The 922,746-nt window shown below is 54.4% G+C and carries 673 protein-coding genes, 19 tRNA genes, 6 rRNA genes, 1 other RNA gene, 16 pseudogenes and 3 riboswitches (1 of these 718 only partly in view); of the genes and pseudogenes, 457 read left to right on the forward strand and 258 right to left on the reverse strand.

The genetic code is table 11. The features are described 5' to 3' along the window. From dnaA to R8377_RS00040, 8 genes are all read left to right on the forward strand, one after another. Positions 1–1,827: a chromosomal replication initiator protein DnaA gene (gene dnaA, locus R8377_RS00005; protein WP_317642928.1), complete on the forward strand. Its 1,827-nt coding sequence runs from the start codon at positions 1–3 to the stop codon at positions 1,825–1,827. Positions 1,828–2,246: 419 nt separating this feature from the next. Further along, positions 2,247–3,371, forward strand: a complete 1,125-nt coding sequence (gene dnaN, locus R8377_RS00010) for a DNA polymerase III subunit beta (protein ID WP_317642930.1) — start codon at positions 2,247–2,249, stop codon at positions 3,369–3,371. 69 nt (positions 3,372–3,440) lie between these two features. Next, positions 3,441–4,613 (forward strand): DNA replication/repair protein RecF, encoded by a 1,173-nt coding sequence (recF, locus tag R8377_RS00015; RefSeq protein ID WP_317642931.1) that lies wholly within the window; start codon positions 3,441–3,443, stop codon positions 4,611–4,613. Continuing rightward, positions 4,610–5,101: a DciA family protein gene (locus R8377_RS00020; RefSeq protein WP_317642932.1), complete on the forward strand. Its 492-nt coding sequence runs from the start codon at positions 4,610–4,612 to the stop codon at positions 5,099–5,101. Before recF ends, R8377_RS00020 begins: the two co-directional genes overlap by 4 nt. Positions 5,102–5,324: 223 nt before the next feature. Continuing rightward, positions 5,325–7,379 (forward strand): DNA topoisomerase (ATP-hydrolyzing) subunit B, encoded by a 2,055-nt coding sequence (gene gyrB / locus R8377_RS00025; protein WP_317643748.1) that lies wholly within the window; start codon positions 5,325–5,327, stop codon positions 7,377–7,379. 93 nt (positions 7,380–7,472) lie between these two features. Beyond that, positions 7,473–10,187 (forward strand): DNA gyrase subunit A, encoded by a 2,715-nt coding sequence (gene gyrA, locus R8377_RS00030; protein ID WP_317642933.1) that lies wholly within the window; start codon positions 7,473–7,475, stop codon positions 10,185–10,187. Between the two features lie 689 nt (positions 10,188–10,876). Beyond that, positions 10,877–11,443, forward strand: a complete 567-nt coding sequence (locus R8377_RS00035; RefSeq protein WP_425605051.1) for a DUF3566 domain-containing protein — start codon at positions 10,877–10,879, stop codon at positions 11,441–11,443. Positions 11,444–11,530: 87 nt separating this feature from the next. Then, entirely contained in the window at positions 11,531–12,772 is a 1,242-nt protein-coding gene (locus R8377_RS00040; RefSeq protein ID WP_317642934.1) for a VanZ family protein, read from the forward strand. A 22-nt stretch (positions 12,773–12,794) separates the two neighbouring features. Here the strand turns inward: R8377_RS00040 and R8377_RS00045 are convergent, their stop codons facing one another. Continuing rightward, entirely contained in the window at positions 12,795–13,745 is a 951-nt protein-coding gene (locus R8377_RS00045) for a DMT family transporter (RefSeq protein WP_317642935.1), read from the reverse strand. A 177-nt stretch (positions 13,746–13,922) separates the two neighbouring features. Between R8377_RS00045 and rihC the strand changes: the two genes are divergently transcribed. The 4 genes from rihC to R8377_RS00065 all read left to right on the forward strand — a co-directional run bounded on the left by rihC (position 13,923) and on the right by R8377_RS00065 (position 18,655). Then, on the forward strand, positions 13,923–14,843 hold the full coding sequence (gene rihC, locus R8377_RS00050) for a ribonucleoside hydrolase RihC (RefSeq protein WP_317642936.1): 921 nt from the start codon (positions 13,923–13,925) through the stop codon (positions 14,841–14,843). A 40-nt stretch (positions 14,844–14,883) separates the two neighbouring features. Beyond that, the gene (gene dcuC, locus R8377_RS00055; protein ID WP_317642937.1) at positions 14,884–16,317 is read left to right on the forward strand and encodes a C4-dicarboxylate transporter DcuC; all 1,434 of its coding nucleotides are present in this window, start codon (positions 14,884–14,886) and stop codon (positions 16,315–16,317) included. A gap of 275 nt (positions 16,318–16,592) precedes the next feature. Next, positions 16,593–17,309 (forward strand): LytR/AlgR family response regulator transcription factor, encoded by a 717-nt coding sequence (locus R8377_RS00060; RefSeq protein ID WP_317642938.1) that lies wholly within the window; start codon positions 16,593–16,595, stop codon positions 17,307–17,309. Next, complete coding sequence (locus tag R8377_RS00065; protein WP_317642939.1) at positions 17,306–18,655, forward strand: GHKL domain-containing protein; 1,350 nt, start codon at positions 17,306–17,308, stop codon at positions 18,653–18,655. Before R8377_RS00060 ends, R8377_RS00065 begins: the two co-directional genes overlap by 4 nt. Before the next feature lie 61 nt (positions 18,656–18,716). On the opposite strand, the gene R8377_RS00070 is transcribed toward R8377_RS00065, so the two are convergent. From R8377_RS00070 to R8377_RS00085, 4 genes are all read right to left on the reverse strand, one after another. Continuing rightward, positions 18,717–19,763 (reverse strand): glycosyltransferase family 2 protein, encoded by a 1,047-nt coding sequence (locus R8377_RS00070; RefSeq protein WP_317643750.1) that lies wholly within the window; start codon positions 19,761–19,763, stop codon positions 18,717–18,719. Between the two features lie 147 nt (positions 19,764–19,910). Further along, positions 19,911–20,606, reverse strand: a complete 696-nt coding sequence (locus R8377_RS00075) for a hypothetical protein (protein WP_317642940.1) — start codon at positions 20,604–20,606, stop codon at positions 19,911–19,913. Beyond that, a complete protein-coding gene (locus R8377_RS00080; RefSeq protein ID WP_317642941.1) occupies positions 20,599–23,028 on the reverse strand; it encodes a glycoside hydrolase family 3 C-terminal domain-containing protein in 2,430 nt (809 codons plus the stop codon). Before R8377_RS00080 ends, R8377_RS00075 begins: the two co-directional genes overlap by 8 nt. A 323-nt stretch (positions 23,029–23,351) precedes the next feature. Next, the gene (locus tag R8377_RS00085) at positions 23,352–26,321 is read right to left on the reverse strand and encodes a glycoside hydrolase family 3 protein (RefSeq protein WP_317642942.1); all 2,970 of its coding nucleotides are present in this window, start codon (positions 26,319–26,321) and stop codon (positions 23,352–23,354) included. 343 nt (positions 26,322–26,664) lie between these two features. Between R8377_RS00085 and R8377_RS00090 the strand changes: the two genes are divergently transcribed. The 5 genes from R8377_RS00090 to R8377_RS00110 all read left to right on the forward strand — a co-directional run bounded on the left by R8377_RS00090 (position 26,665) and on the right by R8377_RS00110 (position 34,353). Next, positions 26,665–27,621, forward strand: a complete 957-nt coding sequence (locus tag R8377_RS00090) for an alpha/beta fold hydrolase (protein ID WP_317642943.1) — start codon at positions 26,665–26,667, stop codon at positions 27,619–27,621. A 414-nt stretch (positions 27,622–28,035) separates the two neighbouring features. Continuing rightward, positions 28,036–29,562 (forward strand): 16S ribosomal RNA (locus R8377_RS00095). 391 nt (positions 29,563–29,953) lie between these two features. Then, a 23S ribosomal RNA gene (locus R8377_RS00100) occupies positions 29,954–33,026 on the forward strand. 189 nt (positions 33,027–33,215) lie between these two features. Beyond that, a 5S ribosomal RNA gene (rrf, locus tag R8377_RS00105) occupies positions 33,216–33,332 on the forward strand. Together the 16S, 23S and 5S rRNA genes form the textbook arrangement of a ribosomal RNA operon. 580 nt (positions 33,333–33,912) lie before the next feature. Then, positions 33,913–34,353, forward strand: coding sequence for a GNAT family N-acetyltransferase (locus R8377_RS00110; protein ID WP_317642944.1), 441 nt, complete (start codon positions 33,913–33,915; stop codon positions 34,351–34,353). 55 nt (positions 34,354–34,408) lie between these two features. Here the strand turns inward: R8377_RS00110 and R8377_RS00115 are convergent, their stop codons facing one another. Beyond that, positions 34,409–34,780: an NIPSNAP family protein gene (locus tag R8377_RS00115; RefSeq protein ID WP_317642945.1), complete on the reverse strand. Its 372-nt coding sequence runs from the start codon at positions 34,778–34,780 to the stop codon at positions 34,409–34,411. 164 nt (positions 34,781–34,944) lie between these two features. On the opposite strand from R8377_RS00115, the gene R8377_RS00120 reads away from it, so the two are divergent. The 8 genes from R8377_RS00120 (at position 34,945) to R8377_RS00155 (ending at position 40,774) form a co-directional block, all read left to right on the forward strand. Next, positions 34,945–36,441, forward strand: coding sequence for a BglG family transcription antiterminator (locus tag R8377_RS00120; protein ID WP_317642946.1), 1,497 nt, complete (start codon positions 34,945–34,947; stop codon positions 36,439–36,441). Beyond that, positions 36,438–36,878 carry a PTS sugar transporter subunit IIA gene (locus R8377_RS00125; RefSeq protein ID WP_317642947.1) on the forward strand — a complete coding sequence of 147 codons (441 nt, stop codon included), beginning with the start codon at positions 36,438–36,440 and terminating at the stop codon, positions 36,876–36,878. Before R8377_RS00120 ends, R8377_RS00125 begins: the two co-directional genes overlap by 4 nt. Beyond that, positions 36,875–37,342: a PTS sugar transporter subunit IIA gene (locus tag R8377_RS00130; RefSeq protein ID WP_317642948.1), complete on the forward strand. Its 468-nt coding sequence runs from the start codon at positions 36,875–36,877 to the stop codon at positions 37,340–37,342. The genes R8377_RS00125 and R8377_RS00130 overlap by 4 nt, the downstream gene beginning before the upstream one ends. A 31-nt stretch (positions 37,343–37,373) precedes the next feature. Then, the gene (locus tag R8377_RS00135; RefSeq protein ID WP_317642949.1) at positions 37,374–37,685 is read left to right on the forward strand and encodes a PTS fructose transporter subunit IIB; all 312 of its coding nucleotides are present in this window, start codon (positions 37,374–37,376) and stop codon (positions 37,683–37,685) included. Between the two features lie 29 nt (positions 37,686–37,714). After that, the gene (locus R8377_RS00140) at positions 37,715–38,833 is read left to right on the forward strand and encodes a PTS fructose transporter subunit IIC (RefSeq protein WP_317642950.1); all 1,119 of its coding nucleotides are present in this window, start codon (positions 37,715–37,717) and stop codon (positions 38,831–38,833) included. Positions 38,834–38,908: 75 nt separating this feature from the next. Next, the gene (alsE, locus tag R8377_RS00145; RefSeq protein ID WP_317642951.1) at positions 38,909–39,619 is read left to right on the forward strand and encodes a D-allulose 6-phosphate 3-epimerase; all 711 of its coding nucleotides are present in this window, start codon (positions 38,909–38,911) and stop codon (positions 39,617–39,619) included. Positions 39,620–39,669: 50 nt separating this feature from the next. Continuing rightward, the gene (locus R8377_RS00150; RefSeq protein ID WP_317642952.1) at positions 39,670–39,954 is read left to right on the forward strand and encodes an HPr family phosphocarrier protein; all 285 of its coding nucleotides are present in this window, start codon (positions 39,670–39,672) and stop codon (positions 39,952–39,954) included. Positions 39,955–40,129: 175 nt separating this feature from the next. After that, positions 40,130–40,774: an NAD(P)H-binding protein gene (locus R8377_RS00155; protein WP_317642953.1), complete on the forward strand. Its 645-nt coding sequence runs from the start codon at positions 40,130–40,132 to the stop codon at positions 40,772–40,774. Between the two features lie 121 nt (positions 40,775–40,895). On the opposite strand, the gene R8377_RS00160 is transcribed toward R8377_RS00155, so the two are convergent. From R8377_RS00160 to R8377_RS00170, 3 genes are all read right to left on the reverse strand, one after another. Further along, positions 40,896–44,456: a thiol reductant ABC exporter subunit CydD/CydC gene (locus R8377_RS00160; protein WP_317642954.1), complete on the reverse strand. Its 3,561-nt coding sequence runs from the start codon at positions 44,454–44,456 to the stop codon at positions 40,896–40,898. A gap of 140 nt (positions 44,457–44,596) precedes the next feature. Then, positions 44,597–46,564 carry an ATP-binding cassette domain-containing protein gene (locus R8377_RS00165; RefSeq protein WP_317642955.1) on the reverse strand — a complete coding sequence of 656 codons (1,968 nt, stop codon included), beginning with the start codon at positions 46,562–46,564 and terminating at the stop codon, positions 44,597–44,599. Further along, positions 46,561–47,868, reverse strand: coding sequence for an ABC transporter permease (locus tag R8377_RS00170; protein WP_317642956.1), 1,308 nt, complete (start codon positions 47,866–47,868; stop codon positions 46,561–46,563). Before R8377_RS00170 ends, R8377_RS00165 begins: the two co-directional genes overlap by 4 nt. 191 nt (positions 47,869–48,059) lie before the next feature. Between R8377_RS00170 and R8377_RS00175 the strand changes: the two genes are divergently transcribed. Beyond that, the gene (locus R8377_RS00175; protein WP_317642957.1) at positions 48,060–48,749 is read left to right on the forward strand and encodes a TetR/AcrR family transcriptional regulator; all 690 of its coding nucleotides are present in this window, start codon (positions 48,060–48,062) and stop codon (positions 48,747–48,749) included. A 26-nt stretch (positions 48,750–48,775) separates the two neighbouring features. Here the strand turns inward: R8377_RS00175 and R8377_RS00180 are convergent, their stop codons facing one another. From R8377_RS00180 to R8377_RS00195, 4 genes are all read right to left on the reverse strand, one after another. Then, entirely contained in the window at positions 48,776–49,666 is an 891-nt protein-coding gene (locus R8377_RS00180; RefSeq protein ID WP_317642958.1) for a formate/nitrite transporter family protein, read from the reverse strand. Positions 49,667–49,812: 146 nt separating this feature from the next. Then, positions 49,813–51,861 carry a BspA family leucine-rich repeat surface protein gene (locus tag R8377_RS00185; RefSeq protein ID WP_317642959.1) on the reverse strand — a complete coding sequence of 683 codons (2,049 nt, stop codon included), beginning with the start codon at positions 51,859–51,861 and terminating at the stop codon, positions 49,813–49,815. 569 nt (positions 51,862–52,430) lie between these two features. Next, positions 52,431–52,503: transfer RNA gene (locus R8377_RS00190), tRNA-Ala, on the reverse strand. A gap of 12 nt (positions 52,504–52,515) precedes the next feature. Beyond that, positions 52,516–52,589 (reverse strand) — tRNA-Ile (locus tag R8377_RS00195). A gap of 163 nt (positions 52,590–52,752) precedes the next feature. On the opposite strand from R8377_RS00195, the gene R8377_RS00200 reads away from it, so the two are divergent. Beyond that, entirely contained in the window at positions 52,753–53,406 is a 654-nt protein-coding gene (locus R8377_RS00200) for a M48 family metallopeptidase (protein ID WP_317642960.1), read from the forward strand. A gap of 195 nt (positions 53,407–53,601) precedes the next feature. On the opposite strand, the gene R8377_RS00205 is transcribed toward R8377_RS00200, so the two are convergent. Together R8377_RS00205 and R8377_RS00210 are read right to left on the reverse strand one after the other, a co-directional pair. Further along, a complete protein-coding gene (locus R8377_RS00205) occupies positions 53,602–54,081 on the reverse strand; it encodes a Dps family protein (RefSeq protein WP_317642961.1) in 480 nt (159 codons plus the stop codon). A gap of 202 nt (positions 54,082–54,283) precedes the next feature. After that, on the reverse strand, positions 54,284–55,624 hold the full coding sequence (locus R8377_RS00210; protein ID WP_317642962.1) for a hemolysin family protein: 1,341 nt from the start codon (positions 55,622–55,624) through the stop codon (positions 54,284–54,286). Between the two features lie 850 nt (positions 55,625–56,474). Between R8377_RS00210 and R8377_RS00215 the strand changes: the two genes are divergently transcribed. Further along, positions 56,475–56,879 (forward strand): hypothetical protein, encoded by a 405-nt coding sequence (locus R8377_RS00215; RefSeq protein ID WP_317642963.1) that lies wholly within the window; start codon positions 56,475–56,477, stop codon positions 56,877–56,879. Between the two features lie 272 nt (positions 56,880–57,151). Further along, on the forward strand, positions 57,152–58,906 hold the full coding sequence (locus R8377_RS00220; protein WP_317643635.1) for a threonine/serine exporter family protein: 1,755 nt from the start codon (positions 57,152–57,154) through the stop codon (positions 58,904–58,906). Positions 58,907–59,074: 168 nt separating this feature from the next. Here the strand turns inward: R8377_RS00220 and trpS are convergent, their stop codons facing one another. Next, a complete protein-coding gene (gene trpS / locus R8377_RS00225) occupies positions 59,075–60,166 on the reverse strand; it encodes a tryptophan--tRNA ligase (RefSeq protein ID WP_317642965.1) in 1,092 nt (363 codons plus the stop codon). Between the two features lie 170 nt (positions 60,167–60,336). Here trpS and R8377_RS00230 point away from each other — a divergent pair. Then, positions 60,337–60,705: pseudogene (locus R8377_RS00230) on the forward strand (DUF3073 domain-containing protein); the annotation flags it as partial. Between the two features lie 716 nt (positions 60,706–61,421). Here the strand turns inward: R8377_RS00230 and R8377_RS00235 are convergent. From R8377_RS00235 to R8377_RS00250, 4 genes are all read right to left on the reverse strand, one after another. Further along, entirely contained in the window at positions 61,422–61,841 is a 420-nt protein-coding gene (locus R8377_RS00235; protein ID WP_317642967.1) for a sterol carrier family protein, read from the reverse strand. A 140-nt stretch (positions 61,842–61,981) separates the two neighbouring features. Then, positions 61,982–62,230: a hypothetical protein gene (locus R8377_RS00240; RefSeq protein WP_317642968.1), complete on the reverse strand. Its 249-nt coding sequence runs from the start codon at positions 62,228–62,230 to the stop codon at positions 61,982–61,984. 317 nt (positions 62,231–62,547) lie between these two features. After that, a complete protein-coding gene (locus tag R8377_RS00245; protein WP_317642969.1) occupies positions 62,548–64,959 on the reverse strand; it encodes an InlB B-repeat-containing protein in 2,412 nt (803 codons plus the stop codon). 527 nt (positions 64,960–65,486) lie between these two features. Next, the gene (locus tag R8377_RS00250; RefSeq protein WP_317642970.1) at positions 65,487–65,651 is read right to left on the reverse strand and encodes a hypothetical protein; all 165 of its coding nucleotides are present in this window, start codon (positions 65,649–65,651) and stop codon (positions 65,487–65,489) included. A 369-nt stretch (positions 65,652–66,020) separates the two neighbouring features. On the opposite strand from R8377_RS00250, the gene R8377_RS00255 reads away from it, so the two are divergent. After that, a complete protein-coding gene (locus R8377_RS00255) occupies positions 66,021–66,917 on the forward strand; it encodes a rhomboid family intramembrane serine protease (RefSeq protein ID WP_317642971.1) in 897 nt (298 codons plus the stop codon). A gap of 634 nt (positions 66,918–67,551) precedes the next feature. Here the strand turns inward: R8377_RS00255 and crgA are convergent. Then, entirely contained in the window at positions 67,552–68,067 is a 516-nt protein-coding gene (gene crgA, locus R8377_RS00260; RefSeq protein WP_317642972.1) for a cell division protein CrgA, read from the reverse strand. An 87-nt stretch (positions 68,068–68,154) separates the two neighbouring features. Here crgA and R8377_RS00265 point away from each other — a divergent pair, with 87 nt between their 5' ends. After that, positions 68,155–68,943, forward strand: a complete 789-nt coding sequence (locus R8377_RS00265; RefSeq protein ID WP_317642973.1) for a DUF881 domain-containing protein — start codon at positions 68,155–68,157, stop codon at positions 68,941–68,943. Next, the gene (locus R8377_RS00270; RefSeq protein WP_317642974.1) at positions 68,940–70,067 is read left to right on the forward strand and encodes a class E sortase; all 1,128 of its coding nucleotides are present in this window, start codon (positions 68,940–68,942) and stop codon (positions 70,065–70,067) included. Before R8377_RS00265 ends, R8377_RS00270 begins: the two co-directional genes overlap by 4 nt. A gap of 149 nt (positions 70,068–70,216) precedes the next feature. Here the strand turns inward: R8377_RS00270 and asnB are convergent, their stop codons facing one another. From asnB to R8377_RS00310, 8 genes and pseudogenes are all read right to left on the reverse strand, one after another. Continuing rightward, positions 70,217–72,175 (reverse strand): asparagine synthase (glutamine-hydrolyzing), encoded by a 1,959-nt coding sequence (gene asnB / locus R8377_RS00275; protein ID WP_317642975.1) that lies wholly within the window; start codon positions 72,173–72,175, stop codon positions 70,217–70,219. Between the two features lie 426 nt (positions 72,176–72,601). Next, a pseudogene (pknB, locus tag R8377_RS00280) lies at positions 72,602–74,569 on the reverse strand (Stk1 family PASTA domain-containing Ser/Thr kinase); the annotation flags it as partial. Next, a complete protein-coding gene (locus R8377_RS00285; protein WP_317642977.1) occupies positions 74,566–75,615 on the reverse strand; it encodes a serine/threonine-protein kinase in 1,050 nt (349 codons plus the stop codon). The pseudogene pknB and the gene R8377_RS00285, both read right to left, overlap by 4 nt. Then, positions 75,612–77,075 (reverse strand): peptidoglycan D,D-transpeptidase FtsI family protein, encoded by a 1,464-nt coding sequence (locus R8377_RS00290; protein WP_317642978.1) that lies wholly within the window; start codon positions 77,073–77,075, stop codon positions 75,612–75,614. Before R8377_RS00290 ends, R8377_RS00285 begins: the two co-directional genes overlap by 4 nt. Beyond that, positions 77,068–78,528, reverse strand: a complete 1,461-nt coding sequence (locus R8377_RS00295; RefSeq protein ID WP_317642979.1) for an FtsW/RodA/SpoVE family cell cycle protein — start codon at positions 78,526–78,528, stop codon at positions 77,068–77,070. Before R8377_RS00295 ends, R8377_RS00290 begins: the two co-directional genes overlap by 8 nt. Further along, positions 78,525–80,243, reverse strand: coding sequence for a PP2C family protein-serine/threonine phosphatase (locus R8377_RS00300; protein WP_317642980.1), 1,719 nt, complete (start codon positions 80,241–80,243; stop codon positions 78,525–78,527). The genes R8377_RS00295 and R8377_RS00300 overlap by 4 nt, the downstream gene beginning before the upstream one ends. Positions 80,244–80,248: 5 nt before the next feature. Next, positions 80,249–80,782, reverse strand: a complete 534-nt coding sequence (locus R8377_RS00305) for an FHA domain-containing protein FhaB/FipA (protein WP_317642981.1) — start codon at positions 80,780–80,782, stop codon at positions 80,249–80,251. A 31-nt stretch (positions 80,783–80,813) separates the two neighbouring features. Next, positions 80,814–81,521, reverse strand: a complete 708-nt coding sequence (locus R8377_RS00310; protein WP_317642982.1) for an FHA domain-containing protein — start codon at positions 81,519–81,521, stop codon at positions 80,814–80,816. Positions 81,522–81,754: 233 nt separating this feature from the next. Between R8377_RS00310 and R8377_RS00315 the strand changes: the two genes are divergently transcribed. The 3 genes from R8377_RS00315 (at position 81,755) to R8377_RS00325 (ending at position 87,479) form a co-directional block, all read left to right on the forward strand. Then, a complete protein-coding gene (locus tag R8377_RS00315; protein WP_317642983.1) occupies positions 81,755–84,145 on the forward strand; it encodes a S9 family peptidase in 2,391 nt (796 codons plus the stop codon). Between the two features lie 160 nt (positions 84,146–84,305). Next, positions 84,306–85,931, forward strand: coding sequence for an alpha-N-arabinofuranosidase (locus R8377_RS00320; RefSeq protein WP_317642984.1), 1,626 nt, complete (start codon positions 84,306–84,308; stop codon positions 85,929–85,931). Between the two features lie 231 nt (positions 85,932–86,162). Next, on the forward strand, positions 86,163–87,479 hold the full coding sequence (locus tag R8377_RS00325) for a chloride channel protein (protein ID WP_317642986.1): 1,317 nt from the start codon (positions 86,163–86,165) through the stop codon (positions 87,477–87,479). A 185-nt stretch (positions 87,480–87,664) separates the two neighbouring features. On the opposite strand, the gene R8377_RS00330 is transcribed toward R8377_RS00325, so the two are convergent. Continuing rightward, positions 87,665–92,401, reverse strand: coding sequence for an RCC1 domain-containing protein (locus R8377_RS00330; RefSeq protein WP_317642987.1), 4,737 nt, complete (start codon positions 92,399–92,401; stop codon positions 87,665–87,667). Positions 92,402–92,643: 242 nt separating this feature from the next. Between R8377_RS00330 and R8377_RS00335 the strand changes: the two genes are divergently transcribed. Together R8377_RS00335 and R8377_RS00340 are read left to right on the forward strand one after the other, a co-directional pair. Next, positions 92,644–93,852: an alpha/beta fold hydrolase gene (locus R8377_RS00335; RefSeq protein ID WP_317642988.1), complete on the forward strand. Its 1,209-nt coding sequence runs from the start codon at positions 92,644–92,646 to the stop codon at positions 93,850–93,852. A 243-nt stretch (positions 93,853–94,095) separates the two neighbouring features. Continuing rightward, positions 94,096–95,622, forward strand: coding sequence for an ATP-binding protein (locus R8377_RS00340; RefSeq protein WP_317642989.1), 1,527 nt, complete (start codon positions 94,096–94,098; stop codon positions 95,620–95,622). Positions 95,623–95,827: 205 nt separating this feature from the next. Here the strand turns inward: R8377_RS00340 and R8377_RS00345 are convergent, their stop codons facing one another. From R8377_RS00345 to R8377_RS00355, 3 genes are all read right to left on the reverse strand, one after another. Further along, the gene (locus tag R8377_RS00345) at positions 95,828–96,424 is read right to left on the reverse strand and encodes an NAD(P)H-dependent oxidoreductase (RefSeq protein ID WP_317642990.1); all 597 of its coding nucleotides are present in this window, start codon (positions 96,422–96,424) and stop codon (positions 95,828–95,830) included. Between the two features lie 86 nt (positions 96,425–96,510). After that, entirely contained in the window at positions 96,511–97,185 is a 675-nt protein-coding gene (locus R8377_RS00350; protein WP_317642991.1) for a MerR family transcriptional regulator, read from the reverse strand. Between the two features lie 164 nt (positions 97,186–97,349). Further along, the gene (locus tag R8377_RS00355; protein WP_317642992.1) at positions 97,350–100,232 is read right to left on the reverse strand and encodes a heavy metal translocating P-type ATPase; all 2,883 of its coding nucleotides are present in this window, start codon (positions 100,230–100,232) and stop codon (positions 97,350–97,352) included. Positions 100,233–100,339: 107 nt separating this feature from the next. Here R8377_RS00355 and R8377_RS00360 point away from each other — a divergent pair, with 107 nt between their 5' ends. The 5 genes from R8377_RS00360 to R8377_RS00380 all read left to right on the forward strand — a co-directional run bounded on the left by R8377_RS00360 (position 100,340) and on the right by R8377_RS00380 (position 105,936). Continuing rightward, positions 100,340–100,621: a metal-sensitive transcriptional regulator gene (locus tag R8377_RS00360; protein ID WP_317642993.1), complete on the forward strand. Its 282-nt coding sequence runs from the start codon at positions 100,340–100,342 to the stop codon at positions 100,619–100,621. A 207-nt stretch (positions 100,622–100,828) separates the two neighbouring features. After that, positions 100,829–102,292 (forward strand): class C sortase, encoded by a 1,464-nt coding sequence (locus tag R8377_RS00365; protein WP_317642994.1) that lies wholly within the window; start codon positions 100,829–100,831, stop codon positions 102,290–102,292. Further along, entirely contained in the window at positions 102,285–103,454 is a 1,170-nt protein-coding gene (locus tag R8377_RS00370) for a class C sortase (protein ID WP_317642995.1), read from the forward strand. The genes R8377_RS00365 and R8377_RS00370 overlap by 8 nt, the downstream gene beginning before the upstream one ends. A 127-nt stretch (positions 103,455–103,581) precedes the next feature. Further along, entirely contained in the window at positions 103,582–104,748 is a 1,167-nt protein-coding gene (locus R8377_RS00375; protein WP_317642996.1) for a hypothetical protein, read from the forward strand. Between the two features lie 156 nt (positions 104,749–104,904). Next, positions 104,905–105,936, forward strand: coding sequence for a sugar kinase (locus tag R8377_RS00380; protein WP_317642997.1), 1,032 nt, complete (start codon positions 104,905–104,907; stop codon positions 105,934–105,936). Between the two features lie 330 nt (positions 105,937–106,266). Here the strand turns inward: R8377_RS00380 and R8377_RS00385 are convergent. Next, positions 106,267–106,349 (reverse strand) — tRNA-Leu (locus tag R8377_RS00385). A 258-nt stretch (positions 106,350–106,607) separates the two neighbouring features. Continuing rightward, positions 106,608–107,888, reverse strand: coding sequence for a tRNA guanosine(34) transglycosylase Tgt (gene tgt, locus R8377_RS00390; protein ID WP_317642998.1), 1,281 nt, complete (start codon positions 107,886–107,888; stop codon positions 106,608–106,610). Between the two features lie 259 nt (positions 107,889–108,147). On the opposite strand from tgt, the gene R8377_RS00395 reads away from it, so the two are divergent. The 6 genes from R8377_RS00395 to htpX all read left to right on the forward strand — a co-directional run bounded on the left by R8377_RS00395 (position 108,148) and on the right by htpX (position 119,878). Next, positions 108,148–110,127 carry a S1C family serine protease gene (locus R8377_RS00395; RefSeq protein WP_317642999.1) on the forward strand — a complete coding sequence of 660 codons (1,980 nt, stop codon included), beginning with the start codon at positions 108,148–108,150 and terminating at the stop codon, positions 110,125–110,127. Positions 110,128–110,473: 346 nt separating this feature from the next. Continuing rightward, positions 110,474–112,519, forward strand: coding sequence for an isopeptide-forming domain-containing protein (locus R8377_RS00400; protein WP_317643000.1), 2,046 nt, complete (start codon positions 110,474–110,476; stop codon positions 112,517–112,519). 244 nt (positions 112,520–112,763) lie between these two features. Then, positions 112,764–115,001: an isopeptide-forming domain-containing protein gene (locus tag R8377_RS00405; RefSeq protein ID WP_317643001.1), complete on the forward strand. Its 2,238-nt coding sequence runs from the start codon at positions 112,764–112,766 to the stop codon at positions 114,999–115,001. Between the two features lie 154 nt (positions 115,002–115,155). After that, entirely contained in the window at positions 115,156–117,198 is a 2,043-nt protein-coding gene (locus tag R8377_RS00410) for a heavy metal translocating P-type ATPase (protein ID WP_317643002.1), read from the forward strand. A 51-nt stretch (positions 117,199–117,249) separates the two neighbouring features. Continuing rightward, positions 117,250–118,719, forward strand: coding sequence for an FAD-dependent oxidoreductase (locus tag R8377_RS00415; RefSeq protein ID WP_317643003.1), 1,470 nt, complete (start codon positions 117,250–117,252; stop codon positions 118,717–118,719). Positions 118,720–118,951: 232 nt separating this feature from the next. Continuing rightward, entirely contained in the window at positions 118,952–119,878 is a 927-nt protein-coding gene (gene htpX, locus R8377_RS00420) for a zinc metalloprotease HtpX (RefSeq protein WP_317643004.1), read from the forward strand. 59 nt (positions 119,879–119,937) lie between these two features. Here the strand turns inward: htpX and nagA are convergent, their stop codons facing one another. The 3 genes from nagA to R8377_RS00435 form a co-directional block, all read right to left on the reverse strand. Beyond that, the gene (gene nagA, locus R8377_RS00425) at positions 119,938–121,251 is read right to left on the reverse strand and encodes an N-acetylglucosamine-6-phosphate deacetylase (RefSeq protein ID WP_317643005.1); all 1,314 of its coding nucleotides are present in this window, start codon (positions 121,249–121,251) and stop codon (positions 119,938–119,940) included. A gap of 87 nt (positions 121,252–121,338) precedes the next feature. Next, positions 121,339–122,127, reverse strand: coding sequence for a glucosamine-6-phosphate deaminase (gene nagB, locus R8377_RS00430; protein WP_317643006.1), 789 nt, complete (start codon positions 122,125–122,127; stop codon positions 121,339–121,341). 71 nt (positions 122,128–122,198) lie between these two features. Further along, the gene (locus tag R8377_RS00435; RefSeq protein WP_317643007.1) at positions 122,199–123,203 is read right to left on the reverse strand and encodes an ROK family protein; all 1,005 of its coding nucleotides are present in this window, start codon (positions 123,201–123,203) and stop codon (positions 122,199–122,201) included. Between the two features lie 304 nt (positions 123,204–123,507). Between R8377_RS00435 and R8377_RS00440 the strand changes: the two genes are divergently transcribed. Beyond that, complete coding sequence (locus R8377_RS00440; protein ID WP_317643008.1) at positions 123,508–124,632, forward strand: ROK family transcriptional regulator; 1,125 nt, start codon at positions 123,508–123,510, stop codon at positions 124,630–124,632. A 9-nt stretch (positions 124,633–124,641) separates the two neighbouring features. On the opposite strand, the gene R8377_RS00445 is transcribed toward R8377_RS00440, so the two are convergent. Further along, on the reverse strand, positions 124,642–126,861 hold the full coding sequence (locus R8377_RS00445) for a copper-translocating P-type ATPase (protein ID WP_317643009.1): 2,220 nt from the start codon (positions 126,859–126,861) through the stop codon (positions 124,642–124,644). A gap of 185 nt (positions 126,862–127,046) precedes the next feature. Then, entirely contained in the window at positions 127,047–130,511 is a 3,465-nt protein-coding gene (locus R8377_RS00450; protein ID WP_317643636.1) for an RCC1 domain-containing protein, read from the reverse strand. Between the two features lie 296 nt (positions 130,512–130,807). Here R8377_RS00450 and R8377_RS00455 point away from each other — a divergent pair. The 3 genes from R8377_RS00455 to R8377_RS00465 all read left to right on the forward strand — a co-directional run bounded on the left by R8377_RS00455 (position 130,808) and on the right by R8377_RS00465 (position 133,898). Further along, positions 130,808–130,881: transfer RNA gene (locus tag R8377_RS00455), tRNA-Gly, on the forward strand. Positions 130,882–131,046: 165 nt separating this feature from the next. Next, the gene (locus R8377_RS00460; protein WP_317643010.1) at positions 131,047–133,032 is read left to right on the forward strand and encodes a hypothetical protein; all 1,986 of its coding nucleotides are present in this window, start codon (positions 131,047–131,049) and stop codon (positions 133,030–133,032) included. Between the two features lie 134 nt (positions 133,033–133,166). Beyond that, on the forward strand, positions 133,167–133,898 hold the full coding sequence (locus tag R8377_RS00465) for an alpha/beta hydrolase (RefSeq protein WP_317643011.1): 732 nt from the start codon (positions 133,167–133,169) through the stop codon (positions 133,896–133,898). Between the two features lie 35 nt (positions 133,899–133,933). Here the strand turns inward: R8377_RS00465 and R8377_RS00470 are convergent, their stop codons facing one another. Then, positions 133,934–136,051 carry a cation:proton antiporter gene (locus tag R8377_RS00470; protein WP_317643012.1) on the reverse strand — a complete coding sequence of 706 codons (2,118 nt, stop codon included), beginning with the start codon at positions 136,049–136,051 and terminating at the stop codon, positions 133,934–133,936. Positions 136,052–136,361: 310 nt separating this feature from the next. On the opposite strand from R8377_RS00470, the gene R8377_RS00475 reads away from it, so the two are divergent. The 4 genes from R8377_RS00475 (at position 136,362) to otsB (ending at position 143,534) form a co-directional block, all read left to right on the forward strand. Continuing rightward, positions 136,362–139,172: a cation-translocating P-type ATPase gene (locus R8377_RS00475; protein WP_317643013.1), complete on the forward strand. Its 2,811-nt coding sequence runs from the start codon at positions 136,362–136,364 to the stop codon at positions 139,170–139,172. Positions 139,173–139,332: 160 nt separating this feature from the next. Beyond that, complete coding sequence (locus R8377_RS00480) at positions 139,333–139,755, forward strand: nucleoside deaminase (protein ID WP_317643014.1); 423 nt, start codon at positions 139,333–139,335, stop codon at positions 139,753–139,755. Between the two features lie 189 nt (positions 139,756–139,944). Then, positions 139,945–140,934, forward strand: coding sequence for a ketopantoate reductase family protein (locus R8377_RS00485; RefSeq protein WP_317643015.1), 990 nt, complete (start codon positions 139,945–139,947; stop codon positions 140,932–140,934). Positions 140,935–141,107: 173 nt separating this feature from the next. Continuing rightward, a complete protein-coding gene (gene otsB, locus R8377_RS00490) occupies positions 141,108–143,534 on the forward strand; it encodes a trehalose-phosphatase (RefSeq protein ID WP_317643016.1) in 2,427 nt (808 codons plus the stop codon). Positions 143,535–143,650: 116 nt separating this feature from the next. Here otsB and R8377_RS00495 read toward each other — a convergent pair whose 3' ends face one another. Next, positions 143,651–144,412, reverse strand: coding sequence for an SIR2 family NAD-dependent protein deacylase (locus R8377_RS00495; protein ID WP_317643017.1), 762 nt, complete (start codon positions 144,410–144,412; stop codon positions 143,651–143,653). 465 nt (positions 144,413–144,877) lie between these two features. On the opposite strand from R8377_RS00495, the gene R8377_RS00500 reads away from it, so the two are divergent. The 5 genes from R8377_RS00500 to R8377_RS00520 all read left to right on the forward strand — a co-directional run bounded on the left by R8377_RS00500 (position 144,878) and on the right by R8377_RS00520 (position 151,095). Beyond that, positions 144,878–146,404 (forward strand): 16S ribosomal RNA (locus R8377_RS00500). Between the two features lie 391 nt (positions 146,405–146,795). Continuing rightward, positions 146,796–149,868 (forward strand): 23S ribosomal RNA (locus R8377_RS00505). 189 nt (positions 149,869–150,057) lie between these two features. Continuing rightward, a 5S ribosomal RNA gene (gene rrf, locus R8377_RS00510) occupies positions 150,058–150,174 on the forward strand. Between the two features lie 301 nt (positions 150,175–150,475). Then, a complete protein-coding gene (locus R8377_RS00515; RefSeq protein WP_317643018.1) occupies positions 150,476–150,769 on the forward strand; it encodes an aldo/keto reductase in 294 nt (97 codons plus the stop codon). A gap of 77 nt (positions 150,770–150,846) precedes the next feature. After that, entirely contained in the window at positions 150,847–151,095 is a 249-nt protein-coding gene (locus R8377_RS00520) for a hypothetical protein (RefSeq protein ID WP_317643019.1), read from the forward strand. Positions 151,096–151,215: 120 nt separating this feature from the next. Here the strand turns inward: R8377_RS00520 and R8377_RS00525 are convergent, their stop codons facing one another. After that, positions 151,216–152,055, reverse strand: a complete 840-nt coding sequence (locus R8377_RS00525) for a nitroreductase family protein (protein ID WP_317643020.1) — start codon at positions 152,053–152,055, stop codon at positions 151,216–151,218. Between the two features lie 121 nt (positions 152,056–152,176). Next, complete coding sequence (locus R8377_RS00530; protein WP_317643021.1) at positions 152,177–152,554, reverse strand: DUF4235 domain-containing protein; 378 nt, start codon at positions 152,552–152,554, stop codon at positions 152,177–152,179. A 72-nt stretch (positions 152,555–152,626) separates the two neighbouring features. On the opposite strand from R8377_RS00530, the gene R8377_RS00535 reads away from it, so the two are divergent. The 5 genes from R8377_RS00535 (at position 152,627) to R8377_RS00555 (ending at position 157,938) form a co-directional block, all read left to right on the forward strand. Further along, on the forward strand, positions 152,627–153,328 hold the full coding sequence (locus tag R8377_RS00535) for a histidine phosphatase family protein (RefSeq protein WP_317643022.1): 702 nt from the start codon (positions 152,627–152,629) through the stop codon (positions 153,326–153,328). Between the two features lie 323 nt (positions 153,329–153,651). After that, positions 153,652–155,517 carry a molecular chaperone DnaK gene (gene dnaK, locus R8377_RS00540; protein WP_317643023.1) on the forward strand — a complete coding sequence of 622 codons (1,866 nt, stop codon included), beginning with the start codon at positions 153,652–153,654 and terminating at the stop codon, positions 155,515–155,517. A 1-nt stretch (position 155,518) separates the two neighbouring features. Then, on the forward strand, positions 155,519–156,184 hold the full coding sequence (gene grpE / locus R8377_RS00545; RefSeq protein WP_317643024.1) for a nucleotide exchange factor GrpE: 666 nt from the start codon (positions 155,519–155,521) through the stop codon (positions 156,182–156,184). Between the two features lie 64 nt (positions 156,185–156,248). Continuing rightward, positions 156,249–157,268, forward strand: a complete 1,020-nt coding sequence (locus R8377_RS00550; RefSeq protein WP_317643025.1) for a DnaJ C-terminal domain-containing protein — start codon at positions 156,249–156,251, stop codon at positions 157,266–157,268. 109 nt (positions 157,269–157,377) lie between these two features. Beyond that, positions 157,378–157,938, forward strand: a complete 561-nt coding sequence (locus R8377_RS00555; protein ID WP_317643026.1) for a heat shock protein transcriptional repressor HspR — start codon at positions 157,378–157,380, stop codon at positions 157,936–157,938. Here the strand turns inward: R8377_RS00555 and R8377_RS00560 are convergent. After that, positions 157,935–159,809, reverse strand: coding sequence for a PfkB family carbohydrate kinase (locus R8377_RS00560; protein WP_317643027.1), 1,875 nt, complete (start codon positions 159,807–159,809; stop codon positions 157,935–157,937). The two genes, R8377_RS00555 and R8377_RS00560, sit on opposite strands and share 4 nt — an antisense overlap. Positions 159,810–160,074: 265 nt before the next feature. Between R8377_RS00560 and R8377_RS00565 the strand changes: the two genes are divergently transcribed. From R8377_RS00565 to fni, 5 genes are all read left to right on the forward strand, one after another. Then, positions 160,075–161,061, forward strand: a complete 987-nt coding sequence (locus R8377_RS00565; protein WP_317643028.1) for a nucleoside hydrolase — start codon at positions 160,075–160,077, stop codon at positions 161,059–161,061. 146 nt (positions 161,062–161,207) lie between these two features. After that, a complete protein-coding gene (gene mvk, locus R8377_RS00570) occupies positions 161,208–162,173 on the forward strand; it encodes a mevalonate kinase (RefSeq protein ID WP_317643029.1) in 966 nt (321 codons plus the stop codon). A gap of 176 nt (positions 162,174–162,349) precedes the next feature. Further along, positions 162,350–163,486, forward strand: coding sequence for a diphosphomevalonate decarboxylase (gene mvaD / locus R8377_RS00575; protein ID WP_317643030.1), 1,137 nt, complete (start codon positions 162,350–162,352; stop codon positions 163,484–163,486). Positions 163,487–163,585: 99 nt separating this feature from the next. After that, positions 163,586–164,797, forward strand: a complete 1,212-nt coding sequence (locus tag R8377_RS00580; protein WP_317643031.1) for a phosphomevalonate kinase — start codon at positions 163,586–163,588, stop codon at positions 164,795–164,797. Positions 164,798–164,799: 2 nt separating this feature from the next. Then, complete coding sequence (fni, locus tag R8377_RS00585; RefSeq protein WP_317643032.1) at positions 164,800–165,921, forward strand: type 2 isopentenyl-diphosphate Delta-isomerase; 1,122 nt, start codon at positions 164,800–164,802, stop codon at positions 165,919–165,921. Between the two features lie 600 nt (positions 165,922–166,521). Here fni and R8377_RS00590 read toward each other — a convergent pair. Next, entirely contained in the window at positions 166,522–169,719 is a 3,198-nt protein-coding gene (locus tag R8377_RS00590; protein ID WP_331669498.1) for an RCC1 domain-containing protein, read from the reverse strand. A 396-nt stretch (positions 169,720–170,115) separates the two neighbouring features. Next, entirely contained in the window at positions 170,116–171,483 is a 1,368-nt protein-coding gene (locus tag R8377_RS00595; RefSeq protein ID WP_317643637.1) for an ATP-binding protein, read from the reverse strand. A gap of 716 nt (positions 171,484–172,199) precedes the next feature. Between R8377_RS00595 and R8377_RS00600 the strand changes: the two genes are divergently transcribed. The 3 genes from R8377_RS00600 to R8377_RS00610 all read left to right on the forward strand — a co-directional run bounded on the left by R8377_RS00600 (position 172,200) and on the right by R8377_RS00610 (position 175,793). Next, positions 172,200–172,613: a hypothetical protein gene (locus tag R8377_RS00600; protein ID WP_317643034.1), complete on the forward strand. Its 414-nt coding sequence runs from the start codon at positions 172,200–172,202 to the stop codon at positions 172,611–172,613. A gap of 9 nt (positions 172,614–172,622) precedes the next feature. Next, entirely contained in the window at positions 172,623–173,300 is a 678-nt protein-coding gene (locus tag R8377_RS00605; protein WP_317643035.1) for a nucleotidyl transferase AbiEii/AbiGii toxin family protein, read from the forward strand. A 306-nt stretch (positions 173,301–173,606) separates the two neighbouring features. Then, a complete protein-coding gene (locus tag R8377_RS00610; protein ID WP_317643638.1) occupies positions 173,607–175,793 on the forward strand; it encodes a DEAD/DEAH box helicase in 2,187 nt (728 codons plus the stop codon). Positions 175,794–176,339: 546 nt separating this feature from the next. Here the strand turns inward: R8377_RS00610 and R8377_RS00615 are convergent. Next, positions 176,340–176,957 (reverse strand): InlB B-repeat-containing protein, encoded by a 618-nt coding sequence (locus tag R8377_RS00615; RefSeq protein ID WP_317643036.1) that lies wholly within the window; start codon positions 176,955–176,957, stop codon positions 176,340–176,342. A 257-nt stretch (positions 176,958–177,214) separates the two neighbouring features. Between R8377_RS00615 and R8377_RS00620 the strand changes: the two genes are divergently transcribed. The 9 genes from R8377_RS00620 to R8377_RS00660 all read left to right on the forward strand — a co-directional run bounded on the left by R8377_RS00620 (position 177,215) and on the right by R8377_RS00660 (position 188,375). Continuing rightward, on the forward strand, positions 177,215–178,165 hold the full coding sequence (locus R8377_RS00620; protein WP_317643037.1) for an Abi family protein: 951 nt from the start codon (positions 177,215–177,217) through the stop codon (positions 178,163–178,165). Positions 178,166–178,304: 139 nt separating this feature from the next. Then, positions 178,305–178,619: an addiction module antidote protein gene (locus R8377_RS00625; RefSeq protein WP_317643038.1), complete on the forward strand. Its 315-nt coding sequence runs from the start codon at positions 178,305–178,307 to the stop codon at positions 178,617–178,619. A 236-nt stretch (positions 178,620–178,855) separates the two neighbouring features. After that, the gene (locus R8377_RS00630; protein WP_317643039.1) at positions 178,856–180,583 is read left to right on the forward strand and encodes a pyruvate oxidase; all 1,728 of its coding nucleotides are present in this window, start codon (positions 178,856–178,858) and stop codon (positions 180,581–180,583) included. Between the two features lie 354 nt (positions 180,584–180,937). Further along, positions 180,938–182,800: an FTR1 family iron permease gene (locus R8377_RS00635; protein WP_425605028.1), complete on the forward strand. Its 1,863-nt coding sequence runs from the start codon at positions 180,938–180,940 to the stop codon at positions 182,798–182,800. Next, a complete protein-coding gene (locus R8377_RS00640; protein ID WP_317643041.1) occupies positions 182,797–183,453 on the forward strand; it encodes an iron transporter in 657 nt (218 codons plus the stop codon). The genes R8377_RS00635 and R8377_RS00640 overlap by 4 nt, the downstream gene beginning before the upstream one ends. A gap of 138 nt (positions 183,454–183,591) precedes the next feature. Further along, positions 183,592–184,884 carry a DUF2318 domain-containing protein gene (locus R8377_RS00645; RefSeq protein ID WP_317643042.1) on the forward strand — a complete coding sequence of 431 codons (1,293 nt, stop codon included), beginning with the start codon at positions 183,592–183,594 and terminating at the stop codon, positions 184,882–184,884. Between the two features lie 12 nt (positions 184,885–184,896). Continuing rightward, a complete protein-coding gene (locus R8377_RS00650; protein WP_317643044.1) occupies positions 184,897–186,237 on the forward strand; it encodes an ABC transporter permease in 1,341 nt (446 codons plus the stop codon). A 16-nt stretch (positions 186,238–186,253) separates the two neighbouring features. Then, positions 186,254–187,441, forward strand: coding sequence for an ABC transporter permease (locus R8377_RS00655; RefSeq protein ID WP_317643639.1), 1,188 nt, complete (start codon positions 186,254–186,256; stop codon positions 187,439–187,441). Positions 187,442–187,604: 163 nt separating this feature from the next. Next, positions 187,605–188,375 carry an ABC transporter ATP-binding protein gene (locus tag R8377_RS00660; protein WP_317643640.1) on the forward strand — a complete coding sequence of 257 codons (771 nt, stop codon included), beginning with the start codon at positions 187,605–187,607 and terminating at the stop codon, positions 188,373–188,375. A gap of 35 nt (positions 188,376–188,410) precedes the next feature. Here the strand turns inward: R8377_RS00660 and R8377_RS00665 are convergent, their stop codons facing one another. Next, complete coding sequence (locus R8377_RS00665; RefSeq protein ID WP_317643045.1) at positions 188,411–191,638, reverse strand: RCC1 domain-containing protein; 3,228 nt, start codon at positions 191,636–191,638, stop codon at positions 188,411–188,413. A gap of 607 nt (positions 191,639–192,245) precedes the next feature. Continuing rightward, positions 192,246–195,533 (reverse strand): RCC1 domain-containing protein, encoded by a 3,288-nt coding sequence (locus R8377_RS00670; protein WP_317643641.1) that lies wholly within the window; start codon positions 195,531–195,533, stop codon positions 192,246–192,248. 653 nt (positions 195,534–196,186) lie between these two features. On the opposite strand from R8377_RS00670, the pseudogene R8377_RS00675 reads away from it, so the two are divergent. From R8377_RS00675 to rho, 9 genes and pseudogenes are all read left to right on the forward strand, one after another. After that, positions 196,187–197,146 (forward strand): annotated as a pseudogene (locus tag R8377_RS00675) (ATP-binding cassette domain-containing protein); the annotation flags it as partial. Positions 197,147–197,658: 512 nt separating this feature from the next. Continuing rightward, on the forward strand, positions 197,659–198,621 hold the full coding sequence (locus R8377_RS00680; protein ID WP_317643046.1) for a hypothetical protein: 963 nt from the start codon (positions 197,659–197,661) through the stop codon (positions 198,619–198,621). A gap of 136 nt (positions 198,622–198,757) precedes the next feature. Continuing rightward, a complete protein-coding gene (gatC, locus tag R8377_RS00685) occupies positions 198,758–199,054 on the forward strand; it encodes an Asp-tRNA(Asn)/Glu-tRNA(Gln) amidotransferase subunit GatC (protein ID WP_317643047.1) in 297 nt (98 codons plus the stop codon). A gap of 3 nt (positions 199,055–199,057) precedes the next feature. Continuing rightward, positions 199,058–200,593, forward strand: a complete 1,536-nt coding sequence (gene gatA, locus R8377_RS00690) for an Asp-tRNA(Asn)/Glu-tRNA(Gln) amidotransferase subunit GatA (RefSeq protein ID WP_317643048.1) — start codon at positions 199,058–199,060, stop codon at positions 200,591–200,593. Between the two features lie 23 nt (positions 200,594–200,616). Further along, positions 200,617–202,113, forward strand: a complete 1,497-nt coding sequence (gene gatB, locus R8377_RS00695) for an Asp-tRNA(Asn)/Glu-tRNA(Gln) amidotransferase subunit GatB (protein ID WP_317643049.1) — start codon at positions 200,617–200,619, stop codon at positions 202,111–202,113. 90 nt (positions 202,114–202,203) lie between these two features. Continuing rightward, positions 202,204–203,379: a GNAT family N-acetyltransferase gene (locus tag R8377_RS00700; RefSeq protein ID WP_317643050.1), complete on the forward strand. Its 1,176-nt coding sequence runs from the start codon at positions 202,204–202,206 to the stop codon at positions 203,377–203,379. Next, on the forward strand, positions 203,376–203,687 hold the full coding sequence (locus tag R8377_RS00705; protein WP_317643051.1) for a DUF2469 domain-containing protein: 312 nt from the start codon (positions 203,376–203,378) through the stop codon (positions 203,685–203,687). The genes R8377_RS00700 and R8377_RS00705 overlap by 4 nt, the downstream gene beginning before the upstream one ends. A 132-nt stretch (positions 203,688–203,819) precedes the next feature. Then, on the forward strand, positions 203,820–205,415 hold the full coding sequence (locus R8377_RS00710; RefSeq protein ID WP_317643052.1) for an NAD(P)/FAD-dependent oxidoreductase: 1,596 nt from the start codon (positions 203,820–203,822) through the stop codon (positions 205,413–205,415). A 317-nt stretch (positions 205,416–205,732) separates the two neighbouring features. After that, the gene (gene rho / locus R8377_RS00715) at positions 205,733–207,655 is read left to right on the forward strand and encodes a transcription termination factor Rho (protein ID WP_425605029.1); all 1,923 of its coding nucleotides are present in this window, start codon (positions 205,733–205,735) and stop codon (positions 207,653–207,655) included. A 121-nt stretch (positions 207,656–207,776) separates the two neighbouring features. On the opposite strand, the gene R8377_RS00720 is transcribed toward rho, so the two are convergent. Continuing rightward, positions 207,777–208,970: an aldo/keto reductase gene (locus R8377_RS00720; protein ID WP_317643054.1), complete on the reverse strand. Its 1,194-nt coding sequence runs from the start codon at positions 208,968–208,970 to the stop codon at positions 207,777–207,779. A 186-nt stretch (positions 208,971–209,156) separates the two neighbouring features. Here R8377_RS00720 and R8377_RS00725 point away from each other — a divergent pair, with 186 nt between their 5' ends. Beyond that, positions 209,157–209,525, forward strand: a complete 369-nt coding sequence (locus R8377_RS00725) for a chorismate mutase (RefSeq protein WP_317643055.1) — start codon at positions 209,157–209,159, stop codon at positions 209,523–209,525. 90 nt (positions 209,526–209,615) lie between these two features. Here R8377_RS00725 and valS read toward each other — a convergent pair whose 3' ends face one another. The 4 genes and pseudogenes from valS to R8377_RS00745 all read right to left on the reverse strand — a co-directional run bounded on the left by valS (position 209,616) and on the right by R8377_RS00745 (position 215,719). Beyond that, a complete protein-coding gene (valS, locus tag R8377_RS00730; protein WP_317643056.1) occupies positions 209,616–212,378 on the reverse strand; it encodes a valine--tRNA ligase in 2,763 nt (920 codons plus the stop codon). Positions 212,379–212,472: 94 nt separating this feature from the next. Further along, on the reverse strand, positions 212,473–214,002 hold the full coding sequence (locus R8377_RS00735) for an ABC transporter substrate-binding protein (protein ID WP_317643057.1): 1,530 nt from the start codon (positions 214,000–214,002) through the stop codon (positions 212,473–212,475). Positions 214,003–214,182: 180 nt separating this feature from the next. Next, positions 214,183–214,845, reverse strand: a pseudogene (gene nth, locus R8377_RS00740) (endonuclease III); the annotation flags it as partial. Beyond that, positions 214,832–215,719, reverse strand: coding sequence for a winged helix-turn-helix transcriptional regulator (locus R8377_RS00745; RefSeq protein ID WP_425605002.1), 888 nt, complete (start codon positions 215,717–215,719; stop codon positions 214,832–214,834). The pseudogene nth and the gene R8377_RS00745, both read right to left, overlap by 14 nt. Positions 215,720–215,935: 216 nt before the next feature. Here R8377_RS00745 and R8377_RS00750 point away from each other — a divergent pair, with 216 nt between their 5' ends. Beyond that, positions 215,936–216,751 carry a hypothetical protein gene (locus R8377_RS00750; RefSeq protein ID WP_317643058.1) on the forward strand — a complete coding sequence of 272 codons (816 nt, stop codon included), beginning with the start codon at positions 215,936–215,938 and terminating at the stop codon, positions 216,749–216,751. A gap of 56 nt (positions 216,752–216,807) precedes the next feature. On the opposite strand, the gene R8377_RS00755 is transcribed toward R8377_RS00750, so the two are convergent. The 4 genes from R8377_RS00755 to R8377_RS00770 all read right to left on the reverse strand — a co-directional run bounded on the left by R8377_RS00755 (position 216,808) and on the right by R8377_RS00770 (position 219,930). Then, entirely contained in the window at positions 216,808–217,452 is a 645-nt protein-coding gene (locus tag R8377_RS00755; protein ID WP_317643060.1) for a DUF421 domain-containing protein, read from the reverse strand. A 4-nt stretch (positions 217,453–217,456) separates the two neighbouring features. Continuing rightward, positions 217,457–217,903 carry a DUF3290 domain-containing protein gene (locus tag R8377_RS00760; protein ID WP_317643061.1) on the reverse strand — a complete coding sequence of 149 codons (447 nt, stop codon included), beginning with the start codon at positions 217,901–217,903 and terminating at the stop codon, positions 217,457–217,459. Between the two features lie 97 nt (positions 217,904–218,000). Then, positions 218,001–219,224: an ArgE/DapE family deacylase gene (locus tag R8377_RS00765; protein WP_317643062.1), complete on the reverse strand. Its 1,224-nt coding sequence runs from the start codon at positions 219,222–219,224 to the stop codon at positions 218,001–218,003. A gap of 214 nt (positions 219,225–219,438) precedes the next feature. Further along, positions 219,439–219,930 carry an inorganic diphosphatase gene (locus R8377_RS00770; RefSeq protein ID WP_317643063.1) on the reverse strand — a complete coding sequence of 164 codons (492 nt, stop codon included), beginning with the start codon at positions 219,928–219,930 and terminating at the stop codon, positions 219,439–219,441. Between the two features lie 309 nt (positions 219,931–220,239). Between R8377_RS00770 and R8377_RS00775 the strand changes: the two genes are divergently transcribed. The 3 genes from R8377_RS00775 (at position 220,240) to R8377_RS00785 (ending at position 227,678) form a co-directional block, all read left to right on the forward strand. Further along, positions 220,240–221,202, forward strand: coding sequence for a hypothetical protein (locus R8377_RS00775; protein ID WP_317643064.1), 963 nt, complete (start codon positions 220,240–220,242; stop codon positions 221,200–221,202). Positions 221,203–221,319: 117 nt separating this feature from the next. Continuing rightward, entirely contained in the window at positions 221,320–227,037 is a 5,718-nt protein-coding gene (locus R8377_RS00780; RefSeq protein WP_317643065.1) for an LPXTG cell wall anchor domain-containing protein, read from the forward strand. A gap of 185 nt (positions 227,038–227,222) precedes the next feature. Then, positions 227,223–227,678 (forward strand): hypothetical protein, encoded by a 456-nt coding sequence (locus tag R8377_RS00785; protein ID WP_317643066.1) that lies wholly within the window; start codon positions 227,223–227,225, stop codon positions 227,676–227,678. 196 nt (positions 227,679–227,874) lie between these two features. On the opposite strand, the gene R8377_RS00790 is transcribed toward R8377_RS00785, so the two are convergent. Further along, a tRNA-Met gene (locus tag R8377_RS00790) sits at positions 227,875–227,951 on the reverse strand. A gap of 289 nt (positions 227,952–228,240) precedes the next feature. Between R8377_RS00790 and atpB the strand changes: the two genes are divergently transcribed. From atpB to R8377_RS00840, 10 genes are all read left to right on the forward strand, one after another. Beyond that, entirely contained in the window at positions 228,241–229,053 is an 813-nt protein-coding gene (gene atpB / locus R8377_RS00795) for a F0F1 ATP synthase subunit A (RefSeq protein WP_317643067.1), read from the forward strand. A gap of 109 nt (positions 229,054–229,162) precedes the next feature. Beyond that, positions 229,163–229,390 carry an ATP synthase F0 subunit C gene (gene atpE / locus R8377_RS00800; RefSeq protein WP_317643068.1) on the forward strand — a complete coding sequence of 76 codons (228 nt, stop codon included), beginning with the start codon at positions 229,163–229,165 and terminating at the stop codon, positions 229,388–229,390. 105 nt (positions 229,391–229,495) lie between these two features. Continuing rightward, positions 229,496–230,038, forward strand: coding sequence for a F0F1 ATP synthase subunit B (locus R8377_RS00805; protein ID WP_317643070.1), 543 nt, complete (start codon positions 229,496–229,498; stop codon positions 230,036–230,038). A 60-nt stretch (positions 230,039–230,098) separates the two neighbouring features. After that, positions 230,099–230,926, forward strand: a complete 828-nt coding sequence (locus R8377_RS00810; RefSeq protein ID WP_317643071.1) for a F0F1 ATP synthase subunit delta — start codon at positions 230,099–230,101, stop codon at positions 230,924–230,926. A 51-nt stretch (positions 230,927–230,977) separates the two neighbouring features. Beyond that, on the forward strand, positions 230,978–232,621 hold the full coding sequence (atpA, locus tag R8377_RS00815; RefSeq protein ID WP_317643072.1) for a F0F1 ATP synthase subunit alpha: 1,644 nt from the start codon (positions 230,978–230,980) through the stop codon (positions 232,619–232,621). Positions 232,622–232,624: 3 nt separating this feature from the next. Beyond that, entirely contained in the window at positions 232,625–233,569 is a 945-nt protein-coding gene (locus R8377_RS00820; RefSeq protein WP_317643073.1) for a F0F1 ATP synthase subunit gamma, read from the forward strand. A gap of 8 nt (positions 233,570–233,577) precedes the next feature. Next, on the forward strand, positions 233,578–235,065 hold the full coding sequence (gene atpD / locus R8377_RS00825; protein WP_317643074.1) for a F0F1 ATP synthase subunit beta: 1,488 nt from the start codon (positions 233,578–233,580) through the stop codon (positions 235,063–235,065). A gap of 2 nt (positions 235,066–235,067) precedes the next feature. Beyond that, entirely contained in the window at positions 235,068–235,358 is a 291-nt protein-coding gene (locus tag R8377_RS00830; protein WP_317643075.1) for a F0F1 ATP synthase subunit epsilon, read from the forward strand. Positions 235,359–235,364: 6 nt separating this feature from the next. After that, the gene (gene nucS / locus R8377_RS00835) at positions 235,365–236,090 is read left to right on the forward strand and encodes an endonuclease NucS (protein ID WP_317643076.1); all 726 of its coding nucleotides are present in this window, start codon (positions 235,365–235,367) and stop codon (positions 236,088–236,090) included. A 265-nt stretch (positions 236,091–236,355) separates the two neighbouring features. Next, complete coding sequence (locus R8377_RS00840; RefSeq protein WP_317643077.1) at positions 236,356–236,601, forward strand: glutaredoxin domain-containing protein; 246 nt, start codon at positions 236,356–236,358, stop codon at positions 236,599–236,601. A 112-nt stretch (positions 236,602–236,713) separates the two neighbouring features. On the opposite strand, the gene R8377_RS00845 is transcribed toward R8377_RS00840, so the two are convergent. Then, positions 236,714–237,679 carry an FKBP-type peptidyl-prolyl cis-trans isomerase gene (locus R8377_RS00845; RefSeq protein ID WP_317643078.1) on the reverse strand — a complete coding sequence of 322 codons (966 nt, stop codon included), beginning with the start codon at positions 237,677–237,679 and terminating at the stop codon, positions 236,714–236,716. Between the two features lie 79 nt (positions 237,680–237,758). Here R8377_RS00845 and R8377_RS00850 point away from each other — a divergent pair, with 79 nt between their 5' ends. The 3 genes from R8377_RS00850 to R8377_RS00860 all read left to right on the forward strand — a co-directional run bounded on the left by R8377_RS00850 (position 237,759) and on the right by R8377_RS00860 (position 241,284). Next, a complete protein-coding gene (locus R8377_RS00850; RefSeq protein ID WP_317643079.1) occupies positions 237,759–239,192 on the forward strand; it encodes a prolipoprotein diacylglyceryl transferase in 1,434 nt (477 codons plus the stop codon). 44 nt (positions 239,193–239,236) lie between these two features. Then, positions 239,237–240,220: a DUF8094 domain-containing protein gene (locus tag R8377_RS00855; RefSeq protein ID WP_317643642.1), complete on the forward strand. Its 984-nt coding sequence runs from the start codon at positions 239,237–239,239 to the stop codon at positions 240,218–240,220. A gap of 95 nt (positions 240,221–240,315) precedes the next feature. Further along, complete coding sequence (locus tag R8377_RS00860; RefSeq protein ID WP_317643080.1) at positions 240,316–241,284, forward strand: co-chaperone YbbN; 969 nt, start codon at positions 240,316–240,318, stop codon at positions 241,282–241,284. Positions 241,285–241,303: 19 nt separating this feature from the next. Here R8377_RS00860 and R8377_RS00865 read toward each other — a convergent pair whose 3' ends face one another. Then, the gene (locus R8377_RS00865; RefSeq protein ID WP_317643081.1) at positions 241,304–241,930 is read right to left on the reverse strand and encodes a CYTH domain-containing protein; all 627 of its coding nucleotides are present in this window, start codon (positions 241,928–241,930) and stop codon (positions 241,304–241,306) included. Positions 241,931–242,358: 428 nt separating this feature from the next. Here R8377_RS00865 and R8377_RS00870 point away from each other — a divergent pair, with 428 nt between their 5' ends. From R8377_RS00870 to R8377_RS00880, 3 genes are all read left to right on the forward strand, one after another. Continuing rightward, the gene (locus R8377_RS00870) at positions 242,359–246,231 is read left to right on the forward strand and encodes an InlB B-repeat-containing protein (RefSeq protein ID WP_317643082.1); all 3,873 of its coding nucleotides are present in this window, start codon (positions 242,359–242,361) and stop codon (positions 246,229–246,231) included. 586 nt (positions 246,232–246,817) lie between these two features. After that, positions 246,818–251,923: an RCC1 domain-containing protein gene (locus R8377_RS00875; protein ID WP_317643083.1), complete on the forward strand. Its 5,106-nt coding sequence runs from the start codon at positions 246,818–246,820 to the stop codon at positions 251,921–251,923. A 194-nt stretch (positions 251,924–252,117) separates the two neighbouring features. Beyond that, positions 252,118–252,193: transfer RNA gene (locus R8377_RS00880), tRNA-Arg, on the forward strand. 163 nt (positions 252,194–252,356) lie between these two features. On the opposite strand, the gene R8377_RS00885 is transcribed toward R8377_RS00880, so the two are convergent. Beyond that, the gene (locus tag R8377_RS00885; RefSeq protein WP_317643084.1) at positions 252,357–253,355 is read right to left on the reverse strand and encodes an Abi family protein; all 999 of its coding nucleotides are present in this window, start codon (positions 253,353–253,355) and stop codon (positions 252,357–252,359) included. A 610-nt stretch (positions 253,356–253,965) separates the two neighbouring features. Here R8377_RS00885 and argS point away from each other — a divergent pair. The 4 genes from argS to R8377_RS00905 all read left to right on the forward strand — a co-directional run bounded on the left by argS (position 253,966) and on the right by R8377_RS00905 (position 259,709). Next, positions 253,966–255,762, forward strand: a complete 1,797-nt coding sequence (gene argS, locus R8377_RS00890; RefSeq protein WP_317643085.1) for an arginine--tRNA ligase — start codon at positions 253,966–253,968, stop codon at positions 255,760–255,762. 141 nt (positions 255,763–255,903) lie between these two features. Next, a complete protein-coding gene (locus R8377_RS00895; RefSeq protein WP_317643087.1) occupies positions 255,904–257,229 on the forward strand; it encodes a Maf family nucleotide pyrophosphatase in 1,326 nt (441 codons plus the stop codon). A gap of 162 nt (positions 257,230–257,391) precedes the next feature. Then, positions 257,392–258,294 (forward strand): ABC transporter ATP-binding protein, encoded by a 903-nt coding sequence (locus R8377_RS00900; RefSeq protein ID WP_425605003.1) that lies wholly within the window; start codon positions 257,392–257,394, stop codon positions 258,292–258,294. Beyond that, a complete protein-coding gene (locus R8377_RS00905) occupies positions 258,291–259,709 on the forward strand; it encodes an FtsX-like permease family protein (protein WP_317643088.1) in 1,419 nt (472 codons plus the stop codon). Before R8377_RS00900 ends, R8377_RS00905 begins: the two co-directional genes overlap by 4 nt. 55 nt (positions 259,710–259,764) lie before the next feature. Here the strand turns inward: R8377_RS00905 and R8377_RS00910 are convergent, their stop codons facing one another. Continuing rightward, the gene (locus tag R8377_RS00910; RefSeq protein ID WP_317643089.1) at positions 259,765–260,709 is read right to left on the reverse strand and encodes an AEC family transporter; all 945 of its coding nucleotides are present in this window, start codon (positions 260,707–260,709) and stop codon (positions 259,765–259,767) included. 598 nt (positions 260,710–261,307) lie between these two features. On the opposite strand from R8377_RS00910, the gene R8377_RS00915 reads away from it, so the two are divergent. The 3 genes from R8377_RS00915 to R8377_RS00925 all read left to right on the forward strand — a co-directional run bounded on the left by R8377_RS00915 (position 261,308) and on the right by R8377_RS00925 (position 263,322). Continuing rightward, a complete protein-coding gene (locus R8377_RS00915) occupies positions 261,308–261,673 on the forward strand; it encodes an XRE family transcriptional regulator (protein ID WP_317643644.1) in 366 nt (121 codons plus the stop codon). Between the two features lie 123 nt (positions 261,674–261,796). Continuing rightward, complete coding sequence (locus R8377_RS00920) at positions 261,797–262,096, forward strand: helix-turn-helix domain-containing protein (RefSeq protein WP_317643090.1); 300 nt, start codon at positions 261,797–261,799, stop codon at positions 262,094–262,096. Then, the gene (locus tag R8377_RS00925) at positions 262,093–263,322 is read left to right on the forward strand and encodes a type II toxin-antitoxin system HipA family toxin (RefSeq protein WP_317643091.1); all 1,230 of its coding nucleotides are present in this window, start codon (positions 262,093–262,095) and stop codon (positions 263,320–263,322) included. The genes R8377_RS00920 and R8377_RS00925 overlap by 4 nt, the downstream gene beginning before the upstream one ends. An 18-nt stretch (positions 263,323–263,340) precedes the next feature. On the opposite strand, the gene R8377_RS00930 is transcribed toward R8377_RS00925, so the two are convergent. After that, positions 263,341–266,640: an RCC1 domain-containing protein gene (locus tag R8377_RS00930; RefSeq protein ID WP_317643645.1), complete on the reverse strand. Its 3,300-nt coding sequence runs from the start codon at positions 266,638–266,640 to the stop codon at positions 263,341–263,343. A 612-nt stretch (positions 266,641–267,252) separates the two neighbouring features. Between R8377_RS00930 and R8377_RS00935 the strand changes: the two genes are divergently transcribed. The 6 genes from R8377_RS00935 (at position 267,253) to R8377_RS00960 (ending at position 275,243) form a co-directional block, all read left to right on the forward strand. Further along, positions 267,253–270,384 (forward strand): Rne/Rng family ribonuclease, encoded by a 3,132-nt coding sequence (locus R8377_RS00935; protein WP_425605004.1) that lies wholly within the window; start codon positions 267,253–267,255, stop codon positions 270,382–270,384. A gap of 152 nt (positions 270,385–270,536) precedes the next feature. Continuing rightward, entirely contained in the window at positions 270,537–270,845 is a 309-nt protein-coding gene (rplU, locus tag R8377_RS00940) for a 50S ribosomal protein L21 (protein WP_317643092.1), read from the forward strand. A gap of 38 nt (positions 270,846–270,883) precedes the next feature. Continuing rightward, a complete protein-coding gene (gene rpmA / locus R8377_RS00945; protein WP_317643093.1) occupies positions 270,884–271,135 on the forward strand; it encodes a 50S ribosomal protein L27 in 252 nt (83 codons plus the stop codon). A gap of 113 nt (positions 271,136–271,248) precedes the next feature. Then, positions 271,249–272,916, forward strand: a complete 1,668-nt coding sequence (gene obgE, locus R8377_RS00950; RefSeq protein ID WP_317643094.1) for a GTPase ObgE — start codon at positions 271,249–271,251, stop codon at positions 272,914–272,916. A 39-nt stretch (positions 272,917–272,955) separates the two neighbouring features. Continuing rightward, complete coding sequence (gene proB / locus R8377_RS00955; protein WP_317643095.1) at positions 272,956–274,089, forward strand: glutamate 5-kinase; 1,134 nt, start codon at positions 272,956–272,958, stop codon at positions 274,087–274,089. Between the two features lie 80 nt (positions 274,090–274,169). Continuing rightward, a complete protein-coding gene (locus tag R8377_RS00960; protein WP_317643096.1) occupies positions 274,170–275,243 on the forward strand; it encodes a DUF3039 domain-containing protein in 1,074 nt (357 codons plus the stop codon). An 8-nt stretch (positions 275,244–275,251) separates the two neighbouring features. On the opposite strand, the gene R8377_RS00965 is transcribed toward R8377_RS00960, so the two are convergent. Next, positions 275,252–275,689 (reverse strand): helix-turn-helix domain-containing protein, encoded by a 438-nt coding sequence (locus R8377_RS00965; protein WP_317643097.1) that lies wholly within the window; start codon positions 275,687–275,689, stop codon positions 275,252–275,254. Between the two features lie 386 nt (positions 275,690–276,075). Here R8377_RS00965 and R8377_RS00970 point away from each other — a divergent pair. The 5 genes from R8377_RS00970 (at position 276,076) to rplA (ending at position 278,664) form a co-directional block, all read left to right on the forward strand. Then, a tRNA-Trp gene (locus tag R8377_RS00970) sits at positions 276,076–276,151 on the forward strand. A 33-nt stretch (positions 276,152–276,184) separates the two neighbouring features. Continuing rightward, positions 276,185–276,412 carry a preprotein translocase subunit SecE gene (secE, locus tag R8377_RS00975; protein ID WP_317643098.1) on the forward strand — a complete coding sequence of 76 codons (228 nt, stop codon included), beginning with the start codon at positions 276,185–276,187 and terminating at the stop codon, positions 276,410–276,412. A 211-nt stretch (positions 276,413–276,623) separates the two neighbouring features. Continuing rightward, a complete protein-coding gene (gene nusG, locus R8377_RS00980) occupies positions 276,624–277,334 on the forward strand; it encodes a transcription termination/antitermination protein NusG (RefSeq protein WP_425605030.1) in 711 nt (236 codons plus the stop codon). Between the two features lie 149 nt (positions 277,335–277,483). Then, complete coding sequence (gene rplK / locus R8377_RS00985) at positions 277,484–277,918, forward strand: 50S ribosomal protein L11 (protein ID WP_317643100.1); 435 nt, start codon at positions 277,484–277,486, stop codon at positions 277,916–277,918. Between the two features lie 56 nt (positions 277,919–277,974). Beyond that, the gene (gene rplA, locus R8377_RS00990; RefSeq protein WP_317643101.1) at positions 277,975–278,664 is read left to right on the forward strand and encodes a 50S ribosomal protein L1; all 690 of its coding nucleotides are present in this window, start codon (positions 277,975–277,977) and stop codon (positions 278,662–278,664) included. 147 nt (positions 278,665–278,811) lie between these two features. Here the strand turns inward: rplA and R8377_RS00995 are convergent, their stop codons facing one another. After that, positions 278,812–280,788: a DUF6020 family protein gene (locus R8377_RS00995; protein ID WP_317643102.1), complete on the reverse strand. Its 1,977-nt coding sequence runs from the start codon at positions 280,786–280,788 to the stop codon at positions 278,812–278,814. 170 nt (positions 280,789–280,958) lie between these two features. Here R8377_RS00995 and R8377_RS01000 point away from each other — a divergent pair, with 170 nt between their 5' ends. After that, on the forward strand, positions 280,959–281,579 hold the full coding sequence (locus R8377_RS01000; protein ID WP_317643103.1) for a hypothetical protein: 621 nt from the start codon (positions 280,959–280,961) through the stop codon (positions 281,577–281,579). Positions 281,580–281,610: 31 nt separating this feature from the next. Next, complete coding sequence (locus R8377_RS01005; RefSeq protein WP_317643104.1) at positions 281,611–282,408, forward strand: PHP domain-containing protein; 798 nt, start codon at positions 281,611–281,613, stop codon at positions 282,406–282,408. A 138-nt stretch (positions 282,409–282,546) separates the two neighbouring features. Here the strand turns inward: R8377_RS01005 and R8377_RS01010 are convergent, their stop codons facing one another. From R8377_RS01010 to R8377_RS01045, 8 genes are all read right to left on the reverse strand, one after another. Then, positions 282,547–282,972: a glycerophosphodiester phosphodiesterase gene (locus tag R8377_RS01010; RefSeq protein WP_317643105.1), complete on the reverse strand. Its 426-nt coding sequence runs from the start codon at positions 282,970–282,972 to the stop codon at positions 282,547–282,549. 341 nt (positions 282,973–283,313) lie between these two features. After that, complete coding sequence (locus tag R8377_RS01015; protein ID WP_317643106.1) at positions 283,314–284,759, reverse strand: DHA2 family efflux MFS transporter permease subunit; 1,446 nt, start codon at positions 284,757–284,759, stop codon at positions 283,314–283,316. 73 nt (positions 284,760–284,832) lie between these two features. Continuing rightward, positions 284,833–285,324, reverse strand: coding sequence for a MarR family winged helix-turn-helix transcriptional regulator (locus R8377_RS01020; protein ID WP_317643107.1), 492 nt, complete (start codon positions 285,322–285,324; stop codon positions 284,833–284,835). 174 nt (positions 285,325–285,498) lie between these two features. Further along, positions 285,499–286,458, reverse strand: coding sequence for a hypothetical protein (locus R8377_RS01025; RefSeq protein ID WP_317643108.1), 960 nt, complete (start codon positions 286,456–286,458; stop codon positions 285,499–285,501). Positions 286,459–287,518: 1,060 nt separating this feature from the next. Beyond that, positions 287,519–287,824, reverse strand: coding sequence for a hypothetical protein (locus R8377_RS01030; protein ID WP_317643109.1), 306 nt, complete (start codon positions 287,822–287,824; stop codon positions 287,519–287,521). A gap of 110 nt (positions 287,825–287,934) precedes the next feature. Then, positions 287,935–288,489, reverse strand: a complete 555-nt coding sequence (locus R8377_RS01035; RefSeq protein ID WP_317643110.1) for a TetR/AcrR family transcriptional regulator — start codon at positions 288,487–288,489, stop codon at positions 287,935–287,937. Between the two features lie 82 nt (positions 288,490–288,571). After that, positions 288,572–289,663 carry a HAMP domain-containing sensor histidine kinase gene (locus R8377_RS01040; protein ID WP_317643111.1) on the reverse strand — a complete coding sequence of 364 codons (1,092 nt, stop codon included), beginning with the start codon at positions 289,661–289,663 and terminating at the stop codon, positions 288,572–288,574. Positions 289,664–289,866: 203 nt separating this feature from the next. Continuing rightward, positions 289,867–290,523, reverse strand: a complete 657-nt coding sequence (locus R8377_RS01045; RefSeq protein ID WP_317643112.1) for a response regulator transcription factor — start codon at positions 290,521–290,523, stop codon at positions 289,867–289,869. A 481-nt stretch (positions 290,524–291,004) separates the two neighbouring features. Between R8377_RS01045 and R8377_RS01050 the strand changes: the two genes are divergently transcribed. From R8377_RS01050 to R8377_RS01070, 5 genes are read left to right on the forward strand one after another with little or no spacing between them, the layout of a single operon-like run. After that, positions 291,005–291,166 (forward strand): hypothetical protein, encoded by a 162-nt coding sequence (locus R8377_RS01050; RefSeq protein WP_317643113.1) that lies wholly within the window; start codon positions 291,005–291,007, stop codon positions 291,164–291,166. A gap of 27 nt (positions 291,167–291,193) precedes the next feature. Continuing rightward, positions 291,194–291,877, forward strand: a complete 684-nt coding sequence (locus R8377_RS01055) for a hypothetical protein (protein ID WP_317643115.1) — start codon at positions 291,194–291,196, stop codon at positions 291,875–291,877. 30 nt (positions 291,878–291,907) lie between these two features. Continuing rightward, positions 291,908–292,978, forward strand: a complete 1,071-nt coding sequence (locus R8377_RS01060) for a peptidoglycan-binding protein (protein ID WP_317643116.1) — start codon at positions 291,908–291,910, stop codon at positions 292,976–292,978. After that, complete coding sequence (locus tag R8377_RS01065; protein WP_317643117.1) at positions 292,971–293,696, forward strand: ATP-binding cassette domain-containing protein; 726 nt, start codon at positions 292,971–292,973, stop codon at positions 293,694–293,696. The genes R8377_RS01060 and R8377_RS01065 overlap by 8 nt, the downstream gene beginning before the upstream one ends. A 36-nt stretch (positions 293,697–293,732) precedes the next feature. After that, the gene (locus R8377_RS01070; protein WP_317643119.1) at positions 293,733–294,872 is read left to right on the forward strand and encodes a hypothetical protein; all 1,140 of its coding nucleotides are present in this window, start codon (positions 293,733–293,735) and stop codon (positions 294,870–294,872) included. Positions 294,873–294,996: 124 nt separating this feature from the next. Here R8377_RS01070 and R8377_RS01075 read toward each other — a convergent pair. From R8377_RS01075 to R8377_RS01090, 4 genes are all read right to left on the reverse strand, one after another. Next, positions 294,997–295,084: transfer RNA gene (locus R8377_RS01075), tRNA-Ser, on the reverse strand. Between the two features lie 131 nt (positions 295,085–295,215). Further along, a complete protein-coding gene (locus R8377_RS01080; protein ID WP_317643120.1) occupies positions 295,216–296,643 on the reverse strand; it encodes an Nramp family divalent metal transporter in 1,428 nt (475 codons plus the stop codon). Positions 296,644–297,078: 435 nt separating this feature from the next. After that, complete coding sequence (locus R8377_RS01085) at positions 297,079–297,348, reverse strand: hypothetical protein (protein WP_317643121.1); 270 nt, start codon at positions 297,346–297,348, stop codon at positions 297,079–297,081. 194 nt (positions 297,349–297,542) lie between these two features. Continuing rightward, entirely contained in the window at positions 297,543–297,689 is a 147-nt protein-coding gene (locus R8377_RS01090; protein WP_317643122.1) for a hypothetical protein, read from the reverse strand. A 170-nt stretch (positions 297,690–297,859) separates the two neighbouring features. Here R8377_RS01090 and R8377_RS01095 point away from each other — a divergent pair. The 3 genes and pseudogenes from R8377_RS01095 to R8377_RS01105 all read left to right on the forward strand — a co-directional run bounded on the left by R8377_RS01095 (position 297,860) and on the right by R8377_RS01105 (position 301,473). Beyond that, a pseudogene (locus R8377_RS01095) lies at positions 297,860–298,938 on the forward strand (IS30 family transposase). 52 nt (positions 298,939–298,990) lie between these two features. Further along, positions 298,991–299,734: a metal-dependent transcriptional regulator gene (locus tag R8377_RS01100; RefSeq protein ID WP_317643123.1), complete on the forward strand. Its 744-nt coding sequence runs from the start codon at positions 298,991–298,993 to the stop codon at positions 299,732–299,734. 128 nt (positions 299,735–299,862) lie between these two features. Continuing rightward, positions 299,863–301,473: a glycoside hydrolase family 25 protein gene (locus R8377_RS01105; protein WP_317643124.1), complete on the forward strand. Its 1,611-nt coding sequence runs from the start codon at positions 299,863–299,865 to the stop codon at positions 301,471–301,473. On the opposite strand, the gene R8377_RS01110 is transcribed toward R8377_RS01105, so the two are convergent. Then, positions 301,470–303,305 carry a hypothetical protein gene (locus R8377_RS01110; protein WP_317643125.1) on the reverse strand — a complete coding sequence of 612 codons (1,836 nt, stop codon included), beginning with the start codon at positions 303,303–303,305 and terminating at the stop codon, positions 301,470–301,472. The genes R8377_RS01105 and R8377_RS01110 overlap by 4 nt on opposite strands. Positions 303,306–303,309: 4 nt before the next feature. Further along, positions 303,310–304,713 (reverse strand): DUF2142 domain-containing protein, encoded by a 1,404-nt coding sequence (locus R8377_RS01115; RefSeq protein ID WP_317643126.1) that lies wholly within the window; start codon positions 304,711–304,713, stop codon positions 303,310–303,312. A 96-nt stretch (positions 304,714–304,809) separates the two neighbouring features. On the opposite strand from R8377_RS01115, the gene rfbB reads away from it, so the two are divergent. The 7 genes from rfbB to R8377_RS01150 all read left to right on the forward strand — a co-directional run bounded on the left by rfbB (position 304,810) and on the right by R8377_RS01150 (position 316,357). Beyond that, positions 304,810–305,829: a dTDP-glucose 4,6-dehydratase gene (gene rfbB, locus R8377_RS01120; RefSeq protein ID WP_317643128.1), complete on the forward strand. Its 1,020-nt coding sequence runs from the start codon at positions 304,810–304,812 to the stop codon at positions 305,827–305,829. A 138-nt stretch (positions 305,830–305,967) separates the two neighbouring features. Then, positions 305,968–307,422: a bifunctional dTDP-4-dehydrorhamnose 3,5-epimerase family protein/NAD(P)-dependent oxidoreductase gene (locus R8377_RS01125; protein ID WP_317643130.1), complete on the forward strand. Its 1,455-nt coding sequence runs from the start codon at positions 305,968–305,970 to the stop codon at positions 307,420–307,422. A 130-nt stretch (positions 307,423–307,552) separates the two neighbouring features. Then, a complete protein-coding gene (rfbA, locus tag R8377_RS01130) occupies positions 307,553–308,443 on the forward strand; it encodes a glucose-1-phosphate thymidylyltransferase RfbA (protein WP_317643131.1) in 891 nt (296 codons plus the stop codon). Positions 308,444–308,546: 103 nt separating this feature from the next. Next, the gene (locus tag R8377_RS01135; protein ID WP_317643132.1) at positions 308,547–309,374 is read left to right on the forward strand and encodes an ABC transporter permease; all 828 of its coding nucleotides are present in this window, start codon (positions 308,547–308,549) and stop codon (positions 309,372–309,374) included. 9 nt (positions 309,375–309,383) lie between these two features. Beyond that, the gene (locus tag R8377_RS01140) at positions 309,384–310,601 is read left to right on the forward strand and encodes an ABC transporter ATP-binding protein (RefSeq protein WP_425605006.1); all 1,218 of its coding nucleotides are present in this window, start codon (positions 309,384–309,386) and stop codon (positions 310,599–310,601) included. After that, entirely contained in the window at positions 310,601–312,256 is a 1,656-nt protein-coding gene (locus R8377_RS01145; protein WP_317643134.1) for a glycosyltransferase family protein, read from the forward strand. The genes R8377_RS01140 and R8377_RS01145 overlap by 1 nt, the downstream gene beginning before the upstream one ends. After that, positions 312,257–316,357 (forward strand): glycosyltransferase family 2 protein, encoded by a 4,101-nt coding sequence (locus R8377_RS01150; protein ID WP_317643136.1) that lies wholly within the window; start codon positions 312,257–312,259, stop codon positions 316,355–316,357. 80 nt (positions 316,358–316,437) lie between these two features. On the opposite strand, the gene R8377_RS01155 is transcribed toward R8377_RS01150, so the two are convergent. Then, complete coding sequence (locus R8377_RS01155; RefSeq protein ID WP_317643137.1) at positions 316,438–317,478, reverse strand: glycosyltransferase family 2 protein; 1,041 nt, start codon at positions 317,476–317,478, stop codon at positions 316,438–316,440. Between the two features lie 210 nt (positions 317,479–317,688). Here R8377_RS01155 and R8377_RS01160 point away from each other — a divergent pair, with 210 nt between their 5' ends. The 5 genes from R8377_RS01160 (at position 317,689) to rplI (ending at position 320,807) form a co-directional block, all read left to right on the forward strand. Next, on the forward strand, positions 317,689–318,900 hold the full coding sequence (locus tag R8377_RS01160) for a C39 family peptidase (protein WP_317643138.1): 1,212 nt from the start codon (positions 317,689–317,691) through the stop codon (positions 318,898–318,900). Between the two features lie 143 nt (positions 318,901–319,043). Further along, positions 319,044–319,340 (forward strand): 30S ribosomal protein S6, encoded by a 297-nt coding sequence (gene rpsF / locus R8377_RS01165; RefSeq protein ID WP_317643140.1) that lies wholly within the window; start codon positions 319,044–319,046, stop codon positions 319,338–319,340. Between the two features lie 55 nt (positions 319,341–319,395). Beyond that, positions 319,396–320,028, forward strand: coding sequence for a single-stranded DNA-binding protein (locus R8377_RS01170; RefSeq protein ID WP_317643141.1), 633 nt, complete (start codon positions 319,396–319,398; stop codon positions 320,026–320,028). A gap of 64 nt (positions 320,029–320,092) precedes the next feature. After that, on the forward strand, positions 320,093–320,341 hold the full coding sequence (gene rpsR / locus R8377_RS01175) for a 30S ribosomal protein S18 (RefSeq protein WP_317643648.1): 249 nt from the start codon (positions 320,093–320,095) through the stop codon (positions 320,339–320,341). 13 nt (positions 320,342–320,354) lie between these two features. Next, positions 320,355–320,807 carry a 50S ribosomal protein L9 gene (gene rplI, locus R8377_RS01180; RefSeq protein WP_317643142.1) on the forward strand — a complete coding sequence of 151 codons (453 nt, stop codon included), beginning with the start codon at positions 320,355–320,357 and terminating at the stop codon, positions 320,805–320,807. Positions 320,808–320,942: 135 nt separating this feature from the next. On the opposite strand, the gene R8377_RS01185 is transcribed toward rplI, so the two are convergent. The 3 genes from R8377_RS01185 to R8377_RS01195 form a co-directional block, all read right to left on the reverse strand. Beyond that, entirely contained in the window at positions 320,943–321,290 is a 348-nt protein-coding gene (locus tag R8377_RS01185; RefSeq protein WP_317643143.1) for a phenylpyruvate tautomerase MIF-related protein, read from the reverse strand. 76 nt (positions 321,291–321,366) lie between these two features. Then, positions 321,367–321,870: a GtrA family protein gene (locus tag R8377_RS01190; RefSeq protein WP_317643144.1), complete on the reverse strand. Its 504-nt coding sequence runs from the start codon at positions 321,868–321,870 to the stop codon at positions 321,367–321,369. Positions 321,871–321,991: 121 nt separating this feature from the next. After that, positions 321,992–323,317 carry an MFS transporter gene (locus R8377_RS01195; RefSeq protein ID WP_317643145.1) on the reverse strand — a complete coding sequence of 442 codons (1,326 nt, stop codon included), beginning with the start codon at positions 323,315–323,317 and terminating at the stop codon, positions 321,992–321,994. A 163-nt stretch (positions 323,318–323,480) separates the two neighbouring features. On the opposite strand from R8377_RS01195, the gene R8377_RS01200 reads away from it, so the two are divergent. Further along, positions 323,481–324,140, forward strand: a complete 660-nt coding sequence (locus R8377_RS01200; RefSeq protein WP_317643146.1) for a histidine phosphatase family protein — start codon at positions 323,481–323,483, stop codon at positions 324,138–324,140. Between the two features lie 71 nt (positions 324,141–324,211). Further along, entirely contained in the window at positions 324,212–325,090 is an 879-nt protein-coding gene (locus R8377_RS01205) for a hypothetical protein (protein ID WP_317643147.1), read from the forward strand. A 98-nt stretch (positions 325,091–325,188) separates the two neighbouring features. Here R8377_RS01205 and R8377_RS01210 read toward each other — a convergent pair whose 3' ends face one another. The 3 genes from R8377_RS01210 to R8377_RS01220 all read right to left on the reverse strand — a co-directional run bounded on the left by R8377_RS01210 (position 325,189) and on the right by R8377_RS01220 (position 328,188). Then, positions 325,189–326,088, reverse strand: coding sequence for a DUF805 domain-containing protein (locus tag R8377_RS01210; RefSeq protein WP_317643148.1), 900 nt, complete (start codon positions 326,086–326,088; stop codon positions 325,189–325,191). Positions 326,089–326,263: 175 nt separating this feature from the next. Continuing rightward, complete coding sequence (locus R8377_RS01215; RefSeq protein WP_317643150.1) at positions 326,264–327,079, reverse strand: ABC transporter permease; 816 nt, start codon at positions 327,077–327,079, stop codon at positions 326,264–326,266. Continuing rightward, positions 327,076–328,188, reverse strand: coding sequence for an ABC transporter substrate-binding protein (locus tag R8377_RS01220; protein WP_425605007.1), 1,113 nt, complete (start codon positions 328,186–328,188; stop codon positions 327,076–327,078). Before R8377_RS01220 ends, R8377_RS01215 begins: the two co-directional genes overlap by 4 nt. 509 nt (positions 328,189–328,697) lie before the next feature. Here R8377_RS01220 and R8377_RS01225 point away from each other — a divergent pair. The 8 genes from R8377_RS01225 to R8377_RS01260 all read left to right on the forward strand — a co-directional run bounded on the left by R8377_RS01225 (position 328,698) and on the right by R8377_RS01260 (position 337,274). Continuing rightward, complete coding sequence (locus R8377_RS01225) at positions 328,698–330,005, forward strand: MFS transporter (protein ID WP_317643151.1); 1,308 nt, start codon at positions 328,698–328,700, stop codon at positions 330,003–330,005. A 64-nt stretch (positions 330,006–330,069) separates the two neighbouring features. Next, complete coding sequence (locus R8377_RS01230) at positions 330,070–330,918, forward strand: MBL fold metallo-hydrolase (protein WP_317643152.1); 849 nt, start codon at positions 330,070–330,072, stop codon at positions 330,916–330,918. Between the two features lie 391 nt (positions 330,919–331,309). After that, positions 331,310–333,721: an anaerobic ribonucleoside-triphosphate reductase gene (gene nrdD, locus R8377_RS01235; RefSeq protein WP_425605008.1), complete on the forward strand. Its 2,412-nt coding sequence runs from the start codon at positions 331,310–331,312 to the stop codon at positions 333,719–333,721. Positions 333,722–333,874: 153 nt separating this feature from the next. Beyond that, a complete protein-coding gene (nrdG, locus tag R8377_RS01240) occupies positions 333,875–334,591 on the forward strand; it encodes an anaerobic ribonucleoside-triphosphate reductase activating protein (protein ID WP_317643153.1) in 717 nt (238 codons plus the stop codon). A gap of 55 nt (positions 334,592–334,646) precedes the next feature. Continuing rightward, positions 334,647–336,176, forward strand: a complete 1,530-nt coding sequence (gene gltX / locus R8377_RS01245; protein ID WP_317643155.1) for a glutamate--tRNA ligase — start codon at positions 334,647–334,649, stop codon at positions 336,174–336,176. A gap of 62 nt (positions 336,177–336,238) precedes the next feature. Further along, a tRNA-Glu gene (locus R8377_RS01250) sits at positions 336,239–336,311 on the forward strand. Between the two features lie 44 nt (positions 336,312–336,355). Continuing rightward, positions 336,356–336,427, forward strand: a tRNA-Gln gene (locus tag R8377_RS01255). A gap of 100 nt (positions 336,428–336,527) precedes the next feature. Then, positions 336,528–337,274 (forward strand): hypothetical protein, encoded by a 747-nt coding sequence (locus tag R8377_RS01260; protein WP_317643156.1) that lies wholly within the window; start codon positions 336,528–336,530, stop codon positions 337,272–337,274. Between the two features lie 80 nt (positions 337,275–337,354). On the opposite strand, the gene R8377_RS01265 is transcribed toward R8377_RS01260, so the two are convergent. Then, positions 337,355–337,810: a hypothetical protein gene (locus R8377_RS01265; RefSeq protein ID WP_317643157.1), complete on the reverse strand. Its 456-nt coding sequence runs from the start codon at positions 337,808–337,810 to the stop codon at positions 337,355–337,357. Between the two features lie 355 nt (positions 337,811–338,165). On the opposite strand from R8377_RS01265, the gene R8377_RS01270 reads away from it, so the two are divergent. From R8377_RS01270 to cydC, 5 genes are read left to right on the forward strand one after another with little or no spacing between them, the layout of a single operon-like run. Further along, complete coding sequence (locus R8377_RS01270; RefSeq protein ID WP_317643158.1) at positions 338,166–339,341, forward strand: NAD(P)/FAD-dependent oxidoreductase; 1,176 nt, start codon at positions 338,166–338,168, stop codon at positions 339,339–339,341. 52 nt (positions 339,342–339,393) lie between these two features. Next, positions 339,394–340,899, forward strand: coding sequence for a cytochrome ubiquinol oxidase subunit I (locus R8377_RS01275; protein WP_317643159.1), 1,506 nt, complete (start codon positions 339,394–339,396; stop codon positions 340,897–340,899). Beyond that, complete coding sequence (cydB, locus tag R8377_RS01280) at positions 340,896–341,936, forward strand: cytochrome d ubiquinol oxidase subunit II (RefSeq protein WP_317643160.1); 1,041 nt, start codon at positions 340,896–340,898, stop codon at positions 341,934–341,936. Before R8377_RS01275 ends, cydB begins: the two co-directional genes overlap by 4 nt. 47 nt (positions 341,937–341,983) lie before the next feature. Continuing rightward, on the forward strand, positions 341,984–343,840 hold the full coding sequence (locus tag R8377_RS01285; protein WP_317643161.1) for an ABC transporter ATP-binding protein/permease: 1,857 nt from the start codon (positions 341,984–341,986) through the stop codon (positions 343,838–343,840). Beyond that, complete coding sequence (gene cydC, locus R8377_RS01290; protein WP_317643162.1) at positions 343,821–345,641, forward strand: thiol reductant ABC exporter subunit CydC; 1,821 nt, start codon at positions 343,821–343,823, stop codon at positions 345,639–345,641. The genes R8377_RS01285 and cydC overlap by 20 nt, the downstream gene beginning before the upstream one ends. 144 nt (positions 345,642–345,785) lie before the next feature. Here cydC and R8377_RS01295 read toward each other — a convergent pair whose 3' ends face one another. Further along, entirely contained in the window at positions 345,786–346,754 is a 969-nt protein-coding gene (locus tag R8377_RS01295) for a polyprenyl synthetase family protein (protein ID WP_317643164.1), read from the reverse strand. A gap of 571 nt (positions 346,755–347,325) precedes the next feature. Between R8377_RS01295 and R8377_RS01300 the strand changes: the two genes are divergently transcribed. Continuing rightward, positions 347,326–348,816 carry a metallophosphoesterase family protein gene (locus tag R8377_RS01300; protein WP_317643165.1) on the forward strand — a complete coding sequence of 497 codons (1,491 nt, stop codon included), beginning with the start codon at positions 347,326–347,328 and terminating at the stop codon, positions 348,814–348,816. Between the two features lie 132 nt (positions 348,817–348,948). On the opposite strand, the gene R8377_RS01305 is transcribed toward R8377_RS01300, so the two are convergent. Next, positions 348,949–349,725 carry an IclR family transcriptional regulator gene (locus R8377_RS01305; protein ID WP_317643651.1) on the reverse strand — a complete coding sequence of 259 codons (777 nt, stop codon included), beginning with the start codon at positions 349,723–349,725 and terminating at the stop codon, positions 348,949–348,951. 259 nt (positions 349,726–349,984) lie between these two features. Here R8377_RS01305 and R8377_RS01310 point away from each other — a divergent pair, with 259 nt between their 5' ends. The 14 genes from R8377_RS01310 (at position 349,985) to R8377_RS01375 (ending at position 369,173) form a co-directional block, all read left to right on the forward strand. Next, positions 349,985–351,115 (forward strand): CPBP family intramembrane glutamic endopeptidase, encoded by a 1,131-nt coding sequence (locus tag R8377_RS01310; protein WP_317643167.1) that lies wholly within the window; start codon positions 349,985–349,987, stop codon positions 351,113–351,115. 239 nt (positions 351,116–351,354) lie between these two features. Continuing rightward, on the forward strand, positions 351,355–352,452 hold the full coding sequence (locus tag R8377_RS01315; RefSeq protein WP_317643168.1) for a CPBP family intramembrane glutamic endopeptidase: 1,098 nt from the start codon (positions 351,355–351,357) through the stop codon (positions 352,450–352,452). 204 nt (positions 352,453–352,656) lie between these two features. Beyond that, the gene (murA, locus tag R8377_RS01320; RefSeq protein WP_317643169.1) at positions 352,657–353,988 is read left to right on the forward strand and encodes a UDP-N-acetylglucosamine 1-carboxyvinyltransferase; all 1,332 of its coding nucleotides are present in this window, start codon (positions 352,657–352,659) and stop codon (positions 353,986–353,988) included. Positions 353,989–354,161: 173 nt separating this feature from the next. Beyond that, positions 354,162–355,151, forward strand: coding sequence for a lysophospholipid acyltransferase family protein (locus tag R8377_RS01325; RefSeq protein WP_317643170.1), 990 nt, complete (start codon positions 354,162–354,164; stop codon positions 355,149–355,151). Positions 355,152–355,244: 93 nt separating this feature from the next. Beyond that, on the forward strand, positions 355,245–356,243 hold the full coding sequence (locus tag R8377_RS01330) for an NAD(P)H-dependent glycerol-3-phosphate dehydrogenase (RefSeq protein WP_317643171.1): 999 nt from the start codon (positions 355,245–355,247) through the stop codon (positions 356,241–356,243). 151 nt (positions 356,244–356,394) lie between these two features. Further along, entirely contained in the window at positions 356,395–357,582 is a 1,188-nt protein-coding gene (locus tag R8377_RS01335) for a D-alanine--D-alanine ligase family protein (RefSeq protein ID WP_317643172.1), read from the forward strand. Positions 357,583–357,840: 258 nt separating this feature from the next. Further along, positions 357,841–359,760, forward strand: coding sequence for a SpaH/EbpB family LPXTG-anchored major pilin (locus R8377_RS01340; RefSeq protein ID WP_317643173.1), 1,920 nt, complete (start codon positions 357,841–357,843; stop codon positions 359,758–359,760). Between the two features lie 499 nt (positions 359,761–360,259). Beyond that, a complete protein-coding gene (locus R8377_RS01345; protein ID WP_317643652.1) occupies positions 360,260–363,853 on the forward strand; it encodes an SdrD B-like domain-containing protein in 3,594 nt (1,197 codons plus the stop codon). A gap of 94 nt (positions 363,854–363,947) precedes the next feature. After that, positions 363,948–364,790 carry a hypothetical protein gene (locus tag R8377_RS01350; protein ID WP_317643174.1) on the forward strand — a complete coding sequence of 281 codons (843 nt, stop codon included), beginning with the start codon at positions 363,948–363,950 and terminating at the stop codon, positions 364,788–364,790. A 6-nt stretch (positions 364,791–364,796) separates the two neighbouring features. After that, entirely contained in the window at positions 364,797–365,498 is a 702-nt protein-coding gene (locus tag R8377_RS01355; RefSeq protein ID WP_317643175.1) for a hypothetical protein, read from the forward strand. Further along, on the forward strand, positions 365,499–366,854 hold the full coding sequence (locus tag R8377_RS01360) for a class C sortase (RefSeq protein ID WP_317643176.1): 1,356 nt from the start codon (positions 365,499–365,501) through the stop codon (positions 366,852–366,854). Between the two features lie 30 nt (positions 366,855–366,884). Further along, positions 366,885–368,048, forward strand: coding sequence for a class C sortase (locus R8377_RS01365; RefSeq protein WP_317643178.1), 1,164 nt, complete (start codon positions 366,885–366,887; stop codon positions 368,046–368,048). A gap of 219 nt (positions 368,049–368,267) precedes the next feature. Further along, positions 368,268–368,744: a Panacea domain-containing protein gene (locus tag R8377_RS01370; protein ID WP_317643179.1), complete on the forward strand. Its 477-nt coding sequence runs from the start codon at positions 368,268–368,270 to the stop codon at positions 368,742–368,744. A gap of 9 nt (positions 368,745–368,753) precedes the next feature. Beyond that, positions 368,754–369,173, forward strand: coding sequence for a hypothetical protein (locus R8377_RS01375; protein WP_317643180.1), 420 nt, complete (start codon positions 368,754–368,756; stop codon positions 369,171–369,173). A 263-nt stretch (positions 369,174–369,436) separates the two neighbouring features. On the opposite strand, the gene R8377_RS01380 is transcribed toward R8377_RS01375, so the two are convergent. The 3 genes from R8377_RS01380 to R8377_RS01390 are packed head-to-tail and all read right to left on the reverse strand — an operon-like array spanning position 369,437 to position 373,059. Beyond that, positions 369,437–370,837 carry an ABC transporter permease gene (locus R8377_RS01380; RefSeq protein ID WP_317643181.1) on the reverse strand — a complete coding sequence of 467 codons (1,401 nt, stop codon included), beginning with the start codon at positions 370,835–370,837 and terminating at the stop codon, positions 369,437–369,439. Beyond that, positions 370,824–372,053 carry an ABC transporter permease gene (locus tag R8377_RS01385; RefSeq protein WP_317643182.1) on the reverse strand — a complete coding sequence of 410 codons (1,230 nt, stop codon included), beginning with the start codon at positions 372,051–372,053 and terminating at the stop codon, positions 370,824–370,826. Before R8377_RS01385 ends, R8377_RS01380 begins: the two co-directional genes overlap by 14 nt. A 49-nt stretch (positions 372,054–372,102) precedes the next feature. Continuing rightward, positions 372,103–373,059, reverse strand: a complete 957-nt coding sequence (locus R8377_RS01390) for an ABC transporter ATP-binding protein (protein WP_317643183.1) — start codon at positions 373,057–373,059, stop codon at positions 372,103–372,105. A 191-nt stretch (positions 373,060–373,250) separates the two neighbouring features. Here R8377_RS01390 and R8377_RS01395 point away from each other — a divergent pair, with 191 nt between their 5' ends. From R8377_RS01395 to R8377_RS01410, 4 genes are all read left to right on the forward strand, one after another. Next, on the forward strand, positions 373,251–373,391 hold the full coding sequence (locus tag R8377_RS01395) for a hypothetical protein (protein ID WP_317643184.1): 141 nt from the start codon (positions 373,251–373,253) through the stop codon (positions 373,389–373,391). Between the two features lie 192 nt (positions 373,392–373,583). Further along, positions 373,584–374,960, forward strand: a complete 1,377-nt coding sequence (locus tag R8377_RS01400) for a sensor histidine kinase (protein WP_317643185.1) — start codon at positions 373,584–373,586, stop codon at positions 374,958–374,960. 4 nt (positions 374,961–374,964) lie between these two features. After that, the gene (locus R8377_RS01405; RefSeq protein ID WP_317643186.1) at positions 374,965–375,714 is read left to right on the forward strand and encodes a response regulator transcription factor; all 750 of its coding nucleotides are present in this window, start codon (positions 374,965–374,967) and stop codon (positions 375,712–375,714) included. Positions 375,715–375,837: 123 nt separating this feature from the next. After that, positions 375,838–377,070 carry a Fic family protein gene (locus R8377_RS01410; RefSeq protein WP_317643188.1) on the forward strand — a complete coding sequence of 411 codons (1,233 nt, stop codon included), beginning with the start codon at positions 375,838–375,840 and terminating at the stop codon, positions 377,068–377,070. Here the strand turns inward: R8377_RS01410 and R8377_RS01415 are convergent. Continuing rightward, entirely contained in the window at positions 377,057–377,848 is a 792-nt protein-coding gene (locus R8377_RS01415) for a mechanosensitive ion channel family protein (RefSeq protein ID WP_317643653.1), read from the reverse strand. The genes R8377_RS01410 and R8377_RS01415 overlap by 14 nt on opposite strands. 233 nt (positions 377,849–378,081) lie before the next feature. Between R8377_RS01415 and R8377_RS01420 the strand changes: the two genes are divergently transcribed. From R8377_RS01420 to R8377_RS01435, 4 genes are all read left to right on the forward strand, one after another. Beyond that, positions 378,082–378,744 carry a sugar O-acetyltransferase gene (locus tag R8377_RS01420; protein WP_317643189.1) on the forward strand — a complete coding sequence of 221 codons (663 nt, stop codon included), beginning with the start codon at positions 378,082–378,084 and terminating at the stop codon, positions 378,742–378,744. A 136-nt stretch (positions 378,745–378,880) separates the two neighbouring features. Next, entirely contained in the window at positions 378,881–379,345 is a 465-nt protein-coding gene (locus tag R8377_RS01425; protein ID WP_317643190.1) for a MarR family winged helix-turn-helix transcriptional regulator, read from the forward strand. A 223-nt stretch (positions 379,346–379,568) separates the two neighbouring features. Next, complete coding sequence (locus R8377_RS01430; RefSeq protein WP_317643191.1) at positions 379,569–381,338, forward strand: ABC transporter ATP-binding protein; 1,770 nt, start codon at positions 379,569–379,571, stop codon at positions 381,336–381,338. Between the two features lie 121 nt (positions 381,339–381,459). Continuing rightward, on the forward strand, positions 381,460–383,280 hold the full coding sequence (locus tag R8377_RS01435) for an ABC transporter ATP-binding protein (RefSeq protein WP_317643654.1): 1,821 nt from the start codon (positions 381,460–381,462) through the stop codon (positions 383,278–383,280). A 67-nt stretch (positions 383,281–383,347) separates the two neighbouring features. Here R8377_RS01435 and R8377_RS01440 read toward each other — a convergent pair whose 3' ends face one another. Next, positions 383,348–383,587, reverse strand: a complete 240-nt coding sequence (locus R8377_RS01440; protein WP_317643192.1) for a hypothetical protein — start codon at positions 383,585–383,587, stop codon at positions 383,348–383,350. A 743-nt stretch (positions 383,588–384,330) separates the two neighbouring features. Here R8377_RS01440 and R8377_RS01445 point away from each other — a divergent pair. The 6 genes and pseudogenes from R8377_RS01445 to rsmD all read left to right on the forward strand — a co-directional run. Continuing rightward, positions 384,331–388,467 carry an SdrD B-like domain-containing protein gene (locus tag R8377_RS01445; RefSeq protein WP_317643193.1) on the forward strand — a complete coding sequence of 1,379 codons (4,137 nt, stop codon included), beginning with the start codon at positions 384,331–384,333 and terminating at the stop codon, positions 388,465–388,467. A gap of 302 nt (positions 388,468–388,769) precedes the next feature. Next, entirely contained in the window at positions 388,770–390,317 is a 1,548-nt protein-coding gene (locus tag R8377_RS01450; protein ID WP_317643195.1) for a SpaH/EbpB family LPXTG-anchored major pilin, read from the forward strand. Between the two features lie 174 nt (positions 390,318–390,491). Beyond that, the gene (locus tag R8377_RS01455; protein ID WP_317643196.1) at positions 390,492–391,493 is read left to right on the forward strand and encodes a class C sortase; all 1,002 of its coding nucleotides are present in this window, start codon (positions 390,492–390,494) and stop codon (positions 391,491–391,493) included. A 254-nt stretch (positions 391,494–391,747) separates the two neighbouring features. After that, positions 391,748–391,942 (forward strand): 50S ribosomal protein L28, encoded by a 195-nt coding sequence (gene rpmB / locus R8377_RS01460; RefSeq protein ID WP_317643197.1) that lies wholly within the window; start codon positions 391,748–391,750, stop codon positions 391,940–391,942. Between the two features lie 123 nt (positions 391,943–392,065). Beyond that, positions 392,066–394,660, forward strand: coding sequence for an ATP-dependent DNA helicase RecG (locus R8377_RS01465; RefSeq protein WP_317643198.1), 2,595 nt, complete (start codon positions 392,066–392,068; stop codon positions 394,658–394,660). Between the two features lie 100 nt (positions 394,661–394,760). Then, positions 394,761–395,333, forward strand: a pseudogene (gene rsmD, locus R8377_RS01470) (16S rRNA (guanine(966)-N(2))-methyltransferase RsmD); the annotation flags it as partial. 59 nt (positions 395,334–395,392) lie between these two features. Here rsmD and trmD read toward each other — a convergent pair. Further along, positions 395,393–396,214, reverse strand: coding sequence for a tRNA (guanosine(37)-N1)-methyltransferase TrmD (gene trmD, locus R8377_RS01475; RefSeq protein ID WP_317643200.1), 822 nt, complete (start codon positions 396,212–396,214; stop codon positions 395,393–395,395). 50 nt (positions 396,215–396,264) lie between these two features. After that, positions 396,265–397,278 (reverse strand): YdcF family protein, encoded by a 1,014-nt coding sequence (locus tag R8377_RS01480; protein ID WP_317643201.1) that lies wholly within the window; start codon positions 397,276–397,278, stop codon positions 396,265–396,267. Between the two features lie 216 nt (positions 397,279–397,494). Between R8377_RS01480 and R8377_RS01485 the strand changes: the two genes are divergently transcribed. The 5 genes from R8377_RS01485 to R8377_RS01505 all read left to right on the forward strand — a co-directional run bounded on the left by R8377_RS01485 (position 397,495) and on the right by R8377_RS01505 (position 403,453). Then, positions 397,495–398,655: a hypothetical protein gene (locus R8377_RS01485; protein WP_317643202.1), complete on the forward strand. Its 1,161-nt coding sequence runs from the start codon at positions 397,495–397,497 to the stop codon at positions 398,653–398,655. Positions 398,656–398,858: 203 nt separating this feature from the next. After that, positions 398,859–400,094: a hypothetical protein gene (locus tag R8377_RS01490; RefSeq protein WP_317643203.1), complete on the forward strand. Its 1,236-nt coding sequence runs from the start codon at positions 398,859–398,861 to the stop codon at positions 400,092–400,094. 293 nt (positions 400,095–400,387) lie between these two features. Continuing rightward, positions 400,388–401,161 (forward strand): (Fe-S)-binding protein, encoded by a 774-nt coding sequence (locus tag R8377_RS01495; RefSeq protein ID WP_317643205.1) that lies wholly within the window; start codon positions 400,388–400,390, stop codon positions 401,159–401,161. Next, complete coding sequence (locus R8377_RS01500; protein WP_317643206.1) at positions 401,158–402,723, forward strand: LutB/LldF family L-lactate oxidation iron-sulfur protein; 1,566 nt, start codon at positions 401,158–401,160, stop codon at positions 402,721–402,723. The genes R8377_RS01495 and R8377_RS01500 overlap by 4 nt, the downstream gene beginning before the upstream one ends. Then, positions 402,716–403,453 (forward strand): LutC/YkgG family protein, encoded by a 738-nt coding sequence (locus tag R8377_RS01505; RefSeq protein WP_317643207.1) that lies wholly within the window; start codon positions 402,716–402,718, stop codon positions 403,451–403,453. The genes R8377_RS01500 and R8377_RS01505 overlap by 8 nt, the downstream gene beginning before the upstream one ends. 80 nt (positions 403,454–403,533) lie before the next feature. On the opposite strand, the gene rimM is transcribed toward R8377_RS01505, so the two are convergent. The 10 genes from rimM to R8377_RS01555 form a co-directional block, all read right to left on the reverse strand. Then, a complete protein-coding gene (gene rimM / locus R8377_RS01510; protein WP_317643208.1) occupies positions 403,534–404,133 on the reverse strand; it encodes a ribosome maturation factor RimM in 600 nt (199 codons plus the stop codon). Then, the gene (locus R8377_RS01515; protein ID WP_317643209.1) at positions 404,130–404,363 is read right to left on the reverse strand and encodes an RNA-binding protein; all 234 of its coding nucleotides are present in this window, start codon (positions 404,361–404,363) and stop codon (positions 404,130–404,132) included. Before R8377_RS01515 ends, rimM begins: the two co-directional genes overlap by 4 nt. Positions 404,364–404,394: 31 nt before the next feature. Continuing rightward, positions 404,395–404,886, reverse strand: a complete 492-nt coding sequence (gene rpsP / locus R8377_RS01520; protein WP_317643210.1) for a 30S ribosomal protein S16 — start codon at positions 404,884–404,886, stop codon at positions 404,395–404,397. 170 nt (positions 404,887–405,056) lie between these two features. After that, positions 405,057–405,497 carry a hypothetical protein gene (locus R8377_RS01525; RefSeq protein ID WP_317643211.1) on the reverse strand — a complete coding sequence of 147 codons (441 nt, stop codon included), beginning with the start codon at positions 405,495–405,497 and terminating at the stop codon, positions 405,057–405,059. Positions 405,498–405,836: 339 nt separating this feature from the next. Next, positions 405,837–406,898, reverse strand: a complete 1,062-nt coding sequence (locus tag R8377_RS01530) for an endonuclease/exonuclease/phosphatase family protein (RefSeq protein ID WP_317643212.1) — start codon at positions 406,896–406,898, stop codon at positions 405,837–405,839. Positions 406,899–406,905: 7 nt separating this feature from the next. Then, entirely contained in the window at positions 406,906–408,510 is a 1,605-nt protein-coding gene (ffh, locus tag R8377_RS01535) for a signal recognition particle protein (RefSeq protein WP_317643213.1), read from the reverse strand. 75 nt (positions 408,511–408,585) lie between these two features. Next, on the reverse strand, positions 408,586–408,879 hold the full coding sequence (locus R8377_RS01540; RefSeq protein ID WP_317643214.1) for a ribbon-helix-helix protein, CopG family: 294 nt from the start codon (positions 408,877–408,879) through the stop codon (positions 408,586–408,588). Positions 408,880–408,915: 36 nt separating this feature from the next. Beyond that, positions 408,916–409,125: a toxin gene (locus tag R8377_RS01545; RefSeq protein ID WP_317643215.1), complete on the reverse strand. Its 210-nt coding sequence runs from the start codon at positions 409,123–409,125 to the stop codon at positions 408,916–408,918. Between the two features lie 31 nt (positions 409,126–409,156). Next, on the reverse strand, positions 409,157–410,758 hold the full coding sequence (gene cysS / locus R8377_RS01550) for a cysteine--tRNA ligase (protein ID WP_317643216.1): 1,602 nt from the start codon (positions 410,756–410,758) through the stop codon (positions 409,157–409,159). Positions 410,759–410,861: 103 nt separating this feature from the next. After that, positions 410,862–413,282, reverse strand: a complete 2,421-nt coding sequence (locus R8377_RS01555; RefSeq protein WP_317643217.1) for a leucine-rich repeat domain-containing protein — start codon at positions 413,280–413,282, stop codon at positions 410,862–410,864. Between the two features lie 405 nt (positions 413,283–413,687). Between R8377_RS01555 and R8377_RS01560 the strand changes: the two genes are divergently transcribed. Next, entirely contained in the window at positions 413,688–414,416 is a 729-nt protein-coding gene (locus tag R8377_RS01560; RefSeq protein WP_317643218.1) for a type 1 glutamine amidotransferase, read from the forward strand. A gap of 119 nt (positions 414,417–414,535) precedes the next feature. Here R8377_RS01560 and R8377_RS01565 read toward each other — a convergent pair whose 3' ends face one another. The 9 genes and pseudogenes from R8377_RS01565 to R8377_RS01605 form a co-directional block, all read right to left on the reverse strand. Further along, a complete protein-coding gene (locus R8377_RS01565; protein ID WP_317643219.1) occupies positions 414,536–416,392 on the reverse strand; it encodes an ABC-F family ATP-binding cassette domain-containing protein in 1,857 nt (618 codons plus the stop codon). Positions 416,393–416,524: 132 nt separating this feature from the next. Beyond that, on the reverse strand, positions 416,525–417,088 hold the full coding sequence (gene ilvN / locus R8377_RS01570) for an acetolactate synthase small subunit (protein WP_317643220.1): 564 nt from the start codon (positions 417,086–417,088) through the stop codon (positions 416,525–416,527). Positions 417,089–417,102: 14 nt separating this feature from the next. Further along, a complete protein-coding gene (locus tag R8377_RS01575) occupies positions 417,103–419,007 on the reverse strand; it encodes an acetolactate synthase large subunit (RefSeq protein WP_317643221.1) in 1,905 nt (634 codons plus the stop codon). 175 nt (positions 419,008–419,182) lie between these two features. Further along, positions 419,183–420,055 (reverse strand): ribonuclease III, encoded by an 873-nt coding sequence (rnc, locus tag R8377_RS01580; RefSeq protein ID WP_317643222.1) that lies wholly within the window; start codon positions 420,053–420,055, stop codon positions 419,183–419,185. Between the two features lie 121 nt (positions 420,056–420,176). Continuing rightward, on the reverse strand, positions 420,177–420,374 hold the full coding sequence (rpmF, locus tag R8377_RS01585; RefSeq protein ID WP_317643223.1) for a 50S ribosomal protein L32: 198 nt from the start codon (positions 420,372–420,374) through the stop codon (positions 420,177–420,179). A gap of 148 nt (positions 420,375–420,522) precedes the next feature. Continuing rightward, the gene (locus R8377_RS01590; RefSeq protein WP_317643224.1) at positions 420,523–421,125 is read right to left on the reverse strand and encodes a YceD family protein; all 603 of its coding nucleotides are present in this window, start codon (positions 421,123–421,125) and stop codon (positions 420,523–420,525) included. A 2-nt stretch (positions 421,126–421,127) separates the two neighbouring features. Next, positions 421,128–421,904 (reverse strand): ATP synthase subunit B family protein, encoded by a 777-nt coding sequence (locus tag R8377_RS01595; RefSeq protein ID WP_425605031.1) that lies wholly within the window; start codon positions 421,902–421,904, stop codon positions 421,128–421,130. Positions 421,905–422,416: 512 nt separating this feature from the next. Then, positions 422,417–422,908, reverse strand: coding sequence for a pantetheine-phosphate adenylyltransferase (coaD, locus tag R8377_RS01600; protein WP_317643225.1), 492 nt, complete (start codon positions 422,906–422,908; stop codon positions 422,417–422,419). A gap of 122 nt (positions 422,909–423,030) precedes the next feature. Beyond that, positions 423,031–423,281: pseudogene (locus tag R8377_RS01605) on the reverse strand (addiction module antidote protein). A 597-nt stretch (positions 423,282–423,878) separates the two neighbouring features. Here R8377_RS01605 and R8377_RS01610 point away from each other — a divergent pair. The 5 genes from R8377_RS01610 to R8377_RS01630 all read left to right on the forward strand — a co-directional run bounded on the left by R8377_RS01610 (position 423,879) and on the right by R8377_RS01630 (position 427,619). Continuing rightward, positions 423,879–424,559, forward strand: coding sequence for a hypothetical protein (locus R8377_RS01610; RefSeq protein ID WP_317643226.1), 681 nt, complete (start codon positions 423,879–423,881; stop codon positions 424,557–424,559). 7 nt (positions 424,560–424,566) lie between these two features. Then, entirely contained in the window at positions 424,567–425,148 is a 582-nt protein-coding gene (locus R8377_RS01615) for a tetratricopeptide repeat protein (protein WP_317643227.1), read from the forward strand. Between the two features lie 99 nt (positions 425,149–425,247). After that, positions 425,248–425,661, forward strand: a complete 414-nt coding sequence (locus tag R8377_RS01620; RefSeq protein WP_317643228.1) for a hypothetical protein — start codon at positions 425,248–425,250, stop codon at positions 425,659–425,661. A gap of 74 nt (positions 425,662–425,735) precedes the next feature. Next, the gene (locus R8377_RS01625; protein ID WP_317643229.1) at positions 425,736–426,893 is read left to right on the forward strand and encodes an SPFH domain-containing protein; all 1,158 of its coding nucleotides are present in this window, start codon (positions 425,736–425,738) and stop codon (positions 426,891–426,893) included. Positions 426,894–426,905: 12 nt separating this feature from the next. After that, positions 426,906–427,619 (forward strand): hypothetical protein, encoded by a 714-nt coding sequence (locus R8377_RS01630; protein WP_317643230.1) that lies wholly within the window; start codon positions 426,906–426,908, stop codon positions 427,617–427,619. Between the two features lie 252 nt (positions 427,620–427,871). Here R8377_RS01630 and R8377_RS01635 read toward each other — a convergent pair whose 3' ends face one another. The 4 genes from R8377_RS01635 to R8377_RS01650 all read right to left on the reverse strand — a co-directional run bounded on the left by R8377_RS01635 (position 427,872) and on the right by R8377_RS01650 (position 430,689). Continuing rightward, entirely contained in the window at positions 427,872–428,708 is an 837-nt protein-coding gene (locus tag R8377_RS01635; RefSeq protein WP_317643231.1) for an SDR family oxidoreductase, read from the reverse strand. A gap of 20 nt (positions 428,709–428,728) precedes the next feature. Then, on the reverse strand, positions 428,729–429,508 hold the full coding sequence (locus tag R8377_RS01640) for a carboxymuconolactone decarboxylase family protein (RefSeq protein WP_425605032.1): 780 nt from the start codon (positions 429,506–429,508) through the stop codon (positions 428,729–428,731). Positions 429,509–429,805: 297 nt separating this feature from the next. Continuing rightward, a complete protein-coding gene (locus tag R8377_RS01645; RefSeq protein ID WP_317643656.1) occupies positions 429,806–430,342 on the reverse strand; it encodes a substrate-binding domain-containing protein in 537 nt (178 codons plus the stop codon). Further along, positions 430,339–430,689 (reverse strand): LysR family transcriptional regulator, encoded by a 351-nt coding sequence (locus R8377_RS01650; protein WP_317643233.1) that lies wholly within the window; start codon positions 430,687–430,689, stop codon positions 430,339–430,341. Before R8377_RS01650 ends, R8377_RS01645 begins: the two co-directional genes overlap by 4 nt. Positions 430,690–430,824: 135 nt before the next feature. On the opposite strand from R8377_RS01650, the gene R8377_RS01655 reads away from it, so the two are divergent. Continuing rightward, positions 430,825–431,121 carry a DUF3039 domain-containing protein gene (locus tag R8377_RS01655; protein WP_317643657.1) on the forward strand — a complete coding sequence of 99 codons (297 nt, stop codon included), beginning with the start codon at positions 430,825–430,827 and terminating at the stop codon, positions 431,119–431,121. A gap of 1 nt (position 431,122) precedes the next feature. On the opposite strand, the gene R8377_RS01660 is transcribed toward R8377_RS01655, so the two are convergent. Continuing rightward, a complete protein-coding gene (locus R8377_RS01660) occupies positions 431,123–432,454 on the reverse strand; it encodes a nicotinate phosphoribosyltransferase (protein ID WP_425605033.1) in 1,332 nt (443 codons plus the stop codon). Positions 432,455–432,737: 283 nt separating this feature from the next. Here R8377_RS01660 and R8377_RS01665 point away from each other — a divergent pair, with 283 nt between their 5' ends. The 7 genes from R8377_RS01665 to R8377_RS01695 all read left to right on the forward strand — a co-directional run bounded on the left by R8377_RS01665 (position 432,738) and on the right by R8377_RS01695 (position 441,073). Next, entirely contained in the window at positions 432,738–433,373 is a 636-nt protein-coding gene (locus R8377_RS01665; protein ID WP_317643235.1) for a Pr6Pr family membrane protein, read from the forward strand. Between the two features lie 87 nt (positions 433,374–433,460). Then, positions 433,461–434,261, forward strand: coding sequence for a ribonuclease PH (gene rph / locus R8377_RS01670; RefSeq protein WP_317643236.1), 801 nt, complete (start codon positions 433,461–433,463; stop codon positions 434,259–434,261). Between the two features lie 2 nt (positions 434,262–434,263). Next, the gene (locus tag R8377_RS01675; RefSeq protein WP_317643237.1) at positions 434,264–434,974 is read left to right on the forward strand and encodes a non-canonical purine NTP pyrophosphatase; all 711 of its coding nucleotides are present in this window, start codon (positions 434,264–434,266) and stop codon (positions 434,972–434,974) included. Positions 434,975–435,224: 250 nt separating this feature from the next. After that, entirely contained in the window at positions 435,225–437,768 is a 2,544-nt protein-coding gene (locus R8377_RS01680; RefSeq protein ID WP_317643238.1) for an Ig-like domain-containing protein, read from the forward strand. Between the two features lie 24 nt (positions 437,769–437,792). After that, on the forward strand, positions 437,793–439,700 hold the full coding sequence (locus R8377_RS01685) for an isopeptide-forming domain-containing fimbrial protein (protein ID WP_317643239.1): 1,908 nt from the start codon (positions 437,793–437,795) through the stop codon (positions 439,698–439,700). 86 nt (positions 439,701–439,786) lie between these two features. Continuing rightward, positions 439,787–440,665 (forward strand): class C sortase, encoded by an 879-nt coding sequence (locus tag R8377_RS01690; protein WP_317643240.1) that lies wholly within the window; start codon positions 439,787–439,789, stop codon positions 440,663–440,665. Between the two features lie 326 nt (positions 440,666–440,991). Beyond that, positions 440,992–441,073 (forward strand) — tRNA-Leu (locus R8377_RS01695). A 140-nt stretch (positions 441,074–441,213) separates the two neighbouring features. Here the strand turns inward: R8377_RS01695 and R8377_RS01700 are convergent. Next, positions 441,214–441,286, reverse strand: a tRNA-Thr gene (locus R8377_RS01700). A gap of 144 nt (positions 441,287–441,430) precedes the next feature. Between R8377_RS01700 and R8377_RS01705 the strand changes: the two genes are divergently transcribed. From R8377_RS01705 to R8377_RS01760, 12 genes are all read left to right on the forward strand, one after another. Continuing rightward, on the forward strand, positions 441,431–442,555 hold the full coding sequence (locus R8377_RS01705; RefSeq protein WP_317643241.1) for a mannose-1-phosphate guanylyltransferase: 1,125 nt from the start codon (positions 441,431–441,433) through the stop codon (positions 442,553–442,555). 59 nt (positions 442,556–442,614) lie between these two features. Then, entirely contained in the window at positions 442,615–443,949 is a 1,335-nt protein-coding gene (locus R8377_RS01710; RefSeq protein ID WP_317643242.1) for a hypothetical protein, read from the forward strand. A 165-nt stretch (positions 443,950–444,114) separates the two neighbouring features. Next, the gene (gene pgi / locus R8377_RS01715; RefSeq protein ID WP_317643243.1) at positions 444,115–445,809 is read left to right on the forward strand and encodes a glucose-6-phosphate isomerase; all 1,695 of its coding nucleotides are present in this window, start codon (positions 444,115–444,117) and stop codon (positions 445,807–445,809) included. A gap of 286 nt (positions 445,810–446,095) precedes the next feature. Further along, on the forward strand, positions 446,096–446,467 hold the full coding sequence (rplS, locus tag R8377_RS01720; RefSeq protein ID WP_317643658.1) for a 50S ribosomal protein L19: 372 nt from the start codon (positions 446,096–446,098) through the stop codon (positions 446,465–446,467). A 148-nt stretch (positions 446,468–446,615) separates the two neighbouring features. Then, positions 446,616–447,431, forward strand: a complete 816-nt coding sequence (gene lepB, locus R8377_RS01725; RefSeq protein WP_317643244.1) for a signal peptidase I — start codon at positions 446,616–446,618, stop codon at positions 447,429–447,431. Continuing rightward, on the forward strand, positions 447,428–448,141 hold the full coding sequence (locus R8377_RS01730) for a ribonuclease HII (protein WP_317643245.1): 714 nt from the start codon (positions 447,428–447,430) through the stop codon (positions 448,139–448,141). The genes lepB and R8377_RS01730 overlap by 4 nt, the downstream gene beginning before the upstream one ends. A gap of 88 nt (positions 448,142–448,229) precedes the next feature. Continuing rightward, complete coding sequence (locus R8377_RS01735; RefSeq protein WP_317643246.1) at positions 448,230–449,342, forward strand: LacI family DNA-binding transcriptional regulator; 1,113 nt, start codon at positions 448,230–448,232, stop codon at positions 449,340–449,342. Positions 449,343–449,577: 235 nt separating this feature from the next. Next, entirely contained in the window at positions 449,578–451,203 is a 1,626-nt protein-coding gene (locus tag R8377_RS01740) for a xylulokinase (RefSeq protein WP_317643247.1), read from the forward strand. A 51-nt stretch (positions 451,204–451,254) separates the two neighbouring features. After that, a complete protein-coding gene (locus R8377_RS01745) occupies positions 451,255–451,947 on the forward strand; it encodes an L-ribulose-5-phosphate 4-epimerase (RefSeq protein ID WP_317643248.1) in 693 nt (230 codons plus the stop codon). Between the two features lie 66 nt (positions 451,948–452,013). After that, complete coding sequence (araA, locus tag R8377_RS01750; RefSeq protein WP_317643249.1) at positions 452,014–453,525, forward strand: L-arabinose isomerase; 1,512 nt, start codon at positions 452,014–452,016, stop codon at positions 453,523–453,525. A gap of 222 nt (positions 453,526–453,747) precedes the next feature. Further along, complete coding sequence (locus R8377_RS01755) at positions 453,748–454,596, forward strand: aldo/keto reductase (RefSeq protein ID WP_317643659.1); 849 nt, start codon at positions 453,748–453,750, stop codon at positions 454,594–454,596. 54 nt (positions 454,597–454,650) lie between these two features. Continuing rightward, a complete protein-coding gene (locus R8377_RS01760; protein WP_317643250.1) occupies positions 454,651–455,541 on the forward strand; it encodes a GmrSD restriction endonuclease domain-containing protein in 891 nt (296 codons plus the stop codon). Positions 455,542–455,640: 99 nt separating this feature from the next. Here R8377_RS01760 and R8377_RS01765 read toward each other — a convergent pair whose 3' ends face one another. The 3 genes from R8377_RS01765 to R8377_RS01775 all read right to left on the reverse strand — a co-directional run bounded on the left by R8377_RS01765 (position 455,641) and on the right by R8377_RS01775 (position 463,205). Continuing rightward, positions 455,641–457,290, reverse strand: a complete 1,650-nt coding sequence (locus R8377_RS01765; protein ID WP_317643251.1) for an MDR family MFS transporter — start codon at positions 457,288–457,290, stop codon at positions 455,641–455,643. A 671-nt stretch (positions 457,291–457,961) separates the two neighbouring features. After that, entirely contained in the window at positions 457,962–461,231 is a 3,270-nt protein-coding gene (locus tag R8377_RS01770) for an RCC1 domain-containing protein (protein WP_317643252.1), read from the reverse strand. A gap of 840 nt (positions 461,232–462,071) precedes the next feature. Further along, positions 462,072–463,205 carry an ATP-binding protein gene (locus tag R8377_RS01775; protein WP_317643253.1) on the reverse strand — a complete coding sequence of 378 codons (1,134 nt, stop codon included), beginning with the start codon at positions 463,203–463,205 and terminating at the stop codon, positions 462,072–462,074. Positions 463,206–463,382: 177 nt separating this feature from the next. Between R8377_RS01775 and R8377_RS01780 the strand changes: the two genes are divergently transcribed. The 4 genes from R8377_RS01780 to pstB all read left to right on the forward strand — a co-directional run bounded on the left by R8377_RS01780 (position 463,383) and on the right by pstB (position 467,566). Next, positions 463,383–464,570 (forward strand): phosphate ABC transporter substrate-binding protein PstS, encoded by a 1,188-nt coding sequence (locus tag R8377_RS01780; protein ID WP_317643254.1) that lies wholly within the window; start codon positions 463,383–463,385, stop codon positions 464,568–464,570. Beyond that, complete coding sequence (gene pstC / locus R8377_RS01785) at positions 464,567–465,628, forward strand: phosphate ABC transporter permease subunit PstC (RefSeq protein ID WP_317643256.1); 1,062 nt, start codon at positions 464,567–464,569, stop codon at positions 465,626–465,628. Before R8377_RS01780 ends, pstC begins: the two co-directional genes overlap by 4 nt. An 83-nt stretch (positions 465,629–465,711) precedes the next feature. Next, complete coding sequence (pstA, locus tag R8377_RS01790) at positions 465,712–466,707, forward strand: phosphate ABC transporter permease PstA (RefSeq protein WP_317643660.1); 996 nt, start codon at positions 465,712–465,714, stop codon at positions 466,705–466,707. A gap of 79 nt (positions 466,708–466,786) precedes the next feature. After that, a complete protein-coding gene (gene pstB, locus R8377_RS01795; protein WP_317643258.1) occupies positions 466,787–467,566 on the forward strand; it encodes a phosphate ABC transporter ATP-binding protein PstB in 780 nt (259 codons plus the stop codon). A 137-nt stretch (positions 467,567–467,703) separates the two neighbouring features. Here pstB and R8377_RS01800 read toward each other — a convergent pair whose 3' ends face one another. Together R8377_RS01800 and R8377_RS01805 are read right to left on the reverse strand one after the other, a co-directional pair. Continuing rightward, on the reverse strand, positions 467,704–467,886 hold the full coding sequence (locus R8377_RS01800; RefSeq protein WP_317643259.1) for a hypothetical protein: 183 nt from the start codon (positions 467,884–467,886) through the stop codon (positions 467,704–467,706). Between the two features lie 272 nt (positions 467,887–468,158). Continuing rightward, positions 468,159–470,174 carry an InlB B-repeat-containing protein gene (locus tag R8377_RS01805; RefSeq protein WP_317643260.1) on the reverse strand — a complete coding sequence of 672 codons (2,016 nt, stop codon included), beginning with the start codon at positions 470,172–470,174 and terminating at the stop codon, positions 468,159–468,161. A gap of 508 nt (positions 470,175–470,682) precedes the next feature. Between R8377_RS01805 and R8377_RS01810 the strand changes: the two genes are divergently transcribed. Further along, positions 470,683–471,687 carry an AEC family transporter gene (locus R8377_RS01810; protein ID WP_317643261.1) on the forward strand — a complete coding sequence of 335 codons (1,005 nt, stop codon included), beginning with the start codon at positions 470,683–470,685 and terminating at the stop codon, positions 471,685–471,687. Positions 471,688–472,053: 366 nt separating this feature from the next. Further along, positions 472,054–473,454 carry an NCS2 family permease gene (locus tag R8377_RS01815; protein ID WP_317643262.1) on the forward strand — a complete coding sequence of 467 codons (1,401 nt, stop codon included), beginning with the start codon at positions 472,054–472,056 and terminating at the stop codon, positions 473,452–473,454. Between the two features lie 358 nt (positions 473,455–473,812). Here R8377_RS01815 and R8377_RS01820 read toward each other — a convergent pair whose 3' ends face one another. Together R8377_RS01820 and trxA are read right to left on the reverse strand one after the other, a co-directional pair. After that, complete coding sequence (locus R8377_RS01820; RefSeq protein ID WP_317643263.1) at positions 473,813–474,847, reverse strand: resuscitation-promoting factor; 1,035 nt, start codon at positions 474,845–474,847, stop codon at positions 473,813–473,815. A gap of 303 nt (positions 474,848–475,150) precedes the next feature. Continuing rightward, the gene (gene trxA / locus R8377_RS01825) at positions 475,151–475,504 is read right to left on the reverse strand and encodes a thioredoxin (protein WP_317643264.1); all 354 of its coding nucleotides are present in this window, start codon (positions 475,502–475,504) and stop codon (positions 475,151–475,153) included. Positions 475,505–475,683: 179 nt separating this feature from the next. Here trxA and R8377_RS01830 point away from each other — a divergent pair, with 179 nt between their 5' ends. The 15 genes from R8377_RS01830 (at position 475,684) to galK (ending at position 495,687) form a co-directional block, all read left to right on the forward strand. Beyond that, positions 475,684–476,313: an NUDIX hydrolase family protein gene (locus R8377_RS01830; RefSeq protein ID WP_317643265.1), complete on the forward strand. Its 630-nt coding sequence runs from the start codon at positions 475,684–475,686 to the stop codon at positions 476,311–476,313. 84 nt (positions 476,314–476,397) lie between these two features. Further along, positions 476,398–477,264, forward strand: a complete 867-nt coding sequence (locus tag R8377_RS01835; RefSeq protein WP_317643266.1) for an alpha/beta fold hydrolase — start codon at positions 476,398–476,400, stop codon at positions 477,262–477,264. Positions 477,265–477,267: 3 nt separating this feature from the next. Continuing rightward, positions 477,268–478,305 (forward strand): NAD(+) diphosphatase, encoded by a 1,038-nt coding sequence (gene nudC, locus R8377_RS01840; protein WP_425605011.1) that lies wholly within the window; start codon positions 477,268–477,270, stop codon positions 478,303–478,305. A gap of 107 nt (positions 478,306–478,412) precedes the next feature. Further along, complete coding sequence (locus R8377_RS01845) at positions 478,413–480,299, forward strand: L,D-transpeptidase family protein (protein WP_317643267.1); 1,887 nt, start codon at positions 478,413–478,415, stop codon at positions 480,297–480,299. A gap of 65 nt (positions 480,300–480,364) precedes the next feature. Beyond that, positions 480,365–480,775, forward strand: a complete 411-nt coding sequence (gcvH, locus tag R8377_RS01850) for a glycine cleavage system protein GcvH (RefSeq protein WP_317643268.1) — start codon at positions 480,365–480,367, stop codon at positions 480,773–480,775. 48 nt (positions 480,776–480,823) lie between these two features. Next, entirely contained in the window at positions 480,824–482,029 is a 1,206-nt protein-coding gene (locus R8377_RS01855; protein ID WP_317643269.1) for an App1 family protein phosphatidate phosphatase, read from the forward strand. A gap of 7 nt (positions 482,030–482,036) precedes the next feature. After that, positions 482,037–484,520, forward strand: coding sequence for a S9 family peptidase (locus R8377_RS01860; RefSeq protein ID WP_317643270.1), 2,484 nt, complete (start codon positions 482,037–482,039; stop codon positions 484,518–484,520). Between the two features lie 134 nt (positions 484,521–484,654). After that, positions 484,655–486,334: an NINE protein gene (locus tag R8377_RS01865; protein WP_317643271.1), complete on the forward strand. Its 1,680-nt coding sequence runs from the start codon at positions 484,655–484,657 to the stop codon at positions 486,332–486,334. Positions 486,335–486,353: 19 nt separating this feature from the next. Then, entirely contained in the window at positions 486,354–487,601 is a 1,248-nt protein-coding gene (locus R8377_RS01870; RefSeq protein WP_317643272.1) for a lipoate--protein ligase family protein, read from the forward strand. Positions 487,602–487,730: 129 nt separating this feature from the next. Continuing rightward, on the forward strand, positions 487,731–488,453 hold the full coding sequence (locus R8377_RS01875; RefSeq protein WP_317643273.1) for a Crp/Fnr family transcriptional regulator: 723 nt from the start codon (positions 487,731–487,733) through the stop codon (positions 488,451–488,453). 76 nt (positions 488,454–488,529) lie between these two features. Next, entirely contained in the window at positions 488,530–490,836 is a 2,307-nt protein-coding gene (locus R8377_RS01880; protein WP_317643274.1) for a transglycosylase domain-containing protein, read from the forward strand. Between the two features lie 332 nt (positions 490,837–491,168). Beyond that, the gene (locus R8377_RS01885; protein ID WP_425605012.1) at positions 491,169–491,987 is read left to right on the forward strand and encodes a polyprenol monophosphomannose synthase; all 819 of its coding nucleotides are present in this window, start codon (positions 491,169–491,171) and stop codon (positions 491,985–491,987) included. Between the two features lie 171 nt (positions 491,988–492,158). Continuing rightward, the gene (locus tag R8377_RS01890; RefSeq protein WP_317643664.1) at positions 492,159–493,001 is read left to right on the forward strand and encodes a DeoR/GlpR family DNA-binding transcription regulator; all 843 of its coding nucleotides are present in this window, start codon (positions 492,159–492,161) and stop codon (positions 492,999–493,001) included. Positions 493,002–493,035: 34 nt separating this feature from the next. After that, on the forward strand, positions 493,036–494,322 hold the full coding sequence (gene galT / locus R8377_RS01895; RefSeq protein ID WP_317643275.1) for a galactose-1-phosphate uridylyltransferase: 1,287 nt from the start codon (positions 493,036–493,038) through the stop codon (positions 494,320–494,322). A 105-nt stretch (positions 494,323–494,427) separates the two neighbouring features. Continuing rightward, positions 494,428–495,687: a galactokinase gene (gene galK / locus R8377_RS01900; RefSeq protein WP_317643276.1), complete on the forward strand. Its 1,260-nt coding sequence runs from the start codon at positions 494,428–494,430 to the stop codon at positions 495,685–495,687. A 54-nt stretch (positions 495,688–495,741) separates the two neighbouring features. Here galK and R8377_RS01905 read toward each other — a convergent pair whose 3' ends face one another. Continuing rightward, on the reverse strand, positions 495,742–496,389 hold the full coding sequence (locus tag R8377_RS01905; RefSeq protein WP_317643277.1) for a tRNA (cytidine(34)-2'-O)-methyltransferase: 648 nt from the start codon (positions 496,387–496,389) through the stop codon (positions 495,742–495,744). Positions 496,390–496,458: 69 nt separating this feature from the next. Here R8377_RS01905 and R8377_RS01910 point away from each other — a divergent pair, with 69 nt between their 5' ends. The 5 genes and pseudogenes from R8377_RS01910 (at position 496,459) to R8377_RS01925 (ending at position 499,880) form a co-directional block, all read left to right on the forward strand. Beyond that, positions 496,459–497,367, forward strand: coding sequence for an HhH-GPD family protein (locus R8377_RS01910; protein WP_317643279.1), 909 nt, complete (start codon positions 496,459–496,461; stop codon positions 497,365–497,367). 19 nt (positions 497,368–497,386) lie between these two features. After that, positions 497,387–498,076, forward strand: a complete 690-nt coding sequence (locus R8377_RS01915; protein ID WP_317643280.1) for a hypothetical protein — start codon at positions 497,387–497,389, stop codon at positions 498,074–498,076. 357 nt (positions 498,077–498,433) lie between these two features. Further along, entirely contained in the window at positions 498,434–498,790 is a 357-nt protein-coding gene (locus R8377_RS07810) for a hypothetical protein (protein WP_425605034.1), read from the forward strand. A gap of 32 nt (positions 498,791–498,822) precedes the next feature. Further along, positions 498,823–499,290 (forward strand): annotated as a pseudogene (locus R8377_RS01920) (hypothetical protein); the annotation flags it as partial. A 152-nt stretch (positions 499,291–499,442) separates the two neighbouring features. Further along, entirely contained in the window at positions 499,443–499,880 is a 438-nt protein-coding gene (locus R8377_RS01925; protein WP_317643665.1) for a polysaccharide lyase family 8 super-sandwich domain-containing protein, read from the forward strand. A gap of 335 nt (positions 499,881–500,215) precedes the next feature. On the opposite strand, the gene R8377_RS01930 is transcribed toward R8377_RS01925, so the two are convergent. Continuing rightward, a complete protein-coding gene (locus R8377_RS01930) occupies positions 500,216–503,530 on the reverse strand; it encodes an RCC1 domain-containing protein (protein ID WP_317643281.1) in 3,315 nt (1,104 codons plus the stop codon). A 447-nt stretch (positions 503,531–503,977) separates the two neighbouring features. On the opposite strand from R8377_RS01930, the gene rpoB reads away from it, so the two are divergent. Together rpoB and R8377_RS01940 are read left to right on the forward strand one after the other, a co-directional pair. Beyond that, entirely contained in the window at positions 503,978–507,544 is a 3,567-nt protein-coding gene (gene rpoB, locus R8377_RS01935) for a DNA-directed RNA polymerase subunit beta (RefSeq protein ID WP_317643282.1), read from the forward strand. A 111-nt stretch (positions 507,545–507,655) separates the two neighbouring features. Then, positions 507,656–511,849 (forward strand): DNA-directed RNA polymerase subunit beta', encoded by a 4,194-nt coding sequence (locus R8377_RS01940; RefSeq protein ID WP_317643283.1) that lies wholly within the window; start codon positions 507,656–507,658, stop codon positions 511,847–511,849. A gap of 73 nt (positions 511,850–511,922) precedes the next feature. Here the strand turns inward: R8377_RS01940 and R8377_RS01945 are convergent, their stop codons facing one another. The 5 genes from R8377_RS01945 to R8377_RS01965 all read right to left on the reverse strand — a co-directional run bounded on the left by R8377_RS01945 (position 511,923) and on the right by R8377_RS01965 (position 524,327). Continuing rightward, the gene (locus R8377_RS01945) at positions 511,923–514,505 is read right to left on the reverse strand and encodes a transglutaminase-like domain-containing protein (protein WP_317643284.1); all 2,583 of its coding nucleotides are present in this window, start codon (positions 514,503–514,505) and stop codon (positions 511,923–511,925) included. Then, the gene (locus R8377_RS01950) at positions 514,502–515,296 is read right to left on the reverse strand and encodes a DUF58 domain-containing protein (protein ID WP_317643285.1); all 795 of its coding nucleotides are present in this window, start codon (positions 515,294–515,296) and stop codon (positions 514,502–514,504) included. The genes R8377_RS01945 and R8377_RS01950 overlap by 4 nt, the downstream gene beginning before the upstream one ends. A gap of 455 nt (positions 515,297–515,751) precedes the next feature. After that, positions 515,752–516,972 carry an AAA family ATPase gene (locus tag R8377_RS01955; protein WP_317643287.1) on the reverse strand — a complete coding sequence of 407 codons (1,221 nt, stop codon included), beginning with the start codon at positions 516,970–516,972 and terminating at the stop codon, positions 515,752–515,754. After that, entirely contained in the window at positions 516,956–522,394 is a 5,439-nt protein-coding gene (locus tag R8377_RS01960; RefSeq protein WP_317643288.1) for a fibronectin type III domain-containing protein, read from the reverse strand. The genes R8377_RS01955 and R8377_RS01960 overlap by 17 nt, the downstream gene beginning before the upstream one ends. 286 nt (positions 522,395–522,680) lie before the next feature. Continuing rightward, positions 522,681–524,327: a serine/threonine protein kinase gene (locus tag R8377_RS01965; protein ID WP_317643289.1), complete on the reverse strand. Its 1,647-nt coding sequence runs from the start codon at positions 524,325–524,327 to the stop codon at positions 522,681–522,683. A 204-nt stretch (positions 524,328–524,531) separates the two neighbouring features. Here R8377_RS01965 and R8377_RS01970 point away from each other — a divergent pair, with 204 nt between their 5' ends. The 14 genes from R8377_RS01970 to R8377_RS02035 all read left to right on the forward strand — a co-directional run bounded on the left by R8377_RS01970 (position 524,532) and on the right by R8377_RS02035 (position 546,742). Beyond that, positions 524,532–525,296 (forward strand): tyrosine-protein phosphatase, encoded by a 765-nt coding sequence (locus tag R8377_RS01970; protein ID WP_317643290.1) that lies wholly within the window; start codon positions 524,532–524,534, stop codon positions 525,294–525,296. A 116-nt stretch (positions 525,297–525,412) separates the two neighbouring features. Next, the gene (locus tag R8377_RS01975; protein WP_317643291.1) at positions 525,413–529,819 is read left to right on the forward strand and encodes a PD-(D/E)XK nuclease family protein; all 4,407 of its coding nucleotides are present in this window, start codon (positions 525,413–525,415) and stop codon (positions 529,817–529,819) included. Next, positions 529,816–534,147: a UvrD-helicase domain-containing protein gene (locus R8377_RS01980; RefSeq protein WP_317643292.1), complete on the forward strand. Its 4,332-nt coding sequence runs from the start codon at positions 529,816–529,818 to the stop codon at positions 534,145–534,147. Before R8377_RS01975 ends, R8377_RS01980 begins: the two co-directional genes overlap by 4 nt. A gap of 126 nt (positions 534,148–534,273) precedes the next feature. Beyond that, positions 534,274–535,038, forward strand: coding sequence for a GNAT family N-acetyltransferase (locus R8377_RS01985; protein ID WP_317643293.1), 765 nt, complete (start codon positions 534,274–534,276; stop codon positions 535,036–535,038). Then, positions 535,035–536,393 (forward strand): MFS transporter, encoded by a 1,359-nt coding sequence (locus tag R8377_RS01990; RefSeq protein ID WP_317643294.1) that lies wholly within the window; start codon positions 535,035–535,037, stop codon positions 536,391–536,393. Before R8377_RS01985 ends, R8377_RS01990 begins: the two co-directional genes overlap by 4 nt. Positions 536,394–536,592: 199 nt before the next feature. Further along, complete coding sequence (locus R8377_RS01995; RefSeq protein ID WP_317643295.1) at positions 536,593–538,476, forward strand: ribonuclease J; 1,884 nt, start codon at positions 536,593–536,595, stop codon at positions 538,474–538,476. Between the two features lie 81 nt (positions 538,477–538,557). Beyond that, a complete protein-coding gene (locus R8377_RS02000) occupies positions 538,558–539,481 on the forward strand; it encodes a glycosyltransferase family 2 protein (protein WP_317643297.1) in 924 nt (307 codons plus the stop codon). A 10-nt stretch (positions 539,482–539,491) separates the two neighbouring features. Further along, the gene (locus R8377_RS02005) at positions 539,492–540,502 is read left to right on the forward strand and encodes a glycosyltransferase family 2 protein (protein WP_317643298.1); all 1,011 of its coding nucleotides are present in this window, start codon (positions 539,492–539,494) and stop codon (positions 540,500–540,502) included. A gap of 3 nt (positions 540,503–540,505) precedes the next feature. Beyond that, the gene (gene pssD / locus R8377_RS02010; protein ID WP_317643299.1) at positions 540,506–540,955 is read left to right on the forward strand and encodes a PssD/Cps14F family polysaccharide biosynthesis glycosyltransferase; all 450 of its coding nucleotides are present in this window, start codon (positions 540,506–540,508) and stop codon (positions 540,953–540,955) included. Between the two features lie 11 nt (positions 540,956–540,966). After that, positions 540,967–541,473, forward strand: coding sequence for a glycosyltransferase (locus R8377_RS02015; protein ID WP_317643300.1), 507 nt, complete (start codon positions 540,967–540,969; stop codon positions 541,471–541,473). Between the two features lie 19 nt (positions 541,474–541,492). Continuing rightward, positions 541,493–542,578 carry a glycosyltransferase gene (locus tag R8377_RS02020; protein WP_317643302.1) on the forward strand — a complete coding sequence of 362 codons (1,086 nt, stop codon included), beginning with the start codon at positions 541,493–541,495 and terminating at the stop codon, positions 542,576–542,578. A 64-nt stretch (positions 542,579–542,642) separates the two neighbouring features. Beyond that, positions 542,643–543,899: a nucleotide sugar dehydrogenase gene (locus R8377_RS02025; protein WP_317643303.1), complete on the forward strand. Its 1,257-nt coding sequence runs from the start codon at positions 542,643–542,645 to the stop codon at positions 543,897–543,899. Between the two features lie 72 nt (positions 543,900–543,971). After that, positions 543,972–545,462 (forward strand): lipopolysaccharide biosynthesis protein, encoded by a 1,491-nt coding sequence (locus R8377_RS02030; protein ID WP_317643304.1) that lies wholly within the window; start codon positions 543,972–543,974, stop codon positions 545,460–545,462. Continuing rightward, positions 545,462–546,742 (forward strand): hypothetical protein, encoded by a 1,281-nt coding sequence (locus R8377_RS02035; RefSeq protein WP_317643305.1) that lies wholly within the window; start codon positions 545,462–545,464, stop codon positions 546,740–546,742. The genes R8377_RS02030 and R8377_RS02035 overlap by 1 nt, the downstream gene beginning before the upstream one ends. A gap of 282 nt (positions 546,743–547,024) precedes the next feature. Here R8377_RS02035 and R8377_RS02040 read toward each other — a convergent pair whose 3' ends face one another. Further along, positions 547,025–548,323, reverse strand: a complete 1,299-nt coding sequence (locus R8377_RS02040) for a tyrosine-protein kinase domain-containing protein (protein WP_317643306.1) — start codon at positions 548,321–548,323, stop codon at positions 547,025–547,027. A gap of 351 nt (positions 548,324–548,674) precedes the next feature. Here R8377_RS02040 and R8377_RS02045 point away from each other — a divergent pair, with 351 nt between their 5' ends. After that, the gene (locus R8377_RS02045; protein WP_317643307.1) at positions 548,675–550,324 is read left to right on the forward strand and encodes a sugar transferase; all 1,650 of its coding nucleotides are present in this window, start codon (positions 548,675–548,677) and stop codon (positions 550,322–550,324) included. On the opposite strand, the gene R8377_RS02050 is transcribed toward R8377_RS02045, so the two are convergent. Then, entirely contained in the window at positions 550,321–551,088 is a 768-nt protein-coding gene (locus R8377_RS02050; RefSeq protein WP_317643308.1) for a hypothetical protein, read from the reverse strand. The two genes, R8377_RS02045 and R8377_RS02050, sit on opposite strands and share 4 nt — an antisense overlap. A 440-nt stretch (positions 551,089–551,528) precedes the next feature. Between R8377_RS02050 and ptcA the strand changes: the two genes are divergently transcribed. The 5 genes from ptcA (at position 551,529) to R8377_RS02075 (ending at position 557,050) form a co-directional block, all read left to right on the forward strand. Next, a complete protein-coding gene (ptcA, locus tag R8377_RS02055; RefSeq protein WP_317643309.1) occupies positions 551,529–552,563 on the forward strand; it encodes a putrescine carbamoyltransferase in 1,035 nt (344 codons plus the stop codon). Positions 552,564–552,608: 45 nt separating this feature from the next. After that, positions 552,609–554,009 carry an APC family permease gene (locus R8377_RS02060; RefSeq protein ID WP_317643310.1) on the forward strand — a complete coding sequence of 467 codons (1,401 nt, stop codon included), beginning with the start codon at positions 552,609–552,611 and terminating at the stop codon, positions 554,007–554,009. A 4-nt stretch (positions 554,010–554,013) separates the two neighbouring features. Beyond that, positions 554,014–555,108 carry an agmatine deiminase gene (gene aguA, locus R8377_RS02065; RefSeq protein WP_317643311.1) on the forward strand — a complete coding sequence of 365 codons (1,095 nt, stop codon included), beginning with the start codon at positions 554,014–554,016 and terminating at the stop codon, positions 555,106–555,108. 82 nt (positions 555,109–555,190) lie between these two features. Then, positions 555,191–556,132, forward strand: coding sequence for a carbamate kinase (gene arcC, locus R8377_RS02070; protein WP_317643312.1), 942 nt, complete (start codon positions 555,191–555,193; stop codon positions 556,130–556,132). Between the two features lie 93 nt (positions 556,133–556,225). Next, a complete protein-coding gene (locus R8377_RS02075) occupies positions 556,226–557,050 on the forward strand; it encodes a MurR/RpiR family transcriptional regulator (protein WP_317643313.1) in 825 nt (274 codons plus the stop codon). A gap of 65 nt (positions 557,051–557,115) precedes the next feature. On the opposite strand, the gene R8377_RS02080 is transcribed toward R8377_RS02075, so the two are convergent. Beyond that, the gene (locus tag R8377_RS02080; protein ID WP_317643314.1) at positions 557,116–557,973 is read right to left on the reverse strand and encodes an aldo/keto reductase; all 858 of its coding nucleotides are present in this window, start codon (positions 557,971–557,973) and stop codon (positions 557,116–557,118) included. Positions 557,974–558,122: 149 nt separating this feature from the next. Between R8377_RS02080 and R8377_RS02085 the strand changes: the two genes are divergently transcribed. Beyond that, complete coding sequence (locus R8377_RS02085; RefSeq protein WP_317643315.1) at positions 558,123–558,845, forward strand: TetR/AcrR family transcriptional regulator; 723 nt, start codon at positions 558,123–558,125, stop codon at positions 558,843–558,845. 27 nt (positions 558,846–558,872) lie between these two features. Here R8377_RS02085 and R8377_RS02090 read toward each other — a convergent pair whose 3' ends face one another. The 4 genes from R8377_RS02090 to R8377_RS02105 form a co-directional block, all read right to left on the reverse strand. Next, positions 558,873–562,076: an RCC1 domain-containing protein gene (locus R8377_RS02090; RefSeq protein WP_317643666.1), complete on the reverse strand. Its 3,204-nt coding sequence runs from the start codon at positions 562,074–562,076 to the stop codon at positions 558,873–558,875. Between the two features lie 533 nt (positions 562,077–562,609). Then, positions 562,610–564,217, reverse strand: coding sequence for an RCC1 domain-containing protein (locus R8377_RS02095; protein WP_317643316.1), 1,608 nt, complete (start codon positions 564,215–564,217; stop codon positions 562,610–562,612). 9 nt (positions 564,218–564,226) lie between these two features. Continuing rightward, positions 564,227–565,711, reverse strand: coding sequence for an RCC1 domain-containing protein (locus R8377_RS02100; RefSeq protein ID WP_317643317.1), 1,485 nt, complete (start codon positions 565,709–565,711; stop codon positions 564,227–564,229). A 715-nt stretch (positions 565,712–566,426) separates the two neighbouring features. Then, on the reverse strand, positions 566,427–567,203 hold the full coding sequence (locus tag R8377_RS02105) for a hypothetical protein (protein ID WP_317643319.1): 777 nt from the start codon (positions 567,201–567,203) through the stop codon (positions 566,427–566,429). A 700-nt stretch (positions 567,204–567,903) separates the two neighbouring features. Between R8377_RS02105 and pepN the strand changes: the two genes are divergently transcribed. The 4 genes from pepN to R8377_RS02125 all read left to right on the forward strand — a co-directional run bounded on the left by pepN (position 567,904) and on the right by R8377_RS02125 (position 573,113). Then, positions 567,904–570,525, forward strand: a complete 2,622-nt coding sequence (gene pepN, locus R8377_RS02110; protein ID WP_317643321.1) for an aminopeptidase N — start codon at positions 567,904–567,906, stop codon at positions 570,523–570,525. 182 nt (positions 570,526–570,707) lie between these two features. After that, positions 570,708–572,084 (forward strand): phosphoglucosamine mutase, encoded by a 1,377-nt coding sequence (gene glmM, locus R8377_RS02115; protein WP_317643322.1) that lies wholly within the window; start codon positions 570,708–570,710, stop codon positions 572,082–572,084. Positions 572,085–572,157: 73 nt separating this feature from the next. Continuing rightward, complete coding sequence (locus R8377_RS02120) at positions 572,158–572,811, forward strand: peptide deformylase (RefSeq protein WP_317643323.1); 654 nt, start codon at positions 572,158–572,160, stop codon at positions 572,809–572,811. A gap of 98 nt (positions 572,812–572,909) precedes the next feature. Next, positions 572,910–573,113 carry a hypothetical protein gene (locus tag R8377_RS02125; RefSeq protein WP_317643325.1) on the forward strand — a complete coding sequence of 68 codons (204 nt, stop codon included), beginning with the start codon at positions 572,910–572,912 and terminating at the stop codon, positions 573,111–573,113. A gap of 157 nt (positions 573,114–573,270) precedes the next feature. Here R8377_RS02125 and R8377_RS02130 read toward each other — a convergent pair whose 3' ends face one another. After that, positions 573,271–574,215: a DUF3737 family protein gene (locus tag R8377_RS02130; protein WP_317643326.1), complete on the reverse strand. Its 945-nt coding sequence runs from the start codon at positions 574,213–574,215 to the stop codon at positions 573,271–573,273. Positions 574,216–574,589: 374 nt separating this feature from the next. Here R8377_RS02130 and R8377_RS02135 point away from each other — a divergent pair, with 374 nt between their 5' ends. Beyond that, a complete protein-coding gene (locus R8377_RS02135) occupies positions 574,590–575,249 on the forward strand; it encodes a M15 family metallopeptidase (RefSeq protein WP_317643327.1) in 660 nt (219 codons plus the stop codon). Positions 575,250–575,313: 64 nt separating this feature from the next. Here the strand turns inward: R8377_RS02135 and R8377_RS02140 are convergent, their stop codons facing one another. Further along, entirely contained in the window at positions 575,314–575,559 is a 246-nt protein-coding gene (locus R8377_RS02140; protein ID WP_317643328.1) for a hypothetical protein, read from the reverse strand. A 428-nt stretch (positions 575,560–575,987) separates the two neighbouring features. On the opposite strand from R8377_RS02140, the gene R8377_RS02145 reads away from it, so the two are divergent. Next, positions 575,988–576,230 (forward strand): M15 family metallopeptidase, encoded by a 243-nt coding sequence (locus R8377_RS02145; protein ID WP_317643329.1) that lies wholly within the window; start codon positions 575,988–575,990, stop codon positions 576,228–576,230. Positions 576,231–576,292: 62 nt separating this feature from the next. Here R8377_RS02145 and R8377_RS02150 read toward each other — a convergent pair. Continuing rightward, a tRNA-Arg gene (locus tag R8377_RS02150) sits at positions 576,293–576,365 on the reverse strand. 140 nt (positions 576,366–576,505) lie between these two features. Between R8377_RS02150 and R8377_RS02155 the strand changes: the two genes are divergently transcribed. Further along, a complete protein-coding gene (locus tag R8377_RS02155; protein WP_317643330.1) occupies positions 576,506–577,540 on the forward strand; it encodes an endonuclease/exonuclease/phosphatase family protein in 1,035 nt (344 codons plus the stop codon). 133 nt (positions 577,541–577,673) lie between these two features. Here R8377_RS02155 and R8377_RS02160 read toward each other — a convergent pair whose 3' ends face one another. Both R8377_RS02160 and xseA read right to left on the reverse strand, forming a co-directional pair. Beyond that, positions 577,674–577,985, reverse strand: coding sequence for an exodeoxyribonuclease VII small subunit (locus R8377_RS02160; protein WP_317643331.1), 312 nt, complete (start codon positions 577,983–577,985; stop codon positions 577,674–577,676). A gap of 76 nt (positions 577,986–578,061) precedes the next feature. Beyond that, positions 578,062–579,399 carry an exodeoxyribonuclease VII large subunit gene (xseA, locus tag R8377_RS02165; RefSeq protein ID WP_317643332.1) on the reverse strand — a complete coding sequence of 446 codons (1,338 nt, stop codon included), beginning with the start codon at positions 579,397–579,399 and terminating at the stop codon, positions 578,062–578,064. A 261-nt stretch (positions 579,400–579,660) separates the two neighbouring features. On the opposite strand from xseA, the gene R8377_RS02170 reads away from it, so the two are divergent. From R8377_RS02170 to R8377_RS02180, 3 genes are all read left to right on the forward strand, one after another. Then, the gene (locus R8377_RS02170) at positions 579,661–580,671 is read left to right on the forward strand and encodes a LacI family DNA-binding transcriptional regulator (RefSeq protein ID WP_317643334.1); all 1,011 of its coding nucleotides are present in this window, start codon (positions 579,661–579,663) and stop codon (positions 580,669–580,671) included. 139 nt (positions 580,672–580,810) lie between these two features. Further along, a complete protein-coding gene (locus R8377_RS02175) occupies positions 580,811–581,326 on the forward strand; it encodes a GNAT family N-acetyltransferase (protein ID WP_317643335.1) in 516 nt (171 codons plus the stop codon). 161 nt (positions 581,327–581,487) lie between these two features. Further along, positions 581,488–582,483 (forward strand): ribokinase, encoded by a 996-nt coding sequence (locus tag R8377_RS02180; RefSeq protein WP_317643667.1) that lies wholly within the window; start codon positions 581,488–581,490, stop codon positions 582,481–582,483. A 189-nt stretch (positions 582,484–582,672) separates the two neighbouring features. Here the strand turns inward: R8377_RS02180 and R8377_RS02185 are convergent, their stop codons facing one another. Beyond that, a complete protein-coding gene (locus R8377_RS02185) occupies positions 582,673–584,094 on the reverse strand; it encodes an MFS transporter (protein WP_317643336.1) in 1,422 nt (473 codons plus the stop codon). Between the two features lie 62 nt (positions 584,095–584,156). Beyond that, positions 584,157–585,110, reverse strand: coding sequence for a nucleoside hydrolase (locus tag R8377_RS02190; protein ID WP_317643337.1), 954 nt, complete (start codon positions 585,108–585,110; stop codon positions 584,157–584,159). Positions 585,111–585,586: 476 nt separating this feature from the next. Here R8377_RS02190 and ileS point away from each other — a divergent pair, with 476 nt between their 5' ends. Continuing rightward, the gene (ileS, locus tag R8377_RS02195; protein ID WP_317643338.1) at positions 585,587–588,940 is read left to right on the forward strand and encodes an isoleucine--tRNA ligase; all 3,354 of its coding nucleotides are present in this window, start codon (positions 585,587–585,589) and stop codon (positions 588,938–588,940) included. A 163-nt stretch (positions 588,941–589,103) separates the two neighbouring features. On the opposite strand, the gene R8377_RS02200 is transcribed toward ileS, so the two are convergent. From R8377_RS02200 to R8377_RS02225, 6 genes are all read right to left on the reverse strand, one after another. Further along, entirely contained in the window at positions 589,104–592,532 is a 3,429-nt protein-coding gene (locus R8377_RS02200; RefSeq protein WP_317643339.1) for an RCC1 domain-containing protein, read from the reverse strand. Between the two features lie 214 nt (positions 592,533–592,746). After that, on the reverse strand, positions 592,747–596,181 hold the full coding sequence (locus R8377_RS02205) for an RCC1 domain-containing protein (protein WP_317643340.1): 3,435 nt from the start codon (positions 596,179–596,181) through the stop codon (positions 592,747–592,749). 747 nt (positions 596,182–596,928) lie between these two features. Continuing rightward, complete coding sequence (locus tag R8377_RS02210; protein ID WP_317643341.1) at positions 596,929–597,576, reverse strand: helix-turn-helix transcriptional regulator; 648 nt, start codon at positions 597,574–597,576, stop codon at positions 596,929–596,931. A gap of 111 nt (positions 597,577–597,687) precedes the next feature. Further along, positions 597,688–598,176, reverse strand: a complete 489-nt coding sequence (locus tag R8377_RS02215; protein ID WP_317643342.1) for an MFS transporter — start codon at positions 598,174–598,176, stop codon at positions 597,688–597,690. A 6-nt stretch (positions 598,177–598,182) separates the two neighbouring features. Next, positions 598,183–598,944, reverse strand: coding sequence for an MFS transporter (locus R8377_RS02220; RefSeq protein WP_317643343.1), 762 nt, complete (start codon positions 598,942–598,944; stop codon positions 598,183–598,185). A 1-nt stretch (position 598,945) separates the two neighbouring features. Next, complete coding sequence (locus tag R8377_RS02225) at positions 598,946–599,548, reverse strand: RidA family protein (RefSeq protein WP_317643344.1); 603 nt, start codon at positions 599,546–599,548, stop codon at positions 598,946–598,948. Between the two features lie 149 nt (positions 599,549–599,697). Between R8377_RS02225 and R8377_RS02230 the strand changes: the two genes are divergently transcribed. Further along, complete coding sequence (locus tag R8377_RS02230) at positions 599,698–600,912, forward strand: MalY/PatB family protein (RefSeq protein WP_317643346.1); 1,215 nt, start codon at positions 599,698–599,700, stop codon at positions 600,910–600,912. Between the two features lie 166 nt (positions 600,913–601,078). Here the strand turns inward: R8377_RS02230 and R8377_RS02235 are convergent, their stop codons facing one another. Beyond that, the gene (locus R8377_RS02235; protein WP_317643347.1) at positions 601,079–602,020 is read right to left on the reverse strand and encodes an aldo/keto reductase; all 942 of its coding nucleotides are present in this window, start codon (positions 602,018–602,020) and stop codon (positions 601,079–601,081) included. Between the two features lie 239 nt (positions 602,021–602,259). Here R8377_RS02235 and R8377_RS02240 point away from each other — a divergent pair, with 239 nt between their 5' ends. From R8377_RS02240 to R8377_RS02255, 4 genes are all read left to right on the forward strand, one after another. After that, positions 602,260–603,213, forward strand: a complete 954-nt coding sequence (locus R8377_RS02240) for an SPFH domain-containing protein (protein ID WP_317643348.1) — start codon at positions 602,260–602,262, stop codon at positions 603,211–603,213. Between the two features lie 248 nt (positions 603,214–603,461). Beyond that, positions 603,462–606,323 carry an ABC transporter ATP-binding protein/permease gene (locus R8377_RS02245; protein WP_317643349.1) on the forward strand — a complete coding sequence of 954 codons (2,862 nt, stop codon included), beginning with the start codon at positions 603,462–603,464 and terminating at the stop codon, positions 606,321–606,323. Between the two features lie 340 nt (positions 606,324–606,663). After that, positions 606,664–607,629 carry a nucleoside hydrolase gene (locus R8377_RS02250; RefSeq protein WP_317643350.1) on the forward strand — a complete coding sequence of 322 codons (966 nt, stop codon included), beginning with the start codon at positions 606,664–606,666 and terminating at the stop codon, positions 607,627–607,629. A 70-nt stretch (positions 607,630–607,699) separates the two neighbouring features. Then, positions 607,700–609,094, forward strand: a complete 1,395-nt coding sequence (locus R8377_RS02255; RefSeq protein ID WP_317643351.1) for an MFS transporter — start codon at positions 607,700–607,702, stop codon at positions 609,092–609,094. 84 nt (positions 609,095–609,178) lie between these two features. On the opposite strand, the gene R8377_RS02260 is transcribed toward R8377_RS02255, so the two are convergent. The 3 genes from R8377_RS02260 to R8377_RS02270 all read right to left on the reverse strand — a co-directional run bounded on the left by R8377_RS02260 (position 609,179) and on the right by R8377_RS02270 (position 611,610). Then, on the reverse strand, positions 609,179–610,030 hold the full coding sequence (locus R8377_RS02260) for a patatin-like phospholipase family protein (RefSeq protein ID WP_317643352.1): 852 nt from the start codon (positions 610,028–610,030) through the stop codon (positions 609,179–609,181). 72 nt (positions 610,031–610,102) lie between these two features. Continuing rightward, a complete protein-coding gene (murI, locus tag R8377_RS02265) occupies positions 610,103–610,885 on the reverse strand; it encodes a glutamate racemase (RefSeq protein ID WP_317643354.1) in 783 nt (260 codons plus the stop codon). Positions 610,886–610,962: 77 nt separating this feature from the next. Next, positions 610,963–611,610, reverse strand: coding sequence for a vitamin K epoxide reductase family protein (locus tag R8377_RS02270; protein ID WP_317643355.1), 648 nt, complete (start codon positions 611,608–611,610; stop codon positions 610,963–610,965). 166 nt (positions 611,611–611,776) lie between these two features. Between R8377_RS02270 and R8377_RS02275 the strand changes: the two genes are divergently transcribed. Next, positions 611,777–612,664, forward strand: coding sequence for a PHP domain-containing protein (locus tag R8377_RS02275; protein ID WP_317643668.1), 888 nt, complete (start codon positions 611,777–611,779; stop codon positions 612,662–612,664). Between the two features lie 18 nt (positions 612,665–612,682). Here the strand turns inward: R8377_RS02275 and R8377_RS02280 are convergent, their stop codons facing one another. After that, positions 612,683–612,907: a DUF3107 domain-containing protein gene (locus R8377_RS02280; RefSeq protein ID WP_317643356.1), complete on the reverse strand. Its 225-nt coding sequence runs from the start codon at positions 612,905–612,907 to the stop codon at positions 612,683–612,685. Between the two features lie 75 nt (positions 612,908–612,982). Next, on the reverse strand, positions 612,983–614,956 hold the full coding sequence (locus R8377_RS02285; protein WP_317643357.1) for a phosphotransferase: 1,974 nt from the start codon (positions 614,954–614,956) through the stop codon (positions 612,983–612,985). 127 nt (positions 614,957–615,083) lie between these two features. Here R8377_RS02285 and R8377_RS02290 point away from each other — a divergent pair, with 127 nt between their 5' ends. Beyond that, positions 615,084–616,589, forward strand: a complete 1,506-nt coding sequence (locus R8377_RS02290) for an ATP-dependent helicase (RefSeq protein ID WP_317643358.1) — start codon at positions 615,084–615,086, stop codon at positions 616,587–616,589. Between the two features lie 42 nt (positions 616,590–616,631). Here the strand turns inward: R8377_RS02290 and R8377_RS02295 are convergent, their stop codons facing one another. Continuing rightward, a complete protein-coding gene (locus tag R8377_RS02295; protein ID WP_317643359.1) occupies positions 616,632–618,278 on the reverse strand; it encodes a zinc-dependent metalloprotease in 1,647 nt (548 codons plus the stop codon). 127 nt (positions 618,279–618,405) lie between these two features. Here R8377_RS02295 and R8377_RS02300 point away from each other — a divergent pair, with 127 nt between their 5' ends. Together R8377_RS02300 and R8377_RS02305 are read left to right on the forward strand one after the other, a co-directional pair. Continuing rightward, complete coding sequence (locus tag R8377_RS02300; protein ID WP_317643360.1) at positions 618,406–619,344, forward strand: YlbL family protein; 939 nt, start codon at positions 618,406–618,408, stop codon at positions 619,342–619,344. Positions 619,345–619,486: 142 nt separating this feature from the next. Next, on the forward strand, positions 619,487–619,909 hold the full coding sequence (locus R8377_RS02305) for a DUF3052 domain-containing protein (protein ID WP_317643361.1): 423 nt from the start codon (positions 619,487–619,489) through the stop codon (positions 619,907–619,909). Between the two features lie 243 nt (positions 619,910–620,152). Here R8377_RS02305 and R8377_RS02310 read toward each other — a convergent pair. Next, a tRNA-Val gene (locus tag R8377_RS02310) sits at positions 620,153–620,226 on the reverse strand. Positions 620,227–620,402: 176 nt separating this feature from the next. Here R8377_RS02310 and R8377_RS02315 point away from each other — a divergent pair. From R8377_RS02315 to R8377_RS02335, 5 genes are all read left to right on the forward strand, one after another. Continuing rightward, complete coding sequence (locus R8377_RS02315) at positions 620,403–621,860, forward strand: DivIVA domain-containing protein (protein ID WP_317643362.1); 1,458 nt, start codon at positions 620,403–620,405, stop codon at positions 621,858–621,860. 135 nt (positions 621,861–621,995) lie between these two features. Further along, positions 621,996–623,648: an alpha/beta hydrolase family protein gene (locus R8377_RS02320; RefSeq protein ID WP_317643363.1), complete on the forward strand. Its 1,653-nt coding sequence runs from the start codon at positions 621,996–621,998 to the stop codon at positions 623,646–623,648. A 125-nt stretch (positions 623,649–623,773) separates the two neighbouring features. Then, complete coding sequence (gene recO / locus R8377_RS02325; RefSeq protein WP_317643364.1) at positions 623,774–624,511, forward strand: DNA repair protein RecO; 738 nt, start codon at positions 623,774–623,776, stop codon at positions 624,509–624,511. Continuing rightward, positions 624,508–625,302: an isoprenyl transferase gene (locus tag R8377_RS02330; RefSeq protein WP_317643365.1), complete on the forward strand. Its 795-nt coding sequence runs from the start codon at positions 624,508–624,510 to the stop codon at positions 625,300–625,302. Before recO ends, R8377_RS02330 begins: the two co-directional genes overlap by 4 nt. A gap of 124 nt (positions 625,303–625,426) precedes the next feature. After that, complete coding sequence (locus R8377_RS02335; RefSeq protein WP_317643366.1) at positions 625,427–626,659, forward strand: MFS transporter; 1,233 nt, start codon at positions 625,427–625,429, stop codon at positions 626,657–626,659. Between the two features lie 70 nt (positions 626,660–626,729). On the opposite strand, the gene R8377_RS02340 is transcribed toward R8377_RS02335, so the two are convergent. The 3 genes from R8377_RS02340 to R8377_RS02350 all read right to left on the reverse strand — a co-directional run bounded on the left by R8377_RS02340 (position 626,730) and on the right by R8377_RS02350 (position 630,917). Continuing rightward, positions 626,730–628,253 carry a glycoside hydrolase family 32 protein gene (locus R8377_RS02340; protein ID WP_425605015.1) on the reverse strand — a complete coding sequence of 508 codons (1,524 nt, stop codon included), beginning with the start codon at positions 628,251–628,253 and terminating at the stop codon, positions 626,730–626,732. A 100-nt stretch (positions 628,254–628,353) separates the two neighbouring features. After that, on the reverse strand, positions 628,354–629,655 hold the full coding sequence (locus R8377_RS02345) for an MFS transporter (RefSeq protein ID WP_317643367.1): 1,302 nt from the start codon (positions 629,653–629,655) through the stop codon (positions 628,354–628,356). 221 nt (positions 629,656–629,876) lie between these two features. Continuing rightward, positions 629,877–630,917, reverse strand: coding sequence for a LacI family DNA-binding transcriptional regulator (locus R8377_RS02350; protein WP_317643368.1), 1,041 nt, complete (start codon positions 630,915–630,917; stop codon positions 629,877–629,879). Positions 630,918–631,185: 268 nt separating this feature from the next. Here R8377_RS02350 and R8377_RS02355 point away from each other — a divergent pair, with 268 nt between their 5' ends. From R8377_RS02355 to R8377_RS02365, 3 genes are all read left to right on the forward strand, one after another. Further along, a complete protein-coding gene (locus R8377_RS02355; protein WP_317643369.1) occupies positions 631,186–632,097 on the forward strand; it encodes a hypothetical protein in 912 nt (303 codons plus the stop codon). Positions 632,098–632,155: 58 nt separating this feature from the next. Further along, positions 632,156–632,968 (forward strand): DUF1266 domain-containing protein, encoded by an 813-nt coding sequence (locus tag R8377_RS02360; RefSeq protein WP_317643370.1) that lies wholly within the window; start codon positions 632,156–632,158, stop codon positions 632,966–632,968. A 193-nt stretch (positions 632,969–633,161) separates the two neighbouring features. Beyond that, on the forward strand, positions 633,162–633,707 hold the full coding sequence (locus tag R8377_RS02365; protein WP_317643371.1) for a DUF3800 domain-containing protein: 546 nt from the start codon (positions 633,162–633,164) through the stop codon (positions 633,705–633,707). A gap of 167 nt (positions 633,708–633,874) precedes the next feature. On the opposite strand, the gene R8377_RS02370 is transcribed toward R8377_RS02365, so the two are convergent. Next, positions 633,875–634,228 (reverse strand): MTH1187 family thiamine-binding protein, encoded by a 354-nt coding sequence (locus R8377_RS02370; RefSeq protein ID WP_317643372.1) that lies wholly within the window; start codon positions 634,226–634,228, stop codon positions 633,875–633,877. 41 nt (positions 634,229–634,269) lie between these two features. Then, a riboswitch (TPP riboswitch) is annotated at positions 634,270–634,371 on the reverse strand. Between the two features lie 118 nt (positions 634,372–634,489). Here R8377_RS02370 and R8377_RS02375 point away from each other — a divergent pair. The 8 genes from R8377_RS02375 (at position 634,490) to R8377_RS02410 (ending at position 642,520) form a co-directional block, all read left to right on the forward strand. Then, entirely contained in the window at positions 634,490–636,007 is a 1,518-nt protein-coding gene (locus R8377_RS02375; RefSeq protein WP_317643373.1) for a glycine--tRNA ligase, read from the forward strand. Between the two features lie 4 nt (positions 636,008–636,011). Then, positions 636,012–637,175, forward strand: a complete 1,164-nt coding sequence (gene dusB / locus R8377_RS02380) for a tRNA dihydrouridine synthase DusB (RefSeq protein ID WP_317643374.1) — start codon at positions 636,012–636,014, stop codon at positions 637,173–637,175. 206 nt (positions 637,176–637,381) lie between these two features. After that, on the forward strand, positions 637,382–638,602 hold the full coding sequence (gene ftsZ / locus R8377_RS02385; RefSeq protein ID WP_317643670.1) for a cell division protein FtsZ: 1,221 nt from the start codon (positions 637,382–637,384) through the stop codon (positions 638,600–638,602). Positions 638,603–638,651: 49 nt separating this feature from the next. After that, complete coding sequence (locus R8377_RS02390) at positions 638,652–639,140, forward strand: cell division protein SepF (protein ID WP_317643375.1); 489 nt, start codon at positions 638,652–638,654, stop codon at positions 639,138–639,140. Positions 639,141–639,193: 53 nt separating this feature from the next. Then, entirely contained in the window at positions 639,194–639,487 is a 294-nt protein-coding gene (locus R8377_RS02395) for a YggT family protein (RefSeq protein ID WP_317643376.1), read from the forward strand. A 159-nt stretch (positions 639,488–639,646) separates the two neighbouring features. Beyond that, entirely contained in the window at positions 639,647–641,011 is a 1,365-nt protein-coding gene (locus R8377_RS02400) for a DivIVA domain-containing protein (protein ID WP_317643377.1), read from the forward strand. Between the two features lie 13 nt (positions 641,012–641,024). Further along, positions 641,025–641,588 carry a signal peptidase II gene (locus tag R8377_RS02405; RefSeq protein WP_317643378.1) on the forward strand — a complete coding sequence of 188 codons (564 nt, stop codon included), beginning with the start codon at positions 641,025–641,027 and terminating at the stop codon, positions 641,586–641,588. Positions 641,589–641,599: 11 nt separating this feature from the next. Continuing rightward, complete coding sequence (locus R8377_RS02410) at positions 641,600–642,520, forward strand: RluA family pseudouridine synthase (RefSeq protein WP_317643671.1); 921 nt, start codon at positions 641,600–641,602, stop codon at positions 642,518–642,520. Positions 642,521–642,569: 49 nt separating this feature from the next. Here R8377_RS02410 and R8377_RS02415 read toward each other — a convergent pair whose 3' ends face one another. Beyond that, on the reverse strand, positions 642,570–644,744 hold the full coding sequence (locus tag R8377_RS02415; RefSeq protein WP_317643379.1) for an InlB B-repeat-containing protein: 2,175 nt from the start codon (positions 644,742–644,744) through the stop codon (positions 642,570–642,572). A 199-nt stretch (positions 644,745–644,943) separates the two neighbouring features. Between R8377_RS02415 and R8377_RS02420 the strand changes: the two genes are divergently transcribed. After that, positions 644,944–645,153 carry a hypothetical protein gene (locus R8377_RS02420; RefSeq protein WP_317643380.1) on the forward strand — a complete coding sequence of 70 codons (210 nt, stop codon included), beginning with the start codon at positions 644,944–644,946 and terminating at the stop codon, positions 645,151–645,153. Between the two features lie 369 nt (positions 645,154–645,522). On the opposite strand, the gene R8377_RS02425 is transcribed toward R8377_RS02420, so the two are convergent. Beyond that, the gene (locus R8377_RS02425; RefSeq protein ID WP_317643382.1) at positions 645,523–646,077 is read right to left on the reverse strand and encodes a PIN domain-containing protein; all 555 of its coding nucleotides are present in this window, start codon (positions 646,075–646,077) and stop codon (positions 645,523–645,525) included. Between the two features lie 2 nt (positions 646,078–646,079). Further along, entirely contained in the window at positions 646,080–646,529 is a 450-nt protein-coding gene (locus R8377_RS02430; RefSeq protein WP_317643383.1) for a helix-turn-helix domain-containing protein, read from the reverse strand. A 316-nt stretch (positions 646,530–646,845) separates the two neighbouring features. Here R8377_RS02430 and dnaE point away from each other — a divergent pair, with 316 nt between their 5' ends. The 3 genes from dnaE (at position 646,846) to glnA (ending at position 652,757) form a co-directional block, all read left to right on the forward strand. Continuing rightward, positions 646,846–650,409 carry a DNA polymerase III subunit alpha gene (dnaE, locus tag R8377_RS02435; protein WP_317643384.1) on the forward strand — a complete coding sequence of 1,188 codons (3,564 nt, stop codon included), beginning with the start codon at positions 646,846–646,848 and terminating at the stop codon, positions 650,407–650,409. Between the two features lie 80 nt (positions 650,410–650,489). After that, positions 650,490–651,236, forward strand: a complete 747-nt coding sequence (locus R8377_RS02440; RefSeq protein WP_317643385.1) for a hypothetical protein — start codon at positions 650,490–650,492, stop codon at positions 651,234–651,236. Positions 651,237–651,419: 183 nt separating this feature from the next. Next, on the forward strand, positions 651,420–652,757 hold the full coding sequence (glnA, locus tag R8377_RS02445) for a type I glutamate--ammonia ligase (RefSeq protein WP_317643386.1): 1,338 nt from the start codon (positions 651,420–651,422) through the stop codon (positions 652,755–652,757). Positions 652,758–652,852: 95 nt separating this feature from the next. On the opposite strand, the gene R8377_RS02450 is transcribed toward glnA, so the two are convergent. Genes R8377_RS02450 through R8377_RS02460 form a run of 3 tightly spaced genes read right to left on the reverse strand, consistent with a single transcriptional unit; the run spans position 652,853 to position 658,597 of the window. Next, complete coding sequence (locus tag R8377_RS02450) at positions 652,853–653,851, reverse strand: hemagglutinin (RefSeq protein WP_317643387.1); 999 nt, start codon at positions 653,849–653,851, stop codon at positions 652,853–652,855. A gap of 1 nt (position 653,852) precedes the next feature. Next, entirely contained in the window at positions 653,853–657,965 is a 4,113-nt protein-coding gene (gene hrpA / locus R8377_RS02455; protein ID WP_317643388.1) for an ATP-dependent RNA helicase HrpA, read from the reverse strand. Continuing rightward, complete coding sequence (locus tag R8377_RS02460; protein WP_317643389.1) at positions 657,962–658,597, reverse strand: class I SAM-dependent methyltransferase; 636 nt, start codon at positions 658,595–658,597, stop codon at positions 657,962–657,964. Before R8377_RS02460 ends, hrpA begins: the two co-directional genes overlap by 4 nt. 214 nt (positions 658,598–658,811) lie before the next feature. Here R8377_RS02460 and hflX point away from each other — a divergent pair, with 214 nt between their 5' ends. The 3 genes from hflX (at position 658,812) to R8377_RS02475 (ending at position 662,568) form a co-directional block, all read left to right on the forward strand. Continuing rightward, positions 658,812–660,320 (forward strand): GTPase HflX, encoded by a 1,509-nt coding sequence (hflX, locus tag R8377_RS02465; protein WP_317643672.1) that lies wholly within the window; start codon positions 658,812–658,814, stop codon positions 660,318–660,320. A 223-nt stretch (positions 660,321–660,543) separates the two neighbouring features. After that, on the forward strand, positions 660,544–661,506 hold the full coding sequence (locus tag R8377_RS02470; RefSeq protein WP_317643390.1) for an L-lactate dehydrogenase: 963 nt from the start codon (positions 660,544–660,546) through the stop codon (positions 661,504–661,506). Positions 661,507–661,587: 81 nt separating this feature from the next. Further along, positions 661,588–662,568 (forward strand): cation diffusion facilitator family transporter, encoded by a 981-nt coding sequence (locus R8377_RS02475; RefSeq protein WP_425605017.1) that lies wholly within the window; start codon positions 661,588–661,590, stop codon positions 662,566–662,568. A gap of 148 nt (positions 662,569–662,716) precedes the next feature. Here the strand turns inward: R8377_RS02475 and lexA are convergent, their stop codons facing one another. Further along, entirely contained in the window at positions 662,717–663,454 is a 738-nt protein-coding gene (gene lexA, locus R8377_RS02480) for a transcriptional repressor LexA (protein WP_425605019.1), read from the reverse strand. Between the two features lie 284 nt (positions 663,455–663,738). Between lexA and R8377_RS02485 the strand changes: the two genes are divergently transcribed. Further along, the gene (locus tag R8377_RS02485; protein WP_317643391.1) at positions 663,739–664,005 is read left to right on the forward strand and encodes a LysM peptidoglycan-binding domain-containing protein; all 267 of its coding nucleotides are present in this window, start codon (positions 663,739–663,741) and stop codon (positions 664,003–664,005) included. Positions 664,006–664,066: 61 nt separating this feature from the next. Next, positions 664,067–664,531 (forward strand): transcriptional regulator NrdR, encoded by a 465-nt coding sequence (nrdR, locus tag R8377_RS02490; protein ID WP_317643392.1) that lies wholly within the window; start codon positions 664,067–664,069, stop codon positions 664,529–664,531. Positions 664,532–664,559: 28 nt separating this feature from the next. On the opposite strand, the gene R8377_RS02495 is transcribed toward nrdR, so the two are convergent. After that, entirely contained in the window at positions 664,560–666,815 is a 2,256-nt protein-coding gene (locus R8377_RS02495) for a HelD family protein (protein ID WP_317643393.1), read from the reverse strand. Between the two features lie 351 nt (positions 666,816–667,166). Between R8377_RS02495 and mraZ the strand changes: the two genes are divergently transcribed. The 12 genes from mraZ to R8377_RS02555 all read left to right on the forward strand — a co-directional run bounded on the left by mraZ (position 667,167) and on the right by R8377_RS02555 (position 682,149). Then, complete coding sequence (gene mraZ, locus R8377_RS02500) at positions 667,167–667,628, forward strand: division/cell wall cluster transcriptional repressor MraZ (protein WP_317643677.1); 462 nt, start codon at positions 667,167–667,169, stop codon at positions 667,626–667,628. Next, positions 667,628–668,695, forward strand: a complete 1,068-nt coding sequence (rsmH, locus tag R8377_RS02505) for a 16S rRNA (cytosine(1402)-N(4))-methyltransferase RsmH (protein WP_317643394.1) — start codon at positions 667,628–667,630, stop codon at positions 668,693–668,695. Before mraZ ends, rsmH begins: the two co-directional genes overlap by 1 nt. A 2-nt stretch (positions 668,696–668,697) precedes the next feature. Beyond that, positions 668,698–669,246 carry a cell division protein FtsL gene (gene ftsL / locus R8377_RS02510; RefSeq protein WP_317643395.1) on the forward strand — a complete coding sequence of 183 codons (549 nt, stop codon included), beginning with the start codon at positions 668,698–668,700 and terminating at the stop codon, positions 669,244–669,246. 74 nt (positions 669,247–669,320) lie between these two features. After that, the gene (locus R8377_RS02515) at positions 669,321–671,063 is read left to right on the forward strand and encodes a peptidoglycan D,D-transpeptidase FtsI family protein (protein WP_317643678.1); all 1,743 of its coding nucleotides are present in this window, start codon (positions 669,321–669,323) and stop codon (positions 671,061–671,063) included. 79 nt (positions 671,064–671,142) lie between these two features. Further along, on the forward strand, positions 671,143–672,198 hold the full coding sequence (locus tag R8377_RS02520; RefSeq protein WP_317643396.1) for a hypothetical protein: 1,056 nt from the start codon (positions 671,143–671,145) through the stop codon (positions 672,196–672,198). Between the two features lie 125 nt (positions 672,199–672,323). Next, positions 672,324–673,865: a UDP-N-acetylmuramoyl-tripeptide--D-alanyl-D-alanine ligase gene (locus R8377_RS02525; RefSeq protein ID WP_317643679.1), complete on the forward strand. Its 1,542-nt coding sequence runs from the start codon at positions 672,324–672,326 to the stop codon at positions 673,863–673,865. Further along, entirely contained in the window at positions 673,862–674,965 is a 1,104-nt protein-coding gene (gene mraY, locus R8377_RS02530) for a phospho-N-acetylmuramoyl-pentapeptide-transferase (protein ID WP_317643397.1), read from the forward strand. The genes R8377_RS02525 and mraY overlap by 4 nt, the downstream gene beginning before the upstream one ends. A 102-nt stretch (positions 674,966–675,067) precedes the next feature. Then, a complete protein-coding gene (gene murD, locus R8377_RS02535; RefSeq protein ID WP_317643398.1) occupies positions 675,068–676,498 on the forward strand; it encodes a UDP-N-acetylmuramoyl-L-alanine--D-glutamate ligase in 1,431 nt (476 codons plus the stop codon). Beyond that, the gene (locus tag R8377_RS02540) at positions 676,491–677,819 is read left to right on the forward strand and encodes a peptidoglycan glycosyltransferase FtsW (RefSeq protein WP_317643399.1); all 1,329 of its coding nucleotides are present in this window, start codon (positions 676,491–676,493) and stop codon (positions 677,817–677,819) included. The genes murD and R8377_RS02540 overlap by 8 nt, the downstream gene beginning before the upstream one ends. Before the next feature lie 73 nt (positions 677,820–677,892). Next, positions 677,893–679,083 (forward strand): undecaprenyldiphospho-muramoylpentapeptide beta-N-acetylglucosaminyltransferase, encoded by a 1,191-nt coding sequence (gene murG, locus R8377_RS02545; protein ID WP_317643400.1) that lies wholly within the window; start codon positions 677,893–677,895, stop codon positions 679,081–679,083. A 112-nt stretch (positions 679,084–679,195) separates the two neighbouring features. After that, positions 679,196–680,821, forward strand: coding sequence for a UDP-N-acetylmuramate--L-alanine ligase (gene murC, locus R8377_RS02550; protein WP_317643401.1), 1,626 nt, complete (start codon positions 679,196–679,198; stop codon positions 680,819–680,821). Next, a complete protein-coding gene (locus R8377_RS02555) occupies positions 680,818–682,149 on the forward strand; it encodes a cell division protein FtsQ/DivIB (RefSeq protein WP_317643402.1) in 1,332 nt (443 codons plus the stop codon). Before murC ends, R8377_RS02555 begins: the two co-directional genes overlap by 4 nt. Positions 682,150–682,350: 201 nt before the next feature. On the opposite strand, the gene dtd is transcribed toward R8377_RS02555, so the two are convergent. The 3 genes and pseudogenes from dtd to R8377_RS02570 form a co-directional block, all read right to left on the reverse strand. After that, positions 682,351–682,836: a D-aminoacyl-tRNA deacylase gene (gene dtd / locus R8377_RS02560; RefSeq protein WP_317643403.1), complete on the reverse strand. Its 486-nt coding sequence runs from the start codon at positions 682,834–682,836 to the stop codon at positions 682,351–682,353. Between the two features lie 282 nt (positions 682,837–683,118). After that, positions 683,119–683,661: pseudogene (locus tag R8377_RS02565) on the reverse strand (GrpB family protein). Positions 683,662–683,686: 25 nt separating this feature from the next. Continuing rightward, a complete protein-coding gene (locus R8377_RS02570) occupies positions 683,687–685,369 on the reverse strand; it encodes an MrcB family domain-containing protein (protein WP_317643405.1) in 1,683 nt (560 codons plus the stop codon). 187 nt (positions 685,370–685,556) lie between these two features. On the opposite strand from R8377_RS02570, the gene ssrA reads away from it, so the two are divergent. Continuing rightward, positions 685,557–685,955, forward strand: a transfer-messenger RNA (tmRNA) gene (ssrA, locus tag R8377_RS02575). 174 nt (positions 685,956–686,129) lie between these two features. On the opposite strand, the gene R8377_RS02580 is transcribed toward ssrA, so the two are convergent. After that, positions 686,130–686,579, reverse strand: a complete 450-nt coding sequence (locus tag R8377_RS02580; RefSeq protein WP_317643406.1) for a hypothetical protein — start codon at positions 686,577–686,579, stop codon at positions 686,130–686,132. A gap of 514 nt (positions 686,580–687,093) precedes the next feature. On the opposite strand from R8377_RS02580, the gene R8377_RS02585 reads away from it, so the two are divergent. Together R8377_RS02585 and R8377_RS02590 are read left to right on the forward strand one after the other, a co-directional pair. Next, the gene (locus R8377_RS02585) at positions 687,094–687,696 is read left to right on the forward strand and encodes a hypothetical protein (protein ID WP_317643407.1); all 603 of its coding nucleotides are present in this window, start codon (positions 687,094–687,096) and stop codon (positions 687,694–687,696) included. After that, a complete protein-coding gene (locus tag R8377_RS02590) occupies positions 687,693–688,109 on the forward strand; it encodes a hypothetical protein (protein ID WP_317643408.1) in 417 nt (138 codons plus the stop codon). The genes R8377_RS02585 and R8377_RS02590 overlap by 4 nt, the downstream gene beginning before the upstream one ends. Positions 688,110–688,368: 259 nt before the next feature. On the opposite strand, the gene R8377_RS02595 is transcribed toward R8377_RS02590, so the two are convergent. Next, a complete protein-coding gene (locus R8377_RS02595) occupies positions 688,369–691,680 on the reverse strand; it encodes an RCC1 domain-containing protein (RefSeq protein ID WP_317643409.1) in 3,312 nt (1,103 codons plus the stop codon). A gap of 485 nt (positions 691,681–692,165) precedes the next feature. Between R8377_RS02595 and R8377_RS02600 the strand changes: the two genes are divergently transcribed. After that, positions 692,166–693,164, forward strand: a complete 999-nt coding sequence (locus R8377_RS02600; protein WP_317643410.1) for an Abi family protein — start codon at positions 692,166–692,168, stop codon at positions 693,162–693,164. Positions 693,165–693,221: 57 nt separating this feature from the next. Here R8377_RS02600 and R8377_RS02605 read toward each other — a convergent pair whose 3' ends face one another. The 3 genes from R8377_RS02605 to R8377_RS02610 form a co-directional block, all read right to left on the reverse strand. Then, positions 693,222–695,909, reverse strand: coding sequence for an RCC1 domain-containing protein (locus tag R8377_RS02605; RefSeq protein WP_425605035.1), 2,688 nt, complete (start codon positions 695,907–695,909; stop codon positions 693,222–693,224). Then, a complete protein-coding gene (locus R8377_RS07815; RefSeq protein ID WP_425605020.1) occupies positions 695,813–696,487 on the reverse strand; it encodes an RCC1 domain-containing protein in 675 nt (224 codons plus the stop codon). Before R8377_RS07815 ends, R8377_RS02605 begins: the two co-directional genes overlap by 97 nt. Before the next feature lie 409 nt (positions 696,488–696,896). Continuing rightward, a complete protein-coding gene (locus R8377_RS02610) occupies positions 696,897–699,935 on the reverse strand; it encodes an RCC1 domain-containing protein (RefSeq protein ID WP_317643412.1) in 3,039 nt (1,012 codons plus the stop codon). 567 nt (positions 699,936–700,502) lie between these two features. Between R8377_RS02610 and R8377_RS02615 the strand changes: the two genes are divergently transcribed. Continuing rightward, entirely contained in the window at positions 700,503–701,294 is a 792-nt protein-coding gene (locus tag R8377_RS02615) for a copper homeostasis protein CutC (protein ID WP_317643413.1), read from the forward strand. A 129-nt stretch (positions 701,295–701,423) separates the two neighbouring features. Here R8377_RS02615 and R8377_RS02620 read toward each other — a convergent pair whose 3' ends face one another. Both R8377_RS02620 and R8377_RS02625 read right to left on the reverse strand, forming a co-directional pair. Beyond that, positions 701,424–702,320: a carbohydrate kinase family protein gene (locus tag R8377_RS02620; protein ID WP_317643414.1), complete on the reverse strand. Its 897-nt coding sequence runs from the start codon at positions 702,318–702,320 to the stop codon at positions 701,424–701,426. Positions 702,321–702,399: 79 nt separating this feature from the next. Next, the gene (locus R8377_RS02625) at positions 702,400–703,671 is read right to left on the reverse strand and encodes an ROK family transcriptional regulator (RefSeq protein ID WP_317643415.1); all 1,272 of its coding nucleotides are present in this window, start codon (positions 703,669–703,671) and stop codon (positions 702,400–702,402) included. Between the two features lie 324 nt (positions 703,672–703,995). Here R8377_RS02625 and R8377_RS02630 point away from each other — a divergent pair, with 324 nt between their 5' ends. After that, complete coding sequence (locus R8377_RS02630) at positions 703,996–705,000, forward strand: zinc-binding dehydrogenase (RefSeq protein ID WP_317643416.1); 1,005 nt, start codon at positions 703,996–703,998, stop codon at positions 704,998–705,000. 222 nt (positions 705,001–705,222) lie between these two features. On the opposite strand, the gene R8377_RS02635 is transcribed toward R8377_RS02630, so the two are convergent. The 3 genes from R8377_RS02635 to R8377_RS02645 all read right to left on the reverse strand — a co-directional run bounded on the left by R8377_RS02635 (position 705,223) and on the right by R8377_RS02645 (position 706,937). After that, positions 705,223–705,501 carry a CBU_0592 family membrane protein gene (locus R8377_RS02635; protein ID WP_317643417.1) on the reverse strand — a complete coding sequence of 93 codons (279 nt, stop codon included), beginning with the start codon at positions 705,499–705,501 and terminating at the stop codon, positions 705,223–705,225. Positions 705,502–705,698: 197 nt separating this feature from the next. After that, positions 705,699–706,277: an Ltp family lipoprotein gene (locus R8377_RS02640; protein ID WP_317643418.1), complete on the reverse strand. Its 579-nt coding sequence runs from the start codon at positions 706,275–706,277 to the stop codon at positions 705,699–705,701. 204 nt (positions 706,278–706,481) lie between these two features. Further along, a complete protein-coding gene (locus R8377_RS02645; RefSeq protein WP_317643419.1) occupies positions 706,482–706,937 on the reverse strand; it encodes an Ltp family lipoprotein in 456 nt (151 codons plus the stop codon). Positions 706,938–707,270: 333 nt separating this feature from the next. On the opposite strand from R8377_RS02645, the gene R8377_RS02650 reads away from it, so the two are divergent. Further along, positions 707,271–707,576 (forward strand): YhbY family RNA-binding protein, encoded by a 306-nt coding sequence (locus R8377_RS02650; protein WP_317643420.1) that lies wholly within the window; start codon positions 707,271–707,273, stop codon positions 707,574–707,576. On the opposite strand, the gene R8377_RS02655 is transcribed toward R8377_RS02650, so the two are convergent. Genes R8377_RS02655 through R8377_RS02665 form a run of 3 tightly spaced genes read right to left on the reverse strand, consistent with a single transcriptional unit; the run spans position 707,573 to position 711,188 of the window. Then, positions 707,573–708,244: an O-methyltransferase gene (locus R8377_RS02655; RefSeq protein ID WP_317643422.1), complete on the reverse strand. Its 672-nt coding sequence runs from the start codon at positions 708,242–708,244 to the stop codon at positions 707,573–707,575. The two genes, R8377_RS02650 and R8377_RS02655, sit on opposite strands and share 4 nt — an antisense overlap. A 33-nt stretch (positions 708,245–708,277) precedes the next feature. Further along, positions 708,278–709,294: a succinate dehydrogenase/fumarate reductase iron-sulfur subunit gene (locus R8377_RS02660; RefSeq protein WP_317643423.1), complete on the reverse strand. Its 1,017-nt coding sequence runs from the start codon at positions 709,292–709,294 to the stop codon at positions 708,278–708,280. A 55-nt stretch (positions 709,295–709,349) separates the two neighbouring features. Next, positions 709,350–711,188 (reverse strand): FAD-binding protein, encoded by a 1,839-nt coding sequence (locus R8377_RS02665; protein ID WP_317643424.1) that lies wholly within the window; start codon positions 711,186–711,188, stop codon positions 709,350–709,352. Positions 711,189–711,292: 104 nt separating this feature from the next. Between R8377_RS02665 and R8377_RS02670 the strand changes: the two genes are divergently transcribed. Further along, positions 711,293–711,652: an MGMT family protein gene (locus R8377_RS02670; RefSeq protein WP_317643425.1), complete on the forward strand. Its 360-nt coding sequence runs from the start codon at positions 711,293–711,295 to the stop codon at positions 711,650–711,652. A 17-nt stretch (positions 711,653–711,669) separates the two neighbouring features. Here R8377_RS02670 and R8377_RS02675 read toward each other — a convergent pair whose 3' ends face one another. From R8377_RS02675 to R8377_RS02695, 5 genes are all read right to left on the reverse strand, one after another. After that, entirely contained in the window at positions 711,670–713,160 is a 1,491-nt protein-coding gene (locus R8377_RS02675; RefSeq protein ID WP_317643426.1) for a DNA-processing protein DprA, read from the reverse strand. Further along, on the reverse strand, positions 713,157–714,692 hold the full coding sequence (locus R8377_RS02680; RefSeq protein WP_317643428.1) for a YifB family Mg chelatase-like AAA ATPase: 1,536 nt from the start codon (positions 714,690–714,692) through the stop codon (positions 713,157–713,159). Before R8377_RS02680 ends, R8377_RS02675 begins: the two co-directional genes overlap by 4 nt. Continuing rightward, entirely contained in the window at positions 714,692–715,162 is a 471-nt protein-coding gene (locus R8377_RS02685; RefSeq protein WP_317643429.1) for a YraN family protein, read from the reverse strand. Before R8377_RS02685 ends, R8377_RS02680 begins: the two co-directional genes overlap by 1 nt. 131 nt (positions 715,163–715,293) lie before the next feature. Next, positions 715,294–716,172 (reverse strand): pyridoxamine kinase, encoded by an 879-nt coding sequence (locus R8377_RS02690; RefSeq protein ID WP_317643430.1) that lies wholly within the window; start codon positions 716,170–716,172, stop codon positions 715,294–715,296. A gap of 84 nt (positions 716,173–716,256) precedes the next feature. Continuing rightward, complete coding sequence (locus R8377_RS02695) at positions 716,257–716,973, reverse strand: TetR/AcrR family transcriptional regulator (RefSeq protein ID WP_317643431.1); 717 nt, start codon at positions 716,971–716,973, stop codon at positions 716,257–716,259. Between the two features lie 187 nt (positions 716,974–717,160). Here R8377_RS02695 and R8377_RS02700 point away from each other — a divergent pair, with 187 nt between their 5' ends. Both R8377_RS02700 and R8377_RS02705 read left to right on the forward strand, forming a co-directional pair. After that, positions 717,161–718,066, forward strand: a complete 906-nt coding sequence (locus R8377_RS02700; protein WP_425605036.1) for an ABC transporter ATP-binding protein — start codon at positions 717,161–717,163, stop codon at positions 718,064–718,066. 20 nt (positions 718,067–718,086) lie between these two features. Further along, entirely contained in the window at positions 718,087–720,732 is a 2,646-nt protein-coding gene (locus R8377_RS02705) for an ABC transporter permease (RefSeq protein ID WP_317643433.1), read from the forward strand. A gap of 105 nt (positions 720,733–720,837) precedes the next feature. Here the strand turns inward: R8377_RS02705 and R8377_RS02710 are convergent, their stop codons facing one another. Both R8377_RS02710 and R8377_RS02715 read right to left on the reverse strand, forming a co-directional pair. Then, complete coding sequence (locus tag R8377_RS02710) at positions 720,838–721,632, reverse strand: response regulator transcription factor (RefSeq protein ID WP_317643435.1); 795 nt, start codon at positions 721,630–721,632, stop codon at positions 720,838–720,840. An 82-nt stretch (positions 721,633–721,714) separates the two neighbouring features. Then, the gene (locus tag R8377_RS02715) at positions 721,715–724,270 is read right to left on the reverse strand and encodes a sensor histidine kinase (RefSeq protein WP_317643436.1); all 2,556 of its coding nucleotides are present in this window, start codon (positions 724,268–724,270) and stop codon (positions 721,715–721,717) included. A gap of 163 nt (positions 724,271–724,433) precedes the next feature. Here R8377_RS02715 and R8377_RS02720 point away from each other — a divergent pair, with 163 nt between their 5' ends. The 7 genes from R8377_RS02720 (at position 724,434) to R8377_RS02750 (ending at position 736,635) form a co-directional block, all read left to right on the forward strand. Continuing rightward, positions 724,434–725,780, forward strand: coding sequence for an alpha/beta fold hydrolase (locus R8377_RS02720; protein WP_317643437.1), 1,347 nt, complete (start codon positions 724,434–724,436; stop codon positions 725,778–725,780). Positions 725,781–725,912: 132 nt separating this feature from the next. Next, complete coding sequence (proC, locus tag R8377_RS02725; protein ID WP_317643438.1) at positions 725,913–726,713, forward strand: pyrroline-5-carboxylate reductase; 801 nt, start codon at positions 725,913–725,915, stop codon at positions 726,711–726,713. 102 nt (positions 726,714–726,815) lie between these two features. Next, entirely contained in the window at positions 726,816–727,904 is a 1,089-nt protein-coding gene (ychF, locus tag R8377_RS02730; RefSeq protein WP_317643439.1) for a redox-regulated ATPase YchF, read from the forward strand. Continuing rightward, positions 727,905–728,771 (forward strand): alpha/beta fold hydrolase, encoded by an 867-nt coding sequence (locus tag R8377_RS02735; RefSeq protein ID WP_317643440.1) that lies wholly within the window; start codon positions 727,905–727,907, stop codon positions 728,769–728,771. Between the two features lie 502 nt (positions 728,772–729,273). After that, positions 729,274–733,458, forward strand: a complete 4,185-nt coding sequence (locus tag R8377_RS02740; protein WP_317643441.1) for an SdrD B-like domain-containing protein — start codon at positions 729,274–729,276, stop codon at positions 733,456–733,458. A 297-nt stretch (positions 733,459–733,755) separates the two neighbouring features. Continuing rightward, the gene (locus R8377_RS02745) at positions 733,756–735,303 is read left to right on the forward strand and encodes a SpaH/EbpB family LPXTG-anchored major pilin (RefSeq protein WP_317643442.1); all 1,548 of its coding nucleotides are present in this window, start codon (positions 733,756–733,758) and stop codon (positions 735,301–735,303) included. Between the two features lie 321 nt (positions 735,304–735,624). Further along, a complete protein-coding gene (locus R8377_RS02750) occupies positions 735,625–736,635 on the forward strand; it encodes a class C sortase (RefSeq protein WP_317643444.1) in 1,011 nt (336 codons plus the stop codon). Positions 736,636–736,663: 28 nt separating this feature from the next. On the opposite strand, the gene R8377_RS02755 is transcribed toward R8377_RS02750, so the two are convergent. The 5 genes from R8377_RS02755 to R8377_RS02775 all read right to left on the reverse strand — a co-directional run bounded on the left by R8377_RS02755 (position 736,664) and on the right by R8377_RS02775 (position 741,622). Further along, positions 736,664–737,302, reverse strand: a complete 639-nt coding sequence (locus R8377_RS02755; RefSeq protein ID WP_317643445.1) for an NAD(P)-dependent oxidoreductase — start codon at positions 737,300–737,302, stop codon at positions 736,664–736,666. Between the two features lie 125 nt (positions 737,303–737,427). After that, the gene (locus R8377_RS02760; RefSeq protein WP_317643446.1) at positions 737,428–737,796 is read right to left on the reverse strand and encodes a fluoride efflux transporter FluC; all 369 of its coding nucleotides are present in this window, start codon (positions 737,794–737,796) and stop codon (positions 737,428–737,430) included. Then, positions 737,793–738,242, reverse strand: a complete 450-nt coding sequence (locus tag R8377_RS02765; protein ID WP_317643447.1) for a fluoride efflux transporter FluC — start codon at positions 738,240–738,242, stop codon at positions 737,793–737,795. The genes R8377_RS02760 and R8377_RS02765 overlap by 4 nt, the downstream gene beginning before the upstream one ends. A 92-nt stretch (positions 738,243–738,334) precedes the next feature. Beyond that, positions 738,335–738,418, reverse strand: a riboswitch (Fluoride riboswitch). Between the two features lie 21 nt (positions 738,419–738,439). Continuing rightward, on the reverse strand, positions 738,440–739,804 hold the full coding sequence (locus R8377_RS02770; protein ID WP_317643449.1) for an ABC transporter ATP-binding protein: 1,365 nt from the start codon (positions 739,802–739,804) through the stop codon (positions 738,440–738,442). 54 nt (positions 739,805–739,858) lie between these two features. After that, positions 739,859–741,622 carry an ABC transporter permease gene (locus R8377_RS02775; RefSeq protein WP_317643450.1) on the reverse strand — a complete coding sequence of 588 codons (1,764 nt, stop codon included), beginning with the start codon at positions 741,620–741,622 and terminating at the stop codon, positions 739,859–739,861. Between the two features lie 291 nt (positions 741,623–741,913). Beyond that, positions 741,914–742,073, reverse strand: a riboswitch (M-box (ykoK) riboswitch). Between the two features lie 171 nt (positions 742,074–742,244). On the opposite strand from R8377_RS02775, the gene R8377_RS02780 reads away from it, so the two are divergent. From R8377_RS02780 to R8377_RS02835, 12 genes are all read left to right on the forward strand, one after another. Further along, the gene (locus tag R8377_RS02780) at positions 742,245–742,877 is read left to right on the forward strand and encodes an NAD(P)H-dependent oxidoreductase (RefSeq protein ID WP_317643451.1); all 633 of its coding nucleotides are present in this window, start codon (positions 742,245–742,247) and stop codon (positions 742,875–742,877) included. Continuing rightward, on the forward strand, positions 742,874–744,046 hold the full coding sequence (locus R8377_RS02785) for a glycosyltransferase family 4 protein (RefSeq protein WP_317643452.1): 1,173 nt from the start codon (positions 742,874–742,876) through the stop codon (positions 744,044–744,046). Before R8377_RS02780 ends, R8377_RS02785 begins: the two co-directional genes overlap by 4 nt. A gap of 61 nt (positions 744,047–744,107) precedes the next feature. Further along, positions 744,108–747,344 (forward strand): UPF0182 family membrane protein, encoded by a 3,237-nt coding sequence (locus R8377_RS02790; protein WP_317643453.1) that lies wholly within the window; start codon positions 744,108–744,110, stop codon positions 747,342–747,344. A 72-nt stretch (positions 747,345–747,416) separates the two neighbouring features. After that, entirely contained in the window at positions 747,417–748,016 is a 600-nt protein-coding gene (pth, locus tag R8377_RS02795) for an aminoacyl-tRNA hydrolase (protein WP_317643454.1), read from the forward strand. Next, on the forward strand, positions 748,006–751,545 hold the full coding sequence (mfd, locus tag R8377_RS02800; RefSeq protein ID WP_317643455.1) for a transcription-repair coupling factor: 3,540 nt from the start codon (positions 748,006–748,008) through the stop codon (positions 751,543–751,545). Before pth ends, mfd begins: the two co-directional genes overlap by 11 nt. A 109-nt stretch (positions 751,546–751,654) precedes the next feature. Next, the gene (gene eno / locus R8377_RS02805; protein WP_317643456.1) at positions 751,655–752,950 is read left to right on the forward strand and encodes a phosphopyruvate hydratase; all 1,296 of its coding nucleotides are present in this window, start codon (positions 751,655–751,657) and stop codon (positions 752,948–752,950) included. Between the two features lie 91 nt (positions 752,951–753,041). After that, the gene (locus R8377_RS02810; RefSeq protein WP_317643457.1) at positions 753,042–753,629 is read left to right on the forward strand and encodes an FtsB family cell division protein; all 588 of its coding nucleotides are present in this window, start codon (positions 753,042–753,044) and stop codon (positions 753,627–753,629) included. A gap of 30 nt (positions 753,630–753,659) precedes the next feature. After that, entirely contained in the window at positions 753,660–754,238 is a 579-nt protein-coding gene (locus tag R8377_RS02815; protein ID WP_317643680.1) for a DUF501 domain-containing protein, read from the forward strand. 114 nt (positions 754,239–754,352) lie between these two features. After that, on the forward strand, positions 754,353–755,357 hold the full coding sequence (locus R8377_RS02820; protein ID WP_317643458.1) for a Ppx/GppA phosphatase family protein: 1,005 nt from the start codon (positions 754,353–754,355) through the stop codon (positions 755,355–755,357). A gap of 50 nt (positions 755,358–755,407) precedes the next feature. Further along, a tRNA-Leu gene (locus tag R8377_RS02825) sits at positions 755,408–755,490 on the forward strand. Positions 755,491–755,601: 111 nt separating this feature from the next. Continuing rightward, the gene (locus R8377_RS02830) at positions 755,602–756,009 is read left to right on the forward strand and encodes an FKBP-type peptidyl-prolyl cis-trans isomerase (protein ID WP_317643459.1); all 408 of its coding nucleotides are present in this window, start codon (positions 755,602–755,604) and stop codon (positions 756,007–756,009) included. Positions 756,010–756,209: 200 nt separating this feature from the next. Beyond that, positions 756,210–756,689, forward strand: coding sequence for a GreA/GreB family elongation factor (locus R8377_RS02835; protein ID WP_317643460.1), 480 nt, complete (start codon positions 756,210–756,212; stop codon positions 756,687–756,689). 79 nt (positions 756,690–756,768) lie between these two features. On the opposite strand, the gene trhA is transcribed toward R8377_RS02835, so the two are convergent. Beyond that, the gene (gene trhA, locus R8377_RS02840; protein ID WP_317643461.1) at positions 756,769–757,665 is read right to left on the reverse strand and encodes a PAQR family membrane homeostasis protein TrhA; all 897 of its coding nucleotides are present in this window, start codon (positions 757,663–757,665) and stop codon (positions 756,769–756,771) included. Between the two features lie 175 nt (positions 757,666–757,840). Between trhA and R8377_RS02845 the strand changes: the two genes are divergently transcribed. Beyond that, positions 757,841–759,343 (forward strand): sensor histidine kinase, encoded by a 1,503-nt coding sequence (locus tag R8377_RS02845; protein ID WP_317643462.1) that lies wholly within the window; start codon positions 757,841–757,843, stop codon positions 759,341–759,343. Between the two features lie 92 nt (positions 759,344–759,435). On the opposite strand, the gene R8377_RS02850 is transcribed toward R8377_RS02845, so the two are convergent. From R8377_RS02850 to R8377_RS02865, 4 genes are all read right to left on the reverse strand, one after another. Next, entirely contained in the window at positions 759,436–759,711 is a 276-nt protein-coding gene (locus tag R8377_RS02850) for a WhiB family transcriptional regulator (RefSeq protein WP_317643463.1), read from the reverse strand. Between the two features lie 85 nt (positions 759,712–759,796). Beyond that, on the reverse strand, positions 759,797–761,779 hold the full coding sequence (locus tag R8377_RS02855) for an FtsK/SpoIIIE domain-containing protein (protein ID WP_317643464.1): 1,983 nt from the start codon (positions 761,777–761,779) through the stop codon (positions 759,797–759,799). 97 nt (positions 761,780–761,876) lie between these two features. Then, positions 761,877–763,235, reverse strand: a complete 1,359-nt coding sequence (locus R8377_RS02860) for an LCP family protein (RefSeq protein ID WP_317643465.1) — start codon at positions 763,233–763,235, stop codon at positions 761,877–761,879. 84 nt (positions 763,236–763,319) lie between these two features. After that, positions 763,320–764,675 carry an LCP family protein gene (locus R8377_RS02865; protein ID WP_317643466.1) on the reverse strand — a complete coding sequence of 452 codons (1,356 nt, stop codon included), beginning with the start codon at positions 764,673–764,675 and terminating at the stop codon, positions 763,320–763,322. Positions 764,676–765,037: 362 nt separating this feature from the next. Between R8377_RS02865 and R8377_RS02870 the strand changes: the two genes are divergently transcribed. Both R8377_RS02870 and R8377_RS02875 read left to right on the forward strand, forming a co-directional pair. Then, positions 765,038–768,259 carry a glycosyltransferase family 2 protein gene (locus tag R8377_RS02870; RefSeq protein ID WP_317643467.1) on the forward strand — a complete coding sequence of 1,074 codons (3,222 nt, stop codon included), beginning with the start codon at positions 765,038–765,040 and terminating at the stop codon, positions 768,257–768,259. Beyond that, positions 768,256–769,788: a DUF5719 family protein gene (locus tag R8377_RS02875; protein WP_317643468.1), complete on the forward strand. Its 1,533-nt coding sequence runs from the start codon at positions 768,256–768,258 to the stop codon at positions 769,786–769,788. Before R8377_RS02870 ends, R8377_RS02875 begins: the two co-directional genes overlap by 4 nt. Before the next feature lie 9 nt (positions 769,789–769,797). Here R8377_RS02875 and R8377_RS02880 read toward each other — a convergent pair whose 3' ends face one another. Next, positions 769,798–770,232 carry a metallopeptidase family protein gene (locus R8377_RS02880; RefSeq protein WP_317643469.1) on the reverse strand — a complete coding sequence of 145 codons (435 nt, stop codon included), beginning with the start codon at positions 770,230–770,232 and terminating at the stop codon, positions 769,798–769,800. An 85-nt stretch (positions 770,233–770,317) separates the two neighbouring features. On the opposite strand from R8377_RS02880, the gene R8377_RS02885 reads away from it, so the two are divergent. Beyond that, on the forward strand, positions 770,318–771,139 hold the full coding sequence (locus R8377_RS02885) for an HAD-IIB family hydrolase (RefSeq protein WP_317643470.1): 822 nt from the start codon (positions 770,318–770,320) through the stop codon (positions 771,137–771,139). A gap of 305 nt (positions 771,140–771,444) precedes the next feature. Next, complete coding sequence (locus tag R8377_RS02890) at positions 771,445–771,957, forward strand: ComF family protein (protein ID WP_317643471.1); 513 nt, start codon at positions 771,445–771,447, stop codon at positions 771,955–771,957. A gap of 19 nt (positions 771,958–771,976) precedes the next feature. Here the strand turns inward: R8377_RS02890 and R8377_RS02895 are convergent, their stop codons facing one another. From R8377_RS02895 to R8377_RS02910, 4 genes are all read right to left on the reverse strand, one after another. Beyond that, the gene (locus R8377_RS02895) at positions 771,977–773,332 is read right to left on the reverse strand and encodes a Y-family DNA polymerase (RefSeq protein ID WP_317643472.1); all 1,356 of its coding nucleotides are present in this window, start codon (positions 773,330–773,332) and stop codon (positions 771,977–771,979) included. After that, positions 773,325–773,993, reverse strand: a complete 669-nt coding sequence (locus R8377_RS02900; RefSeq protein ID WP_317643473.1) for a LexA family protein — start codon at positions 773,991–773,993, stop codon at positions 773,325–773,327. Before R8377_RS02900 ends, R8377_RS02895 begins: the two co-directional genes overlap by 8 nt. Before the next feature lie 69 nt (positions 773,994–774,062). Further along, entirely contained in the window at positions 774,063–775,190 is a 1,128-nt protein-coding gene (locus R8377_RS02905; protein ID WP_317643474.1) for a sensor histidine kinase, read from the reverse strand. A gap of 31 nt (positions 775,191–775,221) precedes the next feature. After that, a complete protein-coding gene (locus tag R8377_RS02910) occupies positions 775,222–775,944 on the reverse strand; it encodes a response regulator transcription factor (protein ID WP_317643475.1) in 723 nt (240 codons plus the stop codon). A 227-nt stretch (positions 775,945–776,171) separates the two neighbouring features. Here R8377_RS02910 and R8377_RS02915 point away from each other — a divergent pair, with 227 nt between their 5' ends. After that, a complete protein-coding gene (locus R8377_RS02915) occupies positions 776,172–776,798 on the forward strand; it encodes a CarD family transcriptional regulator (RefSeq protein ID WP_317643476.1) in 627 nt (208 codons plus the stop codon). A gap of 111 nt (positions 776,799–776,909) precedes the next feature. Here R8377_RS02915 and R8377_RS02920 read toward each other — a convergent pair whose 3' ends face one another. Together R8377_RS02920 and R8377_RS02925 are read right to left on the reverse strand one after the other, a co-directional pair. After that, positions 776,910–777,755, reverse strand: coding sequence for a metal ABC transporter permease (locus R8377_RS02920; RefSeq protein ID WP_317643477.1), 846 nt, complete (start codon positions 777,753–777,755; stop codon positions 776,910–776,912). Then, positions 777,752–778,624, reverse strand: coding sequence for a metal ABC transporter ATP-binding protein (locus tag R8377_RS02925; RefSeq protein WP_317643479.1), 873 nt, complete (start codon positions 778,622–778,624; stop codon positions 777,752–777,754). Before R8377_RS02925 ends, R8377_RS02920 begins: the two co-directional genes overlap by 4 nt. 143 nt (positions 778,625–778,767) lie before the next feature. Between R8377_RS02925 and R8377_RS02930 the strand changes: the two genes are divergently transcribed. From R8377_RS02930 to pyk, 6 genes are all read left to right on the forward strand, one after another. Beyond that, positions 778,768–779,649 carry a bifunctional methylenetetrahydrofolate dehydrogenase/methenyltetrahydrofolate cyclohydrolase gene (locus R8377_RS02930; protein WP_317643480.1) on the forward strand — a complete coding sequence of 294 codons (882 nt, stop codon included), beginning with the start codon at positions 778,768–778,770 and terminating at the stop codon, positions 779,647–779,649. A gap of 178 nt (positions 779,650–779,827) precedes the next feature. Beyond that, complete coding sequence (rpsA, locus tag R8377_RS02935) at positions 779,828–781,348, forward strand: 30S ribosomal protein S1 (protein WP_317643482.1); 1,521 nt, start codon at positions 779,828–779,830, stop codon at positions 781,346–781,348. 114 nt (positions 781,349–781,462) lie between these two features. Then, positions 781,463–782,077, forward strand: a complete 615-nt coding sequence (gene coaE, locus R8377_RS02940) for a dephospho-CoA kinase (protein WP_317643485.1) — start codon at positions 781,463–781,465, stop codon at positions 782,075–782,077. A gap of 47 nt (positions 782,078–782,124) precedes the next feature. After that, a complete protein-coding gene (gene uvrB, locus R8377_RS02945) occupies positions 782,125–784,236 on the forward strand; it encodes an excinuclease ABC subunit UvrB (RefSeq protein ID WP_317643487.1) in 2,112 nt (703 codons plus the stop codon). An 85-nt stretch (positions 784,237–784,321) separates the two neighbouring features. Next, positions 784,322–785,320, forward strand: a complete 999-nt coding sequence (locus tag R8377_RS02950) for a TerC family protein (RefSeq protein ID WP_317643488.1) — start codon at positions 784,322–784,324, stop codon at positions 785,318–785,320. 155 nt (positions 785,321–785,475) lie between these two features. Continuing rightward, on the forward strand, positions 785,476–786,918 hold the full coding sequence (gene pyk, locus R8377_RS02955) for a pyruvate kinase (RefSeq protein WP_317643489.1): 1,443 nt from the start codon (positions 785,476–785,478) through the stop codon (positions 786,916–786,918). 108 nt (positions 786,919–787,026) lie between these two features. Here pyk and R8377_RS02960 read toward each other — a convergent pair whose 3' ends face one another. After that, positions 787,027–787,626, reverse strand: coding sequence for an NUDIX domain-containing protein (locus R8377_RS02960; protein ID WP_317643490.1), 600 nt, complete (start codon positions 787,624–787,626; stop codon positions 787,027–787,029). 133 nt (positions 787,627–787,759) lie between these two features. Here R8377_RS02960 and R8377_RS02965 point away from each other — a divergent pair. The 5 genes from R8377_RS02965 to R8377_RS02985 all read left to right on the forward strand — a co-directional run bounded on the left by R8377_RS02965 (position 787,760) and on the right by R8377_RS02985 (position 793,817). Continuing rightward, positions 787,760–787,833: transfer RNA gene (locus R8377_RS02965), tRNA-Leu, on the forward strand. A gap of 57 nt (positions 787,834–787,890) precedes the next feature. Then, positions 787,891–788,523: an ANTAR domain-containing response regulator gene (locus R8377_RS02970; protein WP_317643492.1), complete on the forward strand. Its 633-nt coding sequence runs from the start codon at positions 787,891–787,893 to the stop codon at positions 788,521–788,523. A 35-nt stretch (positions 788,524–788,558) separates the two neighbouring features. Beyond that, complete coding sequence (gene polA / locus R8377_RS02975; protein ID WP_317643493.1) at positions 788,559–791,456, forward strand: DNA polymerase I; 2,898 nt, start codon at positions 788,559–788,561, stop codon at positions 791,454–791,456. Positions 791,457–791,555: 99 nt separating this feature from the next. Continuing rightward, positions 791,556–792,482, forward strand: coding sequence for a Nif3-like dinuclear metal center hexameric protein (locus tag R8377_RS02980; protein ID WP_317643494.1), 927 nt, complete (start codon positions 791,556–791,558; stop codon positions 792,480–792,482). A 9-nt stretch (positions 792,483–792,491) separates the two neighbouring features. Further along, positions 792,492–793,817 (forward strand): MFS transporter, encoded by a 1,326-nt coding sequence (locus R8377_RS02985; protein ID WP_317643495.1) that lies wholly within the window; start codon positions 792,492–792,494, stop codon positions 793,815–793,817. Positions 793,818–793,825: 8 nt separating this feature from the next. Here the strand turns inward: R8377_RS02985 and R8377_RS02990 are convergent, their stop codons facing one another. The 4 genes from R8377_RS02990 to R8377_RS03005 all read right to left on the reverse strand — a co-directional run bounded on the left by R8377_RS02990 (position 793,826) and on the right by R8377_RS03005 (position 807,797). Continuing rightward, entirely contained in the window at positions 793,826–797,170 is a 3,345-nt protein-coding gene (locus R8377_RS02990) for an RCC1 domain-containing protein (protein WP_317643496.1), read from the reverse strand. A 205-nt stretch (positions 797,171–797,375) separates the two neighbouring features. Beyond that, complete coding sequence (locus R8377_RS02995) at positions 797,376–800,609, reverse strand: RCC1 domain-containing protein (RefSeq protein WP_317643497.1); 3,234 nt, start codon at positions 800,607–800,609, stop codon at positions 797,376–797,378. 266 nt (positions 800,610–800,875) lie between these two features. Continuing rightward, the gene (locus R8377_RS03000) at positions 800,876–804,022 is read right to left on the reverse strand and encodes an RCC1 domain-containing protein (RefSeq protein ID WP_331669495.1); all 3,147 of its coding nucleotides are present in this window, start codon (positions 804,020–804,022) and stop codon (positions 800,876–800,878) included. A gap of 490 nt (positions 804,023–804,512) precedes the next feature. Next, entirely contained in the window at positions 804,513–807,797 is a 3,285-nt protein-coding gene (locus tag R8377_RS03005; RefSeq protein WP_317643498.1) for an RCC1 domain-containing protein, read from the reverse strand. Positions 807,798–808,168: 371 nt separating this feature from the next. Here R8377_RS03005 and R8377_RS03010 point away from each other — a divergent pair, with 371 nt between their 5' ends. After that, complete coding sequence (locus tag R8377_RS03010) at positions 808,169–808,528, forward strand: DUF1304 domain-containing protein (RefSeq protein WP_317643499.1); 360 nt, start codon at positions 808,169–808,171, stop codon at positions 808,526–808,528. A 35-nt stretch (positions 808,529–808,563) separates the two neighbouring features. Here the strand turns inward: R8377_RS03010 and R8377_RS03015 are convergent, their stop codons facing one another. Continuing rightward, positions 808,564–811,872, reverse strand: a complete 3,309-nt coding sequence (locus tag R8377_RS03015; RefSeq protein ID WP_486598974.1) for an RCC1 domain-containing protein — start codon at positions 811,870–811,872, stop codon at positions 808,564–808,566. Positions 811,873–812,270: 398 nt separating this feature from the next. Between R8377_RS03015 and R8377_RS03020 the strand changes: the two genes are divergently transcribed. Further along, positions 812,271–813,485 (forward strand): 3'-5' exonuclease, encoded by a 1,215-nt coding sequence (locus tag R8377_RS03020; protein WP_317643501.1) that lies wholly within the window; start codon positions 812,271–812,273, stop codon positions 813,483–813,485. A 122-nt stretch (positions 813,486–813,607) separates the two neighbouring features. On the opposite strand, the gene R8377_RS03025 is transcribed toward R8377_RS03020, so the two are convergent. Next, entirely contained in the window at positions 813,608–814,528 is a 921-nt protein-coding gene (locus R8377_RS03025) for an alpha/beta fold hydrolase (RefSeq protein ID WP_317643502.1), read from the reverse strand. A gap of 95 nt (positions 814,529–814,623) precedes the next feature. Next, positions 814,624–815,541: an alpha/beta fold hydrolase gene (locus R8377_RS03030; protein ID WP_317643504.1), complete on the reverse strand. Its 918-nt coding sequence runs from the start codon at positions 815,539–815,541 to the stop codon at positions 814,624–814,626. 297 nt (positions 815,542–815,838) lie between these two features. Between R8377_RS03030 and R8377_RS03035 the strand changes: the two genes are divergently transcribed. Together R8377_RS03035 and R8377_RS03040 are read left to right on the forward strand one after the other, a co-directional pair. Beyond that, on the forward strand, positions 815,839–818,160 hold the full coding sequence (locus R8377_RS03035; RefSeq protein ID WP_317643505.1) for an AAA family ATPase: 2,322 nt from the start codon (positions 815,839–815,841) through the stop codon (positions 818,158–818,160). Positions 818,161–818,175: 15 nt separating this feature from the next. Then, positions 818,176–819,687: a DUF2130 domain-containing protein gene (locus tag R8377_RS03040; RefSeq protein ID WP_317643506.1), complete on the forward strand. Its 1,512-nt coding sequence runs from the start codon at positions 818,176–818,178 to the stop codon at positions 819,685–819,687. A 127-nt stretch (positions 819,688–819,814) separates the two neighbouring features. Here R8377_RS03040 and R8377_RS03045 read toward each other — a convergent pair whose 3' ends face one another. Beyond that, entirely contained in the window at positions 819,815–820,381 is a 567-nt protein-coding gene (locus tag R8377_RS03045) for a TetR/AcrR family transcriptional regulator (RefSeq protein WP_317643507.1), read from the reverse strand. A gap of 217 nt (positions 820,382–820,598) precedes the next feature. Between R8377_RS03045 and R8377_RS03050 the strand changes: the two genes are divergently transcribed. Together R8377_RS03050 and R8377_RS03055 are read left to right on the forward strand one after the other, a co-directional pair. After that, entirely contained in the window at positions 820,599–821,300 is a 702-nt protein-coding gene (locus R8377_RS03050) for an ABC transporter ATP-binding protein (RefSeq protein WP_317643508.1), read from the forward strand. Positions 821,301–821,369: 69 nt separating this feature from the next. Beyond that, a complete protein-coding gene (locus R8377_RS03055; protein WP_317643509.1) occupies positions 821,370–823,952 on the forward strand; it encodes an ABC transporter permease in 2,583 nt (860 codons plus the stop codon). A 124-nt stretch (positions 823,953–824,076) separates the two neighbouring features. Here R8377_RS03055 and R8377_RS03060 read toward each other — a convergent pair whose 3' ends face one another. The 3 genes from R8377_RS03060 to R8377_RS03070 form a co-directional block, all read right to left on the reverse strand. Continuing rightward, a complete protein-coding gene (locus R8377_RS03060; RefSeq protein ID WP_317643510.1) occupies positions 824,077–824,769 on the reverse strand; it encodes a dihydrofolate reductase family protein in 693 nt (230 codons plus the stop codon). Positions 824,770–824,932: 163 nt separating this feature from the next. Beyond that, positions 824,933–825,751 (reverse strand): aldo/keto reductase, encoded by an 819-nt coding sequence (locus R8377_RS03065; RefSeq protein WP_317643512.1) that lies wholly within the window; start codon positions 825,749–825,751, stop codon positions 824,933–824,935. Between the two features lie 84 nt (positions 825,752–825,835). Further along, complete coding sequence (locus R8377_RS03070; RefSeq protein WP_317643514.1) at positions 825,836–826,300, reverse strand: MerR family transcriptional regulator; 465 nt, start codon at positions 826,298–826,300, stop codon at positions 825,836–825,838. Between the two features lie 75 nt (positions 826,301–826,375). Between R8377_RS03070 and R8377_RS07820 the strand changes: the two are divergent. The 20 genes and pseudogenes from R8377_RS07820 to R8377_RS03145 all read left to right on the forward strand — a co-directional run. Continuing rightward, a pseudogene (locus tag R8377_RS07820) lies at positions 826,376–826,480 on the forward strand (TOPRIM nucleotidyl transferase/hydrolase domain-containing protein); the annotation flags it as partial. Between the two features lie 72 nt (positions 826,481–826,552). Beyond that, positions 826,553–826,843 carry a hypothetical protein gene (locus R8377_RS03075; protein WP_317643515.1) on the forward strand — a complete coding sequence of 97 codons (291 nt, stop codon included), beginning with the start codon at positions 826,553–826,555 and terminating at the stop codon, positions 826,841–826,843. Between the two features lie 153 nt (positions 826,844–826,996). Further along, positions 826,997–827,485, forward strand: a complete 489-nt coding sequence (locus R8377_RS03080) for a hypothetical protein (RefSeq protein WP_317643516.1) — start codon at positions 826,997–826,999, stop codon at positions 827,483–827,485. Positions 827,486–827,487: 2 nt separating this feature from the next. Further along, positions 827,488–827,610, forward strand: a complete 123-nt coding sequence (locus tag R8377_RS07825; RefSeq protein WP_425605037.1) for a hypothetical protein — start codon at positions 827,488–827,490, stop codon at positions 827,608–827,610. Between the two features lies 1 nt (position 827,611). Then, on the forward strand, positions 827,612–828,004 hold the full coding sequence (locus R8377_RS03085; protein WP_317643517.1) for a hypothetical protein: 393 nt from the start codon (positions 827,612–827,614) through the stop codon (positions 828,002–828,004). 114 nt (positions 828,005–828,118) lie between these two features. Then, positions 828,119–828,415: a hypothetical protein gene (locus R8377_RS03090; protein WP_317643518.1), complete on the forward strand. Its 297-nt coding sequence runs from the start codon at positions 828,119–828,121 to the stop codon at positions 828,413–828,415. A 116-nt stretch (positions 828,416–828,531) separates the two neighbouring features. Continuing rightward, complete coding sequence (locus tag R8377_RS03095; protein ID WP_317643519.1) at positions 828,532–828,864, forward strand: death domain-containing protein; 333 nt, start codon at positions 828,532–828,534, stop codon at positions 828,862–828,864. Between the two features lie 70 nt (positions 828,865–828,934). Then, on the forward strand, positions 828,935–829,270 hold the full coding sequence (locus R8377_RS07785) for an RHS repeat-associated core domain-containing protein (RefSeq protein WP_345785173.1): 336 nt from the start codon (positions 828,935–828,937) through the stop codon (positions 829,268–829,270). Positions 829,271–829,329: 59 nt separating this feature from the next. Then, positions 829,330–829,611: a hypothetical protein gene (locus tag R8377_RS03100; protein WP_317643520.1), complete on the forward strand. Its 282-nt coding sequence runs from the start codon at positions 829,330–829,332 to the stop codon at positions 829,609–829,611. Further along, positions 829,611–830,051, forward strand: coding sequence for a hypothetical protein (locus R8377_RS03105; RefSeq protein ID WP_317643521.1), 441 nt, complete (start codon positions 829,611–829,613; stop codon positions 830,049–830,051). Before R8377_RS03100 ends, R8377_RS03105 begins: the two co-directional genes overlap by 1 nt. 184 nt (positions 830,052–830,235) lie before the next feature. Further along, entirely contained in the window at positions 830,236–830,613 is a 378-nt protein-coding gene (locus tag R8377_RS03110; protein ID WP_317643522.1) for a hypothetical protein, read from the forward strand. A gap of 70 nt (positions 830,614–830,683) precedes the next feature. After that, positions 830,684–830,818: pseudogene (locus R8377_RS07790) on the forward strand (RHS repeat-associated core domain-containing protein); the annotation flags it as partial. Positions 830,819–830,821: 3 nt separating this feature from the next. Further along, entirely contained in the window at positions 830,822–831,166 is a 345-nt protein-coding gene (locus R8377_RS03115) for a polymorphic toxin type 50 domain-containing protein (RefSeq protein ID WP_317643523.1), read from the forward strand. A gap of 12 nt (positions 831,167–831,178) precedes the next feature. Then, positions 831,179–831,487, forward strand: coding sequence for a MafI2 family immunity protein (locus R8377_RS03120; RefSeq protein WP_317643524.1), 309 nt, complete (start codon positions 831,179–831,181; stop codon positions 831,485–831,487). A gap of 157 nt (positions 831,488–831,644) precedes the next feature. Continuing rightward, positions 831,645–831,794 (forward strand): annotated as a pseudogene (locus R8377_RS07795) (RHS repeat-associated core domain-containing protein); the annotation flags it as partial. 3 nt (positions 831,795–831,797) lie between these two features. Then, entirely contained in the window at positions 831,798–831,974 is a 177-nt protein-coding gene (locus tag R8377_RS03125) for a hypothetical protein (protein WP_317643525.1), read from the forward strand. A gap of 152 nt (positions 831,975–832,126) precedes the next feature. Beyond that, the gene (locus tag R8377_RS03130; RefSeq protein ID WP_317643526.1) at positions 832,127–832,378 is read left to right on the forward strand and encodes a hypothetical protein; all 252 of its coding nucleotides are present in this window, start codon (positions 832,127–832,129) and stop codon (positions 832,376–832,378) included. A gap of 382 nt (positions 832,379–832,760) precedes the next feature. Beyond that, positions 832,761–833,183, forward strand: coding sequence for an RHS repeat domain-containing protein (locus R8377_RS03135; RefSeq protein ID WP_317643527.1), 423 nt, complete (start codon positions 832,761–832,763; stop codon positions 833,181–833,183). 9 nt (positions 833,184–833,192) lie between these two features. Continuing rightward, a complete protein-coding gene (locus tag R8377_RS03140; RefSeq protein WP_317643528.1) occupies positions 833,193–833,363 on the forward strand; it encodes a hypothetical protein in 171 nt (56 codons plus the stop codon). A 151-nt stretch (positions 833,364–833,514) separates the two neighbouring features. After that, a complete protein-coding gene (locus R8377_RS03145; RefSeq protein ID WP_317643529.1) occupies positions 833,515–834,024 on the forward strand; it encodes a hypothetical protein in 510 nt (169 codons plus the stop codon). Between the two features lie 392 nt (positions 834,025–834,416). Here R8377_RS03145 and R8377_RS03150 read toward each other — a convergent pair whose 3' ends face one another. From R8377_RS03150 to R8377_RS03160, 3 genes are all read right to left on the reverse strand, one after another. Next, positions 834,417–837,056: a BspA family leucine-rich repeat surface protein gene (locus tag R8377_RS03150; RefSeq protein WP_317643531.1), complete on the reverse strand. Its 2,640-nt coding sequence runs from the start codon at positions 837,054–837,056 to the stop codon at positions 834,417–834,419. 238 nt (positions 837,057–837,294) lie between these two features. Further along, on the reverse strand, positions 837,295–838,275 hold the full coding sequence (locus R8377_RS03155; RefSeq protein WP_317643533.1) for a DUF5692 family protein: 981 nt from the start codon (positions 838,273–838,275) through the stop codon (positions 837,295–837,297). A gap of 89 nt (positions 838,276–838,364) precedes the next feature. Continuing rightward, positions 838,365–838,994 carry a TetR/AcrR family transcriptional regulator gene (locus tag R8377_RS03160; protein WP_317643534.1) on the reverse strand — a complete coding sequence of 210 codons (630 nt, stop codon included), beginning with the start codon at positions 838,992–838,994 and terminating at the stop codon, positions 838,365–838,367. A 368-nt stretch (positions 838,995–839,362) separates the two neighbouring features. Here R8377_RS03160 and R8377_RS03165 point away from each other — a divergent pair, with 368 nt between their 5' ends. From R8377_RS03165 to R8377_RS03175, 3 genes are all read left to right on the forward strand, one after another. Then, a complete protein-coding gene (locus R8377_RS03165; protein WP_317643535.1) occupies positions 839,363–839,677 on the forward strand; it encodes a hypothetical protein in 315 nt (104 codons plus the stop codon). A 338-nt stretch (positions 839,678–840,015) separates the two neighbouring features. Then, positions 840,016–840,303 carry a DUF5713 family protein gene (locus tag R8377_RS03170; RefSeq protein ID WP_317643536.1) on the forward strand — a complete coding sequence of 96 codons (288 nt, stop codon included), beginning with the start codon at positions 840,016–840,018 and terminating at the stop codon, positions 840,301–840,303. After that, positions 840,297–840,635, forward strand: coding sequence for a hypothetical protein (locus R8377_RS03175; RefSeq protein WP_317643537.1), 339 nt, complete (start codon positions 840,297–840,299; stop codon positions 840,633–840,635). The genes R8377_RS03170 and R8377_RS03175 overlap by 7 nt, the downstream gene beginning before the upstream one ends. 113 nt (positions 840,636–840,748) lie before the next feature. On the opposite strand, the gene R8377_RS03180 is transcribed toward R8377_RS03175, so the two are convergent. From R8377_RS03180 to R8377_RS03195, 4 genes are all read right to left on the reverse strand, one after another. Further along, entirely contained in the window at positions 840,749–844,090 is a 3,342-nt protein-coding gene (locus R8377_RS03180) for an RCC1 domain-containing protein (RefSeq protein WP_317643538.1), read from the reverse strand. Positions 844,091–844,390: 300 nt separating this feature from the next. After that, entirely contained in the window at positions 844,391–844,951 is a 561-nt protein-coding gene (locus tag R8377_RS03185; RefSeq protein ID WP_317643539.1) for a DNA-3-methyladenine glycosylase I, read from the reverse strand. Between the two features lie 5 nt (positions 844,952–844,956). Further along, positions 844,957–845,742 carry a peroxide stress protein YaaA gene (gene yaaA, locus R8377_RS03190; protein WP_317643540.1) on the reverse strand — a complete coding sequence of 262 codons (786 nt, stop codon included), beginning with the start codon at positions 845,740–845,742 and terminating at the stop codon, positions 844,957–844,959. A gap of 54 nt (positions 845,743–845,796) precedes the next feature. Further along, positions 845,797–845,870: transfer RNA gene (locus R8377_RS03195), tRNA-Pro, on the reverse strand. Positions 845,871–846,091: 221 nt separating this feature from the next. On the opposite strand from R8377_RS03195, the gene R8377_RS03200 reads away from it, so the two are divergent. Together R8377_RS03200 and aroA (R8377_RS03205) are read left to right on the forward strand one after the other, a co-directional pair. Continuing rightward, complete coding sequence (locus R8377_RS03200; protein WP_317643541.1) at positions 846,092–847,174, forward strand: hypothetical protein; 1,083 nt, start codon at positions 846,092–846,094, stop codon at positions 847,172–847,174. Positions 847,175–847,275: 101 nt separating this feature from the next. Beyond that, positions 847,276–848,625, forward strand: a complete 1,350-nt coding sequence (gene aroA / locus R8377_RS03205; RefSeq protein WP_317643543.1) for a 3-phosphoshikimate 1-carboxyvinyltransferase — start codon at positions 847,276–847,278, stop codon at positions 848,623–848,625. A 73-nt stretch (positions 848,626–848,698) separates the two neighbouring features. Here the strand turns inward: aroA (R8377_RS03205) and R8377_RS03210 are convergent, their stop codons facing one another. Both R8377_RS03210 and pta (R8377_RS03215) read right to left on the reverse strand, forming a co-directional pair. Then, complete coding sequence (locus tag R8377_RS03210) at positions 848,699–849,925, reverse strand: acetate/propionate family kinase (RefSeq protein WP_317643545.1); 1,227 nt, start codon at positions 849,923–849,925, stop codon at positions 848,699–848,701. 165 nt (positions 849,926–850,090) lie between these two features. Beyond that, positions 850,091–851,779 carry a phosphate acetyltransferase gene (pta, locus tag R8377_RS03215; protein WP_317643546.1) on the reverse strand — a complete coding sequence of 563 codons (1,689 nt, stop codon included), beginning with the start codon at positions 851,777–851,779 and terminating at the stop codon, positions 850,091–850,093. A gap of 217 nt (positions 851,780–851,996) precedes the next feature. Here pta (R8377_RS03215) and R8377_RS03220 point away from each other — a divergent pair, with 217 nt between their 5' ends. Then, positions 851,997–852,272, forward strand: coding sequence for a LacI family DNA-binding transcriptional regulator (locus R8377_RS03220; protein ID WP_317643547.1), 276 nt, complete (start codon positions 851,997–851,999; stop codon positions 852,270–852,272). A 769-nt stretch (positions 852,273–853,041) separates the two neighbouring features. Here the strand turns inward: R8377_RS03220 and R8377_RS03225 are convergent. Continuing rightward, a complete protein-coding gene (locus tag R8377_RS03225) occupies positions 853,042–853,269 on the reverse strand; it encodes a hypothetical protein (protein ID WP_317643548.1) in 228 nt (75 codons plus the stop codon). A 375-nt stretch (positions 853,270–853,644) separates the two neighbouring features. Then, a pseudogene (locus R8377_RS03230) lies at positions 853,645–856,124 on the reverse strand (phosphoketolase). 153 nt (positions 856,125–856,277) lie between these two features. Here R8377_RS03230 and R8377_RS03235 point away from each other — a divergent pair. The 14 genes and pseudogenes from R8377_RS03235 to R8377_RS03270 all read left to right on the forward strand — a co-directional run bounded on the left by R8377_RS03235 (position 856,278) and on the right by R8377_RS03270 (position 863,922). Next, on the forward strand, positions 856,278–856,493 hold the full coding sequence (locus R8377_RS03235; RefSeq protein WP_317643549.1) for a hypothetical protein: 216 nt from the start codon (positions 856,278–856,280) through the stop codon (positions 856,491–856,493). A gap of 146 nt (positions 856,494–856,639) precedes the next feature. Then, positions 856,640–856,744: pseudogene (locus R8377_RS07830) on the forward strand (HNH/endonuclease VII fold putative polymorphic toxin); the annotation flags it as partial. A gap of 1,377 nt (positions 856,745–858,121) precedes the next feature. Next, positions 858,122–858,325: an RHS repeat-associated core domain-containing protein gene (locus tag R8377_RS07835; protein WP_425605024.1), complete on the forward strand. Its 204-nt coding sequence runs from the start codon at positions 858,122–858,124 to the stop codon at positions 858,323–858,325. Positions 858,326–858,607: 282 nt separating this feature from the next. After that, positions 858,608–858,796: a hypothetical protein gene (locus tag R8377_RS03240; protein WP_317643550.1), complete on the forward strand. Its 189-nt coding sequence runs from the start codon at positions 858,608–858,610 to the stop codon at positions 858,794–858,796. Positions 858,797–859,570: 774 nt separating this feature from the next. Beyond that, positions 859,571–859,825 carry a hypothetical protein gene (locus tag R8377_RS03245; protein WP_317643551.1) on the forward strand — a complete coding sequence of 85 codons (255 nt, stop codon included), beginning with the start codon at positions 859,571–859,573 and terminating at the stop codon, positions 859,823–859,825. 198 nt (positions 859,826–860,023) lie between these two features. Beyond that, complete coding sequence (locus R8377_RS03250; protein WP_317643552.1) at positions 860,024–860,278, forward strand: polymorphic toxin type 50 domain-containing protein; 255 nt, start codon at positions 860,024–860,026, stop codon at positions 860,276–860,278. A gap of 107 nt (positions 860,279–860,385) precedes the next feature. Then, entirely contained in the window at positions 860,386–860,523 is a 138-nt protein-coding gene (locus R8377_RS07880; protein ID WP_486598975.1) for a MafI2 family immunity protein, read from the forward strand. After that, positions 860,504–860,695 carry a MafI2 family immunity protein gene (locus tag R8377_RS07885; protein WP_486598976.1) on the forward strand — a complete coding sequence of 64 codons (192 nt, stop codon included), beginning with the start codon at positions 860,504–860,506 and terminating at the stop codon, positions 860,693–860,695. Before R8377_RS07880 ends, R8377_RS07885 begins: the two co-directional genes overlap by 20 nt. A gap of 156 nt (positions 860,696–860,851) precedes the next feature. Continuing rightward, a pseudogene (locus R8377_RS07800) lies at positions 860,852–861,001 on the forward strand (RHS repeat-associated core domain-containing protein); the annotation flags it as partial. A gap of 3 nt (positions 861,002–861,004) precedes the next feature. After that, positions 861,005–861,229 (forward strand): hypothetical protein, encoded by a 225-nt coding sequence (locus R8377_RS03255; RefSeq protein ID WP_317643553.1) that lies wholly within the window; start codon positions 861,005–861,007, stop codon positions 861,227–861,229. Between the two features lie 542 nt (positions 861,230–861,771). After that, the gene (locus tag R8377_RS03260) at positions 861,772–861,969 is read left to right on the forward strand and encodes a hypothetical protein (protein WP_317643554.1); all 198 of its coding nucleotides are present in this window, start codon (positions 861,772–861,774) and stop codon (positions 861,967–861,969) included. A gap of 285 nt (positions 861,970–862,254) precedes the next feature. Continuing rightward, positions 862,255–862,389 (forward strand): annotated as a pseudogene (locus tag R8377_RS07805) (RHS repeat-associated core domain-containing protein); the annotation flags it as partial. Positions 862,390–863,416: 1,027 nt separating this feature from the next. Next, complete coding sequence (locus R8377_RS03265) at positions 863,417–863,704, forward strand: DUF5713 family protein (protein ID WP_317643536.1); 288 nt, start codon at positions 863,417–863,419, stop codon at positions 863,702–863,704. Next, positions 863,698–863,922: a hypothetical protein gene (locus R8377_RS03270; RefSeq protein ID WP_317643555.1), complete on the forward strand. Its 225-nt coding sequence runs from the start codon at positions 863,698–863,700 to the stop codon at positions 863,920–863,922. The genes R8377_RS03265 and R8377_RS03270 overlap by 7 nt, the downstream gene beginning before the upstream one ends. 226 nt (positions 863,923–864,148) lie before the next feature. Here the strand turns inward: R8377_RS03270 and R8377_RS03275 are convergent, their stop codons facing one another. The 4 genes from R8377_RS03275 to R8377_RS03290 form a co-directional block, all read right to left on the reverse strand. Continuing rightward, positions 864,149–867,490: an RCC1 domain-containing protein gene (locus tag R8377_RS03275; protein WP_317643538.1), complete on the reverse strand. Its 3,342-nt coding sequence runs from the start codon at positions 867,488–867,490 to the stop codon at positions 864,149–864,151. Positions 867,491–867,790: 300 nt separating this feature from the next. Next, the gene (locus R8377_RS03280) at positions 867,791–868,351 is read right to left on the reverse strand and encodes a DNA-3-methyladenine glycosylase I (RefSeq protein WP_317643539.1); all 561 of its coding nucleotides are present in this window, start codon (positions 868,349–868,351) and stop codon (positions 867,791–867,793) included. A gap of 5 nt (positions 868,352–868,356) precedes the next feature. Then, positions 868,357–869,142: a peroxide stress protein YaaA gene (gene yaaA, locus R8377_RS03285; protein ID WP_317643540.1), complete on the reverse strand. Its 786-nt coding sequence runs from the start codon at positions 869,140–869,142 to the stop codon at positions 868,357–868,359. Positions 869,143–869,196: 54 nt separating this feature from the next. Further along, positions 869,197–869,270 (reverse strand) — tRNA-Pro (locus R8377_RS03290). A gap of 221 nt (positions 869,271–869,491) precedes the next feature. On the opposite strand from R8377_RS03290, the gene R8377_RS03295 reads away from it, so the two are divergent. Both R8377_RS03295 and aroA (R8377_RS03300) read left to right on the forward strand, forming a co-directional pair. Further along, positions 869,492–870,574 carry a hypothetical protein gene (locus R8377_RS03295; RefSeq protein WP_317643541.1) on the forward strand — a complete coding sequence of 361 codons (1,083 nt, stop codon included), beginning with the start codon at positions 869,492–869,494 and terminating at the stop codon, positions 870,572–870,574. Between the two features lie 101 nt (positions 870,575–870,675). Continuing rightward, the gene (gene aroA / locus R8377_RS03300) at positions 870,676–872,025 is read left to right on the forward strand and encodes a 3-phosphoshikimate 1-carboxyvinyltransferase (protein WP_317643543.1); all 1,350 of its coding nucleotides are present in this window, start codon (positions 870,676–870,678) and stop codon (positions 872,023–872,025) included. A gap of 73 nt (positions 872,026–872,098) precedes the next feature. Here the strand turns inward: aroA (R8377_RS03300) and R8377_RS03305 are convergent, their stop codons facing one another. Together R8377_RS03305 and pta (R8377_RS03310) are read right to left on the reverse strand one after the other, a co-directional pair. Further along, complete coding sequence (locus R8377_RS03305; RefSeq protein WP_317643545.1) at positions 872,099–873,325, reverse strand: acetate/propionate family kinase; 1,227 nt, start codon at positions 873,323–873,325, stop codon at positions 872,099–872,101. 165 nt (positions 873,326–873,490) lie between these two features. Beyond that, entirely contained in the window at positions 873,491–875,179 is a 1,689-nt protein-coding gene (pta, locus tag R8377_RS03310; RefSeq protein WP_317643546.1) for a phosphate acetyltransferase, read from the reverse strand. A 217-nt stretch (positions 875,180–875,396) separates the two neighbouring features. Between pta (R8377_RS03310) and R8377_RS03315 the strand changes: the two genes are divergently transcribed. After that, positions 875,397–875,672 (forward strand): LacI family DNA-binding transcriptional regulator, encoded by a 276-nt coding sequence (locus R8377_RS03315; protein ID WP_317643547.1) that lies wholly within the window; start codon positions 875,397–875,399, stop codon positions 875,670–875,672. Positions 875,673–876,441: 769 nt separating this feature from the next. Here the strand turns inward: R8377_RS03315 and R8377_RS03320 are convergent. Continuing rightward, positions 876,442–876,669, reverse strand: coding sequence for a hypothetical protein (locus R8377_RS03320; protein ID WP_317643548.1), 228 nt, complete (start codon positions 876,667–876,669; stop codon positions 876,442–876,444). A 375-nt stretch (positions 876,670–877,044) separates the two neighbouring features. Continuing rightward, positions 877,045–879,519, reverse strand: a complete 2,475-nt coding sequence (locus tag R8377_RS03325) for a phosphoketolase (protein ID WP_317643556.1) — start codon at positions 879,517–879,519, stop codon at positions 877,045–877,047. 352 nt (positions 879,520–879,871) lie between these two features. Here R8377_RS03325 and guaA point away from each other — a divergent pair, with 352 nt between their 5' ends. Continuing rightward, complete coding sequence (gene guaA / locus R8377_RS03330; RefSeq protein WP_317643557.1) at positions 879,872–881,434, forward strand: glutamine-hydrolyzing GMP synthase; 1,563 nt, start codon at positions 879,872–879,874, stop codon at positions 881,432–881,434. A 294-nt stretch (positions 881,435–881,728) separates the two neighbouring features. Further along, positions 881,729–882,769, forward strand: coding sequence for a zinc-dependent alcohol dehydrogenase family protein (locus R8377_RS03335; RefSeq protein ID WP_317643558.1), 1,041 nt, complete (start codon positions 881,729–881,731; stop codon positions 882,767–882,769). Between the two features lie 65 nt (positions 882,770–882,834). Here R8377_RS03335 and R8377_RS03340 read toward each other — a convergent pair whose 3' ends face one another. Further along, entirely contained in the window at positions 882,835–883,659 is an 825-nt protein-coding gene (locus tag R8377_RS03340; protein WP_317643560.1) for an oxidoreductase, read from the reverse strand. Positions 883,660–883,805: 146 nt separating this feature from the next. Here R8377_RS03340 and R8377_RS03345 point away from each other — a divergent pair, with 146 nt between their 5' ends. Next, positions 883,806–884,969, forward strand: a complete 1,164-nt coding sequence (locus R8377_RS03345; RefSeq protein ID WP_317643561.1) for an aminotransferase class I/II-fold pyridoxal phosphate-dependent enzyme — start codon at positions 883,806–883,808, stop codon at positions 884,967–884,969. A gap of 450 nt (positions 884,970–885,419) precedes the next feature. Continuing rightward, positions 885,420–886,532, forward strand: a complete 1,113-nt coding sequence (locus R8377_RS03350) for a PTS sugar transporter subunit IIC (RefSeq protein ID WP_317643562.1) — start codon at positions 885,420–885,422, stop codon at positions 886,530–886,532. Positions 886,533–886,645: 113 nt separating this feature from the next. On the opposite strand, the gene R8377_RS03355 is transcribed toward R8377_RS03350, so the two are convergent. Continuing rightward, positions 886,646–887,233, reverse strand: a complete 588-nt coding sequence (locus R8377_RS03355) for a xanthine phosphoribosyltransferase (protein WP_317643563.1) — start codon at positions 887,231–887,233, stop codon at positions 886,646–886,648. Between the two features lie 262 nt (positions 887,234–887,495). Here R8377_RS03355 and R8377_RS03360 point away from each other — a divergent pair, with 262 nt between their 5' ends. Both R8377_RS03360 and R8377_RS03365 read left to right on the forward strand, forming a co-directional pair. Next, complete coding sequence (locus R8377_RS03360; RefSeq protein WP_317643564.1) at positions 887,496–887,723, forward strand: hypothetical protein; 228 nt, start codon at positions 887,496–887,498, stop codon at positions 887,721–887,723. 164 nt (positions 887,724–887,887) lie between these two features. Next, positions 887,888–890,533 (forward strand): UvrD-helicase domain-containing protein, encoded by a 2,646-nt coding sequence (locus R8377_RS03365; RefSeq protein WP_317643565.1) that lies wholly within the window; start codon positions 887,888–887,890, stop codon positions 890,531–890,533. Between the two features lie 101 nt (positions 890,534–890,634). Here R8377_RS03365 and R8377_RS03370 read toward each other — a convergent pair whose 3' ends face one another. The 4 genes from R8377_RS03370 to R8377_RS03385 all read right to left on the reverse strand — a co-directional run bounded on the left by R8377_RS03370 (position 890,635) and on the right by R8377_RS03385 (position 896,265). After that, positions 890,635–892,023, reverse strand: coding sequence for a CAP domain-containing protein (locus tag R8377_RS03370; RefSeq protein WP_317643566.1), 1,389 nt, complete (start codon positions 892,021–892,023; stop codon positions 890,635–890,637). Positions 892,024–892,160: 137 nt separating this feature from the next. Continuing rightward, on the reverse strand, positions 892,161–893,468 hold the full coding sequence (locus tag R8377_RS03375) for a nucleobase:cation symporter-2 family protein (RefSeq protein ID WP_317643682.1): 1,308 nt from the start codon (positions 893,466–893,468) through the stop codon (positions 892,161–892,163). A 569-nt stretch (positions 893,469–894,037) separates the two neighbouring features. Further along, the gene (locus R8377_RS03380) at positions 894,038–895,333 is read right to left on the reverse strand and encodes an MFS transporter (protein ID WP_317643567.1); all 1,296 of its coding nucleotides are present in this window, start codon (positions 895,331–895,333) and stop codon (positions 894,038–894,040) included. Positions 895,334–895,467: 134 nt separating this feature from the next. After that, the gene (locus R8377_RS03385; RefSeq protein ID WP_317643568.1) at positions 895,468–896,265 is read right to left on the reverse strand and encodes a TetR/AcrR family transcriptional regulator; all 798 of its coding nucleotides are present in this window, start codon (positions 896,263–896,265) and stop codon (positions 895,468–895,470) included. Between the two features lie 360 nt (positions 896,266–896,625). On the opposite strand from R8377_RS03385, the gene rpsD reads away from it, so the two are divergent. After that, on the forward strand, positions 896,626–897,252 hold the full coding sequence (gene rpsD, locus R8377_RS03390; RefSeq protein WP_317643569.1) for a 30S ribosomal protein S4: 627 nt from the start codon (positions 896,626–896,628) through the stop codon (positions 897,250–897,252). Between the two features lie 181 nt (positions 897,253–897,433). Here the strand turns inward: rpsD and R8377_RS03395 are convergent, their stop codons facing one another. Then, a complete protein-coding gene (locus R8377_RS03395; protein ID WP_317643570.1) occupies positions 897,434–897,799 on the reverse strand; it encodes a phage holin family protein in 366 nt (121 codons plus the stop codon). 247 nt (positions 897,800–898,046) lie between these two features. Between R8377_RS03395 and R8377_RS03400 the strand changes: the two genes are divergently transcribed. From R8377_RS03400 to mltG, 6 genes are all read left to right on the forward strand, one after another. Continuing rightward, a complete protein-coding gene (locus tag R8377_RS03400) occupies positions 898,047–898,718 on the forward strand; it encodes a histidine phosphatase family protein (protein ID WP_317643572.1) in 672 nt (223 codons plus the stop codon). 80 nt (positions 898,719–898,798) lie between these two features. Continuing rightward, positions 898,799–899,230 (forward strand): DUF948 domain-containing protein, encoded by a 432-nt coding sequence (locus R8377_RS03405; protein ID WP_317643573.1) that lies wholly within the window; start codon positions 898,799–898,801, stop codon positions 899,228–899,230. Further along, complete coding sequence (locus R8377_RS03410; protein WP_317643574.1) at positions 899,230–899,469, forward strand: hypothetical protein; 240 nt, start codon at positions 899,230–899,232, stop codon at positions 899,467–899,469. The genes R8377_RS03405 and R8377_RS03410 overlap by 1 nt, the downstream gene beginning before the upstream one ends. Positions 899,470–899,582: 113 nt before the next feature. Beyond that, positions 899,583–902,261, forward strand: coding sequence for an alanine--tRNA ligase (gene alaS, locus R8377_RS03415; RefSeq protein WP_317643575.1), 2,679 nt, complete (start codon positions 899,583–899,585; stop codon positions 902,259–902,261). 19 nt (positions 902,262–902,280) lie between these two features. Then, positions 902,281–902,757, forward strand: coding sequence for a Holliday junction resolvase RuvX (gene ruvX / locus R8377_RS03420; protein ID WP_317643683.1), 477 nt, complete (start codon positions 902,281–902,283; stop codon positions 902,755–902,757). Continuing rightward, positions 902,750–903,952: an endolytic transglycosylase MltG gene (mltG, locus tag R8377_RS03425; RefSeq protein ID WP_317643576.1), complete on the forward strand. Its 1,203-nt coding sequence runs from the start codon at positions 902,750–902,752 to the stop codon at positions 903,950–903,952. The genes ruvX and mltG overlap by 8 nt, the downstream gene beginning before the upstream one ends. Positions 903,953–903,967: 15 nt before the next feature. On the opposite strand, the gene R8377_RS03430 is transcribed toward mltG, so the two are convergent. Then, on the reverse strand, positions 903,968–904,459 hold the full coding sequence (locus R8377_RS03430; protein ID WP_317643577.1) for a prepilin peptidase: 492 nt from the start codon (positions 904,457–904,459) through the stop codon (positions 903,968–903,970). Between the two features lie 47 nt (positions 904,460–904,506). Between R8377_RS03430 and aroC the strand changes: the two genes are divergently transcribed. The 12 genes from aroC (at position 904,507) to R8377_RS03490 (ending at position 919,939) form a co-directional block, all read left to right on the forward strand. After that, positions 904,507–905,709, forward strand: a complete 1,203-nt coding sequence (gene aroC / locus R8377_RS03435; RefSeq protein ID WP_317643578.1) for a chorismate synthase — start codon at positions 904,507–904,509, stop codon at positions 905,707–905,709. Continuing rightward, positions 905,706–907,331: a bifunctional shikimate kinase/3-dehydroquinate synthase gene (locus tag R8377_RS03440; RefSeq protein ID WP_317643579.1), complete on the forward strand. Its 1,626-nt coding sequence runs from the start codon at positions 905,706–905,708 to the stop codon at positions 907,329–907,331. Before aroC ends, R8377_RS03440 begins: the two co-directional genes overlap by 4 nt. A gap of 44 nt (positions 907,332–907,375) precedes the next feature. Continuing rightward, entirely contained in the window at positions 907,376–907,867 is a 492-nt protein-coding gene (gene aroQ / locus R8377_RS03445) for a type II 3-dehydroquinate dehydratase (RefSeq protein ID WP_317643684.1), read from the forward strand. 2 nt (positions 907,868–907,869) lie between these two features. Further along, entirely contained in the window at positions 907,870–910,446 is a 2,577-nt protein-coding gene (locus R8377_RS03450; RefSeq protein WP_317643580.1) for an excinuclease ABC subunit UvrA, read from the forward strand. Between the two features lie 96 nt (positions 910,447–910,542). Further along, on the forward strand, positions 910,543–912,204 hold the full coding sequence (gene pyrG / locus R8377_RS03455; RefSeq protein WP_317643583.1) for a CTP synthase: 1,662 nt from the start codon (positions 910,543–910,545) through the stop codon (positions 912,202–912,204). A 278-nt stretch (positions 912,205–912,482) separates the two neighbouring features. Then, positions 912,483–913,937 (forward strand): Fe-S cluster assembly protein SufB, encoded by a 1,455-nt coding sequence (gene sufB, locus R8377_RS03460; protein WP_317643685.1) that lies wholly within the window; start codon positions 912,483–912,485, stop codon positions 913,935–913,937. A 1-nt stretch (position 913,938) separates the two neighbouring features. Next, entirely contained in the window at positions 913,939–915,165 is a 1,227-nt protein-coding gene (gene sufD / locus R8377_RS03465) for a Fe-S cluster assembly protein SufD (RefSeq protein ID WP_317643585.1), read from the forward strand. 1 nt (position 915,166) lies between these two features. Further along, the gene (sufC, locus tag R8377_RS03470; RefSeq protein ID WP_317643586.1) at positions 915,167–915,946 is read left to right on the forward strand and encodes a Fe-S cluster assembly ATPase SufC; all 780 of its coding nucleotides are present in this window, start codon (positions 915,167–915,169) and stop codon (positions 915,944–915,946) included. Between the two features lie 52 nt (positions 915,947–915,998). Next, positions 915,999–917,270, forward strand: coding sequence for a SufS family cysteine desulfurase (locus R8377_RS03475; RefSeq protein WP_317643587.1), 1,272 nt, complete (start codon positions 915,999–916,001; stop codon positions 917,268–917,270). 58 nt (positions 917,271–917,328) lie between these two features. After that, positions 917,329–917,943 (forward strand): Fe-S cluster assembly sulfur transfer protein SufU, encoded by a 615-nt coding sequence (sufU, locus tag R8377_RS03480; RefSeq protein WP_317643588.1) that lies wholly within the window; start codon positions 917,329–917,331, stop codon positions 917,941–917,943. Positions 917,944–917,965: 22 nt separating this feature from the next. After that, complete coding sequence (locus R8377_RS03485; RefSeq protein WP_317643589.1) at positions 917,966–918,481, forward strand: metal-sulfur cluster assembly factor; 516 nt, start codon at positions 917,966–917,968, stop codon at positions 918,479–918,481. Between the two features lie 162 nt (positions 918,482–918,643). Next, positions 918,644–919,939 carry a uracil-xanthine permease family protein gene (locus R8377_RS03490; protein WP_317643591.1) on the forward strand — a complete coding sequence of 432 codons (1,296 nt, stop codon included), beginning with the start codon at positions 918,644–918,646 and terminating at the stop codon, positions 919,937–919,939. Between the two features lie 391 nt (positions 919,940–920,330). Here the strand turns inward: R8377_RS03490 and R8377_RS03495 are convergent, their stop codons facing one another. Both R8377_RS03495 and R8377_RS03500 read right to left on the reverse strand, forming a co-directional pair. Continuing rightward, positions 920,331–921,179 carry a TrmH family RNA methyltransferase gene (locus R8377_RS03495; RefSeq protein WP_317643592.1) on the reverse strand — a complete coding sequence of 283 codons (849 nt, stop codon included), beginning with the start codon at positions 921,177–921,179 and terminating at the stop codon, positions 920,331–920,333. 139 nt (positions 921,180–921,318) lie between these two features. Further along, positions 921,319–921,405: transfer RNA gene (locus tag R8377_RS03500), tRNA-Leu, on the reverse strand. A 234-nt stretch (positions 921,406–921,639) separates the two neighbouring features. Here R8377_RS03500 and R8377_RS03505 point away from each other — a divergent pair. Then, entirely contained in the window at positions 921,640–922,428 is a 789-nt protein-coding gene (locus R8377_RS03505) for a 16S rRNA (uracil(1498)-N(3))-methyltransferase (RefSeq protein WP_317643686.1), read from the forward strand. A gap of 107 nt (positions 922,429–922,535) precedes the next feature. Further along, positions 922,536–922,746, forward strand: the 5' portion of a protein-coding gene (locus tag R8377_RS03510; protein ID WP_317643593.1) for a histidine triad nucleotide-binding protein. It continues 152 nt past the right edge of the window; the window shows 211 of its 363 coding nt (coding positions 1–211); it begins with the start codon at positions 922,536–922,538; the stop codon falls past the right edge of the window.

Genomic DNA, 922,746 nt, shown 5'->3' on the forward strand with positions numbered 1-922,746 from the left:
ATGGCTCAAGATCAGCTGGATCCTACGCAAGAAGCCCGGCAAATCTGGACAGCCGCCTCTCAGGTTCTCAAATTCAGCGACGCTTTGACTGCCCGTGACAAGGGTTGGTTGGCAGACATTACTCCCGAAGCTGTTTTCGGAACTACAATTGTGCTCGCTGTTTCTTCGCGCGCGGCCCAAGAAGCAGTTCAAACTGATTTGAGTCAACCCCTACTCGCAGCTCTCAAAATGGTTTCCGGACAAGACATGATTCCGGCCATCAAAATCGTCCAAAACCGCCCTGAAGCAACCGAAACCACTCTAGCCCAAGCGCAAACAGAGCAGGTGACTCTCGCTACGGCCCCACCAAGCGAGTCGATTCAATCGAACCAGGCCACTCCAAACCAAGACTTTGCCCAGCCAGGTGTCACATCTCAACCTGTTGCCCCAGCGCAGCAAGGCAGTTTCGATCCCTTTGCTTTCCAAGTGTCTTCGTCGGCCAACACGACTTCCGCGCCAACCAGCGCCCCTGTTCAGCAGCCAGCTCAGCCAGCTCAGCCGGCTCAGCCCGTCATCCAGCAGCAACATGTAGTCTCGACAGCCTCCAGTCAGCAGATTCCCCAGGTGCAGCCCACCGCTCAGCCTTACTCTTCGCAGTCCTTCTCAACTCCTTCTTATACCGAACAGACTCATACCGAAGAGCCCTACGCTTCTAGTCAGGTCCCAACAGAATCAGCTTCTTCGGGGCAGTCCTTCCCACTTCCAGAATTTTCAATGGGTCAAAATCGGGTGGAGCAAGATCCGGAAACACACCTCAATAAGAGCGCAACTTTCGAGACATTTGTGCCCGGAGATTCCAACCGTTTCGCCCGTACCGTCGCACTTGCAGTGGCTGAGGGCTCCGGCCGCGATTTCAACCCCTTGTGTATTTACGGCAGCTCGGGACTGGGCAAAACCCACTTGCTCAACGCCATAGGCAACTATGCCCTGATTAAAGACCCTCATCTAAAGGTGCGCTACGTCACCAGTGAGGAATTTACCAACGAATTCATCGAGGCTCTGCAGGATCCAAATCGCAGCCAAGGCCAGATAGCTGAATTCAACCGCCGCTATAGGCAGGTAGACGTACTCCTTATTGACGATATTCAATTCTTAGGCGGCAAGGAAGCTACCTTAGACCAATTCTTCCATACCTTTAATTCCTTACACGATGCCAATAAGCGTATTGTGATTGCATCTGATGTGGTGCCCAAAAACCTCAAAGGCTTCGAGCAGCGCCTTATCTCACGCTTTGATTCAGGCCTGACCGTAGATATTAAGCCTCCGGATCGAGAGACACGCGTTGCTATTTTACGGATGATTTCCAACATCAACGGGATTACAGTACCAAACGAGGTCCTCGATCTTATTGCTGAGCGCTTCACCGAAAATATTCGAGAACTTGAGGGTGCTTTGAATCGCGTCACAGCGATTGCATCCTTGAATAATCAGCCAGTTACTAGGATTTTAGCCGAGCAAACGCTGGAAGATTATTTTGCAACCGATGTAGAAGTCAAGCCCACTGACATCATTTCTCAGGTGGCCAAATACTTCCATCTCACTTTCGACGATTTGGTGGGCCGCACGCGTACCAAGAACATCGCTCTTGCTCGCCAGATTGCCATGTATCTGGCCCGTGAGATGACTTCTATGTCTCTGGTAGACATTGGCGAGGTTTTCGGCGGCAGGGACCACACCACAGTAATGCACGCCTATACGCGAATTTCTAACGAGATGCAGGAAAAGCGCGAGATTTATAACTATGTTATGGAGTTGACTGTTCGTCTCAAGCAGCCCCAATCTAATTAAGCGACACGCCTATATGTGGATAAAAAGAAAGAAAGTTATCCACAGACTTATTCACGGATGTGGGCAAACCCTGCGCATAACCGCTAAAATTCCGTGGATAACCCGTGCGTAAGATGGGAATAGGATCACATTTTTTGTGGACAATTAAAATTCTACTTATCCACAGTGGATAACTTATGAGAATATCCACACTTATCCACACTTTTCTCTTCATCTTCTCGGATCCTTCGTTGGCGTTCTGCCGGGCTTTCAAACACTTATCCACACTATCCACCGTGCTTATGTATATGACTACTTACGTCTTACAACTTTTCTTCATTCTCATTATCAATTCCAAACCAAGCTATTCTCACTAAGCTCTCGCCAAGACCGCTAGAATGAAAACATCGAATACTTTGCACATCGACAAGAAGGCTCACATGAAAGTAGAAATTAACTCCGCGGCTCTTTCCGACGCTGTCGCCTGGACCACTCGCGTTATCCCAGCCCGTCCAGCAACTCCCATCCTCGCAGGCATTCGCCTAGAGGCAACTGACGGAACACTTAAGCTCTCCGCTTTCGACTACGAAACTTCAGCTCGCCACCACATAGAGGCTGGCATCGACGAACCCGGTTCGGTCCTAGTACAGGGCAAGTTACTTGCTGACATCACCAAATCGTTGCCTTCAGAGAAAACCTATATGGCCACCGAAGGTTCCAAAATCACTATTACCTCAGGGAAATCAACCTTTACCATGCAGTTGATGCCCGATAATGAATACCCAGCTTTGCCAGAACTACCTGGACAACTGGGGCAGGTCGATGCTCAAACTTTCAGCCAAGCCATTTCTCAAGCTATCGTCGCCGTTTCACGCGAAGAAAATCGCCCAGTCCTCACCGGCATCAAAACTCAAATCACCGGTGACAAGGTTGTCATGACCTCCACGGATCGTTTCCGTCTATCCCAAGCCAGTTTCACTTGGACCCCGCAATCCGCAGATATCGAAACCACATTACTTATGCGCGGATCTCTTCTGCGTGACATTTCTAGATCATTGGATGAGCACCAGAACGTGGTAGTCGATTTCAACCAAGACAACCCTAAGATTGTGGGCATTGAAAATGCCGGACGCGTCTCCACCTGCCAGCTCATCGACGGCGAATTCCCAGCAGTAGACCGCCTCTTCTCAGACGAATACCCCATCCAAGCAGTTGTCGGCAAGCAAGCCTTGCTCGACGCTATTAAGCGCGTAGCCCTTGTGGCCGAGCGCTCCGCCCCCATCCGTATGGTCTTTAGCAGCAATGAAATTACTTTAAGCGCTGGTGCTGCTGATGAAGCTCAGGCCCACGAAGTGCTCGAAATTGATATGGATGGCGAAGACATCACCGTAGCTTTCAATCCCACTTACCTAATTGAAGGCCTCTCAGCCATTAGTGAGCCATTCGTGCGCATCAAGATGACCTCCGCGGTCAAGGCCGTGGAATTTAACGGTCAGCAGGAAGCAGATTCCGACGAATCGATGACCTACCGCTACCTGCTCGTACCCATGAGGTTCAACGTCTGAGACTCGCTCACGAAGAGCAGAGTCGTGAGCCGCTCCTACAAGGGCTGAGTAAGACAAGGGAAGTAAGAAGTGTACATTTCGCGCCTGGCTGTAGATCACTACCGCTCATGGGAGTCATTAGTGCTCGATTTGGAGCCAGGCGTTAACATCTTGCTCGGGCCCAACGGTCTGGGCAAAACCAACCTCGTTGAAGCAGTGGAATTACTCTCAACCGGGTCTAGTCACCGAGTTTCGTCGTCAGCTCCACTTGTTCAGCGCGGTCAGAACAAGGCCACTGTGCGGGCCAACGCCCAATCTGAGGGCCAAACCACTACTTACGAGGTCACTGTTCCTCTCCGCGGGGCCAACAGAGGCAGGATTAACGGTGGTTCTTCCCTCTATATGCGCGATTTAGTGGGGCAAATTCCATCCGTTACCTTTTCGCCGGAAGATCAGCGGTTAGTCACTGGCGATCCGGGTGGTAGGCGCTCATTTATCAACCAAAGCGCATCACAACTAGATCCAAGCTATTATCAGCTGAAGCAAAATGTGTCCCATATAGCCCAACAGCGCGGTGCCCTCCTTAAACAACTTTCTAGGGCGCAAGAACGAGCTGATTCGGGGTCGCAAGCTAATAATGAAGCCGCTTTAAGTACTCTTGAGGTATGGACTGGCGAATTCATCCGGTTAGGTATGGAATTAACTGCCCGGCGCATGCGTCTTATTGAGCAGCTGCAAGACCCCCTACAAACCATCTATCGCCAGCTCGCGGGCTCCGACCAAGAAGTGGCCTTGACTTACCAACCCTCATTCGAGGAGGTGGTGCAATCTGGGGTGAGTCAGGAGAGTGCAGCCCTCATCAGCCAGCATTTTCAACGCATTTATCCAGGCGAACTGGCTCGCGGGCAAAATCTCATAGGCCCACAGCGGGACGATATAGCTTTCATCTTAAATAGTATGGATGCCAAAGATTACGCTTCAAATGGTGAAGAGTGGACCTTAGCCTTAGCTTTACGGCTGGCAGAATATCAGCTATTAACCCAGGCAAACGGTGTGCAGCCTATCTTAGTTTTAGACGATGTATTTGCTCAGCTCGATCCAGACAGGCGCTCGCAAATTCTCAACTTTGCCCAGTCTCAAGACCAAGTATTGATTACCGTTGCCGCTGCTAGCGATGTACCTGAGCTCGACAGCGCCCATCTCGTTGATTTGGCTCGATTGGCTCAAGTCCATCGGGAACGGCTTGAGGAGATACACCTATGAAACGGCCGATTGCCGCAGAGCTCCGCTTGGATCAGCGCAAGTTGCCAGCACAGATTTTTGGTCGGTTCGTCAAGCGTTCCAACTCGCGCAAGGAACGAGAAGAGCGCTCGCAGCTGGCTTGGCAAGCGTTTGGTAAGCCTGGCCGCGATCCCAACGGATTATCTTCGGTTTTGGAAGGTATCGCGCAGCAGGGTGGCTGGACTCCTCACCTCAAAATTGCCCAATTAAGTAGTCATTGGGATCAGGTTGTCGGACCAGTTATTGCCCAGCATTCAACGGTGACCTCCTATGAGCAGGGGCGCTTAACGATTCAAGCTCGCACTACTGTTTGGGCGACTCAGCTGACTTATATGGTGCCACAGTTGCGTTCAAAGATATCAGAGCGTTTACAGATGCCAGTGGAAGAAATAATAGTGACAGGACCGCGCAGTCAGCAGTTCTCTCACCATCCTTTCGTTCGGCGCAGCTGGGCCAATCCCAAAGGCTAATTTGTGCGTAGACTGCTTTCTGAGCGGTTTTCGTCGCGTGCGGCTGGTAAAATAAGGGTAAACGGTTAAACGTGTGCATGGGCCTTTTTTAGGCGTTTTAGAGCGTACGAACCAAATTTTGACCCTTGTAAAGAGGTTTAGGGTCTAGGAAGGAATCTCTGTGGCAGAGCGTAATACGGACTTGTCTCAAGATTCGCAGGATGCTAAGCGTCCTGACGAGCAGATGCAGGATGGGGCTTCGAATATCCAAGAAAGTCAGCTGGGAAACGCCCAATTAGATGATTCGCTAGCTCCAGAACATTATGATGCGAGCGATTTGCGCGTGCTTGAGGGCCTTGAAGCTGTGCGTATCCGTCCGGGTATGTATATCGGCTCAACCGGTCCTAGGGGTTTACACCACTTAGTCTATGAGATTGTCGACAATTCAGTCGATGAGGCGCTGGCAGGCTATGCAGACCACATCGAAGTTACTATTCTGCCAGACAACGGCATTCGCGTAGACGACAACGGCCGAGGTATTCCTGTCGACGAAGTGCCCGGCGAAGGCATTTCCGGCGTTGAGACGGTGATGACTAAGCTCCACGCAGGCGGCAAGTTTGGTGGCGGCGGCTATGCAGTTTCCGGCGGTCTGCACGGTGTGGGTATTTCCGTGGTCAACGCTCTCTCCACTCGCATTGAGGTTGAAGTGCGCCGGCAGGGCTTCCACTGGCATCAGACTTACCTCAACCAGCATCCACAGGCTCCCCTATCCAAGGACGAGCCGCTGGGGCCAGACGAGGCAACGGGCACTTCCGTTACGTTCTGGCCAGATTCCGAAATCTTCGAGACGACCGTCTACGATTTTGAGACCTTGCGCGCTCGCTTCCAGCAGATGGCCTTCCTCAACAAGGGCCTGCGCCTCACACTAACCGATGAGCGTCAGCCTGACTTAGCTGGGGACGAAGTAGCTGGTGAAGATGAGCCAGCCAGCCGTGAGCAGACGGTGACTTACCGCTATGAGAATGGTATTAGTGACTATGTGAACTTCTTGGTCACCACTAAGAAAGCCACTCCTGTTGAAGATGACATCATCGACTTTGAGGCCGAGGACTTGCATCTTGGTATTTCTGCTGAAATTGCCATGCAGTGGACGGGCGCCTATTCCGAGTCGGTGCACACCTTCGCCAACACCATTTCCACGACCGAGGGCGGTACCCACGAAGAGGGCTTCCGAGCGGCGCTTACGATGATGGTCAACCGTTACGCTCGTGAGAAGAACATCCTAAAAGATAAGGATGAAAACCTTTCCGGCGACGACGTGCGCGAGGGCCTAACCGCTGTGGTTTCAGTCAAGATGACCAACCCCCAGTTTGAGGGCCAGACCAAAACGAAGCTGGGCAATCCTGAGGCCAAGACCTTCGTGCAGCGCGTGATGACCGAGCGTTTAACGGATTGGTTCGATGCTCACCCTAGCGAAGCAAAAGCCATTATTCAAAAGGGTATTGATGCTTCTCGGGCCCGTATTGCTGCTAAAAAGGCGCGCGAATCTACCCGTCGCAAGTCTATTTTTGAGACGGCCGGCATGCCCGACAAGCTCAAGGACTGCCAGTCCAACGACCCTGATGAGTGCGAACTCTTCATCGTCGAGGGCGATTCCGCAGGCGGCTCAGCTATTCAGGGTCGCAATCCCCTGACTCAGGCTATTTTGCCCCTGCGAGGCAAGATTTTGAACACGGAGCGCGCTTCTCTCGATCGCATGATGAAGTCTGACACCATCGAATCACTTATTACCGCGGTTGGTGCCGGCTATGGTGAGGACTTTGACCTCTCCAAGGTGCGCTACCACAAGGTCATCATCATGGCCGACGCCGACGTGGACGGTGCTCACATCGCTACACTCAATCTGACGCTCTTCTTCCGCTATATGCGCCCGATGATTACCGCCGGTTATGTATACGTGGCAATGCCCCCTCTTTATCGTCTCAAGTGGACCAAGGGTCCCCACGACTTCGTATACACCGATGCAGAGCGCGACCGTGTTCTGGCAGAGGGTAAAGATAAGGGTCGTCAGCTGCCCAAGGGCGAAGGCATCCAGCGTTACAAGGGTCTGGGTGAGATGAGCTATCAGGAGCTGTGGGAAACTACGATGGATCCCGACCACCGCATCTTGAAGAAGATTCACATTGAAGACGCGGCTCAAGCCGACGAAACCTTCACCATGCTTATGGGCGACGAAGTAGAACCCCGCAGGCTCTTCATTCAGCGCAACGCCAAGGATGTGCGCTTCGTAGACGCCTGATTTGTCTGGGGCGGGCGATTTAAAAACCGTCTGCCCCATCTTAGAGAGCATCGACCTAACTTTTCATCTGATTTGTAATCTTAAGGACTTACCGTGGCAGACGAGAACAACACGAATAACAACGAGGAAGGGCTCGGCGGGATTAACCTTCCCGACGGTTCGCGCGAACCCTTGAGCCCGCAGGAGATGGACAACACCGACTACGGCCTCTTAAAGGGTGAGCGTATTCAGCCTATCGACCTGCAAAAGGAGATGAAGGACTCTTACTTGTCCTACGCCATCTCCGTGATTGTGGAGCGTGCGCTGCCAGATGTGCGAGATGGCATGAAGCCGGTGCACCGTCGCGTTATCTACGCTATGTACGACGGCGGTTATAGACCAGATCGCGGCTATAATAAGTGTTCTCGTGTGGTTGGCGACGTTATGGGTAAGTATCATCCCCACGGCGATTCCGCCATTTACGACACTATTGTGCGTCTCGCTCAGTCTTGGTCCATGCGCTACCCGCTTATCGACGGCCAAGGTAACTTCGGCTCCCCCGGCGACGATCCCGCAGCCGCCATGCGTTACACCGAGTGCCGTATGGATCCGTTGGCTATGGAGATGGTGCGTGACATCGACAAAGACACTGTCGATTTCATCCCCAACTACGATGGTAAGACCCAAGAGCCAACCGTCCTGCCTTCCCGCTTCCCTAACCTTTTGGTCAACGGTTCCGCGGGTATTGCTGTGGGTATGGCTACTAATATTCCTCCCCACAACATGCGCGAGGTGGCTCAGGGTGTGCATTGGGCTTTGGAACACCCAGATGCCAGCAAGGAAGAACTCCTTGACGCACTGATTTCTGTGATTAAGGGCCCTGACTTCCCTACTGGTGCAACGGTTTTGGGTCATAAGGGTATTGAGCAGGCTTACCGCACTGGTCGTGGTTTGATTACCATGCGCGCAGTGGTCAACACCGAGGAAATCAATGGCCGTATGTGCTTGGTAGTCACCGAGCTGCCCTATCAGGTCAATCCTGATCGCCTGGTGGTGTCCATTCGCGAGGGTGTGCGCGACGGTAAGATTCAAGGCATCGCCGACATGCGCGATGAAACCTCAGGTCGTACTGGTCAGCGCTTGGTACTCGTCTTGAAGCGAGATGCAGTGCCCAAGGTTGTATTAAACAACCTCTACAAGCATTCTCAACTCCAGCAGACCTTCGGTGCGAACATGTTGGCCTTGGTCGATGGTGTGCCGCGCACCTTGAGTTTGGATGCTTTCATCCGCCATTGGGTTAACCACCAGCTCGACGTAATTGAGCGCCGCACCAAGTATTTGAAGCGCGAAGCCGAGGATCGTGACCACATCCTTCAGGGCTATTTGAAGGCTCTGGACATGATCGACGAGGTCATCGCCCTCATTCGTAAGTCCAAAGATGTGGAGAGCGCTCGCTCGGGCTTAATGAACCTGCTTGATGTGGACGAAGTACAGGCAGACGCAATTCTGGCTATGCAGTTGCGCCGCTTGGCTGCTTTGGAACGTCAGAAGATTCTTGACGAGCACGAAGAGCTCATGCGTAAGATCAAGGATTACAACGACATCTTGGCCGACCCCCTGCGTCAGCGCCGCATTGTGGGCGACGAGATGGATGAAATTGTTGAGAAGTATGGCGATGAGCGCCGCACCCGCATTCTGCCCTACTCGGGTGAGATGAATGTGGAAGATTTGATTGCCGATGAGAACGTGGTCGTTACCGTCACGCACTCAGGCTTCGTGAAGCGCACTAAGGCCGATGAATACCGTGCCCAGCATCGCGGAGGCAAGGGCATCAAGGGTACCAAGTTGCGCGAAGCAGACGTGGTCGACCACTTCTTCCTGACTTCGACCCACAACTGGTTACTCTTCTTTACTAACAAGGGTCGCGTCTACCGTATTAAAGCTTATGAATTGCCGGAGGGTTCGCGTGATTCCAAGGGTCAGCATGTAGCCAACCTCTTGCAATTGAGCCCGGGTGAGCAAATCGAGCAAGTACTTTCCTTGCACGCATACGATGATGCTGATTATTTGGTATTGGCAACTCGCAGTGGCAAGGTCAAGAAGACTCGCTTGTCTGAGTACGATTCTCCTCGCCAGGGTGGCTTGATTGCAGTGCGCCTGGTCCAGATGGAAGACGAAGCAGGCAATCCGCTTACTCAGCCCAGTGCAGACGGCGAAGGCGAAGAGCCAGTTTACGATGAGCTCGTGGGCGCTGCCTTGTGCAATAAGGAAGACGACATTATTTTGGTCTCCCGCAAAGGTATGAGCGTGAAGTTCCCCTCCGACGACGAAACCTTGCGTCCGATGGGCCGCCAAACTGCTGGCGTGCAAGGCATGAAGTTCCGCGAAAACGACGAATTGCTGAGCATGGACGTGGTGCCGGAGGATTCGAACGAAGACCTTCTTGTGGTTACCGACGAAGGTTTTGCCAAGCGCACTGCTCTGTCTGAGTATCGCCTCCAAGGTCGAAACGGCTACGGTGTCAAGGCCATAGCTATGGTTGAGGGCCGCGGTTCTTTGGTCGGAGCGTTGGTAGTGAGCGAAACTGATCAGGTCATGGCCATTATGAAATCCGGCAAGGTAATTCGCTCCGACGTTGCTGAGGTTAAGCGCACTGGGCGCAACACGCAGGGCGTCACATTAGCCAAACCAGATAAGGGAGATGAAATTCTCTCTGTCGCTCGTAATGCTGAGCGAGAAGACGATGAGACCGAAGTTGATGCAGAAAACGCCGCTGAGACTACCAGCGAAGAGCAGGCAGTTTCAACTCAAGCTGAGCAGGCTGAGTAAGTAGTAAGAAGGGCAGAGTCCGGCGGTAGTGTGGAGAAGCGAGTGTCGCTGCTGCACTACCGCCCTAAAGCTGGTAGCCTCGCTACAGTAAGGAGCATCAGCGCTCCAAGCGTGTGGGGTTTGTCTTGGGTAGAAATCAAGGAGCACCGATGAGCCAACAAGGTGGCGAAAAAGCCGAGGTCAAGAAGGCCGAGCAGGGCGAGGAACGTACTGGGCGCACTCTCAGTAGTGCAAAGTCGGAGTCCCAGCAGAGCAAGGCTGCGCAAACTCAGACGAAAAATGGTCAGGGATCTGTACCAAAGGCGAAGCTGCAAGCTCAGAAGCCGACTCAGACATCGACCGCTGCTCGGGCTGTGGCTCAGCAGAAGAAGTCTGCCGTTCAAACGTCTGGTCGCAGCACAGAATCGCGAACTAAGAAAGAGGGAGCTTCGACTCAGGCCAGGATAACGCAAGCTGCAAAGGCTACTCATGGAAGCCCAGCAAAGCCGCAAAAAGCTCAGGCAAGTCAGGCTTCAGGCAAGCCTGCTGCAAAGCAGAGCAAAAATGACCCAAAAGCTAAGCTGGCAGTGGCTCAAAAGATAGATATTGACCAATCTGATGCCACTTCAGTCAATATGAAACCAATCAAAGTTAAGGAAGCTAGGCGTGTTGGCGAACCGAGATTAGCTGCGTCAGCTTCTTCCGAGGCCATCCCTCGTGTCTCGGCCAGGCAGCGGTCGCAGGGTGCGGCAGGGCAAACTCAGACCACGGTTAGTGGAAGAATTAAGGGCAAATCCTCCGATGCTGCTCCTACTCGGGTGGTTAGGGCCAACGAGCCAGCCTCCCAGTTCGAGGAATCTGCTGATTTTAAAGCTGCGGTCAATCCCAATAATTTGGGCAAAGCTAAGGTTCCTCGCGCCCGGCGCATGCAGCTCTCGCTCACTCGTGTTGAGCCTTGGTCCGTGGCCAAGGTGTCCTTCCTCCTCGCGATTGCAGGCGGTATTATTCAGGTCATTGCTGCCTGCTTGCTCTGGGTTTTGCTCAACACTATCGGTTTGTTTGATAACATCACCCAGATGGTCTCCAAGACTGGGCTCGATGCCGGTGGATTGGACTTAAGCTCGGTCCTGAGCTTGGGTACCGTCATCAGCTCGGTAACTATCTTCTCTATTTTTGAGATAGTGTTAGTGGTTGTCTTAGCCACGATTGGTGCTTTCCTTTACAACGTGGTCGGATCCCTCGTGGGCGGTATCCACGTCACGCTAGGAGACGATTAATCGCAACTTTTAGTAGTAACGCTCTCATTCCCTCGTCATACCAGGGTATGAGAGCGTTCGTTTATCTCAAACCGTACACTAGAAACTATGTTCCAATACATCGGTACTTTTAGCTCCTCTTTTGCCATGTCCATCGCGATGTGGCCTTTCGTATCTTTGTTGCTAACCTTGCCGGTCTTGGCACTGATTTACCACCGCTACCATCGTTTGCGGTTCAGCTCAGCTCTAGCCGCGTACTTGGTGATTCTATACTTGCTGGCTTTGGTCTTCTTCACTTTGTGGCCCATGCCTGACAACAGAGCTCTCTTCTGTGCCACCCACCACTATCCGGCCCAGCTTCACCCCTTACAATTTCTCACTGATTTGGCCACTGGCGGCCGTGAAGCCTTCTTCCAAATCGTGTTCAACATCATCTTCTTCGTGCCCCTAGGCTTTATTATGGGCAGGGTATTCCGATGGCGCTTTTACCTTGCAATACCCGCCAGTTTCCTCACTTCGCTCATGATTGAGACAGCTCAGCTGACTGGTGCTTTCGGCTTAGTTGGCTGCGCTTACCGCCATTTTGATGTTGACGATCTTATTTGGAATACTTCAGGTGCCATCATTGGTTTAATCTTCGCAGGGCTAGTCAATTGGATATTCCCACCCCGCAAGGCCGATGCTGCCGAAGTGGTCTTCAACCCTTCCTTTATGCATCGCAGCGTGGCAATGGCAGTCGATCTCGTGCTGTCATATGCAATATCTTCCTCGCTAGGCTTCGGACTAGTAGTGTTCGTCAACAAAATGGCCACCCACCGCTCCAATGGTGATTATGGTATTGGCAAGTTCTCAACTCACCCTGAAAGCCTCCACGTGTTCGTTATGGGAATGCAGGTGGGCTGCTTGTTACTCTTTGAGCTTCTCATTCCTCTGGCCCGGAGAGGTCAAACTTTGGGCGGCGCCTTTACCCATATGAGTTTTGAAACCAAGCCTCGCCACGGCTGGATGCGTGCTCTCTTCTACCTGCTTCGCACAGCACTAGTGCTGGCTATCTTCGGCCCTTGGAGTGGCAGCTTCCGCAGCATCGTCGACTTGGTGGCCTTCTTCCTGCTAATCTTCTATCTTTTCAAACGCGAGATGCCATACGACTTAATTCCTGCAGACCCCGAGCTTGGCCCGCCTGCCGATTATTATGGGATGCCAGGCAATTACGAGGGTCCCAGCGAAGGTGATGGCTACGGACTCGAAGAGACCAGCTATTTGCCCTATGAACAATCCCTGAATGCAGCGAGCTTGCCATCAGCGATGCCGCCGGCTTTCTCCCCTCGCTCTAAACGCTCATGGCGGTAGCGGGTGCGAGATGAGAGCATGCCTACTCAGACTCCCCAGAGCCTTCGCTTGCCTGTTTCCCCACACGTCGCCGCGGATTGAAGTTAACTTCGGAGACGACGATAGCGATAAAGATGGCTGCAAATCCGGCTATATGTGCGGCGGTCAATTCTTCTCCTAGAACAATGACGGAAATAGCCATGCCGAAGAGACTTTCCGTGCACAAAATTAGCGAACCTTGCGAAGCGGGCACCTGTGAAAAGGCGATATTCTGCATATTCTGCGCCAGCACTGTTGAAATAATAATGAGGTAGGCCAGTGCCCCGATTACTTGCGGCTGGAAGGCCTGCATTCCGGGCACGGGCTCACTGATGAAGGCCCCGAAGAGGAAGAGCACGCCCGCAATGAGCAGCTCATAATAGGTGAGCACGGTGGCATCGAACTTCTTTGCGAGCCCGCCTGCAAGCACGATGTTAGACCCATAAAATACAGCCCCAACGAGTGTAAGCAGGTCGCCAGAACTCAAGGCGAGCTTGGCTGAATCGTCTGGACTCAAAGAGATGAGACCAACTCCGATGATGGTCAAGAGTGCGGCTATAAAGTTGCGCCAAGCGGGTCGCTTTTTGGTGAGCGCCCATACGAGGAAGGGCACGAGCACGCAGTAAGTAGCGGTTAAGAAGGAGTTACGGCCGGGCCCAATGGTACGCAATCCCTGCATTTGGAACATAAAAGCGCCCCAATAGGTTACGCCCAGCAAAAGTCCGGGCACGAGCATGCTGAGTAAGTGGCTGCGCTTGAGTTTGCCCCACATAAGCGGCGTGAGAATGCCCACTGCGATGACTAAGCGAACGCCCATAATCCACTGCACACTCATCTGCCGCAGCGCTACTTTTTCGAAGGTGTAGCCGGCTCCCCAAGCGGCGGCAGCGAAGACTAGCATGAGTCGAGCCAGCCAAGGAGCTGGTTGTGTGAGTGAAGATTTGAGCGAAGCCATTCGTCTTATTCTAGTCGTAGCTAGGAATCTAAATGCTCGGAGCGTTTTTTGATTAAACGTTTTATTGTGTATACTGTTCACTTAGACATGAGAGCTTCCTCGTATCGCGAGAGCCTGGTAGGAAGTTCTTTGTTACACAGGCTTTCACCCGCAGCGGTCAACGAAGAAAGGTGCTTCATGGGTAAGAAACCAGTAATCATCGACACGGATCCTGGTATTGACGACGCAGTTGCTATTGCAATCGCGCTGTTTTCCGATCAACTAGACGTTCAGCTCATCACCACGGTAGCCGGTAATGTCGGCGTTGAGACCACCACGGCCAACGCCCTACGTCTGATGGCTTACTACGAGTGTGACGTTCCCGTAGCTAAGGGCGCTGCCGAGCCCCTGCTGCGCCCCTTCGAGGATGCCAGCGACATCCACGGCAAGACAGGCATGGAAGGTTTCGACTTCCCCGAGCCCAAGACTTCTCTCCTGCTCAAGGAGAACGCCGTCGATGCTATGCGTCGCACCATTTTGGCTTCGGACCAGAAGATGACTCTGATGCCCATCGGTCCTTTAACCAACATCGCCCTCCTGCTCAAGACCTACCCCGAAGTCAAGGATAATATTGAGCGCATCGTCCTCATGGGCGGCTCTACTACCCGCGGCAACAAGGGCGTTATGTCCGAGTTCAATATTTACGTTGACCCCGAAGCAGCCGAAATTGTCTTCCAATCGGGCGTTCCTATCACTATGGCCGGCCTCAACGTGGGCTGGGATGCGCTAGTGCTGCCCGAGGATTCTGCCAAGCTCCCTGCTATGGGCAAGGTGGGTACTATGGCTTATGGCTTGTTTAAAAAGTATCGCGGCGGCAGTTTCAACACTGGTTTGAAGATGTACGATCCCTGCGCGGTGGCCTGCTTGCTGGCTCCCGAGCTCTTTACTTTTGAAGACGCATACGTGGGCGTTGAGCTTTCCGGCTCCCTCACGGCTGGCTGCACTGCGGTAGATTTGAAGAACTACCTCAAGCGCGAGCCCAATACTTCAGTGGCAGTAGACATCGATGGTCAGGCATTCAGGACTTGGTTCCTGGATTCCATGTCCAAGTGCCGCTAATACTAGTGCCAACAGAAATAAGAAAGAGAGAAAGAGTTACATGACCGCTGTTGCTTATATTGCAGCACTCCTAGCCGTTGCCGTGGTGGTATGGATGCTGATTAAGAAGATGGATATTAAGATATCCCTCTTCCTCATGGGCATTGTCCTTATGTATGTGGCCCTCTTTATGGGCAAGGAAATCTCCGTAGAAGGCTTCAAAACCACTGGCATCAAGTGGCTGGATCCTTTCCAGGCAGTTGCTGACCAGTTCTTGGGCACTCTCACTTCCGCTGGCTTTATCATCTTGATTTTGGGCGGCTACACCTCGTACATGTCCCATATTGGAGCCAACAAGGTAACTGTTTCGGTGCTGTCCAAGCCGATTATGAGGATTAAGTCCACTTATATCCTTGTTCCCATCACCTTCTTGCTAGGCAATCTCCTGTCTCTGATGATTCCTAGCGCTTCCAACCTCTCCATCATCCTTTTGGCAACGCTCTTCCCCATCCTGCGTCAGGCTGGCATGAGCACGCTCTCTGCCGGAGCCGTTATCGCCACCAGCGCCACCATCGTCCCCACTCCTCTAGGTTCGGACAACGTGGCAGTCGCCGGCATGCTGGCCAAGACCAGCCAGTTCTCAGGCTTGACCACCAGCGATTACGTCTTCCGCTATCATGCTCTGATTTCGATTCCTACCCTTATTGTCATTGCTGTGGTGCACTACTTCTGGCAGAAGTACCTCGACAAGAAGGCTGGCGGCGTCTCGCTGGAGCAGATTGATATTGAGACCGCTCAAGAGGCAGCACCCGAAGGCGGCAAGCTCTTCCGCACCGTCTACGCCCTGCTTCCCCTCCTGCCTATCTTCATTCTGCTGGCAGTCTTCGCAGGCAATGCCATCACTGGTTCCAAGGTCAACCTCTCGGTAGCGCTCGCCTCCATCCTCTCCTTCGTGGTAGCCGTGATTTGCGAACTTATCCGCAGTCGTCAGGGCCAGGAAACCCTCAAGGGCACTGATACCTTCTTCACCGGTATGGGTGGCGCTATGCCTATCGTCGCGCTCTTGGTAGCTGCTTCGATTTTCGTGGCCGGTCTGCAGTCTATCGGCATTATCGCCTCCCTCCAGGAAGTCATGAAGTCCACCAACGGTTCGGGTATGGGCTTCGTGCTCCCTCTCATCCTGGTGGCACTCACTGCCCTCATCGTGATTCTCTCCGGCTCTGGTACCGCTCTCTTCTTCGCTATGGTGCCGCTTATGGTTCCTCTGGCTGCGGCCGCTGGTATCAACGTGCTGGCTGTCTCCGTGCCTATGGGCTTGGCAGGCAACCTCTTGCGTGCGGTCTCCCCGGTCTCGGCAGTTATCATGATCGTCTCCGGCTCTATTAAGAAGAGCCCGATGGAGCTTGTCAAGCGCACATCTGTTCCTATGGTGGCGGGCTTGGTCTTCATGTTCGTGCTCTCTATGGTGGTATTCCTGCCTATGGGTACTGCCTGATTCCTAGCAATTCCCAAGGCGGCCGCAGCTTCATTGCTTGCGGTCGCCTTTTGCGTTTGGTGGGATGGAAACGAGGCGATCAGCAAGATGGTAAATCGACTGTAACGATGCTGTTATTCGTTTTGAATTTATCTTGTGCTCTTAAATAATTCCTCGTGTTTCTTCGGTTTGTATGGGATAATAAAGATGAGGTGCGGATCGTATGGAATGTTCCTAACGACTGTTGACCATGTGAATATGAAATGCCAATCAGTGCAGAGGGAGTATTTTAGTCAATGCGCGCAATTCGGGTGGCAGTCGTAGACGACGATCCAGCGAGCTGCCAACGCATAGCCAGCTACTTAGAGCGCTATTCGCTAGAGCAAGGTGAACACTTCGAGACAGCAACTTTCACCAATGGCCTAGAGTTCGTTGACGGTTATGCTCCCCTGTACGACATTCTTTTGCTAGACATACAGATGAAGCCAATAGATGGCGTGGAAGTAGCCCGTCAGGTGCGCCGCAAGGATCAGTCAGTAGTTATCGTATTCATTACTTCAGCACCCCAATACGCAATTAACGGTTACGAAGTGGGAGCACTCTCCTACTTACTCAAACCGCTCCCCTGGTTTGCGTTCAGTCAAGAAATTAAGCGTAGTATCGCTCAAGTGCGTGGGCGAGTAGAAGAATCTATTATTGTGGGTGAGGCTGGTAAATCTACTCGAGTGACCTTACATGACATTGTGTATGTAGAGTCGGTACGCCACACCAGCGTTATGCATACCCTCTCCCGAGATTTAACACTCAACACTGCACTGAAAGACTTGCAAAGCCAGCTCGAGAGTAAAGGCTTTTTCCGCTCGAACTCCTGCTATCTCGTCAATATGGCCCATGTTGTGGGCGTAGAAGACCAGGAGTCCATCATGTCTACCGGTGAGCATTTGCGCGTGAGTCGACCGCGTAAGAAGACTTTTCTAGAAGCGCTCGCCAGTTACATAGGCGGTCAAGAGTGAATACTCAAATTCTCAACGCACTACCAGATATCCCTCGGCTCTATACAGCCATAAGCGAGTGGGGCGCTTGCTTGGTATACCTTCTAGCAGCACGGCGAAGGGTACCGCTTGCGCGGACAGCGATTTGCCTGGTGGTTGGCCTCGCGGCTTTAATCGGTGTGCAATATTGGGCAGGCACACTCCCCCTTGCTTTTTGGCTTTTTAGCATGTGTATAGCTGTAGCCATGATGTATGCGCTCATAGTGCTTGGCTCTGGTGTATCGTCATTGAGTGGCCTATATTTAGTTGTCCGTGCGTTTGTGCTGGCAGAGCTGGCCGCTTCCCTTCACTGGCAGTTAGATTCCTTCTTCCGCTCTAAAATTAGCTCTCATTTCACTCTTGTCTCTCTTATTCTGTTGGTGTTCATATATGGAGCTTGCGGTTTAGCGGCGTGGGTTGCGGAAAAACGCAACTTCTCCAACGTTAATTTCCCTCTCCCCCGGCGCTCGGTCTTCATTTCATTAGTAATTGCAGTAGTTACGTTCGCTATGTCGAACTTAAGCTTCGTTTCCACAAACACACCTTTTTCCGGGCGTGTGGGTGTCGAAGTGTTCTATATTCGTACTTTGGTTGATTTGTGCGGTTTTGCTGTTTTGTATGCACAACAGGAGCAGCTGCGTCAGAATCAAGCAAATGCAGAATTGGCTTCCATCGATGCCCGTCTTGATAGTGAGCATCGGGAGTACCTGCGGTCCAAGGAAAATCTCGACGCTATGGCCCGTATCTCTCATGATTTAAAACACCAGATTGCTGCCTTACGGATGCAGTTGGATCCTGAGCTTAAATCCCATGATTTTGAGCAATTACAAGCCTTGGTTCAGCAGTATAGTTCCCAGCAACACACAGGCAATCCTGTTCTAGATGTAGTGCTTTCTACGAAGGAGCGCATTTGTGCTCAAGAGGGGATTAGCCTAAGTGTCGTTGCCGATGGCAGTCTGCTGGAGGGTATGAGTGCGATGGATGTTTCGACTCTTTTTGGTAACGCTTTAGACAATGCGATTGAGGCTCTGGAGCAGGTTGCAAACAAAGAAGAGCGGTTAGCTCGCATTGCGCTCTATGCCAGTGATCAGTTCGCGCTCATCCGTGTAGAAAACTATTTCACAACGGACTTATCGTGGCGCTCTGATGGCGAACTCAAGACCACAAAGCAGGGGGAGGGCTTGCACGGATATGGGGTGAAATCTATTCAACATATCGCGCACAAGTATGGGGGAGAGGTTTCGATTACGACGCAAGATCACTGGTTTAATCTGTGCGTCCTGCTCCCTCGGGTGCAAGGCAAACTCAGTCAAGTACACGGTGAATAGGCTTCCAAGGGCGCTGGGAAGGGTTAAGACCATAAAGAGGGAGTGGGGAAGTGGAAAGGTTCTAATTGAACCCCACAGCAGCTTCTGCGAGCTTATATCCTAAGCGTACAGCCAAGCGCCCAGGTTGGCCGGGCATATTGATAAGTTTACACAGCAGTGTGCGTTCTACGTCGCGAGCAATGTGTGGGCGGTTTGCTTCCATATTCCGCCAAAGCTGTTCTTTTGCCCTGTAATTTTCTGCTTGTTTAGACAAGATAAGAAAAACTGAAGTAACCGTGCAGTTGATGGATAGGTAGTGAATCATATACCGGTAGAGACCTTCCGGAACGCTGCCTTTCTCGGGTGTTGCTTGCACCATAAGAGCATTGACGAGCTGGAGCTGGTCAACTCTCGAAATCATCACTGCGGTCTCTACGGACTGCCCTGAGCGGCCGGTGTAATATCGATATAAATCTAAGTCCAAGTAGGTGAGTGTGCGCACGTAAGGAAGCGGTTGATACGAGTATATGAAATCGACGTAGAAAGTATGCTCGGGCAGGTGAGTCGCGGCCTCACGCAATACGTCGGTGCGGAAAATAAGCGCGTGCATAATCATATATTGCGCGATGCCAAATGGCTTGAGCTGATTCCACGTTAATAGTCGGCCTGGAGTCATTACGCTACGAAAATTCACCACGTGCTTGTGGGAGCGACCCTCTTTTTCGTACACATAGTTGCTTACAAACATGTCGACAGGGGAGGGCGTTTGGGCTTGTTGGCGCAAAATAGGCAGTAAACGTGCTAGGGAGTCCGCATCTACCCAGTCATCTGCATCGACGACTTTAATATATAAGCCACGGGCCTCTTTTAGTCCGGCATTGACTGCACCGCCGTGTCCTTTGTTGCTTTGGCTGATGACGTGTACAATCCCTGGCTGCTTGTGTGCCCAGCCATTTGCGAGTGCGGCCGTGGCATCCTGTGAACCGTCATCTACCACAATAACTTCAATGTCTGTAGCTTGACTGGAGAGCAGGGAACGCAGGCAGCGGTCAAGGTAATTGGCCATGTTATAGGCGGGAACAACGAAAGTAATCACGGGGGCCGCAGAGGGGCGTTCTGATGCAGTCATAGCTGCGCTGCTGACTGTGTGCGCTGTCTGAGTCATAGTGCCCTTTCTGCGCGGTTGCGCCGTGAAAGGGCTGCTACCGAACGTATGAAGTCTACTCTCTTTTTGCGCGGTAACAGCCCAGGCGGGTTGAAAATGGTGGGGTGAGGATTACTGCTTTACTGCTGACTTGCTTTGGACGGAATCATCGTCAGGTTCCTGCTTGAAGATGACCTTGAAGATGGGGTAGAAGACCCAGAAGGAGATGAGTGCGTTAATCATCATGGTTACGAAGTCTGCGATGGTCGTACCTGTGGTTCCCCAGCCCAAGCTGTTCTGGAAGAAGTTGTAGACCGGATCCTTATACCAGCCCTGTAATCCTGCCGCGACGATTGTGATAACAATATAGGCGATGAGATACCAAAAAGCTGCAACCCAAGGAGAGGAATTAGATTTGAAGGTCACATTGCGTTGAAGGAAGAAGTTGATAACTTGCGCAATGAGCAAAGTAATTTCTACCGCTAGGAAGTAGGCCAAGCCACCGCCACCGCCTTGGTTCATAGCTCCTGCAGCGTAGTCGAAGAGGTAGTAAGGTGTGCCACCGGTTGTGCCCATTCTCCAGAATTGGAAGGAGACGTTTACTAGAGAAGTGCCGTTAAATATGGCCTTCAAGACGGGCATCAAAACCAACTGCAAGATGGTGATACCGTTGGAAAGTACGGTGAAAACCACGAACTGGGCCAACTCGGGGTGGCGGGTACTAAACTGTTGCCACCAACGTACGGATGCGTGCTTAGAAACAGAGGCTTGGGCCTCACTGGCAGACTGCTTGGCTGCCGGGCTGGTGTTCTTGCTCTGTTCACTCATGGTTGAGTTCCTTTCTGGTGCGGCGGTTGGCCGAAGAATTGCGGAAGAATCCGGCAATAAATCCACCGATGCCCTTCCACGCGTGGCCATTCGGTATGCGAACGATTGCATCCACCATCTGCGTGCTGATCATGCCGTTGGTCATTTTGGCCATAGCCCTAGGAGGCATGTTGAGCACAAAGAGAGTATTGAGGTCAGGACTGCCGGTTTTTGCTTCCTGTTTGGTTTCGCGCTTGGTTAAGAACGATGCCACAAAGCGGGCTAGACCAGACTTCGAGTCTTTCCAAGAAGAGATTGGATCGTTTGGACCGAAGCTATCGAGCTTTCCTTGACGCACTACTGGGTATCCGAAGAGGGCGTTGAGCTCTTCTTCATTCACCTCTTTTACTTGGGCTTGCAGGTAGTGACCCAAAGCAGGTTCGGCCGGTTTGGGCTCTACACTACCTTCTATTTCCACTGGTGCGGAGAGCTCTATTCTGCGGGCATCAGAGCCCACCATCACGGTCCACTCGCCGCTTTCGCACTGCCAAGCATTACTGTCTGTGTCCCAGTGGCGGAAGGTGTACTGGTCAAAGCTTACCTGTACTTGCCGGGTTTCATGCGCATCAAGGGCTACCTTGGTGAAGCCTTTGAGCTCGCGTACTGGGCGCAATACTCCACCTTCGGGGGCGCTCACATATATTTGTACTACAGTAGCGCCGGGCTTATCTGAGTCATTAGTCACGTTCAAAGTGACACCTTGGCGGTCTGCACTCATGTTGGAGTAAGTAAAATGCGTGTAGGAGAGACCAAAGCCGAAGGGGAATCGCTCAGGCACATCCGCTGAGAGGTAATAACGGTAGCCCACGAAGGGGCCTTCTTTGTAGACCACATCGCGTTCAGTTTCCGGGTATGCATCCGAGGAAGGGCAGTCGTCGTATGCAATAGGCCATGTTTCAGCCAAGTGCCCTGAAGGGTTAACTTTGCCGGTCAGTAAGTTGAGGGTGGCTGAAGCGGAAGCTTGACCTGCGAGACCAATGTAGAGTAAGGATTCGCAGTTATCAATCCAGTCCGTACTTACTGGGGAACCCGCAACTAAGACCACTACGATTGGCTTACCCGTCTTATGCAAGGCGGTCAGAAGGTCGGTTTGCGCTTGAGGAATGTCCATTGTGGAGCGGTCTAATCCCTCAGACTCACTACGTTCATCGAGGCCTAGGCAGGCAACGATTATGTCTGCTCCACTGCTGGCCTGCACAGCCTCATCGATAAGTGCCTGATTGCGTTCGCCGTGGCGGTCATAACCTTGTGCGTAGGCTGCTAGCTCTAACCCGGTATTGTGCTCAGATTGCATGAGCTCAAGCAGGCTCTCTTCTTGGGTAGCGTTCACTTTGGAGGAGCCCGATCCTTGGAAACGCGGTGTTTTGGCCATGTCTCCCACAAGTGCAACCTTGCTGCCAGCAGCTAAGGGCAAGCAGTTGTTTTCATTGCGTAAGAGCACGGCTGAGCCTTCGGCAATGTGGCGAGCCACATCGTGATGCTTGCGCTGCTGCTCCTTGCTTAGCAGCCCTTCTCGGTTCATGTGAGGGTCATAGGTGAGTTTAGCTAATTTAGCCACTTCTTCAGCGCGAGCATTGAGGTCGCTCTCGGCTAATTCGCCAGATTGCACGGCTGCGACCAGCTGACGCATGGAGTCGAAACCAGCTTCCGGCATCTCTAGGGAAGAACCGTTGGCTGCTGCCGCGATGGCGCTGTTGGAACCTCCCCAGTCAGAGACCACCATGCCATCGAATCCCCATTCGTCGCGCAAAATGTCTTGAAGGAGATGCTTATTCTCGTTGGCATAGGTTCCATTAACCATGTTGTAAGAGGTCATCAAAGCCCAGGGGCGAGCCTGCCGTACTGCTATTTCAAAGCCAGTTAGGTAGAGTTCGCGCAGAGTCCGCTCGTCTACTACCGAGTTCGATGCCTGGCGTCGTAGTTCTTGGCTGTTCATGGCGAAATGCTTAGGAGTTGCGGCCACGCCTTGGGATTGAATGCCGCGAATCAGGCCCGCTGCCATGTGTCCTGCCACTTGGGGGTCTTCTGAATAATATTCAAAGTTTCGGCCGCACAAGGGGTTGCGTTTGATGTTCATACCCGGCCCGAGCACTACATTCACACCCAAGCTGCGAGCTTCCTCGCCTAAGGCCCGTCCCATGCTTTCAGCCAGTTCTGGATCCCACGAACAGGCCACAGTTCCGGCGGTTGGGAAGCAGGTAGCGGGCTTCGATTCGCCGATGCCTAAGTTATCGCCAGAACCCATCTGGCGGCGGAGTCCGTGGGGCCCGTCGCTCAAGACAAAGCTGTGAATACCGGCCCGCTCAATGCCGCGCGAGTCCCACATGGATCGCCCAGAGAGCAAGGAAGCTCGCTCTAGCAATGTCAGATCCTTGATTTTCATATTATCTCTTCCCCTTGCGGCCACTAACTGGTTGTCGTATAAGGCGGGATCTCTCTGGAACCCTCATCGCTTCCATAGTGTGGCCGTAGCCCATCATATATATGACGAGCTGGTCTGCACTATTATCTCCTCTCCATTATCCGTGGTCGTTGAAGCTTGATTGGGTCACTGTGCATAAATTGTCATTTCGTCTGCATAATCCGTATGATGATCGCATATAACACAGCGGGTGACACTCACTAAGTGGTGTCACCCGCTGTGCTGATAGGGCTGGGACGAAGCGTTAGCTTTTCTGATGTTTTCTAAATCGCCCTATGATGCGGTTATTTTTCGTTGTCGCTCTCTTGATTAGGCTGGCTTGTTAGTTCAACCTCGATAGGGTTGTCGGCTACCTGTTCCAAAACAGATAAATCAGCAGCTTTACGCCGGGCTTTGAACCGCTTGAGCGCTACCAATTCAGTCCAAATGACTAGCACGACAGTGAGTGCCCATACGGCATACATGGCCATACGCCATGCAGGGATTTTTACCTTGGGACTGCCGTCAGCATACATCCAGCTGTTGCCAGTTGTATACAAGATATTGTGGCAGGCTTCACGCATTGCCTTAACCGAGGTTGCTGACTGATCGGAAACATGGTTGGTCACGTTCAAGGTTGCCAACATCAGGTCGTTGCCGTTACGAATTTCTTGGTCAGCATTCTGGAAGAGATCATAGTTGCCGAAGTAATCAGTGACTACTGTTCCACGGAATCCCCACTCGTTGCGTAGAAGCTTCTTGAGAAGATCGCTGTTAGCGCCGCAGTAGAGAGATCCCAAATAGTTGAAACCGCTCATAGCGCCGGTAGCTCCACCGTCTTTGACACTCATCTCGAAAGGCCTTAGGAATATCTCACGCATAGCCTGCTCGTCGGCCCAAGTGCAGAGCATATTGGTACGGTTGGTCTCTTGATCGTTGAGTGCTAAATGCTTCATGTAAGCGTAGACACCGTGCTTTTGCGCACCACCAACTTCGTTAGAAGCCATAGTGCCAGCAAGAAGGCCATCTTCCGAGAAGTACTCAAAATTGCGGCCGCCGAAGGCTGAACGGTGCATGTTCATGGCTGGAGCGTACCAGCCAGTGATGCCCATGTCGTGCGCCATTTGCCCAATCATGTCACCGAAACGGCGAGCTAGCTCTGTGTTCCAAGTGCAAGCCAATGCGGTGGAGGAGGGGAAGCCGATAGAACCAATTTTGGTGAAATTGTTGTTCAATGCAGCTGGTCCGTCAGCGTCAATAAGCTTGGGCTTACCAATAGATTTGACGGGCGAAGTTCCAAAACCACCGTTGGCGATGAGGTTGTCCATATCTTTCACGGACAGCTGGTCAAGGAGTTCGTCCCACAAAGGATCGTCGTAAGACTTGCCGTAGAGATCAGAGAGCGTTACACCGTTTTTGGCTCCGGTGGTGGGCATCTTATCCGAGGCCTTGTCAAACTTCTTGGGATCGTAGTTGCCGTTGTTTACAAAGCGAGCCTTTACCGAGTCGCTCATTGACATACTTGCCGGAGCCGCAGTGGCCTTGGCATAGTTGGCGAAGTGACCGGCGCGGGACAGGTATGTCACGTTGTCTCCGCGAACGCTATCGAAGAGATTCGTTGCGGCCTTTTTGTCACCTGTGCGCAGCTTGTCAGAACCTTTTCCATCGTATGTAATGCTCTTGTCTATGGTTACATTTTTGCTGTCGAGAGCATGATGAGAGTCAGACTGGATGGAGATGGTATAGTCGCCTTCTTCCAAGACGTAAGACTTAGCATTGTGCTCGTCGTACGATGCCATGTCGGATTCGTTGAAGGAAACCGTGATGGTTTGTGATTCACCGGGCTGCAGCAACTTGGTCTTTTCGAAAGCCACGAGGTTGGTAGAGGCTTTTTCGATGCCGCCGTCAGTATAGGGAGCGCTGTAGTAGCTTTCAACAACATCCTTGCCGGCCTTGGAGCCTGTGTTGGTCACGCTTACATCAAAGGAAATCTTGGAATCCTTGTGGATAAGAGGTCCCATTTTTTGCTCGAATTTTGTGTACGACAGACCGTAACCGAAGGGGTAAAGAACCATGTCATCGTAGTTGATGATGCCCTCTTTGGCTGCTGTCTCATAAAAACGGTACCCAACATAGATGCCTTCAGAATAATTCACGAAGTGAGGTTCCACATCAAGCCCTGAGTATTCGCTCTTAATCTTGAACTCTGTGACGTTGTCGTAAGCAAAGTCGCCAAAATTGTTCCAAGTGGGGGATTGCTTGAGGTCTTTAATGAAGGTATCAGAGGTCTTGCCAGATGGATTGAGTTTACCTGTCAGCACCCGACCTAGAGAGGTGAAACCGTTCTGACCGGCCGGCGGGCACCATACCACAGACTTAATCTGAGGATAGGTTTGGAGGAAATCAAATTGGAAAGTGTTGGCTCCGTTGTATACCAGCGTGACTTTAGAGAAGTCTTTGGTAACCATATCGAGCATATTGCGCTCGCTTTGGCTTAGCTGTAAGTAATGCTCACCTTCTTTGAAGTCCGGGTATTGCTTGGAGTTGTCTGTGTAGGTCACATTCTTTGCCTTCATGTTTGTTGGCAAATCAGAACCTTCGCCACCTACACGGGCGATGACGACGATAGCTTGGTCTGAGAAGTTCTTAGCATCTGTAACGGCCTTGGAGGGGTACTGTTCCACTGGCAATTCGGGCAGGGACCAGTCAACCTCGAACATCCCGTTCTTAGGGCGCTTGTCGTTATATTTGGTATAAAGGGAGCTGAGCTCACTGTTGGTCTGTAGCCCAGCCTTTTTCATACCTTCCAGCAAAGAAACGGTCGGGTACTGATCGGAAATTGAGCCCGAACCCGATCCACCGTAAACTGGATTAGTGGAGCTCCAACCAAAGACGTTGATCTTCTTTGCGCTCAACGGCAGCGCCGAATCCTCGTTTTTCAGAAGGGTAATTGCCTCATTCTGGGTCTCTTCTGCGAGCGTGTTTGCGGCAGCCACGGTAGTGTCGCTTAGCTTACGCTTTTCGACACTGGTGTTGTCCATAATGGTTGCCATGGGGCCAGTAAGCATAAGAGATACTGCCACGACTGTTCCCGTTAAGGCCACGATCCATGATTCGGAATGGATAAGTTTGCGGTTAGCTACTTGCTTTACGGTACGTTTGTTTACCGCGATGGTGGCGATGATTGCCAAGATGAGTAGAACGCCGATGGCCACAAATTCTGGTATCAGCGACTTCAAAACAGCAAATACATCGCTCATATTGATGTCGAGCATGTTCGGTGTTGTGCTTTCTTTTCTGCGCTAAAGCTACAAGTGTATGCTTCGTTCCTCGAAGCGCACCACCCAGGTTGAAAGTCGCAACCGACCTGTCTCCCGAGCGAGGCGTAACGGCCTTTAGCGACGCCGACACACCTTTATGTCAAGATTCATTACAACGCATCCGTCTCTACTTTTTCTAGTTGAATTCATAACCTGTTGTTTTTATTTCCTAATTTGTTGTTTTTGCATGTCGTCATATTTTGTATGTCGCGGAGGAGCTTCGCTGACTGGCACAAATGCCGATTCCCTTGTGCTAAGTGTGCTAGTTTGTTTTCTGAGAGGCATCAAGGAGGTTGCTATGCGCGTTACCTATAAACCGTTTGCGGCGCACGACGAGTTTGGTCGTCCTCTGCCTCCGTCTCGTTCTGTTCTGTACAGTACTTCTATCAATGGCACCCGCTTAGTGTTCTCCATGAATCCGGCTCCGCAGCGGGCTCCTATTCTCTTATACCTGCATGGGGGACCGGGTAGCGCGAGTATTCCTTTAACGCAGCGCTACAATGCGGCTCTTGAGCAGCGGTTCCGTTTTATTAATGTTGATCAGCGTGGCTGCGGCTTGTCTTATTACCCTTTCCGGGCTGGCGAAGATATCACCATAGCTCTTATGCTGAGCGATGTGGTGACTTTCATTCAACGCTTGCGAAAAGCCTACCCACGAGTTCCTATTACTGTATTGGGTCATTCTTGGGGCAGTGTTTTGGGGCTAGAGATAGCTCGCCAGTATCCTGAACTTATTCGGCGTTTCATCGGTGTCGGGCAAGTTATCGACATGAATGCTAGTCATAGGGCACGTTCCCATTCGGCATCCGGTTTAATGCCGTCGCGGTTAGGCAAGCTTTTGGGTTCAGAAAGTGCGTTGGCCGATGTGCTCTTGTATGTTGGCGAACTGGGAGAGGTAGGCATAGCGAAGGGGCTGTGTCGAGATGTTGCCAGAAGTTCGACTTTCTTACAGTCATCGGATTACGGGTGGCGGGGGATAAAAGGCCTGCTTTTAGGGTCGAGTCAGTCGCACGCTCGTTTAGATGAAGAGTTGGATGCAGTTGATTTTTCGTCGGTTCGTTCTTTTGACGTGCCCGTCGCTTTTGTGGAAGGCCGTTTCGACCGTCACTTACCGAGTTACTTAGTGGAGCAGTATGCCCAGGGTTTGAGCAGTCAACATGATTTAGTGTGGTTTGAACACTCGGCTCATTGCCCGCAGTGGGAGGAGCCTAGTCGTTTTGCTCAAGTAGTGGAGAAGCTGTGTCGCGAAAAATAGGCTAAACACGCCGGTTGTTAAGTTTTTTGGGTGTGATTCACAGTGCTGTGCGGGCTAAACAGAGCAGAGTAGGGAAAGTATGACACGCCGCTAATCCTATATTTTACAAGGGTTTCTGGAGGGCTACTTGCATCTGACTTCGATTTCGTGTAAGTTTATCTCTTGCTGCCGCTCAGCAGTGAGAAATCTTCGAGATAGCTTCCTAGCTGGGTGTGTGACTGTGGTTTGAGAACTCAATAGTGTGTTTGTACTACTTTTTATAGTTTTTTATTGTCAGTCTGACGCTGGCCTACGTTTGTAGGTACATGAGAGTGTTTAATTGGTGTCGGGTTTATTTGTGGGGCCAATCTCCTTTTTGGGGGTTGGTTCTTGTCAGTTTTATAGAAGAGTCATTAGATTGGCCTTTTACATTTTTTTGTGGAGGGTTTGATTCTGGCTCAGGATGAACGCTGGCGGCGTGCTTAACACATGCAAGTCGAACGGGATCCAAGCAGCTTGCTGTTTGGTGAGAGTGGCGAACGGGTGAGTAATGCGTGACTAACCTGCCTCATACTTTGGAATAGCTCCTGGAAACGGGTGGTAATGCCGAATGTTCCAACTTTTCGCATGGAGAGTTGGGAAAGGGTTTACTGGTATGAGATGGGGTCGCGTCCTATCAGCTTGTTGGTGGGGTGATGGCCTACCAAGGCTTCGACGGGTAGCCGGCCTGAGAGGGTGACCGGCCACATTGGGACTGAGATACGGCCCAGACTCCTACGGGAGGCAGCAGTGGGGAATATTGCACAATGGGCGAAAGCCTGATGCAGCGACGCCGCGTGCGGGATGACGGCCTTCGGGTTGTAAACCGCTTTTAGCAAGGAGCAAGCGAGAGTGAGTGTACTTGTTGAATAAGCGCCGGCTAACTACGTGCCAGCAGCCGCGGTAATACGTAGGGCGCAAGCGTTATCCGGATTTATTGGGCGTAAAGAGCTCGTAGGCGGTTTGTCGCGTCTGGTGTGAAAGTCCACTGCTTAACGGTGGATTGGCGCCGGGTACGGGCAGGCTAGAGTGCAGTAGGGGAGACTGGAATTCCCGGTGTAACGGTGGAATGTGTAGATATCGGGAAGAACACCAATGGCGAAGGCAGGTCTCTGGGCTGTTACTGACGCTGAGGAGCGAAAGCGTGGGGAGCGAACAGGATTAGATACCCTGGTAGTCCACGCCGTAAACGGTGGATGCTGGATGTGGGGCCCGTTCCGCGGGTTCTGTGTCGGAGCTAACGCGTTAAGCATCCCGCCTGGGGAGTACGGCCGCAAGGTTAAAACTCAAAGAAATTGACGGGGGCCCGCACAAGCGGCGGAGCATGCGGATTAATTCGATGCAACGCGAAGAACCTTACCTGGGCTTGACATGTTCCTGATTGCTGCAGAGATGTGGTTTCCCTTCGGGGCAGGTTCACAGGTGGTGCATGGTCGTCGTCAGCTCGTGTCGTGAGATGTTGGGTTAAGTCCCGCAACGAGCGCAACCCTTGTCTCGTGTTGCCAGCGGGTTATGCCGGGAACTCACGAGAGACCGCCGGGGTTAACCCGGAGGAAGGTGGGGATGACGTCAGATCATCATGCCCCTTACGTCCAGGGCTTCACGCATGCTACAATGGCCGGTACAGCGAGATGCGACATAGTGATATGAAGCGGATCTCTTAAAACCGGTCTCAGTTCGGATTGGAGCCTGCAACTCGGCTCCATGAAGGCGGAGTCGCTAGTAATCGCGGATCAGCAACGCCGCGGTGAATGCGTTCCCGGGCCTTGTACACACCGCCCGTCAAGTCATGAAAGTGGGTAGCACCCGAAGCCGGTGGCCTAACCAGTTTTCTGGGGGGAGCCGTCTAAGGTGAGACTCGTGATTGGGACTAAGTCGTAACAAGGTAGCCGTACCGGAAGGTGCGGCTGGATCACCTCCTTTCTACGGAGATTTTAAATTCCTCTTCCTGTTTGGTTGGGGTCGTGCTCACAACGGTCACTGTTTGGTGGTTGGGTGTGGGTGTACTGATGCGGAAAGATAAGAAGCTGTGTGGTATGGGCATGCTGTTGGGTTCCCGGACTGCTGTTTTGGTGGTCGGGTTTCTGCTCATGATTGACTGTTTCACTGTTTGGTGTTGTGGTTGGTTGTGGTGTGGTGGTGGTTTGAGAACTGGATAGTGGACGCGAGCAAGCGAACATTTATTGTTTGTTTGTTGTATGATTTTTTTCGCCGGGCTCTGTTTAATGGAGTCTGGTTGATTGCTTGTAGTGATCTTGATTGTTGTGTTGATTGTAGTCTGATAGGTTGTGTGTTGTTATTGGTGATTGGTGTTGTGGTTACTGGTAAGGGCGCATGGTGGATGCCTTGGCAGACAGGACCGATGAAGGACGTGTGGGGCTGCGTTAAGCCTCGGGGAGCTGCCGACAGAGCTTTGATCCGAGGATGTCCGAATGGGGAAACCCACCAGCTGTTATGGGCTGGTACCGCCGTTGTGCGGGGGGTACGCAGGGAAGTGAAACATCTCAGTACCTGCAGGAAAAGATATTCCGTGAGTAGTGGCGAGCGAAAGCGGAGGATGGCTAAACCAGTGTTGTGTGATACCCGTCGGGGGTTGCGATGTTGGTGTTGTGGGATGACTTGTCTAGGGGCCGACGCTTCTAGCAGTAGTGATAAAACCGTGTGTGAGATGAACAGGATTGAATACCTGGCCGGAGAGGGTGATGGCCCCGTAGTTGGTTGCATATGGTCTACTGATAGTTATTCCCGAGTAGCGCGGGACTCGTGGAATCTCGTGTGAATCTGCCCAGACCGTTGGGTAAGCCTGAATATGCCTGTTTGACCGATAGTGAACGAGTACCGTGAGGGAAAGGTGAAAAGTACCCCGGGAGGGGAGTGAAATAGTTTCTGAAACCGTGTGCTTACAATCCGTCAGAGCCTCTTTTGGGGGTGATGGCGTGCCTATCGAAAAATGAGTCTGCGAGTCAGTGATGCGTGGCGAGACTAACCCGTGTGGGGGAGTCGTAGCGAAAGCGAGTCTGAAATATGGCGTTTGAGTTGCGTGTTCTGGACCCGAAGCGGGATGATCTAGCCCTGAGCAGGTTGAAGCGCGGGTAAGGCCGCGTGGAGGACCGAACCCACTTAGGTTGAAAACTGAGGGGATGACTTGGGGTTAGGGGTGAAAGGCCAATCAAATTCCGTGATAGCTGGTTCTCTCCGAAATGCATTTTGGTGCAGCGTCATGTTAATTGTTTCCAGGGGGTAGAGCTACCAGATGCCTGAGGGCCCTTGTGGGGTACCGAGGGCAGCTGAACTCCGAATACCTGTGAAGTGTATCGTGGCAGTGAGTCGGCGGGGGATAAGCTCCGTCGTCGAAAGGGAGACAGCCCAGATCGTCGTTTAAGGTCCCTAAGTGTGTGCTAAGTGGGAAAGGATGTGGAGTCGCATAGACAGCCAGGAGGTTGGCTCAGAAGCAGCCATCCTTGAAAGAGTGCGTAACAGCTCACTGGTCTAGTGGCTCCGCGCCGACAATGTAGCGGGGCTTAAGCACACCACCGAAGACGCGGCAACAGCCGTTTGGTTGTTGGGTAGGAGAGCGTTCTGCACGGGGTGAAGCAGCGGTGTAAACCTGTTGTGGACTGTGTGGAAGTGAGAATGCAGACATGAGTAGCGAAAGGCGGGTTAGAATCCCGTCCGCTGAATGACTAAGGGTTCCAGGGCAACGTTCGTCGTCCCTGGGTGAGTCGGGTCCTAAGGCGAGGCCGACAGGCGTAGTCGAATGGATGAACGAGTTGATATTCTCGTACCGGCATGCATGCGTCAAGCTTGAACTATGGAAGCTGAGTCTTCATGATGGTGGCAATGGTTTTCGGATTGTTGTTTATTGTTGTGGTTCTTGGTGGATGTGGGGATGGCAGCGTGGGAGTGACACAATGAGAGAGCCGGACTGCGGTGGTGGTTATCCGTGGTTAAGCGTGTGGCGTGTCAGATAGGTAAATCCGTCTGGCTTGTACGTGAGGCGTGATGATGGGCAGCGTAATGTTGCGATATCCGGTGTGTCTTGTTGTCGAGAAAACCTTCAACGTGAGTGTGTATACCGCCCGTACCCTAAACCGACACAGGTGGTCAAGTAGAGTATACTAAAGCGATCGAGTTAATCCTGGTCAAGGAACTCGGCAAATTGCTCCCGTGCCTTCGGCATAAGGGAGACCCTTGGGGGTGAAGCATCTTGCATGTGGAGCTTTTGGGGGTGGCACAAGCCAGGGGGTAGCGACTGTTTACCAAAAACACAGGTGCATGCGAAGGCGTAAGCCGCTGTATATGCACTGACGCCTGCCCGGTGCCGGAAGGTTAAGAGGATCCGTTAACATCTTCGGGTGTGAAGCGGTGAATTTAAGCCCCGGTAAACGGCGGTGGTAACTATAACCATCCTAAGGTAGCGAAATTCCTTGTCGGGTAAGTTCCGACCTGCACGAATGGCGTAACGACTTCCCCACTGTCTCGACCAGGAACTCGGCGAAATTGCAGTACGAGTAAAGATGCTCGTTAAGCGCAGAAGGACGAAAAGACCCCGGGACCTTTACTATACCTTGGTATTGGTGTTAGGCAACGACTGTGTAGGATAGACGGGAGACTGTGAAGCATGGGCGCTAGCTTGTGTGGAGTTGCAATGTGAAATACCGTTCTGTTGTTGTCTGGCTTCTAACCTCGACTAGTTATCCTAGTCAGGGACAGTGCCTGGCGGGTAGTTTAACTGGGGCGGTTGCCTCCTAAAGAGTAACGGAGGCGCTCAATGGTTCCCTCAGCCCGGTTGGCAATCGGGTTACGAGTGTAATCGTATAAGGGAGCTTGACTGTGAGAGTGACGGCTCGAGCAGGGACGAAAGTCGGAGATAGTGATCCGGTGCCGGCGTACGGACGCGGCATCGCTCAACGGATAAAAGGTACCCCGGGGATAACAGGCTGATCATTCCCAAGAGTCCATATCGACGGGATGGTTTGGCACCTCGATGTCGGCTCGTCGCATCCTGGGGCTGGAGCAGGTCCCAAGGGTTCGGCTGTTCGCCGATTAAAGCGGCACGCGAGCTGGGTTCAGAACGTCGTGAGACAGTTTGGTCTCTATCCTCTGCGCTCGTTGGAATCTTGAGGAGACCTGCCCATAGTACGAGAGGACCTGGGTGGACGAACCTCTGGTATGCCGGTTGTCACGCCAGTGGCACGGCCGGTTAGCTACGTTCGGATGGGATAACCGCTGAAAGCATCTAAGCGGGAAGCCCCCTCCAAGATAAGGATTCCGTACACGCTTTGACGTGTGTGAGGCCCCATGTAGAACACGTGGTTGATAGACCGGATGTGGAAGCTCTGTAAGGGGTGAAGCTGACCGGCACTAATGGCTGAGGGTAATCACAATCCCACGCTCTTGTTTGGGTGTGGTTCAGTAAGAGCATTATTTCTATCAGATGATACTGGTTGATATGAGTATCAAGGTCGTTCTGCGGGCAGTCATGAAATAGTGAAAAGTTGTCATACTTTGCGTCTACTAGCCGGTTCTCTTACCAGCACCCAGTGGCCAGTGGTTATTGGTTATAATTAAAGATTTGCGGTGGTCATAGCCTGGGGGAAACGCCCGGTTCCATTCCGAACCCGGAAGCTAAGGCCCAGCACGGCAATGGTACTGCACTCGGAAGGGTGTGGGAGAGTAGCACACCGCCGCATCACACGTTAAGGAGAGGTCCTATCAGACAACACGTTTGGTAGGACCTCTCCACATATATGAGTGTGTTTGGGTATGTGAGTTGTAGATGAACTGTTTGTAGTGGTGTGAGTGTAAGTAGTGTAGGTCCGATATGTAGGTTCATGAGTGTGGGCGTGTGTGCGGGCTTGTGGGCTGCTTTGAATGGTCTTAGGTGTGGTGTGTTATCCGTATTGAGGTGAGGGTGAGTGGGACTTTGGTGTTGATTCTTTTGAGTCATTGTGAGCGTTTTACTTAGTCGGCTTTCTTTGGTGTGTGTATGCCTCGTTACTGCGTCATGTTTGGTAAGGCCTTCTGGTGTGTGTATGTTTTACCACTGTCTACTTGTGAGCACAGACACGAGCTAATACCCACTCACACAACCCAACACACAAGCCTTCCGTATGCGTACACACCACAACACCTAATGCTGACGCAGGTAGGCGGAAGCTGAGTATGTAATTACCTGAGCTGTTTATTGTTCTTACTTTGCTGTGATGGAAGCGTTCTGATAGTGTTTGGATGAATACTGGTTGGGTCGGTGAAACGGCGAAAGGGACTGCAATGGTGCGTTTGGAAGCGATTACTAAGGATAACTTCTTCCCTGTGCTGGAGCTGAAGCGGCCGGAGGGGGAAGGGTACGTACCGGATAATGCCTTGTCTATCGCAGAAGCTTGGCTGTACCGGAATGAGGGCACCAGCAATCCTCGGGCTATGTATGATGACGACAAACTCGTTGGTTTTGTGATGACGCATGATTCAGCAGACAAGCCAGTGCGCGATATATGGAGAATCCTCATACCCGAGGAATTTGCCAATAAAGGGTATGGGAGCCAAGCCTTACGCATTCTGATAGACGAGGCTACTGCTGACGAGGCCATCGAGCAGCTGAAGATTTCCTATATGCCTGGGAATGACCGCGCTGAGCATGTGTACCGCAAAGCTGGTTTTGTGCCCAATGGTGAGAAGGATGGCGAGGAAATCGTTATGGAGTATCGTTTTTGAATCTTGATATTGAAAAGCCCCGCCGGGCAGAACTCGGCGGGGCTTTTTTTTATTGCTATTTAAGGAAATCAGCGGACTCTACGATACAGGGTTCGACGCTCACAATGGAATCCATCGGGAAACCCTCCATGTCTGAGTGGAATTCCGGGCTATGCATATATGCTTCGTCTGCTGCTTGAATGTCAGAGCCATCGGGATATGTGCAGATAGCGATGACTTGGTGGTTCGCCTTGTTGAGGAAGACATGGTCGACGCCAATGCCGTACTTGGACAGGCTTCCTATATGACGCTCCCAATGGACACGGAAATAGGTCTCAGCGCTGGCTTCATCGGATAAAGTATAAGTCCTTAATTCGTATTGCATACTCTCACCATAGATGACTGCGATGAAAGCAGATCGCTTTGGTTGAGCTTGTGTGCAGACCATACACCTTGCGCGTGTACTAAGTGGGCCACAGGAGCTTTTCAAGGGGTATGGAGATTCGCTCACAGTGGGAAGAATGTCCGTTAGCTAAGGAACTGATTATGTACGAGGAAGCCCGTATTTCCGCCGTTCTCTCGGTAATCTGGAATAAGTAAGGAGGCTGGACGATGATGACCGACATGAAGCGATCTTTGGTTGAGTATTTGCTCAACCGGCGCGATTATGTGCGCGGATCCGAGTTGTCTGATGCCCTTAAGGTCTCAACCAAAACAATCTCTCGTCTTGTAAAACAGGTCAATACCCAGTATCGGGAACCAGTGGTCGAATCCATGCGCGGCCGCGGCTACCAGCTCAACGTAGACCGCTATCTGCGCTATAACCGTGGACACAAGCAGGGCGACATTGACGTAAGTCGGCTCACTTCGGTGGAGCGACGCGACGAAATCATCAAACATCTGCTCATGACAGCCCCTCACCGTTACCGGCTCGAAGACCTGTGGGGCAAATACTGCATTAGCGACTCCGCAATGGCCACAGACTTGCGCTCCCTGCGCATGCTGCTTGACAAGTTCCAGCTCTCCCTAGAGCGCACCTCCGGCTACGTGTGGGTCGAAGGCAGCGAAGCCAACATTCGCAAGGCGATTACCGGTCTCTTTTCTTACGATGCGGGCGAAGACTCCGGGCGATTCATTCAGCCTAACCACCGAGTGCAGCAGCGTGACGCGGCGTTAGTGAACCACCAGCTGGACTTGATTGAGCAGCTGATCCACGCCGAAATTCCTTACCCCTATCGGGTTAACATTTTTACCCACCTCTACATTATGATTGAACGCTACCGGGTGGTGGGCAGCTTGATGGACGGCGAGAGCACGCCCGAGATGCGCAAAGCCTTGGACGAGCACAGCAAGATTGCGAACGTGTGCAAAAGTGTAATTGACAATCTTAACGCCTACCTCAACGCTAAACTGCCCGAAGTAGAGATCTACTACCTTTACCAGTACTTAACGTCCTCACGTATCGACGACCGTCAGCCCGAGCCAGACACTGCGCAAATGCCGCAAATGGTGGGAGACCTCACCCATTACCTCATCGACAGGGTCACAGCAGACCCGCATTATGAGGGTATCGACCAGCAAGCGCTGTTCGCCAGTCTTTCCCAACACATGAAGCCCCTGCTCAACCGCCTACAAAACAACATCAAGGTTAACAACAACCTCTTAGAGCAAATCCGCTTAGAATACCCAGACCTCTTTGAAGCGGTGAAAAGTGCCAGCGAGCAGTCCGTGGAGCGCTTCGATCTCAACCCTATTGACGATGCCGAAGTAGGTTTCATCACCGTTTACTTCGCGCAAGCGGTAGAAAATATGCGCATTCCGGTAGACATTCTGCTGGTCTGTACGACGGGCTTAGGCACTGCCCAGCTCCTCCAAGCCAAGATTGAAAAGCGTTTCTCTGGGCTCCACATCGTGGAAACCGTGGCCACTCGCGACTTGCAGGGCACGCTCTCCCTACACCCGGAAGTGGAATTGGTGGTCTCTACCGTAGGCCTACCAGAAAGCATTACTGTACCTACCCTCGTGGTCTCCGCCATGCTCACGATTGAAGACCAAGAGCGGCTAGAACGTAAGGTAGACCAGCTGCGCAGGCAGGGGGCCAACCGATGAAATGGCTCATAGTTTGGGAGCCTGAGTCGGCTGCCCACATACGAAGCAAAGCAGATCTTTTCGCTTGGATTGCCGCTTACTCCCAAAAGCAAGGGCTGGTGGCCGATGCGCATGAAGTGCCGGAATTGCTGCAAGAGCGCGAAAACATTGGCAGCACGCTCGTCAGCGATCAACTAGCCAACCCCCACTTGCAAAGCGACACCGTGTTGCACAGCGCCGTCATCATGATCAAACTAACCCAGTCCATAGGCGGTTGGGAGGGCGCTGAGGCTATCGAGCGCTTTATTGTGACACTTTTGCCTACCCAGCCCGCGCTCGCAGATGTGGCAGCGCTGCGCCAATGGTATCGAAAACTTGCTGACAGCAGGGTGTCGAGCGCACTCGGCAGCGGTCAGCGCGAAGATGTACGCCAAATCATAGATATGGAAAGGGAATGACAGTGGAAACTGAATCACTCAGTGAAGCCATCGACCGCAAGGCCATCGTAACGGGCCTGCAAGTGGAGACCAAAGAAGAGGTCTTCGCTAAGCTGGCTGAGCTTTTGCACCAGCAGGGGAACGTCGACTCAGTCAGCGAGTTTATCGATGCCATTCACGAGCGCGAAGCACAGGGAGCCACCGGCATTGGGGGGCACGTAGCCATTCCCCACGGACGTTCCGACACTGTGAAGCGCAATGCCATCGCCATCGCCATTCTCGACCACGAAATCCCCTGGGAGTCGCTCGACGACACCGGAGCCAAAGTGGTGGCCCTCTTCGCTGTGGGCGCTGACGATGAAGGCTCCCAGCAGCACCTCAAGCTACTTTCGCAGTTTGCCCGCAAGCTCGCAAAAGATGATGTGACACAAGCCCTGTTGAAAGCCCAGACCGTGGACGACGTGGTCGAGGCCCTGAACAAGTAAAGCGCGAAAGCGGCATAAGAAGGAGAACAGTATGAAGATTGTAGGCGTGAGTGCGTGCACTATTGGAATTGCACACACATATTTGGCCCAGCAGAAGTTGGAAGACGCTGCCAAAGCTGCGGGAGACGACATCAAGGTCGAAACCCAGGGCACGATTGGCATCGAAAACGAGTTGAGCCAAGAAGACATTGCCGCCGCTGACATTGTGATTTTAGCTGTTGACATCAAAATTGCCAACGAAGAGCGCTTCGAAGGCAAGAAAGTAGTAAAGGTCTCTACCGACACCGCAATTAAGTCTCCCAACAAGCTCATTGCCAAGCTGCATGAGATTGCTGGGAAGTAGTCCATTAACTAGACAAGGAAGTCCCCCCAATGAACAACTTTTGGAAAAAGGCCAACTTTAAGGGCCACTTGCTCACAGCCATCTCCTACATGATTCCTATCGTGTGCGGCGCTGGCTTCATCATCGCTATCGGTATGGCTTTTGGCGGCAAAGCGCAGGATGCTCTGGTCATGGGAGAATTCGACTTCTTCCAGGCAATGGCAACCTTGGGTGGCAAAGCTCTGGGCCTGCTCCCTGTGATTATCTCGACCGGTATCGCCTTCTCGATTGCTGGTAAGCCCGGCATTGCTCCCGGCTTCGTAACCGGCTTGGCATCCGTCGCTATTTCCGCTGGCTTCATCGGCGGCATCTTGGGCGGCTACATTGCAGGCTGGCTCGCTTTCGCCGTTTTGAAGTATGTGAAGGTGCCTTCTTGGGCTAAGGGACTGATGCCCACGCTCATCGTGCCCTTCCTAGCTTCGCTGGCCAGCGGCCTGATTATGGTCTACATCATCGGTACGCCCGTGGCCTGGTTCACCACCTGGCTGACCAACGTGCTGACCTCGATGAACGGCGCTTCCAACCTCATCTTCGGCCTCGTGCTGGGTGTCTTGAGTATCGTCGATTTCGGCGGTCCTATCAACAAGACGGCCTTCGCGTTTGCGCTCACCTTGCAGGCTCAGGGCATTAACGGCCCGGTCACTGCCCTCCAGCTGACCAACACCGCTACCCCCATCGGTTTCGGCTTCGCTTACTTGGTGGCCAAGCTCCTGCGCAAGAACATCTACACCCGCGATGAGGTAGAGACTCTGAAGTCTGCCGTGCCTATGGGCGTGGTCAACATCGTTGAGGGCTCCATCCCGATCGTGATGAACGACATCGTCCGCGGTGTAGTAGCTGCCGGTATGGGTGGCGCTGTTGAAGGCGCTATCTTGATGACGCTTTCCGACGGCAAGGGTGCAACCGTGCCCTTCGGCGGCTTCCTCATGCTCCCCACGATGGGTGCCAAGTGGTGGGTCGGCTTGCTGGCCATCGCAGGCAACGTCTTCGTAACTGGTGTGGTCTACGCCATCATCAAGAAGAATGTGCCTCTTGACGCAACTCTGGCAGACGAAGCCAACGTCAAGGAAGAGGATGACCTCAACTTGGACGACATTCAGGTGATGTAAGCCCTACTGGCCCCGGTTCATGTTCCGGGGCCAGACTTTATGCACTAGATAGTAGAGAAAGATTAAGAAAGACTTATGCAAGAAACAACGCGTACTATTCAGTTGGCTCCCTCTCTGATGACGATGGACTTGGACCAGTTCAAGGAGCAGATTAGCTTTTTGAACAACAAGGTAAACCTGTACCACATCGACATTATGGACGGGCATTTTGTGCCCAATATCAGCCTCTCGCCATGGTTTATCGAGCAGACGCGTAAGATATCGGACCTGCCCATGTCAGCCCATCTGATGGTCACTGACGCGCCTTTCTGGGTGCAGCAGCTCATCGACGTGAAGTGCGAGATGATTTGCATGCCCGCTGAGGTCTCGAACGGTGTAGCCTTCAGGCTCATTGACCAGATTCACGACGCTGGCCTGAAAGCTGGCATGGTGATTAACCCCGAGACTCCGGTTGACACCCTCCTGCCCTACATCGACCTGCTCGACAAGATTACGGTCATGACCGTTGACCCCGGTTTTGCGGGCCAGCGCTTCCTCGCCGGCTGCTTGGATAAGATTACCCAACTGCGCCAGCTGCGCGAAGAAAAGGGCTACGGCTACGAAATCGAGATGGATGGTTCGACCAACAAGGCTCACTGGAAGATGATTGCCGACTCCAACCCCGACGTGTACGTCATCGGGCGTTCTGGTCTCTTCGGCTTGACTGACAACATCGAAAGCTCTTGGCAGCAGATGGTCAGCGAATACGAAGAGTGCACCGGTTTCAAGTTCGACAACGGCCGATGAGCTCGCTTGGGCAGCTTGCATAAAAGCGCGCGGAGGAAAGGACAGCAACAGTGACTTGTACTTTTACCGTGACGCTTAAGAACCCGGGAGGTCTGCACGCTCGGCCGGCCGCGCTGCTGGCTGAGCAGGCCCTTCACTATCGCTCAGCAGTGTTTGTGAGCGTAAGCAAGGGCGGTAAGGGAGGTAAGGGCAGTAAGAGGGCGAACGCCAAGCGCATTATTGACTTGATGAACCTTGGCGCCTGCTGCTCAGACGACCTGCATTTCGAGCTTGAGGGAGCCGATGAGGCGCTCGCCAGCCGGGCTTTGCGCCAGTTCGTGAGCCGGCTTCCGTAAGGGTTCACATCTCAATCTCGCACCACTAGTGGGGGCATCCATACAGCATGGGTGACCCCACTAGCGTATGAGAGCAGCCGCGGCATGCGGGCTTATACGTAGGGCGCAAAGCGGCGCTCGCAGGGGCTTAGGGAGGATAATTGAAGCAATAGTGGCCCTAACTTAAGGAGCGGATATGCGGGTTATTGTAGTGGGTGCCAGTGGGCGTGTGGGAAAAGCTACGATTGAGCAGCTGACCAAGCGGGGCCACACAGTAGTGGCTTGTGCACGCCACTTCGACCAGGTGAAAACTAGCGGGCAGGTTGAAGCGGAAGGCTTTGATATGACTGGCGATTTGAACGCCATGACTGCCACTTTCTTGCAGGCTCAGGCACAGGCGGTTGTTTTTACTGCCGGCTCGCGCGGTGCCGATGTGATACACGTTGACGCTCTGGGCGCGATTAAGACGATGGAAGCGGCTCAAGGGGCAGGAATTAAGCGGTATGTGCTGCTGGGGGCGCTCTACGCTGCGGATTTGGAGCGTTGGGATGAGCCTGGGGTGAAGAAGGTAATCGACCAGCTGCCGGACTATTATCCTGCCAAGTATTTTGCCGACGATCATCTTATGCATTCAGGATTGGATTACACGATTGTGGAGCCGGGCGCTTTGGTTGAGACTGCCGGGCGGGGCAGCGTGGCAACCGACCCTGAGCAGGCCGGGCCTATTGCGATTGAGGATGTGGCCGAGATGCTTGCCGCCAGTTTGGACGAGCCGGCTAGCGTGGGGCGTGTGTATCGCATTATTCATGGAGATACGCCGATAGAGCAGGCCTTGCAGTAGTTGCCTGAGTGGGCGGCATTCCTAGCGAGCTGCGGGTTGTGCGCCAAGAGTTATAACAAAAGCCACCCTGCGTTGATCAGCGGGGCGGCTCTTATTTTTGTTTTGGCTACTACTACTGCTGCTACTGTTGGGCCGGTGCCAGCTTGCCCTCGCTGAGGGTGAGGAGCTGCTGGGCGTGGGCCAGAACTGCCGGGCGATGGGAGACAATCAGATAGGTCTTGCTTGCCTGGTTGGAGACGAGCGCGTCGATGATTTGACCCTCTAATAGGGCATCCATGTTGCTGGTGGGCTCGTCTAGGGCCAGGAAGGGAGCTTCACTGAGGAAAGCGCGGGCCACAGCTACACGCTGCTTTTGGCCTTCCGAAAGTTCGGCGCCGTTGGCAGTGAGCACATGGTCTAAGCCACCATCGAGCTGGGCAATAACGTCGCCCAAGCGCGCCTGTTCAACTACCTGTGCAATCTCTTCAAGGCTGGCATCGGGCTTCGCGACGGCGATATTGCTGGCCAGAGACTCGCTGAAGATGAAGGTGTCTTGGCTTACTAGCGTTTCTAGGTTGCGCAAATCGGCTGTGCGAATGCTGTCGATGGGCTCGCCGGAGAAGGTGAGTTGACCGCCTGAGCGCTCGCGGAAACGCATGAGTAAGTCAATAAGAGTAGACTTACCGGCACCGTTGTCGCCTTGAACGCCCACGACTGTGCCGGGGGTGATGTCGAAGCTCACTTGGTCGAGAATGGGCTTGCTGGAGCCTTCGGCTGTGGTGTAAGCGAAGGAGAGATCGCGGGCGCTGATGCCAGTGAACTCGCTGACCTGAGTGCCTTCTTCAAGCTCCTGCACTGCTGGCTTTTCGTCCATCAGAGAGAAGACTCTGCGGGCCGCAGCCAAAGTGGGCTGGAGGCCGGAGCCGAGGCGGGCCACCGATACCAGCGGAGCGAAGGAAGAGGCAAAGCCCACGAAGGCCACAATCAGGGCCGGGAATGCAATCTGACCTTCGAGAGCCACAATCCAGCTTGCCGCCGCAAAAGCGGTGAGGGCCAGCAGGGTTGCGGTCTGGGTGAAGACGTTGTTCCAGCCGTTGTTGAACTCGGTGTCTGAGCGAGCGTCGAGCATGTTGTCAGTGGCATCAATCAAGCGGCTACGGGTCTGAGCAGAAGCACCCAGGCCGATGAGCTCGCGGCGGCCTTCCAAGGTTTCTAAGAGCAGGGAATGCAGGGAGCCTTGAGCATTGCGTTCGGCCAGAGCCACTCGGAAGGTGGGCTTGGCAGACAGGAGTGGAATGACTAAGCCAATAATCAAATAGCAAATCAGCGCTACGAGAGCCAAACGGGGGCTGAGGAAAGCCAAGACGATAGTGTTTATGACTGCTGTGAGCGCCGCGATGGTGATGGGGGAGAGCGTGTGAGCGTAGAAAATTTCTAGCAACTCAATGTCGTTGGTGATGACGGTAACGAGGTTGCCGCGGCCGCGCTCTTGTAACTTGGCCGGAGCCAGGGTGCGCATCTTGTCGAAGACGGTATTGCGGATGTTTCGCAAGGTAGAGAAGGCCATCTGATGGTTGAAGAGCTGCTCTTCGTAGGCCATTGGACCGCGTAGGAGGGCCATAACGACCGCTGCAAGGGCCAGAGCCTGCCAATAGCGGCTGAGGGAGGTGCCAGTTGTGAAGAAGCCGATAACGGCCGCTGCGCCGCACATAATCGACCAGGTGGAGAACAGGTGGCCGAGGGTGCCAAACACGATGGCCTTAAGCTCGATTGACATGAGGGGGCGCATAGACTGGGCCATTCGCTTCATCGTGGCGAAAGCGCCTGCTGGTGCGGCTTCTGCTTCGGGCTCTGACTCAGCCTGGCTTGCTGCCGATTGGCTTGAATATGTTGCTGCTGACGTTTGCGGGTTGGCGCTGGCTAGGAGTTCAAGCTGATTTTGCTCCTGCCATTGCTGGGCGAAGGGGCCATCTTGGGCGGTAAGCTCAGCAAAAGTGCCAGACTGAACTATGTGGCCTTGGTCAAGCATGACAATACGATCGGCATTGCGCACGCCAGCCAAGCGGTGGGTGATCGTAACGACGAGTGCCTCTTTGCCCAGTTCGTCCATAAGAGCCGACAAGGCTTGGTCGTGGTCGCGATCTACGGCGCTGGTAGCTTCGTCGAAGATGTAGACCGGAGAGTGGCGCAAGATAGCGCGGGCGATCGAGAGCCGCTGCCGCTGGCCGCCGGAAAGGTTGCTGCCGGCCTGCTCGATGGGGCTATCCAAGCCGCCGCGGTCTGCCACGAGGTCTTGCAAATCAGCCTTATAGAGCGCCTGCATGAGGTCGTCGTCGGAATAGCCGATGCCTGCCGGATCCAAATTGGAGCGCACGCTGCCGGTGAAGATGTGGTCGCTGCCCTTAACTAGAGTTTCGATGCCAATCAGCTGCTCTTGGCCTAGGGTTGAGATTTCTTGACCGTCGATAGTGAGCGAGCCTTGGTAGCCGGTTAAACGGCCCGCCAGTAAGGAAGCTAGCGTGCTCTTGCCGGAGCCGGAAGCGCCAACGAGGCCGAAGCGGCCCTGAGCAGGTAGGTCAAGATTGATGGATTCTAGAGCCTGGAAGCCGCTGGGGTAAGTGTAGGAGAGGTCTTGCAGGTGAATTCCATCGGTCAACCGGGAGAAGGTCTGCGGGGCGTCTGTGCCTGCTTGAGCGCTCGCTGCTGTGCGCTCAGAAGAGCGGTTGGCGCGGGCCTTCATAATGGCCTTGCCGTGCTTGAGTGCTACGGTGCCGGCGTGGGTCAAGTAGACCATCTGGCGTTCGGGAGTAAAGAGGCGCACGCTTGCTGCGGCAATGGCCACGGCGGTCATGAGCGCCAAGGGGTTGGCTCGCCCCATAAGAATGGTGACGACGGTGGCGAGGATGACGGCTAGGTAAATCACCGTATCTGAGCCGATAAGACTGCGCAACTGGCCTGCGAGTAGCTCCATCGTGGTCTTGCGGAAGCCTTCCGAATCTTCGCTCAGCTTTTCGGCCTCGCGCTGGTCAGCATGGAAGATTTTGAGGGTGCTCAAGCCGCGCAGGGCCTCTTCGAAGCGCACACCCACGTGGTCGTACTTCTTCATGTGGGCCACTTGCTGGGCAATTTCCTTGGAGCGCAGCATGTTTGCAGAGAAAGGCAGAGCTATCATGCCGAGGATGACGATGATGCCAGCAGCCCAATTGAGAGGAATGAGCACGAGGGCTGCAACGACAATCATGAGTAGGGTTTGCACTAGGGCGGGCACGTATGTGGTGAAATAGGTGCAGACCGATTTGATGCCCTCAGTGGAGAGCATGGCCATACTTTGATTGGAGCTAGATTCACTCGCTTCGTCTGCCTGCTCTATCTCTTGCTCGGGGTTGAAGAGGGAGAGATAGAGGTCTTGGGAGAGTGCTTCGCCCATAGTGCCGCTGATTTTGAGGGCGGTTTGGTTGGCGACCATCACACACAAGCATTTAATCGCTGCTAAGGCCAGGAGCCAGATGATGGCGGTGAGTGGATCCGTTACGAAAATGGCAATCCAGATAGGGGCTCCGAGGCCGAAGAGTTGGCCCAAACCGAAGATGGCGAGGAGTAGCATAAAAATCTCAGCTAGGGCACCCACTGCTTGGAGAACGCCGATAGTGATGGAGCGCCGCAAATCGGCACCCGGTAGCTTCAAAAGGTCTTTGCTAATCATGTCCCATACTCTGCTCTAGTCCAACAAAAGTTATCTGCTGTGAACCCTAGCAAAATAGCGGGCTTTGGACAACAATTTGGTGACAAACATCACGACCAATTCGCGCTACCGAGTGTCGCATTGCTCGATTTCGGGCACATTTACTTCCCGGAATCGTCTCCGCTGACCAAAGTCAGTATCTCTTCCAGCGTAGCCTTGCTGGAGCTCATCTGAGCTTCAATTCCTGCATTTTGTAGTACTGGCTGAACCTGGCTTGGGTCGGCGTCGGGCAGGCGCAAGGTCGTGCCGTCGAGCGAAACAGTCAGGCCGGCGCTCTTGAGCTGGTTGAATGCCTCCTCCCAATTGGCGGTTTCCAAACTGAGTGAAGTGTGCCCGGAGATGATTTGGTCCACAGTGCCCTCCGCTTTGACTTGGCCCCGAGCCATGATGACGCAGCGGTCGCACTGGCTGGCTTCGGCCATGTAATGTGTGGTCACGAGTATGCCCAAGCCTTGGTCTGCCTTGCGATGGAGCTCCCGCCAGAGTCTCATGCGCGAGACCGGGTCCATGCCAGAAGTGGGCTCGTCGAGGATAAGCAGTTCGGGCTCGTGCTCGTCTGCAATCGCATACGCCAGTAAGCGTTGAGCTCCGAGCGGCTGCTGGCCCACTGGGAGTTTGCCTAACTGCTTGGCATAGTCAGCCACCCAGCCTCTCGGTTGTGCTTGGTAAATGCTGGCAGCGAAACTCATGTTCTCCTGAGCCGACATAGCGGGGTAGAGGCCCATGCCTTGCGGTACGTAGCCGATGTGCCTGCGCGAATCCAGACTGGGAGCCTTGCCGAAGAGCCCGCCCGAACCCTCCGTTGGCTGCTCAAGGCCGAGGAGAATGCGAATCAGCGTGGTCTTACCCGCGCCGTTGCCGCCAATGAGGCCCACGATTTCGCCCGGTTTCACGTCTAGAGACACCCCATGCAAAGCAGTAAAGTCGCCGAAGCGCTTAACTACCCTGCTTGCCTCCAGGAGAGGAGTGCCGGCGGGCGCGGCTAGGCTCTGATTAGCGGCTGTTGAACCCGGCAGTGGCCGAATGTTCGCGATTCGAGCGTTCTGCCGCGAACTTTGTGCCATTTTCTCTGTCTCAGTGGCCGAATGTTCGCGATTCGGAAGTTTTGCCGCGAACTTTGTGCCGTTTGGTTCTGGCTGACTGCGCTGCTGCCCGCTCTGCTGACTTGGCGATGTACGCTCGTCGTCTTCGAGCAGGAAGGCGATGCTAGCGTTTTCCAAGTCGAAGCTGGCCTTGGTGAAGTCGGCTGGCTGCCGGTGGTCTTGCGGATTGGTCCAAATGTAAGCGGTATTGGCCCGCCGCCAGTTGTGGAAAGCGGCCTGAGCCGGTCGCTCTTCCAAGCTGGTGCCAAAGAGGGAGTACTTGCTGAGCTCTTTGCCCTGAGCGCTGCCCGCCTGCCAGAGTTGACCGGGAGCCTGTTCTTGCACTTGCACTGCCGTGCCAGAGGCCAGCGCCTTTCCGCGGTTCATCAGGTACAGCTTGGAAGAGCGCTCGGCCTCGTCTAAGTAAGTAGTGGCGAATACTACGGCGCTGCCTGCGGCCGCCTCAGCAGAGATGAGCGTCCAGATTTCCTCGCGGCTGGTGGGGTCTACGCCGGTGGTGGGCTCGTCGAGAAGGAGCAGGTCTGGTCTGTGCAGAGCCGCCATAATGACGCCCAACTTCTGACGCATGCCTCCGGAGAGATTGCGGCCAGTGCGCTCTCGGGCATAGTCAAGATTCGCAGCGTTCAGAAGCTGCTGAATGCGCGGGCGAGCCAATACCTCAGACATGTGGTAAATGCTCGCCGAGAAGCGCATGTTTTCTATGACAGACATGTCGCGCCACACGCCAGAATCAGCAGGCTGGTATCCGAGGCGTTCTTTGCCGGGAAGGCCCTCCACGCTGCCATCGCTGGGCTGAACTTGGCCCGCCAGCAGTTTGAGCAGGGTGGTTTTGCCTGCGCCATCGCCGCCGGTCAAGGCCGTAACTTCACCAGGCACAAGGCTTCCGGTAAAGCGGTTGAGGGCCGGGCTGGTTGAACCGTGGTATGTGACGCTGACTTGTTTGAGTGTTACCGATTGTGCGTTCACCGTCCGCCTCCGTGAGTGAGTAGGTTGCGCAGTTTGAGCGTGGAAGCGCTGAAAATAATCACGGCTTCGGCAGCTAAAATAAGGAGCGGCATCCAAGTGGAACCCCAAGAAGCACCGCGGAGCATAGTCCCCTGAGTCAGTTCGTTAAACCATGTGAGCGGTAGTAAGTAGCCAATCCAACGGATGACCGAGGCCATCGATTCCAGTGGGAAAATCATGCCACTTAAGAGCATTTGAGGCATGACCAGCATCATAGCGAGCTGCACGGCTTGGCCCGAGTTTTGTGATACTGTCGAGATAAAAATGCCCAGGCCTAGAACTACGAACAGGAAGATGACCGTGCCCAGGAGGAAGGGCCAGAAATCGCCGTTGAAGGGCAGGCCGAAGACCCACATGCCTAAGCCAGTGATGACGGCCATGTCGAACAGAGCCAGCAAGAAGTAGGGTGCAATTTTGCCCATAATGACCGCGCCGGGGCGGATGGGCATAACGGCTAGCTGCTCTAGGGTGCCCTGCTCGCGCTCGCGGACGAGGCCGATGCTGGTAATCATCGTGCCGATGAGGGTCATGATGAGTCCGATGAGGCCGGGAATCATGATAAATGAGGTCTTGAGCTCTGGATTGAAGAGGACCTTGGTGTTGTCGGTTTTGGCGCTGACAGAGGCAGTCGTTGGGTCGGAATTGCCGGAGCGTTGGGGCTGTGAAACCTGCGGCATTTGAGGCGCTGGCGGTGCTGGCTGGCCTTGCTGGGCGGCGGCTTGAGCCTGAACTTGGTATTCCTGCATCTGCTTCAGGTAGTTTTGCATGCTTTGCTGCTGAGTTTGCATGGCGGTTTTTTGAGCAGTTTCAGCTTTGGTGCGGGTTTCTTTCATGCCGGCCTGCACGTCTTCTGCGTTCATTTGCAGGAAAACTCGCTTGGCGGATTGAGCGGCGAAGAGGCCTGAACCGTCGATATAAATGTCGGCTTGATCGGCCAGCTGGTCGCTGGATTTTGCGTCACTTTTGACACTGATAACGGCATCGGCCTTGCGGTCGCGGAAGATCTGTTCGGCATCGTTTTGCCCAGATCGCGCAGGGTTCGTGCTGACGATGGTAACTCCCTCTTTGACGGCCTGGAGCTTGTCGATGCGCTCTTGGTAGCTCTGCGCTTGCTCGCCGATGACGGCGACTTTGACTCGGTCCACAGAGAAGTTGGCTGCGTATCCAAAAATGAATAGCAGCAAAACGGGCATGGCTATGAGCATGGCAAGCGTGCGTTTGTCTCGCAAGAGCTCGCGGAATTCCTTGACTATCAGCGCCTTCACTAGGCACCTCCTTGGGTGATTCGGCGAAGCTCACTGCAAGCATTCGTCTATTATTCATCGAGTGACGAATAATAGAATAGCACGATATTCTTCACGTGGTGAATATTGTGATTATCTGCTAAGCTGACGGCAATACGACGGATTTAGCAAGGCTGTAACATGGCGGTATTTCGCACGAAAGGTGATTCTCAATGACGGCGAAAGTTCAGAAGGACGATGGTGAACTGCGTCTGACTGCTCAAAGTCAAGAGACGGCGACGAAGGGCCATCGCAGGGGCCGGCCAAAGACTGGCGAAGCGTCCACGACGTATACGGATATCTTGGCAGCTGCGCGCAAAGAGTTCTCTGACAAAGGTTTTGACCATGTCACCATGCGAGGAATTGCGCGCGAAGCTGGCTGCGATCCAAAACTGGTGCACTACTATTTTGGCTCGAAAGATCAGTTATTTGCAACTACTGTGGCAGAGATTATCGGCGAAAGCCATTTGCTTGATAGGCTACAGCGTGAAGATGCAACTGCGGCTGTGCACACCGGAGAGAGTTTCGTTCGTGCATTCCTAGAGTTCATAGGGGGGTCCGAGCTTGGGCAACTCTATTTGGCAATGATTCGCGATGTCGGCAGTGACGAGCACATGAGGTCAATGATGGTGGAATTTGTGAGTAAGCAATTGGTCTCGCCACAAATTCGTAATCTGCGAGTGGATCATGTCCAAGAGCGAATGATGCTTGTCGGCACGCAAATGTTGGGACTACTTGTTGTGCGGTACGTGCTCGATGCCCAACCTCTCGCTCTTATGTCGGTTGAGCAAGTTGGGCGCATTGTGGGTCCCGTGGTTGACCACTACCTTTACGATCCACTCCCGCTTCCTCCTGACGAGTGAGCTTGAGTATAAGTAAGATGGGTAGCCTACTCGGCGAGGGCTTCGGGGGAGTAGCGGCGTTCGTCGTTCATGGTGGCGAAGTTGAGGCCTATGAGGATGCCGCCGCCTACGAAATTGCCGAGCATAGCTACTGCGACAGTGGCGATGGCCTGCCAAGCGTTGACCTTGCCGTACATGCCGAGAATGAGGAAGAGGGCCGAGTCGGCGACCGAGTGCTCGAATCCGCAGAAAGCGAAGACGAAGACGGCCACGACCATGATAGTGCACTTGGTGAAATCGTTGGAAAGCTTACCGTTGTAGACCATGAGCATAGCGATATTGATGCAGAAATTGCAGAGGATGCCGCGCACGAAGAGGTCGGCGATGCCGTGCCAGCCGCCCATCACATAGCCGGTTTTGGTTGATGCTGCCGCCAGCATTTGGTCCATAGTTGGGCCCGAGATGATGGAGGAGAAGCGCAAGATAATCGCCACTATGAGTGCGCCCAGCAGGTTGCCCAAAAGGCATAGGCCGAGGATGCGTAGGGAGTGGAGCCAGCCTAGGCGCTTGTGGTAAACGCCAACGGTGACCACCATCATGTTAGAGGTGAGCAACTCGGAATTGGTGTAATAAATGAGCACGAGCGCCCAACCGAAAGTGAGTGCGGCGATCACGCGGCCGGCCAGTTTGAGGCCCGGATTGGCAGGGTCTGAGGCGAATTGGCCAACGATGTAGAAGAATGCGGTGAAGAAAATGCCCACGAAGAGGCCCGCCATGACTGCGCGCTGCAGGTATTTGCCAGTCATCTTGCCGGTCATCGTGTCTTTGCTATCGACAGCATCGAGCACGGTAGAAATAAAAGTTCGCCCGGGGAACAGAGGCTTCAGATCTTCGTCGCTAGGCAGTTCATTAACAGATTCATACAATTTTTCACTCACTGATCTATTATCGCATTCTTTACAAAAGACCGGTGGGGATATTGGTTTTTTGGTCGAACATCACAAAAGTAACCGATTGAGGTAGCGAAAAGCCCCCATGAATGGTTAGCAGTTTTCATTCACAGGGGCTTTTGTGTCACGCCTATTTAGTTATTGAGTTTGTCTTGCCCCTTGCGGCAGATGGCAAACATAAGGGCAGCTGAGCCCGTTAAAGCAACTGCGAGAAGAGTAAAGACTTGCACAAGTCCGTTTACGCCTGTGCGCGCTAATTCTTTCTGCTGACTGGTTGCTGCCCGAGGCCTTGATGATTGTTTAGTCTCGTGCTTGCTTGGATCTGCAGTGAGTTTCTTATCGCTATTCGCTTCACTATCAGATGGAGCAGCCGAGTTTGCTGGGTTAGGTGCAGCCGGTGCAGCTGGGTCGGTTGGATCGGCTGGAGTAACTGTGGCAGCTGGGGTCTCAGCTTTCCAGATGGCGTACCAAACCACCGAATCTGCGCGGGTTAAGGAAATGGGTATAGGTTCGCCGGGCTGATAAATTTTACCGGAGCCGTCAGCAGTAGCCGACCATCCGACGAACACATAGCCGATGCGTGTGAACGAGTTTGCTGGGAAAACTTGTAGCCCGCCCACGGTGGGAACTTCGATTGGCTCAACCGTACCAGTCGCATCGGCGCTGTTGGGGTAAAACACCTGTTCAACGGTTTCAACCACAGGAGAAGGCCCTGGGTTTGGAGCAGGGTTCGGTGTGGGGTTTGGAGCAGGGTTTGGAGTGGGGTTTGGAGTGGGTGTAGGTGTAGGTGTAGGTGTAGGCGTAGGCGTAGGGTTCGGACTAGGAACTGAAGCCGCTTGCCATTTCGCATACAGCGTCTGAGGCGTTTCTTGAGTCAGGAAGCGATCTCCGGGCTGATAGCTTATGCCGGTGCCGTTTGAAGTGGTATCCCAGCCAGCAAACACCTTCGCGTTGCTGGACTCAGTTGGGATTGACGATGGAATAAGAGCGCCATTCTGGTCAGGCCACAGCGCCTGTATTGAGTTAGGAACGCCGGTAATGGTTAAGCCGTTGCCGTTGCCGTCGAAATTCACAGAAGTTGAGCGCTGAATCGAATATGTGCCTGCCGCACCTGCCCGCGAGCGAGCAGCAAGTTCGTTATTGGCAGCCATGCCGGTCGACGAGGAGACCCACCATTGCGAGGCAATACCCGTATTATTGCCTTGGCGAGACCAGTGCCCATTGCCACCAGGAACGGAAGGTGCAACAGAGGAGAATGCATCGTCGGTAAACTTAGCATTAGCTCCTAAAACGATAGTGCTCAGGCCTTGGGGGAACATGTTCGCCATTCTTGCAGGATTGACAGCGCTTGTGTTCCATCCGGATACATCTAAAGATTCGATATCTGTGCCGGAGAACATGCCTAGCATATTCGTTACCGCAGAGGTATTCCAGTTTGCTACATTAAGCTGGCTGACATGGCTGCCATTAAACAAGCCCGACATGGTAGTTACGCTGCGAGTGTTCCAACCAGTTACATTAATGCTCGTTGCACCACTGTTATAAAACATATTTGACATTTGAGCGACGTTGGAAACATCCCAGCTAGAAAGATCCAATTGGGTTACGTTGGTGGTCGTGGCGAACGCACTATTCATATCAGTAACTCGGTTTGTGTCCCAGCCGGTTACATTGATAGAAGAGGCTGCAGCGGTTTGGAAAATGCCCTGCATAATAGTCACATTGCCGGTATTCCATTGGTGCAAATCGAGGGCGTTAAATCCACTAAAAGCAAACATGTTGTACATGTTGGTGACGGCAGATGTATCAACCTGGTCAATGCCTTGGATAGTGGTAGCGTTGCTGAGATTCTCAAAAAGAGCGCTGGAGTTAGCTGCCAAATGGGTATTAGCTGGATCATCAAATACTACGGAAGTGATGTCAGCTGAATAATCGGCGTTACCTGCTGGGCCCCAAGGTGCACTAGCTCCAACAGAATCTGCCGTGGTGCCAGCACCGATGTGCAATGTGCAGGAGGTGTCTAGCGACCAAGAAGATGTTCCCCAAGCCTGCGTCGGAACTGCTGTGCATCCTGACTTAACTAAGCTGCCTGCATTTGCGGCCGGAGTTGAATTGGGTGAAGCGGTAAGAACCGCCGCAGTGAATAATGAAGCTGAAGCAAGGAGCACGCCAGATAACTGCAAGGCTCTTTTGCTCAAGCTGCGATGTTTTTTCGCAGTGAGTATTGTGTACAACTGTTTCTCCCCCAGTGTAGCGCGATACGGAAAACTCGCGTGTGTGGTTAAGCATAGTAAAGAAAATACTTACTCATCTTTACCGTTTGCTTTGTTGTCAACCATACCTTATCCCTAGTGTTTTCGCGGGGTAGAGCCGTGTCGTGCGCGCTTGAACAGATTCCTTGGTTCGATACTAAGAATTCGCGGGGAAGGTAGTTGTTGGAACACATCTCCTTCTTGATTTCGCGTGTTGTTGCTGTGTCGCGGCTGATTACCAGTCAATTCCCTAACTGCTCCCTAGGAGCATGCGTTGAGTGGCTGCTCGTGGCGCGGAGTACCGCGATGCGGTGGAAACAAGCTGTTGGTCGGGGGAAAATGAGACACCTTGGCAGAAATGGGCCTAATCGGCTGTAATTCTCGAGTATTGTGTGAATCCGTAATTGTGCCTCTGAACATCTGTGAGGTTATCCAAACAGCGAAGTTGTGCATGTGAAAAACAAAAAGGGCTCCCGGAAAACATCCGAAAACCCTGCTTGTGGAGCTAGCCGGGTTCGAACCGGCGACCCTCTGCTTGCAAAGCAGATGCGCTACCAGCTGCGCCATAGCCCCAAATGTACTGCGTGGGCCCGGGAGGACTTGAACCTCCGACCTCATCCTTATCAGGGATGCGCTCTAACCAGCTGAGCTACGGGCCCGTACCGCGTGATAAGTAATCACACAACCAGTCAGATTACCAGATAGGCAGCAGAAGTCAACTCGCACGAGCTTTCCGAGTGTCTCGCCGTGTGGTATCGAATAGCGGTACTGGCGCAGCGGGCAGTATCCCTAGAAATCATAGGGTTGAGAGACAATAGAACAATGCTGGTTTCTTGCGCTATTGCCCGCAAACGGGTCTCTTCTCAGGGCGAAGTTTCCCGCGAATGGCTGCAAGTGGGCTCTCAGCGGGTTTTACTCGTGCGCAAGCGTGTCAAAAACGTGTATTTGCGGGTGAAACCGCCGGACGGGCGCGTGGAAATTACTGCGCCGGTGAGGTTGTCTCAGGCGGAAATTCGCCGATTTATAAGTTCGCGGCAGGCTTGGATAGAACGCGCTCAAGACCGTATTGCCCGCTCTGCTCAGTCGCTTGGGCCAGGTTCTGCCGGGCCGCAGCCGGCGAATTTGGCCGAAGGGACTACTAGCGAGGAGCGCCTGCGCGAGGCGAAGCTGATAATCGAGCAGCAACTGCCGGCCTTGCTTGATAAGTGGGTGCCAATTGTGGGACGGGGACCGAGCGCGATTAGTTTGCGGCGTATGACGACTCGGTGGGGGTCTTGCACGCCTGCAACCCGGCGTATTCGGCTCAATCTTGAGCTGGCCTGGCTCGATCCAAAGTTTTTGGAATACGTGCTGGTTCACGAGCTGACTCACTTGCGAGCTTCGGGGCATGGAGCGCTGTTCCAAAGTTTGATGAGTTCCTACTTGCCGCAGTGGCGAATGTTGCGCAAAGAGCTCAATCAGCACATTATCGTCTGACCAGTAAGCCACAATCGGTGGATAAAGGTGTGGATAACTTCTATGCTAGTTCACATTATTGTGGCTATTGCTATGAGCGCAACCCTGCGCATGGTGCTCAGTAGCGCTCGCAACAGAAAAGAGCTAGCGCTCGGGGATGACCGCTAGCTCTTTAAGAGGAAGAAGAGGAACGCTTATGCGCTCAAAATCTGGGAATCAGATGAGGTGGCTGCGCATAAACCACTGGAAATGCTCTAGCTCCTGCACGTGATCCTGAATGATGTTGGAGGAGATGCCGTCGACTTCGTCAAGCTCCTTGATGGCCTCACGGTCGGCCTTGATGAACTCAGTGTAGTAGTCGTTCAGGGCCTTCAGATAGTCCAGAGCCTCTTGGCGACCAGCGATTTCGATGCCCTTCCAAGTGCGGTTCTTGATGATGTCGTCGGGGCGGCCGTCGGCTTGGCCACCCAAAGTAGCGATGCGCTCGGCAGTTTCGTCGGCCATAGCGAGCACGGAATCGACCTCAGGATCCATCATCTCGTGGATGCCGATAAAGTTCTTGCCCTTCATGTTCCAGTGAGCGTGCTTCAAGACGAGTGCGCACTCTTGCTCATTGCTCAAGCGGCTCTGCAAAATCTCAACTGCCTTTTCGCAGGCGGCCGCGTCTAGTCCGGGAACGGTGAATTCTAATGCCATGACTACTCCTTCGTCTGCTGTCTGCCGGATCGATTCCGGACTGGCTTTTTGGCCTGACAGCTGGTCGGTCGCTGAGCGACTTGGCCTACTTACAAGATTAGATGACTCGCGCTGGAAGTCAACTTAGCAAGTGTGAATCCGCATACTTTTTACTGAACGCGAGAATTCATGTTATGCGGGTAAAAGTGCTAAAATCCTTAAGTTACTCTGACGGGGAATCCGCGGATTCTGCGTTGTCTTCGCTTTCCTCGCTGCCGCGTTTGCGCACTTCCAGTGTCTCGATGCGCCGGCCATCAACCTTCGTGACGACCATATCGTAGCCGTCGTCGGAATGGAGCACCTCGCCTACCTCGCCCAGCTTGCCGGTGTGAGCCAAGAAGTAGCCCGCCACCGTCTCGTAAGGCCCATCTTCCAGCTCGATGCCGGTCATATCGGCGAAATCTTCAATGGTCATGCCGCCCTCGACAGTAGCGATGCCGTCTATAAACGCTTGTCTATCGGGCCTAGGGCCGCCCTTCTCGCTGGGCAAATCGTATTCGTCGCGAATGTCTCCTACCAGCTCTTCGGTCATGTCCTCAAGGGTGACGATGCCGTCCGTGCCGCCGTATTCATCGATTACCACGGCCAAGTGAATGCCCCGCATGCGCAGCTTTTCAAGGCTGGGCAAAAGCTTCGAAGTGCCCGGAAGCGCAATGCCGGGGCGGGTCACGTCGGCTACAGTCTTGGCATTTGGGTCGCGCACGTCGAGCAGGTCGCGCACATGCACAAAGCCCAACACATCGTCGAAATCGCGGCCAGTCACCGGGTAGCGTGAATACGGCTCATTACGCACAAAGTCGGCGGCCTCCCGCAGTGTCATGTCGCCGCTAATGAAGACCACGTCGGCGCGGGGGCGCATCACCTCGGCTACGCTCGTTTCCGAAGCGTCGAATACGTCGCCCAAAATCATGCGCTCGTCTTTGCTGAGGTTGGTATTCGAGGAAACCAGCACGCGCAGCTCATCGTCGCTCACTTCGGTGTCGGTTTGCTGGGGGTCGAAGCCCAAAAGGCGCACCAAACCGTTCGTGTTCTTAGCAATCAGCCAAATGAGCGGCTTGCAGGCTTTGGAAAACGCGTCGATAGCGGGCACCACGGCGCGGGCAATCTGCTCGGTGCGCTGCATGGCGATGCGCTTGGGCACTAGCTCCGAGATGATGATGGAGAAGTAGGAGATAATAATGGTGAGCGCAATGGTGGTCAGGGTTGAGGCCAAGCTCGCGGGCACGCCCCAGGAGCGCACGATGGGGTCGACCGACGGTGCGATGGAGGAGGCGCCGAATGAGGCCGAAAGGAAGCCGGAAACCGTTACGCCGATTTGCACGGTCGAGAGGAAGGTGTTGGGGTCGCGGGCCGTTTTCGCCACCCGAGCCCCGCGTGCGTCCTCCTGCTCCATCTGGTCAAGCTGGGAGCCGCGCAAAGAAACCAGCGCCAGCTCGGTGCCCGAAAAGACCGAGCCGATCAGAAGAAAAACAAAAACCAGCAAAATATTGAGCCATAACGCCATACCCCCAATTTACGCCACTTCCCCGATAACCTTCCGTCATCCGCGCAACCTCCCCTCTCGCTCCTCGATTCAGCGCGAATCCGTTAGTGGCCGAAAGTTCGCGATAAAAACCTGAGACCGCGAACTTTCGGCCGTTTTTGCTCCCAAAATGGCACTTTTTTGCGCTGGGAATGCTTCTATCGCGAACTTTCGGCCACTAAGTTTGTGGACAACGGGTCACATTCGACCACATTGTTGTTTTGATGACCGATGGAACGAGTCTAGGGTTTACGCTCCTTATATGAAAAGTCATACACGCATAAACGCTCTTATTGCGCAATCTGAGCGTGAGCAGCGATGCTGTTTTGGCCGGAATAACGCTGACTACAAGGCTTTGAGGCGGCTCCGAGAGTTGGGGCAGCTCGTCTCTCCTTACAAAAACGTGTATGCAAGAGCTACTTATTGGCATCAGCTCGATCCTCGACAGCAGTCAGTGCACCTAGCTCGGGCTCTTGGTAGAATGCACCCAAATTGGGTCTTTGCGAATATAACGGCGGCCTCGGTTTGGGGACTTGACTATTCGTGGACTCTTCACCGAAAGAATGACGTGTATGTAGCAGGGGTGGCGAAACGGGGCGCGAAGGGCGAACGAACCTGTGCGCAACTGCATTATGTAAGAATGGTGCGCGTGCAGGCCTGGCGAGTTCAGAACCTGAGAATAACGGGTTTATCGCGGACTTTGGTAGATTGCGCACTTACTTATCCGTTTGACCAAGTTTTGGCCATTTTTGATTCCGCGTTGCGGCAAGGTGCGGTGACTGTGCAGGATATACAGCGACAGTGCGCCGAAGTCCGTGCAAGTTGCGAACCAGTGCGAAAGCTACTGCGGTATGCGAATGCGGGGAGTGAGAACGGGGGAGAGTCGGCTTGTAGGGCAGCCATTATTGAGGCGGGGTTTCAGCTGCCTCAGTTGCAGCGGGAGTTCCGCGATCCACTGGATGCAAATAAGCTGGCGCGGGTGGATTTTACTTGGTTTTTGGCGGATGGGCGCACGGTGGTGTTGGAGTTTGACGGCACGGCGAAGTATGTGAGCCCGGAGATGGCTGAGGGGCGCAACGTTCGGCAGGTGGTGGCGGAAGAGCGCGAGCGTGAAGGGCTGCTTCGCCGGGCAGGTGTTAGCGCTATCATCCGTATCAACTACGAACAGCTGCGCCTGCGCACTCCGCTCATAGGCGCGCTCAACCAAGTCCGCATCCCCCGGCGCTTGGCCGAGTAGGGCGGCTTCGTCGGGCGTGAGGCGGTGGGTCGGCGGCAGTTGTAAAGTGGAGGTGGGTGCTACGGGTTTGTAAGCAGCGCCACGGCAGAACGGGTCGTGCAGACTCGCTTGCCCTCAACAATGATGCCCCACCGGCGCGAGGTCGCGGGCGGGCAAGTATAGGGAATTCGGCAGTGATTGTGGGCTTAGGTAGTAGGCGGGCGGAAGAGGTGGAGTCGGCTCAGCAAGCTGGGCGGCCGTCGGACCGGCTGGACCGGGATATACCGCTGAATATGAAAGACATTATTTGCGACTACGACAAGCCGCTCGAAGAGGCCTGCGTGGCGGCTAAGGCGAGCGTGATTATGCGTGTGGGCATGCTCGATTTGGGCTCTGGCACGGGCTCTTTCCGTGTGCGCGAGATGATGCACCGCGTGGCGTATCCGTTGGGAGTGCACGTGCGGGCCGAGGTGAACCTGACTGACATCGAGGCCACTTGCACCGACGGCACCGAGCGCGTGACCGAAGTAGTGGATTTGCCTACGACTGGCGTAAACACAGAGCGTATCTGGCTGCTGGAGCACTTTGCTGACTGGCTGGCGGTCAACTGCGGGCAGGGCTCCACTTACCACAAGGCGGCGGATATTTCGCAGGAGCTTGTGGACCATTTGGACCAGGTCAAGGCTCATTGGGCGGTGCGTCGGGCGCAAGAAATGGAGGCGGCGAAGGCTGCACAGTCCGCTGCGAAAGTGCAGGAGCGGCGGGTTGCCAAAGCTGCGAAAATGGTCCGAGAGCTCAAGGAGCAGGGGTGCGCGGGCGAGCAGGCTGCGCAGGATTCGGCGCAGGTGCAGCAGCAATCTGGCGCTTTACTCCAAGCTCAGGCTCAACCGCAAACTAGCGGTTTAGGTCAGGCGCAGACTCAATATCAGGTGCAGGCGCAGTCGCAAAGCCAAACGAATACTTCGGCGCAGTATCAGCTTAATTCTCAGCCCGGCTCTCAGCCCAGCTCCCAAGACCAGCCGCAGAGCGTCGAAGCGGCCGTGAGTAAGCGCCTGAGCGGCGTAACCGTGCGCCAAGCCCACGAGCGGCTCGACATTATCGAACACCGCAAACCGCTCTACTCGCCCCTCTTCTCGGCTTTCTCGGCCGCCGTGGCCTGCGCGTCCTTCGTCTTCCTTCTTGGCGGCGGTCTTTACGACATGGCTGGCGCTTTCGTGGGTGCGGGCATCGGCCAGTTCGTGCGCCGCAGCCTCTTGGGCCGCCGTATCAACCAGTTCTTTGTCACCGCCGTAGCGGTCATCATCGCCGCGCTCGCCTGCATCGGCACCCTTCGCTTGGCCGGACTGTTCGACCCAGTTGCTCTGCGCCATGACACCGCCTACATCGGCGCCATCCTCTTCGTTATCCCCGGCTTCCCGCTGGTGACGGGCGGCCTAGATATTGCCAAAATGGACTTCCCCTCGGGCGTGCAGCGCCTCACTTACGCCCTCTCTATCATCTTGGTTGCCACTTTCGGCGGCTGGGTAGTGGCGCGCATGGTGCAGCTCAACCCGCAGGGATTCGACGCGCTCAACCTGAGCTTGGGCACCACCGCCGGCCTGCGCGCGCTCGCCGCTTTCTGCGGGGTCTGGGGCTTCTCGGTGCTGTTCAATTCGCCTCAACGTATGGCCCTAGTTGCGGCCATCATCGGCGCTATTACCGACACAATGCGCTTGGAAATGCAAGACTTAATGGGCGTGCCCCCCGAGATGGCGGCCTTCCTCGGCGCTTTCCTAGCCGGTATGCTGGCCACCGCTTGGCGCTCCTCAGTCCGCCGCGGTTGGCTGCCTCCGGAAGTGGGCTACCCCCGCATCTGCCTGACTGTGCCAGCTATCGTGATCATGGTGCCGGGCCTCTACATGTACCGCGCCATGTTCTACCTTGGACAGTTCAACACTTTGAGCGCTATGGACTGGATTTTCCGCGCGTTCATGGTCATTATCTGCCTGCCCATCGGCCTCGCCACCGCCCGAGTCATAACCGACCGAGCTTGGCGCTACGACGTCTAGCCTGGGGAGGTTGGCTGCTGCTGTGTTGAGTGCACTGAACGCAAATGGCCGAAAGTTCGCGGCCAAATCTGGGAATCGCGAGCTTTCGGCCGTTTTTCCGTCAAAAATGGCACAAATTTCGCGACAAGTCGGCCCAATCGCGAGCTTTTGGCCACTGAGGGGTTTGGGCTAGTACTTCATGCCCATCGCGGAGCGGACTTGGTCCAGCGTCTCCTCGGCGACAGCATTGGCGCGCTTGTTGCCCTCGGCCAGCACATCGCGCACCGTATCCATATCTTGTGCCAGTTCGGCCCGGCGCTCGCGGTGGGGTGCCAAGAAGTCGTTGACTGCGCTAATCACGTATTGCTTCAGTGTGCCCGCGCCCGCATCGCCAATCTCCTCGGCAATCTCGGCCGGATCGCGACCGGTTACTAGCCCGGCAGTGGTTAGCAGAGCGGAAACCTGCGGTCGGCCCACCGGGTCGAAGGTGATGCGGCGCTCAGAGTCGGTTGGGCTCTTCTTAATCAGCTTGGCCGTCTCCTCTGCAGTGGCGCTCAGCATAATTGAATTGCCATATGACTTACTCATTTTGCGCCCGTCCAAGCCCGGAATCTCGGGAGCGTCAGACAAAATCGCCGCCGGCTCGGGGAAGACTGGGTTTTTGTGAGCGTAGCGCTCGTTGAATCGCCGAGCAATTGTGCGCGTAAGCTCCACGTGCGGCAGGTTATCTTTGCCGATGGGCACCACGTTGGCCTTGCAGAACAAGATATCGCAGGCCTGATGCACGGGGTAGGTGAGCAGGAGCCCGGTGAGTGCGTGGCCCGAAGCTTCCATCTCTGACTTCACGGTCGGATTGCGGTGGAGCTCGGCCTCAGTTACCAGCGAGAGGAAGGGCAGCATGAGCTCGTTCTCTGCGGGCACGGCCGAGTGAGTGAAAATCATGGTCTTGGCGGGGTCGATGCCGGCGGCCATGTAGTCCAGAATCATGTTGAGCACGTTGTCTTCCATGTGCTCAGTCGTGTCGCGGTCGGTGATGACTTGGTAATCGGCGATGATGATGTTGGTGTGTACGCCCCGGTTTTGCATCTCCACCCGGCTTTTGATGGAGCCGAAATAGTGGCCCAAGTGCAAGCGCCCAGTAGGCCTGTCGCCGGTGAGCATGGTGAAATCGCTGGGCTTGGCATCGAGTTTGGCCTCTACCGCGTCGGAGCGCTTTTTCGCCGCTACGAAGCTGGCGCTGACCTCATTACCTGCTGCCGTCACTTGCTGCTCGCTACCCATGGCCCTGCCCTCTAGTGCGCGCCCCGCAAAAAAAGTGAGGCGAAAGTGTTACTAAATGTTGCTTTTATCGTAAAAGTCTCAGCCGACAACCACGGTGGGTGGTACCCTCGAAAGTAATGCATATATAAAAGACACGTTGCTCAAGAGCACAAACTGGCGAAGGGGGTCGGATGGGCCGCGGACGTCAGAAGGCTAAGCAGACAAAAATAGCTCGTAAGCTCAAATATCTGACAACTGACACTGACTACAATCAGCTGCAAAAAGAGTTGAGTAGCCAGGGGCCTAGCGAGGGCGAAACTGATGTGTTCGAGGTAGTCGAGCAGCAGTTTAGCGCGAGCGAGGGCAAGGTTGCGGATAGCAAGAAGCCTGAGCCAGCTACGGACACAACTGATGCGCCTTCAACAAACGACGATTTAGACGACTATGCCCGCTGGGCTGCCGAGGCTGCTGCTAAGGCTACTTCCGGCGAGATGCCAGTCGTTCCTAAACGTCGCAAACCTATTCCTATTCCGGTGCCGACGGCGTTGGGAAAGCGTAAGCCGGCTGCTGCGCCAAGCGTAAGCAAGACCGGGTCTGCTTCCTCGGCTGAGCAGTCATCTTCGGCTGCCTCTGCTCAAGTTGCTAAAGCTGCTGAGTCTGCTGAATCGGGGGAAGACGCAAGCGTGGCAAAGGTTGGAAAAGCTGGGAAGTCGGCTGCTGGGGCTGTGAAAACGGCAAAAGCTGCTTCGACTGCGACTAAGGCTAAGTCCAAGACCAGCAAGGCCTCGACGGCAACTAAGAGCGTGACTGCTAAGTCTGCAACTGCCAAGAAGTCGTCTGCTGCTTCGTCTGCTGCTAAGAAAACTGCCGCAGCGGCTAAGAAAGTGACTACTGCGGTCAAGAAGACGGCAGCTGCTTCCAAGGCAAAGGCCACCAAAGCCACCAAGACTACAAAAACAGCTAAGGCTGAGAAGAGCGAGACGGGCGCAAGCGCTGCGAAATCTACTCGCACGGCCAAGAGTACCTCTGCGAAGGCCAAGGCTGGAGCGGATACAACCGCGGCCAAGTCCTCCAAAACTGCCAAAGCTGCTTGAGCTGCCTGAGTCTAGCGCTGAGTTAGGTATACTATTCGGCCGCTCGCTTCCGTAGGGAGGCGGGCGGCCGTTTGTATATCAACGATTGTTGTATGATGCTGACGCGCTGCTCAGCCCGGTACTGAGGCCAGTGCTGAGTCCGCTACCGAGACGAACGCTCAGGCCAACGCTCAGCCTATCGCTCAGACCAGCGGGAGGAGTTCGTGGAGGTCGTCGCGCTCCCCAACTGCGCTAATGCGGCCAGCGGCCTTCTCCTCGGCCCAAGAGCTCACGCCAGCAGCCATGCGCAGCCACACGTCTGGGTCGAGCTCAATCACGTCTGGCGGCGTCAAATTGTGGGGGTCCGAAGCCGGGCCGTCGAGTATTTTTACCGCACTCCAAGGGGCCACACGCACTTCCACTCCCGGCCCAGGCGCCTTAATCTCTAGCATGTGCAGGGAATAGCGCACGGCCATCGCCATGTCTCGCCGGGGCAGCTGCGGGCTCACGCTCAATCTCTCATCGCTGCTCTCAGCCTGTGCTGCCTGCGCTTTCGCCTCATCTCGCCAAGTGAGGAAGGCCCGCCGCCCCTCGTCTATATCTTGCTCACGTATAGCGCTCATGACTACTCCCTGCTCTCAGCCCGAGCGCGCGCCAGCCTTGGCTTCGCCTATTCGGGCATGAAAAACCCCACGCGAGAGCTAGCGGGCTCGACCGCGTGGGGATACGATTACACAACCAGCGCACGGCCGGTTAGGCTCGATTAGTCCTTGATGGCTTCGGCAGCGAAGGAAGCGCCCTCGCCCCCAGCTTCGGAGCCGTTGGACTCCTCGGACTCACCCTCGCCCGGCAGGCCTAGGTCGACTGGCGAAGAGGAATTCTCCCAAGGCTCTTCCCAGGGATCGTACTCGGGGTTCTGCTGCTTGTAAACGAACAGAGCCACCACAGCTGCCAGCAGAGTGCCGAAAAGCAGAGCGAAGAACTTCCAGCCGTTTGAAGATTTGTTCTCCATCTTGGTTCCTTTCAACGAACGCGCCGACCTCCCGCACAGTCGGTTTCTATATTTCCCAGTCTAATCGAAACAATGTGGCGGTTGCGTGTACCTTTTGCCATTTTTCTCCCTAATTCGCCCGCCTCGCGATGTTGCGAATGTCCATTAGGCTCAGTTTTAATAAGTTCCAAAGCGCTTAATTGAGATCGCTTGCTTCCTCATGAGGTAGGCAGGGGGGGTAGGTGCGCATACCTGCCCCCCCCCTCCCCTCCGCCGAGTGCATTCATACCACTCTCATGAGGCGATAGTTTCTGAATCGGCTGGGTGAATTGCCCGAATTATTGCAGTAGTTGCCGATGTTGGGCTGTCTTGTGTTGGCGACGCTTGCGCTGGTGTAAGGCTGCATAAAAAGTTGTCGCTGCAAGACCCAAAGCCAGCAAACTTGTTCCCCCTAGGCGTTCTATGGGTGTGCTCCCCGCTTCTGGCAAGATGAGCGATGTATAGGTGTAAGTGAGTTCGCGGTTGTTCTGCGGCACACCGGATAGGGTCCAAGAGATGGTGACAGTTACCGGTCCTGCCATGTGGGGTGGGGTGGTGATGTCCCAGCCGTCGTGCAGCGGGTTGTAGGTTGGCCCGGTTTGCGGGGCTTGCCCGTCTATCGTGACTCCTGTAATGACAACATTTGCAGGTGTGCGCGGCTCAAATTTCGGAGTTTGGCGTTTTGCTGTAGTGTCTGATTCGCGCTTAGAGTCGTTGTCTTGTTTGTCATCTGCTTGTTTTTCTGTCTCATTTTCTGTCTCATTTTCTGTTTTGCTCTCACCTTCTTCGACTGAGGCAGCTTCTACGGTTTGGTCAGGCTGGGAGTCTGCGTCGTTGTGCTCTGCCTCTGCGTCGTCATGTTCTGCCTCTGCGTCGTTGTGCTCTGCCTCAGGTTGTGGCTCAAGTTTTCGGTTGAATTGGCTGAAGGTGTGTATCGTGTTTGCCGTGATGGTAACAAGGGTGCCGCCTTCTACTGGGCCAGTATTGGGAGTGAGGGCGAAATTGTAGTATTCCCACCCGGCAGTAAGTGTCATGTGTCTATTGACTGGTTCGTTGAAATTGTAAGGATGACCATCGAGATACCATCCTGTGAAGTGATGGTCATACCAAGTGGGTGCGCCGGGTGGTGAGGCTTTTGATCCGACGACGATGTATTGATTGCCGGGCGGATTGCCGGGAGCTCCACTGAGGTTGAATGCGACGGTGTAGATAGCGAGGAAGGTGTACCTGAGGGGCTCGGCAGGATACAAAATATCGTCGAGGGTCCACTCGACGCTTACAATCACATCTCCGGGCTGGTGGCGTTGAGTACTGCCTCTCCATATGCCAGACACTATTTCCGATGTGCCCGGGGTAAGTTGACCGTCTATGATAACTCGTTCGATGTGGAGACGGCCGCCAACTCGCACGGGTGTCAGCCGATCTTGCATGTGTCCGTCACCAATTTGCCCATTACGTCCACGGCCCCAAGCGTAAGCGCCGCCGTCGTTGCCAATAGCGAAAGAAGAGAGAGTGCTAGTGGCAACGCTGATGAAAGCTACTCCGTTGGGCACACGTACCTCAACTGGAACGGTAGACTCCACGGTGTTACCAGTACCCAGGCCGCCTACTAGGTTCGAGCCCCATGCGTAGGTTTTCTGATTGCTGCCGATAGCAAGCGTGTGGGCTCCTTTTGAATTCATTTGTGTAATTCCAACGCCGGGAGGCATAAGGATGTTGTGAACGACTGGCCGAGAACTCCCATTTTTAGAACCATTACCCCACAAGCCCCCATTAGCGCCCCAAGCGTATCTTACCCCATTATTGGTGGTAGCGAATGTGTTGTTTCCTCCTGTAGTGAGACTCGTCCATCGCAGGCCTGCTGGCGGGCGCACCGGTGCTGCTGTAAGAGATACTGTGGAATTGCCAATGCCAAGTTGTCCATAATCGTTGAACCCCCAAGCGTAGATGTTGCCATCGTTGCCTAAAGCATATGCGCTGTATGAGCCTGCGCTAATGCTGGTGATACGCACGTGATTTGGTATGCCAACAACTGGTGTGGGAACATAACGGTGTTTATTGTCGCCGACGCCAAGATTTCCGTAGGGTGTCTTTTGCCCAGGATCGTAAATCAACCTTGAGTTGCATCCCCAAGAGTAGACTCTGCCATTGTCCGCGAGAGCGATGTTGAAGTCGTTTCCGGCTTGGATTTGGATGAAACGGCCCACTCCCCACGGCAGCGGCACCCTCGCGGGCACTGAGCGGCCACCTTTAGACCCTAAACCAGATTGCCCTTCTTTGCTGTATCCCCAAGTATAAACGTTGCCGTCGTTTCCGAGCGCAATCGAATTCTGGGAATCGCCTGTGCCAATTTGGATAAATCTTACATTAGGAGGGGTATGCACTCTATCTGGTTTAAGATGGGTGGCTGTAGTATTGTTGCCGAGCTGACCATGTCCGTTCGTGCCCCAAGCGTATGCGTTACCATCATCGCCAATAGCCAGCGTATGGTAGAGAGACGCACTTATTGAGGTAAATCTTACGCCGCTTACGGTATACGGTGTGATGGTGAGGGGGGTGCCACCAGTTTCTAATCCGGCCGATGGGCTGAGTCGAAAATGTGCGGAGGAGGAGTCAGCTTTGGCGGGCTGAACGCTTTGAAGAGCCCCCCCCCCAAGGATTATTAGAGCTAGCGCGAGTCTGAGCGCGCGAGCTGGGCGATAGCGGTGCATAATAGCCTCCGAGTGGTCTCTAATAACGCACGCGACGCGGTAGACCACTTTATCTCATGTAGGTTTTGCAAGGTTTGTGCGTTACCGATTCCCCAACCTTCCGCACTGCCTTTTGACACATATATTGTCAGCTTAGCAGTGTTAGTGGCCTGGCTCCAAGCTGTGAACTACAAACTTGTGTAATCCACCCTTCCGCGTTGCTAGTTTAAGGTTTCTTTCGGAGGGAGAGGGCCTGCGACTCTTTGTTCGTGCGTCTGCTGCTCACTTGAGGCATAACCGGGCGAAGCGATGCCCCCCAAGCAAGTTTGTTTGATGATTTGGCTGCCCGCAGGTGGTGCCCCTTACTGCGATTGTGGTGGGTGCTGGCTTGTGTGGTTGCGTAGGCTATTGCTGCTATGAGGCTGAGAGCCAGGCGGATACACGGCTGTGATTTGCCAAGTGTGAGATAGAAAAAGAGGGCAAAACCGCACGTTTCAAGCGGGGCGGTGCCCAGGCAGCCGTAAACTGCGCCAGACTCCGCAGCCGCTCTAAGAACGGGTATTGAACCAGCTCATAGCGAAGCCGCTAAAAGCGACCGCGCCTAAGAGCACCACAGCAGAAGCCGAATCGACCTTGCTAGCGAGAATGGCCATCGGAATGACCTTCACAGTCCCCCACCCGGAAGAGCCCGGCTCATTGTTGCTAGGAGTCATAATGACACCTTTCTGTTAATACAATGCAGCCGGGCCGGTTGACCCGGCCGACCACTCGTGTGATTCGGTTCTTCGTCCAAGAAGTACCTAACATTTGAGCGGTAATATCTATGCTACAAGCTGCATCCGTCTTTGCGAAATAGCCGCCGAGAATATATAATGAAAATGTTAGTGGGGAGTCAGTCCACTGAGAAGCGCTTTAAGCGGGTATTGTACTTTGACGCTTCTTTGGACTTCCTACTGATAGGGCGTTCATTGTTCGTCCTCTGTTAAATGTGCAGTCAGGCCATCGGTTCAGTAAAGACCGGTGGCCTTTTGCTTGGCGGGGTAGGGGGAGCGCGGTTGGGGGCTGACCGGTAGGATGGGGGCATGACTTATGATGGCTCTTCTTCAACGCCCAATCCGCAGCAGCCCCAGCCCCAGTACCAGCAGCCTCAGTACGGGCAGCAGGCGCAGGGCTATCAGGCCCAGTATTATCCCTTTGGTGGTCCGGAGCCGCAGAACTCCCCGGATCCGCGCGGTCCCCAGCGCCCCAGTCGCTTCAAATCCCACCTGCGCTTCTACTGGCAAGACGGCGGCCCGGTCATCACGGCTGCCATCACCGTTATCTGCGTAGCCGTGTGGCTGCTCGAACTCTACGGCTACTACCTCAACCCGGCCTTCTACGCGCGCATGCTCAGCAACGGCGCCTTCATTCCCGCGCTGGCCAGCCACCGCCCGTGGATGTTCGTCAGCTCCATGTTCCTCCACGCCACCAATGTGACCCACGTGCTCTTCAACATGCTCACGCTCTGGGCCGTGGGGCCAGTTTTGGAGCGGATGCTGGGCCACTGGCGCTACCTGGCGCTCTACATGCTCAGCGGCATTGGCGGCAGCGTTGGTATGCTCGTCGCTGCCGTGATTCAACCTCAGGGCTGGATGGTCTCCGCCGTTGGCGCATCGGGCGCTATTTTCGGCCTCTTCGGCGCGGTGCTGGTGGTCTACAAGCGCTCGGGCACCGATATTCGCTCCATGCTCGTGTTCGTAGGCATCAACTTAGCCATGCCCTTCTTCGTCTCCGGCATTGCCTGGCAGGACCACGTCGGCGGTTTTGTGACCGGCGGACTCCTCACCCTTATGCTCATTTCCGGCCTCGGTTTCCTACGGGGGAAAACTCTGACGGCCAGAATGTGGATAAGTGGACTAGTTATAGGGGTTATCTTGCTAGTGCTCGCCATCTTCTGCTTCGGACAGAACCCGTTGAGTGGTGTAAATCTGCCATTCTGAGCCGCTTTGAGCCCCTGTGCACATCTTGCGAATTACACGCTTGTAAGCTATCCACAACTGTGGGTAAAAGTGTGGATAAGTAGAGGATAAGCAGTGCACAACTGTGGATAAGTCTCTTCAGCCCCGCCAACAAGCCACTCCGCTGAGTCAGGTAACGGCCCAAGTTGTGCACAAGCAGAAGGCAGGTTCACAATCAGGCGAAACTACCGGTGCAGGACCATGTTTGTGCCGAACCGTGCCCATGATGCACTGTGCACACGCTCCAACGGGCCGTCGCAAACCGTATCTGTGCACAACTATGTCTGTGCAAAACCGTGTCTCGTCCACTATGCGGCCGTGCTGAAAAGTGTCAGTGGCCGAAAGTTCGCGTTCTGGCGAAGAAATGCGCAAAAATGTGCCATAATTGCCGATTTAATGGCCGAAAGTTCGCGTTTGGGAGCGAAAGTGCGCACATTTCGGCCACTGAGCACCGAACGGCTGCACGAAGCACCGGCCTCGCGTATCCCGCTTCCCGCATATCCCGCGTATCCCGCATACTCCGCATAGCCGAGGGCATACAAAAACAGACCCCGCTACTGCACGGGGTCTGTTGATACGACAAAGAAAGTAACCGGCGAGGCCTAGAAGCCCGCTGTTACCGCCACCACATCGTCATAAAGAAGCCAACCAGCAAGATGCCGAAGCCAACTAGCAGGTTCCACTGGCCGATGTTAGGAATGGGGAAGCTCGTGTGGCCCATGGTGGCAGCCAAGTAGTAGACCACAATCCAAATCAGGCCCAGAATCATCAGCGTAAGGAGGAGCGGCACGAACCAACGCGGGTTAGCCTTGGTGCCCTTAATGGTTTCCTCAACGCGCTTGGTGTTCTCCGCCTGGCGCTGCACAATACGCCGCATCTGAGGGGTCATGTGCTTCGTATCCACATCTTGATTCAAAATGGCCTCGACCTTGTCCATCGAAATGCCATACTCTTCGTCCGAATCGGCAGAATCCTCAGATTCCTTGGCTTCTTCCGAAACCTTTTCCGACTCAATCGACTCAGCCTTCGCATTCGCCGTCTTCAGCTCCCCAGCCTCAGAAGCAGCCCCCTGCACCTCGCTGAGCTCACCGTCCTCGGACACGCCGCCTTCGTGGACTTCGCGCTCTGCCATGAGAATATTCTCCTTCAATAGTCTATAAAGACATAGTACCGGTTACACTCGAAAGTAACTATATCGCAAGCGGAAGAAGGGAACCGCATGGTGGGGGCAAAGCCGAAGGGTAAGGGCAAGCCAAGTGCCAAACCGCGAGCCAAGCATGGCGCCCGCAGTTCGGTCCTTGGCACGGTCAGCGTGGCTCTCATACTTGCTTTGATGGGCTATATGCTGGCCATCAACGTGCGCGTGAACCGCACCGTGACCACCACCTCAGATACCACCGGACTGTTGGAAGAGCGCGAAAGCAAGGTGCGCGAGCTGCGTCGGGAAATCAACCAGATGAGTACGCAAATAGATTCACTCAAAAACTTCACTAACAATCAAGACGTTTCAAAAGTGAGTGAAGACGCAGGCTCAGGCACTGTGCTCAAAGCGGTACGAGGCCCCGGCGTGAGCGTGACGCTCAACGATTCGCCTCTCTGGCAGCAGAAAGTGGACGCAACCGGTACCACTGCCAACATCAACGATTACGTGATTCACCAGCAAGATGTGGAGAGCGTGGTCAATGCTTTATGGGCTGGCGGGGCCGAGTCTATGCAGATCCAAGACCAGCGCGTCTTGCCTACTACCGCGGTGCGTTGCGTGGGTAACGTGCTCCTGCTTCACGGGCGAAAGTACTCTCCGCCTTTTACTATTGCAGCTATTGGACCAGTTAATAAGATGACTGCTGCCTTGGATGACTCGCCTTCGGTGAGGATATACAAGGAGTATGTAGCCACTTTGGGATTAGGGTGGAAGCTGGAGCGCTCGGATAAACTCGAGTTCCCGCAGGCGACCTCCATGCTCCAGCCGCTCCAATATGCGACCGTCGATGAGAAAGCGCAGCAATGAACGAGAACCTGTCGGAAACGAGTAAACACGTCTCGCCGGAGACCAACCATGGCCGCCGGCAGGGTGGCGTATCGCGAGTGGCTGGCATTGTGGGCGAAATTCTCGCCACGCTAGCCTTGCTTTGTGCGCTCTACGTGGTCTGGCAACTGTGGTGGACCGGAGTGCAAGCCCAGCATGCGCAGATGGAAACGAAGCAGACCTCTTCTTGGTCAGCACCCGCTGGATCCAAGGGCGGGGAAGAGAAAGTAGCTCCCAAACAGGAGGGCGACGTACCCATCCAGCCTCAGTCAGCCAGCCGGGGTGATCTCGTGGCCCAGCTGTATGTGCCACGCTTCGGCGCCACTTGGGAGCGCAACGTAGTAGAGGGTACGTCTGCTGATTTGCTGGCATACGGCGGTATTGGCCACTATTCGCAGAGTCAGATGCCGGCGCAGATAGGCAACTTTGCGCTCGCCGGCCACCGAGCGGGCTACGGTGAACCGCTCTCAAATGTGGACAAGCTCCAAGATGGCGACCCCATCATTGTGCGCACGCAAGACTACTGGTATGTGTACCACTACACTTCCCACAAAATCGTGGACCCCTCAGATGTGTCGGTGATTGCGCCTAACCCGCAGGAGCCCGAGAGTGCTGCAACCAAGCCGATGATTACGCTCACTACTTGCGAGCCCAAGTATGCTTCCGCAGCCCACCGCTGGATTAGCTGGGGCGAATTCAGCTACTGGGCCAAGGTCTCCGACGGTGTGCCCCAAGAGCTGGCCGCTAAAAACAACGATGGCGTGACCTTCGTAAACGAGCGTAAGCCTTCGCCTTTGGTCAAGGTGGGCTCCCTGCTGCCGACGATGACTCTCTTGCTCTTTGCTTACATCATCATCTATCTGGCAGCGTTCGTAGCCTGGCGCTACCCCAAGTTGCAGGCCATTTCCGATGGCCGCGAGCCCAAGCCCTACTTGAGCTTCTACGGCTGGCTCACCCGCCACCAGTCCGGCATTAAGCCGGTGCGGGTGGTGCTGATACTGCTGCTGGCACTCATAGCTTGCAGTGTGATGTTCGAGTGGGTCTTCCCCTGGATGGCGGCGCATGTGCCCTTCATGCGGGCGATTTCCAACTATCCAACCGTCTAGCAAACGTGCCGCTGGCTGGCAATAGGTCAAAAAGCGGTCTATAAGCGCCCAAAAGGGGCCGGGAGACAATCTCCTGGCCCCTTTACGTATTTGAAAGCAAGCCTCGCAGAGAGCCTGCTGGGTGCCTTAACGGCGGTTTGATCTTTAGCCTAAGCCAGCTTGCCTTCGTCTACGAACGCCTGCACATCTGGCTGCAAATGCTCATACTGGCTCACTGCTTGGTCAAAGTTCACAAAGTAGATCTTGTACCAAGTGAGGAAAGTGAAGATGTTCCACACCTGCCGACGCCCGTCAATGCGGCCCTCGTAATTGTTGTCGAGCAAGCGCAAGATGAGGGTCTGGTCGAAGATATTGGAAACCCACTCCTCCTCGAAGAGAGCGCGCACCTGCTTGTAATACTGCTCCTGCTGGAGCCAAGACTTAATCGGCACCGGGAAGCCCAGCTTGGGGCGCTTAGCCCACTCGTCGGGCAGGTGGCGGCGGGCTGCCTTGCGGAAGATAGCCTTGGAATTGTGACGGTTAAAGAGCATGCGCGAGGGGATGGAATTGGCCAGCTCAGCCACTTCGCGGTCCAAGTAGGGCACGCGCACTTCCAGCGAATGAGCCATCGAAATCTTGTCGGCCTTTTGCAAGATGTCGTTGAGCATGAAGTGGTGGAGGTCGATGTATTGCATCTGCTTTACATCTTCGGCGCCCTTGACCTTCGCGAAGTCTTCCTGATAGATGCTGTTGACCGTCAAATCGTTGCGGTACTGGGGCTGCAAGAGGTTGTTGGCCTGGCCGGAGGTAAACATCGTGGGCTGAACCGTGTCGTAGGCGTAGGCCTGACCGGTGTAGTACTCAGCTGGGTCCGCGGTGTGCGTGTAGAGCTGGGTTTTGCCCGGGAAGTTAGGCATTTTAGCCAGCGCGTGGCCGATGCCGTGGCGCATACCTGCGGGCAGTTTGCCCAAGCCGTCTGCCAACGCCCGAATGAAGCCGTTGCCGGAGTGGTCGCCGTAGTTAATATAGCCAGCAAAGAGCTCGTCTGCGCCCTCGCCGGAGAGCACCACCGTTACCTTCTGGCGGGCCAATCGGCACAGGTACCACAGGGGAATTACTGAAGGATTGGCATCAGGCTCGTCCAAGTGGTATTGCATCTCGGCGAAGTCGCGGAAGGCTTCGTCTGCCGAGACGGTGGCCTTGTTGAAGTGAAGTCCCTCATGGTCTGCCAAGGCTTGGGCTGGGCCAACTTCATCGTAGGGGCCTTCGTCGAAGTTTACGGTGAAGACCTCTTGCGGCCGCAGGAGCGAGGTGACGTACGAGGAATCCACGCCCTCAGACAGGAAGGAGCCCACCGGCACGTCGGAGACGGTGTGGAGCTCGACTGACTCCTGCACAGCGCGGTCAATCAACTCCTCAGTTTCGGCCTCAGAGCGTTGGTAATTCACCTCATACTGGGCATCCCAATACTGGTGAATCTGGAAATCATCGCCTTGAAGCTCGAACCAGTGCCCAGCCGGGAAGCGGTAGACGCCCTTGAAGAAGGTCTCATTGAGATCGTTGTATTGGTTCATTAAGAAGGGCTTGACGGCGGCTTCGTTGAGCTCGCGCTTGAAATGCGGTTCCTTAAAGAAGGCCTTAATTTCGGAGCCCACAATGAAGGTGGAACCCTCGCGGTAGTAGTAGAGCGGCTTGATGCCGAAGAAATCGCGGGCACCCAGCAGGGTTTTGGTATTGTCATCCCAAATGAGGAAGGCAAACATGCCTCGCACGCGCTTCAAAAGCCCATCCATGCCCCACTCTTCGTAGCCGTGGAGGAGCACTTCGGTGTCTACCTTAGTTTTGAACTTGTAGCCAGCGTCGACCAGCTGCTTGCGCAGGGTCTGGAAGTTGTAAATCTCGCCGTTAAAGGTGATAACGACGGAGCCGTCTTCGTTAAAAATCGGCTGCTTGCCCGACTTCAAATCGATTACAGAGAGGCGGCGGAATCCTAGGGCCACCTGCTCGTTTGTGTAGAAGCCGGAGCCTTCTTCGTTGGGGCCGCGATGCTGAATCATCTTCATCATGGCCTGGATGGTAACGTCCTTATCCAGGATTTCGCGGTCGCTAAATGCGATAATGCCGCACATGCCATCCTCCTCTTACGTCAAAAGTACGTAGGTATACAGCGGTTAACTCATAGATACTAAGCCAAGGCGGTGAAAAGACGCTCTGGGCTGAGTCTGGGAAAGTTCCCGGCCGGGTGGAGCCGAGCTTGAGGCCGAAGCTGTCTGCCCTGCGCCACCCAGCCGGAGCCTTTAATTCGAGCTGCCCGAACTTGGGTTTGGATTTGGACTTTGGTTCTGACTTGGGTTGGAGCCTGAGCCAGACGACGGATTGACCGTAATCACCTTGATGATGCTGCCTTTAGTCACATTGCCCTGGGGGCTGGCCGACTGCACGAGTGCGCTCGAATCAGTTGGGCCGGTAACATTCATGCTCAAACCAGCCGCAGATAGCTTCTGTTGGTACTCGCCCAAGGTGGTTTTGCCCACTTCTACGGTCGGCACCGCTACAGCTCCCTCTTTCGTGGTGAGGGTAACGGTGTCTTTGTCCTTGTCGATAGTGCTGCCGGGCTTGGGATCTTGGCCGGTCACTACCGAGTTGTCATCGGAGGGGCCGTTGACCGTAATCTTAACTCCGCCCAGCAGGCTCTTAGCGTCGCTCAGCGTCTTTCCGGTTACATCTTTCAAGCTCATGCCGTCAGAGACGGTCAGCGTAATCATCGAGCCTTGAGCAATTGACGTGCCCGCAGCTGGGTCCGAAGAGATGACCATATCTTTGGCCACCGTGTCGGAATGCTGCTTTTGGATGGTAACGGTGAAGCGCTGAAGCATGTTGCGTGCATCGTCTTGCTTCTTGTTAGCCACATCCGGCACCTTGGTCATGCCCGAAGAAATGTAAAGCAAGATGCTGGAACCCTTGGGAGCGGACTGACCGCTGGCCGGATCCGTGCGGGTTACGCGGTTCTTATCCACGTCTCCCGCGTCCTCGATTGAAGCAGACGGGCTTACTTTAAAGCCTGCCTTCTCGAGTTTGTTGCGAGCGTCCTCTTGGGTGAGGTTCTTCACATCTGGAATCTTGGTAGACTGCGGGCCCGAAGAGAACCAAACCGTGACTGTGGAGCCCTTCTTGACCTTGGAACCGGCCTTGGGGCTCTGCTTGGTGAAAGTGCCCTCAGGCTCAGCCGAATCAGGGTCGGACTCTTCCGCATACTGGAAGCCAGCGGCAGTAATCTTCTCTTTGGCCAGCAGCTTCGACATCTGCGCGTTAATCTCCGGCACCGCAGCCATGTCGCGTTTGTCTCGGTTGAGATAGGACCAAGCGCCCAAGGCCACTAAAATCAGCACTAGGGCCGAGGCAATGGAGGAGATAACAATCTTCTTCTTGCGTTTTTTAGCATCTTGCTCAGCTTTGCGGGTGCGGGCTTGGGTAGCGGTTTGTGCAGCTACTCCGGCCAGCTGTTGGCCGCTTTCACTCAGTGGGGCGAAGGCTTGAGTCGCTGCTGTTGCCTCGTCAATGGGCGAGAGCGTGGAAGTAGCGGCCTCCTGTTCGGCAGCCTTGCGTGCGCGCATATTTGCCAAGTCCGTAAGCGGGTTGAAGGCAGCAGCCACGGGGGTTCCGCCATTCATGAAGGCCATGATGTCGTTCTTGAACTCGGTCGCCGTCGCATAGCGGTTCTGGCGGTCCTTGGCCATAGCCTTAGCGCAAATCGAGTCCCACATCTTGGGCAGTCCGGGCACAATAGCCGAGGGCGGAGTCGCAACTTCGGAGACGTGCTGGTAGGCGATAGCAACGGCCGAATCCCCGTTGAAGGGGGCACGCCCGGTCAGCATTTCGTAGAGCACACAGCCTGCCGAATACAGGTCGGAACGCATATCGACGTTCTCGCCGCGGGCCTGCTCAGGGCTCAAATACTGGGCGGTACCCACAACTCCCTGCGACTGAGTCATAGTAGCGGCCGAGTCGTCGAGCGCGCGGGCAATTCCAAAGTCCATGACCTTGACGATGCCCTGCTCGGAAATCATAATATTGCCGGGCTTGATGTCGCGGTGGATGATGCCCATGTGGTGGGAGTATTCTAGGGCGTTCAAGACCCCAATCATCACCTGCTCGGCATCGCGCTGGCTCAGGGCGCCGTTGGCCTTAATGATGGCACGCAAGGTCTGGCCCTTCACGTATTCCATCACCAAATAGGGTACGCGTTCCTGGTTGCCGGCTTCATCGGTGAGCACTTCCTCGCCCGAGTCGTAAATAGATACGATGTTGGGGTTGTTTAGCTGCGCCACCGAGTGTGCTTCGCGGCGGAAGCGGCTGAGGAAGATCTCATCGTTGGTTAAATCCGAACGCATAATTTTCACGGCAACAGTGCGCCCTAGGCGGGTGTCGAGGGCAGTGTGCACCTCGGCCATGCCGCCGCGGCCAATGAGCTGGCCAATCTCATAGCGTCCGTTCGCTAGGGAAGCTGGTAGTGCGATGCTCATAGGGAATCCCCTCCGTTTGCTGTCCGAGGATTGTCGGTTACGATTCGTGCTCTTGCATTAATTCCGGTAATCAGGTTCGTTATTGCCGAATTGGTTACGCTTGCTGGGTGGTAAACCAAAGCTGGCCTAGCGGGTGGAAGCGTGGGCTTATGGGGCTCACTAGTCACTCGCCGAGGTAAGGGCTTGCGTTGATCAAGCAACTGGGTCTCGGCCAATTGTCGGTTGAGTATCCGCTGCTCAATCTTAGCTAAAGTCCTAGAAACCACGAGTGCGTCTGCCGGGCGGTCAGCTGGCTCTTTAGCTAGCATCGACATCACAAACTGCGAAAGCTGCGTGTCTACCGAGTCCGGAAGCGGCGGTACAGGGTCGTTGACATGGGCGGCGGCAATATCGACGGCCGTAGCGCCGGTAAAGGGCCGGTGCCCGCACAGGCCTTCGTAAGCCACGACTCCTAGCGAGTAAATATCAGACTGCGGAGTAGCTTTCAAACCTTGCGCTTGCTCGGGTGAAATGTATTGAGCCGTGCCGACTACCATGCCATCTTGGGTGATTTGGCCCTGGTTCGTAGAGTAGGAGACGCCGAAATCGGTAATTTTCACCTCGCTGGTCTGAGAAACCATAATGTTTGCAGGCTTTACGTCGCGATGAATTACTCCGTGTGAGTGGGCCACAAACAAGCCGCGGGCGGTCTGAATCAAAATGGGCAGAAGCTCGGTGGGGTCGAGAGTTCCTTGGCGCTTGTATACGTCGGCTAGTGACTCTGAAGGCACGTATTCCATGATGATGAAGCCGATGCCGTCGTGTTCATAGTAGCCAAAGAGCGCCGCGATGTTAGGGTGGGCCAAATTAGCGGAATTGTGGGCCTCGGACCGCAAGCGTTGGATGCGTGACTCTTCGTTGGTTAGGTCTGGACGCAGGGCCTTAATGGCTACCACGCGGCTGAGCTGAATGTCGAAGCCCTTCCAAACTTCGCCCATGCCGCCCTGAGCTAGGCGCTGGTCCAAACGGTAACGTCCGTGAACGAGCTGTCCTTCAATCAGTTTCATTTGAGCGCCTCCTGCATGACTCGCTTCATAATAGGCCCGGCTGAGGCAGCGCCGAACGTATTGGTGGAATGGACTACTACGGCTACTGCAATCTTGGGCTGCTGGGCCGGTGCGAAACCGATGGTCCAGCCGTCGTTGGCAGTGTTGCCTACGCCGATTTGCGCGGTGCCGGTCTTAGCGGCCACCTGAGCCCCCGGAATCTGTAAGTTGGGCGAATCCTTGGTGACTACTGCTTCCATCATCGCAGTCAACGCCTTGGCCGTATCTTCGGAGAAAGGCTCGGAATAGACGGAAGGCGAGGCTTCGCTTAAGACGCTTAAGTCAGAGGAGCGCACGCGGTCTACCAGCGTGGGTTGCATGAGCTTACCGCCGTTGGCTACCGCGGCCGCCACCATTGCGTTTTGCAGGGGTGTGTTCAAGGTGTCGCCTTGGCCGATGGAGGCTTGGGCGAGCTTGTCGGGCGTGGCGTCGGCAGGGAACTTGGAAGCCGTGGCCTTCATGGGCTGGCCGGTTGAATCTGTACCATCGATGGTAATCGTTGAACCGTAGCCAAACTTCTTGGCTTGGTCAGCTAAGCTTTGGCCGCCTAAGCTCACGCCGAGTTGGGCAAAAGCCGTGTTGGAGGAGTAGGCCAGCGCGTCTTGCATGGCGATTTTGCCGCTGTAGCCATTGCCTGCTGCCGTGGCGTTGGTCAGGTTAACTGATGTGCCCGGCAGTGTGTATGCAGCGCCCGCGGGAATCTGCGAATCTGCGTGGTATTTACCCGATTCTAGAGCTGCCGCTGCCACAATGACCTTGAAGGTGGACCCGGGTGGGTAGAGCTGGGAGGTGGCACGGTTCAGCATGGGATTGTCTTCTTGGTGGGCAATGTCGTTATAGGCTTGGACGGCTGCGTTCGTGTCGTGCGTGGCCAGCGTATTAGGGTCGTAAGAGGGCGTGGAAACCATAGCCAAGATTCGGCCGGTCGAAGGTTCAATCGCCACTACAGAGCCCGACTGCCCGCCCAAGGCTTGGTAAGCGGCCTCCTGAAGCTTGGGGCTGATCGAAGTCTCGATGGAAGCACCCTTGTTTTGTGCGCCGGTAAAGAGAGCCCGGATCTTGTCGAACCAGAGACTATCGGCTTGGCCCGAAAGTAGGCGGTTGCGCGAGTTTTCTATGCCGCGGTCGCTGCCGTTGGTAATTGAATAGTAGCCGGTTACGGGAGCGTAAAGGGGGCCGGACGTGTAGGCGCGCTGATATTGGAAAGTGTCGTTGATGGGGTCTGATTGGGCCAAAATAGTGCCATCGGAAGCTAGGATTGAGCCGCGAGGCGCGCCGTATTCAGCATAAAGAGCGCGAGTGTTGCGGGGGTCGTTGTTGAGCGCGTTGGCTCGGATCCCCATGATCGTAGTAGACGAAAGACCTAGGACAACGAAGAGGGCAATAACGGCAGTAAATAGCTGACGGAGCGCTTTATTCATAGCTAACCTCCTGAGCTGAAGAGTTTTCACTAGTGCGGGGAGTAGCCTCGCTCAGCTCTTGTTCTTCGCGCTGCTGCCCAATCTCATGCTCGCGCAACACAGCTAGCGCTTCATAGCGGAAGGTGTCCGAGGAAACTTCTGGCGCGGGTCGGTTGGCAGCGTTGGAGATGACGATTAGCAAGACAGCTAAGAGGCAGTTAGCGATAAGTGATGATCCGCCCGCTGCCATGTATGGCATAGTTAAACCGGTCAGAGGGATAACGAGCGTGATGCCGCCCACTACGGTGAAGACCTGGAACGCCATAGTGAAAACTAAACCGGAAGCGAGGAGCTTGCCGAAGCCGTCTTGGATTTTCATAGCAACGACCATGCCCGCGGAGACGATGACCAAGTAAAGAGCTAAGACTACGAGCAAACCAGTGAGTCCGAGCTCCTCGCCCACAGACGAGTAGATGAAATCGGAGTTGGCCAGAGGGGTAATCCACGGGTGGCCCTGCCCCAATCCGGTGCCTAGCAGACCACCAGTTGCGAGGCCGAAAATACCGCGTACCAGCTGGCCGGAGCCGCCGAAAGCCTTGTTGTATTCCTCAGGGCTGAAGGGGTGAAGCCAAGCATCGACGCGGGCGCCTACGTGGGCGAAAAGGAAGGTGGCAGCTACTGCGCCAGCGATGAAGAAAACTGCGCCGATAGCAATCCATGACTTGCGGCCAGTGGCCACGTAGAGCATGGAGACGAACATAGCGAAGAACATGAGCGAGGTGCCCAAGTCGTGCTGCATGACTAGCACGCCCAGCGAGAGTGCCCAAACTACAATAATCGGCCCCAAATCCTTCATACGAGGCATGCGCATACCGAGGAATTTCTTGCCGGCTACGGCCAGCTGATCGCGGTGGTCGAAGAGGTATGCAGCGAAGAAGAAAGCGAGAAAGAGCTTGGCAAATTCGCCCGGCTGCAGGGTGTGGGAACCGATGCCCACCCAGATGCGCGCGCCGCCAATTTCGCGGCCAAAGCCCGGAATCATGGGGGAGAGGAGAAGAATGATGCCCACCACCATGCTTACGTAGGAGAACTTGCGCAAGACCCGGTAGTCCTTCAATGCAATGGCTAGCGCGCCGCATAAAACCAAGGCCAGGCAGAGCCAAATAAGCTGGTTGACGCCTACTGCCGTGGGCGAACCGACCTTGGCGTTGCGCATATCAATACGGGCAATCATCGTGACACCGAGCGAGCTCAAAATCACCAAGCAAGGCAAAATTACTTGGCTGGCATAGGGCTGGTAAATTTCCAGAACCACCCAAAGCGCAATGAAGAGTAGGGCTGTGATGGTTAGCAATAGCACGTATTCGGCGGGAATGCTACCGCGGGTGCGGGCAAACATCTGGAAGAAACCGATGAAGCCGATAAACAGCGCCAAGAGCAGTAATCCCATACGACGTAAGCGGGTAAGAATCATGGTTGCTGATCCACCCCCTCGGCCAGAGGAGCGGGGCTGGCGCTAGCTTGGGCACCGTTGGGATTCTGGGCCGAATCGCTCATTGTAGGCGAAGTGGTGGGGCTGCTGCTGGTCTCGGGCATCTTGCTGGGCTGGGCGCTCTTGCTTGACTCGCTACTGCTCTTGGAATCGCCGTTTTTGGGCAGGCTCCGAGACTCTTGCCCAATCAAATCGGCGTGGTCCTTGGCCTGGTCGTAGTTGGAGACCGTGATGCCTTGGCGTAGCTGGTCTCGCCAAGACTGCGGTAGGTTGCCCACCTTGATGTCGGTGTGCTCGATGGGATGCGACAAGCTCAGGCCAAAGACGTTGGTAGGCACGCCCTGATAAATAGTGACTACAGACTGATCTTCGCCCAAATAATATTGCTGCTGGCTCCAGTAGTAAGCACCATAGCTGCTGCCACACAAGACTGCCAGCACGGCCACCATAGCGCTCACTACGGCTAGGCGTAAGTGATGCTTGTGGGCTCGCTCCTGCTTGCGTCGCTGCACGTGCTCTTGGCGGATGGCCTTGGCCACGTCTGGATCGTAAGGGTCTGCAGTGGCAGAGCCGTCTTTCTTACGGACGATTGGAATTTCGCCGGTGTCGGGTACATCGCGCTCGCCAGCTTCTTCGCGAGAACTTGAAGGCTGGGCTAATCGCTGTTCATCTTCGCCAGCTGCTACTGCCTCAGATTCGCCTGCCTTATCTGCTGCTTCGGCCTGCGCTGTCTGCTGACCGCTGCCGGAATCCTGCATACTCTGGGCCAAGTCTGCGGCCCGCTTGGCCGGAGAAGTGGTTGAAGATTCGCGCAGTTTGGGGGCTGCTGCTACTGGTTGGTGCACGATGTCTGCAAGGGCTTCCAAGTTGGAGGAAGCGGCGCCACCGATGAGAGGAGTCTGCTGGGGAAGTTCTAGAGCCGAGGCATCTTGAGCGTCAGTGGCATCCCCTACCACGACGGTCACATTGTCGGTGGAACCACCCTTGAGTGCCATTGTAACCAACTGCTGGGCGCACTCGCCCTGATCGGCTACAGAGGCCAGCGTTTGGCCGATTGTGGAGTCTTCGAGCACTCCGCACAAGCCGTCGGAGCAAAGCATCCAGCGGTCGCCGGGCTCAGCCTTGCGAATGGCAATATCGGGGCGGGGGTCGATGTCGAAATCGCCCAACACCCGCATGACGACGTTGCGCTGGGGGTGGCTCTTGGCTTCGGCAGGCGAGATGCGGCCCGTATTAATTAAGTGTTGTACGTATGAATGGTCTTGGGTCATACGCAGGAGTTGGCCCTTGCGCAAAAGGTAGGCGCGCGAATCTCCGATGTGCGCCAGCACCCAGTAGCCGCCCGAAAGAGCCACTGCTGTAACGGTTGTGCCCATGCCAGCCAAGCTGTGCTCGCGGTTGGCTTTGCCAACAATCGCGTCGTGGGCCGCAATCACGGAGGTTTCCATCATCTGAGCGAGGCGCTGCACATCGCCGCCCTGGTCGTCGTGCTCAATGTGAGCCAAGGAGCGAATAGCAATCGTTGAAGCCGTGTCGCCGCCTGCGTGGCCACCCATGCCATCGCACATGGCGATGAGATGCTGCCCAGCGAAGGAGGAATCCTGATTGTCTGAGCGCACGTAGCCAATGTCGGAGATGGTGGTGGAGGAAATGAACAAGCCAGTATTTGTAGAAGTTGATGCGGTTGTTGTAGTCATAATGCCTACCTCAACTCAAAGGTGGTGGCACCGATGCGCACGGGCACGCCGGCCGGCAAAATAGTGGGAGCCTGAATGCGCTGGTCGGCTACAACAGTGCCATTGGTAGATCCCAAATCTTCGATGGCCCACTCGCCAGAGACCGGGTCTTGGTAGACGCGCGCATGATGGGAGGAGACGAATTCGTCGTCTAAAATCAGCGAATTGGAGCTGGCCCTGCCCAAGGTAATGGGCTGCTGGCTCAGGGGCAGCGAGGAGCCGGCAAGTGGTCCGTCGATGACCACAAGCAGGGCTGGGTTTGTGCGACTTGAGCTGCCTCGACCCCGACGAGAATCGGCGGGCTGTTCACTAACAGGCGCTGGAGCGGCTGGCGGAACTGCCTTTTTTGCGGCACGCTGACGCTTGCGCTGGGTGCGCGATACTTTAGGGCTAAACGTTTCGATGTCTTTTCTCAAAGAACGAATCGCAAGCCATAGGAACACCCAGAGCAGTGCCAAAAAGCCATACTTTAAAATGGCGAAAGTCAGTTCGGTCAGCATAAGTAATTCGACCTTACTTCAAGGTCTGGGCTTACTCCCCCTCTTGCTCCTGAGAAGAGGGGGAGTAAAGGATACGAGTACGGCCTACGGTAATGGTGTTGCCATCGAGCAGCGTGGCTGCGGGGACCTGATGGCCCTCCACATACGTGCCGTTGGTGGAACCAAGGTCGCGAGCAATGACACCCTTGTCGGTGACATCGATTTGGAGGTGCTTACGGGAGATGCCCGGATCGTCAATAACGATGTCGCAGGCAGAACCCCGCCCAATCACCGTAGTGGGAGCCGTAAGCAAGTATTGGCGGCCGTTAATCTCCAGAACCGGGCAGTCCTTAGAGTCCTCGTTGGAGGTAACGGGCGCAGCATTGCCCTGTACCGACTCGGAACTCAGGTGGAAATCGCCCTTGTTTAAGTCCAAATCCTCTTCAAAAATCACCACAACCGGGCCAACGAAGGCATAGTGCTGGCTTTCCGCATACTTGGTGAGGTTGTCGGCTAGCTCGTTGGCTAGCGCTTCGGAACCCCACTGCTCAATGCGGTCAAAGTCTGGTGTAGACAGCTTGAAGCGGTATTCGTTGGGCGCCACTGTGCGGTCGCGACCGACGGGCATGGCCTGCGCGTCAATCTCACGCTCAAGGGCGCTCGATAGATCAACGGGCTGTAGATCTTTGGAGCCGAACTTTGAAAATACGCCATTCACGGCGCCTTCAACGCTCTTCTCAAAACGATCGAGAACGCTCATAGTCATCCCTTTCTATTAACCCTTCTATCCTACGCATGAGCCTCTAAAAAGCCGAAAAACTCCACTAATGCTTGCAATTTCTTCAATCCGTGGACCAGTATTTGGGCACAATCCCCACTTTGGGGTGGTCGGGCCATACAGTATATCGAGAACGAAACTTGCAGGTTGCCCGATGAGAAGGGGCAGGCAAGTATTGCCGAGCGCGCAAAATGCAGCGGAAAGTGCAGGAGAGCATGGCGGAACAGGTTGAAGAGCAGGCGGCGCTGACCCAGGCCGAAGAGCAGACGCAGCAGCAGGCCCAGCTACACATCGCTGACTACCCCCAGGCCAAGGCGCGCACCTTGCGCTTTACCCTCGGCAGCCCGCGCTCGATTCGGGCGGTGGGAGACGGTAAGCGTGCCTTCTTCTTGCGCTCCGGCGGCCCTGAAGACTTTGAAACCAGTCTGTGGATGAGCACTTTTGATCCCAGCGGCGAGCATAAGGAAGTGTTGCTGGCAGACCCGCGCCAACTCTTGGGTGAGGGTGCAGACGAGGCAGTTCCGGCCGAGGAGAAAGCCCGTCGTGAACGCTCGCGTGAGGGTGGTCAGGGAATTGTGGCCTACAGCACCGATAGGGCGGGCCACCGGGTGGTCTTTGCCTTGGGCGGTCAGCTGTGGCTGGTGCAGGTGGATTCCGACGGCTTGGGCGGCAGCGTGCGTGCTCTGGGTGGCCAAGATGCGCAAATGCTTGATAAAGTCCACAATATTGTGAACCCCACGCTTTCGCCCGACGGCACTCGCGTGGCTTACACTACCGGCCGCGAACTAGTAGTTGTGACCATTGGCGTTGATGGCGAGCCCGATACGATGCGTTTGGCTCTCGCGCTGCCCCAAGGCGAAAGCGACGATGTGAAGCTGGGCCTAGCTGAGTTCGTGGCCGGCGAAGAGATGGACCGCTATGAGGGCTTCTGGTGGTCGCCCCAATCCGATGCCCTGCTGGTCGAGGCCTTCGACGCTAGCGCCGAGCCTGTCTGGTACCTGAGTGACCCAGCCAATCCCAGCCAGCCCGCCGCCGCCCGCCGTTATCCGCAGGCCTTAACCGCCAACGCAAAAGTCGGCCTCTTCCTCGTCAAGCTCAAAACGGACGGGAGCGCTGCCGGACTCTCGCAGGTGGAGTGGGCCCATGAAAGCTTTGAATACTTGGCAGTGGCCCGTTGGCAGGCAGGGCACGGACCGCTGATTTTGGTGCAGAACCGCCGGCAGACCGACGACCAAATTTTGGCCGTAGATGTGGAGCACCCTACCCGCTCCGATGAATCCCCCGAAGCCAGTGACCCGGGCGTGCTCGACTTTGCCAACCGTAGCCAGCTGCCCGTTCTTGCCACAGAAGTGCTCAGCGCCCACTCCAACCCCCAATGGCTGGACCTCGTGCCCGGCCTGCCTGCCTACACGCCCGACGGCCGCTTGGCAGAAGCGCTCGTAGACCTCAATACGGATACCACCCGCTTAGGGCTCGACGGGCAGATGATTTCGCCGGCCGGCTGCCAGCTGCGCGAAGTCTTAGATTTGGGGGAAGGCGACGCGCTCGCAGTGGTCTCTTCCGACCCGCGTTCCTTCGATTTGATGCGCTTTGGCTACGACGGCAGCCTCAAAGTTTTGAACTCGCGGCCTGGCATGTGGACCGCTTCGCGCGCTGGGCGGGGGATTGTGGTTTCCGGGCAGACTATGCAGGAGCCGGGTGTGTGCGCTTGGCATACCCTGCTGGCCTCCGGTGCCCAGCTCGATGCCCTGGCTTGTAGTGGTAAATCGCAGCCCAAGGCCGGCGTCGAGGTCTGCTCCCACCTGCACAGTCAGGCCGCGCAGCCCGGTTTCACACCGAATGTGGACTTTGTGCGCTTGGGTGAGGACCAGCTCTTTGCCGCAGTTGTGCGCCCCTCGGTCGGCAGCCCCTGGGAGGGCGAGGACCACTTGCCTGTCTTGCTTAAGCCCTACGGTGGACCCGGTTTCCAGCAGGTAGTGTTCAGTCAGTCTTACTACTGGGATGCGCAGTGGTGGGCGGACCAAGGCTTCATTGTGCTCACCGCAGATGGCCACGGCACTACTGGTCGCGGCCCCACTTGGGATAGGGCAATTTTTGAGAAGATGGCTCAGGTGACTTTGGACGACCAAGTGGCGGCGGTGCAAGCCCTGCCAGATTTGGTGCCCCAGGCCGATTTGAGCCGGGTAGCGATGATTGGCTGGTCTTACGGCGGCTTCCTCTCTGCGCTCTCGGTCTTGCGCGCGCCTGAGGTGGTGCATGCAGCCTGCGCTGGTGCCCCTCCGACCGATTGGACCCTTTACGATACTCATTACACCGAGCGCTATTTGGGATTGGATTCGGCAGTCTACCGCCGCAATTCCATAATCGACGATGCGCCCAAACTCCGCCGCCCACTCATGCTGATTCACGGCTTTGCGGACGACAACGTTTCGGTGGCCAACACGCTGCGCCTCTCCCAAGCGCTGATGGCTGCGGGCCGCCCTCATACGGTGCTGCCTCTCACGGGCATTACGCACATGACCAACGACCCAGTTGTGGCCGAGCATTTGCTGGTTTTGCAGCGCGACTTCCTCTATGAGGCGCTAGGAGTGCAATCGCGAGACTAGGAGCTTTCGGGCTTTCGAAGATGAGAGCGCGAACGGCTGAATCGGGCTCCCGGCTAAGCTGAGTCGGGAGCCACGCGGTAATCGTTGTAAAGCCAATATGGAACTAAGATATACACGGTAGTATGCGACTAGTTCAATCATGCAAAGGAGCAATGAATATATGGTAAGCAAGCAAGCGGGAGTGGGCGAAAGCCGGGCAGATTCGGCAGCACAGGCGGTAGCCCCGGATCAGGCAGAGCAGGCAGCGCTCTCCTTCGCAGGTGTGGAACCCAAAGCGCAAGTACCCGCGCGCATTTTTGGCTCATTCGTAGAGCACCTAGGCCGCTGTGTGTATGGCGGCATTTATGAGCCTGGCCATCCCAGCGCTGATGAAGACGGATTCCGACAAGATGTACTGGACTTAGTCAAGGAATTGGGCGTAACCTGCGTGCGCTACCCGGGCGGCAATTTCGTTTCCGGCTACCGCTGGGAAGACGGCACGGGGCCACGCGAACTGCGCCCGGTGCGCCGCGACTTGGCCTGGCATGCCACCGAAAGCAACCAAATGGGCATCGACGACTTTTACCGCTGGTCGCGCAAGGCTGGCACCGAAATCATGCTCGCAGTCAACATGGGTACCCGCGGTTTGGCTGAAGCGCTCGATGAACTTGAATATGTGAATGGTGCTCCGGGCACGGCTCTAGCGGACCGACGCGTGCGTAATGGCATTCCCGAGCCCATGGGCATCTCCATGTGGTGCATCGGCAACGAAATGGACGGCCCCTGGCAAGTTGGCCACATGAACCAGGAGGAATATGCGGCGGCAGTAGAGCGCGCGGCCCACGCCATGAAGCTAGTAGAGCCGGGCTTGGAACTCGTGGCTTGCGGTTCCTCTTCCGCCCACATGCCCACCTTCGGCTCCTGGGAGCGTACAGTGCTCACTCAGGCCTACGAACACGTGGACTTCGTCTCCTGCCATGCCTACTACTATGAGCGCGGAGCTGCCAGTTTGCAAGACTTTTTGGCCTCGTCCGAAGATATGGAAGCCTTCATCGCTACCGTGGTGGCTGCGGCCGACGATGCGCGCGCGGTCAACAAGGGTAGCAAAGACATCGCCCTCTCCTTCGACGAGTGGGGCGTGTGGAATCAAGAGGTATGGAATGGTGAGGAAAATGAGCGGCAGCAGGCGAAGGGCCTCCATACCGAGCCTTGGCCGCAGGCGCCCCACCAGTTGGAAGACATTTACACGGTGGCCGACGCGGTGGTAGAGGGCTCGCTGATGATTACGCTCTTGAGTCATGCTGACCGGGTGCGCTCCGCCTCGCGTGCCCAGCTGGTCAATGTGATTGCGCCGATTATGGCCGAGGAGGGCGGCCCAGCTTGGAAGCAGACCATCTTCTATCCCTTCGCCGAGGCAGCTCAGCGGGTTAAGGGTTCGATTGTAGTGCCGCGCGTGAGCAGTCCCAAGCTGGAGACGAGCAGCTACGGGCGGGTGGATGCCTTGAAAGCAGTGGCTTCTTGGGATCAGGAGTCCGGCAGCGGGGTCTTGCTTATGGTGAATCGCGATGTGGAATCTGCTCACCAGGTGCGTGTGGATGTAGGCGCGCTTGCGGGCGGAGCTGGTGACGCGGCGGTGCGGGTCAGTGGGGCCAAGGTGCTCTACGATGCTGATATTCACGCCACGAATTCGGCTCAGGAGCCCTACCGTGTGAAGCCCGTGGAGCTGCCGGTGCAGGTGGAAGCCGATGGCCAGCTAGCTTTCGAGCTGCCTGCCGTGTCTTGGGCTGCTATCGAGTTGAGTCGGTAGTTTCGCTGCTGCTAGAACGCTTGCGCGGGTGGGTCTGATATTGCTCGGGCCCGCCCGTTTTTCTAGGTGTAACTCTGCGCTCGGTGGTAATCGTTATAAAGCTTCTAGGCGTTGTTTGCACGCCCTCCCGCCTGCGTTTTGGCTGCTCTCTTAGCTAGATTGGTAGCTGTGAGTAGCACTATAGAACATGCAGAGTCAGTCGTTTCGCCAGAACCCGCCCCAGGGCGCACTATGCGGCGCGGGTGGGGTCTCGCCTGCTCCACCCTTGTGTTGGGCGGGCTTACGGGCGTTTCCTCAGGGCTGCTCTCGCGCTTTTTGGACGTAATCGAGCAGGTCTTTCTTGGCTTTGTAGAGAGCCCATCCCTGGCCGGCCCCTTCTTGGCACCCGCTTGGCGGCGCTTGGCCTCGGTTGTAGTCGGCGGCGTTATCGCAGCTGTGATTTGGTACCTGCTGCGCAACAAAACTGCCAAAGTGCCTTCGGTGGGCAAGGCCGTTAAGGGCGCTTGGATGCCGGTTTGGCAGACTGTAGTCCACGTTGTGACGCAGATTTTCTTAGTGGCGACTGGTGCTTCCATCGGTCGAGAGGTGGCTCCCCGTGAGGTCGGCGCTCTGCTCGGGGGCGTATGGTTCCGGGTTGGGCGCAAGCTGGGGCTCACCGAGGCCGACCGCCCGCTTTTGGTGGCCGCAGCGGCCGGAGCTGGCTTCGCAGGCATCTATATTTCGCCCCTGACCGGCGCCCTCTTTGGCGTCGAAGTGCTCTTGGGATCAGTTGACTTAGCAACGATTGCCGTGTGCTTGGGTATGTCGTCAATCTCAGCCCTAGTGGGCGGCTCCATTCGCGGTTTTGATGCTTACTATATGGTTGGTTCGCAAGATTTTTCGCACTGGACTATGCTGTTTGCGCTCGTGGCCGGCCCGCTAGCTGGGCTGCTGGGCGCCGGTTTCAAGCGTTTAACCTCTTGGGCTGAATCCCATCAAACAACTGGTCGCGCCATCCTTTGGCAGCTGCCGGCCGTTGCTGCTCTCACCGGCGTGGTGGCCATGGTTTTGCCCGAGATTATGGGCAACGGCCGTGCTCTCGCTCAGACCGCCATGAACGTTACATCCTCAAGCGTGCTGAGTTTTTCCGGGTCTTCCGGCCGCTCCATGTGGACTCTAGTTCTGCTGTTTGCAACGATGGCAGTGTGGAAGATTATTGCCACCGTTTTCACTATCCGCGCGGGTGCTTCCGGCGGCACCCTAACTCCGTCAATAGCAATCGGTGCTGCTCTGGGAGTAATTATTGCCCTGCTGAGCACCCTCGTTGTGCCCGGCATCCACTTCTGGCAGGCCGCCGTCATCGGTGCAGCCGCCACGCTCGCCGCCTCCCAGCAAGCCCCGCTCATGGCCCTCATGATGGTCTTCGAGGTCTGCCACCTGCAAGCCCCGGCCCTCATGCCGCTGACTCTGGCCGTAGCGCTTGCCACCGCCGTTTCCCGAGCAGTGTTGAGCGCTGCGAACCGCCAGAGCGCGGCAAAGCGCCAGAGTGCCGATGAAGTAAAGCAATAAAACAGCTGAGCAGATAGATATCTGGGCAGCTAGCCGAAGCAGAAGATGCTGTGAAAGAGCGAACAGCAATACAGTTTGAGGTGCTGTCTGTGCGAAAACTACCAGCGCAGACAGCACCTCAAACCTAAACAAACCGCTAACTTGTGGCTACTCACACCTTGCTCAAGCCGCGGACTCGGCCGTTCTTATCGCATCACGTGCCGTCCAGCGCCCTGCCGTTTGCGCATGATGATGTAGCAGCCTGCCAGGCAGCTGCTTGAAGCAATCAGCGTGAGCCCAGCCCTGCGCTTAGCCGGTAGCGCCCCGGCTTTAGCAAGTTTGGCGAAGGTGTAGTACTCGTAACCTTTGGTTATGGTGTAGGTTTGTTCTTCGCCTGCCTTGCTCCAGTGTATTTCTACATCGACTTTGCCGTCGGCGTGCGCTGCGCTGTCTGCTTTCCAGCTGCTGCTGCCGGTGGAGCTAAACCCAGTCACAGCCGTGCCCCCTAGGTCGAAGCCTGTCACGTTGTTAGTGAGTTTGGTTACGGGTGAGGGCTCATTTTTGTTATAGAAAGTGCCGTCGCCGAGTCGACCATCAGCGCTACTGCCCCAGGCATACATGTCACCAGCAGTATTCACAGCTAGGGAGTGGTCGTAGCCGGCAGAAATAGTGGTGAACGTGTTATTGCCTACGCCACTGAGCGGTGTAGGTGAAAGCTGGTCAACGGAATTACCGGTACCCAGCTGCCCGTACCAGTCGTTACCCCAAGCGTACGCACTGCCGGTAGTAGTTAGTGCGAGTGTATGACTCTCTCCCGTGGCTACGCTCGCCGCTTTCGCACTGCCGGGCAGTGTAATTTTAGTGGGTTTTCTACGTGGCGTGGTGTCACCAGTTCCGAGTTGCCCCTTCACGTTAGAACCCCAAGTGTAGACGTTGTTATCATCGCCGATAGCAGCAGCATAGTCGTGCTGCGCTGCAATCTGTGTGAAGGAAACACCCGGCGGCAGGCTAACGGGCCTGGGATCAGCATGTTCTGTTATGTCCCCGTCCCCCAGCCGTCCATTGTTGTTATAACCCCAGGAATACAACTGGCCGTCACTACTTAAAGCAAGACTAAAATACTCACCAGCTGCGATATGCACAAACGTCTTCCCAGCAGGCAGGCTCACTGGGATAGCTGTGTAATAAGTATTAACATTAGTATTGTTCGCAACCTCGCCGTAATAATTTACTCCCGTCGCGTACACTTTCCCATCCTGGCTCAAGACAAGACTGTGTCTGATACCAGCAGCAACCTCAACAGCTTTCACCCCCGCCGGCAGTATATACTCTTCAGGCTTGGTATTATCACGATTACCGCCGTTAGAAAGCAGTCCGTACCTGTTGGAACCCCACGCATACGCCTTCCCATCACTACCAACAGCCATGGTATAATCCGATTTGGGGCTCGCGGCAATACTAGTAAACGTAACCCCAACTGGAGTGTGCACGCGCACTGGAGCGCGACGAGTAACGGTAGACTCATCACCCAACTGGTTCGAACTATTATTACCCCACGCATAAATAAGCCCATTAGAACCTAAAGCCACACTATAGTCAGAACCAGCACACACCTGCGTGAACTTGAAACCAGGCTGGCCCGGGCCGGTTAGTGTTAAATGCGTGCCGCCAGTAACACGACCCGCTTGCGGAGTGAGTTTGAACTCAGACACATCCCAACGAGCAGTCAAATTCGCACTTGCGCGCACGGGCGTGGTGAAGTCGAAGGGTTGACCGCCGGTAAACCAGCCAGCGAATTCGTATCCAGCTCTTGTGGGTGGAGTGGGCCATGTGGCGTGTTTGCCCTCCCCTTCTTCGAAAGTCTGGTCCGCGGGGGCGTTACCGGGAGCGCCGCCTAAATTGAAGCGGATAACGTAGATGGTTCCTCTTTCGTATGTGTAGCTGAGTGTTTGAGCTGGCTGAGTTTCACCTGCCAGATTCCACTCTATGTTGACTGGCACTGTGCCGGGAGAGTGGGCTGGGGTTGTGCCCGACCAAGTGCCAACGCCGCTCATGTTTCCGGTCGCGTTTGCTTGATCAAACTTTGCGGCAGTGATGGTAATGAGCAATCCACTGCCCGGAGTGGGGTTCTGGTGTTGGGTAGTGCTGCCGTCGCCGAGCTGTCCGTTGCTGTTGAGGCCCCAAGCATAGGCTTCACCTGTCGTGCTGGTTGCTAAGCCGTGCGAGTTTCCGGCCTCAATAGTGGAGAAGGTGACGCTATTCGGCGCGGCGCTGGCGATTGGTGAATTGCTGCCGTTGGTGCTGCCAATGCCGAGTTGGCCGTTAGTGTTCGCTCCCCAAGCGTAGATGGTGTGCGCGTTGGTGAGCGCGAGCATGTGGCTTGAGCCGGCGCTAATGCTTTTGGCCTTCATGTTGCCGGGTAAGCTGATTGCTATAGGTGTGCTCGTGTTGGTATTGGTGCCGTTGCCGAGTTGCCCGGCGCTGTTGTTGCCCCAAGTGTAGATTTGCCCAGATTCGTCGAGGGCAGCGGAGTAATTGTCTCCTCCCACTACTTGGGTGATGTCGCGGGTGGAAAGCCCGGTCACGTTTTGCGGGGTGAGCTGGTTTGTGCCAGCAATTCCTAGCTGTCCGTTGTCGTTGGCTCCCCAAGCGTAGACTTCGTTATCGTCGGTTATAGCGAGGCTGTGTTCTTTGCCTGCTGCGATTTGCGTAAAGCCTAAACTATCGCTGTAGTAGGTCTTGACCGGGTTTGCTCGGGTAATCAGGGATTGATCGCCAAGCTGGCCCTTACTGTTCATGCCTGCTGCGTAGATGGTTCCGTCTTTCATGAGCGCGAGGCTGTGCTGGCTGCCTGCTGCGACTTTTGCGGGGTTTGCTCCCTGCGGTGTGGCGAATACTACTGGCGTTGAGCAGTCGTTGTATGCTCCGTTGCCGAGTTGGCCTTTGTCGTTGGCTCCCCAAGCGTAGACTTTGTTGTCACGTCCGATAGCGAGGGCGTGTTTGTCTCCTACTGCAATAGAGCTGAATGTGGTGCCCGCGGGTAGGTGGACTACGGTTGGGGTGGAGTGGTCCGAGTTGCTGCCGTCTCCCAGCTGGCCTCTATCGTTGGCTCCCCATGCGTATACGAGTCCGTTCGAACCTAGGCCGATAGTGAAGTTACTGCCGGCCGCTATTTGAACGAAGCGTATTTTGCTTTGGTTTGGGTTGGCGGTGATAGTGACCGCAGTATTTCCTTTGCGCGATCCTGTTGTGGGGTTGAGCGAGAAGGCTACGCTATCCCACCGGGCTGTGAGGTTGAGATTTTGCGTGATAGGGGAGTCGAAGTTCCAGGGAGTTCCATTATCGGTAAACCAGCCGGCAAAATTGTGTCCGGGCCAAGCTGGCGTAGGTGATGGCCATACGACTTGACTGCCTTCGTTTAGAGACTGGTTTGCAGGCTTACTAATCGGTGCCCCACCTGTATCGAACTGCACGGTGAACCGGTCGAGGAAGCGATAATTGAGCTTAGCTGCCTGCTGAGTTACGCCATTGAGCGTCCACTGAACGATTACCTCAACTTTGCCGGGCCGGTGGAGAGGCGTTTTACCATTCCATAGCCCGATAACATCATTGCTAGATACCTTAGTGCCAGCCATTCCATCAAAAGTAACGCTAGTGACCGCGATATTGCCGCCGACGCGGGCAAGCTTGATTTCTCTGAAAGAAGATGTTCCTGTGCCTAATTGCCCGTATTGGTTGTTGCCCCAAGCGTAAGTATTGCCATACTTATCTACTCCCAATGAGTAGCCGAAATTACTCGTACCAGTCATGCTTGTACTGCCGTTTCCGGTGCTTGCACTAACTTGAACGATGTCTACACCGTTTGTATCTACCATTGTTGGCTTGTAACTAGAGCTTGTGTTGCCGGTGCCTAATTGCCCGTAAGTGTTAGTGCCCCAAGCATAGACTTTCTTATCCCAGCCTATGGCTAGAGAATGGTTGTTACCGGCGCTGATGCTGGTAAACACGTAACCGCCTGGAGCGGGTGTTACTTTTCTTGGTGTTCGATAGGTGCCACTTGAAGTGCCTATACCTAGTTGGCCCCAAGAGTTGTCTCCCCAAGCGTAAGTGTTGCTATCACTTCCTATGGCTAGAGAGTGGCTGTTGCCTGCGCTAACGCTCGTAAATCTGACTCCACTTGGAATGCCGGTAACTCGAGTGGGAACATTTTTATTGCCGGCACTGGTTCCGAGCTGGCCGGTCGCGTTGTAACCCCATGCGTAGGTGTTGCCGTCACTGCCGACCGCAATTGTGTGATCCCAGCCTGTGCTGAAATTGACGAAAGAAACATTGGCTGGGGCCAACACCCGAACTAGGTTATAGTTTGCATCGATATTAGTGCCAGCTCCAAGCTCACCTTCAAGATTGTGGCCCCAACCATAGGTGCTGCCATTGCTGCAAGTGGCGAAGGAGTGCCAGCCCCCGGCCATAACGTCGGTAAATCTTGTATATGCTGGCGGGCTGACTTTTACTGGGCGATTGCTGGAGCGTAAAGATGAGGTGCCGAGTTGGCCACGGCTGTTAATGCCCCAAGCGTACGCATTGCCATCGTCTCCTAACGCTACTGAATGCTCCCAGCCTGCGCTGATTTTTGTAAACCGCACGCCAGCAGGAGTCTGTACCATTACTGGCTTGGTGCTGCTGATGTTGGTGCCGTTGCCGAGTTGCCCGACTGCGTTTGAACCCCACGCATACGCGTTGCCATCGGAGCCGAGTGCTAGTGCATGGTTGCTAAGTGCGCTAACCACGGTAAATCTCACGCCTGCGATGGCGTGTGGGGGATTGATGGTTACTGGGTTATTTGAGTTTGCGGGCCCCGACTTTGGGGTGATGCTAAAACCTTGAGATTGGTTGGGCGGGTCGGCGCTGGTGGGCTTAACTAAATGGAGTGCCCCCCCCCCCAAGGATTAATAGAATCATCGCTATAACGATGGTGTTAAACGAACGCGCCTTGTGCATAATGCCCTCCGGGCGGGCTTGTAGTGCGCGAACAGCGCTAAGCCTGCCTCAAATTAAGTAAAGTTTCTAGAGCTTCGGCACACCGCTGGTTCCCCAACCGCAGATATGCCGACCCCTCATATTGTTAATGCTGCTAGTCTATCATCGCTATATTCCCCCCAAATAACACCGTTGTTTGCTAGTAGGTATGTTCGAAAGAATGACCATAAGCACGGTCAATAAGGATTATGGCCGATTCTTGGATTGCGATATCTGCTCGGGGGAATTGGGTAAGCTGGGGAGTATGGAGTTTGAGCTGATTGACGAGGGGCGCTACGAGCAGACCATGCGCCAGACGGTTATGCCTGCCTTGGAGCACTGCAAGCGTGAGGGGTGGATGCGCTCGCATAGTCCGGAAGCAGCCGAGACGAAGTCTTCGCAGTCGAACTCAGCCTCAGCTGCCGTACAAGCCGATTTTGCCGATGCTACCGGGCCCGACCGCCTTCACTATGTCTGCTACGAGGCTGAGCGCTTCGATGAGCTGAAACTGCCCGGTTCTCAGGGTCGCCACCGGGGCGTTATCGTTATTTCGCACGGCTTTACCGAGTTTGCTGGCAAATACAACGAAATGGCTTGGTATTTTCTGCTTTCCGGCTACACGGTTTGCATCTTGGAGCATTGGGGCCACGGGCTTTCAGGGCGCGGATTGCATGACCCCAACTTGGTGTGGGTAGATTCATACGAGCGCTATGTTGAAGATTTGGCGGCTTTCTGCGAGGAAATGGCGGCGGTCTATGGCGGCGATCAGCCCATCTGCCTGTTTGCGCACTCGATGGGCGGTGGGATCGCGGCTTCGCTGCTGGAGCGCCACCCCATGCTGATTGACCGCGCAGTGCTCTCTTCTCCAATGATTGCGCCCAAAACTGGCCTGCCCCTTGGGGTGGCGCAACTGGTGATGGAAGCGGCCTGTGCGGCCGGGAAGGGGCAAAGCAAGGTGCCTGGTCACCATCCCTTCAGCCCCGAATTTGACGAGAGCGCCGTTGGCAACGCTAGCCCGGCCCGCCTGCGTTGGATTCACCAGCAGCGCGCCTCTAGCTCCGATTTCCAGACTTCTGCCGCGACTTACGGCTGGGTGCGCGAGGCCATTGCGCTCTCTCGGCAAGTACTCAAGCCGGCCTTGTGTGAGCACGTGGAGGCGTCAACGCTGGTATTCCAAGCCAGCCCCGATTCATTCGTGCTTCCCAAGCCTCAAAACCGCTTCGTTAACCAAGTGCGCAACGGCGGCAGCAGCATCTCGCTCGTCCGCATTCCCCGAGCCGGCCATGAGCTCTACACCATGCCCAACCCCATCCTCAAGCCCTATCTAGAATCCACCCTAAAGTTCCTAGCCGACCCTTACGCTCCCATTGCTAATTAACGCAGCAAGATTCACGCTGTCACACTGTCACGCTGTCACGCTGTCACACCAAAAGTGATAATTAGTGACAATCAGCCTACTAATTTGCACTGCGAAGTGATAATTAGAGGCTTTTTTGCAATAAAGAGTGATAATTCGGGTGTTACAATTGCTAATTAGTAGTCTGAGATTGATACATTGATAGAGGCCTGTACACCTGTTAATAGGTTTGGAATAACCTGAGAGTGGAAAGCGAGTACTGAAATGAGCGTTGAAGAAACGGTAGGTACCAACTCTCTTGAAGACTTAGTACGCCAGATTCAGCGGAAGCAGTGCGAAGATCAAACTGTTGAAGTCAAAGCTGCCGGTCAAGGCACCCCGAAAGTGTACGATTCTCTTTCGTCGTTTTCGAATCAAAACGAGGGCGGTTTTATAGTTTTTGGATTAGACGAGCGATTGGCTTTTGCTGTTACTGGAGTATTTGATGCACAGAAATTGCAAAAAGCGATAACGGATCAGGGTAAAGAGATGTGCCCTGAGGTGAGGCCGAAGTTTAGTAGCAGTAAGGTTGAAGGAAAGACGGTAGTCTGCGCGTATGTCGAAGGCCGGCCTATGAGCGAAAGGCCTGTTTATCGTGAAACAATGGGGGTGATGCGCGGGTCGTATACGCGCGTTGGTGATGCGGATACGCACATGACTCCCACAGAGCTTTATGAAATCGAATCGTTCAAAGATGGGCGCCGAGACGACGTAGCAGTAGATCCCCAAGCAGAAGTTGGGATGTTGGCTGCTAATAGGATAGCCGATTTTCTTCAACGGGCCCAGGATGACAGACCTCTGCTGGCTCGCCGGGCCGAAAATGAGATTTTGAATCTGACTGGGGTCACCCGTCAGGGGCGACCAACTTTGGCGGGGCTTATGGCTTTGGGCGACTATCCTCAGCAGGTCTACCCGAATCTTTGCATCACTGCTGTGGCTGTGGCTGGCACCTCGCTCTCGTCTGGAGAAGAAGGGGAGCGTTTTCTCGATAGCAAGCGTTTTGAGGGCAGTGTTGAACGTATGGTTGAGGACGCTATGGCTTTTGTGCGCCGAAATTCTCGGACAAAAACGCTCATACAAGACGGCGTGCGGACCGATGTGCCGGAATATCCTGAAACCGCGGTCAGAGAGATACTTACGAACGCGCTCATGCACCGAGACTACGGGCCGTATTGTAATGGAACACCGGTGCGATTGGTTCTCTTTGCAGACCGGCTGGAATGTTGGAATCCCGGAGGAGTGTACGGCGGTCAGAGCGTGAACGATTTGGGTTTTGCGAACAGCCAGACCCGCAATCCAACTTTGGTTAGCTTGCTGGAGATTCAACGCGTGGCAGAAAATCGTCACTCGGGTATTCCTGTGATTCGTGAGGAAGCTGAAGCAAGGGGCTATCGGCCCGTTGAATTTGTAGACCGTCAAGCTTCGTTCACTGTGCGCTTCTACCATACGCCTGCACAATCGCCGGTATCGATAGATGCCGCGCGCGAGCCTTTGCCTATTGAAAACAGCGGTCAACCAGCGGGCGTGCCGGTTCTTGACTTGCCTGAGAGACAGTCGAAATATGCGATCATTCTAGATGCATGTCGTACGCCGCAGACGCTTGAAGATATTGCTGCGCTGCTCGGGATAGGAAAATATTACGCCAGCCGGCGCTATGTTAAGCCAATGGTGAGAGATGGTCTGCTGACTGCTGCCAAAGGTTCTTACTCGGATAAAAAGCGACGTTTTGTGGCTACTGTGGCGCAAGACTAGGGTCTATTACATTCGGTGTCTTGTTGCAGAAAGTCGTATTTGCTGCAACTGGGTGATGCTGGTCTGATGGTGAGGGAAGTTTGAAACTTCCCGTTTGCTTTTCTTCTTAAGATGCGGGGGAATTCGCTGGTATTCGCTGGATTTTTATAGTAATAAGCGGAAAGCAAGAGTCGCTAAGCAGGGAGCTTGCTTTCCGCTTGCGGGGTTAGATGGTGTAGTGGGCTTCGGCGCGCTGGGTTAGGTAGGCTTTGCGGCGGTCTGGGGTGGCGCTGGTGACGCGGCCGAAGTGGATCCACTTGGAACGCTTGATTCCGAGCTGCTTGAGGGTTGAGTTCATGAAGAGGCCTTGAATGCCGTTGCCTGCCATGAAGCGTAGGTAGAAGCGGGGTGCGGAAGCCGTGGTGATTACGTAGGCCTTGCGAATGTTGTCTAGGTGGCCATGCATGCCGAATTTGCTTTCGGTGTAGGCCTTATCTTCGCCAGATTTCATGGTTTTGTCGATGAATCCCTTGAGCATGGCTGGAATCTCGTTCCACCAGACCGGCGTAATGAAAATGACCATATCGCAGCCCTTGAGCAGGCCCAAATACTTGCTGACGAGCGGATCGTTGGTCTCGCCCTTGCTGAAGAGGGAGAGCTCTTTTTGGTCGTAGGCTGGTTGGAATCCGTCAGCATGCAGGTCGATGAGGTCGTAAGGCACACCGTCGCGTGCGAGCGAGCTTTTGACTGCTTCCAAAATGGCGTGGTTAAAGCTGCCGGACCAAGGGTGGCAGTAAACGATGAGTGCTCGCGTTGCTTGCATGGTAGTCTCCTCATACATAATGGATAGTAAAACTATCCTTGTTAGTAATTAGTATAGCAGCCTAGGCTTGAGCGTTCGTGCTCCGCTTATTCGCTTTTGTAGTTGGGGAGTCCGTGCGCAATCAACTCCCGGTGGGCTAAGCGGCGCAGGCCTAGGATAATCGGCTCCAGCATTACCGTTCCCAAGATAGAAATGTCGATGGCGTTGTCGCGGTCGTCGGTGGGGATGTGCTCGAAATCAATGCTGGCCAGGGTGCGCGCAGCTGCCGAGTATTTAGCTAGCATTTGCTGATCTACCGCCAAGCCCGCCTCCCGGGCCGCCAGAATCGCCCGCTCCAAATGGCGCACGTATTCCAAGTCTGGTACATCGTCAAAACCGCAGTCTTTCAGCTCCTCAGTGATTGCCGCCAACTGCTTGCGGTCGCTGGCTTCGGCCCGCTTACATCTCAGCCTGCACCTACTGTCCTCAGCTTGTTCACTCGCCGTTGCTGAAGGCAGTGCCACTGTGGCCTGCTCGATAGCGCCCTCTAGGCTTAGGTCAGCCTGATCAATGCTGCTCAGCACTTGCTCGGTTTGCGCAATACTCAGCCCCACCACGTGCACCAAGTTAGTGATGAGCCTCAAACGTTTAAGATGCGCCGGGCTATATTCGCTCACCCGTGCGCTCACCTTCTCGCCCGCAGGCAAGAGCCCCAACCGCAGATAATACTTAATGGAGGCAGCAGAAACCCCGCTCTCGCGCGAAAGTTCGGCCAGTTTCATGCGCCCTCCTCAAAGTTCCGTACTTTTGACATTCTACGGCGTGGATAACCAATAATCCTCGCTTGGCCGATTTTAACTGCTGATAATTGGCATCGGAGATTGTCTCGGCTTGAGATATGGCGAAGCCGCGCGGGCTGGTGCGGGCGCGGCTTCTCAGGCGGTGTTTACTTGTTGAGGACTGCTTCGGGGTTGGAGTCGAAGGTTTCGGCGCAGCCTGGGTTGCAGAAGTAGTAGGTTTTGCCTTGGTATTCGCGGGTGGCGGCGGCCGTGTTGGGGTCGATGCTCATGTTGCAGACTGGGTCAATGACCTTTGCAATCTCGGTATTTGCTTCCATGGTTGAGTTTCCTTTCGGTTGATTGCTGTTGCTTACAGGTTGAGTGGCGCTCGCGGCTGTGGCCGGTGCCTGAGCTGAGGCCTGCGCTGCTGCCGGTGTTGGGCTTGGAATTAGGGCCTTTACCTCTTCCGAGTTTAGCGGCTTTGGGTGCTTAACCGGTTGGGCTTGCAGCTGGCTCACTCGCAGGCGGTTGGCGTTGAGCACCACTGAGAGTGAGGAGAAAGCCATCGCAGCCCCGGCAATCATCGGGTTCAAGAGGAGTCCGATGAAGGGGTAGAGAATTCCGGCGGCGATAGGGATGCCCAAACCGTTGTATCCAAAGGCAAACCAGAGGTTCTGACGAATATTGCGCATGGCGGCGGCAGAGAGGTCGATGGCGGTCACTGCGCCCAGCAAATCACCGGAAACAAGCGTCAGGTCTGCCGATTCGATGGCCACGTCGGTGCCAGTGCCGATAGCGAAACCTACATCTGCTTGGGCCAGCGCAGGAGCATCGTTAATGCCGTCTCCAACCATCGCAACCGTGCGCCCTTGCATTTGCAGGGCTTTCACTATCTGTGCCTTATTTTCCGGGCGTACTTGAGCGACCACTTGCTCCACTCCCACTTGCGTACCGACGGCTTCTGCCGTACCTTCATTGTCGCCTGTGAGCATGAGAGTAGCGATACCGCGTTTCTTTAGGGATTGGATGGCCTTCGCTGAGCTGGGTTTGACTTGGTCTGCGATAGCCAGTACTCCGGCTAAGCGCCCGTCTGCCGCCACATACACGGTAGTTCTGCCCTGCGCGGCCCAGTTTTCGGCACTGCTTACAGCGGGTTCGTGGGAATCGAGTTCAATGCCCCGCCCTGCTAACAAGGCTCGGTTGCCTACTAATACTGCGGTTTGCGTGCCATCGTGCTCGTGTGTTTGGTTCGCATTTTCGCCAGTACTCGTAAATAGATGCGCTTCCACACCAGCCCCGGTGATCGATGAAAAACCGCTGACCTGAGTCAAAGCTAGCCCTTGAGTATGCGCAGCGCTTACGATAGCCCGGGCCAGGGGATGCTCCGAATCGCCCTCGGCAGCGGCGGCCCAAGCCAAGACCTGCTTGGAAGTAAAGCCGGGAGCGGCGAGTACATCTGCCAATTCAGGCTTGCCTACAGTAATAGTGCCGGTCTTGTCGAGCACAATGGTGTCAATTGATGACGCCTTTTGCAGAGCGTCGGCTGAACTGTAGAGCACCCCTAAGCGCGCGCCCCGCCCGGTGCCGATGGTGACCGAAAGTGGTGTGGCCAAACCAAGTGCGCAAGGGCAGGCAATCACCAATACGGAAACCGCTGCCACAATACCATTTACGCCCTTGGGTGCCGGCCCTAGGAGCCACCAAACTACGAAGGTCCAAATAGCAATCAGCATAACTGCGGGCACAAAAACGGACGCGATCTTATCGGCCAGCTTTTGGATGGGTGCCTTGGAGGACTGGGCGCTCTTGACCAGGCGAATAATCTGCGCCAAAACGGTGTCTTGCCCCACTTGCGTGGCCGTATATCGCAAGGATCCGGTGCCGTTTATGGTGGCCCCAACCACCGTGCTGCCAGCCTCTTTGAGCACGGGCATGGCCTCGCCGGTCACCATAGATTCGTCGACCGAAGAAGAGCCAGAAATGACAGTTCCATCTACCGGAAGCTGCTCGCCAGGGTGAACCAAGACGGTGTCGCCGACCGCCACAGCTTCTACTGGCACTTCTTCCACGCGCTCAGGCTCGCTGCCTCCACCCCGTACTACGGAAGCGGTCTTGGGTTGGAGCCCAATGAGTGAGCGAATCGCATCGCCAGTACCGCGCCGGGCCCGAGCCTCGAAAATCTGCCCCAGCAGCATCAAAGTAATAATCGTGCCCACAGCTTCATAGTAAGGATTGCGGGCCGAAATAGGCAGCAGACCGGGCGCTACCGTTACGACGAGCGAATAGAGGAAAGCGGTTGCGGTACCCAGGGTTACGAGCGAGTTCATCTCCGGCGCGCGGTGTATGAGCGCCAGCCAGCCCACGCGGTGAATGGGCCAGCCCGAGTAGAACATCACCGGCAGTGTCAAAACTAGCTGCGTCCAAGGGCTCATGAGCCAAGCGGGCATGTGGATAAACATGCCAAACATTGCAGCGGTAAAGACCGGCAGCGTAAAGACTAAGGCCACGATAAAGCGACGGGTCAAGGATCGAATCTCCTTGTCTCGCTCATTCTCTTCGCTCTCGGCATCATCGGCAGAAAGCGTTAGTGGGGCTGGATTCTCAATACGGGCTTGGCTATTGTAGGGGCTCGTGACCTCGTGTGACTCGACAGCTGGATTTTCGCTTGCGCCCTGGCCTTGTGCTGGCAGTGCTCGCAGCATCCCGTGGAGCATATTCATGCCGCAGGCGAAGGGGTAATCGCCAGGCTTTGGCAGGGTTAGGTCGAGCGTGGTTGCGGCGAAAGCTGGCAGCATGCGGTCGATGCCTAGGTCGGAAAATACTACGTGCGAGGAGCATTCTCCGTCTTCCTGGCGGTCAAATATTAAGCGAACTGGCCGCCCGGCTTCCACCTCCACTAGCTGTGGAGAGTAGCCACCTTTCACGCTGATATGGGCGGTCTGCACGCCGTTTTCGTTGCTGGCTTGAGCTGCCTGTTGGGGCGTAAAAAAGTACCAAGCAATGGCTGCTGTGACTGCAATCGCGAGGATGACGACTACTGCGTTGGCCATGATATGCCCCCTTCTGAAGGAATCTGCATACTCAATATACCCCCGGGGGGTATACTTGGCAAGAGCGATTCTCAGTAAGATGTATGCAAGAGCAGTCGGGAGGCTTTATGACAGGGTATGTGGAAGACAAAAAGCGCGTCATTACACGTCTGCGCCGGATTGAAGGGCAGGTGCGTGCAATTGAGAAAATGGTGGAGAATGATACCTATTGTATAGACGTGCTCACGCAGATTGCAGCTTCGTCAAGCGCTCTCAAATCGGTGGCTCTCAACATCTTGGATGACCACATGAACCATTGCGTGCGCCAAGCTGCTGCCAAGGGCGGAGATGAAGCCGACGAAAAAATGCAGGAAGCCTCTGAAGCCATTGCCCGCCTAGTACGCTCATAAAGCTGTCCGTTCTGGCAGACGAAGTGAGGGGCACTCACCATATTGGCAGCATTTCGAGCGCCCAAGGTGAGAATTGAGCGTAAGTTACGCTACGCGCGTGGTGTACTAACAGGAAACTATGCTTAACTGTGCTGTAGAGCGCTCGGGGCGCGGTTATTCCAAGGAAATGTGAGTGCTACAAGGCAGATATCAACGTAAGGTGGTGCAATGGCTAGACATGCTTCTGACGGCGTAAGTGAGCCCAAGCATGCCCTCAACGAGCCCAAGGCATCCAGCCCCAGCCATCAAGCGCAGCCTCAGAACCCGCAAACCCCGGGTCAGTCTAAGCCCAGCAAACCCAAGCATTCCGCGCCTGCAGCGCAAGACGAGAACAATAAAGTTGGTAAGAAACACGCTGCTAGTGGCCGGAAAAAGAAGGGCATAACTCGCGATTCAGCCGAGCGCAAGCATAAAAAGACTTCTGCAAGGTCGCGCAAAAACGCTGGTAAAACCTACGATGTAACTGGCGCAGCCAGTGCAGTTGCCCCAGCCAGTCAGCCCATCCAAAGCAGCCCTATTTCGGAACCGACCGCTTTCCCGTCAGCTTACTCCTCGCCCGCAGGCAGTGAGCCAACAGCAACTGGTGCATCAACACCCGCCGTCACGCCTGCGGTATCGAGCGCGCCCACAGTGGCAGCACATCAGGAAGCGCATGCGGCAGTAAGGCAAACTGCTCAAGCTAAGAACAAAACGAAGCGCAAGGCAGGCAGCCATCGCGGCGGGCCGGCTACGAAAATGGATTGGTCCGTGCTCATTGCGGTCATCCTAGTGTGTATGTTTACCTTAGGCTATGTGCTCTTTAGCGGTAGCCTGGTGGCCCAAAATCACAATAGTCACGAATCTGTGCGTTCTGCCAACGATTACGATGAAGCTGTGAGCAAACTGAGCGAAAGCACGGTCAAAAAAACCCTAGCCGATATTACCGAATATGACGAGCACATGCGTTCAGGCGGGGCTCTCGACCCCTTCGCCAGTGAGCCCGCGGACGCTAAGGCCAGCGAATCGGTCAAAACAACTGATTACACCGAAATTTTGAAGCGCGTGAGCCCAGACATGGTGGGTTACTTGAGCGTGCCCAAGGCCGACTTCTCGGGGCCAATCTACTACGGAGACGTCAACGCTTCGCTCACACGAGGCGTGGGCTACCTGCCCAACACGGCACTGCCTTCGCAGGTCAAAGGCACCCGCTCGGTACTGTTCGGCCACACGGGCCTTGATAATTTGCACGTTTTTGACGACTTGGATAAGGTACATAAAGGCGACGAATTTTCAGTACGTATGCTTAATACCACGTATAATTACAAGGTATTCGGCATAGAGGTGGTTAGGCCCGATCAGGTCGATGTTCTGCGCCCGCAGAAAGACAAAACCATCGTGACCTTGCTGACTTGCACGCCCAAGGGGGTCAATGACCATCGTCTCTTGGTGTCGGGCGAGCTGGTTTCGGTTACTACTGATAAACCTGAACTTCAGCAGACTCGTTCGCCGTCTATGTTGGCGGTAACTATTATTCCGCTAGCTGCGTGTGTGGTGGGGGCCGCTTACGTGTGGTTGCGAAAGCAGCAAGTTAGCAGCACTGCTCGGACGCGCGCGCGCCGGGGCAAGACCAGGGCCAAGGAGCGCCATGAGTAAGAGTCCTAGCAAGGTCGGCTCCCGCTTCAAAATTGGCGGTAAGTCGGCTAAGCTTGAGCAAGCAACCCCCAAGTCCTCGGGGAAGCCATCGCGGGCAAAGGGCAACAAGCCCGGGCATGCCGGCCGCTCTGTGAAGTGGCGCACGCTTGTAGACGTACTCATCTTCCTCATTGGCTTAGGCATCTTCCTCTACCCGCTCACGGCGGCTTATCTCAACTATCAGGCAGCTTCCAAGGCGATTGACACATACGATTCCATTGTGTCGAATCTGACCGAGGCGCAAAAAGCGGCCATGTGGCAAGACGCAAAAAAGTACGACGTTGAGCTCGGTAAGCCAACCCTTCGAGACCCCTTCAAATACCACAAAATTAAGTCCCCTGTGGAGCGATACAACAAGACCTTAGACGTAGACGGCAAAGGCATGATGGCCTACGTTGAAATCCCCAAGATTTCTGTGAAGCAGCCGGTCTACCACGGCACCAACGACGACACGCTTTTGAAGGGCACTGGCCACATTGCCACAACGCATATTCCGACAGACAATCCCACCCTGCACGGTGTGATTACGGGTCATACGGGCGCTGTGGGCCACATCTTCTTCGACAATCTGACCCAGATGAAAAAGGGTGATATTTTTCAGATTCGTGTGCTTGATCACCGCATGAGTTACGAGATTGATCAGATTAAGACCATCATGCCCAACGACGTGCGCAACCTGCAGCCGGTCGAGGGCCGTAATTATGTGACTTTGCTTACATGTACTCCTTACGGTATCAATTCTCACCGTTTGATTGTGCGCGGGCATTTTATCGGCGAAGATATTCCGGCAACGCAGCCGCCCGGTGCGCCTAAGTGGGTGCTCTGGATTTTTCTTCTGGCTCTGCTTATCGATGCCATGCTCATGCATGTGGTGACGCTGAAGCGGCGTAAGTGCCGAATCGCCATAGCGCAAATCCGCCGTTCTTACGGTCTAGATCCTGGCCGTGGCGACTGGCCGCTGCCCACCCAGGGCCCAGGTTCTGGCCGTGCAACTGCTTACGTAGACCCGGCGACCGGAGCTCCGCCAGGAGATGCCGGAGGCGGTGACGCTAAGGGCTCGGCACCCCTAGCGGCTCTAGCTAGGTCTGGCTTGGATTCAGACGATGCACATCCGAATTCGTAAGCCTTAGGCGACTGGCAGCAGGGAACTTACTGGGTTCTCTGCTGCCAGTCAGCTATAGTAGGGTGGTAACAGCCTGAGCGGGCAAATGCGCCCGCGACGAATACGAGGGGTTTCAAGGGGTGTAGGCATGGTTTCGGATAGTTCGTTTGGAGAACCAACTAGCGCAGGCGTCCAGCAGGACGCTCAAGATTTTGGGAAGGCTGCTGCCGCTGCTGCTGCCGCTTTTGCGAAGAGCGATTCAAGTGTTTATAGTGCGGCTCGCTTAGGGGTCGGTCCTGCGGTCGGAGCTTTGAGCAATGCTGCCTTGCAGGTGCCCCAACTCGTCTTGCACGACGACGGTGTGCGCACTCCCGCAGCGGTAACTACGCCGGCATTTTCTTCTCCCATTGCCCCGAGTTCTCCGATGGCTCCGAGCCTTACTCCGAGTTTTACTTCGAGCTCCACTCCGAGCACTCTGCCCAGTGAAGGAGTATCCGGAGCTTACAACGATAGAATGTCTGCTTCTTGGGAAACGACCGGCTCAGCCCAGTCTTCGATGGCCCAGCCCAGTCCGGTTTCGCCCTACGCCGCACCGCAGCAAGATTCAGCCGCTTTTACATCGACACCGCAGTTCCCAACCCAGTTTCCTGCCCAAGTTCAACAGCCTGCCCCTGTTGCGCAGCCGGCTTCCTACCAACAATTCCAGGCTCAGCCTCAATTCCAGGCTCAGCCCGATGCAATGGGGCAGCAATCTCAGCAGCCTCAGCAATCTCAGCAGCCTCAGCAGCCTCAGGCCCAGCCGCAATCTCAATTCGCACCCGGCTACCAAGCCTATATGCCCACCAATGAAGCGCAGCCAATCGCTTCCAATCAACCGGTGCCAGTAGAGCAGCCGGTGTCAAATGCCCAGTCTTATCCAGTTTCTTCCCCGGAGGCCCAAACTTCTATGTCGTCAACTCCTCTGCACTCTGCTTCGCGCCATTCTTCACCAGCGGCAGGTGCAGATCCGGCAGCCGGTCAGCAAGACCCTTCTCAACCAATGGCTGGAGGTCATCGTCGCGGTGATGCTCGCGTCCCTAAGGCCCGCCACACGCCGGCCTGGAGCAGGAAGAACCCCAACGACATGAAAGCCCTGCGAGCTCGCGAGCGTCGCTTAACCATACTCTGGTGGTTCCTCGCCGTTTTGGCTGTCTTCTTTGCCTGGGCCTCTTTTGGTCTCATGATGCGCATCGGCTTCCTGCCCACCTTCGATTTGGGCTATTCTTGGTTCGATTCCCACATCGCTTTCTTCTTCGGTATCAACGCCGCTGGCTAGCCGCATCGATATAGCTCCCTAGCCCAGCTCTAAACCACGCAGACCCCTTCTCTCGCTTGCGCTGCAACAAAGTGCAAGTTTTGTGCCTCAACGAGCAATAGTTCGTAGTCTGAACTTATATAGTCTCGCTCAATGCTCGAGAGGAGGGGTCTACGCATGCCTGCGCACTATAACGGCGATGAAGCCACAGACGAAGATGTCGCTAAAGGAATTTCCGAGGTCCAAGGCCAAGATTTTGCGCCGCAAGAGTTTCAGGGGTGCCCCCGGCAAGGCTCTGTGCTACTCGTGGGGGAGCCGATGGCACTCTTCACGGCCGAGTGCACCGGCAGCTTGCAAGATGTCAACGAATTCTCCGCATCCATAGCCGGCGCTGAGCTCAACGTGGTTGTAGGACTGACTCGGTTAGGCCACCAAGCACAATATGTGGCGCATGTGGGCCAAGACCCATTCGGTATCAAGATTCACCACTTCTTGCAGCAGCACGGTATAGACGATTCCGCTCTCACCGTGGACCCTCATCACTCAACCGGCTTCATGCTCAAGTCGAAAGTGACCAAGGGAGACCCAGCCACTGCCTACTGGCGCTCAGGTTCCGCAGCCTCGGCAATCAACCCGCAAGATGTGGAAGGCCTAGACTTATCGGGCACCGCGATTGTGCATATTACGGGCATTCTGCCAGCGCTTTCAGCTTCGGCCGCAGCAGCCACGCAAGCGCTTATGGCACATGCCCGCCGCGAGCACGTTTTCCTCTCCTTCGACCCCAATTTGCGCCCAGCCCTGTGGGAGAACGCAGAAACCATGCGTTCCACGCTCAGAGATTTGAGCTCCCAGGCAGATTTGGTGCTGCCAGGCATTGGCGAAGGGGAGGAGCTCTTCTCCGTGTCGAGCGTCGAAGAGATTGGCAAGGCCTTTATCGACAACGGTGCCCGATACGTGGTGGTAAAAGACGGTCCGCGCGGCGCTTATGCTACCGACGGCAAGCGCTCAGTATATGTGCCCGCTTTCGTAGTTTCCACCATCGTCGACACCGTGGGCGCGGGCGATGGCTTTGCTGCCGGACTGCTGTCTGCCTTGCTGGAGAGCGCTTCGTTCGCAGGGGCCATGGATCGTGCATGCGCAGTAGGGGCTATGCAAACGCAAGTAGTTTCCGACAACGAAGGCCTGCCAACGCCAAACCTAGCGAAGTAACCGACATCATCAACGCTCTACTCTAAAATAGGGCACAAATCTTAGGGCTTCGGCCCTTCATATCAACACAAGGCCTGCTGGTTCTCCACCCTAGAGGGCCTTCGTGCTACCGAACTCGTTCTTTGCGACGGGCAACTGTTGGTTTGCGAGTGAGGGCTGTGCTGGGAATCAGCTCATTGTTATGGAATATAACTTAAAATATATGGGTATATGACGAAATTGCGCTGCTGTATAGTCGTTTTGAAAGGAGTGTTAGCAACGCTTGTACGTTATAGAACTCACCCGAGAGTGCACATGTGGTTTAAACGCAAAGAGCTCTAAAGAAAAGAGTGCGAACGGAGGGAGTTGAACCCTCACGAGCATAAGCTCACTGCCACCTGAAGACAGCGCGTCTACCATTCCGCCACGTTCGCAAGCAATCAGCCATTTTACTCTGTTTTCGCGCCCGCTGCAACTTTTGTCGCGCCCGGCCGTGTCGTTCGCTGAGCTCAGTGGCCGAATGTTCGCGTTTGCCCAGCCCGCCGCGCAAAAATGTGCCATTTTTTCATCAAAAATGGCCGAATGTTCGCGATTTCAGATTTTTGCCGCGAACTTTCGGCCACTTTTCCGCTGAGACGGCCAAAAACTCGCACCGTTCTAATTGGGTTGCGAGTTTTCAGCCATTTGTCTTATTAGCCCCTGGATCCATTGGCATAGAAGCGAGCTAGGGTTTCGCGCTTGTACTCGTCGAAGTAACCGCCGTCGATTGAGGCGCGGATTTCGTCGAGGAGGCGCACGAAGAAGTGCTCGTTGTGAATCGTGGCCAGCGTGAAACCGTTGAATTCGTGGGCGTGAAGCAGATGGCAGATGTAAGCGCGCGAGTAGTGCTGGCAGGCGTAGCAGCTGCAGTCCGCCTCGATGGGAGTGTAATCGTGCCTAAACTGGGTGCGCTTAATGTTCCATCGTCCGTCTCGTGTAAACACGGCCCCGTTGCGCCCGCAGCGAGCAGGGGAGACGCAGTCGAAGGTATCACCTCCGTTTTCTACGCCAGCAAAAATGTCGTCGACGGCCGCAATGCCGAGTACATGCCGGGGCCGGGATTCAGGCATTTCGTCGCATATCCAAGCGCAGGTCTGCCCTAGCAGTCGCTTCTCAATAGCGCCGCCGATGCCCACGCCATCAAAGTCAAGCGAGGCGATTTGCCCAGCAGCCCGCCGCCGTAGGTCCTCATAATTGGCCCCCTGTACCACTCCGTAGAGCGCCTGGTAGGGCTTGCCTGCCCGCTCGGCAGTAAGCCGCTGGTGTTCTGCCACGCACCGCTTGGCCCAGCGGAAGGTGCGTTCCACCGAGCGCTCTTGGTAGCCGCGTGTGTTCATCAGCGTAGTCAGCTCGTCGAAGGCAAACATAATATCTGCGCCGATCTTGTGCTGAATGCCCATCGAAATCTCAGCCGAAAAGCGGTGCTCATTGCCGTTGAGCGGCGACTTAAAGGTCACTCCGTCTTCGTCTACAAAAGCTAAGCGTTCCTTACCTTCAGCAATCACATCGTCTGACTTCATGCCGGTCACGTCCATAGCGAGCGTCTTTTTGAAACCGGCACCGAGCGAGAGCACTTGGAATCCGCCCGAATCGGTGAAAGTAGGCCCATCCCAGCCCATAAACTTTCCTAAGCCGCCTGCTTCGTCGAGCACTTCCTCGCCCGGCCGCTCAAAGAGGTGGAAGGCGTTGGAAAGCAGCGCTTGAGCTCCTAAGTCGCGCATCTGCTCAGGCAAGACTGCCTTCATGGCGGCTTGGGTAGCCACGGGAATGAAGGCGGGCGTGCGAATATCGCCGTGTGGCGTGTGAATAATGCCGGTTCGCCCGTACCGCGCCCCGTCTCTGCCCAGCCCTTCGGCAGTTGAGGAGAGACGATTTGTGTTCTCAAAGCTGAATGTGCCGGGGTTGCCAGCTAAAGTTTCGCTACTTGTACTCATAATTCACAACTCTAGCGAAAGCCCGGTAGCAGTGGCGTTTTGGCCTGCGCTGGCAGTGAATTTATGCAAATATGCGGCAAAGTTCATGGTGAGTTCCAGATAACGTTCAGAAAACTTTCAGAATACTTGTTTTTACTGTATACACATAGCAAAGGTGGCGTGAAGCGCGGCCGTTGGCACGTATAATCATCGCAGTGACTCGGTGATGTGCGAGTTGAGGCGCGGCGGCGAGACGCGTGCAAAGCGTGAAGGAGCAGTAATGGCGGACGATAAGAACATTAACCCCTGGAACGGGCAGGGAGGCCAGCAGCCTTGGCAGCCCAATCAGGCGAGCGGCGATTCCAACAATGCATCGCAGCAGGAGTCGGGCCACGAAGACAGCCACGATTCGGAGCATTCGCTGCACTCGCAGCCCTCCGGCACTGTCGGCGAGCAAACTGGCGCAAGCAATGTGAACGGCGATATCAATTCCAGCGAGCAAGGTGGTGAGAGTGCACACATGGCACCCACTACTTCCGCAGATTCGCCTGAATCGGCAGCAACTTTGCCCGCGAGCTCAACTCCCACGCCCGCTGATTCGCATGCCCCCTACCAGCCGGCCCCCCTCTTCGGAGCTTATGCGCCAACTACGCAGATGAATAATGGAAACCCTGCCCAGGGCGAGCAGCCTACGCAGCCCATTCAGCCAGTAGACGGGCAAGGCAGCGCAAACGGCAATGGCAATGGCGGCGGCTTCATCTTCGGCGCTCCCGCAAGCGACAATTCCAGCGAGCAGGGCAATAACGCGAGCCGTCAATCCCCGCTTTTTGGCGTATTTTCGCGCCCGCAGGGTCAGCAAAATCAGCCCGGCCAGCCTCAGCAGCCAGCTCCGGCAGGTGGCCCCGGCATTCCCGGTTCTTTCCCTCCGGCCGGCGGTCAGCCTGGTCAGCAGCCTCAGCCTGGTCAGCCCTACCCTGCTCAGGGCGTCAGCAACCAGCAGTCTCGCACTGTTTGGACCGCAGTCATTGCCGCTGTGCTTTCCGCAGCGCTTATGCTCGGTCTCGGTTGGGCAGCTATTTCGAACGGTTGGATTACGGTTCCCTCTTCCTCGTCGCTGAGTTCGGTTAATTCCAATAATTCCGGCTCTGGCTCGGCCAAGGTTGAGGCGGGCCAAGCTCCCGATTGGCAGGCCGTGGCTAAGAAGGTATCGGAATCCGTGGTCTCAATCCAGGTGCAGGTCAAAGATGGTGTGGGCGCAGGTTCCGGTGCTATCGTCGACAACCAAGGCCATGTCATCACCAACAACCACGTGGTTTCCGGCGCTGAAAAGATTCAGGTCACCCTCTCCAACGGTCAGCTATATACGGCCACCGTTGTAGGCGCTGATTCGACCGCCGATTTGGCAGTGATTAAGCTCGAAGATTCCGCCAAAGACCTCAAGCCAGTTGAATTTGCTGATTCCGACAAGTTGGCAGTCGGCGAAGGCGTTATGGCTATTGGCAACCCGCTGGGCTACGAAAACACAGCTACTACTGGCATCATCTCCGCTCTGAACCGCCCCGTTTCGGTTATGGACGAGTCCGGCAGCAACCCAGTGGTAACCAACGCCATCCAGCTTGACGCCGCCATTAACCAAGGCAATTCGGGCGGCCCCACCTTTAACGCTGCTGGTCAGGTCGTAGGCATCAATTCCTCGATTGCTTCCACCACCAACAGCAAGGCTCAGGCAGGCTCTATCGGTATCGGTTTCGCCATTCCCTCCAATTTGGTTAAGCGTATCGGCGACGAAATCATCAAGGATGGCAAGGTCAAGCACGTGGCCCTAGGCATCACGATTCAGTCCGGCAATGCTGAGGCAGACGGTGTCACTCGCGGTGGTGCCAAGGTAGTCAAGGTAAATTCCGGCGGCCCGGCAGACAAGGCCGGTATTAAGGCCAACGACACTATCGTAGCTTTCAACGATCAGGCAGTCAGCAACAACTACTCGCTGCTAGGCTTCGTACGCGCTGCCCAGTTTGGCTCGAATGCTAAGATTACGGTGGTTCGCGATGGCAAGGCTCTGGATTTGAACGTCACGATGGACCAAGAAGAGCAGGCAGTGACCGCTACTCCGAAGTCCGATCCGAATGGCCGCAGTAAGAAGAAGTCCGACGGTAATTCCGACGGCGATTCGAATGGTGACTCCAACGGCAATGGTAATAATAATGGTAACGACGGCGATGGCTTCTTCGACCCGTTCGATTACTTCTTCGGCCAGTGATAATCACAGCTTCCGGCGCTAGCACTTGCTAGTTCGGCTGGTCAGCTGGTGAATCAAAAGGGGCGGTGCATGGGCGTAATAGCTCGCGCACCGCCCCTTTTACGTCCACGACAGACGAAATTACTAGCGTTTGCGTTGGGCGTCGCCTCGCTTTCTTCCTATATATCGCTTGTATTGGTGAATGCTCAACACTATCTAGCCCATACATAGCGGCGAACGAGTGGTGAAGGCTTGGCGCTCTTACCCGCTGTGCTATCGGCGAATGCTAGTGTTGCCATAGGCGTGAGTATGGGGTCCTTGCGCTAGTGATGCTGCTGTCATGGGCATGGAAAGGGATGGTTTGGGGATGAGCATCTGGTCTACTGTTGGGAAGTCGAGTCGCCGTGGTCGCAGTGCCGGGCTGCCCCGCGAGGTCTGCCGCGCAGCTGCACTGCTATTCGCAATCTTGTTGGCTCTGTCCACTTTGATTGCTCCTTGCGTGGCTTTTGCCACCAATCCCTACGATAATTCCGACGACTTCGTGGCAGACGGCTCAACAGGCCCCAAACCCGCAGTCACACTCACCATCACTAAACTGCTTACAACTCACCCCGGCAAGGCCGCGACCGGCTCTCGCAAAGACATACAAACTTCCGAGCCTCTAGGCGTGGGTGTGAGCTTCACTCTGCAAGAGGTAAAGCCCGCGGGTTCGGCCCAGCCTGACACTATGAAACCGGGCACGCCCAGCACTTACGAGCTGGTCAAAGATGCCGCCGGCGTTCCCATAGTTTATAAGGGCGTTACTAACAATGTGGGGCAGATTACCTGCGGCTCTGATGCGGCGTACGGCATCTGGAAACGCACCGATTCGGTTGGTAATCCCACTACGGCGGTCGGCGCTTTTCCCGATGGCGAGCACTACTATTTGCTTACTGAGACTGATTCTCCCTACGCGGCCCCGGGTTCTACCGGTCAAGCCAGTTATGAGCGATCTGAGCCCAGCATTTTCGACTTGCCTCACCGAGCGTCTTACAAAGATAGTAATGACAAAACGGTCAACGGTCTTGTCTATAAGGTCAGTATTTTCCTAAAAAACGTTGCCGCTGATAGCAAGGGCGATTTGACTAAGCGCGCAGTGTCCATTAATGGCAATGCGGATGCCCCGCAGGTGGTCAAAGTTGGCGATATCATCACCTACGCCATCGAACAAAAGCTTTACGTCGATCCCACTCCAATCCCCGCCGACAGCAAGCTTGACCTCGCCGAGATTGCAAACCTCCGTGCATCTGGAGACAGCACCAACCCCTACTTCACCTTCGCTGACCAGCTTCCCTCAGTGTTGAGCCTGAGCTCCGGCCCCTCGCTCGAATTGCTCTGGGATCAAGACGGTATACCTCAGTCCATGCTTTTGACTGGCCCGCCAGCCCGATCCGGTGTCTCCTGCGGCAGCACAACTTCGTCTGGCATCACTTCTGTATCATGCTCCTTAAGCGCGACAGACGATGTAATCGATACGCTCAACCATCATCCCGCATCCAGTCAGGTATCGAATGTGCGGCTCCGGCTTCAATTGAGCGCTCAACTTACCACAGCGAGCAGTAATGCAGCCAGTGCGCAAGGCAGACTGGTCAATGAGGCTCACACCAATTTTCGCGACCTTCCGAGCGGTTCCTTCTTGGGGCAAGATTTCACTGCCCAGTCTCGCTTGTTATCAGCAGGATTCCAGTTTGTAGTCACGGATTTGAGCGGTTCCACTGGTCTGCCCGGTGCCAAATTCCGACTGACGGAGCCCGGTAATCCTGATAATTATTTGTGCGCTGACGGCAAATTTTATAAGGAGAGCGAGGCGGCTGGCGCAGGCATCCAAATTATTGAGGCCGTTTCAAATACCGATGGTGTCGTAACTTTCGTGGGCCTGCCGCTCTTCGATTCCGGTGCTCCAGCAGTGGCCTCTGCTGCCAATAATCGCTTAAGGTTTGAGCTAGTTGAATCGCACCCGCCTCTGGTCGGCTCTACCCAGTATGAGGGCCCTACTGTTCCTTTTGGCATGGTAGATTTTAGTGCTTTTGCTGGCGAAAAGTTGAGCAAACTGCAGGTGAGTAAGACCATTAATAAGTCGGGTTTGACCCAGCAGGGCAGCTTCTCCTTTGGTCGATTCGCCGCTAATATTGCCAATCCCTCGCCGCATAAAGATACAGACGGAAATTCCATTACGCTGGGAGTAATCAACTGGGCCCCGGAAAAGGGCGAGATACAGCCAGTTGGCACGGTGAATGCCATACCGCTCACTGGTGGCCGGGGCGTAGCCATCTTCTTGATAGCGGGATTGCTTCTTATGGTTGCGTCCTATGGGATGAAGCACATACATACTCCGCGGATGCAACAGGTGCGGCATCGGCGTTCGAGCAAATAACGCACCTATCGAAACGGTGCAAGCATTTGTTTAGTTGGTGTGTGTAAGCGTCGCGAACTTACATCTTTGGTATTTGGAACTATGGTCGAGGCCTGCTAAAGTAATCAATAGAGTGTCGGCACTAGTGTGCCCTGCCAGCTGCGCAGGGTTGCAGGGGATTCTAGTGGTGGCCCTGAGAAAGCGTTGGGGAAACTTCCGACCGGGGAGTTGGAAGTGTACGAGGTATTGGTAAGAAGGGTGTGTTATGCACGAGCATTCACAACAGCTTTGGCAGAAGAGTAGAGCCAAAGTAGTAGGGCTCCTGAGCTTGGTTCTTGCGACCATTATGGTTCTGGCCGTCTTGCCGGCTGCCCACGCAGACACCATTACTTACACCTACGACACGGTCGACCAGTTCATTGCTGGTACCAGTGCTACCCAAAACGGCAAGCTGACTGTAACCAAGCTGCTTACCAAGCAGGGCGGCGTTAAAGCTACCGGTGCTGATAAAGACAAGAACTCTGCACCTTCGGGAGAGCCCGGCGTTGGCGTTCCTTTCCAGCTCACTAGGGTCGAGCCCAAACCTGGTGTAACTGCTGGTGGCATGAAGCCCAATGAGGAAGCTACTACCTTCAACAGGGTGTCTCCGGTTTACCGCGGTACCACTGATGCCACGGGTACTATTAAAAACGGTACTGGTACGGGCATTGGTTTCTGGCAGAATGTCACCGCTGGCGGTGCTGCTGTGCCTAACTTCCCCAAAGATAACGGCGCTGGTGTTGCTTACTATTACCTTCTAGAAGAGCTCACAACAGGCAATCCTTACTTGGGTCATGATAATTCTGAAACTGATATCAACTACTCGATAGCCGAGAAGTCTATCTTCGACATTCCTTACCGAGCAACCAACACAAAGACCACTAAGGATGGCGCGGGCAATGTGGTGGGCACTCCGACCACTGAAGATGGCTTCGTCTACAACCTGCACGTATACCCCAAGAATGTGCTTGAGTCTAAGCTCAGTAAAAAAGTTGTTAAGGTCACTAACTTTGATGGGAGCGTAACTCGACCAGGTAAAGTTGCTCAAATTGGAGACAAGATAACTTGGGAGATTACTCAGAAACTGTATGACGGCAATCTAGGCAGCAGTTTGAACGGCGATGGCAAATTAGATTTGGGCGAAATTCGTGGAGCTGCCGCCAACGTTGATGTTTTAAAGATTGCTGATAGGCAGCCCATGGCTCAAGACGGCCAGACGGGCGTCAAGGTAAAACTCAACTGGACAGATAATGGTCAGCCTGCTAGTCAAGATTTGGATGACAGAGCGAGTAATCCCGCTGGCAGCTATACCGTTGATACCCTTGAGGGCAACCTTGGCCGTAACACATACGGTAGCGCAACAGGCGATTTGCTGCCCGCTTCCGGAGATACTGCAGATACCAACCACGACTTTACTAGCTGGGGCAAGGTATACACCTTTAGAAACTATTCAATAGCTGAAAGCATAGGAACTCTGGCTGGTCGCTACCAACCTGGACATACCTACACGGATATTTTCTTGACTATAACCTATAACACTCAGCTTTTGGACCAGTCAACTACTGGCGTTAAAAGTGCTCACGTTAATTCCGGAGAAGCAGATCCCGCAGGATACTTAACCAATACCGTAGCTTCCGATAATATCGATAACTACTCCAAGGCTCCTGTGCGCTTCAATGTAGCTCTGCCCACACCGGGTTTCCAATTCGCCAAGAGCAACAAGGTCGATGGCAACACAACTCTGGCGGGTGTATCCGGAGCAGTGTTCCGCATTACCAAGACAGGCACTAAAAACCAGTTCTTATGCGATGACGGCCAGTATCACGTGGACTCAGATATCAAGCCCTCAGGTACTGGCGGCGTTCATGCTTTGGAAGCTCGTTCCAACAAGGACGGCGTAGTCACTTTTATTGGCTTACCAATAATTGATTCCTCTACCAATGCCGTGTATGCGAATACTGCCCAGAATATTGATAAGCTTCAATTTGGTATTCTCGAGTACACTCGGCCAGTGTATGACAATCCGAATTATGACCCAGGTCAGCCGGTAGATCCTGTCAACAATCCCGAGAAACTGACCTACGAGGGACCGTCGGATTCCTTCGAGACGATTAGTTTCATTTCCTACGCTGGAAAGACCCGGAGTGAATTGGAAGCAGCCGGTCAAGGAATTGCCGGTGATGTCAGCGGCCTTAATTTCAAGGATTATAAGACTCCCAACATTCCTACGAACGGCACGAACCCCTTCAAAAACGCTAAAGGCGAGGAAATTAGGCTCGCGCTGGTGAACTGGCGTAAGGACCAGAAGGATCCTGCAATTGTGGGTGCTCTGCCCTTAACCGGTGGCCGAGGTATTATGTGGATGCTGGTAGCTGGCGTAAGCATTATGTTTGCTGGACTCGTCTACACCTACCGGAGTAATTCTCGGAATGAATACTCCCGACCGGCACACGCGGCTAAATAACTCCATGTATGAGCTGAAGAGAGCCGAACAGTTAAAACTGTTCGGCTCTCTTCATTTTTGCGTTCGTAGAGACCTTCTATGCTTAGACCTAAGAGCATTTCGCAAATGCGCAAATAGGAGTAAGATGGAACTTTTAGCATGTTGAGGAGGAAGCGTGAAAGAAGTACTAGCCTTCGCCAAGCGAGTGCCCCTACTGCTCATTACCATCCTGTGTGGTCTAGCTATGGGATTGCTCTGGAGTTCACACCAGCCCATTGCCCGCTGGATTGCCACTATCCTAGTGGCTGTCACCCTAGTAGACACCTTGCGCGGCATGATAGACGACGTGCGCCAAGGCCATGTGGGAGTCGACATCTTGGCTGTCGTGGCCATTCTCTCCACCCTTGCTGTGAAAGAATACTGGGCCGCCTGGGCCGTGGTGCTCATGGTTTACTCTGGTGCCGCTATTGAGGAATACGCCCAGTCCAGAGCCTCTTCCAACCTTACGGCCCTCGTCTCAGCTGCTCCGCAAACAGCTCACATAGTGGCAGGTGCTCGAGGCAGTGCCTCCCGGCTGGCTAACAATGGTGGTAATCTCCAAGGTGCCAGCTGGTCCACAGACACCGTCGACCAAGTCCAGTTGGGTGACGTATTAGTTGTAAAACCGGGCGAAACCGTGCCAGTAGACGGCGAGCTTATCTCGCCCTCAGCCACCCTAGACCTCTCTAACATCAACGGAGAACCAGTGCCCCGGCAGGTATTCACCTCCGCCCGGCTGATGTCGGGTTCGGTCAACGGTTCCGACACTTTCCTTATGGAAGCCACACAGATTTCGCGCGACTCGCAATATCAGCGCATCTTGGAGTTGGTACGCTCAGCCCAAAGCTCTAGGGCTGCAGTAGTACGCACTGCCGACTTGCTCGCAGTACCCTTCACTGTACTAGCCTTCATCATTGCTGGCGTTGCATGGATTATCTCAGGTGTACCGACCCGCTTTGCCCAAGTGCTTGTACTTGCTACTCCCTGCCCCCTGCTCATCGCAGCCCCTGTCGCTTACATGGCAGGCTCAGGACGCTTGGCTAAGGCCGGAATTCTGATTAAAACTCAAGACGTTATTGAAAACTTGGGACGTGTATCACATATCTTCTTCGATAAAACAGGCACTCTCACGGTCAAACGCCCTCGCGTGACTCACGTAGACAAGCCAGAAGATTCCGAGCAGGGTGGGCTAGATTTGAGCGAGCAGCAGATTTTAGCAATGGCCGGAGCGGTGGAATCTTACTCAGTCCACATTCTCTCCAACGGTATCTCAGCAGCTGGTAACCAAGCTCAACAGCAGTTGCAAGAGGCATCCGCCGACAAGTCAGAAAACTCAAGTCTGTCCACACTAAGTGGGCCTATTGGTTTCCGCGCTGAGGGAGTTTCCGAGGATTCCGGTCAGGGTGTGCGAGGCAGCGTCAATGGACAACGAGTGCGCGTCGGACGCCTGGACTATGTTCTCGAAGGCAGCAGCAAAGACAAGCAGCTCTCCAACCCATTCGTTCAGTTGGCGCCCGACGAAATGGCCGCGTACGTGTCTATCGACGGCCGCCTAGCCGCGCGAATCGTCATGAAAGATGTCCCCCGAGATGATGCCACTCAAACAGTGCAGAAGTTGCGGGAGATGGGCATAGACCGCCTTTCCATGCTCACTGGAGACAAGATGGACTCAGCGAGCATTATCGCCGAGCAAGTAGGCATCCAAGATGTGCATGCCGAACTTTTTCCCGAAGACAAGGCAAACATTATCAAGCAGTCCTCCAAACTCAACCCTAATAAGCAACCTAAGTGGGATCAGTGGATTTCTAAGTTCGTTGGAGAATCCATCACAAAGTCAGTGACCATGATGGTAGGCGACGGCGTAAACGATGCTCCCGTGCTCGCCGCTGCAGACGTAGGCATGGCCATTACCGACGGTACTACTACTGCCGCTTCGGAATCGGCCCAAGCGGTGATTATGAACGACGACATTGCCAGCGTTCCTCACGCCATTGCCATCGCCCGCCGCACTAAGCGCGTCATGCTCCAATCTGTAGTGCTCGGCCTGAGCCTAGCTACTGTCGGTATGATTGCCGCTGCCTTCAACCTCATCCCAGTAGTTGTAGGTGCCTTCGCGCAAGAAGCCATCGACGTAATCTCCATCCTCTGGGCCCTAACCGCCCTCCTTAACCGCGACTAAACGGTCAACTGAGGGTTTTGGCGAGGCAGGTATTGCGATAGGCTGGTAGGTATGAGTGAATCTATGAATGTGAACGAAAGCCAAGCGCAAAGCCGTCTCAAGGTGGCCGTTATCGGGGCGGGGCCTGCAGGAGTATATGCCTCTGATATTTTGCTCCGGCAGCTGGCCGAGCAGGGCGAAGAGCTGGGGCTGGGCACGGACGCACGCATAGATATTTTCGAGAAGTTGCCCGTGCCTTTTGGCCTGGTTCGCTACGGGGTTGCGCCCGACCATCCCAGTATTAAATATATTGCCGGGGCCCTTGAAAAAACGCTCTCTAACCCAGATTTGCACCTGTACGCGGATGTGGAATTCGGGAAAGATATTAGCTTAGAGGAACTGGAAGAGCGCTATGATGTGGTGCTCTTTGCTACCGGTGCGACCGACGATCGCCCGCTGGAGATAGAAGGCCACGGGCTCGATGGAGTGTATGGCGCTGCTCATTTTGTGGAGTGGTACGACGGCTACCCAACTGCCCCTTTGCAATGGCCGCTTGAGGCTCGCCAGGTTGCAGTTATCGGCGGCGGCAACGTAGCTATGGACGTGGCACGCTTGCTGATGCGTCAAGCTAATGACCTTCTGCCTACCGATGTACCTGACAACGTGTACGAGGGCATCGCTGCCAACCCCGCCCGGGAGCTGCACATGTTCATTCGCCGAGGTCCGGCCCAAGCTAAGTTTGCTGTTCAAGAGCTGCGTGAGCTGGAGAAGCTGCCAGGTGTGCAAATTATCATTGACCAAGCCGACTTTGAACTCGACGAAGCTACGATTGCCCAGGCCAACGAAGACAAGCTCACTCGGCAAATGTTAGCCGAGCTTTACACGATTCGAGACATGGCTGAGCAGATGGAAGCTCAGGGCGGCACCGACTTTGAGGGCAATCCCGCCGATCGCAAGTACTATATTCACTTCTACCAGATGCCCTCAGCCATCCTTGGCACCGATGGTAAGGTGAGCGGAATTCGGGTGGAGCACACGCGAGTCGATGCCAGCGGCCGCATGAGTGAGACCGGCGAATACAGCGAATACCCGGTGCAGGCCGTCTACCACGCTATCGGTTATAAGCCTGCCGAAGTGAGCAACATCCCCTACGATTTTGGCGCATACACGCTGGCCAACGACCACGGCCGCATCTGCTCGGCCCCGGCCAGCCAAGGCGGAGAGCCCCTGCCGCGCTTGTATGCCACCGGTTGGGCTAAGCGCGGACCAGTAGGGCTGATCGGCTCCACTAAGTCCGACGCGTTGGAAACCGTCTCGAATATGCTTTCCGACTTGGCAGCCAGCAATGCTCACGGCCGTTTGGCACCAGACCGCGCTGAGGACTCCACAGACCGCCTGCTAGAGGCCAAAGGCGTGCGGCCCATCGACTTCGCTGGATGGCTGCGCGTAGACGCTTATGAGCGTGCCGAGGGAGCCAAGGCAGGCCGCGAACACATCAAGGTAGTAGACCCAGACCAACTCCGCCGCCTATCACACAGCTAGCCCGGCGCTCGGCTAAAGCCTGCCAAAACCCTGTGCTCTCAGCGTTTCGGCAGGCTTGTTGTCAAAATGTAAACCTTAAACACTATTTATGTGCAAAATGCAAACTCCTTCACTCCCGTTTTGGTGCAAAATGCAAGATTTTGTGGTTTCGTATCGTTCGGATGACCGCTAGCTTGAGGAGCAAAGGCTCGTCTGCGGGCAGAAATCAGGATTGGCGGCTAGAGTTTTGCCTATGAACGAGAAATTTAAGGTACATGGGCACTTCAACGGTCTCAAGACTACGCTGCTCTTTGCGTTGATGTGGGCCGTCATTATGCTGATTTGGTGGCTCACGGGCGCTCGCTCAGGCACTTTCGGCATCTACATAGCCATCGGACTGATTACTACTTTCTTGTCGTATTGGTTCTCCGACCGTATTGCGATTGCTTCTATGCGTGCGCAGCCGGTCAGTGAGCAGCAGGCTCCGGAGCTCTACCAGATTGTGCGTGAGCTCTCAAGCCGCGCAGGTAAGCCCATGCCCAAGATTTATATAGCACCCACCAATTCGCCTAATGCTTTCGCAACTGGCCGCAACGAACGTCACGCAGCCGTGTGCTGCACCCAGGGCATCTTAAATATGCTCGATGCGCGCGAAATTCGCGGAGTGCTCGGCCACGAGCTCATGCACGTTTACAACCATGACATTCTCACTTCGGCGGTTGCTTCCGCTATGGCGACGGTGATTACTTACTTGGGTTACGGTCTCATGTATTTTGGTGGCGGCAACGATAGTCGCAACAGAGACAGCGGCATTCTAAGTCTCATCGGTGTCTTAGCGAGCTCGATTTTGGTGCCAATAGGTGCTTCGCTCATCCAGATGGCAATTTCTCGCACACGCGAATACGATGCTGACGAAGATGGTTCAAGGCTCACAGGCGATCCGGAAGCGCTAGCCAGTGCTCTAGCCAAGATTACTTCGGGCGCCGAGGCCAATCCCATGCCTCAGACCGCTGGTACCCAGTCTGCCGCCGCGCTCATGATTGCTAATCCCTTCTCGGTTCAAGGCTTCAGCAAGCTCTTCTCCACGCACCCCCCAACCTCTGACCGCATAGCCCGCCTCATGCAAATGTCCCAAGAAATGCGCCTATCCCAATCCCAACAACCCACCCAGATTCACTAGTTCAGATCTGCTGTCGAGCCAATCCCGTCAGATAGCTGGCACATACTTCGGGCGCAGTGCTAGCGGATCTGGCGGCCGGCGCAGATGATCGTTTCGGGGGTCCAAGTGCTGGGGTCTAGTAGCAGTAAGTCGGCGGCGTAGGTGGGGGATATGAGGCCTAGGGGAGCCCCGGTGATAGGGTTCGGGCGGTCTAGGCCTAGGGACCGGGCGGGGGTGACGGTAGCTGCTTCGATGGCTGCGGGCTCGCTCAGGCCGATCGCTTGCACAGCCCGGCGCACGGCTACGTCAAGGGTGAGTGTAGAGCCTGCGATAGCGCCGTTGGAAACCAATCGGGCATGCCCGTCTTCAACGTTTACATCGAGCGAACCTAGCTTGTAAGCCCCATCCGGGCAGCCCGTGGCTTCCATAGCGTCAGTAATGAGGGCAATCCGGTGGGGGAAGAGCTCGAAAGCCAAGCGTACAGCGGGGTTTTGCACGTGGAACCCGTCGTTGATGAGCTCGGCTGTGACGCGCGCATCCTCCATTGCAGCCGGAATGGGTCCCGGATGCCGGTGGTGTATCCCATTCATAGCGTTGAAAATATGTGTCAATATGTGAGCGCCAGCATCAAAAGCTTGGCAGGTCTGCTCATAATCAGCGTCGCAATGCCCTACTGCGGGTACTACTGAGGCGGCACTCAATCGCTCAATTGCTTCCATTCCATGCTCTCGCTCGGGAGCAACCGTCACCTGGCGTATGCAACCATCCGCAGCCTCAAGCAGCTGGTCAAGAGCCGCAGAATCGGGGTTGCGCAAGCATTGCGGGTCGTGGGCTCCCTTGCGAGATAAAGCAATAAAAGGCCCCTCTAAGTGAGCGCCCAGCACGTCTGGCCGGGCCTGCGTGGCCTTACGAACCTCTCGTAGGTTGGCGCTCATTACGTCGAGAGGATTGGTGATAAGGCTCAACACTTGGCGGGTCGTGCCGTGGAGCATGTGCCCAGCGCGGGCCACGCGAATACCTTCTTGGCCGTCGTCGAAGGAGTGCTGCCAAGAGCCGTGAGCATGAATGTCAATGAAGCCAGGCGTTAAGAGCTGGCCTTGGGCGTCGATGTAGCGAGTTCTGTCGGAATCGTGCGCAATAGGTGCGCCGGGAGTGGAGGTACCTTCGCGGGCCTGAGTTGGTAGGGCCGGCAAGCCTAAGCCCCTGAGTGTTGCGGCAAGGGCTTCTTTGCCCTGACCAGTAGCGGTAATCGTTGTACCGGTGGTTATGACCCAAGCTTGGTCTACACTTCCGCGCGCGTCAATGCGGCGGGCATTGTATATAACGAATGAACGGGCTGGCTCGTGCAGTGCCGTTTCAACCTCGTAAGCCTGCTTTTCAAACGCTGCTGCCATATCGGCCTCCCTGTCCTTATTTGTTCGCCCATCGATGTGCGCGCCCACATTGAGGGCGCGCACAGGTTGTGTGAGTGAAGCTCGCGCTTAGATGCCCTGCCAAGCTGGCTTGTTGTCGTATGCCCACTTGTAGTAGTCGCGGTTCTGCAAGCGAGCGGCGGCTGCTTCGTCAACGATGACCGTCGCATGTGGATGGAGCTGAAGGGCCGATGCCGGGCAGAAGGAGGAGATGCCGCCCTCAACCGTCGCGGCAACCGCTTCGGCCTTGCCTGCGCCGAAAGCAAGCAGAACTAGTTGGCGAGCTTTCAGAATCGTTCCAATACCTTGCGTAATGCAATGAGTGGGCACCTGGTTGATGTCGTTGTCGAAGAAGCGAGCGTTGTCGACGCGGGTCTGCTCAGTCAGCGTCTTAATGCGGGTGCCCGAGGCCAGCGAGGAGCCGGGCTCGTTGAATCCGATATGTCCGTCGGTGCCAATGCCCAGAATCTGCATGTCAACTCCGCCAGCTGCCTCAATCGCGGCATCGTATTCGCGGCCCGCCGTAGCGATGGTGTCGAGGTTGCCGTTGGGCACGTGCACCAGCTCTGGGTTCAGCCCTAGCGGTTCTACGACGGTGCGGTCGATGGTGGAGCGGTAAGACTGTGGGTGCTTGGGGTCCAATCCGGCGTACTCGTCGAGGGCAAAGCCGCGCACTTGCGAGACATCGATATGGTCAGCTTCTACTTTCGCAGCCAGCGCTTTATATGCGGCTAGCGGGCTGGAGCCGGTTGCCAACCCCAGTATGCAGTTGGGTTTAGCCGCGATGAGCTGGGCGGCGCAGTCTGCGTAAATGCGCCCGGCCTCGTCTTCATTGGAAACGATAATCACTTCTGCCATGTTTACTCCTTATTGTGTGAGTACTGTTGTGCTACTACTTTTTGTGGTTGAAATTGGTTGGTAGGTGCTTTTTATTTACCCGGCAGTGCGCCTGATTTGGCTTGCTGGGCTCCGGCCAAGGCAGCTCCGATAGCTCCGATAGCGCGCTCAGCTGGCACTAAACTTAAGCGCTCGGGTAACTTAAGCGAGTCGATAAAATGACTATTCGCCGCCTGCCGCTCTAGCTCTGTGTTGACCACATTCAGCAGGTCCGGCCCAGTTTTTGTGAGTCCACCACCGATGACGATGGTGTTAGGATCAATGCTGAGCGCCACGATTTGTATGACCGTAGCCACACCTTGTGCAAACATACTCAAGACTTGCTCGGCTTGGAGGTTTCCCTCGCGCGAGCGCCGGATGATGTCTGGCAGTGGCGGATTGGCCTGGGGCCAGAGCCTAGCCAGCGCTGAGCCAGAAGCCACGGTCTCTAAGCAGCCTTGCTGACCGCATTTACAAGCGAATCTGTGGAGTTCGACGGGTATGTGCCCTATTTCTCCTATGGCTCCGCTGGCCCCGTGGTCAATGTGTCCTTGGCGGATAATGCCCGCCGCTAAGCCGGTTCCTAGGTTGATAAAGACCATTGTGGGAACCTTTGAATCAGCGTACGCGCCAAGAGCTGCGGCGTTTACGTCGTTTTCGATGCCTACGGGCATGCCTAGTTCGCGACTGAGCTCGGTGCCTAGTTCCACCTTGCGAATATGCAAATTCACCGCATCCCAGACCGTTCCGCTAACACTGTCCACTCGTCCTGGAATGCCAATGCCTAGGCTGCTGGCCTCCTGCGAATACTCGCTTCCAGCCTGCGCTTGAAGTTCGCGTACGCTCTGGGCCAAGTCTTCGATTACCTGTTCATTGCCAGGGCGCGAGGGTTTGCGCGTACTTGCCACTGTGTGGCCAGCAGCGTCTATAGCAACGCCCTCAATTTTGGTGCCGCCTATATCGAGGCCAATACGCAACCCCCCGACCCTCTGCTCAACCGGGCTCTTGCCTGCTGATTGTTTGCGCTCTTGTTTTCGTGCGCTATCTTGTGTGGTCATGGTGGATTCAGCCAGCTTTAGCGGTATACAGGATTGGAGTCGGGTTTGATGCTTCCATCATCGGATTCCTTCCTCTACGGTGAGTTCTTATAGCGGTGTGTACGTCCTGCCGCTCTTGTTACTAAGTCTACTAATAGAATACCACCTATTTGTAAAGATAGTATACATATATGATTTGGTTTGAGAAAAATCGATATTGAAAATCTATCGGTATAGTTGCTAAGTGTTCTCGTAGCTGGGGATTGCTGTAGAATAACTTGTAAGCGCGCAGCCGATGTGGCAGAGCGGTATGGAGTGGATACGGATGCCTACTATGACCAGTAATGTTAAGAGTCTTTCTAAAGCTCTACCGGAGTCGGTACGTCGTCACAACAGGGCCGTGTTATTACACTTGCTTTATCCTGATCTTGCGCTTACAAGAGCCGATTTGGCGCGGGCTTCTGGCCTTACGCGCGTGGCCGTTTCCGATATTGTCGCCGATTTAGTGGCACAGGGACTTTTGCAAGAGCGAGGCCCGAGTGCGTCTGCCGGTCCAGGCAAGCGCGGCCAGTTGCTCGCTATCAATCCCAGCAGTCGCAGCATAGTCACCTTAGACCTTTCCGCACCTTACATTTTTCGCGGTGCAGTAATGAATTTGTTGGGGCAAGTGACAGCTCGGCGCGAGATTCCGCTGGGCACAGCCCATACGCAAGAGGCTCAGCTTGAACTTGTAGGCCAATTGTGCGAAGAACTTATGGCGGCCGCGCAAGCACCGATTTTGGGAGTGGGCGTGGCCAGTCCAGGCATTGTCAACGCCGAGGGCGTGGTAGACGACACTGCGAATTTTGGCTGGACCCATGTTGATTTCCGTCGTTTCCTTTCTAATCGGGCCGGTTTGGAACCTGCTCTCATCTCGGTCGAAAACGATGCCAATAGTGAAGTTTTGGCCGAGCAACAGTATGGATCGGGTGGCTCGAACCTGCTGCTCGTCCACATGGCTCAAGGCTTGGGTGCGGGGCTATTAGTAGGAGGCGAGCTGGTTCGAGGTCGCAACCGGGCTGCCGGTGAGATTGGCCAAGTCAAGGTTGAGTCCGGAGGCCAGCGGCGTTTGGAATCGTGTATTTCGGTGCCTTTGTTGGCAGCACAAATGGAAAAGGAACCTGGACGCGCGCAGGCAATACTGACGCAAGCTGGGCGCCTATTGGGCTCTGCGCTCTCGATGCCGGTGGGTTTGCTTGACCTGTCGCAAGTTGCTATTTTGGGGCAGGCTCAAGTGGTCAATCAGACCTTCATCTCGGCCGTCGAGGAAGCACTCAACGAAGCTGTTTCCGCTGATTTTCGTCGCCGCGTAATGGTTTTGCGATCGAGCTTAGGCGAAGACGCAGCCCTGCTCGGTGCCTGCGCCACCGTAGTGCGCACCCAGCTCTACTCCGGTGAAATTCGCGAATAGATGGACCGTTTACCGCAGACTTTCAGCGTTGATGGCGACCACGATGGTGCTCAATCCCATCAGGAGCGCTCCCACTGCGGGGTTTAAGATTATGCCGATTGGGGCCAGTAGGCCCGCCGCCAGCGGAATCGCAACTATGTTGTAACCGGCGCCAAACCACAAGTTTTCTACCATTTTCCGGGTGGTTCGCTTCGCTAGGTGGAGGTAGTCAATGATGTTGGTGGGATCGGAGCGCACGAGCACCACGTCGGCGGAGTCAATGGCTACGTCCGTGCCCGCACCAATGGCAATGCCGATATTAGCCTGCACTAAGCTGGGAGCGTCGTTGATGCCATCGCCCACCATCGCCAGCACATGCCCGTCAGCCTGGTAGCTGCGCACGATTTCCTGCTTTTCTTCGGGCCTGAGCTCAGCATGCACGTCTTCCTGCTCAATGCCTATCTGCCGGGCCACGGCCAAAGCTACGCTCTTGCTATCGCCGGTCACCATCGCCGGCCGGATGCCTTGGGCTTTGAGCTCTGCAACTAGCTGAGCCGACGACGCTTTCACCTGGTCGCCCTGAGCCACAAATCCAAGCAAGCGCTCGCCCTCCAAAAGGTAGCTCACGGTTTGACCAGAAGTGCTGAGCTCTTTCATCGTTTCTTGGCCTTCCTCGCTCGGCGCACTCATGTGGTGGTCGCGCAAGTAGGCGGGGTTCACAATCAGCAGTTCGCGCCCGTCTACAAGTCCGCTCAGCCCAGTTCCTGCAATGCTTTTTACTTGGGTGGCCGAGGGAATCGAAACATGTAAGCTCTTGGCTTTTTCAACTATGCCAGCGGCTAGCGGGTGGGAAGAATCCTGCTCCAACGCCGCAAAGAGCCCTATAAGGTCAGTGTCGCTCAGCTGTGAATCAAGCGAACAGTAGCTGCTGACTGCAAAATTGCCCTGCGTGAGCGTGCCGGTCTTATCAAGCAAAACCACATCGAGTTTTCGCGCCGTTTCTAAGGCTTGCCGCTTGCGAATAAGCAGGCCGTGCTGGGCACCGATTGAGGTGGATCGGGCCGTCACGAGCGGAATGGCTAATCCAAGCGCGTGCGGGCAGGCGATAACGAGCACAGTCACCGCTATCGAGAGTGCAAAATTAAAGCTGGAGCCGGTGATCAGCCAGCCCGCGCAGGCCACGATAGAGATGGCCAGCGCCACGTAAAAGAGCCAGCCCGCCACCCGGTCCGCCAAGCTCTCCGCTTGCGATTTCTCGCTTTGTGCTGAGCTCACCATGTTCATTACTTGCGCCAGGTAGCCGCTGCGGCCGGTGGCACTTACGGTGAGTGTAAGGGTGCCACTGCCGTTGGTTGAGCCCCCGATTACCTTGCTGCCCGCGCCCTTGCGCACCGATTTCGATTCGCCAGTCACCAAGCTTTCGTTCACGTCACTATCTCCTTGGGAGACGCTGCCGTCTGCGGGAATTTTCTCGCCCACAAATACGCGCACTTGTTGGCCCGCGCGCAACTGAGCGAGCGGCAAATCATGCGTATGGCCTTGCTCGTCGACTACATGCGCGGAGCTGGGCAGGAGGGAAGCTATCTTTTGCAAGGCATTACCGGCCCCCATAAGAGCGTTCATCTCAATCCAGTGGCCCAGAAGCATAATGTCGATGAGCGTGGCCAATTCCCAGAAGAAACCCATTAAACCGCTGGTCGGGTTTACGAAAGTTCCGTAGATAAACACGTAAAGGCTGTAAAAGTAGGAGGCCGTAATGCCAAGAGCGATGAGGGTCATCATCTCCGGCTTGCGTGCTCGCAGCTCAGCCCCGGCACCTCTTAAAAAGGGCTCGCCTCCGTAGCAATAGAGGAAAGTGGCCGCTGCGAGCGCAATCCAGTCTGAGCCTGGAAAGTGGATTGAGGGCCACCAGCTCATGCCAGCCATCGAAGAGAACAGCAACACGGGAATGGAAACTACCAAGCAAACCCAGAATTTGCGCTTGAGATTGCCCATATGCATCATCTGACCGCCGTGCATCATGCTGTCCGAAGCAGTGCCGCCATTCTTGCCCGGCATCTTCATATTATGGTTGCTTCCCATGCCGCCCATAGCGCCCATACCTTGCATGTGGCTCATATCACCCATGCCGCCCATGCCACCCATATCACCCATATCGCGCATCCCGCTCATGCTGCCCATATCGCCCGTATGGTCTTCACGCCCAGGCTGCCCCATGTTCATGCCCTGCATATCGTCCATTGAATCCATTGCTGCACCCTCCAGTGACAACTGGCGTCGGTTGACGGTTGCCCTCTGTTTCCATGCTAGTTCGCGCGCATCGCTTAAGTAGGCACGCTCACTACCAGCGCAGCGCTCGCATAATCTCGTGTTCAATGTATAGTGCAACACTTCGCGAGATCGCAACCCAGCAACAATCTCAACTGGGGGCACAATCAGTGCTTGTGTCGACCATTTTGCAAATTAGGGAACTTGTGACGTAAGCCTAGCTGGCGGCAGACCAAGACGAGTACGGCGCTGGTAGCGAGCCCCCAAGTGGCGACAGCGACAGTCCTCTGCCTGGAAAGCTCTCCTGCGGCTGGCAGAAGAAGGGCTATTGCACTGCCAATGAAGGAGTAGGGCAAGATGTAGTCAGATTGTCCATCTCCGTCAAGGGCCCAGCGGATGTGCACGTCGACTGTTCCGGGCCAATGCTGGGGTGCTGTGACCTTCCACACCTTTGCGGTCTCATCCCAGCTAGGGTCATCAGTAGACTTCGTAGTATCAAAGTCCACCTGTTGCACCACAACCTTTGGCAATGCGATAGGGGAGGCTATGTAGGGGTTAGTTGTTGGAGCGAATGGCTCTTTACCCAGGTAACTAGAGCCTCCCCAAGTAAGTATGTGGTGGTTACTGTCAAGTACTGCTGACATACTATGCCCTACGCTGATTTGAATGATGTTAGTCGAAAGATGGTTGAGTGCGGTGATATCGGTAGGAGTAGGTGAGTCATACCTGCTGGAGTAGCCTAATCGATTGTCAGTCCAGCCCCAAGTCCACAGGTGGCCCGCGCTGTCCAGGACCAGATAACTATTGAAATCTGAGCTGATTTGAGTCACGGAGGGAGGGAGTTTACCGAGTGCTGTTATGTCAGCGGGTCGGGCCCAAGGGGCCACACTGGGAGAAACTGTGCCATTGCCGAGCTGGCCGTTGGAGTTATCTCCCCATGTCCAGACGTGACCATTTCTATCGAGGGCTATGTCGCCTGTGCTTACTTGGGCTATGGAAGCGGGCAGTAGGCCTAGAGCGCAAAGATCTACGGGCACAGGCTTTAAGGAGACTGGAATTCCCGCATCTTGCATATTCCTGAGCGTGCCCACTCCCCAAGTCCAAACGTGCCCAGCGCTGTCCAGAGCAAGAGGTGAACCGGCTGCACCGCTGATTTGAACGATTCCAGCAGGTAACCCACCCTGGCCCGTGATGTCTGTGGGATCGTTGCGCCCTCCTGCAATAGGCTGACTGGGTTGGCTACCATTTCCTAGTTCCCCGTTTTGATTGCTGCCCCATGTCCAGACGTGACCAGCGGAATCCAAGGCCATTGCATATAAGGTGCTTGCCTGGATTTGCACTATATTAGTAGGCAGTTTGCCAAGTGCACTGATATCTACTGGCTGACGATGGTTATCGTCATCGATAGTACCGAGTCCCAACTGCCCGACAGTATTAGAACCCATTGTCCAGACGTGACCTCTGCTATCTAGGGCTAGCGATAACCACTGTCCTGCTGCAACCTGCCTAAATTGCACCCCCGCCGGGGTTTTTATTCGGATAGGGTAGTAGGCTATTCCCATAAACTCGCCGAGTTCTCCGGAATACGTTGATCCCCAACCATACAAGTTCCCATCGGTTCCCAGCGCTAGGGTGTGGGTGCCGCCTGAGCTGACCTGCGCGTACGTGAGGCTAGGAGGATTCGGCGCTGTGATGGAGACCGTATTGCCGCCGGAGGTGGGTCCTTGAGTGGGGTCGATAGAAAAGCTGCGGGCTTCCCACTTGGCTGTGAGGGTCATATTCGCAGTAACGCTCTGGGTAAAGTCCCAGGCTTGGTTACTGCTGTCGTACCAACCAATAAACCAGTGATTTTCCCAAGTAGGCACAGTCGAGGGCCATTGGGCTTTTTGTACGGTCCCGTCTAAGTATTGGTCTGCGGGTGCTGCTCCCGGGGCGCCCCCCAAATCAAAGCGTACGAGGTGCGAACCAGGTGGAGGGTTGCCAACATCTATGTACTCATAGTGAAGGGTGGCGGAAGTGGGGAAATCGGTAGCGAGCATACCGTTCTCATTGGCCCAAACGATACTCCATTCCACTACAACGTTGACTTTGCCGGCTGCGTGGAGGGGTACATTTAAGGTCCACATGTTGGTTGTTGGGTCGACGGTATTCGCGGTGGCCGTGGTGCCACCAAAGTTGACCCCATTGATGGTAGCGCCCTTGGGTTCCATTACGCGCGAAGGAGATGTGCTGTAAGTAAGGGGAACTTGAATATCGCCGAGCTGGCCTTTTTTGTTGTTGCCCCAAGCCCAAATGTGGTGGTCACGGTCGACGAGTAAAGAGTGGCTGTTGATGCTATGACTTGCGCTGATTTGGCTGACGTTGCTGGTCAGATGGCTGGAGCTCGTCATGTCGGTTGGAACTATATTGTCTGGGCTGGTTGTTCCCAGCTGCCCAGTGCTGTTGCTGCCCCAAGTCCAGATGTGTCCGTTACTGTCTAAAGCCATAGAATAGGAGTGGCCAGCGCTGATGCTGGTCATATTCGCTGGTATCGCATTTTTTGCGGTGATGTCTGTGGGCGAGGGAGCTACCATCCTCTCATACTCCTCCTGGTGGCTGCCAGGCGGGGGCGGAGGCAATTTGATAGGGGTGGGAACGAAGGCTAATTGCTTGTTAGTATTGTCTCCCCAGGTCCAGATGTGTCCGTTGCCATCTAGGGCCATGGAGAACGAGCCCCCTGCGCTGATTTGCGTCATGTTCGTTGGCAGATTGTTGGACGTGGTGATATCGATTGGGGTGGGGTAGGAGCTAGCCAAGTTGGAATCCATGTGCCCGTCGCCCACCTGGCCTCGCTCCTTGCTGCCCCAGGTCCAGATGTGTCCGTTGCTGTCTAGGGCCATGGAGTGCGCGCGCCCCGCGCTGATCTGAATAATTGAGGACGGCAAACCACCTTGGTTGGTGATGTTGAAAGGTGTGGGATCTTGCCCTGTCCCCGCCCGCCCGAGCTGCCCTCTACTATTGTTTCCCCAGGTCCAAACTTGCCCGAGGCTGTCTAAGGCCATCGAATGAGTCGCGCCTGCGACGATGGTGCGCATAGAACTGGGAGTTCGGCCCTGTAAAGTGATGTCTGTGGGGTTGGGATTGGGATTCATATTGCCAGAGTTAGCGGTAATGCCTAGTTGGCCGTTTCCGTTGACACCCCAGCTCCAGATGTGGCCGCCAGAGTCGAGGGCTAGGGAATAGTTGGCTCCAGCGCTCACTAGCGTAAAACGTGTGTTAATAGGAGCTTTAATCATACGAGGATGAGCTACAAATAATCCAGAATCGCCGGTACCGAGCTGGCCGTAAGTGTTGTTGCCCCAAGAGTAGACATGGCCATCGCTGCCGAGAGCTAGTGTGTGATCCTCTCCAGCGCTTACCTGCGTATAAATTGCTCCGCTAGCGCGTTCGGGTGGCGTAATAGTTGTGGTGGACGCAGCATTGGCGGGGCCGTGAATGGGGCTTAGGGTTACTTCATCTACTGTTTCGGAAGACCCGTTGCCACCGCGCGTTAGATGCTGAGACGGAGACTGTTTGACCGGGTCAGCGTGGGCAGGTTGGGCAAGTTCGATGCCCCCCCCCCCAGGATTATGACGTTGATAGACAGCGCTAATGTCGCGGCACCGACTGTGCGAAAAGCGCGCATATAAATAACCTTGCTACTGTTAGAACTCGCTGGAACGCCACTTGCTATCGCCTTTTGTGCAGTGTGTGTGATTCCCCTTCGACACAACAAAGCAGAGAGCGACCAAGTGCTCGTAATCCCCTGTTTATATAGTCTTATCATAACTGATATCTTGGTGTATGCACAAATGCAAGTTAGCACTCGTATAATTCGTGTCGTAGCTCATATTCTGTTAGTATAATTTTGAATATGTGACCGATTTAGTGACCGGTGCATACTAGTACTGCGGGCGTAGTTCATCGGTAGAATGGAAGCTTCCCAAGCTTCAGAGGCGGGTTCGATTCCCGTCGCCCGCTCCATGGCTTTGGCAATAATGCCAAGCGTTGTGTGTTCTCTTTTCCTTTTGAATACCTAGTTATGGTATTGCTATGTGATTGCGCATTGACATAAGGTTATAATCTGTCGGACTCAACCGGTAAAAATGAGAGATAAGTAGGGGACTTCGACAGACTTGAGGAAGAGCTATGAACGACGATAATATGCCGGGCAATGCAGGGGCTAACCAGACACCGGAGCAGTATCCAGAAGAGCTGACGCAGGTGCTGAATGTGCAAGATACTCAATCAGCTGCGCCTAATTCGACCGCTCCTGAAGAGCAAACTTCGAGCTCTTCAGCGTCGGCACAAGAACAGCCCACGCAAACTATTGAGCCCATCAGCCAGCCGTCGCCAGAGCTGAATGACAATCAGCAAACTCAGCAGTTTGAAGCGCCTCAAGCGGACCTATCTCAGCCGTACCAGCAGCCCTCGGCTAGTCAGCAACCCTTCAATCCCCGGCCCTATGTGGCTCCCGTTGGCTTCGAAGATGTGGAACCCCAAGAACCAGCAAACAATCCGCTATCGCCGGTTTCAACTCCAGCACCGCTGACGCAAGAAACTCCGGCCAGCTCCACCGCCCCTGCTGCTCAACCGTATGCGCCAGCCAATGCGCAATCCCAGTATCAGTCGCAGCCTCAGTACCAGGCCCAAGCTCAGCCGCAATTCCAGCCTCAAGGCCAGCAGCCAATGCCCGGGCAGGCCCCCAATATGGCAGCGGCCCCAACTCCACTGATGGTTGCCCAAGTGCAGCCGACGGTAGCCGAACAGTTCAAGGCCAGCTGGCGCACTAAGAAGGGCCGTGCTGCCTGGATTCTCTCGATTATTGCGGCCGTCGTGGTAATCGCTGTGGCCATTATTGCGCCCAACATGCAGGCCATTGCAGTTTCGCTGGGCATGGCTCCCAAGAATCCTTTCGCGGTCACCGCAGAATCTATGCGCAACATTCCCAAGGCCAAATCCGCAAAGGTGGGCATTAGCGCGCATGGTATGCAGGGAGATGAAACTCTCAATATTAAAGGCTACTATTCGCTCGGCAGTTCCGTAGATAAGTCTGTTGCAGACTTCACGGTTAAGACCAGCGATAGCAATCTCCGTCTCGTCTGGAACAATGGCGGATTCTATGGCAACGGTAATGGTGATTACACTTACTTAGACGCGGCCGATGTGCACAGCAGTATTAAAGATATCGAATTTAACTGTCTGCCAGCTCAAGCAGACTCTAGCACTTGCTACGATGGCGCTTCCCTCTACGAGTTCGAGCAGGCCATCATCAAGGGCGGCCACTGGAACTTCGCAGAGGCGGGCAAGCTCCTCCAAAACAGTTCCAAAAAGCTGAAGAAGCAGTATGCCGACGAACTCACGCATAGCGACAGCAGCAAAGATTCTGATACAAAGAATAAATATTCCAAGAGCGAGACCGAAGCTGTTTCCAAGCAATCGCAGGCTTCGATGAATAAGTTCTTTACCAAGACTTTGGACCAAAAAGACGTTAAAGAAGCTGTCTTCCCTGACATAACTACCGAGAAGGTGGATGGGGGCACGCGCCTGGAGTATTCCGTTGATTTTGAGCAGCTGATTCGCGCTTTCAGCCAGTACATGCTCGACAACCGCAAGGCCTACCCCGATTTGAGCGACTATCTCAACGACATGTTTAGCTCATTCGGGCAGTCATATCGCGAAGTCTTCAAGGAGGGTGCCAGCTTTAGGATGCCCAGCGAGATGATTGCGCGCCGTCTCCAGATGACGCTCGATATGGACAGCAATAACAATATGAAGTCTTTGACCTTCAAAATCAAAGGCCTTGTCTCCTTGAATGTCTCTATCGACGAGCTCAACAGCGTTAAGGTCGATACCGCAGATTTGGACGAGTTTGTGAGTAAGGCCAAGGAGGGCGAATCGCTCAAAGACAGCTCCAAGCCTTCCCTCAAAAATAAGCTGCCTGATTCGCTTGGCGGCGATTCCAGCGATGATTGGGGTGGCCTAGGCAAGTATGGCGATTCTGACTACGATTGGGATGACTGGGACGACGACGAAGATTCGGATGATGGTTTCAGCTTCTCCAATGATGGCGTAGAAGTGCAGCCCTCGGGAGCCTTCCTTCGCGCAGTGAAAGAGCTTGCCTTCCTGAGCTAATGCATAAGGTAGATGAGCGCTAGCTGTTTTGCTTGACCAAGCGAGATGGCTAGCGTTTTTCTATATGTGATATTGCTTGCTTTGCTGCCGTTCGATTGTGCAAAAATGCTACTCAAGCGCTATCGTGAGATAGTATGAGCCAAGATAATGAAGGCGAAGTAATCGTGCCGGGCATCGCGGGCGAGCCCCTTGAAGTAAGAACGGCCAAGTATTCACGCAAAGGGGGGCAGGCCAACCTGCGTCGCCCCATCTTCCTGCTCCTCCACGGTTGGGGTTCCAACGAAGACGACATTGCCGACCTGATGCGCTACATAGCCCCTTACAACGATTACGTTTCCCTGCGCGCCCCGCTTACAGTGCCGGGCTCTGATCGCGGCATGTTTGGCCCCGGATACAGTTGGTTTCACCGGGCTTTGCCCCAAGGCGACGATTTGGACCGCGACGGTTTTGCTGCTGCTAGTGCCATCGACCAATGGGTCGCCAAGAATCTGCCTGCCGAGCGCGAAGTAGTGGTCATGGGCTTTTCGCAGGGAGGCATGCTGGCTGCCCATCTCATGCGCGTCAATCCCGAGCGGTACCGGGCTGCAATTGCGCTCTCTGGTTTCTTGGCTCCGGGCTCGGTGGAGGGCACTGCGCCAGCCGACGAGCGCCTATCTTCCCTAGAAAAGCCAGTATTCTACGGTTTTGGTACCGCAGACCAAGTAGTGCCCCGCTATGAGTCGCATGCGTTCGCAGCTTGGCTCGACGAGCATGTGTGGCTGCGCTCGCAGTCCTACAACAACTTAGACCATTCCGTGTCTATGTCTGAGCTGGCTGACATCCGCCAGTGGTTGGCAGACATAGACGTCTCTTCCGGACTTATGTGAATGCGGCACTCGCTTGGGGTTTGCGCAGTCTCAGGTTAGAGTACCGAGTCGTTGTCTACCTGCATTACGTATACGTTGCGTCGCAAATCGCGCGCCCAACTACGCGAAATCTCGCCGGCCTCGACCATGTCTTGAATTACGGAGAGCTCAGTAGCATACCCTTCGCGCTTCACTTCTTCGACTGAGTCGCGCATTTCTGAGGCCTCGCCGAATTCAGTCTTGCCTTCTGCTGAAGATTCTATGAGCTGGTGGTTAATGATGGTGGTAAGCAAGTCTTCGGTCTTAAAGCGCCCTTTGCCCAGCTCAGCGTACAGCTGCTCGACCACGTGGTGGTTGAGTTCGGCCTGCAAATCGCGCGAAGCTAGGAAGACTTCGTTTTCCGAAACTTTAGGTGTCACATGCCGGAGACGGTGAATTAGGTGGCGAATCAGCCCTTGAGCCCGTCGCATGGCAATGTGAATGTGCCACTTAACTTCACTGCCCTCGTCCAAGTGGGCCAGAGAATTCGTGATATGCTCTAGGATCTGTTCGGCTGCTTTTTCGCGCGAATCCTGCGAATAGGCCAGTTCTTCGTCTGTAGCTGCCCCCGCTTCAGAGCTCTCGCTTGAGCTGTCGGTGGGTTCTTCCTGCTGCTTGCCTTCCTCTTGAATCTCCTCCAGCTTGTTTTCCATATAGGTTTGTTCCCATTGCAGGGTTTGCAGCTGTAGGGCTTGGGGCTCGCGCGGATTGTACAGCCCAATTTGCGTTTTCAAACGGGCAATGCGCTGGTTGTAGAGGGTGATGACATGCTGCACAGCTAGGCGATTGCATTCGTCGGTGTGAGCAGAAAGTTCACGTACGGTACGTCGCAACACTTCGATCGACTTCTCCACCTTGGAAGTTTCTGGCCCTTCGTTTTTGGCTGGTGCCAGCAGCGGTAGGCCGAAGTTTGCCAAGAGCAGGGTCACAATAATCACACCTGCGGCCACGAAAATGAGCTCATTGCGCATGGGGAAGGGGTCGCCCGATGCCAGTAGGTAAGGGGTGGTAAGCGCCAGCGAGAGCGTAATAGTGCCCTTCGGCCCGCCCAAGGTCATCACTGCTGCTGAGCGCAGGCGGCGAGCGTTCATAGGAACATGTTTACCGGTCTCGGGGTTGGTGGCGAAGAAGAGCACTCCAGTCACCCATACAAAACGCACTATAATTACGGTGCACGCCACGAGGGCAATAGTGGCCAGGAGGGTAAGATTACTGACTTTTTTATCGCTCCAAGTGGCTACAAGCGCGCCCGGCAGCAGCATACCCAGAATCACAAATACTGCTCCATTTAAGCTGAATGAGAGCACCTTCCATACGGAGGTTGAGACAATATTGGTCTTGGAGGTGTTGGGGCCCAGCCCTGTGTGGTCAAAGCGGGCGAGGAGGCCGGTGGTAACCACGGCCAACACTCCAGAGACATCTAGCCAGTTTTCTGCGACTAAGTAAATGAGGAAGGGCAGGAAGAGTTCCATCAAAATGCGGGTGGTCATGGATTCCCAGCCCAAGCGGCGGGCGGTTTCAAAGATCCAATTCGATGTGAAACCCATGACAGCGCCAAAGGCGATACCACCCACAAAAGCGATAACAAAGCTACTAATGGCGCTAGTTGGCGAGAATGCTCCGGTGACCGCAGCCAAAATGGCGAACTGGAAGCCGATTACGCCCGTAGCGTCATTGAAGAGTGATTCGCCCGAGAGTATTGAGCGTTGCCCACTGCTCAGATCCGCATCTTGCCCGATTGATGAGACTGCTACAGCGTCGGTAGGGCCCAAAGCTGCGCCTAGGGCGAGGGCTGCAGCGAGTGGATACATGGGCCAGACCGCGTGGAGTAGCACTCCCACCATGAGCATGGTAAAGGCTGCTAAGCCGATGGCTAGCGAGAGCGAAAGTTTGAGTGTTTTCGCCAGTTCTGCCTTGTTAATCGTGTGTGCTTCGTAGTAGAGCAAGGGCGCGATGAAGAGCACCATAAAGAGTTCCGGGTCCAGCCGCAAGGGCGGAAACATGGGTAAGAGTGCTATTACTAGGCCTAAGGCAATCTGCACTAGGGGAGTGGAGATGCGCGGTATGAAACGGCTCAAGAAGGAGGAGACGAGCACAGCCGCCATAATGCTGAGAATGAGAATCAGAAGTTCCACTGGCAGCCTTTCTGTGTGTGCGCCCCTGCTGGCAGACGCGCGATGTACCCCCTCTGCCTAACCCTACATGTGCTCCAGAGTGTCGCCGCTTCTATCGCTGGCTCATTGTGCTTTCTACTCGCCACGTGAAGATACGGCTAACAAAGCGCACAAAGTCTGGTTGCAGCTTGTATAAGCTGGCAGAATACTGTTGTAACCATTATATGGAGCTGGGAATAAGCATCCAGCGATTTGCATTGATTAGTGCATAAGCCACAAAATTAGGTACAACCGACCCACAGAAAGGCCGGCTCATTTTATGTCGGAAAACTTGACTAAGTCAACTAATCAGCCAAGTAACCACCAAGAATCACGAGTAAGTAAGAGCGCAGTAAGCGCGCAATCCCAATCCAGCGAGAGATTGGGAGCAGGGGAAGTGCAAGCCAATCAAGACACCTCTTGGCATGCGCTGAGCGTTCAAGGCACGTTGGCCATCCTCAAAACTGGTCGAAAAGGCCTCACCGGAGCCGAAGCGCAGTCCCGTTTGGAACTCTTCGGTCCTAACGCGCTGGCTCAGGGCGAGCGCAAACCCAAGTGGAAGCTCATTCTTGAGCAGTTCACCAGCCCCTTGATTGCCGTGCTCATTGTGTGCGGCGTTATCACCATTTTCCTCGGGCACTATGTCGATGCGGGTGCCATTTTTGCGGTGCTCATTTTGAACGCCATCATCGGTTACGTGCAGGAGTCTAAGGCCGATAAAGCGGTGGAGGCCTTGACTTCACTAGCTTCTCCCACTACCCGCGTCTTGCGCGAGGGCGATGCTATTACTATCGATGCGGCTGATTTGGTACCCGGAGATGTTGTCTTGCTTGAGTCTGGCGACCGTGTGCCTGCCGACTTGCGTTTGGTCGATGCCATCCACTTGAAAATTAACGAATCTATGCTCACTGGAGAGAGTGAGGATGCTCGCAAGGGCACGGACGCAGTTGAGAGCGATGCGGCCCTAGGTGACCGCACCAACGTCGCTTTCTCTGGCACTATGGTCACCTCTGGCCGCGGTCAAGGCGTGGTTGTGGCGACTGGTGCCGATACTGAGCTGGGCGAAATCAATGATTTAGTCCACGTTTCCAAGGGATTGACTCCGCTGCAAAAGATTCTCAAGCGGGCTGAGACCGGGATTGCAATCGCCGTCATTTTGGTGGCGGTCTTCGTCTTCATCGGCGGCACTATTCTCGAAGGCAACCCAGCGCAGGCCTTCCTGTCCGCTGTCTCCCTCGTTGTCGCGTCGATGCCCGAGGCCCTGCCCATCGTGCTCACGGTGGCAATGGCTCTGGGTGTCTCCCGCATGGCCCAATACAATGCGATTGTTCGATCCCTGCCTGCTGTAGAGACGTTGGGCTCCATCACGGTTATCGGTTCTGATAAAACGGGTACGCTCACCCAAAACCGCATGAGTGTGGAGCAAGTAGCTCTCGGCGGCGGCTCGGTCCAACAACTTACTGAAGTTAGTGAGTCCCCAGCGGCTCAGGCTTTGCTCAAGGCTGGTGCCCTCACCAATGAGGCCCAGCGCTCGATTGCAGAGGACGGCAGTACTGTCTATTCAGGAGATGCAGTCGACATGGCTATGGCCCGGGCAGCAGATGAAGCCGGAGCGGTCAACGCTGAGCAATTGCAGTCCACTATCGAGTTGCAAACGCCTTACGAGCCCGAGCTCTTGCACTCTATGACTATCCGCCGCAACGAAGATGGTTCCTTGACTCAGTATGTCAAGGGCGCCCCCGACGCAGTAATGGCCATGTGTACAGCGATGCAAGATGCTAACGGGGCACCCCAAACGCTCGACATCGCAGCAATTCATGCGGCCTACGAGCAGATGGGTAGCCAAGGCTTGCGTGTTATCGGCGTTGCCAGCAGGCTTATTCCCGCAGGCGAAGACATCGACCAACACAAGCGGGCTCACGATATGACCTTCCTCGGCTTGGAAGGCATGCTCGATCCGCCGCGCGAGGGTGTACGCGAGGCTATTGCCGACTGCGCAAAGGCCGGCATCCGTGTCATCATGATTACCGGCGACCACCCCGTTACCGCTGCTGCAATCGGTCAGCGCCTCGGCTTGGAATCAACCGGCCAGGCCCTTACCGGCTCCGAGATGCTGGGTATGAGCGACGAAGTGCTGGCAGCCCGCCTGCGCGAAACTTCCATTGCCGCACGCGTCTCTCCGCAAGACAAGTTGCGTATCGTAGAAACCTTGCAAAATCAAGGCGAAGTCGTGGCAGTCACCGGCGACGGTGTCAACGATGCTCCTGCTCTCAAGGCCGCTTCGGTGGGCATTGCTATGGGCGAGTCCGGCACCGATGTGGCGCGCGAAGCCTCCGATGTGGTCTTGACCGACGACAACTTCGTCACCATCACCCAGGCCGTCCGTCAGGGTCGTGTCACCTTCAAAGCGATTCGCGGCTCGGCGTACTTCCTCTTGGCCACGGCTGCAGCGGCCATGATTGCAGTAGGCGTCAACGTTATCGCAGACATGCCCCTGCTCTTCCTGCCCCTGCAAATGCTGTGGATTAACTTCGTCACCAACGGCGTGCAAGATATCGCCCTAGGTTTCGAGCCGGGAGATGGCGAAGAACTCAAGGCCCCGCCGCGCTCGCGTACAGAAGGCCTGCTCTCTACTACTCTGTGGTCTCGAGTGGCGGTGTGCGGTCTATGGATGGCCACTTGCGTTCTGGTCCTTTTCCACGTCTGCGTCACTCGCGGCATGGATTTGGCTCAGGCCCGTACTTTGGCCTTAACCCTGCTGGTGCTCTTCAACTTCTTCGTTGCCATGTCTGCTCGCTCGGAAACTAAGTTGATTGCCCAGCTCAATCCGCTCGACAACAAGTTCCTCCTGCTGGCCTCATTGGTAGCGCTCGCTATCCACGCTGGCGCCATGTATTGGCCGGCTCTGGCAGGCGTCTTGGGTATGGCACCTCTGAGCTTGCAGCAGTGGGCTTTGTGCTTGGGAGTAGGTCTCACGGTTTTGGTCTTCGCCGAGGGAGACAAGCTGATTCGTCAGTTCCTCGCCCGCCACGGCCACAGCCCGCGCTCGGCCATCCACCACACCCGCCGCTCTATCGCATCTATGCTCCGTTCGGGCATCTGAGTTGCGACACAGGGCCTAAGCCCGCAGCTCTGCGCTGAGATAGCTATATAACGAGCAGCAAAGGCGTCGTCGTAATGGCGGCGCCTTTTGCATACCCGCTTGCCTGTGTCACACTAGTAGTGTGAACTCTTCCATTTCGCCGAGCCCTTGGCATCCAGCTATGAACCAAGCCCTCGCTCAAGCCGCGCTGGCTGCTGCTGAAGGCGACGTTCCAGTCGGTGCAGTCATTGTGGGCCCCGATGGTTTCCAGCTCGTATCGCAGGGCTACAACCGCCGTCAAGTCCAGCACGACCCCTTGGCCCACGCCGAAGTGGAGGCGCTGCGGGCAGCTGGCTCTTGGAATTTGGCCGATTGCACGCTTGTCGTCACATTAGAACCTTGCCCTATGTGTGCGGGCGCTGCCTTGGCCAGCCACGTGGGCCGCATCGTCTTTGGCGCTTGGGATCCCAAGTTGGGTGCCTGCGGCTCGGTTTGGGATCTGCCTCGTGACCCCCATATCGGCGCTCAACCCGAAGTCGTGGGTGGTGTCGAAGAAGTGCGCTGTGCCGCCATTTTGCAAGACTTTTTTGACTCCCGACGCTAAGCATTGCCTGCGTAGTTTCCCCTACCAACTCCTAATTGTCCACCATCTGGACAATTCACCCCTATCCACCCGCTCTTTCGTGCATACTGCCATATAACCGTTGGGCGTTCTCAAGTGGCATTCCTAAGCCGCAGCGCCCAGCTTCAGGCCAAAGGGTGTGGCCTGTCCTGTCTAGAAAGGGGCGGAACGATGAAGTATACGATGATCGGCGCTGGCGCTATGGGGTATCGGTACGGAGTTCTGCTGCAAGAGCTGGCAGGCGTAGAGGTTGACTACATCGATACTTGGCAGCCCAACATTGATGCTGTGCGCAGCCAGGGTGGCGTCTATGTGTCTCGCGACCATGCCAACCGTCATTTAGTTCCCATCAATATTTACACTCCTGAAGAGTATGAGGGCGATCCAGACGTGTGGATGGTTTTCATGAAGCAAATGCAGCTGGAAGATATGCTCAAGCGTTGTGCCCCGCTCTTTAAGGACCACCAAGTCGTCTTCTCTGCTATGAACGGCTGGGGCCATTTTGAAAAGCTGAGCCAGTACTTCTCCCAAGACCGCATTTACGGCGGTACCGCTTTGGTTGCTACAGTGCTCAATGGTCCGGGAGACGTTGATTTCATGGGCAAGGCCGGCGCAGGCTCTATGGAGATGTGTGCCATGACCGAGGAGATTACCGAGGTGGAGAAGGCTCTCGCAGCCGACTTCCAAACCGCCGGTTTCAACCCCACTATTACCCAGAATTTCCACGGCACTTGCTTGGCCAAGATTATTTTCAATTCGGTAGCGAATACCTTATGCACCATGTATCAGATTCGCATGGGCCAGTTCATCTCCTTCCCCGGTGCCATGAAGATGGTCACTCAGCTGGTCAACGAAGCCTACGATGCCTGCGAGCGCGCTGGTTATCAGATGACCCGCTCCCGCCAAGAAGAGATTGACGCTATCGAGTATTCCAGCCGCGTTTCCAACCCCCTGCACTATCCCTCTATGTATCAGGATCTGACTGCAGGCCGCCCTACAGAAGTGGACTATATCAACGGTTACATCGCTCAGCTGGGTCGCGACAACGATTACGTTTGCCGCACCCACGAGTTCGTGGTTCAGGGCGTTCATCTGGCTGAGCTGGCTTTCCAGATTCACCGAGAAGAGGCCAAGGAGCAAAAGATTCCTACCGTGGCTTAGGGATAAATGCAAGTTATACCTTCTGAGGGCGAACACGTCAGTCTGCTTGTAGCATGGAAAGCAGATGCGGGTGTTCGCCCTCGTTGTTGTGAGGGGCTTGGGCTGCGCTCGCAAGAAGGGCCGACCAGCCTGTGCCGTATCAGACGCAAGATAGCCGGCAAAGGAGAGGTCTTGTGTCACGTTTGATTATCGTTTCCAACCGTCTGCCTGTTTCCCTCGACACTGCTGCCGACGGTTCCTATTCCCTGCGTCAAAATGTCGGCGGTCTAGCCACTGCTATTGGCCCATACCATAAGTCTCACCGCGACTGTTTGTGGATTGGCTGGTCAGGCATCGATCCCGATCAGTATTCGAGCGAGGATTTGGAAGGCATTAAGCAGGCCTACCAAGAGCGTCGCTGCGTTCCCATTTTCCTTAGCCAAGACGAGCTTGACGGCTATTATGCTGGCTTTTCTAACGATGCGCTCTGGCCGCTCTTCCACGATTTTTCCCACGAGGCCAGCTTCAACCCCAGTGATTGGGAGATGTACCGCAAGGTCAACAAGAAGTTTGCTCAAGTCATTGAGCCGCTGCTCTCCAAGGGCGACACTATCTGGATTCAGGACTACCATCTTATGCTCCTGCCCAAGATGCTACGCGAGCGGTTCCCCAGCGCCTCCATCGGCTGGTTCCTCCATGTGCCATTCCCGAGCGTGGAGATTTTCCGTTCGTTGCCTTGGAGTCATGAAGTATTGGAAGGTGTCCTCGGTGCCGACTTAGTGGGTTTCCATACTACGGACTTTGTTACGAGCTTCTTGGCCTGTATCCGCCGACTTGCCCCTGAATTTTCGGTGGGCGATGACTCGGTTGTTGATCTTCCAGATGGTCATCGCGCAGCTGTAGACGCCTTTCCTATTGGCATCGACTACAACCTCTACGCCCGTACTTCTCGCTCGAGTTTGGCCAAGGCCATGCGTCGGGGGATTGAAACTGCTGCTGGCAAGAATCGCAGTCATTACCGTTCTTCCGTCACAGCTGAGGGCAATGCTGCTGCCGAAGCTGCTTCCCGTGATGGTTCTTGGTGGAGTCACCATAATCAAGAAGAGGTGCCGGAGCTCATGCTGGCCAGTTCGGCGGCATCTTCTGTTGGCCAGCGAGACAACAAGATTATCGTCTCCGTAGACCGCCTAGATTACACCAAGGGCCTGCCCGAGCGCCTGGAAGCCTTCGGACGCATGCTCGAAAAATATCCGGAATGGACGGGTCACGTTACCTATTACCTGCTGGCAACTCCCTCGCGTGAAGACGTTGAGTCATACCGTAAGCTCAAGTCGCAAGTCGACGAATTAGTGGGCAAAATCAACGGTCGCTACTCGCTTTTGGCCTGGACCCCAATCCACTACATCACACGTTCCCTCTCCATCAAGCCAGTCTGCGGCATCTATGCGGCCGGCGATGTGGCCCTAGTCACCCCGCTTAGAGATGGCATGAATCTGGTAGCCAAGGAGTATTTGGCCTGTCACGACGGTCGAGAAGGCGCTCTCGTGCTCTCTAACATGGCCGGTGCTGCCGGCGAGCTCACCGACGCTTTCATTGTTAACCCCTACGACATCGACATGGTCTGCGAGGCCTTGCACGATGCTCTGGAAATCAGCCCCAGCAAGACCCGCGCTGGCAATATGCGTATGCAGGCCCGCCTCAAAGTGCGCACTGCCCAAAACTGGTGCCTCGATTTTTTGGACACCTTGCGCCAGGTCACCACTGCCGGTATGACTTCAAAGCGTATCCGCATGGAGACCAGGAATCAGATGGTTTCCCAATGGGAGCAAGCCAAGCGCCGCTTGATTTTGTGCGATTACGATGGCACACTCACCCCGCTGGTGCGCAATCCTGAACGCGCGCAACCCACCAAAGCTTTGCGTCAGATGCTGCGAGATATTGGCTCCCAGCCCGGCGTCGACCTCTTCCTAGTATCCGGTCGTAGCCACGAAACGATGGACGAGTGGTTCTCCGATCTGCCCATCGGTCTTATCGCAGAACACGGCGCTTGGTATAAACCGCTACCGACCAGCCCCGCCACTTCGACAAGTAGCGCCATCGCTGCTGAAGACGAGCGCAGTTGGCAGCGCAACGATGCTTTGCCTGATCCAGCAGTGTGGCAACCGCAGATTCGCCCCATCATGGATGAAGCAGTTAAGCGCGTTCCCCAGTCTTTCGTAGAGGTCAAGTCCGACGCTTTGGCCTGGCATTATCGTATGAGCGACCCCAAGTTGGCAGCCTGCGAAGATGAGCGCTTGGCCTCCCACCTTCACCAAGTTGTATCTGGCAAGGGTCTGATGGTCATGCGCAATTCCAAGGTTTTAGAGGTCTGCCCGGTTGCCACGAGTAAGGGTCAGGCCGTCCAGCCGCTCATTGAAAGTGGCAAGTACGATTTCACACTGGCTGTGGGCGACGATGCCACCGACGAAACCATGTTCTCAGTTATTCCGCAAAATTCGTGGTCAATCAAGATTGGCCCCGGAGATACCAAGGCTCGCGTGCGCATGACAGGCCCCTCGGCAGTTCAATTGCTGCTGCGCGATTTGGCCGCTGGCACTTCTACCCTTCCCACTGAGGAGTAACTGAATCGTTCGCAGCTATCCCCCAAAGCCCCCCGGTTCGGTTGAGTGTTTTCACCGAGCCGGGGGTGTTTTGCTGCCAGCCTCTTTTGGCGCCAGCTATGAGTTATCGCCTCTGCTTAGGCTGCCTGCTCGCTTGCGATTGTTTCCTCAACGAGCTTGGGTAGCGCATCTTGAATCGGTTCGCGGATAAGCCGCTTGGCCAGCCGGTCGTATCGCGTGCGTCCCATATTCATAATGGTGATGGGCACTCCCGCTTGGGCAGCCGCCGGCACAATCGATGCGGCGGGGAACACTTCCAAAGTCGAACCAATCACCCACAACTGGTCTGCTTGCGTGGACAATCGCAGACTTTTCTCCATAGCTCCCTCGGGCAGTGCCTCGCCAAAGTAGACCACGTCAGTTTTGATTAGCCCGTTGCAAGGCAAATCTCCCTGGTAGTGAAGTTTGCGCCGGCAATGTGGATCGCTCACTTGGTCGAGCTGGTCCATTATGTCGCTCGTCCGGTAGGGGGCTGCACAAGTCATGCAGTGCGAACTCCCTATTGTTCCGTGCAAATTCACGATAACATCCGGAGAATTTCCTGCCTTCTCGTGCAAGGCATCAAAGTTCTGCGTTGCTAGCAGGCTCAGCATTCCCGCTTCCTCCAGCTTTGCTAGGGCCTTGTGAGCGATTCCGGGCTGCGCCTTCCACACCGGAGATTCCTTCTGCCAACGCCAGGAGTATTCGCGCGCTGCCTTACTATGCAAAAAAGCTTCAATGTCATAAACCTGCATCTGGTCTGGGTGTTTGGTCCACACTCCATCTGGTCCTCGAAAGTCAGGTATGCCTGCCGAAGTTGAGATGCCCGCTCCAGTTAGTACTGCTATATGTGTGCTCATATTCCTGTCTTACCACCTCACCGCAGCCACGAAACGCCCGGAGGAAAAGCTTCTCACTTATTCTTTTGACTCATCTTGGCCGTATTGCTGCTATTCCGAGGCAAATGACACCGTTGTAACGACACGCCGCTAAGGCTTTGTTATTACTGGACTTTATCTACTTTCCCGGGGGCCGATTTGCGTTTCCGCTCCCTTTTGGGTAAGTTTATCTCTTGCCGCTTGGCACTGCAACTTCCGCTTCAAATTGGTAAGTTCAAGTGCTTATGTGACTGTGGTTTGAGAACTCAATAGTGTGTTTGTACTACTTTTTATAGTTTTTTATTGTCAGTCTGACGCTGGCCTACGTTTGTAGGTACATGAGAGTGTTTAATTGGTGTCGGGTTTATTTGTGGGGCCAATCTCCTTTTTGGGGGTTGGTTCTTGTCAGTTTTATAGAAGAGTCATTAGATTGGCCTTTTACATTTTTTTGTGGAGGGTTTGATTCTGGCTCAGGATGAACGCTGGCGGCGTGCTTAACACATGCAAGTCGAACGGGATCCAAGCAGCTTGCTGTTTGGTGAGAGTGGCGAACGGGTGAGTAATGCGTGACTAACCTGCCTCATACTTTGGAATAGCTCCTGGAAACGGGTGGTAATGCCGAATGTTCCAACTTTTCGCATGGAGAGTTGGGAAAGGGTTTACTGGTATGAGATGGGGTCGCGTCCTATCAGCTTGTTGGTGGGGTGATGGCCTACCAAGGCTTCGACGGGTAGCCGGCCTGAGAGGGTGACCGGCCACATTGGGACTGAGATACGGCCCAGACTCCTACGGGAGGCAGCAGTGGGGAATATTGCACAATGGGCGAAAGCCTGATGCAGCGACGCCGCGTGCGGGATGACGGCCTTCGGGTTGTAAACCGCTTTTAGCAAGGAGCAAGCGAGAGTGAGTGTACTTGTTGAATAAGCGCCGGCTAACTACGTGCCAGCAGCCGCGGTAATACGTAGGGCGCAAGCGTTATCCGGATTTATTGGGCGTAAAGAGCTCGTAGGCGGTTTGTCGCGTCTGGTGTGAAAGTCCACTGCTTAACGGTGGATTGGCGCCGGGTACGGGCAGGCTAGAGTGCAGTAGGGGAGACTGGAATTCCCGGTGTAACGGTGGAATGTGTAGATATCGGGAAGAACACCAATGGCGAAGGCAGGTCTCTGGGCTGTTACTGACGCTGAGGAGCGAAAGCGTGGGGAGCGAACAGGATTAGATACCCTGGTAGTCCACGCCGTAAACGGTGGATGCTGGATGTGGGGCCCGTTCCGCGGGTTCTGTGTCGGAGCTAACGCGTTAAGCATCCCGCCTGGGGAGTACGGCCGCAAGGTTAAAACTCAAAGAAATTGACGGGGGCCCGCACAAGCGGCGGAGCATGCGGATTAATTCGATGCAACGCGAAGAACCTTACCTGGGCTTGACATGTTCCTGATTGCTGCAGAGATGTGGTTTCCCTTCGGGGCAGGTTCACAGGTGGTGCATGGTCGTCGTCAGCTCGTGTCGTGAGATGTTGGGTTAAGTCCCGCAACGAGCGCAACCCTTGTCTCGTGTTGCCAGCGGGTTATGCCGGGAACTCACGAGAGACCGCCGGGGTTAACCCGGAGGAAGGTGGGGATGACGTCAGATCATCATGCCCCTTACGTCCAGGGCTTCACGCATGCTACAATGGCCGGTACAGCGAGATGCGACATAGTGATATGAAGCGGATCTCTTAAAACCGGTCTCAGTTCGGATTGGAGCCTGCAACTCGGCTCCATGAAGGCGGAGTCGCTAGTAATCGCGGATCAGCAACGCCGCGGTGAATGCGTTCCCGGGCCTTGTACACACCGCCCGTCAAGTCATGAAAGTGGGTAGCACCCGAAGCCGGTGGCCTAACCAGTTTTCTGGGGGGAGCCGTCTAAGGTGAGACTCGTGATTGGGACTAAGTCGTAACAAGGTAGCCGTACCGGAAGGTGCGGCTGGATCACCTCCTTTCTACGGAGATTTTAAATTCCTCTTCCTGTTTGGTTGGGGTCGTGCTCACAACGGTCACTGTTTGGTGGTTGGGTGTGGGTGTACTGATGCGGAAAGATAAGAAGCTGTGTGGTATGGGCATGCTGTTGGGTTCCCGGACTGCTGTTTTGGTGGTCGGGTTTCTGCTCATGATTGACTGTTTCACTGTTTGGTGTTGTGGTTGGTTGTGGTGTGGTGGTGGTTTGAGAACTGGATAGTGGACGCGAGCAAGCGAACATTTATTGTTTGTTTGTTGTATGATTTTTTTCGCCGGGCTCTGTTTAATGGAGTCTGGTTGATTGCTTGTAGTGATCTTGATTGTTGTGTTGATTGTAGTCTGATAGGTTGTGTGTTGTTATTGGTGATTGGTGTTGTGGTTACTGGTAAGGGCGCATGGTGGATGCCTTGGCAGACAGGACCGATGAAGGACGTGTGGGGCTGCGTTAAGCCTCGGGGAGCTGCCGACAGAGCTTTGATCCGAGGATGTCCGAATGGGGAAACCCACCAGCTGTTATGGGCTGGTACCGCCGTTGTGCGGGGGGTACGCAGGGAAGTGAAACATCTCAGTACCTGCAGGAAAAGATATTCCGTGAGTAGTGGCGAGCGAAAGCGGAGGATGGCTAAACCAGTGTTGTGTGATACCCGTCGGGGGTTGCGATGTTGGTGTTGTGGGATGACTTGTCTAGGGGCCGACGCTTCTAGCAGTAGTGATAAAACCGTGTGTGAGATGAACAGGATTGAATACCTGGCCGGAGAGGGTGATGGCCCCGTAGTTGGTTGCATATGGTCTACTGATAGTTATTCCCGAGTAGCGCGGGACTCGTGGAATCTCGTGTGAATCTGCCCAGACCGTTGGGTAAGCCTGAATATGCCTGTTTGACCGATAGTGAACGAGTACCGTGAGGGAAAGGTGAAAAGTACCCCGGGAGGGGAGTGAAATAGTTTCTGAAACCGTGTGCTTACAATCCGTCAGAGCCTCTTTTGGGGGTGATGGCGTGCCTATCGAAAAATGAGTCTGCGAGTCAGTGATGCGTGGCGAGACTAACCCGTGTGGGGGAGTCGTAGCGAAAGCGAGTCTGAAATATGGCGTTTGAGTTGCGTGTTCTGGACCCGAAGCGGGATGATCTAGCCCTGAGCAGGTTGAAGCGCGGGTAAGGCCGCGTGGAGGACCGAACCCACTTAGGTTGAAAACTGAGGGGATGACTTGGGGTTAGGGGTGAAAGGCCAATCAAATTCCGTGATAGCTGGTTCTCTCCGAAATGCATTTTGGTGCAGCGTCATGTTAATTGTTTCCAGGGGGTAGAGCTACCAGATGCCTGAGGGCCCTTGTGGGGTACCGAGGGCAGCTGAACTCCGAATACCTGTGAAGTGTATCGTGGCAGTGAGTCGGCGGGGGATAAGCTCCGTCGTCGAAAGGGAGACAGCCCAGATCGTCGTTTAAGGTCCCTAAGTGTGTGCTAAGTGGGAAAGGATGTGGAGTCGCATAGACAGCCAGGAGGTTGGCTCAGAAGCAGCCATCCTTGAAAGAGTGCGTAACAGCTCACTGGTCTAGTGGCTCCGCGCCGACAATGTAGCGGGGCTTAAGCACACCACCGAAGACGCGGCAACAGCCGTTTGGTTGTTGGGTAGGAGAGCGTTCTGCACGGGGTGAAGCAGCGGTGTAAACCTGTTGTGGACTGTGTGGAAGTGAGAATGCAGACATGAGTAGCGAAAGGCGGGTTAGAATCCCGTCCGCTGAATGACTAAGGGTTCCAGGGCAACGTTCGTCGTCCCTGGGTGAGTCGGGTCCTAAGGCGAGGCCGACAGGCGTAGTCGAATGGATGAACGAGTTGATATTCTCGTACCGGCATGCATGCGTCAAGCTTGAACTATGGAAGCTGAGTCTTCATGATGGTGGCAATGGTTTTCGGATTGTTGTTTATTGTTGTGGTTCTTGGTGGATGTGGGGATGGCAGCGTGGGAGTGACACAATGAGAGAGCCGGACTGCGGTGGTGGTTATCCGTGGTTAAGCGTGTGGCGTGTCAGATAGGTAAATCCGTCTGGCTTGTACGTGAGGCGTGATGATGGGCAGCGTAATGTTGCGATATCCGGTGTGTCTTGTTGTCGAGAAAACCTTCAACGTGAGTGTGTATACCGCCCGTACCCTAAACCGACACAGGTGGTCAAGTAGAGTATACTAAAGCGATCGAGTTAATCCTGGTCAAGGAACTCGGCAAATTGCTCCCGTGCCTTCGGCATAAGGGAGACCCTTGGGGGTGAAGCATCTTGCATGTGGAGCTTTTGGGGGTGGCACAAGCCAGGGGGTAGCGACTGTTTACCAAAAACACAGGTGCATGCGAAGGCGTAAGCCGCTGTATATGCACTGACGCCTGCCCGGTGCCGGAAGGTTAAGAGGATCCGTTAACATCTTCGGGTGTGAAGCGGTGAATTTAAGCCCCGGTAAACGGCGGTGGTAACTATAACCATCCTAAGGTAGCGAAATTCCTTGTCGGGTAAGTTCCGACCTGCACGAATGGCGTAACGACTTCCCCACTGTCTCGACCAGGAACTCGGCGAAATTGCAGTACGAGTAAAGATGCTCGTTAAGCGCAGAAGGACGAAAAGACCCCGGGACCTTTACTATACCTTGGTATTGGTGTTAGGCAACGACTGTGTAGGATAGACGGGAGACTGTGAAGCATGGGCGCTAGCTTGTGTGGAGTTGCAATGTGAAATACCGTTCTGTTGTTGTCTGGCTTCTAACCTCGACTAGTTATCCTAGTCAGGGACAGTGCCTGGCGGGTAGTTTAACTGGGGCGGTTGCCTCCTAAAGAGTAACGGAGGCGCTCAATGGTTCCCTCAGCCCGGTTGGCAATCGGGTTACGAGTGTAATCGTATAAGGGAGCTTGACTGTGAGAGTGACGGCTCGAGCAGGGACGAAAGTCGGAGATAGTGATCCGGTGCCGGCGTACGGACGCGGCATCGCTCAACGGATAAAAGGTACCCCGGGGATAACAGGCTGATCATTCCCAAGAGTCCATATCGACGGGATGGTTTGGCACCTCGATGTCGGCTCGTCGCATCCTGGGGCTGGAGCAGGTCCCAAGGGTTCGGCTGTTCGCCGATTAAAGCGGCACGCGAGCTGGGTTCAGAACGTCGTGAGACAGTTTGGTCTCTATCCTCTGCGCTCGTTGGAATCTTGAGGAGACCTGCCCATAGTACGAGAGGACCTGGGTGGACGAACCTCTGGTATGCCGGTTGTCACGCCAGTGGCACGGCCGGTTAGCTACGTTCGGATGGGATAACCGCTGAAAGCATCTAAGCGGGAAGCCCCCTCCAAGATAAGGATTCCGTACACGCTTTGACGTGTGTGAGGCCCCATGTAGAACACGTGGTTGATAGACCGGATGTGGAAGCTCTGTAAGGGGTGAAGCTGACCGGCACTAATGGCTGAGGGTAATCACAATCCCACGCTCTTGTTTGGGTGTGGTTCAGTAAGAGCATTATTTCTATCAGATGATACTGGTTGATATGAGTATCAAGGTCGTTCTGCGGGCAGTCATGAAATAGTGAAAAGTTGTCATACTTTGCGTCTACTAGCCGGTTCTCTTACCAGCACCCAGTGGCCAGTGGTTATTGGTTATAATTAAAGATTTGCGGTGGTCATAGCCTGGGGGAAACGCCCGGTTCCATTCCGAACCCGGAAGCTAAGGCCCAGCACGGCAATGGTACTGCACTCGGAAGGGTGTGGGAGAGTAGCACACCGCCGCATCACACGTTAAGGAGAGGTCCTATCAGACAACACGTTTGGTAGGACCTCTCCACATATATGTAGCCTTTCAGTAATCTCACTCACACGGCTTGACATACCAGCTAATAAGCAGCCAAGCACAGACAGTGTAGTGCCCACGCTTGGTGCACTATTGTTTCCAAGCAAATCCGGTATCAAAGTAAGAAGTGATTGCTCGATAGGCTGAAAATAGCGGCCACTCACTGCTAAGCAAGCATGTGAGTGGCCGCTATTCGTTGTCTTCAGGGGTGGTTTATGTCAGAAATTGCGACCCGATCGGAAGATGAGCATCCAAGCTTGGAGCCCCTTCCAATATGGCTTCTTTGAAGGAGTATTCCTCGACAATCCCAAGTTCCCCGCGCTCAATGCCAAGTTGGGGCAGCTTGCAAGTAAGTATGGGGTGGAGCCGAGCGCTATTGCTGTGGCATGGATTCTGCGACATCCTGCCGGCTTCCAGGTGCTGCTGGGATCAATGACTCCTGAGCGCATTGGTCAGATGGCTGCGAGCGGCGACGTGAATCTCAGTGCTCAAGAGTGGTATGACCTCTATACCGCTGCCGGCAACGACCTTCCCTAAGCGTCAGTTGGCCTCCTGCTGTCTCGGTTTGACATACACTAGAAGGGCAAGCCAAGCCGGGAGGGAGCGTTAGTAGTATGCACTATTTTGAGCCCAAACGCTGCGCTTCCACGTCTAAGATTATGTACCACGACAAGCTGGCAGCCCAGCGCGCGGCCGATCTTAGTTTGATTGAGCGTGGGGCCCAGCTGTGGGTTTATCGTTGTCAATACTGCGGCTCTTGGCACTTAACCAGCCATGATCCTGAAGGATATTTGCCAACGGTGAGCCGGGGCCCAGCTAAGCCGCGCTCGCGCAAACGTGGGTTTAAACCTCGACGCAAGTAAACTTGTGGTTCTCCAGCTTGGAACCATGCTGTGGGTGGTAAGAAAACTCAGCCGTATCTCATAAGAACTTTGGGGCGCTCGCATGCAATATGAGAGCGCCCCAAAGCTGTAAAAATCTTGTTATTTGCTCAAATCGAAGCCTTGGCGCTCAATTGAGGGTGCCATCGGTGAGTGGTTGTCTTTGATACTCAGCGCCTTGTCTGCCATGATTTGGCTGAAGGTCTTGCGGGGTGCATCCACGTGGCGTATGTCGTGGTAATACTTGAGTACTCTCTGGTCGAACTCGTCGAGAGCTTGGCGAATTTCGTCTTGGCTGGCCCGCTGGTAGCTGTTGGTGAAAATCTGTGCGCGCTGAGGCATACGAGGCTTGGGATCGGGCGCTTGCGCAGGCTTGCCGATGGCTAGCCCCAAGACGGGGTAGACCAGCTTAGGTAGCTGAAGCAAGTCAATGAGCGTATCGGGGTCGTTGATGACTGAGCCTAAAATGACGCAACCGAGTCCGAGAGAATTGGCTGCCGTCTCCATGGCGTGCAAAGCCAAAACGGCGTCGTTTTGCGCCTGCAAGAAGGCATAGCTGGTGTTTAAGATGAAGCCCTCGTCTTCCGTGCTCACCTCGGGTGCCTCGGCGGCGATAAGGTCAGCATTACGTCTCTGGTCAGCTAGGAAAATGTAGAGCAGGGGAGCCTGAGCGATGTAGGGCTGGTGGGATTCCTTGGCGATAGTAGCCAAGAGCTCTGGGTCGCTCACGCGGATGGCGGACCACTCGTTGAAATAGCGGCTGGTGGCTGCGTGTTGGGCCGTCAACTCTAGCAATTCCACCGTCTTTGGAGGAATAGGCGTGCTGTCGAAGGCACGGATAGTGCGGCGCTCAAGCAGTGTTTGAATAGTGCTGTTAGGTACCTCTTGTTCGGCCGAGATGTTGTCCGGAAGATCCGGCGATGCAATAGTGGAATCTGTCATGCATCTATTGTGACTACGCAAGAGAGAAAAATACAAGTCAAATGTGGTCAATTAAGCATTTTAGTATGCGATATTGCTTACATTTAATTGCGCTCGCAACTGTGTAAGGGCGAAAATGACCTTATTTGCGGCTGTGGAGGCGGTCTACTAGGGCCTGTGAGCCCTTGTTAGAGACCTGAGAGACTACGGCTGCGAATGCCGCAGACAGGCCCGCAAACACGATGCTGGCGATGAATCCTTCTTGCTGCTCGCCGCTATCGTTGCCCTCAATACCGCCCCGGCTCCTGCTCACATTTTTATCCCAAACAGACTTAAAAATTCTGCCGAAGACTAAACCTGCCAAGCTAGGAATGGCAAACTTGAGCAGCTTGTCTCCCAGTGAGTCGGGATCCATCCTCACTTGTGTCCGCATGGCATTGACCTTCTCATCTATAGCTTGGAACTGGGCTACCGCCTTGTCGGCAGTAGCGTTTAACTGGCTTCCATCCGCTTGGCTCATACCCCTATTATGGCACAGTCCCCATGCAAGAGTTCGGCTGCCGACGACTTGGGCCAATGTTATGGTAAACCCATGGAACATACAGGAGATTTGTCGGGCGAAGAGGCTGAACAACGAGGCTGTTTAGTTCTCTTACGGCACGGCGAGACGCAGTGGAGTAGGTCGGGTCAATATACTGGGCGCACGGACTTGCCGCTGGTGAGCGACGGGCGGGAGCAAGCTCGGGCAGCGGGCGAGCGTTTGGCAGCCGAGTTTCCTCAAGGTTTTGACGAAGGCTATATGTTTGCTAGTCCACTGAGCAGGGCTCAAGAGACGGCTGCTTTAGCGGGTTTTCCCGGCGTGCGGACGTTCAACGATTTGGTTGAGTGGGATTATGGCCGGGCCGAGGGGCGCAGGCCTACCCAGGTGGCGCAAATGCTGGGCTGGGGCTGGGATTTATGGAGTGATGGCCCGCAGTCAATCGACGAGAGCTTGGGTGGCGTCTGGCAAGCCCCGTTGCCGGAGGGTGGGAGCGTTGTAGTGCCAGGCAATAGTGGCGAATCTTTACAAGAAGTGGCCGAGCGAGCTATGGGGTTAGTGCGTTACGCGCAGCCTATGGTTGAGGCTGGGCACCGGGTGTTGTTTGTGGCTCATGCCCATATTTTACGCATAGTGACTACGCAGTGGATGGGGCTGGATGCGGCTCAAGCCCAGCGTTTTCGCTTAGATACGGCCCACTATGCAGTGCTTTCCCGCTATCATGGTGATAACGTCTTGAAGGCGTGGAATCGCTGAAGTCAGTAGAGATATGCGTGCGTGGTACACGAGGAAGTGCAGACAGGCTCGCGCACATGCCGTATGCGGTTATAGAGGTACGCTGATGCTGGCATTAGCGTACCTAATTGGGGTATTTCCTTGCCTTTCTCAAAAAATCAAAAAACTTGTTGACTGTGGGAATAAAAAGTTGCCTTACGAAGTTGAGTGATGTAGGCTCAAGTTTTAGAGCGGTCGATACGAGGACTTGAATACAGGAATCGTGGCCGCGGCAAATGCGAGCAGTAAGCGTATAAATAAGCGTTGCTCTTAAGGTGTGACGCGCATAAGCCAGGAGGCAAGATATGTCACGTGCAGTAGGCATTGATTTAGGAACTACGAATTCCTGCATTGCAACACTTGAAGGTGGCGAGCCCACCGTTATCGTCAACGCAGAAGGCGCTCGCACTACGCCCTCAGTGGTGGCGTTCAGCAAGTCCGGCGAGATTCTCGTGGGCGAAGTTGCCAAGCGTCAGGCCGTTACTAACGTGGACCGCACTATTAGCTCGGTCAAGCGCCATATTGGCACTGATTGGACGGTTGATATTGATGGCAAGAAGTGGACTCCTCAGGAGATTTCCGCTCAGATTTTGATGAAGCTCAAGAGGGATGCAGAGGCATACCTGGGCGAGCCAGTTACCGATGCTGTCATTACCTGCCCTGCCTATTTCAACGATGCTCAGCGCCAGGCCACTAAGGACGCCGGCAAAATTGCTGGTTTGAACGTGCTTCGTATTATCAACGAGCCCACCGCAGCTGCTTTGGCTTACGGTTTGGAAAAGGGCAAGGAAGACGAGCGCATCTTGGTCTTCGATTTGGGCGGCGGTACGTTCGACGTTTCCCTGCTCGAAATTGGCAAGGACGACGACGGCTTCTCGACCATTCAGGTGCAGGCTACCAACGGAGACAACAAGCTGGGCGGCGACGACTGGGATCAGAAGATTATCGACTGGCTGGTCGGCGAAGTTAAAAACAAGTATGGCGTTGATTTGTCGAAGGACAAGATTGCTCTGCAGCGCCTGAAGGAAGCCGCTGAGCAGGCCAAGAAGGAGCTTTCCTCCTCCACTTCGACCAGCATCTCCATGCAGTATTTGGCTATGACCCCTGACGGTACTCCTGTGCACTTGGACGAGACTTTGACCCGCGCTCGTTTTGAAGACATGAGCTCTGACCTGCTGGGTCGCTGCCGTACTCCCTTCAACAACGTGCTCTCTGACGCTGGTATTTCAGTGCAAGATATCGACCACGTCGTACTGGTTGGTGGATCCACACGTATGCCGGCCGTCAAGGAACTGGTGAAGGAGCTGACTGGCGGTAAGGAAGCCAACCAGACCGTGAACCCCGATGAGGTTGTGGCTGTTGGTGCTGCTGTGCAGTCTGGCGTGATTAAGGGCGACCGTAAGGATGTGCTCCTGATTGATGTGACCCCGCTTTCGCTGGGCATTGAGACCAAGGGCGGCATCATGACTAAGCTCATTGACCGCAACACAGCCATTCCCACTAAGCGCTCTGAAGTCTTCTCCACAGCTGAAGACAACCAGCCTTCCGTATTGATTCAGGTCTACCAAGGTGAGCGTGAGTTCGCCCGCGACAACAAGCCTTTGGGCACTTTCGAGCTGACCGGTATTGCTCCGGCTCCTCGCGGTGTGCCCCAGATTGAGGTCACCTTCGACATCGATGCTAACGGCATTGTGCACGTATCCGCTAAGGACAAGGGCACTGGCAAGGAGCAGTCGATGACCATCACGGGCGGTTCCGCACTGCCTCAAGATGAGATCGACAAGATGGTTAAGGAAGCTCAGGCACACGAGGCTGAAGACAAGCAGAAGCGCGAAGAGGCAGATGTGCGCAACAGCGCTGAAGCCGCAGCTTACCAAACCGAGAAGCTGGTCTCTGACAACAAAGACAAGATTTCTGAGGATGTTGCTAAGGAAGTAACCGACAAGGTTAACGACCTGAAGGAAGCTCTCAAGGGCGACGACATGGAGAAGATTAAGTCTGCTCAGAGCGAGCTGATGACTTCCGCTCAGAAGATTGGCGAGGCCCTCTACGCTCAGCAGGGTGCAGATGCTGCGGGTGCTGCTGGCGCTGACTCTGCTCCGAGCTCGTCTGACGACGACGTGGTAGATGCCGAAGTCGTGGACGACGATGAGAAGAAGGATGGCGAGTGATATGCCTGCCTTCAATAAGGACGATTATTTGAATGGCATGTCGGACGCCGAGTCGCTCAAGGGCGACCCGGCGTCCGCCGGAAGTAGTGATTCCGGCGAGCATGCCAAGGCTGACAACCAGACGAGTCAAGCCCGGCAATCAGCTCAGGGCCAGGAGCAAGGTGACCAGAGTCAGACTGCCAAGGCTGCTGAAGGTGAACAGCAGGCAGACGGACAAGAGGAAAGCTTGACACCATTGGGACAGGCCAAGAAGGAAGCGGCAGACTACTTGGACGCTCTCCAGCGAGAGCGCGCACAGTTTGTCAACTACCGCAACCGCACAGCCAAGGAGCAAGAAACCTTCCGTCAGCACGGCATTATCGACGTATTGACGGCCCTCCTGCCCGCACTTGACGACATTGATCGCATTCGCGAGCACGATGGGCTCAACGACTCCTTCCAAGCCGTGGCTTCCAAGATTGACAAGACCTTCGAGAAGTTTGGCGTGGAGAAGTTTGGCGAAAAAGGCGAAGAGTTCGACCCCACTAAGCATGAGGCCATCTTGCATAAGCCCGATTCAGAAGCCAGCAAAGAGACGGTCGATACCGTTGTAGAAGCCGGCTACAAGATTGGGGATCGCGTTATTCGTGCCGCCCGAGTCGTAGTGGCTTCTCCTCAGGAGCAGTAGCAGCATCGACAGGCATCTGAATCAAGTAACTAATACAACAAGACGATGAAGAAAGGAGACATAGATGGCTGAGAATGAATGGCTCAATAAGGACTTCTACAAAGTCCTCGGTGTCTCCAAAGATGCCAGCGATGCGGACATAACCAAGGCTTACCGCAAGCTCGCCCGCCAGTATCATCCAGATTTGAACAAGACAAAGGAAGCTGAAGAGAAGTTCAAGGACATTTCCGAAGCCTACGATGTGTTGAACAATAAGGATGAACGCAAGAAGTACGACGCTATCCGCCAGTTTGGCATGGGGGGTGCGCGCTTTGCGGGCGGTTCTGCTGGCTCAGCAGGAGGGTTCTCAGCTGAGGACATCTTCGGCTCGATGTTTGGCGGCGGTGCTGGCAACTCTGGTGGAAGCAGGATTCGCTTCTCCAATAGCGGGGGAGGACCAGATCTTTCTGATCTCTTTTCGGCTTTCGGTGGTGGTGCTGCCGGTGCTGGAAACTTTGGCGGTGCCGGCTACAGCGACTATGCCGAGCCGCCCAGACCAGCTAAGGGCGCTGACCGGACGTCTAGCGTCAAGCTGACCTTCCGGCAGGCAGTCAAGGGAGCTACGGTTTCCTTGAGCGCAGGCGGCAGCAAGTTCAAGACCCACATTCCGGCAGGAGTCAAAGACGGCCAAAAGATTCGATTGGCTGGCAAAGGGCATGCCGGAGTCAACGGTGGCGCCAACGGTGATTTGTATTTGAAGATTGCTGTGGAACCCAGTAGTCGCTTCACTATGCGAGACAAAGACATAGTGATGACGCTGCCGGTCACCGCTTCGGAGGCTGCCTTGGGCGCTAAGGTGCAGGCGCGCGATATGGATGGCGAGCTGGTGACCGTTAAGGTACCGGCAGGCTCATCTACTGGCGACGAGGTGCGCTTGAGTGGGCTGGGAGTGCAGGACAGGCGGGGCGCAGGCGATCTAGTAGCTTCGCTCTCCATCCGCATGCCCCACAAACTCAGCCTCTCTGCTAAGCATGCTATGAAGGAGTTTGCGAAGGCTAGTGCAGACTTCGGGAGCCAAGTAGCAGATGAACGAATGAAAATCTGAATAAGGGTCCGGGAGTAGGAAGCCGCTTAAGGCCCTACTCCCGACTTGTATATACGGCAACCGCTCGCCCCTTGGGGGGGGGCTGGCACAAGTGCTGGGAGGTGAGAGTATGGCAGCAGTAGATATGCAGATTCGTAAGACGTATTTAGCATGCGCTCGGGCTTTGGTTGAGGGCGGAGCGAGCTTAGATCAGATTGACGAGCGGGGTATTGATATCAACCTGCCAGTTTTTAGCGTGGGGCAGGTGGCCCAGCTGGCAGATATTCACCCGCAGACCCTTCGTCAATACGACCGTTTGGGACTGATTGTACCCAAGCGTACCGGTGGTGGGGCTCGCCGCTATGCTTTGCGAGATCTCGACCGCCTGTGCCAAGCTCAGCATTTGAGCCAAGATGAGTCCATTAACCTAGCTGGTGTGACTAGAATTCTGGCGCTCGCCGAAGAAAACCGACAACTGCGCCGGCAACTTCGTCGTATGCGTGAGCCCGCGGGAGCCAACATTTTCGCAGCCGGAGCTAATGGTGAAGTTATTGAAGTTGAGCGCTCCCGCCGGGCACGGCTCTGGAGGCATCAGACTCAGATGCGCGCCGAAGCCTTGGCGGAGCTGCCGGGCGGTAATGCTGAATCGCTGCCGCAGTCAAAATCGTTAGTGCTGTGGGGCTTGGATTAGAGTTCGGTACTTTTCTCTATTTGATGACGCTCAGCCAAAGATGGCAATACACCTTCTCGGGATAGGGAGTAAGTCGCTGCGCGATTGGCCATTTTGATGGATTCACCGAGCGATCGTCCGTATAATAAGTAAGAAGCTAGCGCGCTGATGAAAGCATCGCTGGCACCGGTGTCATCTACGACTTTTGCCCGAGTAGTGGGGAAGGGCTGTCGCTTGCTGTTTTGGTAGAGCACGCAGCCCTCTTCGCCAGTGGTGACTATAACTGTGCCAACGCCCCTGGCCAGCAGCTCCTTAGCTTTGTCGTCTTGGCTGGCGGGCTTGGGGCAAAGAGCCGCGAGTTCCTTGCGGTTGGGTACAAGGATGTCACACTGGCTCAAGATATTGTCTGGTAATTCGGCACAGAAGAAGGGCTTTACGATGGTTTGTGCGCCGTGGGCATGTGCAACCCGGCAGGCCTCCTCGATGGCGGGTAGGGGCACTACCGTTTGGATAAGACAGTAAGCTGCATGGTCGAAGAGCTTGTCCATGCTACTTACGTCGTTGGGATTGAGTAGGGCGTTGGCTCCGGCTACGCGCGTGGTCATGGACTCGCCGGTGTCGTCCACGAAAATATAGGCTTTGCCAGTCTCGCTGTAGGCCTTACGCTGCACGCCGTCGGTGTTGACGCCGTTGTCGGTGAGTGAGTGATAAATTTGGTCCGCTGCACTGTCTGCGCCCACATTGGCGATGAGTGAGACTGGCTGGCCAAGCTTGGCTACGCCCACAGCCTGATTAACGCCTTTGCCGCCAGGGATGGAGAGCAAGCTCTGAGAATCTACTATTGTGCCAGGTCTGGGCAGGGTGGGGGCCACGAAATAAGTGTCGAGATTGGCACTGCCTACGACAACAATATTGCGCCGTTCTTGATTGAAGGGGCCAGCAATGGTGCGCTCGTTGCCCAAGTGGAAACTCTGGCTAAAACCGGGCGCTTCCTTGCGGCCATGTTCAATGGCGTTAATCATACGGGTGCACAAGTAAGCACCGAAGTCGGCGTTACGCATGGTGTAAGACGACACTTCGCTGGAGCCGGGGAAGCGCAGGATTTCACTGGTATCGTTGCGAACGCTCAGTATGGAAAAATCTTGCGGCACCCGGTAGTGTAGACGGGAAGCAAATTGTAGGAGCTCAAGGGCGTGCTGGTAGTGAGAAGAAACAACTCCGGTGATACGGTGTTCGCTCACAGCTGCCATGAGCCGGTCGTTAATCTCGTAAAAAATCATGTCGTCGTTGAGTTCAAGATTGTGCTCGAAGAGGCAGCGCCTGAAGCCGTTGAGGAAGCTCTGGGTGCGCCTTCCGGGGCTGAGCAGACAGGCGATCTTGCTGTGTTGCCGTTTGATGAGTTCTTCTGCGAGGCTGTATGCGGCTTGTTCGTAGGGGAGCATGGTGAATTCGTCGTCGCCTAAGGGGCCGATGGTGAGCTCGGGAATATCGATGCTGGGGCTGCTGGAGTTTGATTTGAGACTTTTGCCGCTGACCGGTTCCCAAATAAGGCCGTCGACATGCTGGGCGAGGGCTGCCTGGATGTTGAGATTCTCCTGCTTAGCGCTTTTGAAGCTGTTGTAGGTCAGCGCCGTGTATCCGCGCTTTTGAGCGGTTTGGATGATGCCGTCGATGGTGGTGTCCATGGAAACGGAATCACGCAAAAGCACGCCGATTCGCCAGCTGCGCTGCTCTGTTTTGGCGGAAGCGTAGGGGCGGTAGTGGTATTGCTTAACCACTTTTAAGACGCGCTCGCGGGTGGCATCGGCAATAGAATCGTCCTTGTGATTGACGATTTTCGATACGGTTGAGGTAGAGACGCCGGCAAGCTCGGCAATTTCTCTAATGTTCATAGGACGGTTGTTCTTTCTGATATGCGCGCCAGTCCCCCCCTCTCTATACTAGCGTGGACGACGGCTTTGCCGACGGCTGGCGGCTCTGGACTATGTGCGAGTACCAGTATGTTCGCATTGCGCTAATAGCTGTTCGAAAAAGGGCTGTTGACAGCTTTGGCAACAACTGCTAGCCTATCATGAGAAAATAGTTTCCGAAATACTTTTCCCCCTTTCTTGTAAGCAGAGACACACGTTTCTGCTATTGGACTTTAGGAAGTGACACATGAATGCACGTCCTATCATTATCGACACAGCCCCCGGTATTGATGACGCAGTAGCAATAGCTCTTCTCCATGCAGACCCCAGCGTTGACGTAAAGCTTGTAGCTAGCGTCGCGGGCGAAGTGCCTGTGGAGCAGGCCACGCAAAGCATAGAAAAGCTCCTTACCTTTTTACGTCAGCAAACTCCCGTAGCTCAGGGAGCTTCGTCTCCGCTCATGAGGCCGAATATGTTCTCGAAACAAGGTCGCGACCTTGATGTGTTCGACACTGCGAACTGGCCCACCCCTCACCGTTCTTTGCTTACTGTTGAAAGCGCTGTTTTGGAAGAGCGCCGGGTTTTGATGGAGAGCGAACGGCCTGTAACTATCATCACGCTTGGTCCCCTCACTAACATAGCTCTGTTGCTCACGGCCTTTCCTGAGGTAAAGAGCAGGATTGAGCAAATTGTGATGATGGTTGGTACCACTGGTCGCGGTGATGCCACGGTCTATGGCGAATTCAATGCCGTGTGTGATCCTGAAGCGGCGGGCATTGTCTTCCGTTCTGAGCTGCCGTTGGTTATGGCCGGGCTCGAAGTTGGTTGTAAGGTACGGTTGCAAGAAGAGGACTTAGTTACTATTGCGGCTTCGGGTCGAGTGGGTGCTTTGCTAGTGAAAATACTGCGCCGGCAGGCCAATGATAAACCGGGTTCGGGCATGCGCTTGTATAGCTCGTCTGCTGCCATGTACTTACTGGAACCAGGGCTATTTACCACTCGCCGAGCTCAGGTCGAAGTGGAAATTGGGAGCAATCTGACCCTGGGGGCCACAGTAGCTAACTTCGATGTGCGCCGAGAAGTGGCGGAAGGCGCAGCTGACACTATGAGTCCTATTCGTTCACTCAGTCGCAGTGAAAGCGCAGCAGTGGCTTCCAATGCGACTATCTGTGTGGATGTGGACGTGTGCGGGCTCAAAGCCAGCTTCCTTAAGCGCCTCTCGCAAGCCAATTAGGCCGAGCCGCTTGCGAATCTGTGCAATATCTCTATCTTTTTGAGCGGTATGAGTAGGTAAAAACTTCTAGAATCGCTTGTGGAGCATAATGCGCTCGCGGCCGAGAGGTGCTTGCGAGCGTTCCAAGAAGCGAGAGAGGGAGCAGCATGGTTGCTATCGCGGGGGAAGATTTGCACGGGGTGCACGAAGGTTACGGTCAAACTTGGGCCAAGGCGATTTTGATGGGCGAACACTCGGTGGTCTACGGGCACCCGGCTTTGGCTCTGCCGCTTCACGATTTGCAAATGCGGGCTTGGGCTCAGCCAATTGCCTCCGATCAGGAACCACAGCTCAGTGCTCTCGACTACGAGGGGCCGCTCAGCGAGTCGGGAGAACTGTTTGGGGGCTTACGTCGGGCAGTGGAAGTGACGCTCGACTTCTTGGGACACAGCGACCAGCGTTTCAGTATTCGCACTGAATCTGACTTCCCGGCCGGGCGAGGGCTTGGTTCATCTGCTGCCGCCTCCGGTGCCGTAGTGCGCGCCCTGCTCGATGCTTACGACGTGCGCGCCTCCCATGAACAGCTCTTAGAGCTGACTAATCAAGCCGAAAAAATCACTCACGGCCACCCCTCAGGCTTGGATGCGGCTACAACTTCTGGTGAGCTGCCGGTCGAGCTGGAGCGCGGGGCCATGCGCACGGTGCAATTGCGAGGAAATGGATATTTGGTTATCGCAGATACGGGCGTGGCTGGCTCGACGCGCGAGGCCGTAGAAGGTGTGCGCTCTCGTTTGGAGGCTAAGCCTGAAGTGGTGGAGCAGCTGCTCGAATCGCTGGGAGACCAGGCCCGTAGCGCTATTGGCAATTTGGAAACTGGGCAGATGGAGCCTTTGGGGGCCAGTATGAATCAGGCTCAAGAGTTGCTCAATGCCCTACAAGTAGGCCATGCTCAGCTTGACGCATTGGTGAGTGCTGCTCGCTCGGCCGGAGCTTTGGGGGCCAAGCTTACGGGCGGCGGATTGGGAGGCTGCATGCTGGCTCTGGCAGCCAATGAGAGCGACGCGCAGCGAATTAGCGAGGCTCTGCTTGCTGCTGGTGCGCAAGAGGTTTGGACTCACCACATGGTTGCTTAAGGTTTTTGCATTCATATCCTGGGCTGCTCGCTGCTGCAGTGTGGTTTACAATTGAACGGTAAATAATGTTCGGACTTTCTCTTTAAGCTGAGAATGCAAACTCAGTTAGTGGGGATACTGTCAGCTTTCGACCTATTGGGGCACGGGTGGGCAGTCTGCTGGCTAATCTGTGAAGTATGAACGTGAGAAGAGTGCGGCAAAATTCAGGCAGGAGTACGGATGTGCAAGCTGGAAGTCAACCAGCGGCTACGGCTACCCTTGCCGAGCGGAGTACGTTGAGCTCCGAAGCTGAGCCAGTGCTAGGCCGAGGCCAAGCGCGGGCCAATGCGAATATTGCACTCATTAAATACTGGGGCAAGGCAGACGAAGACCTCATAATCCCCACTACTTCCAGCCTTTCGCTTACTCTTGATGGGCTTTCCACTCGTACACAAGTCGAGTTTTTGGCCCAGAGTTACGGGCCGGACCAGCTCACTATTGACGATCAGCCTCAGGGGGGCAAAGCGCTGGCCAGGGTCTCGCGTTTTCTTGACATTGTGCGCCGCCGCGCTGGCATCGATGCCCCGGCTCGCGTGAACTCTTACAACACTGTTCCTTATGGGGCGGGTTTGGCTTCTTCTTCGTCGGCTTTTGCGGCCTTAGCGGGGGCGGCTAGTGCTGCTGCGGGCTTGGACTTGGGTCGGCAGGAGCTCTCGCGTTTGGCTCGGCGGGGCTCGGGCTCGGCTTGTCGTTCGCTCTACGGCGGGCTGGTGCAGTGGCAGGCTGGCAGCGATGACGCTTCCTCTTACGCGCTGCCCGTGGAATCAGATATGGATTTGGCGCTGGTAGTAGTGCTCATTTCGGGTCAGGAAAAGCAGATTTCTAGCCGCGAAGGCATGCGTCGCACTGTGCAAACTTCACCCCTCTACCGGGCTTGGGTTGAGCAGAGCCGGTTGGACTTGCAAGATGCGCTTAAGGCCATACAATATGAGGATTTGGAAGCTCTGGGAGCTATTGCTGAGGCCAATGCTATGGGTATGCATGCGGCCATGCTGGCTTCGCGCCCGGCGGTATGCTACTGGCTGCCAGACACCCTTTCGGCTATGGAAGCGGTGGGCCAGATTCGCGCTGAGGGGCTGCCGGCTTGGGGCACTATGGATGCCGGGCCCAATATGAAGGTGCTGACTTCGGGGGCTCAGGCGGTGCGCGTGGCTGAGGAGCTGCGGGGGCGGCTTCCGGGGGTCAATATTCAGGTGCATAGGCCTGGTCCGGGTTTGGAAATGCTGGGAAATGAAGGCGCTCACTCGGGCACTGCTGGGGTTGAGCGCGCGTGAAAGCGTGGCGGAACAGGCGAAGCTGAGCATCACGATATTGGTGGACTAAGTCCATGAATGGTTTGGTGTGAAGTGGTTTGGTAAACGATGGGTTGGAAGATGAACGAAGCGGTCGAGACAGTACAAGCGCAGGCAGCAGGTAAGCTCTACTTGGCTGGCGAATACGCGGTCGTAGAGCCGGGGCATCCAGCCATTCTCGTGGCCGTGAACCGCACGTTGACAACGCAAGTTACCGGCAGAGCGGCAGGCGAAGGCTCGCAGGAGCAGCCAGTCGACGCTCAGCGCGGGCGCATCGAATCGGAGGGCCATCCTGAAGCGAGCATGAGCTGGCATCGCGAGGATGGGAAGCTCACTCCCGACACTCAGCTTGGCGAACCCTCCTACTTGCTGGCCGCCGCCCAAAGTGTTGAAGAACTCGCAGTCGAGCGCGGGCTGGCTCTTCGCTCCTACGATATTGCCGTCAGTAGCCAGCTAGATTCGGGCTCGGGCAAAAAGTATGGCCTCGGCTCCTCGGCAGCAGTGGCGGTAGCGACAGTGCGCGCTCTACTCGACTGGTATGGGCTCCAATTAAGCCCGCTCGAAACATACAAACTCGCATATTTGGCTACCGGCCGCGCCCAGAGCTTGGGTTCCGGCGGCGATTTGGCGGCCAGTCTCTTCGGCGGATGCATCCGGTTCTGCTCACCCGACCGCAGCTGGGTGCGCGCCCAGGTGGGCTCCAGCTCGCTATCGCAGTTGATTACGCAGCCTTGGCCAGGCTTGCAGATACACCGTTTAGATGCTTTCGGCCCCGATTCGCTCCTGCACTTGTTCGTAGGCTGGACCGGAAGCCCCGCTTCCACTCCCTCGCTGGTGGCATCTGTTAAGCAGGGCTCGGCCGACGGCAAAAGCCAATCATACGAACGGTTCCTAGCGGCTTCTGACGCTTGCGTCGACGCTCTGGCCCAGAGTTTAGAAGCAGGGCAGCCTGGCGCTATCGGTGAGCACGTGGCTCAGGCCCGCTCCCTCCTGCGCGGCCTTTCTGCCCTGACCGACACCGACATCGAAACCCCAGCTTTGCGCACGCTAGTGGAGAGCGCTCTTATTCGCGGCGCTGCGGCCAAATCTTCGGGCGCGGGCGGCGGGGATTGCGGCATCGCCATCGTTTGCGACAAGCAGCCCCAGTCTAGGGCCATAGGCCAGATGAGCGCTATTGCTGCCGCTTGGAGCCGGGCTGGCATCGAGCCCCTGCCGCTCACAGTCGGGCCGCCTCTGGCTGCCTTGGAGCCTTGGGGCGTCGGCTGCGCGGCAACAGCTCAGGAAGAGGAGTAAACATGGGCAGCGAGCAAGGCACTTCCAAGCCGCTCTTCGATTCGAGCTTGGACCACAACCCCGATTCGGTGCGTAAGAATGACCATATTCGCTTGGCCTTGCAGCAGCAGAAAGCCCCTAAGCGCAACGCTTTTGACGATATGCGCTTCGTGCACCATGCCTTGAGAGCGGTAGACCAAGCTAGTGTGAGCACGGCCACGCAGGTGTGTGGCGAGGAGTGGCCGCTGCCCTTCTATATCAACGCTATGACCGGCGGTTCGGCTCAAGCGGGCGAGATTAATTCGCTCTTGGCTCAGGCTGCGGCGGCTTCCGGACTCGCTATGGCCACCGGCTCCCAGCATGCTGCCTTGCGCAGGCCCGAGCTAGAGCCGACTTTTACTACCGTGCGCGACCGCAATCCGAGCGGCTTCGTCTTTGCTAATGTGGGGCCCACGGTCAGCCCAGAGCAGGCAGTGCGGGCCGTGAATATGCTCTCTGCCTCGGCCTTGCAAATACACATTAACCCGGTGCAAGAGGCGGTCATGTCTGAGGGAGACCGCGACTATGGCACTTGGCCCGAGCGCATTCGTGCGATTGCTGAAGCGGTGCCGGTGCCGGTCGTCGTGAAAGAAGTGGGCTTCGGTCTCAGTCGCCCCACTATCGAACTCCTGGCCTCTTTGGGCATTTCAACGGTTGACGTCTCCGGGCGGGGAGGCACCGATTTTGCGGTCATCGAAAACGAGCGCCGAACCGACCGCGACTACTGGTACATGGATAATTGGGGCCTCTCAACAGTGCTAGCCCTGCTCACTGCAAGCCAGCCGGAGACAGTGCCGGGCGTGGCTTTGCTGGCCTCTGGTGGGGTGCGCAGTCCGCTTGACGTGGTCAAAGCCCTAGCCTTGGGAGCCCAAGCAGTGGGAGTTTCGGGGCACTTCCTCGCTACTTTGACAGCCCATGGAGTTAGCGGATTAGTTGACGAAATCAACGATTGGGCTAGCCAAGTGCGCGCCCTCATGTCGCTCCTAGGCGCTCGCAAGGTTGCCGACCTGCGCCACAGCGACCTCCTCATCACCGGCCCAACCGCCGAAGAGGCCCGCCTACTGGGAGTAGACCTCCCCGCCCTAGCCCGGCGCTCCGCGCAGTAATTTTCGGCGAATAGGGCTGTGCGTCGCTGCTGAGCCAACAGCGCTCGCAGCATATAGGTAAAGGGCCGGTAGCTGAATAATCAGCCGCCGACCCTTACGCCCTATACAGACACGGACCATAATGGAGCCCGATCACAAAAGGCACCAACGGATAATGCGGAGCCCAGCCGCCTTACCAGCAGCAGCTCCTACCCGAAGTGCGATGTGCCCTTCTGATGCTTATCAGTATAACATCAGTGTGCTCTGCTTCGTGCGTGGTGCAAACCTCATTCCTGTAGGCTCAACAGTGGCGGCAACTATCGTGCGATGATAGCTGCGCCTGCCCGCTCAAACGGGCGGGTAAAGCCTATACAGATAAGAGGGAGGACCTATTATGGGTCATCCAAATAAACCGAACCGCGCTATGGAGGCTTGCGCGGTTATCGTACTCACAACGTGTGCGAACACGATTATAGCGAGTATGGGAGCCGCGCAGGCTATACCTCTCATGGTAACCATGCTGCTTTGCGCAGTGGTGCTTAACATGCGAGATGAACTCTAGCGCATAAGGGGCGCCCCGCTGTTGTAATGGCGGGGCGTTACTTCTCTTGGGGCTTGCTGTCAGCTAATGGTTTGAGACTGACTAAGCCGGTGCGTGTGGCTGCCCCGGATTCGTTTGCGGCGTTTGCTCAGTTCGTGGGCAGCGTAGGTGGTGGCGGCTAGGGCGGTGAGCAGCAGAATCGCGCTGCCGGCGAGGCGGTGGAGGGGGATGGCTCCGGCCTTGGGCAGGGTGAATAGGCTGTAGTAGGTGAAGCCGTTGGGTACGCTGTAGTCGGGTTGGGTGGTGCCGTCTATGGTCCAGTGGATTTTGACTTCGACCTTTTCGTCGGGTGTGTGGCGCGGGGTGTTGGCTTTCCAGCTGTGGTTGGTTGCGTCGTAGGTGAGGTTTTCGCCGGCTTCGCTGCCGAAGTGGAGGCCGGTTACTGTGATGGGGAGGGGTGTGGGGTGTAGGGGTGTGTAGGAGTGGGCGTTGGTGTTGCCAACTCCGGTGGGGATGGTGTCGTTGCCGAGTTCGCCCCATTGGTTGTCGCCCCAGAGCCACAGGTTTTTCGTGTTGTCGAGCGTTATGGTGTGCCATGCGCTGGTGTAGATGCGTGTGGTGTTGGCGGGTAGGTTGTTGGTGATGTTGGTTGGTGTGGGGATGCCGCCGTTGTTGCTGCTGGCGGGTGTGGGGCTGCCGGTGCCCAGCTGTCCGTATTGGTTGTGTCCCCAGGCCCAGGTGTTGCCGGTGGAGTCGGTGGCGAACGCGGAGTAGGAGCTTGTGCTGGTGTAGAGCTTGGTGATGCTCCGGCTGGCGAGTGAGGGGATGCGGGTTGGTGTGGTGCGGTTGCTGGTGTCGCCTAGTCCGAGTTCGCCGGATGGGTTTCCTCCCCAGCTGTAGAGGTGCTGGCTGCTGTCGAGAGCGTATGAGGATTGGTATCCTGCGCCGATGCTGGTGAAGGGGCCGCTTGCAGGGGGTGTGACTACTCGTGGTGTGACTTGGTTGGTGGTGGTGCCGTTGCCGAGCTGGCCGGTAGCGTTGTAGCCCCAGGTGTAGAGCTTGTTGCTGTTGGTGAGAATCATGGCGTGGTGGGTGCCGGCGGCGGCTTGTTTTACGGTTTCACCGTTGAGGTTGACTGGTACGGGTTCGAATTGCGGGGCGAGGGTGTTGTCTGCGTTGCCGAGCTGGCCGCTGTCGTTTTGGCCCCAGGTGTAGACGGTGTTGGTGTTGGTGACGGCCAGGGTGAAGTCGTAGCTTGGGTAGATGTGGGTGAAGGTGACTCCTGCGGGTACGTGCACTTGTACGGGCGTGGTTTTCGCGAACGGGGCGGTTGTGATGCTGCTGCCGTTGCCGAGCTGGCCGTATTGGTTGTTGCCCCAAGCCCAGAGTCGGCCGGTGGTGTCGAAGGCGAAGGAAGCGTTCATGCCGGCGAAGACTCGGTTGAAGCGTACGCCTGCGGGCGGGGTGATGAGGGTGGGAATGTTGCGGTCTGTGGTGGTACCGTTGCCGAATTGGCCGTAGCCGTTGTAGCCCCAAGCGTAGGTGTTGCCGTCGCTACCGATAGCCAGCGTATGCGTTATGCCGGTGCTGACTTGGGTGAAGCGAGTCTTGAGCTGCTGGGGGTTAGCGGTGATGGTGACGGGATTGTTCTTGTTGACTGGTCCGGCTTGAGGTTTGAGGGTGAAGCTGATGTCGTCCCACAGGGCCGTGAGGGTCATAGTAGCGTTAACCGGGTCGGTGCCGAAGTCCCAAGGCACAGTGCCCTGGAACCAGCCAGCAAAACGGTGACCAGGCCAAGCAGGGTTGGGGTCGGGCCAGGCCGCGGTTTCGCCGCTTACTATGGATTGATCGCGAATAGGAGTAGCGTGGCTTGTGGCAGCTCCCAAGTCGAAGTGGACTGTGTAGGAGATTTTGTATTCATAGTCCAGAATCGCGACTGTTTGAGAAGCTCCGCTCAGTGTCCACCTAATGCGAATCTTAACTTTGCCTACTGGGTGGGCCGGTGCTTTTACATGCCATATGCCAATGACTGTGTCGTGGGTGAAGCCTTTTGCGTTAGTAGTATCGAAACTGATTGCTGTGATTGCGATTTTGGGGTTCGCGATCCGGACTGGACTGAGACGGTTAATGGTGGTGCCGTCGCCTAACTGTCCGTAGGCGTTGGGACCCGAAGCATAGATACGTCCGTCGCTACCGATGTATGCGGAGATGATAATTCCTGCGGAGATGCTAGCGACTTGGTAGTCTGCTGGGACGTTGGCCGGATGGTCAACTGCTACTGGAGTATGTTGGTCAACATTGGTGCCATTACCTACCAAACCAATAGTGGGGTTATTGATACTCGTGCTGCTGTTTTCGCCCCATGCATAGGCTTGATTATCGGTGCCGAGTGCGAGCATATGAGTAGAACCTACTTGGATATCGGTAAAGGGTACTGGTGTGGTGATTTTTTCTGGTCTGATACTGCTGTTCGTTGTTCCGTTGCCGAGCGCGCCAGCATAGTTGTGACCCCAAGTGTAAGTGTTGCCGTTGTCTTTACTGATGCCTGCCGTCAAGAAACTGAACCATCCTCCTGCGGTTATGGTTTTGAAATGGATGCCACCGAGTACTAGTTGGGGGGTGAGTACCTTGTCGCTGCTCGTGTTGGCAGTACCTAAATAGCCGACATCATAATCTTCGCCATTCCAACCCCATCCGTAGGCGTTTCCGCTATCATCAAGCGCCATCGAATACTGGAATCCAGCACTGACGGTTGTAAATTTGACGCCTGTCGGTATTTTTATCGGGGTGGTTGCGCTTGGATATTCGTCGTTGCTACCGCCATTTGCTGTTCCGTTGCCGAATTGTCCATATCGGTTGTTGCCCCAAGCCCACAGGGTTCCATTAATATCTACTGCTAAAGCATGCTCTTGGCCGCCGCTGATGCTTTTGAACCTTACTCCTGCTGGCGCTTGTACTCGCACGGGTATGTTCTTGTTAACGGTTGTGCCGTCGCCTAAAACACCGGACTTGTTATATCCCCAAGACCAGAGATTTCCGTTTGAGTCGATGGCTAGGTTGAACCAAGAACCCACACTTACAGAGGTGAATGTGATTCCGTCGGGAATTCGTACTCGTGTGGGGAGATTGGCTGAATTAGTAAAAGTGCCGTTGCCCAGATTGCCAAATGTGTTTTCGCCCCATGCCCAGAGTGTGCCATCTGTGTCGAATGCCAAGTTGTGTGCGTTGCCAGAATGGATAGATTTGAATTTGAGGGTAGTACGAAACGGCGGTGTAATAGCGACATCGTTGCCGCCTCCTGAAGGGCCGTAGGTGGGGTTGAGGGAGAAGCCTTGGGCGTCGGTTACCGGGTCAGCGTGGGCTGGACGGGCTAGGCTGAGTTGCCCCCCCCCCCAGGACCAAGATAGCTAGCGCTAGTACAACCGTACTGGCTGAACGAAAACGACGCATGGTGTAACCCCTGATTTAACGTAAGAAAGCGATGTTGCTGCGGCAGCTTCCCCAAGCCAACCCAAGCGCGCAGTATTCTCAATAAGTATTACTATTCCCATTATAAGCACGCCCCGACCCCATGTCCAAACTCGCAAACTACTTCCGCCGCATTCCCCCAACCTAAGCTCTGCGTAAGAGCGGTTCGGCGCGAGGGGCCGGCGTGGGTTTGGGAGCAGCGGCAGCTAGAGGCAGTGGGCCATGTAGAGGGGAAGGTACACGCGGTCTCCCGCTTGGCTCAGCTCCTTGGGGTGAATGACATATTGCGTGCCCACGCGCTTAGCAAACCGAGCCTTGAACTTGTCCAATGACTTACTGCCATAGCGACTAGTCGACTTCACTTCAACCGGACTCACGCGCAGCTTCGCCTTGGCCTGAGCGTAGGGCGCTGGCAGGAGGAAGTCAATCTCCATGGTCTGTTCTGCCTTGCTGCGATTGTTGCTCGAATAAAAGAACAGGTCGTACCCTGCCGCCCGCAGCTGTTGCGCGACCAAATTCTCCGCGAGCATGCCTTCGTTGACGTTGAGCTGGCCGAAGAGAATTTCGCGGTAGATTTCATTGGCTGCATTCTCGCCCCTTCCCGCGGGAAATGCTTGGCTGACGAGCAGGCCGGTGTCTGCCATGTAGCATTTCAGCGTGGCCCTGTCTTCCTCCATGCGCAGTCCCACGTGGGGGTCGGCGGCGCGGTAGCAGTTGTTGGTGATGCAAGCATCGGAGAGCCAGAAAAAGGCTTCGTCGTAGTCTCGCATGCGGGCGTCTTTGCTGAGGGAAGCGAGGTTGAACCGCTTCTCGTGCTTAGAAAGCTGCTCGGGTATGCGGTCGAAGACTGACGTGACTTTTGCCTCATATCCGCGGGCGAAACGGGCGACGTCGTTGCGGTAGAGATCTAAAATCCGGCGCTTCGAGCGGTCGACTTGCGCAAAATCGTGTGTTGCCGCATAGTCCGCGACCGGCTTGGGCATGCCGCCCACCAGCATGTATTCGCGCAGCAGTTGCGAGGCCTTGCGGTGGATGGCTGCTGGCAGGGGCTGAAGCTCGTGGAAGGAGTCTTGGATGGCGCTCGCTAGGGGCTCTTCGCCCAGGGCCCAGAGGAACTCCTCAAAATCGAGCGGGTTCAAACGGAAGGCGTCTTCCTCGGAGGGGATAAGGATGCCGTCTATGTTTTGGCGAATGGAGATGAGGGAGCCGGTTTCGATGTAGTCGTAGCGGCCGTCGGCGACCAGCTGCTTGATGAACGCTCGGGCGGTGGGGAAGTACTGCACTTCGTCGAAGATGATGAGCGAATCGCGTTGGTGAAGGGGGGTGTTGAAATAGACGGAGAGGTAGGTGAAGAAGCGCTCCAAATCGGTGCGCTGGTTGCGGAAGATGTCTTTGACTTCGTCGCTGATGGTTGAGAAGTCGATGAGAATGTATGAGCGGTATTCGCGCTGGGCAAACTGCTCTACCAGAGTTGATTTGCCGACGCGGCGGGCACCTTCTATGCGCAGCGCGCTCTGCCCTTGCTCTTGCTCTTTCCACGTGAGCAGGCGCTGATACCCCTTGCGGTGCAGTATAGGCTGATTATCTGACGTGCTCATGGTCCCCACCCTTTTCCTTGTAATACCGGCCTTTTTGGCCTATCTTACCACGGAATCAAGGGTGTGGAGGGGAGCTCATTTACACGGAATCAATGGTATAGGTGTGCTCGGTTTTACACGGAATCAATGGTTTGGGGGTGGTGGTTTGTAGACGTAATCAATGGTGGGGGGGGGCGAGACGGAGCGGTCGCGGAATCGGGCCCGCTGCTAGTTTCGCGCGGGTGCGCGTATTTGGCTGGAGTTAACTTCAGGACCATATGTGTAGGATGCTTCATGACTGCTGAAGTTTCAAGGTAGTTGCGGGCAATTCTCTGGTTATCGGTGAATATAGTTTCGATGTCATTAGCTGGACCGACCGAATGAATGACAGATACACGCGGCCCTCCTTCGGATAAGAAACTTGGGCAAATGACATGTAGTGCCCCATGCACAGACCCGCCTCGAAACTAGCGTTCATTTTAATCCATCGTTTATGCAGAATATGAGCAGTCGAACAGTATTCGTAAAAGAAGAGAAAAAAGAAGAGAAAAAAGAAAGAAATGATTGTTGTCGATTCGATAGCAATAAGCCAAACTACTAAACTATCCTCGCCGCATTCGTAGATAATCGAGAAGATGACATCGCAGTGGTTTCGCTGGCGTAGATAAGTAGCGAGCTGGGCAGTAGAATGGGGAGACTACGGCGAGGAGGTGATGATGAAGTATGTGACTGGTTTGAACGCTTTGAACCTGGGCGAGCGCGACGATACGCCCGGCGACTGGCATTATTCGGCGCTTGACTGGGAGCGGCCGATGATTCTCGATACCGAGCGCTCGCCTTTTGGTGCCCAGGGCGTGGGGTTAGAAGACGTGCCCGGGCGCGGCATTGTGCCGACAGCTAACCATGTGCGCGCGTGCCTGGATCTTATTGAGCAAGGCTATTTCTCGGACGCGCAAGGAATGCGGGAGAACTTCATCAGCAACGAAAGCCACACGCCCGAGATTTTGCAGGCAGTCTGGGCCTTACGAGAGCGGGGGAACTGGCCCGCCATAGACCGTTTTATGGGGCGCGAGTACCTCACCAGCTGGCTCGTTTTCAAGCGTTCCCAACTATTGCGGCAAGAATAAGGCGGCCTTATGTGTGCACATAATATCGATGCCCATAAAGCTGTAATAGAGCACATGCTTCGCAGTCTCAATGCTCCGGCACCGGAGGGCAACCCCTTCATTCTTAAGGGCGGAACTGCGCTCATGGAGTGTTATGGGCTCGACCGTTTTTCGGAAGATATAGACCTTGATTGCGAGCGGGCAAAAGTATCTGGCAAGCGCTTTGTTCAGGCGATTGAGCAAGCCTGTCACATTGCAGGATTCGCTTATAGGGTTGGGAAAGATACGCCGACCGTGCAGCGGGTATTCGTCGATTACGGCAATCCCCAGCGCCCGCTTAAAGTGGAACTTTCGCATAGAAGAAAAGTCGTTGATGTGGATGTGATTGCTGTTGTTTCGGGGATTAAAACGTATACAATCAGCGAATTATGCGAACAAAAATGTGCAGCCTACATGTCTCGCGACAAAATTCGTGACTTGTTTGACCTGACATTTATTGCCGAACAGCACTGGGCCCAGCTCAACCAATCTGCGCGGACAATGCTCCAGCGAGCTTTTGAATACAAGGATATTCGGCAGCTTGATTATTTGTTGGAAACGCAAAGCGACCCGCTTATTGATGCTCAACAGCTCGAAGACCGCTTTCTCCAAACAATGGACAAGGTTGGATTGCTAACAGTGCCCGAAGACGCAGAACCTGAGCTATAGCTTCAAGCGAATCACTCGACAAGGCCACGTGCTAAAGTGGTTGGGTTGGCTCTGCTGCCTCTTTGCGAGGCTTTTTTTGGAATGGGCCAATCGTCGCCTGAATGCTCTGATTGCCGGGAATCTTCCGCGAATTTCTTTGCTTTGCTCGCGGCCCGCGGGTTGCCAGCCGGTAGCCTCGCGCAGATTTCACTCGGTGAGAGGTTGATATTGTCAACTATTGTTATGCCCGAATTGGGCGAAGTGCGCTCAAAATCGCGCCATTCAGCTGCGAACACAACCAGTGCAGCAATTGCAGATATGGATCAGATGAATACCCTAGAAGTGAATGAATTGAACGAAAATACAGCAGAATATACAGAAGATTTCGCCGCCAACGACGTCGATTCGAGCGAGGCAAACGCTGCTTCCGCCCAAGAATCACACAAGACTTTCGCCGAGTTGGGCGTGCCAGAGCCGCTCGTGCGGGTGCTCAAGGCCGACGGCAAGACCACGGCTTTCCCCATTCAGGAAGATACGCTGCCCGATTCGCTCTCTGGCCGAGACATTTTGGGCCGTGGGCGCACGGGTTCGGGCAAGACCCTGGCCTTCGTATTGCCGACGGTGGCTCGCTTGGCTGCTAGTGCGGATGACCACCGCGATACCCGCTCGGCCCGCGACCGCCGCGCTCTGCCCGCTCCCCGCGGCCTGATTTTGGCCCCGACCCGCGAGCTGGCCAACCAGATTGACGAAGTGTTAACGCCTCTGGCCCGCGCCTATCGCATCGAAACTTGCACCATTTACGGTGGCGTGCGCCAAAGTCGCCAGGTGAACGACCTGCGTTCCGGCGCCCAAATCGTGGTTGCCTGCCCCGGCCGCTTGGAGGACTTACTCCGCCAGGGCCTGCTGACCTTAGACGACGTTGAAATTACCGTGCTCGACGAGGCCGACGAGATGAGCGACATGGGCTTCCTGCCCGCAGTTGAGCGTATCTTGAGCCAGGTGCGCGAGGACGGGCAGCACATGCTCTTCTCCGCGACTTTGGACCACGGTGTCGACGCAGTGGTGAAGCGCTACCTGCACAACGCCAAGGTGCACGAGGTGGATTCCGCCACCCAGCAGGTGGACCTGATGACCCACCACATTTTTGAGACTACTCAGGGTGATAAGCACGAATTGGTGCGCAAGCTGGCCTCCGGCATGGGCAAGCGCATCTTCTTTACGCGCACCAAGTTCCAGGCCAAGAAGCTGGCCGACAACCTTACTAAGGTGGGCATTCCCGCGGCTGAGCTCCACGGCAACCTGTCGCAGAACCAGCGTGACCGCAACTTGAACGCCTTCTCGGGCGGCGAAGTGCGCGTGCTGGTTGCTACCGATGTGGCTGCGCGCGGCGTCGACGTTTCTGGCGTCGATTTGGTGGTCCAGGTGGATCCGCCGGCAGACCCCAAGTCCTTCCTGCATCGCTCGGGCCGTACTGCTCGCGCGGGCAAGGCTGGCGATGTGGTGACGCTCGTGCTGCCCAACCAGCGCCGGGATACCAAGCGTTTGCTGCGTATTGCGCACATCGACGCTAAGCCGGTGGGGCATGTGACTGCTGATTCTGGCGAGGTTGAGGCCCTGGTGGGCGAGACTGCGCCAATCGTGGAAGGCTGGACTTTGGCTCCTCTGCGGCCTGCGCGTACCGGCGGTTCCGGTTCGGGCCGTGGCCGCGGCGGGCGCGGTGGCAATCGTGGCGGTGAGCGTCGCGATGGCGGGCGTCGTGGAGATCGTCGTGATGGCGGACGTGACGGCGGGCGCAGGAATGACTTCCACAAGGGCGGTTTCCGTCGTGATGACCGCGATGATTTCGCTGGTGAGCGCCGCAGTAACCGCTATGACCGTGGCGAACGCGGTGAGCGCAACGACCGTAGTGACCGCAATGACCGCAACGATTTCGGCGGTGAGCGCGGCGACTTCCGCAGGGGCGGCAACCGTTCGTATCGCTCCCACGATTCGCGCGACTTCCGCGAGGATAGGGGCCAGCGCTCCGGCGGCTACGGACGCAACAAGGGCCGCGATTTTAACCGCAGCGACGATTTTGGTCACGACGGTCCTTTTGAAGGCCGCGGCGGTCGTGGAGACCGTGGTGACCGTTACGATCGTGGTGAGCGCAGTGAGCGCGGTGGACGTGGCGACCGCGACCGCAGCTACGGCAAGGGTAAGGGCGGTTACAAGGGTCGCTCCGACGGCGGCCAGCGCTCGCGTGGTTCCTACGAATCCCGCGACTCTTACCGTTCGCACGACTCCCACGGCTCTCGTGATTCCCGTGATTCCCGCGATGGGTTCGAGTCTCGCGGTTCGCGCAACTTCGAAGGTGGTCGCGGCAAGTCGCGCAACCCCCGTTACGATGACCGCGGCGAAGGCGGCCAGGGTGGGCACGGCGGTCACGGTGAGCGCCGCCAGTCGGCCGGTTTCCAACACCGCACCAACCGCAGCAAGCGCTCCTCCAACCCCTTCCGCGGCTCACGCAACAAGTAATCCGCGAGCCTAAATCAGCTAGCCAACGGCCAAACGCCCTAAGCTAACTGCCTAACCTACGCAAGCCGGCCCCGCATCCCACTGATGCGCCCGCCCGCTTCGCACCCAAGAGCCGCCCTGGCCCCAACCAGCGCGGCTCTTCCCATACCCATTCCCGCCCAAAAAAGTAAAAGTTTGTACATCCAATGTACAATTTTTTATACATGCGATGTACAAAATTATCATTGCGACCGACAGTGCTGCGTTTGTTTGGCCCATGCTCGCATGCATGCTAGCTCAATGCGCGCGCCCGTGACCGCTACTTTCGAACCCAGAGCACTCCCGATGGTTCTGCCGGTATACCCGGTAAAACGCCGAAAACCGCCGGAGTCTTAAAATCTAGCGGTTTTCGGTTAGATGCTGCGTTTGTCTACTCTGCGGCTACTTCCTAGCTACTTTGTGGGAGTGGCGGCCGGAGTGTGATTGCTGCTTTTTACGGCTGGATACTTCGTGGCCTGCGTAGGTGGCTGCGGCTAGGGCGCTTGCTGCTAGGAGCCCGCCGCCGCTTCACTGTTGGAGGGGGATGGCTCCGGCTTTGGGCAGGGTGAAGGCCGGGGACCAGCGGGCGTAGAGGGTCATGCTGCCGGTGACGTTTTGGCTGAAATCCCAGCGGTTGCCGCCGGTGGGTTGGGTGTACCAGCCAACGAGCCGGTTGCCTTCGTAAGTCGGTGCCGGCGACGGTTCGGCTACTGGTCCTGCTGCGTTCAAGCTAACGGTGTCGTTGGAGTGCATGGTGCCTCCCTGAGGCTCAAACATAACCACCGCATACCCTTTAACGAGCTGCTTAATGTACCCGTTGAATGGTACAGGACTGGCGTTGGGAAGTGTGACGGTGCCGTTGAAAGCGTATGTGTGCCCCCCCCCCGGGAGTGTGTGTGCCCACTGATAAGTGCCGTCGCCAGAGTTGTAACTGCCGCCTGCTGGGGAGGAGTAATCGTATTCAGTGCCGCCGTTGTTCCATTTCCAGGGCGTTGCATAAGTGTCCGGCGAGTGCTTGATGGTTGCTGGCCCCAGTGTCATCGGTGAGGGCGAGTACCCGGGCAGGTCAGGGAGACGCAATTCCTGACAGGTTCCCCAACCCGCGCAAGCCCGCAGCGCATATTCCAATACCCAACACTCTACCATCGTTTGCCAAAGCAATCCCAACTTTGTATTCCAATCATGTATTTTTTTGAGCTGCGCCAGATTCAAAAACAGCTTCTTTATTTTGTCAAAAACAGTTTCTGTATTTTTGTCCAAGACGGCGCCAGATTTTTTTGACGGGCGCCGTGGTTTCAGATACAATCAATAGTGTGATTAGGACTCGTAGCGATACGGACGGCGAGCCCCATTAACCGCCAAGGCTCTACCTGCTTGGCGGTTTTTTCGTCAAGGAGCCTAACTTGGACAAGCCGTTTACCACTCTCAGCGACCAAGTGCGCATACTCCGAGAGCGAGGTCTTGAATGCGATGAAGATACTGCCCGTGTCTTGGCGAGGGAAGGCTATTACCAAGTAGTTAATGGGTACAAGCCGTTGTTTTTGAAAACCAACATCAATCAGCAAGATAAATATAGAGATGGCGCCCAGTTCCAGCATATCTATACTTTATTCTGTTTTGACCGCGACCTGCGCATGTTGATATTCAAATATTGTGAGCAGGCGGAGGCCAAGCTGAGAACTATTTGCAGTTATGTATTTACGCAAGCGTATCCCGATGATGTGTATCCGTATCTTGAAGCCAAGAACTATCGAGTTACGGCAGACCGTTCCCATTTGGCGAACTGGTACAAGTATAAAGTGGAAGATCTTATCGACACGTTCAAGCATGTGATAGGACTGCCGCCGCACCGAAGACCCCGATTTGAAAAAGACTATATTCAGTTTTACGTGGCTAAGCACCAGCATGTGCCGATGTGGGTGCTCGCAAATAGCTTGAGCTTGGGTACTATGTTCAAATTTTTCTGCTACCAGTCTGACAGCATCAGGAACGCTATAGCTCGCGAGTTTTCTCGACAGTACAGCTTTGACCACGATGACGGTACCCGCTTTTACTTTCACGATTTGCAGCAAAAATACAACCATATTAAAGACTTCCGCAATATTTGTGCTCACGATGAGCGTTTGTATTGTGCCCGTGTGGACCCGTCGAAGGGAACTTCATTGGCGGCTCTTTTGCTTGATTTTGAATCGGTACTAACTTCTGAAAGTGCTCACAAGTTGAAGCTTGATGTGTTTAATTTGGTGCAGTCCTTGTACGGTGCTGTACCTGACTATGTGTTTGACCACATTACTGACAGTATGGGATTCCCTACAGCCACTTTCGCTCCCGCCGCTTCGAGTTTGGGGAAGTAGAGTATGTAAAACAGCTGGTAACAGTGGCCAACTGAGCGGTCGGACACCTTGTTTTACTTATTCTGCTTTCGGGTGGAGATAAGAAATCCCAACAACGCGACATCGAAAAAGCAATAGCGTTGAAGAAGGAGGCAAGGTTATGACAACCATTAGTGAATTTAGGCCTGAAGATTATTTGAATAATGAAGAGGACATCGCGGATTACTTGAATGCGGCGCTTGAAGAAGCCAATGAATTTGACGATCCGCGCCAGGGAGCTGCTTTCTTCGCGCGCGAGGTGGGCGTGGCAGCGCGGGCCCGAAAGAAGGTGACGGATATTGCGAACGATACTCAGTGCACCCGTCAGGGCATTTACAAGTCACTTAGCGCACAAGGCGACCCTGCATTTAGCACTATTTTGAGCGCTATTCATGCCTTGGGTGGGCAGCTCACCGTAACTATTCCTGCTAGATAATTGGTTGTATCGCCGCTCGCTTTAAGAATCGCAGTTTTTGACGAACTAGGCTTTTTGAGACTTGCTTACACGGGTGTTGCGCCGCAAGATGCTCAAAATGTGAGCTAATAGACTGTGATAAAAGTCATAGGTTTGGGGGGTGGAAAATGGCGGAATAGCGTGGGTTTGAGCGGGTTTTCGGTGCTATGGTGAAGCCATCACAGTTATTGTTCTAAACAATTGAGGTTGATATAACTATGGCAAAAATTAATGCTGCCGACAAGATGGTTCAGGTCATGGAAGCCTGGGGCATCGATAACGTATACGGTCTGCCCGGAGATTCCGTCGACACAACAGTCGATGCCCTCTACCGCCAGCGCGACAAGATTAAGTTCACGCAGGTGCGCCACGAGGAAGTTGCCGCACTGGCCGCCGCCGCTCAGGCCAAGCTCACCGGCAAGGTGGGTGTCTGTCTCTCCATCGGCGGCCCCGGAGCCATCCACATGCTCAACGGCCTCTACGATGCCAAGATGGACCACGTGCCCGTCGTTGCTATCGTGGGCCAAATCCAGTCTCACCTGCTCAACACCGGCTACTTCCAAGAGGTAGACCTGCCCAAGCTGTGTGACGACGTAGCCGTATATAACAAGCTGGTTACCAGCCCCGAGACCGTGCCCGCAGTAATGGACGAGGCTATTCGCATGGCTTACCTCCACCAGGGCGTGGCCGTGCTGACCATCCCCGATGACGTGCCCAACCACAAAATCGAGGACACTTTCCAGCCCACCGCAGACCTCTTCCACCAGTCGCACCCCGCCATCAATCCGGCAGACATTGACAAGGCCTTGCATATGATTCACGCTGCCAAGAAGCCCGTCGCCTTCTTCGGTATGGGTGCTAAGGGCGCGCAGGTTGAGGCTAAGGAATTCGTGGAGCGCTACTCCCTGCCCTTCATTCAGACCATGCCTGCTAAGGGTACGATTGACGACGACCACCCCAACGCTCTGGGTCAGGTGGGCAAGCTGGGCACCAAGCCCGCTTACGAGGCCATGTTCGATGCCGACTTGCTGATTTTGGTGGGCACCGATTATCCTTACGCTCCCTACCTGAACGGCAAGATTCCGGCCATCCAGATTGAGATTGAACCCACCCGCATCGGCAAGCGGCACGCAGTCGAGGTTGGCATGGTCGCCGACGCTAGGGATGCTCTCACCCAGCTCAACGCTCGCGGCGAGCAGATTGCGGAAACCGGCTGGCTCAAGGCTTGCCGTAAGAATATGGATACTTGGCGCAAGTGGATGAACGACGTCACTTCCAAGTCTCACAAGGGCGTGCTGCCCTCCCGCACCTTCGCCAAGATGAGCGAAGTTGCGCCCTCCAACGCAGTTTGGTCGGTAGATGTGGGCACTTCCACCTCCTTCGGCGCTCGCTTTATTACGGCTAAGTCCACGCAAAAGTACACCATTTCCGCTTGGTTGGGTACCATGGGTTGCGCTCTGCCCGGGGCTATCGCCTCCAAGGCCTCCATGCCCGATCGCCCAGTATATGCGGTCTGCGGCGATGGCGCTTTCGCTATGGTGATGCAAGATTTCGTGACCGCGGTTAAGTACGATTTGCCTATGGTTGTGGTCATTTTGAACAACCACATGCTCGCTTTCATCGAGTACGAGCAGCAGGCAGTGGGCCAGCAGAACTACGGCATTGATTTGGCAGACATCGACTTTGCCAAGTTTGCCGAGGCTTGCGGCGGTATCGGCGTGAATGTTGCTACCGACGAGGAGTTTGACGCTGCTATCGAAAAGTACAAGAACCCCACGAAGCCGGTAATTATCAACTGCGCTTCCACCGACGAAGCCCCACTGCCCGGCAAGATTATCTGGGACGAGGCCGAGGGTTACATGAAGTTTGGCTTGGGCTATATGAAGGAACAGTTCCGCATTCCCGAGCTGCCGCCTCTGCGTGAGCTCATGCGCCAGTTCCTCTAAGCTGAGGCGAGCGTTGAGTCTTGCGTAAGGCTGCGCAAGGCCGAATGAGAAGGGCCGTGGGGTGCAAGTCATCCCGTGGCCCTTCTGCTATTCGCGCCCAATCGCCGCAATCCCGCGCCCAATCGGCGTGTCGAAAGCGGCGTGTGGTGATTTTAGGCCCGAGCTCCCTCTCTGTGAAACCCCTGTGTCTGGGCTGTGTTTCAAGCGTTCTCAGCAAACAAACAGACAGTGCTAAGCATCCTGACGGTTTTCTGTAAAAAGTCAAGTCTATCTTTCTGCGATTTCCTGTTTTAGATTAACGTGTAAGGCTCTCTGCATGCGGCAGCTGGGCATACCAACGAACTAGGGAATATGATGAACTGGCCACAAGGCAAGCATGGAGTTCAAACTCCTGGAAAGACCGCGGGAGGTGATGTCTCCGCACAGGTTAGACGCTGCCGTTTGCTGGGCCGTCGCTCCTGCTTGCGTCTGCTGCTGACCTTCTTGCTAGCGGTCATCGCGGGCCTTACTGCTTTGACTTTCGCTGCCTCCCCAACTCCAGCTTTCGCCATGCCCTCGCCCGCCCCAATCCGGACCGCGCACTATTCGAGCTGGTCCGAAGTGGCTCAAGCTGCCGTTCGACACATAGAAGCTGGCCAAGCTGCCTATTCTTCTGGCGATTACGCCGGTGCCTCTTCCGACTTTGGTGCGGCTTATAACAGCGTGTTCGTAGCCGACAATATGGCCCGGGCTCTTGCTGAAAAACTTTCCGCTCCCGAACGCAGGTATGCGATTGACCGCCAATTTCAGAATTTGCAAGGCGAGGCCTACTTTAGCGATAGTGGGCAGAGCGTAGCGAGCGATGCGGAATCGCTCAAAGCAACGCTCACTCAGCTGGGGCAAGAGCTAGATTCGGCAGCAGGAATGCCCAAGCCGGAGCCTTATGCGCAGCAGATTGAGGCGCAGACTTTGGCCGAGCGTAAACGCATAGATGCGGCGCGGAAGAACAAGGACTCGGGCAAGGGAAACAAAACGTGGACCCAAGTGGCCCATGACATGACGAACATTTTGGACTATGCATACGAACAAGCTGCGGCCGGTAAGGGGCGGGCGGGCGCTGATTTAGTCAACAAAGCCTACTATCAGTATTACGAAAAGCTGGGCTTTGAAAAAACTGCCATGAATGCCATTTCGGGCAGTCGCGTTTCCCAAGTGGAATACCAGTTTAAGCAAACCCGCATGGCGATGTCTGGCGGCAAAGATGCCAAGGAAATTAAGCCGCTGGTGAGCGATTTGCAGGCCATGCTCGTAACCGATGCCAAGATTTTAGACGGGGGAGCGGCGAGCGAGGTCAATCCCGTCACCAGTTTCCTCACTTCCGCATTCGGGCAGGCGTTCGTGGTGCTCCTGCGCGAGGGCTTAGAGGCCATTTTAGTAGTGGCCGCCATCATCGCCTACCTGGTAAAGGCTGGGCACAAAAGCAAGATTGGGCCTATTTACTGGGGTATCGCCGCCGGTTTAGCTGCCTCGGGCGTGGTGGCCCTCCTCTTCAGTCTGCTCTTCAACGGCAATGGCCCCGAGCAGGAGATTCTCGAAGGCGTGGTGGCGCTTGTGGCTATGGTCATGCTGCTCTACACCAGTAATTGGATGCTCTCCAAGGCCTCAACCCAGTCTTGGAATGAGTACATCAAATCTCAAACCGCCTCCGCAATTTCCAAGGGTAGCGTGCTGTCTCTGGCTGCGCTCTCCTTCCTCGCCGTCTTCCGCGAGGGCGCTGAAACCGTGATGTTTTACCAAGCTATCTTTGCTATGGCCCCCTCCGGTTCCTCTCAAATATGGGCGGGATTCGGCGCCGCGGCCGTCTTGCTAGTCATTATTTTCGTACTTATTCGCTTCACATCAGTCAAAATTCCCATCCGCCCCTTCTTCGCCATCACCTCGGCCCTTATGGCGCTCATGGTGGTCATTTTTGCGGGCGGCGGTGTGCATGCGCTCATCGAGGGCGATCTCATTTCGGCCTCCTATCTGCCGGGCGTGCCTACGAGCGACTGGCTGGGGCTCTACCCCTATAAGCAGAGCATAGGGGCTCAAATACTGGCCCTCATTCTGGTGATTGCGCTCTTCTTTATTTCTTGGCTCAAGAGCCGGCGCCCGGCTGCGCCAGCTCAAACGGCCACGGCAACAGCAGTATCTAATCCACCTTCTGAAACACAGAATGAACAAAGGAAACCACTATGAGCACCAAAAAACTGACCGCGCTCGCCGCGATAGTTCTCTCCGGCGCCCTAGCGCTCTCTGGCTGCGGAGGATCCAAAAGCGAAGGCGTGCGCGAGGCTTCGGGGCCCGACTCCAGCTCGCAGGGAGCCGATAAGAAGGACGGCAAAGACGGGAAGGATGACAAGAAGGAAGATGGTAAGCCGGCCTTCGAAGAGATTCCCATTCCGCCTGAAGACCAGCAGAAAGGGCCGCTCACCATCGGCACCGTCTTCTTCCAGCCTATCGACATGGTTCCGGCGATGGGACTCAGCGCTGCGGATGCTAGCCTGCATTTGGAAGCCGACATTCACGCTGCCAAAGACAACGATTTGGGCTATGCTACCGGCGAGTTTGTGCCTGATTTGACCGTCAAATACAGCATCGTAGATAAGAACGATCCCAATAACCATCAGGAGGGAACGTTTATGAAGATGAACGCCTCTGACGGCCCCCACTATGGTTCCAATATCAAGATGGAGAAGGCTGGTTCTTACAAGCTCACCTACACGATCGAATCCCCGGAACGCCAGGGCTGGATGCTCCACGTGGACCCAGCCACCGGCGTCAAGGGCCGCTTCTGGACTGAGCCTATCGTGGTGGACTGGGATTGGGATTACACGCCTCACGAGTGGTGATGCATGCGGGGCGGGCGCAAACTGCGGGTGTCTGCTCCGGAAATAACCACTAGTACAGCACTAGTTACGGCCGATAATACGTAGTACAGCAGTGATTTACGCTCAAATAATAGAGCAACGATACGAAGGAGGGTGGGCATGCTGAATCAAGTAATTTCTGTGCTGCCGGGGGTACTGGCGCCCGCCCTGCTCGTGATGATATACGGGGTGCTTCTGTCGGCAGGCGAGGGCAAAAAGAAGCCTGCCAGCGCTCGCTTGCGACTGTTGGGGCTGGGGTTAGGACTGGCAGGAGCCCTTGTCTTTGCTGGCCTAAGAGCTGCAAGCGTCATCAATCGCAGGACTATGGTCAACTATCCCACGCTTGTGATTTGCGTCATTGTCGACGTGCTCGCCCTAGCGATGATCGTGTCCAGCGGTAAAGCCACCCGCGACTGGTCGCGCTCGGGCCGAGCTTTAGCTCTTGCCAACCTCGTAGCCGGTCTCTCCATCGGTATGACGGTCTTCCGTGCCCTGCCCGAAGTCATACTTCACCTGACTAATTTTGTGGAAACTGGCGAGCCTGCTTTCACTTCCGAGATGCTGATGCGGGCTCTGGGCTTCCTACTTGGTATCGCCGCTGCCATCGTCGTAGCTCTGATTTTCCGCAGTTTGCGCACCGGCTGCCCTCGCGGCTTGTTAACCCTTACAGCAGTGCTCCTCATGGCGCTCATCTTCACTCAGCACGCGACCAGCCTGCTTGCCATCATGCAAACGGTGGGAGACCTGCGCTTGCACGGCACCCCCTTCCGCCTCTTTACGATTCTGTATAACGCCAATAATTGGCTCGCTATGGCCCAAGTGGCCGTGTTCCTCATACCGGCAGTAGCCAGTTTTATTGCCGGTTTGCGCTCGCCTGCCGCTAGATTTGCTGGCGATGGGCAAGCGCCTACTCCCGCTCAAATGCGCAAGAGCAAGGCTTTTCGCCGCAAGGCCCTACTGGCTGCTATTGCCAGCGTTCTCGCCGTTGTGAGTGTAGTGCTCACGCTCACCGTTGGCCCTGCGCAAGCAAGCAAAACGCCGGTGCTTTCCCCGCCCGAGGCCTACTCGCTCAGCGACGGCAAAGCGGTCATTCCCTTCTCCAAAGTCGACGATGGCCACCTCCACCGTTTTGAATACAAGGCCAAAGACGGTACGGTAATGCGATTTATTATCATTAAGAAAAACGGTGGATCCTATGGGCTCGGCCTCGACGCTTGCGAAAACTGCGGCTCAGCTGGCTACTACGAAAAAGACGGTGTCATCATCTGCAAAAGGTGCGATGTGGCCATCAATATAGCCACTATCGGCTTCAAAGGCGGCTGCAATCCCATTCCCTTCGACTACACCACTAGCGCTGGCAGCATTGTCATCCAAACCGCGACTTTGGATGCTTTGTCTTCGCACTTTAAGTGATAGGAGGTCTGCATGTTTTTTCTCACGATGATTCGGCGCTCCTTCAGCCGGCAGTTGGGTCGACGACTGCTCATTGCTCTCAGCGTGGGCCTCGCCGCTTGCGTGGCTGTGGCTATGCTGGGCGTGGTCTTCGATTCGGGAGACAAACTCAACGCCGAGCTCTCGGCATACGGCTCAAATATTACCGTCCAGCCCAAGTCCGAAGCAGTGGTTTCTGACTTATATACCACTGCCGACGCGGGCGCAAACCCGAGTGCTGACAGCGCTCCCGATTCTTCCGATTCTTCCTCTGAATCGAATCAAGCAGTACCCACGGCCGTATTAAAAGAGTCCGACGTAGCAAAAATCAAAACTATTTTTTGGGCCTATAACATCACCGATTTTGCGCCCCGCCTCGATATCTCGGCCCAAGTCAACGGCCAAACCGCGCCGATAGTGGGCACCTGGTTCCACCACACCGTCAAGCTTGACAGCGGCCAATCCAGCCAAGAAGGCATCGAAGGACTCCGCCCCTGGTGGAAACTGCAAGGCAGATGGCCCAAAGACCAGGCCAAAGAAGCCGTCATTGGCAAGGATTTGGCAGCCAAACTGGGCGATAAAACCATAGGAGACAGCCTCGAATTGAGCCTAGGCCAGCGGAAGGAGAGTGTGCGCATCGTTGGTATTTTCGACTCTGGCGACGCTGATTCCTCCTCCGTCTACCTGCCCAGCGCCTTAGCGCAAGACTTAGCAAACCTGCCTAACCAGGTGAGCCGGGTGGAAGTCAAGGCCCTCACCACTCCCGAAAACGACCTAGCCCGCAAGGCCGCGCGCAACCCAGCTTCCCTCACGCAAGACGAGTGGGAAACCTGGTATTGCACCGCTTATCCCTCCTCGATTGCCTATCAAATCGAGGAAGTTATACCCGGCGCTGTGGCCAAGCAAGTGCGGCAAGTGGCCGCCTTACAAGGCGATGTCTTGCAAAAAACGCAGGCCGTGATGATGCTAGTAACCGTGCTCAGCCTTATCTCCTCAGCCGTTGCCGTTGCTAACTTAATGGCCTCCTCCATCTCCGAGCGCTCTGCCGAATTCGCCCTCCTCAAAGCCTTGGGTGCCCGCGACGGCGCAGTCTACCGGCTCACTTTAGCGGAGACTGCCTTCATGAGCTTGGTTGGAGCCATCGTGGGGGCGCTGGCAGGCGTGGGAATGGCGCAAATAGTGGGGCACGTAGTCTTCGGCTCGGGTATCGCCATGCGGCCTATGGTCTTCGTGCTGGTCTTCGCCCTCTTGGCTCTGACGGTACTGCTGGCTTCAGTTTCGGCCATTCGTAACATCTTACGACTACGACCTGCGGAGGTGCTTCATGGGCGCTGATAATCGGCACAAGGGCATGGGCAATGCGGGCATGTTTCTCACTATGCTGTCCGGTACCATATTCCGCCGTCGAGGCAGGGCCCTCATGGCGGTCATTGCCGCGGCTATCGGCGCTGCCACCCTCTTCTGCTTGGCTGCAGTATGCCTAGAAGTGCCCAGGCAGATGAACGAAGAAATGCGTTCCTACGGAGCCAACTTAGTAGTAGCCCCCATTGAGCGGCCCGACCAAGCCCGCACCGACATCGCTGCGCCTATGGTGGCCCACACTACAGAGATGGTGGAGGCCAAGGGGCCTACGAAATTTGCCACGTACCGCTACGAAAGCGTGCGAATTAACTCTGCTTCCTACTTGATGGCTGGCATCTCGGCGGGCCAAGTTCGCGAGCTCAACCACCACTGGAATGTGGAGGGCAGCTGGCCCAAGCAAGGGCAGGTCATGGTTGGCCGGGATGTGGCCGAAGCTATGGGGCTCAAGGTGGGCGGCCCGGTCGAAGTGCGCTATTTGGAAGCTGACGACGGCTCCAACCGCCAAGCCGGGCAGTGGACGAAAGACAAGGTGCTGGGCAAGGCTTCGTATCGCGTTGCGGGGATTGTGGAGACCGGCGGTAGCGAGGATCAAATCGTCTATGCCAGCCTGCCGGACTTGGAGGCGCTCACCCATCTCAAGCGCGGCACCGACGTTATCGAATATTCTTCTAGTGCTATGGGCAGCAATCTCGCGGCCATTGCCACCGCTATCAACGAGATGACCAGTATGGGCGTCAAAGCGCAGACAGTGACGAAAATATCGTCGGCAGACAATCGCATTATTACCATGTTGCAAACCCTGTTTTGGCAGGTTTCCCTAGTGGTTTTGGTTCTCACTTTGGTGGGAGTGGGCACCACGATGGCTTCTATTGTTTCCCAACGGCGCAGTGAAATCGCCCTGCGCAAGGCCCTGGGAGCGTCCTCGTCGGGCTTGGCTTTCGAGTTCTACGTGGAGTCGGCCTGTTACGGGCTACTGGGCGGGGTGCTCGGCGTTGGGATTGGATACGCATTCGCCCGGCTCCTGTGCTCGTCAGTCTTCGGGCGGGCCTTGGGCTTGAGCTGGCCACTGGCGCTGGCAGCAGTCGCTTTAAGCATTATCATGGCTCTCCTTGGCTCTATAGAGCCAGTGTGGAGGGCTTCCCATATCGATCCGGCTCTGGTATTGAGTCAAGAATAGGTAATCGTTATAAAGAGCGTAACTAAGCGGAAGAATAAGAGCAGAGGAGCAGCAGATGAACGAGAATCAGAAGAGCTCGGCGGAGCAAGAATCGGCTTTGGTGCCGGGAACGGAGGTAGACGCAAAACAGAGTTCAGCGCAGAGCTCAGGGCAGGGCTCCGGTATGCTGCTCGACCTGCAAGGTGTTTCCAAAATATACGGAGATTTGCGCGCTTTGGATAGTGTGAGCCTTTCCGTGCCGGCGGGGCAGTGGTTGGCAGTAGTGGGCTCTTCAGGCTCGGGCAAGACCACGCTGATGAACATTATTGGATGCATGGATTCGCCTTCCGAAGGCTCGGTGCTCTTGGAGGGTCAGCGCTTGGAAGACATGGGTTCGGCCCAGCTGGCAGACGTGCGCAAAGACGTCGTAGGACTAGTCTTCCAAAAGTTTTACCTAGTGCCACACCTTACCGCGGTGGAAAACGTTATGGTGGCCCAGTACTATCATTCTGTGGTCGACGAGCAGCAGGCTTTGGCGGCGCTGGAGCGGGTTGGCCTAGCCGAGCGCGCCCACCACTTGCCCGGCCAACTTTCCGGCGGCGAGCAGCAGCGAGTGTGCGTGGCCCGAGCGCTAATCAACAATCCCAAGCTGATTCTGGCCGACGAACCCACCGGCAACTTAGACGAAGTTAACGAAAAGATAGTGCTCGAGATCTTCCGCCAGCTCCACGAGCAGGGCACTACCCTCATCGTAGTAACCCACGACGCCCTAGTAGCCTCCTGCGCCCAACGCGAGATTATGCTCAGCCACGGCCAACTAGCCGGCGAAACCTGGAACGACCAATCCGCCCGCCAAGCCTACAACTCCGCCGGCGGCCGCCCCGCCACCAGCGGCTCAACCATACCTTCCCACAACCCTGCTAACGCCCCAACCAAAAGTCCTAAAACCCGCTAATAGCATTCAAGCGCTCCTGCCCCCCCCCCGCTGCTCTAGGCGGGGTGGTGTCGGGGGTGGGGGTGGCGCTTGGGGTGGGTTAGGTGGTGGGTGGTTAGGGTTAGGGCGGTTAGGGTGGTGGCTAGGAGGATTCCGCGGCCGGCTAGGCGGCGGGTGGGGAAGGCTCCGGCCTTGGGCATGATCATGCCGTAGGTGTAGGGCAGGGGGTAATCGTCTTGCGGGTCGCTGCCCAGAGTCCAGCGGATTTTTGCATCAACGAGCCCGGCTGGGTGGGCTGGCACGGTTAGCTGCCACACTTTCTTGGCGCTATCCCAAACGGGTGCCGGGTTTGCCTCGGTTTGGTCAAATGCTACAGAAGTTACGGCGAGCTTTTGCTTACCGGTTTTTGCTGGCGTGGTCTTATCGACTGCGGGATTGGGCGGGTAGGTATTGCCGGTGCCGTTGGAGCCATTGCCTAATTGGCCGTTACTGTTGCATCCCCAGCTGTAGATGTTGCCGTCCTCGTCGATTGCAATTGTGTGATAATACCCCGCTATTACGGTCTTATACTTGTTGCTTTGGGTGTGTTCGCCCTGTTCAATTTTGCTGGGCACAAGCCTGTGGTTTTCGTTTGCCCTGCCCGATTCGCCGTTGCCTAGCTGCCCGTAATCGTTGCCTCCCCAAGTGTAGAGGGTGTTGTCGTTAGTGACGCCTGCCGAAAACTCCCATCCGGAGCTGATGTCAACAAAGTATGTGCCGGGATTGAGCTCCCCTCGGCTGGCTTTGACTGGTGTGAACTTATTACTCCTACTGGGGTCACCATCGCCGAGGCGACCATTATTGTCATCTCCCCAAGCGTAGAGGGTGTTGTCATTGGCAAGCGCCAGACAGTGTATGCCGCCGCAGCTGATTCGCGTGTAGTAGGTGCTGGGGTCAAGCTCGCCCTGACTAATCTTTTTGGGCTCGGATACTGCTCCTTGTTGTCCGTTGCCGAGTTGCCCCCAACCGTTGTGTCCCCAAGTGTAGACAACGTGGTCGTTGGTAAGGGCAGCGCAAGTGTAGGCGCTTGCGCTGATTTGAACGTAGTATGTGCCGGGGTTGAGTTCGCCTTGATGTATCTTACCTGGAGTAGTCCTTGTTCCCCGCAAGCTCCCTTGGCCCAGAATGCCAGCCCCATCATTATTGCCCCAAGTGTAGATGGTGTGATCGTTGGCTAAAGCCATGACATGAACAAGACCGATGCTGAGTTCAGTGAAGTGGGTGCCGGGGGTGAGCTCACCTGGGCTAACTTTGACTGGTTCGTTTCTGTCAATAGTGGTGCCGTCGCCGAGTATACCGCTATTATTCCAGCCCCAAGAGTATGCGTTGTTGTCGTCGCCTAGAGCGTAGGACTTCCAGTTGTCCGCCCATATTTTAGTGAAATGCACTCCGGCAGGCGTGTGGACGCGCACAGGCAGGTTGCTGTCGGTATTGTTGCCGTTGCCTAGCTCGCCGCGGCCGTTACTTCCCCAAGCGTAAGTGTTTCCGTCGGAGGCGATGGCCAGAGTGTGGGCGGAACCTCCGCTTATCTGGGTGTAGCGCAGGCCTTGTGGCGGTTCGGGCGATGTAATGCTCACGCTCTCACCCCCGTAGGGAGGGCCGCCGGTGGAGCTCATGCCGAATTTCCAAGCCTCCCATTTGGCTGTCAGCGTCATATTGCTGTTGACCGTCTTGCTAAAATCCCAGAGTTTGCCGCTGCTGTCGGCCCAGCCGATGAACCAGTGGTGCTCCCAGCTGGGTGTGGGGTCGGGGAAATTGACCGGCCGCAAGTCGTCGGTAAACACGGCTTGGGCTGCTGGCGGCGTTCCGGGGGCTCCACCTAAGTTAAAGGTCACTTTGTATATGGCGGTGTATGTGTAATGGAAGGTGAGGCTGCCGGTTCCAGCGTTGGTTGAGCTGATGTGGCCGCCGCTGTCGATTCCTTCGAGGTGGTAGTTTACGGTCACGTTGACTGCGCCCGGCCCGCTTTTGGGCACGTCCATATTCCAGGCTCCGCTGGTGCTGTCTATGGTTTTGCTGGTTACTGCGTTGCTGCCAAAGCTGGCAGTGTTGACTACGTATTTGGTTCCTGAGACTTCTTGAGGGGTGTATCTCCCGCTGCCTAATGAGCCAGTGTTGCCGTCTCCAAGCTGACTGTAAACATTCGACCCCCAAGCATAGGCGACTCCTTGACTGTCGAGCGCTACGGAATGGATTGCTCCTGCACCGATGTCGGTTATGCTAATGCCGCTGTCAGCTAAGCTGCCGGTGGTGATGAGCGTGGGCGAGGAAAGAATGTTGCCATTGCTGTTGTTTATGCCGATTTGGTTGTTGTTGTTTGATCCCCAGGCATAGACGCGTCCTTGGTTGTCGAGAGCCACCACATGGTATGTGCTCGTGCTGATTTTGGTGATAAAACTGCCGTTCAGACTACTGGCGGTGATAGTGCTCGGCGTGGGGTTGGCGCTGGTGCTGTCGGTGCTGCCGTTGCCGAGCACTCCCATAGCGTTGTATCCCCATGCGTGAATGTGGCCTTGGTTGTCGAGGGCTGTGGAGAAATATCCTCCTGCGCTGATGCTGGTGATAGTAGCGCTGGCCAAGCTGCCGGTAGTAACGGGTGTGGGCGTGGGGTTTGGAACATGGAGACCATTGTTGGTGGTGTTGCCTAGCTCACCACGGGTGTTGCTCCCCCAAGCGTGGACGCGTCCTTGGTTGTCGAGTGCCAAGGCATGCTCATCGCCTGCGCTGATGCTGGTGATAGTGGCGCTGGCGAGGCTTCCTGAGGTGATTTGCGTTGGCGTGGGATTGGGATTATTGGTGCCGCTGTTAGTGGCGTTTCCCAGCGGGCCGTATTTGTTGTCTCCCCATGTGTGGACGTGGCCTTGGTTGTCGAGCGCCATGGAGTAGTTATTGTCTGCGCTGATGCTAGTAATGGCATCTGCTGGCAGACTACCGCCGGTTACTTTAACTGGTATGGGATTGGGTGTCTGTGTGCCGGCATTAGCTGCTGTTCCGAGTTGACCCGAATAGTTACTGCCCCAAGCGTAGATATTGTGGTCGTCTCCGAGAGCCAGGGAGTGCAGACTTCCAGCACTGATTTGGGTAAAGTGCACGCCCTCCGGAGTTTGCACTCGCACAGGCAGAGAACGATTGGTCGAGCTGCCGTCGCCGAGTTGCCCGTGGCCGTTCCAGCCCCAAGCGTAGATGTAGCCGTCTTTTCCAAGAGCGAGGTTATGTAGGTTCGCGCTGATTTGGGTGTAGCGCACGCCGGTGGGAGGGGGCGGAGTAAGTGTTGCCTGCGCGTCTTCGTTGGCGGGGCCTTTAACAGTTGAGAGGGTGAATCCGTCTACTGTTTCGGAATTACCGCCACCGCCGCGTATAAGCTGGCTTGGGGCGCTGTTTTGGAGCGGATTTGCTCGGACTGGGCGGGCGTTACTGAGTGCCCCCCCCCCCTAGGATAATGAAGGTAATCGCTAGCAAAACTGCACTGCTGGTGCGAAAACGACGCATGTATCTACCTTTATGTGAATGCAAGTAATAAAGTATCTGGCAAACTTCCGCTTTTCCGCCTGCTCGGCCCCCGCCTGAGCGTGAAAAGTGGTCCCCGCATTGCCAATATGCGTCTCAGTATAACCAGACGCATCCACCCCCGCGCCCCCCAGCAAACTACCCCCATGGCATTTTCACGTTTCCCGCCCTTATGGCCAAAAGCTCGCGATTGCCGGAACTTTTCGCGAAATTTGTGCCGTTTTACCTAAAAAAGTGGCCGAATGCTCGCGAATTAAAGAAATTGCCGCGAGCTTTTGGCCATAATGCGCTATGGAGACTACTGAAATTCAAAAGTCTCCGCTGACTTCAGCTACCGAGCTGCGTTTACTTATTGCGAGCTCTGTGGCAGTTCGCTGCACGTTTGCATTTGCGCCGCTTATTGAACTCGCAGACACCATACGCTGCCGCTGCTAGAGCTGTGAGTAGAAGCAGACTGCTTCCAGTGAGGCGTTGCAGAGGAATAGCTCCAGCTGTGGGTAGGGTGAGGTAAACGTAGTAGTAGAAACCTGGGGTGATGGTGTAGACAGGCTGGGTACTTCCGTTGAGGGACCACTTCAGTTTTACGGGTACGAGACCATCCCCGTGCGGCGGTGTATTGCCATGCCATTGCACATTGCTTGCGTCATAAGTGGGCGCAATTGCATGAGAGGAGTCGCCGAACTCTACGCTGTTTACGCTTATTTTGTTGGTTGTAATAGCTTTTGGCTGGGAACGATAGTTGTTGGGCGGGCTGGTAGTATCGTCGCCCAGCTGCCCGTTGAAGTTCAAACCCCAGGTCTGCGCGTTGCCGTTTTGGTCGAGTGCTATCGAATGCGAACCTCCTGCGTTGATTTGTGCATTGCTGCTGGTGGGTGCGCCTCCTCCAACCAGTGCAGGGCGGGGATTGGGATTGCTGTTTCCGCTATTTGCGGCCTTGCCGAGCTGTCCTGTTCTGTTGAGACCCCATGCATGGATGCGGCCTTGGTCGTCGAGTGCCAAAGAGTGCCAGCTGCCGGCGCTGATTTGAGTGACAGAGTCGACTGGCAGACTACCTCCGGTCACGACTGCCGGAGCAGGGTTTGCGTTATTGCTCCCATTATTGGCAGTCTTGCCCAGTTCGCCGTACATGTTGCGGCCCCACGTGTGGACGCGGCCCTCACTGTCGAGCGCAACCGTATGTGTGCTTCCTGCGCTGATTTGGTTGATAGTGCTGGAAGATAAGCTACCGTTGTCCACTTGTGCAGGGGTGGGATTGGGGTTGGTGGTGCCGTTGTTAATCGTGTGCCCCAGCTGGCCAAACATGTTGTGACCCCATGCATGTACGTGACCCTGCGAATCCAGAGACAGGGAGAATTCTTGGCCTGCGCTGATTTGGCTGTTGCTGGCAGGTAAGCTACCGCCGGTTACTGTCGCAGGGGTGGGGTTGGCGGCGGTTATTCCATTGTTGGTGGCGTTGCCGAGCTGCCCGTATTGGTTATTTCCCCATGTGTGTATCTGGCCGTTACCGTCGAGCGCCATAGCATGTGTGCTCCCTGCGCTTATTTTCGTGATGGATCCTGCCGCCAAACTGCCGCCGCTTATTTTGGAAGGTGCCGGATTGGGTGTGGTGCTGCCGTTGTTGGTGGTGTTGCCGAGCTGCCCGTATTGATTACTGCCCCAAGAGTAAACATTGTGGTCATCTCCCAGTGCAAGAGAGTAGTCATGTCCTGCGCTGATTCGGATGAAGTGTACGCCAGTCGGGGTTTGCACGCGGGTGGGTAGCGTTTTCTGGTCGGTGGTGGTGTTGCCGAGTTGGCCGTAGTCATTGCCTCCCCAAGCGTAGGTGTTGCCGTCGGAACCTATCGCCAGCGTGTGCCAAGTGCCTGCGCTGATTTGTGTGAAGCGCAAACTAGTGGTTTTGGGATTCACGCTGATAGTGATTGGAGTGTTGCCAGTTACTGGTCCGGAGGCTGGGCTGATGGTGAACTTGTAGTAGTCCCAGTGGGCGTAGAGTGTGAGTGGCCCAGTAACGGGATCCGCAAGATTCCACGGGCTGCCGTCGCTCTTAAACCAGCCTGTGAATTGATGCCCCGCCCAAGTAGGATCCTGTGGCCAGTCCATGAGCTCGTCGTTCACGACAGCTTGGTCTGCGGGTCCAGAGGCTTCTCCTTTTCCTTCTCCTAAGTCGTAGTGGACGATATAAGTGCCGCAGTATTCGTAGTGGAATATGACCTCTGACCCGCCATTACCTAAATGTATGGTGCCATCCGCTGCGATACCGTTGATCTTGTAATAGACACGAACTTTTACTTTTTCGGGGTCGTTTTGAGGCACGTCTATCTTCCATGCCTTGGTTATGGGATCTTCAGAGATTTTCGCAGTACTACAGCTAGAGTTGGAGGGGATAGAAACGCAAAAGATAATATACCGAGGAGTAACTACCTGTGCAGGAACGGTAGACCTAGTGGTGGCTGCAAGTCCGAGTGCTCCATACACGCTGCCTCCCCACGAGTAAGCGTGCCCGTCGCTGCCGATTGCGAAGACGGCTTCACCAGAAAGGCTTACATAAACCGAAGTGAAGTGTTCTCCAGTAGGGAGTGCTCCTCGTTCCACCCGAACGGGTGTGACGTGGTTGCTGACACTACCTCCGTTGTTAACAAATAAGACCCTTCCCCAGGTGTAAGTGTTGCCGTCGGAGCCTGTTGCCATAGTTAGCGAGGTACCGGCACCAACCGAAGTGAAGTGTTCTCCCGCAGGAAGTTCTCCAGGTTTTACCTTGACGGGTGAATATTTATTCGCGCTGCGCTTCTCCTGCGGTGTGCCGTTGGGGTTTCCCTCTGTGCCGTCACCGAGCTCGCCAGCGACATTGAACCCCCAAGCATATGCGTTTCCATCGGTGGCGAGAGCGATGTTATGCATGGGGGAAGCGCTAATAGCGGTGAAACGCTCTCCAACGGGGAGTTCGCCTTGAGGGACTCGCCCCGGCGTAACGCGATATTGAGATTGCGAATTGACTGGCATGCCGGTACCGAGTTGATCATACGCGTTGTCGCCCCACGAGTATATGCGTCCGTCACTGCCAAGTGCGATCATATGGTTTCGACCTGCGCTGATTGCGGTGTAACGCTCTCCTGCCGGGAGTGGTGCCCGACTTACCTTGACTGGTGATTCTCGGTTGGTGGTTGTGCCGTCGCCGAGGTCGCCTCGGCCGTTAAAACCCCAAGTGTAGACATTTCCATCTGTTCCGATGGCAGCTGAGTTGGACCAGTTAGCGCTTACGTCTGTGAATTGTACTCCAGCCGGTGTTGGAACGCGCTTGGGTGTTGGAACGCAGCCAAAACCAGCATCGAGTTCGACACCGAGCCCCCATTCAGGCTTTCCCCATGCGTAAATGTTTCCATCTGTTCCGATGGCTATGCTGTGCTCATTACCTACTGCGACGGTTGTGAATTGTACTCCTGTCGGTGTTTTAATACGCACAGGAATACCCTCTGATGTAGCATTCTGGCCATAGATGTTACCGTCACCAAGTATGCAATTTCCTGCTGCGCCCCAGGCGTAGGTGTTGCCGTCTGAAGCGATTGCGACGGTGTGATACTCTCCTGAACTAATGCTGGTGTAGGTAATGTCTTCGCTCGGAGAAGGCGGTGTGATAGTAGCCGTAGCGCTGGCGTTTGCTGGGCCTTTAGTGGGGGAGAGAGTGAAACCGTCTACGGTTTCGGAAGTTTGGACACCGCCGCGGGTGAGCTGGCTGGGTGCGCTATTTTGGGCAGGTTCAGCTGCGGCCGAGCGAACTAAATTTAATTGCCCCCCCCCCCAAGAATAGCCATAGCTAACGCAAGCAAAACGGAGCTAGTAACCCGAAAACTACGCATGGTAATAATCCCTTTATTAACAAAAGTTGTAACGTTTTACTGCGATGAGTAGGGCAAACGCCATGCTCTCCACTCCGCTCCAGTTCCCCAACCACCAGCTGAGCACACAGTTATCTAATTTCAACTGTAACATTATCCGCTGTCGACGCCACCCGGCTTTGTCGCTGTTGCAAGGGTTCAATGCCAGACAGCTGTTCCTCTGTGTATCGCCGTAAACCCCTAACGGCCAAAAGCTCGCGATTGCCGGAACTTTTCGCGAAATTTGTGCCGTTTTTGACGAAAAAGTGGCCGAATGCTCGCGAATTGGAGAAAGAGCCGCGAGCTTTTGGCTGTTCGGTCTGGGTTGGGGTGAGACCAACTGTGGGTGTCCAGTATGTGGTCATGGTTGGGGATAGGGGAGCGGATATGGGGCTTGGCTGGTAGGCTCGAAGTATGATTACTATTGAACATTTGACTAAGACCTTTGGGGCGAAGAAGGCTATCGACGACGTGTCTTTCACTGCCGCCGACGGTAAGGTCACCGGCTTTCTGGGGCCTAACGGCGCTGGCAAGTCCACTACTATGCGCGCGGCTTTGGGGCTAATTCGCGCCGAATCTGGGCAGGCGCTTATAGATGGCCACCCCTTTACGAGTCTGCGCTCGCCGATGGCGGAAGTTGGGTCCGTCTTGAACCCGCGCTCGGCCCACAAGAATCGTTCTGCGCGCTCGCATTTGGAGGCGCTCGCTTATAGCAACGGCATTCCTAAGTCTCGCGTCGACGAAGTGATGGCCATTGCCGGCATCTCCGCGGTGGGGAAGAAGAAGGCTGGTTCTTTCTCGCTCGGTATGAGCCAGAGGCTTTCGATTGCGGCCGCCCTGCTGGGAGATCCGCAAAACTTGGTCTTCGACGAGCCGGTTAACGGGCTTGACCCTGAGGGTGTGATGTGGGTGCGCCAGTTGTGCCGCTACTATGCTTCTCAGGGCCGGTGCGTATTGCTGAGCTCGCACTTAATGAGCGAGGTGGCGCAGACTGCCGACGACCTCGTCATCATTGGTCAGGGGCGTGTTTTGGAACACACTTCGGTGGCCGACTTCTTGTCTGAGCATTCCTCTCACACTATTCGCATTGCAACGCCTCAGGCTTCGCTCTTGCAGCAGGCTTTGCAGGGTGGGCCCGAAGTGAGCGTGGAGCTGTTGCCTCCGTCTGCTGGCGATCCTGCCGGTGCGCAAGTGCTGCGCGTGGGTGGTATGGAACTGGCTCAGGTGGCGCAAATCGCAGCTGATAAGCAGATTGTGATTTATGAGTTCCGCGAAGAGAAGGCCTCGCTAGAGGAAGCCTACATGGCCTTGACTCACGGCAAAGAGGAATACAAGACTGCGAATGTGCCGGTGCCGGGATTGGTTTCCGCTCAGGGGACTTCGCAAGAGCCCATACAAGCGCCGATGCAGGCATCTATGCCAATGCAAAGCCAGATGCCGATGCAGCAGACACCGGGCCAAGCTCAGGGGCAGGGCGCTACTCAGCCTGCGGTCCCTGGTCAGTTCGCGCAGCCGGTTCAGCCTACGCAGCCGGTTCAGCCGGTGGTGCCGATGCAGCCAAACCAGCAGGGTTACGGCCAGCCGGCTCCTCAGCAGCAGACCGTTCAGCCTCAGCAATTCCAGCAGCCGGTTCAGCCGGTGCAAACAGAGCCTGTTCAACCTGTTCAGCCTGAGCCGATGCAGCCGGTCCAACCAGTGCAGCCGGTTCAGCTGATTCAACCAGAGCAACCGGTGCAAACGCAGCAGCCCATTCAGCAGCAGCCCGTGCATCCGGTCCAGTCGCAGCAGCATTATGTGCAGCCTGCCGACAACCAGCAGCCTTCGAGTGCTCCCGCGAATCCGGAGAGCAACCAAGCCAGTAGTACCAACGAGGAAGGGGGCGCGCAATGAGCCAGCCTACGATGCCAGCAGCTCCAGTTATGGGAGGTAATGCTTCGGCCGCCGCTCCCACTCCCGTAAACAACTATCAGAGTTCCCGCCGCGAGCTAAGCCAACATGTGCACGTGGGCCTGTGGCGCAGTATTCGCAGTGAGTTCGTTAAGCTCACCAGCCTCAAATCCACTTGGATTCTGCTCATTATCAATCTTCTGTTGCTCCCTGCAGGTGCCGCAATGGCAGCGTGGACCATGAAAACAGTGGCCAGGTTAGATCTAACGACCGGCGACTTCAGCAATCACACGCGGGCTATTCCGGCGCAAGCTGTGTGGCAGTCAGTCACCACCTTCGTTGGAATATCAACCATCGTCGTGGGCATTTTTGGCGTGTTGAGTATCACGACTGAGTTCACCTCATCGTCAGTTGATGCCAGCCTGACCGCTAATCCTCATCGCAACATGATGCTTGCCGCCAAAGCCATAGTGGTCGCAGCATTCTCTTGGTGCTTCAGTCAGTTGGGCATTCTGCTCTCTTGGGCCATTGTGCGCCTGCAACTGAGCGGTGTAGAAATTCTGAGCTTGGATCACGCATACAAGGCCCTGCCCTGGGTGAGTATCATCGGAGCTCCGCTGATTTCGGTTGGTTTCGCTGTGATGGCGGTGGGCGTGGGTGCTCTGTGCCGCTCGACGGTTGGCGCCGTCTTTACCCTCATTGGTATCGACTTCTTCCTTCCGGCAATCATCAGTATTTTCTCGATTGCCATGCGCTATGTAACGTGGATTGGTACCCTCAGTAAATTGATGCCCACCCAGCTCATGTCTACGTTCCTGGCGGCCGGTTCGAGCAGTGGCGAAGATATTTCTGCCAAAAGTTTCGACCCCTTATGGTGGCAGGCTGGTTTGCTCTTCCTAGTTTGGGTAGTAGCCTTCTATGCTATCGGCGCTGTCTTGTTAGAAAAGCGAGATATTAAGTAAGCTTGGGCTCATTTGACCAACCTGCCCGGCTCTTGCAAGCCCTTGAAAACCCGCTTAGTCCGCTAGTTTTCAAGGGCTTCTTGTTTGTAATCAATTCTTCACGCGGGTGTCACGCGAAACGCATAGTATGGGTACTATGGCTACATTTACACGCGAAGAGATAGAGCACTTGGGCGACTTAGCCCGCATTGCCCTTACAGACGGCGAAATCGAGCGTCTTAGGGGTGAGCTCAACGTTATAGCAGAGTCCATTACTAAGGTGCAGGAAGTGGCTGGAGACGACGTGCCTCCGACCGCAAATCCTATCCCGCTTGAAGCTTATTTGCGGCCCGACGAGGTGCAGACGCCCCTGACGCAAGCCGAGGCGTTGGCCGGAGCACCTGAGACGGAAGCGGGCATGTTTGTGGCCCCGCAGATTCTAGGGGAGGAGTAAGCAATGAGCAGCACTGAAGAACTGGTAAAGCTGTCAGCCTCCCAAATGGCGGCGCAGATTCACGCTAAGGAAATCTCCTCTCGCGAGCTAGTCGAGGCCGAGCTTGAGGTAATTGATGCCGCTGAGCCCAGCATTGACGCTTTCTTACAAGTTTCGCGCGAACAAGCGTTAGAGCAGGCAGACGCACTCGATAAGCGCATTGCCTCCGGAGATACGGAAGATTTGCCTGAGTTGGCAGGCGTTCCCGTGGCCGTAAAAGACATGATCGTGACCAAGGGCATCGCTACGACGGCCGCTTCCAAGATTTTAGAGGGGTGGATTCCCCCCTACGACGCTACCGTTGTAGAGAAGCTGAAGGCTGCTGGCATGCCGATTTTGGGCAAGACCAACCTCGACGAGTTTGCCCAGGGCTCTTCGACTGAGCATTCCGCTTTTAAGTCCACCAAGAATCCTTGGGATACGGGGCGCGTGCCCGGCGGTTCCGGTGGTGGTTCGGCTTCTGCTGTGGGTGCTTTCGAGGTTCCTCTGGCGCTTGGTACCGACACCGGCGGTTCCATCCGTCAGCCTTCGGCCCTGACTGGAACTGTAGGCGTTAAGCCCACTTACGGTGGCGTATCTCGCTATGGCGCTATCGCTATGGCTTCTTCGCTTGATCAGGTTGGTCCGGTTTCTCGCTCCGTGCTCGATGCTGCCCTCCTGCAAGAGGTCATCGGCGGCTACGACCAGCGAGATTCTACTTCTATCCCCAAGCCGGTGCCGCCACTGGCTCAGGCTGCCCGTGAAGGCGCCAAGATGGACCTTACTGGCATGAAGGTGGGCTTGGTTAAGGAGCTCTCTGGGGATGGCTACCAGCCCGGCGTGGAGGCCCGCTTCAATGAGGGCGTGCAGCTCCTGCAAGACATGGGTGCTGAGGTAGTAGAGGTTTCCTGCCCCCACTTCTCGTACGCTCTGGCCGCTTACTACATCATCATGCCCTCTGAGGTCTCCTCGAATCTGGCCCGCTACGATGGTATGCGTTATGGCCTGCGAGTGATGCCGCCAGAAGGCACGGCACAGACTGCTGCCAACATGATGTCTGCCACCCGCGAGGCTGGTTTTGGAGACGAAGTCAAGCGCCGCATTATTTTGGGCATTTACGCACTCTCCGCTGGCTACTACGACGCTTGGTACGGCTCGGCACAGAAGGTGCGCACGCTCATTATTCGCGACTTTGAAGAGGCCTTCAAGAAGGCTGATGTTTTGATTTCCCCAGCTTCGCCTACGACCGCCTTCAAGTTCGGCGAGCGCATGAATGATCCTCTAGCCATGTATTTGAGCGATGTGGCCACGATTCCGGCCAACATGGCTGGCTCTCCGGCTATGTCTATCCCCGCAGGGCTTTCGGACGACGGCCTGCCGGTCGGCTTCCAGTTCTTTGCCCCGCAGATGCGCGACGAAGTCATGTACAAGCCCGCAGCAGCGCTCGAAGCTGCCCTCGAAGCTAAGTGGGGCGGTCCGATTCATCGCGATCTCAAGACCCCTTGGCTGGGCAACAAGTAAGCTGCGGAAGGTAAGGAATGCAAATGGCTGAAAAACTGATGAAATATGCCGATGCCGTGGCAAAATACGAGCCCGTTTTTGGTTTGGAAGTTCACGTTGAGCTTTCAACCAATACCAAGCTTTTTTGCCCGGCCCACATCGAGTTTGGCGGCGAGCCCAACTCGCAGCTGACTCCGGTTTCGCTGGGTTTGCCCGGCTCCCTGCCGGTGGTCAACAAGACCGCTATCGATTACGCCATCAAGCTAGGCTTGGCCCTGCACTGCGACATCGCTGAGTGGAGCCAGTTCGCTCGCAAGAACTACTTTTACCCGGATATGCCGCGCGATTACCAGATTTCGCAGTTCGATAAGCCCTTAAATGGCGAGGGCTACTTGGATGTTGAGCTCGACGACGGCACTATTTTCCGTGTTGACATTGAGCGCGCGCATGTGGAAGATGACGCTGGTAAGAACACTCACGTGGGTGGCTCCGACGGCCGCATCGAGGGCGCGAATCACTCGCTGGTAGATTACAACCGTGCTGGCGTGCCCCTAGTCGAGATTGTGACCAAGCCAATTGCTGGTGCAGGCGAGCGCACTCCCGAGGTGGCTGGCGCTTATGTACGTGCTATTCGCGACATTGTGAGCGCTCTGGGTATTTCCCACGCTCGCATGGAGCAGGGCAATATGCGCGCCGACGTGAACATTTCGCTTCATAAGAAGGGCGAACCTCTGGGCACCCGCTCGGAAACCAAGAATGTCAATACCTTTAAGGGTATCGAAAAGACGCTCACTTACGAAATTCGTAGGCAGGCAGCGCTCTTGGAAGACGGGGGCGAAGTTTTGCAGGAGACGCGTCATTGGGATGAATCTAAGCAGGCCACTACTGGTGGGCGCGTTAAGTCCGATGCTAACGATTACCGCTACTTCCCGGATCCTGACTTGGTTATGGTCCATGTCTCCCAGGAGCACATTGACGAGCTGGCCAAGCAGATGCCTGAGATGCCGCGCGAACGCAGGGCTCGCTTGAAGCAGGAGTGGGAGTTTACCGACCTGCAAATGCGCGATGCTGTGAACGCGGATGCTTTGGATCTAATTGAGGAGACTATTGCCGCTGGTTCCAGCCCGGCTGGGGCTCGCAAGTGGTGGTTGGGTGAGATTTCTCGCGAAGCCAATGAGCGCGGTGTTTCCCTGCAAGAGCTGCCGATTACGTCGCAAGACGTGGCCGAGGTGGAGCAGCTTATCGAATCTGGCAAGCTCAACGACAAGCTCGCTAAGCAGACCGTCTCCGGCGTGCTTGCTGGCGAGGGCAAGCCTGCCGAAGTGGTGAGCAAGCACGGCTTCCAGGTAGTCTCAGACGATGGCGCGCTTGAGGCAGCAGTCGACGAAGCGCTCAAGGCCAATCCAGATATCGTGGAGAAGCTCAAGTCGGGCAATATGAAGCCTATGGGTGCCATTATCGGTGCGGTTATGCGCACCACCAAGGGCCAGGCCGACGCCAAGGCGGTCAACAAAATGGTGATGCAGCGCATCGCTCAATAAGCAGGTTCCGCGCGCTCCCAGCTTTCTTCGAGGAGCGCGCGGTAGACTGCCAACGTTGCTAACAGTGGCAACGGCTTTGGAGGTGATGAGATGTCGGGTGCAGCGAACAACGCGGCCGGGGGAGCTAGACGCGGCGAAGCTGAAAAGCGGGAACTGCCTGAGCAGATAGACATCCCTTATATCAACGGCGAGATGGTTCATTTGCGTCCGGCTACTATCGCCGATTTGCCTCGTATGGACGAATTACAAGCTTTTTATAACTCCACCGGCATCACCGGTAAGGGGCCTGTGGCCGAGCGCGCCGTAGTTAACGCTTGGGTGCGCCGTTCGGTTTCCTGGTCGAAGGGGCAGGCTCAGCGTGAGTCAGGAGTAGGTGACCCTGAGTCTCGCCGCACAATTGCTTGGGCGATGATTTCCGAGGCTGACCACGACAAAGACGGCTCGAGCGATGCCAGTCAAACCGGCGGCTTAATTGGCATGATTTTCCTCATTGACATTGACGGGTGGTCGCGCTCAGCCCGTATTCAAGTGGTCTTAGGCAAGGATTATCGCGGCCGCGGCTATTCGCGAGATGCCATGCCCCGCGTAATGACATACGGCTATGCGGCTCAGCCAGTAGGACTAGGTCTACACCGCATTTGGGTGGCCGTGCCCGAGAAAAACACGCGCTCGATTTCGGTCTATCAATCCTTGGGATTCATGGTTTCCGGTACAGCGCGTGATGCTCTCTGGGATGAAGAAGGCGGCAAATACCAAGACCAAGTGGTCATGGATGCCTTGGTTGATGAATACGACCCCATTCGCTCGCTCGATGCTTTCGGCATGCACGTAGTAGAAGGCAATCCGGGCGTGGCTGAGGCCTTGGAAAATCACGAGCGTACGGCTTTTTCAGACGAACAGCCGGCCAGTGAGCGAGCCATTGCAGATGCCGAGGAATCTGAGCGTAAGGTTGTTCAGTCAGCTCAGCCCGTGCAATCGGCCCAATCAGACTCGTCCGCAGCGCAGGTTGCACCTGAAAGCGTAGAGACTTCCGCACTTGAACAGGCAGTTTCTGAACATGTACAAGAGGTTTCTACCGACGAAATTCCGATCGAAACTGCTCAAGAAGAGACCAATGACCATCCAGCAGAACCCGTTGAGACTGCCGCGCCAGACAGCGCCACTACTTGGGCTTATTCAGATTCCAGCCAAAAGCAAGGTTCTAAGCGCGCTTGGTGGCGTAATTGGGGCAATGGAGGCAAGCGCAACTCGGGAGGTAACAGTTGAGCGCTGAGGATTTAGACAACTACGAGACTGACGCTGAGCTAGGGCTCTACCGTGAATATCGGGATGTTATCAAGCTTTTTACATATGTTATCGAGACTGAACGGCGCTTTTATTTGGCCAACAAAGTCGACTTTAATGTGCGCTCAGCTGGGCAGGATGTGTATTTCGACGTGCAGCTGACGGATGCGTGGGTCTGGGATGTCTATCGCTCCTCCCGTTTCGTTAAAAAGGTGAGAATCGTCACTTTCAAAGACGTGAACGTGGAAGAAGTGCAGAAAAGCGATATTGACATACCTGATTCCTTGTAAAACAGGTATGTTAGTCTGTAGAACGTTCTCTATCTGTACAGACTTCATTCACCGCGAGTTAAGCAGTATTATCACCGCGGGTGTGTATTGCCGGTAGAGTGTACGCACACCATGTACTTTCAGGAGGTTAATATGGTGCAAAAGCAGTCGGTTGTAGTCATCGGAGGCGGTCCCGCCGGGCTCACAGCAGCGTGGGAGCTCGTCAAAGATGGCGGCGACCAGCGCTATGACGTAACCGTGCTTGAGGCCACCAAGATATTTGGCGGTATTTCTCGCACCGTGCGCCACAACGGCAATCGCATGGACATTGGCGGTCACCGCTTCTTCTCCAAAGACGATCGCATTATGGACTGGTGGAAGGAAGTGCTGCCCCTGCAAGGTGCCCCTTCATACGACGACAAGAAGCTTGGTCGCCACCACGACTTAGAGCCAGGCGGTCCAGACCCTGAGCAGACGGATCGCGTTATGCTTAAGCGTCACCGCGTCTCGCGCATTTATTGGAACCGTCATTTCTTGGATTATCCAATTTCGTTGTCTCCTGGGCTGTTCAAGGCTTTGGGATTCAAGATGACTATGGAGGCCGGCTTTAGTTACCTCGCTTCCATCTTCCATAAACTGCCTGAAGACAACTTGGAGAACTTCTACATCAACCGTTTTGGTCGCAAGCTCTACTCCATGTTCTTCGAGGGCTACACCGAGAAGCTTTGGGGTCGTCACCCGCGCGAGATTTCCGCAGACTGGGGCGCTCAGCGTGTTAAAGGCCTGAGCATTATTGCCGTTTTGAAGAACGCCTTCCAAAAGATGATGCCCAAGAAGCGCGACGCTCACGACATCGAAACCTCCCTGATTGAAGAGTTCTGGTACCCCAAGCTGGGTCCAGGGCAGCTCTGGGAGACGGTTGAGCAGCGCAACGTTGAGCACGGTGTCAAGGTGATTACCGATGCCAACGTGGTTGAGCTCATGCAAGAAGACGGCAAGATTTCCGGTGTGGTCTACGTCAACGAGCAGGGCGAGCGGGTCACGCTCAAGGCTGACCACTTCATCTCTTCGATGCCGGTTAAGGATTTGGTCAACGCTATTGCTGCTTCCGAAACCAGCGCTCCCAAGGAGATGGTGCGGGTTGCTAACGGCCTGCCCTACCGCGATTTCGTGACCGTGGGCCTGTTGATTAAGCATCTCAAGATTCGCAACACGACCGACATTCCTACCTTGGGCAACCCGCCCATCGTGCCGGATTGCTGGATTTATGTGCAGGATCCCGGATACAAGATGGGCCGCTTCCAGATTTTCAACAACTGGAGCCCGTACATGGTTGAGAAGCCTGACGACACCGTTTGGATTGGTTTGGAGTACTTCTGCGAAGAGGGCGACGACTTCTGGAACATGTCGGATGAGGAGGCCACTAGCTTCGCCATTAAGGAGCTGACTCGCATGGGTGTAATTGGTGGCCCCGGCGACGTGATGGACTCTCATCGTGAACATGTGAAGAAGGCCTACCCGGCTTACTTCGATACTTACGCGCAGATGCCAGAGCTGATTAACTGGCTGGATTCCTTCGGTAACTTGTATTGCGTGGGCCGCAACGGTCAGCACCACTACAACAACCAAGACCACTCAATGGCTACTTCGATGGAAGCAGTCAAGAACATTGAGACGGGCCGCACCAACAAAGACAACGTGTGGAACGTCAATACCGAGAAGGCTTACCACGAAGAGAAGCAAGCGTAAAGCTCACATGTAGCGGCCCTCAAGTTCAACTTGGGGGCCGCTCTTTGTATATGTGCACACTTTTACTTTCAATACTGTATGATTGTACATAACGACTGAGGTGAAGCACCGCCTGTGCGTTGTTACTCCCCGCGTGGCGCAGTTGCGTCAATCTAGGGGGCGTTGTAGTCTTAAAGCAGTTCGAATTGCTGGGATAGCATCGAACATTCATGAGCGGTTCATCCGCGAACTTCTTGAAGCTAGGCATTTCGTTTTGTACGGTGCTATAGCGGTAGGAAAGGCATTTTACAGTGGCAACAAGCCAAGATATATATACTATGAAGCTGCCTGAGCTCAAAGAGCTAGCTAAGCAGTTAGGTTTGCGCGGTACTTCTAGTATGCGCAAACCGGCTCTGATTGAGACCATTGAGGCAGCTCGCTCTGGTGGTCAAGCGCCCGCAGGCGTGAGCGTGAAGCCGGTCAAGACGGATAATGCCAGCAGCAGCGCCAGTGAGAGCGGGGGGACTTACGAAGAGCCTGTTACTGAGCGGGCAGCGCAGACGACATCGGTGTCGAATGCCAAGATTGATACTGAAGCCGCTGGCGAGAAAGCTAGTAAGGGCCAGGTTGGGGACTTGTTTGATGTGTTGGGCATTAATGACGGCGCAGAAGCAAAGTCTCGTGAGCGCAAAGAATCACACACCGTTGCTGACGAAGAGCAGGTGACTATTAATCGCCGTCGGCACCGCAGCAATGACTCTCATTCCCGCCTGCGTAACCGCGATGAGCGCGAGGATCGGTCAGACCGCGGACACAACAATGCCAGCAGCAGTAATGGTGGCGGCAAAGTGCGTGACTTGGACGATATTCTGGCTGCACTACCGGCCCGGGATACTCCTCCGACTCGTAAGCGTAACCGCGAGGAGAGCCACGAGCGCGACTACCGTCACGGCAGCTATGACCGTCGTGACCGTTCGGACCGTTCTGAACGTTCAGAACGCAACGATAGGTCTGAGCGCAACGATAGGTCTGAGCGTTTCGATCGCAACGATCGCAATCATGCTCGCAACAACCGTCGTACGGCCCGCGACTATGAGAATCGTGAAGACTTCTCAAGCGACGAATTAGTGCCAGTAGCAGGTATCGTCGATGTCTTAGACTCCTACGCTTTCATTCGTACTTCGGGCTATTTGCCCGGCCCGAACGATGTTTACGTCTCAATGGGTCAGGTCAAGAAGTATAACCTGCGTAAGGGAGATGCCGTGCAGGGCTTCACGCGGCCTCCTCACGATAGCGATCGCCGCAATCAGCGCCAAAAGTTTATGCCTTTGCAATCTATCGAGACGGTGAACGGCATGAGCGTGGAAGATGCGAACGACCGCGCCCACTTCAACAAGCTCACCCCGCTTTACCCGCAAGAGCGCATGCGCATGGAGACTGTGCCTAACCAGATTACTGGCCGTATTATCGACATTGTAGCGCCCATCGGCAAGGGGCAGCGCGGACTGATTGTCTCGCCGCCTAAGGCGGGTAAGACAATTACCCTGCAGAACATCGCCAATGCTATTGCCAAGAACAATCCTGAGGTTCATCTGATGGTGGTGCTGGTAGACGAGCGCCCCGAGGAAGTTACTGATATGGAACGCACGGTTCAGGGTGAGGTTATTTCCTCCACCTTCGACCGCCCTGCTACTGACCACACGACGGTCGCCGAGCTGGCTATTGAGCGTGCTAAGCGCCTGGTCGAGCTGGGCCAAGATGTGGTGGTCTTGCTTGATTCGATGACCCGCTTGGCTCGTGCTTACAACATCGCCGCTCCTGCTTCGGGTCGCATCCTTTCCGGCGGTGTCGACGCTCAGGCGCTCTACCCGCCCAAGAAGTTCTTTGGCGCTGCTCGCAACATTGAAAATGGTGGCTCCTTGACCATTATCTCTTCCGCTCTGGTGGAGACTGGTTCCAAGATGGACGAGGTTATCTTCGAGGAGTTCAAGGGCACTGGCAACATGGAGCTGCGTCTGTCTCGCGAATTGGCAGACAAGCGTATGTTCCCCGCCATCGATGTCAATGCTTCGGGCACCCGCCGCGAGGAGCTCATCACTTCTCCAGACGAGTTGGCTGTGGTGTATCGCCTGCGTCGCCTGCTGGGCGGACTAGAATCCGAGCAGGCTTACCAGACTCTGGTGCCGCGTTTGAAGAAGACCGCAACCAATCGCGATTTTTTGAATGCCATCAATCAAAACATGTTGGGGCAAAAGAACTAACTAATCTTGGTTCTGTATTACTGAGGGCGGCACCGCTGATTATGACGGCGCCGCCCTCAGGCGTATGTGCAGGCGAGCTGGGAGCGTACGCAGGTACTGCCTGCGCTCTTGGCTGCCGCGATTATTTTTGCTTGTCGCTCGGCTGCTGTGTTTGCTCCGTTTGTAACTCTTGCGGCTCTTGTTTCGCCTGAGCTGCCTGAGCTGCTTGAGCTACTGCTGCCGGAACTGTTTGAGCCGGAGCTTTGGGCTTGCAGCCCTGCCCGAGTATCTGACTGGCCAGCATTTGCGCACTCGGCCCTTTATGCAGCTGCACTGGCTCAGCTTTAGGCATGGTGCGTTTATAAGGCTTGGGCTTGTGCTTTTCTACCAGCTTGTTAACCTCCGGATCATGCCTAGCGCAATAGGCCAGCATGTCGTCAAGCTCAGCCACCTCTGGTTCAGAGAGGATAATGTCAGCGGCCTCTAGGTTTTCGTACACGCGCTCAGGATGCTTGGAGCCAGGAATAGGGACCAAATTCGGATATTTATTGAGCATCCAGGCTAGCGAAATCTGCGCATTGGTGGCCTGATTCTCCCGGGCCAGCCGCTCGATAATGCGCATGAGCCGGTGGTTAATGGTCCAGCGGTGAATGGCGCGCTTGGCCGCAGCTCGCTCTGCCGGATTCGGAGAGTTGCTGCCCTTGGGCTTGGTGTCGTCTAGATAATAGGAAGTGATGGGAGAGAAGGCCACAAACCCAATGTTTTCCTGAGCGCAGTAGGGGATGAGCTCATCTTCGCACAGGCGTTGAGCCATTGAGTAGGCATCTTGTACTGCGGTTAGTGGCGTAATACTGTGGGCATCGCGAATGGCATTGACACTTACTTGAGACATACCCCATCCGCGTATGAGTCCTTCTTCTATAAACTGTCCCATCACGCCAGCGATGTCTTCGACTGCCACGTCCACGTTGAGACGGTGCATATAATATAAGTCGAGGTAGTCGGTGCCCAGTCGTTTGAGTGTGCGGTCTAAGCGGACGCGAATGGCATCGTATAGCGTTTTGCTGTGCTTAACATCGGCCCAATTCATGTGAAACTTACTGCCGATGACGATCTCTTCGCGGTGGGTGCCTAAGGCCCGGCCAAGCAGCTCCTCGTTGTGGCCTATGTGGAAGATTTCCTTGCCGTAGCTTTCTGCGGTGTCAAAATAGGTACACCCGGCCTCATAGCCGGCTCGAATGGCTGCAATCGAGTCAGCCTCATCTGGCACATGCTCTCGTCCTCTAGAGAAGACCATGCAGCTCATGCCGACTTTGGAGACGTTTAGGTTCCCCAATTTCCTCTGCTTCACTGAAGTTCCCCTTCAAGTTATTATGAATCCCCTCTTAAATCTATGCGTACAAGCTATAAGTTTCCTGAATTTTCCCTGACTAAATTCCTAGGAAATTCTCAGCTTTGCTTCTAGGCGTTCGCATGGGGGCTAGCCCAGCTAGAGTAGGAACAGAAAGCGAATGGAGGCTGTATGCATGACGATATGAAGCTGAGTGAGACCATAGTAGGAGAGCAGATGGGCCTTGGCGATGGGGAAGTTGCCAGTGCAGCGAATGCTATCAGACAATTGAGAATTACTATCGATAAGGTGGATGCGGCCATAATTCGGCTGCTTGCCCAGCGTTTTGCTGCCACCGACCAAGTTGGGGGGCTCAAAGCGCAGGCTGGATTCGCTCCGGCAGACCCTGCCCGTGAGCAGGAACAGCGCGAGCAGCTGCGAACGTTGTCACTTGAGGCTGGCCTAGATCCAGCAATTGCTGAGCAATATCACGCTTTCGTGGCTTCACTGGCCAAGGAGCGCCACGCCCAGGCAGCTCAGCGTGCAAACTCTGAGGGCTGAGCGCTCATAGGCCACACAAAGCCCCGCCCGGTATCGCTACCAAGCGGGGCTTTTGCGTTTTATTTCTTGCGCTTGCTTGCGCGCTGAGCGTTACTGCTTGCGCGGCTTCTTTGCAGGAGGCTCGCCTAATTCGCTGGCTTGCACGCGCACACCACTAGCAGCTTCACTCTCGCCTTCGCCACTATTCTCGGCGCTAGCGGCCTTGCCTAGTTGGGCATCTTCTACCAGTTTGATAGAGCCAGTGACCATACCAGCCTGGGCAATGTCTCCCAGGGTTGCCTGCACTGCGGCTAAGCCCTCGGATGCCACGGCAAGCTGAGCCGAGAGGATGGGGGTCTTCATAGAGACCTTGGCCTCAGACTTAATCTTGCGCAATACCGCCAATGCATCTCCGGCCCAAGTGAGCACGTCTGCTGGAACATCCCCAGCGGCCTGCTCATATGCTGCTGCCTGGGGCCAGGCGGCCTTGTGGACCGAGCCCTCGCCCTCGTGCATCCACTGCCATACCTCTTCGGTAGCGAAGGGCAGGAAGGGTGCCAAGAGACGGGCGAACGCGTCGAGTGCTAGTCCCAAGGTAGTGCGCGCGGAGAACACGTCTTTTTCATCTGGTGCCGAACCCTGCTCGTCGGCCTTGCCGTAAGCACGGTTCTTAGCCAACTCGATGTAGTCGTCGCAGAAGTTCCAGAAGAAGGACTCAATGGTCTCCAGAGCCTTGGAATGCTCATAGTTTTGGAGGGCCTGCGTGGCTTCAGTAATGACTTGAGCGAGTCGAGCCAATACAGCCTTGTCAAGAGCCACGCTCACATCTGCCGGATCCCAAGCAGCCTGCGCTGCCTGCCCCACATGGTGGTTCTCGTCTTCGCGGCCAATGGAGAGCGCAAACTTAGTGGCGTTCAGCAGCTTAATGGCTAGCCTACGGCCAATCTTCATCTGCCCCTCGTCGTAAGTCGCATCTAGGCCCAAACGAGCGCAGGCGGCCCAATACCGAACCGCGTCGGCCCCATACTGAGCGATGGGCTGGTCGGGAACTACCACATTGCCTTTGGACTTCGACATCTTCTTGTGGTCAGGATCGAGAATCCAGCCGGAAAGTGCCGCATGCTTCCAGGGCAGGCAGTTGTTTTCCAAGTGAGCGCGGTCTACGGAAGAGAAAAGCCAGGTACGAATAATATCTTGGCCTTGCGGGCGCAAATCCATAGGGAAGGTAGCTTTGAAGAGGGCCTCGTTCTCTTCTCCCGGCTCAGCCCAGTGGGTCACAATCTGCGGGGTCAGCGAAGAAGTGGCCCAAGTATCCATGATGTCTTTTTCGCCCATGAATCCGCTAGGCTGGTCGCGCTGAGTCTCGTCAAAGCCTCGGGGTACATCGGTTGAAGGGTCGATGGGCAGTTGATCTTCGCTGGGCGTGATGGGGTGGGCATAATCAGCCTCGCCATCAGCGTTGAGCGGATACCACAGGGGGAAGGGTACGCCGAAGAAGCGCTGGCGGGAGACCAACCAGTCGCCGTTCAATCCCTCGACCCAGTTCTTGTAGCGCACGCGCATAAAGTCTGGGTGGAACTGCAACTCGTTACCACGCTCAAGTAGCTCGGCATTGAGCGCGGAGTCAGTGCCGCCGTTCTTCAAATACCACTGGCGAGAAGTCACAATCTCCAAGGGCTTATCACCCTTTTCGTAGAAGTTGGTCATGCGCTTGGTGGGCTTGGGCTCACCATCTAAGTCGCCAGACTCACGCAGGGCATCTACAACCATCTTGCGGGCGCTGAAGGTAGTCTTGCCTTCAATGGAGGCGAAGAGCTCGCGGCCCTGCTCGTCTTCAATCCAGTCAGGCGTAGCCATGATAATACGGCCGTTGCGTTGGATGATTGAGCGGGTGGGCAGTTTCAAGTCGCGCCACCACTGCACATCAGTCATGTCGCCAAAAGTGCAGCACATGGCAATGCCTGCACCCTTGTCTTTTTCGGCAGCAGGGTGGGCCAAGATGGGCACTTCCACCTTGAAGAGGGGCGAGTAGACCTTCTGGCCAAAGTACTTCTGGTAGCGCTCGTCGTCTGGATGAGCGATTAAAGCGCCACAAGCAGGCAGGAGTTCGGGGCGAGTGGTTTCAATGTGGAGAGGGGTGCCGTCAGCAAAGTGGAAGGCGATGCGGTGATAAAAACCGTCGTATTCGCGGCTTTCCAATTCGGCCTGAGCAACTGCTGTCTGGAAAGTCACATCCCACAGCCCTGGCGCTTCCTTCTGGTAAGCTTCACCGCGGGCAAGATTGCGCAAGAACGCCTTTTGCGCCACCCGGCGAGGGTGCTCGCCAATAGTGTTGTAGGTCTGCGACCAGTCCACGGAAAGGCCCAGCGAGCGCCAGAGCTTTTCGAAGAGCTTCTCGTCTTGACCAGAGAGCTTCTCGCACAGTTCGATAAAGTTCTGCCGGGAGATGGGCACCTGATCTTTGGCCTGAATCTTCTTGCCCTCAGTGCCCTCAAACGGCGGCTTGAAATCGGGGTCGTACTTGAGGGAAGTGTCGACGCGCACGCCATAGTAGTTTTGCACGCGGCGCTCGGTTGGCAGTCCGTTGTCGTCCCATCCCATAGGGTAGAACACATCGAAGCCGCACATACGCTTAAAGCGGGCGATAACATCGGTATGCGTGTATGAGAACACGTGACCCACGTGGAGGTGGCCGGAAACGGTGGGCGGCGGTGTATCAATCGAATAGACTGATCTTCGCTCGCGGGTGCCTCCGAATTGGTAGGTGCCGGACTCATCCCAGAGTTGGCTCCACTTATCTTCCAAGCCGTCCACACTCACCTTGTCGGGGAGCGGGGTCAGGTTGGCCTTAATAATTCCTTGATTGCTAGACATAGACCCAGTTTATGGGCGAATAGTGACAAGGCGCAAGCTCAGCTGGTAATGTGGTCGAATGTGGCTCAGCTCAAGTGACACAAGGCTTGTCTTCCTAGTTTGCCGTAAGATTCCAAGCAGGTAGGTAGGAGTCGCTCATATTGTCGACGAATCCTTTGACCTTAGATGAGGAGGCGTTGATTGGCGTCTTCTGTGTCAGCCAAGCGGAGGCGCACTTCTCGGAAATCGTCTGTGCATACTGCTTGAGCTGGGCGGCGAAATCATCGTCAGACTTGGCTCCGGTCACCATGCGGAAGAGCTGCTGGCATTCCGGGTCGTCAAAGAGCATGGTAGAGCTGGGATTGGCGAACTGGTCCACATCCGCATTGCTCATAGTAAGTAGAGTCAACTCATAATCATGCTTGTTGACTACCCGATCTTGGAAATCGTCATGATTGAGCATGGTTACTTCGACCGGAATGTTAGCCTTGCCCAGCTGGTCTCGAATTTCGTCTCCAATGGCCTGCCCCAGCGAATCCTCGTATACTAAGCGCAAGTGGCCGCCGTAGAAGGAAGGATTGAAGTAGGAGGCTAAAGAAGAGGCCTTGTTCACATCGTATTGGAAGGGCGCATAGTTGGCATCGTATCCCACGCTCAGCTCGTTCAAAGGGCCGGTGAGCGCCTTAGCAGTGCCCTCGGCTGAGTTGGCGATGGCCTGGCGGTCGATTCCGTAGCGGATGGCCTGCCTAAAGCGGTCATCTGAGGTGATGGCAGACTGAGAATTGTTGATGGCCAAGACTAGATTTTCATCGCTCAAGCCAGTCGAAAGAGTGAACCCCGAGCCAATACCTTTGGCGGCGACAGCTTCTTGGGCGCTTAAATCAACGGCAAGGTCTAGCTTACCGGAGGCAACCTGCTGGACCTGGTCTTTTGACTGGTCTGCATAGGAGAAGATAATCTTGGCGCTTTTGGCCTTGTGGGGGCCTTGATAGCTCTTACTTTTGCTTAAGACGAGCTCTTCGCCGGGCTTAAAGGAGTCCACCACATAGGGGCCGGAGCCCGCTGACTGCCTAGAATAATCGACTTTTGCCCCGCGATTATAGACAATGCCTAATCGGGTGGCCAACTGATAAGGCAATCGCGAATCTGGGCTTTTCAAATCAATGACCAATTCGCTGCCTGAAGGATTGGTCACTTTTGCCAAGTTGTCGAAGGTCTCATAGCCAGGATATTTGTTTTCAATCACCTGTTGCATGGACCAGAGCACGGCGCTGGAATCAACCGGGCTACCGTCTTCAAAGGTTTCTCCAGAGCGCAATTGGAAGGTGTAAGTCAGGCCATCGCTAGAGTGCTCCCAGCTGGTGGCCAGGCCAGGAGTTACCTTGCCGTGCTCGTCTAAACTCACTACTGTCTGGTACACGTTGCCCAGCAGAGCTTGGCTGACTGCCTTGCTGGTTTCCGTACGAATGTCAAGCGAGGCCGGAGCCTGGCGGGCACCGATGCGAACGGTACCGCCTGCCTCTTCTGCTTTGGTGTGCTGCCAGCGGTTGACTACGGGCCAAATCAGTGCCGCAATCAAACTGAGCACTACCAAGGCAATAACGAAGACCAAACTTGGTTTGAGACGTTTGCGAGTTTCCTTCATAGCCTTGATTCTAGCCCTCAGGGTGCACGGAGGTGTGTGAACCATGGAGTACCCTGCATTCGAGAACGTTGGCTGGCAGGCTTAGCTTGCTTTGGATGGCGCTGTTTCCTGTCTCACTAGCTGGCCATTTTCGTAGACTGGCACCGAGTCTGGGTCCACGGGTGCGCCAAGGAAGAGCTCGGCGCTGGGGCAGGTTGCTGCCAGCGGGCAGTGTCCACAGTCGGGTTTGCGCGAATGGCAGGTGGTTCGCCCGTGGTAGATGAGCCGGTGTGAGAGGTCAGTCCAATCCTTGGGTGGGAAATAGGAGCAGATTTCATGCTCAATTTTGACCGGATCTGGATGGGTGGAGCGCCAGTCGCCCCGCCAGCGCAGTCGTCCAGTCACTCGCGTCACATGTGTATCTACTGGGAATCCGGGTATGTCGAAAGCGTTACCCAAGACCACATTTGCAGTTTTTCTCCCCACTCCAGGCAGCTTCACGAGTTCGTCGATATTGGTCGGCACCTGCCCCGCGTAGTCATCGATTAGCATATTCGATAGGCCTATGATGTGGTCAGCTTTAGCGTGATAAAAACCGACGGAATGGATAATATCTTCCACATCCTGCGGGTTGGCCATCGCCATTTGCTCAGGGCTGGAAAAGTGCAAAAACAGCTCTGGGGTGACCGAGTTGACCCGCTTATCAGTAGTTTGAGCGCTGAGCACGGTAGCCACTAGCAGCTCGAAGGGGTTCGTAAAATTGAGAGCGCACACGGCTTGCGGAAATTCTTGGCACAATATGGCATATTCGCTATGCATACGCTCCAGCCTTGTGCGTTTGCCCTCGGGCCTATTGCTCGCCATGAGGCTTCGCTATCTTTCCTTGCCCGGTCTGCCGTTTGGAATGAGACTTAGTCTGTGTATGTGCCTGAGCTTGGCTTGAAGAGTGGCGAGCGTGGGAATCCTCAGCTTTACGCTCGTGCTCATTATGCTCGCTCTGGTTCGGCGTATCTTGGACTTGGGCATATTCAGCATTGGCAGCCTCTTCTGGGTCGAAGCGATAGCCCACATTGCGAACAGTGCCAATTACATGCTCATATTCGCCACCGAGCTTGGCCCTGAGCCGACGAATATGCACGTCGACGGTGCGAGTGCCGCCGTAATAGTCGTAGCCCCACACTTCCTGCAAGAGCTGAGCGCGCGTAAACACTCGGCTAGGGTGCTGCACCAAGTATTTGAGCAGTTCAAACTCTTTATACGCCAAGTCGATAGGCTGACCACGCAGTCGGGCCGTGTAACCGGTTGGGTCCACAATCAAGTCTCCAGAGCGTATCTGACCATTCGCATTCTGCTCAGGGGCGTGTTCCATTGGCATGGGCAGCTCGGGTTGGTATCCGCGTTCACAAACCAGTCGCAGTCGCGCTTCCACTTCTGCCGGTGAGGCCGTGGACACCACTAAATCTGCTAATCCCCAATCTTGGTTGACTACGGTGAACCCGCCTTCGCGCAAGATAAGAATTACAGGGATGTTGAGCCCAGAAGCCTTGAGCAGATTACAAATAGTTTTAGCGCCAGCCAAATCATCGCAAGCGTCCACAAAGAGAATTGTATCTTCCGGCATTTTTACTAAGGAAGCAGCGTCAAGGGGTAAGACCCGTACCCGGTGCGAGAGCAGGGCCAGGGCAGGCAGCACTGTAGCCGGATCCTTGGCCAAAGTCATCAAGGTTAAATCCGTCAATGCTGCTCCCTCCTTCTGCCGTTACCGCGAACAGCTGTTTTAAGGGTGTGGTTGTATTGTACAGTCGGGGGTGCGAAAAGTGAGATTCCTGACCATTACTTGGGATAAGGCATGGTAACAGGGTAGATTTGTCTTGTGGACTAGTTGGGCCAATTCCGGCTACGACCGAGATTGTCTGGGGAAACCGTTGTGGAGGCGCGTAAAACAATGACCAACATGGGTGAAGCACACGAGCGTGAGGGCAGTTATTCACACGAAACTGCCCTCGATGAAGAGGCTGTGGAAGGCTCAACTTCCAGCCGTTCGACGCTTGCCATTGCCTTCATGCAGCTGATTGTGCTGGCTCTACTTATCGTGCCTACTGCTTTTGCATTCACACCCTCTCTACCGGAGGAGTACACCTCTTGGATGAATCTGCTCTGTTTGGGTATCGTAGTGATTTCCCTTTCGGTGTATTCACTGGCCCGGGGTGGCGCGGAGAGCTTATTCGACAGCCTCTTCCCTTTCGTATTAGGAGCCGCCTCGCTCATCGGTGCCTGCTACTGGAATATGGTTTCCGTAGTCAGCGGGCGCATGGGTTTGGGCGACCAGTGGGTCATCGTCCGTCGTTGGATTAATTTAGTGGCAGTTTTGCTTGCTATTTTGGTAGTGTTCACCTTCGGCCACCAGATGCTTCGCCTGCATCGCACACAGGTAATTCGGGGGTTGGCTCGTAGTATTTTCAGCGGTTTGGTCTGCATTAGTGTCTCGGGTTGGATTTTCATGCCTGCGCTCGTTGCCCACTACACTTCGGGTTTTGACCAAGGCGTTTGGAGCTCACAAGGCCGCTGGTTCCTGGCTATGGCAGCCCTTGGACTTGTGCTTATTGCGGGCTTGTGCGTCTCATCTTGGGGCTGGTGGGCTGAGCGCGGGCGCAAAAGCGGTCGTGTGGCTCAGTCTTGTCTGGTCATTTCACTTATTCCGATTATGCTTTCTGGAGTGGTGATAGTCCTCGCGTTGATGGGCTCGCGCGTTTTGCTTAATCTCTTCTGATTATCAAAGAAGCCTGCCGTCCAAGTTGGAACCGGCAGGCTTCTTGCGGTATTTGTTTATTGGCCCGAATACGTGACGACGTTGAGCTTTTGATTCTGGTACTTGGCGATAAATACATCGCTCACATCTTTAATACCCTGCTCCTTGAGCTTGGCATTCAGCCAATCCTCGTCGCGCCCCATCAGTTCGAGCACATCTGGATTGGTGCGCCCGTCTACAATAATCGGGTAGCGTACATCTTTATCACCTTTTTGAATGATGGTAAAGCTGCCGTTTTGCTCCACAATCGCCCGCTGCACGTCGTTCACGTCACTCACACCACCGCTGCGCAGCTTAAAGTCCACATCTTTAGCTGTAAGATGCACTTTTAGGCAGTTACGCACCAGCAGTTTGCCGTCTTTGATGATGGTGGTCGGCTCGCCGTCAATGTATTTGCCCACTAAGTGAATGTGGGTCTTGGCATAGCGAGTGACGAGAATGAGTGAGGACCAAATGAGTAGAATCACAATATATTGGGCCATCGTAATCGAGGAATTGTAGAGCACGCCGCCCACAATGCCACCAAGTACGTAGTTTTGTAATTGGTCCATTGTTGAGGTGGGAGCCAAGTTGCCCTTGCCTGTAACATTAATGAGCAGAGTAATAAAGAGCAGGCCTATAACCAGTTTGGCGGCCACATCTACGTAGAAATTGATGTCCATCGCTTTACTCTCCTACTACGGTTACGTCAGGCTCGTATAAATCAACTTTTGACAGCAAAAACTCTGAACCTGAGCCATTAAAAACGAGGGAATAGTAGCCCTTTGGCGTTTTAATCAGCATGTCATTATTGCGCGAAGTGTCGTTAATAGCGATGCTTTCGGGCTTAATGTCGAGCTTTTTCGCTGATTTTTCAATAACTACTGTCAGCTGGCCGCTCTGCACACTTGCCGTGCGCAGGTTGGTGAAGTCGCTGTATTGGATGGCCACTGCAAGTAGGAGTAGGGTTCCCAAAATAATTGAGAGGTCCTTATATTTGAGATCCCACTTGTTGCGTGAGTATTTAATAATGAAGACCAAGAAGGCCAGAGCCAAGAGAGAAATCACCGCAATTTTGATGATGCCCCAGTTGGTCTGGCCCCCCTTCAAATAGCTGTACGAGTAAAAAGTCATGGCGCTCCTTGCTTCCGTGAGCCCTGCTACCTGTACAATAATTCTATCGTTGGCAGTGCCTACGCTTATAGCGCACTCGCACGTACTATTGAGAAAGTTATGCCAAATACTGGCTAATCAGCTCCTTGTATATGTTGATAAAGTCCAGATACATGGCCTTGGAAACCCACTCGTTGTCTTGGTGAGGGGTGTTGGAACCGGGCCCGAAAGTGAGGTAGGAGAACCCGTTGGGCTGGTCGATGAGGAACTTGGAAGCATCCGTGCCGCCCGAGACGCCGATGACCGGCAGCTGATTGGGCACGTATTCAAAGCCCATCATTTTGGCGGTAGCGCGGGCCTGCTCTAGTTCCTTGTCGGAGAGTGGGAACTGGCTCATGTGGTCCGGAGCAATCTCTTGTGCGAGCTTGACCAAACGGCAATTCTTATCGCCAATAATGGGGATGATGTCCATGTCGACATCCATGCTTACTTGGGCCTTGGAGGAGGCGTTAAAGCGGTCAATTACGCCGTTCACGATGGAGAGAATGGTCTCGTTGTCGAGCTCAGGAATAATGCGAATATTAATTTCGGCCTCAGCATCGGCAGGAATAGCGTTGACCTGATTGCCGCCGTGGATGGTGTCGATGTTGAAGACTGTGCCGCCCAAGACCGGGTTCGTTACCCCATCCATTCTCTGGTGCATCTCGTCTTTAATCTGGTCCAAGACCTCAAGCAGGGCTTCGACTGCGTTAATGCCCATTGCAGGCATAGAGCTGTGAGCAGCGCGGCCCTTGACCTTAATCTTGAGATCGAGCTCGCCCTTGTTGGCGTACACGCCCGCATATCCGGAAGGCTCGCCAATAATGAGCGCATCCACGCCCTTCATGTAGCCCTCGCTGGTCAAGCGCTCGGCGCCCGGCTGGCCTACCTCTTCTCCTGCGGTCACGAGGAATTTGAGCGTGCCTTTAAGAGGAGTGTTCTCACGCTTGAGCTCAATCATGGAGATAATCATGGCCGCCAAGCCGCTCTTCATATCGGTAGAACCGCGCCCGTAGTAGGTGTCGCCATCTTCTGCCTCCGTGAGTACGAAGGGGTCGGTGTGCCAATTGTTCATATTGACATCAACTACATCCATGTGCCCAGAAATAGCAAGAACTGGCTCGCCGGAGCCGATAGTGGCCACCATATTCGCGCGGTCATCGTCGAAGGGAAGAATCTCAGATTCAATGCCCTCGGCGTCAAAGAGTGACTTAATATATTGCGCTACTGGCAGTTCGTGGCCGTTTATGGACTTAAAAGCAACCAGCTTGCGTAGGATGTCCATCTTTTCTTGTTCTGTCATCGTGTAGCTCCTTTTGACTCAAGCGAGGTACCTTCTCCAAGCATTGTTGGTTCCTCTACTCTATAGCGTTTTGCAGGAAACGGGTGATGCGTCTCGCAATGTGGTACGCTTTCGTCCCCGCGAATGGTGGTTCAAATAGGAGAAACGCCGGCAGAACACCAGTAAGTCTGTGCTTACCGGGTCTGTCGGCGTATAGAAGTGAGCGCTGGGCTCTTTAGTGCTGGTCGGCTAGACGCTTGCGGGCTGCGACGATTTCCTTCTCGGCGGCCTCGGCATTGGTCCAGTAATCGCCGGGCATAACTTCCTTGCCGGGTTCCAAGGCCTTGTACTGCTCGAAGAAGTGCTTGATCTCAGCCTTGTGGAATTCGGAGACATCGTCAATGTCCTTGATGTCGTCGAAACGCACGTCGGCAGGTACGCACAAGACTTTGTCGTCGCCGCCGGCCTCGTCCACCATGTGATACAGGCCTACTGCGCGGCACTCAACTACGCAGCCGGGGAAGACGGAGTTGGGCAGCATAACCAGAGCGTCGAGCGGATCGCCGTCTTCGCCCAAGGTGTTCTCGATGTAGCCGTAATCATCGGGGTAGCCCATCGAAGTGAAGAGCGTGCGGTCGAGCATAATGCGGCCGGTTTCGTGGTCCACCTCGTACTTGTTGCGGGAGCCGCGAGGAATCTCCACCAGTACGTCGAATGTTTCTGCCATCGTCTTCTCCTTCATCGTTGGATGCTCAGTGCTTACGCTAGGCAACTTTTAAGCAATACTGTACCCCAAGCACTTGCCCAATGCTGCTCGCGCTCGCAGTTGGGAACGAATACTACGCGGAAGTTATCCACATTGGCTCGTAATAGGGCACATTCGACCACATTGCTCAGGGAATGCGGTGAAAGTGCCTTCGAGCTGCAAGACTTATCGACATACCACACAAAGTGATTCATAAAAAAGCCGGGTGGTGTGTTTTGATAGAGGAGGACAGCATGTCGCACAAAGCGAAGGCGCAAACCGAGGACACCAATGATGGAAGACAACATGCCCGAGGCAAACCAGAATCAGCAGAGCTTGCCGCGCTCGTACAAACGACGACGAATCGCATTAGTGGTCAGCGTGCTCGTCTTGCTGATTCTCATCGCGGTTGGGGGTGGAGCGTGGTGGGCACATGAGCGGAAAAATACGGCTTTTGCTGACTGCATTCAATCCCAAAAGGATGCTCGTGCCGCTTCGCAGAGCTTGAGCAAGGCTCAAAAAGAGGCTGCCAAGCTGGGTGAAGTGGGCGAGGAGCAGGTTACAGATCCGGCAACTGTGGAGCAACTGCGCAAGGCTGGTCGAGAGTTGGCAGCTTTGCCGAAGCAGGAGTGCGCCGCTAGTGATTCGGCAGATAGCTTGCGTTCGGGGGCGAAGAAGTATCGGCAATCGCAGGAGGCAATGGATAAGCAGGCCGGGCTCTTGAGTCGGGCGGCTGATGCGCTGGCACGCTCGCGGGATGCTAAAGCGCTGGCTGATGCCAAGCAGGGTTTGCGCGGTAAGCAGGATGAGGGGTCGAAGTTGCTTGCGGATTCTGAGGGCAAGGTAGCAGATAATGCTAGTCGTGAGAGTTTGCAGCAGGCTATAGCTGATGCGGGCAAGGTTGATAGTGCTCAGCCTGGTGATTATGTCAAGGTTCAGGCTAACTTGCAGGGTGCTATTGATGCGGTGAATGCGAATGTGCAGGCTAAGGCTGATGCTGATGCTCAGGCGGCTGCTGCGGCTGCTGCTCAGGCAGCGCAGGTGGCTCAGGTGCCGGTGCAGCGTGGTCAGTCGTATCAGCCGGCTTACCAGCCCGCTCAGCCTGCCCCACAAGCCAGCCAACCAGCCCCACAAGCCCCAGCTCCAGCAGCCGGCGGGTCTGGTGATAAGCACTACCGGATTGGTACTGAGCATCAGCAAGGCACCGGCGGCTGCGCGATTGGAATGTTTGGCAATCCTACTGGGAATTGCTGATTAGATTGTATGCGGTGTCTCTCCGCCTTTAAGTCTTGGCGGACCGGCGGAGAGATGCCGTTACTTAACTTGGAGAGGGGATAATCCTCTCTCCTATAACCATAACAGGAGTTACCTATGGTGAAGGGAAAATTAGGGCGCTTAGCGCATGCTAAAGCATGGGCTGGTGGTGTCGCAGCAGTAGTGTCTCTGGCGGTTATGCTGCCGGCCGGAGCTGCTTTCGCGGGTATCGGTACCGGCGGCGGCGGTGTCATTGGCGGCGGTGGTGGACCTGGACCCACAGGCGATTTGCTATATCTTAATGACAACACAACAATCATGAATGATCCCGCCACGTGGACGCCTGAACAAGGGTGGGGCGACGGCTCAATTAACTATTCGATTTCCCAGATTGAAGCTGGTTTTGGTAAGCCTTTCTCACCTGCCTCCAGGGATGCAATCGTACGTTCTTGCCGCGCTGCGGTCAGTAACGCTATTGCTGACAAATCTAATGGTCCGGCTACTAAAGCTCGTGTTGTTGGCATTGCAGCCACTTTATCTGATAGCACCATTCCAGGCCAGATAGTGACCTGGGGCGATAACAAAACTGACTTTACGAACCGTTTTGAAGCCAACTGGGCTGGCATGAACCCAGCATCCAGTCTCAAAGGCTGGAGTGCCGGTGAGCTTAACGCTGGTCATGATTCGATGCGTAATCAGATTCAGGCGGTTGCTGGTCAGCCGAGTAATATTTGTATGGCTTATAACGAGTATCAGCCGCCGAAGCCTGAGTATCATTTGACGGTGGAGACTGAGCAGCAGGGGGGTTTCCCGACTGCTGGTGGTACGCAGGCGGTGTCGGATAAGATTATTGCGCATGCTAGTACTGCTATTCGCGAGGATGTGAATGGTACGAGTACGTTGGTGTGGGCTGGATATAATGGTGCTCCTGCCCGTTCAGTGAGTAAACCAGCCCGTATTCATAATGATGGTGTCAGTGCTGGCCCCTCGTTTACGCCGGCTGATTTTGGTTGGCAGGTGTGGCCGGCTGGCAAGTTTGGTTATAGGTTGGATGTGCCGAAGCAGGGTCAGATGGATGCTGCGGTTTCTTTGGATGAGAATGCGCCGGGTGAGTCTTGGTTGCCGCATCCGCCAGCACCGCGTAAGACCTTGTGGAATGCGGATAACGCTAGCCCGATCACGAACCCGAACGCGATTGTGGTCAATGGTGTGCCGTACGTGGCTCGCATTAGCGCTCAGACGGCTGGGTCTAATAATTTCTGGATGTATGAGGTCATTACCGACCCCGATGTGTTCATCGGTGCTGCCGACCGCGATGATGTTTCCAAGGTGAAGGTTACTGATGCTGCTGGCGGCCCGCAGGTGGCGCAGATTAGTATCGACCGTTCACAAGCAGGGCAGGTGATTGTTAAGGCCCACCCGGCTGATGGTCAGCCTCGTGAGTTGACGTTGCATGTGCCTACGTATCCGAAGGCTACGGGCCGCAGGGATGTGGTTAAAGATGATTCTAAGTCTTGCTGGTCTGGCGACAACGTCAACTGTTTAGCTGGAGATCATAGGGAGATTACGAAGGTGCCGCCGGCACCGGATAAGGTGTGGACGGTCGACGAGGCCGGTGCCCTAGTAGTAGCTGACCCCGGGCACACGAATAATGCTGGCAAAGACAACAAGACCTTCATTCCCGGTAGTCCTATTACTGCTGTGGTCAACGGTCGTATTCCAGCCGGTTTAACCGGTGATATGGCCGCGTACACCCTCACCGACGATTGGACCAATGCGGCCCAGTACGTGGACTTCTCTGACCGCTCCAAGGTCAAGGTATACGTTGACGGTGTCAACCGTACCAGTGACTTCACGATTACGATTGCTGGCACGAAAACTATCGCTAAGGCTAAGCCCAGCATGCTTGCCGGTACTGCTCATTTGAGCGCAGACAAGATTGTCAAGCTGGTTATCTCGGGCAAGGTCAAGGATGTGAGTGCTCCGGCAGGGCAGCGTTTGACGAATTCGGGTTCGGAAACTTGGGGCGATGAAACGGTTCCTACCAACGATCCGCCTGTGTTTGTGCGTACACCTGATCCTAATAAGGTGTGGGTCTTGGATAATGCCGGTGGTCTAGCAGCTCAAGACGAGGGTAAAACTAGCGCTAAGGGCAAAGATAATCGCGTATTCGTGCCCGGAGACGCTATCTCCTCAGTAGTGAACGGCCGCTTGCCGCAAGGATTGGCCGCGAACCTATCAAACTACGCCATTAGTGACGACTGGTCAGCAGCCGCGCAATACGTCGATTTCTCCGATGCTTCCAAGGCAAAGGTGTATGTGGACGGTGTTGACCGTACCGGTGATTTCAGTATCGCGGTGTCTGGTACCAAAACTATCGCTACTGCTAAGCCTGCCATCTTGGGTGCCACTGAGAATCTGCAAGCCGATAAGGTAGTCAAGCTCATTATCTCGGGCACAGTGAAAGACGCTGATGTGCCAGACGGGGTGACTTTCACTAATTCAGGCTCGGAAACTTGGGGTGACAAGAGTGTGCCTACCAATGATCCGCCTGTGTTTGTGCGCTCTCCCAAGCCTGACAAGGTGTGGGTATTAGAGCGGGCCGGTGCTTTAAGCGCTGCTGATCCTAATCACACCAATACTGTTGGCGAGGATACGAAAGTGTTCTTGACCGGTGATGAAGTCGGTGGTGTGGTCAATGGCAAGCTGCCTAAGGGCTTGGCTAAGGATTTGGACTCGTATGTGATTGCTGATGATTGGACGCCAGCAGCCCCTTATGTGGACTTTAGCAACGTTTCTAAGACACGCGTGTTCATTGATGGTGTTGACCGTACCGGTGATTTCACTATTAAGGTGCAGGGTACAACCACTATTGCTACCGCTAAGCCAGCAGTTTTATCTGGTACCGAGAACTTGCCCACTGATAAGATGGTAAAGCTCTATATCGGTGGCACTTTCAAGGACGCTACTCGCACAAACGGTAAGCTCGTGCAGCTGACCAATAAGGGTTATGAGCAGTGGAATAAGAAGAAGGTGCCTACTAACGAGCCGCCGGTGTTTGTGTGGACCCCCAACCCTGACAAGAGCTGGGTAGGGTTAGAAAACGGCGATCCAATGAGCGATTCTGAGGATTACAAGCTAGTCATCGACCCGTCTAAGAGCAACCAGACTGGCGCTGATAATCAGGCCTTCCGTCAAGGCGACCGCGTGGCAGCAGTAGTCAACGCTACTATGCCAGCTAACTTAGCGAGGGTGCCGAACATAGTGCTCTCTGATGATTGGAAGCAGACAGCCAAGATTGTGCAGGCTGAGGTTGTGAGCCATATTCGCATCTACGACAAGGATGCAACCACGGCTGAACACTCCACTATCGATGCTATCGACGCTGCCGGCCGGGATGTGACCAACGATTTCACGATTACGGTGAACGGTACGGTCGCGACTGCTACTCCCAAGCCTGCTTATGTGGCTAGCTTGCAAGGTATGAGCTCAGCACGCCAGATTAGTATGCTAATTCCCTTCCAAGTAAAGTTTGACCCAGCAGGTATCCGTAAGGACTACGGCAAGCAGCCCGGCGACCAGCTCGACACTTGCAAGAACCCCAACGGGTCGGGCCTAACCAACAAGGGCAAGCAGCAGGCAGGCCACGCGCCTGTGGACACGAACCAGCCTGGCATTTGCGTCACCGTGCCGTCCATTCATAAGGATGTTATTGGTGAGTCGAGTCAGGGTGGCAGCCAAGAGAGTATCGATGGCAAAACCGTTATGCCCGGCCAAAAGGTCGAGTACACGGTACGCGTTGACCCGCTCATTCCTACTAACGATGCTTACGAGGTAACGAAGGTTGCGGTTTCGGATACGTACGATGTGCAGACTGTGCCTGATAAGCAGACCCTAGAAATCACTGACCTCAACACCGGCCAAGTAATCCCGCGGGCTCAGTGGACAGGTGCATGGGATGATGCTCAGCACAGCTTCACTGCCACCTTCGCCGACACTTGGGTGCAGGCAAACTGGCCTAAGGGTTCGCATCCGCGCATTCTGCTTCGTTTTGAAGCAAAGGTCAAAGATGATGCCCCAGCCGATCACACTATCGACAACCAGGCATGGCTGACTATTAACAATTCGGTCACGCCTTCAAACAAGGTGAAGAATCGGCCGCCGAAGATTGATCCGATTAAGGAGGATACCCAAAAGGATCCCTCTATCAACATTGATGGCAAGACCGCTCTGCTGGGAGACCGCCTGTACTACCGGATTAGTATCGACGCCAGCGACCTTACTGACAGTGCTTATAAGGTGCAACGCTTGGGTGCTATCGACGACTACGACGAGGCCTACCTCAAGCTCGACGAGCAAGCCATACAAGTGCTTGACCCCGCCGGCGCTGATGTGACCTCCAAGCTCAATATTCAAGTCAAAGACGGTATCGTATATGCCTTCTTCAAGACCGTAGACACCGAGATACCCGCCACCGGCGAGACCATCAAAGGTGACCCACAGCCCGCAGACTTGCAGGCTTACAGCACCCAGCAGCTCGACCCCTTGAAAGACCCGGCCATTGACCAAAGCCTGCTGGGTAAGAAATACCAGCTGGTGCTGCCGGTCACAGTGATACGAGTGAAGGATGGATATACGGTCAAGAACACGGCCAAGCAGATCACCAACAGCCGGGAGAGTGTAACGAACACAGTAGCTAACCCCCTTAAACCCATCAATCCCAGCAAAGATGTGATAGTAAACGTTGGAGGAGAGAGCGTAAACCATCAGACCATTTACCTGCATAGTCAGTTCCTCTACCGCCTGAATTCGTCGGTGCTGCCAGCCAACAGAGCTTATCCAAAAATCACAGATTGGAGCATTGCTGACAAATATGATGCCGAACACGACAAGCCGACCGAGCAGTGGGCGGTCTATGCGAATCGCGATATGCACACATCCGACGGCAAACTCCTAGCTAAGCGAGGCGAGCGCATAGGAGGCAAAGGCTTCGACTCAAGCGCTTTTGGTGGCCAATTGTTTACTTATGCAAACAAAAACGGTGAGCTGATGATAGCGGCAACTGCGCTCTACTTGGATCTGGTTTCACGAGATACGGGAGAGCAAGCCTGGTCTGCTTACGTGCAATGCACTCGCTACAAGAGCGCTCAAATGGTAAAGAACTGGTTCTTGGAGACCGTAAACGGTGTGCAGCGGCCTTCGAATGAGGTGGAAACCAAGACTCCGGAGCTCGCAGCTGCTATCACTATCGAGAAGTTCGACCAAGCCAGCGGGCCTATACAGGGAGACCGTAATGACCCTGCTGAAGCGCTTGAGAACGCTATCGATGGAACCCCTATTGTATTTCGCATTACGAATACTGGAGATGTGCCCGTGACCGGCTTGCAGTTGCAAGACACGACGGTAGCTGGCTCCGGGCAGGTTGAGTATCTGCAATACCCTCAGGATTTCAGCCAGCTGGTGCTCAAACCCGGCGAGCATGTTGACGTTACCGGCGAGCTCAACGGAGTAGCCGAGGGCGATAGCCATACCAATAGGGCTGGTGCTTCGGGCAAGCCAGTAGTGGACTGCCCAGTGGTAGATGACGACCCTTGGGATGACTTACCCGGAGTGCAGCAGGCGGGCGAATGCAAAGGCGAGGAAGTGGTATCGCGGCCAGACGATTGGAACGGTAAGCGCCCACCAGCGCAGCCAGACCCCCTGCCCTTCACCGGTGCAAACGTGATGATCGTGTGCCTGCTCGGCCTCTCAGCCCTAGGAGCCAGCATTCCGCTCCTACCCAGTATCAGAAGTCGTTTTCATTCCAGGCCTAGCGCTCAACATGCCTCTCAGTAGGCCCCAATCTGAGGTGTTGGCACTCACTTACGTGCCAACACCGTTCTATCAGTAATTGCAAACTCAGTTAGTGGTCGGTTAAACTGAATACTAATAGTTAAGCGGCATTGTGGCTGGAATATATTCAAGACAATCGCAAAAGTAGGGTAAGCGAGACGCATTAGAGTTGTTAGATGGAGGGGCTTATGCGGGGGTTTCAATACAATCAGTGCTTGCGATTGCTGAGCGTTATTGCTTTGCTGGCTGTTCTCTTGTTGACATTGTCAGCATGTGCTGGCTCTTCAGCTCCGCTGCCGTCGCCAACTGCTTCTGCAATTGCGAGTCCTGAAACTGGCGCTAATCAGCGAGGCCCCGATACTGAGCAGACTGCCAACATGAAGGATGAGCACAGCCTGTCTTGGCAGACCTACGAAGTAGTGTCTCCCACAACGCTGCGTATTCCATTCGTCGGGAACGGAGACAGTCGTTGCTATGGCTTCCGCGCCACAGTTGAGGAGACTCCGAAGGAGGTGCGTATCCGTCTCTTGAGTGGTACCCTGCCCAAAGCCCCACGTGCGTGCACGCTTCCGGCTCTTCATAGTACTTTACTCGTGCAGCTCAAGGCACCTCTATCTGACCGGGTAGTTTATGCCGTGGAATAAGGCTAAATCTTACAAGGGGCAGACAGATATAGAGACTGTATGATTTTTTCATATCAACAGCAACAGTCGTTAATGGGAGGGGGTAATGGGCAGCGCTTGCAAATCGATGTAATGGTGTTATTGATTCTTAGCCAAGAGTAAGCCTCTGCTAGCAGAGAAAAGAAAAAGCCCGGAACCTTAGTGATTCCGGGCTTATTGGTAGCGGGGTCAGGATTTGAACCTGAGACCTCTGGGTTATGAGCCCAGCGAGCTACCGAGCTGCTCCACCCCGCGACGGCTGCCGTAAGCAGCTCTATCAACTATAGGGATTTGCGCTCGATTGTCAAATTACGGCCGTGGCGAAACGCCGAAGGAAGGGTTTTTGATGTTGACTCTTGCATGTCGATTTACAAAAAGTTGCGAATCGGTGTAATTTAATCCGATGGCTGCGGTTTGCTATCCGGTCTGCTTGAGCCTAGACTGGCAGGGCTTGGATGCGAGTTCAGCGTAACGATGTGACGAAAAGCACAATGGCGACGTCTGGCGGTATAGTAAACGTTATTGCCATTTCAGGAGGCGGTAGATGTTTCAAGCAGTAGGGCGCGGCGCGCTGACCCTAGCAGCGTCTCAACCGGAGCTTCCCGGTATTGACGACTTCATGCCTCCGGAAATCTTGTTCCAAGGCACTCCGTTCGCTATGAACAGAATTATTTTCGTGCGTTTCATTGCCATGGTTGTCATTCTGCTTGGCTTGGGGATTACGGCAGCGCGCGCCAAGCTCATTCCCTCGCGATGGCAGAGCCTCATCGAGGTGCTTCTTGACTTCGTGCGCAATTCTGTGGTCTACGAAGTCATGGGCGAGCTACGCGGCAAGCGCTATGTGCCGATGATTACCACCATTTTCCTTACGGTTATGGTCTTCAACTTGTGCGGTATCGTGCCCGGCCTCAACATCGCTGCAACGGCTACGATTACTATGCCTCTGGTCTTCGCGCTCTGGGCTTTCTTCCAATACATGATTACCGGCATCCGCGAGCAAGGCGTGGGCAAGTACCTCAAGCAGGAGCTTTTCCCCGCAGGTGTGCCGTGGCCGCTTTACATCATTTTGACCCCCATTCAGCTGCTTGAGCTGGTAGTGATTAAGCCCGCTTCGTTAACCATCCGACTCTTTGCCAATATGATTGCAGGCCACCTTCTGGTCGCTATCAGCTTGGCTTTCGCGCAGTTCTACATCATCGAGGCCAGCAACCACTTGCTAGCCCTCGCAGGTGTGGGCTGGTTTGCACTTGGCTTTGCGCTTACCGCTTTCGAGATGTTCGTGGCGGCTTTGCAGGCCTACATCTTCGCTATTTTGACGACGGTGTATATCAATCAGAGTTACCCGGAAGAGGACTAATCGGAAGGGCTATAGATTTGCGGAATCGGCAGCTAGCGTAGGGCCTACCAATACTTCGGTTTCGCTAAGAGAACCAACAACCGGCAACGGTCATAGGAAAGGAACACACATGGACATCATCACTCTCGCTGAGGTTTCCGGCAGTATCAGCATCCTCGGCTACGGCCTAGCAGCACTGGGCCCCGGCATCGGCCTAGGCATCGTGGTTGGTAAGACCTTGGAGAGCATGGCTCGTCAGCCCGAAATCGCCAGCAAGCTGCAGACGGTTATGTTCATCGGCTTGGCCCTTATCGAGGTGCTCGGCCTGCTCGGCTTCGTGGCCCTCTTCATCGCCTAGTGATGAATCGGCTCAAGCTGCAGCTGCTGAAAGCAAGCGGGCAGTAAGGGCTAGATGTTAGTAACAAGCGAGTTTTAAGGCAGATAATACAGAAAGGAGACGCCGATGAAGTCCAGCATGGCTAGCGGGGGTATTGAACTCTTTATTCCCAAGACCTATGACATTTTCTGGTCACTGGTCATTCTCATCATTCTTGCGCTCTTCTTCTACAAGTTCTTCATGCCCAAGTTCCAAGCCATTTTCGACGAACGTGCAGCCAAGATCGAAGGCGGCATTGAGAAGGCGAAGAAGGCTCAGGAAGCTGCCGATCAGGCGAAGAAGTCGTATGAGGACCAGCTCAACCAAGCTAGGGTCGAGGCATCGAAGATTCGAGACGATGCAAGGGCTGAGGCCTCTCACATCGTGGCCGATTCCCGCACTCGCGCCGAGAGCGAAGCCCAGCAGATTACGGCCAACGCTCAGCGCTCGATTGAGTCTCAGCAGCAGCAAGCCCTAGTGTCGCTCAAGAGTGAGGTTGGCACACTTGCCACTGCTCTGGCGGGCAAGATTCTGGGCTCTCAACTGCAAGACAGCTCGGTGCAGTCTTCAATGATTGATTCGTTGATAGACGATGCCAGCAAGCAGGATGCAAGCAAGTCGAAGGCATGATGACAGGTAGAGTGACCCCGCGGATGGCAGCGGACAAGCAATACACGAGGAGGAGGTGACATGCGAGGAGAAGCATCGCTGGTCTCAGACCAAAAGGCGCGCTTAATTTTTGCTCCTCTTCTGAGTAAGGAGGGTGTAGGCGCGCTCGATATAGCTCAGGAGCTTTTCAGCTTCGTGACTCTGCTCGATACGTATCCGCGCTTAGAGCGGGCACTGACCGACCCCTCTCGACCTCAGACTGACAAGAGCCGGGTGGTCGACGATTTGCTTGACGGCAAGGCTCACGACCTGACTATCGCTATTTTGCGTGATTTGTCGAGTCGCCACTGGAGTAAGGTCATGCACATCGCAAACGCAGTCGAAGATATGGCTGTTGACGCGCTGACCTATTACACAGATGCCGTAGACCAGACTTCTGCGGTGGCGGGCGAATTAGCGCAGGTGTATTCCGCACTTATCGACCATCCCATCGTGCTCTTCCGGCTTTCGGACGAGTACAGCGAGCCCCAGGCGCGCGTGGCATTGATAGACGAGCTCTTAGAGGGGAAGGGCTTGCTGCCAGTGACTATGCAGCTGGTGGAACATGCGACTCGCGATTTGCGCGGTCGTCGTTTCCTCCACACCGTTGATTGGCTCGTAGACCGGTTCTCGACTCACATGCACGAGACGATGGTGACGGTGGTGACTGCAGTGCCACTGACCCACGAGCAGATGGTCAAGGTCGTAGACGTGTATTCCAAGAAGTTGGGCCACGCGGTCCACGTCAACGCGATTGTAAACCCAGAGGTTATCGGAGGCATGCGCGTGGAATACGGCTCTGAGGTGACCGATAATACCGTACTGACTCAGCTCAAGCAGTTGAAACGGCAGATGGCCGTCTCAAGCTGAAATCAGCGAAGGTATGACAGACTTGAACAAGAACAACAATAAGGAGTGATCATGGCAGAATTGACCATTGATCCCGCCGCGGTACGTAAGGCGCTCGACGATTTCGTTGAGTCTTACCAGCCGTCGGACACGCCCACTCAGGAAGTTGGGCATGTGCGCACAGCTGGCGATGGCATTGCGCACGTGGAGGGACTGCCTGGTTGCATGGCCAACGAGCTGCTGACCTTTGAGGACGGCACGCTTGGTTTGGCTTTCAACCTTGACGCTCGCGAGATCGGCGTGGTTATCCTCGGCGACTTCGCAGGCATTGAGGAAGGCCAGGAAGTCCGCAGGACGGGCGAGGTGCTCTCAGTGCCGGTTGGAGACGGCTATTTGGGCCGCACAGTCAACCCGCTGGGCCAGCCAATCGACGGCTTGGGCGAGATTAAGACTGAGGGCAGGCGCATTTTGGAAGCTCAGGCTCCCGACGTGATGCACCGCCACCCAGTAGACGAGCCTATGGCGACTGGTATTAAGGCAATCGACGCCATGACGCCAATCGGCCGCGGCCAGCGCCAGCTCATTATTGGCGACCGCCAGACCGGTAAGACTGCTATTGCACTCGACACGATCATCAACCAGAAGGCCAACTGGGAGTCCGGTGACCCCGACAAGCAGGTGCGTTGCATTTACGTAGCAATCGGCCAGAAGGGCTCCACTATCGCCTCCGTGCGTTCTTCCCTAGAAGATGCTGGCGCTATGGAGTACACCACAATCGTGGCTTCTCCCGCCTCTGATTCGGCAGGTTTTAAGTACATCGCTCCTTACACCGGCTCGGCTATCGGCCAGCACTGGATGTACAACGGCAAGCATGTACTGATTGTCTTTGACGATTTGAGCAAGCAAGCTGAGGCTTACCGCTCCATCTCCTTGCTGCTGCGTCGTCCGCCGGGGCGTGAGGCTTACCCTGGCGATGTGTTCTACTTGCATTCTCGCTTGCTGGAACGCTGTGCTAAGGTCTCCGATGACTTGGGCGGCGGCTCGATGACCGGTTTGCCGATTATCGAAACTAAGGCTAACGACGTCTCGGCTTACATTCCGACCAATGTGATTTCCATCACCGACGGTCAGATCTTCCTGCAGTCCGACCTCTTCAATGCCAACCAGCGCCCCGCTGTGGACGTCGGCATCTCGGTCTCTCGCGTCGGTGGCGCGGCCCAGACCAAGGCTTTGAAGAAGGTTTCGAGCACTCTTAAGATCTCGTTGGCCCAGTACCGCTCGCTGCAGTCCTTCGCTATGTTCGCCTCCGATTTGGATGCGGCTTCCAAGGCTCAGCTCACTCGTGGTGCCCGCCTGACCGAGCTCTTAAAGCAGCCCCAGTTCACTCCTTACCCGATGGAAAATCAGGTAGTTTCGGTTTGGATTGGTACACACGGCAAGCTCGACGAACTCGACTTGGAAGACGTGCTGCCCTTCGAGCAGGGTCTCTTAGACTACTTGGATCACAACACCGATATCTTGAAGACTATCCGCGAAACCGGCGATTTCACTGCCGACACGGAGCAGGCTTTGGACCAGGCGACTGATGCCTTTGCGAAGACCTTTGTAACCAAGCAAGGCAAGACCTTGGATGGTTCCGATGTCAGCGAAGAGCCTCAAGAGATTCCCGTTGAGCAAGAGAAGCTCGTCGCGCAGTCGAAGGCGGGGGAGCGGTAAACTATGGCCTCACAGCTCGCATTTAAGTCTAGGATCGCCTCTACTTCGGCGTTGGAAAAGATTTTCAACGCCCAGGAGATGATTGCGTCTTCGCATATTGCCAAGGCCCGCAAGGTGGCTTTGGATGCGAAGCCGTACTCCGATGCGATTTTCGACGCCGTGCAGGCTCTGGTCTCTCATACCGACGACATCTCGCACCCACTTATCAAGAAAAACGAGAAGAATCCGCGCGTGGCTGTCCTCGCGCTGACGGCTGACCGCGGTATGGCTGGGGCTTACACCTCGTCTATCATCCGCGAAACTGAGACCCTGCTCGACAAGCTGGATCAGGCAGGCCGTAAGCCTGAGCTGTTTGTGTACGGCAGGCGCGGAGTCTCGTATTACAAGTACCGCAACCGCGATATTGCCAAGACTTGGGAAGGCGATACCGACAAGCCTGGGGTAGCGATAGCCCAGGAGATTTCCGACACCTTGTTGGATGCTTATATGAAGCCGGCGGACCAGGGCGGAGTTTCTGAGCTCTACATCGTCTTCACTGAGTTCATCAACATGGTGGTGCAGAAGGTGCGTGTGCTGAGGATGCTGCCCTTGGAACTGGTTCAGTCTAGCGACGCTTCGGGCGCTGTAGATGCACCAGCTCCTCAGGAAGGCAAGAAGGATGCAGATGGCGATATTACCGCCCTCTACAGTTTCGAGCCCAGCCCAGATAAGGTTTTGGATGCGGTCCTACCCAAGTATATTCAAGGACGCATTCACGAGTGCTTGTTGACGGCTGCAGCTTCGGAGACCGCGAGCCGGCAGAACGCCATGCACACGGCGACAGACAACGCCCGTAGCTTGATTGATGATTTGACGCGTAAGCTCAACGCTTCCCGCCAGGCTTCGATTACGCAGGAACTTACGGAAATCATCGGTTCCGCCGATGCATTGAACAAAGAGGAAGAGTAGGAACGCCAATGGTTGCACAGCAAGAGCAGACCACAGCGGCCCAGGACCCAGCGCTCGACAAGGCTACCGAAGGCCGCGTCACCCGCGTGCAGGGTTCGGTGATTGATGTGGAGTTTCCGGCGGGCCATCTGCCAGACATCTACAATGCCCTGACCGTGAATTTGAGCAAGTCCGCCGACACTGAGGGTGAGTCGCTGACCACCATCATGCTAGAGGTGGAGCAGCACTTGGGCGACTCGACCGTGCGCACGGTGGCTTTGAAACCCACCGACGGCTTGGTTCGTGGCGCTAAGGTCACGGATACTGGCGGCCCCATCGAGGTGCCTGTCGGCGAAGTGACTAAGGGGCACGTTTTCGACGTAGCTGGCCACATCATGAATCAGAAGGAGGGCGAGCACATTGAAATCAAAGAGCGCTGGCCCATCCATCGCAATCCTCCGGCATTCGACCAGCTGGAGTCCAAGACTCAGATGTTCGAGACCGGCATCAAGGTTATCGACCTGCTGACTCCTTACGTTGAGGGCGGTAAAATCGGCCTCTTCGGCGGCGCAGGTGTGGGCAAGACCGTGTTGATTCAGGAGATGATTCAGCGCGTGGCCCAGAACCACGGCGGCGTTTCCGTGTTTGCAGGTGTGGGCGAACGTACCCGTGAGGGCAACGACCTCATCGGCGAGATGGAAGAGGCTGGCGTTTTGGAGAAGACTGCACTAGTCTTCGGTCAGATGGATGAGCCCCCGGGGACCCGTCTGCGCGTGCCGCTGACTGCTCTGACTATGTCTGAGTACTTCCGCGACGTGGAGAACCAGGACGTGTTGCTCTTCATCGACAACATCTTCCGTTTCACCCAGGCCGGCTCTGAGGTCTCGACCCTGCTGGGCCGTATGCCTTCTGCCGTGGGCTACCAGCCCAACCTGGCCGACGAGATGGGCGCCCTCCAGGAGCGCATTACCTCTACCCGTGGTCACTCGATTACGTCTCTCCAGGCCATTTACGTGCCTGCCGACGACTACACCGACCCGGCCCCGGCTACCACCTTCGCTCACTTGGATGCTACGACCGAGCTCTCTCGCGATATCGCTTCCAAGGGTATCTACCCTGCTGTGGATCCGCTGGCTTCGACTTCTCGAATCCTCGATCCTCGCTATGTGGGCCAGGCTCACTACGACTGCGCTAACCGCGTCAAGGCTATCTTGCAGCGCAACAAGGAACTGCAAGACATCATCGCCCTGATTGGCATCGACGAGCTGGGTGAGGAAGACAAGACCACCGTGAATCGCGCTCGTAAGATTGAGCAGTTCTTGGGCCAGAACTTCTACGTGGCCGAAAAGTTCACCGGCCGCAAGGGTTCGTACGTCAAGGCTGATGAAACTATTGAAGCCTTCACACGCATCTGCGATGGCGCTTACGACGAAGTGCCTGAGCAGGCCTTCTCCGGCGTAGGTGGTATCGATGATCTTGAGCGCAACTGGCACGACATGCAGAAGGATTTGAAGTAATCATGCCTGCCTCCAAGAACACCATGCAGGTGAACGTGGTAGCGACTGACCGGCCTATCTGGTCTGGTCAGGCGCGGTCTGCCACGATTCCCGCTACCCAAGGTGCTATGGGCATTTTGCCCGACCATCAGCCGATTCTGACTCTTGTAAAAAAGGGCACGGTCACGGTGGTAGGCACTGACGGCAAGCGATCTAACTTCGAGGTGGACGACGGCTTTGTGTCGTTTGACTCCAACAAGTTGACGATTGCTGTAGAACATTGCACCGACGACCAGGCTTCTGCCAATCAGTGAGGTTTTGTGCGCATACTGGTAGCCGATTGTTCAGCCCAATACTCGGGGCGGCTCAACGCGAGCCTGCCCCGAGCCAAGCGGGTGCTGTTGATTAAAGCAGACTCCTCCTGCCTTATTTTCTCCGAAATTGGCTCCTATAAGCCTCTCAATTGGATGTGTGCTCCCTGCACTATCAAAGAGTTTGAGCCCGATGCTGACGGTGAGGATAGTGCCCTGCCTACAGTTGAAGGCGACGATGCTGGAGTGCAAAAAATCCTGCGAGTGAGCGCCAGCAAATCAAGCGATGTGCTCACTATTACCTTGTACGAGGTCTATTCTGACCAGTCTTTTGAGTTGGGGCAAGATCCTGGCTTGGTGAAAGACGGTGTCGAAGACCACCTTCAGTATTATTTGGCCCAGCAGATTGAGCGCATTGGTGAGGGCGCTAAGCTGGTGCGCCGTGAGTTCCCAACGGCCGTTGGTCCTGTCGACATTATGGCTATCGACGGCGAGGGTCAGCACGTGGCCATTGAAATCAAGCGCAACGGTGGTATTGACGGCGTTGAGCAGCTCACCCGCTACGTTGAGCTCCTGAACCGCGATCCGTTGCTGGCTCCGGTCCGTGGCATGTTCGCTGCTCAAACCATTACCCCCCAGGCGCGTGTCTTGGCTGAAGACCGTGGTTTTGAATGCCTGATTCTCGATTATGAAGAGATGAAGGGTGCCGAGAGCGGCGAAATTACTCTCTTCTAAGGTTCTGCGCAGATCGGAGCACAACCGGTCTGCGCAGTTTCCAAACATAAAATGTGAGCTATTACGCATTCTTTTTTGAGCGTATGGCTATAGCCCACGGTCTCCATAAGCCACTAAATATAGGGGTTCGCCCCGAGACACGCCACTATCAATTGTGGTTTTACCTTATCCCTGACTTTGTGTAGAGTACAGGAAGACCCGCTAGCTGAGGGTCGTCTACTTTGCTGAATGAGCTCAGTATTATCAAGGGAATTAGGAGAACATCATGTCCGTCACGGTCTACACCAAGACTCATTGCCCCCAGTGCGATGCCACCAAGCGTCAGTTGACCAAGCTGGGTGTGGACTTCGATGTAGTAGACCTGACTTCCAACCCCAGCAAGATTGAGGACTTCCTAGCTCAGGGCTTCAAGCAGACCCCTATCGTGGTCACTGACGAAGCTTCTTGGAGTGGTTACCGTCCGGACATGATTAAGCAGACCGCCCAGCAGAGCGCAACGGTCAACGCCTGAGTGCCAGCGACTGAACTAGCCGGCAAGGTTGAGCTCAGCACTTCGTAACAAGTGAGGCCCGGAAGCAGAACGCTTCCGGGCCTCACTCATATCTGGGCCGCAGCCCTTCAATTTAATAAGCGGAGAGAATGTCAACCACGAAAATCAGCGTGGAGTTGGCGGGAATGCCACTCTTCGCTTCCTTGCCGTAGCCGAGTTCTGGCGGAATGACCAGCAGCACCTGGGAGCCGACGGTTTGGCCGCTCAGGCCTTCCTTCCAGCCCTTCACCACACCATCGAGGCTGAAATCAGCAGGCTGCCCCTTATCCCAAGAAGAGTCGAACTGCTTGCCATCAGAAGCTAGCCAGCCCGTGTAGTGAGCTGAAACCGACTGAGTCGACTTCACCTCCGGACCATCGCCCTTAATGAGCGGCTGCACCACAAGCCTGCCCGCAGGAGGTTGGTAACCATTCAGATCAATGCTGGGCTTGCCGGTGCTGTCGAGCGTAATCTTGGGCAGATTGCTAGGAATATCGGTAACAGCCTTGCCCTCAGCGCGAGTGAGCGCCTTCGACTTGGACACGACGGTGAGCGCCATAATATAGGAGTTGGTGTCTTTATTAGCAGCAGTATTGTCGTCAATACCCACGCCAATAGTGCCGTTGACCTTCATCTTGATGAACTGGTCATAGTAAGCCGGGTACGACTTTTCGTTTACCACAATCTGGCAGTCAGGCTCGCCCTTCTCCCAAGTGGAATCGAGCTCCTTGCCGTCCTTGGCGCTCACAGCCACGCTGCGTACGCACAGACGATCGCCATCTTTCAAAGCCTCGCCATCGCCTTCCTGCAAGACAGCAGAAGACTTATCGGTGACTTTGAAGGGAGTCTTGAAGTTAATCTTTGGCTTCTGACCGAGCTTACCCTCAGCGGTAACACCAATGAGAGCCGGCCCCTTCTTAGTGCTTTGGTTCGAATCCGATTTCATCTGACTGGGGGTCGGATTCGGCGGATTACCGCAGGAGGCCAAGCTCATCCCCAGAGCGAGGGTACTCAGTAAAGCAACGCCCTTGAGTATGGGGCGAAAATTATGTGAATTCATAACTACCAGCCTACCGTCTGCGGCCGATTTTTTACCTCTCAGCAGCTTGCCAGCACTGACCTGTAGAATAAAAGATGTTATGAGCACACAAGAAAAACAAGACGCAAGTAGCGCTAAACGCACACCGACCCCCAGAGCCAAGATCATGCGTGGCATCGTCACACCAATCTTTGGCCTGCTGGCAGTGGCCTGTGTCGTTTTCGGCGTTCTGAACTCAACGCTATGGAAGCCCAGCCCGCAGGTAGATGCCGAAGCGGTGGTGCGCTCCCAGTACATCGTAACCGACCCCGGTGTGCTCCAACTAGTAGACGATTCAGCCACCATCACAGCTTCGATAGTGACCGGCTCGGGCACAAGCCGTGAGCAGTCTCAGATTTGCGTGGCCATAGGCAGCGCCCAAGATGCTGCAGGCTGGGTATCGGGCCACACTTACCAGCGTATTAAAGGCTTAGACGATTGGGATAAGCTATCGACCGGATCAGAAAAAATTGCCGGCAAAGACTCTGCTAAAGCCGAGAATCAAGTAGATTTCCGTCATTCCGACATGTGGCAGCAAGTCAAGTGCAGCGCTTCCTCAGTCTCTTTAGAAACGACTACAAACCAAACCGGGCAGGTGGCAATTATTAGCGTGGAACCAGCGAGCAAGAGTGGGCAAGACCAGCAGACTAAGAGCACTCCAGCTCAGCCGCAAGTCAAGATACGTATGCACTGGCTGCGCCACAAGCTGCCGAATTTCGCTATGCCGCTTTACTTTGCAGGCGCTCTGCTTGCTCTTCTAGCTGCGCTCTCAGCCTCCGTCTTCGCTATGGAACCTTCTCAGCGGCGTAAATCGAAGGAAGACAGGCCCGAAGAGCGCAAGCAAATCGGCATTTTTGAGGCCTTGGGTACGGTGATATCTCCCTTCTCGCACAAGGGCAAGGGCGGTGCTGAGCGTCATTCTCGCCACAGCGCCGAGTCCAGTGAGCCTGCCGAAAGCAAGCCCAAAGTGGTCGATGTGCACGCTAAGAATATGGTGGCCGACCAGCAGGGCGAGGCAGATTCAGACAATAAGTTGGCTGAGACTCAGGCGGCCGAGCCAGAAACTCCTGAAAACGGTAAAGGGTCGGGCTCAGACAATTCCTTCCAGGCCTATCTCAAACGGTTCTTGACCGAGACGGGCGGCCAGGCAAAGTTATCGGAACCCGAAGAATCTTCTCAAGCAGATGAGAAGAGCGAGGCTCGGCCAAGCAGACCGGAAGTTTCAGATGACACCAGCCAAGCTGATGTAGACGACAGTACAGTCGGCGTAGCTGCGTCCGAGTTGGTTGGCGAGCATGAGAACTACGATGCCGAAGCAAGCCGTGAGAGCGACGATGTCGACGACCGCACTCAGATAGAACTCGACGAGGGCATCAGCGATGAAACGACGCAAGTCTCGAACGCTAGCCAGCCTTCGCGGACCCGTGCTCAGCGCCTGCAAACGGGGCGGAAGAACAAACCCCGCGCAGCTAAGAAGAAGGGGGAGCGGCGATGACGCGAACTCAGCACAAGAATCAGATAACTAAAACTGTGGTGGTGATGCTAACCGCCGTCAGCTTCTTGGGATTGGCAGGATGCGAGGGGCAGGTGCCGCAGCCCAGCTCTCCCACGGCTTCATCGTCTTCTTCCGCTACTGCTTCGCCAGATTTGACGACCCAGCAGGAAAAGAAAATTCGCCAGAGCATCATTGAAACCCTCGATAAAGCGAATGATGCTAAGGATGCCAGCGGTTTGACCGCGCGTGTGACTGGTCCGCAGCTTCAGGTGCGCTCAAGTGAGCTTTCGATTGCTAAGGCAACGGGCAAGCTCGACCCCAAAACCGCCATCCCTAAAGATATCGCGCAGACGGTGATTCCCGGCGATAGCGGCTGGCCACGTTCAATCTTCGCTATCACCACTACTACCGAGGATCAACAATCCAAGCGTTTACTGGTGATGAACCAGGACTCTGCCCACGAGAATTACAAGCTCTGGGGGGTAGCACGGCTTTTCCAAGGGGCCCAGCTGCCTAAGTTCCCGGTGTCTACCATTGGCGCTCAGATGGGCCAGTCCGACGACAAAGGTCTCAAAGCTACACCCAAGCAAGCCGTAGAACGCTACGCAGACGTACTTGCACACGGTAAAAGCAGCAAGTTTGAGAAGGATTTTTCCTCTGATTACTTGCGCGATTCCATCGACAAGCTCACGCAGACCGTGCAGCAGGGTATCGACGCTAACAAGGGCGAGCAGAGCCAGACTTTTGCTGCTGAGCCGGAGCAGATTCGCGTGATGCGCTCCTCTGATGGTGGCGATTTGGTTGTAGCGCAAATCAATTCCGTTTGGACCCGTAAGGCCGGCGAAGGGCGCGAGTCGCTGCCAGCTTCCGACGCGGAGAAAGCCCTCTTTGGTGCTGGTAAGGCCACGAGCACGATGAAGGTAACGTATGTGAACGTGGTGGCTCTGTATGTGCCGCCCACTTCGTCTTCGGAGCCCATTAAAGCCGTGGGTGCCGAGAGGCAGCCGATTAAGGTCGAAGCGGTCTAAGCTCAGTTCCTGGGAAGCGAGCAGTCAGGCGTTTCGCGCTTGGTTCTGTGAGGATACGTAATAAACGTAAGTAGTTACAGCAAGGAGATGGTCAGATGGCACAGCAGGGGCAGCCGCAACCGGGCTTTTCGCTAGCGGGAGCGGTCGATTTGGGTGCGCTCAAGCACAAGGTTGATGCCGAGCCGGGCCAAGCTGGGGGAGCGCCAGCAGCGGGCGGCTACGTGATTGATACCACCGAGGCCTCTTTCCCAGCTATGGTGCAGACTTCGGCCACTTTCCCGGTGCTGCTGTTACTGTGGATTCCTACCGACGATAGGCTTTTCCCCCTCGCGCGTACTTTGGCCGATGTGGTCAACGCTCAGGAGGGCAAGCTCCAGCTGGCACGCGTTGATGTGACCGCGAACCCGCAAATTGGTCAGGCCCTGCAAGCTCAGGCCGCACCTGCGCTCTTTGCGCTCTTGGGCGGGCGACCCATGCCGATTTTGGAGGGCCTGCCCTCAGACGAAGAACTGGCGCAGATTACCGACCAGCTCATTCCTCAGGTGATTCAGCTGGCCCAGCAGCAGGGCATTACCGGCTCCGCCCCTTATCAAGAGAGCGGCGAGCAGGCAGTTGGCGATGAAGAAGCTGAAGGGGCTGGCGCGGAGGGCGCAGTGCCGCCGGAGCATCAGATAGCGAACCGTTTGGCTCAAGAGGGCGACTATGCGGGCGCTGCCCAAGCTTACGCTGCCGTGATGGAGTCCAATCCGCAAGATACGCTCGCTGCCCAGGAGCACGCTAAAGCTCTGCTGATGGCTCGCTCTGCTGAGGCAGATGTGCGCCAAGTACGCCAAGCAGCGGCAGACCAGCCGGCCGACGTAGACGCGCAGCTGGCGGCAGCCGACGTGGATATGATAGGTGGCAAAGTGGAAGATGCCTTCGGCCGCCTTATTGACTTCATAGTGGCTCACAAAGACCAGATGGCCCCGGCTCACGACCGCTTGCTTGAGTATTTTGCGATTCTGGAGCCCGCGGATCCGCGCTTGGCCCGGGCCCGCCGCCGCTTAGCAACGGCTATGTATTAAGCCGTATTCCAAGCTTTTATTACAAGCTCCGGTTCGAGCCAAAGCCCTTCAAAAAGTGGCTGCCCTCGCGCTGGAGCTCCTGCTCGTAGGAGTCGGACCAAGTTGAGTAGGGGTGCTCGGCCAAGCCGTCGTTGGAGAAGCGGGCATCGTCGGTGATTTCGGTCACGCAGAAGGGCGGAATCACTAGGTCGGTCACCGGTCCAGATCGCTCAACTTCGGCTACAATAAGAGGCGCATTGCTTCCGCCAAACACGTCGATGTTCCACCAGTCTTCGCCCAGCCAAATGCCGTAGCGGTTCTTCACAATCAGCGAGCTACCGCGCACCACGAGTTCGGCTGCAATGCTGGGGTCGAGAGGGCGTTCAGCTTCGTAGCGAGTGCCACCCACCGCTGGCCCCTTGGCTGTCATCGAAGCCGCAGTAAAGCGGTCGCGCTCTTCCAAGAGCACATTAAGTGCATCGGTCCGCTCGCCCATGGGTCGGTCCACGCCCTCGCCTTGCAAGCGCACCCGCAGGGCATAGTTGTCTTCATGCACAAAGTACCCTTGCACAATCAGCGTAGGCGCATCGCCGTCATTGAGCTCATCCGGAAACTCCCGGCAAAAAAACCGCCGCTCAAACTCAAAGTCATCTCTATCCTCATCCATGCGTCTATTCTAGCGGCAGGGCACGCATAAGCTGACACACTTGAAGTTTAGACGTTGACTACATGCTGGTTTGTGTCAGCGCCTTACCTGTATACTTATCCATAGTTTGTCGATTGGGGAATGCGACTGTTCGTGTATGAGCTAGAGCGCGGCTAAGTTCTGCCTTGCTGAGTCTAGTATCAATAAGGGGTTGTTTGCATTGCATAGAAGTTGGTTGAAAGGTAAGTTGGGCCGGGTGCTTGCTGGCTTAGTAGCACTTGCTACTGTGGCCGGTATTTTGTTGTGCCCCCCCCCCCAGGCCAAATGCTGAGTCAGAAACAAACGATTTTTCTGCTCAATTATGTAATCCAAACATCGAATCTATAGCCATTTGTTTCCCTGATGAAAACTTGGCGGATGCTGTAGCAGCGACTTTATATGAGAATGGCGTGCCAATTCCCCTCACTGGCGAGGATGACAAGAAGCCGGCTACGGAATTTGTTGCAACTCAAGAAGAATACGACCAGATAAAACAGCTAGATGTAAGCGGCAAGGCAGTATCAAACCTCAAAGGTGTGGGTTTGCTGAAAAACTTGGAAAAGGCCGATTTCAGTAATACTCAAAATATTGTCGATGTGAATCCTCTGACCTCTCTTAAGCGATTGTCAACCCTGTATTTGGCTCACAACAAGATTGCAAATGTGGCACCCCTAGTGGAACTGCCGGGTTTAACTGACGTAAGTCTCGAAGGCAATCGCATAAGCGACATCACACCAATTCTCCCCATGCTCGACAAGCTGGAGAAGATTACTGGCGATGGTTTGACGAGCAATATCATTGAGCAGGAAGAGCTTTCGCCCAATAATATGGCAGGTCTCAAACTTAAGACGGGTGTCATTGATTCGGGGGAGCAGACGCAGTTTGCCGCTGTCGATACGAGTTCGATACAGCCGGCCGGGGGAGAATATAATCCTAAAACGGGCGAAGTTGTGTGGGACCAAGTGAGTGCTGGCACCACTTATTCTTTCCATTTTAGTGGCAGCGCTAAGAGGGAGAGCTTAACTATTCCATTCTCGGGCACGAAGAAGGTCCACATTCGCGCGGCTCGGCACCACGTGCAACTGCTGGCTGAAGACGGAGTGACCCCCTCTGCTGTACCAAGCCCTGATGTTGACGATGAGCATACACTTGCAGAGTTTCTGCCAGCCAAGGACCAGATGCCACGCCGCGATCAGTGGCGTTTAGACTGGGTCAAAGCAGACGATGGCCAGTATTGGAGCGCTCAAACCCAAAAGATTACTTCAGATTTGACGTTGAAAGAGCACTGGGTTCCAGCTGGTATGAAGGCTAGGGGAGTGGAACCTCGCGAATGCATTACTACTCCTTGGGGCGATTATGCGCACGGTGAAGCCTATGCGCAGGGAGGAGTCGGTGCCCCAAAGCGATGGACTTCAGTCGATGCGGTTGTGTATTACGACTCCTGCAATCCCACACGTCGCACTAAGATACGCCCCCTCCCTCCTGAAGACGGGTCCTATTTTTCTAAGCCAAGCGTGTCTGGAACCAATTACTACTTCATTGGCTGGTATACCGCAAGCGGTAGTAAGTGGAACTTTAACCGAGACACCGTCGAGGTGACTAATACCAATTATCACAGCGATCCTAACGAGTGGTACACCTTCCTCATAGACTTCAATCTGTATGCCCGGTGGGGTGTCTATCGCACCTTAACCTACAAAATGAACGGTTGCGGTAGAGATTATGTAGATAGTTATATGAAGGAGGGGGATCGCATTTATGATTCGTCATATCGCGGACGACCGTGCCCCTCGGATCCTCATTTGAAGTTTTCCCACTGGTCCACGTATGCCGGCGGCTGGGCTACAACTATCCCCACTACTATGCCTGCGCGTGACCTGACCTTCTGGGCAAACTGGACTAAAGCTTGGACGGTATCGTTTAACACAAATGGCGGGACAGCTATGCCTTCTATCAGTGTGGACGACGGCTCGTATATCGGTTCCCAGGCATCTCTTCCCAGTAAAACTGGCTACGATCTTGCTTATTGGACCGATAATTACGGATACACTTGGAACAACCTCAACTCTAGAACGGTCACACGCGACATAACGTTAACAGCGCAATGGACCCCGCGAACCTATACGGCGACTTTCTACGCCAATGACGGTACAGGCAGGTCTGCTTCAACTTCTGCCACTTACAACAGCTATCTTTCTACCTCTTCAGCGCCTACCTATACGCGCAATAGCTACCGCCTCGTGGGATGGGCCACGAGTTCAACAGCAAGCGTGCCTGACTGGAACTTTAATACCTCAAGAATAACGGGGAATACTAGTTTGTATGCCGTGTGGAAGCAGCAGGCGACAGTAACGTTTGATGCCGGCGGCGGTAGTGTTGTCCCTTCTCGGACAGTCGACATTGGCATGCCAGTGGGCTCTGGAGTCTCAAACCCCTCGCGGCAGGGTTATAGCTTCGACTACTGGGCTACATCTTCGGGAACTCGGTGGAATCTAGCTGCTGACCCGGTCAACTCAGATATGACCTTGTATGCTAAGTGGAAGGGTGATTTGTATACCGTACATTTTGACTCTAACGGGGGCACTTCTACCCAGCCCGACGTGCAGGTGCATTTCGGTGAGACCATACCAAATACGAATGGGCCTGCTGCTCCCGCTCATCCTGCAGACCGCCCGGCGAAGCGTTTCTTGGGCTGGTATAAGTCTCCTTCAGGTGCTGGTTCGGCTTGGAATTTTGCGTTCGATAGACTTTCGGATTTGTCTGCGAGCAAGGAGTTTACCCTGTATGCTCGCTGGTCAGAGCAACGCACTGTTACTTTCGATCCAGACCAAGGTAACTTAGCGCCGGCTATGCCCTCTGCCTCTGTGGTGGTCAACGATGGTGAGCCTGTTGCGAAACCGGACGATCCAACTCGTAATGGACACACTTTCCAGGGTTGGTATACAACTGATTCTTCCCCCGCGCAATGGTCGTTTACCACTCCTGTAACGGCTAACATGACCCTAAAAGCTCGTTGGCAGCGCAACAATTACAACGCTAAGTTCCATGCCAACGACAACAGCGGGCGCACTGATTCATTTACGATTGCCTATGGCAGTACGATTCCCTCAAGTTCTATCCCCCGCTATTCGCGCACTGGCTATCGTTTTGTAGGCTGGTCCACGAACCCGAATGCAACCAACCCCAATTGGTTTGAATACTGGGGAATCTGGGGGCATACAGACATTTATGCCATCTGGGTGCAGCAGGTGACGGTGACGTTTGACACTGATGGTGCTGCGTCAATTCCAGCTAAGACTATTGATAAGGGGCTGTCTGTGGGCGCAGGCATTGCTGATCCTTCAAAAGATGGTTATCGATTCGACTATTGGATGACTTCCGCGGGTGGTCGTTGGGATTTGGTTAACGATCGAGTTCAAGCGGATATGACAGTTAAGGCTCATTTTACTAAGTATGTGCATGTGACCTTCGTAACTAATGGCGGTGGTACCGTGCCACAGCAGGCTTTTTGGGGAGATCAGCCGGCCTCTAATCCAGGTGCAGCTGTGAGTAAACCCGGTTACCATCTGCTTGGCTGGTATCGAAACGCGAATTTCACTGGCTCCGCATGGATCTTTTCCGATATAGTGGCCGATGATCTTACTCTGTATGCCAAGTGGGAGGCAGATTTATACACCGTACATTTTGACTCCAAGGGAGGTCGCTCCACTCCTTCCGACGTGCAGGTGCGGTTTGACTCTCTCATTCCTAAACCTACCAATCCTTTACCGCCAGCCCACGGTCCTAACGATGCTGATAAAATTTTCCTTGGTTGGTCTACAAATCCCAACGTTTCTGGTTCATTTATGCCGTGGCAGTTTAACTACGACCATTTGAACCAGACCTCACCTACTCATGAATTCACCTTATATGCCGTATGGTCCTTCCAGTGGCGGCTGACCTTTGATCCGAACGGCGGCGCGTTGGCCTCTTCAACGATTCCAACGCGTCTCATCAATAGCGGTACTAGTGTGTTTCCTCCGGCTAATCCGGTGAGAGCTGGCTGGTTCTTCGACGGATGGTATGACGATACTACTAATGTTAAGTGGTTCCGAAACGGCTGGTCGCAGTCGATTATGCGAGACACTACGCTGACTGCACACTGGGCTTCACCGATGACGCTACCTGAAACCGGCTCTATATCAGGCCAGCGCCTTACCGGTTTAACGTTGATTGCATCGTCTTCTCTTGCCTTACCGACTCTGCTCTTCTTCAAGAAACGTTCCCGTTCGAAGACTGAGTAAAGCGTGGTTGTTGAGTTGAGATAAAAGTTGCGTGTTCGTGTTCGCGTTTTCCGGAGAGCTCTCTGCGGAGCTTTCTTGGTATACTCCAGCTGCCGTTTACTTGCACAGTTTGTGTTTGAAATGCGGATGCGAATTGCTGCTGTCTGCGGTGAGCCTATATACTGAAATGAGTTTGTCGATTGGGGAATTCGACTCTTTGTTCGTAAAAGCTCAGGTGTTTGGCGGGGTTTGTCTTGTCTTGCTTGGGTTCTAGAAGGGTTTATTGCGTTGCATAAGAGTAAGTTGAGGGGTACTGTCTGGCGTTTGTTTGCTGGGCTGATGACGCTTGCGACTTTGGCGGGCATTCTTTCGTGCCCCCCCCCCCAGGCCTAATGCCGAGTCTGCATCAAACGAAACTTCTGTTCCCTGCCAATTAGGCAAAGAACCCCTATCTCAGTGCTTTCCTGACGCCAATCTGGCAGATGCTGTAGCAGCTCAGCTAGCGAAAACTGGCTCGCCCGTTGCGACTCGGGGCGACCAAGACAAAACGTATGACACCTCTTATCACGCAAGTCATGCAGACTACGACCGTATACAAGACTTAAATGTGCAGGGTATTACTATATCGTCGTTGGAAGGCTTGAACTTACTGCGCAATCTAGTTCATGCTAATTTCTCCGGGGATAAGAATATAGCAGATTTGTCTCCGCTTGAGCATTTGCAACACTTGAAAACGCTTGATGTTAGCGACAATAAAGTCGTTGACATTTCGCCACTCAAGGGGCTCGGTGAGCTGAGCGAGGTCCGTCTAGCAGGCAATCACATAGCTGACCTGACACCCATCTCGCCCTTACTGCCGCAGCTAACTACTGACAAGAAGCGAGGTTTTACGGGCAACGATATATTACTGCCCGACGGTGCGCCTGCCCAGCTTCAAGAAGTGAGACTCAAGACAGGTCTAGTAGACTCATCTGTGCAACCAGTCCGTGGAGCCAAAGTTGATTTAGATTCTATTAGCCCGGCCGGCGGCAAATATGATGCAGCCACGGGAGACGTGGTTTGGTCACAGGCAAGGCCAGACACAACATATTCTTTCGCATACAGTGCTAAAGTCCAAACAAAAGATGCTGAAGTCACCTATTCCGGTACGGTAAAGCAGTATGTGCGCGCTGCCAAGCACCATGTGCATTTCGTGGCCGAAGACGGCACCACCCCATCTTCCGTGCCCGACATTGATGTTGACGATGACCAGTCTTTGGACCAGTTCATGCCTCCAGATGACGAGCTTCCTACCCAAGAGGGTAAGAGTCTCTCCTGGACGCAGGCAGAGAGCGGTGCGGCCTGGGATATAAACACAGGGAAAATTGAGAAAGACCTCGTGCTGCGTGAGACTTGGTCCGCATTGCAAATGGACAGCAAGCGGTTACAGCCTCGAGGAGGAAACCCTAATTGGGACATTATGTATCGGTATTGTTCAGGCTCTCTTGATATTAATGGAGGACAGTGGGCTGGTAGTGCGATTCAAAATGAATATTACAGAAGGTGGCAGAGTAGGGATCTCTGCAATGACGATTTAAGGCCTTCACTTATAACCGCGCCTTCTGGTGTTGGCGTTAACGTTGTCGCTGGCAGTGGCATATTTATAGAGTATCGGCCTGGTTATTCTTTTGAAGGTTGGCTAACGGATGACGGTCGGAAATGGGACTTTCTTCGTGACAAGGTATCTAAAAATGGTCCTACACAGCACGCAAAAGGTTATCCGGGTATGGTTTTGCATGCAAACTGGGTAAGAGTCTGGAAAGTTACTGTAGAGTGCAACGGCGGAGTGTGCCCGATACGTACGCAATATGTGCATGATGGTGAGTATGCTCAGAGTAGCGGACCGCCTATTTATAAGTTGGGTTACAATTTTGAAGGTTGGACTGATGATAGAGGGCGAACGTGGACTGGCGCATCCTCTTATCCAATAACGGGAGATATTACTCTAACCGCACACTGGTCAATACGGTCATACAATATAACATTTCATGCTAATGATAATTCAGGAAGAAATTACTCATTTACGGCGGTCTACCAAAGTACAATTAATCAGTCTGACGCCCCCACTTATAGCAGGAACGGGTATAAGTTCTTGGGATGGTCGCGTAGTCCTACTTCAACAGTAGCTGATGTCACACTCCCGTGTACAGTTACTTACACGGACATGAATTTCTATGCGGTTTGGTCGCAGCGTGTTATGGTCAACGTTACGTTCAATACAGATGGTGGGACTGCAATTCCGGTGCGCCAGGTAGAGAAAGGTACTCCTATCGGAACGGGGGTACCGAATCCAACGAAAAATGGTTACGACTTCCGATATTGGACCACTTCTTCAGGGGTTCAATGGGATTTGGCTAATGAACCTGTCAATGCCGATATGACTCTTTACGCCAAGTGGGAGATTAGGACGTTCGTTATTCATTTTGATACGAACGGAGGTTCGCCAACCATACCCGACAGCAACGTACGGTACAAGGAATCAGTGGCTCGTCCAGAGAATCCGAGTCGCAACGGCTACGATTTTGCTGGTTGGTTTACTTCGAGCGATGAGCCTTGGGATTTTGGTACGGCTGTTACGTCGAGTTTGACGTTGAAGGCGAAGTGGGATTCGTATGAGTTTGTGATGTCGCAGAATCGTGGTCCTAAGGCTGGTGGTACTGCGGTGTCTATTGAGCAGACTCGGCCTTCTAATGTGAAGTTTACGCAGGTTGCTGGTGGCGATGATTTCAGTCTTGCATTGGGTTCGGATGGTTATCTTTACTCGTGGGGTAAGAACGTGTATGGGCAGCTTGGTGATAATACGAATACTAATAGGACGATGCCGGTGCGGGTGCGCACTCCTGCTGGCGTGACGTTTAGTAGTATCGCTGTGAGCTCGAAAACGGGGTTGGCTGTTGGCTCTGACGGTAAAGCGTATGCTTGGGGTTTGAACTGGGGCCAGTTGGGCAACAGCAGTTCTGCGGATAAGACATATCCGGTAGTATTCCAGTTGCCTGCTGGCGTGCGTGCTCAGCAGGTAGCGGGAGGTTCTCGTCACTCGCTTGTTTTAGGCGATGACGGCAAAGTGTATGCAGCTGGTTTTAATGCGTATCACCAAGTCAGTGATGATCCTAGAACGGGTATGATCACTACCCCTGTCGCGGTTAGTGCTCCTGGTGGTCACCGTTTCACGGCGGTAGCGGCTGGCGATAATCATTCGTTAGCGTTGAGTGAGGATGGCACGCTTTGGGCTTGGGGCGACAATGGTAGTAACCAGCTCGGTTTTGCTGGCGCTAGCACTGGCGCACCGCGCTCTGTTACCATGCCTGCCGGGGTTGTGTTTACCAGTATGAGTGCTGGAAGCAATTTTTCGGCAGCTATCAGCAGTACTGGCGACGTTTACACGTGGGGCGCTAACGGTGCAGGCCAGCTAGGTAACGGGAATACCACAAGTGTTGGTGTTCCTACAAAGATTGCCTTGCCTGCTGGTAGCACTCCTGTCGCACGGTTAGCAGCTCATGGCACTCACATACTAGCGTTGACAGATAGTCAACAAGCCTACGCTTGGGGCAATAACGCGAACGGGCAGTTGGGCAACGGGTCAACCAGTAACGCTACCAGCCCCATCAGCATAACCCTGCCCGGTGGCGCTACACCCGCCTCTGTGGGGGCCGGTAGTTCGCACAGTCTCGCAGTCAGCACGAAAGGCGACCTCTACACGTGGGGCAGCAACGCTGAAAGCCAACTCGGCAACGGTAGCAACACCGAACAACACTCTCCTACAGCCAGCAAACTCGTCACTATTGCAGTGACCGACGCGAAGTTCGGCAATACTGCTGCTACGGGTAGTACTAATAGTGCGGGCGTGTGGAAGGGGTCAAGTCCCGCTCACGCTGCTGGCAACGTTTCAGTAGCAGTATCTTGGACGATTGCAGGCATGAAACAAACCAACACAAGCCTGTCTTGGTATTACACCGATAGTTTCACTATCCACTTCGATTTAGGCGGCGCTCCGGGTAATGCGCCCGCGGATCAGACCTTCGAGGAAGGACAGGGCAAGCATGCTACTTGGCCGGTTGTTCCTATCCGCCCCGGCTACGAGTTTGCTGGCTGGTTTACCGCTAGCGGTCAGCCTTTCGATTTCACCACGCCCGTGCGTGCGAGTGTGAATTTGACTGCTCGTTGGGATGTGTCTGAGTTCAAGCTCACTCCGCAAGCGGGCCGTGTTACTGGTGGTACGCATTTGACGCTTTCTGGTCCGGGTCAGCCTGGTTTTAGGTTTACTCAGGTGTGTGCTGGTTCTGACTATAGTGTGGCTTTGGGTTCTAATGGGCTTATTTATGCGTGGGGTAATAATAGTTCGAACCAGTTGGGTGATGAGTCTACCGTTACTCGTCGCGCTCCAGTGCGCGTGCACACTCCGGCTGGGGTTACGTTTACTAGTATTGCCGCGAGCCCCAAATCGGATTATACCATGGCTGTTGGTAGTGATGGGAAGGCGTATGCGTGGGGTTCCAACAGGTACGGACTGCTTTCTAACGGCGGTAATCGTGATAATACCAAGCCTGAAGAGTATATACTGCCGGCGGGGGTGAAAGCTGTTGAGGTTGCTGCTGGTATCAGACACAGTCTTGTTTTGAGTCAGGATGGGAAAGTGTACGCGACGGGAGTAAATTATTACGGTGAGGTTGCGAACAATACTAATGTTAATACTTATTACACAGCTATCCCAGTGAGCCTGCCTGCCGGGAAGAGGTTTGTGCATATCGCAGCTGGTGAGTATTTCAGTCTTGCTTTAAGTAGTGACGGCCAGTTGTATTCCTGGGGTTATAACAACAATGGACGGTTGGGGGACGGGGACATAACAGAACATGCTGATCCCAGGCCCGTTAGCCTGCCGCCGGGTGTTTCCTTCACACAGATTGCAGCGCAGCACGACTATGCTGCTGCTATCGGCGATGATAACAACGTCTACACTTGGGGCTCTAACGTGAAGGGGCAACTCGGAACTGGTGACACCACGCCACGTAGACAACCCACTAAAATTACACTGCCCGGCAGTGCGAAAGCGGCGAGCATAGCCACGGGAGAGAGTCATACACTCGCACTAACTACTACCGGCAGTGCGTACGCTTGGGGTAACGACGGGTACGGGCAGCTGGGTACCGGTAATTCCGTTGACCAGCTTTCACCTACACCGCTCAGTGGCGTAGGCAATAACACGTTCACCACTATTTCTGCCGGCTACGACCACTCCCTAGCTGTGAATACTGCTGGTGACATGTATGCCTGGGGCAGTAGCGCTGATGGTCGACTCGGCGACGGCACTTTCTATAACAAAAATGAGCCCTCACCCGTAACCAAACTCACCAACAACGTGACAGGCTTCAACCTAGGGGGCACGGCTGTGACTGGGTTTAGCTCCACCGGCGGCGGCAGCTGGAAAGCAGACAGCGCAGCGCACGCCGACGGCAAAGTCGACGTTGAAATACACTGGAGCAAGGCAGGCGAAGAGCAAACGTACACCATTACTAAGGGTTACGAGTACTACACCTTCGCCAAACTTACCAAAGCTGGGGCACTGCCGGCTAAGCGCACGGCCGGACTCACGCTGATTGCCTCAAGCAGCTGCCTAGCTGGCTGCTATATCATCATGCGCAAACGGCAGGGTGCTGGACGGCACGCAATGCGATAAAGCGTGTGAGGTCGTGCTTATGAATTGCTTCAGGTCTTGGAGCTACGCACGGGTGGTATGAGTGTGGAGTGGCTCAGCCAATCGTTGGGGTAAGTGGTGTTGAGAGAGGAACACCATGGTGGTATCGGTTGACCTGAGCATGGACTAAGATAAGAGAGTTGCCTGCCGGTGCGAAATGCGTCGGCAGCTCGCAAGGGCTCGTAGCTCAGTGGATAGAGCGTCTGCCTCCGGAGCAGAAGGTCGAGGGTTCGAATCCCTTCGAGCCCACCAGTATAAAACCCCTACAGCCACAACGGTTGCAGGGGTTTTCTTATGTCGAAGATTAAAAGCGAAAACCGGCAAGGTGTACGGTAAGTGTACGGTACAGTGCAACCTATAGGAGCTAAAACGAGTTGTTTTGGCATATAACCCGGAGAGCGGGGGGCATTTGCATTTACCGGATTGATGGGATCTGGCTATATTTTGCTGCTTGCTGCTTGTATCCTTGGCAAAGTTCAATAATCGCGTTTAACGTGTTATTGATATGTTTGTTGCGAGTTATATGGTGATTGCCTGAATGACCATAATACCCTTGTTGGTGCTTTTGCACTCGTGTAATAAAGGTATCCACTTTAGTAGAGCCGTATTCGATAACGGCTTGACTTTGTACAAATTGAAGATGACTAACAAGGACAGCAGCAAAATTATGAACTATAAGAGTGTCTAATTGTATTTGCAAATTTTTTGCGCGGTTTTTCTGATATATTTTCTTCTCGCACATTTGCATTGCTTCACGCATAATAAGATGATCACTCCCCTTATTGTTGGCTAAAGAAGGAGCTTTTTGTCTTACATTAGCAAGCAAGCAACTGCCATGTGCCGCAGCATTGCGTATCATTCGTGTAACAAATAAGAGACTATTCCTCTCATTCCGCGTTGCAATGTCACCAATATCAGCTTTTGCCTGGAATGCCGAATATAGATTTATTTGGTCGTTAAAGCCTAGGAGTTCCCACAATTCCCAGACATGGAAATTAGGATTACACGAATTATAAAGAGATTCTGTATAAGGGTTCTGGAGAGGACGAATTGTCTTACTGCTCAGGAGAGTATTAGCAAGTTCATCAACATCGATATCGCTAATTGGATTCATAATATGTTGATTAAATTGTACTTTCATCGCGTGTTCCACATTTGAAGCGAGTTCTAGGACAAGGCGACTGAGTGCATAATCAAGTTTTGATAATTCTTGGAGATGGGCAAATTCGGACTCAATATATTCACTTTTTTTGCTGTTATTCTGTGCGTCCGTTTGGTAATTTTTCAAATAAGATTTAAGTTTGAAGAAATATGTGTTATTTGTGAGGTACTTGCTCGCCTCTTCTTCGTCAATTACTTCAAAGCCAACGTTTCTTTCTTTTAAGAAGTCAATCTGATTTGAAACGGTTAGCATATCTCAATACAACCTTAACCTTAGCGGAAGTAACACACAGGCTGGCAGCATAGAATGCTGCCAGCCTGTGTCGAGTAGCCACAATAATGATTTTGTTAAATCATTCAGCGGGCTGCTCTGCTTTGTATAAGCCACACTACTAGTGAACGCTTCAAGAGGCAAAAAAACGACACGCCGCGGATATAGTTAATCTAGTTTTGGCGTATTGCGAAATATGGTCTATCTAAACAAATTGCAGGCGTGCGTACGAAAAATGTCATGGTTTATATCGTGGCGTAAATTAAATTGTGAATAAAGGAAGGTGGTGGCTATGTTAAAGGAACTTTTGCAGCAGTTGTTGGATGAGAGCAGCCGAGCGATTGACTTAAAGATTGAAGAGACACAGCGAACCGCTTGGAAGGATAACGTGTTTTCACGTAATTCTTGTCACTAGCAGGCTGTTGTCGCTTCCTGAGCGCTGTTTTATTTCTTATTGAGGGCGGAGTTTGATTTTCTACCCAAAGTTCTCGGGAACCATCGTCGTATGGGCGCGAATATACATAGTGCGTTAAAAGTCCTTGGTACCGCAAAACTCGCTAAGTGAGGCTAGTGGGTTGGGTAGACTGGGGGTATGAGTCCTGAAGCACTTGCACTAGAAATTTTTTCCGTTTGTCAGTCCTTGGCCGAGCAGACCGCGCTTGGCTCCTTGAGTGCTGACGATATACCGGCGGCTGAGAAGCTGGCGGTGATGCGCCCCAAAGATCGTGCCCATGGCGATTGGTCCAGCAATATCGCCATGCAGCTTGCCAAGAAGGCGGGCATGAATCCACGCGATTTGGCCCAGTCTGTAGCCAACGAGCTGAGCAATGGACACGGCATCGCCTCTGTGGAAGTGGCAGGGCCTGGCTTTATCAATATCACGCTCGACGCAGCAGCTTCGGCAGCCGTGGTGGACTCCGTACTGGAGAATGGTGCCGCCTTCGGTAGCAACGACCGCATGGCAGGCAAGACCCTCAATCTTGAGTTCGTCTCTGCCAACCCAACCGGGCCCATTCACATTGGCGGCACCCGTTGGGCTGCGGTCGGCGACTCGCTGGCCCGCGTGCTCAAGGCCAACGGTGCCAAAGTGGTGAGCGAATACTACTTCAACGACCACGGCGAGCAGATTAACCGCTTTGCTAAGTCGCTCGTGGCTGCGGCCCACGGCGAGGAAGCGCCATCAGATGGATACAAGGGCGCTTACATCGATGAAATAGCACAACGTGTGATTGAGCAAGCTCAGGCCGAGGGCATCGATATTCTCAGCTTGCCGCGCGTTGCTGCCGGTGCCGATAAAGAGGGCAACGACTTGGGCGAGGGCGATTCGGCCCAGCGCGAGGAATTCCGCAAGCGGGCCGTGCCTATGATGTTTGCTGAGATTCGCGAATCGATGAAGAATTTCCGCGTCAACTTCGACGTGTGGTTCCACGAAAATAGCCTCTACGAAGACGGCGAAGTGGACCAGGCCTTCGAAGTGCTGCGCTCCAAGGGTGACCTCTTCGAGCAAGACGGCGCTACCTGGTTCGCCTCCACCAAGCACGGCGACGACAAGGACCGCGTAGTCATCAAGTCCGACGGCAACTACGCTTACTTCGCAGCCGATATCGCTTACTACTACAACAAGCGCCACCGCAAGGCTGACCCGGCAGACGTGGCCATTTACATGCTGGGTGCCGACCACCACGGCTATATTGGCCGCATGATGGCCATGTGCGCAGCCTTCGGCGACGAGCCGGGCGTCAACATGCAGATTCTAATTGGCCAGATGGTCAACGTGATGAAGGATGGCAAGGCAGTGCGTATGTCCAAGCGCGCCGGCAACGTCGTCACCATCGATGATTTGGTGGAGGCCGTGGGCGTAGATGCAGCTCGCTACTCGCTGGCCCGCACCGACTACAACCAGTCCGTCGATATTGACCTGAACCTGCTGGCCTCGCATACCAACGAAAACCCGGTCTACTACGTGCAATATGCCCACGCACGCTCGAAGAATGTGGACCGCAATGCAGCCGCAGCCGGTATCGATGCAGCGCTCGCTGACTTGAGTCTGCTTGATTCCGAGCCCGCCGAGGCGATTTTGGCCCAGCTCTCGCTTTACCCATCCGTGGTGCAGACCGCCGCCGACCAGCGCGGCCCCCACCGTATCGCTCACTACTTGGAAGACCTGGCCGGTGCCTACCACCGCTGGTACAACCTTGAGCGCGTGGTGCCCATGCCGCTGACCGACCCGGAGAGCCGCGAGGGCGGTGAGCGCACTGCCGAGCTGGAGAAGGCCAAGAACCCAGAGCCAGCCCTAGCTGCTGCCCGTTTGCGCCTGAACGACGCGGTGCAGCAAGTCATCGCCAATGGTCTGAACCTGCTGGGAGTGAGCGCGCCAGACAAGATGTAGCGTTTGCCCGATACATGCATGGGAATGTGTGAGAGGTAAAGACGCGCTAGGTGTGCAGCGGCTGTACAAAGCTCAACGGGCCCGATTCGCTCGGGTCCAAGTTGCGCACTGCTAGTCGCCGGGGCAGGAGAAAATGGGGCTATGACTATTCCCGTGATTCTTGCTTCGCAGTCGCCTTCTCGCCATCGCCTGCTGGTTCAGGCTGGCATTCGCCCAACCGTGCGAACTTCGGGCGTGGATGAACCGCGTGCTTTGGCCGATGCTGCTCGCAAGGCAGGAGTAAGTCAGGAAGCGTTGCCAGTGCAAGACCAAGTGGCGATTTTAGCGCGGGCCAAGGCGGGGGCTGTACGCGAAGTTTTGGCGCAGGTGTTGGCCACAGAGGAGCGAGCCAGCGGGCAGGAAATCGTCTCGCGCCCCCTGGAAGAGGGCTACGGCAGCGTTCATTCCAAGCGTAGTTTGGCTGAGGCCATAGGTGCTGGGTCTGGCATGGCTACGGCCAGTCGCGGGCCTCTCATTGTGGGCTGCGATTCTTTATTTGAGTTTGAAGGTCAGGCGCTCGGCAAGCCCCACAGCCCGCAGCTTGCGCAGGAGCGGCTGATGGCGGTGCGGGGCAAGAGCGGCACCTTGTGGACCGGGCACTGCCTGATCGATATGGCTACCGGTCAGCAGGTCGAGGCGGTCAGCCGGGCGCAAGTAGTGTTCGGCGACTATACGGCCGAAGATATGGCAGCGTATGTGGCCACCGGCGAACCGCTGGAAGTGGCGGGATCCTTTACTCTAGAAGGCATGGGCTCGGCTTTTATCGATCGCGTGGATGGCGGCGATCCTAGTGGCGTGATTGGTTTGAGCGTGCCTACCTTGCGCGGTTTGGTAGAGCAACTGGGGCTCAAGTGGGCCGACTTGTGGAACGCGCAGACCGAGCGCGAGCGGTCTCAGGCGGTCAACCCCAAGCAGTCGCAAGCTCCCACCGAGAACGTTCACCAGCCCGGCGATGGTTGGATTGACTGTGCTTGCGGGCACTTGCACTGGGGGCTCAACGGTGCTGCCGGAGTCTTGCTGGCTCGCTCAGATGCGCAAACCGGCTTGGTGAGCGAAGTCTTGCTCCAACACAGGGCCGAATGGTCGGCAGAAGGCGGCACTTGGGGTGTGCCCGGCGGCGCGATTGCCAACGGGGAGAGCCCGGTGGAAGGTGCCCTGCGTGAGTCTTACGAAGAGGCCAACATTCGCCCGCAAGATATCGACGTAGTGGGCTCGTATGTGGAAGACCACGGGCCTTGGGCCTACACCACGGTTTTCGCCCGCGAAAAGTCCGACCACCGCGTTGAGCCGCACATGAACGACGACGAAAGCCTAGAGCTGGCTTGGGTGCCGCTGGATGAAGTGGCTGGCAAAAAACTTCTGGGCGCTTTCGGCCGCGACTGGCCCGACTTCTACGACCGTCTCGCAGCCTTGCCGCCAGTTCGCTAAAGTTGGTAAACTTCCGCTTTTTGAGACTAAGCGGAAGTGGGAACCATCTTAGGGAGTAATACCAAATCATCCCCTAGGATGAGCTCAGCCTTGCCCTGAGCTCGCAGAATCATTCCGCCGCCCGATGCCCTAGCCCCCCTTGCGCTGACTACCTTGGGAGCTATGAACACAAGAGAAACAGTCGCCGCCCAAACCGGCGCGCCATACGCTTATCAGACCAACCCTACGCCAAGCTCTCAAGCGGTGCTGAGCTGCCAGAACCTCGTAGTGGATTACCAAGCTGGGCCTTCCGTTTCCTCGCACTCAGCCGCGCTCAATGCCGGTGCTGCTGCGGGGAGCGTGCATACGTTGGCATTGAGCCACGTGTCTTTCCAACTGGCTCAGGGCGAATCGGTAGCAGTGATGGGCCCTTCCGGGTCTGGTAAATCTACTCTCTTGCATGCCATGGCCGGCATTATTCGCCCCAATAGTGGCCAGGTGGTCTATCGCGGCCAAGAGCTGGGCGCTCTGAGCGACGCTGAGCGCACCAAGCTGCGGCGCACCGACTTTGGTTTCGTCTTCCAATCTGGGCAGTTGCTCCCCGAGCTGCCTGCGGTCGAGAATGTGGCCCTGCCGCTCATGTTGGGAGGTATGGATTACCGGCAGGCGATTCAAGAAGCGATGCAATGGTTGGACCGCTTTGGTTTGGCGCAGCTTGCTCAGAGCCGGCCGGGGGAGATGTCTGGCGGGCAGATGCAGCGGGTGTCTATTGCTCGCGCGCTCAGCATTGGCCCCAGCGTAGTTTTTGCAGACGAGCCGACCGGCGCGCTCGACCAAAGAACCGGCCACGAAGTGATGGGCATCCTTACTGGTGCTGCCCGCTCTACCGGTGCTGCGGTCATCGTTGTAACGCACGACCCGCAAGTGGCTTCCTATTGCTCGCGCACCCTCACCATGCGTGACGGCATGTTTGTAAGCGCAGATTCGGGTATGCCCTCTCAGTCAGTAGTTCAGTCAGCGGTCCAGTCGCCGGCTCAGGAACAGCCTCACAATCAGGGCGCACAAACCCAAGGAGGTGCCCGATGAGCACGGTCCAACTCTGGCGGATGCTCAACCGTCGCGGATCCTCGACCTCTTCCCACACCACTGCGCTAGCTGTGATTGCGTTCGGAGCGGCCACGGCCATTTTTCTCACCATCTTGGGCGGAGTCCACGGCTTCGTTTGGCGGGCTTCTCCCGATCATTCCTTCGCCTGCCTCTTCAATGCTTGCGCTCCCGAGGGTTCGCAAATCAGCTTGGAGACCACTTTTAACAACGCTTACGTGGCCCTCGCCTTCTTCGCCTGCCTCCTGCTTCTGGTGCCCTTCGCCAGTCTCGCAGGTTCAGCTGCCCGCCTGTGCGCCGCCCGCCGGGATGAGCGTTTGGCGGCCCTACGGCTCGCAGGTGCCACCACTGCCCAAGTGGTCCGCCTGACTGCTTTCGACACCGCCATCCAAGCCCTGGCCGGTGCCCTCGCAGGAATCTTGGGCTACTTGGCCTTGGTGCCCGCCATTATGCTCCTCAACTTTCAAGGCCGCCACTTTAGCTTCTCGGAACTCTGGGTAGGTCTGTCAACCTTGGCGCTCACAGCCCTCGGTGTCGCTCTCTTGGCCCTGCTAGCCTCGCTTTCGGCCCTGCGCAAGGTTGCGATTACGCCTCTGGGAGTCTCATCGCGCATCTCAACAAAGCAGCCCGGTGTCTGGCGGCTCTTCCTAGTGGTTGGTACGTTTGCGCTCGCCTTGATGTCTTTCCGTTCATCGTTGTTAGAAAATCTTGGACAGGTCATCGCGACTGTCTTCATCGTTGGAATCTTCATGCTGTGTTACGCCTTGTTGAATCTGTTGGGGCCTTGGGTCATTTCTGCCAGCGCTCGCCGCAAGGTTCGCCGTCCGCGCAGTGTCGCCAGCTTAATTGCCATGCGCCGCGTGCTCGACAATCCCAAACGGGCTTGGCGCAACGTCTCCGGCATTGCCCTGGCCGTGTTCATTGCAGGTATCACTTCGGTCACTGCTTACGCTTCGGCTCCGGTCACCGCGGGCAGCACTCCCGAGGAGATTGCCTCTATCCAATACGGGCACGATATTGGCACTGGTGGCCTCTTAACCTTGGCGTTCGCCGCCGTGCTCGCTGCCGTTTCCTGCGGCATTATGCAGGCTGGTAACGTCTACGATCAGGAGGGTGAATACCGCGCTTTGGCTCTAGAAGGTATGGATACGAAGACTTTGAACCGGGCGCGTTTTATCGAAGTGCTCTCGCCCTTGATCGTGGTTGTGGTGGTTTCTGCCCTCTGCTCGGCCCTGCTGATGATGCCGTTCGTCTCGCAAGCCATGACCCAGCCCGAGACCATGCTCTCTTTCGCAGGGGGAATTGCCCTGTGCTTTGGCCTAGTGTCCATAGGCGCTTTCGCCTCTAATCGGGTGGCTGCCAGCCTCAACTTGCTCAACTATCGAGCCGACGATTAAAACTCTGCTGTGGGTTGCTTGCCCCTCCGATTGCCCTACGAGAGCCCTGTATTCCTTACGAGAGTAAGGCTGCGATAAGGGCAATCGTGATGGGGGAGGTGAGGGTGGAGAGAAGGATTCCATCTCTGGCGAAGGTCATACCGACTTCGTAGCGGGCCGCGTAGTTGTAAACGTTCTGACCGGTGGGAAGCGCTGCCAGAACCACGCAGCCGTAGAGCTCCGGTCCGCGGAATCCCATGAGGAAGTAGGAGAGCAAGAAGGCGGCGATGGGCATGATGACATTTTTGAGCGTGACTACGGTGATGATTGCCGGCCGGTCGGTCTTCTCGCGCATGGGTTTGCTGCCGTGTAAGGACATTCCGAAAGCCATTAAAATCATCGGAACTGCGGAGGCGCCGATCATGTCGAGGGGCTTAAACATAAAGTCGGGCATGATGAAGTGACCGGCGCGGGCGGAGAGCGCAGAGACGGCGATGCCTGCCAGAGAGCCAATCAGAAGCGGCTGTTTCAGAGGCTGCTTGGCTATATTTTTGAGCGAAACTTGGCCCGAAGTCGTCGCGTCTAACGTGATTAAGCCCAGCGGGGTGAAGAGCACCTGCTGCATGAGGAGAATGGGGGCTACTAAGCTCGGATTGCCTAAAATGTATGTGGCAACGGGCAGGCCGATGTTGTTGGAGTTTAAGTAGAGTGAATTTAAAACGCCGATGGTGGCATCTGCTGCGCGCATGTGGAAAAAGCAGGCGTTGAGAGCGATGAAAATGAGGCCCACTACTGCCGCCGAAAGGAAGGCCACAACAATGCTGGGGTGAACGATAACGCCTAGGTTTTCTTTGGCCAAAATTGCGAACATGAGGCAGGGCGAGGAAACGAAGAAAGAGTACTTATTGAGCACCATCTGAGTCGTCGGGCCGCCCACGCGGAAGCGCGCCGCCACATAGCCCACCGCGATGACCACGCCAATAATAAAGAACCCCTCCATGGCGCTCAAAAGCCCGGCCATTCCAACCCCTTCCCTTAGCTCAACCCCTCCATCATGCCACGCCCAGCCCCCACCGCCCCCGCTCATCCCACCATGTGGAAGCCCAAGGCGTGTTATCCACATTTTTCACGTTCGACCACATTGCCCCCACAGCTTTCCCTCGACTCCCCAGCATTGCTAGCTTCGAAAGTACGCGACGTATAGGCATCAATATAAGGGGTTGTTATGGGCGCAAAACAAATAAAAGAATTGAAACGAGAGCGGCTATGCGAGAACCGATTTACGCAGCTATTGGCGTTTGTGTTGCTTGGAGGTAAGAGATTGCGAAGGGAGTTGCAATACCACCTAGCATTTCGTTCAATAGGGATAGAATTAAATAATCTACAGCTATTGACTATCACAGTCAATGCAGATAGGCTTTACTGATGAGGCGCAAGAGGCTTGAGAAAAGAATCGCTCAAATCGCTCGCGCGAACGGGCTTACCACACAGTGGGAAGAAGGAGCTAATCACAGCAAGGTTACTGTTGGCAAAGCGCTAGCAATGGTGCCTAGGCACCGAGAGATTAACGAGCACACTGCTCAAGGAATAATCCGCTATATAGAGAGGAATTGCAAGTGATGGATGTAACGGCACGGTGCGAGCGTCATGACGGTTGGTGGGCCATTGAAGTAGACGAGATTCCTGGACTGTTTACTCAGACTCGACGGCTTGATCAGGTTGAGGATATGGTGCGCGATGCTGCTTCGCTAATGGGTAAGGAAATCGAGGAAGTTCGCGTGCTGCCGGTTATGGATAAAGAAACTATGCAAGCTGTGGAAGAGATGTTACAGGTGCGTACTGAAGCTCGCATTATTCAGGAGCGAGCCTCAAAAGTGTCTCGAAAAGTTGTCTCTCTACTGCGTAGGGAAGGACTTACTGTACGCGATGTGGCGCAAGTCACGGGCATCAGTTCTCAACGAGTGAGTGCTTTACAAAGGTCCTAGGCGGTGGTGATTTGCCAATACTGTTCTCTTCCTTAACCAATAGTATACTGGTGATTAAGTAATTTTGTTTGTAGTATTCTAGTGATTACGGATTGATGGTTGGCTCGTAGGAGGTGGGAAGAGATGAAATATGTGCCTACTGCGGTGAAGCGGGATTTGCGCGTCTTGGGGGAGCAGCTCACTACGCAGCGCAAACTCTTGGGCCTGACCGTCGACGACGTGGCTAAGCGGGCACGCGTGAGCCCCACAACCGTCCACAACTTAGAACACGGCAAGGCAGTACGCACCGACTCCCTACTCTCCGTAGCCCGCATCTTGCACATGGCCGACGCTATGGTCGCCGCCGCGGACCCCCTCCAAACCGACCTAGGCCGCCTCCGAGCCAACCAGCAGCTTCCCCAGCGCGTGAGGAAGCAAGTATGAGTCTGCCTGACCAAATAGAGGTGCGTACCACCCTAGGCAACGGTAGCGAAGTCCTTGCTGGCGAGCTCTACATCAACAGAACCGGTCTCTCCTTCCAGTACGCTGCCTCCTATATCAACAATCCGCTGTCATACGAGCTGGCACCTGCCATTCCCCTCACGCTTGGCGTATATCCCCTGCAAGAGCTGGGTCCGTTTTCTGATGCTGCGCCGGACCGCTGGGGGCGAAAGCTCTTGCAACGCTCCCTAGGTCGCTCCCGTCTAAGCGAGATTGAATACTTGCTTGGTGTTAATGATCTCACCCGTCAGGGCGCTTACCGATTCTTCTTGGATGGTGAACCCCTATCTGGCAGCGATGGTGTACCCGTGCTCACCGATTTACCAGGCCTGCTCAACACTGCCGACGCAGTTGAAGAAGGGGTAGAGGTGAGTGAAACAGCTTTGCGACGCCTTTATCGTGCTACCGGCTCTTTGGGAGGCGCTCGCCCCAAAGCAAGTGTTCGCGACGGCGGCAACCTCTGGCTAGCTAAGTTCCCTAAACCGTTAGGCGACCGCTGGGATGTTATTGGTTGGGAGGCTGTGACCCTTGAGCTGGCCCAGAAAGCGGGCATAAGCGTTCCCCAGCATCGTGTACTGAGCATTGCAGACGAGGCGGGTCGCAAGCGAACTATTTTGCTTACGCAGCGTTTTGACCGCTCGTCAAGTGAGCAAAGCAACCAGCTTCAGCGCATTCCCTACATTTCTGCAATGACTGCGCTCGATGCTTCGGACGGGCAGGGTGGCGACTGGCTAGACTTCGCAGATTTTGCTGCCAGCATTGGTGCTGACACTCGCCAGCTCTGGCTTCGAGCAGCGTTCGGCTCGGTCATCGGCAACTTAGACGATCACTTGCGCAACCATGGTTTCTTACGCATTGGCAAGAGTTGGCAGCTAGCTCCGGCCTTCGACCTCAATCCAGAACCTTACGAAGGCAGCAAGGCAGAGGTACATCAGCTTTCCCTCTTTGGAAATCCCAGCCCTAGCCTAGCTTCGTTCATGCAAGCCGAGGCCCTATCTCTCTTCCAAGTGACCGCAGACCAAGCAGCCCAATACCTTGCGCAAATACGCGCTGCGCTCGCCCAAGTTACGCCCTTAGCTCATGTGCATCGCTTAGATGCCGCTTCCCAAGAGATTATGGCTTCTCGCTGGCAATTGGCACAGGAGCAGATTGATTCTTTGATGAATTAAAATATCGTAAAACATTTATTATACTCGTTCCGGCTCTTGCGGTACTTTCGAATCTAAAGACGACTTACTTTTGCGCTGCCGGGCAAGCTGATAGCCTGCGTATACAAGCGCTGCAAGTAGAGTAAGGCAGAGCATGCTGCCACCGGTGAGGCGTTGCAGCGGTATTGCTCCTGCAATGGGCAGTAAGAATTCGTAGGTGTAGGGCAAAGGGTAGTCATCTTGGGCTTGACTTCCCAGTATCCAGTGAATATTGGCAGTTACGAGCTGTGCTTCGTGGGCGGGGGCCTTTACTATCCATACGCCTTTTGCGGCATTCCAAACTGGCGCGGGCGTGGCCTCTGTCTGGTCAAACTTAACGCCGGTAACTACGAGTTTTTGCAATCCAACTTGGACTGGTTCGTGCTGGTCCGCTGTCGTATCGGGCGGATTACCGGCACCATTGCTGCCTGAGCCGAGCTGGCCGTATCCGTTCCCGCCCCATGTGTATGCGTGGCCGTCGCTACCGATGGCTGTAGACTGTGTGCTTCCTGCGCTGATTTGGTTCAAACGAACTCCTGTTGGAAGCGTTCCTTGCTGTACCTTCACCGGCGTGGAGCGGTTGCTGCCGCTCGTATTATCTCCGAGCTGGCCGTTGTCATTGCTGCCCCATGTGTAAGCGTCTCCGTTGGAGTCAATTACTAAGGAATGCTTGTCGCCCGCGCTTATGTGGGTAAAACTGACGCCGGATGGTATAACTCCAGGATTCACCTGAGTCGGCGCATTCTTGCCCACGGTCGTTCCGTCGCCCAGCTGGCTCGATTGGTTGTCGCCCCAAGCGTACAGGTTATTGTTGTTATCTACGGCCAAAGAATAGCGGCCGCCCGCACTGATTTGCGTAAAGTGAGCTCCGGCGGGGAGTGCACCCGACTGGGTCTTAACCGGTGACTTTTCTAGACTTGAATTAGTGCCGATGCCGAGCTGCCCTTCGACATTACGGCCCCAGGCGTAAGTGTTGTTATCCTTCCCGATGGCCAAGGAGTGGTTGTCGCCAGCACTAATACTAGTAAAGGTCACGCCGTCGATTTGTGGCCCTAATTGAACTTGAACTGGCAGCCTTCGGTTAATCTGCGTGCCGTCGCCGAGTTGCCCCTCTGCATTTTGACCCCATGTGTATATCCTGTTGGTATTGGCAAGGGCTAAAACATGGCTATCTCCGACGCTGACTTGCGTGTATCGTTTGCCGACTGGTAAGACACCTTGTGCGATACGTCTTGGTGTGGGTTGGTTAGTCAGAGTGCCATTGCCCAGTTGCCCTGCGGAGTTTCTGCCCCAAGTGTAGATGTTGCCGTCGGAGCCGAGTGCAGCTGAGAATTCGCTGCCCGCACTCACCTGTAAGAAATGCACATTTGCTGGAGCAAGCACTCGTACTGGCAGATTTTGGTTACTCGAACTATCGTCGCCGAGTTGGCCATATTCGTTCGACCCCCATGCGTAGGTGTTGCCGTCGGAGCCGATGGCAAGGGTATGCTTACTGCCGCTACTAATCCGACTGAAACTGATGCCCTGCGGGGCAAGAGGCGGAGTAATAGCTACGGTATTACCTCCTGTAGTTGGTCCACGGTCGGGGTCAAGAGTGAACTTCCACTCCTCCCATTTTGCCGTTAGAGTCATAGATGAACTGACAGTATCGTTGAAATCCCAAGGTTTTCCGTCAGTTGTAAACCAGCCATCGAACCAATGATGAGACCACGTAGGCATCGGATTAGGCCAAGTAATAGTTTCGTCATTGCTCGATAGGGGGTGTTGATCGGCTGGGGCGGTGCCGGGAGCGCCTGCCATATCAAAATGAACTGTGTAAGAAGTTCTATATGTATATTTGAGAGTAGCCCTAGTTTGAGGTGCGCCGTTCAGTGTCCAATCTACATAGACGTTCACGGTACCGGCAGGATGCCCGGGTGCAATTACGTACCACAAGTCTTCAGCAGTATCGTGCCGGGGAGTGCCGGTAGCGAGTGCGTCAAAGCGTACAGCAGTGACGACAATATTCGGCTTTGCTACTGGTACAGGGGTGGTGCGCCATGTTGTTGTGCCGTCGCCGAGCTGCCCGTATTGGTTGGGGCCCCATGAGTAGACTTTGCCTTCCGCGGTAAGGCCTTTGGAGTGGATCCATCCTGCGCTTACATCTGCGAACTCTACACCGGCCGGAGATGCTACCAGAGTGGGCCTATACCTGTCTGTAGTGGTGCCGTCTCCTAGAATACCGGCGCTTGAATATTGGTTGTCATAGCTGCTATTTGAACCCCAAGCGTATGCTTTGCCGTTGTTGCCCAATGCAAGAGCGAAGTATGATCCGGCGCTGATGCGGGTGAATGGTACAGGTGTGGAGACTTGCTGGGGAGTGGAACGATTTGTAGTGGTGCCGTTGCCCAGCTGACCCACATTGTTGAATCCCCAAGTATACAGATTCCCGAGTTGATCGAGAGCGAGAGAGTAGCCTTCAATGAAATTACCACCTGCATATCCCCAATCAGCCTGGCCTCCAGCGCTGACACTGGTAAATTGAGTTGGAGTGTTAAAAGGAGTGGGTGAAGGATTATTCGTTGTACTGCCGTCTCCAAGCTGGCCGTAATTGTTCCACCCCCATGAGTAAGTCCTACTGTCGGTGCCAATAGCTAAGCAGTGTTCGCCGCTACAACTAAGACTAGTGAATTTAACCGGATTATTCAGCGGCGTGGGGCTTGGATACCAATTGTAATCTCCGACTCCTAGCTGTCCCCATCTGTTGTTTCCCCATGCATAAACGTTGCCTTCGCTGTCAAGAGCGTATGAGGAGGTGCAATAACCACTGGCTATGATGCTAACAAATCGGACACCAGCTGGTGCAGACAGGTTTACGAGTTGCGGAGTTGAGCTGTCTATAGTGCTGCCGTTGCCCAACTGACCTTGAGTATTCTTACCCCATGCGTAGATGCGGTTATCGCTGCCGATGGCGAGATTGTGGTACCAGCCCGCGCTTACTTCGGTGAATCTTACCCCTGCTGGTGTTTTAACCTTTACGGGGAGCACTGATCCTACGATTGGCGTATCTGAACCCAATAAGGTGGGATCGTTCGAACCCCACGCCCAAGTATTATCGTCATCTCCGATGGCAAGAATATGAGTACTGCCGGAGCTTATTTTCTTAAATTTGATACTGGTTTGGAAAGGTGGTTTGATGGCGACTTCGTTGCCGCCAGCGACTGGGCCGTGATCTGGATCAAGAGAAAAGCCTAAATCTGCGGAATCAGCGTGGGCGAGTATGGGGCGCGCTAAACTAGCGGACCCCCCCCCCCAAGACAGTCAAGGACATGAGTACTAAGAGTGTACTCACAGTGCGTACCTTACGCATAACCCCTCCAAAGCGGCGGTAGCAGCCGTAAATAGCTGCTGTACCAAAATAAAGCGAAACGTGCTAGTTGGACCGCAGTGCCCGAGTTCCCCAACCGCAAGGCAAGCAAAGTCACATGAATAGCAGACAGTCTAGCATTATCAGCTGAACAGCACCGCAATTCCAGCTTTTTCCTGCTGTACAAGCAAATCTTGAACCTGTTCTGTGTAATTTGCTTGATTGTATATACCAACCTAACTTGTTGTTTTTTGCTGGCGTACATACTGAATGCAGGGGTGATTGCGGGAGAAGAATTGTGCAACGCTCACAGATGTTACTGCAGGGGATAAAAAGTGTGCGATACTAGAAGGGTGGCGACTCTGCATGGTCGCCGTGAAGCGTAGGCGTTGATCCCCCTGCTCACTGCTTAGCAGCAGGCGACGGTGTCCGTCCACGCTCAGGAAGACTTTTTACAGAAGGCGTCCAGACGATGCGCATATAGTGCGCGGCTGCGGTGAGAGCGCAGTGTGAAGAATCGCTGGTGCCGCGAGCGCGAGGCGGTGCAGCGCGTCGCTAGGAGCATTGTGCCAGATACAACGCGCGAGGACTCAGCTATGAGCGAGACCTCTCACAACAGTGAACATCACAATACAGAGAGCAGCGAAGCGGTGGAAACCAACCCCGTTCGCAGGCGCAGGACCGGCCGGCGAGTGGTGCGTGGCACCGGAGCTGCTGATGCCCATGTGCCCATGCAGGTAGAGGCAGACAGTAGCGAGGACGAGAGCCCCCGCCGTCGCACTCGCCGCAGTCAAGCTCAGAACCAGACTCCAGCGCAGGACTCAACGCACCGTTCAGCGCAGACCGACAACGAGGAAGAGCCGCAAGAGCGTTCGCGTCGCCGTGCAAGCACGACCCGTCGCCGTTCTCGCGCAGAGAGTGCTGCCAGCAGTGAGCGGTCCGGTGAAGAGCGCTCGGGCCGCGAGGCTGATTCCGACGATGCTGCTCAATCTTCCGAATCTTCCGAATCTTCCGAATCTGAGGGCACTTCCACTCGTTCGCGCAGCCGTAGGACTACTGCGAGCAGCAGGACGCGCTCTGGTCAGGCAGGCGAATCACGCCGTCGCAGCCGGTCTGCAAGCGCCAAGGACGAGGAAAGCGACGAACGTAACGAACGCAACGAGCGTAGCAATCGCAACGACCGCAACGATTATGACGACGAAGATCGAGCCAGCGAAGAGCCTAAGCGTTCCAGCCGTGGCCGCCGGCGTGCAACTGCCGAAGATGACGAGCCGCGCTCAAGCCAGCGTGCTCGCTCCCGCACTCGCACTCGCGCCAGCAGTAGCGAGCGCAGTCAGGAAGCAGAAGTCAACGATTCCAAGGCCGAAGAGTCTGCGGTTGAAGAGCCTAAGAGCACGCGTTCTGGCCGGGCTACCCGCGCCCAGGCACCCGCTAAGCCCATGACTTCTCTGCTCTTCCAAGAGCCCATCATCCCCACCCGCTCAGCGAGCGCGGCCGAGAGTGAACCGGAAGACGACGACGAGTCCAGCCGCGAGGAGGAGCGCCCGAGCTCTCGCAAGACCCGCACCCGCAAGACGCGCACCGCTAGCGCCCGCCACACATCCCGCCGAGACGAGCGGGAGCATGAGCGTGAGGAGGAGCGCGAGGTTGAAGACGACGAGAGCAGTCAGCCCCGCCGCCGTCGCTCCCGCCGCTTAAATGCTGAGGAGCGCCAGGCTGCCGACGAAGTCGAGCTCATTGAGCAAGACTTGCGCGAAGAGAACGAGGAAGAGGCTGCCGAAGAAGAAGCTGAAGGCAGTACACGCCGCCGTCGTCGCCGGAACGAGGAAGACGAGGAAGATTCAGGTCTGACCCGTCGCCGCCGTCGTCGCCGCGGAGCCAAGGACGCGGAAGAGGAGCAGCCCGCCCGCCGCTCCCGCCGCCAGCAGTACGTAGACGAAATCACCGATATTGAGGGCTCTACCCGCTTGGAGGCGAAGAAGCAGCGCAGGCGCGACAACCGTCGCGAGCGCAGCCGCCAAACCCAGCTGGTTGAGCAGGACTTCCTCGCCCGCCGCGAAAACGTTGACCGCTTAATGGTGGTGCGGGAGAAGGAAAAGCACACCCAAATCTCGGTCATCGAAGATGGCATTTTGGTGGAACACTACGTCTCCGACATTGACGAAGTCTCTGCCGTGGGCAACATTTACCTAGGCCGTGTACAAAACGTCTTGCCCTCCATGGAGGCCGCTTTCGTTGACATTGGCCAGGCCCGCAATGGCGTGCTCTACGCCGGCGAGGTGAACTGGGATACCACCCGCTTAGACGGGCAGCCGCGCCGCATGGAGCTGGCTTTCAAGTCCGGCGACCCGGTGCTGGTGCAAGTTACTAAGGATCCGATTGGGCATAAGGGCGCTCGCCTCACTTCGCAGGTGACTCTTGCTGGCCGCTTCCTAGTATTGGTGCCTTCTGGCGGAATGACAGGCGTGTCGCGCAAACTCTCCGATAAGGAACGCGCTCGCTTGAAGTCGATTGTGGCCAAGATTGCGCCTAAAGATATGGGCGTGATTATTCGCACGGCTGCCGAGGGTGCCAGCGAAGAGGCCATCGAGAAGGACTTGGAGAGCTTGCAGCGTCAATGGACGCAAATCGAAGCCAAGCGCGAGGAGTTCTGGCACGGCAAGCGGCCTAAGCTGCTGCAAGGCGAGCCCGACGTGGCTATTCGCGTGGTGCGAGACATCTTTAACGACGATTTTAACCAGCTCATGGTTGAGGGCGAGCGGGTCTACGACCACATTCAGCAGTACTTGGAGACGATGGCTCCCGACCTGAAAGACAAGCTTGAGCGCTGGGATCCGGCGGAGCATCAGGGCAAGGATGTGTTCGACAAGTGGCAGATTGACAGCCAGCTGCGCAAGGGCATGGAGCGCCAGGTGTATCTGCCTTCGGGCGGCTCTCTGGTGATTGACCGCACCGAGGCCATGACCACTATCGATGTGAACACGGGCCGCTTTATCGGCAAGGGCAAGTCGCTTGAGGAAACCGTGACCCGGTGCAACTTGGAGGCTGCTGAGGAGATTGCCCGTCAGCTGCGTCTGCGAGATATCGGCGGTATGGTCATGATTGACTTCGTGGACATGGTTCTGCCCGCCAACCGCGATTTGGTGCTGCGCCGACTGGTCGAGTGCCTAGCTCGCGACCGGACTAAGCATCAGGTGGCTGAGGTCACTTCGCTGGGCTTGGTGCAAATGACCCGTAAGCGCGTGGGGCAGGGCTTGGTCGAGGCCTTCTCCGAGGAATGCCCAACCTGCAAGGGCCGTGGCTTTATTTTGCACGATGAACCGACCGTCTCTACTAAGTATGACGACCCATACGCAGTCAAGGGCGGCGACCCCTTCGTGAAGGGCAGTAAGCACAGTCACACTCCCGCGAAAGCGCCGAAAGAGCCGCCGGCACCGCAGGGCTCTTCGCCTGACGTAAAGGCCAAGCTGGCGCAGATTGCGGCGGCTGCGGAGAAGGCTGCCGAGGACCGCGCTGAAGACGACGACATTGAGGAGTTCGATCAGGAAGTACTCAGCGAGTCGGGCGCAATTGATACCGATGTTGAGCTTGAGGAGAGCTTCGATACCCCTAGCGATGACGGGGATAGCGAGGACTTCGAAGGCTCGGATGAAGGGCAAGAAGACGAAGCCAGCTCAGATGTCGCTGAGGAGGCATAAACTAGAACGTGTTTCGTCGGCGCGCTGCCATTTGACGAGGTGGTGCGCTTGCTTATATACTGATTAGCTGGTGTCTGAATTCGTCTGCTCCAAAGTGGCAGGATGAAGGTTCAGACGAGTGGCAGCTTAGAGAACACAGGCAAGGTAGGGCTATGTACGCGATTGTTAAGGCCGGAGGCCATCAGGAGAAGGTCGAGGTCGGTGACGTCATTCAGGTGAACCGTCTGGCAGCCAAGAAGGGTGAGTCGGTCGAGTTTCCGGTCGCGCTCGTCGTCGATGGTGCCAAGGTAACTCTGGCGTCCAAGGATCTGGCAAAGATCTCCGCCAAGGGTGAGGTCATTGACGATGAACTCAAGGGCCCGAAGATCAACATCCAGAAGTTCAAGAACAAGACTGGTGTAGCTCGTCGTAAGGGCCATCGCCAGCAGCTGAGCGCCGTCAAGATTACGGCCATCGCCTAAGCGCGAACCATTAGCTTTTAGTCGGGAAAGGACAAGACATGGCACATAAGAAGGGCGCGTCTAGTACGCGCAACGGTCGCGATTCTAACGCGCAGTACCTCGGTGTGAAGAAGTTCGGCGGCGAGTCTGTCGTTGCAGGCAACATCTTGGTTCGCCAGCGCGGCACCAAGTTCCACCCCGGGCAGAACGTGGGTCTGGGTAAGGACTTCACCCTGTATGCTCTGACTGACGGGAATGTGAAGTTCGGCGTGCGCCGCGACCGCAAGGTTGTTGACGTCGTCTCGGACTGATTTCGTCTAGTACGAACTCAAAGTCTTTATTAGCCGCGCCCTAGTCGGACGCGGCTTTTGTTGTATATTTGGCCAATCCTTGCGCAAGCTCGTTTGGCAAGAAAGTAGTTGTTATGAGTGCATTCGTCGATCGCGTGACCGTCCATGTGAAGGGTGGCGACGGCGGTAACGGCGCCTCGTCCATTCGGCGGGAAAAGTACAAGCCTCTAGCCGGGCCCGATGGTGGCGATGGTGGCGATGGCGGTTCGGTCATCCTAGAGGCCAACCCGAATGCCACCAGCCTGCTAGACTTCCGCTTCCTACCCCACCGCTCAGCCGACTCCGGCACGATGGGCTTGGGTGGCGATAAAGACGGCAGCAAGGGCTCAGACTTGACCCTGCCAGTGCCGGTCGGAACGGTCATCTTCACTGCTATTGGTCGCGAAGGCGAGAGCAAACGCCCCGGCGAGCGCCTAGCAGACTTGAGCCACCCCGGCGACCGCTTCGTGGTGGCCCAGGGCGGTGCGGGCGGCCTAGGTAATCGTTCCTTGGCCAACAAGACCCGCCGAGCACCCGGCTTCGCGCTCCTAGGCGAGCCTGGCGAAGAGCGCGACATCATGCTGGAGCTCAAGTCTATTGCCGACGTGGCACTGGTGGGCTTCCCCTCAGCCGGTAAGTCCTCCCTAATTGCGGCCATGAGTTCCGCCAAGCCCAAGATTGCTGACTACCCCTTCACCACGCTGGTGCCCAACCTTGGCGTAGTGCAGGCCGGCGATTACCGCTTCACCATGGCAGACGTGCCCGGCCTCATTCCCGGCGCCTCCCAAGGCAAGGGCCTAGGCCTAGAGTTCCTGCGCCACATTGAGCGCACCGAAGTTGTGGCCCACGTCATCGACTGCGGCACCTTGGAAGCCGACCGCGACCCCATCAACGACTACGAGGCTATTGAGCAGGAACTGTCTCTCTACGGCCAGCAGCTTGAACTGCCCCTCGGTGCCATTCCTATTGCTGAGCGCCCGCGTGTAATCGTGCTGAACAAGGCTGACTTGCCTGAGGCTAAGGAATTGGCTGAGTTCGTCAAGCCCGAGTTCGAGAAGATGGGCCATAAGGTCTTCATTATCTCCACCGCCTCGCATGAGGGTCTCAAAGAGTTGAGCTATTACCTGGCCGACCTTGTGACTCGCTTGAGGGCGCAGATTGCCGCCAAGCTGGCAGAGGAAGAGGGCGAGCGCGTGGTCATTCGCCCGCTAGAAGCCCGCCCACGCCGCCGCGACGATTTTGCCGGGGCTTTCAAGGTGGAGCGTCAGCAAAACAAGCTGGGCGATTACTGGTTCCTCGTGACCGGCACCAAGCCTGAGCGCTGGGTACGTCAGACTAACTTCGACAACGACGAGGCTGTGGGCTACTTGGCCGACCGCCTTGCCAAGATTGGAGTGGAAGATGCCTTGCGCAAGGCCGGAGCCCACGCTGGCGACGAAGTGCGTATTGGCACAGGCCGCGATCAGGTGGACTTCGATTGGGATCCCACCATCGCAGCCGGCGCAGAAATGCTCGACGGTGCGCCCATGACGGGCCGCGGTAAGGATTTGCGATTGGAAGAGGTCGAGACCCGCGCTCACCGCCGCACCAACACTGAGCGTCGCGCCCAGTATCGTCAGATGATGGACGCCAAGCAGGCAGTACGCGAGGCTATGGCTGCTGAGCGCAAGGCCGGTCACTGGGCGGATCCGACTATCGACGACGACCCCGAAGATACCCAGGGGCTTATCGGCAAGGCTCTCCATCCGGGGCAGGACCAGTAGGAGAATACAAGAGTAGGAAAGCGGGCTGAGGAGGCAGGAGTGGCAAGGCTAAGCGAGAGCGAGGTGCGCCAGGCGGTAGCGCAGGCAGGCACGGTCGTCGTGAAGGTCGGCTCGTCCTCGCTCACCTCGCCTTCCGGCCACTTGCGTGTGGAGCGGCTGGAAGCCTTGGTTGCTGCTCTCGCTCAGGCCCGCTTGCAGGGCGCAAGGCTGGTCTTGGTCTCCTCAGGCGCTATTGCTGCTGGCTTCGGCACGCTCGGCTTTAATTCGCGGCCCCAAGACGTGGTCACACAGCAGGCCACAGCTTCCGTAGGGCAGGGCATCTTAATGGCCCATTACGAGAGTGCTTTCGCCCGGTTTGGCCTGCGTGTGGGCCAGCTCTTGCTCACCGCTCAAGACACCATTCAGCCCGCCCAGTATCGCAATGCCGAGCGCACTTTGGAGCGCCTGCTGGACTTGGGTGTCGTGCCGATTGTCAACGAGAATGACGCTCTGGCTTCCAACGAGATTCGCTTCGGCGACAACGACCATCTTTCGGCGCTAGTGGCCAATATTGTGCGCGCAGACGCCATGGTTTTGCTCACTGATGTGGACGCACTTTACACAGCGCCTCCCACCAAGCCCGGCGCTCAACGCATTGCCTTCGTGCCGAATGTGGTCAAGGCTATGGAGACCATCGAAGCCGAAGATTCCACTTCTGGCTTGGGCACCGGTGGTATGCGTACCAAGCTCGAAGCCGCTCGGATCGGGGCTGTTTCGGGCATGCCCGTCATCCTCACGAATGCCGATTCTGCCGGCCCTGCCCTCTTCGGTGATCCGGTCGGTACGGCTTTCGCGCCGGTCAAACACCGGGGGAGTGCCCGCAGGTTGTGGATTAAGTTCGCTTCTGCACCCCGCGGCGAGTTTGTCGCAGATGAGGGCGCTGCCCGGGCTGTCTGCGGCGGCCGAGCCAGCCTCCTGCCCGCAGGCGTAAGCTCCGTCAAGGGCGAATTCTCGGCCGGCGACCCAGTCTGGGTCAGCAACCACTCTGGCGAACACATAGCCAAAGGCATCACCGCCTACGATTCAGAAGAGGCAGCCCGCCTCCTAGGCCAAACCACTTCCGCGCTAGCCAAGGCTCTAGGCCCCCAATACTCCCACCCCCTAATCCACCGCGACACCCTCGTCTTGGTATAGCTTCTAACCCACAATGCATGCCGCATTTCGTGTCTCTCTTTCGGTGTGGTTTTCTTTGCTCAAGGCTAAACTTGTGTAGCATGAGACCAGTTCGCCCCACTCTCAAAGCGCTTAAGCAGCTAGCAAACTATTCTGATGCTGCCAAACAAGCATGGGATGAAGCTCATAGAAAATACGCAGCGGGTGAAGAAAATCCACTGTTTGGGCTTACTCTTTCTCAACTCGATGATGAGCTGTTGCGATCGGCCAGCAAAGTATCAGCTGAATACGTGCATACCAATCCCCACAAAGCAGCAAGTCAAGCGGCTGGGCGCAATGTGTATGAGATTCGAGCAGCTGGCGGATTGAGAGCGGCTCTTATTTTTGATGAAGAAGGAGATCCGTGGGTTGTTTTCGCTGCTTCACACGATGAATTCCACAGTCAAGTAGCTGGGCAGCTACAGAAATCACATAGCAGTGATTGGCTGCCGAAAAATGTTGACTATGTTGCGCGAACTAAAGAAGAGGCCATTGAGCAAGCTGAAAAGGTTGAAGTTAGTCTTATACAGGACTTCTTTGAAGCTGTAAAATGCGCTGTTTCAGCAGAAGGTGGCACAGTCGAGTGTAGTGTTCCAACAATCGCGCATACAGTAATCAAATACATACAACTCAGTATCACAGTTGATGCTTCGGCTGACTTTTTGTTAGAAGAGAGCGGTCGAGAAGAAGGGCTGTTATTGCTTGACGTTAGTTTGACTGATCCTGGCGACACACTCGCAAAAGAAGGTTTGCTTAGGCTAGTCAATTATCTGCAGCCAGATGAGAGCAAGGTGGATTTCCGCCAAGGTTGTGATTACCAGACATATCATGTTGAAGCTTGGCTTACCGAGGCGAGAATCGCTCAAATAGTGGCCGCAACAGTTAGCGAAACTGGGGTAGCAGAGGCAGTGTGTCAAATGCGCAAGAGTCCGCCGGCACAGGCTGTCTTACACTACACAGATAAAACGCTGCTTGCCCAAGGCTTGGTGTTAGGACGTTCAGTGAGAGGATTGTGCGGTAAGTGGTTTGTGCCTACGCAAGATGAATCATGCGGCAAGTCTGTATGCCCTCACTGCGAGGGCATACAGCCAGTTATAAAAGGGATATTTCAATCCCCAGAGTCTGGTTCTGAGTAAACGATTGCCTAACTGAAGAGTTCTGCGAGTTCTTTGCGGTCTGCTTCAGTGTAGCTTGCGGCATCTTGGTCAATTTTGCGCAGGTCTTCAGTGCGATTGGACAGTGCGCTTGCGTATTCAGAACGGCCTTGCTCGCCGCGGTTGACGTAGTCCCACAAGTCATCTTGGCTGATGCGCCTGTTAGACCCAACATAGTGAAAGTTCAGTAGATTTTGATCCATAAGTTTATAAACGTAGGGGCGGCTAACTTTTAACAGTCGAGCAACTTGAGCAGGTGTCAAATCTTTTGAAGACACAGTAATTGAGCTGTCTTGTGACAATAAGAATTGCCTAATTGCCACGGCCAATGGCGAATCCTTGCTCATGTTCGCAAGCGCTTTGCGGAGCTCTTCTAAGTCGGAGTCTGTAATAGATTTAGCGGGGACCATGGTAAGTGTGTTCGACATCTTCGCCCCTTTTCTCGGTATATAAGCAACTCCACCAAAAGATGCCAACTATCTTGCTCTTAATGAGTCGTAGCTATTACCGGATTTATCTGTAAATAAATGTAATATCTGTAACAAGTGTAACATGCGTTGGGGTATGTTAAAGACGTGTTGGGGTGTGTTAAGGAGGCAACACGGGTAGTTGATAGGGAGATACTTGGCAGTGGATGGCGAATAAATGTTTGTCGTGTGATTCGCTCGCAGTTTGTCGCTAGGAGCTAAACTTGGGGCGACACTGCGGGGCGGGTGGACGGAATCGAGGGCTTGGGCTACAGTAGAAACTTGGGCGTTTGCTCTCGTAGCTCTCCGGTATCCACCGGGTTGAGTAGTATGGGCAAGTATCCCTTAGGGAAGTGGCGCAATTGGTAGCGCAACGGTCTCCAAAACCGTAGGTTGTGGGTTCGAGTCCCGCCTTCCCTGCCAATGGTTGGAATCAGGAACTAACGAAGGATGAATATGGCTCAGAAGGACAAGGTCGGCAAGCCCAAAAGGCCGAACATCTTCAAGCGTATCGGCATGTTCATCAAGCAAGTCTTTGATGAGATTCGCAAGGTCGTGGCACCATCTGGCAAAGAACTTCTTTCTTGGTCAGTGGCCGTGTTCTTCTTCGTGCTCTTCCTGATGATTTTCGTTACGGCTCTTGACTTCGGCCTGGGTAAGCTAGTTATGCTGATCTTCGGCTGATTTCCAGTAATTACTAGTTTTTGAGAAGGTGGCTCAGTTCATGAGTGATGATCAGATGGCGGATGCAATGAATGAGGAGGGCATGACTGCCCCTACCGCTGATGCAACGCCGGCAACTGCTGAAGAGCAGTCTGCCCCTGCGCCGGTTGAATCCGACAAGCCTTCTGAGGGCGAGGTCGAGCAGGCTGCAGCTGAAGCTACCGAAGAAGCCATGGCTTCCTATCAGCCAACCGATGCCCCGGCTGAAGAAGCAGCTTCGACTATGGATCAAGCCGAGGGCGAAGAGTCTGCCTCCGAAAGCGTTGACCCCGGTCAGCAGGCCGTCGACGAGTTTTCTAAGCAGCTGCGCACACTAGAAGGCAACTGGTATGTGCTCCACACTTACTCCGGTTACGAAAAGCGTGTGAAGACTAACGTCGAATCCCGTATCGTCTCCTTCGGTCTCGAAGATCAGGTCTTCCAGATTGAAGTGCCGATGGAAGAGGTCGAGAAGCACACCGACAAGGGCAAGAAAGTTGTTAGCCGCGTGCGCGTGCCCGGTTATGTGCTGATTCGTATGATGCCTGATGAAAACGCTCGTCGTATCGTTAAAGATACCGAAGGTGTTACCGGTTTCGTGGGCCCCAGCAAGGAGCCTGCCCCGCTGTCTCGCAAGGAAGTCGTCAAGATGATGGCCCCGATGATTGCTTCTGAAGCTCTCAAGGCCGCTGGCGACAAGCCTGCAGCAGCCAAGCAGCGCATGGTTGAGGTTTCCTACAAGGTGGGCGACCAAGTCACCGTCACCGAAGGTCCATTCGCTACCATGGCTGCCGCCGTCTCCGAGGTGGAGCCCACGACGCAGAAGCTCACCGTTTTGGTGTCCATCTTCGGTCGCGACACGCCTGTGGAGCTGGGCTTCGATCAGGTCGAGAAAATCGTCTGATAGCTTGGACGCTCTGGTCTGGTGAGCGTGGCATAATAATAAAACTTGCGCTGAGAGGCTCTGTGCCTCCAAGTGTTAGAAAGTAACAGTTGCGGGAGATGGGCTTCGGGCCTGTCGGATGAACCGCTTCGTAGAAAGAAGAACCAGTAATGGCTCAAAAGAAGAAGAAAGTCACTGCGCTGATCAAGTTGCAGATTGAGGCCGGTAAGGCCAATCCTGCACCGCCACTGGGTCCTGCTTTGGGCTCCCACGGCGTGAACATCATGGACTTCTGCAAGGCTTACAACGACGCCACCAAAGACAAGATGGGCCAGGTTATTCCTGTCGAGATCACTGTCTTTGAGGATCGTTCCTTCACCTTTATCACCAAGACTCCGCCCGCAGCAGACCTGCTCCGCAAGGCAGCCGGTGTGAAGAAGGGTGCTGGCAACCCGCTGACCACCAAGGTCGGTTCCGTTACCAAGGCCCAGGTTCGCGAGATTGCTGAGACCAAGATGCCCGACCTGTCGGCTCGCGACGTCGAGGCAGGCATGAAGATCGTCGAAGGCACTGCCCGCTCTATGGGCATCACCGTCACCGACTGAAAGTTCGTCGGTAGGGCGACGCTAGCCCACACCGCGACTGCTGATAGGAGAAGCAGATGACAAAGCGTTCAAAAAAGTATCGTCAAGCGCTGGAGAAGATTGATCGCTCCAACCTGTACACGCCGGAAGAGGCCATTGCCCTCCTGAAGACCATGCCCAAGTATGGCTTCGACGAGAGCATTGAGGCTGTCTACCGCCTGAGCGTGGACCCTCGCAAGGCTGACCAGCTCATTCGTGGCACGGTCAACCTGCCCAACGGTACTGGTAAGACCTCCCGCGTGCTGGTCTTCGCCCGTGGCCCCCAGGCTACCGCAGCTCTTGAAGCTGGCGCCGACGAGGTTGGCGATGACGAGCTCGTAACCAAGGTTGCCGGCGGCTACCTGGACTTCGATGCCGTGGTGGCAACGCCCGACATGATGGGCAAGGTCGGCCGTTTGGGCCGCGTGCTCGGTCCTCGTGGCTTGATGCCCAACCCCAAGACTGGCACGGTAACCATGGATGTTGCCAAGGCCGTTAAGGAAATTAAGGGCGGTAGGATTGAGTTCCGCGTCGACAAGAACGGCAACATGTCCTTCTTGATTGGCAAGGTCTCCTTCGATGAGAAGGCTCTGGCCGAGAACTTCCACGCTGTCAGCGAGGAAATTAAGCGCCTCAAGCCCAACACCGTTAAGGGCCGCTACATCACCAAGGCTACCGTGGCTTCCACCATGAGCCCGGGTGTGCCCCTGGATCTGGCAATGCTCTAAAGCTATAGCTTTACTCAGGCCTGCTGGTAACCGATTGGTTGCCTGCAGGCTTTTTGTTTATGCCCGGCTGTGCGGCTGACGTCGAACGATACTAACTATGAGTATCAAAGGTAACTTAGCCAAGCATGGGTGTGCGCGAGCTCGAGACTATTGCGCTGAAGACTCAGACTCTTCCAGCCGCGTTTGGCGGTGGAAGGCGAGTATGAGGAAGGGGAAGGCGAACACTAAGGGGAGTATATGGCGCTCGAAATTGTTGGCGGGAGACATCACCATAACGCCCATAATTAGGAGGAGCGGAGCCTGATACAGCAAGTCTCTCCAGCGCCCTCGCAGGGCCTCAGAAGCTAGCAAGAGTAGCGTCGCAACCACCCAGAAGTTACCCTTGGCGGGCCAGCCAATGACAGGCACAGCCGCCCAAGCGCGGGCAAACCAGCCTACGAATCCGCGCCAATCGTGGCACCAGTAGCGGATCCATGCCGATTTGTCTTGCACATTACCATTGTCAACATAATAGGAAACTGGCACATAAGCTGAATCGCCCAAGTCAAAATAGCCGTAGCTCTCAGCGAGGAAGGCGTCAACATATAGGGTCGGATTGCGTAGTCCTATCTGCAACCAAGCTCGGTTCAACTGCTTCATATCGTTAGCAGTCACAGTGCGCCAGCGGTAAACCGTAAGCTTATCTCCAGTGCCCGAAGACTTCACTCGGTCAGCATCGTTGGGATTGTATGCCTCAGCGGCGGCATCGAGATCCAGAATCGGAGCCAAATTCTCGCGCGCAGACTGGGGAATACCGGCTGGATTGCGCTGGGCTACGCGGGCAATCTGCTGAAGCTGCATGCTCTTACCCTCAATCGGGTCTCCCTTAATAACAGCTCCAGAGCCCACCAGCAGCCCCAGAGTGCCCTCATAAGCTACCAGAGGCAGGAGGAGGCAAAGCAAGTAGGTCTTCCAGTGTTTGCGGTCCGCAGCGAGAGCCAGCAGCAGTTGAACAGCCACGAGATACACAGCATATTTGGCCGAGGCCAGCATGATGACGCTCGAAAACAGCAGGGCCCATCGGTGGCGGAGTGCCATGGTGAGACCCCGCCTGCGAGCAAGATGGAACTCATAGCCGATGCCCAGCCACCACAAGCAAGCCCAAGCAAAGAGCGGCGACTTAGTCAGGGCGATAGTGCTCAAGAAGCTCAAGGGGCTCGCCAAGAGGACTGCGAGCGTGAGGGCGCGCGCCAGAGGGCCTGCGCTGGGCAGTGCGGGCTGGCTGGCGGGCTTCTGAGCGCAAGTGAATACCTGCGCCGGCTGGAAGAAGCGGTTGGCGGTAGCGGCAGCACAAAAAGCAGCAAACACCAGCTGCGCTCCCGCCAGCACGATAAGGCCAAGGTCTGCGGCTCCCGTAAGCTGGCGGGAAAGCGCCATAACGCTACCGTAGAGCAGGGTAAGCGGGAGGTTATGCTGGTCGGTCAAGTAAGTGGGTTGCGCGGGCCAAAGATAGTGGGCTGTGGGATACACGTCCATAATGGTTGAGCCGTCGCGGTAGGGCAGCTGCACGCCGTTGAGCGAATCGAGCCAAGAGGCCACCTCGCTGCCCTGAGATAGCACATCGGCCCCAAAACTAGCTAGGAGTGTGGCCCACACCCAGAACCAGCCCAGCAGCAAAACCACCATAATAGACTGCCAAGAGCGGGTGTAGCGCATGATAATACGCCCCGCGCGCCGCCAGCGAGGAGAAGCAGCAGCCCTGACTTGGCAACGATCGCCCAAGTTCTGAGACCGAGAGCGAATAGCTGAGGCAGTTCGGGCACCTATATTCACCCGGCCCCGCGCAGTGTTCCCCTTCCCCAACTTCTTCGTCCAAGCTGCGGCCAGATAGACAATCGCAAGAGTTATGCCGAAAGTGACCAGCCCAAGCAGCCAATTCAAGGCCCCAAAGTGGGCAATAGTGTCGTTGGCCCGGTAAATCGGCCCCACCGCAGTACACAAGCCAACCCAAGCGCAAGCCAGTACGGTCAAGACCCAAGCGATGCCATGCCCAAGCGCCCGCCCGCCCCAGCGAGTAGTGGGGGAGGGGCGGGAATTGGAGGCCTGCTCAGCGCTCGCAGGTAAAGTTTCTTGGCCGTTCTTCATTGCTACGATTCTAACTGCCAGTATCAACTAGTAGGCAAGATTCGCTCAGCGGTGGCCTTTGGCTAGCGAGCCTCGTACAATGAAAGCTACTGAGTAAGTTCGCAGCCTGCGTTTTGCGCCTGTTCCAAGCCCAGCGCTCCGCCCGGACCATCTGCAAGAAAGGGGAAGAGGTGCAGCCTAAAGAAGTTTCGGCCCATCCAGAGGCTACCATCGCCGAATCCCAGTATTCGCTGGCAGACATTGGTCGGCGCAAAGCTAAGCCGATTCGCTGGGTTATTTTTACCGGTGCTGCCCTGCTCGCTACCATTTTGCCCTATTGGTTTGGTCGCACGCTTGCCCTCAACCATACGGCCGGCGTTTTGCGGCTGGTGAGCGCTATAGACCCGCGCGGTATCGCCCTGATTTCTTGGACCGTTACCCTAGTTGGTTTAGTGGGCATTGGCATGTCGATTGTCGAATATTCGGCTTGGTTCTGGCGTATTGTTTTCGTCATTGGCCTGGCTGCTGAACAGCTTATCGCCGGCCTCTGCCTGCTCAAAATCAACTTCTGGTATTCAACGTATGTGGTCTATCAGCAGTCCGCCGTGCTGGCCAACGCTGCCAACTTAGGGATTCTAGCTGCCATCAGCGCCATGGGCATCTTCGCCGTACTGTTTGTGGCGATTCTGATAGCAGTCAAAAAAGACTCCCCCTGGAACGCTCTCACCCACTCGTGGTCCGCTTTCACCATGTTCTTCATTATCGAACTAGCAGCCATCCTCATAGTCCTCTTCGGAGGCCTAATCAACTAACCGCGCTCTCTGCGTGGGATTGGAGGTTTGCATGTTGGCCGACTTCCATGCTCATTCTCAATATTCGTTCGATAGCGACAGCTCGATCGAATCTTATCTCGATGCGGATAACAGGCTGCTAGTAACTACAGAACACTTAGAACTGCATAATAGCGCTCACAATAATATGGATGACATCCCCGATTTTGTGCAAATCAATCGGAATATGGCTGCCATCGAGGAAGAATCTCGCCAGTCGCTCACCACGGTTGTAGGAGCGGAGGTGGGCTACAGCCGTGAGCACTTCCAACAATTGGAAGACATCTTAGCCAGCCAACCGATTGCTTTGCGCCTCTTAAGCTTTCATGCCTATCGTGACCACGATTATATTGAGACAGAAGCTCATCGGGATCTGAGTGACAGTGATTACGCCTACGCATATTTCGATATGGTCTTGGAAGGCGTGGAGAAACTCGGAAGTCAAGTGCAAGTTCTGGCCCACTTGGATTATCCCCTCCGCTACCGAGAGAGTTTAGCGAGTGATGCGCTATTCGACCAATATCAGCCACAGATTGAGGCCATTCTCTTAGCTTGTGCTCGCCAGGGCATAGTCATAGAAATGAACACAAAGAGTATGGTGAAATATGGGCGGGAGTGCTTGTATAATCGGCTTGCTGAGCTGGTTGCCCACTTGAACAGCCCAGAGCACCCCCTCGAAGTATGTCTAGGCTCCGACTGTCATCGCGCTCAGGACTGGCATGCTCACTTCGAGCAGGCGCTGGCGATGGTTAATGCGCACGGCCTGAAGCCTATTTCTGTTGAAGGCATGCTTGAGCGGCGGATGGTATAAGTATTTGCCTCACTTCGCGCTGAGAGCGTCGTCGGTGGCGCTCGAAAAAGGCCTAGCCTCGCTCTAACGGCGATAGCTAGACCCTTTTAGATTAACGAGCTGGCCCGAAATTAAGACAGCTCAGTAGATGCGGCGAACTCAGTAGCTCTCGGAGACTGGAATCTCGAAGCGTACGTTGAGACCGCGCTCATAGTGGAGGAACATGTTGGCTCCGTAGCGGTCCAGATCGCGGTGGGTAAAGAGCATGCGGATGGCGAATGCAGTCTGTACATCTGGCGCCAACTCCTCGAATGCTTTGTGAGCATCCCAGCCGCCAGGTGCTACGGCCTGATCTGGCACGTACGCATACCCGTAGCCGTCTTCGTTCACATAGCCCATGAAGGGCAAATCCCAAGCCTTGTGATCGGTGAGTTGCTTCTTAAAGTCTTCAACGCCCTGCAAAGCTTCTTGGCCGATGCCGAAGCGTGCGGCTACCTTGTTAGCTTCTTTAGTCTTGGTTTCGGCGTCTTTTTCGAACAGAGAGCCGTCTACGACGATTGTCTCGTTGTCTTTCTCGTCTGCCATCTGTATTCCTTCCTGTAATCCTTGCTGTATCGGCGCAGTTGCTAGCTCGTTGTGAAGTCACCCACGGGCAAACTGCTCTGGACCAGTGTGGATGTGTTGCGTGATACTGCATTGCACCCGCAAGACCTAATTTAGCAAAGAAAAGCCTGTAATGTTCCTTCCGCTTGTGTGCTATTGAGTGTGCGTTTACTTGAAATTATTGCCTAAACCGCGCTCGCGACAAGCCCTGCGGCGTTGTGCAAAAGCTCACATAAATGCACAAAGCCCCTCTCCTGTAATTTTGCTCACAGGGAAGAGGGGCTTTGTGTGACCGCAAACATGCGGGCTGGTCTGCGTTTGTACTAGTTTTCTAAGGCATCGCCAGCGGCAGGGAAGGGCTTGAGCAAGACCTTGATAATGGTGAGATATTCGATAACAAGCACCACGACCAAGACGCCGAAAGCAAGAGTAGAGCCATTCGCAGTGCCGACTGCCTTACTGGAAGCGCCCGCCTGACCTGCCGCTACTAGAGCCGCGCACACAGACGTGCCCACAGCTCCGGCGAACTGCTGGACCGTGTTAAAGAGAGCGTTGCCGTGAGACTGCATTTGGCGGCTGAGCTGGCTCAAACCGGTGGTCATAATATTGCCGTAGCTCATGCCCATACCAGCCATATACAGCAAATACAAGGCGCAGATGCCACCGTTGCCCAGGTTCTTACCAAATACGAAGAAGAGCACCATGGAGACAATAGTGAGCGCTGGGCCGGTCATGAGCGGAGGCTTTGGGCCGAGAGTGTCGAGGATGCGGCCGCCCAAGGGTGCGAACGCGGCACCGAGCAAGGCTCCGGGCAAGACAATGAGCCCGGAAGTTAAAGCGGAGGAGCCGTTCACCAGCTGCATGTAGTTGGGCAGGATGAACGAGAGGCCCAAGGAAGCAATCTGCACGAGGAAGAAGGTGAGAATGAATCCCGCAAAGTTGAGATTGGACAGGGTGCGCAGGTCCAAGATGGGGTTGCTGGACTTGAGCTGGCGCATTACGAAGCATACGCAAGCCACGACGCCCACCAGCATAGCGCCGGCCACATGCAGGCTCAGGAAGGAGCGAGTGGTCATGGAACTAAAGCCATAGATGAGGCCGCCGAAAGTAAGAGCAATGAAGACCAGACTCAGCAGGTCGAAGTGGACCTTGCGCAGTTCGCTCTTTTGCTCAATGCTCAATACGCCCATAATGAGCGAAATAACTAGGATTGGCAGGATAAAGACGAAGACGTAGCGCCAGCCCATGCTAGTGACGACAAGGCCGCCGAAGGTGGGGCCAATGGCTGGGGCGATAGCGGTAATGAGCGTGCCCATACCCATCATCGTGCCGATTTTGCGGGCGGGAACCTGCTCCAAGATGATGTTAAACATGAGCGGTAGGGCGATGCCGGTACCTAGGCCCTGCACTACGCGGCCTGCCAGCAGCATGGGGAAGTTTTGGGCGGCAATATCGAGAATGAGGCCGACGATGAAGAAGAGGTTGGCAGCGATGAAGAGGGACTTGCTGCGGAAACGGGCCTTGAAGCTAGCTGAGAGCGGCACCATAATCGAGACAACCAGCAGGTAGATGGTGGTCATCCATTGCACTCGTTCGGTGGAGACGCCGAACTCGTTCATAAGCGTGGGGAAGGTGACGTTGGTAGCGGTCTCCACGATAACGCCTGAGAATGAGAGCAGGCCTGCAGAAATAAAGGCGCAGATAACCTTGGGGGAGATGCGATCCGAGCTAGGCGCAGACTGAGCGCCCTGGGTCGATGGGGTATTCATGGTTGACTAGTAACTCCTTAGATGTTTGATATAACAGAAAAAATTGGGCCGCGCGGGCTTAGCGTTTGTGCGCTTATAGGGGCGGCTGCTGGTCGACGAATTCGTCGGGATTGCCCACGAACGAAAGCATGCGCTCAAAAGCTGAGAGCTGCTCCGGTGTGAAGACTTGTTCAAATCGAAGCTGTTCTTGGTCGATGTAAGCCGTGATGATCGGTATTAGGCGCTCGCTTTTGGGGCTTAGGCGCACAATCTTTTTGCGGGCATCTTCGGGGGAGGAGACGCGTTCGAGTAATCCTTTAGCTTCCATGCGCTGCAACATGACGGTGAGCGTCGAGCCCTGAACGTCGAATTCGCTTTCGAGGATTCCTTGTCCGGACGCGTAGCCGGGACAGGTGCTCAAGTAGTCGATGATAGACATTTGGCTGCCGGTGAGTCCGTATTGAGCGGCGAAAGCGTCGAGGGCCCGGCTGCCTAGGTTGATGGCCCGCTTAATGAGACGGTAGTAGTTGGTGGGGCGCACGGCTGGGTCTATGGCTCTTGTATTGCTGTCAGATGGCCGCGTCATGCCCACCTCCTCGTCTCGTGGATTGTTGCGATATGCAAAACTATTAGTTAGCTAACTAACTAATATAGTCGAAGGCCGGACTTTTTCGCAAACCTAGAAGAAACGAGCGCATGGTAAACCGCCGCTGGGCTCAACGATTTAGTCGAAGCACAGCGGCGGCAGGGGGTGTGTTGCTTAATGCCGGTGATGGAGGTCTGCGGCGATGATGACTCCTGCGGCCAAAGTCTCAAGTGCGGTGGCAATCAGCCAAGCGACGACGATACCGGATTGGTGGGGGCCCACCGAGCCTAAGCGGGTAAACAGGAAGATGTCGGTCACCACGATTTGTGTGGCTAGCAAACTTCCTATAGTGCCTAGGCGCAGGAGCTTATGGTGGCGCCTGCTTTGGGAGTCATCGCTCAAGTTGATGATGCCCACATGGCCCATGAGCCAGACGGAAATGCCTAAGAGCACTCCTGCAATGGGCAGCGACAAGATAATGGGGAAAGTCGAGAAAGCCACGCCCAGCGAAGCAGTAGCGAAGGCAACAGCAAGCCCTAAATACAGCGGGTTGTGGCGACTGTTCTTCTTCACATTGCGCACGGCAGCACCAGCCAAGCTGCCGGCTTGTGCGGCTACCGAATCGCCCTGCTTGGAGGAGTCGGCATCTTGCTTATTGCTGCTAGATTGCTGCTGGAGCTGTTGGGGCTGGTGAGTATCTTGCTGAGTTTGCTGTGTGTGAGCAGTCTGGCTATGACTTGCGCCGGCAGTCTGGTCAGATTTCGTGGAGTCTTGCTCGCCGTGGTTTGAGTTTTCGTCTGCGTGGTCAGCTTCAGACCTGCGCTCGTTCTCGGTCGTGCTGCTAGCCTCTGAAGTCTGCTTGCTGACAGAGTGCTGACCGTTGTCTGCTTGGTGCTTACTCTCCGGCTTTTCTGTGTTCTGGGACTGGAGAGTGGATTCAGATTTGCTTTCACTGCCGAGCGTCACGGTGCGCTTTTCGGTGTGATTTTCGCCTCCCGACTTGGGCTCATGCTCTCCCTTGCCTGGCTCATCATGGTGCAAAGCTGCGCCTGCTTGCTGATGCGTAAGGTTCTTCTCGTCCTTGCGGTTGTGATTGGATCTGTGAGCATTCAACCTAGCTCTATTGCTGGCCATATTGCTACCTCCTTAACCTTCACCCCCAGTCTAGGCCGTACATCCCGCCGTATGCTGTTGGCAAAGTGGTGCAAGAACTACATAAAAGGAGTACAAGTTTGTAGTCGGGGGGGGGGCATATTCCTTGTATGTTCTGTCAAGAGTCATCTATCATTGTGACTTCGACATGCAGATGGATGATGTCTCATGTCCTGTAATCGTGCCGCTGAAGGTTTGTGAACATGATGTATGCGCTGCCCCCCCCCCTCCCATTCTGTCTCAAGTAGATACGAGTTAATTTCTGTGTGTCTCCCATTCATCTGACAGAGATAAAACGTAGGACGGAAAACGTAACAGGCACTTGGTTTCGTACTGAATATAAGCAAAGTTGGCATCGGTTCTGTTTGAATGAGAGAAAAACCAATGCCAACTTAATTTTTCGTTTGCTGACAGCAAGACTAAGCATCAGGTAGCATTAAGTCGTTGCCATCTTCAAAATTGAACCCACCCTTGGCGTTCAAAAAGCGCTTTGTGATACTCAAGGCAAGAAGTAGAGATCGTAAACTGTCGCATTCACTGGTTGCAAGTGACCAGTTTTCTTATTTGTCTTTGAGGAGACTAATTTGTAATTCCCGGGCACCACGGCCATCTTTGACAGGTTGCTCTGCAAATATTAATAGCCATCATTCTCGCGTGATAAATGCCTGGTTACAGTCGGATTTGTTATGGATTACCTTTCGGTCAGAGATATATACAGCTCGCTCTGATTCAATGAATGGCTGTCCCCTCTTCCAATCTTTGGCCGAATATGGCTGACCGGGTTGATGTGATGCGTGAACTGCAAGCACTTGCTGTCATTATCCAGCAAATCGTTACTGCTCTTCCTCTTATCCTACGGCACCTGTTACCGAAGACCTTGTATTTACGGTCGCACGTTGCCGGACTTTTAGTCGCTGTTACCTGTGGCTCGCTATTCTGCATTGAATTAGTAAAGTTTATGTTAGTGAAAGGTAAAAATGCTATAGATTTGCAAAAGTTGTTGCTGACATTGAATCAAATGTCAGCAACAACTCGGCGGGAATCAGCGGAACCAGACTTGTGCTGCGTATGAATTGGACCAACCACAATCTGCGTATGCGCTGCTGTGAGAGCGTGTCCAACCGCTCGAAGCTGAACGGTTACCGTGACGGGCGTAGGAAGCGCCCTGAGTTCCTCGATTGGTTGAAGTCTGAGCGCTGGCGTAATCTCTCCCTGCGTATATGCGATAATTGCCTGCTGCCGAAGCTGTCGGCACCATAAAGGCGATGCTTGCTACACCAGCTGCTGCGATTGCTCCAAATTTACGCATCATTCCAGTATGGTTTTGAGTTAACTTTGAAGAGCTCATGTTGATCCTTTTGCTTTTTACTTTTACTAGTCAGATGGCTAGTAGAGCAAGCATATCATATATACTGACTGTTCAGTCAATATATATTTAGGCAAGCTTCTCACATCGAGTTATTCTTGCCTGGAAATTATCCCAATTGAGGTGAATAGGTATGAGAGAGCTTGATCGGCTTGGTTGTCGTCAAGCCATACATTCGATTTCATTACCGCGATAAACATTACGGTTGATGCTTTTGGCGCAATCTCTGCACAGCCGTTGCGGTTTTGTTTGGATAGAGCAATCTCGAACTGTTGCTCTAAAAGTGTCTCCCATTTTGCAGGAGTGGTCTCACCTTTTCTTACTAACTCTTCTTGTAGTAATAAGCCAGCTCGGATGACTGCTTCGTGACGATACGTGTCAGCCAATCGGAAAAGAGTATTGCGGAATTCATTAAGATCCTCACACGGCTCCATAAATTGAGAGATTCTTTCATTGCTCCACTCGATGAGATTTTGTCTGAGCTTATCTTTTGATTTGAAATGGAACAGTACTGTGCTTCGTGTCAGTCCTAACCGATTGGCGACATCTTGTAGGGTGGTCTCCTCGTAGCCACGACATTCAAATTCGTGTGCTGCTGCGTTCAGAAGAGCCTCCCCGGTTTTTCTACGCTGTTCTGCCTTGTTCACTAATCGACCTTCCGTTGGGTAAAGAAATGCATGTGCATGTGCGCCACAAACCAATCCTAGGACAGGCCGATACGTGAAAGGCTTAAGCAGAGATTGAAGTTGTAAACGTTATCGTGGTTTCAAAAGCACCTTCTTCAGGATACCGTAGAGCCAGTTGGAGGCCCAAGTTGTCCGTGATTTCTTTAACGATAGAAAGACCCAATCCGTAACCGGGCTTGTTGGACAACCGGGTCGAGTTTCCACGATAGAAGCATCGCGTTAAAACTTCCGAATCCGCCAACCCAGCAGGCTGTATCTCATCTGTTGAGTTGATGATATGGAGAGATGTGAGCTTACCACTGTGGGATGTGCCAGCAGTGTCAGCAGAAATGGTGAGCTGTCCTGCGAAAATGTTGTGGATGATGGCATTGCGTAGAAGATTATCAAGTGCAATTTCGATATATTGTGAATCGGTAGCTACAGTAGTGGATACGAGGCCAGATACATCAAGAACCAACTGTTTTGCTTGTATTTCTTGTTGATGACTGCGTAGTAAGTCTTTCATTAGCTGCTCTAGCTCAACAGGTTGATTCTTAAACTCTGTGGCGGATTGAACGCGGGAAAGTTCTAGTAGGGCGGTAATTAATTCGCCACTTTTGCGGTTGGCTTCGATAGCTCGATTGATTGTAGGCTCAACATCCGGGCTGATTCGCCCTTGACTGATGAGCGATTCTAAGCTTGCTCCGATGGTAGTAATAGGAGTTCTGAGCTCGTGTGAGGCGTTGCGCACGAAATTTTGCTGGGCTCGGCTAGATTTTTCCATTCGTTCGAGCATAGTATTAAGAGTGCCTGCCATGGAGCCGATTTCGGTATACGGCTTGTCAACGACGATGCGCTCACCGAGTTGATTCAAATCTAGATTTGCAGCCTGTCTGCTGATGGACTCTAACTGTCTGACAACTGTTCCGGTTAGTTTCCAGATAAGCGCTAGTGATAGCATTCCAAATAAAGCGAAAACCGCAAGCGAACTGTACCACATCCATGTGGTAACTGAATCTCTCACCACTTGCACTTGGCCGCTGAGTGTGGCACCTATATCGTTATCATGGCCTTGGTTTGCAGGGGCTTCGTTGCCTGAAGATGCTGATGCTTGTGGGCAGCCAAGGCCTTGACAAGCTTCGTTCTTGTTCGTCACAGTGCCCTTATGTCCTGCCTCTTCAGGGCTGGCTGGTACTGAATCTGTTCCCACACTACGACCGATGGGTATTTGATGGTCAAAGGCACGATTGAGAGAAACGTTTTGCACAACTATGGCTAAGGCCAGCATGATAAGGAATAGCAGACCAACTCCTATGGCGAGCTTTGTGCGGAAGCTGTGAGGTTTTGCTCTCTGTATTCTCATGGGATTCGATACCCCTCACCTCTGCTGGAAACCAACAGATGAGCGTTTGGTAGTTTCTTGCGGAGCGAGTAGATGGCAGCTTTCACCACTTCGTTCTGCTCCCACATGGTGAAATCCCATAGGCGTTCCAGCAGCTCATCTGTCCGCACGAACCCGCCATCTGCCCGCAGAAGCTCCTCTAAGATTCCGTATTCTTTTGGGGCAAGGTTTAAGGGTGTTCCATCACAGTAGGCGAGACGTCGGGCAGTGTCTAAGCTGAGTCGGCCTCGGGTTAAAAGAGTGCGCGAATCTGCGCTATCTCGGCGTTGTAAAGCCCGTATTCGAGCAAGAAGTTCCGGATAAGCAAAGGGTTTAGGCAGATAGTCGTCAGCTCCTAGATTTAGGCCACTGACTCGGTCTTCCACTTGTCCTGCGGCGGTAAGCATTAATACTCTGATTGACAGTCCCAGTCGCTCAATGGAACGCATCACTTCATCACCGCTGAGCACTGGTAGATCCCGATCTAGGAGCACTAGATCATAGGATTCTTCGGACAAACGATTGAGAGCCTCAATTCCTGTGCTAGCAAGCGAAACTTGATATCCCTCATGATTCAGGGCATCCTTCAGTACGTTTGCCAAACCATCATCATCTTCGACAACAAGAATTCTCATTAGCCGGTTTCCTTCCTTGTTGTTAGATGCCACTTGTCTTGGCCATCGAATGAGTTTCTAATTCCTATTGTGCCCTACCAAGGTGAGCTCTAGGTAAGAGCGACATTTACCTAGGGCTCACCCAAGACCAGTTTTACTGATAGACAGTGTCACTCTGTTCAATCAGCTAATCGGTTAGTGCAGAAGATTCAGAGGAATCAATTCGGAAGGGAAGTAAGGAACCATGAAAATGCATACTTCAGTTGGGGCAGTAAGCAGGTTAATAAGTTCAATCGTGATTGCTTTCATAAGCATATCCTTATCGGGATGTGGTTCGGTTTCAGGCCAAGCTACATCTGATGCGAAAACCAAATCTGATTCAGATTATTCAGCTCCCGTTCCGGATACTGCAGTTAGAGGGCAAGGAAGCGTGCCTAAAGATAAGAATCCTCCTAGCCGCAATGACGCGGAGCGCTATAGAGATTGTCTGAAGGCAAAGGGCATGCCGGCAAGCATTGGCTCGGACGGTCAGATTGTCTATGAGTTTATCGGAGAGCAAGGGAGCGTGAAAACTTCATCAGACGACACTGAACGAGACAAGATTAAGGCTTCTTGCAAAGTTGAAGTTCCCGGCTACCACGACCCTGACTACAACACTAAATGACCGACCGGCGTAAACAAGGAGACTATTATGGGTTCAAAACTACAGCAATCATCTATGCCGAAAGTAATAGCTGCGTCAATCATCAGCATATTACTCATACTCTCTACCGCGGGATGTTCAGCGCCTTGGAAGCATAAGGAAGAAGCAACAACCGACGGTCAGGCCAAGATGGCCTCTAGCCTAGACGCTCTTTTTGATGAAGAGCTTGCGTCAGACAAGCTCAGTGCCTTTGAACGTGAAGTGCTTGAACGGGCTAAGAACAACGGCAAGATTAGTGCCGAAGATTACGAGACTGCCCATAGTCGTCAGAGTGAATGCATGAGTCGGTCCGGATGGAAGCAGACTTGGACCAAACTTCCCAACGGGCTTTACCGGTCGAAGGATATTACGCCCCTGCCTGATCCGGGCAAGGAGACCGACAGATTTATGCAAGACATGAGCGATTGTTCCCAAGGAGTGAGCAAGGTTATCGAGAGTCTCTATAGCATCCAGCAAAGTAACCCTGACCTTCTATCTGACACACATGAGGCCGCTGTTTCCTGTATACGCAAAGCGGGTATGGGTGATGCCACGCTCACTGGTAAAAAGCTGAAAGATACTTTGGATACTAGCGATTCCAAAGACATTGAGGCCAAACTTCACTTTGACCCTAAGGAACCGACCATTCAGGCTTGCCTTTTCGGATCCGGCATAGCCTATCAAGCTGAATAACGCAACACATACGAAAAGGAGTGCAAAACGATGACAGCTAGAATCCTCACGCCCTTGGTAGTGACAGCTTGTACGGCTCTGGCCTTGGGCGTATGTGCTACCGCATTCCTGATGCCAGCCCCCACGCCGCAGGGTTTGGAAGCTGACCAAGTACCTGTTCGCACGCCAGCGAGTGTTCAACATTTTTATGATGAACGCACTATAGAAGTTACCCCTGTGACGAGTCCAGCAGAGAGCCTGACAACTCGGACCAACGGAACCGTCACCGAAGCATTGTGCTCTCCAGGGGTAATAATCAACTCGGGTAAGAAAGTTCTATCGGTAGACAGTCGGCCAGTGATTGCTTTGCATACCGCTATGCCCATCTACCGGGAGTTGAAGGGGGGAGAGAAGGGTGCTGACGTATTAGCGTTTCAACAGGAATTGGGACGTTTGGGATATGCGGCCGAAGGCAATGGTAGTTACGGCCCTGCCACCATTCGTGGAACCAAGGCACTTATGCGTGCGGCTGGAGCAGTGGAACCGGACGGCAGTATCGGGCCTGCCGACACGATATGGATACCGACTAATACGGTTATTCCAGTTCAATGTTCGGCTGGATTGAACACGACATTGGCAGAAAACAGTGAGGTGATGAAAACGGGTGGCCGTTTGACCGGGCTCACCTACCAAGTGCCCGCGGATTTGCGTGAGGGGAAAAGGACCTTCGGAGCTTTTGAACAGAAAACTGATTTGGCTGTGCTGAATGGACAAGTTAGTGACCAAGTTTTCCTTACATCTATAGAAGATAGCGAGGCGTATCGGACGTGGAAGGCGGATCCTGCGAAGAAACCTAAAGCTACTTTGACACTGGGCGAGCCAATCAAAACTATCAAAGTTCCACCTTCGGCCATAATGAATCAGGAAGGCAGCAACGCTTGTGTGTCTACTGACGGTGTCAAAGCTACTCCTGTCACTATCGTCGGATCTTCATTGGGCGCGACTCTAATTCAAACTCAAGATGACACTGTCAAGATAGAACAAGTCTACTTGGGTCAAAGTATTAGAAAAATACCTTGCGCGGCCTCACCGGCCGTTGAAAGAGTTAACATTCATGAATAGAAGTGGCATTGATAACGAAGTAATACAAGAATACTGCGACGAAGCTCCATCGCTTGGGATACTTGCCTTGGATAGGTGTTTGGAAACGAATGCTGATGAAAGGGGCCAGCAGATACGGGCTACCGGTCTGGGGCATCGCTTTCACGCAGCGCCTTGGCTTTTTCGAGATTTGAACTTCCGTCTGGTGCCCGGCGAAATCGTTGGCATCTGCGGGCCGTCAGGTTCAGGTAAATCAACCCTGCTGTCGTTGATAGCTGGTTTTGAGCATCCTGTCTCGGGCTCGGTAGAACGACGCGATATTGGTCGGGTCAGATGGGTTTTTCAGAATCCACATGGTGTACCGCGGCGTACAGCCATCGACCACGTAACTCAACCCCTGCTGGGCCAAGGCATGGGGCGGGTTGAAGCTGAGAGCCAAGCTCTGGCAATCATGGAGGACTTTCATCTGACCGGTGTATGCGCCCGCGACTTCAGAGAACTGTCTGGAGGCGAGGCGCAGAGACTCATGCTTGCCAGAGCTGTTGCGAGTAAGCCAGACCTATTGCTGGTCGATGAGCCTACCGCACAATTAGACCAATCTACTGCCGCCGATGTAGACCACACCTTATCTGGTATAGCTCAATCTGACTGCATCGTGGCCATCGCAACCCATGATCCCAATACTAGAGCTGCTTGCACCCGCATTATTGACCTATCTCTTCATCATGTCAGTTTATAAATGATTCATCTAACCAGAGAAAAGAGAGCTAGCATCATGAAAGTTCATACTATTCTTTCCGAAGCATGGCGGGATATTGCTAGCGGTACGAACCGCACTATACTCTGGCTGCTTACGCTCAGCTTTGTCTCAATGGGCATACTTGGATTGGATTTGGGCACAATTGTAGCGTTGCAAAACCAATCGAAAATGTGGACGACATCAGGGGCTGCCATCAATCTTGTTCAATCTGAGGGGCAGATTAGCTCAACAAGCTGCATAGCTCTACATCAGACAACGACAGCTTTCGCATCCAAGCAATCTGCCCAACCGCAGCACCCCGCAATTGCTAGCGACCGTCCAATCGGTAGTTCGGGAGCTCTCAAAGCTGGACCGCTGATTACCTTGTCTGCAATGCCAGCTGCTCCTCTAGAGAGTTTCAACGTTACTCCTAGCCTAGCTGTGGTTTTGCGTCTTACTCCTTCAGTCGATAACAAGACTGGTGTATGGATATCTAGTCAACTTGCTGAGACGCTACAGGTGAGAGCAGGCGACATCCTTGCTACTGATTCTGGTCCTATGCATGTGGCAGCTGTTTTTTCTTGGCCTCAAGATAGTCGCGACCAGCGTATTGCGTACGCTATTTTGAACCCTTCTACTAGCCAAGAGCCTTTTGACGAATGCTGGGCCACTGTCGCTCCGAGCAATACCGCAGCTAGCGATCTGTTGACGGCCACTGCCATCAGCACACCTGGCACTATGAACCCCCTGCAGATTAAACAAGTTAACAACTCTTTAGGCAGTAGCTTCGACGGATGGGAACAATATAGGAAGCGAGCCAGTAAATACTTAACGGTCGCTCTGCCCTTTACTGCCTTGCTCTTAGGTTTCATTTCCGTTCGCACCCGTCGAGTTGAGATAGCAGATGACCTTCACTGTGGTATCAAGAAAGGCAGTATATGGGCGATCTTTGCTTTGGAAACATGGGCTTGGAGTCTAGCTGCGCTTGTGTCGTGCGCAGCAGTATTGCTTCTAGTAGTGAGGTCGGCAACCAGTCATAATGAAGCTCTGCAACTATTAGCCGTCGAGACCCCCATGCTTGTTGCGGCTCTGATTCTTGCACAAGTTGGATTGGCTTTGGCGTTACTTCCTATTAAGGCGAATCAGCTCTTCACGTATTTCAAAGAGCGCAGATAAGGCATGCTCATATCGAAGAGCAGCTGGAAATAGAGTCAAGCAGTAAACTGGCAGGTCAGCTAGCTCCTGATTTGAATGAGTATGAAAAAGCCCGAAAGCTTGCTGTGCGAAGCTTTCGGGCTGCTGGCGGAGAATACGAGATTCGAACTCGTGAGGGCGTAAACCCAACACGCTTTCCAAGCGTGCGCCATAGACCACTAGGCGAATTCTCCGAGCGGAAGTCAGGAGCTAGAAACTAGCAGACTGCTCAACCACAACAACTGATAATAACACAAAGGTCGGATTGAGACTAGGCCTGCGCGTGTACACTTCGCCAGCAGAGGTAGCACGCTAGGCGAATCAGCTAGAAGAGGGCGATAATTTCGCCTATGTCTTGCACTAACAGTTGGGCGTTGAGGGCGGTAAGTAAGACCACCACTGCCCAAGCGATGACGGCTAGCCACTTGGGATTCGCGTATTTACCCATAATCTTCTTAGAGGACGTGAACCACACGAGCGGCACCATCGAAATAGGCAGGGCCACACACAAGAAGACCTGCGAGTAAACCAAAAGGCTGTCGAGGGCCGATTCTTTGCCGCCAAATATGATGGCACAGGCCAAGACGGGGATAATAGAGATAAGGCGGGTTACGAGGCGGCGCAACCACAGGGGAATGCGCATGCGAATAAAGCCTTCCATAACGATTTGCCCAGTCAGAGTGCCGGTAATCGTGGAGTTTTGGCCGGAAGCCAGTAGAGCAACCGCGAAGAGGGTGCTCAATAGTCCGGAAGCTACTGGCCCGGCTATGGACTGGTTTCCTAAAGCGTTGTAGAGGGCAGTGAAGGTGTCTAGACCCTCGCCGCGGCCGAAGAACATGGCTGCTCCCAAGACGAGTAAGAGACAGTTGACAACGAAAGCTGCGGTCAGTTGAATGTTGGAATCCCAAGTGGCGAAGCGGACTGCATTAGAGACTTGCTGGTCGTCTGAGCGGTCAACATTGCGCGTTTGCACAATGGACGAGTGCAAATACAAGTTATGGGGCATAACGGTCGCGCCTACGATGCCGAGGGCCATAGTAAGCTCGCCGTTGCCTAGGATTTGCTTGCTGGGGATGAATCCTTCCATCATGGCGGGCACGTTGGGCTGAGCTAAAATGACCTCGTAGACAAAGACCAGCATAATAACCAATATGAGTGCGGCGACGATGGCTTCGATGCGGCGGAAGCCCACGTGCGTAAGTAAGAGCAAGATGAGCACGTCGAGTATGGTGAGCGCCACGCCTACGATAAGGGGAATGCCAAAGAGGAGTTTCAATGCTATGGCACCGCCAATTACTTCGGCAATGTCAGTGGCCATCACGGCCAGCTCGGTGCAAATCCACAAGGTGAAACTGAGTTTACGGCCCGTGTGTAAGCGAGTTGCCTGGGCCAAGTCGAGACCGGTTACGATGCCCAGTTTGGCAGACATGTATTGCAACATCATGGCGATGAGACTGGAGATAAGCACTACTGACATGAGCAGATAGCCGTATTGTGCGCCACCGCCGATGGAAGTAATCCAGTTGCCGGGGTCCATGTATCCGACTGCTACTAGGGCTCCGGGGCCAGAAAAGGCAAAGAGATTCTTCCAGAAGTTGCCGCTTTCCTTAGGCACTGCCACTGTCGAATTAATCTCCTGCAGGGAGAGGCCATTGGCGGTTTGAACCAGCGGGTGGGTTTGGTTGGAAGATTGGCTTGTTTGCGTGTTGCCTGTGCGTTCAGGCGTTTGCCCACTTCGCGGTGTGCTCGACATGGTGTCCTCGACTTGTTGGAGTCAGTTTTTGCTGCTGAAATTCTTTCCGATAGTGCAGGAATACGAACTATCAAACAAGAATCTTCGACACCTCGAAGTCTAGCGCCTTCCGTGTTTCATTTCCACATCGAACTTGTGAAGAACATCACCTCTGCTCGTATTGACAGGGCGGTACTTAAGTGTGACTTGCCTGGTGCCCGTCGTCTAAGTACAAGTGCAACACCCTTTCCTGCAATGGTGATTTGTCTAGAAAAACCAGAAGAAAAAAGGTGTTGCACCATGACCATACGGCCACACTGGCCGGGTAGCCCCCGTGTCTGTGCGTTTTCCTGCCCCTCACTGCGGAGGGCACCCGACGCCGCTTGTCCTCGTTGGCTCTATTCGGGTGAGATAAAGCCAAGAGTGGGTTTAACTCTTCGGTTTCTGCTAGCAACACTAAATATCGGGCAGCATCAAATCGTTATTCCCGTCAAAAGTAAATCCACCCTTGGCTACCAGCCAGCTTTTTGCGACACTCAATGCAAGCAGCAGGGACTGTAAACTGTCACAGCCACCGATTGTCAGTGACAAGATTTCTTTATCGCCTTGGAGGAGCCCAACCCGTGTTTCCCAAGCGCCATGACCATCCTCGACAGGTTGCTCCGCGAACAGCAAATAGTCATCACCTTCGCAAGACAAAAGTCGAGTTACAATTGGGTTCGGCATGGACGCACCACCTTTCATGCAGTGATATACTTAACCTACTCCGATTCGAGGAACGGCTGCTCCTCTTCCATGTTTTGGTCAGGTTCGATCGACCTGGCCGTGGCAAGGCACCTGCCGTAAGTTGATGCTGCGGTTGTCCAACAAATCGTCGCTGCTCTTCCCCTCAGCCTGCGGCACCGGTTACTTAGAACCTTTTACTCGCGATCGCAAGTTGCCTCACTCTTGGCCATTGTTACCTGAGGTTGAGTGTCCAACATGGCATTAGAAGCATCGCCATCATACATTCCTGCAGGCGAGGCAAGAGAAATAGACAAAAGTCCTGCGAGCAATACATTGAACACGATAGTTCTCCTTACTTATGTTTCTTGATACCTACGGCTTTCTGCAAGCGTGACAAATATATCGTATCTGTCACTTTATTTGTGAAGACCCGTCGTCTAAGTACAAGTGCAACACCCTTTCCTACAATGGTGATTTGTCTAGAAAAACCAGGAGAAAAAGGTGTTGCACCATGACCATATCGTATTCGCACCTCTCGGCAGAGGAACGCCACCTGATCGGGGCGGGCGGCGGCCGGTGACCCCATCCGCCTGATCGCACGCCGGCTGGGTCGTCCGGCCAGCACGGTCAGCCGTGAGATCAAGTACAACACGTGGCTGCCCTCCAACCAGGCCGGGGCCTACCGGCCTACCGTCCCCGACGGCTCAAGACCGGGCCGTGGACGGGCCGCTACTACGTGTCCGGCGAGGCCCAACGCAAGGCCGAGCGGTGCCGGGCCAAGGCACGCAGGCCCCGTCGCCTGGCCTGCGACCGCCTGTGGGACCAGGTCGCCCGGGGATTGAGGGCTGGCTGGTCGCCGGCGGCCATATCGGGCTGGCTGGCCCTGGCCTTCCTCGACGACCCGGGCATGCGCGTGTGCGCCGAGAGCGTGTACTGGTGGATCTACTCCACCAAGGCGCGCGCCCGTGAATGGGCCCAGTACCTGGCCCGCGCCCACCGGCGACGCAGGAAGGCCAAGGGACGGCGGGGCAAGGGGCCTGTGATCGCACGGCGCGCGCCCATCGGCCAACGCCCCGAAAACGTGGACACCCGCGAACAGTTCGGCCATTGGGAGGCCGACAGCGTCATCGGGGCCGGCGCCTGCAACCTGCACACCGAGGTGGAACGCAAGACCAGGTTCCTCATCGTGCGCAAGATCGCCGACGAGAGCGCTGCCGCCACCATAGCCGCCCAACTCTCCATCTTTAAAGCCCTACCCGCCAAGGCCCGCCTGAGCGTGACCTGCGACAACGGCACCGAGTTCGCCCGCCACTTCGAGCTCATCGACGCCCTAGGCATGGACACCTGGTTCGCCGACCCCTATTCCTCCTGGCAACGCGGGTCCAACGAGAACAGGAACGGCCAACTGCGCCGCCACCTGCCCAAAGGCACCAACCTGGACGGCCTAGACGGGGGCGAGCTCCATGACATCGTCGATGCCATCAACACACACCCCTGAAGGTCCTGGACTGGAGGACACCCGCCCAGGCCTGGCAGGAAGAGACCCACAACCTACTACAATCAAACCAACAACCACCGTTGCACTTGTAAATAGACAACGGGGGTGTGCGCCCGTATTACAGTCTTTTGCTAGACTTGCCCTATGACTTTGGAGGACTTATCTGCAAATTCGCAGGACTATCTCAAAATGATTTGGGACCTGCAGGAGTGGGACCCGCGCCCAGTGCAGCCCTCTGCCCTCGCCAAGAAGGCGAATGTTAAACTTTCCACCGTTTCTGGCGCTATTACGCGATTGACTGCGGCAGGCTTAGTGGAGCATGAGCCCTACGGCGGCGTGGTGCTCAGTGACTTGGGCCGGCAATATGCAGTAAAGATGGTGCGCCGGCACCGACTCATTGAAACCTTCCTTGTGCAGACCTTGGGCTACGGCTGGGATGAGGTTCACGACGAAGCCGAGCGCTTGGAGCATGCAGTCTCCGACGACTTGGTAGAGCGCGTTGATGTGCTCTTAGACCACCCCGATCGCGATCCTCACGGTGATTCGATTCCGCTGGCAGACGGCTGTCTGCCTTTGAGAGACGATTCGATACCTCTCTCTGAGGCTCCCGATGGTGCTCTGGTAAAGGTTGAACGAGTGAGCGATGAAGACTCCGAGATGCTGAGATACTTGCAAAGCGAGCGAGTGAGTGTGGGCACTCGCCTCTTGGTGTGTTCCCAATCGCCTTATTCGGAGGCAGTGAGCGTGCGGTTGGTTAAAGAATTTTCCTGGCCAGTGGATGAAAGTTCTCTCATCAACAAGTCTTCCACTACCTCTTCTGATATGCAAACTTCTCTAATCTTCGGTCCGGTTGTTGCTTCGCGAATTCGCGTCTGTATCGTGCAGTAGAGCGCGTTTATGGAAGTCCTGTAGCACCTATGGCTGGTTTGTGTTCGGATACCTGGTTTTCCAGTAAGCTGATGCTATTCAAACTCAAATGTTAATTGCTTGCTATCGTAGGGATATGTTGAAATAGAATGACAGTTTTTACTAAGTTTTGTGCGCTCATTACTTCGGCAGGGCTTATGGCTGCCCCCTCAGCAGTGTCTGGGCTGGCCGGGACACACACTGCTCAAAACTCGCAGTATGGTGTCAGTGCTGCCTTAAATGCCAATGAGAGCAGTGTACAAGGAGTGCTTTCGGCTGACCAACTGCCCGATTCCGTGGCCTCCGCCATTCCAGACGATGCCATGCTCGTTTCTCGGGATTTGGTTGTGGAATCTTCCGGCGCGCTCAAAAATGTTACCACTGGTGAGCAGGTGAGCGATCCCATGATTGTGGGAACCGAGAGCAAGCCTGCCGATCCGCTGGCCAAAACGCAAGGCAAGTCATTCGTGCCTGTGCCGGTGAGCGAGGTGAAAGGCCAACTCAAGTCGGGCCACGAAAATCAGCCTTCAGCCCGCAGTGCCAGTGCTATGTTCAAAGGTCAGCATTTGGGCGACTCAAAACCGGCTCAAGCTCAGACATACGCAGCTGCCTTGGCAAATGGTGAATACGGGGCTCATTGGGGTTCCTACAATGGCAGTCAGGCTTTCTTCCAGTCCAACAATGCGCTTTTTGCTCAGCAGGCTAAAGGCGTGGTAGACGTCTCCCAGTGGCAGGGCAGTATTGATTGGAATACGGCTCGCAATTCTGGCGTTGAAGGTGCCATCATACGCATTGGCTACGGCTGGGGCAATGGTTTCGACACTCAGGCCTTGCGCAACATTAGCGAGTGCAAGCGCCTAGGCATCCCCTTTGGTATTTACCTCTACTCATACGCTTATGATAGCGATACGGCTGCGCGCGAGGGCAACAGCGTAGTCGATTTGTTGCGCCGGGCCGGGGTTAATCCCGCAGACTTGAGCTACCCGGTCTACTACGATTTGGAGCCTTGGGCTTGGGCAGGTCATTCGCATCCAACCAGTCCCGCGGTCTACAATTCGATGGTAAATGCTTGGTATGGTCGTTTGCAGGCCGGCGGCTACGGCAATTTGTCGGTATACTCTTACCCTTATTACCTCAACACTGCTCTCAATGCCGCAAGTATTCATTCTAAGACTAATTGGGTTGCTTCCTATGGTCCGACTCCGCTCTTTAGCTTCCCCAACAACGCTCGCTGCTGGCAATACACCAGCACCGGCCGTGTGAACGGCATTTCTGGCGCAGTAGATTTGAATGCTTGCGGTGTAGCTACCGTGCAGGCACCCGGCGAACTGCCCATCTACCGTCTTTATAATTCCCATTCCGGTGAGCACTTCCTCACGTCCAACAACGTCGAGTATCGTCAGCTTTCGGCACGAGGTTGGAACGCTGAGGGCGTGGCTTGGGTATCTCCAGCCGATGGTGCGCCAGTCTACCGTTTGTATTCGCTCAACCAAGGCCAGCATCTGTATACGCTCAATGGTAACGAGTACAACATGCTTACTCAATATAAGTGGCGGCAAGAAGGTGTCAATTGGCGTTCAGGCGGCGCTGTGCCTATCTACCGCGTGTATAACCCCAACTCCGGCCAGCATTTGTTTACGGTCAATGGCAATGAGCGCAACAAGCTCGTGTCACTAGGCTGGCGTAACGAGGGTATTGCTTGGTATGGAGCTCACTATTAAAGCTGGCGGATAACCCTAGGCAAGGTTAAATTCGTTCTGGCCTTGTGCGAAGGCTGCCCGCGGTGGGGAGCTCTACGATGTTGGGCCCGGGAGTTGAGTGTTTCGGCTTGTTGCAGAGAGACGAGGCTGCCGAGGCTCAGCAGCAGGGCCACGCCTATTAAGGGCGTAATAGAGCCAACAGTGAAGAAAAACTGGTAGTAGGCTGTGCGCGTATATTCAATAAACCAAGCCACAGAGAACGCATATACGAATGCGTACAGCACTAAGCATAAGCTCAAACCGGTGGCTGCTAGCCCAACATTCCAATGTTTATACCACAGCTGTTTAGCGCCCAACACTAAGGTTAGCGCAAATGCTAAGCAGGCTGCAAGGTTTGCAATTCGATAGATAACAACAATTACCTGCACTATGGCTCTCGCCTGTTCCATATTCAGCCAAGGCAAGACTTGGGGGTTGGGATTGTGAATGTCGATGTTGAGCTGCCGCAAACCTATTCGATTAGGAATGGCGTGTTTACCTATATTGGTGGTATTGCGATTGTGGGGTAATTCGTAATAACGGGCAAGAGTCAGGGTGTCGCCCATCATATCGAAACTTGGCCCAAAAAGATCGCCGATTTGAGCAGGCGTTCGGGCAGGCAGTGAGCTAGAGAGTGCTATCTTATTTGTGTGCTTCAAATCACCATTGTGAAAAGCAGCATCAATTTCTTGGTTGACTGACCGGAAGAAGTCTTGGATTTGAGGCTCATGATCCATACCTATCGAATTGTCGATGGCCGCAATCATCTGCCAAGTGAGGAAATCGCCCTCTAAAGGGTGAATGTGGATGTCGGGCGCTGCGAAGTCTTTATGCTGCACATAATCCATAATTTCAGGCTTGGACTGCAAAGTTGGCGAGACTCGTTCCACTGCGTCTAAGGAGTCTGCTGGAGCCCAAATGTAAGGTGTTTGGTGGTCGCTCTTGACCTGGTAAACCCTCGAGACGAATCCGGCGACTTGGCCTTGAGTTCGAGTATTGAGTAATGCTATACCAAAGTTACGCTTATTGTAGGTTGTGACGGCTTTTACCGTGACGGCTGCACTAAGGAGTGGGAGTAAACAGATAGATAGTGCTATGCCTCTGTACATCCAACTACCATGCATTCGCAAGATTTGGATAAGTTTGACTATTACTACAAACACAAACATGGGCAGCAGCCATACAGAGTCTTCTTTAAGGTCGTAGATAAAGGCGAAAACCGCGCCTAACAGGCAGTAAAACAATACCTGACCAGCCACCCAAGTGCCTACGATGAAAGGGCGGAACTTACCACTTTGGGGCAGTGGTGTACTGGTGAGGTAGAGGACGAGCAGAGCTAACAAGATAAAAAGGGATGGCACAATGAGCGAATTGCGGTAGATGCGTGTGCCCAGCCAGTTCTCAAAAGCCAAGGGGTTGTACAAGATATAGCAGTAGGAAACCACAGCCAGCCAAGTGATATGGAAAAAGCGATAGAGTGCGAAGGCAGTGCATAAGGCTGCTAAAAGCCAAACCCCAAAATATACGAGATCAATATTGATATGACTCCAAGATACGAATCGTAAAAAGAAGCCGTAAGCTTGATTCTTTGCGAGTTTGTAGTAATCGTGGCTGTGTGGGTATTCCGGTAGTGAGTAGCTCATCAGGAGGGCATCGTCTGCGCGCTGCGTGTAGGCGTACCACATGTGCAAGGTGAGCGATAGAGCCAATCGCCCGAAGGTGAGTAGCGTGAGCAAGACAGCTAATATGCACTGGCTGGGCATAGGTAAACGGCTTTGCCCAGGGCGTGTCTGCTTTCCACTCTCAGTGCTCATATATTTATAGTAGCTTAGTTACGTTTTCACTCTCGACTGCGGTTTCAAATGCTGGGCGTTCAGCGTGGCCCGCAACTCTAAGCGAATCTATACTTTGCGCAGGGAAGGCCACACTCGCCAAGAGGGGGATAAGTGGCAGAAGATAGCGCCCTTGGAAGCCTAGTATCTCCGAAGTATTATCAAGTTTGGGCATGGGATTCCAAGTGATCGACAATGCCAAATAGGTCAGATACAAGCAAGCCAAAAACGCCACTGTTGAGACAATTCGATAGCGGTTGCGACTGCACCACAGGCCTAAGCGTTCACTCTGCTGCTGGCTTTCGTGCGGCAGATGGCGCAGGAGAGCAACCCAAGACAGACCCACAACGAGCAGAACCTCTCCCACCATAGGCTCAAGCGCAAGCAATTTTTGAGGCAAGAAAGCCACATTCCAAGTGATGGTTTGTAACTCAGCAAGCGGATTGTTGAGCAGCCAATGGCGGTTTTGACTGATATTTGCGTTGGCCAGTGTGCCTCCAAACCAGTGATTCCACGGGGCATATGTGATCAGAGCAATCCCTGCTGAAGAGCCGGTGAAGATTGCTTTGCGTTTGGGCGTAAAAATGTGGGAGGGAAGGGCCAATACCAGCATGGCGAGCGCCACATAGACCAGTTTGGAATAGAAGAGGAGCACGGTGAGTGTTACAAGACCTATCATTTGCGCTTGGCTTGCCGGCCCGCGGCTCTCGCTCACGCGGAAGAAGAGAGCAAGGAAGCAGGCAGCAATACTGATAAAGAAGGCATCCGACATGAGACTGGAAGCTATGAAAATGGTAGGCGAAACGGATCCAGCTAAGGCGAGGAAATACTTAGCCTTGGGAATAAGCGCGATGGCGGCGAGCATGAGTAGTAGAAAGACTACGAAATTCGATATGCGTCCGGCTTGCCAGACTTCGTAAGGTGAACTACCGGTAGTAAGCGCTACCCAAATACCTGCTGCCTGGGGCAGGTAGACCAGTGGGAAGTATTGGTTGGAGCGGTTGTGGAGCCTTGTATCCGGCACCGTAATGGTGGTAGCTGCGTCTCGGTTTACTGACTGTTGAGCTTTAAGTTGTGGGTCTCGAACAAAGGGATTGGCAGTAATGGTATACACAAGTTCGTTGCTTATACCCTTGTGCGACAACATACGTGAATCGCCAGTAATATACTGCACTTTAACTGGATTTTGGAAGGCATCCTTTTTGTGCTCGGGGTGGTTAAAAATCTGCCCGGTAGCAATAGCGTAAGAGGTGTTGGCGTTCAAATCAGCGTCGGGAATGGTGAGCGGGCCAATGGCGTTCATAAAATAGGAGCCCTGCACGAGCGCAAGCAGGAGGAAAATAAGCATGGGTAAGCGACTGCTAACTATTACTTCTCGTACACGCTTCACCCGTTCTCCTTGAAAATTGCTATTTGTGCGGCTGCCCGCAGCCCTCTGTGACCCTAGCCTACAAGAATTTCTGCGAGGGGAAGTAGTATTGCCTATATGACTGAAAACTTTTCACCTCGCAACATTATCGTCACTGGTGGATGTGGCTTTATTGGCTCGAACTTTGTCCACTATGTGGTCAATAACCACCCCGATGTGCACGTAACCGTTTTGGACGCGCTCACTTACGCCGGCAACATCGACAATATTAAGGGCCTGCCCGAAGACCGGGTTGAGTTCGTACATGGCAATATCTGCGATGCTGAACTGCTTGACAAGATTGTGCCCGGCCACGACGCAATCGTGCACTATGCGGCTGAGTCTCACAACGACAATTCGATTGCTAATCCCGAGCCCTTTGTCAAGACCAACGTAGACGGCACCTTCCGCTTGCTAGAGGCCGCCCGCAAGTACGACGTGCGCTACCATCACGTGAGCACCGACGAGGTCTACGGCGACTTGGCGCTGGACGATCCGGCTCGCTTCACCGAAGAGACGCCCTATCATCCTTCTTCGCCCTATTCCTCAACCAAGGCTTCCTCTGATTTGCTGGTCCGCGCTTGGTTCAGGACTTTCGGCGTGCGTATGACCATCTCGAATTGCTCCAATAATTATGGTCCTTACCAACACGTAGAGAAGTTCATTCCCCGCCAGATTACCAACATTATGGAAGGCAACCGCCCCAAGCTCTACGGCGACGGACTCAACGTGCGTGACTGGATTCATACCGAGGATCACTCCTCGGCTGTGTGGACCATTCTGACCAAGGGCCGTTTGGGTGAAACCTACTTAATTGGTGCCGACGGTGAGCGCAACAACATCACCGTTTTGCGCGACATTCTGCGCGTCATGGGCCAACCAGAAGATGCTTTCGACCACGTTCAAGACCGCCCTGGCCACGACCGTCGTTATGCCATCGACTCCACCAAGTTGCGCACTGAGCTTGGCTGGCAGCCCCAGCATACTGATTTCGAGTCTGGCTTGCGCCAAACTATCGAATGGTATGAGAGCAACCGCGATTGGTGGGAGCCTGCCAAGGCAAAGACTGAAGCGAAGTACCAACAGCAGGGCCAATAACCTGCATCCGCCCTGTCGGCTCCTTCACGCGACTTGGCTTGCTAGCATGGCAGGTCAGTTCAGAGTCGGCAGGGCTACTGGCTTGTATGAGCAATTGTGGAGTACGTCGGAGCGCCGACGGGAGAGGCTGTAAGAGGCATGTCGTTAACATTTGAGCAAGAGTTGAAGGTTCAGGAAACCAATATTCCCGGCCTCTTAGTATTTGACCTGCCAGTGCATGGAGACAACCGAGGCTGGTTCAAGGAAAACTGGCAGCGCGCCAAGATGACTGCTCTGGGCCTGCCTGACTTTGGTCCGGTCCAAAACAACATCAGCTTCAACGCCACCAAGGGCGTTACCCGCGGCATCCACGCTGAGCCTTGGGATAAGTACATCTCTATCGCAGCCGGTGAGATTTTCGGCGCTTGGGTAGATTTGCGTCCTGGCGAGTCATTCGGCCAGGTTTTCACCACCCGCCTCGACCCCTCCAAGGCAATTTACGTGCCTCGTGGCGTGGGCAACTCCTTCCAGGCTCTCCAAGACGGCACCGCTTACACATACTTGGTTAACGCCCACTGGTCTATGGAGCAGAAGAAAACGTACACCTTCGTGAACTTGGCCGACCCCGAGCTTCACATTGAGTGGCCTATTCCTCTGGAATCTAGCGAGCGTTCTGAGGCCGACTTGGCCCATCCTATGCTCAAGGACGTGAAGCCGATGGCTCCCCGGCGCACGCTCGTTACCGGTGCCCACGGTCAGCTGGGTCAGGCCATCCGTCAGTATGTAGAAGAGCGTGGCCTAGAGGGCTTTGAGTTCACAGACATCGATACCTTCGACTTCTCCGACCCCTCAGCTTACGGCAAGTTTGACTGGTCGCTCTACGGCACCATCGTCAATGCAGGCGCTTATACAGCTGTCGACAAGGCTGAGACCGCTCAAGGTCGCCCGGTAGCTTGGCAGGCCAACGCTCAGGGCCCGGCTCTGCTGGCTCAAGTAGCTCGCGAGCATCAGATTACTTTGGTGCATGTCTCTAGCGATTACGTCTTCGACGGCGTTCAAGAGGAGCACACGGAAGAAGAAGCTTTCGCTCCGTTGGGCGTTTATGGCCAGACTAAGGCTGCTGGAGACATTGCAGTAGCTACTGCCCCCCGTCATTACATAGTGCGTTCCAGCTGGGTTATTGGCCAAGGGCACAACTTCGTGAAGACCATGATGGGCCTCTCCGACCGCGTAGCCGATCCGGACAATGCTCTGAATGAGATTACCGTGGTCGACGATCAGTATGGCCGCCTGACCTTCACTACTGACATGGCTAAGGCAATCTTCTACTTGCTTGATTCGGCTGCTCCTTATGGCACCTACAATCTCACCGGTTCGGGAGCTATCCGCTCTTGGGCGCAGATTGCGAGCGCTGTCTTCGAGCAGACTAACGGCAACGGAAGCAAAGTGCGCCCGGTTTCAACCGCAGACTACTACGCACAGGCCAGTGAGCCAGTCTCGCCCCGCCCTGTCAATTCTGCGCTTAACCTCAGCAAGATTGAGGCTCTGGGCTTCCAACCTGCCGATTGGGAGCAGTCCATGAGCGACTATATTGCCGGTCAGCTTGAGGCTTAGTTCGTAGCCGATTGCGCAAGTCCAGCACAGATATGCGCGCTGGACTCAGCGAGAACAGTTTGATACAGTATGCTGTTTTCTGATTTCGACTTTATCGACGAGCGTACAGTTTGAGGAAGGTGCAAAACTGATGAAAGGCATTATTCTGGCGGGCGGTTCTGGTACACGCCTCTATCCGCTAACCACGGTGACGTCTAAGCAGTTGCTGCCGGTTTACGACAAGCCGATGATTTACTACCCCCTAAGCGTCTTGATGATGGCCGGCATTCGTGACATTCTCATCATCTCGACCCCGCAGGATTTGCCCAATTTTGAGCGCCTTTTGGGCAGCGGTGAGCAGTATGGTGTCCACTTCTCTTACAAAGTGCAGCCGAGCCCAGACGGTTTGGCGCAGGCTTTCATCCTAGGCGAAGAGTTTGTAGACGGCGAGCCCTGTGCTCTCGTCTTGGGAGACAACATCTTCTACGGCAACGGTTTAGGTCACACCTTGCGTGCGGCTGCCAGCGCAGACAAGGGTGCGACAGTCTTCGGCTACTATGTCGACGACCCCGAGCGCTACGGCGTGGTGGAGTTTGACCAGAGCAACAAGGTCATCAGCATTGAAGAGAAGCCCGAGAATCCGGCCAGCAATTACGCAGTCACCGGCCTCTACTTCTACGACAACCGCGTGACTGAGTTTGCCAAGCAGGTCAAGCCTTCGGCCCGTGGTGAGCTTGAGATTACCGATTTGAACCGCATGTATTTGGAAGACGGTTCCCTCAACGTGCAGACCTTGGGCCGCGGTTACGCTTGGCTCGACACCGGTACTATGGACTCCTTGTACGAGGCGGGCGAATTTGTGCGTACCGTGCAACGGGCACAGGGTCTTCCCATAGCTGTAGCCGAAGAGATTGCCTACGAAAATGGTTGGATTGAGCGTGAACAGTTGGTAGAAGCTGCCAAGAAGTACGGCAAGTCGCCTTACGGCCAGCATTTAATGGACGTAGCAAATAACAAGATTTTGGTCAAAAAGCTCGGTTGAGTTTAGAGTTGAGCGTAGACTTGCGCGCTAGGCTGATGACTGCCGCAAGCTGCTAGTGTGAGCAGCTTGCTGATAGATGTATCCGTGAATCAAGGAGAACCTATTGAAAATCACTGAGATTTTCACTAAGAAGAACCGCCTTCTGCTGAAGGCTATGGTTTCTACAGATTTTAAACTGCGATACCAGCAGTCGATTCTGGGATACCTGTGGTCTGTGTTAAAGCCACTCATGCTCTTCGCCATCATGTATGTGGTCTTCGTGCGCTTCATGCGTTTTGGCGCAGACGTACCCCACTTCGCTGTGGCCCTCTTGCTGGGTATTATCTTGTGGAACTTCTTCAACGAAACCACAACCGGCGGCATGCTCTCGATTGTGGGGCACGGCGACCTCTTGCGCAAGATTCACTTCTCCAAGTACGTCATCGTGATTTCCTCATCTATGAGCGCTTTCATCAACTTTGGCTTTAACTTTGTAGTGGTGATTATTTTCGCTCTGGTCAACGGAGTTAAGCCCTCTTGGTCCAATCTTTTGATTTTCCCGATTGTGCTTGAGCTCTACGTCTTGTCCTTGGGCGTTGCCTTCTTCTTGAGCGCTCTCTACGTGAACCTGCGCGATTTGAACCCGATTTGGGAGGTAGTGACTCAGGCTGGTTTCTACGCCACGCCTATCATCTACCCGATTAGCATGATTTCTTCCAAGGCAGGAGCCATGGGCCCGGTCTACGCCAAGTTCGACTTGCTGCTCAACCCGGTTGCTCAGATAGTGCAGGATGCCCGCCACGTGCTTATTTCGCCAGCCAACCCCACCTTGTGGCAGTGGGAGAGCAACTTCTTTATCGCCTGCTGGCCGGTTGTCTTCACCTTGCTGATTTTCTTCGGCGGCGTGCACTACTTTACGGTGAAGTCTAAGTTCTTTGCGGAGTTGGTATAAATGGGTCTGATGAAAACAACGAATCAGGATTTGCCTGACGATATAGCGCTGAAGGTCTCGCACGTATCCAAGGACTTTAAGCTGCCTTATGAGAAGACCAACAGTCTCAAGGGTGTCTTATTCAATACCGTGCGGGGCAAGATGGGCTACACCCTACAGCACGTCTTGAAAGATATCTCTTTTGAGATTGAAAAGGGCGATTTCTTTGGCATCGTGGGCAAGAACGGTTCTGGTAAGTCCACCTTGTTGAAGATTATCTCGCAGATTTATACGCCTAATCGAGGCTCTGTGCAGGTCAACGGCAAGTTGGTTCCCTTCATTGAGCTTGGCGTGGGCTTCAATCCTGAGCTTACCGGCCGCGAGAATGTATACCTCAATGGCGCTATGCTGGGCTTCACCCGCGAAGAAGTCGACGATATGTACGACGACATCGTGGAGTTTGCCGAGCTGGGCGACTTTATGGAGCAGAAGCTCAAGAACTATTCTTCGGGTATGCAGGTCCGCCTCGCGTTCTCTGTCGCTATCAAGTCTCAGGGAGACATTCTGGTCCTTGACGAGGTGCTGGCCGTGGGAGACGAAGCCTTCCAAAAGAAGTGCCAGGATTACTTCTTTGAGGCCAAACGCCAGAAGAAAACCATCATTTTGGTCACGCACTCTATGGGCGATGTGCGCAAGTTCTGTAACAAGGCCATGCTCATTCAAGACGGTGTGATTGCCAAGTATGGTCTGCCAGACGACGTTGCCAATGCTTACTCGGACTACTTCCTTGAGCAGCAGCAAAAGGTCGTGCAAAAAGATAACGAAGCGGTGCGCTTGGAGCAAGGCAACGGCATTAAGCTCGTAGATGTGAAGACTCTAGTCAACGGGGAAGAGGCCCAGCAGCTGGAGATTAACGAAGACTTTGACCTTGACGTCACCTTCGAGTGCGCCAAAGACATCGAGCGTGGCGTATTTGCTGTCAACCTGATTGATCAGCAAGGCCGCGTGGCACTGGCAACCTCAAACAAGGTCAATTCCGACAAGGAAACCTTCACCAAGGGCCAGCATCGCATCCACTTCGCTATCGAGAACGTGCTTGCTTCGGGCGACTACCATATCAATATCGCTGCGGCTTCGGGCGATGACCTCTTGCTCAAGCAGTCTGCGGTTTACCAATTCCAGATTAAGAAGGCCAAACTCTATGACCAGAGCCTTACCCATCCAAAGGTCAAGGTTAGGCTGTCGTAATGAGTTCGGCAGCACAGTGGCAGGGGCAGCGGGTTCTCATTACCCAGAGCTCGCTCGTGCGCATCGGTGGCAGTGAAGTACAAGCCTACGAATTAGCACACTACCTCAAGGCACAAGGCTGCCGGGTGACCATGTATGCTTGGCTGGCTGCGGCCCCCATGCTTGACCTCTTGGAAGAGTCCGGCATCAGCGTTATTACTAGCAGCAGCGAGGAGTCCGCCCTCCTGCACGCGCGCGATTTTGACCTCGTCTGGGTTCAGCACGAAGTCCTGCCGGCGAGTTTGATTGAAGATTTGGCCCAAGAGCCCGTCCAGCGCCCTCGCTTTATTTTTGCCCACATGTCTCCCTACCGGGAAGTGCACTTAGAGCAGCCTTACATCTACGGTTTGGAAGATGGGCTTGCTGACTTGATTGTCTGCAATGCGCCCAGCACTTTGGAAGCGCAAAAGCCGTATTTCGCAGCGCAAGATAAGTTGGTTCTCTATCCTAATCCGGCTCCGCAAGCCTTCGCCCAGCAGCCCCATACCATGCACGAGCAGCTGGCCAAGGTATTAATTGTTTCCAATCATGCTCCTTCCGAGCTCTTGCAGGCTGCTGATGTGCTCCGCCAGCAGGGTATCGAGGTTGACATTTTGAACGATGTGGTGGGCGGCCAGCCTCAGCTCACCTCTCCTGAGCTCTTGGACCAGTATGATTGCGTAATTTCAATCGGCAAAACTGTCCAATACTGCTTAGTTCAAGGAGTGCCGGTCTTCCTCTACGACCGTTTCGGCGGTCCGGGCTATTTGAATGCCAGCAACTGTGAGCAAGCTGCCCAGTTCAACTTCTCTGGCCGTTCACAAGGCGGCTCGCCCTCTTTGGTACAGGCCCAGCAGGAGTGCGCCAAGTCGCGCTTAGAGCCCCAGCTTTTGGCCCAGCTTATCGTCGATGGATATGCTCAGGCCTGTGCTTTCCAGGGTGAGCACCGAGAGCAGTTCGTCAAGCAATACGCTATCGACGGCGTATTTACGGGTCTGATGGAGCGTCTGAACCAGCGTCCGCAGCAGCCCTTCGAGATGAGTGAGGTCTATCGCTCCTATCTTGTGCGCCACAGCCAGATGGTGACTGACTACAATCAGTCCATCCAGTTCGCTGCCAACCCGGTTGTGCGCTTCTACCAGCAGGCTGTTCGCGTGTATCTGGGGCAGTCTACCAACATGAACGCTAGTAATTTGGCGCCCGCGGCCTACCCCTTGCGTGAGGAAACCAAGCTCGACATCGACTGCCGAAACCAGCAAGTGGTCCGCGTTGACTTTGGTGAAGAGCCCTGCTTGGTGACTGGTTTGAAAGCCGAATCCGGTGCTTTGGATTCGTTAAATATGTCCACGAACGCTGACATTGAGCTCGAAGGTGTCTACCTCTTCATGGCAGCAGATCCCCAAGTCTACTTCCACTCGCCCGGTTCGCTCAAGCAGCTGTCGGTGCGGGCGCAGGTCTACCCGCTGTCTCACATTCCAGCGCCGGCTTTGGCCAAGCTTTCGCAAGAGATTCGGACCCGCCAGCAGCATCAGATGGTGCAGCTGGACTATTGGTATAGCTTACGAAATAATCCATGTGTTCGCTTGCTCGTGCGACTGCGCAGACGGGCACAAAAACTCATTAAAGGTAGGGCGTAAATGCTGCTCCACAATTCGATGAATTACCAGATTGAGCTCGACACGGTAACTCGCGATAGCGATACGGGCAAGGTCGTTATTGCCGGTTGGGCTGTTGACAAGCTGCGCAAGCGCGGTCTCAGGATGCGTGTTGAAGGCAAGGATTCGAGCCTGACTCGCCAGCCCCGCCCTGAGATTGCTGCCATGTATAGCTTGGAAGATGGCTCCAAGCCCGGTTTTAGTGTTACACTGCCCAACGAGCAAACCCCATGCAGGCTGGTCGTTTCCCTCAATGGTAAAGACAAGACACTGGTTTTGGAACCAGGCAAACTTGAGCGCCAGTTGCAAAGCGATAAACTCAAAGGCAAGGCTCGCAGCGCAGCTCGCTATCTTTCCCGCGCTTGGACTCCCTCTGGTTTCCGCGATTTAACAGATGCGCTCAGGAGGCGGGTGACCGACCACCAGGAGTTTTACGATCGCTGGATTGCCCAGCATGAAAACATGACGCAGAGCCAAGCTCACGAGCAGATTGCAGCCTTTAAGAAGCAGCCGCTCATTTCGATAGTGGTGCCGGTTTATAACGTTGAAGAGACTTGGCTGCGCAAGTGCGTGGCTTCGGTGCAAAACCAGTGGTATGAGCACTGGCAGCTTTGCTTGGCCGACGATTGCTCGCCTTCACCCCACGTGCGCCCGCTCTTGAAGGAACTTGCCGAAAGCGATGCGCGTATCAGCGTGGTGGAGCGCAGCAGCAACGGCGGTATTGCTCAGGCCACAAACTCCGCTATTGAGATGGCAACCGGCGACTATATCGGCTTTATGGACAACGACGACGAACTGGCTCCTCAGGCCCTCTTCGAGGTGGTGCGAGCCATCAACGAAGACCCGTCTCGTGATTTCATCTATTCTGATGAAGATAAGATGACTGAAGAAGGCGTGCGTTTTGATCCCTTCTTTAAGCCCGGTTTTTCGCCCAATTTGCTTCTTAGCCACAATTACATTACCCACTTTGTAGTAGTGTCGCGCAGTTTGCAGGAGCGCGTGGGCGGTTTGCGCGCTGAGTTCGATGGCAGCCAAGACTACGACTTCGTCTTGCGGGCCACAGAGCAGGCGGAGAGTGTCCATCACATTGCTCACATGCTCTACCACTGGCGCACCTTAGCCAGTTCAGTGGCCGGAGATCCGACCAGTAAGATGTATGCCTATGAGGCTGGGCAGAAGGCTGTGGAAGCAGCACTTGAGCGTCGGCAGATGCCCGGCAAGGTGCGCATGCTCGAAAACTTGGGCACGTACAAGATTGATTACCAGTTGGCCCAGCAGCCCAGCGTGGCCGTCATCGCCAGTGGCTACAGCGACGAGCTCTTTGCCCAGCTCAAGGCCGGCACCGATTATCCGTCCGTGACTTTCGTGCGCGCCGAAGCCGAGCAGGTCAACGAGATTGCCCTCAAGCAGAGCCAAAAGCTCCTGGTCTTCCTCAACGGACTCAAACCAGACAACCCCAAGTGGTTAGCCGAGATGGTCAACTACACCCGCCCCGAAGGCGTGGGCATTGTGGGGGGCAAAATCTTTAGCAAGTCTCAGATGGTAGAGAATGCCGGCGTTACCTTGCGGGCTCTGCGCTCGGGCCATCCCTTCGAAATGCGAGGGGAGTGGGACCATGGCATCGGCTATTACTTCCGAGATATTTTGCCCCACGACATGTTCGCAGTAACGGAAGATTGCCTACTCGTTAGTGCCCAATCTTTCCGCAAACTCAAGGGCTTTGAGACCAGCCTCGCTGCCGGCCTGCGCGGTATCGACTTCTGTGCTCGTGCCCGGCAGGAGCAGGGTCTCACCACCCTCTGGCAGCCCTACAGCTCCTTCATTCGCTTGGCTAAGTCGGCGCTGGTGATTAGCTCCGACGATGCTGCTGCCTATCTGCGCTCGCATCCAGGGCTCAGTGATCCCTTCGCTACAGTTTACTTCCCGTCTGCAAAGGGCGATTCCAACTCGGTGTGCGGCTCCATTGACCGGGTGAAGGTATCGAACGATGGCCGCCACCTTGTGGTCGAAGGCTGGGCTGCAGACCGGGAGGCAGGTCAAGCTGCCCAGCTGTCTCTGAGTGAAAGCTCTGCTGCCCAAATCGAGCAACTGCACCGGAGTCTGCGTCCCGATGTCAATATGACTCTTCATACCAAGCCCGATGTGGAAGTGGGCTTTGCGGCTCGCATCAGCGTGGAAGAAGGTGCTTATCAGACTTGGCGGGCCCAAAGCCCCAAGCTGGTCTTGACCTCCCCAACTGGTGAGCTGGCCCTGCCCTTGAAGCTCCCGGCGATTGCGGCTCTGTCTCAGGCCAGCGAAGCTATGCGCAAGCTCGGCCTCCTGCGTCACCCGCGGCGTTTGGCCCACCAGCTGAGTGACAAATATCTGGTGCCTCGCCAGCAGGAGCAGGCTTACCGTAAGCTCATTGCTCGCACTGAGCACTACGACCCGGCCCAGGTGCGTGCTCAAGTCGCAGCTTTCAAGCAGCAGCCAGTTATTTCGCTACTGGTGCCTGTCTACAATGTGGATCCTCACTGGCTGGAGCTGTGCGTCAATTCGGTGCGGGAGCAGTACTATCCCAACTGGGAGCTGTGCTTGGCAGATGATTGCTCGACCGATGAGCGCATTAAGCCCATTTTGGAGGCTTATGCCCAGCAGGATCCGCGTATCAAGGTGGTCTTCCGTAAGGAAAACGGCCATATTTCACGCTCCAGCAACTCGGCTCTCGAACTGGCTACCGGCGAGTTCGTGGCCCTGCTCGACAACGATGATGAATTGGCTCCCCAGGCCCTGTTTGAGGTAGTCAAGCGCCTCAATGAGAAGCCTGATACAGACCTGATTTATTCCGATGAAGACAAGGAAGATGAGGAAGGGCACCGCTCAGACCCGCATTTCAAGCCTGATTACGCGCCCGACCTTCTGCTCTCGACCAACTACATCAGCCATTTGGGCGTCTATCGCAGGTCGATTGTTGAGAAAATCGGCGGCTTTAGGCCCGGCTACGAGGGCTCTCAAGACTACGACATGGTCTTGCGCTTCGTGGAGCAGACCAGCCCTGAGCGCATCCAGCACATCGCCAAGGTGCTCTACCACTGGCGCACGCTGGCCTCGTCCACAGCATCGGGCAGCGGAGCTAAGAATTATGCTTCCGATGCTGGCTTGCGGGCTTTACAGTCGGCTATGGAACGGCGGGGGACCGGTGCCCAGGTAGTGAGTGCTGGGCCGAGTGGTATCTACAATGTGCACTATCCGGTTTCGGGAGATGACATGGTTTCGGTCATTATCCCCACGAAAGATGGCTACGACAACATTGAGCGCTGCTTGGATTCCATCATCGCTAAGACGACCTACAGCAATTACGAGGTCATCATTGCTGACAATGGCTCAACCAACCCGGCCATGCACAAGCTCTACAGCCACTATCAGGAGCTTATGGGGAGCAAGTTGCGCATTGAAGAGATTGACATTCCCTTCAACTACTCGCGCATCAACAATATCGCCGCTTCCAAGGCGCGCGGTAAGTTCCTACTCTTCCTCAACGATGACACCCAGGTTATTAGCCCCCATTGGATGACCCGCATGGTTTCCTTCGCTCAGATGAAGCGCGTGGGCGTGGTGGGCGCCAAGCTCTACTATCCGATTGAGACGATTCAGCACGCGGGCATCGTCTTAGGCTTGGGCGGCGTTGCGGGCCACATTCAGGCCGGGTGCCCCCGCACTCACTTGGGCTACTTCGGTCGATTAGTGGAAAATGTCAACTATTATGCCATGACGGCCGCTTGCTGCATGGTCAAAGCTGAGGATTTCCAAGCCGTTGGCGGCTTTGATGAAGACATGGCGGTAGCTTACAACGACGTGGATTTGTGCATTAGAATCCACGACGAACTCGGTCGAGATAACGTATGGGCCCACGAAGTTGAGCTCTACCACTACGAGTCGCTCACACGCGGTTACGACGTGAAGAGTGCGGAAAAGAAAGCGCGTTTGGATAGGGAAGCAGCCAAGTTCCGGGAGCGTTACGCAACGATTGTTGACAACGATCCTTACTACAACCCCAACCTCTCCCGCACCTCGGGCAATTTCTGGGTGCGCGATAATACCTGATCGCTTTCAATAGTAGAGGGCTCTGAAACCGAGTTATGCTCAGTTTCAGAGCCCTTTCGTCTTACATGCGAAGGCCGCTATTAAGCCATGTTCTTAATCTTGAGGTCGTACACCCGTTTCTCGGCTGAGCGCAGGATACTCAGACCCAAGCAGGAGAGCAGGGTAGCTGGGTCTAACTGCCGTAGGAGCTGACGAACTGCCCGCCTGTCGCTCTGGTACAAGTCTTGGTCGCGGCCTGTTTGCCTGCTGACTGTGCGCAGGGAACGCAAACCATCGAGCATGGTGTAGGTGCTGCGGGCAGGGCGCACATCGTGCTCAAGAGCCAGCTTAAAGTTCGCTATCCCAGCCGCAATGTTGTCGTGGTAGAAGCTAGGTTCCTTATTGGAGTGGGTGACCGAGCCCGGCGTTTGCAGCCAGTAGTAGAGCGGTAGGTCGATGTCAGCCACCCATAGCATGCGTTCGTAAAGCTGGCCGGCAATCATCACATCTTGCGCATAGACGCCTTCGGGAAAACGAATATCCTTCCACACCTTACGCTTGTAAAGTCGGCACCAATTGGCTTCATTGAAATACTGAGCCTCGCCCTTCTTGCTTCTCAAGTCTGCTAGCTTGCGCAGGCTCTTACAAAACACATTTTGATAGGCCTGGAAGGGTTGCACCAATAGCGTGATACTGCGGGGAGCGGGAGCGCCCACCTCGGCCAGCTCAGCTATGGAAGCGTGTTGAGAAGCACCAAACTGGGTCCAACGCGCCTTGCTCATATCGGCTCCGGAGTTTTGTATGGCCTTGAGGAGAAACTCAATGTTGTGGCGGTCGAGGATGTCGTCGTTGTCTACAAAAGCGATATATTCTCCTCGGGCTTCATCGAGACCGCGGTTTTGCGCCTTGCCGATACCGCCATTGGACTGATGAATGACCCGCAGGCGGTCGTCTTCTTGAGCCATGCGATCACAAATGCTGCCGGAGTGGTCTGTAGACCCGTCATCTACTGCAATGATTTCGAGTTGCGAGTGGCTCTGATTTAGGATTGAGCGAAGGCAGGCCTCTAGATACAGTTCAGCGTTGTATACGGGTACGATGATGGAAACCAGGGCTTGGTTTGAGCTAGCTTGAAATGTCATAACCCCCAAGTGTAGGGAAGAATACGACCTAGACCAACTCGGCCAGCACAAATGTGGATAACTCGATGAGAGATGCACAGACGACTCGAAAACGGGCACAGCTATCGCTAGACTGGTAAGTTCGTCGTCTTTTTGGGAATGAGTGGGCAACGGTAATGGATAGCAGCCAAAGAAGCAGCTACCGAGAGTGAAGCAGAAGGGGCTGTGAGGATGAGGATGCGTGGGGCGTACACGAGTGCGGTATTGGTGTTGAGTTTGTTGGGGGCCAATGGGGCTGCTGCGCAAGGTTTGGACGCGCAGGCGGCTCAGAGCACTGTGATCAATGGGCAAGTTGTGCAGTTGGAAGCGCCGCTCAAGGCCGGTAAAGCCGAGGCAGACAGCACGCAAGCACCCAAGGAAGACATTCAATTCGAGCGTTCGCAGCTGCTGCGCGGTGAAAATGTGCCCAACGCTGAGCTCTTCCGCATGTATAACCACAACACCGGTGAGCACTTTTACACCCGAGACGGCAATGAGCGTGACTTCCTGCGCCGCAAGGGTTGGAATTACGAGGGCGTGGGCTGGCGCTCTCCTCTTGAAGGCACACCGGTCTATCGCATGTATAACCCCAATTCCGGCGAGCATTTCTACTCACTCAACGGCAACGAGCGAGATATGGTCCTCTCTAAGGGCTGGCGTTATGAGGGCATCGGCTGGCAAGCTGCGGCTCCCAATGGTTACCCGGTTTACCGGCTCTACAATCCCAACGATCGGGGCCCGGGAGCCCATCACTTCACGCTCAACGGCAATGAGCGCAATATGCTCCAGTCTCGCGGATGGCGCTACGAAGGTATCTCTTGGTATGGGGTGGGCGAGGCGGCCCAGTCCTTCGCAGACATGCGGATTTTGAACGTGCGCACATACAACCAATACGCCGAAGGAGCACCTAGCGGTTGCGAGGGTGCTTCACTGCTCCAAGCCTTGCAATATAAGGGCAAGCTGAGCGACTGGAGCCTGCGCTCCTTTTTGAATACCATCCCGCGCTCGCCCAATGGGGACCCCAACAACGGCTTCGTGGGTAGCCCCTTCAGGGAGAGTTCGTCGGTGTATTCCGCTATCTATCCGGCTCCTTTGACCGGCTGGGGGCAGCAGTATGGCAATGTGCAGAACATCTCCGGTCAGCCCATGGACGCGCTCATCAGCGAGGTGCGGGTAGGCAATCCAGTAGTGGCATGGGTTACGATTAACTTTAAGCCGGTGCGCTGGGGCCGGTGGAGTTTCGGAGCAGCAGTTAACAATAACCATGCTGTGACCTTAGACGGCTACAACATTCCCGCCGGCCAGGTTCACGTATCCGACCCCATTTCTGGTTCTTACTGGCTGAGCCGAGCCCAATTCGAAGAAATCTACAACGCCCGCAAGTTCGCCGTAGTAGTGAGATAAGCCTTGCCTGCAGTCGGGCCTTGGATGTAATATTGCGAGTACTGTCAGTGGCTAGAATCATCTGGATTTTGGCCGCCCGGTAGTGTGTTACACCCTCCTGTCGTGGAAAGTCCACGACCGAGTATGTCCAAAGGAGGTGGGTGATGTCTCAACACAAGTATGAAATGATGTTCATCGCTGATCCGTCTCTCGACGATCGCGCCCTGAAGAAACTGTCTGAGCAGTATCTGGAAATCGTCACTAAAGAAGGCGGTTCCATCGATAAGGCTGATTACTGGGGCCGTCGCAAGCTCGCTTACGAGATTGATGGCAACACTGAAGGCAACTATGCAGTGATTAATTACTCCTGCGAGCCTGCTGTGTCCGACGAGCTAGACCGCGTGATGAACTTGAGCGAATCCATTATTCGCACCAAGATTCTTCGCAAGGACGCCAAGTAGGCTCTTCTAGGAGCAAGGGAATCCGTTTAAGGATTACAAGGAAAGGCCAAGAATTATGGCAGGAGATACAATCATCACGGTAGTGGGCAACCTCACCGCTGATCCTGAGGTGCGTACTACTTCTAATGGTGGTACTGTAGCCGATTTTACGATTGCCTCCACGCCGCGGCAGTATAACCGCAATTCGGGGCAGTGGGAGGATGGCGACGCGCTCTTCCTGCGCTGCTCAGCCTGGGATTCCACATTTGCTCCGCTGGCAACAAACGTACAAGCCAGCTTAGCTAAGGGCATGCGTGTTATCGCGCAAGGTCGTCTCGCTCAGCGCTCCTACCAAGACCGTGAGGGCAACAACCGCACGGTAGTGGAGCTGCGTGTAGACGAGGTCGGTCCTGCTCTTACCCGCGGTACCGCACAGGTCACCCGTACCCAGGGCTCCGGCTCAGGTGCTGGCGGCAATGGCGGTCGCGGCGGCTTCGCTGGTTCTCAGCAAGGCGGCGGTTACCAAGGCGGCTATCAGGGTGGAGCTTCTGCTCCTGCTGGTGGTCCTGCCCAAGGCGGTCAAGCACCAGCCCAGCAGGCCCCGGCCCAAGACCCATGGTCTACCCCTAGCAACGGCTCTGGTGGCTCGTTTGGCTCCTTCGGTTCCTCCGATGATTTTGGCGGTTCTGGGGATGAACCCGAGTTCTAAGCTGCCCGCTAGATACGTTTCGTTATCGCAGATGTAAAGTTGTTCAAATTTTAAGGAGTACATGATGTCACGCAAAAGGCCGCAAGCGCCGGTCAAGCCGATTAAGAAGAAGCCGAACCCACTGAGCGTAGCCAAGGTTCACGAGATTGATTACAAAGACGTAGCTTTGCTGCGTAAGTTCATCTCTGACCGCGGCAAGATTCGTTCTCGTCGTATCACCGGCGTAACTGTTCAGCAGCAGCGAGAGATCTCCAAGGCAATCAAGAATGCCCGCGAGATGGCCCTCCTGCCTTACCAGACCTCCGGTCGCTGAGGGGAGCATCACCATGGCAAAGACAAGTAAAGTCATTCTGACCGCTACCGTAGGCGATCTTGGTCATTCCGGCGACGTAGTCGAGGTAAAGCCCGGCTATGCCCGCAACTTCCTGATTCCTAAGGGCTTGGCCTTCACTTGGACCAAGGGTGCTGCATCTCAGATTGAGTCCATGCGCCGCGCCCGCCGCGCCAAGCTGCTGGCTACCCGAGAGGATGCCGTTGCGGCAAAGAACGCCATCGAGGGCACCGTTGTAGAGCTCAGCGCCAAGGTTTCCGAATCTGGCAAGCTCTTCGGCTCCATCTCCAGCGAAGCCATTGCTAAGGCTTTGGCTGCTAAGGCTTCTGTAGAGCCTCGTTCCATCTCGGTGGAGACTATCAAGACTCCGGGCGAGTTCCCCGCAACGGTGGCTCTTCACCCTGAAATTTCCGCCTCCTTCACCGTTAAGGTGACCGGCGAGAAGTGAGCTTGATGCCAGCTAAGCCAAGCGCTTAGCTTTTGGCTCAAACGAACGGCTCCTAAACTTTCCACTGAGGAAGTTTAGGAGCCGTTCGCATATCATGGCCGGGCTTTGAGGCTAGGCCCGATATAGTGAGCTGCCTCAGAAGTTAGAACCGTTCCAGCCCCAGTCAGTGGTGGCCGTGTATCGGATGTAGGTGCGGTCGCCGGGGATACCCAACTCTTTGCTTAGAGTGGCAATAATAGACTGCGTAAGCTGCTCCCAAGCCGATCGCGGTACGTTGGAGCCAAATACGTTGACCTCCACGTAGGCGGCTGGTTTAGAGTCATCTCCCGCAAAGTAGATAGGCATGTCAGATTCAAAGGGGCACATAAGCCAGCCTTCAGACTTGCCGGGAACTGCCTGAATGGCCTTGCCGTAAGCGGCCTTGATGTGTTCGCGCTGCTCAGTGCTTAAAGGTGTGCTGACATGGGTGTGAATGACTGGCATGATAGTCCTCCTAAAAAATGCCGCGCTCAGGGTAAGCTGCGGTATTGCTTTCCTTAAGACTAGCTCCCAGCCGCGCTCACTTCCAGCCGAAAGGGCTGTGAGTTAAGGAATAAGCGCCCAAACGGTGGGATATAGAAGCTTCGGAGACTTGCTTGCCGGGGGCGGGAGCGTCGAGTAGCCACTTGCGAATCACGAAATTCCAGATGGAGACAATGACCGTGGCTGCAATCTTGGCAACGTTGGAGTAGAGCGTGTACTTGCCGTGCATACTAGTAATGGCATCGGCTGGCAGCGTGGAAGTGCCCAGCCAGATGACCACTTCGTTGATGCCTAAGCCAATAGCGGAGGCCACGAAGAAGATAGTGATTTCCATCCAGCGAGCCATATCGTCGCGGTGGGTGAACACGTATTTCATGCTGGCTAAGTAGTTGAAAGCCAGAGAAATCAGGAATGAAATAGTGCTAGCAACTAGATTGTTGACATGGAAGTGAAGGAGGAGGTTCATCAGACCGATGTCGATGATGAAGGCAATGATGCCCACTACGCCAAATTTCGCTACCTGTTCAATGAGTTTTCGCACAATAAAGCATTTTAGCGCAAGGGGTGTGCTTCAAGCTGATACGCGATCTGAGACAAGCAAAAGCCCGCGTACCTAATCCTGTGAACAAGGGAACGCGGGCGGAATCTAGGGAGTCTGAGCTCTAGGCGGGCATGAGTGTTAAGTCTGGCTGCTCGGTAGAGTTGCGAATCTGCTTAAAACCAACGAAGGCGATAACAAGACTGGTTAAGGCCAGAGTGGTGACTACGCCAAAGCCGCCGCGGGAGCCGTAGCGGTCGATGAATACGCCTGCTATGGCCGAGCCCGCCGAGGAGCCTATGGAGTTCATAGCGTTGAGCCAAGCCATACCCTCGGTAAAACGGATGGGCGGCACCAAGTGGAGCATGAGCTGGTTGCCGTTGATCCAAGTGGGCGACTGGCAAACACCGATAACCAAGTAAATAAGCATAATGGTCCACAAATTGTGGGCGAAGAGGAAGGTTGCAATGCCCAAGTTGACCACCAACAGGCAGAAGTAGAAGCGCTTCCAGAGCGGTGTAGCCCAGCTTTTAGCGCCGTAGAGGAGGGCGCCAATGAGTGAGCTGAAGGAGAAGCAGGCGAAGACGAAGCCGGTCCACTGCTTCATCCCTTCCTCGGTGGCAAAGGAAATAATCGAGATGGAGGCGGCTGATTGGAAGGCACCCAATCCAAACCAAGTGACGCACACTGCGATGAGGCCTGCGCTCCAGAAGCTCGACTTGCGCTCCTCGCCCTGAATCTTGGCTTGAATGGCGGCCTGACGGGCGCGGTATTCCTTGCGGGTGATGCCTTCCTTACGGGCCAGCTCAGTCTGTGAGGGAGGCTCGGTGCCCATGGCGCCTAGGAACATGAGAGCGCCAACTGCCACGCAGACACCGGTAAATGCGAAGGCGAGAACGCCGGAATAAACGGCTAAAATCGAAGCTAGGGGATTGCCGACTACCCACATGGCTTCGTCAAAGACTCCGCACAAGGAGAGCGCCCGCTCAGTGCGAATATGGTCGCCCTTGAGCAGCATGGTCCAGCGGTGGCGGCTCATAGCGCCCCACGGCGGGATGGCAGCCATGAAGGGAGCCAGGCAGTACAGCACCCAAGCCGGAGCACGCAGGGTAATCGAAGTAATAAGACTGATTGCGGCAATCATCCACACGATAATGGTGGGAATAGCGGTGCGGCGCTGGCCGAACTTGTCTACCAGCTTGCCCAGCACGGGCCCCACGATGGCCATAGAAATCGCCTGAGTGGCCGTTAAAGCGCCTGCCAGCGAGTATGAGCCGTAGTAGTGCTGCACCGAGATAGTGATGGTCATACCCACCATAGGTGCGGGCATAGAAGCAATCACGGCTCCCACGGCGTAGCGGGCGGTGCCGGGCATTTTCAAGAGTTCTGCATATCCGCCTACAATGCGGTTTCCTGCTTCTTTGACGGCAGCGATGACCTGATTGGACATCAGATTCCTTTCACCAACAGGGTGAGTGCTTGTGGAATTTCGGCAGATTGGGACGCGACTTGTGGCCACTGGCAATCCGTGTAAAACTTTAGTGGAACGAGTTGACGACACGCAGAAAAATTAGATTTCTGTGAGCGCTAACAAATATCGAGGAGATTAAATTTTGCCAGCAACTACTATTCATTTTGTCCGCCACGGCAAGGTCTACAACCCAGACCACCTGCTCTACGAGCGCCTGCCGGACTTCCACTTGAGTGAGCAAGGGGCAAGAATGGCAGCAGCAACGGCGCGGTTTATGGCCCTCAATCCCGCAACTCAAGCTGTTGTCGCCGTCTACGCTTCGCCCCTCGAACGCGCCCAGGAAACAGCGCAGATTATTGCCGATGGTATGAACCAGATGCGCAAGAGCCAGGGTCGCAAACCCCTGGAACTCATGAGTGACGAGCGACTCATCGAGGCGGGCAACGAATTTAGGGGGCAGCGCAAGGACCGTTGGCCGCTCATGGCCCTCCAGCCTGCTAACTGGTCGCTCATGAGCAATCTGATGGAACCTAGCTGGGGCGAGTCTTACCGGGCCATCGCTGAGCGCATGCGTGACTTTGCTTACGAGCAAGTTGAGCGCTACCCGGGCCAGCAAATCATCGCAGTCAGCCACGAATCGCCTATATGGGCCTTCCGCCGACTGCTGGAGACGGGCAAACCTGAGCACAATATGCTCCTGCGTCATACCGCTCTGGCATCCGTCACTTCCATTACCTTCGATGTTGAGAGTAAAAACGTGCTCGGCATCACATATGCAAACCCGGCAAGTGGGGTTCAGTAGCGTTCCCGATGGCTTATGATGGCAAGTAGGGTAAACGGCACTGCCGCGCACGCCAAGGCCAAGGAGGGCAGATGATGGGTGAATTTAATAAGCAGCTGGCTGAGCAGTTAGCAGGAGTGTCTGCGATTGAGCAGGCAGGTCAGGCAGGAACGGCGCTCATCAGTCTGTGGCCGCTCACTGATGCCACCCAGCTCGACAACGATGCTAAGTATGGCGAAAACTTGCAGGTACGCATTACACGGGTCATGGCTAGAGTCATGACCGGCCTAGATGTCACTATTCCCGATGCTGAGTTCGTCTATGAGGGGGCCGACGAGATTCCTGGCCGTCCCCAAGAGATAGTAGATGCCTTACTGGCTGCCAACGACGCTTGCGATACTATGGCTGGATATTCGCGCAGCTGCGACTTTGCTCAAGTACGGGCAGCAGTTCAATACTGCGATGCTGGCTGGAGCGAGCAAGAAACGGATGCAGCTGAGCAAGTGGTTGAGAGTGCAATCGCTGCCGTGTGCCCTCGCAACGGTGAGATTGAAGCCAGTGCAGAACCGACTGTTGTAGCCCAGCGCTTGGCTATATCGATGGAAACGGTGTATCAGATGGCTCAAGCACTTGACCTGCAAGAGGGGAGCGAACGAAAGGCCTTGCCTGTCTTGTTGTTAGCTAATGAACTCAACGAGCGCTTAGAGATTCCCCGCTACTATGTGGGAAATGACCAGCTGAGTGAGTTGTTACGTCTGGCTCAGGGAAGCGATGGCTTACAGGAGGCTGCGCTCGCAATGGCCCCTTCGATACAAAGTGAGTGGGAGCAGCACAAGGTCGACGTGCTCTGGGATCCAGACGAGGCTCAGCGCAAGGCCAAGGAAGAGGACGAGCGCAAGAGTCGTGAAGCGCTTATGGCTAAGTTTGCCCATATACCAGAAGACCCAAATAAGCCGCCCGTCGAACTCTAGAGCTGCGGGGCGAAGCCTATTCGGGTCTACATAGCGCAACTAGTGCGCATCAAGTGGTCAGCGAGTTGGTGGGAAAACCAGCTGCTGGCCGCTATTGCTTACTGCATGGGGTTTGGATTTTGGCCCTGATCTTGGGACTGCTTGTCAAAGCGGGTGCCCAGCGGATTGGACTGACGTACGCCAAAGACCAGCCAGATAATCAGGCCTGCGCATGCAGCAATAACACCCCAGCCAATGGTCATCAGAGTAGATTCATCGATGGCACTCGTGTCTTGGTACATCAAAATGTCTGGATCCAAGCTGTTGATGGTGCTGTACATAATTCCCAAGCCACCGTAGGTGAGGACGGCGGGCAGGATAGTCCACCAGCCTGCGGTGTTGCTGTCGTGAATGCGGCGCGTGGTCACTGCTAGCATGGGCAGCACGATGGCTAGGCGCCAAACATAACCAATGTAATCGCCCACGGTTCCCATCGGGCTGGTGATGATGTTTAAGATTATGTCTACCAGAGCGATCATGAGCACGGGCCACCAGAACTCGCCCTTGGAAGCGCGGCCAGTGAAGTCGACATACTTGGTGAAGAACCGCTTTACTGCAGCGCCGAAGGAGATGCCGTACCAAGGCTGGTTGAAAGCGGGCTGACCATTGGCACCCAGTTCGCCGCTATATGTGGGAGGGACTTGGGGAACTGATGGCTGGCCTCCCATGAATTGGCCCTGTTGGGTGAACTGTGGCTGCTGTGGCTGAGCTTGCTGGCCGTATTGTGGCTGACCGTAGCTCTGCACCGGAGCATTCTGCCCATACTGTGGCTGAGCTTGCTGTGGTTGCTGGGCCTGTGGAGACTGACCATACTGCTGCTGGCCGTACTGGGGCTGTGCAGCTTGCACTGGCTGAACTGGCTGCTCAGATTGGGGCTGTCCGAAAGCGGGCGTCTGACCCGCGCCGTCCTGATTTCCCTGTTCCCCAGTGGACTGTGAATCTTTGTCGAATGATGTCATATTATCCTTCCCTCCGCGCCCCTTTGAGGCCGCTCTCTTGCCCTCGCTTTGACGTTTTCATGCGAAGTGCATGCTTACAATTATGACAGAAATGTGTGGGGAAGGGTAACGAAAGTTGCTATGTTAGCTAGGACACAGACTGTGTGCCCGCTGGCTTGCTGGTCAGTTGCCCGTTTCATCTAAGAAATGAGGACTCCTCATTACTGTCAATAGTACAGTGTTCGACGGCCGCAATGAGTCCTAGGAGAACCGCTGTGAGTACTACTATCACGAGTGTTGCCGAGAAGATGAGCGGAGTTTGGAATGAGTTAAAAGCTGACTGAAGCCAAATGCCTAAGCCGTTCTGGGCTCCCAAATATTCGGCCGTCGAGGCAGTAGCAAAGACGTAAGCGGCCGAGATGCGCAAACCGGAGAAAATCTGCCCGGCGGCGACGCGCAGTTTCACATGCCACAGGGTCCAAGCTTGGCTGGCTCCACAGGTGAGTGCTACATCTTGGTAGAAGCTGGGCACCGCTGCCAATCCCCGGTAGGTTTGGATGGCGATGGGGAAGAGGCCAAATACTGCAACAATAGCCACCTTGCCGACTGGTTCGAAGCCAAACCAAATAATGAAGAGCGGAGCTATGGTGATGAGCGGTACCATTTGGGCGGCGGCGATGAGCGGATAGAGGGCATCGTGAAGGGTCTGCCAGCAATAGAGACCTACTCCTATGAGCAAGCCAACCGCGCTGGCGACTATGAAGCCGGCGAAGCCTTCTGCTGCCGTTATCGCGCTGGCTGTCATGAGCTCGGGCCAGGTGGCGGCGGTGGCTTGCGCAATCTGACTGGGTGAGGGCAGTATGCGTTCTGAAATGCCACCTGCCGCAACCCAAATCTGCCACAGTCCAAGCAGGACCGCGATAGTAATTGCTGGGGCTATGATGCGCCGCCACTGTTGCCGTCGTCTTGGTGAATCAGCTATCAGGCGGTTTGGGTTTGGAGTTTTGCTCATTTGACGTACTCATCGGTCCATAGGTCTTTGGCTTGAGGGGCCTGCTTGAGGGGCTGTCCTTTGCCATCTTGGTAGGAATGAGCTTGGTATTGGAAGTCCAAATAGGTCTGCGCGTCGTCTATGTTGATAGCGCCGCTGAGGCTTGTTTGACCTGGTCTGCTAGTCCAGTAGCCTTCCCTGACGATGTCTTTCATCGAAGTGCGGGCCTGTTGAGGGTCAATGTGAGCGGTTGGGGTTTGCTTGACCAAGATGTCTGCGGCTTTGTCAGGGTGGGCTAGGGCCCAGTCATAGCCGCGCTTGCTGGCCTGCACAAACTTGGAAAGCGCCTTGCGATGGGCTTCATCCTTGATCCAAGAGGATTTGACTGCGAAGCCGGTCTGGTCGGGGTTGCCGGGCACTCCCCAGTCGGATTGGGTAAAGCAGTTGAGTTTTGGCCCTTTTAATTCGGACTGGACGCCCTCCCAAGTCACGTAGAAACCTGCGAAATCGCCCTTGCCTGAGGTGAGGGTGGCGAAGGTGTTGGTACCGGAAGTGGCGCGTTTGAAGTCGCCCTGGCCGCCGGCGTTGCGAATCATGGTCTTCACTACTGCCGTCTGCTCAGCCGAGCCGAAACTTACAAAGGTCTTGCCATCGAAGTCTTTGGGGGTCTTGATGTCGGTGCGCGAAGCTAGGGAGCACCAGCGGGCGATGGAGTGCTGACCTAGGTTAAAGACGAGCTTCAAGTCAGAACCCTTGGCGTTGAAAGCTGCTAAATTACTCAGCTTAGAAAAACCCACATTGGCAACCCCGTTTTCAACCGAGGTTTCGGTTCCTGCTTGGGCGGTAGGTAATATCTTGACTGAGACACCAGCATCCTTGAAATAGCCCAATTCTTGCGCTACATATATGCCAACGTGGTTGGTGTTAGGGGTCCAGTCGAGCATAAAGGAGATAGAATCGTCGTTGCTCCGGGCTTCGCTGGTCGCGCCATTGCTGCCGCAGGCAGAGAGTCCGAGCGTGAGGGCGGCGGCTGAGATTGCTGCGGTAATTGTAGGCAGCCAGCGGTTCTTACGCCTGCTGGGAATTGAAGGCTGGGCTGCGCTCGTTGGCGCCTTGCTGGGAATCCTCACTGTTGTCACCTTACTTTCCGTTCCTGCGATACGAGCCGCTAGACGGGAAGGTGAGGAGCCCGCGCGACATCTCGAATCGCCAGCGCACGCCCCAAATGGGCGCACCCTGCTTGAATATGATCCTTGAAACGCGGCTGCTGCCACCAACCGCGCGAACTATCGAACAGTATACACGGGGCCGTGCTCGTCAGAAGTCGTTGAGTGGGCCATGAGTTGCCGAAGATTACAAACTTAGAGCAAATAATCGCTTACGAAAAAAGCTCGTGTCCACAATATGGAAAGATAGTTTCGTATTACAGCAAAAAGAGAATATAGTTGAAATATTCCGTTTAATGGGAATCGGAATACGATTAAGAAAGGGCTGTTATTGCAGCGCTGGAGCTGTAGCCCTGCCGTTTTGTCATTTTGTATACAGAGTAGGAGCCTAGCAATGTGTTTAGAGAGTAAGCGCTTACGTTGGGTGCCGAATATGTTGGTAGAAGTGGCAATGTTGCATAAAGAGAGTACTCATGTTTAAAGTTTTACTCAACTATCTCGGGATGGACAAAGCCAAGTTCGGTACGTTCTTGATCATCACCTTCTCGACTTGTATCTACTGGTGGTCCGGTATCAAGAGTGTGATTTACGAGCCTTTTAGACAAGCTCTGGGTGTCTCGAATGCGCAGCTGGGTTTCCTCCTTGGACTCATCGGATTTGTGCAGATTTTCGGTTACGCTCTGCTGGGTTGGCTTCAGGACTTGCTGCCGATTCGTAAACTGATAGCAATCGATCTTTGGGGTTATGGAATTTTTGCTCTCATTTTGGGCTTGGTGCCTAACCTGCCTTACTGGTTCCTCATTATCGCCTTCGCGGCTTACGGCTTCTTTGGTGACGCTATTTACTGGCCCACCATTCAAAAGTCCACCAAGGGTTTGGCAACCGAAAAGACTCAGGCAGCGGCCTTCAGTGTCCAGGAATGTATTCGTTCGGGTGTGGGATTGTGCTTAACGTGGTTCACCCTATTTATGTTCACTGTTGGCGGTTCCAATATGTTTGGTGCCCGTCTTTCGATGACGGTTTACCCCATATTCATGATGCTCTACTCCTTCGTAGTTTTGAAGTTCATTCCTAAGGACTTCTTGCAGGATCAGCGCAAAGAAGGCGAGCCGAAGATTAAACGCAATGGTGCTGCTATGGTGCTGCGGGCCATGAAAATGCCGATTGTGTGGACCACCGGTTTTGGTGCAGCCGCAACCTATCTCATTTATGTAGCTGCTAACACCTACTTCCTACCCTTCGTACAGGCTTCCTTCAAGCTTTCCGACGCGGCGGCTGGCATCTTCGGCATCGTAAACTCGGGCTTAATGGGCTTGATTGCTGCCGGACTTTCGGGTGTGCTGGCAACGAAGCGCTTCAAGACAACTCCTCAGTGGATGATTCTCTTGTATGTGTTGGTAGCGCTCGTATGTGTGGCAATTATCGTCACACCGCACTCTTCCAACTTGATGATTCCTGTTGTGATCCTGTGCTGCTGCGTCACTTTCATCTGCGTGGCTCTGCGTGCAGTCTATTATGCGCCCATCGGAGAAAGTGGCGTTGATGCGGATATTTCGGCTACGGCTATGTCTATTGCCTCCTTCATTGGTTATTGCCCATCATTCTTTGCATACCCGCTCTTCGGCGCCATTATCGACAAATTCGACACCCAGACCGCCTACAGAATTATCTTTACCATGCTGGCCGTTTTCAGCCTAGTGGGAATCGTGGCCTGCTTCCTTGGTAACCGGGTGATTTTGCAGCGTCGTAAGCAAGAGGACGCGGCGCTTGCTATGGCCTAAGTGGCCCACTGGCGTAAGTCATATTGCAAGTGTGTGTTTCTATCAGAGTTAAGGAATGAATGTTATGAAAATGCAACATCTGGGAACTGCCGCTGCTGAGCGCATTCCGGGTATCTTCTGCAAGTGCGAGATGTGCCAGCGTGCGCTTGAGGTTGGTGGCAAAGAGATTCGGACTCAGTCTCAGGCGCTGGTCGACGATGCGGTTTTGCTGGATTTTCCTGGCGATACCTATCATCATTTTGTGAATCAGAAGTTCGATTTGCCGAGCATTACCAAGCTGTTTATTACTCATTGGCATTCCGACCATTTTTATGGCGAAGATCTGGCTTATCGGATGGATTTGTATGCCAACGACAATCCTACTCACATGGATGTGTACGGCTCGGAGACGGTCAAGGGCTTCTACGAGAGGGCGTTCTTCTTGGAAGAGCACTATGACTACTCGAAGCTGACCTACCACTGCATGCATCCGGGGGAGTCGGTTGAGATTGTGGCAGGCAATGGCAAAAAATACACGGTTTATGCTTTTGAAGCCCGTCATGGTCATCATTTTGGCGACTGCCTCTTCTATGGCATTACAGACGGGGAGAAATCACTACTCTACGCCCACGATACTGCGCCATTTTATGATTCCGCTTGGAAAGACATGGAGCGGGCGGGGCTTAAGTATGACTATGTTTCGCTTGATTGTACGCATGCCTTGGCACCGGTTGATTCAGATGTCCATATGAGTTTTGAAGACAACCTTGACATTCGCGATCGCATGGTTGCGTCTGGAATGGCCGATGGAGACACAGTTTTTGTGGCTAACCACTTCTCGCACAATGGTCTAACCACCTACGAACAGATGCAGGTAGCCGCGGTCAAGGAGGGTTTCGTCTCTTCCTATGATGGCATGATTACGCAATTCTGAGAGTGCACTCGGCTAGCTGTTGCTAGTTTCGTGGATTGAGAGCCGGCAGTTCCTTGTTGGGGGCTGTCGGCTTTTCTGTGTTCGCCTGAGTGAGGGGAGGTCTAGACATGCTGACGGCGTGTCGGAGGTGTTTGAGCGTGTCGAAATGTGCTGTTGGGAACTCGATGTGGAGCTTTCCTTGTAGTGGGGCCGATTATGGAAAAAGAAGATTGTTGTGTTCTTTCGTTGTATATTTTGGAAACTGCGCTGCAACTAAATATAGTGATGAAATTTGACTAGTGCCCTAGATATTGTGTTTTTTAGTGATAGGCTTATAGAGCAATCGGAAATCACATGAGTGTAGTTATGCGGGTGCAGAAGGGGTTCTGACCTGCCTGAAGGAGCAGCGGATATGGATACGCAGGTGATGATGGATCAGGTAAGCAGCAAAGCTACTGCTGCGCCTGACACTGTCGAAGGCATTCTCGTTGAGAAGCGCGATGGTCGAATCGTTGATTTTGATCCTATCAACATCATGCATGCCGTCGAAGCTGCATTCGCTGAGGTTAATGCCGAAGTCGACCCCAAGATGAAGCAGCAAATCCGCAATATGGCGCTGTCTGTGCAGTCTGAGATTCATGACCGCTACACCAACCCGGTCAAGATCGAAGACATTCAAACTTTGGTAGAGCATGCTTTGGTTAATGCTCACTACTACGATATTGCTCGCGCGTACACTTCTTATCGCCTCAACCGCGATATTGCCCGCGCTAAGGCTACCGATGTCAACGAGGCAGTGCATCGTCTGACTTCCAAAGATGAGTCTTTAGTGCGCGAGAACGCTAATAAAGACGCCAATGTGTACGCTACCCAGCGCGACCTTTTGGCCGGTGCAGTCTCCAAGGCTTCGGCCCTGAAGATGCTTCCCAAGGATGTGTCGAATGCCCACCTCAAGGGCGACATCCACTTCCATGATGCTGACTATTCACCCTTTACAGCCGAGACCAACTGCTCTCTGCCCGACTTCGGCGATATGCTTGAGCATGGTTTTGAGCTAGGCAATGCCATGATGGATAGCCCAAAGTCCATCGGTACTGCGGCCACGCAGATTACGCAGATTATTAAAGATATTGCGGGCTCCCAGTACGGCGGTCAGACCGTCAATCGCGCCGACGAGATGCTTGAGCGTTACGCCCGTCTTGACTATGACAAGAACTATAAGATGGCTGAAGCTGTCTTGCCAGACGAAGAACCCATCGAGATTGCTAAGGAAGTAGTGCGCGGATTGAAGGCTCGCGAAGCTGACTGGCTACACATGGATGACCGTCCAGCCTTGGGAGAGGACGCTCCCTTTGATTTGGACGCGCCTGCAATTGTGCGCCAGCGTCAGATTTACGCCAAGATTTTGACCCGCAAGGCCATCTACGATGCTATGCAAACTATGGAGTATCAGATTAACTCCAACCGTGTCTCCAACGGTCAAACCCCCTTCGTAACGGTCGGCTTTGGCCTAGGCACTTCTTGGTTTGCCAAGGAGATCCAGCGCGCCATCTTCCTAGTGCGGATTCGTGGATTGGGCAAGGACCGCCATACGGCCATCTTCCCCAAGCTGGTCTTCACCATTAAACATGGCCTGAATGCAGATGAAAGCGACCCCAACTACGACATGAAGCAGCTGGCGCTCGAATGCTCATCTAAGCGTATGTATCCAGATGTGGTCTTCTATGAGAACCTGATTAAGATTACCGGATCCTTTAAGGCTCCTATGGGCTGCCGCTCCTTCCTTCAAAGCTGGATTAATCCCGAAACCGGCGAAGACGAAGAAGAGGGTCGTATGAACTTGGGCGTGGTCACAGTCAACGTTCCGCGTATCGCTCTCGAATCGCGTGGTGACCAAGACCGCTTCTGGAAGCTCTTCGATCAGCGTATGGAAGTGGCACATCACGCCTTGCAATTCCGTATCATGCGTTGCAAGCAGGCCACACCTATCAATGCTCCCACGCTCTACCAGTTTGGTGCTTTTGGCCGTTTGAAGCCCGGAGATTCGGTTGATACGCTCTTCCGTAACTCACGCTCCACTATTTCCTTGGGATACATAGGCTTGTACGAAGCCACCTCGGTATTCTTTGGCAAGGATTGGATGCAGGACCACACTTGGAATCCGGAGGGCAAGGAGTTTGCTCTTTCCATCGTGCGGCGTATGAGTCAGCTGTGCAAGCAGTGGGAAAAGGCTGAGGGCTATCACTATTCGGTCTACTCCACTCCTGCTGAGTCTTTGACTGACCGCTTCTGCCGCATGGATCAAGAGAAGTTCGGCGAAGTCGACGGTGTGACCGACCATGACTTCTACACCAACTCCTTCCACTATCCAGTGTGGTTGCGCCCTACTCCTATGGAGAAGCTCTCCTACGAGCGCGACTTCCCCTACCTGGCTTCGGGCGGTTTCATCAACTACTGCGAGTTCCCCTCCCTCCAGCCCAATCCTAGGGCCCTAGAAGCGGTCTGGGACTATGCCTACGACATTGGCATTGGCTATTTGGGCACTAATACGCCCATCGACCACTGCTTCGTCTGTGGTTACGAGGGTGACTTCGCACCCACAGAAGAGGGCTTCAAATGCCCTGAGTGCGGCAACGACGATCCTGAGCAGTGCAATGTAACTAAGCGCACCTGCGGTTACTTGGGTAATCCTGTCCAGCGTCCGATGGTTCACGGCCGACACGAGGAAATCGCCCACCGTGTCAAGCATATGGAAGGGCAAACCGGCCATGTGGTCTTGAAAGATGGCTCCACCAAAGAGTGGTTTGACGACGTCGAAGAGTAAACACTCAGCCCGTTGAGGGCTTACATATAAGGCAATCGCGGGTTTTGCTGGAGTTTCGGCAGCCCGCGATTGTCATGCCTAAGGTAGTTGTAAGAGTAGTGCAGGTCTGGTTGTGTCGACTGCTAGCAGATTCTCAGAAAGAGGATAAGACTTATGTCTCAAGGGTTTATCGCTACGGCGAATGCCCACCGCGACTTTGCAGCGGGGGAGAGTGGACGCGGCCCAAGTATTCCCTGCCCTCTCACCAACAATCCCAAGGCAGGTCAGTGGGACGGGCGCAAGCTCAGTCGGGGTATCGTGGCTGACTACAAGCGCTTAGTAATGACCGACGGCGAAGGTATCCGCTCCTCCATCTACGTTTCCGGCTGCCCCTTCCGCTGCGAAAACTGCTATAACGCTTCAATCTGGGATTTTCAAGCCGGTCATCCATACACCGACGAACTTGAAGACCAAATCATCAAAGACTTGGCTCCTTCCTACGTGCAGGGCATTACCTTCCTCGGAGGTGAGCCCCTGCTCAACACCCCCATGCTCCTAGGTTTGGCCCGTCGCATCCGCAAGGAATACGGCCATGGCAAAGACATCTGGTGCTGGACCGGCTACACTTGGGAAGAGCTCATGCGCCCCGGCGAGACGCCCGACAAGGTCGAACTGCTCTCGTATATAGATATTTTGGTGGACGGGCGATATATTGAGACTGAGAAGAACTCTCTCCTGCAATTTCGCGGTTCTTCCAACCAGCGTATCCTAGACGTACCGCGCTCGCTGGAGGCTGGTAAGCCAGTGATATGGGCTAAGCTCCACGATCAAAAGCGTTTTATTCCTGAGCACTACAGCAAAGAACGCGAGCAAGAGCAAGCCCGCGGTTGAGCGCTCCTCTCGGGGCCCTGTGTAGAACGTCTGGCTAACGGGGCACAATAGAGGTATGAGTCAAGAGCAAGACAATACCGCGAAACCCGAACTCCCAGCTGACCTGCGCGTCAGGTTCTGCCCCTCGCCGACTGGCACCCCCCACGTGGGCATGGTGCGCACGGCCCTTTTCAACTGGGCCCAAGCTCGGCACTCCGGCGGCAAGATGGTCTTCCGTATCGAAGACACCGATGCCGCCCGTGATTCCGAAGAGAGCTACGAGCAGATTATCGATGCCTTGCGCTGGCTGGGCTTGGACTGGGATGAGGGCGTTGAGGTCGGTGGCCCTTACGCTCCCTACCGCCAGTCCGAGCGCGGCGACATCTACCGCGATGTGGCTGCCAAACTACTTGAGGCCGGCTATGCTTACGAATCCTATTCCACTTCGGAAGAGATCGAAGCCCGTAATCTCGCGGCCGGTAGGCCCAAGGCTTTCGGCTACGATGGCTATGACCGCAGCTTAAGTGAAGAGCAAAAGGCCACTTTCCAAGCGGAAGGTCGCAAGCCCGCCCTGCGTATCAAGATGCCCGACGAAGACATCGCTTTCGACGATTTGATTCGCGGACATATTGAGTTCAAGGCCGGGTCGGTTCCCGATTACGTGATTGTGCGCCCCAACGGCGACCCGCTCTACACGCTGACCAATCCCGTTGACGACGCCCTCATGCGCATCAACGTGGTCTTGCGCGGCGAAGACCTGCTGTCCTCAACTCCGCGCCAGGTCATCCTCTACCGCTATCTCATGGAGCTGGGTATCGCTAAAGAGATGCCCCTCTTCGGCCACATGCCTTACGTGATGGGCGAGGGCAAGAAGAAGCTCTCCAAGCGAGATCCTGAGTCCAACCTCTTCCTCCATCGCGAAAACGGCTTCATTCCTGAGGGTCTGCTCAATTACTTGGCCCTGCTTGGTTGGTCCATTGGCCCCGATCGCGACGTGTTCTCCATAAGCGAGCTCATTGAGCACTTCGACATTCGCGACGTGAAGGCCAACCCTGCTCACTTCGACATCGACAAGGCTACGGCCATCAATGCTGAGCATATTCGCATGCTTGAGCCGCAAGACTTCATCAACCGCTCGCTGCCGTATTTGAAGCGTGAGGGGTTGGTTTCTGCCGATGCTTGGAATGAGCTCAGCGCTCGCGAGAGGGAAGTCTTGAGTGCTGCCGCTCCTTTGGTGCAGCCACGCGTCCGCCTGCTGGGTGAGGTGGCTGGCATGGTTGGCTCCCTGCTGAGTCAAGACGATTACTTGGAGCCTGAGGCCGATGCTCGCAAGCAGCTCAAGGAATCTGCGGCTGCCGTTTTGGAGCTGGCTTCCCAGGCACTTTCGCCGGTAGCTGAGGCTGATTGGACCACCGACAACCTCCATGAAGTCTTAACTAAGGCTTTGGTTGACGATGGTGGCTACAAGCCGCGCTTGGCCTTTGGCCCTGTGCGAGTAGCTGTTTCTGGCCGCCGTGTCTCGCCGCCGCTCTTTGAATCCATGGAGATAATCGGCAAAGATACGACACTCCGAAGGCTAGATAACTTGCATCAGCACCTCGCTTAACATATACTCTTATTCGTTGTGTTCTTGACTCGTTACCGGGTCATGGCGCAACGGATAGGTAAGCCTCCATCGTCTAGCGGCCTAGGACTACGCCCTCTCACGGCGCCAACACCGGTTCAAATCCGGTTGGAGGTACAAGGTCTGGTAGTAGCTGTGTTCAGCAGCTGCCACGAGCCCATTGGGGTATGGTGTAATTGGCAACACGGGTGATTCTGGTTCATCTGTTCTAGGTTCGAGTCCTGGTACCCCAGCTTTTGTTGTAAATGGCGGTTTCTTGCGGTTGCGAGGAGCCGTTTTTGCGTATACAGGCCGTTAGGTATTGGGGTATGTCTGGCGTACGGGGAGATTCTTATGGGGTTGTGGTCTCAGCAGCGCGAGACTGACCAAGTTGACTGGTCAAGCGATAATGCTGACCAGCTCGATACCCCAGATATGCCTGCTAATCGGGCCAGCTTCGACAGCGCCTCTAACGCTCCTGGTAGTGAGCAGTCCAGCCGCATATTTTGCCCTAAATTACCTATGCGCGCGCCGTCTAAGCGCATGGTCGGGCAGACCTTTCTGATTAACATAACGAGCGCTATCTTCGTGGCAATGGTCTGTACCCTGCCCCTCGTGCGCCAACCCAATTATGCAGCCATGTTCCACTATCTGCGTGGTGGAGACCCGAATCTGTGGAAACAGTTCAAGCCCAAAATGGCGCAGAAGATGCTCTCAGGTGGGGGCGGTACTGGAAAAGTTTATGCTGGCCTTGCAGTGATAGCAATTGCTGCTGTATCAATCGTGTGGGTCTGCGTGGACTTCAGCAAGTATCCCGGGCTGATAGTTGCCCTAGCGCTAGCGAGTCTGGCACTGGCTTTCCTGCTCGAAACGTATGGCCCTTATTGCCTCTACTTTGGCAAGTATTTCAAGTATGTAAGGGCCACGCCGCCCGGTGCTTGGGGATGGTTTGGCCTGCTCTTACTTGTTGACGCTGCGCTGGCAGGCATCTTCGTGGCAGTGCCCTTCGTATTCCCCGTGTTTGCCCTCTTAGGCTATTCTTGGCTGGTCTATGGTAAGGCCATCGTGTATCTGAAAATCTTTTCGCAAGTCCGAGCTTAGGGCACCGCTTGTTTTATATCTCTTTCGCAGATGCGAGCAGTGAGCAAGTGGCGCACTAGGTACATCTCGTGCGACTCAGCTCAGGAGTTGCGGGAAGATGCGGGCATGATGATATTCAAGTCGCTGGGCGTATCGCCTTCGTAGAGCCGCATAGCGTGGTCTAAGCCGACGACCGCAGTCAAGAGGCGGGGGTCGCCCGTCTCGGTATTGGTAATGCGGATCTGGTATTCGCCGGGCCTGGCGAATTTGATGGCTTCGCTCACAAAATTCTGGTTGTTGCGCACGAATTCGACCTCTGAGGGATTGAAACCGTAGGCGCGGCGAATATTTCCGGGGTTAGTGGTGTTTTTGGGGTTGTGCATAACGATGAAATACTCGCAGACTCCGCCAATAACTGCGATTGCAATGCCTACGAACCTCCAAGTGGTCATAAAGCACCAGAGTAAAACGCCCCCAGCCAGCGCTGCCCCACATACCGTAAGTTGGAGGGCCACTTTCTGACTCATGCTTCCATAGAGCTGCACAGAATCGTCCATCGATTGCACCTTTCCCCCTAAAAATTGCTGCCTTCTTTGAGCAATTACCTACCGTTAATGGTATCAATCGCCAGCGCGAGTGGGCATGTTGCTTGCAATTTTGAGTGCTATGCAGATACTTACAAATGAATAAAACTCGGGTGTTTTTGCCGTGTTCTCGTCGCAAGTGTGGGATTGATTACACTAAAGCTCGATTATCGGTGTTTCGGGAGAGCCGTATTTTTCAATACCTTCACTTCCGCCTATACTAGAGATGTATCTACAGTGGCTGGGCTGCCGCTGTCGTGGCGCAGCCTAGTAACTCGTGCGTGCCTAATTGCTGCGACAGCGAAGCGTGAGCAAGAGGTGGGAGTTTATGAAGACGATTGTGGTTCTAGGTGGCGGGTATGCAGGTCTACGGGCAGCCCGGCAGATTGCCAGTGCCAAAACGCACCAACGAATTATTCTGATTAATAAGAATACTTATCATTATGAGGCCACGCAGCTCCACCAAGTTGCGGCTGGCACCCTTGAGCCCAGCGACATCACATTCGATATCAAGAGCGTGGCCCCTAAAGGTGTCGAAGTCATCATCGACGAAGTGCAGCGCATCGATCGCGACCAGCACCAAGTCTTGCTGTCCCAGCAAGAGCCGGTCTCATACGACTATTTGGTCAATGCTCTCGGCTTTGAATCCGAGACTTTCGGCATTGAGGGCGCGCAAGAGAACAGTCTGCCCCTGGTAGATATCAACACGGCTGTTGCTGCCCGCCAGCATCTTGAGCAGACCTTGGCCCGCTACCAAACCAGCAAGGATGAGCAAGATTTAAGCATTGTGGTTTGTGGAGCCGGCTTCACTAGCATCGAATACTTGGGCGAACTGGTCTATCGCATGCCCAAGTTGGCCAAGCAGTACAAGTTCCCGCTCGAAAAAGTCAAGATTTCCTGCATCGAAGCGGCAGACAGTATTCTGCCTATGTTTGAGCGCGGCCTGGCTGATTGGGCTACTAATTACCTGCGTAAGAAGGGCGTTGAGTTCCACACGTCAACGCCTATTACCTCCATCCGCCCGGGCCAAGTGGTCAGCAATGATCAAGTATTCTCGGGCCACACCGTTATTTGGACTACCGGCGTGCGTGGCAGCGAAGTTATCTCAGCCTCGGGCTACCCAGCCAAGCGCAACCGCGTAGTCGTGCAGGAAGACCTCACTGTAGAAGGCCACCCTGAAGAGTTTCTGATCGGCGATGTTAGCGCAGTCCCGGATCCGCAAAGCGGCCGCCTCTACCCAACTACCGCTCAGATTTCGATTGCCCAAGCCAACTGTGCAGCTGCGAACATTGCTGCTCGCTTAGCGGGGCAACCAAGCCAGAAGTTCACCTTCAAGAGCGTAGGGACCGTGTGTTCCCTAGGTCCCTTCTCAGGTGTGGCTCAAATTGAAATTATGGGTCAGATGAAACTGAAAGGCTTAGCAGTAGGAGTAGTTAAGCAATTTACTAACTATCGTACTGTGTTGGAATTAGCTGATTGTAAGGCCATGCTTGCCAGCAGGTAGCCGGCGGCTCGCTCAAGAATCAGTCCAAAAATAAAGAGAAGGAAGGAAGGAAATGGGTAACGTATTGACGTTGTCGCGAATACAGTTTGCGATGACGACGATTTATCACTTCTTCTTCGTGCCTATGACTATCGGCGTTGGTCTTGCTGTAGCCATTATGGAGACTATGTATGTGGTCACCAAGAAGGAAGTGTACAAAAAGATGACGAAGTTCTGGAGCAAGGTCTTCCTGCTCTCCTTCGCCGTTGGTGTTGTTACAGGTATTATTCAGGAGTTCCAGTTTGGCATGAACTGGTCCAATTACTCACGTTTCATGGGAGACATTTTCGGGGCTCCTCTGGCTATTGAGGCATTGGTTTCCTTCTTCTTGGAGTCCACCTTCATCGGCGTGTGGATGTTCACCTGGGACCGCTTCAAGCCGGTCTGGCACTGCGTCTTCATCTGGCTCACCAATTTGGGCTCCATCCTCTCTGCACTGTGGATTTTGACTGCAAACTCCTTCATGCAGCACCCAGTGGGGTTCGAGATCAACACCGAGACGGGCCACGCTCGCCTACGCTCCTTCAAAGACTTAATTACTAATCCGCAGCTGTGGATTGAGTTCCCCCACGTGCTTTCGGCTGCTATCTGCACCGGCGCTTTCGTGGTGATGGGCTGCGCTGCTTGGAGCTTCCTGCGTATGCGTGTGAAGAACAAGAGCGACGTGGCTGCTGTCGAAGCCGACGGTACTCGCGCTGCTAAGGTAGATCTGTTCACTCGTTCCATGCGCATCGCCGCTGTTATGGGCTTGGTTGGTGCCTCCTGCGCTATCTACTTCGGCGATCTTCAGGGCAAGTATATTACTTACGATCAGCCTATGAAACTTGCTGCTATCGAGGGTATCTACGAAGATACCGGCGATCCTGCTCCTTGGCAGGCTGTGGCTCTCATTAACGAAAAGGACCACAAGGTTGAGAAGTCGCTCGACGTTCCCGGTGCTGGTTCCAAGCTCTACTACGGCAAGGATGACGGCTATGTGAAGGGCATGAACTCCGTCAACAAAGAACTCCACGAAAAGTACGATGCCAAGTTCGGCGAAGATATGAACTACTACCTTCCTACTACCGTGCTTTTCTGGGTCTTTAGGCTTATGGTCATGGTTGGCTTCGGCTTCGCACTTGTTTCGATTCTGGTTTTGTGGTTCACCCGCAAGAAGAAAAACACTATGTGGAAGAGCCGTTGGAAGCTGTGGATTATGGGTCTCATGACCTTTGCTCCCTTCTTGGCCACGACTTCGGGCTGGATGGTCACCGAGATGGGGCGCTACCCCTGGATTGTCTACGGCTACCAGACCATCGCAGACGCTATCTCGCCTACGAGCACGGCTCCAAAGCTGCTCTTCTCCTGCATCGTATACTTCCTCCTCTTCCTGCTCATGGGCTCGGTGATGATTTTCTACACCCGCCGTGTCTTGCATCAGGGGCCAGATTACGAGCCAGACAATGGTGATAAGCCGGTTGCAGCCACTGGGGCTACTACTCCAGCTGCTCCCGTTTCAAGGAAGGTGGCATTGGCATGAGCTTCCTACAAGTGATGTGGTTCGGCGTTATTGGTTTACTGTTCGCCGGTTTCCTCCTTTTTGAGGGATTTGACTTCGGCGTGGGCATGGCAACTCGCTTTATCGCCCGCGACGGAGACGAGCGCGCGCTCTTCATGAGGGCTATCGGTCCTCACTGGGACGGCAATGAAGTGTGGCTCATTACGGCTGGTGGCGCTATGTTTGCTGCCTTCCCGCTCTGGTATGCTTCGCTCTTCTCGGGCTATTACATCCTGCTCTTCTTGGTGCTGGTTGCCCTGATTTTGCGCGGCACCTCCTTTGAGTTCGCAAGCCACGCTCTGACTTCCAAGGAGCGCAACATCTGGCAGTGGACCAACTTTATTGGTTCCTTCTTTGCTCCCTTCTTCCTTGGCATGCTGCTCACCTCCTTCATGCAGGGTGTTCCTATGGACGATGAAGGCAATGCTTGGGTCGGTTTCTTCGGTGTCTTCAACTGGCTTTCGGTAGTCGGCGGCATTGCAGTAGTATTCTTCTGCTTCCTGCACGGCCTGCACTTCTTGAGCCTCAAGTTGGGCCCCGGCGACTCTCGCAGGATGCTCAACACCACGGCTAAGCTCTACTGGATTGCCTACCCGGCTCTGGTGGTTTTCGTGGTTCTCTCCATGTTCATGACGGACTTCTACAGCGCGCGCCCGGTTTCAACTTGGCTGCTCACTGTCGTGGTGCTCGTGGCCACGGTTTGCGCTCACTTGAGCGCTATCAAGCATCGCGGTGGTTTCGCCTTCGCGTCCTCGGGCATTACGCTTATGGCGCTGATTGCTTGGATTTTCAACGGTATCTTCCCTCGCGTGATGATTGCGGACGATCCGGCGAAGAGCCTGCTCATTCAGGACGCATCCGCCTCGCCTTACACGCTCAAGGTTATGACCATCGTGTTGTGCATTTTCCTGCCCATCATGCTGGCCTACTTCATCTGGTCTTACTTCATTCAGCGCAAGCGTTTGGTGTCTGGCGATGTAAGCATGACCGATGTGCGCCCGGTAGTAGTGGCTCACTGAGAATTATGCTCAATTGAGCAGTTTGTTCAATCGGAGAGGACATTCACTTGATAGATAAGAGTCTCTTTCAGTTCGCTGGCATCAAACGTCAAATGCTGGCGCTGGCGGTGCTCTCAATCCTTCAAGGAGCCTGCATCTCAGGTCAGGCCATTGGCTTGACCTGGGCGCTGGTGCAGATTTGGCACCGCCGGGCGATGTCCTCTCTCTTGATTCCCACACTCGCCTTCCTGCTGGCCTTTATATGCCGCCACTTGTGCGAGGTGGGTAAGCAGAAACTGTCGAGCACGTTCGCCGATGGTGTGGTTCGTCAGTTGCGCCCGCAGGTGCAAGAGAAGGTCTTCCGTTTGGGCCCAGCAGCGCTCAGCCAGCGCGGCACCGGTTCTGCGGTGACCATGCTCATCGATGGTCTCGATGAAGTAAAAATGTATGTTCAGACGGTCTTGCCCAAGATGATGGACATGACCTTCATTCCGATTATCACCTTAGTTGTGATTTGGTCGCAGAGCCCGGTTAGTGGCATTATTCTACTGTTTATGCTGCCCCTGCTCTTCTTCTTTTTAGCGATTCTGGGCCTAGCTGCCCGCGACCGCTCCAACAAGCAATACGCCCAGTTCCGCAAGCTCAACACTCGCTTCGTAGACACTATTCTGGGCTTGCCTACCTTGAAAATGCTCGGCATCGCAGACGAGTATGAGCACGAAATTTACTCGGTTTCCGACCGCTTCCGCAAGCGCACTATGTCGGTGATTCGCGTGGCCCTCACCTCTACTTTTGCTCTTGACTTCTTCACCACGCTGGCTATCGCCATGATGGCCGTATTCCTAGGCAATCGCCTCATTAATGGCACTGTAGCCCTCTTTCCTTCGATGCTGGCGCTGATTTTGGCTCCTGACTACTTCCTGCCCATCCGCCAGTTTGGCGACGACTACCATGCCACTTTGGATGGTAAGAACGCCCTGCAAGATATGCAAGCGCTGCTGAACCGCACTGAGCCTGAGCAAGATAGCGAGTTGGAATGGTCTGGCTGGACTGCCCAAAGCCAGTTGAATCTGACTGATGTGAACTTTACCTATCCCGCCAAACTGCGCGAGGATGACCTCACCCAAGTGGGTAAGAGCGCGGGTTCGAGCAAGGATCCGGCAGCCCCCCAACAAGCGGCAGCTTCCGCGGGCGCAGGAGACTTGGCAGCTGAGCAGATAGCGCCCGCCCTGACCGGCTTAGACCTGAATCTGAGCGGTTTCAGCAAGGTAGCCGTGATTGGTCGCTCTGGCGCTGGCAAGTCTACGTTGGTCCAGCTTCTAGCTGGTTTTAATCAGCCCACCAGCGGCTCCATCAGCCTCGACGGCCAAGAACTCAGGCATTTCAACGCTCAAGCCTGGCAGCGTCATATTTCATACATCCCGCAGGTGCCCTACATTTTCTCGGGCACTATCGGCGACAATATCCGCTTCTACGCGCAGGAAGCCGGCCAAGAAGCCACCCTTGAAGCTGCCCACCAGGCCGGGCTCGACAGCTGGCTAGCCCAACTGCCCGAAGGTCTAGAAACCTTGATAGGGGAGGGGCACCGGGGCATTTCTGGCGGCCAAGCCCAACGCATAGCCCTGGCCCGAGTCCTGCTTGACAAGTCGCGCGAAATTCTCCTCTTCGACGAACCGACCGCGCACTTGGATATCGAAACCGAATACGACTTGAAGCAGACGCTCCTGCCGATTATGAAAGACCACTTGGTGATTTTCGCCACCCATCGCCTGCACTGGCTGGCCGACGTGGATCAGGTCATCATGCTAGACAAGGGGCGGATTGTGGCCCAGGGCGAGCCCGCAGAACTCATAGGCAAGGGTGGTCCTTTGGATCAGCTTATCGATCAGATGGGAGGCAACCAGATTGCTGGATACCTCAACTGAAACCAAGACTCAAGCGGCGAGCGGCGAGCAGGCCGGGCGCACGAATTACCTGCGCGTGTGGCACAAGGACCACTGGTTCTGGCCCTATCTCAAGCAGCACAAGGGCTTGCTAACGCTCATTTTCTTCCTCGGTACCATGACTTTCGTCTGCGCTGCCGGTCTTATGTTTACTTCAGGCTACCTGATTAGCCGCTCGGCCCGCCGTCCCTTCAATATTTTCGTGGTCTACGTGCCTGTGGTTTTAACCCGCGCATTCGGCATCGGCAGGCCCGTATTTAAGTACCTAGAGCGCACTCGCAGTCACGACTGGGTCTTGCGTGTGGTCTCCAAGCTGCGCGTTCAGCTCTACCGCACGCTTTCCAAAGATGCGTCCTTCCTTACTGAGCATGAGCGCACCGGCACCGTGCTCTCCATGCTGGCCGACGACTTAGACCACCTAGAGAACTTCTACCTGCGCACCATTTTCCCTACGGTTGTGGCCTACCTTATGTGGCTGGTAGTTTCGATTGCCGTGGGCACTTTCTCGCTGGTCTCGTCGCTCCTGCTATTCGTGCTTTTCGCCCTGATTTTGATTTTGATTCCGCTCATGTCGCTCGCCTTCTCCGACGGACACTATGCCGTGGAAAAAGCGCGCAAGCAAGACGAATACACGCAGGTCACCGAAAGCTACTTGGGCCTGTCTGACTGGGTCATTACCCACCGCCAGAGCGAGTTCGCCGCCACTGGTTCTAAAGACTTCGCCCGCATTATGGACAGCCAGCTGGAGCAGAAGCGCTTCGAGCGTTGGCGCGACTTTGCTATCCAAATGGTCTTTGCTCTTATGGCAGTAGTCCTGCTTGTGGGCTCCCAGCTATTCCTCACCAGCTCAGACACGCTTGCCGACTATGCGGCCGCTGTAGTGCTCTGCCTCTTCCCGTTGGTTGACTGCTTTATCGTGGTCTCCCAGGCCGTGGCCGAGGTGCCCCTCTACACTGATTCGCTCAACCACCTCAATGGCCTCACCGAGCGCGTGGAAGCCCGCCAGTTCGAGCCCGTTCAACAAGTCAAGCTGCAAGAGCCAGTTGCGAGCGTTGACTTTGACCACGTTTCCTTTGCGTACGGCCCCGGGCAGCCAACCCTGCTCAACGACTTCTCTATGCATATCCCAGCCGGTCAGAACGTGGCGCTTTTGGGCCCCTCCGGCGAGGGTAAAACGACTATTTTGCAGCTGCTCTTGGGCGACTTGCAGGCGCAATCGGGCACGATTGCAGTCAACGGGCAGCCGGTCGCAGCCCTGCAAGATTCGCGCCCTGAGATTTTTGGCTACCTGAATCAGCAGCCCTTCCTTTTCAACACCACCATCGCGTCTAACCTTCGCCTGGGCAATCCAGATGCAAGCGACGAGCAGGTCTGGCAGGCTCTAGAAGCCGTCCAAATGGCCGATGTGGTGCGCTCTTTGCCTTCCGGGCTCGATACTCCAGTTGAGGAGGGTGGCATCCGCTTCTCGGGCGGTCAGCGCCAGCGTTTAGCTCTCGCGCGTATCGTTTTGAAAGACACTCCGGTGATTCTGCTCGACGAGCCCACCATTGGTCTCGATCCAGTTACCGAGCGTGAGCTGATGGCCATGATTATGAAGGCCACGGCCGGTCGCACCCTCATCTGGGTCACCCACCACCTCCAGGGCCTAGAAGACGCCGACCAAGTCATCTTCCTAGAAGACGGCCACATAGCCATGCAAGGCAACCCCGCCCAGCTCTACCAATCCAACCCCCGCTTCCGCCAACTCTACCAACTAGACGTAGGCGACCTCCAAGCCGAGTAAAGCAGGCGGTGGGAGAACGAGCAGTTTTAACAGACAAATAAAACTACTGCTAAATTCGCAATAGTTTAGAACCTTGGCAGAAGAGCGTTTTCCCGCGTCGTGTGGATTACCGAAATTTGGGTGCAATGCTTTTCAGGAATCGTCTTAGACCTGTGCGGCGAGCTTGCGGGCTAGGGCGTTGAGGATGCTGGCGACCTTAGGGTTGATGGGGGCACTCTCAAGGGCCTGCTGGGCTTGGCTGATTTCTTGGCGGGCTGCTTCTTTGGTGCCTTCGATGAGCTGGGGGTGGGCTTGTAGGTAGTCCAAGACCTTGAGGGGGTCGCGCAGTTCTACTATTTTATGGAAAGCCGGGTCGGATTCTAGGCCGAGGATGACGGGGAGCGTGTAAATCTGTTCGCGGATGTCTTCCAGCTTGGGCTTGCCGGAGTTGTGGGCCACGTCGAAGTCACCGATGTCATCGATGATTTGGAAAGCCATGCCTAGGTGCTGGCCAAAGTCGTGTGCAGCAGCCAAAAGTTCGGGGGCAGGGGAGTCGACGCTCAAGTGCACGCCGGTGGTGCAAGCCAAGCGGAAGAGCGCCGCAGTTTTGCCTTGAATGGCGTGCTCATAGTAGTTTCGGCTCACGCTGGTGTTGCCGCGGCCGGATTCTTGCAGTAGTTCGCCGCCCACGATTTCGCAGACTGTGCTCGCTTGCTCCTGTATGAAGCTGGTGGTGGGGGCGATGGAGGCCATGATTTCCATATAACGCGACAGAATTAAATCGCCTAAGTAGATGGCGACCTTGTTGCCGTGAATGGTGTGGACTGTGGGCTGGCCCCTGCGAGTGTCTGCCTCGTCGAGCACGTCGTCGTGAACGAGCGTGGCCAAGTGGAGCATCTCGATAGCGGCGGCCCCTGTGACTACTGGGCTTTCGGGCGCAAAGGGTTCACTGCTGCTGCCTGCTTGGGCGCGGCCAAACATGAGCACGAGTGAGGCGCGAATCATCTTGCCGTGGTTGTCGAGCAAGCGGCGGTAGTCCTCGCGATAGGGCGCTACGGAGGTTTCCTCGCTGTGGAGTCGGCCGACAACCTGTTCTAAGTCGGCATCTAGCAACGCCCGTTGCCCGTGTATCATAAGCGACTCAACCTCTCAAAAGTAGGAACGCTCCCAATATACCAACCCGCCCGTTCAAAAACGCCCTCCCGTCGCCCTCCCCGCCCCTACACACCCCAAACTGTGCCCCAACTAACACTCTCTCCGCCCGACCCCACCCTCCGCAAGCCGCAGCCCCCCCCCCCGCCAGACAGACCAGTGGCCAAAAAACTCGCACTGATTCCCAACGGTTGCGAGTTATGTGCCACTGAAGCAAGAAAAGTGGCGGAAAACTCGCAACAAATGTCACCGGTTGCGAGTTTTCCGCCACTAACCGTCTCTGGCCCAGCTGTCTGCCCCACACCGAAGTGGCCAAAAGCTCGCGGGGGGGGGATTGCTGATTCGCGAGCTTTTGGCCTTATCGGGCGCCGACGTGGCCGAATGTTCGCGGCTAAAACTCTGATTCGCGAACTTTCGGCCATTTTTGGGCTAATAATGGCCGAAAAGTGCGCAGATTCGACTGCTATCGCGAACTTTCGGCCGCTAGCGTGGGCTTGGGGGAGGTTTGGTGCGTTTGTGGCGGGGGTGGGCCGGGGTGAAGTAGGGTGGACGTATGAGTGATGCACATCGTCTTTTGAAGACTCTTCAGTCGGCTGAGGCTGGGGAAGATGACCGGCCGCTTTCCGTATCTGCCCGCCTGGGGCGTCTGCAATTCCACCATTCTGGCAAGTTTCGCGTGCTCCAGCTGGCGGATGTGCAGGAGGGGCCGAAGGTTTCGCCCGACACAATTCGGCTAATTGCTGCCGCCTGCGACGCTGCCCGGCCCGACTTGGTAGTCTTTACCGGCAACCAGATTGCAGGCTACGACACTGCTTTTGAGAAAACTTTCCGTAAGCGTCGATGGTCTACGCCCCTCGATTCCGTGTATTCGGCTGGGTTGTCGATGGGCCGTTGGGTGGGCGACGCGATTCAAGGGCTCACTCCGGGTAGCAAAAAGCCGGGTGGGCAGCAGCTTCAGCGCGGCGACTCGGCTACCAATCCGGGCGCGCTTTCAGCTCAGCCGGTTCAAGGTCCGGAGCTTCGCAGGGAGCGCGAGCTGCAAGCCAGCGCAGATGCGGTGCGCCACACCATCTCCCAGATAGTAGCGCCGCTAGTAGAACGCGGGATTCCTTTTGCTGTCACCTATGGCAACCACGACTTCCAGTGCGGGCTTGACACCGACCAAATGGACGCCATATATCGCGAATTCCCGGGCTGCTTAAACCCAGAATCGAACGCGAGCAGTCGCCCAGACCTGCCCCGACCCCTGCCTGCCTCTCAAATGGCTGACCAGAAGGCCTACGTTTGTGAGCCAGGAACCTTTGCCCTGCCCGTGGCCGATGCTCAGGGGCAAAAGCAGCTGATGAGCCTAGTCTTGGTAGATTCGGGCGACTACGACCGCCAGGGTGGCTACGGTTCTCCCTCCCGCCGCGCTCTCGACTTCCTCTTGCAGGTGCCCAGCTTTAACGGCAAGCCCTCAATGGCCTTCCAGCACATGCCGATTCCGCAGTTTTACCAGCTCTTGCAGCCGGTTCCCTCCACTACGGCCAACGCCATCCAGGGCTACCGTTCCTTCGACTCGGCCTGCTATGTGCTCGACGAGTCCAAGACCCTGCCCGGTTCCTTCCTTGGCGAGGGCGTGTCTTGTCCGGATCACGATTCTGGCGAGTTCGCCATCTTGAAAAAGGCTGGTTACTTTGCCCTCTTCGCAGGCCACGACCACCGCAACGGCTTCGTGGGCACCGTCGACGGCATCACTCTGGGTGCTACTCCCACTTGCGGTTTCGGCTCGTACGGGCCTATCCCGGCTAAGCGTTCGGCCCGGCTCTTCGAGTTTGACGTTCGTCACCCCTATCAGCCGCGTACTCAGTTGCTCGAATTCGGCCAGATAGTAGGGCGCCCAAGCTCCAACAAGGCCTACACCTTCGCTATGAGCCATGTGCCCACCTCCAAGGGTGAGGCCTTTGACCTTTTGCGCAAACCTGGTTTGGTGGCTGGCAGTGTGGCTACGCTTGCTGCCAGTTACATTGCGTCGATTGGTTCGCGCTACAAGCGCCCCGAGTGAGCCATCTCCCAGCGCACCACCCTAAGCTCTAACAATTGAGCCTGCCCGGTCGCATGCACCCACTATCAAAGGGTGGGGTTGCGGCGTGGGCAGGCTCAATTATGAATGCGGTGGCCGCTAAGACTAACAGTCTCACTCCCTGCTGGTAATTGACCCTTGTATGGCCTCAGACAGATACTTGCCAGCGGCCATTACAAGCGGTGCATAATGGCGGCCGGGAGCTTGGCTCATGCGTTCCATAGGGCCGGAGATGGAAATTGCGGCCATTACTTGCCCGGTAGCCCCGCGGATGGGGGCAGAAATCGAGCAGACTCCCTGCTCCATCTCATTGAGAGATTCGGCCCAACCTCGGCGGCGTACGTCAGCCAGCTTGGCGGCAGTGAACCGGGCCTTGTGGAGGGCCTGATGGATGCGCTCGGGAGGATCCCAAGCCAGTAATATTTGCGCTGCCGAGCCTGCCTGCATGGGCAGAATAGCGCCGGTTGGTATAGAGTTACGCAATCCGGTAGGCCGGTCGGCAGCTGCTATGCAAATGCGGTGGTCGCCCTGGCGGCGGAAAATTTGTGCGGATTCGCCGGTGCGGTTGCGCAGGCTTCGCAGGATAGGGCTGGCGGCACTCAGCAGTCGATCTTCTCCGGCTACGGCTGCTAGTTCGCTAAAGCGAGAACCGAGTGTAAAGCGCCCGTGTTCGTCGCGGCACACAAACCGGTGTTGCTCAAGTGCTGTAGCCAGTCGGTGCACGGTGGGGCGGGCCAGGCCTGTGGCACTGACCAGATGACCCAAGCTAACTGGGCCGGTTTCGAGTGCTTCCAGGATTTTGACTGTCTTGTCCAGCACACCCACGCTAGTGTGGATGATGTCCTCGTCTGTGCCTAGAGTATCTCCTTGGTCAGATTCGGAAACTGGCATGGCATCTTGGAAGCAGGTATGGACTGCTGCTGTTATAAATGAAGATTGTGCCATACCCTCTAATAGTAGAGTCCACATTGTGAACGCTGGAAGTCCATTATGTTACTTCTAGCTTACATATTCACATTTCCTTTTCAAAACATCCTCTTAAATATGCTTTAAAACCCTAGTAATTAGGCCTTGTGCTGCGCTCGGTGTATCTTTTCCAATAGAGAAGTTCGCGTAAAGGTATGGCGCAAGCGTAAATAATGGGAGTGGTATGAGGGGCAAGCATGCGTTGAGCGCGAGCCAACACTCCAGCACACAATCAGCTGTTAATCCGGCGAAATCTTCGGTGAAACAATCCAACGAACATGCCCAATTGCCAGCTGCGCAGTCTGCAGCTAAGAGGCCGGCGCTTATCTCCCGCGCTCTTTCGCGTCCGGCGCTTGCCCAAGTCCGCCAGGAAGTTTCCTCGCAGGCGGTGTTCGTCTTTCTCTACGGTATTGCTATGCAGCTCATTGGCTATTCGCTCGGCGTTATTATCATCGCTCTCCAGCGCTTTCCTTCACAAGGTTTCTCCTCCTTCGAGCAGGTGGCTTCCAACTTAAGCGGTTGGGCAGCAGTCGAGCTGTACTTAGTTGCCACTGCTACCGCTTTCGTCTTCACCGTTATCTACCGCCGCTCGCAAATTGAAGATCCGGGCCCATACGGCATGTTCCACCGCTCCAGGCGGCCTATGAGTCTGTCTGTTGTCGTTACCTGTTTGGCCCTAGCGCTTGCAGCCCAGTCTATATCTCGTTTTTACGACTTCGTGGTGCGTCAAACCGTTGGGGGAATTGGAACTTCGGACTTCTCTAGTTTCGGCATCGTAGGCTCGCCCTCATTCTCGGCGCCCATGGTCATCTATAGCTGCTTGTGGGGTCCAATCGTGGAAGAAGTAGTCTTCCGCGGCGCTATCTTGCAGGGCTTGAAACGCTACGGCAAGGTCTTTGCCATCGTCACCTCGTCCCTGTTCTTTGCCCTGCTCCACGGCAATATTTCTCAGAGCTTTTTCGCTTTCATACTAGGGATAGTGTTGGGGTTCATCGGCTGTGAATATTCGCTGGTTTGGCCCATTGCCCTACACATAGTCAGCAATATTGCCGCTACATACTTGCCCAATCTGCTTCGCCTCTCACTTTCGGCTCAGGGGCTGCGGGGCCAAGCATTGAACCAAACTCAGCTGGTCTTCTGGTTTGTGATGGTGCTTTTAGGGGGACTGGCCCTGTATTGCAGCCGCCGCTCTTTGCAGGCATTTTGCTTGCGCGAACCACAGCCGCCGAATATATATGCTGCCTGGGGCACTCCCTGGTTCATAGTCGTGGTGGTTATCCAGCTGCTGCTAATCGGTTGGCGGCTCTTGCTGTAGGGCAGCGGGCACTCCTGCTGCGGCTGCGGTTTCGTGCTGTATCTTGCTTCGGGATTGTGAGATTGTGCGCAAGTGTGGTTCCTATTACTGGCTGCGCAGGTGGGGTGGCGTTACACTGAAATGAGTTAAGAAATATTCGCCGCTGGGCTAGTGTGAGCTTGCGGCATGGAAGTGGTTTGCTGAGCAGGTGCGGCAGGCGCAATACATAACGGATTAGCGGTTGGAAAGAGGGGGCAGCTATGAGGCAGCTATGGCGGGCTTCGGACAAACAAAACCAAGCTGGGCAGGAAGCTCAGGCAGTTCCTATGGGCGATTCGGCCGCTGTGGTCGCGTCGACTGCGGCTCCTACAAACTCGGTTGCCCAGCTGCCGCATGCTCCTCTCAAGCAGATTCGCACTACTCTCAACCTGCAATCTGGCTCGCTCATTCTCTATTTGGTGGTCATGCAGCTCATAGGCCCAGCCGTTGCAGTAGCTTTCGTAATGATTTTGCAGAGCATGCGCCACCAGCTCGTCTCTGCTGACACGGCCCTGCGTCAGATTGATGGTCCCTTCGCTGGCTTGATGAATCTCACTTGCGTGGCCACGGCCTTCGTCTTTTGGATCCTGACCCACAAGCGCCAGCTGGCTGACACTTCGACAACCGGCATCTTCCACCGCGCCGAGCACAAGATGACCCCTCTGGTCTTTTGGGGAGCGGTTGCCCTGCTCTTTACCGGGCAGTCGATTTCCACCATTTACGATACCGGTTTCACTTGGGTTACCCAGCAGCTCCACCTCACTGCTTCGACTACCACCGAGGCAATCGAGGCCGCTTCCGGCACCTTGGCTATGTTCGTCTACGCCTCCTTCTTTGGTCCAATCGTGGAGGAAATTATCTTCCGCGGCGTGATTATGAATGCCCTCAAGCGCTACGGCAAGGTCTTCGCTATCGTCACTTCGGCCGCCATGTTTGGCTTCTTCCACTCAGACCTCTCTCAGGGCCTCTTCGCCTTCTGTGTGGGTCTCGTCTTGGGGTATGTGGCTTGTGAATACTCGATTTTCTGGTCTATCGTCTTACACGTTTTCAACAATCTCATCATCTCCAACGGCTTGACTTTCCTGCTGGGTAGTCTGTCTCAGCAGGCGCAAAACTGGGTCAATCTTATCTTGCTGCTAGCGGGAATTGTGTTGGGCGTGCTAGTGCTGTATTTGGGCCGCACCAGCATCGCCAATTTCATTGAGAACAACCGTTCCTATAAGGGCATTTACGCTTCTTGGGGTGGTTTGTGGTTTGTTATTTACTTGCTGATGCAGGTGGGAATCACTGCTATGGAGTTTAGTCCCGCCGGCTTGTAAGGGAGTGGTTTCGCAGCTGCGCTACAGCTTGAGCCAGACTCGGGAAGCTATTCCCAGATTCTGTGTGCTCCTAGTGAATTTGGCTGCGCGCGCATTTTGGCGAGCACTTACAGCCCCTGTGGCAAACTTAAGCAATAGTTAACGGGCGCATATTTGGATGTGTGCCTGCTGAGCGGGCGCACAGTGCGCACAAGAGGAGTTTGAATGGCTACAGTAGACCCCCGCAATGATGTCTTGCACGTCGTTGGTGGCGAGCCTTTGCATGGCAGTATTCACGTGCGTGGCGCGAAGAACCTAGTCTCCAAGGCTATGGTCGCGGCCCTACTGGCTCCCGGCGTGTCGGTCTTGAAGAACGTGCCTCAGATTCGCGACGTGCAGGTGGTTTCAGACTTGCTGCGCCTGCATGGTGTGGCGGTTGATGTCGACGAAGTGGCAGGCGTAGTCACTATCGATGCTCAGCGTGTGCAGTTGGCAGATGTGGCAGACGTTGACACCCTGTCTGGCTCTTCCCGCATCCCCATCCTCTTCTCGGGCCCCCTCCTGCATCGTTTGGGCGAGGCTTTCATCCCGGCTCTAGGTGGCTGCAACATTGGCGGGCGCCCCATCGACTTCCACCTAGATACCCTGCGCAAGCTCGGTGCCAAGGTCGATAAAGAGCACGAGGACGGCATCCATATCACTGCGCCAGACGGCCTCCACGGGGCCAAGATTCACCTACCTTATCCCTCCGTGGGTGCCACTGAGCAGACCTTGCTGGCGGCCGTGCAGGCTGAGGGCAAGACTGAGCTTTCCGGCGCTGCTACTGAGCCTGAGATTATGGATTTGGTGGCTGTCTTGCAAAAGATGGGCGCTATCATCTCGGTAGACGTAGATCGCACTTTCCGCATCGAGGGTGTTAAGGAGCTCAAGGGCTACGTGCACACCTCGCTGACTGACCGCATTGAGGCTGCTTCTTGGGCTTCTGCCGCTTTGGCTACCCACGGCGACATCTTCGTGCAGGGCGCTACTCAGCCCGAGATGATGACCTTCCTCAACGTCTTCCGCAAGATTGGCGGACAGTTCGACATTACTGATGAGGGCATTCGCTTCTGGCATCCGGGCGGCGATTTGAAGCCCGTTGCTATTGAGACTGACGTGCACCCCGGCTTCATGACTGACTGGCAGCAGCCGCTGGTGGTGGCACTGACCCAGGCCAAGGGCCTCTCGATTGTGCACGAGACGGTCTACGAGAACCGTTTTGGCTTTACTAAGCCCTTGGTGCAGATGGGCGGCACTATCCAGCTCTACCGCGAGTGCTTGGGCTCCCTGCCCTGCCGCTTCCAGCAGCACAATTACAAGCATTCGGCAGTGATTCTGGGCCCCACTCCGCTCGAAGGGCGCGATATTGACGTGCCAGATTTGCGTGGTGGATTCAGTCATCTGATTGCAGCTCTGACTGCTTCGGGCCCCTCCACTGTCCACGGTATATCGTTGATTGATCGCGGTTATGAGGACTTCCGAGATAAGCTCACGGCTCTTAACGCTCGCGTGGACTGAGCCGCGTGGCTTAAACGCATAGCTTATCAAGCGGGGAGGTGGTGCAGATGCGCTACCTCCCCGCTGCTGTAAGAACTTATGAAGGCACGGATAAGGCCGCCAAGAACGCGGATAAAGTCGGCTATCTACTGCCGGGTTTGGTCTGTAGTTAGGCCTTGAGGCACAATAGCAGTATGGTATCCAAAGGCAAACCTTCTCCGCGCTCGGCCGTGGAGCCCCTACTCTGTGAGCAAGTAGCCAAGCTGGGCGAGCTCCACCACTTAGTAGACCCAACTCGCTACTACCCAGCAGGACCGCGCACGCCCAACCAGGCCGAGATAGACGAACAGAATCCCAAGGCCACCTCCCGTTTGCTCGAAGGCGCATCAAGGGTGATTCGGGCCTCTTGCAAGACCTATGCTTGGGGGCTGGAACAGGTGCCAGAAACCGGTACATTTATTACTGCCGCTACTCACGTAACACAGTTCGACGTATTCGTTCCCATGATGGCACTCTTTCACCAGGGCCGCCGACCGCGCTATATGGCAAAAGCGGAGATGGCCCGCTGGCCGCTCATTGGCCGATGGTTCCGTTGGGTGGGCATGCAGCCGGTGCCCCGAAGGTCTGGCCAAGCTCAACAGATTGAGCAGGAGTCCATCAAGATTATTACCTCCGGCAGGCCGCTCACAATCTGGCCCGAGGGCACCGTCACCCGTGACCCCCTCAAGTGGCCTATGTCGCTCAAGCCTGGGGTAGGTATCATCGCGCTCAAGGCCTCCCGTCAGTTGGGATACATGGTGCCGCTCTACCCGTGCGTGACTTGGGGAGCTGCTTCCATTAACCATTGGTGGCCTTGGCCTCGTAAAAACGTGGTCATGTGCTACGACCATGCGATGGACTATTCCGACTTGCTGGCCGACGTTGACACTTGGGGAGAAGAACCGCCGCAAGAAGCCGTCAACGAGCTCTGCCGCCGTCTGCGTGAGCGTATGGAAGTCATCATGACTGAGATTCGTGGCATTGACCCGCCAGCCGAAGGCTACTTCGATTTCCGCACGATGACCCGCAAGCCTAGGCCTGCTCAGACCTATCCAGCCCCAGCTCTCGGCGCTGATAGACCGGATTATACGGCTCAAACACTCACCCGAGAGTCGGCCCACGACGCGGCTGCACTTGAAGGCTGAGCTCAAGGGGCATAGGATAGTTAGGCTTGGATCGCCCAGAGCAACAGGGCCGTTGGCCGGGTGGCGCACATATTCGCAACGTCAAGGAGTAGCATGACCAAGATCGCAGTGCTAGGAGCAGGTGCCTGGGGTACCACCTTTGGGCAGGTGCTGGCTGATGCCGGTAATCAGGTGACCATGTGGGCCATTGAGCCCGAGGTGGTGCGTGCCATTAATGAAGAGCATCGCAACCCCAAGCGCACGCCCTCCATCGACCGCCTGCCCGATGGGGTTACTGCAACCCTCGACCGGGCTCAAGCAGTGCAAGATGCCAGCATTGTAGTAGTGGCGATTGCTGCCCAGCATGCCCGCGAGGCCTTGGGCGAGTTTAAAGGGCTACTGGGGGATAGCGCCATCGTAGTTTCCCTCATGAAGGGCATTGAGCGCGAGAGTGGTAAGCGCATGGACCAAGTGGTAACAGAGGCGCTGGGCCTGCCTGCAGAGCGGTTTGCAGCCGTTTCGGGCCCTAATTTAAGTAAGGAAGTCGCTGCCCGCGAGCCCTCGGCAACTGTCGTGGCTTCGACCAACGCTCAAGCTGCAATGCAGGTGGCTCAAGCCTGCGAAGCGCCCTACTTTAAGCCCTTCGTTTCCAGCGACGTTATTGGCTTAGAGATGTGTGGTTCTCTGAAAAACGTGACCGCGCTCGCCGTGGGTATGTCTCGCGGCGCTGGCTATGGCGAAAATACTGCTGCCATGATTCAAGCCCGCGGACTGGCTGAGATGACGGCCCTAGGCGAGGCGGCCGGCGCTCAAGCTAAGACCTTCGCAGGCCTTGCAGGAGTGGGAGACTTGGTGGCCACCTGTGCCTCCTCCTTGAGCCGTAACTACACCTTTGGCTTCAACTTGGGCAAGGGGCTCAGTATTGAGGAAGCCACTCAGGCCAGTCAAGGCGTGGCCGAGGGCGTACCTACCACCGACGCTGTGGTGGGACTGGGCCACAACTTGGGTATTGCAACTCCGCTGGCGTCTGCCATGAGCCATGTGCTCAACGACGGCTTGAACTGTGCCGGCATGATTGAGGAGCTTTTCGGCGGCTCAATTATCGCCGAATAAATGCTTATGCGTGTACCTGGTCTGAGAGGCGGCCTTGAACCGAGTCTGCCCCCGAGGACCATGCGTGCGCCTATTCTACTGAGAAGAGTCTGAAAGTTATCCGGGTGCTTTTTGAGACTGACTAATGACGAGCCAAGGAGTGTGGAAAATTATGGCAAAGCAGCGCATCGTAGTGCTTTACGGCGGCCGTGCCGACGAACATTCCATCTCTTGCATCTCGGCAGCTGGAGTCCTGCGAGCTATTGACCGCGACCGATTTGAGCCGATTCCGGTGGGCATTACCCGCTTGGGCACTTGGATAGTAGACGGCGAAGATCCGCGTAATTGGGAGCTCAGCGGCGATTCGTTGCCCCAGGTTTCGATTACGCCGAGCGCGCGGCCGGTTGTGATTGACTTAGCTCAGGGAGCCGATGGATTCTATGCGGGAGTCCACGAAGAGCTTAGTGATGGGGAAGCAGGAGCTGAGCAGCTGCCGACGCTGGGCCAAGAGACTCGCTCGCTCACTTCACTAGGTCATATTGACGCAGTTTTCCCTGTCTTGCATGGCCCCTACGGCGAAGATGGCACTGTGCAGGGCTTGTTGGAGATGATGGGCCTGCCTTACGTGGGCTGTGGCGTTTTTGCCTCTGCTGCTTGCATGGATAAGCACTTTACCAAGATTGTGCTTTCAGCGGCAGGCATTCCTGTGGCCCCGGGTATAACGGTCGATGCGCGCACGCTGGCAGGAGGCGAGTCTATCGAAGCGGCTGGCGATGAATTGGTTGGTCTTGTGCGCGAGGCTGGCCTGACTTACCCTGTCTTCGTAAAGCCTTCGCGGGCCGGCTCCTCCTTCGGGGTTACCAAGGTGGAATCTGAAAACGCTAAGGACTTGGCTCGGGCTTTGTTTGAAGCTTCTCGCCATGATTGGCGGGTGCTTATTGAGCAGGGGATTACTGCGCGCGAGATTGAATGTGCGGTCTTTGACCCAGTGGCAGGTCAAGAGCCGCAGACGTCTTGGCCTGGCGAGATTGTGTTGGATCGCCCAGCTGACGACGCTTTTTATGATTTCGATAGCAAATACATGGATGCCCAGGCCTCGCATGTTGAAGTTCCAGCCAATCTGCCTGATGAAACCTTACAGTTGGTGCGCCAGACGGCCGCCCGTGCCTTCACAGCCATGGATTGCCACGGATTGAGCCGTGTTGATTCTTTCGTGTTGCCAGACGGCAGTATCATGGTCAACGAAATTAATACGATGCCGGGTTTTACTCCGATTTCTATGTATCCTAAGGCTTGGGAAACCACTGGCATTGCTTACGTTGACATCATAACGCAGCTTATCGAAGGTGTTTTGCAGTAAACGTCAAGTTGAGATGTGAAGAAAACGTGAAATCAATGTGTGATATAAATCACAGAAAAGGCGAAGCTGTCGCGTGTCGTATACGCTCTTGGAGAATAAAAGAGCGCTATTTGCCTACTCGCGCTTGACTTTCAGCCCTTAAGTGACTCCTATTTTGCAATTGTGGACTTAGTCCATAATATGAAGCTTGCACAACCAGAACTCAATCTATTTGTTCTGGCCAGTGTGTTTCATAATAAAATAATCGGGGGTTATATCGTGGTTACTAACAAGAACCATGTGTGGAGCAAGACTGCCTTAACTGGCGTTTTAGCTCTTTCTTTGCTTGGCCTAGGGGCAGCTCTGCCTTCTGTGGCTCATGCAGACACATTCAATACTACTGACAATTTCATTGCCGGCAAGATGCAGACGAATCAGCCTGTATCGCTGACTATTACGAAGTACAAGCAGACCGACGCTGGCGTTACGCCAACCGGTTCGTCTCAAGATGCACAGCTGATTAGCGCAGGCAGCACTCCTCTACAGGGTGTCGAGTTCTCGCTCTTCCCCATTACCTTGGACGCAGGCTGCAAGGCTTCTGATCTCAAGATCACCAGCACCAACACTGCTGGTACCGCCACCGCTCCTACCGTGAACTGCGGTACGGTCGGTGCTGCTGAGAAGACAGGCATCACCGATGGTAACGGCGTTCTCAAGTGGGATTGGGCCAACTTCTCCAAGGTGAACTACTACGTGCTTCAGGAGACCAACAAGCCTACTGGCGTTACGGTTTCTCAGCCCAACCTCTTTGGTCTGCCCTTCTTCACCACCAACACGGGCAACGTTGCAGGCTATGTCTACAACCTCTCCGTGTTCCCGAAGAACCTCACCAGCAACCAGATCAACAAGTCTGTAGTTGGCTCCAACATCGCCCAGGTCGGCAATCAGCTCACCTACACGCTGTCGGAAAACATCTACGACGCTTCCAAGGGCATCAACCCCACTGGCAACACCACCGGTGCTGCTGTAGCAGGCGATGGCTACTTGGATGTTTCCGAGATCAACGGAACGACTACTCAGCCTCAGGTGCGTATCTCCGACCGTCTCTCCTCCAGCCTCAGCGTCACCGGCAAGCCTAAGGTGAGCTGGGAGTGCGCAGGCGGCGCTTCTACCGATTTGGTGGAAGGCACTGACTATACTGCAACCACCAGCACCGACGATCCCAAGCGTATTCCTGCTAATGAAGATGCTCCGCTCTTCGCAGACGGTAACTCTGGCGCAGGCGTTAACTTCATGACCGTCGACCTCTGGCCGACTCCTGCTGCAGCTAACTCCTTCAAGACCGCTATCGCTTCCTGCCCCGCGCAGGTTCGTGTGACCGTGGTCTACGTTGCTACAGTAACTGCTGCTGGTGATAGCGCTGCAGGCGCTGCCGGTACCCTTCAGAACACTGCCAACGCCGATGTCTTTGATGGCACTCCTGGTAAGGCCAACCCCGAAGGTGCAGCCGACGTACGTTCTTCGTCCGCAGGCTTCAACTTCGTCAAGACCGACACCACTTCCGCTGTAGGCCTCGAAGGCGCAGAGTTCCGCCTGAGCGATCCTTCCGATCCGACCAGCTTCCTGCTGCAAGACGGTACCTTCGCCAACACCGGTAACTTCGTAACCGCTACCTCCAACAACAAGGGCATCGTGACCTTCACGGCTCTGCCTCTGTTCAAGGACAGCAACTTCACAACCGATGCCAATGGTAACTCCATCCTTCCTGATGACACCGTTGCAGACAGCCCTTGGCTGACTGCGGCTTCCGCTGGCAAGCTCAACCTCGTCGAGGTTGCTGCTCCTAAGGGCTACCAGGCTCCCAGCACCGATTTTGGTTCTGTGGACTTCAGCAAGTATGTTGGCAAGACCGCTAAGGATATTGCTGCTTTTGGCTCCATCGTTCCTGAGATCGATACCAACATCTTCGGTGCTACTTACAGCGCAGACAGTGCTATTGTCAACGCTAACTTCAAAGATGCAAACAATAAGCCGATTTCTGTGGGTATGAAGAACTTCACTCCTGCCGAGGCTCCTATTGGTTTGCCTCTCACCGGTAGCCAGGGTATCTTAATCTTCCTGGTTCTCGGTTTGGCTGTCGTAGGCATCACGCTCTACGTACGCTTCCGCATTAGCAAGGCACAGGCCACTACTCGCTAATGTTTATGGTTCCTAGAGGTTCCTGGTTTCGACTTCACTGTTGAAACCATGGGCCTCTAGGTCCATACTTTCTTCCCAGCTGCAAAGCGGGAACTAACAGACTTGTATTCTCCGGGGGGAGGAGACATGACGGTGATTTCACGACGTCATTTGACATGTGTTTATGCCAAGGTTGGGATTGACGCGAATTGGACGGCAGGTCCAATACATGCGCTTATCATCAATCAGCCTGGGCAGGTTTCGACTGCCTATAGTAGGGGTGTTCGAGGGGTTCACAAGACTCAGACGACGCAGAAGTCGCTGAATTATTCGATAGAAAGTGCTGGCTTTTGGGGCCGCACACACCAGGTTTTGCCGTTTTTAGGAAAGACGACAACCAAGGGCGAGGAATGTAATATGACGGCGGGGCGGAACTGATATGACGTCAAAGCTGTTTGCAACACGAAAAAATGTACGTAGAATGCTGTCTGCTGGGCTCGTAGTAGGGTCCGTGGCAGTCATGCTCATTGGTATTGGGTCGCAAGATACTACAAGTGCGTCCGCGGCAAGCGCTGCTGAAACTGTGCCGAAATTGGCCCACCAGGCACCCGCTTCTCCACTTACGCAGTGGCAGCCGGTCGATGGGTACCAGGCAGTCTTCCAAGACGAGCAAGGCCAACCAAGCCATCTCGATAAAGAGCACACCTATTGGACCACAGATAATCTTGCCTCACCTTTGTCGGGCTCTGTGACTGCTCGAATGGTTGATCAGCTCTATCCGCTGTTTATGAAGAATACTTTTACGGAAGACGCTGAGGATAGTAAGCCGCTCAATCAGAGCGTTAATGCTTCTGTTTATGTGAAGCCGACCAAGACGCAGACGGCTTCCCAAAATGCTTTAGGTAGCTCCTATATTTTCACCTCTCAAGCTATAGGTGCCTTCGGTGGTGAAGCGCGAAATCCTAACGGTACGCTCTCACTGTACACATGGTCTTGGGCGGGCGGTACGTCAGTCGGCGGTTTGAGCTGTTCGGGTGTGAACAATGCTACGAACGGCCTATATACTCCAGTTCTGCGCTTTGACGACTATGAAGCTGGCCAAGATCCGCACGACACGACCGGTGCGAATACTAATATCTTTTGGACTTGTATGCCCACGCCCGGGGGTAGCGATAGCTCTGGCGGCGGTAGCTTCGGCTTCCCGGCTACGGGCAGCTCTCAGGCTACCGGTGGCGAGATGGATCAGGTGACTGGTCTGCTCTACGTCAACGGAACTACCAGTGGTAATGTCGTCAACCGCGGCGGTTCAAGCGTCATGCAAAACGATGGTGGTATTGCCTACAGCATTTGGGATCCTACCGATGGTAGCTTCTCGCTCTCAGGCCCAGTCCAGGCCAACGATTGGCAAAAGAGTATGACGACTCCTCCTCAAGATCAGTTGTCTGCCACCATCTACAATCAGGAATATCAGCCGGCTGCCTGTAGAGCCAATGGCGTATATGAAGCGGCGAAACGTACCTATAATGCGGCTTGCTCGTATTCGGGAGGCCTACAAGCCAGCCCCGATATGGGATTGGATGCATCTGGAAACTTCTACGTATATGCGGCAACATCGGGCTCATATACCAATACTGGAACCACTGAAATCCTGAAAATAGCTCCTAATACTGTCTTTAATGGTAACGAAAAGAGCATCACTGACGGTTCTCCAGATACGCCATGGCGCTACAGTGTGTTGACGAAGACTAAGCACGGTGAGACCTTTTCTCCCAGCGGTTACGGCGCACCTGCTAACTGGGTTGTCGGTATGGGTGTGCACAGCGGTAACTTCCTCTTCTCTGGTTACTATCCGCTTTACGGCAGGTTTACGCCTTCCGATGGTTCGACTATGACGACGCCTATGAACGCCACGAAGTATCCGGTGAGAGTCAACCCGCTTGACGGTGTAATGAATATCATTACCACTACTAACAATCCGTCAATCGCAACCCCGTACGGGTCAACAACTATCCAGAACCCCTTGTCGGATTCGGGAGGTAACCGAGATTCCGCATCGGCTCAGGAACTCATCGTTGTAAAGGGTAAGGTCTACGAGGATTCGAAATCTGATGCCGACTATAGCGGCTTCAAAGATGCGGGCGTGATGGGCTTAACAGTCGATTTGTATGATAAAAACGGCAAGCTCGTGGGTACAACTACGACGAGTGCCGACGGCTCCTACTCGTTCATTCTCTCGGCGTATGGCACCTATTATGTGCGTCTGGTGCAGCCGCGAATTGACAATGTGAATGCTTTCCAGACTTGGGCTTCGGTAGTGGGAGGAACGGGTGCTGATCCGGCCGGCTCTGCCAATATTCCTACTGTTTCCTGCGTGGGCGGAGACATCTCGGTGGAGACTGGCGAGAGTGGCAGGCCCTGCCAAGGAGCCAAGGAGTTCCCCTACGTGGATCCCAACCCGCCTCTAGATGCTGATGGCAACCAGAAGATGGGCGAGATAGACCCGGCTTGGAATAATGGCAGCCCCGAATGGGCCACCTATGCCAAGGTGGATATGCGCACCTACTTCCAGAACCCTGAGATTAACTTCGCTATCTCGACCGGCGCTGCCAGTTTTGGTGATGCCAGCGGTTCGACTGGTGTAAACGCGGGGCGCCCCGCCAACGTTGGTCCGTTTAATACCACCAAGAAGCAGAAGGGTCCCTCCCTGCGCAATCCACAGACTTTGACTAATATCTATAAGAAGTCAAGCGGCATGCAGTTGGGAGACAAGCTGGGCCTGTACTCGGATGGTTCGCCTGACCAAGACGCGAATTCAAGCAGTGCGGATCCAGTGACCGGGCAGTCGCATAGTGAGACCGACGACGGCATACAGCTCCTGATGCCCGTCGATCAAACTAAGGATGTGAGCACTTACTGTTCGCCTAATCCCACCTACACTGACACAGTGCTCCAGCCCCTGCAAGGCACCAACTTAATCTCTGGATACACATACTGTATTAAGGCAAAAGTTAGCGGAAGTTTGGCGGCTTCCGACGCTGCTCAGGGCGCGCCCAACTTAGTGCTGGGCTGGCAGAGTTCGGCCGCTCCGGGCCGTTTAGGCGGGTGGACTAGCGTTCAATCCACGCTTGCTTATGCTGCCTACGCCGGTGGTGAGGCCGACGGTTCGGGAGATCCGGCGCAAACTTACTCCACCTTTACAGTGCCAGCGCTTTCGTCGAGTGCAGTAAGCCCGGTTCAGGCTCGCTTCGCGGTCGTTACCAACGGTCTATGGAAAGAGCAAGGCGGCGATCCCGCTGATTTGATGAACAGCAAGATACCGGCCGACGACACTACTCAAGCCTTCGGTGGGCCGATGCCCTTCACTGCGGCAGCCGACAAGGAATACTTCGTTCAGCCTGGTGAAATTGAGGACTACCAATATTACGATGTGAGTGTTTCCATGCGCATCGTGGCAAGGGTTTCCGATGAGGAGTCAGTGGGCGACTTAGCTGAGCCTGCCAATATTAAGTACAATCTCGATACCTCTGAGGATGCGCCTTCCACGGCCAGCGATTCGGTCTTGCTTGACAGCAAGTCGCCAGCGTCGACCTCGCAAACCCATTTGCCCAAGATTGCTATTGGCATGCCGAATTCGTCGGTCACCGTCACCACTGGCCTACCTAAGGTCAAGGTGGGGCAGCAGAAGAAGGATTCTGTGATGACCATGAGCAAGAAGCAGACTCCGACATGCCAGGGCAGTTATGTAGGTAAATCGGGCGCCATCAATTCCTACGATTTGAAGGTCAATGCTCTGCCTAACGACTCCGCAGTTCCGCAGCCCAGCGATCAGCAGAGCGTTAGTAAGAATGATGTTTCCTATAAGGTTTCGACCTACTTTAACCCCACGGTAGATATTCCGGCTCGCTCAGGTCTCTCTATCGTGTGCTCCATCACCTACGGCATTGAAGGCCATGAGGGTATGCTGCCCGAAACCGGTGCACTGCCTTGGGGTGTGGCTGGTGCTCTCGCGCTCGTTACCGGTGGTGTTGCTTTCGGAAGCGTCTACAGCGTGCGCTGGGGCAAGGAACATGGCTACTTTGAGCGCAGTGGTGCCCACCGCAGCTCAGATAAGTAAAGCCCACTAGCTCACAGGCTGCGCCTACCGGTTTATGGCCGGGCGCAGCTTGTGGGCTTCATCGTTAGAATCCTCAAACAAAGGACTAGCTTCGTTGCATAAGTCAGTAGTGCCCGTCGAGAATGATCATCGCAGCACCTCCTCAGCCGCCTCCAGCTTAGGTCCTGAGCAGGTGCTCGCTCGCATTGTATCTTGGCTCTTGGCTCTCTGCACGCTTGCTGCCGGGGGAGTGCAGCTAGCTCGCTCGGTTCACGACGGCTTCAACATTTGGCTCAAACAGTGGCTGCCGGGCTCCGAGCTGGTGTGGCTCACCTTCGCCTGTGCCCTGCTGCTCTTGCTGGTTTTGATTGTAGTGCGAATTAGGCTTTCGGTTTCTTATGCCCGCTCTCGGTCCCACAGTCGGGCCCGCAGTGGCAAGCATTCGGCTCTGGTGCGCACACGTCCTCGCCCGCGTTCGGGACCAGTTGCTCCAGGTGCCACTACCGTGGGAGTGGTTGGCGTTGCTATGGCTGCGCTCTCCCTGCTGGTTGCTTCGCTCTACCCAGTGGGGGTTATGGGGCGCCCTGCAACCGCTGCTCCTTTCGGAAATTCTGAGCAAGCACAAGCTGTGATTGAACGTGAGCTTGCCGGTTGCAAGTCCCAGTGGTTGAGTTTGGGAGAGGCTGACATGCCAGGTATTTCCTTCGGTATTATGTGCCCTTCGCAACATACTATGTATGCTGAGTTCTTTCACGATGCCGACCAAGAGCACTTTGCTTCCATTGTCGACAAAGCCGGCCCGGCCCTCATGCGCAACTATATGAGTGCCGAAAAGAACGTGGCAGTCCAACATTTCTGCTCGGTTTCAGGTACCCGCTGGCTGGCCATTACTCCCATGCACGAGGGTGAGAATTTGCACCACCTGCTGGGCGGCGAAATAGCAGATTTGGGGCAGTGATAGACCATGAAAAATGCTAGAAGAGTAGATTACGGGCTCGCCCTGTGTGCCTGCGTTGCTGCCGGCCTCGACATGCTGCGTGCTGTCAATCCCACCTATGTGATGGTTCACTTGCATTGGATGGAGCGCATACCTCGCTATTGGGTGACTGGAGTTTTTGCTGGGGCAACCCTCCTGTTTGCTTGCGGTCTCTACATCGTTGCACGCAGGCGGGCTCGCGGCGGCTTTGTGAGCAGTCGCACCGCTTTGGCTGGCATCGCAGCCCTGCTGGCCCTAGCGGTGAGTGCATCTTCTTACGCGGTTGCACTCAACAATCCACGCGGTCTCTTTGGTGTGCAAATACAGAAGGCGCCCCTACAACATAGTGACACGGCTCAGCAGGTTATCTCTTCTGCGCTCGGTGAGTGCAAGCAGGGTTGGGTGGAGTTGGGTGAGTCAGATATTTCCGGACTCTCCTTTGGCGTGGTTTGCTCCTCGCTCAAGACCGCTTACGCTGAGTTTGAAACGCCAGAGGCGGCAACCAATTTTAAGTCCGCCATGAAAACTAACGGCCCGCTCTTAATGAGGAATTACGATTCCGCTACTTGGCAGCCCAAGGCCACACAATACGACGGCCTGAGCGGTCAGGTGTGGATTGCCATTACGCCCAAGCAGACCTCGGCCCAGCTGAATTCTGTTATCGGCGGCCGCGTTGAAAGGCTCTACTAAATGAGTAACATCTCCAAACGCCACACTCATGCGGCTCCCAAGCCAGGTTCTAAAGAGCACAAGCAGGCGATTATTGCTCAGGCCATAGAGCGAGATCCGTCTCTGGCCCGCAACCGCTATTCCAAAAACTGGATTATCAACCTCGTTACTGTAGTGTTTGTGTGCGTCGGTATTGGTATTTTTATCTACCCGCTCATTATTAACTACGTCAACTACCGTCAGCAGGCGCAGGCTATTGGCGTCTACGAGGAGAAAGTGGCCCAGCTCAGCCCCAAGCAAATCAAAAAAATGTGGTCTGATGCTATCCAATACAACATTGATTTGGGTACGCCTACCCTGAAAGATCCGTTTAAGTATAGGGGAGTGGCACCGCCTCTGGACCGCTATGAGCGCACTCTGAACGTGGATGAAAAAGGCATGATGGCGTATATTGATGCGCCAAAGATCCACATGAAGCAGCCCATTTATCACGGCACGAGCGACCAGGTCTTGCTGGAGGGTGGCGGTCACATCGTTACCACCCAGCTGCCGACTACTCAGGCCAGTGTGCACCCAGTTTTGACCGGGCATACGGGCGCTGTGGGCCACATTTTCTTTGACAACATTACCCAGCTGCAAGATGGTGATATTTTCCAGCTGACCGTGCTCAACCGCCACATGAGCTACCAGGTGGACCAGATTAAGATTATCGAGCCCACCGATACCTCTGACATTCAGCCGGAATTGGGTGAAAACTGGGTCACTCTGCTCACCTGTTACCCTTACGGTGTCAACAACAAGCGTTACTTGGTGAGAGCTAAATATATCGGCGACAACGTGGCTCCAACTGTTTCGCCGGGCGTGCCAATCTGGGTCCTGTGGGCCTTATTGATAACCCTTCTTATTGCGGGTATTATTGTCTGGTTCTTGCTGGCCCGGCGGCGTGAGTTTACCCAAGAGCTCAACGCTCGAAAAGTGGCTCAAGAGAACGACTCCGAGTCTGAAAGCAGCAGAAAAACAGATCACCAAGATCTGAGCGCGGAGTCCGATGCTTCCTCAGAGGTCGGCCCAGCACCACCTACTGAAAGACAAACACAAGCGCAAGATTCTGTATCCAAACTCTCGGCTTGGCGTCGCCGGGTCATCTTGCGTGCAATCCGCCACACGCGATACACCTACGAGCAGATTCAGCAGCGCCGGCGACAGTTACTTACCGCTGCCTGGCTACTCATCTTCCTGGGCATCTTCTGCGCTTGGGCCTCCTTTGGTCTCATGATGCGTACCGGCTTCCTGCCTATCTTCGACCTGGGCTACTCTTGGTTCGACCATCACATCACCTTCTTCTTCGACATTCTCCCGCGTGCAGGAAAGATATAACCGTGCCTGCCCTCCAGATAGTTAGCGTTTATGCGTCATAAAAAGCCATACTTGCGTAAGACTCGCAAAGTCCACAAGGCCAACCCGGCCCCGGTTCTGAAGCAGTCGCGCAAGGCACACAAACTCCGTGAATCCTGCCTGCTGCGGATGGCCCACGCCGCTTACCCCGGCAAACATACCCAAAAAGGGCATTTGGGTACCAAAATTCTCGGTGCGCTCGCCATTGTTAGCTTGATTATGGGCTACGCATTTTGGTCGTATTCCGTGGTTTCTAAGCAGGTGACTAGCCTTAACCACCAGAGTGTGAGTGTCACTTACGGTGAGAGTATCCGCGGTAAGAGCCAAGCCCAGCTCAACGATTACAAGCGCACTATCGACGACTACAACCATTCGCTCAATACACAGCAGGTCAAGGATCCCTTTGTCTACGACACCTACGCAGTTCCCAAGGGCTATAAGCACATCGAATCGCTGGTCCAAACTCCGGTGATGGGGCAGATAGAAGTGCCATCTATCAAGCTCAACGAGCCTATTTACTTCGGTCGTGGCAAGCCTTCGCCCGGTAAGGGGGTTGAGCATGTGGCCAGCACGTCTATCCCCGACGATGTGACTAATACCAACGCCGTGCTTGCAGGCCATTCCGGCTTGACTGATTCGGTAGTGTTCGACAAGCTGGACCAAGTCAAAGAGGGCGACACTATCCATGTGCAAATCCTCAACCGAGAGTTCACCTACCGGGTGGATCGCACGGATCTGGTTAATCCGAACCAGGTGGAAGTGCTTAAAGCGCACCAGGGCCAGGCGCAAGTGACTTTGCTTACCTGCTGGCCCCGCTTCGTCAACGACAAGAGGCTGATAGTGCAGGGCAGTCTCATTTCGGCCACCATTATCAATCCTACCTTTAACCAAGTGCGCAAGACCGTAGACCACCGTATGTATTTGCTGGTCATTACCACGCTAATCCTGCTGGGCAGCGCCTTGGGCTACATGACCAAGCAGCTCGACCAGGTGACTCGCTCCCGCCGCAAATCGGGCCTGCAACTCCTCGTTGCCTACCTAGTAGTGGCCGCAATTCTGTGTATTTTCGAAGCCTGGGTACTGCGCGGCCTCCTCCTAGGCGACCACTACCTCCCCGGCCCCGACCTAGGCTACTCCTGGTTCAACACCCACCTCTTCCGCCTCTTCGCCGTCTAAGTGCTGGTCAAATCGTGCTGTTGCGCTTGGGTGTTTTAGTATGATTCGTGCCCAGTTTGAGGCGATACCAGGGATTTTGAGCGGTGTGTGGAACAGCTAAAATCACAGGTGTATTGGTAGAGATGGTCGGATAGACTTCTAATAGGTGATGTTAGAGAGTTGAGTAAACGAAGTGGTGTGAGAACTCTCGAAGTAAATAGGTGGAAGGGGATGAGAACAGTGACACAGGCAAAATATTCAGCGCAACAAATTGCTCAGTGGTTTATAAATTGGGCATACAATGACGACGATCAAGATGGTGATGATTTAACGAATCTTAAGGTTCAAAAGCTGCTGTACTATGCTCAAGGGCATTATTTGGCTCGTTATGGTAAACCGCTGTTTTCGGAACCGATTCAGGCTTGGGCTCACGGTCCAGTCGTTCCAGAAGTCTACCGTGAAATGAAATATTCGAGCGATGACTTGGCGCCTGATTCCGACTACAATTGGTCACTAATTGACGAAGATACAGCTTCTTTCCTTGCGGGAATCTGGGATACATACGGCCAATACAGTGCTTGGAAGCTCAGGAATATGTCGCATGACACCGCTCCTTGGAAGGATCGCTTTAATCCAGACCAAAAAAGTACTGTTATTCCAAACGAGGCAATTCGACAGTATTTTTCGGGGATTGATACCGTAGCTTCCCATCAGTAAGGCTCATTGATGGCAAGAAGACAGCGGCCAAAGGTCAAGCCTCAAACCATCAGCCAGGCTTCGTCTGGGGTTCAAGAGAGCGACTCTTACTTTAAGTTTTCTTTTCGATATATGGATGAGAAAATCTTGAAGTCGAATGAGAGTAAGGAGTTTGAAGCTTTCGTTCGGCGTTTGATTATGCTATCGGACCGGTCTATACAAAAGTTGAAATTGGATCCTAAGCACGGCTTAGGGTTCGAGAGAATTTCTGATACTAGTGTTCGTTGTTCAGTTCCGAGCGGATTGGATGTCGAAAGTGTCGGACAATTTTTGAGTTTTCGATATGGTCAGGGCAAAAAGGCTATGCTCGGCAAACGCGTAGCTGATGTTCTCTATGTGTTGTGCTTCGAGCATGCTTTTGGTGATGCCTACGAGCATGGTGGTTCATAAGATGAATGCCGGTAGTTATTGTTTGGTTATCTAAGCATGAGAGCGCTTGAACGTTGCTACTTGTACATGCTATATTGTTGTCAAATGAACAAGGGACGACTCGACCGGCTTATGTGAGAAATAAGTGTGAAGCGGTCTCCCAATTAGCGGGTGTCTTCAAGAAGAGGACACCCGCTACATTTTTGCGTGGAGCCAAGTAACTCGCGGTTTGCTCCTGTTGGGTACGGGCGCCACACTGGGGGATTGAACCGGTGTAATTTGCCTCAGCCAACCAAGGTGGGTTCAGAGGCAGTGGGGGCTGCGAGCTTGGCTTGGGTGCGGGTGAGGCGGGAGACCATGAGGCCGATTCCTATGTATGCCACAGCAAAGAGGAGGACGATGGCCAGTGGGGGCAGCCAGGCGGTGGAGCTGCGGGCTGAGAGGCCTTGGCCGGGGGAGTCCACGCCCATTGCGGCGGTGACTGCGGCGCTGTACCACCAGCCGGGGGTGAGCTTGCCGATGGTCTGCATGACCGGGGGCAGGGTGGCGCTACTGGAGGCTCCAGAGGTGAACATGATAACCAGGCCGAAGGTGACCGAGACGGCGTTAATGAGCGTCGAAGAGGGGTTGAACTGGGAGAGCATGAAGCCGAATGCGGAGGCGGCTGCGATGAAAGCCAGCATCATCATAAAGCTCAGCGTGATAGGGCCCCAACCTAGGCTGGAGAGGGAGCTGCCCACCTGCACGGCGGTGGCCAGCGTGGCGGCGATCATGTAAACCCAAGCAACGACGCCCAAAATGAAGGCGGCTAGGAGCTCTTGGCCGTTCATGGAGCCGGTGGGCAGGGGCGAGGCGAGGAGGCGGCGGTGGCGGTCGGCCGAGCTGAAAGCGCAGAAGAGGGTAGCGATGCAGACGGTGAGTGCAGACATAAGCGGGTATGCGCCCAGGCTTACGGTTGAGGCAAAGCCGGCGGCCAAGGTGGTGCTGCTGGCTGTATTGGTGGCCTGCACTTTGATGGCGGGCTGGTTGCTGCTGTAGTGGGCGAGCGTGTAGTCCGAAGCGGTTTTGAGTGCGGCTGCATCGACCGGCTGCGGGGCTTGCGCTGTTTCCTGAGCCAAGCTAGACAGAGCCGCGGTGCGTAGGCCGTCAAAGTAGGAGTCGACTTGGAGCTGGGCCAAGCTGCCTTGGCTGGAATTGTAGGAAGCGGAGGCCTCAACCTTGGGGAAAGCGGGGCTCTGGGCGGTGGCGGTCTCTGGATTGCTGGTGGGGGGCGCGGCAGTAGTAGCGACGGCAGCGGCGAGCGAATCGTTGAGTTTGTCCACGAATTGCTGGCCGTAGCCTTCGGGGATAAAAACGGTCAGATTGCTCTTGCCCGAGACGTTGGCATCTTGCAGGGCTTGGGGGTCGTCGGCTACCTCCACCACGGTAGATGACTTTTTCAAGTAACTCTTTAAGCCTTGGCTCAGCTCACGCCCGGTTTGGCTGGCTTGGTCTCGGTTAATAATTGCGATTCTAGCCCGGGCCGGTTCAAACTGCCCAACGGAGCTGGAAGCCGTGGCTTTGACTGCCGACTGCATGAGGGAGCCGCCAATAATGAGCATAATAGCGCTCATGCCAACTAGGTAAAGCAAGAAATAGGACTTGTGTGCCCAGATGATGCGCAGGGCAGTTTTACAAGTACTCATAGCGTTGTCTCCTCAAAAGAATGGCGGCGCCAGCTAAGAAGAGGGCGCTCATAAGGGCCAGAATGCCGCAGGTGCGGGCGAAAGGTGCCAAGCTGTCGTAATAAACGATGTCGTAGAAGAGGTTGGCCACCTGCTTGACTGGATTGATTAAATGGAAGAAGGGTGCGCGCTCGGCAACTGCATAGTTGATATCCATCGACTGCGTGCCGTAGAGGCCGGCGAACACGGAGAGCGTGCAGTCTAACGCTACGGTCAGCCCCATTTTGGTGGGCAGCGGAACCTTCGGAATTGAGCCCACCAGCGTGCCGAAAGCGGTAGACATGAAGGTGCCAATCGTAATCGCCACTAGGGCTATGAGGTCGCGCCCGCCTGATTCCACCTTGCAGACCGTGCGGATAAACACGTAGGCCACCAGCAGGGAAACGAAAGAGAAGAGCCAAGAGGCAAGGAAGGCGCCGGACGCTTGAAGCCACTTGGGCTGAGGCGAGGTGGAGCGCCGGGCGCCTAGGGCCGAAAGATTGGGCTGCGTGTTGCCAATCATGGCCGCAGTGGTGGAAGCGCCCAGCAAACAAGCCATGCCCAAGACGGCGAAGAAGTAGGGCGCGGTCACGGTGGGCTTCAGGTGAGTCAGGCGAATCTGGCGAGTATAAGTGTCGTTGCCAGACAGAATTTGCGCTTGAAAACTGGGGTTTGCCAGCAGCCGAGGGTTGGTTTTTGCTACGGCTGCAAGGGCGGAACCGGTCTGGTTAAGGCGGCCAAAAGAGGACGCCATAATGCTGACCGTGATGCCCTTAGTGGCGGAAGAATCGGACTGGATTTCGGCCGCATCTTTGCTGGAGAGGACCATGTTGACCTGGCCTGCATCGTCGGCATAAATGTAGCCGATGTCTTGCTGGCGGTTCAAGCGCTGCCGGGCTTCACTTGCCGAGGATACGGCAGTGGAGTCAATAAGATGGCTGGTCGTATCCTCGCCGCTTTTGCTCGATTTTGCCTCTCCCGATATGGCTTTTACAAGCTCCTGAGCCCCGCGGTTGGCCTGCCAATTGCTGTCGTTGACTACGGAGAAGGGCTGGGCGGCGATAGTATAGTCATCTTGAATATTGCCAATCATGCCCATAAGCATGGCCGCTAAAATGACCGGGAAAGTTAAGACCCAGAAGAGGGCAGAGGGGTTGCGCGTCGCGGTTTTGACGTTGAGTTTGAATGAGTTCCACATAAGTGCTCCTTAAGGCGGCTGGACTGCTGACTGTTTGCGCGGTTGCGCTCTAGTCGCGCAGTTCCTTGCCGGTCAGTTCTAGGAACACGTCGTTGAGCGAGGGCGGGCGGCTGGTGAGATGGCCGTAAGAGGTGCCCGTGCTTTCTAAGACTGCCAGCACATCTTGGAAGTTGTGCTCGCCTTGGCGGCAGTGAATAACCAGCTCTTGGCCATTGTATTCGGTGGTCTGAGCTAGGGGGAGGGCGCGAATCTGGGCTAGGGTGGACTCGCTAATGTCGAGCGTTTCGACCGTAATTTGCTCGCCCGCTTCGACCATGCCCTTGAGCTCGTCTGCGGAACCGAGCGCGATGCGGCGGCCGTGGTCCATAATCATGATGCGCGTGCAAATTTGCTCGACTTCTTCCATGTAATGACTGGTGTAGACCACGCTCGCACCCTGGGCGTTGAGCCGCTCGATGCCCTCCAAAATGGCGTTGCGGCTCTGCGGATCCACGGCCACGGTGGGCTCGTCGAAGAAGATGAGGTCGGGCTGGTGGGCGATGCCACAGGCGATGTTGAGGCGGCGCAAGAGGCCACCTGAGAGCTTGCCGGGGCGGAACTTGCGGAAGTCGCCCAGGCCTACGAAGTCGATGGCCTGCTCGACTAAGTCCTTGCGCTCGGCTTTGTTGCTTACGTAGAGCGAGCAGAAGTAGTCGATATTCTCCTGCACATTCAGCTCGTTAAAAACGGCCATATTCTGCGGAACTACGCCGATTCTGCGCTTAAGGTCGTAAGCCGTGGGGCTCATTTCCTTGCCAAAAATGCGCACCGAGCCCGAGTCGAAAGTGAGCAGGGAGAGGATGCAATTGATGGCGGTGGTCTTGCCCGAGCCGTTGGGGCCCAGCAGGCCGAATACTTCGCCGCGCCGCACGTCCAAGTCAAAGTGGTCCAGGGCCACCATATCCCCATACCGCTTCACCAACTTGCTCGCGCTCAGCGCCGGCCCAAAATTCTGTAAACTATCCATATCCCCATCATTCCACCCCACCCCCGCCACCCCCAGTGACCCCAGTCACCACTTGCGCCCGCCTCCGCCCTCCGCCCCATGACATTTGTCACGATTTCTACGCGGCTTGATGTTTATGGTGGATGGCGAACAGAGTTGGATTACAAATCGCGGTACTCTAAGATGAGTATGAACAGGCGAAAGGGGTAGATATGACTATGGTCTATTACGGCATCCCGCTGTCGGAAGATGTGATTTATCAGGGCGAGCGCAAGGCTCGTGAACAAGGCAGCTCGTTTGTTTTCGCAGCTACAAGAGTACGCCAGCAAGCTTGCTCAAGTCGGAGCCGATGAAGACGAGACAGTGTTGCACAATCAGGAAGAAATAAGAGACCATTTCGGTGCAATAATGCGCAAAGTTAGGGAAGAATGTGTATGAGATTGTCCATAGCGAGCTGACTTCTGGCCGGTTCCTTAAGCGCTGGCCGACTCAACGATGATGTCGCGCGGGCTAAGCACAAGTTGCGCAATGAGGTTGGCCAACTAATGGGACGAATCATAACGCGGTTGGGGCTTGTTGGGCTTTGTGCTTTGTGTGGGGGTTGGTGGAGCGGCGGTTTTTCTGAACCGTTGGCGGCCGGGTTGGTGGCTGTGGTGGCTGCTGGTGGCTTTTATGAGTGGTTGTGGCCGCGAGATAGCGCTTTGTGGGCCGATGCTGTACTAGCTCTCGTCTCGATTGCTCTTCCGATTTGGCTTGTCTTTGTACCCGTCCTCGCCTTCGACGCTGGTCTCAATATGGGCGTTTGGGGCTCGGAATCTATGGTTGAAGTTTCGACTTTCCGCTGCGGTCGCAAGCCTTGGCGTTCTTGGGTTGTGGACGTTTGTGGAAGATCGCAGCGTGAGGCAACCTCTTCTTGGTTGTTCTTAGTGCTCATTCCGGCGCTGGCGTGGATGCTCCCTATTGCGATAGGTCTCGCGCGATTCCGCGGTTCTTTGCAAATGGCGGCGCTTGTGATTCTGCTGGCATCTGTATTAACGTTTCTGGCCGGAGCTAATAGCGCTCGCTTGCAAGTGGCCAACCAGCGCATGATGCAAACCGAAGACCTACGGCGGTATACGGTTCGGCAAATGCGGGCCCGCATTGGGGATTTGGGCGAGCAGCGGGCTCATGCTGAGCGGACTGCGCGGTTGACTGAGCGCACTCGCATTGCCCGCGAGATTCACGATAATGTGGGTCACCAGCTTACTCGCGCCATTATGCAGGCTCAGGCCGGGCAAGTGCTGGCTCAAACTCAGGGAGACGACATTGCTGCCCGCTCTTTTGCTGAGTTGGGGCAGACTTTAGACGGTGCTATGACTACGATTCGCCGGTCGGTGCACGATTTGGAAGATGAGGGCACAGACTTTGCGGCCCAGATTCAGTCGGCGGCTTCTTCGCTGGATTTGGGCGGTGCTGGGCAGCTGGACATCACTGTTGAAAACGATATCGCATCGGCTCCGGCACCAGTAGCTCGCTGCCTTGCCGCGGTGATTCGTGAGGCTCTCAATAATGCGGCCCGCCACTCGCCGGCTCGCTCAGCTTCGGTGGTTTTGCGCGATTTGCCCGCTTTTTGGCAGTTGGTAGTGCAAGATGATGGGCGTGTTCAAGCCTCTCGTGCAAGTGGCGAACAGCCTGGCCCCGGTGGGCTCGGCATGACCAAGCCGGTTGTGAGTGAGCCGGTGGCGGGCGCTAGCATGGGGACTGGCGGTCATGCCCAACGCTCGGCTGGCCTTGAACCCTTGCGGGGGATGGGATTGGCAGATATTGAGGCGAGGGCCAGGGCTTTGGGCGGTACCGCAGTGAGTGGGCCCAACGAGCGCGGCTGGCGGGTGTTTGTATCACTGCCCAAGGAGCCTTGGAATGGCGCGAGCGAGAAGGAGTAGAGCCATGAAGGTTGCCATTGCAGACGACGACGCTATTGTGTGCTCGTCGCTTTCCACTATTTTGACCGCAACGGGCGCTGCGCAAGTGCTTTGGACTGCCAACGACGGCCAGGCTGCGCTCGACTGCTATATGGCGGAGGGCGGCAGGCCAGATGTATTACTAATAGACGTGCAAATGCTTGGTATGGATGGCCTAGAGGCTGCCGAGCGCATCATTGCATTCGATGCCGCTGCCCGCATTTTGTTTCTCACTACTTTTGCTGACAAACACTATATTTCGCGCGCTCTAGCACTGGGGGCGAAGGGCTACTTGATTAAGCAAGACGTGTCTTCGGTGGTGCCCGCTTTGCAGGCGGTGATGGCTGGCCAAGTGGTCTTGGGTTCGGAGACTTTGGCTCAGCTCTCCCTAGGTGATTCGGGGCCGAAGTCTGAGCTTCAGGCTGAGTCTGTGCTCGAGTCTGCCGCTGATTCTGAATCCGAAGCTAATCCCAGAAAACCAGGTAGGCAAGCAACCGACGACAAGCAAATACTTGACTTAGTCAATCAATTACCGCCTCGCTTTCAATCCCTCACCAGCCGCGACTGCGAAATAGTTGCCCTAGTTTCCGATGGCCTAGATAACCACGCCATAGCCGCCAACCTCTACCTCAGCGAGGGCACAGTCCGCAATCGCATCTCTGCTATTCTGTCCAAAACCCACCTCGCCAATCGCACCCAACTAGCCGTCGAGTGGCTCTCTGCTCGGGAGGGGTAGGGGCGGGTTTGGGTGCTTGCTGATATGTTTTTGAAGTATGCGCTGCTGCTCTGTCTCTTTGTCTCTTGTTAATTATATATTATATAAATAAGGGTGATGAAATGCTGGCGAAGGGAGGTGGTGGTGTTGGAATATAAGACTTTGGCGCGGATTTTTCATGCGGATCAGTCGGGTAATGACGTGGGCAATCATGAGGCTTTGGCTTGGCAGCGGCTGGAGGCAGATTCGAGTTTTCGGACGGGGATTGTGACTTCTTTGGGTGAGCTGTTTGTGGCGATGCCTCGCTTCTTGAGTTTGCGTATGGAAGAGCTGCTGTGCGCTGAGCGGCAGGTGGCGCACTTGTGGGAGGCTATGCCTGTGCAAGTGCAAGAGCACTATGTTGTTCAGGCCATATCAGAGGAGCTGCTGACCAGTAATCAAATGGAAGGTGTGCGCAGTACTCGGGCGGAAACAGATGCTGCGGTGAGGGCAGCAGCAAAGGAGTCGGGAAGTGCTCGGGGAGTGCGCTTTGGCGAGTTTGCCAAGCTCTATATCAACCTGACTCATCGGAAAGCCGCGCCGCCTCAGTCTTTAGAAGATATTCGTAGGGTTTACGATGCTGTCGTCTTAGGTGAAGTGGCGGAGGAGGACTGGCCAGATGGCGAGCTGTTTCGTGCTCACGATGTTGACGTTCATGGGCCGCATGGGGTACTTCACCAGGGTGTGAGTGGCGAGCTTCGTATTGGTTCCATGCTGACTAAAATGATGGACTTACTCAACGACTCTCAGATACCGAAACTTCCAGCTGCCATTATGGGGCATTTTCTCTTCGAGTATGCACATCCCTTCTACGATGGTAATGGCCGCACGGGGCGCTACCTACTGGCCCTATCCCTTGCTGATTCCTTAACACTGCCTACCGTACTCTCGCTTTCAAGGATTATAGGGGAGCATAAAAACGCCTATTACAAGGCTTTTGTGGAGGCAGAAGATAAGCTCAACTGTGGCGAATTAACCTTCTTTGTTGCAGCCGTGCTGGACTTTATTGCCCAAGGGCAGGCTGAGCTGATTGAGCTCTTCGAGGTTCAGGCGGGGCAGCAGACCAAGGCTCAAGGCTTGTGCAGGGAGCTGGTCCAAGAAGCTGACCTCCCTAAGCCTGCCGCTTCTCTGTTAGAAACTCTCATGATTGAGCACTTATGTGGTATCCGTCAGGGAATGACCCTCGACGAGGCATCCGAGCAGCTCGACTTGGGGAAGCAGAGTGCCCGTGCATACTTGGGGCAGCTCGAAGGGGCTGGATTAGCTCAATACGTAGGCAGGCGGCCCTTGAGACTGGCGGTGTCAGAGGAGATTGCGGGGCAGCTCAGGCGGGAGTAGGCGGACTAGGGGAGCCTTGGACTAGGTAGGGCTGGCCGGAGAGGGCGCGGGTGGCTGCATCTTGCATGGAGGCGGCTGCGATGCCTTGCTTGGCAAACATGACTACTTGTCCGCTCACTCCGTAGGGTGAAAAGCCTTGGAATTGCACGACGGGCGGGTTACCGGGCATCATGAGAGAGCCGGTGGCGCGCTCAACGGTTTTGGCGATGGCTTGAGCGCAATCGTTGAGATTTTCGCCTCCGCGAACAGTGAAAGAGACTATCGCTACCGCTTCGCCGGCAGCAGGAATCTTCTCTAAAGCTGTAGTGTTGAGCACCGAGTTGGGAATCCACATCTCATTGCCTGCGCGGTCGACCACAATAGTGTTGCGCCAGTTGATGTCTTTAACGGTACCGGTAATGCCTTGTAAGGAGATGATGTCGCCAGGCTGAATCACCTTGCTGAGCATGAGCCCAAAACCGCCAACAATGTTGGCAATCGTATCTTTCAAGCCTAGTGATAAGGCCAAGCCGGAAACGCCAAGAGCCGTAGCCACAGTAGTAGGGTTGATGCCGAACACGGGCTGAAGCACGCTTGCCGCAGCGAAAACCCAAATAACTGCCTTAATGATGTTAACGAAAATTGAGGCAGAAGGAATGACTGTGCGCTCTAAGGTGCGGCGCATGATGACCGAAACAAACCGAGAGGCCAAAGCCGCGCAAATCACGACGACCACAAGCAACACAATACGGCCCGAGTTATGCTTCAACCAGGCCAGGGCAAGATCGCTCAACTGCATAGCCGAGCGCCCCGGATCCGTTTCAACAAGCGTCATATCACTCAGATTCCTCCCGTATGGAGCTCTGACTGCCACTGTATGCTCCTTGAAAACTTATTGTAATCGCAGAGGAGCCGACTTGCTGAGAGCGTGATAGAACACGCCGGGCGCTCGCTGGCGCTATGGTTTGCAGTGGCTCAACGGCGTCCGCTAAAGTGTTTATACAATAATGCCGATTCCAAAGGGGTAAAGCAATGGCTGAGATTAACGACCAGAATCTAGCAGACGGGCGCAGCGAACGGGAGCGCATGCTGGCAGGTGAGCTCTACAATGCGGGCGATCCGGAGTTGGCAGCTTTGCGAGATAAGGTCCACGAGCTCTGCCGCCAGTACAATGCCCTGCCTGAGACTGCTCGCCAGGAGCGCGAAGCGATTATGAAGGAGCTCGTGCCAGATATGGGTACGGAGAGTGAAATTTTGGGCCCGGTATTCTTCGATTACGGCATTCACACCACCATCGGCAGTCGCGTGTTTGCCAACTTTAACTTCTCCGTGCTCGATGTGTGCCCGGTCACCATTGGAGACAACGTGATGATGGGCCCCAATGTCTCGCTAATGACGCCCCTGCACCCCCTGTGCTTTGAGGATCGCAACCTGCGCAATTCCGCGTCCGGTGAGCCTTTTGACTACGAATATGGCGCTCCCATCACCATTGGTTCGAACTGCTGGTTGGCAGCAAACGTGACGGTGGTTGGCGGCGTCACCATTGGCGAGGGGTCCGTCATCGGTGCGGGCTCCGTAGTAACTCACGACATTCCAGCCCACACTCTGGCCTACGGCACCCCTTGCAAGCCCATCCGCCAAATCACGGAGGCCGACCGTATGACCATGCCCACGCGAGTTCCCGAAGCCAAGTAATCCAAAGAAATGACTGCTTGACCACACTGTGTGAAGAAAGTGTGAAATAATATCTTCTACCCGAAATAGTTTTGGGTAGAAGATATTCTATATAGAGATGTTGTGATTCCTATATCAAGCAGTGGGAGGTGTGACTATGACCTATGCGGAGGAAGCGTTCGAAGAGCTCTCTCGTTTGGTTATGGAACACCGCAAGTCAGTTCCCGACCAAGTGAACCGGGCGGCGCGCGGAGAATCAGTCGTTTTGCGAGCGCTCGAACAATTCGGCAGCCTCACTCCCTCGCAACTTTCGAAAATTGCTCACCTAAGCTCAGGCAGGGTCTCTTCACTCCTGAAATCGTTGGAGGAGAAGGGATTTGTGAGCCGAGAGGGTGATGAGCAAGATCGGCGCAATGTGCACGTCTCCATTACTGAGGCGGGCAGCGAGCGCAACCGAAAAGCTCACGAGATGATGAGGGAAGATATTTGCTGGGTATTTGAACAAATGGGCGAGACGCAAACCCGCGAATTCATCCGTTTAGGTTCGCTCTTTTGCCGCTACTCAGGCTTGCGTTTTCAAATGCGAGTAGGCGAGAACCAGACGGAGTTAACTGCCGGCTAAAGCAGTCTAGTGGGCGGCGTGATACATACGCTCGCTCACAGCCCACAACCAAAAAATTTGAGGCGCCTGTCTCGCAAGAAGTCGAACCGTTTCGATGCGTTTAAGGCCTAGCCTCCTATCAACTTCCCACCAAGGCCCGGCTCTCTTCGCTGGGTCGTGAGTTGGGCAAGCAAGAGATATAAGCACTTGAAATGCTTACCGAAATATCAAAAGGATGAGCGCAATGATACGAATCTGTCGTTATCTGTCCAAAAGCGAGGTGGGCCAACTCTTCTTGGTCATCGCCTTCATTGTGACGCAGGTGTGGCTGGACTTGAAGCTACCCGATTACATGGCAGACATCACCCGTCAGGTGGAAACTCCGGGCAGTCAGATGAGCGAGATTTGGCAGGCCGGCGGCAAGATGCTCCTAGTCTCCTTCCTCTCCCTGGCCTGCGCCGTGCTCACCTCCTACTTCGCCGTGCGCGTGGCTTCGTCTTTCTCGCAGCACTTGCGCTCGCTGGAGTTTGCCAAGGTGGAGTCCTTCTCGACTGCTGAGCTGGGCCAGTTCTCAACCGCCTCGCTCATTACTCGCTCTACCAACGATGTAACCCAGGTGCAGATGTTTATCACCATGGGTCTAGTCATGCTCGTTAAGGCCCCAATTATGGCCGTTTGGGCCGTCTGCAAGATTGCGGGCAAGGGGTTTGAGTGGACTATGGCTACCGGAATTGCAGTCGTGATTCTCTTGGTCATCGTGGGGCTCTTAATGGCCTTCGTAATGCCGAAGTTTAAGCGGATGCAGGCCCTGACTGACAATATCAACCAAGTGGCTCGCGAAAACCTGACCGGCCTGCGGGTGGTACGTGCTTACAACGCTGAAAACTATCAGGAAAGCAAGTTCACCAAGGCCAACGACGAGTTGACCGGAACTCAGCTCTCCACCACCCGCGCGATGGGCCTGATGATGCCAGTGATGAACACTATTATGAACGGTCTCATGCTGGCCGTCTATTGGATTGGCGCCTACTTAATTAATGCCGCCGGCTTCCAAGATCGCATCACCCTCTTCGGCAATATGGTGGTCTTCTCCTCCTACGCCGTGCAGGTCATCATGTCCTTCTTGCTTATGAGCATGGTCTTCGTGCTCTGGCCGCGCGCCGACGTCTCCGCCCACCGCATTATGGAAGTGCTCGATACTAAGCCCTCCATCACCGACGGCAGTGAGCGCTCCGGCAAACCTGGCAGCGAAGGTCAGGTAGCTTTCCATGACGTATCCTTCACATATCCCGGCGCTTCGGCCCCGATTCTGGAGCATGTCGACTTCTCGGTCGATAAGGGCCAAACGATTGCCTTTATTGGCTCCACCGGCTCGGGCAAGTCCACGCTGATTAATCTCGTGCCCCGCTTTGCCGACGTCTCGGGTGGTGAAGTCATGGTCGACGGCGTAGACGTGCGCAACTACGAGGTGAAGGCCTTGCGAGACAAGATTGGCTACGTGCCTCAGCAGTCCTTCATGTTCCGCGGAACTGTCGAGTCGAATGTGGCTTACGGCGACCAAGCTGAGGGTGTGAATGATGCCGAAAAGCTTGAGCGCGTTAAGGAAGCGGTGGGCGTGGCTCAGGCTGAGGAGTTCGTCTCCGGCATGCCCGATACCTATCACTCGGATATCTCCCAAGGCGGTTCTAACGTATCAGGTGGTCAAAAGCAGCGCCTCTCCATCGCCCGCGCCGTGTGGAGGAAGCCGGAGATTCTGATTTTCGACGACTCCTTCTCGGCTCTCGATTTTAAGACCGACCGCGAAGTGCGCGACGCTTTGAAAACTCAGATGAAGGGGACCACGATGATGATTGTGGCCCAGCGCATCGGCACCATCATGGATGCCGACCAGATTGTGGTCTTGGACCAGGGCCGCGTCGTAGGTAAGGGCACCCACCAAGAGTTGCTGAAAACTTGCGAGGTCTACCAGCAGATTGCCAAAAGCCAGCTGACCGAAAAGGAGCTGGCCGCGTGAGCCCGTCGCATTTGCACACCATATTGATGCTTGAGTTAGTTTTTACAAGGAGTTTGAATAGACAATGAGTACAGCACAGCGTTCGGCGGCCGCCCGGCCGTCTCGGGGTGGGCATGGCCCTATGGGTGGCCCCGGACCGGTGGAAAAGCCGGAGAGCTTCGGTACAGCCATGAAACAGCTGGGGCGCTTCTCGAAGCGATACATTCCAGCCGTTATTGTTGCTTTCATTTTTGGTGCGGTAGGAGCTGCCTGCCAGATTGTGGGCCCGGAATGGCTGAAGAAAGTCACCGATGCTATTGCCAAGGGCATGCCCGCAATCGTCCACGGCAAGCCGGTTTTGGGTTCTATCGATTTGGCTTATGTGGAGCGCATTTGCTTCGTATTGGTGGGCCTGTACGTGGGCTACGCCGTGTTGACCTATGTGCAGTCTTGGATTATGGCTACCATGACCCAGCGTACGGCTCAGAACTTGCGTGAGGCAATTTCGGAGAAAATCAACCGTCTGCCCTTAAAATATTTCGACAAGGTCTCCTACGGTGACGTGCTGTCGCGCATTACCAACGATGTAGACGCCATCGGCCAGACCTTAGGGCAGAGCTTGGGATCGCTCGTTATATCGATTACCACTTTTGTGGGCTCGCTCATTATGATGTTCCTTAATAACGTAACTATGACCTTCGTGGCCATCGGTTCAGCAGTTGTGGGCACTATCTTAATGATGGTCATTATGAAGTTCTCCCAAAAGTATTTCGTGCGCCAGCAGATTGCTCTGGGTGATGTAAACGGTCACGTGGAAGAGAAGTATGCGGGCCACGTAATTGTCAAGGCCTACTCGGGCGAAAAAGACTCGATTGAGGAGTTCGAGCGCTACAACGCAGACCTCTACGAGTCGGGCTGGAAGTCGCAGTTCCTCTCCTCGCTGATGATGCCTCTGATGAACTTCGTAGGCAACTTCGGCTACGTGGCAGTGTGTGTGGTCGGTGCTTCCCTAGCCATGAACGGCACTATTACTTTCGGCGTGATTGTGGCCTTCATGATGTATATTCGCCTCTTCACACAGCCCCTGAGCCAGTTCGCGCAGGCCTTCCAAAACCTCCAGCGCACGGCTGCTGCTTCCGAGCGCGTCTTCGGTTTCCTCAACGAGCCCGAGATGGATGGCGAAGAAGGCAAGCAAGGGCTGCTGGGTGAGGGCAAGCCGGTCGAGGGCCACGTCAAGTTTGAGCACGTGAACTTCTCCTACGATGGTGAGCACAAGGTTATTCGCGACTTCACTGCCGAGGCTCAGCCGGGCCAAAAGGTAGCGCTAGTTGGTCCCACTGGCGCTGGCAAAACGACCATGGTCAACCTGCTCATGCGCTTCTACGAGCTCGACTCGGGCAGTATCAGCATCGACGGCATTCCCACTTGCGATGTGCCGCGCTGGAATGTGCACGACCAGTTCTCCATGGTTTTGCAAGACACTTGGGTATTCCGCGGCACTGTCAAAGAGAATATCGTGTATGCCAAGAAGGGCGTAAGCGACGAGCAAGTAGTGGAAGCGTGCAAGGCTGTGGGCCTCGACCACTTCATTCGCACCCTGCCTCAGGGCTACGACACGGTTTTGACTGACGACACTTCACTCTCCCAGGGCCAACGCCAGCTGATGACCATCGCCCGCGCCATGGTGCAAGATGCGCCCATCCTGATTTTGGACGAGGCTACTTCTTCGGTCGATACCCGCACCGAGGAGCTGATTCAAAAGGCTATGGATGCTCTGAGCAAGGGCCGCACTTCCTTCGTAATTGCCCACCGCCTCTCCACGATTCGCGACGCTGACCTAATCCTGGTTATGAACCACGGCCAGATTATCGAGCGCGGTACCCACGACGAACTGCTCAAGCAGGGCGGTTTCTACGCCGACCTCTACAACAGCCAGTTCGCCTCCGCTGAGCTTTTGGCCTAGGAATTCCTGCGAGACGATGCATCCAGAGAGGGCCGGAGCCAACCAAGCTCCGGCCCTCTCTGCCTTTTCATTGAAGGGTCATTCTTTTTGCTTGCTCTGAGGAATAGATCAGCACTGAGAGTGAAAGTATAAAAAGGATAAAGAACAGCAAGACACAAATCCACAAAAGATTCGACTGTGATTGGTTGAACTGGGTATAGAGGTCGGCATGCTCGTCGCTATAGACTCCAGCTTTCATTTGCATATAGACAGTGAGAGCTAAGCCAAGGAAGCTCAGAGCGTTCATGATAATCGCAAGCACTTTCATAGGTATCTCCCTCCACAATCTTTAGCTAAAACCAACTAGTTAAAACGTAGCCATGGATGGGTAGTAGTTTACGGTTAAAAGCAATAAAGTAGCTCTCCACCGTAAATGCCAGCAAAATGCTACGGATTACACATTTGCGTTCCGCGTCTCATGATGTTCCCATATCGTTAAACACTAACCAATCGAATACAAAAGCGCAAAAGGATTATAAGAATAACTCAATATAGCTTCATTGCGTGAGTCCATATATATGTGATTGCTCTGTTTTGCAAAAGCGCCCCATTGCACTTGTACTATAGGCAACGGATATTTTGTTCTTTATGGTGCGCGTGTGTTGGTGAATGACAATGGTGTTGTTTGTTGTTGGGGTGGTGTGTATACTGTGGGAACGTTATGCCGTGTTGGGGGATACAGTTCGGCTGTTGGTTGTTTATTTTTTTTGCGTGTGTTTTGCCTGTGTTGGGCTAGGGGTGATGGATCGTGTCGAAGCTCTCGATGGTGGTGAGCAAGGTCGTATTGACCGCGATTTCTGCATGCCTTTTTGGCGCGGTTACGGTGCCTGCTGGTGCTGCTAGCTTGACCCCCCCCCCCAGGACTCTGTAGCTTCAGCTTGGGCTGACTCATCACACGCTTCTGGTGCAACAACTGCCACTACCAGCACTGATACAGCTTCTACTTCTGCTGCTGCTTTTTTAAATTCTGCTGGTTCTGTTGATCCTGGTGTAACAACAGAGGGTTCCGCGGTGAACACTGCTGCTAATACGGGGTCAGCTGCTCATATTGCTTCTCCCTCTTCTCCTTCTCCTTCTCTCTCTTCTCTCTCTTCTTCTGTTGGTAAGAGTACTGCTGTTTCTGGTTCTTCTTTTTCGGGTTTGTTGGGTGCGGTGAGTTCTGGTTGGGGTGGGGCTCTTGGTTGGGTGAGGGGTTCGTGGGGTAAGGCTACTGCCACGGTTGATCGTTGGGCTGCTGACGCGTATGAGGTGCTCTCTCCCAGGATTGAGGCTGGTACTCGTTCGGTTTCGATGGTGGTGTCTGCTGATGGTACGCCGCCGTTTGATGTGGTGGATAAAGCTGGTGATGATGCTAGTGATCATAACGGTATTGTGCGTGTCAATGATTTGATTACGTATCGTGTTGATTTTGGTGTGTCTGGTGTGCATTCGGCGAATACTACGGTGCGTATTGTGTTTCCTAAGGGTTTGATGCTTGATAGGTTGCCTGCGTTTTGTGGTCAGGGTTCGTCGCTTGTGCCGGCGAGTGCTGGTGAGGTGAGTTTACCGTATACAGCGAATTCTGTTGATGACCTGTCTGAGCAGACGTTGTCGTGCAATGTGGGTGATAGGGATGCCGCTGCTGAATCGTTTGCTGTGTCGGTGAAGGTGAGTAACGCTGTTCATAACAATGCTGTACTTACTCCCAAAGCGTTAACTCTTAAAGGTGACAACCTTACTGATGTAGTAACGAACAAACCGTTGCCTAGTGTTCGTGCTTCCTCTTCATTGAAGTGGGATTTGACTATGAACGGCATCCAAACAGATGAAAACACGGGTGGAACTTGGGGGCCACTTTTGGCATATTGTCCACAAGACAGCACTCGTATGTGTATGTTTACGGGATATTCTTTAGCAATTTATTCTAAGGCGAATGGTAAGGGTGCTATGCCTGCAACTGAGCCCGTTACTGTAACTGTCGATTTGTCTCCGAGGAAGCTATTTCCGGATTTGACGGAAGCTCAATACCAGCAGTTGGAAACCCCAAGTGGTAGGGCAAAGTATGGGGCATCTGTGCACGATGATATTAACTTAATAGGGTGGGCTCCTAATTTTGTAGCGCCAAGAGGCAGTACTGATAAGTCGGTACGTGAATCTGGCAATGTAACTTTTTCACAACCGGCTGGACCCAGCACGGCTGCAACAATTTCAATTGCGAGCACTGATTGGTCTCTTAAGACTGTACCTAAAACTGATACATCTGGACGTGCTGTTCCTGCGGAGTATGCTTACGCTGTGTCTGTGCCACTATCTGTATATGTGCCGATTGACACGATTAAAGAATTTGGCTACTACAGCAATGGAACTTGGAGTATTCAAACGCGGCCCACATATACGAATATACGGATGAAAGGATTTGAAGCTGGCGATGTACTGACTAGTTCAGAACAGCCAACATATAACGATTATCGTCAACTTCCTTTGTGGGTGAGAATTCCCGGTGGATTCGATGCAGTATTTGGCGGTATTCCCGGTGACCCCAATAATACTCCAGGGCAAATATTTGAACCGGGCATGTCCATACAAGTGGCAGGTCTGCCGGGTGGTGGAACCTATCGTAGCGGTGAAAACAAGGCTGCTCCTGGGCAGCGTGTAGTTACGCAGTTATGGCTAGGTGGTTCGAACTCTGGTATGCCTACCCCTGTTACACACCTGTCATGCAGCGCTTGGGATAGTACAAAAACACAGCTGACTAGACTTAATTTACCAAATCAGATTAAAGACACCTTGTATGGTTATCCAGTTCATAATGAAGCTGTATGGGTGTCGGGCATGTGGAATGATGACTCATGGACGGTAAATGACCCTTCTCGCGCGCCACACTTAGAAGTGCAATATGCCGGTACTGCCACACAGCCGTCTTCTGGTGCTGATTCAAGCTGCAGTGCTGGAGTCACTTGGTATGATGCGCCAGAGAAAGTGCCCGGTAATGATCCTACTAAAGCTGCTCAAGGTATATATACGGCAGTAAACAGGGTGCGCACATACGTAGTAGCTCCCGATCCTGTTGGACTTGTTGCTTCTCGGGTTGCTGTCACTATTCAGATTGGGCTAACGGTCGCTGCGGATAATATGCCTGATGGCACACTCTTACCTATATGGTCCACTGATATAGAAGTTGATAGAGAAGTCTCTTTCGCGGAAGCATTGGCATCACCTGAGACTTGGGTGTCGTCGTATAATTCGGCTGATCATTCTGGTGCTCCGGGTGATCGTTTGAAGTTGGCGCATGCGAGGGTGGGTGTGGCTTCTGGTGTGCGTAAGGGTAGTTCTGGTGTGTTTGTGCCTCAGGTGGCGGCTACTGGTGGGGATGTGGTGGAGTTTGAGTTGCGGGCGTCGTTGACGTCTGCTGGTGGTGCTGATCCGGTTGGTCATTCGGTGTGGTTGGAGGATTGTTTGCCGGCGGCGTTGGAGTATGTGCCGTCTGATGGTAGGGGTGGTGGTACGAGGCCGGTGCCGAGTGTGGTGCAGTCGTCGACTCCTTCTGATGCGAGGCGTCCGGCTTGTGCTGTGGGTGAGACGTATGTGCGGTGGGTGTTTGATGGTCAGGTGGTGAATGATCCTGTTCCTGTGGTGGTGTTGGCGGCTAGGGTGTCTGGTGCGGCTGATGATGGTTCGTATGTGAATAGTGTGGTGGTGTGGTCTGATGCGGATCAGTCTGATTTGGTGTCTCGTACGTCGACGGTTGCTGTGCGGGTTGACAATATTATTGGTGTGGCGGTTGATAAGCGTAATTTGACGGCTGCGGTTGAGGTGAATCGTATTGGGGCTAAGCAGGTTGAGTCGAATGTGTGGGAGTTGAGTTTACGTAATTCGCAGCCTACGACTGGTGGGCTTACTAATCCTGAGCTGGTTGATGTGTTGCCGGTTTCTGGTGTGGCGGGTAGTTCGTTCTCTGGTACGGCGAAGCTTAAGTCGGTGACGGTGACTCGTGGTGACTTACCGGGTAATGCGGTTTTGGTGGAGTATACGAGTTCTTCTAACGTGCCCAGGGATCCGAAAGTGGCGGTGCCTGCGTCGGTGAAGTGGTGTTCGCAATCGCAGTTAGGCTCTGCTGGCTGTCCTGTGACTGTTGCTGATACGAAGGCGGTGCGTCTTACTCGTCCGGGTGTGTTTGCGTCTGGTGAGTCGATTAGTGCGACGGTGGCTGTTGATGTGGTGGGCGATAAGACAGGTGATGTGGTTTCGAACACGGCGTACGCCAAGATAACTGGTTTGAAGGATTCGGTGGGTCCGGTTGATCGTGCGCAGAAGATTGTTGGCTCGTCCCTGTCTGGTCAGGTGTGGTGGGATTTGGATGGTGGGGGTGTTCGTGATGCGAGCGAGCCGGTGGTGAAGAGCTTGTTGGTGCGTCTTGCGGGTACGGATGGTTTGGGTAATGCGGTGTCTACGTATACGTGGACGAATGGGTCTGGTAAGTACTCGTTTATGAACTTGCGTTCTGGCTCGTATCGGGTGAGCGTGGATAAGAGCAAGTCGGTTGGCTTTACGAAACAGTCTCAGGGTTCGGATCGAGCTATTGATTCTGATGTTGATGCTAATGGTGTGGCAAACGTGACCCTGCCGGTGGCTGGTTCAGAAGGGTCGTCCTCTGATGCTGGCTTGCTGACGGGTTCGCTGTCGTGGAGTAAGGTGACGGGTCCGACCGCTGGTGGTGTGAAACCGTTGGCTGGTTCGCAGTGGAAGATTACCAGTGCTTCTGGCGGTGCGGTCTCTGATGTGACAGGCACTTCACTGGGGTTGGTTGTTGATTGTGATACGTCTGGCGCATGTCAGGCAGGTCAGGTTGATGTTGACCCGGTTCGGGCTGGGTTCAAAGTAGCGTACCTGCCTGCTGGCTCGTATGTGTTGACGGAGACGAAAGCACCACCAGGGTATGTGGCTGATACGAAAGAGTACGCGTTCACGGTTGATTCGGCTCATGTGAGTGTGGATTTGGGTCGGATTGTGAATGTGCAGCAGCGCATGCCTGGCCTACCGCTTACTGGTGGGGTTAGTGTGATGGCTTACTTGTTGCTTGGTTTGGCGTTCTTGTTGGGTGCGGGCTTGTTTGGGGTGTCACGTTCGCGTCGGTTGCTGTCAACGCTGACGAGGGGGCGGCATCAATGAACAAGCTGATAGGTGTGGTACCTCGTTCTTGTGCGTGTGCTGGTGTGCATTGTGCTGGTCGCTTCGTGACTTGGCTTGTATCCCAGTGTGTTACTCGGATGGTTGTGTGTGCTGGTGGGGGTAGTCGTGATGGTCCTTGACTGGTGTGACTAGCCGTGGGGGAGTGGCTGGTGGTGAACAGTGTGCCTGTTTGCGTGGTTTAGGCCTGTGTGGCTTGGGTTGTGTGATGGGTGCTTAACAGTGTGTGAACAATGGTGTGCCGTTAACGCTTTGGGGTTGGCGGTGTGAAGGAGAAGATGATTATGAAACATGTAGGTGTTCGGGTTTGGGAGGCTGCGCTTGTTGCGGTGTCGTTGGCTTCGTTGGGGTTGACTGGTGCTGCGGTAGCACTGCCGTCGGCTCCTGAGTATGGTGATATTGATCAGTCGAAGACTGGATCAGTGATTATTCATAAGCACGAGCGGCAGAATGGTACGAGTGAGACCGCCTCTCCTGATGGTTCAGCGAGTATTAGTACGCCGGGTATTGAGGATGTGGAGTTCACCTTGTATCGGGTGGCTGGCTTGGATATGAGCGATCCCGCGACCTGGGATGAGATGGCCACCTGGATTGCTCCTTCCGTACTGGATGATGCGTCGGCTGCTACGACCACGATTAACAATCACGCGCTTACTACTCCGGGTGTGAAGGTAACCACGGATGCGACTGGTTTAGCGACGGCGTCTAACTTGCCGGTTGGCGCGTATGTGGTGGCTGAGACCCGTCACCCTTCCCAGGTAGTGGATATCGCTCAACCCTTTATCGTGACGATCCCCTTCCCTGATAACGCCCGCCCCTCAGGAGCCACCAATGGTTGGCTCTATGATGTGAACGTGTACCCCAAGAACGGTGTGGGCTCCATCGACAAAACAGTAAGTGAGCAGACTGGTCTTGGTTTGGGCTCTATTGTCTCCTTCCCGGTCACGGTTGGTGTGGCGAAGATAGCAGACAACGCCAGCTTCTCGTATTATGTGGTGCATGATCCGATGGATAGCAGGCTCACTGATGTGAAGGTGGCATCGGTAACAGTAGACGGTACGGCTGTGCCGGCCACGCATTGGAAGGAAACAGTAACGGGTCAGGATGTGGACTTGTCGTTTACTCAGGCTGGTTTAGCGTGGTTGAAGACTATTGCTGGTAAGCAGATCGTGGTTACTTTCCAGGGTAAGGTCAACTCGCTTGGTGCTGACGGTATTATCCGTAATAAGGCGGAACTGTATTCGGATACGCAGGTTACGCCTGACCCACCCGTCACGCCTCCTACGACTCCTCCGTCTAATCCTCCGACCGCTCCTCCTACTTCTCCTGAGGTGCGAACTAATTGGGGTGACGTGGTTATCAGCAAGTTGGATGCGGCTGACCATAGTAGTGGCTTGTCTGGTGCTGAGTTTGAGGTGTATGAAGCACAAACCCCGTACGCGGCCGATTGCTCAACCGCTCAAGCCACCGGCAACGCGTTGACCGTAAGCTCAGGAGCAAGTTTCGTCACCGCTGTTGGCGGTAAAGTCACCATCCCTGGCTTGTTTGTCTCGGATTCGAAGAACGCTCCCGCCGACGCAGCTCAACGCTGCTACGTGATTAAGGAGATCAAAGCACCTGCTGGTTACGTGTTGCCTACCGGATCGGCAGCGTTTACCCCGGTAACCGTGAAGACTGGTGTCACGAACGGTGTTGATGTGACGGTTGAGGATAGTAAGAATAGTATGCCCCCTCTGCCGTTAACCGGTGCTGCAGGCCTAGTGGTCTTGACGGTGGCTGGCGTGTTGTTACTGGGTGCGGCTGTGTTCCTTGTTATTAAACGCCGCGCTTAATTGTCAAGTGTGGTGTGGGTTCGTGCCTGGCAGGTAGCTTCCCCCAGATAGTTTGCCGGGCTGCTTGAGTAATAGTGGTAGAGCAGGGTTAGTCAGATTCTCTTACTTGGCTAGCCCTGCTCTTTCCCGCTTATAAGGGGTCCAGTGTGGTTGAGTGAGGAGGGGGGTAAGTACATGGTTAAGAAACCACTCAACAAAAGCGTGAAACCGGCTAAGTCTGGTCGTGGTTCAGCCTTACTCGTGTTCGTCTTAGTGCTAGCCGGTACGGTTTCGCTGCTCTATCCTACGGCGAGTTCGTGGGTAGCGCAGTACGAGCAGTCCAGGCTGATAGCCCACGGCGTGCCTGACTCTAGGACAGAGGACCGTTCGAAAGCGCAACATGAGTTGGCTTTGGCTCGCGCTTACAACGATGACCTGCATGCGGGCGCATCCTACCGGGCAAACACGAACCAGCCTGTGAGTAAAGCTGGTAAAGACCAGCACGAGCAATACTTGAAAGCGTTAGACGCGGGCAACGGGTTGATGGCGCGCTTGCAAATACCCGGCATCCGCCTTGACCTGCCGGTTTACCATGGTACTAGCGATGACACCTTACTGCAAGGAATCGGCCATCTAGAGGGTACCAGCCTACCGGTCGGAGGCCAAGGCACGCACGCCGTACTGACCGGGCACAGAGGTTTAGCCACGGCTACAATGTTTACCAACCTAAACCAGGTTAAGGAAGGTGATCGGTTCACGCTTTCTAGTTTCGGTGAGGTATTAACCTACGAGGTAGTTAGAACCCAGGTCGTTGACCCTGACCAAACACGTAGCCTGAAACCAGTAGAAGGCCAGGACCTGGTTACTTTGGTGACGTGTACTCCCTTGGGTGTGAACACACAGCGCATTTTTGTTACTGGTCAGCGTATTTATCCCACACCGGAGAAGGATAAGAAAGCCGCAGCCGCGCGCCCTACGATCCCGGATTTCCCCTATTGGACTCTTATTATCGCAGCAGTGTTCTTGGGTGACACGTACTGGCTCTACCGCAATCTAAAAACCGAGAAACACAGTGTTCTAACCGGTGAAATACCCGCCGGGCCCAAACATAAGCACATACGCCGAGCAACTGCCGAGCATAAGCAACAAAACAAGTATGAAAAGAACAGCAAAGCAAAATTGTGCTCAACACAGTGAAAACATTTTATTCAATGCTACACAATAAAATAGGAAAGACGGCTTACAGTTACATATTAAAGGAACGATGAGAAGGATTCTCCGGTGGATGTGGTTATCGGAGAATGTTTCAGTGGCCACTTCTAAACACGGTCCGAGCTTGCTCTTGGTCCATACTTGAGGTAAGATAGAGAAGTTGTGTGTTTGAGTCTACGCTCATGTTGCGGAATCAAATGCACTGGAAGACTTAGAAAATAACGTCAAAGGGAGTCATCATGGCAGCTCGTTGCGCAGTGTGCGGCAAGGGTCCTCGCGCTGGTTTCAGTGTTTCGCATTCGCATATTCGCAATAAGCGCGTCTTCCGTCCCAACCTACAGTCGGTTCACACTACTGTCGACGGTGAGAACATGCGCATTCGCGTCTGCGTCAAGTGCCTCAAGGCTGGCAAGGTGCAGCGCGTAGCTGCCTGAGTCACCTCGGCCAATACTTATAGACCTCCAGAGTTCTCTCTGGGGGTCTTTGTATTTGCGCTTACAGCAGGGCTCGCGGCTCCTGGGCTTCGGATATAGTCGAAACAACGGGCAGGAGGAAGCATGACCACGGCACAGACGGTTTCGCTCACTAGCGCAGTATCGTCGCTTCTGAGCAACAAACGTCGGGTCAGTGCGCTCAAATCTCTTGGCATTGTCAGCGTCGCTGATGCTCTCACCTATTACCCCTTCCGCGTAACTGACCCGGTACCGGTGCGCTCTATTGCCGAACTGGTAGTAGGCACGCCCAGCGCTCTGGCGGCTCGCGTGGAGCAGGTGCGAGCGGTTCCGATGGGAGGCAGGCGCGGCTTTCGCCTAGACGTGCTCATAGACGATAGCGACTACGCTCCCGAGCGCGGTATGGCTGGTAAAACGGCCCGTTTAGTATTCTTCTCCCACCGCAAGTCTTACATTGACTGGATGCAGATGCGGCTCCAGCTGGGCATAAGCGTGGTGCTAGCGGGAGACCCCAGCGTCTTCAACGGGCAGTTGCAATTCACTCATCCCGAAGTGTTAGTCGTGGCTCAATCTCCCAGCGGTTCGGCTTCCGACTTACTGCCCGGCTCTATTCGCCCAGATGCTGACTCGGTTGAAGAGGCCCTCGCAAAGGTGTCTCGCCCCCGTCCGGTCTACCATGCCAATTCGCGCATATCTTCGGACCATATTCACGAGACTATCGTCGGCTTTATGCGTATGCTGGCAGCGCCCGCAGCTCAGTCACCAGAGCCGGCTGCCGATTCTGCCGATTCTGACGCTCCTGCTGCTGCCCCCGCTGTAGATGCTGCGCCTGAAGGCCCCGAGTCTGACTCCACTGCCGCTCCCATAGACTCTCAGGCCTTAGCTGCCGCCGTTCCTGACATTCTGCCCGAGTCGGTGCGGACCAGCAATGGCCTTCTGAGCCGGGCCCAAGCCTTCGTGAGTATGCACACGCCTAGTCAGGTATCTGGTTTCCGAGCAGCAGCCGAGACTTTGCGCTTTGAGGAGGCATTCGTCTCGCAAGTTGCCCTGCTGCGCTCACGCAACGAAGCCCGCAAAATTGAGACTTACACTTGCCCTCAGCCGCAGCCCGGCTCCCTGGAGCAGCGTTTTGTTGATTCCCTGCCCTTCCAGCTCACCAGCGGTCAGAGTGAAGTCATTGACCAAATCGGCCAAGACATGGCTCAGGATTACCCCATGCAGCGGCTTTTGCAGGGCGAGGTGGGCTCGGGTAAGACGGTAGTAGCTCTGGCGGGCATGTTGCAAGCGGTCGAAGCAGGCTATCAGGCCGTGCTGGTGGCGCCGACTCAGGTCTTGGCTGAGCAGCATTTTGAGTCAATCGGCCGCATGCTGGGCGCTCTCAGCAGTTCAAGCTCGGACCAGTCTGACGGCGAGGGAAGTGCAGCCGAGGCAGACGATTCTATCGATGACGCTCCTAAAAAAGATGGACAAAGTCATGTGAATAAGGAAGCTCCAGTTCCTCTGGTCCTCTTAACGGGCGGTATGAAGCTCTCCGAACGCCGCCGGGCCCTAGCTATTTCGGCTTCAGGCCAGCCCTGCATTGTTATCGCTACTCACGCCGCTTTTTCCAAGACCTTCCAAGCTCCCAATCTCGCCTTGGCGGTCATCGACGAGCAGCATCGCTTTGGTGTAGAGCAGCGCGAGGCCCTGCGCCGCAAGTCCGAGAAAGCTCCGCATTTGCTGGTTATGACGGCCACACCCATTCCGCGCTCGGCAGCGATGACTTGGTTTGGCGACTTGGATATTTCCATGCTGACCCAGCTGCCCGGCGGCCGAAAACCGGTGCAAACATATGTGATTCCCGAGCTCGATTCGAGCACCATGGCCAATATGTTCCTCCTGATGCGCCAGCGGGTCGAAGCGGGGGAGCGCGCCTACGTGGTCTGCCCCCGCATTGACGAGGACGATCCTGCCGAGCAGACGGGAGCTGCCGGTGAGGGCAAAGCGGCATCGAAGAAGGCAGTGGCCTGCGAAGCTACTGACGAGAACGCTTTCTTGGAGCTTGACCCCTATGCAACTCAGGAGAGCGAAGAATCTGAGCCTGCGCAGCCCCTCCATTCGGTTGAGGAAATCAGTCGGCGCTTGGCTTCGCTGCCCCAACTGGCAGGCATTCCTATTGCCACGCTCACTGGCCGAGATGACGACGAGACAAAGACGCAAGTAATGGCCGACTTCTCCTCGGGCAAGACACCGATTTTGGTGGCCACTACGGTAGTTGAGGTGGGCGTGGATGTGCCCCAAGCCTCGGTTATTGCCATATTTGATGCCGACCGTTTTGGTCTCTCCCAGCTTCACCAGTTGCGCGGTCGAGTCGGGCGCGGTGGCAGCAAGAGCTGGGCCTTCTTAGTTTCGAGAGCCCAGCCAGATTCCTTGGCAGCTCAACGCTTAGAGGTCATTCGCACTTCTACTGATGGCGCCCAAATTGCGCAGGCAGATATCGAATTGCGCGGGGCTGGAGATGTCTTGGGCGACGCTCAGTCCGGCGGCCGCTCCTCCTTGAAGCTCCTGCGGGTAGTGAGCGATGCCAAGATGATTATTAAGGCACGAGAGCAGGCCCAGTCCCTCCTAGAAGCCGACCCGGAACTGAAGGGCCAAGTGCAGCTGTCTGGTGCGGCCCTCGACTTTACGCGGGGCAACGAAACGTTCTTGACTTCCACCTGAGTTGAGCCCTAGAGCCAAGGAAAGGCTCAGGTAAATAGTTGACATTGTCCATTAATGCAAGCACTTATCTAGGTGTTGCAAGAGATATCGGAAGGTAGGAGCCATGCGTATTATCGCCGGCAGATTTAAGGGAATGCCCATCCCTGCAGCTCTCAAAGGCACCCGCCCCACTACCGACCGCACCAAGGAAGCTATATTCTCTCACTTGAGTGCCCAAGGCTACCTCGACGATGCTCGGGTGCTCGACCTCTACGCAGGCACCGGAGCCCTAGGTTTCGAAGCCCTATCCCGCGGCGGCCGCCAGCTGGTAGCGGTGGAATATTCGCGCAAGGCCGCCTCGCTTATTGGGCAGAGCGCAGCCAAGCTCAAGGCTTCTCCTGTCTGGCAGGAAGACGATTCCATTCAGGTGATTACGAATAAAGTAGAACGCTATCTGGCTGCGCCTGCCAAGGCCTTCGACCTTATTTTTATAGATCCGCCCTATGCTATGGAATCGGTCGACTGCGACCAGCTTTTGGCTCAACTGGGGGAGCAGGGTGCCGCAGTTTCAGGGGCTCTGGTGGTCTTAGAGCGGTCCACTCGCTCGCCTGAACCCCAGCTGCCCCAGGGGTGGAATCTCGAAGAGAGCAAGTCCTACGGTGAGACCGCTGTCTATTACTGCGTTAAAGAGTAAGCGCTAGGCAGGCAAAGGCAAGGAGGCTTGCGCAGGGGGGGCTTGCGGCCTGGCCTCAACTATTTGTGGGGGTGCTCGCCGCTCACATCCCAGCCCAGTGCTTCGAGCTTGGCCTTGTCTTTCTTGCTGAGTCCGGCGCAATCCAAGCGCTCTAACAGGTCTGGCCGAATCTGTGAGGTGCGTTCAAGGGCTTCATCTCGCCGGAAGCGGTCGACCTTGCCGTGGTCGCCCGAAGTCAGGACTTCTGGCACATCGAGCCCCCGCCAAGAAGTCGGGCGCGTGTACTGCCGGTATTCCAAAAGCGGCTCGGCGCCGGTGTATGACTCCTCTACAATCGAGTCGGGATTGCCCATAAATCCCGGTATTAAGCGGGTAATAGCCTCAAGCATGACCGCTACCGCCACCTCGCCGCCGTTCAGCACGTAATCGCCAATCGAATACTCGCGCACATCGTAGCCCTGCTGCTGGTAGTAGCTGGGCAGGCGACCATCGTAGCCCTCATAGCGCCCGCAGCCGAAGATCAGCTGACTGGCCCCGGCCAGTTCGGTGGCATCGGCCTGGCGAAAGAGCGGCGCCGAAGGGTTGGGGAAAATGAGTACTGGCTTAGCTTCGGCTGCCTGCCCTGGCTGCGAGTTCTGATTGGATTCGGCGCTGATTCCAAGTAGTTCATCTAAGCATTCGCCCCACACTTCGGGCTTCATTACCATTCCGGCTCCGCCGCCAACTGGCGTATCGTCGACAGAATGGTGCACATCGTGGGTCCAATCCCGCAGGTTATGCGTGCGCACTTCCAGCAGCCCCTTGGCTTGTGCCTTGCCCAGCAAGCTCAGCTGCATCACGTCAAAATATTCGGGAAACACGGAAACGATGTCAATCTTCATGCTCCCCATCCTAACCAAGGGCAGACCCAGCCTCCCGCACTCCGGCAAGCCTAGAGCTGATTATTGAGCAAGCCGATGGCGGTGGGGATCAGCCAGAAAACTCCTATAACGATGTAAGGCCACAGGTGGGCCCGGCTCACGGCGATGAATTCGCGGATAAAAGCGGTGGGCCAGTAGTAGCCTTTGGTGTGGCTGCCGATGCCGTCGGCCTTGAGTCCAACCTTGCTGGCATACTCGCTGGCGCGGTATACGTGGTAATCGCTAGTGACCAAGGCCGCCCGGTAGTCACGGCCCTGGCAGCGTTGCTCGATGATTTCCTTAGAATATTGCAGGTTCTCGAGGGTAGTGGTCGACTGCGCCTCTTGCACAATGGAGGCTGGATTGACTCCGCGCTCGCACACCAGGTAATGCTCCATGGCCTGCGCCTCAGAGATGACTTCGTCTGAACCTTGCCCACCCGAGACGATGATGGTGGCCTTGCTGCCTTGTTGCTCCCACAATTGCAATGCCTTATCGAGCCGACCCTTGAGAAGCGGAGTGGGCTGGTCTCCCAGTAAGCCAGCGCCGTGCACAACGATGTAATCATACAGGCGCTTGCGAGGCAGCAGGCGATAAAGGTATGAGTAGAGCAAAAGGGCAGCAAAAGTGAAGAAGAACCAAACTCCCTCAAGGGTGATTAATCCCGCTAGACTGGTGAGCCACAGGGGCGCGTGATAAGCGGAGAGTAAGGGGAAGAGCGTCATCATCGCCAAGATGCACAGGGCCAGCAGCGAGGGCAAGATAGTCGACAAACGCAGGCCCTCGTGGCCTACAACGATGACATTGTTAATGAGTAGGAAAGCAACCACCAATATTGGTGTTGCCACCACCAGTAGGGCTACAGGCAGCAGCAGATATTCTCTGCCGAATTGCAGGAGGAGGGTGCCAGCCAGGCTGACCACAAACAGGAGCAGCCAGATGGCGTTGCGGAACTGGCGGGGTTCGTGGTGCACGTCGTGCAGGAGCAGGAGCCCAAAAACGATGCTGGGCAGGTATAGCAGCAGGAGTTGCCAGCTTGTATTCATGCGTTTCTCTCCACTCTCATCGAGTTAGCTCTTCACCTCGACTCTATCAAGATTGTGCGCAGGCATGAGTTTTGTACTTTCTGAGAATATTTTGTGTATAAGTCGTAAAAGTATTGTAAGGTTGACACTGAAAACGTATTTGTCTGCGTCGGAGTGTGTCGAGGGAACGTTTCCGCGTGTTGCGAGTTAGTGAAGGAAAAAGAAGGGTTGGGGGCCATGGGTTCTTTTATCAATACATATAAGAAGGTGGCATCTGCCGTTGCGGTTGTAGTCACGGTATCAATGGGCTTTGCAGTCGCCACTGCTACGCACCCTGCGCACGCAGCCGAAGTTGACTCCGCACTCAAAACGGTGAGAGTTAATATTGACGGCAAGTTCTTAACTGATTTTGATTACACCAAGACTACTTACACGATTCCCGGAAAGCCTGCATACGTAGACCTGACCGGTGTGCCTAAGGGCTGGACTGTCGACAATGCTCTTAAGAAGAGCTCCTCTTCGGACCGGAATAAGAACGACATTCATCTCGGTTCGGACTTTACGCCAGAAGATACCGCGAAGTTCAAGGCTGCCGTTGGCGAAAACTTCAAGCCCTCCTATTACACCGATTCCACCGATGTTAAAAATCCAGTTGTTTTCAATGATTTTAGCTTGGATAAGCACGAATATGTTGGTATGAAGGTCAGCCAACAGCAACTGGTCAACCTCTCCTTCAATTTGAACGATAAGGATCAGGCTGCTTACCAGGCTGCTCGTGCTGCTGGCTTTGGCTTTGGCCGCGCTAGTTACGACGCTCAAGGTCGCCAAACTATTGAGCGCTCAGAGGTAAAGTACTTGAAGCTTGACATTATTGCGAACTACAGCAAAGACGTTCGCTCTATGAGCTATATCTTTACTGCCGAGCCAGATCTTGGTCCTATCGCCGGTGGCCAGTCTCAGGGAACTGCATGGCATGCTGACGATGAGTGGAGCATTTTGTCCAACACGTTCACTGACAGTTCCGTTTCTGTAACGATCAGGCCAGTTGCTGCGGCTCCTAAGGCTGCTGTAAAGTCTCTCGTCGGTACGACGGCGGGCGCCACTGCTGCTCCTGTTACCTACGTCTTCAACTATTCCGCAGCTGCTGCGGCAGCGGCTCAGGCAGCACCGGTTCCTGCCGTTCCTGGTAAGCCTGCTCCTGCTGCTCCGGCTCCGGCCGCTCCTGCGCAGCCTGAAGCTGCTAAGCCTGCTCCTAAGAGTGAGACTAAAGCTAAGGATCCTGCGCAAAAGTCCGTGCTGGCTCGTACCGGTTCTTCGATAAGTGTTGTGCTTGTGGCTGCTCTGGCTCTGGCCCTTGTCTCCGCTGGTGGTCTGCTGCTGAGCCGTAGGACTCGCTGAATGCTTAGACCCTAGTCTGACCTGTTCTCAGGTTCGATAGTTCGAAATGTGGCTGTTATCAACGATTGTTGCTAGCAGCCACATTTGTATTGTGAGGGTTGGGCCAAAGACCCGGGGCAGGATTATCATAGGAGAGCGCAATGCTAGCGTGTGAGACATGAATCATACGGTTGCGTAGCGATGAAACAGGTGATGGGGCGAATATGTCAGGTGTGAAGGTGGCTGTGAAGCGGTTGGTAGCTGGAATCGTAGGCCTTGCGGCACTTACTGTGGCTGTGATTGTAGGCACGCCCAGCAACGCTCAAGCAGCAATAGTCAATCCTAAACTAGCTGGTGTAAGCCTGAGTGCAGACGGCAAGCCCGTAGACAGCTTTGTATTTAATCGCACCAACTACCGGCTGGCAGCTAAGCCTGCTGCTGTGCGAGTCAGCGGCGTTCCCTCTGGTTGGACGGTTGCCCACGCTACTCAAACAAGCCAAGAGGATTCTTCTATCGATGTGTCCGCTTCGCTCGACTTCCAGATTGGTAGCAAATTCACCTCTGACGATTTAGCCCAGCTTCAGTCCATTGTGGGAGACAACTTCAAACCAGCCTATTATTCCGACGATGATGACACGCAAACAATGAGCATCATGAAGGAATTCAGTCTTGCCAAGCCTGCATACCCTGGCCTGCACCTGACCCACAAGCAGCTGGCTTCGCTCTCCTTCAACCGCCAGGAGCTCCAAGCTACGATTCAAAGCATGCGCGATGCAGGTTTCGAGCTAGGTGTGCGCTGGTACGATGCAGCCGGTAGGGAAGTCTCCGGCATCTTGCAGGCCGACCAAGTCGACTACGTAAACTTGTCGATTAGCAAGGGTCTAGGCTCCAATGCCCATTCGCTCAACTTTGTATTTACTACGCAAAAAGATATTTCCGTACTCGTCTCGGCGCAAATTCCCTCACTTTCTGGTCCTAAAAGCACCTGGACTTTAGACCCTGCTGCAATCGGCGCCACTTTTACTAACGTCACGCTCCAGCCCCAGCAGTCCGCTCAGAACTTGACTCGCGCCCTGCCAGACGTGAACAACCTGGTCAGTCCGGTGACTTACACGCTGGCCTATTCCAGCCTGCCGGCCTCCAGTGCTAGCACCTCTAACACCGGTCAACCTGCTGCGGCATCTGCACCGGCTGCTCCCAGCAAGCCAGACCAACAAGCTGCGGGCGCTGCTCCGTCTACTGACCCGGACTCTAGGGCTGCGGGCGCGAGCGATTCGGCCAAGGCGGCCGCCGATCAAGACAGTGCAATCTCGACTGATTTTTCCAACAGCAATCCGGTGGTGCGCGTGTTGGCAAAGACTGGTTCCTCCACTATTGCCTTGGTGCTCATTACGCTGGTACTTGCTATGGCGGCGGCATATATGGTGGCGTGGAGCCGTAATACAGCAGATAAGGATTGAAGTTCTTCTCTGTGAGCTCTCAGCAGAATACTGATGTGATTTCATCGAGGGAGAAAACGTTCTTGCCCTGCGTAAAGTGGCGCGAATCACTATTTAAATATGGAGATTCCCGCTTTTCGGGGTGTTGAGTCTGTAATTGGTGAGATGATTTTTATAGTAGCTCTTGACTAGGCCCTATCAATGCTGTATAAGGCCTGGCCAGTTCGGATGTCAATCACGGGCTGAGTAGTCTGCATCAGTCCAAACGCAACCGGGGGCGCAACGGTAGTATTAGCTCGTCGAAAAGAGTCGATATGAAGGTCGTAATATTCTCCACCTGCGTGGTCGATATGCTCTTCCCGAATGTGGCGAAGGCAATGGTCGAAGTGCTGGAGCGATTCGGCTGCGAGACCTACATGCCTATGAAGCAGATTTGCTGCGCTCAGCCCACGTTCAACAGCGGTTACGTTAAAGAATCTCGCCATACCATGCATAACGAGATTGATGCCCTCATGGGAGTCGATGCAGACTACATCGTGGGCCCGGCTGGCTCCTGTGTAAACATGCTCAAGGAGCTTCCCTTCCACCTGAAAGACGAGCCTGACTACCAGGCCAAGGCTAAGCAGATGGCCGATAAGACTTACGAATTCTCGCAGTTCGTCTACCGCGTGCTCGGAATTAAGAATGCGGGCGCTGAGCTCGACGCAGTGGGCACCTACCATCGCTCCTGCCACATGACCCGCCTGCTAGGGGAGCGCACCAGCCCCTTCGTTCTTCTTGACAACGTCAAGGATCTAAAAATGGAGCCCCTGCCTCACATCGAAAACTGCTGCGGTTTCGGCGGTATGTTCTCCATGAAGGAGCCAGAGATTTCTAAGCAGATGGTCAACGAGAAGGTCGACGATGTGCTCAGCACCGGCGCTTCGGTCTTAATCTCCTGCGATCCTGCCTGCTTAATGAACATTGGTGGCCGCCTGAACCGCCGGGGTGAAAAGATTACCATAATGCACTTGGCCGAAGTGCTCAACCACAATGTGGATATGAGCCGGGTTACGTTCGTGGATTCCAAGGAAGGAGCCCTGGTATGAAAACGGCTTCGATGATTCGCAACAGCGACCACGATTTTCTGACCCGCGTCAAGGAATCAGAGCAAGATAAGTTTGCACAAAAAGCTATTGCCAGCGCTCAGGACGCCCAGTGGGTGAAGCGCGAAGGTGCCCGCCAGGAGCTCGGCAACTGGGAGGATTGGCGCAACTTGGGCGAGCAGATTCGCCAGCACGTGGTGCGCTACCTGCCCGACTACTTGGAAGAGTTCTCTGACAACGTTGAAAAGAATGGTGGTCACGTCTTCTTTGCGCAAACCGACGTAGAAGCGCGCGACTTCATAGTAGAGCTGGCCAAGAAGAAGCAAGCCAAGCATGTGATGAAGTCAAAGTCGATGGTTACCACAGAAATTGGCATCGACAAGGCCCTGCTGGAGATTCCCGGCCTCGACCTGCTTGAGACCGATTTGGCCGAGTTTATCTTGCAGGAAGACGACTGGGATGAGCCTACGCATTTGGTCTTCCCTGCCATCCACAAGAACCGCGACCAAGTCCGCGAAGTCTTCATCAAGAAGCTGGGCTATGAGGGAGACAACGATCCCCAGCACTTGGCCCGCTTTGCCCGCAAGGTCTTACGCGAGCGCTTCCTCAAGAATGACTTCTGCATCACCGGCTGCAATTTTGCCATCGCAGACAACGGCTGGATTAACCTCGATACCAACGAGGGCAACGCTGACTTGTGCATGGCTATTCCCAAGACTCAGGTCGTGGTGATGGGCATGGAGCGTCTGGTGCCCACCCTCAAAGAAGCCGAGACCATGGATAACATGCTGGCCCGCTCCGCAGTAGGGCAGAAGATAACCACCTATTGCACCTTCACCAACCGCAAGACTGCCGACGAGACTGACGGCCCCGAAGACTTCTACGTGGTGATTCTCGACAACGGCCGCTCTAACGCTCTGGGCACTGATTTCGAGCCCATCTTGCAGTGCATCCGCTGCGCTTCCTGCCTCAACGTATGTCCCATTTATCGCCACATTGGCGGCCACGGCTACGGTTCCATTTACCCGGGCCCAGTCGGTTCGGTGCTCTCGCCCGTGCTCGAAGGCAACTACGACGACTTCGCCGACCTGCCTTATGCCTGCTCGGTGTGTGCCGCCTGCTCAGCCACCTGCCCGGTGAAGATTCCGCTCCACAAGCTCTTGGTCAAGCATCGCGAAATTATGATGGACGACCTCCACCAGAGCCAGCTGATTGAAGATGCGGTGATGCGCGTGGTGGGCTTAGGCACCGGTCATCCCTCCCTCTTCCGCCCGGCTCTAGGTGTGGCACACACCGGAACTTCGGTAATTGCTAAGAAGAATCCGCAGAATGTGAAGAACCTCTACGAGGACGGCAAGCATCTGTCTTGGATGCCCTTCGTCTTCGGCGGGTGGACCAAGGAGCGCGACTTCCCGGATCCACCAGCCCACAAAGACGGCTTCCGCAAGTGGTATAAGACCCACAAGCCAGTCGAGGCAGACCCCAAAGTTGCTGCTCACACGGCTCAGCGCCAGCAAGAAATCAAGGCGGAGAAGGCTAAGCGAGGGGAGGCCCAGCATGACTGACCGCGAAGTATTCCTAAACAATCTCGCTACTAAGAGCGGCCGTGCCCGCCACCAGCTGGCCGACAACCCGCTCGTGCCGGTCAACGACCTGCCGGAGACTACCCTGTCTGGCAAGAGCCAAGACGAGCTCCTAGAGATTGCCCGTAAGAACAGCGAAGGGGTGCACGTCACCTTCCAGACCACTACCAAAGCCGAGTTGCCGGCCACGCTCAACGCTTTCATTAAGGCCAAGCTGGTAGATATGAAAGACGACCCCTACCAGGCCGACGACCACAACCACCTCCTCCTACCCACCTCCGACCTCTACGCAGACTTTGGATTGGAGAGCTGGAAGCAGGGGCTCACCGACCCGGCGCCTACCTATTGGAAGCCGGATGCCAGTCGCGAGGAGAATATTCAGACGGCCGAGCATGCGGGCGCAGCTATTGCTTTCGCTGACTACCTGCTGGCGGAGTCGGGCACCATTACCGCGGCTACCACGCCGGGGCAGGGGCGCACCTTCCACTTCCTGCCGGTCCACTACTTGGCCATTGTTCGCAAGTCTCGGATTCTGCCGCGCTCGCGTCAGGCCATGGACCGCTACGATCCCATGCTCAAGTCGGGCGAGCTGGTCACTTCCAACATCAACTTCATTACCGGCCCCTCTAACACTGGCGATATTGAAATGGTGCTAGTCGTGGGCGTTCACGGGCCTTTGGATATGAATTACCTGGTCGTTGAAGATATGTAATCGGCGTATGCAAGCGGCTTGCACTGCTTATGCAAGAACCCCTGCCTAGCTATTGCCGGGCAGGGGTTCTTGCTGTTTGCTCAGTCCAGAGGCAGGAGGCCCTTGGGCGGGTCAATGCCGATATAGCCTTCTTCGGGCTCAACCTCGGGCACAATCTGCTCTACGAAGGGCACTAAGCTAGCGGGGGCTGGTTCGCTGCCGTTGCTGGCCTGTAAAGCCACCTCTATGAGCTGCTGGGCCGGAGCGTCAATAACTCCAGCCACAGTTCCTATAAGCTCGCCAGCGGGGCGTCCAAGGCCGTTATTGGCGGCCATGCGGACTTCGAGACCCACTAAGTCGTCTAAATACCAGGCGTCGTCGTCTTCTTCCTCGCCGGGAGGATCGGCTGGAGCGTAGAGCTCAATGCCGTTGAGAGCTTCAGAAGCATTGCGGTCTTCGATGCCTTCAAAGAGTACAATCCAGCGGCTCTTAAAGCGCCTAGAGGAAACTACCGTAAAGGCGCGAGCCTCGTCGGCAGTAGTGAGGACCGAACCGGGGGAGAAGCGGCGCTCTGGTTCGTCGGTGAATGCGTAAACGTTGACTTCGCCCTTGAGACCTTGGGCGCGCCCGATACGGCAGACCCTCAACAGCCGAGACTGCTGAGGGTCTGCATTCGAGCGGTCAGATGCGACCTGGCTCACTGGCGCACATCCATAATGTCTACGCGCACCTTGTGATCGCCAATGGCCTGAGCCACGGTGCGAATCGCGTTAGCAGTGCGGCCGTTGCGACCAATTACGCGCCCGATATCTTCCGGGTTCACGCGCACCCGCAGCAGTTCGCCACGAGCGTTTTCATTGGAGCGCACGGAAACATCGTCTGGAAAATCGACGATGTTCTTAATCAGATGTTCCACAGCCTGTGCGAGCATAGTTCACCATTCCAATCGCTATGAAAGGGCTTTACTCAGCGTCAGCAGCGGGGTTTTCTTCCTCGCCAGACTGGGCTGCGGCCTCAACGTTTGCGGTAGCTTCGGCAGTCTCAGCCTCGTCAGCCTTAGGAGCTTCGGCCTTAGCCTTAGCTGCGGCTTCGGACTTCTTAGCCTTGAGCTTCTGAGCTTCGTTCTCAGCCTGCTCAATGCGAGCCTGTGCGTCTGCTCCAGCGGTGGGCACCTTCAAAGTGCCTTCCTTGCCGGGCAGATCCTTGTACTTCTGCCAATCGCCAGTAATCTTGAGCAGGTTAAATACGGGCTCGCTGGGCTGTGCACCCACGCCGAGCCAGTACTGAGCGCGCTCAGAATCGATATTGATCGTAGAAGGCTGGGTGTTGGGATTGTAAGTACCAATCTCCTCGATGACCTTGCCATCACGCTTCTTGCGAGAATCGACTACGACGACGCGATAGAAGGCGTAGAACTTCTTACCCATTCTCTTCAGGCGAATCTTGGTTGCCAAAACGGCTCTCCTTGTAACTAGAAATGTGATATCCGAACTCTATGTGGGGCATACAATTCGAGCACCACGCGTTCCTCAAGCGAACGGTTTGAGAGGGCCCGCTCACATGAATAACAGCCCAATTATATCTCACAGGGCAGATAAGTTCATACCATCGAACAAAGGCGCGGTCAGCTGTCTTTGGCTTGAACTTTGGAGAGGTCATCGAGGAGGGTCAGTGCCTGCTGGATATTAAAATTCTCGGCTGTTTCAAGATTGATGGAACATTTTCTGTTGTGCAGTGCATCTGAGACTTGTTGCCAGATAAAAGGTGAGCTGCGGTATGCGGGAGAGCCCAATAGCCATTTCTCGGCCTTCGAATCGAATGCTGGATAGTTCTCAGCCGGTTTTACACCGCCCCGCATAGACTTTGGCATTTTTTCGACTTGATCGTTAATCCCGTTGAGTAGGCTTACTGAAGTATTCCAAGCGAGCAAATTCCCTTGATAATGTTGCTCTTCTTTGCGGAGGTACAAGGAGGCAGCTAACCATAAAATGCTATATGTCAGAGCACCAATTAAGCAGGCTCGAATAATGGAACGTGTGCGTTTGCTTAATTGATGCTTCTGCATTAACTTTTCCCTAATTTGACCGTTTATACATGGTTAACGACATCATGGGCGCCATTGAAGACCAGACCATTTGACTCCTCGATGGTTTCTTGTTATTTGGCTGAGAGGAACGTCATGGCTATTGTTGGTCTTTCCACAAACCACCGGACCGGTATCCTCTGCAGCTAATATACCCAACTACATCTTGGCAAGTCCTAGGCTTCCACTTGCCAAGCCAACCACGCTGAATGTGATCTAGCTAACATTACGGCATGCTTTGAGACTGATCAAACACATGCGGAATATGGTGATTCCACCGTTGTGAGTGGATTCAAGATTATGCAGAACTACATCTCAGTCCTAGCTATGGCTGCTCAGTAACGTGGCGGTGAGGGCCATGTGGTCGGAGCCGGGAATGAGCAGAGATTTCATGGCGCGCACTCGCAGGCCGGGGGAGTGGAGGAGGTGGTCGATTTCTATGAGTGGGGGCAGGGCCTTCCATGAGGCGGGGAAGGTGGGGTGAATGCCGGCGTGGAGGGAGACCGCGCCGTCAAGCAGGCGGCCGTCCGAGAGCAGGCGGCGGAAGGAGGGGTGATGAATCGAGGAGTTGAGGTCACCCAAAATTACGCTCTCGCGCTCGGCCGGGACTTGCGGGCTCAGGTGTGCTTGCTCCGGGTCGAGGGGGGCAACCGGGCTCAGGCTGGTGAGGGCTAGAATGCTGGCACCCCAGTTGGAACCGCCGCGCTGGGGAGACTTGGGGTGGGCAGACGCTACTTCAATAGTCTTGCCTAAGGCTTCCAAAGTCATGACGGGTACTGCGGAGGCCGGCAGCGTTACGGAAACCGGCTGCTGAACTCGGGGCTCAATGCGCGAAAAGAGAGCGTTAAAACCGCCGTTGTCGTCGGCAGTAGATGGCCCAACAATCTTATAAGGCAGGACTTGGCTCAACCCTTCGCTCTCTAGGCTGGCAACCAGCTCGGCGGAGAGTTCCTGCAAGGCCAATACGTCTAAGTTCTGCTGGCGGGCAGCTTCCACTATGGCGGCGGCGCTAGCCTTACCATAGCGGCAGTTGAGCGTCATAAAGCGCAGGCTTTTTTGAAGCTCAGATTCGCTATTTTGCGGGGCCGACTGGCTGAATACGGGCAGGCCTACTACAGAGCGAAGCAGCCGCGGAGGCAGGCGCAGCAAGAAGGGAAGCTGCCAAATCGCTTCCAAAGTCAGCAATAGCACCGCCAGTATGAGCTGGGGCCAAGCGGCTGCCAGCAGGGCCCAGAGGGTTAAGGCCATCAAGGGGCCAGCTAGCAGCGGAATAAGCGCAATCAGCTCGGGTAGAGGCCTATGCCAATCCCAACCCGTAGGCAGGAAGCGCAAGGCCATCCATAGGGCGCACAGAACCAGGAAGGTCCAGAGCAAAGTACTCACCGGGAGCTCAGGCTCCTAAGAGACCCGAGAGGCCACCGCCCAAGTTCGGCGGAATCTCCGGCATTTGCGGGGTCTGCTTGGCGAAAGCGGAGCCACCCTGCGAAGGCTTATTGCCGCCCCCTGCAAGGCGCTCGCGTAAGGCCTGCTCCTCCTGCTCGCGCTTCATGGGGTTGCCAGAGCGTGCCTTGCCCTTCTTCTTAGCTTTCTTGCCCTTCTTCGAATTCGAGGGCTTGCCGCCAAAGCCTGGCATGCCGGGAATCTGACGGGCGCCATTGCTCATGCGCTTCATCATTTTCGCAGCCTGCTCAAAGCGCTGGAGGAGACCGTTGACCGCGGAAACAGTAGTGCCTGCACCGTAAGCAATGCGGGCGCGGCGGGAACCGTCAATAATCTTGGGGTCGCGGCGCTCGGCGGGAGTCATTGAGCGGATGATGGCCTCAGTGCGGTCAATCTCCTTCTCGTCGAGCTGCTCCAACTCCTTGCGGTGCTGAGCCATGCCCGGAATCATGCCCAAAATCGACTTCATCGAACCCAGCTTGCGCACCTGCTGGAGCTGCTCTACAAAGTCATCTAAACCGTAAGAGCCTTCGGCCATTTTTTCGGCGGCCTTGCGCGACTCTTCCTCGTCAAACTCACGCTGGGCCTGCTCAATCAGGGTGAGAATATCGCCCATGTCGAGAATGCGGGAAGCCATGCGGTCGGGGTGGAAGACCTCGAAGTCCTTCAAACCCTCGCCGTTAGAGGCAAAGAGAATAGGCTTGCCGGTCACCGATGCCACTGAGAGTGCTGCACCGCCGCGGGCATCGCCGTCGAGCTTGGAGAGCACCACGCCTGTGAAGTCCACGCCCTCGTCGAAGGCCTGAGCCGTGGTGACTGCGTCTTGGCCAATCATGGCGTCGATAACGAAGAGGATTTCGTCTGGATTGACTGCGTCGCGAATGTTGCGCGCCTGGGTCATCAGCTCTTGATCCACGCCCAAGCGGCCGGCCGTATCGATAATGACCGTGTCGTAGAGCTTAGACTTGGCCTCTTCAATAGAGTCTCGCGCCACTTGCACTGGGTCGCCAGTCGCCTGACCGGGGGAGACCACATCGGAAGAGCGGGTCTGCACGCCGGGTTCGGGGGCGTATACGGGCACGCCTGCGCGCTCGCCGACCACCTGCAACTGGGTTACGGCGTTGGGGCGCTGCAAATCTGCTGCCACCAGCAGGGGGGTGTGGCCCGCATCTTTGAGCCAGTAGCCCAGCTTGCCAGCCAGCGTAGTTTTACCAGCACCCTGCAAACCTGCCAGCATGATGACCGTTGGTGGGTTCTTGGCGAAGTTGAGAGGGCGGTCAACGCCAGCTCCCAAAATCTGCGTCAGCTCGTCGTTGACGATAGAAACCACTTGCTGGGCGGGGTTCAAAGCCTCGGAGACTTCGGCACCCAGCGCGCGCTCGCGCACCTTAGCGGTGAAGGAGCGCACCACATCGAGCGAGACGTCGGCATCGAGCAGGGCGCGACGAATCTCGCGAATAGTGCCGTCGATGTCGGCCTCAGTCAGCTTGCCCTTAGAGCGCAAGTGCGTAAAAGCGTTCGACAATCTGTCAGTCAAAGAAGAAAAAGCAGCCATAATGCTCCAATTCTAGCGGTCACTCGGGAGAAAAGCTTTCTATCTACTATTAGCCGCTCAAAGCCCAATCAGGAGCTACGCTTTCGCCAAAGCCTGATCAAGAAGTGCCCGCACCGCCGCGCTCACGCTCAGACCGTGCTGTCGAGCGTATCGATTCAGTCGTTGGTCACGCTCGTCGTCAAGCCTTACCTTAATGATGGTGGAGGCTGGAGTTGCCCCCACTGCTAAGGGGCGGCCTGGAGTGCGCTCTACTGCGGTTTCGAGTTCGGCGGAGCTGTATCCACGCTCTGCCCGAGCCGTTTCCTTGCGGATAAGAGCCGCCTCTTCAGGAATGAAACTGCTCTCTGAAAGCATCGTGTACGTACTCATATTTTCGGCTCCTTCCCTTGTAATAGTTTGATATATTTACTGCGCATTCTCATGGCGAATAATCGTAGGACCTTTTGAAGTTTCCAACACCACGACTTCGAGCGGTATTCCCTCTGACGAGAAGCCTAAGTATAAGGTTTTGGCAGGTTCCTCTTGTAATTCAAAGGCTCGTATTAGTTGGTCTACTACCAAGACAGCATCTTCTGGCGTGACATCGTGTTTAAGCGCCGAGGAGATGATGAACATTTAAAAATTGTACCACAAAAACCTCTTGTGGTCAGCTCTCTAGGTGCCAGGCGGGGCCTTGGGGGGTGTCTTCTATGATGATGTTGGCTTGGGCTAGGCGGTCTCGGATGGCGTCGGCTTGAGCGAAGTCTTTGTTGGCGCGGGCGGACTGGCGGTTGGCAAGTTCTTGGGAGACTAGGCTTTCCAGAGCGTCGTGGGCTGCGCTGGACTGCTGACCTTGTCCGGGCTGGGCCCAGTGGGGGTCGAGCGGGTCGAGGCCGAAGACGTCGAGCATGGCACGGACTGCCAGTAGGTCCTTCAATAATTGATTCTGTCCGTCATTGCTGGAGCCTTCGCTCATGTTGGCATTGGCCTGACGAATGCGGGCGAAGACCACGGCTAGAGCCTCGGAAACCGAGATGTCGTTGTTCATAGCTGCCACAAAATCTGCGGGCAAGAGCTCAACGGGGAGAGCAGCCACTTCTTCGCGGGAAGGCTGCCAGCCCAAGGCTTTGCCGGCGCGCTCTACGAAGCCGGTGATACGCTCGTAGGCGGACTGCGCTTCGTGCAGGCTCTGGTCGGACCACTCCAGCATGGAGCGGTAGTGGGCGGAAACTAGCGCGTATCGCACTACCCAAGCCGGGTAGGTGTCGAGCACGGTCGATACGGCCAGACCGTTGCCTAGCGACTTGGACATTTTCTCGCCTTTTTGCGTCACCCAAGCGGTGTGCATCCAGCGGTGGGCAAAGCCCCAACCAGCTGCGTGAGACTGGGCCATTTCGTTCTCGTGGTGGGGGAAACGCAGGTCGAGACCGCCGCCGTGAATGTCGAAATCGGCTCCCAAGTAGCGCCTGCTCATGGCTGAGCATTCCAAATGCCAGCCCGGGCGACCAGTGCCGAAGGGAGTGACCCAGCGGGCAGTTATAGGATCTGTGGGCTTGGAAGCCTTCCAGAGGGCGAAGTCGCGCGGGCCTCGCTTGACCGAAGCTGCGTCCAAGTCGTCTTCGCCAGCGGGATTGTATTTGTCTTCTCCCTGGGCGTCTACCGAAGGGCCCATTTGATCGGCTACGGCAGCCTGCTCGTCGGCGGCCTGAGTGCCGCTTTCCTGATGAGTCAAAGCGCCATATTCGGGCCAAGATTCCACATCATAATACACGTTTCCCGAAGGATTGCCCTCTGCGTCGGGCACAATATAGGCATGGCCACGGTCGATTAAACGCATGACTAAGTCAATCATTTGTGGAATATGCCCCGTGGCCCGCGGCTCGTAAGTAGGGGGGAGGGCACCCAGCTGGTCGTAAGCCTTGGTGAATTCGCGCTCGTAGATAAAGGCGCGCTCCCACCATTGCTGCCCAGCATCCGCGGCCTTGCTCAGAATCTTGTCGTCAATGTCGGTCACATTGCGAATCAATGTCACGTCGTAGCCGAGCTTGGTCATCCAGCGGCGAATCACGTCGAAAGCTAGCGTCGTACGCACGTGCCCCACATGCGGAGAAGCCTGTACTGTAGCACCACACACGTAGATTCCCACCTTGCCCGGCTCGATAGGCACAAAGGCGCTCACGGCCTTAGAAGCCGTGTCGTACAGCTTCAACCCTGCCGCCGCCGGGCTCACAGAATCGTTGGAATTACGCGCATCAGAGCTCAAGTTCATAGACAAAAGCCTACTTGCTTATCCTGACATCAGCAAGGAAGAAAATCTGCTGCTCAATCGTAGAGGTCAACACTTGGTGCGTCGGTATTAAGAGCTTTAGTGTTTACCTTTGTTTGCGTTTGGTTGTGTGTTGGGGTTTTAAGCTGCGGTGTTGTTTTATTTTGTGGATTGCGTATCCTGCTGCTGTTAGTACGCTCATGGCGAGTAGCGCACTTCCGCTCCATTGTTGGAGGGGTATGGTTCCGGTGTGGGGGAGTATGGCGGCGGGTGTCCAGCGGGCGTAAAGGGTCATGTTGCCGTTTACCGGCATGGTATCGAAGTCCCATTTGATACCCTCGGTGGGGTGGGTATACCAGCCTAGGAGAACGAAATCGCCGCTTTTTGAGGGCCTGATGCTTGGTGCACTGATGGTGCTGCCGGCTGTGAGGACTGGCACTCCCTTTGGCGTGTGGAGGGTGCCGCCGTTGGGGTCGAAGAGTACCGCGTATCCGGGCACATGCTGGGAGATGGTTCCGTCAAAGCTGATGGTTGCTGAAGCATAGGGCAAGGTGACGGTACTAGTAAACGAGTATTGGTAATCTCCGGGGTAGGTGCGCTCCCAGGTGTAGGTGCCATCGTTAGGGTGGTAAGTGCCTCCGGCTGGTGATGCCTTATCACTGTTATCTGGGTTTTTGGCCGGCGTAGCATAAGTATTGGTGCTGGTGGTGGCAGGTCCTACGACGAGTGGATCGTCTGCGTAACCAGGCGCGTCTGGCAAACGCAGCTTCTGATCGGATATTTCAACGAATCGTGCCTCGGTGATGCTGGTGAGTTTGCTCCAGTCGATGCTACTGAGGTCAGTGATCTGATTATTGTCCAAGGTGAGCTCATGGAGTTTGGTGAAGTCGTTCCATGTGATGCTACTGATATCAGTGATATCGTTCTTGTCTAGGTTGAGCGTTCGGAGTTTGGTGAGGTTGCCCCAACTGATCTGCGCTATGGTTGATAGCTTGTTGGAACTTAGGCTGAGTTCGGTCAGGTTGGGGAAGTTGAGATCGCTTGTGGTTACAATCTGATTGTAGGATGCATTGAGATAGGTGAGGCTCGATAATCCGGTGACTGGGCTGAGATCGGTAATCTGATTAAAGGACATATGAAGTTTTTGGAGTTCGGTGAGTTTGCTCCAGTCGATGCTACTGATATCGGTGATCTGATTATTGAGCAAAGCAAGCTCTTGGAGTTTGGTGAGGTTGCCCCAACTGATCTGCGCTATAGTTGATAGCTTGTTGGAACCTAGGTTGAGATATGTCAGGTTGGGGAAGTTGAGATCGCTTGTGGTTACAATCCGATTATAGAATACAGTGAGATAGGTGAGGCTCGATAATCCGGTGACTGGGCTGAAATCGGTAATCTGATTATAGTCCAGATAAAGTTTTTGGAGTTTGGTGAGGTTGTTCCAATTAACGCTGGCTACGCTGGGGATCTTATTGCGGCTTAAATTGATGAGTTCGATGTTGGGGAAATCGAGGCTGCCGAGGTTAGTTACCTGATTATCCTCCACATACAACCTGGTGAGGTCGGTTAGGCCGGTGAGTGCGCTGATGCTGGGGATCTTATTCTTGCTTAAGTTGAGATCTCTAAGCTTACCGAAGTCGTTCCAGTTGGTGCTGCTGATGTCGTTAATCTTATTATTGAATGCGTGCAAATATGTAAGTTTTGGTAGACCGGTGATTGAGCTAAGGTTGGTGAACTGATTAGAGCCTATTTTGAGGGTCTCGAGTTTGGTGAGGCTGTTCCAATTGACGCTAGCTAGGCTGGTGAGCTTATTTCCGTCTAGTTCAATCACGGTGAGGTTAGGATTGTTAAGATCGCCAACGGTAGTGATCAGGTTGTTGGGTGCGCTCAACCTGATGAGATTTGGTAGTCCGGTGACCGGGCTGATATCGATAAGCTGATTGTGTTCCAATCTAAGGATTTCGAGCTTGGAGAGCCCATTCCAATTGATGCTAGCTATGTTTGTGAGCTGATTCTGGTATAAGTCGAGGCTTTCGAGGTTGGGATTGTTGAGGGGGCCTGTGGTTGTTATCTGATTATAAACTGCGTTCAGAGTGGTGAGCCTAGGTAGTCCGGTGACCGGGCTGAGATCGGTAATCTGATTGCTGCTTAAGTGTAGTTTTTCGAGGTTGGTGAAGTGTTGTATACCTTCAACATTTGTAATTCCTGCGTGGCTTGCTTCTAAAAAGACGAGGCTGTTGATGAGGGTAGTGGTGAGAGTAGCAGAGGTGGTGGTGTTGAGCGTTGTAGCAATTTTATCGGCAAGGTTGGAATCGGGGATGCAGGCTGCGATGCTGCTGCTGTCGATGGTGCAGTTGCCGCCGCGTGGTTTCAGACGAATAAGTGAACGAGCCGCTGTTGTTGCAGGCTGCGTATTACGCGCCGGTGCAGATGCGGATGCGTTTTTGCTGGTGAGTGGTTGGGCGCTATGAGTCGCGGGTTTCGCGTGAGCTGGTATGGTGGCCGCTAAACTAACAGCCCCCCCCCCCAAAGACAGCCAAGGATAGTAGTAGTACGGTAGCGCTCGTGGCTCGTACGTTACGCATATAAAACCCTCCGCGAGGCCTGTGCGCGCTGCCGAGCGCTTGGCCTATCAAAACTTATATATTTGTGCTGGTAGCTTCTTGAATGGCTTTGCTTGTTTGGTTCCCCAACCTGTGTCAAGCGTTCAGCACTTATTTACAATATCGTCAGTTTAGCATTTTTCTTGTAGAAGTGTGTTCAAACTGGTTGTTGGCCTTCGTGTTCTTGGAATAGGTGTTCGCCATTGGGAATAAAATGCAAGAGCGTACGCGGGTTGGTCGCTCGGTTTAGGTCTTGGAATTATTGGTGTTTAGACCCGTTATGGTGGATGGCGGTCGGGGAGTGGGCTGCCCCTAGTGGCACAATGGGAGGTATGGCAAAACGCAAAGTGCTTATCTTGCAACATGCTGACTGGGAACGGGCCGGTCGCGTGGGAGAGAACCTCGAAGATGTGGGGCTGGAAACCGAGACGTTAACGGTGGCCAGCATTAAGAAACCTCAATTGCCCGAGCCGGGTGAATTGGCCGGGCTGGTGCTCATGGGCGGGCCCATGAGAGCCGACGATTACGAACGCTTCCCCGGTCTCAAGGCAGAGACCAAGCTGGCTAAGGCTGCCGTGGAGGCTGAGCTGCCGGTGCTGGGCATCTGTTTGGGGCATCAAATACTGGCCCGGGCCTTGGGTGGCGAGCTAGTAGTTGGCAAGAAAGAACAGCGCGAGCTCTCTCAGGTCAAATGGGTGGAATCAGACGATGCCGTGTCGTCTTGGGTTCAGAAGGAGACATCGGTTTTGCAATGGCACGCCGACTGCGTGACCCTGCCTCCGGGTGCTAAGCTGCTGGCCAAATCTGCCCAATCAAAGGTCGAAGCCTTCCGTAAGGGTTCGGCTCTGGGGCTTCAGTTCCACGTCGAAGTGACGGCTCCGATTTTTGAGCAGTGGTTAGACGAGCCGCAGGTAGTTGATGGCCTCAAGAAGGGGCAAATAGCTCAACTTTTTGAAGATTTCCAGAGCGCTGATCCACTCATGCAGCCCTTGGCTGATTCAATCTTCTCGGCCTTCGCGGCTCGGTGCTCCACCTATTCGGCCCAGCCTATCGAAAGCTGAATGAGACGTTCTTGCAGCTGTGATAAGTGCCAACAGAGCTGTGATTCTGGAGCTGCTGCAATGACTGAGCGTCCCCAAATAGGGGAGAAGCCGGGCTGTAATTGCGCCCGGCTACTTGCTCAGTATTCCAGTTGCTCGCCGATGCTGAGCCATTCCTCTTCTAAGGGGTCTATCTCAGCCTGCACTGCCTTCATCTGCTCGTTGAGCTCGCCTAAACCGGCGTAATCGCTAGGATCGTGGCTAGCCATTTGCGCTTGCAGCTGCTCGATTTGCCCGTTGAGCTTGGCCAGCTTGCGTTCGATAGCACGCGACTTTTTGCTTAGCTCGTGCTGGTTTTGCCGCTCGGCCTTGCTCTGCGCCGCCGGCTGAGCACTCTCCTTGGCAGTGATACTCAGGGCAGAATCTTGGCCTCCTTGGTTCTGCTCCGGGGTTCCTGCTCCCGCCTTGCTGTCGCCTTCAACCATATCCAAGTAGTCGTCTACGCCGCCGGGCAGGTGTAAGACCTTGCCGTCTATGAGCGCATACTGCTGGTCGGTTACGCGCTCCAGCAGGAAGCGGTCGTGCGATACGACGATAAGGGTGCCGGGCCAGGAGTCTAGCAGATCTTCCATTACGGCCAGCATGTCGGTGTCGAGGTCGTTGCCTGGCTCGTCCATAATCAAGACGTTGGGCTCGTCGAGCAAAATCAGCAAAAGCTGCATGCGGCGCTTCTGCCCGCCCGAGAGGTCGCCAATTCGCGTCATCAGCTGGGCGGAGGAGAAGCCCAGGCGCTCCATGAGCTGGTTGGGCGTGACTTCCTTGCCTTCAACCTCGTAGGAGGCCTTATAACGACTCAAGACCTCGCGAATCTTGTATTCGCTGAGCTTTTCCAGCTCGTCTAAGCGCTGGGTGAGCACTGCAAACTTTACGGTTTTGCCGATTTTGACCCGGCCCTTGGTGGGCTCAATTGTGCCGTCAATGAGGCCTAGCAGGGTGGACTTTCCAGCGCCGTTAGTGCCGACGATGCCGAAGCGGTCGCCCGGGCCTATAAGCCAAGTTACATCGTCGATTACAGTGCGGCTGCGCTCAGGATCAGTGGCTAGGGGATAGGACTTTGTGGCCTCTTTTAGGTCCACCACTTGCTTGCCCAAGCGGGAGGTAGCCATGCGTTTTAACTCGAGCGTATCGCGTACGGGTGGCACGTCGGCAATAAGTTCGTTAGCGGCCTTTACGTGGAACTTCTGCTTGGTGGATCGGGCTCGGGCACCGCGGGCCAGCCAGGCTAGTTCCTTGCGTGCTAGGTTGCGCCGCTTGGTCTCGGTCACGTCGGCTTGGCGGTCGCGCTCTACGCGTTGGAGCATATAGGCGGAGTAGCCGCCCTCGAAGGGGTCAATCGCGCCGTCGTGCACCTCCCACATGCGCGAGCAGACCTCGTCGAGGAACCAACGGTCGTGGGTGACGACCAGTAGGGCACCAGCGTTCTTGTTCCAACGATTCTTGAGGTGTTCAGCCAGCCAGTGGATGGTTAAAATGTCGAGGTGGTTGGTGGGCTCGTCGAGGGTCAGAATATCCCAGTCTTTGAGCAGGAGTCGGGCCAAGTCTGCACGCCTGCGTTGTCCGCCCGAGAGCGAACCAATTGGCGCATCCAAGTCCATGCCCGCTAGCAGGGTTTCAACTATTTCGCGTGATTGTGCATCGGCAGCCCACTCGTAGTCTTCGCGGTTGCCTAGTGCTGCTTGGCGTAAGCTGTCTGCGTCGTTGAGGGGGTCGCGCTGGTCCAGCATGCCGAGGGTGAGTCCGCCGCGGCGGGTGACTCGGCCCGAATCTGGCTCCTGCTGGCCTGCCAGTAAGTGTAAAAGGGTTGATTTGCCATCGCCGTTGCGGCCGACGATGCCGATTCTGTCGCCCTCAAAGACGCCCTGGGTTACATCGTCAAAGATGTCTTTCGTGGCGTAGGAGAGCGAAACGTGTTCCAAACCGAGATCGTATGTAGGCATGATATTCAAATGTAGCGCGAGGCTTGGAGGGCGGATGAAACTGAGGGCTGAATGCTTGCTGCAATACAAGAAAAGCCCACTATCAGCGTAGGTTATGACACCTCTGTGATAGTGGACTTTGTCAAGCAATATTTAGCGGTTCATAAACTCGCCAATCTCAGTTCCCGGAACTTTCTCGCTCAAAGCCTTGGGACCACGAGTGACCGCAACTGCGCCGGAGCGCACTAGCTCCACCACTCCGAAGGGTGCCAGAAGACCCATGAGCGCATCGAGCTTACCTTGAGCGCCCGTTGCCTCGATAGTGAGCGTCTCTGGGTGCACATCGACCACGCGCACGCGGAAAAGCTTCACAATCTCCAATACGTCAGAGCGAGTGCGTTCGTTGGCCTTGACTTTGATGAGCACCAGCTCGCGCTCCACAGCCTGATCTGGGTCGAGTTCCACAATCTTCAAGACGTGCAGGAGTTTGTTGAGCTGCTTAATAATTTGCTCTAACGGATCCGGGTCAGCGTAAGCAGTGACCGTAATTCGCGAGATGTCAGGCCTCTCGGTGGAAGAGACCGAGAGGGAATCGATATTGAAGGAACGGCGGGCGAACAGGCCGGTGACGCGGGCCAAAACGCCGGGGCGATTCTCTACGAGCACCGAAAGCGTGTGCGGCTGGGAGCCAGGGCGAATTCCATAATACTGAGCCATGCTTGCCTTCTCTCTCAACGCTGTTCTGACTGGTCAGCCAAAGGGGTGATGCCGGGCTGGTAAATAATCTCGCTATTAGAAGCGCCGGGAGGCACCATAGGCCACACCTTGGCATCTTTCCACACGCGCAAATCAATCAGCACTGGGCGGTCGTTGATAGCCAATGCTTGCTCAATAGCTGCCGTGGTCTCTTCCTTGCTGGAAGCGCGCAAGCCCACGCAGTCGTAAGCCTGAGCAAGTTTGACGAAATCAGGTACTGCATGAGTGCGATTGTCTTTTGCGGCAGCCGCATGTGAGTTGGTAGCACTGGTCTCGCTTGCTGAGTCCTCATCGCCGTCTCCCAAATCGGTTTGGGAGTGGTGGCCATTGTAGAACAGGTCTTGCCACTGGCGAATCATGCCATAAGCCGAGTTGTTGAGAATGGCAATCTTGAGCGGTAAGCCCTCTTGGCGGGCCGTTGCCAACTCCTCGCTTGAAACCTGGAAACCACCGTCGCCATCAATAAGCCAGACGGGGTGAGTGTCAGCGGCGCCTACTGCTGAGCCGATAGCAGCCGGAAGCCCGTAGCCCATAGTCGCCAGTCCGCAGGAGGAGATGAAAGAGGAGGGCCGCTCAAAGTCAATAAACTGGCTGGCCCACATCTGATGCTGGCCTACACCCGTGACCCAAATCGAGTCCGGAGCTGCCAGTCGGGCAATCTCTTGTACAGCCCACTGCGGTTCAATCTGACCGTTCGGAGCGCTCTCATAGGAGGTAGGGTACGCGGACTGCCAGTCGTGAATCCGGCGCCACCAAGGAGCCAAATCTGCGCTTTCTACCCGCTCACGAACCTGAGGAATCTCCTCGTTCAAATCGTCGAGCACCTGTGCCACATCGCCTACAATCGGCACGTCTACACGGCGATTCTTGCCGATTTCGGCCGGATCAATGTCGATATGGACTACCTTGGCATGGGGTGCAAAGTGTTCCAAGTCGCCGGTTACGCGGTCATCGAAACGGGCGCCGATAGCCACCAGCACATCGCAGGCCTGAATCGCACCATTTGCTGCAACCGAGCCATGCATGCCGGGCATGCCCAAAGTATGTTCGTCGCCGTCTGCAATCACGCCGCGGGCAGCCAAAGTCGTAACGACCGGAGCGTTGATGAGTTGAGCCAGCTGCGTCAACTGCCGACTGGCCTGAGCCCGAGCCGCACCGCCGCCAGCGTAAAGCAGCGGGCGCTGGGCAGTAGTTAAGAGCTCAGCCGCGTCTTGCAGCATGTGCCCGTGGGCCTTGGTAGTGGGCTTGTATCCCGGCAGAATCATTTTCTGAGGCCACGAATACTGCATACTCTGCGTCTGCGCAGTCTTCGTTAAGTCAATGAGCACAGGGCCCGGCCGCCCGGACTGTGCAATGTAATAGGCCTCAGTAAGCACCCGCGGAATGTCTTGCGCGTTCGTAACTAGGTAGGAGTGCTTCACGATGGGGTAGGTGATGCCCATAATGTCGGACTCTTGGAAGGCATCCGTGCCGATAGCGTCGGCCGCCACCTGCCCGGTGATAATCACCAAGGGAACCGAGTCCATCGTGGCCTCGGCAATAGGGGTGACCATGTTTGTGGCCCCGGGGCCCGAAGTGACTAAGCACACGCCTACGCGACCGGTGGAGAGCGCATAGCCTTCAGCAGCTTGCCCAGCCGCCTGTTCCTGGCGAGTGAGCACAAAGCGGAACTTAGTCTCGGGCGTAATTGCGTCGAAAGCCGGCAGAATCTGACCGCCCGGCAGGCCAAACACAACGCTGACACCCAGATCTTCCAACGAGCGAATCAGGGCCTGTGCTCCGGTCATTGGTTCGCCCGGAGCTACTGAATTCTCGCCGTTGCGAGGCTCAGTCTCCTTGGGAATCGAGCTGAATGCTTGCAGAGGTGTTGGTGACGCCATGGGGCTCCTCTCATTAGGGTCTTCTTCCATACTAAACGCAATTGCCAGATTTTGGGATGAAACGTTCAGATAGTGGGAAAATTCTCTTAGAAAGTGCGAGAGAAGCAGGCAAAACGGCTCTCTGGTGCGGATGTGAACCGGGCTGCCTACAAGCAAGCAAGACTCAGTCAGACTCTTAGTCCTGTGCGGACTCTCCTGCGATTTCTCGCTCCTGCTTGCGTTTTGCGTTCCTGCCCTCTGCCTGCTCGTGCTTGAGCTGGTTGACGGTTTCGGGCTTATCTAGTGCCTTCCAACCCACCTCGGCGGCTGCCAGTTGAGCCTTGCGCTTGCTGGAAGCCTTGCCCTGACCTATCGTCGAGCCGGTGCCTTCCAGCACCAATTCAGCAGTGAAGATTTGTGCATATTCAGGGCCTGAAACAGACATGCGATATGTGGGGTTACCTAAGCCCAGTTGGTGGGCCTTTACCGTGACCGAAGTCTTCCAATCCAAAGCCGGGCCTTCAGTAGCAACCTCAGCTAGAGTGTCGTCTACCAGCAGATGGACTGTCTTGCGGGCGCCGTCGATGCCATGCTCCACAAAAACCGCGCCGATAAGCGCTTCGACAGTGTCGCACAGAATCGAATCCTTGTCGGCCCCGCCACTTTCGCGCTCACCGTTGCCCAAAAGAATGTACTGCCCCAAGTTGAGTTTGGTGCGGGCAATGGCAGAAAGAGCCTCTTCCGAGACGGCTTTAGCGCGCATCTTGGCCAGCTGCCCCTCGTTCATATCGGGGTGAACCTTATAGAGCGTCTCCGTTGAGACCAGCTCCAAGACGGCATCGCCCAAGAACTCTAAGCGTTCGTTGTTGGGCATGCCCTCGTGCTCGTGGGCGAAGGAGCGGTGGGTGAGTGCGTGAATGAGCAGGTCTGGCCCAAGCGTCTGGCCTAAGGCTTGAAAGAGCTTACGAGCGGGCAGTTCTGCCTGACCTGCGGGGGAACTCTGGGTGCTTTCTGCTGTGGGCTCCGCTGCCCGCGTCTCGTCTCCTTGCTCCGATGCTGACCCTGTCATATTGCTCCTTCCCGAGCCCTTAGCAAGAGCCCTACCTCCCGAGTATAAAAGAACCCCGCCACCCGTCGATGGCAGGGTTCTTGTTTTTACGTCTATGGCGCACAAGCGCCCGCGTGTTCGCTTACTTAGCGGCGTACTTCGACTGGATGGCGTCGCGGTAAACGCGGCCACGGTAGCTTCCGCAAGTGGGGCAAGCCATGTGAGACAGGGTAGCTGCACCGCAGTTGGGGCAGGTAACCGTGTTTGCGGCCTGGGTCTTCCAGTTGGCGCGACGCATGTGAGTGTTAGCGCGCGAAGTCTTATACTTTGGCAGTGCCATAATTCTTCCTCTATTTCGATCGAAATCAATTGAGCTTAAGCGTTCAGCAATTCTAGCGCACACCCTAGCCAAAACCAAGTGCAATGCGTCGCAAACTACCGCGAGTCAGGGCCTCTCGAAAGGAGTGAACCCGAGTATTTGCTAGTGCTTACTGCTCTGAACTCTCTTCTTCCAACTGAGCCTTCAAATCAGCAAGGGCAGCAAAGCGGTTGTCAATCACATCGTGATGGTGGTCCGGATGCTCGTTCAAGTCAATGCCGCACTGGGAGCACAATCCCTGGCAATCCGGCTTGCACAAGACCTTCATAGGCATGGCATCGACAAGATTGTCGCGCAAGAGAGCTTCAAAGGAAGCCGTTGTGCCACCGTCTGCTAGCGGGTAAGTGTTGCCATCGCTGGCCTCTTCCTCTCCAGCCACGATATCCACGTCGTCTTGTGTGTGCTGCTCCTCTTCCATCTCATAGGGGAAGAAAACTACCACATCGAGCTCTTTGGAGCCAGAGAGGGGCTTCAAGCAGCGGGTGCAGACCGCGTGCATGGGGGCGCTGATATGGGCGTTCAAAATGAGCCCGTCAACGATAGAGTCGAAGCTGCCCTCCACGTGGACCAGATCGCCCTCGTTTACGCCAACGATGTCGTCGCCAATGCCCTCTGGAGCGGGAAAATCGGCGTCAATAGTCTTAGTTTGCCCAGTGCGTTGTGCCACTTGGGCCACGGAAACCGCCCAAGGCGAGCTTGCCGCATGTGTCATAGTTACTGTTCCTCCGCGTAGGATTGATCTAATTTGGAAGCTGCCTCGCGCTCGCGCTCACGCAGTACTTCAATGCCTGCCTGCACGTCTTGCTGATAGTGACCTAGCTGTTCTCCCAGCGCTTCCATTACCTTGGCTGAATACTCGTTGGCCCCCTGGACGAGCTTATCGCTCTGAGCTTGAGCCTGGTCAATAATGGCCTGAGCCTTGCGCTGAGCGATAGCAACGACGTTCTCCTGACCTGCTAAGAACTCGGCCTGCTCGCCAGCTTCCTTGACTACGTCCGCAGCACGGCTCTGAGCCTCAGACACAATGGCATTGGACTGAGTTTGGGCCGCATCGAGGCGGCGTTCGGACTCGCGCATGAGTGCCGAAGCGCGCTCCAACTGCACGGGAAGCATCTTCTTTAAGTCGTCTAAGGCGCCGATAAACTCCTCGCGGTCCACCTTGGCGATGCTGGGAGCAAAGACCGAAGACTTAGCCTCCTCAAGCATATTCTCCATCTTGTCGAGAATGTCGTAGACGGTAGTGAACTCGGCCCGCGAAGTGGGGGATGGGGAGGGCTGCGCGTCTTCTTGCAAGTCTGGCAGGTCTGCCAGGCGGCGAAGCGAGGGAGAACCAACTTGCTGGGCCGGGCTGGCGTTTGCAGCGCTGGGCGGGTTGCCTGCTACTTCTGCCGGTGCGCTTGCGGGCTCATTCACGGCCGGCTTAGCAGGAGCCGGCTTGAGTGGTGCGGACTTGGCAGGAGAGGCTGGCGCTCCTGCTGGAGCTGCACCCACACTTGGCTTGGAGCCGGCTTCCGGAGCTGCTTGCCCGGCCTGCTCTTTGGAAGTTTTTGCCTTTGCGGCGGGCTGGATAGCAGATTGGGCGGTAAACTGCCCCGAAGCAGCAGGCATGGCTTTCGCGGGCGTTGTGGCCTGGTGGATTCCCGACGGCATATCCGACTGCGTATCCATAGGAGAGCCAGGCCGAACCGAGGGCAGCGAAGTACCTGTTTTGGTGCCTGCATTGCGGGCAGCGCTCCTCACAGCGCTCGTGTTGGTATGTGTGCTGACTGCCGTGTTCTCGCGAGTTCCGGCAGGCTTGGCCTTCACTATATAAGAGGAGCGAGTGCTGTCTTCTACCGCTGCGGTCTTGCGGCTCTGAGCTGGCAGGTCCGTAACGGATGCTGGCGGCTTAAAACGCGCGTTTGGGTCTGCAGGCTGGTTCTGTGCCGTCTGCTGCGCTTGCTCCTGAGTCTGGCTGCCCGCCTGCTTCTTGCTCTGGTTCTCACCTGTAGCTTGCGCCATCTTTAACTCTTTCCTGTATTCATCGCTGCCTGCAACTGCTCCACCACGTTATCTGGCACCATGCCGCGTATATCGCCGCCGTGCCGGGCCACGTCTTTCACAATCGAGCTCGAAATATGCTCGCGTACCGGGTCTGCTGGCAGGAAGAGGGTTTCCACGTTTGCTAGCTGACGGTTCACTAGAGCCATCCCAAGCTCTGCCTCATAGTCGCCGTTCTGCCTCAGCCCCTTCACGATTACGGAGGCGCCCACTTGCGTGCAATAGTCAGTAATGAGACCGCTAGTCGACGTTACTGTAATATTTGGGTAGCCGTCTGCACGCAGGGCCTCGCAAATCATCGAGACGCGCGCGCCTTCCGAAAAGAGCGGTGTTTTGGCCATGTTGACCGCCACTACCACATGGACTTCCTGGAAGAAAGAAGCGCAACGCTCGATAACATCCAAGTGGCCTGAGGTCACCGGATCAAAGGACCCAGGGCAAACAGCAATAGTCATACCACCAGCCTACCGCGGAGGGAGGAGAGCCGATCGCTGCGCCCAAGTGTTTGTGTCGCCCTGCCTTCAAACGTCACAATTGCATTGCGTAAGGCAGTTTATAGATTTGAACTTACCACTACTCACGCGCCCGCGGGCTCTACAACAACTCGGCCACCTAATGCGCGGATTACCTTAATTATTGTGTGGTACGAGGGGTTGCTCTCGCGTTCGAGACTCTTGTATAGACTTTCTCGGCCCACTCCCGCTTCTTTTGCAATCTGGCCCATGCCTCGCGCCTTGGCAATATCGCCGACCGCTGCCTGTAAAAGTGCAGGGCCATCCAGTTCTGCAACCGCATTAAGATAATCAATGGCATCTTGTTCATTTCGATATATTCGCTAGCGTCTCAGCGGCTTATGTTTACCATTGTTTACTCTCCTTCAGTTCCTTCAACATGGCTTAGGTAATCTCTCTGTCGCGCTGCTGACTACCCTTGGTGTCACCGCTGTATTTCACAAGATACGTATTGTTGATAGCTGATAGGTTACGCCGCTAAGTTAAGAGTGAGATTGACTGTGTGTTTGATTTCTGTTTGACCATTGCGCAGCTTGCGTATCTAATGCTGATATCTTTATACGTTTTGTACTTTTAGGGGGTTTGCATTTTCAGAATTCGTATACAATGCGATGTATATGAAACTTTGCGACGACGGAAATTGTGAGCACACGAACTGTATCAAGAATAGTGTTGTGTATAGCTCTCAACTCTTGTTAATCTCGGGTGCCCTAGGGGTTGTGATAAAGTTCTGCTTGTAACGAACAGAGGGTTCGCTACAAGTAATAAGGGGAAGGAGGGCCGTTCTTTCAATGAAAACTTTAACGCTGGCTGCAGCACAAGCATACCCCAATAACGGGGGGGGGGGTGCTCTAGGCTAGTTTATTTTGATGCGGCTCTCCTGGCATTTTCAAGTTCAAAAAGGAGAGCGTAGATGTCGTATAAAGACAATCTGGCTGCATTAGAAACCGACAATAGTATTGAAGTGTCGACGGCATACAATCTTGCAAAGCAGCAACTACAGCAGGTGCAGACAGCCAATCTAGAAGGCCCTGATCGTGTGTTGCCCGACGAGTTTAATACAAAGCTAGATCAGCTTAATACGGATTTTTCTCAACAGTTGCCCCAAAAAAAGAGTGAGATTGCTGCTAAAGTCTCTTCTCTAAAAAGTAAACATCTAATTTTCTTACTTGTAAAAATTGCGCTAATCATATTAGGCATTCTGATGTTGATGAATGAGAGCCTTCAGGTATTTGGCTTCGTGTTGTTTATCGCCGGTATAGTCTGCCATTTCATATTTAAAAACATGGACAATTCAGCTTCTGAGCAGTTGGTTGCTGAGTGGGCAGGTTTCTTTAAGCATTTCATCGCTTCCATTGGACAGGCAGAAACTTTGCATGCTCCAGCGACCGGGTTGTACAAGGAAGTTGACGATCTCTATCTGAAGAGCCTGGATGCAACTGCTAGAGGTTTCGAAATGTCGCACAGGCAAATGAAGAAAAACATGGAAGCGCAGAATGAGCAGTCACAGAGAGCGTTAGCTGCGCAAGCAGAGCAGACTCGTCAGATGCAAGAAGGCATGGAAAAGATGACCAGAAAGATGGGACGTCGTTGAGATAATCATGCCAACAGTTGATAAAGAGATGGTGTGCCCCGGATGTGGGGCATCCATCTTGAAAGAAAGCACAGATTGCGAGTATTGCGGTAGAAGAATTGTTTTAACATCTTTAAATGTTAAACAAGTGCGAAAAGCCGCATATCAGGATTCTGCGCGATTTTTGGATCTGTATAAGGATGCTCTGAAAAAGTCTCCGGATAATCCGCAAGTCTTGGCTTCGCTTGGATATACGCTCTTCGATCGGGGCGAATATGGTGAGGCGATTAATAAATTTGAGCAGGCTTCTGCGCAGGGATTCGAAGATGCAGATGTGACTTTCCATATTGCGCTGGCTCGGTTGAAAAGCAAAAAGCCGTTTCAAATTAAATTGAAAGAGGCTGAGCAAATTGTGCAGATGATTGATAACGCAATTGCAATCAACCCGCTCCCGCAGTATTACTGTGCTAAATCGCGAATTATCCGCAAACTCTTTGAGCAGCGCTTTGTGAAGTATGCATGGACTTCCGATGAAGTCATGGCAGAAGCTGAAGCTGCTGGTCTAAGTGAAAGTGATATTACGGATATTGATGCCCTTATCAATGAATAACTGGAGCTATACGTTTTGAGCAGGTGTTCGAGTAAAGAACTCTTTGTGTGTGAATAGATGAACGTTTACTGCTTCAAACTGAACTTATAAAGGAAAGCTATGACTGCTTTTGAAAATACCGATATTGCAAACATTCGTAAAAAGGCCGCAATGCAAGTGTGCGGCATCTTTGACGAGGAAGAAGTTGGCAGGATTGAGCCAATTTCTTACATTGAGCATAGCGGACTCCATACATTTATAACTGTGTGGATGTTCGGCAACAAGAAAATCTATTCTGCAATGTATGAGGGTACTTCTGATGGAACGTGCAGTCCGCTACCGGAAGGGAGAACGTTCTTTGACGTCTATCGCTTTAAAAATATTTCAGATATTCGGCTCGATGTTTATGGATGTGTCATATCCATGAAAACTGGTAAAAAGCTCGAACTTAAAACCAATAATTTGGAAGGGAAAGAATCGTTTATGATGTCTGCTCATGGATTGGTTAGCTTGTGGGATGAGTACGACGATTAGTTTCCATTTTTAATTTTGTAAAAGGTAAAACTAGGAACTTTTTAAGTCAATACGGAATGAAATGGAGGTGTGGAATGGCCTTGTTTGAGACGAATCCTAATGAAAAACAATATGTCGGTGGGCAAAAACACTTTGTGGAAGTGCTTAAAAACCGCTCGAATAACGATACATTAATATATAAAAATCCCGAAGAAGATTTCAACAATGGCAGCACACTCGTTGTAGGCCCCGGTGAACAAGCAATTTTCGTTAATGAAGGCAATATTGAACAGGTTTTTGATACCGGCTCTTTTGCTCTGACTACAGAAAACTACCCCTTCATTTCTCGTCTGCGTAACGCTCTTTCGGGGTCTGTATCTTCTTTCCATTGCTTAGTTTATTTTGTACGTACTGCTACTAGTCGTGAAATCAAATGGGGTACAGAATCGCCCATTAAAGTGTATGACAAAGCGTATGTGGATCAGTTCCAGGGAGTTGGCGTTGAAACTGAGGTACGGGCTAGAGGCGCATACCGTATAAGGGTTACTGACGCTGCTGTATTCTTAACACAGCTCATTGGCAACAACTATGATTTGGCAGATCAAGAATCTTTGCGTGAGTATTTTCGGAATCAATTCCTGGGGCATATAGTAGCGGTTTTAACACGAGAATTGACACGTTGGGAAAGACCTCTCATCGAAGTTCCCGCTAATGTTCTTGAATATGCAGATTATATTCAACAGGAGCTTAAACCAGTTGCTGGGGACTACGGGCTAGATATAGAGAACTTCAGCGTTGCAGCAATTGATATTGTTGATAATGAAGCGCGTCAGAGAGCTCAAGAGCTCATAAGTAAGAATCGCGAGCAGTTCATAGGGAGAATGGCGCAAGGGCAAGGTGAGGCAGCATTTGCGCAGGGGCAGCAGGCAGCTTATCAAACCTATGGAACTAATTACCAACAAGCTCAAGTGCTCAATGCTGTAAACCAAGCTGCAGCGAATCCTGGTTCGGATGGGGGATCTATGCTTGGTGCTGGCTTAGGTTTGACAGTTGGCGCCGGAATGGGGAAAGTGCTCCCCGAAATGGTTAATGATGCAATGAGTGCATCAGGAGGATCCTTACAAGGGAATCAGAATGAGTCAGCAGCAGACTCGGTACAACGTCTTAGTATGTTGAAGCAAATGCTTGAGCAAGAACTCATCACCAGCGAAGAATATGAAGCTAAGAAAAAGGACATTCTAAACCAGATGTAAAGAAGGACCAATATGAAATATATTACTTCAATTATTGCTACACTTTTCTCCTTAATCGGATGTATAGCTTTTGGCACGCAATTATATGGTTATGGTTTTGCTCCGCCTGCCCAGTTCATTGTTATGGTTTTTCTGCTCGGGTTCAACGCGATGATTTGGTTGGCTGATGCTCGGCGAGGAAGTGTTTCAGCTGCTCACAATATGAGTTTGTACCATAGAATAATTGCAGAACAGACCGTTTTCCCTACGGTCGGATATCTTATTCAGGCGTTTATTGCTTGTCTATACTTCTGCGCTTGGAATGTTTCGTGGACTGCTCCAACGGTAGGTTTGCGCGCGTGGCTACCGGCAGGGTTCTTTATCCCTCTGGTTGTTGAATGTGTAGTAACTGCAATCCTGAGCGTCCTTTGGCTATCGAATATTAGAATAAATGCGCATACGATTCAGCAAGAAGCAGTTTACCGGTCACGTTATTCACAACGAGAGCAGCTCAAAGCGTTAGTGATGCAACTGGAATCACGTGTCGACCTGAACGAATCAGAAGCTGCACTGCTAACAAAAAGAATTTGCCGAAAAGTTGATTCACTGCCCTTAGTGCCAAATCCCACAACGGAAGTATTTCGTCAACAAGCAGTGCAAGAAATTCATTCTGTTTTAGGACAACCCGATACGGTACATTCAGATTCACTGCGTCGAATATGGTCAGACTTAAGCAAAGTTAAGTAATCTGCTGAAAGCTTTTGTGACGTTGGATTCCGTGCTAATAGGGTGTATTCTCACGTCCTCGCTGAGACCGACAGCCTCTTGCTTCCTTTTTTCCTTTGTGCATTAGCTCTGTGTTTAACTGCCCGCATTGATGTTGGAGTGTGAACAGGTGCTGGGCGCTGCTTGGTTAAATATTGTGATTTCTGCCGCCATGTAAGCGCGTAGGCCCCTGCTCCCAGCCGAGCTGGGGCCTACGGGTTATTGGGTTGCTGGCTAGTCGGTGATGTCGGTGGAGCGGGCCAGGTCGGTTTCGGAGCGGTATTCGGCCAGGCGCTCCTCTAGGCGGGCGATGGTGTTGCGTAGGGCCTCGGATCCGAGGACCATGTGGAGCGGAATGCTGGGGTCGTCGACGCTTTCGATGATGCGTGCGGCCATCTTGGCAGGGTCGCCAGGAGCTAGTCCGTTGGCAGGATCCAGCATCTTGAGGAAAGCGTGAGTCGGGCCGTCGTATTCGGGCATGAGCTTGGCCATGTGGGCGCTACCGTAGCGGAATTCGGTGCGAGCTCCGCCCGGTTCCACAATCAGGCAGCGGATGCCGAAGGGCTTGACTTCTTGCGCCACTGACTCCACGAAGCCCTCAATGCCGAACTTTGAGGCGTGATACATGGAGTTGCCGGGGTAGGCCACCTGCCCGCCGTAAGATGAAATCTGAATGATAGCGCCCGAAGCTTGCTGGCGCAGGTGGGGTAGGGCAGTGCGGATGACTTGAATGGAACCCAGTAAATTAGTAGACAAAATCTGGTCAATCTGCTCATCGCTCAGCTCTTCTGCGGCGCCGAAAAGCCCGTAGCCCGCGTTGTTGACGACCACATCAATCTTACTGTGGCGCTCGAATGCCTGCCCCACGACTTGGTGAACGGCCTCCACATCGGTTACGTCCAAAATCTGGGCATCAAGCGTATCTGGATACTGGGCCTGGAGGTCAGCAATAGCGTCTATCTTGCGCACAGTCCCAACTACGGTATGTCCCGCGGCCAGCAGCTGCTGAGCCATCTCGCGCCCAAAGCCCGAGCTAATACCGGTGATGAGCCATGTTGTTTGAGTTGCCATGATATTTCTCCTGGTGATTATTACTTATTGGTTGGATTGCTTGTTGATTTGGCGCCGTCTTGTTCACCCTGTTCTCCTTGCGCATCTTGAGCCGCTTGACGCAAGCAACGCAAAGCATTCAAACTGCGCGGGTAGCCAATGAAGGGGATGCCCTGCGAGATGACAGGGATGAGGAAATCCTTGTCGTTGCCTATGCGCAAGTTAGCCCCCGCGTGCGAGACGAGTTGGGGCTCGGCCCCTCCCTGGGCGGCCAAGAAGCAGAAGGTAATGAGTTCGCGCTCTTTGGCGGACAGTCCCTTGCGGGTGTAGTAGTCGCCGAAGCAGTTGCTCGTTAGCCAACGGTTGATGTGCTGGCTGTCTTGCGGGCCCGACTGCCAAAAATTGACCATGTTCTCGCCGAAAATGCCTACCTGCGCCTCAATGCCAGAGCGCAAACGGCTTGCTTCATCCGAATTTGTGGTGGTTTGCGGCTCTAAGGGCAGGCTGATTCCGGCATCTTCCAAAGCTCGATTGGTGGCTTTGAGGAAGGGGAAGACTCGACCGATGCCCAAGTAGGCAACGGCTTGGTAAACTACTTCCTTGATTTTGACCGCTTCTAGGCCGAAATTCAGGGCCGCGGGAAGCATGGCCGTAAACTCGTCAATGCCTTGGCAGCCTAAAAGCATGGCCAAAATAACCATAAACCGGGTGGGGTCGTCGAGCTCAGCTTGGTGGATGACCTCGTCGAATGCGAAGTTGTCGAAGCGCTCGATGAACTCGGGGTCGGTGCGCAAAAAATCGGATTGGTATCCCGGAAACATTCGCTCATGAAAGTCATGGGCGAACTGGGTAATAGCCATAATTCCTCCCTTACCTAGTGCCTGCGTGGCGGGTTTGCCTGCATACATAGGAATGCTAGGGGCAGGAGGTTGGGCAAACAATCTCAATTTTGGCAGGAATTGATAAGTTTTACTTATGGATTGCAGAGCGTGCGCTTCCGTTGATTACAAAGCCTCTAAACCGAGTAACTGAGGTGGGTGCTGTGGGTGTCGAATGGGAGAAAATACACCTTTAACGGCTATCCACTCATTTTCGGTTTGCCTTCAGGCGTTCAGATTCTATTTGGAACTATCCGGGGCGAACTGCTCCTTGAGGATTTGGGCGAAGGCTTCGATGTAGTAGTCGGAGTTGCCTTGGAGCCAGAAGGCGTAGTAGTTGCGCGCTAGTTTGCGCTCGCCGCCCCTCAGCGCTAGTGTCCGGCCTGCCTGCTGCGAAACCTGCCCCTGGCCGCGTTCGTCGAGCAGGAGGTAGCCCTTGTTGGCGGCGACCATCAACTCCGCTTCTTCGATAGATTCGGAAAATAGGTAGCGGCTACCTAGGCCTAAAGCGTCGCGGTAGTAGTCAATTTCGTCTTGGCGCTGGTCCTGACTGGCCACCAGAATGCAGGGCAATTCAGCTATATCGGCGATGGAGACAGTCTCACGAGCTTGGGGGAGTGCCCGCTTGGGCAGGAGAGCAACCAACTGGCTGGAGGTCAGGTATTCGTTGATAAAATGACCGGAGAGCGCCCGCCGCTGGTCGTTAAAAGCGAGATCTATTCGGCCCGAAGTGAGCTGGGAGTAAAGCTGTTCGTGGGTGCCTTGGCTGATGCTCAGGTCAACCTGTGGGAAGCGTTGGGAGAAGGCAGTAACCGCTTGTAAAAGTCGCGCGAGCCGAAGGTCTGCAAGTAGCCGACGCGCAGGGGAGAGCGTGACTGTCTGGCAATCCTGGCCGTCTCTTGGCTGAGCTGATTCACCGACTGCAAAATGGCCTTACTCTGAGTGTAAAAATACTGCCCGGCTTCCGTGAGCTCAAAACTGCGCCCCACCCGCCGCAGCAAGGCTACTCCCAGCTTAGATTCCAAGGCTTTAATCTGCTGGGAAATAGCCGACTGAGAAATCTCGCAGCGCTCAGCCGCCCGCAAAAAATTATGCTCTTCCACCACAGCAACAAAGTAAGTCATGCGCTGAAACACCATCCACTCCCTCTCTGTTGGTGAAAGCAACCTCAGTTGTGAGTAATCACTACAGACAAGAATACTGCGCTGTGGGATGAGGGGGTTGACTTGGGTGGGTATGATAGGGGCATGATGCAGATTATGGATTCTTGGATTGATGAGGAAAGTGCGCCGTTGTCGAGCCCGGAGGAGGGTGGTGGCACGGCCGTTTTGGAGCGCCCCGAGACGCGAGAACAGACCGAGCAGTCCGACACGGGCGATTCTGACCGCTACTCGCACTATGTGTCAGCAGACAAAATCGCTGAGTCTAAGATGACTGGCCGGCCTGTAGTTGCCTTGTGTGGCAAGGTCTGGGTGCCCAAGCATGACCCTTCACAGTACCCCGTTTGCCCCGATTGCAAGCGCATTTACGAGGAGATGAAGCGGGGCGGTTTTTAAGCTAAAGCAGCTGCTCTTGAGTGGGGATAACTGGCTCCCCGCTCAAGAGGCTCATAGCAGCGATAGGCAGTTCGGCTAGGGACTTGGCCCGGTGGTCGCGTGCCCGCATCAAGCCATCAGCCCCAAGGAACTCAGGGTTTGCTTCGCCGTTTTCCATGTAAGAAACTAGCAAGTCGCGCCAATCCTCAGGAGCTTGGAAGGCAGCTAAAGCCTGCGCTGAGCCAGAAATAACATGCTCGGCTGAGGCCAAATTGTATTCGTAAGAGCGGAAGGCTTCCTTGCGTCCGGGCACCGTCGCCTTGTTTTTAGAGCGCTTGGCAACGGGAACCATTGAGCCGTCTGCTCCCTCGCGTTCCACCAGTTTGTAGACCATTGAGCAGGTGGGCGCCCCCGAACCGGTGACCAGCTGGGTGCCCACGCCGTAGGAATCCACCGGGGCCGTTTGCAGGGAAGCAATTGCATACTCGTCTAAATCGTTGGTAACCGTAATGCTGGCCTGGTGAGCGCCGAGTTCGTCGAGCTGGTTGCGCACGCGCTGGGCCAGGGAGGCCAAGTCGCCCGAGTCGATGCGCACGCCGCCCAAGTCGGGTCCGGCCACTTCTACCGCGGTTTTGACTGCATCTTCAATGGAATAGGTGTCGGTCAGGAGCGTGGTGTTTTTGCCAAAGGCCTGAATTTGCGAGACAAAAGCGTCGCGCTCGGAGTCGTGTAAAAGAGTAAAGCAGTGAGCTGCGGTGCCGATGGCGGGCAAATCATAGAGTTTGGCGGCCTGCAAGTTGGATGTGCCCTGGAATCCGCCCACGATTGCTGCGCGGGCTGCCGAGACTGCGGCCCATTCGTTGGCCCGGCGAGCGCCCATATCCATGCAGGGGCGGCCGTTTGCAGCCGAAACCATGCGGGAAGCGGCCGAGGCAACCGCAGAATCGTAGTTTAAAATCGACAGAATCAGCGTCTCAAGTAGGGTGCATTCAGCAAAGCTGCCTTCCACCTGCAAGATGGGGGAGTTGGGGAAGAAGGTCTCTCCCTCCCGGTAACCGCGGATACGCCCGGAAAAGCGGTAGTTTTCCAGCCAGTGCAAGGTGGGTTCGCTCACAATATGGCGGTCGGCCAAGAATTGGATATCGCTAGCTGAGGGCCGAAAATCGCGGACGGCCTCCATAAGCCGCCCGGTGCCCGCTACAACCCCGTAGCGCCGACCTTGCGGCAGGCGGCGGGTGAAAACTTCAAACACGCAGTGGCGCTCCGCAGTGCCGTCTTGCAGGGCAGCATCGAGCATGGTGTATTCGTACATATCGGTCAATAAAGCGGTCGATGCGCCTGCTGATGCACCCATACTCATGCTGACTCCCAGTCTTGTGCGCGCTCGCCCGCGCCTTACGAAAACTCGCTGATGCTTGCAAACAGTGCAGCTCGGTGGGCGTGAGCTTGGAGAGCCGCCTGCATGCTTGCCTCCCAGCTTAGCTGCGCCGGGCGATAGAAGTTGAGCCCTTCACTAGGAGCGGCATGTCTTAGAGCCCCAGCATTCCTCGCCTTTTGTAGCCCTATCTTTGGCTCAGTTCCTGGACTGCTGACCCTCGCTCCTGAGCTTGCCAAGGCTTAGGCATAAGCTGAACCCTATGAGATTTTTGGCCTCGATCTACCGCTTTGTGCTGGTGGCTTTCGCGCTCGCCGGCACTTATCAAGGCTGGCTGAGTGGTTCTGCGCGCGCGTGGATTCCGCTCGACTTTCAAGCCACTTTCTTGCTGGCGGTGGTCATGCTCTGGGCGGCAGCTGCGGCTCTCTTAAAAGGCACGGAGCCCCCGGCTTGGCTCAAGGGTTTTGCTACCCTCTATGCGTTGATTGGTGCTTTGGCGGCTTGGACTTTTGAAGGCTCGGCTGGCTTGCTGGCGGGCCTGCGGGTCTGGGGCATTCCGCTGGCGCTGATGACGCGCGTTTTGGTTCCTGCTATGGCAGTCCTCGACTTCCTCCTATTCGATGCCCACCGGCGCTATCCTTGGCATTTCACGCTCTCATGGATGGCTTACCTGCCTCTATACGCGGCCTTCGTGCTGATTCGTGCGGCCGTCTGGCCTGGCTTGGGTGCTGGCAGTCGGGCGAGCGATTACCCTTACTCTGGCATAGATTTGGCTGCCTTAGGTTGGGAGCGATTCGTGATAAACGCCGCCCAATATTTGGTGGCCTGCTTCGCTCTGGGCTTAGCGCTCTTCCTCATTGACCGCATAATGCCCAAACGCACGGCCCTCACCGTGTAAGCATTCGTACAACGGCATACCTATATATAAAGTAAGAACTATTGGTTGGTATTGAGCGCTAATCAAGCGCAAGCGGAAGGCAACACTATGGTGGCAATTGCAGATATGCTCTCTCAAGACACGGTTGTGCGCCCAGACGGGCGGGCAGTCGACGAGCTGCGCCCGGTGCGCATTACGCGCGGTTGGACCCAGGCCCCCGAAGGCTCCGTGCTGATTGAATGCGGTAATACGCGCGTCTTGTGCACGGCCTCCTTTACGCCCACCCTGCCCCGCTGGCGCAAGGATTCCGGCCTAGGTTGGGTTACGGCAGAATACGCCATGCTGCCTCGCGCTACTTCTGACCGCACCTCTCGCGAATCGGTGCGCGGCAAGGTAGGAGGGCGCACGCAGGAGATTTCTCGCTTGATTGGGCGCTGCCTGCGCGGTGTGGTGAACATGAAAGCCCTTGGCGAGAACCAAGTTCAGATTGACTGCGATGTGCTACAAGCAGACGGCGGCACTCGCACCGCTTCGGTCACTGGTGCATACATTGCTTTAGCCGATGCCTTGGCTTGGGCCGAGCACAAGGGCCATATTAAGAGCGCTGAGAAAGCTCTCGGCTCGCAAATTTCCGCCGTCTCAGTAGGTATTATCGACGGTAAGCCCATGCTTGACCTGCCCTACGTAGAAGACAGCAGGGCTATGACCGACATGAACGTGGCCATGACGGGAACCGGCGAATTCATTGAGGTTCAAGGCACAGCCGAGCACCAGCCTTTCAATCGTGAAGAGTTGAACGCCCTACTCGATTTAGCAACCAAAGGCAATAAAGCCCTCCAAGCTATGCAACGCAAGGCTTTGGCAGCCGAGATCGGGCAAGTAGTGTCATCCGAGCAGGCAGAAGGTTAGTCATGGCGCAAGATAAGGCTAGGCGAATCGTCGTCGCCACGCATAATGAGGGCAAGCTGGGCGAGATGCGCGCTATCTTGCAAAAAAGTTTGGACGCGGTCGCAGCTGATCGAGATGAACAGATGGCTGAGTTTACACTGGTTTCGGCCGGCCAGCTTGGTCTTCCCGACCCAGTTGAAACGGGCGTGACCTTTGAACAGAACGCCCTGCTCAAGGCCGAGGATGTGGCCAAACGCACGGGGCTTCCGGCGCTCGCCGATGATTCGGGGCTGATTGTTGACGTGATGGGTGCCGCTCCGGGCATTCTTTCGGCACGCTGGTCCGGGGTTCACGGCGACGACAAAGCCAATGTGCGCCTGCTGCTGGCCCAATTGCAAGACTTGCCTGTCAACAAGCTGGGCGCTCAGTTCGTATGCGCTGCTGCCCTTGTTTTGCCTACGGGAACGGGGCAAGAAGTGGTTGCCGAACAAAGTAAGCCCACTGAATTTATTCGCACAGGCCGTATGGCGGGCCATATTATCCATGAGCCGCGCGGTGAACAGGGCTTCGGCTACGATCCGATTTTTGTGCCCGACGACCAGCCTCAGCGTGCTCTTGAAGCAGGAATAGAGCTGACCTCAGCTCAGCTGAGTGCGCAAGAAAAGAATGCAATATCTCACCGAGGTAAGGCTCTCAAGGCGATTATGCCTACGCTCGTATCTGCCCTACTATAACCCCTCCGCGCCGGTTTATTCCCACACTTCGCGCAAGGCTCTATTTTTGTATTCCACCACTGGCTCTCTACACTAGTAGGTAGAGCTAGCGCCGGAGCTCAGCTTTCTTGCAGAAAGCGAACACGGCGCGTAAACCAAAACTGGCGCGGCTTGCCAGTGAAGGGTGGAGAGATCAGTGAAGAGCAGAAAATTCTCCTGGCACAGACTTATGTGCGCGCTGGTTGCATGCGTAGGTGTGTGCTCTATATTTATGATTCCAAGCCTGAATTCGAGCCCACTAACGCCGCAGGCTTACGCAGATTCCGTTGATTCGACACCAGCAGATCCAAAGCCTGTGCTGTATCGCATGTTGGCTTATAACAGCCGAATGGATACGCAAAATGATGAGCTACGCATGGATTTCGTGCTTCGTTTGGCTCACGGGCAGATGGATCCCAACTGTGTTCCAGAGGGGCAGCATGACGACACGGGTAAGTGCGGTCTTTCCTTTGTTTACGCTTTTTGGGCAGTTAATGACAACCCGTATTGGTATTTTTCGAGAGCCAAGTACTTAAATACGATGGGTGAAGACGGTGCTGCCCGCTGGGCCGCCAACCAAGCCCAGTACTACACGATTCATCAGGTTGAAAACTCTGGAAAATACGACTATTTGACCATTTCCCTAGTGGGCGATGTGAACTATCCGGATGCTTCCACTTCTGGTAACTACGATAGCTCGGATACCGATCGTGTGGACTACAAGCAGGTGGGTGGAGCGAAACTCAATCAATTCGTCTACGCTATAGCAGGTAAGGATTATGCCTTATGGAATAAAGGCATCGATACGCTCTATTTGAATCCATCTCAAGAATTTGACTCTCGCTTTGTGACCAATATTGCTCAAGACTATCCGGCGTATGTATATTCGCCCGAGTGTGGTATTGGCAGCGCTGGTGGTGCTTGCAATGGGCCCATGTCGTTTGTGGGTTGGGATGCTTACCCCACACTCTTTAGCGGAGGTCAAGCTAACTGGGGCATGGTGGCAGATTATGGCTTTAAAGGCCACAGTGCGCCCGGGATTGCACCGCCAAAGTCATTCTTCGTATACTGGTACAACCCGGCTCGTAGCTATACGGATAGCTCAGGGCCTTATCCGTGCTCGCGCAACACTTCCTTCTATTATCAGTGGATTGGACTTAAAGAGGGCAAATATTGGGAGCCTGTAACTTCTCTTACCCCAACTGCCCAGCGGGTTGACGGCCAGCATCCGATAGGGCCGGGAACGCCTCCTGAGATGACTAACACGTGGCCGGCCTTCAACGAGCCGGCCCAAAACGGCAAGACCAATAATTTGATGGCTCCCGGGCCCGGAAACGGTGGGCAAAATGCTCAGCTGCCTGATGGCTCCATCAACTTTGAAATTGCCAAGCAACAAGACCATCTCGACGGCTATTTCAAGCTGGTTACTTGGCCTATCACTACCAACGCTGATGGCTCCACTACCGGTTGTGCGACTGCCAGCAACAAGGAAGCCTACAATCCGGACGCGGGCATTACCGCAAGTATGTCTCAGGCCGAGATTGCTAGCAGGATCAACACGGGTTGGACTATCGATACGGTGATGAGCCGTTACCAGATTCCTCGCCCAGACCCACCTACCATCAGTCAGCCGACCCAAGACAGTTATGTGAACAACTCAACGGTGACGGTCACTGGCACTGCGACGGTTGGACATGAAGCTGCCAACAATGGTAACCCTGAGCGTCGTTACATGGTCACGCTCTTTGCTGAGGATCCTTCACATCCCATTCAAGACTCCACCAGCCAAGGAGCTAACGATTACAACAGCAGGGGAGTGGAGATTGGCAGCACAGAAGTTGATGACCAAGGCAACTGGTCTATTGTGGATGCCAACACGATAGTCGATGGTAAAGCCAACATAGACGGCAGTTCCCGGCGTTACCATGCATACTTAACTGAGTTGAATTCGGGGCAAACTCTTACATCGGACTTTTCCAATATTGTGCGGGTCTACTTTTACACAGCTCCAGACCCGGCTCCGACTGTGGTGCATCTGACTATGCCTCACACGGTCGATGGTCAACTGCCAGCGGGCTCCACCGGTCAAGTAGACGGTGCTCTCCACCCAACTCACAATGGCTCCAGTCTCCAAGTAGAGGCTCTGCCGGTGGCTAATCCCTCAGCCACACCAATAGCGGTGAGCAGCCAACCCAACTTTGGCACCTCGTCTACTCAATGGCAGGCCAGTATTAGCAATCCCAGCGGTTTTCAGCCGGTTTCGGGAGATAATCGCTACGTGTTCCGGGCTTGGCTACAGACTATTAATGGTTTGCGCTCGCCCTTGGGCTCGCAGATTTTCGAGATTGATATGGTCCCGCCCAAGCCTGGCATAGTTATGGCCAGCAACAGGGTAGTCTCGGGTCGAGCAACAGTGAGTTCAGCGCCGGGAGCTGGTCCGCAGCAGGGCGGTTTTGTAGTGGTGACTTGGCCAGACGGCAGTAATTCGGGGAAGGTGAACATTGCTAATGATGGCACTTGGAGCGTTCCTGTTCCTTCTGGCATGACTACTAACGGCACTGTGGGGGTGAGGGCTACCGATGTGGCGGGTAATGAGTCTGCACTCGAAACACGCGGTATAGAACCCATCCCTCGGATCATGGCCATACCACTTGCAGGAGCTGTGCCTTGGCACCAGATTGCTGCTAGTGCGCTCATAGCTGGGTCTGCTGTATTGCTTGGGCTCACAGCGCTTATATACAAGCGTCGTCGTGATAACAAAAGCTTGCATTTTTAGCGAGTAATATTGAGGAGAGAAGATATGAACATACGAAATGTGATGCGTAGGGGAGCCGGCATGCTTGCCACGGCTGCAACCCTAGTGGGAATCTCTTTGCTAGGAGTTTCCACTGCTGCAGCAGATGTCGAAGTGCCCAATCCCGACCTGAAAACGACCAACGCTTCGATTGCTATTAACGGTAGCAACGATGCCATTCAGGGCCATAGTTACAGGGCCTTACGGGTGGGTATATACGTGAGCGCCAACGTAGATAATACCGGCAGCGGCGGCAAGCTCACCTCGATTTCGGTGGGCACCGATGCCGATGCGAAGCCGATTGCTACTAGCGCTCTTAACCAGATTGACCCCTCTGCTCCCGCTCCTGCTTTCGTCGACAATCCGGTGGGTGAGGTGTCCTCAAGATGGCTGGGCTTTGCTTCCCAGGGCGGAGTAGGTGTCTCGCAAGAAGACAAGACTTCTAATAGTCGCGACCAAGCTTACGCAGGCAAGTTGCGTAATTTCGTTACTAATTTCGTCTCTGACTCCCGTTTCAACGCTCTGCTGACTAGTAAGGGTGTTTCTACGACGGCAAGCAGTGCTCCAGGTATGTTCAACAACCTGCCGCAGGGCTTGTATATCATCGTGGATACCACGGCTTCGGGTGGCAACTATTCCAATTCCATCCCCATGCTGGTAGGCACTGCTGTGGGTGTGACCGCAAGCTTCCAGGGCTACACGCAGTTTAAGAACGAGACTTCGCCCACGGCTCCCATCTTGGGCAAGATAGAGGTCAAGAACGATCAGCCCACGGTCGCGAAGAAGGCTGTGCAAGACCCAACTATGGGCTCTTCTGCTTCCATTGGCGGGTATGTACAATACGAGATTACCGGCAATGTACCGCTCACGACTGGCTATACATACTATCAATATCTTTTGCAAGATAAGCCGGGTTCCGGGCTCAAGTTTGCGCGCGACCAAAACCACCCTGTGACGGTTACTTCCGGGCCTGCGGGCGGCACTCAGACCAGCATTGTTGAGCAAAATGGCGGCACGGCGGGCTTTGTAGTAGATGCACACGGCGATGGTTCGGTTGACTTCAACCTTTCGCCTGTAATTACCAGCCTCAAGTTTGGTGACACCATCACCGTGAAGTACTACATGCAGCTCACCGATGATGCGGTCAACGGCGTGGCTAAGAATGACGTGCAGCTGGCTTATTCGAACGATCAGCGCAATCAGCCCACCGATAATCAGGGCAACGGCGGTTCTCATAACAGTTTCGCGCTGCCTAACCAAGTCGCTGCCAACGCCTACTTCTACCACTTTGAGTTGAGCAAGCAGGCCAAGTCCGACAACCGTGATTTGACTGGTGCCAGCTTCTCGGTCAAGGTCAAGGGCACGGCGGACGCCCTGAAGTTTAAGCAGGTTAAAGACGCGCAAAACGTGGCGATTCCGGGACGCTACAAGCTCGTAGCAGACCAGAACACGAACGCCGATGACCTCTTGCTGGTGTCTGACGGCTCCTATGCGGGCACCCACCCAGACCAGGCAGTGCCCACAGGCCACCTCTTCGTCGACGGCTTGGGTGCTGGCGAATACACGGTTTCCGAGATTAACCCGCCAGCGACCTTCTCGGGCATGTTCAAGCCCTCCTTCGATGTGAAGATTACCCCCGACAGCACTTCAAACCACCCGCAGCTCACCAATGCGGGCGACGCTTGGGATTTGGTGTCTGCCGGTTCTTGGACCTATACGGCCACTGACCCGGTTGCCGTTTCGCCGTCCACCGGTTCCCACGCCATCGTGGTGCTCAACGTCTCCTCGCTTTCCCAGCTGCCTATGACCGGCGGTGCGGGCATTATCCTAGCGGTTATGATTGCCCTGATTGCGCTGGTGTTGGCCGGCGTGCTCTTCGCCTTCAAGCGCAGGCGGGATGCGGGGCAAATCTGAACTTTCAATCGGCACTCTTCCCTCCAAATGGCCAGCAGGAAGGCCCCCATAAGCCCCGGCATAGCAAAGCAGATTGGCTCTTACGAGTGCTTATCACCTTGTGTTTGGCTGTGGCCTTGGGTGCCCTCCTGTGGATTCCTGCTACTCAATTGCGCCATGCGTGGCAAGAGCGGCAGGAGGTGAACCGGGCGAGCGAACGGGTTGCCGCTTGGCCTCAGGGGCGCATAGCCCAGGAGTTCGAGCGTGCTCAGGCCTATAACCGCACCATTGCGACCGGAGACCAAGGTGTGTTAGGGGAGGCGCCAGATCCCTTTCTCCCCGCTCAGGCTTCGGGCTCAAGTGGGGCTTCGCTGGCCTCGCGCGACCGTGACTACCAGCAGGCCTTGGATACGGGCGATGGGCTGATGGGCTCCATTCGCATTCCTAAGATTTCCGTCAATATGCCCATCTACCATGGCACTTCCGACCGTTCTCTCTCCTTGGGCGCGGGCCACTTGTACGGCACCAGCCTCCCGGTCGGAGGTGCCTCTACTAACGCCGTCATTACTGGCCACCGAGGCTTGCCAGGAGCTCTACTCTTTACTCGCCTAGACGAGCTCAAAACCGGAGATGTGTTCTACGTTAATACGCTAGGTCGCACCATGGGCTACCGGATTGAAGGCATTCATGTGGTCGACCCAGACGATGCCCATTTTTATACGGTGGTGAAGGGCCAAGATTTGGTCACGCTCATGACCTGCACTCCCTACGGAGTCAACACGCAGCGTTTGGTCATAACGGGCCGTAGGGCTCCCATTCCGCGCAGTATTCCCGAGCCCGAGCATGGACCTCAAGATGCCCTCCTACGATCTTGGGCCATTGGCTTGTTTGCTGGCATTATAGGGATTATTGCCCTAGCTTGCTGTCAGCGACGCGAGATGGTAGTTCGCCACCGCAGGATTTCTCGTGGGAGTCACAGTGCCTAGTCTCAGCCAATAGCAGTGCTTTCTCAGTCTGCCGGGCGCCTGCATGCTCAGTCGTTCTGTATACTGCTTATTCTACGAGCGTAGAGTTTTTGCCATCGTTGAGAAGATGTGGTTAAATGTTACTACCGATTTATTTAAGCTTTTTGGGCAATGTTAGGTCGCTCAAACGGTTAAGGGAAATCGGTGCCCGGAATGGGGCGGATTGGCAGCTATCGGGGGATGCTATTGGTCTGCCCCACCGGATTGGATTTTCTCCCACTTTTTGCGTTTCGCATTCTTCTATTCAGACCTGAGGTTGTGTTACATTAAATAAGCACCATTGCTCTGCGCACGTGGCGGAATTGGTAGACGCGCAAGATTTAGGTTCTTGTGACTACGGTCGTGGGGGTTCAAGTCCCCCCGTGCGCACTTGGTTCATCGACCAACGAGGGTTGAGTTTCTCCTTCTTTACGCACTTTGTACTGCTTTATTGCGAGCGTTTCAAGATATGCCCAAATCAGGCTAAAAATGTGGGATATGTAAGATAATACGAAAGTACCAGACTTGAGAGCCACTTGACAGAATCGAACTGTCGACCTTCTCATTACGAGTGAGACGCTCTGCCAACTGAGCTAAAGTGGCCTGTGTATCTGCTCGAATGCCCACCACATTCCACGTGGGTGCTATCAAGCGACAACAATAGAAAATTGTAGCTTACACTCTCGATTTGTCGAATTGGCGGGTTGCCCAGCGCGGCATGTACGGACACCTTGCGAGAATAGGGGCATGACTTTGGATGATTTTTACGCCATTATTCCAGCCGGGGGAGTGGGCACCCGCCTGTGGCCGCTGAGCCGAAAAGCGCGGCCCAAGTTCCTCTTCGACCTGCTGGGCCAAGGGCAGACCATGATTCAGGGCACCTTTGACCGTCTTGCTGGCATTTGCGGGGCTGACCACATCGTGGTGTCGACCGGCGCCCAGCATGTAGATGCGGTGCGCACACAGCTTGAAGATTTGGGTTCGGATGCGATTTTTGCCGAGCCGGTGCCTCGCGATTCCACTGCTGCCATCGCTTTAGCAACGGCCGTTCTGGCCCGCAGGCATGGAGACCAGATTGTAGTTGGCTCCTTCGCGGCCGACCATGTCATTCGCGACAACGACGCCTTCGCCATGTCGGTGCGCCAGGCTGTTGCCGCCGCCAGGGCCGGGTATGTGGCCACTATCGGTATCGCTGCCTCCCGCCCCTCTACTGCTTTTGGATACATTCATCAGGGGCGCTCGCTGGCTCAAGATGTGCCAGACGCTGCTGATGCCCGCTTAGTGACTGAGTTTGTAGAAAAGCCTGACGCTGCTACTGCTCAGGCCTATCTTGCCACCGGCGAATATCGTTGGAACGCTGGTATGTTTGTGATGCGCGCAGGCGTTGTGCTTGACTGCCTCAAGCAGTATCGGCCTAATTTGTATGCTTCGGTTATGGCTATTGCTCAGGCTTGGGATCGGGGCCCTCAAGAGCGGCAGGTAGCTATGGACGAGCACTGGGCCGGTATTGAGAAGATTGCCTTTGATTACGCAGTGGCCGAGCCCTTGTCTGTGGCTGGCGGCGTGGCAGTAGTTCCCGGTGGTTTTGGCTGGGATGACATCGGCGATTTCAATTCGGTAGCCGCTCTTCTGCCCTCCTCCAGCCAGAGCAATATCAAGATTTTGGGCGATAGTGACTTGGTGAGCTACTTAGATTCGGCTGGTGATGTGGTCGTGCCAGCAGCCGGGCGCACTGTGGCTCTGCTGGGTGTGAGCGACATGGTGGTGGTCGATACGCCCGATGCTCTGCTCATAGCCCCCCGCGCTCGCAGTCAGGAAGTTAAAGATATGGTTTCCAAGCTTTCGGAAGACGGCCAAGAGAGCATTCTGTAAGGCGCGCTCAGTCAAGACATTAGGTAGAGAAAGCCGAGAAGGTAGCGAAAGGTGGGCAGGTGAATCAGCAGCTAGGCAGCGCTCGGGGTTCGGCCGCGCCCGCTGTCTCTGAGCAGGGCGCTCAAGATACTCAAGCTGAGTCCGCTGAACTCACTGCATCCGCTGAGTCCAACGCGTTATCCAAACCCGCGCGGTCTGCCAAGCCCAGAAACATACGGGTAGAGGCCCTGCGTTTGGTGGCAATTCTCGGCATCTCAGTATTTCACGTGTTCACACCCTGGTTCTTTGGCATCACCCACCCGCTACCAGCTGGACTAGCTCCGGGTCTGCCAGTAGATTCGAGTGCGCTCACTGCGCTGGCCAACACTCCCTGGGCCCTCTGGCTCTTGAGTTTTTTGGCACTCTTAGGTGCCTTGGGCAACCATGTCTTCTATATGATTTCCGCCCTCTATCTTGTGCCCTCTATCGCCCGGCAGGTGGGCACGCAAGGCTACTGGCGTCGCCAATTTCGGGCCGCTGCCCGCCGCTGCCTCGCGGTGTTTGCTGCCCTCGCGCTCTATGCGCTTATCTTCATGGCTATCAACCACTTTGTGGTCGAAGTGCCGGGCGCGGGGAGCCTGTGGTGGCTGAGTTCCAACCTCGAATTCATTTGGCTCTATGCCCTCTTTATGCTTTTGGCTCCCATCTGGGCCTGGCTCTTGCGCTCTGTTGGCGGCAAAACTTGGGCCCGCGCCGCCTTCTGTCTCATAGTCATAGCCGTTTATACTCTCAACTTCTATATTGCTTTTGTGGCCCAAGGCGATGCTAGCCAGCGCGGACTTTTGGATTGGCGTAAGCAAATGAGCGCGCTCACCTACTTGGTCTCCTTCGCTTTGGCTGGGGCCCTGTCTTGGCGCATTGCACAGCATCAGGTCTTGGCTGCGGGCAAGTCCAGTGCTTTGAGTTCCTCGCGTTTATGGGGATGGGCTCTAGTCTTGCTCCTGCTGGCTACGCTGGCAATTACCGGCATGCTGGCCATGAGCGGCAACCGCGCGGGCTTGTATAACCTGTCATTTAAGTCAACCTCGCTCCTGTCTTTCCTGCTGGCTTTGAGCGCGACTTTCTGGTGTTCCATTCGACCGCAATTCCTGCAAACTGCCTCTCCCGGCTTTACTTCTCGGGCGGTGCAAGCGCTGGCCTCGGGCATCTTAGGCTTTTATATTGTGCAAGCGCTGGCCTATGGTCTCTGGGATCCCTTCTGCGCTCGCTTGTTGGCCCAAGTGCTTGCTTCTGGTTCACTGCTGGCTTTTATTGCTGCTGGTGTCGCTTTTGCTTGCAGTTTCGCCCTTATCGTGGCCGTGATCGACCGTTGGTTCCGGCAGCCGCTCTTGCGTTTGGTGGGCCTGAGCAAATAGAACAGAGGCAAAAGAATCGAGTAGGGGAGCATCCCAACGGGCGCGTTTTGCTATTTTGTGTTCTTCTGTCCTCTTTTGTGAGTACCGTGTAAGGGGTAGCACAAAGGGTTCGCTCGGCCTACGGAGGCTGGCGGACGACGCGTTTGTCTATGAAAGGACCAACAGATGGCCATCAATCCTCCAGTGGATGCAACCAAGACCCCAGCTTGGGCCCAGTTGCAGCAGCATTTCAACGATTTGCAGAGCGAGGGCATCAATCTGCGCCGTTGGTTCGCCGCAGACCCTGAGCGCACCTCCAAGCTCTCTTTCGACGCTGGCGACCTGCACTTCGATCTATCCAAGAATCTGATTCAGCCCGAAACCCTGCAACTCTTTGCCCAGCTGGCAAAAGATGTCAAGCTCGACGAGCGTATTGAGCAGATGTATACAGGCGCCCATATCAACAACACTGAAGATCGCGCTGTGCTCCACACGGCCCTGCGTCGCCCCGAAGCAGACAAGGGCGAGCTCATGGTCGACGGGCAGGATGTGATTAGTGATGTGCGCGAGACCTTAGATCGTATTTACGCTTTCGCCAACCAGGTGCGTTCTGGCGAGTGGAAGGGCGTGACTGACAAGAAGATTGAGACCGTCGTCAACATCGGCATCGGTGGCTCCGATTTGGGCCCCGTTATGGTTTACGAGGCTCTCAAACCATACGCAGATGCCGGCATTAGCGCCCGCTACGTCTCCAACATCGACCCTAACGATTTGGCTGAGAAAACCCGCGATCTCGATCCCGAGACCACGCTCTTTATCGTTGTTTCTAAGACTTTCACCACTCTCGAAACGCTCACCAATGCCCGCGATGCCCGTACTTGGCTGCTCAACAAGCTCCAAGACCAAGGCGCTATTGACGGTTCCGACGAGGCCCGCACCGAGGCTGTGAAGCGTCACTTTGTGGCCGTTTCCACTGCTCTCGACAAGGTTGAGGACTTCGGTATTGACCCCAAGAATGCTTTCGGCTTCTGGAACTGGGTGGGCGGCCGCTATTCGGTTGATTCTGCCGTCGGCACTTCGCTGGCCGTGGTCTTTGGGCCCGAGCGCTTTGAGGAGTTTCTAGAAGGCTTCCATGTGATTGATACCTACTATCGCACCACGCCTTTTGAGCGCAATGTAGTGGCTCTGATGGGCTTGATGAACGTGTGGTATGTCAACTTCTTTGGCGCACATTCCCACGCCGTCTTGCCTTACAACCAGTACCTGCACCGCTTCCCGGCCTACCTCCAGCAGCTCACGATGGAGTCCAACGGTAAGTCCGTGCGCTGGGACGGCACCCCTGTCACCTGCCAGACCGGCGAAATCTACTGGGGCGAGCCCGGCACCAACGGCCAGCATGCCTTCTACCAGCTCATTCACCAAGGCACCCGCCTCATTCCTGCCGACTTCATTGCCTTCGCAAATACCGCCAACCCCACCAAGGACGGCGACCAAGACGTGCACGAGCTCTTCTTGGCCAACTATTTTGCACAGACTAAGGCTCTGGCTTTCGGCAAGACGGCCGACGAAGTGCGCGCTGAAGGTACGCCCGAGGCCATCGTGCCCGCCCGTGTCTTCACCGGCAACCGCCCCACCACATCCATCTTCGGTGAGGCACTGACCCCTTACGCGCTCGGCGAGCTCATCGCTCTCTACGAGCACATCACCTTTACTGAAGGAACCGTTTGGGGCGTTGACTCCTTCGACCAGTGGGGCGTAGAACTGGGCAAGAAGCTGGCCCAGGAGATTACTCCGGCTATCTCTCAAGATGACGTGGCGCTCTCCCAGCAAGATCAGTCCACCAAGGCTCTGATTAACTTCTACCGGGTCCACCGCCACTAAGGCGATTGGGCTAACTGAGCTCAGGGCTTGCCGGCTTTTGCATGGCAAGCCCTGAGCTTTTTCTGTTTGCGTGCCTTGAGCGTCCCCAAGTCGGGGTAGAATGGATAAGTATTGTGCCGAGAGTTGGGCTGCCGCATAGGCTCGCTCTCTTAAGGTCTAGCCAGTTTGACTGGCGGATTGGCGCTCTTTGCTGGGTAACTGGCAAGGGATAGATGCGGGCTGGCTAGCTTCGGCTGGGCCTGCCCATGAACCAAGCTGCGCTGATATGCGGCGGTGACGGAGGTATATTATGAATGCTATTGAGCAATTCGATGCCAAGCATATGAAGTCTGCGGAAGCTATTCCTGCATTCCGCGCTGGCGACACCATCGAAGTAAACGTGAACATCAGCGAAGGTGATCACACCCGTATCCAGACCTTCTCCGGTATTGTCATTGCCATTTCTGGCCAGGGCGTACGCGAGACCGTTCTGGTGCGCAAGATCAGCTTTGGTGTGGGTGTGGAGCGTCGCTTCCCCCTGCACTCCCCGCAGATTGACTCTATTAAGGTCACTCGCCGCGGTCGTGTGCGTCGCGCTAAGCTCTACTACTTGCGCAACCTGCGCGGTAAGGCTGCTCGCATTCCGGAGCGTCGTGATGCCAAGGAAAACAAGGCTTAAGCAGTTGTTGTCGGCTAGTCCGGTAGCAATTCAGGCTGCTCTCAGCTAGCAGTAGTAGTGTGTGGGGTCCGAAAGTCACTAGGCTTTCGGACCCCACGTGCTTGTAAGATGCTGATATAGGTTGGTATGAGGGTTGAAAGGGGGCTGCATGAGCAGCAAGGGCAATGCGGGCCGTCGCTCGCGGTCCAAAACCCCACGCCTACAATGGGGCCGTCCGCGCTCGGGAGATGATGTGCGCCTGGCTTTCGCTGAGCATCCTCATCATGCTGCCCGTATGCTCATGCCTGAGACCATTCGCTATGAGTTCGTAGAGGTGGCCACTAGCCTCCTCATAGCATGCTTGGTGCCTGTAGTTCTGGTTTTGGGTGTGCGCATCTTTGCTCTGGGCCAGTATTTTATTCCTTCGCCCTCCATGGAAAACACTTTGGCCGTGGGCGACCGGGTCATCACCACGCAAAACTTGACGCTCAATACGGGCGATCTCAAACGTGGCGATATTATCGTTTTTCACGATCCTGACCGCTGGTTGGATTCCGATCGTGAAAAGGTTAAGACCAACGATGACTTTTTGATTAAACGTCTGATAGGTTTACCCGGCGATAAAGTCCGCTGCGATGGCAACGGTAAACCGGTCATGATTAACGGCCAAGCCGTCGATGAATCGGCCTATCTGAAGAAGGGCGTTGAGCCCAGCTCCTTCCCCTTTGAGGTGCATGTGCCAGCTGGTCACGTGTTTGTTTTGGGAGATAATCGTTCCAATTCCAGTGATTCTCGCTACCATCTCAACGACAGCCAGGGCGGTATGGTGCCGATTGACAACATTACCGGCGTGGCCCTGCGCACGTGCTGGCCGTTCAGCCACTGGAAGCGCCTCAACAACCACCACGACGTCTTTGATGCTGTGCCCGACATCGACAACAACCAATACAGCTCTAGCTCCGGCAGCCAAGGCTACCAACGATGAGCGCGGCAAAGATTCGCCCCACCCTTGACGCTGAGCGCAGCCTAGCCCAGCAGGGTGCCGACTATATTGTGGGCTTCGACGAAGTGGGCCGCGGTGCTTTGGCTGGCCCCGTCATGGTGGGCGCTGCCCTGCTCGATGCCTCTGCAGTCAACGATTTGTCGGTGCCAGAGGGCTTAGCTGATTCCAAGATGCTCTCGGCTGGAGTTCGCGAGGGCATGCTCGAAGGACTCAAAACTTGGCCTCTGGCCTGGGCGGTGGGCGCTGCTAGCAATCAGGAAATCGACGAGTGGGGCATCATGCATGCTCTCGGCTTGGCGGCTTTGCGGGCGTTGGCCACTATTGAAGATGAGCTCAAGATGGAAGAGCGGCTTGCGAAAGGCGGCAGTCGGCCTCGCTTGTGCGCTATCCTCGATGGTTCCTACGACTATATTTCTAAGGCTCTGCCTACTTTAGATGCGCCCGCGGTGAGCCTAGCTCCAGAAGTGGGCACCCAGGTTAAGGCCGATGCTTCCTGCGCTAGCGTGGCCTGCGCTTCGGTGATTGCAAAAGTCACCCGAGACCAGCTCATGGTTGAACTAGCGCAGAGCAAGAGCGAATATGAGCCCTACGATTGGGCCCACAACAAGGGATACGGCTCGGCCACCCACCAAGCAGCCATTGTGGCACACGGTCCCAGTGACTACCATCGCATCAGCTGGCATTTGATCTAAGTGGCCCAGCTTGATAGGGCTGGAAGGCTCTGCAATACTGGGGGAGTAGGCACAGCGTATGCTCGGGTCGAGAAGAGAGAGGTGGTTTATGGCCAGGGGAAGATCTCAAGGCTCCAAGCGCCCCTCTATGTTCGAGGTGGCCCGTCTGGCAGGTGTCTCCCACCAGACCGTGTCTCGCGTGATTAACCATTCGCCCGACGTCTCCGATGCCACTCGGGCCAAGGTGCAGGCCGCCATCGAGGAGTTGGACTACCGGCCCAGCAATTCCGCCCGGGCTCTGGCTTCTTCGCGCTCGCGCACTATCGGCCTCGTAGCTGGCGGCGTGAACTACTTCGGCCCGGTCTCGTCCATCACTTCGATTGAGTCCATCGCCCGCGACCACGGCCTGTTTATGTCGGTGATGATGGTCGATGAAAGCAATTGCGCCCAGGCCGATTTTGAGCAGCTGTGCGAAAACTTCCTCCAGCAAAACGTTGACGCTTTCATCTTCCTGACTCCCACCGATGCCATGTTTGAGGCGGCTTGCAAGGCTCAGGTGAGTCAGCCGCGAGTCATCGTCACTTCAACTCACGGAGCCTTGCGGGCCGATGAAGTCTTGGGGCGTTCGCCAGATTCATCTCGCTTGGCTTTTACTGGCATTGACCAGTGGGGGGCAGTGCAAGAAGTGGCCCGGCTCTTAGCTTTGCGTGGTCATCGCACGGCCCTCTATATGGCTGGGCCTAGTGGGTGGCGCGATGCTACAACCCGCTTGGATTCTTGGCGGCAGGCGGCTAAGAAATATCGCATTCGCACGGCAGTGGTGCGCTCGCAGACTTGGCAGGCCCGCGAGTCGTATGCCTTAATGAACCACTTAATCGACGAGCGGGGCATGACCGGCCGGGCGCTCCCTTCGGCTGTGGTCACGGCCAACGACAATCAGGCCGTAGGTGCTGCCAGAGCCTTGCACGAGCACGGTTTGCGCATTCCGCAAGACATCTCCATCGTGGGCTTCGACGACATTCCGACCGTAGACAACATGTATCCGCCGCTGACTACGGTGCGCCCGCGCTTCGCTGATTTGGGTGCTGCCACCATGCGTCAGGTCTTGGCCCTCATGAACCAGGGCGAGCAGGCCCACTTCCCAACAACGCATCACGGAGTAGGCCTCATTGGTACCGACGTGGTGTTGCGCTCTTCTCTGGGCCATGCTGTGCGCCATTAGAAAATAATTTCTGCAAACTTCTGTGTTGAGATGGTCATTGTTTGCCCGAATTTACAACGTTTACCGCGCGCCTCGCCGGGGCTGCCCGAGTTTGCCTGAATTCCTCCTTCTCGATACAATTGTGATCAGCAATGTGAGCGCTAACAATTGCGGACTGATGCGGTTTTGCTCCCATTCGCTCAGGAGTTTATGCGTACGAAGAAGTTCGTAGCGCCGGTCACAAAGGAGTTGCGCAATGGCGAACGCAGACAACAAGCAAACTGGCTCTGAAGCAGCCCACGCGATTGCCAGCGGGCGCACCTCGCTCGGCATTGAGTTCGGATCCACCCGCATTAAAGCGGTCCTCATCGATGAGCACTACCAGACCTTGGCCTCCGGCGACTTCGGATGGGAAAATCACCTAGTAGACGGCCTGTGGACCTACCCGCTCAGTGAAGTGTGGCAGGGCTTGCGCTCTGCCTACGCGGCGCTCGCTGCCGATGTGCAAGAGCGCTACGACCTGCCGCTCACCAGCGTAGGCTCGATGGGCTTTTCGGCCATGATGCACGGCTACCTGCCCTTCGATAGCAAGGGTGACCTGCTCGTGCCCTTCCGCACTTGGCGCAACACCAACACCCACGAGGCCCACGAGGAGCTTTCCGAGCTCTTCCAATTCAACATCCCCGAGCGCTGGTCCATTGCCCACCTCTACCAGGCCATCCTCAACAAAGAAGCCCACGTGCCGCAGGTGGCTTTCTTCACTACGTTGGCCGGCTACGTGCACTGGAAGCTCACCGGCCGCAAGGTGCTCGGCATTGGCGATGCTTCGGGTATGTTCCCCATCGACTCTCAAACCCACGAGTTCGACAAGGCCATGTTGCAAGTCTTTAGCCAGTTGCCACAGGTGGCCGCTCAGCCCTGGCGTATAGAGGATTTGCTGCCTCAGCCGCTACTGGCGGGCCAAGATGCGGGCATGCTGACTCCTGAAGGTGCTGAGCTGCTAGACCCCACTGGCACCCTTCAGCCGGGCATTCCGATGGCTCCTCCCGAAGGCGACGCAGGCACGGGTATGGTTGCTACCAACGCCGTTCGCCCCCGCACGGGCAACGTCTCGGCTGGCACCTCTATCTTCGCTATGGTGGTTTTGGAGCGCCGGCTCAATGCCCTCCACCCCGAAGTCGACCCCGTCACCACCCCGGCGGGCGACCCAGCAGGCATGAGCCATGCCAATAACTTCACCTCTGACCTCAACGCTTGGGTCAAAGTCTTCGCCGACTTCGCCAAGGCGTCTGGCATGGAGATGAAAACCAACGACCTCTACGCCACCCTCTTCCGCTCAGCCTTGGAGGGCGAACCGGATGCGGGCGGACTCATCAATTACTGCTTCTATTCGGGCGAGTTCTTAGCCGGGCTCGACGAAGGCCGCCCGGTCTTTGCTCGCGGCCCCGAAAGCCGCATGAGCCTAGCCAACTTCATGCGCGCCCAGCTTTTCTCGGCCTTCTCTCCGGTCAAAATTGGTATGGATGTGATGACCAAGCAAGAGGGCGTGCAGGTCGATTCGCTAGTGGGCCACGGCGGTATTTTTACCACCCCGCAGGTAGCGCAAAAGATTCTGGCAGCTGCATTCAACGCTCCTATCAAGGTCATGTCGACCGCGGCCGAGGGTGGCGCTTGGGGCATGGCAGTCTTGGCTGACTACTTGCGCCATGCTGATAGCAACTTGGCGGACTATTTGGATGCCAGCGTCTTCCAGGGCGCGCAGTCCACTACGGAAGAGCCGGATGCTAACGATGTACAAGGTTTCGAGCGCTTCTTCGCCCGCTTCCAGCAAGGCCTGCCTATTGAGCGAGCAGCCATCGCTAGCATTCCGCTAGAATCCTGAGCTTTCCAACGATGCAATACCTATGAGTGAGAACCAAACAAAGGAGTAGACATGGCAACATTAGCTGATTTTTCGCCCGAGGTGCGGGCCGAAGTGAAGCAGGTGCGCGAGCAGGTGGCCACCCTCCACGAGCAGTTGCTTAAGTGGAATCTGGTTGTATGGACCGCGGGCAACGTTTCCCAGCGCTTGCGTACTGCCGATTTGATGGTGATTAAGCCCTCTGGCGTGCGCTACGAATACCTGACCCCGCAGTCGATGGTGGTCACCGACCTTGAGGGCAATTTGGTTGACGGCTCTGAGGCCCCCAGCTCGGACACTGCCTCCCACGCCTACATCTACCGCAATATGCCGGGCGTATACGGAGTGGTGCATACTCACTCCACCTACGCCACCGCCTGGGCAGCCACCGGAAAGAACATCCCCTGCGGCCTCACCATGATGGGCGACGAATTCGGCGGACCAGTGCCCGTAGGCCCCTTCCGTCTTATCGGCTCCGAAGCCATCGGTAAGGGCGTAGTCGAGACGCTCAAGGACTATCCCAACTCTCCGGCCGTGCTCATGCAAAATCATGGCCCCTTCACTATAGGCAAAGACGCAGAATCGGCTGTCAAAGCCGCCGCCATGACCGAGGAAGTAGCGCACACCATGTGGGCTGCCGCGCAATTGGGCGACATTATCGAGATTGACCCCGAAGACATTGCCAAGCTCAACGACCGCTATCAGAACGTCTACGGCCAGCACTGAGCCAGCCGTATTGCAATAATCCCACCCGGCTCCCAGCAGCTGGCAATTGAGAAAGAAAGTACAACGATGAACAATCCCTTTGAAGGCAAGGAAATCTGGTTCGGCGTCGGTTCGCAAGACCTCTACGGCGAGGAAGCCCTGCGCCAGGTAGCTGAGCAGTCCACCGAAATCGTAGACGCGCTCAACAAGACCGGCAAGATTCCAGCCAAGCTCGTATTGAAGCCCACGCTCAAGTCCTCGGACGGCATTAAGCAGTTCATGACTGAAGCCTCTTCCAACCCCAACTGCATCGGCGTAGTGGCCTGGATGCACACTTTCTCCCCGGCCAAGATGTGGATTCGCGGACTCGAAGTCCTGACCAAGCCCCTGCTCCAGCTCAACACCCAGCACCATTTCGAGATTCCTTGGGATACCATCGATATGGACTTCATGAACCTCAACCAGTCGGCCCACGGCGACCGCGAGTTTGGCTATATTCTTACTCGTTTGGGCATCGCCCGCAAGATTGTCGTCGGTCACTACACCGACCCCGAAGTGGCTGAGAAGATTGGCACTTGGGCCCGCGCCTGCGCCGGTTGGGATGCTGCTCAGACCATGCGCGTTATGCGTTGGGGCGACAACATGCGCAACGTGGCCGTCACCGAAGGCGACAAGACTGAGGCCGAGCGCGTCTTTGGCACCCAGGTCAACACTTGGGCCGTCAACGAGCTGGTTTCCTACGTAGACAAGGTTAAAGACGATCAGGTTAAGGCCCTCATTGAGGACTACAAGGCCAAGTATGACGTGGCTCCTGAGCTGCTCGATGCCCGCTACGACTCCCTCTTCACTGCCGCCAAGGAAGAGGCTGGCATGGTGAATATGATGAACGACTACGGCGCAACTGCCGCGGTCGACAACTTCGAGGATTTGGGCACTTTGAGTCAGCTGCCCGGCGTTGGCCCTCAGCGCTTGCCCTCCGAGTACGGCTTTGGCTTCTCGGCTGAGGGCGACTGGAAGACTTCGATGCTGGTGCGTATCGGCGCAGTTATGGGCGCAGGCCTCGAAGGCGGCGCTTCCCTGATGGAGGACTACTCCTACAACTTCGTGCCCGGCCATGAGGAAATCATGGGCTCGCACATGCTTGAGGTCTCTCCCTCCGTTGGTTCTATTGCTAAGCCCAAGCTGGAGATTCACCCGCTCGGCATTGGCAACAAGGCAGATCCGGTCCGCCTGGTCTTCTCTGTGGCTCCGCATAAGGACGCTATCGTGGTTTCTATGGCAGACATGCGTGAGCGTTTCCGCTTGGTTATGAACGTGGTCGACGTGGTTGAGCCCGAAGGTTCTCTGAAGGTGCTGCCCACCGCCCGCGCCCTGTGGAAGCCCCAGCCCTCGCTCAAGGTGTCGGCTGAGTGCTGGCTGCGTTCCGGTGCCGCCCATCACACTTGCATGACCACTTCCGTAGGCCGCGAGGCTTGGGAGGACTTCGCTCGCATGGCAGGCGTTGAGCTAGCGACCATCGATGAGTCCACCACGCCTGAGCAATTCGAGAAGGACTTGATGATGGAGGAGATTTACCATCGTCTGGAGAACCAGCACTAAAGCACACGCCTTCGGGCGCTGATAAGTAATTCTAGGGGTCGGAGTCTGGCATTGTAGCCACCGGCCCCTTTTGTTTTGGCCTGGCAGTAGGGCTCGCCCACATTCGACCACAATGGACTCACCGCTGTCAATTCGGCAGAATTCTTACTACAGTAGGAGTCAGAAATGGCAAGTAGTGGACGCAGGCAAGCGCAGGCGGAGCGGATAGGAGCCCAGAATCTTATGAGAACGATTCCCAATATCGAGTTGAGCAACGGTTCGGCCATTCCCCAAGTGGGCCTTGGCGTCTTGCGAGTAGCCAACGACCAGACCGCCAGCGTAGTGCGCTCAGCCCTAGAAGTAGGATATCGCCACATCGACACGGCCGCAGGCTACGACAACGAAGCCGGAGTAGGGCAGGGCTTGGCTCAAGCTGGATATGCGAGCGGCCCCAAGCGCAGTGAGCTCTGGCTGACCACCAAACTTAAGGATTCCGAGCAGGGCTACGATTCAGCCCTCGCCGCCTTCGACCGCCAGCTAGGACTTCTCCAAACCGACTACGTCGACATGTATATGATTCACTGGCCTACCCCCTTCAACTGGCGCTCCGGGCAAACCTGGAAGGCCTTCGATCGCCTGCGCTCCGAGGGCAGGGTCGCATCCCTGGGCGTGTGCAACTTCCTACCCGAGCACTTGGAGCGGCTTTACGCGGAGACCGGCGAATACCCGGTCATCAACCAGATTGAGCTCCATCCCACCTGGCAGCAGCGCGAAACCGTATCCTACTGCAAGGAGCATGGTATTGCCGTCGAAGCCTACTCTCCCTTGGCTCGGGGAGCGGACTTGGAGGCTGGCGGGGGAGTGATTGAAGCTATTGCCCAGCAGCACCGGGTGAGCCCGGCTCAAGTGATTTTGCGCTGGCATATCGAAAACGGCACCATCATTATTCCCAAATCAGTGCACCACAACCGTCAGCAAGACAACCTCAACCTCTTCGACTTCTCCCTGAGCGAGAGCGAGCATGCCAGCATCGACGCGCTCGACAGCCCCAAGCGCGCAGGCCACGACCCGCTGACCTTCACCTACGCCTGATGCACTACGCGAGCACACAAGAGCCAAGCACACAAGAGCAGGGGGTGAATTGCAATGAGCATGCCAGGAGAGCCCAACTGGCCGGGCGCAGATGACGGCAGCCGGCCCGGCGGGCATAATACTCGACCGCGCTCGCCCAAGCGGGGGAGTAGCAGTCCGAACCGCGCATACCGGCCCAAAGGCAGCGGCAATAGTGGCCTTGGTGACTGGCCGCAGCCGCCGTCCTCAGCGCGCTTCCGCTCCTCTTCGCTCACCGAGCGCATACTCATCTTGCTAGTCATCGCCGTAGTAGTAGGCATTACTATTGGCTTTGTATTGCCCCGGGTGAGCCCTCGCATGGCCCAGATGACCGGCAGCTACACGGCCAGTGGAGACGCAGCCCAAGCCCTGGAACAATTGAGCGTGGTCGACAATCCCAAGCCTAAAAAGCACTACGACCGCAAGTCATTCGGCTTCAAAGAGACCGACGAAGACGGTAACGGCTGCAATGTGCGCGAAGACGTGCTCAGCCGAGACCTGCGCAACGTGACTTACACCAAGCCCGGCGGTTGCAAGGTAAAAAGCGGCGTGCTCCAAGACCCGTACACTGGCAAAACCATCAACTTTGTGCGAGGGGCGCAGACAAGTTCGCTAGTGCAAATTGACCACGTAGTCGCCCTCGAAAACGCTTGGAAATCTGGGGCAAGCGAGTGGGATACCGCCAGGCGCTACCAGATGGGCAATGACCCTTACAACTTGCTCGCAGTCGACGGTCAAGCCAACCAAGACAAGGGCTCAGCCTCCGCCGCCTACTGGCTACCGCCGCAAGTGGACTACCGTTGCTCATACGTGTCACGGCAGATAGGGGTCAAAGCCAAGTATGGGATGACGGTCACTAGCGCAGAGAAAACCGCCATGCTGGGCGTGCTCCACTCCTGCCCGGCCCAGCCGCTACCCAAGCAGTAAGCGGCGGCTTGCGCATCGGCGAATACAAGAAAAAAGGGCTGCGAATGCGTTTATGATTACGCATTCGCAGCCCTTAACTTGTACTAGCAGCCCTTCGGCTCAGTGCTTTTCGCTGGTATCAGCAGGAGCGTTAATAGGCGGCGTAGTCATCTGCGCAGCGGCCGTCTTCTCCTTTTGCACAGCCTCGCACTCGGTCTGTGAAGACTGGCGGGCGTTAGCAGTACCGGGAATATGCACAAAATGCATGTGGCGCAAAATCATACGAGACATAGCCCTGCCCGAGCCCGCATCCTCGCCGCGCACGCCGAAGTAGACCAGGGTGAGCATGCCGAAGCAGATAAGAGCCGAAATGCGCAGGGCCCACTGCACGCCGAAGATGTTCGAAGCAATCTGCGTAGACGCACCGCCGCCCAAGGACTGCTGGCGGGCATTCGTAATCGTCTCCATGGCAATCACCAAGATAGGCGCGCCCACAGCGCCAGCAATCTGCCGGGCCGTATTCGTCACTGCCGAACCAGCCGAAAGCTCCTTAGGAGGCAGGTTGTTTAGCGACCAAGTCGTCAGTGGCATCAGTGTAAAGCCCATACCAATCTGGCGCACAAACTGAAGAATCGACACCATGCCAATCCAAGTAGTAGAGCCAATCATGCTCATACCCACCGTGCCGATGAAGAGAATAGAGCAGCCCGTCAAAGCCACCGGGCGGGCACCCATGCGGTCCAGCAAACGACCGCCGAAGAACTGGGCGATAGCAGTGCCAATAGCGCCGGGCAGCATCACCAAGCCAGACAGCGTCGCCGAAAATCCGCGGTCCGTCTGAATGTAGAGCGGCAAAATCACGGTAACCGAGCTGAAAGCGAAGAAGGAGAGCGAAGCAATAACCGTGCCCACCGTAAAATTCTTCACCTTGAGCACGCGCAAGTTCAGCAGCGGCTTCTCCTTGTGGAGCTGGCGCAACACGAACCAGACAATGCCTGCAATACCAACAATCATCGGCAGCCACACCATAGGGCTAGCGATGGAGAAGTTCTCAATATTGGTGAAGCCAAACATGAGCCCGCCGAAGCCGAAAATTGAAAGCGCCACCGAGAAAAAGTCAGTCTTTATAGTCTTGTCTACCTCGCCAAAGTTGCGCAAGAGGAAGAGGGAGGCAACCAGGGCCACAGCGCCTAAAACGGCGAGAGAAAGGAAGATGGAGCGCCAGCCGCGCGAATCGGTCTGCCAGCCGCCAAAAGCGGGGCCAATAGCCGGGGCCACGCTCATAGCCACGCCCACCGTGCCCATCGCCATGCCGCGCCTGGCCAGCGGGTAAATCGAGAAGACGGTAATCTGTAAAACCGGCCACATAGCGCCAGTTCCAACCGCCTCAAGCATACGGCCGAAGAGTACGAGCGCAAAGGAAGTGGACTGCCAGCTCAAAAGCGAACCGATCGTGAAAATCGTCATCGAGGTAATAACGATCTGCCGGGTGGAGAAGCGCTTGGTGAGGAAGCCGGTGAGTGGCACCATGACGCCCATAACCAGCTGGAAAATCGAAGTCAGCCACTGGCCGGTAGTTAAAGTGATACCGAATTCGGCTACGATAGTGGGCAGAGCGCTCGCCAGCTGGAGCTGCGTAAAATTGCCCAAAAACGTGATAGCAGTGAGTACAGAGAGGGAAATAAGCGCCGGTTTGGTTAGCTTTCCGTTAGCGTATGATGCCTCTCTGCTGAGCGCCTGCTTGCTTGCAGTCAGCTCTGGTTTCCTCATTCACAACCACTTCCTCTTTCTGATCGCCCAACGGGTGGAGGGGTCATATCCGGCTCCCGAACCAGTTAGTTATCCCATGTGTTCGCACGGTTCCATTGATGATGGAGGACCAATCGCCTAAATTGCGCTGGCAGGGCATAGCAAAGCATGCTCCCGCTCGGCTAGAACAATCCGAAAAGATGCGCCTAATCCCACTTCACCATACTACGCCCCTTATGCTTACAGCGTTTGGCAATTGTCAACTATTTCCTCACGCGTTTCTACAGGTAAGTCACTAACACTTTCGCTCTTCTTGCCGCTCTTCTTGCCGCTATTTTTGCCGCTATTTTTGCCGATGGTTTGGGGCTTATTTGGATCTGAGCGGGGGAGGGGCTGAGCTCTTGGGGCTGTTTGGGTTGCTGGCTCTGGCTAAGTTAGTTTTGGGAAGTGAATCTTTAGTTTTCTAATTTGGTTTGTGATTGTGGGGTTGGGTGCCCGGGCGCTGGCGGCGGGGTTGGAATTCAGCAAGGGGAACTGCTTATTGCTTCACATCCAACCCCGCCGCCAGCTCGCTTGCGCATTGCTGGCTTTTTGGCTTTGCGACTTTGGGTTGTTGGCTTCTGCTTTGGCTTTTCACTGCTTACTTGAGGCACCACTTGAGTAGTGCGATGTCTCAAGATAAACTTCCCTGATTACTGGGCCGTTTGTAGGTGGCGCCCCTTGCCACGCTTGCGGTGACTACTGACTTGCAGTGCTGCGTACACTACTGCCGCCATAAGGCTGAGGGCCAGCAAGCTGCCTCCGCCTAGGCGTTGCAGGGGGATACTTCCCGCTGCTGGGAGGTTGAGGGGGATGAAGGGGTAGATGAAGTTGTGGATGGGGTAGTCGGGTTGGGCTGTTCCGTTTAGGGTCCATGTGACTATTACGGGTACTGGGCCGCCTTCGTTGTTTCTGGGGGAGGTTACGGTCCAGGTGCCTGCACTACCGTTTGGGGTGGGGCCGGTTTGGGCTGGGGTGTTGCCGAATTTGACGGCGGTGACGTTGATGTCGTAGAGCATGCCTGCGCTGACGGGGGTCAGGCTGAGTTTGCCCGGCCCGCCTTGTTTGTCACCCAGTTGGCCGTACTCGTTGTCACCCCAGGTCCAGATACCACCGGTGGTGTCTATGCCGATAGCATGTTTCCAACCGGAGAGGAGTTTGGTAAACGTGGTGCCGGGCTTGGGGTTGACGACGATAGGCCGGGTTGGGCTGGTTTGGTTACCGGTGCCGAGCTGGCCTGAAGCGTTGTAGCCCCAAGCGTAGATACTACCGTTACTGCCAATACTCATGGCACTGTCACTATTCGTGGTGACATTGGTGAAGGTAATACCAGAGGGGATGCTTGGTTCGGCTGGTAGTGGCTGGTTAACAGTGGTGCCGTTGCCGAGCTCGTAGTCGCCGTTGTAGCCCCAGGTGTAAATACGGCCGGTATCGCTGATAGCTAGTGACCAGTCGGCAGTAGCCGTGGCCTGTTTGAACGTGCTCACCCCGACGGGTAGTTGGACTTGTACGGGTACGCTACTGCTGCTACCTACGTTGATGACACTGGTGCCGAGTTGGCCGTATTGGTTGGATCCCCAGCTGTAGGCTTGCCCGTTATCGCCTATGCCGATGGAGTGACCGGAACCGGCACTCACTTGAGTGAACTGGTAGACGCCAGCCGGTGTCTGCACTGCGACTGGGCTGAGCTGGTTAACGGTAGTGTTGTCGCCGAGCTGGCCGCTGTTGTTGGCTCCCCAAGCGTAGGTAGTACTGTTGTCGCCGATAGCGAGGGTATGGTCTCTTCCCGGACTGACCTGCGTGTACGCGCCCACTCCAGTGGGCATGCTGATAGCTTGGGGTCGTAACTGGTTACTAGTAGTGCCAGTTCCCAGTTGGCCGCTCGTGTTGAATCCCCAAGCGTACCAACGGTTATCACTTCCTAGAGCGAAGGAGTTGTTGGGTCCTGCGCTGATTTTGAGGAATTTGACTCCGTTTGGTGTGACCGCTTTGGTGGGTTGTAGTCGGTTGGTGGTGCTGTTGTCTCCTATCTGTCCGGCATCGTTTCTCCCCCAGGCGTAGAGGTCGCCGTCTGAGCCGATGGCGAGTGTGTGATACCAGCCTGCTGACACCTGCGTAAACAGCACACTCGACCCCTTAGGATGCGGGGTAATCGTAACGCTCGTTCCGCCACTGTTAGGCCCTCGGTTCGGGTCCATCGTGAAGGTGAAAGTTCGTTCCTCCCAATGGGCGGTCAGGGTGATGTTAGCGGTGACGGGTTCGTTGTAGGTGTAGGGCTTACCGTTGAGGAACCAGCCCACAAACCCATGCCCAGCCCACGAGGGCTGCGTTGGCCATGTTGCTTTCGACCCCTCTAACACTCGTTGCGAGCCCGGTGGAATACCTGGTGCGGTGTCAAGATCGAAGGTGACGGTAAACGTATCCAAATACCGGAACCTTAACGTTTCGTTAGGCTGCGCAAACCCATTCAAGGTCCAGCTAACAATCACATCCACGTCCCCAGGAGCGTGAGGCGGAGTATTCCCCGTCCAAATACTCGAAACCGGTGTCACCGTACCCGGCGTGACAATACCACCGAACGTGACTCGGGTTATCGTAATCGGCCCACCCACACGCACCGGAGTATTACGGTTGACGGTAGCGCCGTCGCCGAGGGCTCCTCCTGTGCTGTTGAATTTCGACATGCCCCACATGTAGGTGTTGCCGTCACTACCTATGGCTGCTGAGTTAAAAGCACCGGCAGTAACGCTGATGAAAGTGACTCCAGAGGGTACATTCACTGGTATTGGGGTTGTTTTCCATGTTGCGGTAGTAATCCCTGCACCCAATTGCCCATAGGGGTACAGTCCGTTCCATCCCCATGCGTAGGTTTTATTGTCGGTGCCGATGGCCAGAGTGTGATGTCCTCCGGAGCTGAGACTTTTAATGCCAGCCCCTCCTGGCAGAGTGACTGTCACCCGTGTAGGAATTAGAACATTAGGTGTGCCACCGAGATCGGTGTCACCGGTACCATCTCCGAAGACACCCCTGTTGCGGATTCCCCATTTGTAGGTGTATCCGTCGTCAGCAATTGCGGTGGCATCCCATTCGCCAGCATTGATACTTGTAAACCGTTGGGTGCCAACTGGTGGATTTACTACAACGGCTGAATTACGGTTTACGGTGTCACCCGTAGCGAGCTGGCCGTAAGAGTTATTACCCCATGTGTAAATGAGTCCGTCACTACCTAAAGCCATAACAAAATCAGCTAGGATGCTGAACGTGGTGATTTTTACAGTATTAGGAATGCCAACAACTTCGGTTGGTGAGTAACGATCATTGTTGTCTCCAACTCCTAAAACGCCAGAGCCTGAGCCACCTTCCGTGTTAGTGGTGTTGCCCCAAGCATAGATTTTACCGTTGTTGCCAAGAGCGAAACTTGATGCGTACCCGGCTGCAATTCTTACAAATCGAACTCCTGCTGGTGGGTTGACGATTTGTGGTGTTGTCCGGTTAGTGGTATCGCCTAAGCCTAGTTGTCCGTGGTCGTTCATGCCCCATGAATAAGCATTTCCGTCGGTGCCGATGGCGAGAGAATGATTACCATGCCATCCTCCTGCGCTGATTTGAGTGAATTTCACGTTAGCTGGCATACGGACTCGTGTCGGCGTGGTGTGCCCGCCGGAGAGATCGCCGATGCCTAGTTCGCCGTAAGTGTTATCCCCCCAAGCATAAGCGTTACCATCATCGCCGATGGAAAGAGTATGTTCGAGCTTGGAGCTAATAGTGGTGAATTTCACTCCGCCTATAGTGTACGGCGTAATGGTGGCGGCGGTGCCACCGGCGGCGGGGCCGGACTTGGGGTTAAGGCGGAATTGGGTGGATTCGCTAGCGTGCGCTTGGGGTGGGGTGATCAGGCTGGTGGACCCCCCCCCCCAGGACACTCATGGAGATAAGCGCCAGTATGGCGCTTACTGTGCGAAACCGTCGCATACCTGTACCCCTTAAGTCATATACGGTGCCCTGTGGCACCGTTCAAAGTTTGTGTGCGTCTAACCGCAGCCCAGCCGTTCCCCAACCGCAGGCGCGCGTAACGCAGATTCCAACAAATCTGCACCCAGTCTAGCATCGGCCTGGACTCAGCGCCCAACCCGCCCGCTTCCACAACTTACGTCTCTGTTGCTAAACCCTTGAGCCAGACCAGTTTTTGGATACTGACCTGCCAAGAGCGATAACAAGGAAACCGTTGCAAGGGCACGGTTTTGCGTAACGATATTCAGCTGAGCCGGTGTCTTCGCCGAGTGATTGATGCCGATTGCGTTGCCTAAGGCAGCTTTGGGGCTGTATGCCAGGCCAAAAACAACGCGTTTAGTTCCTATAAGCCCACACTCATGAACCAACAAAGCCCCGGCCGATTGGGCCGAGGCTTCGTATCCGTATCGCGGTGTTACCGCCGTCATGTTTGCAGTATACCATTGCCGTTTTGAAACCTAGAGTCACCCGCGTCTGCAACTTACGCTCCTGTATTCCCTGCTCCGCCTCCCAGCAGCCGACAGCTAGCACCTTACGAGCCAAGTTGCGAGTTTTTGTCCACTGAGAACGCAAAAACGGCACATACCTCGCAACCCAAGAAAAAGTGTGCGAGTTTTCGGCCGCTGGCATGGGCGTACATGGCTTCTAGGTCTGCTTCTGCAATTAGAGCGTGGCGCTCTACCAGTCTGTAAAAGATGCGGTTGGTAAGCTGCTGTTTGTTGGTCGGAGCGAGTCAGTTGCCTTTTGTGTGCTTACTCTTGCTGCATGTAGTAGGCATCGTGCTCGCGTAAGTATTGGCGCAGGTAGGGGATGGCGAAGTCAACGCGGCCCCAGCCGGCATTCTTGATGAAATCGCCATCGAGTAGTCGTGTGCGGTAGATGTTGGCATAAGTTTGGCTCTGTTTGAGGCGTTTGGCGATTTCCGCTGTAAAGGACGGGCCGTCATCTTTAGCCATGGCAAGGAGATATGTGCGGTCGACTTGAGATAGGCCATCGAGCTCGGGGCCGTGGACAGTGTTGCCAAGGCGCCGACGGGCATCCTCAATGCCCTTACTAGCATCTTCTTCGGTAACAACGGGGTTTTCAGCTGCGTGCCGGTTGGCCACTCGCCAGATGTTGTATCCAACAAGCTGAATCATGAAAGGATAGCCCTGCGTGGCTTCAGTGGCTTCGGTGAGGGGATTGCCAGCTAAGGTAATACCTGATTGTGCGAAGGTATTGCTGAAAGCGGTTTCGACCTCGGGCAGCGGCACGTCTGCGAGGCGCTCGGGCTGGGCGCGACGCAAGAAGGTCAGCAGCTCGTCGTTCAGCCATTTCGATGTGATGGTCGGCAGGCCGGCGAAAACGAAGGCGATGTTTCTGTTCTCGCGTATGAGGTGCTGAACGGCGGTGGCTATGGCTACAAGATCGTTGCGGTCGGCGGCCTGTGTTTCGTCGACGGTCACCAAAAGCCCACGATCCTTGCTGCGCTTCTCTATCTTGTTAAGTCGGTGAGTCAAGGCTTCTCGTAGGGTGAGGGGCATTTGCTGAGAGGAGATGCTGATTTGACCAAGGCTGGCACCGATACCTTGAGGCCCTGTAATTTCTGGTTTAATCGTGGTTGCAAGCTGACGCTTGGTGGGTTGCAGGCGCTCGACAAGGCGCTCGGCCAGGCCACTCGATGCGGTTTCGTCGAGAACTTCCCAATGATGGCTTTTAGCTATATTGCCAAATTCGGTAAGAATAACAGTTTTTCCGACTCCTCGTGCGCCTGTGACGCACATAAGCCGACCTGGCGCCCCGGGGCCGTCGGCTAAGCCCTCTTCAAAGTCTGCAATAATCGGTTCTCTACCGACCAATAATGGCGGTAAATGGCCAGCAGTGGGCTTGAAAGGATTTGTACTCATCGCGGTGCCCCTTTTGAATGCAATATGATTTCGGAATGCCTATAAAAACAAGTGTATTAGTAATTTATAAAAAAATATAAAAGAGCCGCAGGGCTGGGGTTTGGGTGGGGGATTGCGACTGGGCGCGAACATGGGCTGAATCATCGGTGCGTACGGTTAAGCTAGGGAGAGCTGGTAATGCAGACGAGTCGAGGAAATGGCATGCACAAACCTACCTTCGCCCGAGGGGCGGCCGTGGTGACCGCTTTGTCTCTCGCGTTTGGCCTGGCGGCCTGCGGAGACAACGCTCCGGCATCTTCGGCTATTTCGGGCGCTTCGGGCGCTTCGAGTGTTTCGGGCGCGGATGGCGGCCCCAATTTGCAGGGCGAATTCGCAGGTTCGGGCGCTTCCTCCCAGCAGTCGGCCAACGAGGCTTGGATAGCTGATTTTCATGCCAGCCACAATCAGGCGCGCATCTCTTACGATCCCGCTGGTTCCGGCGCTGGAGTTACGGCCCTGCTCAACGGCTCAGTCATTTGGGCGGGCAGCGACGAACCTTTGAACGCGGCCCAATTGGAGCAGTCCAAGTCCACTTGCGCTCGCGGTACTGCTTTTGAAGTGCCGGTCTATGTGACCCCCATCGCTTTTGCTTACAACCTGCCCTCGGTCGGGCTCAACGATTCTGGTAAGCACCTGCGCATGGAGCCCGAGACGATTGCGGCGATTTTCCAGGGGCAGATTACCCGTTGGAACGACGCGCGCTTGGCCCGGCTCAATCCGGGCGTGGGCCTGCCGGACCTGCCTATTACTGTGGTGCACCGTTCCGATAAGTCGGGCACAACCAAGAGTTTGTTTAAGTATTTGAAGGCCGCAGCTGGCCCCGCTTGGCCCTACGAGCCGGGCGAGAATTGGCCGAACAACGTGGGGCAGGGCGCCAAGGGCACTGCTGGCTTGGTGATGACGCTCACGCAGGCGGAGGGCACTTTTGGCTACGCTGATGCGGCGCAGACTTCCGGGCTGGGCACGGTGGCGGTCAAGGTGGGGGAGTCCTACGTGCCTGCCAGTGAGCGCGGCGTTTCCAAAATGATGGACAAAGTCAAGTATGAGGCTCAGCCTCAGGGCTCCTTACGTAAGCTCGTGAAGGTGGATTACCAGACTGCGGAGCCCGGCGCTTACCCGGTTTTGCTGGTCTCCTACGACATCGCCTGCCAGGCCTACCAGCGCGATGCGAGCGGCTCGAAAGCTGCCTTTGCCAAGTCTTGGCTCAGCTACTTGGCGAGCGAGGCCGGGCAGCAGCAGGCCGCCGCCAACGCAGGCTCGGTGCCGCTCACCCCTGCCATTCGTGAGCAAGTCATGCAATCCGTACAAGCAATCGAGGCCTCATGAGCAAGACTTTGGCCCCTCAATCCGCCACTAATATGGCTGAGCAGAACCCGCAAGGGGTGGATCCAGACGCTGTCAGCGTGTCGGTCGATGTCTCTGCTGCTCCTGCTGAAGCCAGCGCTGCTCCCACCGCACCCAGCCCCGGCCGCACAGCAGACAAGGTCTTCAAAATCTGCGCTTGGTCAGCGGGAATTCTTATCTTTTTGGCGCTCGCAGCGGTCACAATATTCCTCATTCTGCGCGCCCTACCAGCCTTCACCGGCGACCCGGCAGTTCGCAGTTCCGCTCTCGAATCACTCAGCGGCGGCCGCGCTTCCAACTTCGCATCATACGTAGGCCCTCTCCTCTTCGGAACCATTCTTATAGCTGGGCTCTCGCTGCTGCTGGCTTTCCCAGTCTCGACCGGAATTGCGCTCTTCATCACGCATTATGCCCCCCGCAAGCTCTCGACTGCGCTCAGCTCGGTAGTCGACCTTTTAGCTGCCATTCCTTCGGTCATTTACGGTCTCTGGGGTGCGCTGGTCTTGGTTCCCGCCATTACCGGCTTCTGGAATTGGGTGGCTACATACCTAGGCTGGATTCCCATATTTGCAGGACCGGCAGCCGCTCCCGCCCGCTCGGTAGCCTCGGTGGCGCTGGTCTTGGCAGTGATGATTTTACCCATTATTACCTCGGTAGCTCGCGATATTTTCGCCCAAGCACCGCGCTTGCAGCAGGAGGCGGCTCTGGCCCTGGGTGCAACCAAGTGGGAGACTATCCGCTTGGCGGTGCTGCCCTTCGCTCGTTCTGGCCTCATTTCGGCTTCGATGCTGGGCTTGGGCCGCGCGCTTGGTGAGACTATGGCCGTGCTGATGATTCTCTCGCCCGGCTTCTCGTATTCCCTGCACATCTTGCAGGCCTCAACCAGCCAAACTATCGCCGCCAATATCGCCTCCCAGTTCCCAGAAGCGGATTCGATGGGCGTGGCTATGTTGGTCGCCACCGGCCTTGTGCTCTTCGTTATCACCTTCTTGGTGAACTTCTTAGCCCGCCGTATCACCGGAAAGGGGGTGTCCAAGTGAGTGCAGCAGCCACTAAGAGCGCGAATAGTTCCAGCAGTGCTAGCGGGTCTAACGGGTCAATCGGTTCCGTCGGTTCCGTCAGTCTGGCATCGGCCCAAGGTCATACTAGCGCCCAGCTGGCCGCCAAGCCGGTCATCGATTTCGACCGCTTTAGGCCTACTCGCTCCTCGATTCGCGCCCGCAAACGCCGCAATGCACTCATGACTGGTCTCATTGCGCTCTCCTTCGTGGTGGCGCTTATTCCGCTCATTTCGGTCCTCTGGGTCAGCTTGTCCAAGGGGCTGAAGCGCCTCAACTGGGACTTTTTGACCCACAACATGTCGGGCGTCGTGGGAGGCAATCCCACTGCAACCGGGGGCCACGGAGGCATCCTTCACGCCATCATCGGCACGCTGGAAGTCACAGCTGGAGCCATGATTATCTCGGTGCCTATCGGCGTCATGTGCGCTGTCTTTTTAGTAGAATACGCTTCCGGCGGCCGCATGGCTCGGGCAATTTCCCTGCTGGTCGACGTGATGAGCGGCATCCCCTCGATCGTGGCCGGCCTCTTCGCATTCTCTATGTTTGCCGCCCTGGTAGGACCGAGCACAGTCAACGGTTTTTCCGGCTCGGTAGCCCTCTCTTTGCTGATGATTCCCACAGTCGTAAAGACTTCGGAAGACATGCTGCGCATCGTGCCCGGCGACTTGCGTGAGGCGGCCTACGCACTGGGCGTGACCAAGCAGCGTACGATTACCAAAATCGTCTTGCGTACCGCCCTGCCCGGCATCGTCTCCGGCGTGATTCTTGCCATTGCCCGCGTGATTGGCGAAACTGCGCCCCTGCTCATTGCTTCGGGCTTCATCGCCTCCACCAATCCCAACCTCTTCTCCGGCCGTATGACCACACTGCCGGTCTACGTCTACAACGAGTATTCGCAGGGCTTGGCTGTGTGTGGTCCGGGCTCGCCTGCGGGCTGCGTGGCGGGTATTCGCATGGAGCGGGCTTGGGCTGCGGCGCTGGCGCTTATCGTGGTCGTGTTGGTCTTGAATCTCTTGGGCCGCTTGGTTTCCAAGGTTTTTTCGGTGCAGGAGAAGTAGTAATGACGTGTGTACAGTATCGAGCCCAGCCCGCCTGTGCGTGGGATTGTAGCCGAATTTGCCAGAGAGTGAGCCACTAATGGGTCAGCGTATCGACATTAACCACTTGAACGTGTTCTACGGCGATTTTCTAGCGGTCGAAGACGTGAACATGACCATTAAAGCCAACAAAGTCACCGCTTTCATCGGGCCTTCGGGCTGTGGCAAATCAACGGTTTTGCGCACTCTCGACCGCATGCACGAGATTACGCCCGGCGCCCATGTAAAGGGCCAAGTCTTGCTAGAAGGCCAGGACTTGTATGGGGCGGATGTGGACCCGGTGGCCGTGCGCCGAGACGTGGGCATGGTCTTCCAGAGGGCCAATCCCTTCCCGACTATGTCGATTCGCGAGAACGTACTGGCCGGCATCCGGCTCAATAACAAGCATATTTCCAAGTCTGATGCCGACGATTTGGTCGAGTGGGCCCTGCGCGGCGCCAACTTGTGGAACGAGGTCAAAGATCGCCTAGACAAGCCCGGAATCGGCCTCTCAGGCGGCCAGCAGCAGCGTTTGTGCATCGCCCGCGCAGTGGCAGTGCACCCGCAAGTGCTGCTGATGGACGAGCCCTGCTCCGCTCTCGACCCCATTTCCACGCTGGCCGTTGAAGATTTGATCAACGAGCTCAAGCAGGATTACACCATCGTGATTGTGACCCACAACATGCAGCAGGCCGCCCGCGTCTCCGACTACACGGCCTTCTTCAACCTCAAAGCCGTGGGCCAGCCCGGCCACTTGGTCGAGATGGACGACACCACCACCATCTTCTCCAACCCCCACGAAGAAGACACCGAACGCTACATCTCCGGCCGCTTCGGCTGAGTTGTGGTTTGGTTGGGTAGCGGCTGCTGTTTTACGCGGCTAAACCCCGTCAATTAAACGAGAAAATGGGCTACAGCATCAGTTGCTCTGTCCCATTTTGTTATATAAAGCGCTCGCTTTTCGCCCTACTTTCGCTTTTATTCCTGCTCTTTGGTACGCCCCTCGCGCCTGCGCTCTTTATTGACGGTAGCCGCCGCGATGCGCTCCGCAGTCTTCTCGCTCTGCCCGCGCTCAGCCTCGCTAGCCGCCACATGCTCATACTGCTTCTGGTCTTTCTGAGACCAATACTTATTCCCCCGAGAACCTCGCTCAGCCATCATTAGCCTCCTAAGCATCCAAGGTCAGCCCAAAGCCAGCCACCCCCCAATTCTAAGCCGCCTGAGTACAATAGAAAATTAATATTACGCTCTTGGGCTATATTGTTTGACTCTTGTGTTTTACGTACATCATCGTAGTGCCCTTGCACCGGATAGTTGCTATGGGTAGAGGTGTGCCCTCCTGCCGAGATGATGGCAGGAGGGCACATTATTCAGGCCGGGTTTTGTGCTCGGGGGATTGGGGATTATAAAGCACAACCCGAAGTATTTTGTTATCAGCTTGTTTGTCTGATGTGTTCGCCTTTCACTGAGTGTTTGCGGTGAAAGTGTAGTGTGATACCGCTGGCTGCTAGGGTGCTGGCTGCTAACAAGGCGAGCCCTGCCGTTCGTTTGATAGGAAAGCTGCCTGCTGCGGGGAGAAGTTGGTCGTAGGTATATTCAAAGTAGAAGTCCTCTTGCGGGTCGGCTCCCAGTTGCCATTGCACAGCTGCGGTGATTGGACCGGGATCATGTGCTGGCGGGGAAATGTGCCACAGTTTGGTTTCGGGGTCTTGAGTTGGTGCTGCGATGGGAATACCGTCAAAAGCTCCTGAAACCAAACTGACTTGAGGCTGTAATACGCGTCTTAGCTGTCGTGTTGAGATAGGATCTGTTGTGTCTTCTATTCCGTTATTGTTGCTCCCGCACGTGTAGAGTCGGTCATCCGTGCCAATTCCAACTACATGATGGGAACCACTGTTGACAAACGAGAGTGTGACGCCTTCTGGGAGGGGTGACAAGTCAGTTGCTATCGGAGTGAATTGATAGCTTTGATTTTCGGCAGTGTCATGTCCCACTTGTCCGTAGAAGTTAGCTCCCCATGCGTATAACCGACCAGAATAGTCTAATACGTAGGAGGTGTCGTACTGAGCAGATATTTGTTTTGGTATGAAATCTGCAGGGAATGCGCTTTCTTGTATCTGCATGGGTGTAGAAGTCTGGTACGGATCATTCTTTGGGAACCCGAGCGATCCGTTCATATTAGAGCCCCAAGTGTAAAGGTGGTTTTGCTTGGTCAAAGCTAAGAGGTGGGCACTGCCGGCTTGAATCTGAGTGAATATTTCTCCTGCAGCTTCCCCTTCCAGTATTGGACCCGGACGTCGACGAATGTCAACCTGTTCAACCCCAGTTCCTAGCACTCCGTGCAAAGTGTATCTCCATGACCATGTGTAAATTGCGCCAGTATTGGTCAACAAGGCGGCAGCGTTTTCGAAAGTGAAGACACTAACTTCGATGGGGTATTCGCCGGTTTTAAGCTCGCTTAAGTCAACGATCTCGAATAACTTAGTTATCGTGTTATATCGGTAGATTCTTCCCTTTTTGGTGAGCAGAGTGGGGGTGAACCAATCGGAGTCGATGCTGTAGATACTGTCATCTCCCAAATCTGGGAGTGCAATTTGAGTCGGTACACTACACTCTTTTTCAAAGGGCAGGATAACACTGCACCGTCCCCAAACGTATAAAAAGCCGTCATCTGCAACAGCATAGGAAGTTGAAAGGCCTAATGCGTATAAAATGAAGTGGACTCCACTGGGTTTGCTGACTCTGACTGGTGAGCCGGAAAATTTTCCTATTGCTGGGTTCCCGAGTTTTCCGGATGCGTTGTTTCCCCATGCGTAAGTGTTGCCGTCTGAGCCGGTGGCGAGGGTGTGCGTAAAACCTGCTGTTACCTGTGAGTAATAAATGTTTTGTGGCGGTTTGGGAGCATCTATGTCGATGGTATTTCCACCTATCGCTGGGCCGTGATCGGTGCTGACTGAGAATTGGTAGGGTTCAAATTTAGCGGTGAGAGTGAGGTCTTGTGTTACGGGGGTGGCGAAATTCCAAGGTTTGTTTTGCGGTGTGAACCAGCCGTCGAAGTAGTGGTTGTCCCATGTGGGGGTTGGATTGGGGAATTTAGCTCGGTTTTGGTCGGTGGCTGGAATGGTTTGTGAAGGCGGGTTGGTGCCTGGTGCGTCGCCGAGGTCAAAGCTGACTGTGTAAGCGGTTTTGTAGTGGTAGGTGAAAGTAGCTGGTGTTTGGGTTTGCTCATCTTGGGTCCAGTCGATGGTAATGGTTGACTCGCCAGCTTGGTGGGGTGGCAGGGTGAATTGCCAGCTGCTTGTGCTGCGTGTGGTGGCTTGGACTGGGGTGTTATCAACACTGATGGCGGTGATAACGCTGTGTTGGGGTTGCTTGGGTAAAACGGTGATTTCGCTGTTTTGCTCAGCCGGTCCTGAGTCAGGGGTGATGGTGAAATCACTGTCAGTCATGAGTTTGGGTTGTATACCGGACTGTATTGAGTCATCGCTGTTTTGACTGCTATGCGTGGTGTTGTCGGTATTGCTTGTGGTGTCCTGTACGTCGTTGTCAGGTGTGTTGGCTGGGGAAGGTTGCGTGTGTGGTGTGGCGGAGGGGTGTGTGGGCTCAGCGTGGGCTTTTAGATTGCCCCCCCCCCCAGGATGAGTAGGGCTGCGGTTAACGCTGCGGCTGTGCAGGTTCGTTGAAGTGCGCGCAATGGATTCCCCTTACAAAAATGTGTGTGAACAATTTAAGCGTGTTATGGTGTGCAAGCTCCGAGCATACAAGCCAAATTCCCCAATCGGCCAGTACCCTCATTTTCGGAGTGCACAACTATTTATATGACAATATCATGTTGAACCGACCAAGACGTGGTCACTGTGTTGTGCTTGAACCTTGAACACAGAGCACGAAGCCAGAAAGAGAAACTGGGATAGGATGGGGGAGGAGCGGCGGCGGATTGGAATGGAGGCGGGGGTTATGGGGGTTTTGGTTCAGCCGGGAACGCTGCTGTTGATTATTGTGGCTGGGTATTTGCTTAAGCGCGCGGGCGTTTTTGGGGCCAACGACTACCGGGTGGTGCAGGCGGCGGAGTTTAACCTAGTCTTGCCGGGCGCCATTATCTACTCTTTTGCTACTAACCCTCACCATGTGAGCTTTCTGCTTATCTCACTTTTTGGCTTAATTGCAGCGCTTATACCGCCTCTGTGTGTCTTCTTTACTTCTCGCCACACGCCGGTGGCCAACCGCGCTTTCCGCATGCTCAACGTCTCGGGCTTCAACATCGGTTGCTTCTCTTTCCCCATGCTCCAGGCGCTCATTGGGCCGCAAGTGCTGGTGGCTGCTGCCATGTTCGACATTGGCAACACGACGATGGTGGCGGCTGGCACTACCGTTATGACCCAGTCGCTCCTGCGCATTAAGCCCGGTATTCCACTGCCGGATCAGCATCCCGGCTCCGCGCCCACGCTGCCCGCGGACAACCTGAGTGATTCCGATGCCCGTCGCCTCCATCGCCGCTCCCTGCTGCGCGGCGTGGCCAAGGGCTTCTTCGGCTCGCCCTCCTTCGACGTTTACCTGCTAATGGTGGCGTTCATGCTGGCCGGAATCAACCTGCCGGGCTGGGTGGCTCTGGTGAGTAAGCCCTTCGCGGGTGCCAACGCCTTCTGCTCTATGCTGATGGTGGGCATGCTGATGGACCTTCCCGCTTGCAGAGATGACTTCGCTGCCGTGGGCAAAGTGCTTGCCTGGCGCCTGCCCTGCGGGGTTGCGTTCGCCGCGGCTGCCTGGTTCTTGCTGCCCTTCGACCCGCTCATTCGCCAAGCCGTGGCCCTGTGCTGCCTCTCGCCAACGGCCATCTTCGCCACCATGTATACCGACAAAGTCCTAGGCAACGCCAAGCTCGCCGGTTTCACCCTAGCCCTCACTGCCGTAATTAGCACCTTCATGATGGTCGCCGCCCACCTCCTCCTCGCCGGTCTCTAGCTCCGCCGACCTCACACAGCTCAGCTCAGCCCTAATGGCCGAAAGTTCGCGGTACTTTTCTGAAATCGCGAACTTTCGGCCACTTTTTCGGAAATAATGGCACAAATTTCGCGAAAATCCTTCACAATCGCGAACTTTCGGCCATTTGGTTTCTGCGGCTGCTTGCGCTGATACGGTTTTGCCCAGTGAGTGGGGTGCGGCGAGGGGGGGGGAGAGAGACTGCGGAACGATTAGCGCTCGAAGCCAGTGAAGCGGGCAATATGAGGGCCGAATATCATATTTTGGAAACGGAACGAAGAAAAGCCTGGGCTCGTGATATTCTTCTGTTTGTCGGATCGCCAAATCATGACAATACATAGGAGAACTATGCGCGAGCTATTCAGGCTTAAAGAGAATAATACCACAGTTTCAACGGAAGTGGTCGCGGGCATAACCACTTTCTTTGCGATGGCTTATATCATCGCAGTCAATCCCACGGTGCTCTCCTCGGCTGGTATGCCTTGGGGGGCCGTTTTTATTGCAACCATCATTGCAGCTATCATCGGCACGCTAGTCATGGCTCTCGTAGCCAACGTGCCCTACGGTGTGGCTCCGGGCGTGGGCCTCAACGCCTTCTTCACCTTCACCGTGGTCAAAGGCTTGGGCTTTTCTTGGCAGGAGACCTTGGCTATGGTCTTCCTCTGCGGCATCATCAACATCATCGTTACGGCCACCAAGCTGCGTAAGATGATTATCCGAGCTATTCCGCCCGTCTTGCAGCACGCTATTGGCGGCGGCATCGGCGTATTCATCGCTTACGTGGGCCTGCTCAACGTCGGCATCATCAAGTTCACCCCAGACGATACGGCGGCTGCGGGAGCCAATCCGGGCCTTACAGTGTTCAAAGCGCCCGAGACCATACTCTTCGTTATCGGCCTCTTCATTACCATCATCCTGCTGGTCTGCAACTTCAAGGGCCGCTGGTCCTTCCTCAACAAGAGCGCCTTCATCATCGCTATCATCGCCGTAACTATTATCGGCATTCCAATGGGCGTCACCACGATGGCTAAGTCCATCAACCTAGGGGAGGCCTTCTCCCAGCTGCCGCAGACCTTCCTCGCTATCTTCAAACCCGAAGGTTTCCCAGCTCTCTTCTCAGACCCAGCCAAGTTGCCGATTGTTCTGGTCACGATTTTTGCATTCTCATTGTCTGACACCTTCGACACCATCGGCACGTTCGTGGGCACTGGCCGCCGCTCCGGCATCTTCTCCGATTCCGACGAGCAGGCCCTTGAAAACGGCACTGGTTTCTCTTCAAAGATGGACAAGGCCCTCTTCGCAGACGCTACTGCCACCTCAATCGGCGCTCTCTTCGGCACTTCGAACACCACCACTTACGTAGAGTCCGCCTCGGGCATTGCAGCAGGTGGCCGTACGGGTCTCACCTCGGTAGTGATTGCAGGCTGCTTCGCCCTTTCCGCACTGTTTGCCCCGGTGATTTCCGCTGTGCCTCAGGCGGCCACGGCCCCGGTTTTGGTTATCGTGGGCTGCATGATGATGTCGACCTTCGGCGAGATTGACTGGTCCGACCTTTCCGAGGCCATTCCCGCCTTCTTCTCCGCTATCTTCATGGGCTTCTCCTACTCCATCTCTTACGGTGTGGCCGCAGGCTTCATCACCTACTGCCTGACCATGACCTGCAAGGGCAAAGCTAAAGAAGTTCACCCCATCATCTGGTGCGTGGGCGCGCTCTTCATCTTAGACTTTGCCCTGCAAGCCATGTTCTAAGGGTTAACCTCACCATCAGATACTCAACCACCGACCGCCCGGGAGCAATCCCCCGGGCGGTCGTTCGTATATTGAAGAGTGCGGTAAAGTGATGTTCCCCCGCTCCAGTGCATCTGTTCCGATGCCGTTTCCATAGCTTCCGCTCGCGTTTAGTGGTGTTTTCAACAATTGGTATGACCGGGTACATGCTCAGCAGAAATAGAATAGACCCGCTTCCTGCCCGTCTGTTGTGCTCAATCGTCCCGTAAATGGTAAGGATTGAGAAATGAGGAGCGGAGAAGTAAAGAGCGAGACATACAAGAAAGCCCCACCGCAATGTGTCAGCGGCGGGGCTTAGTAAGCGCGTTAGTAGTGGGCTTTAATACCAGCCGGAGGACTGGGAGTGTGCCCAAGCACCGCAAGGTGTGCCGTAGCGGCCTGCGATGTATCCCAAGCCCCAGTTAATTTGAGTGCTGGGGTTGGTCTGCCAGTCAGCGCCAGCGGAGGCCATCTTAGAGCCGGGCAAAGCCTGAGGAATGCCGTAAGCACCGGATGGGTTGGCTGCGTTGGTCCGCCAGCCAGATTCCTTATTCCACAGCTGTACTAGGCAGGTGAATTCGCCCTCGCCCAAGCCCTTAGACACGACGATTTGGTGGGCTATATTCTGTGATTCGCCCACGGGAGCGGTAGTAGCAGCAGCGCCTGCAGGAGCACCCGAGGCAGCGGCTGGTGCGCTTACAGCAACGGAACCAGTGCCTACCTGAATGACCTTGTTAACAGGAGCTTCCTTGACGAACGAAGCGAAAATGTTGCTAGAAATGTCTTTTGAACCAGCCTTGGTAACCAAGCTGGTAGTTTCCATCACGCCTTCCTTACCCTCGGTCTTCACCTTTTTGGTGCCGGAGGGGAGGGAGTCGGTTTTTTCTTCAATAGTGTTGAAGGGAATGGCGGAATTCTCGGTCTTGACCTCAGAATCGCAGCGTTCAATCTTGATGGTGGTAGCTTCGGAAACCTTCTCATCGAGAGAGGGGGAGACCTGATCTCCAGTTTCCAAAGTGATGTTGCCGGCGTCGAGTACGGACTTCACTGTAGTGAAATGTTCGCCCAAGACTACTTTGTTGACACCGTTGATTTGTACGGTTACATACGAAGTGCCTGCGCCTGATCCACCTGCGCGGTTGGAGAGGGCAGTACGCACCGAATCGCGGGAAACTTCCGTAGATTCAGGCTGAGTTGCAGAGTATGCGGTCGCTCCAGGATGTGGCGTTGAGTCTTGAGACTGGTAGAACCCGCGGGAAGCAAAGCCAGCACCAATCACCATAGTGACTACTGCACAACCTGCTGCAAGTCGTATCCACTGACGCTTGGTCAGCGCTCTCAAAGCCTCAGTTCGGCTCCTGCGATGGGACGGCATTACGCTCCTATTGCTCTGTTTACAGATCCTCGATAAGCTCAAATGCATAAATTCATTACGAATTACGCGCTAGCATGCGGCTCTCGATGCTGAATTAGCCATTCAAGAGCGTTATCGGAAAACACACCACTTTCACATTTTACTCTCTTTTGACCCATCTGTACAGTTGGGTCGGCCGGGTTACGGCAGAAAAAGAAGGAGTGCCAGCAGCTTATCCTTACTGCCAGCGCTCCTTTTCGGCTCGCTATGCCGAGCGCTAATACACAAGATGGTCAAACTTACATCTTATGTATTCTTCACAACTTACTTGGCGGTCTCTTCTGCAGCTTCCTCAAGATTGACTGCGCGAGCTTGGCTGATAACGTCGTCTAAGTCAGAGGCACGCAAAGCGCCGGCCTGCTTAAAAATAATCTGACCCTGCTTGGCAATCATCAGGGTTGGAACCGCCTGAATGTCTGCCGCGGCAGCCAAATCTTGACATTGGTCAATATCGACCTTACCGAAGACGATGTCACTGTTGGCCTCAGAAGCTTTCTGGTAAATGGGCCCAAAAGCCTTGCAAGGCCTGCACCAAGTGGCCCAAAAGTCCACGAATACTAAGTCGTTGTTTTCAATAGTTTCTTGGAAGTTTTGCGAGTTAAGATTTACCGTTGCCATACTGCTCCTTCAAAAATTCTGCGCCTCGTCTTGCTAGGGCCAACCGCTCCGTTACTCTCAGCATTCCATCACCGCTGGAATATATGCTCTTGGCGCATTTGTACTGCTGCGAGCTGTGCGAAAGCGCGGTCGGTGGCTGTGGGCTTGAATCCGTTGCCGTTACGCTAGATAATAGAATCATGCCAGTGCTACATGATGAAATACCCGACGACTCCGACTTCGACGCGGACCGGGCGCGCGGTGAGTTCTCTAACATCACGCCTGAAGACTTCATCCGCGGCTCCGGCCAAGATAATCCGCCCGGTTGGCTGAGTTCACAAGAGATAGAGTGGGCCCGGCGCAAGCTGCCGATGACTTACGTAGAAGTAGTGCCGGCCCGAATCGACACCGCAGGGCGCGTTGCCCAGGTTGGCACCCTTCTGTGCGTTGACGACGAAGGCAATATCGAGCGCACTCTGATTACCGGCCGCGTGCTCTACCACGAGAGCATTCGCGAGGCTCTGGCCCGCAATATTTCCAAAGACTTGGGCGAACTTGCACTCCCAGTGCTGCCTCCCAGCCCTCAGCCCTTCAGCGTGGCCGAGTTTTTCCCTACCCCCAGCGTCTCTGAATACTACGACCCCCGCCAGCATTCCATCGCCTTGTGTTACTTAGTGCCGGTAGCTGGCGATTGCAAGTCTCAAGACGAAACTCTCGACGTGGAATGGGTGGAGCCCCAAAGCGAGACGCTTGATCTTTTTATTGACCAAATGCCCGGCGGCCACGGAAAGATTTTGCAGCAGGCTTTGCTTTGGGCCGGAGTCTTGTAAAGGCTTAGCGTGAAGATTTAAACATGCAGACATGGCAGGGCAAGGTAGCGCATAGCGAGGAACAGAGGAAAAGTGAGTAGTGAGATGAAGATAGTAAACCACGTTGTAGCGCAGGGCTCGGGGATTCCGGTAGTGCTGGTCCACGCCTTCCCCGTAGACCATCGTATGTGGCTGGAGTGCGCCCGGCAGCTGACTGAGCAAGCGCAGGCGGATGGATTGGAACCTTTCCCCATATATGCGCCTGATACGCCTGGAGCCGGGGTCAGTCCGGTGCCCAGCGAAGGCGAGACCGGAGGAGCAGATCAAGACGGCGCTTATCCGCAAGCGTTGGACCGCATGGCCGATTCCTACGCTCAATTGCTTACTGACTTAGGACATACACGAGCCATTTGGGTAGGGCTTTCGATGGGCGGATACCTCGTAACTGCCATCCAGCGCCTCTACCCGCAAATGGTGGCAGGTTTTGCCTTGTGCGACACCACAACGGCCGCAGACAAGCCTGAAAGCCGGGCCAACCGCCTGTGCATCGCTCGCGAGTGCGAAAGTACCGGCAGCGTTGATAGCGTTATGCACTTTGCTCAGGCCGGCCCCCAAGATTCCACGGTTAAGCGTTCTGCTGAGTGCGTTGCAACCTTTACTAACTGGATTGAATCGCAGAGCCCTGAGGGAATCGCTTGGCGGCAGCGGATGGCAGCGGGCCGCCCAGATCAGAGTAAGGTGTTGGATAGCGTGCGAGTGCCGAGTGCGGTCATTTCCGGCGAACTTGATCCTTCAAGCCCTCCCGAGGCTATGCGCCCAATCGTCGATGCCTTGCAAGCCAGTCGGCCCGAGTTCACTAGGATTGCTGACTGCGGCCACTTCAGCGCTGTCGAGCATCCCAGCCAGGTGGCCAGCGCCCTGCTTGCCTTGGTCAATCGCGTGGGCCAAGCAGCGCTTACTGTTGAAAGGTAAACCTTGGATTCTCCACAGAGTTTGTTCACTCCGCTCTCACTCACTCAGGCCTTGCCTTTCTTGCCCTTAGCGCAGTCTCAGGTGGATTATGCCAGCGAGCAGCGCTCGAATCCCGACCTCTTCCAACAGTTTGAGCAGGAGGGCTCTGTTTCGGTGATGCTGGTGAGTGGCCAGCGGGTGGCTTTACCTTTCAAATCATTGGAACAGGCCAAATTGGGTGGCGGCCTGCTGCGTTTGGCCCTACTGCCAGGCGAATACCTGCCCTCGTGTTTGCGGCCGCTCGCTGGAGCGCCTTCTGCCCTGTATTTCTTAGGATCGGCAGGGAACCAACACTTCTTCGCGCTCGATCTTGATTTGGCTGGCCGACAGTTGAGTGACGAGCCAGGTCGGGAACAGGTGGAGCAGTTCGCCCAGAGTGCCCAAAGTCGTTTTAAATGGCTGGATGTGAAGGAGTTTGCTCCACGTGGACTCTCGCGTGATGTGGGCCTTGCCACGAGTGCACTCGCACTCAGTATTTGGCACAATGCGCAGCGGTACTGCTCCTACTGTGGTGCCCCGATTGCGCCCTGCGAGAACGGTTGGGCTCAGCAGTGCACCCAAGAAAACCCTGCTCGTATCCTCTTCCCCCGCATCGAACCGGCCGTTATTACTGCGATTGTCGACAGTCAAGACCGCCTGTTGTTGGAGCACAATAGCGCTTGGGAACCCAGCCTCTATTCGCTCTGCGCTGGCTTCGTGGAGCCAGGCGAAAACCTTGAGCATGCTGCCAAACGCGAGGCAATGGAGGAGCTGCAACTGCCCTTAGGCGAGATACGCTATTTAGGCTCTCAGCCTTGGCCTTTCCCTGCTTCGCTGATGGTGGCTTTCAAGGCGCGGGCCCTGAGCGAGGCTTTCGTGGTGGACTATGAAGAGACGGATTGCGCTTGCTGGATGACCCGTGATGAATACACGGCAGCGCTGGCAACCGGGCGTATGTCCGCTCCGGGCAAGGCTTCCGTAGCTCGCTATATGATTGAACAATGGTACGGGCGAGAGTTATAAAACCGCCTGAGTGTCAAGTGAACTGCCGTGGGAGCGTTCATTTGTGAAGGTCTCGCGCCTTGGGTTTATAGTGGAATGCAATTGCAAAGATTATGGAAGGGTGATCTATGGCTGACGACGTGCACTACAACGCACAGGTTCCCCGGGATGCCGCTGCGAGCGGGCAAAACGGTTTGGGAGACTTGGCGAGCGCGGGTGATGCAGGAGAGCGCACTACCATCATTCCTCCCTTAAACGGCACGATGCCGGATCAGGCGCCTCAGATTCCTGTGGGTGCTTATCCGCAAGACATTACTAATCCTGGCCAAGCTCCGCAGTTTGCCTACAACAATGCGCAGGTTATCGCCGACGATACTATAGCCAAGCAGCCGGTTGGAGTTGCTCAGCCTGCGATGGTGGCAGCTCAGCCAACAGAGACCTTCGCACAGCCTGGCAATTATGGGCAGCCCGCAGCTAGCTTCCAGCAGCCTTTAAACAGCCAAGACTTGTCGAGCGCGAACTGGCAGGTTGATACTTCTGAGCCTGTAAGCCATGCAGCGCGCTCCAGGAAGCCTCAATTGGCGCTGATTATTAGCTTGTGCGTGCTGGCTGCAGTGCTTGTGGCCATACTCCTTGGTTTCTTTGGCGCTCGTTCCTATTATCAGCATCGGGCGGCGCCAGGCGTGAGCTTTGCTGGTGAGAGTGTAGCTGGAAAAGATGCGCAGGAGCTCAAGGATTTGGTCTCGGCAAAGGTGGCTGCTTCCAACTTCGTTATTAACGATAGTCAGGGCGGGCGCACCAAGGCCACGCTCAAAGATTTGGGCGTTACCAGCGACGTTGATGCTACGGTGAACCAGATTCTGAGCGCAAAAAGCTCTAGCGACCTGGTGAAAATTAACCCCTTCCAGCATTCTTCGGTGCCGCTGAGCCTATCGAGCGACGACGTCAAGATGAATGAGTTCTTGACTGCAGCTTTCGTAGATAAAGACAAGCAGGCCGTGCCTTCTTCTATTAACTACGACCAAGCGTCTAAGAAATTCGTGGCGCAAGAAGGCAATCAGGGTAGAGCTCCCAAGCTGGAGAGTGTGAAGGCTGCTATTAGCCAGACTGCTAACGAACCGGGCCAGGGCCGCACGGTCAAGATTAGCTACCACGACATTGATATGCCTATCAAGAAAGACGTGGCCGTGCAGGCTGCCGACGATGCTAACAAGCGCTTGGCAACGCCTATGGTTATTACCAGTGATAAGAGCGACGACTATACGATTCCTATCGACCAGGTAGCTCAGTGGATTAAGCCGGTTTCTGACTTGGGCAAGGGCCAGATTAGTTTGACCTACGATAAGGCTGCGGTCAAAGCGTATGCTGCTAAGGAATTGCCGGCAAACCTCAACCAAGACCCAGTGACTGAAAAGAACGTGAAGAACTCCAAAGGCGAGGTCCTCATCGTTACCACTAAGGGTGTTGACGGGGTCAAGGTCAAAGACACAGATTCGGCTGCGAACCAGATTGTGGACCAGCTCAAGTCAGGTCAGATTGCGCCTATCCAAGCTGCTGCCGACGTGGAGCCTCACAAGGTGGAATCGCGCACTGCCCGCTACGATGTGCCAGATGGCGACATGTGGGTGGAGGTTAACCTGAGCACGCAGACGGCTACTGCTTATAAGGGCACGACTGAGGTGAAGTCTTTCCCCATTTGCTCCGGTCTGCCTCGCGACGGTGATGAATCCGACCTTGGTACTTTCTTTATCAACGTGCGCTATGCTATTCAGACCATGCGTGGCCCCGGTTATGTGTCTCCCAACGTTAAGTGGGTCTCCTACTACAACGGTTCGGAAGGCTTCCACACGGCTAGCTGGAACTACGACGCTATTGCCCACGGAGACGCTGCCAATCGCGGCTCACACGGCTGCATTAACATGTACGAACAAGATGCGCAATGGATTTACGACAACTGTCCCATTGGCACGATGGTGAAAGTCGTCGGTGAACAGCCCACTCACGCGGTGCGCTAAAGAGTAAACGAGTTGGGCCAGGCTAGCGCTTTGGCCTCTTAGACCCCTAGAGTTAGGCTGGAGCTATGACTGGAGAATCACAGAAGAACTCGGAGCGCTTAGACGTGCCCGAGCAATTAGCGTACTCGCAAGACCACGTGTGGATGGATACTTCGAGCTCGCCGGCAGTATTGGGAGTCACTGAGTATGCGGCAGAGCAGTTGGGAGACTTAGTCTTCCTAGACCTGCCAGAGATGGGCACCCACGTGGATGCCGGCGATGAAATCGTCGAGCTGGAGTCGTCCAAGGCAGTTGAGCCTCTGGTGTGCCCAGTCGCTGGCACGATTACTCATGTGAACCGTGCCGCTTCCGACGATCCAGCTGTGATTAACTCCGACCCTTACGGTGAAGGCTGGATTTTGAAGATGGAACTCGACGACGACCAGCCTGAGCTACTGAGTGCCCAAGAGTATGCCAAAATCATAGATGCCCAGTAACTTCGAAAAGGTATAAGCCTAGCCCCATCAAGCCAGAGAGGCGGTCGCATGAGCAGTACTCATGAAGACCCTCGAGACAAGCGCAGGCCTATTCGCGCCCGTCATGTGGCTACCAGCTTTGATGCTGCCGCACCCCACGAGCGCTTCGACCAGCAGTCTCTACCGGTTAAGCTTGCCCGCATGGGTGCCACTACGGGCTTTGATATGTGGGCCAGGGCTTCAGCTGCGCTCTGCCGTAGAATGGGCTGGTATCCGCGGGTAGAACCATACGTGGGTTACGGTACCGAGCACTACTCCCGCCTGATTTGCCGCACAGTTCTGGCACCTCCAGGTCCTGAGAGCGCTTCGGCCAGCCGAGGTATTTGGACCGCTTTGACGGTGCCGGCCCCTCACACCAGAGTTTCGATTGCCATTGATTCTGAACCGCTAGAAACGGTGCAATTGGGCGATTCTGAACTCTACGATGCGCCAGACCCTTCGCGTAATCAGAGCAGTAAGTTCGCTCGCTCAGACCGCTCAGGATACCTCGATTTAGTAGCTGAACACGACTTGAGCGTAGGGCCTCACCAAGTGACCTACCATGTCAACGAGCGCTCACTTGTGCCCGGCACCCTCTACACAGTGGCCTCTTCCGCCCGAATCGGCGTGATTTCAGATGTAGACGACACCATCATGGTGACGCAGGCCCCCAGCCGTCTCAAAGCCGGCTATAACCTTCTGCTCTCGAATCCCACCAAACGCGCCTCCGTGCCTGGTATGAGCGTGCTCTACACGCGCATCCGCGACCTTGACGTAGACATGCCCTTCTTTTACCTCTCGGCCTCGCCTTGGAATGTGGAGCGCACGATTCGCCTCTTCATCCGCGACCACGGCTTCCCTGCAGGGCCCTTACTCCTGCGCGATCTCGACCCTAGGCCCAAGACGTTCGTGCCCACTACAGTGCAGCACAAGCACGAGTTCATCCAGCAGCTCATGGCTGACTTCCCCAAGATGCGCTTTATCCTCTTCGGAGACGACGGTCAGCGCGACCCAACTACTTACGCCGAGGTAGTGCGCCGTTACCCAGGGCGGATATTAGCCATCGGTATTCGCCAGCTCAGCCCGCGCGAATCAAGCCTTCCCTCCTTTGACTGGACCGGCAACCAGCCCGCCCCCGAGATGGATGTGCCTGTCTTTTACGGCACCACCGGAGCCAACCTCATGAAAACCATGCTGCCCTACCTGCAAAGCACTTGCCGTCGCTCACGTCTATAATCAGGGCATGACTTCTCTACGCCAGTCCTACTCAGCTCATGAGACCCCGCGCTCAGCCGGCCTCAACCCGCCGCAAGCCCTCCAGCGCCCTGCCATCCGCAAGATTCACGGCGACGAATTCACTGACCCTTACGAGTGGATGCGAGACAAGGACTCTGCCGAAACCAAAGCATATATAGAAGCCCAGAACGCCTACTGCCAGCAGCGTTTAGAGCCGCTCAACCAACTCAAGTTCCGCCTCTTCGACGAATTCAAATCGCGCATTCAAGAGTCCGACATGTCGGTGCCCACCCGCATGCACGGCTACTGGTATTTCACTCGCACCCGCGAGGGATCCCAGTACGCTATGCAGTGCAGAATGCCGGTCACAGACCCCAACGATTGGAACCCTCCCGAGATAGACCGCACATCCGCTCCCGGCTCAATGCCCGGCGAGGAAGTCTTCTTCGACAACAATCGTGAGGCAGAAGGTCACGATTTCTTCCGGCTCGGTGGCCTCGACGTGAGCTCAGACGGGCGTTGGATGCTCTACTGCGTTGATACCAATGGCGATGAACGCTACGACATTCGTCTGCGAGACTTGGCAACGGGCGAAGACACGCCTGACCGCATCGACCAAGTGTCGTCCGGTCCTGTGCTAACGCCCGATGCTCAGTGGGTTTTCTACGCCAAAGTTAACCAAGCATGGCGACCTTACTCTGTCTGGCGTCACAAGGTGGGCACTCCCACGAGCAGCGACGTGTGCGTCTTTACCGAAAAAGACGAGCGCTACTGGGTGGGTGTGGGCCTGAGCTTCGACGAGCGTTCAGTAGTGATTGGCAGCTCTTCCAAGACCACGAGTGAAGTGCTCCTGCTTTCGGTAGACGAGCCAGAAGGCACTTTCAAGCCCTTCATCAAGCGCCAAGATGGTGTGGAATACGACGTATCCTTTGCCTCCCTGCCTGCTCCCGAAGGCGGCGATGGCCTGCCACTTCCCGTGGCCGTGGTCTACCAAAACTTGGATAATCCCAACTTTAGCGTGCGCCTTATAGACATGCGAAGCCACCAGCCGCCATTCAGCTTCGACGAAGGCGTAGTCATAGCCCAAGGTTCGCCCTACGGCTGCGAAGATGCTGGCTCCGACCAGTCCATTTCGCTCAATGAGCCCTACTACCGCGAAGGCAATCCTCAGATTTTGCAGGGCGCTCGCGGGCTCAGCATTGAGGGCATGGGCATTTACCAGCATTTTGCCCTGCTCAGCTACCGGGCCAACAGTCTCATGCATTTAGCGGTTATCCCTACTGCCCAGGCTGCGCAAGACCTGCAAGCGGGCCGGCCCTGGTCCTTCAGAGAGGTTGAGCCTGCGGGCGGCGATATCAGTAGAATCTACGCTATTGCTTCCGGCGATAATGCCTCCTACGAAGCGCCAACCATGCGCTATTCGTTCGCCTCCTACACCGCTCCTGCCGAGCTTCACGAGTTGAACGTGACTACTGGCGAGGATCGGCTGCTGAAGCGGGCTCAAGTCTTGGGTGACTTTGACCAGGCCAACTATGCTGAGCGCAGGCTCTGGGTGAAGGTGCGAGACGGAGCTGAGGTGCCGGTATCTCTGGTCTGGCGGCGGGGCCTGGTGCCTGCCCTAGAGGGAGCTGACGAGGGTCTAAGCAATCAGCGGTTGGAAGCTCCCAGCGATATTGCTGCGCTGACTTGGCCCGAAGCTGCTGGTCGAGAGGCACCTGCCTCAAGCTCCGGCTCTCCCTGCTTCATCACCGGCTACGGCTCCTATGAAATAGCCTCCGATCCGGGATTCTCGGTGGGCCGTTTGAGTATGCTGGACCGCGGCGTAGTCTACGCTTGCATCCACACGCGCGGCGGGGGAGAGATGGGTCGCGCCTGGTATGAGCAAGGGCGCAGACTCAAGAAACTCCACACTTTTGAAGACTTCATCGACTGCACGGCTGCCCTGCAAGAAGCCGGTTGGATTGATCCCACTCGTACGGTGGCCAACGGCGGTTCGGCAGGTGGTTTGCTCATGGGCGCTATCGCCAATATGGCCCCTCAGCTATACGCGGGTATTGAGGCAGACGTGCCCTTTGTAGATGCGCTCAACTCGATTTTGGACCCCTCACTACCGCTCACGGTCACTGAGTGGGATGAGTGGGGAGACCCCCTACATAACTTGGATGTCTACCGTTATATGAAGGCCTACACTCCATACGAAAATGTGCCCGAAGCCGAGGAGCGCCAAGCCCGCTTCGGCAGCGAACATTTCCCTAAAATTTTCGCCACTACCTCCCTCAATGACACGCGAGTGCTTTACGTAGAACCACTCAAATGGGTGGCGCGACTGCAAGAGTCGGCAGTTGCTGCTGATGCGATAGTGAAGATTGAAGTCGAAGCGGGGCACGGGGGCACTACGGGCCGCTACCGGCAGTGGGAGGAGCTAGCTTTGGAGAATGCCGTATGCTTGTCCATACTCAAGCCAGACGATCCTGACCTGCTTAAGGGCTGAATTGCTGGAGTTTACAGGGCTCAGGTTATAGTTAGACTAATGAGTTGTGCCAGAACCGGGGAACGCCGCAGGTAACTGGCGACCGCAGCTTGCACACCAGCGAGCTGGATCGTGGCGAAGTAGTAGGGAACAGTATGAGCGAGAACGAATCTCAGAACATAGGGAGCGACCAGGCAGCTGCCAACAACGCTCAGCAGGCCGCGCAGCCTTGGCAGGCAACTCCTTCGATACCGCAAGTAGCAGGTGGTGGGTGGGCAGCTCCTCAGATTGGCCAGCCTTCGAACTCCTCGGCTTGGGTAAACCCGACCCCAGCTTCGCCTTACGCAGCTCCTGGGCAAATGCCTTCTGACCCGTACCAGCAGACCGGGCAATCTAGCCAGCCTTGGCAGTCCGATTCGCAGGTTTCTAACTGGCAGATGCCCGCGCTAGACCAGTCACCGCTCGCTGCGACTAATGCTCCAACCAGCGCTCAGCCAGCAACACAGCCTTGGTCACCCAGCCCGGCAGTTCCTATGGATTCGGCTGCGCCCGCTGCTTCAAGTTTGCCCAATAGCTATGGCCAGCAGGATTCGACAACTGGTTCTTCGGCTGCTGATCAGGCATCTATTCAGTCAAATCAGTCAAATCAGTCAAGTCAGCTGAACCAGCCCTACCAGTCGGCCCAGTTCCAGCCTTCGAGCTATCAGTCAGATGCATATTTGGCCTCTGGTCTTGAGCCTTCGAGCCCAGCCCCAGCTGCTGTACCTAGCAATCCACTAGCCGAGAGCAAGCCCGAAGACCAGCAGTCTTATTCAATTCCTGCAACTGCTGCGCCGGCAACCCCTGCTGAATCATCCAATACTTACAGCGATAATGCTGCTTATTTTGGCGCTTACGCAAACCAGCTCGAAACGCATGCGAACTCTGCCGATGTGGCTTCGAAGCAGCCTCGCAGGGCCGAATCTGAGCCCAAGCAGGGAGCTTCTGTTGAGCAGGTTTCAAACTATGGCCAGCCTTCGGCAACGCCGGCATCATATCAGCCTGAGCAGACTCAAAGCAGCCAGCCTCAGCAGAGCCAGTTTGCTAATCCTGCAACGACTCAGCCTGCTTATGGTGTGACTTATGATTCCTACCAGCCAGTGCAGAACCAAGCTCCTGATATGCAGGCAGCTCAAACTCCCGGCCCTTCGGCAGACAATGCTGCGTCTATGACCGCGCCGGCTCTTGCTGCTCAATATGGGCAGGATGCTAACGCTCAGCAGGCCAATGTTCAGCAGTCTAACGCTCAGCAGTCTAACGCTCAGCAAACTAACATTCAGCAAACTAACGTTCAGCCAGTCAATGCTCAAGCGGCTCAACCGCAGCAGGGATTCCAGGCGGGTCAGCAGCCCAATCAACAGCAGCCGTACTCGGGTCAGCTTAATGGTCAGCAGCCAGCAGCTCAGCCTGCATACGGTCAGCCTGCTTACGGACAGATGCAGCCCGGTCACCCAGTCCAGGGCGCTTATGGCCAGCAGATTCCTCAGCAGAACGTGCAGCAAGCCATGTATATGGATCCTAACGCTGCGCCAGAGGCTGCCCGCAAGCCCCACAGTAAACTGGTTGCCGGTCTGCTGGGCATCATCTTGGGTGCTTTTGGTATACAGAACTTCTACTTGGGCAACACCGGCAGGGGCATGGCTCAGCTTATGATTTCTTGCATCGGTGCTTTCTTCTTCTTTATCGGCCCCGCAGTTTCATGGGCTTGGGGCATTGTAGAAGGCATTCTTATCTTGACCTCAAAGCCCGGCTCTGCCCGCCACCAAGATGCCTATGGGATTGAACTCACCGACTGAAAGCAGGCTGCATTAGGCAATGGAAGCAAGAACTCTGGGGAGATTTCGCGGCGAATGTAAGCTGACTGGCGGCAAGTTAGTGGCCGTTTCTGTCGAGCTTGAGCGGGTTCACGAGAGTCAAGTCAACATTGCCTCCTGCCGTATTGATGGTGATTTTTTCGTTGAGAGTGCGAGTGATCAGTTCGACCTGATTAAGGCCTTGGAAAGCTGTATTGAGCAGTTCAGTCTGCCAGTGCAGTGCCAGCAGGTGGAGAAAGCCCTCATTCAAGTGATTGCGCGCGATGCAGCCAGCGACCTTATCGGAGCCAGCGGGCGTACGATAGCCTTGGCCTTGTGCCGGGCCTTAGCTCAAGCGCCCGAAGCTGGCGAACTCGTAATGGGTGTGTGCGAACCAGCGCAGGGCTCGGAGCCCCGACTTCAAGGCAGTCAGCTGGTTATGCCGGCAGACATGAGCCCGCAACGCCGCGAAGACTTAGCTCGGCGCTGGCGGCAAATGCCCCTCCAGATTATCCTCGATACTCCGCGTCCACCAGCCGAGCAGTTGGCCCTCGATTTGGCGCTGGCTGAGGCTGTACAAGCAGGCATCCAACCGCCAACCTTGCGAGTGTGGCAGTGGAGCAGCCCAGCAGTGGTGATTGGACGCTTCCAGTCGCTCAGCAGTGAAGTTGACGTTGATCAAGCACACCAGCGTGGTTTTACTATTGTGCGCCGTGTGACCGGTGGGGGAGCCATGTTCGCCCAACCTAGCAATATCATCACCTACTCCCTCTACCTGCCAATCGCAGCGGTTCAGGGCCTCGATGCCAGCTGGACCTACCGCTTGTGCGACTTGTGGCTGGTTGAAGGACTTAATCGTTTAGGGATTCACGCCGGCTGGTCGGGAATGAACGATATCGCCTCCAGTCGGGGTAAAATCGGTGGAGCTGCCGAGCGACGCCTGCCTCCCAAGCAAGGCGAGAGTGGGGCTTTGCTCCATCACGACATGCTCTCCTACGACATTGATACCCAGGCCATGTTGCAAGTGCTTAAGGTCTCAGACGAGAAGATGCGAGACAAAGCCGTGCCCTCGGCACAAGCTCGTGTCGATCCCCTCAAACGCCAAACTAGCCTGAGTAAGCGCCAATTAGTAGAGGCGCTCGTGGCCTACATACCACAGCTGGCACCCCAAGCCCGGCTATCGAAGGTGAGTGCGAGCATAGAGCAAAAGGGGCAAGAATTGGCTGCCACACGTTTTGCTCGCGATGAATGGATAGCCGATATCGTATGATGGGAAAGGCAAAAATGTACAAGACCTAATGTCCGTAGAGAGTCTGAACGAACGCTCGGTAGGTGTGGGTGCATAATCACGTGTAAGCACGAGGGTCGAAGACGATGCTCGCTGAGAAAAGAAAGTTGGATGGTGGTGGTTCGTAAAGCTAACGACAGTCCCCAAGCGGACAGTGCTCTACTACAGACCGCGCTCTTCAAACAAATTCCAAGGCAAGAAGCCGACCAACTTTTGGGCGCACTCAAGGAGTACACACTGCCCAAGGGGTCGACTATTTTCCGTCAGGGAGACACCGACCACCGCATGTATTTGTTAGAGCGAGGTAGGGTCAAACTAGTTCGACAGTCCCCAGACCATCGCGTGCAGCTGCTCAGCATCCACGGCCGGGGCGAAATCATGGGCGAGATTCCGGTCTTTGATCCAAACGGTGGTCCTCGTACAGCTTCGGCAGTGGTCATGGTTAACGATTCCCAGGTGGCAGCCCTTGAACGCGAGGATCTCTTTGCTTGGCTCAATCATCATCCTCGCGTGGCTGTGGATATGCTCCAAGTCTTGGCAAACCGTATGCGTACCAACAATGAGCGCATCTCAGATTTAGTCTTTATGGATGTGCCGGCTCGCTTGGCTAAGACGCTCATAGATTTAGCCACCCGCTTCGGCGAGCCCTTCGAGAAGGGGCTGATGGTTCCTCACGACTTAACTCAGGAGGAGCTGGCTCAACTCGTGGGTGCTTCACGCGAGACGGTCAATAAGGCGCTCATGGACTTTTCCAACCGTAAGTGGATTTCTCGTAAAGGTCGCACCATCATTATTTACCATCCCGGTGCTCTGATTCGTCGTTCTCGCATGTAATACCGGGCGGCGAGGCTGTTGGTTGGCGTGGCGCGGTAGCGCTCGCAGGTAGAGCGGAAGTTCTAGAATGGATACTATGCCTGAAAACAAGAAGTCGATGACAGTCCACCGCTTTCTCACGCTCCTGCTGGCTTACCTGATTTTCTGTGTAGCTGGTGGCGTGGTAGTCTCTGGATTCCTCCTGCCCGGAGTATACGGGGTCAATGCTGTTGCCAACAACATGATGCCGAATCTCAGCGTTGACAATGTCGACTTCAACGTGAACGATTTGCCCCAACAGTCGCGCTTGTATGCCTCAGATGGCCACACGGTTATCGCGACTTTTTATGCGCAAAATCGTATCGTGGTGCCCCTTAACGAGGTCTCTGACACCATGCAGAAGGCTGTTGTGGCCCGCGAGGACCGCCGCTTCTTCGAGCATTCAGGCGTTGATACTCAAGGCGTTTTGCGTGCTTTCATCCAAACGTACGTGAAGCAGGGAGACACCCAGGGTGGTTCTTCCCTCACCCAGCAGTACGTGAAGAATGTGCTCATGAATCAGGCCGAGGAAGACAACGACCCGATTGCCGAATACCATGCGCGTGAAGAGACTATTGCCCGCAAGATGCGCGAGATGCTAATTGCTGTGCAGATGGAGAAGAAGTATTCCAAAGCCGAGATTTTGCAGGGCTACTTGAACATCGCCCAGTTCGGTACGAATACTTATGGTGTGGAGACCGCTGCCAAACGCTATTTTAATAAAGCTGCTAAAGATTTGGATGCGGGCGAGGCAGCGACGATTGCTGCTGTAACCAAGAACCCTGCCAAATTCGATCCTACTGTCGATATGCAGGCTTCTCAGGAGCAACGAAATATTGTGCTCGACCTGATGGAGCAAGAGGGCTATATTTCCGCGGCCGACCGAGATAAGGCCAAGGCCAAGCCTCTTGAGCAGATGCTCCACGTGCAGAACGTAGACGCGGGTTGCCAGGCGGCTGGAGACGCAGCCTTTTTCTGTGATTACGTGACCAAACAGATTATGAACTCTAAGGAGTTCGGCAAGACACAAGAGGCTCGCAACAAGCTCCTTAAAGAAGGCGGCTTGGATATTTACACAACTATGGATGTCAACGCCAATACGGCTGCCATGGACGCAGCTCGGGCCACTATTCCCGTCGACGATCCTTCGGGCTTCGAGGTGGCTATGGCTGCCATTAAGCCGGGTACCGGTGAAGTCCTTGGCTTCGGTCTTAACCGTATTTACGACGCTACCGAAAACTCTGGCGGCGGCACTCGTACTGCTATGAATTTTGCGGTAGACCAGGTAGATGGTGGCGGCTACGGCTTCCCCGAAGGCTCAACTTGGAAGCCCATCAACATGGTGGCTTGGATGAAGAATGGCAAGTCCATCAACCAGCCCCTGCGCACCACTACTTCGTACCCCAAGAGCTCCTTCAATTGCAAGACTGCTAGCGGTCAGGAATATGGCTTCGGCGGAGACAACTGGGCGGTTTCTAACTCCGGTGGCGGCACGGTCAATCCCGAGACGCCCTTGCAGGGGCTCGTGCGTTCCCATAACACCACTCAGGCTTCGATGGCCCAGCAAATAGGCTTGTGCTCGATTGCTGATACTGCAGCTGAGATGGGCTATCATAATTCGCCCCGCGACCAGATGGACGTGTATTCGGAGAGCTCTTTCCAGCCTTCCATGACGATTGGCTCCTCCAATTCTTCACCGCTGACTATGGCTAATGTCTATGCCACTATCGCAGCTAAGGGCGTGGAATGCTCGCCGATCGCCATTAAGAAGGTGACTGATAAGCGCAATAAGCAGATTCAGGTTCCCTCAGCCAACTGCCATCAGGCCATCGACCCTAAGATTGCTGAAACTACAGCTTACGCACTGAACCAGGGTGTGGTCCAGCCTGGCGGCGAGGCTTCGACAACCCAGCTTGACGGCGGACGCAAGACCTTCGCCAAGACTGGTACCCACGAAGACAAGTACATGCTTACCGGCGGTTTTGTGCCCCAGGTGGCTGCGTATGTGGCAGTGGGTAACGCTGAGGGGCAGGTTTCCTTCACTGGCAAGACCATCAACGGTGTATCTCGCGGCTCTTGGTACGGCATGTATATCGCTACACCCGCATGGAAGAAGTTCATGAACGACTACTTGGCGGCTGCAGGTATTCCTGCCGACAACAATTACGGTACCCCTGAGCCTAAGTATCTAGGGGCGGTACAGGCCACTCAGCAGCAGCCCGCTACGCCACAGCAGCAGGGCGCCCAGCCCCAGACTCCAGCTCAGCCGCAGGCTCAGACCCAACCACAGCAGTCGGCAACCCAGCCTCAGCCAGCCGCTCAGCCTCAGCCCGCAGCTCCGGCAGCTCCGGCCCAACACGAGTAAGGTTCAGCTGCGCAGTTACCAGCTGTAAAGAGAGCAACCATTACTTGATTGGAAATAGTTGGATTTTCGGTCTGAGACTTCGCCCGCAGCTCTTTGACATGCACGCGGCTTAGGGTTGCGTAGAATGAAAAGAGAGGCAATCTAGGGGGGCAGGCCTTGAGCTGGCGCAAGGAGTTTTGCTGTAGTCCGACCTGTTCGCAAGAGATGAAGGGGTGAATCTTGGCTGATTACAAGGCTTACGCCGCTATAGTGAGTGAGGTTGCTTCTGCTTGTGTATTGGGCAAGATGGTTCGGCCGCACACCAGTCTTCGCTCAGCTTCGGGGGCTCTCTTATGAGTGCTGAGGGGCTTGATCAGCAGCCCCCTTCTTCTGCTAGTAAACACGCTCAGCCCAAGCAGGAATCGCTGGCTCCTCAAGTTTTACTGGTGATGCCGACTTATAACGAGGCAGACAACATTGCCCTGACCATCCGGCAGATTCTACTGGCCTGCCCATCCGCAACCATCCTGGTAGTAGACGACGATTCTCCAGACGGCACCGGCCGCATTGCTGACAGGTTGGCCCAGTCAGACAAGCGAGTAGCGGTACTGCACCGGCAGGGGCCTCGCGGACTTGGCCCAGCCTATTTAGCCGGTTTTGCGTGGGGGCTCAACCGCGGCTTCGAGATTATCTGTGAGATGGACATGGACGGCTCCCACCGCCCTCAAGATCTGCCTCGGCTCTTGAGCGTCTTGGAGAACAGACCCCAGGTAGACGCCGTGATTGGCTCTCGGCGGGTGCACGGCGGTAAGACCGCTGGTTGGCCCTGGTATCGCGCCCTCATCTCCCGCGGCGGTTCTTGGTATGCCCGCCGGGCCTTGGGCCTGCATGTACGAGATGTTACGTCCGGTTTCCGGGCCTATCGTAGCTCGATACTGCGCCGGATTGATTTGAGCGCGGTTCATTCGTCTGGCTATGTTTTTCAAATCGACATGCTCCGCCAGATTCAAGCGGTGGGCGGCCGGTGCGTGGAAGTGCCCATCGTGTTTGTAGAGCGCCAGCGCGGGGCTTCCAAGATGGATACTGCCATCGTTGTAGAGGCTATGGTCCGGGTGAGTCGCTGGGGCTTGCAACGGGTGGGCAAGTTCTTCCGGGCTCGACCTGCACGCTAGGCCTTGTGCATTTACATCGTTGTTTTAAACATTGAATCGTTTGCATGTGCATTCTTAGTATAGTCGGGTCGCCCAGTTTGCACAGGAGAATAGGCGCATCATAGGGCGATTGTTTCCTCTGCTACTATGGATTCATCTCACTTTCCAGTCGCCTTGCATATTTGGGCGAATGTGTGCGATAATGTTCGTATGATTTCTTCGCAACGGCAGCATCTCATCCTCAACAGGCTACGTACCCGGGGTGCAGTGCGCATCACGGCCCTGTCTAAAGAGCTGGGCGTATCTGCTATGACCATCCGCCGAGACATCGCAGACTTGGCTGATAAAGGTCTGCTCAAGCGAGTCCATGGCGGCGCAGTCACCACCTCCTCCCTCTTAGCTGAGCCTCTCTTCTCGGTGAAGTCGCAGATGGAGATGGGCCTCAAAGACGTTATCGCTCGCCGGGCTGTTTCTTACGTCTCGCCTGGAGATGTTATCGCTATCGGTGGCGGTACCACTGCCTACGTATTTGCCCAGCATCTCCTAGAATCGCGCCAGTGTGAGGGCATCACAATCCTCACTAATTCGATTCCGGTGGCTGAGCTGGTCCAAGCTATGGAGAGCAAGGAAGTCGAAGTCATCGTGACCGGCGGCGTCATCACCCGGTCCAATTCGCTCGTAGGCCCCATCGCAGACAAGGTTGTGGCCTCCCTGCGTGTCAATACCGTCTTTTTGGGCACTCACTCGGTTTCCATTCCTCGCGGCTTCCTCATGCCCAACTCCCTTGAGGCGGCTACTGATATGGCGCTCATGTCGATTGCCGACCGCACTATCATTTTGACGGATCACACCAAGTGGTCCTGCACCTCGCTTTCCCTCTTCGCTTCTTTTGACCAAGTAGACACAGTGGTGACCGACGATGGTCTCGACCTGCCTGCCGTCGAAGAAACTAAGTCCCTAGTGCGCGAACTCGTGCTTGCGCCCTCGGGAGAAGTGGGAGACGCTGCAGTAGACGCAAGCGTTGAGCAGGAGTAGCTGCTCGCGCCAAGAAATAGGAAGGGAAGTTCTGATGAGCCAAAGCGGGCAAGAACAACCGACGCAATACCATACCGAGCATTACCGGCCAGGAGCATACGCGGCTGATCATATCCGCATCACGCCGACCACCTTGGCTGATGGCCGCCAGTTCTTTTACTTCGACGACGATCCGGCCTATGTGAGTGGTGCTAAGACGCGCGAATTGCACGATCCGCGCCCCCTAGCAGACCGCTTTGGGCCCGGAGTTGATACCCAAGGAAACCCTGTGGCCCCCCAAGCCCCGCAAATGCGCCGCGACCCGCTGACCGGCGACTGGATTCCTATGTCCACGGCTCGCATGAACAGGCCCATTACCGCAGGGCCGGGTGCTACGGCAAGCGGTAATCCGCTGGCTGTCCGCAAGCCCGGCAATCCCTACCAAGACGGCGAAGTGCCCGACACGGATTACAACGTTGTAGTGTTTGAGAACCGCTTCCCCTCCATGATGCAGGTGCCAGGACTCAAGCTCTCAACCTCTTACGTGGATGGCAACCAACTGTGGCCCGTACGCGAGGCCAACGGGCGCTGCGAAGTAGTGTGCTTCGACCCCGACGAGCACTCTCTGCCAGCCCAGCTGTCGGTTAAACGCCTGCGCACCGTAGTGGAAGCCTGGGCCTTCCGCACCGCCGAACTCTCTGCACTCGAAGGCATCGAACAAGTCTTCCCCTTTGAAAATCACGGGCAAGAAATCGGCGTGACCTTGGCCCACCCGCACGGGCAAATCTATTCTTACCCCTTCGTGGCCCCGCGCATGGAAGCCGAGCTCAAGCAGACGCAGACCTACCACGAGCGCACCGGCGGCAACCTTCTCGAAGATATTCTGGCCGCCGAACTAGAAGCGGGGGAGCGTATTGTTATGCGCAACTACTCGTGGGTGGCGTATGTGCCCGCTGCTGCCCGCTGGCCGCTCGAAGTTCACGTGGTGCCAGTGCGAGACGGCATTTTGACCATCGACCAGCTCAACGACCAAGAGCGCTGGGATCTAGCCGAAATCTACTCAGCCCTGCTCAAGCGCGGCAATGCCTTCTTCGACAAGGGCGACGGCAAGGGTATGGACCTGCCCTACATTTCCGCTTGGCATCAGGCGCCGGTTCACGACGAGCGCAGGGCCAACTACCGCCTCAACTTGCAGTTCTTCTCCTTGCGCCGAGATGCAAATAAAGTCAAGCACTTGGCCGGGTCAGAGTCGGGCATGGGAGTGTGGATATCCGATACCACGCCAGAACTGATAGCCGCTCGCTTCCACGAAATCGGCCCAGTTGACATAGCCCAAGCCTAGGGGAGTCGAAGTCAAGTCTGACGCAAAAGATAAGTAGCAAACTGCCGACTCGCAACCGGTCCGGCAGCATGCAAAATAGCCATGTACGCAGCAAAGGAGCCCAGCATGAGCACCGTCGAATTTGTGGAAGCGCTCTCCACCGGCGCTAAGGGCCAAGGTGCCCAAGAAGCCGCCGCCCTCTTTACCAAGACCTTCGGCCAAGCACCAAGCGGAGTCTGGTCGGCCCCGGGGCGAGTCAACTTAATCGGCGAGCACACCGACTACAACGCTGGCCTTTGCCTGCCCATAGCCTTGCCCCACCGCACTTTTATAGCCCTGAGCCCGCGCGAAGACACACAAGTGCGCATTATTTCGTCGTTCGACCCCTCCAAGAGCGAGCATGCCGAGCTGAGTGGGCTGCAGGCTGGCGGCGTGACGGGCTGGGCCGCATACCCGGTTGGTGTGGCTTGGGCCCTGCGCCAGGTCGGCTTTGACCAAGTGCGCGGCTTCGATGCTGCCTTCGTGTCCAGCGTGCCAGTAGGCTCCGGACTTTCCTCGTCTGCTGCCATGACTTGCTCCACGGCTCTCGCTCTCGACGATGTGTATGGCCTAGGCTTTGGCGGCAGCGACCAAGGCCGACTAAGGCTGATAGAAGCGGCCATCAAGTCCGAAAACGATATGGCGGGCGCTTCAACCGGCGGCATGGACCAGTCGGCTTCCATGCGCTGCCAAGAGGGCCACGCCATTTTGCTTGATTGCAGGCCCGGCTTGAGCGCTCTAGAATCGGTCAAACAGGTGGCTTTCGACCTGCAATCTAAGGGCTTAGAGCTGCTAGTGCTCGACACCCAAGCCTTCCACCAGCTCAACGACGGCCAGTATGCGGCCCGCCGAAAGTCTTGCGAAGATGCCGCCGCCGCGCTGGGCGTAGACAACCTGCGCGTGGTAGCTGACCAAGTAGCGGCTGCCAGCAATCCCCAGCAGGCCCTCCAAGAGGTCATAGCTAAGCTCAGTGACCCAACCCAGCGCAAGCGAGTTCGCCATGTTATCACCGAGATTGGGCGCGTGGGGGAGTTCATTGAAGCCTTCGACGCTGGCGATATTGAGCGTGCCGGAGAACTCTTCGACGCTTCGCACGATTCCCTGCGCGACGACTACGAGGTTACCGTGCCCGAACTCGATACGGCGGTCGAAGTGGCCCGGGCCAATGGTGCCTACGGCGCTCGCATGACCGGCGGCGGCTTCGGCGGCTCCATCATTGCTCTGGTCAGCGAGGGCCAAGCCAAGCCCCTAGCCGAGCAGATTGCCCAAGAGTTCGAGCGCAAAGGATTCCACCAGCCCCGTGCCTTAGCAGCCCTGCCATCTTCTTCGACAGCTCGCGAAGCGTAAACCCCAACCTGCCGGGCCTGCCAGCGCAGCACGGCCCGGTTTTGCTTACTTTACTTACTTGCCGCCTGCGAAGTTCAGCTGTCGCCAAGCCTCATAAATCGCAATCGAGGCGCAATTGGTCAAGTTGAGCGAGCGCAGGCTAGGCCTCATAGGCAGCCGCACCTGCTCAGCCACGTGCGGCCCGCCCATAATCTCCATAGGATCGGGAATATCGCCGGGCTCAGGGCCAAAGAGTAAGATGTCGTTAGGCTTGTATTCCACCTCGGTGTAGAGCTTGCTCGCATGCGCGGTAAAAGCAATAATGCGCGAATCGGGCATAGTCTCAACTAAGTTATCGAAGTTGGGGTGGAGCACCACGTGGGCCATGTCGTGATAATCCAAGCCCGCCCGGCGCAGCTTCGTATCTTTCAAATTAAAGCCCAGCGGCTCCACCAAATGTAGAATCGTGCCCGTCACAGCGCACAAGCGGATGGCCGAACCCGTGTTGCCAGGAATGCGTGGCGAGTAGTAGCACAAGTGGGGAGTAGACGTAACCTGCTTGGCCGCATCCTCCGCTTTCATCATCGCATCGGTCACCGCAATAGGATTGCCATGCGCATCCGTCACCAGCTCGTCGGGCCCATACCCAGCCTTACGATACCCATACTCATACATAGCCTGCACGCCCTCGGCCGCAGATCCTTCTTCAACATGTTCGCTCATAGCACTAACCTAACCTCGTCAAGCGACAGGCGAACTAAAGTCAGGCGTTTGGCCCACAATAGATGGACTATGACACAGGCAAAGATTGAGACAGCCAGCTTCGGCCGGGCGCACCGGGCTTTGGGGGCTTGGTGGGAGCAGTATGCTCGGGATTTGCCTTGGCGCTTTGGGCGGTCGACCCCTTGGGGGGTGCTGGTTTGCGAGGTTATGAGCCAGCAGACGCAGATGAGCCGGGTGGTGCCGTATTGGCAGGATTGGATGCGAATGTGGCCTGATGCGGCCGCGCTCGCCAATGCTTCCGCAGCCGAGGTGATTACTGCTTGGGGGAGGTTGGGATATCCCCGCCGGGCCCTGCGGCTCAAGGAGTGCGCAGTCCAAGTGCGCGACCGCTTCAACAATGAGCTGCCACAAACATACGATGAACTCATTTCCCTGCCCGGAATTGGTGACTATACGGCCAGCGCGGTGCTCTCTTTTGCCTATGGCCAGCGCGTGCCTGTGCTCGACACGAACATCCGTCGCGTACTTACCCGCGTATTCGCAGGCGTGGAATCGCACGGAGGCTCCACCAAGCCCCAAGACCGCGAACTGGCGCAAGAGGCCCTGCCCGAGGGTGCTGAGGCGGCTGCGGTGTGGAATCAGGCCACTATGGAGCTGGGTGCCTTGGTTTGCATGGCCAAGTCTCCCGCCTGCCAGGAGTGCCCGCTGTGCGATATGTGCGCTTTCCTCGCAGCTGGGCGGCCCGGGCTAGGGGAGGGGCGTACTCGTCCTCGACAGAGATTCCAAGGCACGGATAGGCAGGTGCGCGGTATTGTCCTAGCGGCCCTGCGCCCGCTGGATTCGGGCCAAACGCTGCCAAAAGAGCAGGTCGACGAGCTCTGGAGCGACGCAGCACAGTTGGGGTCTTGCTTGGCTTCGCTCGACGAAGATGGTCTCATAGAGATTGAGCCGGGCGGAGCTATCCGTTTGCCCCGGTAAGCGGCTAGAATAGGGCAGTATGGCGAAGAGGAATATTAGCGAACAGCAGCGCAAGGTCTACCGTAGGCGGCGCATTGTTGCCCTGCTTATCGCGGTCTTGCTCGTGGCGGGCTTGGTGTGGGGCATCGCTGCGGGCGTGCGTTCGCTCAACCGCTGGCGGGGAGACAACACTAGCTCGACTGCTTCGAATAGTGCGCGTACCGCTGCGCCTGCGCCTACTCCCTCTTCAAGCGCCAGCAGTAGCAAGCGCGTCTCGAAGAAGCTACCGGTCAAGCCCTCGCCGAAGCCTACGGAGACCAAAAAGGCGAGCGTGCCCAACTGCGGTTCTTCCAACACTGAGCTAAAACTCACGGCTCCGGAGCCCACAACTACCGTGGGTGGATACATTGAATTCACTGCCGTAATCGCCCACAAGGGTACGGACTCCTGCCTTATCGACGCTTCCAACGATTCGCGCGTGCTAGTCATCACTTCCGGCGACCAAACCATCTGGCGCTCCGACTCCTGCCCAGTTGACAACCGCCTCCTGCTCATGGCCCAAGGCGACCATGACGACCAGCCTCTGCGTTGGAATGCCAACTCTTCGGGTGCCCAATGCCTCTCCGACCAAAGCCTCCCGCGAGTTAACCCCGGCACCTACAAGGCCCAGCTCATCCTCAAGTCCAACCCCAAAGTCACCTCCGAAGTAATCCCTCTCATAGTCCAGTAGCTACTTTTTCTTTTTTTGCACTCGTAATCTATGCCTTGCATACTTGACTCTTTTTGGGATTATAATCAAAGGTATGCCGTGCAATGATGCCAGCAGGAGCCGCGCATCAGGGGCAGTTATCTTCGACCAAGGAGGATGGAAGACATGAGAAAGACAACTTATTTAGGACAGGTATCGCTGCTGGCGGTGGTTTGTGCAATGGCGGTGAGTGCGGGACTACTTTCTGGCACTTCGTGATTAGCAATGGCATCGGGCAATGATTAAACGCTCGACAACCTACAAAATGAATTGGTTGGCGAGCCCAATACGCGCAATGATATGACAGTGGCGGCCATTATAACTAGTACCGAGTAGGACATTGAAGCCCGAGTACTCAGCAAACTCACGCTCAACAACTCACAATACTTATTTAGTGACTTACCTAATTGGGCTACAGATTCCGCTCGGCTCAATGACACGGCTGACAACATCTTGCGAATGGCCACGATTTACCAGACTCCGGATTCGAGTTATTATCACAGCAGTGAGCTCAAAAGTCAGATTGTGGAAGCATGGACTTGGTTTACTGCACGCGCATATACGGTTCCCACGAGAATCTATGGCAATCGGTGGCATTTTGAGATAGGCATACCGATAGATTTCGTTAAGATACTCGACTTCACTCGTGATTGTTCGAACACCCAGCAGGGTGCAAGACTTTCAAACTATTTTTAAGCGTTTCCTGCCTAACCTGCAAAAGTGTCTCAATGGGAGTATCTGAGACGGGTGCTAACTCACTCGACAAGTGTTATGTCAGCTTGGTGATGGGGCTTGAATCCGACGATTCCGCCCAGCAATCGCAGGAATTGTCGTCAATGGGAGCGGCCTTTGCTCTTGTGACACAGGGCGACGGGTTTTATACAGATGACTCTTTTGCGCAGCACGGCACAGTTCCATACAACGGCGGCTATGGAGCCGTGTTACTGGGCAAGGTCGCAAGTTTGGCCAACATGTTCCAAGGTAGTGCGCAGCTGGAATCCATCTCATGGCTCAAATCTGTCTATCAATACTTGGACAACAGGTTTTTGCCTCTGATGTATCATGAGCAGCTTATGGATATGACTCGCGGCAGGGGAGTGTTTAGGGCAGCTGCCAAAAGTGCGCTTTCAGGTAAATACGTGCTAGTATATTTTGCCACTATTAGTCAAGGCAATTCTGACGCAGCCTACCGAAACAAGTATTTGAGCTATATCAACCCAGTTCTCAATGCTGCCGGCGATTTGGGACAGTACTATCAGGGGGGGGCGGAGCGCTCTGCGTGTAGGCTGCCGACCATCCTTACAACGACGGCTACTGGCCCACCGTTGATTCCTCTGCTCTCGAAGGCATCACCGCAGACCACAAAATGGGCAGGCTCATTAACTGGCATAATTATGCAAATACTGAGTCTTGGGCCGGTGGTGTTTCCGATGGCGTCAATGGCGTTGCTTCACTTTTCGAATCCATGAATGGCGTAACCGGCAGCCCGCTCAAGGCAAAGAAAAGTGGGTTCTTCTTGGGAGATACTATCGTAACTTTGAGCGCAGGTATCAATTCTAGCGATGCCAACAATCAAGCGGAAACTGCTGTCTTGAACCGCAAATTGAACGCAAACGGCCAGCAAACTTTCCTAGTAGATGAACAGGAGATATCCGCAGCGCAGACCTTGCAAAATCCCCGTTGGGCACTGCTTACCGGCTCGGATAGTAGCAGTAATCTGGGTGTGAGCTTCCTTTCAGATGCAAGTGTAAATGCCCAAAAACAGAGCGGAACTGGTTCTTGGTAACAAATTAACACTACTGAGAGTCCGCTTGCCTACGCCAGCCTCATGGTTGAGCATGGCAAGGCCCCCTCCGCAAGCACATAAGCGTATGTGCTTGCGGAGGGGAGCTAGCCAAGCAGACATGGTGGTTCAAAGTAGCGCTCCCAGTATCCAAGTGCTCAAAAATGACGAAAACCAGCAGGCTATCCCTTGTAAGGTGTAACTTCAAAACGACCATGCCTCAAGCAATTCGTGCTTGCTGCCGCTGATCCCCAATCAGTGAAACGGGCTGGTACTTCTCAAATGCGAGTGAGGTTACAATGTTCATAAGCAAATAGTGGACCTATGTACAAATCGAATTACCTTGGCGCAGCCTCACCTAAACAAGTCGTCTTAGTGTTTTGTTTTGTGGGTATGTGGTTGTTCCTCTTCCTGCGATGGATCATGTTTGCTGTAAAGGCGAGGCTGGCGCTGAGTGTGAGGGTGAGGGCAAGGCTGCCGCTGATGCGTTGGAGTGGTATTGTTCCGGCGCTGGGTAGTGTGTAGTGGTAGGTGAAGGGGAGTATGTAGTTGGGTTGGTCATAGGTTCCTAGCTTCCAGTGGATGGTGCTGGTGGTTTGGCCGGGGTTGCCGGCTGGGCTGGTGGCTTGCCAAGTGTTACTGGCGGTGTCCCAATGGGGTGTGTCTGGTGTGTTTGTGGTGCCTATGGTGAGCGCTGTGACAGTGAGAGCTTGTGTGGCTTGGGCTTGTGTGGGTTGACTGTGCTGATTGGTGTCGCTGCTGCCTTGTCCGAGTTGGCCTGCTGTGTTGGCTCCCCAACTGTAAACTTGCCTGCTGTTGGTGATCGCGCTCGTGTGATTGCGTCCGGCTGTGATACGGGTCATGGTTGGTAAAGCGTTGATGGTAGTGATGTCGAGTGGTCTGGTGGCTTGAGTCACGCCCGTATTGTTGTTGCCGAGTTGGCCGCTAGTATTGACTCCCCAAGTGTGTACGTGTCCGTTGGTGGTGAGCGCTATGGAAGTGTGCTCTCCTGCTGCGAGTTGGCTGATGCTAGAGGGGAGAAACCCGGCTGCGCTCAAGTCTGTGGGTGTGCTGCGACTGGTGGTGGTACTGTCTCCTAGCTGGCCGTGCTGGTTATCGCCCCATGAGTACGTGTGCTGGTCTTGGCTCAGGGCGAGTGAGTGAGTGCTACCAGCCGTTACTTGGGCAATGGTAGCGGGTAGGGCTCCTGTTGTGGTGAGGTCAACTGGACTGGGTTGCGCGGTATCAGTGCCCAGATTGGTGTTGGTGCCGAGCTGACCATACTCGTTAGCTCCCCACGAATAGGCGTGACGGTCGCTACTGACGGCTAGAGCGTGGCGGCTGCCAGCACTGATAGAACGAATCGTGGTAGGTAAACTACCAGCAGCGCTCACGTCAGTGGGCAGGCTATTAGGGGTAGTGGTGCCAGCGTTAGTGGTAGTGGCGAGGGTGCCGTATTGGTTGGAACCCCATGTGTAGAGATGGCCATCACGAGTAAGGGCTAGTGAATAATCATCACCGGCTGCCAATTGCATAATGGTAGAGGGTAGTCGACCGGTGTTGGTTAAGTCGATGGGAGTGTTCTGGTCTGTACTAGTACCGTTTCCTACTTGTCCTTGAGTGTTTGCTCCCCATGCGTAGACGTGGTGGTCGCTGCCTAAAGCGAGTGCGTGTGAACTACCGGCTGCTACTTGTAAGACGCGTACCGTATCGGGTAGGTGCACGCGTGAAGGCGAAGGATGGGCTTGCATGTCTGCGCTACCCGAGCCGAGCCTGCCGTGTTGGTTGGAGCCCCACGAGTATGCGTTGCCATCAGAGCCGATCGCTAGCGTGTAATCCTGGCCCGCGGACAGGGACGAATACGTGATAGTGTGCGGCGCGACTGGAGCAGACACCGATAAGCTCACCCCACCTTGGGAAGGACTATGAGCCGGGTAAAGCTTAAACGCATACTCCTCCCAACCCGCAGTCAAAGTCATACTCGAAGTAACTGGTTGAGAAAAATCCCACGGCTCGCCCGTATCGGTGTACCAGCCGGTGAACCAGTGATGCTCCCATACCGGGGTGGTAGGCCAATCCAGTGTTTTGCCACTGTCCTCCTCACGCTGCTGGTCTGGCGGGGCGGTACCGGGAGCGCCGCCCAAATCGAACTTGACGGTGTAGAGGTCGAGGTAATAGAGCTGGTAGGTTTCACTGGGCTGAACACCGAGTCCGACCAGACTCCAATCCACTTTAATATCAACCGTCGTACCCGGAGTACCAGCAGGTGTTTTACCTGACCACGCATAGGTTGTAGCATCCTTCACTCCACTAGCAACAACCCCATCAATAGTGACTTTATCAATGCCAATAGCACCACCCACACGAGTCGGAATTGTTCGCATCGTGGTGTCGCCAACGCCTAGTTGTCCGTAGTTATTCAAACCCCATGCATAAGTATTCCCGTCATCTCCGATGGCGAACGAGCTCCAATTCTTTGCTGCGATGCGTGTGAATTTGACTCCTTTCGGCATGGTTACTTGAACAGGCGTTGCTGCTGCTGCGCCTGATGGGACGCTGCTGCTGCCAAGACCGCCCCATAAGTTTCTACCCCAAGCATAGATTTTATTGTCGCTGCCAATAGCGAGAGTGTGCCAAGCACCTCGTACCAAACTCGTGATCGATACTCCCGCTGGCATTAGTGGAGAAGCAGCAACAGGTGTAACCCAATTGACGGTTTCTGATGTATTCATATAACCATTTCCAGGTTGCCCCCATTGCGGGGCCCCCCAGACATAAGTGACACCATTGCTGGCTGTAGCCATTGCGGTGTGCCCACTGGCCACTGCATTTGTCCAACGATACCCACTTGGAGGATTTACCGGCGAAGCGGTTGTTACATAAAGATAAATGCCTGCAGTGCCATTTCCGATTTCACCATTTCGGTTTGAACCCCATTCATAAATGATTCCATCATTTCCAAGGGCCATGGAAAAGAATCCCATAGCGCTGATGCTGGTGATTCTAACTGTGCTGGGAATACCCACGACTGGTGTAGGTCTAAGCCGTTTAATAGTATCTCCGACCCCGAGTTGTCCGTTACCTTGATGCTCGAGTTCATCACTGTTGTCATTGTTGCCCCATGCATATACTTTGCCATTGTCTGCTAAAGCGATGTTATAGTCGTCTCCGGCAGCAATACTGGTAAATTTAGCAACTCCGGCAGTAGGGGGGACCAACGTTGGCACCAACCTATCAGTTGTATCTCCTAATCCCAATTGCCCCTTGTCGTTACGACCCCATGCCCAAATATTTCCGTTGCTGTCAAGAGCAATTGAGTGTTCATAGTACGCACAGTTTATTTGGACAAATTTGACGCCGACTGGCATTTTTACGGGAACAGGTTTTATCTGGTTAACCGTAGTTCCTGTTCCCAGCTGACCTCGTTGATTACTGCCCCATGCGTAGGCATTGCCTGTTTCGTCAAGCGCTAAGGTGTGAGTATAGCCGCCTTGAACATCAGTAAAATTAACGCCCGCTAATGTAAATGGGCTAATGGTGAGGTCTGCGCGGCCTGAGGCTGTGGTTCTCTTGGGGTTGACGCGGAAGTGGGGTGACGCGGGGTCAGCGTGTGCGGTTTGGGCTAGTTGAATAGCCCCCCCCCCCAAGGACAATCAGAGTTAGTGCTAGCACAGCCGCGCTGGCAGAGTGTAAACGACGCATGGTAATAATCCCCTACAACATAAGTTATCGATTCAAAACTGCTACCTGCGCCTGGGCGCTGCGGCCTGCCCAACTCCGGTTCCCCAACGGTCAACTGGACTCACAGTTTTGGCTATTTGCTTTAACTCTAGCATTATTCCTTACGTATTTGTAACTGGAAATAGCTCTGGCGCAAGTTGGGGGAGGAGTGTGGGGTTTCGTGGGCATTTTTGCTGCTTGCGTAATGGGGCGGGAGGTGGTATGGTTGAGAGTTCGTATGAGGTGTGTCATATAGCGGGCATGCGTCATAGAGGAAGCGCCCGCGTATTGGCATATAGTGGCTATTGAAGGCGTTTGCTCTGGGGTTACGCACACAAGCAAGAATTATCGAATACGGCGAACGATAAGGAAAGTCCATTTTGGCTGCCACTAAAGCTGCAAAAAGTAGTACTAAAGTTCAAGCTCGCGCCGACGAAGCAGCAATCAAGCTGCACAAGGCCTCCGACCGCGTCAACTTCGGCTCTATTAAAGAGCCCATCGACGTGCCCTACCTGCTCGGCGTGCAAACCGATAGCTTCGATTGGCTTATCGGCAACGAACGCTGGAAGCGCAAGGTTGAGGAAGATGAGGCCAACGGCACTAACATCACCCCTCACACCTCTGGCCTAGCTGAGGTCTTCGAGGAGATCTCACCTATCGAGAACTTCGCTCAGACCATGAGCCTGACCTTCTCCGACCCTTACTTTGAAGAGCCCCGCCACACGGTGCAGGAGTGCAAAGAGAAGGATTACACCTACTCTGCGCCTCTCTACGTGAACGCTGAGTTCGAGAACGGCGAGACCGGCGAAATTAAGAGCCAGACCGTCTTCATGGGCGACTTTCCCTTGCAGACGCCTCACGGCACCTTCATCATCGGCGGCACCGAGCGCGTTATCGTAACGCAGCTGGTGCGCTCTCCCGGTGTCTACTTCGACCGTACGCCCGACCGCACTTCCGACAAGGAAGTATTCGGCGCCAAGATTATTCCTTCGCGCGGCGCATGGCTTGAGTTCGAGATTGACAAGCGCGATATGCTGGGTGTGCGCGTAGACCGCAAGCGCAAGCAGTCCGCTATCGTCTTCCTGATGGCCATCGGCATGTCTAAGGCCGAGATTCGCAAGGCTTTCAAGGGCTACCCGCTGGTGCTCGACGCTCTCGACAAGGAGCCTATCGAGACTCAAGACGAGGCTCTGACCGACCTGTACCGCAAGATTCGCCCCGCAGATGCAGCTTCGCCCGAGGCTGGCCGCAACCTGCTGGAGTCCTTCTACTTCAACACTAAGCGCTATGACTTGGCGCGCGTGGGTCGCTACAAGATCAACCGCAAGCTGGGCTTGGAAGCCGATTTCAACGATCGCAGCCTCCACGCCGAAGACATCGTGGGCACCATTAAGTACTTGATGACCTTGCATGATGGCGGCAAGACCTTTACCGGCAAGCGCGATGGTGAAGACGTTGAGCTGCGCGTAGACGTAGACGACATCGACCACTTCGGAAACCGCCGCGTGCGTCAGGTGGGCGAGCTGATTCAAAACCAGCTGCGTACCGGCCTGAGCCGCATGGAGCGTGTGGTTCGCGAGCGCATGACTACTCAAGACGCTGAGGCCATTACCCCCCAGTCCTTGATTAATATTCGCCCCCTGAACGCGACTATCAAGGAGTTCTTCGGAACTTCTCAGCTCTCGCAGTTCATGGATCAGAACAACCCGCTCTCCGGTGTGACCAACAAGCGCCGCCTCTCGGCCCTAGGCCCCGGCGGTCTTTCTCGCGACCGTGCTTCCATGGAAGTGCGAGACGTGCACCCCTCTCACTACGGACGTATGTGCCCCATCGAGTCTCCTGAAGGCCCTAACATCGGCTTGATTGGCTCGCTGGCAACCTTTGCTCGCGTGAACCCCTTCGGCTTCATCGAGACCCCCTACCGCAAGGTAGTCGACGGTCAGGTGACCGATGATGTGATCTACATGACCGCTGATCAAGAGGGCGAGCACACCATCGCTCAGGCTAACCAGGAGCTCACCGACGACGGCCACTTTGTGGACTCGCAGGCTCTGGTTCGTAAGGCTGAGGAAGAGGCAGTCGATGTGCCTATCGACGAAGTTGACCTCATGGATGTGTCCCCACGCCAGATGGTTTCCGTAGGTGCTTCCTTGATTCCGTTCTTGGAGCATGACGAGGGCCACCGTGCACTCATGGGTACCAACATGCAGCGTCAGGCTGTGCCGCTGATCAAGTCCGAACGCCCCTTGGTGGGTACCGGCTCCGAATGGCGTTCCGCTGTAGATTCTGGCGACGTGATTGTGGCCGAAAAGCCGGGCGTAGTCATCTACGTCTCCGCCGACATGATTCGCGTAATGAACGACGACGGCACGCAGTCCTCCTACCGCTTGGCTAAGTTCCAGCGCTCCAACCAGACCAACTGCTACAACCAGGTGCCTCTGATTAAGAACGGCGAGCGCGTGGAAGCTGGCACGGTCATGGCAGATGGCCCCGCCACTCAAAAGGGCGAAATGGCCTTGGGTAAGAACGCGCTGGTCGCCTTCATGCCTTGGAACGGCTACAACTACGAGGATGCTGTGATTATCTCCCAGCGTCTGGTTCGCGACGACACTCTCTCCTCCATTCACATCGAGGAATACGAGATTGATGCCCGCGAAACCAAGTTGGGTGCCGAAGAGATTACTCGGGATCTGCCCAACGTGGGCGAGGATGCAGTGGCCAACCTCGACGAGCGCGGCATTATCCGCATCGGCGCTGAGGTTGAGGCCGGCGACATCTTGGTCGGTAAGGTCACTCCTAAGGGTGAGACCGAGCTGACCCCTGAGGAACGCTTGCTGCGCGCCATCTTCGGTGAGAAGAGCCGCGAGGTGCGCGACACCTCTCTGCGTGTGCCTCACGGTGAGATTGGTACCGTAATCCAGGTCAAGGAAATCACTCGCGAAGAGGCCGAGGAAGACGGCGACGAGCTGCCCAACGGCGTGAATCGCATGATTCGCGTATACGTGGCCCAGCACCGCAAGATTACTCAGGGCGATAAGCTCTCGGGTCGTCACGGCAACAAGGGTGTTATCTCGCGCATTCTGCCCGAGGAAGACATGCCCTTCTTGGCAGACGGTACTCCGGTCGACATCATGCTCAACCCCTTGGGTGTACCTAGCCGAATGAACTTGGGCCAGGTGCTCGAGCTGCATTTGGGCTGGATTGCTCACGCTGGCTGGGATATTAGCTTGGATCCTGACATGGAAGCCGAGTGGAAGAAGTACGTGCCCCAGGGCGCGGAGAAGGGCGAGCCGGGCACTCCGGTGGCTACTCCCGTGTTCGACGGTGTGCGCCCCGAAACCATTCGCGGCCTGCTCAAGTCCACCCTGCCCGACCGCGATGGCAACAAGCTTGTGGGAGACAACGGCAAGGCCCAGCTCTTCGACGGCCGCACCGGCGATCCCTTCCCCAAGCCAATCTCCGTGGGCTACATGTACATGCTCAAGCTCCACCACTTGGTTGACGACAAGATTCACGCTCGCTCCACTGGTCCTTACTCCATGATTACTCAGCAGCCGCTGGGCGGAAAGGCTCAGTTCGGCGGTCAGCGCTTCGGCGAGATGGAGGTGTGGGCACTTGAGGCTTACGGTGCCGCTTACACCCTCCACGAGATGATGACCACCAAGTCCGACGATGTGGACGGCCGTGTGCGCGCTTACGGCGCGATTGTACGCGGCGAGAACCTGCCGCCAGCAGGCATCCCCGAGTCCTTCAAGGTCTTGCTCAAGGAGATGCAGTCTCTCTCCCTGAACGTGGAAGTCTTGAATGCAGAAGGCAATGTCATCGAGATGAAAGACGAGGAAGACGACCCCGTCGACGCATCCGGAGACTTGGGCTTCAATATTGGAGCTAGGCCAGACGCTTCTGCTAAGGCAGACCAGAGCGCGGCCGAGCCCGAATACCGCTAGGCGATAGCCAACATGGGTTGCTAGTGCTCGAAACTAGCGCTGGCAACCCCCCAAGAGTCGAAGAAGCAGCAGCCCGCGAGCTGCCAAGAATTTGAAAGACAGGACAACATAGTGTTGGACGTCAATGCATTTGACAAACTGAGAATTGGACTGGCCACCGCCGACAATATTCGTAGCTGGAGCTACGGCGAGGTCAAGAAACCTGAAACCATTAACTACAGGACCTTGAAGCCCGAAAAGGACGGCCTCTTTGGCGAGCAGATCTTCGGACCTACCCGCGATTGGGAGTGCGCCTGCGGTAAGTACAAGCGTGTGCGCTTTAAGGGCATCGTCTGCGAGCGTTGCGGTGTGGAAGTTACTCGCTCCCGCGTGCGCCGCGAGCGTATGGGCCACATTGAGCTGGCTGCGCCCGTGACCCACATTTGGTATTTCAAGGGCGTACCTTCGCGTTTGGGCTACCTGCTCGACATTGCTCCTAAGGATCTGGAGAAGGTTATCTACTTCGCGGCCTACATGGTCACCAAGGTAGATTACGATCAGCGTCACCAAGACCTGCCCGACCTGCAAGACGAGTTCGACAACGAAATTGGTCAGCTGGAAAAGAAGCGCGACGTTGAAATCGACAAGCGCTCCAAGAAGCTGGAAGAGGATTTGGCTGAGCTGGAGAACTCTGACGAAGCCAAGGGCAACATGAAGAGCCGGCTGCGTAACGGTGCTGAGCGCGACATGACCAACATTCGCAAGCGTTACGACGATCAGATTCAGCGTCTCAGCTCTGTATTTGACCGCTTCAAGGATTTGCGCCCCGGAGATATGGAAGGCGACGTGGATCTGTGGCGCGAAATGCAGGACCGTTATGGTGATTACTTCGATGGTTGCATGGGCGCTGAGGCCATAAAGGAGCGCTTGAAGGCTTTTGACTTGGAAGCTGCTTCTAAGGAGCTTCGCGAGGAAATCGCCACTGGCTCCGGTCAACGCAAGGCCCGCGCTTTGAAGCGTCTGAAGGTAGTGAACGCTTTCTTAACTACCGGCAACCATCCGGCAGCTATGGTTTTGGACGCTATCCCGGTGATTCCGCCCGACCTGCGTCCTATGGTTCAGCTCGATGGTGGACGTTTCGCTACCTCCGATTTGAACGACCTCTACCGACGCGTCATCAACCGCAACAACCGCTTGAAGCGACTGATTGAGCTGGGCGCGCCTGAGATTATGCTCAACAACGAAAAGCGTATGCTGCAGGAATCTGTGGACTCGCTCTTCGACAACGGCCGCCGCGGTCGCCCCGTCACCGGTGCTTCCAACCGCCCGCTCAAGTCCTTGGCAGATATGCTTAAGGGCAAGCAGGGTCGTTTCCGCCAGAACCTGCTGGGTAAGCGTGTGGACTACTCGGGTCGTTCCGTGATTGTGGTCGGACCTTCCCTGCGTATGCACCAGTGCGGTCTGCCTAAGCCTATGGCTCTGGAGCTCTTCAAGCCCTTCGTGATTAAGCGTTTGGTTGACTTGAACTACGCTCAGAACATGAAGTCTGCTAAGCGCTTGGTCGACCGTGGTGACGCAGCTGTGTGGGGCGTGCTTGAGGAAGTTATCGCCGAGCATCCTGTATTGCTCAACCGCGCACCTACGCTGCATCGCTTGGGTATTCAGGCCTTCGAACCGATTTTGGTCGAGGGTAAGGCTATCCACCTGCCCCCTCTGGCTTGCGCCGCCTTCAACGCCGACTTCGATGGCGATCAGATGGCAGTCCACCTGCCGCTGTCTGCCGAAGCTCAGGCCGAGGCTCGCGCGCTTATGCTGGCTTCTGACAACATTTTGAAGCCCGCAGACGGACACACTGTGACCATGCCGTCTCAGGATATGATTCTGGGTCTGTACTTCCTTACCACCGTCGTAGATGGTGCCAAGGGTCAGGGCCGCGTCTTCTCCTCACTGGCAGAGGCCCGTATGGCTCTGGACTTGGGCGAGATCGACATGGAAGCCAAGATTCTCCTGCGTGTACCCGAAGATTTCGTTATGCCCAAGGATTGGGAGCCCGGTGAACTCAAGGTGATCAACCCTGAGCCCGGTAGCCCAGACGTGGTCAAGGAAGAGGTCTTCAAAGACGGCACGAAGCTGTTTGCTACCAACTATGGTCGCATTCTCTTCAATCGCACCCTGCCTGTGGATTACCCGTTCGTCAACGAGCAGGTGGCCAAGGGCAAGCTGGCTGGCATCGTCGACGACATCGCAACCCGCTACTCGACCGCTCAGGTGGCTGCTAGCTTGGATGCTTTGAAGGACTTGGGCTTCACCCGCGCTCCTTGGTCTGGCGTTACCATGGCCTTCTCCGACATCGTGGTGCCGGGCGAGCGTTCTGAGATCATCAATGACTACGAGAACCAGGCCAACAAGGTCAACTCTCAGTACGACATGGGTCTCTTGACTGAGGAAGAGCGCCGACAAGAGCTCATTAACCTCTGGACCGAGTGCACCGATAAGGTTGCTGACGCTATGCGCGACAACTTCCACGATGCCAACAACGTGAACATCATGGTGCAGTCCGGAGCTCGCGGTAACTGGATGCAGATTCGTCAGATTGCTGGTATGCGAGGCTTGGTGGCTAACCCCAAGGGTGAGATTATTCCTCGTCCTGTCAAGTCGAACTACCACGATGGTTTGTCTGTCTTGGAGTACTTCATCTCCCAGCACGGTGCCCGTAAGGGTCTGGCAGATACGGCACTGCGTACCGCAGAGTCTGGCTATCTGACCCGCCGTTTGGTCGATGTCTCTCAAGACGTGATTGTGCGCGAGGAAGACTGCGGCACTAAGCGTGGCTTGGCTACTACGGTGGGCGAGCGCGACGAGAACGGCAACTTGGTCTTGGTCAAGGCTGCCGACGGTGGTCCATACTCACGCCTGCTATCTGAGGATGTTATCGATCCTAAGGACGGCAAGACCGTACTCTACAAGCGCAACGATCCGCTTTCTATGGATACCCTGCGCGACTTGGTGGCTCACGGCATTGAAGAGGTCAAAGCCCGCTCCGTGCTCACCTGCGAGTCCGCTCGCGGCGTGTGCGCCAAGTGCTACGGCTGGTCGTTGGCTACCATGCGTCCGGTCGACGTGGGTGAGGCAGTCGGTATTGTCGCTGCTCAGTCCATCGGCGAGCCTGGTACTCAGCTCACGCTGCGTTCCTTCCACTCCGGTGGTGTGGCTTCGGCATCCGATATCACCCAGGGTCTGCCCCGTGTTACCGAGCTCTTCGAAGCCCGTACGCCTAAGGGTGAGGCTCCGATTGCGGAGTTCCCCGGCACGATCAAGGTTGAGGACACTGACCGTGGTCGCCTAGTCACGCTGAGCCCAGACGACGGCACTATCGAGCCTTTGAGCTACCCGGTTACCCGCCGCGCTCCCATGCTGGTTAAGGATGGACAGCACGTTGAAGCTGGTACTCAGCTGATTGAGGGTTCTGTTGATCCTAAGAAGATTCTGAGGATTCTTGGCCCCCGCGCCGCTCAGGTCAACATCGTGGACGAGGTGCACACCGTGTACCGCTCTCAGGGTGTGGATATTCACGACAAGCACATCGAGGTTATCGTTCACCAGATGCTGCGTCGCGTGACGGTCATCGACTCTGGCGACACCGAGCTGCTGCCCGGCGAGCTGGTCGATCAGGCTAAGTTCCGCGCTGCCAACATCAAGGCCGTCAAGGCTGGTGGCAAGCCTGCTGCTGGTCGCCCCGAGCTCATGGGTATTACCAAGGCTTCGCTGGCCACGGATTCCTGGCTTTCCGCTGCTTCCTTCCAGGAGACTACGCGAGTGCTCACCGAGGCCGCCTTGAGTCAGAAGGTCGACGACCTGAAGGGCTTGAAGGAGAACGTCATCATCGGTAAGCTCATTCCGGCCGGTACCGGTTTGGCTCGTTACCGCAACGCTAAGGTGGAGCCCGATAAGGCTATTCGCGACACCATCTACCCGAACTTCGGGCTGGGTGGCGACGAGAACGGCGAGCTTTCAGATGCTGATTTGGCTGATGTGGACTTCTCCAACATCGACTTCGGCGACTTGAAGCTGGGCGATGACTTCAACCCTGATGATTTCCTCAATGATCAGGGCGGTCAAGACAACCTGGATATCGCCGGTCTCGAATTGCCTTCCAACGGTGAGACAGCAGCTCAAAGTGCCGCTGATCTAGCCGAAGGTGCTTTTGGTGACTCGGACGAAACTCAAGGCAGCAATGACCCCGGTTTTACCGACAGCCAGACCGAGGAAAACCACTCTGCCACTAGCGGCAACAGTGACGCTTCCTTCTCCTCGGCTGAGGAGTAAATAGGGCCTCATAAAGGCTCTCGTAGTTTACTGACGAGGTCCGCTCCAGTCCATACTGGGGCGGACCTCTTCTTTATAATCGTCTGACCTTTGCAGAGGGGGATCGCGCAAACGGAGCTAGTCTGCTCGCTTGCATACTTGATTGGCGCGGGTGCGGTCTTGCACTAGTGCTTGTGCTGAGACTTGCGCTAGGCCTTGCTCTTTGCCTGACTACAAGTGAGGGGATAGGACTTGTCGAGATGCGAAGTTTCCATCTGCGGCTTCGGCTGCTGGCAGATATGAGATACGCTCGTGCTTGCTCGATTTGCTGCCAGTACAGCAGGGCCTGGGCTTCGCTACAGGGTGAACTACTAAAACTAGCTTGGTCAGCTTCCTGGCTCAGTTGGTGGCAGAGTTCAGTGAATGCCTTGTCCTGGCGCTGCTCCTGCCGCCTGAGCTGCCGCCTGAGCTGCTGAGTGTAAGCCTGAGCAATGGACTGTGCCTGCTGACTGCGCGTGCCCAGTGCTCGATGGTTGTGTTGACCAGCCACCCCAGCAAGGTAGGCCCAGCCTCGCTCAATCCGTGCTCTTGGGTCACCTAGGTGTTTATAACGATATAAACGCCGTCGTTGCAGCAACATCAAAGCTGCTAGCAAGCTGCCTGTCAGCCACAGCGGCAGGCTTAAAACTCCTATACGTTTGATAAGTGGCCCCCGTCGCTCCCAAAAGGATGGTGGATTGGGATTGCTGCCGGCAGAGTCCGCTCCAGCTGAGCTCAGGTCACTCGCTTCTGGTTCCACTAAGGGTTGGACGAGTTCTGTTGATGGCGGCCGAAGCAATTTCGTTGTCTCCGGCTCTGGCTGAGCTTGCGGCTGTGGCTGCCGGCTGGCCGGAGGCGTGGGATAGAAGGCCACCCAACCAAGGTCGGTAAAATTGATTTCTACCCATGCCTGCGCATCTTTGCCGCGAAAGCTGCTGTGGGCTTGTTGAGAGGCTGGCGGGGTGCGTTCGCTGTCAATACTGCCCTGTGGTGCCTGAGGCAGGAAACCGAGCACAAGACGTGAGGGAAGACCACTCTGGCGAGCCAGAAGGGCCATGAGTGAGGCGTACTGCTCACTGTCTCCCACCATGGGCTGGGCCTTGAGCATGCTGGCTATGCGATATGAGCCGTGCCCAGGAAGCGAGGGGTAAGAACCTGCCAAGCCGTGAGAAAACCAGCCTTCCTGCCGTAAGCGGTCGGCAATATTGAGGGCCTTCTGCCCGTCAGTGAGCCCCAGTCCTTGCCCAGCGTAGTGAATGGCTGCTTCCTCTAACCCGGCTGGTGCTCCTGTAAGTGCTGCTTGTTGAATGCTTTGAGCCTGACTGCCAGCTATGGCTTGCCGGGAGGGAGCTGAAAGTAGCCGGGCGCGTTCGTGATATGACACAGGGCCAGCTAAGTCTTGATTAGTAAGAGCTGCTGCCTGCGCTTGGCTGTAATAAATATGCTCTGAAGTCATGCCGTGAAAGTTGCTATAAGTGAGTGCTTGCCCGATGGAGGGAAGCCAACGTCCTTCCATTTGTGGACTCAAAGAGAAACGCACGTTTGCAAGGCGGGAGCCGCTTGTGGGTAGAGTATGGTTGCTGTCCTGGCTCAGAGCGCCGTCATAGCTGAGGCGGCGGTAGCTCTCTTGCTTCCGAGGCTCTGGGGAGGGTGAGAATCCCCAGACTTGCCCATCGAAGCAGTCCATGACGGCGAGACGAACAGGAGTATCAGCTGGCAGGCCTTGTGCTTGGAAAAGCTCTTCCTTGAGCCAGTGCTTGTAATAGGCCCGATAGTCACTCAAGGGGCTAGAAACGGCTGTGAGAGATAAGGGAGGCTCATAGAAGTCGCGAAGACTCACACGTTGTAGTGGTAGCAATGCAGTGGTGCCGAAGGCGAGAGTGCCTGCAAGGCTAATGGACATCAAACGGGGGAGTGCTTGCTTGGGCGCCCGCAAGCCAGTCACCCACGAAGTCCACAGGAGCAGAACTGCGCTGGTGATAGCTCCCAGAACGGCCCAATACCAGTTTTGTGTGGGTGTGAACAGGCAGGATAGAATTAGCGTGCCCAAGGGAAGGGAGCCTGATAAGAGTAGGAGCTGGGTCTGCTGGGCTGCCTGCTGAGCGGCAGAATACAGCCAAGCCGATAGGAAGCTCGACCAGAGTATGACAGTCCATAGAGCAATCCAAGCGTCCGCGGGCTCGGTAATGGGTAGATCTGAGTGGATAAACAGCTTCCAAGAGCTTGCTGTTGCGCGCAAACCTTGAGCGAGTAAAGACCGCGAAGGCAGGAAACTCCAGCGGCGAGGGCCAGAGAGTGCCAGACTGGGGCCGAGCAGGAATTGGGCGGCTAGAGCCAAAGTGGGCGAAAGCAACCCGAACCAGCCTCGCAGACGGCCGCAACATGCAGCCGCAATCCCGGCGCAACTCGCTCCTAAGCCCAGTCCCAAGCACTTGACCCAAGAGCCGTACAAGCTCATGAATTGGGTGCTAGAGCACAGGTTTATGGCAGCTATCAAGGCTAGGGCGAGCACCTGCTGTCGCTTGCCAGCAGGTCCGCACAGACAAGCTGTTGATTGGTTATCCTTGTTAGGTTCTAGGGTAAGTTTCACTAGGGGAGCCTGAGGCTGGGGTAAGTGCGATGGTCGTTGAATGTTCATAAGGCCTCCAAGAGTTGCGGGAGTTCTTCGAGCCGACTAATGCGAATACTAGGTAGACTGGCTAGTATCTGACTAGAGGTCTCGCTGCCTAGGCTGGCAATGATAACGACCGCGCCGGCTGATTGGTTTCCTAACCCGGTCTCTTCCATGGCTTGGAGTAGTTGCTTCCTGGGCTCTCGCGAACCGAGAACAAAGTAGCATCGGGTGATAGTTGAGAACTGGCTGAAGGATGAAAGCAGTGGGTTATCGCGCTGCTGTTGGCTCTGTAATAACCCTGGATTGTTGTGTAAACGGAGGGTGCTGCAATATTTCAGGCAATCGTCTGTATCGGCTGAATGATGAGGGAGAGAGCCCGCATGTACTAGCAGCCTTCTTCCTAAGGCTGTCTCCCGCTTCCCAATCGATGCTAAGAGACTTACTGCGAGCTCAAACTCAGCTGGGTTGGTATAAGTGCTAGCTGCGGTAGATAGCCATAGGACTGAGCTGTGTTCTAGCTCGGGTTCCGGCAGCCGAATCAACAAGTGCTGGGAACGGGCGCTGGCTGCCCAGTGCACCTGCCGCAGGTCATCGCCCGGCTGATAGTCGCGTAAACTGTGGAACTCCAAACCAGCCTGAGCGGGGGTCAAACTGTTCGAGCTATTAGTGCCAGAACGGGGTACTGCTTGGTTAGTTGGCAGATCCACTGTTTGCGGGCAGACAATCAGGGGTTGAGGGGATATGAGGCTGACTTTGCGCTTATAGAGGCCCAAAGCATCGCTCAGACTTATGGCGAGTGGTCCGAGCGTACTCACACCCCGGCTTTCGGCCTGCAAGATACAAGAACATTGGCATTCAGCATTGCTCGTGAGACTGGGAAGCCACATGTGCTGCCGCGCTTGACCTGCCAGCAGCTCCACTTGCAAGGGCCGGGCGGGTCTGCGGCCGGTATTACTGACTTGATAATCAAGATGACAGCTTTGTCCCGTGCTCAGCAGCGGAAGTGGGCGGGCAAGAGCGGCTTGCAGTTTTACAGGTTTCCATAACGAGCATAGGGAGCTGGTCAGCAGAATTAAGCCGCCGATGGCAATCACGCTCAACTCCTGCCAGCCCAACCAGCAGCATGTAAGGGCTGAGAGCGGAGTGAGTAGGATGAGTGCCCAGCCCAGAGGGCTTGGGTGTATCTCTTGCCAGCGCAAACTGAGCTGCCGAACAGGCTTCAAAGCAGAATACGGCCGCAAAAAGCGGGGAAGCCGCAGCGTAGAGGCCATCATGTGCACTCACCAGCTTGAGGCACCGGCACGCAGGCGCTAACTTCTTCTAAGACTTCCCGCTTGCTGATTCTTTCTATGCGGGCCTGAGGGCTAAGCGTGATGCGGTGGGCAAGTACTGGAAGCAGCAAGGCTTGAACGTCGTCGGGAATGACGTAATCGCGGCCCTGAGCCCCGGCCCAGACACGGGCACAGGAGACTATGCCCAGCCCGCCACGAATTGAGGAGCCTCGCTCAATCAAGTCACTATGGCGACTGGCCTCAAGCAGGCGCACTACATATTCGAGAATGGCGGGGCTCGCGTAGACTGCGCGCGCTTGCTGCTGGAGCTCTTGGAAGGCCTGAGTGCCCAAACTAGCGGGCGCTTGAGCATTGTTTTCCTTCCCCGCTTGAGTGAGAATCTCTAGGCTGGCCTCATGGCCGGGGTCTCCCAGGCTGGTGCTGATAAGAAAGCGGTCTAACTGAGCCTCAGGCAGCGGGTATGTGCCCAATTGGCTGCTGTCATTTTGAGTTGCTACAACGATGAAAGGGCCTGCTAGGGCTCGGGTGTGGCCGTCAAGCGTGACCTGACCTTCTTCCATAACCTCTAATAGGGCTGACTGTACTTTGGGCGAGGCTCGGTTGATTTCGTCGGCCAAGAGAACTTGCGTAAAAACAGGGCCGGGCCGGAAGCTCCAGCGCTTGCTAGTTTGCTGGTATATGGTGACGCCCAGCAGGTCGGAGGGCAGGAGGTCGGGAGTGAACTGCATCCGCTTGTGGTCTAGGCCTAGGCTCTGGCTGAGGGCACGAGCCAGCTGCGTTTTTCCGGTACCTGGCTGGTCTTCCAATAAGATATGCCCTCCAGCGAAGGCAGCGGTTAAGCATAAGCGAATAGCTAGGCTTTTGCCCACGATGACCCGACTCACGGACTCTTCTAAGCGTTCGAAGGCTCCTTGAAGGCTGCTAGATGGCTGAGAAGACTGGGTATTGTTTGCGAGCTCAGGCCTTGCAGTCGCAGGTTGAGTGTGTAATCTAGGCACCTTGGCTACCGTCTGCTGCTTGGCTACCTTGGGTGGGCGAACTGGCAAGCGGGTGTCATCGGCAGCGCTAACATTTGGCATCCGGCTGGGCAGGCGGGTCTGGTCCGTGATGGCGGAAGTGGCATCAGCCAATGCTGAACTATCTGCTGGCAGTTTGGTTCTATCTGCTAGCGCGGTCTGGTCGTTAACGACTGCGTTCATGTTCGGAAATCCTCTCTAAGGTATATACGGCGCGGGCTGTAGCTGATGTGTTGGAATCTGCCGGCCCTTGCGCCCGAGTCACGGCCTCGAAGGTGAGCGAGCGCCCCGCGAATTGCTGCGGTATGGTCAGTTCTCCGCTCACGCTCGCGCCCGACTGATTGCAAGGAAAGGAAGTTGCGAACTGCTCGCCACTTACGTCAGCCAGTCTGAGGTCTACTGCCGAGCAGGGATGTCCGTGCAAACTTCCTGGCCGCAATCTCACCTCAATCCTCGCTGGCTGCTTGCTGCCGGGCTTTTGGGTGATGCTTTCAAAGACTGGGGCATCTGGAGAAGACCAAGTGGAGCCAATCGCGCTCGCTGGCGGGCCTTGACCTGCCTGATTAACGGCACTCACGCTTACGGTGCAAATCTGACCGGCAGAACTGTGGGGTACGGTGAGTGTGGCCTGCGTAGACTGCGGCGTGCGCCCCCTACTGGAACCGCAGCCCGGTCCGCTGGCTTCGAGCGTATATCCGGCAATTCGGCTGCCTGAGTTAGCGGGTGGATCCCAAGCAATATGCAGGGTTTCTTGCTTGCTGCCGTCAATACGCAGATTGCTGGGCGGGGCCGGTTTGGTATCGGGTCTGGCGGCCAGTGGGGCTGAAAACTCAGACCATCCCACCGCGTTACGGGCCCGGACCCTAAGGCTGTAATCGCTGCCATTGCTCAGACCGTGTAGGGTGCAGCTCGTGGCTTGATCGCAATCTTGGCTGACTTGGCCGTGGTTACTAATGCTCACCAGCTGGTAGAGGGTAATGGCTGAGCCGCGCGGGGCGCTCGGTTGCCAGCTCACGCTCACCTGTCCGTCTCCAGCTTGTAAGCTCGATGCTATCAGACTAGGCGGCAAGGGATAGTTGATAAAGTCCACTAATATGCTGGTTCTCACCTCCCGCTCCTTGGCTCCGCTGGCATCTGCAATGGCGAGCACCAGTTGTCCGCTCACGGCATCGCCCACAGCATCGGAGCGAATCTGTACCCATCCCTCGCTCTGAATGCTCGCACTCAAACCTGGCGAAGTGCTTACGACGCTACTGACACGTAGGGCCTGGTTGGGGAAGGGGTTGAAGGCACCTTCCAGAGCATTGATACGTCTGCTGCTCCCGGCAGCTAAGCTCAGCCTACGCTCGGGAATCTGGGCCAGGGGCCGCCTACTGGCTATAATTCGAAGTGTGAGCGTAGCCTGAATTTGCCCTCCTGGGTAAGTAATGCGTAAAGGCAGGCTAGCGCTACTGCCAATGCTAGAGCTGGCGGCCGCGTGGAGTTTTAGGATGCCTTGCTGGTTGAGGCTGGCTGATAGGGGCTTGCTAAGGTTGTGGCTGGAAAAGCTCAGTTTGCGCGCTTGCTCTGCTGAGTGGGTGCTGAGGAAGGGCCGCAATGAAATCTCCTGCTCGGGAGCTCCGGCTTCTACATCCAGAACTGGCGGGGTAAAAACAGGTGCAGGCGGCTTACCGTCGCTTACCTCGATGGGTATGGTGACTACTGCCGTATGGGCTGGTGAGTGGTCGGTATCACTGTCTGTTGCGGTAAAACTGATGGCTGCTGGGCCCGCATAGTTAGTGGCGGAAGTAAAAGCGAGCGTATGTGTATCGATGTAAGTCTCAGAGCCGTCTGCTTTGTTGGCATGAACCGCTTGGGCTGAAAGAATTGAAGCTGAACTGCCCGGCCGAACGGTCAGGTAATCTGAGATAGGAATAAGCGTCCTTACTCCTGTCTGCACTTTGAGTGGTGTAACTCCCTCCTTAAGACTAGGTGGAAAGTCTCCCTGGGCCGGTAGGTATACACAAGCAGTAGAGGTTAGTCCGTGGCGGGTGTTGCTTACGGTGTATGCGACAGTGCGCGGCTGTTCGCCTAATTCGAGGGTGAGCCGGGAGGAGCCGACTGGTCCTGTTGGCTGGCCTTGCGGTGCGCTGGCAGTAGGGTTGAGCCCCAATTGGAGGTCGCTCGCTGGCCCGGAAGGATTGCCAATGGCGGGGGCTAGGTCGATACTCACCTGCTGCCGGCCTTGCGCTTGGGCGGGAGTGAGCCAGTAGTCGGCAGCCATCGGCGGTTCAATCTCGGCTTGGGGATTGGTAACGATACGTAGGTTGGCTTGGCTGGTTGCTCCCGATTCGTTGCGAGCCCGGTATCTGATGAAGGAGCTTCCGGCGCTCGCAGGGCTGGTCAGTGAGATGGCGTGATCACTTACGTTGACCTTGTCTACACCGTTGAGTTCGAGTTTGTGATCTAGGGTCAGATTCTGCCCATTTTCACTTACATCGTTGGCAAGTACGGGGACGCTTACGGGCGTATTGGGCCTCAGTTGTATGTCGTCGTCTCGGGCCATCAGATTAGATCCTGCCTGCCCAGCTGTCACCGCCATGCGAATCTGGCCCTCAGCTTGCTGCCCATGTTTACCGCGTAAAAGGTAGGTAAAATCATCAATACCGTGGTCGTTTGAATACGCTTCGTATTGCAGGAAGTTCGGCCCAACTTGGCGAATCCGCCCTAGCTGCGGAAATTGTGAACCTATCCCTGCCAACCTCCACTCTTCGCCTTGCATTTCGGGCGTTTGTATATCGATAGCAACCTTGGTTTGAGCGCCGGCCACTGTTTGGCTCTCAACTGGCGAGAGTGCTAAAGGCTGTGAGCTCGCTGCTTGCGAGGCATTGACCTGTACTGTAATGACACCAGTTGCGCTCTGCCCTTGGGAGTCGCTGATTCGATAGAGCAAGCGTGCCTGACCAGGCTCATTACCCGCCCAATAGCGCACGCTTGAACCTGAGATAAAAGCAAAATTGCTGAGGCTGCCGGGCTGTGGTTCGAGCTTGGGGGAGAGCTTGAGGCGGTCGCCGCGCTCACTGCTGATGCGGCTGAGTATGGGTATGCTCACTTTGCTGCCCGCCTTGACTTCCGCTTGCAGGTTGGGGGCGCTTAAGCCGGGTTTCGAGGCAGATTGGATGGGTGGCAGGATTCGAATCTGGCCCTTACTGCTTCCGGCGCTATTGCTGGCCTCATAGCTGAGAGCGATTGGGCGGTTGAGGCTTTGCGGAGCTTGCACTTGCAGGAAGCGGTGGTCAACTATGATTGCCCTTACTGGCTGAGCTCCCTCGGCAGACCAAGAGCTGAGGGCGAGCGGCCCACCTTGGGGGTTGCTGTCGTTGGCGAGCGGGTCTATGCGAGCCTGACCAGCTGAGTTGAACACTGCAGTATCGTCGGCAGTGATGGGCTTGGCGGAATTGCGAGCTGGCTTGCTGACTTGGAGCCGCAAGAGGCCTTGAGATTCCTGCTCTGCCTGCGCGATTCGATAGGGCAGATAGTAAGTGCCGACGCTTCGAGCTTCGACCTTGAGACTGAGCCGGTCGCTGTCGGTAGTGATGCTTAGCTCTGGAGGAGAGGGCACTTCTAGAAGTTTTACGGCCGCATCTGAGCTGCCGTGAATGGCCGAGGAGAGGTCGATATTGAGCGGCTGTCCTACTTGCATGGAGCGTATGAGAGGGTCAGCTTGTGCGGGCAGGGTGTGCGCTGGCGCAATCGTACAGTTGACGATACTGCTGGCCTGAGCCTGTCCGTCGCTGGCGGTGGCCTCGATGGGTACTTGACCGCTGGCTGACTCGTTAGCATGAAGGCGCAGTTTGCCGTCTTCGCGGGCGCTGAGCGAAACCGCTTCGCCGCCAAGACTGCGTGCGCCGGTAAGGAAGAGCGGGTCTGAGTCTGGGTCCACGAATCCCTCTAAAGCGTTGAAGTCTGCACTGCCACCGGCTTCGAGCTCGCAAGGCCGTTGCTGCTGGAGGAGGGCCGGCGGCTGGTTGCTGGACTTATCTAGCAGGGTCAGGCTAATCGAAGCGGTGGAACTCTTCCCCCGCCCGTCGCTGATGCTGTAACTGATACGAACGCTGCCCTCCTCGACCTGCGATGCGTCGACTTGGAGCTTGCGATTGTCTGCTACCGGTGTGAGACCCAGCCGTTTGTTGCTGCTGCTTACTTGGGTCAGGCTCGATATGAGGCAACCAGACTGCGCATCATTGGCTAAAGGGGCAAGGATGGCCCTTGAGCCGGCGCGCATGCTGAACTCGTCATCTTGGGCCTCAATCTCGCCTGTTTGCTTGGCGCAGTCGCGCATAAGCTGCCCTCCGTTATCGGCTCTGCTGTTGCTTGTGCGCTCGCTGGCAGGGCGCACGGAGCTCTGCTGCCAGCTCATGCCTATCGCATGCGTAGATTTGAGTGGATTCCACATAGAGCCGACAGTTACATCATTTAAGACCACCTGCCGCTTATTGGTGCGAAAGACTAGCTGCGATTCCGGACTGATGGACCCCAACGTCTGCACTCGGGAATCCAAGCCCGCTTGCTCTGCCTGGGGGAGTGCCTTACCACCCTGCTTGGCTTGCGGTTTAGGCGATTCCTCCTGGTCTGCCGTGCATAAGCGGGTGAAATTACGGGCGGTACTGGCCCAAGCAGCCCACCAGCATCCGCCAGAAGAGACGGGCTGCGCTGGCTTACCGCTGCCTCCGCTAACTATCGACTGCGGCTCATCAGTAGGCCGGTCGAGGTTTATCAGATAGAGGCCGCCTTCGTGGGCCACTGCGGCCCAAGTTTCGCTTTGGAGACTATCGACGGGAGAGGCTTGCAAGCGCAGCGACCCCTTGCCGGGCAGGGTCAGTTTGCCAGCATCCCAGTAGAGTGTGCGGTCTGAGAGAACAAGCACCCTGCTACCGACTATGGCCAAAGCGTCGGCCCGCAAGGGGTGTCCGCCAGTGATGGAGTCCAAAGTTTGAAAAGCCTTGCCCTGTGGTCGGTCCATGCGAATTACAGAGCCATCATGGGAACGAAAACCATATAAAATACCGCCGGTATCTACGCCGATAGCTCCTCCCTGTCCCAAGCGCAAGGAGGGCTCTTCTGCTTGGAGGTTGGGCAGGGGCGCAGTGCTGGATCTGGTCCAAACCCTGCCGCTGTGCCTGTCGAATAAGGCCAGACTTTCGCCGCCTATCAGTGCTTGCAAGCCCTCGGGAGTTTCGATGGATTGGGCAGGGGAGAGGAGGGTTGGGTCGATACTAGTTAGCGTGCGGCCGGTCTTCATGAGGGTAGTGTTGCCTGATTGCGTTAGGTCAAGTTCGCTGGTTTGGGCAGGGGCGGGAATCACGGCATCGGTTTCGCTAATGCGCGGATTAAAGCGTGCCAGCTTGCGCTCGCTAGCAGAGGCCACCCAGACCGTGCCGTCGTCGACAATAGTGCGCTCCTGGCTTACTGTGCGCACAACGATAGCGGCAATACTGACGCCAATAACTGCGAGAACGGCGAGCCCCAGCTGCGCCCACGAACTCAGCTTGCTGGCGCTTATTGCAGAATTCTTCGTTTGATAATGCTGGTTTTGCTTCCGGCGGTTGCCTCTGATGGTGCTCACTCGTCCTCCTGATATCACTATGTCTTGGGAGTTAAGGCTAGGGCATGCGAGCGCAAGGGTCATGCTCAAACGGGCAATGTGGTCGAATGTGAAAGCAGTATCGAAAAAGGCCTGTGGTCGAATGTGTCTGAGTCTTACTGACGGGCTAAAAACGAAAAAGAATACGGCCGATTTGGAATGATTTGTCTCACAATGTAGATATAAAAAGGCATAAGTGCACCCAAAATGGGATTACGAAAAATGCGCAATAGACAAACTAATGCGGCAGCAAAATGGAAACAGCTAGCTAGGGGCGGGCCAAGCAAATCGTGGTCGCCTGCGCTGCAATGCGCTTATCGGCTCGCATAAGGGCCACTTGAATGCATGTTTGTTCGCCTGAATCTTGGACGACACTCACATTCGCTTGCTTCACCTGCTGGGCCTGCTGCCAGTTATCGACCTTGCCCTGAGCTCCGGGTTGGGAGCGCTGCCATAGATAGCTGTCGCCGGGCTTGGGCTTGGGATTGGTCCAGGTAAAGACTGCGTAGTCTCCCTCCCAATGGCCTTCCCCGTTTGTCAGTTCCGGAACTGGCTCAGAGCTAGCAGCAGAGTTCGAGAAAGAATGCGGCGAAGTAGTTTGCTGGCGCGCAGTACCGACGCTATCAACATGCCTCCAAGCAACCCAGCCCAAGCCCACCGCTAGAACGATTGCGAGCAGGGCGGATATGGTGGCCACAAGAATCTGCTGCTGCTTGCCCGTAGCCATCTCGCGACCCGTGAGTCGATTGCCACTAACCTGGAAAGTTGCGCGCGAATTGGGGTTCTCGGCCGCTTGTTGCATGGTCAGCTTCGGAGGCGGAGGCAGCTGGCGTTCACTGCTGCCAATGCTCCGTAGCCTGCTGGGAGCGGTCGGTGGCTGGGGCGCTGGCAGGCTACGGCCAGACGCTCCTTCCGGTGGGCGTGGAGCCTGACTGCTTGATTCGAGTGCTACATTTTCTTCGGGGATCTCCTCGTAGCCTTCTTCCGCCTCTACCATTCGCCCACTCATACCCAACTCTTCGCTGGTGGGATAGAAGTCAGTATCGTTGGCAATAAGCGGCGTCATCTTCCCATACAAGCGGGCCTGCAACACCTGCATATCTCGGGCAAAATCAAGGGCAGAAAAGTAGCGTTCCTCCCGGCTGTGGGCCATGGCTTTACGCAAGACACGTTCAAAATCTTCGCTGGCCTCACCCTTGCGCAGCCTAGGAGGCTCTTGGGTCATGATGGTGTGCGACAACTCATGTTCGCTGTGCACCTGAAAACCGTATTCGTAAGGAGACTTCCCCGTCAGCAGACCGAAAAGTGTGGCTCCCAAGGAGTAAATGTCGGAGGACTCGGAGCCGCCGGACTTGTGGGCAATAATCTCGGGCGCGGCCCAGGGAATCGAAAGACCCTTGGCCTGCGAAGCTTGATAAGTGGAAGCGGAAATGCCAAAGTCAGCTAAAACTGGCTGCTGGTCGGCAGTGACGAGCACGTTGCCCGGTTTTACGTCGCGATGAATAATGCCCTGCTGGTGAGCTGTGTATAGGGCCGACGCGATGCGCACTCCTAAGTCAAGCGCCTCCTGCTCACTCAGACGGGTCGTTTTCATAATGCGCTTATAATTGCCGCCCGGGGCGTACTCCATCACAATGTAATCGCGCCCGTCTCGGCTCACTCCGGCCGAGTAAATGCTCAAAATTGAGGGGTGCTCAGACAAGCGGGCCATGAAGGTGGCTTCTTTAAGGAAAAGCTCGTGCGAACTATGGCTAGCGCGCTGCTTGGAGACCTTGACGGCTACATTGCGCTGGGGCTCAGCTTGCTGGTAGAGGTAGACCCAGCAGGTGCCGCCTGAGCCAAGAGGTCGTATGTAGTGCATATTGCGGATATGGGGCGCCCGTGGGTGAGTGGGAGCCGGGGGTATCTCTGACAAGCTCTCACCTCCTGCTGCCGCTGTCATTCTTTAAGGAACATCTAGTAATCGCATTCTATGCGAGAGGGCGGAGTATCTGGCCTGAGCGAAGAGCTTTGGCGTGTGCTGTCTGCGTGACAGGGCGGTGTAGAGTAGCTCTATTACCGGTGATTGGCGCGACTCTCTAGCTCTCGCGGGCTGTGAGGATAAGTAAAAGAGGACATAATGGACAAAGTCAACCATATCGATGGTCTGTATAACTTCCGCGACTTGGGCGGAATGGCAACCGAAAGCGGGCATATTGCTCCCGGGATACTCTTCCGTTCCGAAGCTTTGGCTGGTTTGAGCGAGCAGGGCAAGCATGAGATGGAAGATTCGCCGGTAGGCCTCGTCTTGGACCTGCGCTCTGACGAAGAGACACAGATGCTGCCCGACCCTGAGCTTGCGGGCATTGAGAACGTGCACATTCCCATGCTGGGCGGCTCAATGCCCGAGAATGAGAGCGACATACAATCGCGCGAGCAGGCACACAAAAACGCGGCCGAACTCCTCCATCAGACTTATATGACGTTGATTGCGGAAAATGGTGAAGACTACGCCAACATAGTGCACCGCACCGCTCAGGCCGCAGAACAGGGCAAGGGCACGCTCATTCACTGCTCGGCAGGCAAGGATCGTACGGGCACTTCAGTGGCGTTCATTCTGACGATTGCCGGAGCTGACCGCGAACAGGTTATCGCCGATTATGCCTCCTCTCAGGCCAATTTGAGCGGTACCTGGGAGGCCAACATGCTAGCTGCGATTGAGAGCGCGGGCGTCACTGTGCCCGATTCGATTAAGCCCATGATGGTGATTACGCCTCCCGAACTCATTCGCGAAACCCTTGACAAGGTTGAGAGCACATACGGCAGCGTGGCTGATTTCATTCTGGCTCACGGCGGCAGCCAGGAAGACATCGACACTATTCGTAAAGTCCTGCGCGCTCAGTAAAGCACTCGGCTGAATTCAAAGTCTTTTTTGAGTGTGAGTCGGGCATTGTAGATGCTCAGGCCTTGCGTTCGCTGGCAGCTGGGCTGCGGACTAGACCAGATTCTAGGCTGATAGGTATGACACAAGCTAGGCACATAGACAGCGAACAGGCCCTTGAGGCCGTGGTCCAGCTGATGGATGGAAGCCTCCTGCGCGAAGACGGGAGCCCTTGTGGTGTCTTGTGTTTGGCTGGTCCGCCTCGCTCGGGCAAGACCACGTTCGCAACCCGCGCTCTGCTGCTTGGTCTCGAACGCTACGGCGATGGCGGCGCCAGGCTGCTAGTCTCGGGCAGACATGCTGCCGATAAGCTCAGCCGCCAAGTTATATCCCATCTGAAAGTCTCGGGCCAAACCCGCCCGGTGGGAACCTTGCAGGCCTTAGCTTTTCAACTCCTGAGCGCTTACTGTCAACTACTGCCCGACCATGCTTTGCCCAAGCTGCTTAACGGTGCTGAGCAAGATGCCCTCTTGCGCGCCGTTATGGCCCAACATATTGCCCACGTGCAAGCCGGAGATGATTGCTCATCCTGCCAGTTGTTGCAACGATACTTTGCCAGTGAGCTCGGTTGGGCTGGAGTAGTGACCAAGGCCCAGGGCAGCAGCGACCAGCAAGGCTTAGCTGACCAGATAGACGACGAATTTATTGCCCAGTTGCGAGACATGTTGGCCCGCATGATTGAGCTGGGATTGGATCCGCTTGACCAAGACCCGGTGCTGAACGCTCTGAGCCGCCAGGAGCTCGACCTCGATGCCCACGACCGACTCAATCTTCAGTGGCGACTGGCTTTCGCGCTCTGGAAGGAATACGCTGAGCAGATTCGCGTTGCATACCCTGGCGAGTATCGCTTAGACCCCTCTATGCTGCTGATTGTGGCCTGCCAAGCGATTGAAGCCCACAGCGAGATTGCTCTGCCCCAACTGCTGGTGATTGACGACTGGCAGGATTTAACGATGGCTGGAATGGGCTTTATTCAAGCCCTCAACGCCCAAGGTACCCGCTTGATTATGGTGGGCAATGCAGATGAATCAGTGCAGACTTTCCGCGGTTCCTATCCCGAGTTCTTGGCTGCGCGCATAGAGCAAGTGCCGCTGGCCTCGCAAGAAAATGGTGACCTCGCGTCTGCGCGACCGGCCTTACTGCCGCCTGCTCTTGGTTGCTTGGGTGCGGTCTGCTTCCAACTGCCATACCGCCCCATCGCCTGCTCTGCCCAGACCGGCAGCAATGAGTCACATTCGGCAGATGTAGATAATGTGCCCGCTTCCTATGCCGACCTCCTCGCAGCCCGGGTGAGCCTTAGTATTCGCAACGAAGATGACCAGGCTCAAGCCCTCTTTGATCGCCCTGGCAAGATGCCTCATTGGCCTGCAACGACCCCCATCACTGCCTTAGATGCTGACGACGCCCTCCTTGCAGACGGTACCGTTTCCACGCGGCTCTTCCATACGCCAGACCAAGAGGAAGACGACCTCATCTGGCAAATCAAGCACGAATACCTTACCCAGCACTGGCAGTGGAACGATATGGCGGTCATTGCCCACGACAACGCGACCGTGCATGCTATCGGGCAAAAGCTGCGTGCAGAAGGCGTGCCGGTGCGCTATTCCTCCATCGATCGCCCCCTTAAAGATGAGCCCAGCGTCCAAGGTCTGTTTGCCCTGCTCGAATTGGCCCAAGCCCGCAACGGTTGCAGTCCGGCTCTGGCTGACCTTCCGGCAGCAGCTCAAGCCCGGTGGATGCACCAACGCTTCAACACCCTGCTGGCGAGCCCACTTATCGAAGCGATACTGCCCAACGCTCAGGGGCGTAGACCGGCGCGAGTGGAGCGTATCGAAACAGTGCTCACTATGGCCAAGTCCTTAGCGCGCATCGGGCAAAGTGCGCAAGACCAGGCCCAGATGCCTGCGCAGAGTACGAGTACATCGATTACCGCTTTTAGTCATTTGCAGACGGCATGGCAGGATTATGTGAGCAAGCAGGAGCGCTCTCGCCGGCAGGCACAGGCCATTAGTGGTATCAGCGTTGATGATTCGCTGCTGGGCGGACAGGCCTCGCCCGCACCAGCAGACACAAGACTGACTACGGATGCCTTGTATTTCCTGCTCATTCACCGGGCTGAGGGTGAATCTGAGGGGGAAGCATCGTCTTCTCAGGATGACTTGCGTGCAAGCTTCCTAGAGAGTGTGGAATCCATAGCCCGCGCTCGCACCAAAGACCCAGATGTAAGTGCCTTGCAGCATGCGCTCAAAGTAATAGAGGCCTGCGCTCAGGGCCTGGCATTATTGGGAACGAGCGAGCCAGCCTATGCGCTTTGGGAGGCCTGGAAGGCGGCGGGTAAAGCAGATGACTGGCAAGCCAAGTCGCTCGAAGCATCGCAGGAGGGTGAGCAGGCCAACGACCGCCTGGATGCTATGATGCGCCTCTTCCAATTCGCGCAATCCTCGCAAACTTTCATCGATGTCAACGATTTTCTGGCCCAAGTGCAAGGCATGCAAATCGAGGCCGACTCCTTGGCGCATGTGGGCCCGGTCGAGCAAGCCGTGACGCTCACAACGCCGGCTGGAGCTGCTTCCCTAGCGGGCTCTTGGCCGCTGGTGTGGCTGCCCCGCCTGCAAGAGGGAGTCTGGCCTAATTTGGCTGCCCGAGATACCCTCTTCGGAGCTGAAGATCTGGCTGATCTCATGCTTTACGGCATTATTCGGCAGAGTGATCCCGAGGCTGCAGGCGGTCACAATCCGCGCCTGAACAGCACGCTCTACGCAGAAGAAAAAGGCCTGTTGATGGCCCTGACGCGTGCTAGGAATGAGCTGAGAATATCGGCTGTGTGGAACGACGACACGGTGCCCTCTGATTTTGTGTATGGCTTCCTGCCCGAGCATTTCCAACGGGTGAGTGACATGAGCCAGGCTGACTTTACGCAGGTTGGCAGTCAAGACGGAGCCGTGAGCCGCTTCTCTGGCTTGGAAGTGGGGCCGCGCGGTTTAGTTGCAGCTGCCCGTTCGATACTGGCTCAATACGCGGTGCAGGAGCAGAACTTACCGGCCGCCGCTGGTGCTGTTGGTGCCAAGCAGATAAGCGCCGAGGAGGCTGCAGACGCTGCGGCTACCTTGAGGCTCCTCCAAAAGCGGGGACTGAGCGAGGCCAATCCTGCCAACTGGCCCTTCTTCTATGAGCAGGGGAGCGAAGACCAGGCAGAAGTTACGCAAGCTGTCGTTCAGCCCGAGGAGCCACTTCCTGCCAGCGCACCGCCTAATGCCGTGACCTTATCGCCCTCGGCGGTAGATAATATCTGGGCCTGCCCGCTCGAATGGGCTATGGGCAGCCAATTTACCGGACCTCAGCCCAGCTCGGTAGCTATGAGCTTCGGCAGTCTCATTCACAAGGTAGCCGAAGATGCTGCAAACCAGGGCTTAGACCGGCCTGAGCGAGGCAAGTTGGGCGTCGATGCGGTGGGCAACGTGGAACTTATCGAAGCCGCTACCGACAAAATGATGGACATTTACCATGAATTAGTCCAAGGTTTCCCCGAGTTTTCAAGCCCTAAAGATGCCTACGATATACGCAGTAGGGATGCGCAAGTGCGCAAGATTGTGGGCAACATCGCATCCTATTTCGTGATGAGCTCGCTTGATGATTATGCCCATGAAAGCAACCCCGTTATTGAGGTGGGTACGTTGCTTCGCGCTGAGCAAGAGCAGCAGTTCAAGGCCATCTTTGCGCCAGCTGACTTTACGGATGTGTGGAATGCGACCTACCCTGACCATGCTTTGGAAACTGAAGAGTTCTTTGCTCTTGCTTCTGCCCTTGTGGGCGGTTTCCCGAAGGCTCTGCGGCCAGACACGGCAATCACGCTTTCGGGCCGTATTGACCGCTTGGAAGAGCGCAGTGTGCAGGGCGTCTCCCATATTCGATTAGTGGATTATAAGACTGGTAAGAAGGGGCATTCGGGTCCGGAAGTGTTCAACGACTTACAACTGGTGTGCTACCAGCTCGGATTGGCTTTTGCTAGTGATACGGACTCAACTCAGGCTCCCAAGGTTAGCGTTGAACGCCTCGCTTCAGCCCAGCCAGTAAGTCAAGCAGTCTTGTTTGATGTGTCTACCAAACCGGCGCCCGCCTTTGCTCGCGGCCCAGAAAACGCCTACCAGCCCGCTCTGTTTGCTGGCGGTAAGCTCAATCGTGAATATTTACCTCGCTACTATCAAAAAACCGTAGATAAGCTAGCCCGACTCGCCCCTCTGCCCGAGCAGGTACCGCCGGGAGTGAGTCAGGAATTGTGGGATTTCGTGAGGCAAAACCAGAGCGGTGACCAAGGCTTGTGGGCTCTAACGATGATTGCGCGCGTGCTCTTTGCGGCCGGCGTTAAGCTGTCGACAGGCTTGCAAGATGCGGTCTTCGATGCTGAGCGATGCCAGAAAAAAGATAGCAATGGTTCGTGTGCGGCTTGGCTGCAGTTGGCTGGCTCAGTGATGGAGGATCGGCGATGAAATTTACTCCCGAACAAACGGCCATTATCGAGGCCCCCGTTAACGACGACTTACTGGTTATTGCAGGCGCGGGGTCGGGTAAAACCATGACCATGACCAACCGTATCGTCTCGCTCATAAGGCGAAACATACCGCCCGAATCAATCTTGGGTCTGACCTTTACCAACAAGGCTGCCTCCGAGCTGCTTTCGCGTGTATCTGCTGCTGTTGCATCTCAAGGTCAGAGCGATTCCGATGACTCCTTGCGAGCGTTTTTGAAGCCGGAAGTGCGCACTTACGATGCCTTCTTCCAGTCAATTGTGCGCCAATACGGCCTGCTGGTGGGTATGGATCAGGCCACGCAGCCCTTGAGTGAGGCTGGGGCTTTTCAGCTAGCGGCCAACGTGGTTCAAGACCACCTCGACGAACTCTTTCCTCGCACTGCGCAGAGCCTTGAAGAGGCTTTGAATGGCGATTCTGCGATCGAAGATGAGGGCTCCGATGATGACTCTTTGGGTGCTTTCACGAGTACCGTCAACCAGCTGCTGGCACTTTCTCGCGCCTGCTCTGATGCGATGATTAGTCGCGAGTGCCCCACTTTTGACGACGCTGTAGAACGCGTTCGGAGCTGGGATGCGGCATTTTTAGCTCAATTAGACAGCCTGCTTGCTGGCGGGCAAGTGCCCAGCAAGTGTCCCACAGTTGCTGCTATATCTAAGCCTAAGCGGGCAGTAAAATCGCGCAAGGAGACACCAGCAGGCAAGTTTGCTGAATTTATGAACATCCGCCACGACTACCGGCTCTACCAAGTCGACAAGCTGCGGCAAGTGGTGCGCAAACGCGAGAGACTGCTTACGCTGGCCCAGTATTATCAGGAGGCCAAACGCCAGGCTGGAATGGCGGAATTCAGCGACTTTACCTTGGCTGCTTTCCAGCTGGTTACGCGCTTTCCTGCCATCGGTGCCAGCTTCCGTCGCCGGTTTACCCACGTCTTTTTGGACGAATACCAGGACACCTCCACCACGCAAGCACTACTCTTAGCTGCCATCTTCCACCCCGAATCAGCGGGAGACGAGGAGGGGCGCCGGGAGGATCCTTACGATGAGCCGCTCGCCACGCAAGCAGGGCCTAGGCGCTCAGCCGTTACAGCAGTTGGAGATCCTTACCAATCTATCTACGCTTGGCGTGGAGCATCGCCGGGCGCTTTTAAGACCTTCCAGCGCGAGTTTGGCATGGATACCAATGCTCAGGGCTTGGCGGCAGGCACGGCAAGTTTCGGTAGTTTACCGCAAGACCCTTTGACGCTCTCGCAAACTTTCCGCAATGCACATCTTGTCTTGGACGCTGCCAACTTCTTAACTGAACCTTTAAACGCTGCAAGCGAACTGGGTAAGCCCTCAACCAGCGCCCTTTTGGAGGAGGTGTCGGTAAAAGAACTGAGCACTCGCGAAGATGCTGACCAAGGTACTCTCGGACTCTTGGGATACCAGACCTTAGGCCAAGAAGTCGACGGCGTAGTCCGCTTTGCAACCGAAGCCAAAGCCCGTTATGGCCAGTGCGACGAAGCGGGTTTCGACAAGGGTGCCCCCCATGTGGCCGTGCTCTTCCGATCCAAGACCAGCCTGCCGCGCTATCAGGAAGCCCTAGAAGCAGCTGGTTTGAGCGTGCAAGTTGTGGGTTATTCCGCCCTCTTCGACCGCCCGGAAATCATGGACTTACTGGCCCTCCTGCGCCTGACTTGCGACCACACCGACCATGCCTCCCTCTTGCGGCTGCTCGCTTCGCCGCGCTTCAATATGAGCGCTGCTGACTTGAGTGCCCTCTCGAATTTGGCTGCCCAGCTCAACCAAGAGAGTCAATACCAGGCCTTGGTCGAGGCGGGAGTAGTCGACGAAAAGCTCACCGGAAAAGACTGGAGCAAGGCCGTACGCGACTATCGCGACCTAGTGCCCGGCAGTATTTTTTTGGTCGATGTACTCCTTCGAGACGATCTGTCCGACCTGCTCAAGAGCCGCAAGGCCGCTGGCATCAGCCCCCGTGGTCGTTTCCTCCTCATTAAGGCAGGTCAAGTGCTGGTTCAGGCGCAAGAGTACGTCGGTGCTCCCTTGCGTCAGGCCGTGTTGGGCGCTGCCCGGGCTCTGGGGCTCGACATCGATGTGGTGGTATCGCAGGCTATGCGTACTACTACGGGCCCTATCGACGCTTCTTCGGCAAAAGCTAGCCTAGCGGCGTTCTTCGGTCAGGTCGACGCTTACGTGCAGGAGTTGCCCGAAGGGGTGGGCGCGAGCTTGGCCGGGTTCGTGGCTTGGATTGATGCCATGCGGCTGAGCCCTAGCGAGCCTGCTTCGGGCTTGGATGCGCATGCCGATGTGGTGCTGATGACCATTCACCAGGCTAAGGGCTTGGAATGGGATGCTGTGGCCGTCGTCGGTATGAAAAAAGGCGTATTCCCCAGCAGTCAGGGCGACCATTTGAAGATTGACCCCGAGCAGGATTGGGATGAAGTTAGCGGCTCTATGCCTTACGAGTCTACGGCCCATACTTGGCTTGAAGACCTTACTGCTGTACCGGTTCCGGTGAGGGCAGACGCTCAAATTTTGCCGCGTTTTCCTCATGATGCCGACGGGCAATTGGCTCCAGAAGAGGCTTTTGCATCCCTGACCCTTGAGCAGATGGAAGATGAAGCCCTAGGTCAGATTCGGCAGGAGAGTGGTTTTAGCAAAGACGACGCCGTTTCACTTTCGGAAGATGATGGACAAAGTCTAGTATTTGCTTCTGATGCGCTGCCTGACTATTTGAGCCAGCGGCAGGAATACGGTCGCCGCTTGCATAAAGACGAACGCCGCTTGGCATACGTGGCCCTGACCCGCGCCCGCCATGACTTACTCTTGACTTTTAGCGAGCAGCCCGGCCAGCTGGGCCCAGCTCTGCTTCTGCGCGAAGACGAGAAGAAGGCCGCCGCTCACAGCAAAAAGGCGAAGGGTGGCAAAGGCGAGGAGCAGAAGCAGGGGGAGTCTGAGCGCGAACGAGTGCTTGACCAAGCCTCTAACTTCTGGCGCGAATTGCAGACTCGCTTGAGTGCTCAGTCGGAAGTGGTGAGGGCAGGAAGTGCTTGGCAGAGCCAATCTGGAGCCGATCAGTTAGAAGACGGCAGGCAATTATTTACGCCCCACGGGTGTTTTATAGGCGAGCATGCCCAAGACTACGAGCGGGCGGTAGTGAGCCAGGCTTTAGGGGAGGCTGATCAGCTGGATGTAGAGGGCAGTGCTGAGCGGACGACCTTGTGGCCAGTAGGGCTATCTGACCAAATAGGACAGGTGCTTGCCAAGTCGGCAGAGCAGGTGAATCGGGCAGAGCGGGCCAGCAATGGCAAGCTGCACTACGATGTACATAATCCCTCTCAGGAAGACCAGCAGCTTGACCAACCCAACTCTCTATATGCACACGCAGAGCGCTTACTGAATATGGGTTCGGGGCGCTTAGGTGTGCAAGGCGACTTACTGGTGCGCGATACTCAGGCTTTGAAACAGGTGGGCGCCCAGGTGATAGGGCAGTCAGCACAATCGGTGACTGCCATTCAGGCTCGTTCGGGAGCTATGCGTGAGTCCGAAGAGCGGCGTTACTGGCGAAGTGTGGTGCGCCCGGTGCCGCAAGTGTCGTCGCCTTTAGCGCAGGCGGGCACCCTCTTCCATGCTTGGGCTGCGGACTTTATACTGCCGCAGTTGCAGGCGGATTGTGGTGCCGTTGAAGAGCCTGCCTCTGAGGGTGTAGATGCTGCTATTGCCAACGATGTAAACGTTCAGGGGCAAGACCAAGCGGCCGCGCAGGCCCTAGGAGTTGATCAGTTGGCCGAGCGGGAGCGAATGCTGAAAGAACTTGACCAACCGCAGACTCAACTGCCAGACGAGAACCGTATCGACCGCCAGCTCGTGCTTACCTGGGAGCGTCGCCTAGCCCTCTCTCCTTGGGCCCAGCGTAAGCCCGAGTGGGTGGAGCGACCCATCGTGGCAGCAGTTGCCGGGCAAATAGTCAAGGGCAAACTCGATGCCGTCTTCGCTGGGGGTATAGAGGCAAGCGACGCAACCAAGCGCTTCACCATCGTGGATTGGAAGACCGGACACAGGCCGGTGAGCGTCCACGACCGTGAGCTCAAATTGGCCCAACTCGACCTCTATCGCCTCCTGCTTTCTCGCAAGGAGAACATACCACTGGAATCTATCGATGCCTGTCTTTACTATGTAAGTGAAGACGATGCTTCTCAACGTTTGATTCCCGCGACCCCTCGTAGCGAGCAAGACATTGAAGCCCAAGTGGTCCAGGGATTGCCTGAGCAGTCCGACAATGATTAGAGTCCACGGGTTCGCCAGCTAGCCGTGCCAGACGCGTGCGGCGTAGGGTGGGAGTAAGCGGTAGAGCATCGCAAGAGAATCGGCCGTCCAGCCGCCAAACCAGTTACAAGCGTAGGTAGATCGCAGATGAGCGAAATGCAAGACCAGCAGACACCGACCCAACAGGCCAGTCAAGTAACGATTCGGCCTATGACTTGGGCAGATGTAGACCAAGTAGTGGAGGAATTCAACAATACCTGGAGTTCCAAAGATTCAGGCGAAGCGCAGATTTCCCTGCTCAACGCCCGCCATTTCGTATTGCGTTACCTCACTGAAACGACTAATGCCCGCGTCGCCGAATTAGATGGAAAATTCATGGGTGTAGCCCTAATGCGTGTGCAAGGCCAGCCCCTGCTGTTCAGTCAGGCTCAGGCCGAGCTCGATATGGTAGATAGAAGGCTGAGCGATTCCGTTCTCGGTCGCAAAAACTTACGGCGAATTACGATTTGGCACGGCTTAGAAGACGGCGTGGAGGCACAGTCTAAGGAGGCTGATGCAAGCCAGGCTGAGCTCAAGCTCTTCGTGGTTTCGCAGGCTGCTCGCGGGCGCGGCGTGGGCGGTAAACTCTGGCGCGATATGCTGAGCCAGCTCGACAGTAAGGGCGTGCAGCGCTTCTTCCTCCACACCGATTCTGCCTGCGATGTGTCGTACTACGACCATATCGGCATGGAACGTGTGGCAGCCCGTATCGCTGCTGACCAAGCTGAAAGCATTCAGGACGGCAATTTCTACGACGACATCTTTATCTATGCGGCCCCACTTTCTCAGCAGTTGCAGCGCTGGGGTATGGGTGCCAACCAGCAGGAGAGCGCCAGCGGTGAGAGTACTGAGAGTGGCGGTGACAAGCAATGAACGCCTCCTCAAAGAGTTTTTCCAACTCGTCGCCATACGTAGAGCTTTTCCGCTTGCCGGGTGCCAAAGGCTTCTGTGCGGCCGCGGCTATTGCCCGCCTGCCTGTAGCTATGATGGGCTTGGGCATCGTGCTTGCTCTCAACCACATTTACAACAACTGGACTTCCGCAGGTTTAATGAGTGCGGTTTTCACCTTTTCGGCGGCTATAGTCACGCCTTTCTACGCCCGCCTCTTTGACCGCTTTGGTCAGCGTCGGGTAGGTTTGGTGGTCTTGACAGTGCAGGCCTTGGCTATGCTGGCCTTTGCCTTTGGTGCCATGAATCGCATTGCTCTGGGGCTCCTGTTCGTACTTGCCATCATTATGGGCTTAACTCAGTTCGCTTTCGGTGCCTTGGTGCGTACTCGCTGGGCTTGGGCTCTTGCTCCGATGGGTGCCAGAGGTGAGGAACTACTCAACACGGCTTACGCTCTGGAATCAGGCGTTGACGAATGCGTGTTCATACTCGGCCCTATTCTCGCTGCTTGGTTGGCCACTTCGGTGAGTCCGGTAGCCCAGCTATTCGTGCCGGTCGTAGCCCTAGTAGGCGGCGGTCTCATCTTCTTTTCCATGCGCTCAACCGAGCCGCCAGCGCTCACACAGGTTTCGCAATCTCAGCTGGGTGAAGCAGGCCGTTCCGCCCAGTCGCCAGTAGGGGAGGGCGGTATCGTCAAGCCCGGCGCCCATCAAGGGCGTTATAAGGCCAAGAGTGCCCTGTCGTATCCGGCAGTTTTGCTCCTTTTCGTTATCTTCGTTGTCTTCAACATGTCGTTCTCTTCAGTGGACGTTACTGTTACGGCTCTCACTAAGCAGATGGGTAAGGAAGGCATTGTCGGGCTCCAACTCGCGCTCATTGCTGTCGGTTCCCTATGCGGTGCCCTCATTTTCGGTTCCATCAAACTCAAGGGTTCGCGTTGGCGTCACCTCACCCGCTTCCTTGTTTTACTTACGATTGGCTACATAGGCTTCCGTTTGACCATGAACAACCTCGTTTTGCTGGGCATTGTTGAGGTCATCACCGGACTGTGCGTATCCCCAATTTACGCAACTTCGAACATGATTGTGCGCGGCACCGTTGATTCCTCTGCCCTGACCGAAGGCCTCTCCTGGCTCAATACGGGCGCTTCCATCGGCACTTCTCTTGGCTCCACACTGGCCGGAGTGGCTCTCGATGCGTATGGCCCCGCTGGTGGCATGATGATTCCCTGGATAGTGACCGCCTGCGCGGTACCGCTGGCCCTCGCTGGCTGGATATACAGCCGCCGCAAGGGGCAAGACGTGGACCTGGAATCGAGTCCCGGCAGTGAAGTAGCGTAGAAGCAGTGAACTTGCTTTGCTGCACGGCGAGCCCAAGTAGCCGCCAGTGCCAGCAGCACCTTTAGCTTTTACGCTGTGCCCGGTACAGCATCGGTAAGGACAGTCAAGGCCTTAACCAGCCGGCAGAACGCCGAAGAACACTGGGCAGCTAAAACGTCGCTTCCGCACAGGCGGAGGCACAAGTAGAAATATAAGTGAAATGACAAATAATACAACAGAAGAAAGTGCAAGCGAGAGCAAAGCACAAGATGGCAAGGGTCGCTCAAGAGGTGGCGCTCGCGGCGGTCGCAAGAGCGGTGGCAGGCCCCAGGGCGGTGCTCGCGGCGGTCAGCGCAGGGGCGGTTCTCGCCCCAGCCAGCGCGGTAACAATAAGCCGGCTGAACCAGTTTTGATTGCGCCTCCCAAGTATCGCAAGGGCTCCATGCGCATCACCCCGCTGGGTGGCTTGGGCGAAATCGGCCGCAACATGAACGTGATTGAATACAACGGTCACATCCTGCTCATTGACTGCGGAGTTCTTTTCCCTGAAGAGGAGCAGCCGGGCGTAGATTTGATTCTGCCCGACTTCAGCTACATCAAAGACAAGCTGGACCAAGTCGAGGCGCTCGTGCTCACTCACGGACACGAAGATCACATCGGTGGCGTGCCTTACCTGCTCAAGCTGCGCCCAGACATCCCACTGATTGGCTCCAAGCTGACCCTGGCTTTCGTGGCCGCCAAATGCGAAGAGCATCATTTGAATCCCGCACTTGTTGAGGTCAAGGGCCGCGACAAGCTCAAGGTGGGTCCCTTCAATCTCGAGTTCGTCTCGGTGACTCACTCGATTCCTGACGCACTTGCAGTCTCTATTCGTACGCCTGCCGGACACATCATCGACACCGGCGATATGAAGATCGATCCTTTGCCTCTGGACCACCACCTGACCGATTTGCGTGAGTTCGCCCGTTTAGGCGAATCCGGCGTGGATTTGTTGATGATGGATTCCACCAATGCTGAGGTTCCTGGCTACGTGAAGCCTGAGATTTCTATAGCTCCGGCTCTCGATAAGGCATTTGCCGATGCTCAGCGCAAGATTATCGTTGCTTCCTTCTCCAGCCACGTTCACCGCGTGCAGCAGGTGGTTGATGCTGCTCACAAGCACGGCCGCAAGGTAGTGTTCGTGGGCCGCTCTATGGTGCGCAACATGGGTATCGCCTCCGATTTGGGCTACCTGCACCTGCCGGAGAACACGATTGTGGACTTGAAAGAAGCTCACAAGATTCCCGACGACGAAATCGTATACATGTCTACTGGTTCTCAGGGCGAGCCTATGGCAGCGCTTGGTCGTATTGCAGACGGCACCCACCGCGACATCCACATTAACGAGTTCGACACGGTCATCATGGCTTCCTCGCTGATTCCGGGCAATGAGCACGGCGTATATAAGGTGATTAACAAGCTCATCCGCAAGGGTGCGCGCGTAGTCAACAAAGACAACGCTGCAATCCACGTGTCCGGTCACTGCGACGAGGGCGAGCTCCTGCACTTCTACAACATCGTGCAGCCCAAGTGTGCTATGCCTATCCACGGTGAAAACCGCCACTTGGTAGCCAACGGTCTCATTGCCGTCAAGACTGGCGTCGATCCGCAAAACGTGGTCTTGGCCGAAGATGGCGATGTTGTTGATTTGTATCACGGCAAGGCTGCGGTTGTGGGCTCTGTGCCCTGCGGCTATGTCTATGTCGACGGCACCTCGGTTGGCCAGCTCACCGATGATGAGCTTGAACAGCGCCGCATTTTGGGCACTGAGGGCTTCGTTTCTGCCTTCGCAGTAGTCGATACTGAGACCAACGAGGTAGTTTCCGGCCCTAAGGTCTACTTGAACGCTGTGGCCGAAGACGAGCGCGAATTCCGCCAAGTCGAGGATCAAATCGTAGCTCAGCTCGAAGATGCTATGGCTTCCGGCACCCACGATACGCACAAGCTCCAGCAGCTCATGCGTCGCACGTTGGGTGGTTGGATCTCTCGTAAGCTTCACCGTCGCCCGGTTATCGTGCCGGTCGTGGCAGACATCGCCACCGACGTGCAGGAGCAGCAGAAGTAGTTATAGGCGAGTTAGCGTACGCCAGTTGAGAGGAAACTCCCGGCTGGCGTACGCTATTATGAGCGGGTGATGGGAGGTAGCATGAGTGCAGAGCAGCCATTGGTAACGGCTATTATTACCAGTTATAAGCGCCCTGTCGAAACTGTGCATCGCGCCTTGGTTAGTGCGATAAATCAGACCTACCCTAAACTTGAGATTCTGTTGGTCAACGATTGTCCCGAAGATGCCAATTTGAGTGCTTCATTGGAGATTCTCTGCCAAGAGTTGAGTGCAACTCGCCCTGTGAGCTACATCTCTATGGAGAGCAATGGGGGAGCCTGCAAGGCCCGTAACCTAGGAGCCCGCCAGAGCTCAGGGCAATACCTTGCTTTCTTAGACGACGATGACGAGTGGCAACCCAGTAAAATTGAGCAGCAGGTAGCCGCGGCTCAATCCCATCCCGAGGCCGGGCTCGTTTATTGCAACGCCATCCTCCAATACGACGGCAGCGACAAGCCAGATGGTCTGCTCGCAACCGAGCCCATGCCTTCTGGAGACATTTTCTACCAGCTTCTGGGCAGCAATTTCATTGCCTCCTGCTCATATCCGCTCATTTCGCGTGAGCTTTTTACCCAGCTGGGCGGTTTTAACGAGCACATGCCGGCCCTGCAAGACTGGGAACTCTACTTACGCTTGGTTAAGCAGGCTCCAGCAGCCTATGTTTCCGAGCCGCTGGCACGCTATCACTTTCATCAGGGCGAGCGTATTTCGGCTCACCCGGAGCGTAGAACCGGCGCTTTCGAGATCATTCATGCCCGCTATCAGCGTGAATTAAGTACTAATGCGGTCAGTGCCTCATCCTTCTTGTTGGTGGGCACATACCTCTACAGCGTGGCAGGCAATATGGGACAGGCCTGGCGCTACTACCGTATGGCTGTTCGCCTAGACCCAGGCAAGCTCAAGCGCAACACTCGCGACTTTTTCCGTATGGCTCTGCGCCCCTTCGTGAACACCAAGATTGTATAGGGTGACCTCTATGACGACTTCGACCAGCCAGCCCGTGCTCACCGTCTCCGTAGCTGCTTACAACGTTGAAGGCACCATCAAGCAGGCGCTCGATTCGGTAGTCAAGGCGGATGAAGGTCAAGATATTGAGATTTTGGTCATAGACGACGGCGGTAGTGATCAAACGCTGGCCATTGCGCAAGACTACGAGCGGCGTTTCCCTGGGCAAGTGAGGGCCATACATAAGCCGAATGCTGGCTATGGTTCCGTTATCAATACGGCTATTCAAGAGGGGCGAGGCCGCTACTTTCGCCAGTTAGACGGCGATGACTGGTATTGCTCTGAGCATCTTGCGCAGTTCGTAGCCCAGCTCAAGCGCACCCAAGCCGATTGCGTCGTCACCGCCCGCCTAAACATCAACGAGCGAACCGGCTCTAGCGAGCTGGTGGACTGCCTGCCTGCCGAGATTTCTGGTTACCATCAGCTCGACGACGTCTCTTTCACGCGCGCCGTAGGTATGCATGAGATCACCTATCGTACTGAGCTTTTGCAACGGGCTGGTATCCGTCTCGACGAGCGCTGCTTGTACACAGATATCGAGCTGGCCTACTTGCCCCTAGCCTCGGTGCAGACAGTCGAACTGTTACACCTGCCTATCTATTGCCATCGAGTGGGAGTCAACGGTCAGAGCATCAGCCCGGCAGGTGTGCGCGCCCACTATCGCGAGCATGAATTCGTTTTTTGGCGCATGTTAGCAACATACCGCTCTATGCCGGGAGGGGAGGCCGATGGCAGGCGTAAGCTCTTCGCCCAGCGCTTGGCAGACGAGATTTGCGGACACTTCCACTGGTTCTGCTATTTGACTCCCAACCGGGCTCATCGCTCGGAACTGCAAGCTTTTAACCGGCGTCTTGAGGCCGAGTGCCCCGAGCTATTGGCTCAAGCACAGGCGCTCTCAGACCGCATCTATTGGCTCAGGCGTAGTCATTTCGCCCTATACGGCCTCTTCTGTAGGCTTGAAGCATATAAGCAGAAGGGTTGAGTTATGAAAGTTTGCTTGGTTGGGTCTAGTGGTGGCCACTTGAGCCATCTTCTCCTCGTGCGCCAATTTTGGGAGCAGGAGGAGCGTTTCTGGGTGACTTTCGACAAGGAAGATGCTCGCAGCAAGCTTCAAGGTGAGAAGGTCTATTCCTGCTATTTTCCCACCAATCGCAACATTAAAAACCTGCTCAAGAACACGCTTGTGGCTTTCAAACTCTTGCGCCGTGAGCGACCGGACTTGATTATCTCAAGCGGTGCAGCAGTGGCCGTGCCCTTCTTCTACCTCGGCAAGCTGATGGGCGCCAAAACCATCTATATTGAGGTCTTTGACCGTATCGATAAGCCTACGCTCACCGGGCGTTTGGTCTACCCGGTAGCCGATCGTTTCGTCGTTCAATGGGAAGAGATGAAGCAGGTCTATCCCAAGGCCATCAATTTAGGGCCCATTTTTTAGGAGCTGGCGCAATGATTTTAGTAACGGTGGGAACGCATGAGCAACCCTTCGACCGCTTGCTGCGGGAGGTAGATGAACTCGTGCGTAGCGGGCGTATCAGTGAGCCAGTGGTGGTGCAATACGGCTATTCTACCTACCTGCCCAGCCAGTGCGATACCTTCCAATTCTTGAGCATTGACCAGTTGAATTACTATCTTGGTCAGGCTCGCATGGTCATTACTCATGCCGGGCCTTCGAGTTTTATGGAGGTGCTCAAGCTCGGTAAAACGCCAATTGTAGTGCCGCGCCAGCTTGAATTCGGTGAGCATCTTAACAACCATCAAGTTGACTTTGCCCGGGCAGTTGAGAAACGAATCGGCGGTATTCTGCCAGTTTACGATATTGCCAAGCTGTCTGAAACCGTTGCTCATTTTGAAAAACTGTCTGCAGGTGTCAGCGCTCATTTTTCGAGCAATACGGCTAATTTCGTCCGCGGTTTAGAGCGCTTAGCGGGCGAACTGGTGGCTGACCATGCCTAGAGGCCCTATCCCTGTTGCAATGGTGGTCGACAATTTAGGGCGCAACGGCATTGCCGCGTATGTGCTCAACACATGCTCCCAGCTTGACCACAAGCAGATTGCGCCTTTTATTGTAGTGGGCGGCGGTGTAGATTCGGCCAATGCAGCTCAAGCGAAGGCTATGGGCATCCCGATTATTGCGCTGCCCAATCGTAAGCGCCACCCGGTGGCATATTTACACAAGCTTTCCCAGATTTTGCGGGCCCAGCGGCCTCAGATTGTGCACGTGCATGGCAATAGCAGAACGATGGCCCTAGAGCTCTCGGTTGCCAAGCGCTGCCATTGCTCTGCGCGCATTGCCCACAGTCACAACAGCACTTGCGACCATAAGCTCCTTCACCGCCTCCTCAAACCCGTATTTGTGCGCTCGTATACGCACGGTTTGGCATGCGGAAGCAAGGCCGGCCGCTGGCTCTTTGAAGACCGGCCGTTTGCTATAGCTCCCAACGGTATTGATGTGGCGCATTTCCTCTTCGACGGGCAAACCCGAGAGTGCACTCGTGCCGAATTGGGCCTTGAAGGCAAGTTTGTTATCGGCCACGTGGGTGGTCTCAATACTCAGAAAAACCAAGCATTCCTCATCGCTAGCTTCGAGCAAGTGGCCCAACGTGACTCGCAGGCGGTCCTCCTGCTGGTAGGAGCTGGCCCCCTCGAAGCTGAACTCAAGAGGCAAGTTGCGAGCAGCCCCTTCATCAGCCGGATTCTCTTCTACGGCCCCAGTGAAGACCCCAGTAAGCTCTACCAAGCGATGGACATGTTTGCTCTGCCTTCGCTCTTCGAGGGGCTTCCCATCTCCCTGCTCGAAGCTCAGAGTGCCGGCCTGCCCTGCCTCGTGGCCAACAATATAGACTCAGATGTGGTGCTCACCAATCAGGTAACTGCTCTGCCGTTGGAAGCGGGTACCCAAGCCTGGGCTCAAGAGATAGCACGCATCCGCCAGAGCGCGCAAACCCACTCGCGCTCGCAGCAACAAGCCCAAGAGCTACGTTCCATCGACACAACTCACACAGCCCGAGTCTTGCTCAACCAATACCAAAGCTTCCTAAGCTTACCCTCTGAGAGCTAGCCAGCGCGTACTCCTCCGACCTGCCCACACTCGCCCAAGCCTCCATACCCTTTATACTGAAACTATGAACAGTCAGCAGAAGATAGCAATAGCAGGCACCGGCTATGTGGGGCTTTCTATGGCTCTCCTTCTGGCTCAGCACCACCATGTGCAGGCGCTCGACATCGTGCCAGCTAAAGTTGAGCAGTTGGCCCAGGGCATCAGTCCTATTGCAGACCCAGATATTGAGCGTTTCTTAGCGGAGAGTAAGGCGGGCATCCGCAGCCTCGATTTTTCTGCCACGCTCGACCCAGCTCAAGCCTATTCGGACGCGCAATATGTGGTCGTGTGTACGCCCACTAATTACGATTCTGACCACAATTATTTCGATACTTCGAGCGTGGAGGCGGCTATTGCTGCGGTCCGCGAAGTCAACCAGCAGGCTTGGATTGTTATTAAATCTACGGTTCCCGTGGGCTATACCAGGCAGCTCAGTCAGCGTTTGCAAGACCCGCGTATTATATTTTCGCCTGAGTTTTTGCGCGAAGGCAAGGCGCTCTACGACAACCTTCACCCGAGCCGCATCGTAGTAGGCGCCAATCTCACTGATTCTGCCGTGTATGCCGCAGCCCAAGAATTTGCCCAGATCTTACGGGATGCGGCAGATCCGAGTGAGCTTGAACGAGTCAACAGCGACGGCACTCGTTCTATCCCCGTGCTGCTCGTAGGCTCTACCGAGGCCGAAGCGATTAAACTCTTCGCCAACACCTACCTAGCCCTACGCGTGGCTTATTTCAATGAGCTCGACACCTATGCGGCAGCCCGCGGTTTAGATAGCGAGGCTATTATTCGGGGAGTGGGCTTAGACCCGCGCATTGGCTCTCATTACAACAATCCCAGCTTTGGATACGGAGGCTACTGCCTGCCCAAAGACAGTAAGCAGCTGCTCGCTAATTATGAACAAGTGCCGCAAAATCTCATGAGCGCCATAGTTGATGCTAATCAGACCCGCAAGGAGTTTATAGCCCAGGAGATTCTGGAGCGTATCCAAGGCCTTGACCACCCGCTCGTGGGTATTTACCGGTTGACGATGAAGGAAAACTCAGACAATTTCCGCCAGTCAGCTGTCCAAGACATTATCGCCTACCTGCTTGAGCGCGGCGTAGATCTTGTAATGTATGAGCCAACGCTGGGCGAGTCAAGTTTCATGGGCTGCCCGGTTATCCAAGATTTCGCGGAGTTTGAGCGTTCGTGCAGTTTGATTGTGGCCAATCGCTGGAATGAGGAGCTGGCAAGTGCTGCGGGTAAAGTCTACAGCAGGGACATTTTTAGGCGGGATTAGCTCTCGGTTGGGTGGTTGCTCAGGGAGTGAATAGTGGGGCCTTGGGCTTCGAGGAATTGAGGATTGGCCAGTATGCTAGAAGGCTTGCGTAGCGGGGTGCTCTACACTGCCCTTGGCAAGTACAGCAATGTGGTTATTCAGCTCGCTGTCAACATGGTCCTTTCGCGCCTGCTCAGCCCGCGCGACTACGGGGTGGTGGCAGTCGCGCAAGTCTTTCTGCTCTTCTTTACTACGATTGTGGATGCAGGCTTAGGCCCGGCAGTGATTCAAAACCGCAGTCTGAGTGAGCGCGACCACCGCGTCTTGTTCTCATACTCGATAGTCTTCTCTTGTATCCTCTCCATACTGTTCGCTGCCACCGGCCCCCTCATTGCACACTTTTACGGCAATCCCGTATACCTGCCGCTGGCTCTGGCCATGTCGTCAACCCTTTTGCTGCAAGGGTTCAACATGATTCCCAACGCGCTCATGAACAAGGCCAAGCGCTTTCGGGAGGTCAACCTGCGCTTAGTAGCCAGCAACTTGTGCGGGGGAGTGGCCGGTATTTGGACTGCGCTCGCTGGTTGGGGCGCTTACGCTCTAGTTATGAGCTTCACGGTCCCCGCCTTAGTGGCATTCGTTCTCAATATGCTCCTGCTGCGCGTCTGGCCAGCCCGCAGCCTCGAACGTGCCTCCCTCAGTAAGGTTTGGAAATTTGCTAAAAGTCAGTTCGGTTTTAACTTCATCAACTACTTTTCGCGCAACATCGATAAGATTTTGGTGGGCAAGTTTATGGGCCCTGCCGCGGTGGGCAACTATTCCAAGTCCTACCAACTGCTCATGCTGCCCAATCAGGTGCTCTTAGAGGTCATTAACCCAGTGCTGTTGCCGGTTTTAGCTGATCATCAAGATGATGTGCGTACTGTGCGCGAAGTCTACTATAAACTGGTGCGCTTCTTACTGCTCATTGGCTTCCCTCTCTCTGTCTTCCTCTTCTTCCAAGCGGCAAACGTGATACGAGTCATGTATGGCAGTCAGTGGGGAGCCGCGGTGCTGCCCTTCTCGATTCTGGCGCTTACGGTCTGGGTGCAGATGTCTCTATCGTCTACCGGCTCTATTTTCCAGGTATTAGGCCAGACCGGTTACCTCTTCTGGAACGGCTGCATCACGGCTTTGCTACTGGTTTCTAGCATCGTCATAGGCTGCTTGCTGGGCTCGCTGACTACCCTCGCAATCAGCCTGTCAGTGGGCTTTGTTCTCAACTTCGTGGTGATTTTCTTCCTTATGACCCGCAAGCTCTTCGCTTCCAGTTTCCTTGATTTTTTGCGCCGGGTCTGCCTAGTTCCGCTGGGCGGGGGAGTACTCGTGGGTGCAGTTCTGCTAGCGCTCAAGCTAGCACTGCCTGAGTTGGGCACGCTGCTAAGCCTCGTGGTCAGCGGGGTAAGCTCTCTGTTAATCTTTGCTATATACACCAAAATGACAGGGCAAATGGGAACTCTGCGGGCGCTGTTGTTTCGGCGCTCACCGGCGCACGTTCAGTTGAGCGGTGAAGAGGGAAAGACACAAGGAAAAGAGCAGGATTGATGGAGCAGCTCAGCTATAGGCAGCAATTTACCAACGACCGCCTATTTGTATCCAACAATACCTGTTTTTATGCTGCCGTGGCCTATTACATGGTCCTCAAAATTCTCGATTATTCCTTCTACGCGTCGGTTCCCTTTATCTCTTTCATCGATGGTGACATCCGTTTGGCTGTGGTGTGCATCGGGCTTATCGTGGTCAATGAGTGGATCAATCGGCAGTCTCGCTACGATTTAAAAACCTTGGCAGTATTCGCAGTGCTGCTGATTCTATCGGTGATTGTGCTCGTGAAGTCAGGCAAGCCTGTCCCGCTCACCCTGCTGGCTTTTATCTTCGGCGCTCGTAATGTCGATCTCAACAAGGTCTTACGTATCTGCCTCTACACCAGTCTGGGTATGTTGGCTTTTATCGTATTGAGTTCGTTGATTGGTGTGATTCCCAATTATGTCGACGAAGCTCCCAATCGCAACCGGCAGTTCTTGGGTTTCTTATACGCCCTGTATGCCCCGCAAATAGTTTTTAATTGCACTTTGATTTATTTGATTGTGCGCCGCAATGCGGTCAAGTTCCTACCGGTGCTGGGCTTCATTGTCTTAGCGTTGGGCTGCTATTTTGCCACCGATTCACGCTCGCTCGTGGTGCTCACCTGCTTGGTTGCCCTGCTGGGATATTGCTACTCCCGCTGGGCTGCTGGTCTTGCTAGGTCACGTGTGAGTAGATTTACCCACGCCTTCTTCTCTTGGCTGACCTTCCCGGTTGCGCTGATTGCTTCCTTCGTTTTCCCCCTTATCATTACGAATCATTTCTCCATCGTTACCTATGTGATAAACAAGGCCCTCGGCAGCCGCATGTCGCTGTCGCAAAAGGCTATTGACACTTACGGCATTTCCATTTTTGGCAACGATATTGAGTGGTCTGGCGCTGGCTTGTCTGCCAAGGGCATGTCCAATGGGCTGAACCAGTACAACTACGTGGATTCCACTTTTGTGAAGGCATGCCTAGACTATGGCATCGTTTTTGTTATTGCCATGGTGGTGACCTACACCCTGCTCATGGTGCGCGAGAGTCGGCACAGGCAGTATGTAGTGGTTCTAGTGCTCTTCATACTGGCTATCCATGCTTTCTTTGACAATCTCTTCCTAATCTTGTGCTTCAACAGCTTATGGTTCTGCGCTGTGTACCTAGTGCGGGACTTGCGTAACTACCGCCGGGCTCCCTCTGCTGGCCGACACGTAGACGCTGATTTGGAGCTGAGTAAGAAGTCGCGCAGTTTGGTCTTCTAATCGGGCCGTCCTCGGTGAGTGAGAGAAGCTAGGAGAGTAGCTGACTCTTTCTCTGTTCTCTCGGTTTCTCACTTTCACTTTTTGGGCGCCCTTTTGTAGTCAGTAAATCTCCTGTGCGCGCGTAAAGACCCCTAGCTGCCGCCGTATCGTCTTATTGGCTCGATTGCTGGTCCGTACTCACGTTGAACTGCACTGGGCCGTCTAAGTGCCCTTAAAGAATTTCGGGAGATACAAGAAGGGGCCAGTCTGTGCGACTGGCCCCTTGCAAAACGCTAAGCAGTATTACCTCGATAGGTGGCTAAAGATGAAGCCAATCACCGGGGTCTGTCCGTTGCGGACTTTAGATACCGTCTTAATGAGGCTCTTCTTGTCGGAGTTGTTGGACTCCAGCAGCACGTATCCGTCGGCCAAATTGCCTAAGACATTTGCATTGGCTTCATCGGAAAGGGGAGCGGTGTTTACAATCACATAATCGTAGAGCAGCTTGATTTTGTCGAACATGTTGCTCAAGAAGATGGAACGGTTGGGAATAGCCGTGTTGTATTGAGGGCTGCCGGTCGGCAGGATGTAGAGGTTGCTCTTATCGAACTTCTGCACTGCCTTATCGATTTCAGTTTCGCCTGCCAATACGTCGTTCAAACCCACCGTGTTCGTCAATCCTAGGCGCTCGGCGATGGAGCTTTGCTGGGTGTTGGCATCAATGAGCAGCACGCGCTTGTCTTCGTCGGCTAGAGAAGCGCTGATGTTGATAGCTGCTAGGGTGGTCAGACCCATCTCTTGAGAAGAGGTGAAGGCAAAGATGCGGCCCTCAGTGTTGGTTTTGGAGTTGCGGCCAGCCAAAGAGATGAGGTTGGCCTTAATGTAGCGGTAGTTGCTTGCCTCTTTACTTTGCGGGTCTTCGATAATCGGCAGTTCTACGTTGCCGGGCTTGACTTCGCTAGTCAGCTCGCCCAAAATCGGGGCCTTAATAAGTTCCTTGGCTGCGTTGGCAGTGCCAATCTTTTCGTTGGGAACGCGCATGAGCGCGGCCACCAGTATCGCTAAGCCGAAGCTGAGCAGGAGGCCTGCTAAGAGGTAGACGGGAACGTTGGGAGAACTCTGCGTCTGCGGCATTTCGGCCCGTTGTACAGACTTAAGCTTGACTGAGAGCTTACCCGTGGAGAAGGAGCGAGACGAAGTGAGCCAAGTCAGCTGGTTTGCTACGCTGTTGGCTATGTCTGCGGCTTCCTGACGATTGCGAGAATCGGCGGAAATGTTGACAATGAAAGTACCTCGCGGGTTGGCCAAATCAACGTGCTCGGCCAATTCCTCTACCGTCATGTCCAAATCTAGGTCGCGAATGACTGGTTTGAGTACAGATTCAGTCTTGACCAGCTGCGGGTAATTGCTCATCTGAGTGCGCACATAGGTCAAGCCAGAATTAGCTTCTCCTGGCGACGTTGAGTTCGTATTACCCTTGTAGGAAGCCACGAGTTGGGCCGTAGCCGTGTACTCTGGCGGGCGGGTAAAGGTGTAGACAGCCGTAGCTGCGAATGCTATAATAAATACAACAATCGCTACAGCTTGTTGCTTGCGCAGCATCTGGAATAAGCTAGCTTTATGCACAACACTCCCCATTCATCTCTCGTATGAGAACACTTTATCATGATTGTGCCCAAATACAGTAAAATCCGGACTCTGCGGGTTGCGTGAGTTCCTATGTCGAGTGTTTCTTCCTGCCTTGAGTCGAATTTTAACGCATGCGCGCTTTTCTTAGATTCGATTGCTGACCTGCTCAAAAGCCCTGCAATAGGCGCGATTTCGGTTACTTCCTGGCCTGTGTATGTTTGCCGATTCCTTATCTTTATGCGTCAGCCACCGCGCAGAAACATCAAAGCCTAGGTTTGAAGCTAGGATTACTTATATACACTGAGCAAGGTTGTGGAGGAAGTTATGCGGCAAGATGCCTACTCTGGTTATGTGCCCCAGGTAGACCCTTCTATACCTGCTGAGCCTCGCGCGCAAGCTTCACGATCCTATGCTGAGCAAGTTGGCGAGTTGGATCACAGTCAGCAGGCGCAGTTTTCAGCCCTGCTCCACGCTCGGCGCGCTAGTAGGCTCTTCAACTATTCCGTACCCGCCTGGAGCGTGTTCTACACCTTCCTGCTGGTGCTGATTGATGCGTTTATTACCATGCTCGCCGCGGGTATTATCTTCCTCATTCATCCGGTTACATACGTGTTTTTGCGCAAGACTATAGCCCTGCCCGATCCCATAGTGGCCTTCTTGGTGCTCATTTCTCTGTCGTGGATAGCGAGTTTAGGCGTTACTAACATTTACAGTCGCCACAATATGGGGGCTGGCTACGACGTATACAACAAAATACTAGAGGCCATTCCCTGCGATTTTCTCATCATGTGTGCCGCAAGCTACACCTTCAAAATCGACATACCGCGCTCGATTACCTTCTTTGTGCCGGTGCTTAGTGCTGCCTTCTGCATTGTCGAGCGTTGGCTCATGCGCAAGTACCTTCATAAGGAGCGTAAACGCGACAAATGCACTTATGCCACGATTATTGTGGGCTCACCTGCCGGTATTCACAACACTGTGCAGTTGCTTGAGCACAACAAGGGCATCGGGTATCGGCCCATTGCAGTGTGTCCGATTACCGTTAGTGCATCAGAGGATAACGGTAGTCATGAAGTCATTGAGGCAGCTCAGTTTGAGCCGACCACGCGCAGGGAGCAGCGGCTAGTGGTTTTGCCCTTCGACATGGATTTACCACAAATTGCGAAGCAGATGGACACGCAGACGGTGTTGATTACCGACGTGGTCTCGCGCAATTCCGAGTCTTTGAGGGCTCTCGCGCTAGCTATCGAAGCCTCAGGTATTGAATTGGCTCTAGCCACTTCGACCGCAGACTTGGGCGGCTCGACCATGCGGCTGCGCAACGATGCCACTATGCCAGTCTTAACGGCTCAGCTTCCGCAATATTCGGCGCCTATCAAGCTGTTTAAGCGCGCCCTTGACATCGTGCTGTCCCTGATTTCACTCATACTGCTTTCACCGATCATGGCTTGGGTAGCCATTCGGGTCAAGCGTGAAGACGGTGGGCCGGTCATCTTCGCGCAGCAGCGCATCGGGCTCTACGGGCAGCCGTTCGTAATGTATAAATTTCGCTCTATGCGTGTGGGGGCGGAAGGTGAGAAATCGCAGCTTGCCAAGGATTACGGCATCGAAGACCATCTGATGTTCAAAATTAAAGATGATCCGCGTATCACTAAGATAGGTCGCTTCATTCGGCGCACTTCACTTGACGAACTCCCTCAGCTCTTTAATGTTGTGAAGGGCGAAATGAGTCTTGTTGGACCTCGGCCAGCCCTGCCCGACGAAGTCTCGCAATACAATCTTTTATACTCGTCTCGTCTGCTCGCCAAGCCTGGCATTACAGGGCTTTGGCAGATATCGGGGCGCAGCGATCTTACCAGTGAACAGTCCGAATATGCCGATGTCTCTTATATACAAAACTGGTCACTTACCGGCGATATTGCGATTTTGCTCAAGACCATTATCGTGGTGTTCAGGGGCACTGGCTCATACTAAGCGGCCAGTATATTGCCTGAACTGTCGAACTGAAAATTGTCGAGCCAGTGAGCGAAGGGGGCCTCGCCGTCACCGCACCAAACCACCTTGGCACTGCGGTTGGCTCTGCCACTCAAAAACCAGTTAAGAGGGCCCGTAAATCGGTCATTCTTCAGCCGGTAATCGACATACATTTGGCTGTCTGATTGCTGCGCACGCTCGCGTTCGGCAGTGTTGAGCACCCGCCAAGGGTCTACCGCGCAAAAGACTTGGGCCGGCAACTGCTGGCGGATGCCCAAGAGTAGAGCCAAACCGCCGCCCAAGCTGTGCCCAGTTAGGAGGATATGTGGGTCAACCAAGCCCTTTTCTTGCGCTAAATATCGCGCTTTGTCTACGAGAATTTCCGCCTGCTCTGCCTGACCGAAAGGGTTCTTCCACGGCAAGATGAAGGTGCTGGGAGTGGCGCGTAAATCATTACGGGCATCGTCTTTGAGATTGGTTCCAGCAAAAACAACCGCCATGTGTTGGTAATCCGCCTGTCCAGAACTGAGTGCTGGCGCCGCAATCATGCCTTCTAGGCCGGTTCGAGTGCAGTAGAGGGAGTCCAAGACCCAGTAGGAACCCAGCCGTTCGTTGGGGAAGGAGTGCTGGCCAAGGAGCGTCATACTCTCGCCCCTGCCAACTCCGTACGAATACTGGCAGAGCTGGTTGAGTGCTTGCAAGCTGAATCCTGATCTTGTCGTGCTGAGAGGGACAGTGGGGTAGAGCTGATGTTGTCTGGCCATATCATTCCTCCCTATCCTCAGTGAGTGCCTGTCAAATGAATCTGTGCTGTGTAGTATGTCTACTTATACTGCCTGATGTTTATTCCGTTATTATGCTTATATGCTCTCAACGTAGTGCTCAATCCGTTGTTTCGGCCCGCACGTTGTGCATTGCCCCGCTGCATGGGTAAATGCTGGCAGGCTTGGTAACTTTGCTGATTTAGCTGCTTGAACGCAATCACACTATATGTCTCAAAATGGCGGGAATACAGCACTTTTACTGGCAATGGAGAACCTTCTTATCAGAAATTCCGTGAAACATGTTTCATAAAATGTAACAAGTGACAGCTGTCGAATGCCGCCGCCAACATCGCCGCAAAAGCTGTTTTGTGCGCCCTCGATTCCATAAGATGAAATATGTTAATCAACCTCAGATGATTCACGAAATAAAGGAGTTTCTCATGACTAAGCGCGATTTTATCGACACTAACACCTACACCCAGGAAGAGATTCAGTTCATGATTGACTTGGGCATCAAGCTCAAGGAATCAATCAAGAACGGCTACTACCCACAGCTGCTCAAGAACAAGACCCTCGGTATGGTCTTCGAGCAGAGCTCCACCCGTACGCGCACCTCTGCCGAGGCTGCAATGACCGAGCTAGGTGGCCACGCTCAGTACTTGGCTCCCGGCCAGATTCAACTGGGTGGCCACGAGTCCATCGAAGATACTTCTCAGGTTTTGGGTCGTATTCTCGACATCATCGGCGCTCGCGTAGACCGCCACAAGACTGTTGCCGAAGTTGGCAAGTATGCCAAGGTTCCCGTCGTGAACTTCATGAGCGACTACAACCACCCCACCCAGGAGCTGGGTGACATCATCACCATGACCGAGCACCTGCCCGCTGGCAAGAAGCTCAGCGACTGCAAGGTTGTCTTCGTGGGCGACGCTACTCAGGTATGCGTTTCCACCATGTTTATGGCCACCAAGATGGGCATGAACTTCGTGCAGTTTGGTCCCAAGGGCTTCCAGATGAAGGACGACGTTGTCAAGATTGGTTTGGAGAATGCCAAGCGTTCCGGCGGCTCCGTTACCATCACTGAAGACGTGGACGAGGCAATGAAGGATGCCGACTTCATCTACACCGATGTATGGTATGGCCTCTACGATGCTGAGATGCCCAAGGATGAGCGCATGAAGGTCTTCTATCCCAAGTACCAGGTGGATGCCGAGATGATTTCCAAGGCTTCCGACCATGTCAAGTTCATGCACTGCCTGCCCGCAACTCGCGGCGAGGAAGTTACCGACGAAGTACTCGATTCCGACTACTCAGTCGTTTGGGATGAGGCAGAGAACCGCAAGACCGCTATGCGCGCCATCTTCGTTTACCTGCTCAACCCCGAGCTCAAGTATGCTTCGCAAAGCGTCGCAGATCAGTATGATGCCGAATTCGAGCTCATGCTGCGCAACGCTCCTGATGCGCGCAACAATGACTAAGCTCCCAGTAGCGTTACTCACGCTTAAGTTTGGAGATTGGACATTATGAGTAAAGAAAAGAAGAAGTTTAGGCTGTTTGACGCAGTCCTCATGTCCGTTGTGGTCATTCTGGTTGTGGAATCCGCAGCTCCGGCTGCAGCAATCGGCACCTCGCAGTTCTTCTGGTGGATTTTCCTGCTGATTCTGTTCTTCCTGCCCTACGGATTGATTTCTTCGGAGTTGGGAACTACATACGCAGGCGATGGCGGACTCTACGACTGGGTTAAGCAGGCCTTTGGCAAGCGCTGGGGAGGCCGTCTGGCCTGGCTCTACTGGATTAACTATCCGATTTGGATGGCGAGCTTGGCAGTGCTCTTCGCGCAGGTAGCAGATACCATCTTTGGACTGCACATGAACAACTGGGTCTCTGTTGCGCTCCAGTTGGTCTTTGTGTGGTTCGTGGTGATTCTGGGCAATAAGCCGATTTCCGAGAGTAAGTGGATTATGAACTTGGCTGCTTTCGCCAAGATTTTCACGATTCTCTCTCTCGCCATTCTGGGCATTTACGTAGCTGCGACTAAGGGAGTTGCTAACGACTTCTCGCCTAAGGCTTTCCTGCCGCAGATGAACGTCAACAGTTTGAGCAACCTATCGGTCATTATTTTCAACTTCCTCGGTTTCGAGGTGGTGGCTACGATGGCCGACGACATGGACGATCCTAAGAAGCAGATTCCTAAGGCTATTATCTACGGTGGAATCTTAATTGCCTTCTTCTATCTGATTTCCGCATTTGGCATGAGCGTGGCTGTTCCTACCAACAAGCTTTCCGCATCCAGCGGTCTGCTTGACAGCTTCATCCTGATGATTGGCAACATGAACTGGTTCGTGGTGCTCATCGGTGTGCTCTTCTTGTACATTCTGGCTTCCGAGATGATTTCTTGGGCATTGGGTGTCAACTATGTTGCCGACTATGCAGCTAAAGATAACGTGCTTCCTAAGGTCTTCGGCAAGGAAGACAAGAACGGTATGCCTGTGGGCACTGGCTATTTGAATGGTGTTGTGGCTTCGATCTTGGTTGTTGCAGCTCCTTTGATTCCCAACCAGAACATCTTCTGGGCCTTCTTCTCGCTCAACGTCGTGGCGCTTTTGCTGTCATACACCATGATGTTCCCTGCCTTCCTTAAGCTTCGTTCGAGTGATCCTGACCGTGAGCGCCCCTTCAAGGTGCCCGGTGGGAGGGTCATGATTCAGCTCATGACTTGGATTCCTGAGATTCTCATCGTTGCTACGATTATTTTCACAGCCGTTCCCTTAAATGGCAGTGAAGATGAAATCTCAACTAAGATGCCGATTCTTATTGGCATCATCATTTCGGCAGTCGTGGGAGAGATTGTCGTACGTTATGCAAACCGGAACAACAATGATGTCGAAACCGAGGCTGTCCCTAGCCTTGCCGGAAAGGAATAATCCCATGAAAACACTAGATAGCACGCCAAAGAAGGACGGCTTCCGGATGCCCGGAGAGTTTGAGGCCCACAAGGGTGTTTACATTCTCTGGCCCCAGCGCCCCGACAACTGGCGCAACGGTGGTAAGCCTGCTCAGAGGACGTTCGTAGAGGTAGCCAAGGCTATTTCCCAGTTCGAGCATGTTACAGTCGGTGTGAATGACGACCAGTATGCCAACGCTCTAGCCATGCTTCCTAGCAACGTTGAGGTTATTGAAATCTCCAACGATGATTCTTGGATTCGTGACTGCGGCTCCACGTTCGTAGTCAACGACAAGGGTGACATGCGCGGCGTGGACTGGACCTTCAACGCTTGGGGTGGCCTCGTAGATGGTCTCTACTTCCCCTGGGATAAGGACGACCGTGTGGCAGCCAAGATGTGCCAGCTTGAAGGCACGGACCGCTACCGTTTGGACGACTTCATTCTCGAAGGCGGTTCCATCCACGTAGACGGCGAAGGTACGCTGATTACTACCGAGGAGTGCCTGCTGTCTCAGGGCCGCAACTCGCAGCTGTCCAAGGAGCAGATTGAGGAAGTTCTCAAGGAATACCTCAATCTGGAGAAGATCATCTGGCTCAAGCGAGGCATTTACCTCGACGAGACCAATGGCCACGTCGACAACATTGCTAACTATGTGCGCCCCGGCGTGGTAGCTCTGGCATGGACCGATGATGAGAGTGACCCTCAATACGAGATTTCCAAGGAAAACCTTGAAATTCTGGAGAACTCCACCGATGCCAAGGGCCGCAAGATTCAGGTTGAGAAGCTCTACGTTCCCAAGCCTGTGACCATTACCCAAGAGGAGTCTGAGGGTGTGGACGCGGTTGAGGGCACTCTGCCCCGTACCGAAGGTGAGCGCTTGGCTGCTAGCTATGTGAACTACTACACGGCAAACGGCGGCGTGGTCTTCCCAACCTTCGGCGATCCCAACGACGAGCGTGCCAAGGAAACCCTGTCTCGCCTGTATCCGGACCGCAAGGTTGTGGGCGTTCCTGCGCGCGAGATTCTGCTCGGCGGCGGCAACATCCACTGCATTACCCAGCAGGTTCCCCAGCAGTAAGAGAGTACTTGCATGAGGGAAGGAGCAAGACTGACAGCGGTTTTGCTCCTTCTTTATTACAACGAATGTGGAGATAAACAATATGGCAAAACGTAGACTAGTTGTGGCCCTTGGTGGCAACGCGATTCTGACCGATGATGCTTCGGCTCAGGCCCAGCAGGACGCCCTGCGGGATACGGCTAAGTATTTGGTGCAGATTATTCAAAACGGCGACGAGCTAATTGTGGCTCACGGCAATGGCCCTCAGGTGGGTAACCTCCTGCTCCAGCAGGCAGCGGGCAGTACCGAGTCCAATCCTCCTATGCCCATTGACACGGCTGTGGCTATGACTCAGGGCAGCATTGGTTACTGGCTGCAAAATGCGCTCGACGAGGCTCTGGCCCAGGCCGGGCTCGATGTGCCGGTCGCTACGGTCGTGACTCAGGTCGAAGTAAGTGCCGACGACAAGGCCTTCGTTGATCCCACTAAGCCCATCGGCCCCTTCTACAGTGAGGAAGAGGCTCGCGAGCAGTCCGCCCAGAACCCCGACTACAAGTTTGTAGAAGATGCAGGGCGCGGCTACCGTCGCGTGGTGCCTTCACCTAAGCCCATCAATGTGAACGAAGCTAAGGTTGTGGAGCAGCTGGTCAATGACGGCATCGTTCCCATTACCGTTGGCGGCGGAGGCGTGCCTGTGGTGCGCGAGGGCAACCGACTGGTTGGTTGCGAAGCCGTAATCGACAAGGATTTCGCTTCGGAGAAGCTGGCCGAGCAGGTTGGCGCCGATATGCTGGTGATTTTGACTGGCGTTGACAACGTGTTTGTGAACTACAACAAGCCTAATCAGAAGGCCTTGGGAACTGTTACAGTCGAAGAACTGAAGCAGTACATGAGCGAAGACCAGTTTGCTAAGGGGAGCATGTTGCCTAAGGTGCAGGCAGCCATTGACTTTGTTGAAAATACAGAGCATGGCCAAGCTGTTATTACATCCTTGGAAAACATTGCTGGTTTCTTAGAGAACGGCGACGGCACAGTCGTTTCTTAGCTGATTGCTGCCGTTGGCGTTCGCTTGCCAGCGGCAGCTGTCCACTTGTCAGGTTTTTGATGTCTCAATTGGTCGAAATGGAGGAGCCAACCGATGAATTTCTTTGAGATTGTCAATTCCCATTTGGGTTCTCTCACCAAGAGCGAGCAGGCCCTCTTCGACTATGTCATCAAAAACATGGACAGTATCAAGAACCAAAACATCCGCGAAGTGGCGGCCAGTACTTACGTTTCGACCGCCACTTTTCTGCGCTTTGTTAAGAAAATTGGTTTCTCAGGTTTTAGTGAGTTTATGACGGTTATTAAATTTACCGTCTTGAATAATCGCGATAATAGCCAAAAAGAATTGCCATTCACGGTGTCTCAGAGCGATTACCGCGAAGAGTATCTCAAAAATGTGAGCGAATCGGTGCGCGTGCTTTCGCCAGAAAAAATTCACGAGATTACCGGCCGCTTGGCTGAGCATCCGCAAGTCTATTTCTTTGCTAAGGGTGTGAGCAAGTACGCCACTGACTATATATATTATCTGTATACGATGGCGGGATTCAAAGTCGAATGCCCCCGCGATCGTGCCCTGCGCTCTATGAAAGCCGACCAAGTGGGCGAGGGGGATTTGGTATTTTTCCTCACCTACGACGGTCAGGATTCAGAGTTTTTGCAGATGATTAACAAGTTCATCGAATCGGGCGGCAAGCCGTTCATTATCTCGATTACTGAGCCAGACAACAATACGATTCAAAACTTGAGCGACATCAACCTCTATATCTTCGCCGACGACGTATCGGTCAACAAGACCGAAATCAGCTCCCGCATCTCCACCATTGCGGTCATGGAGCTCATCCTCTACCAATACATAGAAGACTACGGCGGCCGCGACTTCAACTTCGTCAAGCATCAAACGCTCGACTCGGACCGGTAAAGTTCCGAGTCGAGAGCTGAAGCTGGGCGAGCTGCTAGCTGGCCGCCAGGATTTTCTGGTAAGACTTAGAACTCGTTGGGGTCTGGGCCGCCGCGCACACCGGTGTCGAGACCGTCGACTGCCTTCATCTCGTCTTGGTTAAGCTCGAAATCAAAAATGTCGAAGTTTTCGGCAATGCGAGAGGGCTTAACTGACTTGGGAATCACCGAGCGGCCTTCTTGAATGCCCCAGCGCAGCATCACTTGGGCTGGAGTCTTACCATGCGCTTGAGCGATGCTGACGATGGTTGGATCTTTCAGCGTGGAGCGAGCCTCGGAGCCGCCCCAACCGGGGTAGAAGGTGATGCCGCCGATGGGTGACCAAGCCTGAGTGAGAATGCCTGCCTTGGCGTTGGCTGCGACCAGAGACTTCTCTTGGAAGTAGGGGTGGAGCTCAATCTGATTGACGGCTGGCACCACGCTGGCCTCCTTGAGCAGGGCCTCTAAGTGGTTCTTTTGGAAATTGGAGACACCAATGGCGCGCACTTTGCCCTGGCCCAGTAGCTCTTCCAGTGCATGGTAGGCAGCCAGCGTTTGCTCCCAATGATGAGGCGCGGGCTGGTGGAGAATGAGTAGGTCGATGGTTTCAACGCCTAATTTGCGGGCTGAATTCTCGAAAGCGCGCAGGGTGGCTTCGGCTCCGTAATCAGCAATCCACACTTTCGTTTCGATAAACAGTTCGTCGCGGGGTACTCCTGATTCGCGAATGCCTTGGCCCACTGCTTCCTCATTGTGGTAAGCGGTTGCGGTATCGATGTGGCGGTATCCGGTCTCTAGGGCCGAGCGAACGGCCCCAACCGTCTCCTCGGGCGAGGCTTGGAAAACGCCTAAGCCAATGGTGGGCAGTTGAACGCCGTTATTCAAAGTTAGTTCTGGAACGCTCATAGGTTCATCCTTGTCTTGTAGGGAGCTTCGTGCTGCTTACGAGAGGGTTGGTGGCCCATATATAAGCGGATATTGAAGCTCCGTTTAGTATAAGGCAAAAACGGATATTCTTTATCCGCTTATTGCTTCTTTTGCTGTAAGCTTGAAGTATGTCTCGCTCACAATCACAGCAATCAGACCCTCACGCGCCACTGCGCTCGGACGCTGCCCGCAATCGTGAAAAACTGCTCGAGGCGGGACGGCAAGTGTTTGCACGGAGAGGTCTTGGAGCCACACTTAACGACGTGGCAGAGCAAGCCGGAGTAGGGGTGGGTACTGCTTACCGGCACTTTGCCAACAAGGGTGAACTCATCGAAGCCATCTCGGTAGGGCAAGTCAACGAGCTTGAGGGGATTTTGCGCCGCAGTCTTGCCAATCCTGATGCGTGGGCCGGGCTCGTTGACTATTTAGAGCGTTCGATGGCCATGCAGACCCGAGATAAAGGCTTAGCTCAGCTCTTTGCCGGGCGCCACCTGCCCAGCGAGCGCTACGACTGGGGTCGCGATCGGATAGCCCCCTTAGTTAACCAAGTAGCCGACCGGGCCCGAGAGCAGGGAGCTATCCGTCCCGAAATAACCGGCACAGACCTTATCTTTATCCAAATTGGCATCTTGGGAATCGCAGAAACGTTGAACGAAGGTGCCGCGAAGGTAAAACGCACCGACGTAGACCAGCTTTACCGCCGCTACCTCTGGATAGCCCTATCTGGCATCCGAGCTCCCCAAGCCAACAACGAAGCCCAAGACCCCTGGAGTTCCTGGCCCAAGCCCATCCCGGCCCTCACCACCCAAGCCACCCATCAAATCCTCTCCGCCCCCACCCCAGCCAAGTAGCAACCCGGACTAATTTGACCTTCTACGCTATCGTCTGGGATTGCTCCTACTGGGGGAGCGGGGGGAGCGGCGCTTTTTGGTCAGCTGGTAGGCGGCCCAGCTGAGGGCTGCTAGGGCTGAGAGGCCGAGTAGGCTGCCTCCAGTCAGTCGCTGCAAGGGGATAGCTCCTGCGGCCGGCAGCGTGTAGCGGTAGGTGTAGCTAAGGTCGTAGTCGGTTTGGCCGGCTCCTGCGAGCGTCCAGTGGACGTGGACAGGCACAGCACCGGCATTGTGGCCCGGAGCTTTGAGCTTCCAAACCTTGCTGCTCGCGTCCCAAACCGGTGCCGGGCTGGCGTCAGTCGTGTCGAAGGTAATGCCGGTTACGAGTAGCTGCATGAGCTTCACCAAGACTGGAGCGCTGCCGTCGGTGTTGTTACCGCTGCCCAGCTGCCCGTCGAGGTTGCGGCCCCAAGTATAGGCCTGGTGGTCGCTGCCCAATGCCGTGCAATGATCGTATCCCGCGCTAATAGAGGTGTAGGTCACCCCAGTTGGGCGCTCACCTTGCCGGGCGAGTACCGGCGTGTGCTGCTCCGTGGTGGTGCCATTGCCCAGCTGACTGTAGCTGTTGGCTCCCCAAGTGTAGGCTTGACGGTTGCTGCCGAGCGCCGCAGAATAACTATTGCCTGCACTCACAGCTGCGTAGCTGACTCCTGCGGGTCGCTCGCCCCGCTCGACTGCTAGGGGCAGCGTGCTTCGAGCGCTCGCGTTAGAAACGCTTGTGGGAATGGTGGCATTGCCTAACTGGCCGTAGCGATTGTCTCCCCACGCGTACGCCTGTTGGTCGCTGCCCAGGGCCACAACATGGGCGCCTCCCGCGCTGACGGCCGTGTAGGTAACTGCGGTGGGCCGCTGGCCTTCTTGCACGAGAACGGGTGTGCGCTGGTCAATTTGGGTGTTGTTGCCCAGCTGGCCCCGTTCGTTGCTTCCCCATGCGTACACTTGCCGGTCGCTGCCCAGGGCTAGAGAAAACTCTCTGCCCGCGCTCACGGCCGTGTAGTTGACTCCTGCCGGGCGCTCGCCTTGCTGCACGCGAACAGCTGCCTGCGCAATCGTTTGGGTGTTGTTGCCCAGCTGTCCGTGATTGTTTTGACCCCATGTGTAGACCTGGTTGTCGCTGCCCAGGGCCATAGCGTGGTAGCTTCCCGCGCTGATGGCGGTGTAGTTGACTCCTGCCGGGCGCTCGCCGCGCTGCACGAGAACGGGTGTAGTGCTGCCGCTGCCTGTGCCGCCTGTCGGTATGGTGGAATTTCCGAGCTGGCCGTAGGTATTTGACCCCCATGTGTAGACGCGGCCGTCCGGCGTTAATCCCATAGAGAAGGAGCCGTTGGCGCTAATCTGCGCGAAGTGTAAGCCAGCAGGGGTCTGGACTCGCACGGGTCGGTTGCTGCGTGTGGTAGTGCCGTCTCCCAGTTGGCCGGCAGCATTGTTGCCCCAGGCGTAGGTGTTGCCGTCTGAGCCGAGCGCTAAGGAATGGGAGGAGCCAGCGCTGATTTGGCTGTAGCTGATGCCTTGCGGCGGGTCTGGGGCGGTGAGCGTGAGGGGGTTGCTGCCTTCGGTGGGGCCTTCGCTCGGGTTTAGCGTGAATTGATACGCTTCCCATTTAGCGGTGAGGGTCATGTTGGCTCTGACTGGGCTGTTGAAGTCCCAGGCTTCGCCGCTGCTGGTGAACCATCCGTCAAACCAATGGTGCTCCCAGCTGGGTGTGGGGTTGGGCCAGGCAATGCTTTCATCATCGCCAATTACGGCATATTGGTCGGCAGGTGTGCTGCCGGGAGCCCCGCCCAAATCAAAGTGGACCGTATACGTTCCCTTGTATTCGTAGTGAAGTGTGACGGCCGGCTGGTTCATGGTCACGGTGGTGGTTTGTAGCCTGCTGTTACTGTCCCAACTAGAACTGACCCAAGTCATACTCCAGCCAATGCTCACTGGTACTTGCCCTACATCATGTAATGGAACGCGCACCGTCCAAACACCAGTTGCGGGGTCCTTTACTGGATTGGTTACCGCCACGCCGTCGAAGCTCACACTGGTCATCTTGAGAGTGGCTACTCCAGTGGGCATGGGGTCTGGGTTTGGGGTGTTAGTTCCTGAGTTGGTGGAGTTGCCTAGTTGTCCGACTCTGTTTGATCCAAAACCATAGACGATTCCGTTGTGGTCCAGCGCTAAGATATATTGGTTGGTCCCGCTTATCTGGGCAATAGGGGTGGAGCTAGTGATGCTGCCGGCGTTCACTGCTGAAGGGATGTAATTGACCGCGCAGCTGGTCTTGTTTCTGTTGTCGCCGAGCTGTCCGTATTGGTTATTGCCCCAGGTCCAGATGGTGCCGTTGCTGTCCAGTGCCGACGACATGGAAGAGCCCGCGTTGATAGAGGTCTTGTTGGTCGTTGCGATTCTGGGTGTAGGGGTCGGCGTAGTAGTTGAACCACAAAATGCGCCGTTTCCACTGTTTTGATAGGTTCCCAGTTCTCCTTGGAAGTTCATACCCCAAGCATGGACATTACCGGCAGTGTCAAGAGCGAGTGTATGAAACGACCCCGAAGCAACCTGAGTGATTTTGGTTGTGGCAGTTACACTTCCAGATAGAACCCGCTTTGGGGCGGGGTTTTTAGAAGTGGTGTTGGGTGGAGGGTTGACATTCGTGGGATTGCCGAGCTGGCCGTATGCGTTATCCCCCCAAGCATACAATTTACCGTCTTGGTCAATGGCGAAAGAAGTTCTCTGGCCTGCAAGGATTTTGATAATACCTGTGGCGGGGAGATCTCCTCCGGTCACTACGATAGGGGGCGTAAACATTGTCGGTAAAGAGTTCTCTCCATAAGCGCCTCCTCCCCATACGTAGACTATTCCATTGTTGTCTAATGCCATTCCGTGAGACGCTCCGGCGCTGATTTGAATAATGCCGCTGCTTGGTAGAACACCACTGGTCAATAGGGTTGGTCTTAAAAGGCTGCCACGTATTCCGTCTTGGCGCTTACCCCAATGCCAAACCCGGCCTTGTTCGTCTAAAGCTAGCGAAAAATAGTTCCCTGCGCTCACCTGTGTGAAACGGACTCCAATGGGGATGAGTACTCGGATGGGAGATGACACGTTGGTGGTGTAACCAGTGCCCAACTGTCCTTGACCGTTGTATCCCCATGCGTAAGTGTTTCCATCTTGCGCAATTGCTAACGAGTGGGACTCCCCGGCGCTGATTTGAGTAAAGACAGGCGGTGCAGTAGAAGCTGGCGGGGGTAATGGTGGCGGTTGCGCTGGCGTTGGCTGGGCCTTTGGTAGGGGAGAGGGTGAAACCGTCTACGGTTTCGGAGCTTGGAGTGCCGCCGCGAGTGAGCTGGCTTAGGCTGTCGTCTTGGGCTGGGTCTGCGTGTGCAGGGGCCGCAAAATTAGCGGACCCCCCCCCCCAGGACAGTGAGAGCTAGCGCTAAGGCTACCGCGCTTGCTGTGCGAATGCTTCGCATTATTCCTCCAAACGGGCTGCAGCCGCCAAGTTCGCGACTACCCCGTGCATATATCCAAAAGTGTTCTGCTGCTTTGCCTGACCGACCCCGGTTCCCCAACCGCAACCCCAACAAAGCCTCCATCTACGACCCAGTTTATCATCATCGCCTGAGAGGGGGAGTTTGAGCTTTACCTGCTTGTTATTGACGTGCGCACTTGCTTGCGGCGCCGGTGGGTTTGGGTGACTTGGTAGGCTGGCCCGGCTTTGGGGGCCGGGCCTTGGTGGGGATTTAGTTGGTGGCTGTTGGGGTGTGCCGGGGTTGGGCTCGGCGTTTGCGGCTGAGCTGGTAGCCGGTCCAGGTTAGGGAGGCTAGGGCGCTGAGGCCTATGAGACTGCCGCCGCCCAAGCGTTGGAGGGGGATGGCTCCGGCTTGGGGGAGGGCGAAGTCGTAGTAGGTGAAGCCGGGGTTGATGGTGTAGTCGTCTTCGGGGCAGCCGGCTAGGCTCCATTTGATGGTGACTGGTACGGTGCCGACTGGGTGTGGTGGTGTGTTGAGTTTCCACTGGTTGTGTTCGGGGTCGTAGGTGCTGGTGGCGGTGTGTGTGGGGTCGCCGAAGAGTGTGTTGGTGATGTCTATTTTGAACGCTTTAACCGGCCCGAGCTCGGGGCGGAAGGTATTGGAACTTGGCGTACCATCCCCGAGTATGCCTAACTGGCGGCTGCCCCAGGCGAAGATGCGATGGTCATTACTGAGCACGTAACCTGACGAAGATCCTGCATCGACTTGGATGATGGTGTCTGGTGTGTTTCCTGCGCTGATTCGTGTTGGTGTGGGTTGTTTGTAGTCAGGTTCTGTGCCGGCTATGTATCCCCAACCGTATGCTTTATGGTCACTACCGAGGGCGAGAGAAGATTCACCTCCTGCGCTGATTTGGGTGACGGTGTCTGGCATGTTTCCGCCGGAAACTCTAGTAGGCAGGGGATTGGTATCATACATTCCCATGCCGGTGCTTTTGCCAAGCTGGCCGCTGGTGTTTCGTCCCCATGCGTAGACTTTACCGTCACTGCCAAGAGCAAGAGCATGGGAGATGCCGGCGTCGATTTGGGTGATGCTTGCGGGCAGGTCTCCACCAGTAATACGTCGAGGTACAGGTTGCGCGGTTCCAACTTCGGTGCTGCCAACCTGGCCCCTGTCGTTGTTGCCCCATGCGTAAACTTGGTGATCGCTGCCTAAAGCCATAGTAAACGAGTTTCCGGTGCTTATTTGTATGATATTTGTTGGAAGGGTGCCGCCTGTGATTCTAGTAGGTTGGCGAACGGGCATATTTATGCCTACTCCTGCATTAGTGCCCAGCTGTCCGAAGTAATTGCTGCCCCAGGCGTAAATCTTGTTGTCGCTTCCTAAAGCGAAAGATGATGATGATTGGTCATTGGAGTTGACTTGGAGAACTTCGGCTGGCAGACCGCTGTCTATCCTTTTGGGGAATGGAATGTTGGGGCTGGTATCTGCGGGCCAGCCTCCGATATTGGCACCCCAACTGTAAACGTGGTGGTCGTCTCCTAAGGCCAGAGCGTGCTGCCATCCGGCTGCTATTTGGATGAAGTGTACTCCAGCTGGCATTTTGACTCGTACTGGCATGGTTTCATATTCATTGGTGGAACCGGCCCCGAGCTGCTGATAACGGTTGTATCCCCAGGCGTAGGTGTTACCATCGCTGGCGATAGCGTACGCAGTGCCAGCGCCTGCGCTGATTTGGGTGAAGCGTAGGCTGCTGGTTTCGGGTTGGGTGGTGATGGTGGCTGGCGTGTTGCCGTTTGCGTGGCCTCGGTCTGGTGTGAGTTGGAAGGTTCGCTCATCCCAATGGGCGGTCAGGGTTTGGTCGGTGGTGACGGGCATGCTTAAATCCTAGGGCGTGCCGTCTGCTGTGAACCAGCCGGTGAACTGGTGGCCGGTCCAAGTGGGGTTGGGGTTGGGCCATACGAGGTTGCCGCCGTTGGGAATGGTTTGCGCGGCTGGCGTGGTGCCTGGTGCTCCTGCGAGGTTGAAGCGTACGGTAAACGAGTTCTTATACGTATACACAATAGTGATAGGAGTTTGAACAATATCGTTCTTCGTCCAGGTAATTACCACGTTGACGCTGCCGATGGGGTGTTGGGGCACGTCGAATGACCACACGCCAGTAGCAGCATCTGCTTGATAGTTCGTAATAGGTGTGGAGCCAAAAGTGACGCTGGTGATAGCGAGCTGAGGGTCTGTAACTGCTATGGGTGTTACTTGCGTTAATACAGGAGATGCGGCGGTGTTGCCGAGTTGGCCGAATGCGTTGCTGCCCCAGCCGTAGACTTTCTGGTCGGTTCCTAAACCAAGATAGTGTGCTCGTCCGATACTGACCTGACTGAAGCTGCTTGGTTGTGCTCCTGCTGGCACTAGTGTCGGCGTACTAGAAGGGCTGCTATTGTTGTTGCCCCACGTGTAAGCTTGGTGGGCATCGTTGAGGGCTATAGAGCGGGACGAGCCCGCGCATATTTGGGTTATGGTTCCGGGTATGGCGTTGGCTGCTAGGGGGTGGGGTCTGGCTGTAGGGTCTGTGCCCACGTTGATGATTGGGCCGAGTTCTCCGTTGATATTGCTGCCCCAGGCATACACATAATTATCGCTGGTAAGGGCGAGGCTGTGACCGTAGCCGGCGCTGACTTGGGTGATGTTGTGTGGCAGGTAGTAGATTTGCTTTGGCCTGGTGGGGGATTGTAGGCTACCGTCGCCGAGCTGGCCGAATTGGTTATCTCCCCAAGCGTAGACAGCGCCACTACTATCGATAGCTAGCGAGTACCCTCTACCAAATTCACCTCCTGCACTGACTTGGGTAATTTTTGGATTGTAGGTAATGGTTTTCACTATTAAAGGGTCGGGGTGGGGTTGTGAGTCGCCGGTTGCTTGATCGTAGCCGAGTTCACCGCGCTCGTTACTGCCCCAAGCCAAGACTTCTTGCTTCATCGACACTGCTAGGGAGTGTGAGCCGCCCGCACTAATCTGGGTGATGTTGTCAAACATGTCACCAGCACGCACCGGCGTGGGCTCAGTAATAGGAGTGGTAGTACCAACGTTGGTGCTGCTGCCGGTCTGCCCGTAGAAGTTGTCTCCCCACGCATACAACCTATGATTACTAGCCAAAGCCAGAGCATGCCTTTCGCCGGCGCTGACTTGGGTGAAGGTAACACCATCGGGCGTTTTTACCAGAGTTGGGCGACTAGCTGAACCTCCGACCGTACCGTTACCAAGCTGACCGTGGTCGTTACGACCCCACGCATAAATATTGCCCTGAGTACTGATAGCCAGAGAGAAATTATGGCCTGCGCTGACCTGGGTGAACGTGATATTGCCTGGTGGCATTGGTGGCGTGACGGTGGCGGTGTTGGGTGCGTTGGCCGGGCCGGAGATGGGGGAGAGGGTGAAACCGTTGTTGGTTTCTGATTCTTGCGTTGATGGTATCGGCTGCGTGCCTGCGTTTGGGGTGGGGTTAGCGTGGACTGGTGTTGGGTGCGCTGAACTAGCGGACCCCCCCCCCCAGGACGGTCAAGGACAGGAGCGCTGCTATAGCGCTCGCCGTGCGAATGTGTCGCATAACCCCTCCAAACGGGTGCTACCAGTGCTGGAAAGCACTCTACCCGCGCATAAACTCAAGAAACTTGCTTTGGGCGATACGCGGCGAATCTAGTTCCCCAACCGATTCAGACACGCTAACGCCCTTCTCATTTAAACCAAGTCTAGCATTACTGTCTGAGTGTGGGTATTCGACCAGTGTAAGTTAAATAGCGAAAGGGGCCTACAGGGAGTACTTCAGCGATTAGTTTGAGTCCTAGGATGTTGGCTTGCGTGATAGCTAATGTGCGCACATACGGGGATAGGCGCCAACTACATCGCCGACTTAACACCTCCAGGAACCTATGTGCACACATTTTGGCGTTTAACCCGGTTTCGAGGAGTACGAAGATGCCGACTCGATGGAGTCGGCATCTTGAAAGCAAAGACGAGACTCACCCCGTCCAGGTATGCTCCAGTCTAGCAAACATTTTCGTGATTGTGAATACTGACATGCACGCGGTTTTTAAGAGCTTGCTTCGAGCGTTTTGAAAGTTCGCGCGCTCCTACGCAAGGTTATTGTATCGATCCAGCCATGGGTTAAGCCGGTTTCAATGGATGACAGCAGTGACATAAGTGCGCCGATGATGCTGTTAATTTTGTATGCTTCTTCGAATAAGTTATCGAAGTGTGCTGCCCGATTGCGAACACGACGAACATAATTCATGTTCTTTGCAATGTACATGCGGCCCTTTTCGGTCGGTTCTACGTTTGGGAAAGCCCTGTATAGAGCTATAGTCCATAGTATTTGTTGCTTTGCTGTCTTTTCACTAGTCGTAGCTTCGCCAATTAGCTTGACCCAAGACCCCCACATGAGGTGTGCGAGAATGTCATCATGGTTGACCGTTAGATCAACTCGATGATGGTGCGGCTCCTTCCATTTTCTGGCATCTTCAAGTGCCAGCTGACGGGCGTTCAGCAAATTCCCTCTGATCAACGCGTTCACTAATTGCGGCGCCTGTCCAGGAAGGCACCAATTGGGGTTCTTTAAGTTTTGTGCACACAAGTGGCGCAGTTCTCTGTCTATGGTATTACGAATAGCAATCTCTACGTAGCCTATTTGTGCTTGGAGCAGGCCCGCGAAGTCTTGGTTCCATTTGCATAAGCTGATAGCTTTTTGGTAGTCACCGTCGGTGCTTTTTAGGTATCGCTTGAATCGTGCCGCACTAAATAAGAGCTCTGCATAGTTGGCAGACGGATCGGGCTGTATGGGTGTAAAACCGTGACTTTCTTCTGAAGTCATCGCCGCCCTCCAAACTTTTTGCCGCGCGGATACCTGTAGGCCTGACTCTAGTGTTTTTGACTACCCAATTTTGGTGAAAACTAATAATGTGGGTAACTCACCCAAGTTTCGCAGTTTTGTGCATAACTGAGACGAGTCGACATCGGCTACGGGTGAGCGCGATTCTGTACCTAGGACACAAGGGCTTCGCATACTCGCACAATCGTGATAGTAGGAAGCGCTGTAGTATTGATGCGGACTGGCAGTTGGGAACTTGCGCGCATTGGAAGCAGGTACTTGTTAGGAAGCAAAAAGAAATGTTCTTTAGACGGAGTTGAATTCTTGGTTTGGTTATAGCAGGTCGAGCTTATGAGCGCGACGCTCTGCAAGGTGGAAGATAGTTCTTAATGCCGGGGGAATGCCCCCGGCTCTTGGAGCCTTCCTTATTGCTAAGGGAAGCGTTTTTAATTATAGGTTGTTTGGTTGGACTAATCAACACTTAATGCTGACCGCGGTGAAGTGGCTGCTGGTCTTTTCTGCTTGCTGAGCTGATTGGGGCTCGCCAAGGGCGGGGGCGGCGTGGCTGGGGGGCAATTGCTTAGGGCTGCGGATAGAGTAGGGGGTATGAGTGCCTTTGCGGCGCGGGGCTGGCTGGATTGAGCTGGGCCGGGCGCGGGCGAGTGGGCACGTAGTGGAAAATACAGCAGAAAAGGACGCAAGAATGCCAGGAGCAAATCTGACTCGCGTGGAAGCTGAAGAGCGCGCGAGCATCATTTCCAACCCCAAGTACACGGTGAGCCTCGATCTGACTCGCGGCGCTAAGACCTTCGCTTCGGAAGTTGTAGTCACGTTCGACGCTGCTAAGCGCAATGCGGCGAGCTACCTCGATTTGATTGCCTCCCGCGTGGAATCGGTTGAGCTCAACGGCGTGGCCCTCGACCCGGCCGAGGTCTACCAAGACAATCGCATTATTCTCAAGGGTTTGAAGGCCCACAACGAGGTGAAGGTTGCTGCCCTGTGTGACTACTCCCGCACCGGCGAAGGCCTGCACCGCTCCGTGGATCCCTCCGACGGGCGCGTGTATTTGTACACCCAGTTCGAGGTGCCGGATGCTCGCCGCGTGTACGCAGTATTCGATCAGCCCGATTTGAAGGCCACGTTTGACTTCTCCGTAGTTGCTCCCGAATCGTGGACTGTCTTGGGCAATATGCCTACCAAGTCTTGCGAGGCAGTAGACCAGCAGACTGAGCGCGGCACCTTGGAGCAGGCTCCGGCCGAGGGCTGCAAGCGTTGGACCTTTGAAACCACGCCGATGATGAGCTCCTACTTAACCGCTATTTGCGCTGGCCCCTACGCTCAGTGGACCACCGAATATGCCAACGAAGACGGGCGCACTGTGCCCATGGGCCTCTACTGCCGTCAGTCTTTGAAGCCCGCTCTCGAAAAAGATGTGGACTATCTCTTCGACATCACCCAGAAGGGCTTCGCCTTCTATGCCAAGACCTGGGGCGTGCCTTACCCTTACGCCAAGTACGACCAGATTTTCGTGCCCGAATACAACGCCGGCGCTATGGAAAACATTGGCTTGGTGACCTTCCGCGACCAGTACATCTTCGAGTCCAAGGCCACCGGTGCCAAGGTGAACCGCCGCGTGGAGACCGTCTTGCACGAGCTGGCTCACATGTGGTTCGGCGATTTGGTGACCATGAAGTGGTGGAACGACCTGTGGCTCAACGAATCCTTCGCCGAGTTCATGTCGACTCTGTGCACGGCTGAGGCCACTGAATGGTCAGACGACTGGGCCACGTTCTGCATGGGGGAGAAGGGCTGGGCCCTGCGCGAGGACCAGCTGCCCACCACCCACCCGATTGTGGCTCCTATCAACGATTTGCACGATACCGAGGTGAACTTCGACGGCATCACCTACGCCAAAGGCGCTTCCGTATTGAAGCAGCTGGTGGCTTACGTGGGCCGCGAGCAGTTCTTCCAGGGCATCCACAACTACTTGGAGAAGCATGCTTACTCCAACGCCACTTTGAAGGATTTGCTGACCGAGCTTGAGGCCACTTCCGGCCGCGACTTGGGCCAGTGGTCTAAGGTCTGGCTGCAAGAGTCGGGCATTAATACGCTCACCTCGCACGTTTCTACCGATGCAAACGGCGTTATTACCGCCATGTCTATCGAGCAGAGCGCTCCGGAAGAGTATCCGGTGCTGCGCCCCCACCGCCTGGCCATTGGCTTCTACTCGGCTCAGGCCGACGGTAGCGTAGCGCGCACCGACCGCTTCGAGGTCGACATTGACGGCGCATCCACTGAGATTACCGAGCTGGTAGGCAAGCAGCGCCCCGACCTGATTTTGGTCAACGACGACGACTTGACCTACGCCAAGCTGCGTCTAGACGAGGCTTCGCTCAAGTTTGTGGAGGGCAACCTCTACCGCGTCGAGGACCGCCTGGCCCGCGCTATCGTCTCCCTAAGCATGTGGGATATGACGCGCGACGGTGTGTACCCGGCCCAGAGCTTCATCGATTACACTTTGCGCACGCTCTCCACCGAGCACCAGTCCACCAGCATGCGCTACATGCTCTCCTGCCTGTCTACCACGGCCCACGACTACACGGCTCAGGCCACCCGCCCGGAGGCCCTAGAACAGGTAGCACAAGGCCTATGGAAGCTGGCTTCGGCTGCTGAGGCCGGCTCCGACGAGCAGCTTCAGCTCCTCCAGGCCTACCTGGGCTACGGCGACGACGAGGACTTCGAAGACCACGCCCGCGCCCTGCTGGCTGGCACGAGTGAGCTGGAAGGCGTAGAAGTCGACAACAACATGCGCTGGGCAGTCATCCACGCTCTCGCCGCACAAAACATGGCTTCCGAGAGCGAAATCGAGGCCGAATTAAGCAAACGTGATACCACTGAGAACCGTGAGTTCGCTATGGGTGCCCGCGCTGTGCGCCCCACTAAGGCAGCCAAGGCTTGGGCTTGGGATCAGGCCTTGCACAACAACGACCTGACCAACTCGCAAATCGAATCCGCGGCCGATGGCTTCTCGGGCTCGGGCAGCAAGGACCTCTTCGCTCCCTACATTGAGAAGTTCTTCAGCTCGGTGGACTGGGTCTGGGAGCACAAGACCTTCCACATTGCCGAGACCATCTTGAACCCGCTTTCCGCCGGCGGACTCTACCCCTACAAGGCTGAGCCCCACGACTTGGTTCACGCGGGCGAGGCTTGGCTGGCAGACCACGAAGATGCGCCCAAGGCCCTGCGCGGCATGATTATCCAGAATGTGGAAACTTCACGCCGCACCCTGCGCGTGCGCAACTACAACGAGGGTTTGGCTCGCTAAAGCCATAGTGCGCCCCCATGTAGCATAGGCTCGCAGTAAGTATTACAAGGCCCCGAGAAGCTGGAGTGAAGGCTTCGCGGGGCCTTGCCTATTCTCCTATCCGAAAGCCGGGGCGGGTACTAAGCTGGTGCTGTATGCTTTTCGCGGGTCTCGGCCCGTTCGCGCGCAACATGAGGAGTGCAATGCCAAGGCTATTTGGAACTGACGGTGTAAGGGGATTGGCTAACAGGGATTTGACCTCGCAGTTGGCCTTGGACTTGGGTGACGCAGCGGTGCGGGTGCTCGGAGCAAGTGGCAGTGGCACCAACGGCCGCCGCCGGGCTTTGATAGGCCGCGATACGCGCGTCTCGGGCGACTTCCTCTCTTCAGCGCTGGCAGCAGGTATGGCAGCCGGTGGTTTCGACGTGATTGACGCTGGCATTATCCCCACTCCGGGCATTGCCTACCTCACTTCGGCGCTCAACGTGGAAATGGGCGCAGTGATTTCTGCCTCCCACAATCCCATGCCCGACAACGGCATTAAGTTCTTCGCCCGCGGCGGTTTCAAACTGGCCGACACCAAGGAAGACGAGATTGAATCCGTCTTGGCTCAAGACTGGGATCGCCCAACCGGAGACGGCGTGGGACGCATTTCGCAAGATGCCAGCACCGCAACCAACATGTATATCGAGCATTTGGTTAACGCTGTAGCGCCAGTTGGGGCGGATAAGATTCAGCCCAAGCCCTTGAAGGGCATTCGCATCGTGGCTGACTGCGCCAACGGTGCCACTTCGGCCGTAGCTCCCGAGGCTTTGCGCCGGGCTGGGGCAGACGTAGTGGTGATTAACGCCTCGCCAGATGGCTACAATATCAATAAAAATGCGGGCTCCACCCACCCCGAGCAGTTGCAGGCGATGGTGAAGGCTTCGGATGCGGACATGGGCGTAGCCTTCGATGGTGACGCTGACCGCTGCCTGGCCGTAGATGAAGACGGCAATATGATCAACGGAGACCAGATTATGGGTATTCTGGCCCGGGCTAAGCAGCGCGAAGGCAAGCTGGCTAACGATACGCTGGTAGTGACGGTTATGAGCAATCTGGGGCTCAAGCTGGCCCTAAAAGATATGGGCATAGCTACGGTGCAGACCGGTGTGGGCGACCGCTATGTCTTGGAGGAGATGCTGCGCGGCGGCTTTACCCTAGGCGGCGAGCAGTCCGGGCATGTGATAAACCGCGAGTTTGCAACCACTGGCGACGGTACGCTGACGGCCCTGACCTTGGCTAAAGAAGTAGCGCGCTCTGGTAAGAGCTTGAAAGAGCTGGCTGCCGACTTCCCGCAGCTGCCCCAGCAATTAGTCAACGTGCCGAACGTAGACAAGGCTGCGGCCAACACGAATGCTACAGTGCAGGCTGCTATCGAGCGCGAGGAGCAGCTGCTGGGCTCTACTGGCCGCGTATTGCTGCGTGCTTCGGGCACTGAGCCTTTGGTGCGCGTAATGGTTGAGGCCGAGACCCAGGAGCAGGCCGACGATGTGTGCGGCAGGCTCGCACAGGTAGTTGCCGACGAGCTGAGCTTGTAAGCGTATACGCGGAAAAACGTTGCCGGAGCACCTATTTGCGGGCGTTTTGGCTTGGATAGCGGTGGAGGAAAGTATGTTTGCAGACGAATCGAAGGTCGATGCTGAGCTCAATGCTGACGTGGAGCAGGCCTTGGCCCAGGCGGGGGAGGACCAGCTTTTCCCCATCGTGCAACTGGGCGAGCCCGTCTTGCGCCAGCAGGCCGAGGTTTATAACGGTCAGCTCAAGCACGAGACGCTGGTCAAGCTGATTGAAGCCATGCGCCAAACTATGCACGAAGCGCCAGGCGTGGGCCTCGCAGCCCCTCAGATTGGCTTAGGGCTAGCGTTTGCGGTACTCGAAGACCATGTGCGCGACGATGAAGACGACCCGCGCGAGATTGCTGAAATGCCCTTCCGCGTGATTATCAACCCGCGATATGAGCCTATCTCAGATGTAACTGCCAGCTTCTTTGAAGGCTGCCTCTCCTTCGAAGGCTACCAGGCAGTGCGGCGGCGCTGGGTCGACATTAAGGCCTACTGGGAAGACGAGAACGGTAAGGCTCACGAGGAGCGCCTGCACGGCTGGCCTGCCCGCATTTTCCAACACGAGACCGACCATTTGAGCGGCGAAGTCTACATCGACAAGGCACAGCTGCGGAGCTTGACTTCCGACGAAAACTTGGGAGAATACTGGGCGTATGATCCGGTACCGGCCCAGGCTGCTGAAGAGCTGGGATTTGAGCTTTAGGCGCTATCGTAGGCGGGTAGGCGGGCGCTCGCGGTTCGGGCGGTTCGCTACTAGAATGGAAGAGTAACGACCATAGCCTCAACGAAGGAGTATTGATTATGGACGAGAAAGCATTGGTAAGCAAGCTGTCCGCAGCTCAGACTGTCGACGAGATTATTGCTATCTCCAAGGAGGCGGGCAATGAGCTCAACTACGAGCAGGCAGACAAGCTGATTAGCCGCATTATGCAGACCAAGAACGATGCTGCCCAGCTTTCGGGCGACACCGTTGAGAAGATTGCCAAGGAAGTCTTCGGTATCTGAGTTTTTTGCTCGCGTTTGCGCGTGAGTAAGGGCCCCGCAAGGAGTGGTTTCCTGCGAGGCCCTTTTTGTGTGTAAGACTTCGTGTGTGTTGCTTCGTAGTGTTTTCTAACTCCTTGTGGTGCTTGTATTGACAGCGATAGCCGGGGCTAGGGGAGGGCTATTGCGCGCATTCGATAGTGGTCTGCTCAGGATCGATGCAGGCGGGGTCGAGGGTAATTTCGCCAATGCTATCGGCATGAATCATACCACTGGTAGGATTGAGGATACTGTCGATGTGTCCGTCAACTTGAGCGTCTACAGTTGAGTATTCAAAAGCGAGGGTAGTGTTGAGCAGACGGCAGTGGCGTAGGGTCAAATCTTTGATATAGCACAGGCCTTGCAGGCTTTCGATAGTGCAGTTTTCGAAGGTGAGATGCTTGGAGTTCCAACCCAAGTATTCGCCGTAAATGCGCGAGTTGGTGACCGTCACGTTGCTGGTGTTCCAGAAGGCATCTTTGGATAGGATGCGCGCGTTGTCGATAGTGATGTCGCTGCAACCGTCGAAAGCGTAGTTGCCGTCGAGATTAAAGCGGCTGGTCCGAATCCCGGTGCTATCTTTGCCAAAGTAATCGCCCTGGGCGCTTACGTTGTCCATCTCAATGTCAGAGCACGACCAGAGCGTTTCGCTAGCGTTGGGCATAGTGACATCGTTCAAGCTAATTCCCGAGGAGCGGCGGAAGGTCTTGGGCGCCTCAATAGTGGAGTTGCTTATGGCGATGTTGTGGGTATACCAGATGCCTGAGCGAGCCATCTCAAAGAGCGTGCAGTCCTCCATTCCAACGTCATTGCAATACCAGAGCGGATACTTCCACTGAAAGAGCGAGCCCTGCAAGCGCACATCGCGAGCATGCTTAAGAGGAGACTCCCCATCTGCAAAAGTAACGCGCACAAAGTCCTGCCCCTGAGCCCGGAAAGCTGCCCGCTCCCCAGTAAGCCGCTCCTGCACGCGCACGGGCCTATCAAGCGCCCCAGCTCCCGCAGTTCCCTCACGCGCACCACCCAAGCCAGCCATACCCATTCCTCCCCAATCCAAAGCCACCCGGCAAAACCGCCGAACCCCCAAAAACCCTATACCTTCAACCCACTCGAAGTGCAAGCTCATTGCATAAGAATTGAAGAACAAATGTGAACTGCAACTTTGACAACACCTGTAGTTTCTCTGTACGGTACTGGTCAGCATGAGTATTTATTTATGCCATGATAAACAGATATCAATCGTTCGGCCCGGCTTTCTTTGGAAGGTGCGGGCCGGATCTCTTTTTTGTGAGTCCCAGCTTTAATTGTCTGTTTACTTTGCCGTTGCACTTGGAATGGGTTCAATGATTGTTGTATGAAGAATCAGTCAGTTTAGCAGTTTTGCTCACATAAGTCAGCTGCTGGTTTGATGAATTGCAAAAGTGTATTGACGAGGGCGGACGGGATAATGGGGGGATGGAGATGATTTTGCTCAATGATGCTCGGGTGCTGGCTGTTCAGCTGCGGGAGAGTGGTGAGGAGATGGTTTCGCTCGCCGGGCTGGGCGCGCGCCTTGAGGTGGACTGGTCGCGCTCGCAGATTGCCTCGAATTCGGAGCGGTTCTGCTATGCTCGCCGCACGGTTGGGCAGATGCTGGTCAAGGCCGCGCAGTCTTTGCCTCAGGGATTGATCTTGTATCTCAAGGAAGCGTATAGGCCTTACGGGCGGCAGATTAAGTCGTTTGAGGAGAGCCTAGATTGGTTTGCTGAGCGCAATCCCGGGCTTGATGCAGACGAGATATATCGGCTCACCTGCCAATATGTGGCACCGCCGCAAGTGGCCGGGCACCCAACTGGCGGCGCAGTCGACGTGACCCTCATGCGAGATGGCCATGAGCTCGATATGGGCTGCGCTTTCAACGAAGAGCCCGAGGCTCCGCGCAATCTGCCTTACACCGAATGCCCGTATGTAAGTGAAGACGCGCAGGCGAATCGCAAGCTACTTGCCGATGCTATGAGTGCCGCCGGTTTCGTCAACTATCCGAGCGAGTGGTGGCACTGGTCGTACGGCGATGCCTACTGGGGTTTTGTGAGCCACAATCCCGCCTGCTATACAGCGCAAGACGAGACTTCGTTAGAATAAGCCGTTTAGGGAATTTGCCTTACAGAGAAGATAAGTAGTTTGCGCGGGAGGGGTGCGCGCTGCCTCAGTGTTGTTTGAGTACTTGTAGCAGGACAACAACAATCACTGCTGCAATGATGAATGGGATCATGTAAAACAAAGCCACATAGTGAGCTGTGCTAAGCTCCGGGTGTTGCAGTAGGTCTAAATAACCCTTCAACGTGTGCAAAGCACCAAACATCAGAATTGCAGCGAAAATGAGCCATTGCATCACCGTCAGTGCGATGCTAACTAGCGATTGAGCCGATGCTGCGTCTAAAGAATTCATCATTTCATCTACTCCCTGATATCTTTTGCTCCGCATTGCCTACGGTTCTATACCTATATTTCGATCTTCTCGATTACACAGAGCTTATATTGACTAAGAAAAGTTCATATAATCTTCGCCACCTCCTTTGTCGGTGAAGATGTCTGCTCAATGCAGGCATGGTGATATTTTATCAAAAACATTTGGTTAGTCACATCTGGAACAGTCTTCGAATATAGTGATTATCACGGCTATGAATGGAAGCCTTTGGTTGAAAAACTTGCGGCAGGCCTCACATGTAGCGAGAAGTGTGTCCCGATTAAGGGAGCGCGCTAGCGACGCCGGTATTTACGCCACATTCGCTCGTACTCTTGCCCGCTAGCACCGACTCTGATGGCCTCGATGTCGGCTTTCACTGCGGCTTTCTGTGTTTCGAGCTGCTGGCGTCGCGCTTGGGGAAGGGGGAAGAGCCCGAGGCTCCGCGCAATCTGCCTTACACCGAATGCCCGTATGTAAGTGAAGACGCGCAGGCGAATCGCAAGCTACTTGCCGATGCTATGAGTGCCGCCGGTTTCGTCAACTATCCGAGCGAGTGGTGGCACTGGTCGTACGGCGATGCCTACTGGGGTTTTGTGAGCCACAATCCCGCCTGCTATACAGCGCAAGAGGAAGCAGCAATAGAAGCTGCGAGCTAGGGGAGTTGCCTTCAAGTGGGGATTGTGAAATAAACTGCGCGGAACTGGTGCGCGCTGCCTTGTGCCCCGGATGCGATTCGAACGCACGACACCTTCTTTAGGAGAGAAGTGCTCTATCCCCTGAGCTACCGGGGCAACGCTACACTACTGTAGCACGGAGCCTGCTGTTTGTGGGCCTCCTTGTGTTGATGCGGATAGTGGCACGCCACGGGCTGAGCGGTCGCGGGTAGCGCTCACAATCGGAGTAAGAGCAAACTAAGATAGGAGTTGGGCGGATGGCAAAAGTGCGGCGGGTGCCTGGAGTGCGGTTAGTGCTCAGCTTTCTGGCTCGCGCCCTGGCTCTTATAGCGCTCATTGGCACCGGCGCTCACTATTTGCCCAGCCAGTTTGCGGCCTGGCCCTTTGTGCCCGAAGTGGTGTCGCTCACACCCTGGTATGCGCTCGCTGCCCTCATAGCGCTGGTCTTGTCTCTGCTTTCTCGCCGTTGGTTTACCTCTTTGCTGGCTCTGGCCTGCCTGTATGTGGGCGTCTCCTGGCAGCTGCCGTTCTTTTCGGATGAGCACACGCTGCCCAAGGATGCTTTGGCGGCTGGGGCTGCTGAGCAACCGATAAAAGACGACTATGCGGCTCGTGTGATGACGGCTAATGTGTTCCGCGGCCACGCAGATGCGGCGACTATCGTGCAGGTAGTGCGAGACAATCGCGTGGAAGTGCTGGCCCTGCAAGAGACGACCGATGACTTTGTGAAGCGCTTAGAGAAGGCTGGCATTAAGGACTATCTGCCCTATTCCAAGGTCTCCTCCGCGGACGGCAAATATGGCAACGGCTTGTGGTCGCTTACCCCGCTGGGTTCGCCGGCCCGCGACGACGTGGACTCTTCCGCCTCTCAAATGCCAGCAGGCACCGTGACCTTTGGCCAAGACCGCGATATTCGCTTCGTCTCAGTTCACACCACCTCGCCATCTCCGGGCTCCTGGCAGCAGTGGAAGCGCAGTCTCGACGAGCTTTCGAATATGAAGAGCCACGTGTATACCCGCTACGTATTTTTGGGCGATTTCAACGCTACCTACGACCATGCGCCCTTCCGCGACTTTTTGGGCAACCGCTTTAGTGACGCTGCCCGCTATTCCGGCCACGGATTCACCTTTACTTGGCCCATGGATAGGCCCGGCATTCCGCCATTTGCAGGCATTGATCACATTGTGGTAGACCGGGGCATTCAATCAGGGCAGCTCAAAACGCTTTCGATTCCCGGCTCAGACCATCGCGCTCTCGTCGGCACGATTTGGGTGGGGGAGTCGGGCCGCTAGCCAAGCAGCATGCAAAAGTCGGGAGTGCGTGCGCGTGCGGGCGTGTGAGCGGAGGAAGGTTCCTCTCTTAGATGCGAATAAGGCCGGCAGAGCGCTTGCTTGCCGGCCTTACGTGCGCGTATTACGCGAATTACTACTCCAGATTGGACTGGGTGCCCGCAGAAGCCCCAGCGGAGGCCTGCTCAGCCTGAGCTGCATCGAGCTTGGCCCGTACCTGCCCAAGGAGTTCCTGAGCCCGCTTGGCCAGTGCCTCGCCAATCTCCCACTGGTGCATGGAAGCATCCAGGTCGAGCCCGCCTGCCTCCAAGGCTTGCACGGCCTCAATGAGCTGGTCGCGAGCCTGCTCGTAAGGCAGTTGCGCAATAGCTTCGCGCTCCTTATCGCTCAGGGTCGAGGCCAGCGGCTCCTGGCTCTCGGTTTGCTTGCTGGCTTTTGCTGCTGCCATGTTGATCTCCTTGATAGTGTCTTACATTTGAAGGTTGGTGTACAACGCTTTGTTTGGAACGTTGTAGCTGTGCGACTCAGTTGCCCGGCTCTACGGTGGTCGTCTTAGTGGCCTCCAGAGCGCCGCGCTTGAGCGTGATTTTGATTTCGGCTCCGTCGGCTATGGCCGTTGCATCTGAGGCGACAGCCCCGTCTGCGGTCTGCACGACAGCGTAGCCGCGGTTGAGCGTGGACTGCGGTGAGAGCGCAGTGAGCGAAGACTGAAGCTTCTCAACGGTCAGCGAGGCATCATCGACGATTCTGCGCAGGGAAATGTCTAGGCGCACCTGAGCGTCGTCAACAAAACGCTGGGGCTTGTCGAGCATGGTGAGCGGCTGCGTGAGGCTTGGCCGATTGGCATAGCCCTCAATCAGCCGGGTTTCGTTCTCAACCAATGCCTGGATGCGGGCTCCTATGCGCAGGCGGGCCTCCTCGACCATGCCCTCCTGCTCGATAAGGTCTGGCACTACGCGCTTTGCAGCATCGGTGGGAGTTGAAGCACGCAAGTCGGCAGCCAAATCAATGAGCGTCCAATCGTCTTCGTGGCCAATGGCCGAGACGATAGGGGTTTTACAGGCGGCAGTAGCGCGCACTACTGCTTCGTCGGAAAAGCCCAGAAGGTCCTCGAAAGAGCCACCGCCGCGGGCTACGATAATCACGTCCACTGCCGGGTCTGCGTCTAAACGCTCAATGGCGGCCACTACTTCGGGTGGGCACTGTGGGCCTTGTACGTGGGCGTGGACTACTGAAAACTCAATGGTGGGCCAGCGCAGGCGGGCGTTGGTGATAACGTCGCCTTCTGCGCGAGCTTGGGGAGCGCAAATGAGACCGATGCGCTCGGGGAACTCGGGCAGGGCAATCTTGTTATCAGCGTCGAAGAGCCCCTCGCCCTTGAGCTGGCGGCGCAGCTGCTCAATCTGCTCCTTCAAATCACCAGTGCCCACGCGGCGAATGTCGTCGGCCATAAAGCTCAGCCGGGTTTGCTTGGTCCACAAGTCCGGTTTGCCATGAATCACGACTCGGTCGCCCTGGTGGAAGTCGCGGGCCTTAGTGGCAAAAGCGCGGAATCCCATGACGGAGATAGAGATGTCTTCAAAATTGTCGCGCACTGTCAGATAGGCAGAGCCTGCGCGACGGGTATTGATTTCAACGATTTGCCCCTCTACCCAAGCTCCGGGCCAGCGGGCTACCGCGTCGTGATACTTTTGGCTCAGCACCGAGACGGGCCAAGGGCTTTCCGAAGTGGTGTCGCGAGCTAAACGGGGCAGTTCGCTCAAGGGTTTGGGTTGGTCGATGGAGCCGGCAGGGCGCTCGCTACCGCTGCCTGCGAAGCTGAGCGTACCCTCGCCAGGGCCGAACGCCTCTCGAATGGCCATATTTGCTAGCACGGCACCTCCCAAAGAGTATAGATACCTCAACAATTCACCAACTCAGGGACAATTTCATTCACGGTTTTTGTTAGCTGAGACTAGTTAATAATGATGGAAGTGCCGGCAAGGGCTATGGCTTTCCCCTATCATAAGTGTTATGGAACAGCGAGCGTGGCTTCTTTACGGAACACCCTAAGCTATCCTAGATAAAAGATAACCATCCCCATATGCGGGAGCAGATGGTAGCCGCGCTGGAGAGGGAGAGTCATGGGGTTTGTCACCATTCGGGATGTGGCGCGCAAGGCCGGTGTCTCTACTGCCGCAGTTTCTCAGATTTTGCACGACAAAGGGCGTTTCTCGGTTGAGACGCAAAAACTGGTGCGCCAAACCGTTGAAGAACTGGGCTATATTCCCGATTCACGCGCTCAGGCTATGCGTTCCGACTCTACCCGCATGGTGGGTATTTTGGTGCCAGACCTGCGAAACCCCTATTTTGCCAACTTGGTCTCTTCGATGGAGACCATGCTTTACGAGCAGGGTTTTGGCGCCCTTATCGGCACTTCAGACGAGTCCGTCAAGCGTCAAGACAACTTCCTTATGCGCCTTATGGGCCAGCGCATCGACGGCGTGATTGCGGTGCCACAAGGAGACCAAACTCCCGGAATTAAAATGTTGGTAGAGCGTGATTTGCCCCTAGTGTTCGTGGACCGTCGTGTGCCTGGCATGGACGGCACGGTACCCTACGTGGTTTCCGACCCCAATCCGGGTTTGCGCGATGCCTTGGCCACCCTGCGTGATTACGGCCATACGAGCGTGGCTTATGTGGCTCACCCCTCGCTGGGTTCGTTCAGTGTGAACGAGCGTGCTGAGGCCTTCCGAGAGCTGGGCCCCCAGTTCTTTAGCGCCAGCAAAACTGCGGTCTTTTCTTGCGGCGAAAGTCTCGAATCGCGCAAAGAAGCCTTAGATGGAATCCTTGATTTTGGGGCTACGGCAGTAATTTTCGGCTATTCGCCCGACGCTATTAGCTGCATAAGTCTCTTGCGTTATCGCGGCGTTGAGTTAGGTCGCGAAATGTCCCTCGCTTCTTTCGACGATATTGAAGCTTTCCGATTACTCTCACCTCAGGTTGCGGTCATATCTCAACAGGTGGAGCAGATGGGGCAACAGGGGGTTTCGATTCTCCTTGACCACATTCGCGGAGATCACCACAAGGATTGCCAGCCAGTCAGTATTCCCACTAGCTTTGACTTGCGCGGCTCGGTAGGTCGAGTCCAGTAAGTAATTTGGGGTGCGCTAACTCAAGGGGGGTTGAGATGAATACACACGGCGTAATTGGACAGTTTTACGTAAAGCATTTAGACTGATAACTGTTATTGATAAAACGTTATATCAGCTGTTGCTCGATGGGGAGGTGCCGATGCAGGTTACCGTACGCTACGATGCGCTTACGCCCGAACTTTACGCGAGCGTTCGCACCACTGCGCATTTTCCTGAATACGACCCTGCCGACGTGCGAGCAGCCCTCGATGGTAGCTTCTGCTCGGTAGTGGTGTATGCCGATGGTCTGCCTGCCGGAATTGGTAGGGTAGTGGCCGACGGTCGCATCGCCTTCTTCATCAAAGACTTAGTTGTGCTGCCCCAATACCGCGGTCAGCGTATAGGCTCAGCCATCTTGGACGCACTTATTGAGCGCATTAGCCGCTCTTGCTGTGATCACGCTTATGTGGGCTTGCTTTCAGCCAGCGGTAAAGAGGGCTTCTATGAGCGTCACGGTTTTACACGCAGACCTAGCGATGATATGGGTAGCGGTATGATTCGTTTTCTCGACCACACCGAGCCCGGTGCCGCCAGCGCCGACTCGCTACCGCCCTGCCAGCAGGGTTGTGCCGACCAGCCCGAGCCAGCAGCCATCATAAGCGTTCAAGAATCGTAGGTGACGATGTGAACACCGATGGTGTGTACAGCGTAAAGGAGCACTCATAGACTTCATTGTTTCTCTGTAAAAGAGATGGGAACTCCACAATTCCATCCATGCAGCTGTAAACTGTTATATGCGGCTGTTCGACCGCACGAGCGAAAGTGATATTCAAAACTATGCAAGGCCAAGAACTGTTGAATACGAAGGACTTCTCCGGAGGCTCCGTGGTGATTTTCGGCTCCATGAATGCCGACTACACGGTCACTACCAAGCGCTTGCCCACTGGCGGCGAAACTGTAGTGGGCGGACCTCTGACCATCCTGCCCGGCGGCAAATCCTCTAACCAAGCTGCAGCAGTGGCCCGATTGGGCTCTGGTGCCACGATGCTAGGCAAGCTCGGCACCGATGCCAACGGTGACTTTCTAGAGACACAGCTGGTCAAAGCTGGCGTAGACATGAGCGCCGTCTCCCGCTGCGATGGGCCCAGCGGTGCCACTGTCATCACGGTCGACGAGCATGGTGAAAACACTATCGTTATTTCCGCAGGTGCCAATGAGCATGTCGACCCTGCATACGTGGATTCAGTCTCCAAGGAACTGACTTCTGGCTCCGTTCTAGGCCTGTGCCTCGAGAGTCCTATGGAATCGGTGACGCGCGCTGCTCAGCTGGCACACCAGGCCGGCCTGACGGTCGTCCTCAACGATTCTCCCTTCCAAGGCGAATTGCCCCAGGACTTGATTGACAATGTCGACCTGCTGCTGGTCAACGAGCACGAGATGTGGCAGCTGATTAGCCAAGAGGGCGACGAAACTCCTGCGCTTTCTGGCGAAGGCTGGTGGCAGAAGCTGGATTGGGCTGAGATTTACGGTCGCCTCAAGGCCGTGGGCTTCCAGCGGGTTGTGGTCACTCTCGGTTCTGCCGGGTCTATGGTGCTCGAAGATGGAGTGGCCGAGCACGTGGAGGCACTCAAGGTCTCTGCTGTCGATACAACTGGCTGCGGTGATGCCTTTATGGGCGCTATTTTGGCTGGTTTGGCTACCGGGTCTAGTCTTTTGGATTCAGCCCGCGTGGCTTCCTATGTCTCTGCTTATGCGGCGACTGGCCGTGGTGCCCAGTCCTCCTACGGCACGCTTGAGCAAGTGCGCGCTTACTTCGCTGATTGCGATAAGTAAGATTCATACTACAAAGCCCGGCTGCTGAGCCTATTCAAGGCCAGCAGCCGGGCTTTTGCTGTCATCCCTCACTGGCCCATTATGATGTCTGGCGGGCTCTGTGCTCGCTGTACGAATATAAGAGAGGGCCCGATATGATTGAGGGCACCTGCCGAAGCGAGGTGCCCTCACAAGCGTTTTAGCTAGCGATTACTGCTGCTTGCTGTAGATGGTCTTGTTGAAGAGCAAGTAGACCATGAGTCCGACGAAGATGATGGCTGCGTCGAGAAGGAAGAGGTTGGAATAGTTGGCAGCGAAACCGGTGGTGCCGTTAATGGAGCCTCTGGAGAGTGCCGGGGAGCTCATAAGTCCGCCGATGATGGCGATGCCCACGGAGCCGGAAACGTTGATGGCCAAATCGTTCATGCCCACGCCGCGGCCAGACTCATCCTTGGGCAGGGTGTCCAAGACGGTCGAAACCAGCGGGGAGTATAGAAAACCGCCGCCACCGTAGTAGAGGCAGCCGGCCAGCGTGAGGGCAATCGGGCCCCAGTTGATGCAAAATACCGCCAGTACGAAAGCGATAATCTTCATGCTAGCTGCGGTGATGATAGCGGCCTTGCGCCCAATCTTGCCCACAATCCAGCCCGAGGAGATGCCCACGCAAGCACCAACGATGAAGGCCCACACAACGTGCATGGAAACCTGCGAGGTAGTCATGTGGAACATCTTGGTAGCAATGCCGCTGAAGAGGGGGGAGAAGGAATAGTTGGGCAGCCACAGAATCAGAATCAGTGAGATGGCCATGAGCCAGCGCTTATTACGGAAGAAGGCGGGCGTGATGAAGGGGTTGGATGCCTTGTGAATGTAGACTGCGAAGGCGATGAAGAGGAGGGCGGAGAGTGCAATCATCCACCAAGCCTTGTACGAGAAGAACAGGGTGATGAAGGCTGTGGCCGTTCCGAAGATGACGAAACCGACGGTGTCGACCTTCTGACCGTTTCCGGTCCTATCTGGCAGATTCTTCAAGAGCATTGGCAGGAAGAAAACGGTGATGGCGGGGATAAGGAAAAGATACTGCCAGTGGATGGAAGTGAGGATACCGGCTGCGAACACGCCGATTGCTGCCGAAAGCTGGTAGCCGGCGGTAAAGAGGCCAAAGAAGATGACCTTGAGCGAATCCTTCAAATACTTGGTTGCCACAACCAGATAGACCGAACCGGCCACCTGTTCGCCTGCGGTCTGCACGGCGCGGGCTACGATAACGACCCAAATGTTGGGATTGATGTAGAAAGTAGCGAAAAAGCCGCCAATAGAGCCGATTGCCAGCAGGACGATACCAACGACTACTAGTTTTTTGAGTGAGACGAAGTCGCCCAAGGAGCCGTAGACGAAGCAGACGATGCCGAGCACGATGCTGGGAATGGCGGTAATGAGCGAAGCTTGGCTGGGCGCACCTACGGCATCGCCGATTTGTGTAAATACTAGGTTGAATCCTTGTAAACACAGGGTGCCCAAAATAAAGGTAATAAGCAGCGGAATCAGGGCCTTAACAGCCATGTCGCTGGTGATTTCTTGCTGCTCTTTTGCTGCGACTGCCGACGCGCTGCCGGCGGTTGATGAGTTAGACATAATTTCCTCTAATGCTAATAAAAGTGCGGGGAATAGGGGATAGGGGATAGGTGGGGGGGCGATTAGCAGCTGGCTGCCAGGCCACTAATGCGGCCCATGAACTCTTGCAGGAAGCGGTCCTTGTCGACGCCTACGGCCACCTGGGTTGTCTTGACGGGATCGTTGAGGCGGTCCTTGTCTCCAATAGTGCGACCGCGAGTGGGCTCTTCTAGGTCAACTTTAAGATTGACTCCCAGCGTGGTGATGAGGCTGGGGTCGATGGCCACGGCAACTGCCAGCGGATCGTGCAGGCCGCAGCCGCCCAGCTGAGGGGCAGTCTTGGCGTAGGCGCGAATGTAGTAGTCGGTCATATCTGCCAAGAAGTCACCGGCCTTGGTGTGCAAGTCGCGCCATTGCTGGGTTTCCTTAGTGGTCAGAAGCGTTTGCAGAGTCACATCTAATCCAACCATCGTCACCTGTGCGCCCGACCTAAAGAGCGCATCTGCCGCCTCCGGGTCTTGCGAGATGTTGGCTTCGCGCCAAGGGGCTACGTTGCCGCTCACGGTAAGCGCCCCGCCCATAATGACGATGTTGCCAATTTCGTTTATGATGCTCGGGTCGCGCTCAAAGGCGGCAGCAATATTGGTCATAGGGCCAGTTGCTACGTATATGAGGTCCTTGCCGTAGGTGTGTGCGGCGCGGATAATGAAGTCGACGCCGTTTTCCTCTTCCGGCTGGCGGGGTGAGGGGGCGATTTCAGCTTCGCCAACGCCGTTATCTCCGTGGATAAAAGCGGAGACCGGCAAGACTTCGAAGCTGTCTTTGGTGCTTGCATGGGGCAGGCCGGGGAATGCAGGCACTTCCTTGTGTCCGAAGAGATCGGTGACTGCTAAGTCGTTGTGCACGCCCTGCTCAAGTGTGACGTTGCCGTATGTGCCGGTGATGCCTATGAGCTCAACTTCTGGACTGCCGAGCGCATAAGCAATGGCTAGCGTGTCGTCAATTCCAGTGTCAAGGTCGAGGATGAGCTTGTACATAGAATGCCTTTCATATAATTCCAGCGACGGAAAACCTCTTTAAGAGTAACAACCAAGTGTGATGGCAATGACTACTTTGTCGATACAAGGTTGGTAAAAGGTTTTATTGCTTACCATTACATAATAGACGTATCTGCACTGAGCGTCAAAATACGGTTCGGGAAATAGACAATTTCCTCCCGTGCACCGCCCCTAATCTTGCGTCGGGCATACATCGGAAATGAATGACATCGTGGCGTGTTAGGATAAGTCGGAACAAGCAACGATCCGTTATCAGCGGGGAGCTTCCGGAAGAACAGCACTTGAATCTTGCGAGTGCCTACTAGAACCGGCGGGCGGGGCCCGTATAGCCCCTTCAAGCGGTTGTGTTTGCTGGCAAGTTAGCAGCGCAACAAGCGAGGTGGTACCGCGCAGGTGAAGCAATTCGCCCCCGTCCTCGGCCTAGGAATGAGCCAACGAGTCTAGGAGCGTGTGCGGTGAGTCAATCAGCGAATGAACCCTTCAATCCCAACGAGCGGGCGCAATCTGTCTACCCCAAGGCAAGCGAGGGCGCCGCAAACAAGCAGGTGGGCCCCAGCCCCAGCTTCCCCCAGATGGAAGAGCAAGTCCTCAACTATTGGGATCAAGACGATACCTTCAACAAATCGGTAGAGCGCCGCGCCTCGGGAGACAACTCCAGCAATGAATTCGTCTTCTTTGACGGCCCTCCCTTTGCCAACGGATTGCCCCACTACGGCCACTTGCTCACCGGCTATGCCAAAGATGTGATTCCCCGCTATCAGACCATGAAAGGGCGCAAGGTCAAGCGCGTCTTTGGTTGGGATACCCACGGTCTGCCCGCCGAGCTTGAGGCCCAAAAGGAGCTGGGTATTGAGTCGGTAGACCAAATCGAGGCTATGGGCATCGAAAAGTTCAACGACGCCTGCCGCGCTTCGGTTTTGAAATACACCAGCGAGTGGAAGGACTACGTGCACCGCCAGGGTCGATGGGTGGACTTTGACCACGGCTACAAGACGCTCGACATCCCCTTCATGGAGTCGGTCATGTGGGCCTTCAAGCAGCTCTACGAGAAGGGCTTGGCCTACCAGGGCTACCGGGTGCTGCCTTACTGCCCCAAGGATCGCACGCCCCTTTCGGCCCACGAGCTGCGCATGGATGCCGATGTCTACCAAGACCGCCAAGATACCACCGTTTCCATGGCCGTGAAGCTGCGCGACGAAGAAGATGCCTACGCCGTTTTCTGGACCACGACTCCTTGGACGGTGCCCACCAACTTCGCTATCGTCGTTGGTGCCGACATCGATTACGTGGAAGTTCAGCCGGTCGAGGGCCAGTTCGCCGGTAAGAAGTTCTACTTGGGCAAGGCCCTCCTGCCTTCCTACGAGAAGGAACTGGGCGAGGGCTACCAGATTGTGCGCGAGCTCAAGGGCTCCGACATGGTCGGCTGGCGCTACTGGCCCGTCTTCCCCTACTTCGCAGACGAAAGCGCGACCGCTCAGGGCGCAGTGCCCGGCCCCAACGCTTATCAAATCTTTACCGCAGACTACGTAGACACCGCTGAAGGCACCGGACTTGTGCACCAGGCTCCCTACGGCGAAGACGATATGAACACCCTCAACGCCCAAGGCATCAAGTCCACAGACGTACTCGACGAAGGCTGCCGCTTCACCGCTGCCTGCCCCGATTATGAGGGCGAATACGTCTTCGATGCCAACAAGCCGATTCTGCGCAACCTGCGTGATGGTAGCGGCCCCTTGGCAGCCATCCCTCAGGAGCGCCGGGCCCTACTCTTCCAAGAGAAGTCCTACGTGCACTCCTACCCTCACTGCTGGCGTTGCGGCACCCCGCTTATCTACAAGCCCGTCTCTTCTTGGTTCGTTTCCGTTACCAAGTTCAAAGACGAAATGCTTCAGCTCAACCAAGAAATTAACTGGATTCCCGACAACGTCAAAGAGGGCCAGTTTGGCAAGTGGCTGGCCAACGTGCGCGACTGGTCCATCTCCCGTAACCGCTTCTGGGGCTCGCCCATCCCGGTGTGGGTGTCAGACAACCCTGCCTACCCGCGAGTAGACGTGTACGGCTCCCTCGAAGAGCTCCTGCGCGACTTTGGCGATTATCCGCGCGACGGCAAGGGCGAAATCAACATGCACCGCCCCTACATCGACAACCTGACCCGCCCCAATCCAGACGACCCCACGGGCCAGTCCACAATGCGCCGCATCACCGACGTCATGGACTGCTGGTTCGAGTCCGGCTCTATGTCGTTTGCTCAATTCCACTATCCCTTTGAGAACAAGGAATATTTTGAGCAGCACTTCCCGGCTGACTACGTGGTGGAATACATCGGCCAGACCCGCGGCTGGTTCTACCTCCTGCATGTGATGGCCACGGCCCTCTTCCACAAGCCTGCTTTTGAAAACGTCATCTGCCACGGCATCGTGCTCGGCGACGACGGCCAGAAGATGAGCAAGCACCTACACAACTATCCAGATGTGAACGAGGTCTTTAACGAGTACGGCTCCGACGCTATGCGCTGGTTCCTTATGAGTTCGCCCATCCTGCGCGGCGGCAATCTTATCGTGACCGCCAAAGGCATTCGCGACACCGTGCGCCAGGTGCTCCTACCTATCTGGTCGTCTTACTACTTCTACACCCTCTACGCCAACGCGGCCAATGGGGGAGCGGGCTACGACGCTCACCGCCTTAGCCCCGAGGAAGTCGACGATCTCCCAGCTATGGACCGCTACCTGCTGGCAGCCACCCGCCGCCTTGTTGAGGGCTTGCAGCGCTCGCTCGACGATTTCGCTATCTCTGACGCCTGCGCCAAGGCCTCTGAGTTTATCGACCTGCTGACTAACTGGTACATTCGCAACAACCGAGACCGCTTCTGGTCCGAAGACGCGCGCGCCTTCGACACCCTCTACACGGTCTTGGAAGTCTTCTCTAGAGCCATTGCGCCCCTGGCTCCTATGGAGACCGAGGAGATTTGGCGAGGGCTTACCGGCGGCGAGTCAGTCCACCTTGAGGATTGGCCCTTCTTGACCGATGCTGCCACCGGTGAAAGCACCGAGCTCGGCTTGGTATTGCGCGACGACCCGGCTCTGCTGGCGGCTATGGAGAAGGTACGCGAGATTGTCTCTTCCACGCTCTCCATGCGTAAAGCTGAGCAGATTCGCGTGCGCCAGCCCCTCTCCGAGCTCTCAGTCATTGTGGAAGACCCGCAGGCAGTAGCTGCTTACGAGGGTATCCTCAAGTCGGAGCTCAACGTGAAGTCTGTAGACTTCTCCACGCTTGAGCAGGCTCAGGAGCAGGGTCTGCGCATCTTGCAAGAGCTCAAGGTCAACGCTCGCGCGGCTGGCCCCAGGCTGGGCAAACAGGTCCAGTTCGCTATCAAGGCATCCAAGACCGGCGCTTGGCACTTAGACGGCGGCACTCCGGTGGTGGAAACCCCTAACGGCGACATCGCCCTAGAGCCGAGCGAATACGAGCTGATAAACCGCGTAGAAGAGAGCCAGGCTGAGGGTAGTGATTCCAAGGCCTCAACCGCCCTCCCAACCGGCGGTTTCGTAATCCTCGACACCCAGCTCACGCCCGACTTGGAAGCCGAAGGCTACGCGCGAGACTTGATTCGCCTAGTCCAAGACGCCCGCAAGGCTGCCAACCTCGACATTGCCGACCGCATCGCGCTGTCTCTAACCTTGCCGGCCGCCGAGGCCCCCAAGGCCAGCCAGTTTGAGTCTCTGATTGCGTCCGAGACCTTGGCCAGCAGCGTGACCATCGAGTCCAGCGACTCCGCCCAGGAGCCCCAGGTCCAGGTAACCAAGGCCTGATTCTCCCTAAACACCAGTGCCCCGCGGGTTTACGCTCGCGGGGCACTGGTGTTTAGGGGGGGGGCAAAGCCGGCTATGGGGCGCTCCTCCGGTTGTGGTTGGGGAGCGCTGGTTTTGGTAGCCTGCTTTCCGCCGGGTGTCAGCGGGGCAATGGGTTAGCGGGTTAGTGGGCGGAGGTGGTGGTGTGTTTGGTTACTTTCAGCTGCTTGGCTGAGAACTGGTGGCCGGCGTAGGTTATGGCTGTCAGGGTTGACAACGCCAGCAGTGTGCCGCCGCCTAGGCGTTGGATGGGCAGCGCTCCGGCCTGGGGCAGGGTGAGGAAGGTGTAGTAGTCGTAGGGCAGGGGGTAGTCGGGTTGGGCGATGCCGCCTAGGGTCCAGTGGATGTTGGCGGTGACTCTGCCTTCGGGGTGGGCTGGAGCCGTTGTGTCCCAAGTGGGGTCGTTCCATGCGGGGGTCGGTGTGGCTTCGGTTTGGTCGAATTTGATGCCAGTGACGATGATCTGGGGGATGCCCACGGGCCCGGGCGTCCTGCGGTTGGTGGTGGTGCCGTTGCCGAGTTGGCCGTAGCTGTTGTTTCCCCAGCTGTAGGTGTGGTGGTCGCTGCCGATAATCAGGCCGTGATTGCCGCCTGCGCTGATGGTGGTCCAGGTGTTGGTGGGGTTGCCGCTGCTGGCCGGGTTGACGGGTGTGGGTGTGCTGCGGTTGGTGGTGGTGCCGTTGCCGAGTTGGCCGTAGTAGTTGTTTCCCCAGCTGTATGCGTGGTGGTCGCTGCTGATGGCGAGGCTGTGGCCCGCGCCTGTGCTGATGGTGGTCCAGGTGGTGTCTGGTTTGCCTGCTGGGTCCTTGACGGGTGTGGGTGTGCTGCGGTTGGTGGTGGTGCCGTCGCCCAGCTGGCCGTACTCGTTCCATCCCCAGCTGTATGCGTGGTGGTCGCTGCCGATGGCCAGGCTGTGATACTCGCCTGCGCTGATGGTGGTCCAGGTGTTGGTGGGGTTGCCGCTGCTGGCAGGGCTGACGGGCGTTGGCGTAGTCCGTCTGGTGGTGCCGTTGCCGAGTTGGCCGTAGTAGTTGTTTCCCCAGCTGTATGCGTGGTGGTCGCTGCTGATGGCGAGGCTGTGCCGGAGGCCTGCGCTGATGGTTGTCCAGGTGGTGTCTGGCTTGCCTGCTGGGTCCTTGACGGGTGTGGGTGTGCTGCGGTCGGTGGTGGTGGTGCCGTCGCCGAGTTGGCCGTAGTAGTTGTTTCCCCAGCTGTATGCGTGGTGGTCGCTGCTGATGGCGAGGTTGTGGCCCGCGCCTGCGCTGATGGTTGTCCAGGTGGTGTCTGGTTTGCCTGCTGGGTCCTTGACGGGTGTGGGTGTGCTGCGGTCGGTGGTGGTGCCGTCGCCCAGCTGGCCGTACCCGTTCCATCCCCAGCTGTAGACGTGGCCGTCGTCGCCGATGGCGAGACTGTGAAGGTCGCCTACGCTGATGTGGGTGAAGTGGACGCCGGCGGGTGTTTTCACGCGTACGGGCTGGCTGCGGTTGGTGGTGGTGCCGTCGCCCAGCTGACCGTCTTGGTTGTTGCCCCATGCGTAGGTGTTGCCGTCGGTGCCGATGGCGAGGCTGTGCTGGTCGCCTGCGCTAATTTGGGTGTAGGCGAAGACGGTGGTGGGGTCGGGTGGTGTGATGTGGATGGGGTTGCCGCCGGTGTCGGGGCCGGAGGTGGGGGAGAGTTTGAACTCCCATGCCTGCCAGGTGGCTTTCAATGTTTTGTTGCTGTTGATGGGTTGGGTGAAGTCCCATGGTTGGTTGGTGGTGGTGTCGGCCCAGCCGGTGAACCGGTGGTGCTCCCAGCTGGGGTCGGGGCTGGGCCAGTCGATGGGCTGCGGGTCGTCCGAGTACACGAACTGGTCGCCTGGCAGCGCGCTACTGCTGTGCCCGGTAGCGTCGCCCAAGACAAACTTGACCTTGTAGGCGGTGGCGTAGGTGTAGTGGAGGGTGACGGTGCCGGTGTAGTAGTTGGGGTTGGTGACGTTGCCGTTGGGGCCGAGGGCGTCGATGTGGTAGTGGACCACGACGTTGGCTGGTCCCGCGCCGTGTAATGGCACGTGCATGTCCCAGGCGCCGGTTGTGGTATTGATGGTTTTCTGGCTGACGGACGTGCCGTCGAAGGTGACGGTGTCGATCACGTATTTGGCTGTTCGCACCTGTATGGGTGTGTTTTTGTCGGCGCTGTTGTCTGGCGGGTTGCCGGCACCGTTGGTGCCGTTGCCGAGTTGGCCCTCGGCGTTTCTTCCCCAGGTGTAGGCGTGGCCGTTGTCGGCGATGGCCGCGGTGTATGCTCCTCCCGCGCTGATTTGCGTGTAGTGGGCTCCGGGCGCGAGCTCGCCTTGACGTACCTTGATTGGCGTGGTGACGGTGGTCTCGGTGCCGTTGCCGAGTTGGCCCTGGGTGTTGTCTCCCCAGGTGTAGGCGTTGCCGTCGCTAGCGATGGCAACGGTGTGCGTTCCGTCCGCGCTGGTCTGGGTGTAGTGGGCTCCGGGTGTGAGCTCGCCTCGGCTGACTTTGACGGGTGTTTTGGCGATGGAGCCGTTGGTGCCGTTGCCCAGCTGTCCGTAGTCGTTTCTTCCCCAGGTGTAGGCGTTGTCGTCGCTGGCGATGGCTACGGTGTGGTTCGAGCCCGTGCTGACGCTGGTGTAGTGGGCTCCGGGTGTGAGCTCTCCAGCGCCGACCTGGCCGGGCGTGCTCTGGATGTTGCCGCTGGTGCCGTTGCCGAGCTCGCCGACGTAGTTGTCTCCCCAGGTGTAGGCGTTGTCGTCGCTGGCGATGGCCGCGGTGTGCATTCCTCCCGCGCTGATTTGTGTGTAGTGGGCTCCGGGTGTGAGCCCTCCTTGGCTGACTTTGCCGGGCGCGCTGGTGTTTCCTCCTCTGGTGCCGTTGCCCAGCTGGCCGGCGTTGTTCGCTCCCCAGGTGTAGGCGTTGTCGTCGCTGGCGATGGCGGCGTTGTGGTAATCGCCGGCGCTGATTTGTGTGTAGTGGGCTCCGGGTGCGAGCTCGCCTTGGCTGACTTTGACGGGTGTGGGGGCGTTGGGGCCGCTGGTGCCGTTGCCGAGTTGGCCTTGGGTGTTGTTTCCCCAGGTGTAGGCGTACCCGTCGTCGCCGATGGCCAGGCTGTGCCCGCCGCCTGCGCTGATCTGGGTGAAGCGTACACCCACGGGCGTATGGACGCGTACTGGCAGGTTGCGATTGGTGGTGGTGCCGTCGCCCAGCTGACCGTCTTGGTTGTTGCCCCATGCGTAGGTGTTGCCGTCTGAGCCTATGGCCAGGCTGTGTCCGCTGCGTGAGCTGATCCGGGTGAAGTAGACGCCGCTTGGCGGGGCGGGAGGTGTGATGGTGGCTGTGGCGTCGGCGTTGGCGGGGCCTTTGGTGGGGGAGAGGGTGAATCCGTTTACGGTTTCAGAAGTTTGCTGGTTGCCGCGTGTGAGCTGGCTGGAGGGGGTGTTTGGGGTTGGTTCAGCGTGGGCTGAGGTCGTGAGACCGATTGCCCCCCCCCCAAGGACAGTCATGGCTAGTGTCACGATAGTGGCGCTAGCAGCTCGCAGACTACGCATTATTTCCCTCCAAAACGGCCTACAGCACGCTTTTAGGTGTGGGCCGGTACTTAATAGCCAAGTAATCAATAAGTGGGTTCTATGCGGCGAAATTATGGTTCCCCAACCAATTCAAGCACGCAAAATACCCGTATCTAACCACCAAGTCTAGCATCGCAGTCGCAAGGCCGCATCCGCCACAGGTTTCATGCTCGCGGGGCACTGCTGTATATGCCTATTGCCTATTGCGGAGGGGGTTGCTGTACCTGCGTTTGTTCGCAATCTGGTAGCCGGCAAGAACCATTCCACCCATCGTGCCGATGGACATAATGGCTGCTCCGCCTATACGTCGAGTGGGAGTAGCTCCCGCAGCGGGCAGAGGAAGGCTGTCGTAAGTGAAAGGTAAAGGATAATCATCTTGTGCTTGACCGCTGATTGTCCACTGTATTTTGACCGTGGCTGGGCCTGGTGCGTGGTCTGGGGCGGTGACATTTTCCCATACCCCTTTAGTGCTGTTCCACGTGGGAGGGCTGGTGGTGGAGGGAGTGCCATCGAAGGTGACGCCTGTAATCTGTAATCCGTGATCAATCTGCGAGAGTTTGACAGGTTCGGGTTTGTTGCTAGGTGTGCCAGATTCACCGTCTCCGAGCTGGCCGTACTCGTTGTCGCCCCATGTGTAAACTAGTCCTTCGTCGCTGATGGCCAGACTGTGTTGGCCCATGGAAGACACGAGCTTGGTGAAGTGGTGGCCGGCGGGCAGGTCCCCTTGTCTTACGCGCTCTATGCCTCCTTGGTTGCTGGCAGGAGTTTCCCACTGCCATATCCCGTCACCTTTCACGCCGTTGCCGAGCTGGCCGGACCAGTTGCCGCCCCAGCTATATAAAACGCCGTCGGAGTATGCCAGAACATGCTGTCCTCTGGCAGCGATCTGATCAAAGGGCGCTCCAGTCGGTGAGTGTATGACGATGGGCGTGGTTGCACTCCCTCTTCCGATTGCAGAGCTGAAGGGAAAGCCGAGCGAGCCATAATAGTTCCATCCAAAGCCATACAACTGCTGTTGATCGTCTATGGCGAAGACGTGGTTGTCTCCGGAGATGATTTTCACGAAGTGGCGTCCTGCCGGTAGCTCTCCTGGCAGGGCCTTGACGATTGAGGTGCTGACGATGCCTCGGCCAACGTCGCCGTTGGCAAGTTGACCTTCCCAATTGCGTCCCCAACCGTAGATGTCATGGTTGCTAGTCAGGGCCAAACTGTGATATCCGCCCGAACTGACCTGTACGTAGTGGGAGCCGTCGGGCGGGGAAGCGACGAGATGGGGCTGATTGCTGTCGATGCGATCGCCGGTGGCCTGCTGTCCATAATTGTTGCGGCCCCATACGTATACATTGCCTTGATCGTCTAGGGCGGTGCAGTGGAAGGCACCAGCGCCGAGCTGCGTAATGGGGCCGGCACTAGCCGGTATGGCCACCTCAACCGGTACGTTGCTGCTGCCGCGGTCGGTACCAGTGCCCAACATGCCATACCGTCCGTCGCCCCAGCTGTAGACCTTGCCGTCATCGGTCAGGGCCCAGCTGATGTCCCAACCAGCGCACACCTGGATGAAGCGAACATTGTCTGGCGTTTTGACCCGAACCGGGTGAGTGCTGGAAACATAGTCGCCAGTACCGAGTGCGCCGAAGTCGTTTTTCCCCCAAGCATAGAGGGAGCCGTCGGAGGCGATGGCCAGGCTGTGGTACCAGCCTCCGTCCACTTGGGTAAAGCGCAGGCCTTCAGGCGGAGCAGGCGGTGTCACATTTATAGCCGTGCCGCCCGTCGCTGAACCTCTGACCGGGTCGATCGTGAACCGGTAGGGCTCCCACTTGGCTTTTAGCGTCATGTCGGAGGTAATGGGCTCGGTGAAGTCCCAGAAGTGGCCCGGCCTGTCTTCCCAACCCAGAAACCAGTTGTGTTCCTTGGTCGGATTGGTCTTCGGATAGTGAGCGGCTGTCGGGGTGTCTTGGGGTACACGCTGGTCGGGCAGGGCTTGGCTGTCACCTCCGTTGATATCGAATTGGACGGTGTAGAAGGACAGGTACAGGTAGTGCAAGTTCGCTGTCTGTACCTCGCCTGGAGTCATTGCGCCTGAGGAAGTTAGGTAGTTCAACCGGTAGTCTGCATACACGTTAACTTGTTCGGAGCTGTTGATTGGTACCGGCACTTTCCACGCCCCTGAATCCGGATCCTCGGTGTGGCTAGGTACGGGTGTGTTTCCAAACTTTACGTCGGATAGGGTGAATTCTATGATTGGGGTTTCCATAGGAGTGGGCTGGGTGATGGCGGTGGAACCATTGCCCAGCTGGCCGATGCTGTTGTCTCCCCATCCATAGACATAATTGTTGCTGGCCAAAGCAAAGGAGCAGAAGTTCGTTGCGGTTACCTGCGTGTAGTGGGTGGAGATTGGTAATTCGCCTTGATTGATTTGCACAGGGGCGAGCTGGTCGGTGCCTCCATCGTCGCCCAGCTGACCGGTAGCATTGCTTCCCCAAGTGTAGACCTTGTTGTCACTGCCGAGGGCGATCGTGTGGTTTAATCCTGCGCTGACCTGCGTAAAGTGCTCGCCGGCTGGCAGTGCGCCTGTATTGACGAGCACAGGCAATCTTTGTCCAGTTGTGTTGCCGGTGCCGAGCTGTCCGCTCTCGTTGGCCCCCCAAGCGTATAAGACATTATTCGTGTCTATGGCCAAGGCGTGGTTGTAGCCCATGTCCATGCTCTTGAATTGCACATCGTCGGGCGCGGCACCTAGTTTGACCTGCACCGGAGTCGAAGAACGCGTGATTGCACTACCATTTCCCAATACCCCGTATTGATTAGCTCCCCATGTATAGAGCTTGCCGTTGCTGCCCAAGGCTAGTGCGGTGTTTAAACTAGAATTGGCGATCCGCACGTAGTGCTCGCCGGCAGGCAGCTCTCCTTGTGCGACCACAACGGGTAAGTTGCTGGAAGGGGTGAGCCCGTTGCCCAGTTGCCCCATTGCGTTCTGACCCCAAGCGTATATTCTGTTGTCGCTTCCCAGAGCTAAGGCGAAGCCGTTGCCCGCCGCGATTTGGATGAAGTGCTCAGAGGTCGGCAGCGCACCTTGGGCGATGGCTTGGGGCAGGGGCTGATTGATCTGGAGAGGTACAGCAGGGTTCCCCATCTCCCCATACGTGTTGCTGCCCCACGCGTAGATCTTATGGTCGTCGGTCAGTGCCATAGAGAAGGTGCTGCCTACGGTCACCTGAGTGAAATGGACACCGGACGGCGTTTTGGCCCGTATTGGACGAGTGCTGCTGCCGCCGCTGGTACCGTTGCCTAGTTGTCCGAAACTATTATCTCCCCAAGTGTAAACGAGATTATCTGAGCCCAGCGCTATGGAATGCATCACATTTGTCTTGATTTGGGTGAAGGAGACTTTTTTCGGATTTGGAGGTGTGACCGTGGTTTCAGCATTGGTGTACGCCCAACCTTGTGAGGGTGAGATAGTTAAACCGTCCACAGTCTCTGAAGGTGGATTGGAACCACGTTGGAGTTTGCTTATGTCGTCGTTTGCGGGATTAGCTGAACTGTGTTGTGCTATTCGGGAGATACCACAACCTACTCCAACTAGTGAAAGAAGTATCAAAATAGCGCACAGGGTGCGATAACGGCGCATAAAACTCCCCTCTCTAGAAAAGCACAAAATGTGGCTATGCCTTGTCAGAAAACCTGTGCTAAAGCAGCGCAGCCCAAGTTTAAAAGGGTTCCCCAACCCCCTGAGCATGTAAAGCTCAGTGCATGAGATCTTAGTTTAACACCTGCTTACTCAAGATGTCGCCATGAGCGAAGGTTACGGTTTGCCCTGAAAATGAGGGCCTCAGCTTCCATGTCTTGGCTCCTGCGGCGGGAAGAGACCTATGCCCATACATCAGTTCTATTCAGAATTGGCCGCGAGCTGCGCAAATGTGCGCTATTTCACAGAAGAAGCGTCCTCGAAATCCTCCCTTGTACGCCGTTTTGAGAGCTGATAACCCCCGTAGCTAGCGGCGGTGAGGCTGCTGAGTGTCACTACTGCTGGCAATTAGGTGCAAGGAGGGTGAGGTATCTGCATAAGAGAATGTAATCATAGGGAAGCCCCCCCTATGTCGGGGGGGGGAATTAGGTGCTTGGTGGCCGAAAAGTGCGCTTGCTGGCGGCTAATCGCGAACTTTCGGCCATTTTTGCCCTAAAAATGGCACTTTTTTGCGCACTTTTGCCCCTAATCGCGAACTTTCGGCCACTGAGGGGTATACGGGATATTGAGTACAGGCCGTTGGGTAACAAAACGGTGGGGGCTCGCCGGACTGTTTTAACTCGGCAGTTGCTCAGGCAGGTAAAGGCGAGCAGGTTCTTTTACCGCAGTCGTTGGTGTGTTCGTGGTGTTTTATTTGAACTCTTGGAGGTAGCGGTAGAGGGTGGGGATGGATACGTTGATTTCTGGGGCTACGAGGGGTACGGCGCCCTTCATGAGGAATACGCCCTCCTCGTGCAAATCGCGGATGACGCTGAGGCGCTCTTCTTTCGAAAGCTTGCCCCGGCTCAAGCCTAGGCGATCAATAGAGTCGTGAACCATGCGCTTGATGGTTTCACTCGAATCGCCTTGCAGATTTTCGTCGATAGTAGTGAGGGGCAGGTGGGCATTGCTGTTGCCGCTCAAAGAGGTCAAAATCTCAATAGCATCGTTCAAGCCGGTCACGTTGACATTGATGCAAAGAAGGCCAATTAGAGACTGAGAATCGTCTTTAATAAAGTAAGTAAAGGAGCGAAAAATGTGTCCGTTTAAGGACTTGCCCCGGTAATTGGCTACGTAGTCGTTGCTGATGGCGGAGCCGGTTTTAATCAGGCGCAGCGCTTGGTCAGTGGTGCCGTCGCCCACCTTGCGGCCCGAGAGCTTGCCATTTTTGATATACACTACGGAAGATTCAAGGTTTTGCACGTCGTGGACCACTATCTCCGCCATGGAGCCGAATGCTTCAGACAAAAAATCGGCCAGGGGAAAGACTTCCTCCAACTGGTGGACCGTAAAATGCATTGTCTGCTCCCAACTTTCGTCTTGCTCTTTCATTGTAAGCGGTGAGAGTGCCAAAAGGGCGGCTGCAGGGAAAGTGCAGCCGCCCTTTTAAGCAGGGAGAAGAGACTTCGCTTACTCGAACAAGTAGTTCTCATCGGTGCGCTGCTGGAAGCGGAATACGACAAGCAGCACGCAGACGACTACCGAGATAATGACAATGCCCCACAAGGAGCCAGTAACCGGGTCGATATTGAAAGCGCCAGATACGGCCTTGAAGAACCAAGTTGAAGAGGTGAAGCCCAAGCTCGTAATGGCGGAGAAGAGGCCCATTACCAGCGGGTAACGCTTGCGCTCGGTCAAATTGGAGAGCATGAAGGGGCAGGTGGCCATAATGATAGCTGAACCGGAGCCGATGAGGAATGCTGCCAGGCAGGTAATCGGGAGCGAGCGCGTGAAGAGCAAGAGCAGAGCCCCGGCCGCAAACAAAGCCAACGAGAAGGGGATCGTCATGTTTTTGCAGACTTGCTTGATGGAGTTAATGAGCAGGCCAATCACAATAGAAGCGCCAGTGTTGAACATAAGAGCTAAGCCGGCGGCATCGGAATTGCCCAGGTTGTACATGTCTACTTAGACCGCAAGTTTGTTATACATGACGGCAACGAGGAAGATGCTGAGGAAACCTAGAAGTTCGCAGACCACAATGTTTGCAGTGCTTTGACGGGCTCCTGCCTTGAGCTGATACTGGTCGGCGCTGCTGCTGTCGTCGGTGACTTTCTCGGCCGGAACGAAGAGGAAGACTGGAATGAGAGCCAAGACGGCAATGGCATAGAGCCAGTAGTTATATACCCAGCTTTGGAGGGCCAAAAGTCCGCCCACATACATAATGACCATCGAAGCGCCGTTTTGCACGGCCAGATTCCAGCCCATCAGCGTAGAAAGCTGCTTGCCGTGGAAGAAGTGCGCTTCCAAGCTGGGAAGCATGGTGGTAATAATGCCCACGCCAAAGCCTACGACGATGGCGAAGAAGAGGAGCTCGTTGACCGAATCATGCATCACAATCGGCAGCAAGCCACCCACGGAAACAAAGAGACAGGCCGTAATGCCTACGAAGCGGAAGGAGAGGCGTTCCAAGAGCTTACCGAAGATAACGGCGGAAACCATGGCGGCAGAGGAGCCGATGGAGACAATGGACTCAACTTTGGATGGATCTTCGTTGGGGAAGCTCTCCTGAATCTTGGCGACCGAGGGCGAGATGTTAGCGTCGAAACGCGAGACGACAGCCAGCACAAAAATACCGATGAGTACGCCAATTGTGGCCTTACTGAAGAGGGAACTGGCGGAAGTTTTGGATTGGTTGGTTGACTGGGGCTTGGATGGTGAGTTGGCCATGTTAACTCCTTCCTCCTGAGGCTACGATGGCCTCGATTTCGATGTCTGCACCGGGGATAAGTCCGGCTACGGCAAAAGCGCTCCGGGCTGGGTAAGGTTCCGAGAAGAACTCTGCATAGACCTCGTTCATCTGTGCGAAGTCGGCAAAATCGCGCAAGAAGACGGTGGTTTTAATGATGTCTTGGCGCCCGCATCCAAACTCTTTGACGGCTGTTTCAAGGTTGGAGAGCGCCTGTTGCGTCTGGGCACGAATACCCTCTGGATAAGTACCAGTGGCAGGGTCGGTGGGTAATTGACCGGAGACGTAGTATGTTTCACCCTGCTGGCGCCAAGTGGAGTACGGATGCGTTGACATTGCGGTGTCCTTCCTGTGTATGAGTTGGCCCAGCGCTTCGATGTGCTCGGCCAGATGTACTAATAATAACTTATTATCATGATTCTGCAAATATGGCAGAGGGGCTCTGGGTGACAATTGGTGCTGCTGTCTATTTGTGAATGAGTAAACGGCTGTTAGAAAGCGCTTTCTGTGAGGATTGACTGGTGGTTTGCTGATAGGGCTACTGTGTGATAATTTTATATCAACACACGGAGAGTGTGGGCCCATGTATTGCGCGGCGGGCTCTGCGGCCAGCGAGGACCGGATTGAAAGCTGCTAGGGCATAAGATATACGGCTCCGCATGGAGTCAAGTGGGCTGGCTGGCTGCTAGAGTTCAAGCAATGCGGTCGGTAGAGCGCACGAGGAAAGGATTGTCATGACGAAGTATGATTTCACCTCAATTATGGACCGGCGGGGCAAGGATGCTATCGCTATTGACGGCGTGGGGGCTATGCCCGGATTCAACCCAGACCCGCCAAAAGAAGGCTTCGATATCATCCCTATGTGGATTGCTGATATGAACTTTCCGACGGTTCCCACGGTGCCGCAGGCGATGATTGACCGTGCAAAGCACCCAGCATACGGCTACTATGCCATGCCAGATAGCTACTTTAAAGCCATTATTGACTGGCAGCGCGACCGCCATGGAGTCGAAGTGCCCAAGGAGGCCATTGGCTACGAGAATGGTGTGATTGGTGCCGCGGTTGCCACTCTGCGCTCCTTCGTCTCTCCCGGTGACTCGGTCTTGGTACACAGTCCCACTTACTTGGGCTTTACGAACATGCTCAACGACAACGGCTACAACATTGTCCATTCTCCACTCAAGAAGGATGCTCAGGGCACGTGGCGTATGGATTACGATGATATGCGCCAAAAGCTGCGCGACAACAACATACACGTGGCCGTCTTCTGCAGCCCTCACAACCCTTGCGGCCGCGTGTGGGAGCGTGAAGAGATTGAGGAAGCTATGAAGGTCTTTGAAGAGGCCGAGTGTACGGTGATTTCCGACGAGATTTGGTCGGATATTCTCTTGGGCGATTCCGAGCATGTTCCCACGCAATTGGTGAGTGAGTATGCCCGCAACCACACGGTCGCCACCTATGCGCCCAGCAAGACCTTCAATTTGGCAGGCTTAATCGGCAGCTACCATATTATTTACAACAAGGCCCTGCGCGACCGCGTCACTTCGATGGGGCACAAGACTCATTACAACGAGATGAACGTGATGTCTATGCATGCCCTGTTGGCTGCTTACAGTCCAGAAGGGCGCGAATGGGCCGACGAGCTATGCCAAGTATTGGCTGGCAACGCTGATTTTGCTTACAACTACATTCAAGAGCACTTCGAGGGCGTGGAAGTTTCGAAGCCTGAAGGTACCTACATGATGTTCTTGGATTGCAAGGGTTGGTGTGAGAGCCACAACAAGAGCTTGGATAAGCTCATTAAGGCTGGCTGGGATGTAGGTGTCACTTGGCAAGATGGTCGCCAGTTCCAAGACCCTTGGTCGATTCGGTTGAACTTGGCCTCGCCATTCAGCCGGATTGAGGAAGCCTTCAGCCGTATGGATAAGTACGTTTTTAACGCTGAGTAAGATTACTGCGCTATCTAGCAGGCACTGCCAATGCTAGTAAGGCGAAGGCGGTGGTTCCGGTGCTATTGGACATCAGGGCCACCGCCTTGCTCTTGAGACGCTTGCAAGTGAGCAAGAACTACTGGCATCTATAAGGGGGTTATATCGGCTAGTACCAGAGCGCTAATCAGGCGCCGACCTTGTCGCTCACTTTGTTGAGGGCCTCAACATCTTCATCGCTCAGCTCAAGCTTGGCTGCTGCCAAGAGGGCGGGCAGCTGGCTGGGAATGCGGGCCGAAGCAATAGGAGCCGCAATCTGCGGGCGATGGTTGAGCCAGGCGAGGGCCACGGTAGCCAGTTCAGCGTCGTGCTCCTTGGCGATGCGGTCCAGCTCAGAGACCACGTCGAGCCCGGCAGGTGTGAAGTAATCCTTGACCATGCCCTCGCGCTTCTTACCCTTCAAGTCGTCCTCGGTGCGATACTTGCCGGTGAGGAAGCCTGAAGCTAGCGAGAAGTAGGGGAACACGGACAGATTCTCATCTTTGGCCACCTGCATGAGTCCGCTCTCATAATCCTTGCGGTGCACCAGATTATATTGGGGCTCAAGGGCCACAGGCAGGGTCAGGTTGTTCTCGTGGGCAATCTTGAACCACTCACGAATGCGCTCGGCCGAATAGTTGGACAGGCCAATTGCGCGCACCTTGCCGTCTTTGACTAGCTTGTCGAAAGCGGCGGCGGTCTCCTCAAGCGGCGTCTTCTCGTCGTCGAAGTGAGCGTAGTAGAGGTCGATGTGGTCAAGGCCCAAGCGTAGGAGGGATTCATCGGCGGCTGCGGTGATATTGTCAGCCGAAAGTCCTTGGTACTGCGGGTGCTGGCTCACTTTAGTGGCCACCATGACCTGGTCGCGCTTGCCCGAAGTTGCCAGCCAACGGCCCAAGACTATTTCAGATTCGCCACCCGAGTGGCCCGGAGCCCAAGCGGAGTAGACGTCAGCGGTGTCGATAAGGTTGCCGCCCGCCTCCACGTATGAGTCGAGTACTTCCTTGCTGTTCGCTTCGTCGCTAGTCCATCCGAAAGTATTGCCGCCCAAAACTAGTGGGAACACATCAGTATCTATCAGCTTTGCCATCCTTGTGCCTTTCTTCTGTGCTGAGCACCCGGCTGTCTGCCCCCGTCTTGATGGCAAGTGCTTTACTGAGTTCTCTCACTTATTATTGTCCTCGCTTCGGCTGAACAATGAGTGCAATTGCGCCTCCTGCTAAAAAAGCGCGTGTTGGATAAAATTCCTACTTAACTCTTACCCTCGCTCCTGCCTTGTCTTCCTGATAGGCTTATGGCTAATAGATATAAGAGGAATCGGAGGGAAATATGCACGGATTATTAGCGCTGCTCGTGTTAGTTGTGCTACTGGTGATGGTTCTGGGGGGAGCTATTTACGTGGTGCCTCAGCAGAAGGCATATATTATTGAGCGCTTTGGTAAGTTCCATTCCATCGCCCTAGCAGGTTTGCATTTCAAGATTCCTTTTGTTGACCGCGTGGCCAATAAGACCAATATGCGGGTCAACCAGCTCAATGTGAAGTTGGAGACGAAGACGCGAGACAATGTGTTTGTAACGGTCATCGTGTCTACTCAGTTCCGTGTAGACCCCAAAAATGTAGCTACGGCCTACTACGAGCTACAAGACCCGGCCGGTCAGCTGCGCTCTTATATGGAAGATGCCCTGCGTTCAGCAATTCCTTCCCTCACCCTGGACGATGCTTTTGCTCGCAAAGACGACATCGCTTCCGATGTGCAGCGCACGGTGGGCCAAGAAATGCAGCGCTTTGGCTTCTCAGTTATCAAGACGCTGGTTACTGCTATCGATCCTTCCGCTCAGGTGAAGCAGGCTATGGACTCTATCAATGCTGCTCAGCGCGAGAAGGAAGCTACACGCGAGCGGGCTGAGGCTCACCGTATCGAGATTGAGACTCAGGCTACAGCAGATGCTGAGAAGACCCGCTTGCAGGGTGAAGGCCAGGCCAACTACCGCCGCGAGATTGCTAACGGTATCGTTGACCAGATTAAGAGTCTGCGCGCTGTGGGCATGGATATTGACTCAGTCAACAATGTGGTGCTCTTCAACCAGTATCTCGACGTGATGCGCTCGCTAGCCGAGTCGGCTAACGCTAAGACGGTTGTCTTGCCTGCCTCGACTCCAGGTGGTTACAACGATTTGTATAGCCAGATGACTTCTGCGTTGATGACGGCACAGTCGAGCGATTTGGCCGACGCTGCTGCCGAAGTGCAAGCTGCCAGTCAGCAGACGGGGTTGCAGTACTGAAGCTATGAGGTAAGAAATGAGCATGAATGCTGGATATGATGCAGTCATACGTTTGTAGTGCTCGAGATAGCGGGTTCCAGAATGTTTTTCTAGGGCCCGCTTTCATTTTTTAGCTCTGTGCCAAATATGTTAACAGTGTCAACTTTATGTGGAATAATAAATTAGCACGGTCAGTGTTGCTTCCTTGATTGCTTGGTTGGGGCGGCTTCGTTCGATATGATCGTCCACAACCAGGGGAGCGAAAGCCCATGTTGCAGATCCACCAGATAACCAAACAATATAAGACTGGCGACTTTAGCCAGCAAGCCTTGGATGATGTGAGTTTGAACCTGCGTGACAGCGAGTTTGTTGCCGTTTTAGGTCCCTCGGGCTCAGGCAAGACCACCTTGCTGAACATCATTGGCGGCCTGGACCGCTATGATTCCGGAGATATTATTATCAATGGCACATCCACTCGGCTCTACAAAGACCGGGATTGGGATTCTTACCGTAATCACACCATCGGCTTTGTGTTTCAATCCTACAATTTGATCCCTCATCAGTCCATCATCTCCAATGTGGAACTGGCACTGACGATTTCGGGTGTCTCGCGCTCTGAGCGCCGCGAGCGAGCGCAGAAGGCCTTGGAAGAAGTGGGTTTGGGTGACCATATCAACAAGCTTCCTAATCAACTTTCCGGCGGCCAGATGCAGCGCGTAGCTATTGCTCGCGCTTTGGTCAACAATCCTTCGATTGTGCTGGCCGATGAACCCACTGGTGCCTTAGATTCGCAGACTTCAGTGCAGATTATGAACCTTCTACAAGAAGTGGCTAAGGACCGCTTGGTTGTGATGGTGACCCACAATCCGGAGTTGGCCCACGAATATGCCACTCGCATCGTAGAGCTTCACGACGGCAAGATTGTCTCTGATTCAAATCCGTTGGAATTGACCCAGGAGAACGAACAGCCTGCCGAACATCGCAACTTGGGACACGCTTCTATGTCTGTTGCTACTTCGTTAGCGCTTTCGTTCAACAATCTGAAAACCAAGAAGGCCCGCACCTTCCTCACCTCCTTTGCTGGATCCATAGGTATTATCGGTATCGCTTTAATTCTTGCGGTTTCTAACGGTGTCAATATATATATCGACAAAGTCCAGCAAGACACCATGACCTCGTACCCGATTTCTATTCAGGAGCAATCCTTCGACCTGAATAAAATTATGGGTTCGGCTCAAGAGAGCGCACAGTCCTCTAAGGATCAGGAAGGGAAAACAGGCAGTAAAGCCATTTACCCTGATGATTCGGCTATTACCTCCGTCTCTAACCTGACTAGTTCTATAAGCAGTAACAATCTCAGTGCCTTCAAACGCTACCTTGACAATCCTGACAGTGAGATCAATCAATACGTAGGCAAGGTGGGCGTGCAGTACTCTTACGACACCAAGTTCTCGGTCTTCGGCCATGATCCTAAGGGCACTCTCGTCTCGGCTTCGGGCGTGACCATCGGTGGTGGCCAGCAAGGGGGAGTGGCCTCTCAGATGGCCTCGATGGACAGCAATACGGCTGACTTCTCCCAGGTGCAATCGATGCAAATGGCAACACTGACAGGCAAGGCACAGGCCAAGTCGTCTCCTAAGATTTTTACCGAAATCATGCCCGGCAAAGACGAAGCCAAAGCACCAATCGGCAAGGTAATTACCGACAACTATGAGGTTATGCATGGGTCTTGGCCCAAGGACAAGAACCAAATAGTGTTGGTTCTGGATGAACACAACAAAATTCCCTTGGCCACCCTCTACGATTTGGGTCTTAAGCCTGCCAGTGATTACAACGACATGATGTCTCAGCTCAACAATGGCCAGAAGGTGAAGGCAGACACGGCCAAACTGGATTATGATCAAGCCATGAAACAGACGCTCGACTTGGTGCCGGCTTCCGACCAGTATGTCAAGGGCGCTGACGGACACTATCAGTATGTTGGAGACGACGCCGGACAGGTGAGTCAGCTCCTCGACAAAGCTGTGCATTTGAAGATTGTGGGCATCGTCAAGCCAATCCCCAAAGCTTCGGCCACTCCTTTACCTGCCGGTGTGGGCTACTCTCGTGAGCTGACCAATTACTTGATTGACTATGCAGGCAAGAGTCAGATCGTGGCCGACCAGCAGACCGACCGAGACCACAACGTGCTCACCGGCCTCAACTACACGGCCGCTGACGATACGGCTAAGGCTGAGCAAGCTAAGGCTTTTGTTGCTTCGCTAGATGAAACCCACAAGGCGGCTATGGGTTCTGCATTCATGAGTGGACAAAATGGTGAAAGTGGGCAGTCTCAGCCTCAGCCGGGTGTTCAAGCCCAGCAGATGCCAGGTGCTGCTGGCCCGGCAGGGCAAGCGGCTGGCATGACGGCCCAGATGGGTCAGCAGGCTGCGGCTGCCTCCCTTGATCAATATATGGCCAATGCCAACCAGGAGCAGTTGGTTACTATTTATGAGCAGTACGTGCGCCCGCAGGTCGGCTCTTACAAAGACAACATGACCTCTTTTGGTTTAATTAGCAGGGATGCGCCCAGCAGTATTCGCATTTACGCTGATTCCTTCCAAGCCAAGCAGTCCATCACGGATTCGATTAACCATTACAACGACAAGGCCAAGAAAGACGACAAGATTACCTATACCGATTACGTGGGCCTGATTATGAGTTCGGTAACGACGATTATCAACGTGATTTCGGGCGTTTTAATAGCCTTCGTTTCGGTTTCTCTGATTGTTTCCTCCATTATGATTGGCATCATTACCTATATCTCGGTCTTGGAGCGAACCAAGGAAATTGGTATTTTGCGAGCTATGGGTGCTTCTAAACACAATGTTTCGCAAGTGTTCAACGCGGAAACCGGCATCATCGGCCTCCTCTCAGGTCTCCTAGGAGTGGGAATCAGCCTGCTCCTCCTGCTGCCGGGCAATGCCATCATTCACAAGCTCATGGGCACTGCTGATGTCAACGCAGTGCTGCCGGTCAACGGTGCGGTGATTCTGGTGATTTTGAGCGTGGTACTTACCCTGATTGGCGGGCTGATTCCTTCGAGGAAAGCTGCCAAGCAGGACCCGGCCACTGCTCTGAGAACTGAGTAATAGCTGCTTCGTAGGCTTCAAACAGGTGGGCTGTACCGGTGTAAAACACGGTACAGCCCGTTTTTTGTACGATGAAATAGGTTTGAACATCAACAACGAATGGCCGATTTGACCACGGTGCTGAATCGTTTTATCATAGTAGGGCGCAGTAGCGAGTGGAAGCGACTCAAGGAGGATTGAGCCCGGCGATTCAAACCGTCGAAACCGCTTGTATCGTTCGCTGGTGAGCGTAGAAAGTTGTCAGTTAACGTTCCTAGGGGTGCATCGAAGGTGATGGCAATGCAGTTTGTGCTCACTTCCTTCAAACACACGTTACCGGGAACAGTCAGGAAAGTACATCATGACGAAGAAAATTATTCTCGACTTGGACACTGGTATTGACGATACCCTTGCGCTCTCATACATTTTGGGATCTCCCGACGCAGAACTCATCGGCATTACCGGAACCTATGGCAACGTCTTACTCGAGACTGGCGTCAACAACGATTTGAACCTGCTCGCTATGTTTGGACGCGAAGACATCCCCGTCTTCAAAGGACCCTCGCACCCAAGCGATGCAAGCGACTTCTCTGTGCCACCTAGCTCCGGCATTTTCCATGGCGAAAACGGTACAGGCAACATCGAAATTCCTGCGAAGTCGACCAAGCAGGCTCAAGAGCAGTCTGCGGTTGACTTCATTATCGAGTCTGCTCGCAAGTATGATCAAGATGAGCTGGTGTACGTTCCTACCGGTGCTTCGACAACGCTCGATGCCGTGTACGCCAAGGCTCCCGATGTGATTGACCGACTCAAGGTAGTGATGATGGGCGGCGCTCTTACTCAGCCGGGTAACTGCAATCCCTTCATGGAAGCCAATATTTCTCAGGATCCTCAGGCCTCCAACCGCGTGTTTGCCACCGAAGCCAACATTACCATGATTGGTCTCGACGTGACTATGAAGGTGCTCATGACTAAGGAAGACACGCAGCAGTTGCGCGAGCTGGGCACTAAGGCCGGCCGCTTCTTGGCAGACATGACTGACTACTATATCGATATCAGCGAGCAGGAAGACCCTGCTTTCCAGGGTGGCTGCAACCTCCACGACCCGCTTGCTGCCGCGGTAGCGCTCGATGCCACACTCGTGCAGACCTTCCCTGTCAACTTGATGGTCGAAACTGAAGGCCCCGGAATCGGCCGTACCATCGGAGACCCCAACAGACTGCTCAGCCCCGTCAAGAACACCAAGGTTGCTATTGATGTCGATGGTGACCGCTTCGTAAAGCGCTTCAAGGAGCGTCTGTTTGCTTTGGCTGCACAGTCCGAGTAAGAGCTTGCCCTTGCCCGCGGTGGGGGCCTAAGACCGACTCATTCCTACGATTTGTAAGAAAGAACAAATAATGACTGAACAACAACAGGTTGACGATTTTGAAATCAACCGCGCTAAAACCAAGAAGGCGCTGCCTGCTTTGCTGGTCGTGTTCCTGCTGGGAACGCTCATGCTTCAGGCCTTCAACCTCGTATTCCAAAATATTGGCGATTCTCTCGGCATGTCGTCGAGTGCTTCACTCATTAGCACCCTGCCCGGCATTGTCTTGGGCGTGGTCTGCATGCTCTACGGCACCTTGTGTGACTTCGTTTCGCCCAAGCGTATGACCCTCTTTGGTGTAATTGCACTCATCGCCGGCAGCCTCTTAGGTTTCTTTGGTGCTTCCAACTTCTGGATTGTGTTAGTAGCCCGCATGATTCAGGTGGCCGGTGCTCAGGTGGCCGGTTCTATCTTCTTGGTGATGACGGTAAAGTACCTTAACGAGCGTGAAAAGGCTGTGTATTTGGGCGTGTTCAACGCTGTGTACTATCTGGCTGCAGCCGTGGGTGTCTTCGCAGGCGGTTTCATCACCTCCTTCGACTGGAAGTACCTCTTCTTGGTGCCCGTCCTCTCTGTATTCTTTATTCCAGTACTCATCAAGAACACTCCAGACATTGGTGCTAAGGGTGAGAAGATTGATTTCTTCGGTATTGCTCTCTTCGCCGTGTTTGCCGCTCTTATCGCCATCTACTTCTCCTTCCCTGGCCCTTGGGTGCTGGTAGCGCTAGTTGTTTCTGCTCTGGCCTTCGTTTTGTGGATTGCTAAGGGCAAGAACCCCTTCTTGAGTAAGAAGTTCGTGACCAACAAGGCTTACATGACCATCATCTTGATTCTGTTCGTCTTCTACTTCTTTAACTTTGCCTGCGTGCCGATTTACAACGTCATCGGCGAGCAGATTTACGACATTCCGCTCACTACTATCTCCCTGTGCCTCACCATCGTCTACGTGGTAGCCACCTTGGTTGGTATGTTCTCCGGCCCTGTTGTAAACTGGATGGGTAGGCTCAACACGATGATTGTGGCTGCAATTCTTATGATTGTGGGCTTCGCAGGCTCGGCTATCTTCATCAGCAAGGGCTTCTACCTGCTTACTTTCTTCTCCTGCATCTTCATCGCAGGCATCACCATCACCTACACTCCCATCTACGATGCAGGCTCCGAAGCTCTGCCCGTAGAGGAGAATGGCCGCGGTATCGGCATCTTGGATTTGGTAATGAACACCTCCGCTTCGATTGGTATGGCAGTCTACTCCGTGCTGCTCGCCAATCCCAGCCTTGGTAAAGGTTCGCTCTTCGGAGTGCCCAGTGGCATCGAAGCGCAGACCGCTAACGTCTTCTGGGCGATGGCTGCTGCTGCACTGCTCGCTCTGATTCTCGTATTCGTCTGCCGCAAGAGCTTGGCTGGCAAGTCGACTGACGAGCAGTAAGAACTGAACTAGTCGCAATAAGGGCGGCGGGTTCCCTCTAGGTTGGGGAACCCGCCGCCCTTGTATGTGGAAGCTTGTGCGGCTTTACTCTTCGACGAAGTCTGCGATGACTGCGGCATTAGCGTATCCCTTGCGATACATGCGCTCAATGCCTTCCTGGCTGCGGTTCAGCGTGTTGAGTCCGCACAGATCGTCGGGAGCTACGATCAGTACCTTCCCGGCTTCTTCTAGACGGTGGGCCAGCTCTAACTCTGAGTTGTAAAGGTCATAGCGATTTTGCAGGCTTTCTGCCGCTTTAGGATAGGTGCGGCTCAAGATGCGAGCAGGCAGGACATCGGGCTTGGGGGAGCGCTCATAGTCGCGCTGGCGGGTCAGTACTATCACCACTTTGTCGGCGCCATCTACCAAAGCCTTGCTCACTGGAATGGGATCGGCCATGCCGCCGTCGTAATAAGGCACACCGTCGATGACATAGGGCTGGTTGGCAACTGGCACTGAGGATGAAGCTTTCATTACCGAGTAGTCATCTTGATGGATGTCGCTCTTGTCAAAGTATTTTGCCTCACCGGTAAGTGCATCCATCGCCACGACTGTAAACTGTGCAGGATTGTCTCGCAAGGCTGGGTAATCAAGCGGATATTCACCATCGGAGTTAGACAGTGTGCCATACACGTAATCTAAGTTGGCGAAGTTGTGTTCTTTCATGAAATTACCAGGAGAGGCATATTCCTTACGCGCTGAAAAAACGCTATAAAAGCGGTACGTGCGTCCCGGCTGCCCAGAAAGGTAGGAAGAGAGGTTGGCTGAGCCCGCAGAGACACCATAGCAGTGATCAAAAGCGATGCCCATGTCCATTACACGGTCTAAAACGCCCGCCGCATACACACCTCTGAAGCCGCCGCCGACGTCGATAATCGCAGTCTTTTGTTTATTCATTCTCAGTTTCCTTCCCTAGCAGCTGGCTCTAAGCGATGCGCCGCCCACTTTACTTGCAGCATATATGCAGGCTTAGGACATGCTTTCTAACAAGTGCCAAGACAGTTGTTTAACTGCGCAGTCAGGATTTGAGTTGCTAAGCGTGACGCTGCCATTGGCTGCCTGGTTATTGAGCTGATTGGCTTGAGCCAATACATCTCGCAAGTGACGAGCCGTGCCTTCGTTGCCGTCAATAATGGCCAGTTCAGGAGGGCAGTAGTGCTCAAAATAGTGGCGATAAAACACAAAGTGGGTGCAGCCCAAGACAATCGAGTCGATGTTGGTGAGGTCATAGCTGGCAAAGTAACGCTCTAATGTAGCTTGTACCAAGCTTTCGTTGCCAAGCTTGCCTGATTCCACAATGGTTACCAAATCGGGGCAGGGCTGCTTGTAAATGGTGTGGTCGGCCTCGAAACGGGCCATGAGACGGGCGAACTTCTCTTCCTTAAGGGTGAGTGGGGTAGCGGCTACAATAACGCGTTGACTGCGCCCCTGGCCCCTGTCGCAGGCCACTTTTAAGGCAGGCTCCATGCCTACGATGGGAATCTGGTAGCGTTCGCGCAAGGCTGGAGCACACACCGAAGTGGCTGTATTGCAAGCTATAACAATAGCTTTAGCGCCTTGCTCCACGAGTTTATCGGCAATAAGGAAGCAGCGTTTTTGCACCTCTTCGGGAGTTTTCGTACCGTAAGGGGCATGAGCGGAGTCGCCGAAAAATACAAGGTTTTCATGGGGCATGAGTTGGCGTACCGCACCCATGACCGACAAGCCTCCCAAGCCTGAGTCAAAGATGCCAATAGGTGCGCTACTTGCCATTCCAACCTCCGTATCGTTGCTGCTACTTACGAGCCTACTCCCGCGCTTGACTCCTATTGCGCCCTGAGCGAGTCGGGCTAGAAGATGGCTGAGCTGTAATTAACGAGCACTAGAGCCACCATGGCTGCAATCCACACTGCATCGACCATGAGGTCAAAGTGGAGTCGGTAATACTTGCGTAAAGCCCTGCCGAGAGCACCAAAACGCTCCTCGGCCAACGGCAGTCCCTGAACGCTGACGCTAGCGTGGCTGAAGGCCATAAACTGTATGGTCGCAGAGAAAGTTAGCACTAGGCACCAGGGGCACAGGGCTTTAATGACGAAGATGGACTGACTAAAGAGCCAGTAGGCGTATATGAAGGCTGCGAAAGAGCCTAGCCAGCTGGCCCGAGCGAACCACCTTGGTACGCTGACCCCCATTAAACCCACAACGGCAATAGTCACGAAGACAGATTCAACCGAAATGCCTAGGAAAGCATTGGGGAAACTCATGTTGCCGAAGTGGACAATCTCCGACTGCCAGGATTGCGCTACCGTGGTGCACGAAAGAGTAGAGTTGATGTCGCAGCTGAGCTTCGATTCAGGGTTGCGCGCCATTTGCAAGGTCTCAGCTGAGATTACGAATGACACTACGAGGGCCGCTACAGAAGCAATAAGAGCCAGTAAGTATGTCCAAGTGCGAGAATTGCGCCAACCAGTGTTTGCTGCAAAAGAGGGTGAACTCATAGATGCTCCTCGGAAACTGCGCGGCTGAGCTTAACGAGTAGGCTGAGCGCCTGCCGGTACTGGACAACAGCCTAGGTGAGATGAAACTTTGTACAAAGCAGCCTACGATAGAGCTATGACTCATCAGCTGAAGGAACAAAGCAGCAGGCTTGGCCAAAGCCGTGATATGGAGCAGCAGCAGCGAGGCGGTGCTGAAGCTTGGGATTTACACTGCCATACCGTCTTTTCCGACGGCACGCGCACCCCTGAGCAGATGGTGGTGGAAGCTCAAACCCTGGGACTGGCTGGCGTGGCTATTACCGACCACGATACGACTCAGGGCTGGGCTGAAGCGCGTGCAGCTGGGACTGCCCACCAGCTGCCGGTGATGCTTGGTACTGAGATTACTGCTGACGATGCGGGTGTATCAGTTCACATGTTGGCCTACCGCTACGATGAGCACAATGCCGCGCTAGCTCAACTCTTTGAACAGACCCGCCAGGCTCGGCTGGAGCGCGCCCGCAAGATGGTGGCGCTCATGGCTCGCGACTATCCCATTAGCTGGGAGTCTGTGCTGGCCCAAGTTAAAGAAGGGGAGCGGACTACCGTGGGCCGACCCCACATTGCCGACGCTCTCGTGGCAGCTGGAGTCTATCAAACTCGTTCCGAGGCTTTCGCCGGTGCCTGCTCGGCCCAGAGCCCCTACTACTTGCCCACACCTTCGCCATCGGCCCAGGAAGTTGTGCAAGCGGTAAAAGCCGCCGGTGGAGTGGCTGTAGTCGCGCATCCGGGAGCGGTGAACCGTAACCGTGTGCTCTTGTCTGACCAGCAGATTAAGCAGCTGGCTGACCTTGGCCTAGACGGACTCGAAGTATGGCACCGAGACAACGACGATCAGCAACGCGAACGTCTCTTGGGGCTGGCTGAGCGCTTCCGCCTGCTCGTTACTGGAGGTTCAGACTGGCACGGTGCCGGCAAGCCTAACCGTTTGGGCGAAAACACTACACCGCAGGCAACTGTAGATGAAATAATCGCCCGCTCGCCTGAGCAAACAGCTAGGCAATACGGGCGATAGAGAATTTGCGCAGGGCGGTTAGAGGGCCCCGAAACCTACAGGACGGGTGCTGTCTGAACCGACTACAGCGTAGCCCAAAGCGCCAGCGGGCACGATGATGTGGCGGCCCTTACTGTCGATAAGGTTAATAGATTCGCCGTTTTTGAGGGCGCTCTCAATGCTGGCCGAAACTTCGTCTGCCGGTGCATCCGTGCTGAAAGACACGGGTCGTGATACATCCTTGATGCCGAATTCAATATCCATATATTCTCTCCGTATGTCGTAGCTTCCGCCGAAAAGCAGTTGCTGTGGTTCTTATTATTCGCGCTTACACACGATTCAGCTATCAGCTTGCGTGCCCTTGAGCCGAGTACTGCTCGAGGGGCCTTCTGTATTTGCACCGGGATGGTCGGGTTGAACCATCTCGGTTGGTGTCGACTCGGGCGAGGGGCCGCTCCTGCTGATAATTACGGTTTGTGCGTCAGTGTCAGCTCGGCTAGAGAACTGCTTGGCCTTGCCTTGATCGCTTTTCGCTGTGCTCTTGCTACGCTCGTTAGCGTCGTCTTCGGCTTCCTCAGGGGAGTCTTCGGAGTGATTGCGCTCAAATTGGGCGCTCGCTGCAAACAGATCCATACTGGAGTTCGACTCCTGCTCGGCGTCTGCTGGCGAATCTGAACCAGATGCGTCTTGTGTTTCTTTAACGCCAGGAGTGGCCGACCATGAGAACGATATGCTCTGAGCCTCGTCATCGCTATCATTGCCTGACAGGCCCATTGGTGCAGGTTTAAGCGTTTCTGAATGGGCCAGGGAACTCTGGTGACTTTCCTGAGTTTGCTCTTGGGCCAAGTTGGTCATGCTCACTCGGTCAATGGCCATCGTTTCTGAAGTCTTGGGGACTACCTGTTCAATTTTCGCGCTTTCCTGACCAGCCTTGCTGTGCCGGCCTGGATTGCGAGGTGCATCCTCGTCAAACTCGACCTCTGGTGGTACGGATTGCCCCGAATCGCTCGTGTGGCTTGCGATCATGTCTGGCAGGGTTGGCGGGCGTACTGCCGCATGCCTGCCCGTAGTGAGTCCGGCGGCTGGTTGTTCCTGATCCTTGCGGTAGGCCGGGCGCACCGCCGTTGCATCTTCCTCAACTTGTGCGGCGGCTGGTGCTGGGGCCGGAGCGGGTGGCTGACCAGCGTTTGCCTGCTGTTTTCGAGCAGCTTGTGCACGCTTGGCATCTTCTCGCAGCAGCACTCCTACGGTCACGGTAGTTGGACTGTCGTCGGGGATGACTGGCGGAGCGTCTTGCATAGAGCCTGTTTGGTTGGGCTTGGGTCGGTTGGCAGCAGCACCCGCTGAGGGGGCATACGACTTAGGTACCCGGTCGTTGAGCTGCTGAGCTAAGCGCTCAACCTGAGCCTTGAAACGGATAATCTTTTCGTTATCGGCGTGCTCAAGAGCGAGCACAAAATCGCCTACCTGTTCCATTTGCAGCCAAAGATTCGCGCGCAACATAATCAAATCATCGAGCTGAGAGCCCATAATGCGTCCATAGGCAGCGATTACTGCATCGCGTCCAGACTGGTCAAGTTTGGCAAAAATCCAAGCCAGATCGCGGGCAGGATCGTTGACTTGCATGTTCTGCCAGTTGTGTACTGCGCTCAAGCCCGAGCCGGTAAAGAGGAAATCGCCGTCTGCAAAACCGCCGTGCACCATGCGGGTATTAAACGACCACAGGCCTTCGGTGCGGATAATGCGAGACCAAGAATCCGTAATTTCGCGGGGCACATGGCCTGTGTGTTTGAGATTGGCAATCCAAGACTTGAGTTGGTTCGCTATCTCCGTAGTTGAAAAAGCCGGATAGAATCGCTCGCGCAGCCCCCGAGGGTCTACCCGATGAATAGCGCCGATAGCTGTACCTACTGCCGAGCATTCTTCGTTGGTTAGCAGTTTCAAACTTTGTGCGTGACCGGGGGTGTGGGTCATAATCGCCACAGCTACATCGCCAGTGGGTCCCTTGGGGTCAGTGCCGGGCTGATAACTTAATACTTGCTCTATGTGAAAACCGAGGGCAGCCATGCCCCGCACATCTTCTAAGGCCTCAGCAGCTTTAACTCGCTTACTCAGCCGCTTCTTACCTTTTGGAGTGCTTGTGGCCCAAACGTCGTAGAGACGCCCAGAAGCATTTTGCACGATGGCACAGTCGATTCCCATACCCTCGTCTTGTGCGCTGGCTTGGTCAGATGCTCGGGCGCCAGTGAAGTAGGCATCTGGCATGGCCGCCGATGCCAAGGCGACGAGTGTAAGCTTTGTTCGTTCAGTCACCCCTCCAGACTAATACAAGCGGTGCCTTAGTGGGAGCAACCCTTCAACTTGCCCACATATCCACCGCCTATGGCGAAAGTATCAGGAAACGAAAGCTGTCGGGTAGGAGCTTTGGCACAATGGAGGGGTGAGTAAGCAAGCGCAGGCAGAACAATTGCTCGAAGGGCTCGACCCTTCGCAGCTTCAGGCAGCCCAAGCTCTCGAAGGGCCGGTGCGCATTATTGCAGGTGCAGGAGCGGGTAAAACGCGTACTATTACCCATCGTATTGCCTATGCTTGCGCCAATGATGCTTGGGATCCCGCTCGCACGTTAGCAGTGACCTTCTCGGTTAAAGCAGCGGGGGAGTTGCGCTCGCGGCTCAGTAGCCTAGGCGTGAGTGAACACGTCAATGCGGCCACCTTCCACTCGGCTGCCCTCCACCAACTGCGGCAGGCTTGGCCCGATATTTCAGACTCGTATTTTCCGCAGGTAGTTCAAGACTTGCGCCCTTTTATGTCTCGCGCTTTCCAACGAATTACTAGCCAGAGCGAGCCCGAACCGCAAGATATGCGCACCTTGCTTGACGAGGTGGGCTGGGCCAAAGTTTCGCTTATAGCCCCAGACGATTACGCTCGTGTCTGTGCCGCAACGCACCGGGAGCCGCCTCTGGGCCTTGACCCCACGCGCATGGCCGACATTATGGAGTCCTTCGAATTGGAGAAGACCTACTACGGGGCTATGGATTTCAACGATATTTTGCTCATGACTTGCCATGTTTTAGAGGAGTTTGACGAGGCAGCAAGCAGGATTCGCAACTCTCTAGGCTGGATTACCGTCGACGAGTACCAGGACGTTTCGCCCCTGCAACATAGGCTTTTAGACTTGTGGTTGGGACACAACCGCTCGGTGTGCGTAGTAGGAGACCCTGCGCAGACCATCTACTCCTTTGCGGGAGCCAGCTCCTATTATTTACTGGACTTTGACCATGAATTTGCGCCGGTCAGTGCGGACATCGAACTCAACACCGACTACCGGTCAACCCCTCAAATCGTTGATTTTGCCAACCGAATCCTGGCTGCTTCACCTGAGCGGGGAGACTACCTCAAGCTCAATTCTCAGAACGATTCTGGCCCGCGAGTGAACTTCATGCGCTACGAGAGCGACGAGCAGGAAGCGCAAGGTGTAGTGCGCCGTATTGAGCGAATGATAGGCCGCGGGGCGCAACCGGGGGAGTGCGCAGTCTTAACCCGCATCAACGCCCAGCAGCAGTTGATATGCGCCAAACTTAAGGAAGCTGGTATCCATTACCGGGTGAGGACGGAAGCGGGCTGGCAGCGCTCAATGTCTACCGAGCAGCTATCCCAGCTCGATTCCAAGGAGTTGCTTGAGACACTGCGAGGGCAGGGGCCGGGCATGGTCACTATCTCAACCGTCCACGCCTCCAAGGGTTTGGAATTCGATCACGTCTTTCTGGTGGGCTGCTCCGAAGGCTTAGTGCCCTTCGGCTCGCCGCAGTCTGGTCCTGCCTTAGAAGAAGAGCGCAGACTCATGTATGTAGCTGTTACGCGAGCCGGGGAAACCCTTCATGTCTCCTTTGCTGACCGCAAGGATTCGGCAGGTGGGCCTCTGCGCTCGCCTTCGCGTTTTATTTAGTGCACGCAGTCCCAAGAGTTTCCCCTGATTTAGTGCAGTTGTTTAATCCTGTTTACTTTCCTCATCATTGTCTGCATCGTTGTCATCGCCATCCTCATCGTGGTGCTCAGCAGGCTTAGCGTCAGTAGAACCGCTGGTATTGCTTTCAGTCCCGTTATTGCCCTGTTTGCCATCTTCAGCAGCATCAGACTCAGGCGAATCTTGGTCGCTATCGAGCAGTTTAGCTAATTCAGCATCCCAATCAATGCTGCTGCCAGTGCTGCCTGCAGCTCCAGACTCAGTTGCTTGGTTGTTTCCGCTTGCCTGAGAGAAGGTTGGCTGGCTGCTTCCCTGCAATGCTTGAGCGTCAATATCAGCAGCATCTTCGGAGTTTTCTTCCGGCAGGGCGGGCAGTAGGTCTGGGTGGCTCCACATAGTATCGCGCTCGCTGGCAGAAGACTGGTTACTGATGTGCTCCCAAACCTCAGCTGCCTCGCGCAAACGCTTAGGGCGCAACTGCAGCCCCATAAGTGTTCCAAAGGTTCGTTCTGCCGGCCCGCCTACTGCTCGCTGGCGTCGCATCATCTCTCGGAGCTGTTCCAAATGGGGCAGGTAAGCCATGCCAGAGCGCCAGACCACGCAATCAACCCAGCCGTCTACCTGAGCCAGCAAGGTTTCCAAACTACGCATGGCCTCTTCCTGCTCGGGAGTGTCTTGTACACCGACCTTGCCGAGATTGATGGCACCGGCCATTGATTCAGGGTCCAAGCTCACTGCTTGGTCGATTTGGTCTTGCATAGCTTCCAAGTCAATGTTGACCCCACGCGCATACTTGCCAATCAGTGCTTCAAAGCGGGGCATGAGCCAAGGCACTGCAGCATACAGACGGGCATGTGCGGCTTCGTTCAAGGCTAGGAAGTTCATCACTTCGCCCTCATCAATTTCTAGGGAGGTAGCGTATTCGCGGATATTTTGGGAAATTAACCCGCCGGCAGGATTGCTGAGTAGAGCGACTCCTTGATCGAAGGAACCGTGCACTTCGCTCGACATGTCGCCTGCTGCTTGCCCCAGTTGCATGGCGAAAGAAGTATTGCCCAGTAGACTAATCAGCGTTTTGGGATCTTTCAACCCCTCGGGCATAGGGATAGGAATCGGACCAGCAAACATGCCTGAAACTTCGCCTTCAGGCAGGTCTCCAAAGCGCGAGCCCAAGACTTCTAACAGTGCCTTGTTCATAGAGCTAGCCACTGGTGCCGCGAACTTGGCCCAAGAATCTAAGGTTCCGTCTACCCAAGAGGAGCGTGTGAGAGTCTGCGCTTGGCCTGGGGCTGGGTCGAAAGAGCAAACGGCATCCAGCCACAAATTCGCTTGACTCATAGCTTGGGTCACTTGCTCTGCTTGCGCCGCGCTCACCGTCGAGTCCGAATCTTTGGCCTGGACCCGCCCTTGGGCAATAGCTTTGGCGAGTTTGACGTTGATGGGGCCCTCTTCTACGCTCTGCTTCATGTCTCCGGGCGTGTTGAGTCCTCCGGCAGTGAAAGCGCTGAGCATGGCTTTCACCTCAGTTGGATTGGGCAACTGGCCGCCGTTTTGCGCCATAATCTGGCTGCGCACGCTCTCCGGTAGGGCGGAGAATTGGCTCCAAGCCATCTCGCCTTGGATGGGGCCGAAGCAATCAATCATCCACTGGTGGATTGCATTTTCGTCCATGCTGTTTCCGTCCTCTTGTTCGTTGCTGGCCTAGCTGCTCATGAGCTTTGGGCTTTGTAATACCAAATGCCAAACTTATGCGTGTGTGCGCTGGCGAAATTATCGCTATCTCCATAATATGGGAGCTATGGCAGATTTGCACCCAAAAGACGCTTCGTACGCGGCAAGCGCACAAAAGACCGGTTCACCAGGGCCTGTATTAATAAACCGAGAACATGCTTCTAAGCTGGTTGGGCGGCAGAGTCGGGGCTCCAAACGAGGATTCAGCAAACGTTCAATAGCTATGTTTGTAGTGGCCGTTTTGACCTTCGTGGTGCTCGCTGCTCCCAGCCCTTACGTAGTGGAAACTCCTGGCCCAACTCAAGATGTGCTGGGCAGTTCCAACGGTAAGCAAGTCATCGCCATAAGTGGGACTCAGGTCTACGAGACTAAGAATGGCGGCAAACTGCTCTTGACCACTGTCAATGCTGCTGGCATTCCTGGAGCGCCAGTTTCGGGTTTGGAGACGCTCATAAACTGGGTCAATCCCCACGCAACTGTATTGCCCAAGGAGGTTATTTTTCCACCGGGGCAGTCTCGCGAGCAATACCTTGAGGACAATAAGAAAGACATGACTGGCTCTCAGGATTCTGCTACGACTCAGGCGCTCAAGTTCCTCGAAGGCAAAGGCACGGATACTTCCGGTATCAAAGTAAATATGCACGTAGACGATATTGGCGGCCCTTCAGCAGGTTTGATGTATGCCTTAGGCACCATCGACAAGCTCACCGAGCAAGACGAGACCGGCGGCCAAGTTATAGCAGGCACTGGCACGATGGAGGAGGGGGGAAAAGTAGGCAGAATCGGTGGTATTCAGCTCAAGATGCTGGGCGCCAAGCGAGACGGAGCCACTTGGTTCCTGGCCCCCGCCGGCAACTGCGGAGAGGTAGTAGGACACGTCCCCGAAGGCCTACGCGACGTAAGAGTAACCACTTTAAGTGACGCCTACGAAGCCCTCACTAAAATCTCCCAAAACGAAGCCGATACTCTCCCACATTGCACCGCATCGAAAACCACAACAGAATAAGATAAGCACCTACTTGTGTAAGAGTGAACACCGATATTCGACGGGTGCGTATCGCATTCTTGTGACAGCAAATTAGTGAAGTAGGTTACCTAATTTAGGATTCGGCTTGCGGCTGTCCTTGGTGGGTTGCTATGCTGAGAGCGTGGCTGAAATAACAACCAAGAGAGCAGACGAGTTCGACTTCCATTCCGGATCTATTGTTCAAGAATGGCTTTGGGATGACGATGTCGACGACAGCATTCGCCAGCAGATTGAAGATCTGACTGGTGAGGAGCTGGTAGACGAAGACTACGACGCACAGGTGGATGGGGTAATCATCTGGTGGCGTGATGGGGATGAAGAAGACGATTTGGCAGATACCATCGTCGATGCTTCCACTTCACTAGAAGACGATACGCCGGTGTGGATTTTAACTCCTAAACCGGGGCGCCTTGGCGCGCCAGGCCCTAGTACTTTGCCCAATGCGGCGAAGACTGCTGGTATGAACGCGGCAACTCCCTTAACGGTGAATGCTGACTGGAATGCTATGCGCTTGCGGGCTTTTGGCAAGGGTAAGCAAGCCTAATTGCGGTTTTTACTGGTGTAAGCACCGAGCGTACTTCAGCTAGGGCAAGTTTGTACACCGTTGAAAATGTTATAAGAGGAACGTCTGCTGAGCGGGCGTTCCTCTTTTTTTAATAAGTTTTCGAGCGTGTTGCATGCCACTATTGCCACTATGGTTTTCTTAAACTATTGAAGCTCTACACAATAGTAGGGTAGGGGATGATCAATACAGTGGGAAAATGGTGTTGCGTATCGGGATTCAATGTGGGCGATGAGGGATTCGAACCCCCGACATCCACCGTGTAAAGGTGGCGCTCTAACCAGCTGAGCTAATCGCCCTCGTCTGTACAGTTTAGCAAAACGTGTGAAAAACACATGTTACGCAGTGCAGCACAAGCACAGAATACTATAGTAGCTTGTCATCAGGATATTTGGCGCGCCGTCTGCGTGCTCACGTAAGCTAGGGGCAGAGAGAAGTTTCTGACCGCAAGACAAGGCAGGAGGTCGGTGTCCCGATGGCACATGAGCCTGAATCCAATCGGAACGACGCGATGATTGCGCGTGCGGGCAAGCGTAAGTGGGGTTACGATACTCGGCAGGTAGACGCCTTCCTTGCTCGTGCCCACAAGCTGTATGAGAGCGAAGTTCCTAAGCTCACTCAGCAAGACATTGGCAATATCTCCTTCGACCTGCGCAAGAATGGTTATATCATTCCGCAGGTTGACGCTGCCCTGTCTCGGCTCAGTAGGGCTGTTTCTGACCGCCGCACCTCTTGGCAAATCACCCAATATGGTCGCCAACAGTGGCTCACCAACGCTGTAGCTTTGCAACAGAAGTTAGCAGTACATGCAATGAGAGCTGATCGTGAGCGCTTTGCTCCTGGCCGCGACGGCGATCCTTCATACGACCGCAAGCAAGTGGATCGTCTGGTTGACCAAGTGGTTGCTAAAAGTGCAAGCCAGCTAGGTCTCGAAAATACCGGTGCTTATAGCGATGATAATTTGGCTGACATTACTGCCGATCGTGTTTCCAATGTAATCTTCACCCAGCGTAAGGGTAAACACGGTTATGACGAGCGTCAGGTGGACTATTACCTGGTCCGTGCCATTGAGCTTTTGCAACAGTTGGAATCTTATGTACGGTTGGGTATTGGCGACAATCTGAGCGGTGCCAAGAGTGCTGCTAAGTCTAGCCAGGCTGCCCAATCGGCTCCAGCTTCTGACGACACAGTCTCAGCTTTTGGGACGCGTCAGGAAGAACTCGTTCCAAGCAAGTCCGTACCTTCTCGTGCTAAGACGCGGGCTGCTGAGCCGGTTGCGAGTATTGCTCCTGTGCCTGTGGAGCCTACCGTAGAAGATGCTTCCCATTTAGAACAACCAGTAGATGCTGAAGATGATGGTCAGTTTGATCAATTACATCAGGCTGAGCAGGCCATTTTTGACGGTGCTGATGCTGCGCAGGTACCTCAATTGGACGCTCCTCTTGCTGAGGAAAAAGTGGCGAGTCCAGTGCCGGATCCTCAAACGGTGCCAGGCCGTAAGCAGCCTGCTACTCGTGCTGCGGATTCACTAAGAAAGGCTCCTGCTGCTCGCGTTCGGACCGCTGCTCCCGCTGCTCCGGTTGATCAGAACAGCTCCTCGCTCGCAGCATTGGCGAAGACTCCGGCCCAGCCACAAGCTGCGGATGATGTGCCAGCTGTTGGTCCTGCAAAACGCCCCTCGCGCCACGCTGCTACCGCTGCTCCTCTAGAGGAAACGTCTCAGTTCAATCCGCTCACTGATTGGGATGATGACACTGGTTCCGGCCAGACTCCGTCTCATTCTTCTACTTCTGTTATAAGTGAGCCTGAACCTGAGCCTAGCCCAGAAGAGTCTCTCTTTTCGGTGAAGCTGCCTCAGGTCAATGTAGATATTCCAAGCCTAGGCTTCCCCTCCTTATCTGAAGAAGACATACTGGACGAGACCCGTAGGTAGGTAAGGCATGGCTGGCTTCGCTCTTCGGCACTGTCAGATAGAATGACCACCGTGTCACAGCAAGCCAGTCAAATCAGCCAAGAGCCAAGCAATAAAGATCGCCCAAACGAGCCCTGGACTAGGGCTAGGCGGTTAATGGCGAGTCTTCCTATTTTTGTTATTTTGATGGGCCTTTTGGTGTCCGTCTCCTACTTCACTGCTGTGCCTTGGAAATATGAGCCTGTAGATCAGAATTTTGCAACACTGAGTTCAGATACGGCTGTGACTTTTGATAATCCTTCCCAGGTGCCCTTGGACCGTGTAGGCAAATATCAAGTATCCAAGCGGTATACGTGGATTAATGCTGTTCGCCCGTCAACCGGCGAGGTTCAGCAGATTCATACCTTAATCAGAGAGCCTGTTGGAGCTCCCGGCAAGCGGGCAGCAGTAGTGTTTATGCACGGCGCTGGTTATGGTACTTGTGATAATTCTTTCGGCGACGTAGCAACGGCTATGGCTTCTGCAGGGTTCGTGACAGCGGTCATTGACAAGCCGGTATGGTCCACTTCCGACATCAACCGCGACTATCCAGCTTCGGCCAAAATCTACGATCAAGTCATCAACTATTTACGGACTCAACCGAGTGTTGATTCAGCACAAGTAGGTATTTATGCGACCAGTGAGTCGACTTGGATTTCGGCTTACTTGCTGCAAGATGACCCGAAGATAGCCTTCCAAATTCTACTCAGTCCCATGGTGTTTTCACCCCGCCACGCGATGGGCTTCTTCGTAGCGCAAGACTTCGCTATTGCCGGTGCAAACCAAGGCTACCAGTCAGTGGTGCGCAGACTCTTTTCTGCAGACGGCACGCTTTTTGGTTTGCAGAATTTCGACATCGACACGCAGTTTAGTCAGGCTTACTCAGTTCCCACCTTAGTGGCGTATGGCACCAAAGATGTGATGACGGCCCAAGTGGAGGGCGTGCAGAAGATATTGGCCCTAGCGCACGAAAGTGACAATTGGAACGTCTCTGTGCGCTCTTACGCCGTCTCTAACCACGTGCTGCGTTTAGGGGATGAAGCTAATGCCGGCACTCCTCTAGCAGATCACTATCAAGAAGATATGGTTGATTGGGCCCAGGGGCAGGTCCACGGCCTTACACAGACTTCACAGCCGGTGGCCGGTTCCACAATCCACCAGTCCATTGCAGTTCCGCTCGACCTCTTTGGTCGGCGCAAACTCACGGTATATATGGTGATTGTGCATGCCAGCGCAGTTTTATTCTTGTTCCTATCAGCAGTGATGGCGCTCTTGGCGCTCGTGATGAAAATTTGGCGCTGGATGAGGCGAGATAAACGCCGGGTATTCGGCTTCTCCCACGGTTTTGGGAACAGTTTAGCTGGTATTGCTGGCACAACGATTGCAGCGCTCTTACTCTTTGCCTCCGGCTTAGGCCAGGTGATTATGGCCCTAGTCAAACTCGGCTGGGGAGGGGTGCCAGACCCGGCTGGAGTCAGCGATTGGTCTTGGCCAGTCATTCAACTGGTAACGGCTGTTGTGGTTTGGGCTTGGTCGCGAGTATTGGTGAGTATGTACGAGGTAGCAACGCTGAAAGGTGTGCGCCATATCCCTACTCAGCTTAGAGGGAAGGGCTTCAGTAAGGGAGCTATTGCCCGCCAGCTAAAGGCCAACGATCCGCAGCCGGTTTTAGCTTCGAGCAAGTTCGGTTTGGTTTTCTTCTGGATCTCCGCCCTTGCCATGTTCTGCCTTCTGCTTGTGTTTGCCTTCTGGGGGCTCTTTATCTATTAGCGGCTAGCTCATGTGCACCTGTTCGCTGAGAGCAGCTGGACGCTAGCGTTGTCGCTATAGGTCAGCAGGATACAAGTAAGAGTTTGATACGTATTCTTTCAGATGTGCGAGGGGGGGGGTGAGCGGTGGTTACTTATCGAGATGAAGGCGTTGTTCTACGCACTACGAAGTTGGGTGAAGCTGACCGTATCATCACTATCCTGACTAAGAGCAATGGCAAGGTCCGGGCTGTGGCCAAGGGTGTGCGCCGCACCAAATCACGCTTTGGCTCGCGTTTGGAGCCTTTCATGCGGGCTGACCTCTTGCTGGCTCAGGGTCGCAATCTTGATGTGGTGTCGCAAGCTGCCTCTATCGCCACGTATGCGGATCCTATTTGCGCCGATTACGACCTCTATACCAACGGTGGGGTCATGTTGGAAACGGCAGACAAACTCGTCTCTGCGGAGCATGAGCCTGCGCGTGGTCAGTATTTGCTGCTGATTTCAGCCCTTAAAGCCCTGTCTACGGGCTCGCGAGACCCAAGGATGATATCCGCTTCATACTTAATGCGTGCCATAGCTCTGGCGGGCTGGCAGCCCCGTTTTGATTCCTGCATTGTGTGCGCTCGACCTGCCGCTCAATGCGAGCTGAGCTACTTCTCTGTCTCTGGTGGCGGTTGTATCTGCCACGCCGACCATACGCCTGAATCTGTGCGCGTGTCGGGCCCGGCTGTAAACCAGCTGGAGGCGCTTACTTCCGGGGATTGGCAGCGTTTAGCAGCTGCCCCCTTAGACCCGATTACTGACCGGCTTGTTGAGAAATGGGGCGAATACTATCTAGAACGTCCCATTCGGGCACTGCGGCTACTAGATTCGTCTCTATGAGCTTTGAAGGTGTAGATTACCAGTCATTGAGCGTGCCAGACGCACCCTTTGCTGACCCCTCGAGGGTCCCAGCTTTCCCCGCAGAGGCCGTACCTCGGCATGTGGGCGTAATTATGGACGGCAACGGGCGTTGGGCCAAGCAGCGCGGTCTCGTGCGTACCGAAGGCCATAAAGCGGCTGAGCCAGTGGTGTTTGATACCATTGCAGGTGCCATCGAAGCCGGCGTTAGATATTTGAGCTTGTATACTTTCTCGACGGAGAATTGGAAGCGTAGCCCCAGTGAAGTACGTTTCCTCATGGGCTTTTCTCGAGACATCATCCACCGCCGTGTGGCGCAGATGGATGAGTGGGGAGTGCGGGTGCGTTGGTCGGGCCGCCGCCCGCGCCTGTGGAAGTCGGTAATAGACGAGCTTGAAGTGGCTATGGAGCGTACTAAGCACAACACCACTATCGACGTGGTCTTCTGCATTAACTACGGTGGCCGGGCCGAGCTGGCTGATGCTGCGACGGCTATAGCACAAGAGGTGGCAGCAGGGAAAATCAAGGGCTCCAAAGTAACTGAAAAAATGATTGCCGAGCACTTATACAATCCAGACATTCCAGACTGCGATTTGGTGATTCGCACCTCTGGCGAGCAACGCACTTCCAACTTCCTGCCTTGGGAAGCTGCCTACGCTGAGTTGTCTTTTGTGCCCGAGCTTTTCCCCGAGTGTGGCCGAGATGTGCTCTGGCGCTCTATCGACGAATATGTGCGTCGAGACCGCCGTTTTGGGGGTGTTAAGACTGTCTGAAGGCAGCTTAAAACCCTTGGTATTGTGCGGTAAATGATTGATGGTAACCCGTTCGTGACATTCGACCCCGTATATTAATGGGAACTGGCAAGGGGCCAGTTCTCTATTGGGGAGGCAGGTGCTCATGGAACGACAACACCATGCTCAGTCAGCTAGTGGGACGCTCATTGTCTCACTTATGGCCGGATATTCAATTGTCTACATGGACAAGAATATGATTTCGACTGCAATTATTCCGATTGCAGATCAGTACGGGCTCGATCCGGGTCAGACTGGCACTATCATGTCAGCTTTCTTCCTCGGTTATACCTTGACCCTGATTTTCAGCGGATGGTTGGCTGACCGTTTTGGCTCTAAGCCTGTACTGATGGGTTCTATGATGCTTATAGGCATCTTTAGTTTCCTGTTCGGTTTTGCTAATGGTCTGCCCTTCTTTATCTTGATCCGCTTCCTAGCGGGTATGGGCCACGGTGGTTATCCGCCCTCTTGCTCGAAGGCTATTGCCGAAAACTTCCCGCAGGAGCGCCGTACTTTCGTGCAGGCTTTGATTTTGTCGACCTCTGGTATTGGCGGCATTTTGGCCTTCACTCTGGGTGCCAACTTGATTTCTAGCAATTGGCATGTGGCATACTCGGTTCTGGGTGCCTGCTATTTGGTAGCCTGTGTGCTCATTTTGATTTTTGTTCCCGGCACTCCGCGCAAGGCAGTGGCTGGCAAGGTGGAACATATAGAAGCTGATGCTGCAGCAGCTGCATCGCAAGAGCCCAAAGTAGGGGTTTGGGAGCTCTTAAAGAATCGCAATGTGCTAGCACTTTTCTTGGCCCTTCTTTTTCTGAACATCCTTCTCTACGGCACTATGTCTTGGATGCCTAGCTATGTGACCAAGACCTTTAACTTGTCTATTAGCCAAGCAGGCATACTTCTGGCTGTCAACGCCGTCTTTTCAACAGTTGCTACCATTTTCTCCGGGCAGTTGCTTTCCAAGCTCTTCTTGGGCCGCGAAAAGCAGGCAATCGTTGGCTCGACGGTGATTACGTCAGTCCTCGTTATCGTCTTCCTTTTCCTGCAGAATGTGTGGCTGAGCCTAGCATGCATGATTCTTATCAGCTGCTTCGCTGTCTTGGCTTTCACCGGCATGTTCACTTGGCCTCACAAAATCATGGATTCCCATTTGATCGGCTCCGCTATTGGCATTACCAGCACGGGAGGCACCATCGGTGGTTTCCTGGCTCCAGTAATCAGTGGCTACTTAGTCAAGGCCGCCGGTGGTTCCTTCTTCTGGGCCTTCAGCTTCCTAGCACTCATGAGTCTTTTGAGTGGTCTGGTAGTTCTCACTGTTAAGGTTAAACAAGAGTAGTTGAGTCACAAAAGAGGCCCGGCTTCCTGCCTTGTGCAGGGGACCGGGCCTCTTCTATATGCTGTTTCTATCAGCGGTCTGGGGTCTCCCAGATGGTGCGCAGCTTGGCAATGGAAAGGCTGGAAACAATTGCCTTACCTTCGCCTGATTCGGCTACCAAGCGAATAGCGCGGGGGCCTTCAGCGGGGAAGGAGTAAGACGAGATTACTTCCAAGGCGTCGTTCACGTAGACTTCAACGGAACCGCGATCTACGATAATGCGTAGCTTGAGCTTGCCTTCGCTCTTGTCTAGCGGGGCAGTTCGGTAGCCGCGGTCGCCGTAAGTGTTGGCATGGCGGTCCAGAACTACACGCTCCAGCTGGTCGTCATAGCACACCAGAGTGTGATCGCCGTTGGAAGTGCGGTGAATCTCCAGTCCAATGCGCTCGGCCTGTGAGTGAGCTAGGTCGATTTCCATCTCAATATCTGCAGTTTGCGCGTCTGCAACCAAATCGCGGCTCTCGTTGACACCGAGCTCAATAGCGCCAAAGTCCTGCTTGTCTTCGTCGAGCTGGTCGAACTCACGGATGGGAAGCGTGCGCAGGTGGTCTCCCGCCAGCGTCACTTCGCGAGGTACAGTGAATTGGCCGCACCAGCCGTCCTCGTCCATAGGAATAGGCTGCGTGAAGGGGCTCATCCAGCCAAACATAAGGCGGCGACCGTCGGCTGCCTCGCAGGTCTGGGGGGCGTAGAAGTTGTGGCCGTCGTCCCACAGGTGGAATTCGGTCTCCTGCTTGAAGGGCTGGCCCGGCTCCCAGCTGCCGATTACATAGCCGGCATTGTTGTGGTTGCGTGCTTCAAAGCCCTCGGGGCTCAAACCCATAGCCGAGTAGCAGATAACCCACTCGTCTCCCAGAGGGAACATATCGGGGCATTCAAGCATGAAGACCTTGGGATCTGGGTGCTTGTATACCGGCCCCACGAAGGTCCAGTTGACCATGTCGGGGGAGGTGTACATCCAGATTTCGCCGCGGTGCTCGGGCGTGCATACGCCAAAGACCATGGTCCAAGTATCGCCTTGCTTCCACACCTTGGGGTCGCGGAAGTGGGGGATACGGTCATCGGGGCAGGGGACTACTACGCCCTTCTTCTCAAAGTGGATGCCATCTTCGGAGACGGCCATGCACTGCTCTTGCAGGTTGCCTTCGTCTTCGTTGACACCGTTGCGCCAGCGGTGGCCGGTGTAGTAAATGACCATCTTGCCGTCGTCTGAGATGACTGCTGAGCCTGAGAAGACGCCGTCTTTTTCGGCCTCAAAGCTGGGTGCCATGGCTACGGGCTCGCGCCTCCAAGTAGCCAAGTCTTCGCTAGAGACGTGACCCCAGTGCATGGGGCCCCACTGGGTGCCGAAGGGGTGGAGCTGGAAGTAGGCGTGATAGCGGCCCTTAAAGTAGCACAGACCGTTGGGATCGTTAATCCAGCCGGCTTTGGAAGCGATGTGCTCCAGCGGGTACCAGCGGTCTTTGCGCTGTGCAAAGAGCTGGTCGACTCCGGCTTCGGCCTTGGCAAGCTGTTCGCTCTGGTCATACGTTGGCATGTTTTCTACGTTCATCATTGAGCATCCTTTGTATTCGCGGTGATCTTGAATCTTTACTGCGGGGACCGGCTCTGCTCACTATTCGTATCTAGCGAGCAGAGCGGTCATTTATCACTGCTTAAGCGGCTGCCTGAGCGGCTAACTGCTTATCGGTGTAGAAGGGGTCTCCGTCTACCTGCTGATCGTCCTTCTTAAGAATAAAGAAGCCGTAAATCAGTGCCACTAGCACAACGAGCGAGATAACGAAGAAGGTGGGGCGGTCTCCGGCCTTGTCGTGAAGCATGCCCAAGGGAGTAGACATAATAACTTGGCCCACCTGAGAAGCAATCTGGAAGCCTACCATATAGAGGGTGGCAGAGAGCTTGGGGTTGAAGTGGAGCGTGAAGTAACGGAAGGCCGGCAGGCAGAAGAGCGGCACCTCGATAGAGTGGAAGAGCTTGACGATGGAGACCGTGTAGGGGTCGTGGAAGACACCGCACAAGCCGATGCGCAGGAACATTACAGCAGCGCCCAAGAGGAGGGAGTTGCGGATGCCGATTTTGCGCATAATGATTGGTACAACACCCATCATGGCCGACTCAAGGAAGACCTGGAATGAGTTGAGGTAACCGTAGACCTGAGTACCCAAAGTTGGAGTAGAGAAGAGGTCGGCATAGTACTTGGGGAACATCTGCTGATCGAATACGGTGTAGAAGGTGTTGGTGAACATCATGAAGATGATGAGGAGCCAGAGAGCTGGCATGCCAAGAACAGAAATCATCTCTTTGATGGAAGGGTTAGTCTTCTCAGTGTTGGGATCGGCTTCCTTCTTAATCTCTGCCTTTTGCTCGCTGGGAACCCAGAAAGCGTAAACCATGAGCATGCCGACACCGAAGGCGGAACCCAGCCAGAAGTTAATCATGGGGTTGATGTTGAAGACGATACCGCCGATGAGGGCCACAATGGCATAGCCGAAGGAGCCCCATGCGCGGGACTGACCGTATTCAAAACCGAACTTACGCGAATAGCGCTCGGTGACGGCCTCCAGCAAAGAGCAGCCAGACATGAAGCCAGCGGACAATACGAGGGAACCCAGAATTGCTCCCACCATCAAGTTGGACTTGATGAGAGGCATGTAAATAAACTGGACGAAGGGGCCCACCAAGGCGGCTATGACCGAGATGAAAATGGTCAGGCGGCGCTTAATGCCCAGCTCGTCTTGGATAATTCCATAGGCAAACATAATAATCAGCGTTGCCAAGGAGTTCACCGAGTAAATAGTTCCGACTTGGGTATTGTTCATGCCTAGCTTGGTAGTGAGCCAGAGCGAGTAGAAGGCCCACCAAATGCCCCAAGCGCAGAAGAAGAGGAAGATTCCCACCGAGCTTTGTAGATAGGAGGGGTTCCTCCATGCGGATAGTTTTTTGGCTTGCGCTGACATCGCTGCCTCTCTTTCGCGTGTGCGGGTGGCATCGCTGCCGTTCCCGTCGGCCTGATGAAGCATCGTTCGCTTCGATGCGACTAACCAATATAATAATGCGTCAATCGTTTTACGTCAAACGATTGACGCATTCATAATCGACGTTAGCGCTCACATATTGTTGTATTGCTTGAAAAAGATTAGAAGGGGAAATACGCTTGTTCTATTGCAGCGGGCTGAATCTAGCGCACAGAATCTTTTTCAATCAGCTGGCAATGAATCAGAGCCGGGCGCGGAGCCTGCAAGCTGGGTAGGGGAGCGCGAGTCTGAGTATGCAAAGCCGGGCTCTCGTCCTTGTGTTCAATCATCGACACGAGCTTGCAGGCCGCCCAATAGCCCATTTCGTAGTGGGGGAGCTCAATTGTGGTGAGTCGGGGAGCCAGAGTCTCGGCAAAAACGCGGTGGTTATCGACGCCCACCAGGCTCCAATCGCGGCCGATAGTTAAGCCACGCCTAGCAGCTGCTTGGTATACGTACCACGAGCGCGAATCGTTGAAACAGAAGAACCCATCGGGGTTGCCCGCCTCAATCATGGCCTCAACCGCGTCCATAGCCTCCTGGTTAAAGCCCACATTGGCCACGAGCTTGGGATCTGCAGTAATCCCAGCATCTCCCAAAGCGCTCTGGTAGCCCTTAAAACGCAACCCTTGGGCCAGAATCGGGTCTTGGTCTCCTATGTAAGCAATGCGCTGGCAGCCCGCATTGATAAGGCGTTTGGTGGCGTTATAGCCAATGCCGTATTCGTCTGGCGCAATGGACGGCACCATGCCAGTGCGCTCAATACCGTTGGCAACTACGACGGGCAGTTGGCGCAAAACCGGGGGGACATCGGCGAGCTGGTTGTACATTTTCGCGTAGAGGAAGCCGTCTACCCCGTAGCGTTTGAGGGCTGCGAACTCGCGCTCTTCCTCAGCCACCCCATCGGTCGAGACGGTAATGAGCATGTATCCTAAGCGGGCAGCGGCGTCTTGTGCGCCCATAATAATGCCGCCTGCGTAAGGGGTGGTGGCTACCTCTTCCGAGACGAAGCCAATAATGCGGGTGTGCGAGGTACGCAAGGAGCGAGCAAGGGGGTTAGGCCTGTAGCCTATTTTCTTGGCCTCGGCCCGCACTCGCTTGGCTATATCGGGCTTTACTCGACCCTGATCGCGCCCGTTGACCACGAGAGAGACCGTAGACACAGACACTCCAGTTGCCTGTGCAATCTCTTTCATCGTGGTCATAGCATCTCCTTACGGTTCAATTTTCCTAGCATAACCCTAGGCCTTAACCCAGCGGGCAGAATGCTTTGCTGCTATGAGCACGCTTGAACTAGGCAATTAACTTACGGGCTCTAGGTCAAGCTTGTGGCCTTGAGTTGCCGCCCGGGCGAGTGCTGGTGCTCATTGCGCATCGGGGAGTCAGCTGGTGCTTGTATCTGCTAGCATTTATGGAGGGGGCTGCACCGTTCCATCCGTATTGTGATGGCAGACGTCCTAGGAGTTTTCGAGCGTGCTTTCCCTTTTCTTACACACTTCTGGCGCAGACCAAGAGTCCTTTGACGCTGCCCAGCAAGAGGACGTCAAGGAGGAGAGCGGCAACGGTATCGAGCAGGGCCCTGTAAGTGGTGAATCTTTCGAAGGCGACGAGGCGAGTGAGAACTCAGTAGCTGAGCTCAAGAGCCTTATGGTGGCACTCAAGCAATATCGACGGCTCAAACGTGCGGTGGCGGTGCTATGTGCTCTCATGCTTTCGGGTTGGATAATCATTATTCTCATGGTGAGAAAAATACCAGCTTTCATCTTCGGCAAGCCCGATGCCCCTATAAGGTTCTTCGAGCAGGGCATCACCGAGCTGATTATGGAACCAAGCCTCTTCACGCTCCTCCTTACCTTTGGCTTCTTCCTGCTCTCTGTTGCTGTGCTCGCACTCGCTATTGGCGTGAGTCATGGTATGAGCAGCCTGGGCATGGCGAAACCGGTCTTTAACCGCATCGCCGAGCTGCTGGCAGTGTGCGCCATAGTGTTCTCGCTTGCGATGATAGGTGAGGGTTGGGGCGTGGGTGCAGAGCGCATTCAGAAGGGCACCCTGCCTGCCCTACCCACAGACAGCATGATCTTAGGAACTCCATACAAAACGGTGTGGAGTTGGCGCCACGAATCAGCCTCGGGCCGGCAGCAGGGCAAGATTATTGCACCGATTGCCCGCCAAGTTGATGTTGAAAGCTCCTCTCGCGGCATGGAATACTATCTTTACGCGCGCGTCGATTCCGACCGGCTCAGCGCTGTTGAACCCCTGCTCAGCGGGTATGCGAAATCGGCCCTCGCCAGCCTCAGCGACTACGGGCTGCCCCAAGCCAAAGTGAGCGTCCACATAGACGACTGGGACCGGCACACCCTGCTGGAGCGCACCTACCAGAACTAGCTGTTGACCACATCAACCCATGAACAATAGTCAATAATTAATAATAAGGAGAAACCCCATGTCCAGCACCTTCAAAGATAAGCTTAAGAATAGCCTCATGCCCAACGGTTGGCTCCACGCCGCGCCCAACTCGTCTGCCCTCAACCCCCACGAGCAGTGGATCGTGGCCCTGGGCTCATTCACATGGTCATACTTGGGCGACTACGTCAACGCCTTTGAATCAGAAGACGATGCTTCAACCTGTGCAGCCGCCCTCGAACAGTGGTGGGGTGTGAGCGACACCGACAGCTACAGGCAGCGCGCGCAGGGCCTCATCAGCCAAGGCCAGCGCAGCGAATTCCAACCGTTGGTAGACCTTATTAGCGATTTTCGTTCAGTGGCCAGCAATATTAGCGGCATACGTAAGCTCAAAGTCGGCTTTTTCCCCACTTCGATTGTCTCCTATTATTACAAGCAATCCAACACCAGCTTCAAGGCCAGTATGAAAGACTTAGGGATGGGCAGCCAAGAGCTCACCGAGATGCTGATGATGTGCTCTGGCTACGGCGAGGGCGATGATTTTGGCGAGTTCTTGGAAGACTTTGCGCAGGTCAAGAGCGCACTGGCCTGGGACGCAGTGCGAGTCGTACACATGAGCAGCTTGGCATACAGCGCCGGGTATGTGAGCCGCGGTGAAGCCATGCAATACAGCTCCCAGCTCAAGAGCCAAGTCGAGGAGACGTATACAGACTGGCGCAACGCCGCTGCCGGCTATGTTTTGGGTGCTTGGCTTTGGGATAGGACCGACACCCGTCTCGACAACATCTCGCGCACCACCAGCATGCTCCTCAAGGATCCCGAGAGCTTAGTAAACCAGGTAGCCTTTAAGTAAGCGCCGCTGCTGGAGTTGAGGCGCTCGCAGGCCTGAATCCCGTCTCAAATCCAGCGCAAACCTGGTGCCTTATCGAGTTAGCCTGGCTCTTTTGCGCAGGCTCAGCTGGTAGGCGGTGTATGTTCCAGTATGCAGATGACTGGGTTTGTATGAAAGGCAAGCATAGGGCTGCTGGCGCATTGTATAAAATGCTATGAAGATTGTTGCTGCCAGTGGTGCACAGCTCATTGTGTATGGCGTGCACAAGCAAGAACTCCACAGAGCTTTCGGAGTTCATGCGCATTCGCCGCATACATTGGCCTTGCAATATTGTTTGGAGCGAGTCAATTATTACGCTGAAACTCAGAATATCCTGGATGTGCATGTTATCACAGATAAAGTTGATGACCCGAACGCCCACGAAGCAATGATGCACCAGTATAAACTTTCTGGTGCAACGCAAGGTTATTTTCAATCAGATTTCGCCCACATTGTATTTCCTTTTAAATGGGAGGACTCTCGCCATTCGTTTGGACTGCAAGCAGTTGATATGGCACTCTACATGCTCAACAGGGCTGCGCGCATAAATCGTGATGATATGTCGACTGGCGATAAACAGGTTATGAAAATTGTGAGAACGCTGTCGCCCAATATTCAGCGATCATCGAAAGTTGCTTATCTGCAAGAAAGAAAGAGCAGATACATACTGCCAGAATTGACTTCGGGGGCCCCTAAAGGCCCCCGAGCGGACAACAATTAAGAACGTAACCGTTCAAACTCGCCGTATTTATATTTTATCTGATGAACTTCAAATGCGCAATGTCGGTTTAGCTTCACGCAGATAGCGTCGAACTTATCTCGAAGAAACTGCGAGCGCGTTTTTGGGCTCGCTTTGTATATCACTTGACGAGTGCTGTAATGCCGTGACTACGATTCACTGCGCTGGGCTAGGATTTCGTTTACTAGTTGGGGCTTGCGCTCCATTTGGTCTCGGGCGTCGGGGCGGATGTCGAGCTTTAAGCTCACGCCGGTGCGGTGGCCTTGGGCGGCGAGCTTGAGGGTGGCATCGCGCACTACGCGCAGGACTTCGTCGAGGTCGCCTTCGATGTTGGTAAACATGGCGTTGGTCTCGTTTTTCAAGCCAGATTCGCGAATCACACCAACAGCTTGTGCCACATACTCGGAGAGTTCTTCGCCAGTGCCGGATGGGGCGATAGCTACTGCTGCTACCGTGTTGATGTAGTCTCTGCCCTGGCGAGCGTCTTGTGTTTTGTCTGCCATCGCTGGCCGCCTTTCGTGTGAAGTATGTATACACCGCAGCAATGCAGGCCAAGGATGCTCCCTACGCTGGTGTTAGCCAACAGGTTCCAAGGGTCAGGCTCCAAGCCTTCTCAACTCCCGCGGGAGTTCCCCTGCATGTGTTTTCAGACTAGGCCGTACAGGGGACAGAGATGAGCGCGCCTTGGGCGGCAACGGTCATAAGCGCACGGTATTGTAGGAGGCATCGAATTGTATCCCATTTGGCAATAGAAGGTGTGACTAGTGGCAGCGTCAAAACTTGATGAAGTCGTCTCCCTGGCGAAGCGGCGCGGGTTCGTATTCCCGGCTGGTGAGATTTACGGCGGCACGCGCTCGGCTTGGGACTACGGCCCCCTGGGCGTGGCCCTCAAAGACAACATTAAGCACGAGTGGTGGCGCTCCATGGTCGTGACCCGCCAAGACGTTGTAGGCGTAGACACTTCGGTGATTTTGCCTACTCCGGTTTGGGTAGCTTCCGGCCACGTTTCCGTCTTCAATGATCCGCTGATTGAGTGCCTCAACTGCCACAAGCGCCACCGAGCAGATACCCTGGAGGAGTCTTACACCGAGAAGCACGGCCACGCTCCCGAAAACGGTTTGGCTGACATTGCCTGCCCCGATTGCGGAACCAAGGGCCAGTGGACTGAGCCGCGCGACTTCAACATGATGCTCCAGACCCACTTGGGCCCGGTTGCTGACGAGCATAGCCTGCACTACCTGCGCCCGGAGACTGCTCAGGGCATCTTCGTGGACTTTAAGAACGTGATGGGAGCTTCTCGCTCCAAGCCGCCGTTTGGTATTGCCAACATGGGCAAGTCCTTCCGCAATGAGATTACCCCGGGCAACTTCATCTTCCGCACCCGCGAGTTCGAGCAGATGGAGATGGAGTTCTTTGTGACTCCCGGAACCGACGAAGAATGGCACCAGTACTGGATTGATGCCCGCACGCGCTGGTACACGGACTTGGGCATTAACCCCGAGAACCTGCGTCATTTTGAGCATCCGAAGGAGAAGCTGGCCCACTACGCCAAGCGCACGGTCGATATCGAATACAAGTTCGGTTTCACCGGCTCCACTTGGGGCGAGCTTGAGGGCGTGGCCAACCGCACCGACTTCGATTTGAAGGCTCACGCCGAGCATTCGGGCGAGGATCTGTCTTACTTCGACCCAGCTTCGGGCGAGAAGTACGTGCCCTACGTGATCGAGCCTGCCGCTGGTTTGACGCGCTCGCTCATGGCCTTCTTGGTCGACGCTTACGACGTAGACGAAGCTCCCAATACTAAGGGTGGTGTGGATCGCCGTACCGTCTTGCGCTTGGATCCGCGTCTGGCTCCTATTAAGGCTGCCGTACTCCCACTCTCCAAGAAGCCCGAGTTACAGGGCATCGCTCACAATTTGGCCGCAGACCTACGTCAGAACGAGTGGATGATTGACTACGACGAAGCCGGCGCAATTGGCCGCCGCTACCGTCGTGAAGACGAAATCGGCACACCTCTGTGCATCACCGTCGACTTTGATACCATCGAGGATCAGGCCGTCACTATCCGCGACCGCGACACGATGGCCCAGGAGCGCGTGAGCTTGGATAAGGTCGAGAATTATGTGCGCGCCCGCATCAGCGAAAAGCGCGTGCGCTATCCTGAAGGCCCTGTTTCCATCACGGGTAAGGCTGCTGCCGATGGCGCTGTTGATGTTACGAAAGAGGCTGGCGAAGACGAGTCTGCGCCGGTCAAGGTAGCCGAAGCAGGCGGCGACCGCTAAATCTATGGCCCAAAGTCAAGTTACACTGGCCCCGGTTCAGCTGGGGCCTATTGCCGTGCCTACTCCGGTTGTGCTCTCTCCTATGGCGGGCGTTACTAACTGGCCCTTCCGCGTCTTGTGCGAGGAATATGGGCCAGACGGGCTCTACGTAGCTGAAATGGTCACGGCCCGCGCTCTGGTGGCGAAGAACCCGAAGGCTTTCCGCCTCTGCCGGTTTGCGCCCTCTGAGCGGGTGCGTTCCCTACAGCTGTATGGCGTAGACCCGATTATTATGGAGAAGGCTACGCGCATGGTTGTCGAGGGTGGCATGGCCGACCATATCGACCTCAACTTTGGCTGCCCAGTGCCGAAAGTGACACGACGTGGCGGTGGCTCTGCTCTGCCTTGGAAGTTGGACCTCTTTAAGGAGTTGTTGAACCGGGTAGTGAGCGTTTGCAGCAGTGCGAACATTCCGGTTACAGCCAAGATTCGTGTAGGTATTGACGCGGACCACACCACCTTTTTAGAGGCGGGCCATATAGCTCAAGAGGAAGGTTGCGCAGCGGTAGCCCTGCATGCGCGCACGACTGCCGAATACTATGGCGGTCATTCCGATTGGGATCGCATTGGTCAGCTGGTGGAAGAGCTCGACATACCCGTTTTGGGCAACGGTGATATCTGGAGTGCTGAAGATGCGCTGGCTATGGTTGAGCAGACTGGTTGCGCGGGTGTAGAAATTGGCCGCGGCTGCCAGGGGCGTCCTTGGCTCTTCCGCGACATCGCCAACGCTTTTGCTGGTTCTAGCAAGCGAGTTGAGCCCACGCTGGGGCAGGTGGGGCAGATTGTGTCGCGCCACGCCCAGCTTTTGACTGAGTTTTATGACGGCGACGAGCAGATGGCAGTCCACGACATGCGCAAGCACGTGGCCTGGTATCTTAAGGGCTTCCCGGTTGGCGGCGGCACCCGGCGGGCCTTTATGGAATGCGAGTCTTTGGCAGATTTAGACCAGCAAATTGCGCTGTTGCCGCAAGACGCGCCCTATCCCGAGTCGATTGCGGCCAAGCCGCGCGGTCGAGTACGGTACGCTAAGAAAGTAAAACTGCCGCAAGGATGGCTGGATTCGCGCGAAACTACCCATGATGAACGCGAAGCGCTCTTTGGCGACGACCCGATGGACGCCTCTTATTAAGGGGCTTGTGTAAGCTGTAGTACTACCGGATATATCGCTGTGGTGAGGACCTACAAAAATAAGTGTGAACTTGTGTAGAAGCTTGGGGTTTAGCATCAAAAGCGAAAGAGTTGGGGTTAGTCTAGAATATGACTGTATACGTGTGCGTGTTGGCGTATCAGGTTTGCGCTAGAGTTGACCGTAACGTGGAGTGACAGGAGCATATGGTGAGCGAGATTGCCCAGACTGACAATTTCAATGACAAGACCAATATCAAGGTCGTCGGTGTCGGTGGTGCAGGCGGCAATGCGGTCAATCGTATGATCGCTGAGGGCTTGCAAAACGTTGAGTTTGTAGCTATCAATACCGACGCGAAGGATTTGTTGCGCTCCGATGCGAACGTGAAAATCTCCCTTTCGGATATGAACTCGCGCGGCTTGGGCGCTGGTGCCGACCCTGAGAAGGGTGCGAAGGCAGCCAAGGATCACCAGAGCGACATCGAGGAAGTCCTTAAGGGTTCCGATATGGTCTTCGTGACGGCAGGTGAGGGCGGTGGTACCGGTACTGGTGCCAGCCCCGTCGTGGCTCGTGCAGCCCGTCAGCAGGGCGCACTGACCATAGCTGTGGTCACTCGACCCTTCACTTTCGAAGGTCCCCGCCGTGCATCTTCTGCCGAGTCGGGTATTGAGACCTTGCGCAAGGAAGTTGACGCGCTTATCGTTATTCCCAACGATCGCTTGCTTGACTTGTCTGACCGCACGGTTTCCGTCATGGATGCCTTCAAGACTGCCGATACGGCTCTTCTGGCTGGCGTGCAGGGCATTACCGACCTGATTACCATGAACTCCTACATTCACGTCGACTTCTCCGATGTGACTGCCATTTTGAAGGATGCTGGCACGGCTCTCTTCGGTATTGGTGCAGCTCGGGGTGAAGATCGTGCTACGCAAGCTGCCGAGATTGCTATTTCTTCTCCGCTGCTTGAGGAGTCCATTGAGGGTGCTCACGGTGCTTTGATCAACGTGGCAGGCCCCACCGATTTGACTATGCAAGAAGCTTCGGCTGCCGCCAAGCTCGTACAGGATGCCATTCATCCCGAAGCGCAGATTATCTGGGGCTTGGCACTCGACGATTCCTATGGCGACGAGGTGCGCGTCACTGTTATTGCTGCCGGTTTCGATCCCAACGCTCAGAAGGCTGCCCAGCTGGGGCAGGCTTCTAGTGAATTCGCTGCCGTTCAAGACGACGAGTCCAACGAACAGTCGCAAGAAAATGTTTCGTATGTGCAGGCCGACTCCGAAGGGGAGGGCGAGCAGGAAGCTCAGCCTTGGCAGGAAGACGAGGCTTCGTCTGAACACCAGAGCCAAGAGCAGGCTGAACCTGACAGCGAAGAACCTAGGTCTTCAGACGCGGGTGGCTATCTGGACATTCCAGATTTTCTGCGGTAAAGAATACGCCAGCGGCAGGCTAGCGTAAAGTGGTAAGGAGCAAGAAGTCATGGCAGGATTGATGAAGAGTGCTATGTCCTACTTCGGCATGGCTGATGTCGTAGACGAAGACGAGGAAATGGCCTCAGAGGAGGAGAGCCAAGACGCAGGCTTCGACAACGACCACTCAGTCACGCCTATTGGCGCAAGTCAATCGTCTGCAAGTTTTGCTTCGGCTACTGTGTCGAGCCCGGCGGTGTCTAGCCCCTTCCAGAGCAAGCTCAACCGTATTACCACCATTCATCCCAAGACCTATGAGGATGCGCAAATGGTGGGGCGGGCTATTCGAGACGGCGTCCCGGTTGTATTGAACTTGAGTGGCGTGAGCGAGTCGGTGGCCTACCGCATCGTCGATTTCTCTGCCGGCGTAGTCTTCGGTGTGCGTGGCTCTATTGAGCGCGTTACTCCGAGGGTATTCCTGCTTAGCCCGGCTCAGGTCAATATTAAGGTTGAGGAGCCTGAAACTCCAGCTGCCTCGCAGTCTTTCTTCGGTAACTAATCGAAGTTAATCCTATCCGTGTGAACGCACTCTGGTAAGGAGCCTCACCGCACATGCTGCTCGGTTTCGTGGCCTATATTCTCAACTGGCTCATTGATGCCTATATTTTCGTGCTGTTTGTACGCATGATTATCGACTGGATTATGGTCCTTTCTCCGCGCTGGTATCCGCGCGGACTAGTGGCTTCGATTATTTCGATTATTTATCAGTTGACTGAACCGCCCCTGTGCTGGCTGCGTCGTTACATTCCGCCCCTGCCACTCGGACGTATCCAATTGGACGTCAGTTTCATGGCCCTGTGGTTCGGGCTAATCGTTTTACAAGTTGTTGTCAATGTCCTCATTTAAGAGCGCTTAATGGGCGGGCTTGGTTGCCTGTTGGGCTGCACAAGGTGAAGGCTTGAAGATGGTACGCGTTTTTCGCTGTTTCTGTACAGTGGGGCGTGCTAGCATTAGTAAAGAACAGCAATGTAGGTAGACTGTTGCCGAAGCGAGGTGGAGATACACATGGCTCTTTTGACGCCCAAAGACATACGGGAGCATACCTTCCAGACAGTGCGGTTCAAGGAGGGGTATGACGTCGATGAGGTCGATGACTTCCTCGATCAGGTAACTGAAACGGTAGAAGCTCTGGGGAAGCAAGCAGTACAAGGAAACGGTGCTTCAACTCAGTCCTTCGGGCCTGACGTAGCCAACTTGAACTCGAAGATTTCTGAGCTGACCGCCCAGATTCAATCACTGCAAAACGAGAATCGCAATCTCAAGTCCCAGGCAGCTACTGCCGGACAGCAGGCTGCGCCCGCAATGGTTGCCCAGCAGCCCAATCCTGAGATGCAGCGTCGCGTCGCCGATGCCGAAGAGCGCGCTCGCACGATTGGTATGCAGAATGACCAGCTGAAGAAGCAGGTTGCTCAGCTCAACCAGCAGATTGACCAGCTGACGGCCCAGGCCGCTCAGTCTTCTCAGCATGTTGCCGACTCGGCAATGCAGGGCAATCTTTCTGCGCTCCAGCGTGAGCGCGATGAAGCCCGCCGTCAGGTCGAGACCCTGACGCAAGAGCTCGGTTCAGCCAAGCGCGATTTGGCTGCTGCCCAGCAGAACGTGTCGGGTGCTCGCCAGCAGATTGCACAGTTCCAGCAGACCATCCAAGAGGAGAGGACCAAGACTTCTCAGCTCAACCGTCAGCTTGAGGATTCTAGGCGTCGTGAAGAAGAGCTGCGTGCTCAGGTAGCTAAGGCAGAGCCTGCTCCTGAGACCGGTAGCCTCCAGCAGATTGCTGGCGCTGGTGCCAATGCCAGCACCGAGGCCGAGCGTGCAACCGCCATGCTCACCTTGGCTATGCAGCTGCACGACCAGTACGTCGACAAGGGCAAGGCTAAGGGTGCTGAGATTGTTTCCTCCAGCCAGTCCAAGGTCGACGAAGTCATGTCTAAGGCTGATGCATACTCGCGTAAGACGCGTTCCGATGCAGACGACTACTCTAAGCGCGTCCACTCGGAAGCTGACTCTTACGCGCAGAATGTTCGCACTCAGGCTGATACCTATTCCTCCAAGATTCGCGGCGATGCTGATGCTTACTCCAGGAGCAAGCGTAATGAAGCCGACGAGTACGAGCTTCAGGTGCAGCAGCGCGCTCAGTCTTACGACAAGAGCACTCGCGAATCCGCAGAGCGTTACGCAGCTAGCGTGCAAGACAAGCTCATGGCTCAGTCCAAGATGGTAGAGGGCAACATTCAAAGCCTCAAGTCCTTCGAAGCTGAGTACCGTAGCCGTCTAACTGAGTTCCTGGGCCAGCTTGTTTCTCAGGTCTCCGACACTAACAACTACCAGATAGTTGAAAACAACGGTAACCCCAGCGCCCAGCAGCACTAAAGCTGGCTAGTCTGTGTCAAACCGCACAAGCGAATCAAGACGGCTGCGCACACGCGTGGCCGTCTTCGCATGCCTAGTCCTTCTGGCTCTTGGCCTCGACCAAGTCACAAAGGCTCTTGCTCAGGTTCGACTGAGCGAAACGAATTCCAAGGTTTTTATACCTGGTCTTCTCTCTCTGCGTCTTCTGCGCAATCCCGGTGCCTCCCTTGGCCTCGGTTCTGGGTACACCTGGGTAATTAGCTTGATAGCAATCTTCGCCAGCTTAGCGTTTATAGTGCTACTGCTTCGCACCGATTCCATAGCCTGGACGGTGGCTCTAGCCTTTGCTTTCGCAGGTGCGGTCGGCAACTTAATAGACCGAATCGCGTACGCTCAGGGCTTCCTCAATGGCCGCGTGGTGGACTTTTTGGACTACGGATGGTCAGTGGGCAATATTGCCGACGTATATCTGAGCTTTGCTGCCCTGGCAATAGTTGCCCTTATTCTCTTTGGTAAGCCCTTCAACAGCCTCCAGCAGGCTCAGACGGAGCGCGATGCAGGTGAGGGGGCGGCCGACAGCCAGGAGGTCAATCGTTGAGCGGCAAACTGATGCCAGCTCCCGAAGCCCTGATTGGCTTGCGCCTCGACATGGCTCTGGCAAAAATGCTGGGTATCTCACGGGCTAAGGCGAGCGAACTCATACGAAGCGATCAGGTTCGCCTGCTTAACCGTAAAGTCCACAAGGCGGCTATTTTGCAGCCCGGAGACGTGGTAGAAGTCGATGAAATGGACGAGGAAGACGCTCCGGAGCCAGTTTCGGAAGACATGGCCGTGGCCTACGAAGACGATGACATTATCGTAGTAGACAAGCCTGTGGGCGTGGCTGCGCACACTTCTCCTGGTTGGGATGGCCCGACTGTGCTCGGTTCCTTGCTTGATAGGGGCATACATATTACAAGCTTAGGAGCGCAAGGTCGGCAGGGCATCGTGTCTCGACTCGACGCGGGCACGAGCGGGCTCATGCTTGTATGCAAGTCAGATTTGGCCTACCGGGAGATGCGTAAGCAGTTCGCCCACCACGAAGTCGTTAAAATCTACCATGCGCTCGTGCAGGGCAATCTGAAACAAGATAAGGCCACAATCGAGGCTCCTATTGGCCGCGCTCGGGTTTCCGACTTCCGTTTTACCGTGACTCCCGCGGGCAAAGAGGCGATTACCCACTGGGATGTCTTGGAGCGACTGGGGGAGGCCACCCTAGTGAAAGTCAACCTGGAGACGGGCCGCACCCACCAGATTCGCGTGCACTTCTCGTCAATCGGTCACCCCCTAGTCGGTGACCACATGTATGGTGCCAACCCCGTGCTGGCCGAGCGCCTCAGCCTCACCCGCCAGTGGCTCCACGCCACCCGCCTAGAGTTCCGCCACCCCCGTACCAAACTCTGGACCACCGTCTCCTCTACCTACCCCCCAGACCTCACCGAATCCCTAACCCTCCTCCAATCCGAAGCTGCCGCCAAGCTCAGCGAGTGAGACTTGCCCTGCTGTATGAACGCGAGTTAGCGGCAAAAGGGAATTTTGATTAGCGAGAACTGGCAGTCCTAGGGCTGTGGCGGGGAATGTGCTTGCGTTGGGCTGTGAGAATGTGAGCAGCGTAGACCACTGCTGATAGGACGGATAGGGCAAGTAGGCTTCCTCCGCCGAGCTGCTGGAGCGGTATAGCTCCGGCGGTCGGGAGGATTAGGGCTGCGGCCCAGTGAGCGTAGAGGGTCATGTTGTAGTTGACGGGATTGCTGAAGTCCCAGAGGTCGCCTCCTGTGGCCTGGGTGTACCAGCCAACTAACATCTCGCCCTCTTTCGTGGGCCTTGGATTCGGTGCACTAGCTCGATCGCCGACGTTCGCCAAAGCCTGCACCGCAGGCGTATGGAGGGTTCCGCCATTAGCATCAAAAGTGACTGTGACGCCTAAAACTTTCTGGGAGATTCTACCGTTGAAGTTTGTTGGTCCGGAGGCGTTAGGAAGCTGGATGGTGCCTGTAAAACCGTATATATAATCGCCTGGATATGAGTGTGGCCATGTGTAAAAGCCATTAGCTGTGTTGTAGGAACCGCCAGCAGGAGTCGATACGTCAGTGTTATTCCAGTTATATTTATCTGGGATGGCGAATACATCTGGACTGTGGCTAATGATTGCAGGGCCGAGGTTAAGGGGATTGTCTGAGTAGGTAGGTATGTCTGGCAAGCGCACTTGTTGATTGTCTAGTATGTAGTTCGGATTTGTTAAAGCGGTGAACTTGCTCCAATCTACAGTGCTGACATCGGTTATCTGATTACTATTAAGAGAGAGCTGACTTAGTCGTGCTATGAACGGAGCCCAAGCTGTATTAAGCATACTTAAGCTTGTAATTTGATTGCTATCAAGCCATAACTTTTGAAGTTGAACAAGTTTGCTCCAGTCTGTAGTCGCAATATGAGCACTAGTGACTTTGTTTTGAGATAAGCGCAGATTTGTGAGGTTTGGGAAGTTCAGCTGCCCCAGTTTATCTATCTTGTTCATGCCAGCGTCCAAAACGAGTAATGTAGGTATGGATGGAAGGTTGTCTAAACTGGTAATTTGATTACCATACATTTGAAGTGTTTGCAGTTTGGTTAGGGCATTCCACTTAACCGTGGTAAAGCTTGAATCGGTGATTTTGTTGCCTCCCCCAAATGAATGGACTTCATTGCCAACTCCGTCCCAACTTGCGCTTCCGCCGCCTTGTCCAATGCTGAGATAAGTTAGATTAGGATTGTTGAGCTCACCTAACGTTGCAATCTGATTGCCATCCACAGACAAGTAGTTAAGATTCGGTATGTTGGTGAGACGGCTGATGTCAACGAGTAAATTTTGTCCTAAGAGCAGGTATTTCAGCTGCAAGAGCTGGCTCCAATTGACAGAATTTAGCGCAGGTGTGCTGATCTTGTTTTTGTAGAGCGACAGATTTACTATATTCGGGTTGGTGAAATTTCCTATGGTGTCAATTTGATTCCACCATGCCTGGAGGTCTTCTAGTCCCGGCATATCAGTTAACGGACTAATGTCAGTAATTTGGTTTCTGTAGATTATAACAGTTTTTAGCTTAGTCAGCTGGCTCCAATTTACCGTGGAAAGAGCAGTGCCAGCGAGTTGATTTCGTTGGAGTCTAAGCGTCGATAAATTCGGATTATGTAACGGTCCCAACGAACTTATTTTGCAATCGCTTGCGTTAATAGATTCAAGATTTGGTACTTCCGTTATGGGGCTGAGATCGGTTATTGGATTACCAACTAAACTCAGTTCTTTAAGTTTTGTTAGTTGCGACCAGTTAACGGTTCGTAATGCTTCGGTAGTCACGTTGTTGCTCGCAGAAATGAAGATAGGCAAACCATTTTCATCAGTATTGTTCAAATACGAACTTGTGCTGCCAAGGTAAAGTTGTTCAAGATTTGGGTTATTGAGCTGTCCGAGAACGCTAATCTGATTACCGCCTACATTCAAACCTATTAGTTTTGGCATATTCGTCAGAGGGGTAATATCTGTAATTTTGGTGTTTTTGATGGCTAAACCAGTGAGATTAGTAAAAATGGATAAGCCTTGAACGCTTACAATATCAGAGATGATGAGGCCTTCTCCAGACCTAGAATCGCTCAAATCTAATGACGTTGTTGCAGTGATATCGGCTGTGGTGAGCTTGTCGGTTACTTGTCGGGCTGGGTAGCTGGGGGGTGTGCGAGGCATGCGATTGGCGATGGCGGCGGCTAGGTTGGGGTCGGGGAAGCAGTCGGCTATGGTGCTGACGTCTGGGGTGCAGGAGTATGGGCCTCCGCGCGGGGTGATTGTATTGGGGTGCGATGGGGCCGGACTTGGGGTGGAGCTGGACTGCGGTGATGGGGTAGCGGTTGGGGTTGGCGATGGCTGCGGCTTAGGCTGAGCGGGTTTGGGATTGGGCTCAGGGGTTGGCGCTGATTGCTTGGGCTGGGAAGTGCCTAGGGGAGTGTGTGATTCTGATTGCTCTTGGGGCGTCGGTGCCTCAAATGTGGGAGAATCAATTGACTTCGTTACAGTATCGAGTGGTGATACATCTTTGGTTTTGGGCGATTGCGCTGCCTTGCGCGAATCTGAATCTGAAAGCGAGGATTGGGATTGAACCGGGTCGGCGTGAACAGTGACCGGTGCCGCTAAATTAGCGGACCCCCCCCCCCAGGATAGCCATGGATAATGCAACGAGTGCAGCACTAAATGTGTGCTTGACGCGCATAACAACACCCCTCTAAACCGAAACCAGCGACAATAAGCTGAAATTTCAGTGTCTAAATATTTCATGGCGCACAAAGTCTTCTACGGTTCCCCAACCATAAGCAACAGTGCGCTTAACGCTAATACAGACCTTAAGTGTAGCACCAGTAACTAGCTTGACCCTTAAAAGGGCCTAAAATCCGCGACGGCGAGGGGAATCTCCCGTTGAGTCTGTGATTGCTGAGCCTGTTGGAAAGGGCGAAAGGACTATGTGAGCGAACTAGTTTGTTTCTGCCAAACGGCGAGCGAATACGGGAAGACCTATGCGGTTGAGATGTTCGATTTCCTCTTGCATAGTGCGGGGAGGGTGATGTTTGCTGTTTACCAGATCGCGCATCGCTTGACCGCATAATTCCGGCGCCCCATCGTACATGCGACTCAAAAAAGCGTCGGGTGATTGGACTTCTAAACCTACCGGAGCGAGAGCGGACTGTGGAAAGTGTTTCAGGTTGAAAGTAACGATGGTTTGAGCGCCAGCCAAGCGCGCTGCGGCTAGGACATGGCGATCGTCTATATCTGGCAAAGCTATGTCTTGTTCAAGTGTTTCCCAGCCTTGGGTGAGTGCCATCGGAAAGGCCTTGTTGGCCGCGTCTAGCACTTGCTGGGCCTGCTGCTTGCTCACCTGTCGGACTTCTTGAATTGCTACACGCGCCTCTTCCATAATCTTATCTGACCAGAAAGGCTCATATGCGCGCGCTTCCGCGAGGCTGAGAAAGGCATCGAGGGTCCAGGTGGGAACGAAGAGGTTTGCGTCGAGGAAGGCGGCTTCTAGCATGGCTAGTCCTTGAACTGAGCGAGATACTGGGAGTAGTCCACGTCGTAAGAGCCGGCCTGCGAAGCGTTTTCTCGCATGTTTTCTAGGCTGTGACGGGTTTGCTGGTCTCGCTGACGCTTATAGGCGAGTACGTCTTCCAAATTGAGAAAACGGTAGCCTTGCGCTTGCGGGCGCGAGTAGGGGATAAGGCCTCGGTCGAGCATGCGGGTAAGAGTGCGCTGGGAAATACCGAGAATTTGCGCTGCTTGGCCTGTCGTGAGGCGCTGAGTTTGCTCGGCGGGAGTAACCTGCTCGCAATCTGAACTCGGTGAGGAAAGTACCAAGTCTCGAATCTGCTGGTAGAGCTTGACGGATAGGGGGATGCGCTCGCCGTCTTGGCCCTGAAGAAAGGGTAAATCGCTCTGCTGTTGGGCCTTTCGGGGCATGGGGTCAGCTTGCCTTGCAATGGTCATCGTTACCTCCTTAATACTGCTCAGCATAGTACACAATGGACACAATGGACAAATGCTTGCGCTTTGAGCTGCGTAAGAGTTGCCACTTACTGTTTAAGCTCTTGCACTTCGGTATGCTTTCGCCCTGCTTTCGTTGCGCTCTCGCGACAGGGCAAGGCTTGGTTGCTTGCACAGCGATGGGTATGCTGTTAGCTCAGTTGCTGGGGTTGGGTGGGGCTAATAAACGGTGGGAGGGCTGGGGATTGGCTCTTTTGCGCGCTCGATTGGGCGGTGGGGTGAATTGCGGGGCGGGGAGGGGGTTTAGTAGATTAGGGGTATGGCTTCTTCTCTTGCTCCTGACAGTTTTGTGCACTTGCATAATCACACGCATTACTCCACGCTCGACGGCGCTTCCAAGATTCCTGAACTGGTGAAGCAGGTGAAGGCGATGGGACAAACCGCTATCGCCATTACTGACCACGGCAACATGCACGGCGCCTACGAGCTTTGGCGCACCGCGGTCGACAACGATATTAAACCCATCTTGGGTATCGAGGCTTACGTAACGCCGGAGACTGCTCGGCAGGATAAAACCCGCGTGCGCTGGGGCGATGAAACCCAGCGATCAGACGACGTCTCCGGCGGCGGTTTCATCACCCACATGACCCTGTGGGCCGAAGACGATACCGGCTTGGTAAACCTGATTAAGGCCTCTTCTATAGCCAATCTTGAGGGCTTAGTGGGCAAATGGCCTCGTATGGATAAAGAGGTGCTCGCTGCACACTCGAAGGGCGTGATTGCATCGACGGGCTGCCCCTCGGGCATTGTGCAGACTCGCTTGCGCTTGGGCCAGTTCGACGAAGCCCTGCGCGCGGCCGGCGAGTTCCAAGACATCTTCGGTAAAGATAACTATTACGTGGAGTTGATGGACCATGGGCTTGAGATTGAGAAGCGGGTCACGAAAGACCTGCTCGAAATTGCCAAGCGCATCGGAGCTCCGCTGGTAGCTACCAACGATGCTCATTATGTGCGCAAGGAAGATGCGGGCGCTCAGGATGCCCTGCTCTGCATCAACTCCGGCTCACACCTCGACGACCCGGGCCGCTTCAAGTTCGACGGCTCCGGCTACTACATTCGCTCAGCAGAGGAGATGCGCGACCTCTTCAAAGAGTTCCCCGAAGCTTGCGACAACACGATGGAAATAGCTGAGCGCTGCAACGTGATGTTTGACGATCACGAAGATGGTGCTTTCATGCCCCGTTTTGACTGCCCTCAGGGCTGGGACGAGACTTCGCTCTTCTTGAAACAAGTCGACGATGGCCTCAAAGTGCGCTATCCAGAAGGCGTGCCCAGTGAAGTCTCTCAACAGGCAGACTATGAATGCGGCGTGATTTGCCAGATGCAGTTCTGCGGCTACTTCCTCGTGGTCTCCGACTATATCAATTGGGCCAAAGAACACGGCATCATGGTGGGCCCCGGGCGTGGTTCGGCAGCAGGCTCAATGGTGGCATACGCTATGGGTATCACCGAGTTGGACCCCCTCCAGCACGGCCTGATTTTCGAGCGATTCCTCAACCCAGAGCGCGTCTCCCTGCCCGATATCGACGTGGATTTCGACCCTGATGGGCGTATGAAAGTCCTCGAATACGTGGCCGAAAAGTATGGCTCCGACAAGGTAGCCCAATGCGTGACTTACGGCACCATCAAAACTAAGAACGCTTTGAAAGATTCGGCTCGCATCATGGGCTACGAATACTCAGCAGGTGAGCGCGTCACTAAAGCCCTGCCGCCTTCTGCAATGGGCAAAGACGTGAGCTTGCACGACATTTTCGACCCCAGCTCCAAGCGTTACCCGGAGGCGCGCGAGTTCCGCGAACTCTACGATTCTGACTCTGATGTGAAGCGCATTACCGACGAGGCCAAGGGCTTAGAAGGCATCATTCGCCAGACGGGTGTGCACGCCTGCGCAACTATCATGGGAGCCGAGCCGATTACGAACACGTCGCCGCTCATGCAGCGCAACGACGGCACGGTGACCACCACCTTCGAATATCACACTTGCGAAACCTTGGGGCTGGTCAAGATGGATTTCTTGGGCCTTTCCAACTTGAGCGTAATCCGTGACTGCTTGAGCAACATCACGCGCAACGGTAAGGAGACCATCTCCTACCAGCAGATTCCGCTGGACGACAAGGAAACATACGAGCTGCTCTCGCGCGGTGACACGCTTGGCGTCTTCCAGCTCGATGGCGACGGCATGCGTTCCCTACTCCGCCTTCTAAAACCCGATAATTTCAACGATATATCCGCACTGATCGCCCTCTACCGCCCGGGCCCCATGGATATGAATTCGCATATCAACTATGCTAAGCGCAAGAACGGGCAGCAGAAGATTGAGCCCATCCACCCTGAGGTGGCCGAGCCGCTTAAGGCGGTTTTGGACGAGACGTACGGTCTGATTGTCTACCAGGAGCAGGTGCAGTCTGCCGCGCGTATTTTGGCCGGTTATTCGCTGGGTAAGGCAGATGTGTTGCGCCGAGCTATGGGTAAGAAAAAGCCCGAAGTGTTGGCCAAGGAGCAGGTGCCCTTCTTCGAGGGTATGAAAGAACATGGATACTCAGAGGAAGCGGCTCAGGCCGTGTGGGACATTTTGGTGCCCTTCTCTGGCTACGCTTTCAACAAGGCGCATTCCGCAGCTTACGCCCTTATCGCATACTGGACTGCCTACCTGAAGGCCCACTATCCGGTGGAGTTTATGGCAGCCCTCCTGCAAGGCGAGCGCACCAACAAAGACAAGACGGCCCTCTACTTGGGCGAGGCAAGGCGTATGGGTATCCAGGTCTTGGCACCCGACATCAACGAGTCGGTTTCGGAGTATTCCGCAGTCGGCGATGTGGTCCGTTTCGGTCTTGGTGCTATTCGCAACGTGGGCGACAAGGCCGTGACTGAGATTGTGAAGCAGCGCGAAAGCAAGCAGGGCAAGTTTGTAAACTTCCTTGACTTCGTGAAGCGCGTTTCGATGGATGCGCTCAACAAGCGTACGGTAGAGTCTCTCATTAAGGCCGGAGCTTTCGACGAGACAGACGGCAATCGCAGGGCTCTGTTCCAGATTCACGAGGTCGCCATCGACCAGGTGGTTCCTTTAAAGCGCAAGCAGGCCGAGGGCCAGTTTGACCTCTTTGCTGACGAGGATGAAACGCCTGAATCTGACTTGCTGGGCGATGCTGACGTGTCGGTGCCAGACATCGAAGAGTGGGATAAGAAAACCAAGCTCAACTTTGAGCGCGAAATGTTGGGTCTGTATGTTTCCGACCATCCGCTTTCGGGCATGGCCTCGATTTTGGCTGGCATGCGAGATATGTCGATTGCTCAGCTGATAGACCGTGCTCAGTCGATTGGTGAGAACCAGAGTGTGACTTTGGCAGGTTTGGTTACTTCCGTAGACCGGCGCGTTTCCAAGCGTGGCAACCCTTGGGCGCGCGTGACTATCGAGGATTTGGAAAGTTCAATAGCCTGCACCTTCTTCGGCAAAGCATACGACAATGCGAGCGAGCAGTTGGCGCTCGACACCGTCATTCGCATACGCGGTCAGGTCGACGTGCGCGACGAGGGCGTGAGCCTGCGGGCCCAAGACATGGAAGTTCCCACTATGGAGTCTGCTGACGAGCGGCCGCTCATTATCACCCTTCCTAGGGGTGCTCTGGATCGTGGGCGGATGGAGCGCTTGGGCCGTATCTTGCAAGATCACCCTGGCTACAGTGAGGTCAAGCTTGCGGTGTCGGACGCTAAGGGCAATGTGAAGCTCTTTACCTTTGGAGATGGTTTCCGCACCCGGCACGACACTTCGATGCTAGCGGAGATTAAATCGATATTCGGACCCTCCTGCTTACCGGCTTCGTGATTGCGTTCGGGTGAATTCTCGCTAGGCGCGAGTAGGTTGAGTAGATAGAAAGAGACGTGTTAAGCTCCAAGGAGGTGCCCATGAGCGAGAATTCCAACGATTCGGCGTTGCCCGCCGGAGGTGCAGACGGACACCTTTCTGATGAGGAGATTGAGCGCGCTCTGGCGGACTTCGAGCGAGAGATGCAAAGCGGGCAGGGTAGCGCCTCTGGTCAGGAGTTAGGGCAGGGGCCAAGCGAGGCTGCGCTCGACGCTGAAAGTACTGACAGACTCCAGAGCACCGATGCAGCTGGTGCCAACGGCATCGACCCTCTGGCTGCCGGCAGCTTTGATGAAGAGCTCGAAGGTCTCATTGGTAACCGGGCTAAGGCTGCGCTTATTGTTACTCGACTGGCTTCGGCTGAGCTGCTGTCTGCTTTTTGTCAGATTTCAGACATTTCTGCCCTGTGTGTAGACGCGCCCGAGGGGGCAGTAGCGCTCTTGAAAAACTTGGATGGCGATGGCCCCGAAGCTGCGGTGAAAGACCTGACGACTGTGGTTTCAGGGCTCTCAGCCATGCTGGTGGTCAACCGGGCAGACAAGTTGGAGGCCAAGCTGTGGATTGAGGGGCGCTCGGGCCAGTCCTTCCCTCCGCCAATGGTTTTTGCTTCCTCGGCTGATTTTGTGGAAGACTTGCTCATCGGTACTAGCGATGTGGAACTGCTCAAGGTGCAGGGATTCACACTGTTTGATTCGGGCAGCTTAGACCGGGCTAAGGCTATGGGCATTATTGCTGAGCACACGCGCTTTAATCGCGGTGGCAAGCCTAAGGGTGGTCGCATCGAGTAGCCTTAGGTGCTAGGTGCTAGGTGCTAGGTGCTAGGTGCTAGGTGCGTGTTGCTGCTAATGTTACAGGCTCAACTCTTGAAAAGCTGATTCTCAGGGCTTTCTTAGTTTCTCGTCACAGGCTGGCGACAAGTCGTTAACATAGGGCGGGCCTTGCAAGAAATATAGGCATGCGACTATGGGTTCATGGAAAAACAAGAAGAGTTCGCCCTGCGTACTGTTGAAGAACGAGATGTGCGCTTCATTCGCCTCTGGTTCACCGACGTACTAGGGACCTTGAAATCGGTGGCTATAGCGCCTGCCGAACTTGAAAAAGCCTTCGACGAGGGCTTGGGCTTCGACGGCTCCGCGATTGAAGGCATGACTAGGGTCTCGGAAGATGACATGATTGTCAAGCCAGATCCTTCCACCTTCCAAATACTTCCTTCACATGGCGGCCCCCAAGGTACTGCCCGCATTTTCTGCGATATTTTGACCCCAGACGGCGAGCCCTCCCGTGGGGACCCCCGCCACGTACTCAAGCGCGCATTGGCCCAAGCCAAAGAGAAGGACTTTACCTTCTACGTGCATCCCGAAATTGAGTTCTACCTCTTTAAGGGCGAGGAAAACTGGCTGAATTCGCCTGTTCCTATCGACGAGGGCGGCTACTTCGACCATGTGCCGCGCAGCCCTGCTATGGACTTCCGTCGCTCCTGCGTGAGCATGCTGGAGCAGATGGGCATTTCGGTGGAATACTCCCATCACGAAGCGGGCCCGGGCCAAAATGAGATTGATTTGCGCTATGCGGACGCTTTGGCCACAGCAGACAACATCATGACCTTCCGCACGGTCGTTAAGGAAGTTTCCTTGGAGCGGGGTATGCATGCTTCCTTTATGCCCAAGCCTTACACCGACAAGCCCGGCTCGGGTATGCACACCCACTTGAGCCTCTTTGAGGGCGATACGAACGCCTTTTACGAGGTAGGGCAAGAGTTCAACATGTCGACTACGGCCCGGCAGTTTGCGGCCGGGATTTTGGCTCACGCGGCCGAGATTTGCGCGGTAACCGACCAGTATGTGAACTCCTACAAGCGCCTGTGGGGCGGGGCTGAGGCACCTTCCTACATCTGCTGGGGTCACAACAACCGTTCGGCCCTCCTGCGCATCCCGCAATACAAGCCCGGCAAGGGCAATTCGGCTCGCATGGAGTTCCGCGCGCTCGATCCAGTAGCCAACCCCTACTTGGCCTTCTCGGTCCTGCTGGCTGCCGGCCTAGATGGCATTGAAAAGAAGATGACCCTAGGCGAGCCCACTTCGGACGACGTTTGGGAACTCACCGACGCTGAGCGCCAGGCTATGGGCATTCAGCCCCTACCAGATTCGCTCGATACGGCCCTAAAAATCATGGAAAAGTCCGACTTCGTAGCCGGCGTCTTGGGCGAGCACGCCTTCGAGTACTTCCTACGCAACAAGCGCCAAGAATGGAACGAATACAACCGCCAAGTAACCCCCTACGAGCTCGAATACTATCTGCCGAGACTGTAGCGATTCTTGCCGGATATAAAAAGCCGGGCTGCCAGCGACACATTTGTGCTGGCAGCCCGGCTTTGTGTTGTTATGCAACCGTTAGACAGTGAGCCTTATATTGTCCGCTTTTTGACGGAGGGGGTGGCGGGCTCTGGCTTGGGTGGGTTGAACCAGCCGTTGTACATGAGGGAGAAGTTGCGGTTGCCGTAGGCGGAACAGGAGTCACCTTCACCAGCACCGGCCTTGAGGGCTGCTTCGTTGGGCTGGTAGGGCGTGTAGATGTAAAGCAGTGCGGTGGCTGTGTTTTCAATGTAGACGTCGGAAGCGCCGCAGGAGGGGTCGGGGGAGTATCGCACCGAGTTAATACGGCCGGGCTTGAATTGGTAGTCGTCGATATGTTTTTGGTAGTAGCGGTAGCGCTGGGCGGCACCGTAGACCTGGTTGAAGAAGCCTGCAAACTTGGGGTCACAGGAGTCATCGTCGGGGCAAGATAAGCCCATAGCTGCTTTGTATTGAATCTTGCTGGGGGCAGTTGCCGAAACTAAGTGCTGTTCTTTTTGGAGCATGGTAAGCAAGACTTTTTGGCTGACTCCGCAGGAGCGGGCTGCGCCGTCGATGATGGTAGCTGCGCTTTGGTTCTTGCCGCCCTGATATTCGTCACACAAATCGTCGGCAGGCTTTGACGGTGTGTCAACTCGGAAGTTTTTGAGGCAGGGTTCGGAGTCCTTGCTGCTCTGGGCTGTGCACTCGGCACCCTTTTGGTTCAGGAAGGCCTGCACGTCGTCGCCGTTCATACTAGTGGTGTCAAAAAAGCGTTCGTCGCTGATGATTTGACCGGGGTTGAAACCATAGAGTTCGTGCGATTCTTCCTGATGATTGCGCATATTGTTGACCTTGATGCCGTAGCCCAAAAAGCCCAAGGCAGTAATCACTAGGGCAATGACGAGGATGAGCGCCACGAAGCAGGCAGCAGCGGTCTCGACCCGGCGACCGAGGGGGAGTCTCAGCCAGCGCTGGTAAAGTGAGCGGGCTTTTTTCGATGACTTGGGACGCTTTTTGGCGCCCGATTTGGACTTTTTTGATCCGGAATTCGTTGTCTGCTGAGTACTCATCCTACTCCTCTAATACTTTGCGAATTCGTTGCAAGCTGACTGGTTCGTTTGTACCAAGCTCTTGGGCCCAGAGCGAGACGTAAAACTCCTCAAGCATCCAGCGAGCCTGTTCGGCCTTGGCTAGGAGTGCTTCGCGGCGGGGGCCGGCCGGTTGCTTGCTGGCCTTAGTGTGCGCCTTGTCAACAAGATGCTGAGCTTCGTCTGCCTGCCAAGCCCAGCGTACATCACGATTGCGGTCGCTGCGAGCCTTTTGGAGGCGCATTAAGTCGGCATGTAAGTATTTGCTGAGCTGCGGCAGGGCTTGCGGGGCGGTTTTGCCGATGAAACCGGTGCATACCAGGCCGGCGATATGGTCGCGAACCCACTGCAAGACGGAGAGCAAGGGCAGGTCGGCAGGACCGGAGACCGCCTTGTCGACCTCGGCGTAGCGCTGCAAGATAGCGATAACCTGCTGGGCAATCTCATAGACCTTGTCTTCAAATACTCCAGATACCTTGTAAACCGCCTCTGTTAAGGCCTGATCACTGGGCAGCTCGGCAATTTGTGGTAGGAGCTGCTTTACCGCTGCCAGCTGTAAGTCTTCCACAAGAGCTTTGGTGGATGGGTAAGGCGCGGAAGCTAGCATGAGTGCCTCGCGGCTGAGCCAGCGGGAGGAGACGCGTTCACTGGGTAGGCGCAGCGTATCCAAAGCGCCCTTCCATAGCATCTCCGAGCGCGAGACAGTAGTGGCACCCGAGCGCTGTAAGAGGTTGGCTTGCTTGACGATTTGCCCCTCTTTGGCCGCCTGCTCAGCCTTGGACGAGACTCGGTCTTGGGCCGAGCGGCGGGCTGGTTCGGCAAACTGCTTTTGAAGAGCTGGCAAGGATTTGGACTTGCCTAAGAGCTTGACCTGTGAACTACGCGAAACCTGGGTTTTGTTTGGTTGACCGCTTGCCTTGGGCTTGGCCTGCTTAGAGTCTTTGCCGGTCGTGCGCTTGCCCTTGTTGAGCGGCTCTTCAACAGCAAAGGTGATGCGCAAATAGGGAGCTAAGCGTTCTTGCTGTTCGGCAGAGAAGACTTGGGGATGAATCTGCGCGCCGACTACCTCGATGGCGGCCTGCGTAAAGACTTGGTCGAAGGGCGGCCACTGGGCTGATTCCTCCCCTTGCCCCGCATCGGCAGGCCCGGCAGCAGGCAGACTGGGATAGTGTTCGTCAATCCACTCGCGGATAGCCCGTGCGGTGTCTGGAGCAGGTACGAACTGCACACGCAAGGCCTTGGGCAGCGATTTAATGGTCGCCACAATCAGCTCGTCCAAGAGCCCGGGCACATTCCAAGTAAACTGCTCGGGTGTTAAGCGGTTGAGAGCTGCCAGTGGGATGTGAACAGTCACGCCGTCATCGGCTGAGTGAGGGTCGTACACATAGCTCAAACGCAGGTCGATGGGGGAGCCGTCGCTGCCGCGTGTATGCCAATGGTCGGGATAATCGCCGGGCCGGGCAGAGGCTTCGCTCTGGTTTAAGCGGTCGATTTGCGAGGGGTCGAAGGTTAAGAAATCTGGGTGCTTCTGATGTTCGCCCTTCCACCACTTGCCTAAGGCCGCCAGCGAAGTGATGTCTTGAGGAAGGCGTTCGTTGTAAAAGTCAACTAAATCTTCCTCGGAGGCAGTCTGCGCAACCAAGCGCGTTTTCGAGGCCTCATCGCTAGCCTCTTCGAGAATTTGACGGTTGTCTTCAATAAAGGAATCGTACGAGAAGCGCTGGCGGACGTCTCCTTCTACTAAGCCTTGGCGAATGAGGAAATCGCGAGCTTGAGCCGGGTTAATGGAACCCCAGAGCACCGGGCGGGCATTGACAATTGGCAACCCGTAAAGCAATACAGTCGAAGAAGCGACAGCAGCGCCCTTGGAGGCGGACCAGTGGGGTTCGGCGTAGGTGACGCGGGTGAGAGAACCTGCTAAACGTTCGGCCCAAGCCGGGTCGATGGCTGCGCAATAACGGGCCCAGAGTCGGGAAGTTTCTACCAGGCCGGCAGACATAATCCACGTAGGCGGCGATTTGACCACGTTAGAGCCGGGGAAGATGGCGAACCGGGTACCGCGTGCCCCCCGGTAATCGTTGTGAGAGCGCTTTTCGGCTTGCTTTATAGCCCTGGCCCGAGCAGCCCCCTTAAGGCCGGTGAACTGCGAAGCTTTGGGCTCTACGATGACTTGCATGCCAATGTTTGAGAGCAAACCAGCCAGCATAGCCTTGTGTACACCGTCGTTATCCCAGGAGCAAGCTAAAGAGCCGCGCCCCTGCTGGGCTTGGGGGAGGGCTGCAATCTCGGGCTTGGGTCTAGAATCGGGCTTAGGGTCGCCGACTGTGATATGCATTTCCTGGCACATGTGCGTCAACTGCTGATAAAGGTCATGCCACTGGCGCAGGCGCAGAAAACTGAGGAATTCGCTCTTGGATAGTCGGCGCAGAGTCGAAGAAGAAACTGCCTTACTGCCCTCAGGGAAGCAGTAGTGCCAAAGATTTAAGACGCTGATGAAGTCGGAGCTGGAGTCTGCAAAGCGAGCGTGGAGACGGTCGGCTTCTTCGCGCTTTTCGTCGGGGCGCTCGCGGGGATCTTGCAAGCTTAAGAAGGCGACTACAACGATTACCGCGGCTACTGTGTTGGGAGTGGCGGAGTGGGCAGCTTCGAGAATCATGCGACCCAAACGAATATCGATGGGGATGCGGGCAAGCTTGCGGCCCATAGGATTGAGCCGGATGTCGCCGCGCTGGCGATCAATGGCACCCAATTCGGTCAATTCGTTGAAACCGTCGGCTACGGCCCTCATGTCGGGCGGATCAATGAAACCGAAGTCGCTCACGTCTTGGGCTGTGCGGGCCACGCCCACCGAAAGCATGTGGAGCACTACTGCGCCTAGGGAAGTGCGCAAAATCTCTGGCTCGGTAAAGCGCGGCCGAGTCTCGTAGTCCTCGCGCGAATAGAGGCGGATAGCGATACCGTCAGCCACACGCCCACAGCGGCCTGCCCTCTGGTCTGCCGAAGCTTGGGAGATGGGCTCGATGGGGAGACGCTGCACTTTACCGGACTTCGAATAGCGCGAAATACGGGCCAAGCCAGGGTCGACCACATAGCGAATGCCGGGAACGGTGAGCGAGGTTTCGGCTACATTAGTGGCGATAATAATGCGCTGGCGGGAGTGAGATTGGAAGGCGCGGTGTTGCTCTTTGGCAGAAAGTCGGGCATACAGAGGGAGAACTTCGATGGCATCGGGGCGACTTATGTCTGCCGTGCGGGGGCCAAAGTGGTGGTTGAGTGCTGCTTGATATTCGTGAATGTCGTGCTCGCCAGCGGCGAAGACCAAAATATCGCGGGGCCCGCTTTCGTGCGAGGAGTGAATCACAAGCTCAGAGCAGGCGCGGGCCACGGCGGTGGGCAGGTCTGCTTCTGCCATCTCTAGCGGGTCACCTGAGTCCGGATCGAGCTTGGGGCTAGCGAATCCCGGCACCAAATTCATCAATGCAGGCGGGGCGCCAAGAGGCTCATAAATAGTTTGGACCGGATAGGTGCGGCCGGAGACTTCGATGACGGGAACTCTGGTGCCCAAAGCCTGAGCAAAATGCTCTTGGAACTTCACCGAGTCAATCGTGGCTGAGGTGATGACTAGCTTAAGGTCGCGCCGCTTGGGCAAGAGGGCGGTCAAATATCCGAGAAGAAAGTCGATGTTGAGGCTGCGCTCGTGGGCCTCGTCTATCACAATCGTGTCGTAGGTCGTGAGCTTGGGGTCGCGCTGAATCTGGGCCAGCAAGATGCCGTCGGTGACCACTCGCAGCCGGGTTGCGGGGGAGGACTGGTCGTCGAAACGGACCTGATAACCCACCTCAGTTCCTAATTCAACATGCAGTTCGGAGGCGATGCGTTCCGCTACTGTGCGGGCGGCCAGGCGGCGGGGCTGGGTGTGTACAATCTGATGGCCATGCGTGCCCCGGCCCATTTCTAGCAGAATCTTCGGAATCTGCGTCGTTTTACCGGAGCCTGTCTGCCCGGAGACGATGACGACTTGGCTGGAACGAACGGCCTGCTCAATCTGGTCGCGCGAGGCAGAAACCGGCAGTTCGCTAGGATAAGTAAACTTCATGGACGCGTGACCTCAACCACCCGGTAGCCCTTAGAAGACGCATATTTGGAAGCCTCCCAGCCTTGGGGAAGCTGCCCATTGAGCCAAGTAATGAGCGAATCTGAGCCCAAGTTGCGCTGGACCACTAAATATGCCGAGCCGCCTTGAGAGAGTCGGGGCAAATACGTCATTAAGAGATTGTGGAGGACTTCTTTGCCTACTCGGATGGGTGGATTGGACCAAATTTGGTCAAAGCTAAGGTCTGCGGGCAAGTCTTGAGCCGTGACAGCTTCGATATTGCTTACCCCGTTGAGCATGGCACTGCTGCGCGTGAGCTCAAGGGCGCGCTCGTTGATGTCGAGCGCCCAAACCTTGGCTCGAGGGCTTAAAAGGGCCACGTGGAGGGCGATGGGCCCCCAGCCGCAGCCTAAGTCTAAAATATTGCCGCTCTGGGCAGGTGCGGGCGCATGACGCAAGAGTACGGATGTGCCCAAATCGAGGCGGGAGGCAGAAAATACGCCATTAGAAACCTCTACGTGGCGGTCGGCTCCAGCGAGTTTGACGCTGAGCTGTCGGCGGCGGTCCTCAGAGCTGGGTTGGGCCGAAAAATATTGCTCATCCCTACGCACTCCTGTTTCCTGCCCCTCGCTCACGCTCACTGCTCCCTCTCTTCATTTCTGCTGCTTACACTCGCAGCACATACGCTCTTTGATTGTATCTGCCGACATGGTCTAGCAAGCGCTGGGTGAACACGCTAGGCTTAGGATAGGGGCGCTCTTGGCTCAAGGCTGATTGGGGATAGGATAGCTATAGAGTAAAGAGCACCAATTCTTAAGAGAGGTGTCAGTGACCCAAGAGTCCACAAACATGCAAACTGCCCAAGGGGCGGATCAGTCGCAAGTCCTGCGCGAAGAGGCGCTTTTGGAAGGGCAATCACAGGTGTTGCTCGACGAGAGCGGCGAACAAGCGCGTTTGCGCGAAGACGAAGCCTGGCAGGAGCGCGAGCGGCGCAATCTGTTTAAGCATGTAGAAGGCTTGGGTGAGCTTGAAGACATCACTGAAGTTGAATACCGCAAGGTGCGTTTGGAGCGGGTGGTGTTGGTAGGGGTGTATTCCTCTGCTCAGACCAGTCCAGACGAGGCGGAAGAATCCCTGCGCGAGCTGGCGGCCTTAGCGCAAACGGCAGGCGCAGAGGTATTAGATGGTCTACTTCAGCAGCGAGATAGACCAGATGCTGCCACCTATGTAGGTTCAGGCAAGGCGAAAGAATTAGCCAATGTCGTGGCTGCACAAGAGGCCGATACTATTATCGTTGATGACGATCTTCATCCCTCCCAGCGCCGAGCCTTGGAAGACGTTACCAAGGTCAAGGTGGTGGACCGTACGGCTTTGATTCTCGACATTTTTGCCCAGCATGCTACCAGTCGTGAGGGTAAGGCGCAGGTGCAGTTGGCTCAGCTTGAATATCTGTTGCCTCGCTTGCGTGGTTGGGGTGGCTCGCTTTCTCGGCAGGCAGGCGGTCAGGCTGCAGGGCAGTCCGGTGGTATTGGCTCGCGCGGCCCTGGTGAGACGAAAATCGAGACCGACCGGCGGGTAATTCGTAAGCAAATTTCGAGGCTCAAGCGTCAAATTCAGCAGATGGCGCCGGCGCGAGAAGTCAAGCGTGGCTCTCGCAGACGCCATGGTTTGCCTACCGTAGCTGTTGTGGGATATACGAACGCAGGTAAATCTTCGCTTACGAATCGCCTGACTGGCTCCGCTGAGCTTGTGGAAAACGCGCTTTTCGCAACTCTCGATACTGCTGTACGCCGGGCCAAGGCGAGTGACGGACGGCTCTACGCGCTTGTTGATACCGTAGGGTTCGTGCGCCGCCTGCCTACCCAGCTGGTCGAGGCTTTCAAATCAACGTTGGAAGAGGTGTCTCAGTCCGACGTTATTGTCCACGTGGTCGATGGATCCCATCCCGATCCCTTCGCACAGATTGAAGCAGTCGACAAGATTCTGTCTCAGATCGAAGGAACCGAAGGCATTCCGCGGGTTCTGGCTTTCAACAAGGCTGACAGGATGGACCAGGCTGCTCGCGAGCGGGTCAGTCAGCTTGAATCTGAGGCTTACATCGTCTCAGCTCGCACTGGCGAGGGGGTTGATGCCCTCCGCCAGCGGGTTGAAGATATCCTGCCTAAGCCCAGCGTACGAGTCGAAGCTAAGCTGCCATACTCCGCTGGCGCTCTGCTCTCACGGGTGCGTGAATACGGGCAGGTAGTGAGCGTGGACTATCAGGGTGAAGGCATTGAGCTAGTGGCCGATGTTGACGACCAGTTGGCAGCTCAACTGATGGATGTGGCCCTTGACGGTGCTGTAGGAGAATCTCAATAGCAGGGGCGCGAAACGCTCGGGCAGGAGACTTGCAATAGCCAGCAGCACGGTGGTAAGAGCTGGGGCTTATGCCTTGTCTTGAGTGCTTTCTTGCGCTGTGAGCGTATATGTGCGCGCTTGGCCGCGTTTTGGAAAAACGTCAACAAGTGTGGATAGAGTTAAGACGTTGAATAATGATGGCTCTTCGACCCGAGGGGTCTCATAAAGAGAGGTCTGAGAAACTATGGCGGATTCACCCATTAAGCCCACTAAGCTCGCTATCGTCGGTGCCGGAGCGGTCGGTTCGACCTTGGCCTTCGCAGCAGCCCAGCGGGGTGTGGCGCGCGAAATCGTTTTGCAAGATATTAACTTGCAGCGCGTGCAGGCCGAGGTGCTCGATATGCAGCACGGCTCAAGCTTCTACCCAACAGTCTCCCTCGACGGTTCGGACGATCCCGAAATTTGCCGCGACGCAGACATGGTGGTTATCACTGCTGGCGCTCGCCAGAAGCCCGGACAGACTAGGCTCGACTTGGCAGGCGACACCATAAACATAATGCGCTCCATCATTCCCAACTTGGTGAAGGTAGCTCCGAACGCGCTCTTTATGCTTATTACCAACCCGGTAGACATTGTCACCCGCGTATCTATTGAGCTTTCTGGCTTGCCTTCCCATCAGATGTTTGGCTCGGGCACCAACTTGGATTCTGCCCGTCTGCGCTACCTGATTGCCCAGCAGACCGGTGTGAACGTGAAGAACGTCCATGCTTACATTGCTGGCGAGCACGGCGATTCCGAGGTGCCTCTGTGGTCTTCTGCAAGCATCGGCGGCGTTCCTATGTGCGAGTGGAAGGAACTACCCGGCCATGAGCCTCTGGATGCTGGCAAGCGTGAAGAGATTCACCAGGAAGTGAAGAACGCTGCTTACAAGATTATCGAAGGTAAGGGCGCAACCAACTTCGCTATCGCTATGTCTGGCGTTGACATCATTGAGTCCATCATGAACGATACCCACCGTATTCTGCCGGTTTCGTCCATGCTCGAGGATTTCCACGGCATTTCTGGTGTGTGCATGTCTGTACCTTCGGTTCTGACTCGTCAGGGTGTCAATACGCACATCAATACGCCGCTTTCCGACGGCGAGCTTGCTGCGCTCAAGCGTTCTGCAGAGACCCTTAAGGAGACTGCTTCTCAGTTTGGTTTTTAGGCCTTAAAAGCTCTGATACACTGGTCCACCCCTGCACAGGGGTAGCTAGGAACTATTCTCAGTATCAGACAGGAGACCAGCATGGCTCATACTCACCAATCCATAAGCCCGAATAGGCAAGAGGCAGATGGAGCGAGCGGGGGAGGCCATGCTGGTCTTTCTTCATCTCAAAGTCACAGTCGGCGCTTAATGCTGACTTTAAGCTTTTCAACCACTGTTTTCTTAGTTGAAGTAGTGGGTGCTATTCTCACTAACAGCTTGGCTCTGCTGGTCGATGCTGCCCATATGCTCACCGATATTGCCATGCTTGCAGCTGCGACCGTGACGGCAATTCTTATGCAGCGCAAGCCGACTTCCAAGCGCACTTGGGGCTGGGCTCGGCTTGAGGTGTTGACGGCTGCTTTGGGTTCAATGGTGTTGTTTGTCGTTGGTATTTACGCTGTGATTGAAGCTGGATTGCGTCTCTTTTCGGGAGAAGCTGAGCAGGTAAAATCGCCTAGCTTCTTGCTCTTCTTTGGCGCGGTGGGCGTTGCTGCAAACCTGTGTTCACTGCTGATTTTGTATACTCAGCGCTCTGATAATCTCAATATGAAAGCCGCCTTCCTTGAGGTTATGAATGACGCTCTGGGATCATTTGCTGTGGTGATTTCTGCAGCTGTTATGCTCATAACTGGTTGGGGAGCTTTCGATTCCATCGCGGGCGGTGTTATAGCTATTATGATGGTGCCTCGTGCGGCATCGCTCTTCTTGAGCAGTGTTAAAATTCTTTTGGAAGAAACACCTTCAGAGTTGGATGTTGATCAAGTGCGCGAACATTTGGAGAGGGTTCCCGGTGTAGTAGCAGTACACGATTTGCATGCCAATACTGTGGCCAGCGGTATGCCTCAGCTTTCAGCTCACGTGACCGTGAAGGCAGGCAGCACTATGGAGGAGTCGGGTGTCATGCTGGCTAAGATGCAGGATTGCTTGCTGGAGCACTTCCCGGTCAGTATTGAGCACACTACCTTCCAGATTGAGCCAGCAGATTACAAAGAGCGGCACAGTGAGCATTTAGATATGTAGCTGAGACTGCGCTAGAAGTTCGGATCCGCGCAGAGAGCAGATTGCGAACTTGAATAAGGGTGGCAAGTGGCATGGAGTCGCTTGCCACCCTTACTGTTTGTTGAACCGGTGTACGAGCGGCCCCGCCTGCTGGTGAGAAGAATCTTGTCTATACCCTTCTCAGTACGGTTACGACCTTGCCCATAATCTTGGCATCTGTGCCGTCGATAGGGGAGTATGCGGGATTGTGGGGCATGAGCCAGACGTGGCCAGCTTCCCTGCGGAAGGTTTTTACGGTAGCTTCATCGTCTAGTAAAGCTGCCACGATGTCGCCGTTTTCGGCCTCACTCTGCTCACGGACTACGACGAAGTCGCCGTCGCAGATAGCAGCTTCAATCATGGAGTCTCCGTGGACTTCAAGCATGAAAAGCTGACCGTTGCCGGTGAGGCGCTCTGGCAAGCGCATAACGTCGTCTACATGTTGCTCGGCGGTAATGGGTTGACCGGCAGCAATACGCCCAACAAGAGGCACGTCGTGCGAGTGCTCGATGGATTCGCTGTTGCTGGTGAACTGATTGGGGAAATCAATAACAACAGCATGCTGATGGCTGGATTGTGCCTGCGGCTCTACTTCCTCAACTAGCTCGATAGCCCGACCCTTATTAGCATTGGTGCGAATGTATCCCAACTCCTCAAGTACTTGGAGCTGATGCTTGACCGATGAAGGACTCTTTAGTCCAGAAGAAAGACCGATTTCACGATAGGAGGGAGCAAAGCCTTTGCTGGTGAGATGAGCGCGGATAGCGTCTAAAACTCGCTGCTGCCGTTCGGTCAGTTCGGCTTTCTTGACTGTTTGGCCATTGTCTGTGCCTGCCTGGTTCGGCCCGGTGAAGGGTATGGTGCCCACGGGGACTCCTTTCGCTGTAAGCAATAGCATAGCGAACAAATGAACGAAAATCAAACAAATGTTCGAACTGGCCTTGCACTCTTTGGAAATATGTGTCAGTATTAGAACACATGTTCGATAGAACGGATGTTCGGATGAAGGAGCCAGTGATGAGCGGAGCAGTACTTGAAGCGGGTCGCACCACTAGCCATACAATGCGCGTTGGGGGCAGCTGCGTAGCTGGGCGTGCGCAACAAATGAGGTCTAGAGGCAAGAATCGGGTTGTGCTCACCCTAAGGGGCAAAGTGGTAGCTGTAGGGCTAGCCTTGAGTTTAGCGGCCACTGGCATTGGCTTCTTAGCTGGTGGTACTCAGGCTCATTCTGTCAGCGGTGTCCAAGAGGTCATTAGTTATACTGTTCGCCCAGGAGATAATCTGTGGACCTATGCGAGCATGGTGACGCCCGAGGGCGGTGACATCTCTCATAGTGTTGACGAACTCATGGAACTCAATAATTTAAGTTCACCGGTCTTGCAAACGGGGCAGAGGATTATCGTGCCGAATCTTAGTTGATATACCGGCGCAACGCGGCGAATCTTCACATTTGGCAGCTAAACGGCTATTATCGGGTGATATGCACTGTCCTTTCTGTCAGAACCCAGACACTAAAGTAGTTGATACGCGTATAAGCGATGATGGCTACGCGATTCGTCGACGCCGAGAATGCCCAAAATGCGCCCGGCGATTCACAACGATAGAAACCTCGGCATTGATGGTGCAAAAGCAGTCAGGTAACAGCGAGGCATTTAATAGAGATAAGGTAATCTCTGGCGTGCGTAAAGCATGTCAAGGGCGCCATATTGAAGAGGATGCACTCAAGCAGTTGGGGCAGCAAGTAGAAGAAGACTTGCGCTCTCGCGGCCTTGCCCAAGTTAATTCCGATGAAGTAGGTAAAGCAATCCTGCGACCGTTGCGAAAGCTTGACGAAGTTGCCTACCTGCGCTTCGCCTCTGTCTATCAAAACTTCAACGGTCTCGAAGACTTCCAGAATGCCATTGATGACCTTCGTAACGAAGATTCACATGAGCAGCAGTCTTGATGTAGAAGCTGCCTTTTTGGGCGCAGAATTACTTGATGTCGATTATGACCAGCTTTTGCGTAGGTCGTGTCATAGCAACATAGAGGTCTGAAGCTGCAACCAAACGAGACGGGGCTTCTGATGCGATGCGTTCTGGATTGACCAGCACAACCGCGTCGAATTCCAAGCCTTTCGTTTCTTGAGTAGTGCACACCACAATTTGGCGTTCCCGCTGGTCTTGGGCCAGCAGACGGTCAAGGGTTTCTTCGCCAGCGATTTGCTGATAAGCATCTTTCAAAGCCGTTTCTAGTTCAGCAATCTGGTTGACGCTGGCGATAAGAGCGATGCGACCAGTGCCATCGGCAGCAATAAACTCTTGAGCTAGCCGGGCTCCAGCTAGGGCTGCTGCCAGTACAGATTCAGCATCAGTAGCAAGTTTTATGCGCTCAACAGCGTTGGGCACTGCCCTAACTGCCTTTACTGTTGAGATATGCAAGCCCTCAGTTCGGGCATATAGGGATGCCAGTTCAGAAACTTCTTGAGGGTTGCGATAGTCAATAGTAAGTTCGTGTAAATCCCATCCGTGAGGTCCAAAGAGATGATTCATGCTTCGCTCCCAAGAGCGAGTCCCGCCCAAGGTAGAAGTTTGTGCTACGTCTCCCACGATGGTGAAGGAGCGCGAAGGGCAGCGGCGGATGAGCATCCGCCAATCCATAGCGGTAAGCTCTTGAGCTTCGTCGACCACGATATGTCCAAAAGCCCACTCGCGGTCTTCGGCAGCTCGCTGGGAGGCATCCTGCCCATCGAGACCGTTGATGTTATCAAGCAGCATTTGTGAGGTAACCAAACCGTTGCCTATGCCGTTCTGTGCCAGCGTATCTTGGGCAAACTGGCGTTCTTCCGCTTCTCGGGCTGACTGAGCAGCCTGGCGGGCCATCTCTTTAGGGTCGGGGCCCAAAAGCTCCATGGCCTCGTCGAGGAGGGGAATGTCTGAGCTTGTGAGGGGCGAGCCCTTTGGGCGAGTTAAAGCCTCGACGTCTTCCTTCTTAAGCCAGGGTGCAAACCTGGTCATCAGGGCCGGGTGAGACCAGAGGTTGTCAATCAGCCATTGCGGCTGCATGGGAAGCCATGCCAGATTGATAGTTTTGCGCACCTGGTTGTTCATACGCAGCAGTGATTTTGCTCGCGAGAGCTCGTCGTGCTCGGGAGTGTAATCCAATCGCTCAGCGTAGCGGTTGACCATAGCTTGGATAACTGAACGGGCGAAGGTCTCCCGGGCCTTGTTGTGGGGCTGACGGGTGCGGCGGGCATCTGCCAGAGCCTGCTCCACATCGACGGCGAGCATGGGAACGCTCATGCCCTCAATTGAAATGCGTGGCAAATCGGCTGGCACCCGTTCGCGGCTGTGTACCGCATCTGCAATGAGCGCAGCCATGCGGTGGTCGCCCTTGAGCTTGGCTGCGTATGGAGAGTCGCTAGCACTTGCATGTATTCCGGGAATGAGATCACTGATTGTGCGGCTTAAAACTCCGGTTTCGCCTAGTGATGGCAAGACTTGATCGATGTAATGCAAGAAGCTGGAGCTGGGGCCTACGACCAATACGCCCGAGCGCTCAAGTGTGGAGCGATGCGTGTAGAGCAGGTAAGCAGCCCGGTGAAGGGCCACGGCGGTCTTACCTGTTCCGGGCCCTCCTTGCACGACAACAGCATGGGCCAAGTCTGCTCGAATGATGCGGTCTTGCTCGGCTTGGATGGTGGCTACGATGTCGGTCATCTTGCCGGTGCGCCTGCTGGAAAGACTGGCCAGCAAAGCTCCCTCGCCGGCCAGCGTGCCCTGGCTGGCAGCTTGGTTAACTTGCGAAGAGTTCACATCAAGCACTTCATCTTCGATACCCGTTACCGTGCGGAAACTCAAACTAATGTGCCGGCGCATAGTGATGTCGCCGTGGTTGGAAGGCGTGGCCTCGTAGAAGGGGCGGGCTGCCTCGGCCCGCCAATCAGTCAAAATCGGTTCGTGAGATTCGCTGGACAGGCCGATTCTGCCTATATAGCGGCGTTCGCCGTCGGTGTGGTCCAAACGTCCAAATACTAACCGGTCTTCTACAGCTCGCAGCTGGGTGAGTCGGTCTTCGTACATACTAGCGAAGGAATCACGCTCGGTGCGCTGGGTGGGGGAGCCGTGGGAACCAGCTGCACGGACGGCATCGAGCCGAGACTTGGTCTGCTGGCGTAAATCGTCCACGCGGCCATAGGCGCGATCTACTGCGTCTTGTTCTTCCTGTAGCTGTGAGGAGTATGTCGACATAGGCTTCTCGTCCGTTCCTGGTGGTCCCGAATACTCGTAAAACTAGGCACCCCACTATAGCGCTTGGCCACTACTTGAGTATGAAAGCAAGCGGCAGTAACCCCGATGAGACTTGCGAGCTCAGCCTTGGTTCGTGCTCACATTCTCGAAATTGTGTGTAGATAGGTGAAAAGCTCAATAAAAATGAGTTTTTATGGTGATTTTCGGTGAAGAGTGGGGTAAAGTGGGGAGTGTTTCTTTAGGGGGTGCTCTGCCGAAAGTACAAGAGCTACTGCAAACACATAAAAGGAGGTGGTAAGGATGGCTGAGCCAGAAGGGCAAGAACTCAGTTCGCCATCGCTAGCCACCTCAATGGGTGGGCATGCTGCACTGCCTCCGCTCTTGCTGGGCACTTACACTCCCAAGATGGACGCCAAAGGTCGTATGGCTCTGCCTGCCAAATTCCGCAACCGCTTGGGCGAAGGTTTGGTTATGGCCCGCGGTCAGGAGCGCTGTGTTTACCTGCTGCCTACCGATGAATTTCGCCGGGTGGCCGTCCAAATCCAGCACACATCGATGGGAAACCGTGCAGCCCGCGAATACCTGCGCGTCTTTCTTTCCGGAGCTGTGGACCAAGAACCCGACAAGCAGGGGCGTGTATTGGTTCCTCCCATGCTGCGAGATTATGCCCACTTGGGCCAGGAAGTCGTGGTCATCGGAGTGGGGACCAGGGCTGAGATTTGGGACAAGCAGGCTTGGGAAGAATATTTGACCAGCAAAGAGCAGGGCTACTCAGACATAGCCGACGACGTACTTCCGGTGGTGGATTTCTAATGGCCCAAACAATAAACTCAACTCGCGAACACGAACTCGATACCTTGAGCAGCATCCACCAGCCCGTTTTGCTTGAAGAATGCGTTGACCTAGTCAGCGCTGCCCTGAGCGATCCAGGTTCTGTAGTAGTGGACTGCACGCTTGGTTTAGCTGGTCACGCCACCGCTTTCCTGAAAGCGGCTCCTAGCGCTCGCTTGATTGGTATCGACCGAGATAGTGAAGCCCTAGCTTTGGCGGGGGAGCGAATGCGCAAGGAAGGCTTGAGCGAGCGCTTCCAACCGGTTCACGCCGCTTTCGACCAGCTGAGTGATATTCTCGACGATTTAGGAATTGCACGAGTCAACGCAGTCTTTATGGACTTGGGGCTGTCGAGCTTGCAAATTGACGAGCGCGATCGTGGGTTTTCCTACAGTCAAGATGCCCCGCTTGATATGCGCATGGATAGCAGCCAGGAGCTCACAGCTCAACAGATTTTGGCCACCTATTCGCTCGACGAGCTGACCGCGATTTTCAAAGAGTACGGCGAAGAGCGTTTTGCGCGCAAAATCGCTCGCAGAATCGTTGAAACCCGCGATGCCCAGCCCCTAACTACTTCTTCCCAGCTCGACCAACTGGTGGATGCTTGCATTCCCAAGGCCCACCGCGCTCCGGGTAATCCTGCCAAGCGCGTTTTCCAAGCCTTGCGCATCGAAGTGAACGGCGAACTCGACAAACTTACTAGCACTCTGCCCCAGGCAGCTCGCCACTTGAGCGTAGGCGGCAGGCTAGTAGTGGAGTCTTATCATTCGCTCGAAGACCGCGCAGTCAAGAGGTTCATGGCTTCGGGGTTGAAGGTAGACCTGCCTCAAGGGCTGCCAATCGTGCCGAAGGAAGCGCAACCAATTTTCACCGACCTGACTCATGGCGCCCGCAAGGCCGATGCTGAGCAGATTGCTTTCAATCCCCGCTCGGCTTCGGTCAGACTGCGAGCTATAGAGCTCACTCGGCCTATTCCTGCTGACCGCGCTCAGCAGTGGAATGCCAACACGTACAACCGCAATAGTCAGCACCACACGGGGAGGAAATGATTATGGCCTCATCAGCGCGTTCCGTCCGTTCGAAAACGGCGCCAGATCAGCGAAGGCCAGCCCGCCAAGAAGAGGTGCGCCGGCCGCAGCTCAGCCTTATTGAAGGCGGCCGTACCTCTGCTAACGCTTCCTCAGTGAGCGTGGGGCAGAAGGCTCGCAATGTCATCTCTTGGGCTAGCAATCGCTCTACACCGCTGATTCATTTCGTGGTTGCGCTCGCTTTCTTGAGTGTGTGCTTGCTGGGATCGCTCCTGCTGCGCACTCAGATGGTGCAGAATTCTTTTGAAGCCAGCTCAGTGCAAAGCTCGATTAGCCAGCTGACTCAAGATGTCCAAGACGATCAAAATAAGCTCGACGAGCTTCAGGCCTCCCTACCAGACAAGGCTCAGCAGATGGGCATGGTTCCTCAACAGGGCACTAATTCGGTTGATTTGAGCGGATACCAGCCTCCCGCGGCCCAGCCTCAAGTTCCAGCTCCCGCTCCTGCTCCTGCTCCGGCTCAGCCTGCTGGAGAGCAAGCAGCACCGGCGGCGCAAGCAGGTCAGCAGTGAAATTAAGCAAGGCAGGCAAGGTTAAAAAAAGAGGAACAAAGACTTTTAACCTCGTTTCTTTTGCCCAACGTTCGATTGTGGTGGGTATCATCCTTTCTCTAGTTGCTTTCGTGGCTTTGGGTAAGCTGGCTTGGATTCAGCTGCTCGACGGGCAGTCTACCGCGGAGGCAGCCGCTAAGAGCCGTACGGTACCTCGAACCTTGCGTGCCCAGCGTGGGAAGATCGTAGATACCAATGGTATGGTTCTGGCGCAAAGCCTTGAGCGATATACGATTGCGGGCTCTCCTAAAGCAGCGGCTGACTTTATTCCCATCAAGTGCACCACCCAAACTAAGGATTACTGTCATGCTATCGATGGCAAGCCGGTGGGCGCGAGTGGGCCGGCGGCAGTAGCACGCTTGCTAGCTCCCGTATTGGGTATGAACCAGATGGAGCTGGGCGCGCAACTCACTGGCACGGGCTCATACGTGGTCTTGAAAAAAGAGGTCACTCCTCAGGTCAAGCGGGCTATAGACAAACTTAACCTGGCGGGCGTCATCTCAGCTGAGTTGAGCAACCAGCGCTCTTATCCCCACGGCGATTTGATGGGTTCGCTGATTGGTGGTGTCGATACTGACGGCAAGGGTGTGGCAGGCATAGAATATATGGAAAACGGCCTCTTGACTGGTAAAAATGGCTACGAGGTGTACCAGCAAGGTCGACAGGGCCAGCAGATTCCGGGCACTGAAACTAAATCGAAGCAGCCGGTGAATGGTAAAGATGTGAGCCTGACTATTGACGGCGACGTGCAGTGGTATGTGCAGAAGGCGTTGGCAGATGGCAAAGCCAAATATCAAGCTGGCTGGGCAATAGCAATTGTTCAAGAGGTGGGCACTGGTCGGCTAGTAGCGATTGCGGATACTGAGAACCGGCCCGCGGGAAGTGCCGAGGCGAAGATGAATCCGCCGCTAGTAGTGACGCAGACTTTCGAGCCTGGCTCGATTGGCAAGACGATTACGCTCGCCGGCATGCTGCAAGAGGGTGTGCGCTCTATGGACGACAAGTTTACCGTACCTGACCATATTAAAGTCGACGGACAGGAATACCACGATGCTACTCACCACTCCGACGAGCATTGGACCATGGCTGGTATTTTGCAAAACTCTTCAAACGTAGGCATGGTAATGGCTTCCGATAAGTATTCGGACCAAAAGCGTTACGATTATTTGACCAAATTCGGTATTGGACAGCCTTCGGGCTTGGGCTTGCAGGGAGAATCGCGCGGCCTGCTGACCACTCCGCAGACATGGGACCGCCGTACGCGCAATACCGTACTATTTGGCCAGGGCTACGCTACCAACGCGATTCAACTGACTAACGCTGTTGCCACCATTGCTAATAATGGCGTGCGCAACCAGCAGAGTTTGATTAAAAATGTGAGCGATTTGAACGACAAGTCAGATCCGGAAGCAACTGGGAAGCCCACTCGCGTAGTCGACGAACATGTGGCCTCGCAGGTGATGAACGGTATGGAATCGGTGGCGGAAAAGTTCAAGAGTGTGGCATCGGTCAACGGTTACCGGGTGGCTTCTAAAACTGGTACCGCAGAGGTGGCAGGCCAAAACGGCGCGCTGACCTCGATTATCAGCGATTGGGTGGGTGTGATTCCTGCCGACAATCCGCGTTTTGTGGTCACCGTGGTGATGAAAGATCCCCAGGGCACCTATGGTGGTCTCACTGCCGGCCCTGTGTTCGCCCAAATTGGTGAATTCCTTATGCAGAAATACGAGGTACCGCCATCTGTGCCTCGTACAGATGCTATTCCTGTTGAATGGTGATGTGTATGAATAGGAGAGAGCGAAGCGTCCGAACAGCCTGCCGAGTTTGGCTGCTCCCCGCCAGCGGAGAGGCAGAAGCATGAGCGCGCTGAGCGAGTCGATCTCTCAACGAATAACTTTGGGCTATCTTCATAGTCATTATGGGCTTGAACTGGACCCCGCTTTCGCGCAAGACGTGACCGTTACTTCCATAGCCGACGATATCCTTTCCGTGCGCCCAGGCTCCCTCTACTTGCCCTGCGTAGGTATCGACAGCAAGGTGAGTGAAGAGTCGCAGCTGGCCGCGTTGGAAGGGCCGAGTCGGGCTATTGACGACGATACCGAGTCTGAGCAAAGCGAGCAGTTAAGCGAAGTTGACCAGGCTGAGAGTGAGTCAGAGCCTTCGCATGTCAACAACCTACCCCTCTTGATTAAGCAGGCTGAATTGCGCGGAGCTTACGGTGTGGTGCTCCCGTCGAGCGCCCGGAAAGAGCACCTGCAGGCCGGGATTCCGCTGCTATATGGTGATTTGGAGCCTGACGCTTTAGGCCAGATTCTCTCCAATGCAGCCGGTGATCCATCTTCTTCGCTTGCTGTCTTTGTGCTTGCAGGTGAAGATGTGAGTCAAGAGGCAGCTGATTTGGCTCACTTTTTGCATACTTTGGGCAATCCGGTCGGGCTCTTGAGTGCTGGTAATATAACTTCGCTGGACCGGCCCCTTGATGTGGAAAAGCCCTTGAGCATGTTTGATGTGCAGCGGGCGCTGTCGATTAGCTTAGAAGATGGCACTGCTGCGGTTGTGATTGGTGCCGACCCACAGACCTTGCAGCATCAGGCTTTGTGCAATGTGCAGATTGATGTGCTATCTTTCCCGACTGCTTCGGCCGAGCATGCTAATAAGTCGCCAAGTCGTTTCCATGAGGGGCGCAAGGGGCAGCTTAATGCGGCTGCTCAGCGTTACGGTTTTGCTGTGGGCTCACAGATGCAGGTGGCTCGCATTTCAGATTCCTCTGATGAGATGGCCCGCCAGGCTTTGGGAAGTGCTGACCAAGCGCGCATTGATCGGCTTTCGCTCAACATTGCGATGACTGTGGCTGCTGGGGTCAAACGGAGCCATATTCGTAGCGCTTTGGAGGCTTCGCAAGAATTGGCTTAGGATTGCGCAGCCTTACTGCGCCACAACTTGGAAATGTAGCAAACGGAACACCTGCTCGCGGCTCCTGCGCCGCACAGTGGGAATGAACACGAGAGGTAAAGATGGTAGAGGCTAAGCGGCCGGGGATGATGCCTATGAGCTTGGGCGAGGTGGCGCAGGCCACTGGTGGCCATCTGCTGGCAGAGCCAGAGGCTTCCGGTAGTGCTAGTGGCTCGTCGTTGCAAGTGACCAGCGTGGCTACTGACACCGGTCAGGTGCAGGCTGGCACGCTCTTCGTGGCGATTGCTGGCGAGCGTGTAGACGGTCATGACTTCTTGACTGTGGCTGCTGAGGCTGGAGCGTGCGCAGCTTTGGTTGCTCACCCGGTTGAGGGCGTTAGCTTACCTCAAATTGTGGTCGACGACACCGTTGCAGCCCTGGGCCGCTTGGCTGCCCACAACTTGGAACGCCGCCGCGAGCTGTCTACTCCCTTCACTGTTATTGGCATCACTGGCTCGGTAGGTAAAACGACTACTAAGGACTTGCTTGCAGCCCTACTGCGTGAGTTGGGCCCCACTGTGGCACCCGTTGGATCCTTTAATAACGAAATCGGCTTGCCGCTTACAGCCCTTGGAGTGGGGGAGTCCACCCGATATTTGATTGCGGAGATGGGCGCTAGCCGGGTGGGCGATATTGCTTATTTGACTTCTATTGTGCCTCTCGATATTGCGATAGAACTCAAGGTTGGTGTAGCGCACTTGGGCGTTTTCGGCTCGGTGGAGCGCATTGCACAGGCCAAGAGCGAGCTGGTGCAGGGTTTGCGTCCCCAGGGCGTGAGCGTGCTCAATGCCGATGACGAGCGCGTGGCAGCTATGGCCAAGTTGGCTCCCGGCCGAGTCTTGTGGTTTGGCCTAGGGCAGGTGCAGGGCGCGGTCAAACAAGATGAGCTCGACATGGGGGCCGCGAATATTTGCACCGATTCGCTTGACCATCCCCACTTTACGCTCCAGGCGCGAGGCGAGCAGCCCCTAGAGATGGAATTGGGACTCAGTGGCATTCACAACGTTATAAACGCTCTGGCAGCTGCAAGCGTGGCCCACGAGCTGGGACTGCCAACCGAGCGCATAGGACAGGTGCTTGCCCAGCAAGGTCACATCAGTCCGCACCGGATGGCCCTGAGCCAGGTCGAGCGCGAGGGCAGCAGCTTTACGCTGATTGATGATTCCTTCAATGCCAATCCTGACTCCATGCGCGCCGGGCTCCACGCGCTGTCGACTTGGGGCGCGGACGAGCAGACTCAGCCTGCTAGCAAGCCCTACCGTATAGCCGTTTTGGGAGGCATGCTTGAGCTGGGCGAGCAGACGCTCGACATGCATCGTACCATCGGCGAGTATTGCGCCCGGCTCGGCCTAGATGCTCTCATAGCAGTCGGCGGCAGCGGCAACGATCTTTCAGCCATGGCTGGCGCTATGGTAGAGGGGGCAAGTGCGTATAGCGCGGAGCAGGAGCAAGCTCAGTCGACCTTGGTAGTGTACAAGGCCGTAGACACGCAGGAAGCCGACCAGATAGTCATCGAACTGACTGGCCAGCATCCGGGCAGTGTCGTCTTACTCAAGGGCTCCCATAGTTCCGGGCTGAGTGACTTGGCCGAGCGTTGGCAGGGCGAAAGATTGGGAGTAGCAAGGTGATTTCCCTCATCATAGGCATCGTCATCTCACTGGTGGTTACCTTCGCGGGTACGCCAGCTTTGGTGCACCTACTCCACCGTAGGCACTACGGCCAGTACATTCGCCAAGACGGTCCTAAGTCTCACCAAGTTAAGCGCGGCACCCCTACTATGGGCGGCCTCATTATTAACCTAGCTATAGTCCTAGGCTGGGCAGGTTCGGCGCTCTACCGCTATATTTCTAAGGGAGATGTACCCTCTCAGTCGGCCATGCTGGTCCTCTTCGCTATGCTCTCCATGGGCATGCTCGGTTTTATCGACGACTTTATTAAGGTGCGTAAAAAGCAGAACTTGGGCCTCTCCGTTGCTGGCAAGTTCATAGGCCAGTTCATCTTGGCTACCATATACGCCGTGCTCGCCTTACTCCTGCCTACCAAAACGGGTTTCCCTAGCGCTCAGCCGGGCATCTCCTTCGTGGAGTGCCCCATTATCTCCTTCACCTTTGCGGGCAGAGCTGTGGCGATTATTCTCTTCGTCTTGTGGGTCAACTTCCTCATTACCGCTTGGAGTAACGCAGTCAACCTCACCGACGGCCTCGACGGTTTAGCTTCCGGCTCCTCTATGATTGCCTTCACCGGATATGCGATTATCGCATTTTGGGAGTCCTACCACCTCAAGGGCGCTGGCCATGCTGGCCACTCTTACGCAGTTTCGGATCCGCTTGATTTAACGATTATCGCCTGCTGCGCTGCCGTGGCCTGCTTCGGCTTCCTGTGGTACAACACCAATCCGGCCTCTATCTTTATGGGAGATACGGGCTCTCTGGCTTTGGGCGGACTCTTCGCAGCGCTTTCAGTGGCCACTCATACCGAGCTGCTAGCCGTTATCTTGGGCGGTCTCTTCGTGATGGAAGCAGCCTCAGACGTGATTCAGGTGGGCTTCTTCAAACTCACCCACAAGCGCGTCTTTAAGATGGCCCCCATCCACCATCACTTCGAGCTCTTGGGCTGGCAGGAATCCAAGGTAGTAGTGCGCTTTTGGATGATTGAACTTATTTACGTATTGATTGCTCTCGTGCTCTTCTATGCGGATTGGCTGGCTCGTTCGGGCTTGGCGCTCTAGCGGCGGCTGCGTGGGGCACATAGGGCGGTCTTCGCTGCGGGGGGAGTGGGGCAATCTTCACAGTAGGCAGTGGTCGTAGGCGTTTGGTGGCAAGGAGTGGTAATGGACTTAGACATCAGTAATCAGCGGGTGCTGGTTGCAGGCTTAGGCATTTCTGGTCAAAGCGTGGCCCAGGCTTTGCGCGGTCGGGTCCGGTCAGTGGTGTGTGTAGACGAGCGCGCGCCGCAGGCAGACCTGCACTCCTTTGACCTCATTGACTTCGACCAGGTTGACTTAGTGATGGCATCCCCGGTTTTCCCTCCCAGCTCGCCCTTTATAGTTGAGGCTCTCAAGCGCGGTATACCGGTGGTGAGTGAGGTGGAGATTGCTTGGCAGCTGCGCGTCGATTCCAAGCGTTCGGGGCAGCCTGCCTCTTGGATAGGTATTACTGGCACCAACGGTAAGACTTCGACTACGCAGATGACCGCGGCAATGATGACTGCTGCCGGTTTTGATGCTCCTGCAGTGGGCAATATTGGTAAGGCAGTGTCGCAGGCTGCGCTCGACCCCTCCCACGATGCCCTGTGTGTGGAGCTGAGCTCCTTCCAGTTGCACTTTACCTACTCGCTCGCCTTGGAATGTGCGGCGATTACCAACTTGGCTGCCGACCATTTGGATTGGCACGGGGGCTTTGAGGCTTATGTGGCTGACAAGGCCAAGATTTATCAGGGTGTGCGCAAGGCTTTGGTATACAACGCAGACGACGATCGTGTTGCCGCCATTGCCCAGCAAGCCCAGCCAGTTGAGGGCTGCCGCAAGGTCGGTTTCACCTTGGGGCATCCCCGAGAAGGGCTGATTGGTATTAGTGACGGTTGGATTGTTGATATGAGCGGGATGGCCTCTGGCGAAGTTGGGCAAGCTGAGCGCATCCTGCCCTTGAGCGATTTGAGCGGATTGAGCGAGCCTAACGGTCAGGTCTATCCGCACTTGCTGGCCGATGCCCTGTGCGCCTTCGCTCTGGCCTTGGGAGCGGGTGCTAGCCGCCAAGCCGCCTGCCAAGCGATGAAACATTTTAGACCCGGCGACCACCGTATTGAGACTGTTGCACAATTAGGTCAGGATAGCCAAGCTATCCGTTTCGTAGACGACTCAAAGGCCACCAATGCTCACGCGGCTCAGGCATCGCTCTCCAGCTATGCGCCGGGTAGTGTCGTGTGGATTGCAGGCGGGCTTGCAAAGGGCGCTCGCTTCGATGATTTAGTACGTTCCCAGGCCTCGCAGCTGGCTGCGGCAGTGGTTATTGGTGTCGACGCAGAGCCCATCTTGGAGGCACTAGCTACTCAGGCCCCGCAAGTGCCGGTGACCCGCATTAGTGCCCAGCCACAAGACAGCCTCATGCGGCGAGCGGTCGAAGCTGCTAGCTCCTATGCCCAGCCCGGCCAGGTGGTACTGTTGGCTCCAGCTTGCGCTTCTATGGATCAATTTACATCGTATGCTGAGCGCGGTGCCCTCTTTACTCAAGAGGCCCAGCAGTGGGTGAGCGATCATGAATAACACTAAGCCCAAAACCGGGCGTAAGACGCGTTCCTCCTCATCCAAATCTTCCAGTGCTTCCTCTTCGGTGGTGAACGGGGAGAAGGAGAAAGAGCAGGCGGTCGCAAGCTCCCAGGCGCAGGCCCAGCTCGATTCGCCAGCACAGAAGGCTGCTGGTTCGCAAACTTCATACCAAGGCATTCGCGCTTTGCTCAACCCTCTATGGTGTTACTACGGCTTCATCACCACCGTCGTAGCCCTCACTGTCTTTGGTCTTATGATGGTGTTTTCCAGCTCTGCAGTAGACATGGTTGCCCAGGGTAATTCGCCCTGGAGCCAGGCCATTCGTCAGTGCATGTATTGCATCGTTGGCTTCATCGTGGCAGGTATAGCCATGCACATACCCTCGCACGTATACCGCCGTTGGAGCGTAGCTTTCCTCTGGTTTGGCCTCTTCATGCAGGTGCTCACCTTCACCCCACTGGGCCGCTCGGCAGGCGGTAATTCGGGCTGGATTTTCATCGGTGGCTTCTCCCTCCAGCCCGCGGAAATTCTTAAACTGGCCTTGTGCGTGTGGCTGCCGGGCGTCTTGCTAGATGCCAGCGATGCCATAGACAAGGGCGAAGGCATGAAGGCCTATATTAAGCCCGCTGCTGGCTTCATTGCGGCCTTTGGTCTCATTATGTTGGGCAAAGATTTGGGCACCGATTTGATTGTGGTCATTATCGGCTTGGTGGCCTTCTTCATCAGTGGCTTCCCGCTCAAATGGTTCTTCTCGGCTGCAACCGTAGGCATCGCTGGCATCGTTGGCTTCTTCGTGCTGGGGTCAGGAAACCGTATGCAGCGCATTCTGGCCGCGTATGGCGAGTGCTCGGGAGACGACTTGCAGGGCGTATGCTATCAGTCCGTCCACGGCTTGTATGCCATGGCTTCGGGCGGCTTAACTGGTGTGGGGCTTGGCAATTCGCGCGAAAAGTGGAACTACCTGCCCGAGGCCCACAACGACTTTATTTTCGCAGTCATCGGCGAAGAAATGGGCTTCGTGGGAGCCGCTATTGTAGTCTTAGCTTTCATCATACTGGGCTGGTGCATGCTTCGTATCGCTTTAACCACCCCAGACCACTACGCCCGCATCACACTGGTGAGCTTGGCCTCTTGGATTGTGGGCCAGGCGTTAATCAACATTAGCGTGGTTCTCGGCCTCCTGCCCGTTATCGGCCTGCCCCTGCCCTTCGTCTCGGCTGGCGGCACCGCTCTGGTCTTGTGTTTGACCGCAGCGGGTGTAGCGGTACAGATGATGCGCACCCATCCCGACGTTCAAGCAGCCATAGCCGGAAATTAAGGCGAATTGCGCTGCCTGCACAATGGCTGGTTCTCAGACTATGCTCTAAAGCGGGTACGACTAAAGGAGCGCTATGAATTCGAGAGCTGACCAGGTGCATGTAGTCCTTGCTGGGGGCGGTACTGCTGGTCATGTGAACCCTCTGCTCGCGGTGGCAGCAGCCATTCAAGCCCAGCGCCCCTCGGCCCAAGTTTCAGTGATGGGCACCGCAGTTGGTTTGGAAGCCCAGCTCGTGCCCCAAGCTGGTTTTGAACTCGACACTATTGAAAAACTGCCCTTCCCCCGCAAGCCCAATATGGACGCTCTGCGCTTTCCGGGTCGCTGGCGCCAACAGATGAAGCGCGCTCAGGCGATAGTTAAGGAGCGGCAGGCCGATGTGGTAGTCGGCTTTGGCGGGTATGCGGCGGCACCGGCTTACCTTGCGGCCCACCGTTTGGGCCTGCCCTTAGCCGTGCACGAGCAGAACGCTAAAGCTGGCATGGCCAACAAGCTCGGCGCTCGCTGGGCTGACTATGTGGGAACTGTTTACGAGAACACGGGGCTCAAGCTTGCCTCAGGGGCCCAGATTGAGCGAGTAGGTCTGCCCTTAAGGCCTGCGATTGCTGACTTGTGCCAGCAATTCGAGCAGTCGCGGCCCCAAGCCCGGCAGCAGGCGGCGGCCCAGCTCGGATTAGATCCACAGCAGCCGGTAGTTCTTGTGACCGGCGGTTCTTTGGGCGCGCTCAGCCTCAATCGAGCTGTATCAGGCGCGGCAGCAGCTCTGCTGGCTCACGCTCAGGTATTGCATTTGACTGGCCGGGGCAAAGATGAAGCGGTGCGCGCGCAGGTGGCTCAAGAGCTTGGCCCTGCTACTATCAACGATGTGGATCCGGCTCATGCTGGCGAGGGCGACTATCATATTAGCGCCTATTTAGAGCGTATTGATTTGGCTTTTGCCTGCGCCGATTTGATTATCTGCCGCTCCGGAGCTGGCACGGTATCGGAGCTCGCGGCCTTGGGCTTGCCGGCCGTTTATGTGCCCCTGCCCATTGGCAACGGCGAGCAGCGCTTCAATGCTGAGCCGGTAGTTTCGGCTGGGGGAGGCCTGCTGGTGGCCGATGAAGATTTGACCACCCAGTGGGTCAGCCAGCAGCTTCCGGCCCTGCTTGAAGACTCAGCTCGGCTAGAAGCTATGGGCCAGGCGGCATGGCAGTACGGCATTCGTGATGCCGCACAAGTCATGGCTGAACGGGTGCTGTATTTGGCAGATCAGCGCGCTTCTTGAGCAGGTTTGACCGCCAGCTTGTAAGCGTTCGTGGTGGAAGCGGCTTAAGGGCTGTGTCGTGGCCCTTGGGGCGTGCATAATAGAGTGAGTCATGACGATTAGGAGATGCCCTTTGTCTCAGCTGCAAGATTCCACTTCGACCCCCGCGCGAAATCAGCAGGAGTCGCCGCTCAACCCCACTCGCGACACGTTTGCCGTTTGGGATAAGCCCCTATCTGCCTTGGGGCGCACGCATTTTGTGGGCATCGGCGGTGCGGGCATGAGCGTATTGGCGCAAATGTTGAGCGAAGCAGGGCTGGAAGTCACTGGCTCAGACCGGCAGGCATCGGCCAAGACGGCGGAGTTGGAATCGCTGGGAATCAAGATTGCCATAGGCCAGGCTGCTGCCAATGTTGAGGGCGCGCAGACCGTCGTGTGGTCCTCTGCTATTAAGCCCGACAATCCCGAAATTGTGGCTGCTCAAGCGCAAGGCTCACTCTTAGCCCACCGCTCTGATATTTTGGCGCTCCTGCTGGCTTCCCGGCAAGGTGTGACCGTAGCCGGAGCCCATGGTAAAACTACGACCAGCGCGCTCTTGGCCCATATTTTGCGTTCAGCTGGCCAGGGCGATTTAGCTGATCCGTCGTATGCGATTGGCGGCTCCATTCAGACGGCAGAAGGTACGCAAGATGGCGGGCACTTAGGCTCGGGTCAGGTGCTGGTGGCCGAGGCCGACGAGTCCGACGGCTCTTTTGAAAAATATCATCCTAAGCTGGCTCTTATTACCAACGTTGAAGCGGATCACTTAGACCATTACGGCAGTTCTGAGGCTTTCCGGGCTGCTTTTGCCGGGCATGCTCGGCACGCGCGCGAAGCGGTGATTGTGTGCGGAGATGACGCTGGTGCCCGACTGCTATTGCAAGACTTGCGTAAGGATTATGCTGGCAAAGTCGTGGTCTACACCACTGCTTCGGAAGCGCAAATTGAGGAAGCCGGTTGGGATATTTGGGCCCAGGTTGTGCGCATCGAGTCGGAGAGCGAAAGCAGCGGCTCGGGGCAGGAGCATTTCCAACTAGAACTGCCTGCTGACTTGGTCAACCAGCTTGGTGTTGAGACAGAACAGGGCAGTCTTGCAGTCAGCCTTGCTATTCCTGGCATCCACAATGCTCGCAACGCAACTGCTGCCATCAGTGCTGCTATTTGTTTAGGGATGCGGCCGAGCGCGGCTGTTGAGGCTGCTGGTTCATTCTTGGGTGCCGCCCGCCGTTTCGATCTTAAGGGGCACATAAACGGGGTGAGTGTAGTCGACGATTACGCCCACCATCCCACCGAAATTGCGGCCCTACTAGCTGCCGCTCGTAGGCGCTATCCGCAGGCTCAGCTGCGCGTACTCTTCCAGCCGCACATGTTCTCCCGCACCCAGATTTTCGCGCGTGCCTTCGCGCAAGCCCTAGCCACTGCTGACGATGTGGTGGTGACTGGCGTGTATCCGGCCCGCGAACTGCAAGCTAACTTCCCGAGCGTTGGAGCGCACACTATTGTCGACGCTTACCATGATTTGGGTGAGCAAAGCGGCAGTGTGGAGCGTATTGAAGCCATAGATGACATGCGAGAGGGCGCACTGGCCCTGGCGAAGCGTGCCCAGCCGGGCGATGTGGTGCTGACAGTTGGCGCAGGCGATATAACCCGCATGGGAGCAGTGATTGTAGACGAGCTCAAGGCTCAGGGCGAGCAGGCTAGTGAGGGTAGCTTGGCATGAGTCGGCGGATAGCAAGTTCAGGAGGCTCCTCGAAAGGGGGGAGCGGTAGCCGGGAGCAGGAGCCACAGCAGCCTGCCCGCCGGTCCGCTCAAGGCCGCCGAACTGCAAGCCGCACCGCAATGGGCACCGCTTCGGGCGCTGGCACTGGATCGACTGCGATTCCCAAGCAGCGCAGGCTTGCGGCAAGGTCAAAAGGGCAGCAGTCGACGCCAGTAGTTCAGGAGTCGGCTCAGGCTGAGACCAGCGGGCGGGCGGTGCGTGAATCTGGCTCGAACGCTGCTCCTGCGGCGGGCCAGCGCGGATGGGCTCGACGCAATGTTCGAGGTCGCAAAAAGACTGCGGCTTCCCTCTCTCGGCGCTCGAAAGCTGGCAAGAATAAGCCGCGTTCTGTAGCCGGGAGTACCGGTCAGGGGCCTGCGGTTGCGCGCAAAGAAACCTCCGGTACTGCGCTCGCTAGCAGCACACGCACCGCCTCGGGAGCGTTTGTGGATGCCCGCAGCTTGCCTTCCGACGATGCGCTCCTCCAGCAGTCTTCCGCCCAGTCCAAGCAAGGTTTGGGCGTATTTGTTAAGCCTAAAGTGGTTGATTTCAAGGCTAGACTCAAGGAGCGCCAGCGGGCCAATATGCGCGCGCTGATAGTGCGATGGTCCATAATTGTGGCGGCTATTGCTGCGGTGATTGCCGTTATTTGGGCCCTGTGTTTCTCTCCGGCCCTGCTCCTGCACAGGGACGAGATTCGCGTTTCGGGCGGCAATGAGTGGGTGTCTGACCAGGAAATACTTGACATAGTCAAGAAAGAAGAGGGGCGTTCCCTTCTGCTGGTTTCCTCGTCGAATATCGAAAACTCGATAAGTGGCCTGCCCGGTGTGACTAGCGCCAAGGTCGATAAGCAGTTCCCACACGGCGTGAAAGTGACTTTCAAAGCTCAGGAGCCGGCTGCGGTACTCAAGTCGGCGGACGGCAAGATTACTGCGGTCGACAGGAACGGTGGTGTCTTGAACGAGGTGGCCCAGCCGCCTCAGGGCATCCCGCTGATTGAGGTTCCTTCGCTCGATAAGGGCGTTGGAGACCACGCGGTTCGGCAGGCTTTGAAGATTCTCGCTGGGCTGCCAGATTCCATGCGTCAAAGGGTTTCTAAGGTCACGGCTCAGACCCAAGACTCGGTCACGACTGAGCTTGACGGCGGCCAGCGGGTAGTGGTCTGGGGCGATGCTTCGGACCTGAAGTTGAAGATGGCTGTGGTCGACAAGATTGTCAACGATCCGGCGAAGATTGGCGACAAGCATCAGGTCGATGTTTCTGCGCCTATGCGGCCTATTATTAAGTAATCGCGAGCGGGGGAGTAGTTCAGTCGGGCTCTGCTGGGTGTGGATTAGGTTTTGCTTATGTTCTGCTGGGTGCTGCTAAGTTTTGTTCAGCGTTGCCTTACGCTGCTCAGTGATACAGAGTGCCTTGCTTGTAGCTTGGGATAAGCGGTTTCGCTGATTAGGGCAGCGGTAACGCACTTGTGAGATTGCGGACTAAGTCAACTAATTCTTGGGCATGAGTTGGTCGGTATCGAGCGGGATCGTGACCGGCCCATCGTTGGTGAGGGAGACGCGCATGTGTGCGCCAAAACGCCCCGTTTTTACCGTGATGCCTTGGTCTGCGAGCGCTTGGTTGAGCTCCTCCCACACGGCCCGAGCGTGCTCCGGTTTGCCTGCACTCACGAAAGAAGGGCGGTTGCCGTGCTTGCAATCCGCAAAAAGGGTGAACTGAGAAATCGAGAGAATATCCCCGCCGGTATCTACGACTGAGCGATTCATCTTGCCGCTCTCATCTTCAAAAATGCGCATACCAGCGATTTTGCGGGCCGCATAAGCCACTTCTTGAGCGCCATCAGAGTCAGCAACCCCAACCAGCAGCACGAGCCCAGCCCCAATGCTCTGCTTGGCAAAGCTCGCATCCACCTCGCCGCTGCGCTCATCCACCACATCAACCGTAGCGGCACTAACTCGCTGCACCATAATCTTCATACCTCTAGTTTAAGTGAAGGAGCTGCGAGCCGAGTTACTGGCAGACGGGCAGATGCTCGGAGGTGCGTACGAACGTGTGAAGGTGTGCGCGTGTGAAGGTATGCTCGTATGCTGGTGTGACGGTGTGACGGTGTGACGGTGTGACGGTGTGACGGTGTGAGCGTGTGACGGTATGAACGCGGAATGTTGCCGGCTTAGCATTTGTGACAGCTTGCTGGTGTGGCGGGGGATAGCTGCATGCTGCATTTCTGTGTTAGAAAGCGGTCGCTAGAGCCAATGGTGTTATTTGCCTTCGCTCAGTAATCCGCACGAGCGATACAGCTTTTCAATCGCCGGCGACTTGTACGCAATATAGTTGTCAATGTCGTCGGGAAAGCGTTGTGCCGCCTCGCGCTTGGCCTGAGAATACTCTTCCACGGCCTGTGGGTGCTCGCGCAAGTAGTCGCGAAAAGTCAGGTGGCGCTTGAGCTCGGCCGAATCTTGTGGGCAAGCGTAAAGGTGGTGGGCCATGAGCCCCGGCAGTTCGTCGTAGGCAAAGGCCTCGCGCCCCTCAATCCCCAAATCGCCCTCGTCTTTATAACCCAACTTGGCCAGAGCGCGCACTATCCCCGCCAAATCCGAGCGCTCGCGATACACCAGGTCGATGTCCAAAATCGGCTTAGCTCAAAGCCCACAGACCGCAGTAGACCCCACGTGCTCCACCCCAACCAGAGCACCGCCCATCCCAGCCTCTTCCATCCCAGCCACAATCCGCTCCCGAATCCCCTCAAAGCACCCATGCCACCCCTCATCGTGCCCCAAAACAGTAATGTGCTGTGTGCGCATGGTCCCCCCCCCCCGCTGGTTCAAGCTACCGGTTGTTGCTTTCTTTGATTGGGTCTGGATAGATAATATAAGAAGACGGAATCAGCTCTGCACTTCCGTGGAGGTCGCCTCGATTCTCAAAGCGCTTGGGCTTTTCGCTGTAACAATCGTAATATCGTACTAGCATGAAAGCATGATCGTCATGTGATTGTATTACCTCATGAGAGGAGACGTAGAATGGCCGGTCTAGACCACCAGACGTTGTCTTAACCTCTATATGCAGTTCTTCGCCGGTTTCAGGGTCGAAGCTGAGAATATCATAACCCGCGTTGTCGTTCTCTTCTGAAATTGGTCTGACTTTATCTGCCAACTCATGTTGGCCCCGATCGAGTAACTGGCGCTTTTGGAAAGCAATTTCCAATGACTCTCCAAATTTTCCGAGTTGAATATTGCGAATGTTTTTCTGAACAAAATCAATTTTTGATTTCTTTTTAGGAGTTGTTGAGACTGGCTTATCGTCTCGGTTGGTGTGGTCTAAGCCAGGGCAAAGCACGGTTTCTGGAACTGGTATGTTGCTTATTAAGAACTTTTCGTAATATTTGAGTGCCGTAGTAAATCTTGTTGCATCACTTTCGGCGTTATTTCCCGTTCCCTTGCGGACGTACCTATAACCAGATTCTTGAATGAACAATAGTAGTCTACAAACGCTCGTAACATCAGAAAGTTCATAGATAGGGGTTGTGCATATATCTTTAATGTCTGTATTAGCTAGCTTTACTTGTTTATTCGTACCGGGATCGGTAAAGACTAGCCGCGAGTACAGTGAGTAAAATGTGTTTTGCTTCTTAAACTCGTTCGCATACGTCTTTGCTGTATCCTCGCTGAGGTGTTCTTTCTCAATAAGATAGGTTTTGAACGCAGAAAATTGTTCGGAAGGTACAGCAGTAACTTCGAATGCTTCTTGAATCAGGGTGCTAATTCTTTTCTGGTTATTCGTCGTCCGACGTTTTGATGCGCCAGATGAATGCTCAGTGTGAACTTCCTGAGCAGCTTCTTTTATGCTTATTTCTGAGTTGCACAAGATGGGAATGGACTGTTCATAAGCTTCTAAAATGGTGCTCGCGTTGTCGTCTATTTTTTCGGCATAGGTTTGGATAACTTTTCCGTAAATTGAGAGCATGGACTTAAGATCTTTGCTCAACTGTTCGTCGCTGGGTATGTTGTTGCGATCATAGTAGTAACCGCACACATGGCCCTGCTCGTAGCCGCGGGCAAGAGTTGTATTTCTAGAGCCAACCCGACCTAAGTCGATCGAGGTACGTAAATCATTTTTGTTAGGAAGAGATGAGGAGACAGAGCTCCAAGTTCGATCCGCTATACGTCGTATATTCTCTAAAGCTATTTCGCCCTTGTATAGATTTGAGAACTCGGTCCAAGATAGTAAGAAAGAGAGGTACACTCCTGTCCTATCAGCCTTGAAGAGGTATACAAGGTAAAAACCTTTGCTTGCTGCGTCTGAGATGCGCTTGTCGAAGGCAGCTATCCAGGGTATGAGCGCTGTGCTGCCCATTCCCGCAGAACCTTTTACGGCGTACTGGCCCTGCTTAGGGAGGATCGCTAATAATTCATCTGCATATTCATGCCGAATTTGGTCTTTTATAGTTTCGTGCTCACTGTCGGCGTCGTCGTATCGGGCTAGCACTTCTTGCAGCGCATGTTGAAACGTCATAGTATCTCCCTACTGCATGGCATGTGCGGCGTTGTGTTACTACTCACCATTTATGCTCTTGTATGTATAGCAACAGTATATTCGCTATTTCTTTAAGAAAAAACTCAAGCTGGAATATTTGCGGCGTCCTAGATGTAGGGTATAGTGAGGTGTTCGGCGGGAACGCTGAGTTTGATAATTGAAGATTGGGGCTGATCGGTTTCGACGGTGATCTGTTCGTCGCAGGGAAGCGTGCCGAGAACGCGGGGGTCCGCTCGTTAACGTCCTCTCGCAAAAAATTAAGTGCTAAATCTAATCGCACTGAGTTCGCTCTCGCTGCCTAAGCTTTAAGCTAGGATTAACCAGCGAGCTACGGCTCCGTTCACTCTCCTTCGTCTTCGGGGAGAAGCTGAGCGTCATTTAGAAGGCTTGCTTGAGTTGTTGCGTCACAGGGCAACTTAGGGACTTTAACTGTGAATATGCCAGCCGCCCGTTGTCTGCGACATAGGCGGGGGCAGAAAAATAGCCATACGGCCAGCAGACTACGCACGTAGAAGACTGGGAGTACGGTCACCGGACCGGGGTTCAATTCCCCGCAGCTCCACCAATCAAAAGCGCCACCCCAACCCGGGTGGCGCTTTTTTATTGTAATAATGCCGTTTCTAAGCCATTCTTAGTATGTACTATGCCAATGCGTTCCACAATCAAAGTTCGAAACAGCTAGTTTCGTATATAAAAAGGGCCACACCCTAAGAAGTGGCCCTAAATAGATTGTGGGCAATTACTGCTTTTTCAGATGAATGGTTGTGGTGGTGCCTAGCGCGCTCGCGGAATAGGTTATTTCTCCGTTGCTGTACTTGAACTCTTTGGTGTCGTCGCTGGAAGCAAGGAGGCTTTCGCGCATCTTGTCTTTGTCTCCCTGGCTGGTCCATGAGAAGTCGCCGGACTTCGTAGGTGCTGTGTAGCTGCCGGTCCAGTAGAGGCTTTTGGTGCCTGGGCTAATCCAGTTAATCTCGATGGTATTGCCGGTGATGGTGGCTTCCTGGTAGTGGTCTTTTTCGCCGTTGGTTTGTTTCCAAGTGCCGCTTAAGTCGGCCGGCTTGTCTACTTGCTTTTCTGCTGCTGGCTGTTTGTTGTCAGCTGAGCTGTTAGAGGATCCACCGCAGGCAGATAATCCCATTGTTAAAATCAGTACCGACGTTGCTGCTGCTACAACACTGCGAGCCTTCATGCTCTTCCCTTCTATAGCAATGCTGGCACATTGGAGGCCAGCCATTGTTTATAGTCTTCTACGACTTGGGCCGTTATGCCCATTCGAGGCTATCAGATAAGGTCGCCTAGAAAGTTTGTTCGGCGGTTGCGTACTCGATGTGGTTTATGAGGCGTACGGCGTTCTCTTTACGGACCTGTCGCTCAGCTTTGGCATCTGTGCGGCCGCAGCCTGGTTTTTAAACTTGGAATGTGACTTCTCTTGAACATAGTTGCCGCGCCGGCGGAAGATGCTGCCTGGTAGTTGATGACGATGGCGTGCTCTTCGCTGGGGTGATGCAAGTTACCGGAATCGATATAGGCTCGTCGAAAACATATCGTGCTGCGTAGTCAGACATACCCCCCCCCTCCCCACTGCGAGACTTTGTTCTGAGTTGAATGTGCTAGAAGCAAGGTCAGATTAACAATAATGGTTGTGTTTGTTCGGATGCCTTGGATACCGTATTATCGTTTTAATGAAAAGTGCTATTGATGCAATGAAAAATATTATTGCTGCAATAAAAAATTGGCTAATCTCTAAATATACTGCATTAGTGCAGTGGGCGATAGAAAAGCTAATTTTAGCTAAGCCCTCCGCTAATCAACATATACGTTCGATCTTAATGTTTGTCGGCTTGACTAGTTTTACAGTAGTGGTACTTCTGTGTGTGATTCATGCGTATGTTATTCCACAAATAGCAGCAATAGATATAGAGAAAATCAAGACAGAGAGTGCTGCACTTGGTCAAATTAGACCTTTTGCAATCGGCGCCTTCTTTTGTGTTTGCTTATACCCGCTGTCGGCCATGTCAAAATCACATAACAAGAAAAAGATATTTTATTTTGTGTTTTGTATGTCCGCAGGTGTGTTTGGCTCTATCAATTTCCTGTATGCGAAAAGTGTTACGGGGATTTGTTTGTTCTGCCTTGTCATGGTTTCATCTATATTGGTCATACTAACGATTGATGCATTGCGTGTTATCTATAGCTGGCTCTTGAATGATGGGGGAGAGGATACTGGAGACCAAAGCGTTGATATCGCAAAGCTCACCTTTGTCTGGGGCATTATAGTTTTTGTTTTTGGTATCATTATCAAATGAACGATAGAAAGTCCGTTGAGCACGACAAATTTTTCTGGTCAGAAGTTTGTGTTTCAGTTGTTACCATAATATTTATTGCAGTCCTAATTATATACAAGCGATGGCTGGTTGCACTACCGAGCGTAACGAAAGCTCAAGGACTTATGCGGGCAGTTACGATTGCTCAGCAAAAAGGTTATTGGGCAGTTCTTATACTCGGTATTCTTTTGATTATCGGCATGATTGGATTTTGCTATTACCTATTTAAGAATAGGTCTTATAGTCAAAATTCCATTACCGTATTGGCTACCTATTTTATTATTAATGCCGTTCTCTTTGTAGTGCTTGTCTTAGTGTTCTGGGATCCAATCTTCACAACATTTTGCACATTGATTGGTGCAAGTCTGGCTGTTTTGTATACCATGGAATCGTAAAGCATTGGTACATTTTCCTATAAGCATTGTAAAAAGGCATACTGATTTGGGAAGATATATTTCTTGAAATGAGTAACTACGTTTGGCTCTTTACGAAAAGAGTTCGGGAGCTATCTCATTAGTTTCTAATCTATGGACAGCAGCTGGCCAATTATGTCTTTTAATCTGTTCCGTTTGCGGTGCTTGAACCAGCGAAGCCTCGGTTGGTTGGGCCGAGGCTTCGTGTCTGTAGCGGGGTGGTTCCTCCGCTTGAGTTACTTTACTGGGCCGCCGGCAGGTGGTGCCCCTTGCTGCGCTTGCGGTGATTATTGGTTTGCAGGGCTGCGTAGGTTACTGCCGCAATAAGGCTGAGGGCCAGCAGGCTGCCTCCGCCTAGGCGCTGGAGGGGGATGCTGCCGGCTTTGGGGAGGGTTAGGGGGGTGTAGGGGTAGGTGAAGTCGTGGATGGGGTAGTCGGGTTGGGCTGTTCCGTTCAACGTCCAGGTGACTATTACGGGTACTGGGCCGCCTGCGTCGTTTTGGGGTGAGGTGACGGTCCAGGTGCCTGCACTACCGTTTGGGGTGGGGCCGGTTTGGGCTGGGGTTGGGCCGAATTTGACGGCGGTGACGTTGATGTCGTAGAGCATGCCTGCGCTGACGGGGGTGAGGCTGAGTTTGCCTGGGCCACCTTGTTTATCGCCCAATTGGCCGAACGCGTTGTCGCCCCAGGTCCAGAGGGCGCCGGTGGTGTCGATGCCGATAGCATGTTTCCAGCCGGATATGAGTTTAGTGAACGTGGTGCCGGGTTTGGTGTTGACGACGATGGGTCGGGTTGGGCTGGTTTGGTTGCCGTTGCCGAGTTGGCCGGAGGCGTTGTTGCCCCAGGCGTAGATGCTGCCGTTGCTGGCGATGCTTAACGCGCTGTTGCTGTTGGTGGTGACGCTGGTGAAGGTGATACCGGCAGGCAGGGTCGGCTCGGCTGGTAGCGGCTGGTTGAGGGTACTGCCGTTGCCTAGCTCGTAGTCACCGTTGTAGCCCCAGGTGTAAATGCGGCCAGTGTCGCTGATGGCGAGTGACCAGTCGGCGGTAGCGGTGGCCTGTTTGAAGGTGGTGACTCCCACGGGGAGCTGGACTTGCACGGGCACGCTGCTGGTATTGCCCACGTTGATGGTGGTGGTGCCGAGTTGGCCGTATTGGTTGGAACCCCAGCTGTAAGCCTGGCCGTTATCGCCCAAACCGATGGAATGGCCTGAAGCGGCGCTGATATGGGTGAAGTGGTAGATGCCAGCCGGCGTTTGCACCTGGACCGGGCTGAGCCTATTGCTCGTCGTGTTGTCGCCGAGTTGGCCGCTGGTGTTGGCTCCCCAGGCATAGGTAGTACCGTTGTCGCCGATAGCGAGCGTATGGTCGCTGCCTGTACTGACCTGCGTGTAAGCGCCTACACCGCTTGGCATGCTGATGGCTAGGGGAGTGAGCTGGTTACTAGTATTGCCGGTGCCGAGCTGTCCGCTGGTGTTGGCTCCCCAAGCGTACCAGCGATTATCACTGCCTAAAGCGAAGGAGTTGTTGGGGCCTGCGCTGACTTTCAGGAACTTCACCCCGTTTGGTGTGCGCACTTTAGTGGGCTGCATACGGTTAGTAGTGCTGCTATCGCCGAGCTGTCCAGCATCGTTCCTGCCCCACGCGTACAGGTCACCGTCTGAGCCGACTGCGAGCGTGTGATACCAGCCGGCTGACACTTGGGTGAGTTGCACGTTTGATTCTTTAGGGTGCGGGGTGATGGTAACGCTGGTGCCGCCACTGTTTGGTCCCCGGTTCGGGCTCATGGTGAAAGTTATACTGTTTTCCCATTGAGCTGTCAGTGTGATGTTGCTGGTGACGGGCTCGTTGAAGGTGTAGGGCTTACCGTTGAGGAACCAGCCCACAAACCCATGACCCGCCCACGAGGGCTGCATAGGCCACTTCGCTTTCGACCCTTCTAACACTCGTTGCGAACCAGGCGGACTGCCCGGAGCTGTACCGAGATTGAATGTGACGGTAAACGTATCCAAATACCGGAACCTGAGCGTCGCGTTCGGCTGTGTAACCCCGTTCAAAGTCCAGCTGACAATCACATCCACATCCCCAGGAGCGTGAGCTGGAGTATTCCCCGTCCAAATACTCGAAACCGGTGTCACCGTACCAGATGTGACAATACCGCCAAACGTAACCCGAGTAATCATAATTGGCCCACCCACGCGCACCGGAGTATTACGATCAGTGGTGGTTCCGTCGCCGACGGCTCCACCTTTACCTAGCCAGGTGTTCATACCCCACGCGTAGGCGTTTCCGTTGTTGTCAATGGCGAAGGAGTTGTATTCTGTGGCGAAGATAGAGACGAATTGGACGCCAACAGGCACGCTTACTAGAATTGGTGTAGTGCTCCACGCTCCGGTTTGTCCGCTTCCATTGTTGACGGGTTTGGTGCTGTTCCCGAGTTGTCCGTAGCCGTTCCATCCCCATACGTAGGTTTTATTGTCATCTCCTAAAACGAGTGTATGCAAGCCGCCTAAAGCCATGCTGCGTATTTTAATGCCACCAGGCAAGTTTACGGTCACACGGGTTGGCCTAGTGACTATGGTGCTAGTTTCTTTACCGGTATTGCCTGTGCCGTCGCCGAATTGTCCCCAGCCTTGGAATCCCCATTTATAGGTGTTGCCATCACTGGCTGTAGCGCTCGAACTCCAGCCGCCTGCGTGAACACTGGTCCACTTATATCCGGTGGGAGAAGCAACTGCAACCGCAGAAAGCTGAGTAGTTGTGTCGCCAGTAGCTAACTCACCGTGTTCGTTCCATCCCCAACCGTAGATGACACCGTTGTCTCCTAGCGCGAGAGTGTGATAGTACTGCGTGCTGATGCTGATGATTCTCACACCTAGAGGGATGCCGACAACAGGAGTTGGTGCTAAGCGATTATTAGTGTCGCCTACGCCTAGCATGCCTACATAAAAGTCAAAGTTGCTGCCCCATGTGTAGACTTTGCCGTTGTCTCCCAGAGCCATGCTATGAGCGAAGCCTGCTTGAACGCTAGTGAAGCGGCTGACGCCAGCGGGCAAGGGGATTTTGGTAGGGGTATATCGGTTGGTGGTGTCTCCTAGTCCGAGTTGCCCTGATTTGTTGTATCCCCAACTGTAGGCGTAGCCGTCAGTGCCTAAAGCGAGTGAGTGGTAGCCGTAACCGCCTGTGGCGATTTGAGTGAACTTGACACCGTTTGGAGTGGTGATACGGATTGGGGTTAACCGTGTTTGGGTGGTGCCGTCTCCTATCTCGCCGTAATCGTTGTTACCCCACGCATAGAGATTATTATCATCACCGATAGCAAGGGTGTGAGAAAGATTTGAACTAATTAGTCTGAACTTCACGCCAGCTACAGTGTATGGCGTGATGGTGGCGGCGGTGCCACCGGCGGCGGGGCCGGACTTTGGCGTGAGGCGGAATTGCGTGGATTCGCTAGCGTGCGCTTGGGGTGGGGCTATCAGATTGGCTGACCCCCCCCCCAGGACACTCATGGAGATAAGCGCCACAATAGCGCTTACTGTGCGAAACCGTCGCATATCTATGCCCCTTAAGCCATATGCGGCACCCTCAGGCGCCGGTAAAAGTGTTTGTGCGTCTAACCGCAGCCCAGCCGTTCCCCAACCGCAGGCGCGCGTAACGCAAATTCCAACAAATCTGTTCCCAGTCTACCACCGCACAGGGCCCAACGCCCAACCCACCCGCATCCACAACTTACGTTTTTGTAGTCGAAAGGGGTATAGCAGCTTGATTTGTTCTATTGTTGAGAGTCGGCAGTTGGCTGGGCGAAGAGGCCCGCGTCTATCTTGGAATGAATGTGTTGCTGTTGGTTATTGGACGATGTGCGGTGTTCGGTTGTAACATTTACAGGAATCCCTTGTATCAAGCGCAGACACGCCGGGGCGCCCCATGCGCTAGACTAAAAGTTAATAAAGCCTCCCAGCCTCTCGAAGAAGCGTATACCGGGAGGCTAACTTGTACCATTGCGAAAGTGGGAATCAGCATGGCAAAGCGGCCCCTCCTGTTGAACCAACAAGTCGACTTACTGATTGGGCGAGGCCTGAGTCTAGGCAATATCAGCGATGAAGAGGCTGAACGCATACTTTTTACAACCAATTACTATAGACTTTCCGGGTACTGGCGTTATTTTCAGGAAAATCCAGACTTCCACAATGACCATTTCAAATGCGATGCTGACTTGTCTACTATTCTCGAATTGGTTGAGATGGACGCACGTATGCGATCTTTGCTGCTAGAGGGATTGTCCAGTTTTGAAATCGCATTCCGGTCCGCATTTGCATATTATGCAACAACAATGACGGGGGACCCATACGTTTACTTGCAGTTATCTGCATACTCGCAATCAGAAAATGAGCGTTCGGCGGTTGGTGATTCCCTTCGCTCGAAATCTGTTCAAAGTGAGAGTAGACGAGAACGGACTTTGCGTAAAATCGAAGAGGAGCTGAAGAGGTCCAAAGATGATTGCATCAAGCATTTCAGCGTGAAGCAAGAGCCGATACCTATGTGGGCAGCGGTAGAAGTTTTGTGCTTTGGCACACTTTCTCAAATGTTTGAGCTGTGGTCTGATTCAGATTGTAAAGCGGCAGTTGCGCGGTCCTTCAAGGGGTTCACGAGTTGGGATAAATTCCAATCCGTTCTCCACGCATTTTCTGTGCTGCGTAATATTTGTGCCCATCATGGTCGTCTGTGGAATCGTAGGGTTCCGGTGACGCCGGTTATGCTCAAACAAGTTATCGATAAGCACGAAAAACGGAGCATTTACAACAACACCGTTTGGGCTGATGTAATTATGATTCAATTTTATGTTGACTCATTAAAAAATAATACAGAGTATTCTGATGCCGTTGCGCGGCTACTGACTCAAAGTGCTCTGTATCTGCAAGGAATCAAGAGTCCTTACCAGAGGCCTAAGGCCAAAAATGCTGGGAAAGAGGACAGCGGCGCTGCGAGCGCTGAAACGAATGACGAAGTGACGAGCTCGAATAGGGGAGTGGCTGGCTGAGCGCGGGGTTTTGGGTGTGCGTTCAGCCAGGAGTTGTTGGTTTGGTTGGTGGGGTTGTTATTGCTGTGCTCGAACAGGGTTGCTTTGGCTCTTATTTCTTGTGCTGCGGCGTTTGGTGAGACGAGTTTGGTGGGAGTAAAGGCCGGACGCGAGAACGGATGCCAGTAGGAGGGTGATTCCGGTTAGGCGGTGGAGGGGAATGCTGCCGGCTTTGGGGAGGGTTCTGGGGGGTTCGTAGGTGTAGATGAGGGGGTAGTTGGGTTGGGTGACTCCGGCTAGGCTCCAGGCGATGGAAACTGGTACGGTTCCTGCCGAGTGGGGGCGGGTGGTAATCTTCCATACTCCGTTAGCAGCATCGTAGGTGGGACTGGTTTGAGGAGCCAGTCCGTCAATCGTGATGCCGGTGATGTTTAAGCGCACTGGTATCAAACTGACTGGTGTGAGACTGAGGTTGCCGGGGGATCCGCCTTGATTATCTCCGAGCTGGCCGGAAGCATTGTCTCCCCATGCCCAAATGTTGCCGGAGGTGTCTACGCCGATGGTGTGGTTGTAACCGGTGTGAAGCTGGGCGAACGTGGTGCCGGGCTTGGGGTTTACAGCTACCGGGCTTGGCTGGTTATTCTGGTTACCGTTGCCGAGCTGTCCGGCGGTGTTGGCACCCCAGGCGTAGATTTGGCCGGTATTGGCGATGGCGATTGTGCTGTTGGCTTTGGGCTTGACCGATGTGAACGTAAGGCTTGCGGGTAGTTGAGCTTCGGCAGGTAACGACTGGTTAACGGTGTTGCCGTTGCCGAGCTGGTTTTGCCCGTTGTAACCCCAGGTGATGATACGACCGTTGTCTCCAATGCCGATAGACCAGTTAGCGCTAGCAGTAGCTTGTTTGGACTTGCTTAAGCCAACAGGAAGTTGCACTTCTACTGGCACTTGGCTTCTATCTCCAACAGTGATGAATACACTGCCGATTTGCCCGTATTGGTTGGAACCCCAAGCGTAAGCTAAACCATTATCACCAGTAGCGATTGAGTGGCTCGATCCGGCTGAAACACTGGTGAATTGGAAGGCACCAGCAGGAATCTGCACTTTCACCGGGCTGAGACTACTAATGGTCGTGTTATTGCCGAGCTGGCCATTGGTGTTGGCTCCCCAGGCGTAGGCAGTGCCGTCATCGCCTAAAGCGAGGGTGTGGTTTTCGCCAGGGCTTATCTGCGTGTATGCGCCTACTCCGGTGGGCATGCTGATGGCAACGGGCGTGAGCTGGTTGGTGGTGGTGCCGTTGCCGAGTTGACCACTAGTGTTGGCTCCCCAAGCGTACCAATGGTTATCGCTACCCAAGGCAAACGACGTGTTGGGGCCTGCTACGACTTGCCGGTATTTCACCCCTGCTGGCGTATTCACGACCATTGGCACGACGTGGTTGTTGGTGCTGCCGTCGCCCAGTTGTCCGCTATCGTTCTTACCCCAAGCGTAAATGCGTCCGTTTGAGCCTAAGCCGAGTGTGTGGTTCCAGCCCGTACTGATTTGACTGAACTGAATGCTTGACTGCTTCGGGTCAGGAGTGATTGCGACTGTCGTGCCGCCCGCGTATGTCCCTGATGGCGGGTCTAAGGTGAACTTGATTTCTTCCCAGCGAGCAGTCAGGGTAATGGATTGAGTGACTGGTTCGTTAAAGGTGTATGGTTTGCCGTCCGCATACCAGCCAGTAAACAACTTGTCATTCCACACGGGTGTGGTGGGCCATGCTGCTTTCGAACCTTCTAATACGCTTTGCGTGACGGGCGGACTACCGGGAGCTTCACCAAGGTTGAAACTGACAGTAAAAGTGTCTAAATACCGGTATTTCAGTGTTTCGCTAGGCTGAGGAATCCCGGTCAAAGTCCATTCCACCACCACGTCCACGTCCCCAGGAGCATGAGGCAATGTAATACCTGACCAAATACCAGAAACCGCGTTTATGCTACCAGAAGTTACCTGCCCGCCTATGGTGACCTTCGTAATTTCAATGACACCACCCACGCGTACCGGAGTATTGCGGTTAACAGATGCGCCATCACCGAGTTGTCCGTTATTGCCTCGTCCCCAGCTGTAGGTGTTGCCATCGCTGCCGATGGCGAAGGAGTTATAGTAGCTGGCTGTGACGCTGATAAAGGTTACTCCTGCTGGTACTAGTACTTCTACGGGGGTTGTAACGTAACTGTAGATGGGTTGACTGGGATCGATTGTGCCGCCATCTCCGTTTTCGCCGTAAGTGTCGGATCCCCATGCGTATGTTTTGTGGTCGCTGCCTATGGCGAGGGTGTGCCAGCCGTTGCTGCTGAGTTGTATAATGCTCACACCTGCTGGCATTTGAATATTGTTAACTATCGGCGTGTAAATACTGGTCGTGGTCCCGTCGCCATATACGCCTTTAATGCTGGCATCAGCACCTGTGGCATCGGTGCCGTTTTTATTGTTGTTATTGTTGGCTCCCCAAACGTAGCGTTGCCCGTCGCTAGCGGTAGCAAAGGAGGTGAATCCGCCTGCGGTGATGCTAGTCCAGCGTAATCCGGCTGGTGGGTTCACTGATATTGCTGAAAGCGGGCCAGTTGTGGTTCCGTTGCCTAGAGCACCATGCGTGTTGTTTCCCCACGTGTAAATGACACCATTATCGCCTAATGATATGCTGAATTGTGCTCCTGTGCTGATGCTGATGATATTAACCGTATTGGGAATGCCAACAACCAGTGTTGGTGTTGTGCGGTCGTAGATGTACCGACCCCAAGCTGCCCACTCCTGTTCATGCCCCATGCGTAGACTTTACCGTTGTCGCCGAGGGCTATGACGAACCTGTTTGAGGCTTTGATTTGTAGGAATCGGTTTACACCTGCTGGTAGTGGTATTTTGGTGGGGACAATGCGGTCGGTGGTATCTCCTAAACCTAATCGGCCTCTATCGTTCCAACCCCAAGTGTAGATATAACCATCGGTTCCTAATGCCGTCGAATGATCCACTGAGCCTGCGCTGATTTGAGTGAACTTGATGTTTGCTGGAGTGATTACTCTGGTTGGTGTCAAGCGGGTAGTGACGGTGTTGTCACCAATTTGCCCGTGCACATTTTGACCCCATGCGTAAGCATTACCATCATCACCGAGAGCCAGCGTGTGAGAGTAACCAGAACTTATAGTCGTAAACTTTATGCCGCTTATTGAAGAAGGTGTAATAGTAACGTTGGTGCCACCGGCGGCGGGACCGGAGCTGGGGTTGAGGCGGAAGTTGGCGGAGGTTTCGTCAGCGTGTGCTGGAGTGGGTTGTGTCAGCGAGTTGGCTGACCCCCCCCCCCAGGACACTCATGGAGATAATCGCCAGTGTGGCGCTTACTGTGCGAAACCGTCGCATAATTGCACTCCTCAAGTCGTATATGGCGCTCTCAAGCGCCTGTAAAAGTGTTTGTGCGTCTAACCGTGGCCTTGCTGTTCCCCAACCGCAGGCGCGCGTTACGCAGATTCCAATTTTCTAAGCCTACTCTACCATTATTGGCAGAAAGACTGCTCAACCCCGTGTACTCTCTCGTATTTTAGCCCTCCACCCCGCGTCCGACCCTAAGTGCAAACCCCAACTCCCTCGCCACTCACCCAACCCGGCAAAGCAGCTTGAAAGTACTTTCAAGTAGTTCGCAGTAGTGCGGAGTAGCGCGGAGGGGGACTTTGTTGCTCCGCGCTACTTGGCTTGGGTGGTTGGGTGATTGTTTGGGTGCAGTTAGTGGGGTTGTTTGCGGGTGCGGGATTTTTGGCGGGTGGCGTATGTTACTGCTGCTGCGAGGCTGAGGGTTAGGAGGAGGGCGCCGGTTAGGCGTTGGAGGGGGATGCTGCCGGCGGTGGGGAGGGTGAGGGGGTCTGTGTAGGTGTAGGTGAGGGGGTAGTTGGGTTGGGGGACTCCGGACAGGCTCCAGGCTACGGATACGGGGACGGTTCCTTCGGCGTGGGGGTGGGTGGTGAGTTTCCAGGTGCCGGTTGCTGGGTCGTAGGTGGGGCCGGTTTGTGGGGCTTGGCCGTCCATCGTGACGCCGGTGATGGTGAGTTTGACTGGGGTTAGGCTCACGGGGGTTAGGCTCAAGCTGCCGGGTGTGCCGCCGGAGCCGTCGCCGAGTTGGCCGAATGCGTTGCTGCCCCAGGTCCAGATGTTGCCGGACGTGTCTACGCCGATGGTGTGTTTCCAGCCGGTGTGGAGTTGGGTGAAGGTGATGCCGGGTTTGGGGTTTACGGTGATTGGGCTGGCTGGGCTGGTTTGGTTGCCGTTGCCGAGCTGGCCGGCGCCGTTGTATCCCCAGGCGTAGATTTGGTGGTTGGAGCCGATGGCCATGGCGCTGTCTGAGTTGGTGATGACTTGGTTGAAGGTCACGCCTGCGGGCAGGTTGGGTTCGCCGGGTATGGCTTGGTTGACGGTGGTGCCGTTGCCGAGTTCGTAGTCGCCGTTGTAGCCCCAGGTGAGGATGCGCCCGTTGCTTGCGATGCCGAGTGACCAGTCAGCTGTGGCGGTGGCTTGCTTGAACTTGTTTATACCGACGGGCAGTTGCACTTCTACCGGCGCGGGGCTTGTGTCGCCTACGTTGACGAGTACGCTGCCGACTTGCCCGTACTGGTTGGAGCCCCAAGCGTACGGCAGGCCGTTATCTCCAATCGCGAGCGAGTGGACAGATCCGGCAGACAGGCTCGTGAAGTGGAATACGCCGGGTGGGGTTTGCACGGTTACTGGGCTGAGGCTACTAGCGGTGCTGTTGTTGCCCAGCTGGCCGCTGCTGTTGGCTCCCCAAGCGTAGGCGATACCATTATCACCCAAAGCGAGGGTGTGGGTGTCTCCAGGACTGACCTGAGTGTATGCGCCAACTCCGGCGGGCATGCTGATAGCTACGGGAGTGAGCTGGTTAGTGGTGTTGCCGTTGCCGAGTTGGCCGCTACCGTTGGCTCCCCAGGCGTACCAGCGGTTATCGCTACCAAGGGCGAACGACGTGTTGGGCCCTGCTGCGATTTGGCTGAACTTGATGCCGGCTGGCGTGTTTACGGCCATGGGTACGACGTGGTTATCGGTGGTGCCGTCGCCGAGCTGGCCAGCATTGTTTTTGCCCCACGCGTAGATGAGGCCGTTTGAACCTAGGCCGAGCGAGTGATACCAGCCCACAGACACTTGGCTGAACTTGATGGTGGACTCTTTAGGTAAGGGGTTTAAGCTCACTTGCGTGTTGCCCATAGTGGTTCCTGAGCTGGGGCTCAGCGATATGCCGTATTGTTCCCATTTCGCGGTTAAGGTAATCGACTGGGTGACTGGTTCGTTAAAAGTGTATGGTTTGCCGTCTATATACCAGCCAGTAAAGGTTTTGTCACTCCAAGCGGGGGTGACTGGCCAGGCGGCTTTGGATCTTTCTAACACGTTTTGCGAGCCGGGTGGACTGCCCGGCGCTCCTCCCAAGTCGAAGCTGACGGTGAAGGTGTCGAGATAGCGGAAGCTGAGTGTTTCACTGGGCTGGGGCACCGTGTTCAGGGTGAGTTCTACTACTACGTCCACATCTCCGGGCGCGTGAGGCAGGGTAGCGCCAGTCCAAACACCAGAAACCGGATTAATAGTGCCAGCAGTCACCTGCCCGCCAATAGTAACCCTCGTAATCCGAGTAACCCCACCGATGCGCACCGGAGTAGTGCGGTCAACAGTACTACCATCACCGAGTGAGCCTTGATTTTTCCCCCATGCGTAGGAGTTGCCGTCACTACCTACAGCGTAAGAGCTCCAGTAGCCGGCTATGACGCTGATGAAGGTCACTCCAGCTGGCGTGGAAACTTCCACAGGAGTTGGAGGAGTTAGTACGCCACTGCCGTCTCCGAGCTCACCGTAATTGTTGCTTCCCCATGCGTATGTTTTGTGGTCGCTACCGATAGCGAGGGTGTGGTGTCCGTTGGTGCTGCGTTGGACGATATGCACTCCAGCTGGCAAGAGAATATGAATGCGTGTGGGAACGCGATATTCGGCAGTGGGCCCGTCTGTATCGACCGACATCCCGTTGCCGTATTGAAAAACTCCTTGGTTGGAGCCCCACGCGTAGTCGTTGCCATCACTGGCAGTAGCAAAGGATGTATAACCACCGGCTGTTGCGCTGGTCCAGCGCAAACCAGCAGGAGGGGTAATAGCAACGGCAGAAGTGCGGTCGGTGAGGTCACCAATACCGAGCTGAGCACTGCTATTAGAGCCCCAGGAGTAGATGACACCATTATCGCCAAGCGCCATACTGTGATAGTTGCTTGCACTGATGCTGACAATACGTACGTCGTTGGGTATGCCAACTACTGCTGTTGGACTAGTTCTGTTAACGGTACCACCTACTCCAAGAAAAGCCCCGACTCCCCAGCTGTAGACTTTGCCGTTGTCTGCTATCGCGAGAGCGTAGCAGGATCCAGAGGCGATTTGCGTAAAACGGGTAACGCCTGCCGGCAGTGTTACTTTGGTAGGAGTTAGACGGTCGTTCGTGTCTCCTAATCCGAGCTGTCCTAAATCGTTTTGCCCCCAAGAGTAGACATTGCCGTCTGTGCCTAAAGCAACGGAAAACGCGCCTCGAAAGGCGGTATTGCTTGCCCAAATTTGGGTGAAACGGACATTGGGAGGCATTTGTACTCGTACTGGCGTGAGACGGGTTACGGTGGTGCCGTCACCGAGTTGTCCTCGGGCGTTTGTTCCCCATGAGTAAGCATTACCGTCATCACCGATAGCGACAGCATGCGAGATAAATGAACTAACCTTCGTAAAGTTCACGCCCGCTACGGTGTAGGGCGTAATCTTAACGTTTGTGCCACCGGCGGCGGGGCCGGCATTGGGGGAGATGCGGAGGTGGGCGGAGGTTTCGTCAGCGTGTGCTGGAGCGGGTCGAGTCAGCGAATTGGCGGACCCCCCCCCCCAGGACAGTTATGGAGACAAGCGCGACTAGTGCGCTCATCGTACGAAGCCTACGCATAACCAATTACCCCTTTTGCACAGCGAATTGTATTTCTGTGGATGCTACTCATAGTGATCTCACTCAAACTGCGCCCAGCGTTCCCCAACTGCGAGCGCGCGAGACCCGTATTCCAACGAATCTGCTGCCTAGTCTATCAGTTGAGTGGACGTTTGGTTATTTTTGGTCGCTGAGTCCGGCTATTGAGTGAACTGCATCTGCGGTATTTGAAGGGGTAAAAGCGGCAGTATACAAGCGTTTTATCGAGATATGGAACCTTTTACTTAGTGGGAAAATCGAAGCGTATGGCTCGGCTTGGAAGAGGGGGTGCTTTCACGGTAGAGTTTGGGTATTGGCAATAGGATAAGAGTCGGGTCGAAGGAGATCGCATGGAGCAGGATACTCAGAATATTCAGAATACTCAAGATGCTAGGGTGCGGCTGGAAGTTGCGGTGCAGGACTGGGCCGGGGCTCGCTTGGCGCGCGAAGCTGGGGCGGATCGCATCGAATTGTGCATGGCGCTGGGGGCTACCGGCGGGCTTACGCCCAGCCAAGCGCTGATTCGGTTGACGAGTCAGGTGGAATTACCGCTGGGGGTGCAGGTCTTGATTCGGCCACGTGGCGGCGATTTTGTGTATACGGCAGACGAGCAGGAGGTGCAGGTGCTCGACGCTCGGCTGGCCATTCGGGCAGGGGCCAGCGGCATCGTCGTCGGCGCTTTGGAGCGCGGCGGGCAGATTGACCGGGATTTTGCGCAGCGCATGGCCGAGGTGGCCCAGCAGGAGAGCGAACGGCAGGGGCGGCATATCGACCTGACCTTCCACCGGGCTTTCGACGCGGCCCGTGACCGGGAAGCGGCTCTGGAGACGCTGATTGCTCTGGGCTACGACCGGGTGCTTACCTCGGGCGGCGCACCCACTGTTGGGGAAGGCTTGGAATCCTTGCAGCAGTTGGCTGGGCAGGCGCAGGGTCGGATTCAGATTATGGCTGGAGGCGGTCTTAAGCCCGAGGGTATTGGGCATGCGGTGGCTGCTGGCGTAAACGCCGTCCACCTCTCAGCCCGCAAGGTACTTACCTCTTCTGGCGGCCCCGGAGGTGGGGGAGAGGCCTCACAAATCGAGAGCACCGACCAAGCCGTAGTGGCTGCTGCGGCCGCGGCTCTGCAATCGGCGCTCGCATAAGGCACAGCAAGAGTTCCAGAAATGGCGAGAGGTCACATGTTAGATATGCCTCTGGCCTATCCTGAGGGGCAAGTGTAAAGTTTACTGCGCTCGGAATAGGCCAGAGGTTGGTGGTACTAGCGGGGTGTTTTACTCGCCCTGCTCGGCCAAGTAGTCGGGCATCTGCTCGGGGTAGTCGGGCCAAGCGCCGGACTGGGTGCACACGTAGGCGGCGGTGTTGACTGCTGCGCGGTGGGCCTGGGCCAGCGACTTGCCTTCCAAACGGTTGATAGCGAAGGTGCCGGAGAAGGCATCGCCTGCGCCCACGGTGTCGGCTACCGTCACGCGTGGGGTGCTCAGCTTGGAGGAAGTGCCGTCTGCTAGGTAAATCGTGGAGTAGGAGCTGCCTGCGGTGAGCACGATAGTGTTCAGATCGTAGTGCTTGAAGAACCAACTGCACAGCTCGTCGTCGGTCTCGCCGGGGATGTTGAACATGTCGCGCAGCTCAACCAGCTCTTCGTCGTTGAGCTTGAACATGTTGGCCATACCCAGCAGCTCTTCGATGAGTTCCTTGGAGTAGAAGTTGCCGCGCAGGTTGATGTCGAAGAAGCGGATGGCTTCGGGGCGGGTGGCCTTGAGCAGCTCGCAGAAGGTTTTGCGCGACTGCTGGCTACGCATGCCCAAGGTGCCGAAGCAGACCGCGTCGGCCTTGGCGGCCATGTCTTTGAGGTCGTCGGTTAGCTCCATGTGATCCCAGGCCACGTCTGCCTTAAAAATGTATTCGGGAATGCCCTCAGTCAGCTCTACTTCTACGGTCGAAGTGGGCCACTGGTTGTGCTGCAAGTTAGCACTCACACCGGCCTTGGCTACCGCAGCTTCCAGCTCTGCGCCGAGCTCGTCGTTGCCCACAGCGCTGATGGCATGCCCGTCGGCCCCGTTCTTGGAAGCGTGGTAGCTAAAGTTGACGGGTGCGCCGCCAGCGCGCTTGCCAGAGGGGAGCACGTCCCACAGAATCTCTCCCAGACTCAGTACGATTGGCTTGCTCATGTGGATTTCCTTTCACTGCTTAGCTCACCCGAATGGCTGAGCAAATATACTTGCTGGTTTGTTGCAAAATTACTTGACTTTATCCATTTTTAGGAGGAGTGGTCGGAGGTTTGTTTTTAGCCACTTGACGCTGGCGTAAGATGCTGGCGAAGTGAGTGGGGTCTTGCAAAAAATGACTGACAGCCACAGCTGCTGCTCCCATCAGCGTAGCATCCGCGGGCAGTGCAGACAAGCTAATTTCCGTCTGCGCTTTCAGCTCAGGCAGGGCCCGCTCGGCCACAATGCGCTGTACGGTTTCGAGCAAGGTTTGCCCAGCTCCCGCCACGATGTCGCCGATGATGATATGGCTGGGATTGAAAGCGTTGATAATGGTGACGCAGCCGTAGCCCACACAGGCCGCGGTTTGCGCTACCAGCCGGCTCGCCGCTTCGTCGCCTTGGGCAGCGCGGTAGAAGAGCATTTGGCAGGCCGCAGCGTGGCTTAAGTGTTCGGCCTCGGGGAAGAGTCCCTCGTAAGGCGGCTGGCACATAGCCTTGTGGATGGCCACGGCTGAGCAGTAGCGCTCCAAGCAGCCGCGGTTGCCGCATTCGCAAGCCCGGCCGTTTACGTCGACGGAGATATGGCCCAGCTCGGTAGCTCCGCCGCGTTCGCCGTTAATGAGTCTGCCCTGCTCGATTACGCCTAGGCCCACGCCTTCTCCCACTAAGTAATAGGCCAAGTTGGGGGAGGAGTTTTGGGGGGCAAAGAGGCTTTGGGCCAAGGCTCCGGCGCGGGCATCTTGCTCGATGAAAGTGGGCACGCTAAAGGCTTGGCCGAAGGATTGTATGAAGTTGACTCCCCGCCAGCCTTGCATGGAAGTTACCAGCGCGATTTGGCCCTCGTGGCGCAGGTAGGGGCCGGGAACGGCGATGCCGACGGCCACGATGGAGCGGTCGTGGTCTAGGGCCTGCTGAATGTGGTCTTTGACGGCCTGCACGGTTTGGGGTATCGATTGCTCGCTTACGGGCGGCAATTCGCTCTGCTGCAAGGGGTTTCCGGCTAGGTCGAAGATGCCGAACTGGACCCGGCTGCGGGCGAATTTGACGCCGATAACCCGGTAGCGGCTGCTCTCCAGCTGCATGCCAATCGAGCGGCGGTGGCCCAGGCCCGGCATGTCGCCAGTTTCGCGGACTAGCCCGTCTTCAATCATGCGCCCGGCAAGCTTGGAAATAGCGGGAGCGGTCAGCCCGAGCGCTTTGGCAATCTGGGCCCGAGAAAGGGTGCCGCGTTTGTATAACTCTTGGGCAATGCGCGCCTGATTCATCTCGGAGATAGCGCTGGGGGATGAGCCTGAAACCACTGCATCAGCCATGTCTGCCTCCTTGAAGACGCGAACAAAAGAATAATTCCAAAAGTAACGCTGTTCATATAGTAACAGCGTTACCTTATTCCTTCAACTCGGCTTGGTAGAGCGGTTTTTAGGGGGGGGTGAGCCGTTGGTGTGAGCACCGTTGAGTGGGCTGCGGGCGGCGGCTTGCGCGTCGGGTCTGTGGGCTAGATTGGGGAGGCAAGACTTGCTTGTCAGGGTGGGCAGTGAAGCTTTGCCTGGTTCAAAGACGCAACGATGTTAGTGGCAGAGAATACGTAATATCGAAGAATATAAGGGATGCAAATAAACAAGTAAAGGAGCGCAGTGATGCAGGCTGTGTTTGCTCGCGGAGTGGATGCTGACAAGCCGCTGTCGATGTTAGATGTGGGCACCATGCCCGAGCCTCAGGCGCGCGAGTATTGGTCGATAATACAGGTCAAGGCTGCTAGCTTGAATCATCACGATTTGTGGAGCTTGGCTGGCGTGGGCTTGTCTCAAAAGGCCACGCCGATGATTTTGGGCACTGATGCGGCCGGCGTTGTGGAGGAAGACACGCTTGCGGCTGGCGGGCGCGTGCTCAAGGCCGGCAGCCCGGTGGTGCCATATACGGTAGTCGGCGCTGACCAGGCCGGCGTCGGGCCGGGGGAGCGGCGCAGCATTGCTTCCGAGCGGTACCCGGGAACCATGGCAGAACAGTTCTCTCTGCCCGCAGCGCATATATTCCCTATGCCCGCCAATCTTGACTTTGCGCAGGCCTCAGCCCTAGGTACGAGCTGGCTCACGGCTTATTCTATGATATTCACCGCGGCTGGGCTTAAGCCTGGCGACAGTATGCTCATTCAAGGCGCTGGCGGCGGCGTTGCTACTGCGGCCCTGCAAATGGCGCGGGCCGCTGGCATAGAAGTGTTCGTGAGCTCGCGCTCGCCCGAAAAGCGCGAAAAGGCCAGCCAATTAGGCGCAAACCTGGCAGTCGAAAGCGGCGCAAGACTGCCCCACAAAGTCGATGCGGTGATTGAATCGGTGGGAGCTGCCACTTGGTCTCATTCGGTAAAATCAGTGCGCCCCGGAGGCACTATCACTATCTGCGGCGCCACCTCCGGAGACCAGCCGGGAGCTGAGTTAACGCGTATCTTCTTCCAAGATATTCGCGTAATTGGCAACACTATGGGCTCGTTGGAAGACTTCGGTCGCATGCTGCGCTTCGTTGAAATCGCCGACCTGCATCCCGCCATAGATTCCGTATACCCCTACGCCCAAGCCGCCCAAGCCTTCACCAAGCTCAGCCAAGGACAAACCTTCGGCAAACTAGTCCTCACCTTCGAATCCAACTGACCCCAAGCCAGCCGCCGGCACAACCGAACAATCCAAGCCGACGGCCAGCCCAAGCCAGTTCAAAGCCAGGATTCACTCGTGACATCCCTAGGAAAGTGACGTAACAAAATCTTTAGGGCCTGTATGGCCGGGCCGGCATTTTCGGAGGTCCAGTATTTCCTTAACTAGTTGCTCTGCCTTAGGCTAACCATGAGGAGCTTAGCTGGGGCGGGCTGGGCCTGGTTAGTTGGCGGCTTGTGGGGGCGTGGGGGAGTTGGGGGTGGTGCGGAGTTTGCGGACCAGGAGGGTTATGAGACCGGCGATGGCTACGATGGCCCAGGTTCCCTCGAGCAGGAGGAAGCCCCACTGTTGCTTGAGTAGGGCATCGACGGCGAGGATGGCTGATCCGAAGGCGTTGAGGAGGAGATACCAAGGGTTGTTGTTGCTGACTTTGCCCATTTGTGAGAGAACGAAAGCTACGAGGATGGCAGCAGAGCCAACGATTTGGACCGACATCGGCATGCGAGTTTTCCTTTCGACGAGTACCTTTGCGCGCCGACAGTTGAACCGGCTGCGGCGCATCTCGCCCGGAAAGCAAGCTTGGCACATACCGCATGCTGCTTCAACGTTTTATCCTACTCCCAGATGGTCTGAAAGTCGGAGGAGGAGTGTCGATAGGCGTGCCGGACTTGGTTGCTTGAGTGGCGGAGCCGGGCGGGTTAGTGCTCGCGGCTGAGTACCGAGTTGACGATGTCGTCGGGGAAGAGATTGCGGAGGGCGTATTCGCAGTCGGCAGGGGTGAACTTAAACTCGGCGCTGGTCAAGCGCTTCATGAGCATGGCCGGATCCTTGACTCCCTGGTCTTCAAGGCCTCGCGCTTGGAAGAGAGCGTTTTCAGGATAGTCGGCATGGATACGTTCAATGGCGTATTGGGCGATGTCTTGGCTGTAATGGCTGTCTTTGACGGTTAGCTCGTCTCGCAGGGCCTCTTCGGAAAGGTGCATGCTGTCTGCGTAATTCTGGGCCTTGTCTACTGCCTCGGCATATTGAGGGGTAATAACCGTTTTTTTAGGCTTCGGCTTGGGCTTTTCGGTTTTCTTTTTCTGGGGGCGCACCTGCTCCTGCCAGATTTGGGCCGCATTGTGGGTGAACTCCGGCATATTGATGACCTCACTTTGAGCCACCATAAACCAGATGAGCGCCACAACAATGAGGAAGAACTTCCACGGCCGCACCCGCGTATACCAAGGCTTGAGCGCCTGCGTAAAATGTGCATGTTGAGAAAGAGGAATAGGCATAAGCGTACTGCCCCTCTCTTTGTCATTGCATACGCAGCAAACACATTCCCATTAGAGCTTTATACTACCGCAGATAATGCCTGATTGGCTAATGCAGTGCTGCACTGTGCTCACGTAAAGCTGAGCAAGGCAAGGAAACCCAAGAAAAGACCGGTGGAAGAGGCGGAGCTGGGTAGAGAGTGGCGTTCGGTTAAGCTGCCGCGCTTATTCACCCAAGGGCTTGTCGTTGACGTGCTGGATGGCGTAATCTGCATCCGCGGGAGTGAACTTGTCAACGATGCCGGTAAGTTTGGCGTCAATCGACTCTGCGTCCATATGTTGGTTCCAAGCATATTCGCGGGCACGAATCACTGCGTTGGCTCGGTAATCCGCCTTGACGTGTTCAATGGCATACTGGGCGGCATTAGCTGAGAAGTAGTCTGGTTTGCCTCGCAGTTTGTCTCGCAAACCCTCTTCGGAAAGGTGGAGGGTATCAACATACTCTTGGGCTTTTACTAGGGCCTGTTTGTAATCGTTTGAGACTTCCATGGGCTTGGCAGTGGCAGCCTCTTTGTGGGAAAACGTGTTGACAATCTCGTTTAAGTCAGAGTTAAGCTGGTCGCCACGCGTTACCAGATAATAGGTTGTAAGCGCCACGATGATGAGGACAATAATAGTCATAGTCCACCGCAGTAACCTTACGAAGAGCTTCTTCCGCTTGGGAAGGTCTTCGGACTGCTGAGGACTTATGGGCATTACTATCTGAATCTTTCTGTCTTCGCGGGTAAAACGCGATTACGTCATATTCTACCAGTAACCATAGCTATCGCTTGGAGGTCGGGAGCAATTATTCGAGCCTGTTCGTTGGTAGCGCACTGGCGGGGCTGTGCTGGGCAGTTGGTAGGGGCAATGCGGTAAGAATAGGGGTAATGAGATGTATGAGTGCTAGTGAGCAAGCTTGCCCGTGGCAGTGGCCGGGCGAGGCTCTGGCAGGAGAGCTGGAAGGCGAGAATTATGGTATTGGCTAAGAAGCAAGTGAAGCAGTTGCGCGGCCTAGCGAACGGCATTAGCCCGTCCTTGTGGATTGGTAAGGAGGGCGTGAGCGAGGCTGCGGCTAAGCAGGCGAGCCAGACTTTGGATGCCCATGAGCTTATCAAGTGTGTGGTGCAAGACGGCAGTCCGGTAGATGCTCGCGAGGCTGGAGAGGCTCTGGCGGCCCAGCTCAACGCCGAACTTGTGCAAGTTATCGGCCGTCGATTTGTTCTCTTCCGGGCCAGCAGCAAAGAGGGCATCAAGCCCATTCAGTTGGTGCGCGCCTAGCGTTTTGCCATAAGCAGGAGGCCGGTGCCTACTGGCAGTAGGCAGCTGTCGAAGTCTTCGTTTTGTTCGCAGTCTTGCGCAAGCTGGCGCAAGAGTAGGGCACGATCGGAGCGGTTGGCGGGATTCATCACGCCGCCGGCCTCTTCATCTTCGCTGGAGCACAGGGCATCTGTGAGAATCATTTGCCCGCGCGGCTTAAGCAAGCGGGGCGCTTCTTCAATGGCGTCTCGATAGTTTACGTCTTCGCCAGCAACCACAATCAAATCGTAGTCTTGCGGGTTCAGACGGGGGAAGTAGGCCTTGGCTCGGGCATTGACTGCCCGTAAGCGCAAGCCATTTTGCGGGTTAAGTTCGCGGAAAGTTTGGCGGATAAGATCGGCACCTTTGGCGGAGGAATCTACTGCTGTAAATTGGCTTCCGGGATCGAGACCTTCAATAAGACGAACTGTTTCTACAACCGAACCGGTACCCAACACAATGATGGAATGCGCCTGACTGGCCCGAGCCACCTGCTTGAGGAAGGCCCCTTGAGTAACGCTGCCCGGCTTGAAACCTGCTGCCTGCGTTCGAAGGCGCTGGGCACGCAAAAAATCCGATTCAGCGTTGAGCGCGCTTTCCTCGGCGTATTCCCAAGCCTGGGCATGGTTCGCGTACGAAGTCTTATTCATAGTTCTTACTCTAACGACTGGCCCTCACAAATGTTAGCGCCGGGCGGCTTGAACCAGGCTCCAAATCGTGTCGGCTATGTCGATACCGCGGGGGCAATAGCGGGTGCAGGCTCGCACTGCTTGGCAGGCGCGGATGCCTTCTGCGCTATCGATTGCGTCTAAACGATTGAGGGTGTGGGCGTCTCGCGAATCGTGGACAAAACGAGAGGCCGCAACCAAGGCTGCCGGACCTATAAAGGCTTCGCCGCCCGCGTAAATGGGGCAAGCTCCCTCGCACACACCGCAGGCTATGCAATTACTTAGAGCCTCATAGGCTTGGAGCTGGGCAGGAGTTTGCAAGTATTCGCCTGATAGGTCTGCGGGGTCTGAGGATTGCGCCGGCTGCGCGGACTGTGAGGGCTGTAAGTATGGCTCAACCTGTTTGATTTGGCGGAACATAGTATCAGTGTCGACGATTAAGTCGCGCAAGATAGGAAAGCCGGGTATGGGAGCCACTTCGATGACTCCGAGCCAATTGCCCTCAGGCTGCGGGCTTTGACTGGCTTCGGTTGGAGCGGGCGCGGGCCTATAAGGCGCTGGCATGCTGCCGGTAGCTTCTGTGGGTTGCGACTGACTGATGAGGGTCGCTTGCACAGTACGCCGAAAGCTGCCCTCTCCAGCGCTTCGAGCATGGGGCAGCGCTGGCTTGGCGTACGAACCAATTTTGCTCTTGCATAAGAGCGCGGGCTGGCCGTTAATCAGTACTCCATCTGAGCCACACATGCCGTGGGCACATGCATAGCGGAAGGTTAGGCTCGGATCCTGGCTGCGCTTGATAGTAAGCAGTGCGTCTAAGAGGCTATCGTGTTCGTTGGCGTCGATGGTGTACTCTTGCACCCAACGCTTGAGTTTCGAGGCTTGCAGGGCGGTATTGTTTGAGCTTGCAGCTTCAGCAAAGGGATTGCTGCGGCGCTCAGGCTGAGTTTGCTGGCTTGCTGGCAGAGGCTTGGCTCGATGAATGCGAATGGTGAGCCTGCCGCTGTTCGCTGCTTGCTGCTGCTTGCTGTTCATCCTCCTCCTTCTGCTTACCGGTGCGACTGTATCTGCCGGGCCTTATTGCTTGACCTTAATACCCACGAGTCTTTGGCGGGAAATCAACAATATGAACCGGTTGCCAGTCTACCTGCCCGTTGCGATTGGTGAGCGAATGTTGCAAAAAGTGCTCGTCATCGCGCTTGGGGTAGTCGCTGCGATACAAGGAGCCGCGAGATTCCTGGCGGGCCAAGCTCGCTTTCAACACTGCTTGAGCCACTTGTACAAGCCCTTGCACTTCGAGTAGGGCACTCAACTCTTGGTTGAGTCGCGGCGAAGGATCGCTGACCTGCAAGGCCTGCGCGGTTGGAATAATCTCATGCTCTAACTCGCTCAATGCGCTCTCCATGCCCTCGGCATTGCATCGCACGGACAGAGTTTCGTCCATCAACTGCCCTAGGCGTTCTAAGAGTTGGTAAGCGTTGAGAGCTCTCGATGCTGGGCTTTCGCTGGCTGTGGGGGGCTTGCTTGCAGACGAGAGAAGCTCTTGTATGTATTCGCGGCGATTGGAGCAGGCTTGGGCAAGTTCGAGCTCCTGCAGTTCAGACTTGCTCTCGGTGTAGTTGTGCAAGTATTCAGCGGCACTCTGACCGGCCCTGCGCCCAAAAAGGCAGGCATCGAGTAGGGAGTTGCCTCCTAAACGGTTGGCCCCATGAACGCCCACACAGGCACACTCGCCAGCCGCATACAGGCCCTCAACAACCTGGCGTTCGCCATCATTCAGGCGGTAGACTTGGCCGTCGGTGGTCGTTGGAATGCCGCCCATCATGTAGTGGGCAGTAGGCTTGACCGGAATTAAATCAACAGCTGGGTCGAGACCGGCATACATCCGAATCGTTTCGTCAACCTGGGGGAGCTTGGCTGCCATCGTTTTGGGGCTAATGCTGGTCAGGTCAAGCCAGACGCAGTCAGCTCTGCCCTCAGGCTCTGCAGGATCTACAATTCCAAGCCCCTGATCTACCTGCGACATAATGGCCCGGCTGACCACATCTCGGGCCGCTAAGTCCCGATGCTCGGGCGCATAGTCGGCCATAAAAGCGTGGCCTTTGCTATTGCGCAAGATACCGCCCTCGCCACGAGCGGCCTCAGAGAGTAGGAAGCCCGTGTGCCCCAGTCCGGTAGGGTGGAATTGGATAAACTCAAGGTCTTTCAGTTCCAAGCCTGTGCACAGAGCCGCAGACATGCCGTCGCCGGTGAGATCCCATGAATTAGAAGTGGTGTGGAAGAGTCGGCCTGCGCCGCCGGTGCATAAGATGATTTGCTTGCTGCGCACTGCATGCACGTTTCCGCTATGCATGTCGATAGCAACTAAGCCCTCAACCCTGTCTCGAGCAGGGGAGAGCACCAAGTCGCTGACATACCATTCTTCAGCAAAACTCACTCCCTGCGCTAAGCATTGCTGCCAGAGGCTGGTGAGAATCTGATGGCCAATGCGGTCAGCGGCGTAGGCTGCTCGCTTGACGGGCTGAGCACCGTATTCGCTGGTATGACCGCCAAACTTGCGCTGGCTTATGTGCCCATTGTCTCGGCGAGAGAAGGCGACGCCGCTGTGTTCGAGGCCTATAACGGTCTGCCGGGCTTCTTGGGCTAAAATCTTGGCAGCATCTTGGTCGACCAGCCAGTCGCCGCCCTTGACGGTATCGAAGTAATGCCAGTGCCAGTCGTCGTGCTCCTCATTGCCTAAGCTGGCTGCAATACCGCCCTCGGCTGAGCCCGTGTGTGAGCGCAGGGCTTGGAGCTTGGAGATGACCAGCAGTTTTGGCTTATGATTGGGCCCAGAGCGTTCAAGTAGCCCAAGTACGGCGCTTAATCCTGCCGCTCCGGCGCCTACGATAACGGCATCGTATTCCTGCTCAATCTGTGCTGGACTCATGCTTGTGATTCTCTCACATGGCTTAACCATGTATAAGTGAATGCAGCAGCTGCCTATTGCTATGAGCACAGTTCGCTGTCGGAAGATGCTGGGAGCATGTGGGTATGGCCGATTCATCATCTACTACTTCTCCTTTTTTCGACGAGGTTTATCGCGTAGTGCAAAACATTCCGCGGGGTTACGTGGCAACTTATGGCCAAGTTGCGGCCTTAGCTGGTAGTCCTCGCGCTGCCCGCTATGTAGGTTTCGCTCTTCATTCCAATCCCGACCCTTCGCTCACGCCCTGCCATCGGGTCGTGTTTCGAGATGGATCCCTGTCTCCGGGCTACGCTTTTGGCGGCCCAGAGCGTCAACGCGAGCTTTTGGAAGATGAAGGTGTGTGTTTCAAGATGCCGCGGACTCAAGAGAATGCCGGTGCCCCGGGATGGGTGGTGGACTTCGACAAGTCCGCTTGGCAGGCTTAAATCTGAGATTCATAACATTACCGTCTGTGCTGTGCTCTGGTGCTCGCCGACTTGGGTAGCTGCACCACGCCGTTGACTATTTCAAGTAATCCTTGCAATTCCATACCTCCTAAGGTTTGCATCACTTCTTGCATGCTGCATGCTTGCTCGCCGCTTGAGTTCAACAAGGCGTTAATATGCTCACTGGTGGGTTCAACCCCCTGTTTCTTACAGGCTTCGACTGCTGTCAAAACGCTTTGCTGCTGGTCGCTTAGAGGGGGTGTATTGCTGCTCGGCTTGTGAGTAGTTGACACTTTGCTCGGTGCTTGCCGTTTGGTTGTGCTTCTTGTTGCTGAGCTGAGTGGTGCTTGTGGAGGCTGGCTAACTGCGGAGTCATTATGGTACGAAGGCTGTCGTTGAGAATGATTCTCAACAGATGGCTCGTGCGACTGATGGCAGATTTCACTCACATCAGTGGCGGAGATGAGAATCATGGCCTTACCATCGTGGATAAGATGGTTGCAGCCCGTATTCTCAGGATTGTCAATGGATCCGGGAGCTGCATAGACCTCTCGACCCAGCTCCGCCGCCCAAGTAGCAGTGTTGAGCGCACCTGAGCGGTGTCGGGCTTGAGCGACCACTACTACCTGCGCCAGCCCTGCAATAATGCGGTTTCGGAGTAAAAACCTTCGGGCCTCGGGGATGGTGTCGGGGCAGAGCTCGCTAATCAGCGCCCCCTCCTGCCGCTCAATAGCTTCAAAAAGTTTGAGATTACTGCGTGGGCCCCGATGGTTAAGCCCTCCCGCAAACACGGCAACCGTGCGGCCAGGTGGGGGAGCGCCCTCGCGCTTGGCAGCCAAAGCACCCCAATGGGCGCTAGCATCGGCCCCCAGAGCACCGCCAGAGACAACAAGATGACCGCTCGCCGCAGCTTGCAAGCCAACCTGATGTGCCACAAAACGCCCGTAATCATTGCAATAACGGGAGCCAACCACTGCTACCGGCTCCTCGCAAGAGACGAGAGCCTGAGCCGAGCCCCGCCCCCACAAGCACAGTGGCGGTGCCCAGTCGGAGCGGAGAGCCAAGTCTCCCAACTGCCGCGGCCAACTGCCTTCGCCAGGTGCGATTATCCAATAGCAGCCATCTTGCGTGAGCCAGCGGGCCAGCTCCGAGCGCTCATGGGTGGGCAAGGTAGCGAGACGAGCGCGCCATTTACCCAGACTTTGACGAAACTTAGTCAGGTCGCGCTCGCTGGCCCGGCGACCCCAGCGGGCCGAACCGGTAATAAACATGCCGTCTAAGCGATTCAAGTTCCGGGCAATGCTGGCGGAAGGAGGCGAAGACTTAGCAGGCAGTTGCGCCGGCAGGGCTTCGATACTGGACACAAGTTCCGCAGCAGAAGGAGCGCCCAAAAGCGTAGCGTAGAGGATGGCATCGGGGCTGTCTATGCAGTAGGTGAGAGTAGCGCGGGATAAGGCCTCCGCTGAGGGCTGCGGGTAGGGTGCGAAAGGTGTTGAAGAAAGGGTCATTGCAGTCGGGTCCTCATCATGATTCCGGTGTTGACATCCTCGGCGCTCGGTGCAGTGCGCCCATCTAAATCTGCAAGCGTCCAAGCCAAGCGCATTGCTCTATCAGCCCCGCGCAGGCTCAACCGCTTACTTTCCAAGGCCTGATTGACCAATTCGATAGCCTTGGCCGAAGTGGCGGTCCGCAGCCACTCGCCAGAGGCTTGAGCATTGCAAACCCAGCCATGGTCGGCGAATCGAGCCCGAGCGGTAGCCCGCGCCTGAGTGACTTGGGAACGAATCTGCGCGCTCGTCTGCCGAGGCTGCGTATGACTTGAAGTGATATTCGACACCGGCAGTACGGACACCTGAATGTCGATGCGGTCCAAAATCGGACCAGAGAGTCGACTCCAATAACGAGAGCGTTCGCGAGGTGAGCAGGTGCAGCGCTCGCCAGTGCCAAAACCATAGCCGCAGGGGCAGGGATTGGCAGACATCACCAGCTGGAAGCGAGCAGGGTAGGAGGTAGTGCCCTTAGAACGGGAAAGGAGGACTTGCCCGGTCTCTAGCGGTTCGCGCAGGGTTTGCATGGCTCGGGGAGAGAACTCGGGAGCCTCATCCATAAAGAGCACCCCGCAGTGGGCCCGTGTAATGGCTCCGGGCAGGGCCACGCCACTGCCACCGCCCACCAGAGCAGCAGTGGAAGCTGTGTGGTGTGGCGATTCAAAGGGTGGTATGTCGCTGACTCCGTGCTGTTGCAAGTTGCCGCACAGGGAGCGGATGGAGGCCACTTCGAGTTGTTCTTTTTCCATCAAAGGCGGCATGATTGAGGGCAGACGGGAGGCGAGCATGGTTTTGCCAGTGCCGGGAGGGCCGGTCATCAGCATGTGGTGGCCACCAGCAGCAGCAACGGTGAGTGCCCACTTGGTTTGCTCTTGGCCCACCACTTGCGCCATATCAATCTGCTTATGCGCTGCCTCGCTGCTGTCTGGAGCAAGATTGAGCTCAGTGAAACTTTGTGAATCGGACAGTTTGTAGCGGGCTTTTCCGCCCACTTGCTCCACGAGTTCGCCCAAATGTCGAATACCCACCACTTCGATGCCAGGAACTATTTGCGCTTCCTCTAAGTTGCCAAAAGGCACGTATGCCCGCCGAATACCTTGACCTCTGGCATGTAGCAAAATTGGCAGGAGGCCGTTAACCGGTAAGACGGTGCCATCAAGGTTGAGTTCTCCCAGGGTGAGAGTGTGCTCGAAAGATTGCTGGGGGATAGCGCCTGCCGCGTCCAAGACCGCTACCGCTATAGCAAGGTCGTGAGTGGAGCCGTGCTTGGGCATGGAAGCGGGCGAAAGATTGACCGTTACCCGGGTTTCTGGCCATTTGAATCCGGTGGCTGAGCATGCTGACTTAACGCGCTCTCGCGACTCGGTCAAGGAAGTGTCTGGCAGGCCGATTATAGAAAAATAGGGCAGGCCGGGGGATATGAAAGCCTGAGCTTGAATGAGGAAGGCCTTGAGCCCCACGAGGCCTACTGACATGCCGGAACCGATGCGCATTAGAAAGCCCCCTGTATAAGTTTGATTGATACACGAGGGTTGTCGCTGCTACCGGCGCTAACACTGACGGCAGCAACGTCGAAACGGGTGACACAATGGCGGTTTGTGCGGTTGCGGGCGATGAGCCATTGGACCGCTGCATGTTTGAGTTTTGTTTGCTTGCTGTAGGTAACCGCTTCTTCGGGTTGTCCAAAGGTGCGGGTGCGCCGAGTTTTGACCTCTACAAAGGCTAGGCAGCTTCGGCGATCTAGGGCCACAATGTCGAGCTCGCCGTAGCGGGTGGACCAATTGCGATCCAAGATCTGCCAGCCAAGGCTTTCCAGCCACAGAGCTACATACTGTTCGCCTAACTGCCCGAGCTTTCTAGCTGAAAGTTGTGGGCTCACGAGCGAGGCTTCAGCTTGCCTCAGTGGGCTGGCGGTATCTGGTTCGAGGATACTTGCAATGCTATGACTTTGACTTGTCTTCATGTATCTAGTGCACCATGCCAGCCAAGCTCACTACCACTTTTGCTGGCAATGTGGTCGAATGTGGGCGCTTGTGGTCAAATGTAAGTAAGCCCTACTCCTGACTGGCTTAGTGCGCTAGATACACGAGAAAACTACTGAACAAGTGAGGTCATCTGGTTCAAATCGAGTTCAAAACTAACACCCCTGACCTCAAAGTTTGGTTGGACTTGGGTGTGCTGCATAGCCGAGCGGACGAATTCGCCAGCGATTTGCGCAGCATCAGCCAGACTGCGGCCTGCAAATACTGCACCGCAAACGGCAGAAGCAAAGGCATCGCCCGTGCCATGAATCATATAAGGCAGCTTCTCGTGCTTGAGCTCAATCCGCTGGTCAGCGCCGCCTTGGCTTGCGCAGGCCACATAGTTGCGCAAGAATCCGTCGCCGCGGTCAATGCCCTTGAGGACCACATTGCGAGCGCCCATGTCGAGCAGGGCCTGAATGCGGTCGTCGATTTGGCTTTCGCTCAAGTCTTGCCCCTCATAAGGCAGGCCTGTTAGCAGACTCACTTCGGTCAGGTTGGGCATGAGCAAGTCGGCCCCATCTACCAAGCGGGCAGTGGCCTTGCACAATTCGTCGGTATAGGTGGGATACATGGCTCCGCCGTCTCCCATTACCGGGTCTACCAAGCGCAGGGCCTTAGGATATTCCTCATACATGCGCTGAATAATGCCCACCTGCTCGGCCGAACCTAAGAAGCCAGAGTAGATGCCGTTGAGCTCCACGCCCTCCTGGGCCCAAGCATCTAAATATCCGGGCAGCATCTCGGTCGTGTCGTGGAAAGTGTAGTGCTCAAACTTGGTGTGGGCGCTAAAGAGTGCGGTCGGCACCGGGCACACGTCGCATCCAGCGGCCGAAAGTATGGGAATAGCGGCGGTTAGGGAACACTTGCCGTAGCCGCACATGTCGTGGACTGCTGCCACGCGGGGAATGTAGTGTGCATCGCGATGATATAGCTGTACGTCGTCTGTCATGACTGTCCTTATAATTGCAAAATCTACGCCTACTTGAGCTTGTGGCTCCTGTTGAATTGACTTTACCGCGCTGCCGGGGCAACACTACTGTGCCGATTGAGCCCAACCAGAAATTAGCGCGTGTAGACCCTTGCGATAGCTCACTTCGATAACGGAATCTAGTTCCATTAGTGGACTCATGAAAGTTGCTAAGGCAGGGTATTGTTCTGAAAGATGATTGATGAGGTCTGTATCAACTTCTCCACCCGCTGATTTAGTGGGTGGTTCTACTTGAGCAATTGCAGCGCCTAAGGTTAAACACGCCAAACTGTTAAACATTAAAATTGTGTCTGTGCCCACCTGCAAGCCGTGCTCTTGAAGTTTGTCGAGCCAGTCTCTGACCATAACTTGAGATTGCTGAGTATTGATTGAACGGGTCGCCATAAGAGGAATGGCATTAGGATGTGTGAGGATGGTTTTGTAAACTTCCAGTACTACGCTTTCTAAACCATCTTGCCAACTCATGTTGTTAGTAATATGGCTGATATGCGTAGCAGACTTCCAGATGAGTTCCACAACGCCGTCGAGCAGGGCTGCTTTGTTGGGAATGTGGCGGTAGATTGCAGTTTGGGAAACGCCCATTTGTTGACCCAAAGCGCGCAAGTTCAGAGCTTCTAATCCATTAGTATCAATCAGATACAAGGCCGATTTCAGGATGTATTCGCGGTTGAGCACCGTCTTAGTGGGTGCTTTGGGCTGAGCTGTCATTGCTGTTCCTTCCGCTGTGCTTCTCTTTTGAATAATACCGCGGAACCCAGCCATGAATGCTTTTGTATCTAAGGAACGCCTTTTTGCTCTCATCCTGAAGGATGACGGGCGCAACGGAGATAGGGCTTACGCGTTCAAAAGTTCAGTCTTGAGCATGATGACTTGAGGCTCAGCGATTGGATAGATTCAGACTATGACGCGTGAGACCCAGCTTGCGCACTGGATTTATAAGGGGATTGACATGACCTACCTACCCGGAAGTCAAGAACAAGTAGCAGCCGGTTTTGCGGGCTTGGCTCCGCCGCAGCCCGTTGATGGTACTGCCGTCCAAGCTGTGAGTTTGGTCAAGGATTACGGCAAGGGAGAGAACCTAGTCCACGCGCTGCGCGGGGTAGACGTGGCCTTCCAACGTGGGCGGTTCACCGCCATTATGGGTCCTTCCGGCTCAGGCAAGTCCACGCTCATGCACACCTTGGCAGGCTTGGATTCAGCGACTTCGGGCCGCGTCTTGCTCTATGGCGTTGACGAAGCAGGTCAGGGTGGTTCCCACAAGCGCTCGAACCAAGCCAACCCGACAAATCTGCACTCTTTCGTAGACATCACCAAGCTCAACGACAACCAGCTGACCTTGCTGCGCCGTCATTCGATTGGCTTTATCTTCCAATCCTTTAACTTGTTGCCCATGTTTACGGCAGAGCAAAACATCTTGATGCCGCTGACCTTGGCAGGTACTAAGCCTGACCGTGAATGGCTCAACTTGCTTACTAAGACGCTGGGCTTGGATGGTCGTTTGAATCACCGTCCCAGCGAGCTTTCCGGTGGCCAGCAGCAGCGCGTGGCCATAGCCCGAGCGCTCATCTCCAAACCAGCTATCGTCTTTGCGGACGAACCCACTGGCAATCTGGACTCGGTTTCATCGGCTGAGGTGTTGAGCTTTCTCAAGCGTTCCGTGCGCGAGCTGGGGCAGAGCGTCATTATGGTCACTCACGACGCGGTTGCTGCCTCCTATGCGGACCGGGCCATCGTGTTTGCAGACGGCAGGATTGTGGCCGACGAAAGTCAGCCGAGTGCCGAGCGCATGAGTGAACTGCTCACCCGCCAAGCTGAAATGGTAGCGGCCGGCAGCTTTGCGGACCAGGCTCGCTGAGCCCAGAGGAGGAACTCATTATGTGGTCAGTATCTTGGAAAATGATGAAACGCGACGGGCGCATGCTAGTTCCCGCCGGCATCGCCATCTTGGTTGGCACGCTTTTTATAGCTGCCACCTTCCTCTTTGCCAACACTATGGACGTGTCTATCCGAAAGCAGGTCTCTTCGTCTTTTGGGCAGGCCAACTATGCTATTTCTCCCAAGGATGATGCCAACGACGAAGCCTCAAGCGCTACAACGGTCAAGGATTTTCATCTCCAACAAATCCGTGCTCTCAAGGGCGTGAATGGAGCTAGGGCGCAAGTATACGCACCTGTTGAGCTCACGTCTGTCTCTGCCAATAAGCATACAAATTCGGCTGGCATCGCCATGAGCCAGCCCGATTCGATTATGCCTATGCCTGTGGTGGAAGGGCATTGGCCCCAGGGTGAGTCCGAAATTGCCGTACCCAAGCAGGCTGCACAGCGGCTGAATCTCAAGTTGGGAGACGAAGTTAGCGTTAACGCTGGCAGGGGTGGCCAAAGTGGCTCTGACGGTAGTGACAGCCTTCGCCTTAAGTTGGTAGGCCTCAACGAAGATAAGGATGGTGCCTACTCTTACTACGGCGGTGCCAGCGTGATGAGTGAAGGCGCTATGGCTCAGCTCATGGGTGCGCCCAGTGCGAGCGGTATTGACAGTTATCCCGCGCCATACATCTACCTTTCTATCGATGACGCGCAGGCAGGCCAAGAGACCTTAGATCAGATTCGTGCAAAACTGCCTAAGGGTTTCCAATTGCAGACCCGTGCTGCATTTGAGGATAGCCAGATTAAGGAAATGAGTGGTCAGACCAATATTATGACTACCTTCCTGCTTAGCTTCGGTATCCTAGCTATGTTTGTGGCGGCGCTGGTAATTGCGAACACTTTCCAAGTGATGGTCGCTCGCCAACGGCGCACTCTGGCCCTCTTACGTACGATTGGCGCTAAGAAGGGGCAGGTGAGGGCTTCGGTGCTGATGCAGTCTGGCATTTTGGGCCTCATTGCCTCCTCACTTGGTGCGGCTGGCGCGATTGGCTTGATGATGGCAGCCCACGGTTTGGGTCTGAGAATTGGCGCGCTGACTCTGGAAGTTATGGTAACGCCGCCGGTTATTGTGGTTCCCATCGTCTTTGGTACTGCTATGACGATGATTGCTTCGCTCAGTTCGGCGGCGGCAGCTACTCGCGTAACGCCTTTGGAAGCCTTGCGCCCGGCCGAAGTGAGTGACAGCAGTAAGCGTAGTGGGAAGATTCGCTTGGCCTTGGCCTGCATCATGATGGTTATCGGCGCTGCTATGGCCGCTTGGATTGTCTATCAAGCTGTGCAGGATTCGCGTGGTGTGAAGGGTACGATGGTTGCCGAAAATGGTGATTCGGCTTTGGGCATTGCTGTTGCTGGTGTGGCCCTGTTCTTTATCGGAGCGCTCCTGTGTGCCAATCGCTGGATTCCTTGGATGCTTAAGGGTATCGGTGCTCTGGTGGCCCATATCGGCCCATCATCGAAGGTGGCAGTAGGCAATATTTCGCGCAATCCAGCCCGCGTGGCAGCTACCGGTACGGCTCTGCTTATTGGCGTTACTCTGGTTGCCTGCTTGGGCACGGGTGCCACATCTGCCAAGCAAACTATGGCTACAGCTCTCGATACACGCTATAGCGTCGATGTGGAGATTTCCCTAAACCAAGAAGACGTCAGCGGCCTAGAGAAGGTCCGTAAGGTAAAGGGCGTCAAGGCTGCTGAACTGGTGCCGGTTTATCAGGGGGCTGTCGGTTCAGGTAAAACTGCCGAAGACAATGCGCAAAAAGATTACATTGCTATCTTTGCGCTCAAGGCGGGCCAGTCCGAACGTCTGATGAATGTGTCGCAAGAATCGCTCATGTCAGGCGGCTCCAAGTTGGTCATGCCTAAAGGTCAAGTCGGAGATAAAGCCGTGGTAAAGGCAGGTCAAACCGTCTCCGTAGTGCACTACGATGACGGCACTGTAACGGCGACGGGCCACTCCTTCCAAGTTGCGGCTGGTTCATACAACGGGCTGGGTGGAGATGCAGGAAGCTATGGCATCGCACTGGTGGATCAGAGCGCTAGCTTAGGCAAGCCTGACCGCTATGAGATTTGGATCAAGTCTGACGGTAGCCAGCCGGTGGGCAGCTTTACGGAAGATATTCGCGAGGCTATGAGTTCAACTCCAGACGCTATGGTTTCGGGCGGTATCGCTATGAAAGCTACCTACGAGCAGATTATTAACATCTTCTTGCTCATCATGGTGGCCCTGCTAGCAGTGGCGGTAATTATCGCACTGATTGGCGTGGCGAACACCCTCTCCCTCTCGGTGATTGAGCGTACCAAAGAGTCGGCTACCTTGCGCGCAATCGGTATGACCAAGCGTCAGCTCAAGCGTTCCCTCTCGGTTGAGGCCCTGCTCATTGCGGTAGGTTCGACTCTGGCAGGTCTCGCTTTGGGTACGATCTTTGGCTGGATTGGTGCTTACATCGTCTTTGAATCTCTGGGGAAGGTGTCTCTGCCCTTGGATTGGAACATGTATGCCATGATTCTTGTGGTCGCGGTTATTGCCGCTCTGCTGGCTAGCGTCTTGCCAGCCCGACGCGCCACCAAGACCCCACCGGTGGAGGCACTAGCGGAAGCCTAACGAATCCGAGCTGATTGGCTACAGCAATAGTTTTGGGCCTGTATCTGGCGGTATGCAGATACAGGTCCAAAACTATTCGTCTATTTGGCGAACTTGTGTTTGCCTCTAGACTAGCTTGTTGTCGTAAGCAAATACGACGGCTTGCACGCGGTCGCGGGCGTGGATTTTCTGCAAGATGTGCGCCACATGCGTTTTCACAGTGGGCAGGGAAATAAAGAGCTTGTCAGCAATTTCTTGGTTGGACAAACCGTGGGCAATTTCCACTAAGACTTCCAACTCGCGCTCGGTTAGCTCTTCCAATTCGGGGTCGTGATAATCGCTGGCCGTGTGCTGAGCGCCAGGAGTGGTGGAGGAGACCCCAGCTTCGGCACTTTGGCCCACTGTCTGCTTGCCGGAATTGGCTTGGGCCATGTGCTCAATCAGGCGCTTAGTCGCTGAAGGAGCGATAATGGCGTTGCCTTGGAAAACCGTGCGAATCGAAGCTAAAAGTGTTTCAGGTTCGGTATCTTTGAGCAGGAATCCAGAGGCTCCGGCGCCGATGGCAGCCATCACGTATTCGTCGAGGTCGAATGTTGTTAAAATAATAACGTGCGTTAAGCTCCGGCAGTCCGCTTCACCGAAGGCGTCGGATTGGCTGGGGGTGAGCTGCGAGATGCGCCGGGTGGCTTCCAAGCCGTCCATGCCGGGCATACGCACGTCCATCAATACAACGTCGGGCTTAAGCTCCTGAACTAGCTGGACTGCCTGCTCGCCTTGAGAAGCTTGGCCGACTACTTCCATGTCGTCTTGGGAGCCGATGACCATGGCAAAGCCAGCCCGCACTAGCTCTTGATCGTCGGCAATGACCACGCGAATTGGCCTGCCTGCTTCGTGTTCGCCCACCTTCAAGCCCACTTCCATCTTGATTGCTTACTGCCCATGCTAACCGAGCGCGTCTACAGTTTCAGGTGATTGCTCACAACTCTAGACAAGAGTAAACTTGTTAGGCAACTTCAACGGGATGGAGCTGGAGGTCTGATTCATTGTCTGCGTTCCTGCGCTCAGCGTCGGACCTGCCACTCTGGCGCAAGATGTCGAGCAGCTGACGCATGCGGGCTAGTGCAGCCCGCCCTTCTCGCCCGATTGTTTCAAAAGACTGGTCCACAGCAGTTGGATCTGGGCCAGATCCCTGCCTCTGCGCCTTTTGAATTATTGCGATACCCGCATCGGCCCTAGCGATAACTTGGTTGAGAGTGGCGCTCACCTCTGCTTGGATTTCGGCACCAATACGGGCGCGCTCAGCATTAGCGGCCAACCGCTGCTGTTGGGCTTCACCCTGGCGCAGGGCTTCTTCTCGTTCCTTTTGGAGGAGCAGACTAGAGCCAGATGCTCGCCGCCATAGGCCCAAGACCAGGGCGCAAGCGCAGGTAATGGCTGTTGCCGAAAGGAGAACAGCCGCCGCTTCCTTGGGAGAGGTTGTTTCCGTGATCATCGGCCCCGGTCGAATGCCTAGAACCCAAGCCAAAAGGCTAGGGGAGCCATATTTGATTTCGCAGCGCAGGCGCACAAATATCAGACCCAGTTCTCCTACTATCGTGAGCGGCACCCATATACGTGTTTTACCGCGCCCGTAAGCGGTAGCTGAATAAATTGAGACCAAAATGAGCGTATTGGCAGTGCTTAGCCACGGTACCGCTACGAGTTCAACCGTTGCTACTACAGCCAGTATGGCGGCGCTGAGGTTGGGCAGGCGGCGGCGGAACATGAGGGGTAGGGCAATGCAGATAGTTTCGATAACGACTGCCGGTAGGGGAATGGTGCTACCTTGCGGCCAGATATTTTGATCAAGTGTGAAGAAGGTCTCGTCTGAAACCGTTAGTAGTAGGAGGAAGGGCAGTATGAGCAGGGAATCGACGAGTAGGTAGTGCTTAGCTGTCCAGCCGGATAAGCGCTCAATACGGTTGAGCTTAAAGGCTGACGCATCATTATTGCTTGTATTCAAGCCTGCTGCGGCTGCTACCGGCTCTTCATGCTTGCCGGCGGGCGCCTGATCCGCTTGCTGTCGGTGCTGCTGTTGGTTCGCGGTCGCAGTGGGCTGTACTATTCCTAGAGGAAGCGTGGCATCGACGCAAAAACCGCCCCCCAGTTGCGGTCCGGCTTGGAGGCAACCGCCAATAGAGCTCAAGCGTTCTCGCATACCTACTAGCCCGTAGCCGTGGTGGTTGGGTGACTCTAACTGTTGGGCAGCACCCCGTCCGTCGTCGTTAATAGTTATGCGTAAGTTATCTGCTGACCAGCGCTCGCTAATAATTGCGTGCGCTTGCGGTCCTGCATGCTTGCGGATGTTGGAGAGTGCTTCCTGCACGCAGCGGTAAGCCACCAAAGAGGCGCCCGCGCTCAATTCCGCAGGCTCGGGAGTGCCTTCTATAGTGTGTTCTAACGTCAAATCGGGGCTGACCGAGCGAGCTTGGTGAATTAAGTCACCAATATTTCGATAATCAGTGGTCTGGTAATCGTTAGAAACGCTAGCGGTGTTGGTTTTACTGGCAGCTGTTCTCTCGTGGGCGCTTTCTAAAGATATTTGCTCGCTGGCAGTATTGGTAGCGTTTACGACTGGTTGAGCGGGGCGAGGTTCTTGCTTAAGCGGTTCATCGGCCGAAAAAGACCCAAAGAGCTTGTCCATATCGCGCAGGGCACGGCCAGCTTCATGACGGATAGTTTCCATGACCTGTAAGGCAACTGACGCATTCTTGCTGCCCGCATAGCGCCCAGCATCCGACTGGACGATGACGATAGAGAGGGTGTGAGCCACCACGTCGTGCATGTCGCGAGCTATGCGTGCTCGTTCAGCAGAGGCTGCCAACTGAGCTTGCTCCTGCTGGCGATAGGCTATAGCTGCATTGCGCTCGCGCATAGCAGTAACCGCCTGCTTGCGGGAACGATTCCAAAAGGCCAAGAAAATGATGAGCAGCAGAAAAGTGCCGAAGGAAAGGATATTAATGCCGAAGTTAAGGGCAATGTCTGGCCCGCAGACTTCGAGCAGGGATTCGCCTTGGCTAGGCCTACAAACTATGGACTCGATTTCTCCAAGTTTGACGCTCGGCGAGGGCTTGGACCAACGGCTGAGCGGCCCAAGATTGTTAACCGAGCTGTAGAGTGAGGCTTCTATCAACACCAGCCCCGCTGCCATCAAAACGTAGCGTTTGCTGTGCTTGCGATTGCCATAGACCAGCACCGAGTAGAGCATAATGAGGCCAATAGCATCAGACAAAATAAGCACGGGGCCTATAAGCAGCTGAATTACGCAAATGACCACGAAGCAAGTTGCCGCTATATCTGGCCAACGGCGGCGGATAATGAGAGGAAATCCCAATAAGATACTAAATGCAAGCGCAAGATTGTGGCTGCTCGCAAAGATAAAGCCGTCGCCCATAATAGGGGCGTCAGAATAAGCTGATAGCACCCAAGTCATCACTATCGCCAAAAGGGTGTCGCGCACCAGCAAGTGGCGGTTCCACCAGTCCGCCAGCTTGCCCCACCATACTTTTAGCGTTCTCATGAATCTAAGCCTAGCTTGACCCCAGCCGAGAGCGCCCTAAGTCTTGAGGATGATTATACGGTGCGCCGCGCGGTTCAAACTGCCCAACTAGTGGACACTGGCGAGCGCGAGGCGGAGAAAACGTGCATAATAAAGAGCAACGCATGCCAGTAAAAGGAGCCTCATGACACGCTTGAATTCGTATTTTATGCCCGGCCTCTATGTGGAGGATCATTCGATTTCGGTTCCGCTTGACTGGTCAGACGCACAGCCCGGCGGTTACATGGGCCAAAGCGAGACCATTAGTCTCTTCTACCGGGTTATGTGTGCTCCTGAACGTGTACACGACGATTTGCCCCTCTTACTATTCCTGCAAGGCGGCCCAGGTGGCACCAGCCCACGGCCCATCACGCCCAGTAGCGACGCTTGGATAGGGGAGGCCATTAAGCACTTCCGCCTAGTGATTCCTGACCAGCGGGGCACGGGCCGGTCTTCGCTCATAGACGGGGCCAGCTTCGAGCGCATCGGCAGCCCTAGTCAGCAGGCCCAATATTTGCGTTGCTTCCTAGCCGATTCCATCGTGCGCGACTTTGAGCATCTGCGCTTAACCCAGTACCCAGGCCAGCGCTGGGTTTCACTCGGACAGTCTTATGGTGGATTCCTTACGCTGACTTACCTTTCCGCTTTCCCACAGGCGCTCGCTGCCTCCTTCACCACCGGTGGTATTCCGCCAGTTCCGATTGATCCTCGACGCGTGTATGAGCGCACTTTCCCGCGGATGAGGGCCAAGAATCGAGAGTTTTACGAGCGCTATCCGCAAGATATGGAGCGGGTCAACGCCATCGCAGACCGCCTCTCTCAGGGCGATGTGGTTTTGCCCAACGGCGACCCGCTGACCGTTGAGCGCTTCCAAACCTTGGGTCATAGCTTCGGTATGAAGCCCAGTTTTGAGCGCCTGCACTGGCTGCTAGACACTGCCTTCCAAGGTTCGGACGGCAGCGTGCCTGTCCACGGTTCGGTTCAGCTTTCGCAGCCTTTCCTCGTCGGTGTGGAGCAGGCCACGACTTACTCACCGCTCTACTGGCCCTTGCAGGAGTTTGTTTATGCAGACGGCAATCGCGGCCCCATTCGTTGGGCTGGCCAGCAGGTGCGCGACCAGAACCCTGATTTCGCAACGGTTAGCCGCCCCCTACTCTTCACCGGCGAGGTCATTTTCCCTTGGATGTTTGAGCAAGAGCGAAACTTGCGCCCCTTCCGCGATGCAGTCAACCTGCTCATGGAAGAGGAGCGCTGGCCGCAGATTTTCGACTGCGCCCAGCTGAGCCGCAACCAGGTACCCCTGCATTCGGCGGTCTACTATAACGACATGTATGTGGACTTCGATTTGCAGATGGAAACCCTCTCGCACGTCGGTAACGCTCACGCCTGGGTGACCAGCGACTACGAGCATGACGGCATTCATGAGGGCGGCGTGTTCCCCCACCTCTTCACCTCGGCTCTGGAGCGTGGCGACTTGGCAGATTTGCTCTAAACGGCTCAAACATAGTCTTGCTTTACTTGGCTGCTGCCGAGATTAAGATGAAAGCTATACGGACGCGATTGCTGAGGTTGGCGGGCACAAGCCCGATTTCGAGCCTTAGCAAGTGAATTCAAAGGGGCTGCAATGGCAAGCACAGATGTAACGATTGGCTTCATTGGCTACGGCAACATGGGGCAGGCCATAGCGGAAGGTCTGGTGCGCGCAGGAGTGGTAACGGGGCAGCAGATTATGGCAACCACGCCTCATTTCGACACCTTGAAGACCAAGACGGACCGTATTGGAGCCCGGGCCGTGCGCACTGCTGCTGAAATCGCTCAGGCCGCAGACATCGTGGTAGTTGCCGTCAAGCCTTATCAGGTTGAGGAGGCTCTGGAGCCTATTGTTGAAGATTTGGCCCAAGACAACCGCTTCGTGCTCTCCATCGTGGGCGGCTATACGCACAGCTGGTATGAGGACGTGCTCAAAGCCAATACCCACCTGATTTGCGCCGTGCCGAACACTCCCATTGCTGTAGGTAAGGGCATTCTCGTAACTGAGACTACCCACAGCCTTACCTCCGACCAATACCGGCAGTTCACCGATGTGTTCGGCCCCATCGCTTTGATTGAGGAAGTTTCCACTGCCCAGTTGGGTATTGCTACCACGGTCGCTGGCTGCGCTCCAGCTTTCACTGCTATGTATATGGAGGCCTTGGCCGATGCTGGTGTCAAGTATGGTTTGGCTCGCGGCTCGGCTTACCGCTTGGCTGCCCAGATGGTTGAGGGGACTGGCGCTCTGTATTTGGCAACCGGCATGAACCCAGGCGCTATGAAGGATCAGGTCACCTCTCCTGGCGGCACAACCATTAAAGGCGTTTCTGCCCTAGAAAAGGCCGGTTTCCGCGGCGCTGTTATCGACGCTGTCGACGCTATCGAAGGCAATTAAGCACAGTTGAACTGTTGTTGATGAAGCCGCGCTACGTGAGCTGCGCGTGCCGAATTGCAGAGCAAGTCCTGCTTAGTCAGGCATACGAATAGACTGGAAGACATGTCTCTTACCATAGGAATTGTTGGTCTGCCCAACGTGGGCAAGTCCACGCTATTTAACGCCCTCACCCGCAACAACGTTTTGGCGGAAAACTATCCCTTCGCCACCATCGAACCCAACACGGGCATCGTGCCGCTGCCAGACGAGCGCCTGCCCAAGCTGGCGCAATTGGTGCATTCCACTAAGATTGTGCCTGCAACTGTTACCTTTGTCGATATCGCCGGCATTGTGAAGGGTGCTTCCGAGGGCGAGGGCTTGGGAAACCAGTTCCTCGCTAACATTCGCGAGGCTGACGCAATTTGCGAGGTTGTGCGCGCTTTTGAAGACGACGACATCGTGCATGTTAACGGTAGGGTAGACCCCTCCGACGATATTGAGACTATCAATACCGAGCTGGTCTTGGCAGACATGCAAACAATCGAAAACGCACTGCCCAAGCTAGAAAAAGACTTGCGTGGCGGCAAAATTGACCAGTCGTATTTGGGGGCGGTCAAGCAGGCCCAGCAGATTCTGGGCGAGGGCGAGACCATCGACCACGCTGCGAACGCTGGCAAGATTGACAAGGCTGACATTGCCGAGCTGCATTTAATGACTGCTAAGCCCTTCATTTATGTATTTAACTTGGACGATGACGAGCTGCAAAATAGCGAGCTCAAGTCCAATCTGGCCGCTTCGGTAGCTCCAGCCCAGGCTATCTTCCTCAATGCTCAGTTTGAGGCAGATCTGACTGAGCTTGACGAGGCTGATGCTCGCGAAATGCTGACCGATGCTGGCTTGCAAGAATCCGGTTTGGACCAGCTGGCCCGCGTAGGCTTCGACGTCTTGGGCCTGCAAACCTACCTAACGGCAGGCGAAAAGGAGGTTCGCGCTTGGCAGATTCACCAAGGTGCAACCGCTCCCCAGGCCGCCGGCGTTATCCACTCCGACTTTGAGCGGGGTTTCATCAAGGCTGACATCGTCTCCTACGATGATTTTGTAGCCGCCAACGGTTCCATGACCGCCATTAAAGAAGAAGGCAAACTCCGCCAAGAAGGCCGCGACTACGTCATGCAACCCAACGACATAGTAGAATTCAAGTTCAACGTGTGATTGAGTAAGACCGCTGCCCGCAACGGTGGCGTACAGCTGAAAGAAGGTGGGTTTATGGTATCCGCTGCGGTCAAACAGACTTTCGCTGTGTGCAAGGGGAGCGGTCTTCCCATTTTCTTCATCCACGGTTTTGGAGTAGACCACAGAATCTTCGAACCGCTGGATGTAATATTCGAAAAACTCGGCGGCTTCCAGCGTATTTATGTAGATATGCCCGGAATGGGCCGTACTCCACCCATGCACCCGGCCGGAGGATTGACTGACCTAGCGCAATGGCTAGATGAATATGTCGAAAGCTGTACTAAAGGTGGCTCCTTCGCGATGGTTGGGAACTCCCTCGGCGGTTTGTTGATTCGGCGGACCGCCAGCCAGCGAATGGATCGTTGCAAGGGCCTTGCCTTTTTAGCGCCAGTGGTACACCCCAAAAGGTCGGAGCGCCGTTTGCCTCCTAGAACAGTGCTGCGCGAAGACCCAGCGCTCTTAGCTAGCGTTGATGAAAGTCTCGCAAGCGCCTACCAAGAGATGGCGGTTGTGCAGACGCGCGAACATCTAGAGACTTACGAATCCACAGTATTGCCGGGCATTCGGATTGCTGATCCCGATTCGATGGCCCGACTCTCTGCCGATTATGAGCTCGCTATGGACTTCGACGACCGCTGGCAGGCATTCCGATCTCCGGCCCTCTTCATCTGCGGCCGCCAAGACAGTAGCGTAGGCTACCAAGACCAGTTTGCTCTATCCTGTAAATTCCCCCAATCCACTTACGCCGCCCTCAACGAGGCTGGACACAACGTCCACATAGAACAACCCCGCGCTACGGCAGCACTAATACAAGCATGGGCAGAGCAGGTACAAGCTCAAGTTTAGCTTTGCGCAGAGGGTAAGGAATCTCGGGCATTGCTGAAAAGTTATGGGTGAGGGTGACTGGATTTTAAATATATTCGTTATTCTTGCGCAGTGATAACCGTAAAACTAAGGCTTTAGTCTGAAATTGAACCTTACTATGAGGGCAAACTCCTTTTGTTTCTGCTCAACTGGTATGGGGGGCAAACCACATAGATGACGTTCTCAGATAGGCATGTCGTGTTGGTGTTTTCAACCAGTCTGTGTAAACTGTGTGACTGTTATAGCTGTTTCAAAGAAAGTGTCTCAGCTATATTGTTGATTTTTAGCCGGAGTTGGTTGAGGGGTGTTGAATCGTGTCGAAGCTCTCGATGGTGGTGAGCAAGGTCGTACTGACCGCGGTTTCTGCGTGTCTACTCGGCTCGGTTACTGTGCCTGTGAGTGCTGCTAGTCTGACCCCCCCCCCCAGGATTCTGTAAGTTCAGCTACTGTTGGTTCTTCTTCTGATGTACGTGCTGCAAAGGCCTTGAGTGGGTCTTCTGCTGCGAATGTTTCATCTTCTTCTATAAAACCTGCTCGCGGTTCATCTGGTGTGATTTCAGGCTTGGATAGTGAGGCTGGATCAAGTCAATCCCATGATGTTTCTTCTGTTTTGCAATCTTCATCTGAGCAGGGTACGAGTGCTCATGGTTCTGAGTTGACAGGTGTGTGGGGGCGGGCTCAGTCGGCTTTGCAAGTGTCGTCTTCTTGGGCTCGTGGTGTGTGGAGTAAGGCTGGTGCTGTTGTTAATCGGTGGGCTGCTGATGCTTACGATGTGTTGTCTCCTAAGGTTGAGTTGGGTACGCGTTCGATTTCGATGGTGGTTGCTGCTGATGGTACTGCGCCGTTTGATGCGACGGATAAAGCTGGCGATGATTCATCTGATCATAATGGCATCGTGCGAGTCAATGATTTGATTACGTACCGTGTTGATTATGCTGTGTCCGGTGTGCATTCGACGAATACGACGGTGGTTATAGGGCTGCCCAAGGGTTTGATGATTGATGAGCTACCGGCTTTTTGTGGTCAGGGTTCGTCACTTGTGCCCGCGTCTGCTGGTGAAGTAAGTTTGCCTTACACTGCGAATTCAATTAATGATCTAGCCGAGCAAACTATTTCATGCAACGTTGGTACGAAAGATGCGGCTGCTGAATCGTTCGCTCTATCAGTTAAGGTGAGCAACGCTGTTCACAACGGAGTAATGCTGACTCCGAAATCGTTGATACTCAAGGGAGATAATCTGGCCGATGTGTCAACAGCTAAGCCACTCCCTAGTGTGCGATCGTCTTCCTCCCTTAAATGGGACTTATCTATGAATGGTGTAACGGCTAGCGAGAATACGGGCTACATGTGGGGGCCGCGTATAAGACAATGTCCGCAGGATTCTAGTAGAAATTGTTTTTATGCAGGACTTCCCCTAATGATGTCTGCGGGTGCGAATGGTAAGGGAGCTATGCCTGCGGTAGAGCCAGTTACGATGACGCTGGATTTAAGCCCAAGACAGATATTTCCCGGCCTCACACCTCAGCAATATCAAAGTCTAGAAGCTAATCCACAGAAGTACGGTGCCGTTTCTGCGCTTTTCCCAGATTATATGGGCGGGTTGCCGGGGGATAAAATGTCTAGGTACGGCGCTGAGAACTCGACGCGAGATTCCGGAACTGTTGTTTTTTCGCAGCCTGGAGGACCTGGAACAGCGACTTCGATTACAATTACCAACACAGATTGGTCATTGAAGACATATCCGACGAAAAATATAATAGGTGAAACTTTGCCAGCCGGGCAAGCATACGCGATTGCTATAGCTATAGCTGTAGATGTTCCTGTGGATACTGTTAAAGATTTTGGTATATACAATCAAGGTACTTGGACTCTGCAACAGCGTAAGGCATACACCAATCTACATATGCAAGGATTTGGAGGTGCAGATGTTCTGACAAGCGCAGGGCAAAACTTAACAAATGACTATCGTACGTTTTCTAGCCAAGTATTGGTTCCAGGCACATTCGGAGTCGCTTTTGGCGGTGTTCCTGGCGATTTACAAAATTCTTCTCCCCGTGACTACAATCCAGGATGGTGGGGTCAGATAGACGGACTTCCTGGCTTGTCAACGTATGGAGGCGGTGAAAATCGGTCTGTTTCTGGGCAGAAAGTGGTTGCTCAGCTGCTATTTGGTGGGTCAAATTCCAGTTATCCAGTTCCAGTCACTCATGTTGCGGGCGAATCGTGGGATAATTCAAAACTGCATTTAACCAAGATGACAGTTGCGCAAATTAAGCGGGAAGGTATTCTATACGGATTTCCTGTTAATAATCAAGCCGTGTGGTTATCTGGCTATGGTAATCCCGGAGAAGGGAATCTTGATCCTTCATCTGCACCGAAAATACAGGTCGAATATGCAAATGGGCCCTCTCCAAATTCAGGGGGCAGCTCTGACCCGAACGAAATTGGAATTCAATGGTACGATGCTCCCGAGAAAGTGCCTGGAAACAATCCAGCAAAAGCAGCTAGCGGCATTTATACGGGAGTAAATCGTATACGTATTTACGTAGTGCTACCCGAAGCGCTCCCTATCGTCCAATTGCAGGTTTTTCTGGCCGTCCAAGTTGGTTTTACTGTGGCTGCCGATGGAATGCCAGATAATACGATTTTACCGACTTGGGCCTCTGACTACAAGCTATCCGGTTCGGTATCAAAAGCTGAAGCATTGACAACTGGTACGCCAACAATATCTTCTTACAATCAAGCCACGCATTCTGGCTTTCGAGCTGGTGATCGGTTAAAACTCACTCATGCTCAGGTGGGTGTGGCTTCTGGTGTGCGTAAGGGTAGTTCTGGCTTGTTTGTGCCTCAGGTGGCGGCTACTGGTGGGGATGTGGTGGAGTTTGAGTTGCGGGCGTCGTTGACGTCTGCTGGTGGTGCTGATCCGGTTGGTCATTCGGTGTGGTTGGAGGATTGTTTGCCGGCGGCGTTGGAGTATGTGCCGTCTGATGGTAGGGGTGGTGGTACGAGGCCGGTGCCGAGTGTGGTGCAGTCGTCAACTCCGTCTGATGCGAAGCGGCCTGCGTGTGGGGTTGGTGAGACGTATGTGCGGTGGGTGTTTGATAATCAGGTGGTGAATGATCCGGTTCCTGTGGTGGTGTTGGCGGCTAGGGTGTCTGGTGCGGCTGACGACGGCACGTATGCGAATTCGGTGGTGGCGTGGTCTGATGCGGATCAGTCTTCTCTAGTGGATCGTACGAGTACGGTGGCGGTTCGTGTTGACAATATTATTGGTGTGGCTGTTGATAAGCGTAATTTGACGGCTACGGTTGAGGTGAATCGTATTGGTGCTAAGCAGGTTGAGTCGAACATTTGGGAGTTGAGTTTGCGTAACTCGCAGCCCACGTCTGGCGGACTTACTAATCCTGTGGTGGTTGATGTGTTGCCGGTTTCTGGTGTGGCGGGTAGTTCGTTCTCAGGGTCGGCGAAGCTTAAATCGGTGACGGTGATTCGTGGTGATTTGCCGGGTAATCCTGTCGTTGTTGAGTATACGAGTTCTTCTAGTGTGCCCAGGGATCCGAAAGTAGTGATGCCTGCGTCGGTGAAGTGGTGTTCGCAGTCGCAGTTGGGTTCTGCCGGTTGTCCGGCAACTGTTGCTGATACGAAGGCGGTGCGTCTGTCTCGTCCGGGTGTGTTTGCTTCTGGTGAGTCGATTAGTGCGACGGTGGCGGTTGATGTGGTTGGTGACAAAGCCGGAGACACTGTTTCGAATGAAGGCTATGCACGTATTACTGGTTTGAAGGATCCGGTGGGTCCGGTTAATCGTGTGCAGAAGATTGTTGGCTCTTCCCTATCTGGTCAGGCTTGGTGGGATTTGGATGGTGGGGGTGTTCGTGATGTGGGTGAGCCGGTGGTTGCGGGTTTGCCGGTGCGTGTGAGTGGTAGTGATGATTTGGGTAACGCGGTGGATGTGAGTGTGAATACCGATGCTGCTGGCATGTATACGTTTGCGGATATGCGTTCTGGCTCGTATCGGGTGAGTGTGGATAAGGGTAAGTCGGTTGGTTTTACGAAACAGTCGCAGGGTTCGGATCGAGCTATTGATTCTGATGTTGATGCTAATGGTGTGGCGAACGTGACCCTGCCGGTGGGCGGTGTTGAGGACTCGTCCTCTGATGCTGGCCTTCTGACCGGTTCGCTGTCTTGGAGTAAGGTCACGGGCCCGACCGCTGATGGTGTGAAACCCCTGAGTGGTTCGCAGTGGAAGATTACCAACACGTCTGGTGGTGCGGTCTCGGATGTGACGGGCACTTCACTGGGGTTGGTTGTGGATTGTGACACGTCTGGCGTGTGTCAGGCGGGTCAGGTGGATGTGGATCCTGCTAAGGCTGGGTTTAAGGTGCGGTATTTGCCTGCTGGTTCGTACGTGTTGACGGAGACGAAAGCGCCACCGGGGTATGTGGCTGATGTGAAGGAGTACGCGTTCACGATTGACGCTACCAATGCCAGTGTGGATTTGGGTCGGATTGTGAATGTGCAGCAGCGTATGCCTGGCCTGCCGCTTACTGGTGGGGTTAGTGTGATGGCCTATCTCTTACTTGGTTTGGCGTTCTTGTTGGGTGCGAGCTTGTTTGGGGTGTCTCGCTCGCGTCGACTGTTGGCTGCGTTGACGAGGGGGCGGCATCAATGACTGATGTAATTTGGCGTGTGCAACGGTGTGGTCTGAGTGTTTCTTTATTTACTAGTCAAGCTCTTATACGGCCTGTTGTTCGTTCTGTAACTCATTCTTGTGTGTGTGCTGGTGGGGGTAGTCGTGATGGTCCTTGACTGGTGTGACCTGGCTGTGGGGGAGTGGCTGGTGGTGAACAGTGTGCCTGTTGCGTGGCTTAGGCCTGTGTGGTTTTCGCTGGTGTGATGGGTGCTTGATCAGTGTTGTATTTGTGCGCCGTGGCCTTCAAGGTTGGCGGTGTGTGAAGGAGAAGAAAACATGAAACATGTAGGTGTGAGGGTTTGGGGGGCTGCGCTGGTTGCGGTGTCGTTGACTGCGTTGGGGTTGACTGGTGCTGCGGTGGCGTTGCCTTCGACTCCTGAGTTTGGTGATATTGATCAGTCGAAGACTGGCTCAGTGATTATTCATAAGCATGAGCGGCAGAATGGTACGAGTGAGACTGCGTCTCCTGATGGTTCGGCTTCTATTAGTACGCCGGGTATTGAGGATGTGGAGTTTACCTTGTATCGGGTGGCTGGCTTGGATATGGCCGATCCCGCGACGTGGGATGAGATGGCCACGTGGATTGCTCCTTCCGTATTGGATGATGCGTCGGCTGCGACGACCACGGTTAACAATCATGCGCTTACTACTCCGGGTGTGAAGGTGACTACGGATGCGACTGGTTTAGCTACGGCGTCTAACTTGCCGGTGGGTGCGTATGTGGTGGCTGAGACTCGTCATCCTTCCCAGGTGGTGGATATTGCTCAGCCTTTTATCGTGACGATTCCCTTCCCTGATAACGCTCGCCCTTCCGGTGCTACCAATGGTTGGCTTTATGATGTGAACGTGTACCCGAAGAACGGTGTGGGCTCTATTGATAAGAGCGTCACCTCGCAAACCGGCTTGGGCTTAGGCTCTATTGTCTCCTTCCCGGTGACGGTTGGGGTGGCGAAGATAGCAGACAACGCCAGCTTCTCCTATTATGTGGTCCACGATCCAATGGATTCGCGTTTAACTGATTTGAAGGTGGCATCGGTAACAGTAGACGGTAGTGCTGTGCCGGCCACGCATTGGAAGGAAACGGTAACGGGTCAGGATGTGGACTTGTCGTTTACTCAGGCTGGTTTAGCGTGGTTGAAGACTATTGCTGGTAAGCAGATCGTGGTCACGTTCCAGGGTAAGGTCAACTCCCTTGGTGCTGACGGTATTATTAGGAATAAGGCGGAACTGTATTCGGATACGCAGGTTACTCCTGACCCGCCCGTCACTCCTCCTACGACTCCTCCGTCTAATCCTCCGACTGCTCCTCCTACTTCTCCTGAGGTGCGTACTAATTGGGGTGATGTGGTGATCAACAAGTTGGATGCGGCTGATCATAGTAGTGGTTTGTCTGGTGCTGAGTTTGAGGTGTATGAGGCGCAAACCCCGTACGCGTCTGACTGTTCAACCGCTCAAGCTACCGGCAACGCGTTGACGGTGAGTTCGGGTGCGAGTTTTGTTACCGCTGTTGGTGGTAAGGTCACGATTCCGGGCTTGTTTGTCTCGGATTCGAAGAACGCTCCCGCTGATGCTGGCCAGCGTTGTTATGTGATTAAGGAGATCAAGGCACCTGCTGGCTATGTGTTGCCTACCGGATCGGCAGCGTTTACGCCAATTACCGTGAAGACTGGTGTCACCAGTGGTGTTGATGTCACGGTTGAGGATAGTAAGAATAGTATGCCCCCACTACCCTTAACCGGTGCTGCAGGCCTAGTGGTGTTGACTGTGGCTGGCGTGTTGTTACTGGGTGCGGCTGTGTTCTTGGTGATTAAACGCCGCGCTTAATTGTCAAGTGTGGTGTGGGTTCGTGCCTGGCAGGTAGGTTCCCCCAGATAGTTTGCCGGGCTGCTTGAGTAATAGTGGTAGAGCAGGGTTAGTCAGATTCTCTTACTTGGCTAGCCCTGCTCTTTCCGTTTACAAGGGGGGCCAGTGTGGTTGTGCTGGTATTGCTGGTGTGAATGGGCAGAGTGGAGCGCTTTCGGGTATGCGGTGTGGGGTGTGGTTGAGTGAGGGGGTGTGTAAGTGGTAACGAGAAGTAAGCGGGGTGAGCGTTCACGAGTTCCGTACTGTTACTCGCATGATAAGCCGCAGCGCAAGCCAACCAATGTGAGTAAGAGTCGAGAAGATAACAAGAGAGTGAAACCAGCTAATTCTGGTCGTGGCTCAGCCTTACTCGTCTTCGTCCTAGTGCTAGCCGGCACGGTGTCGTTGTTGTATCCCACGGCGAGTTCGTGGGTGGCGCAGTACGAGCAGTCCAGGCTGATAGCCCACGGCGTGCCCGACTCGCGTAAAGAGGACCGGTCGAAAGCTAAGCGTGAGCTTGCTGTAGCACGCGCTTACAACGATGACCTGCATTCGGTGGCATCCTATCGGGCGAATACGAACCAGCCAGTGAGTAAAGCAGGTACAGACCAGCACGAACAATACTTGAAAGCATTAGACGCAGGCAACGGGTTGATGGCTCGCTTACAAATACCCGGCATCCGTTTAGACTTGCCGGTTTACCATGGTACAAGTGATGACACGCTCTTACAGGGTATCGGCCATTTAGAGGGTACCAGCCTACCGGTCGGAGGCCAAGGCACACACGCCGTATTGACTGGTCACAGGGGTTTAGCCACGGCTACGATGTTTACGAACTTGAATCAGGTTAAACAGGGTGACCGGTTCACGCTATCTAGTTTTGGTGAAGTATTAACCTACGAAGTAGTTAGAACCCAGGTTGTTGACCCCGATCAGACACGGAGTTTGAAACCAGTTGAAGGCCAAGACCTGGTTACTTTGGTGACGTGTACTCCCTTGGGTGTGAACACGCAGCGTATTTTTGTTACCGGTCAGCGTATTTATCCCACGCCAGAGAAAGATAAGAAAGCCGCCGCCACCCGCCCCACTATCCCCGATTTCCCCTATTGGACTCTTATTATTGCGGTAGTGTTCTTGGGTGACTCATATTGGCTGTACCGCAACCTGAAAACAGGGAAACCGACAGTCCTAACCGGCACTATCCCCAATGGCCCCAAACACAAACACACACACCGTAAAACGGCCGCACATAAACAATCGAGCAAGCGGAGCCGAAAAACTATCAAACCTCACCACCATGCGAACAATCACTAGTGAGTGAATAACCGATCAGGGCAGTCAGTCAGGCTCCAATAAGAGAAATGCGTTGATGGATGTGGTTGCCGGAGACAGCTTCATCAACCAGGCCTATAGCATAGTCGGCGTAGGAGATGGTGGATTCGCCGCGGTCATTGGTGGAGTATTCTTCACCGCGCAAGAGGTAGTGGCCGGTGCGAGGACCGTCGGCTACGAAGTTGGCGGCGGGGCTTACATACGTCCAGCGCACATCGTCGCGTAGGCGCAACTGCTCCAAGGTCTTGCCCATCATCGTAGAGAGGGGGAGGGCTTCCTTGGGGAAGTCGGCGCCGTCTTTGAGCTGCTGCGTGTGCTCGGGATTAGTGTAGAGACTGCCTGCGCCACCGACCATGAGCAGACGGGTGTTGGTTCCGGAAAGCGCGTCAGCCAAATGCTTCATAGAGGTCATGTGCTCAGGCAAATCTTCTAGTTTGAAAGTGCCGAAAGCGTCGATAACTACGTCGAAGCCCTTCAAATCAGCAGTGGTGAGATCAAAGAGATCCTTGACTATAGCATGCTGGGCAGCGGTCTTGTTCTTGCTGCGCACCATCGCCGTTACGTCGATTCCACGGCCCACGGCCTCTTCCACAATCTTTGAGCCGGCCTTACCATTCGCAGCAACTACTGCCACCTTGAAATTTGCCATTATTGCCACCCTTTTTTTTAGTGGGTCGCCAGCGGTGGTCGACCCGACCTACATCTACCTACTACCGTACACGTCTGAGACCTAAGTTTGCCCCACAAACACAATATTTGCCACAGCGCGTAGGCTCACAGGGCCATGCCGAGTGCAAAACCAGCTGCTGTAGCTGCCAAGGGGCCCAGTATTGTAGAGGTCAGATAGAAGGCCGCCTGCCTGAGCTTGAGATGTTCGACAAGAGAAACTACCTCTACGGTAGCTGTCGAAAGCGTGGAAAACCCGCCAATGAGACCGGTAGCTAGCAGGAGATGGGTAGTGGGATCTATCACAAGACGGGCAAATAAGGCGGCAATCAATCCAGCAAAGAAAGAAGCAATCAGGTTAATCAATAAGGTGGAGAATGGGAAGCTGCCATGCCAAGTATTCTTAACGCTCGTATCAAGCAGATAGCGCAGGCCTGCACCCAGGCCACCGCATAAGCACACCAGTAACGCAGTCATTGCCTGCCTCCCCTGAGCTTGGCCAAGCGGCGACCACAGCGAGTGCCAAACCAAGCTAAGAATATGCAAGCTGCAAAACTGCCAACAAGATAGATAAGAGCCGACCATAGGCGTTCATCTCTGGCGGTAGTAATCACTTCCACCATGAGTGCAGACAAGGTTGATAAGCCGCCGCACAAACCCATACCTAGGCCACGACCCATATATTCTCGCCTGCGCTGGGGTATCCAAGCCGCTATAGAGAGGTATCCTGTCAGCAAGCCTAGTGCAGAGCAAGCCAAAATGTTAGCAATGAAAGTACCCGTGTAAAAATACCATGAGAAGTTGGGCAGGGCGGTGAGCAAGTAGCGCAAGCCAGTGCCAAGAGCTCCTCCTGCAATTACAACAATCAATAAGGGAAAATCGAAGCTCGGTGAATCCGAATCTGGGTGGGAAGGATTAAGCACAGTCTCTCCTTTGGTGAGAGGAAGTATGCCTGCACGAGCAACCCGCCTGAAGCCAGAGCCTCAAGGACCACAAGTGCCGACACTCATCCTGTGAGTTGGTAGGAACTATCAGCACTTGCGGTTCAGAGCGGCCTTGTAGGGGCTAGCTCTCGGCGGGTTCCATCGCCGGTTACTCCTAATTATACTGCGCCTTGAGGCTACTCCTCGTTGGACTGAGGGGTGGGCACCTTGTTTTCGGGGTCCAAGGTGAGGCGGTCGTCGTCCGCATCGTAGTCGAAGAGCTCGCCGTAGCGACCCCAGCCGATGGCGGTCTCGAATTGCTGGACAGCTTCCTTGTCGGAATGGTGGGCGCGCAGCAGATCCAGAATCAAGGAGCCGTGGAGGCTCTTGGACTCGGAATTCTTCAGAGCGCGATCGATGACCCTTACCAGCGGCACATGGTCCAAAATCATCGAGGAGAACATTTCCTTGGACTGCAAAATGTCTGCCTGCTGCCACTGCTTACCCAAATCGGTGAGACGTACGTGTCCGTTGTCGGCATCAAAAATGCCCATCATGAGACCAGCGTCGATAAGAGGGAAGAGGTCGTCCACTTCAAAGTTGAGAATGGCGGCCAAATCTGCCATATCGATGCCATCAGGATGATCGGTAACCACGTCAACCAAGCCTGCCAAACCGCCGGGAGTGGCATCGGGCAGTACCCTGTTGCTCAAGTCTTCCTCGCGTACTGAGTTGTTGAATGCTTCCTTGTCGCGCACTGTGGTCTGGAGTTTACGGCGAATGTCTCCCTTGTCTGAGCGGCCCGTGAGTACGGCGTACAGGTAGTCAACAGTGTCCTGGAATTCCTCGGACTGCTTGTCTCGCGGGCGGCTCATCTTGATGGGCACTTCTGCAATCACGTGGCCGGGGTGGGATCCTAAGACCACCACGCGGTCGGCCATTTGCACAGCTTCCTCAATGTTATGGGTCACCAGTAAAACTGACTTGATAGCATCGGATTCGGAAGACCATACGTTGAGCACTTCCTGGCGTAGATTCTCTGCAGTCAATACGTCGAGCGCAGAGAAAGGCTCATCCATAAAGAGTGCGTCTGGCTTCAAAACCAACGCGCGTGCAATGCCTACGCGCTGCTTCATACCGCCGGAGAGCTCCTTGGGATAGGCGCTTTCAAAACCGTCTAAGCCAATAGCATCAATCGCTTCTAAGGCCAGCTTTTTCCTTGTAGCAGCTGGCACTCCGCGTGCTTGTAGCCCCAGTTCCACATTTGCTTCCACAGTCAGCCAAGGCATGAGTGCGAAGGTCTGGAATACTAGAGATACCCCTGGATTAGGGCCGCTCAGCTCCCGGCCGTGGTACTTTACCGAGCCCGAGCTGGCCGGAATCAAACCTGCAAGAATGCGAAGGAATGTTGACTTGCCGGCACCGGAGCGGCCCAAAACGGCTACGATTTCGCCCTCGTGCAGGGTGAAGGACATATCGTCCAAGACCTTCAATTCGTTGCCCTTGTCGGATTCGAATTCTTTGGTAACGTGGCTGGCTTCCAAGATGGTTGCTGTCTTCATAGTAGGTTCTCGTTTCAAAAATTGTTCGTACATTATCGTGTAAATATTCGTGGTTCAGGTGAGGCTGTAGCGCTTTTGAGCCAAGGCCTGGATGGGATACCAGAAGACTTTGTTGATAGCGACTACGAAGATGCTCATCACTGCTACTCCGGCAATAATCCTTGGTGTGTCACCGATAGTGGTGGCTTCAGCTATGTAGGAGCCCAAACCGTGGGCAGTTAAGGTGTCTTTACCGTAGGAGACCACTTCGGAGACGATTGATGCGTTCCAAGCGCCACCTGCGGCTGTAATGCCGCCAGTGCACCATGAGTTGAATACTCCGGGTAGAATCAAGGTCTTCCAACGCTGCCAAGCGGGTTGACGAAGGCTGCGTGACATCTCTCGTAGGTCATCGGGTATGGCCGAAGCTCCGGCAATGACGTTGAAGAGAATGTACCATTGAGTTCCCAAAGCCATGAGCAGGATGGAACCCCAGTTAATGTCAATGCGCCAAGCTAAGAACCACATGGTTACGAAGGGGAAGATGAAGTTGGCTGGGAAAGACGCGAAAATCTGTACTATAGGTTGCAGGATTCGAGAAAGCTTAGGATTCATGCCAATCATAGCGCCTATAGGTACCCAAATGATGGAGCTAACGGCGATAAGCAAGATAACTCGCAGCAAGGTTATAAAACCTAGGCCAAAGACTTCGCTAACTTCTGCTAGGCCAAGTGTGGGCACGACCAAATCGTAAAGTTTCCACACCCCCCATACGCTAAGAGCTGCCAGCAGTAGAGCGTACGTCACATCTCCAATATTGCGGCCCTTACTCTGCACTGCCCAGCGAGAACCAGTCCTACCAAGAGGTCGAGTAATGCTGTCGAAGAAAGCGGCTACGGGCCGGCCTATCTTAGCTAGGAAATCGTTGATTCCAGATAGCCGTAAGATTGTCAACACCGCGCTGCGCTTGGGGTCAGTTGATTCGCTCTGGGTAATTCTGAACTTTTCTGCCCAAGCGGTGAGCGGCTTCCATAGGAGGAAGTCAATCAAGATAACCACAATGACCATGGTGACGATAGCTAAACCGACCTTGCCTAAGTTTTGCTCGGCAGCTGCCTCCTCTACATAAGAGCCGATGCCAGGCAAAGCCATAGTGGTGTTGTTGACCGAAATCATCTCGGAAGCAGTCAGGAAGAACCAGCCGCCGCCCACGCTCATCATGCAGTTCCAAAGCATAGGAATCGTGGAGAACGGTACGTCTAACTTCCAGAAGCGCTGCCAGCGGGTGAGGCGCAAGGAGCGAGCAGCCTCATCTAATTCCGCGGGTTCATTGATTAAAGAGCCGTAGAAAGAGAATGTCATATTCCATGCTTGGCTAGTAAAAATAGCAAAGATAGAAGCTGCCTCCACTCCCATAATAGAGCCGGGGAAGAGCACCAGCCAGATCGAGATGGTGGCTGAAAGGAAGCCTAAAATAGGCACCGACTGCAAAATGTCGAGCAGGGGAATCAGCACCGTGCGAGCGCGCTTGCTTCGCGCTGCTGCCAACCCATAAATGTAGGAAAAGACTAAGGAGATAAACAGGGCGATAAACATGCGCAAGACAGAGCGCAGGGCGTAGTAAGGCAGGTTTTTGGGATCGGTGGAAATGTGATCAGGGATGCCCTGTGGGCCTATCGGTGCTCCGATGGCGGGCAGGAGGTATCCTAAGGCTCCGAAAAATACCATGACGCCGATAATGACGACGATACTGGAAGCCAGTCGGGTGCTTCGTGAGGCTTGGCTGCGCTCGGTTGGAGCTGAAGCCAGAGCTCGCGAAGGAGTGGTGAACATAGTCATAAGCAGTCTCTTTTCTTAATGCTGCTGTTTGGCTAGCCTCAAGCTTCCTCGCTGGCGCGCTCGATGCCCACCTATGCATTCGTAACTATCGAATGGAGGCTGAGAGCGTGAAAGGGAAGACTGATGAGGCTTGCATATTGCGTTGACGAATCTGATGCTGTAAGCAAGTGGTAAAAGTCGTATCGGTATAACTGTGATGCGGAACGTCGTCCATGTACCCCACCTCCTTCTTCTCTAGTGCGTCTACGTCTGTGTAGGCATGAAGGACGGCATGAGAGGTAAAAGCTATTTACCTAGCTCCGGTCGTTCAAGTTTCGGCTTCGCATGGTATTCGGAATTGCATTAGTCCTCGCCTTGATTCGACGGGGACTGCTGACCAGCGCGGAGTGTCTCCATTCCTTTGCGGCAGCAACCCATGTCCATGTGGTAGCTTCGCCTACCGACTGCATGAACTAACTTAAAGCGCTAATTGTAACTTGTCAAGTTACTTGAGCTGACAGAGGTAAGTGAATGCTTGCCCGGAGGTCTGCGCCCCGGGTGAGAATGTAGAGAAAGGATATGTGCTTACTTGCTTTAATTAGTTGGCGCTTGGGTTGAATCTTGCATATATGAGGGGGTCGCAATGAAAGCAGTAGCTATTACCGCAAATCCGGAAGTTGAGAGTCTTACCCAAGCGGTGGGCAGCGCCTTTCTCGACGGCGCTGCTGAGAGCGGTGCTTTGACCGACATGATTGACCTCCATGCAGAAGCTTTCAATCCGGTTTACTCCATGGAAGATCGCCTACACTACTTGGGGCAGGGGCCTGTACCTGATGATGTAGCTGCTCTCCAAAGCCGCATTGAAGACGCAGATGTTATCGCTTTCGTCTTCCCGATGTATTGGTTCTCCATGCCGGCCATTATGAAAGGCTTCTTTGATCGGGTGCTCTGCCGCGGGTTCTCGTACAATATTGATGGCACTCCGGGCGCTTTGGCAGGCAAAACAATTAAGCTGATTATTCTTTGCGGGGCTAGCGAGGGCAGCCACCGTATTGATGGGGTCGATAAAGCTATCGATGTGCAGATTTGCCAGCGTACCCTGAGGGATTACTGCGGTGTGCAAGACATCGAAAAAGTTTACCTCGATGGTCTCAATATGGGCGATCAAGATGAGCAGGTGCGCGAAGAAATGCGCAAGCGTTTGATTCGCATATCAGTCTTGGGTAGTCAAACAGCAGTCCAGACAGCTTCGCAAAAGCCGGAAGTGCAATCATGAAAGCGCTCACTATCGGCTTCGTGTTCGATGACACCCTCGACGTGCTCGACGGAGTCCAACAGCATATCTTGACCCTAGGCCGGGAGTTAAGTAAGCGGGGCCATGAAGTCCACTATTTAGTAGGTCAAACTGAGCATCCGCCTGTTGCTAACGTGCACTCGCTCTCTCGTAACAAGCTGGTCTCTTTTAACGGTAACCAGATGCGCATACCGCTCTTTGCTTCCGATGCTGCCATTCGCCAAGTGCTTGAGCGTGTAGACTTCGACATCCTGCATGTGCAGGCTCCATACAGCCCCATGTTGGCTGGCCGGGTTTTGCAACGAGCCAGCGCCAAGACGGGGCTCGTGGCCACGTATCACATAGCAACAACTGGCCGCTTGCAGCTGCTGGCCGGGCAGTTCTTAGGGCTTATTAACGCGCCATCTCACCGCAGTATCGACCAAGTTATTGCAGTTTCTGAGGTGGCAGCCCGCTACGCACAGCTCACCGCCGGAGCGCGGGGGAGTATCATCCCCAATCCGGTTGATGTGGCTCAGCTGGAGCTGGAGCGGGAAGCTGCTGGTCCTGAAGCTGTGGAACGCTACCGGGAGGGTGGCCCACACATAGTATTTTTGGGGCGATTTGTGCCCAGAAAAGGTGCCCAGCTCTTGCTCGACGCTCTGGCCTGGGGAGAGCATGAAGGCATCTTCCCGCAAGGCATGCACGTCACAATGGCAGGCAAGGGGCCGCTCTTGGACACTTGCCGTGAGCAGGCCCAGCATTTGCGTACGCAAGTAGAGTTCCCCGGTTTCGTTTCAGAAAGCGACAAGCCGACGCTCTTGGCTTCGGCAGATGTGGCAGTGTTCCCGTCCAGTGGTGGTGAATCCTTCGGCATCGTGCTCTTGGAAGCTATCGCTTCCGGGGCAGGGCAGACCTTGGCTGGAGACAATCCCGGTTATCGCTCCACCCTGCTTAACGATGAGGATGCCCTTTTCCCTGTCGCGGGCGAGCCGGAACTTCTCGCTCAGCGCTTAGCTGAACGCATAGCCCGCGCGTTCGACGACCAGGTGTGGGCTCAGCGATTGGGTAAGCGTGAATACCAGCTCTTGGAACGCTACGATGTGAAGAGTGTGGCTAACCAAGTCGAAACCGTGTATCAGCAGGCACTGACGGGGAAGCGCGCTCAGTAGCTGCTTTGCGCCAAGTGAGGAGAGCGCTCCCAAGAGGCATATCTACCTGTAAGCTGGCTGTATGTCCTTTTTTGATATGTTCGGTGCCATGTTCGACGACGCCCGCGATCCTCGCTTTGATCGCCAAGGGCGTGCTGATGATGACCCGGTCATCATCAATGTAGAGGAAGACGGCAAGCCTCATGCCAGCTCAGCTGGGAGTCGCCCGCGCGGTCCTCAAGGGCCAGGTATGCCTCGAATGCCACGACTACAGCGCCAGCCCTCGCCAAGCCCGGCTATGAGTCGGAGCTCGAAAATACTCCTGTGGGTGGTAGGCATTATCGCCGCAATAGTCGCGGTCTTGTTTGCCACTGCCCGTTTTATTACCGACGTGATGTGGTATTCGCAGCTGGGCGCGGGCCGGGTAGTGTGGACTCAGCTGGCAGTCAAAATTGGCTTGTGGCTAGCATACGCGCTTATCGTTGCGCTCGTTACCCTTTTTTCTGCTTCGCTCGCTATTAAAGCTCGACCAGACGACCCAGACGGCTCAACCATTCGCATTAAGGGCGATGTCATCGAGGTGAGTCATGGCATTACTTCTAAAAAAGCTTGGCGCATAGCAGGCCTCGTATCACTAGGCGTTGGCATTGTATTCGGTTTCCAATTCAATGCGGATTGGACCAGTATTCTCTTGATGTTTAACCGCCAATCTTTCGGCAGTTCCGACCCGCAATTTGGCCTAGACAACGGCTTCTACGTCTTTACCCTTCCAGGTTTGAAGCTGGTGGCCTCTTCTCTTCTGCTTATTGTCTTCTTGGCAGGCTTGTTTAGTGTCATCACCCACTTCTTAATGGGTGGTATTCGTTTAACTATGCCCATCCATGGCAGGGGCATTATCGAAATGACCCGTCGCGCTCGCCGCCAAGTGGCAGTGTGGCTCATGATTGTCATGCTGGCTTGGGCTTGTAACATTGCGTTTGGTGTTTTCGATCACTTGACCGAGCAGGGTCAGCGCATTACAGGTGCTTCCTACACTTCTGTTAATGCCAGCATTCCGGTTACGTTCATTATGGCGACTTTGGTGGCTGTTTTGGGACTAGTCTTAGGAATCTGGATGCTGACTGCTAAGACGCTTGGCGAGGGCAGACCAACAGCGGTCAGTGTGTCGGATGCAGTTAAGCAGTGGCGGGTGCCTGCAGTGAGCATAGCCGCTGTGATTGTTACCAGCATCTTACTCACGGGCGTATGGCCTATGGTCATTCAGCGCTTCCGTGTGAGCCCCAACGAGCAAGAGATGGAATCGAGCTTCATCCAGCGCAACATAGCTGCCACCGGTGAAGCCTACGGTTTAAACAAGCTCAAAACCCAGCAGTATGAAGCTACTACGCAAGTGCGTTCCGGTGCCTTGGCGCAAGACGCGGATACGACAGCTCAGATTCGTCTGCTTGACCCACAAGTGGTTTCTCCCACCTTCCGCCAGTTGCAGCAGTCCAAGCAGTACTACACTTTTGAAGACACCTTGGCAGTAGATAAATACGACATCGACGGCGTGAGCCAAGATACAGTGATCGGTGCCCGTGAGTTGGACTTGGACGGCAACGACAACCGCAACTGGGTCAACGACCATACCGTCTTTACCCACGGCTACGGCGTGGTTGCAGCGTACGGAAACAAGCTCACGCCCGACGGTCAGCCCGAGTTCTTCGAGCAGGACATTCCTACTCACGGCAAGCTGACCGACCAAGAGCACTATGAGCCGAGGATTTACTTCTCTCCCAACGCTCCCGAATATTCGATAGTTGGCTCTCCTGAGGGCACCAAAACCAAGGGCTGGGAGTTTGATTATCCCACTGGTTCCAACGGTGCTACTAACACGTTTACCGGAAACGGCGGCCCTTCAGTGGGCAATCTGGCTTCGCGTTTGCTCTATTCCATCCGTTTCGGCTCCGACCAGATTCTCTTCTCTGACCGTGTGACTTCGGACTCGCAGATTCTTTACGAGCGCAGCCCTAAGGAGCGTGTGGCTAAGGTAGCGCCGTATCTGACCTTGGACGGTCGCGTCTACCCGGCAGTGGTGGAAGGCCGAGTGAAGTGGATCGTGGATGGGTACACCACTTCTGACATGTATCCCTACTCGCAAAAGGTGGACTTGGGCCCTATTACTCAAGACACGACTACGGTCAGTTCGCAAGCGGTTAAGGGCTTGGGGTCGCAAAATGCTAACTATATTCGCAACTCAGTCAAGGCCACCGTCGATGCCTACGACGGCTCGGTAGACCTGTATGCTTGGGATAGCAAAGACCCAGTCTTGAAGGCTTGGGAGCAAATATTCCCCGGCCAATACAAACCGCTCAGTGAGATTTCGGGCGACTTAATGAGCCACATGCGCTACCCGGAGAGCCTCTTTAAGGTGCAGCGTCAGTTGCTCTCCCAATACCACGTTAACCAAGCCAGTCAGTTCTTCTCGGGCGAAGATTTTTGGCAGACGCCAGTCGATCCTACCGGAAGCGACGAAGAGCAAAAGCGCGGTGTGAAGCAGCCCCCGTATTACTTGACTATGCAGACGCCGGGCACCAGTTCTCCCACCTTCTCGCTCACCTCTACCTTTATTCCTGCTGGTACATCGACCAGGGAAATTCTCACCGGTTTCCTCTCGGTAGATTCTGACGCTGGTAAAACTGCAGGCAAAATAGGCCCTGATTATGGTACGCTGCGACTGCTTGAATTGCCCAAGAACTCTAACGTTCCTGGCCCCGGTCAGGCGCAGAACAACTTCAACTCAGATGCCACGATTTCCACTGAGCTCAACCTCTTACAGTCGGGCTCCACTAAGGTGAAACGCGGCAACCTGCTCACTCTACCGGTGGGCGATGGTCTGATATACATTCAGCCGGTCTACGTGCAGTCTTCCGGTGCCACCTCCTTCCCGCTGCTCAAGCGAGTTCTAGTTGCCTTCGGAGACAAGGTGAGCTCAGCTCCTACTTTGGATGCGGCACTCGATAAAACCTTCAAAGGTAATTCGGGTGCAGCTGCCGGAGATGCGGCCAACGCTGGTAAGACGGCCGAAGCTCAGCCAGTAGCTCCAGGTCAATCAAACGACCAAGAAGCCGTGCAGGGGAGCCAGCCAAGCCAGGGGAGTGCCGATCAGCGCTCTTCCAAGTCCAACCCCGCCCTCCAGCAGGCTCTTACCGACGCTAATCAGGCTATGAAAGATTCGGACGCTGCCCTCAAGCAAGGCGATTTCAGTGCTTACGGTGAAGCACAAACCCGCCTCAAGGAGGCGCTCAACAAGGCGCTCGATAGTGAGGAAAAGGAGTAAAAGCCGGGCCCGGCGGTCTGGCAAAGCTTGTAGAATGCTCAAGGTTTGTACGTACTTGGGAAGTGAGCACACATGGCATCTCAATTCTGGCTGGTCGTAGGGCTGGGTAATCCCGGTTCAAAGTATGAAGGGACCCGCCACAACATGGGGTTCATGTGTGTCGACCTCTTGGCTCAGCGCTGGTCCCTGTCGATGAGCGATCATAAGGGGCTGGCCATGCTGGGCAAGAGCGTTATGCGCTTGCAAGGGCAGGAAGTGAAGTTCTTCCTTGCTAAGCCCCTGACGTTCATGAATGATTCAGGCAACGCTGTGGCCTCAATCTGCTCATATTACGACATTCCTGCCGAGCATGTAGTCGTGATTCACGACGATATGGACTTGGAATATGGACGTATCAAGGTCAAGACTGGCGGTTCAGCCGGCGGGCATAACGGTATACGCTCCATAGACCGCTCGCTAGGAACTAACGCCTACGCGCGCGTGCGTCTTGGAGTAGGGCATGCTCAGCGCGGGCCTCAGGCTCACCAGCAAACAGTCGACTGGGTTTTGGGGCGGTTCTCTGGTGACCAGCGCAGCAAGCTCGACGACTTCTTGGCCGACGGTGCTGATGCTACAGAAATCGTGATGACACAAGGCTTGCACCAGGCACAGGAGCAGTTTAATGGCCGCTGAGCAGGTGCCGGGCTTAGAACATGCACTCGCGCCCTATCTTGAACAGCTGCGCGCTGATTCGACTTTCTCCCGCTTAGTTTCGGGTCGTGCCGGTGATGATTCGCTGGATGGAAGACTCACCATCCAAGCTCCTTCTGGCATACGCCCGGCCTTGGTTGCGGCAGCTGCCCAGCGCCAGCCGGTGGTCTACATAGTGCCGTCCGAGCGAGATGGTGAGGAAGCAGTAGCTTCCCTGCGTTCTTGGTTCGATGGGCCTAGTGAGAATATCGCGCTCTTGCAAGCTTGGGAGACCTTGCCCCACGAACGACTCTCACCCCGGGCCGACACAGTGGCCGCTAGAATGGCGGTTTTCCGCCGCTTAGCCCATCCGAAGCCGGCAGACTCTCTCTTTGGGCCTATCGGTATTCTCGTCATGCCGGTGCGCTCGCTCATTCAGCCCGTGGTCAAAGGCTTGGGAGATATCGATCCGCTGGTGTTCGCCGTTGATGAAGAGCTGCCCCTAGAGGAGGCAGTGTCCCGCCTGCAAAAGGCCTCTTATACGCGCGTAGATTTGGTGATGGACCGCGGAGAGTATGCGGTGCGCGGCGGCATCGTAGATGTGTTCGTTCCCACGGCTGCCCACCCGGTGCGTATTGAATACTTTGGTGACACCGTTGACTCTATTCGCCCCTTCCATGCCTCCGACCAGCGCACCTATGGCGACGGTTTGGACCAGGTTTGGGCCACGCCCTGCCGAGAGTTGGAACTTAACGAGCAGGTGCGCGAACGGGCAGCTCAGCTGGTGGGCAAGATTCCCAACGCCAACGATATGTTGGAATCCATCTCGCAAGGCATCCCGGTAGAGGGTATGGAATCGCTTCTGCCTGCCTTGGTGGACAACTTAACTCCAGTGGAATCGCTCCTGCCTGAGCGGGCTACTGTTGTACTTTCAAACCCTGAATTGCTGAGGCGTTCGGCTGACGATTTGGCCAAGACTGCCAACGAGTTTTTGGCTGCCTCTTGGCATGTAGCCGCTTCCGGGCATGGTGCAGGGGCTCCGATTTCCTTTGACCAGGCTTCCTTCATTGACTATGAGCAAGCGGTTGAATCATTGACCAGTGCCAAGCGTCAAGTGTGGGATGTGACCGATTTTAGTGTCGATCCCAGCTTGGAAGGCCACGAGCTGCTGGCTGCCCAAACGCCTGACGAATTCCGCGGCGATGAAGAACGGGCGCGAACCGGCATCGAGGGCCTTATAGCTCAGGGTAGTCAGGTCATCGTAACTGCAGGTGCCAAGGGCACCTTGAGTAGACTCCGGCGGGCAATCGAGGCAACGGGCAATTCCGGCATCACCTACGTTCAATCCTTGGCAGCCGATGGTTTCATCGATACCGAAGCCAAGTTTGCTCTGCTCACCGAGCGCGACCTGACCGGCCATGCCAGCGTGGCAGCTGGGCCAAAGTCTGCCAAGCGCCGCCGTAAGGCCATTGACCTAACTGAGCTGAAAGTGGGCGACTATGTGGTCCACGAAAGCCACGGTGTGGGCCGCTTCTTGGGTATGCGTCAACGGCAGGTGGGTCTCAAAGCTAGCAAGGGCACTCGCGAATATTTAGTCGTTGAATATGCGCCTTCCAAGCGTGGTGCTCCCGCCGATAAGCTCTTCATACCGGCCGACCAGCTGGATCAGGTGAGCAAATATATAGGCTCAGAGGCGCCCAAACTCAACAAATTGGGCGGTTCTGACTGGGCGCAGACCAAGGCGAAAGCAAAGAAGCATGTCCACGAAATTGCTCAAGATTTGGTCAAGCTTTACTCGGCCCGTCAGCGCACGCGAGGCTACGCTTTTGGGCCTGACACGCCTTGGCAGAAAGAGCTTGAGGATGCTTTCCCCTATCAGGAAACGCCTGATCAGCTGACGACTATCGACGAAGTCAAGCACGACATGGAACAGTCGATGCCTATGGATCGCCTCATTTGTGGCGATGTGGGCTTTGGTAAGACCGAGATAGCTATTCGCGCTGCCTTTAAGGCCGTGCAAGATGCTAAGCAGGTGGTGGTCTTAGTGCCGACTACACTCTTAGTGCAGCAGCATTATCAGACCTTCACCGAGCGTTTTGAAGGGTTCCCTGTGCGTGTGGCGCAGATGAGTCGCTTCCAGTCCGCCAAAGAGAACAATGAGACCATAGAGGGCTTGGCTGACGGCACGGTTGATGTGGTGATTGGTACCCATAAGCTGCTCAACCCGCACATCAAGTTCAAAGACTTGGGGCTCATGATTATCGACGAGGAGCAGCGCTTTGGTGTCGAAGATAAAGAGACCCTGAAAGCTATTCGTACCAACGTTGACGTGCTTAGTCTTTCGGCCACGCCCATCCCGCGCACCTTAGAGATGGCTGTGACTGGTATTCGCGAGATGTCGACGCTGGCCACCCCGCCTGAGGACCGCCTGCCGGTTTTGACCTATGTTGGTGTCTATGAAGATGCGCAGGTGACGGCGGCTATTCGTCGAGAGCTTCTGCGTGGCGGGCAAATCTTCTATATTCACAACCGGGTGGAAGATATTGCTAAGATTTCCGCCAAGATTCATGATCTCGTTCCCGAGGCTCGGGTGGCTGTAGCTCACGGCAAGATGGGGGAGAAGCAACTCGACGCGGTGATTCAGAGCTTCTGGCACCGCGATGTCGACGTGCTTGTCTGTACCACGATTGTGGAGACTGGCCTAGATATTCCTAATGCTAATACTCTCATTGTGGATAGGGCCGACCGCTTTGGTTTGAGCCAGCTCCACCAGCTGCGAGGGAGAGTGGGGCGTGGTCGAGAACGAGCCTACGCCTACTTCCTCTACGATCCTTCAAAGCCCATGACCCAGACTGCTCACGACCGCTTGGCTACTATTGCTCAACACACGGCTTTGGGCTCGGGCTACGACGTGGCAATGAAGGATTTGGAGCTGCGCGGCACTGGAAACTTGCTGGGTTCTGAGCAGTCTGGTCACATTGAAGGTGTGGGCTTTGATCTCTACGTACGCATGGTTTCTCAGGCCGTTGAGGCTTATAAAGAGCCCGAACGCAAGGAGCCGGTTTCAGTCTCGATTGACTTGCCGGTGGAGGCTTCCATACCCGTTGACTATATCGATTCCGATAAGCTGCGGTTGGAAGCCTATCGGAAGTTGGCCACAGCCCGCGGTGAGCAGGACTTGCAGGAGCTGTACGAGGAGCTTGCGGACCGGTACGGCACACCGCCTGCCGAGTTTGAAACGCTCTTCTCGGTGGCCCGCCTGCGAGCCAAGGCCCGAGCGCTGGGTATTTCCGAGATTAACGGCCAGTCCAGCCGGGTGCGCATCAGCAAGATTGACATGCCCGAGTCTCTCCAGACGAGGATTGGCAGGATCTATAAGGGTTCGCGCTACCATCCAGTTACGCAGACCCTCCAGATTCCTGCGCCCTTCGCGGGCAGTCTAGGAGCTAAGCCTATGGATTCGGCAGAGATTTTGGCTTGGACCGACGAGCTCTTGGACGATTTGGCTTGGCAACACCAGCCGAAAAAGTAGTCAATAGAGCAAGTGTGAGCGCTCACATTATGGGAGCGTCCTTAGTCCAACAAAGGCACTAGTCTTGAGGGTGTTAGCACAACACAAGTTGTAACCGTAAGGAGAAGTTGTGGCAGCAATTGAAAGCGTGTATGCACGCGAAATTCTTGATTCCCGTGGAAACCCAACTGTAGAGGTCATTCTGCAGACTGAAGATGGTGCTGAAGGCCGCGGCCTGGTGCCTTCTGGTGCCTCCACCGGCGAAGCCGAGGCTTGGGAGCGTCGCGATGGCGACAAGAACCGTTACCAGGGCAAGGGTGTACTCGACGCGGTAAAGGCCGTTAACGAGATTATCGCCCCCAATGTCATTGGAATGGATGCCAGCGATCAGCGTAGCCTCGACGACACGATGATTGAGCTCGACGGCACCCCCAACAAGGGTAAGCTGGGCGCCAACGCCATTCTCGGTGTTTCCTTGGCTGCTCTCTATGCAGCTTCCATGTCTGCAGAGCTTCCGCTTTACCGTTACATCGGCGGCACCAACGGACACATTCTGCCCGTTCCTAACATGAACATCATGAACGGTGGTGCTCATGCTGATTTCGCCACCGATATCCAGGAGTACATGATTTCTCCTTACGGATTCGATTCCTACCATGAGGCTCTGCGCGCAGGCGTCGAGGTCTACCACACCCTGAAGTCTGTCTTGAAGAAGGACGGCTTCAACACCGGTCTGGGCGACGAGGGCGGTTTCGCTCCCAAGATGAAGTCCAACGAGGACTCCCTCAAGTACATCATGGATGCCATTTCCGCCGCTGGCTATGAGCCCGGCAAGCAGATTGGTGTTTCCCTTGACGTAGCCTCCTCCGAGTTTTACAACAAGGAATCCAACAAGTACCACTTCGACGGCGAAGACCGCGATGCCGACTACATGCTGGACTACTACCAGGAGCTCGTCTCCAAGTATCCGCTGGTCTCCATCGAGGATCCTTTCTCTGAAGAAGATTGGTCTGCTTGGCAGAAGATTACTGCTGCCATGGGCGATCAGCTCCAGTTCGTGGGCGACGACCTCTTGGTAACCAACCCCAAGCGTTTGGCCAAGGGCATTGAGCTCAAGGCTGCCAACTCTCTGCTGGTAAAGCTCAACCAGATCGGTACCGTTACCGAGACTCTGGACGCCATCGAGCTGGCCACCAAGAATGGCTTCACCTCCATGGTTTCTCACCGTTCCGGTGAAACCCCTGACACCACCATCTCTGACTTGGCAGTTGCTAAGAACACCGGACAGATTAAGACTGGTGCTCCTGCACGTGGCGAGCGTGTTGCAAAGTACAACCGCTTGCTGGAGATTGAGGAAGAGCTTGGCTCCACCGCTCAGTACGCAGGTTACAGCGCTTTCAAGGCCTGCAAGCAGTATATGAAGTAAGTCGGGACTGGTCAGACTCGGGTGACTGAGTCTGACCGATTCTCACTTTCTACGCCCGTGGCATGTCGAGTCGGCTGCCACGGGTATTTTTATGAGTATGACCAGAGCAAGTCTTCCGCATTCGCGGCGCAATGCACCAAGCAAGGGTTCTTCGCAGCCTAAGGACTCCAAGAGCCAGTCGCGCCGGCGTAGTCAGGGGCCCATATCCTTGTGTATTTCCCTGATTATCGTCTTTATTGGAGCTATTCAGCTGGTCTCAACCTTTCACACCTATGCTGTCAATCTTTCTGAGCTCAATGGTCTTAAAAATCAGCAGGCGGCACTCATATCCCAAAAGCGCGATTTAGAAAACGACATCGCTCGCTGGGATGACAATGCTTACGTTACAGCTCAGGCCCGAGACCGTCTAGGTTTCGTCTTTCCAGGTGAGCAAGCCATTCGCGTGCTGCATCCCGAGGCGGTGACTGGGGAGCAGCCCTCTTCAGCCCAGCGCAAGAGTGCCAATGAGCACAGTCAAGCCCACGCGCCTCTGCCTTGGTATCGAGAAATGGCCTATTCACTTAGTCGTGCCGACACTCCGGCCAATACGAAAACGCCTCAGGAGTCTAGCAGCGGTCAAGGAAGTGGACAGCAAGAATCTCTTCGTACTAGCAAGAATCAAGACCATTCGGGGGAGTAGACTATGAGAACAGACAGCCAAGAGCCGCAGATGGCACTGCCGCCAACCCGTATCGATGAGCTAATCAATCGAACGTTTGAACACCAAGCTAGTGAAGAAGACATTGACGTTGTACAAGCTCAGCTGGGCCGCTATCCGCGTGGCATCGTGGCGGTGGGTGCCCGTTGCGTTTGCGGTAACCCTTTAGCGGTTATAACTCGCCCTATGTTGCCCAAGGGAGTGCCCTTCCCTACGAGCTGCTATCTAACTTCACTGGAAGCAGTAAAAGCCATCTCTCGCCTTGAAGCTGATGGTCTCATGAACCAGATGAACGAGGAGCTAGCCAGCAGCGAAGAGCTCCAGCAAGCTTATCTGCGTGCCCATCACACTTACTTGGCTTTCCGCCATGCTCTTGCCCTGCGATTAGGCGACGACGAGAGCCATATCGAGGGCATTACGGCCGGTGGCATGCCCAACCGGGTCAAGTGCCTACACGCGCTTAGTGCCCAGTCACTAGTCATGGGCCCGGGAGTCAATCCCATTGGTGACCAGGCTTTAGCTGCGGTCCGTGATCAGTTTGATCCGCAAGTTTGCCGTTGCGCCCAACCTTGGCCCTTGATCCGGTCATAAGCATAGGCGGTGAGGCTGCGTGCAGAAGGGGTGCGCTGCGAACCGCTTGCGATCAGGCTGCTCTATGGTGTGCATGCTGAGTGAATTGTGGTGAGGAAAGGATTTCGTACGTTGATGGATGCTGTAACGGTTGCAGGAATAGATTGTGGAACCAACTCTATTCGTTTGATGCTGGCCCAAGTCGACGAGAGCGGTTTGCATCCGCTGTGCCCGCGGACCATGCGTGTGGTGCGCTTGGGGGAAGGAGTCGACCGGGAGCACCGCTTCAGCCAAGCCGCCTTGGATCGCACCTATGCTGCAGCCCATGAGTTCGCAGACATCTTGAAAGAATACCAAGTAGAGGCCTTGCGTTTTGTAGCAACTTCCGCCAGCCGCGACGCCAGCAATAAGGACGAATTTGAAGATGAGATCGAGAGCATTTTGGGCGTTCGACCTGAGGTCATTTCTGGAAACCAAGAAGCGCAGTTGAGCTTTTTGGGAGCGGTGAGCGTTTTAGAAGCCAAGCGTCAGGCCGCTGCGATGCCCAATCCTCCCTACTTGGTTGTGGATTTGGGAGGCGGCTCAACCGAGCTGGTGGTCGGCGGAGATGGGCGCGCTGAGCCTATTGACCAAGCGCAGGCCGGCTATTCGATGGACATCGGTTCGGTGCGGATGAGTGAGCGCCACCTGCTGAGTGATCCCCCAACCCAAGAGCAGATTAACCAAGCTCTTATTGATATCGACCGCAACATTGACCAAGCTTTCCAGGCAGTCCCTGTGCAGAAGGTCCAAACGCTGATTGGCGTGTCTGGTACTGTTACGACGATGAGTGCGCTGGCCTTGGGACTCGATTCTTACGATAGGGATGTGGTCGACGGTGCTCAGGTGCGCGTGAGCGATGCTCAAGAGGCTAACCGGCGAGTGTGGGCTATGAGCAGGCAAGAACGCTCTGAACTTAAGACCATCCATCCTGGTCGTATTGATGTGATTGGCGGGGGAGCATTGGTGTGGAACCGCTTATTGGAGCGCCTACGGCAGGAAGCTCCGGGCTTGAGCTCTTCCTATGTTGCCAGTGAACATGGGCTGCTAGACGGCATAGTGCTCGACCTTGGGCGACACTTATTGGGACACCAATCTTAATAAATTCCGGGCAGTGGGGTATAGTAATCCCGTAGCTAGTTGACTAGTTGGCCCCGGTGGCGGAACGGTAGACGCAGCGGACTTAAAATCCGCCGCTGTAACAGGCGTGTGGGTTCGATTCCCACCCGGGGCACTCAGCGCTGAGGCGCACCTTGTGTGCGTGTAAGCGGTAAGAATACACGTAATTGCTAAAATAGTTTCTGAGTCCACAACTAGCGTTTGGCCCAAGAGCTCGGAGGATGATATGACAGAACAAAGCATGCCTAAGGTCAATGCTGCCTTTGGTGCTTATCCAACCATCGAATTCGAGGGCGCTGCTCCTCAGGGTTTGCGTGTGCAAGAGCTTGTAGAAGGCGACGGGCCTCTGGTTCGTAAGGGAGACACCGTTACTGTGAACTATCACGGCGTGGTCTGGGGTGGCGAAGCTCCTTTCGATTCGTCTTTCGACCGCCATCAGCCAGCAAGCTTTGCCATCGGTGTAGGCCAAGTTATTAAAGGCTGGGACCAGAGTGTACCAGGTCACAATGTGGGTTCACGACTCTTGGTTTCGATTCCTCCGGAGTATGGCTATGGCTCTCGTGGCGTGCCTCAGGCAGGTATTGGGGGAGACGACACGCTCGTCTTCGTTGTCGACATCATATCGACGCGTTGACGCTCTGACTGACTTGCGCCGGTCGGATCCGGCGCTTTCTTATATGTACAACTTGCAGTTAGACCTGCTATAGTTCAGCCTATTGGAGTTATTCGTAGGTCGACATGTGGTAAGACTAGCGGCAGATGAAAGCAATCCAAGAAGATAGCGAGTGTGGTTGGGAAATACTTGCAGACTCGTGAAGGTACAAGGAGGATGTGATGGCAGAGGAAAAGACGATTCTGCTCACACAAGAAGCATACGACAAGCTTGAAGATGAGTTGAAACATCGCCAAGGTGAGTATCGTGATGAGATTACCGAGCGTATAGCTGCGGCTCGCGCAGAAGGTGATTTGAGCGAAAATGGTGGCTACCAGGCCGCTCGCGAGGAGCAAGGTAAGAACGAGGGCCGTATCAACGAGCTCATTGTGAAGCTGCGCAATGCTAAGATTTTGAAGGCCCCCAAGGCCGGAACGGTTGGCAACGGCTCTATCGTGACTCTCGATTTAGCTGGCAACGAGATGGCATACGTGTTGGGATCACGCGATATCGCCGTGGCAACGGACTACGAGGTTATTAGCCCCGAGTCTCCCATTGGTGCCGCAATTATGGGTCACAAGAAGGGCGACTCAGTCTCCTATAAGACCCCGAACGGTAAAGAAATTGCCGTAACGATTAAGGATTCGCAGCCTCTACAATAGGTGCGGATATACATAAGAGGCCGGCGGCTTCACCTGTTACAGGTGGAACACCGGCCTCTTAGCTGTTCATCTGCCGGGTTTACATTAGGTGGCAGACCACCAAGTAGATAGCGACGACATGGCAGGCGTATCCTGCAACGGTTCCGCAGTGGAAGATTTCGTGGAATCCGAAAATTCGCGGCCAAGGATCGGGCTTGCGAAGAGCGTAGACTACGGCTCCAGCAATATAACACACTCCGCCAGCGATGAGCAGCCACACAACCGCCGGTCCTGCTGACGGTGACTTCCAGAAAAGGTCGAGGAAACCCACTCCTGCCACACCAAAGATGACGTAGACGGAAGTGTAGAGCCAGCGGGGTGCTGAAATCCAAATCACGTGTATAAACATGACGACGACAGTTGCCGACCATATGCCTATTAGAATAATGCGTCGCCAGAAGGGGTCAAGGGCAAATGAAATAGGAGTATATGTACCGGCAATCAGAAGAAAAATATTGACATGGTCTAAGCGCCGAAGCACGTCGGTAACCCGTGGCGACCAGTCGCCCAAGTGGTAGAGGGCGGAATTGCCGAAGAGCGCTAGCGAGCAGACCATAAATACGGCGCATGCCCACTTGAGGCCGGCTCCAGGGCTAATGCAGATAAGGACGATACCAGAAGCTAGGGCTAGGGGAGTGGCTACGGCGTGAATCCAACCGCGCAGCATGGGCTTTGGGCGTCCGTGAACGTCGAGACGCACCTTGCGCTCAAGCTCTTCAACGGGCAAGCCCTCGATTTTTGCAGCTTTGAGTTCTGCTTTCTCGACTATACGTGTGGACCGGGCCTGGGCCTTGGTGCGCACAGCTGCCGCCTTGGCTTTCAAATGCATCTCTCGAGCAATTTGCGCCTGCTCGCGGGCAGATAAAAGTTCTTGCCTGCGTTGCTCTCGTTTGGCTGCTACAAGTGGGTCTACCGACTCGTTAGGCTCTTGCGACATGATGCTCCTTATCGGACTACCTTGATCGTAGAAGCGTGCTGTAACTCCTTTTATTCCTTTAGTCTATCGCTAGGGCCTTATCCTGTCTGTTCTTGTCTCTAGTGGTGTGCGTATTCAGCTCGCTTTTCCCCGAGCGCAAGCTGTGTTGTGGCGCTGACTCGGCTATGATATAACTATGGCTGATTTTTCTGAGATACTCACTTCTTTTTCTGACTTTAACGAGAACGACCGTGAGTGGCTTCATTTGCTGGTGGCCGATTGGCAGGTCATCGCAGATTTAAGTTTTGCTGACTTGCTGCTCCTGCTCAAGCGTGAAGATGGTCGCTATGTGGTGGCTGAACAATGCCGGCCTTCTACGGTTATGTCTCTGCGCACCGAAGATGTTGTGGGCGATCTAATCCCTGAGGACCGCCAAGCCGAGCTTGATACTGCTATGGAGGCTAAGACTGTCTTACGCTCCAATAAGATGCGAACGGTAGGCAAGGCCACGGTGTGCGATGTATATGCGCCCATCCGCCATCAGGGTAAGACCTTGGGGCTAGTGGCGAGGGAAACCAATATGGCGACTAGGGAGTCGAACGGCCGTTATGAGAGTGAGAGCATCAACGCAGGTAAGGCTCTTTTTGAAATGGTCACCCGGGGGCAGTTCCCCTATTCGGATTCGGTGATGAATCAGCGGCATAACGCTCGCGTGGCCGACGGTTTTATCGTCCTCACTGCGGGTGGTATTGTGCGTTATGCTTCGCCCAATGCCATTTCGTGTTTTAGACGTCTTGGTTCTGTCGAGACTATGCCAGGCCAGTACTTAAGTGAGATTGGTACCTCACTTATCCGTCAGAATGACCCCCTGCCTGATTCATTGCCCTTGGTACTCACCGGCAAGGCAGCTGTTGATTCTGAATTAGTGGTTAATCGCTCGGCAGTATCTATGCGCTCATTGCCGCTGTATGGCAAAGATGGACGCATCGGCGGCATTGTCTTGTGCCGCGATGTAACTGAGCTGCGTCGGCGTGAGAAGGAACTGCAAACCAAGGATGCCACTATATCTGAGATTCATCACCGGGTGAAGAATAACTTACAGACGGTGTCAGCCCTGCTACGGTTGCAGAGTCGGCGGACCAAGCAGCCCGAGGTGCGCAAAGAACTTGAGGAAGCTCAACGCCGTGTGCAGACGATAGCGGTTGTACACGAGGGATTGAGCCAAACGGCAGATGAGATTGTCGATTTCGACAAAGTCATCGCCAACCTTCTCAAGTTGAGCGTGGATTTGGCTACGACTGCTGACCAGAAAATTTCGATTTCTTATATCGGCAAGTTCGGTATGATGCCTGCCCAAGATGCAACCCCGCTCTCGCTTGTTTTGACTGAGCTTATCAACAATGCAGTCGAGCATGGCTTTGAGGGGCGCAAGGAGGGGCATATAACCATCTCTGTGGGCCGCGGGGGAGACAACCTAAATGTGGTTGTTGAAGATGATGGTAACGGTTACGACAGCGAATCTAGGGCAGGTGTGGCACGCACGTCTGGCTCTGGTTTGGGTACGCAGATTATTAGCACTTTTGTGACCAACGATTTCGGTGGCACTGTGCGTTGGGGGCCGCGGCGTGATGGTGGCACTCGTGTGGTCATCAATATTCGGCTCCGCGTAGCTCAAAAAGCTAGCGAGAAAAGTCGCTAAGGAGATAAGCAGGAGGGAGGGCCGATGTAAACCGGCCCTCCCTCCTGCTTGAATTTGTATATGAGTGCTAATAGCGAGCACTTCTACTTTGCTTAAACCTGTTGCATAGCCTGCGTGCGGCGGGCACGCATGGCTCTACGCTTCAAAGCCCTACGCTCATCTTCACTCAGGCCACCCCACACGCCGTAATCTTGGTTGGTGTCCAGAGCACACTTCAAACATGCATCGATAACTTCGCAGGTACGGCAGACGGCCTTGGCCTCTTCAATCTGCTGGTACGCTGCTCCAGTATTACCTACTGGGAAGAACAGCTCCGGATCCTTGTCTCGGCACGCTGCCTTGGCTCGCCAATCAAATGCGCTGCTCATGCTGATGTAACCCCTACCTTCCGCCAGTTTTACTGGTACTTCAGTTCATTCACTTATTATAGGGAACCACGATTAGCGCAACTTTTCAAGACTTTAGGGAAAAATTAGTCTGAGAGCACTGGATCAACTGAGATTTACCCTGCTTAATGAGCACAGCACGACCGGCGATAGAAGCAACATTACTGTCTAAACGCTGTACAAGAGGGCTAGGAATGCCTGCCATGAGATCGTCGGCCCGTTGGCCGCTGGGGAAGATAATCTGGGTTGGAAAGCGTTCAGGCTGGCGCAAGTACCGTGTAGATTCAAGACTCACTAAGACCGTGCGCGCAGGATCGGCCACGGCCTCTTGCAAACGTGTTGCCAGCGGGTCTTGGTTGAAGGGGTCCATCAGGTCATCTGCGCCGTCTAGCAGCCAAATCGAGCGAGGTGCTAGGGGAGGGGCCAAGGCTTTCTGCCTCGCCACCCGGGCTTTCCCGATACCAGCCGGCTCTCGTCGGGGAGGTACTCGTATTTGCCGATGCTCGGCCGTGCGCCCAGTACAGTCACTATAGGTCAGATGTAAGGCCTGATGTAAACTGGTTTGCGCAGCCAACCCAGCAAGTTGTGCGCACATAAGCTGTAAAAGTGTCGTTTTGCCTCGTCCCGCAGCACCGATAATAGCGATGTTACCGTGCAGAGGCAGGCAGCATGGTTCGAGGCGGACTCCATCATCGGCTAATCCTAAGACCAAGCAAGGGTTGCCATTCTTCCAAGTGATGAGCGATGAGAGGCTGTCTCGACAACTGGCAGACAAGACTTTCGGCAATGCAGGGGTAAAGAGGGCTGTGGCTGGTTCTATCGCACTAAAGTGGGCAGCGATACAAATGTGTTCAACGAGCGCATCAGGATTTGCGCAATAGGCGCAGCGGAAAGCCTTGAGCTGGTCCCCGTCGCTATACAAGCCAACTCCTGGCGTATGAGGGCTTATCTGGGCTGCGCAGGATGTTCCCAAGAGTTCCTTGGATTGCAAACTGTCTCGCACCCGTAAGCTAATGCTCAAATTCATATTGGCCTTCATCTGCGTACTAACCTGGCCCATGGGATTTTGCGTGCATGCCACAAGATTCATGCCCAAGGAGCGGCCCAGCGAAGCTAGCTGCACCAAATGATCCATATAGTCCGGAAGTTGTTGTCGCAAGGCTTGGAATTCGTCGATAACCACCATCAAGCGAGCGGGTGGGCAAGGCAAGTCGGCTGTGCTAGAAACTCCCTCGTTTGCCACTAGTTGCTCCCGGCGTTTGAGTTCGCGCTCAATGCCATCGATAGCCCGCGCCGCCGCCTCAAGGTTCAAATCCGAAACTGAACCTACGGTATGGGGTAGCCTGCTTAACTGGCTAAAGGCTGATCCGCCCTTAAAATCTAAGAAAATGAAGTTGATAGCGCTCGGAGGTAGTTTACCTGCAAGAGCCAAGCACCAATCTTGTAGTAGCACCGATTTACCTGAACCAGTTGTGCCCGCCACAAGCGCGTGGGGGCCCTGGCGGGGAAGGTCAAGTTCGAAACTGCCTTCCGAAGCGCTACCTAGCTTTACACTGTACCGGTCAGGATCGTCCCCTCCATTGTGCGCTTGACTGTCTTGCTTCAGCCATTCTCCTACGATGCCCTGCCACAGAGCACCACCCTGGGGCACTACTTGAGAAGCAGCAAGCAAACTTTCTACATCGCTGACCGGCAGTTCGCCGAGTTGTGCAAGCAGAGCTTCATCTTCTTGTGCCTCATGGGGTAAGGGTGAGTGCAAAGTCCGGGGAGTGCCTGTACGAGTTCCGCCATTGCCTGTCTCCTGGCGTTGGTTGAGTATTTGTACCAGACTCATAGCAGCGGCCGCCAAAACGCTGGGAGCCAATAGTGCAGCGTAGAGCCAATTACCTTGAGCGCCCATTAATACAATCATGCCGACTTGAGCGAGAATAGGACTAGTCTGCGCAAACATCGTGAGACGGGCCAAGCGTACTCGCACCCGCTCTTGAACTTGGCTAGTATTGGTTTGTTGACCTGAAGAGGCGGTAGAGGTCTGTGGGGTACGTGTCATAAGCCTTATTGTGGGCTAAACGATTGATGAATACCAACCAGCAGAGGCAATGTGGTCGAATGTGAACAAGGCCTAGAATTGCGGGAAAACGCTTGTGCTACATGCCCCCCACGGTACCGGTTTCGTGGGTACCGTCGTTGAGCTGGGTAAAGAGGTCCAAGTTGCGCTTAGCGTCGAGTAAGACAGTAGAGCCCAAGCCGCCGGGGTAGTAGTCTGGATCGGTCCAATACACGGAACCGTTCACGCCTTTTTCGCCAGAGGCATCGCGGAAGGCGAGCACCATGCGGGCAAGAATCCAAGGATTGGTGCTTTCGTCTACAATAACCGCTCCTAGCGATGCTTTGGCCAGATTTGAAACATGCGAAGGATTGACGAGACTCTTGGGAGAAGCTGCCTTTTGAGCAATGGCGGCAATCACCTTGCGTTGGCGTTCGGCTCGGCCGAAATCGCCCTTGGGGTCGGCATAGCGCATACGGGAGAAGGCCAAAGCAGTGCCACCGTCGGCATCATGGCAGCCGGCGGTCCAATTCAAACCGGAATAAGGATCGTCGACCGTCTGGTCGTAGCACAAGTTCACGCCTCCAAGAGCATTGACAACACCTTCTAGACCGCCAAAGCGAATAAGTACGGCATGGTCGATTTTGTGTCCAGTAATAGCTTCCACTTGGCTGGTCAGTGCCCTGTATCCGCCCAAATTTGCTGCGGCGTTAATCTTCATTCCCTCGCCGTTGACCGTTACCAAGGAGTCACGGGGAATGGAAATAAGCGAGGCTGCGCCGTGGCGGGGCTTGGTCAGTACTAAAATGGTGTCGGTGCGGAATCCTGGAGCATCGTCATAGGTGCCGGTACCTTCTGTGCCGTCGCGCTCGTCTGATCCAAGAATAAGCCAGCTGGTAGCAGTGCCCGAAGCCATGTCGGTCAGCATATCTTTGTGCTGGAGCTGCTTGTCAATCCAAGACCAAGTGCTCACCGCGCTAAAAGCACCTACAGCCAAAATCAAGACCAAAACTGCAGCCACTATCTTGCGGGCCCTATGCTTATGCGGCTTGCGAACCGCTGCTATCGATTGCGGACGCTGCCCTGAGTTATAAAGGGCTGCCTGGTGCGCTGGTCGGCTAGGAGCTGCTTGGCGAGAGGAGCCGCTAGAGCGTCGGGCTGGCTGCTGCACTCGTGCCGCTTGCGCAGGTGCTATCTGAGGCCGTCCGGAAGAGCGCCGGGGCTGAGATGGAACCTGGGCAGGTTGGCTGGCATGCTTGCCCGAATCGGGCGAAAAGCTGGGCAGTGTACGCGAAGGCTGGGCCTGCGAATTGGAATGAGTCCGACTACTTCTTGGACTGCTGTGCTCGCTTGAGGATGGTGCAGGGGAGGTGCCTCTCTTGCTGCGCTGTGAGCTTCCGGTGGGTAGGAAGGAGGGCGGCTTCTGATTGGGCTCTTTGCCCCGCTCTCGCTCACTCATCAGCTTCTATCCTCTTTCTCTGTTTCCCCGTATTCTCCTAGCATCAGACTTACATATTCGTCTGATGCGCCGGAGTATCTCCAACTATTTCTGTGCAGGAACAGCACATACAGTAGTGGAAAGGTAACGATCTGCAATACCGATGTATTGCCCAGTGTTGGCATCGCGAATTGTGCCATCCTCGGGGTCAACGGTGCCACCAGTAACCGGATCAATGAGCTGATCGCCTTGGTGTATAAGACCGGTCTTGGGATCTGCTTCCGGTTGAGAGGCGCTAGGCGAGACAGCAGCTGCGTCTTCGCTATTCGCATCGGGCGTTGTTGATTGGTTAGCTGATGTGCTGTTGTCGGGGGAATGGTCCTTATATATATGCTCATCAGTTAACGGCTTTTCGGCCTTGAGTGTATCCCACACGTCTTGAGCTTCCGAAGCCCAGACCACGCGGGCTAGCGGATTGAGCGGATCGGGCTTAACCGGGAGCGTACGCGAATAAATGTGGGAAGAATTTATACTCTTCAAAGAATCCGCTAAACCATACAGGGTTGTAATGCTGCCTAAATCTTCTGAGAATTGCAAAGCATTTAACGAGGTTTTAGCCAGCTGATACATGCTTCCGAAGTTGGAATAGATATTATTGTGTTGGGCTTGATTCATTAAAGTTTTAATCAAATACTGCTGGCGGGTGGTACGCATAATATCCGAGCCGTCAGTACCGGTGCCGTGGCGCATGCGGGCGTATTGGGTGGCGTTGGTGCCATCGAGATGCTGCAAGCCTTTGTGGAGATCAAGACCGGTGTAGTCGTCTTTAGTATTGACAGGAATGCATATGTCGACACCGCCTAAGGCATCAATCATATCTTTCATACCGTTAAAATCGGCGACGACAAACTGCTGAATATCCAAGCCGGTTAAAGCATTGACCGCAGTTAAGGAGCAGGAGGCAGCAGAGGCGATGTCGCCGCCTTCTTGGTAGCCGGTAGCAAAGATGGAATTAAACATGACATACGGGCGGGCGGGAATCGTGGTGCCCTTGCTGGTTACACAGGCAGGAGCATTCACCATAGAATCTCGAGGGATGGGAACCATATTAATGTAGCTACGGTCTGCTGAAATTTGCGCCACGATTGCTGTATCCGACTGATGGTTGCCGGCATCTTCTAAATCTCCGCCACCAATAGCGGCATTTGCGGCACCTTCTCTCGTATCTTGGCCTAATACCAAAATATTAAGAGTTTTCCCTTTGTAAATATCTTCCGGGTCAGTGGTTTTGTTGCCGGGAACAAGTGGAATTTTAGGAACTTTATGTAGGCTGCCCATTGTTTCGATAACGGCTGCTGCTGCAAAGGAAGAGGCGAAAGCTAATACAGCGCAGATGCTGATGAGCACGCCATTACGCACACGGTGAGACACCTTAAAGCCGAGCGAGTGACGTGGGCCCATGCTCGCTTTGCCTCTAATGTTGGGTACACCGTGGCTGTCTTTCTTGTGTGAGGTCACGTTTGCGCCTTCCTGACCACTCCAGTAGAGTTCACCGTTGCTGTGCGCGAAGACGAACAGGCCCAAACATGGATGCCTTCAGCGCTTATACATCAGCTAATTGTAAGTCCTGCGGTATCCAGTTTGCTGATTTTGACTGGTAAAAGTGCCTCATTTGGCGTCTTTCAGAGGGCTGAGCCTCCTAGAAAAGTCGCTAAAACCCTAGTCCTGCAAGGTGCTTTGTGGGCTAAGGGCGCGAATGTGAAAAATGTGCAAGAAACGAGTACAGAGTTTCGTACGGTAGGGTCTTGCGTAGACTGGATTCTATGAATTCGTCCACTTCAATAGTTACTGACGTTCAACAGGTCCTCGCCGGCGCTATAGCTGCGCGACCCCAGTCGACCCGGCAAGAGGTGGACTCGTCGGTGGCTGCCGTCATTACCGCCCAGGCTGACATGACCTACTTGCCGCAGACCTTGAGCGCGGTTTTGGCTCAGCAGCTGCTACCGGCAGTCATTGTGATTGCAGACTGTTCGGGGGCCACCAGCGAGCCTTTATCATCTCGCATTCATCTCGAGCCCATTGCCGGCCGCCCACAGACCCTACGCTATGTTGATGTCGAAATAGTTCGCGCCCACGGTGCCTCCTCCTTCGGCGACGCTGTTCGCAAGGCTTTGGGTTACGCCCATCTGCCTCAGAGCGTACGGGCCCTATGGCTTCTTCACGACGATTCAAAGCCCTTAGACAAGCATTGCCTAGAAGCGCTGGCCGAAACATGGCGCGACACGCCGACAGCCTCCCTCTTAGGAGCCAAGCAGCTCGACTGGGAAGGCTGCGGCTTACACAACGTGGGATATTACGCCGCTCGAGGCAGGATTAACAGCCTAGTTGTCGACGGCGAGCCCGATCAAGAACAGTACGATGCCCGTCAAGATGTTTTCGGCGTTTCTCTGGCCGGAGCCTTGCTCCCCCTGCAAACCTTGCGAAGCATGTCTGATTTAGGCTCTTGGGCTGGCACATTTGGCCAATCTGCTGATTTCTCTCGCCGCGTCTGCCTCTCTGGAGGTCGTGTCGTGGTGGTGCCCTCGGCCCGTATCGGCCATTGCCGGGCCCGTTATGAGGGTCTACGAGACAAGTCGGGCCAGGGGGAGCGCAAGCGCGAGCCCCGTGACAGCTCCATGCAGGTCATCGACGCTCGTGAAACATATCTATATGCTGGCCACCGTGCAATTTTGTGGCCGCTTATTTGGCTCTTGCGCTTGGTCGGAGCTCTGTGGTTTGCGGCCGTACGTTTGACGGCTAAACAGCCTTACGCAGCTATCTGCGAGCTGTGCAGCCCCTGGCGTGTGCTAGCTCGTTTGGGTAAACTTCTTGCTGCCCGTCGCCACTTAAATCAAGTAAGTACTACTACTTTGGCCCGATTGGAACCATTGCAAGCCAATAGGCAGCAGGTGAAGCAGTGGCAGTTGCGAGTAAAAGCATATGAGGATCAGCTCAATCATCCTCTGCTCAATAATTTAGCCCGTGCGCACCTGCGGCACCAGCAGCGCATTCGCCTATATTGGGCACTTGCCATGACCGCTCTCGTGTGCGCTGGCACAACAGTTGCCTCATGGGACACCCTGAGAGGACTATTCTCGGGTGGTAGTTTGCACTCGGACTATCTCCTGGGCTCAGCAGCAGACCTGTCGAACCTGCTACAGACAGCCACCGTGCCTTGGACTTGGGGCGTTGGAGTTGGCGCTCCAGCAGCACCAACTCCCTTCTTCTTGGTATTGCTACCAGTAGCGATAGTTGCCGGCGGTAGCGTTTCTGCAGCCCTCGCCATCGTGTACTTCCTCTCTATTGCGCTTTCGGGGCTTTCATTCTGGGCGCTTGCTGGCATTTTCACTCGTTCGAATCCCATTCGCGCCCTCTCTGGTTTACTTTGGTCAGCCCTAGCGTTTGCCCTGCCAATCAGCAGCAGTGGCGATTTGCCGAATCTCGTAGTGATGGCTTTCATGCCGGCCGCTTTTGCCTTTACCTTCAGAGCCGTGGGCATGTATTACACTGAGCAGCCCGCCCAGCCCCACCCTTCAGTGCGCAATGCAGCCTGCGCTGCCCTGTGCTTTACAGTCGTAGTTTTGGCAGAGCCTCAGCTCTTGCTGGCTTTGGCGGTAGTCTTTGTGCTCTTCACTATCTTGGTTGAAAGCCATCGGGTTATGTTGGTGCTGATTCCGCTGCCTGCTGCTTTAGCTATCTCGCCCACGTTGATCAATACTGTAGTCCATATGAATGAGGGCAACTGGCGTCAGCTCTTTGGGGATGTCACTATTCCAGCCGTAGCGCGTTTTGGTCAGCCTAGGGCGGCGAGTGTGAGCGAGATTACGGCATCACTGCTCGACCTTCACTTCTCTGGTTCAATCACGTCTTGGCTCACTAGCAACAGTTGGCAGAGTCTGGCCTTACTTATCTCGCTCGTTATTATTGGCATCATTGCTTTGGTGAGTTTGTGCTTGCCATCTATTTCGCGAGTTTCGCGTCTTATGTGGTTCCTCTCTATCGTGGGTGCAGCTTTGGCTATGGTGTCCACTTGCCTTGCTGTCGGGCAAGACGGCTCTTTGCCCGCAGCTGGCTCTCCGTTGCCTGGTCTGCTGCTTGCTATGCTGGGCTTGCTGTCTTGCGTGGCGATGATGGCTGGCGGGGCGGTGCGGCCTTTTGAAACGCTTAATGTGCGCCGACAGAGTGCCTACCATGCTTATGCGGCTCTGGACAATCGAACTTCGGCTGCTGATGTGCAAGCGCAAGCCCGCCAAGCCCTTGAGCAAGACCCGGCAGTGCAGGAGCACTCTGGTAATTTTGCCGCACTCAACCAGCGTTGGACTGTCCAACGGGTGGCCCGGACTTTCTTATCCTGTGTGCTGCTGTTGGTGCTGGCTGCCACGAGTGCTGGTGGCATGAGCCGCTCAATTGCGGATTCAAGTTTGCGAGCTGACACCGGCGGCTTGCCCATGGTGGCTGTCGATTATTTGAACAGTTCCGACCGCCATCGGGTACTTGCACTGAGCCCTGTTAGTGAGCAACAGGTAGGCTATAGTGTAATGCGCACCGGCCGCGGAGACATCGTTGATGTTTCTGCTGCTTCTCAAGCCTTGCGTTTGGGAGGTCGTACTGATCAAGCTGAGCACAATCTTTCTACTGCTGCTGCCGATTTGATGGCACGCCCAAGCGCTGATGCTATCGAAAGCATTAGCAAGCTTGGCTTCGGAGGCATTTTCGTTCCTACAATTCAGGAAAGAGCCCATGTAGGAACTTCGCCTACCGACGTACTCACCTCTAATCTCACTGCTTCCGACGGTACTCAGCAGGTAGTTTCTGGCACTTCCGGCACTTATTTCCGGCTCACCTTAGTTGATGCAGACCGTCAGGGTGTTGAGGTATCTGGGGAGCAGGCAGCCTCCAGTTTGTGGTGGCGTTCAATCTGGCTGTGGTCTGTAGGACTACTGGTATTGGCTTACTGCTTGGTAGCTCTACCACGCTGGCGGTTCGCAGAAGGGGGACTAGCATGAGTAAAAACAAGCAGGGACTCGAATCGAAGTCGACACAATCTCGCTGGTGGCAGATGCTGACTGGTGCACTCACAGCTCTGATTATCATTGCTTTGTCGGTTGCTGTGATGGTGTTCAAGCCGCTTTCATCTACGATTGATGTTGGACACTTACAAGATACCGGCGTCAGAAATGTTAGTCAGCTCAACTCAACTGCATACTGCCCGGGCAGGATGGCTTTGGCAGATACCACTGCTTTTGGCGAGGTGAAACCTAGCGAGGGCAATATCGCCTCGGCCAGTCGTTTCGTAGCCTTTGGTCCTGTCTACAGTTCTACCGTTTCTGCGCTTTCTGGCTCGGGTCGGGAGCAGTTAGCAGACCATGATTTAGACGATGATGAACCGGTGCAGGCATGGTCTGGTTCTGCCGACAAAGGTGCGAGCTTACACCGCACTCAGCTCCTGCAGGCAGCACAGGGCGCTGGCGCAGCCGGGTCTGTGGTTTCTTGGGCTAGCCAAGGCGATTTGAAGGGTGTACAGGCAGCTTCTTGTCTTACTGCAAGTTTTGAACATTCATTCCTGCTGCCGTCAACTCAGCAGGGTTGGTCCCAGCAGCTGGTGGTCTATAACGCTTCGACCAAGGCCACGAGTGTCAATATCGAAGCTTATGGCAGTAAGGAGTCGGGCAAACTTGCTCTGGCTACTAGTGGTGGCATGGTGGTGAAAGCTACGAGTGAAGCCACCTTCGATATTGCTGCCGCGGCTCCAGAGCAAGATGGTATCTTAGTGCGTGTGTCTGGTACTGATGCGCCGGTGGCTGCTATGGTGCGAGTCAGTGCGATGGCGGGTACTCAATCTAAGGGTTCCGATTTTGCTATGAATGCTGGCAAATCCGCACGGCACGTTGCGCTGGCAGGCCTCGAAGCTGGTGATCAAACTAGGGTTTTGTTGGCTGGTCAGTCTAAGGGCAAGGTTCGAGTTTCTTGGGCTAAGCCCGACGGCTTGCACGAAGCGCAAACAGTGAATATAGACTCCCAAAAGGTTGTCAGTGTTGATTTGGGAGTTGCCCCAGATGACGTCGCGGGCTTACAGATTGAGGCTGATACTGCGGTGTATGCTGCGGCTCAAGCCACTCGCTCTGGAGACGAGGACCAGGCCGACTTTGCTTTCATCACTGCAGTCCCGGCTACCAAGGTGAGCGCTATGGTCCTGCCTGAGCATAGTGTCGGGCGCATCTTGCTGATGAACCCTGGCAAGAGCGAGGCGCGCGCTCACTTGTATGGTTTCGACGGTGAGGGCAGGTATGCAGCTAACCGACAGGTAGATATACAGCCTGGTGAAGGCATTGGCCTCGATCTCGACGAAATCGGCAAGAATGTAGCTATCGTGCGTTTGGAAGATGACAGCAAACAGCTAGTTTGGAATATGCGTGTGGGCACACCAGATGTGTCTGAGGCCAACGTGGCGGGGCTAGCCTTGTTGCAGCCTACCAGCTTGATGCCGCAGACGCTTACTGTACGTGCCCAGCCTACTCAAGGGCTCGTGCAGTAGGCCTTCCTCTTATACGCCCCAAGAAGGGTCGAGGTCTTCGGGGTGTTTGCCGTATAGCTCTGCTAGGCGCAGCACCATCTCATCGCGAATAATAAATTGCATCTCGAGGCGGCCGTGAGCCTTGCCTTGTATGGGCATGCGGTAGAGGACCACGCGAGCTGGAATGCCTCGGCTGGCGGGGAATGCTCTTGAGAGCGCGCAGGGCTCTTCGTCCCAAGGCAGCGGATCCGAGGGAGGCACATCTTCGACTGCGAACTGTACAGAGCGCATGTATTGTGGCCAAGCAGCGTCTAAGCGTTTCATGTGTGAGGCTACCAAAGCGTCGAAAATGCCTGCTTTTGTTCGCGAGCGAGGTATGCGGGTGCCGAAGGTGGGTCGTCGGATGCCTCGGCCGTGAAGGTCTCTGTAGCTGCCTTCTTGCCAGGGTAGCGGTGTGGAATTCATGCATACTACTCTAACCAGCTGTCCTGATATGTGTTTTTTGCTACGATAACGAAGGTTACTGCTTCTGCATACAAAAGGAGTTGGCATGGGCGAACAAGACCAGCAGGCACTCGTAGTTCCTTCTTGGCGGCAGCAAGATTTGGCTGCCTTATGTGCGCGCACCCAATTGATGGCCTTCGACCTAGATACGACGCTGGCTCGCTCAAAAACTCGAATGAGCAATCAGATGGCCCTCCAGTTTGCGGCCTTGACCCATCTACGCCCAGTTGCCATCGTTTCGGGAGGCCGCTTTGAACAATTCCGCGACCAAGTTCTAGCCGCGCTCCCAGCAGATACCAACTGGTCTCAGCTCCACCTGATGCCTACTTCAGGAACTCGCTACTATCGTTGGGATGGCAACGATTGGGAGCAGGTATATGCTCATGATTTAAGTCCTGAGGACCGTATGGCAGCTATGGATAGCCTTGAGCAGCGGGCTAAGGAGTTGGGCGCTTGGGAAGAGCATACTTGGGGTCCGCGCTTAGAAGACCGCGGCTCGCAAATTACCTTCTCCGCCCTTGGCCAGCAGGCACCGGTTGAGGCTAAAGAAGCTTGGGATCCGACTAACGAGCGCAAGAATGCTCTGGCTTTGGCCGTAAGCCAAGACCTGCCTCACTTGCAGGTGCGCTCTGGCGGTTCAACCAGCGTCGATATATCTGCCAAGGGCATTGACAAGGCGTATGCGGTTGGGCAGTTGGCACGTATTACTGGCGTGCCGGTAGCACATATGATGTTTGTGGGCGACCGCATGGATTCTGATGGTAATGATTATCCGGCAGCGCTGGCAGGCACCATGGCACTGCGGGTGAGCGATCCCGACGACACTCTCGAATTGCTTGGGCAGGTCGAGTCCCTGCTTAAGGCTTAGGTGGATAAGCGGTCACATTCGACCACAAGGGTCTGCCGGGCTAGGAGCGCTGTCTTTCCTGCTATAGGCTCGCGGGTATGGCAAGAGGATTGAACGTTGTACTGCAAGCGGGCTTGAATGTATTACGGCAGATGCGAGATGTACTCATGCCTCGGGGCTGCGCGGGGTGTGACCAGCCTGACCAAGTGCTGTGTCCGTGCTGTTTTGAGCGTTTTCACCACTACGAAACGTTTGATTCTGCTGGATTTGAGTGGGCGATTGGTTGTACCTGCGCCGCATATTCTGGGCCGGTTCGTCGCTCTATCTTGGAGTGGAAAGATCACGACGATAGGGAAGTGACCCGCGAGTTTTGCGCTATTGTGGCAGACTTGGTAGAGCGCATTAGTCCGATGCTTGCTGACCAAGCAGAGGCTAGGCTGCTCCTCGTGCCGGCTCCTTCTTCGAAACAATCTCTTCGCCGGCGGGGGAGAGTCCATCTGTGGCCTTTGGCCCAAGCGGCTGCCGCTCGTTTGCAAGATTACGGTTACCAGGCTTATGCGCAGCAGGTCTTGTCTATGCGCTCAGTTTCGGGTAAGGCGGTGCAACTGCGGGGTGCTGCTGCTCGTGCCCGGCGGGTGAGTGGTCATATTCAAGTTACACCAGGCAAAGATGTGGCCGGGCAGGCCATCATCCTTATCGACGATATAGTGACTACGGGTTCCACTGCCCGCCAGTGCGCCGCTGTCTTGCGTGAGGCGGGGGCAAAGCCTCTGACAGTGTTGGCTCTAGCTAGAGCAGGGGAGCGCTCTCAAGGAGATTTATCTTCTGTATGCGACTGATTTAGGAGCAGTAGTCGAGCTAGTGAGCACGGACAGTTACCATTTCTTCCCAGCGGGTAGTGGGCCTAGCTGAGAGCATTTTACGATTCATGGCCCAGTGCCCGCCGGTATCTGCATCTTGCCTGCCAGCTCCGCGAATACCGCCGTACCCGATGCCGACATGGAAGGGGCCGAAGCGACGGGCCGCCTCCTCTAAAACAGGACCTAGTCCCGGGTCGCGTTCGGCAGCTAACCCGTCTAACGTTTGGAAAGCATCAGCATCTTGCAGGTCGAGCAACACCACTCCGGCTCGAATGTAAGGGGCATGAGGGTCAATTCGGTCTTGTAGGGCTCTGCGAGCTGCCCGCGTGATAATCATAGGATTGTCACAGGGGTCTTCCAAGCGTATTGTGTGGCTGCAAGCTGTGTACCGGTAGGAGGCATAGGGGCTGGTAGAGCAGAAAGCTCGAACCTGGGAACATAAGCTGCCCTGTCGGCGTAGGCGGGTGCAGGCTTTCTGAGCGTAGACGCTCAGGGCTTGACTTAAGGTATCAAAGCCCACAACGGGATCGGAAAACATGCGTGAGCACAGAATCTGCGTGGTGCGCACGCCGCTGTTGGCGTTTTCCTCATTTTCGACTGCTGGTATGCCTCGAAGCTCTAAGACGGTGCGTTCTAGGGTGACGGAGAAGCGGCGGCGGATGGTAGTTGGATCGGCATTTCGTAGATCTAAAGCGCTAATGATTCCCATGCTTTCAAGCTTGCGGGTCAGCCGGCGGCCTACGCCCCAAATGTCTCGTATAGGCACGGATTCGAGTATGTGGTCACCGTACCGGCGGTAGATACGGCTCCATAGGGTGATACCGGCCGAAGAAGGGTGGCTCTTGGCCCAGTGGTTGGCCACTTTTGCCAAGGTTTTAGTAGGGGCAACTCCCACGCTGACTGGTATGCCGACACTACGGAGAACTTCCTCGCGCAGGCGGGAGCAAGCATCAAAGGTAGCGTCGTCATCCCATAAGCTCAGCATGAAGCACTCGTCGATAGAATAGACCTCTTGCTCGAGGAAGAACTGCTCCATAATGCCCATCATCCGGTGGGAGAGGGAGGCATAGAGCTCATAGTTAGAGCTACGAGCGATGACTCCATCTAGGCCCGCCTGTTCCTTGATGGTGAACCAAGGAGTGCCGTTGGTAATGCCTAGCTTCTTGGCAGCGGGACTTCGGGCCACCACACAGCCATCGTTGTTGGACAGCACCACGACTGGTTTGCCTGCTAGTGAGGGATCGAAAACTGACTCGCAGGAAGCAAAGAAGGAGTTAGCATCGGCTAGTACATATTGTGGCTGCTGTCGAGCATGGTCGTATAAGTGGTCTGGATCGATAGCTGACTTATACATGATGCCCCCATTCTGCCGATGGATAGGGCGAATCTGGACTGGAATGGAAGCCAGGTTTACGATTGCCGGTGGGCTGACCGGCGCTCCTGCTGCTATTTGGCGTGCCTGCCAAGGTGTGGTTTGAGCTTGCGCCAGGCTGTGGATAAGTAACTTTGGGAGCGGGTCTGCCTTCAATATGCGTGGAAGTATCAGCGCGCTGCCAGTGGTAATTGCCAGTAACTACTCCCCAGACGACGAGCTCTTCACCTTCAAGCGGGTGAAAGTCAGGGTAGGCGGGATTTTCTGCATGTAAGTAAGTTTGCTGCCCTTGGCATCGCAGGCGTTTTACGGTGAGCTCATCGTTCAGAATAGCGATAACCACATCGCCGTCGGTAGGAGTTAGAGAACGGTCAACGATGAGCAGGTCGTTGTCGAAAATGCCGGCACCGATCATGGAGTCACCAGCTACACGCACTATGAATGTGGAATTGGGATGCACGATGACGTGTTCGTCAAAACTAAATTCGCCCGAAAAGTAATCTTGCGCTACTGAGGGAAAACCGGCGTGTACGGCCTCCAGAGCCACGGGAACAAGCTGCGGTTTGAGGCTTATCGAATAGACGTTACTGACATCAAGAGTTTGGTCACCTGCTGTCGCCGGTCTCGCGGACTGATCTGCCATGCCACACCTCATCCATAATGTACTCGAACATTTGTTCTAATTTATTATGGATGTACAAGCGGACAAAGTTTAGTCTTGTATGTTGTCTATTTCATCGTCTTCAATGTGGTACTTGGGTAGCGTAACTTCAAAGTCAGCTCCGCGATTATCATCTACTACACGCACCTGTCCGCCGTGCAATTGTGCAGCCCAGCGGGCGATGGAGAGACCCAGCCCAGTGCCGCCAGACTCAGTACCGGGGCCCGACTTGCCTTTCACAAACCTGCGGAAAATGTCAGAGCGGGCCTGCGCTGGAATTTGCGAACCAAAGTTGATGACATTGGTTACTACCGTGCCATGAGTCTCGTCTTCATGTGCTTCTATAAGTACGTCAGTGCCGTCTGCTGAATGTTTTAAGGCGTTGGCAATAATGTTGGTAAAGAGCTGGCGGAGGCGGTCTTGGTCGCCTTCTAGAGTGATCCCGCTAGGAATGTCTACATGAATCTGATGGGCATGCCCGGCATCGGCAATCTCCAGAGGCTCGACCGTGTCGTCGATGAACTCGGCGAAGTTGAACTTTTCGATTTCCAAACTGGCAGCGCCTGCCTCCATGCGAGACAAATCAAGCAGGAAAGCAATTAAATCGCTCAAGCGGTGGGTCTGGTTGAGAATGCCTTCTAGATTGGCTGGAGTAGGCTCAGTGACGCCATCAGCCATGTTTTCGACCATAGCTTGCAGGGCAGAGACGGGCGTGCGTAGCTCGTGAGAGACGTTCGCCACCATGTCTCGCCTCATCTGGTCGGCATGCTCAAGCTCTTCAGCCATCTCATTGAAGGACCGAGCTAAGAGCCCAACTTCATCTCGAGAACTCGTGGCGGTGTGAACGCGCACGCTGTAATTGCCCTCGGCCATAGCCTCAGCAGCATCCCTCATCTGCCGTAGGGGAGCGGTGAGTCCCCGGGAAAAGTAGTAAGTGATGCCCAGAGCCACTATTAGGGTAAGCGGCATGGCAATCCAGCCGGACCAGCCGATTTTCAGCAAGAACCAAGCCATCACAAAAGCAATGGCGGTAGATAGGGTAATCAACACGCTCAGCTCGGCCTTGAGCGAGGAAAAAGTACCAATAGGCCGATCTGTTTTGAGCGTGGAATCTACAGCAGAAGTGAGCGTCTGCTTTGCTGAGTTTCTTTTACGTTGAGAAGATGACTGCTTACTCATGCGCTGAACTTATAGCCCCCCAAGCTTTGTATCAGTTGCTCTCCGGCGGTTCAAAGGCATAGCCCACGCCGTGTACGGTGCGAATCATCTGAGCACCCAGCTTATGGCGCAAGGCCTTCACATGGGAGTCAACAGTGCGGGTGCCTGAGGCATCTACCCAGTCCCAGACTTCTTCTAGTAGCTTTTCGCGGGTGAGTACCGACTTGGGCTTGCGGGCCAAGGTAGCCAGCAGGTCAAACTCAGTGGGCGTGAGGTGAACTTGCTCGCCATCTTGAATCACAATGCGCTGGGCTGGGTCGATGACTAGTGATCCAAAATCGAGCAGCTTCTCGTTTTCTGAATTCTTGGCAATCACCTTGGCTCGCTCCACTCGGCGTAGGAGGGCCTTGCATCGGGCAATGAGCTCACGCATGGAGAAGGGTTTGGTCATGTAATCATCAGCGCCGGCACCCAAGCCAGTGACCTTGTCGGCCTCATCGTCGCGGGCCGTCAAAATGAGCACAGGCACTGGCCGCTCAGCCACGATGCGCTTGGTTGCCTCAAGGCCATCCATAACGGGAAGCATGATATCCATGACCACTAAGTCTGGCTTAAACTGGCTAGCTGCTTGTACGGCGCTTGCGCCATCTGCGGCCACACGCGCAGTCCAACCCTCAGCAGTAATGCGCTGCGCTATAGCCGTAGCTAGCGTAGGCTCATCTTCGACCACGAGGATAGTGGTCCCTGCCGCGTAAGTGGTCGTATTTTTGATCATGCTCGCTCTGCCTTTACTCTACGCAATAGTTCTCATCGTATTCTAGACTAGTCATAGGGGTAAAAAAAGTATTTTCCCCCTCTTTTTTGGCTTCTCCACAGGCGCTCGGACTGCTGAGTTTGTGGCTCAAAGTCCATAGCGAATGCAAATATATACCTGTATTATTGTACATTTACGTTGCTACTACGCGCAGGCCATGCACCTGCTAGTACGCTGATGGAGGGTCCATGGATTACAAGGTCGGCGATATGGTCGTCTATCCGCGTCACGGTGCTGCCAGGGTCGATGCCATTACGGAGCGGACCGTTAAGGGGATTACACGAGAGTATTTGCAACTCTCTGTACTGTCCTCAGATGGACTTGTTATTGATGTTCCCATCGAGAACGCCAAGAAGGTTGGTGTGCGAGACATCGTCGATGGTAAGGCCGTTGCCAAGGTCTTCCAAATTTTACGCACTCCAATTGTTGAAGAAAAAGAGATGAATTGGTCTCGTCGTTATAAGCTCAATGTTGAGAAAATTGCCACCGGTGAGGTCAACAAAATAGCTGAAGTAGTGCGCGATCTTTCTCAGCGAGACGTTGACGAACACGGACTTTCTGCCGGAGAGAAACGCATGTTGAGCAAGGCTCGCTCGATTCTCACCTCAGAGATTGCCCTATCAGAAAAGATAGGCGAAGAAGAGACTCAGCGCTTAATCGATGTAAATCTCGGCTATGGTCAGCCCCAAGCTGGAGATGAAAAGCATCACAGCAAGGCCCCTAAAGAGTCAGCCGACCAGACTTTGGCTCGGGTAGCAGAGCAGGCTAAGGCCAAAGCAGCCAAGGCCAAGTCAAAAACTAAGTCCAAGAAGTAACGCTGTAATTCGTTACAAAGTAATCGGGCAGTAGCATTCGCCGAGCGTCGTTGTATACGACTACGAATGCTACTGCCCGCTTGTGTATAAGCCAGCATGCCTCAGTCGGCGCTAGACGCTGCGCTTACCTCTGTGTTTCAAGCTTTGACCGGCCTGAGCAATAGCCCAAATTAGTGTGGAAATACTGACTATGATGAAGGACGGGGGAGCGGGAAACATGGTGGAAAGCACTAGTCCGCCCCAGATAGAGACCAAGCAGATACAGCCGGAAACAATCATGGCTTTGAGTGGAGAAGCAACCATGATGTTGGCTGTAGCGGCAGGCGTCACTATGAGAGCAAAAATAAGCAAGGTGCCGACTGCGGGCACAGCAATGGTAATAACGCCAGCCATAAGAGCCATATATACTAGGTTCATAGCGGCAATGGGAACGCCTTTGGCTTGAGCTACTTGCTCGTCGAGAGAGCTAAAGAGCAAGGGGCGATACATAAGCATAAGCACCACAACCAGCGCTATATCAAAGATGACGAAGCCAATGATTTGATCGCTGGTTACCGTCAGAATTGAGCCAAACAAGATGGCCTGCATCTGTTGAGAAGCCGAAGATGAGAGCCGAGCAAAGAAAAGCCCTAAACCTGTTGCAAAAGCTAATACGGTGCCGGTAGCAATTTCGCGCTGAGAAGCCTTCTTGCCCAAGGCACCGATAATAAGTGCGCCCCCTAATGCAAAGATACCCAATCCTGCCGAGACCGGGAGCCCCAAAAGTACAGCTCCGGTAGCGCCGGGCAATCCGATGTGGGCAAGGGCATGGGCCGCGAAGGTGGAGTGCCGCGCAATAGTGAAGTAACCCATCGCTCCGGCAGCAATAGCTATGAGAGCCCCAGCTAGGATGGCCTTAATCATAAAAGGTGACCCTAGGGTCTCTAACCAATTTGGGTCAAAACTGAAGGCGTTCATGCTTGCCTTTCCTGTGCGCTGTGTTCCATGTCGAGTCTGGCGATTTCTGTGGCTGTGTGCGTGTGATGCCGTCGCATGCTTGGGCCTTGAACGCTTGGGCTGATAAACATTTCGCCCTGCGCGGTCGTGACCACCTCCACATCGGTGCCATACAAGTGAGTTAAAAGTTCCGAGTCCATTACATCGTGAATACCTGCGTAATGAGGGTGCCCATCTAATAGATATATGGCGCCGTCCAAAATGGGCAGGAGCATATTCAAATCATGGGCCACCACCTGCACGCTCATACCTAACTCAGAGTTGAGCCGGGCCAAGACTTGCACAATTTCGCGCTGACTGGCCAAATCAAGGTTGGCAAGCGGCTCGTCGAGCATGAGGAGTTTGGGCTTACCGGCGAGAGCCTGGGCAATGGCCACCCGTTGCCTCAGGCCTCCCGAAAGGTCGCTCAGTCTGGAGTGGGCCCTGTCGTGCACGCCTGTAAAGGTCATGGCTTGATTGGCCTGTTCGCGCTCGCTGCGAGTGGTGGGGTGGAGACCGAAACGGGTGCCGTTAATACCTAGGAGTACCGATTGCTCGACAGTCAGATTGGCATCAATTTCGCTGGTATATGACTGAGGCACATATCCAATCTGTGCCGTTGCCTTGCCTGCGGGCTGCCCCAATACGCTGATGGAGCCTTCCGAAAGGGGGAGTAGTCCCAGTTCTGCTTTCATCAGAGTAGTTTTGCCAGCGCCGTTGGTGCCTACAATGGCCGTTACTGTGCCAGTAGGAATGGCGAAATTGCCGTGGGACCAAATGCTGTGCCCGCTGCGGGCAATGGCCGCTTGAGTGAGAACGATTACTGCGTTCCCGTGTTCGTGTTCTGACATGTACGTTCTTTCTGGCCAGATTCAGATGCAAATCATCTCTTAATGATTATGATTCTCAATATGGACAAGGAAACATGCTCGACAAGACCTGTCGATAGGCTAAAGGCACACCAGATAACTCCAGCGCATGGGAGGCGGTAGGCATGGCCTTACGATTAGACGGAACTGCCCAGGCGGCTCAGATAAAAGAACAGCTTAAAGCAAGGGTTGAAACCCTCAGACAGCAAGGTATCGAGCCGGGCTTAGGGACTTTGCTCGTAGGAGAAGATCCAGGTTCGGTCAAGTATGTTGAGGGAAAGCATCGTGATTGTGCTGAAGTAGGCATTCGCTCTATCCGCCGCCAACTGCCAGCCAGTGCTAGCCAAAGTGACATCGCTAAGGAAGTTGCAGCGCTCAATGCCGATCCTTCCTGCACCGGTTTTATTGTCCAGCTGCCGCTTCCTCGGGGCGTAGACCAGACCGCAATTATCAATCAGATAGACCCAGCCAAAGATGCTGACGGCATGCATCCTTACAATCTTGGACAGCTCGTTTTGCATACTGCCGGTCCTATTGATACGCCTTTGCCCTGCACTCCGCGAGGTATTATCAGCCTGCTGGATGCCTACGATGTGAAATTAGATGGCAAGCAAGTGTGCGTTATTGGGCGCGGACTCACCGTCGGCAGAACCATTGGTTTACTGCTGACTCGCAAGAGCGTCAATGCTACCGTGACTTTGTGCCACACCGGTACCCGCAATCTCAGCGAGCAGATGCGTCAAGCCGATGTGATTATTGCCGCAGTTGGGCAAGTGGGAATAGTGAAGGCTCAAGATGTTTCTGAGGGAGCGGTCCTAGTCGATGTCGGAGTTACCCGGTTCTGGGATGAAGAAGCACAGCGTTGGCGGGTGCGTGGCGATATTGAACCAGCGGCTCGTGAACGGGCAGCGGCTTACACGCCAAATCCTGGGGGAGTGGGGCCCATGACCCGGGCTATGCTCTTGGTTAATGTAGTCGAAGCAGCGGAGCGTGCAGAGGCTCAATAAGTTGTCCCGGTGGCTCACCCCGGAAAGAATTCGCGACACGCCGAGCGCTTTCAGTCCATTTGACTGCCCCAGCTCCTATTATGTAAGAGTATGTCCGTCAAGGGCGGGCCAAAATTTAAGATTCATAACTGAAAATTAGTAATTATCCATCCATACTATTCAAGAAAACTACTCATTAATGGCAGAGAATACACAAGAAGTTCCACAGGTCGCTATCAACGATATCGGCTCCCAAGAGGACTTCATCAAGGCAGTCGATTCCACAATTAAGAACTTCGACGATGGCGATTTGGTTCAGGGCACCGTCGTTAAGATTGATCACGACGAAGTTTTGCTGGACATTGGCTACAAGACTGAGGGCGTGATCCCCGCTCGCGAGCTTTCCATCAAGAAGGATGTCAACCCGGACGAAGTCGTCCAGGTAGGTGACGAGGTTGAGGCACTCGTCGTCACCAAGGAAGACAAGGAAGGCCGGCTCATTCTGTCCAAGAAGCGTGCTCAATATGAGCGTGCTTGGGGCGACATTGAGAAGATCAAGGACTCCGACGGCATCGTTGAGGGTACTGTCATTGAGGCTGTCAAGGGCGGTTTGATTGTAGACATCGGTCTGCGTGGCTTCCTGCCTGCTTCCTTGGTCGAGATGCGCCGCGTGCGCGACCTGTCTCCTTACATTGGCCAGAAGATTCAGGCCAAGATTCTGGAACTCGACAAGAACCGCAACAATGTGGTCATTTCTCGCCGTCAGTACTTGGAAGAGACTCAGTCCGAAGTGCGCGAGACCTTCATGGCTCAGCTCAAGAAGGGCCAGATTCGCGAAGGCACTATCTCCTCGATCGTCAACTTCGGCGCATTTGTCGATTTGGGCGGTGTCGACGGTCTCATTCACGTTTCCGAGCTTTCTTGGAAGCACATCGATCACCCCTCAGAGGTTGTCAAGGTTGGCCAGAAGGTCACCGTCGAGGTGCTGGATGTGGATTTGGATCGCGAGCGTATTTCTCTCTCGCTCAAGGCTACTCAGGAAGATCCTTGGCAGCGCTTTGCTCGCACTCACGTACCTGGACAGGTCGTCAAGGGCAAGGTCACCAAGATTGTGCAGTTCGGTGTCTTCGTTTCCGTCGAAGATGGCATCGAGGGCCTGGTTCATATCTCCGAGCTGGCCAACCGCCACGTCGAGAATCCCGAGACTGTTGTCAAACAGGGCGAAGAAATCTTTGTCAAGGTCATCGATGTCGATCTCGATCGTCGTCGCATCTCCCTGTCTCTTAAGCAGGCCGACGAGTCTGTTGATCCGGCTTCCGAGGACTTCGATCCAGCCATCTACGGCATGCCCGCAGAGTACGACGAAGAAGGCAATTACAAGTACCCCGAAGGCTTCGATTCCGAGACCAACGAGTGGATTGCTGGTTACGAAACGCAGCGCGAAGAGTGGGAAGCTCAGTATGCAGCAGCCCACGAGCTGTGGGAGCAGCACAAGGCCTTCGTGGCCAAGGAGCTCGAAAACGCCGAGGCTTCTGCAGCCGAAGACGCCAAGAACTCCGAAGGCTCCGAGTCTTCTGAACCCGCTGCAAAGGGTGGTAACAAGGAAGCAGCTGATGCTTCTGCTAACACCTACTCCTCTGACGCTTCCACCGAGGGCACTTTGGCCGCTGACGATCAGCTGGCAGCCCTGCGTGAGCAGCTCCTCAAGGAAAAGAAGTGAACTATTAGTCTGAGCGCTTAGCGCTTGTGCTAATCAGAAGGCCCGGCTCTGCTGAAGAGCTGGGCCTTCTTCGTACAGTTATGCTGAGGTGAAGCTCAGAGGAAGGCCGCGGCTATGTTGCGAGTTGGTCTAACTGGTGGAATAGCTGCCGGGAAAAGCACTGTTGCTCGGCGCTTCGTGGAGGCCGGAGCTTGTCTTATTGACTATGACCGCATTGCTCATGAGATTACTGAGCCGGGCGGTTTGGCTATTGAGCCGATTTATGCTGCCTTCGGGAAGCAAGCTATCGAGAGTAACGGTGCGTTGAACCGGATCTGGCTGGCAAGCCAAGTGTTCAGCTCACCTGCTCAGTTAAAACGGTTGAACACGATTGAACACCCACTCATTTATCAAGAAGCTGCCCGCTTAGAAGAGCCTTGGATGGATACTGCCAGTGTTGTCGTTCACGACGTTCCACTGCTGGCAAGTGTATATCAAACAATTCCGTTTTCTTTTGATTTCATCATTACGGTTGAAGCTCCCGAGACTACCCGAATTGCGCGGATGGTGAACGAGCGGCATATGACGCAGGCTCAAGCTGTTGCAAGAGTGGCGAATCAAGCCAGTCAAGCGGACAGGGAGCGTTTGGCTGACATTGTTATCGATGCCTCCCAGCCTATCGAACAAATGTTCGACTGTGTTGATAGAATATATGTACAATTACAGCAGCAAGCTCAACTGCGTCTGTAGTTAAGGGTGCTGGGCACTGACTGTTGGAAGAGGAGCTAAGGAGTGGCATGGGGTTTAATATAGAACGTACGGAAAAACCGTTCGTGGTGAAGTCACCCTACCAGCCGTCCGGTGACCAGCCTCAGGCCATCAATGAGCTGGCCAGTCGAATTGAAAACGGCGAAAACGATGTGGTGCTCATGGGTGCCACGGGTACTGGTAAAACTGCTACTACGGCTTGGATGATTGAGAAGTTGCAGCGTCCTACGCTAATTCTGGAACCTAACAAAACGCTGGCTGCTCAGTTGTGCGCTGAATTCCGTGAGCTCATGCCCGATAATGCTGTCTCGTACTTCGTCTCCTACTACGATTACTACCAGCCTGAGGCCTATATTCCTCAGACTGATACGTATATCGAGAAGGATTCCAATATCAACGACGATGTGGAGCGTCTGCGGCACGCTGCCACTGCAAATCTCTTGACTCGCAGGGACTGTGTGGTTGTCGCCACCGTCTCCTGTATTTATGGTTTGGGTACTCCTGAGGAGTATGCGGGTCGTATGCTCTTCTTGCGTGAAGGTCAGCAGATAAGTCGAGATGAGCTCTTGCGCCAGTTTGTGAACATGCAATACAAGCGCAACGATATTGCTTTTACTCGTGGTACTTTCCGCGTGCGCGGAGACACAGTCGAGATTATCCCCGTATACGAGGAACTGGCTGTACGCATCGAGTTTTTTGGAGATGAAATCGACCGTATATCGACTCTCCATCCCTTAACGGGTGATGAAATAGCTCACGAGAGCGAAGTGCATATTTTCCCGGCTTCTCACTACGTGGCCGGGCCTGATCGTATGCAACGGGCTTTGAAGAGTATTAAAGAAGAGCTTGACTGGAGGGTTGGGCAGCTACGCAAGGAAGGCCATGAGCTGGAGGCCCAGCGTCTCACTATGCGTACCACTTACGACTTGGAGATGCTCACTCAAATTGGCACCTGTTCAGGAGTTGAAAATTACTCCCGTCATTTCGATGGGCGTGAGCCAGGAACAGCCCCGCATACGCTTCTAGACTTCTTCCCAGACGACTTTTTGCTGGTCATCGACGAGTCCCATGTGACGGTGCCTCAGATTGGTGCCATGTATGAAGGCGATGCTTCTCGTAAGCGTACCTTGGTTGAGCATGGTTTCCGTCTGCCTTCCGCTATGGATAACCGCCCGCTGAAATGGCCAGAATTCCTGAACAAGGTTGGACAGACCATATACTTGTCGGCAACTCCGGGCGATTATGAGATGGGCTTGTCTGATGGGGTAGTGGAGCAGATTATTCGCCCCACGGGCCTGCTAGACCCTCAGATTGAGGTTCGCCCAGTCAAGGGTCAGGTTGACGACCTGTTAGCAGAGATTAAGGATCGCGTGGCCAAGCACGAGCGTGTCTTGGTAACGACTCTCACTAAGAAGATGGCTGAAGACCTCACAGACTACTTGCTTGAGCGTGATATCAAGGTGGAGTATTTGCACTCAGATGTTGATACCCTGCGCCGCGTTGAGCTCTTAAGGGAACTGCGTGAGGGCAAGATAGATGTCATTGTTGGCATCAACCTCTTGCGTGAGGGCTTAGATTTGCCTGAGGTATCGTTGGTGGCCATTTTGGATGCTGATAAGGAAGGTTTCTTGCGCTCCTATCGCTCACTTATTCAGACTATTGGTCGTGCGGCTCGAAACGTATCAGGCACAGTCATCATGTATGCAGATGCGCAGACCGACTCCATGAAAAAGGCTATTGACGAGACGGACCGCCGCCGAGCTAAGCAGATTGCTTACAATAAGGAGCACGGTGTCGATCCCAAGCCACTGATTAAGAAGATTTCTGATGTCAACGATATGTTGGCCAAAGAAGACATTGACACACAGACTCTTTTGGAGGGCGGTTATCGCAATGCCGGCAAGGCTGGAAACTCACACTTGGGAGTCCCCAGTTTTGACAAGGACGAGGCTGACAAGCGTCATCAAGAGATTCTGCAGGCTGGTCTACCAGCTCAAGACTTGGCTGATTTGATTCGTCAACTTAGTGATCAGATGCATACCGCCGCTGAGCAGCTGCAATTCGAACTGGCAGCTCGCCTACGAGACGAAGTACGCGATTTGAAGAAGGAACTGCGGCAGATGGCGGAAGCCAGCAAATAGCAGTGTGGTTAAAACATTGGCTATGTAATACAGCAGACAGGGCTCAATGTGGGCCCTGTCTTAAATGGCATATAGAGTGAAAGCTATGTCTGAGACCCCTCTTGCCTTTATGGTTATAACCCTGATTGTTCTCGCCGTATTCTTCGTTGTTGACTTGTTTGTCATCGGCCGTAAACCGCATGTGCCCTCTACTAAAGAGTGTGTGCAACACATTGTCTTCTTCGTTGCAGCTGCCCTCATTTTTGGGGCCATACTCTGGCTTATTGCCGGCCCTCAGTCCGCTATTGAATTCTACTCTGGCTGGCTCACCGAATATTCGCTCAGCATCGATAACCTCTTCGTATTTGTCATCATCATGAGCAACTTCGCCGTGCCTAGAGACCTGCAAAAATATGTGTTGAGTGTGGGAATCACTATAGCGTTGGTCTTGCGGGGCATTTTTATTCTTGTCGGCGTTACGCTGATTACCAAGTTCACATGGGTTTTCTTTATCTTCGGCGCTTTCCTGCTTTATACTGCTTTTAAAGTTGCCAAGGGCAACGATGGTGAGGAATACCAAGAAAATGCTTTCGTTACCATGTTGCGAAAAGTAATGCGCATCAGTGATGAATACGACGGCGAACACTTGCGGGTCAAGCGTGGGGGAGTGACCTATTTTACCCCTATGTTGGTAGTATTCCTGGCCATCGGTACTACGGATGTTATGTTCGCCTTTGATTCGATTCCTGCTATTTTTGGTCTGACTCACGATCCCTTCATTGTCTTTACCTCCAACGTGTTTGCCCTACTGGGTCTTCAGCAGCTCTACTTCCTTTTGGGCGCCATGCTCGACAAGCTGGCTTACTTGCCCATAGGCCTATCAGTGGTATTGGCCTTCATTGGTGTCAAGCTTATACTCGAAGCACTTCATGGTAATACCTTGCCCTTTATCAATGGCGGCAAGCCGGTTACTGCCGTTCCTGAAATTCCTATCTGGCTCTCTCTGGCGGTGATTGTAGTGTCCATAGGAGCATCTGCTATTGCCAGTTTGATTAAGGCTCGGCGAGATAACATGCCTAGGCTGCAAAACGATAAAAAAGCTTAATGTGTCGCAAAACCGTTGCAAATAAACGATTGTTAACGCTAACAGTTTTTTGGGCTTTCAGTCCGCTATTCCGCGTAAAGTTGAGCATGTGGATGTCGCAGAGCCTCTTCTCTGTGACCAGAAACAATTCAAAGGAATAGGTAGGCAAGCAGGATATGCGCAAAGCCAAGATTGTAGATACTATCGGACCAGCTACCGAGTCGCTCGAAGGTATTACCAAGCTCGTTGAGTGCGGTATGGACGTGGCTAGGCTCAACCGTTCGCACGGCACCCCCGAGGATCACTTGAAGGTGTACAACAACGTGCGTGAAGCCAGCAAGAAGACGGGGCGCAACGTAGCCGCTCTGGTCGATCTTCAGGGGCCAAAGATTCGTTGCGGTTGGTTTAAGAAGAACGCTGAAGGCGAAGACAAGGTCAATCTCAAGGCTGGCCAAGAATTCATCATCACCACCGACGATGTCGAAGGTGACGAGCACATTACTTCCACTACCTTCAAGGGTCTACCCGGCGACTGCCACAAGGGTGATCCCATCCTGATTGACGACGGCAAGGTGCGCCTCGAAGTCACTCAGGTTGAGGGCAATAACGTTCATACCAAGGTCATCGTTGCTGGCCCGGTTTCCTCCCACAAGGGTATTAACCTGCCCGGCGTGGCTGTGAGCCTGCCTGCATTGACCGAGAAGGACGAGTTCGATTTGCGCTGGGGCATCAAGACTGGTGCAGATATCATCGCTATGTCCTTCGTGCGTTTTGCAACAGACATTGACCGTGCCCATGAGATTATGGATGAAGAAGGTCGCCGTATTCCGATCGTTGCTAAGATCGAGAAGCCTCAGGCTGTAGAAAACCTCGAAGAGATTGTCAAGACCTTCGATGGCATCATGGTTGCCCGTGGTGATATGGCTGTGGAAATGCCGCTCGAAGAGGTGCCTCTGGTGACCAAGCGCTGCATCGAGCTGGCCCGTCAGTATGCCAAGCCTGTCATCGTGGCTACCGAAGTGTTGGGCACCATGACCCATTCGCCAATTCCTACCCGTGCAGAGGCTTCTGACTGCGCCAACGCCATCCTCGACGGTGCAGATGCCACTATGACCTCCAATGAAACGGCAGTGGGAGACTACCCAGACGTAACCGTCTCCACCATGTCTCGCATTTCCGAGTACGCCACAACTCACGGCTTCGATCGCATTCCCGCCATGAAGGACTTGGATATGTCCAACGCTGGCGCTGTGTCTTCGGCTGCTGTGGACTTGGCCGACAAGCTCGATGCCAAGGCTATCGTTGCCTTCACTCAGACCGGTAACACTGTGCATCGCGTTTCTCGCGAGCGCCCGGCCGCTCCGATTTATGCACTGACCAGCAACGAGCATACTTTCCACTGGCTGGCTCTGTCTTGGGGCACTGAGGCCTTCCTATGTGAGCAGGATTACCACGGCCTGAATCGTGAATCTCTCATGGCTTACATGGACAAGACCCTCAAGGGTGCCAACAAGCTCGCTGACGGCGACAAGGTTGTAGTGCTCAGCTGCGCCCAGGGTGACCATGCCCCCGGCTCCACTGACTCCATCTATGTTCACACCGTTGGTGAGGCTCAGTAAGGGTCTAAACTAGGGCGAGTGTTTATCGTCCGAGGGGTGGCTGTCTTCTTTCTTTGGAAGGCAGCCACCCCTTCTGCTTAATGCAGGTCTTGTGGATCTCTTGAATCTTTATGAACGCTCTAAATCACCGAAACCGGCCTTGGTTCGCAAAATGGCGATGACCGTTTTAGCGTCAAGAATCGTGCCGGCAATGACCATATCGTAAGCTTCGTCAATACTCACTAATCGCACGTCGTGGTGGGGTGTCTCTGGTCCCAGCTTTCCCCGTTCGACTTGAGTTAGGTCTTGCGCATAGAAGAGCGCGGTGTGTTGGTTAGAAAAGCTGGGTGTGTTGATAAAACGCTCAAATTGGGTGAAGCTTCGGGCCTCGTATCCTGCTTCCTCCCGCAGTTTGCGTTGTGCAACCTCTAGGGGTCTCTCAGAACTGTCGCGGGGGTGTCCTGCTGGCAATTCGAGGGTCCAACGATGTGTGGGCAGGCGGTATTGTTCTATGAGCGCAATCGTGCCCTCGTCTGTCATCGCCAGCACCGCGATGGTGTCGCCTGTGCTCTCATTGAGCATGGTACGTGTAAATTGCTTGTTCTGCGCGGACGCGTATGTTACTTGATCCACGCTAAAATAGTGGCTTGCCAACACTTCTTTGCGATCTATCTCTTGCACAGGCGCTGTCCTCCAGGGATCGAAACGCCGGTATATCTGTTGAGTCATATTGCTCTCCTTTGAGATATAGGCTGTAAACCTATAGTTCTATTTTAGTTCTTCGACTTCGCTAAAAGCGTGAGCAACACGGCGACTGTTGTTCGTCGTCCAAGTGTGCTACATTCTGACAAGGAAGCGATTAGCCCCCGTATCCCAATTGGTAGAGGAAACGGCCTCAAAATCCGTGTAGTGTGAGTTCGAGTCTCACCGGGGGCACGACACACGTGAGCTTCCGTTCAAGGCACCACAATAATGAGCCCGAGCGGGATTGTAATGGAAACGAGGTTGGCATTGGCTTCAGAGGACAAGGCATACGAGGAAGAATCGGTCAGCCGCACGGTAGTTGTTGCTGAAGACGAGGCTTTGATTCGTCTCGATACTGTCGAAGCTCTTGAAGATGCTGGCTACGAGGTTGTTGGTCAGGCCGCATCTGGTCAAGAAGCGATTGATCTTACTCGTGAATTCAAGCCAGACGTTGTGGTAATGGATGTCAAGATGCCTGGAAAAGATGGCATCGAAGCAGCAACCGAGATTGGCCAAGAGAATTTGGCACCTGTCGTCATGCTCACTGCCTTTTCTCAGCAAAGCTTGGTGGAAAAGGCTGCTGATGCTGGAGCTATGGCATACGTTGTAAAACCGTTTGCACCGGAAAAGCTTTTGCCTGCTATTGAGGTTGCAATTTCTCGCTTTGATCAGATTAATGCGCTTAAAGACGAAGTTACTGATATGAAGTCTCGTTTCGAAGCTCGTAAGCGCGTTGATCGGGCCAAGGGTCTGCTCATGGAAAACATGGGACTCACCGAATCTGAAGCCTTCCGCTGGATTCAGAAGACATCGATGGATCGTCGTCTGACCATGCAGGAAGTCGCCGATGCTGTTATCGCCCAAGTCCAAGGTGATAATTAAGGCACTACTACACAATAGGCCGAGAGGGGCTGGAGATGAGCGAGTCAACACATTCGACTAACACTAAGGGCCCTCTGCTGATAGTCGACGGTCACTCGTTAGCTTTCAGGGCTTATTATGCTCTGCCTGTTGATTCTTTCACAACCTCTGAAGGGCAGCCCACTAACGCTATTTGGGGCTTCGCGGTCATGCTTTCCGAGGTTATCGAAGCTGAGCATCCTTCCCACATGTGCGTGGCTTTCGACATGGCTGGCGGCACTTTCCGCAGTAAAATGTTGCCTCAATATAAGGGTACGAGAGACGCTGCTCCTGAAGACTTGATTAGTCAGTTGCCGCTCATTCAGAAGTTCTTACAGACTCTAGGCGTGAGCTATATTGAAAAAAAAGGTTACGAAGGCGACGACATTATGGCAACCCTCGCGACTCAGGGTGAGGAAGCTGGCTATCGTACGCTGGTGCTTTCTGGCGATCGTGATGCTTTCCAATTAGCAGACGACAACGTGACTGTACTTTTCCCCGGCTACCATTTCCGACAGCTCAAGCGCATGACACCGGAAGCTATTGAAGAAAAATACCACGTTAGCCCGCAAATGTATCCTGATTTAGCTGCTCTGCGCGGTGAGCAGTCAGACAATATTCCTGGCGTTCCTGGTGTTGGCGACGCTTTTGCTGCTCGTTGGCTCAACGAATACGGCAGCCTTGAGGGCATTTTTGCTCATGCAGACGAGGTCAAGGGCAAAAAAGGCGAGGCCTTACGCGAAAGCATTGAGCAGGTAAAACTCAACCGTAAAGTCAACGCTCTGGTCTGCGATTTAGACTTGGGAGTGAACGTCGACGATCTTACCTTCGGGCACATTCACCTCGACGAAGTCACCGCCTTGTTTGACCAGCTCGAATTTGGCTCCCACACTCGCAATAAGATGTTGAAGGGCTTCAAATGCGTTGAAGACTTTGACGATCCGGCAGTTCCGGCTGATTTCAACCAAGAAGCGGGCATGGATTTTCATGATCCTGAGCGCGATGAAATCACTGATGTGGCCTCTTTCGAAGCGTGGTGTCAGGAACACCTGCCCAGTGCCGAGCATTCTCAATCGCTAGCAGAAGCCATGCCAGATGCAGCTCCGGTTATCGAAGCAGCGGGCGATGGGGTGAAAGCGGCCCAAGCTGAGGAAGTTCACTGCCCAGATTTAGGCAAAGAAGTGTGGTATTTGCACGCGCAAGGCCAGGCAAAGCCGGGAGATGCCAAGCTAGAAGAGCTGGTATTCTTAGCCCCTGATGCTCACACCGTCTTAGTGCATGCCGACGATTTAGATGCTAGCATGACTGCCAGTGTGCAGGCTGTTATCGATAGCCGGGTGGGCTCATGTGTAGTTCACGGATATAAGGAACATATCCACTTGCTGGAGGCTGCCGGCCTGCGTATGCCCATGCCGCTCTTTGATACAAAACTGGCTGGATACTTGGTGGAGCCTGACTTCCACGCAGCCGACTTGGACCAGGCTTTCTCGCACTTCTTGCAGGTGCCGATGGACGAAAAACCAGAGGTTGAGCAGGGCGCGTTAGATTTCGGAGATGGTCAAGATGAGGCTGACGAGTCGCTGTCTCAAGATCAGATGTGCTTGCGTCGGGGACTCTATGTGCAGCTCTTAGCCAATCATCTTGAGCCCTTGATTATTAAGCGCAAACAGTTCAATCTGCTGCGTATTATCGAGATGCCCACCTCCACCGTGCTCGCTCAAATGGAGCGTCAGGGCGCCAAGGTAGATACCAGCCGTTTGAAAGAGATGGGTGACCAGTTTGCTGCCGAGGCCCAAGAAGCACAAGACATAGCTTGGGATAGGGCGGGAGACAAGGTCAATCTTCAAAGCCCCAAGCAGTTGCAAAAGGTACTCTTTGAAGACATGGGCTTGAAGCCTACTCAGCGCACTAAGAATGGTTCCTATTCGACTGCTGCAGCAGCCTTGCAAAAGTTGTATTTGACATCTGTCAACAATGTGCGGGCTAACGACTTCTTGGGAGCTCTCCTGCGCCACCGGGAGACCAACAAGCTCAAGCAAATTGTGAACTCGTTGATGGATGCAGTCAATCAGCGCGATGGGCGTATTCACACCACTTTTGAGCAGACAGTAGCGGCGACAGGTCGCTTGAGTTCGGTCGAACCCAACTTGCAGAATATTCCCAACAAGAACGCTGCAGGCCGTGAAATTCGCTCAGCATTCGTGTCTGGCGACGAGTTTGAGACCCTGCTCAGCTGTGATTATTCGCAGGTTGAGCTACGAATTATGGCTGACTTGTCTGGCGATGAGGCGCTGATCGAAGCTTTCAAGTCCGGAGCCGACTTCCACAAGTACGTGGCTTCTTTGGTCTATCAAACATCGATGGACGAGGTCACTTCCGATCAGCGTTCACACGTGAAAGCCATGAGTTACGGCTTGGCTTACGGTCTGTCGACCTACGGTTTGGCTCAGCAACTTAATGTCAGTCCGGCTGAGGCAGACATTTTGCGTTCCCAGTATTTTTCGACCTTCGGCAAGGTTCACGAATACTTGGAGTCGTTGGTGGCCGACGCGCGTGTGAAGGGCTATACGGAGACTATCTTTGGTCGCCGCCGCTACTTCCCGGGGCTCAACTCCAAGCGTCGCCTGACCCGCGAAGCAGCCGAGCGAGCAGCATTGAATGCCCCTATTCAGGGTTCAGCGGCCGACATCATGAAGATTGCCATGATTAAAGCACAGCACGCTCTGAGCGAGGCTGAATGCAAGAGTCATATTGTCTTGCAGATTCACGACGAATTGGTTGTAGAAATGGCTCCGGGCGAGGTGGAGCAGGTGACTACTATCGTCAAAGATGCTATGGAGCATGCTGTTGAGCTGGCAGTGCCGCTCGATGTTTCTACCGGTATCGGCTCAGACTGGCAGCAGGCAGCCCACTAACCTACCTAACTGGCAGTGTCGTTTCTTAGCCCTGAGCCTACGATAGGCTTGGGGCTAAGCGCTAGAGGCCAGTAAACCAGTGGAAGGTTGTGTGAACAGATGGGGCAAGCAATGCAAGCGGAAACAAGCGTGAGTTTGGGCAAGGCTGTAGAAGTACTTGAGCAGCTTTATCCCCTGTCCTATGCCGAAGATTGGGACCATCCGGGCTTGATAGTTGGAGAACCTAGTTGGCCAGTGAGTACAATATATTGCGCGGTCGATCCTACACTTGAGATTATCGACGAAGCCATCGCTGCCGGCGCTCAGCTCTTGATTTGCCACCATCCGCTCTTCTTCCGCTCTATCAACAACGTTTCGGGCTTTGGTGTGCATGGAGCAATCGTCAATCGACTAGTGGAGGCTCACTGCGGGTTGTGGGTGGGCCATACGAATGCTGATGCGGCGGTGCGAGGAGTAGCACAGGCCGCCGCTGATGCTTTTGGCCTCAGCGACCAGCGTCCCCTGCAAGCGGTGGCCTTTGACTCTCACGACTGGCATGCTCAAACTGGCAATGAGCAAAGCGTTGGTTCGGGCCGAGTTGGTCGTTTAGCAGAGCCGACGAGTTTGCGTGACTTTGCCAATAGAGTAGCGGCTGTACTGCCAAAGACCGAGTTAGGAGTGCAAGTGGCTGGTAGCCCAGACGCTATGGTCCAAACGGTTGCAGTATTGCCCGGCTCTGGTGATTCCATGTTCGACGATGTGAGTGCCAGCGGGGCAGATGTATACGTGACTAGCGACCTGCGCCACCATCCAGCCACTGATGCCTACCAGCAGGCCCAATATGAGGCCCGATTGCGGGGGAGTACAGGCCAAGCCTCGCAGGTGAAGCCTCTGCTCATAAATACGCCCCATTCCGCCATAGAGGGACTATGGTTCAGGTATGCCAGCCAAGACATTCATGCTGCTATAGAACAGGCCACCGGGGCTAGGCTCAAGGTGCAAGTGAGCACCCGCTCTACAGATCCCTGGACCTTCACCGCAGGCTAGGGAGGCATAATGGTCCACAATCACCACAGCGAACTAGTAGGTTCAGCTTGGCAGCGAAATGTATCCTTGCTGGTTGTGGGACAATTCGTCTCAATATTTGGATCTAGTCTGGTGCAGTATGCCATCACTTGGGATATGGCTCTGCGTACGAACTCTGGCCTAGTGGCCATGCTGGGTTTTCTGTGTGCTAACTTGCCGCAAGCCTTCATGTCCCTCTGGGGCGGCAGCTTGGCAGACCGTTATCCAAAGCGTCTGCTTATCAACCTGCCCGATGCTTGCACTGCCATATTGTCGCTCGGTTTGGCCTTGGCTTATATGAAGGATTTTGTGCCCATCTGGCTGGTTTGTGCTGTCTTGTGTGGGCGTTCGCTAGCGGCAGGCATCCAGTCGCCAGCCGTGGATTCATACTTGCCCCAGCTGGCTCCCAGTTCTCGCTTGATGAAGGTCAATTCCATAAACGGCACCCTGCAATCTGCCATCGCTATCTTGGCCCCAGCCTTGAGCGCTGGCCTGATTGCTACCCTCCACATGCAGGCTGTGCTCATGGTTGATGCTGTGACCGCGGCCATCGGAATTGGTATGCTCCTGCTCATTCGTCAGCCCGCCCAAGCAGTGGCTCGCCAAGCTAGCGACAATACTGACCTCCCTGACAGTATCGAAGCCGAAGAATTAGATGCCGCCCTAGGCACGCCGCTTTCCGCAAGAGCCGGTATCAAACAGGCCTTCCAATACTGCCGTACCCACTCAGCAGTAGGCATGGTGCTGGTGACGTATGCTCTCTGTTTCATGCTTACGGTAGCTCCCGGAGGCCTCAATGCGGTATTCGTAGGTCGCAACTTTAGCGCTGGCTCGCTCGACATATTCGGCATCCACCTCACCAATGCAACAGATAAACTCGGTTGCATCGAATTACTGTACGGCTTGGGCGCTGTCAGCGGCGGCCTACTGATGACCGCTTGGGGAGGCTTCGCTAAGCGCCTGCGCTCTATGGGCTTCGCTATGCTCTGGCTGGCAGTAGCTGACATTGTAATGGCTTGCGCGGCCCCGAATCTCACCGGCTCATTCTGGCTCTTCGCCCTAGCCTACGCGTCCACCGGTTTCATATCACCGCTCCTACTCGCCCCAGCCTCCACCCTCATACAAGAGCAAGTATCGCCCGCCATGATGGGTCGCATTTTCGGCCTCCTCAATGCTGTACGCACCCTAGCCCTGCCCCTGGGCCTAGCTGTAGCCGGCCCTCTCTCCGACGCTTTCCCCATCGCTTATATTTACATTGCTGGCGGCATCGTCTCAATTCCCATCAGCCTATGGGTACTGCGCTCGCGGGTAGAGTGACCCGCGAATTAAGCCCGAGACAGCTTTGTATTCGCTCTTTTCTTCCGCTGTGCCACGTAGGCCGCGTAAGCGAAACTTGCGCTAAGTCCGAGCGTAAGAGCGAGGCTGGCGCTGATGCGTTGCAAGGGTATCGTTCCGGCAGCAGGTAGGGTGTAGTGGTAGGTGTAGTTCAGCGTGTAGTCAGGTTGGCTGTACCCACCTAGGCTCCAGTGAATGTTGGTATTAGTCGTACCTGCTGGGTTGGGTGCGGTGTGTGTTTGCCAGCTGTTGGTGTTGGAGTTCCATACGGGTGTGTCGGTGTCGGTCGTGCGCATGGTGAGTCCGGTTACAGTGAGTTTTTGTAATGCGCTTGCTTCCGCCGGCTTGGGGTGGGGGTCGGCGTCATCGTTGCCTTGCCCGAGTTTGCCGAGGGTATTGCCTCCCCAGGTGTAGGTGTGGTGGTTGCGGCTGATTGCCATTGCATGACTATCGCCCGTGCCGATGCGTTTGCATTCTGGCAGCAGCGCGCTGGCGGTGAGGTCGTTGGGGGAGTTGCTGCTGGTGATGCTGGTGTTGTCATTGCCGAGCTGGCCTTTCGCATTGTCTCCCCAAGTGTATACGTGGCCGTTATTTGCCAGTGCTGCAGAGAAGGAGCCTCCTGCGTTGATGGCGCTGATGCTGGCAGGTAGACCGCTGGCCGAAGTTAGGTCGGTGGGTGTGGGGTCGGTGCTGATGGTGTGGTTGTGGCCGAGCTGGCCGAGGTTGTTGTTGCCCCAGGTGTAGAGGTGGCCGTCGCTTGCTAGGGCGAGCGAGTGCTGGTCTCCGGCCGCGACATGGACGATGTTAGCGGGTAGTCCGCCGGCGGCGCTTATGTCGACGGGTGTGAACTGAGCATCGCTGGTTCCTAGACCTGTGGTGGTTCCTAGTTGGGCGAATTCGTTGCTACCCCAAGCGTAGACGTGACCGCTGCCGCTTACTGCTAGGGCGTGGTTGGTGCCTGCCGCCAGCTTTCGAATAGAGGAGGGTAGGCTGCCGGCGGCGCTGATATCTACGGGGTTGAGCACTGGCATGTACGTGCCGGCGTTGGTGGATATGCCCAGTTGGCCGGAAGCGTTGAATCCCCAAGCGTAGACATGCCCATTGGAGCTGACTGCGAGTGAATAGTCGGTGCCTGCGGCTACTTGAGTGATGGTTGTGGGGAGCTTGCCGAGCGCGGTGAGATCGATGGGGGTGTCTTGGGCGCTAGTATTGCCGTTGCCCAGTTGGCCGGCATTGTTGCTGCCCCAGGCGTAGACATGATGGTCGCTGCCGATGGCGAGCGAGTGGTTGGCGCCGGCGCTCACCTTGAGCGCGCGGACCGAGTCGGGCAGGTGGACCCGGCCGGGTGCGGAGTGGGGCTTATTGTCGCCGTGGCCTTGGCCCAGAACGCCTCGCTCGTTGCCGCCCCAGGAGTAAGCGTTGCCGTCGGAGCCGATGGCCAGGCTGTGAGAACTGCCGGCCGCGACTTGGGAATACGTAATCGTACTCGGCGGGTCCGGGGCGCCGATGTTCACCAAGTCCCCGCCCTTGGAGGGGCCGTAGATGGGAGAGAGGGTGAATTTGTATTCCTCCCAGCCTGCGGTCAGTGTCATATTGTGGTCAACGGTATCGCCGAAATCCCACGGCTCGCCCGTGTCGGTGTACCAGCCGGTGAACCAATGATGCTCCCAGGCCGGGGTGGTAGGCCAATCCAGTGTTTTGCCGCTGTCCTCCTCGATCTGTTGGTCGGGTGGGGCAGTGCCGGGCGCTCCACCTAGCTTGAACTGTACGGTGTAGAGGTCGAGGTAGTGGAGCTGGTAGGTTTCACTGGGTTGAGTACCGAGTCCGACCAGACTCCAATCCACTTTAATATCAACCGTCGTACCCGGAGTGCCAGCCGGAACTTTACCCGACCACGCATAGGTTGTAGGATTTTTTGTTCCACTGGTAGTAACACCATCGATGGTGACCTTATCAATATTGACGGCACCACCCACACGAACAGCAGAATCATAATAGGCTACAACTTTGCCATCGCCTAGTTGACCATTATCATTACGGCCCCATGCGTAAGTGTTGCCATCGCTTCCGATTGCAAAAGAACTTACGTCGCTAGCAAAAACTTTGGTGAAGGTGATTCCTGCTGGTACAGTTACCAAACTCGGAGTTGTTGCAGCGTACATATAGTTTCCTGAGGGGAATCCGGCTATGCCTAGAGCTCCCCACCAGTTTTGGCCCCATGTGTAGACTTTGCCATCGCTGCCGATAGCGAGAGTGTGCCAGCCGCCACGAGCCATGCTTTTAATGGTTACTCCTGCCGGCATGCTTACGTTCACGGCTACTGGTGACACGTACTGTCCGGTGGTTGAACTGGTGGTCAGCGTGCCGTCTCCGATTTGGCCCCATTGTGTAGCGCCCCATAGGTAGGTTTTGCCGTTGCTGGCTGTTGCGTAGTCTGTCCAATTGCCGGATACTATGCTAGTAAAACGGTATCCTGCTGGAGGGTTGATAGCCCTAGCCGTGGCGCTGTATCCTCTAATGCCTCCGTTTGCCATCTGCCCATGGTAGTTGCTGCCCCACACGTAGACAACGCCGTTATCTCCCAAAGCCATTGATGCAAGATATGGAGCTTGGAGGCTGGTGATACGCACTCCGCTCGGTATGCCAACAACAGGAGTTGGGCGTAGCCGCATAGCTGTATCGCCCACGCCGAGCTGACCGTTGCCAGTAGGCTCTCCAAAATCCCAACCGTTGAAAAAGTCATCGTTGTTGCCCCAAGCGTAGACTCTTCCGTCATCTCCAATGGCTTGGCTATAAGCGTCAGCCGCGTTGACATGGGTGAATTTATTCACTCCAGCTGGAGGTGGCACAAGAGTGGGGAGGGAACGGTTGGTGGTATCTCCCAAGCCGAGTTGGCCTTTGTCATTGCGACCCCATGCGTAGACATTACCTTTGTCATCTAAAGCTAGGGAATGCTGATCATAACCGGCGCTCACTTCAACGAATTTCGTGTTTGCTGGCATGGTGATTGGTGCAGGTTTGAGATGCGCGGTGGTGCTACCATCGCCCAGCTGACCAAAGGAATTGTCTCCCCAAGAGTAAGCTTTACTATCACTATCGAGTGCGACTGTGTGATAGTGCTTGGAATCCAAAGTTGTGAATGTTATTCCAGCCAATGTCTGAGGCGTGATAGTAAGGTCGCTGCCGCCTGTTGCAGATGCTCTTCTTGGGTCGACGCGGAAGTGGGGTGACGCGGGGTCAGCGTGTGCAGTTTGGGCTAGTTGAATAGCCCCCCCCCCAAGGACAATCAGCGCTAGCGCCAAAATGATGGTGCTAGCAGTACGAATGCGGCGCATGTGTTTCCCCTTTAGTGTGACAACAACTGTAGAATTGTCACACTAGTGTTTCTTGAGTTGCATCTGATCCCCATCAAACACAACAATCATATATTTCTTACAAGTCTCACATCAGTATAGCAAAGCGTTGAGCAAGCTTCATAAGTGTTGGCTGATTGCGGTTTGTAAAGTTACTGATTTGTGGGGCTGTGATAGTAGTTGACTGTTACCTTTTTCGTCCTTGTACTCGTTGTTTGATGTTGTGTGCTGTGTAGGCGAGGCTGGTGCTGATTCCTAGTGTGAGGGCGAGGGTGGCGGCGGCTCGTTGGGGCTGCGCGCTGCCGGCTTGGGGAAGGTTATAGGTGTAAATGTATGGCAGGGGGTAGTCGGGTTGGTTGTAGGTGCCTAGTGTCCAGTGAATAGTGCTGGTGGTGGGCCCGGGATTGTGGGCCGTGCTGTGGGTGGTCCAGGCGTGTTGGCTGCTGTTCCAGACAGGGGTGTTGGTGTCTGTGGCGTCGATAGTGAAGCCGGTGACATTCAGCGTTTGTTTCGCGTTGGCGATGGCTGGCTGGGGGTGTGGGTTGGTGTCGCTGGTGCCTTGGCCGAGTTGGCCGTGATTGTTGGCGCCCCAACTGTAGATGTGGTTGGTGTCTGTGAGTGCTGCTGCGTGGTGGCTGCCGGTGCTGATAGCACTGAGCGGGGGTAGGGAAGTGTTGGCGCTGATGTTAGTAGGTTGGTTGCTGTCGGTAAGGGTGTTGTTACCAAGTGTGCCGTTATTGTTGGCTCCCCATGTGTAGGCTTGCTGGCTGCTGGTCAGAGCTATGGAGTACTGGTTGCCGGCTTGTACTTGATTGATAGTTGCGGGGAGTAGGCTGCGAGCGGTGAGATCAACCGGTGTAGGCCCTCCTGACTGTGTGGGGTCTCCTAACTGACCACGAGCATTCGAACCCCACGAATAGGTGTGGTGGTTGTTGGCTAGGGCTAGGTTATGGTCTTGGCCAGCGCTGATTTGACTGATGGTATCGGTGAGGAGGTTGAAGTCAGCGAGGTCTACTGGGATGGGTTGGGCGGTAGTGCTGCCCAGTTGATTACTGGTACCTAATTGTCCTGCTTGATTCGTGCCCCATGACAAGACGTGGTGGTCAGAGGTCAGGGCTAGAGCGTGGTTAGGACCGGCGCTGATAGCGACCACGGTATCGGGTAGGTTTCGTTTGGTGGTGATGTCAGTAGGAGTGGGATTAGGAGTGGCTGTGCCTGCGTTGGTAGTGGTAGCGAGCGTGCCTGTGGTGTTGTTACCCCAAGTGTAGGTGTGCCCGTCTTGGGTTAAAGCCAAGCTGTATTGATCGCCAGCTGCTATAGCAATGATGGTAGAGGGCAGGGTGCCAGCAGCCGTGAGATCGACTGGACTACTCGCGCCAGTAGTGCTGCCGTTACCTAACTGTCCGCATGTGTTACTGCCCCAAGCGTAGACGTGGTGGTCACTGCCTAAGGCGAGAGCGTGGGTGTTACCAGCGCTGACTTGTAAGGCTTTGACTTGCTCGGGTAAATGCACGCGTACCGGCTGGATGCTGGAAGGAGTAGCGGAACCAGTGCCGAGCTGGCCTTCATTATTAACACCCCACGCATATGCATTGCCATCAGAGCCGATGGCTAGTGTGTAATCCAATCCAGTTGAAAGAGCGGTGTAGGTCAGTGCTTGTGGTGGTGCAGGCGGGTTAATGCTTAACGCAGTGTCTCCAGAGGAAGGACCACCTGCAGGAGTAAGAGTAAATTGGTATGGTTCCCAACCCGCGGTGAGTGTCATATCAGACTCGACACCATCCGCGAAATTCCATACCTGGCCTGTGCTGGTGTACCAGCCCGTGAACCAGTGCCCGTCCCAGACAGGGGTCTGGGGCCATGCTATCGCGTCTTCGGTCAAGACTTGTTGGTCTGGTATCGTGCCGGGAGCGCCACCGGTATCGAAGTGAATGGTATGCGTGGTCATATACGTGTAATGGAAAATAATTGGCGGCTGTTCGGAGAAGCCGTTGCTCCAGGTAATCGTCACCTCAACACGACCAGCCGGGTGAGCAGGCACCGTCACCGTCCACGCACCATCAGCACCAACCGTATGAGAAGGCACTGCTATCCCGTCAAACGCCACGCCAGTAATACTCGCTTTCGGAGGTTCCGGACGAGCTGGGGTAGAGCAGATTCCGTTGATACTAGTAACATTGGGGTCGCCTAGCTGTCCGGCTACTATGCTGCCCCAAGAGTATGCTTCAACGCCTTTTGCTACAGATAGGGAGAAGTTTCCTCCTGCACTTATTTGGGTCATGTTTGGGTTTACTCCACCTGCGTTGTAAATGGGAGATGGGGTGGTGTAAGGGAACGCTGAATAGCCGGTGCCGAGTTGTCCGTTACTGTTATCGCCCCAGCAATACACATAATGATTGTTTCCTAAGAGCATGGAGTGTGCCGCACCAGCACTGACTTGCAAGACTTTACCTGCGGAAACGCCCGTTGGTACTGCTGAATCGGGATGAGACCACATGGAACCATTGCCTAATTGATAACTTCCGTTGCTTCCCCAAGCATAGGCATAATCGTTTGTTCCCACAGCGAGGGCGTGGGAGCCTCCAGCGCTGACTTGTTTGAAATTGACACCAGCTGGCATGTTGCCTTGTAATACGGCTACCGGGGCATCTTGATTAGTGCCATTCCCAATGCCGAGTCGTCCGCTGCCCCCGAAACCCCATGAGTAGGCGCGCTGGTCGCTTCCAAGAGCAAGAGTGAAGTTGCTTCCACCGCTGATTTGCGTCAGGCTTACGCTGGCTGGTATGGCTCCTTGGGCTGCGGCTACTGGTTCGTATTGGTTGGCGTGTGTAGGGTCGTTGTTACCGAGTTGTCCGTATTGGTTGTTGCCCCATGCGTAAGCTTTACCATCGCTGCCAATAGCGAGAGAGTGGCCATCTCCGGCAGCTATGTGCACGATGCGAACTCCGTCTGGTATAGCTCCGCGATTGACCAATGCTGGGGTTTTCTGCAAAGCTCCGCTAGTATCCCCGTTACCGAGCTGCCCCTTATCGTTGACACCCCATGCGTATATTTTGCCGCTACTAGCTAAGGCCATAGAGTGGTTATATCCAGACACGACCTCTGTGATTTTTATACCACGGGGGAGCTCAGCTAATACCGGAGCCCTAGATCCCCATTGGCCATAGATATATGAACCCCACCAATACACTCCACCATTTTCATTCAGACCAGTTCCATGAGTGGACCCTGCACTTACTTGAGCGAAAGGGATTTCGTTCTGTGGTTTGGTGACACGGGCAGTGTTGCCGCCTGAAACGGGGCCGTGGGTTGGGGTGAGGGAGAAACCATTGCTGGAATCAGAGCCGGGTGGGCGTGCTCCTATGCGTAGTCCGGGGTCAGCGTGTGCTGGTTGGGCTAGTTGAGTAGCCCCCCCCCCCAAGGACAGTTATAGCTAGTGCTACTACAACGGCGCTGGCAGAACTGAAGCGGCTCATGAGTTACCCCTTTAATCAATACATATAGTGCTCAAACTGTTGGCTGTGAGCGTTCTTTCCCCTGACGCTGCAAGCACATGTCTGCCACAAGTAGTTGTCAGTATAGCAAAACACTCTGTCGGCTTCACACGCGGGCGGGATTATATGGCTCTGCTTAGCGTTGTGCTCATACGAGTTGCCCGCCACGCATGCTAAAGCCGCAGTATTTTGACTATGAGTCCTTGTTCCTGTGAAGCTGTTTCTTCGATTGACGAAGTTTGGTGGATGCGTAAGCAAGGCTCATGCTGGCAACGAGCGTGAACACTAAGCCTGCGCTCATACGCTGAAGAGGTATAGAACCTGCACTGGGCAGCGTGTAGTGGTATGTATATGGCAAGATGTAATCGGGCTGTTCGTAGCTTCCTAAGGTCCAGTGGACGGCACTATCGACTGGACCCGGCGGGTTGGGAACGCTAGTAGTTGACCAAACATTTCGTGAGCTATTCCAAATGGGGTCAATTGGTACTCTAGTTGAACCCATAGTGAGGCCGATAACAGTTAACACTTGCTGAGTAGTGACTGCTGCTGGTTGAGAGTGCTTACTACTGTCCAAGTTGCCTCGCCCCAGCTGTCCTGAATCATTCGCGCCCCAAGTGTACGTTTCTGCATTAGTTGTCGTAGCAGCAACATGGTCGAAGCCGCTGCTCAATGTTCGTACATCAGCGAATTGCCCTGCAGTGGTAATGTCATTGGGTTGGTTGGTATCGGTTAGGTTAGCGTTACCTAGTGTGCCGTCGCCGTTTGCGCCCCAAGTGTAGGTGTGCTGGTTACTAGTAAGCGCGACGGAGTACTGGTTGCTGGCTTGAATTTGGACAACTGTGTTGGGGAGGAGACTTTTGGCAGTCAAATCTACTGGCTGTGGTCCTCCAGCTTGCGTCGGGTCGCCGAGCTGACCGCGAGTATTTGACCCCCAAGCGTAGACGTGCCCATCATTCGTTAAGGCGAGGCTGTGCTGGTTTCCGGCGCTGACTTGGATGATTTTTCCTTGGGGGAGTGCGCCTTGGTCGGTTATGTCTACTGGTATGGGCTGAGCGTTGCTATTGCCTAGATTCGTGCTTGTAGCGAGTTGCCCTTGCGCGTTGGTTCCCCAAGAAAGCACGTGGTTATTGCTCGTTACAGCAAGAGCGTGGTCGTAGCCGGAGCCTAGACCCACAACAGTTTCAGGTAGGCGACCGGCAGCCGTGATGTCTACCGGATTCGGATTCGGCGTGTTAGAGCCCGCGTTGCTTGCAATAGTGAGGCTACCTGAAGCATTGCTTCCCCAAGCCCATGTGTGCCCGTCTTGGGTCAAAGCTAAGGAATATTGGTTACCTGCGAGTACCTCTATCACGTTGTTGGGGAGTTTATTGCTTGCAGTTAAGTCAACAGGAATCTTACTGTCTGCAGTATTTCCATTGCCTAGTTGGCCTGCGTTATTCGCCCCCCAAGCATACACATGATGATCCGAGCCAATTGCCAAAGCGTGTTGATTGCCATTGCTAACTTGAAGGATTTTGACTCCTTCCGGTAGGTGGACGCGGTGAGGCTGTCCGGAGGCGAAAGTATCTGCTTCGTCAATACCGAGGGCGCCATGTTCGTTGCTGCCCCAAGCGTAGAGATTTCCATCTGAGCCAATTGCAAGCGTGGATTGTTTTCCCGCAGCAAGGTCAGCGTAAGTGATGCTTTGAGGCGGGGCAGGAGTTTTGATGTCAATAGAAGCTCCACCCGAAGAGGGGCCACTGCTAGGGATTAAAGAGAAATCATAGGCTTCCCAACGGGCAGTTAAGGTCATATTGCTAGACACTCCGTCTGCAAAATCCCAAGGCTGGCCTGCATCGGTAAACCAGCCAATAAACCAGTGTTTATCCCAAGTAGGAGTTTCAGGCCAAGCTATCGGATCACCAGAGGTAACCGATTGCGCAATAGGCGCAGATCCCGGAGCCCCGCCATTGTTGAATTGCACAGAAAAGATGCTGAGATACTCATAGTGAAGAACGATAGGCAGCTGGTTGGCATTGCCATTACTCCAGTACACTTTGACATCTACTTTACCCGGGGCATGTGGAGGAACAACCACTTGCCAGTTGTCTGCAGCGTCCGTGGTGTGTGAAAGGACAGGTGTGTTATCGAAACTCACACCAGTTATGAGCACGGTAATAGGGATTGCTCTCACCGGCGAGCATTGTGTAGGATTAGGAGCTGCCGTGGCCAAATTTCCGTGAAAGTTAGTGCCCCAGCTGTCGAAGTTATCTTCGCTGGTGCTCAAGCTAATCGCTGTATCTTTACCGGCACTCACATACGACACATCTGAAATGGTCCAGACTTGGCCGGGGTTGGCGGTGGTTCCCATCGGAGTTGAGCTTCGACCCAATTGACCCTGCCTGCCATCACCCCACGAGTAGGCTTTATGGTCTGTACCGATGGCCAGTCCTAGTCCGTAACCGGCGCTCACTTGAAGGACAGGGCCCAAGCCTACTACTCGACCGGGGAGAGCTTGATTCACACGGCCCGAAGGGTTGTTGTCACCGTTGCCGAGTTGTCCATCTATATTCCAACCCCACGAGTAAGCCAAGTGATCTGAGCCTATGGCCAGGATGAAACCATCGCCAGCACTGACTTCCGTCAGATAGACGCCGGCCGGTATGTCTCCTTGATGGATAGGCTGTGGTGTTGTCTGATAAGGGCCGGTCCAGTTGCCGTTGGGTGCTATCGTGCCATTGCCCAGCTGTCCGGCGCCATTGACTCCCCAAGCGTAGGTCCTATGGTCTGAGCCGATAGCGAGGGAATAACCGTTGCCAGCGCTGACCTGCGTTATCTCTACAGTGGCAGGTATCGCGCCCAAGTGAACTTCTACTGGTGAAAACTCTTGAGTGAGGACGGGCGGATCGTTGCCCAATTGTCCGTAAAAATTAACGCCCCAAGCATACATTTTGTGGTTAGAGCCCAAAGCTATAGAGTGATTCTCTCCTGCAGAAATCTGTATGATTTTAACATCGGCCGGGATTTCTCCTCGGCTGATAGGTGCTGGTAGGGGATTGGTCGCACCGCTGGTGTCGCCGTTACCTAACTGGCCCACTTCGTTGTAACCCCACGAATAAACCTGTCCGTTGTCTGCTAGAGCTAAGGAAAACTTCCGATCCGTACTGATCTGAGTAAAACGCACACCAGTCGGTGTCTTCACTCGTACCGGTTTCCATTGGTCAGCTGTATCGCCGTTGCCTAAGGCGCCATCACTGTTCATACCCCAGCTGTATATACCGCCATCAACACCAAGTGCAAGTCCGTGATAGTGCCCCATTTCAATTTGCACAAAACGGCTGTTGGCAGGCGGCTTTGTCACATAAGCTTTGTTATTGCCTGTTTCGGGCCCATGCGTGGGGGAAAGAGTTACACCGTCTACAGTTTCTGATCCGGGCGCTCGCGAAGAGCCGCGCCTACTGCTGAGCGGGTCAGCGCTGGCGGGCTGAACAAATTGGGTAGCCCCCCCCCCCAAGGATTATCAGAGCTAGGACCGCTGCTATAGCGTTGGCGGTGCGGAGTCTGCGCATGCGAGTACCTCTTGTGTGGAACAGCGCTGTGAGCGCCTTTCATTAAGCCTTGCAGCGTGTAAAGAGATTCCCCAACCAGATACACCAAGACTATATTTTTCAACAAATATTCCACCAGTATAGCAAGCACAGTTAGGTTTTGCTTACTTATACATAAGATTGCTGGGCACAGTGGTCAAAATAATCTAGACAACTGAGCTGGATGTAACGGGGGAAATAGCTCAGTTGTCTAGTTATAGGAGGCTTCATTGCCTCGGGGTGGTGACGGGGGGCAAGCCGCTTTTAATGCTGCTGGTTTGCGAGTATGTGGGCTTTGTTGTCTCTCTTCCTGCGATGGATCATGTTTGCTGTAAAGGCGAGGCTGGCGCTGAGTGTGAGTGTGAGGGCGAGGCTGCCGCTGATGCGTTGGAGTGGTATTGTTCCGGCGCTGGGTAGTGTGTAGTGGTAGGTGAAGGGGTGTAGGTAGTTGGGTTGGTCATAGGTTCCTAGCTTCCAGTGGATGGTGCTGGTGGTTTGGCCCGGATTACCGGCTGGGCTGGTGGCTTGCCAAGTGTTACTGGCGGTGTCCCAATGGGGTGTGTCTGGTGTGTTTGTGGTGCCTATGGTGAGCGCTGTGACAGTGAGAGCTTGTGTGGCCTGGGCTTGTGTGGGCTGGCTGTGCTGATTGGTGTCGCTGCTGCCTTGTCCGAGTTGGCCTGCTGTGTTGGCTCCCCAACTGTAAACTTGCCTGCTGTTGGTGATCGCGCTTGTGTGGTTGCGCCCGGCTGTGATATGGGTCATGGCTGGTAAAGCGTTGATGGTGGTGATGTCGAGTGGTCTGGTGGCTTGTGACACGTTCGTATTGTTGTTGCCGAGTTGGCCGCTAGTATTGATTCCCCAAGTGTGTACGTGTCCGCTCGTGCTGAGCGCTATGGAAGTGTGCTCTCCTGCTGCGAGTTGGCTAATGCTAGAGGGGAGAAAACCGGCTGCGCTGATATCCGTGGGTGTGCTGCGACTGGTGGTGGTACCGTCTCCTAACTGGCCGTGCTGGTTATCGCCCCATGAGTACGTGTGCTGGTCTTGGCTCAGGGCTAGTGAGTGAGTGCTACCAGCCGTAACCTGTGTAATGGTAGCGGGTAAGGCTCCTACGGTAGTGAGGTCAACAGGACTGGGTTGCGCGGTATCAGTGCCGAGACTGGTACTGGTACCGAGCTGACCATACTCGTTAGCTCCCCACGAATAGGTGTGATGTTCGTTACTGACGGCTAGGGCGTGGTGGCTGCCAGCACTGATAGAACGAATCGTGGTAGGTAAACTACCAGCAGCGCTCACATCAGTGGGCAGGCTATTAGGATTAGTGGTGCCAGCGTTAATGGTAGTGGCGAGAGTGCCGTATTGGTTGGATCCCCATGTGTAGAGGTGGCCATCACGAGTAAGCGCTAGTGAATAATCATCACCGGCTGCCAATTGCATAATGGTAGAGGGTAGGCGAGCGGTGTTGGTTAGGTCGATGGGAGTGTTCTGGTCTGTACTAGTACCGTCTCCTACTTGTCCTTGAGCATTTGCTCCCCATGCGTAGACGTGGTGGTCGCTGCCTAAAGCGAGTGCGTGTGAACTACCGGCTGCTACTTGTAAGACGCGTACCGTATCGGGTAGGTGCACGCGTGAAGGCGAAGGATGGGCTTGCCTGTCTGCGCTACCCGAGCCGAGCCTGCCGTGTTGGTTGGAGCCCCACGAGTATGCGTTGCCATCAGAGCCGATCGCTAGCGTGTAATCCTGGCCCGCGGACAGTGATGAATAGGTGATAGTGTGCGGCGCGACTGGAGCAGACACTGATAAGCTCACGCCGCCCTGGGAAGGACTGTGAGCTGGGTAAAGCTTAAACGCATACTTTTCCCAACCCGCAGTCAAAGTCATACTCGAAGTAACTGGTTGAGAAAAATCCCACGGCTCGCCCGTATCGGTGTACCATCCAGTGAACCAGTGATGCTCCCAGGCTGGGGTAGTGGGCCAGTCCAACAGCTTCCCACTGTCTTCCTCGACTTGCTGGTCGGGCGGGGCAGTGCCGGGCGCTCCACCTAGCTTGAACTGTACGGTGTAAAGGTCGAGGTAGTAGAGCTGGTAGGTTTCACTGGGTTGAGCACCGAGTCCGACCAGACTCCAATCCACTTTAATATCAACCGTCGTACCCGGAGTACCAGCCGGAACTTTACCCGACCACGCATAGGTTGTAGGGTTGGAAGTTCCGGTGGCTGTGGTTGTACCGACAGTGACTTTATCAATGCTGATAGCGCCTCCGACTCGCACAGGCGCATCCCGGTATGCAACCACGGTGCCGTCGCCTAATTGCCCATATTGATTTTGTCCCCATCCGTATAGGTTCCCATCGTTGCCGATTGCATAGGAATTCCAGTACCCGGAAAACACTTTTATGAAGGTAATACCTTGGGGCACGGAAACAGGGTAGGGAGCATTGCTCCATGATTGAAAGCCAACTACTGCTCCAGCAAGTCCTAAACCTCCCCAAGCATTTTGGCCCCAGCTGTAGGTTTTCTTATCGCTGCCAATAGCGATGGCGTGCCAGCCTCCTTGAGCCATACTTTCAATACTCACACCCGCAGGCATTCGACGAGAAATAACTATAGGGGAGAGCATGTCACCAAAGGGCGTATTGTTGCTGCCCGAGCCGTCTCCAAAAGTGCCCCATTGTGAAGCTCCCCAAGCGTACGTTGAACCATTACTGGCAATGGCGGTAGAGAAATTACCGCCGGTGGAGATTGATGTCCAGCGTTGGCCTGCGGGTGGGTTGACGGGCAGTGCAGTGGCGCTGTTGTATCGGTTACCGTTCGCAAGCTGCCCGTGAACATTGTTGCCCCAGGTGTAGATGACGCCGTTGTTGCCTAGGGCGGTGGATGTCATGTATAGGGCGCTGATGCTGGTGATTTTCACGGTTGCCGGTATGCCGACGACTGCTGTGGGCCGGGTTCTGGCTGTGGTGTCTCCCACGCCGAGCTGGCCTCCGCCTTGGTGCTCGAGCTCGTCGCTGTTGTTATTGTTGCCCCAGCTGTAGGCTTTGCCGTCATCTCCTATGGCTAGGCAGTAGTCTCCTGCTGCGGTTGCGGTGATGAATTTGTTGACGCCTGCGGGTGGGGTTACTTTTGTGGGGGTGTTTCTGTTGGTGGTGTCGCCTAGGCCGAGTTGGCCTTTGTCGTTGCGGCCCCAGGTGTAGAGGTTGCCTTGGTCGTCGAGGGCTAGGGAGTGTGGGTAGTATCCGGTTGATACTTTAACGATGTTGGCGCTTGTGGGGAAGGTGATGGGTACTGGTTTGAGTCGGCTGGTGGTTGTGCCGTCGCCGAGTTCGCCGTAGGTGTTGTCTCCCCATGAGTAGACGTTGTGTTTTGAGTCGATGGCCAAGCTGTGGTAGTACTTGGAGTCCATATCGATGAAGGTGACACCTGCCAAAGTGAATGGGGTGATGGTGAGGTCGCTGCCGCCTGAAGGTGAGGCTTTGCGTGGTTTGACGCGGAAGTGGGGTGACGCGGGGTCAGCGTGTGCGGTTTGGGCTAGTTGAGTAGCCCCCCCCCCCAAGGACAGTTAGAGCTAGCGCTAAAATGATGGTGCTAGCAATACGAATGCGGCGCATGTGTTTCCCCTTTAGTGTGACAACAACTGTAGAATTGTCACACTAGTGTTTCTAGAGTTGTATCCGATTCCCCAACGGCTACAACAACCCTTCTATTGTTTGTAAGTATTACACCAGTATAGCAAGCTACAAGCTAAGTGCCATTGTTTCCGCGCTCAAGTTATAAATGCAACGCTGTTTCCTGCTTTCGATTGAGCTAGTCAGAGCTGGAGAATATGGTTAAATGCGATGATATACCGGGTTCAGCTTTGAGTGTAGAGATAAGTGTTAGGCTGGCTATTGTACACAATGGATGCGCGATGGAAGCTGTGCTGTGATGATATATGTGTTGCCGGTTTTGGTGGCTTGTGAAGCGGTTGCGATTATGATTATTGAGATGTTCGGATCCAGAAAGCTTCAAGCTCAGGCTTTTGACTTAGACGAACGATTCCTTCATCAGCCGCAGACGAAAACATTGCTAGCTAATCAAGGCATCTACAACGGTGCTTTCGGCATACTCATTTTAGTTACCATACTGTTTCTTGGCGGGCAGAATCGAATGCTCTCGCTCATTTTTGAAATGGCATTCATCTTCGTCGTAGCGATTTACGGAAGCTTGACCGCATCTAAGAAAATCATACTCATACAAGGCCTACCAGCAGCATTATCACTCCTCGTATTACTCATCGCATATTAAAAGGTAGAGCAAATATTAAGCTACTGCACATTCCTTTAGATTCGTGCGCGATGCTGAGCTTTACGCCGGCGAGCCAACTGGTGGCCGGCGTATATGGTTGAGCAGAGTCCGGTGAGGAGGAGGAGTCCTCCGCCTGTAAAGCGGTGGAGGGGGATTGCTCCGGCTGTGGGGAGAAGCCATTGGTATCTGTAGGGGAGGGGGTAGTCTGTTTGTTCTGTTCCTCCTAGGGTCCAGTGGATGTTGGTGGTTACTTTTCCGCTGGTGTGGGCTGGGCTGGTGAGTTTCCATACTTGGTTGGTGGAGTCCCAGGTAGGTGGTGTGCTGAGTTCGGTTTGGTCGAACTTGACGCCAGTGACGATTAATTCTTGTGGGTTGGGTTGTCTGGGTGTGGGGTTGGTTATGTTGCTAATGGTTCCGTCAGCTTGCTGCCCGTAGTTGTTATCGCCCCATACCAGAATTTTGTAGTCGCTATCGATGACGGAGCTGTGTTTGCCGCCGGCGCTGATGTAGCCGATCGTGTTGGTTAGCCGTCCGGTGGCGTTGAGGTCGGTGGGGGTTGGGTTGTCATTCGGGCTGCCATTGTTGGCAGTGACACCCAGCTGTCCTCTCTGGTTGGAGCCCCAGATCCAGGCGTGGCCAGAGCTGTCGAGAGCGATGCTGTGGTATTCTCCTGTGCCGATGGCGCTGATATTTGCGGGCAGCCGTCCAGCGGCGCTCAGGTCGGTGAGCGTGTACACGTTCAATACGATGCCGGAGTTGGTGGTGTGCCCGAGCTGGCCGTATCGGTTGTATCCCCAGCTCCAGACGTGCCCGTTGACGTCGAGGGCGAGGGTGTGGTCCTTTCCGGCGCTGACCTGGCTGATGCCTACGATGAGTCTGCTGGCGGCGTTCAGGTCGGTGGGTGCGGCGCCGCTGCTTCCGTATGGCAGTCCCAGCTGTGCTGAGTCGTTGGCTCCCCAAGCCCAGACGTGTTTGCTGCTGTCGATGGCTAGGCTGTGTTTGCTGCCGGCGCTGACTTGGCTGATGTTAGCGGGCAGGCGGCCGGTAGCGCTCAGGTCGGTGGGCGTCTTATTGGGCATGTAGTTGCCCGCGTTGGCGGTGATTCCCAGCTGGCTGTCTTGGTTGAGTCCGCAGACCCACACGTGCCCGCTAGAGTCTATGGCTAGGCTGTGCCAGCCTCCTGCGCTGACCTGGACGATGTTGGTGGGCAGTCGTCCGGTAGCGCTGAGATCTACGGGGACGGGCTGGTTTGCACTGCTGGCTGCGCCCACCTGTCCGTAGTAGTTCCAGCCCCAGGCCCAGGCGTGTCCGCTGCTGTCTATGGCTAGGCTGTGGCTGCCTCCGGCGCTGACCTGGGTGAAGCGTACGCCCGCTGGCGCGAGTACGCGTTCGGGAGCGTTGGCCGTGCCTCCGTCGTTCGTCCGCGTGCCTAACTGGCCGGCTGAGTTAGCGCCCCAGGCGTAGGTGTTGCCGTCCGATCCGATTGCCAGCGTGTGCCTGTCTCCTGCGCTCACCTGCATGAATCGAATTCCGGTGGGTGCCGTCGGAGGTGTGATTGTTGTGGGACTGCCAGAGGTTAACACTTGGTCAGGGTTCATGGTGAATCGATACGCCTCCCATCGAGCGGTCAGAGTCATATCTGCGCTTATGGGAGTGTCGAAGTCCCAGGCTTTCCCGTTGCTGGTAAACCATCCGTCGAACCAGTGTCCTTCCCAAGTTGGGTTGGTGGTGGGATACTTCGCCTTACCGTTACGTGGAATTGACTGGCTCGGTGGAGCGGCTCCGGGTGCCCCACCCATGTCGAAACTAACCGTAAGCGCGCTCAAATAAGTGTAGGTAAGCCTCGCTGTGGTTTGTGAAACGCCGTCGAGAGTCCAGTAGACAAGAACATTAACCGTGCCAGCTGAGTGAGCGGGAGCCGTTACCAGCCACAAGTCTCTGCCAGCGTCATGTCGAAGATTGCTACCAAGGCGGCCATCGAAGTAGACTTTGGTTATTGCGATGGTAGGGTTAGCTACTTGAATTGGGCGAGTACGCCCGGTCTTGGTTCCGTCTCCCAACTGCCCATATTGGTTGGGGCCCCAAGAGTACACTTTGCCGTCGCTCGATAGAGCTTTCGACTGTAGCCATCCAGCGCTGACACCAGAAAATTGCACACCAGCAGGAGTGGAAACAATCGTCGGGGAAAGACGGTCCACGGTACTGCCGTCGCCTATGAGTCCGACACTTGTATAACGGTTATTAGTGCTGCTATTCCAACCCCAAGCATAGACCCTGCCGTTACTGCCAACAGCTAAGGAATGATAGGCGCCAGCAGTGATTGCAGTCAATGGTACCGGTGTGCTGATTCTTGTGGGGGAGTATCTGTTAGTCTTAGTGCCGGTTCCAAGCTGTCCATATCCATTGTGACCCCAGGCATACAAATTGCCCTGAGCATCGAGGGCTAATGAATAACCCTCTAGATACACGCCTCCCACTATTCCGCGATCGTTTTGCCCTCCTGCTTGGACATTAGTGAATTGCATGCCGAAGTTAATGCGTCTAGGGGTTAAACTCCGAGTTGTGCCTCCGTCTCCCAGCTGCCCATAGTTGTTGTAACCCCAAGCATAGGTGTATCCATCCGTGCCTATAGCAAGAGAATGACTTCCTCCGGCACTAATGCTCTTAAAAGCAATCGGAGCATTTATCTTGGTTGGAACACTGCGGTTAGTAGTGTCTCCTAAACCGAGTTGACCTTCGCTATTACGACCCCAAGCGTAAGCATTACCATTACTATCGAGAGCCAGAGAATATCGGTTGTATCCGCTAGCGCAGACACTGACGAAACGGGCACCCGCCGGTGCAGATATTCTTACCGGCAGCGGGGTAGCACTCGAAGATGAGGAAGTTCCGAGCTCACCAAAAAGATTAACTCCCCACGAATATATTTTATTGTCACTCCCTATCGCGAGCGTGTGATACCAGCCCGCGCTAACATTGGTAAATTTCACACCAGTTGGAGTCTTGACCTTTACCGGTAGAGACGAAGAAGTAAGAGCTCGGCCGCTACCAAGCAAGGTAGGATCATTGCCGCCCCAAGCCCAAGTAGTACCATCTTCAGTAATAGCAACTGTGTGAGTGCTACCGGCGCTGATTTTGGTAAACCTCAAAGTGCTTTGAAAGGGTGGTTTTACAGCGACTTCATTGCCGCCTTCAGTTGGGCCTTCGGTGGGTGAGAGGGAAAAATCTTGGTTTGTGTCGTCTGCGTGAGCAAGCTGAGGACGCGCTAAACTAGCGTACCCCCCCCCCAGGATAGTTAAGGACAGGAGCGCTGCAATAGCGCTCGCGGTGCGATGGTGTCGCATAACCCCTCCAAAAACAGGCCCATACACAATACAAGTGTCAGTCAGCCCGTGAAAATCTCGAAAAACTGTGATTGGAGCTACCAGCCGCGCCCCGATTCCCCAACCGATACAGCTGCGCCCAAGCTCTGCTTACTTCAAGTCATCTTACCATCGTGCCCCAATAATTCCGAATGCAAGGCCTCACTCAAGTCTCAGTTTCCCTATTCGCTGGTATATTTCCTGCCAGTTTTTGCAATCATGACCGTATATAACTGCTTAATTCCATACTCTTCGTTCGTATTGATTGGAGATATAGTATGCGTCTAAAATAGGTACAAACCGATCCTTCTCTGTATGGTTGGGTTGCAGCTATCTAATAATGCGTAGACCAGTCCTTTCAGTTCAGTAGTCTGGCATATATGAAAAAGCGCAAAGGTGGATGGCTAAAAGCTATAGCTGTAGTAGTTGGTATCGGCTTGTTTATAGCTTCTCCTGGCCTTGCTATCGTGTTGGCTATAGCCTGTTTCATTTTGGTTCGTATAGTTGCTCGCTTTACGAAGAGAAAAGCGAAAAGCAATGGACCAAGTCGTAAGAGCGCGAAAACTTCTGCTGCCGAACAACACAAGCTATATCTGCCGGACGACTATGTTGCGCTAGACACAGAGACTACGGGTTTGTCTTCGGCCACAGACCGCATTATTGAAATAGGTGCTGTCAGGATTCGGAATAGACAAATTACAGACCGATTCTCGGCCTTAATTAATCCTGGGCTCAGTCTTGGACCGCATATTACTGATTTAACAGGTATTACGGATGAGATGTTAGATGGGCAACCAGCAATCTCAACCGTGTTGCCTGACTTTTACGATTGGCTTGGAAACGACCCGGTAGTTGGACACAACATAAAGTTTGATCTAGGCTTTTTTGCTGCCGAATCAGAACGTATCAAGCTTAATGCGCCCAAGCCAGTGTATTACGACACTCTTCACCTGAGTCGTACCCAATTCCCCGAAGAGCGGCACCACCGGTTAGTGGATCTCATTCAGCGTTTTGGCATAGCAGAAGTTGAAGAACACCGGGCCTTATCTGATGCTATTCAAACATATCAATGCTTCGAATGGTTGCGTACTTATATTGAAAGTAATGCGCTCAGACCCAAAAAGTCTCGTAAGCGACGACCGCGTAAAAGCGAGGATAGCTACCAGCGAAGAGCCAGGGCAGACTATATAAACAGTCATGATTGTGAGCCTCGCAATTACCAGCCCGAAGGTAGGTTAATTGCAGACGTTAGGGATTGTGGCGGTGTGGATGTAAGTCGACGAGGAGACTACCAAGAGTTATTTGCGCGCTATGGCAAGGGAACTTGGCTGTGGGTAGTGGTTACGCGAGGATACACGCCGAACGGAAAAGATGCGGGTTTGCCCACAATTGAAGTGTGGGCGGACGGAGAATATGCTGGTTTCTTAACGCAGCTGCAAGCCTCTCGATACTTTTTGCACGTACCAGAAGAAGGCGGAGTAACTCAGGCGCATATTCGGCAAGACAATAAAAGCGGTAGGTATCGCATGAGGGTCGAGCTGCCGCCTGCGCATGAGGAAATTGACTTACTGTCATACATGGTAGAACAGAGTTAGAAGGGGAATCAGATCGGGCATGTAGTATTCGAACGCTGGTTGTATAAGTCTTTGGTTATCTAGGTGTAGATGATAAACGAGGTATAACAGTCGGAAAGACTGTAAGACCGTATTCTGGTTTCCTACCGTAATTGTTCTCTCTCTAATTGGGATAGAAAAGAAATGATAGCTGTCGATATAGCTTTCGGTACGTAATCATGAAGGTAGTGGGGTGCTTCAAAATACTGTATTTGCGAGTTGCCTTGCTGGTGTTGGAAGGACTCTTGCAGGTGGTGCCATTCTTGCTTGCTAAACCCGGTGCCGTGCCCGTTAGAGACGAGTTGCAGCATTTTAACGTTGGGTAGTCCGGCGGCTGCGACCGTTTTGGCATTGGCGGTTACTGTGTTAATCTCGCACCGGATGTCTGAGCCCATGAAATTCTTATAGAAGAGCGCCCGGTAGGTTTTCTTCTCAGCGTTGGTTAAGTGCCCAGCTTTGATGGCGGGGGATTGATCCGCGGTCAGGGCTGGCAGCAAGCGTGGCAGACCCAGTCGGCACAGAGCTCCAAGCAGAGCGGTAGCAGCCGCCGGAGGTACCAGATTACGCGTTTCGTATGCTTCAGGCATGGCCATATCCAAACCGATGATGGCCTCCACTTCGCTAGGGTAGCGCTTGGCCCAATAGAGCGCTTCGAGCCCAGACATAGAATGGGGCAGCAGCACATAAGGCCCGTCCACTCCCGCCGCCGCGAGCGCCGCCCGAGTCTCGCCTAACATAGTGTCAATATCGCGAGAATCCCGAGACCCGTCGCTAAACCCATACCCCGACTTCTCCAACACAATCGAGCAAAACCGGTCTCCCAACTCCTCAATCAAAGCCTTAAAATCATAAAGAGGAGAAGCAGTCCCCGCACCAGACAAGAACACCAATTTTGGAGCCGAGTCTCTCGCGTCTCCAAACACTGCAACGTTCAACCGTTTATTGTTCACCTGAACAAACCGAGTGTGGCCCTCGAAGGACAGACCTTTCACAGCTTCGCTCTCATAATTTAGGTGCATTCTCATAAGTTTAGAACACTTATGAGTTGAGTGCTAGATAAGCGCTGCTAGGGCTAGTGACAAACTATTATCCAACAGGCAGCTCTGGTGTACGCCACCGGTTATTGAGCGATTTCTTGCAAGATGATGTCGTGGAACCGGTCGGGTTCCTCCCACTGAGGGAAGTGGCCGGAGTGTTCGAACCAGTGCCAGTTTCTGGGGCTGTCGATGGTTTCGTACCAGTCGTGAGCAACGGAGGAAGAGACGTGGTAATCTCGCCTGCCTTCGCAGAAGGTGACTGGTATATCGAAGCGGTGGATGTTGGTGAAATCGGTTTCCATTAGCTCGTGCCAAAGGTAGGTAACGGACTGCATGGAGCCCTTCTGGCGGTTCAAAAGTTCTTTGACAGAGTAGCGGTGGCAGGTGAGAAAAGGCCAGATAAGGTTGTTCATGTTGGAACGACCGTAAAGGGAACCGCCGTGTTTTATTACGAGTTTGTTTAGTTTAAGCAGTGTTTTAACCCAGTCCTGTCCGGCGATTGCATCGTCATAGTTGTCAAGGAAAGTCAGAGTCTTGGCGTCTTTCGTACGGGTGCGAACGAAGGCAATTTGTTCTGCGGTAACGGCTTTCATGCTGACCACCTGCCCGCAGCCTATGTAATGGTGTACTAATTCGGGATGCGCTTGGATGAATTTGACCCCTAATACACTGCCCCAAGAATGGCCAATAAGGTAGATTTTGTCTTGGTGAAAGCGATCAAGTAATTGCAGCGTCAGCTCGTGAATATCTTCGAGGTAGGTATCGATAGTGGGGTGGTTGCTCGCAGTAAATGGATAATAGGAGAGTCCAGCGCCTCGCTGATCCCAAACCACAAGATTAAAATGCTGAGCAAGAGAAGCATTAAATTTCTCAACCAACGGAAGGCAAGAATCCCCAGGCCCGCCATGCAAATACAGAAGAACAGGATTCTCCGGCTTATCCCCAAGAACGCAATACCGCTGGTCGACGCCATTAATGCAAGCAGCCTCAATCCGATTCATGATAATCCTTGTATTTGGCACATAAACTTGTAATCTCTTATAAGAATCTACCCATCATACTGCCCCCCCCCCGGCTTATATCTTTTATAATTCTTTCTGATAAGCAAGGAAGGAACGTGTAGTTTTCGCTAGCATGGCGGCGCATAATCATAAGGGTAGTGGGGTGCCCAAAATATGGTATTTGCGAGTTTCCTTGCTAACTTTTTAGAGAGTGTCTTCTGAATAGCGAATAGGACTAAATCAAAGTATGCCGGTAATGTGTAACCAGCCAACGGAGTCTCCTTGGAAGGAAGAGTGATGAATATTAATAAAATACAGATTTCTGCGCCATTTTGTTTCGGTAATAATCCACTTATGCTTGATAACCTTGGGAAAGTTAATTTTGTTTTTGCTCCTAATGGTTCCGGAAAAACGACTATTTCAAATGCTTTGGCAGAGCAGCCCAAAGAGACTGAGAAACGTAGACGTTGGGGAACGGCACCGACCACCTTAGCAATACGTGTCTTTAATGAAGCATACAAACAACAGGTGATGCAGGAGCGCATCAATGGTATTTTCACATTGGGTAAAGAATCTCAAAAGGTCAATGAGGAAATTGATGGTCTTACCAACACGATTAATGAAGAAAAAATTAATCGCGAAAAGTTACTTAAAGATATTGGCGAAGACGCGTATGGCGATAGTGAATCATCTAGTTTTGTCGGGCAATTGAAGGAGTTAAAAAACTACGCAACCGATACTGTTTTTGAACAGCATAAGGTAATACCTCAGTCTGTTGTTTCGGTAATATTTAAAGGGTTTAGAAACAGTAAAAATCGTTTTTTTGAAGAGGTTAGTCGACGTTATAAAGAGTGTAACAAGAAAGAATTCTGTGTTGACGGGATTACGTGGGATTTATTAAATGATAAACTTCGTCGTTTGTCTGCTGATGGAAAACGTTGTGAACTTTCTAACATTTCGATTAAACAGGTGCTCTCTGCTGATGATCGGGAAATAATTGAAACAAATTATGAGATTACGAGTAAGGAGGGGTTTGCAGCATTAATCGAACAATTGAATAATGCTGACTGGGTCTATGCAGGTCGTTTATATGTTGAACAAACAAACGGGGTGTGTCCATTTTGCCAGCAGGAAGCAAATGATTTGTCTGAAGAATTGTCCCGATTTTTTGCAGACAATTTCGCTTCGTTATCTGAGAAAATAAGCGAAACAAAAGATCGGGTGAACAATACAATGGGATCATTAAGAATCCAACTTACGCACTTGAGCGAAAGTATTAAAAGAGATCTAGAAATCGATTCAGAGCAGTTTGAAAAATTAATTCGAGATACTAATCAAATATTGGACCAACTATCGGCCGATTTGCAGGAGAAGTTGAATCATCCCACTAAGGCAATTGAAATAAAAGATGTTTCTGAACTGATTTTGAACATCAACGATTTGATTGATGATGCAAATATTGATATTAAAAGACATAATTTATTGGTAGACAATGCGGCTTCGGCAAAGAGCCAAATAGTCGATGATGGCTGGTCTTTGTTTTTGAGTGATTCCACAGTGAATGTCACTATGAAACAATATGAAGTAAATAGAGAACAGTTAGAGCAGCGAATAGAAGAAGCACGAGAAACAATAAGACAGAGTGAATCAAAAGAAAAGGAATGGCTAGGAAAACGTGAAAAACTACAATCTTCAATTTCTAATACCACGGAAGTAGCGGATCGGATTAATAATCTTTTAAAGGTTTCTGGATTTGATCGTTTCCATCTTGCAGAAGATCATCAAGCAGCAGGTGGATACAAGATTGTTCGAGATAATAATGATATCGCTATATCAACACTTTCTGAAGGCGAAAAATCCTTTATCTGTTTTGCATATTATTGGGAATCCTTGAAAGGGAGCTTCAATCCTAACGAAACTCCCGAAGATGTGGCAGCTGTTATAGATGATCCAATTTCGAGTTTAGACAGTGATGTTCTCTTCATGGTTTCAAGTTACATTCGGTCAGCCGCATTAGAAGCCATATCAGGTAAGGGGAATATTAAGCAGCTAATCGTCCTTACCCATAACGTTCAATTCCATAAAGAGGCAGCTTATTGTTCTGGAACTCCAAAAGTTGAGAAACGTCATTACTATAGACTTTATAAATCTGTCGATGGATATACGGTGTGCAAAGACGATGAGAATGTTTCACAGATTCGGAATACGTATCAGATGCTTTGGGAGTCGGTAGTTGCAGCAGCATTAGCTGAGGACGAATCGGAGCCTCTGCGAATTGGAGTTACAAACATTGTACGTCGGATTGTTGAAGGGTACTTCTCTTTCCTTGGGGAGGAGGAGAAAATAGTGTCGCATGAAGAAATGTCGATATCAGAGCAAAGAATAATTGAAATGTTCGGTATTTGGTCTAATGCAGGGTCTCATACAATCGCTGATGATATTTCTCAAACAATAGACATAGGTAGCATCAAGAGGTTTCTTGCGCTCTTCCAGTTATACTTTACAGATAGAGGGCAAGCCAACCATTTTAATGCGATGATAAATGCAAGTGGAGGTAACCAATTACTTGAAAAAGGTGGATTATTCTCTGGCGATGGCTTACTTACTTTTTCCAAGTGAAAAATGGTGAATACTATGCACGAGATTAGTTGTCCGAATTGTAAGAAGGCTTTTAAGATTGATGAGGCTGGGTATGCTGATATCTTGAAGCAGGTTCGGGATGAGGACTTTGATAAGCAGGTTCATGAGCGGCTTGAGCAGGCTGAGCGGGAGAGTCAAAAGGCGCTGGAGCTGGCTGAAGCGAAAGCTGAGCAGGAATTGCAGAAAGCTCAGAGTGCAAAAGATGCTCAGATTCAGGATTTGCAGGCAAAACTTGAATCTGAGCAGTCTGCCAAAGACTTGGCGGTTTCTGAGGCGTTACGTAAGGTTGAGAAGGAGAAAGACGACCTGAATGCTGCGCTTGAAAAAGCTAAATTGGAACAGAAAAGGGCCCTTGAATTAGCGGAAGCCAACTCTAAGAGTGATTTGCAGAAAGCTTCTTCTGAGAAGGATGCCGAGATAGCCAAGCTCAAGAATCAGTTAGATTCTATTGAGCTTGAGAAAAAGCACGAGTTGGTCGAAGCTCTTAGCTCGGTGGAAAAAGAGCGTGATCAGTTCAAGAGTAGTCTTGAAAAAATACAGCTCGAAAAAGAAGCAGACGAAAAACTGTCAAAAGAACAACTTAAAGCTGAGATTCAGAAGATAACCTCTGATAAAGAGGCGGAGATAGCTAAGCTTAAGAGCAACCTCGAGACAGAAAAACTTAAAGGTGAAGTGGAATCTAAGTCTCTCAAGGACCGCTACGAAATCCAGCTCAAGGATCGTGACGAGCAAATCGAACGTTTACGCGATCTCAAGGCGAAACTATCTACAAAAATGGTCGGTGAAACGCTCGAGCAACATTGTCAAGTAGAGTTTAACAAATTACGCTCTACTGCTTTTGCAAACGCTTATTTTGAGAAAGACAATGATGCCAGAACAGGCAGCAAGGGTGACTTCATCTTCAGGGATAAGGACGATTCGGGTACTGAAATAGTTTCTATCATGTTTGAGATGAAGAACGAGAGCGATACGACTTCGACTAAGCATAAGAACGAGGACTTCTTTAAGGAGCTTGACAAAGATAGGAATGAAAAGCAATGCGAATATGCAATTTTAGTTTCGCTGCTTGAACCTGATAATGAGTTGTATAACGAAGGTATCGTAGACGTCTCTTATCGCTATCCCAAAATGTATGTTATCCGACCGCAATTTTTCATTCCAATCATTACTCTCCTGAGAGATGCGGCTAAGAACTCACTTCAATATAAAGCTGAACTTGAAGAGGTCAAAGCCCAAAATATTGATATAACTCATTTCGAAGAAGAACTCGACAGTTTCAAAGATGCATTCGGGCGCAACTATGAAATTGCCTCAAAAAAGTTCCAAAATGCGGTAGATGAAATAGACAAATCAATTTCTCATTTAAACAAAATCAAGGACGCTCTGCTTGGATCGCAAAACCAGTTGCGTTTGGCTAACAATAAGGCTCAAGATGTAAGTATTCGCAGCCTTACCCGCAACAATGAAACTATGAAGGCCAAATTTGCCGAAATAACAAAAGAATAAGAGTATTGCTGAGTCGAAAGCTATCGAATCAGACGAAATTCGTGAATAGGGGTTGTCAGTGATAAGTCTGACTACCCCTATCGTTTTATTAGTTGACTTCTGAATAAGTGAAGCCGAAATATCATAGTTATAAAGCTGTCAATATGCGAACTAGTAAGTCAACAAGGTTGTCGATTGGCAATTGGTTTGGAGCATCCAGCCACTTCCGCACTATGCCTAGCTTGCCGGCGGCGTAGAACTCGGTTAGGTAGTCTAGGTGGGTGGGGGAGAGGGATTGGCCGGTGGGGGTGCTGGCTAGGTAGAGGCGGATGGTGTCTTTGGCGAAATCGTTCATTCGGGAGACGAAGGCGGGGTCGCCGTGGGGGCCGAGGAGAACTTTGAAATACTTGGCGTCGGCCTGGGTGTGGGTTAGGAAGGCTTTGGTTTCGTTTCGTAGGGTTTCGAGCGGGGTTTGGTCGGTAAAGTGGGCGTCGACGAAGTGCTCGCGTTCTTCCAAAAGGGAGTCTTCTATCTGGCCGCGTAGGTCGTATAGGTTCTGATAGTAGAGGTAGAAGGTGGCCCGGTTGTATCCTGCTAGGTCGGTTACCTGCTTGATGGTGATTTTCTCAATGGGTTCTTTCTCGTAGAGTTGCCAGAAGGCATCTTCCATGCGCTGGCGAGTTCGCTCGGTAACTTCCGGCTGCTTGGTGACCATGATGCCCTCTTTTTGCTTGAACTTATTGTGCTGAGCGCCAGCTACTCTTTTGCTGCGTTACGCGGAACAACTCCCCGAGAGCTCTGAGCCGTTCATAACTCGACAAATGCGCTCGCATTGCTGATTGATGACCCCGCGCTTGTCCTATAGTCTACATCTTTAGACGACATGCTGTCGAGTGATACGGCGGCTCAAGACTAAGGCAGGCGAGTTCAACATGGCATATATCGATTTTCAAGCAGTGACCAAAACGTACGGCAGCGGTGAGAGCGTCATTCATGCTCTCGATGCTGCTTCGTTCTCCGTCGAACAAGGCCAGTTAGCTGTGGTGTTGGGAGCTTCCGGGGCAGGCAAATCGACGGCCCTCAACATTTTGGGCGGTATGGATCGCGCCAGTGAGGGCACGGTTTTGGTCAACGGGCGAAACATCACTGAAGCCACTGATAAGCAGTTAACCGATTATCGCAGAACGGGCACCGGCTTCGTTTTTCAGTACTACAATCTAGTTCCCAATTTGACGGCTCTCGAAAACGTGGAACTCGCCAGCCAGGTGTCCGAGCATGCCCTGGACCCCCGCCAAACGCTCGTAGACGTAGGGTTAGGGGAGCGGTTGAGTAACTTCCCCTCACAACTTTCCGGTGGCGAACAGCAGCGAGTGGCTATAGCCCGCGCTCTGGCCAAGAATCCTGATCTGCTCTTATGCGACGAGCCTACCGGTGCTTTGGATTATCAGACCGGCAAGCAAATCCTCTCCCTGCTACAAGAGACCTGCCGCACCAGAGGTATAACCGTGCTGGTTATCACGCATAACTCCGCTATTTCACCAATGGCAGATAGGCTGATTCGTTTTCGCTCAGGTCAAGTCACTGAAATCACAGAGAATGCGCATCCACAGCCAGTTGCGCAGATTGAATGGTAACCCAATCTTTATCGCTCCCTACGCACGGAGCACCTTAAACCCAGCCGCACAACATCTGGAAGTACTAGCATGAATACAGCAATCATCACGAAACGAACTCCCTCAATTGAGCGCCGGCAGTGTAAAGCGGCCCTGTGGGCAGACGCCTTGCGTGCCGTTGGTAGGGGTTGGAAGCGTTTTCTGTCCATTTTCATTATCTGCGCGCTGGGAGTCACCATGTTTCTTGGGCTCACATCCCTAGCTGATGACGTGGCTGAGAGCGCCGACTCCTACTTCAAACGACAGGGCTTATACGACTTATCAGTAACAGCGGCAAGAGGTCTCAACCAAAGCGATATTGACCACTTGAGCCGGGTGCGCGGTGTGGGCAATATCGCAGGAGTTGTTGCGCAGGACTTCAACGCCAAACTGGCGGGCAGCAGGAAACGCCTCTCTATTAGCACTCTCAACTCTCAAGGCATCAACCAGCCCTTCCGCGTTGCCGGTGTCATGCCGCACGATGATAGTCAAATCGCAGTCAACGAGCTCTATCTCAAAGACTCAGGCAAGCATTTGGGCGACAGTGTGAAGCTCTCTGAACTCATTACACAGCCGAGCGACGGGCAAAGCCCCATGCTGTTCAAAGACAAGTCCTACACTATCGTTGCTCAAGTCAACGATGCTAAGAATATGTACAACCCTGACTTCGCGACCGGCTCCACATCCACTCAGGCCGACTATTCCTTCTTCGTACAGCCCTCGGCTTGCATTAGAGAGGGCGCATACAGCTCTGCTTATCTCACATTGGCACATGCTAGCGATGTGCTCGCTTACGGGCAAGACTACAAGAGTCTGGTATCCGAGACCAAAGCGGCAATAGGACAAACCAAACCATCGCAAGGCAGCGAAGCCAAGTCGAGTCATGCATCTAGCTCTAGCAGCAACGAGCAGACCCGGTGGATTGTTAGAGACCGTAGTCTTTTGCAAAGCTACAATCAGATAGACACTCAAGTCAGCTTCCTCAAGCTGTTCGGCATCACCTTCCCTCTGCTTTTCCTGCTGGTAGCCGTGCTTATCTCTTTAACATCGATTCGGCGCATGGTAGAGGAAGACCGACAGTTGCTGGGCACTTACAAGGCTTTGGGTTACACCAAACGCGAGATTCTGCTCAAATACCTTGCGTTCGCGGGGCTCTCAAGTCTGCTGGGCTCTGCTATTGGTGCGCTCTTGGGGTCTTTCGCCTTGCCGAGCTTGGCTTTTCCCTTGCTGAAGAACATGTATCTCATTCCAAGCTATAGCCTGAAAGTCAACTGGATCCTGATAGTTATAGGCCTCGGTATTTTCATTGCTTCCATAGTGGGAACTGCTTGGTACACCTGCATGGGCGAGCTCAAGGTTGGCCCTGCTGCCCTCATGCGGCCGCAATCGCCGAAAGGTGGTACCTCTATTGCATTGCAGAAGGTAGGCTTTATCTGGGGTCGCATGTCCTTCCTGAACAAGGTTACGGCCCGTAATCTCTTCCGTTATAAGTCTCGCGCTTTTATGAGTATTTTCGGCGTCTTCGGTTGTACTGCTTTAATGATGGTTTCTTTCACGCTGCGAGACACCATGTTGAGTCTTCCAGATCAGCAATACGGGCAAGTGTATTCTTACGATGCGATAGCTGTTACCAGTCCTGAGCATGAGGAGCAGGCAGCGCGCGAGCTTGCGGACAATCCGGATGTGAAAGAGTTTAAACCTGTCTTCGTACAAGCTATGAACGTGAGCGCTGAGCGGTCGACCAACAATCAGCACAAGGGGAGCGAAGGCAATGCTTCCGCAAGGAATGGCGTGGAACAGGTGGCTTTACAACTGATCGTCTTACCCGATGGGCAATCTCTCGAAGGATACATACGCTTGCAAAACGCTCAGACGAAAGCACAGCTGAAACTGCCGGACTCGGGCGGGGTGCTGACTGTGAACGCAGCGAAACTTCTGGGGCTTGGTCCTGATACGCGAGCTTGGGCTGAAGATAGCGCGCGCTTTGGGCACGGCCTCACTGTTGCGGCGATTACGGAGAATTATACGGGCAACAGTCTCTACATGAGCGAATCTGCTTATACAGCCGCTTTTCAGGCTGAGCATTTCGCGCCCAATGCCATGCTCCTGAAACTTAAAGGGAACGCTCAAGCGAAGATAGCGGCCGCCAATGCGCTAGAACAAGATGAACACTACCTGTCAGTGGTGAGCAATCAGCAGCTGAGAGAAGATTTTGCTTCGAACTATGCCACGGTTAACGATGTGGTGGGGCTTCTTATTGTGATGGCGGCGCTCTTGTGCTTTGTGGTGTTGTTTACGCTTTCGACTACTAATATTTCGGAGCGCGAGCGCGAACTGGCAACTATCAAAGTGCTTGGGTTCAGGCGCGGCGAGGTGCATTCGTATGTGAACAAGGAAACGCTGGTGCTAACGCTCTTTGGTATTGCGCTTGGACTTCCGGCGGGGTGGGCTCTGACCTATCCCATGGTGGGCATGATGAAGATGCCGGGCATCCACCTTGAAGTGCGTACGAGCTTGTTGAGTTGGATATCTGTCGCAGTGCTGGCTTTGGCTTTTGCGCTCGCAGTTATGCTCATTACCAACCGCAGTTTGGATCGCATCGACATGGTTGAGTCTTTGAAGAGCCCGGAGTGAATCTGTGTGCTGCTACTGTCGGGCATTGGGGCAAGAGGTCGGAGCCTCCGATCATTTTCTGTTCGTCACATAGACAATTGCCGCTCCTCAGACTGGGGGGAGCGGCAGATCCAAGGCGTCTGGATTACTTTTTGAAGAGCAGGGATAGTCCGCCGTCATCGAGTTGTTTGACTGATGAGATTGAGAAGTGGTCGTCGATAAACTCACCCATGGTGTCAAAGCTGGTTTTAGCTTCGGTATTCCCGCTGACGTAGGGGAGCACTACTAGTGAGATTTCGTCGACCAGTCGTGCTTTGAGGAAGGCTCCATTGATGATAGAGCCTCCGCTGAGAACTAGCCTGTCAATATTGAATGATGATCGTAACTTGGTGAGAACCAGATTGAGGTCAAGATCCTCGTCTCCGCAAATGAGGTAGGGAATTTCCATCGACTGCAAAAAAGCAAGGTATTCTTTGGGAGCTTTCTTAGTAAGCACTTCTATTACTCGATTGTGCTTGCCGCCATATTCGTTGTAATTCACCTCCCAACCCATGCGTCCATTGCGGTCTAAACTAACTTGCCAGGTATCTGATTGAATGTTTGGTGTCCAATCGCAATATTCGATGCCATCTGAGCTAAATTCCGATAAATCTAGGGTGCCTTTGGCGTTATAAGTGGCGATTGTTGTGGCGCCATTGGCGTTGGCACTTCCCAACTGGAAGAGTTCATCGTTGTAGAAGGCATCTGTTTCTTTGGTATCTGGCTGGCGTTCATAAGGTCCGTCGATTTTGCCGTCGATAGAAACCAACATATGAATGGTTACTTGTGCGCGTTCCATTATTGTTTCCTTTATAATGTGATGTTATAGATGCAAATGTGATTACGGTTATAATCTGTATTGTGTAGGTTAAAATCTGACCTTAAGCTGGGTCTTGCTTCTGGAGTGATTACGCCTGACTATGCTTGTCTTGGCCTTTAACCGAGATTGTTGCTTTATGGGCTTAATAGCGTTCCTGCATCATCGAGTTTGGCCAGCCGTTAATGGGCTGCGAGCGGTCGAGCTCACGAATCTGAACTATCTCCTCTGCTGTTAGTTCAAAATCGAAGATGTCTAGATTTTGAGCCAGGTGCTGCGGGTTGCTTGATCGCGGTATGACGACGATGCCTTCTTGAGTCAGAAACCGCAAGACAACTTGGGCCATTGTTTTCCCATGGCCGCTGCTAATTTCGTGCAAAACTGGTTCGTTGCTGAAAGTATCAGTTCCGCGAGCTAGGGGAGACCAGGATTCATGGACGATGCCGGTACTTTTCAAGAATGGATGCATCTTTTTCTGCTGCCAGTAGACTGTTGTCTCAATTTGGTCAATCGCAGGAAGTACAGATGCCTGTTGGCATAATTGCCTAAGCTGATCGCTATTAAAGTTGCTGACTCCAATGGACCGAAGCTTACCTGCCTTGTGTGCATCTTCGAGGGCGCGATATGTAGCGAGATTGTCTCGGTTGGGCCAATGAATGAGCATGAGATCGAAATAATCAAGGCCCGACTTGGCCAGTGACTCATCGATACTCGCCAGTGTCTTCTCGTATCCTTCCGTCATAGTTTTTGAAGTGATGAATAGGTCTGTACGGTCGATACCACTATCTATTACTGCTTGGCCGACTTCCTTTTCATTGTGATAGGCCTGAGCTGTATCGATACTCCTGTAGCCAAGAGCAATGGCTTGGCTAACTGCCGATTTCGTTGCTTCAGGCGCTATTTGGTAGGTGCCGAATCCTACGTTTGGTATGGCGATATGCTCTGCAAGAGCTATGGTGTCCACAATCTTCCTTTCTTTCCGAACAAAGCTGTTGATTCGAACGGATGATGTGAACCCTATAGGATAGAGCCTACTCTAGGGCAAATCTTATTCGGCGAGTCTTTCTGTGTGGTCTTTCATGAGTTTGCTTAACTTTGCTGCCCATTCTTCCTGCCAAGTGTCTAAGGTTCCTTCTTCGATGACAGCATCGTAATACCGTATTTTTTCGTCGATCGTGTCTAAAGCAGCTTGTAACTGTTTAATTTCGCGTTCAACTGCTTCCTTGCGCTCCTGGAATATATGCCTGCGCTCTTGTACGGAATCCATGCCGTTGTCGACCAATGTCAGGTATCGTTTAATCTCATTGAGTGGCATACCTGTGTCTTTGAGGCACTGAATAATTTGCAGGGTCAACAGATCCATGGGTTTGAACGTTCTAATGCCTTTAGTGTCGCGCTCAACGAAGGAGAGCAGACCAATTTTGTCGTAATAGCGCAAGGTGTAAATACTGATGCCTGTGATAGTGCTGGCTTGTGCGATAGTTAATGCTGCTTGTGCTTTGTCTTTAGTCACAGTAGGCCTCTTCCTGTTTTTGCTTGACAAAGAATACTGTACGCGGCAAACTGCCTGACTCGACATGCTTGACTAATCTTATACTCATCAGCTAGCAAAGTAGTCACTTGCAATGGGAAAACTAACATCATTGAGTTTTCTGCAATATTGCAGTCTCTAGGCATCGCGTGTCTCGTTATTTTTGATGATGATTCAGACCAAAAATTTGCTATTGACGGAGGGCTCGGAAGTGCAAAGGTTAATGAGCAACTTATGAAGTATTTTGGTTTAGTTCAACAGTGTGGGGATCCTTCTTGGCCTAGCCCTAGCTACTATTTTACGAGCGATACCCATGTATTGGTGGTTAAGAATACGCTTGAGCCTTATCTACGCGATGAATGGAAAGGATGGGAGCAAGCTTTAACCGCATCTTTTGCGGAAACAGAAAGTGGCAAAAAAGATGTGCGCACCTACAGGCGAGCTGTTCAACTGTTGGATATTAATGAATGTCCTGAAGGAATCAAAACGATTATTCGAGACGCTCGACAGTTAAGCCAACGTTGATATGTACAAAGTCTAGTAATTTTTGCAAATTTTAAGAAATAAAACATCATGCTTGACCAATTCTGATCGAAGGAAGAAACTACTGTACACGAGATTGTCTGCCCGAATTGTAAGAAGGCTTTTACGATTGATGAGGCTGGGTATGCTGATATCTTGAAGCAGGTTCGGGATGAGGACTTTGATAAGCAGGTTCATGAGCGGCTTGAGCAGGCTGAGCGGGAGAGTCAAAACGCGCTGGAACTGGTTGGGGCGAAAGCTGAGCAGGAATTGCAGAAAGCTCAGAGTGTAAAAGATGCTCAGATTCAGGATTTGCAGGCCAAACTTGAATCTGAGCAGTCTGCCAAAGCCTTGGCGGTTTCTGAGGCGTTGCGTAAGGTTGAGAAGGAGAAAGACGACCTGAATGCTGCGCTCGAAAAAGCTAAATTAGAGCAGAAAAGAGCCCTTGAATTAGCGGAAGCTAACTCTAAGAGTGATTTGCAGAAAGCTTCTTCTGAGAAGGATGCCGAGATTGCTGAGCTCAAGAATCAGTTAGATTCTATTGAGCTTGAGAAAAAGCATGAGCTGGTTGAAGCTCTTAGCAAAGAAGTGATGGTGTTCCAATCACTAAGCGAGAATATCATTGTACCAATTCATCAGGTGTAAAAATAATAATTCAAGAGCATAACTTAGGTCATGTAAAAGGCAATGTTCCTCCACGTTTTAGCGTAATGCCATATGGTGATTCTACTGGATATGTGTCTGGTGCTCATGGTTACTATGGATTTTAATATGAAATTTATTGATTATATTACTAGAAATGATTTTTTGAAAAAACTGTACCCTAATGATTTACCTAATAAATTAGTTATTGGGAGAATTGAATTGTTAGATACCGATAAAATTTATCTTTGTGTAAAAACAACCCAAAAACCATTTATAGATATAGCTAAGTGGGGCTGTTGGGGTAAAGATTATAATGCTGTATCTATAGAATTAATTGGACAATTCATTAAGGATGTCAATATATCAAACTGGACTGGTTCTAAAAGTCTTTTTGACTTCTCATTTTCTGCTGAAAATAATATTATTAATATTAATTTTATTAATAATGACGTGGAAGTTAATTTTTTATTAGGTGGAGTAGTATTTCAAAGCTGTTCCGTATTTTTGACTGAGAATTAAATAAAAAGCTGAAAAGATTCCACACTTCTGTCGACTTTTTATTTTTAAATAGAGTTATTAGGTGGAATAAATCCATATGGATATACGCATAATCCGCTGACTTGGGTTGACCCGTTGGGGTTAGCTAATTATGAAGGCGGAAGGGGGACGACAGCAGGAAATAACCTTTCTCATTTAACAGATGAACAACGGCAATTAATCCAAAATGCTGAACATATATCAACAGCAAAACCAGGTAAACAAGTTATTGTTCCTCGTGATTTAAATGAGCAAATTTTTTGGAAACAAGTAAAAGGTGAACCAACCTCAGGAAGAGTTTTAGAAGGCTTAAATAATGACCTTCGTTTTCCTGAATCTGCGGGTTTCCAAAAATGGAAGCAGTGCATAAGTTGCCTGATGACTCTAGTATAACCATACATTACTAATATAATACTAATACCGGTAGGGCTTATGATATGAAGATAACGACACCTAAACCTAGATGGTCACAGCCGGGTGTATCCATTACAGATAAATAAAGGTTTAATATGAAAATAAAAGAAAAAGATGGAACTATTGTAGATATTTTTGCTATCTTTTCATTACTATCACCTATAGACCAAAGAATGAAGACATATTTTTATGGTGTACCAAAAAGTTATGGTGGGTTAATAGCTTTTACTCTAGATGAAGTTGATATAATAGAAAATGTATTTAGGTCTGAAATGGTTGTTTTCGTAAATCGAGGAGTCGGTGTTTATCACTGGGCTTTAATACAGGAAAAGCTGTTAGATGATCTTCTTGAACGAGACGAGGATGCCTACAACCGTTTCCTTGAAATCATCAAAGAAGAAGGATTAGTTGATCCCGATTTTTATTAATAAAATAAGCTCTCTCATCAGCAGTGGGGATCCTGTTTTTACTTATTAGCCGCTTGCGCAGATAGTGGTAGTGAAGCATGTAAGTGGAAGCGTAAAAAACGTATTACTACATATCAGCATATCGTGGCTTACCGTATCAAAAACTGCAATTAACATTTTACTGCAACAATATAGCGATGATGAAAGTGGGCTACACTATAATCGATTCAGGTATTATGACCCGGATACGGGGCAGTATATTAGTCCTGACCCGATAGGGCTATTAGGTGGAATAAATCCGTATGGGTATGCACATAATCCGTTGACTTGGGTTGACCCGTTGGGGTTGGCTAATTATGAAGCTGGAAAGGGGACGACTGGGAATAATTCTATATTAGCTAATGCAAATAAAGAATTAGAACAATAGTAGCATCTTTAGACAATAGCAAATATAAACCAGCTACAGCAATCGGAGCTGCTGATCCATTGAATGGTAAAGTAGTTACTGCATCAAGTGGAACAGTTCCCACTAAAATAGCACCAGAATTACAAGCTTATGCTGATAAATTAGGTGGATTAGGTGTTAAAACTTCATGTGGAAATACATTAGGGCGTTGTGCTGAATTTAGAGCTGCTAATGAGTTATTATTAAATAATCCTAATCTTGAATTAAAAGATATCCAATTTACTCAAGCAGTTCGTCCAAGAACTGGAGAGGTTGTACCTCGTTGTGAGAATTGTATTAATATTTTTGGAGCTGAAAAATAATGAAAATGGATGATGATTTTATAGAAAGCAACGATCTTGATTGGTTTGCTTCGTTTAGCGATGGCTATTTAGCACATTTTACTTCGGGGGGAACAAATTTAATTCCTGAGAAAGTAAAGTGTTGTCTAGAATCTTATGAAATTGTTTATAATTATTTTGCTAATTTAAAAGGAAATTATGAGTTTGAAATTATAGAAGAAAATCTCCCTCATTTTGATGATAGTACAAAGAGAAATCAATATATAAGTAGTTTTATTGATGCAGCAGCTAAAGGACTCTTTAGTTATAACAGAAATTTTAATGATGGAAGATATTTTTTAATTGCTAAACCATTAAATCCATTATTATTGAATGATTTACCTGAAAATATAAGTAATAAGTTAAATGAATTGCCCAAAGGTATGCAATCAGGTAAAAAGTATATAACTGAAATAGAATAAAATATAACATCAAGAGTGCAGATAGGGTTGTGTCGGCTGATGGTAAGAGGAGTATTCATTATGGTAATCATGAAATGAATAGCAGACCAACTAAACATCATTATCATGAAGAAACATGGACATTTGATCCAGTTAATAACGTAATGAATGTTGATAACCGTGTTATACGAGTGCCAATATTAAAATGACAAATATAACTATTACAGAGTTTGAAAACCAACGAGTAGAATTTACTTCTCGATTAGGTAATGGAATAGCTTTATGGAAAGGAAACGAACCGCAAATAGGTAGTCATTATCCTGTTGAATTGGATATAGATGATTATTTTGAGTGGGGAATAAATATAACTTTAACGAAAGAAGAAATACCAAATATAAGTATTATTGATAACAAATTGTTTTTTATTGCAAAAATAATTTCTTATGAAAGTGATGGAATTTTGGTTATTTCACTTGATGACGATGTTATATTTTTAGACGTGTCAATGGCACCTAATCAAGGCAAATATGTTTCTTTTTCTACTCTTATCGATAATGTATCGCTCTATCCAGTAGAATTTTAATTAAAAATAACCAGAAAGATCTCCTGATCCTTCTGGCTTATTTTCACGAGTTGTTTTATATAGCGATGATGAAAGTGGGCTACACTATAATCGATTCAGGTATTATGACCCGGATACGGGGCAGTATATTAGTCCTGACCCGATAGGGCTATTAGGTGGAATAAATCCATATGGATATGCACATAATCCGTTGACTTGGGTTGACCCGTTGGGGTTGGCTAATTATGAAGGTGGAAAGGAGAATATTAACCAAATCCCTAATGATTTACCTAAAAATATAAATATTGGGCAACAAGGTAAACATATTCCAGAGCATAATAATTTTATACCTGGAAGAAGTACAATTAATGAAGGTATTAATACTCAATCTTTACTTGATGGTATTCATTCAGAGCAATATCCAATTATAGGAAAAGGAAGTAGAGGTCAACCAATAGTTGACTTTGGCAAACCTATAGGAACTGATGCATCATCCGGTATGAGTACACAATATGTACAATTCACTATGGTAAAAATGGTGTACATATTGTTCCTACGAACCCTACAATCATAAAAGAAAATAATAATGTCAAATCTACCAGATTGGTTAATTATTTGTGTTTGGCGAGCTTTATTAGGTGAAATATATCCAAACATACGAGCTATAGCATTAAAGTATTCTCAAGATAGTAAATACTTATTAATAAGATATTATTTGGATAGAGAGCCCTTAGAAGAAGACTATGAAAGTATTTCATCTGTTGAAACAGAGATGTTTTCTGCAGTAGGCAATGATTTCATATCACATAGTGATTTAGAATGTATACATGAAATTGAAATTATAGCTAATCTTGATAGGTTGGATGGTTTTGTATATGTCAGAAAAGAATATTAATAAAGAAAATAAATCTGCAAAGATACGGCGTTAAATAAACCATTAGATACAACAGCATTAGTAGCACAATGGGGTAAAAGTGACGTAACAAAGGGGGGGGGGAATATTCCTATCAATCAAAGAAAAAGTAGTCGCTAATATTGCAGCAAACTAAGAAATCAACACCTCAGGGGGGACTGTTACAAAAAAAAGAGATTTTAGATACTATGACCCGGATACGGACCAGTATATTAGTCCAGACCCGATAGGGCTATTAGGTGGAATAAATCCGTATGGGTATGCACATAATCCGCTGACTTGGGTTGACCCCTTGGGGCTGACTAGTTGTTCTTCAGGAAAAGGAAATGATGCTCATAATTCGGCAAACTATCAGAAATTGAAAGATTTTTATGAGCAAGCTGAAAAATATGGTCCAGCTGACATTAAAAGCCTTGAGAACGGTCGTTATCGTTTCTATGGAGAAATGCAAGGTGCAAGATTGGTATGAGAATGGGATCCTGCGACAGGTAATAGAAGAACATGGTATGAAACTGTAGATCATTCTGGTCGTGTAAGAAGCGTTGCTACAAAGCCTGTAGTGCATGAAAAGAATCACCACATATTTGATTCAAATGGTGAATATATGGGGCGAAGGTAAATATGAGAGAAATCCCTAGAAAAAGTGACTTAATTAAAAAAATACAAAATTTACTATCAGGACATGAAAATAGGAAAGCTGTATCTGAGTGGGCGTTTGATATTTATAATGATGATTCTTTAAGAATATCAGATCCAATGATATCTAATTACTTGGAGATGTTAGGCGCGGTAGATTTACCATCCTCAGATAGGAATTACTTATATACTGAGGACGATTTTAGGGAATGGATAAGAGAATTAAATCGTTCTTGATCGCATTAAACTGGGAAACTCGCCCGAGTTTGATACCGAGTACAGTTATAATGACCAAGGACAGTTAACGGAAAAACGGCGCGAACGGGAAGGATTTCGTACGGAGGTCTGGCATTATCGCTGGAATGGACGAGGTCAGTTAACCGGGGTAAGGACGCCGGGTAACCAGTGCTGGGAGTATGTTTATGATGCTTTTGGTCGGCGGATACGCAAATTTCAGGTAATTAACGGCCAGCGGGAGCAGATAAAGAGACCGTTAAGCCAGACAGCTGAACTTTATCAGGCACACACCGAATTACCTGTGTCACATCAACCACCCGTCAGGAAAGTAACGCAGGCCAAAGTTATCGGCTATGATTATTTTTGGCAGGGAGACCGATTAGTGGAAGAAATCCCTCTTTACGCTGATGGCACACCTGCTTATAATGAATCGATACAGTGGTTATATAAACCGAATGAGCTGGAGCCTTTTGCGCGTTATGAAAAAGGTCAGCTGCATTATGTGGTATGTGACCAGATAGGAACGCCAAGGGAGCTATTTGATGAGCGGGGTAATTTAAAGTGGTTATCCCGGCATGATATTTGGGGCAAGACCAACAGCTACGGGTATAAAGCAGCGAATGATGATACCGTACTGGATTGTCATTTACGCTATTTAGGGCAGTATAGCGATGATGAAAGTGGGCTACACTATAATCGATTCAGGTATTATGACCCGGATACGGGGCAGTATATTAGTCCTGACCCGATAGGGCTATCGGGTGGAATAAATCCATATGGATATGCACATAATCCGCTGACTTAGGTTGACCCGTTGGGGCTGATTAACTATGAAGACGGGAAGGAGGCGAGTACTTCAGATAATATAAATGTTAATGAGCTAAACTTTACTGAAACAGTTGAAAATCATCTTAATGATTTAAACAAGGCTGGCGATAAAGTGAGGCCTTATGGTGATTCTAAAAATCTTTACAAGAAATCATGAGTTCTCAAAAACCAGTAACAGACCCTAGAGGTGTTCCGGGAGCTTTACGCCGGGATGTAGAAGGTACTACGAATGCTAGTAAAGGGAAATATGAATTAGTCATTGATCCCAAGACAAATACCGTACTTCATTTCCTATTTAAAAGTGAAAAATGACAATGAATAAGTTATTATTTGATTTTTATCAAACAGATAAACCTCTTTTAGGAAAGCTTGTTTATCGAGAATCAGAATACTCTTTAGATTTTATTGAATGTTCTGATGATAATTTAGCTAGATTATCCGGTGATGGTGGGCGTACCTCTCTGACAGTACATACACTGCAAATTGAAATTGGTATTAATACAGGAAAGTTACTCTATCCTTGGGGATTATTTCCTTTAATACATGCTATTGATAAACCACTTACAATACCTGATAGTTATTATGGTGAGCTATCTGTTAATACTGCAAAAAACAAACTTATATCTGGAGTATCCATTGAATTTCCAGACTCTGAAAATTGGGAGCTATGTAAAGATCCATCTTCCGGTTGGGTTTTTGTAGGTAACCCAAGTATTACACAATATTCTTGTTCTATTGAGTTTGCTAATAACGTCATAGCGTCTATAGAAAATGATTGTATTGTTGCTTTTTGGATGAGACCTGTCATTGAGATCTAATCAAATGCTTTCAGTCTAAGGACTAGGAGCTTAACTTAGTTTTGTATACCTACTGAAAGAATAAGGAAATAGTATTGAAGACCGGCTAGGCATTGTTGCACACTGGCAACCGGTTATTGACAAAGGGCAGACACCAGCACAGGTCAATTATTACCATTGTACAGAGCGTATTACTTACCAGTATGATAGTGGCTTTGAAGCTGATTGTCTTACCCGATGGGCCTAGTGTGTTCTCTAGCTTTGGCTTTTGCGCTCGCAGTTATGCTTATTACCGACCGCACTTTGGAACGCATCGACATGGTTGAGTCTTTGAAGAGCCCGGAGTGAGTGCTTGTCGCTTGGTTAACCTGTTAGAGACAGGGGGTGGGAGGATGCTCCTGCGTTCCTTGCAGTTAGAGGTGCTGGATTGGGATGTCAGTTAGGTCGCGGGCGTTCAGGAGGGAGCGGACACAAGTTAGGACGCTGAGCGAAGTCAGGGCCAGGCCGATAAGTATGAGGTGGGCCAGTAGGTCGCCGCCGGTGAGGGGAAGACTTCCTACCTGATCAGGCAGCTGTGATTCCCATTGAGCGTACCAAACTAATACCGGGCTGATATCAAAGTCGGGGATTGGATCATTGGGGTGGTAGCTAAGGCCGCCTCCGTTGGGCTCGCTGTTCCATCCGATGAAGTCGTACCCGTCTAGGAGGTAGTCGTTCTCGGGGAAGGTGAGGCCAGTTGGCCCGCTTTCGGGGATGGTTATAGGGGCCATAGTTCCAGTGGCATCATTATGGTTTGGGGCGAAGGCGATGGTTTTCTCGGGCACAATCTTCTCAGCGATATAGACACCGTCCATGCCGCTCCTGGAGCGATTTCCAAGTTCAATAGCAGAGTTGGGGAACTGAGTGGCAATCGACACCCAAGAGCCGTCTTCTTTTATCCATCGTCCTGTCAAATTACTAGACTGTGGATTCACTGCCTCGAATGCGTTGTCTGCGAATTTGGAATCAGGGCCTATGACTACCCGCACCAGACCGGAGGGGAAAATGCCTTGCTGCGCGCTGGCTTTGCTCGTATTCCAACCGCTTACGTCAAGATCGGTTAAGCCGGTTTGCGCGAAAGCCAAACTCATATTGCTGACATTACTCGTATCCCAGCCGCTCATGCTCAAGTTAGTGACTTGGCAGCCTTGAACAATTCCTTGAATGTTCGTGGCAGCACTAGTTACGAAGTTGTCGAGATTCAAGCTAGTTAGCGGAACGTAGTAGAACATTCCCTGCATGTTGGTTACTTTACTGGTGGTCCACCCGCTAAAATCCATGCTACCGGTGATGCTGCTGCGTTCAAACATGTTGTACATGTCAGTGACGTTGCTTGTGTCCCATCCTGCGATGTCGAGACTGGTTGTTGAAGATTGCCCAAACATTTCGCGCATGGTCTGCACTTGCGAAGTGTTCCAACCGCTGATATTGATGCTAGTCGCTCTGCTGGCAAAGAACATGTACTGCATGTTAGTGACGTTGTTGGTAATCCAATTGTTAAGATCTAAAGTTGCTACTCGGGAGTTTTGGAACATTCCTCCCATGCTAGTCACCTTGCCGGTGTGCCAACCATTCACATCAAGGCTCGTTACTGCGCTGTTGCAAAACATTCTTTCCATATTGGTAGTGTTGTCGGTAACCCAGTTGCTGACATCTATACTGGTAGCCGCACTATTCTCAAACATTCCCGCCATTGTGGTCACGTTAGTGACATCCCAGGTAATCAAATTGAGGCTGGGAACGGCGCTGTTTGCAAACATGTACTGCATGTTGGTTACTTTGTAGGTATCCCAACCGCTGACGTTGATGCTTCTGGCGGCACTGGTGTCAAACATTCCCTCCATTGTGGTCACATTAGTGACGTTCCAGCTACTCAAATCGAGGCTTGTGGCGAGGCAGTTATGGAAGACAACTCGCATGTCTGTAACGTTTTGAAATGCCCAACCGTCAACGTCGATGCTAGTGGCTTGGCTATTTTCGAACATACCCTTGATCGTTGTAACTTTGCGGAGATTCCATCCGGCAAGGTCCAAACTTGTTGCACTACTGCCGTAGAACATTCCCTGCATGTTGGTTACCTGGCTTGTGTCCCATTGGCTTAAATCCAAACTGTTGACACGGCTGCTTTGGAACATGTTATACATGTTGGTCACGCTACCAGTGTCCCAGCCACCAATATCGAGATTGCTTGCTTGGCAGTTGCCGAACATATTACTCATGTCGGTAACGTTTCCGGTCCGCCAACTACTCAAATCAATGCTGGAACCTGCAGTGAAGGCTGAGGAGAACATGCCGCTCATATTGGTCACGTTGCTGGTATCTACTTGGTCCAAGCCATCTATCTCGCTCAAAGTGATACCAGCAAAGAGATTCGCAGAATTTTGACCCAAGTAAGTGTTGGCGGGATCCGTGAAAATCATTTGTGACAGAGTGCCGTTAGTCTTCCAAGGGAGAGAAGTAGGCGCGTTCGGAAAGGCACCAGGACCGATATACATAACGTCCGCATCGTCGATTCGCCAAGCTGCGGTGCCAAAAACGCCTGAGGCCCTGTCAGCTCGAGGGCTTATACCGGGCCTCGATTGAATCTTATCCTTTGGGCTCGCGTTGGTATTAGGCAATGCGGACTCAGTCTCAGCCTCTATTGCCGCAGTACTCTGATTCTGGGGCTCAACCTGCGACTGAGATTCTGCATCAGAACTAGGCTTTGGTGCGGATTTAGGTTGGGGCCTCGGTTGTGCAGTATGCTCGGATGGTGTTTGATGCTGCGGAAGGAGAGCTGAATCTGCTGCGAATTCTGATGCAGCTTTCGCTCGCTGGACAGGTGCAGGTGTGGCTTCAGCTTGGTGAGTTTGATCTTCTTCAACAGTTGGGAGAGCGGTAGCAATACATGGCTGTGCAAATACTGCAACAGTCAGCAAGACAAGCAAGATAAGAAGTGCTGTCGAGCGAGTACGCTGCCCGGATCTTACCGAAGGCACGTCGTCTTTGTAATCGACATAGCGGTTGGTAGGCATGGTTGCTCTCTGTTTATTTGGCTAAAAGTGTCCACAAGCGCCTTATCGACACCGGTTAGGCCCTATTTCCTCTTACTGTGCAAGGCTACCAGAAAGGGTAGGAAGGGGGGGAACGGGACTAGGGCTTGACGCGGCACTTCCTTATGTAGCGAGAGGTCCTGCAAAGTTAAACTCTGCAGGACCTCACGCGAGGAGAGTCCTAAAATAGTGGGGCTCTTACTGTTTGGTTATTCTATTCTCAGGCGGCGCGAGCAATGGCCTGCTCGAAGTCGCGGGTGCCCTTGAAGACCTCGGAGGTCCAGGGGTTGACCTGCTGCTTCTTGGCGCGGACCAAAATATAGGCCAGAGCTGCGATGTTGACTACCAGCGAGATGATAGAGATTACGAGGTTGACGTTGGGATTGTTGACCGATTCCACAGCGAAGCGAGAATGGTCGCGGTCAAGGAAGAGAGGGAAGACCTGAGCGAACATGCACCAGATAGCTAGCGTGTTGGCGCGGTTCTGAATCCATGCGCCCTTGTTCCACAGGAAGTTGGCGAAGGTCGGGGCCAGGAGCAGGGCCAGGCCGCAGTACCAAGCGTGGGTAGGCAAGCAGTTGTAAGTGTAGGTGAAGTTCCACACGTCGTATGCCAAGATGAAGACCCAAGTCATGTCGGGCCAGAGCATGTCCTGCTTGTTCTTGGATGCGTAGATGCCAAACCAGCCAGTCATGCAGAAGATATTAATCAAACCGGCCACGCCGTTGAAGACGTTGAACCAGCCGCCCATGAGGGTTACGCCCTCGCTGGAGACGAAGGTGCCGCCCCAGCCGCGGAAAGCTGACTCAAAATCGGATGCGACGGCAATCAGGATGTTGATAGCTACGATAATGAAGGGGAAACACTTGAACCAGTTGACTTTGCCCAGCTTGCCCCAGCCGTACTTGAGGATCATGAAGCCGATACATCCGGCAGCGGCGGCGTAGAGCTTGGCGTAGTGGAACCAGCCGTTCATTTCGGTATAAGTGGGGTTGTTCAGAGCCCAGTCAGCCTTCATAGCAACGCCTACGTAGATGGCGATAAAGTATGCCGTTAGTCCTGCGGGCAGGGCCATAAAGCATACGATGCCTCCGATTTTGCTCCTGCGAGCTACTTCGTTGGCGGCAATTAAAGCACAAAATACAAGTACCCAGCCCAGCCATTGATACATGGCATCGGGACCGTAGACTTGAAATAGCACAGTGCTCACTTCCTTTTTCTCTTGTGGATTCTTTCTATTCTTGCGCTCTCCGAAGGCCGGTTGTGTCGGTTGCCGGGGCGCGCAAAATCTTATAGGTAGTCTTCCAGCTGCAAAGTCTGGATGAATATTTCCTTGACATCCTCGTCACTAATGTGCGGTTGCTCGCGCAGTAGTGCGATGGAGCCGGAAATCATCATCATGAGCGTTTCTTTGACGTGCTTGATGGGAAGGCTGCCGTGCACATGTTCAAAATCTTTGACAGTAGTCTGGCAGATGTAATCAGAGACGCGCTGGGAGACCTGGTCGACGAACTGTATGTACAGGCCACTGTTGCCGGACTGGACCATCTTTTTGCTGAAGGGCCCCTCGTCGGCTATGATGACTCGCATCATAGACACCATATCGTCCAAAGCTTGGTCGACTTGGCCGCGCACGCGGGTTTCGTTCCAAGCATCTAAGCGGGCGATGATGGCGTTAATAGCATCATCGAGCACTGCCTCGGCCACGTCTTCCTTGTTGCGGAAGTAGTGGTAAAAGAGGGAGCGGGTAATGCCGACCCTACAAGTGATGTCGCTCACGGTGATGTGGGTGAACCCCTTTTCGAGGCAAATCTCACGGGCCGCATGCACAATTTGGTCCCGGCGATTGTTGCCGCGTCTGCTGGCTTGGTTATTGGACTCAATAGCAGCTTTCCTGCTTGTTGATTCAGGTTGTGCCATATGCCTCTCCACTTGCTCAAGTCACACTCCGTGCCCTCTCTATAAGAATTCGAAAGACACCGAGCATTGACGCTCTGTCAATAACGCTTGCACAAGAATAGGGAGGGGGATTGACAACATGTCAATATGTTCTCGGCGGGCTGATTCGGGACACTCTTGTTTTGCTGGCACAGCAAGTTCGAATGTTGTGCCAGACGATTGAACATTTCAAGAAGCGGGAAGCAATCCCTAGCGGTGTATGTGGTTTTAGGCTGTGCGGTTTTGATCCGAGGCACGGGCACGCTACCGCAGATTATGGCTTGCAAATTATCTAGGATACACTCGAAAGGTTGGAACATTTTAACCACTTAAAATGAAGGGAAGTGCCAGTGGATTCCACTAACGAAATAGTTGTTGGTGTATTAGTCTTGATAATTTTCTGTGCGGTTTTGATTCTGCTATTAAGGCTGTGGATTAAGTTTCTCGCTCGAATGAGAAATCGTTCAATCCAGAAGAAAATTGCTGCCGGTAAGATCAAAGATAAGACCTTAATGAAGCTGTATCAGCGTTTTCAAAAGTCTCAGAATGGCAAAGTCATTGCGATGATGTGCTTTGGCGTTAACTACAAGTTGTTTTTAAGAACGCAAAGCGATACTTATGAAATCTACAAAGCAGAAATGATAAGAAGAAATCTACCTTTGTAAAAGCGATTGCTGATTTTCGTATGATCAGCACTGTAGCTGCAGTTGCCCCCCCCCCTATGAAATAGTTCGGGGGGGGGGCAGTATAAAACGGGAGCTGAAACGTATGCTTAGTATCTCAATCCTTTTGTTAATGATATAAAAACTCCCATCATGCTTTTATCGCTACACTTAGGAACATTATAAAGTGCCTAAGTATTCCCCGCCCTTTGGCCCGACAGCTACTTAGAATTGGTTGAGTACTGAAGTGGAAGCGCTTTTCTGCCACATTACTTGTACCGGGCAAAACGCACCAAACTGAGAAGGCAGTTATTACGGATAATTCTAACTTTTTGGCTGACATGTATGGGGATGAGTATTTCCCTGATTTCTTGGTAGACAAGGTAAAGAAAGTTCTCACCGAACTCGATGCCTTTTTGGCAGATAAGAACTATACTCCCGAGACGGTGCAGGAGGCTTTCGACAAGGCAACCTTGCAGATTAACGGCTTGGAAGAAGAGTTTGAAGAGAATGGTAGCGAGATTGAAACTGCCGCCCGTGATTCTATAGCTGAAACTGTTGATCACATGCTCCAGCATTACGATATTGATATTGACTTAGAAGAAGCCCTGAGAGAGCGCGAATGGTAGAACAGATGGAGTCTGAAGCAGGTGACCTAGCATGGGTACAGGCTTTGCAGATGGCTGTTGAAGAGACCTTTCTCATAGATGATTCTCGCGAGGCTTTTGAACACTTGGTCAAGCGATTTGCCGAAGCTGACTTGCTTTTTGAGTTGAATGAAGGAGAAGATTCGGCTTATCTGTATATTCCGAAACACCCCGGGAAATCGATGCCCGGAGCAGTTGTGAGGAGTGAATCGTTAGACAACACAATTGGCGAACAACAAGGCAAGAGCGTGATGGTAGATTTCGACGCTGCAGTTGAGCCAATCGGTATCAAGATAATGCCTGCAAGAACGTAGACGAAGCTATATGATCGCAGTTCAAGATTCGATGTTGTGCTCAGTGAGAAGGTTCTGAGAACAATTATCGCTGAGCACAACATCGATTATTTTTTAGACCAAACTATCTATTTTTAATCCTTCGTGTGTAGGAGCTGTCGTTTGCGGCTGACCTGTATAGCTGCGTAGACAAGTCCGCAAGATGCAGAAAGCGCGAAAGCGGACAAGGCTCCTATGCGCCCGGTTGGGGTTGATCCTGCGGCAGGGAGTGTGTAGAAGGTGCTGGGTGGGATTTGACTGCCGTATGTGAAGTTAGTGTTGTAGTCAGGTTGAGGATAGCTCCCCAATGTCCAGTGGAGTTGTGCGCTGACTTGGCCAGGGGAGTGGGCTGGGGTGTTGACCGCCCACTTTCCGCTGGCTTGGTCGAATCCGGGTGGGCCTGCGCTGGCGATACCGCCGAACGTCATGTCGGTGACGGCCAGCGTCTGTTTGGCTGTGGCCTGCGCCGGCGTGTAGTGTTCTACCGCGTCTATGTCGCCTTGTCCCAGCTGCCCGGAGTTGTTGTCGCCCCAGGTGTAGGTCTTGTTGTCTGTGGTGATGGCGGCCATATGGTCGGAACCGGCGCTTGCTCGTTTCACGGGGCCCAGACCAGCCGCTGTGATGTCGTTGGGGCTTGGCGAATCCCATTCCGTGGTGTTGCCCAGGTTGCCTTTGTTGTTGCACCCCCAGGTGTACAGGTGATTGCTGGAGGTGAGGGCGAGGGAGTTGAGGTAAAAAGCCTGTATGTGGCTGACCGTGGCTGGTAGGAGGTTCTTGGCGGTAAGGTCTATCGGTTGCGCTTGGTATTGGCCAGTTACGCTGGGGTCTCCCAACTGCCGCCGGCTGTTGCCGCCCCAACTGTAGGTATGTCCGTCGGCGGTTAGGGCCATGGAGTGGTTGTATCCGGCTGATACGGATACTGCGGTGGCCGGTAGCGCGCCTGCCGCAGTGATGTCGACTGGTTTCGGCTGCACCGTCGTGCTGCCCAGGTTGGTGGAGGTGCCCAATTGCCCCATGTCGTTGACACCCCATGAGTAGACATGGTGGTTGCTGGTGATCGCCAGGGCGTGTTGTAGTCCGGCCGCCAGATCGATCACATCGACGGGAAGATTGCCCAGCGCGGTGATGTCCACGGGGTTCACGTTGCGGTCAGAGGTGGCGGTGAGTGTGAGCGTGCCATACGAATTGGAGCCCCAGGCCCACACGTGCCCGTCTGCTGTGAGTGCGAAGGAGTATCTGTCGCTCGCATATACTTTGGCCACGGTGTTCGGCAGCTTTCCCGCAGCTGTGATGTCCACCGGGCTGGTTTGGCTGAAAAAACCGCCGTTGCCGAGTTGGCCGTTGTAGTTGTATCCCCAGGCCCAGACGTGGTGATTGCTGTCCAAAGCCAGAACGAACTGTCCGCCGGTTGCCACCTGAAGTACATGGGTGCCGTCGGGGAGACGGACCCGTACCGGATTGGCTGTGTTGCCAGTGGCGCCAGCGTTTCCAAGTCGTCCGGAAGCGGACATTCCCCAGCTATAGACGTTGCCATCGGCACCTATGGCAACGTTGTAAAATGGTCCAGCTGTCACGGACGTGTACACGATGTCTTGTGGGGCTTTCGGAACCGTGATCGACAGTGGGGTGCCGCCGGCCGCGGGCCCGGAGTCGGGGCTGATGGAGAAGGCCGCGTGGTCCTCCCAGTGGGCGGTCAAGGTCATGCTGGCGGTTACCTGATCGTTGAAATCCCAAGGTTGGCCGGCGTCGGTGAACCAGCCCAGGAACCAGGAGTTGCGCTTGGTGGGAGTTCTCGGCCAGTTCAGGCGCTCGCCTTCGGCCACTTCCTTGTCGCTGATGCTGGTGCTGTTGGCACCATTGTCGTTGAAATGTACCGTGTATAAGCCCTTGACATAGTAGCTGAATCTGATTGGGGTCTGGGGCTGGTCGTTGTAGGTCCATTCCACCTGGATGGGCACCGTGCCTACGGGGGAGGCGGGTATGCGGATGGTCCAGGCGCCGGTGGTGGGATCCTCGCTGAGTTTGCTGGCGGGCGCGGAGTTGAAGCTGATGGAGGTCATCTTCACTGTGGGGTTGCTCGACAGGATCGGTCTGAGCACAGGGGTTATGCTGGTGATGCCGGTGCCTTGCTGCCCAGTGCTGCTCGAGCCCCAGAAGTAGTTTTTGCCGTCACTGGTCATGGCCATCATGGCGGCCCCGCCGTCGCTGAGGGCGGTGACCGTGGCCGGGAGCTTGCCACTGGCGGTGAGATCTATAGGGTAGCCGCTGTAGATCTGCTGGTTGGCAGTGGTGCCGTTGCCCAGCTGGCCGTTGGTGTTCGAGCCCCAGGTGTAGACGTGGTGGTCGCTGGTGAGGGCCCGGCCTGTGCTGCCTCCGCCGTAGATGGCGGTGACTGTGGCGGGCAGGTTGCCGCCGGCGGTGATGTCGGAGAAGCGGTTGGGGAAGGTCGATGTGATTCCGGCGTTGCCCAGGTTGTAAGAGTCGTTGTGGCCCCAGGTGTACACATGCCCGTCTTGGGTCAAGGCCATGCACCAGGTGTTGTAGGAGCCTATCTGGACCACGTTCGTGGGAAAGCCGCTGGCCGCGCTCACCTCGAACGGCAGCACTCTTTCGTTGACGCGTGAGTTGATGTCCACATCATCGCGTTGTCCCCAACCATACACCCGGTGGTCGCTGGTGAGGGCCAGCGCGCTCCTGTTGCCGGCGGATAGGGCGGTGATGGTGGCCGGGACCTTGCCTTGGGCGGTGATGTCCACAGGTGTCGAGTTCGACCCCCAAGAAGCGGACATGTCTACACCGGTGTCGGTGCCCAGTGAACCAGCGGCGGCGTAACCCCAAGCGTAGACATGGTGGTCCGAGGTCAGGGCCAATGAATAATAGCTATCTCCCGCCGCCACTTGCACAACCGTGGCGGGCAGTCTGCCCAGTGCCGTCATGTCTGTCGGGGTTGCGGGAGCGCCTGGTCTGCCAAGCTCGCCGCGGGTGGCGTCCCCCCAGGAGTATACGTGGTGGTCCGAGGTCAGGGCCAAGGTGTGCTGGTGACTGGTGGAGACTTGGGTGAAGGTGACATCGTCCGGCACTTGCACGCGGTTGGGTTTGGTGCGGTCGGTTCCAGGTTCGGTGCCCAGGTATCCACTGCCCCAGGCGTACAGATGCCCGTCCGAGCCGACGGCGACGGTGAAGTTGCCGGCCGCGCTCACCTGCTTGTAGCTGATGCCTGTTGGCGGCGAGGGCGGTGTGATCGAGGCTGTCCCCTCCCGCAGGGCGGGTCCCGAGTTCGGATCCAGCGTGAAGCCGCTGACCTTGGAGTTGTTATGTGATATGCGAGGCTTAAGATCAGATGTTTCTTGAGCCTGTGCTGGGCCGCTCCCCGCCCCAAGAAGTGCGAACATAAGCACTGCTGTTCCTAGGCTGCGGATAGTGACGTGATGGAGCATTAGAATGTTCCCCTTGCGCTGTTCAAGCTGCTATTAAGTTGCGACACGCGGCCTCGCAGTTCCCCAGCCAGCGTAAACCGCAGTTTCATCTTCCTGGTTGCATCGATGGTCACAAAAGTGGTCAAACTTTTGCAGCCGAGTTCATTCACCGTGTACATTGTATGCGATGTGTACAATGTTAACATGGTCGTTTGGTCTGAGCTGAGCGTGTTGGCCTTATTGCTGTCGATGGTAAACAGATACTAAAAGAAGTTTGTCTTCTATTTTAAATGGAGAAAAGTAAGACTTTCCGATATGGCATTATTGCTGGTATTTGAAACAAGAGGTGATGTGATCGTTTAATAGGCCCGTGGCCTGTAAATATGAGTATACGATAGTAGACCCTGTAAACTTGAAGCCTCGCCTACGTAAGTCTTTGCTAACAACATCCGATAGTGGAGTCGAGCAGGGCACATCTTCTACTGCTTTCCAATTGCCAACTATCGGCTTGCCATCGACGAACGACCATAAATACGCATCGAAAGAACCGAATTCATCTTGAACGGACATGAAAGCTTGGGCATTGCTGACTGCAGCGCGCACCTTGAGCTTGTTGCGCACAATGCCGGAGGTGGACAGAAGTGCGGCGATTTTGTCTTCACCATAAGATGCTACGGTTTGGTAATCGAAATTATCAAACGCTTCTACGAAGTTTTGCCGCTTGCGCAAGATGAGATCCCAACTCAATCCGGCCTGCATACCTTCTAGAATTAAGAGCTCGAAGAGTTCGCGGTCATCGTGGGTGGGCACACCCCATTCGTGGTCATGGTAGTCGGTTTCTAATTCGCTTACCTGAGCCCATTCGCAACGCTCTACGCTCATAGTGACTACCTTTTCTGCCGGTTCTCATCCCTCGTGAAGTACCATTTGTGTTGGTCAGACATACTAGCATCAAAGCTATAACCCGCATCTCGGAAGTCTTTGAGAGCTGAACTTTCTTCAATGCGGTGCTCAATAATATAGCGGCTCATGAGGCCTCGGGCGCGCTTGGCATAGAAGCTAATGACCTTGTATGTGCCATTCTTTTCGTCGAGGAAGATGGGTTCAATAATGGCGGCATTGAGCTTCTTTGGTTCGACAGCTCTCGAGTATTCTGCCGATGCTAGGTTGATTATGGTGGGCTCGGTTGCTTCGGCGAGCTCTTGGTTAAGGGAGGCGCTCAGCTTGCTCTTCCAGAATTGGTAGAGGTTGGTATAAGTGCCCGATGCCAAGCGGATGCCCATATCAAGGCGGTAAGGCTCAATAAGGTCGAGTGGGCGCAAGATGCCATACAAGCCCGAAAGAATGCGGAGGTGGTCTTGGGCAAATTGCAGGTCTGCTTCTGAGAAGTTGCTGGCTGCCAAGCCTTCGTATGCTTCGCCTTTGAATGCCAATACGGCTTGTCGGGCCTTCGTTGCGCTAGCCTGGGAGCCCCAATTGGCAAAACGCTCGTAGGTGAGGTCGGCTAATTGGGGGCTAATCGACATGAGCTCGCGCAAGTCGGCAGTGCTGAGCGATTGGCAGGATTCTACGAGCGTTTGAGCCTCGTGCATAAACTGCGGTTGTGTGCCTTGCTCAGTGGGCAGGGGCGAGTTGAAATCTAGCGTTTTGGCTGGAGATAAGAGCGTAATCATGGGGAAAACCAATCTAACTTGGCATGAGATGATGTGCATGTCACAGAAGCAAAGTCGGGCTGACAGGATTTGAACCTGCGACATCCTGCTCCCAAAGCAGGCGCGCTACCAAGCTGCGCTACAGCCCGAAGCCCGAAGCAATCGGGCACAAGATGTAAGTATAGCGCATAGTGCGGAAAGAAAGTTGCCCGCTGTGTTGCCGAATACGTCAGTAGTTTGGTGTCGGCTTACGATAAGCTCAATAGTGTCTATGTGCACTGTGCTATGTGGGCGAAAATCGGGGAAATAGTTGCGTGGTCTACAGCGAACACAGTACGACCGCCACCAGAGAGTCGAAATGAGACAAGGTATGAGTGACGACCAGCAGAACTTTGACAATAATCAGCCAGGCAATGCGCCAGGCAACGATGCTCAATCTGCACCACAAAACCAACCAATGGCGCAGAGTAATCAAGAAGCTGACCCAGCGCAGGGGCAGGTGCCCTTCGATACGCAAGCTCCAACGCAGAGCTATGCAGGCAATGATGGATCTTATATGGGCGGCAACGATGGAAGCCAGTTCAATCAAGGTGCCCAGGAAAATTACGGTACCGGTCAGGTGCCATTCGCAGACGTGAAAGAGCATGAGCAAGAGGCCAAGAAGAAAACGATTGCTATTATCGTTGCAATCATCGCAGTCATTGCGATTGTGGCGGCTCTGCTGGTTTGGAAGCCTTGGGGCGTAAAACGGGCTGACTATGAAGAAGCTGTTCATGCAACCCGGCTACTGGAAGAGCAGAAAGCTACAATCAATGAGTATATTGGCAAGCTGTATAAGGGAGATAAGTCAAGCTCCAGCCAGGATGCAGACAAACTTAAGCAGGCGGTCAACAAGCTCGACAAGATGACCAAGGATTTTGGTTCTCTTAAAGCGGTCAAAGATAGTGCGGTCAAAGACAAGTATCAGGCTTATTCCGACAAAGAACAAAGTTACAAGACCTACGTTGAAGGCCTTATCGACTCTGCTCCAGCGTATGCCAAGGCGGAGAAGGCTTGCGGAGACACTTCCAAACTCACGGATTCGGATAGTGAAGACTATATTGAGCAATTGAATACTTTTATTGGATCTTGCAAAACTGGGCTTGAACAGGCCGCTAAGGTTCCCAACAAGACCATATCGGAATATACTAGCCAAGCTGGAAAAGTTATGGGCAAATTGCAAGACGTGATGAAGCAGATGACTGACTTAATCAACAATCTAAATGCCAGCAATGCTAATGACAGTTTGACGAAGATGGAAGATTTGCAAAAGGAAGCTTCCAAGTTAGAACGCGAGACGCCCGACTTTAACGAGTTCAATGCCAAGCTCGATAAAGAGAAGGAAAAAGCCACTCCGGAGGATTCTTTGCAGGATTTGATGGATACCCTCAATGCGAGACTTGCTCAAAAGTAAGTAAAATTAATACAGTCAAATAGGTTGGGAGCAGTCTGCGGAGTGTCAGGCTGCTCCCAACTGGTATATGTGTCATCTGGTGTAGCCCCTATGATGAATATATGAATCTTACACAAGCTCTATGGTCTGCTCCCAGCGCTCAAGGACCGCTGAGTGCGCAGGTGACCATACCGGGTAGCAAATCCTTATCGAATAGGTATTTGATACTTGCTGCCTTAGGCCGGCGGCCAGTTGAGATACGCGGATTGCTGCGCTCGCGCGATACTGACCTCATGCTTGCAGCTTTGCATACTTTCGGCGTGGAGAGTCGAGCTGGTGAGCAAGACCCCACCCAAGTGACGATTTTGCCACCTGAACATGGCATTTTTACCGGCGGGGGTGAAGTGGACTGCGGGCTTGCTGGAACGGTCATGCGCTTTGCGCCGGCTCTGGCTATGCTAGCCGATGGTCCGACGCGCTTTACTGGCGACAGACAGGCCCAAGAGCGGCCCATGCGCTCACTCTTAGATGGCTTAGAGCAATTGGGAGCGCGCGTTATATATGAAGGCGCTGATGGGTATTTGCCTTTTACTATTCAGCCGCCTGAGCACTTTAATGGGGGAGTGGTCAGTATCGACTCGTCCTCATCTTCGCAGTTCATCTCTGGACTTTTGCTATTAGGATCTCGGGCCTGCGACGGGTTGCAAGTGCACCATGTGGGTGCTTCGCTGCCGAGCCTGCCACATATTCGGATGACAGTGAGCGATATTCAGCAGACCGGCGTACAGGTCGAGGCTAGGGAAGATCAGGCGACGTGGCAAGTGCATCAAGAGCCAGGTCAGCTCGGGCCGCAATTGCCTGAAGTGATTCAAGTTGAGCCCGACCTGTCGAATGCTGCCCCATTCCTCGGGGCTGCACTTATCAGCGGTGGTAGCGTCTGTGTGCCTCACTGGCCGACGGAGACCACACAGCCAGGCGGTTTGCTTCCAGACATGCTCACCAGTCTTGGAGCACAGGTGAGTTTCCCTACCATCGACGCAGACCAAGCCTGCCGAGTGCAAGGTAGTGGCAGTCTTCATGGCTTAGGTGATTACAATATGGCTGCTGCAGGAGAGCTTGCCCCGACCTTGGCTGCGCTGGCAGTATTCGCAGATAGCCCCACTCGATTAAGAGGCATTGGCCACCTGCGCGGGCACGAGACTAACCGCCTAGCAGCTCTCACAGCAGAAATTCGTAAGGTTGGTGGTCAGGCCGAGGAGTTGGAAGATGGCATCGCAATAGTACCTGTCGAGCGCCGCGAACTTCACCCTGCCTGCATAGAGACTTATGCGGACCACCGGATGGCAACCTTTGCAGCCCTGCTTGGTTTAGGTATCCCGGGTATAGAAGTGCGCAATATAGGAACTACGAGTAAGACTCTGCCCAACTTCGTACCTATGTGGGAGCAGATACTCAGCACGGCTACAGTGTAAGCGCTCACAGATACAAGTTTGGCCCCAGCAGAAGGGTATCTGCTGGGGCCAAACTTGTATTTACTTGCCGTATTTACTTGCCGAACTTGTTGCCGTAGGAGTCGCCTTCGCGGGCGATAACCTCAGACTGGCGAGCAATGGAAAGCTCTTCGTTGGTTGGCACGATGCAAACGGTGACCGAGCTGTCAGGAGTCGAAATGATGCGAGCTTCCTTGGAACGGATGTCGTTCTCCTCCAAGTTGAGCTTGACACCGAAGGGAGCGAGCTGCTCAATCACGCGAGCGCGTACGATCTCATCATTCTCGCCCACACCTGCGGTGAAGGTGATGACATCCAAGCCGCCCATTTGAGCCGTGTAGTTGCCAATGTAGGCTACGATGCGGTGCACGTAGATATCGAGTGCTAGCTTGGCATCCTTGTTGCCCTCGGCAATTTCGCGGTGCACTTCGCGCATATCGCCGAAGCCGGTCATGCCCATCATGCCCGAACGCTTGTTGAACAAATCATCGAGCTCGTCTACAGACATGTGAGCGTTGCGCATCAGGTGGAAGGCGACTGCTGGGTCGATGTCACCAGTGCGGCTGCCCATCATCAGTCCCTCAAGAGGGGTGAGACCCATTGAAGTTTCAATCGGCTTGCCGGAGACCTGTGCGGAAGCGGAAGCACCGTTGCCGATGTGCAAGACAATCTGCTTGAGACCTTCGGCAGGCTTGCCAACAACTTCAGGAACGAGCTTACCGACGAACTCATGGCTGGTGCCGTGGGCGCCATAGCGACGAATATGGTACTGCTCGGCGATGTCCTTGTTGAGGGCATAGGTCGAGGCCTTGGCAGGCAAATCGGTGAAGAAGGAGGAGTCGAATACAAAGACCTGAGGAGTGTCAGGCAGGAGCTCGCGCATAACCTGAGCGCCTTCGGCTTCTGGACCATTGTGAAGAGGTGCTAAAACGGCCAAATCCTTGACTTGGGCAAGGGTTTGATCTGTAACTAGAGCTGGCTTGGGGAAGATAGAGCCGCCCTGCACGACGCGGTGGCCAACGGCGACGATGCCGGACTCGTTGAGGTCCGGGCCGTACTCCTTGAAGAGACCCAAAACGCGCTTGAGGCCGGTCTCATGGTTGTTAATGGGCTCTTCCATCTCATGCTTTTGGCCCTGATACTCGTGCTTGTAGTGGCCGTCAACAGGCTCACCAATCTTTTCAACCAAGCCCGAAGCCAAGCCTTCGCCGGTTTCGAGATCGACTAGCTGATACTTAATCGAGCTAGATCCAGAGTTGATAACTAGGACGGTTCTCGCCATTATGGCATCCTCCTGATGCAAATCGATTGGAGCTCAAACTCCACATATTCCTTTATTCAGATTACGCTGCGGTGCTTACAAAACGGGCATAAGCTAACCCAAGATGGCTGGCGGGCTCTACTCTAAACCGCCGGTCATCTTGGGTCAGCGCTGCTTGGCTTGCGCTTACTTGTCTTGTGCTTCTACAGCGGTGAGAGCGACGGTATTAATGATGTCTTGCACCAATGCGCCACGCGACAGGTCATTGACAGGCTTGTTGAGGCCTTGCAGAATCGGACCGATGGCTATAGCGCCAGAAGAGCGCTGTACGGCCTTGTAGCCGATGTTGCCAGCGGCTAGTGAGGGAAAGACGAACACGTTCACATGCCCGGCAACCGCATTTCCTTTGGCTTTAGCCTGAGCAACTGTTGGCGACCAAGCCGCATCGAACTGGATGGAACCCACAACCGGCAGCTCTGGAGCCTTGCTGTGCACAATCTTCGTAGCTTCTTCTACCAGATCCACATCCGGACCCTTACCGGAGCCGAGCGTGGAGTAAGAGAGCATGCCAACCTTGGGGTCGATGCCGAAGGAGCGGGCAGTCTGGGCGGATTGTATGGCTATATCTGCCAGTTGCTCCGCATTGGGATTGAGGTTAATGGCGCAGTCAGCAAAAATGGCCACATGGTCTTTAAAACACATCAGGAAAGCGCCGGAAACTAGCGAAGCATCGGGCTTTGTTTTAATCACTTGCAGGGCCGGGCGAACGGTGTTAGCAGTGGAGTTGACCGAGCCGGAAACCAATCCGTCTGCCAAACCTTGAACAACTAGCATGGTGCCAAAATACGAGGGATCAGCTAGCTGTTGGCGGGCCTGCTCAAGTGTCATACCCTTTTTGGCGCGCAGCTGGCAGAGCTTGTCTACCATCGGGGCCAAGACACTTTCATCATCCATTGCCTGGAAGGTAGCCTTGTCTAAGTGGTTTAATTCCAGCTCTTGGGCTCTGCTAGCGATGCTGTCCTTGTCTCCCACAATGATGAGCTTGACGATATCACGCTCAAGTAAGTAGTCTGCCGCTTTGAGAATACGATCCTCTTGGCCCTCAGGCAAGACGATGGTTTTGTTGGCGGCTTTGGCCCGGGCCAGCAAGTCGTTTTGGAAAGCAATAGGAGTGGTGACTTGGGGCGCGGATTCGCGTGCTGCTGCCACAATGCTTTCGTCTGAGACACATGCTTGGAAGACAGAAAGTGCTTGCTGGTGGTTGCTCTCGGCCTGTGGATTAGGGTCGAAGTCAAAGCGGTCAATAAGCCAGAAGGGCTTGTCATAATTGCTCAAAGCTGCCTGTACATCAGACTTCTGCTCGCTCTCGCATCCAGTAATGAATACGCCGGCCAGTTTACTTCCTGCTTGTTCGATAATGCGCCGGCAGTTGTCTACACTTGCCACGACTTGTTGAGCAGTGCGATCTATCGTGCACACAGCCAAGAATACGGGCGAGCGCAAGTCCGCGGCCATCTGCGCATCTAAGGTCATGCGGTTCGGATCAGCCACAGCCGTTTTATCTGAAGAAACTGAAAGCACCATCTCGGGCTGCTGGCTGGCCACCATCTGTGAATATGCAGCTAGAGCGTCTGCCCGAGCCTGCTCTCCGTCTTCGCGGGCATTACAAGGGCAAGTGCCTACATAATCAGAGCGCTCAGCCGAGCTGTCAATCGCATTCAAGAGGGTGTCGGTGAGTGTCTCCTTACGGCAAGCTACAGGCCTAAACAACGCCAACTTAGCGCTTTTGCCTAGCACGGTCGCAAGGCCGTATGCCACGAGGTTGCGCCCCACGCCCGCTTCAGGACTGATAATACTGATAGTGACAGGACTCACTTGGTCCCCCTCCTGTTCAAATACATTCTGTACTGTGACCACTTCGTTCAGCAGCAGTTACAGTATACGAGGTAGTGCTGGCAAGTCAACGTTTCTTTCCGCCTCTTGTATGAGAGGGAGTTCCTGCAACAAATGGTTTTCACTGTGGTACTCCTCTCAGCACAGTTTAAACTATGTGCTCATGAATGAGACACCGCCCCAAGGAGTGGCCAGTGCTATGAAAATCAGCCCGAGCTGCCAAGACAACGAGGTAACGCTGACCGAGGTAGCTCAGCGAGCTGGTGTCTCCCTATCTACAGCTTCACGCGTGTTTGTTAGGTCAGGACGGGTGAGTATCCGAACCCGACAGCAAGTGCTAGCAGTAGTAGAAGCTATGGGATACCAGAGTAGCAGTTTGGATGCACCAGTGAGCATTGGGTTACAGGGGTTACTGGCCATCGTGGTTACCGACTTAGAAAACATTGTTTCGGCACGCATAGACCGAGGGCTTTAAAAGGCTTGCTATCGACGTAACTTTGGCGTCAACATTCTCGACACTGAGGAAAGCAGTGAACGAGAAATGCTTGCCTTGCGCCGCATACTACTTCACTTAGACGGAGCGGTTTTGGGTTCTTCCCGGCTTTCTGACACCGCAATTTGTTGATTCACACAAAGTAAACCTCTAGTCGTACTCAACCGGGTGGTTTCAGATGTTGCTTCCATTTTTTCTTATGATTCTCCGGCCATACAGGATATCGAGCGCGACCTGTATCGTCTAGGACATCGTGCTATTGCTTACTTGCCTAGACCCGAATCTTGCGTGGGAAGGCTTTATCTCGAGCTTGCAGAGAGGCGGCGATAGCTTTCCGCTGCATGTCATGCGCGTACCCAGTAGCCACTCAGGCTGCTAAAAGTTTCCACTATTATAGTGAACACCTACCGCCGCAGTACTAGCTTTCAATGATGATATTACTCTTGTCCTTTATGTAGTTTGTACAAGCGCAATCTTCTTCTGGCCGCCTAGGCCTTGCGTTGGCAATAGCTGGTATTGATGACATACCTAGCTGTCAATTGGTAACTCCACAATTCTCAAGCGTACATGTTGAGCACAGGGAAATGAGAATGCTGGCCGCAGATAGGCTGATCGATACCGAGGTGCCACCCAACCTCATTTTCTCAGCCGACAACCGCAAGGGCTCATCTCCACTTATGTACCCCGAGATACGACGAGAGGGGTTTGATGCAATCGCATAACCGTCAAACCCCTCTCAAATGTGAGTAGACTACTTCACAGACTTAATAGAAATTACAAAGAAGATAGGGAGCACTGACATGATAATAGCAATGGGGAAGATGTAGATGTAGGTTTTCGTTGTCGAGACGATGATGGAAGTCAAAGCCATACCGGCGGACTGACTAGCAGTCGTGGCGGCGTTGATGAAGCCAAGATCCTTGCCCGCATTCTCCTTGCTGGGGAGCACATCGACGTTGAGCGCCTGATCAATAGCCACGAAGATGCCCTGAACCAAAGCCACGAAAACGCAAGCAAGTAAATGCCGGTAATCGAACGCATAATGATGGAGAAAACAAATCCAATAATGGCCAAAACCGCCGAGAGCATTATTATCGGCTTACGTTTGTGAATCTTATCGGAGAGCAGGCCTACAAACATGGCGACGATAAAAGCAATCATCTGGAAAATAGCGATAGTCGACACCACCTTGACAGCCGTAACCTTGGGCAATGCAACACGACGAAGGGGACAGGGTGAGGTCTGCGCAGACCACGTTCAAGTTGTGGACTCATACAGAAAGCCCCTCCTGAATGAACAGGAGGGGCTTTCTGTGAGTAAGCAATGAGACTACGTGAGCCTCATACGCGTTTTACTACTCGTTGTCGCCAGCAGTTTCTGCGGTGGCGGAGAGGTTCTCCTGGCCAGCGCGGTTGGCATCGGGCCATACCCAATCGGTGTAGTCGGGGTGATCGTAACCCTTGTCTACAGCGAACTGGAAGGCTTCAGTGCGGAACTTAGTCCACTCATCGATCTGGCCGGCGTACTTGTTGGCATCCACCATCTTCAGAGCGGAAGCAGCCAAGCACCAGCGATCCATGTTGTTCACGCGCACCATGTCGAATGGTGTGGTGGTGGAACCCTGCTCTTCGTAGCCGTGAACCGCGAAGTTGTCGTGGTTGGGACGGCCGTGAATGAGGCGGTGGATGGAGCCGGGATATGCGTGGAAGGCGAAGACGACAGGCTTATCCTTGCCGAAGAGCTCTGCGAACTCCTCGTCGGACAGGGCCTGGTCGTTCTCCTGAGCATTCTGAATCTTGAGCAAGTCAACAACGTTGACAAACTGAACCTTCAGGCCCATCTTCTGGAGCATATCGTTGGCAGCCAGAGCTTCTTGGGTCGGAACGTCACCGGCGGTGGCGATGATGACATCGGCATCGTCAGCGTTCTGAGCGTTAGAAGCCCAATCCCAGCGAGCAGCACCCTTCTCCAGCTCAGCCATGGCGTCATCTACGCTCTGGTAGGTGGCGGCGGGCTGCTTGCCAGCGAAGATGGCGTTGATGCAGTTGGTGGACTTGTAGCAACGCTCACCTACGGCCAGCAGCATGTTGGCATCTGCAGGGAAGTAGATGTTGGTCACGTGGTCGTTGTTGAAGTTCTTGTTGAGCAGAATGTCAACAACACCCGGATCCTGATGAGAGAATCCGTTGTGATCCTGGCGCCACACGTGGGAGGTGATCAGGAGGTTCAGGCCTGCGATGGGCTTGCGCCACGGAATCTCACGGACCGTTGCTTCCAGCCACTTTGCGTGCTGGTTGATCATCGAATCGACAACGTGCACGAAGGACTCGTAAGAGCTCCAGATGCCGTGGCGACCGGTGAGCAGGTAGCCTTCCAAGAAGCCTTCCATCTGGTTCTCGGAGAGCTGCTCGATAATCTGGCCGGTGTGAGCCATGTGCTCATCGGTCAGTTCGGACAGGTACTCGGCATCCCACTGCTTGTTGGTGACTTCGTAAGCGGCGGCAAGACGATTGGAAGCCGTCTCGTCGGGTCCGAAGATACGGAAATCGGTGGGGTTCTTGGCCAGTACGTCACGGGTGTAGTAGCCCAAAACGCGAGTAGCCTCAGTTGCGCCCCAGCCATGGCCGTGGTTGTTGACATCGATTTCGTAATCGTGGATGTCAGGCAGATCCAGAGGCTCAAGGAGACGGCCACCGTTAGCGTTCGGGTTCTCGCCGATACGCAGATCGCCTTCAGGCATGAAGGAGGTAACCTCAGGGCGGATGCCACCCTTGTCGTCGAAGAGTTCGGCAGGAGCATAAGACTCCAACCAGCTCTTGAGAACCTGGAAGTGAGCCTCGGTGTCGCGGGCGGAAGCCAGCGGTACCTGGTGGGAGCGCCAAGAGCCCTCGGTCTTCTTGCCGTCGATGTACTTGGGGCAGGTCCAACCCTTGGGCGTGCGGAAGATAATCATCGGGTAGAAGGGGCGAGTCATGTCGTCGGTCTGAGCCAGAGCCTTGATCTCGCAAATGTCGTCGAAGACCTCTTCGAGCAGGTCTGCGAAACGACGGTGAATGGACATGTGGTCCTCATCGTCGAAGCCAGCTACGAACTCGTGGGGGTCGTAACCCATGCCGTGGAAGAACTCGTGCAGCTCTTCGTCGGAAATGCGGGACAGGATGGTCGGGTTGGCAATCTTGTAGCCGTTGAGGTGCAGGATTGGCAGCACGATACCATCGGTGCGGGGGTTAACCAGCTTGTTGGACTGCCAAGAGGTAGCCAGTGCGCCGGTCTCGGCTTCGCCGTCGCCCACAACTGCGGGAACGAACAGGCTGGGGTTGTTCAGCACAGCACCATAAGCATGGGAGAGTGCATAACCCAGCTCGCCACCCTCGTGGATGGAACCGGGAGTCTCAGGTGCGAAGTGAGAAGGAATACCGCCAGGGTAAGAGAACTGACGGAAGAACTTTTGCAAGCCCTCTTCGTTCTTCGTAATCTTGGGGAAGTACTCGGTGTAGGTGCCATCGATGTAGGACTGCGACTACAAGTACCAGCAGGTCCACCGTGGCCGGGGCCCATGATGAAGACAGTGTTCTGCTTGTGGTCAGCAATCAAACGATTGATATGGCCCAAGAGGAAGTTCAGGCCAGGAGTGGTGCCCCAGTGGCCGACAAGACGGTGCTTGACATCCTCACGAGTGAAAGGCTCCTTCATCAGCGGGTTGCTGCGAAGGTAAATCTGGCCGATGGAAAGGTAGTTGGCTGCGCGCCAATACTTGTCGACGGCTTCCAAGGTCTCCTCGGAAACGGGAGCGTCAAGCTTCTTCCAAGGGGTGCCGATAACAGGATTCGTCATGTGTACTCCTGCACTGTAGTGCGATTGATTATTTTTGTTCGGTTATGAGGTGCTGCCAATCTCTGGCGAGCCTAGCGACTCCTCATTTCCCAATCGCTTTAATCGTACGAGGAAGTTACGACTTTTGGCTGTTTTCGTTACGAGCGTGTTCGTATGTGTTCATATCACGAACAAACATGTTCGATAAGTGCCAGTCAGAGTGTAAAAGATGCTCAGATTCAGGATTTGCAGGCCAAACTTGAATCTGAGCAGTCTGCCAAAGCCTTGGCGGTTTCTGAGGCGTTGCGTAAGGTTGAGAAGGAGAAAGACGACCTGAATGCTGCGCTCGAAAAAGCTAAATTAGAGCAGAGAAAAGAGCCCTTGAATTAGCGGAAGCTAACTCTAAGAGTGATTTGCAGAAAGCTTCTTCTGAGAAGGATGCCGAGATTGCTGAGCTCAAGAATCAGTTAGATTCTATTGAGCTTGAGAAAAAGCAATGAGCTGGTTGAAGCTCTTAGCAAAGAAGTGATGGTGTTCCAATCACTAAGCGAGAATATCATTGTACCAATTCATCAGGTGTAAAAATAATAATTCAAGAGCATAACTTAGGTCATGTAAGGCAATGTTCCTCCACGTTTTAGCGTAATGCCATATGGTGATTCTACTGGATATGTGTCTGGTGCTCATGGTTACTATGGATTTTAATATGAAATTATTGATTATATTACTAGAAATGATTTTTTGAAAAAACTGTACCCTAATGATTTACCTAATAAATTAGTTATGGGAGAATTGAATGTTAGATACCGATAAAATTTATCTTTGTGTAAAAACAACCCAAAAAAACCATTTATAGATATAGCTAAGTGGGGCTGTTGGGGTAAAGATTATAATGCTGTATCTATAGAATTAATGGACAATTCATTAAGGATGTCAATATATCAAACTGGACTGGTTCTAAAAAGTCTTTTTGACTTCTCATTTTTCTGCTGAAAATAATATTATTAATATTAATTTTATAATAATGACGTGGGAAGTTAATTTTTTATTAGGTGGAGTAGTATTTCAAAGCTGTTCCGTATTTTTGACTGAGAATTAAATAAAAAGCTGAAAAGATTCCACACTTCTGTCGACTTTTTATTTTTAAATAGAGTTATTAGGTGGAATAAATCCATAGGATATACGCATAATCCGCTGACTTGGGTTGACCCGTTGGGTTAGCTAATTATGAAGGGCGGAAGGGGGACGACAGCAGGAAATAACCTTTCTCATTTAACAGATGAACACGGCAATTAATCCAAAATGCTGAACATATATCAACAGCAAAACCAGGTAAACAAGTTATTGTTCCTCGTGATTTAAATGAGCAATTTTTTGGAAACAAGTAAAAGGTGAACCAACCTCAGGAAGAGTTTTAGAAGGCTTAAATAATGACCTTCGTTTTCTGAATCTGCGGGTTTCCAAAAATGGAAGCAGTGCATAAGTTGCTGATGACTCTAGTATAACCATACATTACAATATAATACTAATACCGGTAGGGCTTATGATATGAAGATAACGACACCTAAACCTAGATGGTCACAGCGGGTGTATCATTACAGATAAATAAAGGTTAATATGCAAAATAAAAGAAAAAGATGGAACTATTGTAGATATTTTTGCTATCTTTTCATTACTATCACCTATAGACCAAAGAATGAAGACATATTTTTATGGTGTACCAAAAAGTTAGGTGGGTTAATAGCTTTTACTCTAGATGAAGTTGATATAATAGAAAATGTATTTAGGTCTGAAATGGTTGTTTTCGTAAATCGAGGAGTCGGTGTTTAATCACTGGGCTTTAATACAGGAAAAGCTGTTAGATGATCTTCTTGAACGAGACGAGGATGCTACAACCGTTTCCTTGAAATCATCAAGAAGAAGGATTAGTTGATCCCGATTTTATAATAAAATAAGCTCTCTCATCAGCAGTGGGGATCCTGTTTTTTACTTATTAGCCGCTTGCGCAGATAGTGGTAGTGAAGCATGTAAGTGGAAGCGTAAAAAACGTATTACTACATATCAGCATATCGTGGCTTACCGTATCAAAAACTGCAATTAACATTTTACTGCAACAATATAGCGATGATGAAAGTGGGCTACACTATAATCGATTCAGGTATTATGACCCGGATACGGGGCAGTATATTAGTCCTGACCCGATAGGGCTATTAGGTGAATAAATCCGTATGGGTATGCACATAATCCGTTGACTTGGGTTGACCCGTTGGGGTTGGCTAATTATGAAGCTGGAAAGGGGACGACTGGAATAATTCTATATTAGCTAATGCAAACAAAGAATTAGAACAATAGTAGCATCTTTAGACAATAGCAAATATAAACCAGCTACAGCAATCGAGCTGCTGATCCATTGAATGGTAAAGTAGTTACTGCATCAAGTGGAACAGTTCCCACTAAAATAGCACCAGAATTACAAGCTTATGCTGATAAATTAGGTGGATTAGGTGTTAAAAACTTCATGTGGAAATACATTAGGGCGTTGTGCTGAATTTAGAGCTGCTAATGAGTTATTATTAAATAATCCTAATCTTGAATTAAAAGATATCCAATTTACTCAAGCAGTTCGTCCAAGAACTGGAGAGGTTGTACCTCGTTGTGAGAATTGTATTAATATTTTTGGAGCTGAAAAATAATGAAAATGGATGATGATTTTATAGAAAGCAACGATCTTGATTGGTTTGCTTCGTTTAGCGATGGCTATTTAGCACATTTACTTCGGGGGAACAAAATTTAATTCCTGAGAAAGTAAAGTGTTGTCTAGAATCTTATGAAATTGTTTATAATTATTTTGCTAATTTAAAAGGAAATATGAGTTTGAAATTATAGAAGAAAATCTCCCTCATTTTGATGATAGTACAAAGAGAAATCAATATATAAGTAGTTTTATTGATGCAGCAGCTAAAGGACTCTTTAGTTATAACAGAAATTTTAATGATGGAAGATATTTTTAATTGCTAAACCATTAAATCCATTATTATTGAATGATTTACCTGAAAATATAAGTAATAAGTTAAATGAATTGCCCAAAGGTATGCAATCAGGTAAAAAGTATATAAACTGAAATAGAATAAAATATAACATCAAGAGTGCAGATAGGGTTGTGTCGGCTGATGGTAAAGAGGAGAGAGAGTAGAGGGAAGAGAGAGTTAATTTTCATTATGGTAATCATGAAATGAATAGCAGACCAACTAAACATCATTATCATGAAGAAACATGGACATTTGATCCAGTTAATAACGTAATGAATGTTGATAACCGTGTTATACGAGTGCCAATATTAAAATGACAAAATATAACTATTACAGAGTTTGAAAACCAACGAGTAGAATTTACTTCTCGATTAGGTAATGGAATAGCTTTATGGAAAGGAAAACGAACCGCAAATAGGTAGTCATTATCCTGTTGAATTGGATATAGATGATTATTTTGAGTGGGGAATAAATATAACTTTAACGAAAGAAGAAATACCAAATATAAGTATTATTGATAACAAATTGTTTTTTATTGCAAAAATAATTTCTTATGAAAGTGATGGAATTTTGGTTATTTCACTTGATGACGATGTTATATTTTTAGACGTGTCAATGGCACCTAATCAAGGCAAATATGTTTCTTTTTCTACTCTTATCGATAATGTATCGCTCTATCCAGTAGAATTTTAATTAAAAATAACCAGAAAGATCTCCTGATCCTTCTGGCTTATTTTCACGAGTTGTTTTATATAGCGATGATGAAAGTGGGCTACACTATATCGATTCAGGTATTATGACCCGGATACGGGGCAGTATATTAGTCCTGACCGATAGGGCTATTAGGTGGAATAAATCCATATGGATATGCACATAATCCGTTGACTTGGGTTGACCCGTTGGGGGGCTAATTATGAAGGTGGAAAGGAGAATATTAACCAAATCCCTAATGATTTACCTAAAAATATAAATATTGGGCAACAAGGTAAACATATTCCAGAGCATAATAATTTTATACCTGGAAGAAGTACAATTAATGAAGGTATTAATACTCAATCTTTACTTGATGGTATTCATTCAGAGCAATATCCAATTATAGGAAAAGGAAGTAGAGGTCAACCAATAGTGACTTTGGCAAACCTATAGGAACTGATGCATCATCCGGTATGAGTACACAATATGTACAATTCACTATGGTAAAATGGTTGTACATATTGTTCCTACGAACCCTACAATCATAAAAGAAAATAATAATGTCAAATCTACCAGATTGGTTAATTATTTGTGTTTGGCGAGCTTTATTAGGTGAAATATATCCAAACATACGAGCTATAGCATTAAAGTATTCTCAAGATAGTAAAATACTTATTAATAAGATATTATTTGGATAGAGAGCCCTTAGAAGAAGACTATGAAAGTATTTCATCTGTTGAAACAGAGATGTTTTCTGCAGTAGGCAATGATTTCATATCACATAGTGATTTAGAATGTATACATGAAATTGAAATTATAGCTAATCTTGATAGGTTGGATGGTTTTGTATATGTCAGAAAAGAATATTAATAAAGAAAATAAATCTGCAAAGATACGGCGTTAAATAAACCATTAGATACAACAGCATTAGTAGCACAATGGGTAAAAGTGACGTAACAAAGGGGGGGGGGAATATTCCTATCAATCAAAGAAAAAGTAGTCGCTAATATGGCAGCAAACTAAGAAATCAACACCTCAGGGGGGACTGTTACAAAAAAAAGAGATTTTAGATACTATGACCCGGATACGGACCAGTATATTAGTCCAGACCCGATAGGGCTATTAGGTGGAATAAATCCGTATGGGTATGCACATAATCCGCTGACTTGGGTTGACCCCTTGGGGCTGACTAGTTGTTCTTCAGGAAAAGGAAATGATGCTCATAATTCGGCAAACTATCAGAAATTGAAAGATTTTTATGAGCAAGCTGAAAAATATGGTCCAGCTGACATTAAAAGCCTTGAGAACGGTCGTTATCGTTTCTATGGAGAAATGCAAGTGCAAGATTGGTATGAGAATGGGATCCTGCGACAGGTAATAGAAGAACATGGTATGAAACTGTAGATCATTTCTGGTCGTGTAAGAAGCGTTGCTACAAAGCCTGTAGTGCATGAAAAGAATCACCACATATTTGATTCAAATGGTGAATATATGGGGCGAAGGTAAATATGAGAGAAATCCCTAGAAAAGTGACTTAATTAAAAAAATACAAAATTTACTATCAGGACATGAAAATAGGAAAGCTGTATCTGAGTGGGCGTTTGATATTTATAATGATGATTCTTTAAGGAATATCAGATCCAATGATATCTAATTACTTGGAGATGTTAGGCGCGGTAGATTTACCATCCTCAGATAGGAATTACTTATATACTGAGGACGATTTTAGGGAATGGATAAGAGAATTAAATCGTTCTTGATCGCATTAAACTGGGAAACTCGCCCGAGTTTGATACCGAGTACAGTTATAATGACCAAGGACAGTTAACGGAAAAAACGGCGCGAACGGGAAGGATTTCGTACGGAGGTCTGGCATTATCGCTGGAATGGACGAGGTCAGTTAACCGGGGTAAGGACGCCGGGTAACCAGTGCTGGGAGTATGTTTATGATGCTTTTGGTCGGCGGATACGCAAAATTTCAGGTAATTAACGGCCAGCGGGAGCAGATAAAGAGACCGTTAAGCCAGACAGCTGAACTTTATCAGGCACACACCGAATTACCTGTGTCACATCAACCACCCGTCAGGAAAGTAACGCAGGCCAAAGTTATCGGCTATGATTATTTTGGCAGGGAGACCGATTAGTGGAAGAAATCCCTCTTTACGCTGATGGCACACCTGCTTATAATGAATCGATACAGTGGTTATATAAACGAATGAGCTGGAGCCTTTTGCGCGCTATGAAAAAGGTCAGCTGCATTATGTGGTATGTGACCAGATAGGAACGCCAAGGGAGCTATTTGATGAGCGGGGTAATTTAAAGGTTATCCCGGCATGATATTTGGGGCAAGACCAACAGCTACGGGTATAAAGCAGCGAATGATGATACCGTACTGGATTGTCATTTACGCTATTTAGGGCAGTTATAGCGATGATGAAAGTGGGCTACACTATAATCGATTCAGGTATTATGACCCGGATACGGGGCAGTATATTAGTCCTGACCCGATAGGGCTATCGGGTGGAATAAATCCATATGGATATGCACATAATCCGCTGACTTAGGTTGACCCGTTGGGGCTGATTAACTATGAAGACGGGAAGGAGGCGAGTACTTCAGATAATATAAATGTTAATGAGCTAAACTTTACTGAAACAGTTGAAAATCATCTTAATGATTTAAACAAGGCTGGCGATAAAGTGAGGCTTATGGTGATTCTAAAAATCTTTACAAGAAATCATGAGTTCTCAAAAACCAGTAACAGACCCTAGAGGTGTTCCGGGAGCTTTTACGCCGGGATGTAGAAGGTACTACGAATGCTAGTAAGGGAAATATGAATTAGTCATTGATCCCAAGACAAATACCGTACTTCATTTCCTATTTAAAAGTGAAAAATGACAATGAATAAGTTATTATTGATTTTTATCAAACAGATAAACCTCTTTTAGGAAAGCTTGTTTATCGAGAATCAGAATACTCTTTAGATTTTATTGAATGTTCTGATGATAATTTAGCTAGATTATCCGGTGATGGTGGGCGTACCTCTCTGACAGTACATACACTGCAAATTGAAATGGTATTAATACAGGAAAGTTACTCTATCCTTGGGGATTATTTCCTTTAATACATGCTATTGATAAAACCACTTACAATACCTGATAGTTATTATGGTGAGCTATCTGTAATACTGCAAAAAACAAACTTATATCGGAGTATCCATTGAATTTCCAGACTCTGAAAATTGGGAGCTATGTAAAGATCCATCTTCCGGTTGGGTTTTTGTAGGTAACAGCTGCAGTTGCCCCCCCCATATGAAATAGTTCGGGGGGGGGGGCAGTATAAAACGGGAGCTGAAAACGTATGCTAGTATCTCAATCCTTTTGTTAATGATATAAAAACTCCCATCATGCTTTTATCGCTACACTTAGGAACATTATAAAGTGCCTAAGTATCCCGCACTTTGGCCCGACAGCTACTTAGAATTGGTGAGTACTGAAGTGAAGCGCTTTTCTGCCACATTACTTGTACCGGGCAAAAACGCACAAAAACTGAGAAGGCAGTTATACGGATAATTCTAACTTTTTGGCTGACATGTATGGGGATGAGTATTTCCCTGATTTCTTGGTAGACAAGGTAAAGAAAGTTCTCACCGAACTCGATGCCTTTTTGGCAGATAAGAACTATACTCCCGAGACGGTGCAGGAGGCTTTCGACAAGGCAACCTTGCAGATTAACGGCTTGGAAGAAGAGTTTGAAGAGAATGGTAGCGAGATTGAAACTGCCGCCCGTGATTCTATAGCTGAAACTGTTGATCACATGCTCCAGCATTACGATATTGATATTGACTTAGAAGAAGCCCTGAGAGAGCGCGAATGGTAGAACAGATGGAGTCTGAAGCAGGTGACCTAGCATGGGTACAGGCTTTGCAGATGGCTGTTGAAGAGACCTTTCTCATAGATGATTCTCGCGAGGCTTTTGAACACTTGGTCAAGCGATTTGCCGAAGCTGACTTGCTTTTTGAGTTGAATGAAGGAGAAGATTCGGCTTATCTGTATATTCCGAAACACCCGGGAAATCGATGCCCGGAGCAGTTGTGAGGAGTGAATCGTTAGACAACACAATTGGCGAACAACAAGGCAAGAGCGTGATGGTAGATTTCGACGCTGCAGTTGAGCCAATCGGTATCAAGATAATGCCTGCAAGAACGTAGACGAAGCTATATGATCGCAGTTCAAGATTCGATGTTGTGCTCAGTGAGAAGGTTCTGAGAACAATTATCGCTGAGCACAACATCGATTATTTTTTAGACCAAACTATCTATTTTTAATCCTTCGTGTGTAGGAGCTGTCGTTTGCGGCTGACCTGTATAGCTGCGTAGACAAGTCCGCAAGATGCAGAAAGCGCGAAAGCGGACAAGGCTCCTATGCGCCCGGTTGGGGTTGATCCTGCGGCAGGGAGTGTGTAGAAGGTGCTGGGTGGGATTTGACTGCCGTATGTGAAGTTAGTGTTGTAGTCAGGTTGAGGATAGCTCCCCAATGTCCAGTGGAGTTGTGCGCTGACTTGGCCAGGGGAGTGGGCTGGGGTGTTGACCGCCCACTTTCCGCTGGCTTGGTCGAATCCGGGTGGGCCTGCGCTGGCGATACCGCCGAACGTCATGTCGGTGACGGCCAGCGTCTGTTTGGCTGTGGCCTGCGCCGGCGTGTAGTGTTCTACCGCGTCTATGTCGCCTTGTCCCAGCTGCCCGGAGTTGTTGTCGCCCCAGGTGTAGGTCTTGTTGTCTGTGGTGATGGCGGCCATATGGTCGGAACCGGCGCTTGCTCGTTTCACGGGGCCCAGACCAGCCGCTGTGATGTCGTTGGGGCTTGGCGAATCCCATTCCGTGGTGTTGCCCAGGTTGCCTTTGTTGTTGCACCCCCAGGTGTACAGGTGATTGCTGGAGGTGAGGGCGAGGGAGTTGAGGTAAAAAGCCTGTATGTGGCTGACCGTGGCTGGTAGGAGGTTCTTGGCGGTAAGGTCTATCGGTTGCGCTTGGTATTGGCCAGTTACGCTGGGGTCTCCCAACTGCCGCCGGCTGTTGCCGCCCCAACTGTAGGTATGTCCGTCGGCGGTTAGGGCCATGGAGTGGTTGTATCCGGCTGATACGGATACTGCGGTGGCCGGTAGCGCGCCTGCCGCAGTGATGTCGACTGGTTTCGGCTGCACCGTCGTGCTGCCCAGGTTGGTGGAGGTGCCCAATTGCCCCATGTCGTTGACACCCCATGAGTAGACATGGTGGTTGCTGGTGATCGCCAGGGCGTGTTGTAGTCCGGCCGCCAGATCGATCACATCGACGGGAAGATTGCCCAGCGCGGTGATGTCCACGGGGTTCACGTTGCGGTCAGAGGTGGCGGTGAGTGTGAGCGTGCCATACGAATTGGAGCCCCAGGCCCACACGTGCCCGTCTGCTGTGAGTGCGAAGGAGTATCTGTCGCTCGCATATACTTTGGCCACGGTGTTCGGCAGCTTTCCCGCAGCTGTGATGTCCACCGGGCTGGTTTGGCTGAAAAAACCGCCGTTGCCGAGTTGGCCGTTGTAGTTGTATCCCCAGGCCCAGACGTGGTGATTGCTGTCCAAAGCCAGAACGAACTGTCCGCCGGTTGCCACCTGAAGTACATGGGTGCCGTCGGGGAGACGGACCCGTACCGGATTGGCTGTGTTGCCAGTGGCGCCAGCGTTTCCAAGTCGTCCGGAAGCGGACATTCCCCAGCTATAGACGTTGCCATCGGCACCTATGGCAACGTTGTAAAATGGTCCAGCTGTCACGGACGTGTACACGATGTCTTGTGGGGCTTTCGGAACCGTGATCGACAGTGGGGTGCCGCCGGCCGCGGGCCCGGAGTCGGGGCTGATGGAGAAGGCCGCGTGGTCCTCCCAGTGGGCGGTCAAGGTCATGCTGGCGGTTACCTGATCGTTGAAATCCCAAGGTTGGCCGGCGTCGGTGAACCAGCCCAGGAACCAGGAGTTGCGCTTGGTGGGAGTTCTCGGCCAGTTCAGGCGCTCGCCTTCGGCCACTTCCTTGTCGCTGATGCTGGTGCTGTTGGCACCATTGTCGTTGAAATGTACCGTGTATAAGCCCTTGACATAGTAGCTGAATCTGATTGGGGTCTGGGGCTGGTCGTTGTAGGTCCATTCCACCTGGATGGGCACCGTGCCTACGGGGGAGGCGGGTATGCGGATGGTCCAGGCGCCGGTGGTGGGATCCTCGCTGAGTTTGCTGGCGGGCGCGGAGTTGAAGCTGATGGAGGTCATCTTCACTGTGGGGTTGCTCGACAGGATCGGTCTGAGCACAGGGGTTATGCTGGTGATGCCGGTGCCTTGCTGCCCAGTGCTGCTCGAGCCCCAGAAGTAGTTTTTGCCGTCACTGGTCATGGCCATCATGGCGGCCCCGCCGTCGCTGAGGGCGGTGACCGTGGCCGGGAGCTTGCCACTGGCGGTGAGATCTATAGGGTAGCCGCTGTAGATCTGCTGGTTGGCAGTGGTGCCGTTGCCCAGCTGGCCGTTGGTGTTCGAGCCCCAGGTGTAGACGTGGTGGTCGCTGGTGAGGGCCCGGCCTGTGCTGCCTCCGCCGTAGATGGCGGTGACTGTGGCGGGCAGGTTGCCGCCGGCGGTGATGTCGGAGAAGCGGTTGGGGAAGGTCGATGTGATTCCGGCGTTGCCCAGGTTGTAAGAGTCGTTGTGGCCCCAGGTGTACACATGCCCGTCTTGGGTCAAGGCCATGCACCAGGTGTTGTAGGAGCCTATCTGGACCACGTTCGTGGGAAAGCCGCTGGCCGCGCTCACCTCGAACGGCAGCACTCTTTCGTTGACGCGTGAGTTGATGTCCACATCATCGCGTTGTCCCCAACCATACACCCGGTGGTCGCTGGTGAGGGCCAGCGCGCTCCTGTTGCCGGCGGATAGGGCGGTGATGGTGGCCGGGACCTTGCCTTGGGCGGTGATGTCCACAGGTGTCGAGTTCGACCCCCAAGAAGCGGACATGTCTACACCGGTGTCGGTGCCCAGTGAACCAGCGGCGGCGTAACCCCAAGCGTAGACATGGTGGTCCGAGGTCAGGGCCAATGAATAATAGCTATCTCCCGCCGCCACTTGCACAACCGTGGCGGGCAGTCTGCCCAGTGCCGTCATGTCTGTCGGGGTTGCGGGAGCGCCTGGTCTGCCAAGCTCGCCGCGGGTGGCGTCCCCCCAGGAGTATACGTGGTGGTCCGAGGTCAGGGCCAAGGTGTGCTGGTGACTGGTGGAGACTTGGGTGAAGGTGACATCGTCCGGCACTTGCACGCGGTTGGGTTTGGTGCGGTCGGTTCCAGGTTCGGTGCCCAGGTATCCACTGCCCCAGGCGTACAGATGCCCGTCCGAGCCGACGGCGACGGTGAAGTTGCCGGCCGCGCTCACCTGCTTGTAGCTGATGCCTGTTGGCGGCGAGGGCGGTGTGATCGAGGCTGTCCCCTCCCGCAGGGCGGGTCCCGAGTTCGGATCCAGCGTGAAGCCGCTGACCTTGGAGTTGTTATGTGATATGCGAGGCTTAAGATCAGATGTTTCTTGAGCCTGTGCTGGGCCGCTCCCCGCCCCAAGAAGTGCGAACATAAGCACTGCTGTTCCTAGGCTGCGGATAGTGACGTGATGGAGCATTAGAATGTTCCCCTTGCGCTGTTCAAGCTGCTATTAAGTTGCGACACGCGGCCTCGCAGTTCCCCAGCCAGCGTAAACCGCAGTTTCATCTTCCTGGTTGCATCGATGGTCACAAAAGTGGTCAAACTTTTGCAGCCGAGTTCATTCACCGTGTACATTGTATGCGATGTGTACAATGTTAACATGGTCGTTTGGTCTGAGCTGAGCGTGTTGGCCTTATTGCTGTCGATGGTAAACAGATACTAAAAGAAGTTTGTCTTCTATTTTAAATGGAGAAAAGTAAGACTTTCCGATATGGCATTATTGCTGGTATTTGAAACAAGAGGTGATGTGATCGTTTAATAGGCCCGTGGCCTGTAAATATGAGTATACGATAGTAGACCCTGTAAACTTGAAGCCTCGCCTACGTAAGTCTTTGCTAACAACATCCGATAGTGGAGTCGAGCAGGGCACATCTTCTACTGCTTTCCAATTGCCAACTATCGGCTTGCCATCGACGAACGACCATAAATACGCATCGAAAGAACCGAATTCATCTTGAACGGACATGAAAGCTTGGGCATTGCTGACTGCAGCGCGCACCTTGAGCTTGTTGCGCACAATGCCGGAGGTGGACAGAAGTGCGGCGATTTTGTCTTCACCATAAGATGCTACGGTTTGGTAATCGAAATTATCAAACGCTTCTACGAAGTTTTGCCGCTTGCGCAAGATGAGATCCCAACTCAATCCGGCCTGCATACCTTCTAGAATTAAGAGCTCGAAGAGTTCGCGGTCATCGTGGGTGGGCACACCCCATTCGTGGTCATGGTAGTCGGTTTCTAATTCGCTTACCTGAGCCCATTCGCAACGCTCTACGCTCATAGTGACTACCTTTTCTGCCGGTTCTCATCCCTCGTGAAGTACCATTTGTGTTGGTCAGACATACTAGCATCAAAGCTATAACCCGCATCTCGGAAGTCTTTGAGAGCTGAACTTTCTTCAATGCGGTGCTCAATAATATAGCGGCTCATGAGGCCTCGGGCGCGCTTGGCATAGAAGCTAATGACCTTGTATGTGCCATTCTTTTCGTCGAGGAAGATGGGTTCAATAATGGCGGCATTGAGCTTCTTTGGTTCGACAGCTCTCGAGTATTCTGCCGATGCTAGGTTGATTATGGTGGGCTCGGTTGCTTCGGCGAGCTCTTGGTTAAGGGAGGCGCTCAGCTTGCTCTTCCAGAATTGGTAGAGGTTGGTATAAGTGCCCGATGCCAAGCGGATGCCCATATCAAGGCGGTAAGGCTCAATAAGGTCGAGTGGGCGCAAGATGCCATACAAGCCCGAAAGAATGCGGAGGTGGTCTTGGGCAAATTGCAGGTCTGCTTCTGAGAAGTTGCTGGCTGCCAAGCCTTCGTATGCTTCGCCTTTGAATGCCAATACGGCTTGTCGGGCCTTCGTTGCGCTAGCCTGGGAGCCCCAATTGGCAAAACGCTCGTAGGTGAGGTCGGCTAATTGGGGGCTAATCGACATGAGCTCGCGCAAGTCGGCAGTGCTGAGCGATTGGCAGGATTCTACGAGCGTTTGAGCCTCGTGCATAAACTGCGGTTGTGTGCCTTGCTCAGTGGGCAGGGGCGAGTTGAAATCTAGCGTTTTGGCTGGAGATAAGAGCGTAATCATGGGGAAAACCAATCTAACTTGGCATGAGATGATGTGCATGTCACAGAAGCAAAGTCGGGCTGACAGGATTTGAACCTGCGACATCCTGCTCCCAAAGCAGGCGCGCTACCAAGCTGCGCTACAGCCCGAAGCCCGAAGCAATCGGGCACAAGATGTAAGTATAGCGCATAGTGCGGAAAGAAAGTTGCCCGCTGTGTTGCCGAATACGTCAGTAGTTTGGTGTCGGCTTACGATAAGCTCAATAGTGTCTATGTGCACTGTGCTATGTGGGCGAAAATCGGGGAAATAGTTGCGTGGTCTACAGCGAACACAGTACGACCGCCACCAGAGAGTCGAAATGAGACAAGGTATGAGTGACGACCAGCAGAACTTTGACAATAATCAGCCAGGCAATGCGCCAGGCAACGATGCTCAATCTGCACCACAAAACCAACCAATGGCGCAGAGTAATCAAGAAGCTGACCCAGCGCAGGGGCAGGTGCCCTTCGATACGCAAGCTCCAACGCAGAGCTATGCAGGCAATGATGGATCTTATATGGGCGGCAACGATGGAAGCCAGTTCAATCAAGGTGCCCAGGAAAATTACGGTACCGGTCAGGTGCCATTCGCAGACGTGAAAGAGCATGAGCAAGAGGCCAAGAAGAAAACGATTGCTATTATCGTTGCAATCATCGCAGTCATTGCGATTGTGGCGGCTCTGCTGGTTTGGAAGCCTTGGGGCGTAAAACGGGCTGACTATGAAGAAGCTGTTCATGCAACCCGGCTACTGGAAGAGCAGAAAGCTACAATCAATGAGTATATTGGCAAGCTGTATAAGGGAGATAAGTCAAGCTCCAGCCAGGATGCAGACAAACTTAAGCAGGCGGTCAACAAGCTCGACAAGATGACCAAGGATTTTGGTTCTCTTAAAGCGGTCAAAGATAGTGCGGTCAAAGACAAGTATCAGGCTTATTCCGACAAAGAACAAAGTTACAAGACCTACGTTGAAGGCCTTATCGACTCTGCTCCAGCGTATGCCAAGGCGGAGAAGGCTTGCGGAGACACTTCCAAACTCACGGATTCGGATAGTGAAGACTATATTGAGCAATTGAATACTTTTATTGGATCTTGCAAAACTGGGCTTGAACAGGCCGCTAAGGTTCCCAACAAGACCATATCGGAATATACTAGCCAAGCTGGAAAAGTTATGGGCAAATTGCAAGACGTGATGAAGCAGATGACTGACTTAATCAACAATCTAAATGCCAGCAATGCTAATGACAGTTTGACGAAGATGGAAGATTTGCAAAAGGAAGCTTCCAAGTTAGAACGCGAGACGCCCGACTTTAACGAGTTCAATGCCAAGCTCGATAAAGAGAAGGAAAAAGCCACTCCGGAGGATTCTTTGCAGGATTTGATGGATACCCTCAATGCGAGACTTGCTCAAAAGTAAGTAAAATTAATACAGTCAAATAGGTTGGGAGCAGTCTGCGGAGTGTCAGGCTGCTCCCAACTGGTATATGTGTCATCTGGTGTAGCCCCTATGATGAATATATGAATCTTACACAAGCTCTATGGTCTGCTCCCAGCGCTCAAGGACCGCTGAGTGCGCAGGTGACCATACCGGGTAGCAAATCCTTATCGAATAGGTATTTGATACTTGCTGCCTTAGGCCGGCGGCCAGTTGAGATACGCGGATTGCTGCGCTCGCGCGATACTGACCTCATGCTTGCAGCTTTGCATACTTTCGGCGTGGAGAGTCGAGCTGGTGAGCAAGACCCCACCCAAGTGACGATTTTGCCACCTGAACATGGCATTTTTACCGGCGGGGGTGAAGTGGACTGCGGGCTTGCTGGAACGGTCATGCGCTTTGCGCCGGCTCTGGCTATGCTAGCCGATGGTCCGACGCGCTTTACTGGCGACAGACAGGCCCAAGAGCGGCCCATGCGCTCACTCTTAGATGGCTTAGAGCAATTGGGAGCGCGCGTTATATATGAAGGCGCTGATGGGTATTTGCCTTTTACTATTCAGCCGCCTGAGCACTTTAATGGGGGAGTGGTCAGTATCGACTCGTCCTCATCTTCGCAGTTCATCTCTGGACTTTTGCTATTAGGATCTCGGGCCTGCGACGGGTTGCAAGTGCACCATGTGGGTGCTTCGCTGCCGAGCCTGCCACATATTCGGATGACAGTGAGCGATATTCAGCAGACCGGCGTACAGGTCGAGGCTAGGGAAGATCAGGCGACGTGGCAAGTGCATCAAGAGCCAGGTCAGCTCGGGCCGCAATTGCCTGAAGTGATTCAAGTTGAGCCCGACCTGTCGAATGCTGCCCCATTCCTCGGGGCTGCACTTATCAGCGGTGGTAGCGTCTGTGTGCCTCACTGGCCGACGGAGACCACACAGCCAGGCGGTTTGCTTCCAGACATGCTCACCAGTCTTGGAGCACAGGTGAGTTTCCCTACCATCGACGCAGACCAAGCCTGCCGAGTGCAAGGTAGTGGCAGTCTTCATGGCTTAGGTGATTACAATATGGCTGCTGCAGGAGAGCTTGCCCCGACCTTGGCTGCGCTGGCAGTATTCGCAGATAGCCCCACTCGATTAAGAGGCATTGGCCACCTGCGCGGGCACGAGACTAACCGCCTAGCAGCTCTCACAGCAGAAATTCGTAAGGTTGGTGGTCAGGCCGAGGAGTTGGAAGATGGCATCGCAATAGTACCTGTCGAGCGCCGCGAACTTCACCCTGCCTGCATAGAGACTTATGCGGACCACCGGATGGCAACCTTTGCAGCCCTGCTTGGTTTAGGTATCCCGGGTATAGAAGTGCGCAATATAGGAACTACGAGTAAGACTCTGCCCAACTTCGTACCTATGTGGGAGCAGATACTCAGCACGGCTACAGTGTAAGCGCTCACAGATACAAGTTTGGCCCCAGCAGAAGGGTATCTGCTGGGGCCAAACTTGTATTTACTTGCCGTATTTACTTGCCGAACTTGTTGCCGTAGGAGTCGCCTTCGCGGGCGATAACCTCAGACTGGCGAGCAATGGAAAGCTCTTCGTTGGTTGGCACGATGCAAACGGTGACCGAGCTGTCAGGAGTCGAAATGATGCGAGCTTCCTTGGAACGGATGTCGTTCTCCTCCAAGTTGAGCTTGACACCGAAGGGAGCGAGCTGCTCAATCACGCGAGCGCGTACGATCTCATCATTCTCGCCCACACCTGCGGTGAAGGTGATGACATCCAAGCCGCCCATTTGAGCCGTGTAGTTGCCAATGTAGGCTACGATGCGGTGCACGTAGATATCGAGTGCTAGCTTGGCATCCTTGTTGCCCTCGGCAATTTCGCGGTGCACTTCGCGCATATCGCCGAAGCCGGTCATGCCCATCATGCCCGAACGCTTGTTGAACAAATCATCGAGCTCGTCTACAGACATGTGAGCGTTGCGCATCAGGTGGAAGGCGACTGCTGGGTCGATGTCACCAGTGCGGCTGCCCATCATCAGTCCCTCAAGAGGGGTGAGACCCATTGAAGTTTCAATCGGCTTGCCGGAGACCTGTGCGGAAGCGGAAGCACCGTTGCCGATGTGCAAGACAATCTGCTTGAGACCTTCGGCAGGCTTGCCAACAACTTCAGGAACGAGCTTACCGACGAACTCATGGCTGGTGCCGTGGGCGCCATAGCGACGAATATGGTACTGCTCGGCGATGTCCTTGTTGAGGGCATAGGTCGAGGCCTTGGCAGGCAAATCGGTGAAGAAGGAGGAGTCGAATACAAAGACCTGAGGAGTGTCAGGCAGGAGCTCGCGCATAACCTGAGCGCCTTCGGCTTCTGGACCATTGTGAAGAGGTGCTAAAACGGCCAAATCCTTGACTTGGGCAAGGGTTTGATCTGTAACTAGAGCTGGCTTGGGGAAGATAGAGCCGCCCTGCACGACGCGGTGGCCAACGGCGACGATGCCGGACTCGTTGAGGTCCGGGCCGTACTCCTTGAAGAGACCCAAAACGCGCTTGAGGCCGGTCTCATGGTTGTTAATGGGCTCTTCCATCTCATGCTTTTGGCCCTGATACTCGTGCTTGTAGTGGCCGTCAACAGGCTCACCAATCTTTTCAACCAAGCCCGAAGCCAAGCCTTCGCCGGTTTCGAGATCGACTAGCTGATACTTAATCGAGCTAGATCCAGAGTTGATAACTAGGACGGTTCTCGCCATTATGGCATCCTCCTGATGCAAATCGATTGGAGCTCAAACTCCACATATTCCTTTATTCAGATTACGCTGCGGTGCTTACAAAACGGGCATAAGCTAACCCAAGATGGCTGGCGGGCTCTACTCTAAACCGCCGGTCATCTTGGGTCAGCGCTGCTTGGCTTGCGCTTACTTGTCTTGTGCTTCTACAGCGGTGAGAGCGACGGTATTAATGATGTCTTGCACCAATGCGCCACGCGACAGGTCATTGACAGGCTTGTTGAGGCCTTGCAGAATCGGACCGATGGCTATAGCGCCAGAAGAGCGCTGTACGGCCTTGTAGCCGATGTTGCCAGCGGCTAGTGAGGGAAAGACGAACACGTTCACATGCCCGGCAACCGCATTTCCTTTGGCTTTAGCCTGAGCAACTGTTGGCGACCAAGCCGCATCGAACTGGATGGAACCCACAACCGGCAGCTCTGGAGCCTTGCTGTGCACAATCTTCGTAGCTTCTTCTACCAGATCCACATCCGGACCCTTACCGGAGCCGAGCGTGGAGTAAGAGAGCATGCCAACCTTGGGGTCGATGCCGAAGGAGCGGGCAGTCTGGGCGGATTGTATGGCTATATCTGCCAGTTGCTCCGCATTGGGATTGAGGTTAATGGCGCAGTCAGCAAAAATGGCCACATGGTCTTTAAAACACATCAGGAAAGCGCCGGAAACTAGCGAAGCATCGGGCTTTGTTTTAATCACTTGCAGGGCCGGGCGAACGGTGTTAGCAGTGGAGTTGACCGAGCCGGAAACCAATCCGTCTGCCAAACCTTGAACAACTAGCATGGTGCCAAAATACGAGGGATCAGCTAGCTGTTGGCGGGCCTGCTCAAGTGTCATACCCTTTTTGGCGCGCAGCTGGCAGAGCTTGTCTACCATCGGGGCCAAGACACTTTCATCATCCATTGCCTGGAAGGTAGCCTTGTCTAAGTGGTTTAATTCCAGCTCTTGGGCTCTGCTAGCGATGCTGTCCTTGTCTCCCACAATGATGAGCTTGACGATATCACGCTCAAGTAAGTAGTCTGCCGCTTTGAGAATACGATCCTCTTGGCCCTCAGGCAAGACGATGGTTTTGTTGGCGGCTTTGGCCCGGGCCAGCAAGTCGTTTTGGAAAGCAATAGGAGTGGTGACTTGGGGCGCGGATTCGCGTGCTGCTGCCACAATGCTTTCGTCTGAGACACATGCTTGGAAGACAGAAAGTGCTTGCTGGTGGTTGCTCTCGGCCTGTGGATTAGGGTCGAAGTCAAAGCGGTCAATAAGCCAGAAGGGCTTGTCATAATTGCTCAAAGCTGCCTGTACATCAGACTTCTGCTCGCTCTCGCATCCAGTAATGAATACGCCGGCCAGTTTACTTCCTGCTTGTTCGATAATGCGCCGGCAGTTGTCTACACTTGCCACGACTTGTTGAGCAGTGCGATCTATCGTGCACACAGCCAAGAATACGGGCGAGCGCAAGTCCGCGGCCATCTGCGCATCTAAGGTCATGCGGTTCGGATCAGCCACAGCCGTTTTATCTGAAGAAACTGAAAGCACCATCTCGGGCTGCTGGCTGGCCACCATCTGTGAATATGCAGCTAGAGCGTCTGCCCGAGCCTGCTCTCCGTCTTCGCGGGCATTACAAGGGCAAGTGCCTACATAATCAGAGCGCTCAGCCGAGCTGTCAATCGCATTCAAGAGGGTGTCGGTGAGTGTCTCCTTACGGCAAGCTACAGGCCTAAACAACGCCAACTTAGCGCTTTTGCCTAGCACGGTCGCAAGGCCGTATGCCACGAGGTTGCGCCCCACGCCCGCTTCAGGACTGATAATACTGATAGTGACAGGACTCACTTGGTCCCCCTCCTGTTCAAATACATTCTGTACTGTGACCACTTCGTTCAGCAGCAGTTACAGTATACGAGGTAGTGCTGGCAAGTCAACGTTTCTTTCCGCCTCTTGTATGAGAGGGAGTTCCTGCAACAAATGGTTTTCACTGTGGTACTCCTCTCAGCACAGTTTAAACTATGTGCTCATGAATGAGACACCGCCCCAAGGAGTGGCCAGTGCTATGAAAATCAGCCCGAGCTGCCAAGACAACGAGGTAACGCTGACCGAGGTAGCTCAGCGAGCTGGTGTCTCCCTATCTACAGCTTCACGCGTGTTTGTTAGGTCAGGACGGGTGAGTATCCGAACCCGACAGCAAGTGCTAGCAGTAGTAGAAGCTATGGGATACCAGAGTAGCAGTTTGGATGCACCAGTGAGCATTGGGTTACAGGGGTTACTGGCCATCGTGGTTACCGACTTAGAAAACATTGTTTCGGCACGCATAGACCGAGGGCTTTAAAAGGCTTGCTATCGACGTAACTTTGGCGTCAACATTCTCGACACTGAGGAAAGCAGTGAACGAGAAATGCTTGCCTTGCGCCGCATACTACTTCACTTAGACGGAGCGGTTTTGGGTTCTTCCCGGCTTTCTGACACCGCAATTTGTTGATTCACACAAAGTAAACCTCTAGTCGTACTCAACCGGGTGGTTTCAGATGTTGCTTCCATTTTTTCTTATGATTCTCCGGCCATACAGGATATCGAGCGCGACCTGTATCGTCTAGGACATCGTGCTATTGCTTACTTGCCTAGACCCGAATCTTGCGTGGGAAGGCTTTATCTCGAGCTTGCAGAGAGGCGGCGATAGCTTTCCGCTGCATGTCATGCGCGTACCCAGTAGCCACTCAGGCTGCTAAAAGTTTCCACTATTATAGTGAACACCTACCGCCGCAGTACTAGCTTTCAATGATGATATTACTCTTGTCCTTTATGTAGTTTGTACAAGCGCAATCTTCTTCTGGCCGCCTAGGCCTTGCGTTGGCAATAGCTGGTATTGATGACATACCTAGCTGTCAATTGGTAACTCCACAATTCTCAAGCGTACATGTTGAGCACAGGGAAATGAGAATGCTGGCCGCAGATAGGCTGATCGATACCGAGGTGCCACCCAACCTCATTTTCTCAGCCGACAACCGCAAGGGCTCATCTCCACTTATGTACCCCGAGATACGACGAGAGGGGTTTGATGCAATCGCATAACCGTCAAACCCCTCTCAAATGTGAGTAGACTACTTCACAGACTTAATAGAAATTACAAAGAAGATAGGGAGCACTGACATGATAATAGCAATGGGGAAGATGTAGATGTAGGTTTTCGTTGTCGAGACGATGATGGAAGTCAAAGCCATACCGGCGGACTGACTAGCAGTCGTGGCGGCGTTGATGAAGCCAAGATCCTTGCCCGCATTCTCCTTGCTGGGGAGCACATCGACGTTGAGCGCCTGATCAATAGCCACGAAGATGCCCTGAACCAAAGCCACGAAAACGCAAGCAAGTAAATGCCGGTAATCGAACGCATAATGATGGAGAAAACAAATCCAATAATGGCCAAAACCGCCGAGAGCATTATTATCGGCTTACGTTTGTGAATCTTATCGGAGAGCAGGCCTACAAACATGGCGACGATAAAAGCAATCATCTGGAAAATAGCGATAGTCGACACCACCTTGACAGCCGTAACCTTGGGCAATGCAACACGACGAAGGGGACAGGGTGAGGTCTGCGCAGACCACGTTCAAGTTGTGGACTCATACAGAAAGCCCCTCCTGAATGAACAGGAGGGGCTTTCTGTGAGTAAGCAATGAGACTACGTGAGCCTCATACGCGTTTTACTACTCGTTGTCGCCAGCAGTTTCTGCGGTGGCGGAGAGGTTCTCCTGGCCAGCGCGGTTGGCATCGGGCCATACCCAATCGGTGTAGTCGGGGTGATCGTAACCCTTGTCTACAGCGAACTGGAAGGCTTCAGTGCGGAACTTAGTCCACTCATCGATCTGGCCGGCGTACTTGTTGGCATCCACCATCTTCAGAGCGGAAGCAGCCAAGCACCAGCGATCCATGTTGTTCACGCGCACCATGTCGAATGGTGTGGTGGTGGAACCCTGCTCTTCGTAGCCGTGAACCGCGAAGTTGTCGTGGTTGGGACGGCCGTGAATGAGGCGGTGGATGGAGCCGGGATATGCGTGGAAGGCGAAGACGACAGGCTTATCCTTGCCGAAGAGCTCTGCGAACTCCTCGTCGGACAGGGCCTGGTCGTTCTCCTGAGCATTCTGAATCTTGAGCAAGTCAACAACGTTGACAAACTGAACCTTCAGGCCCATCTTCTGGAGCATATCGTTGGCAGCCAGAGCTTCTTGGGTCGGAACGTCACCGGCGGTGGCGATGATGACATCGGCATCGTCAGCGTTCTGAGCGTTAGAAGCCCAATCCCAGCGAGCAGCACCCTTCTCCAGCTCAGCCATGGCGTCATCTACGCTCTGGTAGGTGGCGGCGGGCTGCTTGCCAGCGAAGATGGCGTTGATGCAGTTGGTGGACTTGTAGCAACGCTCACCTACGGCCAGCAGCATGTTGGCATCTGCAGGGAAGTAGATGTTGGTCACGTGGTCGTTGTTGAAGTTCTTGTTGAGCAGAATGTCAACAACACCCGGATCCTGATGAGAGAATCCGTTGTGATCCTGGCGCCACACGTGGGAGGTGATCAGGAGGTTCAGGCCTGCGATGGGCTTGCGCCACGGAATCTCACGGACCGTTGCTTCCAGCCACTTTGCGTGCTGGTTGATCATCGAATCGACAACGTGCACGAAGGACTCGTAAGAGCTCCAGATGCCGTGGCGACCGGTGAGCAGGTAGCCTTCCAAGAAGCCTTCCATCTGGTTCTCGGAGAGCTGCTCGATAATCTGGCCGGTGTGAGCCATGTGCTCATCGGTCAGTTCGGACAGGTACTCGGCATCCCACTGCTTGTTGGTGACTTCGTAAGCGGCGGCAAGACGATTGGAAGCCGTCTCGTCGGGTCCGAAGATACGGAAATCGGTGGGGTTCTTGGCCAGTACGTCACGGGTGTAGTAGCCCAAAACGCGAGTAGCCTCAGTTGCGCCCCAGCCATGGCCGTGGTTGTTGACATCGATTTCGTAATCGTGGATGTCAGGCAGATCCAGAGGCTCAAGGAGACGGCCACCGTTAGCGTTCGGGTTCTCGCCGATACGCAGATCGCCTTCAGGCATGAAGGAGGTAACCTCAGGGCGGATGCCACCCTTGTCGTCGAAGAGTTCGGCAGGAGCATAAGACTCCAACCAGCTCTTGAGAACCTGGAAGTGAGCCTCGGTGTCGCGGGCGGAAGCCAGCGGTACCTGGTGGGAGCGCCAAGAGCCCTCGGTCTTCTTGCCGTCGATGTACTTGGGGCAGGTCCAACCCTTGGGCGTGCGGAAGATAATCATCGGGTAGAAGGGGCGAGTCATGTCGTCGGTCTGAGCCAGAGCCTTGATCTCGCAAATGTCGTCGAAGACCTCTTCGAGCAGGTCTGCGAAACGACGGTGAATGGACATGTGGTCCTCATCGTCGAAGCCAGCTACGAACTCGTGGGGGTCGTAACCCATGCCGTGGAAGAACTCGTGCAGCTCTTCGTCGGAAATGCGGGACAGGATGGTCGGGTTGGCAATCTTGTAGCCGTTGAGGTGCAGGATTGGCAGCACGATACCATCGGTGCGGGGGTTAACCAGCTTGTTGGACTGCCAAGAGGTAGCCAGTGCGCCGGTCTCGGCTTCGCCGTCGCCCACAACTGCGGGAACGAACAGGCTGGGGTTGTTCAGCACAGCACCATAAGCATGGGAGAGTGCATAACCCAGCTCGCCACCCTCGTGGATGGAACCGGGAGTCTCAGGTGCGAAGTGAGAAGGAATACCGCCAGGGTAAGAGAACTGACGGAAGAACTTTTGCAAGCCCTCTTCGTTCTTCGTAATCTTGGGGAAGTACTCGGTGTAGGTGCCATCGATGTAGGACTGCGAAGTACCAGCAGGTCCACCGTGGCCGGGGCCCATGATGAAGACAGTGTTCTGCTTGTGGTCAGCAATCAAACGATTGATATGGCCCAAGAGGAAGTTCAGGCCAGGAGTGGTGCCCCAGTGGCCGACAAGACGGTGCTTGACATCCTCACGAGTGAAAGGCTCCTTCATCAGCGGGTTGCTGCGAAGGTAAATCTGGCCGATGGAAAGGTAGTTGGCTGCGCGCCAATACTTGTCGACGGCTTCCAAGGTCTCCTCGGAAACGGGAGCGTCAAGCTTCTTCCAAGGGGTGCCGATAACAGGATTCGTCATGTGTACTCCTGCACTGTAGTGCGATTGATTATTTTTGTTCGGTTATGAGGTGCTGCCAATCTCTGGCGAGCCTAGCGACTCCTCATTTCCCAATCGCTTTAATCGTACGAGGAAGTTACGACTTTTTGGCTGTTTTCGTTACGAGCGTGTTCGTATGTGTTCATATCACGAACAAACATGTTCGATTAAGTGCCAGAAGGCAGGTTAACACGTCTCATGAAAACGGTTCTTGAATATATTTACCAGTTAAATGATAGGAGGGAGTTTTGCTCACGGCTACGTGCGTGGTTCTATTGTCGGAAAGTGCGGACATAATAAAAGGACATTTACCTACACAATATATAGGAGCGTCATGGCCACTGGACCAGTACTTGTCGTTGATTTCGGAGCTCAATATGCCCAACTCATCGCCAGGCGCGTCAGGGAAGCGCACATCTACTCCGAACTGGTGCCGCATTCAATGTCCGTAGAAGACATGCTTGCTAAGGACCCTCAGGCAATTATCCTGTCTGGCGGTCCCGCATCAGTCTATGTTGATGGTGCGCCTACCTTAGATCGCGCTATTTTCGAGGCCGGAGTGCCCGTGTTGGGTATCTGCTACGGTTTCCAAGTCATGGCTCATGAGCTAGGGGGCATCGTAGATAAGGCTGCCCTAGGTGAATATGGCAAGACTGAAGCCGTTATTGACAAAGCTAGCGGCATTTTAGAGAACTCTCCTGCACTGCAGTCCGTTTGGATGAGTCATGGCGTAGCTGTTGAGCAGGCTCCCGAAGGTTTTGAAGTATTGGCCCACACCCAGGGTGCTCCTGTTGCGGCTATGCAAGATCCTTCCCGCGGTCTCTATGGTGTGCAGTGGCATCCTGAAGTGGTGAACACTGCGCTGGGGCAGGAACTGATTTATACCTTCCTTCACCAGTGCGCCGGCCTACAAGACAACTGGGACGCTTCCAGCATTATCGACGACCAGATACGTAAGATACGTGAGCAGGTTGGTGACGATCAGGTAATCTGCGGCCTGTCGGGCGGCGTGGATTCAGCCGTGGCTGCTACGCTGGTTCACAAGGCAATCGGCGACCAGCTCACTTGCGTCTTCGTAGACCACGGGCTGCTGCGCAAGGGTGAGGCTGACCAAGTTAAGCATGATTTCGTGGCAGCAACCGGCATTAAGCTCATTACTGTCGACGCTTCGCAAGACTTCCTTGAGGCTTTGAGCGGCGTATCTGAGCCCGAGCGCAAGCGCAAAATTATCGGTGAGAAGTTCATTCGTACTTTTGAAAAGGCCCAGCAGCAAGTCATCGAAGAAGCCGGTAAGAACGGTAAAGAAGTTAAATTCTTGGTGCAAGGCACGCTGTATCCCGATGTTGTCGAGTCCGGCGGGGGAGATGGGGCTGCTAACATCAAGTCTCACCACAACGTCGGCGGCCTGCCCGACGACATCACCTTTGAGCTTATTGAGCCCCTGCGAGCGCTCTTTAAAGACGAGGTTCGCGCAATCGGCACTGAGATGGGCCTGCCCGACGACATTGTCTGGCGTCAGCCTTTCCCCGGTCCAGGTTTGGGGATTCGCATCATCGGCGACATTACTCAGGAACGTTTGGACCTGCTTCGCGATGCGGATGCCATCGCCCGCGAAGAGCTCAGCCAAGCTGGTCTTGATCGAGACATCTGGCAGTGCCCGGTGGTCTTGCTGGCAGATGTTCACTCGGTAGGTGTGCAGGGAGACGAGCGTACTTACGGCTCTCCCATAGTCTTGCGTCCGGTCTCTTCTGAAGATGCCATGACCGCAGACTGGTCCAGAGTGCCCTACGATGTACTTGCCCGTATCTCAACTCGAATTACCAACGAGTGCCGCGGCATCAACCGAGTAGTACTTGACGTGACTTCCAAGCCACCGGCAACTATCGAGTGGGAATAAGAGTCTCGCCCATTGAGCGTAACTCTTTAAAGCGCAGGGGGTTGGCAACAGATATGGTACTGTTGCCAACCCCCTGCTGTATATATGCGTACTTCGTGAGCAAACTGGTGGGGAGATGCATAACGTTTATACTCATCTGCTGGTGTGAGATGCGCATATTACATAGCGATGCGGCCCGTGAAACCGTGTTTTGGCTGCGGCATGTCGATTTGACTTCGAGTGACTCTAAGTTTCTATGCTTATGAGTGAGTTCGGCAAGATATTAGTGAGTAAGCCAAAGAAAGTAAGGTCAGTATGAAGGCAGCTATTTTCGTAAAGCCAGGGCAGATGGAACTGACAGATGCTCCTATGCCAACTATTGAAAAGCCAACCGATGCCATTATTCGTATCGTGCGGGCCTGTGTATGCGGGTCGGACCTGTGGTGGTACCGCGGCATTTCCACGCGTGAGTCAGGTTCATTCGTAGGTCATGAGGCTATCGGCATAGTTGAAGAGGTTGGATCGGAAGTTACACATATCAAAGCTGGCGATTTTGTTATCGCGCCTTTTACCCACGGCTGTGGTCACTGCGCGGCTTGTAAAGCAGGTTTCGATGGTAACTGCATGAATATGGAATCGGGAGGCAATGGCGGTTATCAGGGCGAATACTTGCGCTTTACTAACGCTGACTGGGCCCTAGTCAAGATTCCAGGGGCTATATCTGACTATAGTGACGGAATGCTGAATTCGTTACTAACACTGGCAGACGTAATGGCTACGGGGTACCATGCTGCTGCTAGCGCTGAGGTACAGCAGGGCGATACCGTTGTTGTGATGGGCGACGGTGCCGTTGGCCTGTGCGGCGTGCTTTCAGCGCAGCTACTCGGCGCTGGCCGTATTATCGCTATGAGCCGTCACGAGGACCGCCAAACATTAGCGACTGAGTTTGGAGCTACAGATGTGATTGCTGAGCGCGGTGACGAGGCTGTGGAAAAGGTCATGGAAATGACTGAAGGAGCGGGTGCGGACGCAATTCTAGAGTGTGTTGGTAGCGAACAATCGGTTGACACAGCAGTGAAAGTTGCCCGCGCCGGAGCAGTCGTGGGACGGGTGGGAGTGCCTCAAAAGGCCGAAATGAATACCAATTCCCTTTTCTGGCGTAACATCGGTTTACGCGGTGGCATTGCCTCTGTCACAACTTATGACAAGAACGTGCTCCTAGACGCGGTTCTGCAAGGCAAGATTGAACCCGGTAAGGTCTTCACTCAGCGGTTCAAACTCGAGCAGATTCAGCAAGCGTATGAAGCAATGGACCAACGTACCGCAATAAAGTCCCTCTTAATCGTGGAAGATTAATGAACTGAGCTAGCCTTGGCCCTGCGTCCTCGTTTGCTATTGGTCAAGGCTGGTCTGTTCACTTTTTACAAGTCTTTGGCATGAATCATAATGAAGTCGAAGGCTCGGTCAGGTAAGAGAGCGTGGAGTGCTACTAATGGTTTGGCACCAAAACCAACTAAGTAACGCGTCTTAGGGCGGCGGGTGCTGGCTGCTTTTGCTATCACTTGTGCTATTGAATCCGGCTTGCTTAACCAACGACTGTTGTAGAGTTTACGTAGACCCTGCGCTGCCTGCTGTGCGGCTTCTTGATAGGGGCCACCGTGGGCTGAGTCTTCTAAATGATCGGCGGCTATACGCCCCCAATTGGTAGCAATTGCACCCGGTTCAATGAGTACCACGTCGATATTGAACTGACGAGTTTCCATACGCAAGGCATCGCTAAAAGCTTCAAGCGCGTATTTCGTGGCGTGATACCAGGCACCCATGTACGTAACCATCCGACCAGCCATCGAAGACGTGTTAATAATTCGCCCATGCCCCTGTGCTCTCATAGTGGGCAAGACCAGCTGAGTTAAGCGGGCTAACCCCAGCAGATTGACCTCAAACTGTTGGCGTACCTCGCTAATGGCTACCTCTTCTACCGGACCGTAGGATCCGTAGCCAGCATTGTTGATGAGAATGTCAATACGACTTTCACGGGACAGCACAGCTTCAACTGCTTTCTGAATTGAATCATCATTACTGAGGTCAAGTGGCACAGGCTGAACACCCAATCCTGTCAGTGGTTTGAGCTGGTCTATATGTCGACCAGCTCCATAGACGCGCAATCCGTGGCGGGCTAGGATAGCAGCAGCTTGGTAGCCGATTCCGCTGGTAGCCCCAGTAATGAGTACGACCCTGGCATTCATACAAACTCCTCTGTTCCGCGCTCCGCACGCCTAGTAAGCCCTAGTATAGGCTTGCTAAGGCGGTCTGCGCTTAGCGTATGATGAAGGAACTGAGGGGTTTCTTAGTTCGTGGCCTTGAGCTATACATCTGTTGGGAGAAGACTGGTATGGATATGGCAGTACGGATGAATGAGCGAGTTCGGGAGCAAAAGCCTAGCGATATCCGCACCTTTAACGCAGACGTAAGCGAGATTGATGGCATTATCAAGCTCACCCTCGGCGAGCCGGACTTCGCCACTCCTGAGCATGTGAAGCAGACTGCTATTCGCGCTATTGAGGCTGATCAGTCCCACTACCTGCCCAGCCGTGGTCTGCCAGCTCTACGGGAAGCCGCCAGTGTCTTTTTGGCATCCAAATATGGCACTGTTTACCAGCCAGACACTGAGATTTTAGTTACCGCAGGCGCGACGGGTGGCATTTATTCCAGCTTGAACGCCATGCTCAACCCTGGCGATACCGTTTTTATACCTACGCCTATCTTCCCCCTATACATTCCCATTTCGCGCATGGCAGGCGGAAATACCGTCTTTATCGACACCTCAAACGACGGTTTTGTACTCACTGCTGAACGGCTCGAAGCAGTAGTGCGCGAGCATCGAGACAGCGCGAAAGTGCTGGTGCTGAACTTTCCTGCCAACCCAACTGGCGTAACGTATTCGCGCTCGCAGCTGGAAGCTTTGGCACATGTAGCTCGCAAGTATGGGCTGTTCGTGCTCTCTGACGAAATTTATTCAGAACTCACTTACGAGGGCAGACACGTTTCTATGGGGCAGGTCTTGCCCGAGCAGACCGTAGTCTTAAACGGTGTCTCCAAATCTCACGCTATGACCGGTTGGCGCATTGGCATAGCGGCAGGGCCAGCTGAGATTATCAACGAAGTGGCCAAGGTCAGCGAGTTCACTATCACCTGCTCGACTACTGCGGCCCAATATGCGGCGCTAGAAGCTTTGAGTCAGGGGCAAAACGACGCTGCCCCAATGAAGGAAGCCTACCGCACACGCCGCGATTTCATGCTGGGAGCCCTGAGGGAAGCTGGTTTAGAAGTTACCAATCCACAGGGGGCCTTCTACCTGTTCGTAAAACTACCTGAGCGCATGAGCGATTCCTGGAAATTCGCTTATTCACTGGCTCAGGAAGCCAAGGTTGCTATTATTCCTGGTGCCAGCTTTGCGCAGGGCGGGGAAGGTTACTTCCGTATATCGTATGCCGCTTCGATGGAGGACTTGCAAGAGGCAGCCCGCCGCATTCAGTCATACATGGCAACGCATTGATAACTGGGTAGGGGAGAGGAGTCCCTATTCTTCAGTGTTAACAACGCACAGGTAATTAAGATGGAACATCTTGGTTCATTCTTGTTTATGGGGTCGGTTTGGCCGTTTCTCACTATGTGGACGTAAATGTTGACGCTGCTTGCCGATGGCATACTATAAGGCTCAAGCTATTTTCGAGAAGGAGGTTTTCGTGGCAATGTGGTTTACGCACAGTTTCAGGCGGTTACACGTCTTGCTGCTCAGGTCTAATCTGAAGCAGCAATGAACTGAGCGTCAACGGTTGCACAGATTAGACGAACATCTGGCTGTGCGGCCCCGCGGAGACATACTCAACTTCTCGCCCCCACAGTTTTCAGATTGTGGGGGCTTTCTGTACCGCAACCGGCTACTGAATCCCTGAATTGGTATAGAGGCTGTCCGCTTATGGCGGGCCGAGCGAAAGAACAATATATGAGCAGCACTGAATCTACGAGTACACCCATACCGCACACTGCAGTCCAACAGCCGGTAGTAGCTGTTGGGCTGAAAGCCAAGCTCTACGAAGCCACTATGAATATGCTAAACGGCTTGTCTATTGGCATTATCGTGGCTTTAATTCCCGGAGCCCTGCTCAACAGCTTGCTGAAATACTTAGTACCAGCTGTGCCGCAGATTCAGATCATTTTGACTATGACCGCAATAGCGCAAACCCTTTTGCCTGCCGTGAGTGCTGTATGCGTGGGTATGATGGCCAAATTTACACCCATTCAGACCACTTCGCTAGCATTAGCGGCAGCAATTGGCGCCGGTAATTACCACATGACCCCTAAGGGCATTAGCGTGGCAGGTCCGGGAGATGTGATCAACTTAGCGGTGACTATTGCCGTGGGATACGTTGTAATCCTGCTCTTAGGTGACCTCTTGAAGGCATACACCATCCTCCTGATACCAACTTTGGTTGTGCTCATTGCAGGAGGTGTGGGTCTGCTGACATACACCCCGGTCTCTGCCATCACCCGTTATATCGGTATCGGTATTCACTCCATGACAACTATTCAGCCCATACTCATGGGCACGCTCATGGGCGCTATCTTCGCTTTCATCATTGTGAGCCCTATTTCTTCTGTTGGTATTGCTGCGGCCATTTCTTTGACTGGAATCGGTGCGGGGTCGGCCAATCTTGGTATCGCGGCCGCTGGTTTTGCACTGGCTATTTACGGGCGCAAAGTCAACTCTTTGGGCACCTGTCTAGCACATTTCTTGGGCTCTCCTAAGGTGCAGATGGCTAATCTCTTCACTCGCCCCAAGCTGCTCTTACCGATTTTGATTAATGCAGCCATTATGGGCGGATTGGGAGCAGTTTTCCATGTACAAGCCACGCCTTCGACTGCCGGTTTCGGCTGCATCGGCTTGGTTGGACCCCTAGCTGCTTTGGAAGGCTACGGTAGCTTTAGTGTAGGCAACATTATCCTAATTTCAGTATTATTCGTGATTTTGCCGATAGTCTTGGGCTACGTGAGTGATTATATTTGTACTAAGTTCAAATTCCACAAGCCTCAGTATTACGTGCTTAACTATTCGTGACAACCAGCTGTCTTGATCTGAGTGAACTTCAGATCAAGACGGATATGACAAGAGGCTGTTTGATATCCAACGGTACCAAACAGCCTCTTTATATAACAGCTAGGGTAGTGCACTTACTGAGCTGAGGTGAACTCGATAGTTCCAGCTTCCGCATCCATGCTGTCTACGATGGCGAGAGACTGAATATCATATCCTTCTTCGCGTAGCTTCTTGCCGCCCTCTTGGAACCCCTTTTCTATAGCGATACCAATGCCTTCAATAACGACACCGGCATGGTGGCAGATGTCGATAAGACCATGCAAGGCGTTACCATTTGCCAAGAAGTCGTCAATCAGTAGCACATGCTCGCCCTCGTGGAGGAATCGCTTAGCAACGATAACAGGGTATTCACGCTGCTTGGTGAAAGAGTAAATACTAGCAACATACTGGTCGCCGTCTAGATTGATGGACTGCGTTTTCTTGGCGAACACGACGGGCACATTGCCGAAGTGGCGCGCCGCCATGCAGGCAATACCTATTCCAGAAGCTTCGATCGTGAGAATCTTATCAATATGACGATCAGCGAATAAACGGGCCCATTCAGTACCCATCTGGTCAAAGAGGTCTACGTCGCACTGGTGGTTCAAGAAGGCGTCAACCTTAAGCACATTGCCGGGCTTAACAGTGCCGTCTCGACGGATGCGATCCTCTAATTCCTTCATGGAAGTCCTTCTGATTGTGACCAATAGGAGCTGCACTAAGTTGATAGATCACTCAAAGAGCTAACTACCAATCGTGATGGGCTTAAGCATAGCCTTGCTCTTTGACTTCAACGGCAAACCCTGGAAAGGATGGAATTATTCCCGATTACGCGCGTAGGAGACAATAGTTTTTCTCCCGCATTTTTGGGTTTTGAGCGTTACTATAGAAGTGTCTCAATTGGTCACATGCCCAACGACATGTAACGACTATAAGGAGGACCAGATGAGTGTATTAGATAACGCCAAGGATGCCATGAAGTCGGCCGGGGAGAAGATTTCCGACGCTGCCGAGAATGTTAAGGACAAAATGTCTGACGCTGCTGAGAACGCCAAAGACAAGATGTCTGATGCGACCGACAAGGCTAAGGCAGATGCAAATGTTGGCAAAGCCAAGGTCGAGCAAAGTGCGACCGACGCTAAGAACAAAGCTAAGGAACAAATGAACAAGTAGTTCTTGTTTATTGTTTCGCCCCGGAAGGGTTCATCCTCTTCCGGGGCTTTTCTTTGCCGAGGGTGTGGCAATATGACCTTCGTATGTGCTACAAATGAAAGCCCGGCAGCTTTTACAAGCTACCACTTTGCTGACACCATTAAGCGCGTATTGAGGGGCTCGAAGTGTTTGAAGAAGCAGACATGATCCAACGCAGTGCGGACGACCTTCTGGCTGGTCTCAATCCCCAGCAGTCTCAGGCGGTGCAATATCGAGGCCCTGCCCTCCTTATTGGCGCAGGTGCAGGTTCAGGTAAGACTCGTGTGCTTACCCGCCGTATAGCGTGGATTCTGAGCCAGTTTGGAGCTTGGCCCAGCCAGGTGCTCGCCATTACTTTTACTAATAAGGCCGCTGCTGAAATGAGGGAGCGTCTAGGGCAGCTCATCGGCCCCGTTGCAGAGCGGATGTGGGTTTCAACCTTCCACTCGGCATGTGTGCGCATTCTACGCCGTGATGGCAAGGAAATCGGCCTCAAGTCGGGGTTCTCCATCTATGACTCGGGCGATTCTGAGCGTTTAATCAAACTCATTGGCAAAGATCTTAACGTCGATTTGAAGCGTTATACTCCGCGTAGCATCCTCTCGCACATCTCGGACTACAAAAATAACCTGCAAGGTTGGCAGGAACAACTCAAGACCTTTGCGCCCGATTACAAGCCAGGGCAGAGAGGGCAGCAAATTAGCTCACGCTTTGGCAATGAAGAAGAGCTCTATTCGGTCTTTTACGCTGAGTATGAGTACCGCTTGGGACAGGCGAACGCGGTAGATTTCGATGACTTAATCGTGCGTACCGTAGAGCTTTTGCGGCAATCTCCCTTGGTAGCCCAGTACTACCACCATAAGTTCCGCTATATTCTGGTCGACGAGTATCAGGACACCAACCACGCACAATACGTGCTCTTGCGCGAGCTGGCCGGAGCTGACAGTGCCGAAGAGCGAGCTAAAGCCCAAGAGGAGGCTCAAGCAGACAGGCCTGTAGCAGCTGGTAGGGAAGGTCAGGCTTGGATTACCGTTGTGGGTGATTCCGACCAGTCAATCTACGCCTTCCGCGGTGCAGATATTAGCAACATTCGCGACTTCGAGAAGGACTTTCCGGGCGCGAAAACCATCATGCTCGAGCAGAACTATCGTTCTACGCAAACCATTTTGGACGCAGCCAACGCGGTCATCTCGAAGAACACTTCGCGCACCCCTAAAAAGCTCTGGACAGCGCTAGGCAAGGGTGAGCCCATTGTGGGTTATGCTGCCGATAATGCTCAGCAAGAAGCCGCTTGGATTGGTACCGAGATTGCTCGTCTACGGGCCGAAGAAAGCATCCTCTATTCGGATATGGCTATTATGTATCGTGCCAATGCGCAATCACGAGCCTTAGAGGAAGCCCTCATTAACGCTGGCTTGCCCTACCAGTTGGTAGGTGGCACTAAATTCTACGAGCGTCGCGAAGTCAAAGATGCTCTGGCGTATTTGCATGCTATTGCCAACCCCGATGATGACGTTAACCTGCGCCGTATTCTCAATGTGCCCAAGCGTGGTTTAGGAGCTCGGGCTGAGGCGCTTATCAGCATGTACTCTGATGCTCACAATGCTAGCTTCTGGAGTGGGATTGAGCATTACGAGCAGATTGATGGTATTCCAACACTTACGGCTAAGAAGCTGGAGAGTTTCCGTACTCTCATGCATGAGCTGACGAATTTCGTGTCTGAACATGACAATAAGCCATCCGAAATAGTGGCTGAGGTACTCGATGCCTCTGGCATGCTGGCTGAACTGCGTAAGTCCACTGACCCGCAAGACGCATCCCGAGTCGAGAATCTTTCTCAGTTGCAGTCGGTAGCCGCTGAGTTTGAGCAGAAAACGCCTGATGCCACTCTTGCTGGATTCTTGGAGACTACGGCCCTCGTAGCCGATTCCGACCAGCTGCCGGGCATTAACGAAGAAAGCGGCAAGGTTACCTTGATGACTCTTCACACCGCGAAGGGCTTGGAGTATCCGGTGGTCTTCTTAACGGGTATGGAGCAGGGGACCTTCCCTCATTCACGATCCTTGGAAGACGAGGGTGAGTTGGAAGAAGAGCGTCGTCTAGCCTATGTGGGCATTACTCGTGCCAAGCAGCGCCTATATTTGACTCGTGCTACTGTGCGAGCTCAATGGGGCCAAGCTAATGAGATGCTAGCCAGCCAGTTCTTAGACGACGTTCCTGAGGATTTGATTGATTGGAAACGTCGCCAGTCCAGCGTTGAGCGCATGCAGAGCGGCTGGGGCTCAGGCGGAAGCGATGATGAATTCGGCAGCTTTGAAGACGATGAATTCGGTTCTTCATCTACCTTCGGATCTTCTCAATCTTATGGGCGTTCCAGTTCTTCGAGTTCCTCACGATCTTACGGGACGTCCTATGGGTCGTACGGCTCACGCTCAGGTTCTGCTTCAGGTTCTTCCTATGGTGGATCGTCAAGCTCGCGCCGCTACGGCAGCTCGTCTTCAAGTCGAGGTGGATACTCCAGCAGTTATGGCTCTAAGTCATCAAGCAAGAGCGGCCGAGTTACGACGAAGCGTACACAACCCACAAGGTCTGTGGTAGCTGCGCAGCCATCGGGATCCAAACTTAACATTGCAGACTTCCATCATGGAGATAAGGTCGCCCACGATCAGTATGGTTTGGGCACAGTAATCGACGTGCAAGACAAGGGCAATAACTCTGTCTTAACTGTGGACTTTGGCTCAGACGGTGTTAAACGGCTCATGCTGCGTGTAGCTCCGATCGAAAAGCTCTAAAAACTATGTAGCACTTACAGGGTGCAAGCGCATATAAGAAAAGGGCCGGGGACTGGTTGAACAGTCCCCGGCCCTTTTCTAGCTATAAGAGGCTAAAAGCCCTAACGTGCCTGACGGCGCAGAGTGAAAGCACCGGCTGCGATTAAGAACAAGCCCAAAGCCAAAGCTCCTACACCCAAGACGTTGCTTCCGGTCTTAGCCAACTGTCTACGAGCTGGATCAGCTGTGCTGGCAGAAGGAGAAGCTGTGTTGTTGGAAAGAGTCGAAGGGTCAGAAGCCCTAGGCCCGGTACCGGTCGAAGGATCGACAGGAGCTGCGGCAGAGCTGTTGCCTTCAGCAGGTGCCGTTGCGTTAGGATCGGCAGGGTTTACAGAACCCTTGCCATCTGTGCCAGGCATGATGCCGGCCTGAGCTGCGAGATCGTTGTAGGACTTCTGAGCTGCATCGACAGCCTGCTGAGCGGTAGCAATGTCGGCCTGAGGATTGGTCAGCCAAGTTTCGTATGCCGTAACATCTGCGAAGTAATCGCTGATAGGCTTGATACGAGAGCCTGCCCACACACCCTTAGTTGCCATAGCAGAATAAGTGTGTGCAGAAGAAGAATTCTCATTAGTAGAAAGCATGAAGCGAGCGTTGCTCACCGTGGCCTGAGGAGTCTTGTTGCTGGAACGTTTGAAGCCAGCTGCGGTTGGCAGTTCATCTTCGGTCATAGACGAGAAGTAGAAGGTCTGGCCGTGAGTATTGCCGCCGTAGGTGTTGGGGGAGTTGGTGCGCTGTGCGAAACCGGTGATGTCATAGCTGCCATTGACGATGTTGTCATAGTGACCATGGTTAGTGCCGCCATTTTGGAGGTCAACCTTCTCCTCGTCATACCAGCCGGTGAAAGGATCGGGATAGCTCCAAGACAGGTTTTCTGCAACCTCAAATTGCCTTGGGTGATCAACTTCGCCATTAGGCCAATTGGTTCCGATGGCTGCCCAATCAGTATCAGCCTGAGCCATGGCCATGAGGGTGTCGGAAACCTTGAGCTCACCCTTGCCTTCTGCCTTGCGTAGTTCATTGCACTTTTGCAGGTAGGTGAGTGTGGCCTTCATGTTAGCCATGCTAGTTGCGTCGTCGGCTTGGCCGAGCTTGATGGAGCTTGCGAGCTTGCCATTGACTGCGCTATCGGTCAATACGGAGTATGCGCCGGTTGCACCTACGTATTTGAAATATCCTGCGCTTCCTTGAGCTTGATACTCAGCAGTCTTAGTGCTGGCATCTTGCTTTTGCTTGAGGGTAGCCTTGGCAGCTTCCAGTACCTTGCTGGCAGTGTCAACCTGTGCTTGCAGATCACTGCTGGGAGTAGCGTCTGCGGCCAATGCGGGGGAGACGCAACCAATGAGAGTAGCACCGGCTACCGCGCTAGTGAGCCCTAGCTTGATAAAGCGCACAGACCAATTCCTGCCGTCTGCGTGCTTTGCGGCAGACCTCTGACTCTTGTAATTCATTCTTTTCCTTTCAGACAAAGCTGTCCTATGCACACGAGATGCATATAGCTTCCCCAGCTAGCTATAGATAAGTATAGCTGAGAGGCGTGCCAAACGTTGATATTGTGGATCGAAAAGTGTTGTGTGTCACATATCGGCTACGACTGGGAAGCTAGGAAATGTTCTTCGCTCGGAAGCACTAGGTTAGCAATGACGGCAACCACGAAGGACATAGCTATGCAATTGCTTGCGAAGATGGACTGGAAGAGGGCTGGGAAATTGGCAAAAATGTCGTGTACTTGAGTGAAACCAATGCCGACGGTGAGAGAGAGCGCTGCGATGGTGATGTTGCGCTGGGAGAAGCCTGCTTCCGCAATCATCTGGAAACCAGAGAGGATGATATTGCCGAACATCATGATGGTGCAGCCGCCTAGTACCGCTTGGGGCAGTGAATTAAAGATGGCGGCAATACCAGGCACGAACGAGGCTAATACGAGCAGGAGACCGCCGGAAAAGATGACCTTGCGATTGACCACCTTCGTCATGGCTACCAAGCCAATATTTTGTGCAAACGAAGTCAATGGCAAGCATCCGAACAGACCCGAGATGATGGAGATTGCGCCGTCTCCAGCAATAGCACCGCTCATTTCGCGATCTGTGGGCGTGCGGTCTAAGCCCACGCGGCACAGTGCTGTGGTGTCTCCAATTACTTCGACAGAGGACACTACATAGAGCAGGGCGAAGGAAATGATGGCACCAGCGTCGAACTCAGGTTTGAAGGGCATAGCGTGGGGTAGCGAGACGATTTGTAGATTGTGGAAGCTGGAAAAATCGACCATGTGCATAGCCAAGGCAAGCAGGTAGCCAACAACGAGGCCAAACAATACTGAAAGCTGCTTGGCAGTGCCGCGAGTAAGCAGTTGGAAGGCCAAGCATGCTACGAGTGAGACGCAGGCGAGGGTGAGATTTTGCCAAGAACCAAAGTCTTGAGCGCCAGCGCCACCGCCAAATGATTGGGCGCCAACAGAGAGCAGAGAGAAACCGATAGAGGTCACGACAATGGCCGAGACGATAGGAGGCACAAAACGGCGCCACCAGTTTGCGGTTAATCCCAAAATAAGCTCAACAAAACCACCGGCGATAACGGCTCCAACGACGACTCCATAGCCTTGATGAGACACGATCGCCACAGCGGCAGCCACGTACGTAAAAGAGATACCTGTGACCATGGGGAGCTTGCCACCTACGCGCCACAGGGGGTAGAGCTGGAGACAGGTGCCCAAGCCGGCTACGAGCAGGCCGTTCTGGATTACCAAGGCAGACTCTTCTGGGCTCATGTGAGCTGCCGCTGCTACTAAGAAAATTGGGGCGAGATTGGCTACAAACATAGCCATCACATGCTGGAGCCCAAAGGGTAAGCCCTTCCAAAACGAGATTTTGCCGTCCATGGAGCGTAGAGCGCTCATCGACGCGGCACCCGTGGCTTGATTATTCGTGGATGAAGAATCGGACTGGGCAGATGAAGCTGCTTGATCTGCAGATTGCTGGTTTTTATGCTGATTGACTTCCTGCTGTGGTGTAGTACTCACGCTTGCCTTCTTATGCTCTGAACTCTCTATGTACTGTGCGCTGGTGTGATGATTTGAGGGATTGGTCCGCTAGGAATTTTGGCGCAGCTAGGTGGCGTACACAGGGCCTCCTCTGGACGGGAAATCGGTACTAAGGAACAAGAGAAGGCCATGCATACTTACGCTGCATGGCCTTCTTGATATGAACGGGCGGGGAGTCTCGGAATTCATTGAACGATTGTGGGCACACTGCTCCCGCTGGATTGGCGTATGCGCGTCTGCGTGGCAAATATTGAAGCCGTAGCAGCGAATCACTACGCGAGGGCCAGTGTGCATGAGTCTTTCAACACTCCAAGCATTAGGATGAATAGAATCTGATGGAGATACTCAAGTGGTGTTGGCTTTCGAACGAGTGTCCGTAGTCCAGCTACCTAACAGACAGGTTACTACTGGCGGTAGTCATTGCCCTAGGACTTTGGACAGTCTTGCGTGTCTATGAAAGGTCGGGCATACAAAGTAGTGAGAGCCATAAGAATTGCTGCGGCGAGCATAATTGCTGGCATGGGTAAGTGGTCAATGAGCATCCCATATACAGCCTGGCCCAAGGGCATAGCGGCCATAGCCAGTGCCATTGTAGCGCCTATGACTTTCCCTACTAGCTGAGGCGGGGTCGAGCCTTGCTCATAAGCCAATATGGTGACGGAAATGCACTGTACGCAAGCCATCGCGCCGGCAGTAGCAAGGGTAAGTACCGCGTAAGTAGTTATGGTCGGGGCATGCATGAATAAGGCAAGGGCTGTTGGCAGAAGGCACAAGCTGCTCAAGCCTAGCAAATGCGGAATGTGAGATAAGGTGAACCATTTAGGCTTAAGACTTAAGAGAAGTGCACCTGCCAAACCGCCAGTGGAGATAGCGCCTTCGGTCAAGCCTTGCATTTGATTGCTCAGTCCTAGCAGATGAGTCACTATATAAGGCAACGATACGTTCAGTAGGGCGCAGAAAACGAGGTTGGCAACTGCGATAACAATATTTGCGGCCAATAGCAAGCGTTGAGACAGCAGGAACTTGCCAGCTTGGGCGAAATCGGCCGCGAAACTGGTGAATGGGTTCGACATTGGCGAATGCGTTGAAAGCTGCGGAATATGGATGAAACAGAAAATCCACAGCGACGAAATCAAACAAGCGCCGCAGGAGAGCAATACCACCGCCTTCAAGCCCGCAAAGCCCAGGAGCATGCCAGCAAATACCGGACCGATCATGTTGGTCAAAGAGTTTACTTGAGTGATGAGGGCCGTTGCTCGCTTGAGTCCTTCGCCGCTGGTGCGCTTTGGGTCGACCAAGCAAGGCACGGTAGCTTGAACGATAGGGCTATATAAAGCATGAAAACCGTAGGCCAGCATCATGGTCACTATCGTTATGAGCGTCATACTGCTAGCTGAATAGAAGAGCGCGTAAGAGAGTGCCGCACATGCGCTCGCGGCATCGAGTGCGGCCATAGCCTTGCGCTTGTCGAAGCGATCGGCAATTGCGCCGCCTACTGGTGTGAGAATAACCGACGGAATGAGAGCGAGAGCGGCAACTATTCCATAGAGCGATGCTGAACCGGTTGCATTGAGCAAGTGGAGGGGGAGCGCAAAGGTGAGCGTTACCTGACCGAGGGAAGAGAGAATCTCTGTGAGCAGCAGTGATACGAAAGCTGGGGTAAAGATAGAGGCGGCCGGGTGCTGTGAGGGTGTTGAAGTCATCGCTGTATGACCTTTCATGTGCGTGTGCTCGTTTGTGTTTACATATTTGATATATATACCGACGGTTGGTATGTAAAGCTGCTTATGCTTATCTCGTCCAATATGGCAGGGGATAAGTGGCTGAAGTTTTCCTTACTATAGAGGAGAGGGCTTTATTGGTTGTTGCGGTGGGTTGTACTGGGGCGTGTCTGCTTTGGCTGGGCTTCTTCTGATTGATTCGTGCTGCCATAGGAGGCCAACAAATCACTCAAGCCTCGATCTTCGATTGGTACGCCGAGAGCCCGCAAAATGGTGAAGTAGACATCCGCTCGTGCGTGTAATTCTTCGCTGTTGCCAGGCTGGAAGAGGGGGTATAGCCACATGTTGGACAGCAGCATTTGCACTTCGGCTACTTGCTGGGGGTGTTGTACCTGGAGTGAGCCGTCTTCGTTGCCGCGCTCAAGAATTGGGGCTATGACCTTGGGCGCAGCATCCAGTAGACCGGTAAATTGCATGCCAATGAGTTTGGGGTTGAGTCTGGGGTCGAAGGATGCAATCAGGGGAGCGATAGCTTCGAGTTCTGGTGCAACGACTTGGGTGCTGTGTATGTCTTGCATGCGCTCCAAGCCATTGTCACTTTCGTTTCTTGCTTCGATTTCTTCGCTTGCTTGTTCGCTTGGTTCGTCAGCGTTGCGCTGTCTGGAAGTGTGGCCAGCAACCAATTCTTGGAATTGTGCTTGCCACTTGCTCTGCCGATGAGGGCTGACCTTGGCAAACAGGCGGTTGACTACGGCTTCGAACAAATCTTCCTTTGAAGCAAAGTGGTGGTAGATAGCTCCCTTGCTCAAACCGCCCAGGTTGTTGATGATGTCTTGCATGCTGGTGTTGTCGTAGCCCTTGCTAAGAAAAAGCTCGGTGGCCACGTCGAGTATTGTTTGCACTGTCTCTTCTGGGTGTGCATTGCGAGCCATAGCGCTTCTCTTTTCTTTGTTATAACAGCTAGTTTAGGAGGTTATACCTACTGTTGGTATGTATACTACTGCCGATTGCAGGGGGAATGCAAACTGTTGGTATGTAATCTGAATCTCAGATGCGGATCTTCGTATCCAATCGTGTTTTTAAGTGAAGACGACGAATGGTCTAAGGCTTGTAGTTAAATAGCTCCTTGGTATCTGCATATTCGCAGTTGCCTATCTGGAGTCTCAGCCCATCAACGGGTCGGCGGCCTTAGGGTCGTTCGTGTGAAAGCACGGCCAAGCGTTGGAGAGGCCTGACTCGGCGGTGAAAACCGTCTGCGTTTCAGATAACGACAGAATAGTAAAGGATTAGCAATGACTAACGTTCAGCGCTCCCGCCGTCAGGTTCGCCTGTCGCGCGCCCTGGGCATCGCACTGACCCCTAAGGCTCAGCGCCTGTTCGAGAAGCGTCCTTATGCTCCTGGTGAGCACGGCCGCACTCGTCGTCGTACCGAGTCCGATTACGCCATCCGTCTGCGCGAAAAGCAGCGTTTACGGGCACAGTATGGTGTTTCCGAGAAGCAGCTGCGCGCAGCTTATGAGCGCGGCACCAAAGAGTCGGGTCAGACCGGCGATGCCATGATGCGTGACCTCGAGTCCCGTCTGGATGCTTTGGTTTTGCGTGCCGGCATTGCCCGCACCACTGCTCAGGCTCGTCAGTACGTGGTTCACCGTCACATCATGGTAGACGGCAACATCGTCGATCGTCCTTCTTACCGCGTCAAGCCTGGCCAGACCATTCAGGTCAAGCCCAAGAGCCAGACCACGGTTCCTTTCCAGATTGCAGCCGAAGGCGTTCACCGCGACGTTCTTCCCGCAGTTCCCGGTTACTTGGATGTCGACTTGGCTTCCCTCAAGGCCACGGTTACCCGTGTTCCTGAGGTTTCCGAGATCCCGGTTCAGGTCAACATTCAGTACGTGGTCGAGTTCTACGCCCGCTGATGCGTAACGGCTGAAAAGCCGATACAAACTTCACAACGCTCTTGCGCGAAATATTGCGCAAGAGCGTTGTTTTGTTATATCTGGGTTTGGATGGGCAAGCTTCTAGTGTGATCATTAGAGTTTGGCCCAATCACTGCCCGCACAATCGCACTGCGGGCTTATATATGAATCAGGAGTGATGTCAGCGATCCATTGCTGCGGTAACGATTGAGTTCACAATGGAGATGATGATGCTTCCCAGAATTGACCACAAGAACCCGCGAATATGAACGCCAACGCCAAACAAGCCAATGGCAAGCCAAGAAGAAAGCGACATAAAGAACCAGTTCAGCAGGAGTGAGAAGATGCCAAATGTCACAATGGTCAAGGGCATCGTCAAAAGGCGAATCAGAGGTTTAATCGAAGCGTTGATGAGAGCCATAAAGAGGGCAAAAGCCGCAATGCCGAAAATAGGTGGTTTACCTACGGCAGTCATGCCGGGAAGTAGGAGCACCATCACACCTACCGAGATTGTCATTACCAACCAACGAGATAAGAAACTGTTCATACTCTCATTATGCAATCAATCCGCAAATCGTACTGAAAATCTTTCTCTCCGCTAAGCCTCCAATCCCCCCCCCCCACAAATGTACTCGATTTGAATTTTGGGCACTTTCTCACACAAAGTGGTCCTCGTTGTGAATTAAAGCGTGCGAAAGTGCCCAAAATACGAAAAGACAGTTTGGTGGGGTTGCTGGGGGTGAGATGGGTTCTTAGTGTGGAGCTTGGGGGAGTAGTGATGCCATAATGGAGGGATGGTATTTCGTGTGTATGCTGTCCGACACGGGCAGACTTATTTTAACCGTTATAACAGGCTGCAAGGCTGGTCGGACTCTCCGCTGACCGAGCAGGGGCTTCGCGACGCAGACCTGGCTGCGCACAAGCTGGAATCAGTTAAGTTCCAAGCGGCCTATAGTTCAGATACCAACCGCGCCCAAGTTACTGCTCAGCGTATTCTCGAACTCAATAAGTTCTCAGAGCCTATCCCGAAGCTGGAAACGGCTATGAACTTCCGAGAGCAGTTTTACGGTTACTTTGAAGGCCAAGACATGGGCGCCGCTTGGTGGGCAGCGGGTGCACCGCACGGAGCAAAGTCTTATTCCGAGATTGTTGCCCAATACGGACTTGCTGCAACTCGTGATTTTCTCAAAGAGGCCGACCCTTTCCACGATGCGGAATCTGACCAAGAATACTGGCAACGTGTCGAAACAGGCTTCCGTTTAATCGCGAGCAACTCGCAAGTGGAAGATGGCTCTCAAGTATTGCTGGTATGGCATGGGAATTCCCTCTTGAATTTCATGTATCGCTTTGCTGACCAAGACTACGATTTGAGCGAAAGGCCTGCCAACGGGTCAGTCACCATCTTTGACTTCGACCCCAGCTTGCCCTTTGAACAAGCAGTTGAGATTCAGTCATATAACCAGTAAGTGAACACTAGCGGCTTGGTATACCGGCCGCATGGTAGCCTTAGCGGGTATACGTGTCACCTGGGAAAGAGGTTAGAAAGATGGACATTGGTCAGATTGCGGGCCTGATAGCTGCCATCGCGTTTGCAATTCTCGCGGGTTTCCTTATTTATCCGCTGATTCGGCTGGGTAAGTTATTTGACCAAATCGCCGATACTGTGCGCCAAACCGGTATTCATGCCATGCCTGCCATAGATGAATCGGCCACCACAGTGCGTCAGGTCAACCAGTCACTGGCTGATGTCAACCGTATTTCTGCCGCCGCCTCCACCACTGCCGGCAACGTAGGCGCCTTGACCGACTTGTACGGTTCCATGTTGGGTAAACCTCTCATTAAGGCAGCCGCTGCAATCTATGCCTTGCGTACCACCGTTCGCTCCTTCTTCTCGGGCGGTAAAGATGAGAGTACACAAGAGTCCGGGCAGGCAACAGCCACGCCAGCGAGTGGGACTCAGGGAAGTAGGGTGTCCTAATGTTTAAGCGAATATTTTGGATTGGTACCGGCGCAGCTCTCGGTGTCATCGCAGCTTCAAAAGCCCAATCCTATGTGCGAGCCAACACGCCACAGCGCGCTCGTGAATTCGTGCTGGGGCCAGATGAGGACAACGTAGCACAGCGCACCCTAGCAGGTTTGATTACCCAATTCCAGACGGTAATGAATAGCCGCGAAGAGGAACTGAACCGGCACTATGCAGATCGTTTCAACGACTAGCTGGACTGACTCAGAGCTGATGACCTGCCCGTGATTTAAGAGCTGAGCGCTCTTCGCCGGGACGTAACTTTTGAACAGCAGGGGCACCCCCTGTAAGGAGTAAGACAGACACTATGCGCACATCAGAAATTGCGAATCGCTTCCTCACCTACTTTGAGCAGCAGGGTCACATGGTTCAGCCCTCAGCATCTCTGATCTCTTCGGATCCCACGATTCTTTTCACTATCGCTGGTATGGTGCCTTTTATCCCTTACCTGATGGGGGAGCAGACTCCACCTTCGCGCAGGATGGCTTCCAACCAGAAGTGCGTGCGTACACTTGATATTGACGAAGTTGGTAAGACAACGCGCCACGGTACTTTCTTCCAAATGCTCGGTAACTTTTCCTTTGGTGATTACTTCAAGGAAGAGGCCATCCACTACGCTTGGCAACTGCTGACCAGTTCGCAAGACCAAGGGGGCTATGGTTTCGACCCAGAGAGCCTGTGGGTCACCACGTATACAGATGATGAAGAAGCACGTTCCATTTGGAAAAATGAAGGTTTCGACCCTGCCCATATGGAGATTTTGGGTATGGAAGACAATTTCTGGACCACTGGCGGCCCCGGCCCCGGCGGCCCCTGTTCTGAAATCTACGTGGACCGTGGCCCAGCTTACGGCAAAGAGGGCGGTCCTTCAGCAGACGAGAATCGTTATATCGAAATCTGGGACTTGGTGTTTGAAAACTTCCAAGTCGACAACGTAAAGTCAAAGACTGACTTGCATATCGTTGGCGAACTCCAGAACAAAAACATCGATACTGGTGCTGGCTTGGAGCGCTTGGCCTATCTGTTGCAGGGCAAGCAGAACATCTACGAGACAGATGAAGTCTTCCCGGTAATTGAGGCAGCTCAGCGTCTCAGTGGACAGCAGTATGGCGACAACGAAGAGGCAGACGTGCGCATGCGCGTGGTGGCTGACCATGTGCGCTCGGCTCTGATGATTATGAGCGATGGAGTGCGCCCCTCAAACGTGGGCCGTGGCTATGTACTGCGTCGCCTACTGCGCCGTACCGTGCGTTCCATGCGCATGCTGGGTGTCACTGATCCAGTCTTGCCTTCTCTCTTCCCCGTCTCGAAGGAAGCTATGGTTGCTTCCTATCCTGAGCTGAACCAGACCTTCCCAGAAGTTTCCGAAGCTGCTTACGGTGAGGAAGATGCCTTCCGCCATACGCTTGAGAACGGCACCACCATTTTGGACGTGGCCGTCAATAAAGCCAAGCAGGGCAAGGAGCCGGTCGTTTCCGGCCAGGATGCTTTTACCCTTCACGACACCTACGGTTTCCCCATTGAGCTCACGCTAGAAATGGCTCAGGAACAGGGAGTGAAGGTAGACGAAGGCAAGTTCCGCGAGCTCATGAACGAGCAGAAGTCGAGGGCTCGGGCCGATGCACTCAAGAAGCGCCACAATGTGGACTTGAGCGTTTACGACGATTTGAAGAAAGAGCTGAGCCAGCCCATCGAATTCTTGGGTTACACGGACTTCTCTAGCCGTGCCCGTGTGCTTGGAATTGTGCAAGAAGGTAAGGGCGCTGTGCCTGCCGTAAGCGCTCCAGCGACTGTAGAAGTGATTCTTGATCGCACACCTTTCTATGCGCAAGCAGGCGGCCAGTTGGCCGATCAGGGCGAGATTCTTAGCGATGATGGTGCTGTGCTTGAGGTCGACGATGTGCAGAAGCCGGTGAAGGGCTTAATCGCCCACCAGTGCCGCTTAACTGAAGGTACATTAACATTAGATGCACAGGTGACGGCAACTATCGATCCTGAGCGCCGTGGAGCCATTGCTCGCTCCCACACCGCTACGCACATGGTGCACAAGGCTCTACAGGAAGAGTTAGGGCCGCAGGCTACCCAGCGAGGTTCTGAGGATGCGCCCAACCGTCTTCGCTTTGACTTCCAGTGGTCTTCGGCCCCCAGCCGGGATGCTATGGAATCGGTAGAAGCGCGTGTCAACGATCGTTTGCGCGACAATCTTGCCGTTACCACGCAAGAGATGAAGTTTGACGATGCTATCGCACTTGGCGCTATGCACATCTTCGGCGAGAAGTACGGAGACATTGTCCGAGTGGTTTCGATTGGTGCGGATGGTTGGAGCCGAGAGCTGTGCGGCGGCACCCACGTAGACCATGTAGGCAAGATTGGCACTGTCTCGATTATGTCGGAAGCCTCAGTAGGCACCGGCGTACGAAGGGTCGATGCTGTAGTTGGCCAGGGAGCTTACGAATATAATGCTCGTGAACACGCTCTCGTTTCTCAGCTTTCCGACAAGCTCGGTGCCCGCCCAGACGATTTGGCGGAGCGTGTCTCTAACTTGCTGGCTAAGCTCAAAGAGTCTGACCGCCGTCTGAATCAGATGTATGAGGATCAGCTAGCTCAAACAGTACCGGCACTTGTTCAGCAGGCTCAGGAGTCTCCTGCAACAGTCAAGATTGCAGCTCGTAATGTCGGTCATTTCGGCTCCATTGAAGCCTTGCGCAAGACTGTAACTCAGGTACGCGCTCAGCTAGGCGATCAGGCTCCAACCGTAGTCGCACTGGCTGGTGTGAATGAGGAAGAGAAGCCGATCGTGCTCGTTGCTACCAACGAATCTGCTCGCAAGATGGGATTGAAAGCTGGCGACTTGGTCCGTGGCGCTTCTCAGATGCTGGGTGGTGGTGGCGGCGGCAAGCCTGACTTCGCCCAAGGCGGTGGTCAAGATGCTTCGCTCATTGATGGAGCCCTGAAAGCCTTGAGTAATCAGGCCCAGCAGGTCTGAAAGGCTGTTTATGAGCCAGATACGATGGATGGGAGTGGATTTGGGCGAGGCCCGGGTTGGTCTTGCCCTGTCCGATCCGGAGCTGACGCTGGCCCACCCTGCTGGAAATATTGAAGTTAGCGGAGATTATTTCCAAGCGTTCAACCAAGTTATTGAATGTTGTGAGCAGGAAAGCGTGACCCGTATTGTTGTGGGCTATCCTTTGCTACTTAGCGGCGAAGAAGGACACAGTGCTAAGAAAGCGAAACGCTGGTCCAAATCATTGACCAGACAGCTGAAGGAGTTGGCAAGTAAAGGGCAGCTCATGCTAGTTGAGGTACCAGAAGTGGAACTTAAAGACGAACGGCTGACGACGGTGAGCGCGCACCGACAGTTGATAGAAGCAGGTTTGGGCAATAGGCAGCACCGGCCCAAGGTAGATCAGCAATCCGCTGTAGTATTATTACAGGCGGCTCTGGACGAATTCGCGCAGACACGAAGGAGCAATATTGCCTGACGATATGCATGATTTCTTTGCCAGCGATGAGCACTGGGCCAGCGCCGATGATTTGATTCCTGCAACAGCCCCTCCGCCTCCGCCTCTTTCAAGACGGCAGAAGAGACAAGCTCTTGCAGAGGCTCGCGAGCGTGCCAAACGACGGAGAATAATCGGTCTCGTTATAGCTGTCATAGCTTGCGTTTCAGTGGTGGTATGCGCTGTAATAGGGGTGAACTTTATTCGTAACGCTTCCAATCGCTTTGAACCTACAAAAACCATTGCTGCCGATTGGCCTGGTCCAGGTAGCGGTTCGGTTGAATTCTCCATCGAGACCGGACAAGGTGCAGACCTTATCGCGCGCAATCTGGTCAAAGCCGGAGTCGTAAAGTCTTCTGAAGCATTCTTGCAGGCCTTGAGCAACGAGGGAGCCACCGGTAGAATTCAACCTGGAGTGTTCCAGCTTAAGTCTCAGATGAAATCTTCGGACGTTGTAACGATTTTGACTGATCCCAAGCAAGCGGGTGGCTTCTTGGAAGTGAGAGCAGGCGACCGCGCTCGTGATGTGATTGCTCGGGCCGCTCGAATTTCGGGTCTACAACAAGCAGACTTCGACGCGATAGTCAATGCAAAGGGCAACGGTATTCTACCTCCCGAAGCAGCAGGCAGCTTTGAAGGTTGGCTGGAACCCGGAACTTACAATGTTAAAGAAATGAAATCGGCTCAACAAGTGTTGCGGACGATTGTGGACAAGCGTATCGCCAAACTCGACGCTCTGGGATTACCTCAGGGAGCTCAGCGTGAAGATTTGCTGAACATCGCCTCTATAGCTGAGGCGGAAGTCAACAAGTCCGATTATTACGGCAAAGTAGTCCGTGTGATTGACAACCGAGTCCAGCAGGGTATGACTTTGGGCATGGACAGCACTGTGGCCTACAGCAATAATGTGTCAGCTCTCAAATTAACCAACGACATGCTCAATGATTCCAGTGACCCCTACAATACGCGGGTGCATAAGGGGTTGCCTCCAACTCCGATAGGGAATGCCGGCGACCGTGCTCTCCAAGCTGCACTCAAACCTGAAGCAGGTAATTGGCTTTACTTCGTAACCGTCAATATGGATACGGGAGAGACAAAGTTTACCTCTAGCTCGCAGGAATTCAATAGCTATGTACAGGAGTACAAGGCTTGGGAATCCCAGCACAACGCTGGCTGATACAGCAGCAAGTACTTACATGCTGAGAAGGAAACTTGCTAGGGTGGTCGCTAACCCTGCCGTTACAATCACGGTAACAAACGGCAGGGGTTTGCGCTTAATTGACTGCTTCGTAAGTTGTGTAGATAGAGGCCAATGGTAATAAAATACCATTGCAACTATCCCCAATAGACCCATGAAGAGCCAGAAAAGAATGGCCGCAGGCCAGCCCAGTATTCCTATGCTCAGGCTGGCTAAAGCGGTTGCGCCCACATCTCCAAGACCAAGAGCACCGGGTCGTATGAGAGCGAGGGCTGCTTGAATGATTGCACACACTGATCCAATACTGACCGCAAGCACGATGGACCATAGATCTTGCTGTCTGACCGCACAGTATGCCAGTATGGTTAGTAACTGCACGATGACACCGAGCAGGGTCCAGGCGCGCGGAATGCGTCTGGTACGCACGTCGGAATAGGCGAGCAAGGCCACGACCGCCAGGCCGGGCAAAGGAACAAGGTAGACCACCTTCTAAGATATACATCAAGAAGCTGGTAAATACCAAAGGAGAGCTCATGTTGCGTTGGCAGACGGCTGGAGAGTCCCACGGCGAGGCCCTAGTAGCCATGATTGAGGGGCTGCCTGCTGGAATCAGCATTTGCAGTCACGATATTGCTGACGCTTTGGCTCGGCGCCGCTTAGGCTACGGTCGTGGCGCTCGTATGAATTTTGAAGAAGACCGGGTACATCTGCTAGCTGGGGTTCGTCACGGGCTAACCTTGGGTTCCCCGGTAGCTATTGAAATAGAAAATACCGAATGGCCCAAATGGGAGCAGGTCATGAGTGCAGACCCTCTGCCACAAGGTATGGAGCTATCAGCGCAGGGGCGCAATGCTCCACTGAGTAGGCCTAGGCCGGGGCATGCTGATTTGAGTGGCATGCGCAAATATGCTTTCGATGACGCGCGTCCGGTTTTGGAACGTTCGAGCGCTCGTGAAACGGCTTCCCGTGTGGCTTTAGGTACCGTAGCTGCTCATTTCTTAGAGCAGACGCTTGGTATTCGTACCGCTTCCCACGTGCTTTCTATTGGTGGAGCGGGTATCGACCGAGATGACACCAGTTATGAACTTCCTCGGCCGGAGGACCGCGAAGCCTTAGATGCATCGCCGGTGCGCACACTCGACCCTTCGGCACAAGATCAGATGATAGCCCGTATAGACCAAGCTAAGGCCGATGCTGACACGCTGGGTGGTGTTTTTGAGGTGGTGGCTTATGGCGTTCCAGCAGGTTTGGGTACACACGTCGAAGCAGACCGTCGTTTGGACGCAGCTTTGGCTTCAGCTTTTATTGGCATTCAAGCCATTAAAGGTGTGGAAATCGGTGAGGGCTTTGCTGAAGCGGAACGACCCGGTTCTCAGGCACAAGACGAAATCGTCAAAGGCGTAGACGGTCGTTTGACCCGCGAGAGCAATCGTGCTGGCGGTATTGAGGGCGGTATGTCAGATGGGCAGGTCATTCGAGTCAGGGCGGCCATGAAGCCTATCTCGTCAATTCCCAAGGCTTTGCGCACCGTCGACGTGAAGACGGGGGAGGCTGCTACCGCTATTAATCAGCGTTCTGACACTACTGCGGTGCCGGCTGCTGCGGTCATTGGTGAAGCCATGATGAATTTGGTATTGGCCCAGTTTGCTCTTGAAAAGTTTGGCGGCGATTCTGTACAAGAAGTTCGGCGCAACGCTCAGGCTTATTTAGCTTCCTGGCCGGAGGGACTGCGATGAGTCATTCTCAAGCAATGCCGCGTGCTGTTGTAATCGGCATGCCCGGTGCTGGGAAAACCCGGGTGGGTAAGATGGCTGCTTCCCTCTTGCACTTACCTTTCAAAGATGCTGACCAGCTTGTTGAAGTGCAAGTTGGGCAAACCATATCTGAGCTCATTGAGACACGGGGTGAGCGGGTTTTCCGCCAAATTGAGCGTGACGTAGTCTGTGATGAGATCCACCAGTTCGAGGGTGGTATTTTTGCTTTAGGTGGGGGTTCACCCATGACCCCCGATATTTACGATGCCTTGATGGAATATCGCCGTTTGGGCGGTACCGTAGTTTTTTTGGATGCTGACCCTGAAGAAGCTAGCACTCGAGCTGCCCACGGCTCTAAGCGCCCACTTTTGGCGAACGATGCTAAAAATCGTTGGATGGAACTCTACCGAGAGCGTCAACCGGTCTATCAAGGCTTGGCTACGGTTTCTATTCCCTCGCATGGTACTACGCCTAAAGTGATGGCTCAGCGTTTGACCGATGCTCTTTACGAGCGTGTGGTGCATGTCAGTGGTACTGAACCCTATGATGTGCGTATTGGCCCGGGGGTGAGTTCAAAGCTGCGCATCTTGCTTGGTGAGGATACATCTCGTGTGGCTTTGATACACACGAGGCCGGTGCAACGCCATGCCGACCATGTGCGAGCACTCTTGCGTCAGTCTGGTTATCAGGTGAGTGATATTGCTATACCGGATGCTGAAGCCGGTAAAAAAGTGGACGTAGCCAATGGTGTGTGGACTCGACTGGCGGAGGATGGTTTTACCCGTTCCGATGCTGTTGTGGGTCTTGGTGGGGGAGCGGTCACCGATTTGGCTGGCTTCGTGGCAGCGACTTGGATGCGGGGTATTCGCTATGTGAACTGCCCGACTTCCTTGCTCGCTATGGTCGATGCATCCGCTGGCGGCAAAACTGGTATCAATATTCCTCAGGGCAAGAATTTAGTCGGTTCATTCTATACGCCTCTCGGTGTTTTGGCAGATTTGCGCGTTCTAAACACTTTACCAACTGACATTTTTGTCGAAGGTCTGGGAGAAGTTGCCAAGTGTGGTTTCATTACTGATCCGCACATTTTGCAGATTTTGGAAGACCACGCGCAGGAGTTGCGCTCCTTCGATGGTTCGGAACCTGAGCAGTGGATTGAAGAAGTAGCAGCAGAGCTGATTGAGCGGTCTATCAGTGTGAAATCGCGTTATGTGTCGGTTGATTTGAAAGAGTCAGGTCCGCGCGAGTTTCTCAACTATGGGCACACATTAGGCCATGCTATCGAACAGATTGAGCACTTTACCTGGCGGCACGGTCAGGCGGTATCTGTTGGTATGGTCTTTGCTGCCGAGCTGTCTTCTATTGTAGGTCATATCAATCAAGATTTAGTGGATTACCATCGTGAGCTCTTGACTTCCTTGGGCTTGAGAACCTCTTGGTCGGGTGGCTCTTGGCAGCAGGTGCTCGACCTGATGCATAAAGACAAAAAGGCGCGAGGTAACCAGCTCAGATTCATTATTCTAGACGACATCGGCCATCCGGTGCACTTGAATAATCCGCCATTAGACGCTGTCCGTGAAGCGTTCGAGCGTATCCGTAGCTAAGGCTCTAGCCGCGGTATAGCGGCTGTATTGAAGAGGAGAGCATGATGAACGAGGGCAGTCACTATAGTCAATCGCAGAAGCCAACGAAGGTTGTGGTGGTCAATGGTCCCAACCTTGGGCGCTTAGGCGTGCGTGAGCCGGACGTGTATGGTCACCAGGATTTGGCAACCCTTCGGCTGGACTGTCAAGACTGGGGGCGTGAGCTTGGCTTGCAGGTAGAAGTACGCCAGAGCGATGACGAGGGCGAGGTCATCTCGTGGATGCATGAAGCCGTGGATCAGGGCACGCCAATTGTGATGAATCCGGCGGCTTTTACTCATTACAGCTACGGTCTGGCTGATGCCGCAGCCCAGGTCACTAGTGCAGGATTGCCTTTACTTGAGGTTCATATCTCCAATCCTGCCTCACGCGAAGCTTTCCGGCGGCATAGCGTTATTTCTCCAGTTGCTACTGGAACCATTACCGGCATGGGTTTCTACGGCTACAAGCTAGCTCTTGAATCGGTGGCCCACACCTTGCGAGAGAGTGCAGACTAACTATGTCTTTGCAGCGGTCTAGGAATCAAGATTCTGAGCAATCTTCTAATGTTCCTCAAGTCATCGAAGTCCTCGGTGCGCGAGTACACAATCTGAAGAATGTCGACGTACGAGTACCGCTCAACCAGTTGGTGGGTATAGCTGGGGTTTCAGGCTCCGGCAAGTCGTCATTGGCTCTAGGTGTCTTGTACGCGGAGGGCTCGCGCCGCTATTTAGATGCACTCTCAACCTACACGCGCCGCAGAATGACACAGGCGCAGAAACCCCAGGTAGACGCTGTCCGTTTCGTTCCGCCAGCGCTGGCCTTGCGTCAACGGCCGGGAGTTGGTGGGATGCGCTCAACCTTTGGCACTTCAACTGAGCTGTTGAACGTTTTACGACTCATGTTTTCGCGGCTGGCTTCCCATCGCTGCCCCAATGGGCATTATGTGCCACCCACGATGAAGGTCGCTGCTGAAATTCCTTTTGACTGCCCGGTCTGCGGAGCGCAGGTCAAGCCGCCCTCGGCTGAAGAGCTGGCATTTAATTCTTTGGGAGCATGCCCAACCTGCCAAGGAACAGGCACCATCCGCGAAGTCAATGATGCCAGCCTAGTTCCAGACGAGAATCTGAGCATTGACCAAGGGGCAGTTGTGCCTTGGCGCACTTTTGGTTTTAACGTGCAGCCAGGTATAGTCCGTGAATTCGGTGTGCGTACAGATGTGCCTTGGAAAGACTTGAGCGATTGGGAACGAGATATTGTTTTCAATGGCCCTGAGGAAAAGAAGCATATCACTATCACCTCAGTCAAGGGTGTCCACGAGCTCGATTTTACCTTCCGCAATGCGCGTTTGACCGTCACAAAAGAGCTGGAACGAGCTAGCGACGACAAACGACTGGCCAAAGTCTCTAAATTCTTAATTGAGCGTACCTGCCCAGATTGCATGGGCAGCAGGCTCAATCCAGCAGCGCGAGCCCCGCACATCCAGGATCACAATTTATCCGAAGTTACTGCTTGGACCTTGCAAGACATTACGACTTGGGCACTCACTGTAGTGCCTGACTTACCTCAAGACATGCAAGCGATGGCCCAAAGTCTGGTGGAAACGCTCGAAGATATGGGAGAGCGCTTGCTTCAACTCGGTTTGGGGTATTTGACTTTGGACCGTTCTTTGGCTTCACTTTCGACCGGCGAGCGCCAGCGTGCCCAGCTGTCGAGGGCGGTGCGCAACGAGACTACTGGTGTCTTGTATGTGCTCGACGAGCCTTCAACTGGTTTGCACCCTGCGAATATTGAGGGACTTATAGGGGTCATGCGCGACTTGCTGGCTTCAGGTAATTCGGTAGTGTTTGTAGACCATGACGTTACAGTGCTGAAAGCTGCTGATTACTTTATTGAGATGGGTCCGGCCGCTGGCCGTTTAGGCGGTCAAGTTATAGCTCAAGGCAGGCCTGAGCAGATTGCACATAATTCAGATTCTCGTATAGCTGGTTTCTTGTCAGCCACAGAACCGGTCTTGGTTCGTAAGCGCCTGCTCTTACCTTCCGAGCGCACTCGTGGTGGCGGTGCGACAAATCAGTGGTTGCGCATGACAACTGATTCACTCCACACAGTTCATCCTTTGAATGTTTCGATTCCTCGTGGTCGAATGACTGCTGTGACTGGGGTTTCTGGCTCTGGCAAGACGACTATGGTCTTAGAATCCCTGCTGCCGGCTCTTGAAGCCCAGAGCGAGCATGTGCCTCTGCCTGCGCATGTCAAGCAGTTTGATCCTGCTGGCATTACTCGTGTGCGCTTGGTAGATTCTTCTCCAATCGGTATCAATGTGCGCTCAACGATTGCCACTTACACTGCGATTATGAACCAGCTGCGTCGGCTTTTTGCTGCGACCCCTACTGCCAAGCGTTTAGGGTTCAACGTGTCGGCTTTCTCTTACAATACAGGTTCCTTGCGCTGTCCTCAGTGCGATGGTACGGGCCAAATCAGCTTGGATGTGCAGTTTTTGCCTGACGTGACCATCACTTGCCCGGTATGCCAAGGCTCTCGCTATAAGGATGAGGCTCGACAGGTGACGATTACAACTGAGCATCATCCAAAGCCTATAAGCCTGCCTGACATGCTAGATATGGATGTTGCTCAGGCCAAGGAGGTATGTGAAGGTCTGCAATCGTCTTTGGGCAAGCGCATTTTCCACTCACTCGAGACCTTGTGCGACTTGGGACTTGGATACCTGAAGCTAGGGGAGGACACGCCTTCGCTCTCGGGCGGGGAAGCCCAGCGGCTCAAGCTCTCCAACGAGCTGGGTAAAGAGCAGTCGCATTCTCTCTTCATCTTGGACGAGCCCACTACTGGGCTGCATCCTCTCGACGTGCGTACTCTCATCGCTGTTTTGCAGCGCTTACTAGATGGCGGGGCTACTGTCGTTTTCATTGAGCACGACTTGGACATGATTGCCAACGCGGATTACGTGATTGACATGGGCCCCGGCGGAGGCCAAGATGGCGGCAGTATCGTTGCCACCGGCACTCCAGAAGAAATTGCCGGCAACTTGGGCAGTCTTACGGGCAGGTATTTGGCTCAACATTTGGGCGTGTCATAAGCTTTTTGAGCTGTAAGAACAGCTCTCAGCTTTTTGCTTTCTATCATTGAGCGAACGAGCCCAAAAGGTCTACAAGAGCTGATAGGCTGAAGTTCCATGGTTAAACAACATGGAAATTCTCAAGAGCACGTTACCAAGCACATTTTCGTCACCGGTGGCGTTGTCTCATCTCTCGGTAAAGGCTTAACCGCTTCCTCCCTCGGCAGGCTCTTACGCAGCCGTGGCATTCGAGTACTTCAGCAGAAGCTTGACCCTTATATTAACGTCGATCCCGGCACTATGAACCCCTTCCAGCACGGCGAAGTTTACGTGACTGAAGATGGGGCTGAAACCGATTTAGATATCGGTCACTATGAGCGTTTCCTTGACATCTTCCTGACGCAAAAAGCCAATGTGACTACTGGCCAAATTTACCAGTCGGTCTTGCGTAAGGAGCGCGCTGGCGAGTACCTAGGCCAGTGTGTGCAGGTCATTCCCCACATCACTAATGAGATTAAGAGCCGCATGCGTGCTCAAGCTGGCGACGATGTGGACGTCATCATTACCGAAATTGGCGGTACGGTCGGAGATATCGAATCTCAGCCCTTCATGGAAGCTGCCCGCGAAGTCCGCCGAGATATTGGTGCCGACAATTGCATGTTCGTTCACGTCTCGTTGGTGCCCTACATTGCGGCGGCTCACGAGCTCAAAACCAAGCCAACTCAGCATTCGGTCATGGCTCTTCGTCAGTTGGGTATTGCGCCAGATGCGCTCGTCTTGCGCTCCGACCGCCCCCTGACTGATTCCGTCAAAGACAAGATTTCTTTGATGTGCGATGTCGATGCCGAGGGTGTTGTCAACTGTGTAGATGCGCCTTCGATTTACGACGTACCCAAGATTTTGCACGACGAAGGTTTGGACGCGTACGTGGTTCGCGAGCTCGGTCTGCCCTTCCACGACGTCGATTGGGCTGAGTGGGATGATCTGCTGGAACGCGTGCACCACCCCAAGCGCGAGGTCAATGTTGCCATTATCGGCAAGTATATCGATCTGCCTGACGCATACCTGTCTGTATCTGAGGCCATCAAGGCCGGAGGCTTCGCTAATTGGGCCAAGGTCAATGTTAAGTGGGTCACTGCTGATGATTGCGAAACCATGTCTGGTGCAGAGCAAGCCTTACGAGATATCGACGGTATCGTGGTGCCCGGCGGTTTTGGATCGCGAGGAGTCGACGGCAAGATAGGTGCTCTGCGCTATGCCCGTGAGCACCAGTTACCAGCCTTGGGCATCTGCTTGGGCATGCAATCTATGGTCATTGAATACTCTCGTGATGCTCTTGGCTTGGAAGATGCCAATTCGTCTGAGTTTGAGCCAGGCTGCGCCAACCCCGTAGTAGCAACTATGGAAGAGCAAAAGTCCATTGTGGATGGCGACGGCGATATGGGGCACACTATGCGGTTGGGTGCTTACCCGGCTGTTTTGCGAGATGATTCTCTTGTAGCCCAGCTTTACGGTTCCACTGAGATAAGCGAACGTCACCGTCACCGTTATGAAGTGAATGTAGCTTACAAGCAGCGCTTGAATGAGGCTGGACTCAAGATTTCGGGTACCAGCCCAGATGGTGAGCTGACCGAGTTTGTTGAGATTGCTCAAGGTACTCACCCCTTCTATGTTGGTACGCAGGGGCATCCAGAGTTCAAGTCTCGCCCAACCAAGCCGCATCCGCTGTTCGCAGGTTTGGTTAAGGCTAGCTTGGATCATGAAGCTGCCCGACACTAAATGAATGCGTCTGAGCTCCTTTCATAAGAGTTCATGTCAACGTCCGTTGCTTGCAGAAGGTGCATGGCAGCGGGCGTTTGCTTATGCCAAGCTGCTCATGAGAATAACAAACTCGCAAAGGTAAGTTATTTCACAGTCCCTCGCGCTAGCGGTTTGTACGGTAGACCAGTATTCTTGGAGTATCAGCTCGGTTGCTCTTGTAGTAGCCAAAGAGTGTTAGGAGGTCCGCAGGCGTGAGTACTAGCTCGAAGCAGACGGATACGACGCGAGATGTCGAAATGAGTCAGTACGTAGCTGACCGCTCTCGTGTCAACGAAGACAAAATCAAACAAGACGATGAGATTCTTTCTCAGTTTGGTGACTACAACTACGGTTGGCATGATTCCGACGCTGCCGGTGAAGCTGCGAAGAAGGGCATAGACGAGAATGTTGTGCGCGCCATTTCAGCAGATAAACACGAGCCGGAGTGGATGCTAGAGCGCCGCCTGCAAGGATACAAGGCATTCGTCGATGCGCCCATGCCCAAGTGGGGTGTGGATTTAAGCGGTTTCGATGCGCAAGATTTTAAGTATTACGTCAAACCGCTCGATAAACAGGCCCAGTCTTGGGAAGATTTGCCCGAAGACATCAAGAGCACCTATGACCGTTTAGGCATTCCTGAAGCTGAGAAGAAGCGCTTGGTCTCGGGTGTGGCCGCTCAATACGAATCTGAGGTGATTTACAACTCTATTCGTGAGGATCTTCAAGAACAGGGTGTCATTTTTATGGACACCGACACTGCCTTGCAGAAGCATCCTGAGCTATTCAAGAAGTATTTCGGCACCGTCATTCCCGCAGATGACAACAAGTTTGCGGCTTTGAACACGGCTGCTTGGTCTGGCGGTTCGTTCGTGTATGTACCCAAGGGCGTGCATGTTGACATACCACTTCAGGCCTACTTCCGCATTAATACGCCCAATATGGGCCAGTTTGAGCGCACCTTGATTATCGCTGACGAGGGCTCATACGTGCATTACGTAGAGGGCTGCACCGCGCCTATCTACTCGACTGATTCGCTGCATGCCGCAATCGTGGAAATTATTGTTGAGCCTCATGCTCGCGTGCGCTATACCACCGTGCAGAATTGGTCGAACAACGTCTACAATCTAGTAACCCAGCGTGCTTACGTGCGTGAGGGCGGCACGATGGAATGGGTCGACGGCAACATCGGTTCTAAGGCCACTATGAAGTATCCTGCTTGCATTTTGGCTGAGCCCTATGCCAAGGGCGAGACTATGTCTTTGGGCTTTGCCGGACAAGGACAGTATCAAGATACGGGCGCTAAGATGATTCACTTGGCCCCGCACACTTCTTCAACTATCGTTTCTAAGTCCATCTCTCGTAATCTGGGTCGTGCTGCATACCGCGGTTTGGTCAAGATTGTTAAGGGCGCTGAGCACTCCTCTTCGTCGGTAGTGTGCGATGCGCTCTTGGTCGATGATTATTCTCGTTCTGATACGTATCCTCACGTGGATGTGCGCGAAGACGATGTGACCATGTCTCACGAGGCTACGGTCTCGAAGATTTCCGAAGATCAGCTCTTCTACCTGATGAGCCGCGGTTTGAGTGAGGAAGAAGCCCGGGGCATGATTGTTCGCGGTTTTGTCGAGCCCATCTCTCGCGAACTGCCGATGGAATATGCTCTTGAGCTTAACCGTCTAGTCGAGCTGCAAATGGAAGGATCGGTTGGCTGATATGAGCACAACAGCAGAAATTCAAATGCCTCAGGACGATAGCGCTGATCCTTACGCAGCACCAGCGCGTATGCCTTCGAGTGCGGATCGCTCTATTCGCTCCTTCAACCCCGATGATTACGCCATTCCAACGCGCAAGCAGGAAGACTGGCGCTTTACACCGGTAGAGCGTTTAGAGGAGTTCTACCAAGTCTTTGAGCCTTCTGGTAAGACTAGCTGCACGGTGACCATGATAGACGGCAGCACGGTCGATTCTAGCCAAGTTTCACTCAGCACTGTTGAAATGGGGCAGGAGCCTTCTGGAACGGTGCAAAAGCCCAACGATAAGGTCTCGGCAGTAGAGTGGGCCAGCAATAAGCAGTCGCAGGTTATCAAGCTTTCTGGTGAGATTGACCAGCCGGTATTGGTCAAGATTGTGGGCGGCGGTCCTCAGCTAGACTCTCTTCACTTGATGATAGAAACCGAAGCGCGTACTCACGCCGATATCGTGGTAGAACACGAAGGCGATGCTCTCTTAGCTGAAGGTGTTGAAATTCGCACCGGAGCTGATTCGCATATTTCCACGACCTTCATCCAAGAGTGGGAACCAACCGCTAAGGAAGTTGCTAACCAGCGTATTCACGTGGGCGCTGGTGCAACCTTGCGCCATTCAGTGGTGACCTTGGGCGGCGATGTGGTTCGTATTCGCATGGACCAAGAGTTCGGCGGGGAAGCTGGCGAGCTCAACATGCTCGGCATTTACTTCGTAGATCCGGGTAAGCACATGGAGCATCGCACTATGGTGGTCCACAACCATCCCAACTGTAAGTCTCGCGTAGTCTACAAGGGCGCACTTGATGGAGTGAAAGCTCATTCGACTTGGGTGGGCAATGCGCTCATTCAGCCCACGGCGCCGGGCACTGATTCCTATGAGCTGAACCGTAACTTGGTGCTGACCCCGGGCGCTGTTGCTGATTCCGAACCAAACTTGGAGATTGAAAACGGCGACATTGTCGGTGCTGGTCATGCTAGTTCGGTGGGGCGTTTTGAAGAAGAAGAACTCTTCTATCTGCAATCCCGAGGAATCTCAGAGCAGGATGCTCGCAAGCTGGTAGTTCGGGGCTTCTTTGGCGAGTTGGTCGAAGAAATCGGCGTGCCCAGCGTGGCAGGCCATTTGATGGATGTGATTGACCGCAGGCTCTCCAAAGGCGAGAGCGAAGATATGAAGCACGTTTTGGAGGGTAAGTAAGATGTCAACACTCGAAATTAAGGACCTGCACGTCTCCGTTGAGACCAAGGAAGGTCGCAAGCAAATTCTTAAAGGCGCTAATCTGACCATGAAGTCGGGCCAGACTCACGCTATTATGGGGCCTAACGGTTCGGGTAAGTCTACCTTGGCTTACACGCTGGCAGGTCATCCTAAGTACATTGTCGATTCCGGCCAAGCCTTGCTCGATGGGGAAGACTTGCTCAAGATGACGGCAGATGAGCGTGCTAAGGCCGGTCTCTTTTTAGCCATGCAATATCCGGTAGAGGTTTCCGGTGTCTCTATGACGAACTTCCTACGCACTGCTAAGACCGAGATTGACGGTCAGGCTCCTCCTATCCGTACCTGGACTAAGGATCTGAACGAGGCTATGAAGCGCCTCAAGATGGATCCTAAGTTTGCTCAGCGTTCGGTCAACGAGGGGTTCTCGGGCGGCGAGAAGAAGCGGGCCGAAGTGCTTCAGCTTGAGATTTTGAAGCCCAAGTTTGCTATTTTGGACGAAACTGATTCTGGCCTCGACGTGGACGCTCTGCGCATCGTGTCAGAGGGAGTTAACCGCGCCAAAGACAATACTGACTTGGGCATTATGATGGTGACGCATTACACGAGGATTTTGAAGTACATCAAGCCCGACATTGTCCACGTCTTTGCGGAAGGGCGGTTTGTAAAGACTGGCGGCCCTGAATTGGCTGACGAGTTGGAAGAAAGCGGCTACGACCAGTACTTGCCGGAGGGTTCTGATTCCGAATCTGCACTGGCTTAATGAGTGTTGGATAGTATTCGTAGTTGACGCATACAACTAGAGGGTGGCAGTCATGGAGAATCTCGCATATATACGTGAGCAATTCCCGATTCTCAAACAGCAGGTGCACGGCCACCCTCTAGCGTATTTGGACTCGGCAGCGACTGCGCAAAAGCCTATGAGCGTCATCGAAGCGGAGTCACATTTTTACGAACAAGATAATGCGGGTGTTCATAGGGGAGCTCACGAGCTGGCGGCGCGTTCTACGCTGGCTTTTGAGCAGGCGCGCACTCAAGTTGCGAAGTTGGTTGGTGTTTCCTCACAGCCCGGTCAAGAAGAGCTTGTAGTCACGTCTGGTGCGACTGGCGGCCTAAACCTACTCGCAACTGCTTTTGGTAACGCTAGCTTGGGTAGGGGAGGGCAGCAGGCTCAGCGATTTGCCCTGGCTCCTGGCGACGAAGTGGTGGTTTCGCAGGCCGAACATCACTCGGTGCTGTTGCCCTTCCAAGAATTGTGTGCACGCACAGGCGCCCAGCTTAAGTGGTTTGGGCTAGATAGCGAAGGCCGTATTCGCTCAGATACAGCCGATGAGGTCATTACTGAGCGCACGAAGTTTGTGGCTGTAACCCATGTCTCCAATGTGACTGGTGCAATTACGGACTTGGAACCCATTGTTCGTCGGGCTCACGAAGTCGGTGCTATGGTCATTTTGGATGCCTGCCAGTCCGTGCCGCATCTGCCTGTCGACTTCCACCAGCTCGATGTTGATTTTGCGGTCTGGAGTGCCCATAAAATGTATGGGCCTACCGGTGTCGGTTTTCTCTACGGCAAGCGCGAATTGCTAGAGGCCTTGCCGCCAGCGAATTTTGGTGGATCGATGGTTGAGCTGGCTTTCATCGACCAGCCGGCGCAGTATATGGCACCGCCGGCCCGCTTCGAAGCTGGTACGCAGCCGGTGGCTCAGCTTGTTGCGGCTGGGGTTGCGGCCGATTGGATGCGCGAGGTTGGTTTTGACCGCATCGTGGCCCACGAGCGTTCGATGACTGCCGAACTGCTTCAGCTTGCAAACATTGAAGGGGTGCGTATTTTAGGCCCCAAGAGCCCAGAGCACCGCATCGGCACGGTATCTTTTGAAGTCGAAGGCGTCCATCCGCACGATGTGGGGCAATTTATTGATTCGCGCGGTATCGCTATTCGAGTTGGCCACCATTGCGCTCAGCCTGTGCACCGTCACTTTGGTGTCTTTGCCTCCAATCGTGCCTCTACCGGAGTGTACAACACGCTTGACGAAGCGGACCGGCTGCTCGAAGCAGTTTCGGCGGTTCGTGCCTTTTTCAAAGCCTAGCGTTCACTTCAAGCTCAGTTATTGATACAGGACTAGGGATGCAGGTAGGTTGGTGAGCATGGCAGAGGATTATGGCATGAGTGAGCAGGAATTGGAACAGATGTACCAAGAGGTCATTCTGGACGCTTCCAAGCACCCCCACGGGCGGATTGAACTGGCTGAGCAGTCGAGTACAGGTCCTGTTGTAGCCGCTTCGCAGGCGCAGACAACCTTGCAGGGCGAGCATGAGTATTGTGTTCCGGCGCAGTCTCAGCAGTTTAATCCCACTTGTGGCGATACGGCTACCATCCATGTTGAAGTTTCCGACGGTTCTGACGGGCGGCCTAACCGCATCGAACGTATTGTTTGGGATGGGCAGGGCTGTTCTATTTCGCAGGCTAGCTTGTCGATTATGGTCGATTTGGTCCAAGGGCAGAGCGTGGATGCGGCCATGAAATTGGCTGGCGATTTTCGTCAATTGATGGAGTCTCGCGGTGCCGGGTTGCAAGACGAAGCAGCAAATGAAGCTTTGGGAGATGCAGTGGTATTCCAAGGTGTTTCGAAGTATCCTATGCGTATTAAATGCGCTCTGCTGGGTTGGGAGGGCATGAAAGCATCTGTAGCTCAAGCCCTGACTCAGATGGGCAGCAATGCGCAGGCTTCTGATGGTCAGCAGGATGAGTGTGAGCGGTAACAACAAGAAAGCGGATGGTGCAATGGAACAGGATGTCGCAGGTTCATTACCGGTAGAAGATTCAGTAAATAAAGCGGATTCGCAGGCAAGTTCTTCCGGTCTAGGAGAGCGTGGAAGTTCGTCCTCTATCGTTGACGAGGCAGCTCTTTCGCAGATGAGTACGCTCGGAGCCGAAGCAATCCCTCTCAGGGCTGTTGACGAGATCGGGCGGGCCACGGCTAAAGATGTTCGCGAAGCTCTTCACCAGGTGATTGACCCCGAATTAGGTATTGATGTAGTGGATTTGGGCCTTGTCTATGGTGTTGAGATCGATGAGCAAGGTCGGGCTATCATCACTATGACCTTGACCACTCCTGCTTGTCCGCTGACGGATCTGATTGAAGACGAGTGCGCGCAGATGCTGGCTGGTCTTGTCGAGGAGTTTCGGATTGAGTGGACTTGGAAGCCTCGCTGGTCGCTACACATGATAACTCCTGAAGGCAAGGAACAGCTGGCTGCTATAGGTTTTGATGTCGATAATTTGCCCATTGCAGACTGAGTGATATGCGTCTTTGCTGACTACTGTTTTTTCATGGCGTGTCGCAAGTGTTTACAGGCTTTACGGTCTAACTAATTGAGAGCACTTCGTCGGCTTTTTGTAATAATATGGGGTTTCCGGTCCGCCGTGACCGGCACGGCGAATGAGAAGAAAGCACATCGCATGTCTATCTTCAAGGGCTGGAAACTCCATGGAAACGGCAAATCGTTAGCTCCAGGCGAAGTGGTTGAACCTGATGAGCGACTGACTTGGCCGCGAACCGCAGGTATTGGAGCTCAACATGTTATTGCCATGTTTGGTTCGACCTTCTTAGTTCCAATATTGACTGGTTTTGATCCGTCAACCACATTGTTCTTTACAGCGCTTTCTACAGCGCTGTTTTTGTTATTAAACGCTAATCGGCTGCCAAGTTATCTTGGCAGCTCTTTTGGTTTTATAGCCCCTGTTGTAGCAGTCACCACCGCCCACAAGGGCCTCGCTGTCGCTTCCTTCGGCATCATGGTGACGGGTGCTCTGCTAGCACTGATCGGCGTTATCGTCCACTATGCTGGAGCAAAGTGGATTGACATCGTCATGCCGCCGACGGTGACTGGCGCTATCGTAGCAATCATCGGTTTTAATCTGGCTCCCTCTGCTTGGAAGAACTTCCAGGTGGCTCCAGTTACTGCTCTGGTGACGCTGCTGGCTGTCATGCTCATATCAGTCCTCTTCAAAGGTCTCATCGGTAGACTCAACATTCTCCTAGGTGTAGTCGTAGGCTATATTTTCGCCGTCATCCAGGGCGAGGTCGACTTCACTGCCGTCAGTGAAGCTGCTTGGTTCGGATTGCCCAAGTTCCACCTGCCCCAAGCTGATTTCACAGTCTTGGCCATGTTTATTCCGGTGGTTTTGGTTTTGGTTGCCGAAAACATTGGCCACGTCAAGTCGGTAGCGCTCATGACGGGCCGCGATTATGACGATCAGATTGGTACCGCTCTCTTGTCAGACGGCTTGGGCACTTTCTTCGCAGGTCTTGGCGGCGGTTCAGGTACTACCACTTATGCAGAAAATATTGGTGTCATGGCTGCTACGAAGGTTTACTCCACAGCCGCCTACTGGTGCGCAGCCTTCTTCGCTTTCCTGCTGAGCTTGTGCCCCAAGTTCGGCGCTATCATCAACACGATTCCTGGGGGAGTGCTCGGCGGAGTTACCACCTTGCTCTACGGCATGATTGGTATGCTCGGCGTGCGCATCTGGGTCGAAAACAAGGTTGACTTCGGTAAGACGGTCAATATGACGGTCGGCGCGGTAGTTATGATTGTCGGAATCGCTGACTTCACCTTCGCTATTCAGGGCATTTCCTTCAACGGCATTGCCATCGGATCGGTTGCCACGCTAGTCATGTACCACGGCCTCAAAGCTCTCGGCAATCTCCGCGGTAGCATCGACTCAAACGACTACATCACCCCCAAGCCCTAACCTATTCTGACGAGCTAAACGATTTTGGGCACTTTCTCACGCTTCCTGTCTCCCCGTGGAACTCAAGTGTGAGAATCTGCCCAAAACTCATTTCTCGTCCGCTGCAGCTACAGCTCAACCGGTCTCTGTAGCAATTTTGGGCACTTTCTCACACCGCGAAGTAATTGCATCGTATGCAAGTGTGAAAAAGTGCCCAAAATATAATCCGCTAAGCAAAAACCTGTAATTCCAACGATCAGTCGCCCGCTTTTCAATTTTGGGCACTTTTTCACGCTCTAACCCGGCAAGGTGATATATGTGTGTGAGAAAGTGCCCAAAATTAATATTGCAAGCTGGGAGTAGGGCTTACACGCTGATGATTGGAGAGTAGAGTTCGGAAAGAAACAGAAGGTTAGATGCGGGTTGCGTAGAAGGTCACGGCGGAGGAAGAGGCCACATTGAGCGAATCGACTCCGTGGCTCATGGGGATACGAACTGTCAGGTCGGCTCCTTCTATGGTTTCCTTTGAAAGTCCGTCGCCCTCGGTTCCGAAAATGAGCGCAACTTTATCGATACGCCCATCGTGCATCTGCCCGACTAATTCGTCGAGGGAGAGTGAATCGTCTCGCAGCGCTAACGAAACCGTGGTGAAACCCAGCTGTTTGAGCTCTGCTAGGCCTGCTGCAGGCCAAAGTTCCGGGTCGTCGCCCCCAATGCGTGTCCACGGCACTTGGAAAACGGTGCCCATAGAAACACGCGCAGACCTACGGTAGAGGGGGTCTCCACAAGAGGGAGTTACCAAGACCGCATCAATATCGAGCGCTGCTGCCGAACGCATTAAAGCGCCAACGTTCGAATGGTCCACAATGTTTTCCATCACTGCCACGCGCCTAGCTCCGGAGCATATTTGCTCGACAGTGGGCAGTTTCCACCGGCGCATAGCTGCCAAGGCCCCTCTGTGCAGGCGGTAACCAGTTATGAGTTTCAATTCTTCGGGCGAAGCCACGTACACTGCAACATCCTGCCCCCAGCGCTCTTCAACGCTAGCGAACGTTTGCGTCATTCCCTCCAGCCAAGGCTCTTCGACGAGGAAGGAGATCGGCTCAACTCCGGCGGCCAAAGCGCGGTCTATGACCTTGGGAGATTCAGCGATGAAGAGTCCCTTTTCAGGCTCTAAGCGGTTGCGCAGTTGTAGCTCAGTCAAATGAGTGTAAGCATCCAAACGTTCATCGTCTATAGAGTCAATGTGCACAATGCGCATGGAATGCCCTTTCGTTGCCGAGTGTATATGCATAGTCGAAGCGTCTTCTACAATTCTAGAGTTAGGAGACTACCTGCGGGGGGAGAGAGCCTGCCGTAGCAGGACATGAAAGAAAAGAAGAGTATCTCGAAAAACCTTGTGTCCGGAGCGGGAGTTGAACCCGCACGCCTGTATAAATAGGCACTAGCACCTCAAGCTAGCGCGTCTACCATTCCGCCACCCGGACAGTGCAATTTGCAACATATACACTATACCACCTAGCGAGCGCGAATGCACAAAACTAACCGGTCAGCGTGTCGCCCTCGTACAGGTGCGGCATATATTTTCTTTTTGGGCACTTTTTAACGCGCCCGCATTGTCCAGTGTTTGCATAGCGTGAGAAAGTGCCCAAAATTGATGACGAGAGGACTGGAGAGGGATTTGAGGCTTGAGTTCGGGGCTTGCGGTTAATCTGGTGAGTATGACTGATCCGCTTTTTCTGTTTGATCCCACTTGCGATGACACGCCGGTCAATACTGACGAACTTCATACCGGATGGCGATTAACCCTTCCACAGCATGTGCGCAAACATGCCTTGCAGGCCATGCGCTTGGGCGAGGGCGATCAGTTGCAGCTTTCAGACGGCGCTGGTCTTCGTATCCAGGCCGTCCTTCGCGACGCGCAATCGGGATTGGTGGAAGTCACGACCGTTGGTAAAGAAGCTGAGCCTACTACGAAACTGGCTCTGGTGCAGGCGCTGGCTAAGGGCGGTCATGACGAGCAAGCGGTCGATATGGCTACCCAGATAGGCGTCGATGCGGTGATCCCATGGCAGGCCGATCGTTCTATCGTGAAGTGGAAAGCCAGCAAGATGGAGCGCAAATGGAGCAATCTCTTAGGCTCGGCCACTGAGCAATCCCGGCGAGCTTGGAAACCTGAGCTCAACCAGTGCCTCAGTAGCCGCCAGCTTGCCCAATACTGCTCTCAGCAGAGTGAAGCCGGTTCGCTGGTGATTGTCCTTCATCAAGACGCTACGCAATCGTGGGCTCAGACGCGAGATTCGGTGCGGGCTCTGAGCACGCAATCAGGCGCTCATACGATTTCGGTGATTGTGGGGCCGGAGGGTGGTATTAGCGAGCAGGAAGCCCAGTCTTTCGTCTCTGCAGGCGCGATTGCGACCACCTTAGGTAACAATATTTTGCGGGCTTCGAGCGCCGGACCAGTAGCGCTCTCAGTCTTGAGCGATCTTATCTCGCGCTTTGACGCGTAAACGCTAGCGAGAGCAGCCCTGCGCTCAGGGCGTGCAGGCCCAATCTTATCCGGTTCCCCACATAAGATAGATGCATAGCGTTGGGTCGGAACAAGCAAGGAGTGCTCATGAGTGAAGCTGCTAGGGTAGAGGACTGCCTTTTCTGCAAGATTATCGACGGTCAAGTGCCTTCTAGCAAGGTCTTTGAAGACGACATGGTTTATGCCTTTAACGACATAGAACCCAAGGCTGAAGTCCATGTGCTGGTCGTTCCCAAACACCATTATGCCAACGTTGCACAGGTAGCTGCCAGCGATCATGAGCTTCTCGCGCACATGG

This window comes from Bombiscardovia apis, assembly GCF_033095945.1.
Taxonomy (GTDB): Bacteria; Actinomycetota; Actinomycetes; order Actinomycetales; family Bifidobacteriaceae; genus Bombiscardovia; species Bombiscardovia apis.

Bases quoted from the DNA above. Each gene is read 5' to 3' on its own strand.
- dnaA (WP_317642928.1), top strand. From the start codon at position 1: ATGGCTCAAGATCAGCTGGATCCTACGCAAGAAGCCCGGCAAATCTGG.
- dnaN (WP_317642930.1), top strand. From the start codon at position 2,247: ATGAAAGTAGAAATTAACTCCGCGGCTCTTTCCGACGCTGTCGCCTGG.
- R8377_RS00020 (WP_317642932.1), top strand. From the start codon at position 4,610: ATGAAACGGCCGATTGCCGCAGAGCTCCGCTTGGATCAGCGCAAGTTG.
- gyrB (WP_317643748.1), top strand. From the start codon at position 5,325: ATGCAGGATGGGGCTTCGAATATCCAAGAAAGTCAGCTGGGAAACGCC.
- R8377_RS00040 (WP_317642934.1), top strand. From the start codon at position 11,531: ATGTTCCAATACATCGGTACTTTTAGCTCCTCTTTTGCCATGTCCATC.
- R8377_RS00045 (WP_317642935.1), bottom strand. From the start codon at position 13,745: ATGGCTTCGCTCAAATCTTCACTCACACAACCAGCTCCTTGGCTGGCT.
- rihC (WP_317642936.1), top strand. From the start codon at position 13,923: ATGGGTAAGAAACCAGTAATCATCGACACGGATCCTGGTATTGACGAC.
- dcuC (WP_317642937.1), top strand. From the start codon at position 14,884: ATGACCGCTGTTGCTTATATTGCAGCACTCCTAGCCGTTGCCGTGGTG.
- R8377_RS00060 (WP_317642938.1), top strand. From the start codon at position 16,593: ATGCGCGCAATTCGGGTGGCAGTCGTAGACGACGATCCAGCGAGCTGC.
- R8377_RS00070 (WP_317643750.1), bottom strand. From the start codon at position 19,763: ATGACTGCATCAGAACGCCCCTCTGCGGCCCCCGTGATTACTTTCGTT.
- R8377_RS00075 (WP_317642940.1), bottom strand. From the start codon at position 20,606: ATGAGTGAACAGAGCAAGAACACCAGCCCGGCAGCCAAGCAGTCTGCC.
- R8377_RS00080 (WP_317642941.1), bottom strand. From the start codon at position 23,028: ATGAAAATCAAGGATCTGACATTGCTAGAGCGAGCTTCCTTGCTCTCT.
- R8377_RS00085 (WP_317642942.1), bottom strand. From the start codon at position 26,321: ATGCTCGACATCAATATGAGCGATGTATTTGCTGTTTTGAAGTCGCTG.
- R8377_RS00090 (WP_317642943.1), top strand. From the start codon at position 26,665: ATGCGCGTTACCTATAAACCGTTTGCGGCGCACGACGAGTTTGGTCGT.
- R8377_RS00110 (WP_317642944.1), top strand. From the start codon at position 33,913: ATGGTGCGTTTGGAAGCGATTACTAAGGATAACTTCTTCCCTGTGCTG.
- R8377_RS00115 (WP_317642945.1), bottom strand. From the start codon at position 34,780: ATGGTCTGCACACAAGCTCAACCAAAGCGATCTGCTTTCATCGCAGTC.
- R8377_RS00120 (WP_317642946.1), top strand. From the start codon at position 34,945: ATGATGACCGACATGAAGCGATCTTTGGTTGAGTATTTGCTCAACCGG.
- R8377_RS00125 (WP_317642947.1), top strand. From the start codon at position 36,438: ATGAAATGGCTCATAGTTTGGGAGCCTGAGTCGGCTGCCCACATACGA.
- R8377_RS00130 (WP_317642948.1), top strand. From the start codon at position 36,875: ATGACAGTGGAAACTGAATCACTCAGTGAAGCCATCGACCGCAAGGCC.
- R8377_RS00135 (WP_317642949.1), top strand. From the start codon at position 37,374: ATGAAGATTGTAGGCGTGAGTGCGTGCACTATTGGAATTGCACACACA.
- R8377_RS00140 (WP_317642950.1), top strand. From the start codon at position 37,715: ATGAACAACTTTTGGAAAAAGGCCAACTTTAAGGGCCACTTGCTCACA.
- alsE (WP_317642951.1), top strand. From the start codon at position 38,909: ATGCAAGAAACAACGCGTACTATTCAGTTGGCTCCCTCTCTGATGACG.
- R8377_RS00155 (WP_317642953.1), top strand. From the start codon at position 40,130: ATGCGGGTTATTGTAGTGGGTGCCAGTGGGCGTGTGGGAAAAGCTACG.
- R8377_RS00160 (WP_317642954.1), bottom strand. From the start codon at position 44,456: ATGATTAGCAAAGACCTTTTGAAGCTACCGGGTGCCGATTTGCGGCGC.
- R8377_RS00175 (WP_317642957.1), top strand. From the start codon at position 48,060: ATGACGGCGAAAGTTCAGAAGGACGATGGTGAACTGCGTCTGACTGCT.
- R8377_RS00200 (WP_317642960.1), top strand. From the start codon at position 52,753: ATGCTGGTTTCTTGCGCTATTGCCCGCAAACGGGTCTCTTCTCAGGGC.
- R8377_RS00205 (WP_317642961.1), bottom strand. From the start codon at position 54,081: ATGGCATTAGAATTCACCGTTCCCGGACTAGACGCGGCCGCCTGCGAA.
- R8377_RS00210 (WP_317642962.1), bottom strand. From the start codon at position 55,624: ATGGCGTTATGGCTCAATATTTTGCTGGTTTTTGTTTTTCTTCTGATC.
- R8377_RS00220 (WP_317643635.1), top strand. From the start codon at position 57,152: ATGAAAGACATTATTTGCGACTACGACAAGCCGCTCGAAGAGGCCTGC.
- trpS (WP_317642965.1), bottom strand. From the start codon at position 60,166: ATGGGTAGCGAGCAGCAAGTGACGGCAGCAGGTAATGAGGTCAGCGCC.
- R8377_RS00235 (WP_317642967.1), bottom strand. From the start codon at position 61,841: ATGAGCGCTATACGTGAGCAAGATATAGACGAGGGGCGGCGGGCCTTC.
- R8377_RS00240 (WP_317642968.1), bottom strand. From the start codon at position 62,230: ATGGAGAACAAATCTTCAAACGGCTGGAAGTTCTTCGCTCTGCTTTTC.
- R8377_RS00245 (WP_317642969.1), bottom strand. From the start codon at position 64,959: ATGCACCGCTATCGCCCAGCTCGCGCGCTCAGACTCGCGCTAGCTCTA.
- R8377_RS00250 (WP_317642970.1), bottom strand. From the start codon at position 65,651: ATGACTCCTAGCAACAATGAGCCGGGCTCTTCCGGGTGGGGGACTGTG.
- R8377_RS00255 (WP_317642971.1), top strand. From the start codon at position 66,021: ATGACTTATGATGGCTCTTCTTCAACGCCCAATCCGCAGCAGCCCCAG.
- crgA (WP_317642972.1), bottom strand. From the start codon at position 68,067: ATGGCAGAGCGCGAAGTCCACGAAGGCGGCGTGTCCGAGGACGGTGAG.
- R8377_RS00265 (WP_317642973.1), top strand. From the start codon at position 68,155: ATGGTGGGGGCAAAGCCGAAGGGTAAGGGCAAGCCAAGTGCCAAACCG.
- R8377_RS00270 (WP_317642974.1), top strand. From the start codon at position 68,940: ATGAACGAGAACCTGTCGGAAACGAGTAAACACGTCTCGCCGGAGACC.
- asnB (WP_317642975.1), bottom strand. From the start codon at position 72,175: ATGTGCGGCATTATCGCATTTAGCGACCGCGAAATCCTGGATAAGGAC.
- R8377_RS00285 (WP_317642977.1), bottom strand. From the start codon at position 75,615: ATGAAACTGATTGAAGGACAGCTCGTTCACGGACGTTACCGTTTGGAC.
- R8377_RS00290 (WP_317642978.1), bottom strand. From the start codon at position 77,075: ATGAATAAAGCGCTCCGTCAGCTATTTACTGCCGTTATTGCCCTCTTC.
- R8377_RS00295 (WP_317642979.1), bottom strand. From the start codon at position 78,528: ATGATTCTTACCCGCTTACGTCGTATGGGATTACTGCTCTTGGCGCTG.
- R8377_RS00300 (WP_317642980.1), bottom strand. From the start codon at position 80,243: ATGACTACAACAACCGCATCAACTTCTACAAATACTGGCTTGTTCATT.
- R8377_RS00305 (WP_317642981.1), bottom strand. From the start codon at position 80,782: ATGCTGACCGAACTGACTTTCGCCATTTTAAAGTATGGCTTTTTGGCA.
- R8377_RS00310 (WP_317642982.1), bottom strand. From the start codon at position 81,521: ATGAGCGTTCTCGATCGTTTTGAGAAGAGCGTTGAAGGCGCCGTGAAT.
- R8377_RS00315 (WP_317642983.1), top strand. From the start codon at position 81,755: ATGGCGGAACAGGTTGAAGAGCAGGCGGCGCTGACCCAGGCCGAAGAG.
- R8377_RS00320 (WP_317642984.1), top strand. From the start codon at position 84,306: ATGGTAAGCAAGCAAGCGGGAGTGGGCGAAAGCCGGGCAGATTCGGCA.
- R8377_RS00325 (WP_317642986.1), top strand. From the start codon at position 86,163: ATGCGGCGCGGGTGGGGTCTCGCCTGCTCCACCCTTGTGTTGGGCGGG.
- R8377_RS00335 (WP_317642988.1), top strand. From the start codon at position 92,644: ATGTTCGAAAGAATGACCATAAGCACGGTCAATAAGGATTATGGCCGA.
- R8377_RS00340 (WP_317642989.1), top strand. From the start codon at position 94,096: ATGAGCGTTGAAGAAACGGTAGGTACCAACTCTCTTGAAGACTTAGTA.
- R8377_RS00345 (WP_317642990.1), bottom strand. From the start codon at position 96,424: ATGCAAGCAACGCGAGCACTCATCGTTTACTGCCACCCTTGGTCCGGC.
- R8377_RS00350 (WP_317642991.1), bottom strand. From the start codon at position 97,185: ATGAAACTGGCCGAACTTTCGCGCGAGAGCGGGGTTTCTGCTGCCTCC.
- R8377_RS00355 (WP_317642992.1), bottom strand. From the start codon at position 100,232: ATGGCCAACGCAGTAGTCGTCATCCTCGCGATTGCAGTCACAGCAGCC.
- R8377_RS00360 (WP_317642993.1), top strand. From the start codon at position 100,340: ATGACAGGGTATGTGGAAGACAAAAAGCGCGTCATTACACGTCTGCGC.
- R8377_RS00365 (WP_317642994.1), top strand. From the start codon at position 100,829: ATGGCTAGACATGCTTCTGACGGCGTAAGTGAGCCCAAGCATGCCCTC.
- R8377_RS00370 (WP_317642995.1), top strand. From the start codon at position 102,285: ATGAGTAAGAGTCCTAGCAAGGTCGGCTCCCGCTTCAAAATTGGCGGT.
- R8377_RS00375 (WP_317642996.1), top strand. From the start codon at position 103,582: ATGGTTTCGGATAGTTCGTTTGGAGAACCAACTAGCGCAGGCGTCCAG.
- R8377_RS00380 (WP_317642997.1), top strand. From the start codon at position 104,905: ATGCCTGCGCACTATAACGGCGATGAAGCCACAGACGAAGATGTCGCT.
- tgt (WP_317642998.1), bottom strand. From the start codon at position 107,888: ATGAGTACAAGTAGCGAAACTTTAGCTGGCAACCCCGGCACATTCAGC.
- R8377_RS00395 (WP_317642999.1), top strand. From the start codon at position 108,148: ATGGCGGACGATAAGAACATTAACCCCTGGAACGGGCAGGGAGGCCAG.
- R8377_RS00400 (WP_317643000.1), top strand. From the start codon at position 110,474: ATGAGCATCTGGTCTACTGTTGGGAAGTCGAGTCGCCGTGGTCGCAGT.
- R8377_RS00405 (WP_317643001.1), top strand. From the start codon at position 112,764: ATGCACGAGCATTCACAACAGCTTTGGCAGAAGAGTAGAGCCAAAGTA.
- R8377_RS00415 (WP_317643003.1), top strand. From the start codon at position 117,250: ATGAGTGAATCTATGAATGTGAACGAAAGCCAAGCGCAAAGCCGTCTC.
- htpX (WP_317643004.1), top strand. From the start codon at position 118,952: ATGAACGAGAAATTTAAGGTACATGGGCACTTCAACGGTCTCAAGACT.
- nagA (WP_317643005.1), bottom strand. From the start codon at position 121,251: ATGGCAGCAGCGTTTGAAAAGCAGGCTTACGAGGTTGAAACGGCACTG.
- nagB (WP_317643006.1), bottom strand. From the start codon at position 122,127: ATGGCAGAAGTGATTATCGTTTCCAATGAAGACGAGGCCGGGCGCATT.
- R8377_RS00435 (WP_317643007.1), bottom strand. From the start codon at position 123,203: ATGACCACACAAGATAGCGCACGAAAACAAGAGCGCAAACAATCAGCA.
- R8377_RS00440 (WP_317643008.1), top strand. From the start codon at position 123,508: ATGCCTACTATGACCAGTAATGTTAAGAGTCTTTCTAAAGCTCTACCG.
- R8377_RS00445 (WP_317643009.1), bottom strand. From the start codon at position 126,861: ATGGATTCAATGGACGATATGCAGGGCATGAACATGGGGCAGCCTGGG.
- R8377_RS00460 (WP_317643010.1), top strand. From the start codon at position 131,047: ATGAACGACGATAATATGCCGGGCAATGCAGGGGCTAACCAGACACCG.
- R8377_RS00465 (WP_317643011.1), top strand. From the start codon at position 133,167: ATGAGCCAAGATAATGAAGGCGAAGTAATCGTGCCGGGCATCGCGGGC.
- R8377_RS00480 (WP_317643014.1), top strand. From the start codon at position 139,333: ATGAACCAAGCCCTCGCTCAAGCCGCGCTGGCTGCTGCTGAAGGCGAC.
- R8377_RS00485 (WP_317643015.1), top strand. From the start codon at position 139,945: ATGAAGTATACGATGATCGGCGCTGGCGCTATGGGGTATCGGTACGGA.
- R8377_RS00495 (WP_317643017.1), bottom strand. From the start codon at position 144,412: ATGAGCACACATATAGCAGTACTAACTGGAGCGGGCATCTCAACTTCG.
- R8377_RS00515 (WP_317643018.1), top strand. From the start codon at position 150,476: ATGAGCATCCAAGCTTGGAGCCCCTTCCAATATGGCTTCTTTGAAGGA.
- R8377_RS00520 (WP_317643019.1), top strand. From the start codon at position 150,847: ATGCACTATTTTGAGCCCAAACGCTGCGCTTCCACGTCTAAGATTATG.
- R8377_RS00525 (WP_317643020.1), bottom strand. From the start codon at position 152,055: ATGACAGATTCCACTATTGCATCGCCGGATCTTCCGGACAACATCTCG.
- R8377_RS00530 (WP_317643021.1), bottom strand. From the start codon at position 152,554: ATGAGCCAAGCGGATGGAAGCCAGTTAAACGCTACTGCCGACAAGGCG.
- R8377_RS00535 (WP_317643022.1), top strand. From the start codon at position 152,627: ATGGAACATACAGGAGATTTGTCGGGCGAAGAGGCTGAACAACGAGGC.
- dnaK (WP_317643023.1), top strand. From the start codon at position 153,652: ATGTCACGTGCAGTAGGCATTGATTTAGGAACTACGAATTCCTGCATT.
- grpE (WP_317643024.1), top strand. From the start codon at position 155,519: ATGCCTGCCTTCAATAAGGACGATTATTTGAATGGCATGTCGGACGCC.
- R8377_RS00550 (WP_317643025.1), top strand. From the start codon at position 156,249: ATGGCTGAGAATGAATGGCTCAATAAGGACTTCTACAAAGTCCTCGGT.
- R8377_RS00555 (WP_317643026.1), top strand. From the start codon at position 157,378: ATGGCAGCAGTAGATATGCAGATTCGTAAGACGTATTTAGCATGCGCT.
- R8377_RS00560 (WP_317643027.1), bottom strand. From the start codon at position 159,809: ATGAACATTAGAGAAATTGCCGAGCTTGCCGGCGTCTCTACCTCAACC.
- R8377_RS00565 (WP_317643028.1), top strand. From the start codon at position 160,075: ATGAATGCACGTCCTATCATTATCGACACAGCCCCCGGTATTGATGAC.
- mvk (WP_317643029.1), top strand. From the start codon at position 161,208: ATGGTTGCTATCGCGGGGGAAGATTTGCACGGGGTGCACGAAGGTTAC.
- mvaD (WP_317643030.1), top strand. From the start codon at position 162,350: ATGAACGTGAGAAGAGTGCGGCAAAATTCAGGCAGGAGTACGGATGTG.
- R8377_RS00580 (WP_317643031.1), top strand. From the start codon at position 163,586: ATGAACGAAGCGGTCGAGACAGTACAAGCGCAGGCAGCAGGTAAGCTC.
- fni (WP_317643032.1), top strand. From the start codon at position 164,800: ATGGGCAGCGAGCAAGGCACTTCCAAGCCGCTCTTCGATTCGAGCTTG.
- R8377_RS00600 (WP_317643034.1), top strand. From the start codon at position 172,200: ATGATGAAGTATGTGACTGGTTTGAACGCTTTGAACCTGGGCGAGCGC.
- R8377_RS00605 (WP_317643035.1), top strand. From the start codon at position 172,623: ATGTGTGCACATAATATCGATGCCCATAAAGCTGTAATAGAGCACATG.
- R8377_RS00610 (WP_317643638.1), top strand. From the start codon at position 173,607: ATGAATACCCTAGAAGTGAATGAATTGAACGAAAATACAGCAGAATAT.
- R8377_RS00615 (WP_317643036.1), bottom strand. From the start codon at position 176,957: ATGGTAGAGTGTTGGGTATTGGAATATGCGCTGCGGGCTTGCGCGGGT.
- R8377_RS00625 (WP_317643038.1), top strand. From the start codon at position 178,305: ATGACAACCATTAGTGAATTTAGGCCTGAAGATTATTTGAATAATGAA.
- R8377_RS00630 (WP_317643039.1), top strand. From the start codon at position 178,856: ATGGCAAAAATTAATGCTGCCGACAAGATGGTTCAGGTCATGGAAGCC.
- R8377_RS00635 (WP_425605028.1), top strand. From the start codon at position 180,938: ATGAACTGGCCACAAGGCAAGCATGGAGTTCAAACTCCTGGAAAGACC.
- R8377_RS00640 (WP_317643041.1), top strand. From the start codon at position 182,797: ATGAGCACCAAAAAACTGACCGCGCTCGCCGCGATAGTTCTCTCCGGC.
- R8377_RS00645 (WP_317643042.1), top strand. From the start codon at position 183,592: ATGCTGAATCAAGTAATTTCTGTGCTGCCGGGGGTACTGGCGCCCGCC.
- R8377_RS00650 (WP_317643044.1), top strand. From the start codon at position 184,897: ATGTTTTTTCTCACGATGATTCGGCGCTCCTTCAGCCGGCAGTTGGGT.
- R8377_RS00655 (WP_317643639.1), top strand. From the start codon at position 186,254: ATGGGCAATGCGGGCATGTTTCTCACTATGCTGTCCGGTACCATATTC.
- R8377_RS00660 (WP_317643640.1), top strand. From the start codon at position 187,605: ATGCTGCTCGACCTGCAAGGTGTTTCCAAAATATACGGAGATTTGCGC.
- R8377_RS00680 (WP_317643046.1), top strand. From the start codon at position 197,659: ATGAGCCAGCCTACGATGCCAGCAGCTCCAGTTATGGGAGGTAATGCT.
- gatC (WP_317643047.1), top strand. From the start codon at position 198,758: ATGGCTACATTTACACGCGAAGAGATAGAGCACTTGGGCGACTTAGCC.
- gatA (WP_317643048.1), top strand. From the start codon at position 199,058: ATGAGCAGCACTGAAGAACTGGTAAAGCTGTCAGCCTCCCAAATGGCG.
- gatB (WP_317643049.1), top strand. From the start codon at position 200,617: ATGGCTGAAAAACTGATGAAATATGCCGATGCCGTGGCAAAATACGAG.
- R8377_RS00700 (WP_317643050.1), top strand. From the start codon at position 202,204: ATGTCGGGTGCAGCGAACAACGCGGCCGGGGGAGCTAGACGCGGCGAA.
- R8377_RS00710 (WP_317643052.1), top strand. From the start codon at position 203,820: ATGGTGCAAAAGCAGTCGGTTGTAGTCATCGGAGGCGGTCCCGCCGGG.
- rho (WP_425605029.1), top strand. From the start codon at position 205,733: ATGAAGCTGCCTGAGCTCAAAGAGCTAGCTAAGCAGTTAGGTTTGCGC.
- R8377_RS00725 (WP_317643055.1), top strand. From the start codon at position 209,157: ATGCATGACGATATGAAGCTGAGTGAGACCATAGTAGGAGAGCAGATG.
- valS (WP_317643056.1), bottom strand. From the start codon at position 212,378: ATGTCTAGCAATCAAGGAATTATTAAGGCCAACCTGACCCCGCTCCCC.
- R8377_RS00735 (WP_317643057.1), bottom strand. From the start codon at position 214,002: ATGAAGGAAACTCGCAAACGTCTCAAACCAAGTTTGGTCTTCGTTATT.
- R8377_RS00750 (WP_317643058.1), top strand. From the start codon at position 215,936: ATGGGTGAAGCACACGAGCGTGAGGGCAGTTATTCACACGAAACTGCC.
- R8377_RS00755 (WP_317643060.1), bottom strand. From the start codon at position 217,452: ATGGACATCAATTTCTACGTAGATGTGGCCGCCAAACTGGTTATAGGC.
- R8377_RS00760 (WP_317643061.1), bottom strand. From the start codon at position 217,903: ATGACTTTTTACTCGTACAGCTATTTGAAGGGGGGCCAGACCAACTGG.
- R8377_RS00765 (WP_317643062.1), bottom strand. From the start codon at position 219,224: ATGACAGAACAAGAAAAGATGGACATCCTACGCAAGCTGGTTGCTTTT.
- R8377_RS00770 (WP_317643063.1), bottom strand. From the start codon at position 219,930: ATGGCAGAAACATTCGACGTACTGGTGGAGATTCCTCGCGGCTCCCGC.
- R8377_RS00775 (WP_317643064.1), top strand. From the start codon at position 220,240: ATGATGGAAGACAACATGCCCGAGGCAAACCAGAATCAGCAGAGCTTG.
- R8377_RS00780 (WP_317643065.1), top strand. From the start codon at position 221,320: ATGGTGAAGGGAAAATTAGGGCGCTTAGCGCATGCTAAAGCATGGGCT.
- R8377_RS00785 (WP_317643066.1), top strand. From the start codon at position 227,223: ATGCGGGGGTTTCAATACAATCAGTGCTTGCGATTGCTGAGCGTTATT.
- atpB (WP_317643067.1), top strand. From the start codon at position 228,241: ATGTTTCAAGCAGTAGGGCGCGGCGCGCTGACCCTAGCAGCGTCTCAA.
- atpE (WP_317643068.1), top strand. From the start codon at position 229,163: ATGGACATCATCACTCTCGCTGAGGTTTCCGGCAGTATCAGCATCCTC.
- R8377_RS00805 (WP_317643070.1), top strand. From the start codon at position 229,496: ATGAAGTCCAGCATGGCTAGCGGGGGTATTGAACTCTTTATTCCCAAG.
- R8377_RS00810 (WP_317643071.1), top strand. From the start codon at position 230,099: ATGCGAGGAGAAGCATCGCTGGTCTCAGACCAAAAGGCGCGCTTAATT.
- atpA (WP_317643072.1), top strand. From the start codon at position 230,978: ATGGCAGAATTGACCATTGATCCCGCCGCGGTACGTAAGGCGCTCGAC.
- R8377_RS00820 (WP_317643073.1), top strand. From the start codon at position 232,625: ATGGCCTCACAGCTCGCATTTAAGTCTAGGATCGCCTCTACTTCGGCG.
- atpD (WP_317643074.1), top strand. From the start codon at position 233,578: ATGGTTGCACAGCAAGAGCAGACCACAGCGGCCCAGGACCCAGCGCTC.
- R8377_RS00830 (WP_317643075.1), top strand. From the start codon at position 235,068: ATGCCTGCCTCCAAGAACACCATGCAGGTGAACGTGGTAGCGACTGAC.
- R8377_RS00840 (WP_317643077.1), top strand. From the start codon at position 236,356: ATGTCCGTCACGGTCTACACCAAGACTCATTGCCCCCAGTGCGATGCC.
- R8377_RS00845 (WP_317643078.1), bottom strand. From the start codon at position 237,679: ATGAATTCACATAATTTTCGCCCCATACTCAAGGGCGTTGCTTTACTG.
- R8377_RS00850 (WP_317643079.1), top strand. From the start codon at position 237,759: ATGAGCACACAAGAAAAACAAGACGCAAGTAGCGCTAAACGCACACCG.
- R8377_RS00855 (WP_317643642.1), top strand. From the start codon at position 239,237: ATGCTAACCGCCGTCAGCTTCTTGGGATTGGCAGGATGCGAGGGGCAG.
- R8377_RS00860 (WP_317643080.1), top strand. From the start codon at position 240,316: ATGGCACAGCAGGGGCAGCCGCAACCGGGCTTTTCGCTAGCGGGAGCG.
- R8377_RS00865 (WP_317643081.1), bottom strand. From the start codon at position 241,930: ATGGATGAGGATAGAGATGACTTTGAGTTTGAGCGGCGGTTTTTTTGC.
- R8377_RS00885 (WP_317643084.1), bottom strand. From the start codon at position 253,355: ATGCTAACCGTTTCAAATCAGATTGACTTCTTAAAAGAAAGAAACGTT.
- argS (WP_317643085.1), top strand. From the start codon at position 253,966: ATGAGTCCTGAAGCACTTGCACTAGAAATTTTTTCCGTTTGTCAGTCC.
- R8377_RS00895 (WP_317643087.1), top strand. From the start codon at position 255,904: ATGACTATTCCCGTGATTCTTGCTTCGCAGTCGCCTTCTCGCCATCGC.
- R8377_RS00900 (WP_425605003.1), top strand. From the start codon at position 257,392: ATGAACACAAGAGAAACAGTCGCCGCCCAAACCGGCGCGCCATACGCT.
- R8377_RS00905 (WP_317643088.1), top strand. From the start codon at position 258,291: ATGAGCACGGTCCAACTCTGGCGGATGCTCAACCGTCGCGGATCCTCG.
- R8377_RS00910 (WP_317643089.1), bottom strand. From the start codon at position 260,709: ATGGCCGGGCTTTTGAGCGCCATGGAGGGGTTCTTTATTATTGGCGTG.
- R8377_RS00915 (WP_317643644.1), top strand. From the start codon at position 261,308: ATGGATGTAACGGCACGGTGCGAGCGTCATGACGGTTGGTGGGCCATT.
- R8377_RS00920 (WP_317643090.1), top strand. From the start codon at position 261,797: ATGAAATATGTGCCTACTGCGGTGAAGCGGGATTTGCGCGTCTTGGGG.
- R8377_RS00925 (WP_317643091.1), top strand. From the start codon at position 262,093: ATGAGTCTGCCTGACCAAATAGAGGTGCGTACCACCCTAGGCAACGGT.
- rplU (WP_317643092.1), top strand. From the start codon at position 270,537: ATGTACGCGATTGTTAAGGCCGGAGGCCATCAGGAGAAGGTCGAGGTC.
- rpmA (WP_317643093.1), top strand. From the start codon at position 270,884: ATGGCACATAAGAAGGGCGCGTCTAGTACGCGCAACGGTCGCGATTCT.
- obgE (WP_317643094.1), top strand. From the start codon at position 271,249: ATGAGTGCATTCGTCGATCGCGTGACCGTCCATGTGAAGGGTGGCGAC.
- R8377_RS00960 (WP_317643096.1), top strand. From the start codon at position 274,170: ATGAGACCAGTTCGCCCCACTCTCAAAGCGCTTAAGCAGCTAGCAAAC.
- R8377_RS00965 (WP_317643097.1), bottom strand. From the start codon at position 275,689: ATGTCGAACACACTTACCATGGTCCCCGCTAAATCTATTACAGACTCC.
- secE (WP_317643098.1), top strand. From the start codon at position 276,185: ATGGCTCAGAAGGACAAGGTCGGCAAGCCCAAAAGGCCGAACATCTTC.
- nusG (WP_425605030.1), top strand. From the start codon at position 276,624: ATGGCTTCCTATCAGCCAACCGATGCCCCGGCTGAAGAAGCAGCTTCG.
- rplK (WP_317643100.1), top strand. From the start codon at position 277,484: ATGGCTCAAAAGAAGAAGAAAGTCACTGCGCTGATCAAGTTGCAGATT.
- rplA (WP_317643101.1), top strand. From the start codon at position 277,975: ATGACAAAGCGTTCAAAAAAGTATCGTCAAGCGCTGGAGAAGATTGAT.
- R8377_RS00995 (WP_317643102.1), bottom strand. From the start codon at position 280,788: ATGAAGAACGGCCAAGAAACTTTACCTGCGAGCGCTGAGCAGGCCTCC.
- R8377_RS01005 (WP_317643104.1), top strand. From the start codon at position 281,611: ATGTTGGCCGACTTCCATGCTCATTCTCAATATTCGTTCGATAGCGAC.
- R8377_RS01010 (WP_317643105.1), bottom strand. From the start codon at position 282,972: ATGGCAGACGAGAAAGACAACGAGACAATCGTCGTAGACGGCTCTCTG.
- R8377_RS01015 (WP_317643106.1), bottom strand. From the start codon at position 284,759: ATGAATACCCCATCGACCCAGGGCGCTCAGTCTGCGCCTAGCTCGGAT.
- R8377_RS01020 (WP_317643107.1), bottom strand. From the start codon at position 285,324: ATGACGCGGCCATCTGACAGCAATACAAGAGCCATAGACCCAGCCGTG.
- R8377_RS01025 (WP_317643108.1), bottom strand. From the start codon at position 286,458: ATGGCCAGCAATAGAGCTAGGTTGAATGCTCACAGATCCAATCACAAC.
- R8377_RS01030 (WP_317643109.1), bottom strand. From the start codon at position 287,824: ATGAGCTCTTCAAAGTTAACTCAAAACCATACTGGAATGATGCGTAAA.
- R8377_RS01045 (WP_317643112.1), bottom strand. From the start codon at position 290,523: ATGAGAATTCTTGTTGTCGAAGATGATGATGGTTTGGCAAACGTACTG.
- R8377_RS01050 (WP_317643113.1), top strand. From the start codon at position 291,005: ATGCCGGCAAGCATTGGCTCGGACGGTCAGATTGTCTATGAGTTTATC.
- R8377_RS01055 (WP_317643115.1), top strand. From the start codon at position 291,194: ATGGGTTCAAAACTACAGCAATCATCTATGCCGAAAGTAATAGCTGCG.
- R8377_RS01060 (WP_317643116.1), top strand. From the start codon at position 291,908: ATGACAGCTAGAATCCTCACGCCCTTGGTAGTGACAGCTTGTACGGCT.
- R8377_RS01065 (WP_317643117.1), top strand. From the start codon at position 292,971: ATGAATAGAAGTGGCATTGATAACGAAGTAATACAAGAATACTGCGAC.
- R8377_RS01070 (WP_317643119.1), top strand. From the start codon at position 293,733: ATGAAAGTTCATACTATTCTTTCCGAAGCATGGCGGGATATTGCTAGC.
- R8377_RS01080 (WP_317643120.1), bottom strand. From the start codon at position 296,643: ATGTCGAGCACACCGCGAAGTGGGCAAACGCCTGAACGCACAGGCAAC.
- R8377_RS01085 (WP_317643121.1), bottom strand. From the start codon at position 297,348: ATGCCGAACCCAATTGTAACTCGACTTTTGTCTTGCGAAGGTGATGAC.
- R8377_RS01100 (WP_317643123.1), top strand. From the start codon at position 298,991: ATGACTTTGGAGGACTTATCTGCAAATTCGCAGGACTATCTCAAAATG.
- R8377_RS01105 (WP_317643124.1), top strand. From the start codon at position 299,863: ATGACAGTTTTTACTAAGTTTTGTGCGCTCATTACTTCGGCAGGGCTT.
- R8377_RS01110 (WP_317643125.1), bottom strand. From the start codon at position 303,305: ATGAGCACTGAGAGTGGAAAGCAGACACGCCCTGGGCAAAGCCGTTTA.
- rfbB (WP_317643128.1), top strand. From the start codon at position 304,810: ATGACTGAAAACTTTTCACCTCGCAACATTATCGTCACTGGTGGATGT.
- R8377_RS01125 (WP_317643130.1), top strand. From the start codon at position 305,968: ATGTCGTTAACATTTGAGCAAGAGTTGAAGGTTCAGGAAACCAATATT.
- rfbA (WP_317643131.1), top strand. From the start codon at position 307,553: ATGAAAGGCATTATTCTGGCGGGCGGTTCTGGTACACGCCTCTATCCG.
- R8377_RS01140 (WP_425605006.1), top strand. From the start codon at position 309,384: ATGAAAACAACGAATCAGGATTTGCCTGACGATATAGCGCTGAAGGTC.
- R8377_RS01145 (WP_317643134.1), top strand. From the start codon at position 310,601: ATGAGTTCGGCAGCACAGTGGCAGGGGCAGCGGGTTCTCATTACCCAG.
- R8377_RS01150 (WP_317643136.1), top strand. From the start codon at position 312,257: ATGCTGCTCCACAATTCGATGAATTACCAGATTGAGCTCGACACGGTA.
- R8377_RS01155 (WP_317643137.1), bottom strand. From the start codon at position 317,478: ATGACATTTCAAGCTAGCTCAAACCAAGCCCTGGTTTCCATCATCGTA.
- R8377_RS01160 (WP_317643138.1), top strand. From the start codon at position 317,689: ATGAGGATGCGTGGGGCGTACACGAGTGCGGTATTGGTGTTGAGTTTG.
- rpsF (WP_317643140.1), top strand. From the start codon at position 319,044: ATGTCTCAACACAAGTATGAAATGATGTTCATCGCTGATCCGTCTCTC.
- R8377_RS01170 (WP_317643141.1), top strand. From the start codon at position 319,396: ATGGCAGGAGATACAATCATCACGGTAGTGGGCAACCTCACCGCTGAT.
- rpsR (WP_317643648.1), top strand. From the start codon at position 320,093: ATGTCACGCAAAAGGCCGCAAGCGCCGGTCAAGCCGATTAAGAAGAAG.
- rplI (WP_317643142.1), top strand. From the start codon at position 320,355: ATGGCAAAGACAAGTAAAGTCATTCTGACCGCTACCGTAGGCGATCTT.
- R8377_RS01185 (WP_317643143.1), bottom strand. From the start codon at position 321,290: ATGCCAGTCATTCACACCCATGTCAGCACACCTTTAAGCACTGAGCAG.
- R8377_RS01195 (WP_317643145.1), bottom strand. From the start codon at position 323,317: ATGTCCAATCAGGTCATCGCTGCCGTCAAAGAAGCAGGAAACCGCATT.
- R8377_RS01205 (WP_317643147.1), top strand. From the start codon at position 324,212: ATGATGGGTGAATTTAATAAGCAGCTGGCTGAGCAGTTAGCAGGAGTG.
- R8377_RS01210 (WP_317643148.1), bottom strand. From the start codon at position 326,088: ATGACATCATTCGACAAAGATTCACAGTCCACTGGGGAACAGGGAAAT.
- R8377_RS01215 (WP_317643150.1), bottom strand. From the start codon at position 327,079: ATGAGCAAAACTCCAAACCCAAACCGCCTGATAGCTGATTCACCAAGA.
- R8377_RS01225 (WP_317643151.1), top strand. From the start codon at position 328,698: ATGTTTAAAGTTTTACTCAACTATCTCGGGATGGACAAAGCCAAGTTC.
- R8377_RS01230 (WP_317643152.1), top strand. From the start codon at position 330,070: ATGAAAATGCAACATCTGGGAACTGCCGCTGCTGAGCGCATTCCGGGT.
- nrdD (WP_425605008.1), top strand. From the start codon at position 331,310: ATGGATACGCAGGTGATGATGGATCAGGTAAGCAGCAAAGCTACTGCT.
- nrdG (WP_317643153.1), top strand. From the start codon at position 333,875: ATGTCTCAAGGGTTTATCGCTACGGCGAATGCCCACCGCGACTTTGCA.
- gltX (WP_317643155.1), top strand. From the start codon at position 334,647: ATGAGTCAAGAGCAAGACAATACCGCGAAACCCGAACTCCCAGCTGAC.
- R8377_RS01260 (WP_317643156.1), top strand. From the start codon at position 336,528: ATGGGGTTGTGGTCTCAGCAGCGCGAGACTGACCAAGTTGACTGGTCA.
- R8377_RS01265 (WP_317643157.1), bottom strand. From the start codon at position 337,810: ATGGACGATTCTGTGCAGCTCTATGGAAGCATGAGTCAGAAAGTGGCC.
- R8377_RS01270 (WP_317643158.1), top strand. From the start codon at position 338,166: ATGAAGACGATTGTGGTTCTAGGTGGCGGGTATGCAGGTCTACGGGCA.
- R8377_RS01275 (WP_317643159.1), top strand. From the start codon at position 339,394: ATGGGTAACGTATTGACGTTGTCGCGAATACAGTTTGCGATGACGACG.
- cydB (WP_317643160.1), top strand. From the start codon at position 340,896: ATGAGCTTCCTACAAGTGATGTGGTTCGGCGTTATTGGTTTACTGTTC.
- R8377_RS01295 (WP_317643164.1), bottom strand. From the start codon at position 346,754: ATGATACACGGGCAACGGGCGTTGCTAGATGCCGACTTAGAACAGGTT.
- R8377_RS01300 (WP_317643165.1), top strand. From the start codon at position 347,326: ATGAGTGATGCACATCGTCTTTTGAAGACTCTTCAGTCGGCTGAGGCT.
- R8377_RS01305 (WP_317643651.1), bottom strand. From the start codon at position 349,725: ATGCCAGTTTCCGAATCTGACCAAGGAGATACTCTAGGCACAGACGAG.
- R8377_RS01310 (WP_317643167.1), top strand. From the start codon at position 349,985: ATGAGGGGCAAGCATGCGTTGAGCGCGAGCCAACACTCCAGCACACAA.
- R8377_RS01315 (WP_317643168.1), top strand. From the start codon at position 351,355: ATGAGGCAGCTATGGCGGGCTTCGGACAAACAAAACCAAGCTGGGCAG.
- murA (WP_317643169.1), top strand. From the start codon at position 352,657: ATGGCTACAGTAGACCCCCGCAATGATGTCTTGCACGTCGTTGGTGGC.
- R8377_RS01325 (WP_317643170.1), top strand. From the start codon at position 354,162: ATGGTATCCAAAGGCAAACCTTCTCCGCGCTCGGCCGTGGAGCCCCTA.
- R8377_RS01330 (WP_317643171.1), top strand. From the start codon at position 355,245: ATGACCAAGATCGCAGTGCTAGGAGCAGGTGCCTGGGGTACCACCTTT.
- R8377_RS01335 (WP_317643172.1), top strand. From the start codon at position 356,395: ATGGCAAAGCAGCGCATCGTAGTGCTTTACGGCGGCCGTGCCGACGAA.
- R8377_RS01345 (WP_317643652.1), top strand. From the start codon at position 360,260: ATGCTCATTGGTATTGGGTCGCAAGATACTACAAGTGCGTCCGCGGCA.
- R8377_RS01355 (WP_317643175.1), top strand. From the start codon at position 364,797: ATGAAAAATGCTAGAAGAGTAGATTACGGGCTCGCCCTGTGTGCCTGC.
- R8377_RS01360 (WP_317643176.1), top strand. From the start codon at position 365,499: ATGAGTAACATCTCCAAACGCCACACTCATGCGGCTCCCAAGCCAGGT.
- R8377_RS01365 (WP_317643178.1), top strand. From the start codon at position 366,885: ATGCGTCATAAAAAGCCATACTTGCGTAAGACTCGCAAAGTCCACAAG.
- R8377_RS01375 (WP_317643180.1), top strand. From the start codon at position 368,754: ATGGCAAGAAGACAGCGGCCAAAGGTCAAGCCTCAAACCATCAGCCAG.
- R8377_RS01380 (WP_317643181.1), bottom strand. From the start codon at position 370,837: ATGAGTACTTGTAAAACTGCCCTGCGCATCATCTGGGCACACAAGTCC.
- R8377_RS01385 (WP_317643182.1), bottom strand. From the start codon at position 372,053: ATGTGGAACTCATTCAAACTCAACGTCAAAACCGCGACGCGCAACCCC.
- R8377_RS01390 (WP_317643183.1), bottom strand. From the start codon at position 373,059: ATGGATAGTTTACAGAATTTTGGGCCGGCGCTGAGCGCGAGCAAGTTG.
- R8377_RS01395 (WP_317643184.1), top strand. From the start codon at position 373,251: ATGACTATGGTCTATTACGGCATCCCGCTGTCGGAAGATGTGATTTAT.
- R8377_RS01400 (WP_317643185.1), top strand. From the start codon at position 373,584: ATGGGACGAATCATAACGCGGTTGGGGCTTGTTGGGCTTTGTGCTTTG.
- R8377_RS01405 (WP_317643186.1), top strand. From the start codon at position 374,965: ATGAAGGTTGCCATTGCAGACGACGACGCTATTGTGTGCTCGTCGCTT.
- R8377_RS01415 (WP_317643653.1), bottom strand. From the start codon at position 377,848: ATGCAGTTGAGCGATCTTGCCCTGGCCTGGTTGAAGCATAACTCGGGC.
- R8377_RS01420 (WP_317643189.1), top strand. From the start codon at position 378,082: ATGGCTGAGATTAACGACCAGAATCTAGCAGACGGGCGCAGCGAACGG.
- R8377_RS01425 (WP_317643190.1), top strand. From the start codon at position 378,881: ATGACCTATGCGGAGGAAGCGTTCGAAGAGCTCTCTCGTTTGGTTATG.
- R8377_RS01430 (WP_317643191.1), top strand. From the start codon at position 379,569: ATGATACGAATCTGTCGTTATCTGTCCAAAAGCGAGGTGGGCCAACTC.
- R8377_RS01435 (WP_317643654.1), top strand. From the start codon at position 381,460: ATGGGTGGCCCCGGACCGGTGGAAAAGCCGGAGAGCTTCGGTACAGCC.
- R8377_RS01440 (WP_317643192.1), bottom strand. From the start codon at position 383,587: ATGAAAGTGCTTGCGATTATCATGAACGCTCTGAGCTTCCTTGGCTTA.
- R8377_RS01450 (WP_317643195.1), top strand. From the start codon at position 388,770: ATGAAACATGTAGGTGTTCGGGTTTGGGAGGCTGCGCTTGTTGCGGTG.
- R8377_RS01455 (WP_317643196.1), top strand. From the start codon at position 390,492: ATGGTTAAGAAACCACTCAACAAAAGCGTGAAACCGGCTAAGTCTGGT.
- rpmB (WP_317643197.1), top strand. From the start codon at position 391,748: ATGGCAGCTCGTTGCGCAGTGTGCGGCAAGGGTCCTCGCGCTGGTTTC.
- R8377_RS01465 (WP_317643198.1), top strand. From the start codon at position 392,066: ATGACCACGGCACAGACGGTTTCGCTCACTAGCGCAGTATCGTCGCTT.
- trmD (WP_317643200.1), bottom strand. From the start codon at position 396,214: ATGAAGATTGACATCGTTTCCGTGTTTCCCGAATATTTTGACGTGATG.
- R8377_RS01480 (WP_317643201.1), bottom strand. From the start codon at position 397,278: ATGAATACAAGCTGGCAACTCCTGCTGCTATACCTGCCCAGCATCGTT.
- R8377_RS01485 (WP_317643202.1), top strand. From the start codon at position 397,495: ATGGGTTCTTTTATCAATACATATAAGAAGGTGGCATCTGCCGTTGCG.
- R8377_RS01490 (WP_317643203.1), top strand. From the start codon at position 398,859: ATGTCAGGTGTGAAGGTGGCTGTGAAGCGGTTGGTAGCTGGAATCGTA.
- R8377_RS01495 (WP_317643205.1), top strand. From the start codon at position 400,388: ATGAAGGTCGTAATATTCTCCACCTGCGTGGTCGATATGCTCTTCCCG.
- R8377_RS01500 (WP_317643206.1), top strand. From the start codon at position 401,158: ATGAAAACGGCTTCGATGATTCGCAACAGCGACCACGATTTTCTGACC.
- R8377_RS01505 (WP_317643207.1), top strand. From the start codon at position 402,716: ATGACTGACCGCGAAGTATTCCTAAACAATCTCGCTACTAAGAGCGGC.
- R8377_RS01515 (WP_317643209.1), bottom strand. From the start codon at position 404,363: ATGCTCGCACAGGCTGTGGAACATCTGATTAAGAACATCGTCGATTTT.
- R8377_RS01525 (WP_317643211.1), bottom strand. From the start codon at position 405,497: ATGCAGAAGCATCAATTAAGCAAACGCACACGTTCCATTATTCGAGCC.
- ffh (WP_317643213.1), bottom strand. From the start codon at position 408,510: ATGGCTGCTTTTTCTTCTTTGACTGACAGATTGTCGAACGCTTTTACG.
- R8377_RS01540 (WP_317643214.1), bottom strand. From the start codon at position 408,879: ATGAGTACGTACACGATGCTTTCAGAGAGCAGTTTCATTCCTGAAGAG.
- R8377_RS01545 (WP_317643215.1), bottom strand. From the start codon at position 409,125: ATGTTCATCATCTCCTCGGCGCTTAAACACGATGTCACGCCAGAAGAT.
- cysS (WP_317643216.1), bottom strand. From the start codon at position 410,758: ATGAACTTGAGCTCTGATGCGCGTAATTCCAACGATTCTGTGAGCCCG.
- R8377_RS01560 (WP_317643218.1), top strand. From the start codon at position 413,688: ATGGCAAAACGCAAAGTGCTTATCTTGCAACATGCTGACTGGGAACGG.
- R8377_RS01565 (WP_317643219.1), bottom strand. From the start codon at position 416,392: ATGCCTACATACGATCTCGGTTTGGAACACGTTTCGCTCTCCTACGCC.
- ilvN (WP_317643220.1), bottom strand. From the start codon at position 417,088: ATGGCTCAGTATTATGGAATTCGCCCTGGCTCCCAGCCGCACACGCTT.
- R8377_RS01575 (WP_317643221.1), bottom strand. From the start codon at position 419,007: ATGGCGTCACCAACACCTCTGCAAGCATTCAGCTCGATTCCCAAGGAG.
- rnc (WP_317643222.1), bottom strand. From the start codon at position 420,055: ATGACAGGGTCAGCATCGGAGCAAGGAGACGAGACGCGGGCAGCGGAG.
- rpmF (WP_317643223.1), bottom strand. From the start codon at position 420,374: ATGGCACTGCCAAAGTATAAGACTTCGCGCGCTAACACTCACATGCGT.
- R8377_RS01590 (WP_317643224.1), bottom strand. From the start codon at position 421,125: ATGACACATGCGGCAAGCTCGCCTTGGGCGGTTTCCGTGGCCCAAGTG.
- coaD (WP_317643225.1), bottom strand. From the start codon at position 422,908: ATGACTATTGCTGTTTGCCCTGGGTCCTTTGATCCGGTGACCTCAGGC.
- R8377_RS01610 (WP_317643226.1), top strand. From the start codon at position 423,879: ATGTCGTATAAAGACAATCTGGCTGCATTAGAAACCGACAATAGTATT.
- R8377_RS01615 (WP_317643227.1), top strand. From the start codon at position 424,567: ATGCCAACAGTTGATAAAGAGATGGTGTGCCCCGGATGTGGGGCATCC.
- R8377_RS01620 (WP_317643228.1), top strand. From the start codon at position 425,248: ATGACTGCTTTTGAAAATACCGATATTGCAAACATTCGTAAAAAGGCC.
- R8377_RS01625 (WP_317643229.1), top strand. From the start codon at position 425,736: ATGGCCTTGTTTGAGACGAATCCTAATGAAAAACAATATGTCGGTGGG.
- R8377_RS01630 (WP_317643230.1), top strand. From the start codon at position 426,906: ATGAAATATATTACTTCAATTATTGCTACACTTTTCTCCTTAATCGGA.
- R8377_RS01635 (WP_317643231.1), bottom strand. From the start codon at position 428,708: ATGGCAACTCAAACAACATGGCTCATCACCGGTATTAGCTCGGGCTTT.
- R8377_RS01640 (WP_425605032.1), bottom strand. From the start codon at position 429,508: ATGTTTCCGGGATACCAATCCGATTTTTTGCGCACCGACCCCGAGTTC.
- R8377_RS01650 (WP_317643233.1), bottom strand. From the start codon at position 430,689: ATGACTTACTTTGTTGCTGTGGTGGAAGAGCATAATTTTTTGCGGGCG.
- R8377_RS01655 (WP_317643657.1), top strand. From the start codon at position 430,825: ATGGATTCTTGGATTGATGAGGAAAGTGCGCCGTTGTCGAGCCCGGAG.
- R8377_RS01660 (WP_425605033.1), bottom strand. From the start codon at position 432,454: ATGGGTGCATCAGCAGGCGCATCGACCGCTTTATTGACCGATATGTAC.
- R8377_RS01665 (WP_317643235.1), top strand. From the start codon at position 432,738: ATGAGATTTTTGGCCTCGATCTACCGCTTTGTGCTGGTGGCTTTCGCG.
- rph (WP_317643236.1), top strand. From the start codon at position 433,461: ATGGTGGCAATTGCAGATATGCTCTCTCAAGACACGGTTGTGCGCCCA.
- R8377_RS01675 (WP_317643237.1), top strand. From the start codon at position 434,264: ATGGCGCAAGATAAGGCTAGGCGAATCGTCGTCGCCACGCATAATGAG.
- R8377_RS01680 (WP_317643238.1), top strand. From the start codon at position 435,225: ATGATTCCAAGCCTGAATTCGAGCCCACTAACGCCGCAGGCTTACGCA.
- R8377_RS01685 (WP_317643239.1), top strand. From the start codon at position 437,793: ATGAACATACGAAATGTGATGCGTAGGGGAGCCGGCATGCTTGCCACG.
- R8377_RS01705 (WP_317643241.1), top strand. From the start codon at position 441,431: ATGACTTTGGATGATTTTTACGCCATTATTCCAGCCGGGGGAGTGGGC.
- pgi (WP_317643243.1), top strand. From the start codon at position 444,115: ATGGCCATCAATCCTCCAGTGGATGCAACCAAGACCCCAGCTTGGGCC.
- lepB (WP_317643244.1), top strand. From the start codon at position 446,616: ATGAGCAGCAAGGGCAATGCGGGCCGTCGCTCGCGGTCCAAAACCCCA.
- R8377_RS01730 (WP_317643245.1), top strand. From the start codon at position 447,428: ATGAGCGCGGCAAAGATTCGCCCCACCCTTGACGCTGAGCGCAGCCTA.
- R8377_RS01735 (WP_317643246.1), top strand. From the start codon at position 448,230: ATGGCCAGGGGAAGATCTCAAGGCTCCAAGCGCCCCTCTATGTTCGAG.
- R8377_RS01740 (WP_317643247.1), top strand. From the start codon at position 449,578: ATGGCGAACGCAGACAACAAGCAAACTGGCTCTGAAGCAGCCCACGCG.
- R8377_RS01745 (WP_317643248.1), top strand. From the start codon at position 451,255: ATGGCAACATTAGCTGATTTTTCGCCCGAGGTGCGGGCCGAAGTGAAG.
- araA (WP_317643249.1), top strand. From the start codon at position 452,014: ATGAACAATCCCTTTGAAGGCAAGGAAATCTGGTTCGGCGTCGGTTCG.
- R8377_RS01755 (WP_317643659.1), top strand. From the start codon at position 453,748: ATGAGAACGATTCCCAATATCGAGTTGAGCAACGGTTCGGCCATTCCC.
- R8377_RS01760 (WP_317643250.1), top strand. From the start codon at position 454,651: ATGAGCATGCCAGGAGAGCCCAACTGGCCGGGCGCAGATGACGGCAGC.
- R8377_RS01765 (WP_317643251.1), bottom strand. From the start codon at position 457,290: ATGAGGAAACCAGAGCTGACTGCAAGCAAGCAGGCGCTCAGCAGAGAG.
- R8377_RS01775 (WP_317643253.1), bottom strand. From the start codon at position 463,205: ATGAGTACAAATCCTTTCAAGCCCACTGCTGGCCATTTACCGCCATTA.
- R8377_RS01780 (WP_317643254.1), top strand. From the start codon at position 463,383: ATGCAGACGAGTCGAGGAAATGGCATGCACAAACCTACCTTCGCCCGA.
- pstC (WP_317643256.1), top strand. From the start codon at position 464,567: ATGAGCAAGACTTTGGCCCCTCAATCCGCCACTAATATGGCTGAGCAG.
- pstB (WP_317643258.1), top strand. From the start codon at position 466,787: ATGGGTCAGCGTATCGACATTAACCACTTGAACGTGTTCTACGGCGAT.
- R8377_RS01800 (WP_317643259.1), bottom strand. From the start codon at position 467,886: ATGATGGCTGAGCGAGGTTCTCGGGGGAATAAGTATTGGTCTCAGAAA.
- R8377_RS01805 (WP_317643260.1), bottom strand. From the start codon at position 470,174: ATGACTGACAGTGATTTCACCATCACCCCTGACTCAGGACCGGCTGAG.
- R8377_RS01810 (WP_317643261.1), top strand. From the start codon at position 470,683: ATGGGGGTTTTGGTTCAGCCGGGAACGCTGCTGTTGATTATTGTGGCT.
- R8377_RS01815 (WP_317643262.1), top strand. From the start codon at position 472,054: ATGCGCGAGCTATTCAGGCTTAAAGAGAATAATACCACAGTTTCAACG.
- R8377_RS01820 (WP_317643263.1), bottom strand. From the start codon at position 474,847: ATGCCGTCCCATCGCAGGAGCCGAACTGAGGCTTTGAGAGCGCTGACC.
- trxA (WP_317643264.1), bottom strand. From the start codon at position 475,504: ATGGCAACGGTAAATCTTAACTCGCAAAACTTCCAAGAAACTATTGAA.
- R8377_RS01830 (WP_317643265.1), top strand. From the start codon at position 475,684: ATGCCAGTGCTACATGATGAAATACCCGACGACTCCGACTTCGACGCG.
- R8377_RS01835 (WP_317643266.1), top strand. From the start codon at position 476,398: ATGAAGATAGTAAACCACGTTGTAGCGCAGGGCTCGGGGATTCCGGTA.
- R8377_RS01845 (WP_317643267.1), top strand. From the start codon at position 478,413: ATGGCTGACGACGTGCACTACAACGCACAGGTTCCCCGGGATGCCGCT.
- gcvH (WP_317643268.1), top strand. From the start codon at position 480,365: ATGACTGGAGAATCACAGAAGAACTCGGAGCGCTTAGACGTGCCCGAG.
- R8377_RS01855 (WP_317643269.1), top strand. From the start codon at position 480,824: ATGAGCAGTACTCATGAAGACCCTCGAGACAAGCGCAGGCCTATTCGC.
- R8377_RS01860 (WP_317643270.1), top strand. From the start codon at position 482,037: ATGACTTCTCTACGCCAGTCCTACTCAGCTCATGAGACCCCGCGCTCA.
- R8377_RS01865 (WP_317643271.1), top strand. From the start codon at position 484,655: ATGAGCGAGAACGAATCTCAGAACATAGGGAGCGACCAGGCAGCTGCC.
- R8377_RS01870 (WP_317643272.1), top strand. From the start codon at position 486,354: ATGGAAGCAAGAACTCTGGGGAGATTTCGCGGCGAATGTAAGCTGACT.
- R8377_RS01875 (WP_317643273.1), top strand. From the start codon at position 487,731: ATGGTGGTGGTTCGTAAAGCTAACGACAGTCCCCAAGCGGACAGTGCT.
- R8377_RS01880 (WP_317643274.1), top strand. From the start codon at position 488,530: ATGCCTGAAAACAAGAAGTCGATGACAGTCCACCGCTTTCTCACGCTC.
- R8377_RS01885 (WP_425605012.1), top strand. From the start codon at position 491,169: ATGAGTGCTGAGGGGCTTGATCAGCAGCCCCCTTCTTCTGCTAGTAAA.
- galT (WP_317643275.1), top strand. From the start codon at position 493,036: ATGAGCCAAAGCGGGCAAGAACAACCGACGCAATACCATACCGAGCAT.
- galK (WP_317643276.1), top strand. From the start codon at position 494,428: ATGAGCACCGTCGAATTTGTGGAAGCGCTCTCCACCGGCGCTAAGGGC.
- R8377_RS01905 (WP_317643277.1), bottom strand. From the start codon at position 496,389: ATGAGCGAACATGTTGAAGAAGGATCTGCGGCCGAGGGCGTGCAGGCT.
- R8377_RS01910 (WP_317643279.1), top strand. From the start codon at position 496,459: ATGACACAGGCAAAGATTGAGACAGCCAGCTTCGGCCGGGCGCACCGG.
- R8377_RS01915 (WP_317643280.1), top strand. From the start codon at position 497,387: ATGGCGAAGAGGAATATTAGCGAACAGCAGCGCAAGGTCTACCGTAGG.
- R8377_RS01945 (WP_317643284.1), bottom strand. From the start codon at position 514,505: ATGAACATTCAACGACCATCGCACTTACCCCAGCCTCAGGCTCCCCTA.
- R8377_RS01955 (WP_317643287.1), bottom strand. From the start codon at position 516,972: ATGAACGCAGTCGTTAACGACCAGACCGCGCTAGCAGATAGAACCAAA.
- R8377_RS01970 (WP_317643290.1), top strand. From the start codon at position 524,532: ATGGACAAAGTCAACCATATCGATGGTCTGTATAACTTCCGCGACTTG.
- R8377_RS01975 (WP_317643291.1), top strand. From the start codon at position 525,413: ATGACACAAGCTAGGCACATAGACAGCGAACAGGCCCTTGAGGCCGTG.
- R8377_RS01980 (WP_317643292.1), top strand. From the start codon at position 529,816: ATGAAATTTACTCCCGAACAAACGGCCATTATCGAGGCCCCCGTTAAC.
- R8377_RS01985 (WP_317643293.1), top strand. From the start codon at position 534,274: ATGAGCGAAATGCAAGACCAGCAGACACCGACCCAACAGGCCAGTCAA.
- R8377_RS01990 (WP_317643294.1), top strand. From the start codon at position 535,035: ATGAACGCCTCCTCAAAGAGTTTTTCCAACTCGTCGCCATACGTAGAG.
- R8377_RS01995 (WP_317643295.1), top strand. From the start codon at position 536,593: ATGACAAATAATACAACAGAAGAAAGTGCAAGCGAGAGCAAAGCACAA.
- R8377_RS02000 (WP_317643297.1), top strand. From the start codon at position 538,558: ATGAGTGCAGAGCAGCCATTGGTAACGGCTATTATTACCAGTTATAAG.
- R8377_RS02005 (WP_317643298.1), top strand. From the start codon at position 539,492: ATGACGACTTCGACCAGCCAGCCCGTGCTCACCGTCTCCGTAGCTGCT.
- pssD (WP_317643299.1), top strand. From the start codon at position 540,506: ATGAAAGTTTGCTTGGTTGGGTCTAGTGGTGGCCACTTGAGCCATCTT.
- R8377_RS02015 (WP_317643300.1), top strand. From the start codon at position 540,967: ATGATTTTAGTAACGGTGGGAACGCATGAGCAACCCTTCGACCGCTTG.
- R8377_RS02020 (WP_317643302.1), top strand. From the start codon at position 541,493: ATGGTGGTCGACAATTTAGGGCGCAACGGCATTGCCGCGTATGTGCTC.
- R8377_RS02025 (WP_317643303.1), top strand. From the start codon at position 542,643: ATGAACAGTCAGCAGAAGATAGCAATAGCAGGCACCGGCTATGTGGGG.
- R8377_RS02030 (WP_317643304.1), top strand. From the start codon at position 543,972: ATGCTAGAAGGCTTGCGTAGCGGGGTGCTCTACACTGCCCTTGGCAAG.
- R8377_RS02035 (WP_317643305.1), top strand. From the start codon at position 545,462: ATGGAGCAGCTCAGCTATAGGCAGCAATTTACCAACGACCGCCTATTT.
- R8377_RS02040 (WP_317643306.1), bottom strand. From the start codon at position 548,323: ATGCTGCGCAAGCAACAAGCTGTAGCGATTGTTGTATTTATTATAGCA.
- R8377_RS02045 (WP_317643307.1), top strand. From the start codon at position 548,675: ATGCGGCAAGATGCCTACTCTGGTTATGTGCCCCAGGTAGACCCTTCT.
- R8377_RS02050 (WP_317643308.1), bottom strand. From the start codon at position 551,088: ATGGCCAGACAACATCAGCTCTACCCCACTGTCCCTCTCAGCACGACA.
- ptcA (WP_317643309.1), top strand. From the start codon at position 551,529: ATGACTAAGCGCGATTTTATCGACACTAACACCTACACCCAGGAAGAG.
- R8377_RS02060 (WP_317643310.1), top strand. From the start codon at position 552,609: ATGAGTAAAGAAAAGAAGAAGTTTAGGCTGTTTGACGCAGTCCTCATG.
- aguA (WP_317643311.1), top strand. From the start codon at position 554,014: ATGAAAACACTAGATAGCACGCCAAAGAAGGACGGCTTCCGGATGCCC.
- arcC (WP_317643312.1), top strand. From the start codon at position 555,191: ATGGCAAAACGTAGACTAGTTGTGGCCCTTGGTGGCAACGCGATTCTG.
- R8377_RS02075 (WP_317643313.1), top strand. From the start codon at position 556,226: ATGAATTTCTTTGAGATTGTCAATTCCCATTTGGGTTCTCTCACCAAG.
- R8377_RS02080 (WP_317643314.1), bottom strand. From the start codon at position 557,973: ATGAGCGTTCCAGAACTAACTTTGAATAACGGCGTTCAACTGCCCACC.
- R8377_RS02085 (WP_317643315.1), top strand. From the start codon at position 558,123: ATGTCTCGCTCACAATCACAGCAATCAGACCCTCACGCGCCACTGCGC.
- R8377_RS02095 (WP_317643316.1), bottom strand. From the start codon at position 564,217: ATGCCCGTCACCACCGACCAAACCCTGACCGCCCATTGGGATGAGCGA.
- R8377_RS02100 (WP_317643317.1), bottom strand. From the start codon at position 565,711: ATGCCACCAGGCAATATCACGTTCACCCAGGTCAGCGCAGGCCATAAT.
- R8377_RS02105 (WP_317643319.1), bottom strand. From the start codon at position 567,203: ATGACTTCAGAAGAAAGTCACGGTTTTACACCCATACAGCCCGATCCG.
- pepN (WP_317643321.1), top strand. From the start codon at position 567,904: ATGCCAGGAGCAAATCTGACTCGCGTGGAAGCTGAAGAGCGCGCGAGC.
- glmM (WP_317643322.1), top strand. From the start codon at position 570,708: ATGCCAAGGCTATTTGGAACTGACGGTGTAAGGGGATTGGCTAACAGG.
- R8377_RS02120 (WP_317643323.1), top strand. From the start codon at position 572,158: ATGTTTGCAGACGAATCGAAGGTCGATGCTGAGCTCAATGCTGACGTG.
- R8377_RS02125 (WP_317643325.1), top strand. From the start codon at position 572,910: ATGGACGAGAAAGCATTGGTAAGCAAGCTGTCCGCAGCTCAGACTGTC.
- R8377_RS02135 (WP_317643327.1), top strand. From the start codon at position 574,590: ATGATTTTGCTCAATGATGCTCGGGTGCTGGCTGTTCAGCTGCGGGAG.
- R8377_RS02140 (WP_317643328.1), bottom strand. From the start codon at position 575,559: ATGATGAATTCTTTAGACGCAGCATCGGCTCAATCGCTAGTTAGCATC.
- R8377_RS02155 (WP_317643330.1), top strand. From the start codon at position 576,506: ATGGCAAAAGTGCGGCGGGTGCCTGGAGTGCGGTTAGTGCTCAGCTTT.
- R8377_RS02160 (WP_317643331.1), bottom strand. From the start codon at position 577,985: ATGGCAGCAGCAAAAGCCAGCAAGCAAACCGAGAGCCAGGAGCCGCTG.
- xseA (WP_317643332.1), bottom strand. From the start codon at position 579,399: ATGGCCATTCGAGAGGCGTTCGGCCCTGGCGAGGGTACGCTCAGCTTC.
- R8377_RS02170 (WP_317643334.1), top strand. From the start codon at position 579,661: ATGGGGTTTGTCACCATTCGGGATGTGGCGCGCAAGGCCGGTGTCTCT.
- R8377_RS02175 (WP_317643335.1), top strand. From the start codon at position 580,811: ATGCAGGTTACCGTACGCTACGATGCGCTTACGCCCGAACTTTACGCG.
- R8377_RS02180 (WP_317643667.1), top strand. From the start codon at position 581,488: ATGCAAGGCCAAGAACTGTTGAATACGAAGGACTTCTCCGGAGGCTCC.
- R8377_RS02185 (WP_317643336.1), bottom strand. From the start codon at position 584,094: ATGTCTAACTCATCAACCGCCGGCAGCGCGTCGGCAGTCGCAGCAAAA.
- R8377_RS02190 (WP_317643337.1), bottom strand. From the start codon at position 585,110: ATGTACAAGCTCATCCTCGACCTTGACACTGGAATTGACGACACGCTA.
- R8377_RS02200 (WP_317643339.1), bottom strand. From the start codon at position 592,532: ATGCGTAGTCTGCGAGCTGCTAGCGCCACTATCGTGACACTAGCCATG.
- R8377_RS02205 (WP_317643340.1), bottom strand. From the start codon at position 596,181: ATGCGCCGTTATCGCACCCTGTGCGCTATTTTGATACTTCTTTCACTA.
- R8377_RS02210 (WP_317643341.1), bottom strand. From the start codon at position 597,576: ATGCATTTTACGGTCCACCAGTTGGAGGAAGTCTTTCCCCTGGCCGAT.
- R8377_RS02215 (WP_317643342.1), bottom strand. From the start codon at position 598,176: ATGTACAACCTGGGCAATTCCGATGCCGCCGGCTTAGCTCTTATGTTC.
- R8377_RS02220 (WP_317643343.1), bottom strand. From the start codon at position 598,944: ATGGCCAACTCACCATCCAAGCCCCAGTCAACCAACCAATCCAAAACT.
- R8377_RS02225 (WP_317643344.1), bottom strand. From the start codon at position 599,548: ATGGGCCCACACTCTCCGTGTGTTGATATAAAATTATCACACAGTAGC.
- R8377_RS02230 (WP_317643346.1), top strand. From the start codon at position 599,698: ATGACGAAGTATGATTTCACCTCAATTATGGACCGGCGGGGCAAGGAT.
- R8377_RS02235 (WP_317643347.1), bottom strand. From the start codon at position 602,020: ATGGCAAAGCTGATAGATACTGATGTGTTCCCACTAGTTTTGGGCGGC.
- R8377_RS02240 (WP_317643348.1), top strand. From the start codon at position 602,260: ATGCACGGATTATTAGCGCTGCTCGTGTTAGTTGTGCTACTGGTGATG.
- R8377_RS02245 (WP_317643349.1), top strand. From the start codon at position 603,462: ATGTTGCAGATCCACCAGATAACCAAACAATATAAGACTGGCGACTTT.
- R8377_RS02250 (WP_317643350.1), top strand. From the start codon at position 606,664: ATGACGAAGAAAATTATTCTCGACTTGGACACTGGTATTGACGATACC.
- R8377_RS02255 (WP_317643351.1), top strand. From the start codon at position 607,700: ATGACTGAACAACAACAGGTTGACGATTTTGAAATCAACCGCGCTAAA.
- R8377_RS02260 (WP_317643352.1), bottom strand. From the start codon at position 610,030: ATGAATAAACAAAAGACTGCGATTATCGACGTCGGCGGCGGCTTCAGA.
- murI (WP_317643354.1), bottom strand. From the start codon at position 610,885: ATGGCAAGTAGCGCACCTATTGGCATCTTTGACTCAGGCTTGGGAGGC.
- R8377_RS02270 (WP_317643355.1), bottom strand. From the start codon at position 611,610: ATGAGTTCACCCTCTTTTGCAGCAAACACTGGTTGGCGCAATTCTCGC.
- R8377_RS02275 (WP_317643668.1), top strand. From the start codon at position 611,777: ATGGAGCAGCAGCAGCGAGGCGGTGCTGAAGCTTGGGATTTACACTGC.
- R8377_RS02280 (WP_317643356.1), bottom strand. From the start codon at position 612,907: ATGGATATTGAATTCGGCATCAAGGATGTATCACGACCCGTGTCTTTC.
- R8377_RS02295 (WP_317643359.1), bottom strand. From the start codon at position 618,278: ATGGACGAAAATGCAATCCACCAGTGGATGATTGATTGCTTCGGCCCC.
- R8377_RS02300 (WP_317643360.1), top strand. From the start codon at position 618,406: ATGGCAGATTTGCACCCAAAAGACGCTTCGTACGCGGCAAGCGCACAA.
- R8377_RS02315 (WP_317643362.1), top strand. From the start codon at position 620,403: ATGGCACATGAGCCTGAATCCAATCGGAACGACGCGATGATTGCGCGT.
- R8377_RS02320 (WP_317643363.1), top strand. From the start codon at position 621,996: ATGGCGAGTCTTCCTATTTTTGTTATTTTGATGGGCCTTTTGGTGTCC.
- R8377_RS02330 (WP_317643365.1), top strand. From the start codon at position 624,508: ATGAGCTTTGAAGGTGTAGATTACCAGTCATTGAGCGTGCCAGACGCA.
- R8377_RS02335 (WP_317643366.1), top strand. From the start codon at position 625,427: ATGGAACGACAACACCATGCTCAGTCAGCTAGTGGGACGCTCATTGTC.
- R8377_RS02340 (WP_425605015.1), bottom strand. From the start codon at position 628,253: ATGATGAACGTAGAAAACATGCCAACGTATGACCAGAGCGAACAGCTT.
- R8377_RS02345 (WP_317643367.1), bottom strand. From the start codon at position 629,655: ATGTCAGCGCAAGCCAAAAAACTATCCGCATGGAGGAACCCCTCCTAT.
- R8377_RS02350 (WP_317643368.1), bottom strand. From the start codon at position 630,917: ATGACCACGATGAAAGAGATTGCACAGGCAACTGGAGTGTCTGTGTCT.
- R8377_RS02360 (WP_317643370.1), top strand. From the start codon at position 632,156: ATGTCCAGCACCTTCAAAGATAAGCTTAAGAATAGCCTCATGCCCAAC.
- R8377_RS02365 (WP_317643371.1), top strand. From the start codon at position 633,162: ATGAAGATTGTTGCTGCCAGTGGTGCACAGCTCATTGTGTATGGCGTG.
- R8377_RS02370 (WP_317643372.1), bottom strand. From the start codon at position 634,228: ATGGCAGACAAAACACAAGACGCTCGCCAGGGCAGAGACTACATCAAC.
- dusB (WP_317643374.1), top strand. From the start codon at position 636,012: ATGGCCCAAAGTCAAGTTACACTGGCCCCGGTTCAGCTGGGGCCTATT.
- R8377_RS02390 (WP_317643375.1), top strand. From the start codon at position 638,652: ATGGCAGGATTGATGAAGAGTGCTATGTCCTACTTCGGCATGGCTGAT.
- R8377_RS02395 (WP_317643376.1), top strand. From the start codon at position 639,194: ATGCTGCTCGGTTTCGTGGCCTATATTCTCAACTGGCTCATTGATGCC.
- R8377_RS02400 (WP_317643377.1), top strand. From the start codon at position 639,647: ATGGCTCTTTTGACGCCCAAAGACATACGGGAGCATACCTTCCAGACA.
- R8377_RS02410 (WP_317643671.1), top strand. From the start codon at position 641,600: ATGCCAGCTCCCGAAGCCCTGATTGGCTTGCGCCTCGACATGGCTCTG.
- R8377_RS02415 (WP_317643379.1), bottom strand. From the start codon at position 644,744: ATGCCTCGCACACCCCCCAGCTACCCAGCCCGACAAGTAACCGACAAG.
- R8377_RS02425 (WP_317643382.1), bottom strand. From the start codon at position 646,077: ATGCTAGAAGCCGCCTTCCTCGACGCAAACCTCTTCGTTCCCACCTGG.
- R8377_RS02430 (WP_317643383.1), bottom strand. From the start codon at position 646,529: ATGACCATTGCAAGGCAAGCTGACCCCATGCCCCGAAAGGCCCAACAG.
- dnaE (WP_317643384.1), top strand. From the start codon at position 646,846: ATGGCTTCTTCTCTTGCTCCTGACAGTTTTGTGCACTTGCATAATCAC.
- R8377_RS02440 (WP_317643385.1), top strand. From the start codon at position 650,490: ATGAGCGAGAATTCCAACGATTCGGCGTTGCCCGCCGGAGGTGCAGAC.
- glnA (WP_317643386.1), top strand. From the start codon at position 651,420: ATGGAAAAACAAGAAGAGTTCGCCCTGCGTACTGTTGAAGAACGAGAT.
- R8377_RS02450 (WP_317643387.1), bottom strand. From the start codon at position 653,851: ATGAGTACTCAGCAGACAACGAATTCCGGATCAAAAAAGTCCAAATCG.
- hrpA (WP_317643388.1), bottom strand. From the start codon at position 657,965: ATGAAGTTTACTTATCCTAGCGAACTGCCGGTTTCTGCCTCGCGCGAC.
- hflX (WP_317643672.1), top strand. From the start codon at position 658,812: ATGCAAACTGCCCAAGGGGCGGATCAGTCGCAAGTCCTGCGCGAAGAG.
- R8377_RS02470 (WP_317643390.1), top strand. From the start codon at position 660,544: ATGGCGGATTCACCCATTAAGCCCACTAAGCTCGCTATCGTCGGTGCC.
- R8377_RS02475 (WP_425605017.1), top strand. From the start codon at position 661,588: ATGGCTCATACTCACCAATCCATAAGCCCGAATAGGCAAGAGGCAGAT.
- nrdR (WP_317643392.1), top strand. From the start codon at position 664,067: ATGCACTGTCCTTTCTGTCAGAACCCAGACACTAAAGTAGTTGATACG.
- R8377_RS02495 (WP_317643393.1), bottom strand. From the start codon at position 666,815: ATGTCGACATACTCCTCACAGCTACAGGAAGAACAAGACGCAGTAGAT.
- mraZ (WP_317643677.1), top strand. From the start codon at position 667,167: ATGGGTGGGCATGCTGCACTGCCTCCGCTCTTGCTGGGCACTTACACT.
- rsmH (WP_317643394.1), top strand. From the start codon at position 667,628: ATGGCCCAAACAATAAACTCAACTCGCGAACACGAACTCGATACCTTG.
- ftsL (WP_317643395.1), top strand. From the start codon at position 668,698: ATGGCCTCATCAGCGCGTTCCGTCCGTTCGAAAACGGCGCCAGATCAG.
- R8377_RS02520 (WP_317643396.1), top strand. From the start codon at position 671,143: ATGAGCGCGCTGAGCGAGTCGATCTCTCAACGAATAACTTTGGGCTAT.
- R8377_RS02525 (WP_317643679.1), top strand. From the start codon at position 672,324: ATGATGCCTATGAGCTTGGGCGAGGTGGCGCAGGCCACTGGTGGCCAT.
- murD (WP_317643398.1), top strand. From the start codon at position 675,068: ATGGACTTAGACATCAGTAATCAGCGGGTGCTGGTTGCAGGCTTAGGC.
- R8377_RS02540 (WP_317643399.1), top strand. From the start codon at position 676,491: ATGAATAACACTAAGCCCAAAACCGGGCGTAAGACGCGTTCCTCCTCA.
- murG (WP_317643400.1), top strand. From the start codon at position 677,893: ATGAATTCGAGAGCTGACCAGGTGCATGTAGTCCTTGCTGGGGGCGGT.
- R8377_RS02555 (WP_317643402.1), top strand. From the start codon at position 680,818: ATGAGTCGGCGGATAGCAAGTTCAGGAGGCTCCTCGAAAGGGGGGAGC.
- dtd (WP_317643403.1), bottom strand. From the start codon at position 682,836: ATGAAGATTATGGTGCAGCGAGTTAGTGCCGCTACGGTTGATGTGGTG.
- R8377_RS02570 (WP_317643405.1), bottom strand. From the start codon at position 685,369: ATGACGTTTCAACATGCGCTGCAAGAAGTGCTAGCCCGATACGACGAC.
- R8377_RS02580 (WP_317643406.1), bottom strand. From the start codon at position 686,579: ATGAAGGCTCGCAGTGTTGTAGCAGCAGCAACGTCGGTACTGATTTTA.
- R8377_RS02585 (WP_317643407.1), top strand. From the start codon at position 687,094: ATGAAAAATATTATTGCTGCAATAAAAAATTGGCTAATCTCTAAATAT.
- R8377_RS02590 (WP_317643408.1), top strand. From the start codon at position 687,693: ATGAACGATAGAAAGTCCGTTGAGCACGACAAATTTTTCTGGTCAGAA.
- R8377_RS02595 (WP_317643409.1), bottom strand. From the start codon at position 691,680: ATGCGACGGTTTCGCACAGTAAGCGCTATTGTGGCGCTTATCTCCATG.
- R8377_RS02615 (WP_317643413.1), top strand. From the start codon at position 700,503: ATGGAGCAGGATACTCAGAATATTCAGAATACTCAAGATGCTAGGGTG.
- R8377_RS02620 (WP_317643414.1), bottom strand. From the start codon at position 702,320: ATGAGCAAGCCAATCGTACTGAGTCTGGGAGAGATTCTGTGGGACGTG.
- R8377_RS02625 (WP_317643415.1), bottom strand. From the start codon at position 703,671: ATGGCTGATGCAGTGGTTTCAGGCTCATCCCCCAGCGCTATCTCCGAG.
- R8377_RS02630 (WP_317643416.1), top strand. From the start codon at position 703,996: ATGCAGGCTGTGTTTGCTCGCGGAGTGGATGCTGACAAGCCGCTGTCG.
- R8377_RS02635 (WP_317643417.1), bottom strand. From the start codon at position 705,501: ATGCCGATGTCGGTCCAAATCGTTGGCTCTGCTGCCATCCTCGTAGCT.
- R8377_RS02640 (WP_317643418.1), bottom strand. From the start codon at position 706,277: ATGCCTATTCCTCTTTCTCAACATGCACATTTTACGCAGGCGCTCAAG.
- R8377_RS02645 (WP_317643419.1), bottom strand. From the start codon at position 706,937: ATGACTATTATTGTCCTCATCATCGTGGCGCTTACAACCTATTATCTG.
- R8377_RS02650 (WP_317643420.1), top strand. From the start codon at position 707,271: ATGGTATTGGCTAAGAAGCAAGTGAAGCAGTTGCGCGGCCTAGCGAAC.
- R8377_RS02655 (WP_317643422.1), bottom strand. From the start codon at position 708,244: ATGAATAAGACTTCGTACGCGAACCATGCCCAGGCTTGGGAATACGCC.
- R8377_RS02660 (WP_317643423.1), bottom strand. From the start codon at position 709,294: ATGAACAGCAAGCAGCAGCAAGCAGCGAACAGCGGCAGGCTCACCATT.
- R8377_RS02665 (WP_317643424.1), bottom strand. From the start codon at position 711,188: ATGAGTCCAGCACAGATTGAGCAGGAATACGATGCCGTTATCGTAGGC.
- R8377_RS02670 (WP_317643425.1), top strand. From the start codon at position 711,293: ATGGCCGATTCATCATCTACTACTTCTCCTTTTTTCGACGAGGTTTAT.
- R8377_RS02675 (WP_317643426.1), bottom strand. From the start codon at position 713,160: ATGACCCTTTCTTCAACACCTTTCGCACCCTACCCGCAGCCCTCAGCG.
- R8377_RS02680 (WP_317643428.1), bottom strand. From the start codon at position 714,692: ATGCGCATCGGTTCCGGCATGTCAGTAGGCCTCGTGGGGCTCAAGGCC.
- R8377_RS02685 (WP_317643429.1), bottom strand. From the start codon at position 715,162: ATGAAGACAAGTCAAAGTCATAGCATTGCAAGTATCCTCGAACCAGAT.
- R8377_RS02690 (WP_317643430.1), bottom strand. From the start codon at position 716,172: ATGACAGACGACGTACAGCTATATCATCGCGATGCACACTACATTCCC.
- R8377_RS02695 (WP_317643431.1), bottom strand. From the start codon at position 716,973: ATGGCTGGGTTCCGCGGTATTATTCAAAAGAGAAGCACAGCGGAAGGA.
- R8377_RS02700 (WP_425605036.1), top strand. From the start codon at position 717,161: ATGACCTACCTACCCGGAAGTCAAGAACAAGTAGCAGCCGGTTTTGCG.
- R8377_RS02705 (WP_317643433.1), top strand. From the start codon at position 718,087: ATGTGGTCAGTATCTTGGAAAATGATGAAACGCGACGGGCGCATGCTA.
- R8377_RS02710 (WP_317643435.1), bottom strand. From the start codon at position 721,632: ATGGAAGTGGGCTTGAAGGTGGGCGAACACGAAGCAGGCAGGCCAATT.
- R8377_RS02715 (WP_317643436.1), bottom strand. From the start codon at position 724,270: ATGAGAACGCTAAAAGTATGGTGGGGCAAGCTGGCGGACTGGTGGAAC.
- R8377_RS02720 (WP_317643437.1), top strand. From the start codon at position 724,434: ATGACACGCTTGAATTCGTATTTTATGCCCGGCCTCTATGTGGAGGAT.
- proC (WP_317643438.1), top strand. From the start codon at position 725,913: ATGGCAAGCACAGATGTAACGATTGGCTTCATTGGCTACGGCAACATG.
- ychF (WP_317643439.1), top strand. From the start codon at position 726,816: ATGTCTCTTACCATAGGAATTGTTGGTCTGCCCAACGTGGGCAAGTCC.
- R8377_RS02745 (WP_317643442.1), top strand. From the start codon at position 733,756: ATGAAACATGTAGGTGTGAGGGTTTGGGGGGCTGCGCTGGTTGCGGTG.
- R8377_RS02755 (WP_317643445.1), bottom strand. From the start codon at position 737,302: ATGGCAAATTTCAAGGTGGCAGTAGTTGCTGCGAATGGTAAGGCCGGC.
- R8377_RS02760 (WP_317643446.1), bottom strand. From the start codon at position 737,796: ATGACTGCGTTACTGGTGTGCTTATGCGGTGGCCTGGGTGCAGGCCTG.
- R8377_RS02770 (WP_317643449.1), bottom strand. From the start codon at position 739,804: ATGAAGACAGCAACCATCTTGGAAGCCAGCCACGTTACCAAAGAATTC.
- R8377_RS02775 (WP_317643450.1), bottom strand. From the start codon at position 741,622: ATGACTATGTTCACCACTCCTTCGCGAGCTCTGGCTTCAGCTCCAACC.
- R8377_RS02780 (WP_317643451.1), top strand. From the start codon at position 742,245: ATGAAAGCAGTAGCTATTACCGCAAATCCGGAAGTTGAGAGTCTTACC.
- R8377_RS02785 (WP_317643452.1), top strand. From the start codon at position 742,874: ATGAAAGCGCTCACTATCGGCTTCGTGTTCGATGACACCCTCGACGTG.
- R8377_RS02790 (WP_317643453.1), top strand. From the start codon at position 744,108: ATGTCCTTTTTTGATATGTTCGGTGCCATGTTCGACGACGCCCGCGAT.
- pth (WP_317643454.1), top strand. From the start codon at position 747,417: ATGGCATCTCAATTCTGGCTGGTCGTAGGGCTGGGTAATCCCGGTTCA.
- mfd (WP_317643455.1), top strand. From the start codon at position 748,006: ATGGCCGCTGAGCAGGTGCCGGGCTTAGAACATGCACTCGCGCCCTAT.
- R8377_RS02810 (WP_317643457.1), top strand. From the start codon at position 753,042: ATGAGTATGACCAGAGCAAGTCTTCCGCATTCGCGGCGCAATGCACCA.
- R8377_RS02815 (WP_317643680.1), top strand. From the start codon at position 753,660: ATGGCACTGCCGCCAACCCGTATCGATGAGCTAATCAATCGAACGTTT.
- R8377_RS02820 (WP_317643458.1), top strand. From the start codon at position 754,353: ATGGATGCTGTAACGGTTGCAGGAATAGATTGTGGAACCAACTCTATT.
- R8377_RS02830 (WP_317643459.1), top strand. From the start codon at position 755,602: ATGACAGAACAAAGCATGCCTAAGGTCAATGCTGCCTTTGGTGCTTAT.
- R8377_RS02835 (WP_317643460.1), top strand. From the start codon at position 756,210: ATGGCAGAGGAAAAGACGATTCTGCTCACACAAGAAGCATACGACAAG.
- trhA (WP_317643461.1), bottom strand. From the start codon at position 757,665: ATGTCGCAAGAGCCTAACGAGTCGGTAGACCCACTTGTAGCAGCCAAA.
- R8377_RS02845 (WP_317643462.1), top strand. From the start codon at position 757,841: ATGGCTGATTTTTCTGAGATACTCACTTCTTTTTCTGACTTTAACGAG.
- R8377_RS02850 (WP_317643463.1), bottom strand. From the start codon at position 759,711: ATGAGCAGCGCATTTGATTGGCGAGCCAAGGCAGCGTGCCGAGACAAG.
- R8377_RS02855 (WP_317643464.1), bottom strand. From the start codon at position 761,779: ATGACACGTACCCCACAGACCTCTACCGCCTCTTCAGGTCAACAAACC.
- R8377_RS02860 (WP_317643465.1), bottom strand. From the start codon at position 763,235: ATGAGTGAGCGAGAGCGGGGCAAAGAGCCCAATCAGAAGCCGCCCTCC.
- R8377_RS02865 (WP_317643466.1), bottom strand. From the start codon at position 764,675: ATGGGCCCACGTCACTCGCTCGGCTTTAAGGTGTCTCACCGTGTGCGT.
- R8377_RS02870 (WP_317643467.1), top strand. From the start codon at position 765,038: ATGAATTCGTCCACTTCAATAGTTACTGACGTTCAACAGGTCCTCGCC.
- R8377_RS02875 (WP_317643468.1), top strand. From the start codon at position 768,256: ATGAGTAAAAACAAGCAGGGACTCGAATCGAAGTCGACACAATCTCGC.
- R8377_RS02880 (WP_317643469.1), bottom strand. From the start codon at position 770,232: ATGAATTCCACACCGCTACCCTGGCAAGAAGGCAGCTACAGAGACCTT.
- R8377_RS02885 (WP_317643470.1), top strand. From the start codon at position 770,318: ATGGGCGAACAAGACCAGCAGGCACTCGTAGTTCCTTCTTGGCGGCAG.
- R8377_RS02895 (WP_317643472.1), bottom strand. From the start codon at position 773,332: ATGTATAAGTCAGCTATCGATCCAGACCACTTATACGACCATGCTCGA.
- R8377_RS02900 (WP_317643473.1), bottom strand. From the start codon at position 773,993: ATGGCAGATCAGTCCGCGAGACCGGCGACAGCAGGTGACCAAACTCTT.
- R8377_RS02905 (WP_317643474.1), bottom strand. From the start codon at position 775,190: ATGAGTAAGCAGTCATCTTCTCAACGTAAAAGAAACTCAGCAAAGCAG.
- R8377_RS02910 (WP_317643475.1), bottom strand. From the start codon at position 775,944: ATGATCAAAAATACGACCACTTACGCGGCAGGGACCACTATCCTCGTG.
- R8377_RS02915 (WP_317643476.1), top strand. From the start codon at position 776,172: ATGGATTACAAGGTCGGCGATATGGTCGTCTATCCGCGTCACGGTGCT.
- R8377_RS02920 (WP_317643477.1), bottom strand. From the start codon at position 777,755: ATGAACGCCTTCAGTTTTGACCCAAATTGGTTAGAGACCCTAGGGTCA.
- R8377_RS02925 (WP_317643479.1), bottom strand. From the start codon at position 778,624: ATGTCAGAACACGAACACGGGAACGCAGTAATCGTTCTCACTCAAGCG.
- R8377_RS02930 (WP_317643480.1), top strand. From the start codon at position 778,768: ATGGCCTTACGATTAGACGGAACTGCCCAGGCGGCTCAGATAAAAGAA.
- rpsA (WP_317643482.1), top strand. From the start codon at position 779,828: ATGGCAGAGAATACACAAGAAGTTCCACAGGTCGCTATCAACGATATC.
- coaE (WP_317643485.1), top strand. From the start codon at position 781,463: ATGTTGCGAGTTGGTCTAACTGGTGGAATAGCTGCCGGGAAAAGCACT.
- uvrB (WP_317643487.1), top strand. From the start codon at position 782,125: ATGGGGTTTAATATAGAACGTACGGAAAAACCGTTCGTGGTGAAGTCA.
- R8377_RS02950 (WP_317643488.1), top strand. From the start codon at position 784,322: ATGTCTGAGACCCCTCTTGCCTTTATGGTTATAACCCTGATTGTTCTC.
- pyk (WP_317643489.1), top strand. From the start codon at position 785,476: ATGCGCAAAGCCAAGATTGTAGATACTATCGGACCAGCTACCGAGTCG.
- R8377_RS02960 (WP_317643490.1), bottom strand. From the start codon at position 787,626: ATGACTCAACAGATATACCGGCGTTTCGATCCCTGGAGGACAGCGCCT.
- R8377_RS02970 (WP_317643492.1), top strand. From the start codon at position 787,891: ATGGAAACGAGGTTGGCATTGGCTTCAGAGGACAAGGCATACGAGGAA.
- polA (WP_317643493.1), top strand. From the start codon at position 788,559: ATGAGCGAGTCAACACATTCGACTAACACTAAGGGCCCTCTGCTGATA.
- R8377_RS02980 (WP_317643494.1), top strand. From the start codon at position 791,556: ATGGGGCAAGCAATGCAAGCGGAAACAAGCGTGAGTTTGGGCAAGGCT.
- R8377_RS02985 (WP_317643495.1), top strand. From the start codon at position 792,492: ATGGTCCACAATCACCACAGCGAACTAGTAGGTTCAGCTTGGCAGCGA.
- R8377_RS02990 (WP_317643496.1), bottom strand. From the start codon at position 797,170: ATGCGCCGCATTCGTACTGCTAGCACCATCATTTTGGCGCTAGCGCTG.
- R8377_RS03010 (WP_317643499.1), top strand. From the start codon at position 808,169: ATGATATATGTGTTGCCGGTTTTGGTGGCTTGTGAAGCGGTTGCGATT.
- R8377_RS03015 (WP_486598974.1), bottom strand. From the start codon at position 811,872: ATGCGACACCATCGCACCGCGAGCGCTATTGCAGCGCTCCTGTCCTTA.
- R8377_RS03020 (WP_317643501.1), top strand. From the start codon at position 812,271: ATGAAAAAGCGCAAAGGTGGATGGCTAAAAGCTATAGCTGTAGTAGTT.
- R8377_RS03025 (WP_317643502.1), bottom strand. From the start codon at position 814,528: ATGAGAATGCACCTAAATTATGAGAGCGAAGCTGTGAAAGGTCTGTCC.
- R8377_RS03030 (WP_317643504.1), bottom strand. From the start codon at position 815,541: ATGAATCGGATTGAGGCTGCTTGCATTAATGGCGTCGACCAGCGGTAT.
- R8377_RS03035 (WP_317643505.1), top strand. From the start codon at position 815,839: ATGAATATTAATAAAATACAGATTTCTGCGCCATTTTGTTTCGGTAAT.
- R8377_RS03040 (WP_317643506.1), top strand. From the start codon at position 818,176: ATGCACGAGATTAGTTGTCCGAATTGTAAGAAGGCTTTTAAGATTGAT.
- R8377_RS03045 (WP_317643507.1), bottom strand. From the start codon at position 820,381: ATGGTCACCAAGCAGCCGGAAGTTACCGAGCGAACTCGCCAGCGCATG.
- R8377_RS03050 (WP_317643508.1), top strand. From the start codon at position 820,599: ATGGCATATATCGATTTTCAAGCAGTGACCAAAACGTACGGCAGCGGT.
- R8377_RS03055 (WP_317643509.1), top strand. From the start codon at position 821,370: ATGAATACAGCAATCATCACGAAACGAACTCCCTCAATTGAGCGCCGG.
- R8377_RS03060 (WP_317643510.1), bottom strand. From the start codon at position 824,769: ATGGAACGCGCACAAGTAACCATTCATATGTTGGTTTCTATCGACGGC.
- R8377_RS03075 (WP_317643515.1), top strand. From the start codon at position 826,553: ATGAAGTATTTTGGTTTAGTTCAACAGTGTGGGGATCCTTCTTGGCCT.
- R8377_RS03085 (WP_317643517.1), top strand. From the start codon at position 827,612: ATGAAATTTATTGATTATATTACTAGAAATGATTTTTTGAAAAAACTG.
- R8377_RS03095 (WP_317643519.1), top strand. From the start codon at position 828,532: ATGAAAATAAAAGAAAAAGATGGAACTATTGTAGATATTTTTGCTATC.
- R8377_RS03105 (WP_317643521.1), top strand. From the start codon at position 829,611: ATGAAAATGGATGATGATTTTATAGAAAGCAACGATCTTGATTGGTTT.
- R8377_RS03110 (WP_317643522.1), top strand. From the start codon at position 830,236: ATGACAAATATAACTATTACAGAGTTTGAAAACCAACGAGTAGAATTT.
- R8377_RS03120 (WP_317643524.1), top strand. From the start codon at position 831,179: ATGTCAAATCTACCAGATTGGTTAATTATTTGTGTTTGGCGAGCTTTA.
- R8377_RS03130 (WP_317643526.1), top strand. From the start codon at position 832,127: ATGAGAGAAATCCCTAGAAAAAGTGACTTAATTAAAAAAATACAAAAT.
- R8377_RS03145 (WP_317643529.1), top strand. From the start codon at position 833,515: ATGACAATGAATAAGTTATTATTTGATTTTTATCAAACAGATAAACCT.
- R8377_RS03150 (WP_317643531.1), bottom strand. From the start codon at position 837,056: ATGCCTACCAACCGCTATGTCGATTACAAAGACGACGTGCCTTCGGTA.
- R8377_RS03160 (WP_317643534.1), bottom strand. From the start codon at position 838,994: ATGGCACAACCTGAATCAACAAGCAGGAAAGCTGCTATTGAGTCCAAT.
- R8377_RS03170 (WP_317643536.1), top strand. From the start codon at position 840,016: ATGTATGGGGATGAGTATTTCCCTGATTTCTTGGTAGACAAGGTAAAG.
- R8377_RS03175 (WP_317643537.1), top strand. From the start codon at position 840,297: ATGGTAGAACAGATGGAGTCTGAAGCAGGTGACCTAGCATGGGTACAG.
- R8377_RS03180 (WP_317643538.1), bottom strand. From the start codon at position 844,090: ATGCTCCATCACGTCACTATCCGCAGCCTAGGAACAGCAGTGCTTATG.
- R8377_RS03185 (WP_317643539.1), bottom strand. From the start codon at position 844,951: ATGAGCGTAGAGCGTTGCGAATGGGCTCAGGTAAGCGAATTAGAAACC.
- yaaA (WP_317643540.1), bottom strand. From the start codon at position 845,742: ATGATTACGCTCTTATCTCCAGCCAAAACGCTAGATTTCAACTCGCCC.
- R8377_RS03200 (WP_317643541.1), top strand. From the start codon at position 846,092: ATGAGTGACGACCAGCAGAACTTTGACAATAATCAGCCAGGCAATGCG.
- aroA (WP_317643543.1), top strand. From the start codon at position 847,276: ATGAATCTTACACAAGCTCTATGGTCTGCTCCCAGCGCTCAAGGACCG.
- R8377_RS03210 (WP_317643545.1), bottom strand. From the start codon at position 849,925: ATGGCGAGAACCGTCCTAGTTATCAACTCTGGATCTAGCTCGATTAAG.
- R8377_RS03220 (WP_317643547.1), top strand. From the start codon at position 851,997: ATGAAAATCAGCCCGAGCTGCCAAGACAACGAGGTAACGCTGACCGAG.
- R8377_RS03235 (WP_317643549.1), top strand. From the start codon at position 856,278: ATGTGTTCATATCACGAACAAACATGTTCGATAAGTGCCAGTCAGAGT.
- R8377_RS07880 (WP_486598975.1), top strand. From the start codon at position 860,386: ATGTCAAATCTACCAGATTGGTTAATTATTTGTGTTTGGCGAGCTTTA.
- R8377_RS03260 (WP_317643554.1), top strand. From the start codon at position 861,772: ATGATGCTTTTGGTCGGCGGATACGCAAAATTTCAGGTAATTAACGGC.
- R8377_RS03265 (WP_317643536.1), top strand. From the start codon at position 863,417: ATGTATGGGGATGAGTATTTCCCTGATTTCTTGGTAGACAAGGTAAAG.
- R8377_RS03270 (WP_317643555.1), top strand. From the start codon at position 863,698: ATGGTAGAACAGATGGAGTCTGAAGCAGGTGACCTAGCATGGGTACAG.
- R8377_RS03275 (WP_317643538.1), bottom strand. From the start codon at position 867,490: ATGCTCCATCACGTCACTATCCGCAGCCTAGGAACAGCAGTGCTTATG.
- R8377_RS03280 (WP_317643539.1), bottom strand. From the start codon at position 868,351: ATGAGCGTAGAGCGTTGCGAATGGGCTCAGGTAAGCGAATTAGAAACC.
- yaaA (WP_317643540.1), bottom strand. From the start codon at position 869,142: ATGATTACGCTCTTATCTCCAGCCAAAACGCTAGATTTCAACTCGCCC.
- R8377_RS03295 (WP_317643541.1), top strand. From the start codon at position 869,492: ATGAGTGACGACCAGCAGAACTTTGACAATAATCAGCCAGGCAATGCG.
- aroA (WP_317643543.1), top strand. From the start codon at position 870,676: ATGAATCTTACACAAGCTCTATGGTCTGCTCCCAGCGCTCAAGGACCG.
- R8377_RS03305 (WP_317643545.1), bottom strand. From the start codon at position 873,325: ATGGCGAGAACCGTCCTAGTTATCAACTCTGGATCTAGCTCGATTAAG.
- R8377_RS03315 (WP_317643547.1), top strand. From the start codon at position 875,397: ATGAAAATCAGCCCGAGCTGCCAAGACAACGAGGTAACGCTGACCGAG.
- R8377_RS03325 (WP_317643556.1), bottom strand. From the start codon at position 879,519: ATGACGAATCCTGTTATCGGCACCCCTTGGAAGAAGCTTGACGCTCCC.
- guaA (WP_317643557.1), top strand. From the start codon at position 879,872: ATGGCCACTGGACCAGTACTTGTCGTTGATTTCGGAGCTCAATATGCC.
- R8377_RS03335 (WP_317643558.1), top strand. From the start codon at position 881,729: ATGAAGGCAGCTATTTTCGTAAAGCCAGGGCAGATGGAACTGACAGAT.
- R8377_RS03340 (WP_317643560.1), bottom strand. From the start codon at position 883,659: ATGAATGCCAGGGTCGTACTCATTACTGGGGCTACCAGCGGAATCGGC.
- R8377_RS03345 (WP_317643561.1), top strand. From the start codon at position 883,806: ATGGATATGGCAGTACGGATGAATGAGCGAGTTCGGGAGCAAAAGCCT.
- R8377_RS03350 (WP_317643562.1), top strand. From the start codon at position 885,420: ATGAGCAGCACTGAATCTACGAGTACACCCATACCGCACACTGCAGTC.
- R8377_RS03355 (WP_317643563.1), bottom strand. From the start codon at position 887,233: ATGAAGGAATTAGAGGATCGCATCCGTCGAGACGGCACTGTTAAGCCC.
- R8377_RS03360 (WP_317643564.1), top strand. From the start codon at position 887,496: ATGAGTGTATTAGATAACGCCAAGGATGCCATGAAGTCGGCCGGGGAG.
- R8377_RS03370 (WP_317643566.1), bottom strand. From the start codon at position 892,023: ATGAATTACAAGAGTCAGAGGTCTGCCGCAAAGCACGCAGACGGCAGG.
- R8377_RS03375 (WP_317643682.1), bottom strand. From the start codon at position 893,468: ATGAGCGCTCTACGCTCCATGGACGGCAAAATCTCGTTTTGGAAGGGC.
- R8377_RS03380 (WP_317643567.1), bottom strand. From the start codon at position 895,333: ATGAAAGGTCATACAGCGATGACTTCAACACCCTCACAGCACCCGGCC.
- R8377_RS03385 (WP_317643568.1), bottom strand. From the start codon at position 896,265: ATGGCTCGCAATGCACACCCAGAAGAGACAGTGCAAACAATACTCGAC.
- rpsD (WP_317643569.1), top strand. From the start codon at position 896,626: ATGACTAACGTTCAGCGCTCCCGCCGTCAGGTTCGCCTGTCGCGCGCC.
- R8377_RS03395 (WP_317643570.1), bottom strand. From the start codon at position 897,799: ATGAACAGTTTCTTATCTCGTTGGTTGGTAATGACAATCTCGGTAGGT.
- R8377_RS03400 (WP_317643572.1), top strand. From the start codon at position 898,047: ATGGTATTTCGTGTGTATGCTGTCCGACACGGGCAGACTTATTTTAAC.
- R8377_RS03405 (WP_317643573.1), top strand. From the start codon at position 898,799: ATGGACATTGGTCAGATTGCGGGCCTGATAGCTGCCATCGCGTTTGCA.
- R8377_RS03410 (WP_317643574.1), top strand. From the start codon at position 899,230: ATGTTTAAGCGAATATTTTGGATTGGTACCGGCGCAGCTCTCGGTGTC.
- alaS (WP_317643575.1), top strand. From the start codon at position 899,583: ATGCGCACATCAGAAATTGCGAATCGCTTCCTCACCTACTTTGAGCAG.
- aroC (WP_317643578.1), top strand. From the start codon at position 904,507: ATGTTGCGTTGGCAGACGGCTGGAGAGTCCCACGGCGAGGCCCTAGTA.
- R8377_RS03440 (WP_317643579.1), top strand. From the start codon at position 905,706: ATGAGTCATTCTCAAGCAATGCCGCGTGCTGTTGTAATCGGCATGCCC.
- aroQ (WP_317643684.1), top strand. From the start codon at position 907,376: ATGAACGAGGGCAGTCACTATAGTCAATCGCAGAAGCCAACGAAGGTT.
- R8377_RS03450 (WP_317643580.1), top strand. From the start codon at position 907,870: ATGTCTTTGCAGCGGTCTAGGAATCAAGATTCTGAGCAATCTTCTAAT.
- pyrG (WP_317643583.1), top strand. From the start codon at position 910,543: ATGGTTAAACAACATGGAAATTCTCAAGAGCACGTTACCAAGCACATT.
- sufB (WP_317643685.1), top strand. From the start codon at position 912,483: ATGAGTCAGTACGTAGCTGACCGCTCTCGTGTCAACGAAGACAAAATC.
- sufD (WP_317643585.1), top strand. From the start codon at position 913,939: ATGAGCACAACAGCAGAAATTCAAATGCCTCAGGACGATAGCGCTGAT.
- sufC (WP_317643586.1), top strand. From the start codon at position 915,167: ATGTCAACACTCGAAATTAAGGACCTGCACGTCTCCGTTGAGACCAAG.
- R8377_RS03475 (WP_317643587.1), top strand. From the start codon at position 915,999: ATGGAGAATCTCGCATATATACGTGAGCAATTCCCGATTCTCAAACAG.
- sufU (WP_317643588.1), top strand. From the start codon at position 917,329: ATGGCAGAGGATTATGGCATGAGTGAGCAGGAATTGGAACAGATGTAC.
- R8377_RS03485 (WP_317643589.1), top strand. From the start codon at position 917,966: ATGGAACAGGATGTCGCAGGTTCATTACCGGTAGAAGATTCAGTAAAT.
- R8377_RS03490 (WP_317643591.1), top strand. From the start codon at position 918,644: ATGTCTATCTTCAAGGGCTGGAAACTCCATGGAAACGGCAAATCGTTA.
- R8377_RS03495 (WP_317643592.1), bottom strand. From the start codon at position 921,179: ATGCGCATTGTGCACATTGACTCTATAGACGATGAACGTTTGGATGCT.
- R8377_RS03505 (WP_317643686.1), top strand. From the start codon at position 921,640: ATGACTGATCCGCTTTTTCTGTTTGATCCCACTTGCGATGACACGCCG.